621 protein-coding genes, 15 tRNA genes, 13 rRNA genes, 1 other RNA gene, 3 pseudogenes and 1 riboswitch (1 of these 654 cut by a window edge) are annotated in these 685,594 nt (G+C 55.6%); of the genes and pseudogenes, 382 read left to right on the top strand and 271 right to left on the bottom strand.

Annotation, left to right across the window (positions count from 1 at the left end; all coding sequences use genetic code 11):
• Positions 1-564: 564 nt before the first annotated feature.
• The 17 genes from rpmH to GVO84_RS22750 all read left to right on the top strand — a co-directional run bounded on the left by rpmH (position 565) and on the right by GVO84_RS22750 (position 19,689).
• The gene (gene rpmH / locus GVO84_RS22830; RefSeq protein ID WP_000831330.1) at positions 565-705 is read left to right on the top strand and encodes a 50S ribosomal protein L34; all 141 of its coding nucleotides are present in this window, start codon (positions 565-567) and stop codon (positions 703-705) included.
• A 16-nt stretch (positions 706-721) separates the two neighbouring features.
• Positions 722-1,081: a ribonuclease P protein component gene (rnpA, locus tag GVO84_RS22825; protein WP_032640303.1), complete on the top strand. Its 360-nt coding sequence runs from the start codon at positions 722-724 to the stop codon at positions 1,079-1,081.
• On the top strand, positions 1,045-1,302 hold the full coding sequence (yidD, locus tag GVO84_RS22820) for a membrane protein insertion efficiency factor YidD (protein WP_001307474.1): 258 nt from the start codon (positions 1,045-1,047) through the stop codon (positions 1,300-1,302). The genes rnpA and yidD overlap by 37 nt, the downstream gene beginning before the upstream one ends.
• 2 nt (positions 1,303-1,304) lie before the next feature.
• A complete protein-coding gene (gene yidC, locus GVO84_RS22815) occupies positions 1,305-2,948 on the top strand; it encodes a membrane protein insertase YidC (protein WP_159515183.1) in 1,644 nt (547 codons plus the stop codon).
• A gap of 72 nt (positions 2,949-3,020) precedes the next feature.
• On the top strand, positions 3,021-4,385 hold the full coding sequence (gene mnmE / locus GVO84_RS22810) for a tRNA uridine-5-carboxymethylaminomethyl(34) synthesis GTPase MnmE (RefSeq protein ID WP_159515182.1): 1,365 nt from the start codon (positions 3,021-3,023) through the stop codon (positions 4,383-4,385).
• 204 nt (positions 4,386-4,589) lie between these two features.
• Complete coding sequence (locus tag GVO84_RS22805; RefSeq protein ID WP_159515181.1) at positions 4,590-6,629, top strand: type VI secretion system Vgr family protein; 2,040 nt, start codon at positions 4,590-4,592, stop codon at positions 6,627-6,629.
• Positions 6,604-6,846 carry a hypothetical protein gene (locus tag GVO84_RS22800; RefSeq protein WP_159515180.1) on the top strand — a complete coding sequence of 81 codons (243 nt, stop codon included), beginning with the start codon at positions 6,604-6,606 and terminating at the stop codon, positions 6,844-6,846. The genes GVO84_RS22805 and GVO84_RS22800 overlap by 26 nt, the downstream gene beginning before the upstream one ends.
• A gap of 458 nt (positions 6,847-7,304) precedes the next feature.
• On the top strand, positions 7,305-8,066 hold the full coding sequence (locus GVO84_RS22795) for a DUF4123 domain-containing protein (RefSeq protein ID WP_159515179.1): 762 nt from the start codon (positions 7,305-7,307) through the stop codon (positions 8,064-8,066).
• A 5-nt stretch (positions 8,067-8,071) separates the two neighbouring features.
• Positions 8,072-12,832, top strand: coding sequence for an RHS repeat-associated core domain-containing protein (locus GVO84_RS22790; protein ID WP_159737316.1), 4,761 nt, complete (start codon positions 8,072-8,074; stop codon positions 12,830-12,832).
• Positions 12,825-13,127: a hypothetical protein gene (locus GVO84_RS22785; protein ID WP_159515177.1), complete on the top strand. Its 303-nt coding sequence runs from the start codon at positions 12,825-12,827 to the stop codon at positions 13,125-13,127. The genes GVO84_RS22790 and GVO84_RS22785 overlap by 8 nt, the downstream gene beginning before the upstream one ends.
• A gap of 131 nt (positions 13,128-13,258) precedes the next feature.
• Positions 13,259-14,677 (top strand): RHS repeat-associated core domain-containing protein, encoded by a 1,419-nt coding sequence (locus tag GVO84_RS22780; protein WP_236545902.1) that lies wholly within the window; start codon positions 13,259-13,261, stop codon positions 14,675-14,677.
• Between the two features lie 10 nt (positions 14,678-14,687).
• The gene (locus GVO84_RS22775) at positions 14,688-15,071 is read left to right on the top strand and encodes an immunity 50 family protein (protein ID WP_159515176.1); all 384 of its coding nucleotides are present in this window, start codon (positions 14,688-14,690) and stop codon (positions 15,069-15,071) included.
• 663 nt (positions 15,072-15,734) lie between these two features.
• The gene (locus GVO84_RS22770) at positions 15,735-15,983 is read left to right on the top strand and encodes a hypothetical protein (RefSeq protein WP_159515175.1); all 249 of its coding nucleotides are present in this window, start codon (positions 15,735-15,737) and stop codon (positions 15,981-15,983) included.
• A gap of 118 nt (positions 15,984-16,101) precedes the next feature.
• A complete protein-coding gene (locus GVO84_RS22765; RefSeq protein ID WP_159515174.1) occupies positions 16,102-17,277 on the top strand; it encodes an MFS transporter in 1,176 nt (391 codons plus the stop codon).
• Positions 17,246-18,217, top strand: coding sequence for an HTH-type transcriptional regulator YidZ (yidZ, locus tag GVO84_RS22760; RefSeq protein WP_159515173.1), 972 nt, complete (start codon positions 17,246-17,248; stop codon positions 18,215-18,217). The genes GVO84_RS22765 and yidZ overlap by 32 nt, the downstream gene beginning before the upstream one ends.
• Positions 18,218-18,339: 122 nt before the next feature.
• Positions 18,340-19,086, top strand: coding sequence for a 4'-phosphopantetheinyl transferase family protein (locus GVO84_RS22755; protein WP_063145549.1), 747 nt, complete (start codon positions 18,340-18,342; stop codon positions 19,084-19,086).
• A gap of 36 nt (positions 19,087-19,122) precedes the next feature.
• Positions 19,123-19,689, top strand: coding sequence for an NADPH-dependent FMN reductase (locus GVO84_RS22750; protein ID WP_121423352.1), 567 nt, complete (start codon positions 19,123-19,125; stop codon positions 19,687-19,689).
• Positions 19,690-19,780: 91 nt separating this feature from the next.
• Here the strand turns inward: GVO84_RS22750 and adeP are convergent, their stop codons facing one another.
• Complete coding sequence (adeP, locus tag GVO84_RS22745; protein WP_159515688.1) at positions 19,781-21,118, bottom strand: adenine permease AdeP; 1,338 nt, start codon at positions 21,116-21,118, stop codon at positions 19,781-19,783.
• Between the two features lie 165 nt (positions 21,119-21,283).
• Here adeP and yieH point away from each other — a divergent pair, with 165 nt between their 5' ends.
• On the top strand, positions 21,284-21,949 hold the full coding sequence (gene yieH / locus GVO84_RS22740) for a 6-phosphogluconate phosphatase (protein WP_159515172.1): 666 nt from the start codon (positions 21,284-21,286) through the stop codon (positions 21,947-21,949).
• Positions 21,950-22,039: 90 nt separating this feature from the next.
• Here yieH and phoU read toward each other — a convergent pair whose 3' ends face one another.
• The 20 genes from phoU to asnC all read right to left on the bottom strand — a co-directional run bounded on the left by phoU (position 22,040) and on the right by asnC (position 42,012).
• Positions 22,040-22,765 carry a phosphate signaling complex protein PhoU gene (gene phoU / locus GVO84_RS22735; RefSeq protein WP_008500182.1) on the bottom strand — a complete coding sequence of 242 codons (726 nt, stop codon included), beginning with the start codon at positions 22,763-22,765 and terminating at the stop codon, positions 22,040-22,042.
• 26 nt (positions 22,766-22,791) lie between these two features.
• A complete protein-coding gene (pstB, locus tag GVO84_RS22730) occupies positions 22,792-23,565 on the bottom strand; it encodes a phosphate ABC transporter ATP-binding protein PstB (RefSeq protein ID WP_010426574.1) in 774 nt (257 codons plus the stop codon).
• 48 nt (positions 23,566-23,613) lie between these two features.
• Positions 23,614-24,504 carry a phosphate ABC transporter permease PstA gene (pstA, locus tag GVO84_RS22725; RefSeq protein WP_023309794.1) on the bottom strand — a complete coding sequence of 297 codons (891 nt, stop codon included), beginning with the start codon at positions 24,502-24,504 and terminating at the stop codon, positions 23,614-23,616.
• Positions 24,504-25,463, bottom strand: a complete 960-nt coding sequence (gene pstC, locus GVO84_RS22720; protein ID WP_023333924.1) for a phosphate ABC transporter permease PstC — start codon at positions 25,461-25,463, stop codon at positions 24,504-24,506. The genes pstA and pstC overlap by 1 nt, the downstream gene beginning before the upstream one ends.
• A gap of 128 nt (positions 25,464-25,591) precedes the next feature.
• Entirely contained in the window at positions 25,592-26,632 is a 1,041-nt protein-coding gene (gene pstS / locus GVO84_RS22715; RefSeq protein ID WP_159515171.1) for a phosphate ABC transporter substrate-binding protein PstS, read from the bottom strand.
• Between the two features lie 322 nt (positions 26,633-26,954).
• Positions 26,955-28,784 carry a glutamine--fructose-6-phosphate transaminase (isomerizing) gene (gene glmS / locus GVO84_RS22710; protein ID WP_023309792.1) on the bottom strand — a complete coding sequence of 610 codons (1,830 nt, stop codon included), beginning with the start codon at positions 28,782-28,784 and terminating at the stop codon, positions 26,955-26,957.
• A 225-nt stretch (positions 28,785-29,009) separates the two neighbouring features.
• Entirely contained in the window at positions 29,010-30,380 is a 1,371-nt protein-coding gene (glmU, locus tag GVO84_RS22705) for a bifunctional UDP-N-acetylglucosamine diphosphorylase/glucosamine-1-phosphate N-acetyltransferase GlmU (RefSeq protein ID WP_159515170.1), read from the bottom strand.
• A 138-nt stretch (positions 30,381-30,518) separates the two neighbouring features.
• The gene (locus GVO84_RS22700) at positions 30,519-30,938 is read right to left on the bottom strand and encodes a F0F1 ATP synthase subunit epsilon (protein ID WP_006177560.1); all 420 of its coding nucleotides are present in this window, start codon (positions 30,936-30,938) and stop codon (positions 30,519-30,521) included.
• 20 nt (positions 30,939-30,958) lie between these two features.
• Complete coding sequence (gene atpD / locus GVO84_RS22695; RefSeq protein WP_006177559.1) at positions 30,959-32,341, bottom strand: F0F1 ATP synthase subunit beta; 1,383 nt, start codon at positions 32,339-32,341, stop codon at positions 30,959-30,961.
• Between the two features lie 31 nt (positions 32,342-32,372).
• Positions 32,373-33,236 carry a F0F1 ATP synthase subunit gamma gene (atpG, locus tag GVO84_RS22690; RefSeq protein WP_008500191.1) on the bottom strand — a complete coding sequence of 288 codons (864 nt, stop codon included), beginning with the start codon at positions 33,234-33,236 and terminating at the stop codon, positions 32,373-32,375.
• Positions 33,237-33,287: 51 nt separating this feature from the next.
• Positions 33,288-34,829, bottom strand: a complete 1,542-nt coding sequence (atpA, locus tag GVO84_RS22685; RefSeq protein WP_006808751.1) for a F0F1 ATP synthase subunit alpha — start codon at positions 34,827-34,829, stop codon at positions 33,288-33,290.
• Positions 34,830-34,841: 12 nt separating this feature from the next.
• Positions 34,842-35,375, bottom strand: coding sequence for a F0F1 ATP synthase subunit delta (gene atpH, locus GVO84_RS22680; protein ID WP_023309790.1), 534 nt, complete (start codon positions 35,373-35,375; stop codon positions 34,842-34,844).
• Positions 35,376-35,389: 14 nt separating this feature from the next.
• A complete protein-coding gene (gene atpF / locus GVO84_RS22675) occupies positions 35,390-35,860 on the bottom strand; it encodes a F0F1 ATP synthase subunit B (protein ID WP_014072436.1) in 471 nt (156 codons plus the stop codon).
• A gap of 48 nt (positions 35,861-35,908) precedes the next feature.
• On the bottom strand, positions 35,909-36,148 hold the full coding sequence (gene atpE / locus GVO84_RS22670; RefSeq protein WP_000429386.1) for a F0F1 ATP synthase subunit C: 240 nt from the start codon (positions 36,146-36,148) through the stop codon (positions 35,909-35,911).
• 49 nt (positions 36,149-36,197) lie between these two features.
• On the bottom strand, positions 36,198-37,013 hold the full coding sequence (gene atpB, locus GVO84_RS22665; RefSeq protein WP_023309789.1) for a F0F1 ATP synthase subunit A: 816 nt from the start codon (positions 37,011-37,013) through the stop codon (positions 36,198-36,200).
• 8 nt (positions 37,014-37,021) lie between these two features.
• Positions 37,022-37,402: a F0F1 ATP synthase subunit I gene (gene atpI, locus GVO84_RS22660; RefSeq protein ID WP_023333920.1), complete on the bottom strand. Its 381-nt coding sequence runs from the start codon at positions 37,400-37,402 to the stop codon at positions 37,022-37,024.
• A 616-nt stretch (positions 37,403-38,018) separates the two neighbouring features.
• The gene (rsmG, locus tag GVO84_RS22655) at positions 38,019-38,642 is read right to left on the bottom strand and encodes a 16S rRNA (guanine(527)-N(7))-methyltransferase RsmG (RefSeq protein WP_121423348.1); all 624 of its coding nucleotides are present in this window, start codon (positions 38,640-38,642) and stop codon (positions 38,019-38,021) included.
• A gap of 107 nt (positions 38,643-38,749) precedes the next feature.
• On the bottom strand, positions 38,750-40,639 hold the full coding sequence (gene mnmG / locus GVO84_RS22650; protein WP_014072433.1) for a tRNA uridine-5-carboxymethylaminomethyl(34) synthesis enzyme MnmG: 1,890 nt from the start codon (positions 40,637-40,639) through the stop codon (positions 38,750-38,752).
• A 374-nt stretch (positions 40,640-41,013) separates the two neighbouring features.
• Entirely contained in the window at positions 41,014-41,463 is a 450-nt protein-coding gene (mioC, locus tag GVO84_RS22645; RefSeq protein ID WP_023333917.1) for an FMN-binding protein MioC, read from the bottom strand.
• 90 nt (positions 41,464-41,553) lie between these two features.
• Entirely contained in the window at positions 41,554-42,012 is a 459-nt protein-coding gene (gene asnC / locus GVO84_RS22640; protein ID WP_024907891.1) for a transcriptional regulator AsnC, read from the bottom strand.
• Between the two features lie 151 nt (positions 42,013-42,163).
• Between asnC and asnA the strand changes: the two genes are divergently transcribed.
• Complete coding sequence (asnA, locus tag GVO84_RS22635) at positions 42,164-43,156, top strand: aspartate--ammonia ligase (RefSeq protein ID WP_159515169.1); 993 nt, start codon at positions 42,164-42,166, stop codon at positions 43,154-43,156.
• Here the strand turns inward: asnA and viaA are convergent, their stop codons facing one another.
• Both viaA and ravA read right to left on the bottom strand, forming a co-directional pair.
• Positions 43,157-44,608, bottom strand: coding sequence for an ATPase RavA stimulator ViaA (viaA, locus tag GVO84_RS22630; RefSeq protein ID WP_159515168.1), 1,452 nt, complete (start codon positions 44,606-44,608; stop codon positions 43,157-43,159). It lies immediately after the preceding gene.
• Positions 44,602-46,098 (bottom strand): ATPase RavA, encoded by a 1,497-nt coding sequence (ravA, locus tag GVO84_RS22625; protein WP_159515167.1) that lies wholly within the window; start codon positions 46,096-46,098, stop codon positions 44,602-44,604. Before ravA ends, viaA begins: the two co-directional genes overlap by 7 nt.
• A gap of 222 nt (positions 46,099-46,320) precedes the next feature.
• On the opposite strand from ravA, the gene kup reads away from it, so the two are divergent.
• From kup to rbsR, 7 genes are all read left to right on the top strand, one after another.
• A complete protein-coding gene (kup, locus tag GVO84_RS22620) occupies positions 46,321-48,189 on the top strand; it encodes a low affinity potassium transporter Kup (protein WP_121423344.1) in 1,869 nt (622 codons plus the stop codon).
• A gap of 226 nt (positions 48,190-48,415) precedes the next feature.
• A complete protein-coding gene (gene rbsD / locus GVO84_RS22615) occupies positions 48,416-48,835 on the top strand; it encodes a D-ribose pyranase (RefSeq protein ID WP_003862392.1) in 420 nt (139 codons plus the stop codon).
• Positions 48,836-48,842: 7 nt separating this feature from the next.
• Positions 48,843-50,348 carry a ribose ABC transporter ATP-binding protein RbsA gene (gene rbsA, locus GVO84_RS22610; RefSeq protein WP_023333912.1) on the top strand — a complete coding sequence of 502 codons (1,506 nt, stop codon included), beginning with the start codon at positions 48,843-48,845 and terminating at the stop codon, positions 50,346-50,348.
• Positions 50,349-50,352: 4 nt separating this feature from the next.
• The gene (rbsC, locus tag GVO84_RS22605; RefSeq protein WP_006808742.1) at positions 50,353-51,318 is read left to right on the top strand and encodes a ribose ABC transporter permease; all 966 of its coding nucleotides are present in this window, start codon (positions 50,353-50,355) and stop codon (positions 51,316-51,318) included.
• A gap of 27 nt (positions 51,319-51,345) precedes the next feature.
• On the top strand, positions 51,346-52,236 hold the full coding sequence (gene rbsB, locus GVO84_RS22600) for a ribose ABC transporter substrate-binding protein RbsB (RefSeq protein ID WP_023333911.1): 891 nt from the start codon (positions 51,346-51,348) through the stop codon (positions 52,234-52,236).
• Positions 52,237-52,342: 106 nt separating this feature from the next.
• Complete coding sequence (gene rbsK, locus GVO84_RS22595) at positions 52,343-53,272, top strand: ribokinase (RefSeq protein ID WP_121423367.1); 930 nt, start codon at positions 52,343-52,345, stop codon at positions 53,270-53,272.
• Between the two features lie 3 nt (positions 53,273-53,275).
• A complete protein-coding gene (gene rbsR / locus GVO84_RS22590; protein ID WP_121423342.1) occupies positions 53,276-54,268 on the top strand; it encodes a ribose operon transcriptional repressor RbsR in 993 nt (330 codons plus the stop codon).
• Here the strand turns inward: rbsR and mdtD are convergent.
• On the bottom strand, positions 54,234-55,667 hold the full coding sequence (gene mdtD / locus GVO84_RS22585) for a multidrug transporter subunit MdtD (protein ID WP_121423341.1): 1,434 nt from the start codon (positions 55,665-55,667) through the stop codon (positions 54,234-54,236). The genes rbsR and mdtD overlap by 35 nt on opposite strands.
• Complete coding sequence (locus tag GVO84_RS22580) at positions 55,664-56,371, bottom strand: FadR/GntR family transcriptional regulator (protein ID WP_023309775.1); 708 nt, start codon at positions 56,369-56,371, stop codon at positions 55,664-55,666. The genes mdtD and GVO84_RS22580 overlap by 4 nt, the downstream gene beginning before the upstream one ends.
• Before the next feature lie 454 nt (positions 56,372-56,825).
• On the opposite strand from GVO84_RS22580, the gene GVO84_RS22575 reads away from it, so the two are divergent.
• The 4 genes from GVO84_RS22575 to rrf (GVO84_RS22560) all read left to right on the top strand — a co-directional run bounded on the left by GVO84_RS22575 (position 56,826) and on the right by rrf (GVO84_RS22560) (position 61,816).
• A 16S ribosomal RNA gene (locus GVO84_RS22575) occupies positions 56,826-58,367 on the top strand.
• Between the two features lie 85 nt (positions 58,368-58,452).
• Positions 58,453-58,528 (top strand) — tRNA-Glu (locus tag GVO84_RS22570).
• 193 nt (positions 58,529-58,721) lie between these two features.
• Positions 58,722-61,626: ribosomal RNA gene (locus GVO84_RS22565) — 23S ribosomal RNA — on the top strand.
• A gap of 74 nt (positions 61,627-61,700) precedes the next feature.
• Positions 61,701-61,816: ribosomal RNA gene (gene rrf / locus GVO84_RS22560) — 5S ribosomal RNA — on the top strand.
• Together the 16S, 23S and 5S rRNA genes with 1 tRNA gene alongside form the textbook arrangement of a ribosomal RNA operon.
• A gap of 91 nt (positions 61,817-61,907) precedes the next feature.
• Here rrf (GVO84_RS22560) and mobB read toward each other — a convergent pair.
• Both mobB and mobA read right to left on the bottom strand, forming a co-directional pair.
• Positions 61,908-62,411 (bottom strand): molybdopterin-guanine dinucleotide biosynthesis protein MobB, encoded by a 504-nt coding sequence (mobB, locus tag GVO84_RS22555; RefSeq protein WP_159515166.1) that lies wholly within the window; start codon positions 62,409-62,411, stop codon positions 61,908-61,910.
• Positions 62,408-62,992, bottom strand: coding sequence for a molybdenum cofactor guanylyltransferase MobA (mobA, locus tag GVO84_RS22550; protein WP_159515165.1), 585 nt, complete (start codon positions 62,990-62,992; stop codon positions 62,408-62,410). Before mobA ends, mobB begins: the two co-directional genes overlap by 4 nt.
• Before the next feature lie 68 nt (positions 62,993-63,060).
• Here mobA and GVO84_RS22545 point away from each other — a divergent pair, with 68 nt between their 5' ends.
• The 3 genes from GVO84_RS22545 (at position 63,061) to dsbA (ending at position 65,043) form a co-directional block, all read left to right on the top strand.
• Positions 63,061-63,330 (top strand): YihD family protein, encoded by a 270-nt coding sequence (locus GVO84_RS22545; protein WP_008501866.1) that lies wholly within the window; start codon positions 63,061-63,063, stop codon positions 63,328-63,330.
• Between the two features lie 75 nt (positions 63,331-63,405).
• Entirely contained in the window at positions 63,406-64,392 is a 987-nt protein-coding gene (locus GVO84_RS22540) for a serine/threonine protein kinase (protein ID WP_159515164.1), read from the top strand.
• A 27-nt stretch (positions 64,393-64,419) separates the two neighbouring features.
• The gene (gene dsbA, locus GVO84_RS22535; protein ID WP_121423247.1) at positions 64,420-65,043 is read left to right on the top strand and encodes a thiol:disulfide interchange protein DsbA; all 624 of its coding nucleotides are present in this window, start codon (positions 64,420-64,422) and stop codon (positions 65,041-65,043) included.
• A 23-nt stretch (positions 65,044-65,066) separates the two neighbouring features.
• Here the strand turns inward: dsbA and GVO84_RS22530 are convergent, their stop codons facing one another.
• A complete protein-coding gene (locus tag GVO84_RS22530; RefSeq protein ID WP_159515687.1) occupies positions 65,067-65,975 on the bottom strand; it encodes an acyltransferase in 909 nt (302 codons plus the stop codon).
• A gap of 440 nt (positions 65,976-66,415) precedes the next feature.
• Here GVO84_RS22530 and polA point away from each other — a divergent pair, with 440 nt between their 5' ends.
• A complete protein-coding gene (gene polA, locus GVO84_RS22525; RefSeq protein WP_159515163.1) occupies positions 66,416-69,208 on the top strand; it encodes a DNA polymerase I in 2,793 nt (930 codons plus the stop codon).
• A 311-nt stretch (positions 69,209-69,519) separates the two neighbouring features.
• Here the strand turns inward: polA and yihA are convergent, their stop codons facing one another.
• Positions 69,520-70,149 carry a ribosome biogenesis GTP-binding protein YihA/YsxC gene (gene yihA / locus GVO84_RS22520; RefSeq protein WP_023309768.1) on the bottom strand — a complete coding sequence of 210 codons (630 nt, stop codon included), beginning with the start codon at positions 70,147-70,149 and terminating at the stop codon, positions 69,520-69,522.
• Between the two features lie 577 nt (positions 70,150-70,726).
• Between yihA and yihI the strand changes: the two genes are divergently transcribed.
• Together yihI and hemN are read left to right on the top strand one after the other, a co-directional pair.
• The gene (gene yihI / locus GVO84_RS22515; RefSeq protein ID WP_159515162.1) at positions 70,727-71,242 is read left to right on the top strand and encodes a Der GTPase-activating protein YihI; all 516 of its coding nucleotides are present in this window, start codon (positions 70,727-70,729) and stop codon (positions 71,240-71,242) included.
• A 188-nt stretch (positions 71,243-71,430) separates the two neighbouring features.
• The gene (gene hemN / locus GVO84_RS22510) at positions 71,431-72,804 is read left to right on the top strand and encodes an oxygen-independent coproporphyrinogen III oxidase (RefSeq protein ID WP_159515161.1); all 1,374 of its coding nucleotides are present in this window, start codon (positions 71,431-71,433) and stop codon (positions 72,802-72,804) included.
• Between the two features lie 100 nt (positions 72,805-72,904).
• Here the strand turns inward: hemN and GVO84_RS22505 are convergent, their stop codons facing one another.
• The 4 genes from GVO84_RS22505 to glnA form a co-directional block, all read right to left on the bottom strand.
• The gene (locus GVO84_RS22505; protein WP_023333898.1) at positions 72,905-73,015 is read right to left on the bottom strand and encodes a YshB family small membrane protein; all 111 of its coding nucleotides are present in this window, start codon (positions 73,013-73,015) and stop codon (positions 72,905-72,907) included.
• A gap of 111 nt (positions 73,016-73,126) precedes the next feature.
• Positions 73,127-74,539 carry a nitrogen regulation protein NR(I) gene (glnG, locus tag GVO84_RS22500; RefSeq protein ID WP_023309765.1) on the bottom strand — a complete coding sequence of 471 codons (1,413 nt, stop codon included), beginning with the start codon at positions 74,537-74,539 and terminating at the stop codon, positions 73,127-73,129.
• 11 nt (positions 74,540-74,550) lie between these two features.
• Positions 74,551-75,600: a nitrogen regulation protein NR(II) gene (glnL, locus tag GVO84_RS22495; RefSeq protein WP_023333897.1), complete on the bottom strand. Its 1,050-nt coding sequence runs from the start codon at positions 75,598-75,600 to the stop codon at positions 74,551-74,553.
• A 170-nt stretch (positions 75,601-75,770) separates the two neighbouring features.
• On the bottom strand, positions 75,771-77,180 hold the full coding sequence (gene glnA, locus GVO84_RS22490) for a glutamate--ammonia ligase (RefSeq protein WP_014072406.1): 1,410 nt from the start codon (positions 77,178-77,180) through the stop codon (positions 75,771-75,773).
• 378 nt (positions 77,181-77,558) lie between these two features.
• Between glnA and typA the strand changes: the two genes are divergently transcribed.
• Positions 77,559-79,382, top strand: coding sequence for a ribosome-dependent GTPase TypA (typA, locus tag GVO84_RS22485; protein ID WP_023333895.1), 1,824 nt, complete (start codon positions 77,559-77,561; stop codon positions 79,380-79,382).
• A gap of 54 nt (positions 79,383-79,436) precedes the next feature.
• Here the strand turns inward: typA and GVO84_RS22480 are convergent, their stop codons facing one another.
• Together GVO84_RS22480 and GVO84_RS22475 are read right to left on the bottom strand one after the other, a co-directional pair.
• Entirely contained in the window at positions 79,437-82,325 is a 2,889-nt protein-coding gene (locus tag GVO84_RS22480) for an autotransporter outer membrane beta-barrel domain-containing protein (RefSeq protein ID WP_159515160.1), read from the bottom strand.
• Between the two features lie 71 nt (positions 82,326-82,396).
• On the bottom strand, positions 82,397-83,014 hold the full coding sequence (locus GVO84_RS22475; RefSeq protein WP_159515159.1) for a helix-turn-helix transcriptional regulator: 618 nt from the start codon (positions 83,012-83,014) through the stop codon (positions 82,397-82,399).
• Positions 83,015-83,561: 547 nt separating this feature from the next.
• Between GVO84_RS22475 and GVO84_RS22470 the strand changes: the two genes are divergently transcribed.
• From GVO84_RS22470 to fabY, 6 genes are all read left to right on the top strand, one after another.
• Positions 83,562-84,305, top strand: a complete 744-nt coding sequence (locus GVO84_RS22470) for a winged helix-turn-helix domain-containing protein (RefSeq protein WP_159515158.1) — start codon at positions 83,562-83,564, stop codon at positions 84,303-84,305.
• Entirely contained in the window at positions 84,302-84,772 is a 471-nt protein-coding gene (locus GVO84_RS22465; RefSeq protein ID WP_159515157.1) for a hypothetical protein, read from the top strand. Before GVO84_RS22470 ends, GVO84_RS22465 begins: the two co-directional genes overlap by 4 nt.
• Before the next feature lie 88 nt (positions 84,773-84,860).
• On the top strand, positions 84,861-85,460 hold the full coding sequence (gene yihX, locus GVO84_RS22460) for a glucose-1-phosphatase (protein ID WP_029740331.1): 600 nt from the start codon (positions 84,861-84,863) through the stop codon (positions 85,458-85,460).
• Positions 85,454-86,335, top strand: coding sequence for a virulence factor BrkB family protein (locus tag GVO84_RS22455; RefSeq protein WP_159515156.1), 882 nt, complete (start codon positions 85,454-85,456; stop codon positions 86,333-86,335). The genes yihX and GVO84_RS22455 overlap by 7 nt, the downstream gene beginning before the upstream one ends.
• Positions 86,332-86,769 (top strand): D-aminoacyl-tRNA deacylase, encoded by a 438-nt coding sequence (gene dtd / locus GVO84_RS22450; RefSeq protein ID WP_008501836.1) that lies wholly within the window; start codon positions 86,332-86,334, stop codon positions 86,767-86,769. Before GVO84_RS22455 ends, dtd begins: the two co-directional genes overlap by 4 nt.
• Before the next feature lie 44 nt (positions 86,770-86,813).
• A complete protein-coding gene (fabY, locus tag GVO84_RS22445; protein WP_008501835.1) occupies positions 86,814-87,755 on the top strand; it encodes a fatty acid biosynthesis protein FabY in 942 nt (313 codons plus the stop codon).
• A gap of 8 nt (positions 87,756-87,763) precedes the next feature.
• Here fabY and GVO84_RS22440 read toward each other — a convergent pair whose 3' ends face one another.
• From GVO84_RS22440 to fdnG, 13 genes and pseudogenes are all read right to left on the bottom strand, one after another.
• Positions 87,764-88,684 carry an alpha/beta hydrolase gene (locus GVO84_RS22440; protein ID WP_159515155.1) on the bottom strand — a complete coding sequence of 307 codons (921 nt, stop codon included), beginning with the start codon at positions 88,682-88,684 and terminating at the stop codon, positions 87,764-87,766.
• Between the two features lie 414 nt (positions 88,685-89,098).
• A pseudogene (locus GVO84_RS22435) lies at positions 89,099-90,214 on the bottom strand (hemagglutinin repeat-containing protein); the annotation flags it as partial.
• A 300-nt stretch (positions 90,215-90,514) separates the two neighbouring features.
• Positions 90,515-90,781, bottom strand: a complete 267-nt coding sequence (locus tag GVO84_RS22430; protein WP_159515154.1) for a hypothetical protein — start codon at positions 90,779-90,781, stop codon at positions 90,515-90,517.
• Positions 90,778-91,869, bottom strand: a complete 1,092-nt coding sequence (locus GVO84_RS22425) for a VENN motif pre-toxin domain-containing protein (protein ID WP_159515153.1) — start codon at positions 91,867-91,869, stop codon at positions 90,778-90,780. Before GVO84_RS22425 ends, GVO84_RS22430 begins: the two co-directional genes overlap by 4 nt.
• 76 nt (positions 91,870-91,945) lie before the next feature.
• Positions 91,946-92,182, bottom strand: coding sequence for a hypothetical protein (locus GVO84_RS22420; protein WP_159515152.1), 237 nt, complete (start codon positions 92,180-92,182; stop codon positions 91,946-91,948).
• Between the two features lie 626 nt (positions 92,183-92,808).
• Positions 92,809-94,188: pseudogene (locus GVO84_RS22415) on the bottom strand (hemagglutinin repeat-containing protein); the annotation flags it as partial.
• Positions 94,189-94,494: 306 nt separating this feature from the next.
• A complete protein-coding gene (locus GVO84_RS22410) occupies positions 94,495-103,113 on the bottom strand; it encodes a hemagglutinin repeat-containing protein (protein ID WP_159737314.1) in 8,619 nt (2,872 codons plus the stop codon).
• Positions 103,114-103,132: 19 nt separating this feature from the next.
• Positions 103,133-103,645, bottom strand: a complete 513-nt coding sequence (locus tag GVO84_RS22405; protein ID WP_080330291.1) for a toxin-activating lysine-acyltransferase — start codon at positions 103,643-103,645, stop codon at positions 103,133-103,135.
• A gap of 2 nt (positions 103,646-103,647) precedes the next feature.
• Complete coding sequence (locus tag GVO84_RS22400; RefSeq protein ID WP_159515150.1) at positions 103,648-105,333, bottom strand: ShlB/FhaC/HecB family hemolysin secretion/activation protein; 1,686 nt, start codon at positions 105,331-105,333, stop codon at positions 103,648-103,650.
• 199 nt (positions 105,334-105,532) lie between these two features.
• On the bottom strand, positions 105,533-106,462 hold the full coding sequence (gene fdhE / locus GVO84_RS22395; protein WP_010436850.1) for a formate dehydrogenase accessory protein FdhE: 930 nt from the start codon (positions 106,460-106,462) through the stop codon (positions 105,533-105,535).
• Positions 106,459-107,094, bottom strand: coding sequence for a formate dehydrogenase cytochrome b556 subunit (gene fdoI / locus GVO84_RS22390; RefSeq protein ID WP_008501832.1), 636 nt, complete (start codon positions 107,092-107,094; stop codon positions 106,459-106,461). The genes fdhE and fdoI overlap by 4 nt, the downstream gene beginning before the upstream one ends.
• Entirely contained in the window at positions 107,091-107,993 is a 903-nt protein-coding gene (fdxH, locus tag GVO84_RS22385) for a formate dehydrogenase subunit beta (RefSeq protein ID WP_010436855.1), read from the bottom strand. Before fdxH ends, fdoI begins: the two co-directional genes overlap by 4 nt.
• A 12-nt stretch (positions 107,994-108,005) precedes the next feature.
• The gene (fdnG, locus tag GVO84_RS22380) at positions 108,006-111,056 is read right to left on the bottom strand and encodes a formate dehydrogenase-N subunit alpha (RefSeq protein ID WP_159515149.1); all 3,051 of its coding nucleotides are present in this window, start codon (positions 111,054-111,056) and stop codon (positions 108,006-108,008) included.
• A gap of 372 nt (positions 111,057-111,428) precedes the next feature.
• Between fdnG and fdhD the strand changes: the two genes are divergently transcribed.
• Both fdhD and GVO84_RS22370 read left to right on the top strand, forming a co-directional pair.
• Positions 111,429-112,265, top strand: coding sequence for a formate dehydrogenase accessory sulfurtransferase FdhD (gene fdhD / locus GVO84_RS22375; protein WP_121423258.1), 837 nt, complete (start codon positions 111,429-111,431; stop codon positions 112,263-112,265).
• Between the two features lie 114 nt (positions 112,266-112,379).
• Entirely contained in the window at positions 112,380-112,592 is a 213-nt protein-coding gene (locus GVO84_RS22370) for a DUF1471 domain-containing protein (protein ID WP_023309747.1), read from the top strand.
• Positions 112,593-112,632: 40 nt separating this feature from the next.
• Here GVO84_RS22370 and GVO84_RS22365 read toward each other — a convergent pair whose 3' ends face one another.
• Together GVO84_RS22365 and GVO84_RS22360 are read right to left on the bottom strand one after the other, a co-directional pair.
• On the bottom strand, positions 112,633-112,956 hold the full coding sequence (locus GVO84_RS22365) for an AzlD domain-containing protein (RefSeq protein ID WP_121423259.1): 324 nt from the start codon (positions 112,954-112,956) through the stop codon (positions 112,633-112,635).
• On the bottom strand, positions 112,956-113,615 hold the full coding sequence (locus GVO84_RS22360) for an AzlC family ABC transporter permease (protein ID WP_032662709.1): 660 nt from the start codon (positions 113,613-113,615) through the stop codon (positions 112,956-112,958). Before GVO84_RS22360 ends, GVO84_RS22365 begins: the two co-directional genes overlap by 1 nt.
• 103 nt (positions 113,616-113,718) lie before the next feature.
• Here GVO84_RS22360 and GVO84_RS22355 point away from each other — a divergent pair, with 103 nt between their 5' ends.
• The 4 genes from GVO84_RS22355 (at position 113,719) to GVO84_RS22340 (ending at position 118,830) form a co-directional block, all read left to right on the top strand.
• A complete protein-coding gene (locus GVO84_RS22355; protein ID WP_121423261.1) occupies positions 113,719-114,267 on the top strand; it encodes a helix-turn-helix domain-containing protein in 549 nt (182 codons plus the stop codon).
• A gap of 17 nt (positions 114,268-114,284) precedes the next feature.
• Positions 114,285-115,280 carry a LacI family DNA-binding transcriptional regulator gene (locus GVO84_RS22350; protein ID WP_121423262.1) on the top strand — a complete coding sequence of 332 codons (996 nt, stop codon included), beginning with the start codon at positions 114,285-114,287 and terminating at the stop codon, positions 115,278-115,280.
• A gap of 104 nt (positions 115,281-115,384) precedes the next feature.
• On the top strand, positions 115,385-117,508 hold the full coding sequence (locus GVO84_RS22345) for an alpha-galactosidase (RefSeq protein WP_159515148.1): 2,124 nt from the start codon (positions 115,385-115,387) through the stop codon (positions 117,506-117,508).
• 44 nt (positions 117,509-117,552) lie between these two features.
• Positions 117,553-118,830, top strand: a complete 1,278-nt coding sequence (locus tag GVO84_RS22340) for an MFS transporter (protein WP_121423264.1) — start codon at positions 117,553-117,555, stop codon at positions 118,828-118,830.
• Here the strand turns inward: GVO84_RS22340 and rhaM are convergent.
• From rhaM to rhaB, 5 genes are all read right to left on the bottom strand, one after another.
• Positions 118,818-119,132: an L-rhamnose mutarotase gene (gene rhaM / locus GVO84_RS22335; protein ID WP_159515147.1), complete on the bottom strand. Its 315-nt coding sequence runs from the start codon at positions 119,130-119,132 to the stop codon at positions 118,818-118,820. The two genes, GVO84_RS22340 and rhaM, sit on opposite strands and share 13 nt — an antisense overlap.
• Entirely contained in the window at positions 119,129-120,277 is a 1,149-nt protein-coding gene (gene fucO / locus GVO84_RS22330) for a lactaldehyde reductase (protein ID WP_159515146.1), read from the bottom strand. The genes rhaM and fucO overlap by 4 nt, the downstream gene beginning before the upstream one ends.
• Positions 120,278-120,318: 41 nt before the next feature.
• Positions 120,319-121,149 (bottom strand): rhamnulose-1-phosphate aldolase, encoded by an 831-nt coding sequence (gene rhaD, locus GVO84_RS22325; RefSeq protein WP_159515684.1) that lies wholly within the window; start codon positions 121,147-121,149, stop codon positions 120,319-120,321.
• A gap of 120 nt (positions 121,150-121,269) precedes the next feature.
• A complete protein-coding gene (rhaA, locus tag GVO84_RS22320; RefSeq protein WP_121423268.1) occupies positions 121,270-122,529 on the bottom strand; it encodes an L-rhamnose isomerase in 1,260 nt (419 codons plus the stop codon).
• On the bottom strand, positions 122,526-123,995 hold the full coding sequence (gene rhaB, locus GVO84_RS22315; RefSeq protein ID WP_159515145.1) for a rhamnulokinase: 1,470 nt from the start codon (positions 123,993-123,995) through the stop codon (positions 122,526-122,528). Before rhaB ends, rhaA begins: the two co-directional genes overlap by 4 nt.
• Positions 123,996-124,296: 301 nt before the next feature.
• Between rhaB and rhaS the strand changes: the two genes are divergently transcribed.
• Both rhaS and rhaR read left to right on the top strand, forming a co-directional pair.
• Positions 124,297-125,133, top strand: a complete 837-nt coding sequence (gene rhaS, locus GVO84_RS22310; RefSeq protein ID WP_121423270.1) for an HTH-type transcriptional activator RhaS — start codon at positions 124,297-124,299, stop codon at positions 125,131-125,133.
• Positions 125,134-125,206: 73 nt separating this feature from the next.
• On the top strand, positions 125,207-126,055 hold the full coding sequence (rhaR, locus tag GVO84_RS22305) for an HTH-type transcriptional activator RhaR (RefSeq protein ID WP_121423271.1): 849 nt from the start codon (positions 125,207-125,209) through the stop codon (positions 126,053-126,055).
• Here rhaR and rhaT read toward each other — a convergent pair.
• A pseudogene (gene rhaT, locus GVO84_RS22300) lies at positions 126,056-127,091 on the bottom strand (L-rhamnose/proton symporter RhaT).
• Positions 127,092-127,379: 288 nt separating this feature from the next.
• Here rhaT and sodA point away from each other — a divergent pair.
• Both sodA and yiiM read left to right on the top strand, forming a co-directional pair.
• Positions 127,380-128,000 carry a superoxide dismutase [Mn] gene (gene sodA / locus GVO84_RS22295; RefSeq protein ID WP_004203668.1) on the top strand — a complete coding sequence of 207 codons (621 nt, stop codon included), beginning with the start codon at positions 127,380-127,382 and terminating at the stop codon, positions 127,998-128,000.
• 71 nt (positions 128,001-128,071) lie between these two features.
• Positions 128,072-128,746, top strand: coding sequence for a 6-hydroxyaminopurine reductase (gene yiiM, locus GVO84_RS22290; RefSeq protein ID WP_159515144.1), 675 nt, complete (start codon positions 128,072-128,074; stop codon positions 128,744-128,746).
• Between the two features lie 99 nt (positions 128,747-128,845).
• On the opposite strand, the gene cpxA is transcribed toward yiiM, so the two are convergent.
• A complete protein-coding gene (gene cpxA / locus GVO84_RS22285) occupies positions 128,846-130,219 on the bottom strand; it encodes an envelope stress sensor histidine kinase CpxA (protein WP_023309731.1) in 1,374 nt (457 codons plus the stop codon).
• A complete protein-coding gene (cpxR, locus tag GVO84_RS22280; protein ID WP_006179159.1) occupies positions 130,216-130,914 on the bottom strand; it encodes an envelope stress response regulator transcription factor CpxR in 699 nt (232 codons plus the stop codon). Before cpxR ends, cpxA begins: the two co-directional genes overlap by 4 nt.
• Before the next feature lie 150 nt (positions 130,915-131,064).
• On the opposite strand from cpxR, the gene cpxP reads away from it, so the two are divergent.
• The 7 genes from cpxP (at position 131,065) to GVO84_RS22245 (ending at position 137,729) form a co-directional block, all read left to right on the top strand.
• Entirely contained in the window at positions 131,065-131,571 is a 507-nt protein-coding gene (gene cpxP / locus GVO84_RS22275) for a cell-envelope stress modulator CpxP (protein ID WP_121423274.1), read from the top strand.
• A gap of 198 nt (positions 131,572-131,769) precedes the next feature.
• Complete coding sequence (locus GVO84_RS22270; RefSeq protein ID WP_115876978.1) at positions 131,770-132,066, top strand: TM2 domain-containing protein; 297 nt, start codon at positions 131,770-131,772, stop codon at positions 132,064-132,066.
• 197 nt (positions 132,067-132,263) lie between these two features.
• Positions 132,264-133,157: a CDF family cation-efflux transporter FieF gene (gene fieF / locus GVO84_RS22265; protein ID WP_159515143.1), complete on the top strand. Its 894-nt coding sequence runs from the start codon at positions 132,264-132,266 to the stop codon at positions 133,155-133,157.
• 174 nt (positions 133,158-133,331) lie between these two features.
• The gene (pfkA, locus tag GVO84_RS22260) at positions 133,332-134,294 is read left to right on the top strand and encodes a 6-phosphofructokinase (protein WP_023309696.1); all 963 of its coding nucleotides are present in this window, start codon (positions 133,332-133,334) and stop codon (positions 134,292-134,294) included.
• 216 nt (positions 134,295-134,510) lie between these two features.
• Positions 134,511-135,500 (top strand): sulfate ABC transporter substrate-binding protein, encoded by a 990-nt coding sequence (locus GVO84_RS22255; protein ID WP_159515142.1) that lies wholly within the window; start codon positions 134,511-134,513, stop codon positions 135,498-135,500.
• Positions 135,501-135,607: 107 nt separating this feature from the next.
• Positions 135,608-136,351: a CDP-diacylglycerol diphosphatase gene (locus GVO84_RS22250; RefSeq protein ID WP_063144377.1), complete on the top strand. Its 744-nt coding sequence runs from the start codon at positions 135,608-135,610 to the stop codon at positions 136,349-136,351.
• Positions 136,352-136,424: 73 nt separating this feature from the next.
• Positions 136,425-137,729 carry an SLC13 family permease gene (locus GVO84_RS22245; RefSeq protein ID WP_159515141.1) on the top strand — a complete coding sequence of 435 codons (1,305 nt, stop codon included), beginning with the start codon at positions 136,425-136,427 and terminating at the stop codon, positions 137,727-137,729.
• Between the two features lie 48 nt (positions 137,730-137,777).
• Here the strand turns inward: GVO84_RS22245 and tpiA are convergent, their stop codons facing one another.
• The gene (gene tpiA / locus GVO84_RS22240) at positions 137,778-138,545 is read right to left on the bottom strand and encodes a triose-phosphate isomerase (RefSeq protein WP_014172206.1); all 768 of its coding nucleotides are present in this window, start codon (positions 138,543-138,545) and stop codon (positions 137,778-137,780) included.
• 111 nt (positions 138,546-138,656) lie between these two features.
• Positions 138,657-139,253 (bottom strand): DUF1454 family protein, encoded by a 597-nt coding sequence (locus GVO84_RS22235; protein WP_121423278.1) that lies wholly within the window; start codon positions 139,251-139,253, stop codon positions 138,657-138,659.
• Between the two features lie 112 nt (positions 139,254-139,365).
• Here GVO84_RS22235 and GVO84_RS22230 point away from each other — a divergent pair, with 112 nt between their 5' ends.
• Positions 139,366-139,785: a DUF805 domain-containing protein gene (locus tag GVO84_RS22230; RefSeq protein WP_121423279.1), complete on the top strand. Its 420-nt coding sequence runs from the start codon at positions 139,366-139,368 to the stop codon at positions 139,783-139,785.
• Here the strand turns inward: GVO84_RS22230 and fpr are convergent, their stop codons facing one another.
• The 4 genes from fpr to GVO84_RS22210 form a co-directional block, all read right to left on the bottom strand.
• Entirely contained in the window at positions 139,786-140,532 is a 747-nt protein-coding gene (fpr, locus tag GVO84_RS22225) for a ferredoxin--NADP(+) reductase (protein ID WP_159515140.1), read from the bottom strand.
• Between the two features lie 96 nt (positions 140,533-140,628).
• Positions 140,629-141,639 carry a class II fructose-bisphosphatase gene (glpX, locus tag GVO84_RS22220; protein WP_054829771.1) on the bottom strand — a complete coding sequence of 337 codons (1,011 nt, stop codon included), beginning with the start codon at positions 141,637-141,639 and terminating at the stop codon, positions 140,629-140,631.
• Positions 141,640-141,793: 154 nt separating this feature from the next.
• A complete protein-coding gene (glpK, locus tag GVO84_RS22215; RefSeq protein ID WP_063144383.1) occupies positions 141,794-143,302 on the bottom strand; it encodes a glycerol kinase GlpK in 1,509 nt (502 codons plus the stop codon).
• A 21-nt stretch (positions 143,303-143,323) separates the two neighbouring features.
• Positions 143,324-144,169: an MIP/aquaporin family protein gene (locus GVO84_RS22210; RefSeq protein ID WP_014885705.1), complete on the bottom strand. Its 846-nt coding sequence runs from the start codon at positions 144,167-144,169 to the stop codon at positions 143,324-143,326.
• Positions 144,170-144,568: 399 nt separating this feature from the next.
• Here GVO84_RS22210 and zapB point away from each other — a divergent pair, with 399 nt between their 5' ends.
• Positions 144,569-144,808, top strand: a complete 240-nt coding sequence (zapB, locus tag GVO84_RS22205) for a septal ring assembly protein ZapB (RefSeq protein ID WP_010436935.1) — start codon at positions 144,569-144,571, stop codon at positions 144,806-144,808.
• A gap of 566 nt (positions 144,809-145,374) precedes the next feature.
• Here the strand turns inward: zapB and rraA are convergent.
• From rraA to priA, 7 genes are all read right to left on the bottom strand, one after another.
• Positions 145,375-145,860 (bottom strand): ribonuclease E activity regulator RraA, encoded by a 486-nt coding sequence (gene rraA, locus GVO84_RS22200; protein WP_023309687.1) that lies wholly within the window; start codon positions 145,858-145,860, stop codon positions 145,375-145,377.
• A gap of 92 nt (positions 145,861-145,952) precedes the next feature.
• Entirely contained in the window at positions 145,953-146,873 is a 921-nt protein-coding gene (menA, locus tag GVO84_RS22195) for a 1,4-dihydroxy-2-naphthoate polyprenyltransferase (protein ID WP_159515139.1), read from the bottom strand.
• 68 nt (positions 146,874-146,941) lie between these two features.
• A complete protein-coding gene (gene hslU, locus GVO84_RS22190) occupies positions 146,942-148,276 on the bottom strand; it encodes an HslU--HslV peptidase ATPase subunit (RefSeq protein WP_023309685.1) in 1,335 nt (444 codons plus the stop codon).
• Positions 148,277-148,285: 9 nt separating this feature from the next.
• Positions 148,286-148,816 carry an ATP-dependent protease subunit HslV gene (gene hslV, locus GVO84_RS22185; protein WP_008501802.1) on the bottom strand — a complete coding sequence of 177 codons (531 nt, stop codon included), beginning with the start codon at positions 148,814-148,816 and terminating at the stop codon, positions 148,286-148,288.
• Between the two features lie 94 nt (positions 148,817-148,910).
• Entirely contained in the window at positions 148,911-149,906 is a 996-nt protein-coding gene (ftsN, locus tag GVO84_RS22180) for a cell division protein FtsN (protein WP_159515138.1), read from the bottom strand.
• A gap of 93 nt (positions 149,907-149,999) precedes the next feature.
• The gene (cytR, locus tag GVO84_RS22175; RefSeq protein ID WP_023309683.1) at positions 150,000-151,025 is read right to left on the bottom strand and encodes a DNA-binding transcriptional regulator CytR; all 1,026 of its coding nucleotides are present in this window, start codon (positions 151,023-151,025) and stop codon (positions 150,000-150,002) included.
• A gap of 119 nt (positions 151,026-151,144) precedes the next feature.
• Positions 151,145-153,340: a primosomal protein N' gene (gene priA / locus GVO84_RS22170; protein ID WP_159515137.1), complete on the bottom strand. Its 2,196-nt coding sequence runs from the start codon at positions 153,338-153,340 to the stop codon at positions 151,145-151,147.
• A 200-nt stretch (positions 153,341-153,540) separates the two neighbouring features.
• On the opposite strand from priA, the gene rpmE reads away from it, so the two are divergent.
• Complete coding sequence (rpmE, locus tag GVO84_RS22165) at positions 153,541-153,753, top strand: 50S ribosomal protein L31 (RefSeq protein WP_003862040.1); 213 nt, start codon at positions 153,541-153,543, stop codon at positions 153,751-153,753.
• A 314-nt stretch (positions 153,754-154,067) separates the two neighbouring features.
• On the top strand, positions 154,068-154,748 hold the full coding sequence (locus tag GVO84_RS22160; RefSeq protein WP_063144388.1) for an oligogalacturonate-specific porin KdgM family protein: 681 nt from the start codon (positions 154,068-154,070) through the stop codon (positions 154,746-154,748).
• Between the two features lie 42 nt (positions 154,749-154,790).
• Here GVO84_RS22160 and metJ read toward each other — a convergent pair whose 3' ends face one another.
• Positions 154,791-155,108: a met regulon transcriptional regulator MetJ gene (metJ, locus tag GVO84_RS22155; protein WP_015966498.1), complete on the bottom strand. Its 318-nt coding sequence runs from the start codon at positions 155,106-155,108 to the stop codon at positions 154,791-154,793.
• Positions 155,109-155,384: 276 nt separating this feature from the next.
• Between metJ and metB the strand changes: the two genes are divergently transcribed.
• The 4 genes from metB to katG all read left to right on the top strand — a co-directional run bounded on the left by metB (position 155,385) and on the right by katG (position 162,531).
• Complete coding sequence (metB, locus tag GVO84_RS22150) at positions 155,385-156,545, top strand: cystathionine gamma-synthase (protein WP_063144389.1); 1,161 nt, start codon at positions 155,385-155,387, stop codon at positions 156,543-156,545.
• A gap of 2 nt (positions 156,546-156,547) precedes the next feature.
• Positions 156,548-158,980 (top strand): bifunctional aspartate kinase/homoserine dehydrogenase II, encoded by a 2,433-nt coding sequence (locus tag GVO84_RS22145; protein ID WP_023333850.1) that lies wholly within the window; start codon positions 156,548-156,550, stop codon positions 158,978-158,980.
• A 269-nt stretch (positions 158,981-159,249) separates the two neighbouring features.
• Positions 159,250-160,140, top strand: a complete 891-nt coding sequence (metF, locus tag GVO84_RS22140) for a methylenetetrahydrofolate reductase (protein ID WP_010436968.1) — start codon at positions 159,250-159,252, stop codon at positions 160,138-160,140.
• A gap of 210 nt (positions 160,141-160,350) precedes the next feature.
• The gene (gene katG, locus GVO84_RS22135) at positions 160,351-162,531 is read left to right on the top strand and encodes a catalase/peroxidase HPI (protein ID WP_121423287.1); all 2,181 of its coding nucleotides are present in this window, start codon (positions 160,351-160,353) and stop codon (positions 162,529-162,531) included.
• 83 nt (positions 162,532-162,614) lie between these two features.
• Here katG and gldA read toward each other — a convergent pair whose 3' ends face one another.
• From gldA to ptsP, 3 genes are read right to left on the bottom strand one after another with little or no spacing between them, the layout of a single operon-like run.
• On the bottom strand, positions 162,615-163,718 hold the full coding sequence (gene gldA / locus GVO84_RS22130) for a bifunctional L-1,2-propanediol dehydrogenase/glycerol dehydrogenase (protein ID WP_159515136.1): 1,104 nt from the start codon (positions 163,716-163,718) through the stop codon (positions 162,615-162,617).
• Between the two features lie 12 nt (positions 163,719-163,730).
• Positions 163,731-164,393, bottom strand: coding sequence for a fructose-6-phosphate aldolase (gene fsa / locus GVO84_RS22125; RefSeq protein ID WP_159515135.1), 663 nt, complete (start codon positions 164,391-164,393; stop codon positions 163,731-163,733).
• A gap of 14 nt (positions 164,394-164,407) precedes the next feature.
• A complete protein-coding gene (gene ptsP / locus GVO84_RS22120) occupies positions 164,408-166,909 on the bottom strand; it encodes a phosphoenolpyruvate--protein phosphotransferase (protein WP_159515134.1) in 2,502 nt (833 codons plus the stop codon).
• Positions 166,910-167,214: 305 nt separating this feature from the next.
• Between ptsP and GVO84_RS22115 the strand changes: the two genes are divergently transcribed.
• The 5 genes from GVO84_RS22115 to GVO84_RS22095 are packed head-to-tail and all read left to right on the top strand — an operon-like array spanning position 167,215 to position 172,178.
• A complete protein-coding gene (locus GVO84_RS22115) occupies positions 167,215-168,294 on the top strand; it encodes a PTS fructose transporter subunit EIIC (RefSeq protein WP_159515133.1) in 1,080 nt (359 codons plus the stop codon).
• A gap of 14 nt (positions 168,295-168,308) precedes the next feature.
• Positions 168,309-168,629: a PTS fructose-like transporter subunit IIB gene (locus tag GVO84_RS22110; protein ID WP_024909180.1), complete on the top strand. Its 321-nt coding sequence runs from the start codon at positions 168,309-168,311 to the stop codon at positions 168,627-168,629.
• Between the two features lie 51 nt (positions 168,630-168,680).
• The gene (locus tag GVO84_RS22105) at positions 168,681-170,978 is read left to right on the top strand and encodes a formate C-acetyltransferase (RefSeq protein WP_159515132.1); all 2,298 of its coding nucleotides are present in this window, start codon (positions 168,681-168,683) and stop codon (positions 170,976-170,978) included.
• Positions 170,944-171,819, top strand: a complete 876-nt coding sequence (locus tag GVO84_RS22100) for a [formate-C-acetyltransferase]-activating enzyme (protein ID WP_159515131.1) — start codon at positions 170,944-170,946, stop codon at positions 171,817-171,819. The genes GVO84_RS22105 and GVO84_RS22100 overlap by 35 nt, the downstream gene beginning before the upstream one ends.
• A gap of 2 nt (positions 171,820-171,821) precedes the next feature.
• Positions 171,822-172,178, top strand: coding sequence for a PTS fructose-like transporter subunit IIB (locus GVO84_RS22095; RefSeq protein WP_121423294.1), 357 nt, complete (start codon positions 171,822-171,824; stop codon positions 172,176-172,178).
• Here GVO84_RS22095 and GVO84_RS22090 read toward each other — a convergent pair.
• The 3 genes from GVO84_RS22090 to argE form a co-directional block, all read right to left on the bottom strand.
• Positions 172,165-173,013 carry a helix-turn-helix transcriptional regulator gene (locus GVO84_RS22090; protein WP_159515130.1) on the bottom strand — a complete coding sequence of 283 codons (849 nt, stop codon included), beginning with the start codon at positions 173,011-173,013 and terminating at the stop codon, positions 172,165-172,167. The two genes, GVO84_RS22095 and GVO84_RS22090, sit on opposite strands and share 14 nt — an antisense overlap.
• Before the next feature lie 93 nt (positions 173,014-173,106).
• A complete protein-coding gene (ppc, locus tag GVO84_RS22085; RefSeq protein ID WP_121423296.1) occupies positions 173,107-175,758 on the bottom strand; it encodes a phosphoenolpyruvate carboxylase in 2,652 nt (883 codons plus the stop codon).
• Positions 175,759-176,029: 271 nt separating this feature from the next.
• Entirely contained in the window at positions 176,030-177,181 is a 1,152-nt protein-coding gene (gene argE, locus GVO84_RS22080; RefSeq protein WP_008501790.1) for an acetylornithine deacetylase, read from the bottom strand.
• Between the two features lie 88 nt (positions 177,182-177,269).
• On the opposite strand from argE, the gene argC reads away from it, so the two are divergent.
• The 4 genes from argC (at position 177,270) to oxyR (ending at position 181,734) form a co-directional block, all read left to right on the top strand.
• Positions 177,270-178,274, top strand: a complete 1,005-nt coding sequence (gene argC / locus GVO84_RS22075; protein ID WP_159515129.1) for an N-acetyl-gamma-glutamyl-phosphate reductase — start codon at positions 177,270-177,272, stop codon at positions 178,272-178,274.
• A 6-nt stretch (positions 178,275-178,280) separates the two neighbouring features.
• Positions 178,281-179,057: an acetylglutamate kinase gene (argB, locus tag GVO84_RS22070; RefSeq protein WP_121423298.1), complete on the top strand. Its 777-nt coding sequence runs from the start codon at positions 178,281-178,283 to the stop codon at positions 179,055-179,057.
• Between the two features lie 72 nt (positions 179,058-179,129).
• On the top strand, positions 179,130-180,503 hold the full coding sequence (gene argH / locus GVO84_RS22065) for an argininosuccinate lyase (protein WP_121423299.1): 1,374 nt from the start codon (positions 179,130-179,132) through the stop codon (positions 180,501-180,503).
• A 304-nt stretch (positions 180,504-180,807) separates the two neighbouring features.
• Positions 180,808-181,734 (top strand): DNA-binding transcriptional regulator OxyR, encoded by a 927-nt coding sequence (oxyR, locus tag GVO84_RS22060; RefSeq protein ID WP_023333839.1) that lies wholly within the window; start codon positions 180,808-180,810, stop codon positions 181,732-181,734.
• Here oxyR and sthA read toward each other — a convergent pair.
• A complete protein-coding gene (gene sthA, locus GVO84_RS22055; RefSeq protein WP_008501785.1) occupies positions 181,708-183,108 on the bottom strand; it encodes a Si-specific NAD(P)(+) transhydrogenase in 1,401 nt (466 codons plus the stop codon). The two genes, oxyR and sthA, sit on opposite strands and share 27 nt — an antisense overlap.
• A gap of 196 nt (positions 183,109-183,304) precedes the next feature.
• Here sthA and fabR point away from each other — a divergent pair, with 196 nt between their 5' ends.
• Together fabR and GVO84_RS22045 are read left to right on the top strand one after the other, a co-directional pair.
• The gene (gene fabR / locus GVO84_RS22050) at positions 183,305-183,943 is read left to right on the top strand and encodes an HTH-type transcriptional repressor FabR (RefSeq protein WP_008501784.1); all 639 of its coding nucleotides are present in this window, start codon (positions 183,305-183,307) and stop codon (positions 183,941-183,943) included.
• 9 nt (positions 183,944-183,952) lie between these two features.
• Complete coding sequence (locus GVO84_RS22045; protein ID WP_008501783.1) at positions 183,953-184,312, top strand: YijD family membrane protein; 360 nt, start codon at positions 183,953-183,955, stop codon at positions 184,310-184,312.
• 90 nt (positions 184,313-184,402) lie between these two features.
• Here GVO84_RS22045 and trmA read toward each other — a convergent pair whose 3' ends face one another.
• Positions 184,403-185,503, bottom strand: a complete 1,101-nt coding sequence (gene trmA, locus GVO84_RS22040) for a tRNA (uridine(54)-C5)-methyltransferase TrmA (RefSeq protein ID WP_121423300.1) — start codon at positions 185,501-185,503, stop codon at positions 184,403-184,405.
• Between the two features lie 104 nt (positions 185,504-185,607).
• A riboswitch (cobalamin riboswitch) is annotated at positions 185,608-185,782 on the top strand.
• Positions 185,783-185,848: 66 nt separating this feature from the next.
• Here trmA and btuB point away from each other — a divergent pair.
• From btuB to GVO84_RS21995, 9 genes are all read left to right on the top strand, one after another.
• Positions 185,849-187,702, top strand: a complete 1,854-nt coding sequence (btuB, locus tag GVO84_RS22035; RefSeq protein WP_159515128.1) for a TonB-dependent vitamin B12 receptor BtuB — start codon at positions 185,849-185,851, stop codon at positions 187,700-187,702.
• Positions 187,647-188,498: a glutamate racemase gene (gene murI / locus GVO84_RS22030; protein ID WP_159515127.1), complete on the top strand. Its 852-nt coding sequence runs from the start codon at positions 187,647-187,649 to the stop codon at positions 188,496-188,498. The genes btuB and murI overlap by 56 nt, the downstream gene beginning before the upstream one ends.
• 381 nt (positions 188,499-188,879) lie before the next feature.
• A 16S ribosomal RNA gene (locus GVO84_RS22025) occupies positions 188,880-190,420 on the top strand.
• A gap of 70 nt (positions 190,421-190,490) precedes the next feature.
• Positions 190,491-190,567 (top strand) — tRNA-Ile (locus GVO84_RS22020).
• 38 nt (positions 190,568-190,605) lie between these two features.
• Positions 190,606-190,681: transfer RNA gene (locus GVO84_RS22015), tRNA-Ala, on the top strand.
• A gap of 181 nt (positions 190,682-190,862) precedes the next feature.
• Positions 190,863-193,768, top strand: a 23S ribosomal RNA gene (locus GVO84_RS22010).
• A gap of 71 nt (positions 193,769-193,839) precedes the next feature.
• Positions 193,840-193,955, top strand: a 5S ribosomal RNA gene (gene rrf / locus GVO84_RS22005).
• A gap of 56 nt (positions 193,956-194,011) precedes the next feature.
• A tRNA-Asp gene (locus tag GVO84_RS22000) sits at positions 194,012-194,088 on the top strand.
• A gap of 53 nt (positions 194,089-194,141) precedes the next feature.
• Positions 194,142-194,217: transfer RNA gene (locus tag GVO84_RS21995), tRNA-Trp, on the top strand.
• A 98-nt stretch (positions 194,218-194,315) separates the two neighbouring features.
• Here GVO84_RS21995 and hdfR read toward each other — a convergent pair.
• Positions 194,316-195,137: an HTH-type transcriptional regulator HdfR gene (hdfR, locus tag GVO84_RS21990; RefSeq protein ID WP_029739573.1), complete on the bottom strand. Its 822-nt coding sequence runs from the start codon at positions 195,135-195,137 to the stop codon at positions 194,316-194,318.
• A 118-nt stretch (positions 195,138-195,255) separates the two neighbouring features.
• Here hdfR and GVO84_RS21985 point away from each other — a divergent pair, with 118 nt between their 5' ends.
• Positions 195,256-195,594, top strand: a complete 339-nt coding sequence (locus tag GVO84_RS21985) for a DUF413 domain-containing protein (RefSeq protein ID WP_023309658.1) — start codon at positions 195,256-195,258, stop codon at positions 195,592-195,594.
• A 29-nt stretch (positions 195,595-195,623) separates the two neighbouring features.
• Here GVO84_RS21985 and GVO84_RS21980 read toward each other — a convergent pair whose 3' ends face one another.
• On the bottom strand, positions 195,624-197,144 hold the full coding sequence (locus GVO84_RS21980; RefSeq protein ID WP_159515126.1) for a YifB family Mg chelatase-like AAA ATPase: 1,521 nt from the start codon (positions 197,142-197,144) through the stop codon (positions 195,624-195,626).
• Between the two features lie 341 nt (positions 197,145-197,485).
• Between GVO84_RS21980 and ilvL the strand changes: the two genes are divergently transcribed.
• The 7 genes from ilvL to ilvA all read left to right on the top strand — a co-directional run bounded on the left by ilvL (position 197,486) and on the right by ilvA (position 204,036).
• Positions 197,486-197,584 (top strand): ilv operon leader peptide, encoded by a 99-nt coding sequence (gene ilvL, locus GVO84_RS21975; protein ID WP_001311244.1) that lies wholly within the window; start codon positions 197,486-197,488, stop codon positions 197,582-197,584.
• Between the two features lie 86 nt (positions 197,585-197,670).
• On the top strand, positions 197,671-197,721 hold the full coding sequence (ilvX, locus tag GVO84_RS21970) for a peptide IlvX (RefSeq protein ID WP_193941730.1): 51 nt from the start codon (positions 197,671-197,673) through the stop codon (positions 197,719-197,721).
• 2 nt (positions 197,722-197,723) lie between these two features.
• Positions 197,724-199,370, top strand: a complete 1,647-nt coding sequence (ilvG, locus tag GVO84_RS21965) for an acetolactate synthase 2 catalytic subunit (protein WP_159515125.1) — start codon at positions 197,724-197,726, stop codon at positions 199,368-199,370.
• Positions 199,367-199,630, top strand: coding sequence for an acetolactate synthase 2 small subunit (gene ilvM / locus GVO84_RS21960; RefSeq protein WP_003860184.1), 264 nt, complete (start codon positions 199,367-199,369; stop codon positions 199,628-199,630). Before ilvG ends, ilvM begins: the two co-directional genes overlap by 4 nt.
• A gap of 18 nt (positions 199,631-199,648) precedes the next feature.
• The gene (gene ilvE / locus GVO84_RS21955) at positions 199,649-200,578 is read left to right on the top strand and encodes a branched-chain-amino-acid transaminase (protein WP_023326297.1); all 930 of its coding nucleotides are present in this window, start codon (positions 199,649-199,651) and stop codon (positions 200,576-200,578) included.
• A 60-nt stretch (positions 200,579-200,638) separates the two neighbouring features.
• The gene (gene ilvD / locus GVO84_RS21950) at positions 200,639-202,489 is read left to right on the top strand and encodes a dihydroxy-acid dehydratase (RefSeq protein ID WP_159515124.1); all 1,851 of its coding nucleotides are present in this window, start codon (positions 200,639-200,641) and stop codon (positions 202,487-202,489) included.
• A 2-nt stretch (positions 202,490-202,491) separates the two neighbouring features.
• Positions 202,492-204,036 carry a threonine ammonia-lyase, biosynthetic gene (gene ilvA / locus GVO84_RS21945; protein ID WP_023315026.1) on the top strand — a complete coding sequence of 515 codons (1,545 nt, stop codon included), beginning with the start codon at positions 202,492-202,494 and terminating at the stop codon, positions 204,034-204,036.
• Positions 204,037-204,128: 92 nt separating this feature from the next.
• Here ilvA and ilvY read toward each other — a convergent pair whose 3' ends face one another.
• Entirely contained in the window at positions 204,129-205,019 is an 891-nt protein-coding gene (ilvY, locus tag GVO84_RS21940) for an HTH-type transcriptional activator IlvY (protein ID WP_063145041.1), read from the bottom strand.
• A 152-nt stretch (positions 205,020-205,171) separates the two neighbouring features.
• On the opposite strand from ilvY, the gene ilvC reads away from it, so the two are divergent.
• Positions 205,172-206,647 (top strand): ketol-acid reductoisomerase, encoded by a 1,476-nt coding sequence (gene ilvC / locus GVO84_RS21935; protein WP_023333828.1) that lies wholly within the window; start codon positions 205,172-205,174, stop codon positions 206,645-206,647.
• Positions 206,648-206,733: 86 nt separating this feature from the next.
• Here the strand turns inward: ilvC and ppiC (GVO84_RS21930) are convergent, their stop codons facing one another.
• Together ppiC (GVO84_RS21930) and ppiC (GVO84_RS21925) are read right to left on the bottom strand one after the other, a co-directional pair.
• A complete protein-coding gene (gene ppiC / locus GVO84_RS21930) occupies positions 206,734-207,015 on the bottom strand; it encodes a peptidylprolyl isomerase PpiC (RefSeq protein ID WP_003017999.1) in 282 nt (93 codons plus the stop codon).
• A 50-nt stretch (positions 207,016-207,065) separates the two neighbouring features.
• The gene (ppiC, locus tag GVO84_RS21925) at positions 207,066-207,347 is read right to left on the bottom strand and encodes a peptidylprolyl isomerase PpiC (protein ID WP_159515123.1); all 282 of its coding nucleotides are present in this window, start codon (positions 207,345-207,347) and stop codon (positions 207,066-207,068) included.
• Positions 207,348-207,459: 112 nt separating this feature from the next.
• Between ppiC (GVO84_RS21925) and rep the strand changes: the two genes are divergently transcribed.
• Positions 207,460-209,484 carry a DNA helicase Rep gene (gene rep, locus GVO84_RS21920; RefSeq protein WP_159515122.1) on the top strand — a complete coding sequence of 675 codons (2,025 nt, stop codon included), beginning with the start codon at positions 207,460-207,462 and terminating at the stop codon, positions 209,482-209,484.
• A 56-nt stretch (positions 209,485-209,540) separates the two neighbouring features.
• On the opposite strand, the gene gppA is transcribed toward rep, so the two are convergent.
• Both gppA and rhlB read right to left on the bottom strand, forming a co-directional pair.
• Positions 209,541-211,025, bottom strand: coding sequence for a guanosine-5'-triphosphate,3'-diphosphate diphosphatase (gene gppA / locus GVO84_RS21915; RefSeq protein ID WP_121423337.1), 1,485 nt, complete (start codon positions 211,023-211,025; stop codon positions 209,541-209,543).
• A 5-nt stretch (positions 211,026-211,030) separates the two neighbouring features.
• A complete protein-coding gene (gene rhlB / locus GVO84_RS21910) occupies positions 211,031-212,299 on the bottom strand; it encodes an ATP-dependent RNA helicase RhlB (protein ID WP_023309646.1) in 1,269 nt (422 codons plus the stop codon).
• Between the two features lie 144 nt (positions 212,300-212,443).
• Between rhlB and trxA the strand changes: the two genes are divergently transcribed.
• The 17 genes from trxA to GVO84_RS21825 all read left to right on the top strand — a co-directional run bounded on the left by trxA (position 212,444) and on the right by GVO84_RS21825 (position 227,602).
• Entirely contained in the window at positions 212,444-212,773 is a 330-nt protein-coding gene (gene trxA / locus GVO84_RS21905) for a thioredoxin TrxA (protein WP_006179218.1), read from the top strand.
• 345 nt (positions 212,774-213,118) lie between these two features.
• On the top strand, positions 213,119-214,378 hold the full coding sequence (rho, locus tag GVO84_RS21900; RefSeq protein ID WP_001054528.1) for a transcription termination factor Rho: 1,260 nt from the start codon (positions 213,119-213,121) through the stop codon (positions 214,376-214,378).
• 242 nt (positions 214,379-214,620) lie between these two features.
• Positions 214,621-215,724 carry a UDP-N-acetylglucosamine--undecaprenyl-phosphate N-acetylglucosaminephosphotransferase gene (wecA, locus tag GVO84_RS21895; RefSeq protein ID WP_121423336.1) on the top strand — a complete coding sequence of 368 codons (1,104 nt, stop codon included), beginning with the start codon at positions 214,621-214,623 and terminating at the stop codon, positions 215,722-215,724.
• A gap of 13 nt (positions 215,725-215,737) precedes the next feature.
• Positions 215,738-216,784 (top strand): ECA polysaccharide chain length modulation protein, encoded by a 1,047-nt coding sequence (wzzE, locus tag GVO84_RS21890; RefSeq protein WP_047652205.1) that lies wholly within the window; start codon positions 215,738-215,740, stop codon positions 216,782-216,784.
• A 56-nt stretch (positions 216,785-216,840) separates the two neighbouring features.
• Complete coding sequence (gene wecB / locus GVO84_RS21885) at positions 216,841-217,971, top strand: non-hydrolyzing UDP-N-acetylglucosamine 2-epimerase (protein ID WP_121423335.1); 1,131 nt, start codon at positions 216,841-216,843, stop codon at positions 217,969-217,971.
• Positions 217,968-219,230, top strand: coding sequence for a UDP-N-acetyl-D-mannosamine dehydrogenase (gene wecC / locus GVO84_RS21880; protein ID WP_159515121.1), 1,263 nt, complete (start codon positions 217,968-217,970; stop codon positions 219,228-219,230). The genes wecB and wecC overlap by 4 nt, the downstream gene beginning before the upstream one ends.
• Entirely contained in the window at positions 219,227-219,904 is a 678-nt protein-coding gene (gene rffC, locus GVO84_RS21875; protein WP_159515120.1) for a dTDP-4-amino-4,6-dideoxy-D-galactose acyltransferase, read from the top strand. The genes wecC and rffC overlap by 4 nt, the downstream gene beginning before the upstream one ends.
• A 4-nt stretch (positions 219,905-219,908) precedes the next feature.
• The gene (gene rffA, locus GVO84_RS21870) at positions 219,909-221,039 is read left to right on the top strand and encodes a dTDP-4-amino-4,6-dideoxygalactose transaminase (RefSeq protein ID WP_023309640.1); all 1,131 of its coding nucleotides are present in this window, start codon (positions 219,909-219,911) and stop codon (positions 221,037-221,039) included.
• Position 221,040: 1 nt separating this feature from the next.
• Complete coding sequence (wzxE, locus tag GVO84_RS21865) at positions 221,041-222,291, top strand: lipid III flippase WzxE (protein ID WP_159515119.1); 1,251 nt, start codon at positions 221,041-221,043, stop codon at positions 222,289-222,291.
• A complete protein-coding gene (locus GVO84_RS21860) occupies positions 222,288-223,367 on the top strand; it encodes a TDP-N-acetylfucosamine:lipid II N-acetylfucosaminyltransferase (protein ID WP_159515118.1) in 1,080 nt (359 codons plus the stop codon). The genes wzxE and GVO84_RS21860 overlap by 4 nt, the downstream gene beginning before the upstream one ends.
• Positions 223,364-224,716, top strand: a complete 1,353-nt coding sequence (gene wzyE / locus GVO84_RS21855; protein ID WP_159515117.1) for an ECA oligosaccharide polymerase — start codon at positions 223,364-223,366, stop codon at positions 224,714-224,716. The genes GVO84_RS21860 and wzyE overlap by 4 nt, the downstream gene beginning before the upstream one ends.
• Positions 224,717-224,728: 12 nt before the next feature.
• Entirely contained in the window at positions 224,729-225,469 is a 741-nt protein-coding gene (gene wecG / locus GVO84_RS21850; protein ID WP_029739560.1) for a lipopolysaccharide N-acetylmannosaminouronosyltransferase, read from the top strand.
• Positions 225,470-225,666: 197 nt separating this feature from the next.
• Positions 225,667-227,052, top strand: a complete 1,386-nt coding sequence (thrP, locus tag GVO84_RS21845; RefSeq protein WP_159515116.1) for a bifunctional threonine/serine APC transporter ThrP — start codon at positions 225,667-225,669, stop codon at positions 227,050-227,052.
• A gap of 102 nt (positions 227,053-227,154) precedes the next feature.
• Positions 227,155-227,231 (top strand) — tRNA-Arg (locus GVO84_RS21840).
• Positions 227,232-227,295: 64 nt separating this feature from the next.
• Positions 227,296-227,371 (top strand) — tRNA-His (locus GVO84_RS21835).
• Positions 227,372-227,393: 22 nt separating this feature from the next.
• Positions 227,394-227,479 (top strand) — tRNA-Leu (locus GVO84_RS21830).
• Between the two features lie 46 nt (positions 227,480-227,525).
• Positions 227,526-227,602: transfer RNA gene (locus tag GVO84_RS21825), tRNA-Pro, on the top strand.
• Positions 227,603-228,109: 507 nt separating this feature from the next.
• On the opposite strand, the gene GVO84_RS21820 is transcribed toward GVO84_RS21825, so the two are convergent.
• From GVO84_RS21820 to hemC, 5 genes are all read right to left on the bottom strand, one after another.
• The gene (locus GVO84_RS21820; protein WP_159515115.1) at positions 228,110-229,321 is read right to left on the bottom strand and encodes an MFS transporter; all 1,212 of its coding nucleotides are present in this window, start codon (positions 229,319-229,321) and stop codon (positions 228,110-228,112) included.
• A gap of 172 nt (positions 229,322-229,493) precedes the next feature.
• Entirely contained in the window at positions 229,494-230,693 is a 1,200-nt protein-coding gene (hemY, locus tag GVO84_RS21815; RefSeq protein ID WP_159515683.1) for a protoheme IX biogenesis protein HemY, read from the bottom strand.
• A 2-nt stretch (positions 230,694-230,695) separates the two neighbouring features.
• Complete coding sequence (gene hemX, locus GVO84_RS21810) at positions 230,696-231,892, bottom strand: uroporphyrinogen-III C-methyltransferase (RefSeq protein ID WP_159515114.1); 1,197 nt, start codon at positions 231,890-231,892, stop codon at positions 230,696-230,698.
• A gap of 20 nt (positions 231,893-231,912) precedes the next feature.
• Positions 231,913-232,653, bottom strand: coding sequence for a uroporphyrinogen-III synthase (gene hemD / locus GVO84_RS21805; protein WP_159515113.1), 741 nt, complete (start codon positions 232,651-232,653; stop codon positions 231,913-231,915).
• Positions 232,650-233,591, bottom strand: a complete 942-nt coding sequence (gene hemC, locus GVO84_RS21800; RefSeq protein WP_159515112.1) for a hydroxymethylbilane synthase — start codon at positions 233,589-233,591, stop codon at positions 232,650-232,652. Before hemC ends, hemD begins: the two co-directional genes overlap by 4 nt.
• Before the next feature lie 350 nt (positions 233,592-233,941).
• Here hemC and cyaA point away from each other — a divergent pair, with 350 nt between their 5' ends.
• Entirely contained in the window at positions 233,942-236,485 is a 2,544-nt protein-coding gene (gene cyaA / locus GVO84_RS21795; RefSeq protein WP_159515111.1) for a class I adenylate cyclase, read from the top strand.
• 185 nt (positions 236,486-236,670) lie between these two features.
• On the opposite strand, the gene cyaY is transcribed toward cyaA, so the two are convergent.
• Complete coding sequence (gene cyaY / locus GVO84_RS21790) at positions 236,671-236,991, bottom strand: iron donor protein CyaY (RefSeq protein WP_023333807.1); 321 nt, start codon at positions 236,989-236,991, stop codon at positions 236,671-236,673.
• A 135-nt stretch (positions 236,992-237,126) separates the two neighbouring features.
• On the opposite strand from cyaY, the gene lptM reads away from it, so the two are divergent.
• The 8 genes from lptM (at position 237,127) to corA (ending at position 244,087) form a co-directional block, all read left to right on the top strand.
• A complete protein-coding gene (lptM, locus tag GVO84_RS21785; protein ID WP_014885650.1) occupies positions 237,127-237,330 on the top strand; it encodes an LPS translocon maturation chaperone LptM in 204 nt (67 codons plus the stop codon).
• A gap of 35 nt (positions 237,331-237,365) precedes the next feature.
• Positions 237,366-238,190 (top strand): diaminopimelate epimerase, encoded by an 825-nt coding sequence (dapF, locus tag GVO84_RS21780; RefSeq protein ID WP_008501545.1) that lies wholly within the window; start codon positions 237,366-237,368, stop codon positions 238,188-238,190.
• Entirely contained in the window at positions 238,187-238,894 is a 708-nt protein-coding gene (locus tag GVO84_RS21775) for a DUF484 domain-containing protein (protein ID WP_023309626.1), read from the top strand. Before dapF ends, GVO84_RS21775 begins: the two co-directional genes overlap by 4 nt.
• The gene (gene xerC, locus GVO84_RS21770; RefSeq protein WP_159515110.1) at positions 238,891-239,793 is read left to right on the top strand and encodes a tyrosine recombinase XerC; all 903 of its coding nucleotides are present in this window, start codon (positions 238,891-238,893) and stop codon (positions 239,791-239,793) included. Before GVO84_RS21775 ends, xerC begins: the two co-directional genes overlap by 4 nt.
• The gene (gene yigB / locus GVO84_RS21765; protein ID WP_159515109.1) at positions 239,793-240,509 is read left to right on the top strand and encodes a 5-amino-6-(5-phospho-D-ribitylamino)uracil phosphatase YigB; all 717 of its coding nucleotides are present in this window, start codon (positions 239,793-239,795) and stop codon (positions 240,507-240,509) included. Before xerC ends, yigB begins: the two co-directional genes overlap by 1 nt.
• A 107-nt stretch (positions 240,510-240,616) precedes the next feature.
• On the top strand, positions 240,617-242,779 hold the full coding sequence (uvrD, locus tag GVO84_RS21760; RefSeq protein WP_033146899.1) for a DNA helicase II: 2,163 nt from the start codon (positions 240,617-240,619) through the stop codon (positions 242,777-242,779).
• Between the two features lie 149 nt (positions 242,780-242,928).
• Entirely contained in the window at positions 242,929-242,985 is a 57-nt protein-coding gene (ysgD, locus tag GVO84_RS21755; RefSeq protein ID WP_212743980.1) for a YsgD/CorL family protein, read from the top strand.
• A gap of 151 nt (positions 242,986-243,136) precedes the next feature.
• Positions 243,137-244,087, top strand: coding sequence for a magnesium/cobalt transporter CorA (corA, locus tag GVO84_RS21750; protein WP_008501540.1), 951 nt, complete (start codon positions 243,137-243,139; stop codon positions 244,085-244,087).
• Between the two features lie 74 nt (positions 244,088-244,161).
• Here the strand turns inward: corA and rarD are convergent, their stop codons facing one another.
• Entirely contained in the window at positions 244,162-245,058 is an 897-nt protein-coding gene (gene rarD / locus GVO84_RS21745) for an EamA family transporter RarD (RefSeq protein WP_023333804.1), read from the bottom strand.
• Positions 245,059-245,109: 51 nt separating this feature from the next.
• Positions 245,110-245,577, bottom strand: a complete 468-nt coding sequence (gene yigI, locus GVO84_RS21740) for an acyl-CoA thioesterase YigI (RefSeq protein WP_032644790.1) — start codon at positions 245,575-245,577, stop codon at positions 245,110-245,112.
• Between the two features lie 163 nt (positions 245,578-245,740).
• Between yigI and pldA the strand changes: the two genes are divergently transcribed.
• The 3 genes from pldA (at position 245,741) to rhtC (ending at position 249,212) form a co-directional block, all read left to right on the top strand.
• Positions 245,741-246,610, top strand: a complete 870-nt coding sequence (gene pldA, locus GVO84_RS21735) for a phospholipase A (protein ID WP_045357184.1) — start codon at positions 245,741-245,743, stop codon at positions 246,608-246,610.
• A gap of 90 nt (positions 246,611-246,700) precedes the next feature.
• The gene (gene recQ / locus GVO84_RS21730) at positions 246,701-248,530 is read left to right on the top strand and encodes an ATP-dependent DNA helicase RecQ (protein WP_029741834.1); all 1,830 of its coding nucleotides are present in this window, start codon (positions 246,701-246,703) and stop codon (positions 248,528-248,530) included.
• Positions 248,531-248,591: 61 nt separating this feature from the next.
• On the top strand, positions 248,592-249,212 hold the full coding sequence (rhtC, locus tag GVO84_RS21725) for a threonine export protein RhtC (RefSeq protein ID WP_010426287.1): 621 nt from the start codon (positions 248,592-248,594) through the stop codon (positions 249,210-249,212).
• Here rhtC and rhtB read toward each other — a convergent pair.
• Positions 249,209-249,829, bottom strand: coding sequence for a homoserine/homoserine lactone efflux protein (gene rhtB, locus GVO84_RS21720; RefSeq protein ID WP_008501533.1), 621 nt, complete (start codon positions 249,827-249,829; stop codon positions 249,209-249,211). The two genes, rhtC and rhtB, sit on opposite strands and share 4 nt — an antisense overlap.
• Before the next feature lie 109 nt (positions 249,830-249,938).
• Here rhtB and pldB point away from each other — a divergent pair, with 109 nt between their 5' ends.
• The 3 genes from pldB to GVO84_RS21705 all read left to right on the top strand — a co-directional run bounded on the left by pldB (position 249,939) and on the right by GVO84_RS21705 (position 252,745).
• Positions 249,939-250,931: a lysophospholipase L2 gene (gene pldB / locus GVO84_RS21715; RefSeq protein WP_121423319.1), complete on the top strand. Its 993-nt coding sequence runs from the start codon at positions 249,939-249,941 to the stop codon at positions 250,929-250,931.
• A gap of 31 nt (positions 250,932-250,962) precedes the next feature.
• Complete coding sequence (yigL, locus tag GVO84_RS21710) at positions 250,963-251,763, top strand: sugar/pyridoxal phosphate phosphatase YigL (RefSeq protein ID WP_159515108.1); 801 nt, start codon at positions 250,963-250,965, stop codon at positions 251,761-251,763.
• Positions 251,764-251,845: 82 nt separating this feature from the next.
• Positions 251,846-252,745: a carboxylate/amino acid/amine transporter gene (locus GVO84_RS21705; protein WP_047652229.1), complete on the top strand. Its 900-nt coding sequence runs from the start codon at positions 251,846-251,848 to the stop codon at positions 252,743-252,745.
• Here GVO84_RS21705 and metR read toward each other — a convergent pair.
• Positions 252,633-253,586 carry an HTH-type transcriptional regulator MetR gene (metR, locus tag GVO84_RS21700; RefSeq protein ID WP_023333797.1) on the bottom strand — a complete coding sequence of 318 codons (954 nt, stop codon included), beginning with the start codon at positions 253,584-253,586 and terminating at the stop codon, positions 252,633-252,635. The two genes, GVO84_RS21705 and metR, sit on opposite strands and share 113 nt — an antisense overlap.
• A 115-nt stretch (positions 253,587-253,701) precedes the next feature.
• Between metR and metE the strand changes: the two genes are divergently transcribed.
• Positions 253,702-255,963: a 5-methyltetrahydropteroyltriglutamate--homocysteine S-methyltransferase gene (metE, locus tag GVO84_RS21695; RefSeq protein ID WP_159515107.1), complete on the top strand. Its 2,262-nt coding sequence runs from the start codon at positions 253,702-253,704 to the stop codon at positions 255,961-255,963.
• A gap of 87 nt (positions 255,964-256,050) precedes the next feature.
• Here metE and GVO84_RS21690 read toward each other — a convergent pair whose 3' ends face one another.
• Positions 256,051-256,857, bottom strand: a complete 807-nt coding sequence (locus GVO84_RS21690) for a dienelactone hydrolase family protein (protein ID WP_121423315.1) — start codon at positions 256,855-256,857, stop codon at positions 256,051-256,053.
• Between the two features lie 255 nt (positions 256,858-257,112).
• Here GVO84_RS21690 and udp point away from each other — a divergent pair, with 255 nt between their 5' ends.
• The 9 genes from udp to tatD all read left to right on the top strand — a co-directional run bounded on the left by udp (position 257,113) and on the right by tatD (position 265,024).
• On the top strand, positions 257,113-257,874 hold the full coding sequence (gene udp / locus GVO84_RS21685; protein WP_003860792.1) for a uridine phosphorylase: 762 nt from the start codon (positions 257,113-257,115) through the stop codon (positions 257,872-257,874).
• Positions 257,875-258,014: 140 nt separating this feature from the next.
• The gene (gene rmuC / locus GVO84_RS21680; RefSeq protein WP_159515106.1) at positions 258,015-259,472 is read left to right on the top strand and encodes a DNA recombination protein RmuC; all 1,458 of its coding nucleotides are present in this window, start codon (positions 258,015-258,017) and stop codon (positions 259,470-259,472) included.
• A gap of 66 nt (positions 259,473-259,538) precedes the next feature.
• On the top strand, positions 259,539-260,294 hold the full coding sequence (gene ubiE / locus GVO84_RS21675; protein ID WP_023309612.1) for a bifunctional demethylmenaquinone methyltransferase/2-methoxy-6-polyprenyl-1,4-benzoquinol methylase UbiE: 756 nt from the start codon (positions 259,539-259,541) through the stop codon (positions 260,292-260,294).
• A gap of 13 nt (positions 260,295-260,307) precedes the next feature.
• On the top strand, positions 260,308-260,913 hold the full coding sequence (ubiJ, locus tag GVO84_RS21670) for a ubiquinone biosynthesis protein UbiJ (RefSeq protein ID WP_032641453.1): 606 nt from the start codon (positions 260,308-260,310) through the stop codon (positions 260,911-260,913).
• Complete coding sequence (ubiB, locus tag GVO84_RS21665) at positions 260,910-262,550, top strand: ubiquinone biosynthesis regulatory protein kinase UbiB (protein WP_121930886.1); 1,641 nt, start codon at positions 260,910-260,912, stop codon at positions 262,548-262,550. Before ubiJ ends, ubiB begins: the two co-directional genes overlap by 4 nt.
• Before the next feature lie 76 nt (positions 262,551-262,626).
• Positions 262,627-262,881, top strand: a complete 255-nt coding sequence (gene tatA, locus GVO84_RS21660) for a Sec-independent protein translocase subunit TatA (protein WP_047647020.1) — start codon at positions 262,627-262,629, stop codon at positions 262,879-262,881.
• A gap of 3 nt (positions 262,882-262,884) precedes the next feature.
• Positions 262,885-263,427, top strand: a complete 543-nt coding sequence (gene tatB / locus GVO84_RS21655; RefSeq protein ID WP_159515105.1) for a Sec-independent protein translocase protein TatB — start codon at positions 262,885-262,887, stop codon at positions 263,425-263,427.
• A gap of 2 nt (positions 263,428-263,429) precedes the next feature.
• Positions 263,430-264,200 carry a Sec-independent protein translocase subunit TatC gene (tatC, locus tag GVO84_RS21650; RefSeq protein ID WP_023309607.1) on the top strand — a complete coding sequence of 257 codons (771 nt, stop codon included), beginning with the start codon at positions 263,430-263,432 and terminating at the stop codon, positions 264,198-264,200.
• Between the two features lie 41 nt (positions 264,201-264,241).
• Positions 264,242-265,024: a 3'-5' ssDNA/RNA exonuclease TatD gene (tatD, locus tag GVO84_RS21645; RefSeq protein ID WP_159515104.1), complete on the top strand. Its 783-nt coding sequence runs from the start codon at positions 264,242-264,244 to the stop codon at positions 265,022-265,024.
• Here tatD and rfaH read toward each other — a convergent pair.
• Entirely contained in the window at positions 265,021-265,512 is a 492-nt protein-coding gene (gene rfaH / locus GVO84_RS21640) for a transcription/translation regulatory transformer protein RfaH (RefSeq protein WP_023309605.1), read from the bottom strand. The two genes, tatD and rfaH, sit on opposite strands and share 4 nt — an antisense overlap.
• Positions 265,513-265,685: 173 nt before the next feature.
• Between rfaH and ubiD the strand changes: the two genes are divergently transcribed.
• Both ubiD and fre read left to right on the top strand, forming a co-directional pair.
• Positions 265,686-267,176, top strand: a complete 1,491-nt coding sequence (ubiD, locus tag GVO84_RS21635; RefSeq protein WP_162269347.1) for a 4-hydroxy-3-polyprenylbenzoate decarboxylase — start codon at positions 265,686-265,688, stop codon at positions 267,174-267,176.
• Between the two features lie 42 nt (positions 267,177-267,218).
• Positions 267,219-267,920 carry an NAD(P)H-flavin reductase gene (fre, locus tag GVO84_RS21630; RefSeq protein ID WP_008501516.1) on the top strand — a complete coding sequence of 234 codons (702 nt, stop codon included), beginning with the start codon at positions 267,219-267,221 and terminating at the stop codon, positions 267,918-267,920.
• Positions 267,921-268,081: 161 nt separating this feature from the next.
• Here the strand turns inward: fre and fadA are convergent, their stop codons facing one another.
• Together fadA and fadB are read right to left on the bottom strand one after the other, a co-directional pair.
• On the bottom strand, positions 268,082-269,245 hold the full coding sequence (gene fadA / locus GVO84_RS21625) for an acetyl-CoA C-acyltransferase FadA (protein ID WP_109846471.1): 1,164 nt from the start codon (positions 269,243-269,245) through the stop codon (positions 268,082-268,084).
• 9 nt (positions 269,246-269,254) lie between these two features.
• Positions 269,255-271,444, bottom strand: a complete 2,190-nt coding sequence (fadB, locus tag GVO84_RS21620) for a fatty acid oxidation complex subunit alpha FadB (RefSeq protein WP_159515103.1) — start codon at positions 271,442-271,444, stop codon at positions 269,255-269,257.
• Positions 271,445-271,634: 190 nt separating this feature from the next.
• On the opposite strand from fadB, the gene pepQ reads away from it, so the two are divergent.
• The 12 genes from pepQ to GVO84_RS21560 all read left to right on the top strand — a co-directional run bounded on the left by pepQ (position 271,635) and on the right by GVO84_RS21560 (position 284,267).
• Positions 271,635-272,966: a Xaa-Pro dipeptidase gene (gene pepQ, locus GVO84_RS21615; RefSeq protein WP_159515682.1), complete on the top strand. Its 1,332-nt coding sequence runs from the start codon at positions 271,635-271,637 to the stop codon at positions 272,964-272,966.
• On the top strand, positions 272,966-273,580 hold the full coding sequence (locus tag GVO84_RS21610) for an IMPACT family protein (protein WP_080330398.1): 615 nt from the start codon (positions 272,966-272,968) through the stop codon (positions 273,578-273,580). The genes pepQ and GVO84_RS21610 overlap by 1 nt, the downstream gene beginning before the upstream one ends.
• 39 nt (positions 273,581-273,619) lie before the next feature.
• A complete protein-coding gene (trkH, locus tag GVO84_RS21605; RefSeq protein ID WP_023309600.1) occupies positions 273,620-275,071 on the top strand; it encodes a Trk system potassium transporter TrkH in 1,452 nt (483 codons plus the stop codon).
• 10 nt (positions 275,072-275,081) lie between these two features.
• Positions 275,082-275,627 (top strand): menaquinone-dependent protoporphyrinogen IX dehydrogenase, encoded by a 546-nt coding sequence (hemG, locus tag GVO84_RS21600; protein ID WP_063145000.1) that lies wholly within the window; start codon positions 275,082-275,084, stop codon positions 275,625-275,627.
• 377 nt (positions 275,628-276,004) lie between these two features.
• Positions 276,005-277,544: ribosomal RNA gene (locus GVO84_RS21595) — 16S ribosomal RNA — on the top strand.
• A gap of 69 nt (positions 277,545-277,613) precedes the next feature.
• Positions 277,614-277,690 (top strand) — tRNA-Ile (locus GVO84_RS21590).
• A 108-nt stretch (positions 277,691-277,798) separates the two neighbouring features.
• Positions 277,799-277,874 (top strand) — tRNA-Ala (locus GVO84_RS21585).
• A gap of 181 nt (positions 277,875-278,055) precedes the next feature.
• Positions 278,056-280,960 (top strand): 23S ribosomal RNA (locus GVO84_RS21580).
• A gap of 70 nt (positions 280,961-281,030) precedes the next feature.
• Positions 281,031-281,146: ribosomal RNA gene (rrf, locus tag GVO84_RS21575) — 5S ribosomal RNA — on the top strand.
• 124 nt (positions 281,147-281,270) lie between these two features.
• Positions 281,271-282,299 carry a UDP-N-acetylmuramate dehydrogenase gene (gene murB / locus GVO84_RS21570; protein ID WP_159515102.1) on the top strand — a complete coding sequence of 343 codons (1,029 nt, stop codon included), beginning with the start codon at positions 281,271-281,273 and terminating at the stop codon, positions 282,297-282,299.
• Positions 282,296-283,258 (top strand): bifunctional biotin--[acetyl-CoA-carboxylase] ligase/biotin operon repressor BirA, encoded by a 963-nt coding sequence (gene birA / locus GVO84_RS21565; protein WP_159515101.1) that lies wholly within the window; start codon positions 282,296-282,298, stop codon positions 283,256-283,258. Before murB ends, birA begins: the two co-directional genes overlap by 4 nt.
• A 16-nt stretch (positions 283,259-283,274) precedes the next feature.
• Entirely contained in the window at positions 283,275-284,267 is a 993-nt protein-coding gene (locus GVO84_RS21560; RefSeq protein WP_159515100.1) for a glycosyl hydrolase family 8, read from the top strand.
• Between the two features lie 54 nt (positions 284,268-284,321).
• On the opposite strand, the gene bcsG is transcribed toward GVO84_RS21560, so the two are convergent.
• The 3 genes from bcsG to bcsE are packed head-to-tail and all read right to left on the bottom strand — an operon-like array spanning position 284,322 to position 287,747.
• Complete coding sequence (bcsG, locus tag GVO84_RS21555; protein ID WP_159515099.1) at positions 284,322-286,001, bottom strand: cellulose biosynthesis protein BcsG; 1,680 nt, start codon at positions 285,999-286,001, stop codon at positions 284,322-284,324.
• Positions 285,994-286,191: a cellulose biosynthesis protein BcsF gene (gene bcsF / locus GVO84_RS21550; protein WP_024908822.1), complete on the bottom strand. Its 198-nt coding sequence runs from the start codon at positions 286,189-286,191 to the stop codon at positions 285,994-285,996. Before bcsF ends, bcsG begins: the two co-directional genes overlap by 8 nt.
• Positions 286,185-287,747 (bottom strand): cellulose biosynthesis c-di-GMP-binding protein BcsE, encoded by a 1,563-nt coding sequence (gene bcsE / locus GVO84_RS21545; RefSeq protein ID WP_121426189.1) that lies wholly within the window; start codon positions 287,745-287,747, stop codon positions 286,185-286,187. Before bcsE ends, bcsF begins: the two co-directional genes overlap by 7 nt.
• Before the next feature lie 174 nt (positions 287,748-287,921).
• Between bcsE and bcsR the strand changes: the two genes are divergently transcribed.
• The 9 genes from bcsR (at position 287,922) to GVO84_RS21500 (ending at position 303,787) form a co-directional block, all read left to right on the top strand.
• Positions 287,922-288,110 (top strand): cellulose biosynthesis protein BcsR, encoded by a 189-nt coding sequence (gene bcsR, locus GVO84_RS21540; RefSeq protein WP_121426188.1) that lies wholly within the window; start codon positions 287,922-287,924, stop codon positions 288,108-288,110.
• Between the two features lie 11 nt (positions 288,111-288,121).
• Positions 288,122-288,874 (top strand): cellulose biosynthesis protein BcsQ, encoded by a 753-nt coding sequence (gene bcsQ / locus GVO84_RS21535; RefSeq protein WP_159515098.1) that lies wholly within the window; start codon positions 288,122-288,124, stop codon positions 288,872-288,874.
• Positions 288,871-291,486 carry a UDP-forming cellulose synthase catalytic subunit gene (gene bcsA / locus GVO84_RS21530; protein ID WP_159515097.1) on the top strand — a complete coding sequence of 872 codons (2,616 nt, stop codon included), beginning with the start codon at positions 288,871-288,873 and terminating at the stop codon, positions 291,484-291,486. The genes bcsQ and bcsA overlap by 4 nt, the downstream gene beginning before the upstream one ends.
• Positions 291,487-291,496: 10 nt before the next feature.
• A complete protein-coding gene (gene bcsB / locus GVO84_RS21525; RefSeq protein WP_159515096.1) occupies positions 291,497-293,917 on the top strand; it encodes a cellulose biosynthesis cyclic di-GMP-binding regulatory protein BcsB in 2,421 nt (806 codons plus the stop codon).
• A 6-nt stretch (positions 293,918-293,923) separates the two neighbouring features.
• Complete coding sequence (gene bcsZ, locus GVO84_RS21520) at positions 293,924-295,030, top strand: cellulose synthase complex periplasmic endoglucanase BcsZ (protein ID WP_159515681.1); 1,107 nt, start codon at positions 293,924-293,926, stop codon at positions 295,028-295,030.
• Positions 295,012-298,494, top strand: coding sequence for a cellulose synthase complex outer membrane protein BcsC (gene bcsC / locus GVO84_RS21515; RefSeq protein WP_159515095.1), 3,483 nt, complete (start codon positions 295,012-295,014; stop codon positions 298,492-298,494). The genes bcsZ and bcsC overlap by 19 nt, the downstream gene beginning before the upstream one ends.
• A gap of 119 nt (positions 298,495-298,613) precedes the next feature.
• Positions 298,614-300,620 (top strand): biofilm formation regulator HmsP, encoded by a 2,007-nt coding sequence (gene hmsP, locus GVO84_RS21510; protein WP_159515094.1) that lies wholly within the window; start codon positions 298,614-298,616, stop codon positions 300,618-300,620.
• Between the two features lie 159 nt (positions 300,621-300,779).
• Positions 300,780-302,066: a dicarboxylate/amino acid:cation symporter gene (locus GVO84_RS21505; protein WP_023333768.1), complete on the top strand. Its 1,287-nt coding sequence runs from the start codon at positions 300,780-300,782 to the stop codon at positions 302,064-302,066.
• A 227-nt stretch (positions 302,067-302,293) separates the two neighbouring features.
• The gene (locus GVO84_RS21500) at positions 302,294-303,787 is read left to right on the top strand and encodes a M16 family metallopeptidase (protein ID WP_121426181.1); all 1,494 of its coding nucleotides are present in this window, start codon (positions 302,294-302,296) and stop codon (positions 303,785-303,787) included.
• An 88-nt stretch (positions 303,788-303,875) separates the two neighbouring features.
• On the opposite strand, the gene GVO84_RS21495 is transcribed toward GVO84_RS21500, so the two are convergent.
• Positions 303,876-304,805 carry a sugar kinase gene (locus tag GVO84_RS21495; protein WP_159515093.1) on the bottom strand — a complete coding sequence of 310 codons (930 nt, stop codon included), beginning with the start codon at positions 304,803-304,805 and terminating at the stop codon, positions 303,876-303,878.
• A gap of 229 nt (positions 304,806-305,034) precedes the next feature.
• On the opposite strand from GVO84_RS21495, the gene pdeH reads away from it, so the two are divergent.
• Both pdeH and GVO84_RS21485 read left to right on the top strand, forming a co-directional pair.
• Complete coding sequence (gene pdeH / locus GVO84_RS21490) at positions 305,035-305,808, top strand: cyclic-guanylate-specific phosphodiesterase (RefSeq protein WP_121426179.1); 774 nt, start codon at positions 305,035-305,037, stop codon at positions 305,806-305,808.
• Positions 305,809-305,873: 65 nt separating this feature from the next.
• The gene (locus GVO84_RS21485; protein WP_159515092.1) at positions 305,874-307,916 is read left to right on the top strand and encodes an AsmA family protein; all 2,043 of its coding nucleotides are present in this window, start codon (positions 305,874-305,876) and stop codon (positions 307,914-307,916) included.
• A 93-nt stretch (positions 307,917-308,009) separates the two neighbouring features.
• Here GVO84_RS21485 and GVO84_RS21480 read toward each other — a convergent pair whose 3' ends face one another.
• From GVO84_RS21480 to GVO84_RS21470, 3 genes are all read right to left on the bottom strand, one after another.
• Positions 308,010-309,332: an MFS transporter gene (locus GVO84_RS21480; RefSeq protein ID WP_023333763.1), complete on the bottom strand. Its 1,323-nt coding sequence runs from the start codon at positions 309,330-309,332 to the stop codon at positions 308,010-308,012.
• 260 nt (positions 309,333-309,592) lie between these two features.
• Positions 309,593-310,618, bottom strand: coding sequence for an inner membrane protein YhjD (gene yhjD, locus GVO84_RS21475; RefSeq protein WP_159515091.1), 1,026 nt, complete (start codon positions 310,616-310,618; stop codon positions 309,593-309,595).
• Between the two features lie 52 nt (positions 310,619-310,670).
• Positions 310,671-311,570: a LysR family transcriptional regulator gene (locus GVO84_RS21470; protein WP_159515090.1), complete on the bottom strand. Its 900-nt coding sequence runs from the start codon at positions 311,568-311,570 to the stop codon at positions 310,671-310,673.
• A gap of 119 nt (positions 311,571-311,689) precedes the next feature.
• Here GVO84_RS21470 and GVO84_RS21465 point away from each other — a divergent pair, with 119 nt between their 5' ends.
• Positions 311,690-312,448 (top strand): SDR family NAD(P)-dependent oxidoreductase, encoded by a 759-nt coding sequence (locus tag GVO84_RS21465; RefSeq protein WP_121426174.1) that lies wholly within the window; start codon positions 311,690-311,692, stop codon positions 312,446-312,448.
• A gap of 173 nt (positions 312,449-312,621) precedes the next feature.
• Positions 312,622-313,221 (top strand): helix-turn-helix transcriptional regulator, encoded by a 600-nt coding sequence (locus GVO84_RS21460; protein ID WP_159515089.1) that lies wholly within the window; start codon positions 312,622-312,624, stop codon positions 313,219-313,221.
• Here GVO84_RS21460 and GVO84_RS21455 read toward each other — a convergent pair.
• Positions 313,200-313,538 carry a lysozyme gene (locus GVO84_RS21455; RefSeq protein WP_121426172.1) on the bottom strand — a complete coding sequence of 113 codons (339 nt, stop codon included), beginning with the start codon at positions 313,536-313,538 and terminating at the stop codon, positions 313,200-313,202. The two genes, GVO84_RS21460 and GVO84_RS21455, sit on opposite strands and share 22 nt — an antisense overlap.
• Positions 313,539-313,609: 71 nt before the next feature.
• Positions 313,610-314,149 (bottom strand): GNAT family N-acetyltransferase, encoded by a 540-nt coding sequence (locus tag GVO84_RS21450; protein WP_159515088.1) that lies wholly within the window; start codon positions 314,147-314,149, stop codon positions 313,610-313,612.
• Positions 314,150-314,297: 148 nt separating this feature from the next.
• Between GVO84_RS21450 and GVO84_RS21445 the strand changes: the two genes are divergently transcribed.
• Positions 314,298-315,887 (top strand): STY4199 family HEPN domain-containing protein, encoded by a 1,590-nt coding sequence (locus GVO84_RS21445; protein WP_159515087.1) that lies wholly within the window; start codon positions 314,298-314,300, stop codon positions 315,885-315,887.
• Between the two features lie 107 nt (positions 315,888-315,994).
• Here the strand turns inward: GVO84_RS21445 and GVO84_RS21440 are convergent, their stop codons facing one another.
• From GVO84_RS21440 to GVO84_RS21430, 3 genes are all read right to left on the bottom strand, one after another.
• The gene (locus GVO84_RS21440; RefSeq protein WP_159515086.1) at positions 315,995-317,644 is read right to left on the bottom strand and encodes an alpha,alpha-trehalase; all 1,650 of its coding nucleotides are present in this window, start codon (positions 317,642-317,644) and stop codon (positions 315,995-315,997) included.
• 181 nt (positions 317,645-317,825) lie between these two features.
• Positions 317,826-319,178 carry a glutathione-disulfide reductase gene (gene gorA / locus GVO84_RS21435; protein ID WP_159515085.1) on the bottom strand — a complete coding sequence of 451 codons (1,353 nt, stop codon included), beginning with the start codon at positions 319,176-319,178 and terminating at the stop codon, positions 317,826-317,828.
• A 71-nt stretch (positions 319,179-319,249) separates the two neighbouring features.
• Positions 319,250-320,092 carry a 23S rRNA (adenine(2030)-N(6))-methyltransferase RlmJ gene (locus GVO84_RS21430; protein WP_023333753.1) on the bottom strand — a complete coding sequence of 281 codons (843 nt, stop codon included), beginning with the start codon at positions 320,090-320,092 and terminating at the stop codon, positions 319,250-319,252.
• Positions 320,093-320,299: 207 nt separating this feature from the next.
• Here GVO84_RS21430 and prlC point away from each other — a divergent pair, with 207 nt between their 5' ends.
• Positions 320,300-322,342, top strand: a complete 2,043-nt coding sequence (gene prlC / locus GVO84_RS21425; RefSeq protein ID WP_121426166.1) for an oligopeptidase A — start codon at positions 320,300-320,302, stop codon at positions 322,340-322,342.
• Positions 322,343-322,349: 7 nt separating this feature from the next.
• Positions 322,350-323,102 (top strand): 16S rRNA (guanine(1516)-N(2))-methyltransferase RsmJ, encoded by a 753-nt coding sequence (rsmJ, locus tag GVO84_RS21420; RefSeq protein ID WP_159515084.1) that lies wholly within the window; start codon positions 322,350-322,352, stop codon positions 323,100-323,102.
• Positions 323,103-323,193: 91 nt separating this feature from the next.
• Here the strand turns inward: rsmJ and uspA are convergent, their stop codons facing one another.
• Positions 323,194-323,631 carry a universal stress protein UspA gene (gene uspA, locus GVO84_RS21415; protein ID WP_003861223.1) on the bottom strand — a complete coding sequence of 146 codons (438 nt, stop codon included), beginning with the start codon at positions 323,629-323,631 and terminating at the stop codon, positions 323,194-323,196.
• A gap of 283 nt (positions 323,632-323,914) precedes the next feature.
• Between uspA and uspB the strand changes: the two genes are divergently transcribed.
• On the top strand, positions 323,915-324,250 hold the full coding sequence (uspB, locus tag GVO84_RS21410) for a universal stress protein UspB (RefSeq protein ID WP_003861224.1): 336 nt from the start codon (positions 323,915-323,917) through the stop codon (positions 324,248-324,250).
• Positions 324,251-324,303: 53 nt separating this feature from the next.
• Here uspB and pitA read toward each other — a convergent pair whose 3' ends face one another.
• Positions 324,304-325,803 carry an inorganic phosphate transporter PitA gene (pitA, locus tag GVO84_RS21405; RefSeq protein WP_159515083.1) on the bottom strand — a complete coding sequence of 500 codons (1,500 nt, stop codon included), beginning with the start codon at positions 325,801-325,803 and terminating at the stop codon, positions 324,304-324,306.
• A 228-nt stretch (positions 325,804-326,031) separates the two neighbouring features.
• Between pitA and GVO84_RS21400 the strand changes: the two genes are divergently transcribed.
• The 3 genes from GVO84_RS21400 (at position 326,032) to GVO84_RS21390 (ending at position 328,925) form a co-directional block, all read left to right on the top strand.
• Positions 326,032-327,225, top strand: coding sequence for an NAD(P)/FAD-dependent oxidoreductase (locus tag GVO84_RS21400; RefSeq protein ID WP_159515082.1), 1,194 nt, complete (start codon positions 326,032-326,034; stop codon positions 327,223-327,225).
• Between the two features lie 108 nt (positions 327,226-327,333).
• On the top strand, positions 327,334-327,732 hold the full coding sequence (locus GVO84_RS21395) for a potassium channel family protein (protein WP_023309546.1): 399 nt from the start codon (positions 327,334-327,336) through the stop codon (positions 327,730-327,732).
• 167 nt (positions 327,733-327,899) lie between these two features.
• Positions 327,900-328,925 (top strand): TerC/Alx family metal homeostasis membrane protein, encoded by a 1,026-nt coding sequence (locus GVO84_RS21390; RefSeq protein ID WP_121426160.1) that lies wholly within the window; start codon positions 327,900-327,902, stop codon positions 328,923-328,925.
• Positions 328,926-329,009: 84 nt separating this feature from the next.
• On the opposite strand, the gene GVO84_RS21385 is transcribed toward GVO84_RS21390, so the two are convergent.
• Positions 329,010-329,669, bottom strand: a complete 660-nt coding sequence (locus GVO84_RS21385) for an HAD family hydrolase (protein ID WP_023333743.1) — start codon at positions 329,667-329,669, stop codon at positions 329,010-329,012.
• A gap of 239 nt (positions 329,670-329,908) precedes the next feature.
• On the opposite strand from GVO84_RS21385, the gene GVO84_RS21380 reads away from it, so the two are divergent.
• Positions 329,909-330,436 carry an NlpC/P60 family protein gene (locus GVO84_RS21380; protein WP_159515081.1) on the top strand — a complete coding sequence of 176 codons (528 nt, stop codon included), beginning with the start codon at positions 329,909-329,911 and terminating at the stop codon, positions 330,434-330,436.
• A 5-nt stretch (positions 330,437-330,441) separates the two neighbouring features.
• On the opposite strand, the gene GVO84_RS21375 is transcribed toward GVO84_RS21380, so the two are convergent.
• Positions 330,442-331,236 carry an SDR family NAD(P)-dependent oxidoreductase gene (locus tag GVO84_RS21375; protein ID WP_047646797.1) on the bottom strand — a complete coding sequence of 265 codons (795 nt, stop codon included), beginning with the start codon at positions 331,234-331,236 and terminating at the stop codon, positions 330,442-330,444.
• A gap of 32 nt (positions 331,237-331,268) precedes the next feature.
• A complete protein-coding gene (locus GVO84_RS21370; protein ID WP_023333740.1) occupies positions 331,269-332,150 on the bottom strand; it encodes a LysR family transcriptional regulator in 882 nt (293 codons plus the stop codon).
• A 99-nt stretch (positions 332,151-332,249) separates the two neighbouring features.
• Between GVO84_RS21370 and GVO84_RS21365 the strand changes: the two genes are divergently transcribed.
• The 8 genes from GVO84_RS21365 to arnF all read left to right on the top strand — a co-directional run bounded on the left by GVO84_RS21365 (position 332,250) and on the right by arnF (position 340,455).
• Entirely contained in the window at positions 332,250-332,753 is a 504-nt protein-coding gene (locus GVO84_RS21365; protein ID WP_008503103.1) for a phenolic acid decarboxylase, read from the top strand.
• A gap of 326 nt (positions 332,754-333,079) precedes the next feature.
• Positions 333,080-334,219: a UDP-4-amino-4-deoxy-L-arabinose aminotransferase gene (arnB, locus tag GVO84_RS21360; RefSeq protein ID WP_121426157.1), complete on the top strand. Its 1,140-nt coding sequence runs from the start codon at positions 333,080-333,082 to the stop codon at positions 334,217-334,219.
• A 1-nt stretch (position 334,220) separates the two neighbouring features.
• Positions 334,221-335,204, top strand: a complete 984-nt coding sequence (gene arnC / locus GVO84_RS21355; protein WP_159515680.1) for an undecaprenyl-phosphate 4-deoxy-4-formamido-L-arabinose transferase — start codon at positions 334,221-334,223, stop codon at positions 335,202-335,204.
• Positions 335,201-337,183, top strand: a complete 1,983-nt coding sequence (gene arnA, locus GVO84_RS21350) for a bifunctional UDP-4-amino-4-deoxy-L-arabinose formyltransferase/UDP-glucuronic acid oxidase ArnA (RefSeq protein WP_121426156.1) — start codon at positions 335,201-335,203, stop codon at positions 337,181-337,183. Before arnC ends, arnA begins: the two co-directional genes overlap by 4 nt.
• Positions 337,180-338,082, top strand: coding sequence for a 4-deoxy-4-formamido-L-arabinose-phosphoundecaprenol deformylase (arnD, locus tag GVO84_RS21345; RefSeq protein WP_032662162.1), 903 nt, complete (start codon positions 337,180-337,182; stop codon positions 338,080-338,082). The genes arnA and arnD overlap by 4 nt, the downstream gene beginning before the upstream one ends.
• Positions 338,079-339,734, top strand: coding sequence for a lipid IV(A) 4-amino-4-deoxy-L-arabinosyltransferase (gene arnT, locus GVO84_RS21340; protein ID WP_159515080.1), 1,656 nt, complete (start codon positions 338,079-338,081; stop codon positions 339,732-339,734). Before arnD ends, arnT begins: the two co-directional genes overlap by 4 nt.
• Positions 339,734-340,069 carry a 4-amino-4-deoxy-L-arabinose-phosphoundecaprenol flippase subunit ArnE gene (arnE, locus tag GVO84_RS21335; protein ID WP_193941805.1) on the top strand — a complete coding sequence of 112 codons (336 nt, stop codon included), beginning with the start codon at positions 339,734-339,736 and terminating at the stop codon, positions 340,067-340,069. The genes arnT and arnE overlap by 1 nt, the downstream gene beginning before the upstream one ends.
• Positions 340,066-340,455 (top strand): 4-amino-4-deoxy-L-arabinose-phosphoundecaprenol flippase subunit ArnF, encoded by a 390-nt coding sequence (gene arnF, locus GVO84_RS21330; RefSeq protein WP_159515079.1) that lies wholly within the window; start codon positions 340,066-340,068, stop codon positions 340,453-340,455. The genes arnE and arnF overlap by 4 nt, the downstream gene beginning before the upstream one ends.
• Here arnF and acpT read toward each other — a convergent pair.
• From acpT to GVO84_RS21230, 20 genes are all read right to left on the bottom strand, one after another.
• Entirely contained in the window at positions 340,403-341,020 is a 618-nt protein-coding gene (acpT, locus tag GVO84_RS21325) for a 4'-phosphopantetheinyl transferase AcpT (protein WP_159515078.1), read from the bottom strand. The genes arnF and acpT overlap by 53 nt on opposite strands.
• Before the next feature lie 2 nt (positions 341,021-341,022).
• A complete protein-coding gene (locus GVO84_RS21320) occupies positions 341,023-342,252 on the bottom strand; it encodes a beta-ketoacyl-ACP synthase (RefSeq protein ID WP_121426151.1) in 1,230 nt (409 codons plus the stop codon).
• Positions 342,249-342,980: a 3-ketoacyl-ACP reductase FabG2 gene (locus GVO84_RS21315; RefSeq protein ID WP_159515077.1), complete on the bottom strand. Its 732-nt coding sequence runs from the start codon at positions 342,978-342,980 to the stop codon at positions 342,249-342,251. The genes GVO84_RS21320 and GVO84_RS21315 overlap by 4 nt, the downstream gene beginning before the upstream one ends.
• On the bottom strand, positions 342,977-343,450 hold the full coding sequence (locus GVO84_RS21310) for a 3-hydroxy-fatty acyl-ACP dehydratase (RefSeq protein ID WP_159515076.1): 474 nt from the start codon (positions 343,448-343,450) through the stop codon (positions 342,977-342,979). The genes GVO84_RS21315 and GVO84_RS21310 overlap by 4 nt, the downstream gene beginning before the upstream one ends.
• Positions 343,447-344,616, bottom strand: a complete 1,170-nt coding sequence (locus GVO84_RS21305; protein ID WP_159515075.1) for a beta-ketoacyl-[acyl-carrier-protein] synthase family protein — start codon at positions 344,614-344,616, stop codon at positions 343,447-343,449. The genes GVO84_RS21310 and GVO84_RS21305 overlap by 4 nt, the downstream gene beginning before the upstream one ends.
• Before the next feature lies 1 nt (position 344,617).
• Positions 344,618-345,196 (bottom strand): DUF3261 domain-containing protein, encoded by a 579-nt coding sequence (locus GVO84_RS21300; protein WP_121426147.1) that lies wholly within the window; start codon positions 345,194-345,196, stop codon positions 344,618-344,620.
• Positions 345,193-347,517 (bottom strand): MMPL family transporter, encoded by a 2,325-nt coding sequence (locus GVO84_RS21295; RefSeq protein ID WP_159515074.1) that lies wholly within the window; start codon positions 347,515-347,517, stop codon positions 345,193-345,195. Before GVO84_RS21295 ends, GVO84_RS21300 begins: the two co-directional genes overlap by 4 nt.
• Positions 347,486-348,091: a LolA family protein gene (locus GVO84_RS21290; RefSeq protein ID WP_008503088.1), complete on the bottom strand. Its 606-nt coding sequence runs from the start codon at positions 348,089-348,091 to the stop codon at positions 347,486-347,488. The genes GVO84_RS21295 and GVO84_RS21290 overlap by 32 nt, the downstream gene beginning before the upstream one ends.
• Positions 348,088-348,510, bottom strand: coding sequence for an acyl-CoA thioesterase (locus GVO84_RS21285; RefSeq protein WP_023309526.1), 423 nt, complete (start codon positions 348,508-348,510; stop codon positions 348,088-348,090). The genes GVO84_RS21290 and GVO84_RS21285 overlap by 4 nt, the downstream gene beginning before the upstream one ends.
• A gap of 3 nt (positions 348,511-348,513) precedes the next feature.
• Positions 348,514-350,205: a glycosyltransferase family 2 protein gene (locus GVO84_RS21280; RefSeq protein ID WP_159515073.1), complete on the bottom strand. Its 1,692-nt coding sequence runs from the start codon at positions 350,203-350,205 to the stop codon at positions 348,514-348,516.
• Positions 350,196-350,549: a hydroxymyristoyl-ACP dehydratase gene (locus tag GVO84_RS21275; RefSeq protein WP_033146841.1), complete on the bottom strand. Its 354-nt coding sequence runs from the start codon at positions 350,547-350,549 to the stop codon at positions 350,196-350,198. The genes GVO84_RS21280 and GVO84_RS21275 overlap by 10 nt, the downstream gene beginning before the upstream one ends.
• Positions 350,536-351,897: an AMP-dependent synthetase gene (locus tag GVO84_RS21270; RefSeq protein WP_159515072.1), complete on the bottom strand. Its 1,362-nt coding sequence runs from the start codon at positions 351,895-351,897 to the stop codon at positions 350,536-350,538. The genes GVO84_RS21275 and GVO84_RS21270 overlap by 14 nt, the downstream gene beginning before the upstream one ends.
• Positions 351,890-352,477 carry a hypothetical protein gene (locus tag GVO84_RS21265; protein ID WP_159515071.1) on the bottom strand — a complete coding sequence of 196 codons (588 nt, stop codon included), beginning with the start codon at positions 352,475-352,477 and terminating at the stop codon, positions 351,890-351,892. Before GVO84_RS21265 ends, GVO84_RS21270 begins: the two co-directional genes overlap by 8 nt.
• A gap of 6 nt (positions 352,478-352,483) precedes the next feature.
• Entirely contained in the window at positions 352,484-352,735 is a 252-nt protein-coding gene (locus tag GVO84_RS21260; protein ID WP_121426142.1) for an acyl carrier protein, read from the bottom strand.
• Between the two features lie 12 nt (positions 352,736-352,747).
• Entirely contained in the window at positions 352,748-353,005 is a 258-nt protein-coding gene (locus GVO84_RS21255; RefSeq protein WP_008503081.1) for a phosphopantetheine-binding protein, read from the bottom strand.
• Positions 352,986-353,801 (bottom strand): lysophospholipid acyltransferase family protein, encoded by an 816-nt coding sequence (locus GVO84_RS21250; RefSeq protein WP_159515070.1) that lies wholly within the window; start codon positions 353,799-353,801, stop codon positions 352,986-352,988. Before GVO84_RS21250 ends, GVO84_RS21255 begins: the two co-directional genes overlap by 20 nt.
• Complete coding sequence (locus tag GVO84_RS21245; RefSeq protein ID WP_159515069.1) at positions 353,798-354,520, bottom strand: beta-ketoacyl synthase chain length factor; 723 nt, start codon at positions 354,518-354,520, stop codon at positions 353,798-353,800. The genes GVO84_RS21250 and GVO84_RS21245 overlap by 4 nt, the downstream gene beginning before the upstream one ends.
• A 67-nt stretch (positions 354,521-354,587) precedes the next feature.
• A complete protein-coding gene (locus GVO84_RS21240; protein ID WP_159515068.1) occupies positions 354,588-355,652 on the bottom strand; it encodes a class I SAM-dependent methyltransferase in 1,065 nt (354 codons plus the stop codon).
• Positions 355,653-355,721: 69 nt separating this feature from the next.
• Positions 355,722-356,111, bottom strand: coding sequence for a hypothetical protein (locus GVO84_RS21235; RefSeq protein WP_121426138.1), 390 nt, complete (start codon positions 356,109-356,111; stop codon positions 355,722-355,724).
• 335 nt (positions 356,112-356,446) lie between these two features.
• Positions 356,447-357,496 (bottom strand): AI-2E family transporter, encoded by a 1,050-nt coding sequence (locus tag GVO84_RS21230; protein WP_159515067.1) that lies wholly within the window; start codon positions 357,494-357,496, stop codon positions 356,447-356,449.
• A 145-nt stretch (positions 357,497-357,641) separates the two neighbouring features.
• Between GVO84_RS21230 and GVO84_RS21225 the strand changes: the two genes are divergently transcribed.
• A complete protein-coding gene (locus GVO84_RS21225) occupies positions 357,642-358,859 on the top strand; it encodes an MFS transporter (RefSeq protein WP_159515066.1) in 1,218 nt (405 codons plus the stop codon).
• A 4-nt stretch (positions 358,860-358,863) separates the two neighbouring features.
• On the opposite strand, the gene GVO84_RS21220 is transcribed toward GVO84_RS21225, so the two are convergent.
• Together GVO84_RS21220 and GVO84_RS21215 are read right to left on the bottom strand one after the other, a co-directional pair.
• Entirely contained in the window at positions 358,864-359,421 is a 558-nt protein-coding gene (locus GVO84_RS21220) for a DcrB family lipoprotein (protein ID WP_023309515.1), read from the bottom strand.
• Between the two features lie 72 nt (positions 359,422-359,493).
• Positions 359,494-360,159 carry a 7-cyano-7-deazaguanine/7-aminomethyl-7-deazaguanine transporter gene (locus GVO84_RS21215; protein ID WP_032648297.1) on the bottom strand — a complete coding sequence of 222 codons (666 nt, stop codon included), beginning with the start codon at positions 360,157-360,159 and terminating at the stop codon, positions 359,494-359,496.
• A gap of 167 nt (positions 360,160-360,326) precedes the next feature.
• On the opposite strand from GVO84_RS21215, the gene tusA reads away from it, so the two are divergent.
• Complete coding sequence (gene tusA, locus GVO84_RS21210) at positions 360,327-360,569, top strand: sulfurtransferase TusA (RefSeq protein ID WP_008503071.1); 243 nt, start codon at positions 360,327-360,329, stop codon at positions 360,567-360,569.
• Between the two features lie 199 nt (positions 360,570-360,768).
• Here the strand turns inward: tusA and yhgN are convergent, their stop codons facing one another.
• Positions 360,769-361,362 carry an NAAT family transporter YhgN gene (yhgN, locus tag GVO84_RS21205; protein WP_003861574.1) on the bottom strand — a complete coding sequence of 198 codons (594 nt, stop codon included), beginning with the start codon at positions 361,360-361,362 and terminating at the stop codon, positions 360,769-360,771.
• 177 nt (positions 361,363-361,539) lie between these two features.
• Here yhgN and asd point away from each other — a divergent pair, with 177 nt between their 5' ends.
• From asd to glgP, 6 genes are all read left to right on the top strand, one after another.
• Entirely contained in the window at positions 361,540-362,643 is a 1,104-nt protein-coding gene (asd, locus tag GVO84_RS21200) for an aspartate-semialdehyde dehydrogenase (RefSeq protein ID WP_033146834.1), read from the top strand.
• Between the two features lie 249 nt (positions 362,644-362,892).
• Positions 362,893-365,079, top strand: coding sequence for a 1,4-alpha-glucan branching enzyme (gene glgB / locus GVO84_RS21195; protein ID WP_159515065.1), 2,187 nt, complete (start codon positions 362,893-362,895; stop codon positions 365,077-365,079).
• Entirely contained in the window at positions 365,076-367,049 is a 1,974-nt protein-coding gene (glgX, locus tag GVO84_RS21190) for a glycogen debranching protein GlgX (RefSeq protein WP_032662237.1), read from the top strand. The genes glgB and glgX overlap by 4 nt, the downstream gene beginning before the upstream one ends.
• 17 nt (positions 367,050-367,066) lie before the next feature.
• A complete protein-coding gene (gene glgC, locus GVO84_RS21185; RefSeq protein ID WP_023333724.1) occupies positions 367,067-368,362 on the top strand; it encodes a glucose-1-phosphate adenylyltransferase in 1,296 nt (431 codons plus the stop codon).
• Positions 368,362-369,795: a glycogen synthase GlgA gene (gene glgA / locus GVO84_RS21180; protein WP_063144255.1), complete on the top strand. Its 1,434-nt coding sequence runs from the start codon at positions 368,362-368,364 to the stop codon at positions 369,793-369,795. Before glgC ends, glgA begins: the two co-directional genes overlap by 1 nt.
• An 18-nt stretch (positions 369,796-369,813) precedes the next feature.
• Positions 369,814-372,261, top strand: coding sequence for a glycogen phosphorylase (gene glgP / locus GVO84_RS21175; RefSeq protein ID WP_159515064.1), 2,448 nt, complete (start codon positions 369,814-369,816; stop codon positions 372,259-372,261).
• An 85-nt stretch (positions 372,262-372,346) separates the two neighbouring features.
• Here the strand turns inward: glgP and glpD are convergent, their stop codons facing one another.
• On the bottom strand, positions 372,347-373,855 hold the full coding sequence (gene glpD, locus GVO84_RS21170; RefSeq protein ID WP_032662239.1) for a glycerol-3-phosphate dehydrogenase: 1,509 nt from the start codon (positions 373,853-373,855) through the stop codon (positions 372,347-372,349).
• A 188-nt stretch (positions 373,856-374,043) separates the two neighbouring features.
• On the opposite strand from glpD, the gene glpE reads away from it, so the two are divergent.
• The 3 genes from glpE to GVO84_RS21155 are packed head-to-tail and all read left to right on the top strand — an operon-like array spanning position 374,044 to position 376,029.
• Positions 374,044-374,376 (top strand): thiosulfate sulfurtransferase GlpE, encoded by a 333-nt coding sequence (gene glpE / locus GVO84_RS21165; RefSeq protein WP_006177908.1) that lies wholly within the window; start codon positions 374,044-374,046, stop codon positions 374,374-374,376.
• Between the two features lie 47 nt (positions 374,377-374,423).
• Positions 374,424-375,254: a rhomboid family intramembrane serine protease GlpG gene (gene glpG, locus GVO84_RS21160; protein ID WP_159515063.1), complete on the top strand. Its 831-nt coding sequence runs from the start codon at positions 374,424-374,426 to the stop codon at positions 375,252-375,254.
• Positions 375,255-375,270: 16 nt separating this feature from the next.
• Positions 375,271-376,029 carry a DeoR/GlpR family transcriptional regulator gene (locus GVO84_RS21155; protein ID WP_159515062.1) on the top strand — a complete coding sequence of 253 codons (759 nt, stop codon included), beginning with the start codon at positions 375,271-375,273 and terminating at the stop codon, positions 376,027-376,029.
• Between the two features lie 62 nt (positions 376,030-376,091).
• Here GVO84_RS21155 and malT read toward each other — a convergent pair whose 3' ends face one another.
• Complete coding sequence (malT, locus tag GVO84_RS21150; protein WP_159515061.1) at positions 376,092-378,797, bottom strand: HTH-type transcriptional regulator MalT; 2,706 nt, start codon at positions 378,795-378,797, stop codon at positions 376,092-376,094.
• Positions 378,798-379,383: 586 nt separating this feature from the next.
• Between malT and malP the strand changes: the two genes are divergently transcribed.
• On the top strand, positions 379,384-381,777 hold the full coding sequence (gene malP / locus GVO84_RS21145; protein ID WP_121426132.1) for a maltodextrin phosphorylase: 2,394 nt from the start codon (positions 379,384-379,386) through the stop codon (positions 381,775-381,777).
• 9 nt (positions 381,778-381,786) lie between these two features.
• Positions 381,787-383,868: a 4-alpha-glucanotransferase gene (gene malQ / locus GVO84_RS21140; RefSeq protein ID WP_159515060.1), complete on the top strand. Its 2,082-nt coding sequence runs from the start codon at positions 381,787-381,789 to the stop codon at positions 383,866-383,868.
• An 86-nt stretch (positions 383,869-383,954) separates the two neighbouring features.
• On the opposite strand, the gene gntT is transcribed toward malQ, so the two are convergent.
• The 3 genes from gntT to gntX form a co-directional block, all read right to left on the bottom strand.
• The gene (gene gntT, locus GVO84_RS21135; RefSeq protein WP_121426130.1) at positions 383,955-385,271 is read right to left on the bottom strand and encodes a gluconate transporter; all 1,317 of its coding nucleotides are present in this window, start codon (positions 385,269-385,271) and stop codon (positions 383,955-383,957) included.
• A 362-nt stretch (positions 385,272-385,633) separates the two neighbouring features.
• Positions 385,634-386,209, bottom strand: coding sequence for a Fe-S biogenesis protein NfuA (gene nfuA / locus GVO84_RS21130; RefSeq protein WP_029742206.1), 576 nt, complete (start codon positions 386,207-386,209; stop codon positions 385,634-385,636).
• Positions 386,210-386,270: 61 nt separating this feature from the next.
• Positions 386,271-386,954: a DNA utilization protein GntX gene (gene gntX, locus GVO84_RS21125; protein WP_159515059.1), complete on the bottom strand. Its 684-nt coding sequence runs from the start codon at positions 386,952-386,954 to the stop codon at positions 386,271-386,273.
• Positions 386,955-386,990: 36 nt separating this feature from the next.
• Between gntX and bioH the strand changes: the two genes are divergently transcribed.
• Together bioH and GVO84_RS21115 are read left to right on the top strand one after the other, a co-directional pair.
• Entirely contained in the window at positions 386,991-387,764 is a 774-nt protein-coding gene (bioH, locus tag GVO84_RS21120) for a pimeloyl-ACP methyl ester esterase BioH (protein WP_159515058.1), read from the top strand.
• A gap of 111 nt (positions 387,765-387,875) precedes the next feature.
• On the top strand, positions 387,876-388,145 hold the full coding sequence (locus tag GVO84_RS21115; RefSeq protein ID WP_023309499.1) for a YdgH/BhsA/McbA-like domain containing protein: 270 nt from the start codon (positions 387,876-387,878) through the stop codon (positions 388,143-388,145).
• 33 nt (positions 388,146-388,178) lie between these two features.
• Here GVO84_RS21115 and feoC read toward each other — a convergent pair whose 3' ends face one another.
• The 5 genes from feoC to greB form a co-directional block, all read right to left on the bottom strand.
• Positions 388,179-388,415 carry a [Fe-S]-dependent transcriptional repressor FeoC gene (feoC, locus tag GVO84_RS21110; RefSeq protein WP_159515057.1) on the bottom strand — a complete coding sequence of 79 codons (237 nt, stop codon included), beginning with the start codon at positions 388,413-388,415 and terminating at the stop codon, positions 388,179-388,181.
• A gap of 10 nt (positions 388,416-388,425) precedes the next feature.
• Positions 388,426-390,744, bottom strand: a complete 2,319-nt coding sequence (feoB, locus tag GVO84_RS21105; protein WP_159515056.1) for a Fe(2+) transporter permease subunit FeoB — start codon at positions 390,742-390,744, stop codon at positions 388,426-388,428.
• Positions 390,745-390,774: 30 nt separating this feature from the next.
• Positions 390,775-391,002: a ferrous iron transporter A gene (gene feoA, locus GVO84_RS21100; protein ID WP_008503050.1), complete on the bottom strand. Its 228-nt coding sequence runs from the start codon at positions 391,000-391,002 to the stop codon at positions 390,775-390,777.
• A 351-nt stretch (positions 391,003-391,353) separates the two neighbouring features.
• Positions 391,354-393,684, bottom strand: a complete 2,331-nt coding sequence (locus GVO84_RS21095; protein WP_159515055.1) for a Tex family protein — start codon at positions 393,682-393,684, stop codon at positions 391,354-391,356.
• Positions 393,685-393,771: 87 nt separating this feature from the next.
• Positions 393,772-394,245 (bottom strand): transcription elongation factor GreB, encoded by a 474-nt coding sequence (gene greB / locus GVO84_RS21090; RefSeq protein ID WP_014885539.1) that lies wholly within the window; start codon positions 394,243-394,245, stop codon positions 393,772-393,774.
• Positions 394,246-394,473: 228 nt separating this feature from the next.
• On the opposite strand from greB, the gene ompR reads away from it, so the two are divergent.
• Together ompR and envZ are read left to right on the top strand one after the other, a co-directional pair.
• Positions 394,474-395,193: a two-component system response regulator OmpR gene (gene ompR, locus GVO84_RS21085; protein ID WP_001157751.1), complete on the top strand. Its 720-nt coding sequence runs from the start codon at positions 394,474-394,476 to the stop codon at positions 395,191-395,193.
• Entirely contained in the window at positions 395,190-396,536 is a 1,347-nt protein-coding gene (envZ, locus tag GVO84_RS21080) for a two-component system sensor histidine kinase EnvZ (RefSeq protein WP_010436407.1), read from the top strand. The genes ompR and envZ overlap by 4 nt, the downstream gene beginning before the upstream one ends.
• 128 nt (positions 396,537-396,664) lie before the next feature.
• On the opposite strand, the gene pckA is transcribed toward envZ, so the two are convergent.
• From pckA to GVO84_RS21055, 5 genes are all read right to left on the bottom strand, one after another.
• A complete protein-coding gene (pckA, locus tag GVO84_RS21075) occupies positions 396,665-398,281 on the bottom strand; it encodes a phosphoenolpyruvate carboxykinase (ATP) (RefSeq protein ID WP_121426125.1) in 1,617 nt (538 codons plus the stop codon).
• A gap of 392 nt (positions 398,282-398,673) precedes the next feature.
• Positions 398,674-399,558: an Hsp33 family molecular chaperone HslO gene (hslO, locus tag GVO84_RS21070; RefSeq protein WP_162269339.1), complete on the bottom strand. Its 885-nt coding sequence runs from the start codon at positions 399,556-399,558 to the stop codon at positions 398,674-398,676.
• Between the two features lie 17 nt (positions 399,559-399,575).
• A complete protein-coding gene (gene hslR / locus GVO84_RS21065; protein WP_023333710.1) occupies positions 399,576-399,977 on the bottom strand; it encodes a ribosome-associated heat shock protein Hsp15 in 402 nt (133 codons plus the stop codon).
• Positions 399,974-400,657, bottom strand: coding sequence for a GMP/IMP nucleotidase (yrfG, locus tag GVO84_RS21060; protein ID WP_032641117.1), 684 nt, complete (start codon positions 400,655-400,657; stop codon positions 399,974-399,976). Before yrfG ends, hslR begins: the two co-directional genes overlap by 4 nt.
• A 67-nt stretch (positions 400,658-400,724) precedes the next feature.
• Positions 400,725-402,860, bottom strand: coding sequence for an intracellular growth attenuator family protein (locus GVO84_RS21055; protein WP_159515054.1), 2,136 nt, complete (start codon positions 402,858-402,860; stop codon positions 400,725-400,727).
• A 321-nt stretch (positions 402,861-403,181) separates the two neighbouring features.
• On the opposite strand from GVO84_RS21055, the gene nudE reads away from it, so the two are divergent.
• On the top strand, positions 403,182-403,742 hold the full coding sequence (gene nudE / locus GVO84_RS21050; RefSeq protein WP_023333707.1) for an ADP compounds hydrolase NudE: 561 nt from the start codon (positions 403,182-403,184) through the stop codon (positions 403,740-403,742).
• A gap of 79 nt (positions 403,743-403,821) precedes the next feature.
• Here the strand turns inward: nudE and mrcA are convergent, their stop codons facing one another.
• A complete protein-coding gene (mrcA, locus tag GVO84_RS21045; RefSeq protein WP_193941096.1) occupies positions 403,822-406,374 on the bottom strand; it encodes a peptidoglycan glycosyltransferase/peptidoglycan DD-transpeptidase MrcA in 2,553 nt (850 codons plus the stop codon).
• Between the two features lie 120 nt (positions 406,375-406,494).
• On the opposite strand from mrcA, the gene pilM reads away from it, so the two are divergent.
• From pilM to trpS, 12 genes are all read left to right on the top strand, one after another.
• Complete coding sequence (gene pilM / locus GVO84_RS21040) at positions 406,495-407,271, top strand: pilus assembly protein PilM (RefSeq protein ID WP_159515052.1); 777 nt, start codon at positions 406,495-406,497, stop codon at positions 407,269-407,271.
• A complete protein-coding gene (locus GVO84_RS21035; protein WP_121426120.1) occupies positions 407,268-407,762 on the top strand; it encodes a PilN domain-containing protein in 495 nt (164 codons plus the stop codon). Before pilM ends, GVO84_RS21035 begins: the two co-directional genes overlap by 4 nt.
• A 3-nt stretch (positions 407,763-407,765) precedes the next feature.
• On the top strand, positions 407,766-408,221 hold the full coding sequence (locus tag GVO84_RS21030; RefSeq protein ID WP_121426119.1) for a HofO: 456 nt from the start codon (positions 407,766-407,768) through the stop codon (positions 408,219-408,221).
• Positions 408,211-408,615, top strand: a complete 405-nt coding sequence (locus GVO84_RS21025) for a HofP DNA utilization family protein (protein ID WP_159515051.1) — start codon at positions 408,211-408,213, stop codon at positions 408,613-408,615. Before GVO84_RS21030 ends, GVO84_RS21025 begins: the two co-directional genes overlap by 11 nt.
• On the top strand, positions 408,527-409,765 hold the full coding sequence (gene hofQ, locus GVO84_RS21020; protein ID WP_159515050.1) for a DNA uptake porin HofQ: 1,239 nt from the start codon (positions 408,527-408,529) through the stop codon (positions 409,763-409,765). Before GVO84_RS21025 ends, hofQ begins: the two co-directional genes overlap by 89 nt.
• 286 nt (positions 409,766-410,051) lie before the next feature.
• Entirely contained in the window at positions 410,052-410,573 is a 522-nt protein-coding gene (gene aroK, locus GVO84_RS21015) for a shikimate kinase AroK (RefSeq protein WP_003861630.1), read from the top strand.
• 57 nt (positions 410,574-410,630) lie between these two features.
• Positions 410,631-411,719, top strand: a complete 1,089-nt coding sequence (gene aroB, locus GVO84_RS21010) for a 3-dehydroquinate synthase (RefSeq protein ID WP_121426116.1) — start codon at positions 410,631-410,633, stop codon at positions 411,717-411,719.
• Positions 411,720-411,811: 92 nt separating this feature from the next.
• Positions 411,812-413,128 carry a cell division protein DamX gene (gene damX / locus GVO84_RS21005; RefSeq protein ID WP_029740474.1) on the top strand — a complete coding sequence of 439 codons (1,317 nt, stop codon included), beginning with the start codon at positions 411,812-411,814 and terminating at the stop codon, positions 413,126-413,128.
• 67 nt (positions 413,129-413,195) lie between these two features.
• Positions 413,196-414,008 carry an adenine-specific DNA-methyltransferase gene (gene dam / locus GVO84_RS21000; RefSeq protein ID WP_023309480.1) on the top strand — a complete coding sequence of 271 codons (813 nt, stop codon included), beginning with the start codon at positions 413,196-413,198 and terminating at the stop codon, positions 414,006-414,008.
• Positions 414,009-414,049: 41 nt separating this feature from the next.
• A complete protein-coding gene (gene rpe / locus GVO84_RS20995; RefSeq protein WP_024907923.1) occupies positions 414,050-414,727 on the top strand; it encodes a ribulose-phosphate 3-epimerase in 678 nt (225 codons plus the stop codon).
• Complete coding sequence (gph, locus tag GVO84_RS20990; RefSeq protein ID WP_159515049.1) at positions 414,720-415,481, top strand: phosphoglycolate phosphatase; 762 nt, start codon at positions 414,720-414,722, stop codon at positions 415,479-415,481. Before rpe ends, gph begins: the two co-directional genes overlap by 8 nt.
• Entirely contained in the window at positions 415,474-416,478 is a 1,005-nt protein-coding gene (gene trpS / locus GVO84_RS20985) for a tryptophan--tRNA ligase (protein WP_047345753.1), read from the top strand. Before gph ends, trpS begins: the two co-directional genes overlap by 8 nt.
• A 138-nt stretch (positions 416,479-416,616) precedes the next feature.
• On the opposite strand, the gene GVO84_RS20980 is transcribed toward trpS, so the two are convergent.
• The 4 genes from GVO84_RS20980 to nirB form a co-directional block, all read right to left on the bottom strand.
• On the bottom strand, positions 416,617-416,787 hold the full coding sequence (locus GVO84_RS20980; RefSeq protein ID WP_133551011.1) for a YhfL family protein: 171 nt from the start codon (positions 416,785-416,787) through the stop codon (positions 416,617-416,619).
• Positions 416,788-416,930: 143 nt separating this feature from the next.
• Positions 416,931-418,304, bottom strand: coding sequence for a siroheme synthase CysG (gene cysG, locus GVO84_RS20975; protein WP_159515048.1), 1,374 nt, complete (start codon positions 418,302-418,304; stop codon positions 416,931-416,933).
• Positions 418,305-418,438: 134 nt separating this feature from the next.
• Entirely contained in the window at positions 418,439-418,765 is a 327-nt protein-coding gene (nirD, locus tag GVO84_RS20970) for a nitrite reductase small subunit NirD (protein WP_121426111.1), read from the bottom strand.
• Positions 418,762-421,305, bottom strand: coding sequence for a nitrite reductase large subunit NirB (nirB, locus tag GVO84_RS20965; RefSeq protein WP_032648349.1), 2,544 nt, complete (start codon positions 421,303-421,305; stop codon positions 418,762-418,764). Before nirB ends, nirD begins: the two co-directional genes overlap by 4 nt.
• 239 nt (positions 421,306-421,544) lie before the next feature.
• Between nirB and GVO84_RS20960 the strand changes: the two genes are divergently transcribed.
• Entirely contained in the window at positions 421,545-422,861 is a 1,317-nt protein-coding gene (locus GVO84_RS20960) for a cytosine deaminase (RefSeq protein ID WP_159515047.1), read from the top strand.
• Positions 422,862-422,864: 3 nt separating this feature from the next.
• Here GVO84_RS20960 and tsgA read toward each other — a convergent pair whose 3' ends face one another.
• A complete protein-coding gene (gene tsgA / locus GVO84_RS20955) occupies positions 422,865-424,049 on the bottom strand; it encodes an MFS transporter TsgA (protein ID WP_159515046.1) in 1,185 nt (394 codons plus the stop codon).
• 278 nt (positions 424,050-424,327) lie between these two features.
• On the opposite strand from tsgA, the gene ppiA reads away from it, so the two are divergent.
• The 4 genes from ppiA (at position 424,328) to argD (ending at position 427,492) form a co-directional block, all read left to right on the top strand.
• Positions 424,328-424,900 (top strand): peptidylprolyl isomerase A, encoded by a 573-nt coding sequence (gene ppiA, locus GVO84_RS20950; RefSeq protein WP_023309471.1) that lies wholly within the window; start codon positions 424,328-424,330, stop codon positions 424,898-424,900.
• A 106-nt stretch (positions 424,901-425,006) separates the two neighbouring features.
• Positions 425,007-425,591, top strand: coding sequence for a putative adenosine monophosphate-protein transferase Fic (locus tag GVO84_RS20945; protein WP_159515045.1), 585 nt, complete (start codon positions 425,007-425,009; stop codon positions 425,589-425,591).
• Between the two features lie 30 nt (positions 425,592-425,621).
• Positions 425,622-426,185 carry an aminodeoxychorismate synthase component 2 gene (gene pabA / locus GVO84_RS20940; RefSeq protein ID WP_159515044.1) on the top strand — a complete coding sequence of 188 codons (564 nt, stop codon included), beginning with the start codon at positions 425,622-425,624 and terminating at the stop codon, positions 426,183-426,185.
• 86 nt (positions 426,186-426,271) lie between these two features.
• Positions 426,272-427,492, top strand: coding sequence for a bifunctional acetylornithine/succinyldiaminopimelate transaminase (gene argD / locus GVO84_RS20935; protein WP_187360836.1), 1,221 nt, complete (start codon positions 426,272-426,274; stop codon positions 427,490-427,492).
• Here the strand turns inward: argD and GVO84_RS20930 are convergent.
• Entirely contained in the window at positions 427,489-429,576 is a 2,088-nt protein-coding gene (locus GVO84_RS20930) for a YccS/YhfK family putative transporter (RefSeq protein WP_121426106.1), read from the bottom strand. The two genes, argD and GVO84_RS20930, sit on opposite strands and share 4 nt — an antisense overlap.
• A 57-nt stretch (positions 429,577-429,633) precedes the next feature.
• On the bottom strand, positions 429,634-430,266 hold the full coding sequence (crp, locus tag GVO84_RS20925; protein ID WP_000242758.1) for a cAMP-activated global transcriptional regulator CRP: 633 nt from the start codon (positions 430,264-430,266) through the stop codon (positions 429,634-429,636).
• Between the two features lie 311 nt (positions 430,267-430,577).
• Here crp and GVO84_RS20920 point away from each other — a divergent pair, with 311 nt between their 5' ends.
• The gene (locus tag GVO84_RS20920; RefSeq protein WP_008503018.1) at positions 430,578-430,982 is read left to right on the top strand and encodes an OsmC family protein; all 405 of its coding nucleotides are present in this window, start codon (positions 430,578-430,580) and stop codon (positions 430,980-430,982) included.
• Positions 430,983-431,068: 86 nt separating this feature from the next.
• Here GVO84_RS20920 and GVO84_RS20915 read toward each other — a convergent pair whose 3' ends face one another.
• Genes GVO84_RS20915 through GVO84_RS20905 form a run of 3 tightly spaced genes read right to left on the bottom strand, consistent with a single transcriptional unit; the run spans position 431,069 to position 433,206 of the window.
• Entirely contained in the window at positions 431,069-431,938 is an 870-nt protein-coding gene (locus GVO84_RS20915) for a phosphoribulokinase (protein WP_032662303.1), read from the bottom strand.
• A gap of 30 nt (positions 431,939-431,968) precedes the next feature.
• Positions 431,969-432,187, bottom strand: a complete 219-nt coding sequence (locus tag GVO84_RS20910) for a YheU family protein (RefSeq protein ID WP_063144226.1) — start codon at positions 432,185-432,187, stop codon at positions 431,969-431,971.
• Positions 432,184-433,206 (bottom strand): hydrolase, encoded by a 1,023-nt coding sequence (locus GVO84_RS20905; protein WP_029741379.1) that lies wholly within the window; start codon positions 433,204-433,206, stop codon positions 432,184-432,186. The genes GVO84_RS20910 and GVO84_RS20905 overlap by 4 nt, the downstream gene beginning before the upstream one ends.
• 228 nt (positions 433,207-433,434) lie before the next feature.
• On the opposite strand from GVO84_RS20905, the gene mdcA reads away from it, so the two are divergent.
• The 8 genes from mdcA to mdcH all read left to right on the top strand — a co-directional run bounded on the left by mdcA (position 433,435) and on the right by mdcH (position 440,486).
• Positions 433,435-435,090: a malonate decarboxylase subunit alpha gene (gene mdcA / locus GVO84_RS20900; RefSeq protein ID WP_121426104.1), complete on the top strand. Its 1,656-nt coding sequence runs from the start codon at positions 433,435-433,437 to the stop codon at positions 435,088-435,090.
• Positions 435,090-435,947 (top strand): triphosphoribosyl-dephospho-CoA synthase, encoded by an 858-nt coding sequence (locus GVO84_RS20895; RefSeq protein ID WP_159515043.1) that lies wholly within the window; start codon positions 435,090-435,092, stop codon positions 435,945-435,947. The genes mdcA and GVO84_RS20895 overlap by 1 nt, the downstream gene beginning before the upstream one ends.
• Positions 435,948-435,956: 9 nt before the next feature.
• A complete protein-coding gene (mdcC, locus tag GVO84_RS20890) occupies positions 435,957-436,256 on the top strand; it encodes a malonate decarboxylase acyl carrier protein (protein ID WP_014885504.1) in 300 nt (99 codons plus the stop codon).
• Positions 436,249-437,082 (top strand): biotin-independent malonate decarboxylase subunit beta, encoded by an 834-nt coding sequence (locus tag GVO84_RS20885; protein ID WP_159515042.1) that lies wholly within the window; start codon positions 436,249-436,251, stop codon positions 437,080-437,082. Before mdcC ends, GVO84_RS20885 begins: the two co-directional genes overlap by 8 nt.
• Positions 437,082-437,882 (top strand): biotin-independent malonate decarboxylase subunit gamma, encoded by an 801-nt coding sequence (gene mdcE, locus GVO84_RS20880; protein WP_121426198.1) that lies wholly within the window; start codon positions 437,082-437,084, stop codon positions 437,880-437,882. The genes GVO84_RS20885 and mdcE overlap by 1 nt, the downstream gene beginning before the upstream one ends.
• A gap of 128 nt (positions 437,883-438,010) precedes the next feature.
• Complete coding sequence (locus tag GVO84_RS20875) at positions 438,011-438,970, top strand: AEC family transporter (RefSeq protein ID WP_024907941.1); 960 nt, start codon at positions 438,011-438,013, stop codon at positions 438,968-438,970.
• 2 nt (positions 438,971-438,972) lie between these two features.
• Positions 438,973-439,590 carry a malonate decarboxylase holo-ACP synthase gene (locus GVO84_RS20870; RefSeq protein ID WP_159515041.1) on the top strand — a complete coding sequence of 206 codons (618 nt, stop codon included), beginning with the start codon at positions 438,973-438,975 and terminating at the stop codon, positions 439,588-439,590.
• The gene (gene mdcH / locus GVO84_RS20865; RefSeq protein ID WP_159515040.1) at positions 439,590-440,486 is read left to right on the top strand and encodes a malonate decarboxylase subunit epsilon; all 897 of its coding nucleotides are present in this window, start codon (positions 439,590-439,592) and stop codon (positions 440,484-440,486) included. The genes GVO84_RS20870 and mdcH overlap by 1 nt, the downstream gene beginning before the upstream one ends.
• Positions 440,487-440,549: 63 nt before the next feature.
• Here the strand turns inward: mdcH and GVO84_RS20860 are convergent, their stop codons facing one another.
• Positions 440,550-441,482, bottom strand: a complete 933-nt coding sequence (locus GVO84_RS20860) for a LysR substrate-binding domain-containing protein (protein WP_159515039.1) — start codon at positions 441,480-441,482, stop codon at positions 440,550-440,552.
• A 15-nt stretch (positions 441,483-441,497) separates the two neighbouring features.
• A complete protein-coding gene (locus GVO84_RS20855) occupies positions 441,498-443,402 on the bottom strand; it encodes an ABC transporter ATP-binding protein (protein ID WP_159515038.1) in 1,905 nt (634 codons plus the stop codon).
• Between the two features lie 135 nt (positions 443,403-443,537).
• Between GVO84_RS20855 and kefG the strand changes: the two genes are divergently transcribed.
• From kefG to slyD, 4 genes are all read left to right on the top strand, one after another.
• Positions 443,538-444,092 carry a glutathione-regulated potassium-efflux system ancillary protein KefG gene (kefG, locus tag GVO84_RS20850; protein ID WP_021242220.1) on the top strand — a complete coding sequence of 185 codons (555 nt, stop codon included), beginning with the start codon at positions 443,538-443,540 and terminating at the stop codon, positions 444,090-444,092.
• A complete protein-coding gene (gene kefB / locus GVO84_RS20845) occupies positions 444,092-445,897 on the top strand; it encodes a glutathione-regulated potassium-efflux system protein KefB (RefSeq protein WP_159515037.1) in 1,806 nt (601 codons plus the stop codon). The genes kefG and kefB overlap by 1 nt, the downstream gene beginning before the upstream one ends.
• A gap of 13 nt (positions 445,898-445,910) precedes the next feature.
• Positions 445,911-446,111, top strand: a complete 201-nt coding sequence (locus GVO84_RS20840) for a YheV family putative zinc ribbon protein (protein ID WP_010436300.1) — start codon at positions 445,911-445,913, stop codon at positions 446,109-446,111.
• 94 nt (positions 446,112-446,205) lie between these two features.
• Complete coding sequence (gene slyD / locus GVO84_RS20835; RefSeq protein WP_014885491.1) at positions 446,206-446,796, top strand: peptidylprolyl isomerase; 591 nt, start codon at positions 446,206-446,208, stop codon at positions 446,794-446,796.
• Positions 446,797-446,993: 197 nt separating this feature from the next.
• Here slyD and GVO84_RS20830 read toward each other — a convergent pair whose 3' ends face one another.
• Positions 446,994-447,212: a protein SlyX gene (locus GVO84_RS20830; RefSeq protein WP_159515679.1), complete on the bottom strand. Its 219-nt coding sequence runs from the start codon at positions 447,210-447,212 to the stop codon at positions 446,994-446,996.
• A gap of 238 nt (positions 447,213-447,450) precedes the next feature.
• Between GVO84_RS20830 and fkpA the strand changes: the two genes are divergently transcribed.
• The 11 genes from fkpA to bfr all read left to right on the top strand — a co-directional run bounded on the left by fkpA (position 447,451) and on the right by bfr (position 455,652).
• A complete protein-coding gene (fkpA, locus tag GVO84_RS20825) occupies positions 447,451-448,269 on the top strand; it encodes an FKBP-type peptidyl-prolyl cis-trans isomerase (protein WP_023309460.1) in 819 nt (272 codons plus the stop codon).
• 166 nt (positions 448,270-448,435) lie between these two features.
• Complete coding sequence (locus tag GVO84_RS20820; RefSeq protein WP_045330517.1) at positions 448,436-449,158, top strand: helix-turn-helix transcriptional regulator; 723 nt, start codon at positions 448,436-448,438, stop codon at positions 449,156-449,158.
• Complete coding sequence (gene tusD, locus GVO84_RS20815; protein ID WP_121426097.1) at positions 449,158-449,544, top strand: sulfurtransferase complex subunit TusD; 387 nt, start codon at positions 449,158-449,160, stop codon at positions 449,542-449,544. The genes GVO84_RS20820 and tusD overlap by 1 nt, the downstream gene beginning before the upstream one ends.
• Positions 449,544-449,903, top strand: a complete 360-nt coding sequence (gene tusC / locus GVO84_RS20810) for a sulfurtransferase complex subunit TusC (RefSeq protein ID WP_121426096.1) — start codon at positions 449,544-449,546, stop codon at positions 449,901-449,903. Before tusD ends, tusC begins: the two co-directional genes overlap by 1 nt.
• A gap of 7 nt (positions 449,904-449,910) precedes the next feature.
• The gene (gene tusB, locus GVO84_RS20805; RefSeq protein WP_054830114.1) at positions 449,911-450,198 is read left to right on the top strand and encodes a sulfurtransferase complex subunit TusB; all 288 of its coding nucleotides are present in this window, start codon (positions 449,911-449,913) and stop codon (positions 450,196-450,198) included.
• Positions 450,199-450,322: 124 nt separating this feature from the next.
• Positions 450,323-450,697: a 30S ribosomal protein S12 gene (gene rpsL, locus GVO84_RS20800; RefSeq protein WP_000246815.1), complete on the top strand. Its 375-nt coding sequence runs from the start codon at positions 450,323-450,325 to the stop codon at positions 450,695-450,697.
• A 96-nt stretch (positions 450,698-450,793) separates the two neighbouring features.
• Entirely contained in the window at positions 450,794-451,264 is a 471-nt protein-coding gene (rpsG, locus tag GVO84_RS20795; protein WP_004106370.1) for a 30S ribosomal protein S7, read from the top strand.
• Between the two features lie 96 nt (positions 451,265-451,360).
• On the top strand, positions 451,361-453,475 hold the full coding sequence (gene fusA / locus GVO84_RS20790) for an elongation factor G (protein ID WP_032662329.1): 2,115 nt from the start codon (positions 451,361-451,363) through the stop codon (positions 453,473-453,475).
• 69 nt (positions 453,476-453,544) lie between these two features.
• The gene (gene tuf / locus GVO84_RS20785) at positions 453,545-454,729 is read left to right on the top strand and encodes an elongation factor Tu (protein ID WP_014068448.1); all 1,185 of its coding nucleotides are present in this window, start codon (positions 453,545-453,547) and stop codon (positions 454,727-454,729) included.
• Between the two features lie 179 nt (positions 454,730-454,908).
• Complete coding sequence (gene bfd, locus GVO84_RS20780; RefSeq protein ID WP_008503493.1) at positions 454,909-455,103, top strand: bacterioferritin-associated ferredoxin; 195 nt, start codon at positions 454,909-454,911, stop codon at positions 455,101-455,103.
• Between the two features lie 72 nt (positions 455,104-455,175).
• Positions 455,176-455,652, top strand: coding sequence for a bacterioferritin (gene bfr, locus GVO84_RS20775; RefSeq protein ID WP_008503492.1), 477 nt, complete (start codon positions 455,176-455,178; stop codon positions 455,650-455,652).
• On the opposite strand, the gene GVO84_RS20770 is transcribed toward bfr, so the two are convergent.
• Complete coding sequence (locus tag GVO84_RS20770) at positions 455,636-456,109, bottom strand: prepilin peptidase (protein ID WP_159515036.1); 474 nt, start codon at positions 456,107-456,109, stop codon at positions 455,636-455,638. The genes bfr and GVO84_RS20770 overlap by 17 nt on opposite strands.
• 380 nt (positions 456,110-456,489) lie before the next feature.
• Here GVO84_RS20770 and rpsJ point away from each other — a divergent pair, with 380 nt between their 5' ends.
• The 31 genes from rpsJ (at position 456,490) to GVO84_RS20615 (ending at position 471,320) form a co-directional block, all read left to right on the top strand.
• On the top strand, positions 456,490-456,801 hold the full coding sequence (rpsJ, locus tag GVO84_RS20765; RefSeq protein ID WP_001181005.1) for a 30S ribosomal protein S10: 312 nt from the start codon (positions 456,490-456,492) through the stop codon (positions 456,799-456,801).
• 32 nt (positions 456,802-456,833) lie between these two features.
• Positions 456,834-457,463, top strand: a complete 630-nt coding sequence (gene rplC / locus GVO84_RS20760) for a 50S ribosomal protein L3 (protein WP_006178923.1) — start codon at positions 456,834-456,836, stop codon at positions 457,461-457,463.
• 10 nt (positions 457,464-457,473) lie between these two features.
• Positions 457,474-458,079 carry a 50S ribosomal protein L4 gene (gene rplD, locus GVO84_RS20755; protein ID WP_000424395.1) on the top strand — a complete coding sequence of 202 codons (606 nt, stop codon included), beginning with the start codon at positions 457,474-457,476 and terminating at the stop codon, positions 458,077-458,079.
• Positions 458,076-458,378: a 50S ribosomal protein L23 gene (gene rplW / locus GVO84_RS20750; RefSeq protein ID WP_000617546.1), complete on the top strand. Its 303-nt coding sequence runs from the start codon at positions 458,076-458,078 to the stop codon at positions 458,376-458,378. Before rplD ends, rplW begins: the two co-directional genes overlap by 4 nt.
• 17 nt (positions 458,379-458,395) lie before the next feature.
• On the top strand, positions 458,396-459,217 hold the full coding sequence (gene rplB / locus GVO84_RS20745) for a 50S ribosomal protein L2 (protein WP_000301859.1): 822 nt from the start codon (positions 458,396-458,398) through the stop codon (positions 459,215-459,217).
• A gap of 16 nt (positions 459,218-459,233) precedes the next feature.
• Complete coding sequence (gene rpsS, locus GVO84_RS20740; RefSeq protein ID WP_001138117.1) at positions 459,234-459,512, top strand: 30S ribosomal protein S19; 279 nt, start codon at positions 459,234-459,236, stop codon at positions 459,510-459,512.
• 14 nt (positions 459,513-459,526) lie between these two features.
• Entirely contained in the window at positions 459,527-459,859 is a 333-nt protein-coding gene (gene rplV / locus GVO84_RS20735) for a 50S ribosomal protein L22 (protein WP_002919773.1), read from the top strand.
• A gap of 17 nt (positions 459,860-459,876) precedes the next feature.
• Positions 459,877-460,578: a 30S ribosomal protein S3 gene (gene rpsC, locus GVO84_RS20730; RefSeq protein WP_000529945.1), complete on the top strand. Its 702-nt coding sequence runs from the start codon at positions 459,877-459,879 to the stop codon at positions 460,576-460,578.
• Between the two features lie 12 nt (positions 460,579-460,590).
• On the top strand, positions 460,591-461,001 hold the full coding sequence (gene rplP, locus GVO84_RS20725; protein ID WP_002919759.1) for a 50S ribosomal protein L16: 411 nt from the start codon (positions 460,591-460,593) through the stop codon (positions 460,999-461,001).
• Positions 461,001-461,192: a 50S ribosomal protein L29 gene (gene rpmC / locus GVO84_RS20720; RefSeq protein WP_003863282.1), complete on the top strand. Its 192-nt coding sequence runs from the start codon at positions 461,001-461,003 to the stop codon at positions 461,190-461,192. Before rplP ends, rpmC begins: the two co-directional genes overlap by 1 nt.
• Entirely contained in the window at positions 461,192-461,446 is a 255-nt protein-coding gene (rpsQ, locus tag GVO84_RS20715) for a 30S ribosomal protein S17 (protein WP_008503489.1), read from the top strand. Before rpmC ends, rpsQ begins: the two co-directional genes overlap by 1 nt.
• A 166-nt stretch (positions 461,447-461,612) precedes the next feature.
• Entirely contained in the window at positions 461,613-461,984 is a 372-nt protein-coding gene (rplN, locus tag GVO84_RS20710) for a 50S ribosomal protein L14 (protein ID WP_002919748.1), read from the top strand.
• Positions 461,985-461,994: 10 nt separating this feature from the next.
• Complete coding sequence (gene rplX / locus GVO84_RS20705; protein ID WP_003863287.1) at positions 461,995-462,309, top strand: 50S ribosomal protein L24; 315 nt, start codon at positions 461,995-461,997, stop codon at positions 462,307-462,309.
• A 14-nt stretch (positions 462,310-462,323) separates the two neighbouring features.
• The gene (gene rplE, locus GVO84_RS20700) at positions 462,324-462,863 is read left to right on the top strand and encodes a 50S ribosomal protein L5 (RefSeq protein WP_001096206.1); all 540 of its coding nucleotides are present in this window, start codon (positions 462,324-462,326) and stop codon (positions 462,861-462,863) included.
• Between the two features lie 14 nt (positions 462,864-462,877).
• Positions 462,878-463,183: a 30S ribosomal protein S14 gene (rpsN, locus tag GVO84_RS20695; protein WP_003863291.1), complete on the top strand. Its 306-nt coding sequence runs from the start codon at positions 462,878-462,880 to the stop codon at positions 463,181-463,183.
• 30 nt (positions 463,184-463,213) lie between these two features.
• Positions 463,214-463,606: a 30S ribosomal protein S8 gene (gene rpsH, locus GVO84_RS20690; protein WP_006178918.1), complete on the top strand. Its 393-nt coding sequence runs from the start codon at positions 463,214-463,216 to the stop codon at positions 463,604-463,606.
• A gap of 12 nt (positions 463,607-463,618) precedes the next feature.
• A complete protein-coding gene (gene rplF / locus GVO84_RS20685) occupies positions 463,619-464,152 on the top strand; it encodes a 50S ribosomal protein L6 (protein ID WP_003863296.1) in 534 nt (177 codons plus the stop codon).
• A 9-nt stretch (positions 464,153-464,161) separates the two neighbouring features.
• Positions 464,162-464,515 (top strand): 50S ribosomal protein L18, encoded by a 354-nt coding sequence (rplR, locus tag GVO84_RS20680; protein WP_003863297.1) that lies wholly within the window; start codon positions 464,162-464,164, stop codon positions 464,513-464,515.
• Between the two features lie 14 nt (positions 464,516-464,529).
• Positions 464,530-465,030 carry a 30S ribosomal protein S5 gene (rpsE, locus tag GVO84_RS20675; protein ID WP_003863299.1) on the top strand — a complete coding sequence of 167 codons (501 nt, stop codon included), beginning with the start codon at positions 464,530-464,532 and terminating at the stop codon, positions 465,028-465,030.
• A gap of 6 nt (positions 465,031-465,036) precedes the next feature.
• Positions 465,037-465,216 (top strand): 50S ribosomal protein L30, encoded by a 180-nt coding sequence (gene rpmD, locus GVO84_RS20670; protein ID WP_003863301.1) that lies wholly within the window; start codon positions 465,037-465,039, stop codon positions 465,214-465,216.
• 3 nt (positions 465,217-465,219) lie between these two features.
• Positions 465,220-465,654, top strand: a complete 435-nt coding sequence (gene rplO, locus GVO84_RS20665; protein WP_003863304.1) for a 50S ribosomal protein L15 — start codon at positions 465,220-465,222, stop codon at positions 465,652-465,654.
• Between the two features lie 7 nt (positions 465,655-465,661).
• The gene (secY, locus tag GVO84_RS20660; protein WP_003863305.1) at positions 465,662-466,993 is read left to right on the top strand and encodes a preprotein translocase subunit SecY; all 1,332 of its coding nucleotides are present in this window, start codon (positions 465,662-465,664) and stop codon (positions 466,991-466,993) included.
• Between the two features lie 31 nt (positions 466,994-467,024).
• Complete coding sequence (gene rpmJ / locus GVO84_RS20655) at positions 467,025-467,141, top strand: 50S ribosomal protein L36 (protein WP_000868187.1); 117 nt, start codon at positions 467,025-467,027, stop codon at positions 467,139-467,141.
• Positions 467,142-467,287: 146 nt separating this feature from the next.
• Entirely contained in the window at positions 467,288-467,644 is a 357-nt protein-coding gene (rpsM, locus tag GVO84_RS20650; RefSeq protein ID WP_003863308.1) for a 30S ribosomal protein S13, read from the top strand.
• A 16-nt stretch (positions 467,645-467,660) separates the two neighbouring features.
• Positions 467,661-468,050: a 30S ribosomal protein S11 gene (gene rpsK / locus GVO84_RS20645; RefSeq protein WP_003863312.1), complete on the top strand. Its 390-nt coding sequence runs from the start codon at positions 467,661-467,663 to the stop codon at positions 468,048-468,050.
• 33 nt (positions 468,051-468,083) lie between these two features.
• Positions 468,084-468,704 carry a 30S ribosomal protein S4 gene (gene rpsD / locus GVO84_RS20640; RefSeq protein ID WP_004868345.1) on the top strand — a complete coding sequence of 207 codons (621 nt, stop codon included), beginning with the start codon at positions 468,084-468,086 and terminating at the stop codon, positions 468,702-468,704.
• Between the two features lie 25 nt (positions 468,705-468,729).
• Positions 468,730-469,719 (top strand): DNA-directed RNA polymerase subunit alpha, encoded by a 990-nt coding sequence (locus GVO84_RS20635; RefSeq protein WP_002919219.1) that lies wholly within the window; start codon positions 468,730-468,732, stop codon positions 469,717-469,719.
• Between the two features lie 40 nt (positions 469,720-469,759).
• Complete coding sequence (rplQ, locus tag GVO84_RS20630) at positions 469,760-470,143, top strand: 50S ribosomal protein L17 (RefSeq protein ID WP_001216368.1); 384 nt, start codon at positions 469,760-469,762, stop codon at positions 470,141-470,143.
• Between the two features lie 107 nt (positions 470,144-470,250).
• The gene (locus GVO84_RS20625) at positions 470,251-470,619 is read left to right on the top strand and encodes a DUF1992 domain-containing protein (RefSeq protein WP_159515035.1); all 369 of its coding nucleotides are present in this window, start codon (positions 470,251-470,253) and stop codon (positions 470,617-470,619) included.
• 2 nt (positions 470,620-470,621) lie between these two features.
• Positions 470,622-471,047 (top strand): Zn(2+)-responsive transcriptional regulator, encoded by a 426-nt coding sequence (zntR, locus tag GVO84_RS20620; RefSeq protein ID WP_063145679.1) that lies wholly within the window; start codon positions 470,622-470,624, stop codon positions 471,045-471,047.
• Positions 471,048-471,104: 57 nt separating this feature from the next.
• Positions 471,105-471,320: an alternative ribosome-rescue factor A gene (locus GVO84_RS20615; RefSeq protein ID WP_023333665.1), complete on the top strand. Its 216-nt coding sequence runs from the start codon at positions 471,105-471,107 to the stop codon at positions 471,318-471,320.
• Here GVO84_RS20615 and mscL read toward each other — a convergent pair whose 3' ends face one another.
• From mscL to def, 5 genes are all read right to left on the bottom strand, one after another.
• Complete coding sequence (mscL, locus tag GVO84_RS20610; RefSeq protein WP_023309449.1) at positions 471,321-471,731, bottom strand: large-conductance mechanosensitive channel protein MscL; 411 nt, start codon at positions 471,729-471,731, stop codon at positions 471,321-471,323.
• Positions 471,732-471,877: 146 nt separating this feature from the next.
• Positions 471,878-473,254 (bottom strand): Trk system potassium transporter TrkA, encoded by a 1,377-nt coding sequence (gene trkA, locus GVO84_RS20605; protein ID WP_008503482.1) that lies wholly within the window; start codon positions 473,252-473,254, stop codon positions 471,878-471,880.
• A gap of 22 nt (positions 473,255-473,276) precedes the next feature.
• Positions 473,277-474,563, bottom strand: coding sequence for a 16S rRNA (cytosine(967)-C(5))-methyltransferase RsmB (rsmB, locus tag GVO84_RS20600; protein ID WP_159515034.1), 1,287 nt, complete (start codon positions 474,561-474,563; stop codon positions 473,277-473,279).
• 52 nt (positions 474,564-474,615) lie between these two features.
• Positions 474,616-475,563, bottom strand: coding sequence for a methionyl-tRNA formyltransferase (gene fmt, locus GVO84_RS20595; RefSeq protein ID WP_121426093.1), 948 nt, complete (start codon positions 475,561-475,563; stop codon positions 474,616-474,618).
• Between the two features lie 25 nt (positions 475,564-475,588).
• On the bottom strand, positions 475,589-476,098 hold the full coding sequence (gene def / locus GVO84_RS20590; RefSeq protein WP_008503479.1) for a peptide deformylase: 510 nt from the start codon (positions 476,096-476,098) through the stop codon (positions 475,589-475,591).
• Between the two features lie 127 nt (positions 476,099-476,225).
• Here def and dprA point away from each other — a divergent pair, with 127 nt between their 5' ends.
• The 6 genes from dprA to GVO84_RS20560 are packed head-to-tail and all read left to right on the top strand — an operon-like array spanning position 476,226 to position 480,009.
• A complete protein-coding gene (gene dprA, locus GVO84_RS20585; protein ID WP_121426194.1) occupies positions 476,226-477,350 on the top strand; it encodes a DNA-protecting protein DprA in 1,125 nt (374 codons plus the stop codon).
• Complete coding sequence (gene smg, locus GVO84_RS20580) at positions 477,322-477,795, top strand: DUF494 family protein Smg (protein ID WP_008503477.1); 474 nt, start codon at positions 477,322-477,324, stop codon at positions 477,793-477,795. The genes dprA and smg overlap by 29 nt, the downstream gene beginning before the upstream one ends.
• A gap of 26 nt (positions 477,796-477,821) precedes the next feature.
• On the top strand, positions 477,822-478,376 hold the full coding sequence (locus GVO84_RS20575) for a DNA topoisomerase family protein (RefSeq protein WP_032662341.1): 555 nt from the start codon (positions 477,822-477,824) through the stop codon (positions 478,374-478,376).
• Positions 478,369-478,941, top strand: coding sequence for an L-threonylcarbamoyladenylate synthase type 1 TsaC (gene tsaC / locus GVO84_RS20570; protein WP_023309444.1), 573 nt, complete (start codon positions 478,369-478,371; stop codon positions 478,939-478,941). The genes GVO84_RS20575 and tsaC overlap by 8 nt, the downstream gene beginning before the upstream one ends.
• A gap of 4 nt (positions 478,942-478,945) precedes the next feature.
• A complete protein-coding gene (gene aroE / locus GVO84_RS20565) occupies positions 478,946-479,764 on the top strand; it encodes a shikimate dehydrogenase (RefSeq protein ID WP_159515033.1) in 819 nt (272 codons plus the stop codon).
• Positions 479,761-480,009 (top strand): DUF1488 domain-containing protein, encoded by a 249-nt coding sequence (locus GVO84_RS20560; RefSeq protein ID WP_048976997.1) that lies wholly within the window; start codon positions 479,761-479,763, stop codon positions 480,007-480,009. The genes aroE and GVO84_RS20560 overlap by 4 nt, the downstream gene beginning before the upstream one ends.
• Here GVO84_RS20560 and GVO84_RS20555 read toward each other — a convergent pair.
• A complete protein-coding gene (locus GVO84_RS20555) occupies positions 479,985-480,539 on the bottom strand; it encodes a gamma carbonic anhydrase family protein (protein WP_029740647.1) in 555 nt (184 codons plus the stop codon). The two genes, GVO84_RS20560 and GVO84_RS20555, sit on opposite strands and share 25 nt — an antisense overlap.
• Before the next feature lie 471 nt (positions 480,540-481,010).
• Between GVO84_RS20555 and GVO84_RS20550 the strand changes: the two genes are divergently transcribed.
• The 6 genes from GVO84_RS20550 (at position 481,011) to rrf (GVO84_RS20525) (ending at position 486,250) form a co-directional block, all read left to right on the top strand.
• Positions 481,011-482,550 (top strand): 16S ribosomal RNA (locus GVO84_RS20550).
• An 85-nt stretch (positions 482,551-482,635) separates the two neighbouring features.
• A tRNA-Glu gene (locus GVO84_RS20545) sits at positions 482,636-482,711 on the top strand.
• A 193-nt stretch (positions 482,712-482,904) separates the two neighbouring features.
• Positions 482,905-485,810, top strand: a 23S ribosomal RNA gene (locus tag GVO84_RS20540).
• 75 nt (positions 485,811-485,885) lie between these two features.
• A 5S ribosomal RNA gene (gene rrf / locus GVO84_RS20535) occupies positions 485,886-486,001 on the top strand.
• A gap of 14 nt (positions 486,002-486,015) precedes the next feature.
• Positions 486,016-486,091 (top strand) — tRNA-Thr (locus GVO84_RS20530).
• Between the two features lie 43 nt (positions 486,092-486,134).
• Positions 486,135-486,250 (top strand): 5S ribosomal RNA (gene rrf, locus GVO84_RS20525).
• A 106-nt stretch (positions 486,251-486,356) separates the two neighbouring features.
• On the opposite strand, the gene GVO84_RS20520 is transcribed toward rrf (GVO84_RS20525), so the two are convergent.
• The 7 genes from GVO84_RS20520 to GVO84_RS20490 form a co-directional block, all read right to left on the bottom strand.
• A complete protein-coding gene (locus tag GVO84_RS20520) occupies positions 486,357-487,115 on the bottom strand; it encodes an amino acid ABC transporter ATP-binding protein (protein WP_014171880.1) in 759 nt (252 codons plus the stop codon).
• A gap of 7 nt (positions 487,116-487,122) precedes the next feature.
• A complete protein-coding gene (locus GVO84_RS20515) occupies positions 487,123-488,226 on the bottom strand; it encodes an amino acid ABC transporter permease (protein ID WP_159515678.1) in 1,104 nt (367 codons plus the stop codon).
• 9 nt (positions 488,227-488,235) lie between these two features.
• Positions 488,236-489,417: an amino acid ABC transporter permease gene (locus GVO84_RS20510; RefSeq protein ID WP_159515032.1), complete on the bottom strand. Its 1,182-nt coding sequence runs from the start codon at positions 489,415-489,417 to the stop codon at positions 488,236-488,238.
• 67 nt (positions 489,418-489,484) lie between these two features.
• On the bottom strand, positions 489,485-490,510 hold the full coding sequence (locus GVO84_RS20505; protein ID WP_159515031.1) for an amino acid ABC transporter substrate-binding protein: 1,026 nt from the start codon (positions 490,508-490,510) through the stop codon (positions 489,485-489,487).
• Between the two features lie 473 nt (positions 490,511-490,983).
• The gene (locus GVO84_RS20500; RefSeq protein ID WP_008502867.1) at positions 490,984-491,205 is read right to left on the bottom strand and encodes a lipoprotein; all 222 of its coding nucleotides are present in this window, start codon (positions 491,203-491,205) and stop codon (positions 490,984-490,986) included.
• A 306-nt stretch (positions 491,206-491,511) separates the two neighbouring features.
• Entirely contained in the window at positions 491,512-494,625 is a 3,114-nt protein-coding gene (locus GVO84_RS20495) for an efflux RND transporter permease subunit (RefSeq protein ID WP_159515030.1), read from the bottom strand.
• Positions 494,626-494,636: 11 nt separating this feature from the next.
• On the bottom strand, positions 494,637-495,776 hold the full coding sequence (locus tag GVO84_RS20490; RefSeq protein WP_159515029.1) for an efflux RND transporter periplasmic adaptor subunit: 1,140 nt from the start codon (positions 495,774-495,776) through the stop codon (positions 494,637-494,639).
• Between the two features lie 388 nt (positions 495,777-496,164).
• On the opposite strand from GVO84_RS20490, the gene envR reads away from it, so the two are divergent.
• A complete protein-coding gene (gene envR, locus GVO84_RS20485; RefSeq protein WP_159515028.1) occupies positions 496,165-496,884 on the top strand; it encodes an acrEF/envCD operon transcriptional regulator in 720 nt (239 codons plus the stop codon).
• On the opposite strand, the gene GVO84_RS20480 is transcribed toward envR, so the two are convergent.
• The 14 genes from GVO84_RS20480 to GVO84_RS20415 form a co-directional block, all read right to left on the bottom strand.
• A complete protein-coding gene (locus GVO84_RS20480; RefSeq protein ID WP_159515027.1) occupies positions 496,800-498,881 on the bottom strand; it encodes a putative bifunctional diguanylate cyclase/phosphodiesterase in 2,082 nt (693 codons plus the stop codon). The two genes, envR and GVO84_RS20480, sit on opposite strands and share 85 nt — an antisense overlap.
• A gap of 139 nt (positions 498,882-499,020) precedes the next feature.
• The gene (locus GVO84_RS20475) at positions 499,021-499,185 is read right to left on the bottom strand and encodes a DUF2556 family protein (RefSeq protein WP_008502862.1); all 165 of its coding nucleotides are present in this window, start codon (positions 499,183-499,185) and stop codon (positions 499,021-499,023) included.
• Positions 499,186-499,362: 177 nt separating this feature from the next.
• Positions 499,363-499,659 carry a DNA-binding transcriptional regulator Fis gene (gene fis, locus GVO84_RS20470; RefSeq protein WP_000462905.1) on the bottom strand — a complete coding sequence of 99 codons (297 nt, stop codon included), beginning with the start codon at positions 499,657-499,659 and terminating at the stop codon, positions 499,363-499,365.
• Positions 499,660-499,682: 23 nt separating this feature from the next.
• Entirely contained in the window at positions 499,683-500,648 is a 966-nt protein-coding gene (gene dusB / locus GVO84_RS20465) for a tRNA dihydrouridine synthase DusB (RefSeq protein ID WP_136195022.1), read from the bottom strand.
• Positions 500,649-500,978: 330 nt separating this feature from the next.
• On the bottom strand, positions 500,979-501,719 hold the full coding sequence (locus GVO84_RS20460; RefSeq protein ID WP_121424805.1) for a carbonic anhydrase: 741 nt from the start codon (positions 501,717-501,719) through the stop codon (positions 500,979-500,981).
• A 128-nt stretch (positions 501,720-501,847) separates the two neighbouring features.
• Positions 501,848-502,729, bottom strand: coding sequence for a 50S ribosomal protein L11 methyltransferase (gene prmA / locus GVO84_RS20455; RefSeq protein WP_032639765.1), 882 nt, complete (start codon positions 502,727-502,729; stop codon positions 501,848-501,850).
• An 11-nt stretch (positions 502,730-502,740) separates the two neighbouring features.
• Positions 502,741-504,192: a sodium/pantothenate symporter gene (gene panF / locus GVO84_RS20450; RefSeq protein WP_121424803.1), complete on the bottom strand. Its 1,452-nt coding sequence runs from the start codon at positions 504,190-504,192 to the stop codon at positions 502,741-502,743.
• Entirely contained in the window at positions 504,182-504,424 is a 243-nt protein-coding gene (locus GVO84_RS20445; RefSeq protein ID WP_121424802.1) for a YhdT family protein, read from the bottom strand. The genes panF and GVO84_RS20445 overlap by 11 nt, the downstream gene beginning before the upstream one ends.
• 108 nt (positions 504,425-504,532) lie before the next feature.
• Positions 504,533-505,882 carry an acetyl-CoA carboxylase biotin carboxylase subunit gene (gene accC / locus GVO84_RS20440; RefSeq protein ID WP_023333644.1) on the bottom strand — a complete coding sequence of 450 codons (1,350 nt, stop codon included), beginning with the start codon at positions 505,880-505,882 and terminating at the stop codon, positions 504,533-504,535.
• 10 nt (positions 505,883-505,892) lie between these two features.
• Entirely contained in the window at positions 505,893-506,354 is a 462-nt protein-coding gene (gene accB / locus GVO84_RS20435) for an acetyl-CoA carboxylase biotin carboxyl carrier protein (protein ID WP_010436174.1), read from the bottom strand.
• 21 nt (positions 506,355-506,375) lie between these two features.
• Positions 506,376-506,828 carry a type II 3-dehydroquinate dehydratase gene (gene aroQ, locus GVO84_RS20430; RefSeq protein WP_159515026.1) on the bottom strand — a complete coding sequence of 151 codons (453 nt, stop codon included), beginning with the start codon at positions 506,826-506,828 and terminating at the stop codon, positions 506,376-506,378.
• Positions 506,829-507,062: 234 nt separating this feature from the next.
• Positions 507,063-507,662 carry a protein-methionine-sulfoxide reductase heme-binding subunit MsrQ gene (gene msrQ / locus GVO84_RS20425; RefSeq protein WP_159515025.1) on the bottom strand — a complete coding sequence of 200 codons (600 nt, stop codon included), beginning with the start codon at positions 507,660-507,662 and terminating at the stop codon, positions 507,063-507,065.
• On the bottom strand, positions 507,663-508,664 hold the full coding sequence (gene msrP / locus GVO84_RS20420; RefSeq protein WP_063143606.1) for a protein-methionine-sulfoxide reductase catalytic subunit MsrP: 1,002 nt from the start codon (positions 508,662-508,664) through the stop codon (positions 507,663-507,665).
• A 77-nt stretch (positions 508,665-508,741) separates the two neighbouring features.
• Entirely contained in the window at positions 508,742-509,716 is a 975-nt protein-coding gene (locus GVO84_RS20415; RefSeq protein WP_159515024.1) for an MDR family oxidoreductase, read from the bottom strand.
• 183 nt (positions 509,717-509,899) lie between these two features.
• Between GVO84_RS20415 and csrD the strand changes: the two genes are divergently transcribed.
• From csrD to tldD, 8 genes are all read left to right on the top strand, one after another.
• Positions 509,900-511,840, top strand: a complete 1,941-nt coding sequence (gene csrD, locus GVO84_RS20410) for an RNase E specificity factor CsrD (RefSeq protein WP_159515023.1) — start codon at positions 509,900-509,902, stop codon at positions 511,838-511,840.
• A 282-nt stretch (positions 511,841-512,122) separates the two neighbouring features.
• Entirely contained in the window at positions 512,123-513,166 is a 1,044-nt protein-coding gene (gene mreB, locus GVO84_RS20405; protein WP_000913396.1) for a rod shape-determining protein MreB, read from the top strand.
• A 62-nt stretch (positions 513,167-513,228) separates the two neighbouring features.
• Positions 513,229-514,245, top strand: coding sequence for a rod shape-determining protein MreC (mreC, locus tag GVO84_RS20400; protein ID WP_023309400.1), 1,017 nt, complete (start codon positions 513,229-513,231; stop codon positions 514,243-514,245).
• Complete coding sequence (mreD, locus tag GVO84_RS20395; RefSeq protein WP_023309399.1) at positions 514,245-514,733, top strand: rod shape-determining protein MreD; 489 nt, start codon at positions 514,245-514,247, stop codon at positions 514,731-514,733. The genes mreC and mreD overlap by 1 nt, the downstream gene beginning before the upstream one ends.
• 9 nt (positions 514,734-514,742) lie before the next feature.
• Positions 514,743-515,336, top strand: a complete 594-nt coding sequence (locus GVO84_RS20390; protein WP_121424797.1) for a Maf family protein — start codon at positions 514,743-514,745, stop codon at positions 515,334-515,336.
• Positions 515,326-516,795 carry a ribonuclease G gene (gene rng, locus GVO84_RS20385; protein WP_010436156.1) on the top strand — a complete coding sequence of 490 codons (1,470 nt, stop codon included), beginning with the start codon at positions 515,326-515,328 and terminating at the stop codon, positions 516,793-516,795. The genes GVO84_RS20390 and rng overlap by 11 nt, the downstream gene beginning before the upstream one ends.
• A gap of 42 nt (positions 516,796-516,837) precedes the next feature.
• Positions 516,838-520,641 carry an AsmA2 domain-containing protein YhdP gene (gene yhdP / locus GVO84_RS20380; protein ID WP_159515022.1) on the top strand — a complete coding sequence of 1,268 codons (3,804 nt, stop codon included), beginning with the start codon at positions 516,838-516,840 and terminating at the stop codon, positions 520,639-520,641.
• A gap of 84 nt (positions 520,642-520,725) precedes the next feature.
• Positions 520,726-522,171 carry a metalloprotease TldD gene (tldD, locus tag GVO84_RS20375; protein ID WP_121424795.1) on the top strand — a complete coding sequence of 482 codons (1,446 nt, stop codon included), beginning with the start codon at positions 520,726-520,728 and terminating at the stop codon, positions 522,169-522,171.
• Positions 522,172-522,217: 46 nt separating this feature from the next.
• Here tldD and GVO84_RS20370 read toward each other — a convergent pair whose 3' ends face one another.
• Together GVO84_RS20370 and aaeR are read right to left on the bottom strand one after the other, a co-directional pair.
• Positions 522,218-522,832 (bottom strand): YagU family protein, encoded by a 615-nt coding sequence (locus GVO84_RS20370; RefSeq protein WP_032642433.1) that lies wholly within the window; start codon positions 522,830-522,832, stop codon positions 522,218-522,220.
• Between the two features lie 218 nt (positions 522,833-523,050).
• Positions 523,051-523,977, bottom strand: a complete 927-nt coding sequence (gene aaeR / locus GVO84_RS20365; protein ID WP_023616809.1) for an HTH-type transcriptional activator AaeR — start codon at positions 523,975-523,977, stop codon at positions 523,051-523,053.
• A gap of 179 nt (positions 523,978-524,156) precedes the next feature.
• On the opposite strand from aaeR, the gene aaeX reads away from it, so the two are divergent.
• From aaeX to GVO84_RS20340, 5 genes are all read left to right on the top strand, one after another.
• Positions 524,157-524,360 carry a p-hydroxybenzoic acid efflux pump operon protein AaeX gene (aaeX, locus tag GVO84_RS20360; protein WP_003860416.1) on the top strand — a complete coding sequence of 68 codons (204 nt, stop codon included), beginning with the start codon at positions 524,157-524,159 and terminating at the stop codon, positions 524,358-524,360.
• Between the two features lie 7 nt (positions 524,361-524,367).
• The gene (gene aaeA / locus GVO84_RS20355) at positions 524,368-525,300 is read left to right on the top strand and encodes a p-hydroxybenzoic acid efflux pump subunit AaeA (protein ID WP_121424828.1); all 933 of its coding nucleotides are present in this window, start codon (positions 524,368-524,370) and stop codon (positions 525,298-525,300) included.
• Positions 525,301-525,305: 5 nt separating this feature from the next.
• Positions 525,306-527,273 carry a p-hydroxybenzoic acid efflux pump subunit AaeB gene (gene aaeB, locus GVO84_RS20350; RefSeq protein WP_121424793.1) on the top strand — a complete coding sequence of 656 codons (1,968 nt, stop codon included), beginning with the start codon at positions 525,306-525,308 and terminating at the stop codon, positions 527,271-527,273.
• Positions 527,274-527,363: 90 nt separating this feature from the next.
• Positions 527,364-528,818 carry an NAD-dependent succinate-semialdehyde dehydrogenase gene (locus tag GVO84_RS20345; protein ID WP_023309392.1) on the top strand — a complete coding sequence of 485 codons (1,455 nt, stop codon included), beginning with the start codon at positions 527,364-527,366 and terminating at the stop codon, positions 528,816-528,818.
• A 45-nt stretch (positions 528,819-528,863) separates the two neighbouring features.
• Positions 528,864-529,136, top strand: a complete 273-nt coding sequence (locus GVO84_RS20340) for a barstar family protein (protein WP_063143598.1) — start codon at positions 528,864-528,866, stop codon at positions 529,134-529,136.
• Positions 529,137-529,198: 62 nt separating this feature from the next.
• On the opposite strand, the gene yhcN (GVO84_RS20335) is transcribed toward GVO84_RS20340, so the two are convergent.
• From yhcN (GVO84_RS20335) to argR, 3 genes are all read right to left on the bottom strand, one after another.
• A complete protein-coding gene (gene yhcN, locus GVO84_RS20335) occupies positions 529,199-529,465 on the bottom strand; it encodes a peroxide/acid stress response protein YhcN (RefSeq protein ID WP_023333630.1) in 267 nt (88 codons plus the stop codon).
• A gap of 111 nt (positions 529,466-529,576) precedes the next feature.
• The gene (gene yhcN, locus GVO84_RS20330; RefSeq protein ID WP_023333629.1) at positions 529,577-529,840 is read right to left on the bottom strand and encodes a peroxide/acid stress response protein YhcN; all 264 of its coding nucleotides are present in this window, start codon (positions 529,838-529,840) and stop codon (positions 529,577-529,579) included.
• A 375-nt stretch (positions 529,841-530,215) separates the two neighbouring features.
• Positions 530,216-530,686: a transcriptional regulator ArgR gene (gene argR / locus GVO84_RS20325; protein WP_023309388.1), complete on the bottom strand. Its 471-nt coding sequence runs from the start codon at positions 530,684-530,686 to the stop codon at positions 530,216-530,218.
• Positions 530,687-531,083: 397 nt separating this feature from the next.
• On the opposite strand from argR, the gene mdh reads away from it, so the two are divergent.
• Entirely contained in the window at positions 531,084-532,022 is a 939-nt protein-coding gene (gene mdh / locus GVO84_RS20320; protein WP_121424792.1) for a malate dehydrogenase, read from the top strand.
• 57 nt (positions 532,023-532,079) lie between these two features.
• Here mdh and degS read toward each other — a convergent pair whose 3' ends face one another.
• From degS to zapG, 3 genes are all read right to left on the bottom strand, one after another.
• The gene (gene degS, locus GVO84_RS20315; RefSeq protein ID WP_159515021.1) at positions 532,080-533,147 is read right to left on the bottom strand and encodes an outer membrane-stress sensor serine endopeptidase DegS; all 1,068 of its coding nucleotides are present in this window, start codon (positions 533,145-533,147) and stop codon (positions 532,080-532,082) included.
• 91 nt (positions 533,148-533,238) lie between these two features.
• Positions 533,239-534,606 carry a serine endoprotease DegQ gene (gene degQ, locus GVO84_RS20310; protein WP_159515020.1) on the bottom strand — a complete coding sequence of 456 codons (1,368 nt, stop codon included), beginning with the start codon at positions 534,604-534,606 and terminating at the stop codon, positions 533,239-533,241.
• 171 nt (positions 534,607-534,777) lie between these two features.
• Positions 534,778-535,176 carry a Z-ring associated protein ZapG gene (zapG, locus tag GVO84_RS20305; protein ID WP_008502832.1) on the bottom strand — a complete coding sequence of 133 codons (399 nt, stop codon included), beginning with the start codon at positions 535,174-535,176 and terminating at the stop codon, positions 534,778-534,780.
• Positions 535,177-535,365: 189 nt separating this feature from the next.
• Here zapG and zapE point away from each other — a divergent pair, with 189 nt between their 5' ends.
• From zapE to sspB, 5 genes are all read left to right on the top strand, one after another.
• Positions 535,366-536,490 (top strand): cell division protein ZapE, encoded by a 1,125-nt coding sequence (zapE, locus tag GVO84_RS20300; protein ID WP_159515019.1) that lies wholly within the window; start codon positions 535,366-535,368, stop codon positions 536,488-536,490.
• Between the two features lie 290 nt (positions 536,491-536,780).
• A complete protein-coding gene (rplM, locus tag GVO84_RS20295) occupies positions 536,781-537,209 on the top strand; it encodes a 50S ribosomal protein L13 (RefSeq protein WP_006178824.1) in 429 nt (142 codons plus the stop codon).
• Positions 537,210-537,224: 15 nt separating this feature from the next.
• Positions 537,225-537,617, top strand: a complete 393-nt coding sequence (gene rpsI, locus GVO84_RS20290) for a 30S ribosomal protein S9 (protein ID WP_003860436.1) — start codon at positions 537,225-537,227, stop codon at positions 537,615-537,617.
• A gap of 308 nt (positions 537,618-537,925) precedes the next feature.
• Positions 537,926-538,564, top strand: a complete 639-nt coding sequence (gene sspA / locus GVO84_RS20285; RefSeq protein ID WP_023333624.1) for a stringent starvation protein SspA — start codon at positions 537,926-537,928, stop codon at positions 538,562-538,564.
• A gap of 5 nt (positions 538,565-538,569) precedes the next feature.
• Positions 538,570-539,067 carry a ClpXP protease specificity-enhancing factor gene (gene sspB, locus GVO84_RS20280; RefSeq protein WP_024906337.1) on the top strand — a complete coding sequence of 166 codons (498 nt, stop codon included), beginning with the start codon at positions 538,570-538,572 and terminating at the stop codon, positions 539,065-539,067.
• A 30-nt stretch (positions 539,068-539,097) separates the two neighbouring features.
• Here sspB and gltD read toward each other — a convergent pair whose 3' ends face one another.
• Entirely contained in the window at positions 539,098-540,516 is a 1,419-nt protein-coding gene (gene gltD / locus GVO84_RS20275) for a glutamate synthase subunit GltD (protein WP_121424788.1), read from the bottom strand.
• 9 nt (positions 540,517-540,525) lie between these two features.
• Positions 540,526-544,986, bottom strand: a complete 4,461-nt coding sequence (gltB, locus tag GVO84_RS20270; RefSeq protein WP_159515018.1) for a glutamate synthase large subunit — start codon at positions 544,984-544,986, stop codon at positions 540,526-540,528.
• 688 nt (positions 544,987-545,674) lie between these two features.
• Between gltB and GVO84_RS20265 the strand changes: the two genes are divergently transcribed.
• On the top strand, positions 545,675-546,616 hold the full coding sequence (locus GVO84_RS20265; RefSeq protein WP_159515017.1) for a TIGR01212 family radical SAM protein: 942 nt from the start codon (positions 545,675-545,677) through the stop codon (positions 546,614-546,616).
• Here GVO84_RS20265 and GVO84_RS20260 read toward each other — a convergent pair.
• Entirely contained in the window at positions 546,596-548,098 is a 1,503-nt protein-coding gene (locus GVO84_RS20260; protein WP_159515016.1) for a helicase HerA-like C-terminal domain-containing protein, read from the bottom strand. The two genes, GVO84_RS20265 and GVO84_RS20260, sit on opposite strands and share 21 nt — an antisense overlap.
• 137 nt (positions 548,099-548,235) lie before the next feature.
• On the opposite strand from GVO84_RS20260, the gene GVO84_RS20255 reads away from it, so the two are divergent.
• Entirely contained in the window at positions 548,236-549,873 is a 1,638-nt protein-coding gene (locus GVO84_RS20255; protein ID WP_159515015.1) for a dihydroxyacetone kinase subunit DhaK, read from the top strand.
• A 90-nt stretch (positions 549,874-549,963) separates the two neighbouring features.
• Here GVO84_RS20255 and ahr read toward each other — a convergent pair whose 3' ends face one another.
• From ahr to pepA, 5 genes are all read right to left on the bottom strand, one after another.
• The gene (gene ahr, locus GVO84_RS20250; RefSeq protein ID WP_121424784.1) at positions 549,964-550,983 is read right to left on the bottom strand and encodes an NADPH-dependent aldehyde reductase Ahr; all 1,020 of its coding nucleotides are present in this window, start codon (positions 550,981-550,983) and stop codon (positions 549,964-549,966) included.
• A gap of 83 nt (positions 550,984-551,066) precedes the next feature.
• Positions 551,067-551,570 (bottom strand): GNAT family N-acetyltransferase, encoded by a 504-nt coding sequence (locus GVO84_RS20245; RefSeq protein ID WP_159515014.1) that lies wholly within the window; start codon positions 551,568-551,570, stop codon positions 551,067-551,069.
• 123 nt (positions 551,571-551,693) lie between these two features.
• The gene (locus GVO84_RS20240; RefSeq protein ID WP_159515013.1) at positions 551,694-554,549 is read right to left on the bottom strand and encodes a valine--tRNA ligase; all 2,856 of its coding nucleotides are present in this window, start codon (positions 554,547-554,549) and stop codon (positions 551,694-551,696) included.
• The gene (holC, locus tag GVO84_RS20235; RefSeq protein ID WP_159515012.1) at positions 554,549-554,992 is read right to left on the bottom strand and encodes a DNA polymerase III subunit chi; all 444 of its coding nucleotides are present in this window, start codon (positions 554,990-554,992) and stop codon (positions 554,549-554,551) included. The genes GVO84_RS20240 and holC overlap by 1 nt, the downstream gene beginning before the upstream one ends.
• A gap of 118 nt (positions 554,993-555,110) precedes the next feature.
• Complete coding sequence (gene pepA, locus GVO84_RS20230) at positions 555,111-556,622, bottom strand: leucyl aminopeptidase (RefSeq protein WP_023309366.1); 1,512 nt, start codon at positions 556,620-556,622, stop codon at positions 555,111-555,113.
• A 266-nt stretch (positions 556,623-556,888) separates the two neighbouring features.
• On the opposite strand from pepA, the gene lptF reads away from it, so the two are divergent.
• The 5 genes from lptF to mtgA all read left to right on the top strand — a co-directional run bounded on the left by lptF (position 556,889) and on the right by mtgA (position 563,148).
• Positions 556,889-557,989, top strand: a complete 1,101-nt coding sequence (gene lptF, locus GVO84_RS20225) for an LPS export ABC transporter permease LptF (RefSeq protein ID WP_024906345.1) — start codon at positions 556,889-556,891, stop codon at positions 557,987-557,989.
• A complete protein-coding gene (gene lptG, locus GVO84_RS20220) occupies positions 557,989-559,071 on the top strand; it encodes an LPS export ABC transporter permease LptG (RefSeq protein ID WP_029739610.1) in 1,083 nt (360 codons plus the stop codon). The genes lptF and lptG overlap by 1 nt, the downstream gene beginning before the upstream one ends.
• Before the next feature lie 135 nt (positions 559,072-559,206).
• Positions 559,207-561,540 carry an aerobic respiration two-component sensor histidine kinase ArcB gene (gene arcB, locus GVO84_RS20215; protein WP_121424781.1) on the top strand — a complete coding sequence of 778 codons (2,334 nt, stop codon included), beginning with the start codon at positions 559,207-559,209 and terminating at the stop codon, positions 561,538-561,540.
• 232 nt (positions 561,541-561,772) lie between these two features.
• Positions 561,773-562,426, top strand: coding sequence for an isoprenoid biosynthesis glyoxalase ElbB (elbB, locus tag GVO84_RS20210; protein ID WP_121424780.1), 654 nt, complete (start codon positions 561,773-561,775; stop codon positions 562,424-562,426).
• Positions 562,423-563,148, top strand: coding sequence for a monofunctional biosynthetic peptidoglycan transglycosylase (gene mtgA / locus GVO84_RS20205; protein WP_159515011.1), 726 nt, complete (start codon positions 562,423-562,425; stop codon positions 563,146-563,148). Before elbB ends, mtgA begins: the two co-directional genes overlap by 4 nt.
• A gap of 38 nt (positions 563,149-563,186) precedes the next feature.
• Here mtgA and npr read toward each other — a convergent pair whose 3' ends face one another.
• From npr to GVO84_RS20150, 11 genes are all read right to left on the bottom strand, one after another.
• Entirely contained in the window at positions 563,187-563,459 is a 273-nt protein-coding gene (gene npr / locus GVO84_RS20200; protein WP_121424778.1) for a PTS phosphocarrier protein NPr, read from the bottom strand.
• Positions 563,456-564,310, bottom strand: coding sequence for an RNase adapter RapZ (gene rapZ / locus GVO84_RS20195; RefSeq protein ID WP_014885397.1), 855 nt, complete (start codon positions 564,308-564,310; stop codon positions 563,456-563,458). Before rapZ ends, npr begins: the two co-directional genes overlap by 4 nt.
• A 45-nt stretch (positions 564,311-564,355) precedes the next feature.
• The gene (gene ptsN / locus GVO84_RS20190; RefSeq protein WP_008501443.1) at positions 564,356-564,847 is read right to left on the bottom strand and encodes a PTS IIA-like nitrogen regulatory protein PtsN; all 492 of its coding nucleotides are present in this window, start codon (positions 564,845-564,847) and stop codon (positions 564,356-564,358) included.
• Positions 564,848-564,929: 82 nt separating this feature from the next.
• The gene (gene hpf / locus GVO84_RS20185) at positions 564,930-565,217 is read right to left on the bottom strand and encodes a ribosome hibernation promoting factor (protein ID WP_008501444.1); all 288 of its coding nucleotides are present in this window, start codon (positions 565,215-565,217) and stop codon (positions 564,930-564,932) included.
• A 22-nt stretch (positions 565,218-565,239) separates the two neighbouring features.
• Positions 565,240-566,673: an RNA polymerase factor sigma-54 gene (rpoN, locus tag GVO84_RS20180; RefSeq protein ID WP_063143582.1), complete on the bottom strand. Its 1,434-nt coding sequence runs from the start codon at positions 566,671-566,673 to the stop codon at positions 565,240-565,242.
• Between the two features lie 47 nt (positions 566,674-566,720).
• Positions 566,721-567,446 (bottom strand): LPS export ABC transporter ATP-binding protein, encoded by a 726-nt coding sequence (lptB, locus tag GVO84_RS20175; RefSeq protein ID WP_023309359.1) that lies wholly within the window; start codon positions 567,444-567,446, stop codon positions 566,721-566,723.
• A gap of 6 nt (positions 567,447-567,452) precedes the next feature.
• Complete coding sequence (gene lptA, locus GVO84_RS20170; protein WP_023309358.1) at positions 567,453-568,007, bottom strand: lipopolysaccharide ABC transporter substrate-binding protein LptA; 555 nt, start codon at positions 568,005-568,007, stop codon at positions 567,453-567,455.
• Entirely contained in the window at positions 567,976-568,551 is a 576-nt protein-coding gene (gene lptC / locus GVO84_RS20165; RefSeq protein ID WP_121424777.1) for an LPS export ABC transporter periplasmic protein LptC, read from the bottom strand. Before lptC ends, lptA begins: the two co-directional genes overlap by 32 nt.
• Entirely contained in the window at positions 568,548-569,114 is a 567-nt protein-coding gene (gene kdsC, locus GVO84_RS20160; protein ID WP_023309356.1) for a 3-deoxy-manno-octulosonate-8-phosphatase KdsC, read from the bottom strand. Before kdsC ends, lptC begins: the two co-directional genes overlap by 4 nt.
• A gap of 14 nt (positions 569,115-569,128) precedes the next feature.
• Positions 569,129-570,115, bottom strand: a complete 987-nt coding sequence (gene kdsD, locus GVO84_RS20155) for an arabinose-5-phosphate isomerase KdsD (RefSeq protein ID WP_023333606.1) — start codon at positions 570,113-570,115, stop codon at positions 569,129-569,131.
• A 13-nt stretch (positions 570,116-570,128) separates the two neighbouring features.
• Positions 570,129-571,106 (bottom strand): calcium/sodium antiporter, encoded by a 978-nt coding sequence (locus GVO84_RS20150; RefSeq protein WP_023309354.1) that lies wholly within the window; start codon positions 571,104-571,106, stop codon positions 570,129-570,131.
• A 227-nt stretch (positions 571,107-571,333) separates the two neighbouring features.
• Between GVO84_RS20150 and mlaF the strand changes: the two genes are divergently transcribed.
• The 7 genes from mlaF to murA all read left to right on the top strand — a co-directional run bounded on the left by mlaF (position 571,334) and on the right by murA (position 576,127).
• A complete protein-coding gene (mlaF, locus tag GVO84_RS20145; RefSeq protein WP_023309353.1) occupies positions 571,334-572,146 on the top strand; it encodes a phospholipid ABC transporter ATP-binding protein MlaF in 813 nt (270 codons plus the stop codon).
• Between the two features lie 7 nt (positions 572,147-572,153).
• Entirely contained in the window at positions 572,154-572,936 is a 783-nt protein-coding gene (gene mlaE / locus GVO84_RS20140; protein WP_023333605.1) for a lipid asymmetry maintenance ABC transporter permease subunit MlaE, read from the top strand.
• A 4-nt stretch (positions 572,937-572,940) separates the two neighbouring features.
• A complete protein-coding gene (gene mlaD / locus GVO84_RS20135) occupies positions 572,941-573,489 on the top strand; it encodes an outer membrane lipid asymmetry maintenance protein MlaD (RefSeq protein WP_023309352.1) in 549 nt (182 codons plus the stop codon).
• Between the two features lie 18 nt (positions 573,490-573,507).
• A complete protein-coding gene (gene mlaC / locus GVO84_RS20130; protein ID WP_023333604.1) occupies positions 573,508-574,143 on the top strand; it encodes a phospholipid-binding protein MlaC in 636 nt (211 codons plus the stop codon).
• Complete coding sequence (mlaB, locus tag GVO84_RS20125) at positions 574,143-574,436, top strand: lipid asymmetry maintenance protein MlaB (RefSeq protein WP_063442169.1); 294 nt, start codon at positions 574,143-574,145, stop codon at positions 574,434-574,436. Before mlaC ends, mlaB begins: the two co-directional genes overlap by 1 nt.
• A gap of 126 nt (positions 574,437-574,562) precedes the next feature.
• Positions 574,563-574,817 (top strand): BolA family iron metabolism protein IbaG, encoded by a 255-nt coding sequence (gene ibaG / locus GVO84_RS20120; protein ID WP_023333602.1) that lies wholly within the window; start codon positions 574,563-574,565, stop codon positions 574,815-574,817.
• A gap of 50 nt (positions 574,818-574,867) precedes the next feature.
• Positions 574,868-576,127: a UDP-N-acetylglucosamine 1-carboxyvinyltransferase gene (gene murA, locus GVO84_RS20115; protein WP_023309349.1), complete on the top strand. Its 1,260-nt coding sequence runs from the start codon at positions 574,868-574,870 to the stop codon at positions 576,125-576,127.
• A gap of 60 nt (positions 576,128-576,187) precedes the next feature.
• On the opposite strand, the gene sfsB is transcribed toward murA, so the two are convergent.
• Complete coding sequence (sfsB, locus tag GVO84_RS20110; RefSeq protein WP_121424774.1) at positions 576,188-576,475, bottom strand: DNA-binding transcriptional regulator SfsB; 288 nt, start codon at positions 576,473-576,475, stop codon at positions 576,188-576,190.
• Positions 576,476-576,705: 230 nt separating this feature from the next.
• Positions 576,706-577,677: an octaprenyl diphosphate synthase gene (ispB, locus tag GVO84_RS20105; RefSeq protein WP_048989794.1), complete on the bottom strand. Its 972-nt coding sequence runs from the start codon at positions 577,675-577,677 to the stop codon at positions 576,706-576,708.
• A gap of 257 nt (positions 577,678-577,934) precedes the next feature.
• Between ispB and rplU the strand changes: the two genes are divergently transcribed.
• From rplU to cgtA, 4 genes are all read left to right on the top strand, one after another.
• Positions 577,935-578,246, top strand: coding sequence for a 50S ribosomal protein L21 (rplU, locus tag GVO84_RS20100; protein ID WP_003025032.1), 312 nt, complete (start codon positions 577,935-577,937; stop codon positions 578,244-578,246).
• Between the two features lie 19 nt (positions 578,247-578,265).
• Positions 578,266-578,523, top strand: a complete 258-nt coding sequence (rpmA, locus tag GVO84_RS20095; protein ID WP_004385076.1) for a 50S ribosomal protein L27 — start codon at positions 578,266-578,268, stop codon at positions 578,521-578,523.
• A gap of 96 nt (positions 578,524-578,619) precedes the next feature.
• Positions 578,620-579,585 carry a DMT family transporter gene (locus tag GVO84_RS20090; RefSeq protein ID WP_159515010.1) on the top strand — a complete coding sequence of 322 codons (966 nt, stop codon included), beginning with the start codon at positions 578,620-578,622 and terminating at the stop codon, positions 579,583-579,585.
• Positions 579,586-579,600: 15 nt separating this feature from the next.
• Positions 579,601-580,776 carry an Obg family GTPase CgtA gene (cgtA, locus tag GVO84_RS20085; RefSeq protein WP_010436018.1) on the top strand — a complete coding sequence of 392 codons (1,176 nt, stop codon included), beginning with the start codon at positions 579,601-579,603 and terminating at the stop codon, positions 580,774-580,776.
• Positions 580,777-580,811: 35 nt separating this feature from the next.
• Here cgtA and pmrB read toward each other — a convergent pair whose 3' ends face one another.
• From pmrB to dacB, 3 genes are read right to left on the bottom strand one after another with little or no spacing between them, the layout of a single operon-like run.
• Positions 580,812-581,855, bottom strand: a complete 1,044-nt coding sequence (gene pmrB, locus GVO84_RS20080) for a two-component system sensor histidine kinase PmrB (RefSeq protein WP_159515009.1) — start codon at positions 581,853-581,855, stop codon at positions 580,812-580,814.
• Positions 581,852-582,514, bottom strand: coding sequence for a two-component system response regulator PmrA (gene pmrA, locus GVO84_RS20075; RefSeq protein ID WP_023333595.1), 663 nt, complete (start codon positions 582,512-582,514; stop codon positions 581,852-581,854). Before pmrA ends, pmrB begins: the two co-directional genes overlap by 4 nt.
• 2 nt (positions 582,515-582,516) lie before the next feature.
• Positions 582,517-583,950: a serine-type D-Ala-D-Ala carboxypeptidase gene (gene dacB / locus GVO84_RS20070; RefSeq protein WP_029739625.1), complete on the bottom strand. Its 1,434-nt coding sequence runs from the start codon at positions 583,948-583,950 to the stop codon at positions 582,517-582,519.
• A 228-nt stretch (positions 583,951-584,178) separates the two neighbouring features.
• Between dacB and greA the strand changes: the two genes are divergently transcribed.
• Positions 584,179-584,655: a transcription elongation factor GreA gene (gene greA / locus GVO84_RS20065; RefSeq protein WP_014171793.1), complete on the top strand. Its 477-nt coding sequence runs from the start codon at positions 584,179-584,181 to the stop codon at positions 584,653-584,655.
• A gap of 151 nt (positions 584,656-584,806) precedes the next feature.
• On the opposite strand, the gene yhbY is transcribed toward greA, so the two are convergent.
• Positions 584,807-585,100, bottom strand: coding sequence for a ribosome assembly RNA-binding protein YhbY (gene yhbY, locus GVO84_RS20060; RefSeq protein WP_003861814.1), 294 nt, complete (start codon positions 585,098-585,100; stop codon positions 584,807-584,809).
• 127 nt (positions 585,101-585,227) lie between these two features.
• Between yhbY and rlmE the strand changes: the two genes are divergently transcribed.
• From rlmE to GVO84_RS19965, 19 genes are all read left to right on the top strand, one after another.
• Entirely contained in the window at positions 585,228-585,854 is a 627-nt protein-coding gene (gene rlmE, locus GVO84_RS20055) for a 23S rRNA (uridine(2552)-2'-O)-methyltransferase RlmE (RefSeq protein WP_010436004.1), read from the top strand.
• Positions 585,855-585,956: 102 nt separating this feature from the next.
• Positions 585,957-587,891, top strand: coding sequence for an ATP-dependent zinc metalloprotease FtsH (ftsH, locus tag GVO84_RS20050; protein WP_010436002.1), 1,935 nt, complete (start codon positions 585,957-585,959; stop codon positions 587,889-587,891).
• A gap of 98 nt (positions 587,892-587,989) precedes the next feature.
• Entirely contained in the window at positions 587,990-588,838 is an 849-nt protein-coding gene (gene folP, locus GVO84_RS20045; RefSeq protein WP_023309340.1) for a dihydropteroate synthase, read from the top strand.
• Positions 588,831-590,168: a phosphoglucosamine mutase gene (gene glmM, locus GVO84_RS20040; protein ID WP_023309339.1), complete on the top strand. Its 1,338-nt coding sequence runs from the start codon at positions 588,831-588,833 to the stop codon at positions 590,166-590,168. Before folP ends, glmM begins: the two co-directional genes overlap by 8 nt.
• Positions 590,169-590,440: 272 nt before the next feature.
• Positions 590,441-590,959, top strand: a complete 519-nt coding sequence (tssB, locus tag GVO84_RS20035; protein ID WP_159515008.1) for a type VI secretion system contractile sheath small subunit — start codon at positions 590,441-590,443, stop codon at positions 590,957-590,959.
• 29 nt (positions 590,960-590,988) lie between these two features.
• Positions 590,989-592,467: a type VI secretion system contractile sheath large subunit gene (gene tssC, locus GVO84_RS20030; RefSeq protein ID WP_159515007.1), complete on the top strand. Its 1,479-nt coding sequence runs from the start codon at positions 590,989-590,991 to the stop codon at positions 592,465-592,467.
• Between the two features lie 3 nt (positions 592,468-592,470).
• Positions 592,471-592,899, top strand: coding sequence for a type VI secretion system baseplate subunit TssE (gene tssE, locus GVO84_RS20025; protein WP_159515006.1), 429 nt, complete (start codon positions 592,471-592,473; stop codon positions 592,897-592,899).
• A 15-nt stretch (positions 592,900-592,914) separates the two neighbouring features.
• The gene (gene tssF, locus GVO84_RS20020) at positions 592,915-594,693 is read left to right on the top strand and encodes a type VI secretion system baseplate subunit TssF (RefSeq protein ID WP_159515005.1); all 1,779 of its coding nucleotides are present in this window, start codon (positions 592,915-592,917) and stop codon (positions 594,691-594,693) included.
• On the top strand, positions 594,693-595,649 hold the full coding sequence (tssG, locus tag GVO84_RS20015) for a type VI secretion system baseplate subunit TssG (RefSeq protein WP_159515004.1): 957 nt from the start codon (positions 594,693-594,695) through the stop codon (positions 595,647-595,649). The genes tssF and tssG overlap by 1 nt, the downstream gene beginning before the upstream one ends.
• Before the next feature lie 5 nt (positions 595,650-595,654).
• Positions 595,655-596,911 carry a type VI secretion system-associated FHA domain protein TagH gene (gene tagH / locus GVO84_RS20010; protein ID WP_159515003.1) on the top strand — a complete coding sequence of 419 codons (1,257 nt, stop codon included), beginning with the start codon at positions 595,655-595,657 and terminating at the stop codon, positions 596,909-596,911.
• An 11-nt stretch (positions 596,912-596,922) separates the two neighbouring features.
• A complete protein-coding gene (gene tssJ / locus GVO84_RS20005; RefSeq protein ID WP_233469809.1) occupies positions 596,923-597,426 on the top strand; it encodes a type VI secretion system lipoprotein TssJ in 504 nt (167 codons plus the stop codon).
• Positions 597,426-598,766, top strand: a complete 1,341-nt coding sequence (gene tssK, locus GVO84_RS20000) for a type VI secretion system baseplate subunit TssK (protein ID WP_159515001.1) — start codon at positions 597,426-597,428, stop codon at positions 598,764-598,766. The genes tssJ and tssK overlap by 1 nt, the downstream gene beginning before the upstream one ends.
• Positions 598,767-598,772: 6 nt before the next feature.
• Positions 598,773-599,561, top strand: coding sequence for a type IVB secretion system protein IcmH/DotU (gene icmH, locus GVO84_RS19995; protein WP_159515000.1), 789 nt, complete (start codon positions 598,773-598,775; stop codon positions 599,559-599,561).
• 41 nt (positions 599,562-599,602) lie between these two features.
• On the top strand, positions 599,603-601,888 hold the full coding sequence (tssH, locus tag GVO84_RS19990) for a type VI secretion system ATPase TssH (protein ID WP_236545899.1): 2,286 nt from the start codon (positions 599,603-599,605) through the stop codon (positions 601,886-601,888).
• Between the two features lie 62 nt (positions 601,889-601,950).
• Positions 601,951-603,021: a hypothetical protein gene (locus tag GVO84_RS19985; RefSeq protein ID WP_159514999.1), complete on the top strand. Its 1,071-nt coding sequence runs from the start codon at positions 601,951-601,953 to the stop codon at positions 603,019-603,021.
• Between the two features lie 44 nt (positions 603,022-603,065).
• Complete coding sequence (locus GVO84_RS19980; RefSeq protein ID WP_159514998.1) at positions 603,066-603,992, top strand: DUF4123 domain-containing protein; 927 nt, start codon at positions 603,066-603,068, stop codon at positions 603,990-603,992.
• Between the two features lie 286 nt (positions 603,993-604,278).
• Positions 604,279-604,797 (top strand): Hcp family type VI secretion system effector, encoded by a 519-nt coding sequence (locus GVO84_RS19975; RefSeq protein ID WP_059354212.1) that lies wholly within the window; start codon positions 604,279-604,281, stop codon positions 604,795-604,797.
• 243 nt (positions 604,798-605,040) lie between these two features.
• On the top strand, positions 605,041-605,373 hold the full coding sequence (gene secG, locus GVO84_RS19970; protein WP_023333590.1) for a preprotein translocase subunit SecG: 333 nt from the start codon (positions 605,041-605,043) through the stop codon (positions 605,371-605,373).
• A gap of 9 nt (positions 605,374-605,382) precedes the next feature.
• Positions 605,383-605,469, top strand: a tRNA-Leu gene (locus tag GVO84_RS19965).
• A 153-nt stretch (positions 605,470-605,622) separates the two neighbouring features.
• On the opposite strand, the gene argG is transcribed toward GVO84_RS19965, so the two are convergent.
• On the bottom strand, positions 605,623-606,969 hold the full coding sequence (gene argG / locus GVO84_RS19960; protein WP_159514997.1) for an argininosuccinate synthase: 1,347 nt from the start codon (positions 606,967-606,969) through the stop codon (positions 605,623-605,625).
• Between the two features lie 287 nt (positions 606,970-607,256).
• On the opposite strand from argG, the gene GVO84_RS19955 reads away from it, so the two are divergent.
• From GVO84_RS19955 to mtr, 12 genes are all read left to right on the top strand, one after another.
• A tRNA-Met gene (locus GVO84_RS19955) sits at positions 607,257-607,333 on the top strand.
• Positions 607,334-607,540: 207 nt separating this feature from the next.
• Positions 607,541-607,993 (top strand): ribosome maturation factor RimP, encoded by a 453-nt coding sequence (rimP, locus tag GVO84_RS19950; RefSeq protein ID WP_032639709.1) that lies wholly within the window; start codon positions 607,541-607,543, stop codon positions 607,991-607,993.
• A 28-nt stretch (positions 607,994-608,021) separates the two neighbouring features.
• The gene (nusA, locus tag GVO84_RS19945) at positions 608,022-609,524 is read left to right on the top strand and encodes a transcription termination factor NusA (protein WP_063143573.1); all 1,503 of its coding nucleotides are present in this window, start codon (positions 608,022-608,024) and stop codon (positions 609,522-609,524) included.
• A 24-nt stretch (positions 609,525-609,548) separates the two neighbouring features.
• Entirely contained in the window at positions 609,549-612,236 is a 2,688-nt protein-coding gene (gene infB, locus GVO84_RS19940; protein WP_159514996.1) for a translation initiation factor IF-2, read from the top strand.
• A 106-nt stretch (positions 612,237-612,342) separates the two neighbouring features.
• Complete coding sequence (rbfA, locus tag GVO84_RS19935; protein ID WP_003024988.1) at positions 612,343-612,747, top strand: 30S ribosome-binding factor RbfA; 405 nt, start codon at positions 612,343-612,345, stop codon at positions 612,745-612,747.
• Positions 612,747-613,697: a tRNA pseudouridine(55) synthase TruB gene (gene truB / locus GVO84_RS19930; protein ID WP_159514995.1), complete on the top strand. Its 951-nt coding sequence runs from the start codon at positions 612,747-612,749 to the stop codon at positions 613,695-613,697. The genes rbfA and truB overlap by 1 nt, the downstream gene beginning before the upstream one ends.
• 154 nt (positions 613,698-613,851) lie before the next feature.
• Entirely contained in the window at positions 613,852-614,121 is a 270-nt protein-coding gene (gene rpsO / locus GVO84_RS19925) for a 30S ribosomal protein S15 (protein ID WP_003861789.1), read from the top strand.
• A gap of 242 nt (positions 614,122-614,363) precedes the next feature.
• A complete protein-coding gene (gene pnp / locus GVO84_RS19920) occupies positions 614,364-616,502 on the top strand; it encodes a polyribonucleotide nucleotidyltransferase (protein ID WP_121424759.1) in 2,139 nt (712 codons plus the stop codon).
• 108 nt (positions 616,503-616,610) lie between these two features.
• Entirely contained in the window at positions 616,611-617,495 is an 885-nt protein-coding gene (gene nlpI / locus GVO84_RS19915) for a lipoprotein NlpI (RefSeq protein WP_023309331.1), read from the top strand.
• A gap of 108 nt (positions 617,496-617,603) precedes the next feature.
• Positions 617,604-617,684 (top strand): protein YrbN, encoded by an 81-nt coding sequence (gene yrbN / locus GVO84_RS19910; RefSeq protein WP_097397692.1) that lies wholly within the window; start codon positions 617,604-617,606, stop codon positions 617,682-617,684.
• Complete coding sequence (locus tag GVO84_RS19905; protein ID WP_121424758.1) at positions 617,677-619,572, top strand: DEAD/DEAH family ATP-dependent RNA helicase; 1,896 nt, start codon at positions 617,677-617,679, stop codon at positions 619,570-619,572. Before yrbN ends, GVO84_RS19905 begins: the two co-directional genes overlap by 8 nt.
• Positions 619,573-619,714: 142 nt before the next feature.
• A complete protein-coding gene (gene mtr / locus GVO84_RS19900; protein ID WP_063143618.1) occupies positions 619,715-620,959 on the top strand; it encodes a tryptophan permease in 1,245 nt (414 codons plus the stop codon).
• A gap of 89 nt (positions 620,960-621,048) precedes the next feature.
• Here mtr and GVO84_RS19895 read toward each other — a convergent pair whose 3' ends face one another.
• From GVO84_RS19895 to ubiU, 3 genes are all read right to left on the bottom strand, one after another.
• Complete coding sequence (locus tag GVO84_RS19895; RefSeq protein WP_047646424.1) at positions 621,049-622,056, bottom strand: luciferase-like monooxygenase; 1,008 nt, start codon at positions 622,054-622,056, stop codon at positions 621,049-621,051.
• Between the two features lie 78 nt (positions 622,057-622,134).
• Positions 622,135-623,013 (bottom strand): U32 family peptidase, encoded by an 879-nt coding sequence (locus tag GVO84_RS19890; protein WP_121424757.1) that lies wholly within the window; start codon positions 623,011-623,013, stop codon positions 622,135-622,137.
• 7 nt (positions 623,014-623,020) lie between these two features.
• The gene (gene ubiU, locus GVO84_RS19885; protein ID WP_014885366.1) at positions 623,021-624,016 is read right to left on the bottom strand and encodes a ubiquinone anaerobic biosynthesis protein UbiU; all 996 of its coding nucleotides are present in this window, start codon (positions 624,014-624,016) and stop codon (positions 623,021-623,023) included.
• A gap of 211 nt (positions 624,017-624,227) precedes the next feature.
• On the opposite strand from ubiU, the gene ubiT reads away from it, so the two are divergent.
• Positions 624,228-624,752 (top strand): ubiquinone anaerobic biosynthesis accessory factor UbiT, encoded by a 525-nt coding sequence (gene ubiT, locus GVO84_RS19880; RefSeq protein ID WP_023333580.1) that lies wholly within the window; start codon positions 624,228-624,230, stop codon positions 624,750-624,752.
• Positions 624,746-625,249: a GNAT family N-acetyltransferase gene (locus GVO84_RS19875; protein WP_023309324.1), complete on the top strand. Its 504-nt coding sequence runs from the start codon at positions 624,746-624,748 to the stop codon at positions 625,247-625,249. The genes ubiT and GVO84_RS19875 overlap by 7 nt, the downstream gene beginning before the upstream one ends.
• Here GVO84_RS19875 and GVO84_RS19870 read toward each other — a convergent pair.
• Positions 625,236-625,565: a GIY-YIG nuclease family protein gene (locus tag GVO84_RS19870; protein WP_159514994.1), complete on the bottom strand. Its 330-nt coding sequence runs from the start codon at positions 625,563-625,565 to the stop codon at positions 625,236-625,238. The two genes, GVO84_RS19875 and GVO84_RS19870, sit on opposite strands and share 14 nt — an antisense overlap.
• Before the next feature lie 14 nt (positions 625,566-625,579).
• On the opposite strand from GVO84_RS19870, the gene GVO84_RS19865 reads away from it, so the two are divergent.
• Positions 625,580-626,014: a YhbP family protein gene (locus tag GVO84_RS19865; RefSeq protein WP_032659732.1), complete on the top strand. Its 435-nt coding sequence runs from the start codon at positions 625,580-625,582 to the stop codon at positions 626,012-626,014.
• On the opposite strand, the gene GVO84_RS19860 is transcribed toward GVO84_RS19865, so the two are convergent.
• Positions 625,994-626,512 carry a type 1 glutamine amidotransferase domain-containing protein gene (locus tag GVO84_RS19860; RefSeq protein WP_023333577.1) on the bottom strand — a complete coding sequence of 173 codons (519 nt, stop codon included), beginning with the start codon at positions 626,510-626,512 and terminating at the stop codon, positions 625,994-625,996. The genes GVO84_RS19865 and GVO84_RS19860 overlap by 21 nt on opposite strands.
• 128 nt (positions 626,513-626,640) lie before the next feature.
• On the opposite strand from GVO84_RS19860, the gene GVO84_RS19855 reads away from it, so the two are divergent.
• Both GVO84_RS19855 and GVO84_RS19850 read left to right on the top strand, forming a co-directional pair.
• Positions 626,641-627,285 carry an NAD(P)H-binding protein gene (locus tag GVO84_RS19855; protein ID WP_159514993.1) on the top strand — a complete coding sequence of 215 codons (645 nt, stop codon included), beginning with the start codon at positions 626,641-626,643 and terminating at the stop codon, positions 627,283-627,285.
• Positions 627,286-627,325: 40 nt separating this feature from the next.
• Entirely contained in the window at positions 627,326-628,363 is a 1,038-nt protein-coding gene (locus tag GVO84_RS19850) for a permease (protein WP_159514992.1), read from the top strand.
• Between the two features lie 51 nt (positions 628,364-628,414).
• On the opposite strand, the gene dolP is transcribed toward GVO84_RS19850, so the two are convergent.
• The 4 genes from dolP to GVO84_RS19830 are packed head-to-tail and all read right to left on the bottom strand — an operon-like array spanning position 628,415 to position 632,127.
• Positions 628,415-628,990: a division/outer membrane stress-associated lipid-binding lipoprotein gene (gene dolP, locus GVO84_RS19845; protein ID WP_029739641.1), complete on the bottom strand. Its 576-nt coding sequence runs from the start codon at positions 628,988-628,990 to the stop codon at positions 628,415-628,417.
• Between the two features lie 9 nt (positions 628,991-628,999).
• Positions 629,000-629,590, bottom strand: a complete 591-nt coding sequence (diaA, locus tag GVO84_RS19840) for a DnaA initiator-associating protein DiaA (RefSeq protein WP_003861754.1) — start codon at positions 629,588-629,590, stop codon at positions 629,000-629,002.
• Between the two features lie 21 nt (positions 629,591-629,611).
• Positions 629,612-630,007, bottom strand: a complete 396-nt coding sequence (locus GVO84_RS19835) for a YraN family protein (RefSeq protein ID WP_028014533.1) — start codon at positions 630,005-630,007, stop codon at positions 629,612-629,614.
• Complete coding sequence (locus GVO84_RS19830; protein WP_159514991.1) at positions 629,965-632,127, bottom strand: penicillin-binding protein activator; 2,163 nt, start codon at positions 632,125-632,127, stop codon at positions 629,965-629,967. Before GVO84_RS19830 ends, GVO84_RS19835 begins: the two co-directional genes overlap by 43 nt.
• A 62-nt stretch (positions 632,128-632,189) precedes the next feature.
• Here GVO84_RS19830 and rsmI point away from each other — a divergent pair, with 62 nt between their 5' ends.
• Together rsmI and GVO84_RS19820 are read left to right on the top strand one after the other, a co-directional pair.
• Positions 632,190-633,053 (top strand): 16S rRNA (cytidine(1402)-2'-O)-methyltransferase, encoded by an 864-nt coding sequence (gene rsmI, locus GVO84_RS19825; protein WP_023309315.1) that lies wholly within the window; start codon positions 632,190-632,192, stop codon positions 633,051-633,053.
• A 5-nt stretch (positions 633,054-633,058) separates the two neighbouring features.
• Entirely contained in the window at positions 633,059-634,039 is a 981-nt protein-coding gene (locus tag GVO84_RS19820) for a Fic family protein (protein ID WP_159514990.1), read from the top strand.
• A gap of 19 nt (positions 634,040-634,058) precedes the next feature.
• On the opposite strand, the gene GVO84_RS19815 is transcribed toward GVO84_RS19820, so the two are convergent.
• From GVO84_RS19815 to kbaZ, 11 genes are all read right to left on the bottom strand, one after another.
• The gene (locus tag GVO84_RS19815; protein WP_159514989.1) at positions 634,059-635,948 is read right to left on the bottom strand and encodes an enterotoxin; all 1,890 of its coding nucleotides are present in this window, start codon (positions 635,946-635,948) and stop codon (positions 634,059-634,061) included.
• A gap of 17 nt (positions 635,949-635,965) precedes the next feature.
• Positions 635,966-637,138 (bottom strand): MalY/PatB family protein, encoded by a 1,173-nt coding sequence (locus tag GVO84_RS19810; protein ID WP_121424749.1) that lies wholly within the window; start codon positions 637,136-637,138, stop codon positions 635,966-635,968.
• Positions 637,139-637,150: 12 nt separating this feature from the next.
• Positions 637,151-638,722: a maltose/glucose-specific PTS transporter subunit IIBC gene (gene malX / locus GVO84_RS19805; RefSeq protein ID WP_159514988.1), complete on the bottom strand. Its 1,572-nt coding sequence runs from the start codon at positions 638,720-638,722 to the stop codon at positions 637,151-637,153.
• 116 nt (positions 638,723-638,838) lie between these two features.
• Positions 638,839-639,711, bottom strand: a complete 873-nt coding sequence (gene kbaY / locus GVO84_RS19800; RefSeq protein ID WP_159514987.1) for a tagatose-bisphosphate aldolase subunit KbaY — start codon at positions 639,709-639,711, stop codon at positions 638,839-638,841.
• Positions 639,712-639,723: 12 nt separating this feature from the next.
• Positions 639,724-640,872 (bottom strand): SIS domain-containing protein, encoded by a 1,149-nt coding sequence (locus GVO84_RS19795; protein WP_159514986.1) that lies wholly within the window; start codon positions 640,870-640,872, stop codon positions 639,724-639,726.
• Between the two features lie 246 nt (positions 640,873-641,118).
• Positions 641,119-642,252, bottom strand: a complete 1,134-nt coding sequence (gene nagA, locus GVO84_RS19790) for an N-acetylglucosamine-6-phosphate deacetylase (RefSeq protein ID WP_159514985.1) — start codon at positions 642,250-642,252, stop codon at positions 641,119-641,121.
• Positions 642,249-642,683 (bottom strand): PTS galactosamine/N-acetylgalactosamine transporter subunit IIA, encoded by a 435-nt coding sequence (agaF, locus tag GVO84_RS19785; protein ID WP_159514984.1) that lies wholly within the window; start codon positions 642,681-642,683, stop codon positions 642,249-642,251. Before agaF ends, nagA begins: the two co-directional genes overlap by 4 nt.
• Positions 642,684-642,699: 16 nt before the next feature.
• Positions 642,700-643,578, bottom strand: a complete 879-nt coding sequence (gene agaE / locus GVO84_RS19780; protein WP_029739649.1) for a PTS N-acetylgalactosamine transporter subunit IID — start codon at positions 643,576-643,578, stop codon at positions 642,700-642,702.
• Complete coding sequence (gene agaW / locus GVO84_RS19775) at positions 643,568-644,347, bottom strand: PTS N-acetylgalactosamine transporter subunit IIC (protein WP_024906387.1); 780 nt, start codon at positions 644,345-644,347, stop codon at positions 643,568-643,570. Before agaW ends, agaE begins: the two co-directional genes overlap by 11 nt.
• 10 nt (positions 644,348-644,357) lie before the next feature.
• The gene (agaV, locus tag GVO84_RS19770) at positions 644,358-644,831 is read right to left on the bottom strand and encodes a PTS N-acetylgalactosamine transporter subunit IIB (protein ID WP_023333561.1); all 474 of its coding nucleotides are present in this window, start codon (positions 644,829-644,831) and stop codon (positions 644,358-644,360) included.
• Between the two features lie 20 nt (positions 644,832-644,851).
• Positions 644,852-646,159: a tagatose-bisphosphate aldolase subunit KbaZ gene (gene kbaZ / locus GVO84_RS19765; protein ID WP_159515677.1), complete on the bottom strand. Its 1,308-nt coding sequence runs from the start codon at positions 646,157-646,159 to the stop codon at positions 644,852-644,854.
• A gap of 239 nt (positions 646,160-646,398) precedes the next feature.
• Here kbaZ and GVO84_RS19760 point away from each other — a divergent pair, with 239 nt between their 5' ends.
• On the top strand, positions 646,399-647,202 hold the full coding sequence (locus tag GVO84_RS19760) for a DeoR family transcriptional regulator (RefSeq protein WP_159514983.1): 804 nt from the start codon (positions 646,399-646,401) through the stop codon (positions 647,200-647,202).
• A gap of 46 nt (positions 647,203-647,248) precedes the next feature.
• Here the strand turns inward: GVO84_RS19760 and garD are convergent, their stop codons facing one another.
• Positions 647,249-648,820, bottom strand: a complete 1,572-nt coding sequence (garD, locus tag GVO84_RS19755; RefSeq protein WP_159514982.1) for a galactarate dehydratase — start codon at positions 648,818-648,820, stop codon at positions 647,249-647,251.
• 374 nt (positions 648,821-649,194) lie between these two features.
• Between garD and garL the strand changes: the two genes are divergently transcribed.
• From garL to GVO84_RS19690, 13 genes are all read left to right on the top strand, one after another.
• Positions 649,195-649,965 (top strand): 2-dehydro-3-deoxyglucarate aldolase, encoded by a 771-nt coding sequence (gene garL / locus GVO84_RS19750; RefSeq protein ID WP_159514981.1) that lies wholly within the window; start codon positions 649,195-649,197, stop codon positions 649,963-649,965.
• Between the two features lie 21 nt (positions 649,966-649,986).
• Entirely contained in the window at positions 649,987-650,877 is an 891-nt protein-coding gene (gene garR / locus GVO84_RS19745) for a 2-hydroxy-3-oxopropionate reductase (protein ID WP_159514980.1), read from the top strand.
• 59 nt (positions 650,878-650,936) lie between these two features.
• Positions 650,937-651,313: RNase P RNA component class A (rnpB, locus tag GVO84_RS19740), an RNA gene on the top strand.
• A 199-nt stretch (positions 651,314-651,512) separates the two neighbouring features.
• Positions 651,513-652,934: a PAAR domain-containing protein gene (locus tag GVO84_RS19735; RefSeq protein WP_159514979.1), complete on the top strand. Its 1,422-nt coding sequence runs from the start codon at positions 651,513-651,515 to the stop codon at positions 652,932-652,934.
• Positions 652,924-653,340 carry a hypothetical protein gene (locus GVO84_RS19730; protein ID WP_236545896.1) on the top strand — a complete coding sequence of 139 codons (417 nt, stop codon included), beginning with the start codon at positions 652,924-652,926 and terminating at the stop codon, positions 653,338-653,340. Before GVO84_RS19735 ends, GVO84_RS19730 begins: the two co-directional genes overlap by 11 nt.
• A 329-nt stretch (positions 653,341-653,669) precedes the next feature.
• Positions 653,670-655,106 carry a PAAR domain-containing protein gene (locus GVO84_RS19725; protein ID WP_159514978.1) on the top strand — a complete coding sequence of 479 codons (1,437 nt, stop codon included), beginning with the start codon at positions 653,670-653,672 and terminating at the stop codon, positions 655,104-655,106.
• On the top strand, positions 655,099-655,503 hold the full coding sequence (locus tag GVO84_RS19720; protein ID WP_023333553.1) for a hypothetical protein: 405 nt from the start codon (positions 655,099-655,101) through the stop codon (positions 655,501-655,503). Before GVO84_RS19725 ends, GVO84_RS19720 begins: the two co-directional genes overlap by 8 nt.
• Positions 655,504-656,199: 696 nt before the next feature.
• Entirely contained in the window at positions 656,200-657,120 is a 921-nt protein-coding gene (tdcA, locus tag GVO84_RS19715; protein WP_008501504.1) for a transcriptional regulator TdcA, read from the top strand.
• Between the two features lie 101 nt (positions 657,121-657,221).
• On the top strand, positions 657,222-658,211 hold the full coding sequence (gene tdcB, locus GVO84_RS19710; protein ID WP_159514977.1) for a bifunctional threonine ammonia-lyase/L-serine ammonia-lyase TdcB: 990 nt from the start codon (positions 657,222-657,224) through the stop codon (positions 658,209-658,211).
• A gap of 9 nt (positions 658,212-658,220) precedes the next feature.
• Positions 658,221-659,552 (top strand): threonine/serine transporter TdcC, encoded by a 1,332-nt coding sequence (tdcC, locus tag GVO84_RS19705; protein WP_023333551.1) that lies wholly within the window; start codon positions 658,221-658,223, stop codon positions 659,550-659,552.
• A gap of 30 nt (positions 659,553-659,582) precedes the next feature.
• Positions 659,583-660,791, top strand: coding sequence for a propionate kinase (gene tdcD / locus GVO84_RS19700; protein ID WP_159515675.1), 1,209 nt, complete (start codon positions 659,583-659,585; stop codon positions 660,789-660,791).
• Positions 660,792-660,806: 15 nt separating this feature from the next.
• Entirely contained in the window at positions 660,807-663,101 is a 2,295-nt protein-coding gene (gene pflB, locus GVO84_RS19695) for a formate C-acetyltransferase (protein ID WP_121424736.1), read from the top strand.
• A gap of 152 nt (positions 663,102-663,253) precedes the next feature.
• Positions 663,254-663,664, top strand: a complete 411-nt coding sequence (locus GVO84_RS19690) for a Spy/CpxP family protein refolding chaperone (RefSeq protein ID WP_121424735.1) — start codon at positions 663,254-663,256, stop codon at positions 663,662-663,664.
• Here the strand turns inward: GVO84_RS19690 and GVO84_RS19685 are convergent.
• Entirely contained in the window at positions 663,657-663,839 is a 183-nt protein-coding gene (locus GVO84_RS19685) for a hypothetical protein (RefSeq protein WP_147430012.1), read from the bottom strand. The genes GVO84_RS19690 and GVO84_RS19685 overlap by 8 nt on opposite strands.
• Before the next feature lie 86 nt (positions 663,840-663,925).
• On the opposite strand from GVO84_RS19685, the gene GVO84_RS19680 reads away from it, so the two are divergent.
• On the top strand, positions 663,926-665,257 hold the full coding sequence (locus GVO84_RS19680; RefSeq protein ID WP_159514976.1) for an amino acid permease: 1,332 nt from the start codon (positions 663,926-663,928) through the stop codon (positions 665,255-665,257).
• A gap of 20 nt (positions 665,258-665,277) precedes the next feature.
• Positions 665,278-666,579, top strand: a complete 1,302-nt coding sequence (locus tag GVO84_RS19675; RefSeq protein ID WP_159514975.1) for a serine dehydratase subunit alpha family protein — start codon at positions 665,278-665,280, stop codon at positions 666,577-666,579.
• Positions 666,580-666,656: 77 nt separating this feature from the next.
• On the opposite strand, the gene GVO84_RS19670 is transcribed toward GVO84_RS19675, so the two are convergent.
• Together GVO84_RS19670 and GVO84_RS19665 are read right to left on the bottom strand one after the other, a co-directional pair.
• Positions 666,657-667,799 carry an IS481 family transposase gene (locus GVO84_RS19670; protein ID WP_423257749.1) on the bottom strand — a complete coding sequence of 381 codons (1,143 nt, stop codon included), beginning with the start codon at positions 667,797-667,799 and terminating at the stop codon, positions 666,657-666,659.
• Positions 667,800-667,915: 116 nt separating this feature from the next.
• Positions 667,916-668,617 carry a pirin family protein gene (locus GVO84_RS19665; RefSeq protein WP_023309295.1) on the bottom strand — a complete coding sequence of 234 codons (702 nt, stop codon included), beginning with the start codon at positions 668,615-668,617 and terminating at the stop codon, positions 667,916-667,918.
• A 104-nt stretch (positions 668,618-668,721) separates the two neighbouring features.
• Between GVO84_RS19665 and GVO84_RS19660 the strand changes: the two genes are divergently transcribed.
• A complete protein-coding gene (locus tag GVO84_RS19660; RefSeq protein WP_023333543.1) occupies positions 668,722-669,624 on the top strand; it encodes a LysR family transcriptional regulator in 903 nt (300 codons plus the stop codon).
• A 41-nt stretch (positions 669,625-669,665) separates the two neighbouring features.
• Here the strand turns inward: GVO84_RS19660 and GVO84_RS19655 are convergent, their stop codons facing one another.
• The 11 genes from GVO84_RS19655 to GVO84_RS19605 all read right to left on the bottom strand — a co-directional run bounded on the left by GVO84_RS19655 (position 669,666) and on the right by GVO84_RS19605 (position 676,968).
• Entirely contained in the window at positions 669,666-670,031 is a 366-nt protein-coding gene (locus GVO84_RS19655) for a DUF805 domain-containing protein (RefSeq protein WP_023294635.1), read from the bottom strand.
• Between the two features lie 107 nt (positions 670,032-670,138).
• A complete protein-coding gene (locus GVO84_RS19650) occupies positions 670,139-671,125 on the bottom strand; it encodes a glutathione S-transferase family protein (protein ID WP_159514973.1) in 987 nt (328 codons plus the stop codon).
• 71 nt (positions 671,126-671,196) lie between these two features.
• A complete protein-coding gene (locus GVO84_RS19645) occupies positions 671,197-671,589 on the bottom strand; it encodes a DoxX family protein (RefSeq protein WP_023309292.1) in 393 nt (130 codons plus the stop codon).
• A 254-nt stretch (positions 671,590-671,843) separates the two neighbouring features.
• Complete coding sequence (locus tag GVO84_RS19640) at positions 671,844-672,140, bottom strand: YqjK-like family protein (protein WP_032659774.1); 297 nt, start codon at positions 672,138-672,140, stop codon at positions 671,844-671,846.
• A gap of 2 nt (positions 672,141-672,142) precedes the next feature.
• A complete protein-coding gene (locus GVO84_RS19635; RefSeq protein ID WP_023333540.1) occupies positions 672,143-672,535 on the bottom strand; it encodes a phage holin family protein in 393 nt (130 codons plus the stop codon).
• Between the two features lies 1 nt (position 672,536).
• Positions 672,537-672,842: a DUF883 family protein gene (locus tag GVO84_RS19630; RefSeq protein ID WP_008503141.1), complete on the bottom strand. Its 306-nt coding sequence runs from the start codon at positions 672,840-672,842 to the stop codon at positions 672,537-672,539.
• A gap of 31 nt (positions 672,843-672,873) precedes the next feature.
• Positions 672,874-673,242 (bottom strand): DUF1090 domain-containing protein, encoded by a 369-nt coding sequence (locus tag GVO84_RS19625; protein ID WP_159514972.1) that lies wholly within the window; start codon positions 673,240-673,242, stop codon positions 672,874-672,876.
• A gap of 142 nt (positions 673,243-673,384) precedes the next feature.
• Positions 673,385-673,768, bottom strand: a complete 384-nt coding sequence (mzrA, locus tag GVO84_RS19620; RefSeq protein WP_121424730.1) for an EnvZ/OmpR regulon moderator MzrA — start codon at positions 673,766-673,768, stop codon at positions 673,385-673,387.
• A 2-nt stretch (positions 673,769-673,770) separates the two neighbouring features.
• Positions 673,771-674,433 (bottom strand): DedA family general envelope maintenance protein YqjA, encoded by a 663-nt coding sequence (yqjA, locus tag GVO84_RS19615; RefSeq protein ID WP_023309289.1) that lies wholly within the window; start codon positions 674,431-674,433, stop codon positions 673,771-673,773.
• A gap of 344 nt (positions 674,434-674,777) precedes the next feature.
• Positions 674,778-675,554 (bottom strand): transcriptional regulator ExuR, encoded by a 777-nt coding sequence (exuR, locus tag GVO84_RS19610; RefSeq protein WP_023309288.1) that lies wholly within the window; start codon positions 675,552-675,554, stop codon positions 674,778-674,780.
• A 115-nt stretch (positions 675,555-675,669) separates the two neighbouring features.
• Positions 675,670-676,968, bottom strand: a complete 1,299-nt coding sequence (locus GVO84_RS19605; RefSeq protein WP_159514971.1) for an MFS transporter — start codon at positions 676,966-676,968, stop codon at positions 675,670-675,672.
• 476 nt (positions 676,969-677,444) lie between these two features.
• On the opposite strand from GVO84_RS19605, the gene uxaC reads away from it, so the two are divergent.
• A complete protein-coding gene (gene uxaC / locus GVO84_RS19600) occupies positions 677,445-678,857 on the top strand; it encodes a glucuronate isomerase (protein ID WP_159514970.1) in 1,413 nt (470 codons plus the stop codon).
• Between the two features lie 17 nt (positions 678,858-678,874).
• On the top strand, positions 678,875-680,362 hold the full coding sequence (locus GVO84_RS19595) for a UxaA family hydrolase (protein ID WP_159514969.1): 1,488 nt from the start codon (positions 678,875-678,877) through the stop codon (positions 680,360-680,362).
• Positions 680,363-680,487: 125 nt separating this feature from the next.
• On the opposite strand, the gene sstT is transcribed toward GVO84_RS19595, so the two are convergent.
• The 4 genes from sstT to GVO84_RS19575 all read right to left on the bottom strand — a co-directional run bounded on the left by sstT (position 680,488) and on the right by GVO84_RS19575 (position 684,758).
• On the bottom strand, positions 680,488-681,729 hold the full coding sequence (gene sstT / locus GVO84_RS19590; protein ID WP_159514968.1) for a serine/threonine transporter SstT: 1,242 nt from the start codon (positions 681,727-681,729) through the stop codon (positions 680,488-680,490).
• Positions 681,730-681,966: 237 nt separating this feature from the next.
• The gene (locus GVO84_RS19585; protein ID WP_032650327.1) at positions 681,967-682,935 is read right to left on the bottom strand and encodes a TerC family protein; all 969 of its coding nucleotides are present in this window, start codon (positions 682,933-682,935) and stop codon (positions 681,967-681,969) included.
• Positions 682,936-683,185: 250 nt separating this feature from the next.
• Positions 683,186-684,184, bottom strand: coding sequence for a Gfo/Idh/MocA family protein (locus tag GVO84_RS19580; protein ID WP_121424726.1), 999 nt, complete (start codon positions 684,182-684,184; stop codon positions 683,186-683,188).
• A gap of 70 nt (positions 684,185-684,254) precedes the next feature.
• Positions 684,255-684,758: a YgjP-like metallopeptidase domain-containing protein gene (locus GVO84_RS19575; RefSeq protein ID WP_159514967.1), complete on the bottom strand. Its 504-nt coding sequence runs from the start codon at positions 684,756-684,758 to the stop codon at positions 684,255-684,257.
• A gap of 83 nt (positions 684,759-684,841) precedes the next feature.
• Here GVO84_RS19575 and rlmG point away from each other — a divergent pair, with 83 nt between their 5' ends.
• Positions 684,842-685,594, top strand: partial view of a 23S rRNA (guanine(1835)-N(2))-methyltransferase RlmG gene (gene rlmG, locus GVO84_RS19570; RefSeq protein ID WP_023333530.1) — the 5' portion only. The gene runs 384 nt beyond the window's last position; only the first 753 of its 1,137 coding nucleotides appear in the window; it begins with the start codon at positions 684,842-684,844; its stop codon lies beyond the right edge, outside the window.

Below are 685,594 nucleotides of genomic sequence, written 5' to 3'. Positions count from 1 at the left end.
AATATTCATGATTGTTGGCGCACATCGACATGACCCTGTGCAAAAGGGTGATGTGCGAACCGCTATCTGCGGTTATACCCGGCCAGGATCGCTGGATCCCGATCGGGACCGCGGATCATAGCCTAAACTGAGCCAGAGATCTTCTGTTTCTCACAGATTCTTCCCGATTTATCCACAGGAAGATCCGAAACCGGGTAAGTGTAAACGATCCTGGCGCGAGTGCCCCGCGATTTAGTCCGCATATTGGAAAAATTAATGAGCACAGACAATTTATTGCTTAAATGATCTAACGAAGATCCGGGACGATCCTTGCGCTTTATCGTCGAGCCCGTATAATCCTCGACCCGGCGCGTGATGCTCATCTTCCTGCGTCGTCCGTTGCTCATTTTCCACGCGAAAACGTGCGGAAATACGCGGGAAATAAGGAAAGAGAATTGACTCCGGAGTGTACAATTATTACAATCCGGCCTCTTTAATCACCCACGCTGAGGCGTTAGTCGTTCGAAACTCGTTCGGGTATACGCAAAAGTCAGTGAATTTATTCAAGTTTAGGTAGAAATCGCCATGAAACGCACTTTTCAACCGTCTGTACTGAAGCGCAACCGTTCTCACGGCTTCCGTGCTCGTATGGCTACTAAAAATGGTCGTCAGGTTCTGGCACGTCGTCGTGCTAAAGGCCGCGCTCGTCTGACCGTTTCCAAGTAATAAAGCTAACCCCTGAGTGGTTAAGCTAGCATTTCCCAGGGAGTTACGTTTGTTAACTCCCGCTCATTTCACTTTCGTCTTCCAGCAGCCACTACGGGCTGGCACGCCGCAAATTACCATCCTCGGCCGCCAAAATTCGCTGGGGCATCCCCGCATCGGTCTCACAGTCGCCAAGAAAAATGTTAAACGTGCGCATGAACGCAATCGGATTAAACGTCTGACGCGTGAAAGCTTCCGTTTACGTCAGCACGAACTGCCTTCAATGGATTTCGTGGTGGTGGCGAAGAAAGGGGTTGCCGACCTCGATAACCGTGCTCTCTCGGAAGCGTTGGAAAAATTATGGCGCCGCCACTGTCGCCTGGCTCACGGGTCCTGATAGCCCTCATCCGGGTCTATCAACGCCTGATTAGTCCGCTACTCGGGCCGCACTGCCGTTTCACACCAACATGCTCAAGCTACGGAATTGAGGCATTGCGCAGGTTTGGAGTGATAAAAGGCAGTTGGTTGACGGTGAAACGCGTATTAAAATGCCACCCTTTACACCCCGGTGGAGACGACCCCGTCCCCCCAGGACCCTTTGATACCAGAGAACACTAACGATGGATTCGCAACGCAATCTTCTTATCATCGCTTTGTTGTTCGTGTCTTTCATGATCTGGCAGGCATGGGAGCAGGATAAAAATCCTCAACCCCAGCAGCAGACCACGCAGACTACGACCACCGCAACGGGTAGCGCCGCCGACCAGGGCGTACCGGCCAGTGGCCAGGGGAAACAGATTACGGTTAAGACCGATGTGCTTGAGCTGACAATCAACACCCGTGGTGGTGATGTTGAGCAGGCGCTGCTGTTGACCTACCCGAAAGAGCTGAAGTCTAACGAACCGTTCCAGTTACTGGAAACCACGCCTGAGTTTATCTACCAGGCGCAGAGCGGCCTGACCGGTCGTGATGGCCCGGATAACCCGGCTAACGGTGCGCGTCCACTGTATACCGTCGAGAGCGACACTTTTGTACTGGCTGATGGCCAGAACGAACTCGCAATCCCGATGACGTACACCGACGCCGCAGGCAACACCTTCACCAAAACCTTCACTCTGAAACGCGGTGAATATGCGGTGAACGTGGGCTACAGCGTACAGAACGCCAGTGCGAAACCGCTGGAACTGTCGACCTTTGGCCAGCTGAAGCAGTCCATCAATCTGCCGTCTCACCGTGACACCGGAAGCAGCAACTTTGCGCTGCATACTTTCCGTGGCGCGGCGTACTCCACGCCAGACGCGAAGTATGAGAAATACAAATTCGACACCATTGCCGATAACGAAAACCTGAACGTCAGCGCTAAAGGCGGTTGGGTGGCAATGCTGCAGCAGTATTTCGCTACTGCGTGGGTGCCAAATAACGACGGTACCAACAACTTCTATACCGCGAACCTGGGTAACGGTCTTGCAGCCATCGGCTACAAATCTCAGCCGGTTCTGGTTCAGCCGGGTCAAACCGGTAAGATGGCAAGCACCCTGTGGGTCGGCCCGGAAATTCAGGACAAAATGGCCGCTGTTGCGCCGCACCTGGATCTGACCGTCGATTACGGTTGGTTGTGGTTCATCTCTCAGCCGCTGTTTAAGCTGCTGAAGTTCATCCACAGCTTCCTGGGTAACTGGGGCTTCTCCATCATCGTTATCACCTTCATCGTTCGTGGCATCATGTACCCGCTGACTAAAGCGCAGTACACCTCCATGGCGAAGATGCGTATGCTGCAGCCGAAGATTGCGGCGATGCGTGAGCGTCTGGGCGATGACAAACAGCGTCAGAGCCAGGAAATGATGGCCCTGTATAAAGCAGAGAAAGTAAACCCACTGGGTGGTTGCTTCCCGCTGCTGATTCAGATGCCAATCTTCCTTGCGCTGTACTACATGCTGATGGGTTCCGTTGAGCTGCGCCACGCGCCGTTCGCCCTGTGGATCCATGACCTGTCCGCACAGGACCCGTACTACATCCTGCCGATCCTGATGGGCGTGACGATGTTCTTCATCCAGAAGATGTCGCCGACCACCGTGACCGACCCGATGCAGCAGAAGATCATGACCTTTATGCCGGTCATCTTCACCGTGTTCTTCCTGTGGTTCCCGTCAGGTCTGGTGCTGTACTATATCGTCAGCAACCTGGTGACCATCATCCAGCAGCAGCTGATTTACCGTGGTCTGGAAAAACGTGGCCTGCATAGCCGCGAAAAGAAAAAGTCCTGATCCGTTAAGTTAACGCTAAAATAAGGGCGGTCGATTGACCGCCTTTTTTATTTGTATTGAACGAGACCAACCATGAGCCATAACGACACTATCGTCGCCCAGGCAACCCCACCGGGACGCGGTGGTGTAGGCATTCTGCGTATCTCCGGCCTGAAGGCACGTGAGGTGGCCGAAGCGGTGCTGGGTAAACTGCCAAAGCCGCGCTACGCTGATTACCTGCCGTTTAAGGACACCGACGGCACCCCGCTGGACCAGGGCATTGCGCTGTGGTTCCCCGGCCCGAACTCCTTTACCGGCGAAGACGTGCTGGAGCTGCAGGGCCACGGCGGCCCGGTTATCCTCGACCTGCTGTTAAAACGTATTCTGACCCTGCCTGGCCTGCGCATTGCGAAACCGGGCGAGTTCTCCGAGCGTGCTTTCCTCAACGACAAGCTCGACCTGGCGCAGGCCGAAGCGATTGCAGACCTGATCGACGCCAGTTCTGAACAGGCGGCACGCTCCGCGCTTAACTCGCTGCAGGGGGCATTCTCCGCCCGCGTAAATCACCTTGTGGAAGCACTTACTCACCTGCGGATCTACGTGGAAGCGGCTATCGACTTCCCGGATGAGGAGATCGACTTCCTCTCTGACGGTAAAATCGAAGCGCAGCTCAACCAGGTGATGAACGATCTCGACGCCGTGCGCGCCGAAGCGCGTCAGGGCAGCCTGCTGCGTGAAGGGATGAAGGTGGTGATTGCCGGACGCCCTAACGCCGGGAAATCGAGCCTGCTGAACGCCCTGGCGGGCCGTGAAGCGGCGATCGTGACGGATATCGCCGGCACCACCCGCGACGTGCTGCGCGAGCATATCCACATCGACGGGATGCCGCTGCATATTATCGACACCGCGGGTCTGCGCGATGCCAGCGACGAAGTGGAACGCATCGGTATCGAACGCGCCTGGCAGGAGATCGAGCAGGCCGACCGCGTGCTGTTTATGGTGGACGGCACCACGACCGACGCCGTTGACCCGGCGGAGATCTGGCCTGACTTCATCGCCCGTCTTCCGGCTAAGCTGCCAATCACCGTGGTGCGCAACAAAGCGGACGTCACCGGCGAAACGCTGGGCATCAGCAATGTGAACGGTCACTCACTGATTCGCCTTTCAGCGCGTACCGGTGAAGGCGTTGACGACCTGCGTAACCATCTCAAGCAGAGCATGGGCTTTGACACCAGCATGGAAGGCGGCTTCCTGGCGCGTCGTCGTCACCTGCAGGCGCTGGAAGAGGCGGCGAACCACCTTGTTCAGGGGAAAGCGCAGCTGATCGGCGCGTGGGCGGGCGAGCTGCTGGCGGAAGAGCTGCGTCTGGCGCAGCAGAATCTGAGCGAGATCACCGGCGAGTTTACGTCGGACGATCTGCTGGGAAGGATCTTCTCGAGCTTCTGTATTGGTAAATAATTGGAAACCACGCGTATTTAACTTATACGCGTGGTTTTTAAAAATTCATTCATCGAATTAGCCTTATTAAGTTAATTAATACACCCACCAAATATTAAATAAAAAAGCCCACAAACATGCTATTAATTAATAGCGCGAGTAGGTATATTATAATTTCCGCACCATATATTTATTCATGCAGTGAATTATAAACAAGGGCTTATTATGTTTAAATCCACAGGCCTTTATTTCACTTGTCAGGTTGGTAACCTTTCAGATGACACCCTGGCAGTTACCGATTTTTCAATGACAGAAGGGCTCTCCGAACTCTTTACCCTTTCAGTCACATTAGCCAGCACACGTGACGACATCAACGTTCACGAGTATTTACTCCAGCCGGTTTCGTTTACCATTACGGTCGATGGCGTCGATCAGAGAATAATTAATGGTGTTGTTAGCGCTTTCGAACAAGGGGATACGGGTTTCCACCGAACATATTATTACCTCACCGTGAGACCAGCACTTTGGGTCCTGAGCCTAAACCAGGACAGCCGTATTTTTCATAAAAAGTCGGTCCCGCAATTGCTTGATGAGTTAATTCAGCCTTTCTGCGTTCAGGGTCGCAATCTGATGATGAAAGAAAGTCATCCGGTTCATGAATACGTTACCCAAAAACGTGAATCTTCATGGGAATTTTTCAACCGACTGGCTTCCCAGGAAGGTATTACCTACTGGTTCGATCAGGAAGGCCTCTGCTATAGCGACTGCCGTCTGGCAATGCATAATGTTGCAACACTGGCCTATAACCCACATCCGGCATCGTCACTACGTGACAACATTGTTTCCCATTGGCGGGCAGGCGCCGCAATGCAGCCGCTGGAAACTATCCATAAAGACAGAAACTACCACAATCCAGCGAATCCTATGCGCGCCAGCCGCGCATCCGCAGCTAAGACCGGTAGCGGCACAATGTACTCAGCTTTTGAAAGCTATGGTCGCTTTCAGGAGGATGGCGAAGGTCGTTCTACGGTTCAGTATCGAATGGATCGTTTTGAGGCCGGAATGCGTACAGGCTGTGGTCGCACCAACTGCGCTCTGTTAATGCCCGGAGCCATTTTTACACTGGAAGATCACCCAGCAGACGCCATGAATGGCGATTGGCAAGTAATTACAACACAGATGCAGGGAAAAATGCCAGAGGCTGCAGAGGAAGAGGGAAGCGGCGGCGGCACCACACTCATTTGCGATTTCACGTTTATCCCAGGTAATACCCAATGGCGTCCGCCTTATCGTTACAAACCGTTGGCGGATGGTGACGAAGTGGCGACGGTTGTCGGTCCAGAAGGCGAAGAGATTTACGTTAATGAGGACGGCTGCGTCCGGGTTCACTTTCACTGGGACCGCTATAATCCAGCCGATGAAAATGCCTCTTGTTGGATCCGCGTAGCGCAGGGCTGGAACGGAAGCGGATTCGGTATGATGGCAATTCCCCGCATTGGACAGGAGGTGATTGTCTCTTACCTCAACGGAGATATTGATCGTCCTATCATCACGGGTTTCACCTATAACGGTATTAACCGTCCTCCCTACGAACTGCCTACTAACAAAACGAAAATGGTGATTCGCAGTAAAACCCATAAGGGGGACGGCTATAACGAGATTTCATTTGAAGATAACGCTGGTCAGGAGCAGCTTTTCATGAGAGCTCAAAAAGACCTGATGGGCCGCGTAGAAAACGACGCACAGTGGCATATCGTACGCGATCAGCACATCAAAATTGAACGAGACCAGATCACCGAACTGACACGCGATCGTCACGAGAGCATATCAGGGGAATGGCGTAGCAAGGTGGAAGGTGAAGTGTCCCAGGAAATGGGGCGTAGTCTGAACCAGAAAGTCGCGAAGTCACTTATCAGTGAGGCAGGACAAGAGATCCACTATAAAGCGGGAAGCAAGGTGGTGATTGAAGCCGGTATGGAACTCACACTGAAAGCAGGCGGCATGTTCCTGACCATCAATCCTTCCGGTATATGTATGACAGGGCCGGTACGAATCAATGGTGGAGTTGCTGGCAATGGCTCTGCGCTGCGGTTATTACGTCCTGGGGTACCGCTGCAGATCCCGCAATCTCCAGCACTGTCTCCCGCCCAACTGGAAACATTCCAGGCTGAGGCACCGTACTGTGAAGAGTGTGAAAAATGCAAGGATGGTCTTTGCGATATTAGTGAAAGTTCACCTCATGATGAGGTTGCTCAGCACGCTTAATCTAGTCAAAAAAAGCGATGAAAAAGACTCAATTATTACGCTAATCATTGCTTATAACTCTCAACTTTTTGGAGCAGTGACTTTTGGAGATCATTCAGATCTACATGTTTCAATATCAGAAAAAGATCAGGTAAAGGCGTATTTATTTGATCCCGGTGGGAGTTATTTGGAAGGACGAAGAGGTTCTGGTGCATTTTTTAGTGAAACAGTTTTATAACAATGGTGCAAGATTATGTACATTAATTTAATATTAATTTTCATAGCGCAAATGAAATTCATACTAAACATGGAGTTCATATATCTTTTCACAAAACTATCACAATATTGCTTTTCCTATGCCACCATATTTAACACATTTATTTTCCTGTTTATTTTTTTATTCTTAAAAACCAATCTAATCACAAAAAAAAACAATAATTTTAATTCCATTGACTTTTGGGATTGACCTTTTTACAGGAATGCTATCACACTATTTATCTGGAATATACTTCAAGAGATATCAAGTAAATTATGGGGTTTTATTACTTTCCAGAGACTACATGACTATATTCCTGACATCATGGGGCTGGGCAATCTTCCCATTATTAAGCATTCCCATTAAAAATTTAAAGAAAACCTTCAGTAAAAAGGAATTTTAAACGAAAGAGTTTAGCAACATAGATAAAGGGATAAGAAATGGATGACAATTCAATGTGTATTCAACAGTGGTTAAATTCATCATGGGTGCCGGGATCTTCTCTCTGGGCGATTGTCACCAGGACCAATGGTGCTCCGGGTCTTAAAGCCTGGTACGAACTCGATGGCTCTGCAACGCCAGCTGGACTTTACAGGGGCACCGCATATGAGCAATGGCATGCCGTTCAGCCTCTGCTGATTAAGGTCGGGCGCTACAGCCCTTTCCTGCAGTGGGTAGAAAAAACAGATTCCTCACTCTGGGGATGGTTAGCCATCTCTCATTTAAATGAAAAAGCCATTACCGATCATTTGCGCGCCCTTACACAAATAATTTTACCTGATGGTAACACCGTTTTTTTTCGCTACTGGGACGGCCGCTTTCTGCTTACGCATATTTCATGGTCGCTTAAGGAATGGCAGAAAGTTCTGCCTGTCTTTAGCAGCTATTGGATCAACGGAACGACAGTGGATACCGAGGTCAACTCAGATATCCCTGTTCGCCATTCTCCATGGTGGAAAGTTCCTCAGGGGCTTATTGATTTACTGAATAATCAACACTCTCCGGCTGCGGTCGCCAATGTCGTCCAGTGGCTAAAGGAAACAAACCCGTCTCTTTACGCGCAATATTCGCCCCAACAGATTACTCATAAAATAGCGCTGCTTTACGGCCATGTTCATTCGCTCTCCCTCAGCAAACAAGACCAAAGCGAGTTACTTAAAAAGACTCTACTGGCTGACCTTTCTCCTCTCACTCACGGATGACATATATGGGCGCGGAAATCCTGCTTGCCGGCTATGTCGCTGGTATTGAGAACGAGCTTTCTCTTTTTAAAAACAATGAACTCATCACTCAGGAGTACCGGCAGTTCGTGCGCGAGTGGGCGCGCGCCAGCCATGTTTCCGGCATGCTGGGTGGCCCCACGCTGGAGATGGAACGCATTATTGCCCTGAATGGCAGGGAAACCGTTGTCGATGACGATGACGGCAGGGCGCTCAGCGCGGCGATTGTCTGCCCGAAAAACCGCACCCTTACCGTGGTCCTCAGGCACCAGTCGATAACCGACCTGCCTGTCCCGGACGCCAGTATTGAGCTGTATGAAACCCCCTCGTTTGCCCCTGACAAACGGGTTGACGTAAAAATAACGGATGAAAGCGGCACGGCCGTTTTTACTGACCTGAAGGCAGGTAAAAGCTATTACGCCCGGGCCGTCGATCCGGCGCTGGAAGCGCACAACGACGCCCTGCTGGCGGCCTATGACGAACTTTCCCGACAGCAATACGACGTCCTGGCAGCCCGGTGGGATGAATACCGTCCGCACTGGACGCGCAATGCCATTACGGACGGCCTGTCCGCTGCTTTCAGTGAAGGGTTATTCAGTTCGCTGACCGACCTCTGGAGCGACATCAAGCTGGCCTGGAATATCATCTCCAGCCCGGCACCGTATCTGAGAGATATCGCAGATGCCCTCACGCAGGCCGGCGAATGGGTGTCCGGCCTCACGCTTCCGGATTTTTCAGGGGCCCTTGAGGCCAACAAGGCGCGCGCCCGTCAGCTGATGGCGCTGTTTAACGATGAAGCTGCCCTGTATCTGCTCACCCGCGCCACCCTGCTGCGCCTGCGAATGTATCCCTGGGGACAACTGCTCACCCCCCTGGCCGAATTTGCGGGGGAAATCCTTTCCGGTCTGGTATTCGGGGCGCTGCTGACCCTGGTTACCGGTCCAGGAGGCCCGGCTTTTCTGGCGTATAAAGTGGTGCGAATGCTGACGCGCTACGGCCCCCGCCTCGGACGAACGATCCGGACCTTATGGCAGGCGCTGACTGACATCATGAAGGACATGGTCAGCGTCATGTCCGGTTTTCTGGACAACCATGGCGCCATTAACCATCAGCGCCAGAGCAATGCCCGGCTGGGGATCAATCATGAAACCGAACTGGGTACCAGCCGTCACACCGAAATCGGCCTGAAAACCCGCGAGGAAAGTTCTCCAGCCACGGACCCCGGCGGCAACCCGACGAAAAATACCGACGCCTGCGATACGGACGGCTGCCCGGTATCCTTGATCAACGGGGAAGAGCTGCTGGCGCTGACGGATTTCACGCTGCCCGGCACCGTCCCGTTCAGTATTGGCCGGCAGTACCGCACCACGGCGGTTGAGGAGGCGTCAACGCTCGGGTATGGCTGGCGGCATACGCTCGATCATCGCCTCACCTTTACCGACAGCCATATTCTGTGGCGGGACCATGAGAACGTCACCCTGCGCCTGCCGCTACCGGACTCCACGATCCCCGTCTCCCGTAACCCGCTGGCCGGTGCCAGGGCCTGGTGTGATAACGCAGAGAATACTTTCGTACTGAGCGCGCCATCGCTGAATGGCTGGCTGATGCATGTGGTACGGTCTGCGGACAGCCCTCAGGGGCGCGTGAGCGGATTTTCCCGCCAGCGTCAGCGCTGGCAGGTGGAATACGAAGGGGAATTACCCGTCAGGCTGGTCAGCACGGCGGGGATGCTGCTGCATCTGAACTACCGCGAACACGCCAGGGGACCGCGGCTGAGTTCACTGGTGTTCGAAAACACGCGCCTGGACATGGCGCGTGGTGCCGTGACGGTGATGCGCTACGACCACGATGACGAGGGACGCCTCTGCCTGGCCAGGGCACCGGGACAGGAGGCCGAACGCTACCACTACCGGGACGATCATCTTTTTACCTGCCGCGAGCTGCCCGGCGGGGCGAAATTTTACTGGGCGTGGTCCGGTTCGGGTAAACAGGCCCGGGCCGTACGCCACTGTAGCAGCCTTCCGGGCCTGTCCCGGGAGTATATCTGGCAGGCCGGCGGGCGCGTCACGGTTCGCCACGAAGACGGCGCGGAAGAGCACTGGCGGCACGATCCGGAGACCGCCCGGCTGCTCGAACAGACCGGTGCGGACGGTGCCACCACCCGATATGAATATGATACCCGGGGCAACCTTGTCTCGCTGACCGATCCGTCGGGCGCGGTAACCCGCTGGCGTCATAACCGTGACGGCCAGGTCACGGAGGAAAGCCTGCCGGACGGGCAAATTATTCGTCGCCATTACAGCGCGAGCCGCTGTACTGAGCAGATTATCTACAGCGCTGACGGGCTGGCAAAACAGCGGGAGCGCTGGCGTTACGACGCTGACGGATGCCTGCTGGCATCGACCGACGCCGAAGGAAACACCCTGCGCTATCGCTGGTCGGAAGAAGGCGCGCGGGTCGCAACGGAATGGGCGGACGGAAGTAATGAAACCCGTCAGGTTAACGCCGCGGGCCTGGTGATACGTCAGAAAGACCGCACGGGAAAAGTGACCGCCTTTCGCTACGACCTGCTGTGCCGGCCCGTCTGGCAGGGCAACCCTGAGACCGGAAAAGGGGAGCAGATCCTCCGGGACGACGCGGGCAATCCGGAGCGCATTATCCATGAGGACGGCAGCGAGCGCAGATGGACGTGGAACGGTGACGGCCAGCTGCTGACGGAGCAGGATGAAGCGGGGCATATCACCCGCTACAGCTATCTCCCCGGCACCGGGCTGCTGAGCGAAATCATTTACCCTGATAATACCCGGGAGACGTACCGGTACGACCTTCGTACGGGACAGGTCACTGAGATCGCTGACGGCAGCGGCCAGCGCTGGCTGCTGCGTTACACCCGCACCGGTCTTCTGGCAGAGGAGATCCGGGTCGACGGGATCCGTCTGTGCCGGGACTATGACGCCTGTGGCAGGCTCATCACCCTGCGGGAATATGACCTCAGCGGCAGAGAGGAGCAGGTGCGTGTCACCCGCCTGACGCGGGATGTGTCCGGGCGGATCGCGGAGAAAATACTGCCTGACGGGAAAAAAATCCGCTACGCCCGGGACGGTTTCGGCCGGCTGACGTCAGCAGACGACGGTGAGTGGCCGCTCGCATGGCAGTATGACCGCCGCGGGCTGCTGACTGCCGAGCATCAGGGACCGGCAAGCACGTACTATCAGCGGGATGTCACCGGCGCCCTGACCGCCATGCGTCTGCCGGACGGGCGGACCGTGTCGTGGCAGCGCCAGCGTGGCCAGATAACCCATACCGCCCTGGACGCGCAGACGCTGGTCCGTCATGCGTGGCGAAACGGCGCGGAGCACATCCGGGACGGCGGGACGTTTCGCCAGCATTTCGCCCGTGACGCCCGCGATCGTCTGGTCCGTCAGTCCGTCGTGACGGCGGACAACCGCACCGTCAGAGCCCGGGAATATACTCCGGACGCCCGGAGTCTGATTTCGCGCATCACCGACACCGCCACCGGGGAATGGCACTTCAGCCATGACGAGCGGGAGCGTCTGGCCGCCACCGCATTCACGCCGCACCGGGTGGACGGACTCATGTCATGGCAGGAGTCCTTCACGCACGATGCCGCCGGCAACCTGACCGGCCCCCTGACGGTCACTTCCGGCAATCGCCTGACGCGCGCCGGGAACACCCGCTATGAATACGACGGCTACGGCAACCGCATTCTTGAGGTGACCGGCAGCGAGGAGCATCACTACACCTGGGACACGCAGCACCGCCTGACCGGCTACCGCTGCCGGGTGCGGGGCCAGGAGACCGCGCATTATCGTTATCAGTACGATGCCCTGGGGCGCCGTATCCTGAAGGAGGATTTACTTGCCCGCACCGCCCGCCGCTTTTTCTGGCAGGGAGAGCGCCTGCTCGGCGAGTGTGATGCCGGACGCTTCTGGCCCGGCAGGCTGCCGGATAATCCGCAGCTGCAGGAGGCACTCCGCGATGCGTCCTGCCGGGTGTGGCTGTATGAGGATGAACATGACTTCCGCCCGCTGCTCATGCTCTGCGGACGGGAGGCGAACGCCGGGGTGTATCACTACGTCTGCGACCACCTCGGCACGCCGCTTGAGCTGCGCGATGTCCGGGGCGGCGTCGTGTGGTCAGCCATGCTGCGCAGCTATGGTCAGGTGCATCATGCTGATACTGCTGGGATAAATCAGCCGCTGCGCTTTCAGGGGCAGTATCATGACGCGGAAAGTGGGTTATACTACAACAGGCACCGGTATTACGATCCGGGCGTGGGGCGGTACCTGAGTCCGGACCCGGTGGGGCTGGATGGTGGGCTGAATCTGTATGCGTACGTGCCGGATCCTCTGGGGTGGGTTGATCCTTTAGGTCTGACAGCTTGCCCCAAAAATGTAAAAACCTTACTAGAAGGGCCTCAAGGAACTGTTATCACAGTTAAATCAAAGCAGGAAGCCCATGATTTATTAATGGAGGTGTTCCCTGATGCCCAAAAAGTTAGAGGGATCGGTTCACAAGATGCGACTGGTATTAGAAAAAAACATAAGATGGAACAATTTAAGAAAAGAGATGGTACCGTCCGTTATAGGAAGGATTACCCAATTGATTCCAATACTGGTCGTGTATATGGCCATGATGATCCTAAAGGAACCGGGCATGGTTCTTTGCCTCATATAAATATTAAACGTTCTGATGGAACAATGGTGAGGATCGATATAGATGGTTGAATTATCTTTGAAAAAACTAACGATTGCAATAGAAAAAGGTAAGGTTAGAGGTTTTGATGAAATAAGGAAAATTAATGGTATAAATTATTTCTTTCAATATGCACTTAAAAAGCAGGGTGAGAAATACAGTACCTATCTTTTCAGTGTGCCGGAAGAAAAAATAGAACTAATTGAAGATTATGCAACGGAAGAAATTAATATATTCTCTAATATAGAAGATGCTTTCAATTATTTTAAATTACAAGGCGTTGATATTGTAAGGTTTTCTTCTATCCGTGGGGGGGTACCTTTTTAGAGGGGAGCAAAGCTGGGTAAAAAATCTAATCTTCCTAGCCTTCGTGCAAATTGCCAAATTTACCAGAATATGGCAGTACAGTATGAACTATGACGTAGTAGTTTCAGGGAGGTACGAGAAAAATTGGTAGTATGATCCGTCGATCGGGTAGTTTTGCAGTCCTGACCCGTTGGGGCTGGCGGGGGATTAAACCCGTACTCGTAAGTGCCGAACCCGTTAAGCTGGATCGATCCTCTTGGTTTAAAATACAGTTGTCCTTCTGTAAAACTAAACAGAAAATTAAGCGCATTAGAAAGAGCTCAAAAGAACGCTTCAGCCATGACGAGCGGGAGCGTCTGGCCGCCACCGCATTCACGCCGCACCGGGTGGACGGACTCATGTCATGGCAGGAGTCCTTCTCGCACGATGCCGCCGGCAACCTGACCGGCCCCCTGACGGTCACTTCCGGCAATCGCCTGACGCACGCCGGGGACACCCGCTATGAATACGACGGCTACGGCAACCGCATTCTTGAGGTGACCGGCAGCGAGGAGCATCACTACACCTGGGACACGCAGCACCGCCTGACCGGCTACCGCTGCCGGGTACGGGGTCAGGAGACCGCGCATTATCGTTATCAGTACGATGCCCTGGGGCGCCGTATCCTGAAGGAGGATTTACTTGCCCGCACCGCCCGCCGCTTTTTCTGGCAGGGAGAGCGCCTGCTCGGCGAGTGTGATGCCGGACGCTTCTGGCCCGGCAGGCTGCCGGATAATCCGCAGCTGCAGGAGGCACTCCGCGATGCGTCCTGCCGGGTGTGGCTGTATGAGGATGAACATGACTTCCGCCCGCTGCTCATGCTCTGCGGACGGGAGGCGAACGCCGGGGTGTATCACTACGTCTGCGACCACCTCGGCACGCCGCTTGAGCTGCGCGATGTCCGGGGCGGCGTCGTGTGGTCAGCCATGCTGCGCAGCTACGGTCAGGTGCATCATGCTGATACTGCAGGGATAAATCAGCCGCTGCGCTTTCAGGGGCAGTATCATGACGCGGAAAGTGGGTTATACTACAACAGGCACCGGTATTACGATCCGGGCGTGGGGCGGTACCTGAGTCCGGACCCGGTGGGGCTGGATGGTGGGCTGAATCTGTATGCGTACGTGCCGGACCCGCTGGGGTGGATCGATCCGTTAGGGCTTACTGGATGTAGTGCTCTATTTAAGTCGAGAAATGAAGCGTTCAGGGCTGCGAAAAGGGATACCGGTATTCCAATGAATCAACAACCAGATAGAATATTCAATCCTAAAACTGGATTTTATGGTGATCATAGAAATGTACCAATGACTGACTCTAGAAAAAACCCTATTATTGATAGTAACGGCAATCAAGTCTGGACAAGAGAATATCAATTTACCAAAACTGATGAAAGTAAAATTGTCATTCAAGATCATTCAGCTGGACACTCTTATCCTAACGGAATCGGAGATCAAGGTCGCCATTTAAATATAAGACCGATTGAAAATACTCTCACAGGTTCAGTCCCTGATACATTGGATCATTATGAATTTTGAGGGTGGTTGTATGAATTGGAATGAACTTAATGGTAATGCATTGTTTAATAATGTTTTTTCAAAGCCCGTTAAAGTAAACGAAATCGATATTTTTGATATCAAAATAGATCGCGAAGCTGCCACTGTAATAATATCTTTTGATCTTGTTAATGAGTTGCCAGATAATCCTCCCCAAAAATGGGTTAAAGGTTATAACAGATGTAGATGTGGCATAAATTGTAGTGGAGTAAGGTATTTAAAAATAGAGGGTATGTCGACTGATATGCCAGCAAAAATAGAAATAGAAAAAAACACGGGTAGTAGTGAGGTTATAATAAAGGGATCTGATATTTTTTTAAATCTGAAGTGCTCCCATATACAACTGATGGGACCCTCTGTATATATCAGTCAATAAAACAAAAGCCGGTGAAAATTTAAACTTCCCGGCTTTTTATTATTTAACTCTCATTCAGCACGCTAAACACGGCGTTCATAATTTCCTTAACTACCTGTTTAGCCTGATAAAGCTGTTCGCGCAGCACCTGCAACTAGCCACCGTCCACCGTCCACCGTCCACCATCCACCATCCACCATCCACCATCCACCATCCACCATCCACCATCCAACATCCACCATCAACATAATACCCCCTCCGAAATCTTCACACTCACGCCCGTTCAGATCTCAAATCCCGCGTCCGGCAGCGAGTTGTCCATAAGGGACATACTGGGCATGCTTGAGCATTCAGTTGGAATTTTGGAAAAAATCACATCTGAAAGAATATCTATTCACACTCAAAAATAATTTTATTCATGTCCTCTCAGTAAATTAAAATAACCTGTAACAGGTTGCCTGATATATATCAGGCACAATTCTGAATTTGCGTAAAATTATTTTCCTGATCGCACCCACCTAATAATATCAACATATGCAGGGATCATTTCCACAGCCTGCGGTAGCTATCACCAGGTTCTCAGTTCGTTCTGATTTTCCACTACCGTTGTCTTATTACTTGCGGGGTGACGGCAAAAAATTCAGTGCCGGGCGGCTGATTAGCGCTGGCGTTGGTGGATAGCCAGTGTCATGGAACTATGACTGGCGTCCCCGGAATCTGCTGTCGCGCATCACCGACAACGCCACCGGGGAATGGCACTTCAGCCATGACGAACGGGAGCGTCTAACCGCCATTGCTTTCACGCCGCGCCGGGTGTGGCTGTATGAGGATGAACATAAGTCGAGAAATGAAGCATTCAGGGCTGCGAAAAGTGATGAAATATATCAGGCACAATTGAGAGTTTATGGGCAACAGCATCTTTACGATCCTTAACCGATATCTAAATTAATCATTAAGCAATTTCCTCCCAGGAAATCACCATTGTCCAAATGGCAACTCGCCTAATCCCTTTTCACCCCCTATCCTGCATGCCTGCATCTATGGGGGGTTTATGGCGCGTTTTCTGTTTTGTAGTTTCGCATTAGTTCTGCTTTATCCGTCTGGTATTGATATGTATCTGGTGGGATTGCCCCATATCGCCCGCGATCTGGGTGCCAGCGAAGCGCAGCTGCACATCGCGTTTTCGGCCTACCTTGCGGGGATGGCGTCGTCTATGGTGTTTGCCGGAAAGATCGCGGATAAGGCAGGCCGTCAGCCTGTCGCCATAAGGGGTGCCATCATTTTTGCCCTGGCCTCTCTTCTCTGCTCACAGGCGCAGAACAGCACCGTGTTCCTGTCAGGCCGCTTCATTCAGGGCATTGGAGCCGGTGGCTGTTACGTCGTCGCTTTTGCCATTTTGCGAGACACCCTAAGCGCCCAGCGTCGCGCGAAGGTGCTGTCGATGCTGAACGGCATTACCTGCATCATCCCGGTGCTGGCCCCGGTCGTGGGATATCTGATCATGCTGAAATTCCCGTGGCAGAGCCTGTTCTGGACCATGGCGGCGATGGGCGCGCTGGTGTTTATCCTGTCCATCGCCGTGCTGAAAGAGACCCACCCGGGCTCGCAGAATACCGGTCATACCCCAACGATTCACCCAGCCGAGAAGCTGCTTAACCGCTTTTTCCTCAGTCGTCTGGCCGTGACCACGTTAAGCGTGGCGGTGATCCTCACTTATGTAAACGTTTCCCCGGTTTTACTGATGGAAACCATGGGCTTCGATCGGGGTGAGTATTCAACGGTGATGGCATTAACCGCCATGGTCAGTATGGCGGTCTCGTTCTCCACCCCGTTTGCGCTAAATGTTTTCAGCCAGCGCGCGTTGATGCTGACCTCACAGGTTTTATTCCTCACGGCTGGCGTGCTTCTGGCGACCACCAGCTCACATGCGGTGATGCTGGTGGGAATTACCCTCATTTGTGCCGGGTTCTCGGTTGGCTTTGGCGTGGCGATGAGTCAGGCGCTTGGCCCCTTCTCGCTTCGGGCAGGCGTGGCAAGCTCGGTGCTGGGGATAGCGCAAGTCTGCGGCTCGTCGCTGTGGATTTGGCTGGCGGCGGTCATCGGGCTTAACGCGCTGAATATGCTGATCGGGGTTCTGATTGGCTGTAGCATACTGTGCATCACCTTACTTATGGTCATCCGGCCCGCGGCGCATTATGAAGAAGCCCATCAGCAGTCTCGATCTTAATCTCTTGCTTTGCCTGCAGCTTTTGCTGCAGGAGCGCAGCGTCACCAAAGCGGCGAAGCGGATGAACGTGACGCCCTCGGCGGTGAGTAAATCACTGGCCAAGCTGCGTGACTGGTTTGACGACCCGCTGTTTGTCAAAACGCCGTTAGGGCTGCTGCCAACCCCGCTGACGGTAAGCCTGGAGCAGGATCTGGCGGAGTGGATGCAAATCGGCAACCAGATCCTCGATAAATTCCACCATGATTCGCCAGGCGGGCTAACGTTCGTGCTGGCCGCCGAAACGCCGTTGATGCTGATCCGCTTTAACACCCTGCTGGAGCAGGTAAACCAGCGCTATCCGCAGGCGACGGTGAAGATGCGTCACTGGGATTACGACTCGCTGGATGCCATTACGCGTGGGGAGGTCGATCTTGGCTTTACCGGCCGAGAAACACATCCGCGCTCTCGCGAGCTGCTGAAGCTGTTGCCGTGGTTTATCGACTACGAGATCCTGTTCAGCGACCGTCCGTGCGTGTATCTGCGTGAGGATCACCCCGCGCTTCAGGATGAATGGAACCTCGAAACCTTCCTGCGCTATCCGCATATCAGTATCTTCTGGGAACGTAGCGACACCTGGGCGCTGGACGAAGTGCTAAAGGAGATGGGTCGAGAGAGAAATATTGCCATGTGCGTGCCGGGCTTTGAGCAGTCGATGTTTATGGCAGCGCAGCCCGGGCATAACTATATCGCCACGGCTCCGCACTACTGTCATCACTACAATCAACTCCACCAGCGGAAGCTGATCGCGCTGCCTATTCCCATTGACGAAGCGCAGGCTGAAAAGCTTACCGTTCCCTTCACGCTGATCTGGCATAAACGGAACAGCCATAATCCGAAAATCCTCTGGCTGCGGGAGACCATCAAGGCGCTGTACGGTGCCAGCGATCCAATTTTTGCCTAAGAAAATGTAAAGTTCGGTCCTAAGGCTTCTCTTACTCCCATTTACTGATTAAAACAGGAGTCAAGTTAAGCGATAATCATGTAACCGTTTAACCGATTACGACCATTATCAAGGAGCGAAAAATGGCTACGCACTTTGCAAGAGGGATACTTACGGAAGGACGTCTCGTATCGGCAAGAATTTCTTCAGCCTGTCACAGTGAAGCACTCACTCTCCCGGAGCACCGCAGAACGCGGTTTTTAGCGTCCAGAGCGCTTCTCGCAGAACTGCTGTTTATGCTGTACGGCACCAGCGAGCTGCCGGACATCATTACCCAACCCGAAGGCCGCCCGGTCTTTGCCGACCCGGATCTCCCTCGTTTTTCGATTGCCTACGCGGGCAATATCATTGGCGTCGCGCTGACCACCGAAGGGGATTGTGGGCTCGACATGGAGCTTCAGCGCGCGACGCGCAGCTTCCATGGCGGTAATGCGCATGAAGACTATCCGCTCTCCAGCAATGAGAAGCTGTGGGTCCGCAACCAGAACGACCCTGTCGAAGCCAGAGCCCAGCTCATTACCTTGCGCCAGAGCATTCGCAAGCTTTGTGGATGCGCCTCAGACGACGCCAGCCTGCTGCAGCTGCTGCCAGGCTCCGGGCGTCTGCGTGCCACTCAGGCCACGCTGGTAGAGGCGCTCAGTGACGCAGAGGATGTGCTCATTTGGTCCATTGCGGTTACCCCCGCCATCGAACGCATGAAAATCTGGGAATTTGACAGTCAACAGGGATGGCGTAGCCTTCCTGATGTGCCCGAGCGCGCCAACGAGCCCGCCGCACGCCTGATGCGTTTAACCAGTTTACCGGCAGAAAAAGCATTCACCCTTAGCTGATCCAATCAGGGTCATCATGATGAAACAGGAGTAATCATGTCTGATACGTTGAAAGTAGTTACGTTACTGGGAAGCCTGCGCAAAGGTTCATTTAACGGGATGGTTGCCCGCACGCTGCCACAGCTGGCACCGGCAGGAATGGAAGTTAGCGCCCTGCCGTCTATTGGCGATATTCCGCTGTATGATGCGGATGTCCAGCAGGAAGAAGGGTTCCCGCAGAGCGTTGAGGCGCTGGCAGAGCAGATCCGCCAGGCCGACGGTGTGGTCATCGTCACGCCAGAGTATAACTACTCGGTTCCGGGTGGCCTGAAGAATGCCATCGACTGGCTGTCCCGTTTGCCCGAGCAGCCGCTGTCAGGCAAACCGGTGCTGATCCAGACCAGCTCAATGGGCGCGATTGGCGGCGCGCGCTGCCAGTATCATCTGCGCCAGATCCTGGTATTCCTGGATGCGATGGTCATGAACAAGCCGGAATTTATGGGTGGTGTGATTCAGAACAAGGTCGACCCGCAAACGGGTGAAGTGGTGGATCAGAGCACGCGCGATCATCTGTCTGGCCAGCTGACGGCGTTTGGGGATTACATTAAGCGGGTTAAAGCCTGATAAAAAAGCCCGGTGGCGCTAGCGCTTACCGGGCCTACACTCGTCAGTAGGTCAGGTAAGCGAAGCGCCACCTGACACCACAAACCGCACCTTAGTGCGCGTCAATAAACACAATCTTCAGCACAAACAGCAGCGCCACAACAATCACGCATGGGCTGAGGTCGCGGAAGCGGCCGGTGCCGATCTTCATTACGCAGTAAGAGATAAAGCCCAGCGCGATGCCTTCGGTAATCGAGAAGCTGAACGGCATCATCACGGCGGTAATAAACGCCGGCACCGCTTCGGTTAAATCATCCCACTTCACGCGTGACAGGCTGGAGGTCATCAGCACACCCACATAGATCAGCGCGCCGGCTGCCGCATACGGTGGAACCATACCCGCCAGCGGAGAGAGGAAGATCACCAGCAGGAACAGAATACCCACGACCACCGCCGTCAGGCCGGTACGGCCGCCCACAGACACGCCGGAAGAAGATTCAATGTACGCGGTAACGGAGGAGGTTCCGATAAAAGCACCGGTCACAGAGGAGACGCTGTCCACAAACAGCGCCTGCTTCATGCGCGGGAATTTCCCTTTATCATCCGCCAGACCCGCTTTGTCGGTCACGCCAATCAGCGTGCCGGAGGAGTCAAACAGGTTGACCAGCATGAAGGAGAAAATCACGCCCGCCAGGCCCAGGTTCAGGGAACCCGCCAGATCGACGTGACCAATCACGGTAGAGACGCTCGGTGGCGCGGAGACGATACCGTTATAGTGAACGTCGCCCAGCATCCAGCCCAGCAGGGTGGTGACCACGATGGACACCAGCACCGCAGCGTGAATATTGCGGGAAGCCAGGATCGCGATGATAAAGAAGCCCAGCACGCCCAGCAGCACGTTATGAGAGGTCAGGTGACCGATGCTCACCAGCGTATCCGGGTTCGCCACGATAACGCCGGCGTTTTTCAGTCCCATCATACCGATGAACAGACCAATACCGCTGGTGATGCCCACGCGCAGGCTCACTGGAATGTTTGCAATCATCCAGTAACGCACGCGGAAAATGGTCAGCAGCAGCAGGCCGACCGCGCCCCAGAAGATGGCGCCCATGCCAACCTGCCACGGCAGACCCATCGCCTGAACGACCACGAACGCGAAGAACGCATTCAGGCCCATCGCCGGTGCCAGCGCAACCGGCAGGTTAGCGAACACACCCATCAGAATGCTGCCAAGGGCCGCAATCAGGCAGGTGGTTACAAAGACGGCGCTGGTATCCATGCCAGCAACGCCCAGAATTTGAGGGTTCACAAAAACGATATAGACCATCGTCAGGAAGGTGGTGAAACCAGCGATCACTTCGGTGCGTGCCGTTGTGCCGTGCTCGCGCAGTTTGAAAACGCGCTCAAGCAGACCCTGACCAGACGTCTGGGTAGTGTGTTGTTGACTCATCATCAATTTCCGAACAAGGAGGAAAAATTCGTCGCTATCCTATACCAAAATGCGACAATAGTGGCGGTTACGTGATACTTTTTTCATTGATTTTGCTTATACGGCAACGATTGCGTCCCGGTGAACTGCCGGACGTAAACGTTAAACTTGTTAAAAGGGAAAAGCATGTCCGGAATTGAAGCGGTATTTTTCGACTGCGACGGTACGCTGGTCGACAGTGAGGTCATTTGTTCCCGCGCGTATGTCACTATGTTCCAGGAATTTGGCATTACGCTGGAACTCGAAGAGGTGTTTAAACGCTTTAAGGGCGTGAAGCTCTACGAGATCATCGACATCATTAACGAAGAACACGGTGTGGATCTGGCGAAAGCGGATCTGGAACCGGTTTACCGCGCCGAGGTCGCACGCCTGTTCGACTCAGAGCTGGAGGTTATCCCCGGGGCTAACGCGCTGCTGGATGCGATGACGGTGCCAATCTGCGTCGTCTCTAACGGCCCGGTCAGCAAAATGCAGCACTCGCTGGGTAAGCTTGAGATGTTGCACCATTTTCCTGAAAAACTGTTCAGCGGCTACGATATCCAGCGCTGGAAGCCAGACCCGGCGCTGATGTTCCATGCGGCAAAAGCGATGAACGTTAACGTAGAGAACTGCATTCTGGTGGATGACTCATCTGCGGGCGCGCAGTCGGGGATTGATGCGGGGATGGAGGTGTTTTACTTCTGCGCCGATCCGCACAACAAGCCGATCGATCATCCCAACGTGACGACCTTTACCGATCTGGCGCAGTTGCCTGAATTGTGGAAAGCACGCGGGTGGGATATTACTCGCTGAAAAAACAAAGCCGGATGGCGCTAACGCTTATCCGGCCTACAGGGCTCGTAGGCCCGGTAAGCGCAGCGCCACCGGGCATATTTCCGCTGATCACTCTTTCGGATCTTTACCCGCCAGCAGCTTGTCCAGCTCGTCGCCGCCCACGTGACGGAAGTCCTGACCTTTCACGAAGTAGAAAATGTATTCGCAAATGTTCTGGCAGCGGTCGCCGATACGCTCGATGGAGCGCGCGCAGAACAGGGCAGTCAGTACGCTTGGGATCGTACGTGAATCTTCCATCATATAGGTCATCAGCTGACGCACGATGCCTTCATACTCCTGGTCGACCTTCTTGTCTTCACGGTAGATACGCACCGCTTCGTCCAGATCCATACGCGCAAAGGCATCCAGCACGTCGTGCAGCATCTGCACGGTGTGGCGGCCCAGCGACTCCAGGCTCACCAGCAGCGGCTGGTGCTGCTGAGAGAACTTCTCCAGCGCGGTGCGGCAGATTTTATCCGCAACGTCACCAATACGCTCCAGCTCGGCGATGGTTTTGATGATCGCCATCACCAGACGCAGGTCGCTCGCCGTCGGCTGACGTTTCGCGATAATACGCACGCAGGCCTCGTCGATAGCGACTTCCATCATGTTGACGTTTTTGTCGCCTTCAATGACGCGCTTCGCCAGCTCGCTGTCCTGGTTGTGCATTGCCGTAATCGCATCAGAAAGCTGCTGCTCAACCATGCCACCCATGGTCATCACCTGCGTGCGGATGCTTTCCAGCTCTGCGTTGAACTGGCCTGAAATGTGTTTATTAAGATTGAGGTTGTCCATGGTTTCTCCACATGCACTAAGGCAAATCAACCGTAGCGGCCAGTAATATAATCTTCGGTTTGTTTCTTCGCGGGCCTGGTGAACAGCGCGTCCGTATCGCTGAACTCAATCAACTCGCCCAGGTACATAAACGCAGTGTGATCGGAACAACGTGCAGCCTGCTGCATGTTATGGGTCACGATAACCACGGTGTAATCCTGCTTCAGCTCGGTGATCAGCTCTTCAATACGGCCGGTTGAGATCGGGTCCAGCGCTGAACACGGCTCATCCAGCAGCAACACTTCCGGGCGAATAGCAATACCGCGCGCAATGCACAGACGCTGCTGCTGGCCACCGGAGAGAGAGTAACCGCTCTGGTGCAACTTATCTTTGGTTTCGTTCCATAATGCGGCCTTGGTCAAAGCCCACTGCACGCGCTCGTCCATATCGGCACGGGAGAGCTTTTCGAACAGACGCACGCCAAAGGCGATGTTGTCATAAATGGACATCGGGAACGGCGTTGGTTTCTGGAACACCATCCCCACTTTGGCGCGCAGCAGGGCAATATCCTGAGCCTGGGTCAGAATGTTTTCACCGTCCAGGATGATTTCCCCTTCAGCGCGCTGCTCCGGATAGAGCGAATACATTTTGTTAAAGGTACGCAGCAGCGTGGATTTTCCACAGCCGGACGGACCGATAAATGCCGTGACCTGGTTCTTTGCGATATCCAGGTTGATGTTCTTCAGGGCATGGAATTTGCCGTAGTAGAAGTTCAAATCACGAACCTGAATCTTACCCGGGGCAGTATCAACCATACTCATTGACTCATTTCCTCATTCGGCGCCGCGAGCTGCCGCGCCGTAAAAAAATTAACCGTGTTTCTTCTTCGCGAAAATGACGCGCGCCAGAATGTTCAGCAACAGTACGCAAAGGGTAATGATCAGCACCCCGGCCCAGGCCAGCTGCTGCCATTCCGCGAATGGGCTCATCGCAAATTTAAAGATCGTCACCGGCAGGTTGGCGATCGGCTGCATCATGTCCGTACTCCAGAACTGATTGGAGAGAGACGTAAACAGCAGCGGCGCCGTTTCACCTGCGATACGCGCAACCGCCAGCAGGATACCGGTCATGATCCCGGAGACGGACGCCTTCAGCGTAATCGCAGAGATCATCTTCCATTTCGGCGTACCCAGCGCATAAGCCGCTTCACGCAGGCTGTCCGGCACCAGTTTCAGCATGTTCTCGGTGGTACGAATAACAATCGGCACCTGCAGCAGCGCCAGTGCAATCACACCCGCCCAGCCGGAGAAGTGTTCCATCTGCGCCACCACCACGGTGTAAACAAACAGACCCACGACGATAGACGGGGCAGACAGCAGAATGTCGTTGATGAAGCGAATCACTTCCGCCAGCCAGGATTTACGACCGTATTCTGCCAGGTAGATGCCCGCCATGATGCCCAGCGGCGTGCCGAAGACCGTCGCCCAGAGGATCAGCAGGCCGCTGCCCGCCAGGGCATTCGCCAGGCCACCACCCGCCGTGTTCGGCGGCGGCGTCATTTCGGTGAACAGCGACAGTGACATCCCGTCAATTCCGCGAACGACCGTCGAGAAGAGGATCCAGACCAGCCAGAACAGGCCGAATGCCATCGTCGCCATAGAGAGCGACAGGGCAATACGGTTTTTCATGCGGCGTCTGGCCTGCATTTTACGGCGGGATTCCGCCAGTTCAGCGGTAGCTTGCATTTCGAGAGTGGCCATTAGCGTGCTCCCTCATTTTTAGCGAGGCGCATAATCATCAGCTTGGAAATCGCCAGAACAATGAAGGTGATAACGAACAGAATCAGACCCAGCTCCATCAGCGCCGCCACGTGCAGCCCTGATTCCGCTTCCGCAAATTCATTCGCCAGCGCCGAGGTAATACTGTTACCCGGCATGTAGAGCGACACGCTGTCGAGCTGGTAGGTGTTACCGATGATAAAGGTGACCGCCATGGTTTCACCCAGCGCACGACCTAAGCCCAGCATCACGCCCCCGATCACCCCATTTTTGGTGAACGGAAGGACAATGCGCCAGATAACTTCCCAGGTGGTGCAGCCGATGCCGTAGGCCGACTCTTTCATCATCACCGGCGTTTGTTCGAAGACATCGCGCATAACCGCCGCAATGTACGGAATAATCATGATGGCGAGGATCACACCTGCCGCCAGAATGCCGATACCGAAAGCCGGGCCAGAGAACAGGGCACCCACAAACGGAATGGCGGAAAGCACGTTACCGACCGGTTCCTGGAAGTATGTGGCGAACAGCGGAGCAAAGATGAACAGGCCCCACATGCCGTAAACGATACTCGGAATGGCCGCCAGCAGTTCGATGGCAATACCCAGCGGGCGTCGCAGCCAGCCCGGCGCCAGCTCCGTCAGGAACAGGGCAATACCAAAGCTCACCGGAACCGCAATCAGCAGGGCGATGAACGAGGTCACCAGCGTGCCGTAAATCGGCACCAGGGCACCGTAGATGTCGTTCGGCGCGTCCCACTCTTTGGTCCACAGGAAGGAGAACCCGAATTTCTGGATGCTCGGCCATGAGGAGAAAATCAGAGACACGATAATGCCGCCCAGCAGCAATAGCACAATCAGCGCAGCCAGTTTTACCAGCGCGCTGAAAATCATGTCACCTTTTTTACCCGGAGGGTTAAATGCAGGCTTGGTTGCAGCCATAAATTACTCTTCTGTTTGAGACGTTTTTACGAATATGCCCGGTGGCGCTGACGCTTACCGGGCCTACAGCTTAAACCGTAGGGCGGGTAAGCGCAGCGCCACCCGCCATCTTCGTTAAATATATCCTGTTAGTACAGCGCTTTACCGCTGCTGTCTTTCACGTTGGTTTTCCATGCAGCGCGAATCTGCTCAACCACGCTGTCCGGCAGGGTGGCGTAATCCAGGGCGTTAGCCTGTTTGCCGCCGTTTTTGTACGCCCAGTCGAAGAACTTCAGCACTTCGGTGCCCTGCTCAGGTTTCTTCTGCTCTTTGTGAACCAGGATGAAGGTGGTAGAGGTGATTGGCCATGCACCTTCGCCTTTCTGGTTAGTCAGATCCTGCGCGAACGATTTGCTCCAGTCAGCGCCTTTCGCTGCGTTAGCAAAGTTCTCTTCTGTCGGGCTAACCGGTTTGCCGTCGGCGGAAATCAGCTTGGTGTAGGACAGGTTGTTCTGCTTAGCGTACGCATACTCTACGTAACCAATTGAGCCAGGCAGACGCTGTACGAACGCGGCGATACCGTCGTTACCTTTACCGCCCAGACCGGTTGGCCAGTTAACGGTAGAGCCGGAGCCAACTTTAGATTTCCACTCTTCGTTCACTTTTGCCAGGTAGCTGGTGAACACGAAAGAGGTACCGGAACCATCCGCGCGGCGAACCACGGCGATGTTCTGAGAAGGCAGCTTCAGGCCTGGGTTGAGTTTAGCGATCGCTTCGTCATCCCATTTTTTGATTTTGCCCAGGTAGATGTCGCCCAGGGTTTTGCCGTCCAGCACCAGCTCACCCGACTTCACGCCCGGCAGGTTGATGGCCAGGACTACGCCACCGATCACGGTCGGGAACTGGAACAGGCCTTCCTGAGCCAGTTTGTCATCAGACAGCGGAGCGTCTGATGCGCCGAAATCAACCGTGTTCGCGGTAATTTGTTTAACGCCACCGGAGGAGCCGATACCCTGATAGTTAACCTTGTTACCGGTTTCTTTCTGGTAGGTATCCGCCCATTTGGCATACACCGGCGCAGGGAAGGTTGCACCAGCGCCAGTCAGGCTTGCTTCTGCAAATACAGAGAACGCGCTCAGAGATAAGGTCGCGGCGACAACAGTTGCGACAGTGGTACGCATAACTTTCATAATGTCTCCTGCAAGATTTTCGTAAATCGTTGTTTAGTGGCTACGATGAGCAAAATAGGACAAACAGGTGACAGATAAATGTACGAATTATGACAGTTTTATGACAAAGGAAATTTCACTTAAAAAACAGCAAAAGAAAGCTTAATTTTCATCGTGTTAGACACTTTTATGACAAGACGTTTTCAGAAATATTTTCTTTATGTGACACTGAAAAAAGTAGCTGAAGATGACAAATTGTCATTATTAAAAATGAGAAAGGATTGATGAAAAACAAACCGGGCGGGATAAACAAAGCTCCACCCGAAGGTGGAGCCTGAAGGGATTATTCTACGGTAACCGATTTCGCCAGGTTACGCGGCTGGTCAACGTCGGTGCCTTTGATCAGCGCAACGTGATAGGCCAGCAGCTGCAGCGGAACGGTGTAGAAGATTGGTGCAATCACCTCTTCCACATGCGGCATCTCGATGATGTGCATGTTGTCATTGCTGACAAAACCGGCATCTTTGTCGGCGAAGACGTACAGGACACCACCGCGGGCGCGGACTTCTTCGATGTTAGATTTCAGTTTTTCCAGCAGTTCGTTGTTTGGTGCCACAACGATGACCGGCATATCCGCGTCAATCAGCGCCAGCGGGCCGTGCTTCAGCTCGCCAGCCGCATAGGCTTCAGCGTGAATGTAGGAGATCTCTTTCAGCTTCAGCGCGCCTTCCAGCGCAATCGGATACTGATCGCCACGACCCAGGAACAGGGCGTGATGTTTGTCAGAGAAATCTTCCGCCAGCGCTTCAATGCGTTTGTCCTGAGACAGCATCTGCTCAATACGGCTCGGCAGCGCCTGCAGGCCGTGAACGATGTCGTGCTCAACGGAAGCATCTTCGCCTTTCAGGCGCGCCAGCTTCGCCACCAGCATCAGCAGAACGGTCAGCTGAGTGGTAAACGCTTTGGTGGAGGCCACGCCGATTTCGGTACCCGCTTTGGTCATTAGCGCCAGATCGGATTCACGCACCAGCGAGGAGCCAGGGACGTTACAGATGGCCAGCGAACCCAGGTAACCCAGCTCTTTAGAGAGACGCAGCGCGGCCAGCGTGTCCGCCGTTTCGCCGGACTGGGAAAGGGTGATCATCAGGCTGTTACGACGCACAGCGGATTTGCGATAGCGGAATTCAGATGCGATTTCCACATCGCACGGCACGCCCGCCAGGGATTCAAACCAGTAGCGAGAAACCATACCGGAGTTGTAGGAGGTGCCGCAGGCCACGATCTGAATATGCTCGACCTTGCCAAGCAGTTCGTTCGCGTTTGCGCCCAGCTCGCTCAGGTCAACCTCACCGTGGCTGATGCGCCCGGTCAGGGTGTTTTTGATGGCGTTTGGCTGCTCGTAAATCTCTTTCTGCATGTAGTGACGGTAAGCGCCTTTGTCGCCCGCGTCGTACTGCAGATTCGATTCGATCTCCTGACGTTTCACCTGCTCGCCTTTGGTATCGAATACGGTCACGCTGCGGCGAGTTACTTCCGCGATATCACCCTCTTCGAGGAAGATAAAGCGACGGGTAACCGGCAGGAGCGCCAGCTGGTCAGAAGCGATGAAGTTTTCGCCCATGCCCAGACCGATAACCATCGGGCTACCGGAACGCGCTGCCAGCAGCGTGGACGGGTCGCGGGAGTCCATGATCACCGTACCGTACGCACCGCGCAGCTGAGGGATAGCACGCAGCACCGCATCACGCAGTGTACCGCCCTGCTCCAGCTCCCAGTGCACCAGGTGAGCAATCACTTCGGTGTCAGTTTCAGAGACGAAGGTGTAGCCGCGCGCTTTCAGTTCTTCGCGCAGCGGTTCGTGGTTTTCGATAATGCCGTTGTGCACGACCACGATGTGTTCAGACACATGCGGGTGCGCGTTACCTTCAGACGGTTCGCCGTGCGTCGCCCAGCGGGTGTGCGCAATACCGGTACCACCGTGCAGCGGATGTTCTTCCGCGGCCTGGGCCAGCATCTGCACTTTACCGAGACGACGCAGACGGGTCATATGACCTTCTGCATCGACGACAGCCAGACCGGCTGAGTCGTAACCACGGTATTCCAGACGACGTAAACCTTCGAGAAGGATTTCAGCAATATCACGCTGCGCAACTGCGCCAACAATTCCACACATAATTTTAGATTCCGAATTTAGGCATTATGCCTGCGTTGTCGCTGACCTGTATTTGCCCTTTCCGGGCGCCCCGAGCCTTGTAGAGAGTGGGGTTATTTTTATGGGTACTGCTTGTGGGGGGAGATATATATTTATCTCCTCTCCCGGGTTTGCCTGATATTGGCTACGCCTTATCAGGCCTACTCAATCGTAGGGCGGGTAAGCGTAGCGCCACCCGCCTTGTTGTTACTTTTTCTTCACCGGGCGTTTCCAGCCCTGCTTGCTGACCTGCGGAACGCGGCTTAACACCAACTCGTTCTCGGCCACATCGCGCGTAACAGTTGTTCCGGCGGCAATGGTCACCCCGTTACCCACGGTAACAGGCGCCACCAGCTGCGTATCGGAGCCAACGAACACGTCATCACCGATGATGGTTTTAAACTTATTCGCGCCGTCATAGTTACAGGTAATCGTCCCTGCACCAATATTCACGTTATTGCCAATTTCCGCGTCGCCCAGGTAGGTCAGATGACCGGCTTTCGAGCCTTTACCCAGACGCGCTTTTTTCATTTCCACGAAGTTACCCACGTGAGCGCCTTCCAGCAGCTCAGCGCCCGGGCGCAGACGCGCAAACGGACCGATGGTACAGGCGGCATCCAGACGGGCATCTTCCACCACGCTGTACGGGCTGATTTCACAGTCGTCGCCGATGACGCTGTTTTTAATCACGCAGCCGGCGCCAATTTTGACGCGATTGCCCAGCGTGACGTGACCTTCGAGGATAACGTTAGTATCAATCTCAACGTCACGCCCGTGAGATAACGAACCACGCAGATCGAAACGCGCCGGATCGCGCAGCATCACGCCCGCCAGCAGCAGTTTTTCGGCCTGCTCGGACTGATAAATACGCTCAAGACGGGAAAGCTGCAGGCGGTTGTTCACGCCGTCCGTTTCGCTGATGCGCGCCGGATGAACGGCGGCAATTTCACGCCCTTCGTGGTACGCCATCGCAATGATATCGGTGATGTAGTATTCACCCTGCGCGTTGTTGTTGTTGAGTTTGGACAGCCAGCGCTTCATATCCGCGCCATTGGCAATCAGGATACCGGTGTTGATCTCCTGAATCTGGCGCTGTTCGTCGCTGGCATCTTTATGCTCAACAATACCCGTGACGTTGCCGTTTTCACGGGTGATGCGGCCATAACCGCTTGGATCGTCCAGCACGACGGTCAACAAACCGATGCCACCCTGCGGTTTGGCTTCACGCAGGCGAGTCAGTGTTTCAACGGAGATCAGCGGGACATCGCCGTAGAGCATCAAAATGTCTTCGTCATCTGCAAAGAAGGGCGCTGCCTGCTGCATCGCATGGCCTGTACCCAACTGTTCTGCCTGAAGCACCCAGTTGAGCTTGTCATCCCTCAGCGCCTTTTTAAGCAGATCGCCGCCGTGGCCGTAAACCAGGTGGACCTGACTGGCACCCAGTTCATTCGCTGCATCAATGACATGCTGCACCATTGGCTTTCCTGCAAGCGTGTGGAGCACCTTAGGCAGATCGGAATACATGCGGGTCCCTTTGCCAGCGGCAAGGATCACCACGCTCATCGCACTGTTTGACATACGCATCCTGACGGTAGTTTGAGTGTGAAGTAAAAACGTTTGATGCTTAAAATTCTACATCTTTTTCATCATGAATTAAGGCCGAAAAAAAAAGCCAGCCTGGGATCCAGACTGGCTTTTGTGCTTTTCAAGCCGGTGTTACATCGCTTTTTTGGTCAACTCGATAACGCGCAGTTTCGCGATCGCTTTGGCCAGCTCCGCAGACGCCTGAGCGTAATCCACGTCACCATGAGAGCTGCTAATGTGCTCTTCAGCCTTACGCTTCGATTCCAGGGCTCGCGCTTCGTCGAGATCCTGGCCACGGATAGCGGTATCGGCCAGAACGGTCACACTGCCAGGCTGCACTTCAAGAATGCCGCCGGACAGATAGATAAACTCTTCGTGACCGAACTGTTTAACGATGCGGATCATACCAGGCTTAATGGCGGTGAGCAGCGGTGCGTGACCCGGGAAAATACCCAGTTCACCTTCACTACCCGTTACCTGGATTTTCTCGACCAGACCAGAGAACATTTGTTGCTCTGCGCTGACGACGTCCAGGTGGTAAGTCATTGCCATATCACCCTCCGATTAAGGCGTTAAAGTTTTTTGGCTTTTTCCACGGCTTCGTCGATGGAACCAACCATGTAGAACGCCTGCTCCGGCAGGTGATCGTATTCGCCTTCCATGATGCCTTTAAAGCCACGGATGGTGTCTTTCAGGGAAACGTATTTACCCGGAGAACCGGTGAATACTTCCGCAACGAAGAATGGCTGGGACAGGAAGCGCTGGATCTTACGCGCACGTGCTACCACCAGTTTGTCTTCTTCAGACAGTTCATCCATACCCAGGATGGCGATGATGTCTTTCAGTTCCTGGTAACGCTGCAGCAGGGACTGTACGCCACGCGCGGTGTCGTAGTGTTCCTGACCCACAACCAGTGGATCCAGCTGACGGCTGGTGGAGTCCAGCGGGTCAACGGCTGGGTAGATACCCAGAGACGCGATCTGACGGCTCAGTACCACGGTTGCATCTAAGTGCGCAAAGGTGGTTGCTGGAGATGGGTCAGTCAAGTCATCCGCAGGTACGTATACCGCCTGAACGGAGGTGATAGAACCGGTTTTGGTAGAGGTGATACGTTCCTGAAGAACACCCATCTCTTCCGCCAGCGTAGGCTGATAACCTACCGCTGAAGGCATACGACCCAGCAGTGCAGATACTTCCGTACCGGCCAGGGTGTAACGATAGATGTTATCAACGAACAGCAGAACGTCACGGCCTTCGTCACGGAACTTCTCAGCCATAGTCAGACCGGTCAGCGCAACGCGCAGACGGTTTCCTGGTGGCTCGTTCATCTGGCCGTAAACCAGGGAAACTTTGTCCAGAACGTTGGAGTCGGTCATTTCGTGGTAGAAGTCGTTACCCTCACGAGTACGTTCACCTACGCCCGCAAACACAGAGTAACCGGAGTGCTCGATCGCGATGTTACGGATCAGCTCCATCATGTTTACAGTTTTACCAACACCCGCACCACCGAACAGACCGACTTTACCGCCCTTCGCGAACGGACACATCAGGTCGATAACTTTGATACCGGTTTCCAGCAGTTCCTGAGAGCTGGACAGCTCTTCGTAGGAAGGTGCCGCACGGTGGATAGCCCAACGCTCTTCTTCACCGATGTCGCCTTTCATGTCGATTGGTTGACCCAATACGTTCATGATACGACCCAGTGTTGCTTTACCTACCGGGACTTCGATCGGGTGCTCAAGGTCTTTGACTTCCAGACCACGACGCAGACCGTCGGAAGAACCCATCGCGATGGTACGCACGATACCGCCGCCGAGCTGCTGCTGAACTTCCAGCACCAGGCTCTCGTTACCATTCTGTACCTCAAGCGCGTCGTACACGCGTGGTACGGCGTCCTGAGGGAACTCGACGTCCACCACGGCGCCGATTACCTGGACAATCTTTCCAGTAGCCATCTTGAATCCTCTACGTAATTCGTAAACCTGGTTAAACCGCGGCGGCCCCCGAGACGATCTCGGTGAGTTCCTGAGTAATGCTGGCCTGACGAGCTTTGTTGTAAACCAACTGCAGCTCTTTAATCAGGCTGCCGCCATTATCGGTCGCGGCTTTCATCGCCACCATTCGTGCGGCCTGCTCGCTGGCCAGGTTTTCTACAACGCCCTGATAAACCTGAGATTCAACGTAACGACGCAGCAGGGTATCCAGCAGCGGTTTCGGATCGGGTTCATACAGGTAATCCCAGGCTTTTTGCTTCAGCTCGTCATCTTCTGATGCCGGTAACGGCAGCATCTGAGTGAGCGTTGGAACCTGAGACATGGTGTTAATGAATTTGTTGCTGACAACGTACAGTCTGTCCAGACGGCCTTCATCATAGGCCTGCAACATCACTTTAACCGGGCCGATCAGTTCGGACAGGGACGGGTTATCACCCATACCGGTCACCTGAGCGACAATGTTGCCACCAACGGAGTTAAAGAAAGAGACGCCTTTAGAGCCGATCATTGCGATATCGCACTGAACGCCTTTTTCAGACCATGCTTTCATATCCGCCAGCAGTTTTTTGAACAGGTTAATGTTCAAGCCGCCACACAGACCACGGTCGGTCGACACCACCAGGTAGCCCACGCGCTTAACGTCGCGTTCTTCCAGGTAAGGGTGCTTATATTCCAGATTACCGTTTGCAAGGTGACCAATCACTTTGCGCATGGTTTCTGCATAAGGACGGCTGGCCGCCATGCGATCCTGCGATTTACGCATTTTGGAAGCGGCGACCATCTCCATCGCTTTAGTGATCTTTTGCGTGTTCTGGACGCTTGCGATCTTACTACGTATCTCTTTTGCGCCGGCCATGAGCTTCTCCTCAATGCCAGGCGGCTTGTCCTGAGACAAGCCGCCGGACGATTACCAGGATTGGGTTGCTTTGAAGGAATCGAGGATAGCTTTCAGCTTGCCTTCGATTTCGTCGTTATAGCCACCGGTCTGGTTGATCTCTTGCATCAGCGGAGCGTGATCACGGTCGACGTAAGCCAGCAGAGCGGCTTCGAAGCTACCGATTTTCGCCAGTTCCACATCTTCGAGGTAACCGCGTTCAGCCGCGAACAGTACCAGGCCCTGCTGAGCAACAGACATTGGTGCGTACTGTTTCTGCTTCAGCAGCTCGGTCACTTTCTGACCGTGGCTCAGCTGTTTACGGGTTGCTTCGTCCAGATCGGATGCGAACTGAGAGAACGCAGCCAGTTCACGATACTGTGCCAGCGCGGTACGGATACCACCGGACAGTTTCTTGATGATCTTGGTCTGAGCAGCACCACCAACACGGGATACGGAGATACCCGGGTTAACCGCCGGACGAATACCGGAGTTAAACAGGTTGGTTTCCAGGAAGATCTGACCATCGGTAATGGAGATTACGTTGGTCGGAACGAACGCAGAAACGTCACCCGCCTGGGTTTCAATGATCGGCAGAGCGGTCAGAGAGCCCGTTTTACCCTTCACTTCACCTTTGGTGAAGTTCTCGACGTATTCCGCGTTAACGCGGGAAGCACGCTCCAGCAGACGAGAGTGGAGGTAGAATACGTCGCCAGGGAACGCTTCACGTCCAGGTGGACGACGGAGCAGCAGGGAAACCTGACGATAAGCAACAGCCTGTTTAGACAGGTCATCGTATACGATCAGCGCATCTTCACCGCGGTCACGGAAGTATTCGCCCATTGCGCAACCGGCGTATGGCGCCAGGTATTGCAGTGCAGCGGATTCAGACGCAGTTGCTACCACAACGATGGTGTTAGACAGTGCGCCGTGCTCTTCCAGTTTACGGACCACGTTGGAAATGGTGGACGCTTTCTGGCCGATGGCCACGTACACACATTTGATACCGGAGTCACGCTGGTTGATGATGGCGTCGATTGCCATCGCGGTTTTACCGGTCTGACGGTCACCGATGATCAGTTCACGCTGACCACGACCGATTGGGATCATGGCATCAACGGACTTATAACCTGTCTGAACAGGCTGATCTACGGACTGACGGTCGATAACGCCTGGTGCGATAACTTCGATTGGGGAGAAGCCATCGTGCTCAACCGGACCTTTACCGTCGATTGGCGCACCCAGGGTGTTAACAACGCGACCCAGCAGGCCACGGCCAACCGGCACTTCCAGAATACGGCCAGTACACTTAACCTTCATGCCTTCGGCGAGGTCAGCGTATGGACCCATCACAACTGCACCTACGGAGTCGCGCTCCAGGTTCAGTGCGATAGCGTAACGGTTACCCGGCAGGGAAATCATCTCACCCTGCATACAATCGGCCAGGCCGTGGATGCGGATAACACCGTCACTTACAGAAACAATAGTACCTTCGTTGTGAGCTTCACTCACAACACTGAACTGAGCAATGCGCTGCTTGATCAGTTCGCTGATTTCGGTGGAATTCAGTTGCATGCTCCAGTCCCCTTAAGACTGCAAGACGTCTGCAAGGCGTTCAAGACGGCCGCGTACGCTGCCATCAATGACCATATCACCCGAACGGATGATTACGCCTGCCATTACAGACTTATCGATTTTGCAATTCAGCTTAACTTTGCGTGACAGACGTTTTTCCATCGCGGCGGTGATTTTCGCAAGCTGTTCGTTACTCAGTTCAGTCGCAGAAGTCACTTCAACTTCAGCGGTTGCTTCACTAAGGGCACGTAAGTGCTCAAACTGCTCGAGAACATCCGGGAGCACACGGAGACGACCATTTTCTGCCATGACCTTAATCAGGTTCTGGCCGTTGGCATCCAGTTGCTCTCCGCACACGGCGATAAACGACGCAGCGAGAGTTTCAGGTGCTAACGCACCGGAAAGCAACTCAGCCATTTGTTCGTTTTTCGTCACCTCAGCGGCAAACGCCAGCATATCCTGCCAGCGATCGACATTTTGGTGTTCGACAGCAAAGTCAAAAGCTGCTTTGGCGTAGGGGCGAGCTACCGTAACAAATTCAGACATCAGCCCCTCCCTCCTTACAGTTCAGCGACAAGTTTGTCCACGATGTCGCTGTTAGCAGCTTCATCCACGGAACGTTCGATGATCTTCTCGGCGCCAGCAACAGCCAGAATCGCAACCTGCTTACGCAGTTCTTCACGAGCACGTTTACGCTCAGCATCAATTTCTGCCTGAGCCTGTGTCACGATCTTAGTACGTTCCTGTTCTGCTTCAGCTTTGGCTTCGTCCAGGATCTGCGAACGGCGTTTGTTAGCCTGTTCGATGATGACCTGAGCTTCCGCTTTCGCTTTTTTCAGCTGGTCTGTCGCGTTGGCCTGTGCAAGGTCCAAATCTTTCTTAGCGCGTTCTGCAGAAGCCAGACCGTCAGCAATTTCTTTCTGACGTTTTTCGATGGCAGCCATTAAAGGCGGCCATACATACTTCATGCAGAACCAGACAAAGAGAATAAACGCGATGGCCTGGCCGAGGATTGTTGCGTTCATGTTCACAGCACAATACCTCTTTAATTTCTGTGGCTTAGGGTTTTAAAACTACTACTACGCGACAGCAAACATCACGTACAGACCCAGACCTACAGCGATCATTGGGATAGCATCCACCAGACCCATAACGATAAAGAACTGAGTACGCAGCAGAGGAATCAGATCAGGTTGACGCGCTGCGCCTTCCAGGAATTTGCCCCCGAGGATGCCGATACCGATCGCAGCACCGATAGCCGCCAGACCCATCATCACAGCGGCAGCCATGTACAGCAGATCCATATTCAGGTTTTCCATGACAGTCTCCAGTTTGTTTCAATTAAAACGTAGTAGTGTTGGTAAAAAATCAGTGCTCTTCAGACGCCATCGACAGATAGACGATCGTCAGAACCATGAAGATAAAGGCTTGCAGCGTAATGATCAGGATGTGGAAAATGGCCCATGGCACATTAAGAATCCACTGTGACCACCACGGCAGAAGACCCGCGATCAGAATGAAAATCAGCTCACCCGCATACATGTTGCCGAACAGTCGCAGACCCAGTGAAACAGGTTTGGACAGCAGGCTAACGCCTTCCAGGATCAGGTTGACCGGAATAAACGCCCAGTGGTTGAACGGCTGCAAGGTAAGCTCTTTCACAAAGCCGCTTACGCCTTTCATTTTGATGCTGTAGAAAAGAATCAGGATAAATACGCCCAGCGCCATCGACAGGGTGATGTTCACGTCCGCAGACGGTACAACACGCAGCGCAGGCAGGCCGAAGATGTGCTCGCCGATAAACGGCAGCAGATCGATTGGCAGCAGGTCCATCAGGTTCATCAGGAAGACCCAAACGAACACGGTCAGGGCCAGCGGAGCAATCAGCTTGCTCTTACCATGGTACATGTCTTTGACGCTGCCATGGACGAAGCCGATGATCATTTCGATGAAGGTCTGGAATTTCCCTGGTACACCGCTGGTCGCTCGTTTAGCAACACCGCGGAACATGGCCAGGAACAGAAGACCCAAAACCACCGAGAAGAACATGGAGTCGATGTTGATCGTCCAGAAGGTGGCCGGGGGGTTATGTGGATCCACCAGCGAGAATGTACGCAGGTCCAGCTGAAGGTTATTCAGATGGTGACCTATGTAATCCTGCGGCGTCATATTTTCTGAAGCCATGATGCCTTTTACCCTTTGTTATTGATTACAGCTGGAGCCAGAACTTGTACCACCAGCACCAAAACCCACGTTGCTATCAGCGGCATGAAGACCACTTTCAAAACCGCCAGCGCCATCACCAGTAAAGCAAAGGTCAGCAACACCTTACACACTTCGCCGAGGGCGAAGGACCAGGCCACGCGGCCTTTGGCGGGTGTATGCGCCTGATGACGCCAGGCAAAAATCATAAACAACACGTTTGGCAGCACAACCGCCAAACCCCCGCACACGGCGGAGATGCCCCAGAAGGGGTCTTTGAGGCTAAACAGCAGTCCACTTGCTATCACAGCCAGAAACTGAACGAACAGAAGCTTACGAGCAACGTTTCTACTCAAGAGCGACACAGACATCACGTTTTTACTCCTGCTCCCTTCGAGGTATGCCGCGTGTCGTATAAAACGTCCTTTAAGGCTCAGAGTCAAGCATCAAAAAGCGGTCAAATTATACGGTGCGCACCCGTGATTTCAAACATTAAGTAGCGAAAAGGTGAATAAATGTTTAAATATTTTTCCCCACCGCTATTTTTTAACTTTCGCTGAAAGCGTCAACCTTCGACCAAAACTGCAAACAGCGCGAAAACGTTGACGATAAAGCGTGCACGAGATCACAAAACACACATTTGCGATAAGGTTGTCTTTATCAAAGACGCAAATCGCAGAAATTTATCTTTATGAAATTAAACGCAAAACGTCGTAACTATTTTCAAAACAGCCCAGTACACAATAAAAACCTTTTATTGACATTCTTAATAAATAATTAACATTGCGTTCTGGTTACTGCCTTCCACTTTTAGCAGCCTTATATTTTCACAGATGACTATCTTCTTGGTGAATAATAGGCGCTCCGTTAACCGGAAGAAAAACCTTAGTGAAAAAGAGGTTAAATGCTCACCGGTAAATCCCCGGTAGTTGTGCTGTTTTTTAACATGCGAAGAACAGCACAAATTCCACATTTTTTATTAATTTTTTAAAAATTGTTTGGCTTAATTATCACCAGATGACGTTCCCCATCGAGCTGAGGAATGTTTAATTTCTCGATGGATTCAACAGCAAATCCGTCCGGAAGCTGTTCAATCTCATCGCCTGGCAACTGCCCTTTCAGCGCATAGAAGCGGCCATTTTCTGCAGGCAAGTGCTTACACCAGCTCACCATATCGTTGAGCGACGCAAAAGCACGGCTGATAACCCCGTCAAACGGCGGCTCCGCCGGGAACTCCTCTACCCTGCTCTGCACGGGTGTGATGTTCTCCAGCTTCAGCTCATGCTGTACCTGACGTAAAAAGCGCACGCGCTTGCCGAGGCTGTCCAGCAGGGTGAAGTGGCTCTCAGGGCGAACAATCGACAGCGGAACGCCCGGTAAACCAGGTCCTGTCCCCACGTCGATGAAACGCTCACCTTTCAGCCAGGGGGCAACCACAATGCTATCGAGAATATGGCGTACCAGCATCTCGTTGGGGTCACGTACTGAGGTCAGGTTGTACGCTTTGTTCCATTTGTTCAGCATATCGACATAGGCCACCAGCTGATTTTTCTGGTGATCGGTGAGCGAAATACCTGCCTGATCCAGCAGACGAGAGAGTTTGTTGAGCACGGTGAATACCTGTTTAGCGATTTTTCGCCCGGTGGCGCTGCCGCTTACCGGGCCTACGAATAAGTAGGGCGGGTAAGCGAAGCGCCACCCGCCAAAAGCAATGTCAATTACGCGCTGCGGCGCAACATACCTTGCTTTTTCAGCCAGACCAGCAGGATCGAAATCGCTGCAGGGGTAACCCCCGAGATGCGGGACGCCTGGCCGATCGACACCGGTTTGTGATCGTTCAGCTTGGCGATCACTTCGTTTGAAAGGCCCGTCACCTGGCGGTAGTCGAGCATTTCCGGCAGCAGCGTGTTTTCGTTACGCTGCTGTTTTTCGATCTCATCCTGCTGACGCGCGATGTAACCTTCGTACTTCACCTGGATCTCAACCTGCTCTGCCGCTTCAGCATCTTCCAGTCCCGGCGCGAACGCGGTCAGTTTGACCAAGTTCTCATAGGTCACTTCAGGACGGCGCAGCAGATCTTCCCCGCTGGCTTCACGCGACAGCGGTGCTGTTAAGTGAGCGTTTACTTCGGCAGCGGTTTCCGCCTGCGGATTCACCCAGGTGGTTTTCAGGCGCTGGCGTTCCTGTTCAATGCGCTCCAGCTTCTCGTTAAAGCGCGCCCAGCGTTCGTCATCCACCAGACCCAGCTCGCGACCCATTTCGGTCAGACGCAGGTCGGCGTTATCTTCGCGCAGCATCAGGCGATATTCCGCGCGAGAGGTAAACATACGGTACGGTTCTTTGGTACCCAGCGTGCAGAGATCGTCAACCAGCACGCCCAGATACGCCTGAGAACGGCCTGGCGCCCAGCCCTCTTTCTCAGCGGAGAAGCGTGCGGCGTTCAGACCGGCAAGCAGACCCTGTGCAGCCGCTTCTTCGTAGCCGGTTGTGCCGTTAATCTGACCCGCGAAGAACAGACCGTGGATGAATTTGCTTTCCAGGGTTGGTTTCAGGTCACGCGGATCGAAGAAATCGTACTCAATAGCGTAGCCAGGGCGAACGATTTTCGCATTCTCCATCCCCTGCATTGAGCGAACAATTTGCATCTGCACATCGAACGGCAGGCTGGTGGAGATGCCGTTCGGATAAATTTCGTTTGAGGTCAGCCCTTCCGGCTCCAGGAAGATCTGGTGCTGGTTACGATCGGCAAAGCGCATCACTTTGTCTTCGATCGACGGACAGTAGCGTGGGCCAATCCCTTCGATCACGCCAGCATACATGGGGCTGCGATCGAGGTTATTGCGGATCACGTCATGGGTTTTCTCGTTGGTATGCGTGATGTAGCACGGTACCTGCTGCGGATGTTGCGCCGCATTGCCCATAAACGAAAAGACCGGCATGGGGTTATCACCGTGCTGTTGCGCCAGCACGCTGAAATCAATGGTGCGCGCATCAATACGCGGCGGCGTACCGGTTTTCAGACGGCTGACGCGCAGCGGCAGTTCACGCAGGCGACGTGACAGTGGGATAGACGGCGGATCGCCAGCACGGCCACCGCTGTAGTTATCCAGGCCGATATGAATTTTTCCGTCCAGGAATGTCCCGACGGTCAGCACAACCGCTTTTGCGCGGAACTTGAGACCCATCTGGGTCACTGCACCCACGACGCGATCGTTCTCAACGATAAGATCTTCTACAGCCTGCTGGAAGATCATCAGGTTCGGCTGGTTCTCCAGCGCGGTGCGCACAGCCTGACGGTAAAGCACGCGGTCTGCCTGGGCACGGGTCGCCCGAACAGCAGGTCCTTTACTCGCGTTTAGTATCCTAAACTGGATGCCTGCATGATCGATCGCTTTCGCCATCAGGCCGCCAAGTGCATCCACTTCTTTTACCAGGTGTCCTTTCCCAATGCCGCCAATCGCCGGGTTACAGGACATTTGTCCCAGCGTGTCGATATTGTGTGTCAAAAGCAGGGTCTGCTGACCCATACGCGCTGCGGCCATTGCGGCCTCAGTGCCTGCATGACCCCCGCCAATGATGATGACGTCAAAAGGATCCTGATAAAACATGGTGGTCTGCCTCGCGTAAAGCGGTATGAAAATGGATTGAAGCCCGGGCCGTGGATTCTACTCAACTTTAGTCTTTCGAGAAAGCATTGGGATCCTGGGCTATTAAAAAGAAGATCTTTTTATTTAGAGATCTGTTCTATTGTGATCTCTTATTAGGATCGCGAACATGTGTGGATAAGTCCGATCTCATAAAGAAGATCATGCAGTTAGAAAGGATCGTTTGCTGTGAATGATCGGTGATCCTGGACAGTATAAGCTGGGATCAGATCGCGACTTTATACACAGGTCAAAAACAACACAACAGTTGTTCTTTGGATAACTACGGGTTAATACGAGCTTTTAACCAGAGTTATCCACATCTGTTCGCGCGATCTTTAATCGTTTTTGAGTAAATTTTTCCATTCCGCGAGCCAGATCTCGGCTGGATCCTCCGGAATGTCATGATCGAGGATGTTGATCTTGAGCGTTTCACCCAGCTGTTTTGCTCCGCAGGAGGTAACAGCGGCTTCAACTTTCTCTATTGCCCCGCAAAAGGTGTCATATTCACGACTGCCGATCCCCACCGCGCCAAAACGGACGTTTGACAGGTCGGGCTGTTGTTCCAGCAGTTCGTCATATAAAGGTTGCAGGTTATCCGGCAGATCGCCCGCGCCGTGCGTGGAGGTGATCAGCAGCCAGACCCCGTCAGCCGGGAGATCTTCAAGCAGCGGGCCGTGCAGGGTTTGTGTGGAAAAGCCCGCATCTTCCAGCTTTTCAGCCAGGTGTTCCGCTACGTATTCCGCACCACCAAGGGTGCTGCCGCTGATAAGGGTAATGTCCGCCATTGATCGCTCGCCCAGATAAAGAGACGGCCATTGTACGCTGTGAACGAGCTGGGATCTACCTGTGGAAAATGTGGGAATGAATTTGCCCGATCACGGGCGGATGGTACGCATGATCGGGTTTTGCAGGGAGATCAGTGTCTCGGTGGACTGAATTTCATCGATTGTTTGGATCTTGTTGATAAGTACCTGCTGGAGGGCGTCGATGGATCGGCACATGACCTTTATAAAGATGCTGTAGTGACCGGTGGTGTAATACGCCTCGGTGACCTCATCCAGCGCGTTCAGCCTCGCCAGGGCGGAAGGATAGTCTTTTGCGCTTTTAAGAATGATGCCGATGAAGCAGCAGACGTCGTAACCCAGATGTTTAGGACTGACGTCAATGCGTGCGCCGGTAATGATCCCCGCCTGTTTCATCTTCTCTACGCGAACGTGAATGGTCCCCGGGCTGACGCCAAACTGTTTCGCCAGCTCGGCGTAGGCGGTACGGGCATTGGCCATTAAGGCCTCCAGGATGCCGCGGTCGAGATTGTCGATCTGATAATTTTCCATAGCTTTTTCTTATGAAGATTAATGAATCACTCTATTCTAGCGTTTAATTTTATCGAATCAAAAGTGAAGGTGGCTTTTTGTTGATGAGTTATTGAATGTGATGCCATTTCTGTTGCTTAATCAATATCAACAGGACGCAGGAGTATAAATAATGAAAACCGCTTACATCGCAAAACAACGCCAGATCAGTTTCGTTAAATCCCATTTTTCCCGCCAGCTGGAAGATAAACTTGGGCTTATTGAAGTCCAGGCGCCAATTCTGAGCCGCGTGGGTGACGGGACCCAGGATAACTTGTCTGGATGCGAAAAAGCGGTACAGGTGAAAGTGAAAACACTGCCAGACGCCCAGTTCGAAGTGGTTCATTCCCTGGCGAAGTGGAAGCGTCAAACCCTGGGACAACACGACTTCAGCGCGGGCGAAGGGCTCTACACGCACATGAAAGCCCTTCGCCCCGATGAAGACCGCCTCACCCCAATTCACTCTGTCTATGTTGACCAGTGGGACTGGGAGCGCGTGATGGGTGACGGCGAGCGCCACGTCGGCACGCTGAAATCTACCGTTGAGGCGATCTACGCCGGGATCAAAGAAACCGAAGCGGCCGTGAGCAAAGAGTTTGGTCTGGCACCGTTCTTGCCGGATACGATCCACTTTGTTCACAGTCAGGAATTGCTGAGCCGCTTCCCGGGTCTGGATGCCAAAGGCCGCGAGCGTGCGATTGCCAAAGAGCTGGGCGCGGTATTTCTGATTGGGATCGGCGGCAAGCTGTCTGATGGCAAACGCCACGACGTTCGCGCGCCGGATTATGATGACTGGAGCACTGCGGGTGAGGGCGAATTTGCCGGTCTGAACGGTGATATTCTGGTCTGGAACCCGGTACTGGAAGACGCCTTCGAGCTCTCTTCTATGGGGATCCGCGTGGATGCTGACGCGCTGAAGCGCCAGCTGGCGGTCACCGGCGATGAAGATCGTCTCAAACTCGAGTGGCACCAGGCGCTGCTGCGCGGTGAAATGCCTCAGACGATCGGCGGCGGCATCGGCCAGTCCCGTCTGACCATGCTGCTGCTTCAGTTGTCACATATCGGTCAGGTCCAGTGTGGCGTATGGCCGCAGCAGGTACGTGAAAGCGTCGGTTCTCTTCTTTAATTAACGCCGCCAGCGTCTGAGCAGGCGGCTACGCAGCCCGGTATCAAAGCGCCAGATATGATCGAAGATGCGCATGATGCCGGGTTTCCCATGGGCGGACATCGCCACCGCGTGAAAACGGTGCTGATGCACCCGCTGTAACTCCTTCACCTTATTCACCACGTCATCCGGCAGCCGCTGGGCAATAAAATCGGAAATCACCACCGCGTCAGCGTCGTACCAGTCGCCGCCCTGCATACGCTCCACAATGCTGCGAAAGCAGCTGGCCAGATCCGTGCCGCCGCGAAAACGCTGGCTCAGGAAGCGGATTGCCTGCTCGATCCCCTGCTGGTTCGTCAGCTCATAGCCCACAACCTCGCTGGAGAACAACATGATGAAGCAGCGACGGCGATCGGCGAGCGCCACGCGCATCAGCGCCAGACAGAATGCCTTCGCACACTGCTCGTTAAACCCGCCCATCGATCCGGACGTATCCACGCAAACAATGAATGGCCCGCGCGGCTGTTCATCAAAATCCTGATGGACCACCGGCCGTTGGCTGATTTTCTCGCGCCAGGCTTCGCCGTGCAGTCGGTAGGTGAGAAGCTGTTTTTCCACCAGCCGACGATAGAACTCATACTCCAGCTCGGTCATCCCCAGCGTGCTCAGCTCGGTCGGCAGCAGACGTAAGATGTCGTCGCTTTGCTGCAATCCATCTACCTGCTCCGGCACGGTGGCCGGTTCGCGGACCAGCGTGCGGAAGGTTTCCATCGGCGCATCTTTCTTTGGGACCGATTTTGCCTCCCTTGAGCGTCCCAGCTGTTCTGCAAGCTTCATCAGCTCGGGCTGCTGCGTTAGAAAGTCACCGTACTTCACGATCAGCTGGTAGTCACCGCGCTTCAACTGCCCGGCACTCATGTCCCACAGACGTCCGGCGGCGTTTTCATTTTCTACCAGCACCTCTTCAAGCTGACCGCTCAGCGTCATACGCTCCTGAACTTCGCTGAGCAGCTGTTCACGCTCTTCATCCAGCAGTTGCTGGTTCAGCGTTGTGGCCTGAACGACCAGGCTGAGGCGCCAGCGCTGTAGGAACAGGGTATGTAGCGCCGGGGTAAAAGTGGCGTTATCCGTGACCAGCGTCCGCGCCTGGCTGGCAAACGGAGAGTGGACTTTATCAAGCAGCGTAAGGGTTTGCGGCAGCTGGACGATAAACTGCGGTGTCGACAGCCGTTGGCACTGCTGATAGCTGGCGACCTCCTCCGTCAATTCAGGCGGGACTTCCGTCTCCTTAAACCGCTGGCGAAGGTTATCGCGCCAGCGCGGGAGATCGTCGGTCATCGCTTTTTTGAGCTTAGGAAATTTTTCGAAGAAGGCCGCCAGCTGCGGCGACGCCAGGAGGGTAATAACCACCTCCTCGATCAGACCTTCCTCACTGACCGCCAGCATGACGTTGAGCGTGTCCAGCGTTAGCATTGACGCGCCTGTTTGATCTGCGCGCTGACGTCCTGCAGGCTGGCTTCGATGCGACCTAACCAGTCGCTATGAATAAAGAGGCATTTTTGCTGCTCGCTGAAGCGGGTGTGCTGCTGGTGCCATTCGGTATCCAGCGCTTCCAGCTGCTGCTTGATCTCTTCCGGCACGCTATCGGAAGCGGCGCCCGGCAGCGCCAGACGCGATCCCTGCAGGCTGACGTCGCGGATCACCAGATGCTGGCTGCTATCTACTTCCATATTCAGCGGCTGCGCGAAGCCGATGCCGTTGAGCTTGCCGCGAATCTCACCGCCCTTATCCAGCCACTGTGCCAGCGTTTCGCGCTCAATCGTAATGTGTACCACCTGCATGTCATGCAGTTTGAGCGGCTGCTGGAGCAGCAGCGTTAGCGTCGTACCAGTCAGATCGGCAGGAAGCTCGTAGTGCGGTTTGCGGGCGAACATGCCCCCCAGGCGGTTCACCTTCAGCGCGGTTTTATCACTTTGCTGCTGCTGAAGCTGGATGCGCCGCTGGGCAATCGCCCCCAGCTGGTTGAGCATCGCCTGCTGCCCCCAGGCGTGCCCGGTCATCAAAACGTCAAGCTGCTGCTGCATCAGGTTCATGCCTTCTGCATCATGCCAGAGGCAGTCTTTGAGCAGGATCAGGTCGATTGGCGCAACGGCGTCACGCCCGCTGAACAGGGCGCTGGCCTGCAGCAGACGGATCGCTTTTTTCCAGCGGCGATCGGAAACATAGGGCGCAGAAGGGAGGAGATCGAGCTGCTGACGCAGCAGATAGATCAGCTCAAATACGGCGTCAGGCAGCTTGATTTTGCTGATATCCTGCTGCCACTGGTGATACTCCTCATCGGTGACCTGTAGCGAAGCAGACACCGGATTTTCGTTCTCATCCTGCTGGCTTATCAGCAGGGAGCGGAAATTGGATTTATCCTGCACTTTGTCCAGCCACAGGCGGATCAGCATACGGTCATACAGCGCTTCCAGACTGCTGTCGGCTTCAGGCAGTTCGTTAGAGGCGGCCACCAGCAGGCGCATCGGGATTTTCTCTTCGCTGGCGCCGTTACGGAACCGACGTTCGTTTATCGCCGTGAGCAGAGTGTTCAGAATAGCCGGTCCCGCTTTCCAGATCTCATCAAGAAAAACAATCTCAGCCTCAGGCAGATACCCCGCCGTCAAGCGCTCATAGCGCCCTTCATCTTTCAGCGCCTGAATGGAAAGCGGGCCAAAAACTTCTTCTGGGGTGGAAAAGCGGGTCATGAGATATTCGAAGGCGCGGGCGTTCTGAAAAGCAAATTTGAGCCTGCGGGCGATCAGGCTTTTGGCAATGCCCGGTGGTCCCAGCAAAAACACGCTTTCACCGCTCAGCGCCGCCAGCAAACAGAGGCGAATGGCGTGGCTACGCTCGAAAAGGCCTTTCTCCAGCGCGCTGCTGAGGCGGGAAATTCTTTCTGCTAATAAATGTGAGTGAGCCATAATAGTTTTGCATCCTTTCGCCGTCGTGGCGGCCAATTGAAGCGAGTATAGACGTTTCAGTCAGGGCTGGTAATAGACTGAAGTGCGGCGCAATTTTCTTTGCGCTACATTAATGCGGTTGCATTTAGGGGTACGATTTTGCAATGAATCGTGCATACTGTGCGCTTTTTGTGGGCCAAGGGACCAGGAACACATTTGTTATTTAAACGAAAAGACTAGTCTATGAGCACTGATAATAAGCAATCATTACCCGCAATAACGCTTGCGGCGATCGGGGTTGTCTACGGTGATATCGGCACCAGCCCGCTTTATACGCTTCGTGAATGTCTGTCCGGCCAGTTTGGCTTTGGTGTTGAACGCGATGCCGTGTTTGGCTTCCTGTCCCTCATTTTCTGGCTGCTGATCCTGGTGGTTTCCGTTAAATATCTCTCCTTCGTTATGCGTGCAGATAACGCAGGTGAAGGTGGGATCCTGACCCTGATGTCCCTTGCCGGGCGCAATACCTCGGCCAGAATGACCTCAGTGCTGGTCATAATCGGCCTGATTGGCGGCAGTTTCTTCTACGGGGAAGTGGTGATAACGCCGGCTATCTCGGTGCTGTCGGCGATAGAGGGGCTGGAGATTATCGCGCCACAGCTGGATACGTGGGTGGTTCCGCTCGCTATCATTGTCCTGACGCTGCTTTTCGCTATTCAAAAGCACGGCACCGGGCTGGTGGGCAAACTGTTTGCTCCGATTATGCTGGCCTGGTTCCTGATCCTGGCGGCGCTTGGCTTGCGCAGCATTATCGCGAACCCGGAAGTGCTGCAGGCGCTGAACCCTTACTGGGCCGTGCATTTCTTCCTCGAATACAAAGTGGTTTCCTTCGTGGCGCTGGGTGCCGTCGTGCTCTCCATCACCGGTGTGGAAGCGCTGTATGCTGACATGGGCCACTTCGGGAAACTGCCTATCCGCGTGGCATGGTTTATTGTGGTGCTCCCGTCGCTGGTGCTGAACTACTTCGGTCAGGGTGCGCTGCTGCTTAAAAACCCGGAAGCGATCAAGAACCCGTTCTTCCTGCTGGCGCCTGACTGGGCGCTGGTGCCGATGCTGATCCTGGCGACGCTGGCGACCGTCATTGCCTCTCAGGCGGTGATTTCCGGCGTGTTTTCTCTGACGCGCCAGGCCGTGCGTCTGGGATATCTCTCGCCGATGCGCATCATCCATACCTCAGAGATGGAGTCGGGTCAGATTTACATCCCGTTCATTAACTGGCTGCTCTATTTCGCAGTTGTCATTGTTATCGTCAGCTTCGAGCACTCCAGTAACCTGGCGGCGGCGTACGGTATTGCCGTAACCGGTACGATGGTGCTGACATCGCTTCTCTCCACCACGGTGGCGTACCGAAACTGGCACTGGAATAAATTCCTCGTGGCGATGATTCTGGTGGGCTTCCTGTGCATCGACGTGCCGCTGTTCTCTGCGAACCTCGACAAAATTGTCTCCGGTGGCTGGCTGCCGCTGACGCTGGGTCTGGTGATGTTTATTGTCATGACCACCTGGAAAAGCGAGCGTTTCCGCCTGCTGCGCCGCATGCATGAGCACGGGAACTCTCTGGAGGCGATGATCGCTTCTCTGGAGAAATCCCCGCCGGTTCGCGTGCCGGGGACCGCGGTATACATGTCTCGCGCGCTGAACGTCATTCCGTTCGCGCTGATGCATAACCTCAAGCACAACAAAGTGCTGCACGAGCGCGTGATCCTGCTGACGCTGCGCACCGAAGATGCGCCGTATGTTCATAACGTCCGTCGCGTGCAGATTGAGCAGCTGTCGCCGACCTTCTGGCGCGTGGTGGCAAGCTACGGCTGGCGTGAAACGCCAAACGTGGAAGAGGTGTTCCACCGCTGTGGCCTGGAAGGGCTGAGCTGTCGGATGATGGAGACGTCGTTCTTTATGTCGCACGAGTCGCTGATCATCGGCAAGCGCCCGTGGTATCTGCGCCTGCGCGGCAAGCTGTACCTCATCCTGCAGCGTAACGCCCTGCGTGCGCCTGACCAGTTTGAGATCCCGCCTAACCGCGTGATTGAGCTGGGAACGCAGGTCGAGATCTAAGTCTTTGTACGGCCTGATGCCCTCACCCCGACCCTCTCCCACAGGGAGAGGGCGCAAACATAAAAAACGGTAACCTTGGGGTTACCGTTTTGCATTTACCTCCATTCCATTTCACTTAGCGAAACGTTTCGACGTCGATCACAAATCTGTTACGTCATGATGGTTTTCTGAACATTTCTGGGGCTACACTACTTTTAGCGAAACGTTTCGCTAGTGGAGCAAGAAAATGAAGAAAGGCACGGTTCTCAACTCAGAAATCTCATCGGTTATTTCCCGTCTTGGGCATACCGATACGCTGGTGGTTTGCGATGCAGGCTTACCGGTTCCGCGTAGCACAACCCGTATCGACATGGCGTTAACGCAGGGTGTTCCTTCGTTTATGCAGGTACTGGAAGTCGTGACCGCGGAGATGCAGGTTGAGGCGGCCATTCTCGCGGCGGAAATCAAACAACATAATCCGCAACTCCACGAAACGTTGCTCAGCCACATTGAGCAACTGCAACAACACCAGGGAAACACCATAGAAATTCGTTACACAACGCACGAGCAGTTCAAACAACAAACCGCAGACAGTCAGGCGGTGATTCGCAGCGGGGAGTGTTCCCCGTATGCGAATATCATTCTCTGTGCTGGCGTCACCTTCTGAGGCCATCATGGACGCATTACTGCAACTCAAAGGGATCGATAAGTCGTTCCCGGGCGTAAAAGCCCTCTCCGGCGCGGCGCTGAACGTCTACCCCGGGCGCGTGATGGCGCTGGTGGGCGAAAACGGTGCTGGCAAATCCACCATGATGAAAGTGCTGACCGGTATCTACCAACGCGATGCCGGTTCACTCGTCTGGCTGGGCAAAGAGACCACCTTCACCGGCCCGAAATCCTCTCAGGAAGCGGGCATCGGTATTATTCACCAGGAGCTGAACCTCATCCCTCAGCTCACCATTGCGGAAAACATCTTCCTCGGCCGCGAGTTTGTTAACCGGTTCGGCAAAATCGACTGGAAAACCATGTATGCCGAAGCAGACAAACTGCTGGCGAAGCTGAACCTGCGCTTTAAGAGCGACCGTCTGGTGGGCGATCTCTCCATTGGCGATCAGCAGATGGTGGAAATTGCCAAGGTGCTGAGCTTTGAGTCGAAGGTCATCATTATGGATGAACCAACCGACGCCCTGACCGATACCGAAACCGAATCCCTGTTCCGCGTGATCCGCGAGCTGAAGTCGCAGGGGCGCGGGATTGTCTATATCTCTCACCGCATGAAAGAGATCTTCGAAATCTGCGATGACGTCACCGTCTTCCGCGACGGGCAGTTTATTGCCGAGCGCGAAGTGGCCACGCTGACCGAAGATACGCTTATCGAAATGATGGTGGGACGTAAGCTCGAAGATCAGTATCCGCATCTGGATAAAGCGCCGGGTGAGATCCGCCTGAAGGTGGATAACCTCTGCGGTCCGGGCGTGAACGACGTGACCTTTACCCTGCGCCAGGGCGAGATCCTGGGCGTGGCGGGCCTGATGGGTGCCGGACGTACCGAGCTGATGAAAGTGTTGTACGGCGCACTGCCGCGCACCAGCGGTTATGTCACCCTCGACGGTCATGAAGTGGTCACCCGCTCTCCGCAGGATGGTCTGGCGAACGGCATCGTCTATATCTCCGAAGACCGTAAACGCGACGGTCTGGTGCTGGGGATGTCGGTAAAAGAGAACATGTCCCTGACCGCGCTGCGCTATTTCAGCCGTAGCGGCGGTAGCCTGAAGCATAAAGATGAGCAGCAGGCGGTGAGCGATTTTATCCGCCTCTTCAACGTCAAAACCCCATCGATGGAGCAGGCGATTGGCCTCTTATCCGGCGGTAATCAGCAGAAAGTGGCGATTGCGCGCGGGCTGATGACGCGCCCGAAAGTGTTGATCCTCGACGAACCAACCCGCGGCGTAGACGTGGGCGCGAAGAAAGAGATCTATCAGCTGATTAACCAGTTTAAGGCCGACGGTCTGAGCATCATTCTGGTCTCTTCCGAGATGCCAGAAGTATTAGGCATGAGCGATCGCATTATCGTCATGCATGAAGGGCATCTCGGCGGTGAATTCACTCGCGAGCAGGCCACCCAGGAAGTTCTGATGGCTGCCGCTGTGGGCAAGCTTAATCGCGTGAATCAGGAGTAAGAAGATGACTACCCAGGCTGTTTCTGGTCGCCGCTATTTCACAAAGGCATGGCTGATGGAACAAAAATCGCTGATTGCCCTGCTGGTGCTGATCGCGATTGTGTCCACCATGAGCCCAAACTTTTTCACCGTTAATAACCTGTTCAACATTCTGCAGCAGACGTCGGTGAACGCCATTATGGCGGTCGGCATGACGCTGGTGATTTTGACCTCGGGTATCGATCTGTCCGTCGGTTCCCTGCTGGCGCTCACCGGTGCGATCGCCGCTTCGATTGTCGGCATTGAGGTCAACGCGCTGGTGGCCGTGGCCGCTGCCCTGGCGGCAGGCGCGGCGATTGGTGCCGTAACCGGCGTGATTGTGGCAAAAGGCCGCGTTCAGGCGTTCATCGCCACGCTGGTGATGATGCTGCTGCTGCGCGGTGTGACCATGGTTTACACCAACGGCAGCCCGGTCAATACCGGTTTTACCGATAACGCGGATCTGTTTGGCTGGTTCGGTATCGGTCGCCCGCTGGGTGTCCCGACGCCGGTCTGGATCATGGCTATCGTCTTCCTGGCGGCGTGGTACATGCTGCACCACACCCGTCTGGGCCGTTATATCTATGCGCTAGGCGGTAACGAAGCGGCAACGCGCCTGTCCGGTATCAGCGTTAATAAAGTCAAAATTATCGTTTACTCCCTGTGCGGTCTGCTGGCGTCACTGGCGGGCATCATCGAAGTGGCGCGCCTCTCCTCCGCGCAGCCGACGGCGGGTACGGGATATGAGCTGGATGCTATCGCGGCAGTGGTTCTGGGCGGTACGAGTCTTGCGGGCGGTAAAGGTCGCATTGTTGGGACATTGATCGGCGCACTGATTCTCGGTTTCCTGAATAATGGTTTGAATTTGTTAGGTGTTTCCTCCTATTACCAGATGATCGTTAAGGCAGTGGTGATTTTGCTGGCGGTACTGGTAGACAACAAAAAACAGTAACTGACGACACTACAGGACATCTTAGATATGAACATGAAAAAACTGGCTACCCTGGTTTCTGCTGTCGCGCTGAGCGCAACCGTAAGTGCTAACGCCATGGCGAAAGACACCATCGCGCTGGTTGTCTCTACCCTGAACAACCCGTTCTTCGTCTCCCTGAAGGACGGTGCGCAGAAAGAAGCGGACAAGCTGGGCTACAACCTGGTGGTTCTGGATTCACAGAACAACCCGGCGAAAGAGCTGGCTAACGTTCAGGACTTAACCGTTCGTGGCACCAAAATTCTGCTGATCAACCCAACCGATTCCGATGCCGTAGGTAACGCCGTGAAGATGGCAAACCAGGCGAAGATCCCGGTAATTACCCTGGACCGTCAGGCGTCTAAAGGTGAAGTGGTCAGCCACATTGCCTCTGATAACGTACTGGGCGGCAAAATCGCGGGTGATTACATCGCGAAGAAAGCCGGCGAAGGCGCGAAGGTTATCGAACTGCAGGGGATTGCCGGGACTTCCGCAGCTCGCGAGCGTGGTGAAGGCTTCCAGCAGGCTGTGGCTGCACACAAATTCAACGTGCTGGCCAGCCAGCCGGCAGACTTCGACCGTACTAAGGGTCTGAACGTTATGCAGAACCTGCTGACCGCGCACCCTGACGTGCAGGCGGTATTCGCGCAGAACGACGAAATGGCGCTGGGCGCGCTGCGAGCCCTGCAGACCGCAGGTAAATCTGATGTGATGGTTGTCGGATTTGACGGCACGCCGGATGGTGAAAAAGCAGTAAACGATGGCAAACTGGCTGCGACCATCGCTCAGCTGCCTGAGCAGATTGGCGCCACTGGCGTTGAAACTGCCGACAAAGTGCTGAAGGGCGAAAAAGTTCAGGCCAAATACCCGGTTGACCTGAAGCTGGTCATCAAGCAGTAAAAGGCGAATCAGGCAGTCGCTGGCTGCCTGAGGGACACCAATAAAGAAAAGTGTGGCATACGCCACCGGGTAACACCGGTGGCGCTCTCAGATGGACAACCCAACCATGAAAACCGCAGGCAACCTCGTCGTCCTTGGCAGTATCAATGCCGATCACATTCTTAACCTTGAATCATTCCCTACACCGGGCGAAACCGTCACGGGTAACCAGTATCAGGTGGCCTTCGGCGGTAAAGGTGCAAACCAGGCCGTCGCCGCCGGTCGCAGCGGGGCAAACATTGCGTTTATCGCCTGCACGGGTGATGACGATACCGGTGAGCGCGTACGCAAGCAGCTGGCGAGCGACAACATTGATATCGCACCGGTCAGCGTTGTCGCAGGGGAATCGACCGGCGTGGCGCTGATTTTCGTCAACGCTGAAGGTGAGAATGTTATCGGTATTCATGCTGGCGCTAACGCTGCGCTGACGACGGAACGCGTAGAAGCGCAACGTGCAATCATCGGCGGAGCCGAAGCCCTGCTGATGCAGCTGGAGTCACCGGTTGAAAGCGTGCTGGCCGCTGCCAGAATTGCGCATGAAAATCATACCACTGTCGTACTTAACCCTGCTCCAGCCCGTGTATTATCAGACGAGCTGCTGGCGCTGGTGGACATCATTACGCCGAACGAAACCGAAGCCGAAAAGCTGACGGGCATTCGCGTTGAAAATGATGACGATGCCGCGCGCGCCGCGCGTGCGCTGCACGATAAGGGCATCGGCACCGTGATTATCACCCTGGGTAGCCGTGGGGTGTGGGCAAGCGTCAATGGCGAAGGCCGCCGCGTGCCGGGCTTTAAGGTCAAAGCGATTGATACCATCGCGGCGGGAGATACCTTCAATGGTGCACTGGTGACCGCGCTGCTGGAAGGCAAAAGAATGGATGATGCTATCCGCTTCGCACACGCTGCCGCCGCGATTGCGGTGACGCGCAAGGGCGCACAGCCTTCCGTTCCGTGGCGTAAAGAGATCGATGAATTTTTAAGTCAGCAGGGGTAACGCTTGGCCACAATGAAAGATGTCGCCCGCATGGCGGGCGTTTCTACCTCGACGGTCTCTCACGTTATAAACAACGATCGCTTCGTCAGCGAGGCGATTCGGGAGAAAGTTGAAGCTGCGGTAAAAGATCTCAACTATGCGCCGTCTGCGCTGGCCCGCAGCCTTAAGCTCAACCAGACGCGCACCATCGGTATGCTGATCACCGCCAGTACCAACCCCTTTTATTCAGAACTGGTTCGCGGCGTGGAGCGCAGCTGCTTCGAGCGTGGCTACAGCCTTGTGCTGTGCAATACCGAGGGTGACGAGCAGCGCATGAATCGTAACCTGGAGACGCTGATGCAAAAACGCGTCGACGGGCTACTCCTGCTCTGCACCGAAACGCACCAGCCCTCGAAAGAGATCATCCAGCGCTATCCCTCGATTCCCACAGTGATGATGGACTGGGCGCCGTTCGACGGAACCAGCGATCTGATTCAGGATAACTCCCTGCTGGGCGGCGATATGGCGACCCAGCATCTGATTGATAAAGGACACACTCGCATCGCCTGTATTACGGGGCCGCTGGATAAAACTCCGGCGCGTTTGCGTCTGGAAGGGTATCTCTCTGCCATGGAACGGGCGGGGCTTGCCATTCCTGAGGGCTATCGAATCACCGGTGATTTTGAATTTAACGGCGGTTTCGAGGCGATGCAGAAACTGCTGGCGCAAAAGCCGCGTCCGCAGGCGGTGTTTATTGGTAACGACGCGATGGCGTTTGGTGCCTACCAGGCGTTGTATCAGGCTGGGCTACGCGTGCCTGATGATATGGCGGTGATTGGCTATGACGATATCGAACTGGCCAGCTACATGACGCCGCCGCTGACCACGATCCATCAGCCAAAAGATGAACTGGGCGAGCTGGCCATCGATGTGTTGATCCACCGTATGGCGCAGCCCACGCTGCAGCAGCAACGCCTGCAGCTTACTCCTGTTCTGATTGAACGCGGTTCGGTTTAGCTTTCTCTTTGTGACGCTCTTTAATCAGGTTTCGGCCGTCTTTCGGTTTTAACAGCATAAAGACCAGCGCCGATACCACGGTAAGTGCGCCCATGGTGATAAAGGTATAGTGGAACTGCTCAACGGTATTTGCGCTGTCAAAACCTTCATAAAACCTCAGCACCGCTGCACTCACGGCAACCCCTAAACTGATCGACAGCTGTTGCGTTACCGCCAGCACGCTGTTGCCGCTACTGGCGTTCTCGTCAGTCAGATCGGCGAGGGTGATGGTGTTCATCGACGTGAACTGCGTCGACATCGCCATGCCCAACACAAACAGCGGCAGGATCAGCATCCAGACGGGCAACGCGGCGGACTGCAGCGAGAACTGGGCAATCATCAAACCGATAAAGACCGTCACGCCAACCAGCGTCTTACGATAGCCAAACCAGCGCAGCACCTGCGTCACGGTTGATTTTGCCAGGATCGAGCCCATTGCCGTGGGCGCCATCATGCAGCCGGCAATCAGAGCCGGGTAGCCGAAACCCACCTGCAGCATCAATGGCATCAGAAACGGTACGCAACCCGTTCCCAGACGAGACGCAATGTTGCCTGCAATCCCTACGGAAAACGTTCGGGTGTTAAAGAGTCCCAGGGAGATTAACGGCGTCGGGTGACGGCGCGCGTGACGTATATAAAGAAGGAATAGCAGAATACCGCCGAGGATAACGGAGAGCGCCATCCACGTTGCGACGATCTTCTCGCCAAACAGCTCCATCCCGCTGGAGAATAACACCAGGCTCAGGCCAAACAGGAAAAAGCCGCCCATATCGAAGCTGCGCCTTGGCGTGGTGAAGTTCGGCATATATTTGCGGGCATACAGCAGCCCCGCAACGCCAATCGGAATATTAATCAGGAAGATCCAGTGCCAGCTTGCCCAGGTGACAAACACGCCACCGAGTACCGGGCCTAGAATCGGGCCGACCAGTCCCGGCATGGTGACGAAGTTGAGCACGGGAAGCAGTTCGCTCCTGGGGTAGGCTCGCAGCAAGGCAAGGCGCGCCACCGGCATCATCATCGCGCCGCCAATGCCCTGTAGTACGCGGAAGATAACCAGCTCCGTTAAGGATGAGGAGAGCGCACAGGCCAGCGAACCGAGCGTAAAGAGCGTTACGGCCAGCATGAAAACTTTGCGGGTGCCAAAGCGGTCGGCCAGCCAGCCGCTGACCGGAATTAACATTGCGACCGTCAGGGTGTAGCTGATGATGGCGGACTGCATCGCCAGCGGGGAGCGGTTAAGGCTTTGCGCAATAGCGGGAAGCGCTGTGTTGAGGATGGTGGCATCCAGTGCCTGCATAAAAAACGCCATGGCTGCAATCCACGGCAATCCGGCCATGCTGCGCGCTTTTTTCTTTGTCATTTATTTACCTGCTGGTGGGTTGGCGCGGCCAGCAATGCCTGGCACGCACTCAGGGCTCTCTGCCCGTCGCTTTCCTGAATGGCATCCACTATCGCCTGATGCAAATCCAGTTTTACCACTTCGTTTTGTGTAATAGAGGTAAAGTAGGTGTGATACACCGAATGAAATAAAGAGGCAAAAGAGGTGAGGAACGGATTGGCGCTCATCATATAGATGTGTTCATGCCAGGCCATATCGACCTCAACCCAGCGTTCGCGGTTGAAGTGCTTTTTCAGGAACACCATCTCTTCCATCAGCGCGTTAAGCTGCGCTTTCTGCTCTGCTGTTCCTAGCGTGGCGGCAAGCAGACATGCCTGAGGTTCAAGGCTGCTGCGCATCACCAGAAAGTGATCGACGACCTGATGAAAGTTATCTTCCGTCATCCACCAGGAGAGCAGCTCCTGATCGAGAAAATTCCAGTTACTCTGTGGCATCACACGTGTGCCAATACGAGGACGCGGAAGCACCATACCTTTTGCCGTTAGGGTTTTCACCGCTTCGCGCACGGCGGTACGGCTCACCCCAAACTGCTCACCCAGCTCCATCTCACCCGGCAGAATGCTACCCGGGGCATATTTACCCGCTAAAATCCGCTGAGCCAGCTTTTCTGCCAGCACGTACGACAGGTTTTTTTGGGCGGCCAGCTGTTGTGCGCTTAATGGCATCGCTTTTATTCCTTAAAGATTCATGCTGATAATTATGCCACCTCGAATGTGATTGTGGTTGCAGATACATCAAATAGAACAATTTGTAGCTTGATTTCACCTCTGTTGGTGAAAAAAAACGCGGACGGAATCTTTTTTTAAATTTCCTCTTGTCACGTCGGAATAACTCCCTATAATGCGCCTCCACTGACACGGAACAACGGCACACACGCCGCCGGGTCAGCAGAGAAAAGCGAAAATAAACGCTTGACTCTGAAGCGGGAAGGCGTAATATGCACACCCCGCGCCGCTGCGAAAAGCGAAGCGGCACTGCTCTTTAACAATTTATCAGACAATCTGTGTGGGCACTCAAAGTGACATGGATTCTTAATGTCTTCGGACAATAAATGAATACCAAGTCTCTGAGTGAACATACGTAATTCATTACGAAGTTTAATTCACGAGCATCAAACTTAAATTGAAGAGTTTGATCATGGCTCAGATTGAACGCTGGCGGCAGGCCTAACACATGCAAGTCGAGCGGTAGCACAGGGGAGCTTGCTCTCCGGGTGACGAGCGGCGGACGGGTGAGTAATGTCTGGGAAACTGCCTGATGGAGGGGGATAACTACTGGAAACGGTAGCTAATACCGCATAACGTCGCAAGACCAAAGAGGGGGACCTTCGGGCCTCTTGCCATCAGATGTGCCCAGATGGGATTAGCTAGTAGGTGGGGTAACGGCTCACCTAGGCGACGATCCCTAGCTGGTCTGAGAGGATGACCAGCCACACTGGAACTGAGACACGGTCCAGACTCCTACGGGAGGCAGCAGTGGGGAATATTGCACAATGGGCGCAAGCCTGATGCAGCCATGCCGCGTGTATGAAGAAGGCCTTCGGGTTGTAAAGTACTTTCAGCGGGGAGGAAGGTGTTGAGGTTAATAACCTCAGCAATTGACGTTACCCGCAGAAGAAGCACCGGCTAACTCCGTGCCAGCAGCCGCGGTAATACGGAGGGTGCAAGCGTTAATCGGAATTACTGGGCGTAAAGCGCACGCAGGCGGTCTGTCAAGTCGGATGTGAAATCCCCGGGCTCAACCTGGGAACTGCATTCGAAACTGGCAGGCTAGAGTCTTGTAGAGGGGGGTAGAATTCCAGGTGTAGCGGTGAAATGCGTAGAGATCTGGAGGAATACCGGTGGCGAAGGCGGCCCCCTGGACAAAGACTGACGCTCAGGTGCGAAAGCGTGGGGAGCAAACAGGATTAGATACCCTGGTAGTCCACGCCGTAAACGATGTCGACTTGGAGGTTGTGCCCTTGAGGCGTGGCTTCCGGAGCTAACGCGTTAAGTCGACCGCCTGGGGAGTACGGCCGCAAGGTTAAAACTCAAATGAATTGACGGGGGCCCGCACAAGCGGTGGAGCATGTGGTTTAATTCGATGCAACGCGAAGAACCTTACCTACTCTTGACATCCAGAGAACTTTCCAGAGATGGATTGGTGCCTTCGGGAACTCTGAGACAGGTGCTGCATGGCTGTCGTCAGCTCGTGTTGTGAAATGTTGGGTTAAGTCCCGCAACGAGCGCAACCCTTATCCTTTGTTGCCAGCGGTTCGGCCGGGAACTCAAAGGAGACTGCCAGTGATAAACTGGAGGAAGGTGGGGATGACGTCAAGTCATCATGGCCCTTACGAGTAGGGCTACACACGTGCTACAATGGCGCATACAAAGAGAAGCGACCTCGCGAGAGCAAGCGGACCTCATAAAGTGCGTCGTAGTCCGGATTGGAGTCTGCAACTCGACTCCATGAAGTCGGAATCGCTAGTAATCGTAGATCAGAATGCTACGGTGAATACGTTCCCGGGCCTTGTACACACCGCCCGTCACACCATGGGAGTGGGTTGCAAAAGAAGTAGGTAGCTTAACCTTCGGGAGGGCGCTTACCACTTTGTGATTCATGACTGGGGTGAAGTCGTAACAAGGTAACCGTAGGGGAACCTGCGGTTGGATCACCTCCTTACCTTAAAGAACCTGCCTTTGTAGTGCTCACACAGATTGTCTGATGAAAAGTAAATAGCAAGGCGTCTTGCGATTGAGACTTCAGTGTCCCCTTCGTCTAGAGGCCCAGGACACCGCCCTTTCACGGCGGTAACAGGGGTTCGAATCCCCTAGGGGACGCCACTTGCTGGTTCGTGAGTGAAAGTCACCTGCCTTAATATCTCAAAACTCATCTTCGGGTGACGTTTGAGATATTTGCTCTTTAAAAATCTGGATCAAGCTGAAAATTGAAACGACACATCTTTAATGGTGTGTTCGAGTCTCTCAAATTTTCGCAATTTGATGATGAATCGAAAGAAACATCTTCGGGTTGTGAGGTTAAGCGACTAAGCGTACACGGTGGATGCCCTGGCAGTCAGAGGCGATGAAGGACGTGCTAATCTGCGAAAAGCGCCGGCGAGGTGATATGAACCTTTGACCCGGCGATGTCCGAATGGGGAAACCCAGTGTGTTCCGACACACTATCGTTAACTGAATACATAGGTTAACGAGGCGAACCGGGGGAACTGAAACATCTAAGTACCCCGAGGAAAAGAAATCAACCGAGATTCCCCCAGTAGCGGCGAGCGAACGGGGAGCAGCCCAGAGTCTGAATCAGCTTGTGTGTTAGTGGAACGGTCTGGAAAGTCCGGCGATACAGGGTGATAGCCCCGTACACGAAAGCACACAGGTTGTGAACTCGAAGAGTAGGGCGGGACACGTGGTATCCTGTCTGAATATGGGGGGACCATCCTCCAAGGCTAAATACTCCTGACTGACCGATAGTGAACCAGTACCGTGAGGGAAAGGCGAAAAGAACCCCGGCGAGGGGAGTGAAAAAGAACCTGAAACCGTGTACGTACAAGCAGTGGGAGCACCTTCGTGGTGTGACTGCGTACCTTTTGTATAATGGGTCAGCGACTTATATTCTGTAGCAAGGTTAACCGTATAGGGGAGCCGAAGGGAAACCGAGTCTTAACTGGGCGTTAAGTTGCAGGGTATAGACCCGAAACCCGGTGATCTAGCCATGGGCAGGTTGAAGGTTGGGTAACACTAACTGGAGGACCGAACCGACTAATGTTGAAAAATTAGCGGATGACTTGTGGCTGGGGGTGAAAGGCCAATCAAACCGGGAGATAGCTGGTTCTCCCCGAAAGCTATTTAGGTAGCGCCTCGTGAACTCATCTTCGGGGGTAGAGCACTGTTTCGGCTAGGGGGCCATCCCGGCTTACCAACCCGATGCAAACTACGAATACCGAAGAATGTTATCACGGGAGACACACGGCGGGTGCTAACGTCCGTCGTGAAGAGGGAAACAACCCAGACCGCCAGCTAAGGTCCCAAAGTCATGGTTAAGTGGGAAACGATGTGGGAAGGCACAGACAGCCAGGATGTTGGCTTAGAAGCAGCCATCATTTAAAGAAAGCGTAATAGCTCACTGGTCGAGTCGGCCTGCGCGGAAGATGTAACGGGGCTAAACCATGCACCGAAGCTGCGGCAGCGACACTATGTGTTGTTGGGTAGGGGAGCGTTCTGTAAGCCGTTGAAGGTGTGCTGTGAGGCATGCTGGAGGTATCAGAAGTGCGAATGCTGACATAAGTAACGATAATGCGGGTGAAAAGCCCGCACGCCGGAAGACCAAGGGTTCCTGTCCAACGTTAATCGGGGCAGGGTGAGTCGACCCCTAAGGCGAGGCCGAAAGGCGTAGTCGATGGGAAACAGGTTAATATTCCTGTACTTGGTGTTACTGCGAAGGGGGGACGGAGAAGGCTATGTTAGCCGGGCGACGGTTGTCCCGGTTTAAGCATGTAGGCGGAACGATTAGGTAAATCCGGTCGTTTATTAACGCTGAGGTGTGATGACGAGGCACTACGGTGCTGAAGTAACAAATGCCCTGCTTCCAGGAAAAGCCTCTAAGCATCAGGTAACATCAAATCGTACCCCAAACCGACACAGGTGGTCAGGTAGAGAATACCAAGGCGCTTGAGAGAACTCGGGTGAAGGAACTAGGCAAAATGGTGCCGTAACTTCGGGAGAAGGCACGCTGATATGTAGGTGAAGCCCCTGCGGGTGGAGCTGAAATCAGTCGAAGATACCAGCTGGCTGCAACTGTTTATTAAAAACACAGCACTGTGCAAACACGAAAGTGGACGTATACGGTGTGACGCCTGCCCGGTGCCGGAAGGTTAATTGATGGGGTTAGCGGTAACGCGAAGCTCTTGATCGAAGCCCCGGTAAACGGCGGCCGTAACTATAACGGTCCTAAGGTAGCGAAATTCCTTGTCGGGTAAGTTCCGACCTGCACGAATGGCGTAATGATGGCCAGGCTGTCTCCACCCGAGACTCAGTGAAATTGAACTCGCTGTGAAGATGCAGTGTACCCGCGGCAAGACGGAAAGACCCCGTGAACCTTTACTATAGCTTGACACTGAACACTGGTCCTTGATGTGTAGGATAGGTGGGAGGCTTTGAAGCGTGGACGCCAGTCTGCGTGGAGCCGCCCTTGAAATACCACCCTTTAATGGCTGGTGTTCTAACGTAGACCCGTAATCCGGGTTGCGGACAGTGTCTGGTGGGTAGTTTGACTGGGGCGGTCTCCTCCCAAAGAGTAACGGAGGAGCACGAAGGTTAGCTAATCCTGGTCGGACATCAGGAGGTTAGTGCAATGGCATAAGCTAGCTTGACTGCGAGAGTGACGGCTCGAGCAGGTGCGAAAGCAGGTCATAGTGATCCGGTGGTTCTGAATGGAAGGGCCATCGCTCAACGGATAAAAGGTACTCCGGGGATAACAGGCTGATACCGCCCAAGAGTTCATATCGACGGCGGTGTTTGGCACCTCGATGTCGGCTCATCACATCCTGGGGCTGAAGTAGGTCCCAAGGGTATGGCTGTTCGCCATTTAAAGTGGTACGCGAGCTGGGTTTAGAACGTCGTGAGACAGTTCGGTCCCTATCTGCCGTGGGCGCTGGAGAATTGAGGGGGGCTGCTCCTAGTACGAGAGGACCGGAGTGGACGCATCACTGGTGTTCGGGTTGTCATGCCAATGGCATTGCCCGGTAGCTAAATGCGGAAAAGATAAGTGCTGAAAGCATCTAAGCACGAAACTTGCCCCGAGATGAGTTCTCCCTGACTCCTTGAGAGTCCTGAAGGAACGTTGAAGACTACGACGTTGATAGGTCGGGTGTGTAAGCGCAGCGATGCGTTGAGCTAACCGATACTAATGAACCGTGAGGCTTAACCTTACAACGCCGAAGCTGTTTCGGCGAAGAGAGACAGACAGTCAAATTTCAGCTTTGATACAGATTAACAGAATTTGCCTGGCGGCTTTAGCGCGGTGGTCCCACCTGACCCCATGCCGAACTCAGAAGTGAAACGCCGTAGCGCCGATGGTAGTGTGGGGTCTCCCCATGTGAGAGTAGGGAACTGCCAGGCATCAATTAAGTGAAGAGGCCATCCGAAAGGATGGCCTTTTTGCGTTTATAGACTAAAAAGGCCGGGTAAGGCAAAGCCGCCACCCGGCAAGTCAGACCGCACTCCACGCCAAAATAAACTCCGCAATCCCATCCACATCATTTAAGTCCAGCACCGGAACCTCAAGCGGCAATACAACATCACTGGCCACCGCAATCACATGCTCATCCAGCGTTAACTCGCTGAAATCATGCCCGGCATCACTTCTGAACAGCAGGATCTTAGGCACGGCCTCATGCTTAAATCCCTCAACCAGCACCAGATCCAGCATGGAATGGTCCATCCGGCTGACCAGATACGCGAGATCCAACGGCGCCTCATCCGGCGTTTCTGTCATCAGCGCCCAGCGTTGAGTACTTGCCACCATCGTTTGTGCCGCCCCCGCTTTACGCAACGCATAGCTATCTTTGCCCGGTTTATCGACATCCATATTATGGTGGGTATGCTTAATCAATCCTGGACGGATACCTCTTGCACAAAGCGCAGGAATGAGCTTTTTCAGCAGCGTGGTTTTCCCGGTCCCACTCCAGGCGGAAATGGCTACAACAGGTATCATCTTTTCTCCTGCATCATCTGCAGATCTTCACGCGTATTCACGTTCACAAATGCTGATTTCAAATCGCTAAAATCAACGGGATGGCCGCCAGACTCGCGCATAAAAACCATCACCCTGCGCTCACCCGCAGCCAGATAGGACTGCAGGGCAGGCGCTAGCGATCGGTGCATCAATGCGATAGCAGGGTGGTCACGCTCGCCGTCATGTACCCAAACCACAGGGGCCGTACCGCGAAGCTGTAGCAAACGCTCGACAAGACAGGACGGAATAAACGGGGTATCGCAGGGACAGAAGATAAACCACTCTCCTTTAGACTGTTGCATGACAGAAAGCATACCGGCCAGAGGTCCCGGGAAATTCTCAAGGATATCCTGGTAAACGGCGTACCCGCTGAGCTGGTAAGTATCGATATGCCGGTTAGCGCTGATGACCATTGTCGACACCTGGCCTGCAAGCGTGTCAGCGACACATTGCCATAAGGGTTTGCCATTCAGGCGTTGAAGACCCTTATCTTTTCCTCCCATTCGCGTCGCTCTGCCACCTGCCAGAACGACCCCAATGATTTCCTGGCTAAGATTCACGAATATCGCCTCTTTTATTGTGGGATTGACCCTGCTAACGTGTCACTCTAAATGAAAGGAGCACCACCATGAAATGTAAACGTCTGAATGAAGTTATTGAACTCCTCCAGCCCGCCTGGCAAAAAGAGCCAGAGCTAAATCTGATGCAATTTTTACAGAAACTGGCGAAAGAGTCAGGTTTTGACGGCGATCTGGCAGACCTTTCTGACGACATCCTGATCTACCACCTTAAAATGCGTGACTCTGCCAAAGATGCTGTTATTCCTGGTATTCAGAAGGATTATGAGGAAGATTTTAAGACTGCATTATTGCGCGCCCGAGGCGTAATTAAAGAGTAAAAGCTTGTAAGCGGCGGCACCGAAATCGCCACAAGATGATATCCTGAATCATTCGTATAATTTCCGGATGATCGGATGAACGACCAGGCTTTTACTTTCCAGACATTACACCCGGACACCATTATGGATGCCCTGTTTGAACAGGGTATTCGGGTGGATTCCGGGCTAACACCGTTAAACAGCTACGAAAATCGCGTCTATCAATTTCAGGACGAGGATCGTCAGCGCTTCGTCGTAAAGTTCTATCGTCCTGAACGCTGGTCCGCAGAACAAATTCAGGAAGAGCATCAGTTTGCTCACGATCTGCTGGATGACGATGTTCCCGTTGCCGCACCGCTAAAATTCAATAACCAAACGCTCCTCACGCACGAAGGGTTTTACTACGCGGTATTCCCGAGCCTGGGTGGTCGACAGTTTGAAGCGGATAATATCGATCAGATGGAGTGGGTTGCCCGCTATCTTGGGCGTATACACCAGACGGGACGCAAAAAAGCCTTTATTGCTCGCCCGACTATCGGGATTCAGGAATACCTTCTTGAACCGCGGGGAATATTCGAAACGTCTGCCATGATCCCCACTGCGTTAAAGGATGATTTTCTCAACGCCACCGATAAGCTCATTGCTGCAGTTAAAACCTGCTGGCGCGACGATATTTCCATCCTGCGTCTGCATGGTGATTGTCATGCCGGAAATATCCTCTGGCGCGATGGCCCGCTGTTTGTCGATCTCGATGATGCGCGTATGGGGCCAGCGGTTCAGGACCTGTGGATGCTGCTCAATGGCGATAAAGCCGAGCAACGCATACAGCTTGAAACCATTATTGAAGCTTATGAAGAATTTAGCCCGTTTAATTCAGACGAAATTGCCCTGATTGAGCCTTTACGTGCGATGCGTTTTGTTTATTATCTCGCATGGTTAATCAGGCGTTGGGACGATCCCGCATTTCCCCGGAATTTCCCGTGGCTTACCGGAGAGGATTACTGGCGTAGCCAGATATCTACATTTACCGAGCAGGTCAAGGTTCTTCAGGAACCCCCTCTGCAATTAACGCCGATGTATTAATTAGACACACCCAGGAGAGAGTTAATCATGAAAAAAATTTGGCTGGCGCTGGCAGGTATGATTCTGGCATTTAGCGCTTCTGCTGCGCAGTTTACCGACGGCAAACAGTTCATCACGCTGGACAAACCGGTCGCTGGCGAGCCACAGGTTCTGGAGTTCTTCTCGTTCTACTGCCCGCACTGCTATCAGTTCGAGCAGGTTCTGCATGTTTCTGACAACGTGAAGAAAAAGCTGCCAGAAGGCACCAAAATGACCAAGTACCACGTCGAGTTCCTGGGCCCATTGGGTAAAGACCTGACTCAGGCGTGGGCTGTTGCTATGGCACTGGGCGTGGAAGATAAAATCACTGCGCCAATGTTTGAAGCTGTACAGAAAACCCAGACCGTTCAGACCACAGCGGATATCCGTAAAGTGTTCGTTGATGCCGGCGTGAAAGGTGAAGATTATGACGCAGCCTGGAACAGCTTTGTGGTGAAATCCCTGGTGGCCCAGCAGGAAAAAGCGGCTGCTGACCTCCAGCTTCAGGGCGTTCCGGCGATGTTTGTTAACGGCAAATACCAGCTGAACATGCAGGGCATGGACACCAGCAGCATGGATATTTTCGTACAGCAGTATGCTGATACCGTGAAATATCTGGTTGAGAAGAAGTAATTTCGCTGAGGTAAAAACGCCGGTCACTGACCGGCGTTTTTGTATGAAGATTTAATCTTGTCTATCTGTTCGTCTTTCTCTTTCCAGAGCGTATTGAGCCACTGCTGGAAACGACGTTTGAAATTCTTATCGTTAACGTAATCACCGTGCAGCCCGGCATCAATCGAGACCAGATCGACACGCACAACAATGCGCGTCAGTTTGCCGCTGAGCATATCGAAGAACGGCGTCTTATCATTTTCCGGATAGCAGAGCGTGACGTTCAGGAGTTTATCGAACTGTGCTCCCAGCACGTTAAGCGCCATCGCAATACCCGCCGCCTTCGGCGGCAGCAGATGCTGATAGGGAGAGCGGGTTTGTTGATGCTTCTCTTCCGTAAACCGGGAGCCTTCAACAAAGTTCACGATGGTCGTTGGATGCGCGCGAAACTTTTCGCAGGAACGGCGCGTGGTCTCCACATCTTTGCCGCGACGCTCGGGATGACGAATCAAATAGCTGCGAGAATAGCGTTTCATAAACGGCATATCGAGCGCCCAGCAGGCCAGCCCGATAAAAGGCACCCAGGCGAGCTGCTGTTTCAGAAAGTATTTGTTCATCGGGATGTGTTTGCGAAAAAGCACGCATAACACCACGATGTCCGCCCAGCTGTGGTGATTGCAGATCAGCAGATACCAGTTCTTCTTGTTAAGGCTCTCCAGCCCTTTGATATCCCACTTAAGATGCGGGTTCAGGCACAGCAGTATCGCCAGTCCTTCGCACCAGCAGTACATCATGAAGTTACAAAATGCGGACACGGCTCGCCACACCGCGGGGACAGGCAGCAGCAGTTTAATGATTCCGGCGAGAATGATCGGTACAGAGCAGGCGACCGTCACCAGAATAGTTAAAATAATGCTTAACAGTAATGTTATTGCAGCGAGCAATCTCGGCATGATGAGCTTTTTCAGGTAGTTAGCTGTAAATTCGCGGCCAGCTATGCGACGCTGGGCGCTGATTTTACCAGAAAACAGACAAATTAATGGCGCTTTCATGTGATGATTTGGCCGCTTTTACCCTATCGTAGAAGATTCCACTGTGATTCTGCGCTTATCAAGGCTTATATCCACATAGACTAAATTGCCATCAGTTGGCCATATAGATAAGATCTAATGGCATAACAGCATGATAATTAAGATCTAAAAAATATCGCATATGTGTTTTTTGTGTCTGTTATTCATATGAAGTGAAAATATGCACAAACTTATCCACAGTTTGATTTTTGCGAGCGATCCTCACGATCGCAAAATCTTTTCCGGTATCAGGCGCTAATAACTGATGTTTTCATCCTTCTGTGGCATCCTTTACCCATAAATTGATTAAAGGCACGGACATTATGGTTCAGATCCCAGAAAACCCTCTTATTCTCGTCGATGGCTCTTCTTACCTGTATCGGGCATACCATGCGTTTCCTCCTCTGACCAATAGCGCAGGGGAACCCACCGGCGCAATGTACGGCGTGCTGAACATGCTGCGCAGCCTGATCCTTCAGTATCAGCCAACCCATGCGGCTGTGGTCTTTGATGCGAAAGGTAAAACTTTCCGCGATGAGCTGTTTGAGCATTACAAATCTCACCGTCCGCCAATGCCTGACGATCTGCGTGCGCAGATTGAGCCGCTGCACACCATGGTAAAAGCGATGGGGCTGCCGCTGCTGGCCGTCTCTGGCGTTGAAGCCGATGACGTCATCGGTACGCTGGCGCGCGAAGCAGAAAAGATGGGGCGTCCGGTACTGATCAGCACCGGTGATAAAGATATGGCGCAGCTGGTGACGCCAGGTATCACCCTGATTAACACCATGACCAACACCATTCTGGGGCCTGAAGAGGTGGTCACAAAGTATGGCGTGCCGCCTGAGCTGATTATCGACTTCCTCGCGTTGATGGGGGACTCCTCAGATAACATCCCGGGTGTCCCTGGCGTCGGTGAAAAAACCGCGCAGGCGCTGCTTCAGGGGCTGGGCGGGCTGGATACGCTGTACGCGGAATCGGATAAAATCGCCGGGCTCTCCTTCCGTGGCGCAAAAACCATGGCCGGAAAACTGGAAGAGAACAAAGAGGTGGCTTATCTCTCCTATAAGCTGGCGACAATCAAAACCGATGTCGAACTGGAGCTGGGCTGTGAGCAGCTTGAAGTACAACAGCCTTCCGCTGACGATCTGCTGAGCCTGTTTAAGAAATACGAATTCAAGCGCTGGATCACTGACGTCGAAGCCGGTAAATGGCTGCAGGCAAAAGGGGCCAAACCTGCTGCAAAGCCGAAGGAGACGATCGTCGTTGACGCAGAAGAGCAGGCGGAAGAAGAAGCCGTGGCGCTTTCCTTCGACAACTACGAAACCATTCTTGAAGAGTCGCAGCTGATCGCCTGGATCGAGAAACTGAAAAAGGCACCGGTCTTTGCCTTTGATACCGAAACTGACAGTCTCGATAACATCTCAGCCAATATGGTTGGCCTGTCATTTGCGACAGAGCCGGGTATTGCCGCCTACGTTCCCGTGGCGCACGATTACCTGGATGCGCCGGAGCAAATTTCCCGTGAACGCGTGCTTGAGCTGCTGAAGCCGATCCTGGAAGACGAAAAGGCGCTCAAGGTTGGGCAAAACCTCAAGTACGACCGCGGCATTCTGCAAAACTACGGCATTGAACTGCGCGGGATTGCCTTCGACACCATGCTTGAATCCTACATTCTGGACAGCGTCGCGGGCCGTCATGATATGGATTCCTTATCTGACCGCTGGCTGAAGCACAAAACCATCACCTTTGAAGAGATTGCCGGTAAAGGGAAAAATCAGCTCACCTTTAACCAGATTGCTCTTGAAGAGGCGGGGCGCTACGCGGCGGAAGACGCCGATGTCACGCTGCAATTGCACCTGAAGATGTGGCCAAAACTGCAGAAGCATGAAGGACCGCTGAACGTGTTCCAGCATATCGAGATGCCGCTGGTGCCCGTGCTGTCACGCATTGAACGTAACGGCGTGAAAATCGACCCAACGGTGCTGCATAACCACTCCGGGGAGCTGGCGCAGCGTTTGACCGAACTCGAGCAAAAAGCGCATGAGCTTGCAGGCGAGCCGTTTAACCTCTCTTCACCGAAGCAGCTGCAAACCATTCTGTTTGAAAAGCAGGGCATCAAGCCGCTGAAGAAAACCCCAGGCGGCGCACCGTCAACCTCTGAAGAGGTGCTGGAAGAGCTGGCGCTGGATTACCCGCTGCCAAAAGTGATTCTGCAGTACCGTGGTCTCGCGAAGCTGAAGTCCACCTACACCGACAAGCTCCCGCTGATGATCAACCCGAAAACGGGTCGTGTGCACACGTCGTATCATCAGGCTGTCGCGGCGACCGGTCGTCTCTCATCAACAGATCCTAACCTGCAGAACATCCCGGTACGTAACGAAGAAGGCCGCCGTATTCGCCAGGCTTTCATCGCACCAGAGGATTATCTGATTGTCTCTGCTGACTACTCGCAAATTGAGCTGCGCATTATGGCGCATCTGTCCCGCGACAAAGGCCTGCTGACCGCGTTTGCCGAAGGGAAGGATATCCACCGGGCAACCGCGGCGGAAGTCTTCGGCCTGCCGCTGGACAGCGTGACCAACGAGCAGCGCCGTAGTGCTAAGGCGATCAATTTCGGTCTGATTTACGGCATGAGTGCATTTGGTCTTTCGCGCCAGCTCAACATTCCGCGTAAAGAGTCGCAGAAGTATATGGATCTCTACTTCGAGCGTTATCCGGGCGTGCTGGAATATATGGAACGCACCCGCGCGCAGGCGAAGGAAAAAGGTTACGTCGAAACCCTGGATGGCCGCCGTCTCTACTTACCGGACATCAAATCCAGCAACGCGGCGCGTCGCGCTGGCGCAGAGCGTGCTGCGATCAACGCCCCGATGCAGGGTACCGCGGCGGACATTATTAAGCGTGCGATGATTGCCGTTGATGCGTGGCTGGAAGCAGAGAAGCCTCGCGTGAAAATGATCATGCAGGTACACGATGAACTGGTATTTGAAGTGCACAAAGACGACCTGGACGCCGTGTCGAAGAAGGTCCACGAACTGATGGAAAGCAGCATGACGCTAGACGTGCCGTTGCTGGTGGAAGTGGGAAGTGGCGAAAACTGGGATCAGGCTCACTAACGGTTCTTCGCATAACGCGCTTTTTATGTAAGTTTGCAACATAACAACGCGCGTTTTGTGACGATCATTAGAATTCCCTATGTAAAGAATGAAAAAAAACTACAAAAAGTGCTTTTTCTGCAGCACAAAAAGGGGTAGAGTTATCGACGTAGGGTACAGAGGTAAGATGTTCTATCTTTCAGACCTTTTACTTCACGTAATCGGATTTGGCTGAATATTTTAGCCGCCCCAGTCAGTAATGACTGGGGCGTTTTTTATTGCGGCAAAGAAAAATTCAGGCAAAAAAAACGCGGCCATCGCCGCGCTCGGTATTACTCTTCTTCCGCTTCCGTCGCGGGTTCCAGCTCGCTAAACCAGGTGTCGAGCTTCTGACGCAGCTTGTCCACGCCCTGCTTTTTCAGGGAGGAGAACGGTTCAACCTGCACATCACCGTTGAACGCCAGCACCGCTTCGCGAACCATATTCACCTGCGCTTTGCGCGCGCCGCTTGCCAGCTTATCGGCTTTCGTCAGCAGCACCAGCACGGCGATATCGCTTGCTACAGCCCAGTCGATCATCTGCTGATCCAGATCTTTCAGGGGATGGCGAATATCCATCAGCACCACCAGACCTTTCAGGCACAGGCGTTTTTCCAGGTATTCACCCAGCGCACGCTGCCACTTGATTTTCATCTCTTCCGGTACCTGCGCGTAACCGTAGCCCGGTAAGTCGACCAGGCGTTTGCCCTCAGCGACTTCAAACAGGTTGATCAGCTGGGTACGGCCAGGTGTTTTTGAGGTACGCGCCAGGCTCTTCTGATTGGTCAGCGTATTCAGGGCGCTGGATTTCCCCGCATTGGAGCGGCCAGCAAATGCCACTTCAATACCGGTATCAGAAGGAAGGTGGCGAATATCGGGCGCACTGGTGACAAAATGCGTCTGTTGGTAGTTCCAGGTAGTCACGTGGTCGTCTCCAAAATCGTAATCTGAAGGGGATTATACCCGAATGCAGGCAAAAGGCTTTTCTGATTGCTATACCCTGTAGGCGAATGCCCCAACCGGTGTGAGAGATCGGCCTGTGATGCTATGGGAGATTTCAGAGAATTCGCAGGCGTCAAAAAAACCAAACTGTTTTAAATCATAAGCTTATTTCCGGGTAATTGTCTGAAAATCCCTTTTTGTACCGTTTCGTTGCTTGTTAGTTTAACGGAACAAGGTAAAGTGTGCGTCAGGGCGAGGAAGCCAACAGGATATCGACTTAAGGATTAGGGTCAGGAGCGCCAGGAGGCGAAGACGCAGGATTGTCAGGATGACAAGCGCCTGGAGGCGTTTTAACAGGAAATGGAACCGTATCACGGACGGTATTAGCCAAGGGATAAACAGGGTTTGTTGTTGGCAAACATGGAATGTCTGACCCGCTAAGGGTTGTGAGTCAGGAAAAAAGGCGACAGATTGCTCTGTCGCCTTTTTTCTTTGCTTGCTTTCTGCTAGATTTCGCCGCAATTCTATACTGAAGAAAACGACTTAAAGATAAAACATCATGAAAAAACCAACCTCCGCTGCGGGCGCGAAACGCCCTGCAAAAGCACGCCGCAAAACGCGCGAAGAACTGAACCAGGAAGCGCGCGATCGTAAACGCGACAAAAAACATCGCGGTCATACTGCGGGTAGCCGTGCCAACGGTGGTGGTGCAGCGGGTGCTTCTGCAAAAGACAAACAGCAGAAAGACCCTCGTATCGGCAGTAAAACTCCCATTCCACTGGGCGTGACAGACACCCCGGTCACTAAGCAGCACAAACCAAAGAGCGAGAAACCTATGCTTTCACCGCAGGCTGAGCTGGATTTGCTGGAGAACGATGAGCGCCTGGACGCGCTGCTGGAACGTCTTGAAGAGGGGGAAACCCTGACCGCTGAAGAGCAGTCATGGGTGGATGCCAAACTGGATCGTATCGATGAACTGATGCAGAAGCTGGGCCTGTCATACGACGATGACGAAGATGAAGAAGAAGACGAGAAGCAGGAAGATATGATGCGTCTTCTGAAGGGTGGAAACTAACATTTGCACCCGGCAGGCACGATAGTCCTGCTTATAACCCTTCCGGTTATATGTTATCTGGTGTGGTTATTCGTTAAACTACGGCGGTTGTCGCGGCGACAGAAGTGGCTGCGCACCCGAGTGATGGCCCGCAACGGGGCCAGAACGGGCCGCCGTATACGAACGCGACACCAACGGAAGGAGTGAGCATGTCAGCACCAACTATCGACTGGGATTTGGCCCTAATCCAGAAATATAACTATTCCGGGCCGCGTTATACGTCATACCCCACCGCGCTGGAGTTCTCCGATGCCTTCGGCGAGCGTGATTTTCAGCAGGCTGTCGCGCGCTATCCTGAGCGTCCGCTGTCGCTCTACGTCCATATTCCGTTCTGCCACAAGCTGTGTTACTTCTGCGGCTGCAATAAAATCGTTACCCGCCAGCAGCACAAAGCCGATCAGTATCTTGATGCCCTCGAACAAGAAATTGTGCATCGCGCACCGCTGTTTGCTGGCCGTCACGTCAGCCAGCTGCACTGGGGCGGCGGCACGCCAACCTATCTGAATAAAGCGCAAATCAGCCGCCTGATGACCCTGCTGCGCGGCAATTTCAGTTTTAACGCCGACGCTGAAATCTCGATCGAAGTCGATCCGCGTGAAATTGAGTTGGATGTATTGGATCACTTACGCGCCGAAGGTTTCAATCGTCTGAGCATGGGCGTGCAGGATTTCAATAAAGAGGTTCAGCGTCTGGTGAACCGCGAGCAGGACGAAGAATTTATCTTTGCCTTACTCAACCACGCGCGTGAGATTGGTTTCACCTCGACCAATATTGACCTGATTTACGGCCTGCCCAAGCAAACGCCGGAGAGCTTCGCCTTCACCCTGAAGCGCGTGGCCGAACTCAACCCGGACCGCCTGAGCGTCTTTAACTATGCGCACCTGCCGACGCTCTTTGCCGCCCAGCGCAAAATCAAAGATGCCGATCTTCCTTCTGCCCAGCAGAAGCTGGATATCCTGCAGGAAACCATCACCTCGCTGACCGAAACCGGCTATCAGTTTATCGGGATGGATCACTTTGCCCGTCCGGATGACGAGCTGGCGATTGCTCAGCGGGAAGGCGTTCTGCACCGCAACTTCCAGGGCTACACGACGCAGGGCGATACCGATTTGCTGGGGATGGGCGTCTCCGCCATCAGCATGATTGGCGACTGTTATGCGCAGAACCAGAAAGAGCTGAAGCTCTACTACCAGCAGGTTGATGAAACGGGCAACGCGCTGTGGCGCGGCATTGCGTTAACGCGCGACGACTGCATCCGTCGCGATGTCATTAAGGCGCTCATCTGCAACTTCCGTCTCGACTTCAGCGACGTGGAAGCGCAATGGGATCTGCAGTTCAGCGATTATTTTGCGGAAGACCTGAAGCTGATTGCACCGCTGGCGAAAGACGGGCTGGTGGATGTGTCGGAGAGCGCGATTGAAGTCACCCCGAAAGGGCGTCTGTTGATTCGTAATATCTGCATGTGCTTTGACGCCTATCTGCGTCAGAAAGCGCGTATGCAGCAGTTCTCGCGGGTGATTTAAACTGCGATGCCGGGTGGCGGCTTCGCCTTACCCGGCCTACAAAAATGCGAAATGTAGGCCGGGTAAGCGAAGCGCCACCCGGCTTTTCATTGACAGCTCGCTAGCTAAACAGCCCAACCAGCGCCGCGCACAACATAGCCGCAACGGCTGTTTGTGGCGTGTGGCTTTCAGCGGCTCCGCTAGAGAGCATATTCACGATTGTTTCCAGCATGATGTTCACCCCCAATTTCCGGGCACGATCATACAAAACTCATCGGAACAGTAAAGCGCAAAATAACGGCGATTTGCGCTCAATTAATAACCTTTACACAGCGGCGTACGATCACTCCATTCCCAGCTCTTTAAGCTTGCGCGTCAGGGTATTACGTCCCCATCCTAACAGGCGAGCGGCTTCCTGCTTATGACCCTGCGTATGACGAAGCGCGGTGGTTAACAACGTACGCTCCATCTCTGGCTGAGCTTCAGACAGCAGGTTTTGATGACCGGAACGCAGCGCGCGGTCGGCCCACTGTGCCAGCAGCGTCGCCCAGCTGTCCGGCAGCGCGTGCCCGGTACTGCTTTCAGGCGCTGTCGCTTCAAATAGCTCGGCCGGTAAATCCTGAATCAGCACTTCCTGCCCGGCGGCCATTACGGTTAACCAGCGGCAGGTGTTTTCCAGCTGGCGCACGTTGCCCGGCCACGCCAGACGCGTCAGAGCGGCATCAGTTTCCGGGTGAAGCTGCTTGGCTTCCACACCCAGCTCGCGGGCGGCCACCTGCAGGAAATGGCGTGCCAGGCGGGGAATATCTTCCCGACGCTCACGCAGCGGCGGCAGATGAACGCGGATAACGTTCAGACGGTGGAATAAATCCTCACGGAATTTTCCTTCCTGCACGCGTTGCTCCAGGTTCTGGTGGGTCGCGGCGATAATACGCACGTCCACCTTCACCGGCGCATAGCCGCCCACGCGATAAAACTGCCCGTCGGCCAGCACGCGCAACAGGCGGGTCTGGACATCCAGCGGCATATCGCCGATTTCATCCAGGAACAGCGTGCCGCCGTCAGCCTGTTCGAACCGCCCCTGACGAATGGTATTTGCGCCTGTAAATGCCCCTTTTTCATGGCCGAACAGTTCGGACTCAATCAAATCCTTTGGGATCGCCGCCATATTCAGGGCGATGAACGGCGCTTTTGCCCGTGGGCTATGGCGATGCAATGCATGCGCCACAAGCTCTTTACCGGTTCCCGATTCACCGTTAATCAATACGCTGATGGACGAGCGGGACAAACGACCAATAATGCGAAACACGTCCTGCATCGCCGGCGCTTCGCCGATGATGTCTGTCGTTGGCCCAAAATCGGGCGCGTGGCGCGGCTGTTGCTGCTCCTGATAATGGCTAATCGCGCGCTCAACCAGCGCCACCGCTTCGTCGATATCAAACGGTTTGGGCAGGTAATCGAACGCCCCTTGCTGGTAGGCACTTACTGCGGCATCCAGATCGGAGTGCGCGGTCATAATGATGACCGGAAGCATAGGGTGGCGTTGTTTGATCTGCTTTAACAGCGCCAGCCCGTCCATGCCCGGCATGCGAATATCCGAAAGCAGAACATCTGGCGTTTTGGTGGTGAGTGCGTCGAGCACTTCGCTGCCGCTCTCAAACGTCGTGCAGCTTAATCCCGCCCCTGTGAGCGCGCGTTCAAGCACCCAACGGATGGAGCTATCGTCATCGACTACCCAGACTATCCCTCGTTGCATAAACGTCACCTTTATTTTTTAATCGGCAGGAAAACCGAAAACTCGGTATGTCCCGGCCAACTGGTAAATTCAATTTTCCCGGAGTGTTGATCGATCAAACTGCGGGCAATGGATAAGCCCAGGCCGGTACCGCCTTCGCGACCGCTTACCATCGGGTAGAACAGGGTGTCCTGCAGATGCGATGGAATGCCGGGCCCGTTATCCTCAACGTCGATTCGGGCCGCCAGCCGGTAGCGCACGCCGTGTAACGTGAGCTGGAAGGCGGTGCGGGTGCGTAAAATAATCTCGCCCCCTTCAGGTCCCAGCGCCTGCAGGGCATTACGCACAATATTCAACAGGACCTGCTCAATCTGGTCCGGGTCATGGGCCAGTTCCGGCAGGCTTGGGTCGTAATCACGTACCAGCGTGACGTTCTCCGGCAGCTCCATTGAGACGAGCTTCACCACCCGCTCAGCCACTTTATGGATGCTTTCAGTGACGTGCATTCCCGGCTGCTGCGGACCGAGAAGACGGTCTACCAGATTCCGCAGACGGTCCGCCTGCTCAATGATGACGTTGGTATACTCCGCCAGCGCGGGGTCGGGTAGCGCCTTGGTCAGAAGCTGCGCCGCGCCGCGTAATCCACCCAGCGGGTTTTTGATTTCATGCGCCAGACCGCGCACCAGGTCACGGGCGGCAATTTGCTGCGCATGCTGAAGCTGTTCCTGGCTCAGTCGACGCTGGTTATCCATCGGCGCCATTTCCAGCAGGATCATCCCATCGGGAAGACGCTGCGCGGTCAGCGACAGAATGTGCGAGCGCCCGTCGATCACCAGCGTCACTTCGTTATCGGTAAACCCCTGGCCAGCCTGCAAACTTTCCTGCATCAGGCCAATATTCAGCGAAAAATAGCTCAGGAGTTCAGGAAGCGGGGTGCCGAACAGTTTACGTGCGCTTTGGGCGAGCAGCTGCTGCGCCGCCGGGTTGGCGTAATGAACGGCCAGCTCGTCATCGACCAGCAAAATGCTGTTAATCAAAGAATTGAGAATCTGCCCAGCATCGGGCAGCGTGCCAGTTGCCATTCAGCAGTCTCCTGGAGTTGTTTGCACTGTTTTAGTGCAGTATAGCGTTTTCGGCGTAAAAAGCGCGTGAGATCAGGTTGTTGGTGGAGAAAAAAGCCCATCCGGAGATGGGCTAAAAGTTTCCACGGCAACTACCCCCGGCGCTTATCACGCCGGGTAAAACAACTTTATTAAACGCTGTAGTACAGCTCGAACTCAACCGGGTGTGGCGTCATACGCACACGGTCGTTCTCTTCAATACGCAGAGCGATGTAAGCGTCGATCGCTTCATCAGTAAACACACCGCCCGCAGTCAGGAACTCACGGTCTGCGTCCAGCGCCTGCAGGGCTTCTTCCAGAGAGCCAGCAACCTGTGGGATCTCTTTCGCTTCTTCTGGCGGCAGGTCGTACAGGTTTTTGTCCATCGCTTCGCCCGGGTGGATCTTGTTCTTGATACCGTCCAGACCGGCCATCAGCAGTGCTGCGAAGCACAGGTATGGGTTAGCCGCTGGATCCGGGAAGCGCACTTCGATACGACGTGCTTTAGGAGAAGCCACCACCGGGATACGGATAGAAGCAGAACGGTTACGTGCAGAGTAGGCCAGCATCACTGGCGCTTCGTAGCCCGGGACCAGACGTTTGTAGGAGTTAGTGGTTGGGTTCGCCAGGGCGTTGATCGCTTTAGCGTGTTTGATAACACCACCGATGTAGTGCAGCGCCTGCTCGGACAGACCGGCATATTTGTCGCCAGAGAACAGGTTGGTCCCGTTCTTGGACAGAGACATGTGGCAGTGCATACCGGAACCGTTATCGCCAAACATTGGTTTTGGCATGAAGGTCGCGGTTTTACCGAAACGGTGCGCAACGTTGTGCACAACGTATTTGTAGATCTGAATCTCATCCGCTTTCTTGGTCATGGTGTTGAAGCGGGTAGCGATTTCGTTCTGGCCAGCGGTCGCCACTTCGTGGTGGTGCGCTTCAACGACCAGGCCCATCTCTTCCATGATCAGACACATGGTAGAACGGATGTCCTGTGAAGAATCGACCGGAGGAACCGGGAAGTAACCGCCTTTCACGCCAGGACGGTGACCTTTGTTACCACCTTCGTATTTGGTGGAAGAGTTCCATGCGCCTTCGATGTCGTCGATAGCCACGTGGGAACCAGAAATTGAAGCGCCGAAACGGATGTCGTCAAACAGGAAGAACTCTGGCTCTGGCCCGAACAGAACGGTGTCTGCGATGCCGGTAGAACGCAGGTACTCTTCAGCACGTTTTGCGATAGAACGTGGGTCGCGGTCGTAGCCCTGCAGCGTGCCTGGCTCGAGGATGTCGCAACGGATGATCAGGGTTGGTTCTTCGAAGAACGGGTCAATGAGCGCAGTGGTCGCGTCCGGCATCAGAACCATGTCGGATTCGTTAATGCCTTTCCAGCCACCAATGGAGGAGCCGTCAAACATTTTGCCTTCTTCAAAGAATTCGGCGTTCACCTGATGAGCAGGGATTGTGACGTGCTGTTCTTTACCTTTGGTATCGGTGAAGCGCAGATCAACAAACTTCACTTCATGTTCGTTCAGCATCGTCAAAACGTGTTCAGCGGACATACTTAACTCTCCAGATTGGTCATTGTCGTCGTGGTAACGAGGTCTTCAATTTCTGTTTGTACTGGCTGTTGCCATGTATTTTTTATAAAGCGAAATCTGTGCCAACTTTTAAAACACCCCAAAAAGGCGTTATCATGCGCACCATAGTGCAAAAGGGCTGCACCACGATGGATTTGTTGCACCAGTATAGTGCTTCAATGTGAACATTGAGCACCATATTGGTGCAATTTACGTTAAAGTGCCCTTTTACCGCTCCGTGAAAGCGATCACAAAGCATCTCTGCAATACTTGTTTGCGGGGGATGTTTGTGATCCTGTTTTGTAGTGCGATTAATCCGTGTACAATAACGCGCTATTTCTAAATGCCTGAGGCAAAGTTGTGATCGAAAATTTGCGTAACATCGCCATCATCGCGCACGTAGACCATGGTAAAACTACCCTGGTTGACAAGCTGCTGCAGCAATCCGGTACGTTTGATGCGCGTGCCGAAACCCAAGAACGCGTGATGGACTCCAACGATTTGGAGAAAGAGCGTGGGATTACCATCCTCGCGAAAAACACCGCGATTAAATGGAATGACTACCGTATCAACATCGTTGATACCCCAGGGCACGCCGACTTCGGTGGTGAAGTTGAACGTGTAATGTCCATGGTAGACTCCGTTCTGCTGGTCGTTGACGCAATGGATGGCCCAATGCCACAGACGCGCTTCGTGACCAAAAAAGCTTTTGCCCATGGTCTGAAGCCAATCGTTGTTATCAACAAAGTTGACCGCCCTGGCGCGCGTCCTGACTGGGTTGTTGACCAGGTCTTCGACCTGTTCGTTAACCTCGACGCGACCGACGAGCAGCTGGACTTCCCTATCGTTTACGCCTCTGCGCTGAACGGTATCGCAGGTCTGGACCACGAAGACATGGCTGAAGACATGACCCCGCTGTATCAGGCGATTGTTGACCGTGTTCCTGCACCAAACGTCGATCTCGACGGCACCCTGCAGATGCAGATCTCTCAGCTCGACTACAACAACTACGTTGGCGTAATCGGCATTGGTCGTATCAAGCGCGGTAAAGTGAAGCCTAACCAGCAGGTTACTATCATCGATAGCGAAGGCAAAACCCGTAACGGTAAAGTCGGTAAAGTACTGACTCACCTGGGTCTTGAGCGTATCGAGAGTGACGTTGCGGAAGCGGGCGACATCATCGCTATCACCGGTCTGGGTGAACTGAACATCTCCGACACCATCTGCGATCCGCAGAACGTCGAAGCGCTGCCAGCCCTGTCCGTTGATGAACCAACCGTATCCATGTTCTTCAACGTCAACACCTCTCCGTTCTGTGGTAAAGAAGGTAAATTCGTTACCTCTCGTCAGATCCTTGACCGCCTGAACAAAGAGCTGGTGCACAACGTTGCGCTGCGCGTTGAAGAAACCCAGGATGCCGATGCATTCCGCGTTTCTGGTCGTGGTGAGCTGCACCTGTCTGTACTGATCGAAAACATGCGTCGTGAAGGTTTCGAAATGGCGGTTTCCCGTCCGAAAGTTATCTTCCGCGAAATCGACGGCCGTAAACAAGAGCCGTTCGAAAACGTAACGCTGGACGTTGAAGAGCAGCACCAGGGTTCTGTGATGCAGGCTCTGGGTGAGCGTAAAGGCGACCTGAAAAACATGAATCCAGACGGCAAAGGCCGCGTACGTCTCGACTACGTGATCCCAAGCCGTGGTCTGATCGGCTTCCGTTCAGAGTTCATGACCATGACTTCCGGTACCGGTCTGCTGTACTCCACCTTCAGCCACTACGACGACGTGCGTCCGGGCGAAGTGGGCCAGCGTAATAACGGCGTGCTGATCTCCAACGGTCAGGGTAAAGCGGTTGCGTTTGCGCTGTTCGGTCTGCAGGATCGCGGTAAGCTGTTCCTGGGTCACGGTGCTGAAGTTTACGAAGGCCAGATCATCGGTATTCACAGTCGTTCTAACGACCTGACCGTAAACTGCCTGACCGGTAAGAAACTGACCAACATGCGTGCGTCCGGTACTGACGAAGCAACGGTTCTGGTTCCACCGATCAAGATGACTCTGGAGCAGGCTCTGGAATTCATCGATGATGACGAACTGGTAGAAGTGACTCCACAGTCAATTCGTATCCGTAAACGTCACCTGACCGAGAACGATCGTAAACGTGCTATGCGCGGTGCGAAAGAAGAGTAATACGGTTAATTCGTATTAAAAAAAGCCGCTGAGAAATCAGCGGCTTTTTTGTTGTTATTTAAAGCTGTATTTCACCCCCAGCATCCCCTGGGTATCACTGTAGCCTTTGTCGCCCATCTGCTGAGCCACATTGCCCCATACGCTAAGCTGCGGCGTAATCTGTCCCTCTACACCTGTCTTAAGTTCACCGATATTGCGAGTACCGCGCATTTCATTGCTGACATCATCCATGCGGATGCGCGTGGTCTGGGTATTGTGGATCCAGTTCGCTTCGATAAACGGCTGGAAGGTGCGGGATTTACCGTCGTCAATCGCGTTATGTCCGCTGATATAGGCCTTCACGCCGAGACGTGTCATCAGGTTCCCCTGAGTCTCGTCTTTCACCCGCGTGCCGTTGCGCTCGCGATGATCGTCAGCCTGCACGTCCATCCACACCACCTGCGCTTTTGGCTGGAGCCAGTAGCTGTTGCGGCCGCTTTCGCCCACCTTAACGCTATAGCCAGCTTCTACAGAGGCGGTTACGCCGCTGGAGCGATAACGCTCAGTCGCCTGATCCTGCCCCATCACCTTATTGTCGAACCAGTTATACAGCAGCCAGCTATCAACGTAGGTACCGCTTTTATCCGCGTCGTTTGCGTACCAGGTACCGTACAGACCAACGCTATAGCCATTCACTTCGCCACGTGAGTGGTATCCGGTCAGGTTGGAAGCACTCCGGCTCTGGCTGTTGCCGTAGCCCGCCATCAGGCCGAGATGCCACCGATCCAGGCCGTCTGTGCTCCACTGGGCGATATCACCACCCAGCTGCAGCACATAGCGATTGGCGGTCGTTTTTAACTGGCCGCTGCCGTCTCTGAAACGCGTATGGCCGCCGACGTTACGCATCCACAGGCTCGTTATTTTTTGCTCGCCGGTGAGCAGGTCGGTGTACTGCGTTTCACCCAGACGGTCATGCAGGCGGGTCATAAACAGCGTATTTGCCGCATAGCTGTTCGCCTGATAGCTACCAAATTCCGGGCGATACTGATGCTCGCTTTTCGGTGGTGCAGCAGGGGGAACCGGTTCCTGCGGCGGAATCACCGGATCGACGGGTGGATCTACCGGGTCGACAGGCGGGTCCACAGGGTCAACAGGTGGGTCTACGGGATCCACCGGTGGGTCCACAGGGTCAACCGGTGGGTCAACGGGCTCAACCAGGCTGGTCAGAAACCAGTTTTTCCCTTTTTGCACAACGTTATAGTCATAGCCTCCCGCCACGATACGGCTGGCCTTCTCAAACGTTCCGTCAGAGTTGCCGCCCACGCTGACAATTTCAATCCCTTCTACGGTTTGTGCGCCAGTACCGCCAATGTTATTCACTTCCACCCCGGTATGACCGGAGGTGTTGCCTTCAACGATTAGTTTGTCCGTTTCCGAGGCGTCGTCAAACAGCACGGTATTGAAAACCAGCTTGCCGCCGTTGCCGATAAAATCGTCGCTGATGGTCAGGGTTTGCCACGCCGCATCCTCAGAATGCTGGAAATTAATCGTGCCGCCCGCATTCAGCGTCAGGCTGGTCAGCGTCGAGCTGTCGTGCATATTCCACACGGCATCATTCATCGTAAGCGCGATAGTCCCGGTACCGTTGGCGTTGCTCTCAATATAAGACGCCCCGTTCCAGAGTGAGTTGTCATCCATATTCAGCGTAATGGTACTGTTTTGAGCCGGAAGCGTGCTGGTGGCCGCGACCCCGCCTGCGGAGAGGATGTCGCCGTTGAGGACAAATTTTCCGCCCGCAGAGGCATCAATCACGCCACCGTTGCCGGCGTTCAGAGCGTAGCTTCCGCTGTCACGCTGGCCTGCGGTGGTAACGGTTGCGCCACCCTCAAGCGTTATCACGCCGCGTGACCAGGCATACATCCCTTGCGGCGCTTGCGCGGAGCTGCTGGTTTTCGCGCTGCTGTTGACCGCAATGGTGACGTTATCTCCAAGATTCACCGCGCCTGTGTACGCATAGACGCCATGCGCGCTGGCACCGTTGGTGGTGATGGTCGCGCCCTCATCAAGGGTGATGGTTGACGAGCCGGTAGAATAAACCCCGGAGGCGCTGGCCGCGTCGGTGGTTATCGCCGCTTTTTTTCCCAGCTCAATTTTGGATGCGGAACCTGCATACAGGCCGTAGGCCGATGTGCCGTACGTTTCGATGGCGGCCTCATTCCCCAGACGTACGTATGAGCCGCTCTGGTTGGTACGAATCCCCTCGGCGTAGGTTCCACGCGTAACAATATGCGCACGATCGCCGACGATAACGTTATTTTTGGCCTTTGACGCATCATTTAGCGCATAGGCGCTGATGCCTCGACCGGTACTGCCGGTGGTTTCGATATAGAGATCGTCACCCACATAAATATTGGCGGAGCCGAGAGATCCCTGGCTGAAGGAGCTGTATCCGGCATTGATGCCATCACCGCTTTGGCCATTGACGTAAATATGGGTGCGGTCGCCGGTAATGATAAACACCGGGTTGTCCGGCGTGTTCATACCATGGGTGCGAATGCCGTCGACGTCTTTACCATTATTGGCGGCCACTTTTGACTGGGTGCGAATAGTGAGATCGTCACCAAATATCACCCCCGGGCTGCCGGACGTGGAGTTCTGAATAACGGTGACCGAATGCTCAAAGGCTTCCGCCCCTGGTCCTTCGAGGGTGATCCCATCTCCGTAGATCGGGATATTACCCGCGCTGTACTGGTAGACATAGTTAGGATCGCCGGTATTTTTGCTAAAGTTCGTGTTTGCCGTTGCAGGAATCAGCGCCTGTATTTCTGCAGGCAAATCCGTTACTGCGCCGGAGGCAGGTAAATTAGCAAAATCTATTACCGCTGCATGTGCGGTAAATAGCGCTGACGATAACGCCAGAGAAATCGCAGCGGCGACTGGTGAGTGTTTCATTAAATATGGCATAGCTAGCCCCTTTCTTTCAGGCGTAGAACATCCTCCACAGCATTAAATGTGGGTATGTTAAGTGGTTGAAATTACAAAATAGAAACGAGAATTTTATGTATGCTGGTGCCTAATTTCCTTTCAAGTCGTATTTTATGAACATAAATTTTTTTAACATCAATGCTGTCTGTTTTTATAATCTCCTGGAGGCACGCTCCTGACAAAAATCGGTTAAGTAAAGTGAATTCGACGGTATTCAACTTACTTCCTCGTCTGCTATTCACCCGTCTGCCGGAGAAAAGATGGTTAATTTTTTCCTGTAATATAGCGTCCTTGTCATCTGAATAAATAACGCCCTTTATTTCATTGCGGTGATTGAATAAGTAATTAGCTAGCGCCTCCAGCCTGCGGTCCGTGATAATCACGATATTCATGTTGGTTATCGCCAGACGTTCAATCCATTGCGGATCGGCAAGTGCGCGCAGGTTGTACATCGAAAAATCTACAAAAATAAATCCACGTGATAAGTGATTCTTGTTCCCATGCAATATCTTTTTTTCAATTGCAGTCTGCAGGAAATGATTACCAACCGGCCAAACCGCGAACGAGGCGTTGCCACAGTATTGCGATCGTACTGCGTTATCTGGATATAACTGACAGGACAATTCACAGCTTATACAGCGGACAACCTTTTGCGACGATGTTATCATCCAGTCCACTCCTGTCTTATTTTCATAGTCAATATTTCACTGCCGCTCAAATGTGTCAATCTTGAAACATATTTGGTAAACCTGCCTTATTTACGAAAAACAATGGCAGGGAATATAAATTCCTGGTGGTCTCTATTCCGTCAGGCCGTCGTCATAGCGAAAGAACATCATCTGGCAGAAGTAAACCAGGAACATTCATCAATCCTTTAAGATTATTCGACAAAAAAAAGCCGAAAAGGAGATTCACGAAATAGCACTAATAGCTAAAAAATCGTTTCTTAAATCTGCCGTAACGTGAGTCTTTTCTCTGGTTGCGGCTCAATATAATTATTTGGCCTGGCGAAGTGTAATGAAATCTCATTATGTCGTTTTAGATGAGGTAAACCTAAGAAAACTAGCTTGTAACAGATTGAAAAGTAATACGTTGTTTTTAATCTTAGGTGGGGCGGTATCGCGTCCTAATCCATCTGACCTATAATGTTGTTAAATATACGTATATGTTTTTAGCGTATAAAGTTAAGCATTGTTATTGCAGAGGAAAGGAAAATTGTATCTCATTAACAAGTTGGTCGAGTATGATCCAGAAAACAAAACGCTGGCGAATCATATTACCGGGCGCTCGATACAATTGCAGCTTCCTGCCAATCTCTGTTTTCTTTATCTCGTCACTCATCCTGGGGAAATTATTTCGCAAAACCAGCTAATGGTGGTGGGGTGGGGAGAGCGCAATGACGTCACCACGCCGAATACCTTTTATCAGGCCATTTTGACATTACGCAATGCTCTGGCTGAGGTGGGGTTACCGCGCGATACGGTAAAAACGATTTCTCGCCGCGGGCTGATGCTTTCCGAAGCCACTCAGGTTGAAGTATTTAGCCCAACCGCTGAGCTGACAATCGTCAATAAAGACGTGGCAATAGCCGAAAGCACCGCGAGGCAGAAGCCGGCCTGGCTGATAATTACCACCGCGACGCTTTTGCTGATCGCGCTTATCAATGGGGTGATATTATATAAAAACCACCAGAACATGCCGTTTAGTCACTTTATTCCACTTTCAACGGGCAGCACGACCAGCGCCTGCCAGCTTTTTTATGCGCCTAATGAACATATTCAGGATCATTACTTGACTCTGTTAAAAAACAATCCCGGTCTGTGCGCCGAAAAACGATACGTTTTTCTCATCGGCTATAGTAAAACGGAGCGGATCGCGGCGTTTATCTGCAATAACGATGCGCGACGGGACTCGGCAGCATTATGTACCACGCATTATTTTTGGGCGCATGAGCAATGAAGACACTCCGGAACCGTATTATTTTGCTGGCTGCGTTTCTGATGGCCGCTATCACCAGCGGCTGGTTAGCGTATTCGCATTTTTCGAGTACGCCGATACGCTGTACGGGCGATGTGGAATGGACGATTGGTAAAAACCGATTTGTGGGTACGGTGTCCTGGCGGATGCAGCATCGGGAGGGGGCTACCGTCATTAACGGTAAATTATTTGGTCAGACGGTTTCTGAAGTTAACCGGACCATCTATTTTCACTACAGCTATCATCAGAACGCGCGCGTATTAAATAACGATCGGATTGTTAAAACCTTCGCCGATGATGCGGATGAGGTTGATATCAATGCAACGCTGCCGGGTTTTTATCGTACGCCGGGCAGAGAGCTGAGCCTGATGATCGATGAGTATCGCGGAGCCTGGCTTTTTGCCGCGTCAAACGTCCCTTCGCTGTACTGTCGAAAAAACGCGCCGTAGAAATCGATCGCACACCTTAGACAGCACGCATAGTCAAATCTCTTTATTCCCGCTACAGTTACTTCTCCACGGCGAGCAGGAGATAACCATGCTTTATATCTTTGATTTAGGAAACGTAATCGTCGATATCGATTTTAATCGCGTGCTGGGTGCATGGAGCGACTTTAGCCGCGTGCCGCTTGCGACACTGAAGCAGAATTTCGCGATGGGCGAGACCTTCCATCAGCATGAACGCGGCGAGATTAGCGATGAAGAGTTCGCTGAACGCTTCTGTCAGGAGATGGATCTACCCTTAAGCTACGAGCAGTTTTCACACGGCTGGCAGGCAGTATTTGTCGCCATCCGGCCAGAAGCGATCGACATCATGCATAAGCTTCGCGAGCAGGGCCATCGGGTCGTCGTGTTGTCAAATACCAACCGTCTGCACACCACGTTCTGGCCTGAGGAATACCCTGAAGTTAAGGCGGCAGCCGATAAGATCTACCTTTCGCAAGAGATGGGGATGCGTAAGCCTGAAGCGCGAATTTATCAGGCTGTTCTGCAGTCAGAGGGATTCACCGCGGCCGATGCGGTCTTTTTCGACGACAACGCCGATAATATAGAGGGAGCTAACCAGTTGGGTATAACGTCAATTCTGGTGACCGGAAAAGAGACGATACCAAACTACTTCGCGAAACAGCTATGCTAAAAACCGTTCATCAAAAAGCCACGCATCATACTCGCCCGCTGAGGGCCTGGCTGAAACTGCTCTGGCACCGTATTGATGAGGACAACATGACCACGCTGGCGGGTAACCTCGCCTACGTGTCGTTGCTCTCATTAGTGCCGCTGGTAGCGGTCATCTTTGCCCTGTTTTCCGCCTTTCCGATGTTTGCGGACGTCAGCCTGCAGCTTCGTCATTTTGTCTTCGCGAATTTCATTCCTGCAACCGGGGATGTCATCCAGAACTACATTGAGCAGTTTGTCGCCAATTCCAGCAAGATGACGGCAGTGGGGGCATGCGGTCTTATCGTCACTGCGCTGCTGTTGATGTATGCCATCGATAACGCGCTGAACACGATCTGGCGGAGTAAAAAAGCGCGGCCAAAAGTGTATTCCTTTGCCGTGTACTGGATGATCCTCACGCTGGGGCCGCTGCTGGCCGGGGCGAGCCTGGCGATCAGTTCGTATCTCCTTTCCTTGCGCTGGGCGAGTGATCTAAACGGCGCTATTGATAATGCGCTTCGCATCTTTCCGTTGATCCTGTCGTGGCTCTCGTTCTGGCTGCTCTATAGCGTCGTGCCAACCACGCGCGTGCCTAACCGCGATGCGGTTGTGGGGGCGCTGGTAGCGGCGCTGCTTTTTGAGCTCGGTAAAAAAGGGTTTGCCCTCTACATCACTATGTTCCCGTCTTATCAGCTAATTTACGGCGTGCTGGCTGTGATCCCCATTTTGTTTGTATGGGTCTACTGGACCTGGTGTATCGTCTTGCTTGGTGCCGAAATAACTGTCACTCTCGGTGTATACCGCGAACTGAAAAAAGCAGCAGCAGCTGAAAAACAACAAGAAGCAGACCAACCATGATTGCATTGATACAGCGCGTAACCCGTGCCAGCGTCACCGTGGAGGGAGAGGTGACGGGTGAAATTGGCCCAGGACTTTTGGTGTTGTTAGGTGTCGAAAAGGATGACGACGAACAAAAAGCCAACCGCTTGTGTGAGCGCGTGCTGGGCTACCGTATTTTCAGCGATGCGGAAGGCAAGATGAACCTGAACGTCCAACAGGCGGGCGGCAGCGTGCTGGTGGTTTCCCAGTTTACGCTGGCAGCGGATACCGAGCGCGGCATGCGCCCGAGTTTCTCTAAAGGCGCCGCGCCGGATCGTGCAGAAGCACTTTACGAGTACTTTGTTGAGCGTTGTCGCCAGCAGGAAATGAATACGCAAACCGGACGATTCGCTGCAGATATGCAGGTTTCGCTGGTGAACGATGGCCCCGTCACATTCTGGCTCCAGGTATGAGCCAACTGGCGGCGTGGCCGCGGGTAACAAGAGAGAGTACAGCTATGTATCACCTTCGAGTACCGCAAACGGAAGAAGAGTTAGACGCTTATTACCAGTTCCGCTGGGAAATGCTGCGCAAGCCACTGCATCAGCCAAAAGGCTCTGAACGCGATGCCTGGGACGCGATGGCCCACCATCAGATGGTGATGGACGAAGAGGGTAACCTCGTCGCCGTCGGGCGTTTGTATATCAACGCCGATAACGAAGCGTCTATTCGCTTTATGGCAGTTCATCCCTCCGTGCAGGACAAAGGTCTGGGGACGCTAATGGCGATGACCCTTGAGTCCGTTGCCCGTCAGGAAGGCGTTAAGCGCGTCACCTGTAGCGCCCGCGAGGATGCGGTAGAATTCTTCGCCAAACTTGGTTTTGTGAATCAGGGGGAGATCACGACCCCGCAAACCACGCCGATTCGTCATTTTTTGATGATCAAACCCATCGCCACGCTGGATGATATTCTTCATCGCGCCGACTGGTGTGGTCAGCTGCAGCAGGCCTGGTATCAGCACATTCCGCTCAGTGAAAAAATGGGCGTGCGCATTCAGCAGTACACCGGACAAAAATTTATTACCACCATGCCGGAAACCGGCAATCAGAACCCGCACCACACCCTGTTTGCCGGAAGTCTTTTCTCACTGGCCACGCTCACCGGCTGGGGGCTTATCTGGCTGATGCTGCGCGAGCGCCATCTGGGCGGTACCATCATTCTGGCCGATGCCCACATTCGCTATAGCGCACCGATAAGCGGCAAGCCGACCGCCGTGGCCGATCTGGGGTCACTGGGCGGCGATCTTGACCGTCTGGCACGCGGCCGCAAAGCTCGCGTTCAAATGCAGGTCGAACTGTTTGGCGATAAAACACCGGGCGCGGTGTTTGAAGGGACCTACATTGTTCTTCCGGCGAAGCCCTTCGGCGCGTATGAAGAGGGTGGGAACGAAGAGGAGTAATCTCTTGTTCATTCACCTCGGGCGCGCTTAATCCGCCCGGCGATATCCCGCATAACGTCTCGCGCTGACTGGCTGACGCCGCCAAGCTGAAAGAAGCCATGGATGACGCCCAGCCAGCGCTGAGCGGTACACTTCACACCCTGTTCAGTCAGATGCTGATACAACATTTCTCCCTCATCGCACAGCGGATCGTACTCTGCTGTAATGATATGCACTGGCGGAAGCCCGTAAAAATCATCGCGCCACAGCGGGCTGGCTTCCGGATGCTGGAGGTCAGTCTCTGCGAGATACATTTCATATCCGCTAAGCAGGGTATCGCGGGTGATAATATAATCCGTGCCATTAAGGGCATAGCTTTCAAAACTGGCCGTGGCGTCGAGCATGGGATAGATAAGAATAAGCTGTACAGGTTGCCAAAGCTTTTTAACCTTAAGCCTCAGCGCCGTTACCAGCGCCAGATGCCCTCCTGCGCTGTCTCCACAGAGGGTGAGCCGGTTCTTATCTACGCCTAATTGGTCTGCATACTGCCAGACCAGATCCGCACCTCTTTCAGCATCGTCATGCGCGGCGGGGAAGGTATGCTCCGGTGCCAACCTGTACTGAATTGCAACCACCCGGCAATTGCCATAGTAGGCTAACTGACGGAGTTGATTGTCATGGGTATCAAAGCCGCCGCTGATGAAGCATCCGCCGTGATAGTAGATGGCTGTAGGCAATATTTCAGGCGCATTGAGAGGTGAAAACACCCGAATGGTAAGACCTTCAAGAAAAAGCGTCTCCACCTGTACGCGCGTTTCTGTCTTCCCGGCAAGCCCCGTGCTGGCAATATACCCAGCTCGTCGTACCTCAATGGTCTGTCGACGCGACGAGGGCCGACCTGCAGCGATAAATCCCTGAACCAACTGCGCAATACCCTGTTCCAGTGCCATGAGAATTCCCTTTAACTGTATGGATATACAGTTTTATAACCTGGTTTGATTCAAAAGAAAATAAGAAAATTGTCGAGGATAAAAATCTGGAAAGCGCTTTGTTCGCCTCTCCTGCCAGAACATGTGCCTGCGAGTTATTTTCAAACGTATTCTTCCCGGCCTACGCGGTCGGCACTGCCGTTGTCAGATTATCTGCTTCGGTTTTTTCGGAAGTGCTGGTAGTAGATCCACCAACAACCTATTGCTCCAATAACTCCTCCCGCGATACTTCCTTTCAAAATTTTCACGTAATCAATAGAGGACAACTTCAAAGATAATCCATTAAGGAAAAAGTAAAAAAGTCTGATTAAAATCTGCATAGTTACAGCAGCAATAAATAACCCAACCGGAAAGGCTATTAGCAGGTAAATGAAGATTAAAAACCATTTTGAGACTAAGATTTTCATTTCCCACCGCCCAGTTCTTTTCTGCGTGATTCGCTTTATCACGGACAATCACCGTGCCATTTTCAACTGCAGCACGCGTGGTACCCTCCGCGCTACCGCTGCTGTCTGCCCCGCTCAGCATGCCGTTTGCCATATTCCCGGCAAACTGTCCTGCGATGCTGCCGCCGGTGCTGATGCCCGCGCTCTGGTGCTCCACGTTGTATTCGGCTGTGTTCTGGATATCCCGCCAGCCGAGCGTGCCGGTGTCGAGCCGGTTTTTATCCGCCGTCGCCGCTGAGGCCATCACGCCGCCGTCCAGCTGCGTGTGGCCGCCCACCGTGACGTCAAACCCGCCGGAGCCTGCGAATATCCCGCTCTGCTCCCGCACGGAGGCAAAATCGCTGTCCATTTTGTCGCGGCTGTAGCTGATGCCGCCCGAGCCGGTCATGGTGCCGAAGCTGAAGCTGCCGCCTGCGCTGATGTTCTTCTGGCTGCTGTCGTAGCGGTCAGTGTCCTGTTCGCTGGTAATGGTCAGGTTACGCCCGATATCGGCCAGCACGCTCTCCCCGCTGACCTGCGCCCCGGAGAGATTCGTATCGCGGCCGCTGATAATCGTGAGCGTATCCCCCGCGTTAACCGTGGTTTCGGTATGGGTGAGGGTGGTGCCGTTCTCCTTACCTTTCCCGGCATTCACGCTGGCGGAAACGTTGATACCCGCGCCACCGGAGCCATAGCCAATCCCGATGCCCGCGCTGCCGCCGTGGCTCTCATTTTTGCCTTCAAGCGTTGAGGTGTTTTGTGCCGACAGGAGGTTCACGTCGCGGCTGGCCTGAAGCAGCAGGTCGTTTCCGGCATCAAGCTGGCTGCCCTGCACCAGCACATCCCCGTCCGTCGCCACCACCGAAAGGTTATTTCCGGCGAAGAGGCTGCTGCCTTTCGCCGTGGTCTCCTTCATGGTCTGCGTCGATGTTGAGGACTGGCTGCCGTAAGAGAGGCTGATACCGACCGTGTTGTCATTGCCCGCCTGGTTGCCGGTGGCCTGGTCGGTGAGGACCGCCTGCGCTCCCTGTCCCGCGGTCAGTGCCCCTTTTATCGCCTGTAGTGCGAACGTGTCCTGCAAGAATGAACCCTGTGCCACCAGGTTATTATCCGCCTGCATCTCTTTGCCTGAATATATTCACTACTGTATCGTTATCATCACCCAGAACACCCGCGAGCTGTGGGGCTGCGCTGAGGGCTTAAGCGTCGTCGGTGTTAACGTGCCAAAGATGAACCAGTGGCTCAAGGCGTTTCCCGGTGTGCTGAACAACACTGGCGATCAGCCAGCGATCAGGCACGGGAACGGGCATTGCGGGTAAACGTAACGGCTGATAAAACGATCCCAGCGCAATGGCCGGGATCTACTTTAGTGAGTTTTTGGCAAATAAAATAACTTCTCAGCAACTATACGATCCAAATCACTATCTCCATTCAGGCACATATAATCAGTAGCAACCCAATGTAAATATTGATAAATGTCTTCGATTTCTTTTCCCGCGTATAACATCTCACAAATAGGCTGTACATATGCATCATATTCATCACTGGCCTCAATGAGGTCATTGATACCTATGGGATCCCATTCATGTAATAAAACAGACCTAACTTGTTCATATAAAAAGCGATCATTCATTTTGTAGGTGCTCCTGGGATCACAGTTACAACATCGCCTGTATTAGTGTTAATAATTACCCGCAGATTGTTGGTTGCATCGTAGTATCCCGTAGTTCCAGGCTTTGTCGGATAAATGTTCCCTGTCTTAATCGTATTTTCTACTGCTGAAGGTGGAACTCCACGCCCTTGCATACGATCAACAGCATGAGCTGAATATGCTCGCTCACCAATTACTGCTGGCGAATTAGAACCTTTGGTATTCATGGGATTACCACTTCTACCTGTAGGATTGTAAGCACCTCGGGATCCACCACCTTCAATCAGTGGGTTATCACGACAGTCCCAGGGGGTTTCCGCACACATCATGCTTTTCAGCGAGTTATTCTCAACCGTCGCCTTCCCGGTCTGCGCCCCTGCCACCGCAGATGCCGTGCTGTCACCCGTCAGCCCACCCGCGATACCTGCGGCGAGCGTCGCCAGGGCGCTGATGGTCTGCTTTTCACTTTCATTCAGCGCAGCAACATCCTTCCCGTACATCTCCAGCGCGAGCGTGCCCGCCACCTCTCCGGCGGCACCACCCGCTGCACCTGCAAGCGCGTCTTTCCCCTGCACTGCCGCCAGTACGGCACTGGCCACCGCGTGGGCAGCGGCTTTTTCCATCCCGTCGTCCAGCCCGGACCGGTGACCGATAATCTCCGCCACGTACGGTGCGGCCGATCCGGCCAGCGCGGCGCTGATATCGCCCCCGGCAATCCCCTGTGCGGCGGCGGTGGCGGCCTGGATGGCCCGCTGGATGTCGCTGCCCGTGCCGGACTGCGCCACTGCATCACGGTAAGTCTGCGTTTCCCTCAACTGCTCAGCAGTCAGGTCCGGATAGATTTTACGGGCTTCCTCCAGCGCCTTCAACTCGCCCTGCGTGCGGGCGATATCAGACACCTGGCTCCCGATGTCGCTGATAAGCTGCGCCTCGTCGAGCCTGCGCTGCTCTTTCTCCTTATCGAAGATAGCGTCGATGCTGCCGTTTGCATTCTCCGTGTCGCGGGAGAGGGCGGCGGTGTCCTGCGCCTGATTCGCTTTATCACACACCACCATATCACCCTGTGCCACCGCATTGACATCATTCTGTTCTTCTGGCTTGTCAGTCCGGGGTTATCGAAACTATTAATAAATCCTTTTGCGTAAGTTAACGTGATTTATTAAAAGAGACATACAAGCAACCAATACCGATGATAATTCCGCCAAAGGACGCTCCCTTGATTATTCTCAGTAACACAGGAAAGTCTATTCCCAGTGGAATGTTCTGAGCAAAATAAAGATATAATCTAGCTATAAAATAAGTAATTGCAGCAATGAGGTCCATACATAAAATAAGAGTGAATAAAATCCAAAAAACTGAAACCCACCATGTTTTTTTGTTCATTTTGTAGTTTCCTTTTTCTTTATAGGGCTGTTTGGATCAACTATAACGTTAAAGCTTTCTCCAGAAATCCCACCACCTGCTGTCCCAACCATCCCTGGTATAGGATTCAAATGTGAGGGCTGGGACATTCCCATCCCAATATCATCCCAACGCAATGCTTTCCAGGTCGGATTAATATAGTCATCTAACATAGGTGTAATGATTTTATTACCAATACCATAACCAATAGCGCTTCCAAACCCACTAATAGAGCCATATAAAAATGGGTTTTTCCCATCGATAGAGTTAGTTATAGCTCCACTGGCTGCATTTATTACCACAGTAGATTTGTAGCCAGTATTTCTGGTTAAAACTCCAGTCCAGTATGCTGCTATGACATTTTTAGGATCAACTGAACCGTTAAAACCAAAGTCGATAGCGCTAACTGCGCCAGCAGTTATAGCTCCAGAAATAACCATCGCTTCAGGAAGAACACCTCCTGACATCACGGTTCCCATTGCAGCCACAGCCATTTGACAGGACATTGGCGTATTCCCACTACACGCCTCCTTAATCGCAGCCTGCTGCTCTTCCTGCCACTTATCTACCGTACCTGATTTATTCGCCTCTGCCGCAGCAAGTACATGCGCCAGCGAGTTATTCTCCACCGTCGTCTTCCCGGTCTGCGCCGCTGCCACCGCAGATGCTGTGCTGTCGCCCGTCAGCCCGCCCGCGATGCCTGCGGCGAGGGTCGCCAGGGCGCTGATGGTCTGCTTTTCACTTTCGCTCAGCGCAGCAACATCCTTCCCGTACATCTCCAGCGCGAGCGTGCCCGTCAGCTCTCCGGCGGCGGCACCTGCTGCACCCGCAAGCGCGTCTTTCCCCTGCACTGCCGCCAGTACGGCATTAGCCACCGCGTGGGCCGCGGCTTTTTCCATCCCGTCGTCCAGCCCGGACCGGTGACCGATAATCTCCGCCACGTACGGTGCAGCCGCTCCGGCCAGCGCGGCGGTCATATCTCCACCCGCCACCCCCTGAGCCGCAGCGGTGGCGGCCTGGATGGCCCGCTGGATGTCGCTGCCCGTGCCGGACTGCGCATCCCCGTTCAGCTCGCCCTGCGTGCGGGCAATATCAGACACCTGGCTCCCGATGTCGCTGATAAGCTGCGCCTCGTCGAGCCTGCGCTGCTCTTTATCCTTATCGAAGATAGCGTCGATGCTGCCGTTTGCATTCTCCGTGTCGCGGGAGAGGGCGGCGGTGTCCTGCGCCTGATTCGCTTTATCACGGACAATCACCGTGCCATTTTCAACCGCAGCACGCGTGGTGCCCTCCGCGCTGCCGCTGCTGTCTGCCCCGCTCAGCATGCCGTTTGTCATATTCCCGGCAAACTGTCCTGCGATACTGCCGCCGGTGCTGATGCCCGCGCTCTGGTGCTCCACGCTGTATTCGGCTGTGTTCTGGATATCCCGCCAGCCGAACGTGCCGGTGTCGAGCCGGTTTTTATCCGCCGTCGCCGCCGAGGCCATCGCGCCGCCGTCCAGCTGCGTGTGGCCGCCCACCGTGACGTCAAACCCGCCGGAGCCTGCGAATATCCCGCTCTGTTCCCGTACGGAGGCAAAATCGCTGTCCATTTTGTCGCGGCTGTAGCTGATGCCGCCCGAGCCGGTCATGGTGCCGAAGCTGAAGCTGCCGCCTGCGCTGATGTTCTTCTGGCTGCTGTCATAGCGGTCGGTGTCCTGTTCGCTGGTAATGGTCAGGTTACGACCGATACCGGCCAGCACGCTCTCCCCGCTGACCTGCGCTCCGGTGAGATTCGTATCGCGGCCGCTGATAATCGTGAGCGTATCCCCCGCGTTAACCGAGGTTTCGGTATGGGTGAGGGTGGTGCCGTTCTCCTTACCTTTACCGGCATTCACGCTGGCGGAAACGTTGATACCCGCGCCACCAGAGCCATAGCCAATCCCGATGCCCGCGCTGCCGCCGTGGCTCTCATTTTTGCCTTCAAGCGTTGAGGTGTTTTGTGCCGTGCGGACAGCAGAGAGCATCGTGCAGTCGCTCTGTCCACAGTTGATCACTACCCAGCCCTTACGATTGAATATCACCTGAATTTACTTACGATATCGTTGATTAAAAAAATGTATTAACCAGGTACTAATTCCTCCGATACCTCCACCGAACACACCAATCTTTAAACTGATATAAAACAAATCTTCTAAGGGAACTGTTGTGCCATTAATCCAAAAGATAAAATAGCGACCTAAAAATACAAAGCTAGAAAGCATAATGCTTCCCATCAGGGTTACATACATAAGGATAAAAAACTCTCTTCTCATTTAGTTACCATCCTTATTTTTGTTTGTTTCAACTACTTTAGGGCCACCTTGAACAACTCCCTCTGTGGTGGCGGAACTAAATATACTCCCCCAAATATCAGGGCGTACATCAAAATGTAATGGCTTACTTATTCCCATCCCTATATCTACCCAATTATAGTTTTTCCATGCAGGATTAAGAATCTTATTCAAAGGTGTTTGAATAAGATATTGTCCTCCTAAATAACCTGCACTTGCACCTAAAGCTCCCCAGCCAGCGCCTGTCAGTGGATCATCTCCTTTAAAATAATTAGATGTTGCTCCACCTGCGGCGTTCCAGCCGACAGTTCCCCAGGCACCCGCATTTGCCGTAAACGCGCCAACATAACTGGCAATCAGAACATCAGTTGGATTTATCTCACCATTGACAAGATACTGAATCCCCGCATTTGCTGCTCCACCAATCCCCGCCGTCACCTGCATTCCTCCTGGCAAATAAATCAGTCCTGCAGATGCCATTGCGAATGCCACTGCATTGGCTTCGTTCTGTGCTTTCTGACATGCCGCCCCGGACGGGTTATCGGCACATGTTGCCATATCCGTTCCGTGCTGTCGTAACCACGCAGCCTGTGCATCTTCACTCCCGGCCATCAGGTTATTCTCCACCGTCGTCTTCCCGGTCTGCGCCCCAGCAACCGCAGATGCCGTGCTGTCGCCCGTCAGCCCGCCCGCGATGCCTGCGGCGAGGGTCGCCAGGGCGCTGATGGTCTGCTTTTCACTTTCGCTCAGCGCAGCAACATCCTTCCCGTACATCTCCAGCGCGAGCGTGCCCGTCAGCTCTCCGGCGGCGGCACCCGCTGCACCTGCAAGCGCGTCTTTCCCCTTCACTGCCGCCAGTACGGCACTGGCCACCGCGTGGGCCGCGGCTTTTTCCATCCCGTCGTCCAGCCCGGACCGGTGACCGATAATCTCCGCCACGTACGGTGCAGCCGCTCCGGCCAGCGCGGCGGTCATATCGCCACCCGCCAGCCCCTGAGCCGCAGCGGTGGCGGCCTGGATGGCCCGCTGGATGTCGCTGCCCGTGCCGGACTGCGCCTCCCCGTTCAGCTCGCCCTGCGTGCGGGCGATATCAGACACCTGGCTCCCGATGTCGCTGATAAGCTGCGCCTCGTCGAGCCTGCGCTGCTCTTTCTCCTTATCGAAGATAGCGTCGATGCCGCCGTTTGCATTCTCCGTGTCGCGGGAGAGGGCGGCGGTGTCCTGCGCCTGATTCGCTTTATCACGGACAATCACCGTGCCATTTTCAACCGCAGCACGCGTGGTGCCCTCCGCGCTGCCGCTGCTGTCTGCCCCGCTCAGCATGCCGTTTGCCATATTCCCGGCAAACTGTCCTGCGATGCTGCCGCCGGTGCTGATGCCCGCGCTCTGGTGCTCCACGTTGTATTCGGCTGTGTTCTGGATATCCCGCCAGCCGAGCGTGCCGGTGTCGAGCCGGTTTTTATCCGCCGTCGCCGCTGAGGCCATCACGCCGCCGTCCAGCTGCGTGTGGCCGCCCACCGTGACGTCAAACCCGCCGGAGCCTGCGAATATCCCGCTCTGCTCCCGCACGGAGGCAAAATCGCTGTCCATTTTGTCGCGGCTGTAGCTGATGCCGCCCGAGCCGGTCATGGTGCCGAAGCTGAAGCTGCCGCCTGCGCTGATGTTCTTCTGGCTGCTGTCGTAGCGGTCAGTGTCCTGTTCGCTGGTAATGGTCAGGTTACGCCCGATATCGGCCAGCACGCTCTCCCCGCTGACCTGCGCCCCGGAGAGATTCGTATCGCGGCCGCTGATAATCGTGAGCGTATCCCCCGCGTTAACCGTGGTTTCGGTATGGGTGAGAGTGGTGCCGTTCTCCTTACCTTTCCCGGCATTCACGCTGGCGGAGATGTTGATACCCGCGCCACCGGAGCCATAGCCAATCCCGATGCCCGCGCTGCCGCCGTGGCTCTCATTTTTGCCTTCAAGCGTTGAGGTGTTTTGTGCCGACAGGAGGTTCACGTCGCGGCTGGCCTGAAGCAGCAGGTCGTTTCCGGCATCAAGCTGGCTGCCCTGCACCAGCACATCCCCGTCCGTCGCCACCACCGAAAGGTTATTTCCGGCGAAGAGGCTGCTGCCTTTCGCCGTGGTCTCCTTCATGGTCTGCGTCGATGTTGAGGACTGGCTGCCGTAAGAGAGGCTGATACCGACCGTGTTATCATTGCCCGCCTGGTTGCCGGTGGCCTGGTCGGTGAGGACCGCCTGCGCCCCCTGTCCCGCGGTCAGTGCACCTTTGACCGCCTGCAGTGCGGCCAGACGATCGTTATCGGTCTCCCTGGCCTGTTTCAGGGTGCTCACGCTGGTGTTAAGCGCGCTGCCCGCGGTACCGGACAGGGCGAGCGTCAGGCCGGAGGATTTCTGCTCCACGGTGTGAGTCTGTGCGCTGCTGTCCGCGGCGGCGGTGATGCTGACATTTTTCCCGGTGAGCGTCATGTCCTGTCCGGCTATCAGGTCAGAGCCGTGCACCGCCAGATCATGACCTGCGCTGAGCGAGACATTGCCGTTTACGGAACCGATGGTGCTGCCCCGATGGGTCACCTCCTGCGCATTATCCGTTACCTTCAGGCTCTGGCTGCCGTAGCTGATACCGATGCCGCCCGTGCCGGAGAGGCCGGATTTTTTCTCCTGTCGCTGATGGCTCTCCTGGCCGTGCTCTTCTGCGGAGGTGACGGTCAGGTTGTTTCCGGCGGCGAGCCGGACATCGTTATCTCCGACAATATCGCTACCCTGAACCCGTAAATCATGTCCCGCCTGCAGGGTTACGCTGTCGCCGCTGAACAGGGAACCCCGCGCCGTCTCGCTATTTACTACATCGTGCGTGGTCACGGTTTTTTTCGAGAACGCACCGCTGCTGCCGGTGGATTGATGGTGTGATTCAAATTCGCTGCTGTCGATGGCGGCGGCGATGGACATGTCGCGACCAGCGCTGACGGCAAGGCTGCTGCCCGCTTCGACGGTCGCGGCCTGAGCGCTAACGTCGCGCCCGGCCATCATTGCGACATCGCCCCCGCCAGCCACCTCGCTACCCACTTGCTGCGTGGTGGACTGCTTCAGCCAGTTATTTTTATCCCAGGTCAGGTTATCGCTGGCGGAGGTGGTCACGGTGGTGAGGTTCAGGTCACGTCCTGCGTTAAGCACCGTCTGGCTCTCGCTGCCGCTGTTAACGACCTGCGCCCCGGTCAGATTGAGATCGCGCCCGGCGTTAAGCACAAGCTTGCCGTCGTCGCCCTGAACGTAGATGCCCGCAACACGCTCAAGGGTGGTGCGCTCAAAGCTGTTTTTCCCGGCGGTGCTTTTGGCACTACGGGTCGTGGTGGTGAGGTTGATATCCCGCCCGGCGGTTGCCAGTACGGAATTGTTACCTGAGATTGTGCCGCCGATGTTGTTAATGTCCGTGCGGGCCAACAGGCTGACATCCGCACCGTGAATGGTGCCCGCGCGGTTGGTGAGGGAGTCTGCGCTAAGCTGAACCCTCTCCTTGCCGTGGATCGTGCCGCTATTGACCAGATCGCGGTTCAGGTTCATCACCACGTTCTGACCGCCCATCAGCGCGCCAGCGCCGTCAACGTCTCCCGGCTGTACGCGAACATAAACCTGCGGCACCATCACCGTCTGCCAGCTTCCGTCCGCAAGCTGGACGCGGGTGTTGACCAGCCAAACCATATCTTCCGTCAGCAGACCCATCTGCTCGGCGGTGAGCGCTACCCCCGGAACAAGCTGGTGCGCCTTGCCGAAGGCAATACCGGCATCCATCAGCGCTTTGAACTGCGTTTCGTCGTCACGGTGATCGCCCAGGTAACGCTCGCCGGTAAGCGCAATCACCTGCTCCCGCACCAGCCGCTGCTCGTAATAGCCGTCGCCAAGACGCTTGTGCATGTTGTCATGGTCCAGCGCGAACGCGTCCTGCATGTAGTCGCTGCCCAGCCACTCTTTATTGTTCGTGAAGCGTGGATCGGTCTCGATCAGGTAACGGGCATCAGGTGCTGGCAGCGTGTTAAACAGGCTGTTGTCCGGCAGGCGGATGTCAGGGGAAACTGCGCGGATCACGTCGCCCTCTGCGCCGCTGGCAGGGGTTTCAATCCATTTTCCTGCCGTATTGCTGGCAGGCAACACAGGGGAAAGTTTTTCCTGTTCCGGTGACGCCGCGTCGACGTCGACGGACAGGCTCCCCGTCCCATTGAGCGTGGCATCTGTTCTGTGCGTGGTGGTGGGCGAAAGGGTCATGCCGCTGCCCTCGGTCTGGCTGTATCCTTCCATTTTCCCCGGCGACAGGGTGATCGACTGGATCACCACGGGTGGCAGATAGTCCGAGGTACTTTTTCCCTGAGAGTCGCCGCCTTTTTTGGTTTTACGGCTGTAGTGTGTGACCGAGCCTGCATCCGTTATCCATCGGCTGCCTTCCGGCATGACGTTATCTACCGTATCGGCGAAAATACCGAGCGTACCTCCCGCGACAATCTGGCTTTTGTCGTTCAGCACGTGGTTCGCGCTGATGACCATTTGCCCGCCGGAGAGGATCTTGCCCGGGTCGCTCTCTGCGATAACCTCCTCTTCGATGGTGCGGGTGTAGTTGTACTCGTAAAAGTTGTCGTTGTTGGCACCGGTATCTTCCGGCGTGTTGAGGTTCAGCAGGTCGTCGGACGAGTTGCGGTCGACAAACACGCCTTCCTCATCAGCGCTCCAGCGATTGGGCGATCCCTTGTGCTGGTACTCGTGGATCTGCTCGGTGGAGATCAGCGCCACCTCGGTGCTGAAATGGTCGTTGATGTTATTAAGCTGGCTGACGGAGAGCGCCATGTCACCTGCGGACTCAATGGTCGCGCTGTGGTTGTTCAGCGTTTGCGCCTGTCCGGTCGCAAAGCCGTTTTCGTCCACGCGTCCACCGATGGCGAGCACGCCGTCGCTGTAAATCAGCGCGTGGTCACGGTTGTTGATCGTCCCCGCCCCGATGTCCACGCGCTGGCGTCCGGCAATGGTTGCCGCCGTACCGTCCTGGGCGAGGTTATTGAGCGTTGTCGCCTGAAGTGAAAGATGGTCGCCATAAAGTCGCCCCGTTCCGACGTTGGTCAGCGTGTCAGCGTGAATCCACGTCTGGCTGCCGTCGATAAGACCGTAGTTACTGAGGGATGAGGAGACGGTCAGCCAGGTCGCTCCGGCGGCAATCTCACCGGACGCGGTATTGAGCAGGCTGGCGGCGCTGAGGTCAAGTTTTACCCCTGCCAGAAGGTTACCGCTATTGGTCACGCTACCCGGTGTGGCGAATGTCATGCTGCCGTTGGCGATGACGTCGCCCGAATTGTTAAAGCTCTGCTGCGTGCGAATCAGCATGTCGCCGAGCGAGAGGACCTGCCCATCGCCGGTCAGGGAGTCGGCTTCAAGCGTGACGTTCTCGCCGCCAATCACGACGCCGTCAGTGTTGATGAGGCGCAGAGCCACGCCGCTCAGCGACAGCGTGCCCGCGGCGGACAGTTCGCCCTGAGCGTTATTAAGGGTATCGACGTGAGCAATCTGCAGCGTATCGCCTGAAATCACCGTTCCCTGCGCGTTATCAAGCTGCTGGCTGACGATGGCCACATCCAGCCCCTCAATCCCTTTCTCGGCGGCCTGGGTGTTCCGGTTGATCAGGCTGGCAGCGTTGAGCGTTACCGCTGCACCGCTGCGCATCAGCCCAAGCGTATTGTCGATGACCCCCGAAACGGCGTTAACCATCAGGTTGCCGAGAGATTGTATTTGCCCCTCGTGGTTATCAAGACGTTCGAGATTTAACGCGATCGCCTGCTCGCTGACCACGCGCCCGCCTGCGCGATTATCCAGCGACGCGGCGTGCAGCGTGATATCGCTCTTTGCTCCGATCGTGCCGTTCTGGTTATTCAGGCTGGCGGTCGCCAGCTGCATTGACGCCAGGCTGTAGAGCGTGCCTTGCTGGTTATCCAGCTGATATCCGTGTGTATCCAGGAAAATGCCGTTGCCCTGCATCACTCCCTGACGGTTATCGGTATCGCTGTGCGTTGCAAGCGTTAGCACGTCCAGCGCCACCAGCGTGCCAGCGATATTGCTAAAGCGGGTGGTGTCTAACGTCGCCTGTTTCCCCGCCAGCACGACTCCCGCATCGTTTTGCACATCGGCGGCCTGGATCGACATGTTCCCCTGGCTAACGATCCCGCCGGTGTCGCCGCTTTCGTGGTTGCTGATATGCTCCACGTTCAGCGTCAGGTCACCACCGCTCTGTACCAGACCGCCACCGTCGTTATCCAGCCGCTGCGCCGTGAGCGTAAGATCGCGTTGGGCGGCGATAACCCCTCCCTGGTTGACGAGTTGCGCCGTTTCTATACGCGCACTGTCACCCGAGACCAGCGTTCCCTGCGTATTCTCAAGCGTCCCGGTACGTGCATTAAGCGCTCCCGTCGCGCTGACCGTACCGTTGCGGTTATTCAGCGCGTCGGTTAAGTCCAGCGTCATGCTTTCGCCTGCGCTAACCGTACCGAACCGGTTGTCAACGGAGAGCGCATCCAGATGCAGGGTGGCTTCAGAGGCCAGTATGCCGTCGCGGTTATCCACGCGGGTGGCCTGAATCGTACTCTTTTGCGCACCGGCCAACATGCCGTGCTGGTTATCAATGGCGCTGGCGAGGATATCCAGCTCGCCAAAACTGACGATGCCCCCCGTGGCGAGGGTGTCCTTATTTGAAATCGCATTGCCGTGCGTGTTGATGGACATTGCCGAACCCGACTGGATAAGGCCGGAATCATTATTCAACGCGCCGCTTTCGAGGGACAGCGTGCTGCGGGCGGCGATTTGTCCGCTGACGTTAGTTATCGACTTGATGCTGGTGAGCGCGATGCGACCCTTTTCCGCACTAATAAGCCCGCCGTCGTTGAGCAACTGGTCTGCGGTCACGCTGGCGCTTTCTGCGGCGGCCAGAACGCCTTCGCGGTTATCCGTCGCACCCGCGGTCTGCACCGACAGGCTACCCCCATCTGCGGCCAGGATCTGGCCTTTACGGTTATCCAGCGCGGCGGCATTGAGGGATATAGCGGCGTTGGCGGCAATGGTACCGTCGCGGTTATCAATACCGTCCCGGTGGGTGAGCGCCAGCGCCTGCGTTCCGCTCTGGCTTATCTGGCCTTTCTGGTTTTGCAGCTTTTTCGCCGTGAGCATGACGCGGTCGGCAGCAAGCAGGCCGCTGCTGTTATCGAGGGTGCCGGATGTTGTGACGCTGAGTTGGTCATTCGCGACGACCTGCGCGCTGGCGGTACTGATATCCCCTTGACCGGCATTAAGCGTAATGTTTTTTGCCTGCGTCAGGCTCCCGGTAGCATCGAGACCCAACCCGGTGGCGCTTATGTTACCGCCCGCCGCGTTCAGGCCATGCATCTCAAGTTTTCCGCTGGCGTTGAGCGTCATATCGCCCTCGCTGCCTAGGGTGCCGTCTGGCTGTACGCTTGCGGCCAGCGTGCCGGTACTGGCAATCGTGTTGCCCGTCAGGCTGACGTTGCGCTGAGCCGCGATGGAGCCGCTGTTCTGTACGGAAGCCGTGCCAGAGAGGGCAACGTCTGCGGAAGACCAGATTGCACCGCTGTTTTCGATACGGCCATCGGCTGAGAGGGTGACCATACCGGCTTCTGCGCCAATGTTGCCCGCATTACGCACCCCGACGCCTTTTTCCGTCCCGCGAAGGCGAATTTTGCCGGCGTACATGCCGCCCACCTGCGATACATCCAGCGCCAGGCTGGGTTTTGCCGTGCCGTTATCCGCGAGCGCAGTAATCTGTTCGTGAGCGGCATCCACGCTGTTGCGCCCGGTCGTGACGCGTAAATCCTGGGCATGAATGGCCGCATTTACCTGCACCGCGCGGCCAATAATATCGGTGTGGCTCTGGCCGGTAGCGTTCATTCCGTTACCGTTAATGTGAATTTCACCCTGCTCGACCCGGTAGCCCGTTATCTGACCGTTCTGCATTTGCGCCGTGCCGGTGGTGAGCGTGGCACGCCCGGCGTTGATAAATCCGCAGCCGTCACAGCTAATGCCCGACGGACTGGCGATGACGACGTCCGCTTTTTGTCCTGCCACTTCGATAAAGCCGTTAAGGCGGCTCGGATCGCGGGCGTTAACCTCGTTGAGGATAATTTTCGCTTCGCCTTTTGCCAGCCATGGGTTGGCTGCCACCATTCCACCAAGCTGGGTGGCGGCATTTTTATGGGAGTTGTTGAGAATGACGCCATTCTGGTCAACGTCGAACTGACTGAAGGTATTGCGGGAAACGCCACCCGCTGAAGGCGTCTGGATATTGACCTGCGGCGTACCGTTGGCGGTGCTGATAATGGTTGGCTGCTGTTTATTGGGAGCCGATGCATCCGCCACAATCCCTGCGGCCTGTACCGTTATTGCCCCGCTTGCCAGCCACAGGCTGAGGCTAATCGCCCCGACGCGGCAGATAAGTCGCTGGTGGTTATGTTGTAAACCTGAAGAGGGCGCGCTGCCAGAACAGCCGCGAGCCAGCTCCGATACCACCATCAGCATGCCGCGAGCTTTGTTAAAGACGATACGGTAAAGACGTTTGTTCATGTGAAAATCCTTTTATGTGTTATCCGTGCAGCGGGTGCGTCTTTTTCCAGTTCAGCAACGCGTCGCGCGTGACCCGTTTGCCGTAAAACGTTTTGATGCGGCGTCCTTTTTCTTCACCGCGATGCCAGAGAGAACGGGCCATGTGATGCGGGAAAATCTCTTCGCGTAACAGGCGGAACATGTCTCGCGCGTGGCCAAAGGGGGCGATAAAGTCGCGAAACCACAGGCGATCGCCGTTGCACCAGTCTTCCTCTGGCAGGGTAATGGCGGCCTCGTTGAGGTAGCGGCGTTCAGCCTCTTCGCTCATCCACGCCCAGCTCAAAAAAAAGACCGGGCGACCTTCTTTTTCCACCAGGACGTACTGCTGGCGCTTGATGACGGGCAGAAGAACCGCGGGTAGGACGTGCAGCGGAGCATCCCGATGGTTGAATGAGTGCATCCATAACCAGACCGATGCACCCAGCGCTTCCGCTTCGTTAAGGGTTTCGCCCAGCATAAGCGGACAGTGGACCTTGAATTCGCCATACCGCATCGTCAGAGATCCATGTTCAGGTTGAAGCCGAAAGTGGCCGGGCTGGTTTTGAACCCCTCGGGGCGAGAAAACGGAACGCCCGCAAACAGGTCGAAGCCGACTTTCCAGAGCGTGCCGCGTAGCCCGGCTGCGCCGCCGGCCAGATGATTTCCCGTCAGGTATTCCGTTCCGCTGCCCGCCACTTCTCCGTAGTCGGCTGCCAGATAAAACTCGGTGCCCGGGAGAGGGGTCTGTAAGGAGAGATCGTTGCGTACCAGCCAGCCACGATCGGCGTTCAGGGTGCGTTCGCCATCAAACCCGCGCACGGTCCAGCGCCCGCCAATGGAGAATTGATCCTGCGAAGTAAGCGGGGTGGTGCTGGTCTGACGCTGCCAGGCTATGTCGTAGCGCAAACGCTGGTCGATCAGCTCAAACGGCAGGCTCAGGCGGGCATCCGTGCGAAGAATGCGGCTCAGCGCCGTGGCTTCATCGAATACTTCTTCTGGTGCAGGCTGTGCGCCAAACCAGCGAGTACCGCGCTGATAGCTGATTCCTGCATCCAGCGTTGCCGGGCCAATATAGTGACGGTGCGAAAGCCCCGCTTTCCAGGAGGAAACGTGGCGACGCTGCACCTCGATTTCAGTGTCGCTGATGTAATTTCGCGTTGTCCGGCTCTCGACGTCCCACGTGAATGAGGTTTTTTGCGCGCTGTTGCGGTGCAGTACCCGGCTGAGCTGGGCAACCACGCTTTGGCTCTTTCCGCTGTAGCGGTAATCACCGCTCAACCCGGCGACCGTCTGGTGATAGTGGTAGTCGCTTCCGGTCAGGGAAAACCCCCACCAGCCAACCGGAACGGACCAGTGGGCGCTGAGGTTTTGGTTGCCTTTCTCCGGTCCGGTTTGCAGGTCATGGTTAATGGAAAACCAGAAGAGATCGCTCAATGCCAGCGGGTTATCCAGTGAGAGGGTCATTCCACCCTGATAGCGTCCGGTTGATGATGAGCCGGAGTCGTCAAGCGACAGGCCAAGCCGCCAGAATTTGCGCTGCTGGCGGGAAATGACAATATCGCTCTCGCCGGGTTGTGCGGCAGGAACAATCTCCATTTCCACCTGCACGGTGGGTAAACGCTGAAGGTTCTCAAGCCCTTGTTCAATGTCCCGCAAATCGAGCAGATTGCCGTCATGCGCCGGGAAGGCGCCATATAGCCAAATCCAGGGGCTGCTCTCACCGGTTAAGGTGACGTGACGAATTTTTCCCGGTATCACAGCCAGCTTTAAATGGCCGCTTTTTATATCCTGAGCAGGGGCCAGCACGCGGGCGGTCGTCCAGCCATGGGAAATCAGCCGGTCCTGGAGCGTGCTCATCAGGTAATTAATCCCTTTCGCGCCAAGGCATTTTCCAACCGCCCGATCCGCAAGGCGTTGCAGCGGCAGCCAGTGTGGCAATGCTTCTTGTCCCGAGAGCGTGACGTCGTGAATAACAAAGCAGGGCGTTTCGGCAGGAAAGGCCGTGATGATGGTTTTTTCGGCGGGGGGCTGCAGGCGAATATCCGGCACCTGCGGCGTCAACTGGGCTTCCAGTGCCTGCTGACGCTGCTGCTGAAGAATAAACTGCTCATCTGCCGGTGCGGCGACAGCCGTCGCTGAAAGGCTGAGAATAGCGCAGATGAAAAAGACGGCGCTTTCCGGCGTTAATCGTTGAAATTCCATTTCAACATTTTCCCTTACAAAAAGTAATGTTTTATTGCGAGGGATAGTGACGAAGTAAGAGAGAGTTTTCTACGCGTAGCGGCTAAATATAATCTGAAATGTCGTGCTGTGGCAGGGGCTGGAGACGTGTGGGCGCGGATAAAAAAAGCGGGTATTACAGGCCGGGCAAGCTCGCGCCGCCCGGCACTGTCAGAGGAAATTACTCCCCTTCACCCGGGAACAGGAACGGGTTGATCGAGCTGCGGGCAAAGCCCTCCTGCTCCATCTTCGCGTCCAGAATCAGCGAGGCGAGATCGTCGGCCACCGCTTCGACTTTCGGGTCTTTTTCCTGATACAGAATCTTCAGGTAGGTCCCGCAGTCGCCGCAGCTTTCCGCTTTCACCGCCGCTTCTTCATTTTCCAGCGACCAGTAGTTCAGATCGCGGGTCTGCTCGCAGTTGCTGCACTTGATGCGCACCACGTGCCACTCGGTTTCACACAGGTTGCAGTGCAGGTAGCGCAGCCCCTGAGTGGTGCCGATTTGCACCATGCTCGATACCGGCATGGAGCCGCAGACCGGGCAGAACTGGCGCGCCTCGCCGTATTCGGCGCGGGCTTTGCCCGGGATCAGGCTGGCCATTTGCGCCCAGTAGAGCGACAGTGCAGCCCAGATGAACGGTGCTTTATCGCTGCTGACCAGAGAGAAGTCAGAGGCAAACAGCGCGCTCGCCATCTCTTCCAGCTCCAGGTCAGAGGCTTTTTCCAGATTCTCAATGACCGCCAGCGCGGTGCCGCTCATCTCCGGCTTCAGCTCGGCAATCAGCGAATGCAGCAGCTTTTGCCAGTGCTTGTCGCGCGGCAGGACGTGAATGTCCAGCGGCGGCTTGCCCTGCGCGTTGGCTTCTTTGATGCGCGCGGTCAGATCCATTTGCAGCGGGTGGTCGTACAGCACCACTTCCTGCGCGTGGGCAACCAGCGCGGCAAAGCGCAGAAAATCGCCCAGCGGGTTGTTCTCTGCCAGCTCGCGCAGACGCTCTGCGCGGCGGTTGTAGAGGTTCTTGAGTCTGGGGAATAACAACGGCGGAATATAATCCGCCGTGCGTTTCTCGCTCGACCCCAGCTCATCTTGCGGGATTATGCGAATACTCATTCAGATGACTTTTCCTGTTTCTGGCGGACCTCTCGGTACCAGCGCGGGTGATGTTTCTTCGCCCACGTACTGGTTACCCATCCTTCCACCATCGCGGTAATGGTGCCTTTCACCCAGAGGGCGGCGTAGATATGCACCATGATAACCACAATTAACGCCACTGCGGCAAATGAATGCAGCATCAGCGCGAATCGGATCACCGGGATTGAGAAAGCAGGCGCAAAGTACGGACGCCAGATGATCACGCCGCTTACCAGCAACAGGACCAGGAAGATAATCGCCGCCCAGAATACGCATTTCTGGCCGAAGTTATAACGCCCGGTATCACCCACTTCCTCGTTGACGACGATCTTACGAATATTCTTCGCCCAAAAGATATCATCCCGATTGATTAGGTTATGGTGCCAGTAGCGGAAAAACATGATGATAAACGACGCGAACATGATGACGCCCACAAACGGGTGCAGAATACGCGCCAGCTGTGGTGTCCCCATGATCTGCATCAGCCAGTTGAAGGACGGGAAGAAGAACCCCAGCCCGCTTATCGCCGCCAGCATGAAGCAGAAGGCGGTGACCCAGTGGTTGATGCGTTCCGGCGCGGTGTAGCGCACGATGGTGTCACGTTTTCTCATTTGCGCACCTCGTCTTTCTCTTCATGCAGGTTGTCGTCTTCCTCTTCCGCGCGGTTCGGACCAACGCCGACGTAGTGGAAGATGCTCGCTGCGAAGGTGGCAGCAAAACCGACCGCTGCCAGCGGTTTCCAGATGCCTTTCCAGAACTTCACGGTGGCGCTGATTTCCGGGTTCTCCGGCAGGCCGTGATACAGGTTCGGCTTGTCGGCGTGGTGCAGCACGTACATCACGTGCGTACCGCCAACTCCGGCCGGATCGTACAGGCCCGCGTTGTCGTAACCACGGGTTTTCAGCTCGCCCACGCGCTCTGCCGCCAGCGTTTTCATATCCTCTTTGGAGCCAAAGTGGATAGCGCCGGTTGGGCAGGTCTTCACGCACGCTGGCTCCTGGCCGACGGTGACGCGGTCAACGCACAGCGTGCATTTGTAGACGCGGTTGTCTTCCGGGTTCAGGCGCGGTACGTCGAACGGACAGCCCGCGATGCAGTAGCCACAGCCGATGCACTGTTCGGACTGGAAGTCGACGATGCCGTTGGCATACTGAATGATAGCCCCTTCTGACGGACATGCCTTCAGGCAGCCCGGATCCGCACAGTGCATACAGCCGTCTTTGCGGATAAGCCATTCCAGTTTGTCGTTCTGCTCCACTTCCGAGAAACGCATCACCGTCCAGGACTTGGCGGTCAGGTCCGCCGGGTTGTCATACACCCCGACGTTGTGACCCACTTCGTCACGCAGATCGTTCCACTCCGAGCACGCCACCTGACAGGCTTTACAGCCGATACAGGTGGTCACGTCGATAAGCTTCGCCACTTCCTGCTGGTGGTCCCGCGCCTGAGGCGCGGGCGTGAAACTGTTTGTCGCGGAACGACGGATAATGTCTTGAGATTGATAAGCCATAAGTCGTCTCCGTTACACCTTTTCCACGTTCACGAGGAAGGCCTTAAACTCCGGCGTCTGCGTGTTCGCATCGCCGACGAAAGGCGTCAGGGTGTTCGCAATGAACCCTTTCTTCGCCACACCCTCATAGCCCCAGTGGATCGGGATACCGATGGTGTCCACCTCCTGACCGTGAACGTTCAGCGTGCGGATACGCTTGGTCACCACCGCCTTGGCTTTAATATAGCCGCGGTTAGAGGAGACCTTCACGGTATCGCCATGGGCGATGCCGAGCTTGCCCGCCAGCTTCTCGCCGATCTCCACAAACTGTTCCGGCTGCGCGATGGCGTTAAGCAGCGCGTGCTTGGTCCAGTAGTGGAAGTGCTCGGTCAGACGGTAGGTGGTGCCCACGTACGGGAACTTGTCCTTTTTACCCAGCGCTTCAAAATCGCCCTTAAAGATACGGGCTGCCGGGTTAGAGACCACGTTCGGGTGCAGCGGGTTGGTGCCCAGCGGCGTCTCAAACGGCTCGTAGTGTTCCGGGAACGGACCTTCCGCCATCTTATCGATAGCAAACAGGCGTCCCATCCCTTCAGGCTGCATGATAAACGGCCCAACGTCGCTGCCCGGTGCGGCAGTGCTGTAGTCCGGAATATCCACGCCGCCCCATTTCGCGCCGTCCCACTTCAGAAGCTGACGCTTCGGATCCCACGGGTTGCCCTGCGGGTCAGCGGATGCGCGGTTATAGAGGATGCGGCGGTTGAGCGGCCATGCCCATGCCCAGCCCAGCGTATTGCCGAGGCCCGACGGGTCGGCGTTATCGCGGTTGGCCATCTGGTTGCCCTTCGGCGTCCAGCTACCGGCAAAGATCCAGCAGCCGCTGGAGGTCGTGCCGTCATCGCGCAGGTGTGCGAAGGTGCTGAGCTGATCGCCTTTCTTCGCCAGCACGGTACCGGTGGCCGGGTCGATAACGTCCGCCAGCGCCTTACCGTTGCTCTCCATCGCCACTTCTTCCGGCGCAGGGTTTTCCGGCGTCGAGTAGTTCCAGGTCATGTTCAGCACCGGTTCCGGGTTCGCGCCGCCTTCTTCCGCATACATCTTACGCAGGCGTAAGAAGATGCCGGCCAGGATCTCGCCGTCGTTCATGGCGATGCCCGGTGCGTCCGCGCCTTTCCAGTGCCACTGCAGCCAGCGTCCGGAGTTGACGATAGAACCGTTCTCTTCCGCGAAGCAGGTAGACGGCAGACGGAACACTTCGGTCTGAATCTTCGATGGATCGACGTCGTTCGATTCACCGTGGTTCTGCCAGAAGGTCGAGGTCTCGGTATTGAGCGGGTCAATCGTCACCAGGAACTTCAGCTTCGACAGCGACTCAACAACCTTGTTCTTGTTCGGGAACGAGGCAACCGGGTTAAAGCCCTGGCACAGATAGCCGTTCACTTTGCCCTGGTGCATCATCTCGAAATACTGCAGAACGTCGTAGCCTTTGTCCCACTTCGGCAGCCAGTCAAAGCCCCAGCTGTTTTCCGCCGTCGCTTTGTCGCCGAAGAAGGCTTTCATCATCGAGACGAAGAACTTCGGATAGTTGCCCCAGTAGTTTACCTGGCCTTCGAGCAGCGGTTTAGGCGTGCTGGCCGTCAGGTAGGTTTGCAGATCGGTCTGTTTCTCGCTTGGCAGGTTCATGTAACCCGGCAGGCTTTGAGACAGCAGGCCGAGGTCGGTCAGACCCTGAATGTTGGAGTGACCGCGCAGGGCGTTCACGCCGCCGCCTGCCATCCCCATGTTGCCGAGCAGGAGCTGAACCATCGCCATGGTACGGATGTTCTGCGCGCCGATGGAGTGCTGCGTCCAGCCGAGGGCGTACAGGAACGACGCGGTTTTGTCCTTCGCGCTGGTTTCGGCGATAAGCTCGCACACCTTCAGGAAGTCCGCCTTCGGCGTACCGCAGATGTTTTCGACAACCTCCGGCGTGTAGCGGGATACGTGCTCTTTCAGCAGGTTCCACACGCAGCGCGGGTGTTGCAGGGTGGTATCGCGCTTCGCAAAGCCTTTTTCATCCAGCTCGTAGTTCCAGCTGGTTTTGTCGTATTTGCGTTTTTCGGCGTCGTAACCGCTGAACAGGCCAGCTTCGAAGTGGTAATCCTCACGCACGATCAGGCTGGCGTTGGTATAGGCTTCGGTGTATTCGCGGTTATATTTTTCGTTGGTCATCAGGTACAGCAATACGCCTGACAGGAAAGTGATGTCAGTACCTGAACGAATAGGGGTGTAGAAATCCGCCACTGACGCTGTGCGCGTAAAGCGGGGATCGATCACAATCAGTTTCGCACCGTTGTGGATTTTGGCTTCCATCGCCCAGCGGAACCCGACAGGGTGCGCTTCAGCGGCGTTACCGCCCATCACCACAATGAGGTTGGCGTTCTTGATGTCGACCCAGTGGTTGGTCATCGCACCGCGACCAAATGTTGGAGCAAGACTTGCTACCGTTGGTCCGTGTCAGACACGCGCCTGGTTGTCGACCGCGAGCATACCGAGTGCGCGCGTAAATTTCTGGGTTAAATAGCCTGTTTCGTTGCTGGAAGCAGAGGCACACAGCATCCCGGTGGAGAGCCAGCGGTTGACCGTAACGCCGTCGGCGTTCTTCTCAACAAAGTTGGCATCGCGGTCTTCTTTAATATGTTTTGCGATGCGGTCGAACGCCTCTTCCCAGCTGATTTGCTGCCATTTGTCGGAGCCTGGCGCGCGATATTCCGGGAATTTGAGGCGGCTTTCGGAGTGGATAAAGTCCACCAGACCGGCCCCTTTCGGGCACAATGCGCCGCGGTTGACCGGATGATCCGGGTCGCCTTCGATATGGAAAATAGACGCTTTGGCGTTTTTAGCACCGTCGCCGAGGCTATACATCAACAGCCCGCAACCGACAGAGCAGTACGTACAGGTATTACGGGTTTCACGGGTGCGCAGCAGTTTATACTGCCGCGTTTCCGCCAGCGCTACGCCGGGCGCAAAGCCCAGTGCCGCTGCCGTGGTGCCTGCCATACCGCCAGCGCAGATCTTAAAGAACTGCCTTCTGCTGACCTGCATGGGTCACTCCTTGTTTCGACATTGCTTACATATGTAGTTTTGACTTCGCGGCTGAAGATTGACCGCAAAGGAAAAAAATTTGCGTTAATCCCTCAATTCCACGAGGGATATCATCAGAATACCACAATGTCGGTACAGCTGTTCTAATGGCGTTAATACAAAGTGAACGTATTATCACCATGTTGATTATAAAGTGTGATATCGATCACATTAACAGCTCCGCTTGTTAAAGGGGTGTAGCGGGTGTCGGGTTGCACCCCTTCTAAATGAGTAGGAGAATGATTGTTGAAAAGTTGATCCATACTATGCGTAACGCCTGTGGATTATGCTGCAATAGCAGGCTCACCTCCGTGGTTGTTCAGGAATTCCGCTGTGTCTAAACAAAACCGTGCTCCCCACTCGTCACCACTGCCTGCGGGCATTGTGGAACTGTCGGTACACAGACCGCCCCACATCACCCATGCCACGCCGGATTTTCTGGCGGAAGAGGTGCCCGTTGCGCTCGTTTACAACGGTATCTCCCACGTGGTGATGATGGCTTCGCCGAAGGATCTTGAGCTGTTCGCCATCGGTTTTTCCCTCTCGGAAGGCATCATCGACCATCCGCAGGAGATCTACGGCATGGACGTGGTGCAGGCGTGCAACGGCCTTGAAGTGCAAATCGAACTCTCCAGCCGCCGCTTTATGGGGCTGAAAGAGCGCCGCCGTGCGCTGGCCGGCCGTACCGGCTGCGGCGTCTGTGGCGTTGAGCAGCTCAATGATATTGGCAAACCCGTTGCGCCACTGCCGTTTACTCAGTCCTTTGATCTGGCTCACCTCGACCATGCGCTCGAGCACCTGAACGATGTACAGCCCATCGGCCAGCTGAGCGGCTGCACGCACGCGGCGGCATGGGTGTTGCCGTCGGGCGATATTGCCGGCGGACATGAGGACGTTGGCCGCCACGTGGCGCTGGATAAGCTGCTCGGTCGCCGGGCGCGTGAAAGTGACGTCTGGAAGCAGGGGGCGGCACTCGTTTCCAGCCGCGCCAGCTATGAGATGGTGCAAAAATCCGCGATGTGCGGTGTGGAAATTCTGTTTGCGGTCTCAGCCGCAACGACGCTGGCGGTGGAGGTGGCGGAGCGCTGCAACCTGACGCTGGTGGGCTTCTGCAAGCCGGGAAGGGCGACCGTTTATACCCATCCACAGCGATTAATCGTTAGTCAATAATTTTGAATGATAATAGCAAATCCTTCCGCTTTTAGTTGTGGGAGATGAGGTCTAGTATTTATCTCATCAAGGCACGGTGCCTTACCTAAACAACTTAATGAAAGGGTTTATATTATGAAAAGCATCAAAACTTTTGTCGCTGTAATCGCTCTGGCTACTTCTTTCGGTTCTTTCGCTGCACAGACCGTGACCGCAACCGCGTCAACCATTGATGGCGCAGAAGCGAAAATCGCGGCTCAGGCTCAGGAAGCCGGCGCGTCATCTTACAAAATTACCCAGGCGTTCTCAGGTAACCGCGTACACATGACCGCTGAACTGACTAAATAAGCTGTCACACCGTCGAAAGAGCGCCCCCGGGGCGCTTTTTTCAGCTTATGCCCGCCACGCGCAGCAGCGCGGTTACCACCGCCGCCGCTACGATCACCACAATTAACGGCATCTTTCTCCAGGCCAGAAATACCGCAAACGCCACGCCCAGCACGCGCGCCATTCCTGCGAAATGTTCGCCTTCATAAAACGTGGTCGCCAGCGCCACGGAAAACAGCAATACCGTTGCCGCATCTGACAGCAGCGCCTGCGAACGCTCTGACAATGCCAGCCTGCTGCCCAGTTTCGCCCCGCCAAGACGCATCAGATACGTTCCAGCAGACAAAATGGCGATGCCGAGAATAAAAAACGTCATATTTCCCATTATTTTTTCCTCGCAGCGAGACCCAGTAAAGAGAGCAGCACCGGTAATCCCACCGGGGCAAACGGCACGGCGGCCAGCGACACAACGGCACCGCTGCAGGCGCGGATGAGCGTGGTACGGTTTTTAAACGCGGGAACCACCAGCGCCAGCAATATGGCCGGGAATACCGCGTCCAGGCCAATGGTTTCCGGGTCCGGCAGCAGTTTGCCGACCATGGCGCCCAGCAGGGCCCCCAGCGGCCAGACAATCGCCACGCCTAAACCACATAACCAGTACGCCGCTTTGCGCTGTTCGGCCGTTTTTTGCGAAAGGCCAAAGACCACGCTTTCGTCGTTCATGATGTGGCAGCCTAAAAGGCTCAGGCCACGCTTGCCCACCAGTTCACGCACCGTCACGCCAAACGGCACGTGCCGCGCGTTGACCAGCAACCCCGCGGCCGCGGCCGCCAGCGGATTACCGCCGCTTGCCACAATGCCGATAAACATAAACTCTGACGCGCCCGCGAGTACGGTGATGGAGAGTACAAACGGTACCCAGACCGGGAAACCGTAGGCCATCGCCAGGGAGCCGTATGACATCCCGACCACGCCGACCGCGAGGCAGACTAGGATGATTGCTTTTATGGTGTCGCCTTTCAGGCAAGAGAGATGATGCTTCATACATTTTTAGCCATATCGAACGTGTATCCATTATAATGAACGCAACAAAAGTGTTTTTCAAGATGAACGATTCGTTCGATTTATAGAACAAAAGGGCCGTTTTATGACGCAGCCAATCAGCGTAATCGCCAAAAGCCTGGTGCGAGAACGCCTGCGAACCGGACTTTCGCTAGCGGAAATTGCTCGCCGCGCCGGGATCGCCAAATCCACGCTTTCTCAGCTTGAGTCCGGCAACGGTAACCCGAGCCTGGAAACGCTGTGGTCGCTTTGCGTGGCGCTGGATATCCCCTTTGCCCGCCTGCTCGAACCACAGCAGCCTACCACTCAGGTGATCCGTCGTGGTGAAGGGACGAAGGTCGTTGCCGGACAGGCCAACTACGAGGCGATACTGCTGGCGGCATGCCCACCGGGCGCGCGACGCGACGTATACCTCCTGCTTACCCAGCCGGGCGCAGACCGCATTTCCCAGCCGCATCCGCCGGGTTCGGTAGAGCATATTATTGTGACGCAGGGACGGGCGCTGGTTGGTCTGCTTGACGCGGCGGAAGAGCTCGGCCCGGGAGATTACATCTGTTATCCCGCCGATCTGCCGCATATCTTTAAGGCGCTGGAGCCGGATACGCACGCGCTGCTGGTGGCGGAACAAAACTAACAGAGATACGGAAACTCATGTCGCTTAAAGCCATTGCCAAAGAACTGGGGCTGTCAGTCACCACCGTCAGCCGCGCCCTCAACGGATATGACGACGTCTCCGCCGAGACGCGCGCACGCGTGGAAGCAGAGGCCCAGCGCCGTGGTTACCGACCGAACACCTTCGCCCGCCGCCTGAAGATGGGCAAAATTGACGCCGTCGGGCTGGTGTTTCCCGTACATCCTGTTCCGCTCAACAACAGCGTATTTATGGACATGGTCGGCGAAATTAGCCACGAACTGGCGCGACATGAGATCGACCTGTTGCTCATCGCCGACGACGATCTGGCGGATAAGCACAGCTATATGCGCATGGTGCAAAGCCGCCGCGTCGACGCGCTGATCGTGGCGCACACGCTGGATCACGATCCCCGTCTTGAGCAGCTGCAGGCCGCCGGTTTTCCTTTCCTGGCGCTCGGGCGCAGCCACCTTCCGCAGCCGTACGCGTGGTTTGACTTCGACAACTACGCCGGTACGCATCAGGCTACCCGCTGGCTGATCGAGAAAGGCCATCAGCGTATCGCGCTACTTGGCGAAAGCAACAATCAGGCGTTTATCACCCAGCGCCGTCAGGGCTATCTGGACGCCCTGCGGGAAGCCGGGCTTTCCAGCGAATGGCTGCGCGCCATGCCGCCTTCGCGCCGCGTCGGGTATGCCACCACCAAAGAACTCCTTGCTCTACCGCAGCCGCCCACGGCCATCATCACCGACTGCAATACCCACGGCGACGGCGCGGCGATGGCGCTGGCGCAGCTGGGGCGCTTATCCGGCGACAACGCCGTCGCGCTGGTGGTCTATGACGGACTGCCGCAGGACAGCATCGTCGATATCGACGTGGCGTCGGTGATCCAGTCCACTCGCCAGGGCGTCGGGAAACAGATTGCCGATATGGTGCGCCAGCTGATTAACGGCGACGATATTGAACAGCTTCAGGTGCTCTGGCAGCCAGAATTCTCTCCGGGCCAGACGGCCTAAACCCACTAAAATTCCAAACCCGATCACAGATCCGAAACGTTTTGGTTTGTATCCGAAACGTTTCGGATCAACACTCAGATCATCCCGATGACAGGAGATGTCTGATGCAAGATTCCGTTTTACGACTTGAAACCACGACGGTAGACGTGGTGATTAAAACCCATCCGTTCGCCGAAATTCTCTACTGGGGGCCGCACCTTCAACACTTTTCGCCGCAGGATGCGCTGAGCATTGCGCGCCCTGTTGCCAACGGCAGGCTGGACGTTGACTCCCCGGTCACGCTGATGGCCGAGCTGGGACACGGCCTGTTTGGCTCGCCGGGCATTGAGGGACATCGCCAGGGGCTGGACGGTTCCCCGGTGTTCAAAACCACGCAGGTGCAGCAGGACGTAAACACCCTGACGATAACCGCCGAAGATGAGCATGCGGGACTGCGCCTGACCAGCGAGCTGGCGCTGGATGCCAGCGGCGTGCTGGTGGTTCGTCACGGTTTAACTAACCTGAAAGCGATCCCCTGGCAGGTGGACCGTTTCGCCGTCACGCTGCCGGTGGCCGAGCGCGCGCAGGAGGTGATGGCCTTCCACGGACGCTGGATCAGAGAATTTCAGCCGCACCGCGTAAAGCTTGAACACGACAGCTTTGTGATTGAAAACCGTCGGGGTAAAACCTCCCACGAGCACTTCCCGGCGCTGGTTGCCGGTACGCCGTCGTTCAGCGAAATGCAGGGCGACGTCTGGGGCGTGCATCTGGGCTGGAGCGGTAATCACCGCCTGCGCGCGGAAGCGAAAACCGACGGTCGTCGCTACCTACAGGCTGAAGCGCTCTACCTGCCGGGTGAAATGACGGTTGAGAAGGGCGATACGCTCTGGACGCCGCGCCTGTATGCCAGCTACTCCACGCAGGGCCTGAACGGCATGAGCCAGCCGTTCCACCGCTACCTGCGCGACAACGTCATCCGCTTCCCGGAAAACAAACCGCGCCCGGTGCACCTCAATACCTGGGAAGGGATCTACTTCAACCACGATCCGGACTACATCATGCGCATGGCCGACGAGGCGGCCGCGCTGGGCGTGGAGCGCTTCATCATCGATGACGGCTGGTTCAAAGGCCGTAATGACGACCATGCCGCGCTGGGCGACTGGTATCTGGACGAGAAGAAATACCCGAACGGCCTGACGCCGGTGATCGACCACGTCAAACGGCTCGGCATGGAGTTTGGCATCTGGGTTGAGCCGGAGATGATCAACCCCGATTCCGATCTGTACCGTGCGCACCCTGACTGGGTGCTGGCGCTGCCGGGCTATCCCCAGGCGACCGGACGACACCAGCTGGTGCTCAATCTCAACATCCCGGAGGCCTTTGATTACCTGGTGGAACGCATGAGCTGGCTGCTGGGCGAGCATGCGGTCGACTATGTGAAGTGGGACATGAACCGCGAGCTGGTGCAGCCGGGACACAACGGTAAAGCCGCCGCCGACGCCCAGACGCGCAAGTTTTACCGCCTGCTGGAAGTGCTGGGCGAGCGCTTCCCGCACATTGAGTTTGAATCCTGCTCTTCCGGCGGCGGGCGTATTGATTATGAGGTACTGACCCGCAGCCACCGCTTCTGGGCGTCCGACAACAACGACGCGCTGGAGCGCAGCACCATCCAGCGCGGCATGAGCTACTTCTTCCCGCCGGAGGTGATGGGCGCGCATATCGGTCATCATAAATGTCACGCCACCTTCCGCCAGCACAGCATCCAGTTCCGTGGTCTGACGGCGCTGTTCGGCCATATGGGGCTGGAACTGGATCCGCTCACCGTGGACGCACAGGAGCGCGAAGGCTATCGCCATTACGCCACGCTGCACAAGCAGTGGCGGGAGGTCATTCACCACGGTACCCAGTGGCGTATTGATATGCCGGATGCCACCACGCTGGCGCAGGGGATTGTGAGCGAAGATAAGGCGCAGGGGCTGTTTATGGTCAGCCAGCTTGCGATGCCGGATTACACCCTGATGATGCCGCTGCGTATGGCGGGGCTGGAGGCCAGCGCGCGGTACTGCGTCACGCTGCTCGATCACCCGAATATTCAGATTACGGGCAAGGGAGGGCACACCATGCGTAAGCTGCCAGAGTGGATGGAAACGCCGCAAACGGTGAGCGGCGAGTGGCTGATGCAGGCGGGCATTGCGCTGCCGATTCTGGATCCGGAAACCGCCATTCTGATTGGCGTCGAACGCGTGTAAGGGTGACGGGCCGGGGAACCGGCCCTCCGTTGAGGATAAAAATAATGAACACAACAACCTGTACCCACAAAGACAACCCTAACTTCTGGATCTTCGGGCTGTTCTTCTTTCTCTACTTCTTCATCATGGCCACCTGCTTTCCGTTCCTGCCGATTTGGCTGTCGGACATCATCGGCCTGAATAAAACCCATACCGGGATTGTCTTCTCCTGCATCTCGCTGTCGGCCATCGCGTTCCAGCCGCTGCTGGGCGTCATTTCGGACAAGCTGGGGCTAAAAAAACACCTGCTGTGGATCATCGCGGTGCTGCTGTTTCTGTTCGCACCGTTCTTCCTGTACGTCTTCGCGCCGTTGCTGAAAGCCAATATCTGGCTGGGCGCGCTGAGCGGCGGGCTGTATATCGGTTTTGTCTTCTCGGCGGGATCGGGGGCCATTGAGGCCTACATCGAGCGCGTGAGCCGCAACAGCTTCTTTGAATACGGCAAGGCGCGGATGTTTGGCTGTCTCGGCTGGGGCTTGTGCGCCTCAACGGGCGGCATCCTGTTCGGCATCGATCCGTCGTATGTTTTCTGGATGGGATCGGGAGCGGCATTGCTGCTGATGCTCCTGCTGGTGGTCGCGAAGCCGAAGCCCAACCAGACGGCGCAGGTGATGGATGCCCTGGGCGCGAACCAGCCGCAAATCACCGCAAAAACCGTGTTCAACCTGTTCCGCCAGCGCAGAATGTGGATGTTCATTCTGTATGTGATTGGCGTGGCCTGCGTGTATGACGTTTTCGATCAGCAGTTTGCCACCTTCTTCAAAACCTTCTTCGCCACGCCGCAGGAAGGCACCCGCGCCTTTGGTTTCGCAACGACTGCGGGGGAGATTTGTAACGCTATCATCATGTTCTGCTCGCCGTGGATCATTAACCGCATCGGCGCGAAGAACACGCTGCTGATCGCCGGGGTGATTATGGCAACGCGCATTATCGGCTCATCGTTCGCCACCACCGCCGTGGAGGTGATTGCCCTCAAGATGCTGCACGCGCTGGAAGTCCCGTTCCTGCTGGTAGGCGCCTTCAAGTACATCACCGGGGTGTTTGATACCCGGCTGTCGGCCACCATTTACCTGATTGGCTTCCAGTTCGCCAAACAGTCGGCGGCGATTATTCTCTCCGCTTTTGCCGGGAATATGTATGACCGGATCGGCTTCCAGGAGACGTATCTGATGCTGGGCTGTTTCGTGCTGGCGATTACGGTGGTGTCGGCGTTTACGCTGAGCAGCAGGCGGGAGATTGCCGCCGCCGCGGGGGCAGCGGCGTTAACACATCAGTCCAGGTAAAAGACCTCTTTAAGCTCCGCACTCACCGGGCTGTTATCCGGGTTCGACGGCATGACGTCGCCCATATGTTTCCACCAGCGCTGGCAGACGTCGGTGTTCGCTACCGCGCTCCAGCGCTCCTCCGATTCAATCTCTACGGTCGCAAACAGCAGGTTGCGGGCTTTATCGAGATAAATGGCGTAGTGGTGTGCGCCATGGTCTTTCAACACCGATTCAAGTTCGGGCCAAATCGGGTTGTGGCGACGCGCGTACTCCTCGTGCGCGTCCGGGTTCACCTGCATCACAAACGCTTTGCGGATCATAATGCCTCCAGATAGAGCTCGCGAACTTCCTCACGGCTGGCGGTGCGCGGGTTACACGGCGCGCACGGGTCGGCGAGGGCCTTATCCAACCAGCCTTCAATATCGGCTTTGGTGACGCCGAGCTGGCTGAAGCCCGCAGGGATACCGACGCGAGCGCTCAGGTCGCGAATCGCCTGAATGGCGGACATGCTGGCGGCTTCATCGCTCATGCCGCGTGTATCGACGCCCATCGCCTGCGCCACGCGGGCAAAACGCGCGATTGCATTCGGGCGGTTAAAGTTTTCGATGACCGGCAGCAGAATGGCGTTGCACACGCCGTGCGGCAGGTTGTGCGTCGCGCCCGGCTGGTGCGCCAGGGCGTGTACCAGACCCAGACCGGCGCTGTTAAACGCCATGCCCGCCAGATACTGACCAAACGCCATCTGCTCGCGCGCTTCAAGGTTATGGCCGTTGTCGACCGCTTCCGGCAGCCACAGGTTGATCAGGCGAATCGCTTCCAGCGCGTTGGCGTCGGTCAGCGGATGCGCGCCAACGGACACGTAGGCTTCAATGGCGTGGGTCAAGGCATCCATACCGGTCGCGGCGGTCACGGAGGCGGGAATATCCAGCATGACGCTGGCATCGTCCACGGCGATGTCCGGGATGATGTTCGGGTCAATGATCACTTCTTTCACCTGTCGCGCGGAGTTGATGATCACCGCATTGCTGGTCATCTCCGCCGCCGTGCCTGCGGTGGTGTTGATCGCCACCAGCGGCACGCCCGCGTTTTTCACCTTGCCGACGCCGGAATAATCGGTTGACGGGCCTGGGTTGGCGGTGAGGATTTTAATCGCCTTGGCGGTATCAATCGGGCTGCCGCCGCCGAAGGCAATCACGTAATCACACTCCGCGTCCCGGTAAGCCGAAAATCCTTTTTGCACCAGCGCTTCCGTCGGGTTCGGGAACACCTCATCGAACAGGTGATACGACATCTGATGGGCGTCCAGCGCGGTAAACAGGCTGTCGAGCAGGCCCAGCTTTACCAGCTGGCCGTCGGTAACAATCAGCGCTTTTCCCCACGGCTTGTTCGCTACCAGGTTGACCATATCGCCGATTGCGCCCGCGCCGTGAAGGCTGATTTTTGGAAGTGCCAACATAAAGCTCATGATAATTTTCCTTAACGATCAACGTTTTTCCTGCGAAGGCGTTATGCGTATAAATCCAGCGCGGACTGCAACGGGCTCACGCCAAAGCGTTTGCCCAGTGCGATCAGTTCTTCCCTGGTGATGGTTTGCTTCATGCCGCCCATGGCGTACACCTTCACCAGCACTTCCGCTGATTTCTCGGCGGTGTCGATCAGGCCAAAGGTTTCATCCAGCGTTGGGCCGCTGCCGAAGACGCCGTGGAACGGCCACAGCACCAGAGAGTGTTTTTGCATATCGACGGCGGTGGCCTGGCCGATTTCGTCGGTACCCGGCACCATCCATGGCAGAATGCCCACGCCGTCCGGGAATACCACCAGACACTCGGTACTGCCTTCCCATAGCTTGCGGGTGATGAAATCAGCGCTGTTTTCCAGCACGTAGGTCAGGGCGATCAGGTTGGTGGCGTGGCAGTGCATGATCACGCGATCTTTGCCGTGAGTCGCCTTGATGCGCTCGCAGTGGGAGAGGAAGTGCGCCGGCAGTTCGGAGGTGGGCACCGCCTCGTCGGTCAGGCCCCACAGAATGTGGTAGCCCGCGCCGTCGCTGTCCACTTTCACCACGCCGAGGTTGGCCTGCGGGTCGAGCTGGACGTTGCGGAAGAACTTGCCGGAGCCGGTGACGATAAACGGCGTGTTGGCGAGCAGCGGCATCGGCTGGCTCAGCGCGATATAGCGCGGCTTCTGGTGGAAATCAGCCGCGAACGGTTCGATATCCGCGTCGTCCAGGCGCAGCGTCAGGTTGCCGCCGTTGCGCTCGTCCCAGCCCTTCAGCCAGGCGTCGGAGGTGGCTTTGATCATGCCCTGGACGAACCAGGAAGTGGTGATGGTCTGCATAGTTTTCATTTCCAGTTATCGCGGTGAGAGTTCCCCCTCACCCTAACCCTCTCCCCAAAGGGGCGAGGGGATGGTTTGCTCCCTCTCCCCTTTGGGGAGAGGGCAGGGGTGAGGGGGCAATTACCCGCGCTGACTCAACACGTCTTTCTCGTACGCCCGCACGTTGTCCAGCCACTGGCTGCCCGCCGGGGCGTCGTTACGCTGGCAGTACATCTCCCACACCGCCTGCCACGGCAGGGATTTCTGCTCTTCCAGCAGCGCCAGACGCGCAGTGTAGTCGCCGTTAGCCTCCAGCTGTTTCAGCGTGGCGACAGGCTCCAGCAGCGCGCGCAGCAGGGCTTTCTTCATGTTGCGGGTGCCGATAACCCACGCCGCGATGCGGTTGATGGAGGCATCGAAGAAGTCGAGGCCGATGTGCACGCGGTCAAAGAGGTCGTGACGGATGATTTCGCTGGCAATCGCCTGGGTTTCGTCATCCAGCAGCACCACGTGGTCGCTGTCCCAGCGCACCGGACGGCTGACGTGCAGCAGCAGGCGCGGCACGTAGAGCATGGCGGCGGAGATTTTGTCGGAGATCACCTCGGTCGGGTGGAAGTGGCCGGCATCCAGGCACAGCGCGGTCTGGCGGCTGGTGGCGTAACCCATATAGAACTCGTTCGAGCCAACGGTATAGCTCTCGGCGCCAATGCCGAACAGCTTGCTCTCTACGGCGTCGATGTGGTGCGCCGGGTCCAGCTTCTCGCTGATGGCCTCATCCAGCGCGGCCAGCAGGCGCTGGCGCGGAGCCAGACGATCGACGGTGATGTCCTTCATGCCGTCCGGGATCCAGATGTTCATCACCGACGGCGTGCCGAGCTGCTCGCCGAAATACGCCGAGACGCGGCGGCTGGCCTTCACGTGGTCGATCCAGAACTGGCGGATGTCGTCGTCCGCGTGGGCGAGGGTAAAACCGTCCGCGCTCAGCGGATGTGAGAAGCAGGACGGATTAAAGTCCAGGCCCAGCCGGTTGGCTTTGGCCCACTCCACCCAGTTCTTAAAGTGTTCTGGTTTGATTTCGTTGCGCGCCACCGGCTCGTCGGATTCGAGATAAATCGCGTGCAGGTTCAGCCGTTTTGGCCCCGGGATCAGGCTCAGCGCCAGCGCCAGGTCGGCGCGCAGTTCGGTCGCGTTACGCGCTTTGCCAGGGTAGTTACCCGTGGCCTGAATACCGCCCGTCAGGGAACCGCCCGGGTTCTCGAAACCGGCGACGTCATCGCCCTGCCAGCAGTGCATGGAGACGGGCAGACGGTCGAGCTGGCGCAGCGCCTCTTCGACATCCACGCCGACGGCGGCGAAACGCTGTTTAGCCAGGCCCCAGGCTTGTTCTAATTGAGTGGTCATGCGCAAAGCTCCTTAGTCAGTCGGTTTTGCTGAAACTGCGCCCGAAAGCGGGCAATTTCACGGCAGGGATTGGGGGTAAAGGTGGTCAGTCTGGCGTTCGCCGCCACCACCGAACGGAAGTCGTCAACGTTGGACAGTTCGTCCAGGGCCATCAGCTGAATGCCGATATTGCCGAGCGTGGAGGCCTCCACGGGACCTGCCACCACGGTGATGCCGCAGGCATCCGCGCAGAGCTGGTTCAGCAGCTGGTTCTGGCAGCCGCCGCCCACGATATGCAGCTGGCTGAACGGTTTTCCGCGAAGGCTCGCCAGCTCGCTGAGGATGTCGGCATACAGCAGGGCGAGGCTGTCAAAAATGCAGCGCGCCAGTTCGGAAGGGCTGGACGGCACCGGCTGTCCGCCCTCAACGCAGGCGGCCTGAATTTCGGCGCTCATATGCGCCGGGTTGATAAAGCGGTCATCGTTCGGGTTGATCAGGAACGTGCAGGCCTTCAGCTTCTCGGTTTCGGCGATAAGCGCAGGCAGGTCGGTAACGTTCTGCTCTTTCAGCACCCGCTGGAGCAGCCACAGCCCCATGATGTTTTTCAGTACGCGGTAGCGCCCTTCGGCACCGCCTTCGTTGGTAATGTTTGCGGCCATCGCGGCGTCGCTGGCGTACGGGGTTTTGCTCTCAAAGCCCATCAGCGACCAGGTGCCGGACGAGAGGTACGCCGCGTCTTTACTCGCAAGTGGGGAGGCTATCACCGCGCTGGCGGTATCGTGGCTAGCGACGGCAACGACGGGGATTGCGTTCCCCTGGGGGCAAATCCAGTGACCTATCACATTGCCCGGGTGAGTTGGCGTGCCGAACCAGGAAGGCGATGCCCCCGTCCAGGCCAGCAGATGTTCGTCCCAGCTATCCGAGTTGATATTGACCAGCTGCGTGGTGGTGGCGTTGGTATATTCCCAGTTCATGTTGCCGGTCAGGCGATAGCTCAGGTAGTCCGGGATCAGCAGCGCGTGGGCCACGTCCGCGACCAGCTCCGGCTGCTGCTCGACCAGAGCGCGCAGCTGATAGAGCGTGTTAAACGGCAGAAACTGAATGCCGCTGCGCCCGTAGATGTTGTCCTTGCCAAGCTGGGCGATAGCGTGCGCCATAAGGCCGTCGGTGCGGCTGTCGCGATAAGACACCGGTAAGCCGACACGCTCGCCATGGCTATCAAGCAGAACGTAGTCCACGCCCCAGGTATCGATGCCGATGCTGTCGATGCGAATGCCATCGTCGCAGACGTTGTTCAGTCCGATACGGATCTCCGCCTCCAGGGCATCGATATCCCAGGCCTCAAAACCGTCCTGCTTTTGCAGGCAGTTGGCGAAACGGTGCATTTCGCGAAGCGAAAGCGTGTGCTGCTCACGGTCCCAGCTCGCGAGCATTACGCGGCCGCTGGATGCGCCTAAATCGACAGCCACACAATGGCGAAAAGTCATGGTCGGGTCCTTTCTTTAGTCATTAGCGGTGAGTGTAAAAAAGGGAAGAAAAAGTCACCTTCTCACCACTGACAGGCCAAATCTCGCGCTGGCAAGAAAGCAAAGGTGAATGTGAGGGAGTTCACAGTTTCCGGCAGCGGCGGGATCCTCAGGCAGTGTGACGCTGGCCGCATTTCCCGATCTTTCCCCCTGTTTCTTGAAAAATGGACAGCTTTTGCGAGGTTTACTGCCAAAAATTGAAGGTGAGCGAGGGAGGCCTTAATTACTATTTTGAGAACATTTTTCATTGGTGGGGGCCGTTATGACCGTACTGCACTGCGTGGATTTTTTTCCTTCAGGAGGTTCGCCTGTCGCGATTGAGCCGCGGCTTCCTCAGGCTGCGTTCCCGGAGCATCATCATGATTTTCATGAGATTGTGATTGTTGAGCGCGGGACGGGGATTCATGTCTTCAATGGTCAGCCCTATACCATCAGCGGCGGTACGGTGTGCTTCGTGCGCGACCACGATCGGCACCTGTATGAACATACCGACAACCTGTATCTGACTAATGTGCTCTACCGTTCCCCGGATGCGTTCCAGTTTCTTTCGGGGCTGAATCAGCTGTTGCCCCAGGAGCAGGACGGACACTATCCGTCGCACTGGCGGGTGAATCAGTCCATCCTGCAGCAGGTGCGTCAGCTGGTGGGCCAGATGGAGAAGAGTGAGGACGGGCAGGAGACGCACGCCATTGCCACTCGCGAACTGCTGTTTATGCAGCTTCTGGTGCTGCTGCGCCGCAGCAGCCTGGTGGAAGGGCTGGAAGATAACAACGCGCGCCTGAACCATCTGATGGCCTGGCTGGAAGATCATTTCGCCGAGGACGTCTGCTGGGAAACGCTGGCGGATGATTTTTCACTGTCGCTGCGTACCCTGCATCGCCAGCTTAAGCAGCACACCGGGCTGACGCCGCAGCGCTACCTTAACCGCCTGCGCCTGATCAAAGCGCGTCATCTTTTACGTCATACCGACGAAAGCGTCACAGATATTGCCTACTGCTGCGGTTTTGGCGACAGCAATCACTTTTCAACGCTGTTTCGCCGGGAATTTAGCTGGTCGCCGCGCGATATTCGTCAGGGGAAAGACGCGATGCTTCAGTAACGCGAGGGCAGTCACCGTTTTATTTCCGCAAAAAAGCTAATAGTGTCAGGTTATTCGGCGTAGAGGTCGTGGTGTGGCTGCTCAGTTAATTCTTCGCAAAGATGATTTTTATGCCTCCGCGAGTCAGGCCGTCACGGTGGCCGATCGCTACCCGCAGGACGTGTTTGCCGAACATACCCACGAGTTTTGCGAGCTGGTGCTGGTGTGGCGCGGTAACGGCCTGCACATCCTCAACGACCGTCCCTACCGCATTACGCGCGGCGATCTGTTCTATATTCGCGCGGAGGATAAACACTCCTACGCCTCGGTTAACGACCTGGTGCTGCAGAACGTTATTTACTGTCCGGACAGGCTCAGGCTTAACGTGGACTGGGCCGCGAACATTCCAGGCTTTCATGATGCTAAGGGTTCTCCACACTGGCGCTTGAGCAGTAACGGCATGGCTCAGGTCCGGCAGGTTATTTCTCAACTGGAGCAGGAGAGCCAGAAAAACGACCCGGTGGCTAACCAGCTGGCGGAGTTGCTTTTCGCCCAGCTAGTGATGACGTTGAAGCGCCACCGTTACGCCACTGATAACCCCTCCGCCACGACGCAGGAAGCGCTGCTGGATAAGCTCATCACCCGGCTTGCGGGCAGCCTGAATAAAAACTTTGTACTGGAGAAATTCTGCGAGCAGGAACAGTGCAGCGAGCGCGCGCTGCGCCAGCAGTTTCGCACTCTGACCGGGATGACGGTGAACCACTATCTGCGCCAGCTGCGCATCTGCCATGCACAATATCTCCTGCAGCATACGGAGTGGATGGTCAGCGATGTGGCGATGTGCTGCGGCTTTGAGGACAGTAACTACTTTTCAGTGGTGTTTAACCGCGAGGTGGGGATGACGCCGGTACAGTGGCGTCATCGCAGTCGAAAAGGGTCGTAATCAATTTGCCATGCCGAGGCCGACGATATTGGCAGCGATAATAATCACCACGCAGCCGAGGCTCAGTACGCCAACCGGACGACGTCCGGCGTTCTTCCACTCTTTCAGCACCAGCCCTACCAGCCCGCCGCAAAGTACGTAGAAGCTCATGTGCAGCATCCAGCTTATGTAGTCGTACTGCGCCGGAATACTGGCGTGGCCCCAGGCGTAGAAGAAGAACTGCAAATACCACATCAGGCCGCCGAGCGCGGAGAGCAGCACGTTGGTGATGATAAGCGATGTTGCCAGCGAGAAGTCGGTTTTTACCGACAGGTTTTTGACTTTTGCCAGACGAATAAAGCAGAAGCCCAGGTTAACCATCGCACCGCCACCCATAATCACGACATAGCTCGGCAGCGCAACGTACAGCGGGTCGACGCCCAGCGCGGCGGCCGCTTCGTGCATCGGTTTGGCGGCGTTCATGGCGAACGACATGCCGGCCGAGAAGATGCCGCACATCACCGCCAGCAGCAGGCCTTTCTTCAGGTTAAAATCCTCGGCTTTAATGCCCATCTTGCGCTCTTTCAACTGCCCCCGCGCGAGTCACAATTCCTACGCCAATGACCGCCACCAGCACGCCCAGGAGCGTCATCCGCCCACCCTGAGTATGAATAAGCACGTCGAAGTTGCCGTTGAGAATTGGCGTCATCAGGGTACCGACGATCAGCGTGATGCCAATCGCGATACCAATACCCATCGACATGCCGAGATAGCGCATGGTGAGGCCATAGTTGATGTTGCCGACGCCCCACATCGCGCCGAACAGGAACACCGGCAGCAGGGTGGAGGCGCTGAAGGAGGAGAAGTAGCCCCAGAAATCGGGCAGCAGCATGGCGCTAATGGCCCAGGGCAAAATCAGCCAGGAGACGATCCCGCCGACGGACCACATGGTTTCCCAAGACCAGCCCCTCACTTTTTTAAACGGAGCATAGAAACAGGCTGCACTGGCAGCGCCTATCAAATGCCAGAAGATACCCATCGTAATCGCATGATTCATTTTTACACCCTCATCGTTTTTATCGTCAGTGGCTTCCCACCGACTTGAGGAGTGTAAAAATTAGGCGGTTTGGGAACCTTCAGAAGGTTGCCGCATATGTGTTCTGGATGGCAATCAGCACGTTAACCGCGTGAGCAGACGCACATTTCCGCTATTAATCGAAAAACGAATAACCATATAAAAACTACGGCATTGATAATCATTTTCAATATCATTTAATTAACTATAATGAACCAACTGCTTACGCGGCATTAACAGCTGTGCCGCCCGACAATAATGGAGAGGATTATGAGTTATACACTGCCATCCCTGCCGTATGCCTACGACGCACTGGAACCGCATTTCGACAAGCAGACGATGGAAATCCATCACACTAAACACCACCAGACCTATGTGAACAACGCGAACGCCGCGCTGGAAAGCCTGCCAGAGTTCGCTAACCTGTCTGCTGAAGAGCTGATCACCAAGCTGGACCAGCTGCCAGCGGACAAGAAAACCGTTCTGCGTAACAACGCTGGCGGCCACGCAAACCACAGCCTGTTCTGGAAAGGCCTGAAGACCGGTACCACCCTGCAGGGCGACCTGAAAGCGGCTATCGAGCGCGACTTCGGCTCTGTTGACAACTTCAAAGCGGAATTCGAAAAAGCCGCTGCAACCCGTTTCGGCTCTGGCTGGGCGTGGCTGGTTCTGAAAGGCGACAAGCTGGCGGTAGTGTCTACTGCTAACCAGGACTCCCCGCTGATGGGTGAAGCAATTTCTGGCGCATCCGGCTTCCCAATTCTGGGCCTGGACGTGTGGGAACACGCTTACTACCTGAAATTCCAGAACCGTCGCCCGGACTACATCAAAGCCTTCTGGGACGTGGTGAACTGGGACGAAGCAGCAGCACGTTTCGCCGCTAAAAAATAAGGTTGCATTGACGCTTGTGAGAAGCGAGTCTTATGACTCGCTTTTTTTGTATCTGCGTAATGGAGGCAGCAATGCATTACCCGGTGAACGTGTTTACAGGCAAGGTCAGGGAGTACGACGGCAGCCGCCCAAGCGCCATCGCCAAAATTCAGGTCGACGGCGAGCTGACGTTAACCGACCTCGGGTTGGCGGGTGACGAGCAGGCCGAAAAGAAAATCCACGGCGGGCCCGAGCGCGCGCTGTGTCACTATCCTCGCGAACACTATCAGCACTGGAAAACCGAGTTCCCCGAGCAGGCGGACCTCTTCGTCGCCCCCGCGTTTGGCGAGAATCTCTCCACCGAAGGGCTCACCGAAGAGAACGTGTTTATCGGTGATATCTACCGCTGGGGCGATGCCCTGATTCAGGTGACGCAGCCGCGCTCGCCGTGCTTCAAGCTCAACTACCATTTCGGCATTCAGGATATGTCTGCTCAGCTGCAAACAGCAGGCAAAACCGGCTGGCTGTACCGCGTGGTGCTGGCAGGGCAGGTTTCTGCGGACGCGCCGCTTGAGCTGGCGTCGCGCCTGAGCGATGTGTCTGTTTATGACGCCTGCGCCATTGCCTGGCATATGCCGTTTGACGACGAGCAGTATCACCGCCTGCTGTCGGCGGCGGGGTTATCCACCAGCTGGACAAGAACGATGCAGAAGCGGCGCCTAAGCGGCAAGATTGAGGATAATTCGCGGAGATTGTGGGGGAAGTAACTGCCCCTCACCCCGTCCCTCTCCCCAAAGGGGCGAGGGTGAAAAGACCGCACCGAGCCGTCCCCTCTCCCCTATGGGGAGAGGGTTAGGGTGAGGGGATTACGAACGCTTATACAACGGTAGCCACAGCGTTAACCGTAGTCCACCCAGCGGGCTGTCGTCGGCTTTCACCCAGCCACGGTGCTGCTGCATGGCGGTTTCAACAATCGCCAGACCCAGTCCCGTACCACCCGATTCCCGGTCGCGCGCCTCATCGGTACGATAGAACGGACGGAAAATCTGCTCGCGGTCTTCCGGGCTGACGCCAGGACCGTCGTCATCGACAATGACCGTAATCCCGTCTTTATCCACCGAGAACGCCACCTCAATCTTGGTATGCGAGTAGCGCAGGGCGTTACGCACGATGTTCTCCAGCGCGCTTTCCAGCGTGTTGGGGTTACCGTATAGCGGCCACGGGCCCGGCGGGAAGTTGACGGTGAAGGATTTACCCATCTGTTCCGCTTCGAACGCTGCGTTGTCCAGCACCTCGTGCCACAGGTGATTGGCTTTCACCGTTTCGCTGACCAGCGCGTTTTTCTGCTGATTGCGCGACATCACCAGCAGGTCGTTGATCATGCTGTCCAGGCGGTGAGCTTCCGTTTCAATACGCTCCAGCTCTTTGCTCTCACCGCTGCGGCGGCGCAGGAGCGCGGTGCCAAGCTGCAAGCGCGTAAGCGGGGTACGCAGCTCGTGCGAGATATCCGACAGCAGACGTTGCTGTGCGGTCATCATGCGATCGAGCGCGCTCACCATCTGGTTAAAACTGGTCCCGGCGGCAAGGAACTCCTGAGGTCCGGCTTCCAGTTCAGGGTGTTGTCGCAGGTTACCCTGAGCCACTTCATCGGCGGCATTCTTCAGCTTACGCGCCGGTTTTGCCAGGCTCCACGCCAGCCATAACAGCAGCGGCGAGCTGACCAGCATGGTAACAATCAGCAGCAGGAGAGGGCGGTCAAACAGCAGGTTGATAAAATCAGACTGGGAGTTACTCGCCGGTCGGATCAGGTAGAGCTGATAATTATCCTCTCCGTCTCTGACGGAGAAAGGCCCCACCATTTCTACGCGGCCATATTTCTTCTTCTGGGGATGATCGGCGTTATCCGCCTGGCCAATGAAGTTACGGATAATCTGCATTTCATTGCGATCGGCCCCAATGACGCGGCCTTCGCTGGTCACCAGCAGCAGGCGTTGTCCGGGCGGCGCCCACTTGTCGATAGCGCGAAACAGCCTGCGCCACCACATTAAATCGTTCGGCGGATCGTTTGCCAGCTCGGCTTCCACGTGCTGTTCGATCATCACGCCCTGACGTTGCTCGCTGTCGAGAAGCTCCGTCATCTGGCGTGAGTCGAGTTTTGGCAACATCAGTACGAGCATTAAAACCAGTGCCAGCGTCAGCCAGAAGATGGCGAAGATACGGGCGGTTAAGCTTCCTATCATGAAGCGGAAACCATCAGATAACCGCGACCACGCAGGGTTTTAAACCATGGGTGACCGTCTTTACGCTCCGGCAGCTTACGGCGCAGGTTAGAGATGTGCATGTCGATGGCGCGGTCAAACGGGGTCAGACGTTTGCCCAGCACTTCCTGACTTAAATGCTCACGCGATACCACCTGGCCGAGGTGCTGCGCCAGCAGATACAGCAGGGTGAACTCCGTGCCGGTCAGTTCCAGCGTCTGGCCATCAAAGCTCGCTTCCTGACGGCCCGGGTTCAGGCTCAGGGAGTCGACTTCAAGGGTAGGTGAGCTGTTGTCGGTATTTTGCTGCTGCTCGCTCCAGTGGGAACGACGCAGGATAGCGCGAATACGGGCAACCAGTTCACGGTCGTTAAACGGCTTCGGTAAATAGTCATCCGCGCCCAGCTCAAGGCCGAGTACGCGGTCAAGTTCGCTGCCGCGTGCGGTCAGCATAATAACCGGGGTCTGGTGTGTCTGGCGAAGCTCTTTCAACGTATCAATGCCGTTTTTCTTCGGCATCATCACGTCGAGCAAAAGTAAATCGATGCTGTCGTCAAGGAGACTCAGCGCCTGCTCGCCATCATGGGCAACCAGGACGTTGAAACCTTCCATGTCGAGCAACTCCTTTAAAAGGGATGTGAGCTCTCGGTCATCATCAACTAACAGGATTTTATTCATTGTTTAAATACCTCCGAGGCAGAAATTACGACATCAAGGCCGTCTAATCCATGACTTTACGTTGTTTTACACCCCCTGACGCATGTTTGCAGCCTGAATCGTAGACTGTCTCTCGTTGAATCGCGACACGAAAGATTTTGGGAGCAAGTGATGCGCAAAGTTACCGCTGCCGTCATGGCCTCAACGCTGGCGTTCAGTGCGTTTAGCCAGGCTGCTGTAGCTATCATCAGCGATAACAGTCCCTTACAAGAGGGTGCAACGCAGAACAGCAGCCAAAGCCATATGTTTGACGGCATAAGTTTAACCGAACATCAGCGTCAACAGATGCGAGATCTGATGCAGAGGGCACGACACGACCAGCCCCCTGTTAATGTTAGCGAAATGGAGACAATGCATCGCCTTGTCACCGCAGAAAATTTTGACGAAAGCGCTGTACGCGCTCAGGCCGAAAAAATGGCACAGGAACAGGTTGCCCGCCAGGTAGAGTTGGCGAAGGTCCGCAACCAGATGTTCCACCTGCTAACGCCCGAGCAGCAAGCGGTTTTGAACACCAGACATCAGCAGCGAATGGACCAGCTGCGTGAGGTTGCACGGATGCAGCGAAGCTCAGAAACGACGTTTTTCAGTAGCAATAGCAGTACCCGTAGTAACCAGTAAACCCTGTTTTCCTTGCCATAGACACCATCCCTGTCTTCCCCCACATGATGTGGGGGTTTTTTTTTATTCCTTCTTCTGCCCCCCCTAAATCAAGGGCTCATTATTTTCCTTGCGACGATATATTCTTTTTTAAAATAGTATTTTTCTTAATTGTTTGTAAAATATGCAAGCTACTGATAAGAAACAAAAGGGGATATCATGTCAGGAATGGTTTTTTGCCGAGGATGTGGCAAGGAGTTGCACAGTACCGCTAAGGCCTGTCCGCATTGTGGCGCAAGCCAGGTTGCAGCAGGAAGTAAAAATAAGCTTACCGCAGCATTGCTCGCTTTCTTCTTAGGAGGCCTGGGCGCACATAAATTTTACTTAGGTAAGATTGGCCAGGGATTCCTTTACCTCATCTTTTGCTGGACCTTCATACCGTCAGTCATTGCCTTCATTGAGTTTATTATCTATCTGTGCACCTCTGAAGACGATTTTGCCAGAAAATATGGTTAAGTGCTGACTTAGCATTTTCAGGTTTCAAACCAGGAAAGCCCCTTTTTAACGGGGCTTTCTTATTGATGTACGCCACGGCTACTTCTCTTCATCTGCGACAGGTCTTTTGCTCGTCATTCTCTTTTGTTAACCGTTTATTCATCCTTCGACTCCCCATGCTTCCGTTATAATAGCGGCATGACATGACAGGAGCGTTTATGAATCAATCCTATGGAAGACTGGTAAGCCGGGCCGCAATGGCCGCGACGGTAATGGCGTCGTGTTTGCTGGTCATTAAGGTTTTCGCGTGGTGGTATACCGGTTCGGTCAGTATTCTGGCGGCGCTGGTGGATTCGCTGGTGGATATTGCCGCCTCGCTGACCAACCTGCTGGTGGTGCGTTACTCCCTGCAGCCAGCGGATGAAGAGCATACGTTTGGGCATGGCAAAGCGGAGTCGCTGGCCGCGTTGGCGCAAAGTATGTTCATTTCCGGTTCTGCGCTTTTCCTGTTTCTGACCGGCATTCAGCATCTCGTTTCCCCGACACCGATGAAGGATCCCGGCGTGGGCGTGATTGTGACGGTCGTTGCGCTTATATGCACACTTGTTCTGGTAACGTTCCAGCGCTGGGTTGTTCGCAAAACGCAAAGTCAGGCTGTACGGGCGGATATGCTTCATTATCAATCTGATGTTATGATGAATGGGGCTATTCTTATTGCGCTCGGTCTGGCCTGGTATGGCTGGCATCGGGCCGATGCGTTGTTTGCGTTAGGGATTGGTATCTATATTTTATATAGCGCCCTGCGGATGGGGTATGAAGCGGTGCAATCACTGCTTGACCGCGCCCTCCCGGACTCAGAACGTAATGAAATTTTTTCCATCGTGACTTCCTGGCCCGGCGTCAGCGGTGCACACGATCTTCGAACGCGGCAGTCAGGGCCGACCCGCTTTATTCAGATTCACATTGAAATGGAAGACAACCTGCCACTGGTACAGGCTCACGTTATTGCTGAGCAGGTCGAGCAGGCGATTTTGCAGCGTTTTCCTGGTTCAGACGTCATCATTCACCAGGATCCCTGCTCGGTTGTACCCGGTCATGTTGGGCTTTCGTAATTCGTTGTAAAAAAGTGAGCCAGGCCAGCATTTTGTGTATAAATTACCGCCATTTGGTCTGACCTGAATCAATTCAGCTGGAAGGGATTGATATACTATTTGCAGTATTCGTTGGTCGATAAGTTTCTTCCGGCAACAGATTTCAATTTTGCATTCCTAAGTTCAGAGGTAGTCATGATTAAGAAAATCGGTGTGTTGACAAGCGGCGGTGATGCGCCGGGCATGAACGCGGCAATTCGTGGTGTTGTCCGTGCAGCGCTGACGGAAGGCCTGGAAGTTTTTGGCGTTTATGACGGTTATCTGGGCCTGTATGAAGATCGTATGGTTCAGCTCGACCGTTACAGCGTGTCTGACATGATCAACCGTGGCGGTACTTTCCTCGGTTCTGCACGCTTCCCGGAATTCCGTGATGAACACGTTCGTGAAGTGGCTATCGAAAACATGAAGAAACGCGGCCTGGACGCCCTGGTGGTTATCGGTGGTGACGGCTCCTACATGGGTGCAAAACGTCTGACCGAAATGGGCTTCCCGTGCATCGGTCTGCCTGGCACCATCGACAACGACATCAAAGGCACTGACTACACTATCGGCTTCTTTACTGCACTGGGTACCGTTGTTGAAGCGATTGACCGTCTGCGTGACACCTCGTCTTCTCACCAGCGTATCTCTATCGTTGAAGTGATGGGCCGTTACTGCGGCGACCTGACGCTGGCGGCAGCCATTGCGGGCGGTTGCGAATTTATCGTCGTGCCAGAAGTTGAATTTAGCCGTGAAGATCTGGTGGCTGAAATCAAAGCGGGCATCGCGAAAGGTAAAAAACACGCGATCGTGGCTATCACCGAGCACATCTGTGACGTTGACGAGCTGGCGAAGTACATCGAAGCCGAAACCAAACGCGAAACCCGCGCAACCGTACTGGGTCACATTCAGCGTGGCGGTTCCCCAGGCCCTTACGACCGTATTCTGGCGTCCCGTATGGGCGCGTACGCTATCGATCTGCTGCTGCAGGGTCACGGCGGCCGCTGCGTCGGTATTCAGAACGAAAAACTGGTTCACCATGACATCATCGACGCGATTGAAAACATGAAGCGTCCGTTCAAAGGTGACTGGCTGGACTGCGCGAAAAAACTGTACTGATCGGCGTTTGTTTTGTGCCGGGTGGCGGCTTCGCCTTACCCGGCCTACAAGGCACGGTTCGTAGGCCCGGTAAGCGAAGCGCCACCGGGCTTTTTTGTTCGCACAATTTGCCTTTTTATTCCACTACGTTATAGCCAATCTTTTTTTATTCTTTAATCCTCGAATCGCTTTCTGGCACGCTGCATTCATCAAAACACTACATAAGAGAGCTGGGCGATGAATAAATGGGGCGTGGGTTTTACATTATTGCTGGCATCGACCAGCGTTCTGGCTAAGGACATCCAGTTACTGAACGTGTCATACGACCCGACGCGTGAACTGTACGAGCAATACAACAAAGCGTTTGCAGCACACTGGAAGCAGGAAACCGGTGACAATGTCGTGGTTCGCCAGTCTCACGGTGGTTCTGGCAAGCAGGCGACCTCCGTCATCAACGGGATTGAAGCCGACGTGGTGACCCTGGCGCTGGCCTACGACGTCGACGCTATCGCCGAGCGTGGCCGCATCGACAAAAACTGGATCAAACGTCTGCCGGATAACTCCGCACCCTACACCTCGACTATCGTCTTCCTGGTGCGTAAAGGAAACCCGAAACAAATTAAAGACTGGAACGACCTGATCAAACCGGGCGTTTCTGTGATTACCCCGAACCCGAAAAGCTCCGGCGGCGCTCGCTGGAACTACCTCGGCGCGTGGGGTTATGCACTGCATCACAACAATGGCGACCAGGCCAAAGCGCAGGAATTCGTGAAGGCGCTGTATAAAAACGTTGAGGTGCTGGACTCCGGCGCGCGTGGCGCCACCAACACCTTCGTCGAGCGCGGGATTGGCGACGTGCTGATCGCATGGGAAAACGAAGCCCTGCTGGCCACCCACGAGCTGGGCAAAGACAAATTTGAGATCGTCACCCCAAGCGAATCGATTCTGGCTGAGCCGACCGTCTCTGTAGTCGATAAAGTGGTTGAGAAGAAAGACACCAAAGCGGTAGCGGAAGCGTACCTGAAGTATCTCTACTCACCGGAAGGCCAGGAAATTGCGGCGAAAAACTTCTACCGTCCACGCGATCCGGCCGTTGCGAAGAAATACGAAAGCGTATTCCCTAAACTGAAACTCTTCACCATCGATGACGAGTTCGGCGGCTGGACCAAAGCGCAGAAAGAGCACTTCTCTAACGGCGGCACTTTCGACCAGATCAGCCAGCGCTAACCATTAGCCAATGACACAGTAACCCGGCGTGAGAAATCCGCCGGGTTTTTTATTTGGTCATCATTTTGCGTTACTCTTTTGCCTCTATTGAAAACAGGGAACGCGTTGTGAAAAAAATTATCTTATTGATCCTCATTGTCATCGCCCTTGCCGCTGGCGGCTGGTACTGGATGAAGGCGGGTAATCCGAATGCGTTGCGACATATCGTTCTCGACCAGTGTGTGCCGAATCAGATCCAGAACCGTAACCCGGCGCCGTGTGCGCAGGTGAAAACGGATGCAGGCTATGTGGTATTTAAAGATCGCAACGGGCCGCTGCAGTACCTGCTGATGCCGACATATCGCATCAACGGTACCGAGAGCCCGCTGTTGACCGAAGCTCATACGCCGAACTTTTTCTGGCTGGCGTGGCAGTCGCGCAGCTTTATGACCCTGAAGCGTGGATCCGAGGTGCCTGACAGCGCCATTTCGCTGACGATTAACTCCCCGACGGGTCGTACGCAGAACCATTTCCATATTCATATCTCCTGCCTGCGCCCGGACGTACGCGAGAAGCTCAACGCGGCGCAGGGAGAAATCAGCACCCAGTGGCTGCCTCTACCTGGTGGGCTGGAAGGGCATGAGTATCTTGCTCGCCGGGTGACGGAGAATGAACTGGTCCAGCGCAGCCCGTTTATGATGCTGGCAGAAGAGCTGCCGGAAGCGCGCGACCATATGGGGCGCTTTGCCCTGGCGATGGCGCAGCAGTCGGACGGCTCGTTTGTGTTGCTGGCGACCGAGCGCAATCTGCTGATGCTCAACCGCGCGTCGGCAGAGGAATTGCAGGATCATCAATGCGCTATCCTGAAGTAACCCCACCATAAATCGCGTTTACTCGGGCTGCCTGTCACCGTAGACTTGCTGAAAAATTCTACAGGAGACAGGTATGTCGCTCTGGTTAACGTATCCTCTGCTGCTGCCCTCACTGATCGTTGGCGTCACCATCGTGCTGTGGGCGACGTCGCTATTGCCGGAATTTATCACCGCGCTGCTGTTCTTCACGGCGGCGATGACCGCCAGAATCGCCCCGCCGGAGGTCATCTTCGGCGGTTTTGCCTCGTCGGCTTTCTGGCTGGTATTCAGCGGCTTTGTGCTCGGCGTGGCGATCCGTAAAACCGGACTGGCGGACAGGGCCGCCCGGGCGCTGTCGGCAAAGCTCACCGACTCGTGGGTGTTGATGGTGGCGAGCGTGGTACTGCTGAGCTATGCGCTGGCGTTTGTGATGCCGTCGAACATGGGGCGTATTGCGCTGCTGATGCCGATTGTCTCGGCGATGGCAAAACGCGCCGGTATCGCCGACGGCTCCCGCGCCTGGTATGGGCTGGCGCTGGCCGTGGGGTTCGGGACTTTCCAGCTTTCGGCGACTATCCTGCCTGCTAACGTCCCTAATCTGGTAATGAGCGGTGCGGCGGAAGGCTCGTACGGCATCCATCTGAACTATGTCCCGTATCTGCTGCTGCACACGCCGGTGCTGGGCATTCTCAAAGGCCTAATCCTGATTGGCCTGATCTGCTGGCTCTTTCCCGGTAGCCCGAAACCGCCGAAGGAACAGGCACCGTCAGATCCGATGGGGCGGGACGAAAAGCGTCTCGCCTGGCTGCTGGCGGTGGTGCTGGGGATGTGGGTGACGGAGAGCTGGCACGGCGTGGGGCCCGCGTGGACGGGGCTGGCGGCATCGATCATCGTCATGCTGCCGCGCGTTGGCTTTATCACCGGGGAAGAGTTTTCAGCGGGCGTGAACATGCGTACCTGCATTTACGTCGCGGGTATTCTCGGTCTGGCAATCGTGGTGACGCAAACCGGTATCGGAACGGCTGTGGGCGAGGCACTGCTTCGCATTATGCCGCTGGATGCAGGCAGACCGTTCACCAGTTTCCTGGCGCTGACCGGTATTACCACCGCACTCAACTTCATTATGACCGCCAACGGCGTGCCGGCGCTGTACACCACGCTGGCGCAGAGTTTTTCGGACGCGACCGGTTTCCCGCTGCTGTCGGTGATCATGATTCAGGTACTGGGCTATTCCACGCCGCTGCTGCCGTATCAGGCGTCGCCGATTGTGGTGGCCATGGGGCTCGGGAAGGTGCCTGCAAGGGCGGGGATGGTGCTTTGTCTTGCGCTGGCGGTGGCAACCTATCTGGTGCTGCTGCCGCTGGATTATCTGTGGTTTAGCGTGTTAGGTAGGTTGTAGGGTTTTTGTAGGGCGGGTAAGCGCAAGCGCCACCCGCCACAAAGGCAATTACGCCTGTTTAGCCGCTTCTGCCGCTTTAACGATCACCGCGAAAGCGTCCGCTTTCAGGGATGCACCGCCAACCAGCGCGCCATCGATGTCTGGCTGGGTGAACAGCTCAGCAGCGTTGGAAGCGTTAACGGAACCGCCGTACTGAATGATCACTTGCTCAGCGACCTTCGCGTCGGCTTTAGCAATGTGGTCACGAATGAATTTGTGAACCGCCTGAGCCTGCGCAGGGGTTGCAGATTTGCCGGTACCGATCGCCCAGACTGGCTCGTATGCGATTACCGCGCCTTCGAACGCTGCCGCGCCCTGAGTTTTCAGCACTGCGTCGATCTGACGTGCGCACACTTCTTCGGTTTTGCCCGCTTCGTTTTCCGCTTCGGTTTCACCGATGCACAGAACCGGGATCAGACCCTGCTCTTTCAGCACGGCGAATTTCTTCGCGATGAACTCGTCGGATTCTTTGTGATAGGTGCGACGCTCGGAGTGGCCGATGATGATGTATTTCGCGCCGATATCTTTCAGCATTTCAGCGGAGGTTTCACCGGTGAACGCGCCAGACAGGTTAACGTCAACGTTCTGCGCGCCCAGAATGATGTGGCTGCCGTCAGCGGCGTGTTTAGCCAGATCCAGGTACATATCCGGCGGAGCGATAGCAACCGCGCAGCCCGTCACGCCAGCCAGCTCTTTACGCAGGTTCGCAACCAGCTCGTTTACCATGTGGCGGCTGCCGTTCAGTTTCCAGTTACCCATCACTAAAGGATGTCGCATTTCAATTCTCCACGCTAAATAAGCGAATTAAGGAATATGGCCACCCTGTCGGGCAGCATGGTCTGTGAATCAGTATAGAGATTTTCCCTCGAAAGGCTTTGCTTTTTGTCATTAATTCGCCCCGCCGAGAGTGTCAGATAGTGCCAGCTTAATCGGTTCAACAGCGAAGGTCAGTCCTTTTTCGCCGTTGTCCGCCACAACATAGCGGATCGCGCCTTCGGTATCGGCGTAGTAACGCTTGTTTTTCCCGGCAGTAAGGAGTTTTTGCAGCTTTTGCTGACTTTGCTTTTTCGTCAGCGCAGGGGTGAAGGCCTGCAGTACCGCGCTCATGTACTCCAGCGCTTTCGCCTTAGCGGCTTTCTGCTCTGGCCCCTGTATCGGCAGCCAGGTGATTTGCATGCTTTTAATTTTTAACGTACCGCGTTCCAGCGCCGTGGAGGCATACAAATTCTCGTTAATCTTGCTTGCCGCACGGGTCAGGGTAGGCGCGTCGCGGGGACCATCAATAGCGCGAAACTCATCCAGCGGGAGCGTTGGGTTGGCCTGATTGAAGGCTTCACGAAACTGGCTGATGGACTGATCGAACGACGGCGCGCCCGCCAGCAGATAGGGTGCTGTGGTCGGGGCAGTGGTTTCGGCGGCGTGCAGGGGATACCCCACGCTGAGCAGCGCTAAACACAGGAAGAGAGAACGTGCCGAACTTTTCATCAACATTGCCCCTGGCCGTAAGTGCTCATGATTAAAACGATATCTGGTCGGCTTGTCAAAAGGTCACAACTCCAGGGTAAAATGCGCGCTATACGATAATAAGGAACCTTACATGACCATACAGCAGTGGCTGTTTTCGTTCAAAGGGCGTATTGGACGCCGTGATTTCTGGATCTGGATGGTGACGTGGATTGTCGCCATGCTGCTTCTGTTTTTCGTTGCTTACAATGCCTGGCTGAGCACGCAAACGGCGGCCTTCGCGCTGGTCTGCCTGCTATGGCCAACGGCGGCGGTTGTGGTAAAACGGCTGCACGATCGCGGACGTTCCGGCGCGTGGGCATTTCTGATTATTCTGGCGTGGATGCTGGTAGCGGGAAACTGGGCGATGCTTCCGTCCATCCTGCCGTGGGTCGTGGGCAGGCTGCTGCCGTCGGTCATCTTCGTGATGATGATTGTCGATCTGGGCGCGTTTATTGGCACCCAGAGCGAAAACAAATACGGTAAAGACACCCTTGAGGTGAAATACCGCTGATCACCAGTAGTGTTCGGCGGTCATATGGCCCGGTCGGCGACGAAGGTGTTTCGTCATCTGCCGGGTATCCTTCAGAAGCTGCTGCGTGTCACGTACCATCTGCGGGTTGCCACACAGCATGACGTGGCTGGTTTCAGCGTTAAGCGGCAAACCCACCGCGTCTTCCAGGGCTCCACTCTCAATTAACGCTGGGACGCGACCGGTAAGCGCTCCTGCTACGGTTTCACGGCTGACCACCGTCTGAATCTTTAACTTCCCGCCGTACTGCTGTTCAAGCGCCTGCATCTGCGGAAAATAGCTCAGGTCTGCGGCGTAGCGCGCAGCGTGCACCAGCACGATGTTTTTAAAGCGTTCCAGATCTTTGCCGTACTGCAATATAGAGAGATAAGGGCCGATGGCCGTACCGGTTGCCAGCATCCAGAGCGTGTCACAGTCAGGGATCTCTTCGAGCACAAAGAAGCCTGCCGCTTCACTCACAATTTGCACGTCGTCGCCGGGCTTTAGGGCGGCAAGGCGCGGGCTGAGCTTACCGTCCGGAACGGTGACCAGATAGAACTCGAGATCCGGGTTATCAGGTGCGTTAACGTAAGAGTAGGCGCGCTGAACGCGCTCGCCGTCGACGTCCAGCCCCAGCTTCGCAAATTGCCCGGCTTTAAACGGGTTAACGGGAGCATGTACGGTGAGACTAAATAGCGCATCGGTCCAGAACTGTACCTTTGTGACTTTACCTGTTACCCAGTCCGCCATGATCTTCTCCTGTGCTGTTTCTCTGTTCTATCTTCCGTACTTGTGGTGACAATTTCCAGCCCGTCAGGGCCGGAAAGCTCTATCGATCAAACGGTTTTACAGAATGTGCGTCTGCACGTCCGGGTCTTTGCGGTCGAGATAGTGGATAGACTGGATGCGGCGAATGGTGCGTGATTTACCGCGGATCAGCAGCGTTTCGGTGGTGGCCATATTACCCTTGCGGGTGATGCCGTCCAGCAGATCGCCTTTGGTGATGCCGGTCGCGGAGAAGACAACGTTGTCGCTACGCGCCATCTCGTCCAGAGCCAGCACTTTATTGGCCTCGATGCCCATCGCTTCGCAGCGCGCCAGCTCGTTTTCCCCGATACGGCGGTTCTCTTCGCTGTCGCCTTTCACCTCATGGCGGGGCAGCAGACGGGCCTGCATATCGCCATCCAGCGCGCGGATCACCGCCGCAGAGACGACACCTTCCGGCGCGCCGCCGATGCCGTACAGCACGTCGACTTCGCTGTCCGGCATGCAGGTCAGGATCGAGGCGGCAACGTCACCGTCCGGAATGGCAAACACGCGCACGCCGAGCTTTTGCATCTGCGCGATGGTGGCGTCGTGGCGCGGTTTTGCCAGAATCGTCACGGTCAGTTCGCTAAGGGGTTTGCCCAGGGCTTTGGCGATGTTGTGCAGGTTCTCTTCCAGCGGCAGGCTAAGGTCGATTGCGCCTTTCGCGCCAGGACCGACAATCAGCTTTTCCATGTACATATCCGGCGCGTTGAGGAAGCAGCCCTTATCGCCCACGGCCATCACCGCTAAGGCATTGGCCTGACCCATCGCCGTCATGCGGGTGCCTTCGATCGGGTCAACCGCGATATCCACGGCATCGCCTTTGCCGGTACCGACTTTTTCACCGATGTAGAGCATCGGCGCTTCGTCGATCTCGCCTTCGCCGATCACGATGGTGCCGTCGATGTTGACCTGGTTAAGGACAATGCGCATGGCATGGACGGCTGCGCCGTCTGCGGTATTTTTGTCGCCACGACCCAGCCATTTATAACCTGCGAGGGCGGCAGCTTCGGTGACGCGGGAAAACTCGATAGCAAGTTCACGTTTCATGAGGTACTCGTGCAATCAAAAGGAATTGCACGAAGTTTATCACAGAGTGGGTAAGGTGCGGTCTGTACTCCCCTCACCCTAACCCTCTCCCCAAAGGGGCGAGGGGACTTAAAACACCCTCTCCCCTTTGGGGAGAGGGCCGGGGTGAGGGGGCTTACTCTTCGTGCTCTTCCCACGCCAGGGCACGTTTCACCGCTTTCTTCCAGCCGCTGTAGCGGAAGTTACGCTCGGTGGTTTCGATACCAGGGCGGAATTCGCGTTCGATAACCGCTTTTTCCTGCAGCTCGTCCAGGTTCTGCCAGAAGCCTACCGCCAGACCGGCAAGGTACGCCGCGCCCAGCGCCGTCACTTCACGCACTTCAGGGCGCTCAACGCGGGTGCCCAGAATGTCGGACTGGAACTGCATCAGGAAGTTATTCGCTACCGCACCGCCGTCCACGCGCAGGGCGTGCAGACGAATGCCGGAGTCAGCCTGCATCGCTTCCAGAACGTCGCGCGTTTGGTAGGCGATGGATTCCAGGGTGGCGCGAATAATGTGGTTAGAGTTCACACCGCGCGTCAGGCCGAAAATCGCGCCGCGTGCATACGGATCCCAGTACGGTGCGCCCAGACCGGTGAACGCAGGCACCACGTACACGCCGTTAGTGTCTTTCACTTTGGTCGCGAAGTACTCGGAGTCGAACGCATCGCTGATCAGCTTCATCTCGTCGCGCAGCCACTGGATAGACGCGCCGGCCATGAACACCGCGCCTTCCAGCGCATAGTTCACTTCGCCGCGCGGGCCGCAGGCGATGGTGGTCAGCAGGCCGTTTTCTGATTTCACCGCTTTCTCGCCGGTGTTCATCAGCATAAAGCAGCCGGTGCCGTAGGTGTTCTTCGCCATCCCTTCCTTGACGCATAGCTGGCCGAACAGCGCCGCCTGCTGGTCACCGGCGATACCGGCGATAGGAATACGGGTGCCGCCTTTACCGCCGATGTTGGTCTGACCGTACACTTCTGAAGACTTACGCACTTCAGGCAGCATCGCGCGCGGAATGTCCAGCGCGTCCAGCATCTTGTCATCCCACTCCAGGGTGTTGATGTTGAACAGCATGGTACGCGAGGCGTTGGTGTAATCGGTGACGTGAACGCGTCCCTGGGTCATCTTCCAGATAAGCCAGGTGTCGACGGTACCGAACAGCAGCTCGCCGCGTTTAGCACGCTCGCGTGAACCTTCCACGTGGTCGAGGATCCATTTCACTTTGGTGCCGGAGAAATACGGGTCAATCACCAGGCCTGTTGCGCTACGGATGTAATCTTCCATGCCCTCGCGCTTCAGTTTTTCGCAAATTTCTGCGGTGCGGCGGCACTGCCAGACGATGGCGTTGTAAATAGGCTTACCGGTTTCGCGTTCCCAGACCACGGTAGTCTCACGCTGGTTGGTGATACCAATCGCGGCAATCTCGTCGGAACTGATATCGGCTTTCGCCAGCACTTCGACCAGCGTGGAGCTTTGTGATGCCCAAATCTCCATCGGGTCGTGCTCTACCCAGCCTGGACGAGGATAAATTTGCTCAAATTCGCGCTGTGACACGCTGACGATGTTCGCGTCATGATCCATTACGACAGCGCGGGAGCTGGTAGTGCCCTGGTCGAGCGCAACGATATATTTTTTTTCGGTCATGGTATGTGTCCCGTAGTCAGATTACAGCGAAGCTTTTTGTTGTGCGGTAGAAGTCGTTTCCTTCTCCTCTTCCACACAGGTGTCGCACGGTAAGTGGCGACCAATTAATTTGCGGTAGCTAAACGCACCCAGCGCAGCCCCGACAACCGGCGCAAACAGCGGTACCAGGAAGTAAGGAATGTCTTTGCCGCCTGTGAAGGCGACATCGCCCCAGCCTGCGATAAAGGCGAACGCTTTTGGTCCGATATCACGTGCCGGGTTCATCGCGAAGCCGGTCAGCGGGCCCATGGAGGCGCCAATCACCGCAATCAGCAGGCCAATCAGCAGGGGGGCCAGCGGGCCGCGCGGAATGCCGTTTCCGTCGTCGGTCAGCGCCAGGATAACGCCCATCAGAATAGCGGTAATCACCATTTCAACTGCGAACGCCTGCACAAAATTGATATGCGGGTTAGGGTAGGTTGAGAAGATGCCTGCCAGATCCAGACTTTCGACGCTGCCGCGTACCATATGATGCGTCTGTTCGAAGTCGATGAAAAGATTGTAATAAAGCCCGTAAACTAACGCCGCTGCGCAAAACGCGCCGGCAAACTGAGAAAGAATGAAAGGTACAACTTTGCGTCCGTCGAAGCACGCGAACAGCCACAGTGCGATTGTCACCGCCGGGTTAAGATGTGCACCAGAAACCCCTGCAGTCAGGTAGATGGCCATCGCCACGCCCAGACCCCAGATGATACTGATTTCCCACTGACCAAAACTGGCACCCGCCACTTTCAGTGCAGCGACACAGCCCACTCCGAAGAATATCAACAACCCGGTACCAAGGAACTCGGCAATGCACTGGCCTTTTAAGGTTGATGTCTGACTCATAATCGGAATCCTGAAGAAATTGATGTTTATTGTTAGCATGACCGCCCGTGACAGCCACGATGCCCTGTAGACATAGTGTTAATTTATCGTTAACGAGCAAAAACGAGAAATATCGAAATCAAAATGTGTGGTCTGCGTCAATAAAATGAGCGTTTTCGCGCCATAAAGCACATTTTTGCATCAGTACAGGAATGTGAGCTGAATCATTTCATTAACGAATCAGTTAACAATTTAGGGGTATATGACGCGAACGCACCAGGACCAGACCTAAAAGTGTTGCAAACCGCGATCTGCGCGGTGTGTCGCTGGACACAGAGCGCCGCGCTCCATACAATCGACGGTATATGTCGTGCGCGTTTATGTTAAAGCGTCGCCTTGCAATTCAGGAGAGGTAGCATCATGTCTTTAGAAGTGTTTGAGAAACTGGAATCGAAAGTACAGCAGGCGATTGACACCATCACCCTGCTGCAGATGGAAATTGAAGAGCTGAAAGAGAAGAACAACAGCCTGGCGCAGGAAGTTCAGAACGCTCAGCACGGCCGCGAAGAACTGGAGCGCGAAAACAACCAGCTGCGCGAACAGCAGAACGGTTGGCAGGATCGCCTGCAGGCGCTGCTGGGACGTATGGAAGAAGTCTGATTCCCATTGGGATGAACTGAACAGGCCGGGTAAGGCGAAGCCACCACCCGGCTTTTTTATGCCTGCAATAAAAAAGGCCGCCAGAGGCGGCCTTAACGCTACTTGTCCTGCGCTGTCATAGTAAGAGCAATCAACACATTCGGTTCATCACTCTTTACAACGAGTACGCTGGCGACAATGAACGCGATACATAAATAGCGTTTCATTATGCGGTCCCTGCAGCTAACCGCTCCACCGTTCACCACCGGTGATAAGTCGGTGGACACAAGCCTGGTTAAAGGCTGCTTTACGGTTGTGAGTACACCTTTCCCTGGACCGATGCCCATTTGCGAAATGGCGGAAAGGGACGCAGCATCATAATGAGCAACAGCAGCGTAGTTAAGGTTTTCATAGATAATTAGGAATTTATAAAGGGTTGATGGGGTTACCTGAGGTTTGAACCAGGGTAAGATAAAAATCCTGGTTAAAGGTTGCAAAACTTCCCAACGGACCGCGAATCCCGAGGGACAAAAAAAACCGCCACATTGCTGTTGGCGGTTTTTTTATGGTTCACGCTTACGGTTTTACTACTCGATATCCAGCGGATCTTCGGACAGGATAATACCGGTATTATCGGCGTAGAGATGGTCCCCGGAGAAGAAGGTCACGCCGCCGAAATTGACGCGCACGTCGCTTTCGCCGATACCGTCACCCGCCGCCCCTACCGGTATGGCCGCGATGGCCTGAATCCCGATATCCAGGTCTTCCAGATCGTCCACCTGACGCACTGAACCGTACACCACAAGGCCTTCCCACTCATTCTGGACGGCAATGCCGGCCAGTTCAGCATCAATTAATGCACGGCGCACGGAACCGCCGCCGTCGACCACAAGAACGCGGCCGCGGCCATTCTGTTCGAGCAGATCGTACAGCAACCCGTTGTCCTCGAAACATTTCACCGTGACGATCTGTCCGCCAAACGACGACCGCCCACCAAAGTTGGAGAACAGCGGTTCAACGACGTTGACATCTTCCTGGTAGATGTCACAAAGCTCGGAGGTATCGTATTTCATAGGTTTAACGCTCAGTTGCTGCGAATGTGTTCAGTATATCGTGCGAAATGCGTTGTTGGCAAAATCATCAATTGTTAATTGATATTTGTCAGCTAACGCAGCGTCTGGCTTAACACAATCCCGATGACGAACAACAGGTTAGTCAGCAGCGCGCCTTTTACCGTGCGCTCCAGCATTGGCGGCATGGCGGACGGGCTGAGTTCACGCATCACAAAACGGGCCTGCTTAATCAGCAGCGGCGCGGCAAGCACAAACAGCCAGCCCCACAGGCTCTGCAAGGAAATCAGATTAAACAGCGCCAGGCAAACCAGCGCGCCAATGAGCAGGCAGGCATGATAGCGGCGGGCATTGACCGGCCCCAGACGAACCGCCAGGGTATTTTTGCCGTTCTCGCGATCGCTGTTGATGTCGCGCAGGTTGTTGATGTTGAGCACCGCCGTCGCCAGCAGGCCGCAGGCGGTTGCGGGCAGGAACAGGGCAGGGATCACCGTATGCGCCTGCAGGTACCAGCTTCCCATCACGCTCAGCCAGCCGAAGAACACCAGTACGGAGATATCGCCAAGCCCAATATAACCGTAAGGACGCGTGCCGACGGTGTAGGTGATGGCCGCGATAATGGCCAATAAGCCCAGCACCAGGAAGCCAATAAAATCGCTGGTGGTCTTAGACGCCACCGTCACCAGCGCCAGGCCGGATACGCAGATCAGCACCACGGTGATAATCAGCGCGCGTTTCATCTGCGACTGGGTAATCATCCCTTTCTGCATTCCGCGCAGTGGCCCTATGCGGTCCGGCTTGTCGCTGCCCTTTACCGCGTCGCCGTAGTCGTTGGCGAGATTGGAGAGGATTTGCAGCAGGCCAGCGGTAATCAATGCCAGCGCGGCGACCAGCGGATCAAAATAACCCTGCCACCAGGCAAGGGCGGTGCCGACGATAATCGCGGCAAAGGCCAGAGGAAGTGTTTTAGGGCGCAGACTTTCGAGCCACGCCTGAGTACGGCTGATGTCAGTCATAAGTATTTAGCCAATAAAAATGGGGGCATTAGCCCCCATTAAACGTGATGAGAATCCAGTAACCGCGATTATAGGATAAAACGGCTCAGATCTTCATCTGCCACTAACGCATCCAGATGTTTACTCACATATTCTGCGTCAATGGTAACGGTTTGACCGTTAAGGTCGCTCGCGTCGTAAGAGATATCTTCTACCAGGCGTTCCAGCACGGTATGCAAGCGACGCGCACCGATGTTCTCGGTGGTTTCGTTGACCTGCCATGCGGCCTGGGCAATACGTTTGATACCGTCTTCGGTGAACTCGAGGTTCACGCCTTCGGTCGCCATCAGCGCTTTGTACTGTACGGTAGCAGAGGCGTTTGGCTCGGTCAGGATACGTTCGAAATCTTCGGTGGTCAGCGCCTGCAGCTCAACGCGGATAGGCAGACGCCCCTGCAGTTCGGGGATCAGATCCGACGGGCTGGCAACCTGGAACGCACCGGAAGCGATAAACAGGATGTGGTCCGTTTTCACCATACCGTGCTTGGTGGAGACAGTGCAGCCTTCAACCAGCGGCAGCAGGTCGCGCTGAACGCCTTCGCGGGACACGTCCGGGCCGGAGCTGTTGCCGCCGCGCTTACAAATTTTGTCAATTTCGTCGATAAACACGATGCCGTGCTGCTCAACCGCGTCGATAGCATCCTGCTTCAGCTCTTCCGGATTTACCAGCTTCGCCGCTTCTTCTTCAATCAGCAGCTTCATCGCGTCTTTAATTTTCAGCTTACGCGCTTTCTGCTTCTGGCCGCCCAGGTTCTGGAACATGGACTGCAGCTGGCTGGTCATCTCTTCCATGCCCGGAGGCGCCATGATTTCCACACCCATTGGCGCGGCAGCGAGATCGATCTCAATCTCTTTGTCGTCCAGCTGGCCTTCACGCAGCTTCTTGCGGAATGCCTGACGCGCAGCGGACGGTTCCGCCTGCTGTTCTGCCTGGCCCCAGTTGTTTTTTGCCGGTGGGATCAGCACGTCGAGAATGCGCTCTTCGGCCATCTCTTCCGCACGGTAGCGGTTTTTCTCGATCGCCTGGACGCGCACCATCTTGATCGCCGAGTCGGTCAGATCGCGGATGATGGAGTCCACTTCTTTACCCACATAGCCCACTTCGGTGAACTTGGTGGCTTCAACTTTAATGAACGGTGCGTTAGCCAGCTTCGCCAGACGACGGGCGATTTCGGTTTTACCGACGCCGGTCGGGCCGATCATCAGAATGTTTTTCGGCGTCACTTCGTGGCGCAGCTCTTCGTCAAGCTGCATACGACGCCAGCGGTTACGCAGAGCGATAGCCACGGAACGCTTGGCGTTATCCTGGCCGATAATGTGTTTGTTCAGTTCGCTGACAATTTCGCGTGGGGTCATTTCAGACATGGGAGATCCTTACGCTTTGGAGGTCAATTCTTCGATGGTGTGGTTGTGGTTGGTATAAATGCAGATATCACCTGCAATATCCAACGCCTTCACCGCGATATCACGTGCGTTCATGTCGGTATTTTCCAACAGCGCGCGGGCTGCAGCCTGGGCATAAGGGCCGCCAGAGCCGATGGCAATCAGGTCATTTTCCGGCTGAATCACGTCACCGTTACCGGTGATGATCAGCGAGGCGGTTTCATCGGCTACCGCCAGCAGCGCTTCAAGCTTGCGCAGCATGCGGTCGGTACGCCAGTCTTTCGCCAGCTCAACGGCAGCTTTCACCAGATGACCCTGGTGCATTTCCAGTTTGCGTTCAAACAGTTCAAACAGCGTGAAGGCGTCCGCCGTGCCGCCTGCAAAACCGGCGATCACTTTGTCGTTGTAGAGGCGGCGCACTTTCTTCACGTTGCCTTTCATGACGGTATTACCCAGCGTGGCCTGGCCATCACCGGCGATTACCACATGGCCGTTACGGCGTACACTTACTATTGTTGTCACGAGCAGACCCCCTGGTTACAGAATCGGGAAACAGAAGCCCTGAGCCTGTGCTCAGGGCTGAATTAAATGATAGATGGGGGGGATTTTGGGGGTTTCAACCCCCGGAGGCGAGTCGAATGCAGTTTGTGTGGCCGGCCACTTTCAAACGCGAAATGGTGCCATCGGCATTTTCTTTGCCTTTGACCGGACCAATCACCACGCGATTCCAGCCGTTGTTGGTGGTAATACGCGAATCAAACCCTTCAAAGGCCAGCTGAGCACGCACCGTTTCCGCCTGCTCGGCGCCTTTGAACGAACCGCACTGTACCATCCAGCGGCGTTCATCTTTTTTCTCCGCCGTCTGCTTCGGCGCTTCGGTCTCTTTGGTGACCGGCGCGGCCTGCTGCGTTTTCGGCTGCTGCGCGGTGGTATGCGCAGGCGTCTGGAGCAGATCCTGATACGGCTGAGCCGCCTGTTTCTGCGGCTGCGTTTTCGGCGGCTGTTGGACAGGCTGAGACTGCACCGTACGCGTCTGCTGCTGGTATGGCTGTTCCGTTACCCGCGGCTGTGCTTTCGGCTGCTGCACCGGCTGGGTTTGCGCCCATTGCTGTTGTTGCTGTTGCTGGATCTGCTGTTGCGCCTGACGCCGCTGCAGCGTTTGCTGGCGCTGCGCCGGGGTCTGCTCATTCCACGGCACTTCGTTCAGCTGCGTAGGCTGCTGGCGCATATCGGCCTGCATTTGTGCCAGTAGCTGACGCTGTTCATCCGTCAGCTGATTCGCATTCTGCACTTCACCACCCGCAGAAGGTTCGGTTGGCGCACGCACCCCAGGCTGACGGCTTTCCAGCTCTTTGATGTAGCGCCAGCGCTCTTCAGGCTTCGGAGGAAGGCCATTTCCGGCAACTTTACTGGCCTGAAGCGCCTCAGACTCTTCTTTTTTATGGTGCGTGATAAAGTACAGGCCACCAATAAAGGCGACGACTACAGCCGCAGCAATAGCGACCATTGCTGGCGATACAGCAGGCAGGTTACGTTGCTTTTTCCTTGAGCTACTCTTTTTGCGTCGCGAAGGTGCCGGCTGGCCGCGACGTACATAATCTCGTTGTGCCACTATCGTTTCGCTGTATTTATTCGTTCGTCAGTCCGCCATGTTACTTAAGCGGCGGGGCTTTGACCAGATAAGGGTATCCGAAAGACGTTTACTTTAAGTCAATGCCTGGGTAGTACCGCGAACAATCAGTTCGCAGTCCAGCAACCGCGAGCCGCTGCTAACTGTTTGACCGTGAAGCTGATCCAGCAGAAGCAGCATCGCTTCCCGGCCGATTTGATAGCGCGGCTGAGCGACCGTTGAGAGCGGCGGATCGCAAAATTCTGAAAGCGAAATATTATCGAATCCGATGATTGATAAATCTTTCGGTATCCGCAGACCGCGGCGTTTGGCGTACGATAATGCGCCCAGCGCCATCACGTCGCTGTGACAAAATACGGCGGTTGGCGGTTCAGGCAGGTCCAGAAGTTTCTCCAGCGCTTGTCCACCCGCGGCGAAGGTAAAATCACCGCGCGCAATGTAGTGTGGATCGACGGTGACGCCGGTACGGCGCAGCGCCTGGACGTAGCCCTGTAAGCGATAGTGACACAGCGGCATCTCTTCCGGCCCGGCAATACAGCCAATGCGCTTATGCCCCAGTTCCTGGAGATAGTTTACGGCGTTGAACGCGGCGGTGAGGTTATCAATATGGACCGTCGGCAGCTCCAGCTCTGGCGCAAACTCGTTGGCCATCACCATCGGCGGTAAATTACGCTGCTCTTCAATGCTGGCATCAAACGGCAGGCGAGAGCCAAGCAGCAGCATGCCGTCGATCTGCTTGGTGATAATGAGATCGATGAAGGTTTTTTCCTGCTGGTTCTGGTGAGCACAGTCGCCAATCAGCACCAGGTAACCCTGTTCCGCTGCGGTGACTTCAATACCGCGGATAATCTCGCTGAAGAAGGGGTCACAGATGTCCGGCACAATCACCAGAATGGTGCGCGACTCATTGCGTTTAACGTTACGCCCCATCGCCTGTGGGAAATAGCCCACTTCAAGCGCAGCCTGCTCTACCCGGTTACGGGTCGCCTGGGAGACTTTATCCGGGTTCATTAATGCGCGGGATACCGTTGCCGTAGAGACTTGTGCTTTCTGGGCAACGTCTTTCATGGTCGCCGGTGCAACCTCTTTCCTGGACTTCAACGTCTTCTCCTCGCCTGAACACCGAACTTCTGACATCACCATTTTTACAGATAGTTAATGGAATCGGTTACAGAATTTTCATAAAAAGTGTGAGGAGCGTTAAATTTTTCGATCCGTCTTCAGCCTTCGATGGGATCGACGTCCAGTACCCACTTCACTTTTCGCGCTTCCGGTAGGGTATTAATCAGTACCAGCGCACCGCTGACGATGTGCTGAAGACGAACCCTCGAGGGGTGCTGGAGCAAAATTTGCCAGCGAAAACGTCCGCCGCGTTTTGGGGCCAACGCTGGAACCGGGCCCAAAATCCACAGCTGATTATCCACCAGCGGGCTGGCCTGCAGGAGGTTTCTCAGCTGCTGCAGGAAAAGCGGCGCCTGCTGGTTGTTATGATCTTCCGCGCGGATGATGACGTGGCTGGTCCACGGCGGCAGCTGCATGGTCTGGCGTTCGGCCAGCGCCTGCTCGGCAAAGGCGTCATAGCCTTTATGGAGGAGGGTTTGCAGCAGCGGGTGCTCAGGATGGTGCGTTTGCAGCACCACTTCGCCCTGTTTACCGGCGCGACCGGCACGCCCTGCTACCTGGGTATAAAGCTGGGCGAAGCGCTCGGCTGAGCGGAAATCTGCCGAGAACAGCGCGCCATCCACGTCCAGCAGGGCGACCAGCGTCACGTCCGGGAAGTGGTGGCCTTTGGCCAGCATCTGGGTGCCAATCAGGATGCGCGCGCCGCCGCGATGCACTTCCGCCAGCTGCTGTTCCAGCGCGCCTTTGCGGCTGGTGGTGTCCCGGTCGATACGCGAAATAGGCACGTCCGGGAAGAAGGGGCCAAGCGCCTGTTCCAGCTGTTCCGTTCCCAGCCCCACCGGCACGATATGCGTGGAACCACACGACGGGCACTGGCGAGGAACCGGACGCTGGCTGTCGCAGTGGTGGCAGCGCAAATGCCGCTGGGCCTGGTGGAAGGTATAGTAGTGGTCGCAGCGCGGACACTCGGCAATCCAGCCGCAGTCGTGGCACAGCAGGGCGGGCGCGAAACCGCGTCGGTTAAGGAACAGGATCACCTGGTTGCCCGCCTGCAGGTGCTGGCGCATTCGGGTAATTAAGGCAGGCGCAAGCCCGGCCTGGACCTGCTGACCTTTCAGATCCAGTACGTGCTGAATGGCCGGACGGGCATTCCCCGCGCGACGCGTCAGGCGCAGCATGTGGTATTTGCGCTGGCGCACGTTGTGCAGCGTTTCGAGCGCAGGCGTGGCGGAGCCGAGAATAATAGGGATCTGCTCACTGTGCGCGCGATAAACAGCCAGATCGCGGGCGTGATAGCGCCAGCCTTCCTGCTGTTTATAGGAGCTGTCGTGTTCTTCGTCGATCACGATAACGCCGAGATTTTTAAACGGCGTAAACAGCGACGAGCGGGTGCCGATCACAATCGCCGCTTCGCCGTTTTTCGCTTTCAGCCAGGCGCTGAGGCGTTCGCTATCGTTCAGGCCGGAGTGCAGCACCTCAACCGGCGCGTTAAAGCGTTCGCGGAATCGGGCGATGGTTTGCGGCGTCAGGCCAATTTCCGGCACCATCACCAGCGCCTGTTTGCCCTGCGCGAGCACGTTTTCCAGCACGCTCAGGTAGACCTCCGTTTTGCCGGAACCCGTCACTCCTGCCAGCAGCCAGGCAGAGAAATGATCGGAGGCGCTATGAATCGCGCCCACGGCGGTGGCCTGCTCGGTATTCAGACGCAGGCGATCCCCTGAAACGGAGAAACTCTCGCGCCAGTCGTAAAGGGCTGGTGCTTCGCTTGCCAGTTCGCTTAGCCCTTTCTTTCTTAATGCCTGTAGCGCCGTTTCGCTGACCTCAAGCTCGTCGACCTGATGCCGCCAGATTTTCCCCTGACGCAGGGCGGCCAGCGCCTGCTGCTGTTTCTGCGAACGCTTCAGGCTGTTGATATCCACGGCCTGACCCTGCTCGGTAGCAAACCAGTACCACATCGGCGCGTGGCTGGCGCTCTTGCCCTGGCGCAGCATGATGGGTAGAGCGTGGAACAGGACGTCACCAATGGGGTGATGATAATAATCCGCCGCCCACAGCAGCAGTCGCCAGGTACTGGTGGAGTAAACAGGCTCGCTGTCCAGCACCTCAACGACCGACTTCAGTTCATTGAGCGGCAGTTCGCTTTGATCGCTGACGGAGACAACAATCCCCACGCGCTGCTGTTTGCCAAACGGCACGGTCACGCGACAGCCCGCTTTGGCGCTCATGCTGTCGGGCAGCAGGTAGTCAAAGGTGCGGGGAAGCGGAACGGGCAGGGCAACGTGAGCGACGGGCATCGAATCTTCCTGACTTGAAAAGTGGCGCGTTAGTATACACATTAGTGAAAGCGGCGTGCGGATCAGTTTGCATACGTTGGTCAAATTCTGTATGATTCGCCGCCTTTGGTGTATATTACGCCAGAGAAATTACATTCAACATCGCGTGGTGTCTGGCGTTAGGGCTGGAAGAGCGACGCGGCCTTAACTGAGGTTCTCCCATGAAAAAAGATATTCACCCGAAATACGAAATGATTACTGCAAACTGTTCTTGCGGTAACTCTATCCAGATCCGCTCTACCGTGGGCCACGATCTGAACCTGGACGTGTGCGGCAAATGCCACCCGTTCTACACTGGTAAGCAGCGTGATGTTGCAACCGGTGGCCGTGTTGACCGCTTCAACAAGCGTTTCAGCATCCCGGGCGCTAAATAAGCATCCAGGAAAAACCGCCTTCGGGCGGTTTTTTTGTGCCTGTTATACCCCTTCTGAATAAATCACATCTTAATATTTATATCTAAAATAATTAATTACGTATCATTGTATTAAATATATTTGTCTGATTTATTCTTTAACGGATAGTGAACTGTATCTCTCATTTCTTTAATTCTTTGCCATCCTTTTGACGGGGGTGTCAAAAATTAAAAGGTTTCTCTCGTTTCGTAAACTTACACTGCGCCCGTCATACATTCTTATTTGCCATGACGACACAGTGGCTTTCAGGGTGCGTTTACTTCGAGGGAAATGTTATGAAATTGAAGCAACTCTTATTTGTGCTTCCGTTAATATCGTGCGCGGCGCAGGCGGGATATGTGGACTACCGACACGAGTATTACGACGATGGGCGTAATTACGACCGTGTGTACATGTCACACCGCTTTGGCACCGGCTTTGGCGTAGCGGTTGAGGCGGTATCGCGCTCCGATAACAAGCAGTCTAACGACGCGCTTAATAATATGGAAAGTAACAGCAACGAATATACCGCAAGCTATCAATTTACCTGGCAAGGTTTTATCTGGCAGCCGGGCGTCGCCGTTGAAATGGGTGATGACATGGCCATCTATAAGCCTTATCTGCGCGTGCAGTATAATATTAATGACAGCTGGTGGACGGCGTTTCGTTATCGTACGGAATACACTCGCCGCAATGCGGACGGAAAAGATGACCGTATGGTTTATCGTCCGGAAATGTGGCTGGGTTATAATATTGATGGCTGGATGTTCGAGCTAAACGGCATATATAAATTCGCCGACAACGAAGACCTGTATAACAATAAAAAAGAAGATTACGAATATAACTTCCGCGTGGCGTATAATATCGACTCGTGGATCCCCTTTGTGGAAGTGGGCAACGTCTCTTCCGGCTATAACACCGCCACCAGCGACGACCGCCAGACGCGTCTGCGCGTGGGTTTAGGCTACAACTTCTAAGAAACCATCCCGCTGAGTAACCTCAGCGGGATCGCACCGCAGTTAGTATTCCCAAGTCTCCGGGTCAATGCCCAGTTCACGCATGATGACTTTCGCCTCTTCCGGGATTTCATCACTACGCTCTTTGCGCAGATCTTCATCGTTCGGCAACGGTTGACCGGTAAACGCATGCAGGAACGCTTCGCACAGCAGTTCGCTGTTGGTCGCGTGGCGCAGGTTGTTCACCTGACGACGCGTACGTTCATCGGTGAGGATCTTCAACACCTTCAGAGGAATAGAAACCGTAATTTTCTTTACTTGTTCACTCTTCTTACCGTGCTCAGCGTATGGGCTGATATATTCGCCGCTCCATTCAGCCATGAGATACCTTTAATCCTCTCAGTCATTTATTTAAAGGTGCAAAACCTGTAACCACCCGTTTTGAACCGCAATCTTGCCTAGTTTACCGTAGAGACGATACCGTGGCACGGATATTGCCGCTGCAGCGTGCACTAAAGCATATAATTTTAACGGCTATTTGCGCATTGCTCAATCTATACGCAAAGAAGTTTAGATGTCCAGATGTATTGACGTCCATACTTTCAATGTTTACTCTGGTGCCTGACTTTTCACCTCATTCGCCAGGAAGCCCTCACCATGACGCGTAAACAGGCCACTATTGCAGTGCGTAGCGGATTAAATGATGACGAGCAGTACGGCTGCGTTGTCCCGCCGATTCATCTTTCCAGTACCTACAATTTCACCGGATTTAATGAACCCCGCGCGCATGATTATTCGCGTCGTGGCAACCCTACGCGTGACGTGACCCAGCGTACGCTGGCCGAGCTGGAAGGTGGCGCAGGTGCAGTATTAACCAATACGGGGATGTCCGCCATTCACCTGGTGACCACGGTGTTCCTGAAACCAGGTGACCTGCTGGTCGCGCCGCACGATTGCTACGGCGGCAGCTATCGCCTGTTTGATAGCCTGGCGAAACGCGGCTGCTATCGCGTGCTGTTTGTCGATCAAAACGACGAACAGGCGCTGAAACAGGCGCTGGCAGAGAAGCCAAAGCTGGTTCTGGTGGAAAGTCCAAGCAATCCATTGTTGCGCGTTGTCGATATTGCGAAAATTTGTCAGCTCGCAAGGGATGCGGGAGCGATAAGTGTAGTGGATAATACGTTCCTCAGTCCGGCCCTTCAGAACCCACTCGCACTGGGTGCCGATCTGGTATTGCATTCATGCACTAAATATCTGAACGGCCATTCTGATGTGGTAGCGGGCGTGGTGATTGCCAAAGATCCCGACGTTGTCACCGAACTGGCATGGTGGGCCAATAATATTGGCGTCACCGCGGGTGCCTTCGACAGCTATCTGCTGTTGCGCGGCATCCGCACGCTGTCGCCGCGCATGGAAGTGGCGCAGCGCAATGCCCAGGCGATTGTCGATTTCCTGAAAACCCAGCCGCTGGTGAAGAAGCTCTATCACCCGTCGCTGCCGGAAAACCAGGGGCACGAGATTGCCGCGCGCCAGCAGAAGGGATTTGGCGCGATGTTAAGTTTTGAACTGGACGGTGACGAGCAAACGCTGCGTCGCTTCCTGAGCGGGCTGTCATTGTTTACGCTGGCGGAATCATTAGGTGGGGTTGAAAGCTTGATCTCCCACGCCGCGACCATGACGCACGCAGGTATGGCACCCGAAGCACGTGCCGCCGCCGGGATTTCTGAGACGCTGCTGCGGATCTCAACCGGTATTGAAGATTCTGAAGATTTAATTGCCGATCTGGAAAATGCCTTCCGGATCGCAGCCAAGGGGTAATCATGAGTGTGATAGCGCAGGCAGGGGCGAAGGGTCGTCAACTGCATAAGTTTGGTGGTAGTAGTCTTGCTGATGTGAAATGTTACCTGCGTGTCGCAGGGATCATGACGGAATATTCACAGCCGGGTGACATGATGGTTGTCTCGGCGGCGGGCAGCACCACCAACCAGTTGATTAGCTGGCTGAAACTGAGCCAGACCGATCGCCTTTCTGCGCATCAGGTGCAACAGTCCTTACGCCGTTACCAGAGCGAGCTGATTGCCGGCCTACTGCCTGCGGACGTGGCGGACGGGCTGATCAGCGCCTTCACGCATGACCTTGAGCGACTGGCTGCCCTGCTGGACAGCGGGATTACCGACGCGGTGTATGCCGAAGTGGTGGGCCACGGTGAAGTGTGGTCCGCGCGCCTGATGGCCGCCGTGCTGCAGCACCTGGGTGTGGAAGCGGCCTGGCTCGACGCGCGTGATTTCCTGCGCGCCGAACGCGCCGCGCAGCCGCAGGTGGATGAAGGGTTGTCCTACCCGCTGCTGCAACAGCTGCTGGTGCAGCATCCGGGCAAACGTATTGTCGTCACCGGCTTTATCAGCCGCAGCAACGCGGGCGAAACCGTGCTGCTGGGCCGTAACGGCTCGGACTACTCGGCAACGCAGATTGGTGCCCTGGCGGGCGTGTCCCGCGTCACCATCTGGAGCGACGTGGCCGGTGTTTACAGCGCGGACCCGCGTAAAGTAAAAGATGCCTGTCTGCTGCCGCTGCTGCGTCTCGACGAAGCCAGCGAGCTGGCGCGTCTGGCCGCGCCGGTACTGCACGCGCGCACGCTGCAGCCGGTTTCCGGCAGCGATATCGACCTCCAGCTGCGCTGCAGCTATACCCCGGATCAAGGCTCTACCCGTATTGAACGCGTACTGGCCTCCGGTACGGGCGCGCGTATTGTCACCAGCCACGACGACATCTGCCTGATTGAGTTCCAGGTGCCTGCGGGCCAGGACTTCAAACTGGCGCATAAAGATATCGATCTGGTATTAAAGCGCGCGCAGGTACGCCCGCTGGCCGTTGGCGTTCACAATGATCGCCAGCTACTGCAGTTCTGCTATACCGCTGAAGTGGCTGACAGCGCGCTGAAAATTCTGGATGAAGCGGGCCTGCCGGGCGAGCTTCGCCTGCGTCAGGGGCTGGCGCTGGTGGCGATGGTGGGTGCGGGCGTCACCCGTAACCCGCTGCACTGCCACCGCTTCTGGCAGCAGCTGAAAGGCCAGCCGGTGGAGTTCACCTGGCAGTCAGAAGAGGGCATCAGCCTGGTCGCCGTTCTGCGTAAAGGGCCAACCGAGAGCCTGATTCAGGGCCTGCACACCTCCCTGTTCCGCGCGGAAAAGCGCATCGGTCTGGTGCTGTTTGGTAAAGGCAACATCGGTTCACGCTGGCTGGAGCTGTTCGCCCGCGAGCAGGTCACGCTCTCGGCGCGTACCGGATTTGAATTCATTCTCGCGGGCGTGGTGGACAGCCGCCGTAGTCTGTTGAATTACGAAGGGCTGGACGCCAGCCGCGCGCTGGCCTTCTTTAATGATGAAGCCGTTGAGCAGGATGAAGAGTCGCTGTTCCTGTGGATGCGCGCGCACCCTTACGATGACCTGGTAGTGCTGGACGTGACCGCCAGCGAGCAGCTTGCGGATCAGTACCTTGATTTCGCCAGCCACGGCTTCCACGTCATCAGTGCGAACAAGCTGGCGGGGGCGAGCAGCACCGATAAATACCGCCAGATCCACGACGCGTTTGAAAAAACAGGGCGCCACTGGCTTTATAACGCCACTGTCGGGGCTGGCCTACCGGTTAACCACACTGTGCGTGACCTGATTGAAAGCGGCGATAGCATTCTGGCGCTGAGCGGTATCTTCTCGGGCACGCTCTCATGGCTGTTCCTGCAGTTTGACGGCACCGTACCGTTCACCGACCTGGTGGATCAGGCGTGGCAGCAGGGTTTAACGGAACCCGATCCGCGCGTTGACCTTTCCGGTAAAGACGTGATGCGTAAGCTGGTGATCCTGGCGCGTGAAGCCGGTTACGACATCGAACCGGATGCCGTACGCGTCGAATCGCTGGTGCCTGCCGGCTGTGAAGAAGGCTCTGTGGACCATTTCTTTGAAAATGGTGAAGAGCTTAACGAGCAGATGGTGCAGCGTCTGGAAGCCGCGAACGAGATGGGGCTGGTGCTGCGCTACGTGGCGCGTTTCGAGGCCAACGGGAAAGCGCGAGTCGGCGTCGAGGCGGTGCGTCCTGAACATCCGCTGGCGGCGCTGTTGCCGTGCGATAACGTCTTCGCCATCGAAAGCCGCTGGTACCGCGATAACCCGCTGGTGATCCGCGGTCCGGGCGCGGGGCGCGATGTCACTGCCGGGGCGATCCAGTCCGACATTAACCGTCTGGCTAAGCTGCTGTAACCCCTCACCCTAACCCTCTCCCCAAAGGGGAGAGGGGACTGCTCGGTGCGGTCTTTTCCCCCTCGCCCCTTTGGGGAGAGGGCCGGGGTGAGGGGCCTTCTCACCCTCATCCTGAATTTCTCTCATCTTCCCTGAGCAAACCTCACCGTTATTGTTGATTATTTATGTTGACGTCCCTCCGCTTTTCCGTCATTTTTACATCTGGACGTCTAAACGTATAGAAGTTCACAACACAACAGACAACGACATGCGATTGATAGAGGTAAGGTATGAGCTTTTTTCACGCCAACCAGCGGGAAGCACTGAATCAGAGCCTGGCCGAAGTAAACGGCCAGATTAACGTCTCTTTTGAATTTTTCCCGCCGCGCACCAGTGAAATGGAGCAAACCCTGTGGAGCTCTATCGATCGCCTGAGCAGCCTGAAACCGAAGTTTGTCTCCGTGACTTACGGTGCGAACTCCGGCGAGCGTGACCGTACGCACAGCATCATTAAAGGCATTAAAGATCGTACCGGTCTGGAAGCGGCTCCGCACCTCACCTGTATCGACGCCACCCGCGACGAGCTGCGGGCCATCGCCCAGGATTACTGGAATAACGGCATTCGTCATATTGTCGCGCTGCGCGGTGACCTGCCGCCGGGTAGCGGCAAGCCGGACATGTATGCCGCCGATCTGGTCGCGCTGCTGAAAGACGTGGCCGACTTTGATATCTCCGTTGCCGCTTATCCTGAAGTGCATCCGGAAGCGAAAAGCGCCCAGGCCGATCTGCTTAACCTCAAGCGTAAAGTGGACGCCGGTGCGAACCGCGCCATTACCCAGTTCTTCTTTGATGTGGAAAGCTACCTGCGCTTTCGCGACCGCTGCGTCTCCGCTGGCATCGACGTTGAAATTATCCCGGGTATTCTGCCGGTCTCTAACTTCAAGCAGGCGAAGAAATTTGCTGATATGACCAATGTGCGCATTCCGCTGTGGATGTCTAAAATGTACGAGGGGCTGGACGATGACCCGGAAACACGCAAGCTGGTGGGCGCAAATATCGCGATGGACATGGTGAAGATCTTAAGTCGTGAAGGGGTGAAGGATTTCCACTTCTACACGCTGAACCGTGCAGAGATGAGTTACGCCATATGCCACACGCTCGGCGTTAGACCAGGCGTGTAACAAAAAAAGAGCCCTCTTCGGAGGGTTTTTTGATTTATAAGGGTTTTATTTTCCACCCATATCAGCAATGCTGCCTTTGACGTACAAAACTCATGTATTTTCCATGGGAAATTAAACGGATTTAACTATCGAATCTGTGGGTTATCTCAACTATACCTTATCAACAAGGGCGTATATCGTAACGGTAACACTGTAAAAGGGAGCAAAGCGATGAGCACGTCAGACGAGACCAATAAAGCGGCATCAGTCGGCAAATGCCCGTTCCATCAGGGCGGCGTCGATCACAGCGCGGGCGCAGGTACAGGCAGCCGCGACTGGTGGCCAAAACAACTCCGCATCGATCTTCTTAACCAACATTCCAATCGTTCGAACCCACTGGGTGAAGACTTCGACTACCGCAAAGAATTTAGCAAGCTGGATTACTCCGCCCTTAAAGGCGACCTCAAAGCACTTTTAACCGACTCCCAACCGTGGTGGCCTGCTGACTGGGGCAGCTATGCGGGCCTGTTTATCCGTATGGCCTGGCACGGCGCGGGCACCTATCGCTCCGTTGACGGGCGCGGCGGTGCCGGACGCGGTCAACAGCGCTTTGCGCCGCTGAACTCCTGGCCGGATAACGTGAGCCTGGATAAGGCGCGCCGTCTGCTGTGGCCCATCAAGCAAAAATACGGACAAAAAATTTCCTGGGCTGACCTGTTTATCCTCGCGGGTAACGTGGCGCTGGAGAACTCCGGCTTCCGCACCTTTGGTTTTGGTGCCGGGCGTGAAGACGTCTGGGAACCGGATCTGGACGTGAACTGGGGTGATGAAAAAGCCTGGCTGACCCACCGCGACCCGGAAGCGCTGGCGAAGCGCCCTCTGGCCGCCACCGAAATGGGCCTGATCTACGTTAACCCGGAAGGGCCAAACGCCAGCGGTGAACCCCTGTCTGCTGCGGCGGCCATTCGCGCGACCTTCGGCAACATGGGGATGAACGACGAAGAGACCGTTGCGCTGATCGCGGGCGGCCACACTCTCGGCAAAACCCACGGCGCGGGTGAAGCCACGCACGTGGGCACCGACCCGGAAGCCTCGCCGATTGAAGCGCAGGGCCTGGGCTGGGCCAGCACGCACGGCACGGGCGTTGGCGCAGATGCCATTACCTCCGGTCTGGAAGTTATCTGGTCGCAAACCCCGACCCAGTGGAGCAACTACTTCTTCGAGAACCTGTTCAAATACGAATGGGTGCAGACCCGCAGCCCGGCGGGTGCGATTCAGTTTGAAGCCGTTGATGCGCCGGAAATCATGCCCGATCCGTTCGACCCGTCGAAAAAACGCAAACCTACCATGCTGGTCACCGACCTGACGCTGCGTTTTGACCCGGAATTCGAGAAAATTTCCCGCCGCTTCCTGAACGATCCGCAGGCTTTCAACGAGGCCTTCGCCCGTGCCTGGTTCAAGCTGACCCACCGTGATATGGGGCCAAAAGCGCGTTACATCGGACCTGAAGTGCCGAAAGAAGATCTGATTTGGCAGGACCCGCTGCCGCAGGCGGTGTTCAATCCGTCGAAAGAAGACATTGAAAGCCTGAAGGCGGAGATTGTGGCATCCGGTCTGTCCGTGAGCGAACTGGTTTCGGTTGCCTGGGCGTCAGCTTCAACCTTCCGCGGTGGCGATAAGCGCGGCGGCGCCAACGGCGCGCGTCTGGCGCTGGCTCCTCAGCGCGACTGGGATGTTAACGCCGCGGCGGTTCGCGCGTTGCCGGCTCTGGAAGCTATCCAGCGCACCACCAACAAAGCCTCACTGGCCGATATCATCGTGCTGGCGGGCGTCGTGGGTGTTGAGCAGGCGGCAAAAGCCGCAGGCGTTTACGTCAACGTGCCGTTCACCCCAGGCCGCGTGGATGCGCGTCAGGATCAGACGGATATCGAGATGTTTAACCTGCTCGAACCGATTGCCGACGGCTTCCGCAACTACCGTGCGCAGGTGGATGTGTCCACCACTGAGTCACTGCTGATCGACAAAGCCCAGCAGCTGACGCTGACCGCGCCTGAGCTGACGGTGCTGATCGGTGGCCTGCGCGTGCTGGGTGCAAACTTTGATGGCGGTAAGAATGGCGTGTTCACCGACCGCGAGGGCGTGCTGAGCAACGATTTCTTCGTGAACCTGCTGGACATGAATACCCAGTGGAAGGCGACCGACGAATCTAACGAACTGTTTGCCGGAAGCGATCGCGCCAGCGGTGAAGTGAAATACACCGCCACCCGCGCCGATCTGGTCTTTGGTTCGAACGCCGTCCTGCGCGCGCTGGCAGAGGTTTATGCCAGTGATGATGCGCATGAGAAGTTTGTCCGTGACTTCGTTGCCGCATGGGCGAAGGTGATGGATCTGGACCGGTTTGACCTGCAGTAACCCTTGTGCCGGGTGGCGCTAACGCTTACCCGGCATACAGGCAAAAAAATCCCCGCTGATGCGGGGATTTTTATTCACGCTATTTACTCCCACTCCTGCAGGAACCGCTGCCCATACTGGTCGGCCACCAGCAGCGCAGCATATACCTGATCCGGCGTTACGCCGCCAGGCATGTTGTGGATGGTTTCCCCTTCGGCACAGGCGGCTTCCGCGATCAGACGCATTTTGGCCGGAATATCCTCTTTGATGTTCAGCTGTGCAAGCGTGATCGGCAGCCCAACGCTGTGACAAAGCGCGGCGACGGTCTCTATTTCTTCTACCGGCGCGTTTTCCAGTACCAACTGCGTCAGCGTACCAAACGCCACTTTTTCGCCGTGATAGAAGTGGTGTGCGTCCGGTACCGCCGTCATACCGTTATGAATAGCATGTGCCGCCGCCAGACCACCGCTTTCAAAGCCTACGCCGCTGAGATAGGTGTTGGCTTCGATGATGCGTTCCAGCGCCGGTGTAACCACATGCTGTTCTGCGGCCAGCATGGCTTTTTCACCCTCTTCAACCAGCGTGTTGTAGCACAGCTCGGCCAGCGCGAGTGCTGCCTGTGTACATTTGCCGCCCGCCATGGTGGTCGCGCCGCTGCGCGAGCAGGCGCGTGCTTCAAACCACGTCGCCAGCGCATCGCCAATCCCGGCAGCAAGCAGACGTGCTGGCGCACCCGCCACCACTTTGGTGTCGACAATGACCATGTTCGGGTTGTGCGGCAGCATCAGGTAGCGATCGAACTCACCGCTGTCGGTATAAATCACGGAAAGGGCGCTGCACGGCGCATCGGTGGAGGCGATGGTTGGCGCAATGGCGACCGGCACGTCCATAAAGTGGGCCAGCGCTTTGGCGGTATCCAGCGTTTTACCGCCGCCAATGCCCAGCACCGCCATGCAGTCGGCGCTGTCGGCCAGCTTTTTCAGGCGATCGATTTCATTTTGTGAACATTCGCCACCAAACGGCGCGATTTCGGCATGCAGTTCGGCTTTTTTAAAACTCTGACGCAGGGTCTCTTCGGCAAAACCCAGCACAAATTTATCGCCTACAACCAGCCAGCGATTGGCCAGGGGCTTCAAATAGTCGCCGAGACGGGTAAGCACATCAGCGCCCTGGATATATTTCCCCGGCGATTGAATGATACGGTCCATAACAGTTCTCCCTTAGAGGTTGAGGTTACCAAACGCGTTTTTCCAGTCCTGCTCGAACTTCTCTATGGCTGACTCTACCGCTGGCGTGCCGAGCATTTGTTGCGCTACGTCTAAGGGAAGCGTGATTGCTTCACATCCGACGAGCAGGCAGTCCAGCGCCTGACGCGGCGTTTTGAAGCTGGCGGCCAGCACTTTGCTTTCCGGCGCGTGCAGTTCCAGCAGGGATTGCAGCTCCTGGACCATGCGAATGCCGTCACCGCCCTGCGCGTCGACGCGGTTGACGTATGGCGCGACATATTTCGCGCCTGCCAGTGCGGCAAGCAAACCCTGTGCGGCGCTGTAAACGGCGGTCCCAAGCGTGATAATCCCCTCTTTTTTCAGCGCCTTAATCGCGGTAAGGCCCTCAGCCGTGACCGGGATTTTCACCACGATGTCCGGGATGGCGTTACTCAGGCGTTTTGCCTCCGCCACCATGCCTTCTGCATCGCGGCTCATGGTTTGAGCAAACAGCGTGCCTTCCGGTCCAATGGCTTTTTGCAGGCGCGGGAGCACGTCCCAGATGGATTCACGGCTGGCGGCAATGATGCTCGGGTTGGTGGTAACGCCCGCAATAGGAAAGATGCGGGCCAGACGCTCAACTTCCGCCACGTTGGCGGTATCCAGATACAGTTCCATTACTCTTCCTCGTTTCAGAGTTCTAATTCGTGTTGCAGCAGGGAGGCGATGGCCTCTTCTGAGCTAGCGTTGACCAGCGCGCTGCGGAAATCTTCATGCATGATGCGGCGGGCCAGGCGGGAGAAAATACGCATATGCTGGTCGCCCGCGGCGTGTTTGTTCAGCGTCAGCATGATGATGAACTGTGCTTCTTCATCTCCCCACATGACGGGGGATTTCAGGCGCGCAACGCTGATGGTGGATTGCTCAATATGCTCAGACTTGCTGTGCGGAATGGCGAAGCTGAAGCCAAGTCCAGTGGAGAAGACGGCCTCGCGCGCCCACAGGTCGGCCTCCAGCTTGCGGGGGTAGCGACAACGTCCGGCGAGCAGCAGGTTATCGGTCATCCCTTTCATGACCTCTTCTTTACTATTCCAGTCGTTATCCAGCGAAATACAGCGTGGCGTCACCAGCGGCGTGTCCTGCTGGTTCATGCGGAACTGCGCCAGCAGGTGTTCCACTTCAAGCGAGGTGCGACACGCCATGGCCTGATTCAGCAGCTGGCGGCAGGCGCGGCTATCAAGCTGTGCCAGACGGGCCTTGGTTGCCGGAATGGCGGGCGACCCCATGCTCAGCTCGTCCAGTCCCAGACCCACCAGCAGCGGCAGCACTGAACCTTTTGCGCCCAGCTCTCCGCACAGGCCAATCCATTTCCCCTGGCGATGGACGGCCTGTACCGCATAATCCAGCGCCCTCAGGAAGGCCGGGTTCAGGCTGTTGTAGTGGCGTGTGACTTTGGCGTTGTCGCGGTCGACGGCCAGCAGATACTGCGTCAGGTCATTACTGCCAATGCTAAAGAAATCAATCTCTTCACAGCACTGATCGATGATGAACATCACCGAAGGCACTTCCAGCATGATGCCGAGCGGGATTTTTTCATCGAACGGAATATGTTCAGCGCGAAGCTGCTGTTTCGCTTCGGCAAGTTTCTCTTTCACCCACAGGATTTCTTCCATAGAGGAGATCATCGGGATCATGATCTTCAGGCTGCCGTGAGCAGAGGCGCGCAGGATCGCCCGAAGCTGGGTGGTGAAAAGCGCTCCGTACTCTTCGTAAATGCGTACGGCGCGGTAGCCGAGGAACGGGTTATTTTCCGCCGGGATATTCAGGTACGCCACCGGCTTATCGCCGCCAATATCCATGGTGCGCACGATAATGCTGCGCCCGTTTGCACTTTCCAGCGCCTGACAGAAAATGTTGTACAGCTCGTTTTCACCGGGCGCGCTGCTGCGGTCCATATACAGCATTTCGGTGCGGAACAGGCCAACGCCCTCGGCGCCGTTCCCGAATGCAGCCTGCGCTTCCACCGCGTGGGCGATGTTAGCGGCAATCTCAATGCGCAAGCCATCGGCGGTTCTGGCTTCCCGATCGAGCCAGATGCGCTGCTGCTCGCGTAGTGCCTGTTGTACTCGTGCTTCCTGTTGATAGTAGCGCGCTACCGCATCGCTGGCGTTGACCACGACCGCACCGGCATTGCCATCGATAAATACAGGTTTATTGCGCCACGGCAGCAGGCTTTCGCTGTCGACGCCCACCAGCGTCGGAATATTAAAGGAACGTGCAAGAATGACGGTGTGCGAGGTTGTTCCGCCGCTTTTTAACAGCAGCCCCTTAAGCAAGGTTTTATCGAGTTCCAGGAACTGGCCGGGCGTAAGATCATCCGCCAGACAAACGCTCTGCTGAGTGAGCTGTCCCGGTGCCGGGAAGCGTTGTTCACCATAAATCTGTTGTAAAAGTTGATAGCAGACATCGCGCACATCCAGCACGCGTTCCTGCAGATAGCTGCTGCTGGAACGAGAGAACGTATCGCAGAAATGGTTGGCTGTGGCGATTGTCGCTTGCGCGCTGCTTAGCCCCTGGCTCACGCCCGCAAGCAGATGCTGGCGTAAAGAGGTATCCGTCGCCAGCGATCGATGTGCCTCAAGAATGGCGCCGGCGGTGCTGTCGCTGTCCAGCGCGCGAAGCTCAATGTTTTTCACCAGCAGGGTGAGGCCACTGTACAGCGCGGACTGCTCCTCTTCAGGGCTTTTTGCATCGGGCAAATCCGTCAGTGCATTGAGATCCAGCGAGGTCAGCAAGGTTAACACGCCCCGGGCGCTACCGCTGCAAACGGGCAGGGCGCGGAAAAGCGTTGGGTTAAGGCGCGCGAGGGATTCTGGCAGCGGATCGCGCTCAATATGGATAGCTTCTGCGAGCGGCGCATCACAGTGTGGAAACTCTTCCCGGAGCCACTGTTCCAGCTGTTGATGGGCACTCTGCTCATCTTCGCCTTGGATCACCAGACGACAGGCGTCGCCTGCCAGCGTGTCGGTGCCAATAAGTGCCAGCGCGCTCTTGGCATTCCCTTTGCGGTCTGTGCGCAGGTTATGCCACTCGATTTGCGAGATAAACGTATTGCACAGCGTCTCCACATGACTTGCCGGACGCGCGTGAACCCCGTTGGGCAATTCACAGGTAAATTCCACTACCAGAGCCATACACACTCCTGAAACCAATCATCATTCATTGGGGAACAGCATACGAGTGTGTTGATGACGCGCGCCATGTGACAAATCTGCCAAAAGCTGGACAAATGTAATATCAGGTGAAAAGTGAGATTTGACTCACAGGTTGTGGTGGTTTGTCTTATGCGTAACGTCTATCCGAAATGTCGAGGCGGATCGCATTTTTATTTCGACATTACAAAAATCCAGTAAATGGCCTTTTTGTCTCCTGTCCGCCGTCTTCCTGATTGCCTATTGTTTGCCACAACATCTTTATGGTTTTAGGCCAGGAGCGACATATGAAAGAGTTGGTGCATATTCTCAAGAACACGCGGCAGCATCTGATGACCGGGGTGTCGCACATGATCCCGTTCGTGGTCGCGGGCGGTATTTTGCTGGCGGTTTCGGTCATGCTGTATGGCAAGGGTGCGGTACCGGATGCCGCAACCGATCCCAACCTCAAAAAGCTATTCGATATCGGCGTGGCGGGGTTAACGCTGATGGTGCCTTTCCTGGCCGCCTATATTGGCTACTCCATTGCCGAGCGCGCCGCACTTGCGCCCTGCGCTATTGCCGCGTGGGTCGGTAACAGCTTCGGTGCGGGTTTCTTTGGCGCCATTATTGCCGGGATCCTCGGCGGGATTGTGGTCTGGTATCTGAAAAAACTGCCGGTCCCGAAAGTCCTGCGCTCCGTCATGCCTATCTTCATCATCCCTATCATCGGCACCTTTGTTACCGCGGGCATCATGATGTGGGGTCTGGGTGAACCAGTTGGTGCGTTGACGACGGGTTTAACCCAGTGGCTGCAAGGGATGCAGCAGGGCAGCATCGTCGTGTTGGCCATCATCATGGGGTTGATGCTGGCCTTCGACATGGGCGGCCCGATTAATAAAGTCGCCTATGCCTTCATGCTGATCTGCGTTGCTCAGGGCGTCTACACCGTGGTGGCGATTGCGGCGGTAGGCATCTGCGTGCCGCCTCTGGGCTTAGGTCTGGCGACGCTGATTAATCGCAAGAATTTTACCGGTGAAGAGCGTGAAGCGGGTAAGGCAGCATTAGTGATGGGGTGCGTAGGGGTCACCGAAGGGGCCATTCCGTTTGCCGCTGCCGACCCTCTGCGCGTCATTCCCTCCATCATGCTGGGATCGGCATGTGGCGCAGTGACGGCTGCCGTGATGGGCGCGCAATGCTATGCCGGATGGGGCGGGCTCATCGTTCTCCCTGTGGTGGAGGGCAAACTGGGTTACATCGCGGCGGTCGCCGTAGGGGCTTTGGTGACGGCACTTAGCGTCAACGTGCTGAAGAGTATTGCCCGCAAGAATGCAAAACAGGTCGATGAAAAAGAGGACGACCTGGATCTGGATTTCGAAATTAACTGAGTGAGGAAGAGAACATGGCCCGAATTATCGCAGTAACAGCATGCCCGTCAGGCGTTGCCCATACCTACATGGCGGCCGAAGCGCTGGAAAGCGCCGCGAAAGCCAAAGGCTGGGAAGTGAAAGTTGAAACGCAGGGGTCGATTGGTCTTGAGAACGAGCTGAATGCTGAGGATATCGCCGCAGCGGATATGGTGATCCTGACCAAAGATATCGGCATCAAGTTTGAAGAACGTTTTACCGGGAAAACCATCGTGCGCGTGAACATCAGCGACGCGGTAAAACGCGCCGACGCCATCATGAACAAAATTGATGCCCACCTGGCGCAAACCGCCTGACGCTCTCCCGCCCTTCGGGGCGGGCTTGTTTTCCGTTACAGGAGTTCCCTCATGACGAATCGTACCCAGCGTTTGAAAGACGCACTTTTTGCCAGCCCGCGCGAGATCTCGCTTGAGCGTGCTTTGCTCTATACCGCCAGCCATCAGCAGACGGAAGGTGAGCCGGTTATCCTCAGGCGTGCAAAAGCCACGGCGTACATTCTTGACCATGTGAACATCGCGATTCGTGATGAGGAACTGATTGCCGGAAACCGGACCGTTAAACCGCGTGCGGGCATCATGTCTCCTGAGATGGATCCGTACTGGCTGCTTAAGGAGCTGGACCAGTTTTCCACACGTCCGCAGGACCGCTTTGACATCAGCGATGAGGACAAGCAGACCTACCGTGACGTGCTGTATCCCTACTGGGAAAAACGGTCCATGAAGGATTTCATTAACAGCCAGATGACGGATGAGGTGAAAGCCGCTGTGGGGACGCAAATTTTCAGCGTCAACCAAACGGACAAAGGGCAGGGGCATATCATTATTGATTATCCGCGCCTGCTCATTAACGGCCTGGGTGCGCTGGTGGAGGAATTGCGCGAACGCTGCGCCCGCGATGCGCAGAACACGTTCTATGCCGCCGCACTGATTCTGCTTGAAGCGTCCCAGCGTCATATTCTGCGCTACGCCGCGCTGGCTGAAACGCTTGCAACCGTCTGTGATGACGCTTCACGGCGTGAAGAATTACGGAAGATGGCAGAAATCTCGCGCCACAACGCGCAGCATAAGCCACAAACGTTCTGGCAGGCGTGTCAGCTGTTCTGGTACATGAACGTCATTTTGCAGTATGAATCCAACGCCAGCTCGCTCTCTATCGGGCGCTTTGACCAGTATATGCTGCCCTTTTATCAGTCCTCGCTCTCACAGGGCGAAGACCGCGCGTTCCTGAAAGAGATTCTGGAATCGCTGTGGGTGAAGTGCAATGACGTGGTGCTTTTACGCTCGACCAGCAGCGCCCGCTATTTTGCCGGGTTCCCGACCGGGTATACCGCACTATTGGGCGGCCTGACGGAGAGCGGGCGTAGCGCGGTGAACGTGCTTTCCTTCCTGTGTCTGGATGCTTACCAGAGCGTTCAGCTTCCGCAGCCGAACCTCGGCGTGCGGGTTAACGAACTTATCGACCGGCCTTTCCTGCTGAAAACGGCGGAGACGATCCGCCTGGGTACCGGCATCCCGCAGATCTTCAATGATGAAGTGGTGGTGCCTGCCTTCCTTAATCGGGGTGTGTCGCTGGAAGATGCGCGCGACTACGCGGTGGTTGGCTGTGTAGAGCTGTCGATTCCGGGGAAAACCTACGGTCTGCACGATATCGCGATGTTTAACCTGCTGAAGGTGATGGAAATCGCGATGCAGGAGAACGAAGGCAACGCAGGGCTGAGTTATGAAGGCTTGCTGGAGCATATTCGCGCCAAAATTAATCACTACATTGCGCTGATGGTCGAGGGGAGCAATATCTGCGATATCGGCCATCGTGACTGGGCTCCGGTGCCTTTGCTCTCTTCTTTTATCAGCGATTGTCTGGAAGCGGGAAAAGACATTACCGACGGTGGCGCACGCTATAACTTTTCCGGCGTGCAGGGGATCGGGATAGCGAATCTGAGCGACTCGCTGCATGCCCTGAAAGGGCTGGTCTTTGAACAGCAGCGCTTAAGTTTTGACGAGCTGTTAGCCGTGTTAAACGCTAACTTTGCCACGCCTGAGGGCAAAAAAATCCGCGCCCGGTTGATCAATCGCTTCGAAAAATACGGCAATGATATCGATGATGTCGACAACATCAGCGCTGAACTGCTGCGCCACTACTGTAAAGAGGTCGAAAAATACCGGAACCCGCGCGGCGGGCAGTTCACGCCCGGTTCTTATACCGTATCGGCACACGTACCGCTGGGGGCGGTGGTGGGGGCAACGCCCGATGGCCGTTTTGCCGGGGAGCAATTGGCAGACGGTGGGCTCTCGCCGATGCTGGGGCAAGATATGCAGGGCCCGACGGCGGTACTGAAATCGGTAAGTAAGCTGGATAACTATCTGTTATCTAACGGTACGCTGCTAAACGTTAAATTCACCCCAGCGACGCTGGAAGGCGATGCCGGGCTGCAAAAGCTGGCGGATTTCCTTCGCGCCTTCACCCAGCTTAAGTTGCAGCATATCCAGTTCAACGTGGTGAATGCGGACACATTGCGTGAAGCGCAACAGCGTCCACAGGATTTTGCCGGGCTGGTGGTACGCGTTGCCGGATACAGCGCCTTCTTTGTTGAGTTATCGAAGGAGATCCAGGATGACATTATCCGCCGCACAGCGCATCAGCTGTGACGTGGTTGAAACGCGCGTCGACGTGGCGCGTATTTTCAACATCCAGCGCTACTCATTGAACGACGGACGCGGCATCCGTACGGTAGTTTTTTTTAAAGGCTGCCCTCACCGCTGTCCGTGGTGCGCGAATCCGGAGTCGATTTCGCCGAAAATCGAGACGGTGCGTCGGGAGAGCAAATGCCTCCATTGTGTTCCCTGCCTGCGGGACGCTGAGGAGTGTCCCTCCGGCGCGTTCGAGCACATCGGGCGCGAGGTGACCCTGGACGAGCTGGAAAACGAGGTGATGAAAGACGATGTCTTCTTTCGTTCCTCGGGAGGCGGGGTGACGCTTTCGGGCGGGGAAGTGTTGCTGCAGGCGCCTTTCGCGACACGGCTTCTACAGAGGCTGCGTCGTTTCGGCGTGCATACGGCCATCGAAACGGCAGGCGATGCGCCGTTGTCCCGACTCATGCCGCTGGCCCGCCAGTGTGATGAAGTGCTGTTTGATTTGAAGATCATGGACACGGCGCTGGCCCAATCAATTGTGGCAATGAATCTTCCCAGAGTGCTGGATAATTTCCGCCAACTGGTGGCTGACGGGATAAACGTGATTCCCCGCGTCCCGCTTATTCCTGGCTATACGCTTAACGAAACGAACATGGCGCGCGTGCTGGCTTTCCTGCTACCTTCAGGAATACGGCAGCTGCATTTATTGCCCTTCCATCAGTATGGGGAGCCAAAATACCGTCTGCTGGGACAGGAGTGGGGAATGCGGCAAGCTATCCCGCCGACAGAAGATGAGGTGTCAGCGATGCGTCAACTGGCCGAGCGCGAAGGTTTCAATGTTACCCTGGGAGGCTGAGCATGACAGTGATAACGGGACGTCATCTGGTGGCGGTGACCGCGTGCGTCAGTGGCGTCGCACATACCTATATGGCTGCCGAACGGCTGGAAAAGCTCTGTCAGCAGGAGAAGTGGAGCGTTAACATCGAGACGCAGGGAGCGCTGGGCGTTGAGAGCGAGCTTACGGAAGAGGACATTCAGCGTGCCGATGTCGTATTGCTCATTACTGATATCGAACTGGCGGGCAGTGAACGTTTCGAACATACGCGCTACGTGAAGTGCGGTATTAACGCCTTTTTACGTGACCCACAAAAGGTGATGGGCGCGGTGCGTAAAATGCTATCCGCTCCGCAGCATACTCAGGTCATTCTGGACTAGCGGCCTTCCCGGTGAGCTGGCTGTGATACTGGCGACGGTACTCTGACGGCGAACGCTCCGTGTTCTTGCGAAATAACCGGCAGAAATAGTTGCTGTCGACAAATCCGCAGGCATGCGCCACCTCTTTCACTTTTAAATCATACCCTTTCAACAGCTGGCGCGCGTGTTCCAGCCGGGTATGCGTCAGGTATTCATTGAAACCCACTGCGCCCGTTTTCTGGAACAGATGCGACAGGTAGTTTGGGGAGATATAAAACGCCTGCGCGACGGATTCCCGGGTAAGCGGAGTGGCGTAGTGTTCGTCAATATAGACCCGAATCGCTTCAAACAGAGCCTGACTGCGGGAGGCGGTTTGGATCTGACTCCCCAGCAGGTCGACGCAGTGGCTAAGCAGGCTGGCGATAATCAGCCGCGCAGTTTGCTGCTCGTGTGGTTGCATCTGCATTTCATGGAGCGTTTGTAAGAGAAGCGATCCAATGCGCGGACCGCGGCGGGCAACGTGCTGTTTCGCCAGGTTACGAACGTCTACACCGTCCCAGTGCAAAAGGCTAAACCCAAGCTGCTGTTTGCCAAACAGGATGCTCAGCGTGGTTGCGGGGGCTTGCCATTGTGGATTATTCCAGCCGCCAGCCGGGACGTATAAAACATCACCCCGCTGTAAAACGCAGTCAGCCAGGTCTTTCATCGAACCTTCGATCACCATCTCCAGACGCGGAAAATCGACCTGCAAGGCAAGTTCGGGGGCGGAGGTCGCAGGGTTTGCAAAATGCACCTGACGCAGCGGCGTTGTGCCGTTGATCAGGTCAGTCAGGATGTGGGTAATGTCGTGGTGCATGGTGGATACCAGGGTATTGCCGGGTGGCGCTAACGCTTACCCGGCCTACTTATCGTAGGCCCGTGCAAGCGCAGCGCCGCCGGGCGTAAAGCATTAGCCGGTGTTACGCATACCCGCCGCAACGCCCGCAATCGTCACCATCAGCGCCTGTTCAACGCGTGGATCCGGCTCTTTCCCTTCTTCTTCCGCCAGACGCGAACGGTGCAGCAGCTCTGCCTGCAGAACGTTCAGCGGGTCGGTGTAGATGTTACGCAGCTGAATTGACTCGGCAATCCACGGCAGGTCCGCCATCAGATGTGAGTCGTTGGCGATGTCCAGCACCACTTTGATGTCCCCTTCCAGCAGTTCGCGCAGCTCTTTACCCAGCGCCCACAGCTCAGGTTTCACCAGACGCTGGTCGTAGTATTCCGCCAGCCACAGGTCAGCCTTCGAGAAGACCATCTCCAGCATACCCAGACGGGTAGAGAAGAACGGCCAGTCGCGGCACATGGATTCCAGTTCGTTCTGTTTGCCGTCTTCCACCACCTTTTGCAGCGCGGCACCGGCACCCAGCCAGGCGGGCAGCATCAGGCGGTTCTGCGTCCAGGCGAAGATCCACGGGATCGCACGCAGAGACTCTACGCCACCGGTTGGGCGACGCTTCGCAGGACGTGAGCCCAGCGGCAGTTTACCTAATTCCTGCTCAGGGGTGGCCGAGCGGAAGTAAGGGACGAAATCTTTGTTTTCACGCACGTAGCCGCGGTACAGATCGCAGGAGATATCGGACAGTTCGTCCATGATATGGCACCAGGATGCTTTCGGCTCCGGCGGCGGCAGCAGGTTTGCTTCCAGGATCGCGCTGGTGTAGAGCGACAGGCTGCTGATGGTCACTTCCGGCAGGCCGTATTTGAAGCGAATCATCTCGCCCTGCTCGGTGACGCGCAGGCCGCCTTTCAGGCTTCCCGGCGGCTGCGACAGCAGCGCTGCGTGCGCCGGTGCGCCGCCACGGCCAATTGAACCACCGCGTCCGTGGAACAGGGTCAGTTCAATGCCGGCTTTCTCGCAGGTTTTGATCAGTGCGTCCTGCGCCTGATACTGCGCCCAGGATGCCGCCATCACGCCCGCGTCTTTAGCGGAGTCGGAATAGCCAATCATCACCATCTGTTTGCCCTGAATAAAGCCGCGGTACCAGTCGATATTCAACAGCTGGCTCATGACGTCGTTGGCATTGTTCAGGTCGTCGAGGGTCTCAAACAGCGGGGCGACCGGCAGAGCGTAGTCGATTCCCGCTTCTTTCAGCAGCAGATGAACGCCCAGCACGTCGGACGGGGTCTTCGCCATGGAGATCACATAGGCGGCCACCGATCCTTTCGGCGCATCAACGATCGCTTTACAGGTGTTGAGCACCTCGCGGGTTTCGTTGCTTGGCTCCCAGTTGCGCGGCAGCAGAGGGCGCTTCGAGTTCAGCTCGCGGATCAGGAAGGCCTGTTTGTCGGCTTCGGACCAGCTTTCATAATCGCCGATGCCGAGATAGCGGGTCAGCTCGCCCAGCGCTTCGGTATGACGGGTACTTTCCTGACGGACGTCGATACGCACCAGCGGCACGCCGAAACACTTCACGCGGCGCAGGGTGTCGAGCAGTTCGCCGTTAGCGATGATGCCCATCCCGCAGGCCTGCAGTGATTTATAGCAGGCGTAGAGCGGCTCCCAGAGCTGTTCGTTCTGGCTGAGCAGGCCTTCCGGTTTTGGCAGGCGCTGACCTTTCAGACGCGCTTCCAGCCAGGCCTGAGTGGCCATCAGCTGACCACGCAGTTTTTTCATCAGGAAACGGTACGGCTCGCTGGCACCTTCTTCCCCGGCCAGCGCGCGCAGTTCCGGCGTTGCCTCAACCATCGACAGCTCGGAGATCAGCACCTGAATGTCTTTCAGGAACAGGTCGGTCGCTTTCCAGCGGCTCAGCAGCAGGACATGACGGGTGATTTCCGCGGTCACGTTCGGATTACCGTCGCGGTCGCCGCCCATCCAGGAGGTGAAGCGCACCGGAACAAAGTCGACCGGCAGGCGGTAACCGAGGTTCTCTTCCAGCTGTTCGTTCAGCTCGCGCAGGTAGTTAGGCACCCCTTCCCACAGGCTGTTTTCCACCACCGCAAAGCCCCATTTGGCTTCGTCGACCGGGCTTGGGCGATGCTTACGAATTTCATCGGTGTGCCAGGACTGGGCAATCAGCTGGCGCAGACGGCGCATCAGCTGGTTGCGTTCGTAGTCGGCAATGTCTTTGTTATCCAACTGCTTCAGACAGTTGTTCACTTCCACCATTTTGTGGATCAGGGTGCGACGGGTAATTTCGGTTGGGTGTGCGGTCAGCACCAGCTCCAGCGAAAGCGACTCCACCGCTTTTTTGATGGTGGCTTCGTTGAGGTCTGGCTGGTCTTTCAGTTTACGAAGGGTGCGGGCAATGACTTCCGGGTTGCTGGCCGCTTCGCCGTTTGGCGAAATGCTGTGGTATTGCTCAGCGGTATTTGCCAGATTCAGGAACTGGCTGAATGCGCGTGCAACGGGCAGCAGCTCATCGTTAGAGAGGTTCTGCAAGGTGGTGAGCAGCTCCTGACGACTGGCCTCGTTACCGGCACGGGAAGATTTAGACAGCTTGCGGATGGTTTCAACGCGGTCAAGGATGTTCTCCCCCAACGCATCTTTGATGGTATCTCCAAGCACTTTGCCGAGCATACTGACATTACTACGCAACGCGGAATATTGTTCGTTCATAAAAACCCAGTCACCCCATCATTTTTGTTTATGCCCAGGCGAAAATCTTCTGGACATTATTTTGTCATCTCCCTTTATAAAGCCACGTAAAACCCCCGTCGTCAATTGCTGCGAAAACGGTTCAGCAAACGAATAAATGCGGGCAATTTACGAAATTTAATTCGCATTGCGTCAGATAAGAGATGCTTATGGGAATGTGACGGAGATCATGCGATTTGTTGCCCTCACCCTAACCCTCTCCCACAGGGAGAGGGGACTCTTCGGTGCGGTTTTAATGCCAGCAGAAGTGATGCACAACCTGGGTAATCAGTTCGCGGGTGGGCTTGATGAAGCGGGTTTCCAGATATTCATCCGGCTGGTGCGCCTGGTTGATGGAGCCAGGGCCAAGGACCAGCGTTGGGCAAAGCGTCTGAATAAACGGCGCTTCGGTGCAGTAGTTCACCACGTCGGTTTTCTCACCGAGCAGTTTTTCCACCACTTCAACCAGCTGATGGTCCGGCGGGCATTCGTAACCCGGGATCGGCGGATGCAGTTCGGAGACCGTCAGGCGGCCCGGCCAGCGCTCGCTCACCGGGGCCAGCGCCTCATTCAGCAGGCCGTCGAGATCGCTCAGGGTCATGCCCGGCAGCGGGCGGATGTCCATATGCAGTTCGCAGCAGGCGCAGATGCGGTTGGAGGCATCACCGCCGTGCAGGCTGCCGAGGTTTAGCGTCGGATACGGCACGGTGAACGCCTCGTAGTGATAACGTTCTTTCAGATCGTCGCGCAGGGTCATGATGCGGCCGATGGCGTCATGCATCAGCTCGATGGCGTTCACGCCGCGCGCCGGATCGCTGGAGTGGCCGGACTGGCCCAGCACGCGCACGGCGGTAGAAATATGGCCTTTGTGCGCGCGGATCGGCTGCAGAGAAGTCGGCTCACCGATGATCGCGCAGTCCGGGCGGATCGAGGTGTTTTCAGAGAAGTAGCGCGCGCCCGCCATGCTGGTCTCTTCATCGGCGGTCGCCAGAATGTAGAGCGGTTTTTTCAGCTTCGTCACGTCCACGTCACGCAGCGCGTCGAGGATAAAGGCGAAGAAGCCTTTCATATCGGCGGTGCCCAGCCCGTAAAGCTTGTTGTCGTGCTCGGTCAGGGTGAACGGATCGCGCGTCCAGCGGCCATCGTCAAAGGGCACTGTGTCGGTATGACCGGCCAGCAGCAGGCCGCCCGCACCGGTTCCGGTGCTGGCAAGCAGGTTAAATTTGTGGCGTGTTCCGGGGACGGGCTGAACCTCAACGTTAAACCCAAGATCGCTAAACCAACCCGCCAGCAGATTGATTAAAGACTCATTGCTCTGATCCAGCGCTTCTTCCGTTGCGCTGATGGACGGTGTGGCAATCAGGGCGCGGTAGATCTCGATAAATGGCGGTAAGTTCATTTTCATTGTTGACACACCTTAGGTCGTGATAGTATCAATATTCATGCAATAAATGTGAATAAAAATACATTAACGTTGAGCATAAAGGAACCCGATGTTGAATACGCTGATTGTAGGCGCTAGCGGTTATGCGGGCGCAGAGCTTGTAAGCTACGTGAATCGCCATCCACATATGACCATAACCGCTTTGACCGTGTCAGCGCAAAGCAATGATGCAGGAAAGTTAATTTCCGATTTGCATCCGTGGCTTAAGGGCATTGTCGATCTGCCGCTGCAGCCCATGTCTGACATCAGCGAGTTTACCGACGGCGTCGACGTGGTGTTTTTAGCCACCGCGCACGAGGTCAGCCACGACCTGGCGCCGCAGTTCCTGGCGGCCGGCTGCGTGGTCTTCGACCTCTCCGGCGCGTTCCGCGTTAACGACGGCGCGTTTTACGAAAAATATTACGGCTTCACTCATCAGCACCCGGATCTGCTTGAAAAAGCGGTGTACGGCCTGGCGGAGTGGAGCGCGGATAAACTGAAAGAAGCGGACCTGATTGCCGTGCCGGGCTGCTACCCGACGGCGGCGCAGCTTTCCCTGAAGCCGCTGATCGACGCAGGGCTACTGGATCTGAGCCAGTGGCCGGTGATCAACGCCACCAGCGGCGTGAGCGGAGCAGGGCGCAAGGCCGCTATCTCCAACAGCTTCTGCGAAGTGAGCCTTCAGCCGTATGGCGTGTTTAACCACCGTCATCACCCTGAAATCACGACGCATCTGGGTGCCGAGGTGATTTTCACCCCGCACCTGGGCAGCTTCCCGCGTGGGATCCTCGAAACTATTACCTGCCGCCTGAAGCCTGGCGTGACCAAAGAGCAGGTGAACGAGGTCTTCACCCAGGCGTATGCGGATAAACCGCTGGTGCGCCTGTATGACAAAGGCGTACCGGCGCTGAAAAACGTGGTTGGCCTGCCGTTCTGCGATATCGGCTTTGCCGTGCAGGGCGAGCATCTGATTGTGGTCGCCGCAGAAGATAACTTACTCAAAGGCGCTGCCGCACAGGCAATGCAGTGTGCAAATATTCGTTTCGGTTTCCCGGAAACGCAGGCTCTTATTTAAGGTGTGATGATGAACCCATTAATTATCAAACTCGGTGGTGTACTGCTGGACAGCGAAGAAGCGCTGGAGCGTCTGTTTACCGCGCTGGTGAACTATCGCGAATCACACCAGCGTCCGCTGGTGATTGTGCACGGCGGCGGCTGCGTAGTGGATGAGCTGATGAAAGGGCTCAACCTGCCGGTGAAAAAGAAGAACGGCCTGCGCGTCACGCCTGCTGACCAGATTGACATCATCACCGGCGCGCTGGCGGGTACGGCGAACAAAACGCTGCTGGCGTGGGCGAAGAAACACCACATCGCGTCCGTGGGCCTCTATCTGGGCGATGGCGACAGCGTAAAAGTGACCCAGCTCGATGAAGAGCTCGGCCACGTTGGACTGGCACAGCCAGGTTCGCCTAAGCTGATTAACACGCTGCTGGAAGGTGGTTTCCTGCCGGTGGTGAGCTCTATCGGAGTGACCGAAGAGGGCGCGCTGATGAACGTCAACGCTGACCAGGCGGCGACGGCACTGGCGGCAACGCTGGGTGCGGATCTGATCCTGCTCTCCGACGTGAGCGGCATTCTGGACGGTAAAGGCCAGCGCATTGCGGAAATGACGGCTGAGAAAGCCGAGCAGCTGATTGCTCAGGGCATTATTACCGACGGTATGATCGTCAAAGTGAACGCCGCGCTGGATGCCGCACGCACGCTGGGCCGTCCGGTGGATATCGCCTCCTGGCGTCACGCGGAGCAGCTCCCGGCACTGTTTAACGGCACGCCGATTGGCACGCGTATTTTAGCGTAATCGATTTAATGTTTTGTAGGCCGGGTAAGCGTAGCGCCACCCGGCGGAACTAACGAATAAAGGAAGCATGTTATGGCACTTTGGGGTGGGCGTTTTACACAGGCAGCGGATCAGCGGTTCAAACAGTTCAACGACTCTTTGCGCTTCGACTACCGCCTGGCCGAACAGGATATTGTCGGCTCTGTGGCCTGGTCCAAAGCGCTGGTGACGGTGGGCGTACTGACCGCAGACGAACAATTACAGCTGGAGGAAGCGCTGAACAATCTGCTGGAAGAGGTGCGTCTTAACCCGCAGCAGATCCTCGAAAGCGATGCTGAAGATATTCACAGCTGGGTGGAAGGCAAGCTTATCGACAAAGTCGGTCAGCTGGGTAAAAAGCTGCACACCGGGCGCAGCCGTAACGACCAGGTCGCCACCGACCTGAAGCTGTGGTGTAAAGACACCGTCGGCGAACTGCTGGCGGCCAACCGTCAGCTGCAGAGCGCGCTGGTGGAAACCGCGCAAAACAACCAGGACGCGGTGATGCCGGGTTATACCCACCTGCAGCGCGCGCAGCCGGTGACCTTTGCGCACTGGTGTCTGGCCTACGTTGAGATGCTGGCGCGCGATGAAAGCCGTCTGCAGGATACCCTGAAGCGTCTGGACGTCAGCCCGCTGGGCAGCGGCGCGCTGGCCGGTACGGCGTATGAAATCGACCGCGAACAGCTGGCAGGCTGGCTGGGCTTTGCCTCCGCCACCCGTAACAGCCTGGACAGCGTCTCTGACCGCGACCACGTGCTGGAGCTGCTTTCGAATGCGTCTATCGGGATGGTGCACCTGTCGCGTTTTGCCGAAGACCTGATCTTCTTTAACTCTGGTGAAGCGGGCTTTGTCGAGCTGTCCGACCGCGTGACCTCAGGCTCATCCCTGATGCCGCAGAAGAAAAACCCGGACGCGCTCGAGCTGATCCGCGGCAAATGTGGCCGCGTGCAGGGCGCGCTGACCGGCATGATGATGACCCTGAAAGGGCTGCCGCTGGCGTACAACAAAGACATGCAGGAAGACAAAGAAGGGCTGTTCGACGCGCTCGACACCTGGCTGGACTGTCTGCATATGGGCGCGCTGGTGCTGGACGGCATTCAGGTGAAACGTCCGCGCTGTCAGGAAGCGGCACAGCAGGGCTATGCGAACTCTACCGAACTGGCGGATTATCTGGTGGCGAAGGGCGTACCGTTCCGTGAAGCGCACCATATTGTGGGTGAAGCGGTAGTGGAAGCCATTCGTCAGGGTAAACCGCTGGAAGATCTGTCGCTGGCCGACCTGCAGAAGTTCAGCGCGGTTATCGGGGATGATGTGTATCCGATTCTGGCGCTGCAGTCTTGCCTGGATAAGCGTGCTGCAAAAGGCGGCGTGTCGCCGAAGCAGGTGGCGCAGGCGATTGCGGATGCGAAAAACCGGTTGGTTTGATTTGTGCGGGCTGGTGCCCTCACCCCGGCCCTCTCCCACGGGGAGAGGGAGCAAAACGGAGCCTGGCTTAGCGCTGGGCTTTTTTACGCAAAAAAAATGCGGACCACGGGGTCCGCAAAAGTTCACGTTGGCTTTAGTTGTTCGAGTTTTGAGAGAAACTCGCTGACGGTGCAGGGACGTCAAGGGTCAAACACGTGCCGCCTCGTCTATGTGGTGTATTATTCAACAGAATGCTTGATAGGGATAATCGTTCGTTGCTATGCTATCTATCGCCATGAACTATCGTGGCGACGGAGGATGAATAATGAATATTCGTGATCTTGAATACCTGGTAGCGTTAGCCGAGCATCGTCACTTTCGCCGCGCGGCAGATTCCTGCCACGTCAGCCAGCCCACGCTGAGCGGTCAGATCCGCAAGCTGGAAGACGAGCTGGGCGTGATGCTGCTGGAGCGCACCAGTCGTAAGGTTCTGTTCACACAGGCAGGTCTTCTGCTGGTGGATCAGGCGCGTACCGTGCTGCGCGAGGTCAAAGTGCTCAAGGAAATGGCAAGCCAGCAGGGGGAAGCGATGTCCGGCCCGCTGCATATTGGCCTGATCCCAACCGTTGGCCCGTACCTGTTGCCGCACATCATTCCGATGCTGCACCAGACGTTCCCGAAACTCGAAATGTACCTGCATGAAGCGCAAACCCATCAGCTGCTGGCGCAGTTAGATAGCGGCAAGCTCGACTGCGCCATTCTGGCGCTGGTGAAAGAGAGCGAAGCGTTTATTGAAGTGCCGCTGTTCGACGAGCCTATGATGCTGGCGATCTATGAAGATCACCCGTGGGCGAACCGCGATCGCGTGCCGATGGCCGATCTGGCCGGTGAAAAGCTGCTGATGCTGGAAGACGGCCACTGCCTGCGCGATCAGGCGATGGGCTTCTGCTTCGAAGCGGGTGCGGATGAGGATACCCATTTCCGCGCAACCAGCCTGGAAACGCTGCGTAATATGGTTGCGGCGGGAAGCGGCATCACGCTGCTGCCTGCGCTGGCCGTACCGCGCGAGCGTAAGCGTGATGGCGTGGTCTATCTGCCGTGCATCAAGCCGGAGCCGCGTCGCACTATCGGCCTGGTGTATCGTCCGGGTTCACCGCTGCGCAGCCGCTATGAGCAGCTGGCAGAGGCCATCCGTGGTTCTATGGATGGCCATTTCGACAGCGCGTTAAAACAGGCGGTTCAGGCCGTTTAGTGCCGCGACCCGATAGGCTTCCGCCATGGTCGGGTAGTTAAAGGTGGTGTTAACGAAGTACTCAATGGTGTTACCACCACCTTTCTGCTCCATTATCGCCTGGCCGATATGAATGATTTCCGCGGCGCGTTCACCAAAGCAGTGAATGCCGAGGATCTCTTTCGTCTCGCGGTGGAACAGGATCTTCAGCGTCCCCACGCTCATCCCCACGATTTGCGCCCGCGCCAGATGTTTAAACTGCGCGCGACCCACCTCGTAAGGCACCTTCATTGACGTCAGCTGCTGCTCGGTTTTGCCGACTGAACTGATTTCCGGGATGGTATAGATGCCCGTCGGAATATCTTCGATCAGATGCGCCGTCGCTTCGCCTTTTACCAGCGCCTGTGCGGCAATACGTCCCTGGTCGTAAGCGGCTGATGCCAGGCTTGGGTAACCAATCACGTCGCCGACCGCGTAAACGTGCGGCAGGGCGGTCTGATACATGCTGTTGACCTTCAGCTGACCGCGGCTGTCGGTTTCAAGCCCGATATTTTCCAGCTGCAGTGAGTCGGTGTTGCCGGTACGGCCGTTGGCGTACAGCAGGCAGTCGGCTTTCAGCTTTTTACCGGACTTCAGGTGCATGATCACCCCGTCGTCACAGCCTTCGATTTTCTCGTACTCTTCGTTGTGGCGAATGACCACGCCGCTGTTCCAGAAGTGGTAGGAGAGCGAATCTGACATCTCCTGATCGAGGAACGCCAGCAGGCGGTCGCGGGTGTTGATCAGGTCAACTTTGACGTCCATTCCGCGGAAGATCGACGCATATTCGCAGCCAATGACCCCTGCGCCATAGATAATGACGTGGCGGGGTTCATGGTGCAGGCTCAGAATCGAGTCGCTGTCGTAGACGCGCGGGTGCGAGAAGTCCACGTCGGCGGGATGGTACGGGCGTGAACCGCAGGCAATCACAAATTTTTCAGCCGTGATGGTTTCGACCGAACCGTCGTGGCATTCGAGTGCCAGGGTGTGTTCATCCACAAAATGCGCGTTGCCCTGTAAAATTTCACAGTGGTTACGCTCATAAAACCCCTGACGCATGCGTGTCTGCTGGTTAATAACGGTATCCGCGTGATTCAGGATGTCAGCAAAAGATGAACGAAGAAGTCGGGAGTGGTCGCTGTAGAGAGGGTTCTGGTTAAATTCGATAATGCGGCTAACGGCGTGGCGGAGGGCTTTCGAAGGGATGGTGCCCCAGTGGGTGCAACCGCCGCCGACATTATGGTAGCGCTCGATGACCGCTACTCTGGCTCCCTGTTTCACCAGACCCATAGCAGCACCTTCGCCGCCGGGGCCGGAACCAATAACTATTGCGTCGTAATCGTAGGAATGTGGCATGGCAAGGCTTACCTGTTCTTATACATAAAAGCAACAGAATCATAACATCATTGCCAGAGTAACCCAATTATCGTTGTGCTTTTTTCCGGCAGTGGAGCACAAACCGCACGTAAACAATCATTCACAAAGCCAGGCAAACAGATTAATTTTATTCTCTGGTATAGTGCCATCAGGCCTTTGGAAGGATTCAACTATCGTGATGGGCGTAAGAGCACAACAAAAAGAGAAAACCCGGCGTTCGCTGGTGGAAGCCGCATTCAGTCAACTGAGTGCTGAGCGGAGTTTTGCCAGTTTGAGCCTGCGCGAAGTCGCACGCGAGGCCGGGATTGCGCCAACGTCCTTCTATCGTCACTTCCGTGATGTGGATGAACTGGGCCTGACCATGGTCGACGAGAGCGGCCTGATGCTGCGCCAGTTGATGCGCCAGGCGCGTCAGCGTATCGCCAAAGGGGGCAGCGTGATCCGCACCTCCGTATCAACCTTTATGGAATTTATCGGCAATAACCCCAACGCGTTTCGTCTTCTTCTGCGCGAGCGTTCGGGCACATCGGCGGCGTTTCGTGCCGCCGTCGCGCGTGAAATTCAGCACTTCATCGCGGAACTTGCCGACTATCTTGAACTCGAAAACCATATGCCGCGTGCGTTTACTGAAGCACAGGCTGAGGCGATGGTGACGATTGTTTTCAGCGCGGGTGCCGAAGCGCTGGATGTCAGCATTGAACAACGCAAGCAGCTCGAAGAGCGACTGGTATTGCAGCTCAGGATGATCTCCAAAGGCGCGTACTACTGGTATCGCCGTGAACAAGAGAAACTGGCACATCAAACCGAAGAGTGAAGGTGAGTAATGAAACAGTCAGGTCAGGATAAAGGGACGCTGTTGCTGGCATTGATCGCTGGCTTATCCATTAATGGTACGTTTGCCGCTATTTTTAGCTCAATCGTGCCGTTTTCGATTTTCCCGCTTATTGCGCTGGTGCTGACGGTTTACTGCCTGCATCAACGTTACCTGAACCGCACCATGCCGGTGGGGTTACCGGGGCTGGCAGCTGCCTGCTTTATTCTGGGCGTATTGCTGTATAGCACCGTGGTTCGCGCGGAATATCCGGATATCGGCTCTAACTTCTTCCCTGCGGTACTGTCTGTGGCGCTGGTGTTCTGGATTGGCTCGCGCATGCGTAGCCGTAAGAGCCAGTTACCAGAGTAAAGGGTTTTGTCATTGTAGGCCGGATAAGCGAAGCGCCATCCGGCTTTTTTGGCAGGTGGCGCTTCGCTTACCTGCCCTACAAGGCCCACATTACTTCGCCGTGAGCAGTACGCCGCACTCCATATGATGCGTATACGGGAACTGATCGAACAGCGCCAGACGTTCAACCTTGTGCGTCTGGCTCAGTGTTTCGAGGTTCTTGCACAGCGTCTCCGGGTTACAGGAGATGTACAAAATGCGCGGGTACGCCTGCACCATCTTCTCGGTTTCGCTGTCCAGGCCACTGCGCGGCGGGTCGACAAAAATCGTCTCACACTGGTAGCTCTTCAGATCGATTCCTTCCAGGCGGTTAAACTGGCGTACGCCGTTCATGGCCTGCGTGAACTCTTCTGCGGCCATACGAACGATCTGCACGTTGTCGATATGGTTGGCGGCAATGTTGTACTGCGCGGCGGCCACCGACGGCTTGGCGATTTCCGTTGCCAGCACGCGATCGAAGTTACGCGCCAGCGCCAGCGAGAAGTTGCCGTTACCGCAGTAGAGCTCAAGCAGATCGCCCGTTGACCCTTCCGTCGCCTTCAGCGCCCACTCCAGCATCTGCACGTTCATCGCAGCGTTCGGCTGGGTGAAGCTGTTCTCGACCTGACGATACACCATCTCTTTACCTGCCACCGGCAGGCGCTCGTCGATGTAGTCCTGATCCAGCATGATTTTGGTTTTGGTCGCCCGGCCAATCAGGTGAACGTTGATGTTCTGCGCACGTAGCCCATCGCGCAGCGCTTCCGCCTGCTCGCGCCACTCATCGTTCAAGGCTTTGTGATACAGCAGAGAGACAATCGCCTGATTGCTTTGCGTGGTCAGGTAGTCAATCTGGAACAGCTTGTTACGCAGTACCGGATTGTTGCGCACGCCGTCCATTATCAGCGTCATTAATTGGTTAATGAGCTCGCTCGCCGCCGGAAAGCTGTCCACGCGGATACGGGACTTCGTCTGCTGATCGAAAATGATGTGGTACAGGTCGTCGCCGTCGTGCCAGATGCGGAACTCGGCGCGCATGCGGTAGTGGCTGACAGGAGAGCGGAACACCTCGGGAACGGGCGCGTTGAAAGGCGTCATCATACTTTGCAGGCGGACGACTTTCTCTGCCAGCTGCGCGTCGTACTGTTCTGTCGGGAGGTGTTCTGGGGTCATGATGCGTCCTGAGTGATAAAGAATTACGCGGGGATTGTAGGCATTGTTCAGGGGATGTCCAGATTTAATGGCCAATAGCTGTCTGGACATCTATACGTGTCTAATTGTAGCATTCTGTTTCCGGTCTCCTGAGAGTGAAAAGGGAATCCAGTGTAAATCTGGAGCTGACGCGCAGCGGTAAAGTCTGGCGGGATGAGCGTTGTAGACACTGTGAAAATGGGAAGTCTTCATCCTTATATGCCACCTAGCCCGAAGACCTGCCGGGATCACGTCGCATTTGGTTTCATCATCGCGTGCTATCGATGAGGCCTGCGGCATCCTTCTTATATTGTGGATGCTTTAACAATGATTAAAAAAGTATCGCTGTTGACGGCGTTGTCCGTCACGGCATTTTCGGGCTGGGCGCAGGATAGCGCCGACTCGTTGGTGGTGACGGCAAATCGTTTTGAACAACCGGCAAAAACTGTTCTGGCGCCGACGTCCGTCGTAACGCGTGAAGATATTGAACGCTGGCAGGCAAAGAGCGTGGTGGAAATCATGTCGCGTCTGCCTGGCGTGGATATCGCGCAAAGCGGTGGAATGGGCTCGAACTCTTCAACTTTTATTCGCGGAACGGAATCTCGCCATGTGCTGGTGCTGATTGACGGTATTCCTTTGAATAACGCCGGGATCAGCAACGTTCCCGATCTGAGCCAAATCCCGACCTCGCTGATTCAGCGTATTGAGTACATCCGTGGCCCGCGTTCGGCCCTGTATGGCTCCGACGCGATTGGTGGCGTGATTAACATCATCACCGGACGTGACAAGCCGGGTGCAGAGATCTCAGCGGGTGTCGGCTCTAAGGGTTATCAGACCTATGACGGCGCTTTCCAGCAGGTATTGGATAAAACCAAAATCACCATGGCGGGTAACTACACCTATACCCGTGGTTTTGACATCGCCGCAAAAGATGCGCCGCGCCAGCCTGACCGCGATGGCTTTATGAGTAAATCGCTGTACGGCTCCGTGGAACAGCAGATTACCGACAGCGTGAGCGGCTTCTTCCGTGGCTTTGGTTACGACAACCGCACCGCGTATGACGGTTACGATCACTACGACGCCAACTTTATGGTGGATGGACGACCTGATACTCGCCAGCTCTACAGCCAGAACTGGGATACCGGTCTGCGTTACAACCAGGGAATTTTCCAGTCACAGCTGGTGGCGGGTTACGGTCGCAGTAAAGATCAGAACTATGATCCGAAGAAAGGGCGTTACGCTGATTCCGCCACCATGGATGATGTGAAGCAGTACACCACCCAATGGCTCAACACTGTGGAAGTCGGTCACGGCAACATTGGTGCAGGTCTGGACTGGCAAAAGCAGAAGACGCAGGCCGGAACGGGCTACCTGGATAAAGGCTACGAGCAACGCAATACCGGTGTGTTTGTTTCGGCGATGCAGCAGTTCAGCAGCGTGACGCTGGAGGCGGCGGCGCGTAATGACGACAACTCCAACTTTGGTAACCATGGAACATGGCAAACCAGCGCCGCGTGGGAGTTTGTGGATGGCTATCGCGTGATTGCCTCCTACGGTACCGCTTTTAAAGCACCGACCATGAGCCAGATCCACAGCGCTTCTTACGGCAATCCGGATCTTAAACCGGAGGAGAGTAAGCAGTGGGAAGGGGGCTTTGAAGGCCTGACGGGACCGGTCAACTGGCGTATCACCGGTTATCGCAATGATATCGATAATCTTATTAGCAGCGATCCGCATACGTATCGTTACTACAACGTTGACGAAGCACGTATTAAAGGTGTGGAAGCGACGGCACAGTTCGATACTGGCCCGGTCGGACATCAGATTTCCTATGATTATGTCGACCCGCGTAATGCAAAAACCAATGAAGTACTGGCCCGCCGTTCTAAGCAGCAGGTTAAGTACCAGCTTGACTGGCAGGTATGGGATCTCGACTGGAACCTTGCCTACCGTTATCTGGGCACACGCTATGATGTCGCGATTGATCCAGACACCTATTCGTCAGAACGCGTGAAAATGGGCGGTGTCAGTCTCTGGGATGTCGCAGTTTCGTATCCTGTCACCTCACATCTCACAGTTCGTGGTAAAATAGCCAACCTGTTCGATAAAGATTACGAGACAGTTTATGGCTACCAAACTGCAGGACGGGAATACACCTTGTCTGGCAGCTACACCTTCTAATCCGCGTCCCACCGTGCTGGTGTTTGATTCCGGCGTCGGTGGGCTTTCGGTCTATGATGAGATTCGGCATCTTCTGCCGGATCTCCATTACATCTATGCCTTCGATAACGTCGCTTTCCCGTATGGGGAAAAGAGCGAAGATTTTATTGTTGAGCGCGTGGTTGAAATCGTCACTGCGGTACAAAAGCGCTATCCCCTTGCGCTGGCCGTCATCGCCTGTAATACGGCGAGCACCGTTTCTCTTCCCGCCCTGCGTGAAAAATTCCCGTTCCCGGTTGTGGGCGTCGTTCCTGCAATAAAGCCTGCCGCGCGTCTGACGGCGAACGGCATTGTGGGTTTGCTGGCAACGCGAGGTACGGTAAAGCGTCCTTATACCCGCGAGCTGATCGACCGTTTTGCCAACGAATGCCAGATTGCGATGCTGGGTTCGGCTGAGCTGGTGGAGATGGCTGAAGCGAAGCTGCATGGAAAGGCGGTATCACTCGACGAGCTCCGTCGTATTCTTCGTCCGTGGCTGCGGATGCCCGAACCCCCGGATACCGTTGTGCTGGGCTGCACCCACTTCCCGCTATTACAGGAAGAGCTGTTAGAGGTGTTACCGGAAGGAACGCGCCTGGTGGATTCCGGTGCGGCTATCGCCCGTCGTACGGCCTGGCTGCTGGAGCACGAAGCACCCGATGCGAAATCTACCGATGCGAATATCGCGTTTTGTATGGCCATCACGAAAGAGACTGAGCAACTTTTACCCGTTTTACGCCGTTATGGCTTTGAAACGCTCGAAAAACTGTCGCTGTAGCACGGTTTTGAGCAAAAAAGAGACGGTTGAAAGTTTTTTTTAAAAGAGGGGTTGTCAACGTCTGAGAACTCCCTATAATGCGCCTCCACTGACACGGAACAACGGCTTACAGGCCGCCGGGTTAGCGGCGTTCAGAGATGAACGCCAGCAGAGAAAAGCGAAAATAATCACTTGACTCTGAATGAGGAAAACGTAATATACGGGACCTCGCAACGGTGAGCGAAAGCCGCGTTGCACTGCTCTTTAACAATTTATCAGACAATCTGTGTGGGCACTCAAAGTGACATGGATTCTTAATGTCTTCGGACAATAAATGAATACCAAGTCTCTGAGTGAACATACGTAATTCATTACGAAGTTTAATTCACGAGCATCAAACTTAAATTGAAGAGTTTGATCATGGCTCAGATTGAACGCTGGCGGCAGGCCTAACACATGCAAGTCGAGCGGTAGCACAGGGAGCTTGCTCTCCGGGTGACGAGCGGCGGACGGGTGAGTAATGTCTGGGAAACTGCCTGATGGAGGGGGATAACTACTGGAAACGGTAGCTAATACCGCATAATGTCGCAAGACCAAAGAGGGGGACCTTCGGGCCTCTTGCCATCAGATGTGCCCAGATGGGATTAGCTAGTAGGTGGGGTAACGGCTCACCTAGGCGACGATCCCTAGCTGGTCTGAGAGGATGACCAGCCACACTGGAACTGAGACACGGTCCAGACTCCTACGGGAGGCAGCAGTGGGGAATATTGCACAATGGGCGCAAGCCTGATGCAGCCATGCCGCGTGTATGAAGAAGGCCTTCGGGTTGTAAAGTACTTTCAGCGGGGAGGAAGGCGATAAGGTTAATAACCTTGTCGATTGACGTTACCCGCAGAAGAAGCACCGGCTAACTCCGTGCCAGCAGCCGCGGTAATACGGAGGGTGCAAGCGTTAATCGGAATTACTGGGCGTAAAGCGCACGCAGGCGGTCTGTCAAGTCGGATGTGAAATCCCCGGGCTCAACCTGGGAACTGCATTCGAAACTGGCAGGCTAGAGTCTTGTAGAGGGGGGTAGAATTCCAGGTGTAGCGGTGAAATGCGTAGAGATCTGGAGGAATACCGGTGGCGAAGGCGGCCCCCTGGACAAAGACTGACGCTCAGGTGCGAAAGCGTGGGGAGCAAACAGGATTAGATACCCTGGTAGTCCACGCCGTAAACGATGTCGACTTGGAGGTTGTGCCCTTGAGGCGTGGCTTCCGGAGCTAACGCGTTAAGTCGACCGCCTGGGGAGTACGGCCGCAAGGTTAAAACTCAAATGAATTGACGGGGGCCCGCACAAGCGGTGGAGCATGTGGTTTAATTCGATGCAACGCGAAGAACCTTACCTACTCTTGACATCCAGAGAACTTTCCAGAGATGGATTGGTGCCTTCGGGAACTCTGAGACAGGTGCTGCATGGCTGTCGTCAGCTCGTGTTGTGAAATGTTGGGTTAAGTCCCGCAACGAGCGCAACCCTTATCCTTTGTTGCCAGCGGTTCGGCCGGGAACTCAAAGGAGACTGCCAGTGATAAACTGGAGGAAGGTGGGGATGACGTCAAGTCATCATGGCCCTTACGAGTAGGGCTACACACGTGCTACAATGGCGCATACAAAGAGAAGCGACCTCGCGAGAGCAAGCGGACCTCATAAAGTGCGTCGTAGTCCGGATTGGAGTCTGCAACTCGACTCCATGAAGTCGGAATCGCTAGTAATCGTAGATCAGAATGCTACGGTGAATACGTTCCCGGGCCTTGTACACACCGCCCGTCACACCATGGGAGTGGGTTGCAAAAGAAGTAGGTAGCTTAACCTTCGGGAGGGCGCTTACCACTTTGTGATTCATGACTGGGGTGAAGTCGTAACAAGGTAACCGTAGGGGAACCTGCGGTTGGATCACCTCCTTACCTTAAAGAACCTGCCTTTGCAGTGCTCACACAGATTGTCTGATGAAAAACAGCAGTAAAAAACCTCTACAGGCTTGTAGCTCAGGTGGTTAGAGCGCACCCCTGATAAGGGTGAGGTCGGTGGTTCAAGTCCACTCAGGCCTACCAAATTTGCGAAGCAAATTTGAAGAGGTTAGCAAAACGATGGGGCTATAGCTCAGCTGGGAGAGCGCCTGCTTTGCACGCAGGAGGTCTGCGGTTCGATCCCGCATAGCTCCACCATCTTTTACTGCGAACACAAGAAAACTTCAGAGTGAACCTGAAAAGGTGCACTGCGAAGTTTTGCTCTTTAAAAATCTGGATCAAGCTGAAAATTGAAACGACACATCTTTAATGGTGTGTTCGAGTCTCTCAAATTTTCGCAATTTGATGATGAATCGAAAGAAACATCTTCGGGTTGTGAGGTTAAGCGACTAAGCGTACACGGTGGATGCCCTGGCAGTCAGAGGCGATGAAGGACGTGCTAATCTGCGAAAAGCGCCGGCGAGGTGATATGAACCTTTGACCCGGCGATGTCCGAATGGGGAAACCCAGTGTGTTCCGACACACTATCGTTAACTGAATACATAGGTTAACGAGGCGAACCGGGGGAACTGAAACATCTAAGTACCCCGAGGAAAAGAAATCAACCGAGATTCCCCCAGTAGCGGCGAGCGAACGGGGAGCAGCCCAGAGTCTGAATCAGCTTGTGTGTTAGTGGAAGCGTCTGGAAAGTCGCACGGTACAGGGTGACAGTCCCGTACACGAAAATGCACAGGTTGTGAACTCGAAGAGTAGGGCGGGACACGTGGTATCCTGTCTGAATATGGGGGGACCATCCTCCAAGGCTAAATACTCCTGACTGACCGATAGTGAACCAGTACCGTGAGGGAAAGGCGAAAAGAACCCCGGCGAGGGGAGTGAAAAAGAACCTGAAACCGTGTACGTACAAGCAGTGGGAGCACCTTCGTGGTGTGACTGCGTACCTTTTGTATAATGGGTCAGCGACTTATATTCTGTAGCAAGGTTAACCGTATAGGGGAGCCGAAGGGAAACCGAGTCTTAACTGGGCGTTAAGTTGCAGGGTATAGACCCGAAACCCGGTGATCTAGCCATGGGCAGGTTGAAGGTTGGGTAACACTAACTGGAGGACCGAACCGACTAATGTTGAAAAATTAGCGGATGACTTGTGGCTGGGGGTGAAAGGCCAATCAAACCGGGAGATAGCTGGTTCTCCCCGAAAGCTATTTAGGTAGCGCCTCGTGAACTCATCTTCGGGGGTAGAGCACTGTTTCGGCTAGGGGGCCATCCCGGCTTACCAACCCGATGCAAACTACGAATACCGAAGAATGTTATCACGGGAGACACACGGCGGGTGCTAACGTCCGTCGTGAAGAGGGAAACAACCCAGACCGCCAGCTAAGGTCCCAAAGTCATGGTTAAGTGGGAAACGATGTGGGAAGGCACAGACAGCCAGGATGTTGGCTTAGAAGCAGCCATCATTTAAAGAAAGCGTAATAGCTCACTGGTCGAGTCGGCCTGCGCGGAAGATGTAACGGGGCTAAACCATGCACCGAAGCTGCGGCAGCGACACTTAGGTGTTGTTGGGTAGGGGAGCGTTCTGTAAGCCGTTGAAGGTGTCCTGTGAGGGGTGCTGGAGGTATCAGAAGTGCGAATGCTGACATAAGTAACGATAATGCGGGTGAAAAGCCCGCACGCCGGAAGACCAAGGGTTCCTGTCCAACGTTAATCGGGGCAGGGTGAGTCGACCCCTAAGGCGAGGCCGAAAGGCGTAGTCGATGGGAAACAGGTTAATATTCCTGTACTTGGTGTTACTGCGAAGGGGGGACGGAGAAGGCTATGTTAGCCGGGCGACGGTTGTCCCGGTTTAAGCATGTAGGCGGAACGATTAGGTAAATCCGGTCGTTTATTAACGCTGAGGTGTGATGACGAGGCACTACGGTGCTGAAGTAACAAATGCCCTGCTTCCAGGAAAAGCCTCTAAGCATCAGGTAACATCAAATCGTACCCCAAACCGACACAGGTGGTCAGGTAGAGAATACCAAGGCGCTTGAGAGAACTCGGGTGAAGGAACTAGGCAAAATGGTGCCGTAACTTCGGGAGAAGGCACGCTGATATGTAGGTGAAGCCCCTGCGGGTGGAGCTGAAATCAGTCGAAGATACCAGCTGGCTGCAACTGTTTATTAAAAACACAGCACTGTGCAAACACGAAAGTGGACGTATACGGTGTGACGCCTGCCCGGTGCCGGAAGGTTAATTGATGGGGTTAGCGGTAACGCGAAGCTCTTGATCGAAGCCCCGGTAAACGGCGGCCGTAACTATAACGGTCCTAAGGTAGCGAAATTCCTTGTCGGGTAAGTTCCGACCTGCACGAATGGCGTAATGATGGCCAGGCTGTCTCCACCCGAGACTCAGTGAAATTGAACTCGCTGTGAAGATGCAGTGTACCCGCGGCAAGACGGAAAGACCCCGTGAACCTTTACTATAGCTTGACACTGAACACTGGTCCTTGATGTGTAGGATAGGTGGGAGGCTTTGAAGCGTGGACGCCAGTCTGCGTGGAGCCGCCCTTGAAATACCACCCTTTAATGGCTGGTGTTCTAACGTAGACCCGTAATCCGGGTTGCGGACAGTGTCTGGTGGGTAGTTTGACTGGGGCGGTCTCCTCCCAAAGAGTAACGGAGGAGCACGAAGGTTAGCTAATCCTGGTCGGACATCAGGAGGTTAGTGCAATGGCATAAGCTAGCTTGACTGCGAGAGTGACGGCTCGAGCAGGTGCGAAAGCAGGTCATAGTGATCCGGTGGTTCTGAATGGAAGGGCCATCGCTCAACGGATAAAAGGTACTCCGGGGATAACAGGCTGATACCGCCCAAGAGTTCATATCGACGGCGGTGTTTGGCACCTCGATGTCGGCTCATCACATCCTGGGGCTGAAGTAGGTCCCAAGGGTATGGCTGTTCGCCATTTAAAGTGGTACGCGAGCTGGGTTTAGAACGTCGTGAGACAGTTCGGTCCCTATCTGCCGTGGGCGCTGGAGAATTGAGGGGGGCTGCTCCTAGTACGAGAGGACCGGAGTGGACGCATCACTGGTGTTCGGGTTGTCATGCCAATGGCATTGCCCGGTAGCTAAATGCGGAAAAGATAAGTGCTGAAAGCATCTAAGCACGAAACTTGCCCCGAGATGAGTTCTCCCTGACTCCTTGAGAGTCCTGAAGGAACGTTGAAGACTACGACGTTGATAGGTCGGGTGTGTAAGCGCAGCGATGCGTTGAGCTAACCGATACTAATGAACCGTGAGGCTTAACCTTACAACGCCGAAGCTGTTTCGGCGAAGAGACGACACATTCAACTCAGCTTGATACAGATTTAACAGAATTTGCCTGGCGGCTTTAGCGCGGTGGTCCCACCTGACCCCATGCCGAACTCAGAAGTGAAACGCCGTAGCGCCGATGGTAGTGTGGGGTCTCCCCATGTGAGAGTAGGGAACTGCCAGGCATCAAATTAAGTAGTAAGCCGGTGCATAAATCCGGTGATTACAAGCAGTCTTCGGTGGAGCGGTAGTTCAGTCGGTTAGAATACCTGCCTGTCACGCAGGGGGTCGCGGGTTCGAGTCCCGTCCGTTCCGCCACTTATTAAGACATTAAGCCTGCCTTCCTGGCAGGCTTAATGGCAAAAAACTTTAGGGGCGTAGCTCAGTTGGTAGAGCACCGGTCTCCAAAACCGGGTGTCGCGAGTTCGAGTCTCTCCGCCCCTGCCATATAGAATCCTTTGCTTCGGCAAAGGATTTTTTTTGCCTGAAACACGGCAGAAAACACTCTTCTTAATTTTCAGCCAGCATTTCTGCTGGCTGATGTATCAATCCATTACGTTGATTTTTAACAGATCTTTTATCTGCGATTGCTTATCACTGTTTTGCAGCCAAATCGCATACAGCGGCCTGGTAAGCGTGGTGGAATCCATCACTGTGTGCAGCCCGGCTTTAGTGTCTGCCCAGCGAACGGGTAACCAGGTACAACCTTTCAGCAGGGACAGCTGCTGACAGGCGATCTCTGCAGAGCTGGTCGTTAACTGCGGAACATCATCAGGTGCAATCAATCCCGTCTCGTGCTGCTGAAAATCCGGCCCCCATTCCAGGCGCAAATAGGTCAGGTCTGCCTTCATCATCGAAGGTTCTGAGGCGTAAAGTGCCAGGCCAAACTGCCCCACAATCTGGCTGCTAAATTCGTCCATCTTGGGTGCTTCGGTGGTGATCAGAAGATCAAGCTGACGCTCATGAAGTTGCTTAACCAGCGACTGCCGTTGTGCAATCCTGGCCTCAAATTGCAGGTGCCCGTGTGAGTGATATAGCCGGGTAAGCCACTGACTTAGCATGCATTCCCACAGAGAAGCGCTGGCCCCTATCGAGAACTCATTATGCCTCGAAGTATGTGCCACCTCTTTACGTGCCGCCTGCCAGGTATTCATCAGCGTTTCTGCGTACGGCAGCAGTTTCTCGCCGGCAGGCGTTAAGCGAATATTGTTACGATGGCGGGTAAAAAGATTCACACCCAATTGATTTTCCAGCTGTCGAATACGAAAACTGACTGCTGACTGCGTCAGGTAAAGGGCTTCAGCTGCTCGCCCAAAGTGGCGTGTTCTGCTCACTTCAAGGAAAGTTTTAAGCAATTCCGTATCCACATCTTTCTCCGCAAAATTATTTGTCGTTATGATTTAAATGTTTTGTTTTACACTCTGTCAAGCGTAACTAATACTCCGCGCCATAAATAGCTCGGCCAAAGAATTAGGAGCGTGTAGGATGGCGGAAAGCTTTACGACGACTAATCGTTTTTTCGACAATAAACATTATCCGCGCGGGTTCTCTCGTCACGGCGATTTCACCATCAAAGAAGCTCAACTGCTTGAGCGCCATGGTTATGCCTTTAACGAGCTGGATCTTGGGAAGCGTGAACCTGCTACCGAAGACGAAAAACAGTTTGTTTCTGTTTGCCGTGGTGAGCGTGAGCCGGAGTCTGAAGCGGAACGTGTATGGATCAAGTACATGGCGCGCATTAAGCGTCCAAAGCGCTTCCATACGCTGTCTGGCGGCAAGCCGCAGATGGAAGGTGCAGAAGACTACACCGAGTCTGATGACTAGAATGAAGAGAAGGGGCTACGGCCCCTTTTTTATGCCAGCAATTTCTGCAAATGCAGCAGTAAACGATCGATAGCGCGGTAGCTCAGTGCCTCCTGCAAATGTTTCCTCTCAATGTCAGTGCATCCCTCCACGTCAGCAATGGTTCTGGCCACTTTCAACAAACGCTGCCACGCACGTATGGACAGCCCGAACCGCGTCAACGTCTCCTCCAGCCATCCCGCATCCTCGACGTTAAGAGAACAGAACTGTCGGATCCCGGCATTATCCAGCCGCGCATTCAGCCTGTTCTGACGAGCGTACTGCCGCGTCTGGGCTGCAATCACCCGCTCGCGTACATCCGCTGAGCTTTCACCCGTTATACCCGTTTGCCTGAGCAGACCCGGCGGGGGAAGGGGGATTTCGAGGGATAAATCGAAACGGTCGAGGAACGGGCCGGATAACTTACCCAGATAGCGTAACGTCTGCTCTGGCGTACAGCGGTTATGGTTGCCCTGGTAGTGACCCGTCGGGCTGGGATTCATCGCCGCGACCAGCTGAAACCGCGCGGGATAGCTTATTTTGGCTCGCGTACGTGAGATATGTATCTCGCCGGATTCAATGGGCTCCCTCAGTGCATCCAGCACGCGGCGCTCAAACTCCGGCAGCTCATCAAGAAACAGAATGCCATTGTGTGCCAGCGAGATCTCTCCCGGCCCGGGGATAGACCCTCCGCCGACCATTGCCGTCAGTGAAGCGCTATGATGCGGGGAACGAAAAGGACGACGGCGCCACTGTTTTTGCAACGACGTCGAACTGATAAGGCTGTATATGGCGGCACTTTCCAGCGCTTCATGATTATTGAGCGGTGGAAGCAACCCACTCAACCTGCTTGCCAGCATCGTTTTACCCGTACCCGGCGGACCAATTAACAGAAGATTGTGTCCACCTGCAGCCGTGATCTCCAGCGCCCGTTTCCCTTGCTCCTGTCCCATAATCTCGCTGAGATCCTCTGGAGCATCCGCTATAGCATCATCACACTCCTCCGGCTCGGACAGTTCATGTCGCCCTTCCAGCCAGGCACAAACTTCCTGTAAATGCCCCGCGATGAGGCACCCCTTCTCGGCGATAAGACTCACTTCTGATGCGTTTTCATTGGCGACAATGATTTGCCGCCCTGCACGTATGGCTTCCAGCGCTCCCGATATCGCCCCGGGAACGCCTCTTAACGCGCCTGTAAGCGCGAGTTCGCCAACGAACTCATACGAGCCTAGCCGTGTCGTATTAAGCTGCTCAGAAGCCGCGAGAAGGGCAATTGCGATAGGTAAATCGTATCGTCCCCCCTCTTTAGGCAGGTCGGCGGGAGCAAGGTTGATGGTGATCTTCTTCGCGGGGAAGGCATAACCGCTATTTATTATTGCGCTGCGTACGCGATCCCTGGCCTCCTTAACCGTCGTTTCAGGTAACCCGACAAGCGTGAGTCCGGGGAGTCCGTTACTCAAATGAACCTCGACGGAAATAAGCGGTGCCTTTACCCCGAGAGCCGCACGCGTATAAACAACTGACAGTGACATTTGCACTACCTCCTGGGGTAACTATGCCAGTGCCTGTTTTGTCTGTTTAGCGTCATTTTGCGAATTTACGCCGCCTGTTCAGAGATTTTAAGCGCACACTGAAACCATTGCATAACCGTGGAAGCCTCCTCGCAGAATGTAAAAAGACCCGTTTTGACGCTTAAAACCGCAGTAAAAAAATGAAAAATATTCATTTTCTATTTTCCTCATATAAAACAACGATTTTAAGAAATATGATTTGCTGGCTAATCAAATGAGCCATAAATAAATCTTGTGTTTGTTTTGAATTCTGTGATAACTCTTTAGGTATTCCTTCGAACAAGATGCAGAAAGAACTGAAAATGACAGCCCTTCTACGAGTGATTAGCCTGGTCGTGATTAGCGTGGTGGTGATTATTATCCCACCGTGCGGGGCTGCACTTGGACGAGGAAAGGCTTAGAAATCAAGCCTTAACGAACTAAGACCCCCGCACCGAAAGGTCCGGGGGTTTTTTTATGACTAAAAAACGTAAATGAGGAGCAGAGCATGACGGCTAGCACAAAATTCTGTTTCTCCCGATTTATGACGGGGAACTAACTATGAATGGGGCACAGTGGGTAGTACATGCGTTGCGCGCGCAGGGAGTCGAAACAGTATTCGGTTATCCGGGTGGCGCAATTATGCCGATTTACGATGCACTGTATGACGGCGGCGTGGAACATCTCTTGTGCCGACACGAGCAGGGTGCAGCGATGGCGGCCATTGGTTACGCCCGTGCCACGGGCAAAACCGGTGTCTGCATGGCCACTTCAGGCCCGGGCGCAACTAACCTCATCACCGGCCTGGCTGACGCGCTGCTGGATTCCGTTCCCGTTGTCGCCATCACCGGGCAGGTGGCGTCTCCGTTCATCGGTACCGATGCTTTCCAGGAAGTCGACGTCCTCGGTTTATCGCTGGCCTGCACCAAACACAGCTTCCTCGTTCAGTCTCTGGAAGAGCTGCCGCGCGTAATGGCAGAAGCGTTCGAAGTGGCAAGTTCCGGCCGTCCTGGTCCGGTTCTGGTCGATATCCCGAAAGATATCCAGGTGGCACTCGGCGATCTGGAACCGCACTTCTCTACCGTTGAAAGCGACGATGCGTTTCCGGATGCGGAAGTGGAAGAGGCCCGTCAGATGCTGGCGCAGGCGAAACAGCCGATGCTGTACGTCGGCGGTGGCGTCGGCATGGCGCAGGCCGTTCCAGCCCTGCGCGAATTTATCGCAACAACGCAGATGCCAGCGACCTGCACGCTGAAAGGTCTCGGTGCTGTCGATGCGGATTATCCATACTATCTGGGCATGCTGGGGATGCACGGCACCAAAGCGGCAAACCTGGCGGTGCAGGAGTGCGATCTGCTCATCGCCGTAGGTGCCCGTTTTGACGACCGCGTTACCGGCAAGCTGAATACCTTTGCGCCGAACGCCAAAGTCATCCATATGGATATCGACCCGGCGGAGATGAACAAGCTGCGTCAGGCGCACGTTGCGCTGCAGGGCGATCTCAACGCGCTGTTACCGGCATTGCAGCAGCCGCTGGATATCAACGCATGGCGTCAGCACACCGCAGACATGCGCGCCGAGCACGCCTGGCGTTACGACCACCCCGGCGAGGCCATCTACGCGCCGCTGCTGTTGAAGCAGTTGTCCGACCGTAAACCGACTGACAGTGTCGTCACTACCGACGTAGGCCAGCACCAGATGTGGTCCGCGCAGCACATGACCTACACCCGCCCGGAAAATTTCATCACCTCCAGCGGGTTAGGGACGATGGGCTTCGGTCTGCCAGCAGCCGTTGGCGCACAGGTTGCCCGCCCGAACGATACCGTTATCTGTATCTCCGGTGACGGCTCCTTCATGATGAACGTTCAGGAGCTGGGCACCGTTAAGCGTAAGCGGTTGCCGCTGAAAATCGTCTTGCTCGACAACCAGCGTTTAGGGATGGTTCGCCAGTGGCAGCAGCTGTTCTTCCAGGAGCGTTACAGCGAAACGACGCTCACCGACAACCCCGATTTCCTCACCCTGGCCAGCGCCTTCGGCATCCCTGGCCAGCACATCACCCGTAAAGATCAGGTTGAAGCGGCGCTCGACACCATGCTGAACAGCGATGGGCCTTACCTGCTTCATGTCTCAATCGACGAACTCGAGAACGTCTGGCCGTTGGTACCGCCTGGTGCCAGTAACTCACAAATGATGGAGAAATTATCATGATGCAGCATCAGGTCGCCGTACAGGCTCGCTTCAACCCGGAAACCTTAGAACGCGTTTTGCGTGTGGTGCGTCATCGTGGTTTTCAGATTTGCTCTATGAATATGGAGACGGCCACAGACGCTCAGAACATCAGTATCGAATTAACCGTTGCCAGCCCGCGGCCGGTCGACTTACTGTTTAGTCAGTTATCAAAGCTGGTAGACGTTGCCCATGTTGCCATCTGCCAGAGCACAACCACATCACAACAAATCCGCGCTTGAGCGTGACAGGACGAAAAAATGACGACAAAAAAAGCTGATTACATTTGGTTCAACGGTGAGATGGTTCGCTGGGAGGACGCGAAGGTCCACGTGATGTCCCACGCGCTGCACTACGGTACCTCCGTATTTGAAGGCATCCGCTGCTACGATTCTCACAAAGGGCCAGTGGTGTTCCGCCATCGCGAACACATGCAGCGTCTGCATGACTCAGCCAAAATTTATCGTTTTCCGGTTTCTCAAAGCGTCGACGAGCTGATGGAAGCCTGTCGCGACGTGATCCGTAAAAACAACCTGACCAGCGCCTATATTCGTCCGCTGGTGTTTGTGGGCGACGTCGGCATGGGCGTGAACCCGCCAGCCGGTTATAACACCGATGTGATCATTGCCGCGTTCCCATGGGGTGCCTACCTGGGTGCAGAAGCCCTGGAGCAGGGGATCGACGCAATGGTCTCTTCCTGGAACCGCGTGGCGCCAAACACCATCCCGACCGCCGCGAAAGCAGGCGGTAACTACCTTTCTTCCCTGCTGGTCGGTAGCGAAGCGCGCCGCCACGGCTATCAGGAAGGTATCGCCCTGGACGTGAACGGCTACATCTCTGAAGGCGCGGGCGAAAACCTGTTTGAAGTGAAAGACGGTATTCTGTTCACGCCGCCGTTTACCTCGTCCGCGCTGCCGGGCATCACCCGTGACGCCATCATCAAGCTGGCGAAAGATCTGGGTATCGAAGTGCGCGAGCAGGTGCTGTCCCGCGAATCCCTGTATCTGGCCGATGAAGTGTTCATGTCCGGTACCGCGGCTGAAATCACGCCGGTGCGCAGCGTAGACGGTATCCAGGTGGGCGAAGGCCGCTGTGGCCCGGTCACCAAACGCATTCAGCAAGCGTTCTTTGGCCTCTTCACCGGCGAGACAGAAGATAAATACGGCTGGTTGGATCAGGTTAATCACTAAGCATAAATTTGGGACGGCACGCACCGTCCCATTAAATAGTCAGACGGGAGTAAATAAAGCATGCCTAAGTATCGTTCAGCCACCACCACCCACGGCCGTAATATGGCGGGTGCCCGCGCACTGTGGCGCGCCACCGGAATGACCGACGCCGATTTCGGCAAGCCGATTATCGCCGTGGTGAACTCCTTCACCCAGTTCGTACCGGGCCACGTGCACCTGCGCGATCTCGGCAAACTGGTTGCCGAGCAAATCGAAGCCTCCGGCGGCGTGGCGAAAGAGTTCAACACCATTGCGGTGGATGACGGTATCGCGATGGGTCACGGGGGCATGCTCTATTCACTGCCGTCGCGCGAGCTGATCGCCGACTCGGTTGAGTACATGGTTAACGCCCACTGCGCCGATGCGATGGTCTGCATCTCCAACTGCGACAAAATCACCCCGGGGATGCTGATGGCCTCCCTGCGCCTGAATATTCCGGTGATCTTCGTCTCCGGCGGTCCAATGGAAGCGGGGAAAACCAAGCTCTCCGACAAAATCATCAAGCTCGACCTGGTTGATGCGATGATCCAGGGCGCGGACCCGAAAGTCTCTGACGAGCAGAGTGACCAGGTGGAACGCTCCGCGTGTCCGACCTGCGGCTCCTGTTCCGGGATGTTCACGGCGAACTCCATGAACTGCCTGACCGAAGCGCTGGGCCTTTCTCAGCCGGGTAACGGCTCGCTACTGGCGACCCACGCCGATCGTAAGCAACTGTTCCTCAATGCCGGTAAGCGCATCGTTGAGCTGACCAAACGCTACTACGAGCAGGACGACGCCAGCGCGCTGCCGCGCAACATCGCCAGCAAGGCCGCGTTCGAAAACGCCATGACGCTGGATATCGCCATGGGCGGCTCCACCAACACCGTTCTGCACCTGCTGGCCGCCGCGCAGGAAGCCGAAATCGACTTCACCATGAACGACATCGACAAGCTGTCCCGCAAGGTGCCGCAGCTGTGTAAGGTCGCACCGAGTACCCAGAAATATCATATGGAAGACGTACACCGCGCGGGCGGCGTGCTGGGCATTCTGGGCGAGCTGGATCGCGCCGGGCTGCTGAACCGTGACGTGAAAAACGTGCTTGGCCTGACGCTGCCTGAGTCGCTGGACCAGTACGACGTGATGCTGACCAAAGACGACGCGGTGAAAAAAATGTTCCGCGCCGGCCCTGCCGGTATTCGTACCACCCAGGCGTTCTCGCAGGACTGTCGCTGGGATACCCTGGACGATGACCGCGCCGAAGGCTGCATCCGCTCGCTGGAACACGCCTACAGCAAAGACGGCGGTCTGGCCGTGCTGTACGGTAACTTTGCGGAAAACGGCTGCATCGTGAAAACCGCAGGCGTGGATGACAGCATCCTGAAATTCACCGGTCCGGCGAAGGTATACGAAAGCCAGGATGAAGCGGTAGACGCGATCCTCGGCGGTAAAGTGGTAGAAGGCGACGTGGTTGTCATTCGCTACGAAGGGCCGAAAGGCGGTCCGGGCATGCAGGAGATGCTCTACCCAACCACCTTCCTGAAATCTATGGGACTCGGTAAGGCCTGCGCGCTGATCACCGACGGACGTTTCTCCGGCGGCACCTCCGGCCTCTCTATCGGCCACGTTTCGCCGGAAGCGGCAAGCGGCGGCAACATTGCCATCATCGAAGACGGCGACCTGATCGAAATCGACATTCCGAATCGCGGCATTCAGCTCAAGCTGAGCGACCAGGAGATTGCGGCCCGTCGTGAAGCGCAGGAAGCCCGCGGCGACAAAGCCTGGACGCCGAAAGATCGCCAGCGTGAAGTCTCCTTCGCCCTGCGCGCCTATGCGAGCCTTGCCACCAGTGCAGATAAAGGCGCGGTGCGCGATAAATCTAAACTTGGGGGCTAATGATGGCCGAGTCACAACCCTTATCCGCCGCCCCCGAGGGGGCGGAATACCTGAGAGCGGTGCTGCGCGCACCGGTCTATGAAGCCGTGCAGGTTACGCCCCTGCAAAAAATGGAAAAACTCTCTTCGCGCCTCGACAACGTCATTCTGGTCAAGCGCGAAGACCGTCAGCCGGTGCACAGCTTCAAGCTGCGCGGCGCTTACGCGATGATGGCCGGGCTGACCGACGAGCAAAAAGCGCGCGGCGTGATTACCGCGTCGGCGGGCAACCATGCCCAGGGCGTGGCGTTCTCGTCTGCCCGTCTGGGGTTGAAAGCGCTGATCGTGATGCCGGTCGCTACCGCAGACATCAAAGTCGATGCGGTGCGCGGCTTCGGCGGCGAAGTGCTGCTCCATGGGGCTAACTTCGACGAAGCAAAAGCCAAAGCGATCGAGCTGGCGCAGCAGCAGGGTTTCACCTGGGTGCCGCCGTTTGATCACCCAATGGTGATTGCCGGGCAGGGCACGCTGGCGCTTGAACTGCTGCAGCAGGATGCCCATCTCGACCGCGTGTTTGTGCCGGTCGGCGGCGGCGGCCTGGCTGCAGGCGTGGCGGTGCTGATCAAACAGCTGATGCCGCAGATTAAAGTCATCGCCGTTGAAGCGGAAGACTCTGCCTGCCTGAAAGCGGCGCTGGATGCGGGTCATCCGGTAGATCTGCCGCGCGTCGGGCTGTTTGCCGAGGGCGTGGCGGTGAAGCGCATTGGAGATGAAACCTTCCGCCTGTGCCAGGAATATCTCGACGATATCGTCACCGTAGACAGCGACGCTATCTGCGCGGCGATGAAAGATCTGTTCGAGGATGTGCGTGCGGTGGCGGAACCTTCCGGCGCGCTGGCGCTGGCGGGGATGAAAAAATACATCGCGCAGCACAACATTCGCGGCGAGCGGCTGGCGCACGTGCTGTCTGGTGCCAACGTAAACTTCCACGGTCTGCGCTACGTTTCCGAGCGCTGCGAGCTGGGGGAACAGCGGGAAGCGCTGCTGGCGGTGACCATTCCGGAAGAGAAGGGCAGCTTCCTGAAATTCTGTCAGCTGCTGGGCGGTCGTTCGGTGACGGAGTTTAACTACCGTTTTGCCGATGCCAAAGACGCCTGTATTTTTGTCGGCGTGCGTCTGAGCCGCGGCGTGGAGGAGCGCAAAGAGATCCTCAGCCTGCTGCATGAGGGCGGCTACAGCGTGGTCGATCTCTCTGACGACGAGATGGCGAAGCTGCACGTGCGCTACATGGTCGGCGGGCGTCCATCGAAGCCGCTCCGGGAACGTCTGTTCAGCTTCGAGTTCCCGGAATCGCCGGGCGCGCTGCTCAAGTTCCTGCACACGCTGGGCACGCACTGGAATATCTCTCTGTTCCACTACCGCAGCCACGGCACCGACTACGGCCGCGTGCTGGCGGCGTTTGAACTGGGCGAGCACGAGCCGGATTTCGAAACGCGGCTGAACGAGCTTGGCTATGAGTGTCACGACGAAACCCATAACCCGGCGTTCAGGTTCTTCCTTGCGGGCTAGGGTGCTCGGGAAAATGCCTGATGGCGCTGCGCTTATCAGGCCTACGTTCTTTCGAGCCGTAGGCCGGATAAGGCGCTCGCGCCGCCATCCGGCTAGTGGTTGGGCAGAATATTCCAGAACGCATCAATAAGCGGCTCATGCAGCCGCTTTTTTTGTGCGCACACGCCAAGCTCAAACGGCGTCTTCTCGTCGCTGCGCTCCAGAATCATCACGCGATTGCGCACCGGTTCCGGGCTGTTCTCCAGCACCACTTCCGGCAGCAGCGCCACGCCGCAGCCCAGCGCTACCATCGACACCATCGCCTCATGGCCGCTGACCGTGGCGTAAATCGACGGGTTGCTGATCTTCTGACGGCGGAACCACAGCTCAATGCGGCGGCGCACCGGTCCCTGATCGGCCATGATAAACGGCACCGTGGACCAGTCCGGTTTTTCCACCGATACCTGATTACGCACCGGGCAGGGCAGCGCCGGGGCAATCAGTACAACCGCCAGATTCTCCAGCATGGAGAATGCCACCGCGCCCGGCAGGGTTTCAGGTTTCCCGGCAATGGCGAGATCTGCTTCACCCGTCACCACTTTTTCCATTGCGTCGGATGCGTCGCCGGTCGTGAGCTTAATTTCAACCGACGGATGCGCCGCGCGGAAGCGGTCCAGAATGGGCGGCAGATGGCTATAGGCGGCGGTCACGGAGCAGAAAATATGCAGCTCGCCGGAAAGTGACGGCCCCTGCTGGTCAATCGAATGCCGCAGCTGCTGGTACTGCAACAGCGTCTGCTGAGCAAAAATGCGCAGTTCTTCACCTGCTTCCGTGAGGGTGACGGTGCGGTTGTCGCGCACGAACAGCGGCTGGCCGAGGTCTTCCTCAAGGCGCTGGATCTGGCGTGAAAGCGTGGAGGGGCTAACGTGCATCGCCCGGGCGCTGCGGCCAAAATGGCGGCTTTCCGCCAGGTGCAGGAACATTTTCAGATCGCGTAAATCCACCGATTCCACTCCCTCTTTTTATATTGCAAAAATTGCAACGTGATGTTGTGAATATATCAATTTCCGCAATAAATTTCCTGTTGTAATGTGGGTACATTCTCGCTGAAACGCGAACCGAACAATAAGACACACAACATCACGAGGTATCACCCATGGCTAACTACTTTAATACACTGAACTTGCGCCAGCAGCTGGCGCAGCTGGGCAAATGCCGCTTCATGGCGCGCGACGAATTTGCCGATGGCGCGAGCTACCTTCAGGGTAAAAAAGTGGTCATCGTCGGCTGTGGTGCACAGGGTCTGAACCAGGGCCTGAACATGCGTGACTCCGGTCTGGATATCTCCTACGCCCTGCGTAAAGAAGCGATTGCTGAGAAGCGTGCTTCCTGGCGCAAAGCGACCGAAAACGGCTTCAAAGTGGGTACCTACGAAGAGCTGATCCCGCAGGCGGATCTGGTGGTTAACCTGACCCCGGACAAGCAGCACTCTGATGTTGTGCGTTCCGTACAGCCGCTGATGAAAGACGGCGCCGCGCTGGGTTACTCCCACGGCTTCAACATCGTTGAAGTGGGTGAGCAGATCCGTAAAGACATCACCGTAGTGATGGTGGCACCGAAGTGTCCGGGTACGGAAGTGCGCGAAGAGTACAAACGTGGCTTCGGCGTGCCGACGCTTATCGCAGTTCACCCGGAAAACGATCCAAAAGGCGAAGGTATGGCGATTGCCAAAGCATGGGCAGCGGCGACCGGCGGCCACCGTGCGGGCGTTCTGGAATCGTCCTTCGTTGCCGAAGTGAAATCTGACCTGATGGGCGAGCAAACTATTCTGTGCGGTATGCTGCAGGCCGGTTCTCTGCTGTGCTTCGACAAGCTGGTGGAAGAAGGTACTGACCCGGCCTACGCGGAAAAACTGATTCAGTTCGGCTGGGAAACCATCACCGAAGCGCTGAAGCAGGGCGGTATTACGCTGATGATGGACCGTCTGTCCAACCCGGCAAAACTGCGTGCTTACGCGCTGTCTGAACAGCTGAAAACCATCATGGCACCGCTGTTCCAGAAACACATGGACGACATCATCTCCGGCGAATTCTCTTCCGGCATGATGGCGGACTGGGCAAACGACGATAAAAACCTGCTGACCTGGCGTGAAGAGACCGGTAAAACCGCGTTCGAAACCGCACCACAGTATGAAGGTAAAATCGGCGAGCAGGAGTACTTCGATAAAGGCGTACTGATGATCGCGATGGTGAAAGCAGGCGTTGAGCTGGCGTTCGAAACCATGGTGGATTCCGGCATCATCGAAGAGTCTGCGTACTACGAATCTCTGCACGAGCTGCCGCTGATTGCGAACACCATCGCCCGTAAGCGTCTGTACGAAATGAACGTGGTGATCTCTGATACCGCAGAATACGGTAACTACCTGTTCTCTTACGCCTGCGTACCGCTGCTGAAAGAGTTTATGACCACCCTGCAGACGGGCGATCTGGGCAAAGCGATTGCGGAAGGTGCCGTGGATAACGCACAGCTGCGCGATGTGAACGAAGCGATTCGCAGCCACCAGATCGAGAAAGTGGGCCACAAACTGCGTGGCTACATGACCGATATGAAGCGTATCGCGGTAGCGGGTTAACAACCTTGTCGGGTGGCGCTTCGCTTACCCGACCTACAAAACCGCACGATGTAGGCCGGGTAAGGCGTAGCCGCCACCCGGCTTTTTTAATTGCGATACAGAACCTTAATAATGTGATACCCGAACTGGGTATGCAGCGGGCCGGTTGGCTCCAGCACTGGGCAGGAGAACACCACTTTATCGAACGCCGGAACCATCTGACCCTGGCGGAACTCACCCAGATCGCCGCCGCGTTTGCCTGACGGGCAGATGGAGTGCTTCTTAGCCAGCTTGCCGAAGTCGGCACCGTTTTTAATCTGCTCCAGAAGATCTAAAGCCAGTTTCTCTTCTTTAACGAGGATGTGCACTGCTGCTGCTGTTTTTGCCATGATCGTGCCTTGAATAGGTTGAAATAAATCGGGGCGCAATATACCACGCGTCAGCGGCGATAAAGCACCTTAATGATATGGTAGCCAAATTTGGTTTTTACCGGGCCGTAGGGCTTCAGAAGTGGGCAGCTAAAGACCGCCTGATCGAACGGGCCGACCATCGCACCTTGTTGAAACTCGCCGAGATCCCCGCCATTGCGCCCGGAAGGGCATTTAGAGTAACGCTTCGCCAGATGATCAAAGCTGATGCCGTGCTCCAGCTTGGTCAGGATCTCCTGGGCCAGTTTCTCTTCTTTTACCAGAATATGCAGGGCTGCTGCGGTCTTTTTCATGGTTCTGCTCTACGGGTTAAACGCGATTTCTCCACTTTATCATTAGCCGGTAAATCTGCGCCCGGCTTTCTGCTACAATCCACACCCCGTTCGAAGATTGAGCAACACTCCCATGCGTTTAAACCCTGGACAACAACAAGCGGTCGAATTCGTTACTGGACCATGCCTGGTGCTGGCAGGGGCCGGTTCGGGTAAAACCCGCGTGATCACCAACAAAATCGCCCATCTGATCCACAACTGCGGGTATCAGGCGCGACACATTGCGGCGGTCACCTTTACCAATAAAGCGGCGCGCGAGATGAAAGAGCGTGTCGGTCAGACGCTGGGCCGTAAAGAGGCGCGCGGCCTGATGATCTCCACCTTCCACACGCTGGGGCTGGATATCATCAAACGCGAGTATGCGGCGCTGGGAATGAAGTCCAACTTCTCGCTCTTTGATGATACCGATCAGGTGGCGCTGCTCAAAGAGCTCACCGAGGGGCTGATCGAAGATGATAAAGTGCTGTTGCAGCAGCTGATCTCGACGATCTCGAACTGGAAAAACGATCTGATGACGCCAGCCCAGGCCGCGGCGATCGCCAAAGGTGAACGGGATCGGATCTTCGCCCACTGCTACGGTCTGTACGATGCGCATATGAAAGCGTGCAACGTGCTGGACTTTGACGACCTGATCCTGCTGCCCACGCTGCTGCTGCAGCGCAATGAAGAAGTGCGCGAGCGCTGGCAGAATAAAATCCGCTACCTGCTGGTGGATGAATATCAGGACACCAACACCAGCCAGTACGAGCTGGTGAAGCTGCTGGTGGGGCAGCGCGCGCGTTTCACCGTGGTAGGCGACGACGACCAGTCGATTTACTCCTGGCGCGGTGCGCGCCCGCAAAACCTGGTGCTGCTGAGCAAAGATTTCCCCGCCCTGCAGGTGATTAAGCTGGAGCAAAACTACCGCTCCTCCGGGCGTATCCTGAAGGCAGCAAACATCCTGATTGCCAATAACCCGCACGTATTTGAGAAGCGTCTCTTCTCCGAACTGGGCTATGGCACGGAGCTGAAAGTGCTCAGCGCCAACAATGAGGATCATGAAGCGGAGCGCGTGACGGGCGAACTCATCGCGCACCACTTCGTCAACAAAACCGAATATAAGGATTACGCGATCCTCTATCGCGGCAATCACCAGTCGCGCGTCTTTGAAAAGATGCTGATGCAGAACCGCATTCCGTACAAAATCTCGGGTGGCACGTCGTTCTTCTCACGACCAGAAATCAAAGATCTGCTGGCCTATCTGCGCGTGCTCACTAACCCGGATGATGACAGCGCGTTTCTGCGCATCGTGAATACGCCAAAACGCGAGATTGGCCCGGCGACGCTGCAAAAGCTCGGCGAGTGGGCGATGACCCGCAACAAAAGTATGTTTACCGCCAGCTTCGACATGGGGCTAAGCCAGACGTTAACCGGACGCGGGTATGACTCGTTAACCCGCTTCACCCAGTGGCTCGGCGAAGTGCAGCGTCTCGCGGAGCGCGAGCCGGTGGCGGCAGTGCGCGATCTCATTCACGGCATCGACTATGAGTCCTGGCTGTATGAAACCTCAGCCAGCCCGAAAGCGGCTGAGATGCGCATGAAAAACGTTAACCAGCTCTTCAGCTGGATGACCGAAATGCTGGAAGGATCTGAAATCGACGAGCCAATGACCCTGACGCAGGTGGTCACCCGCTTTACCCTGCGCGACATGATGGAGCGCGGCGAGAGCGAGGAAGAGGCCGATCAGGTTCAGCTGATGACGCTGCATGCGTCCAAAGGGCTGGAGTTCCCGTATGTGTATCTGGTCGGCATGGAAGAGGGATTGTTGCCGCACCAGAGCAGCATTGATGAAGACAACGTCGACGAGGAACGCCGTCTGGCCTACGTGGGGATCACCCGCGCGCAGAAAGAGCTGACGTTCACGCTGTGTAAAGAGCGCCGCCAGTATGGTGAACTGGTTCGCCCGGAGCCGAGTCGTTTCCTGCTGGAACTGCCGCAGGATGACGTGATCTGGGAACAGGAGCGCAAAGTGATTACCGCAGAAGAGCGGATGCACAAGGGGCAGGCCAACGTGGCAAACATCCGCGCCATGCTGGCAAAAGCCAAAGAGAAAGGATAAGTCCGAAGGGCTTGTAGGCCGGGTAAGCGCAGCGCCACCCGGCATTTTTCACTCTCTTATTTTACTTCCAACACCCAGTGCACATAGCTCTGCCACTGGCACTCCTGCTCGATCATCTCTGCACCTAACGGGTGACGATCAATCCAGTTCTCCGGGAGCGTCAGCGAAAGCTTCTCGTCATCGGCCACCAGATTAATGGCGGGCAGCAAATCATCGCGGCGGCGGCTGGCAAACAGGATCGCCAGACGCAGCAGGCGGCACATATGCTCGGCCACGCGCGGCGGTACGGCGTTTTGCTGATGCAAAGAGGAGAGATCGACGGCATTGGTCTGGTTCAGCAGCAGCGTTGCCAGCAATTTTTTCTGCGCGGGTGTATAGCCCGGTAAATCAAGGTTTCGCACCAGATACGCTGCATGAGACGGTGCCTGCTTAAAATCAATGCTCAGCCCGACTTCATGGAGCGCGCAGGCGCTCAGCAATAAATCCCGGCTCAGATGATCAAGATCCCAGACGTTAGCGACCCGATCGGCGAAGCGTGACGCCAGCTGCGATACGCGTCCTGCCTGATCGATATCAACCAGAAAACGACGCTGCACGTTACGCAGGGTACGGCTGCGGATATCCTGATCGACCGACAGATGCAACATCCCGTAGACCAGTCCTTCGCGCAGCGCGCCGCCGGCCAGGGTCATACACTGGATGTTCAACTCGGTGAAAATGGCGATAAGAATGGCCAGCCCGCTCGGGAAGACCAGCGCGCGTTCCAGCGTCAGGCCTTCAATTTCCAGCTCTTCCAGGCGTCCGCACTGAATAGCGCGCTGTTTCAACTGCTGAAGTTTGGCAAGCGTAATCCGCTCGTCCATTCCCTGCGCCATCATGATTTCCTGCAGAGCCTGCACGGTACCCGAGGCACCCACGCAGACTTTCCAGCCGTGATAGCGCAGCTCGTCCATCACCGGGCGTAACACTTCGCGCGCGGCGTTTTCTGCCTCGTCGAAGTTCTCTTTCCCCAGGTTCCGATCGGTAAAGTAGCGCTCAAGCCAGGTCACGCAGCCCATCGACAGGCTGAACAGCGACGTTGCCTGAGCGCCGGTGCCGGTCACAAGCTCGGTACTGGCACCGCCAATATCCACTACCAGGCGACGATCGTCCCCCCCCGTGGTGTGTGCAACACCCTGATAAATCAGGCGAGCTTCTTCTTCACCGCTGATAACCTGAACCGGACAACCGAGAATTTCCTGCGCTCTGGCAATAAAATCCACGGCGTTAACCGCCAGGCGGAGTGTCGCAGTGGCGACCACGGTGATTTGGGCATGCGGGATATCCTGCAGACGCTCGGCAAAGAGTCGCAGACACTGCCAGCCACGTTCCATGGCTTCAGGTGAGAGGTGATTGTCACTGCTCAGGCCCGCCGCGAGGCGGACCTTGCGCTTGATGCGCGTCAGCGTTTGTATGCTTCCCGCCACCTCGCGCACAACCAGCATATGAAAACTATTCGAACCGAGATCAATTGCCGCATAAAGCGAGGTGGAGCTGAGCATATTTTTTAACCTGAACGACGACGATTACGCGGTGCGCCGCCTGAACGACGCGGACCATTGCCGGAGCGTGGGCGGGTTAGACGCTTAGGCGGCGGCAGTTCGCTTAACAGCGCTTCCGGATTGTATTTGCTCTGCGGAATAGAGTGACCGATATAAGTCTCAATGGCTGGAAGATTCAGCGCATACTCTTCACACGCAAGGCTAATCGAGTGACCGCTTGCGCCCGCACGACCGGTACGACCGATACGGTGTACGTAGTCTTCGCAGTCGTCTGGCAGATCGTAGTTAAAGACGTGCGTCACGGCCGGAATGTGCAGACCACGAGCAGCAACGTCGGTTGCGACCAGAATATCGAGATCGCCACGGGTAAATTCTTCAAGAATACGCAGGCGTTTTTTCTGCGCCACGTCGCCGGTCAGCAGACCAACACGGTGACCGTCTGCAGCCAGATGGCCCCAGATGTCTTCACAGCGGTGCTTGGTGTTCGCGAAGATAATGGCGCGATCTGGCCACTCTTCTTCGATCAGCGTTTGCAGCAGACGCATTTTCTCTTCATTGGAAGGATAGAAGAGCTCTTCTTTAATGCGGTGACCCGTTTTCTGCTCAGGTTCCACTTCTACATATTCGGCGTTGTTCATCTGTTCGAACGCCAGTTCGCGAACGCGGTAGGAGAGGGTTGCAGAGAACAGCATATTCAGACGCTGATTGGCCGGAGGCATACGGCGGAACAGCCAGCGGATGTCTTTAATGAAGCCCAGATCGTACATGCGGTCAGCTTCATCGAGCACCACAACCTGGATTGCGCCGAGGTTAATGTGGTTCTGTTTAGCGTAGTCGATAAGACGACCGGTGGTACCGATCAGGATATCCACACCGCTTTCCAGCACTTTCAGCTGTTTATCGTAGCCGTCGCCGCCATAGGCCAGGCCAAGTTTCAGGCCGGTAGACTGCGCCAGGGGTTCAGCGTCTGCGTGGATCTGTACCGCCAGTTCTCGCGTCGGGGCCATAATTAGCGCGCGCGGCTGGTTAACTTTGCGGTCTGCAATCGCTGGGTGAGAAAGTAAATAATGAAACGTTGACGTTAAAAACGCCATCGTTTTGCCGGTACCGGTTTGCGCCTGCCCGGCAACATCGCGACCGGCCAGCGTCAGCGGCAGCGCGAGGGCCTGAATGGGCGTGCAGTTATGAAACCCTTTATTTTCAAGGGCTTCAATCACCTTCGGGTGCAGCGCGAAGTCGGAAAACTTCTGTTCTGTTAAATGTGTTTTGCTCATAGTGTGGTAGAATATCAGCTTACTATTGCTTTACGAAAGCGTATCCGGTGAAATAAAGTCAACCTTTAGTTGGTTAATGCGACATCAACACGTCGTTGGTGGAGACAAAACCAACGTACCAGGCTTATTCCTGTGGAGTTATATATGAGCGATAAAATTATTCACCTGACTGACGACAGTTTTGACACGGACGTACTTAAGGCTGACGGGCTGATCCTCGTCGATTTCTGGGCTGAATGGTGTGGTCCTTGCAAAATGATCGCCCCGATTCTGGATGAGATCGCCGACGAATATCAGGGCAAACTGACCGTTGCCAAGCTGAACATCGACCAGAACCCGGGCACCGCACCAAAATACGGTATCCGTGGCATTCCGACCCTGCTGCTGTTCAAAAACGGCGAAGTGGCGGCGACCAAAGTGGGCGCGCTGTCCAAAGGTCAACTGAAAGAGTTCCTGGACGCTAACCTGGCGTAAGGTTTCTCCGCTGTGCGTTCAGAGCTCCCGGCTAAATGATGTGGAACTCTGGACGCCCGGCTTAAGTCGTGCTAAGTTAGCTATGACTTCGTTTTAAACATATCTTGTTGTTTGAATCTTGTTTTACCCGATACTTCCCGTTGTTAACATGAACAGTGCGTGAAGTGGCTAAATTCCGGGCTTGTCACTCAATCCGTCTTGTCGTTTCAGTTCTGCGTTCTTTCCCTGTGACCAGACAGCGAACAGACATGAGTTGATGGCCGCTAAACAGGCATGGATGACCCTGCCATACCATTCACAACATTAAGTTCGAGAATCACCCCGAGTTTAAGAACCCACACCATTATGAATCTTACCGAATTAAAGAATACGCCGGTTTCTGAGCTGATCACTCTCGGCGAAAATATGGGGCTGGAAAACCAGGCTCGTATGCGCAAGCAGGACATCATTTTCGCCATCCTGAAGCAGCACGCTAAGAGTGGCGAAGATATCTTTGGCGACGGTGTGCTGGAGATATTGCAAGACGGATTTGGTTTCCTCCGCTCTGCAGACAGCTCCTACCTCGCCGGCCCTGACGACATCTACGTATCCCCTAGCCAAATCCGCCGTTTCAACCTCCGCACTGGTGACACCATTTCAGGTAAGATTCGTCCTCCTAAAGAGGGTGAACGCTACTTTGCGCTGTTGAAAGTTAACGAAGTTAACTACGACAAACCGGAAAACTCGCGTAATAAGATCCTCTTTGAGAACTTAACGCCGCTGCACGCGAACTCTCGCCTGCGCATGGAGCGTGGTAACGGTTCTACCGAAGACTTAACCGCGCGTGTTCTGGATCTGGCATCACCAATTGGTCGTGGCCAGCGTGGTCTGATTGTGGCACCGCCGAAAGCGGGTAAAACCATGCTGCTGCAGAACATCGCGCAGAGCATCGCCTACAACCACCCAGACTGCGTGCTGATGGTGCTGCTGATTGACGAACGTCCGGAAGAAGTGACCGAGATGCAGCGTCTGGTTAAAGGTGAAGTGGTTGCTTCTACCTTCGACGAGCCAGCTTCTCGCCACGTTCAGGTTGCGGAAATGGTTATCGAGAAGGCGAAACGCCTGGTTGAGCACAAGAAAGACGTGATCATCCTGCTCGACTCCATCACCCGTCTGGCGCGTGCGTACAACACCGTGGTTCCAGCGTCCGGTAAAGTGCTGACCGGTGGTGTGGATGCTAACGCCCTGCATCGTCCGAAACGCTTCTTCGGTGCCGCACGTAACGTGGAAGAGGGCGGCAGCCTGACCATCATCGCGACGGCGCTGATCGATACCGGTTCAAAAATGGACGAAGTAATTTACGAAGAATTTAAAGGTACAGGTAACATGGAACTGCACCTCTCTCGTAAAATCGCTGAAAAACGCGTCTTCCCGGCTATCGACTACAACCGTTCCGGTACCCGTAAAGAAGAGCTACTCACCACGCAGGAAGAGCTGCAGAAAATGTGGATCCTGCGCAAAATCATCCATCCAATGGGTGAAATTGACGCGATGGAGTTCCTCATTAACAAACTGGCGATGACCAAAACTAACGACGATTTCTTCGACATGATGAAACGCTCGTAACGCAAATAAAGCCAGCAAACGCCACGTTTTTACGTGGCGTTTTTCTTTTATGGACTATACGCTAGTACCATCTACTCCCATTTTTGACCGGTCGGTGCGACAATAGGGCCGTTTGTGCAGCTAAAGAAATAATTGATTGAAAAATATACAAAGGGAGTTGTAAGAAGCCATCTTTATTACTTCTGAGGCTGTGGCTTCATGGTTATACTTCCGGGACTAACATTTGTTGAGAGCAATCCATTGTGAATCTATTCACCGCCGTTACTGAACTGATCAGTATTTTTTTATTCACAACCTGTTTTTTGTTCATTGCGCGCAAGGTGGCAAAACGAATAGGGTTGGTGGATAAGCCTAATTTTCGTAAACGCCATCAGGGACTTATTCCTTTAGTCGGCGGCATTTCTGTTTACGCAGGAATTTGCTTTACGTTTGGTATTGCCGACTATTATATCCCTCATGCCGCCCTCTACATTGCCTGCGCCGGTGTCCTGGTGTTAATCGGGGCCCTTGATGACCGGTTCGATATCGCGGTGAAAATACGCGCCACCGTTCAGGCGGGCATTGGCGTGGTGATGATGGTTGTGGGCGGACTGTATCTGCGAAGTCTCGGCTATGTGTTCGGCCCTTGGGAATTAGTTCTGGGCCCATTTGGCTTCTTCCTGACCCTCTTTGCCGTCTGGGCGGCAATCAATGCTTTCAACATGGTGGATGGCATTGACGGCCTGCTCGGTGGGTTGTCATCCGTTTCGTTCGCCGCTATCGGCATTATTTTATGGTTTGATGGCCAGTACAGTCTGGCAATGTGGTGTTTCGCCATGATTGCCGCCATTCTGCCTTATATCCTCTTGAACCTCGGTGTGCTGGGCCGTCGCTATAAAGTCTTTATGGGAGACGCGGGCAGTACGCTGATTGGTTTTACGGTTATCTGGATCCTGCTCGAAACCACACAGGGTCAAACCCATCCGATAAGTCCCGTAACAGCGCTGTGGATTATTGCCATCCCATTAATGGATATGGTGGCGATTATGTACCGCCGCCTGCGCAAGGGGATGAGTCCTTTCTCTCCCGACCGCCAACACATTCATCATCTCATTATGCGCGCGGGTTTTACTTCTCGTCAGGCATTTGTGCTGATTACGCTTGCCGCCGCTATTTTGGCCGCGATTGGTGTGGCTGCAGAATATTCTCATATTATTCCTGAATGGGTTATGTTGGCATTATTCTTGCTGGCATTTTTCCTGTACGGCTACTGCATTAAGCGCGCATGGAAAGTAGCGCGATTTATTAAACGTCTTAAACGCAGGATGCGTCGTAACAGTGGCAAAAATACAACATTAACTAAGTAAAACCGGGACTATGATGACTCAACCGTTGGCGGGAGCGAAATCAGTGGTAACTGAGAATGAACTGGATATTCGGGGTTTGTTTCGCGTGTTATGGGCAGGCAAACTTTGGATTGCGGGGATCGCGCTGGGGTTTGCACTGTTAGCGCTGGCCTATACGTTCTTTGCAAAACAAGAGTGGAGCGCCACGGCAATCACAGACAAACCAACGGTTAACATGCTCGGGGGATACTATTCCCAGCAGCAATTCCTGCGAAACCTGGACATCAAAGCCAGTCTTGCAACGCCAGACCAGGCTTCCGTTATGGATGAAGCCTATAAAGAGTTTGTGATGCAGCTGGCTTCGTGGGATACCCGCCGCGACTTCTGGTCCCAGACGGATTACTACAAGCAGCGCCGGGTTGATAACACCAAAGCCGATGCAGCCCTGCTGGACGATCTGATTAACAATATTCAGTTCATGCCGGGCGACGCGCTGCGTAACGTGAACGACAGCGTCAAGCTGATTGCAGAAACCGCGCCGGATGCCAACAACCTGTTGCGGCAGTACGTCGCGTTTGCCAGCCAGCGCGCCGCAAGCCATCTTAACGAAGAGCTTAAAGGTGCCTGGGCGGCTCGTACCATCCAGATGAAGGCGCAGGTGAAACGTCAGGAAGAGGTGGCGAATACCATTTTCGGTCGCCGCGTGCATAACATTGAGCAGGCGCTGAAAATTGCGGAACAGCACAATATTTCCCGTACTGAGACGGACGTGCCGGCTGATGAACTGCCTGACTCTGAAATGTTCCTTCTTGGTCGCCCTATGCTGCAGGCGCGTCTGGAAAACCTGAAGGCCGTTGGGCCTGATTTTGACCTCGATTACGATCAAAATCGCGCGATGCTCAATACGCTTAATGTCGGTCCATCCCTGGACCCGCGTTTTCAGACCTATCGTTATTTGCGAACGCCTGAAGAACCTGTAAAACGCGATAGTCCGCGTCGTGCATTCCTGATGATTATGTGGGGGATTGTAGGCGCACTGACGGGCGCTGGCGTGGCGTTAACGCGTCGTCGCAAAAACTAAGAACGCCGTCTACGATGAAGGCTGCGGCCTTCATCGCCTAATCGAAGAGAATCGATGTGAAAGTACTTACCGTATTTGGCACCAGGCCGGAGGCCATTAAGATGGCACCTCTGGTTCATGCGCTGGCCAGCGATCCTGATATTGAAGCGAAAGTCTGCGTCACGGCTCAACACCGTGAGATGCTCGATCAGGTTTTAACGCTCTTCTCTATCGTCCCGGATTACGACCTTAATATTATGAAACCGGGGCAAGGGCTAACGGAGATAACTTGTCGCATTCTGCAAGAGCTTAAGCCGATCCTGGAGTCATTCAAACCTGACGTGGTGCTGGTACACGGTGACACCACCACTACCGTGGCGACAAGCCTGGCCGCGTTTTACCAGCGAATTCCCGTCGGCCATGTTGAGGCGGGTCTGCGTACCGGCAATCTCTATTCGCCGTGGCCGGAAGAGGCCAACCGCACGTTAACGGGTCATCTGGCGATGTACCACTTTGCGCCAACGGAAAACTCGCGTCAGAACCTGCTGCGTGAAAATATCGCCGATAACAAAATCTTTGTGACCGGCAATACGGTCATTGACGCGTTAATTTGGGTACGCGATCGCGTCCTGGCAAATAGCGATCTTCAGAAAGAGCTCGCTGCCCGCTATCCGTTCCTTCACAACGGCAAAAAAACCATTCTGGTCACTGGCCACCGACGCGAAAGCTTTGGCCGGGGTTTTGAGCAAATCTGCCATGCGCTGGCTGAAATCGCCGCGCAGAACGACGATGTGCAAATTGTCTATCCGGTCCATCTCAATCCTAACGTCAGCGAGCCGGTTAACCGGATCCTGGGCCACGTCGAAAACGTCCTTCTGATCGAACCGCAGGACTACATGCCGTTTGTCTGGTTGATGAACCATGCCTGGCTTATCCTCACCGATTCCGGCGGCATTCAGGAAGAAGCGCCATCCCTGGGCAAACCGGTGCTGGTGATGCGTGAAACGACCGAACGTCCGGAAGCCGTCAAAGCCGGTACGGTGCGTCTGGTCGGCACCAACGCACAGCTGATCGTCGAAGAGGTCACGCGCCTGCTGCACGACGATGAAGCGTATCAGGCGATGAGCCGGGCCCACAATCCGTATGGAGACGGGCAGGCTTGTGGTCGTATTTTGCATGCACTTAAACACAATCGGGTATCGCTATGAGTTTTAAAACCATCTCTGTCATTGGTCTTGGCTACATTGGCTTGCCCACCGCGGCGGCGTTTGCCTCTCGTCAAAAACAGGTTGTCGGTGTGGATATCAACGCACGCGCGGTGGAAACCATTAACCGTGGCGAAATTCATATTGTAGAGCCCGACCTTGACCGCGTGGTGAAAGAGGCGGTAGAGGGGGGCTTCCTGCGTGCCAGCACGACCCCTGTTGAAGCGGATGCCTACCTGATTGCCGTCCCTACCCCGTTTAAAGGCGACCACGAGCCCGACATGGCGTTCGTCGAGGCGGCGGCAAAATCCATAGCACCTGTGCTGAAGAAAGGGGCGCTGGTGATCCTGGAATCGACCTCTCCGGTCGGTGCTACCGAGCAGATGGCACAGTGGCTGGCCGACGCTCGCCCTGATTTAAGCTTCCCGCAGCAGGCAGGTGAGCAGGCAGATATCAACATCGCCTACTGTCCAGAGCGCGTGCTGCCGGGCCAGGTTATGGTCGAACTGATTAAAAACGACCGCGTCATTGGCGGTATGACGCCGGTCTGTTCCGAACGTGCCAGCGCGCTGTACAAGATTTTCCTCGAAGGCGAGTGTGTGGTGACCAACTCCCGCACCGCCGAGATGTGCAAGCTGACGGAAAACAGCTTCCGCGACGTCAATATCGCCTTTGCGAACGAACTGTCGCTGCTCTGCGCCGATCAGGGGATTAACGTCTGGGAGCTGATTAGCCTGGCAAATCGCCATCCGCGTGTAAACATTCTCCAGCCAGGCCCGGGCGTGGGCGGACACTGTATCGCCGTCGATCCGTGGTTTATCGTGGCGCAGAATCCGGCGCAGGCGCGTCTGATTCGTACCGCGCGTGAAGTGAATGACAGCAAGCCTCACTGGGTGCTCAATCAGGTTAAAGCGACGGTAGCGGATTGCCTGGCAGAGAGCGGCAAGCGCGCCAGCGAGCTGAAAATTGCCTGCTTTGGCCTGGCATTTAAACCCAATATTGACGATCTGCGTGAAAGCCCGGCGATGGAAATTGCCGAGATGATTGCCGAATGGCACAAGGGTGAAACGCTGGTGGTTGAGCCGAATATTCATGAATTACCGGCAAAACTGGCGGGGCACTGTACGCTGACGGCGCTGGACGACGCGCTGGCGACGGCGGACGTGCTGGTGCTGCTGGTGGATCATAAAGAGTTTAAAGCGACGTCCGGCGATGCCGTTCGTCAGCAGTATATTGTGGATACCAAAGGTGTCTGGCGTTGAACAGCCTGAATGGGGTGCTCGAGTCCCTGCAGTGGGAGAGTGCCTTTTTCGGCCTGCCGTCGGCCATCGTGCGTCTGCGCGATGACGCGCCGGTGCTGGCTGAATCAGATTTTATCGCCTGGCAACGGGTGCAGGCGAAGATCCCTGCGGAGCGTGCCGATCTGCTTGACGCGCTCCAGCAGCATGGCTTTCAGCTGGTTGAAGGTGAGGTCGATCTTTCCATTACCCTCACCCGGCACGATGCGTCCGGCGCGGAAATTGCAACGGATCGGGACATCCCCGTGCTGCGTCAGATGGCGACCCGGGCGTTTGCGCAGAGCCGCTTTCGTGCGCCCTGGTATGCACATGACGATAGCGGGCGTTTCTATGCCCAGTGGATAGAGAATGCGGTCAAAGGCACCTTTGACCACGTCTGCCTGGTTTTCCGTGCAGGGGACGGTCAAATCCAGGGGTTCGTCTCGCTGCGTAAGCTCAACGAGCGCGAGGCGCGCATTGGCTTATTAGCCGGGCGCGGCATGGGTGAGAAACTCATGCAGGCGGCGCTGCACTGGGCGCAGCAGCAGCAGCTTGTGACGCTGCGGGTTGCGACCCAACTGGGCAACACCGCCGCGCTTAAACGTTATATTGCGAGTGGTGCCAACATCGACGCCACCGCCTACTGGTTATACAGGTGACAAGATGATTCCATTTAACGCACCACCCGTTGTCGGAACTGAACTCGACTATATGCAGTCTGCCATGGGCAGCGGCAAACTCTGTGGTGACGGTGGTTTTACCCGTCGCTGTCAGCAGTGGATGGAACAGCGTTTTCGCAGCGCCAAAGTGCTGCTGACCCCGTCCTGTACGGCATCGCTGGAAATGGCGGCGCTGCTGCTGGATATCCAGCCCGGTGATGAAGTGATTATGCCAAGCTATACCTTCGTTTCCACCGCGAACGCCTTTGTGCTGCGCGGAGCGAAAATCGTCTTTGTGGATATCCGCCCGGATACCATGAACATTGATGAGACGCTGATTGAAGCGGCGATCACTGACAAAACGCGCGCGATCGTGCCGGTTCACTACGCGGGCGTGGCCTGTGAAATGGACACCATCATGGCCATCGCCAAAAAACATAATCTGTTCGTGGTGGAAGATGCCGCGCAGGGCGTGATGTCCACCTACAAGGGACGTGCGCTGGGCACTATCGGCCACATTGGCTGCTTTAGCTTCCACGAAACCAAAAACTACACGGCGGGTGGAGAAGGTGGGGCGACGCTGATTAACGACCGGGCCCTCGTGGAGCGGGCGGAAGTGATCCGCGAAAAAGGCACCAACCGCAGCCAGTTCTTCCGGGGGCAGGTAGACAAATACACCTGGCGCGATATCGGCTCCAGCTATCTGATGGCGGATCTGCAGGCGGCGTACCTGTGGGCGCAGCTGGAAGCGGCGGAACGTATCAACCTTCAGCGTCTTTCCCTATGGCAAACGTATTACGATGCGCTTGAGCCTCTGGCCAAAGCCGGGCGTATTGAACTGCCGACCATCCCGGCAGATTGTGTCCACAATGCGCATATGTTCTACATCAAGCTGCGCGATAACGACGACCGCAGCGAGCTCATCGCCTGGCTGAAAGAGGCCGAGATTATGGCGGTGTTCCACTATATCCCGCTGCACTCCAGCCCGGCCGGAGAAGCGTTTGGCACGTTCGCGGGTGAAGATCGTTACACCACGAAAGAAAGTGAGCGTTTGCTTCGCCTGCCACTGTTCTACAACCTCGCGCCTGTTAACCAGCGTACGGTGATTAATACCCTTCTGAGTTATTTCGGCTGATATGTCTCTGGCAAAAGCATCGGTGTGGACCGCCGCGTCCACGCTTGTAAAAATTGGCGCCGGGCTGCTGGTCGTCAAGCTGCTGGCCGTCTCATTTGGCCCCTCTGGCGTGGGGCTGGCGGGTAATTTCCGCCAGCTTGTCACCGTCCTTGGGGTGCTGGCCGGTGCCGGTATCTTCAACGGCGTGACCAAATACGTTGCGCAGTATCACGATGATGCGGCTCAACTGCGCAGAGTGGTGGGCACCTCTTCGGCGATGGTCACGGGTTTTTCGACCCTGATGGCGATGATATTTCTGCTGGCGGCGGCGCCCATCAGCCAGGGGTTGTTCGGGCACACCCATTACCAGGGGCTGGTGCGTCTGGTCGCGTTGGTTCAGATGGGCATTGCCTGGGCTAACCTGCTGCTGGCGCTGATGAAAGGGTTTCGTGATGCTGCCGGGAACGCGCTTGCCTTAATCCTGGGCAGCGTCATCGGCGTGATTGCCTATTACTTCTGCTTTCGCCTGGGCGGCTATGAAGGCGCACTGCTGGGGCTGGCGCTGGTCCCGGCGCTGGTTGTTGTGCCAGCGGCGTTTATGCTGATGCGTCGGGGCGTTATCCCTCTGAGCTACCTGAAACCGCAATGGGACACGATGATTGCCAGCCAGCTGGGTAAATTTACCCTGATGGCGCTCATCACTTCCGTCACGCTGCCGGTAGCCTACGTGATGATGCGAAACCTGCTGGCGGCGCATTATAGCTGGGATGAAGTGGGGATCTGGCAGGGCGTAAGCAGTATTTCCGACGCCTATCTCCAGTTTATTACGGCTTCCTTTAGCGTTTACCTGCTGCCAACCTTATCGCGTCTGACGTCCAGACAGGATATTACCCGTGAGATTTTCCGATCGCTGCGCTTTGTGTTGCCGGCCGTCGCGGCGGCCAGCTTTACCGTCTGGTTACTGCGCGATGTTGCTATCTGGCTACTGTTCTCGGCGAAGTTCACCGCCATGCGCGATCTCTTTGCCTGGCAGCTGGTGGGTGATGTGCTGAAAGTGGGTGCTTACGTTTTCGGCTATCTGGTGATTGCAAAAGCGTCCCTGCGGCTGTATATCCTGGCGGAAATTAGCCAGTTTGCGTTACTGACAGCATTTTCACACTGGCTGATACCCGGGCACGGTGCGCTGGGGGCGGCTCAGGCCTACATGGCAACCTATATCGTTTATTTCGCCGCCTGTTGCGGCGTATTTTTATTGTGGCGTAAACGCGCATGACTGCACTGATTCACATCCTGGGATCGGATATCCCACACCATAACCAGACCGTTTTGCGGTTCTTCAACGACGAGCTGGCATCAGGTAATCCCGATGCGCGTGAGTTTATGGTTGCAGGTCAGGATAAGGGCCTGAGCGAGGCATTTCCGGCGCTGACTGTTCGCTTCTGGCCGGATAAGGCCGCGCTGGCGAAGGCGGTCGTTGCCAAAGCCAAAGCGGATCGTAGGCAACGTTTCTTTTTCCACGGGCAGTTCAATACCGGCCTATGGCTGGCACTGCTCAGCGGGGGCATTAAACCCTCCCAGTGCAGCTGGCATATCTGGGGAGCCGATCTCTACGAAGTCTCCCGCGGCTGGAAATTCCGTCTTTTCTATCCGCTGCGCCGCATGGCGCAGGCGCGCGTAGGCTGCGTGTTTGCCACCCGTGGCGATCTCAACTATTTTGCTAAACAGCACCCGAACGTGCGCGGAGAATTACTCTATTTCCCAACCCGCATGGATCCTGCGCTGAACGCCATGGCGAATGACGCGGAGCGTGAAGGCAAGCTAACGATCCTGGTGGGGAATTCCGGCGATCGCAGTAACGAACACGTCGCGGCGCTCAGGGCGGTGCATCAGCAGTTTGGCGACACGGTGAACGTGGTGGTGCCGATGGGCTATCCCGCCAACAACGACGCCTATATTAATGAGGTTCGCCAGCAGGGACTTGCGCTGTTTAGTGCAGAAAATCTGCACATCCTCAGCGATAAGCTGGAATTTGATGAGTATCTTGCGCTGCTGAGAAAATGCGATCTTGGCTATTTCATCTTTGCCCGACAGCAGGGAATCGGCACGCTGTGTCTGCTGATTCAGGCGGGTGTACCGTGCGTGCTCAACCGCGACAACCCGTTCTGGCAGGACATGGCCGAGCAGCATATTCCGGTGCTGTTTACCTCTGACACGCTGAATGTCGAGGTGGTACGGGAAGCCCAACGCCAGCTCACGCTGGTGGATAAAAATAACATCGATTTTTTCAGCCCGAATTACCTCACGCCGTGGCACCGCGCGCTGCGTATCGCTTCAGGAGACAAAGCATGAGTCAGTTGCAATTCAGCGGCTTACTGGTTGTCTGGCTTCTGAGCACCCTGTTTATCGCCACGCTTACCTGGTTTGAGTTCCGCCGGGTGCGCTTCAACTTTAACGTGTTCTTCTCGTTACTGTTTCTGCTGACTTTCTTTTTCGGCTTCCCGCTCACCAGCATACTGGTCTTCCGTTTTGACGTGAGCGTCGCGCCGCCGGAAATCCTGCTCCAGGCGCTTCTGGCGGCGACCTGCTTCTATGCGGTCTACTACGTCACCTATAAAACGCGTCTGCGTTCAGCGCAGGCTACAGCCCCGCGTCGGGCGCTGTTTACCATGAATCGGGTGGAGACCCACCTGACGTGGGTGATGCTGATGACCATCGCCCTGGTCAGCGTCGGTATCTTCTTCATGCATAACGGCTTCCTGCTGTTTAAGCTCCATTCCTACAGCCAGATTTTTTCGGCAGAAGTCTCGGGCGTGGCGCTTAAGCGTTTCTTCTACTTCTTCATTCCGGCGATGCTGGTGATCTTTTTCCTGCGTCAGGACAGCAAAGCGTGGCTGTTCTTCCTGGTCAGCACCGTCGCGTTTGGCATCCTGACCTACATGATTGTGGGCGGTACGCGCGCGAACATTATTATCGCCTTCGCTATCTTCCTGTTTATCGGCATCATCCGCGGCTGGATCTCGCTGTGGATGCTGGTTGCGGCAGGGGTGTTTGGCATTGTGGGCATGTTCTGGCTGGCGCTGAAGCGCTACGGGATGAACGTGGCGGGGGATGAGGCGTTTTACACGTTTCTCTACCTGACGCGCGATACCTTCTCGCCGTGGGAAAACCTGGCATTACTGCTGCAAAACTACGACAAGATTGATTTCCAGGGGCTGGCACCGATTGTTCGCGACTTCTACGTCTTTATCCCTTCCTGGCTATGGCCGGACCGGCCTGGCGTGGTGCTTAACACGGCAAATTACTTTACCTGGGAAGTGCTGAACAACCATTCCGGCCTGGCAATCTCGCCAACGCTGATTGGTTCCCTGGTGGTGATGGGAGGGGCGTGGTTCATTCTCCCCGGGGCGGTTGCCGTGGGGCTGATTATCAAGTGGTTCGACTGGCTTTACGTGCGTGGCAACGTAGAGACCAACCGCTATAAAGCCGCCATTTTGCACAGTTTCTGCTTTGGTGCCATTTTCAATATGATCGTTCTGGCGCGCGAAGGGCTGGACTCGTTCGTGTCGCGCGTGGTGTTTTTCATGGTCGTGTTCGGCCTCTGCCTGTTACTGGCCAAACTGCTGTACTGGCTGTTTGACAGCGCAGGGCTTGTGCACAAGCGCGAGCGGCAGGGCAGCACAACGCTGTCGCAAGTCTGAGTAAGGATTGTAATGACTGATAAAATTTCTGCACCGCGCTATGCGCTACGTGGCCTGCAGCTTATTGGCTGGCGCGACATGCAGCACGCGCTGGACTTTCTGTTCGCCGACGGCCAGATGAAATCCGGTACGCTGGTGGCCATCAACGCGGAAAAAATGCTGGCGGTTGAGGATAATGCGGAAGTAAAAAGCCTGATTGAAGCGGCTGAATTTAAATATGCGGACGGGATCAGCGTGGTCCGCTCTATCCGTAAAAAGTATCCTGATGCTAATGTTTCCCGCGTGGCGGGGGCCGATCTCTGGGAGCAGCTTATGGCCCGCGCAGGTGCCCAGGGCACACCCGTGTTCCTGATTGGCGGTAAGCCGGAGATACTGGCCCAGACGGAGGAGAAACTGCGTCGTCAATGGAATGTTAATATCGTCGGCAGCCAGGATGGTTACTTCAAACCGGAAGATCGGCAGGCTCTGTTTGAGCGCGTTCGTGACAGCGGGGCGAAAATTGTCACCGTGGCGATGGGGTCCCCGCGCCAGGAGATCCTGATGCGTGACTGCCGTCTGGTCTGTCCGGATGCTCTCTACATGGGCGTCGGCGGCACGTACGACGTCTTTACCGGCCACGTTAAGCGTGCGCCCAAGGTCTGGCAAAATCTGGGGCTGGAGTGGCTGTACCGCCTGCTATCACAGCCGACGCGTATTAAACGACAGATCCGTCTGCTTCGCTACCTCGCCTGGCATTACACCGGGAAAATGTAATCAAAATGTAGCGCGATATGCTATTCGCGCTGCAACTCGCCTGCAAAACTGCTGATAATCTGTGCAATGCATTCATTTTTTTAATGCATCGTTTGCCATTTGGCAGATTTTAGGAAACCATTCGCTCCGTATTTTAGTACCCCTAAAAAACAATACCCGGTATTAAGCCGGGAAACAGCAAACACAATCGAGGATCTATGGCAGAGAAACAACCGGAGCTACAGCGTGGGCTGGAAGCTCGTCATATTGAACTGATAGCGCTGGGCGGCACTATCGGCGTGGGCCTGTTTATGGGCTCCGCAAGTACGCTCAAATGGGCAGGCCCTTCCGTATTACTGGCGTATATTATCGCCGGGCTGTTTGTTTTCTTCATTATGCGTTCCATGGGCGAAATGCTCTTCCTGGAGCCGGTAACCGGCTCCTTCGCCGTTTACGCGCATCGTTATATGAGCCCGTTCTTCGGCTACCTGACGGCCTGGTCATACTGGTTTATGTGGATGGCGGTGGGCATCTCAGAGATCACCGCGATAGGGGTCTACGTCCAGTTCTGGTTCCCGGACATGGTCCAGTGGATACCCGCACTCATTGCCGTGGGGCTGGTGGCGCTGGCAAACCTGGCTGCCGTGCGCCTTTACGGGGAAATTGAGTTCTGGTTCGCAATGATCAAAGTCACCACGATTATCGTGATGATTGTCGTCGGCCTGGGTGTAATTTTCTTCGGCTTTGGCAACGGTGGACACGCTATCGGCTTCGGCAACCTGACCGAAAACGGCGGCTTCTTCGCCGGCGGCTGGAAGGGTTTCCTGACGGCGCTGTGTATCGTTGTGGCCTCGTATCAGGGCGTGGAGCTGATCGGTATTACCGCCGGTGAAGCGAAAAACCCGCAGGTCACGCTGCGTAGCGCGGTAGGCAAAGTGCTGTGGCGTATCCTGATTTTCTATGTGGGTGCGATCTTCGTCATCGTGACCATCTTCCCGTGGAACGAAATTGGCACGACCGGTAGCCCGTTTGTATTAACCTTCGCCAAAATTGGTATCACGGCGGCGGCGGGTATCATCAACTTTGTGGTCCTGACGGCAGCGTTGTCAGGCTGTAACAGTGGGATGTACAGCTGCGGGCGTATGCTCTATGCGCTCTCGAAGAACAACCAGCTGCCTGCGGTGATGAGCAAAGTCTCACGTGCCGGGGTGCCGGTGGCGGGGGTTGCGGTCTCCATTGCGATCCTGCTGATTGGCTCTTGCCTGAATTACATCATTCCTAACCCACAGCGCGTGTTCGTTTACGTCTACAGCGCCAGCGTACTGCCGGGCATGGTGCCGTGGTTTGTTATCCTCATCAGCCAGCTGCGTTTCCGTCATGCGCATAAAAAGGCGATTGAAAGCCATCCGTTCCGCTCAATTCTGTTCCCCTATGCGAACTATTTGACGATGGCGTTCCTGATTTGCGTATTAATCGGTATGTACTTTAATGAAGATACCCGCATGTCGCTGTTTGTCGGGATGATCTTCCTGGCGGCTGTAACGGCTGCATATAAGCTTTTTGGCCTGGGTCGCCGTGCCACCACGCAGAAAGTGGAGGAATAAGCGGCAAAATGTGCAAACCATAACCAAACGCGCATTTTTTTCAAAAAAGCACTAGACAGCGGGGACGGAGGTACGTAATATCCAGCCCCGCAACGGCGCTAAGCGCCCGTAGCTCAGCTGGATAGAGCGCTGCCCTCCGGAGGCAGAGGTCTCAGGTTCGAATCCTGTCGGGCGCACCATTAACCCGGTGCTGGAGCTGCGGTGGTCTGAGAAGTAGTCAGTACCGCGTGAAAGAATACAGTGGTGGCTATAGCTCAGTTGGTAGAGCCCTGGATTGTGATTCCAGTTGTCGTGGGTTCGAATCCCATTAGCCACCCCATTATTTGAAAGAGTTGTGAATTGCGAAGGTGGCGGAATTGGTAGACGCGCTAGCTTCAGGTGTTAGTGTCCTTTGGATGTGGGGGTTCGAGTCCCCCCCCTCGCACCACGACTTTTTAAATGAATTGAACTAAAAATTCAAAAAAGCAGTACATCGGCGAGTAGCGCAGCTTGGTAGCGCAACTGGTTTGGGACCAGTGGGTCGGAGGTTCGAATCCTCTCTCGCCGACCAATTTTGAACCCCGCTTCGGCGGGGTTTTTTGTTTTCTGCGATTCTTCATCCCTGTCGTCATTCCCCAACAACGTTCTTTTTCATTGTCGCAATCCAGCGACATACAACTCATTGAAAGATAGATAAAAAACCAGTTATGCGTTTTGCTGTCTCCTCCTGGCGACATATTCCCGCCTTTTCCCGATACGTTGTAGAGCTTAAGACGGCGCTTAACAGCATAATTTCCTTTTATCTTAAAATGTTGCGTCATGTAAAAGTTCTGCGTGTAAATCTGGCACGTTACGTGCAATAATATGCGTGTAGATGCTCATTCCATCTCTTATGTTCGCCTTAGTGCCTCATAAACTCAGGAATGACGCAGAGCCATTTACGGTGCTTATCGTCCACTGACAGATGTCGCTTCGGCCTCATCAGACACCATGGACATAACGTTGAGTGAAGCACCAAATATGTTGTCTTACAGACCTGTTTTAACGCCTGCTTTTATAGCAGGCGTTTTTTTATGCCTTATTCCCTATACCTGCGCATGATCAGGGCGACCAACAGTAGGGCGGCTGACGAGACCGTATAGAGCGCCTGCACAGAGCCAAACTCAACTGCCACCATTGCTGCAATGCCGGTGAAAAGCGAGGCGCTGAGAGTTTGCCAGCGCCAGGCTTTACCGCTGGCTGAAGCGGTTTGCGTGAAATGAAAACTACTGAGTACGCCAAACGTGCCCGCTGCGAAGAGAACATTCGAGGCCAAATGTGCGATAAAGACCATGCCCAGCGCACATGCCGTCCACCCGGACAAAAACGGCAGCACACCATAACCGGTCAGGAAGATGCCGAGACAAAAGATGATTCGCGGCGTATGAGCGGCAAAGCGCGTCAGGCTCTCTTTTTTTAGCAGCATGGGGCCGCAAAGTTGTCCCATGCTCCTCGCGAAAAGCAGAGGCAAAGCAAGGCCCGCCGCATCCTGAGGATGGAGTTGCTGCGCCAGTGCCGGAAGAAGTGCCATGGCCGGTGAGCCGACGGCTGCCAGCGCCGGTAAAATGAGCAGGCTGCGTTTTTGCCGAACGGTCAGCGTCTGCCAGCGTAGTGGTGCGGGGGCTTCCTCTTCACCGGAGAGCGGTAGCAATGGCGCAGAAAACCGACGTCCAGCCAGCCATAGCAGTAACAGTGACCCGAAAAAGCTCGCGGCATCAATAGCAAGCAAGGTAAACACGGAGGTCTGCGTGAACAGCACCACGCCGAGTCCAGTACCTAATAATACCTGAGAAGCAAAAATCACATTTTCCAGACAGGTCGCAGCAGGCAGCTCTGCTTCGCTAAGTCCGCGCTTAAAGAGCAATGTCAGCGCGGGCCAACTCATCCCGCTGAGCAGCGCTTCGGTGGATTGCACAGCGAGTAATGCGGCAACGCTGTGGTAACCCACGCCAAGCAGGGGAAAGAGCAGGGCGAGCAGGCCTAGTCCCTCGGTCAGTATCAGCAGGGAGATCGGAGAACAGCGTGAGCACAGCTTTTCACCGATCGTGCTGCCGATGAATCCGGGTACCGTAGCGAAAAGAAAAGCGAGAGTGAGCAGAGCGGGCGGGGCTGACCATGCTAACAGCAAACCGAAGACCACAACCTGGGTTAGACCATTCCCCAGTGAAGAAAAGATAAAAGCACAGGCAAGCAGGCGTAGCCAGCGGTGGCAGCGCAGCGCCTGGATAAGCGCATACAAAAGCGAGTTCATCGAGATTTCCTTTCAAAAACGATTTAGTCCACGCTGCAAAATGTGCGCGTGTGTGAAAAAAGGTTAATGAAAAGACATCGTTACATTGGCGGATTCGTTTGCGGATGTAGGTGCAAAGAATGTAGCAGCAGAAAGGTGATAAAAAAAGGAGGCCCTCTGGCCTCCTTTTTATTTACTGCTGCGTACCGTTATTTTGCAGCGTCAACAACAACCCATCTCGCCGCATGGCGGCTGCCTCTTCCGGCTTATGCTGCTTGTCCAGCGTATCGGCAAGCCATGCGTAGTCAAAGGCATCCGGACGCTGTTTCAGCGCCGCGCGGAAGGCGAGGCTCGCCTCCTGCCATTCTCCGTGCTTCATCAGCGATTGACCAAGCGTGCTCCACAGCAGCGGGCGGTCACCGACGGTTTTAATCTGCTGACGCAGTACTTTTTCGATTTGCTCTGGATTATTGGTTTTCAGGCGTGGGATCACCATCACCAGACGATCGTCGTACTGGCGCTTCAGACCATCGAGAAGGATTTCCTGAGCCGTGTCATGGTCGTCACATTCAATAAGATGTTCCGCCATGGCAACCTGCAGAGGAACCTGCTGGCGCGTTTTACGGCTTTGATTCTTCCACCACGTTTTCAGACCGTCGCTGCCCAGGTCGGCGCGCGCCTGATCCATCAGGCCAATCCATGCCAGACGCTGAAGCTCATCACGATGTTCATCGTCGCCCACCTCGGCCTTCGCCATTGACGGAATGATGTCCAGCAGTGAACCCCAGGCGCCGGTACGAATATACGCCTGCTCGGCAAGACGCAGCACTTCCGGATGACGTGGCGCAACTTCCAGCAGGCGATCGATACCGTGGCGAGCCGCGTGATTTTCATTGCGCGCCAGCTGCAGACGAACGCGCGTGATTTCTACCGGAATCGGGTCACCATGAGCCAGCTCTGCCGCTCGCTCCAGATGCTGATTGGCGCGGGCTTCGTCACCGCGCTGCTGCGCCGCTTCGGCTGCGAGCAGATAATTCACCACTGGCTGTTCGGCATGGTCGGCGTTTTTTGACATCAGCTTTTCTACTTGCTGATAATCGCCTTCGGCCAGTTTCAGCAGCGCTTGCTCCGTTTGCTTACGAGCGCGGCGACGTTTGCGGCCAACGAACCAGCCGCGCGTGTGAACACCGGTGCGGAAAATACGGCGCAGGATCCACTCGATCGCAAACAGCACCACCATGCCGAGGATCAGAATGATCGCCAGGCCCGTTACGCTGGTTTCGATATTGTAATTATCGGTCTGGATCAGGACGTAACCCTGATGGCCCGCAAGCATGGGGCCCAGCACGATCCCGGCGATCAGCAGGATGAAGAGTAAGAGAACTTTTAGCATCATTACTCTCCTTGCGGTGCGCTTTCAGGCGCCGGAGCCGGGGCAGGTGCCGCTCCGCCCGACGGCTCTGCCGGCACGCCCGGCTGCGCCAGCAGGTTACGTACGCGCGTCTGCATCAGCTTCTCCAGAATCGGCTGGCTGGCCAGCTTATCCGGCACGTTCATGGTGATGTTCTGCTGGCTCAGCTTATCAATGTCTTCGAGGAAGGCGGTGGTCGTCGCATCATCGGTGTTGTAGTAGGCGCGTACCCACGTTGAAACGTTATCCAGTGCCTGTTTATAGGTCTCTTCCTGATGACGCGGTACGGCCTGAGCCGCTACCAGCAGGCGGGAACGAATGTTTTCGCGCAGATAGATATCCTGGTTCGGCGCCAGCAGCGGCACGGCGGTTTCGTCGCGACGGCGGATAGTGATGAAACTGTCCATAAAGTTCTGCCAGCTTTTCTGCAGGTTTATGCGCCATTCGCTCAGGGAGCTGGAAAGCTCGGTACCGTCGGAATCCATCGGGGAGTCGTCGTCGTTATTATCCGCCAGCTGCAGGTTATCAATCTGATTCGAAAGCTGGTTCACCTTGAGGATAATGCCGTCGTAATCCACCTGCGAGACGGCGGAGAGGCTGGCAATATCTTCGGTGATCGCGCGACGTGCAGTAATGAGGCTTGGGTCGTTCATGTCTGCCAGGCTCGCATCAGCGCTTTTCAGCAGCGCCGCGGCAGTGGTGACGTCCTGATCGCTCCAGAGCTTACGTCCGGCGAGCTTCACCAGGAAGTCCGCCTGCGAGAGCAGCCAGGTTTTGGCATCGGTGCCGGAAATTGTGGCGACTTTCTGCTGCACGTCGCCCAGCTGTTTGGTCAGCTCTTCCTGTTTGCTGTTCGCCTCGGCAAGCGCGGCGGCCTGCTGTTTAATCACCGCTTCCAGCTCGGTTTTCTGCGTCTCCTGCGCTTTTTGCAGGGCAGTGAGCTGATTCACCAGCGCGTCGCTGGTGGACGTTTGATTAGCACCCTGTTGCTTCACCAGACCGTACAGGCCAACCCCTGCTGCCAGCGCAATGGCGATGGCAATCGCGCTCAGCGTGAGGCTCGTTTTATTGCTGCCGTTTTTCTTCTCAGCGGTTTTCTCTGTCGTCTCTGGCTGTGGCGTCGTCTCCACAGTCTCCCTGGTCTCTTCAACCACGGCGGAGGATTTGTCGTGTTCCGTCATTATGGCTTCCCATTTGAGAGTTATTGTAATGCGCGCAGCAGCGCATCGTTGTCGGCGTTATCAGCGATCCGAATATCCTGCCAGCCCAGTTCCCGGGCCTGGTTCGCCAGACGCTCACTGACGACCAGAAGCCGACAGCGGAGTAACCAGTTTTCGTGATACCAAAGCGGTATCAGCGACCAAAGCTGTTGTAACATTTCACCGCTGGTGACCACCAGCGTATTAATGCCGCGCGCGTGCCAGCGCATCGCCTCTTCCGCGCCATCGTAGTGTTTTGCACAGCGCTGATAGCACTCAATAAACGTCACGTCTGCACCACGTTCACGCAGCGTTTCGCCCAACAGTTCGCGGCCACCATTACCGCGCAAAATGAGCGCACGCTTTCCGGCAATAGTTTGTAATTCAGGTAATTGTAGCAAGACTTCACTGATTTCCCGATCTAACGGGTAACGAACGTCCGCGCTGCTTACGGTATGCAGCGCCAGTGCCGTTGTGCGGCCAATCGCGAAATAGCGGGGGGCGGTTGGCCAGGTCAAACCCTGCTGTTGCAGCTGCGCGTGGGCAAATTCCACGGCATGTTGCGACAGCGCAAACAGCAGGTCGCCTTCCTGAAGGGTATTCATCTGGTCGGCGAGCGCAGAGAGCTCCCGACCGGGGGAGAATTCAATGAGCGGAAAACTCCAGGCCACCTGCCCCAGTGCGCGCAGACGGCTCACTAACTGCTCTCCTGCGGGAGAAGGGCGGGTGACGAGAATACTCATGCAGGGGGCTCTCCATTATAAACGTCAGCCAGAATCTCGCGGGCGCCGTTATCCAGCAGCTCTTCAGCCAGCGACACGCCAAGCTGCTCGGCATCTTGCGCTTTACCGCGACGTTCGCCGCGTACCATCTGCGAACCGTCCGGGGCGCCCACCAGCGCGCGCAGCCACAGTTCGCCATCTGTTAATTCAGCATAGCTGCCAATCGGAACCTGGCATCCCCCTTCGAGGCGGGTATTCATCGCACGCTCGGCTTTTACGCGAATAGCGGTCTCGTCGTGGTTCAGCGGCGCGAGCAGTTCGCGGGTACGCGCATCGTCCAGACGGCACTCGATGCCGACGGCGCCCTGGCCCACGGCCGGCAGCGACAGTTCTGGCGGCATCGCCACGCGAATGCGCGACTCCATCCCCAGACGCTTCAGGCCGGCAACGGCGAGGATAATGGCATCGTAATCGCCGTTATCCAGCTTGCCCAGACGCGTGCCGACGTTACCGCGCAGCGAGCGAATGATCAGGTCAGGACGACGCTCCGCCAGCTGACACTGACGGCGTAAACTGGACGTGCCAACCACGCTCCCCTCCGGCAGCGCGTCGAGCGAGTCATAGTGGTTAGAGACAAACGCATCGCGCGGATCTTCGCGCTCGCAGATGGTCACCAGCCCCAGCCCTTCCGGGAACTCGACGGGCACGTCTTTCATCGAATGTACGGCGATATCGGCGCGGTTCTCAAGCAATGCCAGTTCCAGCTCTTTGACAAACAGGCCTTTGCCGCCCACTTTCGCCAGGGGCGTATCGAGGATCACGTCACCGCGCGTGACCATCGGCACCAGCTCGACGCGCAATCCGCTGTGGCAGGCTTCAAGGCGCTGCTTCACATAATGTGCCTGCCAGAGCGCGAGAGGGCTTTGGCGTGTGGCAATTCTCAAAACATTGTCTAACATGCTTGTTACCGTCATTATCAATCGCTAACCATCCTAACATTGTTGACTCTGGGATGGCAGTTTTACGGTTGATGAAGCGTGAGAGGGACAAGGCGGCGTATTCGTCAGCCATAGCCGTATTCAGGAATTTACACGTACAGAACGGTGCTACACTTGTATGTAGCGCATCTTTCTTTACGGTCAACCGGCAAGGTGTTAAATTGATCACGTTTTAGACCATTTTTTCGTCGCTACCACCAAAAATGATAAGGGCGAAAAAGGGTAACGGTTATCTTTTTGAAATACTGCGGGTCCGCTGTTATTCGTGTTTTGAATAGCTTGCGACACCCGGAAACATCAGGCGATACGTCTTGTACCTCTATATTGAGACTCTGAAACAGAGACTGGATGCCATTAATCAACTGCGTGTGGATCGCGCGCTTGCTGCCATGGGCCCTGCTTTCCAGCAGGTATACAGTCTGCTGCCGACATTATTGCACTATCACCATCCGCTGATGCCTGGCTACCTTGACGGTAACGTTCCCCAGGGCATTTGCCTTTTCACGCCTGATGAAACCCAACAGCATTACCTGAACGAGCTGGAACTCTACCGCGGCATGCCGCCACAGGAGTCTCCGAAAGGCGAACTGCCGATTACCGGTGTTTACTCTATGGGGAGCACCTCATCGGTAGGGCAAAGCTGTTCTTCGGACCTGGACATCTGGGTCTGCCATCAGTCCTGGCTCGATAACGACGAGCGTCAGCTGCTGCAGCGCAAGTGCAGCCTGCTGGAGAGCTGGGCGGCCTCGCTCGGTGTGGAAGTGAGCTTCTTCCTGATTGATGAAAACCGTTTCCGCCATAACGAAAGCGGCAGTCTGGGTGGTGAGGACTGCGGCTCGACTCAGCACATCTTATTGCTGGATGAATTTTACCGTACTGCTGTGCGTCTGGCCGGGAAGCGTATTCTGTGGAATATGGTCCCGTGCGAAGAAGAAGAGCATTACGATGACTACGTCATGTCGCTTTATGCGCAGGGCGTACTGACGCCAAACGAATGGCTGGACCTCGGCGGTCTGAGCTCTCTGTCAGCCGAAGAGTACTTTGGCGCAAGCCTCTGGCAGCTCTATAAAAGTATCGACTCGCCGTACAAAGCGGTGCTGAAAACGCTGCTGCTGGAAGCCTATTCCTGGGAATACCCTACGCCGCGCCTGCTGGCGAAAGATATCAAGCAGCGTCTGCACGACGGGGAGATCGTCTCCTTCGGGCTGGACGCCTACTGCATGATGCTGGAGCGCGTGACCGAATACCTGAAAGCCATTGATGACACCACGCGTCTTGACCTGGTGCGTCGATGTTTCTATCTCAAAGTCTGTGAGAAATTGAGCCGCGAGCGCGCCTGCGTGGGCTGGCGTCGTGAAGTGGTCAGTCAGTTAGTGAAAGAGTGGGGATGGGACGAAGCGCGTCTGTCCATGCTCGACAACCGGGCCAACTGGAAAATCGATCAGGTGCGTGAAGCGCACAACGAACTGCTCGATGCGATGATGCAAAGCTACCGTAACCTGATCCGCTTTGCGCGCCGTAACAACCTCAGCGTTTCCGCCAGCCCGCAGGACATCGGGGTGTTGACCCGTAAGCTGTACGCCGCGTTTGAAGCGCTGCCGGGTAAAGTCACCCTGGTTAACCCGCAGATTTCGCCAGACCTGTCAGAACCGAACCTGACCTTTATCTATGTGCCGCCGGGCCGCGCGAACCGCACCGGGTGGTATCTGTATAACCGTGCGCCAAGCATGGATTCGATCGTCAGCCATCAGCCGCTGGAATATAACCGCTACCTGAACAAGCTGGTGGCGTGGGCCTGGTTCAACGGCCTGCTGACCTCGCGCACGCGCCTGTTTATCAAAGGCAACGAGGTGGTTGATCTCGCTAAGCTGCAGGAGATGGTCGCGGATGTCTCGCACCACTTCCCGCTGCGTCTGCCTGCCCCAACGCCGAAAGCGCTCTACAGCCCGTGCGAGATTCGCCATCTGGCGATTATCGTCAACCTGGAATACGACCCGACGGCGGCCTTCCGCAATCAGGTGGTCCATTTTGACTTCCGCAAGCTGGACGTCTTCAGCTTTGGCGAGCAGCAAAACTGCCTGGTGGGCAGCGTGGACCTGCTGTACCGCAACTCGTGGAACGAAGTGCGTACCCTGCATTTCAACGGCGAGCAGGCGATGATCGAAGCGCTGAAAACCATTCTCGGTAAGATGCACCAGGATGCCGCCCCGCCGGACAGCGTCGAAGTGTTCTGCTATAGCCAGCATCTGCGCGGCTTAATTCGTACCCGCGTGCAGCAGCTGGTTTCTGAGTGTATCGAACTGCGCCTCTCCAGCACCCGTCAGGAGACCGGACGCTTCAAAGCGCTGCGCGTCTCCGGTCAGACCTGGGGCCTGTTCTTCGAGCGCCTGAACGTGTCGGTACAGAAGCTGGAAAACGCCATCGAGTTCTACGGCGCGATTTCGCACAACAAGCTGCATGGCCTGTCGGTGCAGGTGGAAACCAACCACGTTAAGCTCCCGCAAGTGGTGGACGGATTCGCCAGCGAAGGGATTATCCAGTTCTTCTTTGAAGAGTCGGGCGAGGATGCCGGGTTTAACATCTACATTCTGGATGAGACCAACCGCGCCGAGGTGTATCACCACTGTGAAGGCAGTAAAGAGGAGCTGGTGCGCGACGTCAGCCGCTTCTACTCCTCTTCGCATGACCGTTTCACCTACGGCTCAAGCTTCATCAACTTTAATCTGCCGCAGTTCTACCAGATTGTGAACGTCGATGGTCGTACGCAGGTGATCCCGTTCCGGACCCAGGCCGTAACGCCTGCCGCGCCTGCCAATCAGGAAACCGCGCCGCTGTTGCAGCAGTATTTCTCCTGAGCCTTTTCGCCGGGTGGCGCTAACGCTTACCCGGCCTACGGTCAGAGCCGCTGTTGCCGGGTGGCGCTGACGCTTACCCGGCCTACGGTCCGAGCCGCTGTTGCCGGGTGGTGCTGACGCTTACCCGGCCTACGGTTCGAGCCGTTGTAGGCCCGGTAAGGCGTAGCCGCCACCGGGCAACAAAACTACCTGAAACTCACCGCCTCACCCGCCTGCGCCGTCGCCGCCTGTTCCAGCAGGTCCCAGAACGGTACGCCGCTACGGTCGCAAACCCACTCCCCGTCTTTCAGATCGAAATGATAGCCGCCCTGTTTAGCGGCCAGCCAGACCTGGTGAAGCGGCTCCTGGCGGTTAATAATAATTTTGCTGCCATTTTCGAAGCTCAGGGTCAGAATGCCGCCGTTGATTTCACAATCGATATCGCTGTCGCCGTCCCAGTCGTCAAGACGCTCTTCGATGGTCATCCACAGGTTGTCGGCAAGGCGATGGAATTCACTGTCGTTCATGGTTTTGTTCCTGTTTTTCGTGATGCCGGCAGTATAACCCTAAATAATTCCCGTTGCAGGAAAGCGGCAAACTCTTGCTTTTGTGTCTTCTCCTGCGATGATAGAAACAGATTTGAACTTACGGGCAACTTTATAATGAAAAACGCTTTCCGAACGCTTGCCGTTCTCATCACGCTGTTTAGCCTGACTGGCTGCGGACTGAAGGGACCGCTGTACTTCCCACCTGCGGATAAAACCGCGCCGCCGCCAACGAAACCCGTGCAAAGCGGCATTGAGTCTACCACGCCAAATACTAACGATCGTGGCGACAACGGCGGCCCGACTCAGGTTAATCTCTGACGACAACGTTCTGTACCCGCGCAATGGAGCAAATGATGCAGTTCTCTAAAATGCATGGCCTTGGCAACGATTTTATGGTCGTCGACGCGGTAACGCAGAATGTGTTTTTCTCCCCGGAACTGATCCGTCGCCTGGCGGATCGGCATCTGGGCGTGGGGTTTGATCAGCTGCTGGTGGTCGAGCCACCGTACGATCCCGACCTCGATTTCCACTACCGTATTTTTAACGCGGACGGCAGCGAAGTTAACCAGTGCGGCAACGGCGCGCGCTGTTTTGCCCGCTTTGTCCGCCTGAAAGGGCTGACCAACAAGCGTGATATTCGCGTCAGCACGGCCAATGGTCGCATGGTGCTCAGCGTCACCGATGATGAACTGGTGCGCGTGAACATGGGTGAGCCTAACTTCGAGCCCTCCGTCGTGCCGTTTCGCGCAAACAAAGCGGAAAAGACCTATATTATGCGTGCGGCCGAGCAGACAGTATTGTGCGGCGTCGTCTCAATGGGTAACCCGCACTGCGTGATTCAGGTTGATGATGTGGAAACCGCCGCGGTCGAAACGCTCGGCCCGGTGCTGGAAAGCCACGAACGTTTCCCGGAGCGCGCAAACATCGGCTTTATGCAGGTGGTGAAGCGCGAGCACATTCGCCTGCGGGTTTACGAGCGCGGCGCGGGCGAGACTCAGGCCTGCGGAAGCGGCGCCTGTGCTGCGGTGGCCGTGGGCATCTCTCAGGGGTTACTGGCAGAAGAGGTTCGCGTGGAGTTACCGGGCGGTCGGCTTGATATCGCCTGGAAAGGACCGGGTCATCCACTGTATATGACTGGCCCGGCGGCACATGTCTATGACGGGTTTATCCATCTATGAAACAACCAGGGGAAGAACTGCAGGAAACAGTGACGGAACTGGACGACAGAGCTGTTGTTGATTATCTGCTGCGCAATCCTGAGTTTTTTATTCGCAATGCACGCGTCGTCGAAGAGATGCGCGTGCCGCATCCGGTTCGCGGAACCGTGTCGCTGGTCGAATGGCACATGGCGCGCTCGCGCAACCACATCAATCAGCTTGAAGAGAACATGACGCTGCTGATGGAGCAGGCCAGCACCAACGAAAGCCTGTTCTATCGTCTGCTGCACCTGCAGGCGCGTCTGGCGTCGGCGCACAGTCTTGACGAGTTCCTCAGCCGCTTCCACCGCTGGGCCCGGGAGCTGGGGCTGGCGGGCGCAACGATTCGTCTGTTCCCTGACCGCTGGCGCATTGGCGCGCCGTCCGGGTTTACCCATCTGGCGCTCAGCCGTCAGGCGTTTGAACCGCTGCGCATTCAGCGTCTGGGCCATGAGCACCACTATCTGGGGCCGCTGAACGGGCCTGAGCTGCTGGTGGTATTACCGGAAGCCAAAGCGATTGGCTCGGTAGCGATGTCGCTGATGGGGCGCGATGGCGATCTGGGGGTCATGTTATTTACCAGCCGCGATGCGCATCACTATGAGCAGGGGCAAGCCACGCACCTGCTGCAGGAGATCGCCCTGATGCTGCCCGAGCTGCTGGAGCGCTGGATTGAGCGCGTATGACGGACGGACTGCTCGCCACTGACGTTTCGCGCTTTCTGCGCTATCTGGGCGTGGAGCGTCAGCTTAGCCCCATTACCCTGCTCAACTACCAGCGTCAGCTTGATGCCATCATGCAGATTGCCGATGAAATCGGCCTGAAAAGCTGGCAACAATGTGACGCTGCGACGGTACGCGGGTTCGTCGTGCATAGCCGTAAAAAAAATCTCAGCCCGGCGAGCCTGGCGCTCAGGCTTTCTGCGCTGCGCAGTTTCTTCGACTGGCTGGTCAGCCAGGGGGGCTTAAAAGCCAACCCGGCAAAGGGGATCGCCACGCCGAAAGCGCCGCGCCATCTGCCTAAAAATATCGACGTCGACGACGTAAACCGCCTGCTGGATATCGACCTTAACGATCCGCTCGCCGTGCGCGACCGCGCGATGCTGGAGGTGATGTACGGCGCAGGCCTGCGTCTGTCTGAACTCGTCAACCTTGACCTCAAGCATCTCGATCTGGAATCTGGTGAAGTGTGGGTGATGGGTAAGGGCAGCAAAGAGCGCCGTCTGCCGATTGGCCGGAATGCGGTCTCCTGGATTGAGCACTGGCTTGACCTGCGCGGGCTGTTTGGCAGCGAAGAGGATGCGCTGTTCCTGTCGAAACTCGGCAAACGGATCTCGGCGCGTAACGTGCAGAAGCGCTTTGCGGAGTGGGGCATTAAGCAGGGGCTGAACAGCCACGTTCACCCGCACAAGCTGCGCCACTCCTTTGCGACACACATGCTTGAGTCGAGCGGCGATCTGCGCGGCGTGCAGGAACTGCTGGGCCACGCAAATCTGTCGACCACTCAAATCTATACCCACTTAGACTTCCAACACCTTGCCTCGGTGTATGACGCGGCGCATCCACGCGCCAAACGGGGGAAATAATGCGTTTTTACCGCCCACTTGGTCAGATCTCGGCCCTGACGTTTGACCTTGATGACACCCTTTATGACAACCGCGAGGTGATCCTGCGTACCGAGCAGGAGTCGCTGGCGTTTGTGCAGAACTACCATCCCGCGCTGAAAGCGATACAGAACAAGGACTTTCAGAAGCTGCGTCAGTCCCTGCGTGAGACCGAGCCGGACATTTACCACGACGTGACCGAATGGCGTCGTCGTGCGGTTGAGCAGGCGATGCTCAACGTGGGCCTGAGCGTGCAGGACGCGGCCATCGGGGCCGAAGCGGCAATGGAAAACTTCGCCAAATGGCGCAGCCGTATCGACGTGCCGCAGGAGACCCACGAGACGCTGGCGAAGCTTGCTGAAAAGTGGCCGTTGGTGGCCATCACCAACGGCAATGCCCAGCCGGAGCTGTTTGGCCTGAGCGATTACTTTGAATTCGTGCTGCGCGCGGGCCCGCACGGGCGCGCGAAGCCGTTCAGCGATATGTACCATCTGGCGGCGGACAAGCTTAACCTGCCGCTGGGTAACATTCTGCACGTGGGGGATGATCTGACCACGGACGTGGCCGGGGCTATCCGCTGCGGCATGCAGGCCTGCTGGATCAAGCCGGAAAACGCCGACCTGATGACCACGCTGGACAGCCGTCTTCTGCCGCACGTGGAAATTTCACGGTTGGCATCCCTCACGACGCTGATATAATCACCAGTAATATTGTATAAATTACCAGGGGTTTGCAGTTGTAGGCCCGGTAAGCGAAGCGCCACCGGGCGTTTTGCTGTGTTCCTGAATACTATGTGACGGTGCCAATGGACGTTTCTTACCTGCTCGACAGCCTTAATGATAAACAGCGTGACGCGGTTGCCGCCTCGCGCACCAACATGCTGGTGCTGGCTGGGGCGGGCAGTGGTAAGACGCGCGTGCTGGTTCACCGTATCGCCTGGCTGCAGAGCGTGGAGAACTGCTCACCGTACTCCATTATGGCGGTGACGTTTACCAACAAGGCGGCGGCAGAGATGCGCCACCGTATTGCCCAACTGATGGGCACCAGCCAGGGCGGCATGTGGGTCGGCACCTTCCACGGTCTGGCGCACCGCCTGCTGCGCGCGCACCATATGGACGCCAACCTGCCGCAGGATTTCCAGATCCTCGACAGCGAAGACCAGCTCCGCTTGCTGAAGCGCCTGATCAAGGCGATGAACCTCGACGAGAAGCAGTGGCCGCCGCGTCAGGCGATGTGGTACATCAACGGCCAGAAAGACGAGGGGCTGCGCCCGCATCACATTCAGAGCTTCGGCAACCCGGTCGAGCAGACCTGGCAGAACGTCTACAAGGCCTATCAGGAAGCGTGCGATCGCGCCGGTCTGGTGGATTTCGCCGAGCTGCTGCTGCGCGCCCACGAGCTGTGGCTCAACAAGCCGCACATCCTGCAGCACTACCGTGAACGCTTCACCAATATCCTGGTGGACGAATTCCAGGATACCAACAACATCCAGTACGCGTGGATCCGCCTGCTGGCCGGTGATACCGGCAAGGTAATGATCGTGGGCGATGATGACCAGTCGATTTACGGTTGGCGCGGGGCGCAGGTAGAAAACATCCAGCGCTTCCTCAACGATTTCCCCGGCGCGGAAACCATCCGTCTGGAGCAGAACTACCGTTCAACCAGCAACATCCTGAGCGCGGCCAACGCCCTGATTGAAAACAACAACGGGCGTCTGGGGAAAAAGCTGTGGACCGACGGCGTCGACGGCGAACCGATTTCGATTTACTGCGCTTTCAACGAGCTCGACGAAGCCCGCTTCGTGGTGAACCGCATAAAAACCTGGCAGGACAACGGCGGCGCGCTGGAGCAGTGCGCCATTCTCTATCGCAGCAACGCCCAGTCGCGCGTGCTGGAAGAGGCGCTCCTGCAGGTGAGCATGCCGTACCGCATTTACGGCGGCATGCGATTCTTCGAACGTCAGGAAATCAAAGATGCGCTGTCGTATCTGCGCCTCATTGCGAACCGTAACGACGACGCGGCGTTTGAACGCGTGGTCAATACGCCGACCCGCGGGATTGGCGACCGCACGCTGGACGTGGTGCGTCAGGCCTCGCGCGATCGCCAGCTGACGCTGTGGCAGGCGTGCCGCGAGCTGCTGCAGGAAAAAGCCCTCGCCGGGCGCGCAGCCAGCGCGTTACAGCGCTTCCTTGAGCTGATTGACGCCCTGGCGCAGGAAACCGCCGACATGCCGCTGCACGTGCAGACCGACCGGGTGATTAAAGACTCCGGCCTGCGCACTATGTACGAGCAGGAGAAAGGCGAGAAGGGCCAGACCCGTATTGAGAACTTAGAGGAGCTGGTCACGGCAACGCGCCAGTTCAGCTACAACGAAGAAGACGAAGACCTGATGCCGCTGCAGGCGTTCCTCTCCCACGCCGCGCTGGAAGCGGGCGAAGGGCAGGCGGACACCTGGCAGGATGCGGTTCAACTGATGACTCTGCACTCCGCCAAAGGCCTGGAGTTCCCGCAGGTGTTTATCGTCGGGATGGAAGAGGGGATGTTCCCGAGCCAGATGTCGCTGGATGAAGGCGGCCGTCTGGAAGAGGAGCGTCGTCTGGCCTACGTGGGCGTGACGCGCGCGATGCAAAAGCTGACGCTGACCTACGCCGAAACCCGCCGTCTGTACGGTAAAGAGGTTTATCACCGTCCGTCGCGCTTTATCGGTGAACTGCCGGAGGAGTGCGTGGAAGAAGTGCGTCTGCGGGCGAGCATCAGCCGTCCGGTCAGCCATCAGCGCATGGGTTCGCCGATTGCGGAAACCGACACCGGCTACAAGCTGGGCCAGCGCGTGCGCCATTCGAAGTTTGGCGAAGGCACCATTGTGAATCTGGAAGGCAGCGGCGAGCACAGCCGTCTGCAGGTGGCGTTCCAGGGGCAGGGGATCAAATGGCTGGTAGCGGCCTATGCGAAGCTGGAAACAGTCTAACATTCAGAAAAATATCATTATTTTGTAATAATCTGCTAGCCTTATACAGTGAAGGTCAATTAATGCCCTTCAGCGTTCCGTTGCGTGTTGACGCCACAGTTATAGCTGGCGTAACATGCGCGCACGATTACGCTAAGAGGACATTCGCCTTGGACACACCCAGTAGATACTGGCTCAATTCCCTGTCATCCAGGAACAACTCCTAAGGCTATCTCCTCTTGCTGATGGCCTTAGTGGTTGTCAGCGACCTGCATTATTCCCGTCGCGCTGAGTCAGGCTGTTTAATGGTCTGAAACCCAATTTGTTTCTGTGTGCCCACCGAACTGTCCGATATTTTTTGCATTGGGAGTCCCGGTCATGTTGAGCGCATTTCAACTCGAAAATAACCGACTGACTCGGCTTGAAGCCGAAGAGTCACAGCCCCTCATTGATGCCGTATGGGTGGATCTGGTCGAGCCGGACGACGATGAGCGCCTTCGCGTACAATCTGAGCTGGGGCAAAGCCTGGCAACCCGCCCGGAACTGGAAGACATCGAAGCATCCGCGCGTTTTTTTGAAGACGAAGACGGTCTGCACATTCACTCCTTCTTCTTCTTTGAAGATGCGGAAGATCACGCGGGTAACTCCACCGTGGCGTTTACCATTCGCGACGGCCGTCTGTTTACCCTGCGCGAGCGCGAGCTGCCGGCATTCCGTCTCTACCGCATGCGCGCCCGCAGCCAGGCAATGGTGGACGGTAACGCTTACGAGCTGCTGCTCGATCTGTTCGAGACCAAAATTGAACAGCTGGCGGACGAAATTGAAAACATCTACAGCGATCTGGAAAAGCTGAGCCGCGTGATCATGGAAGGCCATCAGGGCGATGAGTACGACGAAGCGCTCTCCACGCTGGCGGAGCTGGAAGATATCGGCTGGAAGGTACGTTTGTGTCTGATGGATACCCAGCGCGCGCTGAACTTCCTGGTGCGCAAGGCGCGTCTGCCGGGCGGTCAGCTGGAGCAGGCGCGTGAGATCTTACGAGATATCGAATCCCTGCTGCCGCACAACGAATCCCTGTTCCAGAAGGTGAACTTCCTGATGCAGGCGGCGATGGGCTTTATCAACATTGAGCAGAACCGCATCATCAAGATCTTCTCGGTGGTGTCCGTGGTGTTCCTGCCGCCGACGCTGGTGGCATCCAGCTACGGGATGAACTTTGAGTTTATGCCGGAGCTGAAGTGGAGCTTTGGTTACCCGGGGGCGATTATCTTCATGATCCTCGCGGGGCTGGCGCCGTATCTGTACTTTAAGCGTCGTAACTGGCTGTAAAAATCTGGCGGGTGGCGCTGCGCTTACCCGCCCTACGATAGAATTCCCTCTTCCTGTGGGAGAGGGTTACAACATCACAGCCCTTTGCGCACCCTGCGTTGGGTATAAATCGCATCCGCGACGAAAATCGCCAGCGCCACCCAGATAAAGGCGAACGTCACCATCTTATCCGCACCCGGCACTTCGCCGTAAAACACCACTGCCAGCAGGAACATCAGCGTCGGGCCAATATACTGGAAGAAGCCCAGCGTGGAGAGACGCAGACGCGTCGCGGCACCGGTGAAGCACAGCAGAGGAATGGTGGTCACCACGCCCGCCGCCATCAGCATCAGGTTCAGCGACCACGGGTTGCTGCCCATATGGCTGGTCGCGCTGTCGGCGATGCCAAAGAGATAAATCGCCGCCACGGGGAGCAGCCACAGGGTTTCAAACAGCATCCCCGTCTGCGCTTCCACCGCAATCTTCTTACGCACCAGGCCGTAGAACGCAAAGCTGAACGCCAGGCCGAGGGCAATAATCGGCAGCGAGCCGAAGGTCCAAAGCTGCACCAGTACGCCGCAGAAGGCCAGAATCACCGCCACCCACTGCATCCGGCGGAAGCGCTCACCGAGGAAAATCATCCCCAGCACGATGTTCACCAGCGGGTTAATGAAGTACCCCAGGCTCGCTTCGAGCATGTGATGGTTATTCACCGCCCAGATAAACAGCAGCCAGTTGCCGCCAATCAGCACCGCTGAGAGCGCCAGCAGGAAGACCTTTTTAGGGGTTTTAAACAGCGTTTTGACGCCCGACCACTGACGGCTGAGGCTCATCAGCGCGATCATAAAAAAGAACGACCAGATAACGCGGTGAGTCAGGATCTCATCGGCCGGAACGTAGGCGATAAGCTTGAAATACGCCGGGGCGATACCCCAAATAAAATAAGCGGCAAGGGCGAGTAAAACGCCCTGCCGCGTCTGTTTAGCATCCATCGGGAAAATCCGTTACAAAGAAGTGAATTAATTTTACCCGATTTTGCCGTATCAACCCACCATATAAGTGGCGGTTGCGCTGGCGATATACACCTGTTCTTCGTTGTGTAACTCAACGCGCGCCACGGCAACTTTATTCCCCGCGCGCAGCAGGCTGCTGGAACAGGTAAAGCGATTTCCGCGCCCCGGGCGGAGGTAGTCGACGCGCAAATCAATGGTCCCCATGCGCGCCAGACGCTGGCGGAGTTCGTCTTCGTTGATGGTGTCATGGCGGGTCAGCGTACTGCCCACGCAGACCAGACCTGCCGCCACGTCCAGCGCGGAGGCGATCACGCCGCCGTGCAAAATACTTTGCGCCCAGTTACCCACCATCATCGGCTGGTTGTTGAAGCTCAGCTGGGCAAAATCTTTCTCGTAACGCTCCAGCTCCAGTCCCAGCGCACGGTTAAACGGCATATGGTAAACAAAAATCTCGCCCACGAGTTTTAACACTTCTTCGGCGGTAAGCATGGCTGACATGAGGCATCACATCCTTATTGTTAACGAAATGTTGATTTTATGCCTCGGCAACAAGGAATTCCACTTTCAGAAACGAGGATGCAGCAGTTGTCGCAGAAGTCTGTAGAATGTCCGCCACATAACTATTCAGCTAATTTTACTCTTTTGCAGGAGAACACCACCGATGCGGACGTATCTGGCATGGTTACTGGCGGCGGTTGCGCTGCCCCTCACAGCATATGCGCAGGAAGCGACGATCAAAGAGGTGCATGATAAACCTGCCGTTCACGGTAGCATTATCGCGAACCTTCTTCAGGAGCATGACAATCCGTTCACGCTCTACCCGTATGACACCAACTACGTGATTTATACCCAGACCAGCGATCTCAACAAAGAGGCGATAAGCTCCTATAACTGGTCTGATAATGCGCGTAAAGATGAGGTGAAGTTCCAGCTCAGCCTCGCGTTTCCGTTCTGGCGCGGTATTCTGGGGCCGAACTCGGTGCTCGGGGCGTCTTACACCCAGAAATCCTGGTGGCAGCTCTCTAACAGCGGCGAGTCCTCACCGTTCCGTGAAACAAACTATGAGCCGCAGCTGTTCCTCGGTTTTGCAACGGATTATGAGTTTGCGGGCTGGACGCTGCGTGACGTCGAAGTGGGCTTTAACCACGATTCCAACGGTCGCTCTGACCCCACCTCGCGCAGCTGGAACCGCGCCTATACGCGTCTGATGGCGCAGAACGGTAACTGGATGGTGGAAGTGAAGCCGTGGTATGTAGTCGGCAGCACTGACGACAACCCGGATATCACCAAATATATGGGCTACTACCAGCTCAAAGTCGGCTACCAGTTAGGTGATGCCGTGCTCAGCGCCAAAGGTCAATACAACTGGAACACCGGCTACGGTGGTGCGGAAGTGGGCTTAAGCTATCCAATGACGAAGCATGTCCGTATCTATACTCAGGTGTACAGCGGTTACGGCGAGTCGCTTATCGATTACAACTTCAACCAGACCCGCGTCGGCGTGGGCGTGATGCTGAACGATATTCTCTAGGCTGCTCGAATGTTTTTGCGTTAAACGTTGAAGTTTCTCTCTCAGGCGCTGAAAATAGCGCCTGTTTCATTTCAGGCATATGGGGTTAACGTGGCGCAGGCGGAAGTATTGAATCAGGAGTCGCTGGCTAAACAGGTTTTGCATGAAACCTTTGGCTACCAGCAGTTCCGCCCCGGCCAGGAAACCATCATTGAAACGGTGCTGGAAGGTCGTGATTGCTTGGTGGTGATGCCGACTGGCGGCGGTAAGTCCCTCTGTTATCAGGTGCCCGCGCTGGTGCTTAACGGCCTGACGGTCGTGGTATCCCCTCTCATTTCTCTGATGAAAGATCAGGTTGACCAGCTGCTCGCCAACGGCGTGGCGGCAGCCTGTCTTAACTCCACGCAAACCCGTGAGCAGCAGCAAGAGGTGATGGCCGGGTGCCGCACCGGGCAGATCCGCCTGCTGTATATCGCCCCGGAACGCCTGATGCTGGATAACTTCCTCGACCATCTTGCGCACTGGAACCCGGTGCTGCTGGCGGTAGATGAAGCGCACTGTATTTCCCAGTGGGGACACGACTTCCGCCCGGAATACGCTGCCCTCGGCCAGCTGCGTCAGCGCTTCCCCGAGCTGCCGTTTATGGCGCTTACCGCCACGGCGGATGACACCACGCGGCTGGATATCGTTCGTCTGCTCGGGCTGAACGACCCCTATATTCAGGTCAGCAGCTTCGACCGCCCTAACATCCGCTATATGCTGATGGAAAAATTCAAGCCGCTGGATCAGCTCCTGCGCTACGTCCAGGAGCAGCGCGGCAAGTCCGGTATCATTTACTGCAACAGCCGTGCGAAGGTGGAAGACACCGCCGCGCGTCTGCAAAACCGCGGCTTTAGCGCCGCCGCGTATCATGCCGGGTTAGAGAACCACATCCGTGCCGACGTGCAGGAAAAATTCCAGCGCGACGACCTGCAAATCGTCGTCGCGACGGTGGCGTTCGGAATGGGCATTAACAAGCCCAACGTGCGCTTTGTGGTGCACTTCGACATTCCGCGCAATATCGAATCCTACTACCAGGAAACCGGCCGCGCCGGGCGTGACGGGCTGCCTGCGGAAGCGATGCTGTTTTACGATCCGGCCGATATGGCGTGGCTGCGCCGCTGTCTGGAAGAGAAACCGCAGGGACAGCTGCAGGATATTGAGCGCCACAAGCTCAACGCGATGGGTGCGTTTGCCGAAGCGCAAACCTGCCGCCGTCTGGTGCTGCTCAACTACTTTGGGGAAGGGCGCCAGGAGCCGTGCGGCAACTGCGATATCTGCCTGGATCCGCCGAAACAGTACGATGGCCTGATGGACGCGCGTAAGGCGCTCTCGACCATTTACCGTGTGAACCAGCGCTTCGGGATGGGCTACGTGGTGGAAGTGCTGCGCGGCGCGAATAACCAGCGTATCCGCGATATGGGGCATGACAAGCTGCCGGTCTACGGTATTGGCAAGGAGCAGAGCCACGAGCACTGGGTGAGCATCATTCGCCAGCTGATCCACCTCGGCTTCGCCACGCAGAACATTGCCCAGCACTCCGCCCTGCAGCTGACCGAAGCGGCGCGTCCGGTACTGCGTGGTGACGTTGAGCTCAAGCTCGCCGTGCCGCGCGTCATCGCCCTGAAGCCGCGCGTGATGCAGAAATCCTACGGCGGCAACTACGACCGCAAGCTGTTCGCCAAACTGCGCAAGCTGCGTAAAGCCATCGCCGACGAAGAAAACATTCCTCCTTACGTGGTGTTCAACGACGCGACGCTGATTGAGATGGCCGAGCAGATGCCGCTCAGCGCCAGCGAGATGCTCAGCGTCAACGGCGTGGGGACGCGCAAGCTGGAGCGCTTCGGTAAAGAGTTTATGGCGCTCATCCGCTCTCACGCCGATGGTGATGATGAGGAGTAGTCAGCCGGGCGAAAAAGTGCCAGGATGATGACTCACTGAATTATTTCCCCGCGAGTTAATTATGTTGATGCTATTTCTCACCGTGGCGTTAGTGCACATCGTTGCGCTGATGAGCCCCGGCCCAGACTTTTTCTTCGTATCACAAACGGCCGTTAGCCGCTCCCGCAAAGAGGCGATGATGGGCGTGCTCGGTATCACCATGGGCGTTATGGTCTGGGCGGCCGTTGCGCTGCTCGGTCTGAACCTTATCTTGGCGAAGATGGCCTGGCTGCATAACATCATCATGGTCGGCGGCGGGCTGTACCTGTGCTGGATGGGCTACCAGATGCTGCGCGGGGCGCTGAAGAAAGAAGAGAAAAAGCCGGAAGAGCCAAAGGTGGAGCTGGCAACGGGCGGCCGCAGCTTTGTAAAAGGGCTGCTGACCAATCTGGCAAACCCAAAAGCGATTATCTATTTCGGCTCCGTGTTCTCGCTGTTTGTCGGCGATAGCGTCGGTGCGGGCGCACGCTGGGGCATCTTCCTGCTGATCGTTGTTGAAACCTTTGCCTGGTTTACCATCGTGGCCAGCCTGTTTGCCTTACCGGCGATGCGCCGCGGCTACCAGCGTATCGCGAAGTGGATTGACGGCTTCGCCGGCGCGCTGTTCGCCGGCTTTGGCATTCATCTCATCATTTCTCGCTAAGCGTGACGTGCTGACGCAAGCAGCGCGCCAACCAGCATAAACAGCGAGCCAAAGACTTTATTCAGGGCCTTCATCTGCTTAGGCCCTTTAATCCACGCCGCAATTCGCTGCGCCAGCGTCGCGTAACCAATCATCACGATGATATCGACGATAATGGTGGTCGCACCCAGCACCACGTACTGCATCACCTGGGGCTGGTGCGGCACGATAAACTGCGGGAACAGCGCGGCGAGGAAAACGATGCTCTTCGGGTTGGTCAGGTTGACGAACACCGCGCGCTTAAACAGATGGCCGCGGTTTTGCGTCTGAGCGAGCGTATTCAGGTTGATGGAGCCTGCCGCGCGCCACTGCTGGATACCGAGCCAAATCAGATACGCTGCCCCGGCCCATTTCAGCACCTCAAAGGCCAGCACGGAGCGGGAGAACAGGGTCCCCAGACCAATCCCGACCAGCACAATATGAATGCCCAGCCCGGTCTGCAAACCGGCAATCGACGCCGCCGCACCGCGATAGCCATGGTTGATGGAGGTGGTCATGGTGTTAATGGCGCCCGAGCCCGGTGAAAGACTAAGGATGATGGATGTCAGCAGGTAAGCGAACCACCACTCGAAGGTCATTTGAAACTCCCGAATCGTCTGTTTTTATGCCACAATACGCTATTGTTGAGTCATTTTGTGACCGGTTACGAAAAAACGATATTCCTTGGCTTAGGTGAGTAGAAACCCGATGTTTCAGCAGAAAAAGGACTGGGAAACACGAGAAAACGCATTTGCTGCTTTCTCCATGGGGCCGCTGACCGATTTCTGGCGCCAGCGTGAGGAAGATGAGTTTACGGGCGTCGGTGAAATTCCGGTACGCTTTGTGCGTTTTCACGATAAGAAAAATGACCGGGTCATTGTGGTCTGCCCCGGGCGTATTGAGAGCTATATCAAATACGCCGAACTGGCCTATGACCTGTTCCATCTGGGCTTCGATGTGTTGATTATCGATCACCGCGGGCAGGGGCTTTCTGGTCGCCTGCTATCGGATACGCATCGCGGCCACGTGGATAACTTCAGCGATTACGTCGACGATCTCGCCGCGTTCTGGCAGCAGGAGGTCGAGCCTGGCCCCTGGCGGAAGCGCTATATTCTGGCGCACTCAATGGGCGGCGCGATTTCAACGCTGTTTTTACAGCGCCACGCGCACCAGTGCGACGCCATTGCGCTCACCGCGCCGATGTATGGCATCGTCATGCGTTTTCCTGACTGGATGGTGCGTCATATTCTTGACTGGGCTGAGGGCCATCAGCGCATTCGAGAAGGCTATGCCATCGGGACGGGGCGCTGGCGTGCACTGCCGTTTGCGATGAACGTGCTGACCCACAGCCGACAGCGCTATCGTCGTAACCTGCGTTTTTATGCCGATGAACCGCGCCTGCGCGTGGGTGGCCCGACCTATCACTGGGTGCGGGAAGGTATTCTTGCCGGTGAGCAGGTGCTGGCTGGCGTCGGCAATGACGACACGCCAACGCTCCTGATTCAGGCTGAAGAAGAGCGTGTGGTGGATAACCGCATGCATGACCGTTATTGCGAACTGCGCGCTGCCGCCGGTCACCCTTGTGAAGGGGGAAAACCGCTGGTCATTAACGGCGCGTACCATGAGATCCTTTTTGAAAAGGACGCTATGCGCTCAGTCGCGCTCAACGCCATTGTTGAATTTTTCAACAGGCATAATTGATTTTTGTTTTCCACCAGAGGTTGAAATCCCTATGTACCAGGTTGTTGCATCTGATTTAGATGGCACGCTGCTTTCCCCCGACCACACCCTCTCGCCTTACGCGAAAGAGACCTTAAAACTCCTGACCGCCCGTGGCGTGAACTTCGTGTTTGCCACCGGTCGCCACCACGTGGACGTGGGGCAGATCCGCGATAATCTGGAAATCAAATCGTACATGATCACCTCCAACGGTGCCCGCGTGCACGATACCGACGGCAACCTGATCTTTACCCACAACCTGGATCGCGATATTGCCGCCGATCTGTTCGGCGTGGTGCACAATAATCCGGATATCGTCACCAACGTTTATCGCGACGACGACTGGTTTATGAACCGTCACCGCCCGGAAGAGATGCGTTTCTTCAAAGAAGCCGTATTCCAGTACTCACTGTACGAGCCGGGTCTGCTGGAGCAGGAAGGGATCAGTAAGGTGTTCTTCACCTGTGTAAACCATGAGGAATTGCTGCCGCTGGAGCAGGCGATCAACGCCCGCTGGGGCGATCGCGTCAACGTGAGCTTCTCAACCCTGACCTGCCTGGAAGTGATGGCGGGGGGCGTCTCCAAAGGTCACGCGCTGGAAGCCGTCGCGAAACGTCTGGGCTTCGAGCTGAAGGACTGTATCGCCTTTGGTGACGGCATGAACGATGCCGAAATGCTTTCGATGGCAGGCAAGGGCTGCATTATGGAGAATGCGCACCAGCGTCTGAAAGATCTGCACCCGGAGCTGGAAGTGATCGGCACCAACGCAGACAACGCGGTGCCGAAGTATCTGCGCAAACTGTTCCTTGAATAATCTTCATTTGGTTGTTTATTGCTCAGATGTCAACTAAAGAGTTCGCTACAATGCCTCTCCTTCTTTTTGAGAGACAAGCATTGTGGCGCTACTCATTATCACCACTATCCTGTGGGCCTTCTCCTTTAGCCTGATTGGCGAATACCTTGCCGGTTCGGTCGACAGCTACTTCTCGGTGCTGATGCGCGTGGGGCTGGCGGCGCTGGTGTTCCTGCCGTTTCTGCGCACGCGCGGGCAATCGCTGAAAACGATTGTGCTGTACATGCTGGTGGGGGCGATGCAGCTCGGCATCATGTATCTGTTTAGCTTCCGGGCCTACGTCTACCTGTCTGTCTCCGAGTTCCTGCTCTTTACCGTGCTGACGCCGCTCTATATCACGCTGATTTACGACCTGCTCAGCAGACGCCGCCTGCGATGGGGATACCTGCTGAGCGCGGCGCTGGCGGTGATCGGCGCGGCGATTATTCGCTATGACAAAGTCAGCGATCACTTCTGGACCGGGCTGATGTTCGTCCAGCTCGCCAACATCAGTTTTGCCATCGGCATGGTGGGCTATAAGCGCCTGATGGAAACCCGTCCGATGCCGCAGCATAACGCGTTCGCCTGGTTTTATATGGGCGCCGCAATTGTCGCGGTGGCAGCGTGGTTTATGCTCGGTAACCCGCAAAAACTGCCGACCACCACCGTGCAGTGGGGCGTTCTGGTTTGGCTGGGCGTGGTGGCGTCAGGGCTGGGGTACTTCATGTGGAACTACGGCGCTACGCAGGTAGACGCCGGTACGCTGGGGATCATGAACAACGTGCATGTCCCGGCAGGGCTGCTGGTCAACCTCGCCATCTGGCAGCAACAGCCGCACTGGCCGAGCTTCATTATTGGGGGAGCGGTGATCCTGGCTTCGCTGTGGGTCCATCGCCGATGGGTCGCTCCGCGCTCCGCACAAACGGAAGATGGTCGCACGCGTGGTTCCGCGCTGAGCGAATAAACGCCTCCGTAATCGGCTGACGCTGCTCGCCATCGCGCACGGCGGCGTACAGTCGGCTCCACAGTCCTTCACCCAGGGTTTTGGTCTGTACCAGACCCTGGCGTTCAAAACTCTCCACCACCCAGTGCGGCAGCGCCGCGATACCCATTCTGGCCGCCACCATCTGAATCAGCAGCAGCGTGTTATCCACGCTTTTCAACTGCGGGCTAATGCCTGCAGGCTGCAGGAAGTGGCGCCAGATATCCAGACGACTGCGCTGGACCGGATAAATCAGCAGCGTTTCTGTCGCCAGGTCTTCCGGCGTGATGCGCGTTTTGGTCGCCAGCGGATGGTCCGGCGCCAGCACCAGGCGCACTTCATAATCAAACATCGGCGAATAGTGCAGGCCGCTTCGCGGCAGGATGTCAGAAGTCATCACCAGGTCCAGCTCGCCCTGCTGCAGCGACGGCTGCGGGTCAAAGGTCACGCCGGATTTGAAGTCCATCTCCACCTGCGGCCACTTCTGGCGGAAGTTCTCAAGCGCGGGGGTCAGCCACTGAATACAGCTGTGGCACTCAATGGCGATACGCAGCTTGGTCTGCTGCGGTTCGTTACACGCCTGCAGCGCGCTGGCGATTTGCGGCAGTACCTGATTCGCCAGTTGAAGAAGAATTTCACCCTGAGGCGTAAAGCGCAGGGGCTGGCTCTTACGCACAAAAAGACGGAAGCCGAGGCGTTGTTCCAGATCGCTGAACTGGTGAGAAAGGGCGGACTGGGTCTGGTGCAGCGTGGCCGCAGCCGCCGCGAGCGAGCCGCAGTTCCGCAACGCTTGTAGCGTTTTCAGGTGTTTTATCTCGATCATGAAAGTCCTTCACTTCGCCATGAACATATTGCGCTTGAGGAATATACAGTACCTGCCAATTATAGATGTGTAAACATCTGGACGTCTAAATAACGAATTTCACAAGGGGCATACCATGACAATCCGCAATCACACTCTCGGTTTCCCTCGCGTTGGCCTGCGTCGCGAGCTGAAAAAAGCGCAAGAAAGCTACTGGGCGGGGAACGCCACCCGTGAAGAGCTGCTGGCGGTGGGGCGCGAGCTGCGCGCCCGCCACTGGGAGCAGCAAAAACAGGCGGGTATTGACCTGCTGCCGGTGGGCGATTTCGCCTGGTACGACCATGTTCTGACGACCAGCCTGCTGCTTGGCAACGTGCCGGCTCGTCATCAGAACAAAGATGGATCGGTAGATATCGATACTCTGTTCCGCATCGGCCGCGGCCGCGCGCCAACGGGTGAGCCAGCGGCAGCGGCGGAAATGACCAAGTGGTTTAACACCAATTATCACTATATGGTGCCGGAGTTCGTGAAAGGCCAGCAGTTCAGGCTGACCTGGACGCAGCTTCTGGACGAGGTGGACGAAGCGCTGGCGCTGGGTCATCAGGTGAAGCCCGTATTGCTGGGGCCGGTCACCTACCTGTGGCTGGGCAAAGTGAAAGGTGAGCCGTTTGACCGACTCAGCCTGCTGAAGGATATCCTGCCGGTCTACAAACAGGTGCTGATTGAGCTGGGCAAGCGCGGCATTCAATGGGTACAAATCGACGAACCGGCGCTGGTGCTTGAGTTGCCGGAGGCGTGGCTCGATGCCTTCAAACCGGCGTATGACGCGCTCACCGGGCAGGTGAAGCTGCTGCTCACCACCTATTTCGAAGGCGTGACGCCGAACCTGAAGACCATTACCGCGCTGCCGGTACAGGGCCTGCACGTTGACCTCGTTCACGGTAAAGATGATGTGGCGGAGCTGCACAAGCGCCTGCCAGCGGACTGGCTGCTTTCCGCCGGGCTGGTTAACGGTCGCAACGTCTGGCGTGCCGATCTCACCGAGAAATATGCACAAATCAAAGACATCGTCGGCAAACGTGAGCTTTGGGTGGCCTCTTCCTGTTCCCTGCTGCACAGCCCGATCGATCTGAGCGTGGAGACCCGCCTGGATGCCGAAGTAAAAAGCTGGTTTGCCTTTGCCCTGCAAAAATGTGACGAGCTGACGCTGCTGCGCGACGCGCTCAACAGCGGCGACACGGCGGCGATTACCGAATGGAGCGCCCCGATCCAGGCACGTCGGCACTCTGCGCGCGTGCACAACCCGGCGGTGGAAAAACGTCTGGCGGCCATCACCGTCCAGGACAGCCAGCGCCAGAGCCCGTATGAGGTGCGTGCCGAAGCGCAGCGTGCCCGTTTCAACCTGCCCGCCTGGCCGACCACGACTATCGGCTCTTTCCCGCAAACCACGGAGATCCGCGGTCTGCGTCTGGACTTCAAAAAGGGCAATCTGGATGCGAATCACTACCGCACCGGCATCGCGGAACACATCAAGCAGGCGATTATCGAGCAGGAACGCCTGGGGCTGGACGTGCTGGTGCACGGCGAGGCCGAGCGTAACGACATGGTGGAATACTTCGGTGAGCACCTGGACGGCTTTGTCTTTACCCAGAACGGCTGGGTGCAGAGCTATGGCTCCCGCTGCGTGAAGCCGCCGGTGGTCATTGGTGACGTCAGCCGCCCGGAAGCGATCACCGTGGAGTGGGCGAAGTATGCCCAGTCCCTGACCGACAAGCCGGTAAAAGGGATGCTGACCGGTCCGGTGACCATTCTCTGCTGGTCGTTCCCGCGTGAAGACGTGACCCGTGAAACCATCGCCAAACAGATAGCCCTGGCGCTGCGTGATGAAGTGGCGGATCTGGAAGCGGCAGGTATTGGCATCATTCAGATTGACGAGCCTGCGCTGCGTGAAGGTCTGCCGCTGCGCCGCAGCGACTGGGATGCCTACCTGCAGTGGGGCGTGGAAGCGTTCCGCATTAACGCCGCGGTGGCGAAGGACGACACGCAGATCCACACCCACATGTGCTACTGCGAATTTAACGACATCATGGATTCGATTGCCGCGCTGGACGCCGACGTGATCACCATCGAGACCTCGCGTTCGGACATGGAGCTGCTGGAGTCGTTTGAAGAGTTCGACTACCCGAATGAAATCGGGCCGGGCGTGTACGACATTCACTCCCCGAACGTTCCGAGCGTGGAGTGGATAGAAGCCCTGCTGAAAAAAGCGGCCCAGCGCATTCCGGCAGAGCGCCTGTGGGTGAACCCGGACTGCGGACTGAAAACCCGCGGCTGGCCGGAGACGCGCGCGGCGCTCGCCAACATGGTGAAGGCGGCGCAGAATTTGCGTCAGGCGTAGTAATGCTGGATTGCAGGGTGGCGCTATCGCTTACCCGGTCTGTCTGTAGGCCCGGTAAGGCGTAGCCGCCACCGGGCTTTTTTGTTATTACGCTTTCTTCCCGCCGTACTGGCTAAACCACGCCAGCATCCGCTGCCAGCCATCTTGGGCTGATTCTGCGTGATAGCTCGGACGATAATCGGCATTAAACGCATGCCCGGCATCCGGGTAGACCACAATCTCCGCCTTCGCATTTGCCGCACGGAGCGCATGGCGCATGGTCTCTACCGAATCAAGCGAAATACCGGTGTCCTGTCCGCCGTAAAGCCCTAACACGGGGGCATTTAACTCGGTGGCGATATCGACGGGATGTTTCGGTGAATTCAGCGTTTTTTCACCCACCAGTTTGCCGTACCAGGCGACAGCGGCTTTGAGCTGCGGGTTATGCGCGGCATACAGCCAGCTAATGCGCCCGCCCCAGCAGAAACCGGTGACCAGCAGACGATGCGGATCGCCGCCGTTGCGTGCCGCCCAGCTGGCGACGTGGTCGAGATCGGCCAGCACCTGCGCGTCCGGGACTTTGCTGACCAGGTTGCTGAGCAATGTTGGAATATCGCTGTAGTCGTTCGGATCGCCCTGACGGAAGTAGAGCTCTGGGGCAACGGCCAGATACCCTTCCAGCGCCAGCCGGCGGCAGAGGTCGCGAATGTGTTCGTGAACACCAAATATCTCCTGAATCACAATCACGATGGGCAGCGGGCCGTCTGCCGATTTTGGCCGTGCGTGATAAGCAGGCATATTCTCCCCCTGCGAGGGAATGGAGGTCTCACCCGCGGTAATTGCCGCTTCTGGCGTCGACACGATGGTTGAAGCATGTGGGGCCGCAGCAGGTGCAAAACCGGTTTTTTCAGTCATGGCATTCTCCGTACCAATGAGTTAGCGCAAAGGTAAATATAGACACCAGGTTAACAACTCACAGTGCCTTAAACGGTCTATCTTTTGTGCAGCACCTGGCGATATAACTTGTTAATGTGATGTAAATCACCTTTTTATGGAAATTCAATGTAATCATTTTCATTCATGGTGAGGTGCGTCACGAAAATATGCTTACTGCTTCTGTAAAGTACCGTTTTACTTCTTCTGACTAACCGACCCACAGAGGAGTCACCTATGTCTAAGTCTGATGTTTTTCATCTCGGCCTCACTAAAAACGATTTACAAGGGGCTACGCTCGCTATCGTCCCCGGCGATCCTGAGCGTGTGGAAAAGATCGCCGCGCTGATGGATAAGCCGGTCAAGCTAGCTGCCCATCGTGAGTTCACCACCTGGCGCGCAGAGCTGGATGGCAAAGCGGTGATCGTGTGCTCTACCGGTATCGGTGGTCCGTCTACCTCTATTGCTGTTGAAGAGCTGGCACAGCTGGGCATTCGTACTTTCCTGCGTATCGGTACCACCGGCGCTATCCAGCCGCACATCAACGTCGGCGACGTGCTGGTCACCACTGCGTCCGTCCGTCTGGACGGTGCAAGCCTGCACTTTGCACCGATGGAATTCCCGGCAGTGGCTGATTTCGAATGCACCACCGCGCTGGTTGAAGCCGCGAAGTCCGTAGGCGCAACTACCCACGTGGGCGTCACCGCCTCTTCCGACACCTTCTACCCGGGCCAGGAGCGTTACGACACCTTCTCAGGCCGCGTGGTAAGCCGTTTCAAAGGCTCAATGGAGGAGTGGCAGTCCATGGGCGTGATGAACTACGAAATGGAATCCGCAACGCTGCTGACCATGTGCGCAAGCCAGGGTCTGCGTGCCGGTATGGTGGCGGGCGTTATCGTCAACCGTACCCAGCAGGAGATCCCGAACGCCGAAACCATGAAGCAGACCGAAAGTCATGCGGTGAAAATCGTGGTTGAAGCCGCGCGTCGCCTGATCTAGTCCTCTCCTTTCGAAATCAAAGGCCGACACGTTCGGCCTTTATTTTTTGCGTAGCGCCTCGCAGGAAAACCCTTTCAAACTGGACGTTTATACAGCACAATCTTATTTTGTGCGGGTAATACGTTGATGCAGGGGGCATTGTGGATATCTCAGTCCTGATTTATGCGGTGATTGCGCTGGCGGGCGTGGCGATAGGCTGGCTCATTTCCAGCTATCAGCATGCACAGCAGAAGGCCGACCAGCTGGCAGAGCGCGAAGAGATAGTCGCTCAATTAAGTGCGGCAAAGCAGCAGCTTGCGCTGAGTGACCACTGGCGAGAGGAGTGCGAGCTGCTCAACAACGAGCTGCGCAACCTGCGAGATATCAACACCTCGCTGGAGGCCGATCTCCGCGAAGTGACCACCCGCCTTGAATCCACCCAGCTGCACGCGGAAGACAAAATCCGCCAGATGATCAACAGCGAGCAGCGCCTCAGCGAACAGTTTGAGAACCTCGCCAACCGTATTTTCGAGCACAGCAACCGCCGCGTTGATGAACAGAACCGCCAGAGCCTGAACAGCCTGCTGACGCCCCTGCGCGAACAGCTTGACGGTTTTCGTCGTCAGGTGCAGGACAGCTTTGGGCAGGAGGCGCGCGAGCGTCACACGCTGGCGCATGAGATTCGCAATCTCCAGCAGTTGAATGCCCAGATGGCGCAGGAAGCGGTCAACCTGACCCGCGCGCTGAAAGGGGATAACAAAACCCAGGGCAACTGGGGAGAAGTGGTGCTGACCCGCGTACTGGAAGCCTCTGGACTGCGGGAAGGATATGAATACGAAACGCAGGTAAGTATCGAAAACGACGCCCGCTCTCGTATGCAGCCGGATGTGATTGTGCGGCTGCCGCAGGGTAAAGATGTGGTGATTGACGCCAAAATGACGCTGGTGGCCTATGAGCGCTACTTCAACGCCGAAGATGACTACACCCGCGAATCGGCGCTGCAGGAGCACATTGCCTCCGTGCGTAACCACATTCGCCTGCTCGGCAGAAAGGACTACCAGCAGCTGCCGGGTCTCCGCTCGCTGGACTATGTCCTGATGTTTATCCCGGTAGAACCCGCGTTTCTGCTGGCACTCGACAGACAGCCTGAGCTTATCACCGAAGCGCTCAAAAATAACATTATGCTGGTCAGCCCCACCACGCTGCTGGTGGCGTTACGCACCATTGCGAACCTGTGGCGCTATGAGCACCAGAGCCGCAACGCGCAGCAGATTGCCGATCGCGCCAGCAAGCTTTACGACAAAATGCGCCTTTTCGTGGACGACATGTCCTCAGTCGGGCAGAGCCTCGATCGTGCGCAGGATAACTACCGTCAGGCGATGAAAAAACTCGCCTCCGGACGCGGCAATCTGCTGGCACAGGCCGAATCATTCCGCAGCCTGGGGGTAGAGGTTAAACGCGAGATTAATCCGGAATTGGTCGAACAGGCCACCGCCCAGGACGACGAGTTTCGCCTGCGAGAAGGTGCGGACGAACAAAAGACAAACAGTGAAGACAACACGTTAGCGGTGGATTTATCACCAGGCGAGGCTCCAGCGCGTTTCTTTCGCGGTGGTTGAAACGTAGGGCAAACGCGCCCAATCTGTTACACTTCACGAACATTTTACTGATAAGCAGGCTCTAAGATGGCTGACGATTCACAAGACACAACGCACTTTGGCTTTCAGACCGTCGCCAAAGCGCAGAAAGCTGACATGGTGGCCCACGTATTTCATTCCGTGGCGGCGAAGTACGATGTGATGAATGACCTGATGTCGTTCGGCATTCATCGCTTGTGGAAGCGCTTCACCATTGACTGTAGCGGCGTTCGTCGTGGACAAACGGTGCTGGATTTAGCCGGCGGCACGGGCGATTTAACGGCGAAATTCTCCCGTCTGGTGGGCGAAACCGGTCGCGTTGTTCTTGCCGATATTAATGACTCCATGCTGAAAATGGGGCGCGAAAAGCTGCGTAACATCGGCGTGGTGGGGAATGTGGAATATGTGCAGGCAAACGCCGAAGCGCTGCCATTCCCGGATAATACCTTTGACTGCATCACGATCTCTTTCGGTCTGCGTAACGTGACCGATAAAGAAAAAGCGCTGCGCTCCATGTACCGCGTGCTGAAGCCGGGTGGACGTCTGCTGGTGCTCGAGTTCTCTAAACCGATCATTGAGCCGCTGAGCAAAGCCTACGACGCCTATTCCTTCCACGTGCTGCCGCGTATTGGCGAGCTGGTGGCTAATGACGCTGAAAGCTACCGCTATCTGGCGGAATCTATCCGTATGCACCCGGATCAGGACACATTAAAAGCCATGATGCAGGATGCAGAATTTGAGAACGTTGAATATTTCAACCTGACGGCGGGCGTCGTCGCGCTGCATCGCGGTTACAAATTCTGAGTGGAGGTGTCCCGTGCCCTTTAAACCCTTAGTCTCCGCAGGCGTCGAGAATGTACTGAACGCTTTTCTGTATCGTGCTCCGGCGCTGAAAGCTGCACGTCAGCGGCTAAACGGGAAGGTATTACGCATTGTTTTAAAAGAGTTCTCGACGCCGCTTGTGCTGGTATTCAGCGAACGTCAGCTTGACGTTCTGGGGGCGTGGGAAGGTGAAGCCGACTGCTCGGTCATCACGCACATGAGCGTGCTGCCAAAACTGCGCGATCGCCAGCAATTAACGGCGCTTATCCGCAGCGGTGAGCTGGAAGTGGAAGGCGACATTCAGGTCGTGCAGAACTTCGTTGCGCTCACCGATCTGGCGGAGTTCGATCCGGCAGAGCTGCTCGCGCCTTTTATCGGCGACATCGCCGCCGAAGGCATCGGGAAAGTCCTTCATGGTGGTGCCTCCTTTGCGCGTAAAAGCCTTCAGCGCCAGCAACGCTATGCGGCGGAAGTGCTGACTGAGGAGTGGCGAATGGCGCCCGGGCCACTGGAAGTTGCGTGGTTTGCGGAAGAGACCGCTGCTGTTGAACGTGCGGTTGATGCGTTAACCAAACGGCTGGAAAAACTGGAGGGCAAATGACGCCTGGTGAAATTCGGCGCCTCTATTTTATTATTCGCACCTTTTTGAGCTACGGGCTCGACGAGCTTATCCCCAAAATGCGTATCACGCTGCCGCTTCGTATCTGGCGGCGGATGCTGTTCTGGATGCCCAATCGCCATAAAGGTCAACCGCTGGGTGAGCGTCTGCGCCTGGCGCTGCAGGAGCTCGGTCCGGTTTGGATTAAATTCGGACAGATGCTGTCGACCCGCCGCGATCTCTTCCCGCCTCTCATTGCCGATGAGCTCGCGATGCTGCAGGATCGCGTCGCACCGTTTGACGGCGCGCGCGCGAAAAAGCAGATTGAAGAGGCGATGGGGAATGTACCCGTCGAGACCTGGTTCGACGATTTCGACATTAAGCCACTGGCGTCGGCCTCAATCGCGCAGGTGCACACCGCGCGTTTGAAAGAAAACGGCAAAGAAGTCGTTATTAAGGTCATTCGACCGGACATCCTGCCCATCATCAAAGCGGACATGAAGCTGATTTATCGTCTGGCGCGCTGGGTACCACGCTTGCTGCCGGACGGGCGTCGCCTTCGTCCAATGGAAGTGGTGCGGGAATATGAAAAAACGCTGATTGATGAGCTTAATCTGCTGCGCGAATCGGCAAACGCCATTCAGCTGCGTCGCAACTTTGAAAACAGCCCGATGCTCTATGTACCTGAAGTCTATTCTGACTACTGCAGCCAGGACATGATGGTGATGGAGCGTATCTACGGTATTCCGGTTTCGGATGTGGTGGCCCTGGAGAAACAGGGAACGAACATGAAGCTCCTGGCCGAACGTGGCGTACAGGTCTTCTTTACCCAGGTATTCCGCGACAGCTTTTTCCATGCGGACATGCACCCGGGCAATATCTTCGTGAGCTACGAACACCCTGAGGATCCGAAGTATATCGGGATCGACTGCGGGATTGTGGGGTCGCTGAACAAAGAAGATAAACGGTATCTGGCAGAAAATTTCATCGCGTTCTTCAACCGCGACTACCGTAAAGTGGCCGAGCTGCACGTTGATTCCGGCTGGGTGCCGCCGGATACCAACGTCGAAGAGTTCGAGTTCGCGATCCGGACAGTTTGTGAACCGATTTTTGAAAAACCGCTGGCGGAAATCTCCTTCGGGCACGTACTGTTAAACCTGTTTAATACGGCTCGCCGCTTTAATATGGAAGTTCAGCCACAGCTAGTTTTACTTCAGAAAACATTACTTTACGTTGAGGGTGTAGGCCGACAGCTCTATCCTCAGTTAGACTTGTGGAAGACCGCGAAACCTTTCCTTGAATCCTGGATTAAGGATCAGGTTGGCATTCCGGCGCTGGTGCGCTCGCTGAAAGAGAAAGGTCCGTTCTGGATAGAAAAAATGCCTGAAATTCCTGAACTGGTTTATGACAGTTTGCGTCAGAGCAAGAACCTTCAGCACAGCATGGATAAAATCGCCCGCGAGCTTCAGTCCAGCCGTGTTCGCCAGGGACAGTCACGCTATCTCTTTGGGATTGGCGCAACGCTGCTGCTGAGCGGCACGCTGCTGCTGATCAACCGTCCGGACTGGCAGATGATGCCCGCCTGGCTGATGGCTGGCGGGGTGGTAGTCTGGCTGGCAGGCTGGCGAAAAACGCGCTGAGCGTGCGTCGCTATCGACGGGTCGCATACGTATAATGCGACCTGACTCATTAATCATCTATCCCTGAGGAACATGTATGGGTGGAATCAGTATCTGGCAATTAGTCATTATTGCCGTCATCGTCGTGCTGCTGTTTGGCACCAAAAAGCTCGGTTCTATTGGTTCCGATCTGGGCGCGTCTATCAAAGGCTTCAAGAAAGCGATGAGCGATGATGAGAACAAGCAGGATAAAACCAGCCAGGACGCTGACTTTACTGCTAAATCCATCGCCGACAAGCAAGAAGAAGCCAAAAAGGAAGACGCTAAACGCCACGATAAAGAGCAGGTGTAAGTCGTGTTCGACATTGGTTTTAGTGAGCTCCTGCTGGTCTTTGTGATTGGCCTGATTGTGCTGGGGCCGCAGCGTCTGCCGGTGGCAGTGAAAACCGTTGCGGGCTGGGTTCGTGCGCTGAGATCGCTGGCATCGACCGTTCAGAATGAACTGGCGCAGGAGCTTAAGCTGCAGGAATTTCAGGAAAGCCTGAAAAAGGTCGAGAAGGCGAGCATGGATAACCTGACGCCGGAGCTGAAAGCGTCCATGGATGAGCTGCGCGAAGCGGCGGAATCGATGAAGCGCTCCTATAGCGTTAACGATCCTGAAAAAGCGAGCGATGAAGCGAACACCATCCATAACCCGGTGGTGAAGGGCAGCGAGGAGCAGCGCGAGGGCATAACGCCTGCCAGCGCTGAACATCAGGCTGCCGCGCCAGAGCAGACGCCGCAGGAAACCGAAGTGAAAAAACAGGCGCAGCCGGAAAAGCCGGTAGCAAAAACGGCGGAAGTGAAGCCCGCTGCGTCCGTTTCCGAACCCTCCCCCTCGTCGAGTGATAAAGCGTAAACATGGCAGTAGATGATACTCAACCGCTGATTACGCACCTCATTGAGCTGCGTAAGCGCCTGTTAAACTGCATTATTGCGGTTTTACTCATATTCCTGTGCCTGGTCTATTTTGCCAACGATATCTATCAGGTGGTCTCTGCGCCGCTGATCAAGCAGATGCCGCTGGGCGCAACGATGATTGCAACAGACGTTGCTTCTCCGTTCTTTACTCCCATCAAGCTGACCTTCTGGGTGTCGTTGATTGCCTCTGCACCGGTCATTCTTTACCAGGTGTGGGCGTTTGTGGCGCCAGCGTTGTATAAGCATGAACGCAAGCTGGTGATCCCGCTGCTGGTGTCCAGCTCGCTGCTGTTCTATATCGGCATGGCGTTTGCCTATTTCGTTGTCTTCCCGCTGGCCTTCGGCTTTCTGACGCATACCGCGCCGGAAGGGGTCCAAGTGTCGACGGATATCGCCAGCTACCTCAGCTTTGTGATGGCGCTGTTTATGGCATTTGGCGTGGCATTCGAAGTGCCGGTGGCCATTGTGCTGCTTTGCTGGGTAGGGGTAACCACCCCGGATGACCTGCGTAAGAAGCGTCCGTATATCCTGGTGGGCGCCTTTGTTGTCGGCATGCTGCTGACGCCGCCGGATGTATTCTCGCAGACGCTGCTGGCCATACCGATGTACTGTCTGTTTGAGGTCGGCGTATTCTTCTCGCGTTTCTACGTGGGTAAAGGACGTCGAGCGGATGACGAAGACGATACGTCCGACAAGACCACTGAAGAGTAAAACCAGCCGCCCGTCAGGGCGGTTGTTATATGGGGATTTGCATGTTTGATATCGGACTCAATCTGACCAGCTCGCAGTTTGCGAAAGATCGTGATGAGGTGGTTGCGCGCGCGTTTGCCGCCGGGGTGAAAGGGCTGCTGCTGACAGGCACCAACCTGCATGAGAGCGAGCAGGCGCAGCAGCTGGCACAACGCTACGATCGCTGTTGGTCTACTGCTGGCGTGCATCCTCACGACAGCAGCCAGTGGACCGCGGAGAGTGGCGACACCCTGTACAGGCTGGCGAAGACGTCAGACGTTGTGGCGATCGGCGAATGCGGTCTCGATTTCAACCGTAACTTTTCCACGCCTGAAGAGCAGGAAAAGGCGTTCACTGCCCAGCTTGCGCTGGCAGCAGAGCTTGGAATGCCCGTATTTATGCACTGCCGCGACGCGCATGAGCGTTTCCTGGCCCTTCTGGATCCGTGGCTGGAGAAACTGCCCGGCGCGGTACTGCACTGCTTCACCGGTTCACGGCACGAAGCGCTGGATTGCCTGAATCGAGGGCTTTATCTGGGCATTACCGGCTGGGTTTGCGATGAACGTCGCGGGCTTGAACTTCGGGATCTGTTGCCGGCGATCCCGGCTGACCGGCTGCTCCTTGAAACCGATGCGCCTTATCTGTTACCGCGCGATATGAAGCCCAAACCGGCATCGCGGCGAAATGAGCCCGCGTATCTGGGGCACATTGTTGAGAGCGTTGCGAAGTGGCGCGGAGAGGATCCGCACTGGCTTTCGACGCAGACGGATGACAACGTGCGTAATTTGTTTGGAATAAACGTTTAAAGCTTGCGGAAGTCGGTGTTTTTAACGCTCTGCAGCACCTGCTTGTTCAGCAGATTGAGCAACAGCATAGAGCGCGCTTCCCCGTCCGGCTCGGCAAAAATCGCCTGCAGGCCTTCGAAAGCGCCTTCGGTAATCACGACGCTATCGCCGGTGTAAGGAGTTTCGGGGTCGGTGATCCCTTCAGGCTGTTGATAAATCGACAGCTGATGAATGACCGTCGACGGAACCGTTGCCGGGTGGGCGCCAAAACGAACGAAGTGGCTGACGCCACGCGTTGCGCTGATGGTGGTGGTGTGGATGACTTCCGGGTCGAACTCCACGAACAGGTAGTTCGGGAACAACGGCTCACTGACGGTTGTGCGCTTCCCGCGCTGCATTTTTTCAAGCGTGATCACGGGTGTCAGGCAATTTACAGACTGACGTTCAAGATGTTCCTGCGCGCGCTGAAGTTGCCCGCGTTTGCAATACAGTAAATACCAGGCCTGCATAATCACTCTTTCCCTTAGTTCGGGGCGCAAGCATATCAAAACCCTGGCGGGATCGCTAAGTTGATTATAATGGGGGAAAATGGAACAGAACGCATAAGTTCACGCTTATTTAACAAAATTACAGCATCAAGCAGGCTTACGCCGTATAATGAAGCGCTTACAGAGAGGCCATGATTAACTGCATGAAATACCACGATCTCCGCGACTTCCTGACGCTGCTGGAAAAGCAGGGTGAACTCAAACGTATTACACTTCCTGTTGATCCTTATCTGGAGATGACAGAAATTGCTGACCGCACCCTGCGTGCCGGTGGCCCCGCATTACTGTTTGAAAATCCGAAAGGTTACTCAATGCCGGTGCTGTGCAACCTGTTTGGTACACCGCGTCGTGTTGCATTGGGGATGGGGCAGGAAGACGTCACGGCGCTGCGTGAAGTCGGTAAACTGCTGGCGTTTCTGAAAGAGCCGGAGCCACCGAAAGGCTTCCGCGATCTGTTCGACAAACTGCCGCAGTTTAAGCAGGTGCTGAACATGCCCACCAAGCGCCTGCGCGGCGCGCCGTGCCAGCAGAAAGTGCTGGAAGGCGATGCGGTTGATCTGACTAAAATCCCTATCATGCAGTGCTGGCCTGAAGATGCCGCTCCGCTGATCACCTGGGGGCTGACCGTTACGCGCGGCCCGCACAAAGAGCGGCAAAACCTCGGTATTTACCGCCAGCAGTTGATTGGCAAGAATAAACTCATCATGCGCTGGCTGTCGCATCGCGGCGGCGCGCTGGATTTCCAGGAGTGGTGCGCCGCGCATCCGGGGGAACGTTTCCCGGTGTCTGTCGCCTTAGGCGCCGATCCGGCCACCATTCTGGGAGCCGTCACCCCCGTGCCGGATACCCTTTCTGAATATGCGTTTGCAGGCCTGCTGCGCGGAACGAAAACCGAAGTCGTGAAGTGTATTTCTAACGATCTCGAAGTTCCGGCCAGTGCAGAAATCGTGCTGGAAGGTTACCTTGAGCAGGGTGAAATGGCGCCAGAAGGCCCTTACGGCGACCACACCGGCTATTACAACGAAGTGGACAACTTCCCGGTGTTCACCGTGACGCACATTACGCAGCGTGAAGATGCGATTTATCACTCCACGTATACCGGACGTCCACCGGACGAACCGGCGGTGCTGGGCGTGGCGCTGAACGAAGTGTTTGTGCCAATCCTGCAAAAGCAGTTCCCGGAAATTGTTGATTTTTATCTGCCGCCTGAAGGATGCTCGTATCGCATGGCGGTGGTCACGATGAAGAAGCAGTATCCTGGTCATGCTAAACGCGTGATGATGGGCGTATGGTCTTTCCTGCGCCAGTTTATGTATACCAAATTTGTTATTGTCTGCGATGATGACGTTAACGCCCGCGACTGGAATGACGTAATCTGGGCCATTACCACGCGAATGGACCCGGCGCGCGATACGGTGTTAGTCGAAAACACGCCGATAGATTACCTGGATTTTGCCTCGCCGGTTTCCGGTCTTGGCTCAAAGATGGGACTGGATGCCACAAATAAATGGCCTGGCGAAACCGACCGTGAATGGGGTCGCCCGATCAAAAAAGATCCTGCAGTGACCGCGCGAATTGACGCGATCTGGGACGAACTGGCCATAATGAATAACGGTAAACCCTGAGCTGACCGTTAAGCCCTATAGACTTCCCGACAGAGAGAGCGAATGACAACCTTAAGCTGTAAAGTGACCTCGGTAGATGCCATCACCGACACCGTATATCGCGTCCGTTTAGTGCCAGAAGCGCCATTCTCTTTCCGCGCGGGTCAGTACCTGATGGTTGTGATGGATGAGCGTGATAAGCGTCCTTTCTCTATGGCCTCAACGCCAGCGGAGCAGGAATTTATTGAGCTTCATATTGGTGCGTCAGAGCTTAACCTGTATGCGATGGCGGTGATGGATCGGATCCTGAAGGAACGTGAAATCGTGGTGGATATTCCGCACGGTGATGCGTGGCTGCGCGATGACGAAGACCGTCCGCTAATCCTGATCGCTGGCGGTACGGGCTTCTCTTATGTGCGCTCTATTCTGTTGACCGCACTGGCGCGTAACCCGGACCGCGACATCACCATTTACTGGGGTGGCCGCGAAGAGAAACATCTGTACGACCTGTCTGAGCTGGAAGCGCTGAGCGTAACCCATCCTAACCTGCGCATTGAGCCGGTGGTTGAGCAGCCGGAAGAGGGTTGGCGTGGTCGCAGTGGGACGGTGCTGACGGCGGTGCTGCAGGATCATGGCACGCTGGCAGGGCACGATATCTATATCGCTGGCCGTTTTGAGATGGCGAAAATTGCCCGTGACCTGTTCTGTAACGAACGTGACGCGCGTGAAGACCGCCTGTTTGGCGATGCGTTTGCCTTCATTTAAATAAAAAACCCGCCCCTGACAGGCGGGAAGAACGGCAACTAAACTGTCTCTCTTCGCCAATGACGCCACTGGCGGCGAGGTACCTCTCGTAGGCCGGGAAAGCGCAGCGCCTCCCGGCAAAAGCCCGATGGCGCGATGCTTATCGGGCCTACGTTATAGCCTTACACTCTCTCAAACACCGTCGCGATACCCTGACCCAGCCCGATACACATCGTTGCCAGACCAAACTGGGCATCTTTGCGTTCCATCAGGTTGATAAGCGTCGTGCTGATACGCGCTCCGGAGCAGCCCAGCGGGTGACCGAGGGCGATCGCGCCGCCGTTGAGGTTAATCTTCTCGTCGATCTGCTCCATCAGCCCCAGATCTTTAATGCACGGCAGGATCTGCGCGGCGAAGGCTTCGTTCATTTCGAACAGGTCGATGTCGCCGGCGGTTAATCCCGCTTTTTTCAGCGCCAGCTTCGAGGCCGGAACCGGGCCGTAGCCCATGATTGAAGGATCGCAGCCCACGACCGCCATCGAACGTACCCGAGCGCGAGGGGTTAAGCCCAGCTCGCGGGCACGGCTTTCGCTCATCACCAGCATCGCGGCGGCACCGTCTGACAGCGCCGACGAAGTACCTGCCGTTACCGTACCGGTGACCGGATCAAACGCAGGGCGCAGAGTAGAAAGCGCTTCTACGGTGGTTTCCGGGCGGATGACTTCGTCGTAGCTGAACTGCTTCAGTACGCCGTCTGCGTCGTGACCGCCGGTCGGGATGATCTCATTCTTAAAGGCGCCGGACTGCGTCGCCGCCCATGCGCGAGCGTGAGAGCGCGCGGCAAAGGCATCCTGCATTTCACGGCTGATGCCGTGCAGGCGAGAGAGCATCTCGGCGGTCAGACCCATCATCCCCGCGGCTTTCGCCACGTTACGGCTCATGCCCGGGTGGAAATCGACCCCGTGGCTCATCGGCACGTGGCCCATGTGCTCAACGCCGCCCACCAGGCAGGCCTGCGCATCACCGGTCATGATCATACGCGCCGCATCGTGCAGCGCCTGCATTGACGAACCGCACAGGCGGTTCACGGTGACGGCCGGAACCGAATGCGGGATCTCCGCCAGCAGCGACGCGTTACGGGCGATGTTGAAACCTTGCTCCAGGGTCTGCTGCACGCAGCCCCAGTAGATATCGTCCAGCGCAGCAGGATCCAGCGCCGGGTTACGCGCCAGCAGGCTACGCATCAGATGCGCGGAGAGATCTTCTGCACGCACGTTACGGAATGCACCGCCTTTTGAACGGCCCATCGGGGTGCGAATCGCATCAACAATGACAACCTTTTCCATTGTGACTCCTTAAGCCGTTTTCAGCTCGCCAACCGGACGGGCTGGCTCAACTGCTGGATAGTAGGGTTCGTTATGGCGCGCTTTGTTGCGCAGCCCTTCCGGCACCTCATAAAGCGGGCCGAGGTGCTGATACTGCTGAGCCATATCGAGATAGCGGGCGCTGCCGAGCGTGTCCAGCCAGCGGAACGCGCCGCCGTGGAACGGAGGGAAGCCCAGGCCGTATACCAGCGCCATATCGGCTTCTGCCGGGCTGGCGATGATGCCTTCTTCCAGGCAACGCACCACTTCGTTGACCATCGGGATCATCATCCGGGCGATGATTTCATCGTCGGAGAAGTCGCGTTTTGGCTGACTGACTTCAGCCAGCAGGCCATCCACCGCGGCATCTTCTTCTTTCTTCGGTTTGCCTTTGCTGTCTTCTTTATAGCGCCAGAAGCCCAGGCCGTTTTTCTGGCCGAAGCGGTTGGCGTCAAACAGTGCGTCAATGGCGTCGCGATAATCTTTCTGCATACGCTGCGGGAAGCCTGCCGCCATCACCGCCTGGGCGTGGTGGGCGGTATCAATGCCGACCACGTCCAGCAGATACGCCGGGCCCATCGGCCAGCCGAACTGTTTTTCCATCACTTTGTCGATTTTGCGGAAGTCCGCGCCGTCGCGCAGCAGCTGGCTGAAACCGGCGAAGTAAGGGAACAGCACGCGGTTGACGAAGAAGCCCGGGCAGTCGTTAACAACGATCGGCGTTTTGCCCATCTTGCTTGCCCATGCCACCACTTTAGCAATGGTTTCGTCAGAGGTTTTTTCCCCACGGATCACTTCGACCAGCGGCATACGGTGTACCGGGTTGAAGAAGTGCATCCCGCAGAAGTTTTCCGGACGCTTCAGGACGCTCGCCAGTTCGCTGATGGGAATGGTGGAGGTGTTAGAGGCCAGTACGGTCTCAGGACGAACCTTGTCTTCCGTTTCCGCCAGCACCGCTTTTTTGACTTTCGGATTCTCGACGACGGCTTCGACCACCACGTCGACACGGTCGAAACCGCTGTATTCCAGCACGGGCTGAATGGTGGAGATCACGCCTGCAAGCTTCAGCCCGTCAATTTTTCCGCGTTCCAGCTGTTTATTCAGCAGCTTGGCCGCTTCGGTCATGCCCAGCGTCAGGGATTTCTCGCTGATGTCTTTCATCACTACCGGCACGCCTTTCCAGGCCGACTGGTAAGCAATGCCGCCACCCATAATGCCGGCGCCGAGTACCGCCGCGTGTTTTGGCGCTTCGACGTTTTTAGTCAGCTGTTTGGCTTTGCCTTTAACGAACTGATCGTTGAGGAAGATACCGACCAGCGCGCGGGCTTCATTGGTGTGCGCCAGCGGAACAAAGCTCTGATTTTCGAGCTTCAGCGCCTCGTCGCGACCGAGGCGGGCAGCCGCTTCAATGGTTTTCACCGCCGTGATCGGCGCCGGGTAGTGTTTACCCGCCGTCTGCATGACCATGCCTTTGGCGATGGTGAAGCTCATGGTGGCTTCAATTTTGCTGAGTTTTAACGGCTCCAGCTTCGGCTGGCGTTTGGCTTTCCAGTCGAGATCGCCGTTGATGGCCTGACGCAGAATGGCGAGTGCGCCTTCAACCAGTTTCTCTGGCTTCACGACGCCGTCGACCAGGCCGATTTTCTGCGCCTGTTCGGCGCCGACGTCTTTACCTGCAGCAATGATCTCAAGGGCGCTGTCGGCACCCAGCATGCGCGGCATACGCACGGAGCCGCCAAAGCCCGGCATGATGCCCAGTTTGGTTTCCGGCAGGCCGATGCGCAGGTCCGGCGTCGCCAGACGGTAGTCGGTCGCGAGTACGCATTCGCAGCCGCCGCCCAGCGCATAGCCGTTAACGGCGGAAATGGTCGGGACAGGCAGATCTTCCAGACGATTAAAGACGCTGTTGGCAAAGTGCAGCCACTGGCTCAGCTGTTCTTCTGGGACCAGGAACAGCGAAAGGAACTCGGTGATATCGGCACCGACAATAAAGGCCGCTTTGTTCGAACGCAGCAGCAGCCCTTTTAATTCAGGTTGTTTTTCAAGAACATCCAGCGCCTGGCCAAGACTGGCCACCGTCGCGGTATCAAGCTTGTTCACTGAGCCGGGGGCATCGAACACCAGTTCGGCAATGCCATCTTCCAGCCAGTTGAGGTACAGGGTATCGCCTTTGTAGAGCATGTCAGTCTCCTGAATCCAGCAATTGGATCTGGTCATACCAGATGAATCGGAGTGTGGGATTTATGTTAATAAAATGCAAATTACTCATTAAGAAAATGCTGCATTGATCACGGTCGGTGGAAATCACGCAGTCGGAGTGAGGTGTGCTAAGATGCGTTGACTTGAGGTCAAAAAAACGAAAGGAAGAATGATGGACTCACTGGCTTCGCTTTATAAAAATCATATCGTTACCCTACAGGAACGTACCCGCGATGTACTGGCCCGCTTTAAGCTGGATGCACTGCTGATCCACTCCGGCGAGCTGATGAATACCTTTCTGGATGACCACGCGTATCCGTTTAAGGTGAACCCGCAGTTTAAAGCCTGGGTGCCGGTAACTCAGGTACCAAATTGCTGGCTGCTGGTGGACGGCGTGAACAAGCCGAAACTGTGGTTCTACCTGCCGGTCGATTACTGGCACAACGTAGAGCCGCTGCCGACCTCTTTCTGGACGGAAGAGATTGACGTGATTGCGCTGTCGAAAGCGGACGGCATTGGCAGCCAGCTGCCTGCGGCGCGTGGCAACATCGGCTACATTGGCCCTGTTCCAGAGCGCGCTCTGGGTCTGGATATTCCGGCAGACAAACTCAATCCGAAAGGGGTGCTGGATTACCTGCACTATTACCGCGCGTATAAAACCGACTACGAACTTTACTGCATGCGTGAAGCGCAAAAAACGGCGGTGAACGGTCACCGTGCGGCGCATGAAGCGTTCCAGTCCGGCATGAGCGAGTTCGATATCAACCAGGCGTACCTGACCGCCACCGGTCATCGCGATACCGACGTGCCGTACAGCAACATTGTCGCGCTGAACGAGCACGCGTCTGTGCTTCACTACACCAAACTGGATCACCATGTTCCGTCGGAAATGCGCAGCTTCCTGCTGGACGCAGGGGCAGAGTATAACGGCTACGCGGCCGACCTGACCCGTACCTGGGCGGCGAATGCGGATACCGATTTCGCGCAGCTCATTAAAGACGTGAACGATGAACAGCTGGCGCTGATTGGCACCATGAAAGCCGGAACCAGCTATGTGGATTACCACATCCAGTTCCATCAGCGCATCGCAAAACTGCTGCGTAAGCATCAGATTGTGAAAGACATGAGCGAAGAGGCGATGGTCGAGAACGATCTGACCGGGCCATTCATGCCGCACGGTATCGGTCACCCGCTGGGCCTGCAGGTTCACGACGTTGCGGGCTTTATGCAGGATGATACCGGTACGCACCTGGCGGCACCGTCTAAATATCCTTACCTGCGCTGCACCCGTATTCTGGAGCCGCGTATGGTGCTGACGATTGAACCGGGGATCTACTTTATCGAATCCCTGCTGGCGCCGTGGCGTGAAGGCCAGTTCAGCAAACACTTCAACTGGGAAAAAATTGACGCGCTGAAGCCGTTTGGCGGTATTCGCATCGAAGATAACGTTGTGGTCCACGAAAACGGTATCGAGAACATGACGCGAGACCTGAAGCTGGCCTGATGGAAAGCTGGCTGATACCGGCTGAACCGGTCTCCTTTGTTGAGGAAATCAAGAAAAGCCGCTTTATTACGCTGCTGGCGCATACCGACGGCGTAGAGGCGGCAAAGGCGTTTGTCGAGTCCGTCCGGGCGGAGCATCCTGACGCACGTCACCACTGTGTGGCGTGGGTAGCAGGGCCGCCAGACGATTCGCAACAGCTGGGGTTTTCCGACGACGGTGAACCGGCGGGTACGGCCGGTAAACCTATGCTTTCGCAGCTGATGGGCAGCGGCGTGGGTGAAATTACCGCCGTGGTGGTGCGCTACTACGGTGGTATTTTGTTAGGCACGGGTGGGCTGGTTAAAGCGTACGGCGGTGGGGTTCAGCAGGCATTGAATATGCTCATAACCACCCGCAAAACGCCGCTCACCGAATATACTTTACTGTGCGATTACGCCCAGTTATCCGGCATCGAGGCGCTGCTGAGGCAGTTTAACGGCGTCATCGCGCACAGTGAATATCAGGCAATGGTGCAATTACGCGTGGCGCTTCCTCAGGCGGAACTGGCTGCTTTTTCAGCAAAACTGGCTGATTTTAGTCGTGGTTCGTTGCAATTGCTGCCGATTGAAGAATAATCCCCACCTCACTTTTGAATACCAAAGGAAGCGGCAGAGATGCATTTTCGTGCCATAACCCGAATCGTTGGACTGCTGGTCATACTCTTTTCCGGGACGATGATTCTCCCTGGACTGGTGGCGCTTATCTACCGGGACGGCGCGGGGCGGGCATTTACCCAGACCTTCTTTGTCGCGCTGGCGATTGGCTCGCTGCTGTGGTGGCCAAACCGTCGTCAGAAAGGTGAGCTGAAATCTCGCGAAGGCTTTTTGATTGTGGTCCTGTTCTGGACGGTGCTGGGGAGCGTCGGTTCGCTGCCCTTCATCTTCTCTGAACAGCCTAACCTGAGCATCACGGATGCCTTTTTTGAATCGTTCTCCGGTTTAACGACCACCGGGGCGACGACGCTGGTGGGGCTGGATTCACTTCCGCACGCCATTCTCTTTTATCGCCAGATGCTGCAGTGGTTCGGGGGGATGGGGATCATCGTCCTGGCGGTGGCTATTCTGCCGATTTTAGGCGTTGGTGGGATGCAGCTCTATCGCGCCGAAATGCCCGGACCGCTGAAAGATAACAAGATGCGCCCGCGTATTGCCGAGACGGCGAAAACTCTCTGGCTTATCTATGTTTTGCTGACGGTGGCCTGTGCGCTGGCGCTTTGGTTCGCCGGGATGCCCGCTTTCGACGCCATCGGACACAGCTTCGCGACGATCGCGATCGGCGGGTTCTCCACTCACGATGCCAGCGTCGGCTACTTCGACAGCCCAACGATAAATACCATCATTGCTATTTTCCTGCTGATCTCTGGCTGTAACTACGGTCTGCACTTCTCTTTACTGAGCGGGCGCAGCCTGAAGGTGTACTGGCGTGACCCAGAGTTCCGCATGTTTATTGGCGTCCAGCTTACGCTGGTGATCATCTGTACCCTGGTGCTGTGGTTCCATGATGTCTACAACTCCGCGCTGACTACGCTAAATCAGGCGTTCTTCCAGGTGGTATCGATGGCGACGACCGCCGGGTTTACCACGGACAGCATCGCGCGCTGGCCGCTGTTCCTGCCGGTGCTGCTTTTATGCTCTGCATTTATCGGGGGCTGTGCGGGGTCTACGGGCGGTGGTCTGAAGGTGATTCGTATTCTGCTGCTGTTTAAGCAGGGGAACCGCGAGCTGAAGCGTCTGGTCCACCCGAACGCGGTCTACAGTATTAAACTGGGAAACCGCGCGCTGCCGGAACGTATCCTCGAAGCGGTGTGGGGGTTCTTCTCGGCATATGCGCTGGTCTTTATCGTCAGCATGCTGGCGATTATCGCGACGGGGGTGGATGATTTCTCCGCCTTTGCGTCCGTCGTCGCAACATTGAACAACCTCGGGCCTGGCCTGGGCGTTGTGGCGGATAACTTTGCCAGTATGAACCCGGTCGCGAAATGGATCCTCATTGCCAATATGCTGTTTGGTCGTCTTGAGGTCTTTACGCTGCTGGTGCTGTTCACCCCTACATTCTGGCGCGAGTAAGGAGCCGTTGATGAAAACACTGATTCTTTTCTCTACGCGAGACGGGCAAACGCGTGAGATTGCCGCGTATCTGGCATCGGAATTAAAAGAGCTGGGTATTTACTCGGATGTGGTGAACCTGAACCGCGCGGAGCAGATAACCTGGCAGGATTACGATCGCGTGGTAATTGGCGCGTCAATTCGTTACGGGCATTTCCATCCGGCGCTGGATCGCTTTGTGAAAAAGCACACGGCGGTACTCAACAAATTGCCCGGTGCATTTTACTCGGTCAACCTGGTCGCACGTAAAGCCGAGAAGCGTACGCCGCAGACCAACAGCTACACGCGCAAGTTTTTGCTTGGCTCGCCGTGGCAGCCAGACCTGTGCGCCGTCTTTGCCGGCGCGCTGCGCTATCCTCGCTACCGCTGGTATGACCGCTTTATGATCCGCCTGATTATGAAGATGACCGGGGGTGAAACCGATACGCGTAAAGAAGTGGTTTATACCGACTGGTCGCAGGTGGCCAGTTTTGCGCGGGAAATCGCACATTTAACGGGCGATTCGCGACTTAAATAAGCGTTAAGTTTGAAAAGTGAGCGAACGAAAAGTTTTTTGTATTTTGTGCTTGTCACTTCAGAATAACTCCCTATAATGCGCCTCCACTGACACGGAACAACGGCTTACAGGCCACCGGGTTAGCGGGGTTCAGAGATGAACGCCAGCAGGGAAAAGCGAAAATAAACGCTTGACTCTGAAGCGGGAAAGCGTAATATGCACACCCCGCGCCGCTGCGAAAAGCGAAGCGGCACTGCTCTTTAACAACTTATCAGACAATCTGTGTGGGCACTCAAAGTGACATGGATTCTTAATGTCTTCGGACAATAAATGAATACCAAGTCTCTGAGTGAACATACGTAATTCATTACGAAGTTTAATTCACGAGCATCAAACTTAAATTGAAGAGTTTGATCATGGCTCAGATTGAACGCTGGCGGCAGGCCTAACACATGCAAGTCGAGCGGTAACACAGGGAGCTTGCTCCTGGGTGACGAGCGGCGGACGGGTGAGTAATGTCTGGGAAACTGCCTGATGGAGGGGGATAACTACTGGAAACGGTAGCTAATACCGCATAACGTCGCAAGACCAAAGAGGGGGACCTTCGGGCCTCTTGCCATCAGATGTGCCCAGATGGGATTAGCTAGTAGGTGGGGTAACGGCTCACCTAGGCGACGATCCCTAGCTGGTCTGAGAGGATGACCAGCCACACTGGAACTGAGACACGGTCCAGACTCCTACGGGAGGCAGCAGTGGGGAATATTGCACAATGGGCGCAAGCCTGATGCAGCCATGCCGCGTGTATGAAGAAGGCCTTCGGGTTGTAAAGTACTTTCAGCGGGGAGGAAGGTGTTGAGGTTAATAACCTCAGCAATTGACGTTACCCGCAGAAGAAGCACCGGCTAACTCCGTGCCAGCAGCCGCGGTAATACGGAGGGTGCAAGCGTTAATCGGAATTACTGGGCGTAAAGCGCACGCAGGCGGTCTGTCAAGTCGGATGTGAAATCCCCGGGCTCAACCTGGGAACTGCATTCGAAACTGGCAGGCTAGAGTCTTGTAGAGGGGGGTAGAATTCCAGGTGTAGCGGTGAAATGCGTAGAGATCTGGAGGAATACCGGTGGCGAAGGCGGCCCCCTGGACAAAGACTGACGCTCAGGTGCGAAAGCGTGGGGAGCAAACAGGATTAGATACCCTGGTAGTCCACGCCGTAAACGATGTCGACTTGGAGGTTGTTCCCTTGAGGAGTGGCTTCCGGAGCTAACGCGTTAAGTCGACCGCCTGGGGAGTACGGCCGCAAGGTTAAAACTCAAATGAATTGACGGGGGCCCGCACAAGCGGTGGAGCATGTGGTTTAATTCGATGCAACGCGAAGAACCTTACCTACTCTTGACATCCAGAGAACTTAGCAGAGATGCTTTGGTGCCTTCGGGAACTCTGAGACAGGTGCTGCATGGCTGTCGTCAGCTCGTGTTGTGAAATGTTGGGTTAAGTCCCGCAACGAGCGCAACCCTTATCCTTTGTTGCCAGCGGTCCGGCCGGGAACTCAAAGGAGACTGCCAGTGATAAACTGGAGGAAGGTGGGGATGACGTCAAGTCATCATGGCCCTTACGAGTAGGGCTACACACGTGCTACAATGGCGCATACAAAGAGAAGCGACCTCGCGAGAGCAAGCGGACCTCATAAAGTGCGTCGTAGTCCGGATTGGAGTCTGCAACTCGACTCCATGAAGTCGGAATCGCTAGTAATCGTAGATCAGAATGCTACGGTGAATACGTTCCCGGGCCTTGTACACACCGCCCGTCACACCATGGGAGTGGGTTGCAAAAGAAGTAGGTAGCTTAACCTTCGGGAGGGCGCTTACCACTTTGTGATTCATGACTGGGGTGAAGTCGTAACAAGGTAACCGTAGGGGAACCTGCGGTTGGATCACCTCCTTACCTTAAAGAACCTGCCTTTGCAGTGCTCACACAGATTGTCTGATGAAAAACAGCAGTAAAAATCTCTGCAGGCTTGTAGCTCAGGTGGTTAGAGCGCACCCCTGATAAGGGTGAGGTCGGTGGTTCAAGTCCACTCAGGCCTACCAAATTTTTGCTGATGCTGCGTTGCGGCGACACTCACATACTTCAGTATGCTTCGTGTCACCACGCCTTGCCTCAACAAAAATTACCGGTACAGAGGTTGGCAAAACGATGGGGCTATAGCTCAGCTGGGAGAGCGCCTGCTTTGCACGCAGGAGGTCTGCGGTTCGATCCCGCATAGCTCCACCATCTTTTACTGCGAACACAAGAAAACTTCAGAGTGAACCTGAAAAGGTGCACTGCGAAGTTTTGCTCTTTAAAAATCTGGATCAAGCTGAAAATTGAAACGACACATCTTTAATGGTGTGTTCGAGTCTCTCAAATTTTCGCAATTTGATGATGAATCGAAAGAAACATCTTCGGGTTGTGAGGTTAAGCGACTAAGCGTACACGGTGGATGCCCTGGCAGTCAGAGGCGATGAAGGACGTGCTAATCTGCGAAAAGCGCCGGCGAGGTGATATGAACCTTTGACCCGGCGATGTCCGAATGGGGAAACCCAGTGTGTTCCGACACACTATCGTTAACTGAATACATAGGTTAACGAGGCGAACCGGGGGAACTGAAACATCTAAGTACCCCGAGGAAAAGAAATCAACCGAGATTCCCCCAGTAGCGGCGAGCGAACGGGGAGCAGCCCAGAGTCTGAATCAGCTTGTGTGTTAGTGGAAGCGTCTGGAAAGTCGCACGGTACAGGGTGACAGTCCCGTACACGAAAATGCACAGGTTGTGAACTCGAAGAGTAGGGCGGGACACGTGGTATCCTGTCTGAATATGGGGGGACCATCCTCCAAGGCTAAATACTCCTGACTGACCGATAGTGAACCAGTACCGTGAGGGAAAGGCGAAAAGAACCCCGGCGAGGGGAGTGAAAAAGAACCTGAAACCGTGTACGTACAAGCAGTGGGAGCACCTTCGTGGTGTGACTGCGTACCTTTTGTATAATGGGTCAGCGACTTATATTCTGTAGCAAGGTTAACCGTATAGGGGAGCCGAAGGGAAACCGAGTCTTAACTGGGCGTTAAGTTGCAGGGTATAGACCCGAAACCCGGTGATCTAGCCATGGGCAGGTTGAAGGTTGGGTAACACTAACTGGAGGACCGAACCGACTAATGTTGAAAAATTAGCGGATGACTTGTGGCTGGGGGTGAAAGGCCAATCAAACCGGGAGATAGCTGGTTCTCCCCGAAAGCTATTTAGGTAGCGCCTCGTGAACTCATCTTCGGGGGTAGAGCACTGTTTCGGCTAGGGGGCCATCCCGGCTTACCAACCCGATGCAAACTACGAATACCGAAGAATGTTATCACGGGAGACACACGGCGGGTGCTAACGTCCGTCGTGAAGAGGGAAACAACCCAGACCGCCAGCTAAGGTCCCAAAGTCATGGTTAAGTGGGAAACGATGTGGGAAGGCACAGACAGCCAGGATGTTGGCTTAGAAGCAGCCATCATTTAAAGAAAGCGTAATAGCTCACTGGTCGAGTCGGCCTGCGCGGAAGATGTAACGGGGCTAAACCATGCACCGAAGCTGCGGCAGCGACACTATGTGTTGTTGGGTAGGGGAGCGTTCTGTAAGCCGTTGAAGGTGTGCTGTGAGGCATGCTGGAGGTATCAGAAGTGCGAATGCTGACATAAGTAACGATAATGCGGGTGAAAAGCCCGCACGCCGGAAGACCAAGGGTTCCTGTCCAACGTTAATCGGGGCAGGGTGAGTCGACCCCTAAGGCGAGGCCGAAAGGCGTAGTCGATGGGAAACAGGTTAATATTCCTGTACTTGGTGTTACTGCGAAGGGGGGACGGAGAAGGCTATGTTAGCCGGGCGACGGTTGTCCCGGTTTAAGCATGTAGGCGGAACGATTAGGTAAATCCGGTCGTTTATTAACGCTGAGGTGTGATGACGAGGCACTACGGTGCTGAAGTAACAAATGCCCTGCTTCCAGGAAAAGCCTCTAAGCATCAGGTAACATCAAATCGTACCCCAAACCGACACAGGTGGTCAGGTAGAGAATACCAAGGCGCTTGAGAGAACTCGGGTGAAGGAACTAGGCAAAATGGTGCCGTAACTTCGGGAGAAGGCACGCTGATATGTAGGTGAAGCCCCTGCGGGTGGAGCTGAAATCAGTCGAAGATACCAGCTGGCTGCAACTGTTTATTAAAAACACAGCACTGTGCAAACACGAAAGTGGACGTATACGGTGTGACGCCTGCCCGGTGCCGGAAGGTTAATTGATGGGGTTAGCGGTAACGCGAAGCTCTTGATCGAAGCCCCGGTAAACGGCGGCCGTAACTATAACGGTCCTAAGGTAGCGAAATTCCTTGTCGGGTAAGTTCCGACCTGCACGAATGGCGTAATGATGGCCAGGCTGTCTCCACCCGAGACTCAGTGAAATTGAACTCGCTGTGAAGATGCAGTGTACCCGCGGCAAGACGGAAAGACCCCGTGAACCTTTACTATAGCTTGACACTGAACACTGGTCCTTGATGTGTAGGATAGGTGGGAGGCTTTGAAGCGTGGACGCCAGTCTGCGTGGAGCCAACCTTGAAATACCACCCTTTAATGGCTGGTGTTCTAACGTAGACCCGTAATCCGGGTTGCGGACAGTGTCTGGTGGGTAGTTTGACTGGGGCGGTCTCCTCCCAAAGAGTAACGGAGGAGCACGAAGGTTAGCTAATCCTGGTCGGACATCAGGAGGTTAGTGCAATGGCATAAGCTAGCTTGACTGCGAGAGTGACGGCTCGAGCAGGTGCGAAAGCAGGTCATAGTGATCCGGTGGTTCTGAATGGAAGGGCCATCGCTCAACGGATAAAAGGTACTCCGGGGATAACAGGCTGATACCGCCCAAGAGTTCATATCGACGGCGGTGTTTGGCACCTCGATGTCGGCTCATCACATCCTGGGGCTGAAGTAGGTCCCAAGGGTATGGCTGTTCGCCATTTAAAGTGGTACGCGAGCTGGGTTTAGAACGTCGTGAGACAGTTCGGTCCCTATCTGCCGTGGGCGCTGGAGAATTGAGGGGGGCTGCTCCTAGTACGAGAGGACCGGAGTGGACGCATCACTGGTGTTCGGGTTGTCATGCCAATGGCATTGCCCGGTAGCTAAATGCGGAAAAGATAAGTGCTGAAAGCATCTAAGCACGAAACTTGCCCCGAGATGAGTTCTCCCTGACTCCTTGAGAGTCCTGAAGGAACGTTGAAGACTACGACGTTGATAGGTCGGGTGTGTAAGCGCAGCGATGCGTTGAGCTAACCGATACTAATGAACCGTGAGGCTTAACCTTACAACGCCGAAGCTGTTTCGGCGAAGAGACGACGCATTCAACTCAGCTTGATACAGATTAACAGAATTTGCCTGGCGGCTTTAGCGCGGTGGTCCCACCTGACCCCATGCCGAACTCAGAAGTGAAACGCCGTAGCGCCGATGGTAGTGTGGGGTCTCCCCATGTGAGAGTAGGGAACTGCCAGGCATCAATTAAGTGAAGAGGCCATCCGTAAGGATGGCCTTTTTGCGTTTATACGCTGCACAAACTAATCCCCCAACGCCCTGCTTATACGGTAAACTACCTGCGTTTTTGCATCAGGATAGCGTCTATGAACCACTCCCTTAAGCCCTGGAATACCTTTGGCATTCAACGCAATGCTAATCAAATTGTACGTGCCGATACTGCACAGCAACTGCTGGATGCATGGCAAAACGCGACAGAAAATAATGAACCCGTACTGATTCTGGGCGAAGGAAGTAATGTCCTGTTTCTCGATGATTTTGCGGGAACGGTGATCGTTAACCGCATCATGGGAATTGATGTGGAAGAGCGTGCCGACAGCTGGCACGTGCACGTGGGTGCCGGAGAAAACTGGCATCATCTGGTGCAATTTACCCTCGAAAAAGGGATGCCGGGTCTGGAAAACCTTGCGCTTATTCCAGGCTGCGCCGGATCGTCACCTATTCAAAACATCGGCGCCTACGGCATCGAACTGAAACATGTCTGTGAATATGTCGACTGCATCGAACTGGCGACCGGAACGGCTAAGCGTTTAACGGCAGAACAGTGCCGATTTGGCTATCGTGACAGTATCTTCAAACATGAATATCAGGACCGCTACGTGATTGTCGCCGTCGGTCTGCGCCTGTCGAAGAACTGGCAGCCGGTGCTGACCTACGGGGATTTAACGCGTCTCGATCCGGCGACCGTTACCGCCCGCGACGTCTTTGACTCGGTTTGCCATATGCGGATGACCAAACTTCCCGATCCAAAAGTAAACGGAAACGCTGGCAGTTTCTTTAAAAACCCGGTTATCAGCAGCGAAATTGCAAAAGCCTTTCTTGAAGGGTGGCCAGCAGCGCCACATTACCCTCAGGCAGATGGCAGCGTGAAGCTGGCCGCGGGGTGGCTCATCGATCAATGCCAGCTAAAAGGCACTTCAGTAGGCGGTGCCGCCGTTCACCAACAGCAGGCCCTGGTACTGATTAATCAACGCGATGCGACCAGCGATGATGTTATACAGCTGGCTCATTATGTTCGTCAGCGTGTGGGCGAAAAGTTTAACGTCTGGCTGGAGCCAGAAGTTCGCTTCATTGGCCGCACAGGTGAAGTCAATGCCGTGGAGGCCATCGCGTGAAAGACAATACTATCCCCTTAACCCTGATTAGCATCCTTGCTGACGGTGAGTTTCATTCTGGCGAGCAGCTGGGTGAACAGCTTGGCATGAGCCGTGCCGCCATTAACAAGCATATCCAGACGCTTCGCGACTGGGGTGTTGATGTGTTCACGGTTCCCGGAAAAGGCTACAGCCTGCCGGAGCCGATTCAATTGCTGAATGAGGAAACGATCCGCAGCCAAATTGGACACGGAAATGTTGCGGTGCTGCCGGTGATTGATTCGACGAACCAGTATCTACTGGATCGTCTGCCTGAGCTAAAATCAGGCGATGCCTGCGTTGCTGAATATCAACAGGCTGGTCGCGGCCGTCGCGGTCGCAAATGGTTTTCGCCATTTGGCGCTAACCTCTATCTGTCCATGTACTGGCGACTCGATCAGGGCCCGGCCGCTGCCATTGGCCTGAGTCTGGTCATCGGCATCGTCATGGCGGAAGTGCTGCACGATCTGGGAGCGGATAAGGTACGCGTTAAATGGCCTAATGACCTGTACCTCAACGATCGTAAACTTGCGGGTATTCTGGTCGAACTGACGGGAAAAACGGGCGATGCGGCGCAAATCGTCATTGGCGCAGGCCTCAATATGGTGATGCGCAATGTACAAAATGATGTGGTGAATCAGGCCTGGACTAACCTCCAGGAGGCGGGGATCGTCATCGATCGTAATACCCTTTCCGTACGTATGATTAAAGAGTTGCGCAGCTCACTTACGCTTTTTGAACAGGAAGGGCTGGCACCGTTCCTGTCTCGTTGGGAAAAGCTGGATAACTTCATCAACCGCCCGGTGAAATTGCTGATTGGTGATAAAGAGATCTACGGGACTTCCCGCGGTATTGACGCACAGGGCGCGCTGCTCCTGGAACAGGACGGCGTGATAAAACCCTGGATGGGCGGTGAGATTTCACTGCGAAGTGCCGAATAACCGGATTGAGTTAATTATGCGAAAACCCGTCTGCGCGACGCTGGCCGTCATGATGAGTCTGCTGTTCTCGCCTCTCTCTCATGCGGATCGGGCCTGGGAGAGCTACAAGGCCCGCTTTTTCAAACCGGAAGGCCGCATTGTCGATACCGGCAATGGCGGCGTGTCGCATACGGAAGGTCAGGGTTTTGCCATGCTGATGGCGGTGGCCAACGACGATAAAGCTACGTTCGATAAGCTCTGGCAATGGACAGACAGTCAGCTCAAGAACAAAGAGAATGGTTTATTCTACTGGCGCTATAACCCCGCAGAATCCAACCCGATCGCCGACAAAAACAACGCTGCAGACGGGGATGTGCTGATTGCCTGGGCGTTGCTCAAAGCCGACGCCCGCTGGCACGACAAGCGCTACAGCGCCGCATCGGATGCCATTACAAAAGCACTGATTGACCACAGCGTGATCCGCTATGCGGGTTATCGCGTGATGCTGCCCGGCGTCCAGGGATTTAAGCTTGAGGGTGAAGTGGTCCTTAATCCTTCCTATTTCGTGTTTCCGGCCTGGCAGGCCTTCGCCGGACGCAGTCATTTGCCGGTCTGGCGCGATTTGATTAAGGATGGGAAACGTCTGCTGGGGAAAATGGGCTCGGGAAAAGCGAATCTGCCCACTGACTGGGTTTCACTGGCATCTGGTGGCAAGCTGGCTCCTGCTAAAGGCTGGCCGCCGCGAATGAGCTATGACGCGATTCGTATTCCGCTGTACCTTACCTGGTCTGATAAGCAAAGCCCGCTACTGACGCCGTGGAAGGCCTGGTTCGGTCAGTTCCCCCGGGAACAAACTCCCGCCTGGGTTAACGTCACGACCAACGAATATGCGCCCTACATGATGGAAGGCGGCCTGTTGGCCGTGCGTGATTTAACGATGGGACAGCCTTCCGGAGAACCCGAAATCACCTCTAAAGACGACTACTATTCGGCAAGTCTGAAAATGCTGGTGTGGATTTCAGCGCAATAATAACGCACTGACTATCCCCTCTCCCCGATGGGGAGAGGGTGAGGGGTAAATCAGTTACTGCGGATATGGTACCCAATCCCCGCCGTTCAGGCGAACGTACGGTTTGTTTTGATATTGAATGACAACCGCGTTGGCGTTCTCGGAGACTTCCGCCGTTTGCGGCAGTTTGCTGGTGAGCTGATCCCAGTTCACGCTATCTTCCACAAACAGCTTCCCGTCAACGGCGCGGGCAACCAGCTCAGAGATCGCCAGATAGCTGGTTGGCTGTGTAATCTCAATCGGTGCGCCCTGATGCGGTGCCTTCATACCAAAGAATTTAATGCCTGCAGGCACGTTGGTGATGGACGGGCTTGGGATATCACGCAGGCCTGACACCTGCATTCTGTCACCCTTCAGCGCACCACCGTGCTCAGGCACCACAACCACCATCACTTTACGGCCTGACTTTTCCAGCTCCGTGAAGAACGCGTCCAGCTCGTCGAAGAATTTCTGCGCACGCACTTTATAATCTGCCGTTTTGCTCACGCCCGGGAAATGGTTACCGTCGTGGAGAGGCAGGGTATTAAAGAACGTCGCGCTGCGTGGATTACTGTCTTTTTCGATGGTCTGCAGCCAGCGTTGCAGGACGGCGGTATCGTCATAAACGGGCGAACCGTCGAAGCCCAGCAGAGAGACAGGAAGACCGGTTTGATCCATCAGCGGTGCCTGCATGCCACCCTGTTCGCGCACCTCTTTCAGGAAGTTACCGAACTGGCCGTTATGCCCCAGCATCAGATGCTGCGTAAAGCCCAGTTTTGCGAGGTTATCGAACAGATAACACTGGTTGCCGGCGGGTTGATACAGGTTTTTATGCGATGTCTGACCGCAGCTTGCACGCAGAAGGCGGATCGCCGCCGGGCCGCTGTACGAGGTGGCAGAGTTGAAATCTTTAAACTGAATGTCGAAGTGTGACCACAGCGGATGAGACATCAAACCGGCGGCGTCCACGTCGGCCCAGGAGAGAGAGCAGATGTTAATCACCAGCAGTTCAAACGGCTGAGCATCCGCCGGCAGCGCATCCGGGAATTTAGTCTGTCGCTTGTCTTCCGCGGTATAGAAACTGGAGAGCCAGGCGTTCAGGTTGGTTGAGGTCGGCGGTGCGGTCTGGGTAGGGATATCACCCACCACAGGCGTATCGCCTGCCGTGGTGACGGTTGCCGCTGCGCTTCCCCCTGTGGTGGTCACCGTGGTGGTCGGTTGACCGGCAGGCCACAGCGAAAAGTTCGGCCCAGCCAGCGTCAGCACGTTAAGCCAGATCATAATCGCGACGACAAACACCGTTACGCGGATCCACTGTGACAGGAACAGCCAGGCAACCAGCAGCACAAATACCGCGCCAATCATCTGCCAGTTAATAAAGCGCTCGGTCAGATCGAGGACATAGCTGGCGCTAAAGCCCGCCACCTGCGACCCCTGGCTCATAATGCTGTCCGGCCCCGGTAGCCAGGTATCATGCCAGAACAGCGCAAAGCCGAGAGGGATAGCTACCCAGTGGCGTAAGCGATGCAGCCTGATATTCGGCAGCGGCATCAGCAGGAAGGCCATAAACACGAGGTTGAGAAGGGGATGGAAATTCAGATAGCCTGCCCACAGCAGACCAAACTTCACCAGAAAGTAGAAGTTCCAGCCGGAAAGGCCGCGCCAGTATTGCCAGAGCGGCGAGGGTGACGAAGCGGTATAGGTAGAATTAGTCATGTTTTCGGTCTGCCTTGACGTGTGATGCCCGTGTCAGTGTTCCGGCTGGTTTTACGTAGCGAGGTTTTATAAACAGCACTCTGGCCGTATCGCGGATACGGCGTATGGAATGGCGCGCATAGTAGCCAAGCGGGAAAAAGATCAGCGCACAGAATATAACCAGTTGAATGATATCGCTGATATTCATGATGATGCGTTCTCCGCGTTGTCTGTTAATAAGCGAAGGGGCTCCGGAATCCGACGCCAGACGTGTCCATCATGTCTGGCATTGAGGATCGGTTTGGCATCGCTCTTGATTGCGAGCGGTTTGGCCCATTGTTCTGGCTGGAGCGCACGCATCTGCACCAGCTCCGCGCTAATCGTATTATCTTCGAACCAAATCATACGGTTCGAGAAAATATCCCCGGTAGGCAGGGGGAAGATGTGGTTAAGCGCCGTATCGAGATCGTTGACCCGGCAGAAGGACAAAAACAGCACCAGGCGATTGTCGCCGATGGTCATGATGTCCCCTGTACGGTTCGGGCGACATAGGGTGAGAGCCTGTTCAACGCGAATACCCGGTACAGGACGCAGGGCGACCATAACCCCTTTTCCATCAGCAGGAAGAAGCGTGTTGCTCATCATGTTGCCGACGGCGTCGCAGAAGGTATCCCATTTTTGGTATCCACGCAGCTTCATCGGCTGCGTCATGGAGAGCAGCGTGGAAATATCTTCCGGCACATGGCGGCTAAACTGCTGGCCCTGAACGCTTTCGATAAGCGTCAGGCAGCGTGACAACGGCGCATTCCATGGAATAACCATATTGGCGCCGCAGCCCAGAAGCAGGCGCTCATCGGTGGCGCGCAGGCTGGTATTATTTTCGCGCACGATGATTTTCAACGCACTGCCGCGCTGGCGGCGTAAGGTGTGAATTTGCCTTGCCAGCGTCTCAATCTGGTTATTCTGCATCAGCGAGAAAATAAGGGTGGCCGCCTGGGTTGTGCGGGCTTCATGGAAAAGGGCTTCGTTAGATTCAAACAGTGACCAGTTTTCCGACAAGGCAGGTGCACCCTCTAAAACCGCGATATGGCTCAGGATGCGTTTTTCATCACTGCGCGGCTGCACCACGGTTTCTTCCTGCTGCGCCAGGTGCCACTCGCCCTCGATATGTTTCAGCGTAAGCTGTTGCCTGGCGCTCACGCCTTTTTCATTACACCAGAAGGCAATATCGTAGAGATAGCTGCCCGCCTGGTCACGAATGCTTGCCAGACCAAACAGGGAGCGATATTCGCCCATTAAAAGTGAAAACAGCTTGTCATTATTACTGCCGGGATTGACTATCAATAGCGTGCAATTTTGAAATTTTGCCCATTTATTGATTTTTTCCAGCCACGGCAGCAGTTTTTCAGCAGGCATATTTTGCAGGACGTTATTTGCACATTTCAGAATCACTAAATAGTGATCCGGATCAATAGAGCACTGAACGTCGCGGGACAAAAAGTATAGACTATCGGCTTCCGAAGTCATGGAAAATAATCGCACCGTCTGGGGGCCGCGACCACTTTCAAGCGTGATAATTTTCTTCGGATCTTCGCCCATGCTAATGACGGCCACGCGGGAATCCTTATCCTGAGCAGCAATTGTCTGGTTTACCAGACTGATAGCATCTTCATTACGGTCCGTATTAATCCACCAGACTCCTCCGACTGGCATGTGGCTCAATTCGTCCCATAATGACTGGATGCCAATAGAAAATATGGAGTCCACGGTGTCCCTCTTTTCGTCTAATTTATCTGTATCTCAGTTTACTAGCGAAAGCGTAGAAATAAACCTAACATTGAAATTAAAGAACATCAGATTTAGCATGTAAATGAAATTTCATAGGGCAGGACGCCTCGCTACTTCTGATCTGGCGATTCTACGCAAAGGGATGGAAAAAGAATGGATAATAACGAACCCGGAACCCCAGTCGATTCGACCCTGGGTTACACATTCCAAAACGATTTTCTGGCGCTGACGCAGGCCTTTTCTTTACCTGAAATAGATTACACCGATATTTCCCAGCGGGAACAGTTGGCCGCGGCTATTAAACGCTGGCCGTTATTAGCTGAATTCGCCAATCAACAATAAGGGAGCCATTGATGGCCATACTCGGATTACAGGGTGTCCGTGGCGGTGTGGGTACCACATCTGTTACCGCGGCGCTGGCGTGGTCATTACAGCTTTTAGGTGAATCGGTGCTGGTTATTGACGCCTGCGCCGATAATTTGTTGCGTATGTCGTTTAACGTCGACTTTACTCGCGAAGAGGGCTGGGCCCGCGCGCTGCTTGATGATAAAGACTGGCAGGATGCAGGGATGCGCTATACCTCCCAGCTCGATCTGCTGCCGTTTGGGCAACTGACTACCACGGAGCGCGAGAATGAAGCCGCGTATCAGCGCCTGTTTTCGCAGTTTACGCTTGCGCTGCAGACCCTGAAAGAAAAGGGGCATTACAAGTGGATCCTGCTGGATCTGCCGCACGGCGCCGGCACGCTGACCCGACAGCTTATCGCCCAGTGCGATCATGTGCTCTCGATCGTCAACGTCGATGCGAACTGTCATATCCGCCTGCATCAGCAGGGGCTACCTCAAAATGGCCATATCCTGATTAACGATTTGCGCATTGGCAGCCAGATCCAGGACGATCTGTATCAGGTCTGGCTGCAAAGCCAGCGCCGTCTGCTTCCCATTGTCATCCATCGTGATGAGGGGATGGCGGAATGCCTTGCGTCTAAGCAACCGCTCGGCGAATACCGCAGCGATTCACTGGCGGCAGAAGAGATCCTGACGCTGGCTAACTGGTGTCTGCTGAACTTCGCCAACAGCGCGGAGCATGCAGGGAGTTCTGTATGAGTCGTCTCGCCAGCTGGTTACTCATCCCGCCGGTCAGTTCGCGTTTGAGCGAACGCTATCGGCATTTCCGCCGGCACGGTGCTTCGGCATTTAGCGCCGCGCTCGGCTGCTTCTGGATGATTCTGGCCTGGATGTTTATTCCACTCGAACACCCGCGCTGGCAGCGCATACGTGCCCGGCACAGTGAGCTTTATCCGCACATTAATCCCGACCGGCCGCGTCCTTTGGATCCGGCGCGTTATCTCATTCAGGCCATCTGGCTGGTGGTCACGTCATCCCGCTCAGAGAAAATAACGCCGCACTGGCGCAGTTTTTCCCGCGTGCAGCAGTTACGTGAACGCTACCACCAGTGGCTGGACAGACTGCCCAACAGCGTAAGCGATAAGACCAGCCATCTGGATAACCATAAAGAGCTCGGGCATCTCCACCCGGGCTTGCGGCGTTTTATTCTCGGCCTGATCGTGGTGTTCTCGCTCATTCTGGCGCTGGTCTGTATTACGCAACCTTTCAACCCTCTGGCGCAGTTTACCTTCCTGATCCTGCTGTGGGGCGTGGCGCTGCTGGTCCGCCGTATTCCGGGCCGCTTCTCGGCGCTGATGTTGATTGTGCTGTCGTTGACCGTCTCCTGTCGCTACATCTGGTGGCGTTATACCTCAACCCTGAACTGGGACGATCCGGTCAGCCTGGTGTGCGGCCTGGTGCTGTTATTTGCCGAAACCTACGCCTGGATCGTGCTGGTGCTGGGCTATTTCCAGGTCATTTGGCCGCTCAACCGCCAGCCGGTTCCGCTGCCTAAAGACACCGCGCAGTGGCCGTCTGTTGATCTCTTTGTACCGACCTACAACGAAGATCTGAGCGTGGTGAAAAACACCATTTATGCCGCGCTGGGCATCGACTGGCCGAAAGACAAGCTCAAGGTCTGGATCCTGGACGACGGCAACCGCCCGGCGTTCCGCCAGTTCGCAGAGGAGGTTGGCGTCGAGTACATCGCCCGTCCGACTCACGAACATGCGAAAGCCGGGAACATCAACAACGCGTTGAAGTATGCCTCCGGGGAGTTTGTCTCGATCTTTGACTGTGACCACGTGCCGACGCGCTCGTTCCTGCAGATGACCATGGGCTGGTTCCTGAAGGAGAAAGAGCTGGCGATGATGCAGACGCCGCACCACTTCTTCTCGCCGGATCCGTTTGAACGTAACCTTGGCCGTTTCCGTAAAACCCCAAACGAAGGCACGCTGTTCTATGGCCTGGTGCAGGACGGAAACGACATGTGGGATGCCACCTTCTTCTGCGGCTCCTGTGCGGTTATCCGCCGTAAGCCGCTGGATGAAATTGGCGGTATCGCCGTCGAAACGGTGACTGAAGATGCGCACACCTCTCTGCGCCTGCACCGTCGTGGCTATACCTCAGCCTATATGCGAATTCCGCAGGCTGCCGGTCTGGCAACGGAGTCACTGTCGGCGCACATTGGTCAGCGTATTCGCTGGGCACGCGGGATGGTACAGATTTTCCGTCTCGATAACCCACTGATAGGGAAAGGGCTCAAGCTGGCGCAACGTCTCTGCTACGTCAACGCCATGTTCCACTTCTTATCCGGTATCCCGCGGCTAATCTTCCTGACCGCGCCGCTGGCGTTCCTGCTCCTTCACGCTTATATCATTTACGCCCCGGCGCTGATGATTGCGCTGTTTGTTCTGCCGCACATGATCCACGCGAGCCTGACGAACTCGAAGATACAGGGTAAATACCGCCATTCCTTCTGGAGTGAAATCTACGAAACGGTGCTGGCCTGGTACATTGCACCGCCGACGATGGTGGCGCTGATTAACCCGCATAAAGGGAAATTCAACGTCACCGCGAAGGGCGGCCTGGTGGAAGAAGAGTACGTCGACTGGGTGATCTCCCGTCCGTACATCTTCCTGGTATTGCTGAATATCGTTGGCGTCATCGCCGGTATCTGGCGTTACTTCTACGGCCCGGAAAACGAAATCCTGACCGTCTTCGTCAGTATGGCCTGGGTCTTCTACAACCTGATTATCCTCGGCGGTGCGGTAGCGGTGTCGGTGGAGAGCAAACAGGTTCGTCGTGCGCATCGCGTTGAAATCTGCATGCCTGCGGCGATCGCCCGTGAAGATGGCCACCTCTTCTCCTGTACCGTGCACGACTTCTCTGACGGTGGTCTGGGGATCAAAATCAACGGCCAGGCGAAGGTGCTGGAAGGGCAAAAAGTTAACCTGCTGCTTAAGCGCGGTCAGCAGGAGTATGTCTTCCCGACGCAGGTGGTTCGCGTGGCGGGCAATGAAGTCGGTCTGCAGCTGATGCCGTTGACCAAAAAGCAACATATCGATTTTGTGCAGTGTACGTTTGCCCGCGCGGATACGTGGGCTCTCTGGCAGGACAGCTTCCCGGAAGATAAACCACTGGAAAGCCTGCTGGATATTCTGAAGCTGGGGTTCCGTGGCTATCGTCACCTTGCAGAATTTGCCCCGTCGTCGGTGAAATTAATATTCCGGTCACTTACTTCGCTGGTTTCCTGGGTCGTGTCGTTCATTCCTCGTCGTCCTGAGCGGGATGAGGCGAAGCAGGCGGACCCGGTTATGGCTCAACAATGATGATAACGCGATGAAAACAAAACTTTCCTGGTTATGTGCAGTGGCAATGGGGATGAATGTTATCCCCGCAACAATGGCTAACGCAGCTCCTGGTAACGCAGCGGCAACGCCTGCGCCAACGGTACCTGTCGTCGCGCAGGCAACCGATCCGGTTGTCACCGCGGCACCTGGTCAAACAGAAAATATCATGCCAAACCAGCCAACGGAGGGGAACACCCTGCCGGCAGACGGCCAGGTCATCGGGCAGGTGATGCCGGGCGTCCGGGGGGCGAACGCGCCCGTCGTCGCGGACAATGCGCCGTCACGGGACGTGAAGCTGACCTTCGCGCAAATCGCACCGCCTCCGGGCAGTATGGTGCTGCGCGGCATCAACCCTAACGGCGGCATTGAGTTTGGCATGCGCAGCGATGAGGTCGTCTCTAATGCGGTGCTGAACCTTGAATACACCCCATCGCCGTCTCTGCTGCCGACACAGTCTCAGCTGAAGGTCTACCTGAATGATGAGCTGATGGACGTTCTGCCGGTCACGAAAGAGCAGCTGGGCAAGAAAACCCAGGCTCAGGTGCCGATCAACCCCCTGTTCATCACCGACTTTAACCGTATCCGCCTGGAGTTTGTCGGTCACTACCGCGATGTCTGCGAAAACCCGGCCAGCAACACGCTGTGGATGGACGTCGGGCGTAACTCCTCGCTGCAGATGACCTACCAGTCGCTGGCGCTGAAAAACGATCTCTCGGCCTTCCCGGTTCCGTTCTTTGATCCGCGTGATAACCGTCCGCTCACGCTGCCGATGGTCTTTGCATCGTCCCCGGACGTGACCGAGCAGCTGGCGGCCACCATTGTGGCGTCCTGGTTTGGTTCACGTGCCGGCTGGCGTGGTCAGAGCTTCCCGGCGATGTATGACAAACTGCCGGACCGAAATGCCATTGTGTTTGCAACCAACGCGAAACGCCCGGCCTTCCTGCGCGATCATCCGGACGTCAAAGCACCGACCGTTGAGATGATAAGCCATCCGGAAAACCCGTACGTGAAGCTGCTGGTGGTGTTTGGCCGCGACGATAAAGATCTGGTGCAGGCAGCAAAAGCCATTGCCCAGGGCAATGTCCTTTTCCGCGGTAACAGCGTGGTGGTGGATGAGGTCAAACCGCTGCTGGCGCGTAAACCTTATGATGCGCCAAACTGGGTGCGTACCGACCGTGCGGTGACATTTGGCGAGCTGAAAACCTATGAAGAACAGCTGCAGGCGACGGGTCTCGAGCCTGCTCCGATTAGCCTGTCACTGAATCTGCCGCCGGATCTGTACCTGCTGCGTACCAACGGCATTGATATCAATCTGAACTACCGCTATACCGCGCCAGCGACCAAAGACAGCTCGCGCATGGATATCAGCCTGAACAACCAGTTCCTGCAATCGTTCAGCCTGCAAAGCACGCAGGATACTAACCGCCTGATGCTTCGCCTGCCGGTGTTGCAGGGGCTGCTGGACGGTAAAACGGATGTCTCCATCCCGGCACTGAAGCTGGGTGCGATAAACCAGCTGCGCTTTGACTTCCAGTACATGAACCCGATGCCTGGCGGCTCGGCGGAAAACTGCATTACCTTCCAGCCCGTACAGAACCACGTTGTGATTGGCGACGAGTCGACTATCGACTTCTCGAAGTACTATCACTTCCTGGCGATGCCGGATCTGCGCGCCTTTGCTAACGCGGGCTTCCCGTTCAGCCGCATGGCCGATCTTTCTGACTCCATTGTGGTAATGCCAAAAGCGCCAAGCGAAGGGCAGGTCACGACCCTGCTGGACACCATGGCGACCGTTGGGGGACAGACGGGATTACCGGCGATTAACGTCACGTTGACGGACGATGGCAGCCAGATTCAGAACAAAGACGCCGACATCATGGTGATCGGTACCATTCCGGATAAGCTGAAGGATGACAAACGTATCGATCTGCTGGTGAAAGCGGCCCAGTCCTGGGTTAACACGCCGCTGCGCCAGACCGAGTTCCCGAGCATTATGCCGGATGCGAACGATCGTCAGGCCAGCGCGCAGACGACGGTCACGTCTCAGGGGGCAATGGCCGCGGTGGTAGGCTTCCAGTCACCATACAACGACCAGCGCAGCGTGGTGGCTCTCCTGGCGGACAGCCCGCGCGGGTATGAACTGCTCAATACGGCCATGAACGACAGCGGTAAACGTGCCGCGATGTTTGGCTCCGTGTCGGTGATCCGTGAGTCCGGCGTCAATAGCCTGCGCGTGGGCGATGTGTACTACGTGGGTCATCTGCCGTGGTTTGAACGCCTGTGGTATGCGATGGCTAACCATCCGGTTCTGCTCGCCATCCTGGCGGCGGTCAGCGTGGTCTTGCTGGCGTGGGTGCTGTGGCGTCTGCTGCGTATCATCAGCCGTCGTCGCCTGAACCCGGATGAGTAAGATGTGATGAAAGCCTTTCGCTGGTGTGCATTAGCAGCGTTGATGCTGGCGGCGCTTCCTCTTCGCGCCGCCTGCACCTGGCCTGCCTGGGAGCAGTTTAAAAAGGATTACATCAGCGAGGGCGGGCGTGTCGTTGATCCCAGCGACACGCGCAAAATTACGACGTCGGAAGGGCAAAGCTACGCCTTGTTCTTTGCCCTGGCGGCGAACGATCGCACCGCGTTTGACCAGCTGCTGACCTGGACGCGCGATAATCTTGCCAGCGGCAATCTCAACGACCACCTGCCTGCCTGGCTATGGGGTCAGAAAGATAAAGAGACGTGGGCGGTGATTGATACTAACTCCGCCTCTGACGCCGATGTCTGGATCGCCTGGTCACTGCTCGAAGCGGGTCGGTTGTGGAAACATCCGGACTATACCCGCACGGGTAAGGCGCTGCTGAAACGCATTGCCAGCGAGGAAGTGGTGAAAGTGCCGGGGCTCGGCGCAATGCTGCTTCCCGGTAAAGTCGGTTTTGCCGATGAACACGTCTGGCGCTTTAACCCCAGTTATCTTCCTCCGCAGTTAGCGAGCTATTTCACGCGTTTGGGCACCCCGTGGACCCAGCTTCGTGAAACTAATTTGCGCCTGCTGCTGGAGAGCGCGCCGAAAGGTTTTTCGCCGGACTGGGTGCAGTATCAGAAAAACAGAGGCTGGCGGTTACAGCAGGATAAGTCGCTGGTGGGCGGCTACGACGCCATCCGCGTTTATCTCTGGGTGGGCATGATGAGTGATAAAGATCCTCAGAAAGCCCGGCTGCTGACGCGCTTCCAGCCGATGGCGGCAAAGACAATGAAACGGGGTGTGCCGCCGGAGAAAGTGGATGTGGCGACGGGTAAACGCACCGGGAATGGCCCGGTCGGGTTCTCTGCCGCCATGCTGCCGTTTTTACAACAACGTGATGCCCAGGCGGTTCAGCGCCAGCGCGTTGCGGACCATTTTCCCGATAACAATGCCTATTACAGCTACGTGCTGACTCTCTTTGGGCAAGGATGGGATCAGCATCGTTTTCGCTTCACCGCAAAAGGTGAATTAATACCGGATTGGGGCCAGGAATGCGCAAGTTCACAGTAAATCTACTCACTTTATCGCTTGGCCTGGCGCTTATGCCGTGGGCACAGGCCGCCAACTCACCGCAGCAGAAACAGCTGCTGGAGCAGGTTCGGCTGGGCGAATCGACACAGCGTGAGGATTTGGTTCGTCAGTCGCTCTATCGTCTTGAGCTGATTGACCCAAACAACCCTGACGTCATTGCCGCACGCTTTCGCTACCTGCTGCGCCAGGGCGATAACGCTGGCGCACAAAAAGAGCTGGATCGTCTGAAAGGGATCGCGCCGGGCTCAAGTGCATACCAGTCATCTCGCAACACGATGCTGCTTTCCACGCCGGATGGCCGCCAGCAGCTCCAGCAGGCGCGACTGCTCGCCACTACGGGACACACCCAGGAGGCGATTGCCGCCTATGACAAGCTGTTTGACGGCAACCCGCCGGGCGGCGACGTGGCGACGGAATACTGGAACGTCGTGGCGAAAGACCCCGCTCGCCGGAATGCAGCCATTAACCAGCTCAAGAAAATAAACAGCAGCAGCCCCGGAAATACGCAGCTGCAGGCGACGCTGTCCCAGCTTTTATTCCAGAGCGGACGCCGTGATGAAGGCTTTGCGGTGTTGCAGGAGATGGCCAAATCTACCAATGGCCGTAGCCAGGCGTCTGATATGTGGTATGACCAAATCAAAGGCCAGCCTGCCAGCAGCGCCAGCGTCAGCGCGCTGCAAAAATACCTGAGCGTATTCAGCGATGGTGATAGTGTCGCGGCGGCGCGTGCCCAGCTTGAAGCGCAGCAAAAACAGCTCGCTGACCCGGCGTTCCGTGCGAAAGCGGAAGGGCTGGCGGCGGTGGATGCCGGGCAGGGAAGTAAGGCGGTGGCTGAGCTGCAGAAAGCCGTCAGCGCCAACCATGCCGACAGTGAAGCGGTGGGCGCCCTCGGCCAGGCCTATTCCCAGAAAGGCGACCGCGCACGCGCGGTGGCGCAGTTTGAAAAGGCGATTGCCCTCGATCCCCAGAGCGATAACCGGGGTAAATGGGACAGTTTGCTCAAGGTTAACCGCTACTGGCTACTGATCCAGCAGGGCGATGCGGCGCTGAAGGCGAATAACCCGGCGCAGGCGGAGCGTTACTATCAGCAGGCTCGCGGTATCGACAATACCGACAGTTATGCCGTGCTGGGGCTGGGCGATGCCGCCGCGGCGCGTAAAGATAACGACGCGGCGGAGCGTTATTATCGCCAGGCGCTGCGTATGGACAGCGGCAACAGCAATGCGGTCCGCGGCCTGGCTAATATCTACCGCGCGCAGTCCCCCGAGAAGGCTTCGCAGTTTATCCAGTCTCTCTCCGCCAGCCAGCGCCGGAGCATCGATGATATTGAACGCAGCCTGACCAACGAGCAGCTCTCCGCTCAGGCAGAACAGCTGGAAAATCAGGGGAAATACGCTCAGGCGGCAGAGATTCAGCGTCGTCGTCTGGCGCTCTCTCCGGGCGACGTGTGGATCACCTATCGTCTCTCGCGCGATCTCTACAGCGCGGGTCAGCGCAGCCAGGCGGATACCCTGATGCGTCAGCTTGCCAGCCAGAAACCGTCCGACCCGGATCAGGTATACGCCAGCGCGCTCTATCTTTCCGGCAACGATCAGGACCGCGCCGCGCTGGCGCATCTGGACACGCTGCCGCGCAGCCAGTGGAACGGCAATATTCAGGAGCTTGCCGACCGCCTGCAAAGCAACCAGGTGCTGGAAACCGCTAACCGTCTGCGCGACAGCGGCAAAGAGCAGGAGGCGGAAAACCTTCTGCGCCAGCAGCCAACCTCCACCCGCATCGACCTGACGCTGGCGGACTGGGCGCAGCAGCGTGGCGATCTGGCGTCGGCGAAAACGACGTACAACGGCGTTCTGCAGCGTGAGCCGCAGAACGAAGACGCGATCCTCGGCCTGACCGAGATTTATAGTGCGCAGGGTAACAAAGATGCCGCGCGTGCAGAGCTGGCGAAACTGCCCGCCGCGCAAAACGGCCAGCCGCTGTCGCTCAACATGCAGCGCCGGATCGCGATGGCGCAGGCGGGCCTGGGCGATTCCGCTGCCGCAGAACAGACCTTCAACAAAATCATTCCGCAGGCTAAATCGCAGCCCGGCTCCATGGAAAACGCGCTGGTGCTGCGTGATGCCGCGCGTTTCCAGGCGCAAAACGGGCAGCCTCAGCAGGCGCTGGAAACCTATAAAGATGCGATGGTGTCGTCCGGCGTCACGACGACCCGTCCGGCCGACAACGACAGCTTCACCCGTCTGACGCGTAACGATGAAAAGGACGACTGGCTGAAGCGCGGCGTGCGCAGTGATGCCGGTGACTTGTACCGTCAGCAGGATGTTAACGTCACGCTGCAGCACGACTACTGGGGCTCCAGCGGCACGGGCGGCTATTCCGACCTGAAAGCGCATACCACCATGCTGCAGGTGGATGCTCCGCTCTCTGACGGACGCATGTTCTTCAGAAGCGATCTGGTCAACATGGACGCCGGTTCATTTGATAACAATAACGGGACTTACGATCCTAAATGGGGGACCTGCTACGAAACACCGTGTAGCGGCAATACCCATCAGTCCGACAATGGCGCAAGCGTTGCCGTCGGCTGGCAGAATAAAACCTGGGCGATGGATATTGGCACCACGCCAATGGGCTTTGACGTCGTCGACGTGGTGGGCGGCATCAGCTACAGCAGCGATCTGGGCCCCATCGGCTATACCGTTAACGCCCATCGCCGCCCAATCTCCAGCTCTCTGCTGGCCTTTGCCGGGCAAAAAGATACCAACACCGGCACCACCTGGGGCGGTGTACGTGCCACCGGTGGTGGCGTGAGCGTGAGCTATGACAAAGGGGAGGCGAACGGCGTCTGGTCCAGCCTCAACGCGGAAACGCTGACGGGTAAAAATGTGGAAGATAACTGGCGCGTCCGCTGGATGACGGGTTACTACTACAAGCTCATTAATAAAAACAATGAGCGCCTGACGGTCGGCGTCTCCAATATGCTCTGGCACTACGACAAAGACCTGAGCGGTTATACCCTGGGTCAGGGCGGCTACTACAGCCCGCAGGAGTATGTCTCCTTCGCACTGCCGGTGACCTGGCGTAAACGCACGGAGAACTGGTCCTGGGAGCTGGGTGGCTCGGTGTCCTGGTCTCACTCCAAAACCAAAGACGAGTTGCGCTACCCGATTCAGAATCTGATCCCGACCGATGAGCCAGACCGCTATACCGACCGGGGCGCGATGGAAACCGGCAGCAGCAGCTCAGGCACGGGTTATACCGCGCGGGCCATTATCGAACGCCGCGTCACGTCCAACTGGTTTGTGGGCATGGGCGTGGATATCCAGCAAGCGAAAGACTATACCCCAAGCCACGCGCTGATCTATGTGCGCTACTCTGCCGCAGGCTGGCAGGGCGATATGGACTTACCGCCGCAGCCGCTCATCCCGTACGCGGACTGGTAATCGGATTTTCCTTAATCCATTTGTAAGTCTCTCTTAATAGCGCGGCAATCGGGTATACTCAGGCGCGCCAGGTTTACACCCTGGCGCGCCCTGCGCTTCGAGTTTTGTGGAGAGTCATTTTGCGTGTCAGCCGTTCCTTAACAATCAAACAGATGGCGATGGTCTCTGCCGTCACCATGCTGTTTGTACTGCTCTTCTGCGTAATTTTGCTGTTTCATTCCGTACAGCAGAATCGCTATAACACGGCTTCGCAGTTAGAAAGTATCGCCCGCTCGGTGCGCGGCCCGCTCTCCGCCTCTATCCTGAAAGGGGATATTCCCGAAGCGGAAACCATTTTAAAACGCATTCAGCCTGCCGGCGTCGTTAGCCGCGCCGACGTCGTCTTGCCCAACCAGTTTCAGGCGCTGCGGATGAGCTTTATTCCGGAGCGTCCCGTCCCGATGATGGTGATGCGCCTGTTTGAACTGCCGGTGCAAATTTCGCTGCCCGTTTATTCACTCGAACGCCCTGCCAACCCGCAGCCGCTGGCCTACCTGGTATTACAGGCGGACTCCTACCGCATGTATAAATTCGTCATGAGCTGGGTGGTTACGTTAGTGACCACTTGCTTACTTATGACGCTGATCCTCAGCGTGGCGCTCACCTGGTGCATTAACCGGCTGATTGTTCATCCGCTGCGCCGCATCGCCCGCGAGCTGAATACGCTTGCGCCGCAGGATCAGATGGGGCATCAGCTTGAGCTGCCGCGTCTGCATCATGACGATGAGATAGGTATGCTGGTGCGCAGCTACAACCTCAACCAGCAGCGCATCCAGCGTCAGCAGGATGAGCTAAACAGCAGCGCCACGCGCTTCCCGGTGTCGGAGCTTCCCAATAAAGCCTTCCTGATGGCGATGCTGGAGCAGACCGTTGCCCGTCAGCAAACCACGGCGCTAATGGTAATCGCCTGTGAAACCCTGCAGGACACGGCTGGCGTGCTTCAGGAGAGCCAGCGAGAAATGCTGCTGCTGACCCTGGTGGAAAAAGTGAAGTCTGTCCTTGCCCCGCGCATGGTGCTGACCCAGGTCAGCGGTTACGACCTGGTGGTGATTGCCAATGGCGTAAAAGAGCCCTGGCATGCGATCACATTAGGTCAGCAAGTACTCACTGTCATTAATGAGCGGTTGCCCATTCAGGGTATCCAGCTTCGCCCGAGCGCCAGCATCGGTATCGCCATGTACTATGGTGATTTAACGGCGGAACAGCTTTATCGTCGCGCGTTCTCGGCGGCGTTTACCGCCCGGCGCAAAGGGAAAAACCAGATCCAGTTCTTCGACCCGGAGCAGATGGAAAAGGCGCAGCAGCGCCTGACGGAAGAAAGCGACATCCTGACCGCGCTGGATAACCGCCAGTTTGCCCTCTGGCTACAGCCGCAGGTGAATTTGCTGACGGGAGAAGTGAAAAGCGCCGAGGCGCTGCTGCGCGTGCAGCAGCCAGATGGTTCATGGGAGCTGCCGGAAGGGCTGATTGAGCGCATTGAGTCCTGCGGCCTGATGGTTACCGTCGGCTACTGGGTGCTGGAGGAGTCCTGCCGTCAGCTTGCGGCCTGGCAGGAACGCGGCGTGACGCTGCCGCTGTCGGTCAATTTGTCTGCCCTGCAGCTTATGCATCCGACCATGGTTTCAGAGATGCTGGAGCTGACCCATCGTTACCGCATCAAGCCTGATACGTTAACCCTGGAAGTGACTGAGAGCCGCCGCATTGACGATCCCAACGAGGCGGTCGCAATTCTGAAGCCGCTGCGTAATGCCGGGATTCGCATTGCGCTGGACGATTTTGGCATGGGATACGCCGGGCTGCGCCAGCTTCAGCACATGAAAACCCTTCCGGTGGATGTGCTCAAAATTGACAAAGCGTTTGTCGACGGTCTGCCGGGCGACAGCAGCATGGTGCAGGCGATTATCCAGATGGCGCGCAGCCTCAACCTCGATCTTATTGCCGAAGGGATTGAAACTGAAGCGCAACGCACCTGGCTGGCCGAGGCGGGCGTGGAGAGCGGACAAGGCTTCCTTTTTGCCCCTGCTGTTCCTTCGGATGTCTTTGAACAACGATACCTTTCTGGCGCTGACAACCACGCAAAAGTGTAATTTTGTTGCTGGCTTGTGCGAGCCAGCTCAAAGTTCTTAACATTTGTGTTTCAAATTTGAACTGAGTTTATTTCTGTCCTGTTATGTGGGTGTTATTTTAAAGCCGCAGGTTAACCATAACCTTACAAAACCTGTGGTTTTTCTTCCCAAGGACACCTTATGAAAACCTCACTCTTCAAAAGTCTTTATTTCCAGGTCCTGACAGCCATCGCCATCGGTATTCTGCTGGGTCACTATTACCCTGAACTGGGCGCGCAAATGAAACCGCTTGGCGACGCGTTCGTTAAGCTCATCAAAATGGTCATCGCTCCGGTGATCTTCTGTACCGTCGTGACGGGCATCGCTGGCATGGAAAGCATGAAGGCGGTAGGTCGTACCGGTGCAGTGGCGCTTCTCTATTTTGAAGTGGTCAGTACCCTTGCGCTGATTATTGGTCTGATCATCGTCAACGTGGTGCAGCCTGGCGCGGGGATGAACGTAGACCCGTCGACGCTTGATGCCAAAGCGGTCGCGGTGTATGCCGAGCAGGCGAAGGATCAGGGCGTGGTGGCCTTCCTGCTGGACGTGATTCCGGGCAGCGTCATTGGCGCGTTCGCCAGCGGAAACATCCTGCAGGTTCTGCTGTTCGCCGTGTTGTTTGGCTTTGCCCTGCACCGTCTGGGCAGCAAAGGCCAGCTTATCTTTAATGTGATCGAAAGCTTCTCGCAGGTCATCTTCGGCATCATCAATATGATCATGCGCCTGGCGCCAATCGGTGCTTTCGGTGCGATGGCCTTTACTATCGGTAAGTATGGCGTCGGTACGCTGGTGCAGCTGGGTCAGCTGATTATCTGCTTCTATATCACTTGTATCCTTTTCGTGGTCGTGGTGCTGGGGTCCATCGCCCGTGCGACAGGTTTCAACATCTTCAAATTCATCCGTTACATCCGCGAAGAGCTGCTGATTGTTCTGGGGACCTCCTCTTCAGAATCGGCGCTGCCGCGCATGCTCGACAAGATGGAAAAGCTGGGGTGCCGTAAATCGGTGGTCGGGCTGGTGATCCCGACGGGCTACTCCTTTAACCTGGACGGCACCTCGATATACCTGACGATGGCTGCCGTGTTCATCGCTCAGGCGACCAACAGCCATATGGATATTTTCCATCAGATTACCCTGCTGGTGGTGCTCCTGCTCTCCTCTAAAGGCGCGGCAGGCGTGACGGGCAGCGGATTTATCGTGCTGGCTGCCACCATCTCCGCGGTGGGTCACCTGCCGGTGGCGGGTCTGGCGTTGATTCTGGGTATCGACCGCTTCATGTCAGAGGCGCGTGCGTTAACCAACCTGGTGGGTAACGGCGTGGCAACGGTGGTGGTGGCGAAATGGGTGAAAGAGCTGGATCACAAAAAGCTCGACGATACTCTGAATAACCGCTCAACTGACAGCAAAAATCCTGGCTTATCCTCTTAATCTTGTCACAAATGCCCGTATTCCCTTGTCGGGATGCGGGCTCCTGCGCATAATAACTGTTCGTACCTGTCATAATTCGACAAGATTTTTTTTGGGTATATTTCACTTCGGACCGTGACGTTTTGCCGAACGCGCGGTCTAATCGACGTGTTTTCATCGTCATCTTTAAGAGTGAAGCGCGTCGCGAAACACTCTTTTTTAACCAGGAATGTTGATCAGGGGTTCACATGCAGGGCACAAAAATTCGACTCTTAACCGGCGGTTTGCTGATGATGGCAGCAGCCAGTTATGTGCAGGCAGATGCGCTCCAGCCAGACCCGGCCTGGCAACAAGGGACATTAGCGAACGGTTTTCAGTGGCAGGTGTTAGCCACTCCGCAACGTCCCAGCGATCGTATTGAAATCCGTCTGTCTGTTAATACCGGCTCCCTCACTGAAAGCACCCAGCAAACCGGTTTTAGCCACTTTATTCCCCGGCTGGCGCTCACGCAGAGCGGCAGCCTGCAAGCGGTTCAGGTGCGTTCCCTTTGGCAACAGGCCATCGATCCGAAACGCCCGCTCCCCCCGGCTGTTGTCTCGTATGACTACACCATGTTTAACCTGAGCCTGCCAAACAACCGTAACGACCTGCTTAAAGAAGCGCTTACGTATCTCTCCGATGCCTCTGGCAACCTGGCGATAACGCCGGACACCGTCAACTATGCGCTGAGCAACAGCGACATGGTGGCGACCTGGCCTGGGGATACCAAAGAGGGCTGGTGGCGTTACCGCCTGAAGGGCTCAACGCTACTGGGACACGATCCGGCCGAACCGCTGAAACAGCCGGTGGACGCCGAACAGGTAAAATCGTTCTACCAGAAGTGGTACACCCCGGACGCGATGACGCTGATCGTGGTGGGCAACGTGGACAGCCGCGCGGTGGTGGAGCAGATCAACAAAGCGTTTGGTGATTTGAAAGGCAAGCGTGAAACGCCAGCCCCTGTTCCGACGCTTTCTCCGCTGCGTGCAGAGCCTGTCAGCATTATGACGGATGCCGTGCGTCAGGATCGCCTCTCCATCATGTGGGATAACGCCTGGCAGCCAATCCGCGAGTCCGCGGCGATGTTGCGCTACTGGCGTGCCGATCTGGCGCGTGAAGCGCTGTTCTGGCACGTTCAGCAGACGCTGAGCAAGAACAACGTGAAGAATATCGGTCTTGGCTTTGACTGCCGCGTGCTGTTCCAGCGTGCGCAATGCGCCATCAACGTTGAATCGCCGGGCGATAAGCTGAATGCCAATCTGGGTGTGGTCGCGAAAGAGCTGGCAAAAGTGCGTAAAGAGGGGCTTTCCGAAGAGGAATTCAACGCTCTCGTGGCGCAGAAAAAACTCGAGCTGCAGAAGCTGTTTGCGACCTACGCTCGCGCCGATACCGACATTCTGATCAGCCAGCGAATTCGCTCTCTGCAGAATCAGGTGGTCGACATTGCGCCGGAACAGTACCAGAAGCTTCGTCAGGACTTCCTCAACGGTTTGACCGTCGATATGCTCAATCAGGATCTCCGTCAGCAGCTGTCGCAGGAGATGGCGTTGATCCTCCTGCAGCCGAAGGGCGAGCCGGAATATGACATGAAGGAACTGCAGAAGACCTGGGATTCCATTATGGCTACCGCGCCGCAGCCAGCGCAGGCCGCCACGGCTGATGATTTACATCCGGACGCGACGGATATTCCGCAGGGGCAGTAATCCCCTCACCCCGGCCCTCTCCCCAAAGGGGAGAGGGTGTTCATCGTTCCCTCTCCCCTTTGGGGAGAGGGTTAGGGTGAGGGGGAGACTAAACAGGCATCGCCTCACGCGGAATAATCGCCCCGCGATACTGAATCACCGTGCTGGCCGTCAGGTGCCCACGCTGTGCCGCCGCTTCCGGTGTTCCCCCCGTCAGACGTACCGCCAGATAGCCCGCGCTGAATGAATCGCCTGCCGCCGTGGTATCAATCACTTTCTCTTTGGCAAGCTTCACCGCCGGAACGTCAATCAGCGCTTCACCCGCCACCGCGACCAGGCACGACTCTGCACCGCGCTTAATCACCACTTCGCTCACGCCTGCCGCCTGGGTGCGTGCAATCACGTCTTCTACCGGTTTCTCACCCCACAGGGCGTCTTCATCGTCGAGCGTCAGGAAGGCGATGTCGGTGCACTGCAGCATCTGTTGATAGACCTGCTGCGTCTCTTCGCGGCTGGCCCACAGGCGCGGGCGGTAGTTGTTATCGAAAATAACTTTCCCGCCGTTTGCACGGCATTCGCGCAGCAGCGAGAGCAGCTTTTCTCGGCTGGCGGGGCTTAAAATCGCCAGGCTAATGCCGCTCAGATAGAGATAGTCAAATGTCGCCAGCTCTTCACAGATGGCCGCGGCCGCGTCGCTCTCCAGCCAGAATTTGGCCGCGGCTTCGTTACGCCAGTAATAAAACGTGCGTTCGCCGGTGCTGTCGGTTTCGATGTAATAAAGCCCCGGGAGGCGGTTTTCCATGCGCTGAATCAGCGACGTTTCAACATGTTCACTCTGCCAGGCCTCCAGCATTTGCTGGCTGAAGCTGTCCGTGCCCAGGGCGGTAACGTAGTTCACGGTAAGCGCGTCAGGCGCGACCTGACGGGCAATATAAACGGACGTGTTTAACGTATCGCCACCAAATCCGCGGCTGACTTCCGCGCCTTTTTGTGACAGCTCAATCATGCATTCGCCAATCACGGCAATTTTTTTGGACATAGTCGTGAACCTGAACAGAAGAATTATCAGCAGTGTGCGCTGAGTGAATTAACCGGTCAACTATATTAAAACAACGTTCCATTATTTTATTTGAGCCAGCGCGTGTTCCCGCGCATTTCTGTCATCTTAATTTCATTTTCCCGGTGAATTGAACATAAAGTTCTCAATTGTCGCGCCGATAATCCTGTGACGAGTCCAGAAAGGCTATCCCAACAACAGGACATCTGAAATGAAGTCAGAGCAGGTTATCCAGCGGCTGAGCACTACGCCTGAGGCAAGTATTGAGAACTTGCAGGAGCATCGCTACTGGCTGCAATGTGAGCGTGCGTACACCTATCAGCCGATCTACCGAACAGACGGTCGACTGATGGCAATTGAGATTTTGACCGTCGTTACGCACCCCTCAAACCCTACTCAGCGCATCGCGCCGGATCGCTATTTTGCCGAAGTTGCCGTTCGCCAGCGCCTGGACGTGCTGGAAGAGCAGCTTCGCATGCTGGCGACGAAGCAGTCCTTTTTCGAACGGCACGATATCCTCGCCTCGGTGAACGTCGATGGCCCAACCCTGCTGGCGCTGCGCCAGAACGCGAAATTGCAGGAGCTCATCGCCACTCTGCCGTGGATGCGTTTTGAGCTGGTGGAGCATGTCCGCCTGCCGCAGGATTCCTCGTTTGCGTCGATATGCGAATACGGCCCGCTGTGGCTAGATGACTTTGGCACCGGCATGGCGAACTTCTCCGCCCTGAGTGAAGTGCGCTACGACTACATTAAAGTTGCCCGCGATCTGTTCATTATGCTGCGTCAGACCCAGGAAGGGCGGAATCTATTTACGCTGTTATTACAGCTGATGAACCGCTATTGCCAGGGCGTGATTGTTGAAGGTGTGGAAACACTGGAAGAGTGGCGTGATGTGCAAAACTCTCCCGCAGCGGCGGCGCAAGGCTATTATCTCTCTCGCCCGGTACCCATGGATCGCCTCGATAGCGTTATAACGACCCTCTGATAAGCCCGCTTCCCTTTGTCTGGACTATAGTTTTACAGAACAGGTCATCAGGAAAGGGGATAAAAATGACGAGAACAACCAGGGTAATCTCCTGGACAGCAGGGATTTTCTTGTTGTTGATCGTGGTCGTCGCCATCATTATTGCGACGTTTGACTGGAACCGTCTCAAGCCGACCATCAACCAGAAAGTCTCAACCGAACTGAACCGCCCCTTCGCCATACGCGGTGATTTAGGGGTGGTGTGGGAGCGTCAGAAAGAGGAGCCAGGCTGGCGAAGCTGGATCCCCTGGCCACACGTCCATGCCGACGACATCATCCTCGGCAACCCGCCGGATATCCCGGACGTCACAATGATCCACCTGCCGCGCGTTGAAGCCACGCTGGCTCCGCTGGCGCTCCTCACCAAAACGGTCTATCTGCCGTGGATCAAACTTCAGCAGCCCGATGCGCGCCTGATCCGACTCTCAGAAAAAAACAACAACTGGACGTTTAACCTTGCCAGCGACAGCGAAAAAGATCCGAATGCCCAGCCTTCTTCCTGGTCATTCCGTCTCGACAATATTCTTTTCGATCGCGGACGGATCGCCATCGACGATAAGGTCAGCAAGGCGGATGTGGAGATCCTGGTCGATCCGCTGGGCAAACCGCTGCCGTTTAGCGAGGTCACGGGCACGAAAGCAAAAGGCGACGCGGCAAGCGTAGGCGACTATGTCTTCGGCCTGACGGCAAAAGGGCGCTACAACGATCAGCCTCTCAGCGGTAAAGGGAAAATAGGCGGCATGCTGGCGCTGAGGAGCGAAGGCACGCCGTTCCCGGTGCAGGCGGACTTCCGTTCCGGTAACACCCGCGTGGCGTTCGTGGGCACGGTCAACGATCCGATGAATATGGGTGGCGTCGACCTTCAGCTTAAATTTGCCGGTGATTCGCTGGGCGAGCTGTATGAACTGACCGGCGTACTGCTGCCGGATACCCCGCCGTTCGAAACGGACGGGCATCTGGTTGCCAAAATCGACACCGAAAAATCGTCCGTTTTTGACTACCGGGATTTCAATGGCCGCATCGGCGACAGCGATATCCACGGCACCCTGACCTACACCACCGGGAAACCGCGCCCGAAACTGGAAGGGGATGTTGAGTCCCGTCAGCTGCGTCTGGCCGATCTGGGTCCGCTGATTGGCGTGGATTCGGGCAAAGGAACCAAGTCGAAAGAGGTCAAAAAGGACGTTCAGCCTGCGGGTAAAGTGCTGCCTTACGATCGCTTCGAAACCGACAAATGGAACGTGATGGATGCGGATGTGCGCTTCAAAGGTAGAAAAATTGAGCATGGCAGTACGCTGCCGATCAGCAATCTTTCGACCCATATCCTCCTTAAAAACGCCGACCTGCGCCTGCAGCCGCTGAAGTTTGGCATGGCGGGGGGGACGATCTCCTCGAACATTCACCTGGAAGGCGATAAGAAGCCGATGCAGGGACGGGCGGAGATCCAGGCGCGTCGATTGAAGCTGAAAGAGCTGATGCCGAACGTAGAGTTGATGCAGAAAACCCTCGGTGAAATGAACGGTGATGCCGACATTCGCGGCGTGGGGAACTCGGTGGCGGCGCTGTTGGGCAGCGGCAATGGCAACCTGAAGCTGCTGATGAACGACGGGCTGGTGAGCCGCAACCTGATGGAGATCCTGGGGCTGAACGTGGGTAATTTCGTTATCGGGCAGATCTTCGGTGATGACGAGGTGCGGGTGAACTGCGCGGCGGCCAATCTGGATCTGGTTAACGGCGTGGCGCGCCCGCAGATTTTTGCCTTTGACACGGAAAACGCGGTGATTAACGTGACCGGTACCGCGAGCATGGCCTCGGAGCAGCTTGATCTGACGATTGACCCGGAAAGTAAGGGGATCCGTATCATCACCCTGCGCTCGCCGCTTTACGTGCGCGGGACCTTCAAAAATCCGCAGGCGGGCGTGAAGCCCGGACCGCTTATTGCGCGCGGCGCAGTGGCTGCGGCGCTTGCGACGCTGGTCACCCCAGCCGCAGCGCTGCTGGCCTTGATTTCGCCGTCAGAAGGCGAGGCGAATCAGTGCCGGAATATTTTGTCGCAGATGAAGAAGTAGGGTGCGGCCTGTTTTTGCCGGGTGGCGCTGCGCTTACCCGGCCTACCTTTGAATCGTAGGCCGGGTAAGGCGTAGCCGCCACCCGGCATTAGCTTACAGAGCCTGGTGCTTTGTCTCATGCGTCAGCAGCAGCGCAATCAGCGTCAGCGCCGCCATGGCCGCCAGATAGACGCCCACATAGAACAGACCATAGTTCGCCTGCAGCCAGGTAGCGATATACGGCGCAACGGATGCGCCCAGAATTGAGGCTACGTTGTAAGAGAACGACGCGCCCGTATAACGCACTTCCGTCGGGAACAGCTCCGGCAGCAGCGCGCCCATCGGGCCGAAGGTCAGCCCCATCAGGCTCAGGCCAATCAGCAGATACGCCATCACCAGCGCAGGGCTACCGGAACCCAGCAGCGGCGGGAAGACGAACAGCGCGAACAGAATAATCAGCGTGGTGATCACAATCATGCTTGAGCGGCGACCAAACTTATCCGCCAGCAGACCTGCAATCGGCACCATCACACCGAAGCCAATCACCGCCATCATCAGCATCCACAGCACTTCGTTACGCGGCAGACCCAGCCCCACCGGCGCGGCGGCGGTGCTGTACGTCATGGAGTAGACGGTCATGATGTAGAACAGCGTATAGGTTGCCAGCATGATAAACGTGCCCAGCACGGTCACGCGGACGTGTTTGGTCAGCAGCGTTCCCAGCGGTACTTTTACCTGTTTTTTCGCAGCCGCGACTTTGGCAAAGACCGGCGTTTCGTGCAGGGAGACGCGCACATACAGACCAATCAGCACCAGTACGGCAGAGAAGACAAACGGAATACGCCAGCCCCAGCTCATGAACTGTTCATCCGTCAGCAGCCAGGAGAGCAGCAGGAACGTCCCGTTGGCAAAGAAGAAGCCAATCGGTGCGCCAAGCTGCGGGAATGAGCCATACAGCGCGCGCTTGCGCGCCGGCGCGTTCTCGGTGGCCAGCAGCGCCGCGCCGCCCCATTCACCGCCCAGGCCCAGACCCTGACCAAAACGCGCCAGCGCCAACAGGACCGGCGCCAGAATGCCGATGGTTTCATAGGTCGGCAGCAGACCGATGGCCACGGTGGAGATGCCCATCGTCAGCAGCGAGGCCACCAGGGTGACTTTGCGGCCAATGCGATCGCCAAAGTGTCCAAACAGCGCAGAGCCAATCGGACGCGCAACAAACGCGATGGCAAAGGTCGCCAGAGACTGCAGCGTGGCCGCCGTCGGATCCCCCTGCGGGAAGAAAATATGCGGGAAGACGATGACCGCGGCGGTGGCATAAATATAAAAGTCGAAGAACTCAATGGCGGTGCCAATCAGCGATGCGACGACAACTTTATTGCGCGAATTTACCGGAACGTTTTCCGTTCCTGAGTCGAGTGTGGTGGCTGTTGCTTGCATAATATTTTCTTATTTTTGTCGAACGAAAGGCCATATTACGCACAGCAAAAGCGACATTTCAATCTGTAACAAAGCTGCGCGCTGGTGATAAAAGCAACAAAAAGCGGATAATTTTCAGGCCAGCCAAAACACGTCTATGAAATGCTTCACAGATTTTAAATATCAGTCAATTAAACTGGTTTTCAGTTAAATAAAAGTTACGGACTGGATTTATATGCTGAAATGATGAATCGGGCTGAAATTTCAGCCCGAGAGCGGGGTTATCGGTGCGTTTTGCCCGGCATTCGCGGGTCGTCTTTGTACTCGGCGGTGGCAATCCACGCCGCGCAGAACAGGGTTAAACGCGCGAAGAAGTAGAAGAACGCCATCAGCCCCAGCACCGAGCCAAAGGCCGCGCCAGACGGGGATTTCACCAGTGACGGCAGCGTGTAGGTCATCACGATTTTAATCACTTCAAAGCCGATCGCCGCAATCAATGTGCCGCGGATCAGCGCCTTCTTGCGCGGACGATGGCGGGGCAAGCGCCAGAAGATCCAGAAGAACAGCAGGTAGTTGGCGAAGATGGAAATGGCCAGACCAATGCCGCGCCAGGCGGGCTTCAGCCATTCGATGTAATCAAGGTAAAGCGCGGAGATGATCATCTGCTGCGCCGAGCCCGCCACGGAGGTAATGGAAAGCGTCACGATGAGCGCGACAAGCAGGCCAATCAGCGAAACAAAATCGCGGAGATACTTAACCCAAATTTTCTCCTGGTCCTGCGGCTTACGCTCCCAGACATCGCGCGACTGGGCGCGGATGGCCTCGCGCAGGTTGCCCATCCAGTTAACGCCGGAGTAAAGGGCAATCAGCAAACCGACGATGCCGACGGTGGTACGCTGCTGAACGGCGGTATTGATGGTGCTTTTGAGCGTGCTGGCCAGGGTCGGGTCACTGACGTTATTCAGGATCTTATTGAAGATATCCTGCAGCAGCGTCGGGTGCGACGCGAGCACAAAACCTGCCGCCGCAAACGACACCATCAGGATCGGGATCATCGACAGGAAGGAAAAATAGGTGATGGCGGCACCAAACTGGTTTCCCATGCGGTCATTAAAGCGCTCGGTCGCGCGGATCAGATGCGCAACCATGGGAAACTGCTGAATTCTCGCGGCAAGGCCGGTGACGGTCCCCAGCGCTTTACTGGCGGCGCCTGGCGATGTGGCCTCTTCAGGCCCGGTTTCCATCTTTTTGACGGGCTCATACTCTAAATGTTGGGTGGGTCGTTGCGGATTGTTTTCCGGCGTCACGCGTCTTTTCCTTTTTGTTGAGCTGGATATGTTTTTGAATTATAGCTTGCGACTAGTCCACGTAAGCTTTTGTGAGTGCAGTTAGCCACTCCATGAACAGATGGACCCGTCGGGAGAGGTTGCGGCGGTGGGGATAAATCAGGGAGACAGGCATCGGTTCGGCCCGGTATTGCGGGAGGATCTCAATCAGTTTCTTCGCGCGCAGCAAATCGCGCACCCCAACCCGCGGAACCTGAATAATGCCCAGCCCGGCGAGGCAGGCGGCCTGGTAAGTTTCCGTGCTGTTAACGGTTAACACCCCGCCCGTTTTTATCCACTGCGTCGCACTGCCGTTATAAAACTCAAAGCCCTGCGGGCGGGTTCCCAGCATCGCGGCGTAGTGGATCACCGCGTGTGAGCCTAAATCGTCCAGGGTATCCGGGTAGCCAAATCGCGCCAGATAATCCGGGCTGGCGCAGTTAATCACCGACAGCTTGCCCAGCGGACGGGCAATCAGCCCTGAATCCTTGAGCGTGCCGACGCGGACGACGCAATCAAACCCTTCACGGATCACATCCACCAGGCGATCGCTGCTGCTGAGCTCCAGCTCGATACCCGGATACTGCTGTAAAAAAGCAGGCAGTTTAGGGATGACTAAATTTCGAGCAACGCCGACGGGCATATCTACGCGCAGACGGCCGCTGATGCTGGAGGGATCGTGCTGAAACATGCCGTCGAGTTCATCAAGGTTTGCCAGCAGATCTTTTGCCCGCTCGTAATAGACCATGCCGTCCTGCGTCAGGCTGACGCGGCGCGTGGTGCGGTGCAATAGCTGGGTGCCAAGCCGGTTTTCCAGAGCCTGAATTTGTCGTGAAACGCTGCCTTTCGGCAGGGTTAATGTTTCGGCCGCGCGGGAAAAACTCTCTAGTTCCGCGACGCGGACGAATAGCTGCATTGCGTGAATTTTATCCATAGAGGAAGCTCATTGTTGTTGCTGCTGAAACAGTGAAGCGCTTTAACCCATCTTTATTGATTTTCTATCACCTAATAAGCTCTTTCTCAATCTCCTTAACAGCCAAAACGAGGTATATGATGAGTGAACGTATCGCATTAGTGACGGGTGGTAGCCGCGGTCTGGGTAAAAACGCTGCGTTAAAGCTGGCGGCAGACGGCACGGGAATCGTCCTGACATATAACCGTAGCCAGCAGGAAGCGCTGGATGTTGTGCATGAAATTCAGCAAAAAGGCGTCAACGCAGCGGCATTACAGCTCAACGTCGGGGATATCACGGGTTTTGATACTTTTGCCCAACAGCTTCAGGAAACCCTTAGGACCGTCTGGCAGCGTGAAACCTTTGACTATTTATTGAACAATGCCGGAACGGGTTTATATGCGCCCTATACCGACACGACGGAAGCCCAGTTTGATGAGGCGCTGAACATTCATTTCAAAGGACCTTTCTTCCTGACCCAGCGCCTGCTGCCGCTGCTTAACGACGGGGGACGGATCCTCAACGTCTCCAGCGGGCTGGCCCGTTTTACCCAGCCAGGCTCAGGAACCTACGCGGCCATGAAGGGGGCGATGGAAGTGCTGACGCGCTATCAGGCGAAGGAGCTGGGCGCGCGCGGGATCGCCGTCAATATCATTGCGCCGGGCGCGATTGAAACCGACTTTGGCGGCGGACGCGTGCGCGACAACGCGGAGCTGAATCAGCTGCTGGCCTCGCAGACGGCGCTGGGACGGGTGGGGCTGCCGGACGATATTGGCGATGCCATTGCGGCACTGCTGAGCGATAAACTGGGCTGGATGAATGCGCAACGTATTGAAGTGTCAGGCGGTATGTTCCTGTAATGCACGCGCGTAAGGGGAAGGAACCTCTTAAGGAAATCCTTAACATGAATGTGTCTAAATACGGGCAGATATAAAGAACTCGGGGGGATTTGTAACGTCTCCATTCGTTGAGTTTTTTCTTAAATCACCCCTCTGTAGAATCCCCCTTCGCTATTCTCAGAGGGAGAAAAACGATGCGAGTAATCATGTTTGACAGGCAGTCACTCTTTATTCACGGAGCGATACACAGTCTTCAGGCGCTAATTCCGGAAATAGATATGACAGGGACCTGTCAGGCAGACGATTTATGGGCGCAGGTTTCCGCTTCACCGTCAGCTATCGTCATGATTGACGGGAATTTAATTGATGATGAGGGGAGCGCTTTGCTGGAAGAGATGCTGCAACGCTTTCCGGCGATACGCGTGATTCTGGTTCTGGCGAAAAAAGAGGCCAGATGGGTTGAGCAGTTGCGGCAGCGAAACGTCATGGCCATTATTCCCCGAAATGCCCACCCGGAGCGCTTTTCCGCCGTGCTGGATTCGGTGTCCAGAGGGATGGTCTGTTTTCCCGGAGAGTGGGTCAGACAGCCGTCGTCGCAGGCGTTATCATCCCTGAGCGAGCGTCAGCGCGACGTGCTGAAATTGCTGGCGGCGGGGGAGTCAAACAAAGAGATTGGACGCAATCTCAACATCAGCGCGGCCACGGTAAAAGCGCACCTTGAGGCGCTTTTCCGGCGGCTGGAGGTGAAAAACAGAACGCAGGCTGCCCTGTTCTATACCCGTGCAACGGCCTGAAAAATCGCGTTTGGGAGCGAAGGCATCTCGCCGAAGCTGAATATCATCATAACCAGCGCATCATGCTGCTGTTGGGTTAATGGGCGTGTCACGCTTTCCCGCAGCAGCGCCTCACACCGCTGAATATCGTCATGCAGCAAATCTTCTGCCTCGGCAGGCGTGATGGGGCCGCGAAAATGCGCCCGATCGCGGAGCACGTGACCATAGCCGATAACCCATAATCCGTTTTCGTCACGATATTTTTCCAGAGAAAGACCCTGATATTTTTTTATTAACGCAATGGCGGCAGAAGATATTTTCAGCGCATGACCTTTCATATTCGTTTCCTCTTAATAGCGACACTGTAGAGGAAACGACGTTCGAGAAATATCCGCCAAATGGCTGTTGATCAGGAATTATTATTCAGGTATTCCTGCTGTAATAAACCAAATAACCAGTCATTTTGCCAGCGACCCGCGAGGTAATAGCTTTCGCGTAATTCGCCTTCCAGGCGAAAGCGCGCTTTTTCCAGCAGGCGTCTTGACGCGGTATTCCCCGCGGTGACGGTAGCGGTGAGTCGACGTATACCGCCCTGATGAAAAGCATAATCGCAAAGCGCTGTCAGGGATTCAAAGCCGTAACCTTTCCCCTGCGCCTCGGGTGCGAAAAGGAAGCCCACTTCAGCACAGTCCTCCTCCCGATGAATATACCCGGTAACGCCCAGCGGGGCCTGGGAGGCGGCGTCACGTACGACTAGACAAAGCCAGTGCGCGCTGCCCGGTGACCAGGGCGTCAGGCGCGAATCAAACGCCTCGCGGATCGCCGCGACGGGGCGGTCTTCCGCCACAAAGCGCATCACGTCCGGGTGCTGCTGGAGCGCCAGAAAAAAGGGCCAGTCTTGTTCCTGCAGAGGCGAACAGGTAAGGCGAGGGGTAATTAAAACCGGCATTCAGATTCTCCTGAAACATTTTAAATGATTTTAGGGTTGTCACTTTATTTCAACAGAAAGTCAGGTATGGTTAACCGCGTATAAATAAAAAGAAAAAGGGCCGTCTCGTGCCCATTCCGGATGTCTTCGTTGTCGCTTAAGGAAAACAATGACTCTCAGCACATCACACCATATTCGCGAACAGTTCGAACACTGTCTGGCGGTCATTCGCCATGCGTCGGTGGAAATTTTGCTTCTTCTGAATGTACATGCTTCTGAGGGCAAAGATCCACGCTGGTTCCTGGAACAACTCGACAGCGCGCGATTAGCTCTGGGCGGCTGGGGAGCCGTTGCGAAAAAACTCAACCTGAATGATGCCGAGATGTCGGAATTTACGCTCCAGCTGCGTCTGCTGCAGCAGCGCGTTCCGCAGTATGAAAGCGGACAGGATGTGAGTGAAAACCAGCTTATTGCGGCGATGCGGTTTGTGACCGCGCTCGAACATCTTCGCCTGCAGCAGCCGCTGTTGACCTACAGCACGGACCTGGCACCGGGAAGCGAACTTCAGCAGCAGCAGGCGCAAAAGCAGGTACGCGCGATTGAGCTGATGATTAAAGGGCTCATCCAGCAGGCCTGGCCCGATCAGGTGCGGCTGAACAACCATCTTAAGACCCTGTTTAACGCTGACCGCGTGCGGCGCTGGCTGAAGCTTGGCGAGATCAACGATGTCCTGAGCGGCATGATGTTCAGCGAGCTGGCGCAGATGCTGGTGGATAAAAAAGAGTTCAGCCGCTATTACGCCTCGCTGTTCAGCGACCCGTCTATGCTGACGCTGCTGGTTGAACCGCGCAAAACGCTGCAAACCTTCCTCGACGACATTCGACAAATCCGCAACAGCATCACCGTTCAGAAAACGCTAAGCTCGGCGCAAATTCAGCTGTTGGATAACTACTACGCGCAGATCGCGCGGCCCGTTCAGCGCGCGTTTGAAGAGGGGAGAACGCGCGTCAATCCGGCCGGATTTATGGCGGTAGATGCCAGCGAACTGCATACCTTCTGGGAAAAGGCGCAGAAAATGGATCGGGTCACCGGTGGGGATCTGTTTGAAGTCCGTGACACCATTGAAAAGCCGACCCAGCGCGCGCCGCGCAGCCCCGAACAACGCGAGCAGCTTATTTCCGGTGCGCTATGGGGGGCGGTTGGCGTTATGGTGATTGCCATCGTGGCGGGGGGATTCTGGCTGGTGACCAGCAGCAAACCGCAGCCTGCGACCGCCAGCGCGGCTGAAGCGGCCCCTCCGCAGGAAATGCGCGAGACGCCTTCCTCGCGTGAAACGCTCACGCGCATGGGGGTGACCTGGGACGAGAATAATTTCCGCTCGGCCATCAACCGCAACGATACCCGCGTGACCCTGCTGTTTTTGCAGGGCGGTATGGACTGGAAGCTCTCCTGGACCGAAGAGGCGATGTCGGCAGGCTATGACGATGTGCTGGAGCTGATGTTACGCTACCGGCAGAACATGGTGGAAGAGAAGCCGTGCCGTCGCTTCATCAACACGCTCAGCCACGCCATGTCGAACGGCGAGTCTCTGACCTCGGTACGTAAAGAGTATCTCAAAGCATTCTGCACCGTGCCTGCCGTGGTGAAACGCCAGCAGCACGATCTCGACATGGCCATACGCCGCGCGCAGTCGCAGCCGGATGCCGCTTCGAAAAAATGGCAGTCCATTCAGACTGCCATTTATGAGGTGATTCGCTAAAATTTTTCACCCCTCACCCTAACCCTCTCCCCAAAGGGGAGAGGGAACGTGAACACCCTCGCCCCTTTGGGGAGAGGGCCGGGGTGAGGGGCCAGACCGCACCCCACTTAAGGCTCCCCATACAGCCCAATCAGCCGCCGCACCACGCCGTTCGTCCAGCCGAAACCATCCTGCAGCGGATACTCGCCCCCGCCACCTTCTCGCGGCGTACTGCTGGCGATGTGGTACTTCTCAATCAGCTTGTGATGCGTCTGATAAAAATGGTTCACCGTATGCAGCCAGCTCCAGGCGATCTCATCCCCCAGCGAGTCGTTGCCGTACTGCTTGAACCCCTGAATCGCCATCCACTGCAGCGGCGCCCAGCCGTTGGGTTTATCCCACTGCTCGCCGGTTTCGTACTCGGTGGCCAGAATCCCGCCTGGCGTCAGCAGCCGCGCTTTGACCGCATCAGACAGGCGCTCGGCCTGCTCGTGCGTCGCCATGCCCACGTACAGCGGCACAATGCTGGCTGCCGAGAACAGCGCCTGTTCCTCACGCCGCCAGTCGTAATCGCGGTAACAGCCGCTCTCCTCGTCCCACAGATAGCGGTTCACCGCCGCGCGCCGATCGTTGGCTTTCTGGCGGAACGCCTCTGCCGTCTCTTTATCTCCTTTCGACGCCGAGATGTTGGCGATAGCGCTTTCCAGCTTGAACAGGAAGGCGTTCAGATCGATGGGGATAAACTGCGTCGTGCGGATGCTGGCGAGCCGCGACGGATCGCGCAGCCAGCGGGACGAATAATCCCAGCCGGACGCCGCTCCCGCGCGCAGATCGCGATACACCTCGTTGGGCGGACGACCCGAGTGGCGGGCAGTTTCCACGTCCTCAATCCACGATTCGTCGCGCGGGGTATCGCGGTCGTCCCAGTAGCGGTTGAGCAGTGAACCGTCCGGCATGCGCACGGCGCTGCGGTACGCCTGGTTAAGCAGCAGCGACTCCGCGCCGTCCATCCAGAAGGCGTACTCCATTTTGAGGTGGTCCAGATAGCGTTTCGCACCGCGCACGCCGTCCTCCTCGAACAGCTCCACCATCAGGGCAAAGACCGGCGGCTGCGAGCGGCTGAGATAATAGGTGCGGTTGCCGTTGGGGATATGGCCGTAGCGTTCAATCAGCCAGGCGAAGTTGTCCGCCATACATTTAAGCAGATCGTTACGGCCACTCTCCGCCAGCCCCAGCATGGAGAAATAGGAATCCCAGTAGTAGGTCTCGCTGAATCGCCCGCCGGGGACGATATAGGCCTGCGGCAGCGCCAGCAGGGAAGACCAGGGAATATGATCCTGCGGCTCGCGCGTCAGCACCGGCCACAGGTTATCAATGTGCTCTTTCAGGGAAAGGCCCGGGTCGGAGACATATTCTGTGCCGTACGTTTCCGGCATCCAGAAGTGGTTCTCCACAAACTGGCGCAGGTCGAAATCCCGGTGGCGTCTGACCTTGCGGTAGCGGATCAGGATATCCAGCGGATCCATCTTCGGCGCGCAGTCGGGGAAGGTTTTACTGTCCGCAAACAGCCGCGACGACTGCACATGCTCGAACAGTTCAAGATAGCGGTCTGCGGGCGTCAACGCATCGGAGGCGGGTAGCCCCTCGATCATTTCGGGTTCCGGCTCCGCCTCAATCATTTCATCCAGTTTCAACTCGCAGGGATCGGTCTCGTAGCGCAGCTCTTCTGCAATCTCGAACTCGATGTTCTCGGTAGCCTGTAGTTTCTGGTTGAACATGGTGATTGGGACCTCCGGTTGTGTGTTCAAAAGACAGGTTTATCCGGGCGTCTTATAAGCGTAGACATTCGCTTCGGTAGTTGGGGAGGGATATGTGCAGTAGATCACTATTTTCGGAGCATTCGTTTTGCAACGATTTATGAATGTTAAAAAAATGCCCCTCCGGGGAGGGGCATCAGGATTAACGCATGGTCACAAACTCTTCCGCGGCCGTCGGGTGGATTGCCACCGTGTTGTCGAAGTCTTTCTTGGTTGCGCCCATCTTCAGCGCCACGGCGAAGCCCTGCAGGATCTCGTCCATGCCGAAGCCGATGCCGTGGATACCGACAATCTTCTCGTCCGGGCCCACGCAGACCAGCTTCATGCGGCATGGCTGACGGTGCGAGGTCACGGCGGTGTACATCGCGGTAAATGCCGATTTATACACTTTCACCTGGTCGTCGCCATACTGCTCGCGCGCCTGCGGCTCGGTTAAGCCGACGGTGCCGATTGGCGGGTGGCTGAAGACTACGGTTGGGATAAGGTTGTAATCCAGATGCTCGTCCGGCTTGTTGTTGAACAGGCGCTCAGAGAGACGACGACCTGCCGCAACGGCCACCGGCGTCAGCTCAACCGCTCCGGTATTATCGCCGACCGCATAAATGCCCGGTACGCTGGTGTTCTGGAATTTATCGACGACGATATAGCCTTTTTCGTCGGTTTTCACGCCGGTCACGCCGAGGTTGAAGTTATCGTTCGCTGGTTCACGACCAATCGCCCAGATCAGGCAGTCGACGGTCTGGCTGCGACCATCTTCAAGCTCAAGCGTCAGGCTGCCGTCCGCATTTTTCACCACCGCTTTTGGTACGGCGTTGGTTTGCAGGGTCGGGCCTTCAGCGTTCATCACTTCAACCAACGTGTCGACGATCAGCGGGTCAAAGCTGCGCAGCGGCGCATGTTTACGCACGAACAGGTGCGCTTCTGCGCCCAGGCCGTTAATCACGCCCGCCAGTTCTACGGCAATGTAACCCGCGCCCACGATGGCGACGCGTTTAGGCAGGGCAGGCAGCTCAAAGAAACCGTCGGAGTCGATACCGTATTCTGCACCTGGAATATTAGGGTGGCTCGGACGGCCGCCGGTGGCGATCAGGATGTGATCGGCGGTGATCGTCTCACCGTTCACTTCGATCGTTTTCGCGTCCACAAAGCGGGCGAAGCCGTGGATGACGTCAACGTTATTTTTACCCAGCACGTTGTCGTACGAGGTGTGAATACGGTCGATGTAGGCGGTACGGCTGGCGATCAGCTTGTCCCAGTCGAAGTGGTTGATGGTGGTGTCAAAGCCGTAGTCCGGGCCATACATATGGATAGCTTCACGGATCTGCGCCGCATGCCACATCACTTTCTTCGGTACACAACCCACGTTCACGCAGGTGCCGCCCAGCGCTTTGGCTTCAATCAGCGCGCACTTCTGGCCGTACATGGCTGCACGGTTGATGGAGGCGATGCCGCCGCTGCCGCCGCCGATTGCGATGTAGTCATAATGCTTAGTCATAGCTTTTGTCCTTAATCGTGAATTGCCGCGATTGTATACCTGAAATCAATAGTTTCCACCGATGGCTGCGATTACTCCGGCACGATCCAACTGACGGTGGCGTGGCCTGTACCCGCTGGCACCAACGTTTTATGCAGCCACGGCAGCACGTTGTTCATCTGCGCTTCGAGCTTCCACGGCGGGTTGATCACAATCATCCCGGAGGCGGTCATGCCGCGCTGATCGCTGTCCGGACGTACCGCCAGCTCAATCTGCAGGATTTTGCGGATGCCGGTCGCTTCCAGGTCTTTGATCATGCGTTTGATTTGCGCGCGCAGCACCACCGGGTACCACAGGGCGTATGTCCCGGTGGCGAAGCGTTTGTAGCCTTCGTGGATACCGGTCACCACCGCCTGATAGTCGGTTTTGATTTCGTACGGCGGGTCGATCAGCACCAGGCCGCGACGGGAAACCGGCGGCAGCTTGGCTTTCAGCTGCTGGTATCCGTCGGATTTTTCCACGCGGGCGCGGCTGTCTTTCTGGAATTCAGAACGCAGCAGCGGGAAGTCGCTCGGATGCAGCTCGGTCAGCTGGAGGCTGTCCTGCTCGCGCAGCAGCTGGCGTGCAATCAGCGGCGAGCCCGGGTAGTAGCGCAGCTGGCCGTTGCGGTTGAAGTGATTCACCACGCCGATGTACGGCTCCAGCTCGGCAGGCAGATCGTCCTGCTGCCAGATGCGGGCAATCCCTTCCAGATATTCACCGGTACGCTCGGCATGCTCGCCGCTCAGCTGATAACGGCCCGCGCCCGCGTGCGTGTCCAGATAGAGAAACGGCTTCTCTTTCTCTTTGAGCGATTCGATGATCAGGCTCTGAACGGTGTGTTTAAGGACGTCGGCGTGGTTGCCTGCGTGGAAGCTGTGGCGATAACTGAGCATGGGTAATGATATTCCGCTGAATTGACGATTTGCCACAGTTTACAGCAGAACGGCGCAGATTACCCGTAGGCCCGGCAAGCGCAGCGCCACCGGGCGCTTTTCCGCCACGTCTGGCATTGAAATCCTCTACACTTAACCCCATTCTAGATCCCATATGCACAGCGCCGGATGCGCGCTTCATTCACCTATTTCAACAGGACAGCGTTTATGACCAATCCATTACTGACGCCTTTTTCGTTGCCGCCGTTTTCTAAAATCCTCCCTGAGCATGTGGTTCCAGCCGTTACGCAATCGCTGGACAACTGCCGCGCGGCGGTAGAAAGCGTGGTAGCGCAGGGCGCGCCGTACACCTGGGAAAATCTGTGTCAGCCGCTGGCCGAAGTGGACGACGTGCTGGGGCGTATCTTCTCCCCGGTGAGCCACCTGAACTCGGTAAAAAACAGTCCGGAACTGCGCGAAGCCTACGAACAGACCCTGCCGCTGCTCTCTGAGTACAGCACCTGGGTCGGCCAGCACGAAGGTCTCTACAAAGCCTACCGCGACCTGCGCGACGGCGACCATTATGCCGAACTGAACACGGCGCAGAAAAAATCGGTCGATAACGCCCTGCGTGACTTTGAGCTGTCCGGTATCGGTTTGCCAAAAGAGAAGCAGACCCGCTACGGTGAAATTGCCGCGCGCCTGTCCGAACTGGGCAACCAGTACAGCAACAACGTGCTCGACGCCACCATGGGCTGGACGAAGCTGATTACCGACGAAGCGGAGCTGGCGGGTATGCCGGAAAGCGCGCTGGCAGCGGCAAAAGCCCAGGCCGAGGCGAAAGAGCAGGACGGTTTCCTGTTAACGCTGGATATCCCGAGCTATCTGCCGGTGATGACCTACTGCGACAACCAGGCCCTGCGCGAAGAGATGTACCGCGCGTACAGCACCCGCGCCTCCGATCAGGGGCCGAATGCCGGTAAGTGGGACAACAGCCCGGTGATGGCGGAAATCCTTGCCCTGCGTCACGAGCTGGCACAGCTGCTGGGCTTCGAAAACTACGCCGATAAATCCCTCGCCACCAAAATGGCGGAAAACCCGCAGCAGGTACTCGACTTCCTGACCGATCTGGCGAAACGCGCCCGTCCTCAGGGTGAGAAAGAGCTGGCCCAGCTGCGCACCTTCGCGAAAGCGGAGTTCGGCGTGGACGAGCTGCAGCCGTGGGATATCGCGTACTACAGCGAAAAACAGAAGCAGCACCTCTACAGCATCAGCGACGAGCAGCTGCGCCCGTACTTCCCGGAAAACAAAGCCGTTAACGGCCTGTTCGAGGTGGTAAAACGCATCTATGGCATCACCGCCAAAGAGCGTACCGATATCGACGTCTGGCACCCGGACGTGCGCTTCTTCGAGCTGTATGACGAGAAAAACGAACTGCGCGGCAGCTTCTACCTCGATCTCTACGCGCGTGAGAACAAGCGCGGCGGGGCGTGGATGGACGACTGCGTGGGCCAGATGCGTAAAGCCGACGGTTCCCTGCAGAAGCCGGTCGCCTACCTGACCTGTAACTTTAACCGTCCGGTGAACGGCAAACCGGCGCTCTTCACCCACGATGAAGTGATCACCCTGTTCCACGAGTTCGGTCACGGTCTGCACCACATGCTGACCCGAATCGAAACCGCAGGCGTGGCGGGCATCAGCGGGGTGCCGTGGGATGCGGTCGAGCTGCCAAGCCAGTTTATGGAAAACTGGTGCTGGGAGCCGGACGCGCTGGCGTTTATCTCCGGCCACTATGAGACCGGCGAACCGCTGCCGAAAGCGCTGCTGGATAAAATGCTGGCGGCGAAAAACTACCAGGCGGCGATGTTCATCCTGCGTCAGCTGGAGTTCGGCCTGTTCGACTTCCGTCTGCACGCGGAGTTTAGCCCGGAGCAGGGTGCGAAAATCCTTGAAACCCTCGCCGAGATTAAAAAGCAGGTTGCCGTTATTCCAGGACCAACCTGGGGCCGCTTCCCGCATGCGTTCAGCCATATCTTCGCAGGCGGCTACGCGGCGGGTTACTACAGCTACCTGTGGGCCGACGTGCTGGCGGCAGATGCCTTCTCTCGCTTCGAAGAAGAGGGGATCTTCAACCGCGAAACCGGCCAGTCGTTCCTCGATAACATCCTGACCCGCGGCGGGTCTGAAGAGCCAATGGTGCTGTTCAAACGCTTCCGCGGCCGCGAGCCGCAGCTGGATGCGATGCTTGAGCATTACGGGATCAAAGGCTGATTGTTACGTGAAGATCTGCTTAGTGGATGAAACGGGCGCCGGAGACGGCGCCTTATCTGTTCTGGCGGCCCGCTGGGGGCTGGAGCACGATGAAGAAAACCTGATGGCGCTGGTGATGACTCCAGCGCACCTTGAATTACGCAAGCGCGACGAACCGAAGCTCGGCGGGATTTTTGTCGATTTTGTCGGCGGCGCGATGGCGCACCGGCGCAAGTTCGGGGGCGGTCGCGGCGAGGCGGTGGCTAAAGCGGTCGGCATCAAAGGGAGCTATCTTCCGGACGTGGTCGATGCCACGGCGGGATTAGGGCGTGATGCCTTTGTGCTGGCGTCTGTCGGCTGTCACGTGCGGATGCTGGAGCGTAATCCGGTGGTCGCTGCGCTGCTCGACGATGGGCTAGCGCGGGGCTATGCGGACCCGGAAATCGGCCCGTGGCTGCAGGAACGATTACAGCTGATCCACGCCTCCAGCCTGACGGCGCTTACGGACATTACCCCGCGCCCGCAGGTGGTCTATCTCGACCCTATGTTCCCGCATAAGCAGAAAAGCGCGCTGGTGAAGAAAGAGATGCGGGTGTTTCAGTCGCTGGTGGGGCCGGATTTAGATGCAGATGGCCTGCTGGAGCCGGCTCGTCAGCTTGCAACGAAACGGGTGGTGGTAAAGCGCCCGGACTATGCGCCGCCGCTGGCGGACGTTGCCACGACCAATGCGGTGACCACTAAAGGGCACCGGTTTGATATTTATTCGGGAACGCCAGAATAAAAAAGCCGGGTGGCGGCTTCGCCTTACCCGGCCTACGTTCAGTGCCATTTGTAGGCCCGGTAAGCGTTAGCGTCACCGGGCTTTTTTGCACTTACTCGTCTTCTTCGTCACGCAGTGGAACAATCAGCATATCCACGTGAACGGTGTTAATCAGCTGGCGCGCTGAAGACATCAGCTTGCTCCAGAAGTCCTGATGGTGACCGCACACCACCAGGTCCATGTCGTATTTCTTGATCGCATCAACCAATACCTGGCCCAGGTCGCCGCTGCCGCTCAGGGTTTCGGTGATCGGATAACCCGCGTTGGTGGAGAGCTCGCTCAGAGCGTGGTGAGTCTCTTCGGAAATGCGTTTCTGCATATCGCCAAGATTCACGTCGATCAGACCGGTGTAGAGGTCGGAGTAATTCACGTCAACGTGGATCAGCGAAACTTTCGCGTTGTAGGGACGTGCCATGGATACCGCTTTATCAACCAGCACTTTGCTCTCCGGGGAGAGGTCTACCGCGATGAGAATGTGTTTGTAAGCCATAGTGTTACTCCTTCCTTAAGTTATCGATGACTAAATGGGAAAGCCGTCGTCTGATGCTTTCATTACGGCCCAGTTAAACATATTTTTCAAGCTTTGGTGTTGATAACGATTAACCTTGTGGCAAAAAAATTAACGGATCTCCTACACTATTAAATGAGCCGTTCGGATATTAAAACGCGAACCGGATCGACTTTTGGTCATTCTTTCACTGAACTGTCTGTCAGGGCATTGGGGTGCGGTAGCTCAGGAGCCTTGCTTCGTGGGCGGACGCCGGGGAGGATGTATGATTAGCACCGTCGCATTGTTTTGGGCGTTATGCGTGGTTTGCATAGTGAATATGGCGCGCTACTTCTCATCGTTACGTGCGCTGTTAGTGGTACTTCGTGGTTGCGATCCGTTGCTTTATCAGTATGTGGACGGTGGAGGGTTCTTCACCTCGCATGGACAGCCCAGCAAGCAGATGCGTCTGGTGGGATACATCTACTACCAGCGCTACCGCGATCATCATGATGAAGAGTTTATTCGTCGCTGCGAGCGCCTGCGTCGTCAGTTCATTTTGACCAGCGCCCTGTGCGGGCTGGTCGTAGTCAGTATGATTGCATTGATGATTTGGCACTGAGCATAAAAAAAGCGGGTCAGTTTCCTGACCCGCTTTTTGTCGCCTTCAACCGATTAAATCAGCTTCAGCGAAATCCAGTACAAACCGCCAGACAGCAGGATAGAGGCCGGAAGGGTGAACACCCAGGCCATCAGAATGTTGGTCACGGTTTTGCGCTGCAGACCGCCGCCGTCAACAATCATGGTACCTGCCACGGACGAGGAGAGTACGTGGGTAGTTGAGACCGGCATACCGGTATAGCTTGCCAGACCGATAGAAACCGCCGCCGTCATCTGCGCGGACATACCCTGCGCATAGGTCATGCCTTTCTTACCGATCTTCTCGCCGATGGTGGTCGCCACACGACGCCAGCCAATCATTGTACCGATACCCAGTGCCAGCGCGACGGCCATGATGATCCAGATTGGCGCGTACTCGATGGTGTTGAGCATATCGCCTTTCAGTTTCTTCAGGAGACGCTGGTCGTCAGCATTCACGTCAGGCAGCTTCGCCACTTTATCCGTCACATCAGAAATGCACAGCATAATGCGACGCAGCTGACCACGCTGCTCAACGGTCAGTTTGTCATAGCTTTCGATATTGCCCAGCATGCCTTTCGCACGTTCCAGCGCGTTAATCGCGTTTGCCGGATGGCAGTGGAACTCGCCTGGCGCAGTCGCGGCACCGGCTTCCGGAGAAGGGATTAGCTGGTCAACGCCGGTCGCCTTCTTCAGCAGTTCGGGATGCTGCTGGAAGTAGGTTTCGACGTTGTTGACCGCATCGCGGGTACGGGTGATTTCGTAGCCGGAAGCATTCATGTTAACCACGAATCCAGCCGGTGCGACACCAATCAGTACCAGCATCACCAGACCAATGCCTTTCTGACCATCGTTCGCGCCGTGTGAGAAAGCCACGCCGATAGCGGAAATGATCAGGGCAATACGCGTCCAGAATGGCGGCTTTTTCTTGCCGTCTTTCTTTTCACGCTCTGCCGGCGTCAGGTGAATACGGGAGCGTTTTTTGGTATTGCTCCAGTAACGACGCAGGATGAAGATCAGCCCGCCAGCCACCACCAGACCCACGATAGGGGAGACGATGAGTGAGGCGAAGATCCCCAGTACTTTCGGGATATTTAACGCATCAACAACCGAGGTACCGGTCATGAGGGCATTCGTTAACCCGATACCGATAATCGCGCCGATGAGTGTGTGAGAACTGGATGCAGGCAGACCGAAATACCAGGTACCGAGGTTCCAGATAATTGCAGCAAGCAGCATTGAGAACACCATAGCAAGGCCATGGCCAGAACTAACGTTAAGCAGCAGATCCGTTGGCAGCATATGCACAATGGCATACGCAACGCTCAGTCCGCCCAGGAGGACACCAAAAAAGTTAAATACCGCCGCCATAACAACCGCAAGCTGCGATCGCATTGCGCGAGTGTAGATAACTGTCGCTACTGCGTTTGCAGTGTCGTGGAAGCCGTTGATCGCTTCGTAAAACAGTACAAAAACCAGAGCAAGCAATAATAAAAGCCCGGTATGTAAATCCAGGCCGGCAAACAAATGTAGCATAGGACGTTACGCCATTTTGAGGACATGAACGCGGCGCATTATCCAGGACAAATGCACGGCGGGCAAAGTGAAATATAGACTTTTTTTGACATACCACCCGATTTGAGAAAAGTGCCTGAAAGGATATTCTTTAAATTTCAAGGGAATGGCTTTGTAATATCTTTTTACGCTGGTGTGACCACAGAGGAAACTTTACAATCCGCGGCAGTTAACAAAGAGGGTTTTGACGTGGAAAGGTTTGATGCCGTGGTAATTGGCGCCGGTGCGGCGGGTATGTTTTGTGCGGCAATGGCCGGACAGGCGGGTCGTCGCGTGCTGCTGCTGGATAACGGTAAAAAGCCAGGCCGTAAAATCCTGATGTCCGGCGGCGGGCGCTGTAACTTCACTAATCTGTATGTTGAACCCGCAGCCTATTTGAGCCAAAACCGTCATTTTTGTAAATCTGCGCTGGCGCGTTATACCCAGTGGGATTTTATCGACCTGGTGGGCAAGCACGGCATCGCGTGGCATGAAAAGACGCTGGGACAGCTGTTCTGCGACGACTCCGCGCAGCAGATTGTCGATATGCTAGTGGCCGAGTGCGAGAAGGGCTGCGTGGTCATGCGCCTGCGCACGGAAGTGCTGGAAGTCGCCCGCGACGACCAGGGCTACACGCTGCAGCTCAACGGTGAAACCGTCAGCGCAGACAGCCTGGTGATCGCCAGCGGCGGCCTGTCCATGCCGGGGCTGGGCGCTTCCCCGTTTGGCTATAAGATTGCCGAACAGTTTGGTCTGAAAGTCTTGCCCACGCGCGCCGGGCTGGTGCCGTTCACGCTGCATAAACCGCTTCTCGAACAGCTTCAGACGCTGTCTGGCGTGTCCGTTCCCTCGGTCATTACCGCCGAAGACGGCACCGTGTTCCGTGAAAATCTGCTCTTTACCCATCGCGGCCTCTCCGGCCCGGCGGTACTGCAAATCTCCAGCTACTGGCAGCCGGGGGAATTCGTCACGGTTAACCTGCTCCCGGACTGCGATCTCGACGCGTTCCTTAACGAGCAGCGTACCGCGCACCCGAATCAAAGCCTGAAAAATACCCTGGCAATGCAGCTGCCAAAACGTCTGGTGGAATGTTTGCAGGCGCTGGGGCAGATCCCGGATGTGTCGCTCAAGCAGCTTAACAGCCGCGAGCAGGAGATGCTGGTGGAAACCCTGACAAACTGGCGCGTTCAGCCAAACGGTACCGAAGGCTACCGCACGGCGGAAGTGACGCTGGGTGGCGTTGACACGAATGAGCTCTCGTCCCGCACCATGGAAGCGCGCAACGTGCCGGGGCTCTATTTTATTGGCGAAGTGATGGACGTCACCGGCTGGCTCGGCGGGTACAACTTCCAGTGGGCATGGGCAAGTGCCTGGGCGTGTGCTCAGGCGCTGGCAGAGAAATAATCACGCAACGCAATTATTGCACCAACTTTTCCTCTCTCTTCAACTAACCTTCGACCAGGTGCCCCGCCGCGTTCGCGGGGCCTTATTCCTTTTGGTCGAGCACGCTTCATGCAGCTACTCAGTATTATTATTTTGCTTACCCTCACCGTGGTGATCCATTCGCTGTGGATGTTTGGCGTTTTAAAATTCATTAAATTAGAAGTCGATTCTGCGGTACGCATCGTGTTACGCAACGTCGGTATCGTCATCTCCATGATCTTCGCCCACCTCCTTGAGGCCGGACTGTTTGCTGCGTTTTATTTTGTCATCGACGCGTTTAATGACTGGAACACCAGCTTCTACTTTTCGCTGGTGAGCTACGCGACGGTAGGATACGGCGACGTCACGCTACCCCAGCACTGGCGGCTCATCGGGGGCGTAGAAGGGCTGGTAGGCGCGTTGATGGTGGGCTGGTCCGTGGCGGTTCTGGTGGCGGTGTTGCAGCGTTTGCGCGGCATGAGCGCCTAAAACGGCAGATGCACAATCCCCGTCGGGTAAGGTAAAGTACCCCTCCTTGCGCGGCCAGAAGGCTGCGATTTTGAGGGCGAAGAGGCTGATTAACGGCCCGCCCTTTTCTGTTCCTGGTTTACGCCAGTTTGCATGGTGTTGTGTTTTGTCTGCCAAAAGGGTTTTGTATGTCTGCTGCTCATCTCGGTTTCCCGACGGAAACCGTTGTTGTCTTTGTGGTGATGGCCGTTGGGGCGATGTTTATTGACCTCTTTATGCACCGTCACGATAAACCCGTCTCGCTGAAAAGCGCGGCGATGTGGTCCATTTTCTGGGTCATGATGGCGATGGCCTTCGCCGGATTCCTCTATGTTCACCACGGCGCCGAGATGGCGAGCCTGTTCCTCACCGGCTATGCGCTGGAAGAGGTGCTCTCCGTCGATAACCTGTTTGTGATGATGGCGATCTTCGCCTGGTTCGGCGTGCCGGATAAGTACCGTCACCGCGTGCTTTACTGGGGCGTGCTGGGGGCGATTGTCTTCCGCGGTATCTTTGTGGCTATCGGCACCAGCCTGTTAAGCCTGGGGCCTTACGTAGAAGTGATCTTCGCGCTGGTCGTCGGCTGGACGGCGGTGATGATGCTCAAACGCAATGAAGAGAGTGACGAAGTGGAAGATTACTCGGGTCATCTCGCCTATCGTCTGGTGAAGCGCTTCTATCCTGTCTGGCCGAAAATCAGCAGCAATGCCTTTATTCTGACGCAGAAAGAGGTGGATGCGGAGCTCGAAAAACCGGAAAACCAGGACGTGACGGTGGGACGCGTTAAGAAGGCGAAGCGCTATGCGACGCCGCTGCTGCTTTGCGTGGCCGTCGTCGAGCTCTCTGACGTGATGTTCGCGTTTGACTCCGTGCCGGCCATTATTGCCGTGAGCCGCGAACCGCTGATTATCTACAGCGCCATGATGTTCGCCATTCTCGGCCTGCGTACGCTTTACTTCGTGCTGGAAGCGCTGAAGCAGTATCTGGTGCATCTCGAGAAAGCCGTGGTGCTGCTGCTGTTCTTCGTGGCGTTCAAGCTGGGGTTAAATGCCACCGACCACTTCTGGCATCACGGTTACAGCATTGGCGCGACGGCCAGCCTGTTTGTGGTATTAGGCGTGCTGGCGCTGGGGATTATTGCGAGCGTGATGTTCCCGGGGAAACGTGAGGCCTGATACACCGCCCGGTGGCGCTTCGCTTACCGGGCCTACTGTTCGAATGTAGGCCGGGTAAGGCGCAGCCGCCACCCGGCAAAAAGGCTACTTGATGGGTGAATTCCGGCGCTTGCGCGGGTGATGGAAGTGCCGCCAGTGCGGATCCTGCGCCGCCGCCAGCAGCTCGTGGTCGCCGCGGGTATCTCCCCAGGCGCGCAGGTGATAGGCGTTCAGATCGCCATACACTTTTTCCAGCCTTGCCACCTTCTGGGCGCAGCGGCAGTTATTGCCCGTGATGCGCCCTGTCAGCTTGCCGTCTTTCACTTCCAGCTGCGTGCCAATCAGCTTAATGCCGAGCTTATCAGCCCACGGCTGGAGCACCAGCGCCGGGGACGCGGAACAGATGGTCACCTCCGCACCGGAGTTCACCTCAGCCGCCACTGCCAGAACCCCTTCGGGGCGCATCAGCTTGTTCCAGTATTTTTCGCAAAAGGCTTCCGCCTGCTGGCGCAGCCAGTGTTCATCCACGCCCGTCAGGAACGTTTTAATCAGCACTTCCTTCAGCTCATCGCGCGTCAGCTTGCGGCGCACGCAGTGGAGCGTGGGCAGCGCCATACGCACCAGGCGGCCCGCGAAGTAACGTTTACCGAAGGCAAAACGCAGGAAAGGAATAAAGCTGTCGTGGTGCGTTAATGTCCCGTCAAAGTCAAAGACAGAGAGCACGCTGGATTTTGCCACCGTCTCGTCGGCAATCATATTGGTCATAAATACGTCTTAGCTGAAATACACATTCTGCGGATCAGTTTACCTGCTTTAGCTGGACAGTCCTTATATCGCCACCATTTTTTTCTCGATCTTGCGATCTCAAAGTGAGTCCATTTTTGGCCTCGATAAGGATTGGTGAAAAAACGAACTGTCTATATTATCGCCACATCGCAAGATATTTCGGGGAACCATTGGGCCCCACAGGTAAGGAAAAACTCACTCACTACTTCTTTCTTGATATGACTCTTAGATCGCTTATTTCAATCCTCACGTTAAGTTTTGCTTCGTTTTCCGCGTTCAGCTTTCAACTGCCAGCATCGATGCTATCGATGAACAGAGAGCTGGCAGTATCACCGGCGAAATCTGCGCTGCTGCATCCGGAAACCGGCCCGCTGCGCTCGCGCATTCTCGAACAATATCAGAAGTGGAAAGGCACCCAGTACCGGTGGGGCGGAACCACGCATCGCGGGGTGGATTGCTCCGCGCTCGTGCAGCACCTGTTCACCGATGCGGCGCATCTTAATTTGCCGCGCACGACGAGTGAACAGATCCATCGCGGCGTGCAGGTCGCGCAATACCGTCTGAGAGCCGGCGATCTGGTCTTCTTCCAGACCGGCCCGAACCGCAAGCACGTCGGCGTTTATATTGGCAATAGCCAGTTTATTCATGCCTCAAGCAGCCAGGGGGTAACGGTCTCAACCCTGACTGATGATTACTGGCAGGCGCACTTCATTACCGCCCGTCGGGTTGCAGGCAGTGCGGCCTGACACCGTCAGATGATGTCATCCACGACGCCGCCGTCGACGCGAAGCGCCGCGCCCGAGGTGGCGGAGGCCTGTGGCGAACAGACATAAATCACCATATTGGCCACCTCTTCAACCGTGGCCGCGCGCTGGATAACCGAGCTGGGGCGGTTGGCCATCACAAACTCTTTTGCCAGCTGCTCCAGCGATTTGCCGGTTTTTTCGATTTCATCTTTCATCATCTCTGCGAAACCGTCTGACATCGTCGGGCCTGGCAGTACGCTGTTGACCGTCACGCCGCTTCCCGCCACGAACTTCGCCAGCCCGCGCGCCAGCGAGAGCTGCGCCGTTTTAGTCACGCCGTAGTGGATCATATCCGCCGGGATATTGCAGGCCGACTCGGAGGAGATAAACACCACACGTCCCCAGCCTTTCTGCACCATACCCGGCAGCAGGGCGCGGGACAGACGCACGCCGGACATCACGTTGGTCTGCCAGTAACGCTCCCAGGTCTCATCGTCGGTGGCATAGAAATCCTGCGGACCGTAAATCCCAGCGTTGTTGACCAGGATATCGACGTTATTCGCCACCTTCAGAAGCGATTCGACCCCTTCCGCCGTGCTGAGATCGGCAATCGCGGCACGCACCTGCACGCCCGGCACCACCTGCTGTAGCTGCTGAATGCCTTTATTCACCGATTCCGTGCTGCGACCATTGACGATCACTTCCGCACCGCTTTCTGCCAGACCTCTGGCAATGGCGAACCCGATCCCGCCAGTTGAGGCGGTCACCAGCGCCACTTTCCCCGCAAAGTCGATTTTCATCATCTGCTCCTTATCGTTTAAACGTTCGAACCTTAAAGCGTAGCAGGTGAGGATGACGGCTCCTGGCTAAAAAGGCGTAACAGCGTCTCAACCTGCTCATCAAGCGGGGCGAGGGAGCGCTTAACGATCAGGTGAAGCGGCGTTGCCCTGCGCGCACCGTGGCTCAGCGGCAGGCGTTTCAGTACGCCCTGATCCAGCTGGGTCTGGATGCGTTCCTCTGGCAGCCAGCCGTAGCCGACCTGAGAGACGACGGCCTCAATGGCGGCATCGATGGTGGAGAAGGTCCACGACTCGCCGGCAGCACGCGCGGCGGGCTGGCTGTCCGCAATCTGGATAAGCGGCCACGGGCGCAGCATCTCATCATTTAGCGGCGCGTCGAGGTGAAAGAGGGGATGCTGGTGATGGGCCACGGCAACAAAGTCGATATTCATCAGCCATTCGCCGAGCCCGGTAATGTCCTGGCGGCGGGTTAAGATCATCACATCGGCTTCGTCGTTAATGGCGTCGGCGCGGGTATTTTCCAGCACCTCGGTGAGTCGTACCTGGGTCTGCGGATACTGCTGCTGGAACTGACGCAGGATGGCGAACAGGCGGCGGCGTGGGAAAATGGAGTCCACGACCAGATCCAACCGCGTGCGCATCCCGTTGCGAAGGGTCGCTGCGCGCGTCTCAACGTACGAAAATGCTTTTAGCAGCGGTTTAACCTGGTTGAGAAGCAGTTCTCCGGCCGGGGTTAACACCGCCCGTCGCCCCTCTGGCACCAGCAGCGCCACGCCCAGCCGCTCCTGCAGCAGCGACAGGTTATAGCTCACCGAGGACTGGCTGCGGTGGGTTTCTTCCGCGGCTTTGGCAAAGCTGCCCGCCTCAACCACCTTCGCCAGTAAGGACCATTGTTCCAGCGTCGTCTTGTGCATAATTTATCTAAAATTTGGATGACTTTGATTAAAACATAGCGTTATTCATTCATTTTTTGAAGGGGTACGATCGTCTCATCAAAACAAAGGAGACATCTTATGAACACCTTCGACAAACACGACTTAAGCGGCTTCGTTGGCAAACACCTTGTTTATACTTACGATAACGGCTGGAACTACGAGATTTATGTAAAAAATGAGACCACGCTTGATTACCGTATTCACAGCGGTCTCGTGGCCAACCGTTGGGTGAAAGATCAGCAGGCTTACATCGTGCGGGTAGGGGAAAGCATCTATAAAATTTCCTGGACCGAGCCAACCGGTACCGACGTCAGCCTGATTGTGAACCTGGGCGACAAACTGTTCCACGGCACCATCTTCTTCCCACGCTGGGTCATGAACAACCCGGAAAAAACCGTCTGCTTCCAGAACGACCATATTCCGCTGATGAATAGCTATCGCGATGCGGGCCCGGCGTATCCAACGGAAGTGATTGATGAGTTTGCCACTATCACCTTCGTGCGCGACTGCGGTGCAAATAATGAAAGCGTTATCGCCTGCGCGGCCAGTGAATTACCGAAAAACTTTCCAGATAACCTGTAATAAGCGCGACAATTAACTAAAAAGAAAAGTTCCCGGCTATTTCATATTATTTTGAAATAGCCGGGATTTTTTTTGTTTGTTGAGGATTGGTTTAAAGCAATTCATTTCAAAATGTTGCGAAAGGTCACATTAAAAATATTTAATAGTAATTTAACTTGTTGTTTTTCAACTAACTGCTAGTTGTCTTATAACGTTGCAAACGTTGTCTTAATTTTTCCCTAAGGAAAGAGAGCTACTTTGATATAAGTTTATGGTTCGTTGAAATAAACGGGCGGGCATTTGGTTAATATCAAAAACATGCCATTTATATTGCAAGGAAATTAATAATGAGTGATTTTCTGCCTTTTTCGCGGCCGTCGATGGGCGCTGAGGAAATTGCGGCGCTTCAGGACGTTTTGATGTCGGGCTGGATCACCACGGGGCCTAAGAATCAGGAACTTGAAGATGCATTCTGTCAACTTACCGGTAATCAGCATGCGATTGCCGTCTGTTCAGCTACCGCGGGTATGCACGTCACGCTGATGGCGCTGGATATTGGCCCGGGCGATGAAGTTATTACCCCTTCCCAGACCTGGGTGTCCACGCTGAATATGATCGTACTGCTGGGCGCCACGCCGGTCATGATCGATGTGGACAAAGATACATTAATGGTGACGCCAGAAGCCGTTGAAGCCGCCATTACCCCACGTACCAAAGCCATTATTCCCGTTCATTATGCCGGCGCGCCGTGTGAAATCGACGCTATTCATGCCATCGGCGAACGTCACGGTATTCCGGTTATTGAAGATGCGGCCCATGCCGCCGGAACGTACTACAAGAACCGTCATGTGGGCTGGAAAGGGACGGCGATTTTTTCCTTCCACGCCATTAAAAATATGACCTGCGCGGAAGGGGGCTTAGTCGTCACGGATAATGCCCAGCTGGCGCAGCGGATCCGCAGTTTGAAATTCCATGGTCTGGGCGTAGATGCCTATGACCGCCAGACGCACGGTCGTGCGCCGCAGGCGGAAGTGATCGCGCCGGGCTATAAATACAACCTGGCGGACATCAACGCCGCGCTGGCGCTGGTGCAGTTAGGCAAGCTGAAAGAGGCCAACAGGCGCCGCCAGGAAATCGCCGAACGCTACCTGCGGGAGCTTGCCGATACGCCGTTCCAGCCGCTCACCATTCCGTCATGGCCGCACGTGCACGCCTGGCACCTGTTTATTATTCGCGTTGATGAAGCGCGCTGTGGAATTTCCCGCGACAACCTGATGGCGGCGCTGAAAGAGAAAGGCATCGGTACCGGCCTCCACTTCCGCGCGGCGCACACCCAAAAATACTACCGCGAGCGTTTTCCTGATGTATCGCTCCCGAATTCTGAATGGAATAGCGCGCGTATTTGTTCCCTCCCTCTTTTCCCGGATATGACTCATGACGACACAACCCGTGTCATTACCGCACTCCATCAGCTTGCAGGACATTGATATGTTCAGTGCACCGCCCGTACAAAAAGTTTCCGTGGTCATCCCGGTTTATAACGAGCAGGAGAGCCTGCCCGAACTGATCCGCCGTACAACGGCCGCCTGCGACACGATGGGCAAGGCCTACGAAATTCTGCTGGTGGATGACGGCAGTAGCGATAATTCCGCGCTGATGCTGACCGAGGCCGCGCAGGCTGAAGGCAGCCACATTGTGGCCGTGCTGCTCAACCGCAACTACGGCCAGCACTCGGCGATTATGGCGGGGTTTAGCCACGTCACGGGCGATCTGATCATCACCCTGGACGCTGACCTGCAAAACCCGCCGGAAGAGATCCCGCGCCTGGTCGCCAAAGCCGATGAAGGCTATGACGTGGTTGGCACCGTTCGCCAGAACCGTCAGGACAGCCTGTTCCGCAAGCTGGCCTCACGCACGATTAACCGACTGATTCAGCGCACGACCGGCAAAGCGATGGGCGATTACGGCTGCATGCTGCGCGCCTACCGCCGCCATATTGTCGACGCCATGCTGCATTGCCATGAGCGCAGCACCTTTATTCCGATCCTCGCCAACACCTTTGCCCGTAAGGCAACGGAAATTCCGGTTCTGCACGCCGAGCGCGAGCACGGGGAATCGAAGTACAGCTTTATGCGTCTCATCAACCTGATGTATGACCTCATCACCTGCCTGACCACCACACCGCTGCGTCTGCTGAGCGTGTTCGGCAGCATCATCGCCGTGGCCGGGTTTGCGCTGTCCGTCCTGCTGGTGGTACTGCGACTGGTCTTTGGCCCGCAGTGGGCGGCGGAAGGTGTCTTCATGCTCTTTGCCGTGCTGTTTATGTTCATCGGCGCCCAGTTTGTCGGGATGGGCCTTCTCGGTGAATACATTGGCCGTATTTATAACGATGTTCGCGCGCGTCCGCGCTACTTTATTCAAAGTGTTGTCCGTCAGGAACACAAAGCATCTCAAGAGGAAATTCACCCATGAAAGCTGTTGTATTTGCCTATCACGATATGGGGTGCACGGGCACGCTGGCCCTGCTGGAAGCGGGCTATGACATTGCGGCAATTTTTACCCATCCGGACACGGCCGGAGAGAATAACTTTTTCGGCTCTGTGGCGCGTATCGCCGCCGAGCGTGGGATCCCGGTTTACGCGCCGGACGACGTAAACCACCCGCTGTGGGTGGATCGCATCCGCGCGCTCGCGCCTGACGTGATCTTCTCGTTCTACTATCGCAACCTGCTCTCCGACGAGATCTTAGGTCTGGCCGCAAAAGGCGCCTTTAATCTTCACGGCTCTCTGCTGCCAGCCTACCGTGGCCGCGCCCCGCTGAACTGGGTGCTGGTGAACGGTGAAACGGAAACGGGCGTGACGCTGCACCGCATGGTGCGCCGTGCGGATGCGGGCGCTATCGTGGCACAGCAGAAGGTCGCTATTGATGCGGACGAAACGGCGCTCCAGCTGCATCAAAAGCTGAATGCGACGGCACAGACGCTGCTGCGTGATGCCCTTCCAGGCATCCTCAACGGCACCTTCAGCGAGACCGCGCAGGATGAGAGCAAGGCAAGCTGCTTTGGCCGCCGCACGCCGGAAGATGGTCGTCTGGACTGGAACAAGCCCGCCCGCCAGCTGCACAACCTGGTGCGTGCCGTGACCGACCCGTGGCCGGGCGCGTATAGCTTTGCTGGCGTAAGCAAATTTATCGTCTGGAAATCCCGCGTGCGTGACGACATCCCTGCCGCCAAACCGGGCACCGTCGTCTCTGTCTCTCCGCTGATTGTGAGCTGCGGCGAGCAGGCGCTGGAGATCGTCACCGGACAAACCGACAACGGCCTGTACGTTCAGGGCACGCAGCTGGCGCAGTCTCTGGGTCTGGTGGCCGGGGCGCTGATCACCAGCGCACCGGTTGTTGCCATCAAACGCCGTACCCGCGTGCTGATCCTCGGCGTGAACGGTTTTATCGGTAACCACCTGACTGAACGTCTGCTCAAAGACGATAACTATGAAATCTACGGTCTGGATATCGGCTCTGACGCCATCAGCCGTTTCCTCAACAACCCGCGTTTCCACTTCGTGGAAGGGGACATCAGCATCCATTCCGAGTGGATCGAATACCACATTAAAAAATGCGACGTGGTGCTGCCGCTGGTCGCCATTGCCACCCCGATTGAGTACACCCGTAACCCGCTTCGCGTGTTCGAACTGGACTTCGAAGAGAACCTGAAGATCATCCGCGACTGCGTGAAATACGACAAGCGCATCATCTTCCCGTCCACCTCTGAAGTGTACGGCATGTGTACCGATAAGAACTTCGATGAAGACACCTCCAACCTGGTGGTCGGGCCGATCAACAAACAGCGCTGGATTTACTCCGTCTCCAAACAGCTGCTGGACCGCGTGATTTGGGCCTACGGAGAGAAAGAAGGCCTGCGCTTTACCCTGTTCCGTCCGTTCAACTGGATGGGCCCGCGTCTGGATAACCTGAACGCGGCGCGTATCGGCAGCTCCCGTGCGATCACCCAGCTGATCCTGAACCTGGTGGAAGGCTCGCCAATTAAGCTTATCGAAGGCGGGAAACAGAAACGCTGCTTTACGGATATCAGCGACGGTATCGAAGCGCTGTTCCGCATCATCGAAAACAAAGATAATCGCTGCAACGGTGAAATCATCAACATCGGTAACCCGGACAACGAAGCGAGCATTCGCGAGCTGGCCGAGATGCTGCTGGCCAGCTTTGAGCGTCATCCGCTGCGCGATAAATTCCCGCCGTTTGCCGGTTTCCGCGAAGTGGAAAGCAGCAGCTACTATGGTAAGGGCTACCAGGACGTTGAGCACCGTAAGCCAAGCATTCGCAACGCGAAGCGCTGCCTGAACTGGACGCCGACGGTGAAAATGGAGCAGACCATTGATGAGACGCTCGATTTCTTCCTGCGCACCGTGGAGCTGTCGGAACAGGACTCATGAAAAAAGTCGGTTTACGCATTGATGTCGACACCTTCAGGGGAACGCGTGACGGCGTACCCAAACTGCTGGAACTGCTGAGCAAGCACGGTGTGCGTTCCAGCATTTTCTTCAGCGTGGGGCCTGACAACATGGGACGCCATTTATGGCGTCTGGTTAAACCGGCATTTCTGTTCAAAATGCTGCGCTCGCGCGCAGCATCCCTCTACGGCTGGGATATTTTGCTGGCCGGCACCGCCTGGCCCGGCAGACGCATCGGCGCGGGTAATGAAGCCGTTATCCGTGAGGCGGCCCGGCTACATGAGGTCGGCCTGCATGCCTGGGATCATCATGCCTGGCAAGCCTGGGCGGGCGTCTGGGATATCCCGCGTCTGTCCCGTGAGGTCGAGCGTGGGATGCTGGAGCTGGAGGCCATTACCGGTCAGCCCGTGCGCTGCTCCGCCGTGGCGGGATGGCGTGCGGATCAGCGCGTCGTGAAGGCCAAAGAAGCCTTTGCGTTTCGCTACAACAGCGACTGCCGCGGAACCGGGCCCTTTTTGCCGCTGTTAGGCGAAAATCGCTACGGAACGGTGCAAATTCCGGTCACGCTTCCCACCTGGGATGAAGTGGTCGGGCGCGAGGTGAAGGCGGATGAGTTCAATCGCTACATTCTGGACCGCATCCATCGTGACGCCGGCACGCCGGTGTATACCATCCATGCCGAAGTGGAAGGGATTGCGTATCAGCATGATTTCGATGAACTGCTGACGATGGCCGCTCAGGAGGGTATTGAATTTTGCCCGTTGAGCGAGCTGCTGCCGGACGACCTCAGCACCCTGCCCGTGGGCAAAGTCGTACGCAATGAAATGGCTGGCCGGGAAGGCTGGCTTGGCTATCAACAAACCGTGAGTCCGGTCCCATGAAAACAGCCCGTTATGGCTTAGCGCTTCTCGCACTGTTTATCGTTTACTACCTCATTCCGGTCGATATTCGTCTGCTCTGGCAGCCTGATGAAACGCGCTATGCGGAAATCAGCCGCGAAATGCTGGCATCCGGAGACTGGGTTGTCCCGCATTTTATGGGGCTGCGTTATTTTGAAAAACCGATTGCTGGCTACTGGATCAACAGCATCGGGCAGTTGCTGTTCGGGCACACCAACCTCGCCGTGCGCGCCGGGTCCATATTCTCCACCGGGTTAGCGGCGCTGCTGGTCATCTGGATGGCCTGGCGTCTCTGGCGAGATAAGCGGACAGCCATTTTCTCCGGTCTTATCTTCCTGACCCTGTTCCTGGTGTATGGCATCGGCACGTATGCGGTGCTGGATCCTATCATCACCCTGTGGCTGGTGGCGGCGATGTGCAGCTTCTGGCTGGCGTCACAGGCCCAAACCGTTGCCGGAAAAGCGGGTGGCTATGTGCTGCTTGGGCTGGCCTGCGGGATGGGGGTGATGACCAAAGGCTTCCTGGCGCTGGCGGTACCGGTGATTGGCGTGCTGCCGTGGGTAATTGCCCAGAAGCGCTGGAAAGAGGTGCTGATTTTTGGCTGGCTCGCGATCCTGAGCTGCGTGCTGATTGTTCTGCCATGGGGACTGGCTATTGCGCAGCGTGAGCCTGACTTCTGGCGTTACTTCTTCTGGGTTGAGCATATTCAGCGTTTTGCCCAGAGCGACGCGCAGCACAAAGCCCCGTTCTGGTACTACATACCGTTCCTGATCGCGGGCAGCCTGCCGTGGCTGGCGCTTTTGCCCGGTGCGTTTCGCCTCGGCTGGAATGACCGACAAAACGCGGGTGGCGGGTTCTATCTGCTGGGTTGGGTGGTGATGCCGCTGCTGTTCTTCAGCATCGCCAAAGGCAAGCTGCCGACCTATATCCTGCCGTGCTTTGCCCCGCTGGCTATCCTGATGGCCCGCTATGCCTGCCTCGCGGCGGAGAAAGGTGCCAAAGCGTTACGCATTAACGGCGGGATTAACCTGGCGTTTGGCGTTATCGGCGTGGTGGCGGCGCTGGTGGTCTCGCCGTGGGGACTGTCGAAGCATCCGGTCTGGACGTCGGTTGAACTGTATAAAGTCTTCTGTGCGGTGGTGGCGTTCCTTATCTGGGCGGCGGTAGGCTGGTTTACGCTCAGGCAGAGCCAGCAGCGCTGGTGGCTGGCAGCACTGTGCCCCGCAGGGCTGGCGCTGCTGATTGGTTTTGCCATTCCTAACCTGGTTGTGGATTCCAAACAGCCGCAGTCGCTGGTGGATACCGTGCGCGAGCCGCTGCAGGAGAGTCGATTCGTGCTGGCCAATAACGTTGGCGTGGCCGCGGGCCTGGCGTGGGAGCTGAAGCGCAGTGACATCACCCTGTTTGGTCAGAGCGGCGAACTGCGCTACGGGCTGGATTACCCCGATGTGAAAGATCGTTTTGTCAGTGAGGACGACTTCGCGCAGTGGCTGGCAACGCATCGCCAGCAGGGCCGCGTGTCGCTGGTGATGCTGCTCTCAAAACGCGACGATATTTCACAGGCGAATTTACCGCAGCCGGACAATCTCTATATTCAGGGGCGTCTGGCCGTGCTGGAGTATCTGCCGAAGTGATGACCTGGATCTGGCTGATACTGGCAAGCCTGCTCAGCTGCGCGGGGCAGCTGTGCCAGAAACAAGCCACCCGTCCGGCGAAAGCCGGGCGGCGTGGGGCGCATATCGCGCTGTGGCTGGGTCTGGCACTGCTTGCGCTGGGCAGCGGGATGCTGGTCTGGCTGGTGGTGCTGCAACGGCTGCCCGTCGGCGTCGCCTATCCTATGCTGAGCCTCAATTTTGTCTGGGTGACGCTGGCGGCGAAGGCGTTCTGGCGTGAGAACGTCGCGCCGCATCACTGGCTGGGGGTAGGGTTCATCATTATTGGGATTATTGTGCTAGGAGGGAGCCTGTGAAAGGCGCGTTCTGGGCCTTATGCAGCGTGCTGTTAGTCAGCGCGGCGCAGCTGTTGCTGCGCGAGGCCATGCAGGCACTGCCACCGGTCAGTGAGATCCAGGTGTTTGTTTCCGCGCTGTGGCACTTCTCGTCCGGCACCGGTGCGCTGATGCTGGGGTTGATGGGGTACGTGGCCTCGATGGGCTGCTGGTATCTGGCGCTGCACCGTATGGCGCTCAGCAAAGCCTATGCCCTGCTGAGCCTCAGCTATATTCTGGTGTGGGGCGCCGCGATCCTGCTGCCGGGCTGGGAGGAGCGCTTCTCCTGGCACGGGCTGGTGGGCGTCGGGTTTATTATTCTGGGTGTGTTAGTGATTTTTCTGCCCCGAACGTCCCAACGTGAATAATCGACTCGTGGGTCAGGGTATAAGGGGTCGATGTGCAGACGGCAAGGCTCAGCGATCCGACCTGTAGCTGACTGACCGCGTGCGTCTGCGCGGTGCTGTCGATGCTGACAATCTGCCAGGCACTGCCGCCGCGCTGTTTCACAATCGCTTCTTTCCGCGTCCAGATACGCCAGAACGCGGAAAGCCGTTCCTCGGGCGCTTCACGCTCCAGCTCATCATGCTCGGTCATGCTGAATACCGCATTAGCCAGCGCCTGCCAGTTCTTCCTCGGGCGAATCACTTCGATATCACAGCCGACTTCGCCTTCATCGCTCATCAGCAGGGCGATATCGTCACCGCTGTGGCTCAGGTTGAACCACAGCGGATGCCCCTTCGCAAAGGCCGGTTTGCCCTGCTCGCCGTAAATGATGTCGGGGAGCGGGCGAGGGGATAACGTTCTGGCGAGCAGCGTCCTCCCGGCCAGCCAGGAGGCCTGTCGGGCGCCCTGAGGTGCCCTGTCTGCGAGCGTTGACGCCAGCGGGTCCGCGCAAAGAGTGGAGATTTTTCCCAGTACAAACTGGTACATAGTTACGCCCAGCGTTTAATGATAATCGAGGTATTGATGCCGCCAAACGCGAAGTTATTGCTCTGCAGATACTCGCAGTCAATCTGACGGGCTTCTCCCATAATATAATCTAAAGCACCGCATTGCTCATCCGGCTGCGTTAAATTGAGCGTCGGGGCAAACCAGCCTTCACGCATCATCTGCAAACTCATCCACGCTTCCAGCGCGCCGCAAGCCCCTAACGTATGGCCAAAATAGCTCTTCAGCGAGGAAACCGGCACGTTGTCACCATAGATAGCCGCGGTGGCCAGGCTTTCGGCGATATCACCGCGATCGGTGGCGGTACCGTGTGCGGAGATATACCCCATATCCAGGGCGCTTAATCCCGCCATGGCCAGCGACTGCTCCATGCAAATCTGCATGGTTTCACGCTGAGGCTGGGTGATATGGGCCGCGTCACAGTTAGTGGCAAAGCCCACGATTTCGCCGTAGATCGTGGCCCCGCGCGCTTTGGCATGCTCCAGTTCTTCGAGGATCAGGGTACCCGCACCTTCCCCAATCACCAGGCCATCGCGCTGCGTATCAAATGGCGATGGGGTGTGTTTAGGCGCGTCATTGCGCTGGCTGGTGGCGAACAGCGTATCAAATACCGCCGCTTCAGATGGACACAGCTCCTCCGCGCCCCCGGCAACCATAACGGTCTGGTACCCGTGGCGAATCGCCTCCCAGGCGTAGCCAATCGCCTGGCTGCCGGAGGTACAGGCGCTCGACGTCGGGATGACGCGGCCGCGTAACCCAAAGAACAGGCCAGTATTCACCGCGGTCGTGTGCGGCATCATCTGGACGTAGGTTGTCCCGGTGATGTTATTGGTGTGCTTTTCGGTGAGCATGGTCGCGAATTCGCTGACCGGTCCGGTACTGCCCGTGGATGAGCCATAGGCGATACCCGTTTGCCCGTTGGTGAGCACCGCTTCGCCAATCAATCCCGCCTGCTCCAGCGCCAGCTCGGTGGCGCGGGTCGACATCAACGACACGCGGCCCATGGCGCGAATGCGCTTGCGGGTATAGTGTTCCGGCAGCGTGAAATCGTCGATCGGCGCGCCCAGCAGGGTGTGCAGGCCATCATACACCTGCCATTCCGGCATTTTACGCACCGCGTTTTCATACGCCAGCAGCCTGCTGGAAACGGATTGCCAGTTTTCGCCAAAGGCGGTCACGCCGCCCATGCCCGTAATCACCACGCGACGCGTCATAGCATTCCTCCGTTAATGGAAATGACCTGGCGGGTGACGTACCCCGCAATATCTGACATCAGATAGCTTGCCAGCCCGGCGACTTCCTCAGCCTGGCCCATACGTTTCATTGGAATGATGGACATCGCTTCTTTCAGCGCGGCCTCTTCCATCTCAATCATGCCGGTATCAATCAGCCCCGGGGCAATGCAGTTCACGGTGATTTTGCGTTTTGCCAGCTCGATCGCCAGCGCTTTGGTGGCGCCGATAATGCCCGCTTTCGCCGCGCTGTAGTTCACCTGACCGCGGTTGCCCATCACGCCGGACACGGACGATAAGGTGATAATGCGCCCCCCTTTACGGGTGCCAATCATCGGCATAACGCAGGGGTGAATGACGTTATAAAAACTGTCGAGATTGGTGTGGATAACGCTGTCCCAGTCGTCTTCACTCAGTGCCGGAAAGGCGCCGTCGCGCGTAATTCCGGCGTTACTGACCACGCCATACCACGCGCCATGGGCTTCAATTTCCTGCTCCAGCACCTCGCGGCACTGTTCGCGGTTGCCCACATCAAAGGCGAGTAAACGACCGTTGCCACCCGCCTGCGTGATGGCGTCCAGCGTCTCCTGCGCGCCTGCGGCATCACGATGGTAATGCACGCCTACGGTAAACCCGTCGGCGGCAAGCTGGCGGGCGATGGCGCGCCCTATGCCTTTGCTGGCCCCTGTGACCAGTACGGAACGACTCATGCGTTAGATCCCTGATTAAAAAGCGATGTTAATTCTTCTGCGCTCGGCTGGAAGGTGTTGACCCGGCCCGTGGCCAGCGTCTCTTCATCTGCGGAAATCGCGCATTCAAAACTGCCGAAGCGTTCGTCCTGCATCAGCAGTTTTACGGTGATGTCCAGCGTCAGCCCCTGCGTAAAACGCCCGCTGGCGCAGATCAGCTCGCGCGCGCCGAGCACCATGCCCAGCGCAATATGATCCTGCCCCTGCTGCTGGCGATGCCAGCCCGACCAGACGCCGACGGTCTGCGCCATCAGCTCGAGCGCGTACCAGCCCGGCAGGTCGCCATCGGCATTCAGAAACGGTGCCAGGACGCTTTGCCTGTTGACCGCGACGCGGCAAACCGCCGTGTCGTCCGTGACGCACTCAACGGACGCCAGCAGCATCATTGGCGCATCGTGCGGCAAATAGTCGACGGGTGATAAGTAGCTCATGACGCTCTCCCCAGCAGAATGCTGGCGTTATTGCCGCCAAACGCGAACGAGTTAGACAAAATGACCGGCTTTTTCAGGGCGGCGCGCTGGTGCAGCAGGCCGCACGGCGCCAGCGTGTCGTCCGGTGCGTAGCGGGCGAAGTCCTGCGGCGGCAAGGGCAGATCGCGCGTCAGAATCAGCCAGCTCAGGGCCGCTTCGGTAATGCCGGCAGCGCCCAGCGTATGGCCGGTAAGGTGTTTGGTGGAGCTGCAGGGCACGCTTTCCCCGAAGAGATCGTGAACGACCTGCGATTCAATCTGATCGTTGAGCGGCGTGGCCGTGCCGTGCAGGTTGATGTAGCCGATATCCTCCGGCTGCATGCCCGCTTCGTTAAGCGCCTGAGCGATAGCCCTTATCGCCCCTTCGCCCTGCGGATGCGGGGCGGAAATATGGTAAGCATCGCTGGATTCGCCCGTCCCGAGCAGCGCCACCTCTGCGGGCTCACGGCTCAGCACCATCAGCGCGGCGGCTTCACCGATGGTGATCCCCCGACGGTCGCGGCCGAACGGCTCGCAGAGCGCAGGGGAGAAGGATTCAAGGCTGTTAAAACCGTTGACGGGCATTCGGCTCAGGGTATCTGCTCCGCCGACAATGGCGATATCCACCAGCCCGGCTTCGATCAGGCGCTTGCCGCCGATCATCGCCCGCGCGCTGGAAGAGCAGGCCGTGGAGATCGTATAGGCCGGGCCTTCGAGCTGAAGCCAGTTGGCAAGGAAGCGGGACGGATCGCCAAGCTCCTGCTGCGGATACTGCCAGGGCGTGCTGGTCTCGCCGTCGGTCATGCGCCTAACGTGCTCATCGCCTTCATCCAGCCCGGAGGTGCTGGTTCCCAGCACCACGGCCACGCGGTCGCGACCGACGCGGGCGATGGCCTCGTCGACGGTCGACTGAATCTGTGCCAGCGCGGCCAGCAGCAGCTGGTTGTTGCGGGTGCGGTGTGCGGACAAGGTGTCCGGGATGGTCGGCAGCTCGCCTTCCACGCCGCCCAGTACGGCTTCGGGTGAACCCTGCAGCCAGCCGGTCCGGGCGTGCATCCCCGGCGCCACGCCAGCCGTCAGGTTCTCGGCAATCTCGTCAGGCGAATTGCCCAGCGCGTTGACCATGCCAACGGCGGAAATATAAATCATCTCAGTCACCCAGATATTGAATGGTGATGTGGTATTTGAATACGTGCTGCTCGATGCTGATCGGCTCGCGCTTGCCCTTGCGCTGCAGGTAGACAATCTCCGTCACCAGCTTGCCGCTGGCGTTGCGCAGCTCGCGTCGATCGCCATTGTCCGTTAACGTCCAGCCCTTGGGCAACTGTGGCTGCCAGGCGCTAATCGGCCAGTGGCTGAGCATCACGTCGGCCAGCACCTGGCTGGCTGGCGGCAGCTGCGGCACGACGATCGACTGCTCGGTATGAATACCGGCCTCATCGTACGTCGCCAGGAACAGGCGAATGCCCACGGAAGAGAGCCCGGCCAGCGTCACCTTATGCGCATCCGCGTTGAGCATCACCAGCAGAGACTGCGTTTGTCCGTTAAAGCTGCCGGTCAGCAGCTGTTGGGAGCTGACCGCCGGGCTAATGCCGGGTGGCGGAAGCGTAACTTTAGTTCCCGGCTGGAGCCAGGCCTGGGGACGCGTCTCTTTGGTATCGGTCGAATGGCTGCAGCCTGCCAGCAGCAGCGCCGCGGCCAGCGCGGCGGCGCGGTAAAAAGCGTTCATTTACGTTTTCTCTCTTTCTTATCCGGCATCGCCAGCGGAGCCAGCAGGAAGGCGGTAAAAATACCGCTCACCAGCACGATACCGAAGCTGCTGATGGCCTGGGTGGCGCTGAAGACGAGCATGCCCAGCGTGAGCAGCGTGGTCATCATGGCCAGCGTAATCGCCAGCATTGAGGTCAGCGGCGTACCGCGCGGGTTGCTGAAAAACAGCGTGTAGTTAATGCCGATGCCGAGCACCAGAACCAGCGCCAGCAGTGAAAACAGGTTCACCGGGTGGCCCGTTGCGGCCAGGACCGCCAGCCCGCAGCTCAGCGACAGCACGGACGGCACCAGGCTTATCAGCCCTTTACGCCAGCCGAGGCGCAGCATTGCCCCGCAGGCAATCACCGCCAGCGCGGCAAACAGTAGCCCCGTCAGCAGCGTGCGATAGAGGGCAAACAGGCTGTCAAAGCTGGCTTTGCGATCGACCCAGACGACGCCTTCGTGGCGCGCGGCCAGTTCACCGAGGTACGCGCTGTTTTTCGCGCCGTCCACCGGCACCAGCACGCCGCTTTCCCCGTCGGGCAGGGTCAGCCAGAGCAGACGCCAGCCTTCGCTGGCCGGGCTTTTCAGCCACGCGTCCACGCTGACCGGCATGGCGTCGAGATTCGGGGATACGGCGTTGAGCCCGGCGCTTTTCAGCACGTTCGTTACCGCAGGGGCAGCGTCGCGCAGCAGCGTAAGATCGCTTTTCTGGCGGGCCAGCGAGTTCAGCGGCAGGGTACGCCAGCGGGCCATCTCTCCCGCTTTTTGCGCCTCCGCCAGCGCCGGGGTAAAGGCTTCCAGCCGTTCCAGCGTTTGCTGAGGCGAGGCGCCATGGACCACAAACCATTTCTGATCGACGCTCTGTCCGGTCAGGGCGGTAATGGCCTTCTCCTGCGCCAGAATATCCTTCGGCAGGGCCTGAAGCTGGGCGATGTCGTCGTCCACCCTCAGGGTGCTCATCCCCACGGCGGAGAGCAGAGCCAGCGCGACGGGGAGACCAACGGACAATTTTTTATTGCGTCGCCAGGCGGCCAGCCAGCGCAGCATCAGGACCATCAGCGGAACCGGGCGCACCGGTAAACCCCGGCACAGCCACGGATGCCAGAAAATCACCGTCAGGCAGGAGGCGCTTAGCCCCACGGCGGCGAACACCGCCATCTGGCGGATCCCGGGGAAGGGGGCCAGCATCATAATCAGGTAGGCGGCGACGGTCGTCAGCAGCGCCAGCAGCAGCGCATTGCGCACTTTCGCCAGGCTTTGCCATGGAGAGTGCTCCGCGCCGTGCACCATCCGTTCGGTCAGGTAGTAGAGCGTATAGTCGGCTGAAATACCGATGATGCTCATGCTCATCACCAGCGTCATCAGGTGCAGTTCGCCAAAGAGCAGCAGCGTCACCACCGTGCCCGCCAGCGCGCCGATGGCAATCGAGAGCACGCTCAGCAGCAGCGGGCGCAGAGAGCGGAATACCGCCACGATGAGCAGGAACACGCCAAGCAGGGTGGCGATGCCCAGCGTCGAGACGTCGCGTTTGGCCTGCTGGCTGGCGTAATCGCTGTAGAATACCGTCCCGCGCGAAAGCAGCTGTGCCTGAGGGTAACGGGCTTTTAGCGTCTCCTGCAGCGCGTTAAGCGTCGTCACCAGCCGGTGGGTCTGCTGCATATCAAATGACGAGCCCGTCAGCTCGCCGTGAAGCAGATACCAGTAGTTTCCCGCCTCATCTTTTGTGACCAGCCAGCCGTCCATCAGCCGCAGCTTCTGGCTATTTTGTGCCAGCGCGAGCTGGGAGCCGCGCATCAGCATCAGGGGATCGTTTTGCAGCTCTTTGCCGCTGACGCCGGAAAAGGCCGAATAGAGCTGAGATAAAATCCACTGCGCCTGTGCTTCTCCGCCGTTTTGCAGGCGGGCACGGGTGGCGGGATCGATCAGGCCATTTCGGTGCTGCCAGAAGAATTCTCCCCAGGCCTTTTGCCCGGCGGCGTCCATCGGGCCTTTGACCTCGCTGAGCGCGTCACTGCTTTGCAGCAGCGCCAGCCACTGCTGCGCCACGTGCGGATCCGGCTCTTTGCCGGGGCTGACCAGCCAGATCAGCTGGCGGTCGAGACGCTGCATAAATCCGTCGTTGAGCGCTGGCGGGATCGCCCCCAGCGTCTGTTTCGGCAGCATGGCCAGCACGCTGCTGTTCAGACGCGCGCCGGGCAGCAGCGACAGCAGCACGCCCAGCAGAATCAGGCATAGCGTGGCCCACAGCAGCGCCGGGCGCAGGGATTTACGGTGCGGCAAAGCGTTGGCGTTCGTCATCGGTCAGGCTGGCGGGCGTCAGTTGGTGGCGTGAAAGAGCGATATCGGTCCGGTCGCCCTGTTTGTCGTTGAGACGAATCGTCTCCAGATAGGTCGCGCCGCCCAGATCGAGGGTGGCGAAAATCTTGTCCAGCGGCGTCGTTTTTGGCGTGAGCACCAGCGACCAGCGGCCCGCGCCCAGGTCTTTAAAATCGATGCGGAAGTTCTCTTCAAGCACCTTGCGGTCGGCCTGGAACAGGGCCCGCAGAAGATGGTTGAACTGGAACATCTGCGGATTATTGTCGGCAGTGATGGTCTGCGGCGGCTGGCCGTTAATTGCCTGAACCATCCGCTTGTCATCCAGCAGGAGCGTCATCGGAAACGGCGCTTTTTGATCCCACAGCAGGCCGCTGTCGCGGGCGATCAGCATCTCGCCCTGCGAGCGCAGCGGCTGCGGCATATCTTTTATCGTGCGAACCTGTTCGAAGTGCGCGCGCACCACGGGCTGCTCGGTGAAGCGCTGCTGCAGTTCATCCAGCGTCACGGCGCTGACCAGCGGGCTGACGATCAGCGCCAGCAAAGGCAACCATTTCATGGCGTCACTCCCATTCGTTCAAACAGTATTGCCGGGCTCACAAAGCACATTTCGCGGGTAGCTTCTTCTACCGCCACCTGGATGGTGTAACCGGTGGTGGTGCGTTTGCCGGTCTGCGCATCGAAAATTTGATAGGCAATGCGCAGGCGGTTTTCATACTCTTCAACGTGCGCGCGGACGCGAATACGCTGCTCAAAGGTCACCGCATCGCGGTATTTCACCCGGGTGTCGACGACGGGCCAGACGTAGCCGGAGGCCTTCATCTGGCGATAGCCATAGTCAAACTGATTGAGCAGCGCCTCGCGGGCGATCTCAAAGTAGCGGAAATAGTTGCCGTGCCAGACCACGCCCATCATATCGACGTCGTGGAACGGAACGGTGATCTCAACTTCAGTCGTAAAGCGGGGATCGGTCAGCACCCTTTACTCCTTCTCTCTGGACTCTGGCAGATGCCAGAAATCGAAAAAATTAAACCAGTCGAGCGGCGACATGAGGGCGTAATGCTCCAGCCGCTGCGCGTAGCGATCGACGGTATCCTGCAGCGCCTGCTGGCGTTCACCGCGCGGCAGGCGCAGCGGGTCGGCAAACGGTTCGCAGTGCAGGGTGAGCTTCCCCTGCTGGCGCAGGGCAAAAATCAGCACCACCGGGCAGCGCAGGATGGAGGCCAGGATAAACGGCCCCTGTGGGAACGGCGCAGGCTGGCCCATGAACGGGCTCCAGATCACGCGCCACTCTCCGCCACGCTGCGGATTCACCGCGATGCGATCGCCCACAATGGCGACCCACTCTCCGCGCTCAAGCTTCTCTTTGATAGCAATCGCGGTGTCCGGGCCGATGTCGGTAACCGACATCAAGTTCACGCTGGCCTGGGGCGCCATTTCGCTCATAATTTGCTTAAAGCGCTGGGCGTTTTCGCTGAAGACCAGGGCGTTGATGATCTTGCTGTCTTCCAGCTGAGCCAGCGCCCGGCAGGCTTCTACGTCGCCAAGGTGCGAGGCGAGCAGGAGCTTGCCCTGCGGCGCCGCGATATCCAGCGCTTCGCTCGCGCCGGGGGCAAAGACCACGTCGCGATCAAACTTCAGCTCACCGCGCCAGCTGGCGACTTTATCCAGCATCGCATTGCCGAAGCGCATAAAATGGAAAAAGCTGTTGAGCCGTGAGGGAACAGGCATGTTCCGCTGACGCAGCTCTTGCTTCACGCGCGCAATCCACTGCCGCGAGGCCTGCCGCGCCGGACGCGCGATAAGCCAGTACACGCCGATTACCGGCCACAGCAGCACGGTAAAAGCACGCCGACCCAGCAGTTCCCAGACGCGCAGCATCAGGCGCATCCCCCACAGACCCTTGACCTCGTCCTGCTGCGCCCAGTGCTGGCGGCGTCGACGGAAAAGCAGGCCGGGCATGCGGGGCAGCATGCCGAAGAACAGCCGGGTATGCATCAGGGAGATCCGCACGTTATCTTTTAACGCGTCGAAGTGGGACAGCCCGTCCTGCGGATAGGTGACGCGGGTGGGCAGAAAGACGCTGGTGTTACCCTGCCAGTAGAGACGGACCATCACTTCGGTGTCAAAGTCCATGCGTTTACCGAGCGGCTCACGCGCTGCCAGCCGCAGCGTGGGCGCGACCGGGTAGACCCGAAAGCCGCACATGCTGTCTTTAAGCTGCAGGGATAAGGTCTCAATCCACACCCAGACGTGGGTTACCCAGCGCCCGTAGAGTCGCGAGCGTGGAATGGAATCATCGTAAATGGGCTGGCCGGAAATCAGCGCGTCCGGGTGGTGCTCCGCCAGCGCCAGCAGTTTGGGGATATCTTCGATGGCGTGTTGACCGTCCGCGTCCACCTGCACGGCGTGGGTATAGCCCGCGCACGCGCACGCCTCCAGCCCCCTGATGACCGCAGCACCTTTCCCGGCGTTTTGCGCCAGGCGGATCAGTGTCATCTGCGGCTGCTCTGCCGCCAGGCGTTCGAGCTCCTGACGGGTGATCGCTTCGCTGCCGTCATCCACCACCAGGCACGGCAGGCCGAACGGTGCGAGACGCGACAGCACGCTGGCAATCATGGCGCCGTGGTTGTAGCACGGGATCAGCACGCAGGGGCGAAAGATCACTGACATAGACGGATTTTTCCGCTGCTGGCGGTATGGCGTTCCGCCCCGGCGTGACGCTGGTAGCTGAAGGTCAGCATCTGACGTTCGGCATGCCACTCAAGCACCAGCGTCACCGTGGTTTCCGGCAGCAGAGGCGCCTGGAACTTCACGTTTTGAATGCTGTGAAAGCGGTAGCCCGGTGCCAGTAAGGTCGTGGCGTAGTGCATCACCCAGTCAAGCTGCGCAACGCCGGGCAGCAGCGGCTGTACGGCAAAATGGCCCTGAAACCAGAACAGCGCCGCGTCGAGATGCAAAATGATTTCCAGCTTCTCCGGCTGTGTCTGGTGGCGCTCAATTTCATGAATTTTCATGAAATAACTCCTCTAACTGCGCATAGACACGCTTGTTCATACTGTTTACCGGCATTTCATCGACAATGCGCCAGTAGCGCGGAACGGCGACCGGCTCAAGCCACGGCAGCAGGGCGCGGCGCCAGGCAAACTCCTGCGCTTTTTTATCCTGCATATACCCGCGCTGACGAACCGCTTCGTCCAGGACCAGCAGTGCGCCAATTCCCTGACGGCCTCCGCGCGTGACCGGCAATACAGCCGCTTCGCAAATGCCGTCGAGCTCCAGAAGGCGACGTTCGATCTCGTTAAGCGAGATGCGCTTTTCTTCAATTTTGACCACCCGCCCGCGACGACCGGCGATGCTGAACAGCCCCTCGCTGTCGAAGTGGAGGATATCGTCCAGCTGGAGTCCTTCTTCCTCATGGATCAGTGGCGACGTGACGCGACAGGCTTCATCTTCCTGATGGAAGATAACGCCGGGGAACGCGAGCCACGGGACGTTATCCTGCTGGCGATGGCGCCAGGCGAGGATCCCGGTTTCGGTACTGCCATAAATTTCGTCCGGCCAGATGTTAAGCCAGCCCGCGGTGGTGGAGACGTCACACCAGGGCAGCATTCCGCCTGCTGAAATCAGCATCCTGACGGGCGGCGCGGCCAGCTCGGTATCCAGGCGCTTCAGGAACGCCGGGCTGCTGATGAACAGGTAATGCCTGTCATGAGGAAGGGCGGCCAGCTGCTCAGCGTAGTAGAGCATCGCGGCATGCAGCGGCAGGCCCAGCGCCATCGGCAATACGATGCGGAATGTCAGACCGTACAGATGTTGCGGTACGACCGAGGCGACAACGCTACAGCCGGCCAGACGATCGCCGAAGCGGTCAGCCAGCAGACGGGCTTCGCGATCCAGACTGACGATGTGCTTAATCACCCGGCGCGGGGTACCCGTGGAGCCGGAGGTGAACAGTTCAACGAAGCGGCTTTCGTCAATCTCCGGCAGGGACGCCCAGCGGCTAGCCGTCTGATGGCTTGAGGCCACCACGATCAGCTTCCCATGGAAGCCGAGAGTTCGATCGCTCAGAACGCCGCTAAACAACGCCTGCTGCTCTTCAAGCTGCGAGACGCGGCTATGGCCGGGAATGACCGGTGTTTTACCGGCGTGCAGCGAGGCCAGCAGCGCAACAATAAACAGGTAGCTGTTTTCAAAGCACAGCGCCCAGCGTTCGCCATCCTGCTGATGCAGGGTGGCGACCAGTAAGGTCACGTCGTGGCGCAGCTGGCCCAGCGTCCAGGTACGATCGTCAAGCCAGGCAACGGGCGTATCGTCAGGGCGCGGCGCGTTTAGCCACTGGCCCAGCGGAAGGGGGTTAGTCATTGTGCATCTCTTTTTTTATCACCCGCTGGCGCACCAGCCACTCGGTCGCCATCAGCGTTCCCATCAGGATGTAGGCCACCATACCGTTCCACAGCGTCCACAGATGCATGTCGCCGTGGAGGACGGTGAACAGCGCCATCGCGCCGTTACCGATGAAAAAGCCGCACCAGACGAGGGTCACCTTGCGGGTATAGCGCACGCCCTTTGGGGGCAAATTTGGCTCGCGCAGGCGCGCCAGCCGCTCGACAAGCGGCATTGCGGTCCACAGCGACCCCCCGAACACGGCCAGCATCACAAGGTTGACGACCACCGGGTAGAGCAGCAGCCACTGGTGGGTTTTCAGCAGGTAGCTGGCCGCGCAGAGCGTGATACCCGCCAGCGCCACGCACTGCACCACATAGCGCATCGGGCCAGCGTTCCGCTGCGCCTGACGCAGCCGCAGCAGCAATACCAGCGCCATCACCGGTAACAGCCACTGCAGGCTGTTGTGCGTCAGCCCAAATCCAATCAGGAAGGGCCACGCCAGCAGCATCAGCCCCGTCAGCAGTGGGATGACCGGGAACGTCCGTCCACCACGCACCGTGTCTTACTCTTCGCGCAGAAGCTGTTCGACGGCGTCAACCACATCCTGAACGGTACGAACCGATTTAAAGGTTTCCGGCTTGATTTTCTTGCCCGTTTTTTTCTGCAGATGAACAATCATGTCCACCGCATCAATGCTGTCCAGCTCCAGGTCTTCGTAAAGACGGGCTTCGGGCGAAATATCCTGCGGGTCGATTTCAAAAAGCTTGGTCAGAAGACCACAGACTTCCTGATAAATGGTTTCTTGTTCGGTCATCGTGATCACATCTCAGGCGCGTTGAGCGTTAATAAAGGACGCCAGCGTGGCGACGGAAAAGAAGTGCTGGCGCATCTCTTCGCTTTCGGCGGAAAGCACCACGCCATACTGGTTTTTCACGGCCAGACCCAGTTCCAGCGCGTCGATAGAGTCGAGACCCAGCCCGTCGCCAAACAGCGCGGCATCGGTGTCAATGTCCTCTGCGGTAAGCTCGTCCAGATTCAGCGTGGTGATAATGAGATTCTTAATTTCAAGATAAAGCGCTTGCATCATTAATTCCTGACAAAGATTGAAGGCCTGATGTTAATCGATGCTGTAGATGCCGGTTTAACTGCCTTGCCGCCAGCGCCGGTTCTTGTTCGTTTGCATCGTAAAATTCGTCGATGTTCACGCGGTCGCGGACATCCACGGTGAAGACAGGTTTTTCTGGCGGTACATCATACCAGCGACTTTTTTTATCCAGCAGGTGTTGGCTGCAGTGGATCAGCACCACCCGCAGATCGCTGTTACAGCGCACGGCGATATTTGCCGCGCCGCGCTGGAGGGAGATAGCCTCGCCAAACCGGGTACGCGTGCCTTCCGGGAAGATTAACAGCGTGTCGCCCTGAGCCAGACGCTGCTGGCTGGCCGCGAGCAGGGGCTCGGCTTCGCTGTTAATCAGGTAATCCGCCGCGCGGATAACGCCGCTGACAAACGGGTTGCGCAGCAGCGCGCTCTTCACCAGACAGTCGGTTTCCGGCATCACCGACGCCAGAATCACGTAGTCAATTAACGTGGGGTGGTTAGCCACCACCAGACAACCCCGATCGCTGCGCAGCGCGTCAAGATTGTGAATGCGATAGTCCAGTACTCCGAGGCTGCGCGCCACGGTCAGGAAGAAGCGGAAGCTGGCCGCAATGCTGCGACGCGCCAGGCGACGACGGCTGGCTCGGTCGCGCTGGACGATCAGCAGCAGGTTGAACCAGACCAGCGACAGCAGCAGCCCGCCCACGCCAAACAGCGCGAAGCAGAAGCCGGTCATCGCCAGACGCCATAGCCAGTTGATACGGGCGGCCAGGCGGTTCATGCGTGCGTCCATTGCCACAGCAAACGTTCGCCCGGCACGACAAACTGACGTTCCTCGCTGAGATAGCGTTGCAGGAACATCAGGCTTTGCGGCAGGGCGGGTTCTTCACCCGTGCTGCCGCTGCGGGTTTCGCACTGCAATCCGTTGCCGGATTCAATCACCAGCGCCAGCGCGTACGGCCAGGTGGGCATCTGCGGCGGTAACGCCGGATGGTAAAACTCCGGCAGCGCGCCGTCAAAATCGACCAGCAGGACGCGGGAGTAGCCCGCATGCAGCAGGCTCAGCACTTCGCATAAGGCCTGCTGGAAGGTGTCCAGCCCGGCAGAAATGGATGACGAGACGATGGGCTGGCGTGCGGTAATCGTGAGATTGCCCACCGCGGAATTGTGCACGGACATGGCGAAGTCGGTGGGGGAAACGGACTGCCCGGTCGCCAGAGCATGCAGAATACGGTAGTTGCGCTCCAGCTCGCCGTGACGGCTGGCATAGACGACGGCATCAATGGCGTGGTTTTGCAGCATGGCAAGACCAATGTCCACCGCCAGCTTACTGCCTGAATTGAGGCGGCGCGCGGTCATCATGGGTAGAGCGGTCAGCCGGGGAAGCGGGGCCGCTGGGTCAACGGCCAGCTGCAGGCACGACCACGCCTGCCACTCTGTGGCATCGCTGAGTCCTGGCGCTCTCGCCTGCCAGTCGATAATGTTCAGTGAAAATTTCATCTACGCGCGTCCGCGAAAAAAACCGTATTCAAAGGGCAGGCTGGGCCACCCGGGCAGCTAAGCTGCTCTATTGTTCACGTTTGGTGCATATCAGCAGGGTATGACCGACCCCAAGGTTGTCCAGCCGCTGTTCAACGCTGAAACCTGCGCTCTCCAGATAGCGATAAAACTTCTCTACGCTGTAAAACCGGCTATTACCATTCGCCATACAGGTGAAATAGAGCGAGGTGGCATTCAGGCTGAAAGAGGCCGCTTCAAATTTCTGGGCATCCCAGAAAAGCTCCATGATGCACAAACGTGCGCCTGGCTTCATGACCTGTGCGACGCGCGTCAGCATGGCGACAATCTGATCCGGAGAGAAACAATCCAGGAACTGGCTCATCCACCAGACGTCGGCGTCACCCGGCAATGCTGCTGGGCTAAGCATATCGACAGCATGGAATGCAATACGATGAGAAAAACCTGCTTTTGCGATGTTTTCCTGCGCCAGCGCTATCTGCTGCGGCAGATCGAGGATCGTCACGGCAACATTTTCGTCATAGCGGCAGCAGCGTAACGACCATTTACCCGTATTTCCGCCCACATCGTACAATTTTGTCGGCGAGCTTGCGAATATATATGGCAACGCAGCGTCAAAAGCAGCGTCAGAATAGTAATGATCGAAGGCGAACCAGCTCTCTTTCGCCGGAGCCGGTAATTGGGATAAGGCCGGGTAGATGGTTGGCCAGTTGCCAAACACGGCTAATCCGGCTGGCTTTTCTTCCTGCAGGGCGTCCGCCAGGTGAAATAGCCCCTGGTAACAAACGTCCTGAGTGAAATCCATATTTACGCGGGTCATTTCGTCGTGCAGTAAAAAATGGCCCACTTTCGCCAGAAAATAACGTCCATTCTGTTGGGTAACGATTCGACCGCTTAATCCCATATCCAGCAGTACGCTGACGCCATAGCCGCCGAGCGTGCTGTGTTCGGTTATTTCCTCGAGGCTGGCACCCTGTTTACCTTGTTTATCGAGCCAGGCGAGAACGCCTGAGTTACGCAGACAAAGCGCAGTCTGGAATAACATCGGGGCAAAGGCGATGCGCTGCGCTTCGGTAATGGCATCCAGTGCGCTAAGTGTGTCCTTTTCGTACATTACTGCGTAACCTTTTAGGGCAATAAAGAGAGGTTATCGGGCCATACGCGGCCCGACTTTAGAAAAATATTACAGCGCGGCGCCAGCGGAGAGGTTCAGCTGAATATCGTGGTCGAGGTTATTCACCCAGCGGTTATAATTTTTGTGAATTTTACCGTCTGCCGCTTTCAGGTTAAGGCTGTTTTCATAGTTGATTGAATAGCTTGTTGCCGTGTACGGAATACTCACCTGGACCGAGTGATCGCGTGACTGCAGACGTCCCTTAATCACTCCTGGACCTGCTTCCGTCATGATCCAGTCACGCTTTTGGCCTGCTTTCAAAATTGCCGTTTTTACCTGATCGGCAGTATGACCCGCGCTGACAATAGAGTGAACCTGAGCGATTGGGGCGGTACGCGCACAGCCTGCCAGTGCGCCAACGAATACGGCAGCAGCACACCATTTAACGATCTTTTTCATCAACAACTCCATATCAATAATAACAATTAAAGGTAGTGTTTTTTACAAATAATATTCACCCGGCTTTAGTTAGCGCCAGATGTCTTTTTAATCAATATTAATGTTTGCATTACGTTGAGGCGAAGACGGGCATAATACCATGGAAAATAAATAACAATTTCATTTTTTATAATTTGTGTTAAATCATGAATTGCGTATCAACATAATGCGTGCGGCGTAAATAAAGACAGGGCGAATATCGCCTTAACGCAAATAAAAATACCGCGACGGATTAAGGTCGCGGTAATTTACGGCGTATTACTGACGGTTTAAACCTACCTGTACAGGTAGGTCGGTTACCCGGGTAGCCGGCTTTTCGGCCTCCCCGGCCCGAGCAGGATCGCCAGCTTGCTGCCGCCTTTGGTGGTTTCCATCCAGATTTTACATACGCTGGTCAGGGGGACCGACAGCAACATGCCGACCGGGCCCAGCAGCCATCCCCACACCAGTAAGGATAAAAACACTACCAGCGTCGACATGCCCAGCCGGTGCCCCATCATGCGCGGCTCAAGAATATTGCCCAGCACCATATGCACGATGAGGAACAGCGCGCCGACCAGCATACATTCGTAGAAGCCGTTAAACAGAAACGCCTGAATCATCGGCGGCACGGCGGAAAGCACCGCGCCAATATTGGGCACGTAGTTCAGCAGAAAGGCCAGCACGCCCCACATCAGCGCGAACTGCACGTCCATCAGCATCAGCCCCAGCCAGACTATGACCCCGGTCCAGACGCTCAGGAGCGTTTTCAGCGCCAGGTATTTGGAGACACCCTTCAGTGCGCGGTGTAATCCCGCAATGTGAATTTGTGGATTGTTCAGTGCAAAGCGCAGCTTATAGGGGACGTGGCGGACTTCGAACAGCATGAACACCACCGTCATGACCAGCAGCAGAATGCTGGCCATCGCGCCGGAAAGCCCCGTCATCAAGGTGGTGGCGTAGGTCATGACCTTCTCTGAGTCCATCCTGCGCAGCATCCGTTCGGGTGAGATATGCAGATTAAGAAAGGGCACCATCTCCTGCAGCGCGACAATCTTACGCGTCAGCTCTTTGTTGTACTGCGGCAGCATGGTGGAGAATTCGCTCAGCGATGCCGCCAGCACGCCGAAGAGCGCCGTCAGGGCAATCAGCATCACGATGACGACGATGGTGATGGCTACCGGACGGCTGACGCCCCGGCGTAAAAACCAGGTGACCAGAGGATTAAGCACAATGGCAAAAAAGAGCGCCAGCAGGAGCTGAACAATAATGTCGGCGGCAGCATGGATACCCGCAAGGATAACCACCAGACAGGCGAGTTTTAATAAGATGTGGAGTCCTGCTTTGTCGGACGGGTTAGCGATCATGCGTGTTCCTTAATATGATGACCCGGTAAGTGTAGTGCCCGGGCTCCGCTTCGTCTGGGGCCGTTAATCTGAAAGTCGGGGCTGATTTTCTTATTGCGCCGTGGTAATAGTGAAACACTGTTGTAAAAAACCCAGGTAGAACCCCATGCCCGAACCTGCCGCTGAACCGGCACTGAGCGGACTGCGCCTCAATCTGCGCATCGTTTCCGTTGTGATTTTCAACTTTGCCAGCTATCTGACCATTGGGCTGCCGCTGGCGGTCCTGCCGGGCTATGTCCATGACGTGATGGGCTTCAGCGCTTTCTGGGCGGGGCTGGTGATTAGCCTGCAATATTTCGCCACGCTCCTCAGCCGCCCGCATGCCGGGCGCTACGCGGACACGTTCGGTCCAAAAAGCATCGTGGTGGTGGGACTGTGCGGCTGTTTCCTCAGTGGCCTGAGCTATCTGATGGCTGCCGCAACCAGCCACTGGCCGCTGGTCAGCCTGGCGCTGCTCTGCCTGGGCCGCGTCATTCTGGGCATCGGGCAAAGTCTGGCGGGAACCGGCTCGACGCTGTGGGGCGTGGGTGTGGTAGGCGCGCCGCACATTGGCCGGGTGATCTCCTGGAACGGGATTGTCACCTACGGTGCGATGGCGCTCGGTGCGCCGCTCGGCGTGGCCTGCTATGCGCTGGGCGGGCTGCATGGGCTGGCCATCACCATTATGGCGGTCGCGCTGCTGGCGATCCTCTTTGCGCTGCCGCGCCCGAAAGTGAAGGCCAGCAAAGGCAAGCCGCTGCCGTTTCGGGCGGTGCTGGGGCGCGTCTGGCCGTACGGCATGGCCCTGGCGCTGGCGACCACCGGCTTCGGCGTGATAGCGACCTTCATTACTCTGTTCTACGACGCCAAAGGTTGGGACGGCGCGGCCTTTGCGTTAACCCTGTTCAGCTGTGCGTTTGTTGGCGCCCGCCTGCTTTTCCCTAACGGCATCAACCGTCTGGGCGGGCTGAACGTGGCGATGATCTGCTTTGCGATAGAGATTGTCGGGTTGCTGCTGACCGGAATAGCGATGGTGCCCTGGGTCGCGAAAGTGGGCGTGTTCCTCGCGGGGGCAGGCTTTTCCCTGGTCTTCCCGGCGCTGGGCGTGGTGGCGGTAAAAGCCGTGCCGCAGCAGAATCAGGGGGCGGCGCTGGCGACCTATACGGTGTTTATGGATATGTCTTTAGGCGTTACCGGCCCGCTGGCGGGGCTGGTGATGGCCTGGGCAGGGGTTCCGGTGATCTATCTTGCCGCGGCGGGCCTGGTGGTGATTGCGCTGCTGCTGACGTGGCGGCTAAAAAAATGGCCCCCGGTGCAGGCACCGGAGGCCACGTCATCGTCGTGACGCGTTACTGGATCACGATGGTGTTAATGATGTTTTCAGCAGCCGTCTGCGCTTTCTGCTGATCTTCCGCTGGCAGGGTGATCTGCAGGGTCAGCAGTTTGTTATCGACCTTGCCCAGCACCACAGAAGAGTAGGCGGTCTGGCCTTTTGCAGAGATGATGCTGTCGAGCTGTTGCAGCGTGTGGCCTTTCAGCTCGATGGATTTATTGGTCACGACCTGCAGCTGCGGATCGCGGCCGCGCTGCTGATCTTCCAGACGTTTGGACAGAACGGCCAGATCTTCGCTGGTGTCGTCGCCCACAATCACAATGACCGCTTTCTGCCCGGTTGCGTCGGAGTACACGTGCATGTTGTTCGCCTGGGTGCCCAGCTTGCCGCTCTGGTCAGTCATATCGGCTGGCAGAGAGAAACTAAGTTTGCCATCCATCAGATTCACCGGCTGGCCGGTCGCGTTGCTCTCTGCGGATGCGCCCTGAGCAGGCGTTTTCGTGTCGCTGTTATCACAGGCTGCAAGACCCACAACCAGCAGGCCAATCCCGACATATTTAACCAGATTGCGCATTGACTTCTTCCTTTCGATAAACGGCCATAACGGCTCATTCGCTCATCTTATCACAACTGATAAAGCGAACCCTTAACCAGCCTGCAATGCCGTGATTTCAGATTTATCTGCCAGCCTTTTCAGCAGCATATTGAGCAGCACGCCGTACATTGGCAGGAAGAAGACAATGCTGATGAGGACCTTGAAGCAGTAGTCCACCAGCGCGATTTCCATCCAGTGTTCAGCCATGAACGCATCCGGGCTGCGCCAGAAGGCGATGAAGAAGAAGGCCAGCGTATCGCTCACGTTCCCGAACAGCGTGGAGGCGGTTGGCGCCATCCACCAGCGATGATTCTGACGCAGGCGGTTAAACACATGCACGTCGAGGATCTGCCCCAGCGCGTAGGCCATAAAGCTTGCCGCTGCGATACGGGCAACAAACAGGTTGAAGTGGGTTAACGCCTCAAAGCCCTGCCAGCTTCCCATATAAAACAGAGAGGAAATCACGTACGAGATGAACAGCGCCGGGAGCATGACCGAAAAAATAATGCGGCGAGCCAGCGGTGCGCCAAAGATACGCACGGTCAAATCGGTCGCGAGGAAAATAAACGGGAAGCTGAACGCGCCCCAGGTGGTATGAAAACCAAAGATGGAGATCGGGAGCTGTACCAGATAGTTGCTGGAGGTGATCACCAGCAAATGGAAAAGCGAAAGCCAGAACAACGCTTTTACGCGCTGTGATTCAGAAAACGACGTCATATTGTGACCTTTTTATACGTTGGGGTGAGGGAACCCAATAAAAACCGCAGCATGATACTGCTTTGGCAGGACATTGCAATGGTTAGTTTTTACGCAATCGTTAACCTGGTTTGCATTGATCGCAACCGGGCGTAAACTACAGCCGTTTTTACCAGACCGAGAAGACCATGACCGACCTGTTTTCCAGCCCAGACCACACTCTTGATGCCCAGGGCCTTCGCTGCCCGGAGCCGGTAATGATGGTACGCAAAACCGTGCGCAACATGCAGACCGGTGAAACGCTGCTGATTATTGCCGATGACCCGGCCACGACCCGCGATATTCCCGGCTTTTGTACCTTTATGGAACATGAGCTGGTGGCACAGCAGACCGAGGCGCTGCCGTACCGGTATTTGATTCGTAAGGGTTAGATGGGCTGTCCTCTGCGGCCTGACGCCCTCACCCCGACCCTCTCCCACGGGGAGAGGGAGAAAGTCAGCCTTTCACCAAAATAAGGCCCCAGTGCGTTAGTTGTAGGCCGGGTAAGGCGAAGCCGCCACCCGGCAAAAATCCGTCCTCTGCGGCCTGACGCCCTCACCCCGGCCCTCTCCCACAGGGAGAGGGAGAAAGTCATCCTTTCATCCACGCCCTGATCCCGTCCAGGAACATCTGCGTCGCCATCATTACCAGAATCAGCCCCATCAGGCGTTCCAGCGCGTTTACACCTTTCTCACCCAGCAGGCGCAGGAACAGGGACGACTGCAGCAGGATAATAAACGTCCCGCCCCAGGCGATCAGCAGGGCAATCACCAGATGGCTCATCTGGTTCGGATACTGATGCGACAGCAGCATCAGCGTGGCCAGAATGGTTGGCCCGGCGACGAGGGGAATCGCCAGCGGCACAATAAACGGCTCTTCACCCGCAGGCAGGCCGCTGCTGCTGCCTTCCGCGCTCGGGAAAATCATCTTAATGGCAATCAGGAACAGAATAATCCCGCCGGAAATCGAAACGGTTTCGGCGCGCAGGTTCAGGAACGCGAGAATTTTTTCACCCGCAAACAGGAAGATAAACATCACCAGCAGGGCGATGAGCAGCTCGCGGATCATGATCGCCCGGCGGCGCTTCGGCTCGGTGTGCTTCAGCACCGACATGAAGATCGGCAGGTTACCCAGTGGATCCATTATCAGAATCAATAAAACCGCTGCGGAAATGATTTCACTCATGTAAATTATCCCTGAAATTCTCTATGGTTATTATGATAATTAGCTGTATTTCTGATTGCCGGGCAATCATCGATTAATTTCGCTTGCGACTTTGGCAGCATTTTGTAATGTGAAGCATATCCCAGTTCAATACTGGCTTGCACAAACAGCACACACCCTCAGCAGGAAAAAAATGCTATGAAAAACGTTGGTTTTATCGGCTGGCGCGGTATGGTCGGCTCTGTACTCATGCAACGCATGGTTGAAGAGCGCGATTTCGACGCTATCCGCCCGGTCTTCTTCTCCACTTCCCAGCTCGGCCAGGCTGCTCCGTCCTTTGGTGGTACCACAGGCACGTTGCAGGATGCTTACGATCTGGAAGCGCTGAAGGCACTCGACATTATTGTGACGTGCCAGGGCGGCGATTATACCAACGAAATCTATCCAAAGCTGCGTGAAAGCGGCTGGCAGGGCTACTGGATTGACGCGGCCTCTTCGCTGCGTATGAAAGACGATGCCATCATCATTCTTGACCCGGTTAACCAGGGCGTCATCACCGACGGCCTGAACAACGGTGTGAAAACCTTTGTTGGCGGCAACTGCACCGTCAGCCTGATGCTGATGTCCCTCGGCGGCCTGTTCGCGCAGGATCTGGTGGAGTGGGTCTCCGTGGCGACCTACCAGGCCGCGTCCGGCGGCGGCGCGCGTCACATGCGCGAGCTGCTGACCCAGATGGGCCAGCTGCACCAGAGCGTTGCGACCGAGCTGGCAAACCCGGCGTCTGCGATTCTGGATATCGAGCGTAAGGTCACCCAGCTGACCCGCAGCGGCGAACTGCCGGTAGACAACTTCGGCGTACCGCTGGCCGGTGGCCTGATCCCGTGGATCGACAAACAGCTGGATAACGGCCAGACCCGCGAAGAGTGGAAGGGCCAGGCTGAGACCAACAAAATCCTCGCGACCGCGAACACCATTCCGGTTGACGGCCTGTGCGTGCGTATCGGCGCGCTGCGCTGCCACAGCCAGGCCTTCACCATTAAACTGAAAAAAGATGTGTCTATTCCGACCGTGGAAGAGCTGCTGGCCGCGCACAACCCGTGGGCGAAAGTGGTGCCAAACGATCGCGATATCACCATGCGCGAACTGACGCCGGCTGCCGTTACCGGCACGCTGACCACGCCGGTTGGCCGTCTGCGCAAGCTGAACATGGGGCCGGAGTATCTCTCCGCGTTCACCGTTGGCGACCAGCTCCTGTGGGGCGCCGCCGAGCCGCTGCGCCGCATGCTGCGCCAGCTGGCGTAATAATTTGTTAAATACCGGGGGTGATTTTCACCCCTTTTTTTTGCGTACTACATGGAGTAACACGCGTATGTCTTATTTTTTATCAGGAGTCATCTAGAGCGTTGGCTATGCTTTAAGGAAGAGTCATTTCTTACCTGAGGTTCGAACGGAGCAGAATGGATGCACATTTTTGTGCTGTCCCGTTCAGGTCACATTAAAAGTCGTCCCGGAGCGCTTAAAAAGGACGACATAAAAAACAGGATGAATACCATGTCCGATCGTGTGGATAGAGACGTGATTAATGCGCTTATTGCGGGTCATTTTGCTGACCCCTTTTCTGTGCTTGGGATGCATCAAACTGAGAATGGCCTTGAAGTTCGGGCACTGTTACCGGATGCCACAGAAGTCTGGGTGATTGAACCCAAAACCGGCCGCAAGGTGGGTAATCTTGAATGCCTCGATTCCCGTGGCTTCTTCTCGGGCGTAATGCCCCGTCGTAAAAACCCTTTTCGCTATCAGCTCGCCGTTCTCTGGCACGGTCAGCAAAACCTGATTGACGATCCTTACAGCTTTGGCCCTCTGCTTAAAGAGATGGATGCCTGGCTGCTCTCCGAAGGAACGCACCTTCGCCCTTATGAAACGCTGGGTGCCCATGCCGATACCATGGACGGCATTACCGGCACGCGGTTCTCCGTGTGGGCGCCTAACGCCCAGCGCGTCTCCGTTGTCGGCCAGTTCAACTACTGGGACGGCCGCCGCCACCCGATGCGCCTGCGACGGGAAACCGGCATCTGGGAGCTGTTTATCCCCGGCGCGCACCCCGGGCAGCTTTATAAATTCGAGATGATCGACGCCAACGGCAAGCTGCGCATTAAAGCCGACCCGTATGCCTTCGAAGCGCAGATGCGCCCGGATACCGCGTCGCTGATTTGCGGCCTGCCTGAGAAGGTCGTCCAGACGGAGGAGCGTAAACAGGCCAACCGCTTTGATGCACCCATCTCCGTCTATGAGGTACATCTTGGCTCCTGGCGTCGCCACACCGATAACAACTTCTGGCTGAGCTACCGTGAGCTTGCCGACCAGCTGGTGCCGTATGCCAAATGGATGGGCTTTACCCACCTTGAGCTGCTGCCGGTCAACGAGCATCCGTTCGACGGCAGCTGGGGCTATCAGCCCACCGGGCTGTATGCGCCAACGCGCCGCTTCGGCACGCGCGATGACTTCCGCTATTTCATTGACGCCGCGCACGCCGCCGGGCTGAACGTCATCCTCGACTGGGTGCCGGGCCATTTCCCGTCGGATGACTTTGCGCTGGCAGAGTTTGACGGCACGAAGCTGTACGAGCACAGCGACCCGCGCGAAGGCTATCACCAGGACTGGAATACGCTGATCTACAACTACGGTCGCCGTGAAGTCGCAAACTACCTGGTCGGGAATGCCCTGTACTGGATCGAGCGGTTTGGTATTGATGCCCTGCGCGTCGATGCGGTGGCGTCGATGATCTACCGGGACTACAGCCGCAAAGAGGGCGAGTGGATCCCAAACGAGTTTGGCGGCCGTGAAAACCTGGAAGCGATTGAATTCCTGCGCAATACCAACCGCATTATCGGCGAGCAGGTGGACGGTGCCGTGACCATGGCGGAAGAGTCGACCGACTTTGCGGGCGTCTCCCGTCCGCCGTCATTAGGCGGCCTGGGGTTCTGGTATAAGTGGAACCTGGGCTGGATGCACGACACGCTCGACTACATGAAGCTGGATCCGGTCCACCGTAAGTACCATCACGACAAGCTGACGTTCGGGATGCTCTACAACTACACCGAAAACTTCATGCTGCCGCTGTCGCACGATGAAGTGGTGCACGGCAAAAAATCCATTCTCGACCGCATGCCGGGCGACGCGTGGCAGAAGTTTGCCAACCTGCGCGCCTACTACGGCTGGATGTTTGCCTTCCCGGGCAAGAAACTGCTGTTTATGGGCAATGAGTTCGCTCAGGGTCGCGAGTGGAACCACGACGCCAGCCTCGACTGGCATCTGCTCGAAGGCGGTGACAACTGGCACCACGGGGTGCAGCGCCTGGTGCGCGACCTGAACCTGACCTACCGCCACCACAAAGCGCTGCACGAGCTCGACTTCGATCCGTACGGCTTTGAGTGGCTGGTGGTGGACGACCACGAGCGCTCGGTGTTTGTCTTTGTGCGTCGTGACAAAGCGGGTAACGAGATCGTCGTCGCCAGCAACTTCACGCCGGTGCCGCGCGAACACTACCGCTTCGGCATTAACCAGCCGGGCAAATGGCGCGAGATCCTGAATACCGACTCAATGCACTACCACGGCAGTAACGCCGGTAACGGCGGGCTGGTACAGAGCGACGCCATCGAAAGCCACGGACGACCCAACTCCCTGAGCCTGACGCTGCCGCCGCTTGGCACCATCTGGCTGATGCGGGAGGGCGAATGACGCAGCTTACGGCAGGTAAACCCGAACCGCTCGGCGCGCGTTTTGACGGAAAGGGGGTCAATTTCACCCTCTTTTCCGCTCACGCTGAGCGGGTAGAACTGTGCGTGTTTGATGGGGAAGGTAACGAGCACCGTTACGATTTACCTGAGCGCACGGGGGATACCTGGCACGGCTACCTGGCCGGAGGACGGCCAGGCATGCACTACGGCTTTCGTGTACACGGTCCGTGGGATCCGGCGCAGGGCCACTGGTTTAACCCGGCGAAGCTGTTGATCGACCCGTGCGCGCACCGCGTGGACGGTGAATTTAAAGATGACCCGCTCTTCCACGTGGGCTACGGCGAGCCCGACCACCGCGACAGCGCGCCCGTCGCGCCAAAAAGCGTGGTGGTGAACGATCTTTATGACTGGGAAGACGATGCCCCGCCGCAGACGCCGTGGGGCAATACCGTCATTTATGAAGCCCACGTCAAAGGGCTGACCTACCTGCACCCGTCAATCCCCAAAGAGATGCGCGGCACCTATAAGGCGCTCGGGCATCCCACCATGATCGCCTACCTGAAACACCTCGGCATCACCGCGCTGGAACTGCTGCCCGTCGCCCATTTTGCCAGCGAGCCGCGCCTGCAGCGGCTGGGGCTAAGCAACTACTGGGGCTACAACCCGCTGGCGATGTTCGCGCTTGAGCCACGCTATGCCGCCCATCCGGAAAAGGCGCGGGACGAGTTTCGCGATGCGGTGAAGGCGCTTCATACGGCGGGCATTGAGGTCATTCTGGACGTCGTGCTGAACCACAGTGCCGAAAGCGATCTCGACGGTCCGACGCTCTCCATGCGCGGAATTGATAACCGTAGCTATTATTGGATCAGGCAGGATGGCGATTATGAGAACTGGACCGGCTGCGGTAACACGCTCAACCTCAGCCATCCGGCGGTCACGCATTTTGCTTATGAATGCCTGAAATACTGGGTAGAAACGTTCCACGTCGACGGTTTTCGTTTTGACCTGGCGCCCGTGATGGGCCGCACGCCGGCGTTCAGCCAGCAGGCGCCGCTGTTTGAGGCGATAAAAAACTGTCCGGTGCTCTCGCAGGTGAAGCTCATTGCCGAGCCGTGGGACATCGGGGAAGGCGGTTATCAGGTCGGGAATTTCCCGCCGCTGTTTGCCGAGTGGAACGATCACTACCGCGATGCCGCGCGCCGCTTCTGGCTGGAACGGAATTTGTCGCTGGGGGAGTTCGCCGGACGCTTTGCCGCTTCAAGCGATCTCTTTAAGCGCGACGGCAAACGCCCGTCGGCTACCGTCAATCTGTTGACGGCGCACGACGGTTTTACGCTCAGGGACTGCGTTTGTTTCAATCAGAAACACAATGAGGCAAACGGCGAAGAGAATCGCGATGGCACTAACAATAACCATAGCTTTAATCATGGTATAGAAGGGTTAGGCGGAAGCCTTGACGTTATCGAGCGGCGACGCGCCAGCGTACATGCGCTGCTGACAACGCTTTTATTGTCGCAGGGCACGCCGATGCTGCTGGCAGGCGATGAGCACGGCCACAGCCAGCACGGTAACAACAATGCGTATTGCCAGGACAACACGTTAACCTGGCTCGACTGGGGTGAAGCCAACAGCGGGCTGATTCATTTTACCGCTGCGCTGATCCATCTTCGCCAGCAGATCCCCGCGCTGACCGCCGACCGCTGGTGGGAAGAGGGTGACGGCAACGTTCGCTGGTTGAATCAAGACGCGCAACCGTTAAGCGCGCAAGAGTGGCAACACGGCGTACCACGCCTGCAAATCCTGCTCTCGGATAAATGGCTGGTCACGCTGAACGCGACGGATGACGTCGCAGAGATTGTTTTACCTGAAGGGGAATGGCGAGCTGTTCCCCCCTTTGCCGGAGCGGATAATCCGGTAGTAATGGCTGTCTGGCACGGGCCTGCGCACGGAGTGTGCGTATTCCAAAGATGATAAAAAAGGAGTTAGTCATGGTTAGATTAGAGAAGAACGATCCCTTAATGTTGGCACGCCAGCTACCATTAAAAACGGTTGCCCTGATACTTGCGGGTGGGCGTGGTACCCGTCTGAAAGATTTGACCATCAAGCGCGCCAAACCGGCTGTTCACTTTGGTGGTAAGTTCCGCATCATCGACTTTGCGCTCTCCAACTGCCTGAATTCGGGCATTCGCCGTATTGGCGTCATAACGCAGTATCAGTCGCACACGCTGGTTCAGCATATCCAGCGCGGCTGGTCATTCTTCAGCGAAGAGATGAACGAGTTTGTCGATCTCCTTCCCGCTCAGCAGCGCGTCCACGGCGAGAACTGGTACCGCGGGACGGCGGATGCGGTGACGCAGAACCTCGACATCATTCGTCGCTACAGCGCGGAATACATCGTGATCCTCGCCGGGGACCACATCTACAAGCAAGATTACTCCCACATGCTCATCGACCACGTCGAAAAAGGGGCGCGCTGCACCGTGGCGTGTCTGCCCGTGCCCGTTGCTGAAGCGACGGCGTTTGGCGTGATGCACGTGGATGCCGACGACAAAATTATCGACTTTGTTGAAAAACCGGCGAACCCGCCAACCATGCCGGGCGATGACACCAAATCACTCGCCAGCATGGGGATCTATGTCTTTGATGCAGATTATCTTTATGAGCTGCTGGAAGAAGACGACAAAGACGAAAACTCCAGCCACGACTTCGGTAAAGACATCATTCCGAAAATCACGAAAGCTGGCATGGCGTATGCACATCCTTTCCCGCTGTCCTGCGTGCAGTCCGACCCGAATGCGGAACCCTACTGGCGCGATGTGGGAACCCTGGAAGCGTACTGGAAAGCGAACCTCGACCTGGCGTCGGTCACGCCTGAGCTGGATATGTACGACCAGAACTGGCCGATTCGTACCCATATGGAATCGCTGCCGCCGGCGAAATTCGTGCAGGACCGCTCCGGCAGCCACGGTATGACGCTGAACTCGCTGGTGTCCGGCGGGTGCATTATTTCAGGCTCGGTGGTGGTGCAGTCGGTGCTGTTCCCCCGCGTGCGGATAAATTCATTCTGTAATATCGATTCGGCAGTCTTACTGCCTGATGTCTGGGTAGGGCGCTCGTGTCGTCTGCGTCGCTGCGTTATCGATCGTGCCTGCGTCATTCCCGAAGGGATGGTGATTGGTGAAAACGCGGAAGAAGACGCACGTCGTTTCTATCGTTCGGAAGAGGGGATCGTGTTAGTCACACGGGAAATGTTGCGGAAGCTGCAGATCAAACAGGAGCGATGATGCAGGTTTTACACGTATGTTCTGAGATGTTCCCGTTGTTAAAAACGGGCGGTCTGGCAGATGTTCTGGGCGCATTACCGGCGGCGCAAATCGCCGGAGGCGTGGATACCCGAGTCCTGCTGCCCGCCTTTCCGGATATCCGGCGCGGTATACCTGATGCAAAAGTGGTGACCCGCCGTGAGACCTTCGCCGGACGCATCACCCTGCTGTTTGGACATTACAATGGCGTAGGGATTTACCTGATCGACGCGCCGCACTTATACGATCGACCGGGCAGCCCGTATCACGATACGAACCTGTTCGCCTACACCGACAACGTGCTGCGCTTTGCGCTGCTCGGCTGGGTCGGCGCAGAAATGGCTACGGGGCTCGATCCGTTCTGGCGCCCGGATGTGGTGCACGCGCACGACTGGCACGCCGGGCTTGCCCCGGCGTATCTCGCGGCGCGCGGCCATCCGGCCAAATCGGTCTTTACCGTGCATAACCTGGCGTATCAGGGGATGTACTACGCCCATCACATGAGTGAAATCGATCTGCCATTATCGTTCTATAACATGCACGGACTGGAGTTTAACGGGCAGATCTCGTTCCTGAAAGCCGGGCTGTACTACGCCGATCACATCACGGCGGTGAGCCCAACCTACGCGCGTGAGATCACCCAGCCGGAGTTTGGCTACGGTCTGGAAGGGTTGCTGCAGCAGCGCCATCGCGAAGGCCGCCTGTCGGGCATTCTGAACGGCGTGGATGAACAGATCTGGAGCCCGGAAACCGATCTCCTGCTGGCGGCGCGCTATGGCCGTGATTCCGTGGAAGACAAAGCGGAAAACAAACGCCAGCTGCAGATTGCGATGGGCCTGAAGGTTAACGACAAGGTGCCGCTGTTCGCGGTGGTGAGCCGCCTGACCAGCCAGAAAGGGCTGGATCTGGTGCTGGAGGCGCTGCCCGGTTTACTGGAGCAGGGCGGGCAGCTGGCGCTGCTCGGCGCGGGCGACCCGGTGCTGCAGGAAGGTTTCCTTGCCGCCGCGGCGGAACATCCGGGGCAGGTGGGCGTGCAGATTGGCTACCACGAAGCGTTCTCGCACCGCATCATGGGCGGCGCGGACGTCATCCTGGTGCCGAGCCGTTTCGAACCCTGCGGCCTGACGCAGCTTTACGGCCTGAAATACGGCACGCTGCCGCTGGTACGCCGCACGGGCGGGCTGGCGGATACCGTATCCGATAGCTCTCTGGAAAACCTGGCGGACGGTATCGCCAGCGGGTTTGTCTTTGAGGACAGTAATGCCTGGTCGCTGCTTCGGGCGATTCGGCGTGCTTTCGTCTTGTGGTCCCGTCCATCGCTCTGGCGTTACGTTCAGCGTCAGGCGATGTCCATGGACTTTAGCTGGCATGTCGCGGCGCAGTCATACCGCGATCTCTATCAACGCTTGATGTAACGAGGCGAAGTTACTGATATGAACGCTCCATTTAGCTACTCTTCACCCACGCTCAGCGTTGAGGCGTTAAAGCACTCCATCGCCTACAAGCTGATGTTCACCATCGGGAAAGATCCGGTTATTGCCAACAAGCACGAGTGGCTGAACGCCACCCTGTTTGCGGTGCGTGACCGTTTAGTGGAACGCTGGCTGCGCTCAAACCGCGCCCAGCTCTCGCAGGAAACGCGTCAGGTTTACTACCTGTCGATGGAATTTTTGATTGGCCGCACGCTGTCCAACGCGCTGTTGTCGCTCGGCATTTATGACGACGTCAAAACCGCCCTGGAAAAGATGGGGCTAGATTTAGAAGAACTGATCGACGAAGAGAACGACCCGGGCCTCGGCAACGGCGGTCTGGGGCGTCTCGCCGCCTGCTTCCTCGACTCGCTGGCGACGCTGGCGCTGCCGGGCCGCGGCTACGGTATTCGCTACGACTACGGTATGTTCAAACAGAACATCGTCGACGGGCGCCAGAAAGAGTCGCCGGACTACTGGCTGGAGTACGGCAACCCGTGGGAGTTCAAGCGCCACAATACGCGCTACAAGGTGCGCTTTGGCGGGCGTATCCAGCAGGAAGGCAAAAAATCCCGCTGGGTAGAAACGGAAGAGATCCTGGCCGTGGCCTACGACCAGATTATCCCCGGCTATGACACCGATGCCACCAACACGCTGCGCCTGTGGAGCGCCCAGGCCAGTAGCGAAATTAACCTCGGTAAATTCAACCAGGGTGACTACTTTGCGGCGGTGGAAGATAAAAACCACTCTGAGAACGTGTCCCGCGTGCTGTACCCGGACGACTCGACCTACTCCGGCCGCGAGCTGCGCCTGCGTCAGGAGTATTTCCTCGTCTCCTCGACGATTCAGGATATCCTCAGCCGCCACCATCAGCTGCACAAAACCTACGCCAACCTGGCGGAGAAAACCGCGATTCACCTCAACGACACCCACCCGGTGCTTTCCATTCCGGAGCTGATGCGCCTGCTGATCGACGAGCATAAGTTCAGCTGGGATGACGCGTTTGAAGTGACCTGTCAGGTGTTCTCCTACACCAACCACACGCTGATGAGTGAAGCGCTAGAAACGTGGCCGGTGGACATGCTCGGCAAAATCCTGCCGCGCCATCTGCAGATTATCTTTGAGATTAACGACTACTTCCTCAAGACGCTGCAGGAGCAGTACCCGAACGATACCGGGCTGCTGAGCCGCGCGTCCATCATTGATGAATCAAACGGTCGCCGCGTGCGCATGGCCTGGCTGGCGGTCGTCATCAGCCACAAGGTCAACGGCGTGTCCGAGCTCCACTCGAACCTGATGGTGCAGTCGCTGTTTGCGGACTTCGCGAAGATCTTCCCTACGCGGTTCTGCAACGTGACCAACGGCGTTACGCCGCGCCGCTGGCTGGCGCTGGCCAACCAGCCGCTCTCTGAGGTGCTGGACGAGAATATCGGCCGTACCTGGCGGACCGATTTGAGCCAGCTGAGCGAGCTGGAACAGCATATTGATTTCCCGACGGTGAACAAAGCCGTGCGCGAAGCCAAGCTGCTGAACAAAAAGCGTCTGGCGGTCTGGCTGGCGATGCATCTCAACGTGGTGGCAAACCCGAAAGCGCTGTTCGACGTTCAGATCAAACGCATCCACGAATACAAGCGTCAGCTGATGAACGTGCTGCACGTGATCACCCATTACAACCGTATCAAGGCCGATCCAACGGCCGAATGGGTACCGCGCGTGAAGATCTTTGCCGGTAAGGCGGCCTCTGCCTACTACATGGCGAAGCACATCATTCATCTCATCAACGATGTGGCGAAGGTGGTTAACCAGGATCCGGATATTGGCGACAAGCTGAAGGTAGTATTCATTCCGAACTACAGCGTAAGCCTGGCACAGCTGATCATCCCGGCGGCGGATCTCTCTGAGCAGATTTCTACGGCGGGTACGGAAGCATCCGGCACCAGTAACATGAAGTTTGCCCTTAACGGCGCGCTGACCATTGGTACGCTTGACGGGGCGAATGTCGAGATGCTGGAGCACGTGGGCGAAGAAAATATCTTTATCTTCGGTAACACGACGGAAGAGGTGGAGGCGCTGCGCAGGAAAGGCTACTCGCCACGTCAATATTACGAAGAGGATGAAGAGTTACGCCAGGTGCTGACGCAGATCGCGACTGGCGTGTTTAGCCCGGATGAACCAAGCCGCTATCGCGATCTGGTGGATTCGCTGATTAACTTTGGCGATCACTACCAGGTGCTGGCGGATTATCGCAGCTACGTGGACTGTCAGGATAAGGTGGACGAACTGTATCGTCAGCAGGAGAAGTGGACCAGCGCCGCGATGTATAACATCGCCAATATGGGCTATTTCTCGTCTGACAGGACCATTAAGGAGTATGCCGAGACGATCTGGCATATTGACCCGGTGAGGTTGTAAAAACATTGCCCGGTGGCGCTGCGCTTACCGGGCCTACGGGATTGAGTAGGCCGGGTAAGGCGGAGCCGCCACCCGGCTTTTTACATCACGACGCCAGCGACAGCTCACGCTTTCCCGCATTTTGCAGTAACCACTGCGCCACGCGAGACTGCTGCTCGGCGTTGAGCCACATCCCTTCTTTGGTACGACGCCAGATAGCATCATCCAGACGACGAACCCACTCGTGCTCAACCAGGTAGCGCAGCTCGGCTTCGTATAGCTCGTGGCCAAAATGCTCGCCCAGATCCGCAATGTCCTTCGCATCGCCCAGGAACAGCTCGGTATTGCTGCCGTAGGTGCGGGCATAGTGGCGCGCCATTCCTTCGGTGATGAACGGGAAGCGACGGCGCAGCTTCGCGGCGTAATCATCGCGGTTATCGCCGATATCGCCGCCGGGCAGTACCGCGCCTTTGGTCCATGCCGGGCCAATGCCTTTGTAGTACGGCGCCAGTTTTTCCAGCGCGTGCTCGGCCAGCTTGCGGTAGGTGGTCAGCTTGCCGCCAAACACGGAAAGCAGCGGCGCCTGACCGTCAACGTCGTGAATATCGAGCGTATAGTCGCGGGTAATCGCCTGCGGCGAATCAGACTCGTCATCGCACAGCGGACGCACGCCGGAGTAGGTCCAGACCACGTCATCGCGTGACAGCTGTTTCTTAAAGTGTGCGTTATACACTTTGAGCAGGTAGTTCACTTCGCTCTCGTCGATCTCGACGTTCTTCGGATCGCCTTTGTACTCCACGTCGGTGGTACCGATAATCGAGAATTCGTCCATCCACGGGATCACAAACACGATGCGCTTGTCTTCGTTCTGCAGAATGTAGGCCTGCTTCTGCGTATGCACGCGCGGCACCACAATGTGGCTGCCCTTGATCAGGCGAATGCCGTACGGCGAAGGCAGATGCATGCCGTCGTCGAAGAACTGCTTAACCCACGGGCCGGTGGCGTTCACCAGGCCGCGCGCTTTCCAGCTGAATTTCTCGCCGGTATCGATGTCTTCCGCTTCCACAATCCACAGGCCGTTTTCACGACGGGCAGCGGTCGCGCGGGTACGGGTTTTAACCTCGCCACCTTTCTTCTCGACCATCTGGGCATTCGCCAGCACCAGACGCGCATCGTCCACCCAGCAGTCGGAATATTCGAAACCGCGCACGATTTCAGGCTTAAGGACCGATTCTGAGCCAAAACGCAAACCTTTCGAACCCGGGAGGCTGGTGCGTTTACCCAGATGATCGTACATAAACAGACCAATTCGGATCATCCACGCCGGACGCAGATGCGGGCGATGGGGCAGGCGAAAGCGCATCGGAATAGCCAGATGCGGCGCCATTTTCAGCAGCACTTCACGTTCGGCCAGCGCTTCACTGACCAGGCGGAATTCGTAGTGTTCCAGGTAGCGCAGGCCACCGTGAATCAGTTTGGAGCTGGCGGACGACGTCGCGCAGGCGAGATCGTTAGCTTCCAGCATCAGTACGGATAAACCGCGTCCTGCGGCATCGACCGCAATACCGGCACCGTTGATGCCACCGCCTATCACAATCAGATCTTTGGTTTCCATAACACCCTCATGCACTTTCGTTAAAGCTCAGAAATGTTCGATATCGCTCATAATAGCAAAGGAACGCGCTTTTGGTAACATCAAAAAAACAATTTAGAGTGATATGGATAACATAATGGCGTTTACCCGCCGCCAGGACGTACACTACGGGGTAAAATCTTGTCGTTGACCACTGTAAAGAGAACACCATGGATCAGTTTGAATGTATTAACGTAGAAGAAGCCCACCAGAAGATGCACCAGGGAAAAGCGGTGCTGGTGGACATCCGCGATCCGCAGAGTTTTGCGATGGGCCACACGCCGGGCGCGTTCCATCTCACCAACGACACGCTGGGCGCGTTTATGCGCGATAACGACTTCGAGACGCCTGTCATGGTCATGTGCTACCACGGCAACAGCAGCAAAGGTGCGGCGCAGTATCTGCTTCAGCAGGGCTACGACGCGGTGTACAGCGTCGACGGCGGCTTTGATGCCTGGCATCGTCATTTCCCGGCAGAAGTGGAATACGCTTTTGAGCGCTGATCCCGCTATACTGTCCCCTTTTGTGTGGAAATAAGCGACCGCTGCCCATGTTGATGATCACCTCTTTTACCAACCCGCGCGTCGCCCAGGCGTTTGTCGACTATATGGCGACGCAGGGCGTTATTCTGACCATTCAGCAACATAACCAGACCGACGTCTGGCTGGCCGACGAGAGCCAGGCCGCGCGCGTAAACGAAGAGCTGGCGCGTTTTCTTGAGAACCCCGGCGACCCGCGCTATCTGGCGGCCAGCTGGCAGTCCGGGCAGACCGGCAGCGGATTGCACTACAGCCGTTTTCCCTTCCTTGCCACCATCCGCGAGCGCGCAGGCCCGTTTACGCTGCTGCTGATGGCGGCCTGCATTATCGTCTTCATTATTATGAACGTGGTGGGCGACCAGAGCGTGATGATTGCTCTGGCCTGGCCCTATGACTCGTCTCTTGAGTTTGACGTCTGGCGCTACTTTAGCCACGCGCTGATGCACTTCTCGGTGATGCATATCCTCTTTAACCTGCTCTGGTGGTGGTATCTCGGCGGTGCCGTTGAAAAGCGTCTGGGCAGCGGCAAGCTGATCGTTATCACCCTTATCAGCGCCCTGCTGAGCGGCTATGTGCAGCACAAGTTCAGCGGACCGTGGTTCGGCGGGCTGTCGGGCGTCGTGTATGCCCTGATGGGCTATGTCTGGCTTCGCGGGGAGCGCGATCCGGAAAGCGGCATCTATCTGCAACGCGGATTAATAACCTTTGCGTTAATATGGCTAATTGCCGGATGGTTTGATCTGTTTGGTATGTCTATCGCCAACGGTGCACACGTCGCCGGGCTGGCCGTGGGGCTGGCGATGGCGTTTGCCGACACGCTCCATGCGCGAAAACGAACATAATTCTCAGGGATAATTGATGAAACAAACACAACGTCATGACGCTATTATCGAACTGGTAAAAAAACAGGGATACGTCAGCACCGAAGAGCTGGTGGAGCAGTTTGCCGTCAGCCCACAAACCATCCGTCGTGACCTGAACGACCTGGCCGATCAGAACCGCATTCTTCGCCACCACGGCGGGGCGGCGCTGCCGTCCAGTTCGGTCAACACCTCCTGGCACGACCGTAAAGCCACGCAGACGACAGAGAAAGAGCGCATTGCCCGCAAGGTCGCCAGCCAGATCCCGAACGGGGCGACGCTGTTTATTGATATCGGCACCACGCCGGAAGCGGTGGCCCATGCGCTGCTGGATCACGAGAACCTGCGCGTGGTCACCAATAACCTGAACGTGGCCAATACCCTGATGCAGAAAGACGATTTCCGCATCATCCTCGCGGGCGGCGAACTGCGCAGCCGCGACGGCGGGATTATCGGCGAAGCGACCCTCGATTTCATCTCTCAGTTCCGCCTCGACTTCGGCATTCTGGGGATCAGCGGCATCGACAGCGACGGCTCGCTGCTGGAGTTCGATTATCACGAGGTGCGCACCAAGCGCGCGATTATTGAAAACTCACGCCACGTGATGCTGGTGGTGGATCATTCCAAGTTTGGCCGTAACGCGATGGTGAACATGGGCAGCATCAGCATGGTGGATGCGGTCTATACCGACGTGATGCCGCCGGCGGGCGTGATGCAGGTGATTAAAGATAATAATTTGCAGTTAGAGTTGTGTTGAAAAGCCGTTCTCCCTCTCCCTGTGGGAGAGGGCCGGGGTGAGGGCATCAGGCCGCACAAAACCTAAACCCCATACCCCATCATCTTCAACAATTGCTGCGCATGCTGCACCGCATCCTGTCGATGCGCCACACCCAGCTTCTGATACAGATTGCGGATATGCGTTTTGATGGTGGTCGCCGCCACCGCCAGCTCGCCGGCAATCTGCTCGTTGCTGTAGCCTGAATAGATCAGCCCCAGAACCTGCCATTCGCGCTGGGTGAGCGGGCTGGTGCGAATAAGCTCCGGCACTTCCGGGTGGTTCAGCAGACGTTCAACGAAGTTCTCATCAAAGTGCGCGAACTTGTGCCGATGATGCTGGTTAATCTCGCGCAGAATGCGCTGGGCGCGATGCTGGTCCAGCTCCGGCAGTGTATTGAGCTGAATAAGCTGACGCAGCTGCTGCGCCATCACTTCACCTTCAATCACAAAGTGGCTGATAAACCCGGTGCGGTTAGCCAGCTGCAGCGCTTCCAGCAGCACGCGCTGGGCATCGTTTTTACGACCCGCCTGCCAGTAGAGCTGGTTCAGCAGCAGCAGGTTGCGGTTCAGGTCGCTCATCAGACGCAGGCTGCGCGCATTCTCGTTCAGCTCTTCCAGCACAATCTCTGCGGGCTCAAGTTCACCGAGCAGGATCTGCGCGCGGGCAATGTTGCGCCACTGGCTCTGCAGGAAGTGGTTGTTAGCAAATTCCGGTTTTGGCGTTTGACGCAGCCAGTTGGCGGCGGATTTTTTATCGCCGGTCATCTGCCAGTAAATCACCCGGACCTTATCGGCGTTAGAGACCCAGTCGCTATGATATTGACCGTTACCGAGCAGGTTCTCCAGGCGGTTAAGATGGTTGCGGGCGTTATCGAGATCGCCGCGCGCCAGCGAGCACTGCACCAGCAGCGCCAGACACTGCAGCTGCTGCTGAGGCTGGAAGCTGGAAAGGACATCCACACCCTGGCGGGCGCAGCTTTCGGCCTCGTCCAGACGCGACCACGCCCACAGCAGCTGAGCGCGAATACGCAACAGGAACTCGTGCATCGGCAGCTGTTCCAGATGCTGTTCACGAATCAGCTGGAACGCTTTTTCCTGGTTTTCCCAGGCGGCCTGCAGGAACCCCTGCGCAAATAAAATCTCGCTCTGTTGGATCAGGCTCCACAGCGCGTAATGCCAGACATCGTGCCGACGCGCCATCTGTTCGGTTTGCTGCATCAGTGAAAGCGAACGCGTGAGGTCGCCTTTGCAGTGCAGCACTTCGCCGTGTACCGAGGTCGCCACGATGCGGCTGTAGAAGTTAGCCAGCGGCAGTTCATCCAGCGCGACCATCGCCAGCCGTTCAGCTTCCTCCGGGTCGCCGTCGTTAATGGCCACCTGAGCGCGCAGCGCGTTGAACTCGCCGTGCAGGGTGGTATCCATTTCGCTTTCCATCTCCTGCTCGGCGCGCGCCAGCAGGGTGTTAACTTCGCTATAGCGATGCTGACTCTGCATCAGCCAGGCCTGCAGCAGCACCAGACGCGGGTTCTCCAGCAGGCTTTCCCACGGCAGGGCTTTGAGAGACTCTTCCAGCAGCGTCAGTTCGCTGTGGTTAAACAGGCCCCACGCATGGTTGAGGAGGATATCGCGCAGCATGCTGGCATCACCGGCGGCCAGCGCGTGATGGATGGCCTCGCTCGGGAAGCCCTGTGCCATCCAGCTTTCGGCAGCGGCTCGGTGGATCTCCGGAAGTTCAACCGCCAGTTCCCACTGGCAGCGCTGGCGCAGGAAGCTGCCAAACAGCGGGTGATAGCTAAACCACTCGCCCGGATCGTCCATGCGCGTCAGGAAAAGGCCCTGACGTTCAATCTCTTCGAGCTGTAGCTGACCGTTTTCACAACCGGTGACGCGCACGATGAGCGCATCGTTCATGGAACGCAGCAGAGAGCTTTTCAGCAGGAAATTACGCGTCGAAGGATCGACGCTGTCCAGCACCTCATCCACGAGGTAGTCAGAAAGGTGGCTGGCGTTGATGCCCGCCAGACGCCGCGCGGACTGATGCGCCGGACTGTTGTTTTGCCGGGCAGAGAGCGCGATAAGCTGCAGCGCCGTGGCCCAGCCGGCAACGTCATCGCACAGGCGGCTGCTTTCGGCGGCTTCAATGGGCGATGTCAGGCGGCAGTCAAAGAACTGTTTCGCTTCCTGGTGGGTAAAGGCCAGCTGCTGGCTGCCCACTTCCAGAAGCTGATCGCGCACGCGCAGGTTGGCAATGCCCAGCTGAGGCAGGTTGCGTGACAGCACGACTAAGGTCAGGTTTTCCGGCTGATGGCGCAGGAAGAAACGCATCGATTCATGAATCACTGGGTTAGTGATGAGATGGTAATCATCAATCACCACGTAAAGCGGGCGATGCCATTCGGCCAGTTCGATAAACAGCTGAGAGAAAAGGGAGGACAGGCTGGCGTACTGGCGCTTTTGCACCATCACCTCACTGGCGACGCAGTGTCCATGGGTGGCTTGCTGTATGGCGGCAATCAGATAGCTGGCAAAACGCTCTTGCTGGTTATCGCCCTCGTCGAGGGAGTACCAGCCAAGATCGCTCTTACCCGCGGCCCATTGCGAAATGAGCGTTGTTTTTCCATAGCCTGCAGGGCTCGTAACCAGCGCCAGTCGGAAATTATGCGCGCCGGAAAGTTTAGCCAACAGACGCTCGCGGACCACTGTATGGTCAAGACGAACCGGGCGACTTAATTTAGACGGGATCAACATAGGTTTCACTTCACTGTGGGGAACGAGAGATTTTATTTTTTTTGCGCTTCGTAATTAATAGGATATAAGGTCGAACAGAAAGAGAACTATTGCAAGTTATGTCTGGGTTTTGTGGTTCTGAATTTGCACTCTGTCACAAAACATTCAGACAAATGTTGGAACTTTCTCGAAAGGGGCTTAACGCCGCGTCACTGCTGGCTTGTCTGTAAACATTACCGCTGCGCTGAAACTGGTTTCAGAAAGGTATAGTGACGTCAAATTTAATAAAGTCCGGGTAAAGTTGAGTGAGAGTAATAGTCTCCTGAGAGGTGACCCGATGGCTAAATTATTATTCTACGTAAGTAATTATTTCCGAGCGGATTAATTTCACCCGAAACTGCATTTCATTTCTTTGACATTCTCCCCTGTTACTTTTTTATCTTCAGGGCACACTCGAACTATGCTCTGAGAGTGGCCTCGATCACACTTTTCTGCTCATCCCCGCTACTCCTCCCTGTCTAATCCCCCACAGGAGGAGGAAGAGGTGAAATGAGCCAGGCACACTAGCGCCAACTTGTGTTTTCTTTCTAAAGGATGCCGATCCCCTATGTCACAGCCTACCTTCAACAAAGCTCAATTCCAGGCTGCCCTGACGCGTCAGTGGCAGCGTTTTGGCCTTCATGCTGCAAACGAAATGACGCCTCACCAGTGGTGGCAGGCAGTGAGCGGTGCGCTCGCAGAACAGCTGGATGCTCAACCGGTGGCGAAGCCTGTTAAGGGCCAGCGTCACGTGAACTATATCTCGATGGAATTCCTGATTGGCCGCCTGACCGGCAACAACCTGCTGAACCTCGGCTGGTATCAGGACGTCGGCGATGTGCTGAAAGAACACAACATTAACCTGACCGACCTGCTGGAGGAAGAGATTGACCCGGCGCTGGGCAACGGCGGTCTGGGTCGTCTGGCGGCCTGTTTCCTGGACTCTATGGCGACCGTCGGCCAGTCGGCGATCGGCTATGGTCTGAACTATCAGTACGGCCTGTTCCGTCAGTCGTTTGCCGATGGCCATCAGATGGAAGCGCCGGACGACTGGCATCGCAATACCTATCCGTGGTTCCGCCACAACACGCAGCTGGATGTGCAGGTCGGCATTGGCGGGAAAGTCACAAAGCAGGGGCTCTGGGAACCGGCGTTCACCATTACCGGTGAAGCCTGGGATCTGCCGGTGCTTGGCTACCGTAACGGCGTGGCGCAGCCGCTGCGTCTGTGGCAGGCGAAGCACGCGCATCCGTTTAACCTGACCAAATTCAACGACGGCGATTTCCTGCGCGCCGAGCAGCAGGGCATCGACGCCGAGAAGCTGACCAAAGTGCTCTACCCGAACGACAACCACCTGGCGGGTAAAAAGCTGCGCCTGATGCAGCAGTACTTCCAGTGTGCCTGCTCCGTGGCGGACATCCTGCGTCGCCATCACCTGGCGGGCCGCAAGCTGGCGCAGCTGCCGGACTTCGAAGTGATTCAGCTCAACGACACGCACCCGACGATTGCCATCCCGGAACTGCTGCGCGTGCTGATCGACGAGCATCAGCTGAGCTGGGACGACGCCTGGGCCATCACCAGCCGTACCTTTGCCTACACCAACCACACCCTGATGCCAGAAGCGCTCGAGTGCTGGGATGAGAAGCTGGTGAAAACGCTGCTGCCGCGCCACATGCAGATCATCAACAAGATTAACGACCAGTTTAAAACCCTGGTGGATAAAACCTGGCCGGGCAACAAAGCGGTCTGGGCGAAGCTGGCGGTGGTTCACGACAAGCAGGTGCGCATGGCGAACATGTGCGTAGTCAGCGGCTTTGCGGTAAACGGCGTGGCGGCGCTGCACTCGGATCTGGTAGTCAAAGATCTGTTCCCGGAATACCACCAGCTGTGGCCGACCAAATTCCACAACGTGACCAACGGCATCACGCCGCGCCGCTGGATCAAGCAGTGCAACCCGCTGCTGGCAGGGCTGCTGGACAAGACCCTGAAGAAAGAGTGGGCCAACGACCTGGACCAGCTCATCAACCTGGAAAAACAGGCTGACGACGCGAAGTTCCGCGAGCAGTACCGCGCGATCAAGCTGGAGAACAAGGTTCGCCTGGCGGAGTTCGTGAAAGTGCGCACCGGGATTGAGATCAACCCGAATGCCATTTTCGATATCCAGATCAAACGCCTGCACGAGTACAAACGTCAGCACCTCAACCTGCTGCACATTCTGGCGCTGTACAAAGAGATCCGCGAGAACCCGCAGGCCGACCGCGTGCCGCGCGTGTTCCTGTTCGGTGCGAAAGCGGCGCCGGGCTACTACCTGGCGAAAAACATTATCCTCGCCATCAATAAAGTGGCGGCGGCGATCAACAGCGATCCGAAGGTGGGCGACAAGCTGAAGGTAGTGTTCCTGCCGGACTACTGCGTCTCGGCGGCTGAAATGCTGATCCCGGCGGCGGATATCTCCGAGCAGATCTCGACCGCAGGGAAAGAGGCGTCCGGTACCGGCAACATGAAGCTGGCGCTGAACGGCGCGCTGACCGTCGGTACGCTCGACGGTGCCAACGTCGAAATCGCCGAGAAGGTCGGTGAAGAGAATATCTTCATCTTCGGCCATACCGTGGAAGAGGTGAAAGCCATCAAGGCCAAAGGCTACGACCCGGTGAAATGGCGTAAGAAAGACAAAGTGCTGGACGCGGTGCTGAAAGAGCTGGAAAGCGGTAAATACAGCGACGGCGACAAGCACGCGTTTGACCAGATGCTGCACAGCATGGACAAACACGGCGGTGACCCGTATCTGGTGATGGCGGACTTCACGGCCTACGTTGAAGCGCAAAAGCAGGTCGATGTGCTGTATCGCGACCAGGAAGCGTGGACCCGCGCGTGCATTCTGAACACCGCCCGCTGCGGTATGTTCAGCTCTGACCGTTCAATCCGTGATTATCAGGCCCGTATCTGGCAGGCAAAACGCTAAGGAAGCGCGATGGAGAGTAAACGTCTGGACAGCGCCGCGCAGGCGGCGGGGATCAGCCTCAGTTACATTAATGCTCACGGCAAACCGCAGTCTATTGGCGCCGACACCAAAAGACGTTTGCTGGACGCTATGCACAAAGCCGACGCGAAAGCGTCGGTTGCGCCGGTGCCGAACGTGAAGGTATTCACCGCAGGCAAAAAGATGCCGCTGGCGGTGGAGGGGCGCGGCGAGTTTAGCTGGCTGCTTACCACCGAAGAGGGGCATCAGCACAAAGGCCACGCCACCGGCGGCAAAACGTTAAACCTTCCGGCGAAGCTGCCGGAGGGGTATCACACCCTCACGCTCACCCAGAATGACCTGCGTTTCCATTGCCGGGTGATCGTCGCGCCAAAACGCTGCTACGAGCCGCAGGCGCTGCTCGAAGGCAAAAAGCTGTGGGGCGCCTGCGTGCAGCTCTACACCCTGCGCTCCGACAGCAACTGGGGCATCGGCGATTTTGGCGATCTGAAAAAGATGCTGGCTTCCGTGGGCGAGCGCGGTGGCGCGTTTATCGGCCTCAACCCGATCCACGCGCTCTATCCGGCCAACCCGGAGAGCGCCAGCCCGTACAGCCCGTCGTCCCGTCGCTGGCTGAACGTGATTTATATCGACGTTAACGCGTTAGATGACTTCAAAAACAGCAAAGAGGCGCAGGCGTGGTGGAAACTCAGCACCACGCAGCAGGCCCTGAAGCAGGCGCGCGATGCAGACTGGGTGGACTATTCCACCGTCACGGCGCTGAAAATGGCCGCGCTGCGTCTGGCGTGGAAAGGCTTTTCGCAGCGTGACGACGAGCAGATGGCCGCGTTCCGCCAGTTTGTGATGCAGGAGGGCGAGAGCCTGTACTGGCAGGCGGCGTTTGATGCGCTGCACGCGTATCAGGTGAAAGAGGACGAAATGCGCTGGGGCTGGCCGGTCTGGCCTGACGCGTATCAGTCCGTCGACACGCCTGAAGTGAAAGCGTTCTGTAATAAATATGCCGATGAAGTGGACTTCTACCTGTGGCTGCAGTGGCTGGCGTACAGCCAGTTTGCCGCCTGCTGGCAGGTGAGCCAGGGCTATAAGATGCCGATCGGCCTGTATCGTGACCTGGCCGTGGGCGTGGCGGAAGGCGGCGCGGAAACCTGGTGCGACCGTGAGCTTTACTGCCTGAAAGCCTCCGTCGGTGCACCACCGGATATCCTTGGCCCACTCGGCCAGAACTGGGGACTGCCGCCGATGGATCCGCACGTCATGGCGGCGCGCGCCTACGAGCCGTTTATCGACCTGCTGCGCGCCAACATGCAGAACTGCGGCGCGCTGCGTATCGACCACGTGATGTCCGTGCTGCGCCTGTGGTGGATCCCGTACGGTGAAACCGCCGATCACGGGGCGTACGTGCAGTACCCGGTTGACGATCTGCTGTCGATCCTGGCGCTGGAAAGTAAGCGCCACCAGTGCATGGTGATCGGTGAAGATCTCGGTACCGTGCCGGTGGAAATTGTCAGCAAGCTCCGCGACAGCGGCGTCTACTCCTATAAAGTGCTCTATTTTGAAAACGACCATGAGAAAACCTTCCGCGCGCCGAAAGCGTACCCTGAACAGTCAATGGCAGTCGCGACGACGCATGACCTTCCTACGCTTCGTGGCTATTGGGAAAGCGGCGATCTGACGCTCGGCAAAACGCTGGGTCTGTATCCTGATGAAGAGGTTTTGCGCGGCCTGTATCAGGATCGCGAGCTCTCGAAACAGGGGCTGCTGGATGCGCTGCACAAGCAGGGCTGTCTGCCGAAACGTGCCGGGCATAAGGCGTCGTTGATGTCGATGACCGCTACCCTCAATCGCGGCCTGCAGCGCTATATTGCCGACAGCAACAGCGCGCTGCTGGGCCTGCAGCCGGAAGACTGGATTGATATGGCGGAGCCGGTGAACATCCCGGGCACCAGCTATCAGTACAAGAACTGGCGTCGCAAGCTGTCCACAACGCTTGAGAAGATGTTTGCCGATGACGGGGTGAACAAGCTGATTAAGGATTTGGACAAGCGCAGAAGGGCGGTGGGTAAGAAGCGGTAGTTTCACCCTCACCCTAACCCTCTCCCAGAGGGAGAGGGAATAGAATGTAGGCCGGGTAAGCGTCAGCGCCACCCGGCTTTTTTACATCAGACAACCATATTCAACAGCAGCACCCCGACCAGACCGCACACCGAAATAATGGTTTCCAGCGCGGACCAGGACTTGATGGTTTCACCGATCGTCAAGTTGAAGTACTCCTTGAACAGCCAGAAGCCAGGGTCGTTAACGTGAGAGAAAATCACGCTACCGGAACCGACGGCGATAACCATCAGCTCAGGGCTTACGCCCGTGGTCGCAATCAGCGGGGCAACGATACCGCCAGCGGTGATCGCCGCAACGGTTGCAGAACCCAGGGCAATACGCAGAACCGCAGCAATAGACCAGGCCATCAGGAGCGGCGACACGTTGGTTTCATGCATCATGGCCGCGATGTATTTATCCACGCCGCTGTCGACCAGAACCTGCTTGAACGCACCGCCACCGCCGATGATCAGGAGCATCATGGCAATGATTTTGATGGAAGAGGTCAGCGTGTCGTTGATCTGATCCATTGAACGACCGCGGTTCAGACCGAAGGTGAACATCGCGATCAGCACCGCAATCAGCGTTGCCATTACCGGGTCACCCAGGAATTCCGCAACGGACAGGAACGCGTGACCTTTCGGCAGGATCATCTCCGCCACGGCACGCATCGCCATCAGGATCACCGGGACCAGAGAGGTCCAGACGCTGACGCCAAATCCTGGCATCTCTTCTTCGGTGAAGGTTTTGGCGCTGTACAGACCTTCCGGGATCGGCTTATCAATGCCTTTCAGGAAGCGGGCGTAAACCGGGCCTGCCAGAATCACGGTTGGGATCGCCAGAATCGTACCGAACAGCAGGGTTTTACCCATATCCGCGTGGAAGATGGTCGCGATAGCGGTTGGACCCGGGTGCGGCGGCAGGAAGCCGTGGGTCACGGACAGCGCCGCAGCCATTGGCACACCGACATACAGCAGCGGGATGTTTGCCGCAGCCGCGATGGTGAATACCAGCGGCAGCATCAGCACGAAGCCCACTTCATAGAACAGCGCGAAACCGACGGTAAAACCGGTTAACACCACGGCCCACTGAATGTGCTGTTTACCGAATTTGGCAATCAGGGTGGTGGCAATACGCTGCGCGCCACCGCAGTCTGCCAGCATTTTGCCGAGCATGGCACCGAAGCCCATGATCAGCGCCAGGCTGCCGAGCGTACCGCCGACGCCGGCTTTAATGGAGCTAATAACCTTAACCAGCGGCATCCCTTGCATCAGACCGACTGCAAGTGCCACCAGAACCAGAGCGATAAACCCGTTCAGCTTGAAGCGGATCATCAAGAGCAGTAATAACACAACACCGATAGCAACGATGACTAATGGCATGATTTACCTGGCCTTTGAATTGTTATGGGTAACGTCATTGTTTCAACGACAAATTCCGATTGTCCCAACTGGGAACAGAGTGTTAACGGCACTAATACTGATGCCTTGGAAACCATTAAGTTTAGTCGGCTGTTATGAGTGTGCTTAGTGCCCATGGGAATGATACGGGTAACATTATGTGATTGAGAATCACCCTGGGAGGCTAAATGTGAATTATGAGACGCAGGTCAACATATAGAGGGGGGCGGCGGGAAAACAAAAGCCGGGTGGCGGCTTCGCCTTACCCGGCCTACGATTCGTGCAGACTATTTTTGTAGGCCCGGTAAGCGCAGCGCCACCGGGCAATACGGGCGAACACTGAATTAGTAGTAAGAGTGCTCGCCGCGCTGGTGCTCGGTCAGGTCACGCACGCCTTTCAATTCCGGGAATTCGTTCAGCAACTGCTTCTCGATCCCTTCCTTCAGGGTCACGTCGACCATCGAACAGCCGTTACAGCCGCCGCCGAACTGCAGGATCGCCAGACCGTCTTCCGTGATTTCCATCAGGGTTACACGGCCGCCGTGGCCCGCCAGCTGTGGGTTGATCTGGGATTGCAGCAGATACTCAACGCGCTCCATCAGCGGGGCATCGTCAGACACTTTACGCATTTTCGCGTTCGGCGCTTTCAGGGTCAGCTGAGAACCCAGCTGATCGGTGACGAAGTCGATCTCCGCATCTTCAAGATACGGAGCGCTCAGCTCATCAACGTAGGCGGTGAGCTGTTCAAATTTAAGGGCAGTGTCAGTCGCTTCCACAGCGTCCGGAGGACAATAAGAAACACCACATTCTGCATTCGGAGTGCCTGGATTAATCACAAACACGCGGATCTGCGTCCCTTCTTCCTGATTTGCCAGCAGTTTGGCAAAGTGCGCTTGTGCAGAATCGGAAATACGGATCATAGCTTTGGCCTAATAGTTGACTAAATTACCTGGGTATAATCATACGCCCATTGAAGAAGGGCTACAAGGTACGGCACAGACACCATACCTGAACCGACGCGGCGCCGCTTCGCAAAAGCAGTCGGGAAAGTTCAGCAACGGTACTGCCCGTGGTGACGACATCATCCACAATCGCGATATGGAGGCCGTCGACCGGCAATTCAAGGCGAAAGGCATTTTTGAGGTTTCTTTTGCGCAGCCGGGCGCTGAGCTGATGCTGGATGGCGGTGGCATGAACACGTGTAAGCGCGCTGGCCTCATACCGACAGCCGAGCCACCGCGCGAGGGGACGGCAGATCAGGTCGCTCTGGTTATAGCCGCGCCGCCAGTGCCGACGCCGGTATAGGGGGACATTCACCACCATGTCGATTTTCGCCAGCGCGCGCTGACGCCGTGCCTGCAAAACCGCCAGCAATAGCAGGCGGGCAAGGGGCTGTGCCAGCGAGCTCTGCCCGGAAAACTTCAGCGCGTGAATCAGCCTGCTCAGCGGGGGAACATAATCATCCACCGCCACCAGCGCGCTCCACGGCGGGGATTTTTTCAGGCAGCGGCCACAGGGCAAAGAGGGATTTGTGGCCGGTAAACCACATTGTGGACAGGTCCCGATACGCCATTCCAGCGATCGCGTGCAGACGGAGCAGACGCCCCACCGGCTGAGCGCCAGCGGCATTTGGCATAGCCAGCACAAGCCGGGTACTGTTAGCATGTGCAACCTCCATGTGAAAAAAGAGAACAGTAACTGATGAAGACGCTGTGGTGGCAGACCGTTGGGACAGGAAATTGCCATCTTGTGCTGCTGCACGGATGGGGCCTGAACGCGGAGATATGGCATTGCATACGTGAGGAACTTGCCTCGCATTTCACGCTGCATCTGGTGGATTTACCCGGCTTTGGCCGCAGCCGCGGATATGGCGCGTTATCGCTTGATGAGATGGCGCAGCAGGTTCTGGACGCTGCGCCGCAAAAAGCGGTCTGGCTGGGCTGGAGCCTGGGCGGGCTGGTGGCGAGCCAGATTGCACTGTCGCGGCCTGACCGCGTACAAGCCCTGGTAACGGTGGCGTCGTCGCCCTGTTTTAGCGCGCAGGACGCGTGGCCAGGGATCAAACCTGAAGTGCTGGCGGGTTTCCAGCAGCAGCTGAGCGAAGATTTCCAGCGGACCGTAGAGCGGTTCCTGGCATTGCAGACAATGGGCACTGACACCGCGCGTAAAGATGCCCGAACGCTGAAGCAGACCGTGCTTTCGCTGCCGATGCCGGAGGTCGAGGTGCTTAACGGGGGGCTTGAACTCCTGAAAACGGTTGACCTGCGCGAGCCGCTGGCCGCGCTGACGGTGCCGCACCTGCGTATCTACGGTTACCTCGACGGGATTGTGCCGCGCAAAGTAGTTCCGCTGCTGGATTCGCTCTGGCCGGACAGCGAATCGCAGATTATTGCCAAAGCCGCACATGCCCCGTTTATCTCCCATCCGACGGAGTTTTGTTCAGCGCTCATTGCGTTAAGTCAACGTTTAGACTGATTATTTTCTATCCAGCCTGGAAAAAGTTACACACCGCAACCATACTCCAGATGTCGTTGCGGTTGTTCTGCCTACGATAATCAAAACAACAATCCTATGGAGAGTCAGGCTATGAAACTTGTTACAGGTATTGTCACTTCTCTGGTTATTGGGTCACTGTCATTTGGCGTCTTTGCGGCAAAAGAGCTGGAAAAAGATAAAGTTGCCGGCATGAATCTGACGAAAATTGGTGAGATTTCTACGTCTGACACCACCGCGCCGATGGACGCGAGAAAAGAGCTGTCGAAGAAAGCGGATGAGCTGGGCGGAACGTACTACGTCGTCACCAGCGCTGAAAAGCAGACCAAAAACGTACGCGCAACGGCGGACGTCTATAAGTAATACGATAAAGCCGGGCAGCGATGCCCGGCTTTGTTAACGCAGCGCCCACCACTCCCTGAGGCAGGCCTTTCCTTCCGGACAGTTTTTACAACTGCCGGAGAGACAGCCGTCCGCGTCTTCCTGAATCCGAACGGCTTTCCCCATGGCTTCCAGTCTTTCCAGCATGGCATCGATCATCGGCTGCGGCGTATGCAGGCTGAGGCTCAGCTGTTTCGCCTCCATCCGCCCTTGTAGTGCCAGCAGGTCACGAACCTGAATTAACGATGCCATGGTGTGCTCCTTAGTGGCAGTCGCCCGCCGGGCTGCTGCAGCAGGTCGCGGCGGTTTTACGGTTTGCCAGCAGGTCGATGTCGACGCGGCTGCGTGCCCGCCGCAGAAGACCGAGCACTATCACGTTAAACAGCACAACCGCGAGAATGCAGACCAGGCTGTAGCGCGGATGCTGGCTAAAGTTAACGGTTTGATAAAAGAGCGTCGACAGCGAGTACGCAATGTTTAACCCCCACAGGATGGAGAAGCCCATCCAGCCGCGGCTGGACTCGCGGGCAATCGCCCCCATCACGGAGATGCACGGAATGTAGAGCAGAACAAAGATGAGGTAACTGTAGGCCGCAGACGCGCTGCCAAATTTCTCGCCCATCACGCCCATGGCACCCGTCGCCATTTCGCCGTCGCCTTTGCTCGCCTCAATAGGGTTCGCCAGCACGCTCAGGCTGAACGTGTCTTTCAGGCTCTGCCAGGTCTCCTCTACGGCACCCAGCAGTTCATGACCGAGATGAAACTCTGCCGGATTAAATTCCTGTTCCTGGATGTTCTCAGCGGTGTAAAGCGTGTTGAGGGTGCCGACAACCACCTCTTTCGCCATCGCGCCGGTGAACAGCCCGACGGTTGCCTGCCAGTTATCCTCATGCACGCCAATCGGTTTGAAGACCGGCGTGATGACGCGGCTGACGGAGGCGAGAGCAGAGTCGTTGATGTTATCTGCCGCCTGCCCGCTGAGGGTGAAGCTGTTCAGCGCGCTCAGGAAAATGCTGACGATGACAATGACCTTACCGGCGCGCAGCACAAAGCCTTTCAGGCGCTGCCAGGTCTGGATCGCCAGGCTTTTCAGGTGCGGCACGTGATACACCGGCAGCTCCATCACAAATGGTGATGCTTCACCGCGCATGATGGTGTGCTTCAGCATCAGACCGGTGAGGATCGCCATCACGATGCCCAGCACGTACAGCGAAAAGACCGCCAGCGCGCCCTGTTGACCGAAGAAGGCTGCGGCAAAGACCGCAAAGATTGCCAGGCGGGCACCGCAGGACATAAACGGCGCCATCATGATGGTCATCAGACGTTCACGCGGCGCATCCAGCGTGCGTGCGCCCATCACCGACGGCACGTTACAGCCGAAGCCGACAATCAGCGGGACGAAGGATTTACCCGGCAGACCCAGCGCCTGCATCAAACGATCCATCACGAACGCGGCGCGGGCCATGTAACCGGAATCTTCCAGGAACGAGAGGAACAGGTACATCATGCCGATCTGCGGCACCAGCGGCAGAACGGTGTTGATACCGCCGCCGATCCCCTGAGCGAGGAAGATGGTGAGCCATTCCGGGAAGTGCAGGGTGTAACCCACCCACTGAATACCGTGTACGAAGACCGCGACGGAACCGGCGTCGAAAATGGGCTGGAGTGCGCCACCGATGTTAATGGCGAGCAGGAACATTACGTACATCACCAGCAGGAAGATGGGCAAACCGAGGAAGCGGTTAAGCACCACTTTATCCACCGCTGCCGTAAAGCGGCTGGGTTCTGCCGTCAGGGCGTTGCTGACAACGTCGCAAATCGAGGCGATGGCCTGATAACGCGCATCGGCGATGTGCAGCGCCGGGTCGTCCAGCTCGTCGCTAAGACGGGCCACCGTCGCGTCCAGCTTATCTGCCGCATGTCCGGCGTAAGCGCGGCTGTAGATATCCCCTTCCAGCATCTGCAGGCCGAGCCACAGGCGCTGTTTCGCAGGCATGCTGTTGTCCATCTCCTGCGCCAGCAAATTGGCTTCGCGCAGGAGAGGCTGCGCGTAATGCACCAGCTCAATGTCGCGATTACCCTGGTGACGGTCAATCGCCAGCTTCAGCGCGTCAATACCGCGAGCGCGCGTCGAGACCAGCGGAACGACCGGGCACCCCAGGCGCGCGGAGAGGGCATCGACGTCGATGCGCAGCTTTTGTTTCTCCGCAATGTCGAGCATGTTGAGCGCCACGATGCAGGGGATACCCAGCTCCAGCAGCTGCAGCGTCAGATAAAGGTTACGTTCGAGATTGGAGGCGTCGACCACGTTGATCAGCAGGTCCGCGTCGCCGCCGAGAATATAATGGCAAGCGATCTGCTCATCGAGCGAGGTTTGCGACGAAATGGTGGTTAAGGAGTAGGTGCCGGGAAGGTCAACCAGCGTCACCTGGTTGTCCGTTGTCGTGAACTGGCCCTCTTTACGCTCAACCGTCACGCCCGCCCAGTTGCCCACGCGCTGGCGCGCGCCGGTCAGCTGGTTAAAAAGGGTGGTCTTGCCGGAATTAGGATTGCCAATTAAGCCAATAGTTAACTTTTTCATTTTTTTAGACTCACTGAAACCGCTGGCTTGTTATCGGGATAAGGCTTCGACTTCTATTAACGCGAGGTCTTTCTTACGCAGCACCAGATTCACGCGGCGGGTTTCGATGTGAACCGGGTCACCTAGCGGCGCCACGCGCACGACCTGGAATGACGAGCCGGGCAGCATGCCCAGCGACAGCAGCTTTTGCCGATAGGCCGGGCTAATTTCGCGAGTAAAACCGGTAATCTTCCATGCACTGTCTGGAGTGAATTGCATAACGCCTGATTCCACGAAAGGTTAAATTATCTACTATGGGATGATAATGAGAATAGTTTTTATCAGCAATATTAAAACTGTGACGGAATGTTGTTTGCGGTATTAATTTACGGCCAGTTTGACCTTGCTCAATATTTGCTGAATTGTCTGGAAAACGAAAAGGGGAGTATTTGTTAACGGGGTGATAATTGGTGGTTTAAATATGGCTATGCAATCAGTTTCATATATTTCGATATGATTTTATTCCCCTCACCCCGGCCCTCTCCCCATGGGGGCGAGGGAGAAAAGACCGCACCGTGCGATCCCCTCTCCCCTTTGGGGAGAGGGTTAGGGTGAGGGGCATTGACAACCTTAGCGTTTCTTACCCATCGCTGCCGCCAGCGCATCCATCATCGCACTGTTGCCTGCAGGCTGAGCATCACGTCCGCGCGGTTTTGCCGCTTTCGCGGCCGGGCGCTGCTGCTCGCGGCCGCCGCCGTTTCCGCCACGGCGCGCGTTGGTGTCGCCAGGCTGCTCATCCAGACGCATGGTCAGGGCGATACGCTTGCGCTGCAGATCCACTTCCAGCACTTTGACCTTCACGATGTCGCCCGCTTTGACCACGGTGTGCGGGTCTTCAACGAACTTGTCGGCGAGGGATGAGATATGCACCAGACCGTCCTGATGCACGCCGATATCCACAAACGCGCCAAAGTTGGTCACGTTGGTCACCGCCCCTTCCAGCACCATGCCGGGCAGGAGGTCGTTCATGGTTTCCACGCCGTCGGCAAAGGTCGCGGTTTTGAACTCAGGACGCGGATCGCGGCCCGGCTTTTCCAGCTCTTTGATGATGTCGGTGACGGTTGGAACACCAAATTTGTCGTCGGTGAAATCCACGGCTTTCAGGTTGCGCAGGGCGCTGTTGTCGCCCATCAGGTCTTTCAGTGCCTGCTGGGTGGCGGCCAGAATGCGTTCCACCACTGGGTACGCTTCCGGGTGAACGGTAGAGGCATCCAGCGGGTTATCGCCGTGGTTGATGCGCAGGAAGCCCGCACACTGCTCAAAGGCTTTTGGCCCCAGACGGCTCACCTTCAGCAGCTGCTGACGGTTCTGGAACTGGCCGTTTTCATCACGCCAGGCGACGATGTTCTGCGCCATCATGCGGGTTAAGCCCGCCACGCGGGTCAGCAGGGGGACGGAGGCGGTGTTCAGGTCAACGCCGACGGCGTTTACGCAGTCTTCCACCACCGCATCCAGCTTGCGCGCCAGCTGAGTCTGGCTCACGTCGTGCTGATACTGGCCCACGCCGATGGATTTCGGATCGATCTTCACCAGCTCCGCCAGCGGATCCTGCAGGCGGCGAGCGATTGAAACCGCACCGCGCAGGGAAACGTCCAGGTCCGGGAACTCCTGGGCCGCCAGCTCGGAGGCGGAATAGACGGATGCCCCCGCTTCGCTGACGATCACTTTCTGTGCCGTCACTTTCGGGAACTGCTTCTGCACGTCGAGGTAGAAACGTTCGGTTTCGCGGGACGCCGTACCGTTACCGATGGCAACCAGCTCCACGTTGTATTTTTCGCACAGCGCCGCCACCACGACGGCCGCTTTCGCTGCCTGGCCGGTGTGCGGATAAATGGTATCGGTCGCCACCAGCTTGCCGGTGCCGTCAACCACAGCGACCTTCACGCCGGTACGCAGACCCGGATCGAGGCCCATGGTCGCGCGCAGGCCGGCGGGGGCGGCCATCAGCAGGTCGTGCAGGTTACGGGCGAAGACGTTAATCGCTTCGTCTTCGGCACGCTCGCGCACGGTGCCCATCAGCTCGGTTTCAAGGTGCATCAGCACCTTGATGCGCCAGGTCCAGCTCACTACGCCTTTGCGCCAGCTGTCCGCCGGGGCGTTGTTCAGGCGCAGGCCGAGATGGTCGATAATGATCTGCTCGCAGTGGCTCTCTTTCGGCGGCTCGTCAAACTGCGGGTCGGCGTTCAGGGAGAGCTGGAGCAAGCCTTCGTTGCGGCCGCGGAACATCGCCAGCGCGCGGTGTGAAGGAGCGGTAGAAATCGGTTCGTGGTGATCGAAGTAGTCGCGGAATTTCGCGCCTTCTTCCTCTTTACCCGCGACGACGGTAGAGACGATGTGGGCATTCTTCCACAGGTAATCACGCACCTTCGCGAGCAGGGCGGCGTCTTCGGCGAAGCGCTCCATCAGAATGTAGCGCGCGCCGTCGAGGGCGGCCTTGGTGTCCGCTACGCCTTTGTCAGCGTCGATAAATTTGGCAGCTTCGGTTTCCGGGTCGTGGGACGGCTCGTTCCACAGCAGGTCGGCCAGCGGCTCAAGGCCCGCTTCAATCGCAATCTGCCCGCGCGTGCGGCGCTTCGGTTTATACGGCAGATAGAGGTCTTCGAGTTCGGTTTTGCTCAGGGTACCGTTAATGGCGCTTTCCAGCTCGCTGGTCAGTTTGCCCTGTTCGCCGATGGATTTGAGGATCGCCTGACGACGTTCTTCCAGTTCGCGCAGATAGCCCAGACGGGTCTCCAGGTTACGCAGCTGCGTGTCGTCCAGACCGCCGGTGACTTCCTTACGATAGCGTGCAATAAACGGCACGGTGTTCCCTTCATCAAGCAGGCGAACGGCAGCTTCTACCTGTTCGGCTCTGGCCTGAATATCACCCGCAATAATGCGGCAGAGCGAATCTTTCATCATGGCTTTATCATCTGTTGAGTCGAAAAATCAGGGGATAGTTATACGGGCTGACACGGCAAAATGCCAGCCGGGGAGGGCGCTCTCGGACTATTTTACGTAGACGATCTCATTGACGTACCAGCTGGCTTCACCGGCTGGGGTCTGAACGACGGCCAGATCGCCCACTTCCTTTTTCAGCAGCGCGCGGGCCATCGGTGAGTCGATGGAGATGTAATCCTTACGACCAAAAATTTCATCGTAGCCGACAATGCGAAAACGCAGGGTGTCACCGTCGTCGTTTTCAATTTCCACCCACGCGCCGAAGAACACTTTGCCCTCCTGCTGCGGGGAGTAATCGACAATTTTGAGATTCTCGAGGCACTTGGTCAGATAGCGAACCCGGCGGTCAATTTCGCGCAGCCGCTTTTTATTGTACTGGTAGTCAGCGTTTTCGCTGCGATCGCCCAGGCTTGCCGCCCAGGTCACCTTTTTGGTCACTTCAGGACGCTCTTCGCGCCAGAGGTAATCCATCTCTTTTTTGAGTTTCTCGTACCCTTCGCGGGTGATCAGGGGCGTTTTCATGGTAAAGCCTTTGCTGCCGGTTTTCTGTCTTGCGCACAATACGTACCACACAGTGTAACAGACAGGATTAATAATGATTTATGTGATGAAATGAGCAGATAAGCTGCTGTTAAATATGCTTTGTAACAATTTCGACTAGAATTTATACCAGAATTAGCTGGTCGAATACGTGCACTTTTTTAGAATACGCTGTTACAAAGACTATCCGAACCTTTGGGAGTACACACAATGCAAGAGAACTACAAAATTCTGGTCGTGGATGACGACATGCGCCTGCGTGCGCTGCTGGAACGTTATCTGACCGAGCAGGGCTTCCAGGTTCGTAGCGTCGCGAACGCTGAGCAGATGGACCGTCTGCTGACCCGTGAATCTTTCCACCTGATGGTTCTGGATCTGATGCTGCCCGGCGAAGACGGGCTTTCTATCTGCCGCCGTCTGCGCAGCCAGAGCAACCCGATGCCGATCATCATGGTGACGGCGAAGGGCGAGGAAGTTGACCGTATCGTGGGCCTCGAAATCGGCGCGGACGACTACATTCCAAAACCGTTTAACCCGCGTGAACTGCTGGCGCGTATTCGTGCTGTTCTCCGCCGTCAGGCGAACGAACTGCCTGGCGCACCGTCGCAGGAAGAAGCCGTCATCGCCTTCGGCAAGTTCAAGCTGAACCTCGGCACGCGCGAGATGTTCCGTGAAGACGAGCCAATGCCGCTCACCAGCGGTGAGTTTGCGGTACTGAAAGCGCTGGTCAGCCACCCGCGTGAACCGCTTTCCCGTGACAAGCTGATGAACCTGGCGCGCGGTCGCGAATACTCCGCAATGGAGCGCTCCATTGACGTGCAGATCTCTCGCCTGCGCCGCATGGTGGAAGAAGATCCTGCTCATCCTCGTTATATCCAGACCGTATGGGGTCTGGGCTACGTGTTCGTCCCGGACGGCTCTAAAGCATGAGGCGAATGCGCTTCTCGCCGCGTAGCTCGTTTGCCCGCACCCTGTTGCTGATCGTCACCCTGCTGTTCGTCAGCCTGGTGACGACCTATCTGGTGGTGCTGAACTTTGCGATCCTGCCGAGCCTCCAGCAGTTTAATAAGGTCCTGGCCTACGAAGTCCGTATGCTGATGACCGACAAACTGCAGCTGGAGGACGGCACGCAGCTCGTCGTTCCCCCGGCGTTTCGCCGTGAAATCTACCGTGAGCTGGGCATTTCGCTCTACTCCAACGAAGCGGCGGAAGACGCGGGCCTGCGCTGGGCGCAGCATTACGAATTCCTCAGCCAGCAGATGGCGCAGCAGCTGGGCGGCCCAACGGAAGTGCGCGTTGAGGTCAACAAAAGCTCGCCCGTCGTCTGGCTGAAAACCTGGCTGTCACCCAATATCTGGGTGCGCGTTCCGCTGACCGAAATCCATCAGGGCGACTTCTCGCCGCTGTTCCGCTACACCCTGGCGATTATGCTGCTGGCGATAGGCGGCGCGTGGCTATTTATCCGTATACAGAACCGACCGCTGGTCGACCTGGAGCACGCTGCGCTGCAGGTCGGTAAAGGGATTATTCCTCCTCCGCTGCGCGAGTATGGCGCCTCGGAAGTTCGTTCGGTGACGCGCGCGTTTAACCATATGGCGGCAGGCGTGAAGCAGCTGGCGGATGACCGTACGCTGCTGATGGCGGGCGTCAGCCATGACCTGCGCACGCCGCTAACGCGTATTCGCCTGGCGACGGAGATGATGGGGGAAGAGGACGGTTACCTTGCCGAGTCCATCAACAAGGATATCGAAGAGTGCAACGCCATCATCGAGCAGTTTATTGACTACCTGCGCACCGGACAGGAGATGCCGATGGAGATGGCGGATCTGAACGCGGTGCTGGGCGAGGTGGTGGCGGCGGAAAGCGGCTACGAGCGCGAAATTGATACCGACCTTCAGGCGGGGGAGATCCAGGTACGCATGCACCCGCTCTCCATCAAACGTGCGGTCGCCAACATGGTGGTCAACGCGGCGCGCTACGGCAACGGCTGGATCAAAGTCAGCAGCGGGTCTGAACTCAACCGCGCCTGGTTCCAGGTGGAAGATGACGGTCCGGGTATCAAGCCCGAGCAGCGTAAGCATCTGTTCCAGCCGTTTGTGCGCGGCGACAGCGCGCGCAGCACCAGCGGTACGGGCTTAGGCCTGGCGATTGTTCAGCGTATTATCGATAACCACAACGGCCTTCTGGAGATTGGCACCAGCGAGCGGGGTGGATTGAGCATTCGCGCCTGGCTGCCGGTACCGGTGACGCGTGGGCAGGTGAAAGAGGGTTAAAAAAAGGGTGGCGCTAGCCACCCCCCGACAAAATGTGGTCTCTGCGGCCTGATGCCCTCACCCCGGCCCTCTCCCACGGGGAGAGGGAGAAAACATTAAAAAAGGCAACTTTCGTTGCCTTTTTACTTTTACCTTGGTCCCGCGCTCACCAGCGCAGCACCCGCCGGGGTATCGGTATACTTCTCGAAGTTCTCAATAAACAGCTTCGCCAGCGATTCCGCCTTCTCGCGCCACTGCTCCGGAGAACCGTACGTGTTGCGCGGGTCGAGGATATGCGTATCCACACCCGGCAGCGACGTTGGGATCGCCAGGTCAAACATCGGCAGCGTGAAGGTTTCGGCGTCGTCCAGAGAACCATCCAGAATGGCGTCGATAATCGCGCGGGTATCTTTGATAGAGATACGTTTGCCGGTACCGTTCCAGCCGGTGTTCACCAGGTAGGCCTGCGCGCCGGATGCCTGCATGCGTTTCACCAGCACTTCAGCGTACTGCGTCGGGTGCAGCGACAGGAAGGCCGCGCCGAAGCAGGCGGAGAAGGTTGGGGTTGGCTCCGTCACGCCGCGCTCGGTACCCGCCAGCTTGGCGGTAAAGCCGGAGAGGAAGTGGTACTGCGTCTGGCTGGCCGTCAGGCGAGACACCGGAGGCAGCACGCCGAACGCATCCGCCGTCAGGAAAATGACCTTCGTGGCATGACCTGCTTTTGAAACCGGCTTCACGATATTGTCGATGTGGTAGATCGGGTAAGAGACGCGGGTGTTTTCCGTTTTCGACGCATCGTCGAAGTCGATGGAGCCGTCGGCACGCACGGTGACGTTTTCCAGCAGCGCATCGCGACGGATCGCGTGGAAGATATCCGGCTCGGCCTCTTCAGACAGGCGAATGGTCTTCGCATAGCAGCCGCCTTCAAAGTTGAATACGCCGTCGTCATCCCAGCCGTGTTCGTCATCGCCAATCAGGCGACGTTTTGGATCGGTGGACAGGGTGGTTTTCCCGGTGCCGGACAGGCCGAAGAATACCGCCACGTCGCCTTTTTCACCGACGTTAGCCGAGCAGTGCATGGAGGCGATACCGCGCAGCGGCAGCAGGTAGTTCATGACCGAGAACATCCCTTTCTTCATTTCGCCGCCGTACCAGGTACCGCCGATCAGCTGGATACGCTCGGTCAGGTTGAAGGCCACAAAGTTTTCGGAATTCAGACCCTGCTCTTTCCACTGTGGGTTAGTGCATTTCGCACCGTTCATCACGATGAAATCCGGGGTGAAATCCTGCAGCTCTTCGTCGGTCGGACGAATAAACATGTTTTTCACGAAATGCGCCTGCCAGGCCACTTCAGTGATAAAACGCACGGAGAGACGGGTATCGGCGTTAGCGCCGCAGAAAGCGTCGACAATGAACAGGCGCTTGCCGGAAAGTTGATGGGTGACGAGCCCTTTCAGGTGCTGCCAGGTTTCCGGGGAGAGCGGTTTGTTGTCGTTCTTCCCTTTGCCCTTGTCAGCCCACCACAGCGTATCGCGGGTGGTTTCGTCTCGGACGATATACTTATCTTTCGGCGAACGACCGGTAAAAATACCGGTATCGACGGCGATAGCACCAAGATTCGTCAACACACCACGCTCGTATCCTTCCAGTGCTGGATTGAGCTCTTCCTGATACAGCGTATCGTAGTCGGGGTTGTAGACGATTTCCTGGACGTCGTGAATTCCATAAGCCTTGAGATCTTGCGGGGTTAAACCAGTAACACGCATATCACTGCTCCTTAGCCAATATGTACTGCCTGAAATTGTAGGGTTTTTCTGAGGTTGTTAACCGCGACGGGGCTCATAGATTTACGCATCTGGACAAAACCCTTACTAACGGAAAACGCTGCGACTCCAGTCACAGCGCAGGCGGATTATCGCAGGAATCACTTTTTTGTTGGGGAAAATGTTCTGAAAAGGTTAAAGAGTGGTGATTTTATCGGAAAGAATGTGAATGTAATCGCATACACGTAAGAAAATTACGTAAGAGTTACATAGGGAAAGCGATTCAGCTTGGAGGGAGTTTTTTACCCCTCACCCCAGCCCTCTCCCCAAAGGGGAGAGGGGGTTCAAGTTCCCTCTCCCCTTTGGGGAGAGGGTTAGGGTGAGGGGAAAGAAGTTTAGTGAACCTGCGGATCCGCCGGGGAGGCGTTATTGCGGATCTCAGCGATATCCATCGAATTGAACACGTAGTGCGTACCGCAGTAGTCACAGTGCATATCAATTTCGCCGTCTTCCGCCATGATGCTGTCGATCTCTTCATCCGGCAGGGTTTTCAGCGCGCCAGCGCAGCGCTCGCGGGAGCAGGTGCACTTAAATTCCACCGCCTGCGGGTCGTAAACCGTCACTTCTTCTTCGTGGTACAGACGCCACAGCACGTCGGTCGCTGACAGGTTGAACAGCTCTTCCGCTTTGATGGTTTCGGTCAGCGTCGCCAGGTGCTCAAAGTCATTGGTCTGTGCGTCCTGCGCAGGCAGAACCTGCAGCAGCATACCGCCGGCAGCAGGCTGACCGTCCACTTCACCGGTGCGGATGAAGAGACGCGTCGGCAGCTGTTCAGAGCGCATGAAGTAATCTTCCAGGCAGGCTGCCAGAGTATCGCCTTCCAGACCCACCACGCCCTGATAGCGCTCACCTTCCTCAGGGGAGATGGTGATCACCAGGTAGCCATTACCTACCAGCGTTTTGAGGTCCGCATTTTCAGGCACGTCGCCCTGAACGCGCGCCACGCCGCGCATCTGCTGCTGGTTATTGCCGTTGATCACCGCCAGCGTCATCGGGCCGTCGCCCTGCAGCTGCACGGTGATATCACCGGCAAACTTCAGCGTCGCCGTCAGCAGGCTGGTGGCAACCAGCAGTTCGCCCAACAGGGTCTTCACCGGCAGCGGGTAGTTGTGGTTTTCCAGAATCTGTTTCCAGGTTTCGGATACGGTGACCAGCTCGCCGCGCACGGCGAATTGTTCAAACAGATAGCGGTGTAATTGGTCGTGTTGGGCCATTTTCATCTCTCGTGCGGGTGAGGTTATTCAGTCTCACCGTGTTTAAATTTCATCAGGTCGCGGCGCTCTTTTTTATCCGGCCGCCGGTCCGGGTGAGGCATCGTCAGCGCGTTCATTTTGCGCGCCAGCGCGGTCTTCTCGCGCTTTTCAATGCTCTCCGCCGTTTCTTCATAAAGCAGTACGGCTTCCGTTGCGGGTCGACGCTGTTCGGTAATGGCTTTAATCACTACCGTACGTTCATCGTTGCCCTGACGCAGCGTTAAGGTGGCATTCAGCTCAACCAGCTTGCTCGGTTTGCTGCGCTGGCCGTTGTAATGCACTTTTCCGCCGTCAACCATCTCGCGGGCAAGGGCGCGGGTTTTATAAAAACGCGCTGCCCACAGCCATTTATCCAGTCTTACCCCGTCAGAGGGTTTTTCTTTCATGGCGTCTCCTTCACGGTCAGTGAGGGGATCATCTGGCGATAGTCGTTCAGTCCAGGGTGGCGCAGATAGCTTTTTTCAGCCAGGCCAGAGTCAGGATTGGTCACGCCCAGACAGTAGCGAATGCCAAACCTTGCTGCGGAATCCAGAATGGGCTCGCTGTCATCAATGAACAGCGTACGTTCTGGCTGCAAACCCGTCTCTTCCTTCACCGCATGCCACAACCGCTGATCTTCTTTCGGATAACCAAATGTGTGGGTGGAAAGTAATAAATCAAGGTGCGACGCCAGGCCGGTATGCTCCAGCTTCACCGCCAGATTATGTGGATGCGCGTTGGTCAGCAAAATACGGCGCTTGCCGCTTGCTTTCAGCGCATCCAGAAAGGGCACGGTATCCTCGCGCAGAACGGCGCGCGGGCCCTGGGCGGTGGTCATGGCACAAATATCCAAACCGAGGCGCTCGCTCCAGTAGTCAAGACAGTACCAGTTTAGCGTATGTTGCACCGCGCTATATTGCGAACGAATGAATGCCTGCGCTTCTGCCGGGGAGATCCCCTGCTGTTCGCCGTAGGTTTCAGGAACCAGCGTTTGCCAGAAATAGTTATCAAAGGCGAGATCGAGCAGCGTGCCGTCCATATCCAGCAGAACGGTATCAACCTCCTGCCAGGCGATATCAAGATGCATTAGGGGGAACTCCAGCCAGAAGAAACGTGCGCGACAGGGTAGCACATCTTGTCGCGCAACGACGTTATCAGATCAGGCTCTCAGACGAGGGGATCAGCTTAGGATTGAGGCAGTTTTCATAATACTGCTGGATGTCGGCAAGCCGGGTGCGCGAGCGCTGGTAGCGGCGCAGGGCCATAAAGCCGTTCCAGAAAATGGCGGCAAGCATCGCGGTCATCAGCAGAGAGGTGCCGATGTAGCGCCATAAACCTGCGCTGTCCGGCATCCGGTGCAGGCCGATATGGCGAGTGCCGTTGGCATCGGTGTAGATGCTTGTAACAATCCCTTCGGCGCTGAACGGCGTTTGCATCAGCATCTGCGCCAGGCGCTGGAATTGGCTCCACTGCTCCTGCGCCGGGTAGTCATAAAGCGCAACCTGAGGATAAGGCTGATCGACCAGGTCGCTGCCTTCATCGCTGGCAATCACAAATCCGCCCGGTGCCGGGCTGTTCAGCGCCTGAGCCGCACGGGTGGTCTCGCGCATCATGAACGGCGAGGTCGAGGTGGCGACCAGGTTATCCAGCGATTCAGCGCTCACCGGCCGCAGCAGCACATTAACGCCATCCAGTCGTCCCGCTTCGGCGCGTTTCACCAGCGAGTCCCAGTCCTTACTGTTACCCAGGTTTACCAGGGCGTTTTTGAGACGTATGCACTCATCCTGAGAGGAGCATAAATCCTGCGTTTTCAGGACGATGTCACCAAAATCATCCAGCAGAACCATGCCTGATTTCTGAATGGCCGAGCGCAGCGCAGGGCTGACGCGCGAATCATCGTCCGGTTTCGGGTGCAGCTGGCGGTTCACCGTCTGGGTCAGCGCCGTGGCCTTATTCACCACTTCGGATTCCGGCAGCGGCAGCGGCGGCGCGTCGTTCCAGATAATTTGCGAGCAGTCGAACGGCATGAACGGTGAGTTCTGGCGGGTGTTCCACGCCCCCGGGGTGTGAATATTACACATCCCAATACCCTTCAGGCGCAGCGTGTCCCCCACGCGCACACCGGCTTCATCCAGTTTGTTAACGCTGGTCGCTTCGATGGTTTGCGCGCCTTTGATCCACGACAGAGTGAATTTAATGGGCATATCCAGCGGCACGAAAAGCAGCAGCATAACTAAGACCAGCGCGGCGCCGCCGGCAATGACCGCGCTGCGCAGCCAGTGCTGAAGCGGGAAATTTTTCACTTCATCATGCAGAGACAGGAAGCGCCCCTGACGCACAACGTGGCGGTCAAGGTAGATATCAATATCGGTTTTTTGCCCTAAGTCCTGCGCAATCCACGGTTGCCAGTGGCGCGGGTAGATAAGGTCGATAATACCGAGCGAAATATTGTTGAGATGTTCCTGATCGTTTTCACCGAACAGGCCCCAGCGCTTTGGCGTACCGCGCAGGCAGTGGATCTCTCGTAACGAGGTTTTGGCCGGTGGGGCAAAGAGCCCCCACAGCCCGGCTGCCAGCAGCAGCACCGCGCCTCCCGCCAGCCAGGGAACAAACACATCCGGCGTGAGCAGGCAGATAAAAAAGAGCAGGAAGGCCGCGACGATCAGAATGGCTTCACGGATGCCGTCCGGGCGGCTCAGGGCGTACTCTTCATGCGTCTCCTGGCGAATGTTCAGCAGTTCGATCTGCTCAGTCTCTTCGCCACGAATGGATGCCTGCGTTGAACTCGCGCGCTCCAGCGCAAAACGCGGGGCTTCTTGGAGGTATTCATTCAGCGTATGGCCGTTAAGCGAGATAACCAGGGGCAACGAATCGGTGTGGATCAGCTCAACGCTGTTCTCGTCATTTATGTACTGCTCCCAGGACGGGGGCAGATGCACTTCGACGGAATCCAGGTAATAGCGCCATTTATTGGGGTCATCAGTGGTAATGCCATAGCGCGTGATGGAGCGCGTCACGCAGAGCACGGTATCACTTTGCGCGTTAAGCTTTAGCGCGACGGGCGCAGCGGTGGCTCCCGTTGGCCCAGGCGTTAGCTGAGTACGGTTCAGGATTTCGAGATAGTTTTCAACTGCATCACGCTCGTCTTGCGTGAGTTTACGCGTGCTCGCACCCGCAAATGCATTTAAAAAGGGCAGACGATAACGGCGCTGTACGCGGCGCCTGTACAACCACCCTGCAACCAATGCGCTGGCCAGCATAGCAGCGAGAACAATCAAAATGGTGCTCATGCTTTCCCCATCTTACTTATCTTACAGGTGTAGTCAGTAGCACCTTTACATTGAATGAGAGTCTGTGGTTGGCTATCGGCAAGTATGGAGTCGAACTTGAGCATTCTGAAGCGCATCCCAGTGACCGGTGATGATAGCAAAGCCTGTTATGGCGCGATATCAGCAAATTCCTGGAAACATTTCAACCTCTTGACATTTGTTTTGAATTGAGGATTGATCCCTGATACGTTGCATAAATGTAAATAAAGAACGATTGACATTGCCGAAACCGTGCGGCATATCGCACAATAACGCCAGTTCTCACTGCTAAGACCCATCACGATGAGCAAACCACTACAAAAACCCACCATTCTGAATGTTGAAACTGTCGCCAAATCGCGCCTGTTTAATGTCGAAAGTGTGGACCTGGAGTTCAGCAACGGTGTGCGTCGCGTTTATGAACGTATGCGCCCCTCTTCGCGCGAAGCGGTGATGATTATTCCCATTATCGACGATCATCTGATTTTGATCCGCGAATACGCTGTGGGAACGGAATCTTACGAGCTTGGTTTCTCGAAAGGGCTTATCGACCCGGGTGAAACCGTCTTCGAAGCGGCAAACCGCGAGCTGAAAGAAGAGGTCGGTTTCGGGGCGAATGAGCTTTCATTCCTGAAAAAGCTGAGCATGGCGCCGTCCTATTTTTCCAGCAAAATGAATATCGTGGTGGCCGAAGATCTCTATCCTGAATCGCTCGAAGGGGATGAGCCGGAGCCGCTGCCGCAGGTTCGCTGGCCTTTAGCGCACCTGATGGATCTGCTGGAAGACCCTGACTTTAATGAGGCTCGCAACGTGAGCGCGCTGTTCCTGGTCCGGGAGTGGCTGAAGGGGCAGGGGCGACTGTAGGCCATAAAAAAGCCGGGTGGCGGCTTCGCCTTACCCGGCCTACGATGCTTTGCCCGGTTTTTACCGGGCATTTTTATTTTTAGAACAGCTCGTGCGTTTCGCCGTTATCAATAATCTCTGTACCCACCTCATGCACCGCCTGCGTGGTTGGCTGCGTGCCCTCGATGAAATACTCTGCGCGACTATTACCGCCGTTGGCGAGCTGGCCCGTGCTGCGGTCGATATTGACCGTCACCACGCCTGGCGGTGGCGTCAACGGCTGCTCCGGCACGCCTTCAAGAACGGACTTCATGTAGGCGTCCCAGGCCGGCTGCGCGCTCTTCGCTCCGCCTTCGTAGCCGGAAATCTGATCCTTAATCGCGCCGGAGGCCGTTGTACGACCTAGGTCACGGCGGTGATCGTCGAAACCGATCCAGACCGATGTCACCACGCCCGGCCCGTAACCGGAGAACCACGCATCTTTCGAACTGTTGGTTGTCCCCGTTTTACCGCCGATGTCATGGCGCTGCAAATCACGCCCTGCGCGCCAGCCTGTACCCTGCCAGCCCGGTTCACCGAAGATGTTGGTGTTCAGCGCGCTTTTGATCAGGAACGACAGCGGCGTGTTGATCACATGCGGGGCATACTCCGGCGCACCGGTCTGTGCCACCAGAGACTGGTTAGCCTGCTCGAGCTGCGGCTGCGGCACGACGCCGTTCTGCTGCTCCTGAGACACGGCAGGGTCTTCCATGTCCTTGTTTTCAAGCACCTCGGATTTCGGCGTATTGCCATAAATGACCGGAATATCGCAGTCAGGACAGGCAATTTTCGGCTTCGCTTCGAACAGCACGCCGCCCTGGTCGTTCTCGATCTTGCTGATGAAGTACGGGTCAATCAGGAAGCCGCCGTTGGCCATCACCGAGTAACCGCGTGCGACCTGAAGCGGCGTAAAGGAGGCGGAGCCTAACGCCAGCGACTCGGTGCGAACGATGTTCTGCGCCGGGAAACCGAAGCGCTGCAGATACTCTGCGGCATAGTCGACGCCCATCGCGCGCATGGCGCGCACCATCACCACGTTTTTCGACTGCCCCAGCCCCTGACGGAGACGAATAGGACCGGCATACTCCGCAGGGGAGTTCTTCGGCTGCCAGTCGGAACCGGCACCGGCATCCCAGCGGGAGATCGGCACGTCGTTCAGGATGCTGGCGAGGGTCAAGCCCTTATCCATCGCTGCCGTGTAGAGGAACGGTTTGATATTGGAACCGACCTGACGCAGCGCCTGGGTGGCGCGGTTAAATTTGCTCTGGTTGAAATCAAACCCGCCGACCAGAGCCAGGATGGCACCGTTCTGTGGGTTGATAGAGACCAGGGCCGAGTTGACGTCCGGCACCTGGGCCAGCCACCAGGATTCACCTACCTTGCGCACCCAGATTTGCTGCCCGGTTTGTACCGCATCGGTCACTTTACGCGGCGTTGCGCCCTGCAGCGTATCCGAGCGGTACGGACGCGCCCAGCGGATACCGTCCATACGCAGGGAGACGGAGGTGCCGTCCGCGAGCGTCGCAACGGCTTCCTGAGGATCGGCCTGCGTCACCACGGCAGGAAGGAGCGGACCATAGGTTGGCAGCGCCTTCAGCGTACTGGTGATTTTTTTGCTGTCCCACGCGCTTTCGCCCACTTTCCAGAGCACGTTTGACGGGCCGCGATAGCCGTGACGCATATCGTAGTCCATCACGTTGTTCCGCACTGCTTCCTGAGCCGCCTGCTGGACCTTGCGGGTGACGGTGGTGTACACGCGATAGCCATCTTCATAGGCCTTGTCACCATAGCGATTCACCATCTCCTGGCGAACCATTTCGGTCAGGTAAGGGGACGCGAAGGCGATCTCAGGGGCGTGGTAGTTAGCGTCAATCACATCGTTACGCGCCTGGTCGTACTCGCTCTGGCTGATGTAGCCTTCGCTCAGCATACGTGACAGGACGACGTTACGACGCGCGGTGGCGCGATCGAGCGAGTAGAGCGGGTTGAACGTGGACGGCGCTTTCGGCAGACCGGCAATGGTTGCCATTTCGCTTAAGGTGAGTTGCTCAACAGGCTTACCGAAGTAAACCTGAGCGGCAGCCCCCACGCCATAGGCGCGGTAGCCCAGGTAGATTTTGTTGAGGTACAGCTCAAGGATTTCGTCTTTGCTCAGCAGCTGCTCAATACGGATCGCAAGGAACACCTCTTTGATCTTACGTATCAGCGTCTTTTCAGGGCTGAGGAAGAAGTTACGCGCCAGCTGCTGCGTAATGGTACTCGCCCCCTGAGAGGCGTGACCAGAGAACAGCGCAATGCTCGCGGCACGGAAAATCCCCACCGGATCGACACCGTGGTGCTCGTAGAAACGGCTGTCCTCCGTGGCGATAAAGGCTTTCACCATCACAGGGGGGATTTGGTTTAAGGTCAGCGGAATACGACGCTTCTCGCCATACTGCGCCATCAGCTCGCCATCGGCGCTATAGACCTGCATCGGGATCTGGAGTCGCACATCGCGAAGCGTGGCGACATCAGGTAGCTGTGGCTCAATATATTTGTACAAACCGTAAATCGAGCCTGCTCCCAGCAGAATGCAACAAACTGCAAGGATGAATAAATACTTTACGAACTTCACCGGAGATTTCCCATTTGGTTTCACTTGGGCAGTTTCTAAACAATCGCGCGGTAGTATAAAGGCAAGCCTGATTCATTGATATAGCCGTCAAGGTGACGGGCGATAAGGAGATCGTGAAGCATGGCTTTCAAAACATGGCAAACGGGCGTTCATATTCAACAGGATAGGGTGCTGATCGTTGCGTTGGCCCGGGAGAAGTCCGGCTGGTGCTTGCGCCGCTGGTGGGCGATTCCTCTGGCCGAAGGCATCATTCGTGACGGCAAAATTTGTCAGCCAGAACAGCTGGTTGATGCGCTACGCGACTGGCGGAAAACGCTGCCGCACTACCACCGGGTGTTCCTCTCTTTCCCGGCAGCACGCACCCTGCAGCGGTCGCTTCCCCGCCCGTCAGTAGCATTGCGCGACAGCGAGCAGCTCTCATGGCTGGGCGCGGCGCTCGCGCGCGAACTGGAGATGTCTGCCGATACGCTTTGTTTCGATTACGCGCAGGACACCTTCAGCAATACCTTTCACGTGACCGCCGCGCAAAACAACGAGGTCGACACCCTTCTGGCGCTGGCGAAAACGCTGCGTGTGCGGCTGGTGGCCATTACGCCGGATGCCAGCGCGCTGGCGAATCTTCTTCCTGCGGTGGCACCAGCGACGTGCATCGCCTGGCGGGACGATCGGCAGTGGCTGTGGGCGATGCGCCACCAGTGGGGACGCCGCCTTACCACAGAAGCCGAAAGCGTGGCCGAACTGGCGGCGCTGCTGGCGCTTGGACCGGATGACATCGCGCTGTTTGATAACCGACGTAACCCGTGGGAAATCCTGGAACGCTGCCATGCCCCGCTACCGGACTGCGGCGCTGATTATACCGTTGCGCTGGCGCTGGCCATGAGCGAGGTGCCCGGATGAGCATCATGAACTTTCTGCCCTGGCGACAGCAGCGGCGCGCGCGATGCCTGCGTTTCTGGGGCGCAATGGGTGTCGGCACCGTGCTGTTGATGTTCGTGATCATGTCCGGTCTGCGGATGAACCCTCTTATGAGGCTGTACGCGCTGCAAACGGATCTGACGGGAATGCAGACCGTGCAGCATGCGCTTCTCTCCCGGCAGAAACTCGCCTCACAGGCGCAGATGCCAGCGCAGACACTTCAACGACGCGCATGGCAACCGGTGCTGGGATCCCTTTCCCGCGCCATTCCGGCACAGGTCTGGCTGACAGAGCTGCGCTATCAGCCTCCCGCACTGATGCTGAGCGGGTATGCCCTAACCCTGCCGGCCCTGTCTGCTCTGCGCGATGCGCTTGGCCAAATAGCGGGTTTTACGCCCGGGACGACGGGTGAGCTTCGGCAGGACAGCCAGGGACGCTGGATGTTCACCCTTCATCTTAAAAGCGAGGGTTAACGCGTGGATACCCTGTTAGAACGCTGGTGCGAAAGCCGTCCCTGGAGTCGGGTGCTCTTCTGGTGTCTGGGGAGTTTCCTGGCCGGACTGGCCGCGTGGGGCACTTTGCTCAGACCGGTAGACAGGCAGTGTGCTGAACGACAACGCCAGCTGATTCAGGACGCGAGAGCTAACGCAGCGTTATGGCCTGCCGTCAGAAAGGTGCCGTTTCGTCCGGAAGCACCGGAATCACGGGAGCTGATATCTTTTTCCCCGCTCGATTTTCAGGGCGATAACGCGACGCTGGTTCACTGGAAGCCGCTGCAGAACGGAGGGGAATTGATGCTGGAGGTTGAGTGGCAGGCGCTTCCGGCGCTTTTTTCCCGGCTGGCGCAGCGGGATGTGCAGATCGCCGCTTTCGCGATTGCGCCACAGGGTAAAGCGCTGCGCCTGCGGCTGGAGCTGGAACATGCGAAATAGCGCGCGATATTTGCTGGTTTGCTCAGCGCTGCTACTGACCGGCATGCGCGATCCGTTTCGCCCGCCGGACGATCCCTGCGCCATTGGCGAGCTGGCGCAATGGCACTATCGCGGCATGGTGGGAGGACAGCAGGCTATCGGCATTTTACAGGATGGGCAAAAGCGCTGGTACCGGCTGAAAACGCATGAGCGCTTGCCGGCAGGCTGGACGATAACAGCCATCAATGAAACGGAACTGGTTGTTGATGTGGGTGATACATGTGAACCAGAAAAATGGACGTGGCAACGAGAAGGAACGGATAAGAATGAATTTACGGATAATGCTGTGGCTGCTGGCGTTCAGCCATCCGCTGTGGGCCGCCGCGCCAAAACCGGTCACGCTGGTGGTGGATGACGTTCCTGTGGCCCAGGTGCTTCAGAGCCTGGCCGCGCAGGAGAGCCGTAATCTGGTGATATCGCCCGATGTCGGCGGCACACTTTCGCTTAACCTGACGCGCGTCCCCTGGCGTCAGGCATTACAGACGGTTGTCGCCAGCGCTGGCCTCGTTTTGCGAGAGGAGGGCGGCATTTTTTACGTGCATACCGCGGCCTGGCAGCGTGAACAGCAGGAACGCTCAGAGCAGGAGCGAGCGCGTCGACAGCTTGATGCGCCGCTGGTGTCTCACAGTATCCCGTTTTCCTATGCCGATGCCGGAGAGCTGCAAAAAGCCGCGGAAAAACTCCTGAGCCCAAAGGGGAGTTTATCCGTCGACAAACGCACCAACCGCCTGCTGATTCGGGATAACCAGACGGTGGTGGATATGCTGCAGCGCTGGGCCGCTCAGATGGATATTCCCGTCGAACAGGTCGAGCTGGCGGCGCACATTGTGACCATGAATGAAAAAAGCCTGCGTGAGCTGGGAGTGAAGTGGAATCTCACCGACGCCACCGACGCGGGCAAGGTTGGTCAGCTCACTACGCTTGGCAGCGATCTTTCCGTCGCCAGCGCCACCAGCCACGTGGGTTTTAACATCGGGCGGATCAATGGTCGGCTGCTGGATCTGGAGCTCTCTGCGCTGGAGCAAAAGCAGCAGGTCGATATCATCGCCAGCCCGCGGCTGCTGGCCTCGCATATGCAGCCGGCCAGCATCAAGCAGGGGAGTGAAATTCCGTATCAGGTCTCAAGCGGTGAAAGCGGCGCCACCTCCGTTGAGTTTAAGGAGGCGGTATTAGGGATGGAGGTCACGCCGGTGGTGTTACCGGGAGGGCGCGTGCGCCTGAAATTACACATCAGCGAAAATATGCCGGGACAGGTTCTGCAGCAGGCGGACGGCGAAACGCTGGCGATCGACAAACAGGAGATAGAAACCCAGGTGGAGGTAAAAAGTGGAGAAACGCTGGCGTTAGGCGGAATTTTTTCGCAGAAGAACAAAACCGGCAGTGACAGCGTGCCGGGGCTGGGAAAAATACCCTGGCTTGGGCAGCTTTTTCGTCATGATGGGAAGGATAATGAACGGCGCGAGCTAGTGGTGTTTATTACGCCACGTCTGGTCGGTATTCGCTGACGGGTAACGATCCCCGCAATGATTTTGCATTCAGTTTGTTGCAGATGTTTGACGTGGGGCATGAATTAGCATACAAGGAGTACCGATTTGAGTTGGACTTACGTCTTATTACCTTATGCGCCCGACGCGGTGATTTAATCAGTTGCCAAACAAGCCGGAGTATTGAGATAATTTTTAGTCTGACTCTCGCTCTATTGCATATGAGGTTTCAGTTCATGTCCTGCTACGCTGAGTGTCTGCGCAGCGGGGATTACCATTAACGAATAGTCTTAGTAGTACCGATAAAATGGCAGAGAAACGCAATATCTTTCTGGTTGGGCCTATGGGTGCCGGCAAAAGCACTATTGGGCGTCAGTTAGCTCAACAACTCAATATGGAATTTTACGATTCTGATCAAGAGATTGAGAAACGAACCGGAGCTGATGTGGGCTGGGTTTTCGACGTAGAAGGCGAAGAAGGTTTCCGTGACCGAGAAGAAAAAGTGATCAACGAACTCACGGAAAAGCAGGGCATCGTTCTGGCAACAGGCGGCGGCTCTGTGAAATCTCGCGAAACCCGCAACCGTCTCTCCGCCCGTGGCGTAGTGGTCTATCTTGAGACGACCATCGAGAAACAGCTGGCACGTACGCAGCGCGATAAAAAGCGCCCGCTTCTGCAGGTTGAAACGCCACCACGCGAAGTTCTGGAAGCGTTGGCCGATGAACGCAATCCGCTGTATGAAGAGATTGCCGATGTGACCATTCGTACTGACGACCAGAGCGCTAAAGTGGTTGCAAACCAGATTATTCATATGCTGGAAAGCAACTGATTCTGGCTTTATATACACTCGCCTGCGGGTAAAAGCATTAAAGGTGGATGTCGCGTCATGGAGAGGATTACAGTTACTCTCGGGGAACGTAGTTACCCTATCACCATCGCGGCTGGTTTGTTTAACGACCCAGCTTCCTTTTTACCACTGAAAGCGGGTGATCAGGCGATGCTGGTCACCAATGAGACGCTGGCTCCGCTTTATCTCGACCGCGTACGCCACCTGCTTGAGCAGGCGGGCGTAAAAGTCGACAGTGTGATTCTCCCCGATGGCGAGCAGTATAAAAGCCTGACGGTACTGGATACCGTCTTTACCGCATTGCTGCAAAAACCGCACGGTCGCGATACAACACTGCTTGCCCTGGGCGGCGGTGTTGTGGGCGATCTGACCGGCTTTGCGGCCGCAAGCTATCAACGTGGCGTCCGTTTTATTCAAATCCCGACCACGTTGCTGTCCCAGGTCGACTCCTCTGTGGGTGGCAAAACGGCAGTCAACCATCCGCTCGGCAAAAACATGATTGGCGCGTTCTACCAGCCCGCATCGGTGGTGGTGGATCTCGACTGTCTGAAAACCCTGCCGAAGCGCGAACTGGCTTCTGGTCTGGCGGAAGTGATCAAATACGGCATTATTCTGGATGGCGAGTTCTTTAACTGGCTGGAAGAGAATATGGATGCGCTGCTGTGCCTGGATGAGGCTAAACTGGCATACTGCATCCGTCGTTGTTGTGAGCTGAAAGCAGAAGTTGTCGCAGCAGACGAGCGTGAAACGGGCTTACGTGCTTTACTGAATCTTGGGCATACGTTTGGTCACGCGATTGAAGCCGAAATGGGTTACGGTAACTGGCTGCACGGTGAAGCCGTCGCGGCCGGAATGGTCATGGCTGCCCGCACTTCAGAACGTCTCGGGCAGTTCACACCGGAAGAGACGGCGCGCATCATTGCGCTGCTTGAGCGTGCAGGTTTGCCGGTGACCGGACCGCAGGAGATGTCGGCGCAAGCGTATTTACCCCACATGATGCGCGATAAAAAAGTATTGGCAGGTGAGATGCGTCTTGTACTCCCGCTTGCAATAGGGAAGAGTGAAGTGCGCGGCGGAGTGCCGCACGATGTCGTTCTTGGCGCTATCGCTGATTGTCAGCAGGCGTAACAACTAGAAAGGTCAGGCCACTGTCGCCGGTGGTCGTTTAGCTTCAGGTGAAATGCAAAGTCGTTAGCATAAGCCTTTGAGTGGGGTGTTAAATGGATGAATTCAAACCAGAAGACGAGCTGAAACCCGATCCCAGCGATCGTCGTACTGGTCGTTCTCGTCAATCTTCAGAACGTGATAACGAGCCGCAGATCAACTTTGACGATGTTGATCTGGATGCAGACGATCGTCGCCCTTCGCGCAGCCGCAACGCGCACGAAGAGCGAGCAGAAGAGGATTATGAGTCCGAAGAAGATTCAATGGACGAACAGCCTGTAGAGCGTCGCCCGCGTAAACGTAAAAAAGCCGCTGCGCCTAAACCGGCGTCCCGCCAGTACATTATGATGGGCCTTGGCGTTCTGGTGCTTGTGCTGCTGATTGTCGGCATTGGCTCCGCGCTTAAAGCACCGTCAACGAACTCAACCGAGCAAACTGCTTCCGCTGAGAAGAGCATCAACCTGTCCGGTAACGATGCGACCAATCAGGCGAATGGCGCACAGCCTGCACCGGGTGCGACTTCCGCAGAGCAGACCGCAGGTAACACCACCGCGCCGCAGGATGTTTCTCTGCCGCCCGTTTCTTCAACCCCTGCTCAGGGTCAGGCACCTGCTACGCCTGAAGGCCAGCAGCGCGTAGAAGTTCAGGGTGACCTGAACAATGCGCTGACGCAGCCGCAGAACCAGCAGCAGGTTGATAACGTCGTGGTTAACTCCACGCTGCCAACCGAGCCGGCAACCGTTGCCCCGATTCGCGGTGGTAATGCTCAGCCGCAAACGGCTGCGACGGAAACCAAACCGCGCCAGACGCAAACTGCGACACGTCCTGAACGTAAGCAGGCGGTGATTGAGCCTAAGCGTGAAACCAAACCTCAGGCAGTCGTCAAAGCGCCTGAAGTGAAAGCCGTACCGGCACAGCCGAAGCACACCGAAACGGCTGCGGTGAGCGAGCCTGCTAAAGCGCCAGTCACGCAGACTGCGCCGAAAGCAACGGCGACCACAACGGCACCGGCTGCCACAGCTGCACCTGCAGCAACGGCTCCAGCAGCCACGGCAACAGCCTCCAGCAGCGCCGCAGGCAAAACTGCAGGTAACGTTGGTTCGTTGAAGTCTGCGCCATCCAGTAACTACACGCTGCAGCTGAGCAGTTCGTCTAACTATGACAACCTCAACAGCTGGGCGAAGAAATCAAATCTGAAAAACTACGTTGTTTATCAGACGACCCGTAACGGTCAACCTTGGTACGTGCTGGTCAGCGGCGTTTATTCTTCCAAAGATGAAGCGAAACGTGCCGTTGCGGCACTACCAGCGGATGTTCAGGCAAAAAATCCCTGGGCGAAGCCGATTCATCAGGTTCAGGCCGATCTGAAGTAATGTTTAAAGCGCAGGATGCTGTCGGAGCTTTCTCCACAGCCGGAGAAGGTGTAATCAGTTAGTCAGCATGAAAAAAAATCGCGCTTTTCTGAAATGGGCAGGGGGGAAATACCCCCTGCTCGATGATATTAAAAAGCACCTGCCTAAAGGCGAGTGTCTTATCGAGCCTTTCGTGGGGGCGGGATCGGTGTTCCTCAACACCGATTTTTCTCGTTATATCCTGGCGGATATCAACAACGACCTTATCAGCCTCTATAACATCGTTAAGCTGCGTACCGAAGAGTATGTCGCAGAGGCGCGCAAGCTGTTTACGCCGGAGAATAATCACCCGGACGTTTACTACCAGTTCCGCACTGAGTTTAATCAGAGTCAGGATCCGTTCCGCAGAGCGCTGCTGTTCCTCTATCTCAACCGACACGGTTACAACGGCCTGTGCCGGTATAATCTGCGCGGGGAATTTAACGTGCCGTTTGGTCGCTATAAACGCCCGTATTTCCCGCAGGACGAGCTGTATCACTTTGCCGAAAAAGCGCAGAACGCAGAGTTTCATTGCCTCTCCTATGAAGAGTGTATGGAACTGGCAGGCGTAAACTCGGTGGTTTACTGTGACCCACCTTACGCCCCCCTGTCTGCAACGGCGAATTTCACCGCTTATCACACCAACAGCTTCAGCCCTGCCGAACAGGCGCGTCTGGCGGAGATGGCGGAAAAGCTGGTCAGCAAAAGAATTCCGGTGTTAATTTCGAATCACGACACGCCTGATACGCGCGAATGGTACAAAGCCGCGAAGCATTTTCAGGTCAAAGTGCGGCGTAGCATTAGCAGCAACGGCGGCACACGTAAAAAGGTGGACGAACTTCTGGCTCTTTATCGCCCCTGAGCCGTTTTGCCCGCCGGTAAACACATTTCAAGGAGAAGCGGATGAAACAGTTTTTGATTGCTCCCTCAATTCTGTCGGCCGATTTTGCCCGCCTGGGTGAAGACACCGCCAAAGCTCTCGCGGCTGGCGCAGATGTCGTCCATTTCGACGTTATGGACAACCACTACGTCCCGAATCTGACCATTGGCCCAATGGTGCTTAAGGCATTGCGTAACTATGGCATTACCGCGCCGATCGACGTTCACCTGATGGTGAAGCCAGTCGATCGCATCGTGCCTGACTTCGCCGCAGCGGGTGCCAGCATCATCACTTTCCATCCGGAAGCCTCTGAACACGTCGACCGCACGCTGCAGCTGATCAAAGAGAACGGCTGTAAAGCAGGGCTGGTGTTTAACCCGGCCACGCCGCTGAGCTATCTCGACTATGTCATGGACAAGCTGGACGTGATCCTGCTGATGTCTGTGAACCCGGGCTTTGGTGGTCAGTCGTTTATCCCCCACACGCTGGATAAGCTGCGTGAAGTGCGCCGTCGTATTGATGAGTCTGGTTACGATATTCGTCTGGAAGTGGACGGCGGGGTGAAAGTGAATAACATTGGTGAAATTGCGGCAGCGGGCGCGGATATGTTCGTTGCAGGTTCGGCAATTTTCGACCAGCCGGATTACAAAAAAGTCATTGATGAAATGCGCCGTGAGCTGGCGAAGGTAAGTCATGGATAAATTGCAGGCAATTCGGGGTGTGGCATTCGACCTCGACGGCACGCTGGTCGACAGCGCGCCGGGCTTAACGAGCGCCGTAGACCAGGCGTTGTACGCTCTTGAACTGCCCGTTGCGGGTGAAGATCGCGTGGTAACGTGGATCGGCAACGGTGCTGATGTTCTGATGGAGCGTGCGTTGACGTGGGCTCGCCAGGAGCGCGCGTCGCAGCGTTCCGCGCAGGGTAAACCGAGCGTTGACCACGCTGACATCCCGAAGGATGAGCAGCTGCGTATTCTGCGTAAACTGTTCGATCGTTTCTACGAAGAGACCGTCGAGGAGGGCAGTTTCCTGTTCCCGGACGTTCAGGAAACGCTGAGCGCGCTGCACGCGAAGGGCCTCCCGCTAGGGTTGGTGACCAACAAGCCAACCCCGTTCGTTGCGCCTCTGCTGGAAGCGCTCGATATCGCGAAGTACTTCTCCGTGATTGTGGGCGGCGATGACGTACAGAACAAAAAGCCGCATCCGGAACCACTGTTGCTGGTGGCAGGAAAATTATCCTTAACGCCTGCGGAGCTGCTCTTTGTCGGGGATTCACGTAATGATATTCTGGCTGCCCGAGCGGCAGGGTGTCCTTCCGTCGGATTAACCTATGGCTACAACTACGGTGAGGCCATCACGCTAAGTGAGCCGGATGTGGTCTTCGACCACTTCAAAGATTTGTTGCCCGCACTCGGGCTTTCGCACAGTGAACATCAGGAATTGAATCATGACTAAGCCCATCGTTTTTAGTGGCGCACAGCCTTCAGGTGAATTGACCATTGGTAACTACATGGGTGCGTTACGTCAGTGGGTCAGCATGCAGGATGACTACCATTGCATTTACTGCATCGTCGATCTCCACGCGATTACCGCGCGTCAGGATCCTGAGAAGCTGCGTAAAGCCACCCTGGATACCCTGGCGCTGTACCTGGCCTGCGGCATCGATCCAGAGAAGAGCACCATTTTCGTTCAGTCTCACGTGCCAGAGCACGCGCAGCTGGGCTGGGCGCTGAACTGCTACACCTATTTCGGTGAGCTGAGCCGCATGACCCAGTTCAAGGATAAATCCGCGCGCTACTCTGAAAACATCAACGCGGGTCTGTTCGACTATCCGGTGCTGATGGCGGCGGACATCCTGCTGTATCAAACCAACCAGGTGCCGGTGGGTGAAGACCAGAAGCAGCACCTGGAGCTGAGCCGCGATATCGCCCAGCGCTTTAACGCGATTTATGGTGATGTGTTTAAAGTGCCAGAGCCGTTTATTCCAAAATCCGGCGCGCGCGTGATGTCGCTGCTGGAGCCGACCAAGAAGATGTCCAAGTCTGACGATAACCGCAACAACGTTATTGGCCTGCTGGAAGATCCGAAATCCGTCGTCAAAAAGCTCAAGCGTGCGGTCACCGACTCCGACGAGCCGCCTGTTGTGCGCTACGACGTGCAGAACAAAGCGGGCGTCTCCAACCTGCTGGATATCCTCTCCGGCGTGACTGGCCAGAGCATTCCTGAGCTGGAGCAGCACTTCGAAGGCAAGATGTACGGCCACCTGAAGGGCGAAGTGGCAGATGCCGTTTCCGGGATGCTGACCGAGCTGCAGGAGCGCTATAACCGCTATCGCAACGATGAAGCTTTCCTGCAGAAGGTGATGAAAGAGGGCGCGGAAAAAGCCAGCGCGCGCGCGTCCGAAACCCTGAAAGCGGTGTATGAAGCGATTGGGTTTGTCGCGAAGCCGTAAGTCTGCTTGCCGGGTGGCGCTAACGCTTACCCGGCCTACGGGATCGTGTAGGTCGGGTAAGGCGGAGCCGCCACCCGACGAAAAACCGCCCAAACAAAAAACCGGGAAAGCCCCGGTTTTTTTACGCCTGAAAATCGCTTACTGCTGCGCCACCGGGCCGCAACCGCCGATGATCTTCGAAATGGAGATCGCCGGGTGCAGCAGATAATCATAGCTGCAGTTATTTTTGGTGTTCTGTACGTGACCGGTGCAGGCAGTCAGAGTCGATAACAGGCCAACCAGAACGGCGGCTTTTGCCAGTTTGAACATACGCATTCCTTGTCTTAAAAACGAAAATTGGATGTAACTCAAGGGAATAAAGGGAAAAGTTCCACTTCGGGGCGGTATGTTATCGACAGCGGTAAGAGGGGAGTAGTCCGCTTAAGGACTACTCCGGAAAGGAAGAATATGCGTTAGTGATTCGAGAACCAGTTCAGCTTGTCGCGCAGTTCAACCACACGACCCACCACAATCAGCGCCGGGCTTTCAACCTGCTGCGCCAGCTCGCCGAGCTGCGTCAGTACGCCATCCACCACGCGCTGCGTAATGGCGGTGCCGTTTTCCACCAGCGCGACCGGCATATCTGCCTCCATGCCGTGCTCCAGCAGCTTCGCCTGGATAGTCGCGGCCTGGTTCAACCCCATGTAGAACACCAGCGTCTGCTTTTCGGCGGCCAGGTTATGCCAGTCCAGCTCGCTGCCGGTTTTCAGGTGGCCCGTCACCAGACGCACGCTCTGGGCGTAGTCGCGGTGGGTCAGCGGAATGCCAGAGTAGGCTGAACAACCGGATGCCGCCGTAATGCCCGGCACGACAGAGAACGGAATGCCCGCGTCACACAGGGTTTCCAGCTCCTCGCCGCCGCGCCCAAAGATAAACGGATCGCCGCCCTTAAGGCGTACCACGCGCTTACCTTTCTGCGCTTCGCGCAGGAGGATCTGGTTAATCTCCTCCTGCGGCACGCAGTGGTAGCCCGCGCGCTTGCCGACGAATACGCGGTCGGCGTCGCGGCGCACCAGGTTCATGATGTCATCGGAGACCAGGCGGTCATAAACCACGATATCGGCCTGCTGGATCTGCTGTAGCCCTTTCAGCGTCAGCAGGCCCGCATCTCCCGGCCCGGCCCCGACCAGCACCACTTCGCCGCGATGATCCAGCGGCTCGCTCAGCAGCCGCTCGGTCGTCTCTTCAACGGCTTTGGTGTCCTGATTGGCCAGCGACTGCGCCAGCCTGTCGTTCACAAAGAATTTTTCCCAGAAGCGACGGCGCTCACCCACGGTCGTGAAGGTTTGCTTCACGCGTGAACGCAGCAGCCCGGCGTAATGGGCAATCTGACCAAGATGCTGGGGCAACAGGGCTTCCAGTTTTTCCCGCAGCAGGCGGGCGAGAACCGGCGAGCGTCCGCCGGACGATACCGCAATCATCAGCGGCGAGCGGTCGATAATCGACGGCATGATAAAGCTGGCCTCTTTCGGCGCATCCACCACGTTGCAGAAGATTCGGCGCGCTTCGCAGGCGTCGCTAACGCGCTGGTTCACTTCATCATTATCCGTCGCGGCGATGGTCAGCCAGCAGGTATCCAACAGGGATTCATTAAACTCCCCCTGTTCCAGCGTGAGCATCCCTTCCTGGGCCCAGACCTCAAACTGTGGGGCAAAGGCGAGGGCGTTGACGGTCAGTCGGGCGCCAGCCTCTAACAGCAGGCGCGCTTTGCGTTCGGCCACGTCGCCGCCGCCCACGAGCAGGCAGTCGCGGTTGCGTAATTGACAAAAAATTGGCAGGTGATCCACGACGTTACCTCGCAGCATTCATGGAGGGGTAAGAATTGACGTCAGGATAACAGCAGGAATCGTACAAAACATACGGTTTTTCCTGCCGTTACCCATAAGGGGTCATAAGCTTTTCGTATTGAAAAGGCGGGGGATTAGCCTTTCAGCTGCACCTTGCCGTCCTTCACGCGAACGTCATAGTGCTTCACTGAATGACTCTCATCTTCCATGCAGTAGCCGTCGCTTAAGCGGAAACGCTGCTTTTTCAGCGGACTGGCGACCCACAGCTCCCCCTGATGTTCGGCAATCAAGCCGCGGGAGAGTACGCTGGCTTCGAAGAACGGGTCGATATTGCTGATGGCAAAAACCTGTTCATCGTGGCGAGGGCGGAAAATCGCGACCTGTTCTTTGCCCAGCAGCGCGCACACGCCGGTGGCGGGGGTGATGTCGTTAATATCGCAAATGTTTATCCACTGGCTCATGCGTTTTCCTCCACCAGCGTCACCGGAATACGCTCATACGGTGTCGCCGGACGATGCTGTTCACGCTCCGGCACAACCTGTACGTTCGGGTCGCGCTGGGTGCTGTTGATAAAGTGTTTGAAGCGCGTCTGCGCCGCCGGGGTGTTGACGGTTTCCGTCCACTCGCAGATCACCGCCTCGCGAAGGCGCGCCATCTCGGCTTCCAGATGTTCGTTCAGACCCAGCTTGTCATCGATGATCACCGATTTCAGGTAATCGATGCCGCCTTCCAGATTATCGAGCCAGGAAGCGGTACGGGTCAGCTTATCGGCGGTACGGATGTAGAACATCATGAAGCGGTCGAGATACTGAATCAGCGTGTCGCGATCGAGATCCGCCGCCAACAGGTCCGCATGGCGTGGCTTCATCCCGCCGTTGCCGCAGACGTACAGGTTCCAGCCTTTCTCTGTGGCGATGATACCCACGTCTTTACCCTGCGCTTCCGCGCATTCGCGGGTACAGCCGGAGACGCCAAACTTCATTTTGTGCGGGGTGCGGATGCCTTTGTAGCGGTTCTCCAGCTCCACGCCGAAGCCCACGCTATCGCCGACGCCGTAGCGGCACCAGGTGCTGCCCACGCAGGTTTTTGCCATGCGCAGCGCTTTTGCGTACGCGTGGCCGGTTTCGAAGCCAGCTTCAATCAGCTGACGCCAGATTTCCGGCAGGTCGTCCTTCTGCGCGCCAAACAGGCCGATACGCTGGGAGCCGGTGATTTTGGTGTAGAGATTAAATTCACGCGCAATACGGCCCACGGCAACCAGCCCTTCCGGCGTGATTTCGCCACCGGCGGAACGTGGAATAACGGAGTAGGTGCCGTCTTTCTGGATGTTGGCCAGGAAATTGTCGTTGGTGTCCTGCAGCGGCGTATGCTCGGGTTTAAGCACGTACTCGTTCCAGCAGGAGGCCAGCAGGGAGCCGACGGTCGGTTTACAGACTTCGCAGCCGTAGCCCTGGCCGTGCTTCGCCAGCAGTTCGTCGAAGGACTTAATGCCCTCCACGCGGATCAGGTGGTACAGCTCCTGGCGAGAATACGCGAAGTGCTCGCACAGGTTGTTGTTCACTTCGATGCCCTGTTTCGCCAGCTCGGCGTTCAGCACCTGAGTGACCAGCGGAATACAGCCGCCGCAGCCGGTACCGGCTTTGGTTTCGGCTTTCAGGGCCGCCACGGTGTGGCAGCCTTTGTTGATGGCGGAGATCAGCATGCCTTTGGTGACGTCGAAGCAGGAGCAAATCTGCGCGCTGTCCGGCAGTTTATCCACGCCGATAGACGGCTTGCCGCTTGAGGCATGAGCCGGGAGGATCAGCGCGTCCGGGTTTTCCGGCAGTTCGATGGCGTTCAGCACCAGCTGGAGCAGGTTGCCGAAGTCGCTGGTGTCGCCCACCAGCACCGCACCGAGCAGGGTTTTATTGTCCTGGCTGACGATGAGGCGTTTGTAGACTTCTTTGCTTTCGTCGAGATAGACATAGCTGCGGGAATTCGGGGTGCGGCCATGCGCATCGCCAATACCGCCCACGTCCACGCCCAGCAGCTTCAGCTTGGCGCTCATGTCTGCACCGGTAAACGCGTTTTCGCTGCCGAGGATATGGTCCACGGCGACCTGCGCCATTTTGTAGCCCGGCGCCACCAGGCCGTATACGCGGTTGTTCCAGCTGGCGCATTCGCCGATGGCGTAGATATCCGGATCGGAGGTCTGGCAGGCGTCGTTGATCATGATCCCGCCGCGCTGCGCCACGGCCAGACCGCACTGGGTCGCCAGCTTGTCGCGCGGACGAATACCGGTGGAGAAGACGATGAAGTCCACTTCCAGCTCGCTGCCGTCGGCAAAGCGCATGGTTTTGCGTGCTTCAGTCCCTTCCTGAACGATCTCTTTGGTGTTCTTGCTGGTGTGAACCTTCACGCCCATGCTTTCGATTTTACGACGCAGCTGGTCGCCGCCCATATGGTCCAGCTGTTCGGCCATCAGCATCGGGGCAAATTCGATGACGTGGGTTTCAACGCCGAGGTTTTTCAGCGCGCCAGCCGCTTCCAGGCCCAGCAGACCGCCGCCGACAACCGCACCGCGTTTGCTTCGGCGCGCGCAGGACTCAATGGCGTTGAGGTCCTCAATGGTACGGTAGACGAAGCAATCTTGAGTTTCCGAGCCTTTGATCGGCGGGATCCACGGATAGGAGCCCGTCGCCATGATCAGCTTGTCGTAAAAAACCGTACGCCCGGCGCTGGAGTGGATCACTTTTTCCTGACGGTTGATGGTGATAGCGCGTTCGCCCACCAGCACTTTTACGCCATGCTTCTCGTAGAAACCTTCGCGCACCAGAGAGAGCTCTTCGGCGGTATGATGGGAGAAGTAGGAAGACAGGTGCACACGGTCGTACGCCTTGCGGGGTTCTTCACAGAACACGGTAATATCGAACTGCTCAGCATCGGCCTTATCGAGAAGATCCTCAATAAAGCGGTGGCCGACCATGCCGTTACCGATGATAGCGAGTCTGACTTTGCTCATTATTGCCTCGATTTCTTTTCTATTATTGCCTACCTTAACGATTCAGCAGGGGCGCTTATTGATGCAAATCAAATACGTCTTCGCCTACTCCTTAGGTGGTATGCGACTGATTTGTCAGGATTTTTATAAGTGGCGGAAATCGCAGGCTTTTCGTGCTCGTTGAATTTGTGTACAAATCAGGGGCGGTTTTGCCAAAATCGATACGCCTGAATATCAGCGGCGTTTTTTAGGGGAAGGTTATGTCTACAACACCGTTATGGCTTGTTCAGAATGTTCGTTTACCGGGTCGGGAAGGGCTGTGGCAACTCGCCATTGAGAACGGGCGATTTGGTGACATCACCCCGATGGACGACACCCACGCCGAAAGTTATGAAGTATTGAACGCGCGCGGTGGGCTTGCTATCCCGCCTTTCATTGAGCCGCATATCCATCTTGATACGACCCAGACCGCGGGTGAGCCGAACTGGAACCAGTCCGGCACGCTGTTCGAAGGCATTGAGCGCTGGGCGGAGCGCAAGGTGCTGCTCAGTCATGAGGATGTGAAAGCGCGCGCCTGGAAAACCCTGAAGTGGCAAATTGCCAACGGCATCCAGTTTGTCCGCACCCATGTGGATGTCTCCGACCCGACGCTTACCGCCCTTAAGGCTATGCTGGAGGTGAAGCAGGAGGTTGCCCCGTGGGTGACGCTGCAAATCGTCGCGTTCCCGCAGGAAGGTATTCTCTCTTACCCGAACGGCGCGGCGCTGCTGGAAGAGGCGTTAAAGCTGGGGGCCGACGTGGTGGGGGCGATCCCGCACTTCGAGTTCACCCGCGAGTATGGCGTGCAGTCGCTGCACATCGCGTTTGAGCTGGCGAAGAAGTATGACCGTCCTCTGGATATCCACTGCGATGAAATTGACGACGAACAGTCGCGGTTTGTCGAGACGGTGGCAACGCTGGCGTACGAAGCAGGTATCGGCCCGCGCGTGACGGCCAGCCACACCACCGCCATGCACTCCTACAACGGCGCTTACACCTCGCGGCTCTTCCGTCTGCTGAAAATGTCGGGGATTAACTTCGTCGCTAACCCGCTGGTCAATATTCACCTGCAGGGGCGCTTTGATGACTATCCGAAGCGCCGCGGCATCACCCGGGTGAAAGAGCTGCAGGAGGCGGGCATTAACGTCTGCTTCGGTCATGACGACGTCTTCGACCCGTGGTACCCGCTCGGCACCGGCAACATGCTGCAGGTGCTGCATATGGGGCTGCACGTCTGCCAGATGATGGGCTATCCGCAAATCGACAGCGGACTGAATCTCATCACCCATAACAGCGCTCGAACCTTTGGCCTGAGCGATTACGGTATTGCCACGGGAAACCCGGCGAACCTGATTATTCTGCCTGCGGAGAGCGGGTTTGAAGCGGTGCGCTGCCAGGTGCCGGTGCGCTGGTCGATTCGTCAGGGACGCGTGATTGCCACAACGCAGCTGGCGCAGACGTGGATCCAGACGGACGTCGGGGGAGAAGAGGTAAGCTTTGCCAGAAACAGCCCCTCTGCAGAGCGCAAAGGGGCGTAAGGGTTAGTGAGACGCTGCTGCCGCGTTGTGCTGGCGGTGGCGGGTCACGAAGCCCAGGATGAAGCACATGATGAACACTACGGCATACAGACCGTTAGCGGTGTGCAGCGCCGCCAGCGGGCCGCTGTGGGCCACGATCGGGCCCGTCACCACGAAGGTCAGCATGGTGCCGATGGTGCCGCAGGTCAGGACGAAGTTAACCAGCTTCGGCGAGGCCACTTTGGTCTGCAGGGAGCCCAGGGTGATGATCGAGGTATAAATGGCGCTGGAGAAGAAGCCCAGGGTCAGAATAAACCACGGCATATGTTCCGGTGAACCGTTGATGAACAGGTACATCAGCACGGTCGCCATGCCCGCCAGCACGGTCAGAATGCGCTGCAGATCGAAGAAGCGCAGGATGAAGCTAAACGCCCACATGCCGAACATGTAAGACATCCAGAAATCGCTTACCAGTTGACCCGCATCGTTCAGGCTCATGCCCAGACCTTTGGCGTATTCCGGTACCCAGGAGATAAAGCCCAGCTGGCCCAGGATGTAGCACAGGGCGGCAACGGAGAGGAACAGCACCCCGATGCCCCATTTTTCTTTCGCAACGGGCTCGGCGGTGGTTCGCGCTTTCTTGCCCAGCACCGGGAATTCGCAGCCAAAGGTCAGGATAAAGATCGCCACGTAGACCAGACCGATGCAGGCATAGACCCAGTACCACTCGATGCTGCGCGCCAGCAGAACGGCCGCGACCATCGGGAAAATCATACCGGCCATGCTGAAGAAGGAGTCGGTAAACAGCAGGCGCGCGCCGCGCTGGCGGCCTTCATACATATGGGTAATCAGGAACGTACCGATCGACATGGTGATCCCGCTGACCAGACCGAGCACGAACATCGCGGCGGAGAACAGCACGATGCTGTGGCTCAGCATCAGGCCCGCCACGGCGGCGACCATCAGCACAAAGCCAAAACGCAGCTGGGTTTTCAGCGGGACGATTTCCATCAGCCAGGCATTCAGGAAGATAGAGATCAGGATCCCTGCGTTGAGGAAGGTGAAGGTATTACTCATGCTGGAAACGGGCAGCTGGAAGTAGTCTGCGATATTCCCCATCACCATCCCGGTGACGATCACCAACGCGCCGGTCAGGGCGTAGGAGAAGAAGCTGATCCATGTGAGCTTGATGCGATTGCTGTTAGTCATGTCTGGCCTGTTCAGAAAAAGAAAAGCGCCCAGGGGGCGCTGAGAGCGGGCAGATTTTAGACATTAAAGTGATCCATTCATATCTTTTAAGAGAAATTAGAAGTTCATTGCATGGTTTTGTGTGATCTTGATCACACAAAAAGGCGCTAAAGCCAACCGTTTGCGCGGTTACAACTGTTTCAATTTCGTAAAATTAGGTAAAAGGCTGGTCTCCGTTCATACTGCTCTTTAGAATCAAGCCATTCGCTTTTTATACTGCGCTTTGTTAAGGAATTCTCATGCTCAAATCAACACTGGCGGCTGTCGCAGCTGTGTTTGCTCTTTCTGCCGTTTCCCCTGCTGCGCTGGCGGCCAAAGGGGACCCTCACGTTCTGCTGACCACCTCCGCCGGAAACATTGAGCTGGAACTGAATAGCCAGAAAGCTCCGGTTTCTGTGAAAAACTTCCTCGACTACGTGAACAGTGGTTTCTATAACAACACCACCTTCCACCGCGTGATCCCGGGCTTTATGGTGCAGGGCGGCGGCTTCAACGAGCAGATGCAGCAGAAACAGCCGAACCCGCCTATTAAAAACGAAGCGGACAACGGCCTGCTGAACAAGCGCGGCACCATCTCCATGGCGCGTACCGCGGACAAAGACAGCGCGACCAGCCAGTTCTTCCTGAACGTGGCGGATAACGCCTTCCTCGACCACGGTCAGCGCGACTTCGGCTATGCCGTTTTCGGTAAAATCGTGAAAGGGATGGACGTGGCCGACAAGATTTCTCAGGTGCCTACTCACGACGTCGGTCCGTATCAGAATGTGCCGTCAAAACCGGTGGTTATCCTCTCCGCAAAAGTTCTGCCGTAACTCTTCTGAACGCGGGCTTCTCCTGCCCGCGTTATGTAACCCTCCCTGCGAAAGCGCGTTTTGCTGCTTATACTTGTGGCAAACGGACTATTCAGGGAGGCGTTAAGTGAAAAAACTCACCGACAAGCAAAAATCCCGTCTCTGGGAGCAGCAGCGTAACGTCAATTTACAGGCCAGTTGTCTCCTTGAAAAAGGTAATGGTCCCTCAGAACCCCATATTGAGACGCTGGCGCTTGGGCCTTCCGCGCCCGGGTTGCCCCATCTGTGCCTTATTCATCGTCATTTGTACCGCAGCGAGATGAAGCGGGCAGGCGAGCTCCGTACCGACGATATTTTTAAAGGGGATATTCCCTTCTGCCATTTTGAGTACATCGAGAAGATGGGTAACGAGCTGATGGCGGCGCTGGAAGGCGAAAAGTATCTTGTGGGTCTTGAGAAAGCGGCGTTTGTTGACCGGGTTAGCCACTATTACTGCGAAATCAACATGCTGCATCCCTTCATGCGCGGCAACGGTATCGCCCAGCGCGTTTTCTTCGAGCAGCTGGCGCTCCACGCGGGTTACGCGCTGGACTGGCGGGATATCGATCCCGAGCAGTGGGTGGCGGCGAACCGAAGTGGCGCAACGGGAGATTTAACCGCGTTAAACGCTATCTTTGCCAAAGTAGTGAGCGAAGCGCGGGAATCTGAGTAGAATAGGGCGGCATTTTTTTCGGGAGCCGCCATGATTCTGCTGATTGATAACTACGATTCCTTCACCTGGAACCTTTACCAGTATTTTTGTGAACTGGGTGCAGAGGTGGTTGTCCGCCGCAACGACGAGATCGATCTCGACGATATCGACACGCTGGCTCCGCAGAAAATCGTGATTTCTCCGGGGCCGTGTACGCCGTCGGAGTCGGGTATTTCTCTGGATGTGATCCAGCACTATGCCGGCAAGCTGCCGGTCCTGGGCGTCTGCTTGGGCCATCAGGCGATTGCCCAGGCGTTTGGTGCCACCATCGTGCGCGCTGCGAAAGTGATGCACGGTAAAACCTCTCCGGTCACCCACACCGGCACCGGGGTATTCACGGGGCTCAATAACCCGTTAACCGTGACGCGCTACCATTCCCTGGTCATTGACCCATCGACGCTGCCCGACTGCTTTGAGGTGACCGCCTGGAGCGATACGCAGGAGATCATGGGGATTCGTCACTGCGAATGGGACCTCGAAGGCGTGCAGTTCCACCCGGAAAGCATCCTCAGCGAGCAGGGGCACGCGCTGCTGGCAAATTTCCTCAATCGCTGAATATCTGTTGCCTTGTTGTGATTTTTTATGCATATTTTGTGATTATATTTTCACAATCACTGTGACATAAAATGGATGGTCATGACATGGCAACTGAACAACCAGCAATTACCCGCGCGACTTTCGATGAAGTTATCCTGCCGATTTATGCACCGGCTGAATTTATCCCGGTGAAGGGAAAGGGCAGCCGCGTCTGGGATCAGCAGGGTAAAGAGTATGTGGATTTTGCGGGCGGTATTGCGGTCACGGCGCTGGGTCATTGCCATCCCGCGCTGGTGGAGGCGCTGAAAACCCAGGGCGAAACCCTGTGGCACACCAGCAACGTGTTCACCAACGAACCGGCGCTGCGCCTGGGACGTAAGATCATCGATGCCACCTTCGCCGAGCGCGTGCTGTTTATGAACTCCGGCACCGAAGCCAACGAAACCGCTTTTAAGCTGGCGCGCTACTACGCGACAACGCGCCACAGCCCGTACAAAACCAAAATCATCGCCTTCCATAACGCCTTCCACGGACGCTCCTTCTTTACCGTTTCCGTTGGCGGCCAGCCGAAGTATTCCGACGGGTTTGGCCCGAAGCCGGCCGATATCGTCCACGTGCCGTTTAACGATCTGCATGCGGTGAAAGCGGTGATGGACGACCATACCTGCGCGGTGGTGGTCGAGCCGATCCAGGGTGAAGGCGGCGTGACCGCGGCAACCCCTGAATTCCTGAAAGGGCTGCGCGCGCTGTGCGACGAACATCAGGCGCTGCTGGTCTTTGATGAAGTGCAGTGCGGGATGGGGCGTACCGGCGATCTGTTCGCGTATATGCACTACGGCGTGACGCCGGATATTCTGACCAGCGCTAAAGCGCTCGGCGGTGGTTTCCCGGTGAGTGCGGTACTGACAACGCAGGAGATCGCCTCCGCGTTCCACGTCGGTTCTCACGGCTCTACCTACGGCGGCAACCCGCTGGCGAGCGCCGTGGCGGGCGCCGCATTCGACATTATCAACACGCCGGAGGTGTTGAACGCCGTGAGCGCGAAGCGCGAGCTGTTCGTAAAACACCTGCAAAAGATTGATGAGCAGTACGACGTGTTCAGCGAAATCCGCGGGATGGGGCTGCTGATTGGCGCCGAGCTGAAGCCGCAGTACAAGGGCCGCGCGCGTGATTTCCTGCACGCCGCCGCGCACGAAGGGGTGATGGTGCTCAATGCCGGACCGGACGTGATGCGCTTTGCGCCGTCGCTGGTGGTAGAAGACAAAGACATCGAAGACGGGTTAACCCGCTTTGCCGCGGCGGTCGCGAAGATCGTAAAAGGCTAATACTCGGTTCGCTTTAACCGGCGGGTTAACCAAATCCCGTGATGCGGACGCTGACGCCATGCCACCGACGAAATGGTGTGCATGGTGTTCAGATGTCCCAGAACGCGCTGCAAATGCTGCTCCAGCGTGCTCATTGGCCCGTGGGTTAACGTCTCCGGCGCTTCCAGAATGTTCGAATCTCCCGACTCACCCGGCGAGTCATACTCCAGACGCTGCTGACAGCGCTGCAGCGCAATTTCACACGACTGCAAATAGCGCTGCGCCAGATCGGGCGTCAGCATCGTGTGCTCGCGCGCCAGCGTGGTCATGGCGTTAATGTGCTCGACGATAAACTGGCTGTGCGTCACCCAGAGCTTCATGTCTGCAAGATAGTGCGAGTTAAAGCCCGGCTCCTGCATCGCCTGGTTGAGCGAGTTAAACAGAGCGTTGTGCGCCTGGTTGACCTTCATCCGCTGCCAGGCCAGCGGCGTCGGTTGAGGATTGTCGCTGAGGATCAGCCTGATGGCCTCCTGATCCGCTTCCAGCGCGTCGTGGGCGTTCTGGCGCAGCAGTCCGCTTTGCCACTGCGGCCACAGCCAGACCATGCCGCCAAAGGCAATCAGACAGCCGATCAGGGTATCAATCAGCCTGGCGACAATAAACTGTTCGCCATTGAGCGTGAGCAGCTGCAGGGTATATACCGCCGTCACCGTAAAGCCCACCATCGCCCAGCCGTAGTTTTTGCGGATAATCAGGTAGCTCACCAGCGTAACCGCCAGCATGCCTGCCAGGGTATAACCTTGCGGCACGTGGAAGTGCAGCGTCACCCCCGCAATGATCAGCCCGGCCATCGTTCCGCCAGCCCGATGCAGAATACGCACCCGCGTGGCGCCGTAGCCGTTCTGGGTGACAAACAGCACGGTCATTAAGATCCAGTAGGGTTTCGGCAGGTGCAGCGCCATGCCCATCAGGCTGGCGGTACTGAGCATCACGCTAATCCTTGCGGCGTTGCGCAGGGCGGACGATTTAAGAGAAAGATAGCTTTTGAGCGCGGGCAATAGCGGAAGCCGTTTCTGCTTATCCGCCATCAGGTCGCGGGGATAAAGCGGGCGCTGCGTGCGCAACACGCGGGCGATGCGGCTGAAGTGCCAGGCGGCAAACTGGCCGACGGGGTTATCCGGATGCTGACGGGCGATTTTCTCCAGCGCGCCCAGCTGCTTATCCATGTTAAAGCGCGTCGGGTAGCGGTGATAGAGAATGTCATCGGCCAGCACGCGCAGGCGTGCGGATACGGTCTGCGCGTTCCAGCGGATCACCGCTTCGGCGTGGCTGCGCTCGACCAGCTTTTGCACCTCCTGCGGGTGGTGCAGGCTCACGGAGATATGCTCCTGCAGATCCAGCCCGACCTGGAAGGTGCGCAGCAGCCGTTTGTACTCGTGGTTCTTGTTGGCGGCGAGCATATGCAGCTGCTGATAGCACTGGCTAATCAGATCCACCACCTTCTGCTGGCGCGTCAGCAGCGGCGGTAAGGACTTTTCCGGATCGGTATGCTGGGTGAGCAGGGTGTATTTGGCTTCGCAGTAATCCGCAAGCTGCACATAGAGCAGGCTCAGGGATTCACGCAGCGGCTGTTCGCGCCACAGCCAGAACCAAAACCAGTTAAACAGCCCGTACCATAATGTCCCCAGGGCGTAGATCAGCAGCGGCTCCCACACCGGCATATTCCCGGCGAGGCTCAGCGTGAAAATAGCTGCAATCAGCGAGGCGGGAAGCAGGCGGGCGTGCAGCGAACTGATTTCCGCCGTGACGCCGAGGGTCATCGCCAGCACGGTCAGGATCAGCGGCAGCGGGATATCACGAGCCAGTAATAGCTGTACGGCGAGGCTACAGCCCGCAAACAGGCAGCCGCCGATAATCAGGCGTTTGAAAAAGCGCTTATGCGGCGTGTCCAGACCGGCGATGTTGCAGCAGGCAGGCACGAGGGAAAACAGCAGACCTTGCTGAAGATGTCCGAGGATCAGGCCTATGGCCACGGGAAGACACAACACCAGCGTTTGTCGCAGTGCGTAGTTAACTTCCGGGTGATAGATCAGCCTGCGCCACATGGGGAGTAGAGACAAAAACGGCGTGACACCTTGCGATGGCACGCCGTTTAAGCGGAATTAACGCGTTCCGTAAACCACGATGGTTTTACCGTGGGCGGAGATCAGGTTTTGATCTTCCAGCATTTTCAGGATACGGCCCACTGTTTCACGGGAGCAACCGACGATTTGACCAATTTCCTGACGGGTAATTTTAATTTGCATGCCGTCCGGGTGGGTCATAGCGTCTGGCTGTTTCGCCAGGTTCAGCAGGGTTTGTGCGATACGGCCGGTAACGTCCAGGAAGGCGAGGTTACCCACTTTCTCTGACGTGACCTGCAGACGGCGCGCCATCTGGGAAGAAAGACGCATCAGGATGTCAGGGTTAACCTGAATCAGCTGACGGAACTTCTTGTAAGAAATTTCAGCCACTTCACATGCTGTCTTTGCACGAACCCAGGCGCTACGTTCCTGGCCCTCTTCAAACAGGCCCAGTTCACCGATGAAATCGCCCTGGTTCAGATAAGAAAGGATCATCTCTTTCCCTTCTTCATCTTTGATCAGCACTGCCACCGAGCCTTTAACGATGTAATACAACGTTTCCGCTTTTTCACCCTGGTGAATCAGCGTGCTCTTTGATGGGTACTTATGAATGTGGCAATGAGACAAGAACCATTCGAGAGTCGGGTCTGTTTGCGGTTTGCCAAGCACCATGCGCTGTTATCCTCTGTTATAAGCTGTCACCAGAGTCATCAGATGCATCCGGACTCTGGGGTTGCAATCGAATTCTTACCCATACCCTGGGAAGTCGGCTACCGTAACGTTTCGCAGCCAGTAAAGTTTGATGTCCTCTGCATACATGTGTAACGTCAATGTATTACTGTAGCATCCAGAGTGTTTTAGCATAGCTTTCGCCGCGTGTCTCCTGGTGTCTCGCTTCAGCATGATGCAGGTCGCCTTCCATTGCGAGAAATGTAACGCACGCGTAATCTGTCACCAAAAATGCAACGTTGGAGTTTAAGAATATGCAAGCGCGCGTGAAATGGGTTGAAGGTTTAACGTTCCTGGGCGAGTCCGCGTCAGGACACCAGATTTTGATGGACGGCAACTCCGGCGATAAAGCACCCAGCCCAATGGAAATGGTGCTGATGGCGGCAGGGGGATGCAGCGCAATCGACGTGGTGTCGATTCTGCAAAAAGGTCGTCATGACGTGACGGATTGTGAAGTCAAACTCACGTCAGAACGTCGCGAAGAGGCGCCACGCCTGTTCACCCATATTAACCTGCACTTTGTGGTCACCGGTAAAGAGCTGAAAGACGCGGCGGTCTCGCGTGCGGTGGACCTGTCTGCGGAGAAGTACTGCTCGGTGGCGTTAATGCTGGAGAAAGCGGTAAAAATCACGCATTCGTATGAAGTGATCGAGGCCTAATCTTTTGGCGGGTGGCGCTTCGCTGACCCGCCCTACAAAAGCACGACCGTAGGCCCGGTAAGCGCAGCGCCACCGGGCAAAACAACTCACGCGATCTGCTTCCCTTCCATCAGTCGCTCCACCAGCGGCGTCATGATGAGCTCCATCGCCAGCCCCATTTTTCCGCCCGGCACCACTAACGTATTCATGTGCGAAATAAACGAGCCCTGCAGCATGGCCAGCAGCCAGGGGTAATCAATACCGTCGAGATTGCGGAAATGGATCACCACAAAGCTCTCATCCAGAGACGGGATACTTTTGGCGGCAAACGGGTTGGAGGTGTCCACCGTCGGCACGCGCTGGAAGTTGATATGGGTGCGGGAGAACTGCGGCGTCAGGAAGTTAATGTAATCCTCCATGGAGCGCACCACGGAGTCCATCACCGCTTCGCGAGAATGGCCGCGCTCGCTCATGTCACGCGTCAGCTTCTGGATCCACTCCAGGTTAACGATAGGGACCACGCCGACCAGCAGATCCACGTGGCGGGCCACGTCGTGTTGAGGGGTGACCACGCCACCGTGCAATCCTTCGTAAAACAGGACGTCGGTGGGTTCCGGCAGCGGTTGCCACGGGGTAAAGGTTCCCGGCACCTGATTCCAGGGAACGGCTTCATCATAGGTATGCAGATATTTGCGGGACTGCCCTTTGCCGCTCTGACCGTACTCGATAAATGTTTGTTCCAGCAGGCCGAAGTCATTGGCTTCCGGGCCGAAGTAGCTGATGTGTTTACCCGAATCGCGCGCCTTACGGATGGCCATGTCCATTTCCGGACGCGTGTAGCGGTGAAAGCTATCGCCTTCGACCTCCGCCGCACGAAGATTCAGCTGGGCGAAAATCTTGCGAAATGCGAGGCTGGTGGTGGTGGTTCCCGCACCACTCGACCCCGTAACGGCAATAACCGGATGTCTGGCAGACATAGCAACTCCCTGACTGAAAAGTGTGGAAGATCAGCCGTGAAACGCGTTGCGGGGCATGATATTGACCGTCTCATGCAGTTCTGACCACACCAGCAGCACGTCGCCGCTTTTCAGCTGGCGCTTAACATCGTTGACCTTTTGCTCAAGCGAGCGTTCCTGTTCACCATAATCGGTGCCTTCGCGTAATACAAAGCTTTCAATCAGATTATCGAGCGTTTCGGGAGCCAGATCCTGCCAGGGAATAATCATTTTGCACCGTCCAGATAAGGGGTTAGCCAGTCAGGAATTCGCGCCTCAAGCCACATTTTCGGGCGGCGCAGCGTGCCGCCGATAAACCCGACGTGGCCGCCGTGCTCGGTCAACTGATAGTGAACGTTGTCGGGTAGGAACTCCTGAGCGGGGATCGAGTGATGATCCATAAACGGGTCATCTTTGGCATGAATAATCAGCGTCGGCTGCGTGATCTTGCTGAGCAGCGGCATGGCGCTGCACTGACGATAATAGTCAATCGCATCGGCGAAGCCGTGGATTTTTGCGGTGATCAGGTCGTCGAACTCGCGAATACGGCGCACCTTTTTCAGCTGGCGCAGGCTGACCGGCAGGGTATCCGGGTAGGCCTTCAGCTTACGCGCCGCGTTGGCCTTCAGCAGGTTGAGCAGGTAGCGCTGATAGACGCGGGAAAAGCCTTTATCCATGTGGTAGCTGCACTGCTCCAGCATAAACGGCGCGGAGACAATGACGGCGGCATCCAGCGGGACGCTTTCGCCCTCTTTGGCCAGCAGACAGGCCAGCATATTTCCGCCCAGCGAGTAGCCCACCGCGGCGGTTGGCACGGTGCCAAAGTTGTCCCGCAGCCAGTGTAAAAACCACGTTCCGTCTTCGGTTTCACCCGAGTGATAAATGCGTTTCTGACGATTCGGTTCGCCGCTGCAGCCGCGAAAATGCATCACCACGCCGAGCCAGCCGCGCGCTTTTGCCGCCTCAATTAATCCATGCGCATACGGGCTGTGCAGGCTGCCTTCCAGACCGTGAAAGACCACCAGACGCGGCTTATGGCGGGCCTGTTCCGGCGCTTCGCTCCAGGCGAGATCCAGAAAATCACCGTCTGGCAGGTCAAGCCGTTGCCAGTGCGGGGTGAACTGAACCTTGCGGCGGATCAGTCGCGGCAGCATGGTCTGCAGGTGGGGGTTAGCCACGCCGCGCATGGGCACGAACTCAGTGCTGTCTTCGGCCGCAATGTCGAAGTCTGATGGAATGATTTGGGTCATAAGGGCGATGCTGATTCTTGTCAGAAATTTACGGTACTTTCCGAATTGTACCCCGTTTAGCCTGGTTTTCCGAAACATGAACTGATCCCGATCACAAATCTTTACCTTGATTATTACTCTCAGGCTAATGATTCCGCTCTACGCTTAATTGATGCCTTTCTCACCAGAGCGCACACTTTACTCAACGTTAAGCAAATCAAAATGATTAGCTGAATCAGGAGGTTAATAATGTTATCTGGGCAAACACCCACCCGGCAATGGAACACGCGACGCAGCGAAAAAGCGCGTCGTCTGGCCTCCGTACCGGTGCAGGGCAAGGTACTGCCAACCGGCGATCTTGTCGCCATGCTGGAAAAATTAATCGCGCCTGGCGATAAGGTCGTTCTGGAAGGTAACAACCAGAAGCAGGCGGATTTCCTTTCCCGCTCGCTGGCCGAAGTGAACCCGCAAATCGTTCACGACCTGCATATGATCATGCCGAGCGTCGGCCGTAGCGAGCATCTGGACATCTTCGAGAAAGGCATCGCCCGCAAGCTGGACTTCTCCTTCTCCGGGACGCAAAGCCTGCGTATTTCGCAGCTGCTGGAAGACGGTCAGCTCGAAATCGGTGCGATTCACACCTACATCGAACTTTACTCACGCCTCTACGTCGACCTTTCGCCCAACGTGGCGCTGATTGCCGGTTTTAAAGCCGACCGCAAAGGCAACCTCTATACCGGAGCGAGTACCGAAGATACCCCGGCGCTGGTGGAAGCCGCCGCGTTCCACGACGGCATCGTCATCGCACAGGTGAACGAGCTGGTGGACGACGAGTGCGAGCTGCCGCGCGTGGATATTCCGGGCTCCTGGATCGACTACGTGGTCGTTGCGGACAAACCGTTCTTTATTGAACCGCTGTTCACCCGCGACCCGCGCCTGATCAAGCAGGAGCATATCCTGATGGCGATGATGGCCATCAAAGGCATCTACGCAGAGCACCAGGTGCAGTCCCTGAACCACGGTATCGGCTTTAACACCGCGGCGATTGAGCTGCTGCTGCCCACCTACGGCGAACAGCTCGGCCTGAAGGGCAAAATCTGTAAACACTGGACGCTGAACCCGCATCCGACGCTGATCCCCGCCATTGAAAGCGGCTGGGTGGAGAGCGTGCACTGCTTCGGCGGCGAGCTGGGGATGGAAGAGTACATCCGCGCCCGTCCGGACGTGTTCTTTACCGGTGCCGACGGCTCCATGCGTTCCAACCGCGCCTTCTGCCAGCTGGCAGGCCAGTACGCGGTGGATATGTTCATCGGCTCTACGCTGCAGGTTGACGGTTACGCCAACTCCTCAACGGTGACGCGCGGTCGTCTTTCCGGCTTCGGCGGTGCGCCAAACATGGGCCATGACCCGCACGGTCGTCGTCACGCCACCCCGGCCTGGCTGAACATGATCACCGAGCCGGACCCAATGCAGCGCGGTAAAAAACTCGTCGTGCAGATGGTCGAAACCTTCCAGGCGGGCGTGAAGCCAACCTTCGTGGAAAAACTTGATGCCGTTGACGTGGCGAAAGCCTCCGGCATGCCGCTGGCACCGGTGATGATTTACGGTGATGACGTGACGCACGTGCTGACGGAAGAGGGGATTGCCTACCTCTACCGGGCGAAAGATCTGGAAGAGCGTCGGGCCATGGTTGCCGCCGTCGCGGGGATCACCGATATCGGCCTGGGCGTTGACGCCAAACGCGTGGCGGAACTGCGCCAGAGCGGCAAAGTGGTGTACCCGGAAGATATGGGGATTCGCCGCACCGACGCCACCCGCTCTCTGCTGGCTGCAGGCAGCGTGGCTGACCTCGTGGAGTGGTCCGGCGGTCTGTATAACCCACCTGCGAAATTCCGGAGCTGGTAATGAAACTTCTGCCCCAGATTCAGGTTGAAGGCGGTGCCGAATGGCTGGCGCGAACCGCCACGCAGTGTCTGATTGACGAAGCACGTTTAAGCCCGAAACCCGGTCTGGTGGACAGTCGGGGGAACGGCGCGCACCACGATTTATCCCTTGCGCTGATGGAGCGCTCCGCGCGCAGCCTGACCCCCACGTTTCAGGCGCTGGCGCAGCAAAGCTGGCTGCGTCCGGCAGATATTGCGCTTCGGCAAACCGTTGGCCGTCTTGGCCGCGAAGGCGAACAGCAGATGATGGCGGCCACCGACGGGGTGAATACCCATCGTGGCGCGATCTGGGCGCTGGGATTGCTGGTGAGCGCGGTGGCGATGCTGGGCGGTGATGCAGCTGCGCAGGCCGTCGCGAATACCGCCGCGCAGCTGGCGAAACTCCCGGACGACGCGGCACCGAAGGTGTTCAGCAAAGGCCTGCGCGTCACGCACCGCTACCGCGTGCCGGGCGCACGCGAAGAGGCGCAGCAGGCGTTCCCGCACGTTATGCAGCGCGCGCTGCCGCAGCTTCGCCTAAGCCGTCTGAACGGCAGCAGTGAGGCGCAGGCCAGGCTCGACGCGCTGATGGCCATCATGACGTCACTCACCGACACCTGCGTGCTGTCGCGCGCCGGAATGGAGGGGCTGGACGCCATGCAGAGCGGTGCCCGTGCGGTACTGAATGCCGGAGGTTGTGCAACGGCGGCGGGCCAGCAGGCGCTGGCGAGCTTAGACCGCCAGATGCTCTCGCTCAACGCTTCACCGGGCGGCGCTGCCGACCTGCTTGCCGCCACGCTGTTTCTCGACCGCGTCGAAACGCCTTATTCAAAGCATTAAGAGGATGTTATGGAAAAAATTACATTGACCGTGCCAGCCAGCCGCGCGTTAAGCGGCAGGGCGCTGGCGGGCGTCGTCGGCTCCGGGGATATGGAGGTGCTCTTCACCGCCGAACCGGGCCAGACGCTAACCATTGATATCACCACCTCCGTCGACAACAGCCGTGGCCGCTGGGAGGCGCTGTTCAACCGCCTGCAAACGGTCAGCAGCCTGCCGGCAGGAAAACTGACCATTCATGATTTCGGCGCGACGCCGGGCGTGGCGCGCATTCGCATCGAACAGGTCTTTGAGGGGGTAAGCCATGCGTAATGACAGCAGCTTTATCGAACTAAAAGCGCGCCAGCGCGCGCAGGCCCTGCTGGATGACGGCAGCTACCGCGAACTGCTGGATCCGTTTGAAGGCATTATCTCTCCGTGGCTTGGGCCGCAGGGGATTGTTCCGCAGGCCGATGACGGCATGGTCGTCGCAAAAGGCACCATCAACGGTCAGCCTGCGGTCGTGGTCGCAATTGAAGGCGCGTTCCAGGGCGGCAGCATGGGCGAAGTGTCCGGCGCCAAAATGGCGGCGGCGCTGGAGCTGGCGGCGGAAGATAACCGTAACGGCATTCCGACGCAGGCTGTGCTGTGCCTCGAAACCGGCGGCGTGCGTCTTCAGGAGGCTAACCTCGGCCTGGCGGCGATTGCCGATATCCACGCCGCGATTGTAGACCTGCGTCGCTACACGCCCGTCATCGGGATTGTGGCCGGGACCGTGGGCTGCTTCGGCGGGATGTCCATTGCCGCGGCGCTATGCAGCTACCTGATTGTGACCCGCGAAGCGCGTCTTGGCCTCAACGGCCCGCAGGTTATCGAGCAGGAGGCGGGCATTGAAGAGTACGACTCCCGCGACCGTCCGTTTATCTGGAGCATGACCGGCGGCGAAGTGCGCTATCAAAGCGGTCTGGTAGACGCGCTGGTGGGCGACGGCGTAAACGCGGTGAAAGCGGCGATGAACGACGCGATTGCGAAAGGCGTACCGGCGAAACACCGCACCGATAACTACGACGATTACCTGAACCGTCTGACGAATTTCGACACCCGCAAGCAGGCCGATGCCGAACAGATTAACGCGCTTTTTGCCCGGGAGGTGAAATGATGAGTAATTCAAAAAGCCGTGGCGAGCTCTGGCTGGAAACCCTCGCCCCGAACGCCAAACGTATCGAAGGGCTGTGCCCGTCCGTGCAGGCGGCAGACGGCGAGCTGAACGGTGAGGCGGTGCGCTTTGTGGCCGTGGTGCCGGATGCCAACAACCACTTCCCGCGCGCGGCGAAAGGTGAAGTCGGTCTGCTGGAAGGCTGGACGCTGGCGAAGGTGGTTAGCGAAACCGTCGCCGCTGACGCAGAGAAGTCCGTCAAACGCCCGATTGTGGCGGTGATTGACGTCCCAAGCCAGGCCTATGGCCGTCGCGAAGAGGCGTTTGGTATCCATCAGGCGCTGGCAGGATCCGCTGCTGCATATGCTAACGCGCGCCTGGCCGGTCACCCGGTGATTGGGCTTATCGTCGGCAAGGCGATGTCCGGCGCGTTCCTGGCGCACGGCTACCAGGCCAACCGTCTGATCGCCTTTAACGACAAGGGCGTGCTGATCCACGCGATGGGCAAAGAGTCCGCCGCTCGCATCACGCTGCGTACCGTCGAGGCGCTGGAAAAACTGGCGGCGACCATTCCGCCAATGGCCTACGACATCAGCAACTACGCGACGCTGGGGCTGCTCTCCAGCCTGCTGGACATCAGCAACCCGGATGCCCCATCCGATAACGATCTGGCGCAGGTGAAATCCACCCTGCAACAGGCCATCAGCGATGCTCGTCAGGACGCGACGCTTAAAAACCGTCTGGGTGCTGACAACCGCCGCAGCTCGGCGCTTGTACGCGAACGTATGCGAGCCAGCTGGTAAGTAAAAAAAAAGACCTGCCAGAGATGCAACCCCCGCGAGCGCGTCCGCTGCGCCCGCGTGGGAGCCTGCATCCTGAAAAATAATAAACATCGCACCAGTGCTAAAACTTTTTTTACTACAGGTGATTTATGACTTACGTAATTGTTCATGCTCTTGCACCGATTTTCGTCATCATGCTGCTGGGATTCTGGGCCGGTAAGGCAAAGATGGTCGATAACAAAAACGTTTCCCTGCTCAATATCTTCGTGATGGATTTTGCACTGCCTGCTGCGCTGTTCAGCGCCACCGTGCAAACGCCGTGGACCGGCATCGTGGCGCAGTCGCCGCTGATTCTGGTGCTGACGCTGGCGATGTGGATTACCTATGCGGCCATCTACTTCCTCGCGACTAAAGTCTTTAAGAAATCCCCGCAGGACGCGGCCGTGCTGACCCTGACGGTGGCGCTGCCTAACTACGCGGCGCTGGGCCTGCCGATTCTGGGCAGCGTGCTGGGTGAAGGATCGTCCACGTCGCTTTCCGTGGCGGTCTCTATCGCCTGCGGTTCCGTACTGATGACCCCGTTCTGCCTGCTGATCCTGGAGCGTGAGAAAGCGCGCGCCGAGGGGAATAACTCGGGCTCAACGCTCTCCATGCTGCCGGTGCTGATGTGGCGTTCCATTAAGAAACCGATCGTGATGGGCCCGCTGCTGGGCGTGATTCTTTCAGCCATCGGGATCAAAATGCCGGAACTGGTGCTTGCGGCGATTAAACCGCTGGGGCTGTCGGCGACCGCTGCGGCGCTGTTCCTGACCGGGGTGATCCTCTCTGCCCGTAAGCTGCAGATCAACACCATGGTGATTACGTCCACCATCGCCAAGCTGCTGATTCAGCCCGCGATTGCCTGGGGTATCGTGCTGATCTTCGGTCTGCACGGCTCCGTGGCGATCACCGCTATCCTGATGATTGCGCTCTCTGCGGGCTTCTTCGGCGTGGTGTTCGGTAACCGCTTTGGCGTGCAGTCGCCGGATGCTGAAGCCGTGCTGCTGTTAAGCTCCGTACTGTGTATCCTGTCGCTGCCGCTGTTTATCTCGCTGACTTCAGGAATGTAATTATGACCACAACATTACGCCCTCACGACCTCATCTGGCTTACCGCGCGCGACGCGCTGGAAGGCATCACCAAATCCTGGGTGGAGGCGGCCTGGCATACCGGCCTGCCGGTGGTGGTGCGGCGTGATGTTGATAGCGAAGGCCGCATTCCCGTTGGCGTGCGCGGATTGCGCCGCGACCAGCGGGCGGCCGGATGGGTGAAGCCCGAAAACGTCCATCGCGTCGTTTCGCCTGAGGCGTTGAGCGTGACGGCCGATCTGCTGCGTTCGCCGTTTGTGACACAGCCGCCGGTTCAGGTGGCGCTGCAGCTTGCGCAGCAGGCGTGGCCGTGGACGTGGGGGATCACCGGCAGCACCGGCTACGCGCTGGCGACGGGTATTCCGGTTATTCATGCCGACAGCGATCTTGACCTGCTGATCCGCGCGCCGCAGCCGATTTCCCCCGATGTTTTTACCGCATGGCAGTCGCAGCTGAGCCGCGCGCTGTGTCGGGCGGATACGCAGGTGGATACCCCCGAGGGCGGCTTCGCGCTGGCGGAGTGGCTGCGTGACGGCAAAACGCTGCTGAAAACCCACCGCGGACCGCGCCTGGTGGCGGATCCGTGGCGCAGGGAGGAGTGATGAAAATACTGTTTACCTTTCCGGGACAGGGCACGCAGCATGAAGGCATGCTGCAAAACCTGCCGGGAACAGAGCTGGAACGGGCGCGAGAGGTGCTTGGCGCCGAAGTGGATACGCTGGACAGCGCGGACGCGTTAACCCATACCCGTGCGGTTCAGCTTTCGCTACTGATTACCGGTGTGGCCTGGGGTCGAGAACTGGAGCGTCGCGGCGTGACGCCGGATATCGTCAGCGGACTGTCCATCGGCGCTTATCCGGCGGCGGTTATCGCGGGCGCGCTGAACTTTTCGGACGCGCTGAGGCTGGTGGCGCTGCGCGGTGATTTGATGGAGCAGGCGTACCCGCACGGCTACGGCCTGACGGCAATCATGGGCTTAACCCTGCCGCAGGTGGAAACGCTGATTGAAGGCACCGGAACCTACATTGCCAACCTGAACGCAGAAACGCAGATCGTGATTGCCGGAAGCGATGACGGGATGGCGCAGGTGGCGGCACGCGCGCTGGCAAAAGGGGCGAGCAAGGCCAAACGGCTGGCGGTAAGCGTGCCGTCCCACTGCGAACTGCTGGCGGAACCGGCGAAAAAGCTGGCGGCAGCGTTTGAGTCCGCCACGCTGGCTCGTCCACGCTGCGCATACCTGAGCGGCAGTACCGGCCGCGTGCTCTGGCAGCCGGAAAAAATCGCCGACGATCTGGCGATGAACATGGCGCGAACCGTGCGCTGGCAGGAGGCGGTGATTTCCGCTAACGAGCGTGAAGCGCGGCTGGCAATTGAGATGCCGCCCGGCGGCGTACTGACCTGCCTGACGCGGCAGGCTGCGTGGGAAGGAGAAACCCTTTCGCTGGAGCGCTGCGGGGTAGACGTGGCGGTGCATCTGGCGAAGCGGCTTCGTGCATGAGTTTTTTTGCCCGGTGGCGGCTGCGCCTTACCGGGCCTACGGGTTCGGTTGTCTTGTTTTGTATCACACACTTTCCTGCAAACTGCGCGCATACATCCGCCCTTCGGCGGCTAACGCCCGCAGGCTCGGATCCTGCTCGCGGTTGCGGGCGAAGACGATGGCGATCAGCTGCTGCATCTGGTACGGCTCCGCCAGCTTCAACAGCTGCACCGAATTCTCGTAGACCTTCTTCATCCTGCCCGGCATCAGCGTAAATCCAACGCCCGCCTGTACCAGGCTCAGCATCGAGAAGATGTCATTCACCCGGGTAACAATCTCCGGCTCGAATCCGGCGATATGAAACGCTTCCTGAAACCCGGCATACGTGGCGAACCCTTCTGCCAGAGCGACAAACTTCTGATCTTTGTAATCACGCAGATCCGCGGGCCCGCTGGTATTCAGCGTGGCGGAAGCCGGTGCGGCGAGGAAGATGTCGTCGTGGAAGAGCGGCAGAACCTCAAGGCTGTTGCGGTCGATGTCGCTTTCGGAGATGGAGATAAGAATCGCGTCCAGCGAGCCTTCATCCAGCATGTGCAGCAGGGTGTCGTTGGAGCCCATCGTCAGATCCATCTCCAGATCCGGACGGCGCAGCTTCATGCCCATAATCAGGCGCGGCACGGTTTCCAGCGTCAGTGAGTAGAGCGTGCCCACGCGCAGCCGCCCCTGGCCGATACCGGCGATTTTGCGCGACTCTTCCAGCCCGCGCTCCATCACCTGCATCACCTCCTGGCAATACTCCAGCAGCGTCCGGGCGGAAGGCAGGGCAATCAGGTTGCGCCCCTTGTGGGTAAAGAGCGGGCAGCGCACGTTCTCTTCCAGCGTGTGCAGCGCGCGGTGCACGCTCACGCCGCTCAGGCCCAGCGTTTCGGCGGTACGCGCGATATTCCCCTTCTCCATAAACGTCATGAAGATGCTGAGCTTGCGGAATGTAATATCGCTCGTGGTATCGAAACGCATAACCCTCCCGATGGTTTAGTCGGCCTGAAGCATGGCTTCCAGCTGTTCCTGCGCGTCCAGCCACGCCATCTCGCACTCTTCGAGGCTGGATTTGGTCTTCGCCTGCGTTTGCAGGCAGTCCGTCAGCTCAGCCTTGCGGCTCTGGTCATACAGACCGCTGTCGCCGAGCTTCTCTTCAACGATAGCCAGCGTGGCGTTGAGCTTTTCCATCTCTTTTTCGAGACGGGTAATCTCTTTACGCAGCGGCTGCGTCTGGGTGCGCAGCTCCGCTTCACGACGCTTCTGGTCTTTACGCGCCTGCGCGCTGTTGGCGTTGTCTTTTGCTGACTCTTCCGGCTGGTTCTCCTGCTTCTGCACGTCCGTCAGCCACTGCTGATAGTCTTCAAGGTCGCCGTCGAACGGTTCAACTTTGCCGCCGTGCACTAAATAGAGATCGTCCGTGGTGGAGCGGATCAGGTGACGGTCGTGCGAGACGACAACCAGTGCGCCTTCGAACTCAATCAGCGCTTCGGTCAGCGCCTGGCGCATGTCGAGATCCAGGTGGTTGGTCGGTTCATCGAGCAGCAGCAGGTTCGGGCGCTGCCAGACGATCAGCGCCAGCACCAGACGGGCTTTTTCGCCCCCGGAGAAGCGCTCGGTGTTTTCAGTCACCTTATCGCCCTGGAAGCCGAAGCCGCCGAGATAGTCGCGCAGCTTCTGCTCCATCTCCTGCGGTGCCAGGCGCGCGAGGTGCTGAATCGGCGATTCATCCGCGCGTAAAAATTCCAGCTGATGCTGGGCGAAGTAGCCCAGCTTGATGCCCTTCGCCAGGCCGATCTCACCGCTGACCGGGTTAAGCTCGCCCGCCAGCAGCTTGATCAGCGTCGATTTACCGGCGCCGTTGCGCCCCAGCAGGCCAATGCGCGAACCCGGCACCAAGTTGAGCTTGATGGAATCGAGAATAATGCGGTCGGCATAGCCCGCGCTGACCTTCTCCATCTTCAGCAGCGGGTTCGGCAGACTTTCCGGCTCGCGGAAGCTGAAGTGGAACGGGTTATCCACGTGCGCCGGGGCAATCATCTCCATGCGTTCAAGCATCTTGATGCGGCTCTGGGCCTGCTTGGCTTTTGACGCTTTAGCCTTAAAGCGATCCACGAAGCTCTGCAGGTGCGCCACGCGCTGCTGCTGGCTTTCGTACATGGACTGCTGCTGGGCAAGACGCGTCGCGCGCTGGCGCTCGAAGGAGCTGTAGTTGCCGGTATACTCGAACATCGTTTGCTGTTCGATATGAATGATTTTATCCACCACCGGGTCAAGGAAGTCGCGGTCGTGGGAGATCAGAATCAGAGTGCCCTGATAGCTCTTGAGCCACTTCTCCAGCCAAATAACCGCATCGAGATCGAGGTGGTTGGTCGGTTCATCGAGCAGCAGCAGGTCAGAGCGGCAGATCAGCGCCTGCGCCAGGTTGAGGCGCATACGCCAGCCGCCGGAGAAGTCGCTGACCGGGCGTTCCAGCTGTTCATTGCTGAAGCCCAGGCCGTGCAGCAGGCTGGAGGCGCGGGAGCGAATGGTCCATGCGTCGATAGCGTCCAGCTTGCCGTGAACGGTGGCGATGGCGTGGCCGTCATTGCGCTCGTTAGCGGCGTTGAGTTCCGCCTCGAGCTTACGGTATTCACGATCGCCGTCGATAACATAGTCGAGCGCCGGTTCGCTCAGCGCCGGCGTCTCCTGGTTTACCCAGGCAAGCTGCCAGTTCCCCGGGAAGGTAAAGTTACCGCCATCCGCGCTAATCTCGTTTTTCAGCAGCGCCAGCAGGGTGGATTTACCGCAGCCGTTTTTGCCGACCAGGCCCACTTTTTGGCCTGGGTTGATGGTAGCAGTGGCGTTATCCAGCAGGACGCGCACGCCGCGACGAATTTGTAACGAGGAGAAAACAATCATAGAAGCGCCGTATGTTCCGACTATGTTAATTTGTCATTATGATAATGTAAGGTGTGGGCCATTTTCCGCACCGGGCCGCCATGGTAGCCCAAAACAACGACGATACACAAAAACAGAAACAAGACCGGGAGGGGAATGATGTCTCAGACAGCAAAAGTGCTGCTGCTGTATGCCCATCCGGAATCTCAGGACTCGGTGGCAAACCGGGTGCTGCTTAAGCCGGCCACACAGCTTAGCAACGTGACGGTGCACGATCTCTACGCGCACTATCCTGATTTCTTTATTGATATCCCTTACGAGCAGGAGCTGCTGCGTCAGCATGACGTGATTGTGTTCCAGCATCCGCTTTATACCTACAGCTGTCCGGCGCTGCTCAAAGAGTGGCTGGACCGCGTGCTGAGCCGGGGCTTCTCCAGCGGGGTGGGGGGCAACCAGCTGGCGGGAAAGTACTGGCGTAGTGTGATTACGACCGGTGAACCCGAAAGCGCTTACCGCCACGACGGCCTGAATCGTTATCCGATGAGCGACATCCTGCGGCCTTTCGAGCTGACGGCGGCGATGTGCCGTATGCACTGGATGAGCCCGATTATTGTCTACTGGGCGCGGCGACAGGATCCGAAAGAGCTGGCAAGCCACGCCAGAGCCTACGGTGAATGGCTGGCGTCACCGATTCCGGCAGGAGGTCGTTAATGGAAGGATCGAATTTGCTCCTCGCCGGGGTGCTGTTTTTATTTGCGGCCGTCGTCGCGGTGCCGCTTGCGGCACGCATTGGTATCGGTGCAGTGTTGGGTTATCTGCTGGCGGGGATCGCGATTGGTCCCTGGGGACTGGGATTCATCAGCGATGTTGATGAGATCCTCCATTTCTCCGAGCTGGGCGTGGTGTTCCTGATGTTCATCATCGGCCTGGAGCTGAATCCTTCGAAATTGTGGCAACTCCGACGCTCTATCTTTGGCGTGGGCGCCGCGCAGGTGTTGTTCAGCGCCGCTATCCTGGGCGGCCTGCTAATGCTGACCCACTTTTCATGGCAGGCGGCGGTGATTGGCGGGATAGGCCTCGCGATGTCCTCCACGGCGATGGCGCTGCAGCTGATGCGCGACAAAGGGATGAACCGTAACGAAGCCGGTCAGCTGGGCTTTTCGGTGCTGCTGTTCCAGGATTTGGCGGTGATCCCGGCGCTGGCGCTGGTGCCGCTGCTGGCGGGATCCGGGGACGATCATTTCGACTGGGCTAAAATCGCCATGAAGGTGCTGGCCTTCGCGGGCATGCTGATCGGCGGGCGTTTCCTGCTACGTCCCGTGTTCCGCTTTATTGCCGCGTCGGGCGTTCGCGAGGTGTTTACCGCCGCGACGCTGCTGCTGGTGCTGGGATCGGCGTTATTTATGGACGCGCTGGGGCTGTCGATGGCGCTCGGGACCTTTATTGCCGGGGTGCTGCTGGCGGAGAGCGAGTATCGCCACGAGCTGGAAATTGCCATCGATCCCTTCAAAGGGCTGCTGCTAGGTCTGTTCTTTATTTCGGTCGGGATGGCGCTCAACCTTGGCGTGCTCTATACCCATCTGCTGTGGGTGGTCGTGAGCGTCGCCATCCTGGTGGCGGTGAAGATACTGGTGCTGTACGTCATGTCACGTATTTACGGGCTGCGCAGTTCGGAACGCATGCAGTTTGCCAGCGTGTTAAGCCAGGGGGGCGAGTTCGCGTTTGTGCTGTTCTCGACCGCTTCCTCCCAGAAGCTGTTTAAAGACGATCAAATGGCGCTTTTGCTGGTAACGGTCACGCTGTCTATGATGACTACGCCGCTGCTGATGAAGCTGGTGGATAAACTGCTGTCGCGCCGCCTGAACCCGACGGACGATGAAGACGAAGCGCCGTGGGTGGAAGACGACAAGCCGCAGGTGATTGTGGTGGGCTTTGGTCGTTTCGGACAGGTTATCGGACGCCTGCTGATGGCGAACAAAATGCGCATTACGGTGCTGGAGCGGGATATCAGCGCTGTCAACCTGATGCGCAAATATGGCTATAAGGTTTACTACGGCGATGCGACCCAGCTCGAGCTGCTGCGCTCGGCGGGGGCGGAAGCGGCAGAGTCCATCGTGATTACCTGTAACGATCCGGAAGACACGATGAAGCTGGTGGAGCTGTGCCAGCAGCATTTCCCGCATCTGCATATTCTGGCGCGTGCGCGGGGACGTGTTGAAGCTCACGAATTGTTGCAGGCGGGTGTGAAACACTTCTCCCGTGAGACGTTCTCCAGTGCGCTGGAGCTGGGCCGTAAGGCGCTGATCTCGCTCGGCATGCATCCGCATCAGGCGCAGCGCGCCCAGATGCACTTCCGCCGGCTGGATATGCGGATGCTGCGCGAGCTGATGCCGGTCCATACCGATACGGCGCAGATCTCCCGCGTGCGGGAAGCGCGTCGCGAGCTGGAGGAGATCTTCCAGCGAGAGATGCAGCAGGAACGACGCCAGCTCGATGGCTGGGATGAATTTGAATAAAGGGTAACGAAAAATGGCTGTACGTAAACGCTTTATTGCGGGTGCAAAATGCCCGACCTGCCAGGCGCAAGATACCCTGGCGATGTGGCGGGAAAATAATATTGATGTTGTTGAGTGTGTTAAGTGCGGTCACCAGATGCGTGAGGCCGATAAAGAGGCCCGCGATCACGTTCGCAAAGAAGAGCAAGTTATCGGGATTTTTCATCCGGACTAGCGATATGCCCTGAGTTTTTTTAAGCTAAAGGGTACACGGGTGCAGATTTCCGCTACAATCTGCGCCAGCAATTTTCCCACGCTCAGGAGATATCATGAAAGTAGCAAAAGACCTGGTGGTCAGCCTGGCCTATCAGGTACGTACAGAAGACGGTGTGTTGGTTGATGAGTCTCCGGTGAGTGCGCCGCTTGACTACCTGCATGGTCACGGCTCCCTGATTTCTGGCCTGGAAACCGCGCTGGAAGGTCATGAAGTTGGCGACAAATTTGACGTTGCTGTAGGCGCGAACGACGCTTACGGTCAGTATGACGACAACCTGGTTCAGCGCGTTCCTAAAGACGTGTTCATGGGCGTTGACGAACTGCAGGTTGGCATGCGCTTCCTGGCTGAAACTGACCAGGGCCCGGTTCCTGTTGAAATCACCGAAGTGGAAGATGACCACGTCGTGGTTGACGGTAACCACATGCTGGCTGGCCAGAACCTGAAGTTCAACGTAGAAGTTGTTGCGATCCGTGAAGCGACCGAAGAAGAGCTGGCTCATGGCCACGTTCACGGTGCGCACGGTCACGACCATGACCACGATCACGGCCACGACGGCTGCTGCGGTGGTCACGGCCACGATCACGACCATGGTCACGACCACGGTAAAGGTGGTTGCGGTAACGGCGGCTGCGGCTGCCACTAATACCCGTCGTCTTTCAAGCCGCAGGTGCGTTGGCTGCGCTTTCAAACCCCGGTCACATAGTTATCTATGCTCCCGGGGATTTTCAAGCTTGCCGCCTTCCTGCGACTCGAAATCCATAGGGTATTTGGTATGTAGGCCCGGTAAGCTTCGCGCCACCGGGCACAAAAAAAGCGGGATAATCCCGCTTTTTTTACGCCTCAATAATGAGGTGGTGGCGTCTCTTCTGACTGAGAGGCGATGTGCGATGACTGCGTTGCCTTCACTTTTTCAGTGAGCAGGCGCATCAGATCGCGCAGCTTTGCCATTTCTAGCTCGTGGGCGGTCACGGTCTGGTTTAGCTCTTCGATGGTGATGTCCTGAAAAGCCAGGCGGCTTTCCAGCTCAGCCAATCTCGCTTCTATTGCTGTATCCTTCATCATTCACCTCGTTTATTTCAGATTCGCCATAATGGCCCTGCGGCGGCGCAGTTTAACTGAGTTTATCCTTAAGTACAGTCCGCATCCCTTTGGCAGGAAACTTATTTAAACAAAAATAGTCTGAAAAGTGGCGAGAATTGGAAGTGTCTGTCTGTAGATTTCTTCCGCAACGTTTTATAGTACGTCACTCATTTACGTTTAACGCTGGGGTGAGAGTCCCCAGGCCCTGGAGATATGGATGAAATCACTGTTTAAAGTAACGCTGCTGGCGACCACGATGGCTGTTGCGCTGAACGCGCCGCTGTCATTCGCTGCTGATACTGCTGCGAAGCCTGCTGCTACTGCAGACAGCAAAGCGGCGTTCAAAAATGACGACCAGAAATCCGCCTACGCACTGGGCGCATCTCTGGGTCGTTACATGGAAAACTCTCTGAAAGAACAAGAGAAACTGGGCATCAAACTGGATAAAGCTCAGCTGATCGCGGGCGTTCAGGACGCATTTGCAGATAAGAGCAAGCTGTCTGACCAGGAAATTGAACAGACTCTGCAGGCGTTTGAAGCGCGCGTGAAGGGTGCCGCGCAGACTAAGATGGACGCGGACGCTAAAGACAACGAAGCGAAAGGCAAAGCCTACCGCGATACCTTTGCTAAAGAGAAGGGTGTGAAAACCTCTTCTACTGGCCTGGTGTACAAAGTTGAGAAAGAAGGCACCGGCGATGCGCCTAAAGACAGCGACACCGTTGTTGTGAACTACAAAGGTACGCTGATCGACGGTAAAGAGTTCGATAACTCTTATACCCGCGGTGAGCCGCTCTCCTTCCGTCTGGACGGCGTTATCCCGGGCTGGACTGAAGGCCTGAAAAACATCAAGAAAGGCGGCAAGATCAAGATGGTTATCCCACCGGATCTGGCCTATGGCAAAACCGGCGTTCCGGGTATCCCTGCCAACTCTACGCTGGTCTTTGACGTAGAGCTGCTGGACATCAAACCGGCACCGAAAGCGGATGCCAAAGCAGACGCGCCGGCTGACGATAAAGCCGCTGCTGCTAAGAAGTAATGCTGAAAAAAAACCGCCGCCTTTAAGGCGGCGGTTTTTTATTGTGGGGCAGATATAATTAACACTGGAAAGCGTTAGGCACGCTGTATTAATTTAGTTGTCCGTGTAGATAATGAGCCTGCCCTGAAAACCTAACGACAGGCTCCTGAAAAGGAGTGTTTTTTTCATGTCCAGGTCGCTTTTAACCAACGAAACCAGTGAACTTGATTTGCTGGATCAACGTCCTTTCGATCAGACCGACTTCGATATTCTGAAATCCTATGAAGCGGTAGTGGACGGGTTAGCGATGCTCATTGGCTCCCACTGCGAAATCGTATTGCACTCCCTGCAAGATCTGAAGTGTTCCGCCATCCGCATTGCGAATGGTGAGCATACTGGCCGTAAAATTGGTTCGCCAATTACCGACCTTGCATTGCGTATGCTGCATGACATGACCGGCGCGGACAGCAGCGTCTCCAAATGCTATTTCACCCGCGCCAAAAGCGGCGTGCTGATGAAATCAGAAACCATCGCGATTCGAAACCGCGAGCATCGAGTTATTGGGCTGCTGTGCATCAACATGAACCTTGATGTGCCATTCTCGCAAATCATGAGCACCTTTGTTCCACCAGAAACGCCGGACGTTGGCTCTTCTGTTAACTTTGCCTCCTCCGTTGAAGATCTGGTGACGCAGACGCTTGAGTTTACGATTGAAGAGGTGAATGCCGATCGCAACGTCTCGAACAACGCCAAGAATCGTCAGATCGTGCTCAATCTCTATGAGAAAGGGATTTTTGATATTAAAGACGCCATCAACCAGGTGGCCGATCGTCTGAACATCTCCAAGCACACGGTCTACCTCTATATTCGCCAGTTCAAAAGCGGCGATTTCCTGGGACAAGATAAGTAATGCGTTTTGCGTTAATGGTGACAGGCCCGGCGTACGGTACTCAGCAGGCCAGCAGCGCGCTGCAGTTTGCGCATGCGCTACTGGCGGCCGGGCATGAGCTGGCGAGCGTCTTCTTCTATCGGGAAGGGGTGTATAACGCGAATCAGTTTACGTCACCGGCGAGCGATGAGTTCGATCTGGTGCGCGGCTGGCAGGCATTAAACGAAAAGCAGGGCGTAGAACTGCACATCTGCGTGGCGGCGGCTCTGCGCCGCGGGGTGACTGATGCAACCGAAGCCGCTCGTCTAGGTTTATCGGGTTCTAACCTGCAGCCCGGTTTTTCGTTGAGTGGTCTGGGTGCACTGGCACAGGCGGCATTAACCTGCGACAGAGTGGTGCAATTCTGATGAAGCGCGTGGCATTTGTTTTTACCTCTGCGCCGCACGGCAGCGCTTCTGGCCGAGAAGGGCTGGATGCGTTACTTGCGACTTCCGCGCTGACCGAAGATATCGGTGTCTTCTTTTTGGGCGACGGGGTATTTCAGCTTCTGGCGGGGCAACAGCCTCAGGCCATTCTGGCGCGTGATTACATCGCGACGTTCAAAGTGTTACCGCTTTACGATATCGAAACCTTCTATGTTTGTGCTGACTCTTTGGCCGCGCGTGGTTTAAACGAGGCAACGCCTTTCGTGCTGGATGTGACAGTCCTGTCTTCTGCTGCATTGCGCGAACACCTTTCCCACTACGACACCGTTCTGACTTTCTGAGGCTGACATGCTCCATACTCTGAGCCATTCACCATGGCAATGTGATACCGACGCGTTACTGAGTATGCTGCGCGAAGGTGATGACCTGCTGCTGATTCAGGACGGCGTGCTTGCCGCACTGGAAGGCAGTCGTTTCGTTGAAATTCTCACGAATGCCCCCATAACAGTCTCTGCGCTGAAAGACGATCTGGATGCGCGGGGTCTTTCTGGTCAAATTTCAGCCAAAATTGACGTGGTTGGCTATACTGATTTCGTCAATCTTACTGTGACGCACGCCAGTCAAATGAACTGGTGATCTGAGATCGCTGTATATTTCTTGACACCTTTTCGACGTAGCCCTAAAATTTCGCGTCCTCATATTGTATGAGGTCGATTTATTACGTGTTTACGAAGCAAAAGCTAAAACCAGGAGCTATTTAATGGCAACAGTTAACCAGCTGGTACGCAAACCACGCGCACGCAAAGTTGCAAAGAGCAACGTGCCTGCGCTGGAAGCCTGCCCGCAGAAACGTGGCGTATGTACTCGTGTATATACCACCACTCCTAAAAAACCAAACTCCGCACTGCGTAAAGTATGCCGTGTGCGTTTGACTAACGGTTTCGAAGTGACTTCCTACATCGGTGGTGAAGGTCACAACCTGCAGGAACACTCCGTGATCCTGATCCGTGGCGGTCGTGTTAAAGACCTTCCGGGTGTTCGTTACCACACCGTTCGTGGTGCGCTCGACTGCTCAGGTGTTAAAGACCGTAAGCAGGCTCGCTCCAAGTACGGCGTGAAGCGTCCTAAGGCTTAATGGTTCTCCGTTAAGTAAGGCCAAACTGATTTATCTTAATGTCACACTAAACTCTTTGAGTTTTGGACAATCCTGAATTAACAACGGAGTATTCCCATGCCACGTCGTCGCGTCATTGGTCAGCGTAAAATTCTTCCAGATCCGAAATTCGGATCAGAACTGCTGGCAAAATTTGTAAATATCCTGATGGTAGATGGTAAAAAATCTACTGCAGAAGCAATCGTATACAGCGCGCTTGAGACCCTGGCTCAGCGTTCTGGTAAAAATGAACTGGAAGCTTTCGAAGTCGCTCTCGACAACGTTCGCCCAACTGTAGAAGTTAAGTCCCGCCGCGTTGGTGGTTCTACTTATCAGGTTCCAGTTGAAGTTCGTCCGGTTCGTCGTAATGCTCTGGCAATGCGTTGGATCGTTGAAGCTGCTCGTAAACGCGGTGATAAATCCATGGCTCTGCGTCTGGCGAACGAACTTTCTGATGCTGCAGACAACAAAGGTACTGCAGTTAAGAAACGTGAAGACGTTCACCGTATGGCAGAAGCCAACAAGGCGTTCGCACACTACCGTTGGTAATCCCTTCGGAGTATTAGTCACCAGGCGGGCGCTTCAGAGAAGCCGCCCGCTCTGGGTAACTTAACTGAACGCCTAAAGATATAAACGAGGAATCAAATGGCTCGTACAACACCCATCGCACGCTACCGTAACATCGGTATCAGTGCGCACATCGACGCCGGTAAAACCACTACTACCGAACGTATTCTGTTCTACACCGGTGTAAACCACAAAATCGGTGAAGTTCATGACGGCGCAGCCACCATGGACTGGATGGAACAGGAGCAGGAGCGTGGTATTACTATCACCTCCGCAGCGACTACTGCATTCTGGTCAGGTATGGCTAAGCAGTACGAACCGCATCGCGTAAACATCATCGACACCCCAGGGCACGTTGACTTCACCATCGAAGTAGAACGTTCCATGCGTGTTCTTGACGGCGCGGTAATGGTTTATTGCGCAGTTGGTGGTGTTCAGCCACAGTCTGAAACCGTATGGCGTCAGGCGAACAAATATAAAGTTCCACGCATCGCGTTCGTTAACAAAATGGACCGTATGGGTGCTAACTTCCTGAAAGTTGTTGGTCAGATCAAAACCCGTCTGGGCGCGAACCCTGTTCCGCTGCAGCTGGCAATTGGTGCTGAAGAAGGCTTCACCGGCGTTATCGACCTGGTGAAAATGAAAGCCATCAACTGGAACGATGCAGACCAGGGCGTTACCTTCGAATACGAAGATATCCCGGCTGAAATGCAGGACCTGGCTGACGAATGGCACCAGAACCTGATCGAATCCGCTGCTGAAGCTTCTGAAGAGCTGATGGAGAAATACCTGGGTGGTGAAGAACTGACTGAAGAAGAGATCAAAAAAGCTCTGCGTCAGCGCGTTCTGAACAACGAAATCATCCTGGTAACCTGTGGTTCTGCGTTCAAGAACAAAGGTGTTCAGGCAATGCTGGATGCGGTAGTTGACTACCTGCCATCCCCGGTTGACGTTCCTGCGATCAACGGCATCCTGGACGACGGTAAAGATACTCCAGCAGAACGTCACGCAAGCGACGAAGAGCCATTCTCTGCACTGGCGTTCAAAATCGCTACCGACCCATTCGTGGGTAACCTGACCTTCTTCCGCGTTTACTCTGGTGTGGTTAACTCCGGTGACACCATCCTGAACTCCGTGAAAGCGGCGCGTGAACGTTTTGGCCGTATCGTACAGATGCACGCTAACAAACGTGAAGAGATCAAAGAAGTTCGTGCGGGCGACATCGCTGCAGCTATCGGTCTGAAAGACGTGACCACTGGTGACACCCTGTGTGACCCGGATCACCCGATCATTCTGGAGCGTATGGAATTCCCTGAGCCGGTAATCTCCATCGCAGTTGAACCAAAAACCAAAGCTGACCAGGAAAAAATGGGTCTGGCTCTGGGCCGTCTGGCGAAAGAAGACCCATCATTCCGCGTATGGACTGATGAAGAATCTAACCAGACCATCATCGCTGGTATGGGTGAACTGCACCTGGACATCATCGTTGACCGTATGAAGCGTGAATTCAACGTTGAAGCGAACGTGGGTAAACCTCAGGTTGCTTACCGCGAAGCGATTCGCGCGAAAGTTACCGATGTTGAAGGTAAACACGCTAAGCAGTCTGGTGGTCGCGGTCAGTACGGTCACGTTGTGATCGACATGTACCCACTGGAGCCGGGCTCTAACCCGAAAGGTTACGAGTTCATCAACGACATCAAAGGTGGTGTAATTCCTGGCGAATACATCCCAGCCGTTGATAAAGGCATTCAGGAACAGCTGAAAGCGGGCCCTCTGGCTGGCTATCCGGTTGTTGACATGGGTGTTCGTCTGCACTTCGGTTCTTACCACGACGTTGACTCCTCTGAACTGGCGTTTAAACTGGCTGCGTCTATTGCCTTTAAAGAAGGCTTTAAGAAAGCAAAACCAGTTCTGCTTGAGCCAATCATGAAGGTTGAAGTAGAAACTCCTGAAGAGAACACCGGTGACGTTATCGGTGACTTGAGCCGTCGTCGCGGTATGCTGCGTGGTCAGGAATCCGAAGTAACTGGCGTTAAGATCCACGCTGAAGTTCCGCTGTCTGAAATGTTCGGATATGCAACTCAGCTGCGTTCTCTGACCAAAGGTCGTGCATCATACACCATGGAATTCCTGAAGTATGATGATGCGCCTAACAACGTTGCTCAGGCCGTTATTGAAGCCCGTGGTAAGTAATCCACAGGATTAAAACCTAAGTCCCGTGCTCTCTCCACAGGGGAGAGCACTATAGTAAGGAATATAGCCGTGTCTAAAGAAAAATTTGAACGTACAAAACCGCACGTCAACGTTGGTACTATCGGCCACGTTGACCATGGTAAAACTACCCTGACTGCTGCAATCACTACCGTTCTGGCTAAAACCTACGGTGGTTCTGCTCGTGCATTCGACCAGATCGATAACGCACCAGAAGAAAAAGCACGTGGTATCACTATCAACACTTCCCACGTTGAATATGACACCCCGACTCGCCACTACGCACACGTAGACTGCCCAGGCCACGCCGACTATGTTAAAAACATGATCACCGGTGCTGCGCAGATGGACGGCGCGATCCTGGTTGTTGCTGCGACTGACGGCCCAATGCCTCAGACTCGTGAGCACATCCTGCTGGGTCGTCAGGTAGGCGTTCCTTTCATCATCGTGTTCCTGAACAAATGCGACATGGTTGATGATGAAGAGCTGCTGGAACTGGTAGAGATGGAAGTTCGTGAACTGCTGTCTCAGTACGATTTCCCAGGCGACGATACTCCAATCGTTCGTGGTTCTGCTCTGAAAGCGCTGGAAGGCGAAGCAGAGTGGGAAGCGAAAATCATCGAACTGGCTGGCTTCCTGGATTCTTACATCCCAGAACCAGAGCGTGCGATTGACAAGCCATTCCTGCTGCCAATCGAAGACGTATTTTCCATCTCCGGTCGTGGTACCGTTGTTACCGGTCGTGTAGAGCGCGGTATCATCAAAGTTGGCGAAGAAGTTGAAATCGTTGGTATCAAAGAGACTGCGAAGTCTACCTGTACTGGCGTTGAAATGTTCCGCAAACTGCTGGACGAAGGCCGTGCTGGTGAGAACGTTGGTGTTCTGCTGCGTGGTATCAAACGTGAAGAAATCGAACGTGGTCAGGTTCTGGCGAAGCCAGGCTCAATCAAGCCACACACCAAGTTCGAATCTGAAGTGTACATCCTGTCCAAAGACGAAGGCGGCCGTCATACTCCGTTCTTCAAAGGCTACCGTCCACAGTTCTACTTCCGTACAACTGACGTGACCGGTACCATCGAACTGCCAGAAGGCGTTGAGATGGTAATGCCAGGCGACAACATCAAGATGGTTGTGACTCTGATCCACCCAATCGCGATGGACGACGGTCTGCGTTTCGCAATCCGTGAAGGCGGCCGTACCGTTGGCGCGGGCGTTGTTGCTAAAGTTCTGGGCTAATTAATTATCCCTGAATAAAAAAAGGACGCTTCGGCGTCCTTTTTTGTTTTCTGCCGTTCAGGCACTGTCACAAAATTTCGCATTTTTTGCCTGCTCCCGCCCCGTATTGTGGCGCTTGTGCTATTGTAATCATAACCATTCTCACTTACACTTTGCGCATAATTTGAACGGGAGTCTCTATGTACGTTTGTTTATGTAATGGTGTAAGCGACAAGAAAATACGTCAGGCCGTTCGCCAGTTTCAGCCTCAGTCATTTCAGCAGCTACGCAAATTTGTTCCGGTGGGAAATCAATGCGGTAAATGCGTACGTGCTGCGCGAGAGATCATGCAGGACGAATTGATGCAGATCCCGGAATACAAAGAGATCGCGTAAGCGCGCATCTTTTTTTTGACATCCCTGTAGCCCGATCTACGCTTCAATGAGTGGAAGCGGAGGGACTATATAATGAAAGGTGATGTTAAAATCATAAGTTATCTCAATAAATTATTGGGAAATGAGCTTGTCGCAATTAACCAGTACTTTCTTCACGCGAGAATGTTCAAAAACTGGGGGCTTAAACGTCTGAACGACGTTGAGTACCATGAATCGATCGATGAAATGAAGCACGCTGATAAATATATCGAGCGTATTTTATTCCTTGAAGGCATTCCAAACCTGCAGGACCTCGGAAAGCTGGGCATCGGAGAAGATGTCGAAGAGATGCTGCGTTCCGACCTCAGGCTGGAGCTGGAAGGCGCCAAAGATCTCCGTGAAGCCATTGCCTACGCAGACAGCGTACATGACTACGTCAGTCGGGATATGATGATCCAGATCCTGGCCGATGAAGAAGGCCACATTGACTGGCTGGAAACGGAGCTGGATCTGATTGCTAAAATCGGCCTGCAGAACTACCTTCAGTCGCAGATTAAAGTGGAAGAGTAACCACCGTCTTCCAGCCTACGCATAAACCCGCTGCTGCCAGAAATGGCCCAAAAGGCAGTGGGTTTTTTAATGCCCCTTTATCAGGGGTGAGAAACGAAGACACAAGAATGCTAAGTAGCGCCATAAGCGCAGCGAGTAACGCCAGCGTAGGCAGTATGCACCAGCCATGCCACGCGCCAAGCGCCGCCAGGTATTTTACATCGCCATATCCCATCCCTTCACGCCGGCAGATAAACCGATATCCCCAGTAGATAACGGCAAAACCGATATATCCGGCCATCGCACCCACCACCGCACTCGGCAGAAAATCAGGATGGATACAGAGCTGAAAGAGCAGGCCCGTCCATAGCAGCGGGCAGAGAAATTTATCGGGAAGCAGTCCGTAGCGAATATCTGCACGGACAAGAAAGGCCGTCAGCGAAAAATAGATCAGCAAAAAGGGGAGGGTGGTTAGCATGGAAATGGTCTCGAAAGGGTTTGAGCGCATACTCGTTATAATCGGCCTGGCCGGCAATCGACAAAAACGACAATTGCGTAGGGGCTCGAGACAAAGCATTGAGAAGGGATACATTGCGTAAAAAGTTGCGCGCCCTTACGCATACTGCGCCTCAGGCGCTTAATTTCTAAACGGCACTTGCGTCTTGCCCAGATTTACGTATAATGCGCGGGCTTGTCGTAATTGACGGCGGGTTCAATCTGAACCAGAGTAGCTCACTTTGTTACTCAACAATGCTCCCAATTGGGGAGCTACGTAAGAACGGTTACACTCTCCCATCAATCGTAATGGGTTTGAGGAGTAATCATTTTCGTTTATAAAATAATTGGAGCTCTGGTCTCATGCAGAACCAAAGAATCCGTATCCGCCTTAAAGCGTTTGATCATCGTCTGATCGATCAATCAACCGCGGAAATCGTCGAGACTGCTAAGCGCACTGGTGCGCAAGTCCGTGGTCCGATCCCGCTGCCGACCCGCAAAGAGCGCTTCACCGTTCTGATCTCCCCGCACGTCAACAAAGACGCGCGCGATCAGTACGAAATCCGCACTCACAAGCGTCTGGTTGACATCGTTGAGCCAACTGAGAAAACCGTTGATGCTCTGATGCGTCTGGATCTGGCTGCCGGTGTAGACGTGCAGATCAGCCTGGGTTAATCAGGTCATCGAGCGATTGAGAGGTTGATACAATGATTGGTTTAGTCGGTAAAAAAGTGGGCATGACCCGCATCTTCACTGAAGATGGCGTTTCAATCCCAGTAACCGTAATCGAAGTTGAAGCAAACCGCGTTACCCAGGTTAAAGATCTGGCTAACGATGGCTACCGCGCTGTTCAGGTGACCACTGGTGCTAAAAAAGCTAACCGTGTAACCAAACCAGAAGCGGGTCACTTCGCTAAAGCTGGCGTAGAAGCTGGCCGTGGTCTGTGGGAATTCCGTCTTGCTGAAGGCGAAGAGTTCACCGTAGGTCAGGACATTAGCGTTGAGCTGTTTGCTGACGTTAAAAAAGTTGACGTAACCGGTACCTCTAAAGGTAAAGGTTTTGCTGGTACCGTTAAGCGCTGGAACTTCCGTACCCAGGACGCTACCCACGGTAACTCCTTGTCTCACCGCGTTCCGGGTTCTATCGGTCAGAACCAGACTCCGGGCAAAGTGTTCAAAGGCAAGAAAATGGCAGGTCAGCTGGGTAACGAACGTGTGACCGTTCAGAGCCTGGACGTAGTACGTGTTGACGCTGAGCGCAACCTGCTGCTGGTTAAAGGTGCAGTTCCGGGTGCAACCGGTAGCGACCTGATCGTTAAACCAGCTGTGAAGGCGTAAGGGGATAGCAATGGAATTAGTATTGAAAGACGCGCAGAGCGCGCTGACTGTTTCCGAAACTACCTTCGGTCGTGATTTCAACGAAGCGCTGGTTCACCAGGTTGTTGTTGCTTATGCAGCTGGTGCTCGTCAGGGTACTCGTGCTCAGAAGACTCGTGCTGAAGTAACTGGTTCTGGCAAAAAGCCATGGCGCCAGAAAGGTACCGGCCGTGCGCGTTCAGGTTCTATCAAGAGCCCGATCTGGCGTTCAGGTGGCGTGACCTTCGCTGCGCGTCCACAGGACCACAGTCAAAAAGTTAACAAAAAGATGTACCGCGGCGCGCTGAAAAGCATCCTGTCCGAACTGGTACGTCAGGATCGTCTGATCGTTGTCGAGAAGTTCTCTGTTGAAGCGCCTAAAACTAAGCTGCTGGCACAGAAACTGAAAGACATGGCTCTGGAAGATGTGCTGATCATCACCGGTGAGCTGGACGAGAACCTGTTCCTGGCCGCACGTAACCTGCACAAGGTTGACGTACGCGATGCGACTGGTATCGACCCGGTTAGCCTGATCGCCTTCGACAAAGTCGTAATGACTGCTGATGCTGTTAAGCAAGTTGAGGAGATGCTGGCATGATTCGTGAAGAACGTCTGCTGAAGGTGCTTCGCGCACCGCACGTTTCTGAAAAAGCGTCTACTGCGATGGAAAAAACAAACACCATCGTTCTCAAAGTTGCTAAAGACGCGACCAAAGCAGAGATCAAAGCTGCTGTGCAGAAACTGTTTGAAGTCGAAGTCGAAGTCGTTAACACCCTGGTAGTTAAAGGGAAAGTTAAACGTCACGGACAGCGTATCGGTCGTCGTAGCGACTGGAAAAAAGCTTACGTCACCCTGAAAGAAGGCCAGAATCTGGACTTCGTTGGCGGCGCTGAGTAAGTCGGAGGAGTAATACAATGGCAGTTGTTAAATGTAAACCGACATCTCCGGGTCGTCGCCACGTAGTTAAAGTGGTTAACCCTGAGCTGCACAAGGGCAAACCTTTTGCTCCGTTGCTGGAAAAAAACAGCAAATCCGGTGGTCGTAACAACAATGGCCGTATCACCACTCGTCACATCGGTGGTGGCCACAAGCAGGCTTATCGTATTGTTGACTTCAAACGCAACAAAGACGGTATCCCAGCAGTTGTTGAACGTCTTGAGTACGATCCGAACCGTTCCGCGAACATCGCGCTGGTTCTGTACAAAGACGGTGAACGCCGTTACATCCTGGCCCCTAAAGGCCTGAAAGCTGGCGACCAGATTCAGTCTGGCGTTGATGCTGCAATCAAAGCAGGCAACACCCTGCCGATGCGCAATATCCCGGTTGGTTCTACCGTTCATAACGTAGAAATGAAACCAGGTAAAGGCGGTCAGCTGGCACGTTCCGCTGGTACTTACGTTCAGATCGTTGCTCGTGATGGTGCTTATGTCACCCTGCGTCTGCGTTCTGGTGAAATGCGTAAAGTCGAAGCAGACTGCCGCGCTACTCTGGGCGAAGTTGGCAATGCTGAGCATATGCTGCGCGTTCTGGGTAAAGCAGGTGCTGCACGCTGGCGTGGTGTTCGTCCTACCGTTCGCGGTACTGCGATGAACCCAGTCGACCACCCACATGGTGGTGGTGAAGGTCGTAACTTTGGTAAGCACCCGGTAACTCCGTGGGGCGTTCAGACCAAAGGTAAGAAGACCCGCAGCAACAAGCGTACTGATAAATTTATCGTACGTCGCCGTAGCAAATAATTTTAGAGGATAAGCCATGCCACGTTCTCTCAAGAAAGGTCCTTTTATTGACCTGCACTTGCTGAAGAAGGTAGAGAAAGCGGTGGAAAGCGGAGACAAGAAGCCCCTGCGCACTTGGTCCCGTCGTTCAACGATCTTTCCTAACATGATCGGTTTGACCATCGCTGTCCATAATGGTCGTCAGCACGTTCCAGTCTTTGTTACCGACGAAATGGTTGGTCACAAACTGGGTGAATTCGCACCGACTCGTACTTATCGCGGCCACGCTGCTGATAAAAAAGCGAAGAAGAAATAAGGTAGGAGGAAGAGATGGAAACTTTAGCTCAACATCGCCATGCTCGTTCTTCTGCTCAGAAGGTTCGCCTTGTTGCTGACCTGATTCGCGGTAAGAAAGTGTCGCAGGCCCTGGACATCCTGACCTATACCAACAAGAAAGCTGCGGTATTGGTCAAGAAAGTACTGGAATCTGCCATTGCTAACGCTGAACACAACGATGGCGCTGACATCGACGATCTGAAAGTCGCGAAAATTTTCGTAGATGAAGGCCCAAGCATGAAGCGCATTATGCCGCGTGCGAAAGGTCGTGCAGATCGCATCCTGAAGCGCACCAGCCACATTACTGTGGTTGTGTCCGATCGCTGAGACTCTGGAGACTAGCAATGGGTCAGAAAGTACATCCTAATGGTATTCGCCTGGGTATTGTAAAACCATGGAACTCTACCTGGTTTGCGAACACCAAAGAATTCGCTGACAACCTGGACAGCGATTTTAAAGTACGTCAGTACCTGACTAAGGAACTGGCTAAAGCGTCTGTATCTCGTATCGTTATCGAGCGTCCAGCGAAGAGCATCCGTGTGACTATTCACACTGCTCGCCCTGGCATCGTTATCGGTAAGAAAGGCGAAGACGTAGAAAAACTGCGCAAGGTCGTAGCGGATATCGCTGGCGTTCCTGCACAGATCAATATCGCTGAAGTTCGTAAGCCTGAACTGGACGCTAAATTGGTTGCTGACAGCATCACTTCACAGCTGGAACGTCGTGTTATGTTCCGTCGTGCTATGAAGCGTGCTGTACAGAACGCAATGCGTCTGGGCGCTAAAGGTATCAAAGTTGAAGTTAGCGGCCGTCTGGGCGGCGCGGAAATCGCACGTACCGAATGGTACCGCGAAGGTCGCGTACCGCTGCACACTCTGCGTGCTGACATCGACTACAACACCTCTGAAGCGCACACCACTTACGGTGTAATCGGCGTTAAGGTATGGATCTTCAAAGGTGAGATCCTGGGTGGTATGGCTGCTGTTGAACAACCGGAAAAACCGGCTGCTCAACCTAAAAAGCAGCAGCGTAAAGGCCGTAAATAAGGAGCGTCGCTGATGTTACAACCAAAGCGTACAAAATTCCGTAAAGTGCACAAAGGCCGCAACCGTGGTCTGGCGCAGGGTACGGATGTTAGCTTCGGCACTTTCGGTCTGAAAGCTGTTGGCCGTGGTCGTCTGACTGCACGTCAGATCGAAGCAGCACGTCGTGCAATGACCCGTGCAGTTAAGCGTCAAGGTAAGATCTGGATCCGTGTATTCCCGGACAAACCGATCACCGAGAAGCCGCTGGAAGTTCGTATGGGTAAAGGTAAAGGTAACGTGGAGTACTGGGTTGCCTTGATCCAACCGGGCAAAGTCCTTTATGAAATGGACGGTGTTCCGGAAGAGCTGGCCCGTGAAGCCTTCGGCCTGGCAGCAGCGAAACTGCCTATCAAAACCACCTTTGTAACTAAGACGGTGATGTAATGAAAGCAAAAGAGCTGCGTGAAAAAAGCGTTGAAGAGCTGAACGCTGAGCTGCTGAACCTGCTGCGTGAGCAGTTCAACCTGCGTATGCAGGCTGCAAGTGGCCAGCTGCAACAGACTCACCTGCTGAAGCAAGTGCGTCGCAATGTTGCACGCGTTAAGACTTTACTGACTCAGAAGGCGGGTGCGTAATGACCGATAAAATCCGTACTCTGCAAGGTCGTGTTGTTAGCGACAAAATGGAGAAATCCATTGTTGTAGCTATCGAACGCATTGTGAAACACCCGATCTACGGTAAATTCATCAAGCGTACGACCAAACTGCACGTACATGACGAGAACAACGAATGTGGTATCGGCGACAAGGTTGAAATCCGTGAATGCCGTCCACTGTCCAAGACTAAGTCCTGGACGCTGGTTCGCGTTGTAGAGAAAGCGGTTCTGTAATACAGTACGCCTTCTCAATACGAATAAACGGCTCAGCGATGAGCCGTTTATTTTTTCTACCCATATTGCAGAAGCGGTGTTATAATGCCGCGCCCTCGATATGGGGCTTTTTAACGGCTCTGATTTTAGAGTCTCAGGTAGTAGTTGACATTAGCGGAGCACTAAAATGATCCAAGAACAGACTATGCTGAACGTCGCCGACAACTCCGGTGCACGTCGCGTAATGTGTATCAAGGTTCTGGGTGGCTCGCACCGTCGCTACGCAGGCGTAGGCGACATCATCAAGATCACCATCAAGGAAGCAATTCCACGTGGTAAGGTCAAAAAAGGTGATGTGCTGAAGGCGGTAGTGGTGCGCACCAAGAAGGGTGTTCGTCGCCCTGACGGTTCTGTCATTCGCTTCGATGGTAATGCATGCGTTATTTTAAACAATAACAGCGAGCAGCCTATCGGCACGCGTATCTTTGGGCCGGTAACTCGTGAACTTCGTACTGAGAAGTTCATGAAAATTATCTCTCTGGCACCAGAAGTACTCTAAGGAGCGAATCATGGCAGCGAAAATCCGTCGTGATGACGAAGTTATCGTGTTAACCGGTAAAGATAAAGGTAAACGCGGTAAAGTAAAAAATGTTCTGTCTTCCGGCAAACTTGTCGTTGAAGGTATCAACCTGGTTAAGAAACATCAGAAGCCGGTTCCGGCCCTGAACCAACCAGGTGGCATCGTTGAAAAAGAAGCTGCTATTCAGGTTTCTAACGTTGCAATCTTCAATGCGGCTACCGGCAAGGCTGACCGTGTAGGCTTTAGATTCGAAGACGGCAAAAAAGTCCGTTTCTTCAAGTCTAACAGCGAAACTATCAAGTAATTTGGAGTAGTACGATGGCGAAACTGCATGATTACTACAAAGACGAAGTAGTTAACAAACTCATGACTGAGTTTAACTACAATTCTGTCATGCAAGTCCCTCGGGTCGAGAAGATCACCCTGAACATGGGTGTTGGTGAAGCGATCGCTGACAAGAAACTGCTGGATAACGCAGCAGCTGACCTGACAGCAATCTCCGGTCAAAAACCGCTGATCACCAAAGCACGCAAATCTGTTGCAGGCTTCAAAATCCGTCAGGGCTATCCGATCGGCTGTAAAGTAACTCTGCGTGGCGAACGCATGTGGGAGTTCTTTGAGCGCCTGATCACTATTGCTGTTCCACGTATCCGTGACTTCCGTGGCTTGTCCGCTAAGTCTTTCGACGGTCGTGGTAACTACAGCATGGGTGTCCGTGAGCAGATCATCTTCCCAGAAATCGACTACGATAAAGTCGACCGCGTGCGTGGTTTGGATATTACCATTACCACTACTGCGAAATCTGACGAAGAAGGCCGTGCTCTGCTGGCTGCCTTTGACTTCCCGTTCCGCAAGTAAGGTAGGGTTACTGAATGGCTAAGCAATCAATGAAAGCACGCGAAGTAAAGCGCGTAGCTTTAGCTGATAAATTCTTCGCTAAACGCGCTGAACTGAAAGCGATCATTTCTGATGTGAACGCTTCCGACGAAGATCGTTGGAATGCGGTTCTCAAGCTGCAGTCTCTGCCGCGTGATTCCAGCCCGTCTCGTCAGCGTAACCGCTGTCGTCAAACAGGTCGTCCACATGGTTATGTGGGCAAGTTTGGGTTGAGCCGTATCAAACTGCGTGAAGCCGCTATGCGCGGTGAAGTGCCAGGCTTGAAAAAGGCTAGCTGGTAATTACCAATTGAATCACGGGAGTAAAGACAGATGAGCATGCAAGATCCGATCGCGGATATGCTGACCCGTATCCGTAACGGTCAGGCCGCGAACAAAGTTGCGGTCACCATGCCTTCCGCCAAGCTGAAAGTGGCAATTGCCAACGTGCTGAAGGAAGAAGGTTTTATCGAAGATTTTAAAGTTGAAGGCGACACCAAGCCGGAACTGGAACTTACTCTCAAGTATTTCCAGGGTAAAGCTGTTGTAGAAAGCATTCAGCGTGTCAGCCGCCCAGGTCTGCGCATCTATAAGAAAAAAGATGAGCTGCCGAAAGTTATGGCTGGTCTTGGTATCGCAGTTGTTTCTACCTCTAAAGGTGTTATGACTGATCGTGCAGCGCGCCAGGCTGGTCTTGGTGGCGAAATTATCTGCTACGTAGCCTAATCGGAGGAAAGAATGTCTCGTGTTGCTAAAGCACCGGTCGTTATTCCTGCCGGCGTTGATGTAAAAATCGACGGTCAGGTTATTACGATCAAAGGTAAAAACGGCGAGCTGACTCGTACCCTCAACAAAGCTGTTGAAGTTAAACATGCAGATAACGCTCTGACCTTCGGTCCACGTGATGGTTTCGTGGATGGATGGGCTCAGGCTGGTACCGCGCGTGCCCTGCTGAACTCAATGGTTGTTGGTGTTACCGAAGGCTTCACTAAAAAGCTTCAGCTGGTTGGTGTAGGTTATCGTGCAGCTATCAAAGGGAATGCAGTAGGCCTGTCTCTGGGCTTCTCACACCCTGTTGAGCATCCGCTGCCGGCCGGTATCACTGCAGAATGTCCGACTCAAACTGAAATCGTGCTGAAAGGCGCTGATAAACAGCTGATCGGTCAGGTTGCAGCAGATCTGCGCGCCTACCGTCGTCCTGAGCCTTACAAAGGCAAGGGTGTTCGTTACGCCGACGAAGTCGTGCGTACCAAAGAGGCTAAGAAGAAGTAAGGTAACACTATGGATAAGAAATCTGCTCGTATCCGTCGTGCGACCCGCGCACGCCGCAAGCTCAAAGAGCTGGGTGCAACTCGCCTGGTGGTACATCGTACCCCGCGTCATATTTACGCACAGGTAATTGCACCGAACGGTTCTGAAGTTCTGGTAGCTGCTTCTACTGTAGAAAAAGCTATCTCAGAACAATTGAAGTACACCGGTAACAAAGACGCCGCTGCAGCTGTAGGTAAAGCTGTTGCAGAACGCGCTCTGGAAAAAGGCATCAGCAATGTTTCCTTTGACCGTTCCGGGTTCCAATATCATGGTCGTGTCCAGGCACTGGCAGATGCTGCCCGTGAAGCTGGCCTTCAGTTCTAAGGTAGAGGTGTAAGATGGCTCACATCGAAAAACAGGCTGGCGAACTGCAGGAAAAGCTGATCGCGGTAAACCGCGTATCTAAAACCGTTAAAGGTGGTCGTATTTTCTCCTTCACAGCTCTGACTGTAGTAGGCGATGGTAACGGTCGCGTTGGTTTTGGTTACGGTAAAGCGCGTGAAGTTCCAGCAGCGATCCAGAAAGCGATGGAAAAAGCCCGTCGCAATATGATTAACGTCGCGCTGAACAACGGCACCCTGCAGCACCCAGTTAAAGGTGTTCACACGGGTTCTCGTGTATTCATGCAGCCAGCTTCAGAAGGTACCGGTATCATCGCCGGTGGTGCAATGCGCGCCGTTCTGGAAGTTGCTGGGGTTCATAACGTTCTGGCCAAAGCATATGGTTCCACCAACCCGATCAACGTGGTTCGTGCAACTATTGATGGCCTGGAAAATATGAATTCTCCAGAAATGGTCGCTGCCAAGCGTGGTAAATCCGTTGAAGAAATTCTGGGGTAATTGACCATGGCAAAGACTATTAAAATCACTCAAACCCGCAGTGCAATCGGTCGTCTGCCGAAACACAAGGCAACGCTGCTTGGCCTGGGTCTGCGTCGTATTGGTCATACCGTTGAGCGCGAGGATACTCCCGCTGTTCGTGGTATGGTCAACGCGGTTTACTTCATGGTTAAAGTTGAGGAGTAAGAGATGCGTTTAAATACTCTGTCTCCGGCCGAAGGCTCTAAAAAGGCGGGTAAACGCCTGGGTCGTGGTATCGGTTCTGGCCTCGGCAAAACCGGTGGTCGTGGTCACAAAGGTCAGAACTCTCGTTCTGGCGGTGGCGTACGTCGCGGTTTCGAGGGTGGCCAGATGCCACTGTACCGTCGTCTGCCGAAGTTCGGCTTCACCTCTCGCAAAGCAGCGATCACAGCGGAAATCCGTCTGTCTGACCTGGCGAAAGTTGAAGGCGGCGTTGTAGACCTGAACACGCTGAAAGCAGCAAACATTATCGGTATCCAGATCGAGTTCGCGAAAGTGATCCTGGCTGGTGAAGTTTCTACTCCGGTAACTGTTCGTGGCCTGCGTGTTACTAAAGGTGCTCGTGCTGCTATCGAAGCTGCTGGCGGTAAAATTGAGGAATAAGTAGCAGATGGCTAAGCAACCGGGATTAGATTTTCAAAGTGCCAAAGGTGGATTTGGCGAGCTGAAACGCAGACTGCTGTTTGTTATCGGCGCGCTGATTGTGTTCCGTATTGGCTCTTTTATTCCGATCCCTGGTATCGATGCCGCTGTACTTGCCAAACTGCTTGAGCAACAGCGAGGCACCATCATTGAAATGTTCAACATGTTCTCTGGTGGTGCTCTCAGCCGTGCTTCTATCTTCGCATTGGGTATTATGCCGTACATTTCGGCATCTATTATTATCCAGCTGCTGACGGTCGTTCATCCGGCCCTGGCAGAGTTGAAGAAAGAAGGGGAGTCTGGACGTCGTAAGATTAGTCAGTACACCCGTTACGGTACTCTGGTGCTGGCAATATTCCAGTCGATCGGTATTGCTACCGGTCTGCCGAATATGCCTGGTATGCAGGGCCTGGTGTTAAACCCGGGCTTTGCATTCTACTTCACCGCTGTTGTAAGTCTGGTCACAGGGACAATGTTCCTGATGTGGCTCGGCGAACAGATTACTGAGCGTGGTATCGGTAACGGTATCTCAATCATTATCTTCGCCGGTATTGTTGCGGGCCTCCCGCCAGCCATCGCCCATACTATCGAGCAAGCGCGTCAAGGCGACCTGCACTTCCTCCTGTTGCTGTTGGTTGCAGTATTAGTATTTGCAGTGACGTTCTTTGTTGTCTTCGTTGAACGTGGTCAACGCCGCATTGTGGTGAACTACGCTAAACGTCAGCAGGGTCGTCGTGTCTATGCTGCACAGAGCACACATTTACCGCTGAAAGTGAACATGGCGGGGGTTATCCCGGCTATCTTCGCTTCCAGTATTATTCTGTTCCCGGCAACCATCGCGTCATGGTTCGGGGGCGGTACTGGTTGGAACTGGCTGACAACAATTTCGCTGTATTTGCAGCCTGGGCAACCACTTTATGTGTTACTCTATGCGTCTGCGATCATCTTCTTCTGTTTCTTCTACACGGCGTTGGTCTTCAACCCGCGTGAAACAGCAGATAACCTGAAGAAGTCCGGTGCATTTGTACCAGGAATTCGTCCGGGAGAGCAAACGGCGAAGTATATCGATAAAGTAATGACTCGCCTGACTTTGGTTGGTGCGCTTTATATTACTTTTATCTGCCTGATCCCGGAGTTCATGCGTGATGCAATGAAAGTACCGTTCTACTTCGGTGGGACCTCACTGCTTATCGTTGTTGTCGTGATTATGGACTTTATGGCTCAAGTGCAAACTCTGATGATGTCCAGTCAGTATGAGTCTGCATTGAAGAAGGCGAACCTGAAAGGCTACGGCCGCTAAATGGTCGCCTGAGAAGTTACGGAGAGTAAAAATGAAAGTTCGTGCTTCCGTCAAGAAATTATGCCGTAACTGCAAAATCGTTAAGCGTGATGGTGTCATCCGTGTGATTTGCAGTGCCGAGCCGAAGCATAAACAGCGCCAAGGCTGATTATTTCGCATATTTTTCTTGCAAAGTTGGGTTGAGCTGGCTAGATTAGCCAGCCAATCTTTTGTATGTCTGTACGTTTCCATTTGAGTATCCTGAAAACGGGCTTTTCAGCATGGTGCGTACATATTAAATAGTAGGAGTGCATAGTGGCCCGTATAGCAGGCATTAACATTCCTGATCAGAAACATGCTGTGATCGCATTAACTTCGATCTACGGCGTCGGCAAGACCCGTTCTAAAGCCATTCTGGCTGCAGCGGGTATCGCTGAAGATGTTAAGATCAGTGAGCTGTCTGAAGAACAAATCGACACGCTGCGTGACGAAGTTGCCAAATTTGTCGTTGAAGGTGATCTGCGCCGTGAAATCAGCATGAGCATCAAGCGCCTGATGGATCTTGGTTGCTATCGCGGTTTGCGTCATCGTCGTGGTCTGCCAGTGCGCGGTCAGCGTACTAAGACCAACGCACGTACCCGTAAGGGTCCGCGCAAACCGATCAAGAAATAATCGGGGTGATTGAATAATGGCAAAGGCACCAGTTCGTGCACGTAAACGTGTAAGAAAACAAGTCTCTGACGGCGTGGCTCATATCCATGCTTCTTTCAACAACACCATCGTTACTATTACTGATCGTCAGGGTAACGCATTGGGTTGGGCAACAGCCGGTGGTTCCGGTTTCCGTGGTTCTCGCAAATCCACTCCGTTCGCAGCTCAGGTTGCAGCAGAGCGTTGCGCAGAAGCCGTAAAAGAATACGGCATCAAGAATCTGGAAGTTATGGTTAAAGGTCCGGGTCCGGGTCGTGAATCTACTGTTCGCGCTCTGAACGCCGCTGGTTTCCGCATCACGAATATTACTGATGTGACTCCGATCCCTCATAACGGTTGTCGTCCGCCGAAAAAACGTCGCGTATAACGCTCCGTTTTTTAGGTTAGTTGGAGATAGAAAATGGCAAGATATTTGGGTCCTAAGCTCAAGCTGAGCCGTCGTGAGGGCACCGACTTATTCCTTAAGTCTGGCGTTCGCGCGATCGATACCAAGTGTAAAATTGAACAAGCTCCTGGCCAGCACGGTGCGCGTAAACCGCGTCTGTCTGACTATGGTGTGCAGTTGCGTGAAAAGCAAAAAGTTCGCCGTATGTACGGTGTGCTGGAGCGTCAGTTCCGTAACTACTATAAAGAAGCAGCACGTCTGAAAGGCAACACAGGTGAAAACCTGCTGGCTCTGCTGGAAGGTCGTCTGGACAACGTTGTATACCGTATGGGCTTCGGCGCTACTCGTGCTGAATCACGTCAGCTGGTTAGCCACAAAGCAATCATGGTAAACGGTCGTGTTGTTAACATCGCTTCTTATCAGGTTAAAGCGAATGACGTTGTTAGCATTCGTGAGAAAGCGAAAAAGCAATCTCGCGTGAAGGCCGCTCTGGAGCTGGCTGAGCAGCGTGAAAAGCCAACCTGGCTGGAAGTTGATGCTGGCAAGATGGAAGGTACGTTCAAGCGTCAGCCGGAACGTTCTGATCTGTCTGCGGACATTAACGAACACCTGATCGTCGAGCTTTACTCCAAGTAAAGCTTAGTACCAAAGAGAGGACACAATGCAGGGTTCTGTGACAGAGTTTCTAAAACCGCGCCTGGTAGATATCGAGCAAGTGAGTTCGACGCACGCCAAGGTGACCCTTGAGCCTTTAGAGCGTGGCTTTGGCCATACTCTGGGTAACGCACTGCGCCGTATTCTGCTCTCATCGATGCCGGGTTGCGCGGTGACCGAGGTTGAGATTGATGGTGTACTTCATGAGTACAGCACCAAAGAAGGCGTTCAGGAAGATATCCTTGAAATCCTGCTCAACCTGAAAGGGCTGGCGGTGAGAGTTCAGGGTAAAGATGAAGTTATTCTTACTCTGAATAAATCTGGCATTGGCCCTGTGACTGCAGCCGACATCACCCACGACGGTGATGTTGAAATCGTCAAGCCGCAGCACGTGATCTGCCACCTGACCGATGAGAACGCAGCTATTAGCATGCGTATCAAAGTTCAGCGCGGTCGTGGTTATGTGCCGGCTTCTGCCCGAATTCATTCGGAAGAAGATGAGCGCCCAATCGGCCGTCTGCTGGTCGACGCATGCTATAGCCCTGTAGAGCGTATTGCCTACAATGTTGAAGCAGCGCGTGTAGAACAGCGTACCGACCTGGACAAGCTGGTCATCGAAATGGAAACCAACGGCACAATCGATCCTGAAGAGGCGATTCGTCGTGCGGCAACCATCCTGGCAGAACAACTGGAAGCTTTCGTTGACTTACGTGATGTACGTCAGCCGGAAGTGAAAGAAGAGAAACCAGAATTCGATCCGATCCTGCTGCGCCCTGTTGACGATCTCGAATTGACTGTCCGCTCTGCTAACTGCCTCAAGGCAGAAGCTATCCACTATATCGGTGATCTGGTACAGCGTACCGAGGTTGAGTTGCTGAAAACGCCGAACCTGGGTAAAAAATCTCTTACTGAGATTAAAGACGTGCTGGCTTCACGTGGTCTGTCTCTGGGCATGCGCCTGGAAAACTGGCCACCGGCAAGCATTGCTGACGAGTAACCGGATCACAGGTTAAGGTTTTACTGAGAAGGATAAGGTCATGCGCCATCGTAAGAGTGGTCGTCAACTGAACCGCAACAGCAGCCATCGCCAGGCTATGTTCCGCAACATGGCAGGTTCACTGGTTCGTCATGAGATCATCAAGACGACCCTGCCTAAAGCGAAAGAGCTGCGTCGCGTAGTTGAGCCGCTGATTACTCTTGCCAAGACTGACAGCGTTGCTAATCGTCGTCTGGCATTCGCCCGTACTCGTGATAACGAGATCGTGGCAAAACTGTTTAACGAACTGGGCCCGCGTTTCGCGAGCCGTGCCGGTGGTTACACTCGCATTCTGAAGTGTGGTTTCCGTGCAGGCGACAACGCGCCGATGGCTTACATCGAGCTGGTTGATCGTTCAGAGAAAGCAGAAGCTGCTGCAGAGTAATCTGCAGTAACGTAAAAAAACCCGCTTCGGCGGGTTTTTTTATATCCGCGATACCCCTACTTCTCTACAATGTCTGTATCAATTTTGTTCATCCCACGGAGCTGGTAATGTGGTTGCTCGACCAGTGGGCAGAACGCCATATTCGCGATGCCCAAAGAAAAGGTGAATTCGACGATCTTCCGGGTAGCGGCGAACCCCTTGTGCTTGACGATGATTCGCACATCGCGCCTGAACTGCGTGCAGGATACCGTTTACTGAAAAATGCCGGCTGTCTCCCTCCTGAGCTCGAACAGCGCAGAGAGGCTGTAGAACTGGCCGATCTTCTCAATGGGATCCGCCATGACGATCCGCGATACTCTGAACTTAGCCGCCGCCTCGCCCTGCTTGAACTCAAGCTGCGCCAGGCTGGGATGAATACTGATTTCCTTCGCGGTGAGTACGGTGAAAGATTGATGCAGAAAATAAACGAGGAGTAGTTATGTACCGTATCGGTGAACTTGCGAAGCTTGCGAACGTCACGCCGGATACCATCCGATATTACGAAAAGCAGCAGATGATCGATCATGAAGTTCGTACTGAAGGGGGCTTTCGCCTTTATACCGATAACGATCTGCAGCGACTGCGGTTTATTCGTTATGCGCGTCAGCTCGGCTTCACGCTGGATTCGATCCGCGAGTTATTATCGATCCGCATCGATCCGGAACATCACACCTGCCAGGAATCTAAAAGCATTGTGCAGTCCCGGCTGGATGAAGTGGAAGCACGCATTCAGGAATTGCAAACCATGCAGCGCTCTCTGCAAAGGCTGAATGATGCCTGCTGCGGGACGGCCCACAGCAGTATTTACTGTTCAATTCTCGAAGCCCTTGAACAGGGAGCGAGTGGAGAAAAACAGGGCTGTTGATTTTTAGTTCATCCGGGTCTAGACTCCCGTCGTCATAAACCCTGCTCTGGAGACATTATGAGCCGCTATCAGCACACGAAAGGACAAATAAAGGATAATGCCATTGAGGCGTTACTTCACGACCCGTTATTCAGGCAGCGCGTTGAGAAGAATAAAAAAGGGAAAGGAAGTTATTTGCGTAAAGACAAACATGAAAAACGGGGTAACTGGGAGGCCAGTGGCAAGCAAGCGAATCGCTTATTTACCACTGGCCTTCCTGCTTTTATCTGTTGATTATACGCGGTTATTCTGCTCTTTTAACAGATCGCGGATCTCACTCAGCAGCACTTCTTCTTTCGTTGGTGCAGGTGCAGCAGCCGGCTCTTCTTTTTTACGGTTGAGCCTGTTGATCAGCTTGATAGCCATAAAAATGGCAAACGCGACAATCACAAAATCAAATACGTTCTGAATAAATACGCCGTAGTGCATTACTACTGCCGGAACATCACCCTGCGCTTCACGAAGTGTGAAAGCGAATTGTTTGAAATCAATGCCCCCGATTAACAACCCTAAAGGTGGCATGATAATGTCGGCCACTAATGATGAAACAATCTTGCCGAATGCTGCACCAATAATGACACCCACTGCCAAATCCACCACGTTCCCGCGCATCGCAAATTCGCGAAATTCTTTAATAAAACTCATTGTTCTCTCCTTGTGCCAGCTGACGAGTATAAGTTTAACAAATGATTAGCCAATTGCCATTCGGGATAATTAAACGTTATGAAAAATAAAAGGCACAGAAATGAAAAGGATAAAGTACGGGTGCTCTTACTCGAGCACCCAACTCTTTAAAGGAAGAATGGACTTGGCTGGAATAAACGTTCGACGTCGGTAATAAACTTTTTATCGGTAAGGAACATAATAACGTGATCGCCCTGTTCAATACGTAAATTGTCATTGGCAATCATGACGTCATTCCCGCGTACAACGGCGCCGATAATCGTGCCTGGCGGCAGCTTAATTTCGTCGATCGACCGGCCCACGACGCGTGATGTGGTTTCATCTCCGTGAGCAACAGCTTCTATGGCTTCCGCTACGCCGCGGCGGAGCGATGACACACCGACAATATCCGCTTTACGAACATGGCTCAGGAGCGCGGAAATTGTTGCCTGCTGCGGTGAAATGGCAATATCAATAACGCTGCCCTGGACCAGATCGACATACGCCTTGCGCTGGATAAGCACCATGACCTTTTTTGCTCCCATACGTTTGGCGAGCATGGCGGACATTATATTCGCCTCGTCGTCGTTGGTGACGGCAATAAAGAGATCAACTTGATCAATATGCTCTTCAGCCAGCAGCTCCTGATCCGACGCATCGCCATAAAATACGATCGTATTTTGCAGTTTTTCCGCCAGTTCAGCAGCACGCTGTTGATCGCGCTCGATCAGCTTCACGCTGTAATCTTTTTCTAACCGATGTGCCAGACCTGCACCAATATTGCCGCCGCCGACCAGCATAATGCGTTTATAGGGTTTTTCGAGACGCTGGAGTTCACTCATCACCGCACGAATATGCTGTGAGGCAGCAATAAAGAAGACCTCATCACCTGCTTCGACAATCGTGGAACCTTGCGGGCGGATTGGCCTGTCGTGACGGAAGATGGCTGCGACGCGCGTATCGATATGCGGCATGTGCTCGCGCATGGTGGAAAGCGCATTACCGATCAATGGTCCACCGTAATAGGCCTTAACCACTGCCAGGCTCACTTTACCCTCGGCAAAGTTCACCACCTGCAGGGCGCCCGGATATTCGATCAGGCGATAGATATTGTCGATAACCAGCTGTTCTGGCGCGATGAGATGGTCAATCGGGACCGCTTCGGAATTAAACAGTTTCTCAGCATCGCGAACATAGTCCGGAGAGCGAATACGCGCGATTCGGTTTGGCGTGTTGAAAAGCGAGTAGGCCACCTGACAGGCCACCATGTTGGTTTCGTCAGAACTGGTTACCGCAACCAGCATGTCGGCATCGTCGGCACCCGCCTCACGAAGAACGCGTGGGTGCGAACCATGACCCTGCACCACGCGCAGGTCAAACTTGTCCTGTAAGACACGCAGACGATCGCCGTTGGTATCAACAATTGTGATGTCGTTGTTTTCGCCAACCAGGTTTTCAGCCAGCGTTCCGCCCACCTGTCCTGCACCCAGAATGATAATCTTCATATCTCGTGACCTGTTCTCAACATCACTCTTTGATTAGCTTAGCGTAAAAGAAGCCATCACCCTCTTCAGCACCCGGCAGGTTCTGCAGACCCGGGGATTCAGGCGTTCCCGTATCGCGCAGCGCGGCGCCCGGGGTACGTTTAAGGAAGGCCGCGATTTGCTCGCTGTTTTCTTCCGGCAGGACGGAGCAGGTTGCATAGACCAGCGTTCCGCCAGGTTTAAGATGTGACCAAATGGCGTCGAGAATGTCGGATTGCAGTTGGGCAAGTTCCTTAATATCACGATCGCGGCGTAGCCACTTGATGTCCGGATGACGACGAATAACACCGGTTGCAGAGCAGGGGGCGTCCAGCAAAATGCGATCGAATTGTGTTTCACCACACCATTCTGCGGGTTTGCGTCCATCGCCTTGCTTAACCTGAGCCTTCATGCCCAGACGTTTAAGGTTGTCGTAGACGCGTGAAAGACGCTGTTCATCGACGTCCACTGCCATCACGTTGGCCTGCGGAGCCACTTCAAGAATATGCGTCGTTTTGCCCCCAGGCGCGGCGCACAGATCGAGGATCTGCTCACCATTTTTGGGTTCAAGCCAGGCCATGCAGCCCTGAGCCGAGGCATCCTGTACGGTTACCCAGCCTTCATCAAAACCGGGTAATGCATGCACCGGTGCCGGTGAGGCCAGGCGTACAGCATCCGGATAGGCGTCATGCGGGAATCCACTCATTCCAGCTTCTTCAAGCAATGCCAGCCATGCGTCACGGGTGTGGTGATTTCGATTCACGCGTAACCACATTGGCGGACGCTGGTTGTTGGCATCGGCAATCTCCTGCCACTGCTGTGGATAAGCTTTTTTCAGGCGCTTCAACAGCCAGTCCGGATGCAGAAAACGTGCTTCGCTTTGGGTAAATTCAGCCAGAAGCTCTTCCTGCTGTCTCTGGAACTGACGCAGTACGCCGTTGATCAGCCCTTTCAGCTGAGGGCGTTTAATCGCAACGGCACCTTCCACCGTCTCAGCCAGCGCGGCATGAGGTGGGATGCGGGTATGAAGAAGCTGATAAAAACCCACCATAATCAAATAGTGTACGGTGCGCTGCTTGCCTGTCATTGGGCGTGACATCAGCTTGTTAATCAACCACTCAAGCTGAGAAAGCGTGCGCAGAACGCCAAAACAGAGCTCCTGAAGCAGGGCTTTGTCTTTATCTGAGACTTTTTGTTGCAGTGGAGGCAGGACGTTACTTAATGACTGGCCCTGCTCGATAACCTGCTCAACGGCCTGAGCCGCCATACTGCGTAGATTTTGTTTTTTCATAACCGTAAAAATAAAAATGCCCGGAAACACCGGGCCTTAAGGATAAATTTGCTCAGGCAAGACGATTGCCCGGAATAAACCATTCGCGACGGGAATTTAACAGATCCTGGGCGCTCATGGCCTTCTTACCGGCCGGTTGTAGCGATTCAAGATTCAGTATCCCTTGCGCAGTCGCCACCTGGATCCCGTTCTTGTTGGCGTCAACAATCGTACCGGGTTCAGCGGTGGTAGTACCGCTAATGACGGAAGCTTTCCAGACTTTCACCGGCTGTTCATCAATCTCCATCCAGCTCATTGGCCACGGATTAAAAGCGCGAATGCAGCGTTCAAGTTGAGCGGCTGACAGGGACCAGTCGATCCGCGCTTCTTCTTTGCTCAGTTTTTCGGCATACGTCACCAGTGCCTCATCCTGAACTTCCGGTTTCGCCGTATTGTCAGCCAGCTGCTGGAGCGTCTCGATAAGCCCTTGTGGACCGAGGTCTGCCAGTTTGTCATACAGCGTGGCGCTGGTATCGTCTGACGTAATGGGGCAGGCCAGTTTATACAGCATATCGCCGGTGTCTAAACCTACGTCCATCTTCATAATGGTAACGCCCGTTTCGACATCACCTGCCCACAGCGAGCGCTGGATAGGTGCAGCACCACGCCAGCGCGGGAGCAGAGACCCATGCACGTTGATGCACCCCAGGCGAGGCATATCGAGTACAGCTTTCGGCAAAATTAAACCGTAAGCCACCACCACCATTACGTCGGCATTCAGGTCAGCAACCAGCTGCTGATTTTCCTGTGGGCGTAACGATGCGGGCTGGAAAACGGGTAGCCCATGCTCTTCTGCCAGCACCTTTACTGGGCTCGGCATCAGTTTTTTGCCGCGACCTGCCGGACGGTCAGGCTGGGTAAAGACGCCAACAACCTGGTGACCAGAAGATAACAGCGCGTCAAGATGACGCGCTGCAAAATCAGGAGTTCCCGCGAAGATAATTCGTAGTGTTTTAGACACGATGATCCTTGTATCCGGGGGGACGTTATGCGCGAGAACGCAAACGATCCAGTTTTTCTACTTTCTGACGAATACGCTGCTGTTTCAGCGGCGAGAGATAATCGATAAACAGTTTACCGACCAGGTGATCCATCTCATGCTGAATACAAATCGCCAGCAGGTCGTCTGCTTCCAGTTCGAACGGATTACCGTCACGATCCAGGGCGCGAATTTTCACTTTTTCGGCACGCGGCACTAAAGCACGCTGTTCAGGAATGGACAGACAGCCTTCCTCAATACCGGTTTCGCCACTCTTTTCGAGCAACTCAGGGTTGATCAGCACCAGGCGGCCATCGCGATTTTCAGAAACATCAATCACGATAATACGCTTGTGAATGTCCACCTGCGTCGCCGCCAGGCCAATGCCTTCTTCGGCGTACATGGTATCGAACATATCATCAACGATACGCTGGATTTCTGCATTCACTTCTTTGACCGGTTCAGCGACGATGCGAAGGCGCTCGTCCGGAATATGTAACACTTGCAAAACTGCCATAAATTTCCAGAGTCGTGTTCAGGAGTTGATAAGAATACTCTCTCTATTCTAGACAAATCCCCCATCGATTGACAGCATCAGTGACCAATCGCAATGATTGCGGAGGCCGCTTATGGCAGGGGAAAGGATGACGTCTACCGAGATATGGCTACGGCTAATACACACAGGGTCTCTGTGTGGTGATGTAATGCTGGAAGCGGCTGCGCGACTGCAGAAGCAGGGAAACATCGATGCGCTCGTCGCCAGGAACGCCGGGCTGACAGCAAAGCAGGTTGAACGGTTCTTTGCGCCAGACGAGAGCGAGCTGGAACGTAGCCTGATGTGGCTTGAGCAGCCGGGAAATCACTTATTGACGGCCAACCATCCGCTTTATCCCCCTTTACTCCGAACGATTCCTGATTATCCCGGGGCTTTATTCGTAAAAGGTAACCCTGAGGCGCTTAATGCGGTTCAACTGGCGGTGGTAGGCAGTCGTGCGCCGTCATGGTACGGCGAGCGATGGGGGAAAATCCTGTGCGAACAACTGTCACAAAGCGGTTTCACGATCACCAGCGGGCTGGCCTGCGGTATTGACGGCGTTGCCCACGGCGCGGCGCTGTCAGTTAAAGGTCGAAGTGTAGCGGTGCTCGGGAACGGTCTTTTTAGCATTTATCCACGCCGACATCAGGCACTGGCGATGCGGCTTATTGAATCTGACGGCGCGATAGTGTCTGAGTTCCCGCTTTCCGCACAGCCGAGGCCAGCAAACTTTCCGCGTCGTAATCGCATTATCAGCGGGCTTAGCAAAGGTGTGCTGGTAGTTGAAGCGGCGCGAAGAAGCGGTTCGCTGGTCACGGCGCGATGCGCGCTCGAACAAGGGCGAGAAGTCTTCGCCTTGCCTGGTCCTATAGGCAACCCCGGATGCGAGGGTCCCCACTGGCTGATTAAGCAAGGGGCAACACCGGTAACGGAAGTAGGGGATATTCTTGAAAATTTGCAATATGGGTTGCAATGGCTGCAGGAAGATCCCGAAAAGCGACAATATTCATCAGATCAGGGAAAGGTGGCATTGCCATTTCCCAAGCTCCTGGCTAACGTAGGAGATGAGGTAACACCTGTTGACGTTGTCGCTGAACGTGCCGGCCAACCTGTGCCAGTAACGGTAGCACAGCTACTCGAACTGGAGTTAGCAGGGTGGATCGCAGCTGTACCCGGCGGCTATGTCCGATTAAGGAGGGCATGCCATGTTCGACGTACTGATGTATTTGTTTGAGACTTACATCCATAACGAAGCAGAAATGCGAGTGGATCAGGACAAATTGACACAGGATCTTACCGACGCGGGGTTTGAGCGGGAAGATATCTATAATGCGTTGATGTGGCTGGAAAAACTGGCTGATTATCAGGAAGGCCTCGCCGAACCGATGCAGCTTGCTTCTGACCCATTGTCAGTACGCATTTATACCGCAGAAGAGTGTGAAAGGCTGGACGCCAGCTGCCGGGGGTTCATCTTATTCCTTGAGCAGATTCAGGTGCTGAACCTCGAAACGAGAGAAATGGTGATAGAGCGCGTCATGGCGCTGGATACAGCAGAATTTGAACTGGAAGATCTCAAGTGGGTGATCCTGATGGTTCTGTTTAATATCCCGGGCTGTGAAAATGCCTATCAGCAAATGGAAGAATTACTCTTTGAAGTGAATGAAGGTATGCTGCACTAATTCAATGTGCAGCACCAAGAGTTGTTATGGCCAAATCAGCACTATTCACGGTGCATAAAAATGAGCCCTGCCCGCAGTGCGGGGCTGAACTTGTTATTCGGTCCGGGAAACACGGCCCGTTTCTCGGTTGTTCACACTATCCGGAATGTGATTATGTCCGTCCCCTGAAAAGCCAGGCGGATGGGCATATCGTTAAAATTCTGGAGGGGCAGTTTTGTCCAGTCTGCGGTGGTGAATTAGCCCTGCGTCAGGGGCGTTTCGGCATGTTTATTGGATGTAGCCGCTACCCGGAATGCGAACATACGGAACAAATTGATAAGCCTGATGAAACGGCAATTGCGTGCCCTCAGTGTCAGCGCGGTCAATTGGTACAGCGCCGCTCCCGTTATGGTAAGACCTTCCATTCATGCGATCGCTATCCTGAATGCCAGTTCGTTATCAATTTTAAACCGGTAGCGGGAACCTGCCCTCATTGCAATTATCCGCTACTCATAGAGAAGAAAACCGCGCAAGGCATGAAACGCTTCTGCGCCAGTAAACAATGTGGAAAGCCGGTTACGGCGGATCAAAATAGTGAATAATAACCTGCCATCAGGCTCCATTGCGCATGCAGTGGACGTACTGAAAAATGAAGAAGTCATCGCCTATCCAACTGAAGCTGTTTTTGGGGTCGGTTGCGATCCTGACAGCGAGACGGCAGTGAGCCGTCTGCTTGCCTTAAAACAAAGACCCGTCGAGAAAGGGCTGATTTTGATCGCTGCAAACTACGAGCAGCTTAAACCCTATATCGATGACTCCATGCTGACGCCGGCGCAGCGCGAGACTATCTTCTCGGCGTGGCCTGGACCGGTGACCTTCGTCTTCCCGGCGCAGCCGACAACGCCGCGCTGGTTAACCGGACGCTTTGATTCCCTCGCCGTTCGCGTAACTGACCATCCGCTGGTGGTTGAGCTGTGCCTGGCATTTGGTAAACCGCTGGTCTCAACCAGCGCCAACCTGACCGGATTGCCACCTTGTCGGACAACCGAAGAAGTGCTGGCGCAGTTCGGGAATGACTTCCCTGTTGCTGTCGGTGAAACGGGAGGGCGCCTGAATCCGTCTGAAATTCGCGACGCTTTGACCGGCGAACGTTTTCGCCAGGGGTAATCTCATGGAAACCTATGCTGTTTTTGGTAATCCGATTGCACACAGCAAATCACCGTTGATTCATCAGCAATTTGCGAAGCAGCTGCAGATAAACCATCCCTATGGTCGCGTACTGGCACCGGTGGATGCATTTATTCCAACGCTGGAGGCTTTTTTCGCTGCGGGCGGTAAAGGCGCTAATGTGACGGTCCCTTTTAAAGAGGAAGCCTTCGAGCGTGCAGATGAGCTGACCGAGCGCGCTTCACTGGCTGGTGCGGTCAATACCCTAAAACGGCTTGAGGATGGCCGCCTTTTGGGTGACAACACCGACGGAATTGGTTTACTTAGCGATCTGGAACGACTGTCGTTTATTAAGCCCGGATTCCGGGTCCTGCTGATTGGTGCGGGTGGCGCATCGCGGGGAGTACTGTTGCCTCTGCTTTCACTGGACTGCGCGGTGACCATTACCAACAGAACCTTTTCCCGCGCAGAAGCGCTGGCGGCGTTGTTTGCCCATACCGGCAGCGTGAGCGCGGTAGCGCTTGACGATCTTGCCGATCGTGAGTTCGATCTTGTCATCAACGCTACGTCCAGTGGCATTAATGGCGAGATCCCGGCAATTCCCGCTTCTCTGGTCAACGCGCATATGTACTTCTATGACATGTTTTATCAGAAAGGGAAAACGCCTTTCCTTAACTGGTGCGAACAACACGGCGCGAAACAGTTAGCCGATGGGCTGGGAATGCTGGTGGGTCAGGCCGCGCATGCGGTGCTGCTCTGGCATGGCGTGTTGCCTGCGGTCGAACCTGTCATTGAAAAGTTAAAGCAGGAGCTGTCGGCGTGAACCAGGCTATTCATTTCCCGGACAGAGAGAACTGGGATGAGAGTAAACAAGCGGTCTGTTTTCCGGTGCTGGTGCAGGGGATGCAACTTACCTGTGCCATTCATGGGGAAACGTTGTTACGTCGTTTTGGCGGTTCAGACCCGATAGCGGTATTTTGCGAAAATCGCTGGGATCTGGAAGAGGAAGCCAGCGATTTAATCCGCGAACAGCAGGAAGACGATCAGGGCTGGGTTTGGTTGTCCTGATCCAAATAGTCATTCTTCCAGTTAACGTAGTTGTTCGCCGAGTATTTTAACCCTTCGATCTCTGCCTCCTTCAGGGGGCGGATCTGTTTTACCGGGCTTCCCAGATAGAGATAGCCACTCTCCAGCCGTTTGTTCTGCGGGACCAGGCTACCGGCACCAATCATTACGTCATCTTCTACTATGACGCCATCCAGCAAAATCGACCCCATGCCAACAAGTACGCGATTTCCGATAGTGCAGCCGTGAAGCATCACTTTATGGCCGACGGTAACCTCTTCTCCAATGATGAGGGGATTGCCCTCCGGGTTATAGGAGGATTTGTGTGTAACATGCAGAACGCTACCGTCCTGAATATTGGTACGTGCACCAATCGACACATAGTTAACATCTCCCCTGATGGCGACGAGCGGCCAGATGCTGACGTCATCGGCCATTCGGACATCACCAATCACTACGCTGCTGGCATCGATCATCACGCGATCGCCTTTTTGGGGGAACAGATCTTTATAAGGACGTAATACTGCGGGCATATCTACCTCTAACAATGAGCACTATACAGAAGACTTTGATCATAGTAATGGATCGAGACAAGGCAAAATACGTCAATATTTAAGCAGATCGGGCGGGATTTCAGCGAAAAGCGCGGAAAATCAGCAGTCGGAAAAAAAGATCTAAAAAATACTTGTGCTAAAAAATGGGATCCCTATAATGCGCCTCCATCGACACGGCGGATGTGAATCACTTCACAAACAACCCGGTCGGTTGAAGAGAAAAAATCCTGAAATAACGGGTTGACTCTGAAAGAGGAAAGCGTAATATACGCCACCTCGCAACGGTGAGCGAAAGCCGCGTTGCACTGCTCTTTAACAATTTATCAGACAATCTGTGTGGGCACTCAAAGTGACATGGATTCTTAATGTCTTCGGACAATAAATGAATACCAAGTCTCTGAGTGAACATACGTAATTCATTACGAAGTTTAATTCACGAGCATCAAACTTAAATTGAAGAGTTTGATCATGGCTCAGATTGAACGCTGGCGGCAGGCCTAACACATGCAAGTCGAGCGGTAGCACAGGGAGCTTGCTCCTGGGTGACGAGCGGCGGACGGGTGAGTAATGTCTGGGAAACTGCCTGATGGAGGGGGATAACTACTGGAAACGGTAGCTAATACCGCATAACGTCGCAAGACCAAAGAGGGGGACCTTCGGGCCTCTTGCCATCAGATGTGCCCAGATGGGATTAGCTAGTAGGTGGGGTAACGGCTCACCTAGGCGACGATCCCTAGCTGGTCTGAGAGGATGACCAGCCACACTGGAACTGAGACACGGTCCAGACTCCTACGGGAGGCAGCAGTGGGGAATATTGCACAATGGGCGCAAGCCTGATGCAGCCATGCCGCGTGTATGAAGAAGGCCTTCGGGTTGTAAAGTACTTTCAGCGGGGAGGAAGGCGATAAGGTTAATAACCTTGTCGATTGACGTTACCCGCAGAAGAAGCACCGGCTAACTCCGTGCCAGCAGCCGCGGTAATACGGAGGGTGCAAGCGTTAATCGGAATTACTGGGCGTAAAGCGCACGCAGGCGGTCTGTCAAGTCGGATGTGAAATCCCCGGGCTCAACCTGGGAACTGCATTCGAAACTGGCAGGCTAGAGTCTTGTAGAGGGGGGTAGAATTCCAGGTGTAGCGGTGAAATGCGTAGAGATCTGGAGGAATACCGGTGGCGAAGGCGGCCCCCTGGACAAAGACTGACGCTCAGGTGCGAAAGCGTGGGGAGCAAACAGGATTAGATACCCTGGTAGTCCACGCCGTAAACGATGTCGACTTGGAGGTTGTTCCCTTGAGGAGTGGCTTCCGGAGCTAACGCGTTAAGTCGACCGCCTGGGGAGTACGGCCGCAAGGTTAAAACTCAAATGAATTGACGGGGGCCCGCACAAGCGGTGGAGCATGTGGTTTAATTCGATGCAACGCGAAGAACCTTACCTACTCTTGACATCCAGAGAACTTTCCAGAGATGGATTGGTGCCTTCGGGAACTCTGAGACAGGTGCTGCATGGCTGTCGTCAGCTCGTGTTGTGAAATGTTGGGTTAAGTCCCGCAACGAGCGCAACCCTTATCCTTTGTTGCCAGCGGTCCGGCCGGGAACTCAAAGGAGACTGCCAGTGATAAACTGGAGGAAGGTGGGGATGACGTCAAGTCATCATGGCCCTTACGAGTAGGGCTACACACGTGCTACAATGGCGCATACAAAGAGAAGCGACCTCGCGAGAGCAAGCGGACCTCATAAAGTGCGTCGTAGTCCGGATTGGAGTCTGCAACTCGACTCCATGAAGTCGGAATCGCTAGTAATCGTAGATCAGAATGCTACGGTGAATACGTTCCCGGGCCTTGTACACACCGCCCGTCACACCATGGGAGTGGGTTGCAAAAGAAGTAGGTAGCTTAACCTTCGGGAGGGCGCTTACCACTTTGTGATTCATGACTGGGGTGAAGTCGTAACAAGGTAACCGTAGGGGAACCTGCGGTTGGATCACCTCCTTACCTTAAAGAACCTGCCTTTGTAGTGCTCACACAGATTGTCTGATGAAAAGTAAATAGCAAGGCGTCTTGCGATTGAGACTTCAGTGTCCCCTTCGTCTAGAGGCCCAGGACACCGCCCTTTCACGGCGGTAACAGGGGTTCGAATCCCCTAGGGGACGCCACTTGCTGGTTCGTGAGTGAAAGTCACCTGCCTTAATATCTCAAAACTCATCTTCGGGTGACGTTTGAGATATTTGCTCTTTAAAAATCTGGATCAAGCTGAAAATTGAAACGACACATCTTTAATGGTGTGTTCGAGTCTCTCAAATTTTCGCAATTTGATGATGAATCGAAAGAAACATCTTCGGGTTGTGAGGTTAAGCGACTAAGCGTACACGGTGGATGCCCTGGCAGTCAGAGGCGATGAAGGACGTGCTAATCTGCGAAAAGCGCCGGCGAGGTGATATGAACCTTTGACCCGGCGATGTCCGAATGGGGAAACCCAGTGTGTTCCGACACACTATCGTTAACTGAATACATAGGTTAACGAGGCGAACCGGGGGAACTGAAACATCTAAGTACCCCGAGGAAAAGAAATCAACCGAGATTCCCCCAGTAGCGGCGAGCGAACGGGGAGCAGCCCAGAGTCTGAATCAGCTTGTGTGTTAGTGGAAGCGTCTGGAAAGTCGCACGGTACAGGGTGACAGTCCCGTACACGAAAATGCACAGGTTGTGAACTCGAAGAGTAGGGCGGGACACGTGGTATCCTGTCTGAATATGGGGGGACCATCCTCCAAGGCTAAATACTCCTGACTGACCGATAGTGAACCAGTACCGTGAGGGAAAGGCGAAAAGAACCCCGGCGAGGGGAGTGAAAAAGAACCTGAAACCGTGTACGTACAAGCAGTGGGAGCACCTTCGTGGTGTGACTGCGTACCTTTTGTATAATGGGTCAGCGACTTATATTCTGTAGCAAGGTTAACCGTATAGGGGAGCCGAAGGGAAACCGAGTCTTAACTGGGCGTTAAGTTGCAGGGTATAGACCCGAAACCCGGTGATCTAGCCATGGGCAGGTTGAAGGTTGGGTAACACTAACTGGAGGACCGAACCGACTAATGTTGAAAAATTAGCGGATGACTTGTGGCTGGGGGTGAAAGGCCAATCAAACCGGGAGATAGCTGGTTCTCCCCGAAAGCTATTTAGGTAGCGCCTCGTGAACTCATCTTCGGGGGTAGAGCACTGTTTCGGCTAGGGGGCCATCCCGGCTTACCAACCCGATGCAAACTACGAATACCGAAGAATGTTATCACGGGAGACACACGGCGGGTGCTAACGTCCGTCGTGAAGAGGGAAACAACCCAGACCGCCAGCTAAGGTCCCAAAGTCATGGTTAAGTGGGAAACGATGTGGGAAGGCACAGACAGCCAGGATGTTGGCTTAGAAGCAGCCATCATTTAAAGAAAGCGTAATAGCTCACTGGTCGAGTCGGCCTGCGCGGAAGATGTAACGGGGCTAAACCATGCACCGAAGCTGCGGCAGCGACACTTAGGTGTTGTTGGGTAGGGGAGCGTTCTGTAAGCCGTTGAAGGTGTCCTGTGAGGGGTGCTGGAGGTATCAGAAGTGCGAATGCTGACATAAGTAACGATAATGCGGGTGAAAAGCCCGCACGCCGGAAGACCAAGGGTTCCTGTCCAACGTTAATCGGGGCAGGGTGAGTCGACCCCTAAGGCGAGGCCGAAAGGCGTAGTCGATGGGAAACAGGTTAATATTCCTGTACTTGGTGTTACTGCGAAGGGGGGACGGAGAAGGCTATGTTAGCCGGGCGACGGTTGTCCCGGTTTAAGCATGTAGGCGGAACGATTAGGTAAATCCGGTCGTTTATTAACGCTGAGGTGTGATGACGAGGCACTACGGTGCTGAAGTAACAAATGCCCTGCTTCCAGGAAAAGCCTCTAAGCATCAGGTAACATCAAATCGTACCCCAAACCGACACAGGTGGTCAGGTAGAGAATACCAAGGCGCTTGAGAGAACTCGGGTGAAGGAACTAGGCAAAATGGTGCCGTAACTTCGGGAGAAGGCACGCTGATATGTAGGTGAAGCCCCTGCGGGTGGAGCTGAAATCAGTCGAAGATACCAGCTGGCTGCAACTGTTTATTAAAAACACAGCACTGTGCAAACACGAAAGTGGACGTATACGGTGTGACGCCTGCCCGGTGCCGGAAGGTTAATTGATGGGGTTAGCGGTAACGCGAAGCTCTTGATCGAAGCCCCGGTAAACGGCGGCCGTAACTATAACGGTCCTAAGGTAGCGAAATTCCTTGTCGGGTAAGTTCCGACCTGCACGAATGGCGTAATGATGGCCAGGCTGTCTCCACCCGAGACTCAGTGAAATTGAACTCGCTGTGAAGATGCAGTGTACCCGCGGCAAGACGGAAAGACCCCGTGAACCTTTACTATAGCTTGACACTGAACACTGGTCCTTGATGTGTAGGATAGGTGGGAGGCTTTGAAGCGTGGACGCCAGTCTGCGTGGAGCCGCCCTTGAAATACCACCCTTTAATGGCTGGTGTTCTAACGTAGACCCGTAATCCGGGTTGCGGACAGTGTCTGGTGGGTAGTTTGACTGGGGCGGTCTCCTCCCAAAGAGTAACGGAGGAGCACGAAGGTTAGCTAATCCTGGTCGGACATCAGGAGGTTAGTGCAATGGCATAAGCTAGCTTGACTGCGAGAGTGACGGCTCGAGCAGGTGCGAAAGCAGGTCATAGTGATCCGGTGGTTCTGAATGGAAGGGCCATCGCTCAACGGATAAAAGGTACTCCGGGGATAACAGGCTGATACCGCCCAAGAGTTCATATCGACGGCGGTGTTTGGCACCTCGATGTCGGCTCATCACATCCTGGGGCTGAAGTAGGTCCCAAGGGTATGGCTGTTCGCCATTTAAAGTGGTACGCGAGCTGGGTTTAGAACGTCGTGAGACAGTTCGGTCCCTATCTGCCGTGGGCGCTGGAGAATTGAGGGGGGCTGCTCCTAGTACGAGAGGACCGGAGTGGACGCATCACTGGTGTTCGGGTTGTCATGCCAATGGCATTGCCCGGTAGCTAAATGCGGAAAAGATAAGTGCTGAAAGCATCTAAGCACGAAACTTGCCCCGAGATGAGTTCTCCCTGACTCCTTGAGAGTCCTGAAGGAACGTTGAAGACTACGACGTTGATAGGTCGGGTGTGTAAGCGCAGCGATGCGTTGAGCTAACCGATACTAATGAACCGTGAGGCTTAACCTTACAACGCCGAAGCTGTTTCGGCGAAGAGAGACAGACAGTCAAATTTCAGCTTTGATACAGATTTAACAGAATTTGCCTGGCGGCTTTAGCGCGGTGGTCCCACCTGACCCCATGCCGAACTCAGAAGTGAAACGCCGTAGCGCCGATGGTAGTGTGGGGTCTCCCCATGTGAGAGTAGGGAACTGCCAGGCATCAAATTTAGCGTGCTGATATGGCTCAGTTGGTAGAGCGCACCCTTGGTAAGGGTGAGGTCCCCAGTTCGACTCTGGGTATCAGCACCACTTTATACTTAGGTTAAAGTTCGGCAAGAAGTAAAAGAATTTGTCTGGCGGCTTTAGCGCGGTGGTCCCACCTGACCCCATGCCGAACTCAGAAGTGAAACGCCGTAGCGCCGATGGTAGTGTGGGGTCTCCCCATGTGAGAGTAGGGAACTGCCAGACATCAAATAAGTGAGAAGGCCATCCGAAAGGATGGCCTTTTTGCGTTTATGCGCAGAAAAAACGGTAGGCCGGGTAAGGCGAAGCCGCCACCCGGCAGAGCAAACGACTAATGAATCACCTGCGACAGGAATGCTCGCGTGCGTTCTGACTTCGGATGCGCAAAGAACTCATCCGGCGGTGCCTGCTCAACAATCTCCCCGCGATCCATAAAGATCACCCGGTCGGCCACGGTTCGCGCAAACCCCATCTCATGTGTCACACACAGCATGGTCATACCGGATTGCGCCAGCCCAATCATGGTGTCCAGAACCTCTTTCACCATTTCCGGATCCAGGGCAGATGTCGGTTCATCAAACAGCATAATTTTCGGTTTCATGCACAGCGAACGGGCGATAGCCACACGCTGCTGTTGGCCGCCCGATATCTGGCCAGGAAACTTATTGGCATGCTCGGCGATACGTACGCGCTCGAGGTAGTGCATGGCTAATGCCTCCGCTTCCTTTTTCGGCATCTTTCGTACCCAAATTGGCGCAAGCGTACAGTTCTGCAGAACGGTCAGGTGCGGAAACAGATTAAAGTGCTGAAATACCATTCCCACTTCCTGACGTACGCGTTCGATATTGCGGATATCTTCATTCAGCTCGATGCCATCAACCACAATGCGTCCTTGCTGATGTTCTTCAAGATGATTAATACAGCGAATGGTCGTGGATTTCCCGGAGCCAGAAGGGCCGCAAAGGACAATGCGTTCTCCCTGCTTTACCTTAAGATTAATGTCCTTCAGGACATGAAATTGTCCGTACCATTTATTCACATTTTCCAGCGTAATCATCGCGTCGGCGGGTGTCATAGTTATTTGGCTCATAATTTCCTCAGTGCGGTGTACGCCCGGTGTTAAAGCGCTTTTCCAGATGCTGGCTGTAGCGCGACATGCTAAAACAAAAGATCCAGTAGATCAGAGCTGCAAAGACATATCCTTCGGTGGACATACCCAGCCAGACAGGGTCAACGGTTGCCTGTTGCACGCTGCTAAAGAGATCGAACAATCCAATGATGATCACCAGGCTGGTATCCTTGAAGAGGGCAATGATCGTGTTGACCAGACCCGGGATGACCAGCTTGAGTGCTTGGGGAAGAATGACCAGTCCTTGCGTTTTCCAGTAACCGAGAGCCAGTGATTCCGCCGCTTCGTACTGGCCTTTAGGTAACGCCTGCAAACCACCTCGCACAACTTCAGCGACATAGGCGGACTGGAAGAGAATCACCCCCACCAGGGCACGGATCAGCTTGTCGATAGTGGTACCTTCTGCCATAAACAGCGGCAGCATGACCGACGACATAAACAGAACGGTGATAAGCGGTACGCCGCGCCAGAACTCAATGAAGATAACGGAGAGCACACGGACGATCGGCATTTTTGAACGCCGTCCCAGAGCCAGTAAAATCCCCCACGGTAGCGCACCGGCTATCCCCACTGAAGCGATAATCAGCGTCAGAGTCAGCCCGCCCCACTGGCGTGTTTCAACGCGTTCCAGCCCCAGGAAACCGCCATACAACAGCGCCCAGACAATAATCGGATAAACCACTGCCCAGGCGGCAATATAGCGTCCACGATGAGGCAGCTTTTTCCAGAACATGGCCGCGACAGAAAGCAGGCCGATAACCAGCGCCAGATTAATCCGCCAGCGCTGTTCATGGGGATACAATCCATACATGAACTGGCCGAAGCGCTCATGAATAAACACCCAGCAGGCGCCGGCTTTTGTACAGTCTGCTCGGGTTGAACCGACCCAGTTGGCCTGTAAAAACGCCCAGTTCAGCAGGGGAGGAATCAATTCCCACATGAGCCACAGGCAGACAATCGTCAGCAGGCTGTTACTCCAGCTGGAGAACAGATTCTTACGCGCCCAGAGAATAAAACGTACACCTGTCGAGTTGGCTGGGCGCGAGGAGTGCGACAGTATCGCTTTTGTCATCATAGTTCCTTAGCGCTCGACCAGTGCTATACGGCGGTTATAAAGGTTCATCAGCAGTGAAATCACCAGGCTGATGATCAGATAGACAGACATCGTGATGGCGATGGTTTCAATGGCTTGTCCGGTCTGGTTAAGCACGGTTCCGGCGAAGAGTGACACCATATCCGGGTAGCCAATGGCAGCGGCCAGCGACGAGTTTTTGACAATATTGAGATACTGGCTGGTCAGGGGCGGAATGATGACCCTTAAAGCCTGCGGAATGATGACCTGGCGAAGCGTCACGGTATGGGGTAATCCCAGTGAGCGTGCCGCCTCGTGCTGTCCATAAGGTACGGCCTGTATCCCTGCACGGATAATCTCGGCGATAAAAGCGGAGGTATAAATCGACAGTGCCAGCGTCAGGGCTGCCAGCTCGGGAATTAATACCATCCCGCCCTGAAAGTTAAAGCCACGCAGATGTGGAATGTCCCAGTGCAGCGCGGCCCCAAACAGCCACTGTGCGATCAGCGGCAGGCTAACGATCAGGACAACAGCCGTGGGCCAGGTTCTCCGGAGCTGACCGGTTTTGATCTGATGTTTGCGGTTAAAACGGAATACCCCAGCAGAGAGAGCAATTGCTATCACAATCGCGCCGATGAAAGCGTACAGGCCTTCACCCGCCAGGGGAGAAGGGATGGACAACCCACGGTTACTCAGGAAAAACAGCTCAAACGCGTCGACGGCCTGGCGGGGACCGGGAAGGTTACGCAGTACGGCGAAATACCAGAAGAAAATCTGCAGGAGCGGGGGGATATTGCGGAACGTCTCAATATAAACAGTCGACAGTTTCCGCAGGAGCCAGTTTTCAGAAAGACGCGCCAGGCCAATAAAGAAGCCCAGTATCGACGCGAAGACGATACAAAGCGCCGATACCAACAGCGTATTCAGTAAACCGACTACGAACACGCGTCCGTACGTGTCACCTTCCTGGTAATCAATAAGGTGCTGAACAATACCAAACCCCGCGCTGCGATCTAAAAACGCGAAACCGGAAGTAATGCCGCGATTATTCAGGTTGGTGATGGTGTTATGGATGAGATACACGGCGATGAGAACAACCGCAACAATAGCAATAATCTGGAATAGCCAGGCGCGGACCGCGGGATGAGAAAAGGATAGCGATCCTTTTACGGCTGAGCGGCGATGGGACATAAAGAAACCTCAGTAACCATGACTCTGGAGTGGGCACTGCATGAGCAGTGCCCGTTACAGCTATGACTTAACGTACAGGTGGCGCGTACTGAATACCGCCGTTGTTCCAGAGATTGTTCTGGCCGCGTTTGATCTTCAGCGGGCTTTCCGATCCCACGTTGCGCTCAAAGATCTCAGAGTAGTTGCCCACCTGTTTGATGATGTTGTAAGCCCACTTGTTATCCAGCTTCAGATCCTTACCGAAATCACCTTCTTTACCGAGCAGGTGTGCCATATCCGGGTTGGATGGCTTAGCGGCTTTCTCATCAACGTTTTTAGAGTTGATGCCCATCTCTTCTGCGTTCAGCATGGCAAACAGCGTCCAGCGAACAATGGAGAACCAGTCTTCATCGCCGCGACGAACGACGGGGCCGAGAGGTTCTTTGGAGATGACTTCAGGCAGGACAATCCACTCTGCCGGGTTGCTCAGCTTAATACGTAAGGCATACAGCTGTGACTGGTCAGAGGCCAGCGTGTCGCAACGGCCGGATTCCAGCGCTTTGGCCGATTCATCCGAGCGGTCGAATGTCACCGGGGTGTATTTCATGTTGTTTGCTTTGAAATAATCCGCGACGTTCAGCTCGGTATCGGTGCCCGCCTGGATACAAACGGTGGCGCCATCCAGTTCTTTGGCGCTTTTCAGGCCAGCTTTATTGTGGGTCAGGAAGCCGATGCCGTCATAATAGGTCACGCCCGTAAATGACATCCCCATGCCTGCATCACGGGAGGAAGTCCAGGTGGTATTACGGGAGAGCATGTCGACCTCGCCGGACTGCAGCGCCGTAAAGCGTTCTTTCGCCGTCAGCGGGGTGTATTTTACTTTGCTGTCATCGCCAAAAACGGCGGCTGCAACGCCACGGCAGACATCCACATCAATACCGGTAAATTTGCCGTTCGCATCGGCATAAGAGAAGCCAGGCAAACCGTCACTGATACCACATTGAACAAAACCTTTCTTTTTAACGGCATCCAGTGTCGTTCCCGCATGGGCTTGACCGGCTACGGCAAACAACATGCCTGCAGCGGTAAGGCTGGCTATCATCGTCTTTTTCATAATGCATCCTGTGTGGCGAAATTTATCGTTATAGAGGCGTTTTTAAACGCTTAACCTGTCTGTGGCTTTGGCCAACGTTTATAAAGCAAACGTAATGCCAGTTTTGCGTTCGACAAAATAAGAGACGAGTGAACGCTTAATGCTGAGTGTAGACAGGCTTAAATAAATCGAGCGCCCCGAAACGGTGCGAAATTACAACCTGTGCCACAAATCGGAGCAAAAGTTTTGAGCCGGGTCAGGAAAAAGAGGAGATAGTTTCCAGGGTGAATATTGGCAGGGTATTCAATAATATTAATGTGTGAAAATCATCACGATAGAATAAGTAATTTGAATGAGTATGCGAAAAACTTGTGACTGACTTCAGGCTTAGATTAATTACGTGAATAAATACGGGGCTATTTTTTTACTTATTTGAAAATACTGCACTCATTAAAAGCAAAAGCGCGGCCAGAGCCGCGCTTTCTCAACAGATGTTACTTCGTCAGGGCAACAATACCCAGCGTCAAACCCGCTACTGCGGCAGCACCGCCGGCGATAGCACCCGCGGTCTCCCAGTTATCCTGGGTGGTGCCTTTCATACAGGTATTGGTATGAACCAGTCGGCCCTGGTCGTCGTAAACCGGTACACATGGAGAGTCGTGCGCGCAACCAGCAAGCAGCGCAGCGAGAAGTGCAACGGAAATGAATCTTTTCATGATGTTACCTCAGTATTATTTCTCATCCGCTATAAAGCCAGGAGGGCTATTAACGAACTGGAGGTTATTTTACCACCGGGGTAAGTCCTCGTTACACGAGGAATAATCTCAAATTATGTAGTTTGTAAAAATCGTGGAGAAAAGTCGGTTTCAGGAGAAATTTATGGAGACATTATGAAGAGGTAAAAGAGTGTTTTTACTTAATGCAAATCATCCTATTTTTAACAATGCCTTTATGTAAAGCCTAATTCATTGTTTATGTTAAAAATAAAAAAAAGGCACCAGAGGTGCCTTTTCTGGGGAACATTACTCTTTATGGTGAGTAAACCGTCGCCGAACAACCACAAAGAAGACGGGCACGAAGAAAATCGCCAGAAGCGTTGCGGAAAGCATTCCCCCCATAACGCCCGTACCGACGGCGTTTTGCGCGCCGCTCCCGGCACCGGTGCTGATCACCAGCGGCATGACGCCAAGGATAAAGGCCAGAGACGTCATCAGGATCGGTCGAAGGCGCATCCTGGAAGCTTCCAGCGTGGCTTCAATAATGCCTTTGCCTTCTTTATCCATCAGGTCTTTAGCAAATTCGACGATCAGGATGGCATTTTTAGCCGACAAACCAATCGTCGTCAGCAGGCCGACCTGGAAATAGACGTCATTATTTAACCCGCGCAGCGACGCTGCGAGAAGCGCCCCAATGACACCCAGCGGTACAACCAGCATAACGGAGAACGGAATGGACCAGCTTTCATACAGCGCTGCCAGACACAGGAACACCACGATCAGTGAAATGGCGTACAGCGCAGGCGCCTGATTACCCGAGAGCCGCTCCTGATAAGACATCCCCGTCCAGTCATAGCCGATACCGGAAGGCAGTTTTGCCGCGAGACTTTCCATCATAACCATGGCCTCACCGGTACTTTTACCCGGGGCTGATTCACCCAGGATCTCCATCGAGGGCATCCCGTTATAGCGCTCCAGGCGAGGTGAGCCATAGAACCAGTGAGCGTTGCTGAAGGCGGAGAACGGGACCATCTCCCCATTCGCGCTGCGCACGTAAAGGTTGTTAATATCGCCTGGCAACATACGGAATTTTGCGTCAGCCTGTACGTAGACCTTTTTCACTCGCCCATGATCGATAAAGTCGTTCACATAGGTGCCACCTAAGGCCGTCGAAATCGTCTGGTTGACGTCAGAAAGACTGACGCCCAGCGCCTGCGCTTTCTCCTGATCGACATCCAGCTTGAACTGAGGCGTATCTTCAAGACCGTTAGGGCGCACGCGAACCAGCAGGTCAGGGTGCTCTTTCACCATGCTGAGCAGTTGGTTACGCGCCTGCGTCAGCTGGGTATGCCCCAGGTTAGCCTGATCGATCAATTCAAAGTCGAAGCCCGTGGCGGTACCCAGCTCGATAATTGCAGGCAGGTTAAACGGGAACACAAGGCCATCTTTAATCTGACTGAAGGCTTTCGTCGCGCGACCCACAATGGCTTCGACGCCATTTTCCGACCCCGGGCGCTCCTCCCAGGGCTTCAGGCTGACGAATGCAATACCGGAGTTCTGACCCTGGCCGCTAAAGCTAAAGCCGTTTACGGTAAAGACGGATTCAACGTTCGCCTTCTCTTTGTTCAGATAGTAATCCTGAACCTGGTCGAGGACCTGCTGAGTACGCGTCTGGGTTGCACCTGCCGGGAGCTGAACCATCGTCATAAATACCCCCTGATCCTCTTCGGGCAGGAAGGAGGTGGGCAAGCGCAGGAAAAGCACCGCCATGCCACCGACAATAATGACGTACACCACCAGATAGCGCCCTGTCTTACGCAAAATACCGCTCACGCTGTTGCTGTAGTGCTCCACGCTTTTATCAAAGAGCGCATTAAACCAGCCGAAGAAGCCACCTTTTTTCTCATGATGGTCGCCGGATATGGGCTTCAGCAACGTTGCACAGAGTGCGGGCGTCAGGATTAGCGCAACCAGTACGGACAAGGCCATAGCGGAAACAATAGTCAGCGAGAACTGGCGATAGATTGCCCCCGTCGAGCCGCCAAAAAAGGCCATCGGAATAAAGACCGCCGAGAGCACCATGGCGATCCCCACCAGTGCGCCCTGGATCTGCTCCATCGACTTCTGCGTGGCCTCTTTCGGCGGCAGCTTGTCCTCGACCATGACACGTTCAACGTTCTCAACGACCACAATAGCGTCATCGACCAGCAGACCTATCGCCAGCACCATGCCGAACATCGTCAGGGTATTGATGGAGAAACCAAACGCCGCCAGAACCGCGAAGGTACCCAGCAGAACGACCGGCACCGCGATAGTCGGGATGAGCGTCGCGCGCAGGTTTTGCAGGAACAGGTACATGACCAGGAAGACGAGAACAATCGCTTCAAACAGGGTCTTCACCACTTCGTGGATGGAGATTTTCACAAAAGGCGTGGTGTCATAGGGATAGACAACTTTCAGCCCCTGTGGGAAGAACTGCTGCAGCTGCGCCAGCTTGCTCTTAATGGCTGCCGCGGTGTCCAGTGCGTTTGCCCCGGTTGCCAGCTTAATCCCCAGACCGGTTGCCGCCTGCCCGTTGATTTTAGTGACCATGTTGTAGTTTTCGCCACCCAGCTCAATGCGAGCCACGTCCTTCAGATGAACCATCGAGCCGTCCTGGTTCACCTTAAGCGTCACGCGGCCAAACTCCTCCGGTGATTTCAGGCGGGTTTGCGCGATGATCGAGGCATTCAGCTGCTGCCCTGGAATGGACGGTGTTCCGCCCAGCTGGCCTGCCGCTATCTGATCGTTCTGGGTTTTCAGCTGGTTGATAATATCCAGCGGCGTCAGCTGGTATTTGTTCATCGCGTTGCTGTCGAGCCAGATGCGCATCGCATACTGAGCGCCAAACAGCTGAACGTCACCGACGCCAGACGTTCGGCTGATGGCATCTTTGACGTTTGAGGCGACATAGTCAGAGATGTCATTCTGCGTGAGGCTTTTGTTGTCTGAAACAAAACCGGCGACCAGCAGGAAGCTGCTGCTGGATTTCTCCACGCCAATCCCTTGCTGCTGAACCTCTTGCGGCAGCAGCGGCATGGCGAGCTGCAGCTTGTTCTGCACCTGCACCTGAGCGATGTCCGGGTCGGTTCCTGACTCGAAGGTCAGGGTGATAGTGACGTTACCCGCTGAATCGCTGGTGGAGGACATATACATCAGGTTATCGATACCGTTCATGTTCTGTTCGATAACCTGGGTCACGGTATCCTGCACCGTTTGAGCATCCGCTCCCGGGTAGGTCGCGGATATCGCCACGGCGGGAGGGGCGATTGTCGGATACTGTGCGACGGGAAGTTTGAGAATGGCCAGCCCGCCTGCAATCATCAAAATGATGGCAAGTACCCAGGCGAAAACCGGCCTCTGAATAAAGAAATTAGCCATGTCGTCATCCCTTAACCGGCTGGAGTCGTGATGGTATCCGGCGTGGCGACGACGGTTACCCCCGGTTTGACTTTCTGTAGCCCGCTGACAATCACGCGGTCACCGTTTTTCAGCCCTTCCGTCACCAGCCAGCGATCGCCAATTGCCTGAGGGGCGACGACGGTACGCGGCTCAACCTGGTTTTTATCGTTCACCACCAGGACGGTTGCATCGCCTCGTGGTGTACGGGTCACGCCTTGCTGAGGAACCAGAATCGCTTCCGGCTGGGTGCCTTCATCGATGCGGGCGCGAACAAACATGCCGGGTAACAGCAGATGCTGAGGGTTCGGGAAAATGGCGCGCAGGGTAATCGAGCCGGTACTTTCATCGACCGTGACGTCAGAGAACTGCAACGTGCCTTTCAGCGGATAGGGCTGCCCGTTTTCCATCAGCAGCTCAACGCTGCTGGCGGTATCGCCTTTTTGCAGGCTCGTCTGTTTGAGGCGCATAAAATCATTACTGGACTGGGTGACGTCGACATAAATCGGATCGAGCTGCTGGACCGTTGCCAGCGCTGCGGCCTGCCCATTCGTCACCAGCGCCCCTTCGGTCACGCTGGATTTCCCGATACGACCATCAACAGGAGAGGTCACTTTGGTGTAGGCAAGGTTGATACGTGCGCTTTCAACGCCGGCTTTTGCGGCCACCACGCTGGCATCTGCCTGCTGAGCCGTCGCCACGGCCTGGTCATACTCCTGCTTACTGACATACTGGGTGCCTACCAGCGGGAGATAACGTTTCACCGTCAGGTGCGCAATATTGGCCGCAGCCTGAGCCTTCGCCAGTTCGCCTTTCGCGCTGTCATAGGCCGCCTGATAGGTCGCGGGATCAATCTGGTAAAGTGACTCACCCGCTTTTACATCGCTACCTTCTGCGAAGTTGCGGCGAAGGATAATACCGCTAACCTGAGGACGAACCTCCGCAACGCGAAATGCATCTGTTCTGCCCGGGAGTTCAGTGGTGACAGCCAGAGGCGCGCTTTTCACAATATGCACGCTGACCTGAGGCGCCTGCAGGTGTTGTTGTTGATTTTCCTGACCATCGCATCCAGTGAGCAGTACCGCGCAGACAATGAAACCAGATAAGGGCAAGCGTCTGAAATGATTCGTCATTACTGTTCCTTTAAATACCCATTAACCGATATATGTCGCGAACCGGTAGCTGGGGCAGAGGGATAAAAAATAAAATGTAGCTGCGTATAATAATGAGGGTATTTAATGTTTTTTAATTTATAAGTGCGAATGACCATGCTTGTAGAAAAAAATCAGAATCAGACCTGATCCATTCGGGGGTATACTTCAGGCATGTTAATCAGGTAAATGCATTTAATGTTGTCTAATTATTCACTTCATGAATTTAATTTATTCGATGTATTTGCATTAATTATAAATTAAGAAGATTGACTTTTTTTGTGCAAAATTAAAACGGATTTTAGTGAATAATTACATTTGCATGAACGCAATATTACCTTTAAACCTTGTGAGTAACGAGTAGTTACCTATGGCGCGTAAAAAGAAAGAAGAGGCTCAACAAACCCGGCAGCAGCTGATTGAGGCGGCTATCGGACAGTTTGCGACGCGTGGCGTAGCCAGCACGACGCTGACGGATATCGCTGATGCTGCTAAGGTGACGCGCGGCGCGATCTACTGGCACTTCACCAGTAAATCAGAAATATTTAATGCCATCTGGGAACAGCAATTACCGCTTCGCGACATTATTCGCGACAGGCTTTCCCTTTCCGATAGCGACGACCCGTTGTTAAAACTTCGTGAGCAATTTATTACCGCGCTGCAGTATATTGCCCATGAACCCCGGCAATGTGCGCTTTTACAAATTCTGTATCATAAGTGTGAATTTAGCAGTGATATGATTTCAGAGCGTGAAATCAGAAACCGCATTGGATTCAATGATGACACGCTACGCGCAATGCTGGAGACCTGTATTTCGCGCAATATCATTTCGCCACAGGTGAATGTTGATCTCACCTTGATTGTATTCCACGGTTTTTTTAGCGGAATAATTAAAAACTGGTTAATGAATAATGACAGTTTTAATCTTTATCAGCAGGCGCCCGCTCTGGTCGATAGCATACTGGCGACACTCCCTGTCATTCGCGTGTCGCCTGATGAGGATGCTTACAGCTCAGCGCCAGGTAACATTTCTCCCCGGGCACAAAGTGCTTCTATAGTCTGCGCGCTCGCGGGTTTACCTAACAGATAGCCCTGAAGGGTGTTACAGCCCAGCTCGGTTAAAAAGGCCTGCTGCGCTTCAGTTTCCACACCTTCAGCCACGACTTTCAGGTTAAGTGTTTTAGCGAGGGCCACAATCGCTGAGACAATAGTGGCATCCTCGCTTTCGCCGCTGAGCTCTTTCACGAACGCCCTGTCGATTTTCAATTCACAGGCCGGTAAGCGCTTGAGATACAGCAGGCTCGAATATCCGGTGCCAAAATCATCAATGGAGGCCTTCACGCCCGCATCCGTCAGCTCTGTCAGCACCCGTACGCTCTCATCAGGGTTGCTCATCGCCGTGGTTTCCGTCACTTCGAGGATCAACATTTCCGGTGGTACATGGTGAAGTGCCAGGCAGTCGAGAACCGTTTTAACCAGCGAAGGTTGTTCAAACTGCAGTGTCGACAGGTTTACCGCCATTGACCAGCTTTGATGCCCCTGAAGATGCCATTCCCGCAGCTGGCGACAGGCTTCATTAATCACCCAGTTGCCAATGGGGATGATCAGCCCCGTTTTTTCCGCCAGCGGCAGAAAAAGTTCTGGCGTCAGTAACCCCTGCTTAGGATGCTGCCAGCGCAATAGCGCCTCGAATCCGAGGACTGGGCCCGCCGGGGCATGAAATTTTGGCTGATACAGCAGGCGCAGCTCATTGCGATCGATCGCCATCCACAGATCGTTCATTAGCTGGAGATGGGTCTGCGCCAGGGTGTTCATGGAGGGCTGGAAAAAGTGGTAACCGTTACGGCCCATATGCTTCGTGTGATACATCGCCGCGTCGGCGTTAAACATCAGCTCACGCTCGGTTTTACCGTCGTGAGGATACAGCGCGATACCAATGCTGAGGGTCACCACCAGTTCATAGGGGCCAAGATTGAATGGGCTATCGATCGCGCGGACCAGCGAATTCGCCAGCGATGCCGCATCGTCCGGACCTTCACCCTCTGCCAGCAGAACAAACTCATCACCGCCGATACGTGCAAGGGTGAACTGGCCTTTCAGGAGAAGCAGCAGACGCTGCGTAACGGCGACCAGCAGCCTGTCACCGACATCATGGCCGTAGGCGTCATTGATGGCTTTAAAGCCGTCGAGATCCATGAACATCAGGGCAAAATGGTTCCCTTCACGATCGGCTTTGCTGATGGCCTGATCGAGTCTGTCTTCCAGCAGAATACGGTTGGGCAGACGCGTCAGGGTATCGTGCAGCGCCAGCTGAGCGAGTTCCCGGTTAGCTTCTGCCAGCGAAGAAGCCAGAAGGGCGGTACGTGCCTGAAGGCGGGCATCCAGCATCGACACCAGCAGGGTGATCCCAAGAATAGAGAGCGCGACGACGCTGACCAGCACCGCCAGCCAGCTCCCGTTAATCCCCTCATGATGAACCATTGTGGACATGGGAAACTGCGCCGCTTTCATCCCGGCATAGTGCATACCGGCAATGGCAATCCCCATCGTGATCGCGGCTCCCATGCGCATCAGCACGACCTGTGCGGCTTCGCGACGCAGGCGGAAGGTTAGCCATAATGCTGCGAGCGAAGCGGCAAGCGCAATCACGACCGAAATGGCCACCCAGACCTTGTCCCAGATAATCCCCGGCATAACTTCCAGCGCCGCCATGCCGGTGTAATGCATGGCAACAATACCGCTCCCCATCACCAGCGCGCCGGGCAGCAGTCGGCGCAAGCGTAATTGCTCGCAGCTCACGAGCCATAGCGCAAACAGCGACGAACCCACGGCGATGACCATGGATAACACCGTCAGGGTGGCGTTGTAGCTCATGCTCATGGAGAGATCCATCGCCAGCATGCCGATAAAATGCATGGCCCACACGCCAATACCCATTGCAATACCGCCCCCAGCCAGCCAGACGCGGGCAGCGACGCCCTCACTCCCGGCGACGCGTGCAGCCATGTTCAGCGCGGTATACGCCGCAAGGATGGCAACAACAAAGGAGAGGACGACAAGGATATGGTTGTATTGGCTGACCAGCATGGACGGTTCTACTCGAGTGTGGGGTTACGCTAGAGCGGTTGAGAAGGGCGAGACATTATCACCGTCAGGTAATGGCTCAAAGGGATTTAAATCCCCGTTTTTAGTGGGTAATAACGGGGTGGCTTGCGCAATCTGGCGGTTAGTCGAGCTCGGAGCAGTTCACGAGTTTCAGCGGGTTGACGGAGTTCATATTGCGACACTTATCGGTTTCGGTGCTCATCAGTTCAATCCACTGCATCAGGAGTGCATCGAAAATGAGAACGGAGATTGCAAAGACAACCAGCCACCAGTATTTACGAATCATTGTGTCATTCCGCGAGAAGAACGCCAGTAAGGTGGGGGAAATATACACGAAAAACCGTGGTTGAAAAGCGGGAGAAGCGAAGGTTTACAATGCGTTGACGGAGAGGCACAGGTAATAAAAAAGGCGCTTCCCCATGCCGAAGAGCGCCTTTTTAAACAAGCATTTAACTGATTAGTATCAGTTCATGCCGTATTTTTTCAGTTTCTTACGCAGAGTACCACGGTTGATACCCATCATCAGCGCAGCGCGGGTTTGGTTACCGCGGGTGTATTGCATCACCATGTCCAACAGTGGCTGTTCAACTTCAGCCAGTACCAGCTCATACAGGTCATTAACATCCTGACCGTTCAGTTGAGCAAAATAGTTCTTCAGTGCCTGTTTAACCGAGTCACGCAGGGGCTTTTGAGTTACCTGGTCCTGAGAGTTAACGGTAGAAACGGTCAGTACGTCAGAATTTACGCGTTGTTCGAACATAGTTCTGTCAGCTCTTTATTTCATTACGCAAGATTTTCGAAGTATGCCTCCAACGCCTCCAGCTGTACGCTGGCATCCTCTATGGCGTTGAATGTGCGCCGAAACTGGTCATCTGGAGCGTGCTCCTGGAGATACCAGGAGACGTGTTTACGCGCAATTCGGTACCCTTTTGCATGACCGTAGTGGTCATGCAGTTCCCGAACATGCGAACAAAGCAAGCGCTTAACCTCTGCCAGAGGCAGCGGGGCAAGCAGCTCCCCAGTGTCCAGATAATGCTGGATTTCCCGGAAGATCCAGGGTCTTCCCTGAGCGGCACGTCCTATCATCAGAGCATCAGCTCCCGTATAGTCGAGTACAGCTCTGGCTTTAAGCGGGTCAGTTATGTCGCCATTCGCGATAATCGGAATGGAAACTTTCTGCTTAACTGCCCGAATGCTGTCGTATTCAGCTTCACCGTTGAACAAACAGGCGCGAGTGCGTCCATGAATGGTCAGGGCCTGAATGCCACAGTCTTCGGCCAGTTGGGCAATCTCTACACAGTTACGGTGTTCCGGCGACCAACCCGTGCGAATCTTCAACGTAACAGGAACGTCCACTGCGCTGACAACCGCCGTCAGGATAGCTTTCACCTGGTCGGGGTATTGCAGAAGGGCTGAACCTGCAAGCTTGCGATTCACCTTTTTGGCCGGGCACCCCATATTGATATCAATAATCTGGGCACCACTTTCCACGTTAATCCGCGCGGCATCTGCCATCTCTTCAGGCACGCTTCCGGCAATTTGCACGGTGCGAATACCTGGTTCATCAACGTGCACCATCCGAAGGCGGGATTTATCGCTTTCCCAAACCTGCGGGTTAGACGACATCATCTCGGATACGGTTAAACCGGCTCCCATCTCATAGCACAGCGTCCTGAACGGCCGGTCGGTAATACCTGCCATAGGGGCTGCGATCAGGCGATTTCTAAGCTGGTGGTGTCCGATGCGCATGAGTTAAGAAATGACCATACTGTGACTGCAAGGCGGCGTATATTACGCATTTTTTGCACGAGATGAAAGGCCAAACTTTGAACAATCCACTGTTGTAGATCAAGGAATCGCCGCTCAATCTTCCTGTTCAAAATTATTCATTATTTAAATCATTATGTTATGCGTGAATGGTTATTTTATGGGCGCTTACAATTTCCCGTAACTTCTCATCATTTCTGAATAAATGCTTCGCTGAAGCGGGATAATCTGCTGTTTTTAGCAGCAGATTTCCCCACTTCTTTGCGATCTGCGTCGCATTTTAGAACATGATCGTCATGCGAAAAATGCGTCTTATTCGACCACAACGCGCCCATGCAGCGACTGTACCGGACGGTTATTATCGTGATGCATTGTATGGGTGAATCTTTCAAGCTGTTCTGCAGAAACCGTCAGGGGCTGCTTAAGCACAATCCAGGTGACGCCTTCCGAACACGGAGGAGTGGTCAATGAACCGCTAAAGCGCCAGTACGTTTTATCTTTTGGCAGCAGTTTGTTCAGGTTAAGATCCTGTTTAATGGAGACGTTCTGCTCGGCCTGCTGAGGCATAACGCGCCACAGTTTTTCAAGCTCCGGGTTTGCGGCCCCTTTATCAAACATCACCGCCACCACCGTCAGTTCTCCACTGGCATTTTTATGAACCAGGTGCATTTCCATCGCATATTTCTTGCCATGAACGGTGTTTTCGCTCGGCGCGTGGAAATGGAACTGCTGTAACGTCCAGGTTTGCTTATCGAGAGTGAGGGTATCGCGGGTGTCAGCCTGTTCGCTTGCCTGAATGGTATGGCCATTGTTTGTCAGCGTAACAGGACCATCAACGTAGTGGGTTTGTAGCGGGGAAAGATGGGCGTTAGCGGTCGAATCAATATTAATGGGAGACTGGTTCATTCCGCTTTGACAGGTCTTGTATGCCTCGTCCAGCTCGCCCCAGTGTTCCGGCGAACCTTCCCCTTCGTAGCTCCAGTGTGATGCAAATGCTGAAGCCGAGATCATGCTCAGCGCCAGCAGCGCTGCCTTGCCAGTAATGTGTTTCATCATATTCTTCCGGTGAATTTTTGTAATACAAATCAACATGATTTGTAGGGTTATTTTACCGAAGAATGAACGGGGGAGAGAGGATTATCAGAGGGGGAGAGGCGTGGTCAGATGACCACGCCAAAGGCTTATTTTTTACGGCCGGTGATGCGGCACCACTCTTCTTTTTCCACTACCGGGTCAAGGGCAAAGAGATCGGCGTAGGCTTCACATACGCTGTCGGCCTGGCTCGCCAGGATACCGGAAAGCCCCAGCAGACCGCCCTCAACGGGCAGCACGCTGATTAACGGGGCCAGCTCGCGCAGTGGGCCCGCCAGAATGTTTGCGACCACCACATCGGCTTTCATGGCGTCTGGCTGAGCATCCGGCAGATACAGCTCCAGACGATCGGAGACGCCGTTACGCTCGGCATTATCGCGGCTGGCCTGAATCGCCTGCGGATCGATATCGATCCCGATGGCTTTTGCCGCGCCCAGTTTCAGGGCTGCAATCGCGAGGATCCCGGATCCACAGCCGAAGTCGATCACTGTCTTACCGTCCAGATCCAGACCATCCAGCCACTGCAGGCACAGGGACGTGGTTGGGTGAGTGCCGGTACCAAACGCCAGGCCCGGGTCGAGCATCACGTTGACCGCATTCTCGTCCGGGACGTCGCGCCAGCTTGGGCAGATCCACAGACGTTTGCCGAACTGCATCGGGTGGAAGTTATCCATCCACTCGCGTTCCCAGTCTTTGTCTTCCAGCTGTTCGATTTTGTGCACAAAACCCGCACCCAGCAGAGGATGATTCTCCAGAATCGCGACAACCTCTTTCATATCGGTTTCGGCATCAAACAGGCCAATAACGTCGGTGTCGCCCCACAGGCGGGTTTCGCCCGGCAGCGGCTCAAAGACCGGCGTGTCATGCGTGTCCTGGAAGGTGATGGAGACCGAGCCGGCCTCCATCAGCGCATCGCTCAGTTCCTCGGCGTTAGCGCCGGTTGTGTTCAGTTTTAATTGGATCCACGGCATGGCAAAACTCTTTATTTATCAGAAGAAATCATAGCGGGCTGTGGGACGGGCTGACCGAAACGGTTCCCCACCACAAACGCCAGTAAACTTAGCAGTAACGAAGGCACAATCGGATGGAAGCCCAGGTACTGAATCTTAAACGTTGCGAGGACGGCATACAGCACACCGCCGACGATCATGCCGCTCAGCGCGCCTGCAGCGTTTGCGCGTTCCCAGTAGAGCCCTAACACCAGCGGCCACAGGAATACCGCTTCAAGCCCACCAAATGCCAGCAGGTTCAGCCAGATGATCATCTCCGGCGGACGCCATGCGGCTAACAGCAGCAATGCCCCTAACACCAGCGTAATAACGGCCGACATACGCTTCAGGCGTCGCTCATTTTCGACCTGCTCCGGGCGCAGGTTCAGATAGAGATCTTTAATGATCGTAGCGGAACTTTGCAGCAGCTGAGCGTTGATTGTCGACATAATGGCGGCCATCGGCGCGGCAAGGAAAATCCCGGCAGCGAAAGGCGGAAGCACTTTGACCATCAGCGTTGGGATAACCAGATCGGGTACGGTTAGGTCGGGAATAACTGCCCGACCTAACGCGCCTGCCAGGTGCATACCAAACATCAGGATCGCAACCACGATGGTGCCAATGATAATGCCTCTGTGCACGGCTTTGCTGTCTTTGTAAGAGATACAGCGCACGGCGGTATGCGGCAGACCAATCACCCCAAAGCACACCAACACCCAGAACGAGGTCATAAATGTTGGAGAAAGGATGTCATCCGCGCCCTGTGGCGAAACCAATTTTGGATCGATCGCCTCGAGCGTTTCAACCGCATGGCTCAGGCCGCCCGCGGCGTGGACGATGCCGACCAGCAGGACGATAGTGCCGATAAGCATAACCATGCCCTGCATCGTGTCGTTCAGCACGCTGGCGCGGAATCCGCCAAATGCGGTATACAGCGCAATGCTTACCCCGAAGATGATCAGGCCCGTCTCGTAGGGAATACCCGCAGCCGTTTCCAGCAGGCGTGCCCCGCCGATAAACTGTACCGTCATCGCGCCAATAAAGGCCACCAGCAGGCTTAAGCTGGCCAGCCACACCAGTAAACGGCTCTGATAGCGGGCAAACAGCATATCGTTGAGCGTCACGGCATTGTAACGGCGCGCCAGAATAGCAAATTTTTTGCCCAGTATGCCCAGCGAGAGCCAGACGGCAGGCAGCTGGATCATCGCCAGTAGCACCCAGCCTAATCCGTATTTATAGGCTGCACCGGGTCCACCGATAAACGAACTGGCGCTGATGTAGGTTGCGGTCAGCGTCATGGCCAGCACCACGCCGCCCATTGAGCGGCTGCCGAGGAAATACTCGTTCAGAAACGTGCCTGTCGTGCGTTTTCGCATGGCGTAAACGGATAAACCAAACACTACCAACAGGTAAGCGATAAGCGGCAGAATCACTTCAAGCTGCATCATCGTCCTCCAGCGGAATATCGCGATAGATGAATTTCACCATTGCCCAGCACAGTACGATAAACACCAGCGGTACCAGCAGACAGGCCATTTCGAACCAGTGCGGCAGGCCGGTGACGCCAATAGCGGAGTCAGGTAAGTAAGCGGTCACTAACCAAGCAGCGAGATAGAGAAGGGTCAGCCACAGCGCCCAGCGCGCTTCTTTATGGGCCTGAACAAAACGTTTGTCCATTTTTTGTCCCTTGTGGATGAAGAAAGCGGGGATTGTACATGATGAGGCTTTCCAGGCCCCAGAAATAAAAAAGGCCGGATAATCCGGCCTTTTCGCAAAGATGCTGTATTACTTCTCGTTAAGACCGAGTTTTTTCTCCAGATAGTGGATGTTGGTTCCACCATTCTGGAAGTGCTCGTCGCTCATAATGCGCATCTGCAGATCAACGTTGGTTTTGATACCGTCGATGATCAGCTCCTGCAGGGCGTTCTTCATGCGGGCAATCGCCACGTCACGGTTTTCGCCGTAGCAGATAAGCTTGCCGATCATTGAGTCATAGTACGGCGGTACGGTGTAACCGGCGTAGATATGAGATTCCCAACGCACGCCAAAGCCACCCGGCGCGTGGAAACGCGTGATTTTACCCGGGCTTGGCAGGAAGGTGTTCGGGTCTTCGGCGTTGATACGGCACTCTACCGCATGGCCTTTCACCACAACTTCTTCCTGCTTGATGGACAGCGGCTGGCCTGCAGCGATACGCAGCTGTTCTTTGATCAGGTCAACGCCGGTGATCATTTCGGTAACCGGGTGTTCAACCTGAATACGGGTGTTCATTTCGATGAAATAGAACTCGCCGTTTTCGAACAGGAACTCAAAGGTACCCGCACCGCGATAGCCGATATCGACACACGCTTTGGAGCAACGCTCGCCGATGTAGCGACGCAGCTCTGGGGTAATGCCCGGTGCTGGTGCTTCTTCGACCACTTTCTGGTGACGACGCTGCATGGAGCAGTCACGTTCTGCCAGATAGATCGCGTTACCCTGACCGTCAGCCAGCACCTGAATTTCGATGTGGCGTGGGTTTTCCAGGTATTTTTCCATGTACACCATGTCATTGCTGAAAGCGGCTTTCGCTTCTGCTTTGGTCATGGAGATGGACTGCGCCAGTTCAGCATCGCTGCGCACAACGCGCATACCGCGACCGCCGCCGCCGCCGGACGCTTTGATGATAACCGGGTAGCCAATGCGTTTAGCATGAGCACGGTTAGCATCCATGTCGTCGGTCAGAGGGCCGTCAGAGCCTGGCACGGTTGGAACACCGGCTTTTTTCATCGCGGTGATAGCAGACACTTTGTCGCCCATCAGGCGGATAGTGTCGGCTTTCGGGCCGATGAAGATAAAGCCAGAGCGTTCAACCTGCTCAGCAAAGTTGGCGTTCTCAGAGAGGAAGCCGTAACCCGGATGAATTGCCACCGCGCCGGTGATTTCAGCGGCGCTGATGATAGCCGGGATGTTCAGATAGCTTTTTACGGACGGAGCCGGGCCAATACAGACCGTCTCATCCGCCAGCAATACGTGTTTTAAATCGCGATCCGCGCTTGAGTGCACAGCGACGGTCTTGATGCCCAGTTCTTTACAGGCACGAAGAATACGCAGTGCGATCTCGCCGCGGTTGGCGATAACAATTTTATCCAGCATGTACGCCTCGTTACTCGATGACGACCAGCGGCTCGTCAAATTCAACCGGCTGACCACTTTCGACCAGAATCGCTTTCACAGTACCTGATTTGTCTGCTTCGATCTGGTTCATCATTTTCATCGCTTCAACGATGCACAGGGTATCGCCTACGTTGACTTTCTGACCCACTTCGATGAACGCCTTCGCGTCCGGGCTCGGGGTGCGGTAGAAAGTACCAACCATTGGGGAACGTACGATGTGACCACTGATTTCTGCTGCAGCGGCAGGTGCGGCTTCAGCTGCTGGCGCAACGGCTGCGGAGAGCGCAGGCTGCTGCACTGGCGCAGCATAAGCTTGCTGCATTACCGGGAAGCTAGCGGCTGGGGCTGCACGGCTGATGCGTACAGACTCTTCGCCTTCAGAAATTTCCAGTTCGGAGATGCCTGATTCTTCAACCAGCTCGATCAGTTTTTTAATCTTACGAATATCCATGAGTGGGTTCCGTACTCTTGTTTAGTGTGATTGTGACAAGCGTTTTACCGCTGTCTGTAAAGCGTATGAATAGCCGTCAGCGCCCAGTCCACAGATAACGCCAGCAGCGATATCTGACAGATACGAGTGGTGGCGGAACGGCTCTCGGGCGTGCACATTACTCAGGTGGATCTCGATAAACGGGATACTCACCGCGAGCAGTGCGTCGCGGATAGCAACACTGGTGTGCGTAAACGCGGCCGGATTGATCAGGATATAGTCCACAGCATCTTTAGCCTGATGAATACGGTCGATGAGTGCGTACTCCGCATTCGACTGAAAATGATCCAAATCCACATTCAGTGACGCTGCTTCCGTTCCCAGACGGTTAACAATTTCACCCAATGTTAGCGTGCCGTACTTCTCTGGCTCACGGGTGCCGAGCATGTTCAGGTTCGGTCCGTTCAAAACTAAGATATGGAACTTATCAGTCATTATGCCGCTATCTCCTGCGATTTTCGGGTAAAAAACAAAATATACCTTCAAAGCGCAAATGTCACCTTTTCAGAGGCTTAAAACCGCTGTCAGGCGAACCAAGGTCGCACATTATAACGATTTCGTAGCATTTAGCAGCTAAATACTGGTCTTATCAGGGAAGATTATCAACCGCTATCCGAAAAAGATTTGCGGTTGACGGTCAATCTGCGGGAAAACGCACAGTTTCGCGAACTATCGCCACCACTGGCGGAACTTCTTGTAACGCCATGCTAAAAGCGCCACGGCCGCCAGTGCATAAAGGACCGGCTGCGGGGAGAGGATCTTCACCGACCACAGGTAATGAATGGGGGCGAGGATCGCGACAAGATAGACGAAGTTGTGCAGCAGCTGCCAGCGCCTGCCCAGTTTTCGCTGCGCATACTGCGTGGATGTCAGCGCTAACGCCAGTAAAACCACCCAGCTCACGATACCCAGCGTCAGATAAGGACGCGTCACCAGTTCGCGGCCAAGCAGCGCCAGATTGTTAATTCCCAGCTCCAGCAGGGCATAGCTGGTAAGGTGCAGCGTCGCCCAGGCAAAACACCATAGCCCTAACAGCCGACGCGTGCGTATCAATAAGGGCTGTTTAGCGTAGCGCGCCAGCGGCGAGACGAGCAAGGTGGCCAGCAAAAATTTCAGAGCCATCCGACCGGTAAAATGCTGGATATCCTTCGCCGGATCTGCGCTAAAGAGCCCCTGGCTGGCGGCCCAGAACAGCCATACAAAAGGAAGCAGCCCTGCCAGGTGCAGCAGCACTTTCAGCCAGGTAATCTCTTTTGCCGTTAAACGCACTCAGAAGTTCTCCCGTAAATTGAGACCACGGTAAAGCGAGGCCACTTCATCCGCATAGCCGTTAAACAGCAGCGTCGGCTGGCGCTTCACGTCCAGCGCACCGCCGGAACCGATAAACCGCTCGGTTGCCTGCGACCAGCGCGGATGATCCACGTGCGGGTTCACGTTGGCGAAGAAGCCGTACTCGTCCGGGGCCGCCAGATTCCAGGTGGTTGGCGGACGTTCACGGGTAAGCTTAATGCTGACGATAGATTTAATCCCTTTGAAACCATATTTCCACGGTACGGTTAAACGGATGGGGGCACCGTTCTGCGGCGGAAGCGCTTTGCCATAAACGCCGACGGTCAGCAGGGTAAGGGGGTGCATGGCTTCGTCGAGACGTAACCCTTCCACATACGGATACTCAAGCCCGCCGCCGATAAACCGATCTTTCTGTCCGGGCATCTCGTCCGGCGCATAGCGCGTCTGGAAAGCGACATATTTTGCGTTGCTGGTGGGCTCAACCATCGCCAGCAGTTTATGCAGCGGGAAGCCAATCCAGGGCACCACCATCGACCAAGCTTCTACGCAGCGCATGCGATAGATACGCTCTTCGAGCGGGAAACGGGTGGTGAGATCGTGGTGGTCCAGCGTCAGGGGTTTCGCCACTTCGCCATCAATCTTCAGCGTCCACGGATCGGTTTTGAGGCTTCCGGCGTTCGCGGCAGGATCGGCCTTATCGAGACCAAATTCATAGAAGTTGTTGTAGCCGGTGACTTTATCTTCCGGCGTGAGCGTCAGTTTGTTTTGCCATTGGGCGGGTTTGGTAAAGGTGAGCGGGGCGCCGGAAGGGGCCTTCGGCCGATCGTTGCCTTTAAACCAGTCGAGCAGGTCGGCGTGTGCCGCCGGAGAGAGCGTCAGGGCAGTGGCGCTGATGCCAAGCATTTTCAGGATCTGGCGGCGCTGTAACATAAAGACAGACTCGGACGTTACGTCGGCTTCCGTCAGTTTTCGGTTTTTCATGGCTTCCTCCGTCATGCGTTTTTCTAAGCATGACGGAGGAGAGGGATTCGCGCGAATATGTCACGAAAATTTGAAGATTAGGCGATTTTCACCAGCGCGCGACCGTGGAACTGGTTGTCCATGATCTTACTGGCGTATTCAGGCGCCTGGCTGAGGGTTATCTCCGTTGCGCTCTGGGTATAGAAAGACTCAGGCAGATCGCGCACCAACCGTTCCCAGGCTTCATGACGACGAGCCGGCGGGGTCATCACGGAATCCACACCCTGCAGGCGGACGTTACGCAGAATAAATGGCATCACGGTGGTTGGCAGGGCAAATCCGCCCGCCAGACCGCAGGCTGCCACGCAGCCGCCGTAGTTCATCTGCGCCAGGACTTTTGCCAGCACCTTATCACCGACGGTATCCACTGCCCCTGCCCAAACCTGTTTTTCCAGCGGGCGGGTTTCGGCAAATTCGTCGCGGCTGAGAATACGGCTGGCACCGAGCTGGCGCAGATAGTCATGGGTGCTTTCTCGGCCGGAAACCGCAGCGACCTGATAGCCCAGCTTGTGCAGCAGCGTGACCGCCGTGCTGCCCACGCCGCCGCTGGCGCCGGTGACGACAATTTCACCCGACTCAGGGCGGATACCCGCATCTTCCAGCGCCATCACGCACAGCATGGCGGTAAAGCCTGCCGTGCCGACGATCATCGCCTTGCGGCCATCCATGCCTTTCGGCATTGGCACCAGCCAGTCGCCCTTCACGCGCGCCTGCGTTGCCAGCCCGCCCCAGTGATTTTCACCGACGCCCCAGCCGGTAAGCAGCACCTGCTGGCCTGCATGGAAGCGCGGATCTTCGCTGGTATGAACCCGGCCTGCGAAATCAATCCCTGGCACCATAGGGAAATTTCGGATGATTTTACCCTTACCGGTAATAGCCAGCGCGTCTTTATAATTTAAACTGGACCAGTCGATGTCGACGGTTACTTCGCCTTCCGGCAGGCGACTCTCTTCAACCGCCTGCACTGAGGCAAGCGTTTTGCCGTCCTGCTGTTCTAAGATCAAAGCCTGCATACGGGGGTCCTCTCGACTCAGATGATTGGAAAATAATTTCTGAAGACTATACTCGCTCAGGGAAACGCAGTGCCGATTTAACGCAATAAATTGCCAGATACTCCCGATTTGGTAGTATGCCGCATTTGAAATGCAAGTTAGCGCTTACTCGCTACCCCATCAACCCACGGAGTAATCTCAAGGATGCGATTAACGACGAAGTTCTCAGCTTTTATCACCTTGCTGACGGGGCTGACCATTTTTGTCACGCTTATGGGCTGCTCCCTGAGCTTTTACACCGCCATTCAGGACAAGCTGGTTAACCGGGTACAGTCTGTTGCATCGGTGATCGATACGCGTCTGCTGACGACGCCGCTGCCGATACTTTCCCGTGAGCTCGATGAGTTAATGGTACCTGTTGATATCGTTCAGATCGACATTCTGCAGGGAAAGCACCGTGTTTTAAGCCATGAACGGCCGGGAAGTTATCGGCCTGCGGGTGTGGTGAGTCAGTACCGGGAAGTGACGGTGCACTCCCTTAAAAATCCGGGGATGACCATACACATGGTCTACCTCGATCCGATGGCGAGCTATTTCCGTTCCATGATGACCACTGCGCCGCTCACCGTCGCCGTTGCGTTTATCGTCCTGCTGATCTTTCTCGCGGTCCGCTGGCTGCGCCGCCAGCTCTCCGGTCAGGAGCTGCTGGAGATGCGCTCTGTGCGGATCCTTAACGGTGAACGCGGCCCGCAGGTGCGTGGCTCCGTCCACGAGTGGCCGTCGCGCGCCAGCAGCGCGCTGGATACCCTGCTCTCCGAAATCCAGTTTGCCAGCGACCAGCGCAGCCGTATGGATACGCTGATCCGCTCTTATGCGGCGCAGGATAATAAAACCGGCCTTAACAACCGTCTTTTCTTTGATAATCAGCTCGCCACGCTGCTCGACGATTCAGAAAAAGTGGGGACGCACGGGGTGGTGATGATGGTTCGCCTGCCCGATTTCGATCTCCTGCGCGACACCTGGGGACAGCGGGTCGCGGAAGAAAACCTCTTTACGCTGATCAACCTGCTCTCCACCTTTATTATGCGCTACCCGGGCGCGCTGCTGGCCCGCTATCACCGCAGCGACTTTGCCGTATTGTTGCCTCACCGCACGCTGAAGGAGTCGGAAAGCATCGCCAGCCAGCTGCTGAAGGCGGTGGATGCGCTGCCGCAGAGCAAAATGCTCGACAGGGACGATATGGTCCACATGGGGATCTGCGCCTGGCGTGGCGGACAATCCACAGAGCAGGTGATGGAACATGCGGAAGCCGCTACCCGCAACGCCGTGTTGCAGGGGGCGAACGGGTGGGCGGTTTATGATGACTCGCTGCCGGAAAAAGGGCGCGGCAACGTGCGCTGGCGAACGCTGATTGAGCAAATGCTTAGCCGCGGCGGGCCACGTATTTATCAAAAACCCGCGGTCATGAAAAACGGCAACGTTCATCACCGTGAACTGATGTGTCGTATTTTTGACGGTACGGAAGAGGTTATTTCTGCGGAATATCTGCCGATGGTGCTGCAATTTGGCCTGTCCGAAGAGTATGACCGCCAGCAAATTACCCGGCTGATTCCGTTTTTATCCTTCTGGCCTGAAGAAAACCTGGCGTTACAGGTCACCGTGGAGTCGTTAATACGCCCACGTTTTCAGCGCTGGCTACGTGATACATTAATGCAATGCGAAAAATCGCAACGCAAACACATTATTTTTGAACTTGCTGAGGCCGACGTAGGTCAACACATCAGCCGGTTACGTCCGGTGGTACGTTTGATCAATGCGCTGGGTGCGCGTGTAGCGGTGACGCAGGCAGGTTTAACGCTGGTCAGTACCAACTGGATCAAGGAGCTGGATGTAGAGTTATTAAAGCTACATCCGGGGCTGGTAAGGAATATTGAGAAGCGTACGGAAAACCAGCTGCTGGTACAGAGTCTGGTTGAAGCATGCAAGGGAACGCGAACACAAGTATTTGCCGCGGGCGTGCGCTCCAGAAGCGAATGGCAGATGTTAACAGAGCGCGGTGTGATGGGTGGTCAGGGGGATTTTTTTGCTGCCTCTCAACCGCTTGACACCAACGTGAAAAAATATTTGCAAAGATACTCTGTTTGACCTGCCGTTTACGCTGTTTTCACGTAGAATATCGCGCCTGTAGCTTTGAGTATGTCGAGCAAAAAGCCAGTGAACGACCTGTAACGGGTTACAAACGTCAGTGGGGAACGCTACTGTTTACTCAGCCCTGAGGGAGTCAGGGGATGGTTTTGTAACATCAGGAAACGTACTGCACAAATTTTCACCGTTGCAGATGATTTTTGCGCCTTGTCGCTGCTGCGTGTGGTTGGTAAAGTAAGCGGATTTTGTTTTCCGCCCCAGCTTTCAGGATTATCCCTTAGTATGTTGAAAAAATTTCGTGGCATGTTTTCCAATGACCTGTCCATTGACCTGGGTACCGCGAATACCCTTATTTATGTAAAAGGACAAGGCATCGTATTGAATGAGCCTTCTGTTGTGGCCATTCGTCAGGATCGTGCGGGCTCGCCGAAAAGCGTGGCCGCTGTGGGTCATGACGCGAAGCAGATGCTGGGTCGTACCCCTGGCAACATCGCCGCCATTCGCCCAATGAAAGACGGCGTTATCGCCGACTTCTTCGTGACTGAAAAAATGCTTCAGCACTTCATCAAGCAGGTTCACAGCAACAGCTTCATGCGTCCAAGCCCGCGTGTTCTGGTGTGTGTGCCGGTTGGCGCAACCCAGGTAGAACGTCGCGCAATCCGTGAATCTGCCCAGGGTGCAGGTGCACGTGAAGTGTTCCTGATTGAAGAGCCAATGGCTGCAGCCATCGGTGCGGGTCTGCCTGTATCCGAAGCTACCGGGTCTATGGTGGTGGATATCGGTGGTGGTACCACTGAAGTGGCCGTTATCTCTCTGAACGGCGTGGTGTACTCCTCTTCCGTACGTATCGGTGGTGACCGCTTCGATGAAGCCATCATTAATTATGTACGCCGTAACTACGGCTCTCTGATCGGTGAAGCCACCGCAGAGCGTATCAAACACGAAATCGGCTCTGCGTACCCGGGCGATGAAGTGCGTGAGATCGAAGTACGTGGCCGTAACCTGGCGGAAGGTGTTCCACGCGGTTTTACCCTGAACTCCAACGAAATTCTGGAAGCACTGCAGGAACCACTGACGGGCATCGTGAGCGCGGTAATGGTTGCGCTGGAACAGTGTCCACCAGAACTGGCGTCCGATATCTCCGAGCGCGGTATGGTTCTGACCGGTGGTGGTGCGCTGCTGCGTAACCTCGACCGCCTGTTAATGGAAGAGACAGGTATTCCTGTCGTAGTTGCAGAAGATCCACTGACTTGCGTCGCCCGTGGTGGTGGCAAGGCGCTGGAAATGATCGACATGCACGGCGGCGATTTGTTCAGCGAAGAGTAGTCGAGTTTGAGAGGGTAGCAATTTGCTACCCTTTCTCTCTGACGCGAGAATACGCATAGCCTATGAAGCCAATTTTTAGCCGTGGCCCATCGCTACAGTTTCGCCTCATCCTGGCGGTTCTGGTTGCGCTTGGGGTCATTATTGCCGATAGCCGCCTCGGTACGTTCAGCCAGATCAGAACGTACATGGATACCGCCGTCAGTCCTTTCTACTTTGTTTCAAATGGTCCCCGTGAACTGCTCGACTCCGTTTCTCAAACGCTGTCTTCGCGCGACCAACTCGAACTCGAAAACCGGGCATTACGTCAGGAACTGCTGCTGAAAAACAGCGAACTGCTGATGCTGGGGCAATACAAGCAGGAAAACGCGCGTCTGCGTGAACTGCTCGGCTCGCCGCTGCGTCAGGATGAGCAGAAAATGGTCACGCAGGTGATCTCCACCGTGAACGACCCCTACAGCGATCAGGTTGTGATCGACAAAGGGAGCGTGAACGGGGTGTATGAAGGTCAGCCTGTTATCAGTGATAAAGGCGTCGTGGGCCAGGTTGTTGCCGTGGCCAAACTGACCAGCCGCGTGCTGCTGATTTGCGATGCCACGCATGCGCTGCCGATCCAGGTCCTGCGCAACGACATCCGCGTGATTGCGGCCGGTAACGGCTGTACGGACGACCTGCAGCTGGAACACCTGCCGGCTAACACGGATATCCGCGTGGGCGACGTGCTGGTGACGTCCGGTCTGGGTGGCCGCTTCCCTGAAGGCTATCCTGTTGCGGTGGTCTCTTCGGTCAAGCTGGATACTCAGCGTGCCTATACCGTGATTCAGGCGCGTCCAACCGCCGGTTTGCAGCGTCTGCGCTATCTGCTGCTGCTGTGGGGCGCCGATCGCAACGGTGCTAATCCGATGACGCCTGAAGAGGTGCATCGCGTGGCAAATGAGCGCCTGATGCAGATGATGCCGCAGGTTCTCCCGCCTGCGGATTCCATGGGGCCGCCTGCGCCAGTACCGGCGCCGGCAACCGGGTTAACGCAGCCGCTGCCGGATGCGCCGCCACCGCCTAAACTCTCTTCGGGAGGGCAGTAGTGGCAAGCTATCGTAGCCAGGGACGCTGGGTCATCTGGCTCTCGTTTCTCATTGCACTGTTACTGCAAGTGATGCCCTGGCCGGATGACATTCTCGTTTTCCGGCCAAACTGGGTATTGCTCATTTTACTCTACTGGATCCTTGCCCTGCCGCATCGCGTAAATGTCGGCACAGGTTTTGTGATGGGTGCCATACTGGATCTCATTAGCGGCTCTACGCTTGGCGTGCGCGCCTTGTCCATGAGCATTATTGCGTACCTCGTCGCACTCAAATTCCAGCTCTTTCGTAACCTTGCGCTCTGGCAACAGGCCCTGGTGGTGATGCTATTGTCGCTCGCTGCGGATATCGTTGTTTTCTGGGCAGAGTTTTTAGTGATCAACGTCTCTTTCCGACCGGAAGTGTTCTGGAGTAGTGTAGTAAACGGTGTGCTCTGGCCATGGTTATTCCTGCTGATGCGTAAGGTTCGCCAGCAGTTTGCTGTGCAATAAAAGGTTTCTATGACGTCTTTGTATCTCGCTTCCGGCTCCCCGCGCCGTCAGGAACTCCTGACGCAGCTAGGGGTCTCTTTTGAACGCATCGTTACCGGCATTGAAGAAAAACGTGCTGAGGGCGAAAGCGCTCAACAGTACGTGTCTCGGCTGGCGCGCGAGAAAGCGCAGGCGGGCGTGGCCAGAGTGCCACGCGATCTTCCCGTGCTGGGAGCAGATACCATCGTGATTCTGAACGGTGAAGTGCTTGAGAAACCGCGCGACGCCGATCATGCGGCGCGCATGCTGCGCAAAATGTCCGGACATACGCATCAGGTGATGACGGCCGTCGCGCTGGCTGACAGCCAGCACGTGCTGGATTGCCTGGTGGTGACCGAAGTGACGTTCAGAGTACTTACCGACGACGACATTGCCGCTTATATTGCCAGCGGTGAACCAATGGATAAAGCAGGTGCATACGGTATTCAGGGGCTGGGTGGCTGTTTTGTCAGGAAGATTAATGGCAGCTATCACGCCGTAGTCGGCTTACCGCTGGTGGAAACGTATGAGTTGCTGAGCAATTTTAACTCACTGCGTGAGGGAAGGGATAATTATGACGGCTGAATTGTTGGTAAACGTAACGCCATCGGAAACCCGTGTGGCCTATATTGATGGTGGCATTCTTCAGGAAATTCATATTGAGCGTGAAGCGCGGCGCGGAATAGTAGGCAATATCTACAAAGGTCGTGTCAGTCGTGTACTACCGGGTATGCAGGCGGCTTTTGTAGATATTGGACTGGATAAGGCGGCGTTTTTGCATGCCTCCGATATCATGCCGCACACCGAGTGCGTCGCGGGCGAAGAGCAAAAGCAGTTTGCCGTGCGCGATATTTCTGAACTGGTACGTCAGGGACAGGATCTGATGGTGCAGGTGGTGAAAGATCCCCTCGGCACCAAAGGCGCCCGTCTGACCACCGACATCACCTTACCTTCCCGCTATCTGGTCTTTATGCCCGGCGCGTCGCACGTTGGCGTTTCGCAGCGTATTGAGAGCGAAACCGAGCGCGAGCGTCTGAAGAAAGTGGTCAGCGCCTACTGCGATGAGCAGGGCGGGTTTATCATCCGTACCGCTGCGGAAGGGATCAGCGAAGAAGACCTGGCGTCGGATGCGGCTTACCTGAAGCGCGTCTGGACCAAAGTGATGGAGCGTAAAAAACGCAACCAGACCCGCTACCAGCTCTACGGTGAACTGGCACTTGCTCAGCGCGTTCTGCGTGACTTTGCCGATGCGCAGCTCGACCGCATTCGCGTGGACTCGCGCCTGACCTATGAAGCGCTGCTGGAATTTACCGCTGAGTACATCCCGGAGATGCCTGGCCTGCTGGAGCATTATTCAGGACGTCAGCCGATCTTCGATCTCTATGATGTCGAAAACGAGATCCAGCGTGCGCTGGAGCGTAAGGTCGAGCTGAAGTCAGGCGGCTATCTGATCATCGATCAGACCGAAGCGATGACCACCGTCGATATCAACACCGGCGCGTTTGTCGGCCATCGCAACCTGGATGACACCATCTTCAACACCAACATCGAAGCCACGCAGGCGATTGCGCGCCAGCTTCGTCTGCGCAATCTGGGCGGCATTATCATCATCGACTTCATCGATATGAGTAATGAAGACCATCGTCGCCGCGTGCTGCACTCGCTTGAACAGGCGCTGAGTAAAGATCGCGTGAAAACCAGCATCAACGGCTTCTCACAGCTGGGGCTGGTGGAAATGACGCGTAAGCGTACCCGTGAAAGCGTTGAGCATGTGCTGTGTAATGAATGCCCAACCTGCCATGGACGCGGAACGGTAAAGACGGTTGAGACCGTCTGCTACGAAATTATGCGTGAAATCGTTCGTGTCCATCATGCCTACGACTCCGATCGTTTTCTGGTCTATGCTTCCCCTGCGGTGGCTGAAGCGCTGAAAGGCGAAGAGTCACACGCGCTGGCGGAAGTGGAAATCTTTGTCGGCAAACAGGTAAAAGTACAAATTGAACCGCTCTATAACCAGGAGCAGTTTGACGTCGTGATGATGTAAGACGCAGTACGCTGCGTGACGAAAGCTGACAAGGAGAGATGCGTGAGGCGATTGCCGGGGATTTTATTGCTTACAGGGGCAACGCTGGTCGTGATTGTCGCGTTGCTCGTGAGCGGGCTACGCCTCGTATTACCGCATCTGGACAGCTGGCGTCCGCAGCTGCTGGCGAAAATCGAATCCACCACCGGCGTGCCGGTGAACGTCAGCCAGGTCAGCGCTAACTGGCAGAATTTTGGCCCGACGCTCGATGTCCGGGATATCAACGCCAGCCTGAAAGATGGCGGCTACCTGAAAATCAAACGCGTGACCCTGGCGCTGGACGTCTGGCAAAGCCTGTTGCATCTGCGCTGGCAGTTTCGCGATCTCACCTTTTATCAACTCCAGTTTCTGACCAATACGCCGCTGTCTGGCGGGGATAGCGGTCAGGGTCTTGAAGCCAACCGCTTCAGCGATCTTTTCCTCCGCCAGTTCGATCATTTCGATCTGCGCGACAGTGAAGTGAGCTTTATTACCCTTTCCGGCCAGCGCGCCGAACTGGCGATCCCTCAGCTGACCTGGCTCAACGGTAAAGAACGTCACCGCGCCGAGGGGCAGGTCAATCTCTCAAGCCTGAACGGCCAGCACGGCGTGATGCAGGTGCGTATGGATCTGCGGGACGACGACGGCCTGTTAAACAACGGCAAAGTCTGGCTGCAGGCCGACGATGTGGACGTGAAGCCGTGGCTGGGCGACTGGATCCAGCAAAATATGCAACTGGAGACTGCCCGCTTCAGCCTTGAAGGCTGGCTGACCCTGACCAAAGGCGAATTTGCCAGCGGCGATATCTGGCTCAAGCAGGGGGGCGCAAGCTGGAAAGGCGAAAAACGGCAGCATCAGCTTTCCGTCGATAACCTCACCGCGCACGTGACGCAGGAGAAAGAGGGCTGGCAGTTTGCCATTCCGGATACGCGTATCACCATGGACGGCAAGCCGTGGCCGCGCGGTGCGCTGACGCTGGCCTGGATGCCGGAGCAGGACGTCGGCGGCGCGGCCAGCAAACGCAGCGACGAGCTGCGCATCCGCGCCAGCAACCTGGATTTGTCAGCCATTGAAGGCCTGCGCTCGATGGCGGCAAAGCTCTCTCCGGACCTGGGCGAGATCTGGCTGGCAACGCAGCCGAGCGGGACGATCGATGCTCTGGGGCTGGACATCCCGCTTCAGGCGACGGAAAAAACGCGCTTCCAGGCCACGTGGAAAGATCTTGCCTGGAAGCAGTGGAAGCTGCTGCCGGGGGCGGAACACTTTAGCGGCAAGCTGGAAGGCAGCGTGGAAAACGGCAGGCTGACGGTTGATATGCACGACGCCAAAATGCCTTACGAGACGGTCTTCCGCGCGCCGCTGGAAATCGAACAGGGCAGCGCGGTGCTTAACTGGCTCCGTAACGACAAGGGTTTCCAGCTTGATGGCCGCCATATCGATGTGAAAGCCAAAGCGGTGCATGCGCGCGGCGATTTCCGCTATCTGCAGCCTGAAGGCGATGAGCCGTGGCTGGGCATTCTGGCCGGGATCAGCACCGATGACGGCTCTCAGGCCTGGCGCTACTTCCCGGAAAACCTGATGGGAAAAGCCCTGGTAGACTATCTCAGCGGCGCGATTCAGGGCGGTCAGGCGGACAATGCCACGCTGGTCTACGGCGGTAATCCGCATCTTTTCCCGTACAAACATAATGAAGGCCAGTTCCAGGTGCTGGTGCCGTTGCATAACGCGACCTTCGTTTTCCAGCCCGGCTGGCCCGCGCTGAAGGACCTGGATATCGAACTCAACTTCCTCAATGACGGACTATGGATGAAGTCCGACAGCGTGGCGCTGGGCGGCGTGACGGCCAGCAACCTGACGGCCAACATTCCGGACTACTCAAAAGAGAAGCTGCTGATTGATGCCGATATCAACGGTCCGGGCAAAGCGGTGGGTCCGTACTTTGAGGAGACGCCGCTGAAAGAGTCGCTGGCGGCGACGCTTCAGCAGCTGCAGCTTGATGGCGATGTGAATGCTCGCTTACATCTTGATATCCCGCTGGACGGGGAGATGACCACCGCCAAAGGCGACGTCCGTCTGAAGAACAACAGCCTGTTCATCAAGCCCCTTGAGAGCACGCTGAAAAATCTCAGCGGGCAGTTCAGCTTTGAGAACGGTAACCTGAAGAGCGAGCCGCTTACGGCCAGCTGGTTTAATCAGCCCGTGAATATTGACTTCACGACTACCGAAGGTGAAAAGGCCTATCAGGTGGCCGTCAATCTGGACGGCAACTGGCAGCCAGCACGAATGGACGTCCTGCCGAAGCCTATTGAGGCGTCAGTGGAGGGGGCGGTCGCCTGGCAGGGTAAAGTGGCAATCGACCTGCCTTATCACGCGGGTGCCCGGTATAAGGTCGACATCACGGGCGATCTGAAAAACCTTCACAGCCAGCTGCCTGCGCCGCTGGATAAACAGGCCGGACAGCCGCTGCCGGTAAAGCTGAACGTCGATGGCAACCTCAACAGCTTCGAGCTGACCGGCAGCGCGGGTGGGACAAACCACTTCAACAGCCGCTGGCTGCTTAACCACAAGCTCACACTCGACAAAGCCATCTGGACAACGGATAGCCGCTCCACGCCGCCGCTGCCGGAGCAGCCTGGCATTGAGCTGAATCTCCCGCCGATGGACGGCGCAGAGTGGCTGGCGCTGTTCCAGAAAGGCGTTGGGCAAAACGTTGATGAAACCGCCCAGTTCCCGCAGGCCATTACCGTACGTACGCCGTCGCTGATGCTGGGCGGGCAGCAGTGGAACAACCTGAGCATTGTCTCGCGGCCTGGCGCTAACGGTACGAAGGTGGAGGCCCAGGGCAGAGAGATCAACGGTACGCTGACCATGCGCAATCACGCGCCGTGGCAGGCGGCGATCCGCTATCTCTACTACAACCCGGCAAGCGCCGCGAGCGGGAAAGATAAACCGGCAGAGACGTCGCCGCTGAGCCATACCTCCCGCGTCGATTTTAGCGGCTGGCCCGATCTCCAGCTGCGCTGTGCGGAGTGCTGGCTGTGGGGGCAGAAATATGGCCGTATCGACGGTGATTTCACCATCCAGGCAAATACGCTTACGCTCTCCGGCGGCCTGGTTGATACCGGCTTTGGCCGCATGACGGCCGCAGGTGAATGGGTGAATAAGCCGGGCGAGCAGCGAACGTCCCTGAAGGGCGATATTAAAGGCAATAAACTGGACGCGGCAGCCAATTTCTTTGGTATCAGCACGCCGCTGCGCGGCTCGTCATTTGACGTCGATTACGATCTTCACTGGCGTGACGCCCCGTGGAAGCCGGATGAGGCCTCGCTGAACGGCATTCTGAAAACCCGCTTTGGCAAAGGTGAAATTGCCGACGTGAGCACGGGGCGCGCCGGGCAGATCCTGCGCCTGCTGAGTTTTGACGCGCTGCTGCGCAAGCTGCGCTTCGATTTCAGCGATACCTTCAGCGAAGGTTTCTACTACGATTCCATCCGCAGCACGGCGTGGATCAAAGACGGCGTTATGCACACGGACGACACGCTGGTGGATGGCCTGGAAGCGGATATCGCCATGAAAGGCTCCGTCAACCTTGTGCGTCGCGAGCTGGATATGGAAGCCGTGGTGGCACCGGAAATTTCCGCAAGCGTGGGCGTTGCGGCAGCCTTTGTGGTGAACCCGATTGTCGGTGCGGCGGTGTTTGCCGCCAGTAAAGTGCTGGGGCCACTCTGGAGCAAGGTCTCCATTCTGCGCTACCGCATTACCGGTCCGGTAGATAAACCGCAGATTAACGAGGTGCTGCGCCAGCCGCGCAAAGAAGCACAGCAATGATTTGACGTGGGCAGGTAATTGCCTCACTCTCAATAAATACGATCTTTATACCGCCACGGGCGGCAACGAACGAGTAGCAATACGATGAGTCTGAACCTGGTAAGTGAACATTTGCTCGCAGCGAACGGCCTGAGCCATCAGGACCTGTTCTCCATTCTTGGTCAACTGACCGAACGCCGTCTCGACTACGGCGACCTTTATTTCCAGTCGAGCTATCACGAATCCTGGGTTTTAGAAGACAGCATCATCAAAGATGGCTCCTACAACATCGACCAGGGCGTCGGCGTCCGTGCCGTCAGCGGCGAGAAAACCGGTTTTGCCTATGCCGATCAGATTAGCCTCACCGCACTTGAGCAGAGCGCGCAGGCCGCGCGTACCATTGTGCGTGATACCGGCGATGGTCGCGTGAAAACCCTGGGAGAAGTGCAGCACTCTGCGCTCTATACCAGTATCGATCCGCTGCAGAGTATGAGCCGTGAAGAGAAGCTGGATATCCTGCGTCGCGTGGATAAAGTCGCCCGTGCGGCGGACAAACGCGTGCAGGAAGTTTCTGCCAGCCTGAGCGGCGTGTATGAGTTGATTCTGGTTGCGGCAACGGACGGTACCCTGGCGGCAGATGTTCGCCCGCTGGTGCGTCTCTCCATCAGCGTGCAGGTCGATGACGACGGCAAGCGCGAGCGCGGCTCAAGCGGCGGCGGCGGTCGTTTTGGCTATGACTGGTTCCTGGGCGACGTTGACGGTGAAGCACGCGCTGACGCGTGGGCAAAAGAAGCCGTGCGCATGGCGCTGGTGAATCTGAATGCCGTCGCGGCGCCGGCGGGCTCATTCCCGGTGGTGCTGGGTGCTGGCTGGCCGGGCGTGCTGTTGCACGAGGCGGTGGGCCACGGTCTGGAAGGCGACTTTAACCGTCGCGGGACGTCCGTATTCAGCGGTCAGATTGGGCAGCTCGTCTCCTCCGAACTGTGTACCGTGGTGGATGACGGTACCATGCTCGATCGTCGCGGCTCGGTGGCTATCGACGACGAAGGCACCCCGGGCCAGTACAATGTGCTGATCGAAAACGGCGTGCTGAAAGGCTACATGCAGGACAAACTCAACGCGCGCCTGATGGGCGTAGCGCCGACGGGCAACGGACGCCGTGAATCTTATGCGCACCTGCCAATGCCGCGCATGACCAACACTTACATGCTGCCGGGCAAATCCACGCCGCAGGAGATTATCGAATCCGTTGATTACGGTATCTTTGCGCCAAACTTTGGCGGCGGCCAGGTGGACATCACCTCCGGTAAGTTTGTTTTCTCCACGTCAGAAGCGTATCTGATCGAGAAAGGCAAAGTGACCAAAGCGGTGAAAGGCGCGACGCTGATTGGCTCCGGTATTGAAGCCATGCAGCAGATCTCCATGGTCGGCAACGATCTGAAGCTGGATAACGGCGTAGGTGTCTGCGGTAAAGAGGGCCAGAGCCTGCCGGTTGGCGTGGGCCAGCCAACGCTGAAAGTGGACAACCTGACGGTGGGCGGCACGGCCTGACCTGACCCTGCATAAAAAAAGGCGCTACTGATGTAGCGCCTTTTTTTTAGCGTAAGTTACCCAGCGGTATCTCCGGATCTGGCTCGTGCGTGATGCGGTTACGCAAGTCACGACGAATGATTTCGATCGACCAGAACCAGACCAGATGGCCCACGATCTCTGACACGTGTTCATACCACGGCAGCTCAAACAGCGGTGGCGTCAGCCCCATCAGAGGGAAGGAGATCATATGCACAAAAAGCTGAGCCAACGCACCCGCCAGCAAACCCTGCCAGAGTTTAATTTTCGGGAAGACTTCAGCCACTACACAATAACCTACAGCGAACACGATTGAGAAAATAATATGTGTTACGCCGACCCAGTTAAATATATGTCCGGCAAATGTATAAACCGCCGCGTTAGGATCGACGACGCCCAGCCAGTCGCGTAAAAATACATAGGGAGGGTTTAAGAAATTTCGTGAGCAGTCAATCTGGCTGGCAGCTCTTATTAATTGCTCGGGCCCGCATGCGCCGGTGAATAAATCGGTGGGGCTGCGTGGCGGAAGCGGCACCTCGGCTCCCCATTTGACAAAGGCGGAGACAATCCCTGCAATTAAACCGATGAACGCGGCGAGCCCATAGCGCCTGCGTGAAGGCGGTGTTTGTTCAAATAGATTCATTTCTTTTCCTTGTTTAACGTCATCCTGCGGAATACATTTTATTATTCATATCAGCAACAAATTAATAACAGTCTGAAAGGCAGACTGTTATTAAGGTAAAGGGCAGGCGGCGGCAGTGTCAATTCTCTATTCCTGATAGTGCCGAAGGAATATTCCAGAATGCTGAGGCGTTTCATCCTGGTAATATTCATCGCTCATATACTTTCAGCGTAAAATCGTTATTCCTTCCTTCTTCCCCGCATCCCCTGAAACAGCTCCGCCACGTCCACAAAATACTCGGTCAGATAGTTAATACACACCTGTACCTTGAGCGGGAGTTTGTCTTTTTCGGTATACAGGGCGTACACCGGACGCGGATCGGACTGGTAGCGCGGGAAGAGGATCTCCAGCACGCCGCTGTTGATCTCGTTGATCACCCACATTAACGGCACGTAGGCGATCCCGGCCCCGGCCACAAGCCAGCGCGAAATGGTCATCGGATCGTTAGTGACAAACCGCCCTTCCGGCAGCAGTTTGGTAGAAATCCCTTCCGGGGCAATCAGCTCGAATTCATTATCGGGCCGCACGCTGTACTCCAGCCACGAGTGGTTGGTGAGATCGGCGGGTTTCTCCGGAACGCCGTACTGCGCCAGATAACTTTTTGAGGCGCAGACCACCATCGGCATGCTGCCCAGCCTGCGCGAGAACAGGCTGGAATCCTGCAACGCGCCGACGCGGATCACCACGTCCAGCCCGTCGGCAATCAGGTCCGGCGCCGGGATACCCGTCACCAGATTGACCGTAAGCCCAGGGTACTCTTTCAGCATATCCGCGGTCATGGCAGCGAGAACATTTTGTGCCATAGTTGAAGAACACCCGATGCGCAGCGTGCCGATAGGGGTGTTGTTGAAGGCATAGAGCTGTTCGTGAACATCCTGCACTTCAAGCAGCATGCGGCGACAGCCCTGATAGTAAATTTTACCCGCCTCCGTCAGCCCAATGCTGCGGGTACTGCGGTTGAGCAGCTTGACCTGAAGCTCATCTTCCAGTTTGGACACCGTCTGGCTGATAGATGAGACGCTCATCTGAAGCTGGCGGGCAGCGGCGGTAAACGAGCCCAGTTCAACCACTTTGGCGAAGACCGACATGCGTTTTAAACGTTCCATTGTTCACTCTGGCTTAAAAGTGATTTAGATCACATATTATAGATAACAGCATAACAGTTACGTTAATATATTATTAATTACATAACGGCTGCGCCATTCTCGCCCGGCGTTTCTTGCTCTCCCGCGGTGGCGTGCGCTTAAAAATTCTGAAGCCTGCACTCTCTCTTATCAAGGTCAACATGAGTCTGTTTCCCGTTATCGTGGTGTTCGGTCTGTCGTTCCCACCGATATTTTTCGAGCTTCTTTTATCACTGGCGATCTTCTGGCTGGTGCGCAAGGTGCTGGTCCCTACCGGGATCTACGATTTCGTCTGGCACCCTGCATTGTTCAATACCGCGCTGTATTGCTGCCTGTTTTACCTGATATCGCGCATGTTTGTCTGAGGTTGATGTGAAAACGCTAACAAGAAAAATCTCCCGCACTGCCATCACGATGGCGCTGGTTATCCTCGCCTTCATCGCTATTTTCCGCGCCTGGGTTTATTACACCGAATCACCGTGGACGCGTGATGCACGCTTCAGTGCCGATGTGGTGGCAATAGCCCCTGACGTGGCCGGTCTTATCACGGCGGTCAACGTCCACGATAACCAGCTGGTGAAGAAAGATCAGATCCTGTTCACCATCGACCAGCCTCGTTACCAGAAAGCGCTGGAAGAGGCGGAAGCGGACGTGGCCTATTACCAGGCGCTGGCTGCGGAGAAACGCCGTGAGGCAGGCCGCCGTAATCAGCTGGGCGTTCAGGCAATGTCCCGCGAAGAGATTGACCAGTCCAACAACGTGCTGCAAACCGTGCTGCACCAGCTGGCGAAAGCGCAGGCAACGCGCGATCTGGCGAAGCTCGATCTGGAACGCACCGTGATCCGCGCGCCGTCCGATGGCTGGGTGACCAACCTGAACGTCTATGCCGGGGAATTTATCACCCGCGGCTCAACCGCCGTGGCGCTGGTTAAACAGAACTCCTTCTACGTGCTCGCCTATATGGAAGAGACCAAGCTGGAAGGCGTGCGTCCGGGGTTCCGGGCGGAAATTACGCCGCTCGGCAGCAATCGCGTCTTTAAAGGCACCGTCGACAGCGTCGCCGCAGGGGTGACTAACTCCAGCAGCTCTAACGATGCCAAAGGGATGGCGACGGTAGATTCCAACCTGGAGTGGGTGCGTCTGGCCCAGCGCGTGCCGGTGCGCATCCACCTGGATGAACAGCAGGGAAATCTGTGGCCTGCGGGTACCACGGCGACGGTGGTGATTACCGGTGAAAAGGACCGGGATGCCAGCCAGGACTCGTTCTTCCGTAAAATTGCCCACCGCCTGCGCGAGTTTGGTTAATCGCCATGGGTATCTTTTCCATCGCCAGCCAGCACATTCGCTTCGCCGTGAAGCTGGCGTGCGCCATCGTGCTGGCGCTGTTTGTCGGCTTCCACTTCCAGCTTGAAACGCCTCGCTGGGCGGTATTAACGGCCGCCATTGTCGCGGCGGGTCCTGCCTTCGCCGCGGGCGGGGAGCCCTATTCAGGCGCGATCCGCTATCGCGGTATGCTGCGTATTATCGGGACGTTTATCGGCTGTTTCGCGGCGCTGACCATTATTATTCTGATGATCCGCACCCCGCTGCTGATGCTGATGGTCTGCTGCATCTGGGCGGGTTTCTGCACCTGGATCTCGTCTCTGGTGAAAGTGGAGAACTCCTACGCCTGGGGGCTGGCGGGCTATACCGCGCTGATTATTGTCATCACCATTCAGTCTGAACCGCTGCTCGCCCCGCAGTTTGCGGTTGAGCGCTGCAGCGAGATTGTGATTGGTATTGTCAGTGCGATCGTCGCTGACCTGCTTTTCTCCCCGCGCTCCATCAAGCAGGAAGTCGACCGTGAGCTTGACGCGCTGATTGTTGCCCAGTACCAGCTGATGCAGCTCTGCATTAAGCACGGCGACAGCGAAGAGGTGGATAAAGCCTGGAGCGGGCTGGTACGCCGTACGCAGGCGCTGGAAGGAATGCGCAGCAACCTTAATATGGAGTCCTCGCGCTGGGCTCGCGCGAATCGTCGTCTGAAAGCCCTCAACACAGTCTCTCTGACGCTGATTACCCAGGCATGTGAAACCTATCTGATTCAGAACACCCGCCCGGAAGCGGTCACCGACACGTTCCGCGAACTGTTTGCCGAGCCGGTGGAAACCGTGCAGGACGTGCATAAGCAGCTTAAGCGCATGCGCCGGGTCATTGCCTGGACCGGGGAGCGCGACACGCCGGTGACCATCTACACCTGGGTCGGCGCCGCGACGCGCTATCTGCTGCTGAAGCGTGGCGTGATCGGCAACACCAAAATCAGCGCGGCGGAAGAAGAGGTGCTGCAGGGGGAAGTGGTGATCAAGGCGGAATCCGCCGAGCGCCATCACGCCATGGTCAACTTCTGGCGTACGACGCTTGCCTGCATGCTCGGCACGCTGTTCTGGCTGTGGACGGGCTGGACGTCCGGCAGCGGCGCGATGGTGATGATTGCCGTTGTGACCGCACTGGCGATGCGTCTGCCTAACCCGCGTATGGTCGCCGTTGATTTCCTCTACGGCACCATTGCCGCCCTGCCGATAGGCGCGCTCTATTTCCTGGTCATCATCCCGTCGACGCAACAGAGCATGCTGCTGCTCTGTATTAGCCTGGCGGTAATGGCGTTCTTTATCGGCATTGAAGTGCAAAAGCGGCGCCTGGGATCGCTGGGGGCGCTGGCGAGTACGATTAACATCATCGTGCTCGATAACCCGATGACTTTCCATTTCAGCCAGTTCCTCGACAGCGCGTTAGGTCAGCTGGTGGGCTGTTTCCTGGCCATGATGGTGATACTGCTGGTTCGGGATAACTCGCAGGCAAGAACGGGCCGCGTGCTGCTGAACCAGTTCGTGTCGGCTGCCGTGTCGTCGATGACAACCAATACCGCGCGCCGCAAAGAGAACCACCTGCCCGCGCTCTACCAGCAGCTGTTTTTACTGCTGAACAAATTCCCGGGCGATATCGCGAAGTTCCGCCTGGCGTTAACCATGATCATCGCGCACCAGCGTCTGCGTAACGCGCCCGTGCCGATTAACGACGACCTGTCGGCCTGGCACCGCCAGTTACGTCGTACCGCCGATCACGTGCTTTCCGCCAGCAGCGATGACAAACGGCGTCGTTACTTTACGCAGCTGCTTGAAGAGCTCGATATCTATCAGGAAAAGCTCAAGCACTGGGAGGCTCCGCCTCAGGTGACCGAGCCGGTGGGACGGCTGGTGTTTATGCTGCATCGCTACCAGAATGCCCTCACGGATAACTGACAGAAGTAAAAAAACCGACGCCAAAAGCGTCGGTTTTTTTGTGGCTATACTTATTCCAGCACGTTCTTACATTTCAGAAAGGGAGAACACATGACGACGCAGGCGCTTCAGGACCACATCCTTTTTCAGACCGGCTATCTGGTCAACGGAATCTGGAAAACGCTGGATACAACCTTTGATGTGCTGAACCCCGCGACCGGTGAGGTCATTGCTAAAGTCGCAAAAGCGGGTAAAGCGCAAACCGAAGACGCTATCGCCGCGGCTACCCAGGCCTTCCCGGCATGGCGTGCCAAAACCGCGAAAGAACGCTCGGCCATTCTCTACCGCTGGTACGAACTGATTATTGAGAATAAAAGCTGGCTCGGGCGGTTAATGACCACCGAACAGGGCAAACCCCTGAAAGAGGCGGAGGGAGAAGTCGAGTACGCCGCCAGCTTTATCCAGTGGTTTGCCGAAGAGGCCAAACGCGCAAACGGTGAAATTATTCCGCCGATCAAGCCCGGCTCACGCATTCTGGCGACCCGTGAACCCATTGGTGTGGTCGCGGCGATTACGCCGTGGAACTTCCCGATGGCCATGCTCACCCGCAAGTTGGGTCCGGCGCTGGCAGCAGGATGTACCGGGGTGATCAAACCGGCCAATAATACACCGCTCAGCGCCTTTGCGCTGCTTACGCTGGCTAAACAGGCCGGTGTGCCCGACGGCGTGCTCAACGCCGTGGCCGGGAATACGCATGAAATCAGCGATGCGATCATGGCCAGCCGCGACGTGCGTAAAATCTCTTTCACCGGTTCAACCTCCGTCGGCAAGACGCTGGTGCGTAACGCCGCAGAAACCATGAAGAAAGTCTCGATGGAGCTGGGGGGGAATGCTCCGTATATCGTTTTTGAGGATGCAGACATCGACGCAGCGGTAAAGGGGGCGATCGCCAACAAGTTCCGCAATGCCGGGCAGGTCTGCGTCAGCGTGAACCGTTTTTATATTCAGGAAACCGTTTACGACAAATTTGTGAATAAACTTGCCGATGCGGTGAATGCGCTGAAGGTGGGTAATGGTCTTGAGGAGGGGGTGGTCGTCGGGCCGCTGATTGAACCTTCTGCGGTCAACAAGGTGCGTGAGCATGTTGACGATGCCGTTGCCCGGGGCGCAACCGTACTGGCGGGGGGGAAGCCCCATCCGCTTGGCGGGAATTTCTGGATGCCAACCGTACTGGGCGACTGCCATGAAGGCATGAAGCTGGCAGAAGAAGAGACGTTTGGCCCGGTGGCGGCGTGCTTCCGTTTCACCTCGGAAGATGAAGTCATCCAGCGCGCCAACAATACGCCGTATGGGCTGGCGGCTTACTTCTATACCCAGAATCTTTCCCGGGTCTTCCGCGTTTCACAGGCAATCGAGAGCGGGATGATCGGTATTAACGAGTGCGCCGTCTCCACGGAGCTCGGCCCCTTTGGCGGCGTAAAAGAGTCAGGTCTTGGACGAGAGGGCTCCGTGCTGGGGCTGGAAGAGTATCTGGAAGTTAAAACCCTGCATATTGGGGGATTATAATAGACAGGGCGGCATCTGCCGCTCGCCTGGACTGGGTGGCTGGCAATGAAAACCTATACGTTTGATTTTGACGAGATCGACAGTCAGGAAGACTTCTACCGTGAATTTATCCGGGCGTTTGATCTTGAACGGGAAAGCGTGACGAATCTGGATACGCTGTGGGACGTGGTCACCGGCAGTCTGTTGCCGCTACCGCTGGAGATTGAATTCATCCATTTGCCCGATAAGCTTCGAAGACGCTTTGGCGCGCTGATATTACTGTTCGATGAAGCGGAAGAAGAGCTTGAAGGGCAGCTGCGCTTTAACGCGCGGCATTGAATGAAAAAAAGCCCCTGACCAAGAGGCCAGGGGCAAGTCGTATGATGAGATACGACGAGGGTTTATTTATACAGCTCTGCCGTTGCATGCCAGTGGTCACCCTGATTCAGTTCGGTGACGCGATAGCTGCTGGCGCCTGCTTTTTCAGCTTTGGCGGCAAGTTCATGACGGATATCCATCGGTGAACCGGTGACAGACGTTACGGAGATGCTGCCCATACGCTGTAGATTTTGTGCCTGGTCGGCATTCACCTGCTGTACGGCTGCGCTTGCGCCGAAAGAGAGAACAGATGCCAGACCGAGGGTTGCGATGATCAATTTGGTTTTCATAGTCTTTACTCCTGAATAGGGTTTTTTACTCAACGGCGAGAAGGGTTGAACCGCTATTTTTATACCTGGTGCCGTTGAGTGGAGATTTACGTTTTCAGCTATTACTAAAACTTATTTGTACAGCTCAGCGGTGGCGTGCCAGTGGTCACCGGAACGCGCTTCGATGATGCGATAGGATGACGCACCCTGTTCTTCCGCTTTTTTGTTCAGCATCTCATGCATGTCCATTGGCGATGTGCCGACCGCGCCGACAGAAACCGTACCGATGGCCTGACGGGATTGCGCCTGGTCAGCATTGATAGCGTCAGCCGCGAAAGCACCGAATGACAGGACAGACAGGACGCTCAGCGCCGCTACAGTTGATTTGATTTTCATGATTCTTACCTCGTCGAATTTTTTAGTGGGGTCTTGTTTCGTGACCCTCATCACAAAATCAAGTATACACTAATAACGGTAAAAATTAATACCAGACTAATGGTTTCCCTTGTTATTACGTGTTAACCAGTCTGTTTTTTATAACCAAATTGCATAATATTGGGCGTTTTTTGTCCACTTATGGCGGGCATATCTAATTAAATCATATGGATATCTGAATTTGATTTTTTGTGCGATTTTTTGATTTGGCATTCACTAGATGAATGTTAATGGGTGGTAAAAAGCACTATTTGTCAAAGTGAAGGGCAGTGGAAAAGAGGGGGGAACGCAGCAGAAGCAGAACGATCCCCGCAGTGGCGCTACGGGGAGAGGGGATTAGAGTTCCTGTTCGAACAGAACCAGAATCGCTTCGTGGAGATCTTTCACGGAGAAACCGCTAGCCGGTGTGGTAAAGATGGTGTCATCGCCGGCGATAGTCCCGAGGATACCCTCCGTTTTACCCAGCGAGTCCAGCATGCGGGCAATCAGCTGTGCGGCACCCGGGCTTGTGTGGATCACCACGACGGCGTCGTTATGATCGATATCCAGAACCAGATTCTTGAGCGGGCTGGAGGTGGTCGGCACACCAAGTTCTGCTGGCAGGCAATAGACCATCTCCATCTTGGCGTTACGGGTACGCACCGCGCCAAATTTCGTTAACATGCGGGAGACTTTCGACTGGTTAATGTTATCGAAGCCTTGTTCCTGCAGCGCCTGAACAATTTCTCCCTGAGAACTGAATTTCTCTTCTTTGAGTAGCGCCTTAAACGCCTTTACTAATTCTTCTTGCTTAGACGAGCTTCGCATAAGTCACCCGGAATATGACGATAGAAACAACATTATTATGCATGTGGATGAATTTTTATGCAAATTATCTACCCAGCGGTAGGCTGAAATAATGTTATGAAAGGGAGTGATTTTATCAGATTTCGTTATCAGAAAACATGCCTGGGTCACGCCGCGCAAATAAGCTTAAAAGTAAATTAAATGTTATCAAAATGATGTTGTTTTGGTGGCGGGGCAGGGTGTATTGTAACCACCTCTTAAAGCGTTGCCCTCTGTCCTCAGATAGTCTTCTGATGAGAGATAAAGTCGCGTGACCTCAAATTCTTTAGCTACGAAAATTGTAATTATTTACTTGCTGAATTATGGTCGCCGCAACGGATTTACAGATACTTAAGTTAACCATAATAAGGAGTTTAGGATGAAAGTCGCAGTCCTCGGCGCTGCTGGTGGTATCGGCCAGGCGCTTGCCCTACTACTGAAAACCCAACTGCCTTCAGGCTCAGAACTCTCCCTGTACGATATTGCCCCGGTAACCCCAGGTGTGGCGGTTGACCTGAGCCACATCCCGACCGCTGTAAAAATCAAAGGCTTCTCCGGTGAAGATGCACGTCCTGCACTGCAGGGTGCCGACGTGGTGCTGATTTCTGCAGGCGTGGCGCGTAAGCCAGGCATGGATCGTTCAGACCTGTTCAACGTCAATGCGGGCATCGTGAAAAACCTGGTGCAGCAGATTGCAGAAGTCTGCCCGAAAGCATGCATCGGTATCATCACTAACCCGGTGAACACCACCGTGGCTATCGCGGCAGAAGTGCTGAAGAAAGCGGGTGTTTACGACAAAAACAAACTGTTCGGCGTGACCACGCTGGATATCATCCGTTCCAACACCTTTGTTGCTGAGCTGAAAGGCAAACAGCCAACAGAAGTGGAAGTTCCGGTCATCGGCGGTCACTCTGGCGTCACCATCCTGCCTCTGCTGTCGCAGATCCCAGGTGTGAGCTTCACCGAGCAGGAAGTGGCTGACCTGACTAAACGCATCCAGAACGCGGGCACCGAAGTGGTGGAAGCGAAGGCGGGTGGCGGTTCTGCGACCCTGTCTATGGGCCAGGCGGCTGCACGTTTTGGTCTGTCACTGGTTCGCGCTCTGCAGGGCGAGAAAGGCGTTGTTGAATGCGCTTACGTTGAAGGCGATGGCGAACACGCTCGCTTCTTCTCTCAGCCGCTGCTGCTGGGTAAAAACGGTATCGAAGAGCATAAATCAATTGGTACGCTGAGCGCGTTTGAAAAACACGCGATGGAAGGCATGCTGGATACGCTGAAGAAAGATATCACCCTGGGCGAAGAGTTCGTTAACAAGTAAAACGAACCGTCTCCCGGTAAAAAAAACGGAGCTTATCGCTCCGTTTTTTTATGCCTGTCAGTTAGTGGCCGGGTATTCCTGAATCGTTACGTGCAGCGTCAGTTTCTTGTCGTTGCGCATGACCTCAACAGGGATAATAGAACCCGGGCGAATTTCTGCCACCTGGTCCATCGTCTCCAGCGCGGAGACCGCTGGCGTGCCGTTGACTGACACAATGACATCGTTTACCTGAATCCCTGCGTTAGCCGCCGGACCTCCTGGTGCCACCTCGTTAACCACGATGCCCTGAATCTGATCGATACCGCCGCCCTGGGTGTGCATCGGCGCAATTTCGCGCCCGCCGATACCGATATAGCCGCGGATCACGCGTCCGTCGCGGATCAGTTTATCCATAATTTTGGTCGCCAGCTGGAACGGAATGGCAAAGCCGATCCCTTCCGGCGTCTCACCGTCGTTACTCTTATCAAACGAGAGGGTGTTGATGCCCATCAGTTCGCCCAGCGAGTTGACCAGCGCACCACCGGAGTTACCGTGGTTGATTGAGGCATCGGTTTGCAGGAAGTTCTGCCGCCCGGAGGGGTTCAAACCGATACGACCGGTCGCGCTGATGATCCCCTGGGTGATGGTCTGGCCCAGGTTGTAAGGGTTACCGATAGCCAGTACGACGTCACCAATATGCGGCGTACGTTTACGGTTGATTGGGATGACCGGCAAACCGCCCGTGGCGTTAATTTTCAGCACGGCCAGGTCGGTCAGGCTGTCAGATCCAACGAGTAACGCCTCAAACACGCGGCCATCCTGCAGGGCGACGATGATCTGGTCGGCATCATTAATCACGTGCTTGTTGGTAATAATGTAGCCGCGCTCGTCCATGATCACGCCGGAGCCGAGGGTACGGATCTCCAGCTGGTTATGGGCTGAAGCATTCAGGCCACGGTTATAGACGTTAACCACCGCAGGTGCGGCACGGCGGACGCCCTGGTTATAGGTGGCCGGGGTTTCATCCGCGCTATCGAACTGGGGAGCCGACAGTTTATTGAACTGACGTAATGACGGCAGCGCCAGCAGCAGCAGGCCAGCGACAATCAAACCGATGACAATAGAACGTAAGAGCTTTAAAAGCATGATGCGCGTGTCGTTAAAATAGGAACGATTTGCAGCATAACATGAGTTTTCCGGACATCACACGCAACGGTGATGTCCGGGTCGCAAATGCTTAGCGCAACAGAATATAGATGGACTCATTGCCACGCATGACCTGCAGGGCAATAACCGCCGGTTTACTTTCCAGCACCTTGCGCAGTTCGGCAATGGACTGCACGCGATTGCGGTTGACACCGATGATCACGTCATCCTGATGCAATCCAGCCTGTGCCGCAGGGCTGCTCTTCTCGACGGTGTCGATGCTAATGCCTTTCGTACCGTCCTTCAGTTGCCCATCGCTCAGCGTAGCCCCTTGCAGCGCCGGGGCGATAAGCTCCGCACTGGCCGAGGAAGAGGTGCTCTTATCCAGCGTCACTTCAACGTCAAGCGGCTTACCGTCACGTATCAGGCCCAGCTTCACTTTGGCGCCAGGTTCCGTTGTGGCAATCCGCGAACGCAGTTCAGCAAAGCTGCTCAGCGGCTTGTCGTTCAGGCTGACGATCACATCACCCGACTTCACGCCCGCTTTTGCCGAGCCGGAGTTTGGCAGCACTTCACTGACAAACGCCCCGCGCTGCACGTTGATGTTGAACGCTTTTGCGATATCCGCGCTCATCTCCATCCCTTTAATACCCAGCAGCCCGCGTTTGATTTCACCGAACTGGATGAGCTGCTGCGCCAGCGTTTTGGCCATATTGCTGGGGATAGCAAAACCGATTCCGATGCTGCCGCCGCCCGGGGCCAGAATCGCCGTGTTAATCCCAATCAGCTCGCCGTTAAGGTTGAGCAATGCCCCGCCGGAGTTCCCACGGTTGATTGAGGCATCGGTCTGGATAAAGTTTTCCAGCCCTTCCAGATTGAGGCCGCTGCGCCCGAGCGCCGAGACGATCCCGGAAGTCGCGGTCTGCCCTAAACCAAAGGGGTTGCCCACGGCGACGGCAAAATCGCCGACGCGCAGTTTGTCCGAGTCCGCGATGGCAATCTGGGTCAGGTTGCTTGGGTTTTGCACCTGCAGCAGCGCGATGTCGCTCTGGTCATCGCCGCCGATCAGTTTGGCATCAAATTCGCGGCCATCGTTCAGCTGGACGCTGATTTTATCGGCCTGGCTGATGACGTGATTGTTGGTGAGAATATAGCCTTTTGACGCATCAATAATGACGCCAGAGCCCAGGCCTTCAAAAGGCTGCGCCTGCTGGTCCGGAGACTCATCGCCAAAATATTTTTTCAGTTCTTCAGGGACGCGTTGGCTTTGTACTGCGGTGCCCTCAACCTGAACGCTGACGACCGCAGGCAACACTTTTTCCAGCATGGGCGCGAGGCTTGGAATGGCCGCCTGGCCAGGCACCTGGGAGGGGATGGCGGCGAATACAGGGACGGACGCCGAGAGAGATAACCCGACACTTAACGCGATAGCGCTCAACAGCTGGTTTTTTTTCTTCATCGATGTTGACTCTCGTAACCTGGAATAAAGGAAAAACGGCCCTAAAAACACGTTGATGTTATTGAATTTTAAACCGCTGAACAATGAGGTGTTTAACTAAATGATAGCTGGGGTCATCAAGAAAGGACGGGCGCAATCGCTGCGCCCGTAAAATAAATTCAGGTTGTGCGATTAATCGCGTTTAACACCGCCGCGCAGCAGGCCGGACGCGCCATCAGAATAGTCGCGAGGCATCTGAACGGGCGCCTGATCGTTACCGGCTTCAGAGTCAGCCAGACGGTTGCGGAATGGGTTGGTTTCCGCGGTCATTTCCGGCAGCAGGCTGCTGGAGCTTTTTGCCATATGTTGGTACAGCTGACGGTAGTCGGTTGCCATGTTGTCCAGCAGCTCGGCGCTACGGGCAAAATGGCTGACCAGCTCTTCGCGATACTCTTCCAGCTCGGCTTTGTTCTTTTCCAGTTCGTACTGCAGTGACTGCTGCTGACGCAATTTGCGATTACCGAAACGCATGGCCACAGCACCGATAACGATGCCGACGACTAAACCGATTAGCGCATATTCCCAGGTCATGAACTTCTCCCGTTGTCTTGTTGTTCCGTAGGGTGTTGGCTCGGCTCCTGCCTGTGCCTGATAATGCCACTATAACCGCTATTTCTGCAGAAGTGGAATCCTGACGTATCATCGCGTAGTGTAGAACGGCCTTTTTTTCATCAGTCACGTCTGCTGGTGAGCGTTAATTGAAGGAATAACAATAAGATTATGCAAAACCTGTCCCCTGCATCGCGATATCAACTGGCCCTAAACGAGGGCACTCATCAGCCTGATGACGTTCAACGTGAGGCGGTAAACCGTCTGGAGATGATTTACCAGGAGCTCACGGCAAAACCCGCTGAAGTCGAACAGAACGGTGGGTTAAAGGCGGCGTTTGGGCGGTTGCTCGGTAAAAAAGCGCCACAGGCTCACGCGCCGGTGCGCGGTTTATATATGTGGGGCGGGGTCGGTCGCGGAAAAACCTGGCTGATGGACCTGTTCTATCTGAGCCTGCCTGGCGCACGTAAACAGCGTCTGCACTTCCATCGTTTTATGCTGCGGGTGCATGAAGAGCTGACCGCACTGCAGGGCAAGAGCGATCCGCTGGAGATTGTGGCCGACAGGTTCAAGGCGGAAACCGACGTGCTCTGCTTCGACGAGTTTTTTGTGTCCGACATCACCGATGCCATGCTGTTAGGCGGCCTGATGAAAGCGCTATTTGCCCGCGGGATCACGCTGGTGGCCACGTCGAATATCCCGCCGGATGAGCTCTATCGTAACGGCCTGCAGCGCGCACGCTTCCTGCCCGCCATCGATGCCCTCAAGCAGCACTGCGACATCATGAACGTCGATGCCGGTGTTGACTATCGTCTGCGCACGCTGACCCAGGCGCACCTGTGGCTTTCGCCGTTAAATGCAGAGACCACCCGCGAGATGGATACACTCTGGCTGGCGCTGGCGGGAGCAAAACGTGAACACGCCCCGGAACTCGAGATTAACCATCGTCCGCTCCCCACCCTTGGCGTCGAAAACCAAACGCTGGCGGTCTCCTTTACGACGCTCTGCGTGGATGCCCGTAGCCAGCACGACTACATTGCGATTTCGCGTCTGTTCCACACCGTGATGGTGCTGGATGTACCGGTGATGACGCGGCTGATGGAGAGCGAAGCACGGCGCTTCATTGCGCTGGTGGACGAGTTTTATGAGCGCCACGTCAAGCTGGTGGTCAGCGCCGAGGTACCTTTATATGAGATTTACCAGGGCGAGCGGCTGAAGTTTGAGTTCCAGCGCTGCCTGTCGCGCCTGCAGGAGATGCAGAGCGAGGAATACCTGAAGCTGGAGCATATGCCATAAATGCCCCCCTCTCCCTGTGGGAGAGGGGCTGGGGGTGAGGGCACCAGACCGCACAATATCTAACCCCGAAAAACCCATTCCAAATCGCATTTAAGGGTCGATCTTTGACCTCAACTTCTCTATAATCTTGCGACCCCACGTTACGAGAAGGTTTTTTTCCCAAAACTTTCTATGTGTCGGCATGTGCTATTCGAAGGGGTAGGTTTGCCGGACTTTGTCGTGTGAGCCTCAACTGACTAAACGTTTGGGTGTTCACCAACGTGTAACTTATTTATTTGGGTAAGCTTTTAATGAAAACTTTTACAGCTAAACCAGAAACCGTACAGCGCGACTGGTATGTTGTTGACGCGACCGGTAAAACTCTGGGCCGTCTGGCTACTGAACTGGCTCGTCGCCTGCGCGGTAAGCATAAAGCGGAATACACTCCGCACGTTGATACCGGTGATTACATCATCGTTCTGAACGCTGATAAAGTTGCTGTAACCGGCAACAAGCGTACTGACAAAGTGTACTATCACCACACCGGCCACATCGGTGGTATCAAAGAAGCGACCTTTGAAGAGATGATTGCCCGCCGTCCTGAGCGTGTGATTGAAATCGCGGTTAAAGGCATGCTGCCAAAAGGCCCGCTGGGTCGTGCTATGTTCCGTAAACTGAAAGTTTACGCAGGCAACGAGCACAACCACGCGGCACAGCAACCGCAAGTTCTTGACATCTAATCGGGATTATAGGCAATGGCTGAAAATCAATACTACGGCACTGGTCGCCGCAAAAGTTCCGCAGCTCGCGTTTTCATCAAACCGGGCAGTGGTAAAATCGTAATCAACCAGCGTTCTCTGGAACAATACTTCGGTCGCGAAACTGCCCGCATGGTAGTTCGCCAGCCGCTGGAACTGGTTGATATGGTAGAAAAACTGGATCTGTACATCACCGTTAAAGGTGGTGGTATCTCCGGTCAGGCAGGTGCGATCCGTCACGGTATCACCCGCGCTCTGATGGAGTACGACGAATCCCTGCGTTCTGAACTGCGTAAAGCTGGCTTCGTTACTCGTGACGCGCGTCAGGTTGAACGTAAGAAAGTGGGTCTGCGTAAAGCACGTCGTCGTCCACAGTTCTCCAAACGTTAATCCATTCTGCTTACGCAGAACGATTGGCGAAAAACCCGCTTCGGCGGGTTTTTTTATGGATAATGCGCAGGTTATCCACAATCTCCATGCATATATCTTCTCTTTTTCCACATTTCCAGAATCCCCTCACCACAAAGCCATCAAAATCTGGTAAACTATCATCCAATTTTCTGCCCAAATATCGGTGAATACTCGATTTTTGTTCGTTTCTTGAACAATGTGTTTTCTCTGGGATGGGCGATACAACATCTGGCTGGCCCCTGTTGGGCTGGTAGCAGTAAAAATTCTGAATATACCTGGAGGTTTTCATGGCTGTCGCTGCCAACAAACGTTCGGTAATGACGCTGTTTTCTGGTCCTACTGACATTTATAGCCATCAGGTTCGTATCGTGCTGGCCGAGAAGGGTGTCAGTTTTGAGATCGAGCATGTGGAAAAGGATAACCCGCCTCAGGATCTGATCGATCTCAACCCGAGCCAAAGCGTACCGACGCTGGTGGATCGCGAGCTGACCCTGTGGGAATCCCGTATCATTATGGAATATCTGGATGAGCGTTTCCCGCATCCGCCACTGATGCCTGTTTACCCTGTCGCGCGTGGTGAAAGCCGCCTGTACATGCAGCGTATCGAAAAAGACTGGTACTCGCTGATGAACGTTATCGTCAGCGGTTCCGCTTCTGAAGCCGACGCTGCGCGTAAGCAGCTGCGTGAAGAGCTGCTGGCAATCGCGCCTGTGTTTGGTCAGAAACCGTTCTTCCTGAGCGATGAGTTCAGCCTGGTGGATTGCTACCTGGCACCGCTGCTGTGGCGTCTGCCAACCCTGGGCGTAGAGTTCAGCGGTCCTGGCGCGAAAGAGCTGAAGGGCTATATGACTCGCGTATTTGAACGCGACTCTTTCCTGGCATCTTTAACTGAACCGGAACGTGAAATGCGTCTCGGCCGAGGCTAATGACTGTGGAAATGTCACAACTTACCCCACGCCGTCCGTATCTGCTGCGCGCCTTCTATGAATGGCTGCTGGATAACCAGCTCACGCCGCACCTGGTTGTGGATGTGACGTTGCCGGGCGTGCTGGTTCCGATGGAATACGCGCGTGACGGACAGATCGTACTGAACATCGCGCCGCGTGCGGTGGGTAACCTGGAGCTGGCAAACGATGAAGTGCGCTTCAACGCGCGTTTCGGCGGCGTGCCGCGTCAGGTTTCCGTACCTCTGGCAGCCGTGCTGGCTATCTACGCGCGTGAAAACGGTGCGGGTACCATGTTCGAGCCGGAAGCGGCGTATGATGAAGATGTTGCCAGCCTGAATGATGACAACGCATCCGATGAGCGCGAAAGCGACACGGTGATGTCACTTATTGATGGCGATAAACCCGATCATCACGACGACAATGACCCAGATGACGATCCGCCTCCGCGCGGTGGTCGTCCGGCACTTCGCGTCGTGAAATAAAAAAACAGGCCCAATCGGGCCTGTTTTTTTTTACACTTCCAGGAAGTTCAGTATACCGTCAGCCGCCTTGCGGCCTTCGGCAATCGCCGTCACCACCAGGTCGGAACCGCGAACGATATCGCCACCGGCGAAGATTTTCGGGTTGCTGGTCTGGAAAGCGTTATCGCTGCCTTCTGGCGCAATCACGCGGCCCTGCGAATCCAGCTCGACGCTGTGCTTCGCCAGCCACTCCATGCTGTGAGGACGGAAACCGAACGCCATCACCACGGCATCGGCCGGGATCACGTGTTCAGAACCGGCGACGATCTCGGCGCGACGACGGCCTTTCGCATCCGGTGCCCCCATCTCAGTGCGCGCCATCTTCACGCCGCTCACTTTACCGTTGGCATTCACTTCAATACCCAGAGGCTGGATGTTGAACTGGAACTCCACGCCCTCTTCACGCGCGTTTTTCACTTCGCGTTTAGAGCCCGGCATGTTTTCTTCATCGCGACGGTAGGCGCAGATCACGTGTGCCGCATTCTGACGAATGGAGGTACGCACGCAGTCCATCGCGGTATCACCGCCGCCCAGCACCACCACGCGTTTGCCTTCCATGCTGACGAACGGCTCATCGGCGGTTTCGCCGTAGCCCATGATCTGCTTGGTGTTGGCAATCAGGAACGGCAGCGCGTCAAACACGCCTGGCGCATCTTCGTTCTCCAGACCGCCGCGCATGGACTGATAGGTGCCCACGCCGAGGAACACGGCGTCGTAATCCTTCAGCAGGTCGTCGAGCTGCACGTCGCGGCCCACTTCCACGTTCAGCTTGAACTCAATGCCCATGCCGGTGAAGATTTCACGGCGACGGGTCATGACCTCTTTTTCCAGCTTGAAGGCCGGGATACCGAAGGTCAGCAGACCTCCGATTTCCGGATGACGGTCAAAGACCACCGCCTTCACGCCGTTGCGGGTCAGCACGTCCGCACAGGCCAGGCCCGCCGGGCCCGCACCGATGATGGCCACGCGCTTGTCGGTTTGCTTCACGCCGGTCATATCCGGACGCCAGCCCATCTCGAACGCTTTATCATTGATATAGCGCTCGATATTGCCGATGGTCACCGCACCGAACTCGTCGTTCAGCGTACAGGAGCCTTCGCACAGACGGTCCTGAGGACACACGCGGCCGCACACTTCCGGCAGGGTATTGGTCTGGTGAGACAGCTCGGCGGCTTCAAAAATACGCCCTTCATTGGCCAGCTTCAGCCAGTTCGGGATGTAGTTGTGTACCGGACATTTCCATTCGCAGTAAGGGTTACCGCAGGACAGGCAGCGGTCTGCCTGCGCTTTGGCCTGGCCTTCTGAAAACGGCTCGTAGATTTCAACAAATTCAATTTTGCGGATCTTCAGCGGTTTCTTTGGCGGATCAACACGCTGCAGGTCGATAAACTGGTATACGTTCTGGCTCATCTGAATTCCTTACTGCGCCTGCACGCGCAGCTCTGCTGCGCTACGACTACGGTGACCCAACAGGGCTTTAACATCGCTGGACTTCGGCTTAACCAGCGCGAATTTCGCAGAGAACGCCGGCCAGTTCGCCAGGATCTCTTCGCCGCGCGAAGAACCGGTATGCTGCACGTGTTCGGTAATCAAGCCGCGCAGGTGTTCTTCATGGATAGCTAGCGTATCAACGTCCAGCACTTCCACCAGTTCCGGGTTCACGCGTTTGCGGAACTCACCGTCTTCATCCAGGACGTAGGCAAAACCGCCCGTCATGCCTGCGCCGAAGTTCACGCCGGTTTTACCCATTACGCAAACAATCCCGCCCGTCATGTATTCACAACCGTTATCGCCAATGCCTTCCACCACGGTGATAGCACCGGAGTTACGCACTGCAAAACGCTCGCCCGCACGACCTGCTGCGAACAGACGACCGCCGGTCGCGCCGTACAGGCAGGTGTTACCGATGATGCTGGCTTCATGGCTGCGGAAGGCTGAGCCGACCGGAGGACGTACCGCCAGCAGACCGCCTGCCATGCCTTTACCGACGTAGTCGTTGGCATCGCCAGTCAGGTACAGCTCAACGCCGCCTGCGTTCCATACGCCGAAGCTCTGACCCGCGGTACCGCTGAAGTGCGCGGTAATCGGATCCGCTGCCAGCCCCTGGTCACCGTGCGTTTGCGCGATGTAACCGGAAAGGGAGGCGCCCACGGAGCGGTCGGTGTTGCGGATATCAAACCAGAACGTTTTGCTCTGCTTCTCGTCCACATACGGTTTCGCCTGCTGCAGCAGCTGCGCGTTCAGCACGCCGTTATCGAACGGCGGGTTGTTCTCGGTGCAGTAAACCGCTTTGCCAGGATGCGGCTGCGCGGTTTCCAGCAGCTTAGACAGCTCAAGCTTCTGCTGCTTCGCCGTGAAGCCTTCCAGCTCTTTCAGCAGGTCAGTGCGGCCAATCAGGTCCACCAGGCGTTTAACGCCCAGCTGCGCCATCAGCTCGCGGGTTTCGCGCGCGATGAAGTCAAAGTAGTTGGTTACTTTGAACGGCAGACCGTGATAGTGGTTCTTACGCAGCTTCTCGTCCTGGGTAGCCACGCCGGTTGCGCAGTTGTTCAGGTGGCAAATACGCAGGTATTTACAGCCGAGCGCAACCATCGGGCCGGTACCGAAGCCGAAGCTTTCCGCGCCGAGGATCGCCGCTTTGATGATGTCGAGGCCGGTTTTCAGGCCACCGTCCACCTGCAGGCGGATCTTGTGACGCAGACCGTTAGCCACCAGCGCCTGCTGGGTTTCCACCAGGCCAAGCTCCCACGGGCAGCCCGCGTATTTCACGGAGGAGAGCGGGCTAGCGCCGGTACCGCCGTCGTAGCCGGCGATGGTGATGAGATCCGCATAGGCTTTCGCCACGCCGGTGGCGATGGTGCCGACGCCCGGTTCGGAAACCAGCTTCACGGAGATCATCGCCTTCGGGTTGACCTGCTTCAGGTCGAAAATCAGCTGCGCTAAGTCCTCGATAGAGTAGATATCGTGGTGCGGCGGCGGGGAGATCAGCGTCACGCCCGGCACGGAATAGCGCAGTTTGGCGATGTACGGGGTAACTTTATCACCCGGCAGCTGACCGCCTTCGCCCGGTTTAGCACCCTGAGCGACTTTAATCTGGATCACGTCGGCGTTGACCAGGTACGCAGGCGTCACGCCAAAGCGACCGGATGCCACCTGCTTGATGCGGGACACTTTGTTGGTGCCGTAACGCGCAGGGTCTTCACCGCCTTCGCCGGAGTTGGAGTTGCCGCCGATGCTGTTCATGGCTTCCGCCAGCGCTTCGTGGGCTTCCGGGCTCAGCGCGCCGATGGACATCGCCGCGGTATCGAAGCGTTTGAACAGTTCGGATGCAGGCTCAACCTCGTCAATGCTGACCGCTTCATCACCCGGGTTCAGGGCAATGAGGTCGCGCAGCGTTGCCGCAGGACGGTTATTTACCAGCTCAGCGTACTGCTGGTAATCACTGTATTCGCCGCTCTGAACCGCCTGCTGCAGCGTGCGCACCACGTCCGGGTTATAGGCGTGGTATTCGCCACCGTGGACGTATTTCAGCAGACCGCCCTGATCCAGCGGCTTACGTGCCAGCCAGGCGCGTTTGGACAGGTTTACCAGATCCTGCTGGAAGTCAGCAAAACCGGCGCCGCCGATGCGGCTGACCACGCCCTGGAAGCAGAGGTTGGCGACCTCGTCATGCAGGCCGACCGCTTCAAACAGCTTCGAACAGCGGTAGGAGGCAATGGTCGAGATGCCCATTTTGGACATGATCTTGTACAGACCTTTGTTGATGCCGTTACGGTAGTTCAGCATCACCGCGCGGTAATCTTTATCGATCGCGCGGGTATCCACCAGGCGTGCCAGCGTTTCGTAGGCCAGGTACGGGTAGATCGCCGTCGCGCCGAAGCCTAACAGCACGGCAAAGTGGTGCGGGTCGCGGGCGCTTGCGGTTTCAACAATGATGTTGGCGTCGCAGCGCAGGCTCTTATCGACCAGACGCGTCTGGATAGCGCCAACCGCCATCGGGGCAGGCACCGGCAGACGGTTTTTCGCGATATTGCGGTCGGACAGCACCAGCAGAACGGTACCGTTACGCACCATCTGTTCGGCTTTGTCACACAGCGCATTCACCGTCTCTTCGAGGCTCGCTTCGGTCACGTCGAAGGTAATATCGAGCGTGTCGGCGCGGTAGTGCTCCTCTTTCATGGTGGTGAGCTGTTTGAAATCGGAGTACAGCAGGATCGGCGATTTAAAGGTCAGACGGTGCGCCTGGCCTTCGGCTTCGCAGAAGACGTTCATCTCGCGACCGATGCTGGTCGCCAGCGACATCACATGCGCTTCACGCAGCGGGTCGATCGGCGGGTTGGTGACCTGCGCGAACTGCTGACGGAAGTAATCGTAAATGATGCGCGGCTGGCTGGATAGCACGGCAAACGGGGTATCGTCACCCATGGAGCCGACCGCTTCCTGACCGTTTTCACCCAGTACGCGGATGACGGAATCCAGCTCTTCCGCGCTGTAGTTAAACTGTTTCTGGAAGCTCGCAAGCATATCGTCGTCTAGTTCGCGACGACCCACTTCTTCATCCGATAAATCTTCGAACGGCACGAGGCGACGTACGTTCTTCTCCATCCACTCTTTGTACGGATGGCGGCTTTTCAGATCGTGATCGGTTTCGGCTGAGTGCAGAATGCGCCCACCGCGGGTGTCGATAACCATCAGCTCGCCCGGGCCGACGCGGCCCTTCTCGACCACTTCGTCAGGCTGGTAATCCCAGATACCGACCTCAGAGGCGCAGGTGATGAGCTTGTCTTTGGTGATGACGTAGCGTGCCGGACGCAGACCGTTACGGTCCAGGTTACAGGCAGCGAAGCGACCGTCGGACATGACGATGCCCGCCGGGCCGTCCCACGGCTCCATGTGCATGGAGTTAAAGTCGAAGAACGCGCGCAGCTCGGGGTCCATATCCGGGTTGTTCTGCCAGGCCGGTGGCACAAGCAGACGCATGGCGCGCACGATGTCCATCCCGCCTGCCAGCAGCAGTTCCAGCATGTTATCCATTGAGCTGGAGTCAGAGCCGGTTTCGTTCACGAACGGCGCGGCATCGTGCAGGTCAGGGATCAGTGGCGTCTGGAACTTATAGGTACGGGCGCGGGCCCACTGGCGGTTACCGGTGATGGTGTTGATCTCGCCGTTGTGCGCCAGATAGCGGAACGGCTGAGCCAGCGGCCAGCGTGGAACGGTGTTGGTGGAGAAGCGCTGGTGGAACAGGCAAATGGCCGATTCCAGACGCAGGTCCGCCAGGTCCAGGTAGAAGCGCGGCAGGTCAGCCGGCATACACAGACCTTTATAGATGTTCACCAGGTTAGAGAGACTACAAACGTAGAACTCTTTATCGTCCTGGAGACGTTTTTCAATGCGGCGGCGGGCGATAAACAGACGGCGTTCCATATCACGTGGACGCCAGCCCGCAGGCGCATTAACGAAAATCTGTTCAATACGAGGCAGCGAGGAGAGGGCGATTTCACCGAGCACCCCTTCGTTGGTTGGCACATTGCGCCAGCCGACAATCGACAGGGTTTCACGCTGAAGTTCTTCTTCGACGATGCGGCGTGAGGCGGCAGCCTTTTCAGGATCCTGGTTCAGGAACAGCATGCCGACAGCGTAGTTTTTGGCTAAACGCCAGCCGCGCTCTTCCGCCACGATGCGGAAGAAACGATCCGGTTTTTGCAGCAGCAGGCCGCAACCGTCGCCGGTTTTACCGTCGGCAAGAATAGCGCCACGGTGCTGCATTCGGGCCAGTGCGTGAATAGCAGTACGCACTACCTTGTGGCTAGGTTCGCCTTCTATGTGGGCGATCAGGCCGAAACCACAGTTATCCTTCTCAAGGGATTTATCGTACAACATATCAGTGAACCTCCCCAGGCTCGTCGGGCTTCCCACTGAACTTTACCGTGGCGCACAGGCACAGAAAGAGCATGGCGACGGGGTTTGCGTTTCATACGCGGACCTCGCATTCGCCCTCTTTTTTCATCCTTTCGCGCAGGTAAACAAGTTTGAGGACTTGCTTCAGAGGGAATCTCAATTACTGCATAAATATGATGAGCAGGCCGCTCATCCAGAAAGCTTCCAGCGGATTTCCAACTTATCGGGAATTGGTACACAGGTCAAATGGCAATCTTATTTATACAAAAATGTGCTAAAGAGAGTTTATGTAATTGTAATTAAAGGGTATTTAACTATTTTTACATTGATTGCATGCCCTGACAGGACGTAGCGGAGTGTGATCTGACTCACTATATGAAAGCGGTATTATCAATGTAGCGTGCTGAATAGCCGTTTTATAGCAGAATAATAATCTGGCATTGACTGCGAACCCGCATAAAGCCACTGTTTTTCAATGGTGGCGCTATAAATGAAAAAAACAATCAGAACATAAGGAAAAGTAATCACGGGTAGCGTGAATGAAATTGCAGTAATCCTGAGTATTTATTCATATAGATAAAGGCCGTCCAGGGCGATTGATCCAAGTCATCGCCGACAGAGGCTAAAAGTGGCAGGCTTGTCCCCTTTCTCCGGGACGGTCTATCAGATTATGCAGTTACAGAAATTAGTCAATATGTTTGGTGGGGATCTTTTGCAGCGGTACGGGCAAAAGGTTCATAAGCTGACGCTGCACGGCGGGTTTAGCTGCCCGAATCGCGATGGCACCCTCGGGCGCGGCGGCTGCACCTTCTGTAACGTAGCGTCCTTTGCTGACGAAGCCCAGCAGCATAAATCTATCGCGGAACAGCTCGCCCATCAGGCCAGCCTGGTGAACCGCGCGAAGCAGTATCTGGCCTATTTCCAGGCCTACACCAGCACGTGGGCGGAGGCGCAGGTGCTGCGCGCTATGTATCAGCAGGCCGTCAGCCAGGCTAACATCGTTGGGCTGTGCGTGGGCACGCGCCCGGACTGCGTGCCGGACGCGGTGCTGGACCTGCTCAGCGAGTACAAAGAACAAGGCTACGAGATCTGGCTGGAGCTGGGCCTGCAAACCGCGCACGACAAAACCCTGCACCGCATTAACCGTGGCCATGATTTCGCCTGCTACCAGCGCACCACGCGCCTGGCCCGTGAGCGGGGGCTGAAGGTCTGTTCACACCTGATTGTTGGGTTACCTGGAGAAGGTCAACAGCATGGCCTTGAAACGCTGGAAAAGGTGGTAGAAACCGGTGTGGACGGCATTAAGCTGCACCCGCTGCATATCGTTACGGGAAGCATTATGGCGAAAGCCTGGGAAGCGGGGCGGTTAAGCGGAATTGAGCTTGAGGACTATACGGTGACGGCGGGGGAGATGATTCGCCACACGCCGCCGGAAATCGTCTACCACCGCATCTCGGCCAGCGCCCGCCGTCCAACGCTTCTGGCACCGCTATGGTGTGAGAACCGCTGGACGGGGATGGTGGAAATCGACCGTTATCTGCAGGAGAACGGCGTGCAGGGTTCGGCGCTTGGCCGCCCGTGGATTCCCCGTCTACCGGCGACGGCCGCCTAACAGACTCCCCAGCATGCCGCGCACTATCTGATTGGTGACCTGTCGCGCCGCGCTTTTCGCCATGGTTTGTACCACGCCGTCGCGCTTGCCGCCGCGCGGCCCGGTGCTGCCGAACAGAATGTCTTTGAGCCCCCCGAGAATACCGTCATCCACGGCGACAGACTGCCCTTTAGCGGCAGGCGCATCCTGCGATTCGGTGGTCGCCTGCACCCCTTTTTGCAGCATCTCGAACGCGGACTCGCGATCCACCTCGTCTTCGTACTTCCCGTAAACCGGAGAGTGGTTAATCAGGCCGTTACGTTCATCGTCGGTAACCGGCCCCATGCGCGAGCAGGGCGCGATCACCATGGCGCGTTCCACCACGGACGGGCTGCCCTTCGCATCCAGGAACGAGATCAGCGCTTCACCGGTGCCTAACGCCTGAATCGCCGCTTCGGTATCAAAGGCAGGATTGGCGCGCATGGTTTGCGCGGCGGCTTTCACCGCTTTTTGATCCTTCGGCGTAAAGGCGCGCAGGGCGTGCTGCACGCGGTTACCAAGCTGGCCGAGCACGTTATCCGGGATATCCGACGGGTTTTGTGAAACAAACCAGACGCCGACCCCTTTGGAGCGGATCAGGCGAATGACCTGTTCAATTTTATCCAGCAATACCTGCGGCGCGTCGTTAAACAGAAGGTGCGCTTCGTCAAAGAAGAACACCAGCTTCGGTTTTTCCAGGTCGCCCGCTTCCGGTAACTGCTCGTACAGTTCGGAGAGCATCCACAGCAGGCTGGCGGCGTAGAGCTTTGGCATCTGGTAGAGCTTCTCGGAGCTCAGAATGTTGATGATGCCTTTGCCGCTGCTGTCGGTGCGCATCCAGTCTTTGATATCCAGCATCGGCTCGCCGAAGAAGTGTTCGGCACCCTGTTGCTCCAGGGTCAGCAACCCACGCTGAATGGCGCCCACCGAGGCGCTGCTGATATTGCCGTACTGGTTCTGGAAGGATTTGGCGTTATCGCCGATGTACTGGGTAATGGCGCGCAGATCTTTAAAATCAAGCAGCAGCAGTCCCTGATCGTCGGCAATGCGGAAGATAATATTCAGCACACCGGACTGCACGTCGTTGAGGTTAAGCAGACGGGCCAGCAGCAGCGGGCCGAGATCGGAGACGGTGGCACGCACCGGATGGCCTTTCTCACCAAAGATATCCCACACCACCACCGGATTGTTATGCGGCGTCCAGTCCGTGATGCCAATATTCTTCAGCCGTTCGAACAGTTTTTCAGAGGCCGTCCCTTCCTGAGCCACACCGGTTAAATCGCCTTTCACGTCAGCCATAAAGACCGGTACGCCAATCTCCGAAAGCGATTCCGCCAGCTTTTGCAGGGTGACGGTTTTCCCCGTCCCGGTCGCTCCGGTGATCAGACCGTGGCGGTTCGCCATCGCGGGCAGTAAATACAGCTCTTTTTCCAGCGTCCGGGCAATTAACAATGGTGTACTCATGATGCGCTTCCTCTCTTTGTCCTGGGTGGAGTATAGGCAACCTGATAGCAATTTGGTTGAGTAAATTCCTGACTTTGCGGCGCATTATCCAGTGCGGACTATGCTTTTGCATACGGTTCACAAAATAGTGGGAAACTATGTCCAGATTCTTCTTTAACGATCGCAAACAGCTGGTCAACGATGCCATTGAAGGCATACTGCTTTCTGCGCCACACGCAAACCTCGTCAAACTTGATATCGATCCGGCCATCAGGATCGTCGCGCGCGGCGACTGGGACAAAAGCCGCGTAGCGGTGATCTCCGGCGGCGGTTCAGGCCACGAACCCGCGCACGCCGGGTTTGTCGGCAAAGGGATGCTGACGGCGGCAGTGTGTGGCGATCTGTTTGCCTCGCCGAGCGTGGATGCGGTGCTGAATGCCATTGTGGCGGTCACGGGCGATCGCGGCTGTCTGCTGATCGTCAAAAACTACACCGGCGATCGCCTGAACTTTGGCCTGGCGGCAGAAAAGGCCAAACGCTACGGCCTGAAGGTGGAGATGGTGATCGTGGCGGACGATATCGCGCTGCCGGATAACAAACAGCCGCGCGGTATTGCCGGTACGGCACTGGTGCATAAGATTGCGGGCTATGCGGCGGAGCACGGGAAATCGTTGAGTGAAGTGCGGGATATTGCGCAACAGGCCTGCGACAACCTCTGGAGCCTGGGCGTCGCGATGCAAACCTGCAACCTGCCGGGCAGCGACGAGGAAGAGGGGCGCATTAAGCAAGGCCATGTTGAGCTGGGTCTGGGCATTCACGGCGAGCCGGGGGCGTCCGTCGTGGATACGCAGAACAGCAAAGCCATTATCGACACGCTGGTGACGCCGCTACGCGCGCAGGCGGGTGAGGGGCGGTTTGCGGTATTGATTAACAATCTTGGCGGCGTATCGGCGCTCGAAATGGCGCTGCTGACCAAAGAGCTGGCGCATTCGGCGCTGAAAGAGGAGATCGCGTACCTGATAGGCCCCGCGCCGCTGGTGAGCGCGCTGGACATGAAGGGCTTTTCGCTCACGCTTCTGAAGCTTAATGATTTCTTCGAAAAGGCGATTCACGCCGAGGTCGAGACGCTGGGCTGGCAGAAGCCCGTGGCGTTTGCGCCACTGCGCACCGTGGCGCATAGCGCCATCCACGATCGCGTGGAATACACCCCGTCGGACAATCTGCGGGTGGGCGAATATGTCTCCACGGTGACCAGCACGCTGCTCCAGCTGGAAAACCGACTGAACGCGCTGGATGCCAAAGTGGGCGACGGTGATACCGGCTCTACCTTTGCGCAAGGCGCGCGGGATATTGCGCAGCGGCTGGAGGATCGCAAGCTCCCGCTTGATAACGTATCGACGCTGCTGCTGCTGGTGGGCGAGCGGCTGGCCACGGTGATGGGCGGATCGAGCGGGGTGCTGATGTCGATCTTCTTCACCGCGGCCGGGCAAAAGCTTCACGATGGACTGCCGCTACCGGAGGCATTGCTCGGCGGGCTGGCGCAGATGAAGCAGTACGGCGGGGCAGATCTCGGCGATCGTACCCTGATCGACGCGCTACAGCCGGCGCTGGAGGCGTTGCAGAAAAAAGATCTTCAGTCAGCGGCGCAGGCGGCACAGCAGGGGGCAGAGGCAACGGCGAAAATGGCGAAAGCCGGAGCAGGGCGCTCGTCGTATGTGAATAAAGAGAATCTGGACGGCGTGATGGATCCGGGGGCGGTCGCGGTGGCAGAGGTGTTTTCTGCACTGGTGCGATAGGTGAGAATAGCCCGGTGGCGCTGCGCTTACCGGGCCTACAAAACCGGATCCAGGCCGGGTAAGGCGAAGCCGCCACCCGGCAATGTCACATCAAAAATCCGCTTTCAACACCACGCGGTAGCGGGCTTTGCCGTCACGCACGTGCTGGATCGCTTCGTTGATTTTCGACATCGGATACAGTTCGGTGGTCGGGGCCACTTTGGTGCGTCCGGCAAACTTCATCAGCTTGCGCAACTCAAACGGCGTACCGGTCGCGGAACCTGACACGCTGCGATCGCCGCCGATCAGGGTAAACGCCGGAACCGGCAGCGGCTTCATTACGGCACCTACGGTATGGAAGTTACCGCCGTAGGCCAGTGCTTCAAAGTACGGCTGCCAGTCGAGATCCACGTTCACGGTGTTGATGATCAGGTCAAACTGCCCAGCCAGCGCGTTCAGTGCGTCAGGATCGCGGCTGTTTACGACTTTATCCGCACCCATCGCCAGCACTTCTTTCTCTTTCGCCGGGTTCGAGCTAAACGCCGTGACTTCACAGCCCATCGCGTGCAGCAGCTTGATGGCGATATGCCCCAGACCGCCAATACCGATCACGCCCACGCGGCTGGTGGCGGTGATATGGTGCATCAGCAGGGGTTTAAAGACGGTGATACCGCCGCACAGCAGCGGACCAGCGGATTCGATATCAATGCTGTCCGGCAGCGGGATGACCCATTGCCAGTCGGCGCGCAGCTTATCGGCAAAACCGCCCTTGTTCAGAATGGTGGGAATGGCGCCTTCGAGGCAGTTGATCTGATTGCCGCTGATACAGGCATCGCAATGACCACAGCTGCGTGCCGTCCAGCCAATGCCCACGCGCTGGCCCACTTTCAGCCCTTTGTCCTGCGCGGCGCTACCGAGCGCCACGACGCGGCCAATGACTTCGTGCCCGGCAACCAGCGGATAGCTCGAGAAGCCCCATTCGTTGTCGATCATCGAGAGATCCGAGTGGCAGATCCCGCAGTAATCAACCTGTACTTCGACGTCTTCTGCTTTTAGTTCGCCCGCATCGTACTCGTACAGCTCAAGTTCTGCACCCGCCTGCGGTGCGGCGTAGCTTTTTATCTTCGACATCGTGTTTCCCCCGTTATGGTGTGAACTGAGAGTGTAGAGCATTCAGTTTACAGCCGCTTAACAGAAGAGGGCAGGAACGAAAGTTACAGACTTTTCAGCATCCTGACTTCGCAATCAATGTGGCCGGTACAGCCCAGCGGCGCATCGATATGCTCAAAGCCCAGATGTTCATACAGGCCGATGGCCTCTTTGAGGAAAGCGGTGGTTTCAAGGTAGCAGCGGGTAAACCCCTGCTTGCGCGCATGGTCCAGCGCAATCAGCGCCAGCTTTTTCGCCAGCCCTTGCCCGCGCGCCGTTGGCAGAAAATACATTTTCTGTAGTTCGCAGATATCCGGCTCGCTGCAGCTGAGGGGTGCCACGCCGCCACCGCCCACAACCTGGTCGTTCTGCTCGATTACCCAGTAGGCATGCCCTGGCTGGCTGTAGAGCTGGAAAAGCTCGTCCAGGTTCGGGTCCGCAACCGTGTAGCCTTTGTCAGCCGTCAGGCCATATTCGGCAGAAACGGTGCGGATAACGGCGGCGATAGCCGGATTATCCTGCTCAGTGATCCGACGCATCGTCGTCGCGACGGGGGTAATCACGCTCATAGCATTACTCATTACAAAAATTGACACATAACTGCTGTTAATAGCACCGCAGAAAGGGGAGTGCAAGCGAGGAGTTTTCAGGAAGGTTACCCCTTACGCTCTGAAGCGTAAGGGGTAAAAGCATTACAGTGCGGCAATAACCGCCTGCTGCTCAATCAGCTTGGTCTTCGCATCGGCGAAAGCAACCAGACGCTCACGCTCTTTCGCGATGACCGCTTCCGGCGCGCGGGCGACAAAACCTTCGTTCGCCAGCTTGCTTTCGATTTTGCCAATTTCCACGTCGACTTTCGCCACTTCTTTCGCCAGACGAGCCAGCTCGGCGTCTTTGTCGATCAGGCCTGCCATCGGGATCAGCAGCTCGGCGCCGTCGATGATTTTTGTCACGGAAACCGGACCTTTGTCATCCGCAGGCAGCACGGTGATGCTTTCCAGACGCGCCATGGTCTTGAGGAAGGTGTTGTTCTCGGTGACGCGACGAACAGCCGCTTCGCTGCAGCCACGAAGCAGCAGCTCCAGCGGTTTGCCAGGGGCGATGTTCATTTCAGCACGGATGTTACGTACCGCAACGATCGCCTGTTTCAGCCACTCGGTATCCGCCGACGCCGCTTCATCAACCTTAGCCGCATCGAATTCCGGGAACGGCTGCAGCATGATGGTATCGGCGTTGATGCCTGCAATCACCTTCACGCGCTGCCAGATAGTTTCGGTGATAAATGGAATGACCGGATGCGCCAGGCGCAGCAGACCTTCCAGAACGGTAATCAGCGTGTTGCGCGTGCCGCGCAGTTCCGCCTCAGTACCGCCGTTCATCACCGGCTTCGCCAGCTCCAGATACCAGTCGCAGAACTGGTTCCAGGTGAATTCATACAGAATGCCCGCCGCGATATCGAAGCGGTAGCTGTCCAGCGCCTCGCGGAACGCTTTCACCGTCTGGTTGAATTCCGCCAGGATCCAGCGGTCCGCCAGAGACAGGGTCATTTCGCCGCCGTTGAAGCCACAGTCCTGATCTTCGGTGTTCATCAGCACGAAGCGGCTGGCGTTCCACAGCTTGTTACAGAAGTTACGGTAACCTTCCAGACGCTTCATGTCCCAGTTGATGTCACGTCCGGTAGAGGCTAGTGCCGCCAGGGTGAAGCGCAGGGCGTCGGTACCGTGAGACTCGATCCCGTTCGGGAACTGTTTCTCGGTGCGCTTGCGGATTTTCTCAGCCAGCTGCGGCTGCATCATGTTGCCGGTACGTTTTTCCAGCAGGTCTTCCAGAGAGATACCGTCAACCATGTCCAGCGGGTCAATCACGTTACCCTTGGACTTGGACATCTTCTGGCCTTCGTCGTCGCGGATCAGACCGGTCATGTAGACGGTATGGAACGGAACCTGCGGCTTGCCGTCTTCGTCTTTGATGAAGTGCATGGTCATCATGATCATGCGCGCAATCCAGAAGAAGATGATGTCGAAGCCGGAGACCATCACGCTGGTTGGGTGGAACTGACGCAGCGCGTCGGTGTTTTCTGGCCAGCCGAGGGTGGAAAACGTCCACAGCGCGGAGGAGAACCAGGTGTCCAGCACGTCTTCGTCCTGACGCAGAGCAACGTCCGCGCTCAGGTTATTTTCCTGACGCACTTCGTCTTCGGTGCGGCCAACGTAGACGTTACCTTCGTTGTCGTACCACGCCGGAATACGGTGACCCCACCACAGCTGGCGGGAGATACACCAGTCCTGAATGTCACGCATCCAGGAGAAGTACATGTTTTCGTACTGCTTCGGCACGAACTGAATGCTGCCGTTCTCAACCGCTTCAACAGCCGGTTTCGCCAGCACGTCGGCACGCACGTACCACTGGTCGGTCAGCATTGGCTCGATCACCACGCCGCCACGGTCGCCGTACGGCACGGTCAGATCGTGAGGCTTGATCTCTTCCAGCAGGCCGAGCGCGTCAATGGCAGCCACAATCGCTTTACGCGCAGCAAAGCGTTCCAGCTTCTGGAACTCTGCCGGGATGTCGCTGGAGTAGACGTCGGATTCGTTGCCTTTGGTGTCATATACTTCTGCTCTTTCACGGATATCACCGTCAAAGGTCAGGATGTTGATCATTGGCAGGGCGTGACGACGACCAACTTCATAGTCGTTGAAGTCGTGCGCTGGGGTGATTTTTACGCAGCCGGTGCCTTTTTCCATGTCGGCGTGTTCGTCGCCCACAATCGGAATGCGGCGATTCACCAGCGGCAGCACCACAAATTTGCCGATCAGATCTTTATAACGCGGATCTTCCGGGTTAACGGCCACGCCGGTATCGCCCAGCAGGGTTTCCGGACGGGTGGTCGCCACCACCAGGTAATCTTTACCGTCGGCGGTTTTTGCGCCATCGGCCAGCGGATAGCGGATGTGCCACATGGAGCCTTTAGACTCGCGGTTTTCCACTTCCAGGTCAGAGATGGCGGTGCGCAGTTTCGGGTCCCAGTTTACCAGGCGTTTGCCGCGGTAAATCAGGTCTTCTTTGTACAGGCGGACGAAAACTTCTTTAACGGCGTTGGAAAGGCCTTCATCCATGGTGAAGCGCTCGCGCTCCCAGTCCACGGAGTTGCCGAGACGGCGCATCTGACGGGTAATGGTACCGCCGGATTCCGCTTTCCACTGCCAGATTTTGTCGATGAACGCGTCGCGACCGTAGTCGTGGCGGGTTTTACCTTCTTCAGCGGCAATTTTACGCTCAACCACCATCTGGGTCGCGATACCCGCGTGGTCAGTCCCCGCCTGCCACAGGGTGTTTTTACCCTGCATGCGCTGGTAGCGGATCATGGTGTCCATGATGGTCTGCTGGAAAGCATGACCCATATGCAAACTGCCGGTGACGTTCGGCGGCGGGATCATGATGCAGAAGGACTCTTTGCTTTCGTCGCCGTTAGGCTTGAAATAGCCCTGCTGTTCCCAGTGCTCGTAAAGCGGCTGCTCGATATCGCGTGGGTTATATGTCTTTTCCATTATTTCCAGGTTGCCGTATTCAGGTTAAAACCAGCCAGGCGGTACGCTTTATAGCGTTCGCGCGCCAGTTGTTTCAAAGATTCTTCGTAAGGGACAAAGTCTACCACTTCTGTGAAAGCGGTGGCAAAATCTGCAAAATCTATCCGCAGGCTAATCAGAATATCGCGCGCGCTGCTGTTGCGCTTTTGCGGCCAGGCAATTTCAACCGGTGCTCCACCGCGCGGCCCTTCGCCCGACAGGTTATGCGGGACAAAACTCTCCGGCGGGCGCGACCACAGCGCCTCATCAAGGCGAATGGCCTGCTGTTCATCTTCACAGGCAATCAGAACGCGTTTACCTGCGCGCCAACGTTCTGCGGCAATTTCACACACCAGCTGTTCGACGGCGCTGAGGCCATCCTGATGGGTGTCGTTGTCCAGAAGGTAGAACGTTGCATTCTTCATATATGGGGCTTCTTGTCGTGGATTTAAATGCAAAGCCGGGTGGCGCTACGCTTACCCGGCCTACGGTTGAATGACGCTGTAGGCCGGGTAAGGCGAAGCCGCCACCCGGCGTTTTACATCACTCGTCGCCGTTAAAACCCGCACGATTGAGCAGGAACTGCGACAGCAGCGCCACTGGACGACCGGTTGCGCCTTTGGCTTTACCGGAGCGCCATGCGGTACCCGCGATATCCAGGTGCGCCCAGTTGTACTTGCGGGTGAAGCGTGCCAGGAAGCAGCCCGCGGTGATCGCACCGCCAGGACGTCCGCCAATGTTCGCCATATCCGCAAAATTAGACTCCAGCTGATCCTGATACTCGTCACCTAGCGGCAGACGCCATGCGCGGTCCCCGGCCTGCTCTGAGGCACCAATAAGCTCGTGCGCCAGCGGATTGTGGTTCGACATCAGGCCGGTGATGTGGTGGCCCAGCGCAATCACACAGGCACCGGTGAGAGTGGCGACGTCAATCACCGCTTCAGGCTCGAAGCGCTCAACGTAGGTCAGCACGTCACACAGCACCAGACGGCCTTCGGCGTCGGTATTCAGTACTTCAACGGTCTGGCCGGACATGGTGGTCAGCACATCACCCGGACGATAAGCGCGGCCGCCAGGCATGTTTTCGCAGCCCGCGAGTACGCCGATCACGTTGATAGGCAACTGAAGCTCCGCAACCATGCGCATCACGCCGTAAACCGCCGCCGCGCCGCACATGTCGTATTTCATCTCGTCCATGCCTTCGGCTGGCTTGATGGAGATACCGCCGGAGTCGAAGGTCAGGCCTTTACCGACCAGTACAATCGGGCGCGCGTCTTCGGACGGGTTGCCTTTGTACTCGATGACGGACATCAGGGATTCATTCTGCGAGCCGTTACCGACCGCCAGGTAAGAGTGCATCCCCAGCTCTTTCATCTGCTGTTCGCCGATGACGCGGGTAATGACGTTTTTGCTGTAGGCGTCGGCCAGCTGACGTGCCTGAGAGGCCAGGTACGCCGCGTTACAGATGTTAGGCGGCATGTTGCCGAGATCTTTGGCCGCTTTAATGCCGGCTGCGATCGCCAGACCGTGCTGGATCGCGCGTTCGCCGCTGGTCAGTTCGCGACGGGTTGGCACGTTAAAGACCATTTTACGCAGCGGACGACGCGGCTCGCTTTTATTGGTCTTCAGCTGATCGAAGCTGTACAGGCTCTCTTTTGCCGTTTCAACCGCCTGACGCACTTTCCAGTAGGTGTTACGTCCTTTGACGTGCAGCTCGGTCAGGAAGCAGACGGCTTCCATTGAGCCAGTATCATTCAGCGTATTGATTGTTTTCTGAATCACCTGCTTATACTGACGTTCATCCAGCTCGCGCTCTTTGCCGCAGCCAATCAGCAGAATACGCTCTGACAGTACGTTCGGAACATGGTGCAGTAACAGCGTCTGCCCAGGTTTGCCTTCCAGTTCGCCACGGCGCAGCAGGGCGCTAATATAGCCGTCACTGATTTTATCGAGTTGCTCGGCGATCGGGGAGAGTCGGCGTGGTTCAAAGACGCCCACAACGATGCAGGCACTCCGCTGTTTCTCCGGGCTACCGCTTTTTACACTGAACTCCATGCACTACGCTCCTGAATCTTAAAGACAACGGCGGCTGCTACGGATAGAATTGAAACCTTTCGTAACTCATGTCCGCTGTTGTGGTGACTTCGTGTTAATCTTACGTTACTACGGTTTCGACACGTCAGAAAAAGTCCTGAAGCGTGAATCCGCTGGATGTTTTAATCTTAGCGATGATTTCGACGACTCAAGAGAATAAATGACGTTTAAGCCATGAAACAAGCGAAATTCCTGCAAAGAGACGGGTTTTTACGGGCGTATTTAAAGTGATAATCATAAGATATCTGGTGCGGGAGACGCTCAAAAGCCAACTGGCGATCCTCTTCATCCTGCTGCTGATTTTTTTCTGTCAGAAGCTGGTTAAGATCCTCGGTGCGGCCGTTGACGGCGAAATTCCAACAAATCTGGTGCTTTCCCTGCTTGGTTTAGGGATCCCGGAAATGGCGCAGCTCATCCTGCCGCTAAGTCTTTTCCTTGGCCTGCTCATGACGCTTGGGAAACTCTACACCGAGAGTGAAATCACGGTGATGCATGCCTGCGGCCTGAGTAAAGCCGTACTGGTGAAAGCGGCCATGATACTGGCGCTGTTCACGGGCATTGTTGCGGCGGTGAATGTGATGTGGGCGGGTCCTATGTCTTCCCGTCATCAGGACGAAGTGCTGGCCGAAGCGAAAGCCAACCCCGGCATGGCGGCGCTAGCCCAGGGGCAGTTCCAGCAGGCGACCGACGGCAACTCCGTGCTGTTTATTGAGAGCGTTGACGGCAGTAAATTCAACGACGTATTCCTGGCGCAGTTACGTCCCAAAGGTAACGCGCGTCCGTCAGTGGTGGTTGCAGACTCCGGTCAGCTTGCTCAGCGCAAAGATGGTTCTCAGATCGTGACGCTGAACAAAGGCACCCGTTTCGAAGGCACCGCGATGCTGCGCGACTTCCGTATTACGGATTTCCAGAACTATCAGGCCATTATCGGCCATCAGGCGGTGGCGCTCGATCCAACGGATACCGAGCAAATGGACATGCGTACCCTCTGGAATACCGATACCGACCGAGCGCGCGCTGAGTTCCACTGGCGTATTACGCTCGTCTTCACCGTGTTTATGATGGCGCTGATTGTCGTTCCGCTGAGCGTGGTGAATCCGCGTCAGGGACGCGTGCTCTCTATGTTGCCGGCGATGCTGCTTTACCTGATCTATTTCCTGCTGCAAACCTCGATTCGTTCTAACGGCGCGAAGGGTAAGCTGGACCCTATGGTCTGGACATGGTTCGTCAACAGCCTGTACATCTTACTGGCGCTGGGATTAAACCTGTGGGATACGGTGCCTGTGCGCCGCATACGTGCCCGATTCTCGCGTAAAGGAGCCATCTAATGCAGGCGTTTGGCGTTCTTGATCGCTATATCGGTAAAACCATTTTTACCACCATCATGATGACGTTGTTCATGCTGGTGTCGCTCTCCGGCATTATCAAATTTGTCGACCAGCTGAAAAAAGCCGGGCAGGGGAGCTATGACGCGATGGGCGCGGGGATGTATACCCTGCTCAGCGTGCCGAAAGATGTGCAGATCTTCTTCCCGATGGCGGCCCTGCTGGGCGCGCTGCTGGGGCTGGGAATGCTGGCGCAGCGCAGTGAGCTGGTCGTTATGCAGGCCTCGGGCTTTACCCGCATGCAGGTCGCGCTGTCGGTCATGAAAACCGCGATCCCACTGGTGCTGTTGACCATGGCGATTGGCGAGTGGGTCGCACCGCAGGGCGAACAGATGGCGCGTAACTACCGTGCGCAGGCAATGTACGGCGGTTCACTGCTCTCGACTCAACAAGGTTTATGGGCAAAAGACGGTAAAAACTTCGTCTACATCGAACGAGTAAAGGGAAATGATGAACTCGGTGGGGTGAGCATCTACGCGTTCGATGACCAGCGCCGTCTGGAGTCAGTCCGCCACGCCTCTTCGGCGAAATTTGACGCCGAACATAAACAGTGGCGTTTGTCCCAGGTAGATGAGTCTGACCTGACCGATCCGAAACAGATCGCCGGTTCTCAGACGGTCACCGGGACGTGGAAAACCAACCTGACGCCCGATAAGCTCGGGGTCGTGGCGCTGGATCCTGACGCGCTCTCCATCAGCGGGTTACACAACTATGTGAAATACCTGAAGTCGAGCGGGCAGGATGCAGGACGTTATCAGCTCAACATGTGGAGCAAAATCTTCCAGCCGATGTCCGTGGCGGTGATGATGCTGATGGCGCTGTCGTTTATCTTTGGCCCGTTGCGCAGCGTGCCGATGGGCGTGCGCGTGGTGACCGGTATCAGCTTCGGCTTTGTGTTCTACGTGCTCGACCAGATTTTCGGTCCGCTGACGCTGGTTTATGGCATTCCACCGATCATTGGTGCGCTGCTGCCAAGCGCCAGTTTCCTCCTTATCAGCCTCTGGCTGTTGTTGAAACGCTCCTGATTGACCTCTCCTCGCTTCCGGTTAACCGGGAGCGAGGCTAATCTCCTGTTTCACCCCGCACTTTTTCTCACAACCTTCAACGCCTCGCCCTGAATTTGAGTATTATTGAGCGATAAAGTCGTGAAGGGATCCTCTATGAAGCAAATTCGAATGCTTGCCCAGTATTACGTCGACCTGATGATGAAGCTTGGGCTGGTGCGTTTCTCCATGCTGCTTGCGCTGGCGCTGGTCGTTCTGGCCATTGTCGTGCAAATGGCCGTCACCATGGTTCTGCATGGTCAGGTCGAGAGTATCGACGTCATCCGCTCCATCTTCTTTGGCTTGCTCATTACTCCCTGGGCGGTCTATTTCCTTTCCGTGGTGGTTGAACAGCTGGAAGAGTCCCGTCAGCGTTTGTCAAAACTGGTCGATAAACTGGAAGAGATGCGCGAGCGTGACCTGAAGCTCAACGTCCAGCTCAAAGACAACATTGCGCAGCTGAACCAGGAGATTTCAGATCGTGAGAAGGCGGAGGCCGAGCGTCAGGCCACGCTGGAGCAGTTGAAAATAGAAATGAAAGAGCGCGAGGTCACGCAGATCCAGCTTGAGCAGCAATCCTCTTTCCTGCGGTCGTTCCTCGATGCTTCACCGGATCTGGTGTTTTACCGTAATGAAGATAAAGAGTTTTCCGGCTGTAACCGGGCGATGGAGTTGCTCACCGGGAAAAGCGAGAAGCAGCTGATTAACCTGAAGCCGCAGGACGTTTATTCTGAAGAGGCGGCGGCCAAGGTCATGGAGACGGACGAAAAAGTATTCCGCCATAACGTTTCGCTGACCTATGAACAGTGGCTGGATTACCCGGACGGACGAAAAGCCTGCTTTGAGATCCGTAAGGTGCCCTACTATGACCGCGTGGGGAAACGCCATGGCCTGATGGGCTTTGGCCGCGATATCACCGAGCGTAAGCGCTATCAGGACGCACTGGAGCGCGCCAGCCGCGACAAGACGACCTTTATCTCTACTATCAGCCACGAGCTGCGTACGCCGCTTAATGGCATTGTCGGGCTGAGCCGTATTCTGCTGGATACCGACCTGACCGCTGAGCAGGAAAAATACCTCAAGACTATCCATGTCTCAGCGGTCACGCTGGGTAATATCTTCAACGATATTATTGATATGGATAAGATGGAGCGCCGTAAGGTTCAGCTTGATAATCAGCCTGTTGATTTCACCAGCTTCCTTGCCGATCTCGAAAACCTGTCCGGCCTGCAGGCGCAGCAGAAGGGACTGCGTTTTATCATGGAGCCAACCCTGCCGCTGCCGCATAAAGTGGTGACTGACGGCACGCGTCTGCGCCAGATCCTGTGGAACCTTATCAGCAACGCGGTGAAATTTACCCAGAAGGGGCAGGTGGCGGTACGCATCCGCTTTGACGAAGGCGATATGCTGCACTTCGAGGTGGAAGACTCCGGGATGGGGATTCCGCAGGAGGAGCAGGACAAAATTTTCGCGATGTATTACCAGGTGAAGGACAGCAACGGCGGGAAACCGGCGACCGGAACCGGCATTGGCCTGGCGGTCTCTAAACGGCTGGCGAAAAGCATGGGGGGCGATATCACCGTTGCCAGCCAGCCGGGTAAAGGGTCAACCTTCACGCTGACGGTGCATGCGCCGGCGGTGGCGGAGGAGGTTGAGGATACCTTTGAAAGCGACGACATGCCGCTGCCTGCGCTGCACGTCCTGCTGGTGGAAGACATTGAGCTGAACGTGATTGTGGCGCGCTCCGTGCTGGAGAAACTGGGCAACAGCGTGGATGTCGCGATGACCGGTAAGGCCGCGCTCGAGATGTTTAAACCGGGCGAATACGATCTTGTCCTGCTGGATATTCAACTACCGGATATGACCGGGCTGGATATCTCGCGTGAGCTGACGCGTCAGTATGCGGCCGACGAACTGCCGCCGCTGGTGGCGCTGACGGCGAACGTGCTGAAAGATAAAAAAGAGTATCTCGATGCCGGTATGGACGATGTACTCAGCAAGCCGCTGGCGGTGCCTGCTCTGACCGCCATGATTAAGAAGTTCTGGGATACCCGTGATGAAGAGGAGAGCACCATGACGTCTGTTGATAGCGCAAAAGCCCAAACGATACTCGATACCGCGATGCTGGAGCAGTACATCGATCTGGTCGGCCCGAAACTGATTACCGATGGTCTGGCGGTGTTCGAAAAAATGATGCCGGGCTATCTGAGCGTGCTGGAATCAAACCTGACGGCTCGTGACCAGAAGGGCATTGTGGAAGAAGGACATAAAATTAAAGGTGCCGCCGGCTCGGTTGGCCTGCGCCACCTGCAGCAGCTGGGTCAACAGATTCAGTCGCCTGATTTACCTGCATGGGAAGATAACGTGGGTGATTGGGTTGAAGAGATGAAACAAGAGTGGCAAAACGATGTGGCGGTGCTTAAAGCCTGGGTCGATGCCAGAAAAAAATGACCCCGGCTTAACCGGGGTGCGCGAATACTGCGCCAACACCAGGGAAATCGTGGCTGCGCCTGTTTTATAAAGTTATTTTCGAAAGGGCGCTGCCTGAAAAATTTAGGCCGCACGCAGATAAGATAGCAAATCTTAAATGGTTTGTTACATGAATCAGTGAAATGTGTGAAGCATAGCGTTTTAATCAAAATTATTAATGTGCTTCAGCAAGTTGCAGAAAAGGATTGTCATGATGAAAAAGATTGGTGTCGTGCTGAGCGGATGCGGTGTTTACGATGGTTCTGAGATACATGAAGCCGTAATCACGCTGCTGGCCCTGGCTAAGCACGGAGCAGAGATTATTTGTTTTGCGCCAGACAAAAATCAGGCGGATGTAATTAATCATCTGACCGGTGAGCCGATGGCGGAAACCCGTAATGTACTGATTGAAGCCGCGCGTATTGCGCGAGGTGATATCCATCCTCTTATTCAGGCAGACCCGACAGAGCTTGATGCGCTCATTGTGCCGGGTGGGTTTGGCGCGGCCAAAAATCTCAGTACCTTTGCTGCGCAGGGCGCGGAGTGTCAGATCGATCCTCATTTAAAGGCACTGTCGCAGGCCATGCATGCGGCAGGAAAACCGCTGGGCTTTATCTGCATCGCGCCGGCAATGCTGCCCAGGATTTTTGATTTCCCGCTGCGCCTGACTATCGGGACGGATATTGATACCGCAGAGATCGTCGAGGAAATGGGGGGCGAACACGTTCCGTGCCCGGTTGATGACATTGTGGTTGATGAAGATAACAAAATTGTCACCACCCCGGCGTATATGCTGGCGAACAATATCGCTGAGGCAGCCTCAGGCATTGAAAAGCTGGTGGCCCGCGTGCTGGTGCTGACTGAATGAGGCGTAAATTTGCCGCAGGCGCAGGGGTGAAACGTATTCTCTGGCGTATCGTTCTTGTACTGGCGGTATTCTGGGGAGGCGGGCTGGCTTTATTCAGCATTATGCCGGTTCCGTTCTCTGCCGTTATGGTTGAGCGCCAGCTTAGCGCGTGGTTCAGCGGCGATTTCGGCTATGTTGCCCACTCTGACTGGGTGAGCATGGACGAGATCTCCCCGTTCATGGGGCTGGCGGTCATCGCTGCGGAGGACCAGAAATTCCCGGAGCACTGGGGGTTCGACGTGGCGGCCATAGAGAAGGCGTTAGCCCATAACGAACGCCATGAAAACCGCGTGCGCGGTGCGTCAACCCTGTCGCAGCAGACGGCCAAAAATCTGTTTCTGTGGGATGGTCGAAGCTGGGTGCGAAAAGGGCTGGAAGCGGGGTTGACCCTGGGGATGGAAACGGTCTGGAGCAAAAAACGCATTTTGACCGTCTATCTCAACGTCGCTGAGTTTGGCGACGGTGTTTTCGGCGTGGAAGCTGCCGCGCAGCGTTATTTCAATAAGCCAGCCAGCCGTCTGAGCATGTCAGAAGCAGCGCTATTGGCCGCTGTTTTACCGAATCCCATCCGCTTTAAAGCCAGTGCCCCATCAGGGTACGTGCGAAGCCGTCAGGCGTGGATCATACGCCAGATGAATCAGCTGGGCGGAGAGGGTTTTATGCAGCGTAATAATCTTATGTAGGGCGGGTAAGCGCAGCGCCACCCGCCGAGGGGCGAACGTTAGTCTTCGTCAAAGCCAGCGTTAAACAGGGCAATCACAGCCGCCAGCGCTTCCGCTTCCTGAGGCCCGGTGGCTTCCACTTCAATCTGGCGCCCTTTGGCGGAATCCAGCATCAGCAGGGCGATCACGCTGTTCGCTTCCGCTTCGGTACCTTCGTCATTCCGCAGCAGAACCTCTGCATCGAAACCCTGCATCAGCTCAAACAGTTTCATCGCCGGGCGTGCATGCATACCCAGCTTATTGGTGATCTCAACGGTTTGTTTTACGGTCATGTTTTACGTTTTTCCAGCGTGCGATGACGGGACTGAACGTTCTTCCCGCGCGAGCGGAAATAGTCGGCCAGCTGTTCGGCGATATAAACCGAACGATGTTTACCGCCGGTACAGCCAATCGCCACCGTCAGGTAGCTACGATTGTTTGTCTCCAGCATAGGTAACCATAGCTCAAGGTAGCTTCGCGTCTGGTAGATAAAATTGTGAACTTCTGTGTGCCGGTCGAGGAAGGCCGCAACGGGTTTATCCAGGCCGGTCATTGGACGCAGCTTCGGATCCCAGTGCGGGTTCGGCAGGAAGCGCACGTCGAAAACGTAATCCGCATCGATTGGAATACCGTGCTTAAAGCCGAAGGACTCGAACACCATCGTCAGTTCACGCTCGCGTTTACCCAACAACCGGGTGCGCAGCATTTCCGCCAGCTCGTGAACGGACATCTCAGAGGTGTCGACAATCAGGTCGGCACGAGAACGCAGCGGTTCCAGCAGGTCGCTCTCTTCATCGATAGCGCTCTCCAGAGAGAGGTTCTTACTGGAAAGCGGATGCAGGCGACGGGTATCGCTGTAGCGGCGGATCAGCGTATTGCGGTCTGCATCAAGGAACAGCAGCTGAGGCGAGAACGCATCAGGCAGGTTGCTCATGGCCTGTTCGAAGATCTCTGGCGATTCAGGCATGTTACGGACGTCGATACTGACGGCGGCAGAGGTTTGTCTCTCCGCAAGCGTGCGTGCCAGGTCAGGCAATAACACGACCGGCAGGTTATCGACGCAGTAAAAACCCATGTCTTCCAGCGCGCGCAGAGCAACGGATTTCCCCGACCCTGATCGACCACTGACAATCATCAGCACCATGTTCCGTTTCTCCTCAGGACAACAGATGTGAAGGCCATCTCCTGGTTATGCATCATCCTGATTGCCTTCTGCTTCAGTGATAATTTGATAGAGCTCTTCATCACTTTGGGCCGAGCGCAGTCGACGGCAAATGGTTTTATCGGCCAGACGTTTTGCGACCAGCGACAGCGTATGCAGATGGGTTTTCGTCTGATCGGCAGGCACCAGCAGCGCGAAGAGGAGATCGACGGGCTGGTTATCAATGGCATCGAAGGCGATGGGTGTTTCAAGCTGCACAAACACACCAACGGCACGCAGGGTATCCTCTTCCAGTTTGCCGTGCGGGATCGCGATGCCGTTGCCGATACCGGTACTGCCCATTTTTTCACGGGTCAGAATCGCTTCGAATACCACCTGCGGCGGCAGGCCCAGCTGTTTTGCAGCCAGTTCACTGATGATCTCCAGCGCACGTTTTTTGCTCTGGCAGTGAACCGCACTGCGGGTACATTCCTGGTTAAGGACATTGCTCAGTTGAAGAGCGGAATCGTTGTTCATCATAATTTCACCTAAGCGCTAACTGTACAAATGGCCTGTTGTGTTTCACAACAGGCCGTCCTGCACCCGTTAACTGCCCGGACAATTAGTGTTGTTTCAGTTTATCTTTATGTTTATTGAGCTGTCGTGCAAGCTTATCAATCAAGCCGTCGATAGCAGCGTACATGTCTTGCCCTTCCGCACTGGCATGCAGTTCACCCCCGTTAACATGCAGGGTGGCATCCGAGATATGAGTCACTTTCTCCACTTTCAACACAATATAGACCTGATTGATCCTTTCGAAATACTGCTCGAGTTTTGCAAACTTCGCGTTCACAAAGTCGCGTAAAGCCTCAGTAATTTCGACGTTTTGTCCAGTGATGTTGAGCTGCATAGTGTCTTCCTTATCGGTTGTGTCAGACCAGCTGTTTACGCTGGTTGGACGGCGGAATGGATAAAGACTCTCGATACTTCGCAACAGTACGACGTGCCACCATAATACCCTGATCGGACAGCATGGTGGTTAACTTACTGTCGCTTAGTGGCTTCGCGGGGTTCTCCGCGGCGATCAACTTCTTCACCAGGGCACGAATGGCCGTTGACGACGCTTCGCCGCCGCCCTCGGTATTCACATGGCTGGAGAAGAAATACTTAAGCTCAAAAATACCGCGTGGACTGTGCAGATACTTCTGCGTGGTGACACGGGAAATGGTTGATTCATGCATTTCGACGGCCTGGGCGATATCCGCCAGTACCATCGGTTTCATATACTCTTCGCCCTGCTCAAAGAACGCCTGTTGCTGTTCGACAATACAGCGGCTGACGCGTAGCAGCGTATCATTTCGGCTCTCCAGACTTTTGATCAACCATCGCGCTTCCTGAAGATTGCTACGAATATATTGATTGTCGGAGTCGTTACGCGCGCTGGTGCACATGGAGGCATACTGCTGGTTGATTTGCAGGCGAGGGATGCTGTCTGAATTCAGTTCAACGACCCAGCGGTCATTGTGTTTTCTGACCAGCACGTCCGGGATCACGTACTCGGGCTCGCTGGTCTGGATCGACTGTCCCGGGCGCGGATCGAGCGACTGGATCAGATTCACCGCTTCTTTCAGCACCTCTTCCTTCAGGCGCGTGACGCGCATCAGGGAGCGGAAATCGTGGTTGGCCAGCAGATCCAGATGATCGCTGATGATTAAGCGCGCTTCGTCGATCCATGGCGTCTCTTTGCTGAACTGAGAAAGCTGGATCAGCAGGCAGTCACGCAGATCTTTTGCGGCCACGCCTACCGGATCGAAACGCTGGATGCGCTTCAGAACGGCTTCGATCTCCTCAAGCTCAATCTCTTCGTCGCCCATGCTTTCCAGAATATCGTCCAGCGTGACGGTCAAATAGCCGGTGTCGTCAACGGCATCGACAATTGAGGTGGCAATCGCGCGGTCGGTATCGGAGAAGGGGGTGAGTTCCACCTGCCACATCAGGTAATCCTGCAGCGACTGGGTGGTTTCTCCCTGATAGACCGGTAGCTCATCATCCTGGTAGTCTGCACGCGTACCGGAAGGGGTTCCGGCGGTGTAGATTTCATCCCAGCTGGCATCCAGCGGTAGCTCGTCGGGCATCTCTTTTTGTTCGAGTGCATCCGCGGTGTCGAGCGCTTCTGTATCCTGAGATTGCTGGGTATCTACCTCGTCATGAAGATCGGTTTGTTCCAGCAGGGGGTTGCTGTCCAGCGCCTGCTGGAGCTCCTGCTGAAGTTCTAACGTGGACAGTTGCAACAGGCGAATTGCCTGCTGTAGCTGCGGCGTCATCGCCAGTTGTTGGCTGAGCCTTAATTGCAAACCTTGCTTCATGTTCAGAGCATTTTTCTCCGGTTCGGCGTTACGTTACCTCTACCCTATCAGAGTCTGAAGTCTTCCCCAAGATAGACGCGCTTAACATGATCGTCTTCGAGGATCTGCTGCGGCGTACCGTGGGCGATCAGATTGCCCTGGCTCACAATATACGCGCGTTCACACACGGCCAGCGTTTCACGGACGTTGTGGTCGGTGATCAGTACGCCAAGCCCGCTGTCGCGCAGGTGTTCAATGATACGTTTAATGTCGATAACCGAGATCGGGTCAACGCCCGCAAACGGTTCATCCAGAAGGATAAATTTCGGGTTTGCGGCCAGCGCACGCGCAATCTCAACGCGGCGGCGTTCACCCCCGGAGAGTGCCTGACCGAGGCTGTCACGCAGATGCTCAATGTGGAACTCTTCCATCAGCTCGTTGGCACGATCCTGACGCTGTTCGCTGGTCAGGTCGTTGCGAATTTGCAGGACCGCCATCAGGTTATCGTAAACGCTAAGACGACGGAAAATGGAGGCTTCCTGCGGCAGATAGCCGATCCCGCGACGCGCGCGCGCGTGCAGCGGCAGAAGACTGATGTCTTCATCGTCAATGATAATGTTGCCAGCATCGCGCGGCACAATGCCAACGACCATGTAGAAGGTGGTGGTTTTACCCGCACCGTTAGGGCCAAGCAGCCCTACAATTTCGCCGGAGTTGACGGTCAGACTGACATCTTCTACGACACGGCGGCCCTTATAGGCCTTCGCGAGATTTTTTGCAGTTAATGTTGCCATAACGAATTAGTTACTCTTCTTCTGTGCCGGGGCCTGGCCTTTGCCTTTGTCCTGCAGCTGCGACGGAACCAGTACGGTCGTGACGCGTTTGCCTTTCTCGCTGGAGGCCTGCATTTTTTGCTCTTTCACCAGATAGGTGATCTGGTCGCCGGTAATGTTGCTGTCCAGCTGTTCCAGATACGCATTTCCGGTCAGGATGACCAGGTCCTTCGCCAGCTCGTAGTGCATATGCGAGGCGTGACCTTTCACCGGCTTGCCGTTGTCCTGCATCTGGTAGAAGGTTGCCGGGTTGCCATAACCATCAATGATCTCTTTGCCCTGCTCGCCACCCGGACGGGTCACGACCACCTTGTCGGCGTTAATTTTGATGGTGCCCTGAGTCATGACGACGTTACCCGTGAAGGTGACGACGTTGCCCTGCATATCGAGAGACTGGGTATCGGACTCGATATGGATCGGTTGGTCGGTATCGCCCGTTACAGCAAGCGCGGGGAGACTGGTCGCCAGCATCGCGCTGGCGATAATTACTTTAAGGCTGAGTTTGTTTGTTTTGAATTTCATAGGAGGTTCTAACCTTTTCAATCAGCTCGGCGTTTTTGCTGCGTAAGTTCCCGCGCATTCTCAAACCGCTGGAATTAAATGTTGTGCCATACAGTGTGACCAGATCCTGCGAGGTCACGTCCTGGGTTACCAGGTTAATCTGGGCATTATCCGTCGTAATTTTTCGCAGTTGCGAGTCAGCGGTCAGGGCGTTGACTTCAACGTGGCCATACAGATAAAGCATACGGTCATTTGTCAGTTTTGCCCGATCTGACTTGATTGACCACGTCGGGACTTTGTCCTTATCAAAGGTGGTCATGACAGGCTGGGTAAACCACGAAATACCGTCATCTGAAAAATATTCAACATGCTGGGCAATCAGGCGATAGTTCAGCGCGCCTTCCGGGCTGTAGACCACGGTGTCGCTGTGATCGCTTTTATAGGTTGGATCGTTATTGTTGACCACTTGCGTTTGCGTATCGTCGCGATCGGCAAGGTTCACGCCAATCAAGACCAGTGCGACAAGCGACAACAAAATGATAATCCAACGTCTGGTTTTACTCATATCGATTGCCCTTTGGCCTCATCAAGCTTGCCCTGCGCCAGCAAAAGCAGATCGCAGACTTCACGTACGGCACCACGGCCCCCGTTGATGTGGGTAACGTAGTCAGCGCGCGGGATCAGCAGCGGATGCGCATCGGCAACGGCGATGCTCAGCCCAACTTCAGCCATCACGGGCCAGTCAATCAGATCGTCCCCGACGTAGGCCACGTTTTCCGGTGCGATAGCCAGTTTACCCAGTAAATCCTTAAACGCCGCCATCTTATCGGATTGACCCTGATACAGATGGGTAATTCCTAAGGTTTCACAGCGGTCTTCTACCAGTTTAGCTTTTCGCCCGGTGATGATAGCCACCTCAATACCCGAGGTGAGCGCACAGCGGATACCGTAGCCGTCGCGAACGTTAAACGCCTTCAACTCTTCACCATTATTGCCCATGTAAATCAGGCCATCGGAGAGTACCCCATCCACATCCAGGATGAGCAGACGAATGTTTTCCGCCTTTGCCATCATCTGGGTACTGACCGGACCATAACAGGTTGCAAGGGATGCACCCGCATTACTCATTGTCTTATCCTTCATTACACTACGCCTGCGCGCAGCAGATCATGCATATGTACCACACCCAGCAACTGGTCGCCATCGGCAACCATAACGGAGGTGATATGGCGGGACTGCATCAGGTTCAGCACATCCACGGCCAGCGTACCCGGACGCACGCGGATACCGCCCGGCGTCATCACGTCGGCAATGCCGAGCGTGCGGACATCTACACCCATGTCGAACACGCGACGCAGGTCGCCATCGGTGAAGATCCCCTGAATTTTCATCAGATCGTCGCACACGACCGTCATACCCAGATTCTTGCGGGTGATTTCCAGCAGCGCATCACGCAGGGAGGCTTCTTTACTGACGTGAGGGATCTCATCCCCGGTGTGCATAATATCGTTTACCCGAAGCAGCAGCTTGCGCCCCAGCGCACCGCCCGGGTGGGAAAGCGCAAAATCTTCCGGCGTAAAACCGCGGGCTTCGAGCAGCGCGACGGCAAGCGCATCGCCCATGACCAGCGCGGCGGTGGTGCTGGACGTCGGCGCCAGGCCGAGCGGGCAGGCCTCCTTGGGCACTTTCACGCACAGGTGAATATCAGCCGCGCGCGCCATGCTGCTTTCCGGACGGCTGGTCATGCAAATAAGCGGCACCTGCAGGCGCTTCAGTACCGGGATCAGCGCCAGGATCTCATTGGACTCACCGGAGTTGGACAGCGCGATGACGATATCCTGCGGCGTGACCATACCCAGGTCGCCGTGCGCGGCTTCCCCCGGGTGTACAAAGAAGGAAGAGGTTCCGGTGCTGGCAAATGTTGCCGCCATTTTGCGTCCAATGTGGCCGGACTTGCCCATCCCCATCACCACGACTTTGCCGGCACAGTAGAACATCTTCTCACATGCCAGACTAAAATCCTGATTAATGTACTGATCTAACTGCGCCAGACCTTCACGTTCAATCTCCAGAACCTCTTTGCCTGCTTTCTGAAAGTCAAAACCCGGCTGCAATTCTATTTGCGACATAATGCGTTTCCGTTTACCCAGAGAGAAGAGGCGAGAGCCAGTACAGCATCGCCATCCATACGATAAATCCACCCGTCAGCAGCGCGCCTGCGCCTTTGCCGATCTGTCGTTGCCGCCGCCAGCAGAGCAGGGCAAATATCACGCTGACCAATAACATCACGCCGTAGTCGCGTGAGAACGCCAGGGGATTAAAGGGCCCTGGCGTAATCAGGGCCGGCAGACCCATCACAATGGCGATATTAAAAATGTTAGAACCGATGATATTACCAATGGCAATGTCATCCTCACCTTTACGCGCCCCCGCAATGGCCGTGGCGAGCTCCGGCAGGCTGGTACCGATGGCAATCACCGTCAGGCCGATGGTCAGTTCACTGATGGCGAAATAGTTCGCCAGCACCGTCGCGTTATCCACGACCATGCGCGTGGCCATCGGCATGATGATCAGCGCAACGCCAAGCCAGAGCAGGGCAACTGGCAGCGTGCCTTCTCGCGGAAGTTCGGCGACCTGCTCACGCGTGAGGCTATCCTGGCCCTGCTTCTCAGCCAGACGGGCGATTTTAACACTATACAGCAGCCAAATAACGGCCAGCGCCAGCAAGAAAATGCCGTCGCTGTAGCTCAGTACACCATCGTAAAAAACGCAGCCTGCCAGCAGGCTTACGATTAACATTAGCGGCAATTCACGGCGCAGAACATCAGAATGCACGCGAAATGGATGGAGCAGGGCGGCCAGGCCTAAAATCAAGAGTATATTGACGATGTTAGAGCCAATCGCGGTACCGACTGCCAGGTCTAACTGACCATGCAGCGATGCCGAGACAGAGACGATGATTTCAGGAAGTGACGTTCCAACACTGACCACGGTCATCCCGATGACGACAGGCGGTACGCCCGTCAGGCGACACAGGATAGATGCAGCAAACACTAAACGGTCAGCACTGTAGACCACCAATAGTAAACCAATTATTAACAGTGCTGTTGCTAAAAGCATCAAAAGTCCTTTCTTCAGGTATACTCGTCGGTCCATCGCGCGCGAATGGCTGGACTGCATACAGTCTGAGGCGTAACGAATTCCTAATTTTGACTTTATGCGCCGGAAAAGTAAAACAAATGCCAGCTTTCGCTAACCTCAACGGCTATTATTCTGTAAAAATGCGGAATTGAGGGCTGATTCAGGCGGCATGCCTTAACGTGAGCAGGGTAATAAAGGAACCATAAATGAGCCAAACGATGGCGAATTTAGTCGATGTTCGCGGTGTGAGTTTTTCTCGCGCCAACAGATTGATATTTGATGATATTTCGTTGACCGTACCGCGTGGCAAGATCACTGCCATCATGGGGCCGTCCGGGATCGGTAAAACGACCCTGCTGCGCCTTATTGGTGGGCAGATCCCACCCGATCGCGGTGAAATCCTCTTTGATGGCGAAAACATCCCGGAGATGTCACGCTCGCGCCTGTATACTGTTCGCAAACGCATGAGCATGCTCTTTCAATCTGGAGCCTTGTTCACCGACATGAATGTCTTTGATAACGTGGCCTATCCGCTGCGCGAGCATACCAGCCTGCCGCCGGAACTGCTGAAAAGCACGGTGATGATGAAGCTCGAAGCCGTCGGTTTGCGGGGCGCCGCGAAGCTGATGCCTTCTGAGCTGTCCGGAGGGATGGCGCGCCGTGCCGCGCTGGCGCGAGCCATTGCATTAGAACCTGATTTAATCATGTTCGACGAACCATTTGTTGGACAGGATCCCATCACGATGGGCGTGCTGGTGAAGCTCATCTCTGAACTGAACAGCGCGCTTGGCGTCACCTGCATTGTGGTATCTCACGATGTACCGGAAGTATTGAGCATTGCCGATTACGCCTATATTGTGGCGGACAAAAAGATCGTCGCACACGGTAGCGCCCAGGCGCTGCAGGAAAATTGCGATCCGCGCGTGCGGCAGTTCCTCGACGGTATTGCCGATGGCCCTGTGCCGTTCCGCTACCCGGCGGGCGACTATCGTGACGATTTACTGGGAATAGGGAGTTAAGCCACTCATGCTGTTAAATGCGTTGGCCGCTCTCGGACACCGTGGCATAAAAACCATCAGGACGTTCGGGCGTGCCGGATTGATGTTATTCAACGCGCTGGTCGGCAAGCCGGAATTCCGTAAGCACGCACCGCTATTGGTGCGGCAGCTTTATAATGTCGCCGTGCTGTCGATGCTCATCATCATTGTTTCCGGTCTGTTTATCGGTATGGTGCTTGGGCTACAAGGCTATCTTGTGCTGACAACCTACAGTGCGGAAACCAGCCTCGGGATGCTGGTGGCGCTCTCGCTGCTGCGTGAACTGGGGCCGGTTGTAGCGGCGCTGCTGTTCGCCGGGCGTGCGGGGTCGGCATTAACGGCTGAAATTGGCCTGATGCGTGCGACCGAGCAGCTCTCCAGCATGGAGATGATGGCGGTCGATCCGCTGCGTCGCGTGATCTCACCGCGTTTCTGGGCTGGGGTGATCTCTTTACCGTTACTGACTATTCTGTTTGTCGCCGTGGGTATCTGGGGCGGTTCGCTGGTTGGCGTGCACTGGAAAGGCATTGATGCCGGTTTCTTCTGGTCCGCGATGCAGGACGCCATTGACTTGCGAATGGATCTGGTTAACTGCCTGATTAAAAGCGTGGTATTTGCCATTACGGTCACCTGGATTGCATTGTTCAATGGTTACGATGCCATCCCGACGTCGGCGGGCATTAGCCGTGCAACTACACGTACAGTCGTACATTCGTCGCTGGCCGTACTGGGTCTGGATTTTGTGCTCACCGCACTGATGTTTGGGAATTGAGTTCATGCAAACGAGAAAAAATGAAATTTGGGTCGGTGTATTCCTGCTGCTGGCGCTGCTGGCCGCGCTGTTTATCTGCCTGAGAGCGGCGGATATCACGTCTGTGCGCACCGAGCCGACGTATCGCATCTATGCCACCTTCGATAACATCGGCGGGCTGAAGGCGCGCTCACCGGTCCGTATCGGCGGCGTGGTGATCGGACGCGTATCTGACATTACGCTTGATGAGAAAACCTATCTGCCGCGCGTCGCGATGGATATCGAAGAGCGTTACAACCATATCCCGGACACCAGCTCCCTTTCTATCCGTACTTCCGGCCTGCTGGGCGAACAATATCTGGCGCTTAACGTCGGCTTTGAAGACCCCGAGCTGGGAACGACTATCCTTAAAGACGGTAGCGTCATTCAGGATACGAAATCCGCGATGGTGCTGGAGGATATGATTGGTCAGTTCCTTTACAGCAGTAAAGGGGATGAGAAAAAATCCGACGCTGCCCCAGCGCAGAGCGAAGATCATACCGACGTCGCACCGACGCCAGGTGCTGCGAATTAATATCAGGAGAAGTCATTCATGTTTAAACGACTGTTAATGGTTGCCATGCTGGTCATCGCCCCTCTTACCGCCGCTCACGCTGCGGATCAGAGTAACCCGTACAAACTGATGGACGAAGCGGCGAAGAAGACATTCGACCGTCTTAAAAACGAACAGCCTAAAATTCGTGCTAATCCTGATTATCTGCGTGACGTCGTTGACCAGGAGCTGCTGCCGTACGTGCAGATTAAATATGCGGGTGCGCTGGTGCTGGGACGTTATTACAAAGACGCGACCCCTGCGCAGCGTGATGCTTACTTTGCCGCGTTCCGTGAATACCTGAAACAGGCTTATGGCCAGGCGCTGGCGATGTACCACGGCCAGACCTATCAGATTGCGCCTGAGCAGCCGCTGGGCGATGCGACCATTGTCCCTATTCGTGTGACGATCATCGATCCTAACGGTCGTCCGCCGGTTCGTCTGGATTTCCAGTGGCGTAAAAACAGCCAGACCGGTCACTGGCAGGCGTATGACATGATTGCCGAAGGGGTAAGCATGATCACCACCAAACAGAACGAATGGAGCGACCTGCTGCGCACCAAAGGCATTGATGGCCTGACCGCACAGCTGCAGTCTATCTCTCGTCAGAAAATTAGCCTGGATGAGAAGAAGTAATGTCACAGCAACTCAGCTGGTCGCGTGAAGGCGAGACATTAAAGCTGTCCGGTGAGCTGGATCAGGATCTGCTGAACCCACTGTGGGACAAACGCCATGAAGCGATGCAGGGCGTGACGCTTATCGACTTAACCGACGTCACGCGGGTGGATACGGCGGGTGTTGCGCTGCTTGCCCATCTGGTTGCGGTAGGGAAAAAGCAGGGGACTAGCGTTACGCTTCACGGCGCGAGCGATAATGTCGTGACCCTTGCGCAGCTCTACAATCTCCCTCAGGACGTACTGCCTCGTTAATATTTTCAGTGCGTTACTTCCGAAAGCCCTGACAGTTTCATCGTCGGGGCTTTTTGCTTGTTTAAGACAACGCCACTTTGCTCTAAGATGTTGGGCTTGTTTTCACTATCAGATGATTAAGAGCCCATGGAAAATCATGAAATCCAGACAGTGCTGATGAATGCACTCTCCCTTCAGGAAGCCCACGTCTCTGGCGATGGCAGTCACTTCCAGGTTATTGCTGTGGGTGAGATGTTCGACGGTATGAGCCGTGTGAAGAAACAGCAGGCTGTGTACGCGCCGCTGATGGAATATATTGCGGATAACCGCATCCACGCCCTGTCGATTAAAGCGTTCACCCCACAAGAGTGGGCACGCGATCGCAAACTAAACGGTTTTTGAGCTGAGGGCGACAGGCCCGCAGCACGGTTGAATTTATAAGAGAGCACACAATGGATAAATTTCGTGTACAGGGGCCAACGCGTCTCCAGGGCGAAGTCACAATTTCTGGCGCGAAAAACGCCGCGCTGCCAATCCTCTTTGCTGCGCTGCTCGCGGAAGAGCCGGTAGAAATTCAGAACGTACCGAAGCTGAAAGATATCGACACCACCATGAAGTTGCTCACCCAGTTGGGCACGAAAGTCGAGCGTAACGGTTCCGTCTGGATCGACGCCAGCAAGGTGAATAACTTCTCAGCCCCTTACGATCTGGTGAAAACCATGCGCGCATCCATCTGGGCGCTTGGCCCGCTGGTGGCGCGTTTTGGTCAGGGTCAGGTCTCTCTGCCGGGCGGCTGCGCTATCGGTGCGCGTCCGGTTGACCTGCACATCTTTGGTCTGGAGAAACTGGGCGCAGAGATCAAGCTGGAAGAAGGTTACGTTAAAGCGTCCGTCAATGGTCGTCTGAAAGGCGCGCACATTGTCATGGACAAAGTGAGCGTGGGCGCAACGGTCACCATTATGTCTGCGGCGACGCTGGCAGAAGGGACCACTATCATCGAAAACGCCGCGCGCGAACCGGAAATTGTGGATACCGCCAACTTCCTCGTGGCGCTGGGCGCGAAGATCTCCGGTCAGGGGACCGACCGTATCACCATCGAAGGCGTTGAGCGTCTGGGCGGTGGTGTCTATCGCGTACTGCCGGACCGTATCGAAACCGGTACCTTCCTCGTCGCTGCAGCGATTTCTGGCGGTAAGATTGTGTGTCGCAACGCGCAGCCAGATACCCTGGATGCGGTGCTGGCGAAACTGCGCGATGCGGGTGCGGATATCGAAATCGGTGAAGACTGGATCAGCCTTGATATGCACGGCCAGCGTCCAAAAGCGGTTAATGTGCGTACGGCACCGCATCCGGCGTTCCCAACGGACATGCAGGCGCAGTTCACCCTGTTGAACCTGGTCGCCGAAGGTACTGGCTTCATCACAGAAACCATCTTTGAGAACCGTTTTATGCACGTACCGGAGCTGATCCGTATGGGTGCGCATGCTGAGATCGAAAGCAATACCGTGATTTGCCATGGCGTTGAGAAACTGTCTGGTGCTCAGGTGATGGCAACCGATCTGCGTGCATCCGCAAGCCTGGTGCTGGCGGGTTGTATCGCGGAAGGCACAACGATCGTGGATCGTATTTATCACATCGATCGTGGCTATGAGCGTATCGAAGATAAACTGCGCGCGCTGGGTGCCAATATCGAGCGTGTGAAGGGCGAGTAATCGTTCCGGCAGCCCCCTGCCAGCAATGACCGGGGGGTTGCTGTTCCTGTCAAAAACGCATTACTCCTGCGGTTCTCTTTTTGCCTTTCTCTGGCGAATCATGCGCGATCTGTCGATAAATTCATGGGTGATGGGATCGTGGTAGCGCGAAGGCCAAATCACCCACGGATGCGTATCCAGCGCCGTCGCGATGATTAATTCTCCCTTGGGCCAGGGGCGGGTGAGGGCGTTTGCCAGAGTTGAAGAACTCAGTCCATGGCGGCGGGACTCTGCTGCCAGTGAAGTGCCTCTTTTGCGCAGCGCGGCAATAATATCAGCCGTGTGCCAGTCGATAAATTTCGTATCCATAACGCCGTCCTTAAGTTCGGATTCACCTACGCCGTTTCTTCTGAAACGACGGGGTTACTATACCCATTTCAAACTCTTGTTCTAAAAAGTTCGCGTTACTTGAAGGGATATTCAGAATAAGACATGGCTTTATTCATGCGGTCTCTAAACCGATGAATTTACAGGAATACGGAATTTACAGGAGTTAATTGGAATCTCCCCGCCATGACTGCGGGGAGAGACAAAGAGGATTAACGGTCGCGCTGAACGGCGATGTGGGCAAGACCAATCAGCGCCTCGCGCCACGGGCTGTCGGGAATGACCTGGAGAGCTTCGATGGCTTTGTCGGCTTCTTCTTCCGCACGCTGACGCGTCCATTCCAGCGATCCGCAGATAGCCATGGTTTCCAGCACGGGTTCCAGAAGATGACGGCCATTTCCCTGCTCGATCGCTTCACGGATCATTTTAGCCTGCTCGGCCGTTCCGTTGCGCATAGCATGGAGCAGCGGCAGGGTCGGTTTGCCTTCGTTCAGGTCGTCGCCCACGTTTTTGCCGAGCGTCTCGCCATCCGCACTGTAGTCCAGCAAATCGTCAATCAGCTGGAATGCCGTACCCAGATAGCGGCCATAGTCCTGCAGGCCTTTTTCCTGCGCTTCGGTACAGTCAGCCAGAATGCCGGAACACTGGGCAGCCGCTTCAAACAGGCGCGCGGTTTTGCTGTAGATCACCCGCATGTAGTTTTCTTCGGTGATGTCAGGGTCGTTGACGTTCATCAGCTGCAGCACTTCGCCTTCAGCAATGACGTTTACGGCTTCGGACATCACCTCCAGCACTTTCAGGGAGCCCAGACTGGTCATCATCTGGAAGGCGCGGGTATAGATAAAATCCCCCACCAGTACGCTGGCTGCGTTCCCGAAAGCGGCGTTTGCCGTGGCTTTGCCACGACGCATATCCGATTCATCCACCACATCGTCATGCAGAAGCGTCGCCGTGTGAATAAATTCGATGAGCGCTGCGATAGTGATGTGAGCATTTCCCTGATAACCAACGGCTCTGGCAGCCAGAATGGCGATCATCGGACGAATGCGTTTACCGCCGCCGCTGACGATGTAATAGCCCAACTGATTGATCAGCTGAACGTCAGAGTTGAGTTGCTCCAGGATTGCTGCATTCACACCCGCCATATCTTGCGCGGTTAACTCGTTGATTTTTTCTAAATTCATCGCAAAAGCCGGGCTTTTTATCCTGTTGTTCCCATTTTCAATGGGGTAACGAAGGGTTTCGGTTTATCAATAGTAGTGCTGATTGTACTGAAAAAACGGCACAGATAAACGTTACCGTACGTGTTGTGTTTTTTTTCTTCATGTATTGACGGTAGCACTTGTCAAAGGCTCGCGTTTTGCGTAATATTCGCGCCCTATTGTGAATATTTATAGCGCACTCTGAATCATACGAGGACGTGCGCGGAAGCGGAGTTTATATGTACGCGGTTTTCCAAAGTGGTGGTAAACAACACCGAGTAAGCGAAGGTCAGACCGTTCGCCTGGAAAAGCTGGACATCGCAACTGGCGAATCTGTTGAGTTCGCAGAAGTTCTGATGATCGCAAACGGTGAAGAAGTCAAAATCGGCGTTCCTTTCGTTGATGGCGGCGTTATCAAAGCTGAAGTTGTTGCACACGGTCGTGGCGAGAAAGTTAAAATCGTTAAGTTTCGTCGTCGTAAGCACTACCGTAAGCAGCAGGGCCACCGTCAGTGGTTCACTGATGTGAAAATTACTGGCATCAGCGCCTAAGACCTGAGGAGAGATTTAAATGGCACATAAAAAGGCTGGCGGCTCCACACGTAACGGTCGCGATTCAGAAGCTAAACGTCTTGGCGTTAAGCGTTTCGGTGGCGAATCCGTTCTGGCGGGTAGCATCATCGTTCGTCAACGTGGTACCAAATTCCACGCTGGCAACAACGTAGGTTGCGGTCGTGACCACACTCTGTTTGCTAAAGCAGACGGTAAAGTGAAATTTGAAGTTAAAGGCCCGAACAACCGTAAATACATCAGCATCGTTGCTGAGTAAGGTTTTCTCGGTCCGGTAACGGATTAAAGCCCCGCAACCTGTTGCGGGGCTTTTTACATTGGAAACCCGGTAATTTTTTCTGTAGGGAAAACGGGCATGAAGCAGCAGGCCGGCATGGGCATTCTTTTGGCACTCACCACCGCAATGTGCTGGGGTGCGTTGCCAATTGCAATGAAGCAGGTACTGGAAGTGATGGAGCCGCCTACGGTGGTCTTTTATCGCTTTCTGATGGCAAGCATCGGCCTCGGAGCCATTCTGGCTATCAAAGGTAAGCTTCCATCCTTGCGGCTCTTCCGTAAACCGCGCTGGCTGGTATTGCTGGCTATCGCGACGGGTGGTCTGTTCGGTAACTTCATCCTGTTCAGCTCTTCCCTGCAATATCTCAGCCCCACGGCGTCGCAGGTGATAGGTCAGCTTTCACCGGTGGGCATGATGGTCGCCAGCGTCTTTATCCTCAAGGAGAAGATGCGCGGTACGCAGATTATCGGGGCGAGCATGCTGTTATGCGGTCTGGTGATGTTCTTTAACACCAGTCTGATAGAGATTTTTACCCGCCTGACGGATTACACATGGGGTGTCATTTTCGGTGTGGGGGCAGCAACGGTCTGGGTGAGCTATGGCGTCGCGCAAAAGGTGTTATTGCGTCGACTTGCCTCACAGCAGATCCTCTTTTTGCTGTACACTTTGTGTACAATAGCATTGCTGCCATTAGCAAAGCCGGGCGTGATTACCCAGCTTAGCGACTGGCAACTAGCGTGCCTCATTTTTTGCGGGCTGAACACGCTGGTCGGTTATGGCGCGCTGGCAGAAGCAATGGCGCGCTGGCAGGCAGCGCAGGTGAGCGCGTTAATTACGCTTACTCCGCTGTTTACGCTGTTATTTTCAGATTTGTTATCAATGGCCTGGCCCGATGTCTTCGTCAGACCGATGCTCAACCTGTTGGGTTATCTCGGTGCGTTTGTCGTGGTTGCGGGCGCGATGTATTCCGCCATTGGTCATCGTCTTTGGGGACGTTGGCGCAAAAATGAAGCGGTTGTAGTAGTCCCCCGCTCAGGCGAATGAGTTACGGAGAGTAAAATGAAGTTTGTTGATGAAGCGACGATCCTGGTCGTGGCTGGTGATGGCGGCAATGGTTGCGTGAGCTTCCGCCGTGAAAAGTATATCCCACGTGGCGGTCCTGATGGCGGCGACGGCGGGGATGGTGGTGACGTGTGGCTGGAGGCGGATGAAAACCTCAACACGCTGATCGACTACCGTTTCGAAAAATCTTTCCGTGCCGAGCGCGGCCAGAACGGCCAGAGCCGTGACTGTACCGGTAAACGTGGTAAAGACGTCAACATCAAGGTTCCGGTCGGTACGCGTGTGATTGACCAGGGCACCGGTGAAACCATGGGTGATATGACCAAACACGGTCAGCGCCTGCTGGTTGCTAAAGGTGGCTGGCACGGTCTCGGTAACAGCCGTTTTAAATCATCGGTTAACCGTGCTCCGCGTCAGAAAACCATGGGGACACCGGGCGATACGCGCGAGCTGCAGCTGGAACTGATGCTGCTGGCTGACGTCGGTATGCTGGGTATGCCTAACGCCGGTAAATCGACGTTTATCCGTGCTGTATCAGCCGCGAAGCCAAAAGTGGCGGATTATCCGTTTACGACGCTGGTGCCAAGCCTGGGCGTTGTTCGTATGGACCACGAAAAGAGCTTTGTTGTCGCTGATATCCCGGGTTTGATCGAGGGCGCAGCAGAAGGCGCAGGACTGGGTATTCGCTTCCTGAAACACCTTGAGCGCTGCCGCGTATTGCTGCACATCGTTGATATCAATCCAATCGATGAGTCCGATCCGGTCGAAAACGCCCGTATCATCATCGGTGAACTTGAAAAATACAGCGAAAAACTCGCAGGTAAGCCACGTTGGCTGGTCTTCAACAAGATCGACCTGATGGACAAAGCCGAAGCGGAAGCAAAAGCGAAAGCGATTGCTGAAGCGATGGGTTGGGAAGATAAATACTACCTGATCTCTGCGGCAAGCCAGGTTGGCGTGAAAGATCTGTGCTGGGATGTGATGACCTTTATCATCGAGAACCCAATCGTTCAGGCGGAAGAAGCGAAACAGCCTGAAAAAGTCGAATTCATGTGGGATGACTACCACCGCCAGCAGCTTGAAGAGCTGGAAGCTGAAGAAGATGATGAAGACTGGGACGATGACTGGGATGAAGACGACGAAGAAGGCGTCGAGTTCATCTACAAGCACTAATATCTGCTCAAAGCCCCCATTATGGGGGCTTTTTTTTATTCCAGCGTTGCGGGTAGCCAGCAGCTGGCGATCAAACCACCTTCAGCGCCATTCTCAAGCGTCAACCTGCCGTGGTGGAGCTGGACGATGCGCTGCACGATACTCAGGCCCAGACCGCTGCCTCCGTAGCGCTGGTCAAGACGGCGGAATGGCTCGGTAATTGACTGTCGGTGTGCTTCATCAATCCCTGGACCCTGATCGATAACCCCGATCTGCGTCCCCCCATCGACCTCGGTTAAAGTCACCGTAATCGTTGTCCCTGTCGGGCTGTAGCGCCCGGCATTCTCCAGCAGGTTGCGCAGCATCAGGCGCAAGAGCACGGCGTCTCCCTGAACCGTGAGCGCGCTTTTAGCAGGCCAAATCACCGTATGCTCTTTGGCTTCATGCCCCAGGCCGAGAGGTTCAATGATATTTTCCGTCCAGCTCACGGTTTCGTAGTGGCCGCTCGCCATTGCCTGTCCGGCGCGGGCCAGCATCAGCAGCTGTTCGACGGTATGCATGAGCTGATCGATACGGCTAATTAACGTCGCGGCCTGTGGCGCGCCTGACTGCGCCATGAGCTCCAGATGGAGCCGGATACCGGCAAGGGGCGTTCGAAGTTCGTGTGCGGCGTCAGCGGTGAAGAGGCGCTCCTGCTGAATGGTATTGTCCAGCCGGGCGAGCAGCTGGTTCAGGGAGGTTGTCACCGCGCCGATTTCTTCCATGTCGGAATACATGGGAAGCGGAGTTAAGTTATCCGCCGAGCGGTTAGCCAGGCTGTCACGCAGTTTATTCAGCGGTCGGGTTATCCAGGTAACCGCCCAGAATGAGAAAAACAACGTAAAGCCTACCATCACGAGCGAAGGGACCAGCAGTGAGGCAATTGCTTCGCGGATCTCTTTCTCGACATGGTTATTACGAGCTTTCGCCGACAGCGTTTCATTAACGAGAAAACCGATCTGCTCACGGCTTTCATGCCACAGCCAGATGACGCTTATCAGCTGAAAAAATAACAGAATGACCGCCAGCAGCACCATCAAACGCCGACGCATGCTGTTCATTTCTGGCTCTCCAGGCGATAGCCAACGCCACGGACGGTTTTGATTCTGTCCTTGCCGAGCTTGCGACGCAGGTTGTGAATGTGCACTTCAAGGGTATTGGATCCTGGATCGTCCTGCCAGGAGTAGATATCCTGCTGGAGCGTTTCTCTGTGCACCGTTTGCCCGCTGCGCATGATCAGACGCGTAAGCAAGGCAAACTCTTTTGGCGTCACCTCTACCGCCTGATCCTGGCGCAGTACCTGCTGGGTTTGCAGATTCAGCGTAATATCGCCGTCGGTCAGTAAGTTATCACTATGGCCCTGATAGCGGCGAATCAACGCTCGCACCCGTGCCTGCAGCTCCGCGAGCGCAAAAGGCTTCACCAGGTAATCATCTGCGCCTGCATCGAGGCCAGTGATACGATCCTCAATGGCATCGCGTGCCGTCAGGATCAATACCGGGTTGGCGATGCCGCGGCGTCGCCACTGGCTGAGCAGCGTGGCGCCGTCTTTATCAGGCAGGCCCAAATCGAGGATCACCAGACTGTATTCGCCGCTCTGAATCAGGGAGTCCGCCTCCGCTGCGGTGCCGGCACAGTCGAGGGCATACCCTTCATTGGCTAGTCCCAGCGCCAGCCCTTCCTGCAATAACAGATCGTCTTCAACTATGAGTAGTTTCATCGCTAGTTATTCTGGTAGATGTCCTTGTAAAGCCTGCTTTCGAAGCGAACAAGCGGAATACGACGATTGCGCTGGTCGGTCGGTTCGACGGCATAGCCGGAAAGATACTGCACGAATGCCATGCGTTGTCCGCTGGCGGTAGTGATGAAGCCTGCAAGGTTGTAAACCCCCTGCAGTGAGCCTGTTTTCGCGGATACTTTGCCATCCACACCGGCAGCGTGAAGCCCGGCGCGGTACTGCAGTGAACCGTCATGCCCGGCCAGCGGTAGCATTGAAATAAAGTTTAGCTCAGTGTCATGCTGTGCAATGTACTGAAGCACCTGCATCATTGTGGCCGGGGAGATCAAATTATGACGCGATAATCCGGAGCCATCGACGGCGATAGTATTACCCAGCTCGATCCCGGCCTGCTGGCGCAGGATCTGACGAACGGCGTCTGAACCCGCACGCCAGGTGCCCGGCACGCCGAAACGCGCGTGACCAATCATGCGAAATACGGTGTCGGCAATCATGTTGTCAGACTTTTTCAGCATGATTCGCAGTAAATCGTGCAGCGGCGGAGACTGTTTGCTGGCGATGACCGTGCCGGGCTGGTTAACCTGCGTCTGGCGAAGCAGCGTGCCGGAGTAGGTGATTCCCGCCTGCTTCAGTTCATCTTTCAGAATGGCGCCCGCATAGCTTGCCCCGTCCTGTATTGCAAAGGCCAGCGGCAGCGGATCGGCGCGCTGCGTCAGGCAGCCGGTAAGCGTGAAGCGGTTAAGATCGCCAGGCACCACGTCCAGCTCACAATATTGCGCATCCGGGGAGCCTTTCGCCAGCGTGCGGACCTGGCTAAACATCGTGACCGGGTAGTAGGACGCTATGCGGATAAACGCTAAATCATCTGGCTTCGGCGCGCTGTAAAGCGAAACCGAGAAGCAGTTACGGTCGACAATCGCGGCGGCGGGCGGGGCGCTAAAGCACTGGGTCATGTCGTTCCACGGCCAGCCAGGGGCTTTATCGTGGCTGGCAAAGATCGACGTGTCGATCAGCACATTGCCATCAATTTTTTGCACGCCAGATTTTTTCAGTACCGCAACCATATTGCGGATATCCTGACGCTTAAAGGTCGGATCGCCGCCAAAACGGGCGATAAGATCGCCTTTCAGTTCGCCACCCTCGACGTTACCTTTGGTTTCAAGGGTGGTCGTAAAACGGAAGTCAGGCCCGAGCTGGAGCAGGGCGGCAAGGGCAGTGATCACCTTTTGGGTACTGGCAGGCAGGGCCATCTGTTGACTGTGATAGTCAATCTCGGGAGCCTGTGCGCCAACCTTCTGCACCATCAGGGCAAGGTTCGCGCCTGCGGGGAGCTGATTAATGTACTCATCAACATTCGCGGCCTGGGCGGTGAACGTTATACTGGTAGTCAATCCGATGATAAATCTGGAAAATCGCATAATCTCGCGCTAACAACCCGAAAACAAACCGTCATACTACGGTGCATAGCACTGCAAAGTAAACGATGACCCATAGTGAACTTCGCGGTAAAATGCGTATCAAATTGAAAAATTGCTGCTGACCTGGGGCGTTGCTCCCGGGTCGGTTTTCTTTTTGCTTCTTGCCCGCTTAGGGGGGCAGGAGCAGGGAACACTGCTCCCAACAGGAATGTTTAAGAGGTATAACAAATGCAAGCTATTCCGATGACCTTACGTGGTGCCGAAAAACTGCGCGAAGAGCTGGATTTTCTGAAATCCGTGCGTCGCCCTGAAATCATCGCCGCTATCGCGGATGCGCGCGAGCATGGCGACCTGAAAGAGAACGCTGAATACCACGCCGCGCGTGAGCAGCAGGGCTTCTGTGAAGGGCGTATTAAAGATATCGAAGCAAAACTGTCCAATGCGCAGGTTATCGATATCACCAAAATGCCTAACAATGGGCGTGTGATCTTTGGTTCTACCGTGACCGTGCTGAACCTCGACAACGACGAAGAGCAGACCTATCGCATCGTGGGTGATGATGAAGCAGACTTCAAACAGAACCTGATTTCAGTGAACTCCCCGATTGCTCGCGGCCTGATTGGCAAAGAGCAGGACGATGTTGTCACCATCCGCACCCCTGGTGGTGAAGTGGAATACGAAATTATTAAGGTTGAATACCTGTAATTCGCTTCTCTACTAAGATGTTGATACATTGTAAAGAAAAGAAAAAGGCCGCATAGCGGCCTTTTATCAACTCAAGGAGCATGGCATTTTGCTCGCCTGCTGACAGAAATCCCTCGTTTCACACAGAAAATGTGTTTGATTCAGGATATCCTTAGCGTGGCAGCGAGATTTTGCGCTCTTTAGATGGGCGATAGAGCACCAGCGTTTTACCGATGACCTGTACATTACAGGCGCCGGTTTCGCGCACGATGGCTTCCACGATCAGGTTTTTAGTGTCTCTGTCTTCAGAGGCGATTTTCACCTTGATCAGCTCGTGGTGTTCCAGCGCTTGTTCAATCTCGGCAAGCACCCCTTCGGTCAAACCATTGTTGCCAAGCATGACTACAGGCTTGAGCGGATGTGCCAGACCTTTAAGGTGCTGTTTTTGTTTAGTACTCAGATTCATCGTATATTTTTGCTTACGTTGGGATTGAAAACGGTTCATTCTACCGCCATCTCCCTAATATCGCCAAATAGCAGCGTAGAAATTTACGCCAAAGGTAAGCAACGATGAACCCGGACGGAAAAGTTAAATGACAGGTAAAAAGCGTTCTGCCAGTTCCAGCCGCTGGCTTCAGGAACACTTTAGCGATAAATATGTTCTGCAGGCGCAGAAAAAGGGGTTGCGTTCCCGCGCCTGGTTTAAACTTGATGAAATACAGCAAAGTGACAAACTTTTTAAGCCGGGGATGACGGTTGTCGACCTCGGTGCTGCCCCTGGCGGATGGTCCCAGTATGCGGTCACGCAGATCGGCGGAGCGGGTCGAATCATCGCATGCGATCTTTTACCAATGGATCCCATCGTCGGTGTCGACTTCCTTCAGGGCGATTTTCGTGATGAATTAGTGCTGAAAGCGTTACTTGAACGTGTGGGTGACAGTAAGGTTCAGGTTGTCATGTCTGATATGGCACCAAATATGTGTGGAACACCGGCGGTGGATATCCCCCGCGGCATGTATCTGGTGGAGCTAGCGTTAGAAATGTGTCGTGATGTTCTGGCGCCTGGTGGTAGTTTTGTTGTGAAGGTGTTTCAGGGCGAAGGTTTCGAGGAGTATCTTAAGGAAATTCGCTCCCTGTTTGCGAAGGTTAAAGTTCGTAAGCCGGACTCTTCCCGGGCGCGTTCCCGAGAAGTGTATATTGTAGCGACCGGGCGAAAATGATAACCGGTAGATTTCAGGCGAAAGTTTGAATGAAACTGGATATAGAGTATCCTGACGCTGTTTTTAACACAGTTGTAATGTGAGGTTAATCCCTTGAGTGACATGGCGAAAAACCTAATTCTCTGGCTGGTCATTGCCGTCGTGCTGATGTCAGTATTCCAGAGCTTTGGGCCCAGCGAGTCGAATGGCCGCAAGGTGGATTATTCTACCTTCCTGCAGGAGGTCAATCAGGACCAGGTTCGCGAAGCGCGTATCAACGGACGTGAGATCAACGTTACCAAGAAAGATAGTAACCGTTACACGACTTACATCCCGGTGAACGATCCTAAGCTGCTTGATAACCTTCTGACCAAAAACGTCAAGGTAGTTGGCGAGCCGCCAGAAGAACCAAGCCTGCTGGCTTCTATCTTCATTTCCTGGTTCCCGATGCTGCTTCTTATCGGCGTCTGGATCTTCTTTATGCGCCAGATGCAGGGCGGCGGTGGCAAAGGTGCCATGTCGTTCGGTAAGAGCAAGGCGCGTATGCTGACGGAAGACCAGATCAAGACCACGTTTGCTGATGTCGCCGGTTGTGACGAAGCGAAAGAAGAGGTGGGTGAACTGGTTGAGTATCTGCGTGAACCGAGCCGTTTCCAGAAGCTGGGCGGTAAGATCCCGAAAGGCGTGCTGATGGTTGGCCCTCCGGGTACCGGTAAAACCCTGCTGGCGAAAGCCATCGCGGGTGAAGCGAAGGTGCCGTTCTTTACTATTTCAGGTTCTGACTTCGTTGAAATGTTCGTGGGTGTCGGTGCATCTCGTGTGCGTGACATGTTCGAGCAGGCCAAAAAGGCAGCTCCGTGCATTATCTTCATCGATGAAATCGACGCCGTAGGCCGCCAGCGTGGCGCAGGTCTGGGCGGTGGTCACGATGAACGTGAACAGACGCTGAACCAGATGCTGGTTGAGATGGACGGCTTCGAAGGTAACGAAGGTATCATCGTTATCGCGGCGACTAACCGTCCGGACGTGCTTGACCCTGCGCTGCTGCGTCCAGGCCGTTTCGACCGTCAGGTTGTTGTGGGTCTGCCGGACGTTCGCGGTCGTGAACAGATTCTGAAAGTTCACATGCGTCGCGTACCGCTGGCGCCAGATATCGACGCGGCAATCATTGCGCGCGGTACCCCGGGCTTCTCCGGTGCGGACCTGGCTAACCTGGTCAACGAAGCCGCTCTGTTTGCCGCTCGCGGTAACAAGCGCGTCGTATCGATGGTGGAGTTTGAGAAAGCGAAAGACAAAATCATGATGGGTGCGGAACGTCGCTCCATGGTGATGACGGAAGCGCAGAAAGAGTCCACGGCATACCACGAAGCGGGTCACGCGATTATCGGTCGCCTCGTGCCGGAACACGATCCGGTGCATAAAGTGACGATTATTCCGCGCGGTCGTGCGCTGGGGGTGACTTTCTTCCTGCCTGAGGGCGACGCGATCAGCGCCAGCCGTCAGAAACTGGAAAGCCAGATTTCTACCCTGTACGGTGGTCGCCTGGCAGAAGAGATTATCTACGGTGTGGAACATGTTTCTACCGGTGCGTCCAACGACATCAAAGTCGCGACAAACCTGGCGCGTAACATGGTGACGCAGTGGGGCTTCTCCGACAAACTCGGTCCGCTGCTATATGCAGAGGAAGAGGGTGAAGTATTCCTGGGCCGTTCTGTGGCTAAAGCGAAACATATGTCCGATGAGACGGCTCGTATCATCGACCAGGAAGTAAAATCTCTGGTAGAGCGTAACTATGCACGTGCTCGCCAGATCCTGAACGACAATATGGACATCCTGCATTCGATGAAAGATGCGCTCATGAAATATGAGACCATCGATGCACCGCAGATTGACGACCTGATGGCGCGCCGTGAAGTGCGTCCGCCAGCAGGCTGGGAAGACCCAGGCGCTTCCAATAATTCTGACAATAATGGCACCCCGCGTGCGCCGCGTCCGGTTGATGAACCGCGTACGCCAAACCCGGGCAACACCATGTCAGAACAGTTGGGCGATAAGTAAGTCACTGCTGTTGACGCGTTTGTCTGTACCTCAAACCCTGGAGCTTGCTCCGGGGTTTTTCATTTCTGTTTAACGATATAGATATCAGGGATTTCGCCATGAAATTATTCGCTCAGGACTCGCATCTCGATCTTTCACATCCCCATGTGATGGGGATCCTGAATGTTACCCCTGACTCCTTCTCTGACGGCGGCACGCACAACACGCTTATCGAGGCGGTTAAGCACGCGAATTTAATGATTAATGCGGGTGCCACCATCATTGACGTTGGCGGCGAATCGACGCGTCCCGGTGCGGCGGACGTGTCTGTGGAAGAAGAGCTGGCGCGCGTGGTGCCGGTGGTTGAAGCGATTGCCCAGCGGTTTGAAGTGTGGATCTCCGTTGATACCTCCAAACCGGAAGTGATTCGCGAAGTGGCGAGAGTGGGCGCTCACATTATTAATGACATTCGCTCACTGACTGAGCCTGGCGCACTTGAAGCCGCGGCAGAGACGGGGTTACCGGTATGCCTGATGCATATGCAGGGCCAGCCGAAAACCATGCAGGAAGCACCGAAGTATGACGATGTCTTTGCCGACGTGAATCGCTTCTTTATTGAGCATATCGCGCGCTGTGAACGTGCAGGTATCCCAAAAGAGAAATTGCTGCTCGACCCGGGGTTCGGTTTCGGTAAAAATCTCTCACACAATTATGCGTTGCTTGCGCGCCTGTCGGAATTCCATCACTTTGATCTGCCGCTGCTGGTGGGTATGTCGAGAAAGTCGATGATTGGGCAGTTGCTGAACGTGGGGCCGAGCGAGCGCCTGAGCGGCAGCCTGGCCTGCGCGGTGATTGCGGCAATGCAGGGTGCGCACATAATTCGTGTCCATGACGTCAAAGAAACAGTAGAAGCCATGCGTGTGGTGGAAGCCACACTGGCAGCGAAGGAAAACAAACGCTATGAGTAATCGTAAATATTTTGGTACCGATGGTATCCGCGGGCGTGTAGGCGATGCTCCCATCACCCCTGATTTTGTCCTGAAGCTCGGCTGGGCTGCCGGTAAAGTGCTGGCGCGTCATGGTTCCCGTAAGATCATTATCGGTAAAGATACCCGTATTTCGGGCTATATGCTGGAATCTGCGCTGGAAGCGGGTCTGGCGGCGGCCGGATTGTCCGCCTCCTTTACGGGCCCAATGCCAACGCCTGCAGTCGCGTATCTGACGCGCACCTTCCGTGCGGAAGCGGGGATTGTTATATCGGCTTCTCACAACCCGTTCTACGACAACGGGATTAAATTCTTCTCCATTGACGGCACCAAGCTCCCGGATGACGTGGAAGAGGCTATTGAAGCCGAAATGGAAAAAGAGATCACCTGTGTTGATTCCGCAGAGCTGGGTAAAGCCAACCGTATCGTTGATGCGGCGGGTCGTTATATCGAATTCTGTAAAGGCACCTTCCCGAATGAGCTGAGCCTCGCTCACCTCAAAATTGTGGTGGACTGTGCAAACGGCGCGACCTATCACATCGCCCCGAATGTCTTCCGCGAGCTGGGTGCGAAAGTGATCACCATTGGCTGCGAGCCGGATGGTCTGAACATTAACGAGCAGGTAGGGGCAACTGACGTTCGTGCCCTGCAGGCGCGTGTTCTGGCAGAGAAAGCCGATCTGGGTATTGCCCTGGACGGCGACGGTGACCGCGTGATCATGGTCGACCACGAAGGTAACAAGGTCGACGGCGATCAGATCCTCTACATCATTGCACGTGAAGGTCTGCGTCAGGGCCAGCTGCGCGGTGGTGCGGTGGGTACGCTGATGAGTAACATGGGGCTGGAACTGGCACTGAAACAGCTCGGTATTCCGTTTGTCCGCGCGAAAGTGGGTGACCGCTATGTGCTGGAAAAACTGCAGGAGAAGGGCTGGCGTATTGGTGCTGAGAACTCGGGTCACGTGATCCTGCTCGACAAAACCACCACCGGTGACGGTATCGTGGCCGCGCTGCAGGTGGTTGCCGCGATGGCGCGCAACCATATGAGCCTGCACGATCTGTGCAGCGGGATGAAAATGTTCCCACAGATCCTGGTAAACGTGCGTTTCACTGCCGGTAAAGGCGATCCGCTGGAAAATGAGAACGTCAAAGCGGTGATGGCTGACGTTGAAGCAGCCCTGGGCAATCGTGGACGCGTGCTGCTGCGTAAGTCCGGTACCGAACCGCTGATCCGCGTGATGGTGGAAGGTGAAGACGAAGCGCAGGTAACCGAATTTGCACATCGTATTGCGGATGCGGTAAAAGCTGCATAAAACTGACGGTAAGCGTTCTGAGAGGCGGCTTTTGCCGCCTTTTTTCTTTTAGTATGTCCTCAATTATTACCCTAAATTATCCAGATAACATCCCTCTTGATTCACAGTCATGAATATATTTATGTATAACTAATTTTCTGGATGAATATTATATATTTAATGATTTGTTTCGCTGTCTAAAATTATCGAAACGTATTTTTCTTTGCCATTTTAGTGTGTTATAAAAAATTATAAGACTAGCTAAACTTAACATGGAGTGGAGTTAAATGCGGATGGGTAATAAATTATATGAAGGAAGTATTGCACCGAAAGAACGTATAAATATTAAGTATGTTCCAGCAACAGGTGATGAACAAGCTGAAGTCGAACTACCTCTTAATATTCTCGTTGTCGGCGATTTCAACGGTGGGAACGAAGATTCTGCCATTGAAGAAAGAGAGGCGATCTCAATTAATAAGCACAATTTTGACTCGGTCATGGAGACGGCAGGTTTACATCTGGATTTTTCAGTGGCAAACAGATTGCAGGATGGTACTGAGGAAGCACTACCGATTAGCTTAAACTTCAATGCGCTAAAAGAATTCTCTCCAGACAACATCGCCCGTCAAGTCCCTGAACTGAAAAAACTACTCGAGTTGAGGGAGGCTTTGGTCGCATTAAAAGGTCCATTGGGTAATATTCCTTCTTTCCGGGCAAGTTTACAGAAGTTATTAACAGATGGCGAAATGCGTGCACAACTTCTCAAAGAACTTGATATCGCTCTTGAAGAAGATAATTCGACAAAAGAGTAATTTCCTCAGAGAATTAATAAGGTGCGCGTATGACAGTTCAAAGTGTTATTCATGATAGTGAATTAAAAAACGAATCATCCTCTTTACTTGATCACATAATGTCTCAGGCAAGACTTCAACCTGAGGATGAGGGGTATGATATTGCTAAGCAGGGGATATCGGTATTTATAGCGAATTTACTGGAGTCAGGGCAGGAAGATGTTCCAGTAAATAAACTGCTTGTCGATCGAATGATCGTGGAACTCGATAAAAAAATGAGTGCCCAGATGGATGCGATTCTGCATTCTGATGAGTTCCAGAATATGGAATCCTCCTGGCGGTCGTTAAAACTGCTGGTAGACAGAACGGATTTCAGAGAAAACATCAAAATCACGATCCTGCATGCCACAAAAGAAGAGCTATTAGACGATTTTGAATATTCACCTGAGATAGTGCAATCCGGATTCTATAAACATATCTACGCGAGTGGCTATGGTCAGTTTGGCGGAGAGCCGGTGGGTGCTGTTATTGGCAATTACGCATTTACACCCTCAGCCCCGGATATGAAGCTTCTGCAGTATGTAAGTTCCGTCGGCGCTATGGCCCATGCGCCATTCATCTCCTCAGTATCTCCAGCCTTCTTTGGCCTCAAAAGCTTTACCGAGCTCCCCGCCATTAAGGAATTAAAGGCTGTTTTCGAAGGTCCGGCATACGTCAAGTGGCGTGCATTGCGAGAGTCAGAAGATTCACGCTATTTAGGACTCACGGCACCGCGTTTCTTGTTACGTCTTCCTTACGACAGTCAGGATAATCCGGTTAAATCTTTTGATTATCATGAGACCATACAGGGTGAACATGATAATTACCTGTGGGGAAACACGGCCTATCTCATGGCCTGTAACCTGACGGATAGCTTCGCACGTTATCGCTGGTGCCCGAACATCATTGGACCTCAAAGCGGTGGTGCCGTGCATGACTTACCCGTTCATAAGTTTGAATCTCTTGGGCAACTCCAGGCCAAGATCCCAACCGAGGTTCTGATAACCGACCGTCGTGAGTTTGAACTCGCTGAGGAGGGATTCATCACGCTTACGATGCGTAAAGGAAGCGACAACGCAGCTTTTTTCTCGGCAAACTCAGTACAGAAATGCAAGGCATTCCCTAATACACGCGAAGGCAAGATTGCTGAAACTAATTACCGCCTTGGCACTCAACTTCCTTATATGTTCATCATTAACCGCCTGGCTCACTATGTAAAAGTACTCCAGCGAGAACAGCTTGGCGCATGGAAAGAGCGACAGGATCTGGAGAGAGAACTAAACCGATGGATCAGGCAGTACGTTGCTGACCAGGAAAATCCGCCAGCAGAAGTGCGTAGCCGTCGTCCTTTACGCGCCGCTCAGATAACGGTTTCTGATGTTGAAGGCGATCCAGGCTGGTACCAGGTATCCATGGCGGTACGGCCACACTTTAAATACATGGGCGCGAGTTTCGAGCTCTCTCTCGTTGGTCGTCTGGATAAGGAATAAGGGATGTCAGCGCTTACTGCATGGCGAAGAAGTCGTTCTGCCAGTCTTTTTGAGCGCATTGAAGAGAGCAAAACCACCAGGTCTTCGGATGACACTAACGACCTGGTGGACTCTTTGAAACGCAATCTTCAGGCGATTCTCAACACCCGTTCCGGTAACGCGCAGAGTTGTCCCGAATTAGGCATTATCGATTTCAACGATGCAACTGGGAGTTCTGTTGAGGTTTATTCTGCTATATGTAGGGCAATTAAACGATGCATAGAGGATTACGAACCGAGAATAAGCAGGGCAGAAATCATCGCACAACCTAATGAAGCCGATCCTTTAACACTTTATTTTTTGGTGAGGTCTTATGTTTCGTTCGAGGAGCACGAGAGCATTATCAATTTCAATTTGCGTATTGATGGAAATCACAAATATAAACTGGAATGAATATACATAATATTTATGAAACTAGATGAGTTTTTCAGAGATGAATTGTCGTGGTTGCGAAGGCAGGGTGCTGATTTCTCCAGAGCATGGCCTCAGCTTACGCGTTTCCTCGCGGAAAAAAGTGCCGATCCTGACGTTGAACGACTTCTGGAAGGTTTTGCGTTTTTGTCTGGCACATTGCGCGCGAAAATTGAGGATGATTTTCCGGAGCTCACCCATGGTTTGCTAAATATTTTATGGCCAAATTATTTACGGCCCGTTCCATCATTTACCATTATCGAATGCCAACCGAAGGTGGGCTCTATTACCGAGGCTTGCCAGGTCAAAAAAGGCATTAAGCTAGGTTCAAAGGCAATAAAAGGAACTTCGTGTACGTTCTCTACCTGCAGGGACATCGGGATATTACCCGTAGAATTGACCCATCTGACGATGGTAAATACTAACGAGAATGGATGCCTGTCGCTTTCACTTAAGCCCTTCACCGCGATGCCCCTCGATAAGATTGGCCTGGAAAATCTTAGGTTATTTCTCGGCTGCGACTATTACGTCGCTACGCAGCTGTATCTATACATGCTAAACCATCTTAAAAAAGTGACGATTAAGCTGAATGGGGCAGAATTTGCGCTACCAAATGCCAGCGTTAGCCCTGTGGGCTTTTCTGAACACGATGCTTTATTGCCGTACCCTAAAAATGTCTACTCCGGGTACCGTATTTTGCAGGAGTTTTTCTGTTTTCCTGAAGGATTTCTGTTCGTTGACATTAATGGCTTTGACTCGCTTCCGCAGACGATACCGGTTAACGATATTGAGTTATGTTTTCATTATGACAAACCTTTTTCTTCAGATTGTCGTATTACACCTTCATCTATTAAGTTGAATTGTGTGCCTGCGGCGAATTTGTTTGAACATCATGCGGAGCCCATTCAACTTGACGGGAAGCGAATCCACTATCCTCTCAAGGCAAGCCATATGCTACCCGAGCATTATGAAGTGTTTTCTGTCGAGAAGGTCGAAGGATGGAAAAGTGAACACGCAGGAAAGAATGGGGAACGTACCAAGGGCGAGCTAAGAACGTATCATGCCTTTGAAACGTTCAAACACGAGGTCGAGTTTGAAAAAAAGAGGACGATGAGTTATTTCAAAGTGAGCGTTTGCAACTCACTCAAACTTAAGGGCTATGAGCATAACATTTCATTTCTGCGTAGTGATGAGAACATCCTGACGAGCAGTGATGAAATTGTCGCGGTGAAAATGCTCTGTACAAACAGGAATTTGCCCGCCGAGCTAAGTAGCGGTGAGATCTGTCTCCCTTTGGGAGATTCACCACCCTGGCTTGCTTATAGCAATATATCGTTACCTTCGCAGACATTGCGCCCTTTGATTGATGAGAAACTACACTGGACTTTGATCTCCAGCATGGCGTTAAACTACCATTCTTTATTAGACAAAGATGCGTTGTTACAAATTATTCGAAATTATGATTTCCCCGCAATGAACGATCAACATGCGGCAAAAATTGCGCAAAAGAGATTTGATGGAGTGGAAAAAATTGATACGAAACCTGTCGACAGATTGATTCGAGGCATGCCGGTCAGAGGGATTCATTCAACATTATTTGCAAGACAGAGCGCTTTTCTTAGCGAAGGTGAATTTTACTTATTTGGCTGTATTCTGGCCCGTTTTTTATCACTTTTTTCTACTATCAACTCCTTTCATGAACTGTCATTAATAGATACTGAAAATAACTCAGCCTATCATTGGCCATTGCAACAAGGTAGTCATTCATTGATATAATGAATAATAACTTAAAAGATTATAATTTTTACCAGCTTGTAGAGTTGCTCTATCGTATCGAAGGGCAGGATATCGAAAAGCTTGATAATCAGTTACCCAAAAATGAGCGGGTCCGGTATTCCGCCAGTGCGTCATTAGGATTTCCTTCTGGTGATATTATATCCGTCAGTAAGCATGATTATGGTTATGATCTGGAGGTGTCATTCCTCGGATTGCATGGGGCTCAGTCGCCACTGCCAGGATATTACCTGGAGAATCTTGCCTGGCAGTATATGCATCAGGAAGATGGACCCGGACAGTTTTTGAATTTTTTCAATCATCGTTTTTTGATGCTTTTGCATCGAGGATGGCGGAAATATCGTTACCATGTTCGGTATCGCCCTGGCGGTGTCGATAGATTTTCTCAATGTATGTTTTCCCTGATAGGTCTGGGAAGTGAAGCTCTACGCCATTCGGTCGCGATAAATCACAGTAAAATGTTAGCCTATGCTGGCCTGCTTTCTGCTCCAGGCCGCTCTCCTCAGGTTGTTGAGGGATTGATTTCCCACTGTTTTGATTTGGATGACGTTAAGATTTTATGCTGGCAATATCGCCGCGTTGCTATTGCAAAGCAGCAGCAAAATCGGCTTGGCCAGGCAAATATGTCGATTGGGAACGATTTTGTCGTTGGAGAATACACGCCAGACATCAGTAGTAAATATATATTAAAAATAAATAATTTAAGCTATTCCACCTTTTTGCGTTTTCTTCCAAATGGCGATCTGTTCGCACCGCTAACAAAAGTGATGTCTTTTATCATGAGAGAACAGTTTGCGTGGGATTTAGAGTTGAATTTAGCACACAACCAGTCTGAAAAGACGAGTCTCGGTCGTGGAAAAGGGTGTCTACTCGGATGGACAACTTTTCTTGATCCTTTGCCAAAAAATTTAAAAGTCACTCTCTGTGTTCAGGAATAATTTATATGAATGATTCAATGGAACTGATTCTAAATATTGTTGATTTAAACAGTATCGGCAGAAAAATCGATCGTTCTCATCGTTTTAATAAAGAAGGCGGAACGATTGGAAGCCAGGATGCGGGAGAAGCCCTGCACTGGCATGTGCAAGATAGCCGTCAGGCGATTCAAACTATTCACGCCAGAATTCTCTGGCAAGATGGCCAATTCTGTCTTGAAGATGTGAGTGGACAAACCTTTATCAACGAAGCTGAGCACAGCATTGGCGCGAAAAATATGGTGGCATTGTCCTCTGGAGACCAGATCAAAATGGGGAGCATCGCATTCACTACCCAAATAATCGCTGGCACAGAAAAAATGGATATTGCGGACTATCAGCGTACCCAGAGTCTTATAGCTATGTCGAGCCCCAGCGATGTGAACCAAATAATTGAAGAGCCCTCCGGGTCAAGTGCTCCTTCCGCTTTACCGAAATCGATGGTTTACAGTCATCACCCTTACGATCCGGGCACACTGGGTATGGGAGGCTCGCTTTCATCTCCGGAAATGATGCCTTCAGGAAATAATAATCTTGAAACCGGGGCTACTTTTACGCGGTCAGAGCCCATGTTGGATGAAGAATTTATTGATATCCCCACGCCAGCGACGTCTCTTTATGGTGAGCGTCACGAATCTCAGCCCTTTGAAAGTGTAGCCATCACGCCATTGATGCGGGGAATGGGACATTTTTTGAACCTTTCTGATAGCCAGCAGGCAAATGGCTTTTTAGAAGAGGCTGGACGTACGCTAGAGTCCGCGATTAAAGGCATACTGCTTCTTGAGCAGGATCGTATTCGAGTGAATAAGCAACTCCAGCCCGTAGAAGATAACCCGCTACGGCTTGGCTTAGATTACGTCGGCACGGTGGACGCACTTTTCGGTGACCAAAAAAGCCAGGTTCATTTGTCACCTTCAGCCGCGGTAACGGAATGCCTCTCTTTTTTACGGTTGCATGCGTATGCGTCCCGTCAGGCAGTAGGTGAAGCGCTCGCATGTGTGATTGACACCTTCTCCCCTGACGTCCTTATGGCGCGCTTTCAGCGTTATCGACGCGATCACCTGGTTGATATAAACGATCCGGCTTGGATCTGGGAAATGTATAACCACTATTTTGAAGAGCTCAAATCGACAAGGCAGCAGGGAGTCGACCGCCTGTTCCAGGAGGTTTTCGAACAAGTCTACGATAAAGCGCTGCGTGACTTACGCGATGAGGATAAGGCATGAGGCGGCTGCGAATGTTGATGACAGTTCAACTGCTCATTCTTTTTTCAGTGCTGCTCTCAGGGTGTAAAAATCCTCTCTGGCCTGCAGATGAAACGACGACTGTCTCGAAGCTTCCCTCACAGGTTGGGCTCACATTGTTGGCCGACAGTGACATCAACCCCAATGAGAGTCTGGCTGCTTCGCCCGCCTCTTTTCAGGTTATCTGGATGTCAGATGATTCCAAACTTTTAGCCACAGATATCGATCAGCTCACTACAAAAAAGCTGGAGGATGTCCTTGGCAAAAACTACCTGAACCACCAGGACTTCACCCTTATACCGGGGCAATATAAATATCTTCCCCCCGTTGAGCTGGATAAAGAAACACGATTCATAGGCGTTGCCGTTTATTTCAGTCAACCTAATGCGACGCAGTGGAAAAAAGTGATAAAAGTTTCACCGGTCGGCCATCGTTATCAAATTTTAATTCAGCTGCATAAGAATAGCGTAGATATTCTCAAGGAGAGCGAAGACTGATGTTAACCCGCAATCGAATTATCTGGGGGGAGGGGTTATTCATTAAGCCTCAACATTTTCAGCAGCAGCAGAGGCATAACGATTATTTGCTCTATACTTCGCTTTCAGCTTTAACTGAGCATTTTTACGGTGTATCTGAGCTTAAAATCAACGAAGATCACTTAAGCTTTGGCCGAGTTACACTTGTCTCGGCGTCAGGGATCATGCCCGACGGGACCTTCTTTAGCCTCCCTTATGAAGATGTTCTGCCTCTTCCATTACAGGTCTCAGAGGCTAACCTGGTTGGACAGGTTGTTTATCTCGCGGTACCTCTGGCGAGCGATCATATTCTTGAGATAAATACTTCTCAGGAGCATAACGGAAGCCGAACGCGCTATCAGGCGTGCCTTGAATCCGTTCGCGATCTGTATTCTCAGAGTGCAGAAATAGCGGCAGTGAATGTCGCTAAAGTTAACCTGCGGCTAATGCTGGAAAGTGAAGACAGAAGCACCTTTGCATCGATCCCTGTCGCGCGAATTGCGGATAAAAGACCTGATGGTAGTTTGCTGCTGGATCCGCATTTTATTCCAACCTGTTTGACCATTAATACCGTGACGCATTTGAAAAACTTTTTGTCTGAAGTCACCGGTCTGGTGGGGGAGCGGGCAAAAAACCTGGCTGACAGGATTGGATCTCCAGGCCAGCAAGGCGTCGCTGACGTGGCCGAATTCATGTTGCTGCAGCTCTTAAATCGTATGCGACCCGTCCTTGAGCATTTAAATAGCCGGGCCGTTTTGCACCCCGAACACCTTTTCACTTTGTTATCGGGATTTTGCGGCGAATTAATGACATTTACCGATATTAGCCGGTTGCCCAGGAGCATTCCGCACTATTTCCATGATGATTTACAGCGTAGTTTCCGCCCGCTTATGCTGGCACTCAGGCAGGCGCTGAGTACTGTTCTTTCACCTCGGGCACAATCTCTGCAATTACTTGAGCAGCGCTTTGGGGTATTTGTTGCTGCGGTGGCGCAAGAAGAATTACTCAGTGATGCCGATTTTGTACTCGCAGTAAGAGCAAACATGCCGCTTGATATTTTGAGTAAGCAGTTCATTCAGCAAAGCAAAATCGCAACGCCTGAAGCGATTATGAAACTGGTCAGCACGCATACGCAGGGGATTCCTCTTCGCCCGCTGGCAACCTCGCCTCGTCAATTGCCATACCATAATGGCTATATCTACTTCTCTTTAGATCGTCAAAGCCCTTACTGGCCCAGAGTGGGTACCCATACCGGGTTTGCTTTTCACATCGGCGGGAAGTTCCCGGAGCTGGATATGCAATTCTGGGCTATCAGGAGATAAATTCAAATGCATGCTTCACACACGACGTTTATTCAAGAGCCTGGCTTCAGGTACCCCCCAGTTTCCGGGGAGGTAGATGACTTTTCTGGCATGATTAACCATCCCAATCCGTTAATCAGAGAGTCGTCTCCTTTGCTGGGTTTTACTGTCCGGGTTAAAACATTGCTTGAGCCGCCTGATGATAAAAATCTTATCGATTTGGTTGAGCAGGATATTCGCCATATATTACGGCGCCTTGAAGCGGAGCGCTATGAACCGGGAGTATTAATATCCTGGAGTTATTTCTTCTGTACGTTTATTGATGAAATGGTTATGGCTCGCCCATGGGGAATCGAATGCTGGGCGCAACACACTTTGCTCGTGCGTTTTCACAGTGAAACCTGGGGCGGAGAAAAATGCTATCAACTTATAAACCGACTATTGCTCGAACCCTCACGCTACCATGACCTGCTGGAGTTTATTCATCTTTGTTTGTGCCTGGGCTTTCAGGGGCGCTACCGAATGACGGTGCAATACCAGGAAGAACGGGAACGCATTCTGCGGCTCATTCATCAGAAGTTACAAAGCGTCAGTGCACAGCAACCAGCAGAGCGTAACGTTCTTCTTGGCAATACGATCATTCACTTAGGCTCAACGGAACGAGAGAAGAAATATGGGCTAAGAGGATTGCTCTCGGTAAAGAAAATTGCCTGGCTGATGACTTTTATCGCGCTGGGGGGCTTTTTACTTTTCCATTGGCAGTTACATATTCAGACAGAAAATATCATAGACAGGCTAGATATTTTACTGCAGTAGGCCAATAAACCATTTTATATAAATATATCTAAGAGATAAAAATGATCAGGATTGAAATAGCCGCTCTTGTAGAGCGGTTGCATCCTCTCGTTCGTCGTGCGCTTGAGCAGGCAGCGGCGGTGAGTGTAAATCAACATGCAACTGAAATTAGCGTAATTCATTTATTAAATGAATTAATTGACACTCCGCTTTGTGATATTCGATTCATTTTCCATGAATATGGAATAGAGGCCGAGCGTGCAAAATCATTACTGCAGGTTAGTCCTCTCGATCGTACTGATTATCCGCAGTCATACCCTTCATTTTCGCCCCTGCTTGTCGAGTGGTTACAGGATAGCTGGTTACTGGCGTCAACGGAATTGAATCAACATGAACTGCGTAGCGGGGCTCTGTTTTTGGTCTTACTGACGCACCGTCATCGGTACCTTCCGGTTGATTTTTGCCGCTTGATCGAAGGAATCAACCGCGAGCAATTGACTGCAAAAATTAACTCCATCACCAGGGACTCGGCTGAAAATTGCACCACGGACGTATCCCCATCCCGAACGATACCAGCTAACCTCGGTGGTGAGGGCTCGCTACTTTCTCGGTTCACTACGGATATCACCGAGGCTGCGCGTGAGAACAGGCTTGACCCCGTTTTATGCCGGGATGAAGAGATAGATCTGATGATCGATATTCTTTGTCGTCGTCGCAAGAATAATCCCATCGTTGTTGGCGAAGCTGGCGTGGGCAAAAGTGCGCTTATTGAAGGGCTGGCGAGTCGTATCGTGGCGAACCAGGTGCCGGACCCGCTCAAAGGAACGGTGTTGCTTTCGTTGGATCTTGGCGCGATGCAAGCGGGAGCCTCAGTGAAAGGCGAATTCGAGAAGCGATTCAAAGGGATTATGCAGGAGATCTTTGACGCGCCAGCGCCAGTTATTTTGTTTATTGATGAAGCGCATACCTTGATAGGTGCGGGCAATACGCAGGGAGGGCTGGACGTTTCAAACTTACTCAAGCCTGCTCTGGCCAGAGGGGAGTTAAAAACGATCGCTGCCACGACCTGGCGGGAGTACAAAAAATACATTGAGAAAGACGCAGCATTAACCCGACGTTTCCAGCTTGTAAAAGTCAACGAACCAGATCTCGTTCAGGCAACAACCATTCTCCGGGGTTTGGTGGCTCGTTATGAACTCGCGCATAACGTTCTTGTTGATGACGAGGCGCTGGTCGCTGCGGTTCAATTAAGTGCTCGTTATCTTTCAGGCCGACAACTCCCTGATAAAGCTATCGATGTTCTTGATACCGCCTGTGCGCGCTGCGCAATTAACCTGACGGTTCCACCCCGAGAGTACACCAGGCTGGAAACCCGGTTGAAAGAGACTGAACAAGAAATTCATCATATTGAACGTGAGCAGCGTATCGGACTAAACGAATACGCGGAACGCTTGGGTGAGCTTTTTTCATTGCGTCAACGCCTACAGTCCGAACGGGAAATGCTCGAAAAGCAGTGGCAAAGCCAGAAGACGCTGGTTTCAGAAATAATCGCCTTGCGCCAGTCTCTTCTTAAAGAGGAGGCATCTTCCGATACCGCGTTGCAACTAGCGGGATGTGAAGAACAGCTGATTGCTTTACAAAAAACGCAAAAATGCCTTTCAGCACATGTCGACAGAGATCTGATTTCGTCAGTCATCGCCGAATGGACAGGCGTACCTCTACAGCAAATCACGCAAAATGAACTGAAGGTCATCACCGAGCTGCCTGACTTTCTTTCTAAAACCATTAAAGGTCAGGACCTTGCGATAGAACATCTTCATCGACATCTATTGACCGCGCGCGCCGATTTAAGGCGAACCGGACGTCCTTTGGGCGCTTTTTTGTTGGTGGGACCGAGCGGTGTTGGCAAAACCGAAACCGTATTACACCTCACTGAACTCCTTTTTGGAGGCCATGCCTGGTTAACGACCATCAATATGTCGGAGTTTCAGGAGAAACATACCGTTTCAAGACTTATTGGCTCTCCTCCGGGCTACGTTGGGTTCGGTGAGGGGGGGATCCTGACCGAGGCTATCCGTAAAAAGCCCTATTCAGTCGTGCTGCTGGATGAAGTCGAAAAAGCGCATCCAGACGTGCTGAATTTATTCTATCAAGCCTTTGATAAAGGGGAGATGGCGGATGGAGAAGGACAACTTATTGATTGTAAGAATATTGCCTTTTTCCTCACATCAAATCTCGGTTACCAGACAATAGTTGAAATGAGTGCTACTCCGCAGCAGATATGGGTACTGGAAAGCATCAAGATGCGTAAAGGTGCTGATGAAGATATCCAGATGTTTGCTCAATAACGGGCTGAAGGTTTTCTGCTTACCAGAGCGGTTCGGTATAGGTTCTCGAAAGGGGAAGAGAAATGAATAGAAAATGGTCAGCGGTAATAGTCTTAAGCGTTGCGATGATGTTGCAAGGGTGTGGTCATATCGCAGAAGGAAAGGATTCTATGACGGAAAATAAACTATCAGTTCAGAAACACTGTTTTGGACGTTATGAAGTTGAACTGCCTGATTACATGTATATGTACAGCGGAAATTATTGGTTTGAAAATTTTAATGTTGAAATAGTAACAGCGATAAGATCTGATAATCCGGGTCTTGAAAAGGATTGGGTAAAATATGTTAAAGATTCTATTGCTCCTGATTTGCGCAAAGGAATGAGTTCTTATGGCAGTAAAATATCTCACCAAGATATGAAAAGTGACCCACGTGTCATTATGGAATATATAGAAACTACAAATGACGTTAGCTCCCTAAGTTCACTTTACTTATTTCGTACCTTTTATTTAAAGGAAATAAAGGAACATAAGGAGTGGCTCGTTATAGACGGAAAAGGAATCCAGCTACAGCGGCCACTATCAGAAGATCAACTCCGCCAGCAGGTCCAGCGTAAGCTGGATGCTGAAATGGATGATATTAATAAAATCACCTACAAACCGTACCCTCACTATGCCCCCGGTTTCTGCCTGGATAACGAATATCACTACTATCCAGGGCGGCTCGAAAAGAACGAGTTCTATCACATGGTCTGGCACTCAAAGCGGGAAGGTTCAAAAACCTTCCTGTCAGTGGATGTGGAAAATTATCAAAAAGGACAGGAATCCAAACTCGAAAGCCGCGTCTCCAAGGGCAAACTCCTGCAGCTTTTCTTCCCGAGCACAACCGTTGACGTGGGCGGTATGAAGGGCGAACTGTACACCAGCCGCGATAAAAGCAACCCGTCAGCCCGGGAGTTTCAGTGGATCCCGAGCCATGTGGAGACCGGAAATCATATGAAGCCGCTGATAAAGATCGCCGGCAGGTTTGACACCCGCGATCTGCCGCCAGAATTGCGGGACAAGGTCAGCGGTGAAGAGCTGGCTATGTGGGTACTGGAAAGCATTAAGATGCGTAAAGGTGCTGACGAAGATATCCAGATGTACGGTCATTAATCACGGTAAAGGCGCCGTTGAAGGCGGCGTCAAAAGGAGAATAAATGGAAAAGTCGTTCTGGCATTTACGTGATGAAGACCGCCTGGTACTTGAGCAGGGAAGGGAGAAAGCCGCTATTTTTAATGCCCTGCGGGATGTGATGAGGCGGGATGATATTCCTGCTCCGCCGTCAGGTCCAGAAGGGCTGTACTGGCTGGAGGAACAGGTGAAGCGTGCAAGCGCGCTTAACGTGCTGACCCGAGAAGGCTTTGCGCGGTTATTAACAATTTCACTGACTGGTGGAGAGCCTTTCTGGCGACAGGAGGAAGTACAAACTCTGTTGAGCAAAGGAGAGGCAGGCTCGGAAAAATGGGCGGTGTTAGAAGAACTGGCCTCACTGAACACGACTCCAGTCGCAGGCGGGCAACCGGTTAAAATCGACGTTACGCAAAATACGCTCTATAGGCTGTGCGAGGCGGGTCTGCCCTTATGGGTTATTGTTGATAACGCCCTTGATGCATCAGTCCTGGGAATGGCCGATGCATTAGAGGTAGCGAATTACTCGCTGTTTCGTGCGGATGAGCAAGCGCTGGCTGTCAAAGGGCCGTGGTTGCTGGCGGCATGGACCAGGCCGAGGCTGGTTCAATACATACTCTCAAGGCCGGAGTATGGTTTTAACGCGCTTTGGCTGGTGGCAGATGTGGAGGATCCCGAGCAGCTGATCCGTCATCTCCAGGGATTACTCTATATAAAGGAAGAGGGTGGGGCATCGAATCGGTTCCGTTTTTATGATCCACGGGTGTTTAACCATTGGCTGCATAACCTGGCCGCTATTCGTCTTGACGATTTTTTTGGCCCGGTGCAAATGTGGATAAGCCCGGATCCGAATCCGCTTATGACGGCGCAGCGTGCATTTCAGTATAAATTGCTAGATGGACATTTGAATTGTTGTGAACTCGCTTTGCAACGCTGTCTAAATGACGAGCAATAATATAGATGTCATAAATTCCTTCTGATGAATTTAAGTAAAAAAGAGCTTTATTATTTTCCACGCTTATATTTGATAAAAAATGGAAAGTTTTTTCCGTGAGGAAGATTCTTTCTTCATGATTTTTTACATTTTATGAATGCATGAGAAATTTATTGCTAACTGACCATGGTACTTTTTTTCCAGAGACGTTGTGCTCTGCGGAATGTTGAGCGATCTCTTAAGGAGTGAAAATAAACAGGATGTTTGTTTTCACAAAGTCGATGGTTATTTTTCAAAGGAAATTGAAATGCCAACTCCATGTTATATCTCAATCCAGGGGAAAACCCAGGGCAACATCACTTCCGGCGCGTTCACGTCTGACTCTGTCGGTAACATCTATGTTCAGGGGCACGAGGATCAGATGCTGGTGCAGGAATTTGAACATGTCGTAACGGTTCCGACTGATCCACAGTCAGGCCAGCCATCAGGTCAGCGCGCGCATAAACCGTTTAGATTCACCGTTGCACTGAACAAAGCGGTTCCTCTTCTTTATAACGCACTGGCTTCAGGGGAGATGCTGCCTAAAGTTGAAATGAAATGGTACCGCACGTCAATTGAAGGGAAGCAGGAACACTTTTTCTCAACCATCCTGGATGACGCGACCATTGTGGATATCGACTGCCAGATGCCGCATTGTCAGGATCTGCAGAAGGCGGAGTTTACGCAATTGGTAAAAGTCTCTCTGGCTTACCGGAAGATTACCTGGGAACACACGGTATCAGGCACGTCCGGTGCTGACGACTGGCGTGCGCCAATCGAAGCGTAATACAAAGCGCGCGCAAGCGCGCTTATTGGCTAAGTGCTTAAAAGTGAGGTAGTTGCAGCTCTATTTTTAAGCTTTTAATGGCTTTTTGCTGTTTTTTTCCGCAGTTGATACAATGCGTCAAAATTGCCCTTGCGAAGGCCATTCGCTTTGGTTAGTATTCACACCCGCTTCAGTGGGAAACAAAAATCCTGCTAATTGGTCGAAGCATTGGTATGCGGCAAATCCGCAAGGAACAGGTTGATTATGTACGAAGCTCTTTTAGTTATTTTCCTTATTGTAGCCATCGCTCTCGTAGCGCTGATTATGCTGCAGCAAGGTAAAGGCGCTGATATGGGAGCCTCCTTCGGAGCAGGCGCTTCCGGTACGCTGTTTGGCTCAAGTGGTTCTGCGAACTTCATGACCCGCACAACGGCGATTCTGGCTACGCTGTTCTTCATCATCAGTCTGGTGCTTGGCAATATCAACAGCAATAAGACCAGCAAAGGAAGCGAGTGGGAAAACCTGAGCGCGCCAGCGAAAACTGAGCAGACTCAGCCAGCTGCACCGGCTAAGCCAACCAGCGATATCCCGCACTAAGTATTCTGTACCGAGGTGGTGGAATTGGTAGACACGCTACCTTGAGGTGGTAGTGCCCTAACGGGCTTGTGGGTTCGAGTCCCATCCTCGGTACCAATATTCCAGAAAAAAGACGTCGAAAGACGTCTTTTTTTTCGTCTGTATATTGTGGTGGCGGCCAAAATGGCGGGTGGCGCTGCGCTTACCCGCCCTACAAATACCATATAAAAAAGGCGCCCTGTGGGCGCCTTTTGCATGCTTTGCTACCGATTACTTCTTATCGCTGTGTTCCAGGTTCTCAACCTGCGGCAGGCCGTTACCGGAACTGGCGGAGAGCAGGCCATTCTCAACATAGTTGAACAGCTTCTCGCGGGTATCGGTGATGTCCAGATTACGCATGGTCAGCTGACCGATACGATCGTCCGGAGAGAAGACTGAATCACCTTTCTCCATGGTCAGACGCTCTGCTTTATAGGTCAGGTTGTCAGACACGGTATTCAGGATGGAGTAGTCGTTACCGCGGCGCAGTTCCAGCGTCACTTCACCGGTGATCGCGCTTGCCACCCAACGCTGCAGCGCATCGCGCAGCATCAGCGCCTGTGGATCGAACCAGCGGCCCTGATACAGCAGTTTACCCAGCTGACGGCCATGAGAGTGGTACTGCTCAATGGTGTCTTCGTTGTGAATGCCGGTCAGCAGACGCTCGTATGCGATGTGCAGCAGCGCCATTCCCGGGGCTTCATAGATGCCGCGGCTTTTCGCTTCGATGATGCGGTTTTCAATCTGATCGCTCATGCCCAGACCGTGACGACCGCCAATACGGTTAGCTTCCAGCATCAGCTCAACATCATTAGAGAAGGTTTTACCGTTCAGCGCAACCGGATGGCCGCGTTCGAAACGCACGGTTACTTCTTCAGCCTGGATTTTGACGTTCTCGTCCCAGAACTTCACGCCCATGATCGGGTTAACGATCTTCACGCTGGAGTTCAGGAATTCCAGGTCTTTCGCTTCGTGCGTCGCGCCCAGCATGTTGGAGTCGGTGGAATAGGCTTTCTCGACCGACATCTTATAGTCGAAACCGCAGGCGATCATAAACTCGGACATCTCATGGCGGCCACCCAGCTCGTCGATGAAGTCGGTGTCCAGCCACGGCTTGTAGATCTGCAGTTCGGCGTTGGTCAGCAGGCCATAACGATAGAAACGTTCAATATCGTTACCTTTATAGGTGCTACCGTCACCCCAGATATTGACGCCGTCTTCTTTCATCGCAGCAACCAGCATGGTGCCGGTGACCGCACGGCCCAGCGGGGTGGTGTTGAAATAGGTCAGGCCGCCGGTGGTGTTATGGAACGCACCACACTGAATAGCCGCGATACCTTCAGCGACCAGTTGCTTACGGCAGTCAATCAGGCGCGCGTTCTCTGCACCATACTCTTTAGCGCGACGAGGAATGGCATCATAGTCGTCCTCATCCGGCTGACCCAGGTTCGCAGTATAGGCATACGGAACCGCTCCCTTCTGGCGCATCCACAGCAGTGCAGCGCTGGTATCCAGGCCACCTGAGAAAGCGATGCCAATACGTTGTCCAACCGGAAGATGCTTGAGAATCGTCGTCATAGAATAAAACCCTGCTTGATTGACTGATTAGAGACCGCTTTCGCTCTCTTGTGCATTTTTATGCAAAATAAGTGAGTATTCATTTAATCATCTTTTGGCGAAGACCGGAAGAGAGTCGTGCGTTTTTTGTAAAAATTTTGGTCTGATCGCTCTGGCGGAAGTTGGGTTGACAGGTGGGGTCAACTATCAATATACTAAACGCCGATTTTACGTCCCGTCTTCGGTACCAAATCCCAGCATTATTTGCAAATTCTGTCCAAAACGCGTAGAATTTGCCACGTTTCAGGCGCGGGGTGGAGCAGCCTGGTAGCTCGTCGGGCTCATAACCCGAAGGTCGTCGGTTCAAATCCGGCCCCCGCAACCACTTTCCCATAAAGTTCTTTTTCAAATATACTGTGAAGACTTAGAGCCTTCGTAGCTGGATTTGAAAAAATTCTTTCGGAAAGTGCTCCAGGCCACAGTTGTGGCTATAGGGTTCAGTTATCTAAAGCCCCGATTTATCGGGGTTTTTTGTTATCTGACTACAGAATAACTGGGCTTTACGCCCTTTTTTTATGTCTTGGGGGTGGGCTTGTCCACATTAGAGCAAAAATTAACAGAGATGATTACTGCACCGGTCGAAGCACTGGGCTACGAACTGGTCGGCATCGAATTCGTTCGCGGCCGTACATCGACGCTGCGCATCTATATTGATAGTGAAGATGGCATCAATGTTGATGATTGTGCTGATGTCAGCCACCAGGTGAGTGCGGTTCTTGATGTTGAAGACCCGATTACCGTTGCGTACAACCTGGAAGTTTCCTCACCTGGCCTCGATCGCCCGATGTTCACGGCCGAGCACTACGTGCGCTTTACCGGTGAAGAAGTGGCTCTCGTTCTGCGTATGGCCGTACAGAACCGCCGTAAATGGCAGGGAATTATCAAAGCCGTTGATGGTGAAATGATCACGGTGACAGTCGACGGCAAAGATGAAGTGTTCGCGCTGAGTAATATCCAGAAGGCGAACCTGGTTCCCCACTTTTAACAGTCTGGATTGAGGTGAAAAGCCCGCGATGAACAAAGAAATTTTGGCTGTTGTTGAAGCCGTCTCCAACGAGAAATCACTGCCGCGTGAGAAGATTTTCGAAGCGCTGGAAAGTGCACTGGCTACTGCAACCAAGAAAAAATACGAACAAGAGATCGATGTTCGCGTAGAAATCGATCGTAAAAGCGGTGACTTCGATACATTCCGTCGTTGGGTAATCGTAGAAGAAGTGACCCAGCCGACCAAAGAGATCACGCTGGAAGCCGCCCGTTTTGAAGACGAAAGTCTGAACGTAGGCGAGTACGTTGAAGATCAGATTGAATCTGTCACCTTCGACCGTATCACGACCCAGACCGCTAAACAGGTAATCGTGCAGAAAGTTCGCGAAGCCGAGCGCGCGCTGGTTGTCGATCAGTTCCGCGATCAGGAAGGCGAAATCATCACCGGTGTGGTGAAGAAAGTGAACCGCGACAACATCTCCCTGGAGATCAAATCCGAAGGGTTGCCGGGTAACGCTGAAGCCGTGATCCTGCGTGAAGATATGCTGCCGCGTGAAAACTTCCGTCCGGGCGACCGTATTCGCGGCGTTCTGTACGCCGTTCGCCCTGAAGCGCGTGGCGCACAGCTGTTCGTGACCCGTTCTAAACCAGAAATGCTGGTAGAACTGTTCCGTATCGAAGTACCGGAAATCGGTGAAGAAGTTATCGAGATTAAAGCGGCGGCTCGCGATCCGGGCTCCCGTGCGAAAATTGCGGTGAAAACCAACGACAAGCGTATCGACCCGGTCGGTGCTTGCGTCGGTATGCGCGGTGCGCGTGTCCAGGCAGTTTCTACTGAGCTGGGCGGCGAACGTATTGATATCGTTCTGTGGGATGACAACCCGGCGCAGTTCGTGATCAACGCAATGGCTCCAGCTGATGTGGCGTCTATCGTTGTTGACGAAGACAAACACACCATGGATATCGCTGTTGAAGCGGGCAACCTGGCGCAGGCAATCGGCCGTAACGGTCAGAACGTACGCCTGGCGTCACAGCTGAGCGGCTGGGAACTCAACGTTATGACCGTTGATGACCTGCAGGCTAAGCATCAGGCTGAAGCCCATGCGGCGATCGATACCTTCACTAAATACCTGGATATTGACGAAGACTTCGCCACTGTTCTGGTTGAAGAAGGTTTCTCTACGCTGGAAGAACTGGCCTATGTGCCAATGAAAGAGCTGCTGGAAATTGACGGTCTGGATGAACAGACTGTTGAAGCCCTGCGTGAACGCGCTAAAAACGCACTGACCACCCTGGCGCTGGCTCAGGAAGAAAGCCTTGGCGATAAGAAGCCGGCTGATGACCTGCTGAATCTGGAAGGTCTTGATCGTGCGATTGCGTTCAAGCTGGCTGCCCGTGGTGTTTGTACGCTGGAAGATCTCGCTGAGCAAGGCGTTGATGACCTGGCTGATATCGAAGGTTTAACCGACGAGAAAGCCGGCGAGCTCATCATGGCCGCACGTAATATTTGCTGGTTCGGCGACGAAGCGTAATAAACTGTAGCAGGAAGGAACAGCATGACTGATGTAACTGTAAAATCGCTGGCTGCTGAGATTCAGACCTCCGTGGACCGCCTGGTACAGCAATTTGCTGATGCAGGGATCCCGAAGTCCGCTGATGACTCGGTGACCGCGCAAGAAAAACAAACCTTGTTAACGCACCTGAACCGTGAACACGGTTCTACGCCTGACAAGTTAACGCTGCAGCGCAAAACGCGTAGCACGTTAAACATCCCTGGTACCGGTGGCAAAAGCAAATCGGTACAAATTGAAGTCCGCAAGACGCGCACCTTTGTAAAACGTGATCCGCAAGAGGCAGAACGCCTTGCCGCGGAAGAGCAGGCACAGCGTGAAGCGGAAGAACAAGCTCAGCGTGAGGCGGAAGCAACCGCCAAACGTGAAGCAGAATTAAAAGCTGAACGTGAGGCCGCAGAAAAAGCGAAACGCGACGCAAGTGATAAAGTGAAGCGTGACGCTGCGGAAAAAGACAAAGTGAGCAATCAACAGACAGACGAAATGACCAAAACCGCCCAGGCTGAAAAAGCCCGCCGTGAAAATGAAGCTGCCGAGCTGAAGCGTAAAGCGGAAGAAGAAGCCCGCCGTAAGCTGGAAGAAGAAGCTCGCCGCGTCGCCGAAGAAGCGCGCCGCATGGCAGAAGAAAACGAGAAGAATGGTGTGAATACCGTTGAGCCGACTGAAGACACCAGCGACTATCACGTGACCACTTCTCAGCATGCGCGTCAGGCTGAAGATGATAACGACCGTGAAGTTGAAGGCGGTCGCGGCCGTGGCCGTAATGCAAAAGCTGCGCGTCCGGCGAAAAAAGGCAACAAGCACGCTGAATCCAAAGCTGATCGTGAAGAAGCACGCGCGGCTGTTCGCGGCGGTAAAGGCGGCAAGCGTAAAGGTTCCGCTCTGCAGCAGGGCTTCCAGAAGCCAGCTCAGGCGGTTAACCGTGACGTCGTGATTGGCGAAACCATCACCGTTGGCGATCTGGCGAACAAGATGGCGGTTAAAGGCTCTCAGGTCATCAAAGCGATGATGAAACTGGGTGCCATGGCCACCATCAACCAGGTGATCGATCAGGAAACCGCACAGCTGGTTGCTGAAGAGATGGGCCACAAAGTTATTCTGCGTCGTGAAAACGAGCTGGAAGAAGCAGTAATGAGCGACCGTGATACTGGCGCTGCGGCTGAACCGCGTGCACCGGTTGTGACCATCATGGGTCACGTTGACCACGGTAAAACCTCTCTGCTTGACTACATTCGTTCTACTAAGGTTGCCTCTGGTGAAGCGGGTGGTATTACCCAGCACATCGGTGCTTACCACGTAGAAACCGAAAACGGCATGATCACCTTCCTGGATACCCCAGGCCACGCAGCGTTTACCTCAATGCGTGCTCGTGGTGCTCAGGCAACGGATATCGTTGTCCTGGTTGTTGCAGCAGACGACGGCGTGATGCCACAGACCATTGAAGCTATCCAGCACGCGAAAGCGGCGCAGGTGCCTCTGGTTGTTGCAGTCAACAAGATCGATAAGCCAGAAGCCGATCTGGACCGCGTGAAGAACGAACTGTCTCAGTACGGCGTTATGCCGGAAGAGTGGGGCGGTGAAGCGCAGTTCATCCCAGTATCTGCTAAAGCGGGTACCGGTATTGACGACCTGCTGAACGCGATCCTGCTGCAGGCTGAAGTTCTGGAGCTGAAAGCGATCCGTAATGGTATGGCGAGCGGCGCGGTGATCGAATCCTTCCTGGATAAAGGTCGTGGCCCGGTTGCAACCGTTCTGGTTCGTGAAGGTACCCTGAACAAGGGCGACATCGTTCTGTGTGGCTTCGAATACGGCCGCGTTCGTGCGATGCGTAACGAACTGGGTCAGGAAGTTCTGGAAGCGGGTCCGTCCATTCCAGTGGAAATCCTGGGTCTGTCCGGTGTTCCGGCTGCCGGTGACGAAGTGACCGTTGTGCGTGACGAGAAGAAAGCGCGTGAAGTGGCACTGTATCGTCAGGGCAAATTCCGTGAAGTTAAACTGGCTCGTCAGCAGAAATCTAAACTCGAGAACATGTTTGCCAACATGACCGAGGGCGAAGTTCACGAAGTGAACATCGTTCTGAAAGCTGACGTACAGGGTTCTGTGGAAGCGATCTCCGACTCCTTGCTGAAACTGTCTACCGACGAAGTGAAAGTGAAGATCATCGGTTCTGGCGTAGGTGGTATCACCGAAACCGACGCGACCCTGGCTGCTGCGTCCAACGCTATCCTGGTTGGCTTCAACGTTCGTGCGGATGCGTCTGCGCGTAAAGTAATTGAAGCCGAAAGCCTGGATCTGCGTTACTACTCCGTCATCTATAACCTGATCGACGAAGTGAAAGCAGCGATGAGCGGCATGCTGTCTCCTGAGCTGAAACAGCAGATCATCGGTCTGGCTGAAGTACGTGACGTGTTCAAATCACCGAAATTCGGTGCGATCGCGGGCTGTATGGTTACCGAAGGTAACATCAAGCGTCACAACCCAATCCGCGTACTGCGTGACAACGTGGTTATCTACGAAGGCGAGCTGGAATCCCTGCGCCGCTTCAAAGATGACGTTAACGAAGTCCGTAACGGCATGGAATGTGGTATCGGCGTGAAGAACTACAACGACGTTCGCGTTGGCGATATGATCGAAGTGTTCGAGATCATCGAAATTCAGCGTACCATCGCGTAATCTTCGTCGACAGAAGATTGTTTAGCGTAGGCCGGGTAAGCGAAGCGCCACCCGGCAATAATTTAAAAAAGGGGCTTTAGCCCCTTTTTTGTCTGGAGAATTTATTATGGCGAAAGAATTTGGTCGCCCTCAGCGCGTAGCGCAGGAAATGCAGAAAGAGATCGCACTCATTCTGCAACGTGAAATTAAAGACCCGCGCGTCGGCATGATGACCACCGTTTCCGGTGTCGAAATGTCCCGCGATCTGGCGTATGCAAAAGTGTTCGTCACCTTCCTGAACGATCAGGACGAAGCGGCAGTAAAAAACGGCATTAAAGCGCTGCAGGAAGCCTCTGGCTTCATCCGCTCCCTGCTTGGCAAAGCGATGCGCCTGCGTATCGTGCCTGAACTGACCTTCTTCTACGACAACTCGCTGGTCGAAGGTATGCGTATGTCCAACCTGGTGACCAGCGTGGTGAAACATGACGACGAGCGTCGTGTTAACCCGGCGGACGACAGCAAGGAGGACTGATGAGTCGTCCTCGTCGTCGCGGTCGCGACGTGCACGGTGTGCTGCTGCTGGATAAACCCCAGGGCGCTTCCAGCAACGACGTGCTGCAAAAAGTTAAGCGTATTTATAACGCCAACCGTGCGGGCCATACGGGCGCGCTGGATCCGCTGGCAACCGGCATGCTGCCGGTCTGCCTGGGAGAGGCGACAAAGTTTTCCCAGTACCTGCTCGACTCCGATAAGCGTTACCGCGTTATCGCTAAACTGGGCCAGCGCACGGACACCTCCGACGCGGATGGCCAGGTGGTGGAAGAGCGCCCGGTGACCTTCAGCGCGGAACAGCTTGATGCTGCGCTGGAAAGCTTCCGTGGTGACACGATGCAGGTGCCGTCGATGTATTCTGCGCTGAAATATCAGGGCAAGAAGCTCTACGAATATGCGCGCCAGGGCATTGACGTTCCGCGTGAAGCCCGCCCGATAACCGTGTACGAGCTGCTGTTTATTCGCCATGAAGGCGATGAGCTGGAGCTGGAAGTGCACTGTTCGAAAGGGACCTATATTCGCACCATCATCGACGATCTCGGTGAAAAGCTGGGCTGCGGCGCGCATGTGATCTACCTGCGTCGTCTGGCGGTGAGCAAGTACCCGGTGGAGCGGATGGTGACCCTGGAACATCTGCACGCGCTAGTTGAACAGGCGGAAGCGCAGGGGATCGCGCCGGCAGATTTGCTGGATCCATTGCTGATGCCGATGGACAGTCCGGCAGCGGACTTCCCGGTTGTTAATCTTCCTTTAACATCGTCCGTTTACTTTAAGAACGGCAACCCGGTTCGTACGGCACAAGCGCCGCTGGAAGGACTGGTACGCGTGACGGAAGGTGACGAAGGGAAATTCATCGGCATGGGCGAAATGGACGGTGAAGGGCGCGTTGCGCCGCGTCGCCTGGTCGTCGAATATCCGGTCGACGCGTGACGGTGATAACGGCTCACCTTGCGATAAGCAGGGGAGACGAGTAGAATATCGCCGCTTAACGCCTGGTAAATTGTTTAACAATCTGCGGGGCGTACATTGGATTGCTGAATTAGAGATCGGCATCCTTACATTCTTTATACTTTGGAGTTTGAAAATGTCTCTAAGCGTTGAAGCTAAAGCTAAAATCGTTTCTGAGTTTGGTCGTGGTACTAACGACAGCGGTTCTACCGAAGTTCAGGTTGCACTGCTGACTGCACAGATTAACCACCTGCAGGGTCACTTTGCAGAGCACAAAAAAGATCACCACAGCCGTCGTGGTCTGCTGCGTATGGTTTCTCAGCGTCGTAAACTGCTCGACTACCTGAAACGTAAAGATGTTGCACGCTACACCGCGCTGATCGAGCGTCTGGGTCTGCGTCGCTAAGTCTTGCGAGTTTCAGAAAAGGGGGCCTGATGGCCCCTTTTTTCAACCAGACGGCAGCAATTCACTGGAAACTATTGTATTGTTGCTATAAATGATCTTCATTGCAGAGGTTCGCGCGGCTAATGAGAGGCTTCACCCATGGGGGTGTTGGTTGTCATTAGTCGCGAGGATGCGAAGAAGGTCGGGTTAAATCGACAGCACACCGGTGGTGTGCTGTCAAACATTTAAGAAAGGACAGAACTTTGCTGAATCCGATCGTTCGTAAATTCCAGTATGGTCAACATACCGTCACGCTGGAAACCGGCATGATGGCACGTCAGGCTACTGCTGCCGTTATGGTAAGCATGGATGACACTGCGGTATTCGTTACCGTTGTTGGCCAGAAAAAAGCTAAACCAGGTCAGGACTTCTTCCCGCTGACCGTTAACTACCAGGAGCGTACCTACGCTGCCGGTAAAATCCCGGGTGGTTTCTTCCGTCGTGAAGGCCGTCCAAGCGAAGGCGAAACCCTGATTGCGCGTCTGATTGACCGCCCGGTTCGTCCGCTGTTCCCGGAAGGCTTCGTTAACGAAGTACAGGTTATCGCGACCGTTGTTTCCGTTAACCCACAGGTTAACCCGGACATCGTTGCCATGATCGGCGCATCTGCTGCCCTGTCACTGTCTGGTATTCCATTCAATGGCCCAATCGGTGCCGCGCGCGTTGGCTACATCAACGACCAGTACGTGCTGAACCCAACTCAGGAAGAGCTGAAAGAAAGTAAGTTGGACCTGGTTGTTGCGGGTACTGAAGCCGCTGTGCTGATGGTTGAATCCGAAGCTGAGTTGCTGAGCGAAGACCAGATGCTGGGCGCTGTGGTATTTGGCCACGAGCAGCAGCAAATCGTTATCCAGAACATCAACGACCTGGTGAAAGAAGCCGGTAAACCACGTTGGGACTGGCAGCCAGAAGCGGCAAACGACGCGCTGAACGCACGCGTTGCAGCCCTGGCAGAATCTCGTCTGAGCGATGCATACCGCATCACTGACAAGCAGGAGCGTTACGCTCAGGTTGACGTGATCAAGTCTGAAACTATCGCGACGCTGGTTGCTGAAGACGAAGCGCTGGACGCTAACGAACTGAGCGACATCCTGCACGCTATCGAGAAAAACGTTGTTCGTAGCCGCGTACTGGCAGGCGAGCCGCGTATCGATGGCCGCGAAAAAGACATGATCCGTGGTCTGGATGTGCGTACTGGCGTTCTGCCACGTACTCACGGTTCCGCGCTGTTCACCCGTGGCGAAACGCAGGCGCTGGTTACCGCGACCCTGGGTACCGCACGTGACGCACAGAACATTGACGAACTGATGGGCGAGCGCACTGACAGCTTCCTGTTCCACTACAACTTCCCTCCGTACTCCGTAGGTGAGACCGGTATGGTTGGCTCGCCGAAGCGTCGTGAAATTGGTCACGGTCGTCTGGCGAAGCGCGGCGTGCTGGCAGTGATGCCAGAAGCTGACAAATTCCCGTACACCGTTCGTGTGGTTTCTGAAATCACCGAATCCAACGGTTCCTCTTCCATGGCTTCCGTGTGTGGTGCCTCTCTGGCGCTGATGGATGCAGGCGTGCCAATCAAAGCCGCCGTTGCGGGTATCGCAATGGGTCTGGTGAAAGAAGGCGACAACTTCGTTGTTCTGTCTGACATTCTGGGCGACGAAGACCACCTGGGCGATATGGACTTCAAAGTAGCGGGTTCCCGCGAAGGTATCTCTGCGCTGCAGATGGATATCAAAATTGAAGGTATCACCAAAGAGATCATGCAGGTTGCTCTGAACCAGGCTAAAGGTGCGCGTCTGCACATCCTGGGCGTGATGGAACAGGCGATTAACGCGCCGCGTGGCGACATTTCTCAGTTCGCTCCACGTATCCACACCATCAAGATCAATCCAGACAAGATCAAAGATGTTATCGGTAAGGGCGGTTCCGTAATCCGTGCGCTGACCGAAGAGACTGGCACCACGATCGAAATCGAAGATGACGGTACTGTGAAGATCGCAGCAACCGACGGCGAGAAAGCGAAATTCGCTATCCGTCGCATCGAAGAAATCACTGCAGAGATCGAAGTGGGCCGCGTCTACGCAGGTAAAGTGACCCGTATCGTTGACTTTGGCGCGTTCGTTGCCATCGGTGGCGGTAAAGAAGGTCTGGTTCACATCTCTCAGATCGCTGACAAGCGCGTTGAGAAAGTGACCGATTACCTGCAGATGGGTCAGGAAGTCCCGGTGAAAGTTCTGGAAGTTGATCGCCAGGGCCGTATCCGTCTGAGCATTAAAGAAGCAACCGAGCAGTCTCAGCCAGCTGCTGCGCCAGAAGCACAGGCAGCAGAACAGCAAGGCGAGTAAGTTGCCATTTGCCCTCCGCTTTGCGGAGGGCCTATTATCAGGCAGGACGCCTTGTTAAGCCGCCGGGGGACAGGACGTTCATCCAATAGTTGTCTTCGGGAGTGGGAAATGAAGCCTTTTTTGCGCTGGTGTTTCGTTGCGACAGCTTTAACGCTGGCAGGATGCAGCAACTCTGCCTGGCGTAAGAGCGAAGTCCTCGCAGTGCCATTGCAACCGACTTTGCAGCAGGAAGTGATTCTGGCACGCATGGAACAAATTCTTGCCAGTCGGGCTTTAACCGATGAAGAACGCGCACAGCTTTTATATGAGCGCGGAGTGTTGTATGATAGTCTCGGTCTGAGGGCATTGGCGCGAAATGATTTTTCACAAGCGCTGGCTATCCGACCTGATATGCCTGAAGTATTCAATTACTTAGGCATTTATTTAACGCAGGCAGGCAATTTTGATGCTGCCTATGAAGCGTTTGATTCTGTACTTGAGCTTGATCCAACTTACAACTACGCGCACTTGAATCGCGGTATCGCACTGTATTACGGCGGTCGTGATAAGTTAGCGCAAGATGATCTGCTGGCGTTTTATCAAGACGATCCTAATGATCCTTTCCGTAGCCTGTGGCTTTACATCGTTGAGCGGAAGCTCGATGAGAAGCAGGCAAAAGAGGCACTGAAACAGCGCTTCGATAAATCGGACAAGGAACAGTGGGGATGGAACATTGTCGAGTTCTACCTGGGCAACATTAGCGAAGCAACGCTGATGGAACGCCTCAAGGCGGACGCAACGGATAACACCTCGCTCGCTGAGCATCTCAGTGAAACCAACTTCTATTTAGGTAAGTACTACCTAAGTCTGGGGGATATGGACAGCGCTACGGCACTGTTCAAATTAGCGGTTGCTAACAACGTACACAACTTCGTTGAGCACCGTTATGCATTGTTGGAATTATCGCTCTTGGGCCAGGAGCATGACGACCTGGCAGAATCGGACCAGCAATAGCTGACGACATAAACATCAGCCCGTAATCTTTTTGATTGCCATCACCTTAACTGGTGAGGGCGTTGTTGTTCGTCAATACACCTACTTTGAGCCGGTTCACACTTTTCAATGAAAATTGCTAATCATTTTCACGATGAGCTAAGTAGACTGGCCGCCATTAATATCGAGGCACTTGTACTACATGGCTGAATTCGAAACCACTTTTGCAGATCTGGGCCTGAAGGCTCCTATCCTTGAAGCCCTTAACGATCTGGGTTACGAAAAACCATCTCCGATCCAGGCTGAGTGTATCCCACACCTGCTTTCTGGTCGTGACGTGCTGGGCATGGCCCAGACTGGTAGCGGTAAAACTGCAGCATTCTCGCTGCCGCTGCTGAACAACATTGATCCGGACCTGCGTGCACCGCAGATCCTCGTCCTGGCTCCAACCCGTGAACTGGCTGTTCAGGTTGCAGAAGCAATGACGGAATTCTCTAAACATATGCGCGGCGTAAACGTGGTAGCCCTGTACGGCGGCCAGCGTTATGACGTGCAGTTACGCGCCCTGCGCCAGGGCCCACAGATTGTTGTCGGTACGCCGGGCCGTCTGCTGGATCACCTGAAGCGCGGTACTCTGGACCTCTCTAAACTGAGCGGCCTGGTACTGGATGAAGCAGATGAAATGCTGCGTATGGGCTTCATCGAAGACGTCGAAACCATCATGGCGCAGATCCCGGACGGTCATCAGACCGCGCTGTTCTCTGCCACCATGCCAGAAGCGATTCGTCGTATCACCAAGCGCTTCATGAAAGATCCTCAGGAAGTGCGTATTCAGTCCAGCGTAACCACTCGCCCGGACATCAGCCAGAGCTACTGGTCTGTGTACGGCATGCGCAAAAACGAAGCGCTGGTACGTTTCCTGGAAGCGGAAGATTTTGATGCGGCGATTATCTTCGTGCGTACCAAAAACGCGACCCTGGAAGTGGCTGAAGCCCTGGAGCGTAGCGGCTACAACAGCGCAGCGCTGAACGGCGACATGAACCAGGCCCTGCGTGAGCAGACTCTGGAGCGTCTGAAAGACGGTCGTCTGGATATCCTGATTGCAACCGACGTGGCAGCACGTGGTCTGGACGTTGAGCGTATCAGCCTGGTTGTGAACTACGACATCCCGATGGATTCCGAGTCTTACGTTCACCGTATCGGCCGTACCGGTCGTGCGGGTCGTGCTGGCCGCGCGCTGCTGTTCGTTGAGAACCGCGAGCGTCGTCTGCTGCGTAACATTGAACGCACCATGAAGCTGACCATTCCAGAAGCTGACCTGCCAAACGCAGATCTGCTGGGCAAACGCCGTCTGGAAAAATTCGCCGCGAAAGTACAGCAGCAGCTGGAAAGCAGCGATCTGGATCAGTACCGTGCGCTGCTGTCGCAGATTCAGCCTACCGCTGAAGGCGAAGAGCTGGACATGGAAACCCTGGCTGCAGCACTGCTGAAAATGGCTCAGGGCGAACGTAGCCTGATCGTGCCACCAGATGCGCCAATGCGTCCTAAGCGTGAATTCCGTGACCGTGACGATCGCTTCGAACGTCGTGGCGACCGCAATGACCGTGGCCCACGTGGTGACCGTCCAGAGCGTGGTGGTGAAGACCGTCCACGTCGTGAACGTCGTGACGCGGGTGATATGGAACTGTACCGCATTGAAGTGGGCCGTGATGACGGCGTTGAAGTTCGTCACATCGTTGGCGCGATCGCTAACGAAGGCGACATCAGCAGCCGTTACATCGGTAACATCAAGCTGTTCGCATCCCACTCTACCATCGAGCTGCCAAAAGGCATGCCGGGCGAAGTGCTGCAGCACTTTACGCGTACCCGCATCCTGAACAAACCGATGAACATGCAGCTGATGGGCGATGCACAGCCACGTCCAGACCGCGGTGGTGAACGTCGTGGCGGTGGTCGCAGCTTCGGTGGCGAGCGTCGTGAAGGCGGCCGCAGCGAAGGTCGCGGTGGTGAAGGTCGTCGTTTCTCCGGCGAGCGTCGCGAAAACCGCGGCCCACGTCGTGAAGAAGGCACCAGCCGTCGCCGTTTCGGTGACGCGTAAGCCTCACTCTTCTGACGTAAAGTAAAATATACAGCCCCGATAAACGCTATCGGGGCTTTTTTTATTCCTTTTGTACTCTTGTACTGGTACAGTGCGTCACATTAAAATGCAGAACCGCATGATTGACTGGAGAAAAGGCTGTATGGCGACACTAACCACCACCCAAACGTCACCTTCGCTGCTTGGCGGCGTGGTGATCATCGGCGGAACCATCATTGGTGCCGGGATGTTTTCCCTGCCTGTGGTCATGTCCGGTGCGTGGTTCTTCTGGTCGCTGGCCGCGCTGGTCTTCACCTGGTTCTGCATGCTCCATTCCGGGCTGATGATCCTCGAAGCAAACCTGAACTACCGCATTGGCTCCAGCTTCGACACCATTACCAAAGATTTGCTGGGCAAAGGCTGGAACCTGGTGAACGGGCTATCCATCGCGTTTGTGCTCTATATCCTGACCTATGCGTATATTTCGGCGAGCGGCTCGATTCTGCATCACACCTTCTCGGAGATGTCGCTGAACGTTCCGGCGCGTCTGGCGGGGCTGTGTTTTGCGCTGGCTGTGGCGTTTATCGTCTGGATGAGTACCAAAGCGGTGAGCCGCATGACGGCGATTGTATTAGGCGCTAAGGTCATCACCTTCTTCCTGACCTTCGGCAGCCTGCTGGGGCACGTGACGCCCGCCACGCTGTTTAACGTTGCCGAAGTGAACACCTCCTATACGCCGTACCTGCTGATGACCCTGCCGTTCTGTCTGGCGTCGTTTGGCTACCACGGTAACGTGCCGAGCTTGATGAAGTACTACGGCAAAGATCCGCGCACCATTGTGAAGTGTCTGGTTTACGGCACGCTGCTGGCGCTGGGGCTGTATGTGATTTGGCTGCTGGGGACGATGGGCAACATCCCGCGTCCGGAATTTATCGGCATTGCCCAGAAGGGCGGTAACATCGACGTGCTGGTGCAGGCGCTGAGCGGCGTGCTGAACAGCCGCAGCCTGGATCTGCTGCTGGTTATCTTCTCTAACTTTGCGGTGGCGAGCTCTTTCCTCGGCGTAACCCTGGGCCTGTTTGACTACCTGGCGGATCTGTTTGGCTTTGATGATTCTGCGATGGGGCGTTTCAAAACCGCGCTGCTGACCTTTCTGCCACCGATTGTGGGCGGCCTGCTGTGGCCGAACGGCTTCCTGTACGCCATCGGCTATGCAGGGCTGGCGGCAACTATCTGGGCGGCGATTGTGCCAGCGCTGCTGGCACGTAAATCACGTAAACGCTTCGGCAGCCCGAAATTCCGCGTGTGGGGCGGCAAGCCGATGATTGCGCTGATCCTGGTGTTTGGTGCTGGCAATGCCCTGGTACACGTGCTGTCGAGTTTTAACCTGTTGCCTGTGTATCAGTGAGTCTTTTGTGCCGGATGGCGGCTACGCCTTATCCGGCCTACGCGATCCCGTAGGCCCGGTAAGCGTAGCGCCACCGGGCGAAACAATGGCTACCCCACCAACTCCTCTTTCACCTGCATCGCCAGCTCAAACGAATGCAAACGCGCCTGGTGATCGAAAATCTGGCCATTAACCATAATTTCATCCGCCTGCGTTTCGCGCAGCACCGCGTCCAGCCCGTGGCGCACTTTCGCTTTATCGCCTACCAGCGACATGCTCAGCGCCTGCTGAACGCCATACTGTTCGGAGGCTGACCACAGCTGGTGCATATTCTCCACCGGCGGCGGAAGCTGGCCCGTCTCACCGCGCCGCAGCTTCACAAACGCCTGCTGCATGGAGGTAAACAGGAATTCCGCGTCGCGATTGCTGTCGGCGGCAATGATGTTGATGCACACCATCGCGTAAGGTTTCTCAAGACGCTCGGACGGTTTGAAGTTCGTGCGGTAAAGATGCAGCGCCTGATGCAGCATATCCGGCGCGAAGTGCGAGGCGAAGGCAAACGGCAGCCCCAGCTGTGCGGCGAGCTGTGCGCTGTAGAGGCTTGATCCCAACAGCCACACCGGGATCTTCTCGCCGTAGCCCGGTACCGGGCGCACGTGCGGGTTCGGATCGCGCGCGTCGAACCAGTCCACCAGCTCGGCCACGTCGCGCGGGAAGTTGTCGATATCGCCGCTCATATGGCGACGCAGGGCGCGCATGGTCGGCTGGTCGCTGCCGGGCGCACGACCAAGGCCCAAATCAATACGCCCCGGATAGAGCGTATTCAGCGTACCAAACTGCTCGGCAATCACCAGCGGGGCGTGGTTAGGCAGCATTACGCCGCCGGAGCCCAGGTGCAGGGTGGTGGTATTTGCTGCCAGATAGCCAATCAGTACCGAGGTGGCGGCGCTGGCGATGCCCACCATGTTGTGATGCTCGGCCAGCCAGTAGCGGTGATAGCCACGCTTTTCGGCCAGCTGAGCGAGATCGAGAGAGTGCGAAAAGGCTTCTCTTGCCGAGGAGCCTTGTGGGATCGGCGCCAGATCCAGCACCGAAAACGGAATGGTTTTGTCAGTCATAACAGCTCACTTTGTTGACGGTGAATCTTTAATACTGCATTAAAAAATGATAACCGTTGTTAACAAAGTGAGCCTTTTTTACGCCTGCAATTCCAGCCCGGCCAGACGCTTCCAGTAGCCGTTGCAGTCGCTGTTTGCCGTCAGCGGCAGCGGAGCGGCTCCGTTTTCGTTGGCGCGGAAGGCATCCAGCATCGCGAACACGCCGGTATCCAGTGGCGACAGCCGAACCATATCCACCAGACCGTCCATCGACGCCAGCTCGTTGCCGAGGTTATAGACATAGCCGCTCATGGTCTGAATGCCGTTCAGGACAAACACCTGCTGATTCTCCTGCGACAGCATGCTGCGGCCGTTCGGGTACTTGATGCAGCAGGTTTCGCATTCGTCTTTCGGGCGGTCTTCCGAGCGCGCGGTAAAGCAGCGGGCGGAGTAGGCCAGCGGCAGATGGCCGTAGCTCAGCACTTCCACTTCAAACTGATTGCGAATGCCCAGCTCGTCGCACTGATTCAGCAGGTTAGCCAGCCAGTCGCGCGAGAGTTCTACCGGCATGCACCAGCGCGTCATCCCCTGTTTGAGCAGCAGACGAAGGGTGACGGCGTTGTAGCAGTTCAGGGCATGACCCGCGACAAACGGCAGCTTGCGTTCAGCGCACATGTTCACCACGCCGAGATCGCTCGCTTCCAGCAGGAACTCGCCGTTTTCGACGTAGCGCTTCAGCTCGCCCAGTTCGGAAGAGGCCTGCACCAGGGCGAGCGTTGAAAGCACCACCTGCTTGCCGCTGCCAGCCAGGCTTTTCGCCATATCCAGCCAGTCGCCCACTTTGGTGGCGCGGCGCTTGCTGCACACCGCTTCGCCGAGGTAAATCACATCGGCGCTGCTGGCGGCGGCCTGTTGGTAAAAATCTTCCAGCGTCTCTTTTGGCCAGTAGTAGAGCACCGGTCCTAATGAATATTTCATGATTATCTCACTGCCATTTACGGTGATACGCGCCCAGCGTGGTTTGCGTGCCTTCGGACATCGAACCGAGCGTCTCCATCCACGCCGCCTGCGGAGCGTAGTTCTGCGGGTCCGCCATGCAGCGGTCGATGGCCTGACGCCACACTTTCGCTACCTGGCTCACATAGGCCGGACTGCGCTGACGACCTTCGATTTTCACCGAGGCAATATTGGCCGCCAGCAGTTCCGGCAGCAGCTCCAGCGTGTTAAGGCTGGTAGGCTCCTCCAGCGCGTGGTAGCGCTCTCCGTCGACCAGGTAGCGGCCTTTACACAGGGTTGGATAACCGGCGTTTTCACCGTCCTGATAGCGGTCAATCAGCACCTCATTCAGACGAGACTCCAGCCCCTGCGGGGTCTGCTGCCAGCGAACAAAGCGGGCAGGGGAGCAGGCTCCGACGGTATTCGGCGATTCACCGGTTAAATAAGAGGAAAGATAGCAACGGCCTTCGGCCATGATGCACAGGCTGCCAAAGGCAAAAACCTCCAACGGTACTGGCGTGACGCGCGCGAGTTGCTTAACCTGATGAATAGAGAGCACGCGCGGCAGCACCACGCGGGCCACGTCGAAGTGTTGATGGTAAAAACGTACGGCCTCTTCGTTGGTGGCAGATGCCTGAACAGAGACGTGGCGCTCAATATGGGGATAGCGTTCTGCCGCATACTCAAGCATGGCGAGGTCGGCCAGGATCAGCGCATCGGCACCGAGCTGTGCCGCCATATCCACCGCGCGCTGCCAGCGGGCGTAGCCGTCAGGATGAGCAAAGGTATTGATGGCGATATGCAGCTTGCGGCGGTGCTGGTGAACGAAGTTAACGGCTTCCTGAAGCTTTTTCTCCGTAAAGTTGAGGCCAGCAAAATGGCGGGCGTTGGTATCATCCTTTAGCCCGATATAGACCGCATCGGCCCCATTTTCGATGGCCGCCTTAAGCGCCGGAAGATTTCCGGCAGGGCAGAGCAGCTCCATAATTTATCCTGATGTAGTCGATCGCAAAATTGTTAACGAGCTGGGATTTTAATTAACCCATACGCGACAATTTTTGATTTAAGGCAGCTAATGGCGTATTGATGGCACCAATAATGAGGTACGACGGACGACGGTTTGTTGATTTACGCCGCTATGTTGCGCTTCGGATATGGCAAAATAGCAGGACTATAGATATCAGGGAGTAAAGCTCGTGCTGGATAAACTGCGTTCACGTCTCGTACAATTTGGTCCATCAATGCTGAGCGTGCCGGTCAAGCTGGCGCCGTTCGCGCTTAAACGCCAGGTGCTGGAGCAGGTCCTGAGCTGGCAGTTCCGCCAGGCGCTGCAGGATGGCGAGCTGGAATTCCTGGAAGGCCGCTGGTTAAGCATTGAAGTGCGTGACATCGGGCTACGCTGGTTTACCTCCGTTGAGAATGACCAGCTGATCGTCCGCGAATCCGCCGAGGCGGATGTGAGCTTTAGCGCCAACGCCAGCGATCTGCTGATGATCGCCGCGCGTAAGCAGGATCCGGATACGCTCTTCTTCCAGCGCCGTCTGGTGATTGAAGGGGACACGGAGCTGGGCCTGTACGTTAAGAATTTAATGGATGCCATTGAGCTGGAGCAGATGCCGAAAGCGCTGCGCGTGATGTTAATGCAAATGGCAGATTTCGTTGAGGCCGGGCTGAAAACCCCGCCGGACGGTAAACACACTTCAGTAGGTGAGCCATGCTGATTCGAGTCGAAATTGGGATTGATGCGCCGGGGATCGATGCGTTGTTACGCCGCGCCTTTGCGAGCGATGCCGAAGCCCAACTGGTCCACGACCTTCGCGAAGACGGCCTGATTACGCTGGGGCTGGTTGCCACCGATGACGAAGGTCAGGTGGTGGGCTATGTTGCCTTCAGTCCGGTTATCGTTCAGGGCGAAGAGCTGCAGTGGGTAGGCATGGCGCCGCTGGCGGTAGATGAAAGCTATCGCGGGCAGGGGCTGGCACGCCAGCTGGTCTATGAAGGGCTGGATTCGCTCAATGAGTTCGGTTACGCGGCCGTTGTCACGCTGGGCGATCCGGCGTTCTATGGCCGTTTAGGCTTTGAGCAGGCCGCGCATTACGATCTGCGCTGCCGCTGGCCGGGTACGGAATCCGCTTTCCAGGTCCATCGCCTGGCGGACGATGCGCTCAACGGCGTGAATGGCCTGGTCGAGTATCACGACCACTTCAATCGCTTTTAATCAGGTTCTCGCGTAGCGCCTCAAAGGAGCCGTCTCCGGTCACGAGGCGCTCTTTCTGGCGCTTCGTCAGCTGCTTGATGCGGTATTCCAGCCTGAGCGCCAGCGAATGGTCGCCGACGGCCGCTGAGAAGGCGAGCTGTAATTCCCCTTTCCCCCGCAGCGCCTTTGCCCCTTTTCCCGTTTGATGTTGTAAAAAACGCCGCGCCACATCGGTGGTGATCCCGGTGTAGAGGGCGTTATCAGCGGTTCGGACAAGATAGAGAAACCAGCACACGGTAAACAGATTCAGTATGTTAAGGTGAAGGCACCATAGCATGAGAGAGAACGAAAATGGAAACACTGGCCGCCATTAACCGCTGGCTGGCGAAGCAGCATGTAGTCACCTGGTGCGTCTGTGACGAGGGTGAGATGTGGTGCGCAAATGCGTTTTACTACTACGACCCAGAGCGCGTGGCGTTTTATGTCATGAGCGAAGACAAAACGCGTCATGCGCAGATGACCGGCCAGCAGGCAAAGGTCGCAGGCACGGTAAACGGCCAGCCAAAGACGGTCGCGCTGATCCGCGGCGTGCAGTTCAAAGGAGAGATCCGTCGTCTGGACGGCGAAGAGAGCGACGCGCGCCGTAAGCTCTACACGCGCCGCTTTCCCGTTGCCGCTGCGCTAAAAGCCCCGGTGTGGGAAATCCGCCTCGATGAGCTGAAATTTACCGACAACACCCTGGGCTTTGGCAAAAAGCTACACTGGCTACGCGCCGAGCAGGCGTAGCGCTTCGCGGTTAAACGCCGGGAGATCGTCCGGGGTACGACTGGTGATCAGCTGGTCTTTGTCGTTGACCACCTCCTGATCGTAAAACTCGGCCCCCGCATTTTTCAGATCGATAACGATCGGCTTCACGGCGGTGAGCTTACGCCCGCGGACCACTTCTGCGCTGATGAGCAGCTGCGGGCCGTGGCAGATGGCAAAGACCGGTTTGCCGGTGGAGACAAAGTCCCGGGTGAAGGTCACGAAGCGCTCGTCCCCGCGCAGGGAATCCGGGGAATGGCCGCCGGGTAACAGCAGGGCGTCAAAATCTGAGGGGCTCACGTTATCGATGGTCTCATCGATGGTTACGGTCGCCTCGCCCTTATGGCCTGTCACCGTTTTACCCGCTTCCTTCTCAATGGTAATGACCTCATGTCCCGCCTTGCGGAACGCCTCTGCTGGAGAGGTGAATTCTGAATCTTCAAACTCGTCGGTAATCAAGACTGCGATTTTCTTGCCCATGCTTCCTCCGTTGTTTTGGCTTCAGACTGATTTTTCTCCGCTTGTGGTAAATACTTACCTGTAACAGACTTCTAAGTGTGGTCGACGACGCTGAGTTCGCAAACGGACAATTCTGTAAAGGGGAAAAGATGAGTCAGGTAATGATTACGGGTGCTACCGGGTTAGTGGGCGATCATCTGCTGCGGCTGCTGATTCAGGATCGCCGCGTGAACTATATCGCCGCCCCGACGCGTCGACCGCTGGCAGATTTATCCGGCGTCTTTAATCCGCACGATCCTCAGCTGACGGACGCGCTGGCGAAGGTCCAGGATCCTATTGATATTGCCTTTTGCTGTTTGGGCACCACGCGGCGGGAGGCGGGCAGCAAAGAGGCATTTATCCACGCCGACTATACGCTGGTGGTGGACACCGCACTCACGGCGAAAAAGCTGGGGGCCAAACATTTTCTGGTGGTCAGCGCGCTGGGTGCCAGTGCCGGATCGCCTTTCTTCTACAACAAGGTGAAGGGCAAGATGGAGGATGCGCTGATAGCGCAGAAATGGGAGCAGCTGACGATTGTGCGCCCGTCGATGCTGATCGGCCACCGGGACGAACGCCGATTTAACGAGTCGATACTGGCCCCGCTGTTTCGCATTCTTCCCGGCAACTGGAAATCCATCGAGGCGCGGGACGTCGCCCGCGTGATGTTAAAAGAGGGGCTGGCCCCGTCGAAAGCGGGGGTAAACATTATCCCATCGGCAAAACTGCGTGAAATCGCGCAGGGCGAGGCGTAAACTCCCCCGGCTAATAACCTAATACTCTCCGGGGAATGCTATGACTGGTCAGTCTTCATCTCAGGCGGCAACATCTGTTCAATGGTGGAAGCCCGCACTCTTCTTTCTCGTGGTCATTGTTGGCCTCTGGTACGTGAAATGGCAGCCGTACTACGGCAAAGCCTTCACCGCCGCCGAAACGCACAGCATCGGTAAATCTATTCTCGCGCAGGCTGATGCCAGCCCGCTGCAGGCGGCGTGGGACTACGCCATGGTCTACTTCCTTGCCGTCTGGAAGGCCGCTGTCTTAGGCGTGATCCTGGGCTCGCTGATTCAGGTGCTGATCCCCCGTAACTGGCTGGTGAAAACCCTTGGGCAGCCGCGCTTTCAGGGCACGCTGCTGGGGACGATTTTCTCCCTGCCGGGCATGATGTGCTCCTGCTGTGCCGCGCCCGTGGCTGCAGGGATGCGTCGTCAGCGCGTGTCGATGGGCGGCGCGCTGGCGTTCTGGATGGGGAACCCGCTGCTCAACCCGGCAACGCTGGTGTTTATGGGCTTTGTGCTGGGCTGGCATTTCGCGTTCATCCGTCTGGTCGCCGGGCTGCTGACCGTACTGGTGGTGGCGACGCTGGTGCAAAAACTGGTGAAGGATACTGCCGCAGAACCCGCAGCCGTTGAGCTGGACGTCAGCGAGCCGCAGGGTGGCTTCTTTGCGCGCTGGGGCAGGGCGCTCTGGCAGCTTTTCTGGAGCACCATCCCGGTCTATATCCTGGCGGTACTGGTGCTGGGGGCGGCGCGCGTCTGGCTCTTCCCGCATGCGGATGGCGCTATCGACAACACCCTGATGTGGGTCATTGCGATGGCCGTTGCAGGCTGTCTATTTGTGATCCCAACAGCGGCGGAGATCCCAATTGTTCAGACCATGATGCTGGCGGGAATGGGCACCGCCCCGGCGCTGGCGCTGCTGATTACGCTGCCTGCGATCAGCCTGCCGTCGCTTATCATGCTGCGTAAGTCATTCCCGGCGAAAGCGCTGTGGCTGACCGCGGGGCTGGTGGCGTTGAGCGGGGTGATCGTGGGGAGTATTGCGTTGCTGTAAAAAAAAGCCCGGTAGGCGCTAGCGCCTATCGGGCCTACAGTCAGGTGTGGCTTACTTAATGTAAGTAAACGCGGTGGTGACGTGCTTCACGCCGCTCACCCGGCTGGCGATATCGGCCGCCGCTTTCCCTTCACGGTCGGTCACCAGACCCAGCAGGAACACTTCGCCGTTTTCAGTCGTCACTTTCACGTTGGAGGATTTCACCTGGTCCGAGCCCAGCAGCTGGGAACGCACTTTGGTGGTGATCCAGGTATCGGAAGAGGCGTCACCCAGGCCAATTGGCTTGCCCTGACGCACTTCGTTAAACACCTCTGTGGTCCCTTCAACGCCCATCGCAATCTGTTTCGCACGAGAGGCGAGCTCCAGATTCGGCGCCTGGCCTGCCAGCAGCACTTTGCCCTGATAAGCCGTCACGTTGATACGCGCTTCTTTCTTGATTTGTTCGTCTTTCGACAGCGCACTGTTGACGCGCAGCTCCAGCGTACCGTCATCCACCTGCGTCCCCACAGTGCGTGGATCGGTTGCCGCTTTGGTGCCTACCGCGGCGGTACCCACAACGGCCGCAGCGATACATCCCTGAAGCAGTAATGCAGACATAAGGACTGCGAGGGTCGATAAAGCCTTCATAAGAACTCCTTAATCATCCTGGTGAGGGAAAAGCGTGTTATCGATCAAATCACATAAGCAGTTCACCGTGAGCATATGCATCTCCTGAATACGCGCGCTCCGGTGAGAAGGAATGCGGATTTCCACATCCTGCGGCCCAAGCAGACCCGCCAGCTCGCCACCGTCATAGCCGGTTAAGGCCACGATTGTCATGTCGCGGGTAACGGCAGCTTCAACGGCTTTGACAATATCCCGGCTATTGCCGCGCGTGGAGATGGCCAGCAGCACATCTCCGGCGTGACCCAGGGCTCGCACCTGCTTTGCGTAAATTTCGTCATGCAGACGATCGTTAGCAATCGCCGTTAAGACCACATTATCGGTATTAAGTGCAATGGCGGGTAAACTCGGGCGTTCTGTTTCAAAGCGATTGATCATGCTGGCAGCAAAATGCTGTGCGTTGGCGGCTGACGTGCCGTTGCCACAACAGAGGATTTTGTTGCCATTAAGCAGGGATTGCACCAGCGTCATTGCGGCACGCGAGATAGCATCCGGAAGGGCTTCCGCCGCGGCAATCTGAGTCTGGATGCTTTCTGTGAAGCACACTTTAATTCTTTCGAGCACGTTATCCCTTTTAAATCTTAATTATGCGTCTTCGCCAAAAGCGTTTTTAAGCCATTCGATCTCATTTCCGGTGAAGGCTATCACATCGAACCGGCAATCCACAGTATCAAAGCTCCCATTATGGCGGGCAAGCCACAAGTGGGCAGTCTGTAATAATTTATGTTGTTTGGCGAGCGTCACGCTGGCGGCAGCACCGCCAAAACGGGAGGACTGTCGAAAGCGGACTTCTACAAACACAATGACCTGACCGTCTTTCATGATCAGATCAATTTCGCCGCCGCGCCCTCGGACGTTAGCGGCGATAAAGCGCAGTCCTTTGCCTTCAAGCCAGCGACGCGCCTTTAACTCCCACGCATCGCCGGTCTCTTTACGGCTTAACTGGCCGGGACGATTTGCCCCTGCTGGTATTTGAGCCATGATAACTTCCTGTTGATCACGCAGTCCTGAGTCGCGGTCAGATCGCCGGTGTTGCCGTTAAGCTCAAAGCCCGGCACCTGACGCATCTGGGTAAAGTGGTTCGCCAGCGCCCATGCATCGACACCCATCGCATACAGACGCGCCAGCGAATAATCGTTACGTACGGTACTCAGCGCCTGCTGCATCAGCGCCGGGTTGCTGCCTGCCAGCATCGGGATTTCGCTGTACTGCAGACCGTCCATTTCCAGACGGAAATCCGGGCCTGCGGTGCCCTGCGCGCTGCGCGAGCTGGCGTAGAGCGTTGCGCCGCTCTGGCTGCCGTTACGCATCGCGATCATCGGTTTGATAAAGGCGATCTCCTGCGGCGTGGCAACGATATAGGCCGCATCCACTTTACCGCCACCGCTAATCTGCGCGTCGGTAGGTGGGGCAGGGATCGTCAGGCCGCCAATCGTCACGCTCTGCTGCTGTGGCAGGCTCGCGGTGACAGGACTGCCGTTAAGCGCGATACCCGCTCCACCGTTTACGCCCGCGCGCAGTTCAGAGACGGAACCGAATTTCTGCTGCAGCACCACGCCGCCGCCGAGCTTCTGCCACTCATCGGCAAAGGCATTGGCCACGCGATCGCCCAGCGCGCTGCGTGGGATGAGCAGCAGCGGAGCCTGCTTACCCTGCTCGTGAATATGGCGCGCCGCATCGCGGGCTTCATCTTCAGGGGAAAGCGCGAAGTAGCAAATATTGGCCCGGTTCTGAACCTGCTCGGGCTGGTTGAGCGCCAGTACGTTCAGCGTGGTATTGCTCTTCATCAGCTCTTCCACGTTGTTTTTCAGCAGCGGACCGACAACGATGCTCGCCCCGTCCTGTTGAACCTGCGCCAGAACCTGGTCAAGCGGCTGCGAGCTGGTGTCGTAGATTTTCAACTCAGCGCCCGGGTTGGCGCTGGTGGTTGCCACGGCCTGCGGCTGCGCAGCAGATTGGGCCGCGGGTTGTGCAGGCTGCTGTTGAGGCTGTTCTGCTGTTGTGTCAGGCGCTGGCGCCGCTTGCGTCTCGGCCGGAGCCTGACTAGCAGGTGCTGTAGTAGCCGGTGCAGGTGAAGCCGGAGGCGTCGTCGGAGCCGTCACTGGGTTTTGCATCGTACCCTGCGCCGGCGCTTGCGCCGTAGTCAGGTCGCTGGTCTCTGCTGCTGACGGGCTGACAACGTCATTCACGTTAGCCGCCTGGGCCGCCTGCGCGGGAACCGCACTGCCGGTTACCGACGTCGTGCCGTTTTTCGCTGCTTCAAAGCCCTGCTGAATAGTTCGGCCAAACACCGCCGCCTGGCCGTTGAGCGGCAGAAGCAGGGCGATTTTGCTGGTGGACGCTGGCTTAAAGTTCTGCACGTTCACCAGCTGGGTTGGCAACATTTTCGCACCCGGGTTTTGCGGGTAGCGCGTCTGCCAGTCCGTAATACCGGCCTTCAGCATCTTTGGATCGCTGCGGTTGTTAAACCACATCTGCTGCAGATCCAGCCAGCCCTGAAGAACGTTTTCATCGGCGTTGATGACCAGGGCCTGCGCCTGTTCCTGGGTCATAGAGGCAAGCGCTTGCCAGGTGGCATCGATATTTTTCTGCTTATCGGCACCGCCGAGCAGCGGCTCTTGCGCGATGAGGGCGCGGAGCAGCGTCAGGGAAGGGCGCCCCTGCTCTGCGGTAATGCCCGCCTGCCAGAAGCGAGCCTGCTGATTTTTATCCAGCGCGCTCACGTCAATGTCCCCGAGGATCTTCTTCGCGGCGGCGTAATCCTTCAGCGCGACCTTCAGCTCGGCAGAGAGCAGGCTCTGCTCACGACGCTGGGCGTCGTTAAGATCTTTCGGCAACTGGTTAAACAGTTCGGCAGCCTGCTGGGTTTTACCCTCTTTCAGCAGTGCACGAATGGCGAGTAATTGCCAGTTGGTCTTGGTATCATTTGAACTCTGCGACATTTGTTGCAGATAAAAGCCAGAATCAGCCTGAGCAGAACCCTGAAGATGGGCGGTGCTCTGGTCAGGTGCCTGGGTGCCACAGCCTGCAAAGATCAGGGCTGCCAGCAGAAGCGGCACGCTGCGCGTGGCTTTTTTTCGAAGAAACGTTAACGGTACCATACTGTATCCAGTGATTTTTTTTACGCAATGCTCAATATTAAATCGGCAATACGGACGAAACAATGAAACAACACGAAACGGCAGATAATTCTCAAGGCCAGCTTTATATTGTACCTACTCCTATCGGGAATTTGTCTGATATTACCCAACGTGCGCTCACCGTACTGCAAGCTGTTGATTTAATTGCCGCTGAAGATACCCGCCACACCGGCCTGCTGCTGCAACACTTCGCGATTAACGCCCGTTTGTTTGCTCTGCACGATCACAATGAGCAACAAAAAGCCGAAACGCTGGTGGCGAAGCTGAAAGAGGGGCAGAACATTGCGCTGGTCTCCGACGCCGGTACGCCGCTGATCAACGATCCTGGCTATCACCTGGTGCGGACCTGTCGTGAAGCCGGTATTCGCGTTGTACCCCTGCCGGGGCCGTGCGCCGCCATTGCTGCGCTGAGCGCGGCGGGTCTACCGTCTGATCGTTTCTGCTATGAAGGCTTCCTGCCAGCCAAATCCAAAGGCCGTCGCGACGTGCTAAAGGATCTGGAAGCGGAACCGCGCACCCTGATTTTCTACGAATCCACGCACCGCCTGCTGGAGAGCCTGGAAGATATGGTGACCGTCTGGGGAGAGGCCCGCTACGTGGTGCTGGCGCGCGAGCTGACCAAAACCTGGGAAACGATCCACGGCGCGCCGGTGGGTGAACTGCTGGCGTGGGTGAAGGAAGACGAAAACCGCCGCAAGGGTGAAATGGTGCTGATTGTCGAAGGACATAAAGCGCAGGAAGACGCGCTTCCAGCCGACGCGCTGCGCACGCTGGCGCTGCTGCAGGCGGAACTGCCGCTGAAGAAAGCGGCGGCATTAGCGGCGGAAATTCACGGCGTGAAGAAAAATGCGCTGTATAAGCATGCGCTGGAGCAGCAGGGGGAGTAATCCAGATGAGCCGCTATCAGCCTCCGTTCACCATCACACCCTTTATCCTCAATCAGGTGGTTGAGATTGGTGAGCTATTGGGGCATTGGGCGGCACATTCAGGTAGAGCTTCGCCACTTCTCCGTAAAGAGAACCGTATTCGAACCATTCAGGCCTCGCTGGCCATTGAGCACAACTCGCTGACGACAGGGCAGGTGACGGCAATCATGGATGGCAAGCGCGTGCTTGCACCTGAAAAAGATATTCAGGAAGTACGTAACGCTATCCTGGCATATGAAAAATTGCCCGAATGGAAGCCCTGGAAGCTCAATGACTTACTCAGTGCGCACCGATTATTGATGATGGGTCTGGTCGATCATCCCGGAAAGCTCAGAAATGGGGACGTAGGGGTATACCGTGGAAACCAGTTAGTCCACATGGCTCCGCCTGCCTCGCAGATGAACCGCCTTATCGACGATCTTCTTTCCTGGCTTAAGCAAACCGATCTTCACCCGCTGATTGCCAGCTCGGTATTTCATTACGAGTTTGAGTTTATTCATCCCTTTTCGGATGGAAATGGCCGCATGGGGCGGCTGTGGCAAACGCTGATCTTAAGCCAGTGGCGTGCAGAGCTTGCATGGCTGCCCGTTGAGACACTCATTCACTTCCAGCAAGCGCGCTATTACCAGATTTTAGGACAATGCGATCGGGCCAGTGATTGCACGGCATTCGTGGCGTTTATGCTGCAAAATTTGGCCGAAGCTTTGCGGGAAAGCATCGATATGACATCCATTATGTCGGAAAAAGTGTCGGAAGAATTGTCGGAAAAGGAAAACACTATCCTTGAGCTTCTTACCGTTCAACCGCAAATGACTGCGGTGATGTTGGCCTCTGTATTGGGCGTGACTTCCCGCACCGCGGAACGCTATCTCCATTCTTTGCAAACAAAAGGTAAATTAAAACGCCTGGGGGCAAGGAAAGGGGGAAGCTGGCAGGTTATGGCTTAACCTGCCAGCCGAACACTTTTTATTTTCCTGGCACCGCCTCAAACACCAGCGTTTCCAGCGGCTGCAGCGTAATCACCACCGCGTTTTTGTACTCCTCAGGTACGGTTGAATTACTGCCGTACACCGCTTTCAGACTAAATTGCGCCGCGTTTCCCGTTGGGATTTCGAAATCTTTCGCCAAATCCAGGTAGTAGCTTTGCGGCTTATCCGACGGGTTACGCAAGCCGAGAATCGCTTTGTCCTTGTTCCAGGATGCCCAGCCGTAAACCTGCAGCGCGGTTGGATCGCCACCAATCCAGTGCGTATCCACCAGCACGCTGGCGTTTTCCCGCGACCACTTCGCCGCCTGCGCCAGGGTATCCCACTTCACCTTGTTCAGCATTGAAGGGGTGATATACAGCTCCTGCAGCTGCGTGCCGGTCGCGAAGTAGCTCCAGACCTGATCGGCAAAATCGCTGTCCGTTTGGACTTTCTCCAGCCCGTAATAGGCATTTTCCGCGCTGACGATCCCGTGGTACATCAGGGAGTTCAGCGGGAACAGCGGGCCTTTGCGCACAATGGAGCGGTAGGTTTCCGCATCGCGGTAGGTCATCCACTGCTGTACCGGCGTGCCGGGGCCGTACAGGTTGATGTCATCGCCCTGGCGCCAGATCGAGTCGGCGTAGAACAGCCAGGACGGGCTGGCGTTGGTACCTGTTGTCAGGTTGATAAACAGATTCGGGTTGGCGCTGCGCATGTTATGCAGCAGGGCGATAGAGGCGTCAAAATCCGAGGCATACGGGCTACCCTGGATATGCGCGTTGGCATTACCCATCCCGTCCAGCTTGAATGAGGTAATGCGTTCGTTTTTGATAAGCTTAACGATCTGCTCATTGAAGTTCTTAAAGTAGTTCGGCCCTGACAGCGCAAGCTTCCCGTCGACGGTTTCGAACCCATACTCTTTTGCATGCGAGACGCGAACGTCGCGCGGCTTGTTGTAGCCTCCCCACGGCGAGAGCCACAGCCCGACCGAGCTGTGCAGGCTGTCGGCTTTTTCCCGAACCTTGCCAAAACCATTGCTGAATGCCGGGCCAAACAGCCAGCGCCCGGTAAGGTCGTCCCAGCCGTCGTCCAACAGGAAGGCGTCCAGCGCCACGCCGCGTCCGGTAATAAACTCCTTATTCCACTCGTCCATCCGCCCCAGCACATCCTGCTCGGTGTACGGATTGAAAAAGCCGATATCCATCCAGCTGTTGTAGTGCAGATAAGGCTTGTACGGTCGCGGACGCACCGCATCAATAAACTGGTTCACGCTGCGGCGCAGCTGGCTGATTTCCGGGAAGGTGCCGAACCAGGTGGTAAAGCTGACCGGCGACTCTGGCTGGATCGGCGTTTTCAGCTCTACGTTGAGATTGGTGGTCGCTTCATAGGCGTAAGTGTTAACGATGGGCTTGTCTGGCAAAATAAAGAACGAATCAGCAACGATCGGCGAGCTGTTAATCGCCCCGTCCACATAGGGTGCCTGAGACTGCTTTTTCGTCGGGAAGAAGGTAATTTTCGCCACGTCTCGCGGCTGGCCGACTGCGGCAACGGTGTAGTCGATGCTGGCGTATTTTCCCTTCACCAGGTTCAGCTTCACCGTTACGTTAAAGTCCGGATGGGTAAAGTCGACGACAATTGCGTTGTCCTGCTTTTCGACGTGCTTAATGGTGAAATCCGCGGTGTGGATTTTTGTCTCATCCGGTAGCGTCAGAAAGAACAGCTCCTGCGGCGTGAGCGGATGGTTAGCCTTATTGTCCTTAACCACTACCGTTGAGTTTGCGTCATCAAACGACAGAGCAATATTGTCGTTGTTGAGCGCGTAGTTAGCGGCCAGTGCGCCGTGAGAAACAAACAGGGCCAGCATCGAGAGTGTGAGCACTTTTTTCATCAGGGTAAGATTCCTTATTAGTAATGCTTCAGCATTCGGTTGATGGATTGCTCCAGCCAGTAGCGCTGGGTGCCGAAGTTAATCCGCAGGTAGTTTTCGCCGTTTTGCACGTAGTGGCTGCCGTCTTCAATCACGACACCGGCCTGCTGGGCGAAATGTTGGGTCAACGCTGTGGCGCTGCGGTCGTCGGCGCTTACGTCTACCCAGGCCAGATACGACGATTCCGGGTTCATCATCTTCCACGCCGGGAAGTGGGTCTGAATAGCGTCCGCAAGGTAGCGGGCGTTCCCTTGCAGATACCCGTTCAGCGCGTCGAGCCACGGCAGGCCGTGCTGGTAGGCCAGGATAATCCCCCATACGCCGAACATATTGGGTGAGGTAATCGAGTTCTTCTCAAGCTGCTGGCGGAAGCGCTGGCGCAGCGAATCGTCCGGGATCATGGAGTAGGACGTTTTCAGCCCGCCCAGGTTGAAGGCTTTATTTGGCGACGTCAGCACGATCAGGTTGTCCAGTGCGGCACAGCCCGAGGTCAGACAGCTGACGAATGTGCCGTCCAGAATGTGCTCAGCGTGAACCTCATCGACCACCAGAATCGTGCCGTAGCGCTTACAGAGATCGGAGACCTGGCGTATCTCATCCGCGCGCCAGATCCTGCCTGAGGGGTTATGCGGCGAGCAGAAGAACCACAGTTTTGGACGGTGGGTTTTGAGCTGCTCTTCAATCAGATCAAAATCCAGCTGATAGCGGTTTTGCTTCACTGATAGCGGGTTAGCAAGCACCCGCACGCCCTGGCGCTGCGCCGCCATCGCAAACGGATCGTAGACCGGCGTGTTCATCATCACGCTATCGCCAGGCGTGCAGAACGCCTGGACCGTGTAATGGAGCGTGGAGACGGTGCCGTAGGTCAGGGTAATCCACGACTTCTCAACCTCAACCTGATGACGCGTGCGCTGGAAGGCCATCACCGCGTCGTAAAATTCGTCGAAGCACCAGGTATAGCCAAAGGTGCCGTGCTCCACGATGCGCTGGAAGCCCTCAATAACGGCCGGTGGCGAGGTGAAATCCATATCTGCGATCCACAGCGGGATAAACCCCTGCGGGACATCACCAAAGCGTGAGCAGACAAACGCATGGTCCCATTTACGGCACTTATCGCTTTTACGCTCGATGATTTTGTCGAAATCAAACACAACAACCCCCTGTTAGATTAAGGCTTCAATGCCGGTTTTGACGCTTTGCACCTGCGGGCCGATGATCACCTGAACGCTGTGAGCATCCAGCACCACCACCGACAGGGCGCCAGCCACTTTCAGCGCCTGCTGATCGATAAGCCCCATCTCCTTCACGACCAGGCGCAAGCGGGTGATGCAGTTGTCGAGCGACTCGATGTTCTCTTTGCCACCGAGCGCGCGCAGGATAAGCCCGTGATCGTATTTCGATTTTCCACGTGCGCGGGTGTTGGCTTCGACGGCCTGCTGCGCACCCTGCGCGTCCACTTCACGGCCCGGCGTCTTGATATTGTGTTTGAGGATGTACCAGCGGAAGACGAAGAAGTAGATGGCAAACCAGGCGATACCGACCGGGAACAGCAGATACCATTTGGTCGACATTCCCTGCATTACGCCGAAGATCAGCAGATCCAAAATCCCGCCGTCGGTGTTGCCGATGGTGACCCCAAGCAGGGCCATCACCATCAGCGCCAGGCCCGACATCACGATATGGAAGGCGTAAAGCGCAGGGGCGATAAACAGGAACAGAAACTCAATCGGTTCTGAAATACCGGTGACGACGGAAACCAGCACGCCGGAAAGCAGCAGCCCCTTAATTACAGGGCGGTTTTCCGGACGCGCGGTGCGGTAGATGGCGTACGCCACGGCAGGCAGGCCAAAGATAAAGGTCGGCATAAAGCCTTGTGACAGAAACGCGGTAACGTGCGGGCTAAACGGCAGTCCGGCTTTCAGCTCGGCGTAGAAGATATTCAGCGCGCCAGCCACTTCATGGCCGTTGACCATCTCAATGCCGCCTGCCGGCGTGAAGCGTACCATCGCCAGCAGGATATGGTGCAGACCAAAGGGTTTAAGCAGCAGCACGCCTACGCCGTACAGGAACGGTCCGAAAACGCTGGTGCTCTGAATGATATGGCCAATTCCGGCAATCCCCAGCGCCACGTACTCCCACAACAGCGGGATAAACAGACCAACCAGCGACAGCGTAAGGGCGGTGATAATCGGCACGAAACGAATGCCGCTGAAAAAGGCAAAGGCATCGTGTAACACGGTGTCCTGAAAACGCTCGTGTAGGAAGTAAGTGATTACCCCGACTACGATGCCGCCCAGCACGCCCATTTCCAGCGTTTGAATGCCCAGCACGATCGATTGTCCTACCTGTCTCATGGTGGCGGCGTCGGCAAGCTGGTGGGTGGCGGTCAGGTAGTAGTTGATGCTCATGTTCATCAGCATGTAGCCAACGAACCCGGCAAAGGCGCCCACGGCCTTGTTGCGTTTGGCGAGGCCCATCGGGATAGCCATGGCAAACATCAGCGGCAGATAGGTAAAGGCGAACCCGCCCACCATGGCGATAAAGCCAAAGGTCAGCTGCGTTAACTCGCCGCCCAGAAAGGGAAAGCTTTTAATAGTGGAAGGGCTGGTGACGGAGCTACCGATACCCAGCAGCAACCCCATAAAGGCCAGCAGAGAGACCGGGAACATAAACGTCTTTCCCAGGCTTTGGAAAAATTCCCACGCTTTCGATTTAAACGACTTTTCCTGTGTCATGTAGGGACTCCTCGGATTTTTAGGATAATGGAAGGCGCTGTCCGGCTTAAGGACGCGCCTTCATATTTGCGAGGCTTATAGTTATTTTTTAGGTATTGACGTAATGCGCGATGGGATCAGGCTTCGGCAGGAAGCAGGAGCCGGTTTGCCGAGCCGCAAATGGCGATCTTGCTTCTGACCACCTCTTTCATGGCGTCCATGCCGACCCGCATGTAGAAGCGCGGATCGTTCCCCTGCGGGTTTTCGGCAAACCAGGCTTTAACCGCGTCAGAGAAGGCAATTTTCAGCTCGGTGGCCACGTTGACTTTGCACACGCCCAGCTCGATGGTGCGGCGAACAAACTCATCCGGCACATCGCTCGCGCCGTGCAGCACCAGCGGCACGGTGACCACTTCGCGAATTTCCGCCAGCCGCTGGAAGTCGATTTTCGGGCGTTTGGTATACAGGCCGTGAGCGGTGCCGATGGCGACGGCAAGGCTATCGACGCCGGTCAGTTCGACGAAGCGTTTCGCCTCCTGCGGATCGGTGAGGAACGCGCTTTCGGCGTCCACGCTCATGTCATCTTCCACGCCGCCCAGACGGCCCAGTTCGGCCTCGACGCTGCAGTCGTTGAGGTGGCAGAAATCGACCACCGACTTCACCAGCTTCACGTTTTGTTCAAACGGATAGTGGCTGCCGTCGATCATCGCGCTGCGCACGCCCGCGTTGACCTTGCGGCGTATATCGTCCAGCGATTCGTGGTGATCGAGGTGCAGCGCCAGCGGCATGTCGTAGGTGTGGGAGTACGCGCTGCACAGGGCGTAGATCTCTTCCAGCGCAATATGCTTAAAGGTGCCCGGCGTGCCCGCGAGGATCACCGGCGATCGCATTTCGCTGCACGCTTCAAGGATCGCCTGGATCGTCTCCGCGTTGTGGATGTTGAACGCCGGCACGGCGTAGCCTTTTGCCTGCGCGTCCTGCAGAAGATATTTGGTAGAAATAATACTCATGATCCGATCCTCTTAAGCCTGCCACGGGTGAATAACAACGCCCTGCACCACGCGGTTGACCGTCCCGCTGGCGGATGGCGTATCGGGCGTATTGCCTACGCTGAGCGACTGGGTGAGCGCAAAGACCTGGGCATACATCAGGAAGCAGAACGCCTGTTCCATATCGATAAACGGACGTGAAGGCGGCAGCAGAATGTGCGGACCCGCTTCAATGACCGGATCGTTTTCAGCGGCGATGGCGACGACGCGCAGGGCCTGGCGATCGCGGCGCAGCTCGGCCAGCAGATCCAGATCGTACTGACGCGTATACGGATGGCTGGAGATAAACACCACCACCAGCGTTTCGCTATCGACCAGCGACTTCGGCCCGTGACGGAAGCCCGTCGGGGAATCGTAAAACGCCGCCAGCTTGCCCGCCGTCAGCTCCAGCACCTTCAGCGCCGATTCGCGCGCCGCGCCCTGCAGGCCGCCGCTTCCCAGATAGACGACGCGTTTCCACGCTTCATTGCCAAAGACGCCGTGGCTGAAATCACCGAGCGTAGTGAGGATCGCCTGACAGCGATCTGCCACGTCGCGGAAGGTGTGGCTATTGATCGCTTCCGGCGCGAACACCGCCAGACAGCTCGCCATCATGGTGGTGATGCTGCTGGTCATCGCGAACCCGCGATCGTGCGTTTCGGCAGGCATCAGCAGGGCAAAGGCGTTATCGCTGTCGATGGCGTTCTGATACAGGCTGCCCGCCTCGTTGCAGGTGATCGACAGGTGGTAGCACTCCGGCACGAACTGGTTTGCCAGCTCAACGGCCGCGACGCTTTCCGGGCTGTTGCCGGAGCGGGCAAACGAAATCAGCAGCAGCGGATGCGCAGGGCTGAAGTAGTCCATTGGGTTCGTGACCAGATCGGTTGTCGGGACGGCAGTGAAGTTTTTCCCGGTGTAGCTCGCGAGCCAGGGAGAAACGATATCGCCGATAAAGGCGGACGTGCCCGCGCCGGTCAGGACGATCCGCAGATCGTCCTTGCGCAGCAGCGGCGTCAGGAAACTGTCGATCGAAGCACGCAGGTTATCGATGTTGTTGAGCGAGCGGATCCAGCTGGCAGGCTGCTGGCGGATCTCTTCCTCGGTCCAGGTGCCGGTTGTCGCGGCGGTAGTGGTTTGTGGCATAACTCAGTCCTTAGTCGTGTGAATTCCACATCAGACGCTGGCAATCGTGTCGCTATCTTTCGTTTCGTTTCACTTGTTCACTTAATCAGTTAAATAAAATCTATAGAAAAGAAATCGAAACTTCAATGGAAGAAAAGAAATAAAACGAAAAGTGTGATCGTGAAAGGAAAGGGAAAATTTAAGGAAAGGAAAAGAAAGGCCTTACGATCGGGTGCCGTAAGGCCAACAGGAGACACAATGAAAGGGCTAAAGGGGGAGAGCCTGGCCCTGAATCCAGATCTGCTGGAGGTGTAAACCCCCGTCCAGCGCAATGATATTGGCGCGTTTACCCGGGGCTAAGGATCCGAGCTGACCCTCAATGCCCAGCAGCCGGGCTGGGTGCAGCGAGGCCATATGGATAGCGTCTTCGGCGGTTACGCCCGCATGCTCCACCATATTCCTGACCGCGGCATCCAGCGACAGCGTGCTGCCCGCCAGCCCGCCGGAGCCGGTTCGAACCACGCCGTTTTGCATCGAGACCTCTTCACCACAGAGCGTGTACCGTCCGTCCGGCATACCTGCCGCCTGCATGGCATCGGTAATCAGCACCACGCGATCCTGCGCGCAGCAGCAGCATAAGCGCATCGCCCCCGGATGGACGTGGTGGCCGTCGGCAATCAGCTCCAGCCACGCCCGTTTGTCCGTCAGCCCTGCGCCGACCATGCCGGGCTCTCTGTGATGCAGCCCCGTCATGCCGTTGTAGCAGTGAACCAGCCCGTCGGCACCCGCATCAAACGCGGCGAGAGTTTGCCGGTACGTGGCAGCGCCGTGGCCCAGCATCACGCGTATACCGCGCTGTTTAAGATGGCGAATCGCCTGCAGCGCGCCGGGCTTTTCTGGCGCGAGCGCCACCACCCGTAGCGTGCTCTGTGAAACGTCAGCCAGCCTGTCCAGCTCGGCGATATCCAGCTCCCGGAACAGCTCCGGCGGATGCGCCCCTTTGTTCTGCGGCGTAAAGTACGGTCCTTCCAGATAGCTGCCCAGGATCTGCGCGCCGGGGCCGCCGGACCGAGTGCGCCGGGCAATCCGCATCAGCGCGGCGTGGATACTCTCCAGCGGTGCGGTCACGGTGGTGGGCAGAAATGCGCCCACGCCTTCGCGGGCTTTATGCATTGCCAGGGTGTCCAGCACGCCGGGCGCATCATCCATGACGTCCACGCCCGCGCCGCCGTGGACGTGCGTATCGATATAGGCCGGGCAAAGCAGCTCCGCATCCCGCGTCGTAACGCCCGCCGGGATGGGTTCAATCGCCGCAACCGCACCGCTTTCAATGCGTAGCTGGTGGTCGTCCAGCCAGCCCCGTTCGGTAAGGATCCGTCGCGCGCGCAGCAGCTGGCTCATATCCCTTCCTCAGCAGGGGCTTCCTCGCGACAGCGCCCCAGCTCGTCCACCAGGCTCGTCAGGCCGCGGTGTCCGCACTCCAGCGCCTGCAGACGAAACGCTTCGCTGCTTAATCCGTCGCGCTCCAGCACCATCTCCAGCAGCAGCTGCAGGTTGGTGCCGGTGATCACTTCGCGGCCCGGCCTTTGCATCGCGAGCGTTGACGCCACTCGGAACGGCGTTCCGCCGAGCAGGTCGGTGAGAAACACAATATCGTGCTGCGCATCGAGTTCGCTCACCGCCTGCTCAAGCTGAGCGGTCAGCCGCGCGGTGGTGGAGGTTTCCGGAAAATCGATGGCGATAAACTGCGGCTGCTCGCCGAGGATCTGCTTCATCGCCTGCTCAAGCCCGCTGGCAAACCCGCCGTGACCCGTCAAAATAATGCCTAACATCGCAACCTCTTTGCTTTTACAGGAAGTGACAGAATTTACCGACAACGCCCAGCAGCACGGTGATACCGATTAGCCGCAGCGGGCTCCAGCCGCGGCGTACCAGCCAGAACATCGTCAGGGTGTAGACAAGCGGCAGGAACGCGGGCATCAGCTTGTCGATGACGTCGGCCTGCAGTTTGACGACCGCATCACCCGCCTTGATTTCGAGCGTGGTATTGAGGCGGACGTAGGTTGCCACCAGCGCGCCGATTACCGTCATCCCGACGATAGACGCCGCGTGGCCGACCTTTTTGGTGTTGGCTTTAATCAGCGGAATGGCCGCGACGCCCATCCGGTAAGCGTAATGCGCCAGGCCAAAACGCAGGCCGAGGTGTACTACGTTAAACAGCACGATAAAGACCACCGCGCCCAGAATCGATCCTTGCAGCGCCAGGCTGGCACCAATACCGCCGCAGATGGGCAACAGGGTCAGCCAGAACATGGCGTCGCCAATACCGCCAAGCGGCGCGCCGACGGCAATTTTGGTGCTCTGGATGCTGTTTACATCCTGCTTGGATCGCTCCATCGCCAGAATGATGCCGATAACAAAGGTCACCAGGAACGGGTGGGTGTTAAAGAAGCCCATATGGCCTTTCATCGCCCGCGCCAGGTCCCGCTTGTTGGTGTGGATCTTTTTCAACGCGGGCAGCAGCCCGTACAGCCAGCCGGAGGCCTGCATACGTTCATAGTTGAACGAGGCCTGCAGCAGCATGGAACGCCAGGCCACGCGGTTAATATCCTTTTTCGTCAGCTCGGCACCGATGTTTTGGTCTTCGTAGACGTTTTCATTCACGCCGGTCAGCAGCGTCTCTTCGCTTTCAGACACGCCCGGCAGGGTGGTTTGGTTAGATGCCATCTTCGAATTCCTCTTTCTGAGCGGCGGGAGCCGTCGGTTCAGGTGATTTACGCATCAGGTCGATCAGCGCCATGGCCAGCGCGGCCGCTGCAATCGCCAGCACCGGAAGCTTGAGCCAGGCGGCGGCGACAAAACCGATAATGAAGTAAGGGATGTAGACGTTTTTCATCATGATCTTCAGCAGCACGGCGAAGCCGATGGCTGGCATGATGCCGCCCGCGACGCCGAGGCCGTCAATCAGACGCGCTGGCAGAACGTCAATGGCGGTTTTCGCATGTTCCGCACCGAAGTAGATCGGCAGGAACGCGCACAGAAAATAGAAGATGCCGAGCGCCAGCAGCGCAAGATAGTTAACCCGTTCAATACCGTGAGTATCTGCATTGGCCGCCATGCGATCGCAGCGCGACATGACGCCGGACATCACCGAGAAGAGGAACGTAATCCCCATCTGAACCGCCACGGCAAACGGCACGGCGACGCCAACCGCGACTTCTGGCTTCACACCGGTGCTAATGGCAAAGGCGGTACCCACGATGGTGCCGATAATGACGTTAGGCGGCTGGGCACCAGCGAGCGGGGCCAGCCCCATCCAGACCAGCTCTAACGTGCCGCCGGTCAAAATGCCGGTGTGCAGATCGCCCAGAATCAGGCCGACCAGCGGCCCGAGTACCACCGGGCGGTGCATGTGCGTTAACCCGTTAAACATATCCAGACCGGCGATAAAGGCGAGTATGCCCAACCCTAGCGCCTGCAACAGACTGATTTCCATTGTGAATCCCTCAGAGCAGTTTAAAGAGATCCAAAGCAGTTTCTGTTGGAACGCCCTGAACGAAGCATTCCACACCGGCCGCTTTCAGGCCGTTGAACGCGGCGATATCGTTCGCGTCGACAGAGACCGTTTTGGCAATTTGTTGTTTGCCACTGGCGTAGTGCATGTTTCCGACGTTAATACGGGTGATGGGCACGCCGCCCTCAACCAGCTTCAGAAAATCGGCGGGTGATTTGCAGACCAGCAAGATTTTCTGGCGGTCAGCGGCGCGGTGAATGTTGTCGATGACCTTTTGCAGCGACCAGAAGCGCACGGCAATCCCTTCCGCGAGCACCATTTCCATCAGGTTCTGTTGAACCGGATCCTCAGCGACCTCATCGTTAGCGACCAGCACCAGGTTTGCCCCCGCAAACCCCACCCACTGCACGCCCACCTGACCGTGGATCAGGCGTTCGTCGATGCGGCATAAGACAATGTTTGGCATAGCGTTTTCCTCTTTTTTAATTATGCGTTTTGAGTCGTTACGCCTTCGCAGGCGGCGTGGTACTGCTGGAGTATGTCCTGAATGTGGTCGATGATGAGTTCCCGTGGCGTTGACTTGAGAGCGCCCTCGCGAACTTTGCTGTACTGCAACGGCAAGTACTGGCTGATCAGCGGCAGAGGAATAGGCTCGTCTGCCAGGTTACGCACCAGCCGTTCAAAGGCGTCGTCGATCTGGCTGTCCGGCCAGTAGTAGCGCACGCGGTCAGAGTAGCTGTAGCCGCGCGCCAGGCGACGCGCGTTGCCGTCACCGTGGTAATGGCTTTGCCAGTATTCCGGGCGGTCGAGCATGACGTTTTCCAGCACGTGACGCAGGCCGGAGCTGGCTTTTGCCGGCAGCAGCTCCTCTTCTATGGCGGCCAGCGAGAACAGCGCTTCGCGCAGGGCGAAGGTCAGGGCGGGGCCAACTTTCAGAATCGCAAAGTGATCGTTAACCAGCTGGCGCAGCGCCTGCGGCGTCTGGTAGTCGGTGGAGTGCGCTTCAAACACCAGCGTATCGTAGGCTTCAACCATGTTGCTCAGGGCAACGGCTTTCTGCGGCTGATAGTCGCAGACGTGCGCGTGGTCGAACTCCACGCCAGGCTGGACCACCAAGCCAATAATGCGCGGCCAGATGTCGCTCAAGCCTTCCTTTTCGAACGCGTGGCGGTGCGCTTCAAGCGTGGCGCGTGCAGCGTCCGGCGTGGTGACGGCAAGTTCGGTGAGCGTTTCGTGCGCGCCACCGGGAACCGGTACTTCCGTGCCGATAACGTAGACCAGATCGGATTCACCAAACTGCTCGCGACAGGTCGCTTCGGCAATCTTCGCCAGGCGTGCGGCGCGTCCGGCAACGATCGCGTCGGTCAGGGGAACCGGATCGTCCTCACAGGACATGCTGCAGTCCAAGTGGATCTTTTTGAATCCGGCAGAAACATAGCTTTTGATCAGATCGTCGGCATTGGCCATCGCCTGTTCCGCAGGGAGATTTTGCCAGCGGTTAGGGCCTAAATGATCGCCGCCGAGGATCAGCTGTGACGTCGGGAAGCCGAGCGACTCGGCCAGCTGGCAGACAAACCCGTGAAAATCCGCAGGCGTCATGCCGGTATAGCCGCCAAACTGATCCACCTGGTTGGAGGTGGCCTCGATCAGCAGCGGCGACTGATGCGAATGCGCGTAACGAATGGCAGCTTCAAGTACCAGCGGATGTGCGGAACAGACGGCATAGATCCCGTTTGAATTCCCTCGTTTATGTTGTCCCACCATTTCTGTCAGATGTTTCACTTTCCTCTCCATTTCGGATGGTAATGATACTTGTCTTTCGTTTTGTTTCATTTAATCCTGCATCATGGTGATATAAAAATAAAACGAAAGATAATAGATTTCCGATCTGTTTCACAAAAGAAACATAATGAAAGGTTTCAGCGCAGTGTTGGCTTGCGTCTGGACGTAAGGCGGGACTTGCATTCCCGCAAAAGAAAGGCCTTAATAGGCAAAACGAAATGAAACGAAAGACTATTTATTAAGGAGCTCGTATGAGCAGCACCGATTCATCCGCGGAAAAGCGCATCACCGGCACCAGTGAAAGGCGAGAGCAGATCATTCAGCGGTTGCGGGCGCAGGGAAGCGTGCAGGTTAACGACCTGTCTCATCTGTATGGCGTATCGACGGTGACGATCCGCAACGACCTGGGGTTCCTGGAGAAGCAGGGCATTGCCGTTCGCGCTTACGGTGGGGCATTGATTTGCGAAGGCAACATGCCGGGCGCTGAGCCTTCCGTGGAGGATAAAAGCTCGCTGAATACGGCGGTGAAGCGCAGTATCGCACAGGCCGCTGTCGCGCTGGTCAAACCCGGGCACCGTATTATTTTGGACTCCGGCACCACGACGTTTGAAATCGCCCGCATGCTGCGCCAGCACACGGACGTCATTGCGATGACCAACGGGATGAACGTGGCGAATGCGTTGCTGGAAGCGGAAGGGGTGGAACTGCTGATGACCGGCGGGCATCTGCGCCGTCAGTCGCAATCTTTCTACGGTGACCAGGCAGAACAGTCGTTACAGAATTACCATTTTGACCTGCTGTTCCTGGGCGTTGACGCCATCGATCTCGATCGCGGCGTGAGCACGCACAACGAGGATGAAGCCCGTTTGAACCGCAAAATGTGCGAGGTGGCGGAGCGCATTATCGTTGTCACTGACTCCAGCAAGTTTAACCGCTCAAGCCTGCATAAAATCATTGATACGCAAAGGATTGATATGATTATTGTCGATGAAGGCATTCCGGCGGAGAGCCTGGACGGGCTGCGGAAAAGCGGGATTGACGTGGTGTTGGTTTAAGTTTTTTACCCTCTCCCCTAGGGGGAGAGGGTAGAGTGAGGGGAAGTCACGTCACCGGTGCCGGGTTGAACACCGCCAGCTGATTATGCAGCCCCCATTGATCGGAGAACGTTTTCTTCCGCCCGCTGGCGACATCCAGAATGAAGTGGAACAGTTTCCAGCCCACGTCCTCAATACTCTCTTCTCCGGTGGCGATGGTGCCCGCGTTGATGTCCATTAAGTCATACCAGCGGTTTGCCAGTTCAGTGCGGGTCGCCATCTTGATCACCGGCACCGCCATCAGGCCGTACGGCGTGCCGCGCCCGGTGGTAAAGACCTGCACCGTAATGCCGGACGCCACCTGCTGCGTGCCGCAGACGAAGTCGCTGGCCGGTGTTGCCGCGTAAATCAGGCCGCGTTTCGTCGGGCGCTGGCCCGGAGAGAGCACTTCCACAATCGCGCTCTGGCCGGATTTGGCAATCGACCCGAGGGCTTTTTCCACCACGTTTGCCAGGCCGCCTTTTTTGTTGCCCGGAGACGGGTTGGCGCTGCGGTCGGTTTTGCCCATATCGAGATAGCTATCGTACCAGGCCATTTCCTCAAGCAGGCGCTTGCCCACCTCTTCATTAACGGCGCGTGGCGTAAGCAGATGGATAGCGTCACGCACTTCGGTCACCTCGGAGAACATCACCGTGGCGCCGCAGCGCACGAAAAGATCGGACGCATAGCCCACCGCCGGGTTGGCCGTCACGCCGGAGAAGGCATCGCTGCCGCCGCACTGGGTGCCCACGACCAGTTCCGAGGCCGGGCACGTTTCACGCTGGCGCCGGTTGAGTTTGTCGAGATGGCGCTCTGCCACCTGCAAAATATCGTCGACCATTGAGCGGAACCCAACGTGGCGTTCGTCCTGCAGGCGCACGATGCTGGCATCGTCTACCGGAATGGCTTTGACATCTTCGGTGCCCTGCAGCAGGCGCTCGGGCTGCAATTTTTCACACCCCAGACCGATGACCATCACCTCGCCGCCAAAGTTCGGGTTGAGGGCAATATTGTGAATGGTACGGATCGGCACTACCGCAGCGGGTGCGTTAATCGCCACGCCGCAGCCGTAGAGGTGGTTCAGACCCACCACTCCGTCGACGTTCGGGTATTTTGGCAGCAGATCGCGTTCAATGATTTTCACCACGTAATCCACGACGCCCGACACGCAGTGCACGCTGGTGGTAATGCCGAGCAGGTTCTTGGTGCCAACGCTGCCGTCCGCGTTGCGGTAGCCTTCGAAGGTATAGCCCTCCAGCGGAGGAAGCGGTTCCGGCACGCGGGTTGCCAGCGGAAGCGTGTTCAGCGGCGGCGCTTCCGGCAGCGCCACCAGCGACTCCTCAACCCAACTACCCTGTGGTATAGAGCGAACGGCATAGCCGATGACTTCACCGTAACGTACGATTTCGCTATTAGCAGGGATATCCACCAGGGCGACTTTATGTCCCTGTGGAATATGCTCAATCAGTTCCAGCCCGTCCGGGAAGCGGGTACCCGCTTTTAAGCCATTATCGTTGACAATAATCGCCACATTATCGGTGTCGTGTACTTTTATATAAAACGCCGTTGGCGATGCCTGTCGAATTTCAATGTCGGTCATTGTTCAGTATTCTCCAGCAAGGTGTCTGATAATAAATTCAGCCAATTTTCTAATGGTAGAAATAAATACGCGGCTTTCAGAATTAAAGCATGTCAGCATGGGGAGCATGAAAATGTGATCGCGATCGCTCCCTAACCGGTAATCCCTGATTCTGTGCATTAGCGCCCAGTGCTTTGTGCATATGCAAAAATTTTTATCAAAATGTATCGCAATGCTTGAGCATTACAACAATGTGTGGTCGTGGATTGCGTCTTATACTGAATGACGATTTTATAACGCCAAAATACGTCAGAATAATAAATATAATGCTGGCGCGGTGTCTGAATAAATAAAATGATACTGAAAAAGGCTGCGGAATAAAAAAGGTAAATACGATGAGTAACGATATCTTCCCGAATAAATTTAAAGCGGCCCTCGCGGCGCACCAGATTCAAATTGGCTGCTGGTCCGCGCTGGCAAACCCAATCAGCACCGAAGTGCTGGGCCTGGCCGGTTTCGACTGGCTGGTGCTGGACGGCGAACATGCGCCGAACGATATCAGCACGTTTATTCCGCAGCTGATGGCGCTGAAAGGCAGCCGCAGCGCCCCGGTGGTGCGTGTACCCACCAACGAGCCGGTGATTATCAAGCGTCTGCTGGATATCGGTTTCTACAATTTCCTGATCCCGTTTGTGGAGACGGAAGAACAAGCGGCGCTGGCCGTAGCCTCAACGCGCTATCCGCCAGAAGGGATCCGCGGCGTTTCCGTTTCGCATCGCGCCAATATGTTTGGCACCGTGCCGGACTACTTCGCGCAGTCTAATAACAACATCACCATTCTGGTTCAGATCGAGAGCCAGCAGGGCGTTGATAACGTCGACGCGATTGCAGCCACAAACGGCGTGGACGGTATCTTCGTCGGCCCAAGCGATCTGGCTGCCGCCTTTGGCCATCTGGGGAACGCCAGCCACCCTGACGTGCAGCGCGCGATCCAGCACATCTTTGCCCGCGCTAAAGCACACGGCAAACCGTGCGGCATTCTGGCGCCGGTTGAGGCTGATGCCCGTCGCTATCTGGAGTGGGGAGCCACGTTTGTTGCCGTCGGCAGCGACCTCGGCGTATTCCGCTCGGCTACGCAGAAATTAGCGGACGCTTTTAAAAAATAACCATCATTGAGGAAACAGATTATGACGCTGAAAGTGGGTTTTATTGGCCTGGGGATCATGGGTAAACCAATGAGTAAGAACCTCATCAAAGCGGGTTACTCACTGGTGGTATCCGATCATAATCCGCAGGCCGTGGCTGAGGTTATGGCGGCTGGCGCAGAAACGGCCACCACCGCCAGAGCCATTGCCGAGCAGTGCGATGTCATCATCACCATGCTGCCAAACTCCCCGCATGTTAAAGAGGTCGCGTTGGGTGAAAACGGCATTATCGACGGTGCGAAGCCGGGCCTGGTGCTGATTGATATGAGCTCAATTGCGCCGCTCGCAAGCCGTGAAATTAGCGAGGCTTTAAAAGCGAAGGGCGTCGATATGCTGGATGCGCCGGTCAGCGGCGGTGAGCCGAAAGCGATCGACGGCACGCTGTCGGTGATGGTCGGCGGTGATAAAGCCGTTTTCGATAGATTTTACGACCTGATGAAAGCCATGGCGGGCTCCGTGGTGCATACCGGGGACATCGGGGCGGGTAACGTGACCAAGCTGGCAAACCAGGTGATTGTGGCGCTGAACATTGCCGCCATGTCAGAAGCGCTGACGCTGGCAACCAAAGCGGGCGTCAATCCGGATCTGGTCTATCAGGCCATTCGCGGTGGTCTGGCGGGCAGTACCGTGCTGGATGCCAAAGCGCCGATGGTCATGGATCGTAATTTCAAACCCGGTTTTCGCATCGACCTGCATATTAAAGATCTGGCGAACGCGCTGGATACGTCACACGGCGTGGGCGCACAGCTGCCGCTGACCGCGGCGGTCATGGAGATGATGCAGGCGCTGCGTGCCGATGGCCTGGGCACGGCCGATCACAGCGCGATTGCATGCTACTACGAAAAACTGGCGAAGGTGGAAGTGGCGCGTTAATCACGCCTTGCCCACACCTTAGGGTGACAGCGGCGCGCAAACCCTCTATACTGCGCGCCGAAGCTGACCAGACAGTCGCCGCTTCGTCGTCGTCCCTTTCGGGGGAGACGGGCGGAGGGGAGGAAAGTCCGGGCTCCATAGGGCAGGGTGCCAGGTAACGCCTGGGGGGGAAACCCACGACCAGTGCAACAGAGAGCAAACCGCCGATGGCCCGCGCAAGCGGGATCAGGTAAGGGTGAAAGGGTGCGGTAAGAGCGCACCGCGCGGCTGGTAACAGTCCGTGGCACGGTAAACTCCACCCGGAGCAAGGCCAAATAGGGGTTCACATGGTACGGCCCGTACTGAACCCGGGTAGGCTGCTTGAGCCAGTGAGCGATTGCTGGCCTAGATGAATGACTGTCCACGACAGAACCCGGCTTATCGGTCAGCTTCAACTTCTTCTAAAACGATCGTTGATGTGTCTCGGGTGTAAAAAATGGGATGCATCAGCGGTTGTCTTCTTTCCTGCCCTCCATTACGTATACCTATTGAGTAATACCTGATTAAGTTTTACTTAAGTCTGATGTTTCTTGTTTGAGAGATTATTGCTTGTAAACTGTCCAGCATTGTTATTTCCATAACAAGTAGAGGGACTTATGGCAACAGGTTATTATCTCCGGGTTGGAGACCAAACTACCTGTGGTGGCAAAATCTTAACCGGAACCCCGGTAATAGATTGGTACGGTGCTAACGCTGCGCGCGAAGGCGATTTTGTTTCTTGTGGAAAAAATCCAGGTGTTTCCTACAAAATTATCGGTGGCACAGAGGGATTTTTGGACAAAACGCAGCAGTTAGCCGGAACATTGGATAGTATCAGCTCCTGCCCGTGCAAGGCGAAGTTCATTCCTTCCATTCCGGACTGTTATGAAAAAGAAATTGTATCTTCGTCAAGACGTTCAAATGTAGTGGCAGCGTCCCCAGCCGCGCTGATGCCAAAACTTCGTTCAGAGCCGGAACCAGAACAGCACGCCCAGACTGCGAAAAAGAAAACAGGAATAGACGCAGGTTTTGCCATTATCCCCTATGGTGGCACTACGGAAGCCTGGCAACATCTGTTATTCACAGAGAGCCCACCTGCAGGTGTAAAAGAACTCTTTGCCGCGCTGAACGGCCGGGATGAAAGATATAAAGCCGGTTCTATTCTGCTGGTGGTGGACCCTGATAAGCAGGACAACGAACAAATTGCACATATGCAGGCCGCGAAAGCGCGAGTTGATGCCGCGTTAGCTCCTCTCTCCATTCAGCAAGCCAACTTTCTCTACAAGTACAAAGACACCATTGAGATGTTCGCTGCTGCTGCCAGTACGGCGAGCGATACTTATGGATACTCAGGACAAGCAACCGAAGCCGCGAAAGGGTATTTTGAACAGGTAGAAAAAATCCTTGTCGAGATCGAGAAAACCTACAAGAACCAGTACATCACCAGCGGCACACTGATCGGTGAACAATTCTTTGTTGAGCGCCGTCGCCTGTTCGGGCAACTCGATAGCGTGCTGAAGATGTTCATGAAGCATCGTTTCATGTTCAATGAATACACCGACCTTAAAAGCGCCCTTGGTCTGTCCAGCCGTTCAATCACTCACCGCTGGAATGAAACAGGCGTTAGCGATATAGAGGGTTACGCCACCCACATTGAGAAGCTGGCGAAGTACGTCAAGTGGATGGAAACAGCCGGGAAGATCGGCATTGGTCTGTCTGCCTTTGATACAGCCGCAAATATCATCGAAGCCTGCACCGTGGGCCGAGATTGTGCGAAAACGTCGTTTACCTCTATTGGAGAGTTTTCCGGTAGCCCGATCGGCGGTGCGATAGCTGGAAAAATTGTGGGTACAGCCGCAGCAAATACCGTCTGTGCGATAGTGCTTGGCGCTGCAACCATAGAAGCCGCAGGTGCCGGAGCATTACTTTGTACGCTTGGTGTAAATGGCGCTATTGCATATGGGAGCGATAAAGCCATATCCGCGTTCGGTGGCTTCGTTGGTGAATCGCTATATGAGGTTACAAGCAATGACCATTGATGACCTACTTAGCGCCAAGGCAACAGTAATTATTGGTGCACTTGCTTTCGGCTTCGGTATAGCCAGTATCATAGCCTCAGTTCTGAACAGAGATAGATTTAAAGAGATCTGCATCCTTTACAAAGAAAGATACGGTAGTTTGCCTGATGCTGTATTGCTGTTCGAGAACGTCAACACGCTCTATGTCAAAGTGGCATACAGCACAAAAGTGAGTTTTATATACATGCCGCTGTTGTGGAATAAAAGCTCAATCCTGACCAAAAACGATGACAAGGACTTTATTCGTGGGCTACCAAAACGGCTTATTCGCCCATTCTACGCGGAGATATACCTGGCGGTTGTCAGTCTGTTGTTTTTTATCGTTGGTGTATTACAAATGTTAGCAATTAGGCATGGTTGGGTGTGAAAGGAGCTTTACTCTGTGGACTTTGCACTGTAACACGAACTGCGATACAGCCTGCGACACATGACAACGCTAGCGCCGCAGTTGCCTGAAGTACAGTTGAACGAAGCCGCCTTATCGGTCAGCTTCAACTTCTTCTAAAACGATCGTTGATGTGTCTCGGGTGTAAAAAATGGGATACATCAGCGGTTGTCTTCTTTCCTGCCCTCCATTACGTATACCTATTGAGTAATACCTGATTAAGTTTTACTTAAGTCTGATGTTTCTTGTTTGAGAGATTATTGCTTGTAAACTGTCCAGCATTGTTATTTCCATAACAAGTAGAGGGACTTATGGCAACAGGTTATTATCTCCGGGTTGGAGACCAAACTACCTGTGGTGGCAAAATCTTAACCGGAACCCCGGTAATAGATTGGTACGGTGCTAACGCTGCGCGTGAAGGCGATTTTGTTTCTTGTGGAAAAAATCCAGGTGTTTCCTACAAAATTATCGGGGGCACAGAGGGATTTTTGGACAAAACGCAGCAGTTAGCCGGAACATTGGATAGTATTAGCTCCTGCCCGTGCAAGGCGAAGTTCATTCCTTCCATTCCGGACTGTTATGAAAAAGAAATTGTATCTTCGTCAAGACGTTCAAATGTAGTGGCAGCGTCCCCAGTCGCGCTGATGCCAAAACTTCGTTCAGAGCCGGAACCAGAACAGCACGCCCAGACTGCGAAAAAGAAAACAGGAATAGACGCAGGTTTTGCCATTATCCCTTATGGTGGCACTACGGAAGCCTGGCAACATCTGTTATTCACAGAGAGCCCACCTGCAGGTGTAAAAGAACTCTTTGCCGCGCTGAACGGCCGGGATGCAAGATATAAAGCCGGTTCTATTCTGCTGGTGGTGGACCCTGATAAGCAGGACAACGAACAAATTGCACATATGCAGGCCGCGAAAGCGCGAGTTGATGCCGCGTTAGCTCCTCTCTCCATTCAGCAAGCCAACTTTCTCTACAAGTACAAAGACACCATTGAGATGTTCGCTGCTGCTGCCAGTACGGCGAGCGATACTTATGGATACTCAGGACAAGCAACCGAAGCCGCGAAAGGGTATTTTGAACAGGTAGAAAAAATCCTTGTCGAGATCGAGAAAACCTACAAGAACCAGTACATCACCAGCGGCACACTGATCGGTGAACAATTCTTTATTGAGCGCCGTCGCCTGTTCGGGCAACTCGATAGCGTGCTGAAAATGTTCATGAAGCATCGTTTCATGTTCAATGAATACACCGACCTTAAAAGCGCCCTCGGCCTTTCCAGCCGTTCAATCACTCACCGCTGGAATGAAACAGGCATTAGCGATATAGAGGGTTACGCCACCCACATTGAGAAGCTGGCGAAGTACGTCAAGTGGATGGAAACAGCAGGGAAGATTGGCATTGGTCTGTCTGCCTTTGATACTGCCGCAAAGATCACCGAAGCCTGCACTGTGGGCCGAGATTGTGCGAAAACGTCGTTTACTTCCATTGGGGAGTTTGCAGGTAGCTTAGCTGGGGGGGCTTTGGCAAGTAGAATTCTCCAGGGAAGTGCAGCAAGTACAATCTGTGCAGTCGTGCTGGGTGCTGCAACCATTGAAGCTGCTGGTGCTGGAGCACTACTTTGTACGATTGGGGTTAGTGGGGGGATAGCATACGGAACTGATAAAGCTCTAAGCGAATTGTCCGGGGCTACTGGCGAGTTCATTGGGGAAAAACTAGGCCTTTATGAGGTAACCAGCAATGATTGATATAAAAATGATTTTTATAATAATTATGCTTATAGGCTTATTATTCTTGGCAGCCAGCGTCATCGCCTCACTTCTGAACAGGAAGAGATTTAAGGAGATCTGCCTGCTATACAAAGAGAAATTCGGCAGCCTTCCCGATGCGGTATTACTGTTCGAGAACGTTAACTCACTTTACTTCAAGGGCGCATACGGCATAAAAACGCAGTTTATAATCATGCCGCTATTGTGGAATAAAAGCTCAATACTGACCAAAAATGATGATAAAGACTTCATCCGGGGATTACCAAAAAGGATTATCAGGCCTTTCTATGTAGAAGCATTTCTTGGTCTGATTAGTATAGTATTTTTTGTCATTGCTGGGATTTTGATGTTGGCGATAAAACACGGTTGGGTGTGAAAGACGCGTCTTTTGTAGGGCTTTACTCTGTCACACGGAGTGAGATACAGTCTGCGGCACAAGGCAACCCCAGCGCCGCCCGGCACCGGACAAACGACATCAATTCTCATATTTGCGACATTAAGCACATTTCACTGTTTTTATCCCCTCAGTATCGCTCCTGAATCTGTAGACGATCGCCATCACAAAATTTCACGCTAAAAAACGCGAGATTTCCAGTATTGATAATTTGTTATGATTGTTACCTTAATGATCGCGAAACTTTTCTCGTTTGATATACATATATTGAATTCAAATACATTTCCCCCATGAATATGTGACGTATTCCACTCTTTTCCGCCAGCCTGAAAATTCACGTCGTAAAAAATTGATAAATTGAAAGAATGTTTCAAACAAATAGCGGTTATTTATTGGCCTTTAATTGCCTGAAATATCGTCTTTATTGATTTTTTCCAGACGGTAAAATTTATCCTGGTTATCGCCATAAAATAAATTTATTACCGCAATTTTTGTTGATCAATATCAGCATAGTAGCGTATTTATCCTATGGTATCCATTTGATAAATATCTATTTTATTGGTTTTTTGAGGTGTGAGTTAAGGGGGCTGGAAAGCAAATTGTGAGTAACAGCACATACCCCTTCAAACATTATTGAGTAGAATTCACCCCGTCATAGGGAAATAAGTGCAGAATATTATGAACACTATTATTCTACCGAAAACACAGCACCTCGTGGTATTTCAGGAAGTCATTAAAAGTGGCTCCATAGGTTCTGCAGCAAGACAGCTGGGTCTGACGCAACCCGCCGTCAGCAAAATCATCAGCGATATTGAATCCTACTTCGGCGTGGAAGTGATGGTGCGTAAAAACACCGGCGTAAAACTCACTGCCGCGGGCCAGGTTCTGCTCTCGTACTCTGAGTCGATCACCCGCGAAATGAAAAACATGGTGAGTGAGATTAACAGCCTGAGTTTCAGTACCGTTATGGACGTCTCCTTTGGTTACCCGTCGCTGATCGGCTTTACCTTCCTGTCTGAGATGATCAAAAAATTCAAGGAAGTGTTCCCGAAAGCACGGGTCTCGATGTATGAAGCCCAGCTCTCCTCTTTCCTTCCGGCCATTCGCGATGGTCGTCTGGATTTCGCTATCGGCACGCTGAGCGATGAAATGCTGCTGCAGGATCTTCACGTCGAACCGCTGTTTGAGTCCGAGTTTGTGCTGGTCGCCAGCAAAACGCGAACGTGCACCGGCCCGACGACACTGGCATCGCTCACTCACGAGCAGTGGGTGATGCCGCAAACCGATATGGGCTACTACAAAGAACTTCTGACCACCCTGCAAGACAACCACATCAGCATCGAAAACATCGTCCAGACCGATTCCGTCGTCACCATTTATAACCTTGTCCTGAATGCCGATTATCTGACGGTGATTCCCCGCGACATGATAGCACCGTTCGGTTCTGACCAGTTTATTGTGCTGCCAGTGGAAGATGAATTACCCGTAGCGCGTTATGCCGCCGTGTGGTCAAAAAATTACAGGATTAAAAAATCGGCGTCAGTATTAGTTGAGCTGGCAAAACAATATTCGTCGATGAATATCGAAAGACGACGATGAATAATTAGTATCCATTTTAAAAACACCCAGAGCGTTAACGTGTTAACGCGCTGATACCCTGACTTTGCCTGAAAAGAATGAATTATTATAACGAGGATATTATGCATATTACCTACGATCTCCCGGTAACGATTGAAGATATTCAGGACGCCAGAAAACGACTGGCAGGAAAAATATATAAAACCGGTATGCCACGTTCGAATTATCTCAGCGAACGCTGTAAGGGCGAAATATTCCTGAAGTTTGAGAACATGCAGCGTACCGGCTCGTTTAAGATCCGCGGCGCGTTTAACAAGTTAAGCTCGCTGACCGACGCTGAAAAACGCAAAGGCGTTGTCGCCTGCTCCGCGGGGAACCACGCGCAGGGAGTGTCCCTCTCCTGCGCCATGCTCGGCATCGACGGTAAAGTGGTGATGCCGATGGGCGCGCCGAAATCCAAGGTTGCCGCTACCCGCGACTACTCCGCAGAAGTCGTGCTGCACGGTGAAAATTTCAACGACACCATCGCCAAAGTCAGCGAAATCGTCGAGATGGAAGGGCGTATTTTTATTCCCCCTTACGACGATGCCAAAGTGATCGCCGGGCAGGGCACCATCGGTCTGGAAATTCTCGAAGATTTATACGACGTGGATAACGTCATTGTGCCTATCGGCGGTGGCGGTTTAATTGCCGGGATTGCGACGGCGATTAAATCCATCAACCCCACCATTAATATTATCGGCGTGCAGTCAGAGAATGTTCACGGTATGGCGGCATCGTATCAGGCGGGAGAAATTATAAACCATCGCGTCACCGGCACATTAGCGGACGGTTGCGATGTCTCTCGTCCGGGTAAATTAACCTTCGAAATCGTTCGTGAATTAGTCGATGACATTGTGCTGGTCAGCGAAGACAACATTCGCGACAGCATGATTGCGCTTATTCAGCGAAATAAAGTGGTGACGGAAGGCGCGGGTGCGCTGGCCTGTGCCGCGTTATTAAGCGGCAAGCTTGACCACTATATTCAGGGTCGTAAAACCGTCTGCATTATTTCCGGCGGCAATATCGATCTCTCCCGTGTTTCCCAAATTACCGGCTTCGTTGACGCATAAAGGTGACCTATGAGCAACACAGAAAGCATTATCGTTGGCCAGACAAAAACGTCCTCCTGGCGTAAGTCTGATACCACCTGGACGCTTGGCCTGTTTGGTACCGCCATTGGCGCAGGCGTGCTGTTCTTCCCCATTCGCGCAGGCTTTGGTGGATTGATCCCTATCCTGCTGATGCTGGTTCTCGCGTTCCCGATTGCGTTTTACTGCCACCGCGCGCTGGCGCGTTTGTGTCTGTCCGGCAGCAACGTCTCCGGCAACATCACCGAAACGGTGGAAGAGCACTTTGGTAAGACCGGTGGGGTGGTGATCACTTTCCTCTACTTCTTCGCCATTTGCCCGCTGCTGTGGATTTACGGCGTCACCATTACCAACACCTTTATGACCTTCTGGGAAAACCAGCTCCAGCTGCCTGCGCTGAACCGCGGCGTGGTGGCGCTGTTCCTGCTGCTGCTGATGGCCTTTGTTATCTGGTTTGGTAAAGACCTGATGGTGAAGGTCATGAGCTTCCTGGTGTTCCCGTTTATCGCGAGCCTGGTGCTGATTTCCCTGTCGCTGATCCCTTACTGGAACTCGGCGGTGATCGACCAGGTCAACCTGAGCGATATCGCCTTCACCGGTCATGACGGCATACTGGTCACGGTGTGGCTGGGTATCTCCATCATGGTCTTCTCCTTTAACTTCTCGCCTATCGTCTCCTCGTTTGTGGTCTCCAAGCGCGAAGAGTACGAACCTGAGTTCGGTAAAGAGTTTACCGAGCAGAAATGTTCCAAAATCATCGGTCGCGCCAGCCTGCTGATGGTGGCCGTGGTGATGTTCTTCGCCTTTAGCTGTCTGTTTACGCTCTCTCCGCAGAACATGGCGGATGCCAAGGCGCAGAACATTCCGGTGCTCTCCTACCTGGCGAACCACTTTGCGTCGATGTCCGGAACCAAATCGACGTTCGCGACGGTGCTGGAATACGGTGCCTCCATCATCGCGCTGGTGGCTATCTTCAAATCCTTCTTCGGCCACTACCTGGGCACGCTGGAAGGGCTGAACGGCCTGATCCTCAAGTTCGGCTACAAGGGCGACAAGAAGAAAGTCTCTGTTGGCAAACTGAATACCATCAGCATGGTGTTCATCATGGGCTCCACCTGGGTTGTGGCCTACGCCAACCCGAACATTCTGGACCTTATTGAAGCCATGGGTGCGCCAATCATCGCCTCTCTGCTGTGCCTGCTGCCGATGTATGCCATCCGCAAGGCACCGGCGCTGGCGAAATACAAAGGGCGTACCGAGAACATCTTCGTTACCGCGGTCGGCCTGCTGACCATTCTGAATATCGTTTACAAACTGTTCTAACCCATTGCTCAGGAAGAGCGGAGTCACATGATGATTGAGTTTCCGGTTGTACTGGTTATTAACTGCGGATCGTCCTCTGTTAAGTTTTCGGTGCTCGACGCCAGCAGCTGCGATGCCCTGATGACGGGCATTACAGACGGAATCAACACCGAGAAGGCCTTTATTTCCGTGAACGGGGGTGAGCCGGCCAGGCTGGCTCACCAGGACTACGAAGGGGCGCTGGCTGCCATCGCCCTGGAGCTGGAGAAGCGTAATCTGATGCGCAGCGTGGCCTTAATTGGCCACCGCATTGCGCACGGCGGCGACCTCTTCAGCGAGTCAACCCTGATCACGGAAGAGGTTATCGAGCAGATCCGCCAGGTCTCCCCGCTGGCGCCGCTGCATAACTACGCCAACCTGAGCGGCGTGGAAGCCGCAGAGCGCCTGTTCCCGGGCGTGCAGCAGGTGGCGGTATTTGACACCAGTTTCCACCAGACGCTGCCGCCGCAGGCGTATCTGTACGGATTGCCGTACCGCTATTTTGAAGCGCTGGGCGTGCGCCGCTACGGCTTCCACGGCACCTCTCACCGCTACGTGGCCGCGCAGGCGCATACGCTTCTCGGGCTGTCCCCCGATGACAGCGGCCTGGTGATTGCCCATCTCGGCAACGGGGCGTCCATCTGCGCGGTGCGCAACGGCGAAAGCGTCGATACCTCGATGGGGATGACGCCGCTGGAAGGGCTGGTAATGGGGACGCGCTGCGGCGACGTGGACTTCGGCGCGATGGCGTGGATTGCCCAGCAGACCGGGCAGTCGTTCGAGGATCTGGAGCGCGTGGTCAATAAAGAGTCCGGATTGCTTGGGATCTCCGGCATCTCCTCCGATTTACGCACGCTGGAGAAAGCCTGGCACGAAGGTAACGAGCGGGCACAGCTGGCAATACACACCTTTGTTCACCGCATTGCGCGACATATCGCCGGGCACGCGGCGTCGCTGCACCGCCTGGATGGGGTGGTCTTTACCGGCGGCATTGGCGAAAACTCGAAGCTTGTCCGCGCGCTGGTGGCGGAACATCTGAACGTGTTCGGCATCCGCCTCGACGACGCCAAAAATGCCCTGCCTGGCAGCGCGGGTGAGCGCGTGATCTCCACCGAGTCGTCCCGCGTGGCCTGCGCGGTTATCCCTACCAACGAAGAAAAAATGATCGCGCTGGACGCCCTCCGTCTTGGGAAGGTTACCCCGGCCGCGGCTTACGCCTGATAAAGCGAGAAACACATGAAAGTAACAATCGATACGGGCGTCGCGCCCTACAGCGACGCATGGGCCGGGTTTCGCGGTGAAGAATGGAAAAACGCCGTCAACGTCCGCGATTTTATTCAGCATAACTACACCCCTTATGAAGGCGATGAAGCTTTCCTCGCGCAGGCGACGCCAGCAACGACGGCGCTGTGGCAGAAGGTAATGGTCGGTATTCGCCAGGAGAACGCCACCCACGCCCCGGTGGATTTTGACACCAACATTGCCACCACTATTACGGCCCACGGGCCGGGCTATATCGACCAGGATCTGGAGACGATCGTCGGTCTGCAAACCGATAAGCCGCTCAAGCGCGCGCTCCATCCGTACGGCGGGATCAACATGATCCGCAGTTCGTTCGAAGCCTACGGCCGCGAGATGGATCCGCAGTTCGAATACCTGTTTACCGACCTGCGCAAAACCCACAACCAGGGCGTGTTTGACGTCTACTCCCCGGAGATGATGCGCTGTCGTAAATCCGGCGTGCTGACCGGTCTGCCGGACGGCTACGGGCGCGGACGCATCATTGGTGACTATCGTCGCGTGGCGCTGTACGGGATCGCATATCTGGTGCGCGAGCGTGAGCTGCAGTTCGCCGATCTGCAGGGCAGGCTGGAGCGCGGTGAAGATCTGGAGGCGACGATCCGCCTGCGTGAAGAGCTGGCGGAGCACAAGCGCGCGCTGCTGCAGATCCAGCAGATGGCGGCGAACTATGGCTTTGATATCTCACGCCCGGCGATGAACGCCCAGGAAGCGGTGCAGTGGGTCTATTTTGCCTACCTTGCCGCGGTGAAATCCCAGAACGGTGGGGCGATGTCGCTGGGGCGCACGGCCTCGTTCCTCGATATCTACATTGAACGCGACATGCAGGCAGGAAGGCTGAATGAAGTCCAGGCGCAGGAGCTGATCGACCACTTCATCATGAAGATCCGCATGGTGCGCTTCCTGCGCACGCCGGAGTTCGACACGCTCTTCTCCGGCGATCCGATCTGGGCGACGGAAGTGATCGGCGGCATGGGGCTGGACGGGCGCACGCTGGTGACCAAAAACAGCTTCCGCTATCTGCATACCCTGCACACCATGGGGCCTGCGCCGGAGCCGAACCTGACGATCCTCTGGTCTGAACAACTGCCGATCGCGTTCAAGAAATACGCCGCGCAGGTGTCGATCGTCACCTCTTCGCTGCAGTATGAGAACGACGATCTGATGCGTGCGGACTTCAACAGCGACGACTACGCCATTGCCTGCTGCGTCAGCCCGATGGTGATCGGCAAGCAGATGCAGTTCTTTGGCGCGCGCGCCAACCTCGCCAAAACGCTGCTGTACGCGATCAACGGCGGGGTGGACGAGAAGCTGAAGATCCAGGTCGGCCCGAAAACCGAGCCGCTGCTGGATGACGTGCTGGATTACGACACCGTGATGGCGAGCCTCGATCACTTTATGGACTGGCTGGCGGTGCAGTACATCAGCGCCCTGAATCTCATTCACTACATGCATGATAAGTACAGCTACGAAGCCTCGCTGATGGCGCTGCACGACCGGGACGTCTATCGCACCATGGCCTGCGGCATTGCCGGGCTGTCGGTAGCGGCGGATTCCCTGTCGGCCATTAAATATGCCACGGTGAAGCCGGTGCGCGACCATACCGGACTGGCGGTCGATTTCGTGATTGAAGGAGATTATCCGCAGTACGGCAACAACGACGACCGCGTGGACAGCATCGCCTGCGACCTGGTGGAGCGCTTTATGAAGAAAATCCAGGCGCTGCCAACCTACCGCAACGCGGTCCCAACCCAGTCGATCCTGACCATCACCTCCAACGTGGTTTACGGCCAGAAGACCGGGAACACGCCGGACGGACGCCGCGGCGGCACGCCGTTTGCGCCAGGCGCGAACCCGATGCACGGCCGCGACAGAAAAGGGGCGGTGGCCTCGTTAACCTCGGTCGCCAAGCTGCCGTTCACCTATGCGAAAGACGGGATCTCCTACACCTTCTCCATCGTGCCGCAGGCGCTGGGCAAGGACGAGCTGGTGCGCAAAACCAACCTGGTAGGGCTACTGGACGGATACTTCCACCACGAAGCGTCCATTGAGGGCGGGCAGCACCTGAACGTCAACGTCATGAACCGGGAAATGCTCCTCGATGCCATTGCGCATCCCGAGAATTACCCGAACCTGACGATCCGCGTGTCGGGCTATGCGGTGCGGTTTAACGCCCTGACGCGCGAGCAGCAGCAGGATGTGATTTCAAGGACGTTTACGCATTCCATCTGACGCAAATGCCGCCTCATGCCCCCTCAGCGCAGGGGGCATTTTTTTGCCCGCTAAACATACAAAATTGTTTATATAATTACTCACACATATTCATCCGCTCTTGAAAAACAATACGCCTGCTTTCCCCTATAACAGCATGTAAGGACAGTAAGATGATGAAAATGACCCGTATTGCGCTGGTCGCCGCCTCGCTGGCAGTGTGCAGTTTTACGGCACAGGCCGCGAACGTTGAGGCAGCCCCGTCTCCCTCGCAGGATCCGCTGGTACAGCACCTGAAGCTCAGCAATGAGCAGGTGAAGAAGATTGAAGATCTGCATAAGCAGCTGGAACAAAATGTCAGCAACATTCCGATGACGGGCGTGAAGGACGGCGCGCTGATCGACATGTTCCAGGCGGGCAAATGGGACGAAAGTACGGTGAAAAGCCAGCTTACCGCATTCAGCAAAATTGAAGAGCAGACCCGTTATTACCGCGTGAAGTATTACTTCGACGTCAGTCAGGTATTGACGCCGGAGCAGCGCAAGCAGATCAGAACCGATATGGCTAACGCGCTGGCTAATTGATTTCCTGCCCGCGCATGGCGCGGGTATTTATTTCTTGATCGCCGTCACTTTTAGAAAATTTACGCTCAGCGTCCACATACAGCAGCAAAATTTCCTCTCGAAACAGAATATCCTTATTAATGTTGTGACCTTTTTCTCCCGCGGTCCGGATATGATCTTCCCACACCAATAACACACACCTGCAATCCTCTGAATCGCAATCGCTGGCGATCGGAAACCTATAAAAACAACTGTTTACCCTACAAAATAAGCGAGTGCCCAATGGATACGGCAACAAACAGCAGTGTGATTGTGAGTGATTCCGCCGCGGCAAGGCGAGCGGGAATGAGCGAGACCGAGTGGCAAGCGGCAATTAAATTCGACAGCACCGACACGGGCTGGGTCATCATGAGTATCGGGATGGCTATCGGCGCGGGGATTGTTTTTCTCCCTGTCCAGGTCGGGTTAATGGGCCTGTGGGTATTTTTGCTCTCATCAATCATTGGCTATCCGGCCATGTATTTATTCCAGCGTCTGTTTATTAATACCCTGGCGGAATCGCCGGAGTGCAAAGACTACCCGAGCGTCATTAGCGGTTATTTAGGTAAGAACTGGGGGATTTTATTAGGTGCGCTTTATTTCGTGATGCTGGTGATCTGGATGTTTGTCTATTCCACGGCCATAACCAACGACAGCGCATCGTATTTGCATACCTTTGGCGTGACCGACCATTTGCTCTCTGAGAATCCGTTTTACGGGTTATTCCTGATCTGTATTCTGGTGGCGATCTCCTCGCGAGGGGAAAAGCTGCTGTTTAAAGTCTCCAGCCTGATGGTGCTGACCAAACTATTTGTGGTCGCGGCGCTGGGGCTATCGATGATTGGCCTCTGGCATCTGGCCAACGTGGGCATGCTGCCGCCCGTGGGGCTGCTGGTAAAAAACGCCATCATTACGCTGCCCTTTACCTTAACCTCCATTCTGTTTATTCAGACCTTAAGCCCGATGGTGATCTCGTACCGTTCACGGGAAAAATCTGTGGAGGTAGCGCGCCATAAAGCGCTGCGGGCGATGAATATTGCCTTTGGCGTGCTGTTTGTGACGGTCTTCTTCTACGCCGTCTCCTTTACGCTGGCGATGGGGCACGATGAGGCGGTTAAAGCCTACGAGCAGAATATTTCGGCTCTGGCGATTGCGGCACAGTTTATCAGCGGCGACGGCGCGGGGTGGGTCAAAATCGTCAGCGTGATCCTGAATATCTTTGCGGTAATGACCGCCTTTTTCGGCGTCTATCTCGGCTTTCGTGAGGCCACGCAGGGCATCGTGATGAACATCCTGCGCCGCAAAATGCCGGCAGAGAAAATCAGTGAAAACGCCGTCCAGCGCGGGATTATGCTGTTCGCTATCCTGCTGGCCTGGAGCGCCATTCTCTTAAACGCGCCGGTGTTGAGCTTCACCTCCATTTGCAGCCCTATCTTCGGCATGGTGGGCTGCCTGATCCCTGCATGGCTGGTCTATAAGGTCCCGGCACTGCATAAATATAAAGGCGTATCGCTGGCGATCATTGTCATCACCGGGCTACTGCTTTGTGTTTCTCCTTTCCTCGCATTCTCCTGAGGGTAATTAAGGTCGTAACGATGTCTAAGCAAACTCATCCTTTATGGAATCAATTTATACGCGCGGTGCAGGAAGAAGTTAAACCGGCACTTGGATGTACCGAACCCGTCTCTCTGGCGCTGGCCTGCGCGATGGCCGCAGACCTTCTGCCGGGTGAAGTGACGCAGATTGAGGCGTGGGTCTCGCCGAACCTGATGAAAAACGGGCTTGGCGTGACGGTACCGGGCACCGGCATGGTCGGATTACCCATTGCGGCGGCGCTGGGGGCAACCGGTGGGAATGCACAGGCCGGGCTGGAGGTGCTAAAAGACGCCTCAGCCGAGGCGCTGGTGCAGGCCAAATCCCTGCTGAACTCTGGCAAGGTGCAGGTGAAACTGCAGGAGCCGTGCGATGAAATCCTCTACTCGCGTGCATGCGTGCATGCCGGGGATACCTCGGCAATGGTGACCATCGCCGGCGGGCATACCCGGGTGGTGGAGGTGGTTTGTCAGGGCGAAACGCGCTTTACGCTTGACGATCGGCAATGTCAGACGAAAGACGATCCGCTGGCGGTACTCTCAACTACCACGCTGTCGCAGATCCTGGAATTTGTTGAGCAGGTTCCGTTTAAGTTGATTCGCTTCATTCTGGAATCTGGAAAGCTGAACGATGCGCTCTCCCGGGAAGGGCTCAGCGGGAAGTGGGGGCTGCACATTGGCGCAACGCTCGATAAGCAGCGCTCGCGCGGATGGATGGCGCAGGATCTGGGTTCAGACATTGTTATTCGCACCAGTGCGGCATCGGACGCCCGCATGGGCGGCGCGACGCTGCCGGCGATGAGCAATTCGGGTTCCGGCAATCAGGGGATTGCCGCCACCATGCCGGTGGTGGTGGTAGCGGAGCACGTTCAGGCTGACGACGAACGGCTGGCGCGAGCGCTGATGCTGTCACATCTTTCGGCTATCTATATCCATTTCCAGCTTCCGCGCCTGTCGGCGCTATGTGCCGCAACAACGGCGGCGATGGGGGCGTCGGCGGGCATGGCGTGGTTGATGGGCGGCAGTTACCAGACGATTGCAATGGCCATCAGCAGCATGATCGGGGACGTCAGCGGGATGATCTGCGACGGCGCTTCTAACAGCTGCGCGATGAAAGTCTCGACCAGCGTGGCAAGTGCCTGGAAAGCGGTGATGATGGCGCTGGATGATTCGGCCGTGACGGGCAACGAGGGGATAGTGGCGCACGATGTGGAGCAGTCGATCGCAAACCTGTGCGCGCTGGCGTGCCGCTCAATGCAGGAAACGGACCGGCAGATTATTGAGATTATGGCGAGTAAGGTGTAGCGCATTTCCCTCTCCCATTGGGAGTGTACAGTCCGGGGACATGGTAGACAGGTGTTCGGGGACATGGTGAACACTTTTTAACATCCTTTACCCATGGTGATCGACTTTTTCTTCAGGTCGATCACCCCCACTTTCGTGCTGTACCACCACACCTCGTAGCGGCCGTCTTCCTGCATCTCCTTCAGCCCGACCCGTTCTCCCCTGAACGCCTTGCCTGCCTTCAGACTTACCCCTTTCACGCTCAGCTTTCCGCTGATATCCACTTTCCTGACCATCACGCCCTCGTCGTATTCCGGGGGCGTTGTGCTGCCGCTGTACTGCCGCGCTGACGGCTGATACCGCGAGCCCGGTACCGCCATATCCAGCGCCTCGTGCGGGCGTTCAAGGTTATACACCGTGCGCCAGTGGTCGAAGGCGCGCTGCAGTTCACCGCTGTCTGCGAACCATTTTCCCTGCAGCACTTCCGCCTTCAGGCTGCGGTGAAAACGCTCCAGCTTGCCCTGCGTCTGCGGATGATAAGGCCGGGAGTGCCCCACGCGGATACCGTGGCGCATCAGCCACAGCTCCAGCGCCGTCCAGGTGCCGGTGGTGTCGCCCCACGGTGAGCCGTTGTCCATCGTCATCCGGTCCGGCAGGCCGTAACGCTCAAACACGCTGACAAGCTGCTGCTGCACGGTCTCGCGACGTTCATCGGTACAGTGCGCCAGGCACAGGGAAAAACGGGAGTGGTCGTCCAGCAGGGTGAGCGGATGGCAGCGGCCGCCGCCAAAGGGAAAATGGCCCTTAAAATCCATCTGCCAGAGGCGGTTCGGCGCGTCATATTCGAACCGTCCCGTGGCGGGAATGCCCGGTGTTGCGCCCGGCAGCAGGCCATGACGGGCCATCAGGCTATGGACGGTGCTGAAGGCGGGCATGGTGTGCCCCTGGTCTTCGAGCCAGCGCTTTATCTTGCGGGCGCCCCAGCGCTCATGGCGGTCATGGGCCATGCGCAGCAGGGCTGTGATGTCGTCTGGCGAGCGGTTCGGGGAATGGTGCGGTATGCGCGGACGGTCCTGAAGGCCGGACGTGCCTTCCTGAGCCCAGCGCTGGAGCCACTTGTAGCCGGTGGCAGGTGAAATGCCGAAGCGACGGCAGAGGGAACGGATGTTCGCCCCGTCCTGCGAGGCGAACAAAACAAACTCGGTACGTAATGACATGGTATCTCTCGCATCCCAGGGCATAAGCGACTCCATAAACGGGGTCTTATGCCTTAGTTGTAAGTGTCTACCATGTCCCCGAACAAGTGTTCACTATGTCCCCGGACCGTACAGGGAGAGGGTTAGGGTGAGGGCATTCTTTAAACCGGCAAATCAATCAGCAGCGCGCGCAGCGGCGTATCCGCCACCAGGGTGATATTCGCTTCATCACGAATAAACGCCCCGTCGCCGCAGGTGAGCGCTTCTTTCTCTTCCGTGTGCGTCACCGCATGCACCGTACCGTGAATAGACTGCAAATAGGCGCGCGGACCATGAAGCTGGAAGCTCGCCTGTTCACCTTTCTTCAGCTCGATATGGTGCAGCCACACCTGCTGGCGCAGCTGCAGGCTACCTTTACTGCCGTCCGGAGATGCAATCAGCTGCTGCTTATCGCCCGTTAAATCTAACTTCTGTACCAGCGGATTTTCCCGCTCAGGGCAGGCGTCCAGCCACAGCTGCATGCGGGTCAGCGTTTTGTCTTTGCTGAGGTTATGCTCGCTGTAGCTAATACCCGGCTGCGTGGAAATTAACAACGCTTCGCCAGCCTTTGCCTGGACATGATTGCCCTCGCTGTCGCGGTATTCTGCCTCGCCTTCCAGGATCAGGTTCAGGATATCGACTTTCGGGTACGTACGCGGCTGGAAGGAGGCGCCCGGGGCGAGCACTTCCTGGTTCAACACGCGCAATGAAGCGTAACCGAGGAGTTTAGGGTCAAAGTAGTGTCCAAAGGAAAAGGTGTAGCGGGCCTGCAGCCAACCGAAATCGGCTTGTCCGCACTGTTTAGCTGTTCTTGTCGTAATCATAAACTTGACCTCTCTTTACACTAAAACAATGGTAAAGGTATGGACGCTGCATTGTTAGCCAGATATTCTGCCCGGTATGTTCAAATTTCCTGAATGAGAACGAGATGGCTAAAGAGAGAGCATTGACGCTTGAGGCGCTTCGCGTCATGGACGCAATTGACCGGCGCGGCAGTTTTGCGGCGGCGGCAGATGAGCTGGGGCGCGTTCCGTCTGCGCTAAGCTACACCATGCAGAAGCTGGAGGAAGAGCTGGACGTGGTGCTGTTTGACCGCTCCGGTCATCGAACAAAATTCACCAACGTGGGGCGAATGCTGCTGGAGCGCGGCCGCGTGCTGCTGGAAGCGGCGGACAAGCTTACGACAGACGCGGAAGCGCTGGCGCGCGGCTGGGAAACCCATCTGACGCTGGTGACGGAAGCACTGGTGCCGACTGAAGCGCTGTTCCCACTGGTGGACCGCCTGGCGGCGAAGGCCAATACGCAGCTGTCAATCATCACCGAGGTGCTGGCAGGCGCGTGGGAACGTCTGGAGACGGGCAGGGCGGATATCGTCATTGCGCCGGACATGCACTTCCGTTCCTCATCGGAAATCAACTCGCGCAAGCTTTACAGCGTGATGAACGTCTACGTTGCCGCACCCAATCACCCGATTCACCAGGAGCCGGAGCCGCTTTCAGAGGTGACGCGCGTGAAGTATCGCGGCGTGGCGGTGGCGGATACCGCGCGCGAGCGTCCGGTGCTGACGGTGCAGCTGCTGGATAAGCAGCCTCGTCTGACGGTGACCTCGCTGGAAGACAAGCGGCAGGCGCTGCTGGCGGGTCTGGGCGTGGCGACCATGCCCTACCCGTTCGTGGAAAAAGACATTGCTGAAGGGCGGCTGCGCGTTGTCAGCCCGGAATATAGCCACGAGGTGGATATCATTATGGCGTGGCGTCGCGACAGTATGGGCGAAGCCAAATCATGGTGTTTACGCGAAATACCTAAACTCTTCGCCCACCACAATAAATAAACGAGTAGGCCCGGTAAGCGTAAGCGCCACCGGGCGTTATTTTACGCGCCGATCTTCGGATCCGGACCAAAGCGGTTTTCGCCCGGCGTCCCGCTCTGGCAGTTGAAAATTAAAATCACGATCCAGCCCACAATCGGGATCAACAGCAGCAATAGCCACCACGCTGAACGATCGGTGTCGTGCAGTCGACGGAACAGCACCGCCCATGATGGCAGCAGGACCAACAGGCCATAAATGGTGGTCAGCACGCCTTCACCGCCAGCCCGCTCCCAGCCGAGAATTTTATCCACAATACCCAGCACCATGATAAGGATGAAGTTCACCAGAACGAACATCCAGTACTCTTTGCGGCGGGCACGGCCACCAAATCCAATGTAGTTGCGCAGTACTTTTAAATACCAGTCCATTTTTCCTTGCCTCAATAGTCGGTCAATCACTTGTTTTCTAAGCAATCAAAGTAAGGATAGATGGAGATTGTGAATTAAAAAAGGGCATCCATTGATGCCCTCAATATTTATCCAAAACGGACGTCGCGCCCGTGAGGTTCATCCAGATCTTGCCACGGACCAATGGAGATAATGCCTGTCGGGTTGATGGTTTTGTGGCTGCGGAAATAGTGGGTGCGAATATGGTCGAAGTCGACCGTGTCGGCGATACCCGGCATCTGGTAGATGTCGCGCAGGAAGCCATACAGGTTCAGGTAATCGCTGATGCGGTGCTTGTCGCACTTAAAGTGGGTGACATAGACCGGATCAAAGCGAACCAGCGTGGTCCACAGGCGAATGTCCGCTTCCGTCAGGCGATCGCCCGTCAGGTAGCGATGCTTGCCCAGGAGCTGTTCCAGACGCTCCAGCGATTCAAACACCTTTCCAACCGCCTCGTCATACGCTTCCTGGCTGGTGGCGAAACCGGCCTTGTAGACACCGTTGTTGACGTTGTCGTAAATCCAGCTGTTCAGCTCGTCAATTTTCTCACGCAGCTCAACCGGATAGTAATCTCCGGCACGGGCGCCGTGCGCGTCAAACGCGGTATTGAACATGCGGATGATTTCCGCAGACTCATTGCTGACAATCGTCTGGTTTTTCTTGTCCCACAGCACCGGCACGGTAACTCGCCCGGTGTAATGGGGATCGGCGCGCAGATAGAGCTGGTAAAGGAAATCGTGGTGGTAAAGATCGTCGCCGGTCGCCGCAGGAAAATCACTGTCAAACGTCCAGCCGTTTTCCAGCATCAGCGGGTTCACGACTGAAACCGGAATTAAGGATTCGAGACCTTTAAGCTTGCGCACAATTAGCGTGCGGTGTGCCCACGGGCAGGCAAGCGAAACATAAAGATGATAACGGTCTTTCTCAGCCGCGAAGCCGCCTTCGCCGCTCGGGCCTGGCGCGCCGTCGGCGGTCAGCCAGTTACGGAAGGCCGAAACTGAGCGCTTGAAGCGACCTCCGGTGGATTTGGTGTCATACCAGACATCCTGCCATACGCCGTCTACGAGTTGTCCCATTTTTTCTCCTCCGTCAGATAGCAAAAGCGAGGAGATGTCTCCTCGCTTTGTGTTCATTCAGTATAGCGTGCTTACCATTTCTTATTCAGAACGCGGTCGATGCTGTATGCGCCCGGGCCAGTGACGGCCAGCAGCAGGAAGCCACCCGCGATGGTCAGGTTTTTCATGAACATCAGAGAGTTCACGCCTTCCGCAAAGTTGCTGTGGAAGATGAACGCCGTCAGCACGGTGAAGCCTGCGGTAAACAGCGCGGTGGTACGGGTCAGGAAGCCGAACAGGACTGCCAGGCCGCCGCCGAACTCAAGAAGAATGGTCAGTGGCAACAGGAACCCCGGAACGCCCATGGCTTCCATATACTGCTGGGTACCCGCATAACCGGTGATTTTTCCCCAACCTGCCACGATGAACAGAATTGGCATCAGAATACGCGCGACCAGTACACCAACATCTTCTAATTTTTTCATTTTACTCTCCAGGAAACCACATGAGCGGCTGAACTTTATTTGTCTGCAATTCCGGGTAGATACCGCGGTATTGCTGTCGATGGAGAGCATCATAAACGGGGCAGGTGGCAATTGTTAGCAAGGAAAACTGTCAATCTAATTCAAAGATATTGAGTAAGGGGGGCGTGCGCGCTGGTGCCCTCACCCCAACCCTCTCCCACAGGGAGAGGGCGCAAAAACAAAAAACGGTAACCAGGGTTACCGTTTTGCTTTTATCACCGTAATTGCTGCTGACGGATCGTCGCTTTCACCAGACGCCAGGCGCTCCAGGCGCCAAATCCACGACGCGCCCAGCGGATCAGCATATTCGGATGGCGAACGGACCAGATAGCCATCACGCTGCTGCCGACCAGTGCCCAGGAACGCAGGCTCAGGACGGTATTCCAGCCCCGGTCAAACCGTCGCGTCGCATCAATCCAGTCGCGACGACTGGCCGACAGATCCAGCCGTTGCTGCTGGATCTGGCTTAGCAGGTACGCTTTTCGCTTTTGACGTTCGGCTTTACCGCTCACGGCTAGTCATCCTCCAGCAGGGCGCGATCGTTCGCCAGCTCCTGACGCGTATGGCGCAGGAAAGTGGACTTGCGCGCTTTACGCAGCGTCCAGATACCGCCTATCAACGCGGCGACCAGCAGAACGACGGTGGTGGCAATCATCGCGTTAAGACGATACTGCGGATCGATGGCCCAGATGATTAGCACCATCAGGCTCATCAGACCAAACGCGGCGAAGAGCATGGTCAGCCCGAGCATCAGCAGCATCTGGAAGAGGTTCGCTTTCTCCTCTTCCAGTTCGACCACTGCCAGACGGACGCGCGTTTCGGCAATCCCGACCAGCGTCGTTAAAATACGCTGGCCGATGCCGAGGACGTTGTTAGCAGGCCCTTGTGCGTGACGAGGATCTTCCATATTAACGACGCGTCAGAAGGACACCCAGTACCACACCCACTGCGGCACCAATCCCTACACCCGTCCATGGATTATCACGCACATATTCGTCCGCGCGCGCAGCCGCTTCGCGGGTCTGTTTCGCCAGTGCATCACCGGTTTCACCCAGGCGATAGCGGCTCTCTTTCAGCGCCTGCTCCGCCTTGCTGCGCAGTTTGCTGACCTCTTCTTTTGACTTGTCAGCAGAGGAGTTCAGCACCTCTTCAAGGGTATCGGCCAGGGATTTCAGTTCAGCGCGCAGATGTTCAGACGTCGTATCTTTTGACATGATTCTCTCTCCTGTTGAGATTTCCGTTAACTCAATAATCGCGAGCTTCCAGCGCTTTCAGATCATCCTGCGCTTCTTTCAACTTCTTCTCGCGCTTAGCAATTTTTTCCGCATCCCCTTTCTCTTTCGCTTCCTGCAGGTCGCGACGGCGCTCGGCTATCTCGTCCTTCTGTTCAGCGATTTTCTTCTGGTGGTCGGCACGAAGCTTGCTGTCTGAACAGTTCGCTTTCACTTCGCTCAGCGCTTTTTTAAGACCATCAACACGGTGCTGATTGTTATGCTTTTGGGCATAACCGATCTCACGCTGAATATCCTGTTCTTTCTCCTGACAGAGAGAGTTTGCGAAGGATGCTGTGCTTAAAGAAAAAAGGGCCAGAGCCAGAGTCATGCGGAATTTCATTATCGAAACCTTCCATTGTGTGGCGGCATAAGCCGCTATCCAAAGTTATGCGGAGTACATCGAGGGGTGCTCCGCGTACTTAAGCATAGTAAGTAAACGGGGGATTCACCAAAGTGAGTGAAAAGATTCGGAATCCTGGAAGTTATCCAAACCGATGCGACGTATCGCGAATCAATGAGAGCCAGGCTGCAGGCTGGCTCTCATCTTCCTGCTGAGCAATGATATACCCGTGCGGCAGCGTACGGTCGAGAACCACTTTCGCGGCGGCACTTTGCGCACGGGAATCAAACTTGATCAGTAAAACATCGTCCTGCGGGGTGATGCTCTTAAAGCGGATCCCGTTCGCATCCAGATGATGCCAGACGGAAAAACCGTCAGGCACGCTGGCACCCTGGTTTACCGGGCGGATGGCCAGCGTCGATTCCTGATGCGAAAGCGCGCTCCATGCCAGCAGCAGGGCGCTGAGCACCACCAGTGTAATCATGGCAAAGGCAAAACGGCGCAGAGCGAGCGGTGAGATAACCATCGTCAGCCTCTGGCTCCGTATTTCTTTTTCCACAGGACAACCAGTGAGCCAATCAGGCCGAAGACCAGCAGAACCACGGGCAGCAGCATCAGGCAGGACATCAGCTGGTCTTCATATTTCATAAAGACCGGCGTTTTACCCAGTGCATAGCCCAGCGTCGTCAGAATAAGCACCCATAGCAGGCCGCTCATCCAGTTAAAGAACTGGAAGCGCGCGCTGCTCAATCCCGACAGACCGGCAATGGTGGGCAGCAGGGTGCGAACAAAGGCGATAAAGCGGCCAATCAGCAGCGCGGAAAGCCCGTGCTTATGGAACAGGTGGTGCGCCCGCTGGTGATAATGCGCGGGCAGATGAGAGAGCCAGTTCTGGACGATCCGGGTATTGCCCAGCCATCTTCCCTGGATATAGCTCACCCAGCAGCCGAGGCTGGCCGCAACGGTCAGTAATAAAATGGTGTGTGGAAACGCCATCGCCCCTTTGGCACACAGCACGCCGACAAGCACCAGCAAACTATCACCGGGCAGGAAGGCAGCAGGCAGCAAACCGTTCTCAAGGAACAGGATCATAAACAAGACGAAATAGAGCATGCCAATCATGGAAGGGTTGGCCAGCGTTTCAAAATCCTGCGCCCAGAGGGCATGCAGTAGTTGGGTCAAAAGTTCCATTCAGTGTTCCTGGAAATCGGTTAACGTCACGCCTGTTATCCGGGACAAACAGCACGGCGACATTGTTGTGATTTCATTATGGTCGCTCGCGGACACATTGCGGTGTGGCCAACACTGTTCCCTGTTAATTGGCTGGTTAGCAAGCACTAACTTACAAAATAAGGAATTGAATCCAATTGTAACAAAGCCCAACGTTCTGCGTCACAGAATTTGCAGGGGTGAGTTGATTTTGGCGTAAGCCCAGGAAGTGAGCGAGGGGATTTACAAAGGCTGACACTATATATGTTTTGCTTACCCATATAAGCCGGAAGGCGCAACGTAGCGCCTGCCAGCAGAAAGGTCATCTATTTTGCGGCACTGGATGCCGTATCGAGATGAACAACGGGATTATCGGCAAAAAGATAGCGGTCAGCGTTAAATTCGAAGTCATCGCTGGTTTCGTTGAACAGCATCTGCTTGGTGTTTTCCAGGTGCTGCCACATCGCCAGCTTGGCAGCATGCGGATCTTTACGAATCAGCGCCTTAAGGATTTGGTCGTGATCGTCACACCAGTTGTCGACGGTACGGGAATCGATATGGTCGTGCAGTTTTTTCCAGTACGGGTTGTGAACGCGCTGAGTCCACATTTTTTCTACGATTGCCGCCAGCGCCGTATTTTGGGTTGCCAGGGCGACCTGAACGTGGAACTGAAGATCCCACTCTGAATCGCGGAAACATTTTTCCTTACGGGCGTTCTCCTGGATCTCCATCAACTTCATGATGTCCTGCTTGGTCACCTGCGTGGCTGCAAACTCAGCAATGTTGCTTTCGATCAGCTGGCGAGCCTGGAGCAGCTCAAACGGGCCATAGCTGGCGAATTCCAGACTTTCGTCCGCGACGGGAGAGTGTTTCGGCAGATTAGAAATCACGTGGATGCCGGAGCCTTTGCGTACCTCTACGTAGCCTTCCACTTCCAGCATGATAATCGCTTCACGCACCACGGTGCGGCTCACGCTTTTTTCATCCGCGATAAAGCGCTCGGCGGGAAGTTTATCACCGACAAGATAGACCCCTTGCTCGATGCGATCTTTCAGCTCCGCAGCAAGTTGTTGATATAAACGACGTGGTTCGGTGATTTCCATATGCGCTCCAGGCAGGGTACGGCAGATGATTTGTTATACCACTTTTGCGTGCCACTCTCCAGATTTTGCCATTAAAAAAGCCGCCCGGAGGCGGCTTCGGTGAAACGCATTTTTGCTAACTCTGCGTAGCCGGTTTCCCGAGGGACTCTTTCGCCAGCTCCTCTGCCGATTTGCTTTTCAGCACCGTCCAGATAACCACCGCACCCATCAGGTCGAAGATCGCCAGCACCGCGAACAGCGGGCTGAAGCCGATGGTATCCGCCAGCGCGCCGACCACCAGTGCAAACATGGTGCTCGCGGTCCAGGCGGCCATGCCGGTCAGGCCGTTGGCGGTTGCCACTTCATTACGACCAAAGACGTCAGACGAGAGCGTAATCAGCGCGCCGGACAGGGATTGGTGCGCAAAGCCACCGATGCACAGCAGGGCAATGGCGATGTACGGGCTGGTGAACAGGCCAATCATGCCTGGGCCAATCATCAGCAGCGCGCCCATGGTGACGACCAACTTACGGGAAACTATCAGGTTCACCCCAAACCAGCGCTGGAACAGCGGTGGCAGGTAGCCGCCCACGATACAGCCCAGGTCAGCGAACAGCATTGGCATCCAGGCGAACATCGCGATCTCTTTCAGGTTAAAGCCGTAGACTTTAAACATGAACAGGGGGATCCACGCGTTAAAGGTACCCCAGGCCGGTTCAGCCAGGAAACGCGGCAGGGCGATACCCCAGAACTGACGGGTGCCCAGGATCTGCCAGACGGTCATTTTTTTACCGTTGTTGGTCTGATGCTGCGCTTCCTGACCGCCAATGATGTATTCGCGTTCTTCTTCGGAGAGCTTTTTCTGATCGCGCGGGTGTTTGTAGAAAATCAGCCACGCCATCGCCCAGGCAAAGCTCAGTACGCCAGAGATGATGAACGCCATCTGCCAGCTGTGCATCACGATGGCCCACACCACCAGCGGCGGCGCAATCATAGCCCCGATGGACGAGCCTACGTTGAAGTAGCCGACCGCAATGGAACGCTCTTTTGCCGGGAACCACTCGGAGCTGGCCTTGAGGCCCGCCGGGATCATCGCGGCTTCAGCCGCACCCACCGCACCGCGAGCCAGCGCCAGTCCACCCCAGCTACCTGCCAGCGCGGTTGCACCGCAGAACACTGCCCAGGCGATGGCGAAGAAGGCATAACCGATTTTGGTACCGAGAATGTCCAGCACATAGCCAGCAACAGGCTGCATGATGGTATAAGCCGCGGAATAGGCGGCAATGATGTAGGAGTATTGCTGCGTGGAGATATGCAGCTCTTCCATCAACGTTGGCGCTGCCGCTGCCACGGTGTTACGCGTCAGGTAGCCCAGCACGGTGCCTAACGTCACCAGTGCGATCATATACCAACGTAACCCTTTAATTTTACGCATCTAAAACCTCATCGTTATGTTATTTCCGCGCCAGAGCACGGCAACCTCTCGACCGTTTCCGGGAGCAGTTGTGTAACGGGAGGGGCGTAGCCGGGAGCATGTCCCGGAACGGCCCGAACCTTGCCATAAGTAAGCGTGCATAAGTCGGTATCCGTACCGTTAAACCCGATGTCTCTCACACCGGTAATGCATTCCGTCGGCTGAGTGTTTGCGACGGCGAAAAGATAACTTGTCATACAACTTTAAAAGGTGAGTGACATCACAAATGTATGATTATTTGTGGGGACATTAATCGTTGCGCGCAAAGCCAGTAATAGCGGGGGCTGCAGAAGGGTTTACTCTGTTGAGGGTAATTTATTTGTTGACGTTTATTGATCTCACTCACGAAAAAAGCTTCAGTGGGTGGAAATTGGTGTGATAACTTTGCAGCATATGAACATACGCTTTCTGACGCTCCCGTAATGAGGAAGACGATAATGACGCCGTTTATGACCGAAGATTTTCTGTTAGATACCGAATTTGCTCGCCGCCTGTACCACGACTACGCAAAAGACCAGCCGATTTTCGACTACCACTGCCATTTACCGCCGCAGCAGGTTGCCGAAAATTACCGCTTCAAAAACCTGTATGACATCTGGCTGAAGGGTGACCACTACAAATGGCGCGCCATGCGCACCAACGGCGTCGCCGAGCGCCTGTGTACCGGCGATGCGACCGACCGCGAGAAGTTTGACGCCTGGGCGGCGACCGTTCCGCACACCATCGGCAACCCGCTCTACCACTGGACGCATCTTGAGCTACGCCGTCCGTTTGGCATCACCGGCAAATTGCTCTCCCCAACGACCGCCGATGAAATCTGGGATCGCTGCAACGCGCTGCTGGCGCAGGATAACTTCTCCGCGCGCGGCATCATGAAGCAGATGAACGTGAAGATGGTGGGCACCACCGACGATCCGATTGACTCCCTGGAACATCATGCCGTTGTCGCCAAAGACACCTCTTTTGATATCAAAGTGCTGCCAAGCTGGCGCCCGGACAAAGCCTTCAACATTGAGCAGGCCACCTTCACCGACTACATGGCGAAGCTGGCGGAAGTGTCGGATACCGACATCCGTCGTTTCGCTGACCTGCAAGCCGCGCTGACCAAACGCCTGGATCACTTTGCGGCGCACGGCTGTAAAGTGTCTGACCACGCGCTGGACGTGGTGCTGTTTGCGGAATCAAACGAAGCCGAGCTGGACAGCATCCTTGCGCGTCGTCTCTCCGGCGAAGGCTTGAGCGAGCATGAAGTGGCGCAGTTTAAAACGGCGGTGCTGGTATTCCTCGGTGCGGAATACGCGCGTCGCGGCTGGGTACAGCAGTACCATATCGGCGCGCTGCGCAATAACAACCAGCGCCAGTTCAAACTGATCGGTGCCGACGTGGGCTTTGACTCCATCAACGACCGTCCGCTGGCGGAAGAGCTGTCCAAACTGCTGAGCAAACAGAACGAACAAAACCTGCTGCCAAAAACCATCCTGTACTGCCTGAACCCGCGCGATAACGAAGTGCTGGGTACCATGGTCGGCAACTTCCAGGGCGAAGGGATGCCGGGCAAGATGCAGTTCGGTTCCGGCTGGTGGTTCAACGATCAGAAGGACGGCATGGAGCGTCAGATGACGCAGCTGGCGCAGCTGGGCCTGCTGAGCCGCTTTGTCGGCATGCTGACCGACAGCCGCAGCTTCCTGTCCTATACCCGCCATGAATACTTCCGCCGCATTCTGTGCCAGATGATTGGCCGCTGGGTGCACGCGGGCGAAGCGCCAGCGGATATCCAGCTGCTGGGCGAAATGGTGAAAAACATCTGCTTTAACAATGCGCGTGACTACTTCGCCATTGAACTGAACTAAGGCCGTTTGAGGTTGATATGCAATACATCAAAATCCATTCGCTGGATAACGTGGCCGTCGCGCTGGCTGATTTGACCGAAGGAACGAGCGTCACGTTCGACGGTCAGTCGGTCACGTTGCGCCAGGCTATTGGGCGTGGACACAAATTTGCCCTGATCCCCATTGCGAAAGGGGAGAACGTGGTGAAGTACGGTTTGCCCATCGGTCATGCGCTGGCGGATATTGCGCCGGGTGAATATATTCACTCCCACAATACCCGCACCAATCTGAGCGATCTGGACGAGTACCGCTATCAACCTGATTTCCAGGCGGAAGCCGGGCAGGCGGCAGATCGTGAGGTGCAGATCTACCGTCGCGCCAGCGGCGAGGTGGGGATCCGCAACGAGCTGTGGATCCTCCCTACCGTCGGCTGCGTGAACGGGATTGCGCGTCAGATCCAGACGCGTTTCCTGAAAGAGACCAACGATGCCGAAGGCACTGACGGCGTGCATTTGTTCAGCCACACCTACGGCTGCTCGCAGCTCGGCGACGACCACATCAATACCCGCACCATGCTGCAAAACATGGTACGCCACCCGAACGCGGGCGCGGTGCTGGTGATTGGTCTGGGCTGCGAAAACAACCAGGTGGACGCCTTCCGCGAAACGCTGGGGGAATTCGACCCTGAGCGCGTGCATTTTATGGTGTGTCAGCATCAGGACGACGAAGTGGAAGCGGGCATTGAGCAGCTTCATCAGCTGTATGACGTGATGCGCCACGACAGGCGCGAGCCGGGCAAGCTGAGCGAGCTGAAGTTTGGGCTGGAGTGCGGCGGGTCTGATGGCCTGTCCGGCATTACCGCTAACCCAATGCTGGGCCGCTTCTCGGACTACGTGATTGCCAACGGCGGCACCACGGTGCTGACCGAAGTGCCGGAAATGTTCGGCGCAGAACGTATTCTGATGAGCCACTGCCGCGACGAAGAGACGTTTGAGAAAACCGTCACCATGGTGAACGACTTCAAACAGTACTTCATCGCCCACAATCAGCCGATTTACGAGAACCCGTCGCCGGGCAACAAGGCGGGCGGGATCACCACGCTGGAAGAGAAATCCCTCGGCTGCACTCAGAAAGCGGGCGCGAGCCAGGTGGTTGACGTGCTGCGCTACGGCGAGCGCCTGAAAACGCACGGTCTGAACCTGCTGAGCGCACCGGGCAACGATGCGGTCGCCACCAGCGCGCTGGCGGGTGCCGGCTGCCATATGGTGCTGTTCAGCACCGGGCGCGGTACGCCGTACGGCGGTTTTGTGCCGACGGTGAAAATCGCCACCAACAGCGAGCTGGCGGCGAAGAAAAAGCACTGGATCGATTTTGATGCGGGTCAGCTGATCCACGGCAAAGCCATGCCGCAGCTGCTGACGGAGTTCGTGGACGCTATCGTGGAATTTGCTAACGGCAAGCAGACCTGCAACGAGAAGAACGACTTCCGCGAGCTGGCGATTTTTAAGAGCGGTGTGACGCTTTAATCGGTGCGGCCTGATGCCCTCGCCCACGGGGAGAGGGTACAAACACTAAAAACGGCAACCACATGGTTGCCGTTTGCGTTTACCCTGTAGGCCCGGTAAGGCGTAGCCGCCACCGGGCTTTTGTTTTAACCGCGCAGGGCGTTCTTCGCTAAACGCGCGTCTTCCGCCTGACAGGCCGCAGCGGTAAACAGCACGTCGGTAGAGGAGTTCAGCGCGGTTTCGCAGGAGTCCTGCAGGACGCCGATGATAAAGCCGACGGCCACAACCTGCATCGCAATCTCGTTCGGGATACCGAACATATTACATGCCAGGGGGATCAGCAGCAGCGAACCGCCCGCCACGCCGGATGCGCCACAGGCACACAGCGACGCCACAACGCTCAGCAGCAGCGCGGTTGGCAGATCGACAGGAATGCCCAGCGTATGCACCGCCGCCAGCGTCAGCACGGTAATGGTGATCGCCGCACCCGCCATGTTCACGGTTGCGCCCAGCGGGATCGACACGGAGTAGGTATCGCGGTCCAGGTTCAGCTTCTCCGCCAGCGCCATGTTAACCGGAATGTTCGCCGCAGAGCTGCGGGTGAAGAAGGCGTAAACGCCGCTCTCGCGCAGGCAGGTCAGCACCAGCGGATACGGGTTGCGGCGGATCTGCCAGAACACCAGCAGAGGGTTGATCACCAGCGCCACCAGCAGCATACAGCCGACCAGCACAACCAGCAGCTGCGCGTAGCCCCACAGCGCGTCGAAACCGGTGGTCGCAAGCGTGGAGGAGACCAGACCGAAAATCCCGATTGGTGCAAAGCGAATCACCAGCTTCACCATAAAGGTGACGGCGTTGGACAGATCGTTGACCAGGTTTTTCGTGGTGTCGTTACCGTGACGCAGTGCGAAGCCCAGACCAATCGCCCAGACCAGGATGCCAATGTAGTTTCCGCTCATCAGCGCGGTGATGGGGTTAGAGACCATGCTCATCAGCAGGCCGCGAAGCACTTCTACAATGCCGGATGGCGGCGTGATATCGCCGGCTGCGCTGGTCAGATGTAGTGTGGACGGGAACAGGAAGCTGAACACCACAGCGGTTAAGGCCGCAGAGAAGGTTCCCAGAAGATACAGGAACAGAATAGGGCGAATGTTGGTTTTTTGTCCGTGCTGGTGGTTGGCGATAGACGCCATAACCAGCATCAGAACCAGAACCGGCGCGACCGCTTTAAGTGCGCCGACGAACAGCGTCCCGAGCAGCCCCGTGGCTTCCGCTGCAGGTTTTGAGACCATGGCCAGCAGAATACCCAGTACCAGTCCTACCAGAATTTGTTTAACCAGGCTGCCCTGCGCCAGGCGCGCAAAAAGCCCTGTCGATTGTGTGCTCATACATTATTCCTGAGTGAAATTGCGTTCCATCCCGAATGTGCTCTAAGTCACATTTATGTCCGGATGTAAGTAAATGTTTGCCTGGTCGAGTATAGGGAATGCGCGAAAGGAGGGAAGCGTAAAATGCTGGATTTTACGTGTTGCATCATATTTTTTAACTGCTTCGTTACAAAAGTGTGTTCACCCTCTCCCTGTGGGAGAGGGTTGGGGTGAGGGCATCAGGCCGCACCGAACGTTTTACTCCACCTGCTGCTTCTTATCGTGCTGGCGGTTAACCCAGGTATTGATAATCAGCGTCACGATCAGAATGCCAAACACCACGCCGAGCGAAATGGCGATCGGGATATGGTAGAAATCGACGATCAGCATCTTGATACCGATAAATACCAGGATCACCGACAGACCGTACTTCAGCATCGAGAAGCGCTCCGCCGCGCCTGCCAGCAGGAAGTACATCGCACGCAGGCCGAGGATGGCGAACAGGTTTGAGGTCAGGACGATGAACGGGTCGGTTGTCACCGCGAAGATAGCCGGAATGCTGTCCACCGCGAAAATTACGTCGCTCAGCTCAACCAGAATCAGCACCAGCAGCAGCGGGGTGGCAAACAGCAGGCCGTTCTTGCGCACGAAGAAGTGCTCGCTCTCAATCTTGTCGGTCATGCGCAGGTGCCCACGGATCCACTTCACCAGCGGGCGATCGCCAATCGCGGAGCCGTCCTCTTTCGCCAGCGCCATCTTGACCCCGGTGAACAGCAGGAACGCGCCGAAGACGTACAGCAGCCATTCGAACTGGGTAATCAGCCAGCTGCCGGCGAAGATCATAATGGTACGCAGAACAATGGCACCCAGCACGCCGTAGACCAGCACGCGGCGCTGCAGGGCCGCAGGCACGGCAAAGTAGCTGAACAGCATCAGCCAGACGAAGACGTTATCAACCGCCAGGGCTTTTTCAATCAGATAACCGGTGAGGAAGGCGAGCGCCTGAGGATCGGCCACCGCGCGGCCTTCGGTCGAGGCCAGATACCACCAGAAGGCGGCACAGAAGAGCAGGGAGAGGGTGACCCACACCAGAGACCAGGCTGCAGCCTGTTTGATGCTCATGCCGTGTGCGCCGCGACGCCCCTGCAAAAAGAGGTCGATCGCCAGCATGATGAGCACGACAACCGCGAATCCGCCCCACAACATTGGAGTGCCGACAGAATGCATACTATTTTCCTTACACATAAAAAACAAAAACGGCCATGGTCAGAAGACGATAGCCGTTAGCTTTTTATGCATAGACCTCGCCTTCCGGCAAGGTCTCACTTACAACCACGAGGGTTGCCCGGCGACCGGATGCGCGTTTAACGCATCGTAATGACGATCCACCGGCGAAGAAGTTACTCCCCTTTGCAGGTAACAAAATATGTCAGACCATCGGTTTCGTCAATGGTCTGCGCCGTTTCATTACACAGCTTTACGCGATCGCTTCCGCGCCTACGCCGTCTGCCGGGAACACCACGCCGGTCTGGCGGCGGATCTCCGTTTGCAGCTTCGCCGTGGTGCGGCTTACCGCGAGGCCAGGGTGATTCACTTCGTTGTCTTCCACCAGACGGGCGAAGACCTCTGCCTCATAGAGCATAGTGTTAATATGCTGAGGCTGCGTCAGCTCCTGCGCTTTGCCGCCGCGCGGCACAAAGCTCACTTTCTGGCACTCGGAGATCTTCTCGATAACCAGCGAGCCCGCCTCGCCCTGAATTTCGCTCGGCAGCACGGAATCGCTCACCTTGGAGTGCTGTAGCGTGACGCTGAAATCACCGTAGTCCAGCACCACTAGGCCGTGCGCATCCACGCCGCTCTCCAGCAGGCTGGCGGTGGCGGTCACGCCGTGCGGTTCGCCCCACAGCGCCACTGCGGAGGCAAGGCAGTAGAAGCCGATATCCATAATCGAGCCGTTCGAGAAGGCCGGGTTAAAGGTGTTCGGGTTTTCGCCGTCCAGGTAGCGCTGGTAGCGCGACGAGTACTGGCAGTAGTTGATAAAGGCTTTACGCACTTTGCCAATTTTCGGCAGGGACTGCTGCAGCAGCAGGAAATTCGGCAGGCTGGCGGTTTTGAACGCTTCGAACAGCACCACCTGGTTTTCGCGGGCAAGCGCAATGGCCGCTTCCACTTCCTGGATATTTGACGCCAGCGGCTTCTCGCAAATCACATGCTTTTTGTGGCTGAGAAACAGCTTTGTCTGCGGGAAGTGCAGGGAGTTAGGGCTGGCGATATACACCGCGTCAATGGCGTCGCTTTGCGCCATCTCATCAAGCGAAGTAAAGAGATGCTCAACGAGGTAGTCGTTAGCAAAACTCTGCGCCTGCTCAAGGCTGCGGGAATAGACTGCGGTAAGTTTAAGTTTGCCGGTTTCGTGGGCGGCGTCGACGAACTGGCGTGTGATCCAGTTCGTACCAATGACTGCGAAACGTATCATAAACGTTTACGTACTCCGTAGCGGGGAACCTTTAGCCACTGTAGCACGTCATCATGACAATTCGCGTGCGCTATTCCGCATTACCATTTAACGATAAATGCGTAAGCCATAGCCGGGTATCAAACTCCAGCTGGTGGTACTGTGGCTCCATGTGGCAGCACAGGGAATAGAAGGCTTTGTCGTGCTCTTTCTCCTTCAGATGTGCCAGCTCATGGACGACGATCATCCGCAGAAAGGCTTCCGGCGCGTTACGGAAAACCGTCGCGACGCGGATTTCGGCCTTCGCTTTCAGCTTGCCGCCCTGCACGCGGGAGATGGCGGTGTGCAGGCCGAGCGCGTTTTTCAGCACGTGGATCTTGTTGTCGTACATCACCTTGTTGATCGGCGGCGCGCTCTTCAGATACCGGCTTTTCAGATCCTGCGTATACTGCCAGAGGGCCTTATCGGTCGCGAAATCGTGCGTGCCGGGATAGCGTTTTTCCAGCACCGCGCCGAGCTTCTGCTCGGCAATCAGGCTGCGAACCTGAGTCAGTAAATGCTCCGGATAGCCATGGAGATAAGTAAGTTGGTTCATCAACGCCCCAAATCGACAATAAAACGGGTATACTCACGCACCCTTTTCAGGGATACGCCAAATTTTACCATTCAGGAGGGCCGATGAGCCACTTAGACAACGGTTTCCGTTCACTCAACCTTAAACGTTTCCCGGAAACGGACGACGTTAACCCGCTCATGGCGTGGGAAGCGGCGGATGAATATCTGCTGCAGCAGTTGGATGAGACTGAAATCCGCGGCCCGGTTTTGATCCTGAATGACGCCTTTGGCGCGCTGGGCTGCGCCCTGGCGGAACACACGCCTTACAGCATCGGCGATTCCTACCTGAGCGAGCTGGCGACGCGTGAAAACCTGCGCCATAACGATATCGAAGAGTCCAGCGTGAAGTTCCTCGACAGCACCGCGGACTACCCGCAGGCGCCGGGCGTGGTGCTGATCAAAGTGCCCAAAACCATGGCGCTGCTGGAGCAGCAGCTGCGCGCGCTGCGCAAGGTCGTGACGCCGGAAACGCGCATTATCGCGGGTGCCAAAGCGCGCGATATTCACACCTCGACGCTGGAGCTGTTCGAGAAAGTCCTCGGCCCGACCACCACGACGCTGGCCTGGAAAAAAGCGCGCCTGATCAACTGCACCTTCAGCGCACCGGAGCTGGCCGACGCGCCGGAGACCCTGAGCTGGAAGCTGGAGGGGACCGACTGGACCATCCACAACCATGCGAACGTTTTCTCCCGTACCGGGCTGGATATCGGGGCGCGTTTCTTTATGGAACATCTGCCGGAAAATCTGGAAGGTGAAATTGTCGATCTGGGCTGCGGTAACGGCGTGATTGGCCTGACGCTGCTGGCGAAGAACCCG

This window comes from Enterobacter sp. SM3 (assembly GCF_009811935.2).
In the GTDB taxonomy this organism is placed as follows: Bacteria; Pseudomonadota; Gammaproteobacteria; order Enterobacterales; family Enterobacteriaceae; genus Enterobacter; species Enterobacter asburiae_D.
This window is presented reverse-complemented; position numbering and strand designations above follow the sequence as displayed.

What these genes read in the sequence shown, in the direction of transcription:
- rpmH (WP_000831330.1), top strand. Translation starts at nt 565, where the DNA reads ATGAAACGCACTTTTCAACCGTCTGTACTGAAGCGCAACCGTTCTCAC.
- yidD (WP_001307474.1), top strand. Translation starts at nt 1,045, where the DNA reads ATGGCGCCGCCACTGTCGCCTGGCTCACGGGTCCTGATAGCCCTCATC.
- yidC (WP_159515183.1), top strand. Translation starts at nt 1,305, where the DNA reads ATGGATTCGCAACGCAATCTTCTTATCATCGCTTTGTTGTTCGTGTCT.
- mnmE (WP_159515182.1), top strand. Translation starts at nt 3,021, where the DNA reads ATGAGCCATAACGACACTATCGTCGCCCAGGCAACCCCACCGGGACGC.
- GVO84_RS22805 (WP_159515181.1), top strand. Translation starts at nt 4,590, where the DNA reads ATGTTTAAATCCACAGGCCTTTATTTCACTTGTCAGGTTGGTAACCTT.
- GVO84_RS22800 (WP_159515180.1), top strand. Translation starts at nt 6,604, where the DNA reads ATGATGAGGTTGCTCAGCACGCTTAATCTAGTCAAAAAAAGCGATGAA.
- GVO84_RS22795 (WP_159515179.1), top strand. Translation starts at nt 7,305, where the DNA reads ATGGATGACAATTCAATGTGTATTCAACAGTGGTTAAATTCATCATGG.
- GVO84_RS22790 (WP_159737316.1), top strand. Translation starts at nt 8,072, where the DNA reads ATGGGCGCGGAAATCCTGCTTGCCGGCTATGTCGCTGGTATTGAGAAC.
- GVO84_RS22785 (WP_159515177.1), top strand. Translation starts at nt 12,825, where the DNA reads ATGGTTGAATTATCTTTGAAAAAACTAACGATTGCAATAGAAAAAGGT.
- GVO84_RS22780 (WP_236545902.1), top strand. Translation starts at nt 13,259, where the DNA reads ATGATCCGTCGATCGGGTAGTTTTGCAGTCCTGACCCGTTGGGGCTGG.
- GVO84_RS22775 (WP_159515176.1), top strand. Translation starts at nt 14,688, where the DNA reads ATGAATTGGAATGAACTTAATGGTAATGCATTGTTTAATAATGTTTTT.
- GVO84_RS22765 (WP_159515174.1), top strand. Translation starts at nt 16,102, where the DNA reads ATGGCGCGTTTTCTGTTTTGTAGTTTCGCATTAGTTCTGCTTTATCCG.
- yidZ (WP_159515173.1), top strand. Translation starts at nt 17,246, where the DNA reads ATGAAGAAGCCCATCAGCAGTCTCGATCTTAATCTCTTGCTTTGCCTG.
- GVO84_RS22755 (WP_063145549.1), top strand. Translation starts at nt 18,340, where the DNA reads ATGGCTACGCACTTTGCAAGAGGGATACTTACGGAAGGACGTCTCGTA.
- GVO84_RS22750 (WP_121423352.1), top strand. Translation starts at nt 19,123, where the DNA reads ATGTCTGATACGTTGAAAGTAGTTACGTTACTGGGAAGCCTGCGCAAA.
- adeP (WP_159515688.1), bottom strand. Translation starts at nt 21,118, where the DNA reads ATGAGTCAACAACACACTACCCAGACGTCTGGTCAGGGTCTGCTTGAG.
- yieH (WP_159515172.1), top strand. Translation starts at nt 21,284, where the DNA reads ATGTCCGGAATTGAAGCGGTATTTTTCGACTGCGACGGTACGCTGGTC.
- phoU (WP_008500182.1), bottom strand. Translation starts at nt 22,765, where the DNA reads ATGGACAACCTCAATCTTAATAAACACATTTCAGGCCAGTTCAACGCA.
- pstB (WP_010426574.1), bottom strand. Translation starts at nt 23,565, where the DNA reads ATGAGTATGGTTGATACTGCCCCGGGTAAGATTCAGGTTCGTGATTTG.
- pstA (WP_023309794.1), bottom strand. Translation starts at nt 24,504, where the DNA reads ATGGCCACTCTCGAAATGCAAGCTACCGCTGAACTGGCGGAATCCCGC.
- pstC (WP_023333924.1), bottom strand. Translation starts at nt 25,463, where the DNA reads ATGGCTGCAACCAAGCCTGCATTTAACCCTCCGGGTAAAAAAGGTGAC.
- pstS (WP_159515171.1), bottom strand. Translation starts at nt 26,632, where the DNA reads ATGAAAGTTATGCGTACCACTGTCGCAACTGTTGTCGCCGCGACCTTA.
- glmS (WP_023309792.1), bottom strand. Translation starts at nt 28,784, where the DNA reads ATGTGTGGAATTGTTGGCGCAGTTGCGCAGCGTGATATTGCTGAAATC.
- glmU (WP_159515170.1), bottom strand. Translation starts at nt 30,380, where the DNA reads ATGTCAAACAGTGCGATGAGCGTGGTGATCCTTGCCGCTGGCAAAGGG.
- GVO84_RS22700 (WP_006177560.1), bottom strand. Translation starts at nt 30,938, where the DNA reads ATGGCAATGACTTACCACCTGGACGTCGTCAGCGCAGAGCAACAAATG.
- atpD (WP_006177559.1), bottom strand. Translation starts at nt 32,341, where the DNA reads ATGGCTACTGGAAAGATTGTCCAGGTAATCGGCGCCGTGGTGGACGTC.
- atpG (WP_008500191.1), bottom strand. Translation starts at nt 33,236, where the DNA reads ATGGCCGGCGCAAAAGAGATACGTAGTAAGATCGCAAGCGTCCAGAAC.
- atpA (WP_006808751.1), bottom strand. Translation starts at nt 34,829, where the DNA reads ATGCAACTGAATTCCACCGAAATCAGCGAACTGATCAAGCAGCGCATT.
- atpH (WP_023309790.1), bottom strand. Translation starts at nt 35,375, where the DNA reads ATGTCTGAATTTGTTACGGTAGCTCGCCCCTACGCCAAAGCAGCTTTT.
- atpE (WP_000429386.1), bottom strand. Translation starts at nt 36,148, where the DNA reads ATGGAAAACCTGAATATGGATCTGCTGTACATGGCTGCCGCTGTGATG.
- atpB (WP_023309789.1), bottom strand. Translation starts at nt 37,013, where the DNA reads ATGGCTTCAGAAAATATGACGCCGCAGGATTACATAGGTCACCATCTG.
- atpI (WP_023333920.1), bottom strand. Translation starts at nt 37,402, where the DNA reads ATGTCTGTGTCGCTCTTGAGTAGAAACGTTGCTCGTAAGCTTCTGTTC.
- mnmG (WP_014072433.1), bottom strand. Translation starts at nt 40,639, where the DNA reads ATGTTTTATCAGGATCCTTTTGACGTCATCATCATTGGCGGGGGTCAT.
- mioC (WP_023333917.1), bottom strand. Translation starts at nt 41,463, where the DNA reads ATGGCGGACATTACCCTTATCAGCGGCAGCACCCTTGGTGGTGCGGAA.
- asnC (WP_024907891.1), bottom strand. Translation starts at nt 42,012, where the DNA reads ATGGAAAATTATCAGATCGACAATCTCGACCGCGGCATCCTGGAGGCC.
- asnA (WP_159515169.1), top strand. Translation starts at nt 42,164, where the DNA reads ATGAAAACCGCTTACATCGCAAAACAACGCCAGATCAGTTTCGTTAAA.
- viaA (WP_159515168.1), bottom strand. Translation starts at nt 44,608, where the DNA reads ATGCTAACGCTGGACACGCTCAACGTCATGCTGGCGGTCAGTGAGGAA.
- ravA (WP_159515167.1), bottom strand. Translation starts at nt 46,098, where the DNA reads ATGGCTCACTCACATTTATTAGCAGAAAGAATTTCCCGCCTCAGCAGC.
- kup (WP_121423344.1), top strand. Translation starts at nt 46,321, where the DNA reads ATGAGCACTGATAATAAGCAATCATTACCCGCAATAACGCTTGCGGCG.
- rbsD (WP_003862392.1), top strand. Translation starts at nt 48,416, where the DNA reads ATGAAGAAAGGCACGGTTCTCAACTCAGAAATCTCATCGGTTATTTCC.
- rbsA (WP_023333912.1), top strand. Translation starts at nt 48,843, where the DNA reads ATGGACGCATTACTGCAACTCAAAGGGATCGATAAGTCGTTCCCGGGC.
- rbsC (WP_006808742.1), top strand. Translation starts at nt 50,353, where the DNA reads ATGACTACCCAGGCTGTTTCTGGTCGCCGCTATTTCACAAAGGCATGG.
- rbsB (WP_023333911.1), top strand. Translation starts at nt 51,346, where the DNA reads ATGAACATGAAAAAACTGGCTACCCTGGTTTCTGCTGTCGCGCTGAGC.
- rbsK (WP_121423367.1), top strand. Translation starts at nt 52,343, where the DNA reads ATGAAAACCGCAGGCAACCTCGTCGTCCTTGGCAGTATCAATGCCGAT.
- mdtD (WP_121423341.1), bottom strand. Translation starts at nt 55,667, where the DNA reads ATGACAAAGAAAAAAGCGCGCAGCATGGCCGGATTGCCGTGGATTGCA.
- GVO84_RS22580 (WP_023309775.1), bottom strand. Translation starts at nt 56,371, where the DNA reads ATGCCATTAAGCGCACAACAGCTGGCCGCCCAAAAAAACCTGTCGTAC.
- mobB (WP_159515166.1), bottom strand. Translation starts at nt 62,411, where the DNA reads ATGATACCTGTTGTAGCCATTTCCGCCTGGAGTGGGACCGGGAAAACC.
- GVO84_RS22545 (WP_008501866.1), top strand. Translation starts at nt 63,061, where the DNA reads ATGAAATGTAAACGTCTGAATGAAGTTATTGAACTCCTCCAGCCCGCC.
- GVO84_RS22540 (WP_159515164.1), top strand. Translation starts at nt 63,406, where the DNA reads ATGAACGACCAGGCTTTTACTTTCCAGACATTACACCCGGACACCATT.
- dsbA (WP_121423247.1), top strand. Translation starts at nt 64,420, where the DNA reads ATGAAAAAAATTTGGCTGGCGCTGGCAGGTATGATTCTGGCATTTAGC.
- GVO84_RS22530 (WP_159515687.1), bottom strand. Translation starts at nt 65,975, where the DNA reads ATGCCGAGATTGCTCGCTGCAATAACATTACTGTTAAGCATTATTTTA.
- polA (WP_159515163.1), top strand. Translation starts at nt 66,416, where the DNA reads ATGGTTCAGATCCCAGAAAACCCTCTTATTCTCGTCGATGGCTCTTCT.
- yihI (WP_159515162.1), top strand. Translation starts at nt 70,727, where the DNA reads ATGAAAAAACCAACCTCCGCTGCGGGCGCGAAACGCCCTGCAAAAGCA.
- hemN (WP_159515161.1), top strand. Translation starts at nt 71,431, where the DNA reads ATGTCAGCACCAACTATCGACTGGGATTTGGCCCTAATCCAGAAATAT.
- GVO84_RS22505 (WP_023333898.1), bottom strand. Translation starts at nt 73,015, where the DNA reads ATGCTGGAAACAATCGTGAATATGCTCTCTAGCGGAGCCGCTGAAAGC.
- glnG (WP_023309765.1), bottom strand. Translation starts at nt 74,539, where the DNA reads ATGCAACGAGGGATAGTCTGGGTAGTCGATGACGATAGCTCCATCCGT.
- glnL (WP_023333897.1), bottom strand. Translation starts at nt 75,600, where the DNA reads ATGGCAACTGGCACGCTGCCCGATGCTGGGCAGATTCTCAATTCTTTG.
- glnA (WP_014072406.1), bottom strand. Translation starts at nt 77,180, where the DNA reads ATGTCCGCTGAACACGTTTTGACGATGCTGAACGAACATGAAGTGAAG.
- GVO84_RS22480 (WP_159515160.1), bottom strand. Translation starts at nt 82,325, where the DNA reads ATGCCATATTTAATGAAACACTCACCAGTCGCCGCTGCGATTTCTCTG.
- GVO84_RS22475 (WP_159515159.1), bottom strand. Translation starts at nt 83,014, where the DNA reads ATGATAACATCGTCGCAAAAGGTTGTCCGCTGTATAAGCTGTGAATTG.
- GVO84_RS22465 (WP_159515157.1), top strand. Translation starts at nt 84,302, where the DNA reads ATGAAGACACTCCGGAACCGTATTATTTTGCTGGCTGCGTTTCTGATG.
- yihX (WP_029740331.1), top strand. Translation starts at nt 84,861, where the DNA reads ATGCTTTATATCTTTGATTTAGGAAACGTAATCGTCGATATCGATTTT.
- GVO84_RS22455 (WP_159515156.1), top strand. Translation starts at nt 85,454, where the DNA reads ATGCTAAAAACCGTTCATCAAAAAGCCACGCATCATACTCGCCCGCTG.
- dtd (WP_008501836.1), top strand. Translation starts at nt 86,332, where the DNA reads ATGATTGCATTGATACAGCGCGTAACCCGTGCCAGCGTCACCGTGGAG.
- fabY (WP_008501835.1), top strand. Translation starts at nt 86,814, where the DNA reads ATGTATCACCTTCGAGTACCGCAAACGGAAGAAGAGTTAGACGCTTAT.
- GVO84_RS22440 (WP_159515155.1), bottom strand. Translation starts at nt 88,684, where the DNA reads ATGGCACTGGAACAGGGTATTGCGCAGTTGGTTCAGGGATTTATCGCT.
- GVO84_RS22430 (WP_159515154.1), bottom strand. Translation starts at nt 90,781, where the DNA reads ATGAATGATCGCTTTTTATATGAACAAGTTAGGTCTGTTTTATTACAT.
- GVO84_RS22420 (WP_159515152.1), bottom strand. Translation starts at nt 92,182, where the DNA reads ATGAACAAAAAAACATGGTGGGTTTCAGTTTTTTGGATTTTATTCACT.
- GVO84_RS22410 (WP_159737314.1), bottom strand. Translation starts at nt 103,113, where the DNA reads ATGAACAAACGTCTTTACCGTATCGTCTTTAACAAAGCTCGCGGCATG.
- GVO84_RS22405 (WP_080330291.1), bottom strand. Translation starts at nt 103,645, where the DNA reads ATGCGGTATGGCGAATTCAAGGTCCACTGTCCGCTTATGCTGGGCGAA.
- GVO84_RS22400 (WP_159515150.1), bottom strand. Translation starts at nt 105,333, where the DNA reads ATGGAATTTCAACGATTAACGCCGGAAAGCGCCGTCTTTTTCATCTGC.
- fdhE (WP_010436850.1), bottom strand. Translation starts at nt 106,462, where the DNA reads ATGAGTATTCGCATAATCCCGCAAGATGAGCTGGGGTCGAGCGAGAAA.
- fdoI (WP_008501832.1), bottom strand. Translation starts at nt 107,094, where the DNA reads ATGAGAAAACGTGACACCATCGTGCGCTACACCGCGCCGGAACGCATC.
- fdxH (WP_010436855.1), bottom strand. Translation starts at nt 107,993, where the DNA reads ATGGCTTATCAATCTCAAGACATTATCCGTCGTTCCGCGACAAACAGT.
- GVO84_RS22370 (WP_023309747.1), top strand. Translation starts at nt 112,380, where the DNA reads ATGAAAAGCATCAAAACTTTTGTCGCTGTAATCGCTCTGGCTACTTCT.
- GVO84_RS22365 (WP_121423259.1), bottom strand. Translation starts at nt 112,956, where the DNA reads ATGGGAAATATGACGTTTTTTATTCTCGGCATCGCCATTTTGTCTGCT.
- GVO84_RS22360 (WP_032662709.1), bottom strand. Translation starts at nt 113,615, where the DNA reads ATGAAGCATCATCTCTCTTGCCTGAAAGGCGACACCATAAAAGCAATC.
- GVO84_RS22355 (WP_121423261.1), top strand. Translation starts at nt 113,719, where the DNA reads ATGACGCAGCCAATCAGCGTAATCGCCAAAAGCCTGGTGCGAGAACGC.
- GVO84_RS22350 (WP_121423262.1), top strand. Translation starts at nt 114,285, where the DNA reads ATGTCGCTTAAAGCCATTGCCAAAGAACTGGGGCTGTCAGTCACCACC.
- GVO84_RS22345 (WP_159515148.1), top strand. Translation starts at nt 115,385, where the DNA reads ATGCAAGATTCCGTTTTACGACTTGAAACCACGACGGTAGACGTGGTG.
- GVO84_RS22340 (WP_121423264.1), top strand. Translation starts at nt 117,553, where the DNA reads ATGAACACAACAACCTGTACCCACAAAGACAACCCTAACTTCTGGATC.
- rhaM (WP_159515147.1), bottom strand. Translation starts at nt 119,132, where the DNA reads ATGATCCGCAAAGCGTTTGTGATGCAGGTGAACCCGGACGCGCACGAG.
- fucO (WP_159515146.1), bottom strand. Translation starts at nt 120,277, where the DNA reads ATGAGCTTTATGTTGGCACTTCCAAAAATCAGCCTTCACGGCGCGGGC.
- rhaD (WP_159515684.1), bottom strand. Translation starts at nt 121,149, where the DNA reads ATGCAGACCATCACCACTTCCTGGTTCGTCCAGGGCATGATCAAAGCC.
- rhaA (WP_121423268.1), bottom strand. Translation starts at nt 122,529, where the DNA reads ATGACCACTCAATTAGAACAAGCCTGGGGCCTGGCTAAACAGCGTTTC.
- rhaB (WP_159515145.1), bottom strand. Translation starts at nt 123,995, where the DNA reads ATGACTTTTCGCCATTGTGTGGCTGTCGATTTAGGCGCATCCAGCGGC.
- rhaS (WP_121423270.1), top strand. Translation starts at nt 124,297, where the DNA reads ATGACCGTACTGCACTGCGTGGATTTTTTTCCTTCAGGAGGTTCGCCT.
- sodA (WP_004203668.1), top strand. Translation starts at nt 127,380, where the DNA reads ATGAGTTATACACTGCCATCCCTGCCGTATGCCTACGACGCACTGGAA.
- yiiM (WP_159515144.1), top strand. Translation starts at nt 128,072, where the DNA reads ATGCATTACCCGGTGAACGTGTTTACAGGCAAGGTCAGGGAGTACGAC.
- cpxA (WP_023309731.1), bottom strand. Translation starts at nt 130,219, where the DNA reads ATGATAGGAAGCTTAACCGCCCGTATCTTCGCCATCTTCTGGCTGACG.
- cpxR (WP_006179159.1), bottom strand. Translation starts at nt 130,914, where the DNA reads ATGAATAAAATCCTGTTAGTTGATGATGACCGAGAGCTCACATCCCTT.
- cpxP (WP_121423274.1), top strand. Translation starts at nt 131,065, where the DNA reads ATGCGCAAAGTTACCGCTGCCGTCATGGCCTCAACGCTGGCGTTCAGT.
- GVO84_RS22270 (WP_115876978.1), top strand. Translation starts at nt 131,770, where the DNA reads ATGTCAGGAATGGTTTTTTGCCGAGGATGTGGCAAGGAGTTGCACAGT.
- fieF (WP_159515143.1), top strand. Translation starts at nt 132,264, where the DNA reads ATGAATCAATCCTATGGAAGACTGGTAAGCCGGGCCGCAATGGCCGCG.
- pfkA (WP_023309696.1), top strand. Translation starts at nt 133,332, where the DNA reads ATGATTAAGAAAATCGGTGTGTTGACAAGCGGCGGTGATGCGCCGGGC.
- GVO84_RS22255 (WP_159515142.1), top strand. Translation starts at nt 134,511, where the DNA reads ATGAATAAATGGGGCGTGGGTTTTACATTATTGCTGGCATCGACCAGC.
- GVO84_RS22245 (WP_159515141.1), top strand. Translation starts at nt 136,425, where the DNA reads ATGTCGCTCTGGTTAACGTATCCTCTGCTGCTGCCCTCACTGATCGTT.
- tpiA (WP_014172206.1), bottom strand. Translation starts at nt 138,545, where the DNA reads ATGCGACATCCTTTAGTGATGGGTAACTGGAAACTGAACGGCAGCCGC.
- GVO84_RS22235 (WP_121423278.1), bottom strand. Translation starts at nt 139,253, where the DNA reads ATGAAAAGTTCGGCACGTTCTCTCTTCCTGTGTTTAGCGCTGCTCAGC.
- GVO84_RS22230 (WP_121423279.1), top strand. Translation starts at nt 139,366, where the DNA reads ATGACCATACAGCAGTGGCTGTTTTCGTTCAAAGGGCGTATTGGACGC.
- fpr (WP_159515140.1), bottom strand. Translation starts at nt 140,532, where the DNA reads ATGGCGGACTGGGTAACAGGTAAAGTCACAAAGGTACAGTTCTGGACC.
- glpX (WP_054829771.1), bottom strand. Translation starts at nt 141,639, where the DNA reads ATGAAACGTGAACTTGCTATCGAGTTTTCCCGCGTCACCGAAGCTGCC.
- glpK (WP_063144383.1), bottom strand. Translation starts at nt 143,302, where the DNA reads ATGACCGAAAAAAAATATATCGTTGCGCTCGACCAGGGCACTACCAGC.
- GVO84_RS22210 (WP_014885705.1), bottom strand. Translation starts at nt 144,169, where the DNA reads ATGAGTCAGACATCAACCTTAAAAGGCCAGTGCATTGCCGAGTTCCTT.
- zapB (WP_010436935.1), top strand. Translation starts at nt 144,569, where the DNA reads ATGTCTTTAGAAGTGTTTGAGAAACTGGAATCGAAAGTACAGCAGGCG.
- rraA (WP_023309687.1), bottom strand. Translation starts at nt 145,860, where the DNA reads ATGAAATACGATACCTCCGAGCTTTGTGACATCTACCAGGAAGATGTC.
- menA (WP_159515139.1), bottom strand. Translation starts at nt 146,873, where the DNA reads ATGACTGACATCAGCCGTACTCAGGCGTGGCTCGAAAGTCTGCGCCCT.
- hslU (WP_023309685.1), bottom strand. Translation starts at nt 148,276, where the DNA reads ATGTCTGAAATGACCCCACGCGAAATTGTCAGCGAACTGAACAAACAC.
- priA (WP_159515137.1), bottom strand. Translation starts at nt 153,340, where the DNA reads ATGCCCGTCGCTCACGTTGCCCTGCCCGTTCCGCTTCCCCGCACCTTT.
- rpmE (WP_003862040.1), top strand. Translation starts at nt 153,541, where the DNA reads ATGAAAAAAGATATTCACCCGAAATACGAAATGATTACTGCAAACTGT.
- GVO84_RS22160 (WP_063144388.1), top strand. Translation starts at nt 154,068, where the DNA reads ATGAAATTGAAGCAACTCTTATTTGTGCTTCCGTTAATATCGTGCGCG.
- metJ (WP_015966498.1), bottom strand. Translation starts at nt 155,108, where the DNA reads ATGGCTGAATGGAGCGGCGAATATATCAGCCCATACGCTGAGCACGGT.
- metB (WP_063144389.1), top strand. Translation starts at nt 155,385, where the DNA reads ATGACGCGTAAACAGGCCACTATTGCAGTGCGTAGCGGATTAAATGAT.
- GVO84_RS22145 (WP_023333850.1), top strand. Translation starts at nt 156,548, where the DNA reads ATGAGTGTGATAGCGCAGGCAGGGGCGAAGGGTCGTCAACTGCATAAG.
- metF (WP_010436968.1), top strand. Translation starts at nt 159,250, where the DNA reads ATGAGCTTTTTTCACGCCAACCAGCGGGAAGCACTGAATCAGAGCCTG.
- katG (WP_121423287.1), top strand. Translation starts at nt 160,351, where the DNA reads ATGAGCACGTCAGACGAGACCAATAAAGCGGCATCAGTCGGCAAATGC.
- gldA (WP_159515136.1), bottom strand. Translation starts at nt 163,718, where the DNA reads ATGGACCGTATCATTCAATCGCCGGGGAAATATATCCAGGGCGCTGAT.
- fsa (WP_159515135.1), bottom strand. Translation starts at nt 164,393, where the DNA reads ATGGAACTGTATCTGGATACCGCCAACGTGGCGGAAGTTGAGCGTCTG.
- ptsP (WP_159515134.1), bottom strand. Translation starts at nt 166,909, where the DNA reads ATGGCTCTGGTAGTGGAATTTACCTGTGAATTGCCCAACGGGGTTCAC.
- GVO84_RS22115 (WP_159515133.1), top strand. Translation starts at nt 167,215, where the DNA reads ATGAAAGAGTTGGTGCATATTCTCAAGAACACGCGGCAGCATCTGATG.
- GVO84_RS22110 (WP_024909180.1), top strand. Translation starts at nt 168,309, where the DNA reads ATGGCCCGAATTATCGCAGTAACAGCATGCCCGTCAGGCGTTGCCCAT.
- GVO84_RS22105 (WP_159515132.1), top strand. Translation starts at nt 168,681, where the DNA reads ATGACGAATCGTACCCAGCGTTTGAAAGACGCACTTTTTGCCAGCCCG.
- GVO84_RS22100 (WP_159515131.1), top strand. Translation starts at nt 170,944, where the DNA reads ATGACATTATCCGCCGCACAGCGCATCAGCTGTGACGTGGTTGAAACG.
- GVO84_RS22095 (WP_121423294.1), top strand. Translation starts at nt 171,822, where the DNA reads ATGACAGTGATAACGGGACGTCATCTGGTGGCGGTGACCGCGTGCGTC.
- GVO84_RS22090 (WP_159515130.1), bottom strand. Translation starts at nt 173,013, where the DNA reads ATGCACCACGACATTACCCACATCCTGACTGACCTGATCAACGGCACA.
- ppc (WP_121423296.1), bottom strand. Translation starts at nt 175,758, where the DNA reads ATGAACGAACAATATTCCGCGTTGCGTAGTAATGTCAGTATGCTCGGC.
- argE (WP_008501790.1), bottom strand. Translation starts at nt 177,181, where the DNA reads ATGAAAATGAACTTACCGCCATTTATCGAGATCTACCGCGCCCTGATT.
- argC (WP_159515129.1), top strand. Translation starts at nt 177,270, where the DNA reads ATGTTGAATACGCTGATTGTAGGCGCTAGCGGTTATGCGGGCGCAGAG.
- argB (WP_121423298.1), top strand. Translation starts at nt 178,281, where the DNA reads ATGATGAACCCATTAATTATCAAACTCGGTGGTGTACTGCTGGACAGC.
- argH (WP_121423299.1), top strand. Translation starts at nt 179,130, where the DNA reads ATGGCACTTTGGGGTGGGCGTTTTACACAGGCAGCGGATCAGCGGTTC.
- oxyR (WP_023333839.1), top strand. Translation starts at nt 180,808, where the DNA reads ATGAATATTCGTGATCTTGAATACCTGGTAGCGTTAGCCGAGCATCGT.
- sthA (WP_008501785.1), bottom strand. Translation starts at nt 183,108, where the DNA reads ATGCCACATTCCTACGATTACGACGCAATAGTTATTGGTTCCGGCCCC.
- GVO84_RS22045 (WP_008501783.1), top strand. Translation starts at nt 183,953, where the DNA reads ATGAAACAGTCAGGTCAGGATAAAGGGACGCTGTTGCTGGCATTGATC.
- trmA (WP_121423300.1), bottom strand. Translation starts at nt 185,503, where the DNA reads ATGACCCCAGAACACCTCCCGACAGAACAGTACGACGCGCAGCTGGCA.
- btuB (WP_159515128.1), top strand. Translation starts at nt 185,849, where the DNA reads ATGATTAAAAAAGTATCGCTGTTGACGGCGTTGTCCGTCACGGCATTT.
- murI (WP_159515127.1), top strand. Translation starts at nt 187,647, where the DNA reads ATGGCTACCAAACTGCAGGACGGGAATACACCTTGTCTGGCAGCTACA.
- GVO84_RS21985 (WP_023309658.1), top strand. Translation starts at nt 195,256, where the DNA reads ATGGCGGAAAGCTTTACGACGACTAATCGTTTTTTCGACAATAAACAT.
- GVO84_RS21980 (WP_159515126.1), bottom strand. Translation starts at nt 197,144, where the DNA reads ATGTCACTGTCAGTTGTTTATACGCGTGCGGCTCTCGGGGTAAAGGCA.
- ilvL (WP_001311244.1), top strand. Translation starts at nt 197,486, where the DNA reads ATGACAGCCCTTCTACGAGTGATTAGCCTGGTCGTGATTAGCGTGGTG.
- ilvG (WP_159515125.1), top strand. Translation starts at nt 197,724, where the DNA reads ATGAATGGGGCACAGTGGGTAGTACATGCGTTGCGCGCGCAGGGAGTC.
- ilvM (WP_003860184.1), top strand. Translation starts at nt 199,367, where the DNA reads ATGATGCAGCATCAGGTCGCCGTACAGGCTCGCTTCAACCCGGAAACC.
- ilvE (WP_023326297.1), top strand. Translation starts at nt 199,649, where the DNA reads ATGACGACAAAAAAAGCTGATTACATTTGGTTCAACGGTGAGATGGTT.
- ilvD (WP_159515124.1), top strand. Translation starts at nt 200,639, where the DNA reads ATGCCTAAGTATCGTTCAGCCACCACCACCCACGGCCGTAATATGGCG.
- ilvA (WP_023315026.1), top strand. Translation starts at nt 202,492, where the DNA reads ATGGCCGAGTCACAACCCTTATCCGCCGCCCCCGAGGGGGCGGAATAC.
- ilvC (WP_023333828.1), top strand. Translation starts at nt 205,172, where the DNA reads ATGGCTAACTACTTTAATACACTGAACTTGCGCCAGCAGCTGGCGCAG.
- ppiC (WP_003017999.1), bottom strand. Translation starts at nt 207,015, where the DNA reads ATGGCAAAAACAGCAGCAGCAGTGCACATCCTCGTTAAAGAAGAGAAA.
- ppiC (WP_159515123.1), bottom strand. Translation starts at nt 207,347, where the DNA reads ATGAAAAAGACCGCAGCAGCCCTGCATATTCTGGTAAAAGAAGAGAAA.
- rep (WP_159515122.1), top strand. Translation starts at nt 207,460, where the DNA reads ATGCGTTTAAACCCTGGACAACAACAAGCGGTCGAATTCGTTACTGGA.
- gppA (WP_121423337.1), bottom strand. Translation starts at nt 211,025, where the DNA reads ATGCTCAGCTCCACCTCGCTTTATGCGGCAATTGATCTCGGTTCGAAT.
- rhlB (WP_023309646.1), bottom strand. Translation starts at nt 212,299, where the DNA reads ATGAGCAAAACACATTTAACAGAACAGAAGTTTTCCGACTTCGCGCTG.
- trxA (WP_006179218.1), top strand. Translation starts at nt 212,444, where the DNA reads ATGAGCGATAAAATTATTCACCTGACTGACGACAGTTTTGACACGGAC.
- rho (WP_001054528.1), top strand. Translation starts at nt 213,119, where the DNA reads ATGAATCTTACCGAATTAAAGAATACGCCGGTTTCTGAGCTGATCACT.
- wzzE (WP_047652205.1), top strand. Translation starts at nt 215,738, where the DNA reads ATGACTCAACCGTTGGCGGGAGCGAAATCAGTGGTAACTGAGAATGAA.
- wecC (WP_159515121.1), top strand. Translation starts at nt 217,968, where the DNA reads ATGAGTTTTAAAACCATCTCTGTCATTGGTCTTGGCTACATTGGCTTG.
- rffA (WP_023309640.1), top strand. Translation starts at nt 219,909, where the DNA reads ATGATTCCATTTAACGCACCACCCGTTGTCGGAACTGAACTCGACTAT.
- wzxE (WP_159515119.1), top strand. Translation starts at nt 221,041, where the DNA reads ATGTCTCTGGCAAAAGCATCGGTGTGGACCGCCGCGTCCACGCTTGTA.
- GVO84_RS21860 (WP_159515118.1), top strand. Translation starts at nt 222,288, where the DNA reads ATGACTGCACTGATTCACATCCTGGGATCGGATATCCCACACCATAAC.
- wzyE (WP_159515117.1), top strand. Translation starts at nt 223,364, where the DNA reads ATGAGTCAGTTGCAATTCAGCGGCTTACTGGTTGTCTGGCTTCTGAGC.
- wecG (WP_029739560.1), top strand. Translation starts at nt 224,729, where the DNA reads ATGACTGATAAAATTTCTGCACCGCGCTATGCGCTACGTGGCCTGCAG.
- thrP (WP_159515116.1), top strand. Translation starts at nt 225,667, where the DNA reads ATGGCAGAGAAACAACCGGAGCTACAGCGTGGGCTGGAAGCTCGTCAT.
- GVO84_RS21820 (WP_159515115.1), bottom strand. Translation starts at nt 229,321, where the DNA reads ATGAACTCGCTTTTGTATGCGCTTATCCAGGCGCTGCGCTGCCACCGC.
- hemY (WP_159515683.1), bottom strand. Translation starts at nt 230,693, where the DNA reads ATGCTAAAAGTTCTCTTACTCTTCATCCTGCTGATCGCCGGGATCGTG.
- hemX (WP_159515114.1), bottom strand. Translation starts at nt 231,892, where the DNA reads ATGACGGAACACGACAAATCCTCCGCCGTGGTTGAAGAGACCAGGGAG.
- hemD (WP_159515113.1), bottom strand. Translation starts at nt 232,653, where the DNA reads ATGAGTATTCTCGTCACCCGCCCTTCTCCCGCAGGAGAGCAGTTAGTG.
- hemC (WP_159515112.1), bottom strand. Translation starts at nt 233,591, where the DNA reads ATGTTAGACAATGTTTTGAGAATTGCCACACGCCAAAGCCCTCTCGCG.
- cyaY (WP_023333807.1), bottom strand. Translation starts at nt 236,991, where the DNA reads ATGAACGACAGTGAATTCCATCGCCTTGCCGACAACCTGTGGATGACC.
- lptM (WP_014885650.1), top strand. Translation starts at nt 237,127, where the DNA reads ATGAAAAACGCTTTCCGAACGCTTGCCGTTCTCATCACGCTGTTTAGC.
- dapF (WP_008501545.1), top strand. Translation starts at nt 237,366, where the DNA reads ATGCAGTTCTCTAAAATGCATGGCCTTGGCAACGATTTTATGGTCGTC.
- GVO84_RS21775 (WP_023309626.1), top strand. Translation starts at nt 238,187, where the DNA reads ATGAAACAACCAGGGGAAGAACTGCAGGAAACAGTGACGGAACTGGAC.
- xerC (WP_159515110.1), top strand. Translation starts at nt 238,891, where the DNA reads ATGACGGACGGACTGCTCGCCACTGACGTTTCGCGCTTTCTGCGCTAT.
- yigB (WP_159515109.1), top strand. Translation starts at nt 239,793, where the DNA reads ATGCGTTTTTACCGCCCACTTGGTCAGATCTCGGCCCTGACGTTTGAC.
- uvrD (WP_033146899.1), top strand. Translation starts at nt 240,617, where the DNA reads ATGGACGTTTCTTACCTGCTCGACAGCCTTAATGATAAACAGCGTGAC.
- corA (WP_008501540.1), top strand. Translation starts at nt 243,137, where the DNA reads ATGTTGAGCGCATTTCAACTCGAAAATAACCGACTGACTCGGCTTGAA.
- rarD (WP_023333804.1), bottom strand. Translation starts at nt 245,058, where the DNA reads ATGGATGCTAAACAGACGCGGCAGGGCGTTTTACTCGCCCTTGCCGCT.
- yigI (WP_032644790.1), bottom strand. Translation starts at nt 245,577, where the DNA reads ATGTCAGCCATGCTTACCGCCGAAGAAGTGTTAAAACTCGTGGGCGAG.
- pldA (WP_045357184.1), top strand. Translation starts at nt 245,741, where the DNA reads ATGCGGACGTATCTGGCATGGTTACTGGCGGCGGTTGCGCTGCCCCTC.
- rhtC (WP_010426287.1), top strand. Translation starts at nt 248,592, where the DNA reads ATGTTGATGCTATTTCTCACCGTGGCGTTAGTGCACATCGTTGCGCTG.
- rhtB (WP_008501533.1), bottom strand. Translation starts at nt 249,829, where the DNA reads ATGACCTTCGAGTGGTGGTTCGCTTACCTGCTGACATCCATCATCCTT.
- pldB (WP_121423319.1), top strand. Translation starts at nt 249,939, where the DNA reads ATGTTTCAGCAGAAAAAGGACTGGGAAACACGAGAAAACGCATTTGCT.
- yigL (WP_159515108.1), top strand. Translation starts at nt 250,963, where the DNA reads ATGTACCAGGTTGTTGCATCTGATTTAGATGGCACGCTGCTTTCCCCC.
- metR (WP_023333797.1), bottom strand. Translation starts at nt 253,586, where the DNA reads ATGATCGAGATAAAACACCTGAAAACGCTACAAGCGTTGCGGAACTGC.
- metE (WP_159515107.1), top strand. Translation starts at nt 253,702, where the DNA reads ATGACAATCCGCAATCACACTCTCGGTTTCCCTCGCGTTGGCCTGCGT.
- GVO84_RS21690 (WP_121423315.1), bottom strand. Translation starts at nt 256,857, where the DNA reads ATGACTGAAAAAACCGGTTTTGCACCTGCTGCGGCCCCACATGCTTCA.
- udp (WP_003860792.1), top strand. Translation starts at nt 257,113, where the DNA reads ATGTCTAAGTCTGATGTTTTTCATCTCGGCCTCACTAAAAACGATTTA.
- ubiE (WP_023309612.1), top strand. Translation starts at nt 259,539, where the DNA reads ATGGCTGACGATTCACAAGACACAACGCACTTTGGCTTTCAGACCGTC.
- ubiB (WP_121930886.1), top strand. Translation starts at nt 260,910, where the DNA reads ATGACGCCTGGTGAAATTCGGCGCCTCTATTTTATTATTCGCACCTTT.
- tatA (WP_047647020.1), top strand. Translation starts at nt 262,627, where the DNA reads ATGGGTGGAATCAGTATCTGGCAATTAGTCATTATTGCCGTCATCGTC.
- tatC (WP_023309607.1), top strand. Translation starts at nt 263,430, where the DNA reads ATGGCAGTAGATGATACTCAACCGCTGATTACGCACCTCATTGAGCTG.
- tatD (WP_159515104.1), top strand. Translation starts at nt 264,242, where the DNA reads ATGTTTGATATCGGACTCAATCTGACCAGCTCGCAGTTTGCGAAAGAT.
- rfaH (WP_023309605.1), bottom strand. Translation starts at nt 265,512, where the DNA reads ATGCAGGCCTGGTATTTACTGTATTGCAAACGCGGGCAACTTCAGCGC.
- fre (WP_008501516.1), top strand. Translation starts at nt 267,219, where the DNA reads ATGACAACCTTAAGCTGTAAAGTGACCTCGGTAGATGCCATCACCGAC.
- fadA (WP_109846471.1), bottom strand. Translation starts at nt 269,245, where the DNA reads ATGGAAAAGGTTGTCATTGTTGATGCGATTCGCACCCCGATGGGCCGT.
- fadB (WP_159515103.1), bottom strand. Translation starts at nt 271,444, where the DNA reads ATGCTCTACAAAGGCGATACCCTGTACCTCAACTGGCTGGAAGATGGC.
- pepQ (WP_159515682.1), top strand. Translation starts at nt 271,635, where the DNA reads ATGGACTCACTGGCTTCGCTTTATAAAAATCATATCGTTACCCTACAG.
- GVO84_RS21610 (WP_080330398.1), top strand. Translation starts at nt 272,966, where the DNA reads ATGGAAAGCTGGCTGATACCGGCTGAACCGGTCTCCTTTGTTGAGGAA.
- trkH (WP_023309600.1), top strand. Translation starts at nt 273,620, where the DNA reads ATGCATTTTCGTGCCATAACCCGAATCGTTGGACTGCTGGTCATACTC.
- hemG (WP_063145000.1), top strand. Translation starts at nt 275,082, where the DNA reads ATGAAAACACTGATTCTTTTCTCTACGCGAGACGGGCAAACGCGTGAG.
- murB (WP_159515102.1), top strand. Translation starts at nt 281,271, where the DNA reads ATGAACCACTCCCTTAAGCCCTGGAATACCTTTGGCATTCAACGCAAT.
- GVO84_RS21560 (WP_159515100.1), top strand. Translation starts at nt 283,275, where the DNA reads ATGCGAAAACCCGTCTGCGCGACGCTGGCCGTCATGATGAGTCTGCTG.
- bcsG (WP_159515099.1), bottom strand. Translation starts at nt 286,001, where the DNA reads ATGACTAATTCTACCTATACCGCTTCGTCACCCTCGCCGCTCTGGCAA.
- bcsR (WP_121426188.1), top strand. Translation starts at nt 287,922, where the DNA reads ATGGATAATAACGAACCCGGAACCCCAGTCGATTCGACCCTGGGTTAC.
- bcsQ (WP_159515098.1), top strand. Translation starts at nt 288,122, where the DNA reads ATGGCCATACTCGGATTACAGGGTGTCCGTGGCGGTGTGGGTACCACA.
- bcsA (WP_159515097.1), top strand. Translation starts at nt 288,871, where the DNA reads ATGAGTCGTCTCGCCAGCTGGTTACTCATCCCGCCGGTCAGTTCGCGT.
- bcsB (WP_159515096.1), top strand. Translation starts at nt 291,497, where the DNA reads ATGAAAACAAAACTTTCCTGGTTATGTGCAGTGGCAATGGGGATGAAT.
- bcsZ (WP_159515681.1), top strand. Translation starts at nt 293,924, where the DNA reads ATGAAAGCCTTTCGCTGGTGTGCATTAGCAGCGTTGATGCTGGCGGCG.
- bcsC (WP_159515095.1), top strand. Translation starts at nt 295,012, where the DNA reads ATGCGCAAGTTCACAGTAAATCTACTCACTTTATCGCTTGGCCTGGCG.
- GVO84_RS21505 (WP_023333768.1), top strand. Translation starts at nt 300,780, where the DNA reads ATGAAAACCTCACTCTTCAAAAGTCTTTATTTCCAGGTCCTGACAGCC.
- GVO84_RS21500 (WP_121426181.1), top strand. Translation starts at nt 302,294, where the DNA reads ATGCAGGGCACAAAAATTCGACTCTTAACCGGCGGTTTGCTGATGATG.
- GVO84_RS21495 (WP_159515093.1), bottom strand. Translation starts at nt 304,805, where the DNA reads ATGTCCAAAAAAATTGCCGTGATTGGCGAATGCATGATTGAGCTGTCA.
- pdeH (WP_121426179.1), top strand. Translation starts at nt 305,035, where the DNA reads ATGAAGTCAGAGCAGGTTATCCAGCGGCTGAGCACTACGCCTGAGGCA.
- GVO84_RS21485 (WP_159515092.1), top strand. Translation starts at nt 305,874, where the DNA reads ATGACGAGAACAACCAGGGTAATCTCCTGGACAGCAGGGATTTTCTTG.
- GVO84_RS21480 (WP_023333763.1), bottom strand. Translation starts at nt 309,332, where the DNA reads ATGCAAGCAACAGCCACCACACTCGACTCAGGAACGGAAAACGTTCCG.
- GVO84_RS21470 (WP_159515090.1), bottom strand. Translation starts at nt 311,570, where the DNA reads ATGGATAAAATTCACGCAATGCAGCTATTCGTCCGCGTCGCGGAACTA.
- GVO84_RS21465 (WP_121426174.1), top strand. Translation starts at nt 311,690, where the DNA reads ATGAGTGAACGTATCGCATTAGTGACGGGTGGTAGCCGCGGTCTGGGT.
- GVO84_RS21460 (WP_159515089.1), top strand. Translation starts at nt 312,622, where the DNA reads ATGCGAGTAATCATGTTTGACAGGCAGTCACTCTTTATTCACGGAGCG.
- GVO84_RS21455 (WP_121426172.1), bottom strand. Translation starts at nt 313,538, where the DNA reads ATGAAAGGTCATGCGCTGAAAATATCTTCTGCCGCCATTGCGTTAATA.
- GVO84_RS21450 (WP_159515088.1), bottom strand. Translation starts at nt 314,149, where the DNA reads ATGCCGGTTTTAATTACCCCTCGCCTTACCTGTTCGCCTCTGCAGGAA.
- GVO84_RS21445 (WP_159515087.1), top strand. Translation starts at nt 314,298, where the DNA reads ATGACTCTCAGCACATCACACCATATTCGCGAACAGTTCGAACACTGT.
- GVO84_RS21440 (WP_159515086.1), bottom strand. Translation starts at nt 317,644, where the DNA reads ATGTTCAACCAGAAACTACAGGCTACCGAGAACATCGAGTTCGAGATT.
- gorA (WP_159515085.1), bottom strand. Translation starts at nt 319,178, where the DNA reads ATGACTAAGCATTATGACTACATCGCAATCGGCGGCGGCAGCGGCGGC.
- GVO84_RS21430 (WP_023333753.1), bottom strand. Translation starts at nt 320,092, where the DNA reads ATGCTCAGTTATCGCCACAGCTTCCACGCAGGCAACCACGCCGACGTC.
- prlC (WP_121426166.1), top strand. Translation starts at nt 320,300, where the DNA reads ATGACCAATCCATTACTGACGCCTTTTTCGTTGCCGCCGTTTTCTAAA.
- uspA (WP_003861223.1), bottom strand. Translation starts at nt 323,631, where the DNA reads ATGGCTTACAAACACATTCTCATCGCGGTAGACCTCTCCCCGGAGAGC.
- uspB (WP_003861224.1), top strand. Translation starts at nt 323,915, where the DNA reads ATGATTAGCACCGTCGCATTGTTTTGGGCGTTATGCGTGGTTTGCATA.
- pitA (WP_159515083.1), bottom strand. Translation starts at nt 325,803, where the DNA reads ATGCTACATTTGTTTGCCGGCCTGGATTTACATACCGGGCTTTTATTA.
- GVO84_RS21395 (WP_023309546.1), top strand. Translation starts at nt 327,334, where the DNA reads ATGCAGCTACTCAGTATTATTATTTTGCTTACCCTCACCGTGGTGATC.
- GVO84_RS21390 (WP_121426160.1), top strand. Translation starts at nt 327,900, where the DNA reads ATGTCTGCTGCTCATCTCGGTTTCCCGACGGAAACCGTTGTTGTCTTT.
- GVO84_RS21385 (WP_023333743.1), bottom strand. Translation starts at nt 329,669, where the DNA reads ATGACCAATATGATTGCCGACGAGACGGTGGCAAAATCCAGCGTGCTC.
- GVO84_RS21380 (WP_159515081.1), top strand. Translation starts at nt 329,909, where the DNA reads ATGACTCTTAGATCGCTTATTTCAATCCTCACGTTAAGTTTTGCTTCG.
- GVO84_RS21375 (WP_047646797.1), bottom strand. Translation starts at nt 331,236, where the DNA reads ATGAAAATCGACTTTGCGGGGAAAGTGGCGCTGGTGACCGCCTCAACT.
- GVO84_RS21370 (WP_023333740.1), bottom strand. Translation starts at nt 332,150, where the DNA reads ATGCACAAGACGACGCTGGAACAATGGTCCTTACTGGCGAAGGTGGTT.
- GVO84_RS21365 (WP_008503103.1), top strand. Translation starts at nt 332,250, where the DNA reads ATGAACACCTTCGACAAACACGACTTAAGCGGCTTCGTTGGCAAACAC.
- arnB (WP_121426157.1), top strand. Translation starts at nt 333,080, where the DNA reads ATGAGTGATTTTCTGCCTTTTTCGCGGCCGTCGATGGGCGCTGAGGAA.
- arnC (WP_159515680.1), top strand. Translation starts at nt 334,221, where the DNA reads ATGTTCAGTGCACCGCCCGTACAAAAAGTTTCCGTGGTCATCCCGGTT.
- arnA (WP_121426156.1), top strand. Translation starts at nt 335,201, where the DNA reads ATGAAAGCTGTTGTATTTGCCTATCACGATATGGGGTGCACGGGCACG.
- arnD (WP_032662162.1), top strand. Translation starts at nt 337,180, where the DNA reads ATGAAAAAAGTCGGTTTACGCATTGATGTCGACACCTTCAGGGGAACG.
- arnT (WP_159515080.1), top strand. Translation starts at nt 338,079, where the DNA reads ATGAAAACAGCCCGTTATGGCTTAGCGCTTCTCGCACTGTTTATCGTT.
- arnE (WP_193941805.1), top strand. Translation starts at nt 339,734, where the DNA reads ATGACCTGGATCTGGCTGATACTGGCAAGCCTGCTCAGCTGCGCGGGG.
- acpT (WP_159515078.1), bottom strand. Translation starts at nt 341,020, where the DNA reads ATGTACCAGTTTGTACTGGGAAAAATCTCCACTCTTTGCGCGGACCCG.
- GVO84_RS21320 (WP_121426151.1), bottom strand. Translation starts at nt 342,252, where the DNA reads ATGACGCGTCGCGTGGTGATTACGGGCATGGGCGGCGTGACCGCCTTT.
- GVO84_RS21315 (WP_159515077.1), bottom strand. Translation starts at nt 342,980, where the DNA reads ATGAGTCGTTCCGTACTGGTCACAGGGGCCAGCAAAGGCATAGGGCGC.
- GVO84_RS21310 (WP_159515076.1), bottom strand. Translation starts at nt 343,450, where the DNA reads ATGAGCTACTTATCACCCGTCGACTATTTGCCGCACGATGCGCCAATG.
- GVO84_RS21305 (WP_159515075.1), bottom strand. Translation starts at nt 344,616, where the DNA reads ATGATTTATATTTCCGCCGTTGGCATGGTCAACGCGCTGGGCAATTCG.
- GVO84_RS21300 (WP_121426147.1), bottom strand. Translation starts at nt 345,196, where the DNA reads ATGAACGCTTTTTACCGCGCCGCCGCGCTGGCCGCGGCGCTGCTGCTG.
- GVO84_RS21295 (WP_159515074.1), bottom strand. Translation starts at nt 347,517, where the DNA reads ATGACGAACGCCAACGCTTTGCCGCACCGTAAATCCCTGCGCCCGGCG.
- GVO84_RS21290 (WP_008503088.1), bottom strand. Translation starts at nt 348,091, where the DNA reads ATGAAATGGTTGCCTTTGCTGGCGCTGATCGTCAGCCCGCTGGTCAGC.
- GVO84_RS21280 (WP_159515073.1), bottom strand. Translation starts at nt 350,205, where the DNA reads ATGTCAGTGATCTTTCGCCCCTGCGTGCTGATCCCGTGCTACAACCAC.
- GVO84_RS21275 (WP_033146841.1), bottom strand. Translation starts at nt 350,549, where the DNA reads ATGAAAATTCATGAAATTGAGCGCCACCAGACACAGCCGGAGAAGCTG.
- GVO84_RS21270 (WP_159515072.1), bottom strand. Translation starts at nt 351,897, where the DNA reads ATGACTAACCCCCTTCCGCTGGGCCAGTGGCTAAACGCGCCGCGCCCT.
- GVO84_RS21260 (WP_121426142.1), bottom strand. Translation starts at nt 352,735, where the DNA reads ATGACCGAACAAGAAACCATTTATCAGGAAGTCTGTGGTCTTCTGACC.
- GVO84_RS21255 (WP_008503081.1), bottom strand. Translation starts at nt 353,005, where the DNA reads ATGCAAGCGCTTTATCTTGAAATTAAGAATCTCATTATCACCACGCTG.
- GVO84_RS21250 (WP_159515070.1), bottom strand. Translation starts at nt 353,801, where the DNA reads ATGAACCGCCTGGCCGCCCGTATCAACTGGCTATGGCGTCTGGCGATG.
- GVO84_RS21245 (WP_159515069.1), bottom strand. Translation starts at nt 354,520, where the DNA reads ATGAAATTTTCACTGAACATTATCGACTGGCAGGCGAGAGCGCCAGGA.
- GVO84_RS21240 (WP_159515068.1), bottom strand. Translation starts at nt 355,652, where the DNA reads ATGTACGAAAAGGACACACTTAGCGCACTGGATGCCATTACCGAAGCG.
- GVO84_RS21235 (WP_121426138.1), bottom strand. Translation starts at nt 356,111, where the DNA reads ATGAAAAAGATCGTTAAATGGTGTGCTGCTGCCGTATTCGTTGGCGCA.
- GVO84_RS21230 (WP_159515067.1), bottom strand. Translation starts at nt 357,496, where the DNA reads ATGATCGCTAACCCGTCCGACAAAGCAGGACTCCACATCTTATTAAAA.
- GVO84_RS21225 (WP_159515066.1), top strand. Translation starts at nt 357,642, where the DNA reads ATGCCCGAACCTGCCGCTGAACCGGCACTGAGCGGACTGCGCCTCAAT.
- GVO84_RS21220 (WP_023309515.1), bottom strand. Translation starts at nt 359,421, where the DNA reads ATGCGCAATCTGGTTAAATATGTCGGGATTGGCCTGCTGGTTGTGGGT.
- GVO84_RS21215 (WP_032648297.1), bottom strand. Translation starts at nt 360,159, where the DNA reads ATGACGTCGTTTTCTGAATCACAGCGCGTAAAAGCGTTGTTCTGGCTT.
- tusA (WP_008503071.1), top strand. Translation starts at nt 360,327, where the DNA reads ATGACCGACCTGTTTTCCAGCCCAGACCACACTCTTGATGCCCAGGGC.
- yhgN (WP_003861574.1), bottom strand. Translation starts at nt 361,362, where the DNA reads ATGAGTGAAATCATTTCCGCAGCGGTTTTATTGATTCTGATAATGGAT.
- asd (WP_033146834.1), top strand. Translation starts at nt 361,540, where the DNA reads ATGAAAAACGTTGGTTTTATCGGCTGGCGCGGTATGGTCGGCTCTGTA.
- glgB (WP_159515065.1), top strand. Translation starts at nt 362,893, where the DNA reads ATGTCCGATCGTGTGGATAGAGACGTGATTAATGCGCTTATTGCGGGT.
- glgX (WP_032662237.1), top strand. Translation starts at nt 365,076, where the DNA reads ATGACGCAGCTTACGGCAGGTAAACCCGAACCGCTCGGCGCGCGTTTT.
- glgC (WP_023333724.1), top strand. Translation starts at nt 367,067, where the DNA reads ATGGTTAGATTAGAGAAGAACGATCCCTTAATGTTGGCACGCCAGCTA.
- glgA (WP_063144255.1), top strand. Translation starts at nt 368,362, where the DNA reads ATGCAGGTTTTACACGTATGTTCTGAGATGTTCCCGTTGTTAAAAACG.
- glgP (WP_159515064.1), top strand. Translation starts at nt 369,814, where the DNA reads ATGAACGCTCCATTTAGCTACTCTTCACCCACGCTCAGCGTTGAGGCG.
- glpD (WP_032662239.1), bottom strand. Translation starts at nt 373,855, where the DNA reads ATGGAAACCAAAGATCTGATTGTGATAGGCGGTGGCATCAACGGTGCC.
- glpE (WP_006177908.1), top strand. Translation starts at nt 374,044, where the DNA reads ATGGATCAGTTTGAATGTATTAACGTAGAAGAAGCCCACCAGAAGATG.
- glpG (WP_159515063.1), top strand. Translation starts at nt 374,424, where the DNA reads ATGTTGATGATCACCTCTTTTACCAACCCGCGCGTCGCCCAGGCGTTT.
- GVO84_RS21155 (WP_159515062.1), top strand. Translation starts at nt 375,271, where the DNA reads ATGAAACAAACACAACGTCATGACGCTATTATCGAACTGGTAAAAAAA.
- malT (WP_159515061.1), bottom strand. Translation starts at nt 378,797, where the DNA reads ATGTTGATCCCGTCTAAATTAAGTCGCCCGGTTCGTCTTGACCATACA.
- malP (WP_121426132.1), top strand. Translation starts at nt 379,384, where the DNA reads ATGTCACAGCCTACCTTCAACAAAGCTCAATTCCAGGCTGCCCTGACG.
- malQ (WP_159515060.1), top strand. Translation starts at nt 381,787, where the DNA reads ATGGAGAGTAAACGTCTGGACAGCGCCGCGCAGGCGGCGGGGATCAGC.
- gntT (WP_121426130.1), bottom strand. Translation starts at nt 385,271, where the DNA reads ATGCCATTAGTCATCGTTGCTATCGGTGTTGTGTTATTACTGCTCTTG.
- nfuA (WP_029742206.1), bottom strand. Translation starts at nt 386,209, where the DNA reads ATGATCCGTATTTCCGATTCTGCACAAGCGCACTTTGCCAAACTGCTG.
- gntX (WP_159515059.1), bottom strand. Translation starts at nt 386,954, where the DNA reads ATGCTAACAGTACCCGGCTTGTGCTGGCTATGCCAAATGCCGCTGGCG.
- bioH (WP_159515058.1), top strand. Translation starts at nt 386,991, where the DNA reads ATGAAGACGCTGTGGTGGCAGACCGTTGGGACAGGAAATTGCCATCTT.
- GVO84_RS21115 (WP_023309499.1), top strand. Translation starts at nt 387,876, where the DNA reads ATGAAACTTGTTACAGGTATTGTCACTTCTCTGGTTATTGGGTCACTG.
- feoC (WP_159515057.1), bottom strand. Translation starts at nt 388,415, where the DNA reads ATGGCATCGTTAATTCAGGTTCGTGACCTGCTGGCACTACAAGGGCGG.
- feoB (WP_159515056.1), bottom strand. Translation starts at nt 390,744, where the DNA reads ATGAAAAAGTTAACTATTGGCTTAATTGGCAATCCTAATTCCGGCAAG.
- feoA (WP_008503050.1), bottom strand. Translation starts at nt 391,002, where the DNA reads ATGCAATTCACTCCAGACAGTGCATGGAAGATTACCGGTTTTACTCGC.
- GVO84_RS21095 (WP_159515055.1), bottom strand. Translation starts at nt 393,684, where the DNA reads ATGATGAAAGATTCGCTCTGCCGCATTATTGCGGGTGATATTCAGGCC.
- greB (WP_014885539.1), bottom strand. Translation starts at nt 394,245, where the DNA reads ATGAAAACGCCCCTGATCACCCGCGAAGGGTACGAGAAACTCAAAAAA.
- ompR (WP_001157751.1), top strand. Translation starts at nt 394,474, where the DNA reads ATGCAAGAGAACTACAAAATTCTGGTCGTGGATGACGACATGCGCCTG.
- envZ (WP_010436407.1), top strand. Translation starts at nt 395,190, where the DNA reads ATGAGGCGAATGCGCTTCTCGCCGCGTAGCTCGTTTGCCCGCACCCTG.
- pckA (WP_121426125.1), bottom strand. Translation starts at nt 398,281, where the DNA reads ATGCGTGTTACTGGTTTAACCCCGCAAGATCTCAAGGCTTATGGAATT.
- hslO (WP_162269339.1), bottom strand. Translation starts at nt 399,558, where the DNA reads ATGAAAATGGCCCAACACGACCAATTACACCGCTATCTGTTTGAACAA.
- hslR (WP_023333710.1), bottom strand. Translation starts at nt 399,977, where the DNA reads ATGAAAGAAAAACCCTCTGACGGGGTAAGACTGGATAAATGGCTGTGG.
- yrfG (WP_032641117.1), bottom strand. Translation starts at nt 400,657, where the DNA reads ATGCATCTTGATATCGCCTGGCAGGAGGTTGATACCGTTCTGCTGGAT.
- GVO84_RS21055 (WP_159515054.1), bottom strand. Translation starts at nt 402,860, where the DNA reads ATGAGCACCATTTTGATTGTTCTCGCTGCTATGCTGGCCAGCGCATTG.
- nudE (WP_023333707.1), top strand. Translation starts at nt 403,182, where the DNA reads ATGAGCAAACCACTACAAAAACCCACCATTCTGAATGTTGAAACTGTC.
- pilM (WP_159515052.1), top strand. Translation starts at nt 406,495, where the DNA reads ATGGCTTTCAAAACATGGCAAACGGGCGTTCATATTCAACAGGATAGG.
- GVO84_RS21035 (WP_121426120.1), top strand. Translation starts at nt 407,268, where the DNA reads ATGAGCATCATGAACTTTCTGCCCTGGCGACAGCAGCGGCGCGCGCGA.
- GVO84_RS21025 (WP_159515051.1), top strand. Translation starts at nt 408,211, where the DNA reads ATGCGAAATAGCGCGCGATATTTGCTGGTTTGCTCAGCGCTGCTACTG.
- hofQ (WP_159515050.1), top strand. Translation starts at nt 408,527, where the DNA reads ATGAATTTACGGATAATGCTGTGGCTGCTGGCGTTCAGCCATCCGCTG.
- aroK (WP_003861630.1), top strand. Translation starts at nt 410,052, where the DNA reads ATGGCAGAGAAACGCAATATCTTTCTGGTTGGGCCTATGGGTGCCGGC.
- aroB (WP_121426116.1), top strand. Translation starts at nt 410,631, where the DNA reads ATGGAGAGGATTACAGTTACTCTCGGGGAACGTAGTTACCCTATCACC.
- damX (WP_029740474.1), top strand. Translation starts at nt 411,812, where the DNA reads ATGGATGAATTCAAACCAGAAGACGAGCTGAAACCCGATCCCAGCGAT.
- dam (WP_023309480.1), top strand. Translation starts at nt 413,196, where the DNA reads ATGAAAAAAAATCGCGCTTTTCTGAAATGGGCAGGGGGGAAATACCCC.
- rpe (WP_024907923.1), top strand. Translation starts at nt 414,050, where the DNA reads ATGAAACAGTTTTTGATTGCTCCCTCAATTCTGTCGGCCGATTTTGCC.
- gph (WP_159515049.1), top strand. Translation starts at nt 414,720, where the DNA reads ATGGATAAATTGCAGGCAATTCGGGGTGTGGCATTCGACCTCGACGGC.
- trpS (WP_047345753.1), top strand. Translation starts at nt 415,474, where the DNA reads ATGACTAAGCCCATCGTTTTTAGTGGCGCACAGCCTTCAGGTGAATTG.
- GVO84_RS20980 (WP_133551011.1), bottom strand. Translation starts at nt 416,787, where the DNA reads ATGTTCAAACTGGCAAAAGCCGCCGTTCTGGTTGGCCTGTTATCGACT.
- nirD (WP_121426111.1), bottom strand. Translation starts at nt 418,765, where the DNA reads ATGAGCCAGTGGATAAACATTTGCGATATTAACGACATCACCCCCGCC.
- nirB (WP_032648349.1), bottom strand. Translation starts at nt 421,305, where the DNA reads ATGAGCAAAGTCAGACTCGCTATCATCGGTAACGGCATGGTCGGCCAC.
- GVO84_RS20960 (WP_159515047.1), top strand. Translation starts at nt 421,545, where the DNA reads ATGTCTACAACACCGTTATGGCTTGTTCAGAATGTTCGTTTACCGGGT.
- tsgA (WP_159515046.1), bottom strand. Translation starts at nt 424,049, where the DNA reads ATGACTAACAGCAATCGCATCAAGCTCACATGGATCAGCTTCTTCTCC.
- ppiA (WP_023309471.1), top strand. Translation starts at nt 424,328, where the DNA reads ATGCTCAAATCAACACTGGCGGCTGTCGCAGCTGTGTTTGCTCTTTCT.
- pabA (WP_159515044.1), top strand. Translation starts at nt 425,622, where the DNA reads ATGATTCTGCTGATTGATAACTACGATTCCTTCACCTGGAACCTTTAC.
- argD (WP_187360836.1), top strand. Translation starts at nt 426,272, where the DNA reads ATGGCAACTGAACAACCAGCAATTACCCGCGCGACTTTCGATGAAGTT.
- GVO84_RS20930 (WP_121426106.1), bottom strand. Translation starts at nt 429,576, where the DNA reads ATGTGGCGCAGGCTGATCTATCACCCGGAAGTTAACTACGCACTGCGA.
- crp (WP_000242758.1), bottom strand. Translation starts at nt 430,266, where the DNA reads ATGGTGCTTGGCAAACCGCAAACAGACCCGACTCTCGAATGGTTCTTG.
- GVO84_RS20920 (WP_008503018.1), top strand. Translation starts at nt 430,578, where the DNA reads ATGCAAGCGCGCGTGAAATGGGTTGAAGGTTTAACGTTCCTGGGCGAG.
- GVO84_RS20915 (WP_032662303.1), bottom strand. Translation starts at nt 431,938, where the DNA reads ATGTCTGCCAGACATCCGGTTATTGCCGTTACGGGGTCGAGTGGTGCG.
- GVO84_RS20910 (WP_063144226.1), bottom strand. Translation starts at nt 432,187, where the DNA reads ATGATTATTCCCTGGCAGGATCTGGCTCCCGAAACGCTCGATAATCTG.
- GVO84_RS20905 (WP_029741379.1), bottom strand. Translation starts at nt 433,206, where the DNA reads ATGACCCAAATCATTCCATCAGACTTCGACATTGCGGCCGAAGACAGC.
- mdcA (WP_121426104.1), top strand. Translation starts at nt 433,435, where the DNA reads ATGTTATCTGGGCAAACACCCACCCGGCAATGGAACACGCGACGCAGC.
- GVO84_RS20895 (WP_159515043.1), top strand. Translation starts at nt 435,090, where the DNA reads ATGAAACTTCTGCCCCAGATTCAGGTTGAAGGCGGTGCCGAATGGCTG.
- mdcC (WP_014885504.1), top strand. Translation starts at nt 435,957, where the DNA reads ATGGAAAAAATTACATTGACCGTGCCAGCCAGCCGCGCGTTAAGCGGC.
- GVO84_RS20885 (WP_159515042.1), top strand. Translation starts at nt 436,249, where the DNA reads ATGCGTAATGACAGCAGCTTTATCGAACTAAAAGCGCGCCAGCGCGCG.
- mdcE (WP_121426198.1), top strand. Translation starts at nt 437,082, where the DNA reads ATGAGTAATTCAAAAAGCCGTGGCGAGCTCTGGCTGGAAACCCTCGCC.
- GVO84_RS20875 (WP_024907941.1), top strand. Translation starts at nt 438,011, where the DNA reads ATGACTTACGTAATTGTTCATGCTCTTGCACCGATTTTCGTCATCATG.
- GVO84_RS20870 (WP_159515041.1), top strand. Translation starts at nt 438,973, where the DNA reads ATGACCACAACATTACGCCCTCACGACCTCATCTGGCTTACCGCGCGC.
- mdcH (WP_159515040.1), top strand. Translation starts at nt 439,590, where the DNA reads ATGAAAATACTGTTTACCTTTCCGGGACAGGGCACGCAGCATGAAGGC.
- GVO84_RS20860 (WP_159515039.1), bottom strand. Translation starts at nt 441,482, where the DNA reads ATGCGTTTCGATACCACGAGCGATATTACATTCCGCAAGCTCAGCATC.
- GVO84_RS20855 (WP_159515038.1), bottom strand. Translation starts at nt 443,402, where the DNA reads ATGATTGTTTTCTCCTCGTTACAAATTCGTCGCGGCGTGCGCGTCCTG.
- kefG (WP_021242220.1), top strand. Translation starts at nt 443,538, where the DNA reads ATGATGTCTCAGACAGCAAAAGTGCTGCTGCTGTATGCCCATCCGGAA.
- kefB (WP_159515037.1), top strand. Translation starts at nt 444,092, where the DNA reads ATGGAAGGATCGAATTTGCTCCTCGCCGGGGTGCTGTTTTTATTTGCG.
- GVO84_RS20840 (WP_010436300.1), top strand. Translation starts at nt 445,911, where the DNA reads ATGGCTGTACGTAAACGCTTTATTGCGGGTGCAAAATGCCCGACCTGC.
- slyD (WP_014885491.1), top strand. Translation starts at nt 446,206, where the DNA reads ATGAAAGTAGCAAAAGACCTGGTGGTCAGCCTGGCCTATCAGGTACGT.
- GVO84_RS20830 (WP_159515679.1), bottom strand. Translation starts at nt 447,212, where the DNA reads ATGAAGGATACAGCAATAGAAGCGAGATTGGCTGAGCTGGAAAGCCGC.
- fkpA (WP_023309460.1), top strand. Translation starts at nt 447,451, where the DNA reads ATGAAATCACTGTTTAAAGTAACGCTGCTGGCGACCACGATGGCTGTT.
- GVO84_RS20820 (WP_045330517.1), top strand. Translation starts at nt 448,436, where the DNA reads ATGTCCAGGTCGCTTTTAACCAACGAAACCAGTGAACTTGATTTGCTG.
- tusD (WP_121426097.1), top strand. Translation starts at nt 449,158, where the DNA reads ATGCGTTTTGCGTTAATGGTGACAGGCCCGGCGTACGGTACTCAGCAG.
- tusC (WP_121426096.1), top strand. Translation starts at nt 449,544, where the DNA reads ATGAAGCGCGTGGCATTTGTTTTTACCTCTGCGCCGCACGGCAGCGCT.
- tusB (WP_054830114.1), top strand. Translation starts at nt 449,911, where the DNA reads ATGCTCCATACTCTGAGCCATTCACCATGGCAATGTGATACCGACGCG.
- rpsL (WP_000246815.1), top strand. Translation starts at nt 450,323, where the DNA reads ATGGCAACAGTTAACCAGCTGGTACGCAAACCACGCGCACGCAAAGTT.
- rpsG (WP_004106370.1), top strand. Translation starts at nt 450,794, where the DNA reads ATGCCACGTCGTCGCGTCATTGGTCAGCGTAAAATTCTTCCAGATCCG.
- fusA (WP_032662329.1), top strand. Translation starts at nt 451,361, where the DNA reads ATGGCTCGTACAACACCCATCGCACGCTACCGTAACATCGGTATCAGT.
- bfd (WP_008503493.1), top strand. Translation starts at nt 454,909, where the DNA reads ATGTACGTTTGTTTATGTAATGGTGTAAGCGACAAGAAAATACGTCAG.
- bfr (WP_008503492.1), top strand. Translation starts at nt 455,176, where the DNA reads ATGAAAGGTGATGTTAAAATCATAAGTTATCTCAATAAATTATTGGGA.
- GVO84_RS20770 (WP_159515036.1), bottom strand. Translation starts at nt 456,109, where the DNA reads ATGCTAACCACCCTCCCCTTTTTGCTGATCTATTTTTCGCTGACGGCC.
- rpsJ (WP_001181005.1), top strand. Translation starts at nt 456,490, where the DNA reads ATGCAGAACCAAAGAATCCGTATCCGCCTTAAAGCGTTTGATCATCGT.
- rplC (WP_006178923.1), top strand. Translation starts at nt 456,834, where the DNA reads ATGATTGGTTTAGTCGGTAAAAAAGTGGGCATGACCCGCATCTTCACT.
- rplD (WP_000424395.1), top strand. Translation starts at nt 457,474, where the DNA reads ATGGAATTAGTATTGAAAGACGCGCAGAGCGCGCTGACTGTTTCCGAA.
- rplW (WP_000617546.1), top strand. Translation starts at nt 458,076, where the DNA reads ATGATTCGTGAAGAACGTCTGCTGAAGGTGCTTCGCGCACCGCACGTT.
- rplB (WP_000301859.1), top strand. Translation starts at nt 458,396, where the DNA reads ATGGCAGTTGTTAAATGTAAACCGACATCTCCGGGTCGTCGCCACGTA.
- rpsS (WP_001138117.1), top strand. Translation starts at nt 459,234, where the DNA reads ATGCCACGTTCTCTCAAGAAAGGTCCTTTTATTGACCTGCACTTGCTG.
- rplV (WP_002919773.1), top strand. Translation starts at nt 459,527, where the DNA reads ATGGAAACTTTAGCTCAACATCGCCATGCTCGTTCTTCTGCTCAGAAG.
- rpsC (WP_000529945.1), top strand. Translation starts at nt 459,877, where the DNA reads ATGGGTCAGAAAGTACATCCTAATGGTATTCGCCTGGGTATTGTAAAA.
- rplP (WP_002919759.1), top strand. Translation starts at nt 460,591, where the DNA reads ATGTTACAACCAAAGCGTACAAAATTCCGTAAAGTGCACAAAGGCCGC.
- rpmC (WP_003863282.1), top strand. Translation starts at nt 461,001, where the DNA reads ATGAAAGCAAAAGAGCTGCGTGAAAAAAGCGTTGAAGAGCTGAACGCT.
- rpsQ (WP_008503489.1), top strand. Translation starts at nt 461,192, where the DNA reads ATGACCGATAAAATCCGTACTCTGCAAGGTCGTGTTGTTAGCGACAAA.
- rplN (WP_002919748.1), top strand. Translation starts at nt 461,613, where the DNA reads ATGATCCAAGAACAGACTATGCTGAACGTCGCCGACAACTCCGGTGCA.
- rplX (WP_003863287.1), top strand. Translation starts at nt 461,995, where the DNA reads ATGGCAGCGAAAATCCGTCGTGATGACGAAGTTATCGTGTTAACCGGT.
- rplE (WP_001096206.1), top strand. Translation starts at nt 462,324, where the DNA reads ATGGCGAAACTGCATGATTACTACAAAGACGAAGTAGTTAACAAACTC.
- rpsN (WP_003863291.1), top strand. Translation starts at nt 462,878, where the DNA reads ATGGCTAAGCAATCAATGAAAGCACGCGAAGTAAAGCGCGTAGCTTTA.
- rpsH (WP_006178918.1), top strand. Translation starts at nt 463,214, where the DNA reads ATGAGCATGCAAGATCCGATCGCGGATATGCTGACCCGTATCCGTAAC.
- rplF (WP_003863296.1), top strand. Translation starts at nt 463,619, where the DNA reads ATGTCTCGTGTTGCTAAAGCACCGGTCGTTATTCCTGCCGGCGTTGAT.
- rplR (WP_003863297.1), top strand. Translation starts at nt 464,162, where the DNA reads ATGGATAAGAAATCTGCTCGTATCCGTCGTGCGACCCGCGCACGCCGC.
- rpsE (WP_003863299.1), top strand. Translation starts at nt 464,530, where the DNA reads ATGGCTCACATCGAAAAACAGGCTGGCGAACTGCAGGAAAAGCTGATC.
- rpmD (WP_003863301.1), top strand. Translation starts at nt 465,037, where the DNA reads ATGGCAAAGACTATTAAAATCACTCAAACCCGCAGTGCAATCGGTCGT.
- rplO (WP_003863304.1), top strand. Translation starts at nt 465,220, where the DNA reads ATGCGTTTAAATACTCTGTCTCCGGCCGAAGGCTCTAAAAAGGCGGGT.
- secY (WP_003863305.1), top strand. Translation starts at nt 465,662, where the DNA reads ATGGCTAAGCAACCGGGATTAGATTTTCAAAGTGCCAAAGGTGGATTT.
- rpmJ (WP_000868187.1), top strand. Translation starts at nt 467,025, where the DNA reads ATGAAAGTTCGTGCTTCCGTCAAGAAATTATGCCGTAACTGCAAAATC.
- rpsK (WP_003863312.1), top strand. Translation starts at nt 467,661, where the DNA reads ATGGCAAAGGCACCAGTTCGTGCACGTAAACGTGTAAGAAAACAAGTC.
- rpsD (WP_004868345.1), top strand. Translation starts at nt 468,084, where the DNA reads ATGGCAAGATATTTGGGTCCTAAGCTCAAGCTGAGCCGTCGTGAGGGC.
- GVO84_RS20635 (WP_002919219.1), top strand. Translation starts at nt 468,730, where the DNA reads ATGCAGGGTTCTGTGACAGAGTTTCTAAAACCGCGCCTGGTAGATATC.
- rplQ (WP_001216368.1), top strand. Translation starts at nt 469,760, where the DNA reads ATGCGCCATCGTAAGAGTGGTCGTCAACTGAACCGCAACAGCAGCCAT.
- GVO84_RS20625 (WP_159515035.1), top strand. Translation starts at nt 470,251, where the DNA reads ATGTGGTTGCTCGACCAGTGGGCAGAACGCCATATTCGCGATGCCCAA.
- zntR (WP_063145679.1), top strand. Translation starts at nt 470,622, where the DNA reads ATGTACCGTATCGGTGAACTTGCGAAGCTTGCGAACGTCACGCCGGAT.
- GVO84_RS20615 (WP_023333665.1), top strand. Translation starts at nt 471,105, where the DNA reads ATGAGCCGCTATCAGCACACGAAAGGACAAATAAAGGATAATGCCATT.
- mscL (WP_023309449.1), bottom strand. Translation starts at nt 471,731, where the DNA reads ATGAGTTTTATTAAAGAATTTCGCGAATTTGCGATGCGCGGGAACGTG.
- trkA (WP_008503482.1), bottom strand. Translation starts at nt 473,254, where the DNA reads ATGAAGATTATCATTCTGGGTGCAGGACAGGTGGGCGGAACGCTGGCT.
- rsmB (WP_159515034.1), bottom strand. Translation starts at nt 474,563, where the DNA reads ATGAAAAAACAAAATCTACGCAGTATGGCGGCTCAGGCCGTTGAGCAG.
- def (WP_008503479.1), bottom strand. Translation starts at nt 476,098, where the DNA reads ATGGCAGTTTTGCAAGTGTTACATATTCCGGACGAGCGCCTTCGCATC.
- dprA (WP_121426194.1), top strand. Translation starts at nt 476,226, where the DNA reads ATGACGTCTACCGAGATATGGCTACGGCTAATACACACAGGGTCTCTG.
- smg (WP_008503477.1), top strand. Translation starts at nt 477,322, where the DNA reads ATGTTCGACGTACTGATGTATTTGTTTGAGACTTACATCCATAACGAA.
- GVO84_RS20575 (WP_032662341.1), top strand. Translation starts at nt 477,822, where the DNA reads ATGGCCAAATCAGCACTATTCACGGTGCATAAAAATGAGCCCTGCCCG.
- aroE (WP_159515033.1), top strand. Translation starts at nt 478,946, where the DNA reads ATGGAAACCTATGCTGTTTTTGGTAATCCGATTGCACACAGCAAATCA.
- GVO84_RS20555 (WP_029740647.1), bottom strand. Translation starts at nt 480,539, where the DNA reads ATGCCCGCAGTATTACGTCCTTATAAAGATCTGTTCCCCCAAAAAGGC.
- GVO84_RS20520 (WP_014171880.1), bottom strand. Translation starts at nt 487,115, where the DNA reads ATGAGCCAAATAACTATGACACCCGCCGACGCGATGATTACGCTGGAA.
- GVO84_RS20515 (WP_159515678.1), bottom strand. Translation starts at nt 488,226, where the DNA reads ATGACAAAAGCGATACTGTCGCACTCCTCGCGCCCAGCCAACTCGACA.
- GVO84_RS20510 (WP_159515032.1), bottom strand. Translation starts at nt 489,417, where the DNA reads ATGTCCCATCGCCGCTCAGCCGTAAAAGGATCGCTATCCTTTTCTCAT.
- GVO84_RS20505 (WP_159515031.1), bottom strand. Translation starts at nt 490,510, where the DNA reads ATGAAAAAGACGATGATAGCCAGCCTTACCGCTGCAGGCATGTTGTTT.
- GVO84_RS20500 (WP_008502867.1), bottom strand. Translation starts at nt 491,205, where the DNA reads ATGAAAAGATTCATTTCCGTTGCACTTCTCGCTGCGCTGCTTGCTGGT.
- GVO84_RS20495 (WP_159515030.1), bottom strand. Translation starts at nt 494,625, where the DNA reads ATGGCTAATTTCTTTATTCAGAGGCCGGTTTTCGCCTGGGTACTTGCC.
- GVO84_RS20490 (WP_159515029.1), bottom strand. Translation starts at nt 495,776, where the DNA reads ATGACGAATCATTTCAGACGCTTGCCCTTATCTGGTTTCATTGTCTGC.
- envR (WP_159515028.1), top strand. Translation starts at nt 496,165, where the DNA reads ATGGCGCGTAAAAAGAAAGAAGAGGCTCAACAAACCCGGCAGCAGCTG.
- GVO84_RS20480 (WP_159515027.1), bottom strand. Translation starts at nt 498,881, where the DNA reads ATGCTGGTCAGCCAATACAACCATATCCTTGTCGTCCTCTCCTTTGTT.
- GVO84_RS20475 (WP_008502862.1), bottom strand. Translation starts at nt 499,185, where the DNA reads ATGATTCGTAAATACTGGTGGCTGGTTGTCTTTGCAATCTCCGTTCTC.
- fis (WP_000462905.1), bottom strand. Translation starts at nt 499,659, where the DNA reads ATGTTCGAACAACGCGTAAATTCTGACGTACTGACCGTTTCTACCGTT.
- dusB (WP_136195022.1), bottom strand. Translation starts at nt 500,648, where the DNA reads ATGCGCATCGGACACCACCAGCTTAGAAATCGCCTGATCGCAGCCCCT.
- GVO84_RS20460 (WP_121424805.1), bottom strand. Translation starts at nt 501,719, where the DNA reads ATGAAACACATTACTGGCAAGGCAGCGCTGCTGGCGCTGAGCATGATC.
- prmA (WP_032639765.1), bottom strand. Translation starts at nt 502,729, where the DNA reads ATGCCGTGGATCCAATTAAAACTGAACACAACCGGCGCTAACGCCGAG.
- panF (WP_121424803.1), bottom strand. Translation starts at nt 504,192, where the DNA reads ATGCAGCTTGAAGTGATTCTGCCGCTTATCGCTTACCTGTTGGTAGTG.
- GVO84_RS20445 (WP_121424802.1), bottom strand. Translation starts at nt 504,424, where the DNA reads ATGGACAAACGTTTTGTTCAGGCCCATAAAGAAGCGCGCTGGGCGCTG.
- accC (WP_023333644.1), bottom strand. Translation starts at nt 505,882, where the DNA reads ATGCTGGATAAAATTGTTATCGCCAACCGCGGCGAGATCGCACTGCGT.
- accB (WP_010436174.1), bottom strand. Translation starts at nt 506,354, where the DNA reads ATGGATATTCGTAAGATTAAAAAACTGATCGAGCTGGTTGAAGAATCA.
- aroQ (WP_159515026.1), bottom strand. Translation starts at nt 506,828, where the DNA reads ATGACTGATAAGTTCCATATCTTAGTTTTGAACGGACCGAACCTGAAC.
- msrP (WP_063143606.1), bottom strand. Translation starts at nt 508,664, where the DNA reads ATGAAAAACCGAAAACTGACGGAAGCCGACGTAACGTCCGAGTCTGTC.
- GVO84_RS20415 (WP_159515024.1), bottom strand. Translation starts at nt 509,716, where the DNA reads ATGCAGGCTTTGATCTTAGAACAGCAGGACGGCAAAACGCTTGCCTCA.
- csrD (WP_159515023.1), top strand. Translation starts at nt 509,900, where the DNA reads ATGCGATTAACGACGAAGTTCTCAGCTTTTATCACCTTGCTGACGGGG.
- mreB (WP_000913396.1), top strand. Translation starts at nt 512,123, where the DNA reads ATGTTGAAAAAATTTCGTGGCATGTTTTCCAATGACCTGTCCATTGAC.
- mreC (WP_023309400.1), top strand. Translation starts at nt 513,229, where the DNA reads ATGAAGCCAATTTTTAGCCGTGGCCCATCGCTACAGTTTCGCCTCATC.
- GVO84_RS20390 (WP_121424797.1), top strand. Translation starts at nt 514,743, where the DNA reads ATGACGTCTTTGTATCTCGCTTCCGGCTCCCCGCGCCGTCAGGAACTC.
- rng (WP_010436156.1), top strand. Translation starts at nt 515,326, where the DNA reads ATGACGGCTGAATTGTTGGTAAACGTAACGCCATCGGAAACCCGTGTG.
- tldD (WP_121424795.1), top strand. Translation starts at nt 520,726, where the DNA reads ATGAGTCTGAACCTGGTAAGTGAACATTTGCTCGCAGCGAACGGCCTG.
- GVO84_RS20370 (WP_032642433.1), bottom strand. Translation starts at nt 522,832, where the DNA reads ATGAATCTATTTGAACAAACACCGCCTTCACGCAGGCGCTATGGGCTC.
- aaeR (WP_023616809.1), bottom strand. Translation starts at nt 523,977, where the DNA reads ATGGAACGTTTAAAACGCATGTCGGTCTTCGCCAAAGTGGTTGAACTG.
- aaeX (WP_003860416.1), top strand. Translation starts at nt 524,157, where the DNA reads ATGAGTCTGTTTCCCGTTATCGTGGTGTTCGGTCTGTCGTTCCCACCG.
- aaeB (WP_121424793.1), top strand. Translation starts at nt 525,306, where the DNA reads ATGGGTATCTTTTCCATCGCCAGCCAGCACATTCGCTTCGCCGTGAAG.
- GVO84_RS20345 (WP_023309392.1), top strand. Translation starts at nt 527,364, where the DNA reads ATGACGACGCAGGCGCTTCAGGACCACATCCTTTTTCAGACCGGCTAT.
- GVO84_RS20340 (WP_063143598.1), top strand. Translation starts at nt 528,864, where the DNA reads ATGAAAACCTATACGTTTGATTTTGACGAGATCGACAGTCAGGAAGAC.
- yhcN (WP_023333630.1), bottom strand. Translation starts at nt 529,465, where the DNA reads ATGAAAACCAAATTGATCATCGCAACCCTCGGTCTGGCATCTGTTCTC.
- yhcN (WP_023333629.1), bottom strand. Translation starts at nt 529,840, where the DNA reads ATGAAAATCAAATCAACTGTAGCGGCGCTGAGCGTCCTGTCTGTCCTG.
- argR (WP_023309388.1), bottom strand. Translation starts at nt 530,686, where the DNA reads ATGCGAAGCTCGTCTAAGCAAGAAGAATTAGTAAAGGCGTTTAAGGCG.
- mdh (WP_121424792.1), top strand. Translation starts at nt 531,084, where the DNA reads ATGAAAGTCGCAGTCCTCGGCGCTGCTGGTGGTATCGGCCAGGCGCTT.
- degS (WP_159515021.1), bottom strand. Translation starts at nt 533,147, where the DNA reads ATGCTTTTAAAGCTCTTACGTTCTATTGTCATCGGTTTGATTGTCGCT.
- degQ (WP_159515020.1), bottom strand. Translation starts at nt 534,606, where the DNA reads ATGAAGAAAAAAAACCAGCTGTTGAGCGCTATCGCGTTAAGTGTCGGG.
- zapG (WP_008502832.1), bottom strand. Translation starts at nt 535,176, where the DNA reads ATGACCTGGGAATATGCGCTAATCGGTTTAGTCGTCGGCATCGTTATC.
- zapE (WP_159515019.1), top strand. Translation starts at nt 535,366, where the DNA reads ATGCAAAACCTGTCCCCTGCATCGCGATATCAACTGGCCCTAAACGAG.
- rplM (WP_006178824.1), top strand. Translation starts at nt 536,781, where the DNA reads ATGAAAACTTTTACAGCTAAACCAGAAACCGTACAGCGCGACTGGTAT.
- rpsI (WP_003860436.1), top strand. Translation starts at nt 537,225, where the DNA reads ATGGCTGAAAATCAATACTACGGCACTGGTCGCCGCAAAAGTTCCGCA.
- sspA (WP_023333624.1), top strand. Translation starts at nt 537,926, where the DNA reads ATGGCTGTCGCTGCCAACAAACGTTCGGTAATGACGCTGTTTTCTGGT.
- gltD (WP_121424788.1), bottom strand. Translation starts at nt 540,516, where the DNA reads ATGAGCCAGAACGTATACCAGTTTATCGACCTGCAGCGTGTTGATCCG.
- gltB (WP_159515018.1), bottom strand. Translation starts at nt 544,986, where the DNA reads ATGTTGTACGATAAATCCCTTGAGAAGGATAACTGTGGTTTCGGCCTG.
- GVO84_RS20265 (WP_159515017.1), top strand. Translation starts at nt 545,675, where the DNA reads ATGCAGTTACAGAAATTAGTCAATATGTTTGGTGGGGATCTTTTGCAG.
- GVO84_RS20260 (WP_159515016.1), bottom strand. Translation starts at nt 548,098, where the DNA reads ATGAGTACACCATTGTTAATTGCCCGGACGCTGGAAAAAGAGCTGTAT.
- GVO84_RS20255 (WP_159515015.1), top strand. Translation starts at nt 548,236, where the DNA reads ATGTCCAGATTCTTCTTTAACGATCGCAAACAGCTGGTCAACGATGCC.
- ahr (WP_121424784.1), bottom strand. Translation starts at nt 550,983, where the DNA reads ATGTCGAAGATAAAAAGCTACGCCGCACCGCAGGCGGGTGCAGAACTT.
- GVO84_RS20245 (WP_159515014.1), bottom strand. Translation starts at nt 551,570, where the DNA reads ATGAGCGTGATTACCCCCGTCGCGACGACGATGCGTCGGATCACTGAG.
- GVO84_RS20240 (WP_159515013.1), bottom strand. Translation starts at nt 554,549, where the DNA reads ATGGAAAAGACATATAACCCACGCGATATCGAGCAGCCGCTTTACGAG.
- holC (WP_159515012.1), bottom strand. Translation starts at nt 554,992, where the DNA reads ATGAAGAATGCAACGTTCTACCTTCTGGACAACGACACCCATCAGGAT.
- pepA (WP_023309366.1), bottom strand. Translation starts at nt 556,622, where the DNA reads ATGGAGTTCAGTGTAAAAAGCGGTAGCCCGGAGAAACAGCGGAGTGCC.
- lptG (WP_029739610.1), top strand. Translation starts at nt 557,989, where the DNA reads ATGCAGGCGTTTGGCGTTCTTGATCGCTATATCGGTAAAACCATTTTT.
- arcB (WP_121424781.1), top strand. Translation starts at nt 559,207, where the DNA reads ATGAAGCAAATTCGAATGCTTGCCCAGTATTACGTCGACCTGATGATG.
- elbB (WP_121424780.1), top strand. Translation starts at nt 561,773, where the DNA reads ATGAAAAAGATTGGTGTCGTGCTGAGCGGATGCGGTGTTTACGATGGT.
- mtgA (WP_159515011.1), top strand. Translation starts at nt 562,423, where the DNA reads ATGAGGCGTAAATTTGCCGCAGGCGCAGGGGTGAAACGTATTCTCTGG.
- npr (WP_121424778.1), bottom strand. Translation starts at nt 563,459, where the DNA reads ATGACCGTAAAACAAACCGTTGAGATCACCAATAAGCTGGGTATGCAT.
- rapZ (WP_014885397.1), bottom strand. Translation starts at nt 564,310, where the DNA reads ATGGTGCTGATGATTGTCAGTGGTCGATCAGGGTCGGGGAAATCCGTT.
- ptsN (WP_008501443.1), bottom strand. Translation starts at nt 564,847, where the DNA reads ATGATGAACAACGATTCCGCTCTTCAACTGAGCAATGTCCTTAACCAG.
- hpf (WP_008501444.1), bottom strand. Translation starts at nt 565,217, where the DNA reads ATGCAGCTCAACATCACTGGACAAAACGTCGAAATTACTGAGGCTTTA.
- rpoN (WP_063143582.1), bottom strand. Translation starts at nt 566,673, where the DNA reads ATGAAGCAAGGTTTGCAATTAAGGCTCAGCCAACAACTGGCGATGACG.
- lptB (WP_023309359.1), bottom strand. Translation starts at nt 567,446, where the DNA reads ATGGCAACATTAACTGCAAAAAATCTCGCGAAGGCCTATAAGGGCCGC.
- lptA (WP_023309358.1), bottom strand. Translation starts at nt 568,007, where the DNA reads ATGAAATTCAAAACAAACAAACTCAGCCTTAAAGTAATTATCGCCAGC.
- lptC (WP_121424777.1), bottom strand. Translation starts at nt 568,551, where the DNA reads ATGAGTAAAACCAGACGTTGGATTATCATTTTGTTGTCGCTTGTCGCA.
- kdsC (WP_023309356.1), bottom strand. Translation starts at nt 569,114, where the DNA reads ATGAGTAATGCGGGTGCATCCCTTGCAACCTGTTATGGTCCGGTCAGT.
- kdsD (WP_023333606.1), bottom strand. Translation starts at nt 570,115, where the DNA reads ATGTCGCAAATAGAATTGCAGCCGGGTTTTGACTTTCAGAAAGCAGGC.
- GVO84_RS20150 (WP_023309354.1), bottom strand. Translation starts at nt 571,106, where the DNA reads ATGCTTTTAGCAACAGCACTGTTAATAATTGGTTTACTATTGGTGGTC.
- mlaF (WP_023309353.1), top strand. Translation starts at nt 571,334, where the DNA reads ATGAGCCAAACGATGGCGAATTTAGTCGATGTTCGCGGTGTGAGTTTT.
- mlaE (WP_023333605.1), top strand. Translation starts at nt 572,154, where the DNA reads ATGCTGTTAAATGCGTTGGCCGCTCTCGGACACCGTGGCATAAAAACC.
- mlaD (WP_023309352.1), top strand. Translation starts at nt 572,941, where the DNA reads ATGCAAACGAGAAAAAATGAAATTTGGGTCGGTGTATTCCTGCTGCTG.
- mlaC (WP_023333604.1), top strand. Translation starts at nt 573,508, where the DNA reads ATGTTTAAACGACTGTTAATGGTTGCCATGCTGGTCATCGCCCCTCTT.
- mlaB (WP_063442169.1), top strand. Translation starts at nt 574,143, where the DNA reads ATGTCACAGCAACTCAGCTGGTCGCGTGAAGGCGAGACATTAAAGCTG.
- ibaG (WP_023333602.1), top strand. Translation starts at nt 574,563, where the DNA reads ATGGAAAATCATGAAATCCAGACAGTGCTGATGAATGCACTCTCCCTT.
- murA (WP_023309349.1), top strand. Translation starts at nt 574,868, where the DNA reads ATGGATAAATTTCGTGTACAGGGGCCAACGCGTCTCCAGGGCGAAGTC.
- sfsB (WP_121424774.1), bottom strand. Translation starts at nt 576,475, where the DNA reads ATGGATACGAAATTTATCGACTGGCACACGGCTGATATTATTGCCGCG.
- ispB (WP_048989794.1), bottom strand. Translation starts at nt 577,677, where the DNA reads ATGAATTTAGAAAAAATCAACGAGTTAACCGCGCAAGATATGGCGGGT.
- rplU (WP_003025032.1), top strand. Translation starts at nt 577,935, where the DNA reads ATGTACGCGGTTTTCCAAAGTGGTGGTAAACAACACCGAGTAAGCGAA.
- rpmA (WP_004385076.1), top strand. Translation starts at nt 578,266, where the DNA reads ATGGCACATAAAAAGGCTGGCGGCTCCACACGTAACGGTCGCGATTCA.
- GVO84_RS20090 (WP_159515010.1), top strand. Translation starts at nt 578,620, where the DNA reads ATGAAGCAGCAGGCCGGCATGGGCATTCTTTTGGCACTCACCACCGCA.
- cgtA (WP_010436018.1), top strand. Translation starts at nt 579,601, where the DNA reads ATGAAGTTTGTTGATGAAGCGACGATCCTGGTCGTGGCTGGTGATGGC.
- pmrB (WP_159515009.1), bottom strand. Translation starts at nt 581,855, where the DNA reads ATGAACAGCATGCGTCGGCGTTTGATGGTGCTGCTGGCGGTCATTCTG.
- pmrA (WP_023333595.1), bottom strand. Translation starts at nt 582,514, where the DNA reads ATGAAACTACTCATAGTTGAAGACGATCTGTTATTGCAGGAAGGGCTG.
- dacB (WP_029739625.1), bottom strand. Translation starts at nt 583,950, where the DNA reads ATGCGATTTTCCAGATTTATCATCGGATTGACTACCAGTATAACGTTC.
- greA (WP_014171793.1), top strand. Translation starts at nt 584,179, where the DNA reads ATGCAAGCTATTCCGATGACCTTACGTGGTGCCGAAAAACTGCGCGAA.
- yhbY (WP_003861814.1), bottom strand. Translation starts at nt 585,100, where the DNA reads ATGAATCTGAGTACTAAACAAAAACAGCACCTTAAAGGTCTGGCACAT.
- rlmE (WP_010436004.1), top strand. Translation starts at nt 585,228, where the DNA reads ATGACAGGTAAAAAGCGTTCTGCCAGTTCCAGCCGCTGGCTTCAGGAA.
- ftsH (WP_010436002.1), top strand. Translation starts at nt 585,957, where the DNA reads ATGGCGAAAAACCTAATTCTCTGGCTGGTCATTGCCGTCGTGCTGATG.
- folP (WP_023309340.1), top strand. Translation starts at nt 587,990, where the DNA reads ATGAAATTATTCGCTCAGGACTCGCATCTCGATCTTTCACATCCCCAT.
- glmM (WP_023309339.1), top strand. Translation starts at nt 588,831, where the DNA reads ATGAGTAATCGTAAATATTTTGGTACCGATGGTATCCGCGGGCGTGTA.
- tssB (WP_159515008.1), top strand. Translation starts at nt 590,441, where the DNA reads ATGGGTAATAAATTATATGAAGGAAGTATTGCACCGAAAGAACGTATA.
- tssC (WP_159515007.1), top strand. Translation starts at nt 590,989, where the DNA reads ATGACAGTTCAAAGTGTTATTCATGATAGTGAATTAAAAAACGAATCA.
- tssE (WP_159515006.1), top strand. Translation starts at nt 592,471, where the DNA reads ATGTCAGCGCTTACTGCATGGCGAAGAAGTCGTTCTGCCAGTCTTTTT.
- tssF (WP_159515005.1), top strand. Translation starts at nt 592,915, where the DNA reads ATGAAACTAGATGAGTTTTTCAGAGATGAATTGTCGTGGTTGCGAAGG.
- tssG (WP_159515004.1), top strand. Translation starts at nt 594,693, where the DNA reads ATGAATAATAACTTAAAAGATTATAATTTTTACCAGCTTGTAGAGTTG.
- tagH (WP_159515003.1), top strand. Translation starts at nt 595,655, where the DNA reads ATGAATGATTCAATGGAACTGATTCTAAATATTGTTGATTTAAACAGT.
- tssJ (WP_233469809.1), top strand. Translation starts at nt 596,923, where the DNA reads ATGTTGATGACAGTTCAACTGCTCATTCTTTTTTCAGTGCTGCTCTCA.
- tssK (WP_159515001.1), top strand. Translation starts at nt 597,426, where the DNA reads ATGTTAACCCGCAATCGAATTATCTGGGGGGAGGGGTTATTCATTAAG.
- icmH (WP_159515000.1), top strand. Translation starts at nt 598,773, where the DNA reads ATGCATGCTTCACACACGACGTTTATTCAAGAGCCTGGCTTCAGGTAC.
- tssH (WP_236545899.1), top strand. Translation starts at nt 599,603, where the DNA reads ATGATCAGGATTGAAATAGCCGCTCTTGTAGAGCGGTTGCATCCTCTC.
- GVO84_RS19985 (WP_159514999.1), top strand. Translation starts at nt 601,951, where the DNA reads ATGAATAGAAAATGGTCAGCGGTAATAGTCTTAAGCGTTGCGATGATG.
- GVO84_RS19980 (WP_159514998.1), top strand. Translation starts at nt 603,066, where the DNA reads ATGGAAAAGTCGTTCTGGCATTTACGTGATGAAGACCGCCTGGTACTT.
- GVO84_RS19975 (WP_059354212.1), top strand. Translation starts at nt 604,279, where the DNA reads ATGCCAACTCCATGTTATATCTCAATCCAGGGGAAAACCCAGGGCAAC.
- secG (WP_023333590.1), top strand. Translation starts at nt 605,041, where the DNA reads ATGTACGAAGCTCTTTTAGTTATTTTCCTTATTGTAGCCATCGCTCTC.
- argG (WP_159514997.1), bottom strand. Translation starts at nt 606,969, where the DNA reads ATGACGACGATTCTCAAGCATCTTCCGGTTGGACAACGTATTGGCATC.
- nusA (WP_063143573.1), top strand. Translation starts at nt 608,022, where the DNA reads ATGAACAAAGAAATTTTGGCTGTTGTTGAAGCCGTCTCCAACGAGAAA.
- infB (WP_159514996.1), top strand. Translation starts at nt 609,549, where the DNA reads ATGACTGATGTAACTGTAAAATCGCTGGCTGCTGAGATTCAGACCTCC.
- rbfA (WP_003024988.1), top strand. Translation starts at nt 612,343, where the DNA reads ATGGCGAAAGAATTTGGTCGCCCTCAGCGCGTAGCGCAGGAAATGCAG.
- truB (WP_159514995.1), top strand. Translation starts at nt 612,747, where the DNA reads ATGAGTCGTCCTCGTCGTCGCGGTCGCGACGTGCACGGTGTGCTGCTG.
- rpsO (WP_003861789.1), top strand. Translation starts at nt 613,852, where the DNA reads ATGTCTCTAAGCGTTGAAGCTAAAGCTAAAATCGTTTCTGAGTTTGGT.
- nlpI (WP_023309331.1), top strand. Translation starts at nt 616,611, where the DNA reads ATGAAGCCTTTTTTGCGCTGGTGTTTCGTTGCGACAGCTTTAACGCTG.
- yrbN (WP_097397692.1), top strand. Translation starts at nt 617,604, where the DNA reads ATGAAAATTGCTAATCATTTTCACGATGAGCTAAGTAGACTGGCCGCC.
- GVO84_RS19905 (WP_121424758.1), top strand. Translation starts at nt 617,677, where the DNA reads ATGGCTGAATTCGAAACCACTTTTGCAGATCTGGGCCTGAAGGCTCCT.
- mtr (WP_063143618.1), top strand. Translation starts at nt 619,715, where the DNA reads ATGGCGACACTAACCACCACCCAAACGTCACCTTCGCTGCTTGGCGGC.
- GVO84_RS19895 (WP_047646424.1), bottom strand. Translation starts at nt 622,056, where the DNA reads ATGACTGACAAAACCATTCCGTTTTCGGTGCTGGATCTGGCGCCGATC.
- GVO84_RS19890 (WP_121424757.1), bottom strand. Translation starts at nt 623,013, where the DNA reads ATGAAATATTCATTAGGACCGGTGCTCTACTACTGGCCAAAAGAGACG.
- ubiU (WP_014885366.1), bottom strand. Translation starts at nt 624,016, where the DNA reads ATGGAGCTGCTCTGCCCTGCCGGAAATCTTCCGGCGCTTAAGGCGGCC.
- GVO84_RS19875 (WP_023309324.1), top strand. Translation starts at nt 624,746, where the DNA reads ATGCTGATTCGAGTCGAAATTGGGATTGATGCGCCGGGGATCGATGCG.
- GVO84_RS19870 (WP_159514994.1), bottom strand. Translation starts at nt 625,565, where the DNA reads ATGCTATGGTGCCTTCACCTTAACATACTGAATCTGTTTACCGTGTGC.
- GVO84_RS19865 (WP_032659732.1), top strand. Translation starts at nt 625,580, where the DNA reads ATGGAAACACTGGCCGCCATTAACCGCTGGCTGGCGAAGCAGCATGTA.
- GVO84_RS19860 (WP_023333577.1), bottom strand. Translation starts at nt 626,512, where the DNA reads ATGGGCAAGAAAATCGCAGTCTTGATTACCGACGAGTTTGAAGATTCA.
- GVO84_RS19855 (WP_159514993.1), top strand. Translation starts at nt 626,641, where the DNA reads ATGAGTCAGGTAATGATTACGGGTGCTACCGGGTTAGTGGGCGATCAT.
- GVO84_RS19850 (WP_159514992.1), top strand. Translation starts at nt 627,326, where the DNA reads ATGACTGGTCAGTCTTCATCTCAGGCGGCAACATCTGTTCAATGGTGG.
- dolP (WP_029739641.1), bottom strand. Translation starts at nt 628,990, where the DNA reads ATGAAGGCTTTATCGACCCTCGCAGTCCTTATGTCTGCATTACTGCTT.
- GVO84_RS19835 (WP_028014533.1), bottom strand. Translation starts at nt 630,007, where the DNA reads ATGGCTCAAATACCAGCAGGGGCAAATCGTCCCGGCCAGTTAAGCCGT.
- GVO84_RS19830 (WP_159514991.1), bottom strand. Translation starts at nt 632,127, where the DNA reads ATGGTACCGTTAACGTTTCTTCGAAAAAAAGCCACGCGCAGCGTGCCG.
- rsmI (WP_023309315.1), top strand. Translation starts at nt 632,190, where the DNA reads ATGAAACAACACGAAACGGCAGATAATTCTCAAGGCCAGCTTTATATT.
- GVO84_RS19820 (WP_159514990.1), top strand. Translation starts at nt 633,059, where the DNA reads ATGAGCCGCTATCAGCCTCCGTTCACCATCACACCCTTTATCCTCAAT.
- GVO84_RS19815 (WP_159514989.1), bottom strand. Translation starts at nt 635,948, where the DNA reads ATGAAAAAAGTGCTCACACTCTCGATGCTGGCCCTGTTTGTTTCTCAC.
- malX (WP_159514988.1), bottom strand. Translation starts at nt 638,722, where the DNA reads ATGACACAGGAAAAGTCGTTTAAATCGAAAGCGTGGGAATTTTTCCAA.
- kbaY (WP_159514987.1), bottom strand. Translation starts at nt 639,711, where the DNA reads ATGAGTATTATTTCTACCAAATATCTTCTGCAGGACGCGCAGGCAAAA.
- GVO84_RS19795 (WP_159514986.1), bottom strand. Translation starts at nt 640,872, where the DNA reads ATGCCACAAACCACTACCGCCGCGACAACCGGCACCTGGACCGAGGAA.
- nagA (WP_159514985.1), bottom strand. Translation starts at nt 642,252, where the DNA reads ATGAGCCAGCTGCTGCGCGCGCGACGGATCCTTACCGAACGGGGCTGG.
- agaF (WP_159514984.1), bottom strand. Translation starts at nt 642,683, where the DNA reads ATGTTAGGCATTATTTTGACGGGTCACGGCGGGTTTGCCAGCGGGCTT.
- agaE (WP_029739649.1), bottom strand. Translation starts at nt 643,578, where the DNA reads ATGGCATCTAACCAAACCACCCTGCCGGGCGTGTCTGAAAGCGAAGAG.
- agaW (WP_024906387.1), bottom strand. Translation starts at nt 644,347, where the DNA reads ATGGAAATCAGTCTGTTGCAGGCGCTAGGGTTGGGCATACTCGCCTTT.
- agaV (WP_023333561.1), bottom strand. Translation starts at nt 644,831, where the DNA reads ATGCCAAACATTGTCTTATGCCGCATCGACGAACGCCTGATCCACGGT.
- kbaZ (WP_159515677.1), bottom strand. Translation starts at nt 646,159, where the DNA reads ATGGAGAGGAAAGTGAAACATCTGACAGAAATGGTGGGACAACATAAA.
- GVO84_RS19760 (WP_159514983.1), top strand. Translation starts at nt 646,399, where the DNA reads ATGAGCAGCACCGATTCATCCGCGGAAAAGCGCATCACCGGCACCAGT.
- garD (WP_159514982.1), bottom strand. Translation starts at nt 648,820, where the DNA reads ATGACCGACATTGAAATTCGACAGGCATCGCCAACGGCGTTTTATATA.
- garL (WP_159514981.1), top strand. Translation starts at nt 649,195, where the DNA reads ATGAGTAACGATATCTTCCCGAATAAATTTAAAGCGGCCCTCGCGGCG.
- garR (WP_159514980.1), top strand. Translation starts at nt 649,987, where the DNA reads ATGACGCTGAAAGTGGGTTTTATTGGCCTGGGGATCATGGGTAAACCA.
- GVO84_RS19735 (WP_159514979.1), top strand. Translation starts at nt 651,513, where the DNA reads ATGGCAACAGGTTATTATCTCCGGGTTGGAGACCAAACTACCTGTGGT.
- GVO84_RS19730 (WP_236545896.1), top strand. Translation starts at nt 652,924, where the DNA reads ATGACCATTGATGACCTACTTAGCGCCAAGGCAACAGTAATTATTGGT.
- GVO84_RS19725 (WP_159514978.1), top strand. Translation starts at nt 653,670, where the DNA reads ATGGCAACAGGTTATTATCTCCGGGTTGGAGACCAAACTACCTGTGGT.
- GVO84_RS19720 (WP_023333553.1), top strand. Translation starts at nt 655,099, where the DNA reads ATGATTGATATAAAAATGATTTTTATAATAATTATGCTTATAGGCTTA.
- tdcA (WP_008501504.1), top strand. Translation starts at nt 656,200, where the DNA reads ATGAACACTATTATTCTACCGAAAACACAGCACCTCGTGGTATTTCAG.
- tdcB (WP_159514977.1), top strand. Translation starts at nt 657,222, where the DNA reads ATGCATATTACCTACGATCTCCCGGTAACGATTGAAGATATTCAGGAC.
- tdcC (WP_023333551.1), top strand. Translation starts at nt 658,221, where the DNA reads ATGAGCAACACAGAAAGCATTATCGTTGGCCAGACAAAAACGTCCTCC.
- tdcD (WP_159515675.1), top strand. Translation starts at nt 659,583, where the DNA reads ATGATTGAGTTTCCGGTTGTACTGGTTATTAACTGCGGATCGTCCTCT.
- pflB (WP_121424736.1), top strand. Translation starts at nt 660,807, where the DNA reads ATGAAAGTAACAATCGATACGGGCGTCGCGCCCTACAGCGACGCATGG.
- GVO84_RS19690 (WP_121424735.1), top strand. Translation starts at nt 663,254, where the DNA reads ATGATGAAAATGACCCGTATTGCGCTGGTCGCCGCCTCGCTGGCAGTG.
- GVO84_RS19680 (WP_159514976.1), top strand. Translation starts at nt 663,926, where the DNA reads ATGGATACGGCAACAAACAGCAGTGTGATTGTGAGTGATTCCGCCGCG.
- GVO84_RS19675 (WP_159514975.1), top strand. Translation starts at nt 665,278, where the DNA reads ATGTCTAAGCAAACTCATCCTTTATGGAATCAATTTATACGCGCGGTG.
- GVO84_RS19670 (WP_423257749.1), bottom strand. Translation starts at nt 667,799, where the DNA reads ATGCCCTGGGATGCGAGAGATACCATGTCATTACGTACCGAGTTTGTT.
- GVO84_RS19665 (WP_023309295.1), bottom strand. Translation starts at nt 668,617, where the DNA reads ATGATTACGACAAGAACAGCTAAACAGTGCGGACAAGCCGATTTCGGT.
- GVO84_RS19660 (WP_023333543.1), top strand. Translation starts at nt 668,722, where the DNA reads ATGGCTAAAGAGAGAGCATTGACGCTTGAGGCGCTTCGCGTCATGGAC.
- GVO84_RS19655 (WP_023294635.1), bottom strand. Translation starts at nt 670,031, where the DNA reads ATGGACTGGTATTTAAAAGTACTGCGCAACTACATTGGATTTGGTGGC.
- GVO84_RS19650 (WP_159514973.1), bottom strand. Translation starts at nt 671,125, where the DNA reads ATGGGACAACTCGTAGACGGCGTATGGCAGGATGTCTGGTATGACACC.
- GVO84_RS19645 (WP_023309292.1), bottom strand. Translation starts at nt 671,589, where the DNA reads ATGAAAAAATTAGAAGATGTTGGTGTACTGGTCGCGCGTATTCTGATG.
- GVO84_RS19635 (WP_023333540.1), bottom strand. Translation starts at nt 672,535, where the DNA reads ATGGAAGATCCTCGTCACGCACAAGGGCCTGCTAACAACGTCCTCGGC.
- GVO84_RS19630 (WP_008503141.1), bottom strand. Translation starts at nt 672,842, where the DNA reads ATGTCAAAAGATACGACGTCTGAACATCTGCGCGCTGAACTGAAATCC.
- GVO84_RS19625 (WP_159514972.1), bottom strand. Translation starts at nt 673,242, where the DNA reads ATGAAATTCCGCATGACTCTGGCTCTGGCCCTTTTTTCTTTAAGCACA.
- mzrA (WP_121424730.1), bottom strand. Translation starts at nt 673,768, where the DNA reads ATGGTTATCTCACCGCTCGCTCTGCGCCGTTTTGCCTTTGCCATGATT.
- yqjA (WP_023309289.1), bottom strand. Translation starts at nt 674,433, where the DNA reads ATGGAACTTTTGACCCAACTACTGCATGCCCTCTGGGCGCAGGATTTT.
- exuR (WP_023309288.1), bottom strand. Translation starts at nt 675,554, where the DNA reads ATGGAAATCACCGAACCACGTCGTTTATATCAACAACTTGCTGCGGAG.
- GVO84_RS19605 (WP_159514971.1), bottom strand. Translation starts at nt 676,968, where the DNA reads ATGCGTAAAATTAAAGGGTTACGTTGGTATATGATCGCACTGGTGACG.
- uxaC (WP_159514970.1), top strand. Translation starts at nt 677,445, where the DNA reads ATGACGCCGTTTATGACCGAAGATTTTCTGTTAGATACCGAATTTGCT.
- GVO84_RS19595 (WP_159514969.1), top strand. Translation starts at nt 678,875, where the DNA reads ATGCAATACATCAAAATCCATTCGCTGGATAACGTGGCCGTCGCGCTG.
- sstT (WP_159514968.1), bottom strand. Translation starts at nt 681,729, where the DNA reads ATGAGCACACAATCGACAGGGCTTTTTGCGCGCCTGGCGCAGGGCAGC.
- GVO84_RS19585 (WP_032650327.1), bottom strand. Translation starts at nt 682,935, where the DNA reads ATGCATTCTGTCGGCACTCCAATGTTGTGGGGCGGATTCGCGGTTGTC.
- GVO84_RS19580 (WP_121424726.1), bottom strand. Translation starts at nt 684,184, where the DNA reads ATGATACGTTTCGCAGTCATTGGTACGAACTGGATCACACGCCAGTTC.
- GVO84_RS19575 (WP_159514967.1), bottom strand. Translation starts at nt 684,758, where the DNA reads ATGAACCAACTTACTTATCTCCATGGCTATCCGGAGCATTTACTGACT.